This window comes from Paenibacillus sp. FSL M7-1455, from assembly GCF_038004655.1.
Taxonomy (GTDB): domain Bacteria; phylum Bacillota; class Bacilli; order Paenibacillales; family Paenibacillaceae; genus Paenibacillus_AQ; species Paenibacillus_AQ cookii.
The window spans coordinates 1390732-2313477 of record NZ_JBBORO010000001.1; the positions used below are offsets into that span (position 1 = coordinate 1390732).

A 922746-nucleotide genomic window follows, 5' to 3' on the forward strand; every position below is an offset into this window, starting at 1 on the left:
GGGGAGAAGAAGGCCCCGACGCTGGAGGAGTTAGGGTTGAAGCCGGTGAGTATAGAGCCGTATAGGAAGTGGTTTGCTAAAAAAACGTTTTTATTAGAAAGTCCACGAGGAGATGTCAAGTATGATAAAGTCTTGATTTTTAAACACTCTGATTTACCAACTACGTTCATTCGGGATATATACAGCGTAGAGTTGTATAAAGATCCTAAGACAACCCTCTCATACCTTAAAGTTCGAATTAAATCGGTATCGGGTGGAGGAGACATATATTACCTGACAAAGAAAAATGATATCAGAATTCGCAATCCAATCGACTCTTTAACTATTAATAATGGGGATGGGACTAAGTATTTTTTTTATAAAATATGGTCGAGAGCAGATAAAACATTAGATGGAATTGTTGATCAAAAAAATCTGGATATAAAAGATATTGAGTATATCGGGTTTTATGGTGGAACTCAAGATTACATTCCCCTCATGGTAAACCCATGGAAAGGAATTTAAAGTCCGTGGGAAGAAAATTTAAACTAGTTACAGCATTATTGACTGGGACTTTCCTTATTTTTCAGCTTACTCATGTTTTTTTTCAAATACAAACAGCTCATGCAGCGACCGAAATTACACCTCTAAAATATCATAGGGAAAGTAACTATCGGTACTTCGTCGGTATGATGTATTACGAAATGTGGAAGAGAACAGATGGTACCTGGACGGATGGTGGACGGCAGCCTAATAAAGGGATGCGTGGTGAAGCAACTTTCACATACAAGTTCCAATTTCCAGGTAGAAAAATTAAGAATGTGGAGGCACGAATATATACACAGAGTGACCCAACTAATTATTTCGAGGAATCTCGTTCAGATTCTTATGATGATTATCGATTGGCTATAAGCACAGGAACAACCAATTCAGATATTAAACCATTTCAAAAGCAAGGCATTGGAACCGATACTACGACAATTCCTATAACAGTAAACATGCTTTTGAATGCTATATCACCCAAAGACGTCAAAAGCGAACAGTGCCCAACCTGTGCTCCCGAAGTTGAAGCATACCGGATTTTTGTCCCCATGCTCTTCAAAATCGAACTCGCCTCCCAACTCAACGTCAAATACTTCACGACCGACGCGAAGCCGCTGAACGTTTTTACGCCGCGGATCAATGAAGAGATGGTCGTAGGGAAGGATTATTCCTTCACGCCGCCAACGCATCCGGATTACGAATACGTTGGATTTAAAAAATCAACGACTGACGCTTCGCCAGACGGCAATATCACGCCGGGGAATCCGTATTCCTTTACTTACGACGGCTCCTTTGAAAAGTACACGCTGTTTATGTATTACAAAAAGAAGGACGGAACCGACAACGGCTGCCCTCCCGGCCAAACCTGCGAACCGCCGCCGCCGGGACCAACCTGCACGACTCCTGCTCCCGCCCAGACGGTGAACGGCAAAACGATGGACCCGAACGTGTCCGCGGTCATTAAAGCCGACAGCAGGGGGAGCGAGAAGTTCGACGTGCTGCAGGGGATTCCGACCTCCGAGAGCTTGTACGGGAACGTGAAAGCGAAGGAGTATTTATACCAAAATGCCTTCACCCAGATGAAAGGCGTCTGCACGTTTGAGGTCAAGGTGAAAAAAACGTACATCCTGGAATGGGACCCGGGCAAAACAGTGCCGAACCCCGACGGGAAAGGCACCCATGAAGAACCCGACCCGCAGCGCGAAACCGAAGACAGGGAGTACACCTACACGATTCAGCGCCCGTATTCTTTTTGGAAAATCGACAATCTCGAAGTTTATGATATCGATCGGGCCACGCTGACCAACTATGCCTGGGATACGGTGACCATTCAGCCGGCCGGCTATCATCCGCCGGAATATGCGGCAACCCAGGACGGGAACTACTTCCCGCCGGACCCGCCCGGGACGCTGACCGCTCCCTCGGAAACGAAGTCGGGAGGCAAAACGAAACCTAGCGTGCCGAACGAGCAGGGTGCTTTTCAAGGCATGGCGGAGCAGGCGGTGAAGAAGGTAGAGGTCCAGAACGATTCATTGGTGTTCAAAGGCCAGACGATCATGAGCGGCGCGCGCACCCAGGAAAACGGTCCGACACCTAGCCGGATTCCGGAGCCGACGATGATTAACGACAACGTTTTGTACAGTCCGGGACATGTGATCAGCAAAACGAAAACGAACAAAAACAGCCAGCCCAGCACGGGCGAAATCTTTTACAACCTGATGGACGGCAGCATCAACGGGGGTTCGAACCGTTCCTTCCCGATCTTAGGCATCAACCCGGTGACGGTGCATACGCCGGTCGTCATTTACGCTTCCACGACGGATGATCGGGCGCATAACCAAAAAACGAATCCGGCCGCCGGCCGCAACGCGACCATTTTGGACCGGCCGTTTACGATTTATATGCCGACCGGCGGGCAGCACCGCAACATTCCGGGATACGGCAACCGGGACTACGCCAAATACATCCGGGACAAGCAGGTCAAGTTTCCGTTTGATGTGTATACCGCCGATCAAAGCCGGTTTATTCCGAAAAACACCTGGGTTTCGATTCCGGTCATGCAAACGGCGGAGACGTTTTTTTTGCCGGTGTGGGTGGACGAAGGCTTTTACGACATCCAGTTTCGCACCATCGCGGAAAACGCTCCTCCGGACTATACCGCCGAATCGCACGCCAACCTGAATTTGGCCCATCATGCGGCCACGGACGTCATCCCGGTGGACGTGATCGGCAGGCTGTATGATTTCCATGTGACCGATATCGCCGATTATAACTGGGAAAAGGTGTTCCGCACCCAATCCGGCAGCGCGAATCCAACCGGGGTGTCCTACTGGGTCGGCCAAAACCTGATCGACGGGGAGCCGCGCGGCAATAAAGCGGTGTATACGCTGCCGATAAGGCCGGGAAGCCATCCGCTGCAAGGTTACAAAAACGTATCGGTCAAAACCGGCTACCATTTCAAATTCGATTTCAAAACCAAAGGCAACATGTTCGGGCCGCTCGACGGCATCCGGATCACGCCCAGCTTTTATTTCGTCCGGAAGGACGGCAAAGCCGTCAACGCCAAAGGCGACACCCGCATTCCGGTAGACCTTTATTACAACACCAGCAAAAACAACTTCGTCAAAATCGGCTCGGCGCAGGACCAGGTCAAGCGCTACGTCATCCTGAACGACCGCCTGCGGAACGTACCGGCCACGGAGCTCCGCGACACCGCCGGCTACAAATACGGGCATTACGGACAAGCCGGCAGCATGGGCAAAAACGAATATATCCAAAACTATATCCAGTCCTTTACGAAGCAAAAAACGCCCGTCGGCAGCTACAGCCTGCTCATTTTGCCTGAACAGCTCCGGACGTTCCTCAGGCTGCAAGGAAACATCCCGGCGTCCGTCGATCCGGACCGCGCCCATGTTTCCGTGCAAAAATGGTACGGGGAGTACTCCCTGCCGGCCGAACTGTTCGTGGTGGAAGCGGGATTGAACGTGGCCGAATACGGGCGCACGCACGGCGGGCTGGACAGCAAGTCTCCTATTTTTCTCAAAAACGGGTATATCATCGTGAATTTCAACATCGAATCGATCCAGCAGGGGAACTTGAAAAATCCCCATCTGCAATACATTCATGCCCCGCTGATGAACCAGTGGCAGCTTGAAGGTTATAACCGGAGCATCCAGGATGCTTACGGCCATCGCTTTGCGCTGAAAGACGGCGATATTCTCTTTTACCATGCGGACAAATCGAGCCGGGACGACTTCAGCTCCCAGGTTCCGCATTAAACAGGCAAGGGAAACGGAGGCAAATCCGAAGGTTTTATGGCAACGTCTACGGGTTTGCCCCGGCCTCCGGCCTATACTTTGGGCTTTCGCGTGACCGGCCCTAACCTCGCAACGTTTGCGTTGTTTTAGGAGTAAGGGGGAGTTTGATCCAAAGGAGGAGGACCGCTTGAATCATGAAATCATCGTTGAAGCCGCGCTGGAGTTGAAGGACGTGCAGGAGGTGAACCTCTTTTTTACGAGGACGTCCAGGTTGATGCTGGCTGTCGTGTTTTTTCTGATGGTCATCGGGATTGTCCTTTTGGTCGACGAGAACCGGACCGGCATGGAGTTTATGATCGCGTTCCTGCTGGATGTTTTGCTCAGCGTCATTTTATGGTTCGCGTACGGGTGGAGCATTCGCCGGAAATCCGTAAAGGCGTTTTTCAGCGACCGGTTGATGCGGCAGCGCCATACGTTCGCGTTTTCGGAGTCGGGCTTTCGATACGCATCCGAATCGGAATCGGCCAAGGTCCGCTGGAGCGATATTTATGAGGTGCGCGAATCCCGGAATTTGTTTTTGATTCTGCTGTCGACGAGCCGGACGTTCATCGTGCCGAAGGATGGTTTTGCGACGGAACAGGATCGGGTCCAGTTCAGGGGAATCGTGGAATCGAACGTCAAAACCAGCCGGTTTCATTGGCGGAGGGAAGCGACAAACAGCAAAAGTTAAAGCGTTTAAATTCACGCCGTCTCATGCCGTCGTTTTTTTCTTGGAAAATAATGGTGTACAGCCTCCCGAAAGAAGCATACGATTTTTAGCCGGCGGTTTGCCTGTTCCATCGGGGGGCTCATAAGTACGTCATGTACGGAAAAAGAGGTGCGAAAAAGAAGCGGGTCCCGGAAGCCCTTAAAATGAAATTTGCAATGCCGCCTTTCGCCAAAGCAAGAGCGTACCCGGCAGGAAATGACTGTAAATACAACTGAATTTTCAGCATAAGTTGTACGTACCATTTTTTCGCGCGAGTTGGTATAATATCCATTAACGATGAGAAAATGACCATCCTTGCCGCTTCACACGCCCGGTAAAAGAAAGGTGGTTGTCCATTGAGAAAAAAACGGAATCGTCTGTTGACTCAATTTCTTGCCTCTTATCTTCTCGTTCTTTTATTCCCTGTCTCCATCATCCTCGTTTATTATTATCCGCATTCAACCGAAGTCGTGAAGCAGCAGGATACGGATTGGAATACCCATATTACGGAACAATTGATGACTTCGATGGATACCTTGATGCGATACGTTTACCGCTTGCCTTCCGAACTCGTGCAAAACCGCGAAATCAAAATGTACGACAACAGCGACTACGGCCGGGTCCTGATTGCGAATGAAATGCGCAAATACAACGCCACGGACGGTTTGATCGACAATACCTTGCTGTACATCGAAAGCAGCGGTTATTTGTTCGCTAAAACAGGAAGCGCTTACAAGGAAGAGGATTTCGATAAGCCGGGCATCGGCTATTATTACGAAACCTGGCCGCGACGGGAAATGTTCGAGACGCTGCGGCATTTGAAAGCGCCGATGGTCCGTCCGGTCGAGGACGTCATCATCCCGGGCAGCAATCGCGTCCGCATGTTGACTTTTGCTTTCCCTTTGCCGGTCGGCGGATACGATCCGCCGGGCGCGGTGCTGATCATGGTCCGCGAAGACACGGTGATACGCATGATTCAATCCCTTTCCGAGAAGTATACGGGCCGATTTTTTATCTTCGACGAGCAGGGCCGCCAGCTGCTGGCTTCGGAGAAAACAGATGACGCCGCATCGGATGGGGTTCGCCGCCTCATGCCGGAACTGAAGGAGGGTTCGGAAGGAGCCGGCATTTACCGGGTGAACGGCAAATCTTACATCGTGTCGCACACGTTGTCGGGAACCAACGGCTGGCATTATGTAAGCATGCTGCCGGTTACCGATACGCTGCACGGCATTCGGACGATTCAGCGCAACACGGTGCTTTTGATCGGGCTCATGCTGCTCCTCGAATGGCTGGTGATTTATATTTCGATCCGCAAAAATTACCATCCGATCAAAAGGCTCGTCGATCTGGCGGTACATATTTTCGAGCCTGCCGACCGCAAGCCGCTCGGCGAAATCGAAACGATCCGCTATGCGCTTGGCGAGCTTGCATCGGCGAATCATACGCTGGATGCGAAAGTGAAGCAGACGATTCCGATCATCCGGGAAAATCTGCTGTTCGAGCTCGTCAGCGGCCGGGCGCCCGATTGGGAGACGTTTTGTCTCGAAGCGGAGGCTTACGGCATCGCCTTTCCGCATCCGGCCATGGCCGTTGCGGTATTGTCCATTGAAGCAGGCGGTGGAGCAGAAGGATCGGATGCCGGCGGGCAGGCGTTCGCGGGGGCGGCGAACCTGCTCCGGCAGATCGAAAAGCGGCCAAAGGAGGGACTTCAATGCTATTTTTTCAAAAGCATTTACAATCAGGAAATGATCTTTATCGGTTCCTTTGCGCCTGATTTTGCGATCAAAGCATATCTTGATGACGTGCGGAAAGAGCTGGAGGCCGAAACCGGGGGCCGCGTGTTTATCGGGGCCGGCATACCGGGCAAGCTCGAATCGGTCGAAGCGGTTCACGTATCGTATTTGCAGGCGGTGCGCGCATCCGAGCAATTGCGCTTCCGCCGCGAACGCCAGGTGCTTTTTTTCGGCGAGATGGAAGCCCCGAAGGCAGGAACGGTATCTTACTTCGCCGAACTGCTGCAATCGTTGGAGCTGTCGATATTAAAAAACGACGCCGCTTCGGTTCAATCCATCGTGGAGCGGTTGGTGGCCGGCATGGGCAGCGAAGGGGCGCCGCCGCATGTCGTGCGGAGCGTCTATTTGAATACGGTCAGCGTCATCCTGAACGGCTTGCACCGGTTCAGCCATGATGATGCCAACCTGCTCCGGCTGACGGATGCGGCATTTCGGCACCGTTATACGTTCGAACAAATGGCGGGCATCGTCAGGGAGAGCTGCGGCAAGCTGTGCGACATGATCCAAAGCACGCTGCCGTCCTCCCGCAAAGTTTCGCGGGACGAAATCGTCTGCTTTATCGAGCGAAAGGGGATGGAGCCCGATTTTTCGCTGCAGCTGATCGCCGACTATTTTCAGATGTCGCCTTCGAATTTCAGCCATTATTTCAAAAAGACTTTCGGTCAGAACTTCAAGGAATATATCGACTTGCAGCGCATTCAGCAATCGGTGCGGCTGCTGCGCGAGACGAATCAGACGCTGGATGAAATATCGCGCAAGACGGGATTTTCCAATACGTCGAGTTTTATACGTTCATTCAAAAAAATCGTGGGTACGACGCCGGGACAATACCGGGAAACGCATAAGGCGGTGTGAAGGGGCATCCATACGGCGGCTACAGGAAACATTGAAGGTCGATTCGGGGCAATAAGCCAGCCCCTGAACTCGGCCTTTTTGCGTCCTTTCCGGGATGAAGGGCAAGCGGGCGCGGCGGCTTCAAGCGCGGGTCGTCCTTCCCTTGCCGGTGCCGTTTTTTGAACATATTCAAAAATTGAATCGGCGGCAAAATGCCGCTCCCGCAAGGTTTGACGGCTGCCGGTTCTCAAGCTTTTCAATAAATGCGCATGGCTTGAAAACTGTTCGTTTACGGCCGTCCGCGCCGGCGATTAAAGTGGTGGCAAGGGACGGACGCGTCCTTGGCGGACATCCCATCCGGATGAGATGAACATCTTCGAATTCTTTTATGAGGGGGCAAAATGATGCGATTTGGCATGCGAAAAAAAGTAATCGGTTTCACGTTGGTTCTCTTGGCAACGTCCGTCGTCATGACGGCCTGCAGCGGTTCGGGGGGAGGCGGCAATGCCGAGGATGGTGCATCGACCGATCCTGCGGGCAGCGGCAAGAAGGTAAAGCTGACGGCCATCATGACGAAACATCCGTTGACGAAGCCGCTGGCGGAGATGGAGTGGCTGCAGAAGGTCGAAGACAAGGCCGGCGTCGAGATCGAATGGCAGGAAATTACGGCCGATTGGGGCCAGAAAAAAGGAACGATGCTGGCCAGCGGCGACGTGCCGGATTTGTTCGTCGGGCCGAACGTGATCACGGACGCCGATTTTGCCCAGTTCCAGGGATTGTTCCAGGACTTGTCCGGCATGCTGGATCAGGCGCCCAACGTTCAAAAAATGTTCGAGGAGAAACCGGACACGAAACGGATCGCAACGCAACCGGACGGCAAAATTTACGGTCTGCCGAAATACCAGCGGTTCTGGCCAAGCTCCGCGTCGCGCCTTTACATCAATCAGAAGTGGCTCGACAATCTCGGGTTGAAAGTCCCGAACACATGGGATGAGCTGTACGACGTTCTCGTCGCCTTCAAGGAGAAGGACGCCAACGGCAACGGCGATCCGAACGACGAAATCCCGATGGACTGGCCGGGCGGCATCGGCGGGTATTTTAACGCGGCCTATTTGCTCGGCGGCACCGGCATGACGTTGACCGACGGCAGCCCGGAAGGATATTTCGTCGAAGACGGACAGGTGAAAAACTACCTGATCGACGAACGCTACAAATCGCTGGTCATGTTCCTGAACAAGCTTTACAAGGCAGGCCTCATCAATCCGGAAGTGTTTACGCATGATTACACGAAATATCAATCGGTCGCCCGCGGAGACGGGGATACCGCGAAGGTCGGCTTTACGCTTGGTTGGGTCGCGTCCGACCGGTTCGGCGAGAAGCTGGCGCCGCAATATACGTCGATGACGCCGCCGAAGGCGACGCCGGACAGCGGAATCTCGTGGAGCTACGACTACAACTCCTTGAACTACGGCAACAACCATATCGTCATGTCGGCCACATCGAAAAACAAGGAAGCGGCCATGCGCTTCATCAACGAATTGTATGCGCCGGAGGTCGGCATGCAGGTGCTCTTCGGGTCGATCGGTCCGAATATCAAGGATAACGGGGACGGCTCTTACGCCGTGCTGCCGCCGGCCGATCCGAACATGGACCCCGGCACGTGGAAATGGACGTCGACCATGGCGGACCACGGCGCTTTTTATATTCCCGACTCGCTCAAGCTGACGCTGGGCAAGGACATGCAGGAGGTCATCGGACAGTCCAAGCCGATTGAAGCGATCCAAATCGACGTCGACAACGACGTATTGCCGGGCATGTTCATGAAATATTCGACCGTGGACAACAGCACGATGGCGCTGAACAATACGAACGTCATGAATTTGGCGAATACGAGCTTTGCGAAATGGGTGACGAAAGGCGGCGTCGAAGCCGAGTGGGATGCCTACGTGAAGGAAACCGAGAAGGCCGGACTGAAGCAAAACCTGGAGATTATGCAGAAGTACTACGACGAGTACAAGCAAAATAAATAACGTTCGACCGGGGAATGCCGCCGTGCGAGGTGCGGCGGTCCCCGCAAGAGGAAAGGGGATGCTCCGATGCGCAACCGGGGAGGACTGCAGACGCTCAAACGCGATTACCAGCTGTGGATCATGATTTTGCCCGCCATCGCCGTCATTTTTATTTTCAATTACATTCCGATGTACGGCATTCAGCTGGCGTTTCGCGATTACGATTTTTCGAAAGGGCTTACCGGCGGCGAATGGCGGGGGCTGCACTACTTCAAGCAGTTTATCGACAGCTATCTGTTCGTGGATTTGATGCGGAATACGTTTTTGATCAGCCTGGCGACGATCGTGATCGGGTTTCCCGCCCCGATTATCCTGGCGCTCACGTTGAACCAAATCCGGCGCAAGCGGATGAAAAACGTGATGCAGACGGTCGTTTACCTGCCTCATTTTATTTCGATCATCGTTCTGGTCGGCATGATGAACGTGCTGCTGTCGCCGGAAACCGGCGTCGTCGGCCATATGATGAAGGCGATGGGGCTTGGACACATCAACCTGATCGCCTCGACGAATACGTTTATCCCTGTGTACGTGTTGTCCGATATCTGGCAGCATTGCGGCTGGAACAGCATCATCTATTTGGCGGCTTTGTCCACCGTCGACCCGCAGCTGTACGACTCGGCCAAAATGGACGGCGCCAGCCGGTGGCAGATGATCCGTTACGTGGATTTGCCGGCGCTGGTCCCGACGATCGTCATCTTGTTCATTCTCAGTATGGGCAGCATTTTGGGCACCGGGTTCGAGAAGACGTTTTTGATGCAAAATTCGCTCAACCTGCCCGTTTCCGAAGTGATTTCCACCTACGTGTACAAAATCGGGATCATTTCCAACCAGTTCAGCTACGCTTCGGCCATCGGCCTGTTTAATACCGTCATTAATTTTATCTTTTTGTTCGGCGTCAACGCCATTTCGAAAAAAGTGTCCAATACGAGCTTGTACTAATGACACGGATTCGCCTAAAAGGGAGGAATATCCATGATGGCGCTTAAAAGCATGGACGGCAAGGAGCTTCTTTTCAGGATGGCCCTCTTCGTGGTATGCGCGCTTATTTTTCTGGTCATCGCTTATCCGCTTTATTTCATCGTGATTGCGTCGTTCAGCGATTCCACGCTGGTGGCGACCGGCAAAGTGCTGCTGTTTCCGAAAGGGCTGAGCTTGTTCGGGTACAAGGAAATTTTTCAGGACAGCCGCATCTGGACCGGATACCGAAACACCGTTTTTTACACGCTGTTCGGCACGCTCGTCAATATGGTGTTTACGATGCCGGCCGCTTACGTCTTGTCGCGGAGGGAATTCAAGGCAAGGCGGGTGATCATGTTTTTGTTCGTCGTGACGATGTTTTTTAACGGCGGGCTGATCCCGACCTATTTGCTCATGAAGGATCTGCATATCACGAATACGATTTGGGTGTTCATTGTGCCGTTTTGCGTCAACGTTTTTTATTTGATCATCGCCAGGACGTTTTTTGAAAGCTCGCTGCCGCCGGAGCTGTACGAAGCCGCGATGATGGACGGCTGCTCGCATTTCAAATATTTCTTCAAGGTGGCGCTGCCGCTCTCGAAAGCGATGATTTCCGTCATTGCGCTGTATTATTTGGTCGGGCATTGGAACGATTTTTTTACCGCGCTCGTCTACATCCGGGACAACAACCTGCAGCCGCTGCAAATCGTCCTGAGGGACATTTTGCTGTCCAACCAGGCGTTCCAAAACGGGGCGGGCACGGGCGGGGCCGCCGGCGGTTATGCGCAGCGTTACGCGGACCAGATCAAATACGGCGTCATTATCGTGTCGTCGCTGCCGATCCTCGTGTTATACCCGTTCCTGCAAAAATATTTCGAAAAAGGCGTCATGATCGGTTCGGTCAAAGGGTAAGGCGAAAAAAAAGTTGCCCGTTCTCCGTTTGTGTTCACGGAGGGGCAACTTTTTTTCGTTACATGTGTTTGCCGGAGGTATGCATCGATAGCGGCATGTGCTGCTTACGTTCCGACAGGTAAACGGCCAGGGCGATCACAAACGCGAACCCGACCATGACCGCGCCGACCCAGGGCAAGGCAGTCAATCCCATATGATTGATGACCAATCCGCCGCAAAAAGCGCCGAACGCGTTGCCCAGATTGCCCGCCGAGTGGTTGGAGGTGGAGGCTAACGCCGGGGCCTCCTGCGCCAGGTTCATGATTTTGACCTGAATGCCCGGCATGACGGCAAACGCGGCGGCTCCCCACAGGAAAATGGTGATGACGGCGCCGACCGGACTGCGGACCGTAAACGTGAAGATGGTCAGCAGCACGCACAGGCTGAAGAAAATTCCGAATACCGCCGGCATCAGCTTCCAGTCCGCCAGCTTTCCGCCGACGATGTTCCCGACGGTCACGCCGATGCCGAACAGGACGAGAATCCAGGTCACGCTGCGCTCATGATACCCGGTAACCTGCTCCAGCAAAGGGGCGATGTACGTGAACACCGCAAACAGGCTGGAGTTGCCGACCGCGCAGGCCAGCAGCATGACGAGCAGCTTCGGCTGGGCGAGGGCTTTGAACTGCTTGGTCAGGCTGGCTGCCTGATCCTGGCGAATGCGCGGGATAAAAGCGACGATGCCGATCAGCGCGACCACGCCCATCAGCGCAATGGCGGCAAACGAAGCCCGCCATCCCAAATGCTGGCCGATAAAGGTTCCGACAGGTACCCCGATAATGTTCGCGATGGTGAGTCCCGCCATCATGATCGAGACGGCGCCGGCCCGTTTATGCGGTTTAACGAGATTGGCCGCAATGACGGCACCGACCCCGAAAAACGTGCCGTGGCAAAGCGCGCTGATCATCCGTGCTCCCATAAGCACGCCATAATTCGGGGCGATGACCGCGATGCCGTTGCCAAGGATGAATACCAGCATCAGCAGGCACAGCAGCAGCTTTTGCGGCAGCCGGTGGGTAAGGATCGTCATAATCGGCGCCCCGATGGCGACGCCGAGGGCATAGCTGGTGATCAGCTGCCCGGCGGTGGAGATGCTGACGTTCAAATCTTCGGCAACGTTCGGCAGGATGCCCATAATGACGAACTCGGTCATGCCGATCGCGAAGGCGCCTACCGTCAGGGACAGGATCGAAACCGGAAACGGCTCTTTCGTTTTTTCGGGTTTCGTTTTGGATGGATTCATGCTGTATAAACAACCTTTCTGTAGGATTCTATCCATGAAAATACTAACTGTAATTATTCTATTTTTCATGAAAATTTTCAAGAACTAGTTTGTGTAAAAAGCATTGACAGCTTTAGGCAAACCTTTTAAAGTTCAATTAATAACACCACTGGAGAAATTAATTAAGGTAAGGAGCAGTCCGTCCATGCAAAAGCATGACCAGGATTTTATCAAAAGAAAAAACAGGACGACCGTATTCGAAATCATCAAAAACCATTCACCCTTGTCGCGGGCGGAGATCGCCCGATTGACGGGCATGAGCCCGACAACGGTCAGCCGGATCGTCGCCGAACTGGATCACCTCGATTTCATGCACGAAATCGAGCAGGAGACGACGAGCGTCGGCCGCAAAGCGATTTTGCTGAAGGTCAATCCGAAGTCGGTGTTATCGGTCGGCGTGGAAATCGACAAAACGGCCATCCGGATCGGCGCCGTCGATTTGGACGGGAGCGTGATCGGGGGCAAAAGCATCGCCAGAAACGCAGAGGAGAGCTCCGAAGCGACGCTGGGCAGCATTGCGGCAGGGATCAACGCCTTGATCGACGATGAGCGCCTGGACCGCCGGAGAATCGTCGGCATCGGCGTAGGGCTGCCGGGGATCATCGATCATGCCGGAGGAAAGGCCGTGCTGTCGGCCCAGCTGGGCTGGAAGCAGGCCGATATCGCCGGGCTGCTGAAGGCGCGCACCGGACTTGCGGCGGCGGTGGACAACGAACTGAAGGTCAAGTCGCTCGCGGAGCATATGTATGGGGCGGCCAAAGGATCGAAGCGGTCGGTGTTGATCGGTTTCGGCAGCGGCGTCGGTTCCTCGCTGATCATCGACGGGGACATTTACCGGGGCGAGTCCAACAGCGCGGGAGAGGTCGGCCATACCGTCGTCGACCCGGGCGGCCTGCGATGCGATTGCGGCAAAAAAGGATGTTTGCAGACTTATATCGCCGAAGCCGCGCTCATCGAACAGGCGTCCCGAGTCAAGCCGGTCGCATCCTTGGATGAGCTGTTTCAGGCAAGGCGGGACGGAGAGAGGTGGGCCGCGGACATTGTGGACCGGGCGATGGCTTTTATCGCGGTCACGATCGGCAACGTCGCCTGCATGTACAATCCGGATACGGTCATCCTCACCGGCAAGCTTGTCGAGCGTTATCCGGAAGTCAGGGCGTTCATCGCCGAAAAATGCATGAGCGAATACGTATGGGAGCCGCTGCGCGGCACGTTCCGCATCGCCTATTCCGCTTTCGAACAGGACGGCGTCATCATCGGATCGGGCCTGCTTGCGCAAGGCCGTTTCCTGGACATCGCCAGCCAAATCGAGCAGATGGAGCAAAACTAGGAACAATCCAATCCAAAAACGGAGGAACCAACATGTACTTCAAACCATTAGTGGAAGAATACCGCGCCGGCGTGCTCGAAAACGTTCATCTGGGCGTCTTGTGCGGCGTCAATGACAAAGGGGAGGTCGTTCACGAGATCGGCAGCGCCGAGCACGTCACTTACTTGCGCTCCGCGGCGAAGCCGTTCCAGGCCATTCCCGTCATGAAACGGAACATCGCGGAAAAATACGGCCTGACCGCCGCCGAGGCGGCGATGTTCGCCGCGTCCCACCGGGGCGAAGCTTATCATATCGAAGCTTTGGAGTCGATCATGCGCAAAATCGGATTGGCCGAGGAACAACTGCTGACCTGCCCTACGTATCCGCTGAACGACGAGCCGAAGTTCGCCTGCATGCGCGAGGGAAAGGCGCCAAGAAGGATCTACCACAATTGCTCCGGCAAACATTTCGGCATCATTGCCGCGGCGCGGGAGTCGGGATACGACACCGAAACGTACTGGCAGCCGTCCCATCCGATTCAGCAGGAAATTTTGCAGACGCTCGCGGATATGGCGGAATACCCGGCCGATCGGATCGAGGTCGGCGTCGACGGCTGCGGGTTCCCGATTTTTGCGCTGCCGCTGAAGCATATCGCCAAAGCGTATCTTAAGCTGGCCTGCCCGGACCTGATCCCGGATGCAGCCACCCGCGAGGCCGTTAAACGGATGACGGCGTATATGCACGATGCGCCGGACAGCATCGCCAGCCACAATTTCATCTGTTCCGAGCTGCTGCGCGATCCGAATATCGTCGCCAAAGGCGGAGCCAAGGGCGTCTACTGCTTTTCGCTGATCCGGGAACGCATGGCCTTTGCGCTGAAAGTCATCGACGGTTCGGAAACGCCGTGGCCGATCATCGTCGCATCCATTTTGGAGCAAATCGGCTACGGCAACCGGGAGACGATCGACAGATTGTACGCGGTGGTGCCGAAAGAAATCAAAAACGACAATCACGTCCTCGTCGGCGAGCGGAAAGCTTCTTTTGCATTCTAAAATCGATCGGTCACGGGTCGGTAAGAAGGGGTTGAAAATCATGGATTGGTATCAGGAAGCGTCCGGCCGGAAAGCGGCGATCCTGCACGATTTGCAAGGGCTGCTGGCGATTCCGAGCGTCTACGACGCCGAAACGGCGGCTCCCGGGCAGCCGATGGGCAGGGGAATCGGGGAGGCGCTCCGGTTTATGCTGGACCTGTGCGCTGCCGAGGGCTTCCGCGTGCGGAACCTGGACGGATATGTCGGCTACGCCGAATATGGCCCGGAGGATGCCGAGCATTACATCGCGGTGTTGAGCCATCTCGACGTCGTGCCCGTGTCCGGCGAATGGACGACGCCTCCTTTCGAGCCCGACGTGCGCGACGGCAAAATTTTTGCGCGCGGGGCGATCGACGATAAAGGGCCGGCGATGGCTTCTTTTTATGCGCTAAAAATCGTCAAGGATCTCGGCTTGCCGCTCAGGCACCGGATCCGTCTCATTTTCGGCACGGACGAGGAAAAAACGCACCGATGCATGGAGAAATACAAGGAGCTGGAGCCGATGCCCGCATTCGGTTTTACGCCGGACGCCGATTTTCCGATCGTCAGCGCCGAAAAAGGGCAGATCAATACCCGAATCCTGTTCCCGCAGGAGCCGGAAACGCCGGATGCGAAGGGGGAATACGAGCTGCTTTCGTTCCGGTCCGGCGTCGTCGCCAACATGGTTCCGGAAGCGGCCGAGGCGGTCGTTGCGGGTGAAGAGGGAGCCCTCCAAGTCTTGGAGCAGGCGTATCGGGCATATTGCAACGATCACGGGTATAAAGGCGGAGTCGAAACCGGGGAGCAGGCCATCAAGCTGTATATGGCGGGAAAAGCCGCGCATGGGATGGAACCCGAGTTAGGGATGAATGCAGGGCTTGCGCTGATTCATTTCCTGAAAAACTATTCATGGGGCGAAAGCGCAGGACATTACCTGCATACCGTCGATACGTTTTTATACGACGATGTGCACGGGCGCGCCCTGGGCATTGCCATGGAGGATGAACTCAGCGGGAAACTGACCGTCAACAGCGGCATTTTGCAGTTTGATCCGAGGGGAGAAACGTTTTTTCATATCAATTTGCGTTTTCCGGTCTGCGGCAGCTATGAGGAGATTTTAAAGCGCATATCGGTGAAGCTGGAGGAGCACCGCCTGGCCATGGAGCCCCCAAGCTTGAAAAAGCCGCACCATGTGCCGGGGGACCATCCGATGATCCAGGCCATGCAGGCGGTTTACGAGGCCGAAACCGGCCAGCGGGCGAACCTGCTGTCGACGGGCGGCGGCACCTATGCGGCCCATTTCCCGATGGGCGTCGCGTTCGGTCCGCTGTTTCCGGGGATGGAATCCACGGCCCATCAGCCGAACGAATACATGGAGATCGAGCTGCTGCTGCGATGCACGGCGATATACGCGCGCACCTTAAACGAACTTGGAAACTTGGAGATTTAAACAGGCTGCTAAGCACAAATCTTTTTGCAAAGGGATGCATGGATAATGGAGATCAATACGGGGACACATGCCCAAGCGGAAGTCATGATCGAACTAGTATTCAGCGATGGCGAATACGCCCCTTCGCTTCCGCTTTCGGCCAAAATGAAGGAGCGCGGCGGGCAGACCTGGTTTTACGGGCGCCATGCCGGAGAGCAGGATATCTTAGTCATTGGCCTCGGAGCCCGGGAGCGTTTCAGCATGGAAATATTGCGCGAGGCTGCGGGTAACGCGGGCCGGGCGATGCAGGACATCGGCAGGACGACGGCGGAGCTGAACCCGGACGGTTTCATGGACCTGTTCGGCTCCGAAGCGTGGCCGACGGAAGCGATCACGGCCTGGACGGAAGGCTGGCAGCTCGGAACGTATACGTTCAACAAATACAAAGGGAGTGCCAAACCGAAGCCGATCCAACGGGTTCGGATAAGCCCGGAAAGCAGACCGGAGGACGGACCGGCGGCGGAGCTTGGACGCATGCGCGCCGAATCGACCGCGCTTGCCCGCGATTTGTGCAACGAAGCGGCAAGCGATTTGAACCCTTCCGCTTTCGTGGCCCGGATCCGGCAGGTTTTTGCCGGCCGGAACGTCAAGCTTACCGTCTATCAAGGGGAGGAGCTGAAGCAGCGGCAGATGAACGGGCTTTTGGCCGTGGGCGCCGGCAGCAAGCATCCGCCCGCGATGGTGGAAATCAGCTACGAAGGGGATCCGCATGCGGAACATCTGGCCCTCGTCGGCAAAGGCATCACGTTCGACATGGGCGGCATGAACCTGAAGGATGCCCGCGATTTAAGCGACGCCCGCTTTGACATGGGCGGCGCGGCCGCGGTGATCGGCGCGATGGATCTGCTGACGCGCCTTGAGGTAAAGGCCCGCATCACGGCCATCGTTCCGATCGCCGACAACGTGCCGGACGGAGGCGCGTTCCTGCCGTCCGACGTCATCCGATACCCGAATGGCCTGTCCGTGCAGGTCGTCAATACGGACGCCGAAGGCAGGCTGATTTTGGCCGACGGGATTCTTCATGCCCTCCGCTGCGGCGCCCGGCATATCATCGACGTGGCGACGCTGACGGGAGCGGTCGGCCACGCGCTGGGCCTGAAAGTTGCCGGCGTATGGGGGGACGACGAATACACCGGTCAGCTGATGCGTATCGGCGACCGCAACGGGGACCGGATCTGGCGGCTGCCGCTGGTGGACGAAGACGAAGAGCTTCTCGGCAGCCCTTATGCCGATATGGCCAATCTGGCGTCAAGTCCGTACGGCGGCGCGAATATGGCGGCGTTGTTCCTGCGCCGTTTCGTGGACGGGAAAGCGCGTTGGTGCCATATCGACATGGCGAACACCGTTCAAGTTCCCAGCTCGCGCGGATACAAAGTGACGGGAGCGACGGGCTACGGCGTAAGGCTGCTTGCCGATTTCGTGTGCGAGAGGGCCGCGGCGGGAACGGCGAAGGAGGGACTTCCCGATGAAGCTTGAGGTCATTGCCACGACTTTGACGGATGCGCTCCTTGCGGCACAAGGCGGGGCCGACCGGATCGAACTCGTTACCGGCATTTTGGAAGGCGGGTTAACCCCGGGACCGGGGTTGATCCGGGAAGTCGTGCGCCGGGTGAGCATTCCGGTTCATGTCATGGTCCGCCCCCACAGCCAGTCGTTCGTGTACGACGAATATGATCTCCAAACGATGAAGGAAGACATTGCTTTCATCAAGGCAAGCGGCGCGGCCGGCATCGTGGTCGGCACCCTGACCGGGGACGGAAAGGTGGACACGGCAGCGCTGGAATATCTCCTTCAGGACGCCGAAGGCTTAAACGTGACGTTTCATCGCGCTTTTGACGAGATCGAGGATCAGCTGTCCGCGTTTCAGGTGATTGCCGGTTATCCGCAAATCAACCGCATTTTGACGTCCGGCGGCCCGCTGCCGGCGCCGAAGTCCGCGCCGCAAATCAAGCGGCTCGTCGAGGCGTCCCGCGGAACGGGAACCGCGATTCTCGCCGGATACGGGCTTTCCGTGCCGGTGCTGCAGGAGTTCATCGAGGCAACGGACGTTCCGGAGGTCCATTTCGGATCGGCCCTGCGCAGGGACGGAGATCACCTGAAGCCCGTGGAGCCGTCCCGGGTACAAGCGGCGAAGGATATCCTGCGCGGGTTTGAATAGGGGCAAAAGAGGGGATGCGCCGCCGGCCAGACCCGGCCGCACTGCAGCGCGTATGGCGGATCATAAGGAATTCCACGAAGGATGCAGCAAGACCGCATGGCGGCTTGCGCATCCTTTTTTTGCCGCCCGCCATCTTAGATCCCCTCAACCCGGGGTCACTTTTTATCCTCATGAAGTGCACATTCGTATGATGTAAGCGCTATTTTAAAGATCAACCGGCACCCATTTGAAGCGGGAAACTGACTCTGCCGGCCCATCCGCCTTGTATCATTAGAATCAATCCTACAGGAAAGCGAGGAAAGCTAATGAATAAAAAGGGGAAGTCGGCGCTGGTGCTGCTGGCCGCCGTGATGCTTTTGCTGTCGGCCTGCACGTCGGGCAAGAAGGAAACGGCAGAGGAAAGCGGGGCCCCCGGCAAACCGCCCGAAGCGAAAACGGAAACGGCAATCGATCCGTTCCGGCTGCCGGAGCTCGTGGAGGTGAGCACGATCAAAGCGGTGTCGCCGAACGAAAGAATCCCGCAGGGGGACACGATCGAAGACAATATGTACACCCGCCATTTCACCGAAAAAACGAACGTGAAGTTCAAGTATATGTGGTACGCCTCGGGCGACGATTACACGCAAAAACTGAAGCTGGCGGTGGCCAGCAACGATCTGCCCGATGCGATGGTCGTTGACGAACGGACGTTTCTGGAATTGGCGGACGCCGATCAGCTTGAGGATTTGACCGACGTATTCCAAACTTATGCGTCCGATCAGGTCAAGCAAATCTATGAGCTGAACGAAGGCTTGTCCCTCGACAAAGCGACGATCGACGGCAAGCTGCTGGCCATTCCGAACATCGTGCCGAAGGGAGATTCCTTCCAGGAGATCTGGGTGCGGAAAGACTGGCTCGACAAGCTGGGCCTGCAGCCTCCGAAGACGGTGGACGACGTGGAAAAGATCGCCGAGGCGTTTATTACCCGCGATCCGGACGGCAACGGCAAAAACGACACGATCGGGCTGCCCGGCAACAACGGGGTCGTCACGACCGATTACGGCTGGAACTATGATTTCAAGGCGCTGTTTAATGCTTTTGGCGCTTATCCAAGCATTTGGCTGAAGGACGGCTCGGGCAACGTCGTATACGGCTCCACCACGCCGGAAGCCAAGCAGGCGCTCGGCAAGCTGGCGGAATGGTACAAAAAGGGGCTGATCGACAAGGACTTCGCGCTCCGCAAAAATCCCGACGAGCTGGTGGTCGGCGGGAAAAGCGGCATCTTTTTCGGGCCGTGGTACATGCCGTTCGGCACCTTGACAAACGCCATGATGTCCGATCCGAAGGCCGATTGGAGAGCCTACGCGATCGCCGACGGCCATGGGCAGTACAATGCGACCGTCGTGCCTCCGAGCAGCAGCTTCCTCGTGGTGAAAAAAGGCTTCAAGCACCCGGAAGCGGTCATGACGTATTTCAACTACAATACCCGTTTCCTGCAAACGCCGACGCCCGACGATAAAAAGCTGGACCAAACCTATGTCAGCCTGCGCCCGATCGATTTGAACATCGGCGATCCCGACGCGGTGCTGAAAAAACATGAAATGATCAAAGGCGCGATCGAAGGCAAGCTGACGCCGGACCAGCTGTCTCCGGAGATGCAGGGGCATCTGGAGCGCTGGAACAAATATAAAGCCGACCCGAAAGCGAACATCGGCGAATGGGGCCCTCCTTATGCGTATTTGGTCGGCGGGCAGCCGATGGCGGACGTAAAGTTCAACGAGGTGTATTCGCTGTATACGGCCACGACGAAAACGATGGAGAAACGCTGGAGCAATCTGCAGAAGCTGGAAAACGAAACCTATTTCAAAATCGTCCTCGGCGAGCTGCCGCTGGGTGCATTTGATTCATTCGTGGCCGATTGGAAGGCGCAGGGCGGAGAGCAGATCATGAAAGAAGTTCAAGAGGCCGTTCAGAAATGACGGGAAAAGCCGAGCAAACCCGCCTTCCGGTTCGGCCGCAAACGGAGCTTTCCGAGACAAGGCCGGGCAAGAAGAGCAAAAAACCGTTCCAGGCGCATTACCACTTGATGCTCATGCCCGGCATCATCCTGCTCCTTATTTTCTCCATCATCCCGATGTTCGGCCTGCTGATGGCTTTTCAGGATTACAAAATCAGCAAGGGGATTTTCGGATCCCCGTGGGTCGGGCTCGAAAACGTTACCTATTTTTTCGAATTGAGCGACAGCAAGGTCATTATCCGGAATACGCTGTTTCTCGCCATATCCAAAATCGTCGCCAACCTGATCGTGCCGCTTGTGTTTGCCGTCCTGCTGAACGAAGTCCGGCAGCGTGCGTTTAAACGGACGGTGCAGACGATCGTTTACCTGCCGCATTTTTTGTCCTGGGTCATTTTGGCGGGAATTTTCTCGGAGCTGCTCCTGACCGACGGGATCGTCAACCGGATGCTGGAGGTTTTCGGAATCGGCCCGATCCAATTTTTGGGGGACAACCGCGTGTTCCCGTACATTCTGATCGGCAGCGACGTGTGGAAGGAATTCGGGTTCAACACGATCATTTATTTGGCCGCGCTGGCAGGCATCGATCCCCACCTGTACGAGGCGGCATCCATCGACGGCGCCGGTTGGCGGAAGCAAACCCGCCTGATCACGCTGCCGCTGCTTCGGGCGACGATCATTTTGCTGGCGACGCTGGCCATCGGCAATATTTTGAACGCCGGCTTTGACCAGATCTTCAACATGTATTCCCCGATCGTCTATGAATCCTCCGACGTGATCGACACCTACGTGTACCGGGCGGGCATTCTGGACGGCCAATACGGGTTCGCGACGGCCATCGGGCTGATGAAATCGCTCATCGCGTTCGTTCTGATCATTTTTTCCTACTCGCTCGCGTACAAGTATGCGAATTACCGGATTTTCTAATCGGGAAGGAGGTGAAGCTCATGGTACGCAGCCAAACAATATCGGCCAAAATTTGGTACGCCCTGTTAATCGTCGGCATGGTGCTGATCGCTTTGACGTCCATTGCGCCCATCGTCCATACGGTAGCGGTGTCCTTCAGCCATAAGGCTTACGCCGCAGCAGGAGCCGTATCGTTTTGGCCGAAAGGCTTCAATCTGTACGCGTATAAGCAGATCGTGGCCGATTCGAAATTTCTCCATTCCTTTATGGTGTCGGTTGAACGGGTGCTGCTGGGCGGGGCGATCAACTTTTTGATGACGGTGCTTATGGCCTATCCGCTGTCCCGGACCAGCGAGCAGTTTGGCGGCCGCAACGCCTACATGTGGTTCCTGATATTTACGATGCTGTTCAGCGGCGGCGTCATCCCCCTTTACATTTTGGTGAAAAGCCTCGGGCTCTTCGATTCGATCTGGGCTTTGGTACTGCCGTCCGCGGTGCCGGTATTCAACGTGATTTTGCTCATGAATTTTTTCCGCGGCATTCCGAAGGAGCTGAACGAAGCCGGAAGCATGGACGGGGCGGGTCCTTGGTACATGCTGTTTCGGGTGTACATCCCTTTGTCGCTGCCTTCGATTGCGACCGTTACCTTGTTCAGCATCGTCGGACATTGGAATTCGTTTTTCGACGGCATGATCTTTATGCGAAGCGTGGAGCATTATCCGCTCCAGACTTACATCCAGCAGCTGGTCGTTCAAATGAGCATCAGCACGATGGCCTCGGACCCGAACAAATACGAGCTGATGAGGCAGCTGTCGGACCAGACGCTGAACGCGGCCAAAATCGTCGTGGCCGTCGTTCCGGTGCTCGTCGTGTACCCGTTTTTGCAAAAATATTTCATCCAGGGCATTTTGCTCGGGTCGGTGAAGGAGTAGGGCGAAGCAGCTTTGACCTGCTTTGCCGAATATGATGGTGGCGTCATGTCTTAACAGGCGAGAAATGATTTGCAATCAAATCATGGAGGCGATGATGTACCGTGCGAAAAAAAATACCGTCGTTGATGCTTGCCCTTCTTCTGCTGCTGTCCGCGGCACCCGTTTCGGAGGCGGCCCCATCGGGTCTTGACGTATGGGTCGTCAATGCGCTCAAAACCGTATACCGCACCAGCACGCTGCCGCAACATCCGGAAACGGGCATCCGCATCGTGTCGGCCAAAAACGAATACGAAAACGCCCAGATCGCCGTCCGCGGGGCGTCCGATTTTAAAATCACGAAAGTTGAATTTTCAAACCTCGTATCCGGCGGACGCAAGTCCATCGCCAGCAGCAACCTGAAGTACCATTTTGCCGAATACGGGCTGCCGGACACGGTTCAGCCGAACATCTTTTTTCCCGAACGGGTAGGCGATCCGATTTATCCCCTGTCAGACATCCCGGACCCGTTGTCGAACGAAAAGTCGATGAAGGTAGCCGCCGACTCGACGCAGCCGATTTGGATCACGACCTACGTGCCTTCATCGACCGGGCCCGGCGTTTACGAAGGCAGCGTGACGGTCAAAACGAATCGCGGAGATTACCGCATCCCGCTGCAGGTGGAGGTTGCCGACGTAGAAATTCCGCAAACCTCGGATACCCGGTTCATTAATTACATCTGGGCGATGACCAACGGCTTTACATGGGACGGCATGCAGTTCGGCGACGCCTCGTCGGACGCGTACGACGTCGGAAAGTACTATTACGGCGTGGAGACCTACAGCGACAAATGGTTTAAGCTGATGGACAATTTCGCGCAGGTGATGACGGATTACCGGCAGAACATGATCTGGGTCCGGACGGATTTGTTCTTGAAGGAAACGGGAACGAATCTTTCCGAATTTCTAAGCGGCGTGCCGGACGATCTCGATTGGTCGCTGTTTGACAGGTACATGCAAATTTTCATCGACAAAGGGATGCGAAACTTCGCGAACGCCCATTTGATCCATATCCTGAACTACATGCCGGCGGACGAAAAGCCCGATCCTTCCTGGAACGAAAAGCTGCCGGACGCGCTGCCGCAGACCGACGCTTTTCTGAACAACTACCTCACCGCTTTGCATGATCATTTGCAGGAAAAAGGCTGGACGAGCGAAAACGGCTTTACCTGGTACCAGCATATCCGGGATGAGCCGATCGACGACAACGCCACGAATTACTGGACGTACGTCGCCAAAAAAGTGAAAGAGATCGCCCCGGATTTTAAAACGATGGATGCCGATCCGCACGGGATTCTATTAAATGATAAAACGAAACCTTACGTCGACGTATGGGTGCCCCTGACGCCCGCGTTCCAGGAAAAAGAGGATCAATATAAAGCCGAGCAAGCGGCCGGCAGCGATTTATGGGTCTACACCTGTGAAGTGAACCAGCCGCCATGGCTCAACCGCTTTTGGACGCAGCCGACGCTGACGGGCAGACTGCTGTACTGGAACCTGTTTCAGCATGGCGTGCAGGGCCACCTGCACTGGGCTTGGAATGCGTGGTACGTCGGCAGCTGGTACGGAGATTCGACCATCGTTTATCCGGACAAGAAAAACATGACGGTCAAAAGCTCCATCCGCTATGAGGCGCAAAGGGACGGTCTTGAGGAATACGAGCTGCTGCGCAAAATCCAAGAAAAACGTCCGGAGCTGGCGCAGCAAATCGTCGACAGCGCGGTGAGCCCGGCGGATGCGAGGAAGTACACGCTCTCGCCGGAATACGTCAAGGCGCTCCATGATTACATGGTCCGGGCGGCGGCGGGCGAACAGGTTGGAGACGTTCCGGCCCCGGGAAGCCCGTACGACGGACAGCAGCTGCCGCTGACGTACATGGCCGACAACGCAAGCGGGGATTTGCAATATGCCGGAACCTGGTATGACAAAAGCCGTCAGTATGCTTACCAAGGCGGCGTGCGGGTAACGGAAACGGCAAACGATGCGGTGGAATATGAGTTTGAAGGCAAGGGGATCGACGTCGTCGTCGAGAAAAACGAAGCTGCCGGCAACATCGCGATTTCCATCGACGATGCGGAAACGGTCATCGCGGATGCGTACGAAAAGGTGCAGCATGATTACTTCACGATCTATGCCAAACGCGATCTGACGCCGGGCAGGCATAAGATCAAGGTCGTCAACATGGAAAACAAGGGCCTGTATTTGGACGCCTTCCGCGTGTACATGGCGGAAGGACAACAAGCGTACGACGCCTCTCTCAGCAATATCGCGATCGGTCAGCTGCCGTCGTTTCGCTTCGACGCCACCGTCAGAGAATATCATCTCCCGCTGCCTGACGGGGTGGGGGCCGTGACGGTCCGGCCAACGCAAACGGACGAAAACGGCACGATGTCGGTGAACGGCCGGACCGTTGCCCGCGGCGAAGCGGCGACTGCCGTCGTTCCGGAAGGCATGAGCCGCATGACGATCGTATCCACGGCATCCGACGGCCGAACCACGCAGGAATACACGCTCCATTTTATCAAAGGTGCCTTAAACGAACCCGGCCGCAACAAGGCCAGAAGCAGCGCGCAGGTGACCGCGACCGCAACGCGGACCGGCGATCAAGGCGTGACCTACGGCCCGCTCAAGATGGCCGACGGCGATTACGGCACGATGTTTGCGAGCCCCCAAGGGTATAACGACACCCACCCGTTCCCGCATGACATCGTCATGACCTGGGATCAGCCGCAATCGTTTAACGCGATCGTCATGGCAACCACCTCGGGCCTGCTGCAGGGCATCACCGATATCGACGTGCAGGTATCCACGGACGGCGTGAACTTCGTTACCGTCGCCCGGCATGTTCCGATCCAATGGAGGAGCGATAAAGACGACAACGTGATGGAAAAGACGTTTGCGGCGATTCCGGACGTTTCGGAGGTCAAAAAGCTGCGGATTCAAATCAACGATGCCGACTGCCGAACATGGAACATGTACGCGCTTTATGAGCTGGAGCTGTATCAGCTTCCGGATCGCGGCGAGCTGGATGTGCAGGTGACGGGGCGGTAAATGGAAGGAATATCGGCGTCACTTCCTTTTGAATCGGCGGGCGGGATCGGCCGATTTTCATGAAGCTTTATACCCGGGCAGAAGGGTATCTCAAGGCCGGTTCCGGTCTGGAGGTACCCTTTTTCCGGAGCGGAAAGTCCGCTTTCGTCCACGGAAGGTCCACATTCGTCTCCCGTTGGCCGCCGTTTCGGCACAAAATGCAACAAGCAAGAAGCAAAATTGTGACTTTGCAGGATTTTCGCCGGGATATAATGAAGGAAACGGCGCGGTTTCAAGCGAAAATCGTCCCTGTTTTGCCTTGCCGCCTGCTGTCAGGGTACCTATAATCAAATTCATATCATTTTTTTGTAAGCGGATACAAAAATATGTTCAAAAACGGGTTCGGGAGGATGGCATGGAGAAACGAAAACGGCCCCTGTATCATCAGTTCAAGCATCGGTTCAAGCTGCCCTATTCGCTCAGAAACCGGCTGCTCATCATTTTGTCGCTGACGTCCCTGCTCCCGCTCGCCATCCTTGGCAGCATTACCTATTATTCGATGTTGTCTTTGCTTGAAAACAAAACCCAGGCAAGCGTGATCAGCCATTTGCATGAGGTGCGAATGTCGCTCGACAACACCTTTTCCCAAATGAACCACGTCTCCCAGCAGCTGGCGTTCGAGGGGAAGGTAGGCCAGGACGTCGAAAGGTATTTGCAGGCGAACGCTTACGGCAAAAAGGCGCTGCAGGATGAAATCAAACGGGAGCTTGGCGTCATCGGCTTCACGAATCCGAACCTTGGCATGATCTTTTATTTTTCGGCCGAAACGAACGAGCGGTTTTTCGAAAATTACATGGCGGATCCGTCGTTTTCGCTGAACAAGCTGCCGCTTTTGCTTCAGGTGAGCCGGATCACGTATTACGGTCCCCACAAGTCCTTTAATCCGCTTGACGGACATCTCGTGTTTTCGGCGGTCCGCAAGGGGGATTTGAAGGAAAGGGACGATATTTACGTCTATATCGAAACGAATTACAAATGGGTGGAGGCGCTGATCCGGAATCAGGAGAAATCCCAGGGGTACGAGCATTTAATCGTGGACGCCAAAGGACGGATTGCCTTTACGGAAGCGGAAGATGCGTTTCCGGAAGGGGGGCTTTTCCCGGACATTCGGCAAGAGAAAACGCCGGTGAACGGATATTACGCTTTTTCGGAACCAAGCAACCAAGGCTGGCGGGTCGTAACGGTCATCTCCAAGTCCTCGTATGAGCATGAAGTGAACAAATGGATCGGCAAATTTACGGGTACCGTCGTCGCGGCCATTTTTATCAGCATTTTGTTTTCCCTGGTTACCTGGCGCATGATTTACGATCCGCTGCGGGGGCTGGTCCGCGAAATTCGGGACGTGAAGCATCAAAGGCCGGCCAAACCGGAGAGCCGCCCCGGCAATTTGGAGTTCGACATGATCCATGAGCAGCTGAACCATATGCGCGCCCGCATTTCGGGTCTGATCGAAGATATCGAACGGAGCGAACGGGAAAAGTCCGCGCTTGAGCTGGAGAAGCTGATGAACCGGATCAATCCGCATTTCATCCATAATACGCTCGATACGATCCGCTGGATCGCCAGAGGCGAAGGGCATGCGGAGATCGACCGGCTGGTGTCCACGCTGAACAAGCTGCTGTACTACAATTTGGGCAAAAACGGCGAACCGACCGTCCGGGCCGAGCTGGAGGCCATCCGGAGCTACATTTCCCTGCAGGAAGTCCGGTACAACGTGCGCATCGACGTTCATATCGACGTGGAAGCGGAGGTTCTGGATTTGCCCATACCGCGTTTTATTTTGCAGCCGCTCGTGGAAAATGCCCTGTACCACGGCCTCGACGGGGACGGCGTCATCGAAGTGGAAATCCGCGAAGCAAAAAAGGGGCAACTGCTCGAAATTGCCGTCAAAGACAATGGCAGGGGCATGGATGAAGAGACGATCCGCAGTTTCATCGAAGGCCGCCCGGAAGCGGGGAAGGTGGGGATGGGCATCGGGCTGCAGTACGTGGTGCGCATGCTGAAAAGCCATTACGGCGGCGGGGCCCTTTTTTCCATCGAAAGCACTCCCGGCGTTTCGACGACGGTCATGCTGACGATACCGATTAAAGATAAAGGAGATGCTGCCGATGACAAGCGTGCTGGTTGTGGATGACGACCATTTGGTGAGAAAAGGTTTTATCGGAATTATGCCTTGGCAAAAATACGGGTTTACGGTCGCGGGAGAAGCGGGTAACGGCGAAAAGGCGCTGGAGCTGCTGGAAAACACGAAAGTGGATCTCCTGATCACGGATTTGGCGATGCCCGTCATGTCGGGGCTAGAACTGATGAGGGAAGTCAAAGAAAAATATCCCGGGACGTTCATGGTGGTGCTTACGTTTCATCATGATTTTGCTTTGATCCAGGAAGCGCTTCGGCTCGGGGCGGTGGATTACATCACGAAAATCGAATTGGAGCAGGAGCAGCTGGACGGCATCCTGTGCCGGATCGCGGGTCGGATCCGCGAGGCCAAGGGCAACAACGCGGCGGATCCCGAACCGTTCCGGGCCGCTAACGCGGATGCGGAAGCCGGGTTCTCCTACTCGACGGAGGTGCAAGAATGCATACGCAATGCCGTAGGTTTTATCCGCGAGCATTACCAAACCGAACTGCTGCTGCCCGACGTCGCCCAGCGGGTCAACATGAGCCGCAGTTATTTCAGCCGCTGCTTCAAAGACATCGTCGGCACAACGTTTCACGACTACGTGCGGGAGTTGCGGATCGAACATGCCAAAAAACTGCTGCGGCAGACGAACAAACCGGTGCAGTGGATTTCCGTTCAGTCCGGTTATCCGAACGAAAAATATTTTTTCAAGGTATTCCGCGAAATGACGGGGTATCTGCCGGGGGAGTTCCGGAAAAAATCGCGGCAGTAGAGGGGAAGCTTCCGGTCAGGGATATCATTTCATTTCGTAAATATTGCAAAAATCAATCAAATATATGATTGTAAATTTCGTTATAGTGAAATATAATGTCAGCATAAAGACTTATCATTACATTTTGAAGACTGGGGTGTTCGTATTGGCAGAACAGTTTGGCGTACTGACGTATCCGGAAATCGGAGGGCAAAGCGAGGCGCTTGCCGCCGCCTGGGAGCAGCTTGAACGGCAGCAGGATTGGGTTGACAACTATTTTAAAAGCGACAAATTCGACGAGGTCGTTTTTATCGGATCGGGAACTTCTTATTATCTTGCGTTAACCGCGGCCAGCACCTTCCGCAAATGGACGGGCAAAAGCGCCAGCGCCCATCCGTCCTCGGAAATTTACCTGTTCCGGGAGCAGGCGGTCGCCGCGAAAAAGGAAGTGCTGCTTGTCGGCATCTCCCGTTCGGGCGAATCCTCAGAAGTGATTTTGGCGCTGGATTCGGTCAAAGGACTGGCCGGCTGGACGACCTGCGGCATAACCTGCCACGAAGAGAGCACGATGGCAAAAAACGTGCCGTGCCTGTTGTCCCCGCTCGGCAACGAAAAAAGCACCGTCATGACCAAATCGTTCAGCAGCATGACCTTTATGCTCCAGGCGGCGATGGCGAAGGCGGCGGGCAGCGAAGCCCATCTCTCCGAGTTGAGGGAAGTGATGGCGCTCAGCAAGCAAACCGTGGAGAAAGGCGATGCGGCAGCCAAAGCGCTGATCGACGGCCATCCGGAGCTGAACAAGTTCATCTATCTCGGCATGGGCGCATACAACGGCCTGGCCCACGAAGCCTGCCTGAAATTGAAGGAAATGTCCTGCGTATGGACGGAAAGTTTTGGTACAATGGAATTCCGGCATGGTCCGAAGTCGGTGGTGGAGCCGGGCACGATGGTATGCCTGTTCCTGTCCGAAACGGCCAGAGCCTATGAAATCAAAGTTGCGCAGGAAATGAAAGAATACGGCGCGCACGTCGTTCTCGTGACGGCCGAAGCCGGCGAAGATACTGCTTTTGCGGACCTGGTCTTTGCCACGGGCGGCCGGCAGCTCAGCGATGAGGCGAGAGCGGCGCTGAATATGCCGCTGGTTCAATATATCGGTTACTACACCGCGCTGCGGGAGGGAAGAAACCCGGACAGCCCGCGGAATTTGACCCAAGTGGTTAAAATCTGACATATAAAGGAGCGAAATGGTTTTGCGAGAACGGAATGGATCGAAAGAAGAACGTCAGGAGCATATTTTAGAATACATCCTTGAGAACGGTTCGATATCCCTTCAGGAAGTCGTCCAGCAATTCGACTGCTCGGAGGCGACGGCCAGACGGGACCTGGAGGCGTTGGAAAAGGCCGGAAAGGTCATCCGGACGATGGGCGGGGGAGCGAAACCCGCGGGACTGATTGCCGGGAGGGAGATTCCATTCCACGAAAAGCAAAACAAGCTCTATCGGGAAAAAGAACGCATTGCCCAGCTCGCCGCATCCCTGGTCGAAGAGGGGGACGTCATCGGCTTGACGGGAGGCACGACGACGTATCTGATCGCCCGGGCCTTAAAAAGCCGCAGGAACATTACCGTGGTCACCAATGCCGTCAACATTGCGATGGAGTTGGCCGCGATCGAGGAAATTCAAGTGGTGCTCACCGGCGGCATGCTGCGCAGCAAAAACTTCGAGCTGTGCGGGCCGCTGGCCGAGCGGACGCTTGAAGCGCTGAATATCCATATCATGTTCATGGGCATCGACGGATTTTCCGTGGATCAGGGCGTCAGCACCTATTCCGAGCTGGAGGCGAACACCGCCAAAATCATGATGAAACGGACCGAGCGTACGATCGCGGTGTTCGACCATACCAAATCGGGACGCAACTCGTTGTTCCAGGTGGCGCCGTTATCGGCCCTTCACGGGATCATCACGGACGAAGAACCGGGAGAGGACACGCGGGCGCGCCTGGAGGCGGAGCAGGTTCAGGTTTACGTGGCGCAAGCCCGGTAACATCATTATTTCAAAATCTATCGAATAATGCAGGGCGGGTGTGAAAATGGAAATATATGCAGGCGTGGATGTGGGCGGAACCAACATCGTATGCGGCTTGGTAACGCCCTCCGGCGAGGTCGTGCATCGAATCAAACGGGCCACGGAGGTTTCCCAAGGCCCGGACGCCATTTTGGAAAAAATCGCATCCATGATCGAAGAAGCGGCCGTCGGTTTTGCCGGCCAGACGGGAGCTGCCGTCTCGGTCGCCGCGGCCGGGATCGGCTTGCCGGGATTCGTCGATCCGGAAGAAGGGATCGCCCGGTTCGCGGGCAACCTCGGCTGGCGCAACCTGCCCGCGGCCCAGCGGCTGCAGGCGCGGTTGAACCTGCCGGTGTACATTGACAACGACGTTCGTACTTATGTATACGGCGAAGCGATGCATGGAGCGGGCAAAGGCTTCAAGGATGTGCTGGGGCTGACGGTAGGCACCGGCATCGCCGCGGCCATGGTCAATGACGGCAAGCTCTACTACGGCTACCGGAACATGGCCGGCGAGCTTGGACACATCGTGATGGACGGACTTTCCGATCCGTGTCCTTGCGGGTTGCATGGCTGCCTTGAAACTTATGCATCGGCTTCGGGGATGGTGCGCCAGGCGAAAAAGCGGATGCAAGACGGAGAGGCGTCCATCCTGCAGGAATGGTATCCGGGGGGGCGGCTCGCGGAACTGTCCGCCGCGGACCTTTCACGCGCCTACGATCAAGACGATCCGCTCGCCCGCAGCGTGATGGAAAAGGCGGGAACGCTGCTCGGCCGCGCGTTGTCCTATGCGGTCCCGCTGTACAGTCCCGAGCTGATCATCGTCGGCGGGGGCGGCGCGCTTGCGGGCGAACGCCTGCTGGAGCCGCTGCGGAAGGAGCTCTACAGCCGGATATTGCCGGATTACAGGGAGGGCCTTCAGGTGGCCCCGGCCTTAAACAACGACGATGCAGGCGTCACCGGAAGCGCCATGTACGCGAAACAAAGACATGCCGCAACCGTTTGATATCCGGAAAACAAGCATCGGTTCTAACCGGCCATCATGCATCGAAATTCATACAAACGAAGGGGAAATATGAACATGGCACTTGTTTCTTCAACTTCCTTACTGCAAACCGCCAGACAAAACAAATACGCCATCGGCGCTTTTAACGTCCATACGCTCGAAATGCTCCAGGCCGTCGTCGAAGCGGCCGAAGAGGCCCAGTCTCCGCTAATTCTGCAATCGACCGTGGGTACGGTCAAACATCTGGGAGCGGACTACATCGCCGCAGCCGCGACCGTCGCCGCCAACCGCGCGAGCGTGCCGATCGCGCTCCATCTCGACCACTGCTCCGATTTTGCCGTCATCATGAGCTGCATCCGTGCCGGCTATACGTCGGTCATGATCGATGCTTCCCATTCGCCGTTCGAAGACAACGTGGCGATCACGCAAAAAGTGGTGGAAGCGGCCAATGCGGTCGGCATCAACGTCGAAGCCGAGCTCGGCAAAGTGGGCGGGGTCGAAGACGACATCGTCGTGGACGAACGGGACGCGCTGCTGGCCGATCCGGCCGAATGCGCCGAGTTCGTGGAGCGTACGGGCGTTCATACGCTCGCCCCGGCGATCGGGACGGCGCACGGCATATACAAAGGCGACCCGAACATCGACTTCGACCGCATCAAACGCATCGCCGACGTCGTCAGCGTGCCGCTCGTATTGCACGGCGGCTCCGGCATTCCGGAGGAGCAGGTCAAACGGGCCGTGTCCCTCGGCATGGCCAAGATGAACGTGGCGACCGAACTTCGCATCGTGTTTTCGGATGCCATCAAAGCGGTATTTGCCGCCAATCCGGAAGAAAACGACCCGCGTAAATACATGATTCCGGCGAAACAAGCGCTGAAACAAGCGGCCATCGAAAAAATGCAGCTTTGCGGCTGCGCCGGACGCGCCGGCGACTTCCGTTAATCGGAGGCAAGGAACGATTCCATAGCTCTTCGGGAAAAATCCCGGGGGGCTTTTTTTGTGCCGCCTGCAACCTTCCAGATCATGGGACCGTTAGTAGATAAAATGGAATTCATCCATCTTCAAGGGGGATTAGGTATGAGGAATCGGGGGTCATGGATCGCTGCATTGCTGTTGATCGCGTTGTTGGTCAGCGGTTGTTCGTCGGGGGCGCAAGACAAAAGCGCGGGAGATGCGGCGTCGGTCAACAGCCAAGCTTCCTCGGCGGACAGGGCGGATGCGCCACGCGAAGGGAAAGCGGCGGAATCCGCAAGCGAAGCGGAGGCTGCGGGCAACAACAGCGCCGAAGAACCGGCTTCCGCGGATGCCAAGCTGACGAATGCGTCTTCGCCGGCTCAGGTTTCGGGCGCAGGCTTTAACTCGCAGGATCTGTCGAGCGGCCTGAACAAAAAGCTGATGTACAAAGCGAACATCGTGATGGAGATTCAGGATTATGGAAAGGCGCAGTCGGAAGTCCGGAACGCGGTGACGCTTTCCGGCGGTTATATCGTCAATTTCAGCGAGACCCAATCCGCCAGCGAAAAAGGCGGCACGTTTATCGTCAAAGTTCCTGCAAACGGTTTCTCCTCCTTTTTAAGCCGGCTGGAGAACATCGGGCACGAAAACCTGCAGCGAAGCATCGAAGGGCAGGACGTCACGGAGGAATACGTCGATCTGGAATCGAGGCTCAAGGCCAAGCAAATCATGGAGGAGCAATACGTTGCTTTCATGAAAAAAGCGACCAAAACGACCGACCTTGTCGCTTTTGCCAACGAGCTGGAGCGAATCCAGGCGGAAATCGAGCAAATGAAAGGCCGCATGCGTTACATTGACCAAAACGTGGCTTATTCCACGGTCGAAATCAGGCTTTACGAGACGCCCCAAAAAAAGGAGGACCCGAAAGCGTCCGCCGTTCAAGCCCCGCTCGGGCAGCGCATTTCCGAAGCTTTTCAGGGCAGCGTCGACGTGATCGCGATCATCGCCCAATGGATCATCGTCATCCTGTCCGGATCGCTTCCCGTCCTGGTCATCGCGGCGATCGTTCTGCTCATCCTTTGGCTGGCGCGAAAATCGGGGCAGCGGAAACGGGAAGAGGCGGCCCGAAAGCGCAAGCTGATCAATAACGGAGGGGCTGCCGCTCCGGAACATCACGAAGGCCCGGAGAACGGGGAAGAAGGCAGGAAAGACGAATAACAGGAAAAGCAAGCCGCAATTCGCCAAAAACGCACATAACTTGGCCTGCATTGTGGCATATTACCTCTAGTTTGCAAATTGAGTCCATTTTTGGATGGAGAGGTGATATCCACGTGAAGCGTTTTGTGATCGCATTGGCTGCGGTTTTGCTGCTGTGCTGCGGCTACCAGCAAACCGCGTCGGCGGACGGTCCTTACCATTTCGGCTTCAAAAAAAGCAAAAACGGCCAGCTTCCTTCCATTAACGAAGAAGGCTTCAAGGAAGTATTGCAGAAAAACGAAGCGATATTTTTGGGCGACACGTCCCGCAAGGAGCTGTACCTGACGTTCGACAACGGCTACGAAAACGGGTTTACGCCTAAAATTTTGGATGTGCTGAAGGAAAAAAAGGTCCCGGCCATTTTCTTTCTGACAGGCCATTACGTCGAGGATAAACCCGAGCTGGTGAAACGGATGGCGGCGGAAGGGCACCTGATCGGCAACCATTCCTGGTCCCACCCCGACCTGACGCAGATCTCGGACGCCAAGCTCAAAGAAGAACTGAAGAGGGTAAAGGATGCCGTAGCGGCCACGACCGGGCGGCAGGCCATGAACTTCCTCCGCCCGCCGCGGGGCATTTTTAACGATCGCGCGTTGGCGGTAAGCCGCCAGGAAGGTTACGTCAGCGTATTTTGGTCGGTGGCCTATAAGGATTGGGACGTGAGCGACCAGCGAGGCGCAGACCATGCCTACAGGCAGGTGATGGCCCAGCTGCATCCGGGGGCGGTCATTTTGCTGCATTCCATCTCCCGGGACAACACGGAGGCTTTGGGAAGAATCATCGACGGGGCGCGGCAGCAAGGCTACGAGTTCAAAAGCCTGGATGCGCTTAAAGTGAAAACCTACTGATTCAACGCGAGTTAGATTAAGCATTCCCGAAAGGGGATGCTTTTTTGTGCGTGGCGCTGGATTGCAAGCGACGGTCCGGCCGGAGGAACGGCGTGTTCCGGGACGGCTTAAGCCGCTTAGGTTGCGGGCAGGATTTGTCTTAAACGGGCGGGATCCATTATACTGGACAACGTGCAAAAACTTTGGTAGGCACAAATGTTTCACCGTATGAGCTGCCGCAAAAGGAAGGAGAGGATTTTTTTGCTGCAATCATGGGACTACTCGCTGTTCAGCTGGATCAACAATGCGGCTGGCAGTTTCCCGGCCTTGGACGCAATCATGCGCTTTTTATCCGAAGATGCGGAATATCTGTTTTATTTGGCCGTGATCGTGTACTGCTTTACCCGGAGGGGAACGGACCGGAGAATGGTCGTACAGGCGCTTGTTTCCGCCTTCGTCGCTTTCGGGATCGGCTATGTTCTCGGCCATTTATTTTACCGGGATCGTCCGTTCGTCGCCCATCACGTGCATCAAATGATCGAGCATGCGGCCAATGCGTCGTTCCCGAGCAATCATTCGATCGGTTCTTTTGTCATCGCGTTTTCGATTTTCCTCTGCCGCAAAAAGGACGGGGCCTTCTGGCTGCTTCTCGCCGCCTTGATCGGCTTTTCCCGGATCTGGAACGGCGTCCATTACCCGACGGACGTCATCAGCGGCGCCATCATTGCCATCGTCGTGTCGGCCGTCGTTTACAAGCTGTTCGATAAGCTGGTTTGGAGCAGACGTTTCGGCTCGTGGCGGACGTTCCCCGGCAACTATTCACGGTAAGGGCAGCGACGGAGCAAATAAGGCAAACAACCGCGAAAAAAGCATATCTATTCAGAAGGAAAGCCGTTAATCGCGCCGTGTGCGCCGTTAGCGGCTTTTTTCGTTTCTTGCGGCAGCTAGGGACAGGATAAAGCTAAAGGAATAACGCGAGGTTAAGCTGGGGCAGAGAAATGATCCTGAATTTCGAAAGTGCATAAGATCAATGCAAGATGCTAAAGCAATGGCGACTTAAGAAGTGAAAAGGTGGGAGTTTCCCATGTTTTAGTGGAGACGGAAGCTTGCGGCAGATGGTCTTTCCCCCTCCCCAATGAAGAGGCAGTCCTGTACCTCTGTCAATAGAGTAGACACAAAGAATCGAGAAAATTATGCGGCAGATCGGTACATACGTTCGCACTCATTGGGCGTAGAATACCCAATCGCGGAATGGATTCGTTTTCCATTGTAGAAGCAGGTAATATATTCAAAAATGCGTTTCTTGGCTTGCTTGCGTGTTTTGAACTTCTCCAAGTAGACAAGTTCTTTCTTAAGCACACTGTGGAACGATTCAATACACGCATTATCGTAGCAGTTCCCTTTGCGGCTCATACTGCCTTTCATCTTGTAGGTGCACAGCCGCGCCTGGTAGTCATGAGAAGCGTACTGGCTGCCGCGATCCGAATGATGCAGAACCTCTTCGCACGGTCGCTGCTGGCTGTGGGCGCGGTCCAGCGCCGTTAACACGAGTTCTTTCGTCATTCGCTCATCCATGTGAAATCCAACGATTTTACGACTGTACAGGTCCATGATGCTTGCCAGGTATAGCCAACCCTCATCGGTCGGGATATACGTAATATCAGCCACCCAGGCCTTGTTTGGAGCGGACGGATTAAACTCGCGGTTCAACACGTTCTCTTGGACAGGCAGGTTGTGCTTCGAGTTGGTTGTGGCCTTGTATTTCTTCACCGTGCGAGAACGTAAACCCAGCTCCTTCATGATCCGAGCGACTGTTTTCTCGGACACTCGTATGCCCTGCTTGTGCAGTTCTTTTGCTACTTTGGGGCTTCCATATAATCGACGGGATTCTAGAAAGATACGACGGATCCGCCGCTCCAGCTTGCGACGTCGCTTTTCACGTTTGCTGGCTTTTCGCTGGGTCCATTTGTAATAGCCGCTTCGGGATACTTCAAAGGCTTCGCACATCTTCGAGACTCGGCACTTGAAGCGATGATCGTGGATGAAGGCATAGATCAGCGCCGGTCTTTGGCGAAGTAGTGCATCGCCTTTTTTAAGATGTCGTTCTCCTCTTCCAGATCACGAAGGCGTTTCTGAAGATCTCTCATTGCTTTATCGTCGGCTTTCAGTTGCCCACTGCCTGGAAAGGCCTGTGCGCCGTCTTTCTTGTATTCCGCCATCCAACGATACAGGGTGTTGTCGCTGATCCCCAGTTCGCGGGCGACCTGCGCCACCGCTTTCCCTTCTTCCTGGATCATCTGAATCGTTTGCAGTTTAAATTCTTTATCGTATTTTTTCGTCATGGTAGCACCTCGAATTTGGATAGATTCATTTTACCCGATTCTCGGTTCTCCATGTCTACTTTTTAGTCTAGCAGCAGAACCATAGAAAAAGGCGAGAATGACACGCACGGCTGCACAGGCAGCGGATAACTGGGGCGTACCTCTTCTCGCCATTTTTTGGATTAAAAATACATTCAAACTTTTTCTGATATTTCGTGTTGTGTATATATGGGGAGAAAGAACCTGTACAGTAAATTTACAAAGGTATTTAAAAAAAAGCATGGAATTAACTCTTCAACAAAAATATGATTGACATGGTAATTATTAGGTGGTATATATAAGATACACTATTTACCATATGGTGTAATAATATTCCAGCAGGGGGAAATGCAGTTATGAAATCCACTATTAAACGTCTTCTTGTCACTTCACTGTCTGCGGCAAGTATTCTAGCAGTGACATCATCAGCATTCGCTGATGATAATTCTACAGCCGCCAACCCAGGTACATCCGATTCTAATCCACCAATCATTCAATTGGGAGATGAAAATATAACTGATGGTGGCATTGTTACTCCATTTTCGAGCACTCCAGTAATTGATAATCGCCCCATAAGCGGACACGATTATGAGGCTAGCTTTTACATCAAGCCTAACTTCGGTTATGTAAGATTGTATTTAAAGAACACAGGGCCAGATACGATAAATTTATCTGTTAATCAGGGAAGTACATCGGGTCCTCTGAAGTACTTTGCTAAAGTGTACCCTGGTCAAACATTCAATGAAATATTGAATCCAAAAGGTGCTTGGGCAGTAGGTGACTTTTACGTCAGTTTAGCATCTGGAAGTTTACCTATGAGTGGGCAACTCGGAGTTCGTATTAGCACGGACTTGAATTTCTAAAATATATTGAAGAAAGGAAGGCGAGCGAAACATGGCTCGCCTTTTTCAATTCTGCACCAAACAGTAATGTGCGAAGCAGGAAAATCATTCCTGATGTCGAACCAAGTATTTAATAGAGTGTTTTGCATAATTCCGTTTCAGAGAAGAAGCGATAGCATATTCACTGTCGTTAAGGGGTAATTTTCGAAAATGGTATTATATGGATGAAGAAAAGGGCAGACTTGCAGAATTTTAGAACAGCTCGTTTTTTAAGCGGCAGCCCGTTTTGAATGATGAGAAACGGCGAGCGCAGATGCAAGCAGAACAATGGCATTCAAATACTGGTGAGTTGTGACTTTCTGAATGCCCCGGACATGTGCGGCGTCTGCCGTCAAATAGGTTTTCAATCGGGAGTTGCAGCGTTCTACGCTGGTTCGTTCATTGTAAAGTTCCTTCCAACGCTTTGTATCCCGATGAGGGATGCTGTATCGCCGGAGATCATCCTTCGCATTTACTTTGACGACCATTCCATAGTTTGAAGACGAGCAGGCAGCCATGCCAAGCGGACAGTCGACTTTACCCGTGGCATGCGGGCAGCGAAATTTATGCATATCGCCGTCAACTCCCCAGTATGTCATCGCATAACCCATGGAACAGCACGGTGTTCCGTTCGAGGTCATGCCAGCAGGCGGTTCCTTCTCCCCCCGAAGATTAAGGGGAATGATGGCTTGTGCCTTGACGTTGCGGGCGGCCTCATAAACTTTCATTTGGTCGTAGCCCGCATCGAGTATGAAAAATCGTGTGCTCGTCCTGGACGCTGTTTTCTCGATCAGGCCCGGCGCCATTTCTCCATCATTGACATGCGCCGGCGTTACTTCCAAGGCGATCGGCAATTCACTTTTCGTATCGACCGCCAGATGAATTTTGTAACCAAACCATGTGATTTTATTGCCGAAGGAATCAATTTTTGCGCCCCAGTTCGCATTACCCGTTTGCTCGCTTTTGCGTTTGGGCTGCTTTTTCTCGTAAGCGCGGAGAGCGGCGCTGTCTATGGCGACGTTACTGCCTTCTATGATACCTTCCTGCTGACAGCGTGTGACCAAATCCTCAAAAAGCCGTTTTGCCAAGTCCTTTCTCGTCAGTTCTGAGAAAACTCGGCTTAATGTGGATATGGAAGGAGCTTCTCGATCCAGCGGAAGACCACACTGATAACGAAACCGGAGATCCGTATCCAAACGCTTATGCAACCCTGAAAAGGTACTTATTCCTTCAAGCGGCGCAGCCAAGAGTGCTCGTAGAATACCTTGTCTGCAGTATCCCTCAGCGCCTCGGGGTGAACGGCTTCTCAGTTCCTTGGCATACGGTCTCAGATCGAGAGAGCTGAAGAAGATCGGCAATCTCTCCTTGGGTTGAATTTTTAAAAGTTCTTCGAAGGAAAACAGACATTCTTGGAGAATATACAAAGTGACTTCCTCCATCCTTGAGGTTTTTGGGTTTGGTCACTTGAAAACTTCTCCAAGTTGGGGTGAAGTCCCTTTTTTATGTCCGAAAATCCTTACGGCTCAAGGCCTCAGATTACTGCAAAACGCTCAAATAAAAAAGTGGTTAAATATCCCTGATGAATCGGCATTAATCGAGTTTGATTGGGATGCTGTCGAACACCCGCTGAGCACAATGATCGGAATAACTCTAATCAACATGACGAGAATGGGCTTGGCCCATTTTTGAAGCAACAAAATCTTTTTCATCGTTGTCCTCCCTAATTGAAAGTATGGAATATCAATGTGGGAAAGGACTATTGTCGTCTTCATCAGGTGCTTCTCTTCGTCTGGCGATACGTACTATCCACCGCTGAATGCTGCTGAGTTGTGACAGTCTTACAGCCACAAACCAAATTGAACCGGCTGCAGCAATTTCATGCCCCCAGTGTATCTTTTGTGAAGAAAAATAGGTGAATGGAAGTAACACTACGGAAGAGATGAGAGCAATCGAGAATGCCAATTGAACCAAGTCATAAAAATGCTCCAGTCAAGTTCACCTCCGCATGAGCGATATGGGTTTTTTTATAATAATTATACGCTTTAAAAAACTGTGTAGTTTCACTAATCTGCCCGTTAGCTTAACGAAAAATGAAGCAGTTGCCAAAGGGAAGTTAGTTTCGATAAGTTAGCTGTAATGCGTTCTTTTTCCGATACAATCCGTGAAGCTCGGTTGTTCTGCCTTACTGTAGTTTTGTCACTCCGTTCGGAAGTTCGGAAGCCGGCGGCCAGACGATCGCTCCGCAGCGGTTCACGTACCCTCTGTTTTCTCGCTCGAAATCGGAACGAGCAAACTGATCACAGCCAATTCGCCGTTAAAATCGTCAGTCCAATAGAATTTCGACTCGATCACAAAGCGGCCGGATGTATTGATATAGCCGTACCTCTGCCCCTGGCTGGCCGGAGCCAGGCCGCCCTTGAACAAACCCCCGGCTGTAATGCCCTGGATGACTTTGGTGCCCTTCTTGTTGATATAGAAGGTGACTCCATTACGCTCGAGTTGTCCGTATCGGGGCCTGTCAGCCGTCTTTCCCAGGAGACGCTCCATGAGTATGTTCCGGTCTTAAAAGAAGCTGCCGCACAGATGGGACTCATGCTGGCCTGATCCGAAACGGCATTTTGGAAAATATGGTTGTTTTTCCGCCATGTTTAGGCTAAACTGTAATGGACAGCCCAAAGCGTGGGCTGACTGAACTGAATAGGACGCAGCGGCAAGATTGCCGTTAGCCGTCAAACGTTACTGGGGGAGTCCGAATTGTCCGGACTGAGACGGAATCGCATGAGATTCCGGACCCTTAGCACCTGATCTGGATCATGCCAGCGTAGGGAAGTAATCGGCGAAACAACGACGAGCATCGTCAACATGCCTTGAGTGAAGCCACCCCTGTGGGTAGACTTACCGCGGCATGTTTGGCGGTGAAAGATAGAGCCGGTTCCCTGGGGGAACCGGTTTTTTTATGCAGTATCCGAGACATCATCGCATCTCCATGGCGTTCCGACAAGGTGGAGATGTGTGGTGCGTGGCCATGATTACCATGTTCCCGCCCTGCCGAGGAGCTGTATCCCTGTTTTTGAATTCGCCCGTGCTGTACTTCCCTCATGCTTGGCCTGATGAACAGGTGCGCAGAATGAGCAAGGCCGGACCATACCATGAGGAGGAGAACGAGCGATGAGCACAGAACATGAAACAGGGGGACAGGAACACCATCGGGATACGGAAAAAGAAAGCACGGGGCGTCTGCGGCCTTTTCCGGGCAGCCGCAAGGTATACATTCAGGGCTCGCGACCGGACCTATTGGTCCCCGAACGCGAAATTGCCCTTCATGACACAAGCACTCCCCAAGGGGTGGAGCATAACGAAGCGCTCCGCGTGTACGATACGAGCGGTCCGATGACCGATCCGGATTATGAGGTGGACATCCGGACGGGCTTGCCTGCGCTGCGCAGGATGTGGATTACGGAGCGCGAAGACGTAGAGTCGTACAAAGGCCGGGCGATTAAGCCGGAGGACAATGGCTTGAAGCCGGGCAGCAAAAGAGCTGGAGCCGAGACGTATCCCGGCGTAACCGGGGAACCGCTGCGGGCACGGGAAGGACGATGCGTGACGCAGATGCATTATGCGCGGAGAGGCATCATTACACCCGAGATGGAATTCGCAGCCATCCGCGAAGGCGTGGAGCCCGAATTCGTACGGTAGGAGCTGGCCAGCGGCCGTGCCATTTTGCCTTCAAATATCAATCATCCGGAGAGCGAACCGATGATTATCGGACGCCATTTTCACGTCAAGATCAATGCCAACATCGGCAATTCGGCCGTATCGTCTTCCATTGAGGAAGAGGTCGAGAAGATGACCTGGGCCGTCCGTTGGGGAGCGGATACGGTTATGGACCTGTCCACGGGCAAAGACATTCACACCACCCGGGAATGGATCATCCGCAATTCGCCGGTACCGATCGGTACGGTGCCGCTCTATCAGGCGTTGGAAAAGGTCGGAGGGGAGGCGGAGGCGCTGACGTGGGAGCTGTACCGCGACACGCTGATCGAGCAGGCCGAGCAGGGTGTGGACTACTTTACGATCCATGCGGGCGTGCTGCTACGCTATATACCGATGACTGCCAAACGGATGACGGGCATCGTCTCACGGGGCGGATCGATCATGGCGGCATGGTGTCTGGCGCATCACCAGGAAAATTTCCTATACACCCATTTCGAAGAAATCTGCGAGATCATGAAGCGGTATGACGTCACCTTTTCGCTGGGAGACGGCCTTCGTCCGGGCAGCATCTATGATGCCAATGATGAAGCGCAGATGGCAGAACTTGCGACGCTGGGGGAACTGACCCAAATTGCCTGGAAGCATGACGTGCAGGTGATGATCGAGGGTCCCGGACACGTGCCGATGCACAAAATCAAGGAAAACGTGGACTTGCAAATGGAGATTTGCCAAGAAGCGCCGTTCTACACGCTCGGCCCACTGACCACGGACATTGCGCCGGGGTACGATCATATTACATCGGCCATCGGGGCGGCGATGATCGGCTGGTTTGGTACATCGATGCTCTGTTACGTTACGCCGAAGGAACATCTCGGCTTGCCAAACAAGGACGATGTGCGCGAAGGTGTCATCGCCTACAAAATCGCGGCCCATGCCGCCGATCTGGCGAAAGGCCATCCGCGTGCGCAGCGCCGGGACGACGCGCTTTCCAAAGCCCGCTTCGAATTCCGCTGGCGCGACCAGTTCAACCTCTCGCTCGACCCGGAACGCGCCATGTCCTACCACGATGAAACACTGCCTGCCGAAGGAGCGAAGCAGGCGCATTTCTGCTCGATGTGCGGGCCGAAGTTCTGCAGCATGCGCATTACGCAAGATATCCGCGCATTTGCCGCGGAGAAGGGATTGTCGGAACAAGAGGCAGTTGCCGCAGGCATGCAGGAAAAAGCCGAGGAATACCGGATGCGCTCATAATGTTGGCATTTTTGCTTGGTGTCTGCTGATCCGTTAAATTGACATTATTACTGCTTGTCCGCATGGAAACGGACAGAAAGAGAAGCAAAACAGCAAAAGCAGTTCATCTCCCTACCTTGGGAAATGAACTGCTTTTTTGGCATGTCATGCTTCACAAGCCAGACTTGGGCTGCATATTCAATTCCCTTTGCAAAATACGGTGCCAGAACGGAAAGAGGACTGTGGACGGTTATGCCGCTAACCGCCGCTATGCGTGCTGCCGCCGGAGCCATGGCCAAAAGCCAGTCCTTCTGAGAACGGCTGCGCCATGCTGAACTGCGGTGTTAGCAGGTAATTGCCGTTTTTGTCGATGAAACCGTATTTTCCGTTCACGTAAACTACTGCCGCCCCGTTTGAAAACGGGTCGGCGTGATCATACCGGGGTGTAATCCGGAGCTTGCCGGTGGTGTCAATATAGCCGTATTTGCCGCCGAACGCAAGCATTACGGCCGCCATACCTTCGGAGAAATCGGACGTCGAGCTATACCGGTATGGAATGACCAGTTCCCCCTTCGTGTTGATGTACCCCGCTGTTTTGCCCACATTGACCCGAGCCAGTCCCTCGGAGAAATTAGACGCCTGGGTGTAGATGGGCTGTATGCTCACCTTGCCATGGCTGTCTATATAACCGTACCGTGTCGCCGTAGTTCCGTCAGCATTCTGAACCTGCGTCGTATACAGCGCACGGTCATTATAAAGAATGCCGGCATTTCTCAGCTTGTATTCGAACAGCTCGCTAGTTAAACTTTTCAACGTAAAATTCGTCTATATTAATAAGATACGACCAATTCTACTTGATGGAGGTTATGCAATATGGCTATCAAAAAAATGATGAGTGCTTTCTTAGCAGTGTGCTTTGTATTGATGTTTGCTTCTGTCCCTACGTATGCAGCATCAAATGTTAAACTAATAGTAAACAGCGAAATAATTACTCCTGATTCACCACCAGTAGTTATCAATGGTAGTACCCTAGTTTCCTTGAAATCCTTAAGTAAACTAAACCTTAGCTTAATTTGGGGCTCAAAAAATAAAAGCGTTACCGTAACTACAAAAGAAAATAAACCTGAATTTCGAAAGCGCATAAGAATGCGGTGGCGATCATCCAGGAGCGGATCAACAACTGTGAATAAGTGGGAGTGGGACCAGCGAAATTTTGAAACCAATATCCACATGGGGATAACTCCCCCCTCCCCAGAAAAGGGGCATTGTTGTTTTCCATGTGAAATGTTGGAAGCCGTCACTCCAATTGAACCACTTTGGCTTCGATTCGTTTCCATGCATGACGACCGTCGAAATCCTTGATCAGCTTGAGCACGACCGCGCGACTATGCCGAACAAGCGTCGCCGCGCAATGAAAGAACTCCAGTCGGAATCTTGCAATCGTATAACCCTGATGCATCGGTTCGCAACAATCGCGCTTAAAGCGTTCGAACAAATTGTAGGCCAGCAACTTGATCAGCAGATCGACTTCATTCGCTTCAAAATCACTGGTCGCGATCCGGTCCATGGAAAAACCGTCTTTCGCCTCTTTGATGTAATTTTCCATGCAGCAACGCTGGTTGTAAAAGCGCCATAGGTCAATTGGTTCCCACTCCAGGTTGGTTACAATCGCTTCATACTGCCAGTCCTCGTCGAATACGATGCGGCCTTGACCGTCTTCGCAGACTTGCGTCTTACGAATGACCGCTACGCGACGGGGCTTTTTCCAGGACGTAGCTTTGTAAATCAAAGTGATGCCCTCGATGATCCAGTCCTCGTCGACATAGCGCGTCCAGTAGCGACAAGCCGCCACGTCGCTTGCGAGGCGTTTGGTCCATTTCATTTTGCCGACGTAACCGATCTTGCGGCCTTCCCACAGTTGGTAGAAATCCTCGCCGCCAAAGCCTTTGTCGAACCGGGCGTACGCCACTTGGCGCTCGCCGAGCAGTGCGAAGGTTTGCTGCAAAAAGTCGATTGCGTCGGTTGAAGAATGCGTGTTGCCGGGGCGAAGCCTCGCATTCAGATTCAAGTGGGTTTGCCCTTCAAAAGCCAGCAACGGATGGTAGCTGTTTCGTCCGGGCTTATGCGGATTGGTGCCTTTGGCCGCGCCGGCCTGCTCCCCGTATACCGTCTCCACCGAGGAGTCCAGATCAAGGATTGGCTTGGACGGCAAGCAGAGATGAATGATATCCATATTCAGCTTGCGCAGTTCCGTCGGGAGCTGCGGGCAGGATCTGCCCAGACGCGCGAGCTCCTTGTACAGCAAACTGTGATGCGGCAGACGGCCTCCCAGAAAACGACAAAGCAACACATCGTGCTGTAACTTGCGGAAATGAAAAATACGCCCGCAGCCCAGCATCCAGCCAACCATTAGATAGAGCAGGATGCGATGAACAGGAAAAATGGCGTTGTGCGCTTTGCCGCCGGAAAGGCGCTGCATGGCCTCGGCGAGCTTGATTTTTTCGAGATAGGCCAAAAAGATTTTGACGCCGCCGAAACTCGTGGCGTTCTGCAGCGAAAATTCGCTCTTGATTTTGCTGACCGGTGTGGTAGACTTCACCTAAAAGGTGCTCCTCTCTTTGGGTGATGTTGTCCTGGACAAACACCATTCTACCAAAGATTTGGAGCCCTTTTTATGTTTTTAATGCGCAGTACTTTCGAAATTCAGGATGATTATTTATTTGATGATGATTATCAATTTCGCAAAAGGGGGGTGAATGATAACGGGAACATCCGTGTAAACAAAGGAAAAATGATTATTTTAAAAAAGAACATTATTGATAATGATAATCATTATCAATAATGTTAAACTGAAATCGTTACCCGGTAAACCATATTTTGATGAAATTGGAAGACGGGCCGAAAGGTTGCGGGGTGGTTTTGATCAAGGAAAGGAGCCGTAGTGAACGTGGAGCATGCCGATGATCTAAAAAAGGCCATTTTCGGACTGCACTGGAAATTCATTCATTTGACGGAAGAATACGAAAGCCAGGAACATGCCAATTTGGCTGAACAAGCCCGGGCGTGCGGGATTACGGATTGCCCGGACAGCGTCACGAGCATTCACGTCGTCGACTGCATCGGCAAACACGAACCCATTAACAATACCGCGATTGCGGAACGCATGGAATTGTCCAAGGCGAGCATTACCAAGATCAGCGCCAAGCTGGTGGATCACGGTTTCATTACGCGGGCGCGCATGCCCGACAACAAGAAGGAAATTTATTTTCACCTGACGCCGAAAGGGAAAAAGCTTTATGAATTGCATGATAAGATGCACCGCGCCGGGGAAGAACGGTTTAACCGTTTTCTTAGCCGTTATTCCGGAGCCGAGCTCGATTTCATCAGAACATTTTTTGAAGACGCCGTAAACGAAGTGGAAAACGCCATTCAGAAGGAGATGTAAATATGAACACGACACTGCGAATTGATCAGCTGCGGGCATCCGTTGAGGGAAAGGAAATTTTGAAGGGACTGAGCCTCGAAGTGCGGGGCGGCGAAATTCATGCGGTCATGGGACCGAACGGAACCGGGAAAAGCACGCTGGCTTCGACGCTGATGGGACATCCCAAATATGAGGTGTTGGGCGGATCCGTGACTTTGAACGGGGAGGATTTGCTCGAAATGGACGTCGATGAGCGCGGACGGGCAGGTTTGTTTCTCGCGATGCAGTATCCAAGCGAAATTACGGGCGTGACCAACTCCGATTTCATGCGCAGCGCCATCAATGCAGGGCGCGGGGAGGGAAATGAGATTTCCCTGATGAAGTTCATCCGCCTGATGGAAGCCAACATGAAGACGTTGGAGATGAACCCCGAGTTTATGCACCGTTATTTGAACGAGGGGTTCTCCGGCGGCGAGAAAAAACGGAACGAGATTTTGCAGATGATGATGCTGCAGCCGAAAATCACGATTCTCGACGAAATCGATTCAGGTCTGGACATCGATGCGCTCCGCATCGTCGCCCAAGGCGTCAATTCGCTGCGCAGCGCGGACCGCGGGTTTCTGATCATCACGCATTACCAGCGGCTTCTGGATTATATCACACCCGATTTTGTCCATATCATGATGCAAGGCAGAATCGTCAAATCCGGCGGGCCCGAGCTGGCGCAGCGGCTGGAAGCGGAAGGTTACGAATGGGTGAAGGAGGAGCTCGGCATCGAAGACGAGACAGTCGGGCAAGACGAGGACGCGTTTCAAATGCCGATGAACACGACGGGTCCAAAAATCCGATAGATGCTGGAGGAATCGAAAATGAATACGATCATGATGTCTGTGGACCGGAATCAGGTGCTTGAATCCTTCCGCGCGGACCAGGAGCCGGAATGGGGGACGGCGATTCGGGAGCAAGGTTTTCGGCTGGCAGAGGAGCTGCCGCTCCCTAAGCTTGAGAAAACGAACATCGAAAGATGGAATTTGGGAACGTTCGGCGAGATCAGACGCCCGGCGCAACGAGATTCCTTGAAGGACGCAGGGGGAGCGACTTCGGAATGGATCGATTCGGATAATGCGCTTGTGCAGCGCAACTCCGGGATCGAGTTTCAACGGCTCGCCGAGGAGCTCAGGGGACAAGGCGTTATTTTTACCGGCCTCGAACAGGCGGTGCGGGAATATCCGGAGCTTGTCAAGCCGTATTTGATGCAGGCCGTCCGGGCGGACGAAAACCGGATGACGGCCATTCATGCCGCGCTGTGGAGCGGAGGGGCATTCCTTTACGTTCCGAAAAACGTCCAAGTCGAGCAGCCGCTGCAGGCGCTGTTCCTGTTGGATGACGAAGAAGCCTGCTTTATGCCGCATGTGTTGATCGTGGCGGAAGAAAACAGTTCGGTGACCTTCGTCGAAAACGCGGTGTCCGCGGTGAGCCGCAAGCATGACCAATTCGGGATTATGGAGGTGTTCGTCAAACGCGGGGCCGAGGTCCATGTCGCGTCCGTGCGGGGCCTTGGCAAGCAAGTGACGGACATGACCTACCGCCGCGCGCATGTCGAAGCGGACGGCCGCATCCGCTGGGTCGTCGGCGAGATGAACGCCGGCAACGCCATGGCGGACACCGCATCGATTCTTCAAGGGAACGGCGCGGATTCGGACGCCAAAGTGATCTGCGTCGGAGCGGGCGGGCAGCACATGAATTTGACCACCCGCGCGGTGCATATCGGGCAATTTTCCACAAGCGACATGGTGACCCGCGCCGTGATGCGCGAAGACGCGACGGCGATCATTAACGGCATCACGAAAATCGAAAAAGGGGCGAGCGGCACCAACGGCCAGCAGACCGAAAAAGTGCTGATGCTGAGTCCGAAGGCCCGCGGCGACGCCAATCCGATTTTGCTGATCGACGAAGACGACGTGCAGGCAGGGCATGCCGCCAGCGTCGGGCAGGTGAATCCGGAACAGATCTTTTATTTGATGTCCCGCGGGATTGCCCGGGGGGAAGCCGAGCGGCTGATCGTTTATGGATTCCTCGCTCCCGTCATTTCGGAAATTCCGAACGACCGTTTGCGGGACCGGCTGCAGTCGCTGGCGGAACGCAAGCTTGGACAGGCTTGAACAAAGGAGGGAATGGAACATGGCTAAACAAATGCCTGAATTGGATGATTATAAATACGGCTTCAAGGACGCGCACCAATCCGTCTTTCAAACGGCCAAAGGGCTGAGCCGCGACGTCGTCGCCGCCATTTCGGAGATGAAAGGAGAGCCTGCGTGGATGCGCGATTTCCGCTTGAAGGCGCTGGAGCAATTTTTGGCGATGCCCGTGCCGCAATGGGGCGGGAACCTGAACGACCTGGATTTCGACGATATCCATTATTACGTGAAACCGGCCGAGCGCCAGGGGAAAACCTGGGAGGAGGTTCCTTCCGAAATCAAGGAGACCTTCGACAAGCTGGGGATCCCCGAAGCGGAGCAAAAATACCTTGCGGGCGTTTCCGCGCAATACGAATCCGAAGTGGTATACCACAGCATGAAAAAAGAGCTGGAAGAGCAGGGCGTCATTTTTACGGATACCGATACCGCGCTGCGCGAGCACCCCGAGCTGTTCAAAACATATTTTGCGACGGTCGTTCCTCCGAGCGACAACAAGTTCGCCGCGCTGAACAGCGCCGTCTGGTCCGGCGGCAGCTTCGTTTATGTGCCGAAAGGCGTCAAATGCGAGGTGCCGCTGCAGGCTTACTTCCGGATCAACTCGGAAAATATGGGACAGTTCGAACGCACGCTGATCATCGCGGACGAAGACAGCTTTGTGCACTACGTCGAAGGCTGCACCGCGCCGATCTACAGCACGAATTCTTTGCACAGCGCCGTGGTGGAAATCATCTGCCGGAAAAATTCACGGGCGCGGTATACGACGATCCAAAACTGGGCGCCGAACATTTACAACCTGGTGACGAAACGCGCCGTTGCGGAAGAAAACGCGAATATGGAATGGGTGGACGGCAACATCGGCTCCAAGCTGACGATGAAATATCCGTCGGTGCTTCTGAAAGGCCGCGGCGCGAAAGGTTCCGTGCTGTCGATCGCCGTTGCGGGCAAAAACCAGCATCAGGACGCCGGAGCGAAAATGTACCATCTTGCGCCGGACACCACGTCGACCATCATTTCCAAATCGATCAGCAAACACGGCGGCAAAGTGACCTACCGGGGCCTTGCTTCCTTCGGCCGCAACAGCGAGGGTTCCAAATCGAACGTCAAATGCGATACGTTGATTCTCGACAAAGAGTCGACTTCCGACACGATCCCGTACAACGAAATCAAAAACGATAATATTACGCTTGAGCATGAGGCAACCGTATCCAAGGTTTCCGAGGACCAGCTGTTTTATTTGATGAGCCGGGGCCTCAGCGAAGCGGAGGCGACGCAGATGATCGTCATGGGCTTCATCGAGCCGTTCACGAAGGAGCTGCCGATGGAATACGCGGTGGAAATGAACCGGCTGATCAAATTTGAGATGGAAGGTTCTATCGGGTAAAAGAGGGCGGCCTATGTTGGTATCGGATATTATCGTTCGGGATGTTGTGAAAGTGAAGGAGAGCGAACGGATCAGAGACGTTCTGGAACGTTTTTTGCTCTATCAAATAGGCGAGCTTCCGGTCGTGAACGAACGCAATGAAATCGTCGGATGGATCACCGCGCGGGAGATTATGAAGCGGATCGGCAGAACGGGCCCGGTGATCGTGCCGGCGCTGATGTGCAACGTCTTGTTCCCTTATGCGGCGCTGCTCGACGATGAGGACATGGACCGGAAGCTGCATCGATTAATGGATTGCAACGTCATGGATATCGCTGCCCGCCAAGCGCCGGTCATCCGGTTCGGCTCGGAGCTTGACGAAGCGGCCGCTCTTATGGGCCGGGTTCATGCCCATTCGCTGCTCGTCGAAAAAAACGGCATTCTGGCAGGGAAGGTAAGTCCGTACGATATCCTTCGTTGCACATGCGTCGAGCCGCCAGCATACTGAACCTCGGGTTTTACGAAGACGTTCCTCGCTTGAAGGAGCGGGTGCCGGCCGCCGAGAAGCTGACTATTTTATAGCACTTATATAAAAATCGCATTTTCACGCCAATCCTGAAAAAAGGGTTGGTTTTTTCTTGCAGATTTTCTTGGCGGAAGATGTAACTTTTTAGTGAAAGGATACGTCTTATTTTCAAAGCTTGCAGAAAAATGGAGGATCACAGACGATGGACCAAGCTTCATTGCCCAAAAGATCTACCGTCAGACAACAATCCTATAAGCATAAAAAGCGCAAAAAACGCAAAAAAGGGTTCGGGTGGTTCCTTTCCCGTTTCGTATGGACCGTGCTGATTGCGGGAGCGCTTGGAGCCGGCTGGTTATTCTTGACGCCGAGCGGCAACGAATACCGGTTCCTGATGGCGGACACGCTGATCACGACGCAGCATCGGCATTGGGCCAAATATATCATCGGGCAGGCCGAGCTGGATCGGAGGGTCGCCGAATACAACCAACGCTTCGAATCGATGGGCGAGGAAAAAGATACGCACCAGATCCATCTGCCGGCTCCGGAGCCGGCTTCTTCGGAAAGCCCGGAGGCGGCCGTGCATAAAAAGCCGCTAGTCGAAATCGAGGAGATTTCCGGCAAAGGCTACCACGGCTACGTCATGACCGTCAACGATCCGACGAAAATACGCCTCGGCGTGCCGCATGCCCGGGGGAAAGGCGAAAAAGTGTCGAGCATGGTGAAACGAACCGGCGCAGTTGCCGGCGTAAACGCTGGAGGTTTCGCCGATCCGAATTGGAAAGGAAACGGATTTAAGCCGATCGGGATCGTCATTTCCCAGGGCAAGCTTTATTACAACGGCCTCGGAAACAGCAAATCGACCCAGGTCGTGGGCATCGACAAAAACGGCAAGATGGTTGCCGGCCATTATTCCTTGAAAGAGCTGAACGACATGGGGATCAAGGAGGCGGTAACCTTTCAGCCGCGGATCATCGTCAACGGCAAAGGGCTGATCCGGAATGCGAAAGAGGGTTGGGGCATTGCGCCGCGGACGGCGATGGGACAGCGGGCCGACGGTGCCATCCTGTTCGTCGTCATCGACGGCCGCCAGCCGACCTACAGCATCGGCGCGAATTTGTACGACGTGCAGCAAATCATGCTGAAGCGCGGAGCCGTGATCGCCGCCAACCTGGACGGCGGTTCATCGACGGTGCTCGTGAAGGACAACGAAATCGTGAACCGGCCTTCGTCCGAATACGGGGAGCGGTATTTGCCGACCGCTTTCCTCGTGTTCGAGCATCCGGAAGAAGCGAACATCCCGAACATTTGGGCCGGTTTGAATCCGAAGGACATCGATCCCGGGAAAAAGTAAGCCGTTGCTGCATGCGGCCCCAGCCTGGTTTTGTTGAATGGCAAAATAAAGGACAGCCCGAGGGCTGTCCCAGGCTGTCGAGAAACCCCCTGTTTTTTTGCAGGGGGTTTAAAATTGCCTCGTCGGTCACTGAAGTAGGGTTCTCAGAGCGCTTTAAATCGATTTTTATTTTAAAAGATATGATTCCCCATATAAAAAATAGAGTGTCGAAAAGTCCGTTGGACTTTCTCGACACTCTGGGACAGCCCGAGGGCTGTCCTTTTATCGTATGCGTATAGGTCCATGTCATGCTGACGTGGATGCTGGCGTGAATATAGGAAAGGAAGATGATGGCATTAAGCTTTTTTAGAGTACATGATGCCGATCGTTTTCGGGCCGCAGTGGCTGGAGATGACGCAGCCCGCCGTGGAAAGCGCCACTTCGCGGGCGTTCGTGTTTTCCTGGAGCACCTTTTGCAGCCGGAGCGCTTCGTCTTCGGCAAAGGAATGGACGACCACGATCAGGTCGTTATCCATCAGGCCGCTTTTTTCCAAGGCGTTTTGCAGCATTTGATTCGTCGCTTTTTCCTTTTTGCCCCTTACCTTGTAGGCGGGGGTCATTTTTCCGTCAATCACCTTGATGACAGGGCGGATGTTCAGCAGGCTTCCCAGCAAATTTTGCACGCCGGAGCAGCGGCCGCCTTTATACAAATATTCGAGCGTGTCGATGACAAACTCGGATTCCACCTGGGGCCGTACGGCTTCGAGCAGCTTTACGACCTCGTCGAGGCTTTTTCCCTTCCGGGCGGCAAACACCGCTTTCATGACCAGGAGGCCGATCGCGCTGGAAAGGTTCAACGAGTCCACGACGCGGATCGAAGCTTCCGGAAATTCGCTCGCCGCGATCAAAGCGTTCTGATAGGTCGCCGATAATGCGGAGGACAAGCTGATATACAAAATCGATTCCCCTTGGTTGACATGCGGCTCGAATGCAGCCATGAAATCCGCAGGAGAAGGGGCGGCCGTCTTCGGCAGGCTTCCGCCCCGTGACACCCGCTCATACAGTTCGGCCGGCGTAATGTCCACCCCGTCCCGGAGCTGCTCGTTCCCGAAAACGACATAGAGCGGAATGATTCCGATGTCGTATTGCTGGACCCACGCTTTCGGCAGGTCGCTCGTGCTGTCGGTAAAAATTTTGATGTTAGACATGAACATCTCCCTTAGTTTTTCTTTACATATAAAATCCCGATCGTTTTGGCCCCGCAGTGGGAGGAAATGACGCAGCCGGCATCGGAGATGGCGACTTCGCGGGCGCCGGTACGCTCCTCAAGCATCCGTTTGAGCTCCCGGGCGTCTTCCTCCGCCATCGAATGGGTAACGAAAATGAGATCTTGATCGATCCGGTCCCGGTTGGCCAGGGCGTTAGTCAGCAGCTGCTCCAGCGCTTTTTCCCGTTTGCCGCGGACTTTGTAGGCCGGGGTCATTTTTCCGTCGATGACCTTGATGACCGGACGGATTTTCAGCAGGCTGCCGACGAGATTCTGCATGCCGGAGCATCTTCCGCCCTTATACAAATAATCCAGCGAATCGATCACGAATTCGGTTTCGACAAGCGGTCTGACGCTTTGCACCAATTCGGCGATGTCCCGCGCGCTTTTTCCCGCTTCGGCCGCTTTGACCGCCTTCATCACCTGAAGCCCGATTCCCGTGGACAGGTTTAATGAGTCAACCACCGTCACCCTTCCGTCGGGAAATTCGCCCGCGGCGATCACCGCGTTTTGATACGTGGAGGACAGTTCCGACGAAAGGCTGATATACACGATGTCCCGGCCTTCCTCGATGTCCGGCGTAAACGCCTGGATGAAGTCCGACGGCGACGGAGCGGCGGTTTTCGGCAAGCTGCCTGTTTTGTCCACTTCGGCGTAAAGCTCGGCCACGCTAATGTCCACGCCATCCCTGTAGGTCTTGTCCCCGAACGTGACATAAAGCGGAATCAGGCCGATCCCGTAGTCCCGGATCCACTCCCGGGGCAGGTCGCAAGTGCTGTCGGCAAAAATTTTAACTTTCGTCATTTCGGTCACCTTCCTGCTCTTAGCATGAGTACGACAAACATCAGGCCAAAACTGAAAATGATAATGGCGTTCAGGGAGAGCCCCAATACGGCAAAGATTTTTTTGCGGTTCCGGAGAATCGTCCCGACGATGCCCAAAATGACGCCGATGACATTCGCGGCGAACAGGCCGATCAGGATCATGGTGATGACCGTGACGCCCGTGGTCGAACTCTGGGTCCAGGAACTGTCGGTCTCGAGGCCTTGGGCGAAAACGGCCCCCATCGCGCCAACGCTAATGATATAGGCCAGCATGGACACGAGGCTGATGATAAACGAGGCGATTCCGGGACCGGAGTGCCGTTTATGCCGGAGCGGATGCTGGTGTGGTTCCATGTTCTTTCTCTCCTTAAGTGAATAGATATGTATGCTTCTTACTCTTCCATATTATCAAGCAAAAATCAAGACGGGCGAAGGCTTTCGGCGCGGGGAAGCGGTGGAAAAGGCATACCGGATCGGGTAATATGATGACAGACTGCAAAACCTAAGCGAAGGAGTGGAGACGACACATGCAGCGCAAGTTTATGATCATCGGCGCGATCATGGCCATGCTCTCCGTGGCGATCGGCGCTTTCGGTGCCCATTTGCTGGAACCGATCGTCGGCGAAGATGCGATGAAAGTTTATGAAACCGGGGTTCAATACCATATGGCGCATGCGCTTGGCATCATTTTGATCGCGGTAGCGGCCGGCATCTGGGGGGATTCGCGAAAATTGGCCTGGGCCGGCTGGCTTTTGTTTGCGGGCATCATTCTTTTTTCCGGCAGCTTGTACGTGCTGACCGTTACCGGGATCAAGCAGCTTGGGGCGATTACGCCGATCGGCGGCGTGGCGTTCATCGCCGGATGGATATGCCTGATCGCCGATGCGGCGTCGCGAAAGAAACGATAAGACTAAGAAAGCCCTTGCGCTTCCTGTTCACAGGAGGACAAGGGCTTTGCTCGTATTAGACGACCTCAATGATTTCGCTAAGCTTAAACGAATAGACCTGCTTCTCGTCGACGTGGTAGACGTTAAGCAGCTGATTGGTTTCGTCGAAATTCAATATGCGGCACGGCATACTGTTCCGTGTGCCGCCGCGGCTGATCGTCAGCCGGGTCAGCCGGTTGTCGCGGATGCATTCCGTGATCCATTCATACAGCTGGGAGCCGTAATCCGCGGAAATCGTTTTTTTCTCAGCGGGGGAGCTGGGGCTGGTCGCCGGTTGTCCGGTCTTTGCTTTTTGAGTGCGGTTGTTGTCAGGCACAGGCAAATCTGCGGAAGCGCCTGACTTGTGAACAAGGGATTTCCGTTTGTCCCGAAGCATCGAATCGATCAGCTGGCCAAGCTCCATTCCGGATTTGATCCGGAAGTCCGCGATGCTTTCGCATTGGTTAAACATTTCGATCATCGCCTGCAATGCAAGCGCATTCGAGCGGCCTTTGACCAGGATATCGACATTAAACAAATACCCTGACTCTTCAACATTTTGTTTATTCTCCATAATTCCCCCAGCCTATACCATGTGAAAAATATGTATGAAACTGAATAAATCATATCATGAACACGTAAATGTGAATAGTCCTAATGTCCGATGCGTGCGTAACTTTATTCCTAGCCGGCGGGAAGGTCGCCTACACGGGAAGCGCCTTGCGGGAATACACATAATTTGAGCATTTATCCTATTAGGGAGGTGTGAGCCTATGGTGACGATGGAGCCTATTTCGGTCGGTGGTCACACCCTTGTCGGAGTGGAAGTCAAGCTCCCCAAAACGACCCTGCTGACGATCAGCACCTCGCGCGGTTACATCATGTGCGGGGCGCTCGACATCGGACTTTTAAATGATCGCCTGGGCGACCGCAAGATCATTGCGGGAAGAGCGGTGGGCGTCCGGACGTTGAAGGAGCTGCTGGAATCGCCGCTCGAATCCGTCACGTCGGAAGCAGCCGCCCTGGGTATCGTTCCGGGCATGCCCGGACATGAAGCGCTTCTTAAAATGCTATAGACGACTGGTTCAATGGTCATAGATTTTCATGAAGCTGGCTGATTAAAAGTGCGGCGAAAAAACCAGCCCGCCAGGGCTGGTTTCGTTTTTGGCATTATGGGATTTGGTAAAAATCGTTTGCGTGCCGCCTCTAGCGGAAGAGCGCCGCCAGATGTTCACGGTAGGGTGCGCGGACGATGCCTTTTTCCGTTATGATGGCGGTGACGTATTCGTTTGGCGTCACGTCGAATGCCGGATTATAGACTTTGATGCCGTTGGGAGCCGTTCTTTTGCCGAAACCTTCCGTAATTTCATGCTCCGGCCGTTCCTCGATCGGAATCAGGTCGCCCGATTCGGTATTCAGGTCGATCGTTGACAGCGGACAAGCCACGTAAAAAGGAATGCCGTGCGCTTTGGCCAGAACGGCGAGGCTGTAGGTGCCGATTTTGTTCGCCACGTCGCCGTTGGCCGCGACGCGGTCGGTGCCGACGATCACCGCCTGCACCCAGCCTTTGGACATGACCATGCCGGCCATGTTGTCGCAAAGCAGCGTGACGTCGATGCCCGCATGCTGCAGCTCGAAGGCGGTGAGGCGCGCGCCTTGGAGCACGGGGCGGGTTTCGTCCGCGAACACCTTCAGCTTCATGCCTTTTTCATGGGCGAGATACATGGGGGCGGTCGCGGTTCCGTATTTGGCCGTCGCGAGGCCGCCCGCATTGCAATGCGTCAGGACGCCCATGCCGTCCGAAAACAGCGGCAGCGCGTGCTCGCCGATCCGGCGGCAGACGTCCTCGTCTTCGGCTTGGATCGACGCCGCTTCGGCGAGAAGGGCATCCGGGAAGCCGGCGATCCCGTCCTCGGAAGCGGCAAGGCGGGAGGCCTTTTCCTTCATCCGGTCCAGCGCCCAGAACAGGTTCACGGCCGTCGGACGGGAGGTTGCCAGATAGGCGCATACCTTGTGGATATGCTGCAGCCATTCCAGCTTGTCCGCGCCTGCGTACCGTTTGGCGCCGAGGACGACGCCGTAGGCGGCCGCGATGCCGATCGCGGGCGCCCCGCGCACGACCATGGTGTGGATGGCTTCCCATACCTCCTCGGGCGTGGCGAGTTTTCGCATGATGATGTTTTCGGGCAGGAGGCGCTGATCCAAAAGCTTCAGCGAATCCTCTTCCCATATCACCGAGATCAGCGGTTGATATCTATCTTTTTGCGTAGATTCCTGGATGCTCATCGTATTGCTCCTTCGAATGGTTGTGCCGCTTGTTTCACGAGCCGCAGAATGTCTTCTCCGTTCTTCACGGTGCGGTGGTTTTTCACGAGATGCTTGCCGATGGCAAGGGCTTTGCGCTGGGCTTCTTCCCGAAGCCGCTCGTCTTCGATGGCGTCGATGTCCGCGACATGCGAGAGGCCGACGATCCGGCGGATCATTTTGCAGCCGGCGAAGCCGGCCGTATCCCGCAAAACCTTGGCGACGTATACGTCCTGGTAACCGGGGGATCCCGCCATCGGATCTTTGGCTTCTTCGTCCCATAGTTTGCGGAAGCGGGTTTCGAACTCTTGCCAGATATCCGACACCATCGAAAGCAGCCGCTGCTCCGTTTCCCGGCGGGAGGCCGGGTCTTTCGTCCATCCGGGGCGGGAAGCGTAATTCAGCAACAGGTTGGCGATGACGGCCCCGACGTCGAAGCCCATCGGCCCGTAATATGCAAATTCGGGATCGATGACTTTCGTCGACTCCGGCGTCGCGAAAATGCTTCCGGTGTGCAGGTCGCCGTGCAGCAGCGCTTCCGCGCGGGTCAGGAAGGCTTCGCGCAGCAGCGCCACTTCAAGATGGAGGGCCGCGTCTTCGCGAAGGCTCCGGGCTTCGTCCTCAAGGTATTCCGGGTAGTTGTTGTTGGCGGACAGCTTGTACGGATCTTCGAAAATCAAATCCTCGGTAATTTTGCACAAATCGGGATTGATGAATTTTCTGACCTGCTCCTTTTTCTCCTGCGGGTTCATGGCCAAGTCCGACGTGAAAAACAGCGTTCTCGCCAGGAACTCCCCGATATGCTCCGCAAAAAGCGGATATGCGACGCCATCGATGAGGCCTTTGCGCATGATCGTATGGTCGCTTAAATCTTCCATGACGGTGATGGCGAGGCGATCGTCGTAAGCATACACTTCCGGGGCGAGGCCGGGGCAAAGCCGGTACTGAAGCTGAAGGGCTTCCCGTTCGATTCTTGCGCGGTCCAGGGACAGGGGCCAAGATTCGCCGACGACTTTCGCATAAGGCAGCGCTTGTTTGATAATGAGGCTTTTGCCGTCGTTTTGGTCGGTGATATGGAACACCAGATTCAAATTGCCGTCGCCGATTTCCTCGCAGGCGAGCGCGGCATCTGCAGGGAAATGACCCGGAATGCCGCGGGCAAAAGAGATCGCTTCTTCGATCGTGAGTGGATGATAAGTGGACACTAAAAGTCACCTCCGCTAAGTAAAGAACCGCATAAACCGAATATAATTCCAACTTAATCGCTTGGTATTGTAAATTATTATTCAGTATATCGGATAACGGCAGGTTTTTGAACCATTTTTTTGCTTGCACAGATTTCCATGCGAAAGATGGGGCGTTTTTGTTTCATGTAGGGAGCAGCAGGGTAATATATGAACAAAGGCGGACAAGCGGCAGAGCGCTGCCCGAAGCCGATGACATGCAGAATGCAAACGGCTTTTGCGCGCCCGGCGCAGGGCCGATTATATTCATGAAAAGGCAGGGATATGACATGGCTAAAACAACCGCAAAAACGAAAACGACGACGCTGGAGCAACTATTGAACCAGGAGGTCGCGAACCTGAACGTCCTGTACGTCAAAATCCATAATTACCACTGGTACGTCAAAGGCGAGCATTTCTTTACGCTGCATGCGAAGTTCGAAGAGCTGTACGACGACATTACGCTCAAAATGGACGAGGTTGCCGAGCGACTTTTAACCATTAAAGGAAGCCCGGCCGCCACGATGAAGGAATATTTGGAGCTGGCGACGATCCAGGAGGCATCGGGCAAAGAGGACGCCCGCAAAATGGTGCAGACCCTGATCGAGGATTTCGCCACGGTGTCCGAAGAACTGCAGGAGGGCATCCGGATCGCGGACGAAACGGGAGACGAGCCGACCGGAGACTTGTTCATCAAAATCAAAAACGATCTGGAGAAGCATATGTGGATGCTGCGTTCTTACCTGGGATAAGGTTGAAAGAAGGCCGCAAACGGAACGTTTCCGGGCGCGACGAAAAACTTCCTTATTTAATTAAGGAGCGTTGCGGCGGTGCGCGTCCGGAATATTTCAAGCGGCTTCGTCCTGCCGCGGCAAGAGCCGCGGTCCCGGCTGGGGAGGGCGTTTTGCCTTAAGTTTCGCGTATACGAAAGCAGGCTTGGCTGTGTAGGCCGGGCCTGCTTTTGCGATTATTTCGGAAACAATCGGCCTATGAAGGTTGATATGGAACTGTATTTATTATAAAATTGTTGATAATCAGTGAGAATCAGTTTAGATTCATTTTAAATTGATAATTATGATTGCTTGAAATCAGGGTAGGTCATCCCTGTTTAAATAGACTGTCTGATTTCGGTAAAACACAATAACGGAGGGAATAACGTACATGGCTACTCACTTTTCGATTCAAGGCCTTAAAGCGGAAATTGAAGGCAAGGAAATCCTGAAAGGCATCAACCTGGAAATGAAAGGCGGAGAAATCCACGCCATCATGGGTCCGAACGGTACCGGTAAAAGTACCCTGGCTTCCGCTCTGATGGGGCATCCTAAATACGAAGTTACCGAGGGCAGCGCTACGCTGAACGGCGAAGACTTGCTCGAAATGGGAGTCGACGAGCGCGCACGCGCAGGTCTGTTCCTTGCAATGCAGTACCCGAGCGAAATTACGGGCGTGACAAACTCCGACTTTTTGCGCAGTGCCATTAACGCCCGCCGTGAAGAAGGTCAGGAAATTTCCCTGATCCGTTTTATCCGCCAATTGGAAGCAAAAATGAAAGAACTCGACATGAATCCGGAATTCGCGCACCGCTACCTCAATGAAGGTTTCTCCGGCGGCGAAAAGAAACGGAACGAAATTTTGCAAATGATGATGATCGAACCAAGCATCGTCATTTTGGACGAAATCGACTCGGGCCTGGATATCGACGCCCTCAAAATCGTTGCCAACGGCGTCAACGCGATGCGCAGCGAAGACCGCGGCTTCTTGATCATTACCCACTATCAACGCCTGCTTAACTACATCAAACCGGACTTCGTCCATGTCATGATGCAAGGCCGCATCGTGAAATCCGGCGGTCCTGAGCTGGCCGAACGCCTGGAAGCGGAAGGTTACGATTGGGTGAAGGAAGAACTGGGCATCGAAGACGAGACCGTAGGACAAGAAGCGTAAACAACGGAAGGAGGAAACCGAAATGACAACACAAACGATTCTTCCGGTAAACGCTGAGAGCCTTGGTCAACTGTCCAAACAGAGACAAGAACCGGCTTGGCTAACGGAAAACCGTCTGAAGGCTTTGGAGCTTGCCGCGAGCCTTGAATTGCCCAAACTCGAGAAAATGAGAATCGAGCGTTGGGACATTCAAAATTACGGAAGCTATAAAGCGGATGCGGGCATCGCATCGCTGGCGGAGGTTCCGGCATCCATTCAAGAGCTGATCCAGGATCAGGAGTCCGGAAGTTTGCTGATTCAGCGCAATTCCAGCGTCGTATATTCGAAGCTTGCACCGGAGCTGGCTGAAAAAGGCGTTATTTTTACGGATTTGCAAACCGCCGCGAAAGAGCATGGGGATCTGGTCAAAGCCCACCTGCATACGGCGGTCAAAGCGGACGAAAACTCCGTAGCGGCGCTTCATGCCGCGATATGGAACGGGGGCGTGTTCGTTTACGTTCCTAAAAACGTGGAGGTCACGGTGCCGCTGCAGGCCGTATTGCTTACGGACGACGGCGAAGCGACGTTTGCTCCGCATGTGTTGATCATTGCCGACGTCAACAGCTCGGTAACCTACGTGGACAATTACGTTTCCGGCGAAGGCAGCCAGGCGGTTACCCATAACGGCGCCGTCGAAGTGTTCGCCAAGCAGGGAGCGAAGGTCCGGTATGCAACCATTCACCAAATGGGAACCAACGTCACGGATCTGAGCTACCGCCGCGCGATCATCGACAATGACGCATCGATGGAATGGATCGTCGGCGAAATGAACAGCGGCGACACGGTGAGCGATACGTATTCGGTGCTGAAAGGAAACGGATCGACGTCCGACTCGAAAGTCATCGCGGTCGGTTCCGGTTCCCAGAAGCTGAACTACACGACCCGCGCCAACCACTTCGGCAAATCTTCCGAAAGCCAAATGATTACCCGCGCGGTGATGCGCGAGGAAGCAACGGCAATCATCAACGGGATTACGAAGATCGAAAAAGGCGCAACGAAATCCGACGGACAGCAAACGGAAAAAGTGCTCATGCTGAGCCCGAAAGCCCGCGGGGACGCGAACCCGATCCTGCTGATCGACGAAGATGACGTTAAAGCAGGCCACGCGGCTTCGGTTGGCCAAGTCAACCAGGAGCAAATTTATTACCTGATGTCCCGCGGCATTTCCCGCGAGGTTGCCGAATCCCTCATTATCTACGGATTCCTGGCGCCTGTCGTATCCCAAATTCCGATGGAAAGCTTGCAGAAACAGCTGCAAACGGTCATCGAAAGGAAGTTGGGACAATGAATAACGCCATTCGCGAGCAGTTCCCGATTCTGAAGCAGGAGATTAACGGCCATCCATTGGTTTACCTGGACAGCGCGGCGACTTCCCAGAAGCCGCTGGCCGTCATCGAAGCGCTGCGGCATTATTACGAATACGATAATGCGAACGTTCACCGGGGCGTGCATACGCTCGGCAGCCGTGCTACCGATGCTTATGAAGGCGCACGCGAGAAAGTGGCTAAATTCATTCATGCCAAGAGCACGAAGGAAATCGTGTTTACGCGCGGGACGACGACAGCCCTGAACATGGTGGCTTCGTCTTACGCACGCTCCATTTTGTCCGAGGGCGACGAAATCGTCCTGACCCCGATGGAGCATCACAGCAATCTGATTCCATGGCAGCAGGTGGCGAAAGCCACCGGCGCCGTGCTCAAATATGTTAAACTGCAAGAAGACGGTACAGTGACCTTGTCCGAAGTCGAGAAGGTGGTTTCGGACAAAACGAAAATCGTAACGATGGCTTACGTCTCCAACGTCATGGGCGTCATTAATCCGGTCAAGGAAATCGCCGCTCTGGCGCACCGCCACGGAGCCGTCATGGTCGTTGACGGCGCCCAAAGCACGCCGCATATGAAGGTAGACGTGCAGGACCTGGATTGCGATTTTTATGCTTTTTCCGGCCATAAAATGTGCGGTCCGACAGGGATCGGCGTTTTGTACGGGAAGCAGGCGCTGCTCGAGAAGATGGAACCGGTCGAATTCGGCGGCGAGATGATCGACGATGTCGGGCTTTACGACTCGTCGTGGAAGGAGCTCCCCTGGAAGTTTGAAGGGGGCACGCCGATCATTGCCGGAGCCGTCGGGCTTGGAGCAGCCATCGATTTTCTCGAAAGCATCGGGCTTGACGCCATTGCGGCCCATGAACATGAACTGGCCGAATACGCGGTGGGCCGCCTGTCCGAGATTGAAGGACTGAAGCTTTACGGTCCCCGCGCGCGGAAAGTCGGGCTGGTCACGTTTAACCTGGGCGACGTTCACCCGCATGACGTGGCGACGGTTCTGGATGCCAGCGGCATCGCCATCAGGGCCGGCCATCACTGCTGCCAGCCGCTGATGCGCTGGCTGGAAGCAAGTTCAACTGCACGCGCAAGCTTTTATCTGTATAATACGAAGGAAGATGTGGACCGTCTGATCAGCGCATTAATCCAGACAAAGGAGTATTTTGGCTAATGCAACTTGATGACTTGTACCGGCGCGTGATTATGGACCACTATAAAAATCCGCGGAACCGGGGAAAATTCGAAGACGGAACCGTTACAGTCGATTTGAATAACCCGACTTGCGGCGACAAAATTTCGCTGCAGCTCAAGGTGGATGATGGAATCGTACAGGATGCGAGATATACGGGGGAAGGCTGCTCGATCAGCATGTCTTCCGCTTCCATGATGACCGAAGCCGTCAAAGGCAAAACGGTCGAGGAAGCGAGGGAGCTGGCATCCCGGTTCTCCGCGCTGATGCAAGGGGAAGACGTCCATTTCGACGACTACGAGGATATTGAAGCCCTGTCCGGCGTAAACAAGTTCCCGGCCCGCATCAAATGCGCCACGCTCGCGTGGAATGCGTTGCGCAAAGGGATCGACGAGAAGCAGCACGACCATTAATTGATAGGGAGGTTCATACCCATGGCTAAAAAGGCCCCTGAAATAGAAGAATACAAATACGGGTTCCGCGACGAGCACAAAGCGGTTTTCCAAACCGGTAAAGGGTTGACCCGCGAAATCGTCACCGAGATCTCCAAAATTAAAAACGAACCGGAATGGATGCTTGAGTTCCGTCTGAAGTCGCTTGAACAGTTCGAAAAAATGCCGATGCCGAAATGGGGCGGCAACCTTGACGAGCTGGACTTCAATGATATCCAGTATTATGTGAGACCTTCCGAGAAACAAGGAAAAACGTGGGAAGAGGTTCCTGCGGAAATCAAAGAAACGTTCGACAAGCTGGGCATTCCGGAAGCGGAACAAAAATTCCTCGCCGGCGTATCCGCTCAATACGAGTCCGAGGTCGTATACCATAACATGCAAAAGGATCTGGAAGATCAGGGCGTCATCTTCATGGACACCGATACGGCGCTGAAAGAGCATCCTGAAATTTTCAGGGAGCATTTTGCCACCGTCGTTCCTCCATCCGACAACAAATTTGCGGCTTTGAACAGCGCGGTATGGTCCGGCGGCAGCTTCATCTACGTTCCAAAAGGCGTCAAATGCGAAATTCCGCTGCAGGCCTACTTCCGGATCAACTCCGAAAACATGGGACAATTCGAACGGACGCTGATCATCGCGGACGAAGGCAGCTTCGTGCACTACGTCGAAGGCTGTACCGCTCCGATCTACAGCACCAACTCGCTGCACAGCGCGGTCGTGGAAATCATCTGTAAAAAAGATGCGCGCGTTCGTTACACCACGATCCAAAACTGGGCGCCAAACATCTACAACCTCGTCACGAAGCGTGCCGTTGCCGAAGAAAACGCAACGATGGAATGGGTTGACGGCAACATCGGCTCCAAGCTGACGATGAAATACCCTGCGGTTCTCCTGAAAGGACGCGGCGCGAAAGGCATGGTATTGTCGATCGCGGTGGCAGGCAAAGGACAACACCAGGACGCCGGCGCCAAAATGATTCACCTGGCTCCGGACACGACTTCGACGATCGTATCGAAATCGATCAGCAAACACGGCGGCAAGGTCACTTACCGCGGTCTGGCTTCCTTCGGACGCAACGCGGACGGCGCCAAAGCCAACATCAAATGCGACACGCTGATTCTGGACAACGAATCCACGTCGGATACGATTCCGTACAACGAAATCAAAAACGACAATATCGTGCTTGAACACGAAGCGACGGTTTCGAAGGTATCCGAAGATCAGCTCTTCTACCTGATGAGCCGCGGTTTGAGCGAAGCCGAAGCGACGCAAATGATCGTCATGGGCTTCATCGAACCGTTTACGAAAGAACTGCCGATGGAATATGCGGTCGAAATGAACCGTTTGATCAAATTCGAGATGGAAGGTTCGATCGGCTAATTCATGAACCGGTCGGCCAATACGTATCTGCTTTCGCCAAACCAAGTTTGGCGAAGCAGATACGTATTTTTTTGCAAGCGGATAGCCGCATGTCCAGAAGCGTCCGCGTGGCGCCGACCCATATAAAACGCCCGCCCCGGAATTCTGCCGGGGCGGGCGTTTGTTTCGACTAAGCCATGATTATAGAAAGATCTTAACGATGCCGATTTCCCGCTGCAGGGACAAATCCACGAAGCGGTTATCGGTTTTCACCAGCGGCCGGAAAAAATCGGCAGGATTGGTCATCACGATCGTGCCTTGTTCTCCGGTTGAGAGCAGGACGTTTTTGCCGATGAAGTTGGGAAGCATATGACGAATAAAGACTTGGGTGGCGTTGGCGCTCAATTTGCCGAAGCTCATGGTGTGCAGCTCGCGCATGACGGTAAGCAGCTCCTGCTTGGACTGGTACACGCGGTTCATGCTCATCGCGCTGAATACGTCCGCCACCGCCGTAATTCGCGAAAACGGATGGATTTCGTTTTTTTCGATGGCGTGGGGGTAACCGCTGCCATCGTCCCGTTCGTGATGCTGAAGGGCAACAAGCGCCGGGATGGAGTCCGGAGAAGAATTACGGATAATGTCATGCCCGTAAACCGTATGTTTTTTCATGATCTCGAATTCTTCCGGCGTCAGTTTGCCCGGCTTGTTCAGCAGGCTTCCGGGAATTTGGCATTTGCCGATGTCGTGAAGATAACCCGCCCGTCCCGCTTCATAGGCTTCTTCTTTGGAAAATCCGAGCCAGGATGCAATATAATAAGATAAAATGCCGACCTGCATCGAATGATGATATGTATAATCGTCGTTTTGATCAATGCACAGCATAAGGGAGACGATGTCCGTATGTTCCTTCAATTGATCGACGAGGGGCTCCATGATATCGTCTACCATCGTTTCGTTGAATCTTCCGGTAGTTAACGCTTCCAAATACATCGACTCGAATCCGTCCACGGCTTGCTCGATGAAGGGCTTTGTCTTTTGCAAGAGCTCCATCTGTTGGGAGTGGATCAGGGTGACCGCGGGCTGATGCGCTGCGGGCTCGATATCGACGTCGTCCACGGCATGCTTCATCAGCTTGCGGATGTCTTCGTCCATCAACAGCGTTCCTTTTTGCATTACGTGAAGTCCCGATGCGCTAAACGCATCCGCTGCCAGCCGGTCGCCCGGTTTTAAGTCTGTGACATGCACTTTCAAGCAATACGTCACTCCATTTCTTCAAAATTCGACATCTGTTACCTGCTATCATATCAAGAAAAAAATGGATTGACAATGCCAATATACTAGATCTAAAGCCTTGCTGTCGGGTCCCATGGACCCTGCTGATGTCCCTTCCATTCCGAACCATCGTCCCAGATTTCCTTTTTCCAGATCGGGACCGATTGCTTCAACTTTTCGATGGCATACCGGCTCGCTTCGTAGCAATCCTCCCGGTGGCTTGTCGAAATCGCGATGATTACGCTCGTTTCTTTAATGTCGACTTTGCCGATCCGGTGGGAAATGGCGCATAAGGTTCCGGGCCACCGGGTATCAATATCTTTGCCGATGGCTTCGAGCTGGGACAGCGCCATGGGGACGTAAGCTTCGTATTCCAGATGAACCGTCCGCTGCTCTCCCGTCATTTCGCGCGTCGTCCCGACGAAAGAGAGGATGGCGCCATGGTTCGGATGAAGCACTTTGCTCGTCACTTCCTCGACCGACAACGGCTGGTCCGTGATGCAAAAGCGCCCATCCTTGGATGCGGCGCGAACGGGAGATTGGCCGTCGCCGCCGGATACCGGCGGAATGAGGGCAATTTCGGAACCTTCCGTAATAAGGAAGTCCCCTGGAGCATATTCCTGATTTACGGCCACAAAAGAAACGGAGATCTGCGAGGCAGCCTCCGGAAAGGACTTGGACAACTCTATTTTCAGCTGATCCGCGGTAATTTCCGGCTGTTCGACGGCGTAATCCAGCACCCGGGTCTGCAATCGTTCCGCCAGGCCTGCGAATAATTGAATGCGAAGTTGCATGATTTTCACCTCAACCATTGATGTTCATGTCTATCCAATATACCATATCCATATTGAAAATGTTATGCTTATCCATTAGAGACCCGCTGATGTCGGCGACTTTTGCACCTGCGCGAGAAAGGAAGGACTTTAGCTTATGAAGCGCAACGAACCTAAAACGATAACGATTCTGCACACGAACGATATCCACAGTCATTTCGAGAAGGTCAGCTCCATCGCGGCGCATATTGCCCGGCAGCGCGAAGAGGCCCAAGGAAGCCCTTTGCTGCTGGTGGACATCGGGGACCATATGGACCGCTCGGCGATGGAAACCGAAGGAACGATGGGCGGGGTGAACGTCGATCTGCTCAATTTGACCGGGTACGACGCCATTACGATCGGAAACAACGAAGGTTTGACGCTGACGCCGGAAGACTTGGCACGGGTATATTCGGGACTGCAGGCCGATGTGGTCTGCTGCAATTTGCTGGAAGAAACGACAGGCGAGCCGCCGTCATGGATGAAAAAGCACGTCGTCCTCGAAAAAGGGGGCGTTAAAATCGGCCTTACGGGAGCGACGGCGCCGTTTTCAGCCTTTTACGAACTGCTTGGCTTCCAAGCGCTTGAGCCGGAAGCGGCGATCAGGCGGGAAGTCGAGCTGCTCCGGCCCCAATCGGACATCGTCGTCGTGTTGTCCCATCTTGGGCTGGCAACGGATCAGCGGCTGGCGGAGCGGATTCAAGGGATCGACGCGATCCTTGGCGGGCACACGCATCATCTGCTGGAGAAACCGCTGGTGATTGGCAACACGGCCATATGCGGGGCAGGGAAGTTCGGGGACTATATCGGCAAAATCCGCTTGGAGCAGCAGCCTGACGGTGCTTTCCGTATGGCGGAAGGATGCGTCATTCCCGTCGATACCGATGCATTGGACGAAACCGTCAGCAGCGCGCTGAACCGGCATCGGCTGCGGGCCGAGGAATACCTGCAGGAAACCGTCGCCGTTACCGATCGGGAGCTGCCGCTTGACTATACGTCGGAGTCCCCGTTCGGGAACTTGCTGGCACAGGCCGTGCGCAGATTTGCCGGTACCGGCATTTCCATTGTCAACACGGGCCAGCTGCTCGGTCCGCTGCCGGAGGGAGAAATATCCGCCGGAATGCTTCATACGCTGTGTCCGTCCCCGGTCAATGCGTGCATCGTCAAGCTGAAAGGGAAGGACATTCGGAAGGCGCTGGAAGAAAGCCTGCTGCCCGATTTTTGGGGCAGGGAGATCAAGGGCTTCGGCTTCCGGGGGGAGATTTTGGGAAATGTGGCGGTAGATGGTCTGGAAGTCTTGTATGATCCGGTCCGAATCCCTTATGATAGGATTGTCGAAATTACGCATATGGGGGAGAAACTGCTGGACGAGCAGGAATACGAGGTCGGAACGCTTGACATGTTCACGTTCGGCATCGGCTACGAATCGCTTGCATTAGGGAGCGACCCGCAATTTTTGCTGCCCGAATTTCTTCGGGATCTGCTGCGCTTCGAGCTGGTCCGTCCGGGAAGCCTTGCGGAAAGCGAAAGACGCAGATGGGCACAGCGCCATTAAAATTTCCTTGGGGAGGAAACCATGGATACAATAACGGCAATCGTACTGGGAATTGTGGAAGGCATTACGGAATTCATTCCCGTTTCTTCGACCGGTCATATGATTCTCGCTTCGAAGCTGCTCGGCTACAACGATCAGGATCCTACGATGAAAACGTTCGAGGTCGTGATCCAGCTGGGGGCGATTCTGGCCATCGCGCTCGTATACTGGCGCCGGATCCTCGACCTGCTGGGGATTAAGAAAATCGATTCCGGCGGCCACCGCATGGCTCCAGGGAAAAAGCTGAACCTGCTGCATGTCATCATCGGCATCGCTCCCGCGCTGATCGTCGCGTTTTTTGCGAGGGATTTCATCAAAAGCCTGTTCAGCGCAAGCACGGTCATTTGGGCGCTCGTGGCGGGCGGCGTGTTCATGATTTTTGCGGAATGGTTCAATAAGTCCAAGGCGAAGATCACGGCCGAAACGATCGATGACCTCAGTTACAAGCAGGTGTTTTTGATCGGCATTTATCAAATTTTATCCGTGCTTTGGCCGGGCTTTTCGCGTTCGGGTTCGACGATCGCCGGCGGCATGCTGTCCGGTGCCAGTTATAAAGCGTCCGCCGATTTTTCGTTTCTGATCGCGATCCCGATCATGGTTGCGGCGTCGGGGTACGAAATGCTGGACTCCTATCAAAATTTGACCAAAGATACGCTTGGCTTGTTTGCGATCGGCTTCATTCTTGCTTTTGTCGTTGCGTATGTCGTGGTGCTTGCATTCATGAAATTGATCCAGAAAATCCGGCTGACCCATTTTGCGGTGTACCGGTTTGTTTTGGCGGTTGTTTTTTGGCTATTCATTATGCGCTGATTCGTAAGTTTGCCCCGGCCAAAAGATGGGCTTTCCTGAAAAACGGGATCAGTGTTCATGGTTTGAGACTTTTTACGGATAACGGCATGACGGAACCGCGGAATCCGTGAATTAGGGCAGGAGAGGATATGCTTTGCGTTTGGTACCCGTTCGTAAGCTTCAGGAAGGTATGAGGATCGGCAAAAAGATATATAACGACGAAGGCGTCGTCCTTTTGGCGGACGGCGTGGAACTGACGGTTCCGCTGATCCGCCGGCTCGTGGAATTGGATATCGGTTATGTTTACATAGAAGACGAACAGACAGAGGGAATCGTAATACCGGAATTGCTTCATGAGGATACGCGCCGCGAGGCGCTGCAAAATATCCGGAAAAACTTTCAACGTTTGTCCGGAACTTCGAAAATCGCCAAAGGTTATTTTCATCTCGGCAAAGATTTCACCAGGGTGATGGAAGCGATATTGAAGGATGTCAGCCGGCAGGAGGATTCCATGATCTTGCTCATGGACATGAATACCGCGGATCATTATTTGTATAAGCATTCATTGAACGTCTGCGTCTATTCGCTGGTGCTGGGGATCGCAAGCGGCTATCCGGAGGACCGGCTGATGCAGCTCGGCCTCGGGGCGCTGCTCCACGACATCGGCAAAACGCAAATTCCGCAGCGGGTGCTGTCCAAGCCCCAAAAGCTGACGGATGACGAATTCCGGGTGATGAAGGCCCATGCCGAGATCGGATACAAAATTTTAAAAGACGAGCCTAACATCCCGCTTTTGGCGGCCCATTGCGCTTTTCAGCATCATGAACGGCTGAACGGAAGCGGCTACCCGCGCGGAGTCCAGGGGAAAGAAATCCATGAGTACGCCCAGTGGGTGACGCTTGCCGATTCCTACGACGCCATGACTTCGCATCGTGTGTACAGACCCGCTATGCTGCCTCATCAGGCCGTAGAGGTTCTGTACGCAGGATCGGGGACGTTATACGATCAAAAAAAGCTGGAGCTGTTCCGGGACAAGGTGGCGATTTACCCGCCGGGATTAACGGTCAAATTAAACACGGGCGAAACCGGCGTCGTCTCCCGCATCCATTCAAGCACCCCGCATCGCCCGGTGATCCGCATACTCTCGGATGCGGAGGGGCGTAACCTGAAGGCGCCTTACGAAATAGACCTTGCGCGAAAGCTTTCCGTCATCCTCACGGAGGTGGACGACGCCGACGTACAGCCGATTTCTTTTCAGCATTAAGGAGGAAGATCCATGAAGGAGCGACAGTATAAAGCGCCAAAACGGCAGTGGGGGAGCATCATCTACCGCTGCCGTTGGGCGGTCGCGATCGCGTGGGTCTTTTTTATCGTTGTTCTCGGCACATTCGCCGTCAGGACCCCGTCGCTGCTGCAGGACAGCGGATTTACGCCGACCGGCAGCCAATCCGAGCGCGGAATCGCTTTTCTTGAAGAGAACCTGGATATGTCCGCCGCTTCGCTCGACATCGTGCTGCAAAGCACGGAGGGCAAAAATTTGACCGCCTCGGAGGCGCAGGACCGGATTTGGGAGGAACTCGCTCCGCTTAGGGACAAACCGTTCGTCCAGGATATGTACGCCAGCATGGTGACGCGGAAAGCCGGGGAAGACGGCATAATCTCTTATACGGTATTGCTGAACGAAACGGCAAGCGAAGCGCTCAAGCATTTTGACGAGATTAAAGCGGCCGTGCCGGAGATCGCCGGAACCGAAACGTATATCACCGGCAATCTGGCGGTTTATCACGATATGAGCGCGGCCGTAAGGCACGATATCGTCCGGGCGGAGTCGTTCGGGATTCCGGCGGCGCTTGTTATTTTGCTGCTCCTGTTCCGGACCCTTCCCGCCGCGCTGCTGCCGGTCGTGATCGGCGTCGGGAGCGTTGCGGCGACGATGGGCGGCTTGTATTTCGTGGCGGCAAACGGCGCCGCGCTGAGCAATTTTCTGCCGAATATGGTGACGATGCTGGGCCTTGCGGTGGGGATCGACTACGCTTTGTTCATGGTGAGCCGCTTCCGCGAGGAGCTTGCGGAAAAGGACGTCCCCGGCGCGCTTGCGGCTGCATGCCGCACGTCAGGAAGATCGGTGCTTTATTCGGGTGCGGCCGTCATGGCCGGGCTCCTTGCGCTGTGTCTGGTCGATCTCCCCATTTTCCGTTCGCTGGCGCTCGGCGGGATGCTGGTCGTGCTGGTGTCGGTGCTTGCCGCAAGCACCTTGCTGCCTGCGCTGCTCGGCATATTGGGACGGCGGATCTTTTCGCTGCCGATCAAGCTTGGCCGAAGTCATGCCGATGGTGCCGGTTACGGCAGCAAGGCGTGGGTGCGGCTTTCGGAATGGATCATGTCGCGCCCGGGCATCATCGCGGCCGTCGTTACCTTAGCGCTGCTCATCGCCATGCTGCCTTCCTTGCAAATGAAGCTGGGCATCCCGTCGGCCGAGGTGCTGCCGCCGTCCTATGAATCCAGATACGGAGCCGAACTGATGAAAAAGGCTTACGACATGAAAGAAGCCAACAGCATCATGATTGCGGCGGAGCTGGACCGGCATTACGAAGATTCACGATCCGTCCGTCTGGTGAAATCATATATGACCATGCTTGAAGAACTTCCGGGCGTTCACCGCGTCGAAAGCTACGCGGGTTATATCAAAGGGGAGGCAAGCGGCGTCAGCCCGGAACTGAAATCCGAGATCGAAAAACGCCATGCCGCCAAAGGACGTGCGGCCGTCATCGTCGTCGTGCCGGAGGAGGGGGAAAGCTCCCCGAATACCGTCAGGCTGGTGCGGGAAATCCGGCAGCATCCGCCGGAAGGCATGTCTATTTACGTGACGGGTTCCCCGGCCTACAAGCTTGATATCATGGATCGGATCCAAAGCGGGATACCTTACGTGCTTGCCGTCGTCCTGCTGCTCACTTATATCATTTTGTTTGCGGCCTTCCGCTCGGTCCTGCTCCCGCTCAAGGCGGTGGCGATGAATTTGCTCAGCCTCGGCGCCAGCTTCGGCCTGGTCACCCTCGTGTTTCAGCTCGGGTACGGCGCGGAATGGCTGAACGTCACGTATACGGGAAGCGTGTTCGCCGTTTTGCCGATTCTCATTTTTTGCGTGGTTTTCGGCATTTCCATGGATTACGAGGTCATGATGCTGTCACGGATTGTCGAAGCCTACAAAATGGAGCGGAATAACGAGCGCAGCACCGCCATAGGATTGCAGAGAACCGGGGGGATGATCACCGGAGCGGCACTCATTCTGGCCGTCGTGGCCGGCGCGTTCATGTTTACCGATAACGAGCTGATGAAAGCGCTCGGGCTTGGCCTGACGGCTTCCGTGCTGATCGACGTCACGGTCGTGCGCATCCTGCTCGTGCCGTCCTTGATGAAGCTTCTCGGCAAAGCCAACTGGTGGCTTCCGGGGTGGCTATCGTTTCTGGCCAAAAAGGGCGAGGGGGAAGCGCCCGGCGAAAACGCGCGGCCGTAACGCGGGGCTTAGGCGGGAGAGTTTTTTGTCGCTTCATGGTATGATATAAGGGACTAGGCTTTAGGATTTGCAAAATCCTCGGTTAAATAAAGAAATAAGGTGAGGAAAAAATGAATACGATACAACTGTCGCCAAGCTATGATCCGTGGGATCCGATCGGCTCCCTGCGGGCATACGGACGTCACGTGCTGACGAGCGTGGAAATGACAGTCACGCATTTGTGCAACATGCGCTGCGAGCATTGCGCCGTAGGGGATATGCTCGTCATGAAGGAGGCCGAATTTCTGCCGCTTGATCTGATGCTGAAAAGGCTCGATGAAGTCGAGCATCTGCAAACGATCAGCTTGACCGGCGGCGAGCCGTCCTTCCGCGAAAAAACGGTGAACGAAGTGATCGTTCCCCTGCTCCGCTACGCCAAAGAACGCGGCATCCGGACGCAGATCAACTCGAATTTGACGCTCGATATCAGCCGGTACGAAAAAATGCTTCCGTACCTGGATGTCATGCATATTTCGTTCAACTATTTGAACGGCGACGATTTTCACGAGGTTGGCTTCGCGAACAGCAGCCATCCCGTTCCGAAGGAAACGGCCTACCGCATGTACGACAAGATGATCGAAAACGCCGTCAAATTAAGCGAAGCGGGGATGTTTATCTCCGCCGAATCGATGATTAATTATCGCACGCATACAAAACTGGCTGGAATTCACAAACTAATCGAGGAAATGGGCTGCAAACGCCATGAGGTCCATCCGATGTATGCGTCCAACTTCGCGAGCTCGCTGCCGGTGTTATCGCTCGAGGAAACGCGGAAGGCCATCCATTCCTTGCTTGATGCCCGCAATCCGGACATCTGGATGCTGTTCGGGACGCTTCCGTTTTTTGCTTGCAGCGACGATCCCGAGGAGCTTGCGTTGATCCGCCGCTTGGCATCCGAACCGAACGTGACGGTCCGCAACGACCCGGACGGACGTAACCGCGTCAACGTCAACCTGTTTTCGGGCGACGTTTATGTCACCGACTTTTCGGACGTCCCGCCTTTCGGCAACATCATGGACAGCCGGCTCGACGATGTTTTTGCCAAATGGCAAAACGATCACCCGCTGAACAAAACCGTAAACTGCCACTGCGACGCGGCAGGCTGCTGCGGACCGAATCTGCTGGTGAAGGATATGTATTACAAGGAAACCGATTTTAGCATAAGGCAAGCTAACATCATTTAAGAAATGAGGCGTTTGATTTGGACGGGGAGTTTGAAATAGGCAAGCTATTATTCAACCTTTTCCTGGTTTTGCTGCTTGTATTCTTTAACGGGGTGTTTGTCGCCGCGGAGTTTTCGCTGGTTAAAATGCGCCAGTCCCGGCTTACGCAGCTGGTGAGCGAAGGCAACCGCATGGCGAATTATGCTTTGAAAGTAAACAATAAGCTGGATGCCTATTTGTCGGCTACGCAGTTCGGCATTACGCTGGCATCGCTGGGACTCGGCTGGATCGGCGAACCCGCCGTCTCGCACCTCTTGGTGCAGCCGCTCATGTACAAGATCGGAATCACGGACAAAACGGTCATTTCTTCCGTGTCGGTGATCCTCGGATTCTGCGTCATTACTTTTCTACATATCGTTCTCGGGGAGCTTGCTCCAAAGTCCCTGGCGATTCAGAAAACGGAAGGGGCGGCTTTGCTGCTGTCCGGTCCGCTGATGTTGTTCTATAAAATATTTTTTCCATTCATCTGGCTGTTGAACGCTTCGGCAAACGTCATTTTGCGCATGTTCGGGGTACAGCCGGCGACGGAATCGGAAGCTGCGCATTCCGAAGAGGAAATCCGCATATTAATGAATCAGAGCGCCAAAAGCGGTGTGATCGATAAGGACGAGATGAAGCTGATGGACAACATCTTTGAATTTTCCGATCTGCTGGCGCGCGAGATCATGCTGCCCCGTACGGACATGGATTGCCTGTACACGAACAATACGCTGGAAGAAAACCTGCGAATCATCAGCGAAACCAAACATTCGCGTTATCCCGTTGCCGTGGAGGACAAGGACCAGATCATCGGCTTTGTCCATATCACCGATTTCCTGCTGGCGGATGAAGAGCACCAGAAGGAGCTGGCGAAGCTGGTGCGGCCGATTTTGAACGTGCCGGAATCGATGGAAATCAGCCATGTCCTCCGGCTGATGCAGAAAAAACACGCTCAGCTGACGCTGGTCGTGGACGAGTATGGCGGCACGGCGGGCATGCTTACGGCGGAAGAGATTTTGGAAGAAATCGTGGGCGAACTTTACGACGAGTTCGAGGACGAGCGTCCTGACGTGGAAATTCAGGAGGATTTCATTTCTGTGGACGGGCGTATGCTGATCGAAGACGTGAATGATCTGACGGGCGTCATTATCGAAGATGACGAAGTCGATTCCATCGGCGGCTGGCTGTTCAAGGAGCTGGAAGGAAATCCGGTGAAAGGCAGAAAGGTTCAGCTGGCCAACTACGTTTTCGAAGTCGAAGAATCGACGAGGCTCCGGATCACAAGGGTCAACATCCACCGCGTTGCCGCCGCCGAACCGAACAGGGAAGAAACGGAGGCGGAAAACGGGGATTAAGGGGGGAGCTTGTGTCAGGGAAACAGCTGCTTCTCATCGGAATCGGACTGGCCCTGCTGTACGTCATGTTTACGGCAGGGGCCCCGTTTCTGCTGGCTGCACTGGTCGCCATTTCGCTTGAGCCCGTTCATGCCATGCTGATGGGCAAACTGAAATGGAACCGGGTGGCGGCCGCTTCCCTCACATGTACTCTGTTTTTGCTTCTAGTTCTGCTCCTGGTGTACATGCTGGGGCTGCAGGTATTGGGTCAACTGGTAGAGTATTGGGAAAACGCGCCATCGTATTTTGCGGCAGCGAACGACTTTGCGCAGCATACGATGATCCAGGCCCGGGGGTGGCTCGACAATATCCGGCCCGACTTGGCCGAGAGCTTGAGGGCGCTGCTTTCCAATCTCACGCAGTATGCGGAATCCTTTGCGAATACGCTGTCGTCGGCCTTTCTCAATTTCGCCAGGGGGATTCCCGGCACGTTCGTGTTTTTTGTCGTCTTTTTTGTCGCGGTGTATTTATTCAGCTTTGGTCTGCCGGCGATCCGCTCCGGCATTCTTTCCTTGTTTGAGGATGAGATGCAGGGGCAGATTCAGCAGGTGCTTCACAGCCTGAAAATGTCGATTTTCGGTTTTTTGCAGGCTCAGATGATTCTGAGCGCTTTTACGTATGTGGTGACGTTGACGGGACTGCTTATCCTCGACATCCGTTATCCGCTTGCGATTGCGCTGCTTGTCATGCTGGTCGACATTTTGCCGATTCTCGGCGTTGGTTCCGTTTTGATTCCGTGGGCCGCCTATTTGTTTATCGTCGGCGATAACTATACGGGCTTCGGGCTGTTGCTGCTGTTTATCGTCATTACGGTGGCCAGGCGGGTCATCGAGCCGAAGATCATCGGCGACTCCGTCGGCATCGGCGCTTTATCGGCGCTGGTCAGCATGTATGTCGGCTTTAAACTGGTCGGCGTCATCGGCGTGTTTATCGGACCGCTGGTGGTCATCATCTATTCGGCCGTACGCAAAGCGGGTTTGTTTCAGATCAAAATCAAATTTTAAAGCGGGCCTTCCAAGGACTCCCCGGACAAGTTTCGGCTTGTTTCGAGGGAGTTTTTTGGTTGTTTTCGATAAATTTTGTTCAGTTTCCGCGAAACCCTCATATGTATGTTACGAAGAGCCCAACGAGGAGTCCTAGACTCGTCCGGCTTAATACGAACCAGAAGGAGGCTCCGTTCGTGAACGATCCTTTGAACAACCAGATCCGAGTCTACAAGCCCTTTATCGGACCGTTTGATCCTTGCCCGCCTTTGCCTTACAGGACATACGTCGTACCGCCGAACCAATATATCGTCTTCCAGCCGAGGGATTGGCCCCAATACAGTTTGCAGGAAGCCCTGACGCGGGGGACGCTTTGGCCCAATCTGTTCAGTCCGTACAATCCCAAGCGGAATTCGCAGGAAGGAGGAGCTTGATGTCTGAACAAGGAATCCCGCGGAATTCGGGTCCGGCGAACGGGCCTGGCCATGTCGGCCCGGCCCATGTGCACCACGAAAACGCCGGTCCTGCCCACCATGAGCATGAAAACATAGGTCCTGCCCATCACGCCCATGAAAACGTCGGTCCCGCCCATCATCACATGCATGAAAACGTCGGTCCGGCCGGCATGAAGCCGGAAACCAAAGGGACGGTGGATCGCCAGTATTACGAGCTTTTGGAACAGCTTCAGGTGATCGATTTCGCCCTGGTCGAGCTGAACCTGTATCTGGATACCCATCCGGACGATTTGAAACGCATCGAGCAGTACAACCGGCTGGCGCAGGAACGCATCCCGCTGGTAAGAAAGTTTCAGGAGCTGTACGGCCCGCTGATGCATTTCGGCCACGCCTATTCCAAATTCCCTTTCGAATGGCCGGAAGCGCCGTGGCCTTGGCAGGTGTAAAGGGAGGACTTTAGCTTTGGCAACCTGAAAAAACACCGGAGAAAAAGCCGCAAATCTGCGGAATATTTAAAGGAGGCGGTCCACACCCATGTGGGTATACGAGAAGAAGCTGCAGTATCCGGTTCGGGTGAGCAAATGCGATCCGATGATGGCCAAATTCCTGCTGGAGCAATACGGCGGCGCGGACGGCGAATTGGCTGCCGCCCTGCGTTATTTGAACCAGCGGTATACGATTCCCGATAAGGTCATCGGCTTGTTGAACGATATCGGCACGGAAGAATTCGCGCACCTGGAAATGATCGCCACCATGGTGTACAAATTGACGAAGGATGCTACCGTCGAACAACTAAAAGCAGCCGGCTTGGGCGACCACTATGCCAATCACGATAAGGCCCTGTTCTACCAAAACGCGGCAGGGGTGCCGTGGACGGCGACCTACATTCAGGCTAAGGGAGATCCGATCGCGGACCTGTACGAGGACATCGCGGCCGAGGAAAAGGCCCGGGCTACATACCAGTGGCTGATCGACATGACCGATGACGTCGATTTGCAGGACAGCCTGAAGTTTTTGCGCGAACGGGAAATCGTGCATTCGCTGCGTTTCCGCGAGGCGGTGGAGATCATTAAGGACGACCGCGGGAAAAAGAAATACTTTTAATTTCCGAATGTTGCCCCGTAAGAAGGATGCCTGCAGCAGCGTCCTCCTATGGGGCATTCGTTTTTTTGCGTGACCGATACATAAGGGGGACGGCAGCGCCAATATAACGAAGAGATGGAACCATCGCGATGGGGGGATCGTATTATAAGTACTTTCAACGAAACGAGGTCACGCCATGCGATATTTATTATGTTTTCTTCCGCCGCTGGCAGTTCTTAGCTGCGGTAAGCTCGGACAATTCATTCTGAGCATCATACTCACCTGCATCGGTTATGTTCCGGGCGTCATTCATGCCATTTTGGTGGTGAACGCGTACAAAGCGGATCAGCGGACGGAAAAAATCGTCCGGGCCATAGAAAATCAACATCGGTAGGGAAAAAAACGACACGACGCCATGCACAACAAAATAGGGGGATACACGGCCTTGGTCCAATGGAATACGGAATCGGGGCCGTTTTTTTTTTATTTTCTTACCGGGCCGGGCTGTCTGTGGGATGAGAGGTTCAATGCTGCTGTTTGCTGCAGCAAGGAGCTAGTTTTCGCTCTTCGATAAACGCGTCAAATATTGGCTGACGGTATCCTCCGGGGCTTTTTCATAAACAAAATCGTCGTACTTAGGGAAAAGGCCGGTTTGGATCAAGTCGTCATCCCCCACGACCACGATTTGTTTGTTTAATTGCATGGCGAGTCCCAATTCAATGTAGGCATAGGGATCCCAGACCTGTGAAACGACAACGCGATCGGCTTTTTCGATATTGGCCCGGGCCTCCAGAAAGTTAGCATCGGAAGTCGTGGTGATGGGGATAAAACGATCGTTTTGAGGCCGGATTTGAATTTGCCGCGCGTATGCGTTGTTTTTTGCCATCATGGCCTATCCACGAATTCCCAGTCGCTAAATTTTTAGAAGAAGGAGTGCAAAATGAGAACAATCCTATTAAAATACAATATACTCAATCTAGCAGCTAGACTGGGACTTACGTTTAGGAAGTGATGGTTTGTGCTGGACGGCAGATCGATCGAATCTGTGATCAAAAGCGCCCAAGAAGGAAACCGGTCGGAACGCGATTGGATCATCGAACAATATCGTCCCTTCATTTTGCGGACCGTCTCCCAAGTATGCAAAAGCCCGATCGGGTGGGAGCGCGACGAAGCAAGCATCGGGATGATCGCGTTAAACGAGGCCATCGACCGGTACGACAGCGGCATGAAAAAATCCTTCGACAATTTTGCTTATATGATGATCCATAACCGCCTTGTGGACGAGTTCCGGAGACAAGGGAGAATTTTAAAATCGGAAAGCGTCATTCTGAACGAGCCGGGGGACCTGTTCGACCAGACCCCGAGCGAAATCGCCAGTTCTCTCGAACGTTACGACAGGGAGCAATCGGCCAGCGAGCTGGCTATGGAGCTGCTTGCATACGACGAGGCCCTGCAGGAATACGGCGTGTCGCTGGAGGAGCTGGAGGATTGTTCCCCGAAGCATAGAGATACGCGGAAGCAGATGATCCAAATCGCCAAGCGGTTCAGCGAACAGCCGGAATGGCTTGATGTGCTGAAGCAGACCAAAAGGCTGCCGATCAAAAATATGCTGAAAATGTTTAAAGTGGGTCACAAAACGCTGGAGCGGAATCGTAAATATATCATAGCGCTTGTTTTGATCTACGCATGTCCGGAATTCGAACGGATACGCAGCACCGTTTCTTTTGCAAACATGGAGGAGTGATGATGATGCATGGAGTCGTAATGAAAATAACCGAGAAGTGTATCGTCGTTCTCTGCGAGGATGGAACCTTCCGAAACCTGCCGCATATGCCCGATATGCCTCAGCTGGGGGATCGGATTCCGGTGGAAACCCCGGCCAGATCCGCACCCGCGCGAAAGCGTCATGACGGCCGCTGGCTGAGGCAAGCCTGGTGGCTTGCGGCTTCCATCGTGCTGTTGATCGGCGCCGTATTTTTATGGAAACCCTCTACGGGCAACGCATCCACGATGGTTGCGATCGACATCAATCCGAGCATGGAATTGTACGTCCGGCAGGACGGAAGGATCGACCGGGTCAAGCCGCTGAACGATGATGCCAAAAAGCTATTATCCGAACGGGAGCTCAAAGGGCAAAATTTTTACGATGCCGTTCATGCCATCGTCGATGAGGCGGCGAAACAGGGGTTTTTGAACGCCGGCGAGGGAAAAAGGTGGATCCTGCTGTCGACGGTGGAACTCCGCTCCGCTCCGTTTGTGCCGGACAAGCAAAAGGTGGAGACGTCGGAAAACGGATATGACCTCGAATGGTTCGAGGCGGATCGGGAACTGATGGACAAAGCCCAAAAAGCGAAGTTGTCGCTCAATAAGTATATCGTTTACGAAAAAGCGGGGGAAAAGGGCATCCGGCTGAACATCGATGACCTGCGTTCCCGTTCCGTCGCCGCGGCCCTTGCCGGTGCAGGGGTGGACCCGCAGCGCTTTTTTGACGGAGCGGGAAGCCATGCCGAAACCGTGCAGCCGTCCGCTCCCGCGAATGCGGCTCCTGAGGGAAGCAAGGGAGGGCAGGCCGGTACCGGAAAAGGAAATGAAGTCAAACAGCCGCAGCAGACGCAAAAGCATTCCCTGCAAAGCAAAGATTATCCTGCCGACAGCGCGGAGCAAAAAGACGGCGCGGCTCGAAAGGCGGATGCAGGCAATTCTGCCAAAAGCCGGCGGGAGGATCCGGTTAAAGGCAGCAGCGGTTCGAGCCCTAAAGAAACTCCGCAATCCGGCGAAAGCAAAACGATGCCGCGCGATGAGAAAAAAGCGGATGGCAATCCGGCCAAGGAAAACGCCCAAGGGAAAAGCGGCGAACAGGCGAAAGGCGGCGCTCAAGCCAAAAACGGCAAACCCGCCAAGGAGGAGCCGCCGGCCGACCGCGGCGTACAGCCCAATAGCGGCAAATCGGCGGCGAACGCGCCGGAGATCGCGCCAGAAGAACACAGCGGGAAAAACGGTCCGAAAAATAAATGATTCATTTTTTTGAAAAGACCCCCTCAAAACGATGGGACGCGACGTAATGAAATATGTGCTTACTACAAAAGCAGCCTAAATTTTATCGTTTGCGAGGGATGAAGAAATGAAAAAAGTTAAACACATTCTGCTGTCCACATTTGCCGTATCGCTGGCCTTGAGCCTGTCCGTTCAAGCCGCATCGGCTAACGGAGCCGCATCTTCCGCCAAGCCGGAGGTCCGCGCTCAGGCCGCGCTGAAGTTTAAGGATATCAATGACGCGCCTTGGGCGGAAGGAAACATTCTCAAAATGCAATCGAAACACGTTTTCCAAGGATTTGAAGACGGCACGTTCCGTCCGAACAAGCCAGTGACCCGCGTTGAAGCGATCGTCATGGCCGTTCGCCTGATGGGGCTTGATGAGGAGGCGAAGTCCAAGTCTGCCAGCCCGAACCTTCCTTTCCAGGATGCGGATCATTTGAGCAAGAAATATCCTTGGGCTGCCGGTTACCTGGCCACCGCTTTGGAGCATGGATTGCTTGATGCGAACGAAAAGATCCAGCCGGAGAAGCCGGCGAGCCGCGTCTGGGTATCCAGCCTGCTCGTCAAATCTCTCGGCTTCGAAAAAGAGGCGTCGGCCCAAACGGCAGCCAAGCTGAGCTTCAAAGATTCCAGCGCCATTCCCGCCGCTTCCGTCGGTTATGTCAAAGTAGCGATGGAGAAAGGGCTTATCAGCGGTTATCCAAACGGAACGTTCCTGCCGAATAAGGGCGTGACCCGCGCCGAAATGGCGGCATTGCTCGACAGAACGAACGAAGACCTGATGGAAAAAGCCGGTGCGGTGAAAGTGAACGGAACCGTGAAGGAAATTTCTTTTCCCGCGGCGTCGGTAACGGCGGATACCTACGGGGAGATCAAAATCGAAACGGCAAACCAGGAGATCGGCACCTTCAAAATCGAAAGCGGATTGCTCGTCGGCTATCACAACAAAGCGATCAAGGCAGATCAATTGGCCGTTAACGACAAGGTGGTTCTGACCGTTCTGGATCAAAAGGTCGTCGACGCCAGACTGCTGGCCTCCAAAGGAAGCGAGAAACCTGCGGCCAACGATCAACCGCAAAAAGCCGAAAATGCGGGCAACGGCAAAAAATCCGATAAAAAAACCGGCAAGTAAATCTTTCCGTTGAGAGGGATGGCTTGCGAAACGGGGCCAGGACAAATCGACTTTGATGCGTTCCTGGCCTTTTTCAACAAGAATCCATGCAGCAGGAGCGGGATCAAGCAAAAGCGGAGCCTCCTTGGTTTACATCCCGAAGGGCTTCCCTTATCATAAGCTATAAGCAAGCGAAAGACATCGAAGCGATAGAAGGGAAGAGGTAAAACCAATGAACCAAAGCAAACGGATCCGTCCCGAGGCCATGATTTTCGACATGGACGGTACGCTGTTCCAAACGGAAACGGTGCTGCTGCCGGCATACCACAAGCTGTTCGACACGCTTCGCAGCGAAGGGCTTTATACGTCGCCGACGCCGCCGCAGGAGCGGCTGCTGGGAAGCCTGGGCATGCTGCTCGAAGATATTTGGAAGGTCGTTATGCCCGACGGGAGCCCGCAGGCCCACGCCCGCGCGAACGAGCTGCTGCTTCAGCTGGAGCTGGAGGGGCTGGCAGGCGGGGAAACGCAGCTGTACCCGGAAGTGAAGGAAACGCTCGAGGAGCTGCATCGGCGGGGTGTCAAGCTGTTTGTCGCCAGCAACGGGCTTGAGCATTACATAAGCGGGATCGTGGAGACGCATGGCCTGGCCGCGCTTTTTGACGGATTGTACAGCGCAGGCAAACACGGCACGCTTTCCAAAGTGGATTTGGTGAAGCTGCTGCTGGACGAAAACGGCGTAAAGTCCGCATGGATGGTCGGAGACCGGTCTTCCGACGTCGAAGCTGGCAAGAAAAACGGATTGTGCGCCGTCGGCTGCGCTTATGCCGGTTTCGGCCACGACGAAGAACTCAAGGGAGCGGATGTGCTCATTTCTTCGTTCGCCGAGCTTTTAAAGCTGTATGAGGAAACTGATTCAGAGTAGCCGGACGCATAACCCTGCAGCAAAAAAAACGGACAGGGCCGCGGAGTCATCCGCGGTCCGTCCGTTTTTATTCGTGCGAGGGCTCATGCATTTTTTCGTATAACCCGACGGCGTATTCCAAAGGTTTCACGATCGCCTTCCGGTACAGCTCGGCGTCCCCGATTTGCGAGAACACCTCCCTGGCGGGTTTGGGGTTGACTTCAAGCAGGTAAATCTCCCCTTTTTTGTTGATCGCCAGGTCGAGCGCCAGCTCGCATAAAGCCCCGTATTGCTTTTCCAGGAATGAAGCCACCTCGACGCCGAGCCTTTCGGCTCTCCGCTGCACCTTGCGCCGTTTCTCCTCATCGTCGATCCATCGTTCCATCATGTCGTTGAAGGAGATGGCATGCCCGCCGCCATGGAGGTTGGACGTGACGCTGCGGCGCGCCCCGACTCGTCCGGCGATGCCGGTAAGCTCCCATGCGCCTTCCCTGTTTTTCTGCACCAGCATCCGGTAATCGTGAACCCTGCCGTCGGGGAGATCGACCGCGATTCCCTCCTGCACCAAATAGCGGTTTTTCATGCTCCAGCCGCTTAGGACGGCTCCCAGGCGGGAAGCGTGGATTTTTTGCGGCGTGATGATTTTCCGCTGTTGATTACGGCCCTGGATATAGTAGTGTGGCGTTCCTTTAATTCGTTCGACCCGCAAAATTCCGCGTCCGCCGGTGCCGTTGATCGGTTTCAGGTAAACGATCGGCGTTTTTTTCAGCATATGGTGCACGTCGGAAAAACCATGGAACAAATGGGTTTCGGGAAGGTGGTTCTTGAATTCGGGTCTCCGCGAAAGCACCTCGTAAATCGTCCATTTATTGCGGAGCGGGCGGTTCAGGAATTGCATATGCCCGTATCGGCGGCGAAATTGAAGCAGCTGCTCGAAACGGGAGCTTTTTTGGATTCGGCAGCGATCATAGATCATGTCGGGGAACGAACGCCATCTGCGCCTCCATGCGCCTTTTTTGGCGTCATACTCCAGGGCGTGAATTTTTTGCTTCGAATCGCTGACATCCATAGGCGTAAATACGAATACGTCCAGGCCGATTTTGCGGCCTTCGATGATCATTTTCTGGTATACGGGTTTTTCCTCAAGAGCTTTATGGTCGTTCAGATATAGCGTCAAAATGCCTAAGACGGGAACCGGCACAATCTTTCACCTTCTTTGGTTGGGGCCGCTATGCGGCGGTCTGTTTTTGGCGCGTTTCCTTCGAGACGGAGGAGCGTTCTGCCCGTCGATGCCATGGCCAGGGAAGAGGCAATGAGTCCGGCTTTGAAGCAAAGCCCCAGGAAGGGGACCTGGTTCAGCCCTGCCCTGCATTCCAAGCTGCCGAGCCGGTCAAGCTGTGCTTTCAGGAGGGCGCAGCCGACGCCTTTGCGGCGGTACAGCGGATGGACCGCAATAAGGAAAGCGTCTTTACCATAGCCGGCCACAAAGCTCGCTCCGGCCAGAACGGGTCCGGCTTCCCCCCGCAGCGTAGCCAGGAGCAGGGAGGTGCCGGGAGCCTGCAGCTCCTGTTCGGTTGCCCTGGCAAGCCGCAAATAATCCTCGCGCATCGAACGGATCCCGACGTGGTCGAACAGAAACCGCAGCACGCGCGCGTGCTGGCGGTTCCAGTCGTCCTGCGGGGAGAGGGATGAAATTTGCATCTGCTCACTTCCTTTTAACGTTACGGCTTCTGGGCGTTCGCAAGGTAATGGCTGTATTGGAAAATCCGCTCAAGCGATTTTTGGCGGATATGCGGCTCGTCGAATTTCATCGGTTTGGCGTTGGCCTCGAAAAACCAGATGCCGCCCGAAGTGTCAACGCCCAGATCCATGGACATTTCGCCGTGCGGGTGGCCGGAAGCCTTTTCGATTTGCCTGGCGATGACGATCGCGGTCGTTTTGACGCGGTTGATCATGCCGGGCGCGCTGCCTTCGCCGAACACGGCCGTCAGCAATTTGCCCGGATCTTCGATGCTGCCGCCCCGGGGGACGTGGGTCGTAATGCTTTTGGAGCCGGCCATGCGCGCTCCCACGCCCGTGACGCCCCATTGCCCTTTTCCCGTCTTTTGCAGCAGCACCCGCAAATCGAACGGGCGCTGCTCAATGGACGCAAGCTCGATGGCTTGCTGGACGATATAACGGCTGGTGCCGGTTTCCGCTTTGATCCGTTTCCACAGCCGGTGAATGCTGGCCCCCTTGTACGTCGTGCTGCTTCGATGATGCTGGACTTTCAGGCGGTACGGAAGCGGTTTGTCCTGCTGGTATTTCAGCATCATGATGCCTTTGCCGGCTTTGCCGCTTTCGGGCTTCAGATAGAGGGAAGGATAACGTTCAAGCATTTTTTGCAAGCCGGACTCTCCCCGCAGCCTTCGGGTTTTGGGCACGAGATGCCCGGTGGCTTTCGATTTTTTGAGCCATTCGAACAGGTGCCATTTATTGAAAAAATACGGATTATAAAACTTGATCGTCGGATGGACCAGGCACTCCTTGATTTTTTTCCGGACCTGGGGCTTCAGCTCATCCTCGCGCTGAGGAATCCGGTTGTAAATGACGTTCGGGAGGGGAAAAAGCTGCTTTTCCCATTCGCCGCCCGGATTGAGGGTGTAGCCTCTTAACCGTTCTTCCTGCAGCTTGAGATCCCTGATCGTCACGACATAAACCAGATATCCCATTTCCTGCCCGGTTTTGACGATATCTTCAAAGTTGGCCAGGTTTCCCCGGAAATACTTCGGTCCGCCCGACATCGTCAGGATCGCGACGACGGGTTTGCCGTTTTCTTCGCTGATGGTCGTAGTCACTCGGAATCCCTCCTGCGGAATTTGCTTAGGTAAAGGCAATGTTCGAGAATATGCTCCACAGAAGCTTTCCCTTCCGACCTGAGGGAAGGATGGCTGAAGATGGAGCGGCCCGGTTTTGCGTTGGCTTCGAACATCCATACCTTCTCATCCTGATCGATCCCGAGATCGAATCCGATTTCGCCAAGCAGGTGCTGGTGGTGGAACTCGATGGCTTCGGCAAGCGTAATGGCGACTTTTTTGGCGTTTTGCAGCACTTCTTCGGATCTTTGCCCGAAGGCCCGGCTCAGCGCTTGTTCCGGGGTCAGCAGGGAACCGCCGTTTTTCAAATGCGTCGTCACGCTGCCCCGTCCGGCTTTTTTGGCGCCTATGCCGACGACCACCCAGTTGTTTTTTCCGTTTTTATGCATATGGAAGCGAAAATCGATGGGACAGTTGTCGATTTCGACCAGACGGATCCCCTGCTGGATGACATAGGAGCTTAACGACCGGCCGTGCCTCGCTTGAAGCATCCGCATCAGGCTGTTAAAGGAACTGAAGCGGAGCAGCACGTTGCCGCTTCCTTTGCGGTAGCGGGCGAAATAGCCTTTTTTCGGCAGGTACGTCAGGCGGTATATGCCTTTTCCCAAGCTGCCGCCCGAGGGTTTGTAGTACAGGAACTGATGCCTTTCCAGCATTTCCTTGATTTTTTCGGGGGTCGGATTCATATGGGACTCGGGAACGTATTTGTTGACGGTATTGTCGTTTTCGAGCAGGCGGTAGATATCCGATTTGTTAAAAAAGCTCCAGTTGAAGTAAGGGATTTTCCTGCGGCCCAGTCGTTCGCGCAGCTGGATGATCGGGGAAGAGGTTTCGGCCTTCCGGCTCGGGAGCCGGTTGTACACGACGTCGGGCAGCGGGACGGTTCTCCTGTAAAAGCTGCCGTTTTCGCCGAGAAAGTAACCGTTGACCGTTTCCTGCTGCCAATTGATGTCCCGGGGCGTAAAAGCGAAAATATAACATTTTTTCCTGCCTTCCCGGAGCAGCTGCTTGATGAACTGCGTGCGCGACCCGAAAGGCTGGGAGGTATTCGTGGGCCCATCCGAAAGCACGCCGATCAGCGGGCCGAGCTGAAACTCGTTATCCTGGTTGCGTATATAAATGCCGCCGGCCGAAGGCACGCGGATGCCGTTGCGGACGCCCGAACCGAGGTACAGATGTTTCCCCGGTTTGTTGATGGACTTTACGGCAGCATGGATCACGTCTCTCCCGAGACGAAGCTGGATGTTTTTTTTGCCGGACAGCTTTAAGCTTTTCAGTAAGTTGTTGGAAACGTAGACGACTTTCTCGGGTTTCTGCGAAAAATGAACATTACAAAAAGTCAAACTCATCAATTTACCCTCCTAAGTTGTCGAAGCAGTAGATAGCGGGCGTAACGGAGCGGATTTTCCGACGCGAGAACGGCGCTGTCCGGATCACCTGCCTGCCGGATGGAGGTGCGTCCCGGCTTGGAGTTTACTTCGAGCAGCCAAACGTTCCCTTTCGTATCGATTCCGAAATCGATGCCCAGTTCTCCGAGCCGGCCAAAATGACTTTCCAGAATCGGCGGAATCTTCTCCGACAGCTGCGAGATGACGGACGTCAACCGCTTCGCCTGATCGGCTCCGAATTGTCCGCTGAGGTACGGCAGGACGGGAAGGGCTTTTCCGCCGCCGTGAAGATTGGATGTGATGCTACCCGAGGCGCCCTCCCGAACCGCGGTACCGGTTCGCATCCACAACCCTTTTTCATTTTTCTGCATTAACACCCTGGTATCAAAAGACCGGCCATTCCTGCCCTGCAAATGCAGAAACGGCTGGATGATATACGTTCGGTTTTCCGTAAATTCCGTCACCCACCGCACCGCCGCAGCTTCGGACCGGAAGATTTTTTCCACGGGCCGGCTTTGGGAGTCCCTGCCTTTGGCCGCCCAGGTCCCGCTTTCCCGGTTAACCCGGATATAGAGGGCGTTTTTGCCTTGGGACCCGCCCTTCGGTTTCAGGAACGCTTCGCCGCCGTAGGATTCGAGTGCTTCCAGCAGGCTCTGTTTCCCCCGGTAGATCTCGGTGGGAGGGAGGTAAGGCAGAAGGCCGGGGTCTTTTTTCAAAATCCGGTAGACCTGCCACTTCCCCGGAAGCGCGCGCGACCATAAGGTCCAACCCTTGGCGGCCCGGGAATCCGACAGCAGGCTTGCCGCCAGTTTGAATTCCCTTCCGGTGTGGAACAGGCAGCGGTCGTATACGATATCCGGAAAAGGAAACCGGGTTTGCCTCCAGCCGCCTTCCCCGTAGATGAAACCATGGACGAAGGTGCGGTCCCTGGAAGCGTCCGACGGGCGAAAGACGATGACCCGGATGCCGTATTTTTTGCCGAGAACCGAAAGTTTCCGGCAGTAGCCTTCATCGGAAAACGGGGGACTGCCCGCGCGGCGGCAGCACATGATGCCGAGCGTCCCGAGCGTGGTGCTTTTCATGATGCGCCTCCTTTAAAAACCGGACAAATAGCAGCAGTATTCGAGCAGCCTTTTGACCGAGGGCCTGATTTTTTGCTCGTTAAGCGGGGTATTGTCGTTTTTGGAAGGCTTGGAGTTGACCTCCAGCAGCCAAATTTTCCCGGAATTGTCCATCGCGAGGTCGATGCCGAGCTCCCCGAAATGCACCGGAATCAGGTTGTCGATTCCCCTGGCGATGTCGAGGGACGCCCGGTGCAGCTTGACGTAAGCCGTATTTTTGACCTCCGAAGGCAGCAGGCACTTGCTCACTGCATCTTTGACTGAGCTGAGGGTGCCGCCGCGGGCCAGATTGGAAACGAAATGGTTGCCGCCGGCGATCCGGGCTACGATGGATGTCACGTGCCAATTCCCCGACCCGTTTTTTTGTACCAGAGCCCGAAAGTCGATCGGTCTTTTGGCATGGTCGATCAGGTTGAGCCCTTGCTGGATTTGGTAGCGCGTCGTTTTCATTTTGCCGGACAAACCCGAAAACAGCTTCGTGATGCTGGAGTAAGTCTGCCTGCGGGCACCGGCGGTCGAAGTGGCCAGCGTCTGGTAGGTTCCGTCCGGTTGCCTTGCGATGCGGATGATGCCTTTGCCGAGACTGCCGCGCACCGGCTTCAGGAACACGACCGGATAATGCTGGCACATTTTTTTGAGCATGGAAAAACCGGTAAGCAAATAAGATTCGGGCATATACCTGGCAAGGGAGGAGTCGGATTTGAGCGTGTCGAAGACCTCGTTTTTGTCCAGAAACCTTTCATTAAAAACATGCGTGCCGTAGAGCGATTTTACTTCTTTCATAAAATGCTGTACGCTAGGTTTATTCTCCATTTTGCGGGTGGTGAGACGGTTGTTGATGACATCCGCGATCGGCATGGACGTCTGGCGCCACCCGTCGTCATATACCCAACCCTGTATACTGCCCGCTCCTTCCCGAATGTGGTCCGGGGTAAAGAAGTATACATAGGCTCCCTGCTTCCGGCAGGCGTTAACCAGTTCCCGGCAGAACATGGATATGGAGCCAAACGGTTTATCGGGTTGTTCCGGATTGTCCCGACTGATCAGCACGCTGATGAGCGGTCCAAGTCTGAGCGTGCGACTCGTAGAATGATAGGCCGCCCTCAGTACCGGACGAGAAAAAAGACCCATTCGGCGGGCCAGAGGCTCACTGATTCGCAGTCCGCTGGATTTGGCTGCGGGAACGACGGTGATCTCTTGTCTGAAGGAACCAAATGCCAACTGCAGAGGACGGTCGGTAGGAATCTTCCACTGTTTGACCAGCTTCTCTCCGAGCACAATGGCGTTTTCCTTCAGATTGCCCGGAGTGAACATTTGGACCGGTAGCGTTTTTTTGGACATCGTGGATCTCCTTCCAACAGCAACTTGATGTCTACAGGGCAGATAAGGTGCATCTGCGTTTTGCATGTAATGTATCATATGAGGACATATATCCCTTGGTGATTGACCCATTTTTATAAAATCGGGGATCTGCAGCTTTCATATTTCGTAAGGAGGAACTACACACATGAATATTTATGACAAAACGAATGAACTGGCCAAAGCGCTGAAGGAATGCCAGGAAGTAAAGGACATCAAATCGGCGATGAGCCTGATCGAGCAAGACCCTGAAAGCAAGCGCATGCTTGAGGACTTCAGAAAACGCCAGATGGAAATCCAGCAGCGGATGATGTCCGGCGATATGCCGTCCCAGGATGAAATGGAACAGATGGAAAAGCTCTTTGACGTGCTCAGCCTCAACCTGAACATCCGCCGCTTGTTTGATGCGGAACGCCGCCTCAGCACGATCATCGAGGATATCAACAAAACGATTTCGGACAGCCTTCAGGACCTTTACGGCGGGCAAAGTTTGTAATATCCCCCGGGTGACGCGCCGACGTTTTTTGGCAGGGATGTTTTTCAAAACTTGTCTCATATTTTCCGGCCGGCCTTCATAGAGTAGAAATATAGATTTACGAGTGAAGGAGCTGCCGCAAAATGAAAAAAGCAAAGAAGATCAAACATTCCCTGTATCTGATCGTGGCTTTGGCCATGCTGGTGTATGCCCTGCCCCTGATTTCCTTTAGCGGAGGCTGGTCCTGGACGTCGGCTTTCGGTGTCGCCTGGGCGCTGTTCGCTTTTCTGGTCATCGGGGCGCATCTGCATTATTTGCTCGGCGTGGACGAAGAGAAGCAGAAGACGCTTGACCGGATCAAGGCGGAGAAGCTGCGTCAATGGCAGTTGAAATGGCCGGAGGAAAAACAGCGCAGCCAGGAACATATGTGAGGATGTTGCAAAAATCCGGAAGAACGTACGAAAAAAGCCGCGGCGCTTTGCGCTGCGGCTTTTTTTGCGCGCCTTGGAATGCTATGATATAGATACAGAATAGTACAGTTGAAGTGATGGGGGTGTAACAGCTTGGAAGGCCGTGATGACGCGATTACGAAACACGAGCAGCTGCTGCTGCATATCGAAGGGCTGAAGGTCGGCACGAAAATTTCCGTCCGCAAATTGGCCAGGGAAATGTCCGTCAGCGAAGGAACGGCTTACCGCGCGCTCAAGGACGCGGAAAATCTCGGCATCGTCGTGACGAAGGAACGGATCGGCACCGTCCGGGTCGAAAAGAAGCCGCGCAACATTTCCGAGCAGCTTACCTTTGCGGATGTCGTTGAAATCGTGGAAGGACATGTCCTCGGAGGGGCCGAAGGCCTGCATAAAAACCTGCATAAGTACGTGATCGGGGCGATGAAGGTGGATGCCATGGCCCGTTACATCGACGCCGGAAGCCTGCTCATCGTCGGGAACCGCGAGAACGCGCACACGCTGGCTTTGGAGCAGGGAGCAGGGGTGCTGATCACGGGCGGTTTCGGCACGAGCAAAGAGGTAAAGGCGCTGGCCGATCAGCTCAATTTGCCGATTTTTTCGTCGCGGCATGATACGTTTACCGTGGCGTCGCTAATCAACCGGGCGATTTTCGACCGGCTGATCAAGAAAAAAATCATGATCGTCGAGGATATCGTCGGCAGCAAGCCGAAAATCCACGCGCTCAAGCTGTCCAGCACGGCGGGCGAAAGCCTGGCGTTGTCCGAGCAAAAAGGCGATACGCGGCTGCCGGTCGTCGACGAATGGAACCGGGTGCTCGGCATCGTCAACCGCAGCGATCTGAGGAACCTGCCGCCGGAGCAAAGCATCGAAAAGGTGCTTGTGCGCAATCCGGTGACCGCGACGCTGCAAACCTCGCTGGCGTCGGCGGCGCAGCTAATGATGTGGGAAGGCATCGACTTCCTGCCGATCATCGACAAAAACCGCAAGCTGGTGGCCACCGTTTCGCGCAAGGAAGTGCTGCAGGCGATGCGCGACGCACGCAAGCAGCCGCAGCTCGGGGAGACGTTCGATCATTTGATCTGGAACGGTTTCGCCGATGAGCGGGACGAAGAGGGGCGGCTGTTTTTCCACGGCTTCATTACGCCGCAGATGGCGACGGATCTCGGGACGATTTCCGAAGGCATCCTGACGACGGTCATGACGCAGGCCGCGCTGCGCGCCGCGAAGGACATGACGGGCAACGATTTCGTGCTCGACAACATGTCCACCTATTTCGTGCGGCCCGTCCAGATCGAAGATCCCGTCGCCGTCATGCCGCGCCTGCTGGAGGCGAGCCGCCGGACGTGCAAGATGGAAATCGAAATGACGCACATGGACAGCTTGGTCGCCAAAGCGGTCCTGACGCTGCAGTCCATCGAACACGGCTAGGGCTGCAGGGACGGTTTTAAAAGCGCAGCAAAAAAAGCCGGACGCACCTTTATGGAGCGTCCGGCTTTTTGCAGTACGGGCCCGTTTAACCCGCGTCGTTCGATTTCATGCGCCCAAAATAGCTGCGGTTGCGGATGCCGGCAAAAATGTTGAAGGCCCCGAGGACCAGGAACACCGCTTCGATGATGACGGCCACCGTCGAGCCCCTGAACATGAACATGGCAATCAGCGCCAGCACGACCAGCATGATCCCCATGAAAATATTCGTGACGGCCCCGTATATTCCGCGTTCCCTGGCATCTTTCGCGCGCCGTGAGCGGCTGCTGTACAGAGCCGCGCCGATGCAGGAAACGACCAGCAGCGCAAAAAGCAAATAGCGGAGGAAAATAACCATCAGTCGCTTACATCCCCTTTTAAATCCTAATGAGGATCATTGTACCATGATTCTATGGATTTCGCACTTTGACCGGATGGATTTCCACCCAGATTTGCAGCATCCCTTCCATCAGCAGCAGCGTTTTGATTTCGACGGTATATTCCTTTTCGCGGACAAGGTATATTTTTTTGTCGAGCAGCTTCCGGACGAATTTGCTGTACGTGTCGATTTCGAACACGTTCTGGCCGCGAAGCACGTCCAAATCGTCCCCGAGCTTCACGATGATGGCCTTTTCCACGACGGGATCGAGCGGGGGCTCCTGCTGCTCGCTGCGGATTTTGATCTCCCGGATGACCGTTTGCTGATGCCTGTACTTCTTTAACGTTTTAATATCGTCATCGTATTGTTGGAGCTGGCTCTCCAAGTCCTGATTCGACAGCCAGAGCAAATTGTAGCTGTTCTGAAAAATGGCGTTGTACACGACCGCGCCGACGACGGCGCCCAAAACGAATACGGCGGCGATCTGCGAAATATGGCGGTAGCGGTTGAATGGGGGGATCCTCATGGCTACTCTTTACCGCCGCAGACCCATTTTACGAGCTCGCTACCCATGTGGGCCCCCAGAAAGGCCGACAACAGAAACAAAATCTGCTTGATCGCCGGGGACAGATTTCCTCCCAAAACGTTGCTTTCGATGACCCGCATCGGATCGATCGTGCCTCCAATGGCCGCGGCGAGAGCCCAAATCTTGATCCGGTCCGCCACGTCGAGCATCGTCTGGGTGGGGGGCTGAAGGGAAATGACCGCTCCGACGCCTCCCACCATCGCCCCCCCGATGACGATGCCGAAGGCGATGAAAAAATCGAGAATCGCTTTGGATAAAAAGGTACTCATCATATCCATTCCTTTCAGAGGGGTACGGGCATACCGCCTGTCCGATGGTCTCTATTCCATTCTATGGGCGGTGCCTTGGCGTTTATGATAAAATAATATAAAGGGATGACGGTTTCCGCATCCCAAGCGGACCAAAAGGAGAAGTGTTATGAGTTCATTTGTGCATCTTCATGTGCATAGCGAATACAGCCTCCTGGATGGAGCGGCACGGATCTCGGACCTTGTCCGCGGGGCCGCCGAATACGGGATGAAGGCGCTGGCGCTGACCGACCACGGGGTCATGTACGGCGCCGTGCCTTTTTATAAAGCTTGCGTTGCGGCCGGCATCAAGCCGATCATCGGCTGCGAGGCTTATCTTACGGCCGGCTCGCGCAAGGAGCGGGGCAGCCGCAAAGACCAGCCGATTTACCATCTGATCCTTCTGGCCAAAAACGAGACCGGTTACCGGAATTTGATGAAATTGTGCTCGATCGGCCATTTGGAAGGTTACCATTATAAACCGCGGATCGACATGGATGCCTTGAAGGCCCATCACGAGGGAATCGTCTGCCTTAGCGCCTGCCTCGGCGGCGAAGTGCCTCAGCATCTTCTGCATGGACGGACGGAAGAAGCGCGCAAGGCGGCGATCCGTTACCGCGATATTTTCGGGGAAGATTTCTACCTGGAGCTTCAGGACCACGGGCTGCCCGAACAAAAGCGCGTCAACCCGCAGTTGATCGAGCTTGCGGAAGAGCTTGGCATCGAGCTGGCCGTAACCAACGACGTTCATTATTTGAAACGCGAGGACGCCGCCATGCAGGACGTGCTGATCTGCATCGGGACGGGCAAAACGATCGAGGATGAAGGCCGGCTGCAAATCCAGACGGACCAATTGTACTTAAAAAGCGGGGAGGAAATGGCCCGCTTGTTTCCGCATGTGCCGCAGGCCGTCGCCAATACGGCCGCGATCGCGGACAAATGCAGCCTCGAGCTGGAATTCGGGCGGTCCATTCTCCCGGAATACCGGCCGCTGCCCGAAGGCATGGATTCGGCCGCGTATTTGCGCAGCCTGTGCCGCCAAGGCCTGGCCAAACGCTATGAAAAAACGGAGATGTGGACCTCGCCCGAAGGCCGGGAGGAGCTGGACAAACGCCTGGACTATGAGCTCGGCGTCATCGAAAGCATGGGCTTCAGCGATTATTTCCTGATCGTATGGGATTTTATCGCTTACGCCCACAGCCAGGGCATCGTGACGGGGCCCGGCAGGGGATCCTCGGCAGGCAGCCTCGTTGCGTACGTGCTTGAAATCACCAATGTCGATCCGATCAAATATCATCTTCTCTTTGAACGATTCCTGAATCCGGAACGCGTGACGATGCCGGATATCGATATCGATTTCAGCGACGAGCGGCGCGACGAGGTCATCCGCTACGTCGCCGACAAATACGGCCACGAGCATGTGGCCCAGATCATTACGTTCGGCACGATGGCGGCGCGGGCAGCGGTGCGCGACGTCGGCAGGGCGCTCAACGTGCCTTACGGGGAAGTGGACAAGGCGGCCAAGCTCATCCCGTCCGCGCACGGCATCAGCATCAAGCGGGCGCTCGAGATGAGCGGGGAACTGCAGGCTTACGCGCAGCAAAATGCGAAAATCCGCGAATTGCTCGACATGGCCATGAAGGTGGAAGGGATGCCCCGCCATGCTTCGACACACGCCGCGGGCGTCGTCATATCGCGCGATCCGCTCACCGATGCGGTGCCGCTGCAGGAAGGCAGCGAACAAGCGGCGCTGACGCAGTATTCGATGGAAAACCTGGAGAGCATCGGGCTGCTCAAAATGGATTTTCTCGGACTCCGGACGTTGTCCATCATCGAACGCTGCATGAAATGGATTGGGGAAATGACGGGAGAAGTCCCGGATTTCCAAAGCATTCCCGACGACGACGAAAAAACGTACGACATGCTCGGAAGCGGGGAAACGACGGGGATATTCCAGCTGGAATCGGCCGGCATCCGCAGGGTGTTGAAGGAGCTGAAGCCTTCCGTTTTCGAGGACATCATTTCGGTCGTGGCGCTGTACCGCCCGGGACCGATGGAGTTTATTCCGAAGTTCATCCAGTCCAAGCATGGCTTGGTGGACGTCGATTATCCCCATGAGGACCTGAAGCCGATTTTGAGCGATACCTACGGCATCATCGTGTACCAGGAACAAATCATGAAAATCGCCTCGCTGATGGCGGGCTTTTCGCTCGGGGAGGCGGATTTGCTCCGCCGCGCCGTATCGAAGAAAAAACGCGAGGTGCTGGATCAGGAGCGAAGCCATTTCGTCGCCGGCAGCTTGAAGCAGGGATACAGCGAGGAGGACGCAAACCGCGTCTACGACATGATCGTGCGCTTCGCGGATTACGGCTTTCCGCGCGCCCACGCCGCGGCCTACGCGGTGCTCGCGTTCCAGACGGCATACCTGAAGGCCCATTACCCGGTGCAGTTCATGGCATCGATGCTGACGGCCGTCATGGGCAGCCACCGCAAAGTCGCGGAATACGTGCTCGAATGCCGCCGGATGAACATCGAGGTGCTGCCGCCGGACGTCAACGAAAGCGGCGTGCTTTTTACGCCGGTCGCGGGCGAAGCGGGTTCGCAGCACGGCCCGGGCCATATCCGTTTCGGGCTGGGGGCCATCAAAAACGTCGGCACGCAGGCCGTCGAAAACATGATGCTCGTCAGGGAAGAAAAACCTTTCGAAAGCCTGCTGGATTTCTGCCGTCGGATCGACCTGCGGGTGTGCAACAAGCGGGTGATCGAATCGCTCATCCAGGCAGGCGCGTTCGATTCGCTGCCCGGCCATCGCGCCCAGCTGCTCGCCATGCTCGACGAAACGGTCGAAGCGGCGGTGAAATGGCGCAAGGAGCGCGAAGATTTGCAGATCCAGCTGTTTGATTTTGTCGAGACGCCCAACTGGGATATCGAATATCCCGACATCCCGCCGTTTTCGGCCGGACAGCAGCTGGAGCTCGAACGGGAGCTGCTCGGCCTGTATTTGTCCGGCCATCCGCTCGACGATTACGATGCGGCGCTGGACGTTCCCGGCGTCGACCGCCTGATGGACCTGGCGGAGGCGGCCGACGAATCGCAAACGATCGTCGCCGCCATGGTCATTTCGGTCAAAACCATTACGACCAAGCAGGGAAAAGCGATGGCCTTCATGGAAGTGGAGGACCAGATCGAGCGCTGCGAAGTGGTGCTGTTCCCGGAAGTGTGGAGGCGCTGCTCGCAGCATGTCGGCAAAGGGGCGCTGCTGGCGCTCCGCGCCAAGGTCCAGCAGCAGGACGAGGGCTTCAAGCTGCTGGCCGAGGACGTGCTGCCGCTGGACGAAGCGGCGCTCGCGCAGCTGGCGAGACGTTCCCGGGCCAAGTCCGCCCCGGCAAAGAGCTATTTCCGGCCGGAACGAAAGCCGGCGCCCGCCCCCGGGGAGCCGCGGACCGGCGGCGCCGCTCCGGACAACCGGCCGGCTGTACCGGGGCAGGGGAAAACCGCTTCGCAGCGCGTATTCGTCAAAATTACGCCGCAGACGGAGCAGAATCCCGACCTGCTTGTCCGCTTGAAGGTGCTCCTGCAGGAGCATCCGGGCCCGGCGCAGACCGTGCTGTTCTATGAACAAAGCCAGAAGCTGCTGGCTTTAAGCGACGCTTACCGGATCGACCCTTCGTCCGGGCTCATTGCCGAGATGGAGCGGATGCTCGGCGAAGGGACGGTCCGGATCAAATAATTAAACATTCGGTCAACGGGACCATGCGCCTTCCGCCGTCTTCCGATCAGGCGCTGCCCGGGTCGGCCGATGTCCCGCTTGCGCCGGCGTTCACCCCAATTTTACGAACGTTTCCGGACGTTTCCGCATACACTTAGAAACACCCTTTTGGGGACAACATTTTGAAGCGCCGGGAGCTTTTTTTTCGAAAATCGGGCCCCGGCGGCGTATGCGGGGGGAATGACGGATGTCGTATGAAGCAGCGGTAGCCATGCTGAACCGGCGTGGAGTCAAGGTCGAGGACATTGCGGAGATCGTGCTCCAGCTCCAACTGGCTTACCACCCTCTTTTGACGGTGCAGGATTGCATCGAAAGCGTCAAAGCCGTGCTTGGGAAGCGGGAGGTGCAGTATACGCTTTTTACGGGGATCGCCCTCGACGAGCTGGCGGAGCAAAGGCTGCTGCCTCAGCCGCTTCAGGCCATCATGGAGGCGGATGAACCGTTGTATGGCGTCGACGAGACTTTGGCTGTCGGCATCACCAACGTGTATGGTATGATCGGATTGACGAGCTTTGGATATTTGGATAAAGAAAAAAACGGGATCATCGCGGAGCTGAACGATAAAAAGGGCGAAATCCACGTTTTTTTGGACGATCTGGTGGCAGGGCTTGCCGCGGCGGCTTCGGCCCGCATCGCCCACAGGCATGAAGGCGCCAAAACATATCCCGGCTCCGGCCTTTCCGGCTCCTGAAACAAGCCCGGGCCTTTCGACGCCCCTTGATCCGCCGAACCGTTCTTTCTTGCGGGAAAAAACAGAGTTATGTTATCATTGTTTCATTATGCGGGCTAAAGAAACATGAGATTAGGGGGCTGACGAAAGGCATGTGGACGGTCATCTATATCGCGCCAACCGCGAAGGTTGCGGAAATGATCCAGGCCAAGCTAACCGAAGAAGGATTTTTGGTGAAAAGCCGTCCGGTCAACTTATCCAAGCAGCAATTTGAAATTCTGGTTCCCTCCGGGGAGCTGGAGGAAGTCCAGGAAGTGCTGAATTCTATATTGCATCCTTAATCTCCCGGGATAAATGTAAACGGCGTTTCAGATTGGTTGAACGATTGATGCGGCTGAGTAAATAAACGGCTGGAGAGGTGTAGTTGTGTTTAAAGACTTGTTTCAGAAAAAAAGGAAGTACGCGACCATTCCTTCAGATCGTGTAGGAAGAGGCGGCGAGCCTGGCGAAAGCGAGAGACCCCGGCGGGAAGTTCCCGAAGGGCTCATGAATAAATGTCCGAAGTGCGGTACGATTCAATACAGCAAAGAGCTGGAGAAAAATTTGAAGGTTTGCCCGAGCTGCGGGTACCATATGCGCCTGAACGCCATGGAACGGATCCATATGCTTCTGGACGAAGGAAGCTTTCAGGAATTTGACGGCGGCATGGTATCGGTGGATGAGCTGGAATTCCCGGGGTATGCGACGAAGCTGGAGCAGCAGAGAATGAAGTCCGACCTGCGCGAGGCGGTCGTTACCGGGCAAGGAACGATCGATGAACTGCCTGTTGTCGTGGCCGTCATGAGCTTCGATTTCTTTTCCGGCAGCATGGGCTCCGTCGTCGGCGAAAAAATTACGAGGGCCGTGGAAGTCGCGACGGAGAAAGAACTGCCGCTCATCATCTTTTCGACCTCAGGCGGGGCCCGCATGCAGGAGAGCATCCTCAGCCTGATGCAGATGGCGAAAACAAGCGCTGCCCTGGCGCGTTTTAACGAAAAGGGCGGTCTATACATTTCCGTGATCACGGATCCTACGTTTGGTGGTGTTTCCGCCAGTTTTGCGATGCTTGGCGACATCATCATTGCAGAACCGGGAGCACTATTTGGTTTTGCGGGACGGATCGTTATCGAACAGACCATCCGCCAGAAGCTGCCGGATGATTTTCAGACCGCGGAATTCAACATGGCCCACGGCCAGCTCGATCTGGTGGTCCATCGCAAAGAGCTTCGTTCCATGCTGTACAAGCTCCTTGAGATGCACAGCGTGAAAGGGGGGTACTAAGTGGCGGGAGAATTGCCTTTTGAAAAACCCCTTGTCGAGATGCGGCAAAAAATCAACGAGCTGAAGCAGTTCGGACAGGACAAGGGGATCGACTTTACCGACGAAATTTCAAGGCTGGAAGAACGTTATGCGGAGCTGGAACACGAAATTTATTCCAACATTTCTCCGAGTCAGAAAATGCATGTGGCCAGACATCAGCAGCGTCCGACCTCGCTTGACCTGATTCAGCTTATTTTTACCGATTTCATCGAGCTCCACGGCGACCGGCTGTTCGGCGACGATCTTGCCGTCGTTGGCGGTCTCGCCAAGCTGGACGGAAAACCGGTGACGGTCATCGGCCAGCAGCGGGGCAAGGATACCAAGGATAACATTGCCCGTTTCTTCGGCAGCGCGCATCCGGAAGGGTTCCGCAAAGCGCTGCGGCTGATGCAGCAGGCAGACAAATTCAAACGCCCGATCATTACGTTCGTCGATACCAAAGGCGCGTATCCGGGCAATACAGCAGAAGAGAGGGGACAATCCGAAGCGATCGCCCGCAATTTGCGGGATATGGCCGCGCTCGGCGTTCCCGTCATTTGTGTGATCATCGGCGAAGGTGGAAGCGGCGGTGCTCTTGCTTTGGCCGTAGGCAACCGTGTGCTGATGCTTGAGCATGCCATTTATTCGGCGATTTCGCCGAACGGAGCCGCGTCGATTTTGTGGAAGGATGCTTCGAAGGCCGATCAGGCCGCCGAGGCGATGAAAATTACGGCCAAGGACCTGCTTGGATTCGAAGTGATCGAAGAGATCGTTCCCGAGCCGGTCGGAGGCGCCCACAAAAACTACGAATGGACGGCTTCGGCGATCAAAGAGGCGCTGATCCGGCATTTGGAGGAATTGTCCGGCTTGGACAGCGAAGCTTTGAAAGAAGACAGATACCGGAAATTCCGCAAAATCGGAAAATTCGCATTTGAGCAATCTTCGGCTGCCACAGCAATAGAATAGGCACTTCTTGTCAAAGATAGATATGACAAAGTTCCTATACAAAGCCTTAAATTTGTAGTAAATTAAGTTTTTGGTTATAGATGTTTAGGATAGAGAGATTTTTTATGAAAAACGGAGGAGACCCAAATGCGCAAAACTAAAATCGTATGTACCATCGGACCTTCAAGCGAATCGTTGGAAAACACAAAAAAACTGATTCTCGCAGGCATGAACGTCGCCCGTCTGAACTTCTCGCACGGCGATTTCGAGGAGCACGGCAACCGGATCAAAAACATCCGCCAGGCTGCCAAGGAGCTTAACAAAACCGTAGCGATCCTGCTGGACACGAAAGGTCCGGAAATTCGCACGGGCAAACTGGCCGTAGAGCCGATCGAGCTTGTTCAAGACGAATACATCACGCTGACGACGGAAGAAATTCTGGGAGACAAGGACCGCATCTCCATTACTTACAAGGACCTGCCTAACGACGTGGAAGTCGGTTCCACCATTTTGATCGACGACGGTCTGATCGGGCTGACGGTTGTCGGCATCGAAGGCACCGAGATCAAATGCCGCATCGTCAACGGAGGCACCATCAAATCCAAGAAGGGCGTTAACGTGCCGGGCGTGGCGATTTCCTTGCCGGGAATCACGGAAAAAGACGCCAACGATATCGTGTTTGGGATCGAGCAGGACATCGATTTTATCGCAGCCTCCTTCGTCCGCAAAGCAAGCGACGTTCAAGAAATTCGCGATTTGCTGGCCAAGCATAACGCAAGCCATATCAAAATCATTTCCAAGATCGAGAACCAGCAAGGCGTGGACAACCTCGACGAAATTCTCGAAGCTTCCGACGGTTTGATGGTTGCCCGCGGCGACCTCGGCGTCGAAATTCCTGCGGAAGAAGTGCCTTTGGTGCAAAAACGCATGATCGAGAAATGTAACCTTGCAGGCAAGCCGGTCATTACCGCGACGCAAATGCTGGATTCCATGCAGCGCAACCCGCGTCCGACCCGCGCCGAAGCGAGCGACGTGGCCAACGCCATTTTTGACGGCACCGACGCCATCATGCTTTCCGGCGAAACGGCTGCAGGGAAATATCCGGTAGAATCCGTGCTGACGATGTCCCGCATCGCGGAAAAAGCGGAGTCCGCACTGAATTACCGCGAAATTTTCCTGAAGCAAAGAATCGCGCAGGAAACGACCGTGACGGAAGCGATCAGCCAATCGGTGGCGATCTCCGCGCTCGATTTGAACGCAAAAGCGATCATTTCTTCCACGGAATCCGGCTTGACGGCCCGCGTCGTGTCCAAATACCGTCCGCAGGCTCCGATCATCGCCGTAACGACCAAAGAGCGTACGCTTCGCCAACTGGCTTTAACTTGGGGCGTAACGCCGATCCAAGGCAAAACGGCAAGCTCCACGGACGAAATGTTCGAATACTCCCTGAAGGGCGGATTGGAATCCGGCCTGGTAAAACCGGGAGATCTGGTTGTCATTACCGCGGGCGTTCCGCTTGGACAATCCGGTTCGACGAACCTGGTGAAAGTAAGCCAAATCCCGAACGAGTAAGCTGCAGAAGGTTTAAGAATATAACGCAAAAGCTGCGCAGGAATCGCCTGCGCAGCTTTTTTCTATGAATGGGCAGGATTCCGAAAATACCGCCAGGATGAATAGAACAGATGGAAATTAGCACAAAATACCTATATATGTTATTTTTAGGGACGTCTTTTGCCCCGAATTCGAGAGTTGCGAAGCCCTATGTTATACTGGAAACAATGCATGAATTTTCAAAGAAGGGACTTTGGCAGACATGGGAAAAGACATGGGAGACAAGCTCAGCCGTTGGTACCGCACGACCATCCGGGTTCGCTATCAGGAAAGCGACCAGATGGGCGTCGTCTACCACGCCAATTACTTGAACTGGTTTGAGATCGGACGGACCGAAATGATCCGCGAGCTTGGCATTACATACCGTAGCATGGAGGAGCAGGGGGTGTTGCTGCCCGTCACGGACCTCGACATGAAATTCAGCCAGCCTGCCCGCTATGACGATGAAATTACGATTTTTACGCGGATGACCTCCTTTTCGAAATTGAGGATCAAATATGCATACGAGGTAAGAAGGCTTTCGGCCGAGGAACGCGGCGGATGGGACGCCATGGCCTGCGCAGAGGGGCAGGAGCTGCCCGGAGAGCTGCTGGTGTCGGGTTCGACGAGCCACGTATGGGTAAGCCGCGAATGGCAGCCCGTCAGGCTGGACAAAAGCGCTCCGGAGCTTTATGCCGCATTGGAGAGGGCGCTCGCAGGGGGAGGCGTTTCGTAATGTGGAAATGGCCGCTTGCCGTGTTGATCGTCGTGGCTGCCGAAATTTACGGCTTTGACCTGGTGGCAAGCCGGGTCGGAGCCGGCAACACGTTCCTGTTAACCATCGTAACCTCCGTCATCGGGATGGTCATGATGCGTTTCGAAGGGCGCAAGGTGCTGGAAGATTCGCGCGCCCGGATCAACGCCGGGCAGGTCCCGGGGAGAAACCTCGTCGACGGGTTATGCGTGTTTATCGGGGGGGTTTTGCTGGTCGTTCCGGGGTTCCTTACCGACATCGTGGGCTTCACGATGGTGTTCCCGCTGACCCGCCCGCTGTACCGTTTCCTGATCCTGAGATGGCTCGAGCGGAAAATGAAAGACGGAAAAATCACGATTTATCGCCGTTAAATGCAGCGTTTGGCTGCATGATAAAAATTATTTTATGTGTCTGATAAAACAATTTGATGCTCTTATCGGGGGCGCTTATGTTCACATATCCGACAAAATACTTTATGATAATAGTGATTCCATTACTTGGCGCCCTTCATTGTCAGGTAGAATGGCGGACGGCCGTCTTTTTTCTTTCGAAATAAAATGTAAATGTTTTCACGGCTCGTTTGATCTGTTTTAAAATCCGTTTTACAAAGGAGAGATGTACGATGACAGCTACGAAAGGCCTTGAGGGAATTGTCGCCGCAGCTTCTTCCATCAGTTCGATCGTGGACGGTGTGCTCACATACCGCGGTTACAATATCGATGACCTTGCGCAGAACGCAAGTTTTGAAGAAGTAGCCTATCTGCTGTGGTTCGGAAAGCTGCCTAACGAGGCAGAACTGAAACAGCTCCAACAGGATTTAAGCAACGAAGCTACCATTCCGGATCAAGTCATCCAGCAAATGAAATCATATCCTAAAGATACAAACATGATGGCTGCTCTCCGTTCGGCGGTATCGGCACTTGCCTTGTACGACGCGGAAGCCGATGACATGAGCCGTGAGGCGAACGAACGCAAGGCGATCCGCCTTCAGGCGAAGCTGCCTACCGTCATCGCCGCGCTGGCGCGCATTCGCGACGGCAAGGAGCCGGTGGCGCCGCTGGCCGGGGCGTCCATTGCCGAAAACTTCCTGTACATGCTGAGAGGCGAAAAGCCGGAAGAGGTTTCGGTGAAAGCATTGGATCAGGCGCTTGTGCTGCATGCGGACCATGAGCTGAACGCATCCACGTTTGCCGCGCGCGTAACCGTGGCTACGCTTTCAGACATCTATTCCGGCGTGACTTCGGCGATCGGCGCTTTGAAGGGGCCGCTGCACGGCGGAGCCAACGAAGCCGTCATGAAAATGCTGAACGAAATCGGATCGATCGAAAACGTGGAGCCGTACATCATGAACAAGCTGGAAAACCGCGACAAGATCATGGGCTTCGGCCACCGCGTCTACAAAAACGGCGATCCGCGCGCGAAGCATTTGCAAAAAATGTCCCGCGAGCTCGGCGAAATGAAAGGCGATACGCGGCTGTACGAAATGTCCGTCAAGATCGACGACCTGGTCACGAGCCAAAAAGGTTTGCGTCCAAATGTGGATTTCTACTCCGCTTCTGTGTATACTCAGCTAGGGATCAATCACGAGTTGTTTACTCCGATTTTTGCCATCAGCCGCGTGTCCGGATGGACCGCGCACATTCTCGAGCAATACGAGAACAACCGGATCATCCGTCCGCGTGCCGAATACGTCGGTTTGACCGATCAGAAATACGTGCCGGTGGAACAACGCGCTTAACGGGCAAAAGATGATGCAGGGGACCGAAGCGCCGCATGCCGCGCGTTTTCGGAGCCCCTATGCGGCTGTCTATGGATCCAGAAATCATGTTTATGAAAACGAAGGAGGATGTTCATAATGAAATTGGAAAAGTTCGCACTTCCTACCGAGGGTGAAAAAATCGAAATCGTAAACGGCAAGCTCCAGGTGCCTAACAACCCGATCATTCCTTTTATCGAAGGGGACGGCACCGGCCGCGACATCTGGAAAGCATCGAAACGCGTTTTGGACGCTGCGGTGGACAAGGCTTACGGCGGCTCCAAAAAAATCGCGTGGTATGAAGTATTCGCCGGCGAAAAAGCTTTTAATACATACGGAGAATGGCTGCCGAACGATACGCTGGAAGCCATCCGTGAATATATCGTTGCCATCAAAGGACCTTTGACTACGCCGATCGGCGGCGGCATCCGTTCCCTGAACGTGGCGCTTCGCCAAGAGCTCGACCTGTACGTCTGCCTGCGTCCTGTGCGTTATTTCAACGGCGTGCCTTCGCCGGTTAAGCATCCCGAGCAAGTCGACATGGTTATTTTCCGTGAAAATACCGAAGATATTTATGCAGGGATCGAATACAAAGAAGGCTCCGAAGAAGTGAAAAAGGTCATCAAATTCCTTCAGGAAGAAATGGGCGTCAACAAAATCCGCTTCCCTGAAACTTCCGGTATCGGCATCAAGCCGGTTTCCTCCGAAGGCTCCAAGCGCCTCGTCCGCGCCGCGGTCGAATATGCGATCAAACACGGCCGCAAGAGCGTTACGCTCGTTCACAAAGGCAACATCATGAAATTCACCGAAGGCGCGTTCAAAAACTGGGGCTACGAAGTGGCCGAGCAGGAATTCGGCGATAAAGTGTTCACTTGGGCCCAATACGACGCCATCAAAGAAAAAGACGGCGTAGACGCCGCAAATGCCGCTCAAAGCGCTGCGGAAGCCGAAGGCAAAATCATCGTGAAGGACGCGATTGCGGACATCGCCCTGCAGCAAGTGTTGACTCGTCCGACCGACTTCGACGTTATCGCTACGCTCAACCTGAACGGCGACTACCTGTCCGACGCGCTTGCGGCCCAAATCGGCGGCATCGGCATCGCTCCGGGCGCAAACATCAACTACGTAACCGGCCATGCGATTTTCGAAGCTACGCACGGCACGGCTCCGAAATACGCGGACAAAGACGTGGTGAACCCTGGATCCGTTATCCTGTCCGGCGTTATGCTGCTTGAGCACCTCGGATGGCAGGAAGCGGCCGACCTGATCTACAAAGGCATGGAAACTTCGATCAACAACAAAACCGTTACTTACGACTTTGCCCGCCTGATGGACGGCGCAACCCAAGTGAAATGCTCCGAGTTTGCAGATGAAGTCATCAAAAACATGTAGGAGTGAGGTACATGGCATTAGCACGTAAAAAAATTACGGTTGTAGGCGCCGGGTTCACCGGCGCGACTACGGCTTTAATGCTGGCTCAAAAAGAACTAGGAAACGTGGTATTGCTGGATATCCCTCAATTGGAAAACCCGACGAAAGGCAAAGCGCTCGACATGCTCGAAGCGAGTCCGGTGCAGGGCTTCGACAGCCAGATTATCGGCACTTCGAACTACGACGACGCGGCCGGCTCCGACATCGTCATCATCACGGCCGGCGTAGCCCGCAAACCGGGCATGAGCCGCGACGATCTCGTGAACACGAATGCGGGCATCATGAGATCGGTTTGCGAAAACGTAAAAAAGGTCGCTCCGGAATCGATCGTCATCATCCTGAGTAATCCTGTGGACGCCATGACGTACGTCGCGTACAAAACGCTCGGTTTTCCTAAAAACCGCGTCATCGGCCAATCCGGGGTGCTGGATACCGCCCGTTACTGCACGTTTATCGCGCAGGAGCTGAACGTATCCGTGGAGGACGTTCGCGGCTTCGTGCTTGGCGGACACGGCGACGACATGGTCCCTCTCGTTCGTTATTCGAACGTCGGCGGCATCCCGATCGACAAGCTGATCCCTGCGGACCGCATCGAGGCGATCGTGCAGCGGACCCGCGTGGGCGGCGGCGAAATCGTCAACCTGCTCGGCAACGGCAGCGCATATTATGCGCCTGCGGCTTCCCTGGTCCAGATGGCCGAAGCCATCCTGAAGGACAAAAAACGGATCATTCCGGTCATCGCTTACCTCGAAGGCGAATACGGCTACAACGATTTGTTCCTGGGCGTTCCCGCGATTCTCGGCGGCGACGGCATCGAAAAGGTGTTCGAGCTGGAGCTGACGGCCGAAGAAAAAGCGGCGCTCGACAAATCGGCAGATTCCGTGCGCAGCGTCATCGCCGTGGTGAACGCGTAACGGACCGCTTGCAAAGCATGCATCATTTTTAAGAAAACCTCTAATTTTGTTCACGATTTAGAGGTTTTCTTTTCTTTTGGTTGGTGTAAAATGATATTGAGTGTAATCTAAATCATAGACACTAGTGGAGGGATATTGTTCATGGCAATGGTAATGTTATTCATACATATTATTGGCGCCGCTGCTCTGGGATTTTATTTGATTTTGCCGTTCGTCGTCGGAAAAGTGACCAAATTGTCCCTGTCTGCCCAGGAAGGCAGCGCGACGGCCATCCGCGGATTAAACACGTACGCGCAAATCGCGCTGATCATTCAATTGCTTACCGGCGGATATTTGATGAGCCAAGGGGAATACTCCGTGCCTTGGATGATCGTTGTCGTTATTTTGTTCCTGGCGATCGGAGCGATCAGCGGCATGATGGGCAAACCGCTTCGTCTTGCCGTGGACGGGATTAAAAATAACCGCGACATTTCGGTCGAAACCGGAAAAATCCGCACGCTCAGCGCGTTGCTGGCGATTTGCGTGCTTGTGATGCTGTTTTTCATGGTGTACAACCACATCATCTAACTCGAACTAACTTGCTGAAATAAACGAAAACCATCCTTCCGTGGCGGGAAGGATGGTTTTTTTCGGTGTTTATTGATCCGGATCATAGGGTAAGTAAACAGCGTCGGACGAATAAAGGGTTTGTTTTACTTGCATCCTAATATGGGAATGGTATCCTGTGTGCCAGAAATGGACCCAAAGCCAAGATCAGCACGGAAAGGAGCATGAATCATGTCAGGAAATCAGCAAAGCAAACAAACAATGCCTCCCCAGCACCAGAACCAACAGCCGGGGATCGAATCGGAAATGAATCCGCGGCCGAAATACGAGCCGAAAGATTACGTCGCCGCCGGAAAGCTGAAGAACAAAAAGGTCATCATCACCGGGGGCGACAGCGGGATCGGACGGGCCGTGGCCGTTGCGTTCGCGAAAGAAGGCGCGGATATCTCGATCGTATACCTGAACGAGCACGGAGACGCGGAGGAGACGAAACGGCAGATCGAGCAGGAAGGGCGCAAGTGCCTGCTGATTCCGGGCGATATCGGCGACGAGGCGTTTTGCAAAAACGCCGTGAACCAGACGGTGCAGGAACTGGGCGGATTGGACGTTCTGGTCAACAACGCCGCCGAGCAGCACCCGCAGCAGAAAATCGAGGATATTACGAAAGAGCAGCTGGAGCGCACGTTCCGTACGAATATATTCGGCATGTTTTTTATGACGAAAATGGCGATGCCGTATTTGAAGAGCGGCAGCGCCATCGTCAACACGGCATCGGTGACGGCCTACAAAGGCAACCCGACGCTGATCGATTACTCCTCCACCAAGGGCGCAATCGTCAGCTTCACGCGCGCCTTGTCGATGAATGTGGCGCCGAAAGGCATCCGCGTCAATGCGGTGGCGCCCGGACCGATTTGGACGCCGCTCATCCCGTCCACGTTCGACGAGCAGCAGGTAAGCCAATTCGGGGGAGATACGCCGATGAAACGTCCGGGGCAGCCGGAAGAGCTTGCGCCTGCGTACGTCTATCTGGCGTCGGACGATTCTTCCTACGTGAGCGGCCAAGTTATCCACGTCAATGGCGGGGAGATCGTCAACGGCTAATCGCGTACTCGAAAAAACAAAAAAGGTTGTGCGGATGTAAGATCCGCCCAACCTTTTTTTGCGTTCGGTTTCCGGTTTCCTTCGCAACGTTGTTCGAAAGTCACTCCGAATCCGGCACAAGCTGCGACAGCTCATCGAGCGACATGTCGAAGCTCGGAGCCATATGCTCCAGGAAATAGTCGGCTTCGGGCAGCTGAAGCTGCTTGATTTTGGCCAGGGTCTGCTCTTTGGCTACGGCGAACTCGCGATTGCCGGAAGCGACCTCCAAGGCGCATTTGAGATAGGCGTCCAGACTGTCGGCGGCTTTGACATACCCCAGCAGCCGGCGCTGCTCCTCATCGCCCGAATCTTGGCGGAACAGGGCGGCGTATTCCCCTTGAAGCTCGGGAGGAGCCATCGCCGCCAGCCGCTGCGCCGCAATGCTCTCCATTTCGCGAAAGCTCGCCAGCAGCTGGGGATTGTTATGTTTAACGGGCGTCGCGATATCGCCGGTAAATACCTCGACGGCGTCATGGTACAACGCAAGGGTGGCTGCGCGGTCCGCGTTCAAATTCCGGCCGAAATACGTGTTCCCGATCAGGCACAGCAGATGGGTTAACAGCGATACGTGGAACGAATGCTCCGCGACGTTTTCGGTTCTTGTGTTTCGCATCAGGCTCCAGCGCCGGATGTATTGCAATCGGTACAAATAAGCAGTCATCGGAAAGTCCAAAGAAATACGCTCCTTAGGTTAATAATTTAATCCAGCCTTAACATTCGGTTATTATTATACTCTTATGCCCGGACGGCGGGCTACCCGAAACGGAATGCTTTTCATTGGGAAGATTTCGGGATAGGATAAGAGAAGGAATTGATGCCAATCCATGAAAAGGAAGACATGACATGAGACCCTTTCGCATCAGGCTTACTTTGATTTTAATGGTCATGATCGGGATATCCATGGCCGGGGCGGGATTGACCATGGCCCGGGTATTCGAGAAATCCCATATATCGGCGCTGGAGGAAAACATGATCCGGGAAATCCAGCTGCTCAGCCGGACCTTCGATTTCCGCCCGACGCAAGGCGGGGACGCCATGGCTTATTATACCCGCGAAGCCAGGGAGCTGGCGGCTTTGACGGACTCCAGGGTCACTTTTATATCGAAAAACGGCACGGTCATCGGGGATTCGGAGAGCGATCCGCGGCAAATGGACAACCACGGCGGACGCGAAGAGATCGTCGATGCCGCCCGAAAGGGATCGGGGTATGCGATCAGGCATAGCTCCACGTTAAAGGAAGATATGTTGTATGTTGCGGTTCCTGTCGTAGCCGGAGACTATGACGGCTTCATTCGGCTGTCGGTCAGCCTGGCGTTCGTCGATCAGGGCGTGCGGAAGGGCTGGACGCTGATGGCCGGAGGTTTGGCCATTTTGTTCGTTGTGGCGGCGGTTGTCAGCTACCGCGTTGCGGCCGGACTGACGTCCCCTTTGGAAAAAATCACGAGAGTGGCGGGAAGGATTTCGAAGCTGGACTACGACGCCAGGGTCAACATCACGCGAAAGGACGAAATCGGCGAGCTGGCAAAAGCGATCAACGGCATGGCCGACAGCCTGCAAAATCAGCTGCAGACGATCCGGGACAATGAGAACCTGCTGCAAAGCGTGCTGGATAACATGACTACCGGCATATTGCTGGTCAACCCCGAAGGCACGGTGGCTTTAATCAATCCGGCCGCAGAGCGTATGCTGCATCTGAAAGGCGGGCAGTTAACCGGCCGTTCCGTCACGGAAATGAAGCAGTATTACGAGCTGACGCGCCTCATTCAGGACGGGATCGGGCAGCGGGATTTCATCCATGAGGAACGGATCGTCTACCAGCCGGAGGAAACGATCCTTCAACTGGACGGCGTGCCGATGTTCGGGGAGGACGACCGTTTTAAAGGCATGTTGTTCCTGCTCCAGAACATTACGGCGATCCGCCGCCTTGAGAACATGAGAAGCGAATTCGTGGCGAACGTATCGCATGAGCTGAAGACGCCGGTGGCCGCGGTCAAAGGATTTGCCGAGACGCTGCTTGGCGGAGGAGTCAAGGACGAGGAAACCGCGAGATCCTTCCTGCAGATCATCTATGACGAAAGCGAGCGGTTGAACCGGCTGATCAGCGACATTCTCGATTTGTCCAAAATCGAATCCAGGCGGTCTCCGATGGATTACGCGCCGGTTCATTTGGCTTCCTTTTGCGGATCGATCATCGATACGATGGCGACCGTGGCCGAGAAAAAAAGGATTGCGCTCCATGCCGACATTCCCGAGGAGCTGTTTATCGAAGCGGATGAAGACAAGCTGCGCCAAATTTTGCTGAATTTGCTGTCCAATGCCGTAAGCTACACGCAGGACGGCGGCAAGGTCGAGCTGAAGGTCCGCGAGCTGCAGGACGCCGACGGAACGGAAAAGGTCGTGATCAAGGTGACCGACACCGGCATCGGCATCCCGAAAAAAGACCAGCCGCGCATTTTCGAGAGGTTCTACCGCGTGGATAAGGCAAGGTCCCGAAGCTCGGGCGGAACCGGCTTAGGGCTGTCCATCGTGAAGCACCTGGTGGAGCTGCATCACGGCGATATTTCCGTGGACAGCGAACTGGGCATCGGAACGACCTTTACGGTTGAACTGCCGATGCTGCAGGAATAAAATGAATGTAAAATGGCTGCAAGCGTGGTCGTCTCTTTTTGCGTTAGTTTACACAGCGTTTACAATGAAATGATACAATGGACTTGCTAAAGCAGAAACCATTGTATATGGAAGCGGGGGTACATTACATGTCACAGCGTTTGCTGGTTATCGAAGACGAACCGACGCTCGCCAGATTGCTGTCCTACAATCTGACGCAGGAAGGGTATGAAGTGACGACGTCGGATCATGGGACGACCGGCTTCGAGCGCGCGGTGCAGGAGCCGTTCGATTTGATCGTGCTGGATTTGATGCTGCCGGGAATGAACGGATTCGACATTCTGGGCAAGCTGCGCGGGAAAGGCATCGCGACGCCGGTCATTATTTTGACCGCCAAAAATGCCGAAGAAGAAGTCGTCCAGGGCTTGAAGCTCGGCGCCGACGATTACATTACCAAGCCGTTCGGCGTGTCCGAGCTGCTAGCGAGAGTCGCCACGGTGCTGCGACGCGTATCGGGAGTGAAGGAGGAGGCTGCGCCGCAAACCTCGGACTCGGCCATCCGTCTCGGCAAGCTGGAGATTTTCCCTGAGAAATACGAAGTGTTGCTCGGCGGGACCAGCATCAGTTTGCGGCCGAAGGAATTTGAGGTCCTGCTTTACTTGGCGCGCAAGCCGGGCGTCGTGTTGACCCGGGACGATCTGATGAATGCCGTATGGGGCTTCGATTACATCGGCGGCCAGCGCACGGTGGACGTCCATGTCAGCTCGCTCCGCAAAAAGCTGGAGCTGGAACCCGAATCCGTGCACATCGACTCCATCCGCGGGGTCGGATATAAACTTGTCATCAACAAAGGAAGCGCTCATCATCAACCGCAATGATGGGGGCTTCTTTTTTTATGGAATTTACAATCCCCGAATCCTTCCTGCATTCTCCGTTAATCCTTCCGCGGTATGATGCAGCTAAAACAGCCATATTTAGGGGGAGTCAATTTTGAGCACGCTGCACATGGAGAACAAGACAGAAAACGATCTTCATCGGCGAGGTACCGGGAGCGCACGGAACGGCCGCGCCGCAACCGCCAAAACAGCAGCGTCCATCGAATCGAAAACAAAGGGACCCGGACGGTCCGCTGCCGGATATTTGCGAAACGTGCCGGGGGTCGACCCGGACATGACCTGCAGGGAAGCTTTCGACCTGCTGAAGGAGCAGCCGCATCTTCCGTGCGTCGTGATCTGCGGGGAAGGGATGCGCCCGGAAGGACTGCTGATGAAGGAGGCGTTTTACCGGAGGCTGACCGGCCGTTTTGCCGCCGATTTGTATTTTCGCCGCCCGGTAAAGGATTTTGGCGAAAAAGAAATTCTCGCGCTGGACATCCATGACGATCCGGCCTTGATGATCCGAAGCGCTTTGGCAAGACCGGAGTCGCGATTTTACGATTGCGTGATCGTAACCGACAACGGCCGGTTCACGGGCGTGCTGACGGTGCTCGACCTGATGAAAATGTCCGGGGAGCTGCAGGAGGAAGCGGAAGAGCGGAGAAAGCATACCGTCCTTGAAAATTACGGGCATGTAAGCGGGATGGAAAAATCCTTATCCGAGGTGGAAGAGGCCGCGAACCTGACGTTAACCGAATGCCTCCGGATGAAGGAATGGACGGCGGAAGGCCGGCGGAGGCTGAACGAAGCGGGCGAATCGTACGCCGAGGCCGTAGCCCTCATGAACCGCAATCAGGAGCAGGCGGAGCGCCTCATCGAACATGCGGGGCAGATTTCCGCGCTGACGAAAGGCATCGCCGACCTGGCGGATCAAAGCGGCCTGCTCGCCATCAACGCGTCGATCGAAGCCGCCCATGCAGGCAGTCAGGGCCGGGGCTTCCAGATCGTGGCGGCGGAGGTCAGGTCGCTGGCTTCCCAAACCCGGAAGCTTGCCGCGGATATTTCGAAGCTGCTCGAATCCATCAGCGAGCTGGCCGGGGAAACCGGGACGCTGACCGCGACGGGAGTCCGCCGGATCGAGTCCGGAGCGAAGCGGTTGGCCGAGGGCAGCCGGATATTCGGGGAGCTTGAACAAGCCACGGATCAGGTCGAAAAGACGGGACAATCGGTATACCGGCTCGCCCAGGATACGGCCAAACAGGCGTTCAGCGTAAAACAGGAATTGGAGCGGACATTAGACTGAAATAGCGGGAAAAACGGAATCCTTCGGTTTTACATTTTACACTGCGTTTACAATCGCGGCGCACAGCTTTTACATAACCGTTATACAATGAAATGGAGTTGCAGGTCCAACTGCCCCAACGGCTTATCGACAGGACATCCCATTGAACGAAGGAGACCTGAATTATACATGGAAAACATTATCGAAATCGAAGATTTGAATCTATATTACGAACAATTCCATGCTTTGAAAAATATAAATCTGGATATCCCGAAACATACGGTCACCGCCTTGATCGGCCCGTCCGGCTGCGGGAAATCGACGCTGCTGCGCACGCTGAACCGGATGAACGACATGATTGCCGGCACGCGCATCGAAGGCTCCATCAAAATCGGCGGCGTCGGCATTTATGCCAAGGACGTCTACGTGGAAGAGCTGCGCAAGCGCGTCGGCATGGTATTCCAGCAGCCGAACCCGTTCCCGAAATCGATCTACGACAATGTGGCCTACGGCCCGCGCCTCCACGGCATCCGCAGCAAAAGCACGCTGGACGGCATCGTGGAAGAAAGCCTGCGCCAAGCCGCGTTGTGGGAAGAGGTCAAAGATTATTTGAAGCGTTCCGCGCTCAGCTTGTCCGGGGGGCAGCAGCAGCGTCTTTGCATCGCGCGTGCGCTGGCCGTTAACCCCGATATTTTGCTGATGGACGAAGCCACGTCCGCGCTCGATCCGATTTCCACGTTGAAAATCGAGGAGCTGGTGCAGGAGCTGAAAGAAAAATACACCATCGTCATGGTGACCCATAACATGCACCAGGCTGCCCGCGTATCCGGGCGGACCGTCTTTTTCCTGAACGGGGAAGTCGTCGAAGCGGATGAGACGAAAACGCTGTTCAGCAATCCGCGGGATGCAAGAACGGAAGATTATATCTCCGGGCGTTTCGGCTGATATAGAAGAAAACAACGTCAATAAAATTGTATAGGGGGAAACATCGGCCATGATTCGGAGAAAAGAATTGGATCACGACCTGGACCAGCTGCGTTCGCTGCTTGTTCGAATGGGGGATCATGTCGTTGAGGCGCTCGACGGAGCGGTTCTCAGCCTCAAGACGCAGGATAGCGAAAAGGCGCAGGAAATCGTGCAGGCGGACGTGCTGCTCAATCAGATGGAAGAGGAAATTATGGATATCGGGTCGCGCCTGATCGTTACCCAGCAGCCGGTTGCGAAGGATTTGCGCAGAATTTTGGTTGCTTTAAAAATCTCCAGCGATCTTGAACGCATGGGCGACCTTGCCCTTGACGTGGCCAAAGTGACTTTGCGCCTGCAGGGCGAGCCGTTGATCAAGCCGCTGATCGACATTCCGCAAATGGCGGAAATCGTCAAAGTAATGATCGAGGAAGCGATCACGTCCTACTTGAACGAAAACACCGACCTTGCCTACAAAATGGCGCAGGACGACGACCAGGTCGATCTGTTGTACAGCCGCATTTTAACGGAATTATACGATCATATGAGAGTCAATCCGGATTCGTTGTCCCAAGCGTTGCTGTTCACGCTCGTCGGCCGTTATATCGAACGGATCGCGGACCATGCGACAAACATCGGGGAAAGCGCCGTGTATCTCGTGACGGGAAAACGCCCGGATTTGAACCGGTAAAACGCTATTTAACGCATAGAAGGCAGCAATTTGGCTATCAACATTGAAATGGATGAAAACATCGGAAATTTTCCGGTGTTTTTCTATTTATGCCCCCGATTTTTTTCTCGAATACAGGGTCATGTGTTAAGATATTAAAAGGCATGGCTTACAAGAAATCGAACGCTCGAATCGCTGGGAAATCAAGCAAGGGATCAATCCGTTAACCAAGCGGTACGTCTTCATTGAAATACATCCGACGGGTCATTTTTTTTGAAATAAGGAAGTTTAAAAAAGGGAAGGTGCTGTATGAGCAAACTGATTCTGATCGACGGAAACAGTATCATTTACCGGGCATTTTTTGCGATGCCCCCGCTGACGAATACCAAGGGACTGCACACGAACGCCGTGTACGGATTTACGAATATGCTGCTTCGCCTGATCGAGGACCATAAACCGACGCATATGATGGTGGCTTTCGACGCGGGCAAAGTGACGTTTCGCCACGAAGGATACCAGGAATACAAAGGCGGCCGCGAAAAGACGCCCCCGGAGCTGTCCGAACAGTTTCCGCTGCTGAAGGAGCTGCTGCAGGGATTCGGCATTTCGCAGTTTGAGCTTGAAGGTTACGAAGCGGACGATATCATCGGCACCGTGTCGCGGATCGCGGAGGAAGCGGGACACGACATTCTCGTCGTCACCGGAGACAAGGATATGCTCCAGCTTGCATCGGACCAAGTCCAGGTGGGTCTTACCCGCAAGGGCGTAACGGAAATCGAGACGTACACGCCTGAGCAGATCCAGGAAAGATACGGCCTGAAGCCGCTGCAGATCATCGACCTGAAAGGGCTGATGGGCGACGCTTCCGACAATATCCCCGGCATCCCGGGCGTCGGGGAAAAAACGGCGCTCAAACTCCTTCATCAATTCGGATCGGTCGAGGAAGTGCTCGCGAACACCGCTGAGCTGAAGGGCAAGATGAAGGAAAAAATCGAAACCCACGCGGAGGATGCCGTCCTCAGCAAAAAGCTGGCGACGATTTACCGCGAGGTGCCGCTGGACAAGTCGTTCGACGACATGATCTTTGATGGATTAAAGGAAGAAAGCGCAGGCCCTGCGCTGGCGAAGCTGGAATTCAAATCGCTGCTCGAACGTTTGTCGTTCAAGGGAGACGGCGCCTCAGACCCGTCCGGCCCGCAGCAGGCTCCGGCCAAGGAAGTGAACGTTGTGGTTTTGACCGAGGACCGGATCGCCGAATTGAACGAAGCGCTTGGGGCCATCGAAGCGCTCCATGTGGAAACAAACGGGGAAAATCCCCATCACGCCGATGTGGTCGGCGTGGTTTTTTCCGGTCCGGAGAAGCATTTCTACGTACCGTTTGAGGTTTTGAAATCCGCAGCCGCGGAGCCTGTCCGAAAGTGGCTTGCGGATGCCGGGGTTCCAAAACGCGGGTATGACCTGCACCGGACGGATCTGGCTTTGCACTGGAAAGGCATTGCGTTTGCCGGGGCATCGTTTGACGTGCAGCTGGCGGCTTACCTGCTCGACCCGACCGAGTCCAATCAAAACCTTCATGCGCTGGCCGCCAAATACGGGCTGCAGACGCTGGCGTCCGACGAGGACGTCTTCGGCAAAGGCGCAAAATACAAGGTGCCCGAGACGGAGGTCCTGAGCAAACATCTTGCCGCCAAGGGAGCGGCCATTCTGGACCTGATCCCGCTGCAGGAAAAAGAGCTTGAGGGCAACGAAATGGCATCGCTGTTCCATGACCTCGAAATGCCGTTGTCGCGCATTTTGGCCGACATGGAAAAACAGGGGATTTCGGTGAACAAGGACGATCTGACGGAGCTGGGCAAAGAGTTCGAGGCGCAGATCGACGAGCTCGTCAAAAATATTTACGAGATCGCCGGCACCGAATTCAATTTGAATTCGCCGAAGCAGCTGGGCGAAATTTTGTTCGTGAAGCTCGGCCTTCCGGTCATCAAAAAAACGAAGACGGGATATTCCACCGATGCCGAGGTGCTTGAAAAGCTTGCGCCGTACCACGATATCGTGCGTCTCATTTTGCAATACCGGACGATCGCCAAGCTGCAATCGACCTACGTGGAGGGCCTCCTGAAGGAGATTTCGCCGGAAACGGGAAAAGTGCATACCTATTACCGCCAAACCATCGCGGCGACGGGCCGCCTCAGCAGCCAATTTCCGAATTTGCAAAACATTCCGATCCGCCTCGAGGAAGGCCGGAAAATCCGCAAGGTGTTCGTGCCGTCGGAGCCGGGCTGGTATATCCTGGCGGCGGACTATTCGCAAATCGAGCTGCGCGTGCTTGCCCATATTTCCGACGACGAAGGCCTGAAAGAAGCGTTCCTGCACGACATTGACATCCATACGAAAACGGCGATGGACGTCTTTGGCGTCACCGCGGACGAAGTGGATGCCAATATGCGGCGTTCGGCCAAGGCGGTCAATTTCGGCATCGTCTACGGCATCAGCGATTACGGCCTGTCCCAAAACCTGAACATCACCCGGAAGGAAGCCGCGCGTTTCATCGACCAATATTTCGATGCGTTCAGCGGCGTCCGGCGCTATATGGACGAGATCGTACGCGATGCGAAACGGGACGGATTCGTGAAGACGCTTCTGGAGAGAAGGCGTTACCTGCCCGAAATCAACGCAAGCAATTTCAATCTGCGTTCGTTCGCGGAGCGTACGGCGATGAACACCCCGATTCAAGGAACCGCGGCGGACATCATCAAGCTGGCCATGGTGCATATGGATGCCGCTTTGGCGGAGCAAAAACTGAAAAGCCGCATGCTGCTGCAGGTGCATGACGAACTTGTATTCGAAGTGCCGGAAGACGAGCTGGAGCTGATGAAAAAACTCGTGCCGGAAACGATGGAAAACGCCCTGAAGCTGTCCGTGCCGTTAAAAGCGGAAGTCAGCTATGGCATGAATTGGTACGAAGCGAAATAATGCCCCATGACGGCCCCGCATCCGTTATAATGGGGATGAGGTGAAGACATCATGCCGGAATTGCCGGAGGTTGAAACAGTCAAAAGAACGTTGAATCAATTGGTCAAAGGCAAGGTCATTGACCGGGTTACCGTAAATTTGGCGCGGATTATCCAGCGCCCTGACGATATAGATCAGTTTGCTTTTATGCTGGCAGGACATCGGATCGAAGGCGTGGAGCGCCGCGGCAAATTTTTGCGGATTCTCCTGGACGGCCTGGTCCTGGTATCCCATCTCCGGATGGAGGGGCGATACGGCGTGTACGCCGGCTCCGATCCCGTGGAAAAACATACGCATGTCATTTTCCATTTTAACGACGGGACCGAACTTCGCTACAAGGACGTCCGCCAGTTCGGAACGATGCACCTATTCCAGCCGGGGGAAGAGTTTGCTTTGCCGCCGCTAAACAAGCTCGGCTTGGAGCCGCTGGATCCGGAGTTTACCCCCGGGAAGTTTAAAGAAGCGCTAAAAGGAAAAACTTCGAAAATCAAGGCGGTTCTGCTGAACCAAGCATATGTCGTCGGCATCGGGAATATCTATGTGGATGAGTCGCTGTTCCGCGCGGGGATTCACCCCGAGCAGCCGGCGAACACGCTGACGGACAAGCAGTTTGAAGCTTTGCACCAGGCAGTCGTGGCCACGCTGGCGGAGTCGGTTGAGGTTGGCGGCTCCTCCATCAAATCCTATGTCAACGGGCAAGGGGAGATGGGGATGTTCCAGCATCGACTGAAAATTTACGGACGCCAAAACGAGCCTTGCGTCACCTGCGGAACGCCGATCGAAAAGACCGTGGTCGGCGGACGCGGCACGCATTATTGCCCGGTCTGCCAGACCCTGAATTAAATAAAAGCATGGGCGTGCACTCCTTGTTTGTCCCTCCCATATACTGAGACCGTAGTGGACTTCAGGGAAAACGGAAGCTTCAAGACCCCGGTTCTTATTCAGAGCCGCGGGTTCGGGATCGGCCGTTTCGACAAGGGGAGGGAAACCAGGGGTGCTCAGTCATGTCTTTTCGCTGCTCCTGCTTGCGTTTGCATTAAGTTTGGACAGTTTCGGGGTCGGGATTACATATGGGTTGAGGCAGATGAAAATTTCGTCGTTGTCCGTCGTCATCATCTCCATATGTTCCGGAGTCATCATTTATATATCGATGCAGGTCGGCGTGCTTTTGGCCCGCGTCGTGTCACCGGACGCCGCTTCGGTTGTCGGGGCCGTCATTTTGATCATCATGGGGTCGTGGTCCTTGATCCAGTTGGTGATTCAGAAGGAAAAGGAACGGGACGACAAACCTGACGATAAACATACGGCAAACATCAAAGCGTCGGACCAAAGCCATGCAAGCGGGGCCGCGTTGCCGACGGCTTCCAGGGAAATGCCGGAGCAAACGGTATTTTCGCTCGAAATCCGCAAGCTGGGCCTCGTCATCCGCATTTTGCGGACGCCGTCTTCGGCGGATATCGATAAATCGGGCAGCATTTCGGGATTCGAGGCGATGTGGCTTGGCATTGCGTTATCGCTGGACGCTTTCGGGGCCGGACTCGGCGCTGCATTGCTAGGATTTTCGCCCGTTTGGACCGCGCTCGTCATCGCGCTGTTCAGCGGAACGTTTTTGGTGGTCGGCATGAAAACCGGCTTTAAATTCGCGGCAAGATCATGGATGCGGCATTTTACCGCGCTTCCGGCGTTGTTATTGATCGCCATGGGAATAATAAAGCTGTTATGAGGTGGTTTTGCACATGAATATCGGGTTAACCGGAGGTATTGCAACAGGAAAAAGCACCGTGTCCGCGCTCCTTGTCAACAAAGGGGCTCTGCTTGTCGATGCCGACGCGATCGCCCGGGAAGTCATGCTCCCGGGTCATCCCGTTTTGGCGGCGGTTGCCGAGCATTTTGGACAAGCCGTTATTCTTGAGGACGGCACCCTCGACCGGAAGAAGCTTGGGGACATCGTATTCCGCGACCCTACCCAGCGCAAAGCTCTGAATGACATCACCCATCCTGCCATCCGGAAGGAGATCCGCGGGCGGATGGACGATTTGCAGCGGGAACATCCGGACAAGCTGGTGGTCGTGGACATCCCCCTTTTATACGAATCGGGACTTGAACATATGTTTGAACGCGTCATGGTGGTTTATGCCCCGGAGCACGTTCAGCTGGAGCGATTGATGCGGCGAAACCAATTGACGGCGGAGGAAGCGGCGGCAAGGATCCGGTCGCAAATGGATATTGAGGAAAAGAAGCGGAAGGCCGATATCGTGATCGACAACAGCGGAGACGCTGAGGAAACGGAGCGGCAAGTGGATCGGTTCTGGCTTCAAGCGGGATATGTATGAAGGCTGTTCGATTTTTGCGCAAAAAAAGAGTCCTGCTGCTGCTGTTCATCGGTTTTGTCGCGGTTTTGTTTTTCAGCACGAACTGGATGTCCTGGTTTTACCCGATCTATTACAAGGATAACATTCGCGAGCAGGCGGAGCGCTATGACGTTGACCCGTTTTTGGTCGCCTCGATCATCCGCGTGGAATCCAACTACAAGCTGGGCAAGGAATCGAAAAAAGGAGCGCTCGGCTTGATGCAGCTGATGCCCGACACGGCCCAGTGGGTTATGGAGCAGGCCAAGCTGCCGGAAGTGACGATGGACCATATCAAACATAAACCGGAGGCGAGCATTGCCATCGGAACCTGGTACCTGAGAAATTTGAGCAACCAGTTCAAAGGGAACCGCATCGCCGTCATCGCGGCCTATAATGCAGGACCGGGCAAGGTGGACGGGTGGTTGAAAAAGGGAGTTTGGGACGGAACGCTGGAATCGGTCAAAGATATTCCCATCGGCGAAACAAGGCACTATGTTCAGCGGGTGATTTATTATTATAATCAATATACGCGGATATACAACGAGTTTTGAATTTGGGGCGGACAAGCCATCCGAAGGAACTCCATAAGCGGGGTTTTGCTCTGACGATTCCGTTCCCATCACGGCAAAAAAGTATTGAAGCAGCCTCATCGGCTGCCCCAATACTTCTTTGGAAGCATGTATTATTGGAATTGACCAGCCAGTTGTTGTTCAGCCAGGGTCACCAAACGTTTAGTGATGAGTCCCCCGATCGAACCGTTCTCATAGGAAGTCATGTTGCCTTGGTATCCGTCTTGCGGGATGGAGATACCCAGTTCCTGAGCAACTTCGTATTTCAATTGGTTCAGGGCTGCAGTAGCTTTAGGTACTACCAGGTTGTTGGAGTTGTTGTTTTGAGCCATTGATGTTCACCTCCTTGCTGTTTGTAAAAGTAGTATGTCTCAAAGATTCAAACTTCATCACTTTTTTTAGATGTTTTTCAGTTGGAAATTATAAGTAATTTTTTGTATCATCCCATCCACCCTCAAGGTAAAGGAAGTGAGTATGCATGAAATGTCCCTACTGCGATTACGCAGGCACCAAGGTGCTGGACTCCCGTCCGGCCAACGACAACAAATCGATCCGCCGCAGACGCGAATGCGAAAAATGCAGCAGGCGTTTTACGACGTTCGAAATGGTGGAGGAAACTCCGCTGATTGTCATCAAAAAAGAAGGAAGCCGCGAGGAATTCAGCCGGGACAAAGTGCTGCGCGGCCTCATCCGCGCATGCGAGAAGCGCCCGGTATCGGTGGAACAGCTTGAAGCCATCGTGTCCGAGGTGGAAAAAGCGCTTCGCAACACCGCGGTAGCGGAAGTCGAAAGCCGCCACATCGGCGAGCTGGTCATGGAGCAGTTGTATCCGGTGGACGAGGTTGCTTATGTGCGTTTTGCCTCCGTATACCGGCAGTTCAAAGACATCAACATGTTCATGAAAGAGCTGAAAGGGCTGCTTTCGAAGAATACGATGCCCGACTCGGTCGACTGACCGGATGTCCGAAGGCGCAAACGGCTAGGTGGAAGACATCAAGCCGCTTGCGTCTTTTTTATTTTCCGGGGTTACCGGCAAAAACATGGCATGGCATGGCATTCTGGGTGAATTCTTTACTTATGTGCCGTTGTAAAGTTCTGAAATTTATTTTAATTTTGTCAAGGTTGTTCGAAAATAAATTGTGAAAATTCGTTGACAACGGCAAAATATCAAATGTAAGATAATAACATATATGGGCTGGTTATGACGAAAATACATCGGGAGACATGGGAGGGGTCATCGATTTGTCTAATTTTGAAAGCGTTTTAAATGTAAAAAATCCTAAAAGCAGGATGTCCAAACGGAACGTTTGGAAAGAGCATGTCTTGGCTTACGCATTTTTGGCGCCTTCGATCATTTTATTTATCATGTTTTTGTTTTACCCGATGCTGAAATCCGTTTATTTGAGCATGACGATTACGGATCCTCGGGGACAGGTGGCCGAGTTCGTCTGGTTCGAAAATTTCTTGAACCTGTTCCAATCGCGCCAGCTTTATTCCAATTTGAGCGTAACGCTTCTGTTTATTTTGTACACGGTGCCGACTTCGCTGATCTGGTCCTTGTTTTTGGCGGCGATCACCCACAACAAGCTGCGGGGAATGAAAATTTTCCAATTCATATTTTCGCTGCCGATCGTCATTTCGGTCGGTACGGGCTCCATTATCTGGTTTTTGCTGTTTCACCCGACGGCGGGGATGTTGAACTATTTTTTCAGCCTCATAAGCGTTGGCCCGATTCCGTGGCTGACCGACCCGGCCTGGGCGCTCATTTCCATTTCCATCATGACGGTTTGGATGAACATGGGTTTTCTGTACATCGTGTTGTCCAGCGGGCTGCAAGGCATTCCGGAGGAGCTTTATGAAAGCGCTAAAATCGACGGTTCCGGACCTGTACGCACGTTTGTGCGGATCGTGATTCCGCTGTTGTCGCCGACGATTTTTTTCGCCTTGATCGTTTCGGTGATTGGAGCTTTCCAGGCTTTCGGCCAAATTCATATCCTGACCAAAGGCGGTCCGATCAACTCCACCAACGTCATCGTCTACTCCATTTACCAGGACGCCTTCGTGAACTTCCGCTTCGGGATCGGCAGCGCGCAGGCGCTCATCCTGTTTTTGATTATTTTGGCGCTGACCGTGCTGCAGTTTAAAGTTCTGGAAAAGAGGGTGCACTATCAATGATTGCGAAACGAACGACTGCGCTGCTGCTGTACGTCCTGCTTGCCGCGTTGGCGCTGATGGTGTTGTATCCGCTTATTTTTACGGTGTTTTCGTCGTTGATGACCGAAAAAGAAGTATCCAATTTTCCGCCGCCGTTGTTTCCGACCCGTTTCCATCTCGATAACTTCAAGGAGGCCATCGCCGGATTTCCGATCGTCCGGTTCATATTGAACAGCTTTATCGTATCGGCCGCGGTCATGATCAGCCAGGTCGTGACATCGAGCCTAGCGGCGTACGCTTTTTCGTTCCTGAGTTTCAAAGGCAAAAACGCGCTGTTTGCGATGTTTCTGTCGACGATGATGATTCCATGGGAAGTGACGATCATTCCGAACTATTTGCTGATCAAAAGCTGGGGCTGGATGGACAGCTACCAGGGGCTGATCGTTCCTTTCATGGCCGGCGCTTTCGGGGTGTTTCTGCTCCGCCAGTTTTTTCTGCAGCTGCCGCGCGAATTGTTCGACGCAGGAAAAATCGACGGATGCGGGCATTTGCGGCAATATTTTTCGATCGTGCTGCCGCTTTCCAGGCCGGCGCTGGCCACGCTTTCGGTCTACGTGTTCTTGACGCATTGGAACCATTATCTTTGGCCTCTGCTCATTACGAACCGGGCGTCCATGCGGACCGTCCAAATCGGGGTGGCGATGCTGCAGCATGCCGAGGTCATGTCCTGGAATTTGATTTTGGCCGGGGTGACGCTGGTGCTGCTGCCGTCCTTCATCCTGCTGGCTTTAGGCGTCAAGCAGCTGGTGCGCGGCATCGCGGCGGGGGCGGTAAAGGGATAAAAGCGGTGATCGGCCTTGGATTTGCGGCGGGGCTTGTCATACAAGGCTATAGGCAGGTTTTTTAATAAAAGGGGAGGAATGATGCAGACTATGGGGAAGAAGAGGCTTGTAAGTCTGATGCTGGCAGCGGTAATGCTGCTGATGGCGGCCTGCAGCGTGAACATGGGCGAAGAAGAGCCGAAAGCAGCCGAACCCGGCACGAAAGGCGCCGAAACGAAAAGCGGGGCGCAAAAGGACGTGTTCTGGCATGCCATGGGCGGGGCGACGACGAAGGTCGTGGATCAACTGGTGGACAACTTCAATAAGTCGCAGGATAAAATCCAGGTGGAAGCGGTGTACCAGGGAACATATGACGATTTGCTGAGCAAGCTGAAGGCGTCGATGGGCACCAGCGAAGGGCCGACGGTCGTGCAGATGTACGAAATCGGCAGCCGGTTCATGGTTGATTCCAAGCTGATTACGCCGATGCAAAACTTTATCGATCAGGACGGGTGGGACGTCGGCCAGCTTGAACCGAACATCAGCGGCTACTATACGTTCGACGACAAGCTGTATTCGATGCCGTTTAATACGTCGAATCCGATTTTGTATTATAACAAGGATTTGTTTAAGGAAGCCGGACTTGATCCGGAAAACCCGCCGAAGACGTTTGAAGAGCTGAAAACTGCCGCGGACAAAATTTCGAAAACGGGTAAAGCCGTCGGCGCGAACTTCGCGATTTACGGCTGGTTCATGGAGCAGTTTTTCGCAAACCAGGGAGCGGAATACGTCAACAACGGCAACGGCCGGGACGACCTGGCGACCGAATCGCTGGTGAACTCCGACGCAGGGGTGAAGGTGATGACGTGGTGGAAGGATCTGATCGACACGAAAGCAGCCAACAATCTCGGACGGAAAACCGATGACTCGAAAAAAGCGTTCTCCGCAGGCCAGGTGGCGATGATCCTCGATTCCACGGCGGCGCTCAAAGGATTGGTGGACGGCACGACAGGCAAATTCGAGGTCGGAACGGGCTTTTTGCCGAAACCGGCAGATGCGAAGGAAGGCGGCGTCATCGTCGGCGGCGCAAGCTTGTGGATGATGAACAACCGTCCCGACGAGGAGCAAAAGGCGGCCTGGGAATTCATCAAATTCCTGACCTCGCCGGAGCAGCAGGCATTTTGGCACATCAACACCGGATATTTCCCGATCACGACCAAAGCGTATGAACAGGACAGCGTGAAGGAAAATCTGAAGAAGTTCCCGCAATTCCAGACGGCGATCGACCAGCTGCATCAAACGAAGCTGAACCGGGCTACCCAGGGCGCCGTGATGGGCGTCTTCCCGGAAGCAAGACAAATCGTCGAAGGCGCCATCGAAGAGGTGCTCAACAACAAAAAGACGCCAAAGGCGGCGCTGGACGACGCGGCGAAAGAGATTACCGCCAAAATCCAGGAGTATAACCGGACGGTGAAATAAACTCCGTGGTAGGAGATGCCCTTTTTGGCTCTAGGGCCGGGGCGTCTTCTTTTTTTGAAAAAAAGTATTGCACAACTCTATCCGCTATGATATATTATAGGAGTGCTCTTCAAAAGAGCGATACATACTACGGGGCCTTAGCTCAGCTGGGAGAGCGCATCGCTGGCAGCGATGAGGTCAGGGGTTCGATCCCCCTAGGCTCCATTTTAAAAAGACATCCAATACGGATGTCTTTTTTTGTTTCGGGGCGGAGGGATGAATCTTGCAAGTGAAGCGGGTCCCGCACTGGGAACGGGGGGCCTCGCCGTTAAGGGGAGGGCGGATGAGCTTGGCGTTGCTATTTTTCGTAAGGGGTAGATCGTGTCGTAGATAAGCATCGATAGAATGACGTGGGTTAACAAGCATTTGTAGATATGGGTAGACAGACAAGCGTCGCCGGGCAGTTCATGGAGAAATTCATCTTCCGCTGAAATGTCTACGGAGGCATAAACAAGGTTAGATCGCTGCGCGTAAGCTGTTTCCGGTTGCTAACGGTTGTGACAGCGCCTATGTCGCTTAAAATGGTTCTCTGTAAGTTGTAACGGTCACCAACTAGCTTATTTGGAAGATTACCGTATGAAACTCGGCCAAAATGCCCAAATAACGTCAACCAGAACCGTTAAAATTTCATAACCTCTATTTTGTCGTCATTAACCGCTGTGGCAACCGTTAGAAATTTACTCCCACACTTACTCCCACGCTTGGACTTGTCTCCTCATCTTGACTGCAACTCCTCGTGTGCAATTGTTTTCTGGATTCCCTTCATCTCCTCGTGTTCGATCGTCCTCACGATTCCTTCGTCTCCGGCGTTCAATTGGTCTCTTTAACGGTTGTGATAGCGCCTATGTCGCTTCAAATGGTTCTCTGTAAGTTGTAACGGTCGCCAATGAGCTTATCTGCAAGACTACCTTATGAAATTCGGCCAAAATGTCCAAATAACGTCAATCAGAACCGTTAAAATTCTATAACCTCCATATTCCCGGCATTAACCGCTGTGGCAATCGTTAGAAATTTACTCCTCGCGGTTCCTTCGTCTCCGGCGTTCAATTGGTCTCTTTAACGGTTGTGACAGCGCCTATGTCGCTTCAAATAGTTCTCTGTAAGTTCTAACGGTTACCAATGAGCTTATTTGGAAGATTACCGTATGAAATTCGGCCAAAATGCCCAAATAACGTTAACCAGAACCGTTAAAATTTCATAACCTCTATTTTGTCGGCATTAACCGCTGTGGCAACCGTTAGAAATTTACTTCCACACTTACTCCCACACTTACTTCCACGCTTGGACTTGTCTCCTCATCTTGACTGCAACTCCTCACGTGCAATTGTCTTCTGGATTCCCTATATCACCTCGCGTGCCATCGTCTTTTTACGTTCGTCCTATCCCTCACGTACACTCGATCGCGGGCCACCGAAGCTGGAGGTGGTTAGGCGGAAAACAAAAATAGCGTTGTTTCCGGCTACCCGAGGGTCAAGTGAAGATGACGAGATAGGTTGAACGTTAAGACGCTAGAGAGTTACGTGAATCAAGGGGATAAGGTGAGCGTGAGGAGACCCATCGGCGCAGGCCCAGGACGGCGCGCGGGCAGGAAGGAGCCACGCCACAGGCGACCGGGCCAACCGTCGTCGGCCGAAGCGATGCCGCAAGCAGGACGAGCGCTCCGGTGCGATCGACCGCCTGCTGGCCGCAGCTGCTTTTTCACCAAAAGGGCGTGAAAGATCATTAGTATGCTCTACAAGGGGAACTACGCAAGCAAACTGAAACATCTTGCATCTAGAAAATGAACGCAGCTTCAACAGTAGAAGCCAGGCTCCGTTCCGGATCAATAACTGGGTTTCTTACACCTCATATATCCCGATTCTCAAAAGCGATTGTTAAGGACTTTCCGCACGTTTGTAGGGGGCCTTTTCCTCTATTTGGGGGGCCTATGAGCTTTGATAACCCTGCAAAAATGTGCATATAATAGGCTATATGAAGGGAGGAGCAGCGTATTCGCTACCTTTACGAATTTATAGAGCATCAGGATGATCTACCGATCAAGCTTTTCGTGAACAGCGTGAAGCATATTCATTTTCACTGGCATAAAGAGGTTGAAATCGTCTACGTTCTCCAAGGCTCCGTCATCATGTACCTTGATCAGAAACAGTATACGCTCCATGAAGATGATGTCATTGTCGTGAACAGCATGTCGGTGCATCAGATCGAGCGGACAAGCCAAGACAACGTGCTGTTAACGCTGCAGTTCGGTCCCGAATGGTTGAATAATCAAGCGTTTATCTCGTGCAATTCTGCTGCGGATCCCGAGCAGAACCGGCAGCTGCAGAGCATCAAGCAAAATCTCGCCCAGATGGTCTGGGAGATCAACAAGAAGGCTCCGGGTTATCAAAGCTACACGATGGGCATTTTGCAGACGTTGTGCGGCTGCCTGCTGCGGTATTTTGCGGATGGAACGAATCCCGCAGCCGAAGAGGGCGGCAGAGAGTATGACTATAAGAGGCTGAACAGGGTCCTTACGTACGTAGACCAGCATTATAATGAAAAGATTACGCTGCAGACCATGGCGGAGCTGGAGCATTTGAGCCTGCATTATTTCTCTCACTTCTTTACGGATAAAATCGGCATCCCCTTCCAGAAGTATTTGACGTTGGTTCGCCTGGAGAAGGCGCAGGCCGAGCTTGCCGGAAGCGAAAAAAGCATCACGGAAATCGCTTTGGATTGCGGATTTGCCAACGTGAAGCTCTTTAATAAATATTTCAAAGAAAAGTACGGCTGCACCCCGAGCTCCTATCGTGACGCCTTGCTTGCTCAGGCAGCTGATCGGCCCGACCGCAAGCCGTTAACTTACGACGAGTCCTCAAGCGGCGACTATTATGAGATGGATACATGGAATGCCATGGGCACGTTATATCGGTATCTGGATGCTAGAGCAGACACGAAGCTCGAGGCGCTAAACCCGTCACCCCCGCTTACGGCGGAGCGGAAGATGGTCGAGGTCCAAGCCGATGGGCCTTCGGCAAGGTATGAACGGCACTGGAATGTCACGACAACCGCAGGCAGGGCAATCGAAGGGTTAAGGGAAGACTGGCGCCGGCAGCTGCGTGAACTAAAAGGGCATATTCCGTTCCGGTATATCCGTTTCCACGGCATATTTAACGATGAGATGATGGTGTACAGCGAGAAGGAAGACGGAACTCCTATATATAATTGGTCATATGTCGACAAGCTGTATGATTTTCTCCTGGAGCAGGGAGTAAAGCCGTTTGTCGAACTCAGCTTCATGCCGAGCCAGCTGGCACGTTCCAAGGAAACAATCTTCTGGTGGAGAGGAAATATTTCACCGCCTGCCGATCAAACCAAATGGGACGCGCTGGTGCGGGAGTTCGTGCGCCATTGCCTGAATCGATACGGGGCGAAGGAAGTGGAAAGCTGGTATTTCGAGGTATGGAATGAACCGGATTTGTCCGGGGTGTGCTGGGCCGGGAGCAAGGAAGAATACTTTGCTTTTTATGCATCGACGGTTCGCGCGATCAAATCGGTCTGGCCTCAGCTGAGGACAGGGGGACCTGCGATGGGCTATGGCTCGTTATGGAATGATCCTTGGGCGGATGAGTTTATGGACTATTGCAGGGAACAAGAAGTGCCTCTCGACTTTTTTTCGTTCCATATTTATTCGGAATACCCTCGGCTTAAGGAAGAAAGGGAGCATCTGACCAAGATTATGCCTCCTTCATTTTATAGGGAAAGCATTGACCGTTTACGGGAGAAAATGAAAGCCGCCGCCTATGGCGACGTGGAGCTTCATATTACGGAATGGAACTTCTCCATGTACGACCGCAACTTGCTGCATGACACGATGTTTATGGCCCCTTTTGTCATTTATCATGCGATGAACACGCTGGGCGCGGTGAAAGCATTGGCCTTCTGGTCGTTTACCGACGTCTTCGAGGAAAGCACGGTGCCGACTTCACCATTCTACGGAGGATTTGGCTTGATCAACCGGGACGGGCTCAAAAAGCCGAGCTATTATGCTTTAGAACTGTTGCAAAAGCTGGGCGACGAGCTTCTGGTGCAGGGGGATGGTTATGTGGGAACGCGAACCAGGGATGGCAGCATGCAGTTTCTGTTCTATCACTACGTGCACGTGGATCCCCTGTTTTCAAGCGGCGACTGGTCCGAACTGTCCAGCACGAACCGTTACGATGTGTTTGAGGAAAAAGGAAACCGAAACTTCGAGCTATCGCTAAGCCGGCTTACCGGGACCTTTAAATGTACCAGTTATCGGCTGGACCGGCAGCATGGGTCGGTGTTTGACGAATGGATTCACATGGGGGCTCCCGAATTCCTTTCGGAGGAGGAGCTCGCCTATCTTCACAAGCGAAGCGGGCCGGTCATTCGGACAGAGCTTCTCCGGCAGGATCGCTGGCGCAAAGAAATTGATCTCCCGCCTCATGGCGTCATGCTGCTAACGTTAGACAGGCAGTATTAGCATGATGGAAATGAATCGAATCATAGATCAACAAGACATCCCTTTTTAATAAAAGGGGTGTTTTTTGCTGTTTATTTTCGAGCGTGATACACAAGCTAGGACGGAAGAAGCCAACTAGGCAAAAAATGCCCCTCTACACGACAACTTAAAACAAGAAAGCGTTCCCATGGAAACCCTATACTTAAGGTACAGCCGCACGAGAATGACAGGAGGGAAAACAAGATGAAGCGTTTCATGAAATGGATGACGGAATCGTTTGCGCCTCGATTGGAGGCGTTTACGAACAATGTCTGGGTTTCATCTATTCAAGACGCCATTATGGTCGCGATTCCGATGATATTTATCGGCTCGATCATTACGTTGATTTCGATTTTAAAGGAGTTCTTCCCGGGGATGCCGGATCTATCACCGATCACGACATTTAGCTTCGGTCTGCTAGGTTTATTCATTTCTTTCTTAACGCCTTATATGGTCATGGAAAAGAGGGAGCGCCACAAAATCAAGCTGCTGGCAGGAATGACAGGCTTATCTTTATTCATCATGCTGCTTAACCCGACCATGAACGAGGATGGAACCGTCAAGTTTATCCTTGAACGCTTTGGCGCGACGGGCATGATTACAGCACTGCTTGTGGGGATATTCGTAGCGGTGATCATGAATGTCTGCGGTAAATTCTCCTTCTTTAAAACAGAGAGCTCGCTTCCTGAGTTCATTAAGGAATGGTTCGATTTTCTCATTCCGATCGCGATCATTTTAACTACAGGATGGGTTCTGGTATACCAGCTGCACTTTGATATTTTTGCGCTCATCGTAAATGCATTTGGACCTCTTAATGCTGTGGGGCAAAGTCTCATCGGGTTCGTATTGTTTAACTTTATCGGCGTTGTCCTGTATTCCTTTGGGGTCAGTCCGTGGGTGTTGATGCCGATATGGTACACGATTTGGATTCCCGCCATTGAAGAGAACGCCTCTTTAGTGGCTAAAGGGCTGGACCCGGTTAATATCAATACTTTTGAAACCTTTTTCTCCGGATGGCTGGGCATCGGAGGTATGGGAGCCACTTTGCCGCTCGCCGTCTGGTTCCTGCTTGCCAGATCGCAAAAGCTGAAATCCGTCGGTAAAGCGACGATTATCCCCTCCCTGTTTAATATTAACGAGCCGGTCGTCTACGGAGCGGTTGCTTTCAACCCGCTGCTCATGGTACCGATGTGGATTAATGGTCTTATAACGCCGATCATTGTGTATTTGGCGCTCGATATGGGGCTGGTGAGAATCCCGAGCCAAATCTTTCAATTGTGGTATACCCCAATCGGGCTGTCTACCTACATGATGTCCGGGCTCGGCGGTCTTGTTCTTCTGGCCGTTGTCTTATTGATTGTATTCGCGGTATGGTTTCCGTTCTTCAAGCTGTATGATGCGCAAGAACTGAAGAAAGAGCGGGAAGCAAGTACAACAAGTCATGTGTAAAGGATGAATACAAATGAACCGATCAATTCATGAGTTAATTCAAGAAATGACGCTTACGGAAAAAGCATCCCTCTGTGCGGGATTGAATATGTGGATGACCAAAGGCATCGAGCGATTGAACATTCCAGCTGTGCATATGTATGACGGAACCAACGGGATCCGGAAAACGAACAGCGATGAAGAAATGGGCATCACGTCCGAGAACGTTCCGGCAACCTGCTATCCTACCGGTTCGGCCATCGGTTCCTCCTGGAACACCGAGCTGCTGCATGAAGTCGGGGTAGCGCTTGGACAGGAATCCAAGAAAATGGGCGTGGAGCTGCTGCTCGGCCCGGGCATCAACATGAAGCGGACGCCGCTTGGCGGCAGAAACTTCGAGTACTACTCGGAGGACCCTTGCTTAACAGGCGAGCTTGGCGCAGCCTTCATCAACGGGCTCCAAAGCGAAGGCGTGGGGGCTTCCCTCAAGCATTTCGCTTGCAACAATCAGGAGAACGAGAAAATGGTCACGAGCTCGGAGGTCAACGAACGGACGCTCCGCGAAATTTATCTTAGCGCTTTCGAACGGATCATTAAGAAGTCCGATCCCTGGACCGTCATGTGCTCATATAATTTGCTCAATGGCAGTTATACAAGCGAAAACGAGCATTTGCTCCATGATATTTTGAGGGAAGAGTGGGGCTACGAAGGTGTCGTGCTATCGGACTGGACCGCCGTCAATGACCGGATTCGCGGACTTAAGGCTGGTCTTGATCTTGAAATGCCGGGGCCGGCTCATTACAATACGAAGGCAATCGTGGAGGCTGTGGAGCGCGGAGAACTCTCCGAAGAAAAGCTTGATCAAAGCGTTGCCCGTATTCTAAAGCTTGTAGAGCGAGTGACAGCTCCAAAAGAAACGGTCTCGGGCGCTGTTCAAGACTACCACGCGCTTGCGAGAAAAGCAGCTGCCGAAAGCATCGTGCTGCTCAAGAACGAGAACGGCATTCTCCCGATTCAGCCGGAATCCGCGCCATCGATTGCAATCATCGGACGTTTTGCCAAGAAGCCAAGAATTCAAGGGGCAGGCAGCGCCGAAGTTACGCCAACGCGGGTCGATATTCCGTGGGATGAAATCAAGGAGCTGGCAGGAGAGTCGGTTACGCTAAGCTATGCTGAGGGGTATCCCGCTGATGACTCCGTTCGCGAGGACCTGATTAAGGAGGGCGCGTCGTTGGCGGCGACATCCGATCTAGCCGTATTGTTCGTCGGCCAGCCGGAATATGCGGAATCCGAGATGCATGACTTGAAGAGCATTAACCTCCCAGAGCATCAAGTGAAGCTGATCCAAGCCGTTGCAGCCGTTCAGCCGAACTGCGTCGTGGTAACAAGCAGCGGAAACGCGCTTGCGATGCATCCATGGGTGCAGCATGTGCCCGGGGTCATCCATTCCTGGCTGACGGGGCAGGGGATGGGCAGAGCCATTGCCGAAATCCTGTTCGGGCACACGAACCCTTCCGGCAAACTGTCGGAGACCTTCCCGGTCAAGCTGTCGGATAACCCGTCGCACATGCGGATTCAAGGAGAAAACGGCAAGCTGTATTATCGTGAAGGACTGTTTATCGGCTATCGTTATTACGACCGTAAGGAAATGGCTCCGCAGTTTCCGTTCGGACATGGTTTGTCGTACACGACATTTAAGTACACGGATCTTCAAGCGGTACAGCATGAGAAGGGAGTTACCGTTTCCCTCCAAGTAGAAAATACCGGAAAGCGCACCGGAAAGGAAACCGTTCAATTGTATGTCCATGATGAGGAATGCAAATGGGTGCGTCCCGAGAAAGAGCTTAAAGCTTTTGCAAAAATCGAGCTCGCGCCGGGCGAGAAGCGGAAGATCGTTTTTGAGCTTGAAGAAAGAGATTTTGCCTATTACAACACGAAATACAATCGCTGGGTAGCAGAAAGCGGATATTTCCAACTCTGCGCAGGCAGCTCGTCCCGCGATATCCGAGTGACGAACCGACTGTTCTGCGACTTCGGCAAGGAAGAAATCACGTTCCATAAATTCAGCTTGCTCAATGAATGGGTGAGCGACCCGATCGCAAAGGACGTATTGGAAGAGTGCATCGATGAAATGAACAAGCACGTGAAGGACAAAGTATCTCTCCAGGATGAGTTCCTGGGATTTTGGGAGGACTTCCCGGTCATTAAAATCTTCCAGATGTTCGGGCAAAACTGGATGATGGAGCGGTCTCCGGATGAGGTCGTCGGCGAGCTGATCGAACGTGTGAACGAGAAACGGCTCGAGGCGCAGCAAGTCTAAATCTATTTAACTTAATCATGTCGACAAACATTATATAGGCCCATTCGTTTAAGGAGGATGTCATTCCATGGCATCCTTCTCTTTTATTTTAGGCTTTAGCCAGTTGAGCTCGCGAAGCGTGCGAAACAAAAAACCACCCGCTATGCGGGTGGAGGGAACGAGGGTTTGACCAACAAGACCATCCCGATAAAATTGAGATGTTCAGGCTCAATTGAAAGGAATGGTCTTAGATGGCAAACAAGAACTATAGTTTAGCTCACACAAAGTGGATGTGCAAATACCACATTGTATTCACCCCGAAGTATAGACGGAAAGAGATCTATAATCAAGTGAGGAAAGATTTAATCGAAATTTTCAAACGATTATGTAAATACAAGGGAGTAGAGATCATAGAAGGTCATATGATGCCAGATCACGTACACATGCTGGTAGCGATACCACCGAAAATTTCAGTATCAGCCTTCATGGGATATCTGAAGGGGAAAAGTGAGCTAATGATCTTTGAGAAGCATGCGCAATTAAAGTATAAATATGGGAATCGGAAATTTTGGGCGGAAGGATACTACGTCAGTACAGTAGGCTTAAACGAGGCAACCGTCGCAAAATATATTCGTGAACAAGAAGCACATGACCAGGCAGTGGACAAACTGAGTGTGAAGGAGTATGAGGACCCTTTTAGCATAAATAGTAGCAAGAAAAAGTAAACCAGTTTAACTGGTAAGTGAAAGAGACAAATTACACTGAGCCTGAACAATTTATTGTCAGGCTAGCGTCTTTAGGCGCAGTTTGGCAACAGGGGGTTATACCCCAAGTGCAAACCACCCGTTGGACGGGTGGTTATGATTGGGGAGTCGGACGGGCTGCTTAGTGAGATTAACTAAACATGGAAAGCAGAAAAAGGGGGGACTGTAATGCGAGGCGGACCGGGATTGGATTCAAGTACAGATTACAATAATCTTGGACCCGGAACATGAGCGCTTGATATTTACCAGTAAAATAGAGAAAATGAAGGTATCATCCATCTTCTTTTTATTTTTAAAAAAGGGATATAATGAAAGTTTTACATAAAGCAACTGTAATTATTCCGATTATTTCGTTATTAATGGGAACGACAAGTGCTTTTGCTTCCCGAAATAATCCCCATGTGTATATTAATTAGACAATTTATACGAGCATAACGTATCAATAGCTTTGACAATGGAATGGTCTCGATGCCAAGGAGGAGTACATGAATGGGGAACGGATATGGCCAGCTTTTGGCGAAGATTCAAAATCCGGTACGGCGGCTCGTTAAATTTCGAGAAATTGGAATATCATGTTTTCTGATTTTTATTTTATGTGTTACTGGTTGTTCCCCAAAAGATGAACCTTTTAATCATTCAAGCTTAAATCAAGACTTTCCAGTCCCGAAATCAGCCGAACTTCAGGAGATAAAGGAATACTCGGAAGAGTACGCCTTCAAAGACGTTAAAGAAGAAAACGGACTACCGGACTATTATCGCAAAGAAATAGAGAGACGCGGCTGGATAGAAGCCGATCGATTGGGCTCAAAGTATACCTTTCAGAACGGGGACAAAAAAATCAATTTAATAATACTAACGGAAAAAATAATAATCCAGCTCTAGAGCTAATTAGAGCCCCTCTTTGGCGTCATTTCAATGAAATGGGGGACAAAGGGGCTGTTTTTGAAAAAAATGCCCAACTTGTATATGACGAACTGCGATGCACGCATCTAATCGGTTCCCCGATAGGTGCGTTTTTTATGGATTGAAGTGGATTATAACGGGAAACGCCTTGTGAACACGCTACTGCCCGGCATACGCGATCCGGAAAGGGAAATCATGTTCCTTGTGCTGCGGTTCCCTTTAGTGCGTTACTCGAAAAACGCCCTATGACTTGAATATGCCTTCAGTTGAAGTCGAATCCGCCGCCCCACAGCCTCTGTTGCCCGACTCCGAAAAAAAAGTGAGCCGGATTCCACGCTGACTTGTCTATAATATATCCCAACAAGAAAGGAGAGCCGGGCGTGACCGAGCATGAACTATTTCATACGTACAACAAAGACGTCTACCGAACATGTCTGTATATGCTCAAAAACAGCCAGGATGCCGAGGATGTATGCCACGACGTATTCGTTACGGTGTTCCGCCAGGACTGGAGCAGCGTGACGAATTTGAAGGCCTGGATTATGCGTATTACGATGAACCATTGCCTCAACGTGATCCGCAAAAACAAAACGAAGCACGAGAAGCAAGGACAACTGCAATGGCTTCATGATCAAGAAAGCCGGGCCGTAAGTCCGGTTGACAGCATCGTTGTAAACAAGCTTTCTTACGATGAGCTGGAGCGACAACTGCTTCAGCTGCCGGAGAAACTGCTTAGCGTCGTTACGCTGCGATATATCGGCGATTTGTCCATTAAAGAAATTGCAGAGACGCTCCGCATTCCCCAGAATACCGTCCGGTCCAGGTTGTACAAAGCGCTCAAGCTGATCCGCAAAAAACTGGAGCGCCAGGAAAAATATATCATGAGGGGAGAGAATCATTTTGGAATCTATTGAGCTCAACGTTAGAAATCATATGAAGCGTACGGAAACGGTGCAGTATCCCGACTTTGATCAAATGCTGAGCAGCATTGAAAAAAATGAACTGAGGATCGTAGACGAAACATATCACAGGCCGCAGCGGCGAAAAACGAGCGTGGCGATCATTGCGGGTGTGTCTGTGGCCGTTCTCGCAACGCCTGTTTATGCAGCCGTTCAATACGATTGGAGCAGTATTCTGTCCAAGAAACCAGGCATTGAAGCAGCCCTTGAGGCCGGTTATGGCCAGCAGGTGGAGCAGAGTGTAACGGATCATGGCGTCACTTTGACGGTGCATACCGCTTTTACCGATGAGAACCGGACGGTCCTCCTGTACACGTTAAAACCGGAAGAAGCCACCCGAGGACAAGAGATCCGGTACGACCGGATCGTCCTCAAGGACAGCAGCGGCACCCCCATTGAAGGGCATTATGTTCAGAAGTGGAACGCGGAGCAGGGCGTGTACCAGGGATATTTTGAGACGAATTGGGTGATGACAGAGGAACTGTCCAAGCTTCAATTTTCCGTGACGAATGTCCGGTATCTCGAGGATCTGGAGCACGAGATCCATTGGAATCCAAACGATCCGGGCACCCAGCAATTCACCATTCAAAAGGACGGCATCCAAACGGTAAAAATACAGCCCTTTGCATCCTCTCCGGGCCAAGTCCTGCTTAACTCATCCGTAACCTTTACAGACGATGCGGTTCAGGAGCAGACTTGGGCCAGAATCGCCGCGTACGACAGCCTCGGTAACAAAATCCGGGAGACGGAATCCCCCGCCTATGGTACAAGCGGTGCGACCGGGGAGTATGCAAGCCAACAGAAGTTTAGCGGGCAGCTGCTGAAGAAAAAAGGGAACCGTTTTGCTTTGGTATATACCCATGAGAAGGGGCGCACTGACGGCACGTGGAACGTGAATCTCTCTTTGTCCCGGAAGCAGATGGAGAGCGGTTCGTTCGTAAAAACCCTGGATATTCCGCTTCATACATGGCCCGAAGAGGCGAGCATCCGTGAACTGGTTGTAACACCGACCCAAATCCGGCTCGTCCTGAATCATCAGGACCGCCGATTCCGAATGCCTTACCAAACCTTGCAATTGGATGTTGGCGGCCGGGTATTTGAAGGGGAAGTTGGACTGGAGGAGAGCGATTCCCATGCCGGTAAAACCGTTCTCCGGTTTGAGCCTACGGACTCCATTACCGTGGATATCGCTTCTCTAAAAAACACATCAATCACGCTGATCGGCAAGGAACGGGTGGATGTTCATAAGGGCAGCGATGTTCCCGTCCGTCTGACCGATATTTCCTCACAGCCGCAGACGATACGGACGAGCTACGAAGGATATCCGGTCCATTGGACTTATTATATCAAGGACAATAATCTGTACGTCGAATCCGAAAGCCCGGATGCAAGCTTTGGCGGTATCAATCAAACCTATTTTGTTGAGGGGAAAGAATCGATGTATCTGATTCCGCAGTTTTATTTTGGTTCGGGCAACAAGCATACCGATATGTACAAAAACTTCAACGGTACCGATCTGGACCTATACGTATGGAACTACACCACCAAAAATCCGGATGACGAGCTTCGAGTAAAACTAAACTAAAGAACGCCAGGCCTATCATAACTTGCGAAGCAGCTGCCTGCTGGGCGGCTGCCTTTTTCATTATGCGCAGCGCGTAAGGTGTTCTCGGTTGCTAATGGTTGTGACAGCGCCTATGTAGCTTAAAATGGTTCTCTGTAAGTTGTAACGGTCGCCAATGAGCTTATCTGCAAGACTACCTTATGAAATTCGGCCGAAATGCCCAAATAACGTCAACCAGAACCGTTAAAATTTCATAACCTCCATTTTCCCGGCATTAACCGCTGTGGCAACCGTTAGAAATTTACTCCCACACTTACTTCCATACTTACTTCCACACTTACTTCCACACTTATTTCGACACTTTTACTTGTCCGTTCACCTTGACTACATCTTCTCGCGTTCAATTGTTTCCTCGACTTTTCCCTTCATCTCCCAGGCGCTTACTTGTCCCATCGATCGCTTTACTTCATCCCATTGCGTTCAAATTTTCTTCTCGGGTTCACCCGATCTCTTCCGTTCACTTACCTTTCCCGTCCATTTATCTCCTTGCGTTCAATTTTCTTCTTACGTTCACTTCATTTGCTCATTGGTTTAACGGGTATGCTGCCTCCCTATGAACAAAGGGCGTTAACAACGTCTTCATCGCGGGATTTTCATTGCCAGCATGTCCTTGAACTAGCGGTGCGGATCAACCGGACTTTGGACATGATCGCCGGGTAGTCGGTAAGTACGATATCGTTGTTTTCCGCTAGCCACCTCCAGCAGTTTTTTCTCCAAAAGGGCGCGAAGGATAACTCGGGTGCGATGTTCAGATAGCTGCAAATGGCTTGACAACTCCATCGGCGTAAAGGGCCGCAGCAGTCGGTGAGCATACCTCAGGGTTTCGGCTTCTGCCCAATGGAGTCCGGAAGGTACGGCGCTGCTTAGAAACTTTCCAACGAAGGACAGGACGAGCTGCTTGCATACCCCGGGATCATCCCGGATGGATAAGTAAGCAATCGTAAGGATTAGCCAGTCATCCAAAACCAGCAGGGACTGCTTCATGCATAAATCTTTGAATCGGCTGACTTCAATATCCCTGGCATGGCTTCGGTAATCCTGAATTTCGATACATCCTTTGACGTTCCCGGGCATGTACGCAAGGTCCAGATAGCGATACCCGTTATTAAAATCCCTAACCTCGTATTCGGGGTATAAGTGATCCAGATTGCCTATGGCCGGAAACCAGACCAAACGTAAAAAATCGAGCGATCCGCGGCTTAATCCTTTCCGGAGTATCTCCCGTCTTCTTGGGCTTTTCTCTTCGGCAATCTGTTGCTCCATCCAACTTTGATAGATTTCATCAAACCTGCTCATTCCATGTCACATCCGATCCGAAAAAATAAAAAACCGCCCCGATACATCCATGCTCGCATGAACATGACGTAACAAAGCGGTATGTGCTTCACACCCTATAATTGCATACAATGTACCATTAAAAGGGAAAATATTCAAGCTTAACTGCTCCATTGGAGCATTGAAACCGACCCCGACCCAATCTTGGGCCAAAAAAGTCAGGTTAAGCCATAGTCTCCATAAAACTTGAGCGCACCTGGTCGGGTATGTTTTGTTCTCACAGGGATCGTGCCGATATATTGAAATGGCAGAATGCTGCGATTCACTCATAAACGTACTCTCTAGAATCCACGACACCAAAAAGACATCCATTGGGGGGCCTTTTTGAGGGGAAGGACACTTTCTCCAGGGGAGGAGTCCCGCACGGATGGCCGATTGCAAATTCTAACGGTTGTGACAGCGCCTATGTAGCTCAAAATAGCTATCTGCAAATTCTAACGGTTACCAGCGAGCTTATTGACGAGATTATCCTATGATGTTCCTCCATAATGCCTAAATAACGTCAATCAGAACCGTTAAAATTCCAAAAGCAACAATTTCTTGGCATTAAGCGCAATGGCAACCGTTAGAACTGTTCACTCCGCATTCATCAACATATCTTTAAGATCACCATGATTCCTTGCGAGCGCCTTACACTTCAACTTGAGCATAACGCCCCACGAGTGCCTTGCTCTCCACGATCACCGTGTCTCCTCACGATCGCAGACTCCCTGCGCAACCCGCCACTTTCAAAGTAAACTTCATTCCCGCAAGGGCGGTTACACCGTCAAAGCCGAAATCGGAGCCAGCCGCTACCATTGCTTTCCTTTTCGCTAGCGGCCATCAGCGCCATTTTCCCCAACACAACTGCCAACACTACAGGGCGCAACGAACAATTCGGGTCCGATGCAGCAATTAATCGTCAATCCAATTACGGCAACCGTTCAAATATTCGCCTTTACAAATTCATGCGTCATTTCGGCTACGCGCCGATTTCCCGCCTCCGTAAAACCATGGCCCTCGCCTGGAAATATCTCGATCCTCCCACGAGGATATAATTTTGAAGCTTTTTCGCCATACTCAAGCGCCACGACCGCATCTTGATCGCCATGAAATATCAGAACATTTTTGTTATATCCACCTACATGTTCGAATACGTCGTACCCGTGAATCGTCTCGAAAAACGCCCGGCCGAGCGTCATTCCCCACAGCTCTTGCGTGTCCGGAATGCTTTCAAGCGTAGGAAATCTTTCGTTCCATTGGTCCGGGATGCAGAATGCCGGATATAATAACAGAACGCCTTTCACGTCATCCATACGCTCCTCGGCGGTCAGCGCCGTGACCAAACCCCCTTGGCTACCGCCAAACAGAAAAATATGGTCCGCATCGACGTTTTCCCATGTTTTCACATGATCCAGTACGGTGCATAAATCTTCTTTCTCCGTAAACAAGGTCATTTCCGTCGTCTTAGAATCGCTTTTTGAATTCACGGAACCGCCGCAGAAATCAAAACAATACGCCCCCACGCCATGGGACGCCAGATATTCGGCATGCATCGTAAAATCGGCATTTGTTCCGTTGTAGCCATGACTGAAAATAACGACGGGACACTTTTTTTCATGCTTTGGCATATAGGAAATGCCGAAAATGTTCCTGCCGCGATGTGCGATTTTTACTGTGTTTGTTATGTAATCGTTCATGCTTGAACCCCCGTTCGTTGAAGTTTGCTTGCAAAGGGATGCCCTGGGTTGCTTCTTCAAGCCATACATTGCCGCATTCCAAACAACCAGAGCTTACCTACCAAATTATACTGTATCTGAGCATCTTAGGAATGGCCCGTGATGATTTTTTTGGCTCCCGGAGCGGAAAGTTCACTTTAAAGAAAATAGACCGGCCGGGCGGATCTTCCTGCGATGCGAAACGATCGGCACAATCGGAAAACAGAATGCAGACGTCGAAACTTGCGCAAAAAGTATTGATCCCACGAACGGGTTGCCTGTAAAATAGGAAAATATGACCAGTATGGAGGTATAGGTAAAATGGACGAGCTGACGGTCGCTCCCCCTAAAAAACGCAAGTTATGGATATGGATCCCGATATCCGTTCTTTGCATATGCGTGTTGGGCGCAATAGGCCTATTTAGGGCTTGCTGAACGATTCTTTAACCGAAACTCATGGCTAGGCGACTGCGAGATAGCAGCGTAAAAATGAGGCAAAAAAGAACGCGGAGCCTGCGCTCCAGGTTCATCACCAGAAGTTGCAGCGTAATCACGGATTCACTTGTCTTTGCGAGGCGTGCTCGAATACAGCCAAGCCCGTACTTGCGCTTGCCTTCTCCGAACTTGCCTTCGATTGCGTTTCGTTCTCCGGTATCCTGTTTGGCCACTTGCCTATCTTCGCTTGTCGGGCCGTTTTTCGGCTTGCGTCCCAGTGCCGGTCCGCTGAGCCGAATCCCATGCTGTTTGCAGAATCTCCGGTTTTCGCGTGTGCGGTAGATCTGATCCGCTTGGACGACAGCCGGATAGAATCCCATGCGGCTGCGATACTTCTCGATCACGTCCATGAGCGTCGTGCTCTCGTTGAAGTTATCCCAAGATAGCCGATCAAGGAACGCGTAGCCCTTCGTCATGCTTACCGCGATCTTGGCTCCGAACTCGACGCGCGCCTTGGCTTTCCCGCGCACGATCGGCCTGACATGCGGCTGATGAATGCTGACGACCCGGTCTTCCATCTGGTGGGAACGCTCGTTGTACATGTGAAGCTGCTGACGGTACAGTTCGTGAATCACCAGCAGGTCGCGATAGGCTTTGCGGCCAAGTAGCGTGAGCGGTTGCGACTTGGCTTGCTCGGCGATGATGGAGAGGTTCCGTCCAACGTAACCGAGTTGCCTCCTGATCGCTTTGCGAATCACTTTCGGCCCCGGTCTGCGTTGCTTGGAAACGGCCAGAAACTGTTTGCGCGCTTTTTCCCGGTACGTGCGCGGTTTCGCCATTTGTCCGATGACCGGCTCATGCAGCGTATCGATGATCGCTTCGAGCTTCTCCCGCGCTTCATTCAACAGATTCAGATCGGTCGGATACGCCACATCCGCCGGCGCACAGGTGGCATCCACCAGCACGGTCCCTTGATTCGGCTGCTCAGGGGCTTCCCATTCTGCGGTCGATTTCGGATGCGCTTCGCAAACAAGTTTATTCGTTTCAGGAACCTCTGACTCTGTAGCCATCGACTCCACGGGAGACGCTGCTTCTGACGATGCGACTTGCGATTGTGCAAACATGGTTTGCTGCTCGACTTCTTCATCAGAGGCGCGCTTCTTCGAGCGCTTCCCTTGGCCTTTACCGCCGCCGGTCGCGTCGTTGCTGTCATCATCATCTTTCGTTTCCTTCGCACCTTCGGTGGCGACGATCTCATTCAACTCTGCCAGCACGTCCGTCAGACGCTTGCGGAAATGCGTCATCATGGAGTGATGGAACGGTGGCTTCATGACGAATCCAGGCAGACCAATGAAGTATTGCATGTAAGGATTTTCGCTGATCGACTCCAACGTTTCTCTGTCGGTCAGTTGCATTCGCTCCTGAATGATGAGCGCACCGAGCCCCATCCGAAGACTGATCGTTTGCTGGCCGCGAAAGGTGTCTTTGAAAAATTGACCGTATGTTTTCTCAGCCTCCGCCCACGGCACCAACCGCGCCAACTGGACCCAGCGATTGTCCTCGTCCAGCTTTCCGCCAAAGGGCAGAAAGAAATCGCCGGGCAGGATCAATTGATTATCGAGGTGCGCGGTCGGCTTAAACATCTTCGTCACTCCATCTGCAAAGGTTTTAGGTGGTTTTCAAACATTTCCTTTGCATATGATTTCGACAAATGGGCCTTAGAATCCTTGTTGTTATGCGGTTTTTGTTGTTTTTTTAAGTGTTCAGCAAGCCCTATTTAGCTATCAGAAATATGAAAGTTATAGCGTAGCACGAGATTACGAGGAACAATTTTCCGCATTGCAGCAAAAGGCAAAGACGTTTGCCGACAAAATCAACTCGACCCCGGATGAATCCTTGAGTTTCCCGGAGCTGGTGGATTACTACCAGAAACTGAAGAAGGAAAACACGTTCGAAGACCAGCTGAAAGATTTAAACAACAATCCCAAATACGCAAGCGTCAAAAACAAAATGTCGGCCGATGCCTTAATGATGACAAAAGCTTCGAATGAGCTGAATCAAATTTTGGGCGACATCGACAATATCCAAGTCTTATTGCAGAAAAACGCCGTCCTGGACGATGACATCCAAGTGCTGGAGACCTCCACGACCACGACCATCGGCGACTACGATTCCAAAGTATCCGACTTGATCGGTCAAAACAGCCAAATCCGCGATGAGCTGGCGGGAACGCTGGTCCACAATTATTTGAAGCATGCGCATAATCGGTTTCTGGAGGCCATTACATACCGGGGAAAATATTTGACGGAGAGCAGGGCGGCCAACGATGCTTATGTGGCGGCGATCGAAGCCGGGGAAGAATCCGAACGGCAAAGCCGATTGGCTCAACAATACATCAAGGAAGGCAATAACAGCTTTTATTTTAGCAGCGCATATTATAATTTATCCGACGAGGCCTATCAAAACGCATCCGACAATAACGAGATCGTCAAAGAGAAGCTTCAGCAGCATGAAAGCCATCGGCGGGAAGCGGCTCGCATGCTCGAAAAGTACCAGCAACTGATCAATCTGACGGGCACCCCGCAAAGCGAAGTGCTGGTAAACGGAGCAACCAACCCGAATCAACCTAATTCCGCCGTATCCGCTGCCAAGAAAGACGTTCAGGTTAGCGGCGATCACCCCGCGGAACACATTCCGGACATTACCATCAAAGCGGCCATGGTCGGTTATTTGAACAGCGCGGTTCGGGCGACCTCCAACTATGATTTCAGCGTCATGGAGCCGTATCTGAATCCGTCGGGCAAGGCATACAAGGAAGCCAAGGACTATTTGGGTTACTTGCAGAAAAAAGGCATCTACGAGGAGCTTATCTCTTCCGAGGTGACTTCGATTCAGCGGTTGTCCGAGGATCGGTTTAAAGCGTATACGCGGGAAACATACAACATTTATTACAACGACGGATCCATGAAAACCAAATCGTTCAAATCCCAATTTATTTTGGTCCATACGGATCAAGGGGTTCAAGTTGATGAATTGTTGCGTACCGATCAAATCAAATAAAGCGGCGCACAAATGTTAAAAATAGGAAACGCGATAACAGGTTCGCATACGTCGAAACAAAAAGAAGCAGCAGCCGTTCAGGCTGCTGCTTTGTTTTTATATAAAATGGCTGATCTCGACGAACTGTCTCTCCAGCGGGGAAAGCTCATAGTTTTGGCGGGTCACCAAATACTTTTCGATGTATCGGTCACCCGGCGGGAGTTCGAAATAATCCGTCACCCCGAATTGCCGCGCGATGGTTTTGGAGATCAATGTAACCCCCATGCCTAATGAGCTTAGCTGAAGCAGCGTCTCGAACACGCCGACTTCCGTTTTAGGGTCTTGTTTGATGCCGTTGGCAACGCAGATGCGCTCCAGGATGGAGGCGTATAAGCAATCTTTCGAAAGAATAAGCTGGGTTTTGCCTTGAAGGGCTTGGATCAGATTGGCGCTGGACCCGATGTTTTTGCCGGCCAAAACCATTTCCTCGGTTCCGATCGGCTTGTAAGTAAGTTGGGCCCGGTCGGATTTGCCGATGGTATAAGCGAGATCGATATGACCCTGCAACAACTCGTTTTCCATCGTCTCGGTCGTCCCTGTTTTGAGCGCGACGGACAAAGCGGGATACTTCCGATATAAATTCGCAAACGCCTCCGCAATATTCGTGCCGACGGCAGACTGCATCGTGCCTATCCGAAGCTTTAATTCCCGCTGCTGCATTTCCTGTTCGGTTTCTTCCCATAAAAGAATGATTCTTTTGAATTGCTTGTACAGCTTTTCGCCTTCCGGCGTCAATTCCATTCCGCGGGCGCTTCGGAGAAACAGCTGCCGTTGATAATGGCTTTCGATCTTTTTAATTTTGGCCGTCATGTTGGATTGCAGATGGTTCAAGCTCGCGGCAGCGGCCGATACGCTTTTCAGCTCGGCAACGGCAACGAAAGCAAGCATATTTTCAATGTACAATGAGATTCCCCTTATCAAAAAAAATGATAGCTGTATCTCGATTATACATTATTCATGATGGATTTTCTTCGATACACTTGGAATAGCCGTAAAGGAATGGAGGAATAAAAAATGGAGCATAAGCGCATCAAAACAGGCATTATTGGGGGCTCCTTAAACAATCAATGGGCAAGCAAAACGCATATTCCGGCGCTGCAAACCAGCACCCGGCATCAAATCACCGCCATTGCAACGTCCCGAATGGAGAGTGCGGTCAAGAGCGCGGCTGCATTAGGGGCGCCACTCGCTTTTGCAGACTATAGGGAATTATGCGAGAGCCCGGAGGTTGAGCTGGTGATCGTGAGCGTCAAGGTTCCTTTTCATTACGAAGCCGTAAAATCGGCCATTGCTGCCGGGAAACATGTCTACTGCGAATGGCCTTTGGCCGTGACGTTGAATCAGGCACAAGAGTTGGCGAAGCTCGCCGATCGAGCCGGCATTCATCATGCGATCGGCCTGCAGGCCAGACAATCGGCAGCCATTCAAGAGGTCAAGCGACGGTTGGAGCAAGGTGAATTCGGCCGCATTCTATCTTGCAGCATCCATGCGTCCACGCAAGGGAAAGGAAGGATGACGGACCGAAACGGCGCCTATTTGTTAAAAGAGGAGCATGGCGCAACCCTTCTGTCGATTAACGGCGGGCATTCCCTGGATGTGCTGCGTGGTCTGCTCGGTGACTTTAAGGAACTGACGGCCATCATGAACATCCATGATGTTGAGGCGACCGTGCTCGAAACGGGTGAAAAAGTAGAAAAGGATACGGCCGACCAAATCATGATCCAAGGGACGCTGGAGCGGGGCACCTCCGTTTCGGTTCACGTTCAGGGAGGAACCTATCCCGGTTTCCGCATGGAAATCCAAGGAGAAAAAGGCGTCATCCGATTGAAACAGCGCCATTCCGTCGGACATGTGCAGTTTGGGAACCTGCTGGTGCAGCAAAAACGGTATGCTTCAAGCCACTTGGTGGCGCATGGCGACGACGATGGCTTCGAGACGATTTATGGGGAAGGGGAGCAGCTGCACTCGCCGATGCTGGATGTTTTGAAGGCTCATGAGCTTTTCGCCAGGGACATGATTGACGGCACTTTTGCATCGCCCGATTTTCATGATGCGGTTCAACTGCATAAGCTGCTGGAGTCCGTCCGAACCGCTGCCGTTACCGGCTGCAAAATAGCACCTTGTTCAATAAGTTGATTCGTTGCTTTCCGATCAACACCCGGCTATCGATGCGATGGCCGGGTGTTTTTTAGCTTAAGAAAGCCACAAACAATGGTACCGTTTTTTCCATCGGAATCTATTGGCGAAAATCATTCAACAGGTCATGCTATTCGTGGATGAGCATATGGATGAAAATATGACCCGCGAAGATGCTGAAAATGGAGCGGGCATCCATCTGCGGCAAGTCGAGCGGGTAATGGTCCATGAGGCGGCGGATCGGCTTAGAAATATGGATCCTTAGTTATTTGCGGGGGTGTTCAAGAAGCGCGCGGGCAAAAGCCCGCCGGACTTCCAATAAAGCAGAAAAAAGGAGGCGGCAACATGAAGGAACAAACAGCGGATATCGTGATCATCGGCGGCAGCGTTGGCGGCGTGGCCGCGGCGCTGGCGGCTTGCAGGCTTGGGAAAAAGGTGATTCTGACCGAGGAATGCGCCTGGATCGGCGGGCAGCTGACGAATCAGGCGGTACCGCCGGATGAGCATCAATGGATCGAGCAGTTCGGGGCGACGCGCAGCTATCGCGATTACCGGGAGCAGGTTCGCCGGTATTACCGGACGTTTTTCCCGCTGACCGCGGACGCCGCCGTCCAGCCGCTGCTCAATCCGGGCAATGCCCTGGTCAGCCGAATCAGCCACGACCCGAGGGTTGCCCATGCCGTGCTGCAGGCAATGCTTGCCCCGTACGAACATAGCGGCCGGCTGCGTATTTTTACCGGTTGGAAGGCTACCGGATGCGAAGCGGACAACGGTCAGGTCAGAGCGGTCACGGTTACGCAGCTGGGCAGCGGCGACCAAATGGCCTTGTCCGGCCGTTTCGTGCTGGACGCGACGGAATGCGGCGACTTGCTCCCGCTAGCCGGCATCGATTACGTCACGGGGGCCGAATCCCGGCTTGAAACCGGGGAACCGCATGCCTTGGAGGGAGCCGCTGACCCGATGGACATGCAGGCGGTGACGCACTGCTTTGCGGTGGACTACCTGGAAGGCGAAGACCATACGATCGATAAACCGAAAGATTACGAGTTTTGGCGGCAATATCAGGCGGATTTTTGGCCGGAACGCCAGCTGAGCTGGTTTTCTCCGCAGCCGCGGACGCTGAAAAAGGTCGAATACGCGCTGTTTCCGCGGGACGGACTTTTTTCGTTGTGGAATTACCGGAGGATCATCGACAAGGAGCTTTTCCGCGAGGGGGCTTTTGCCAGCGACATCACGATCGTGAACTGGCCGCAAAACGACTATTGGCTGGGCCCGGTCATTGACGTCCCGGAGGAGGAGCGGCTCCGCCATTTGGAGGGCGCCCGCCAGCTCAGCCTTTCGCTGCTGTATTGGATGCAGACCGAAGCGCCAAGGCCGGACGGCAAGCAGGGATACCCGGGACTTCGGCTGCGAGCGGACGTGTGCGGGACGGACGACGGACTGGCCCAACAGGTCTACATTCGGGAATCGCGGCGAATACGCGCGCGCTTTACGGTCAAGGAGCAGCACGTCAATCCGGACTGTACGGGCACGAAGCTGGCCGCGCCGTTTCGGGACTCCGTCGGCATCGGCTTCTATCACATCGACCTGCATCCGAGCACGGCAGGACGAAATTACATCGACGTGGAAAGCGTTCCGTTCCAGATTCCTCTGGGAAGCCTGATTCCGGAGCAAGGCGGCAACCTGCTGCCGGCCTGCAAAAATATCGGGACGACCCACATTACGAACGGCTGCTACCGCCTGCACCCGGTGGAATGGAATATCGGCGAGGCGGCGGGTTTGCTGGCTGCATTTTGCCTGAATCGCGGGTCGATGCCCTCGGATGTTCATGAGCAAGGCTCCCTGCTGGAGGATTTTCAGCGCTTGCTTCAGGACCAGGGCATTGAATTGTCTTGGCCGCTTTAGCGGGAAACTGTGGCCACAGAGGGGATCATTCCGAATCGCTAATAAAAATTATGATGATGACAGACCCTGTCACTATTAGCGGTTATGATGAAAATGTACCGACCGATGCTGATGAGGCGGCGGCGAGAAGCTCATTCAAGAAAGGATGAATCCATGATGTATGTGACGGTTTCGGATTTGATCACGGAATGGAACAAGGAAGCTGCATTAACCCAAAACATTTTGAACGCCTTGACCGATGAATCATTAAAACAGCAGGTGTATCCCGGAGGGCGTACGCTGGGAAGGATTGCGTGGCATTTCGTCTCGAACATCCCGGATTACTTGACCGAATTCGGGGTTGCGACCGAGCGGGTGCCCAATCCGGATGATGTGCCTTCAGCCCAAGAAATCGCCGAGACTTTTAAAAAGATAAGCGAGCGTGCAGCCCAAGCGGTTGAAGAACAATGGACGGACGACGATTTGAAGCAGGTGCAAAACGCTTTTGGCAGACTGGAAACGAATGCGTCCATCTTTATGGGATTGATCAAGCATATCGTCCATCACCGGGGACAGGTTACCGTGCTTATGCGTCAGGCGGGATTAAACATCCCTGCGGTGTATGGTCCCTCCAAGGAAGGTTGGATACAAATGGGGGTTACGCCGCCGATTTAAAAAGAGCTGAAGGCAAAAGCAATGTTGGGGGTTAAGAGCTAATTTCATGCAAGGAAGAGGCTATCCCGCGGACGCGAAGTCCGAGGGGTAGCTTTTTTATGCTTTTTTCTAAGCTTCCACAGCAAAAAAGCAGCCCTTCCGGGCCGCTCCTCAAGCTTGCATGGCCGGTTTTAGCGTCCGCCGCTTTGGTTTTTCCGGTCCTGCGGCTGTTCCCTTCTGAATCACGGGTTGTTACGAACGGGATTTGCTTTTCAGCCATTCCTCGAACTGATGCAGCGTCCTGACGTGATCGTCCAGCACGGCGGTATATATGTCGAAGCTTTTCACTTCGTTTCCGTATTCGGGGCGCGATGCCCATGCATGTTTGATCGTCAGGATGGATTCGCGCAGCTCGGGGGTGAGCCGCTTGGGCAACGTTTCAATATGCTTCAGGTCCGGCTGCTTGTCCGGCTCGTCCACGAACCATATATCCAGTTTCCAATCCATGCCGCTTTGGGCCCGGTATTTTAATCCGATATAAAACCCGTCGGGGTAGTTGATATCCGTATTCCAGATCCCCGTATCGTTCAGGAAGCGAAGCTCCCTGACGCCCTGCTTGACCATCAGCATCGTGGCGATCTCCGCCACTTGATCCATGTCGAGTTTGGGGCAGACCACGGTTATGTCCAGATCCCTCCATGCCATTAATCCGAGAGCTGCGCTGCCGACCCGTACCGGATTGCCGGCTAATGACAGCAGATCGTCCATGTCCAGCTCTTCCGCTACCCTGTTTGCTTCGGCTTGCAGCTGATCCTGGCGCCTCAATAATTCATTTTCGCACATGTTGATTCACGCTCCATTCCATAGAAAACGATTTGAACCCTGCAATGCTGCCTCTTCTGAAGGGCCTAACGCTGCAAAAGCGTCGCAACCCCTGCGAACATTCGGCAAGGGCATGCGACGCGCAAAGTCCAAGACACCCGGGCCGCTGCATATCTTCTTGGCCCGGGTGTCTTTCACCGCAAAGAACTTTATTTTTATTTCCTCCGACGGGATCAGTTGCGAACGCCGTTCACCGGCGTTACCTTAAGGGCGTAGAACGCTCCTTTTTTGTTGATTTTTCCGGTGATGGTCGGAGCGCCTTTTTTGGTGAAGGTGTATTCGTTTTTCTTGATCTGTACCGAATAACCGTTCATTTGAAGTCCGAAGATGGATTTGACTTTCGGTTTGGCCGCGGCAAGGGCCTGGTTTTTGCTGAGCACGGGTTTGGCGAACGATTTGGCGAAATCCTGGTCGTTAGCCCAATCCTGGCCATGCAGATTTTCCACTTCCCACACTTTGCCGGTTTTGACGCCGATCGCTACATGGTTGGCATTTTCGTTGTCCTGGAAGTTCCAGACGAATTCCTTGTCCCCCTTTTTCTCGCGCGAAGCAAATTGGAGCGGTTTGATCACGTGGCTGCCGAGCGATTTCAGGGAACGGTTCGCCTTGTTGACCAGGGCCGCTTTCATGTCCTTCAAAGGATACGTGATGCTGGCCGTGATCTGGTTGCCTTGATCCGAATCGATGTACAGGCTCTGGCTGTTCCCCCAGAGAACCCAGTAGTTCCGCGGAACGTTATCCTGATAAGGGGAGTACACCCGCCAGATGGCTTCCGTTTTGAATTTGCGGTCGGTATCGAAGGTTTTCAGGAACGAGGCCGTTTTGTTGGCGAGCGTCGCTCCCAGCACGGCGTTCGTATTGGAAGTTTTGTAAATGATGCTGGTCGACTCGACCCGTTTTTTGGCCGGATTGTACATCTGCTCGAATTCCGCCTTCACGGCCCCGTTGACGTAGCCGCTGATGATCCAGGTGGCTCCGGAGGTATCCGCGTGCGTGAAATCGATCTTGCCCTTTCCGGCGAGCTTATTCAAAACTTTCGTCAATTCGTTCAGCGTTGCCTGATCCAGCCCGGCAGGGGCGGATTGCGCTATTTGCACATCGGCCTGGCTTGTCTGCGGCGCAGCATAGATGGGAGCGGCCGACAGCAGCAGCGACAGGGCCGCAGCGGATAAAGTGATGGATTTGAATTTTTTCATTTTGTTTCCCTCCTGTGTCTTGATCCACAGATGTATTCGTGGTTTACGAGATATTAGACGAATCAAATCAGGGATATGTTTCATTTTTAGGCAAGCTTATCCTGAACGTCTCCGATTTTGTCCTGAACGTCATGCCGGAGCCCTTCGGAAGCACTGTCGCTGCGAATGAGCTGCCGAAGAAGACAAAACGGCAAGCGAGTACCGTTCAAGATGTTACAATGGCGGCACCAACGTCGAAGGAGGAGCTGCGATGCTGCTGAATTCCAAAAAGAAAAAAATGTTATTTTATGGCATTATGGTCGCCGTATGGGGAGGCGCAGGCATCATATATGCGGTCAAAAGCAATCTGCTGTTCTCCGCCGCGGCATTTGTGGTTGCGCTCGCCATGGCGGCCAAACTTTACGGCGCGGTCAAAAGCCCGGACCGGGAAGGTTAGGTGCGGACATGATCCTTGAAACGAGGCATGTAACGGGCTGGTATACGAAACATGCGCCGGTGATCCGGCAGGTGAATCTGGAAATCGAGCCGGGAAAAGTATATGCGCTGCTGGGCGCCAACGGCGCGGGGAAAACGACGCTGCTGAACGTCCTGGCTTCGATTCACGGCCAATACAGCGGGGAGGTCCGTTATTGCGGCGAGAAGCTGACGGGCAAAAACGACAAGCGGGTGAAGCGTTATCGGTATTTCATACCGGATCATCCCGCCTTGTTCGACGAAATGTCGCCGCTTGCTTTTATGGATTTCGTGCACCGCTTATACGGAAAAACGGTGGATTCGCCACGGTTGGCGGCGTTATGCGAGACCTTCGGCTTCGAGACGTTCCTTCACCGGAAGATCGGCGCCTTGTCGCTGGGCAACAGGCAGAAGACGGCACTGATCAACGGGCTGCTGCTGGAATGTCCGCTGCTGATTCTGGACGAACCGCTGGTCGGCCTGGATGCCGTCGCGATCGAACGGATTTACGGGGAGCTGCGCGCTTATGCGCAGCGGGGGAATGCCGTGCTGCTGTCCACGCATTTATTCCCCATCGTTAGCCGGATCTGCGACGAAGCTTTGATTTTGCACCAGGGAACGATACGGGAAACCGTCGCCGTACATGGGGAAGAGCAGGTCAAAGCGGCGTTTTTCCGGGTGATCGGCCATGAATGACGTTCGCGCCTTGTTTCGCGTGCTGCTGCTGGACGAAATCAAGGGGAGGCGGCCGCTGAAGGAATTGGCGGCGATCCTCGTGCTCATCGTCGTCCTGTTTTGCGTCGTTCCTTCGGAATACACGGCTGTTCACGCCCGATCCCTCGGTGTCCTCTTGAAAGGAACGGCCGCCGCCGCCCTGTATTTGTCCTTGCTGTCCGGTTTATCCAAGCTCAAAGACCGGAAATACAAGCTGCTGCTCGCCATGCCGGTGGGGAAAACCGCGTTGATGTTGCTGTATGCCGCCGTCGTATGGATCAAACATATCGGGCTCCGGGTGATGCCCTTTGTGTTGGCCATTCTTGCCTCAAACGTTTCCTATAGAAACATTACGTTGCTGGAGGGCGCCGGCGGGGGGCTGATGTGCGCGGCCGCCGGGCTGGCAGCGTGCTGGTGCGGCATAAGCGCGGTCTTCTTTTTGGACGACCGGGGGTTTTTGCGGTCCAGGCCCGAAAGATCGGCGATGAAGTTTGGCTGGATCAGAAGAGAGTTCGTGCGTTTTGCGGGCGAAAAGGTGCTTTTCCTGAACCATGCCGGATACTCGCTGTTTCTGGTTTTTTTCTTATACATGTCCACCGCGGTCTCCCGCGCCGGCGTAGAGCTGATCCTGTTTTTGCTGGTGCTGCTGTCGACGTGCTCGACTCCCGGGGTGCTGTTTTCCTGGGAGAAACCGTACCGCCAGCTGCTCCTGTCGCTGCCCGTGTCCCGCGGCGGCCTATTCGCCGGCAAATATATATTCGCCTTGGCGATCATGTTTCCCTTATATGCCGCTGCCTACGGCATCGTTTGCGCATTTGGGCCCGGCCTGGATCGCCGGGGGCTGCTTGCGATGATGGCGATATCCCTCGGATTAACGACGCTCGTCAAGCTGTATTACGATATGAAGCGGCCGAATTACGATTGGAGCCATCCCCGCCAAATGTTCGAACATAAACGGAAGTATATGCTGTGGCTGATCTCGGTCACCGTCTCGGCTCCCTTGATGGTATACTCTTATATGTCGATCTGGTTTGCAGGGGCCTTGCAGATGGTTTTTGCAGGGTGCCTTCTGTATGCAATCCGAAAAGGGAGGGCCCAAGGGTAATGGAATTTGGTGTGCGGAAGCCGGTGGCTCGGCATGGATTTTAGTACGGCATGGATTGTTCTGTTGTTTTTTGTGCTGTTTTTTTTGAAAACGAAAGACGCGGCGGCAGCGGCCCTGTTCGGCGTGCTTAATTTCGTGAATTGCCTGTTCGCCATGCAAATCAGCCGGATCGTTATGGGCGAGATGCTGAAGGTCCGGGACCCGGCCGCGGAACAGCTTTTCCTGTTTGCGTTCATCGGGGTCGTCGCGTATCTGGCCGGCAGGTTATTTCGGGGCGGCGGGAGCCGGAACGGCTTTGGGGCGCAGCATCTGTTCTCTTTGCGCCAGCGCATATGGATCACGTTCGGCAATATGTGCATGATGATGGGCGGCGTCTATCTTTCGCTCTTTTTTTTCGCCAATGCCGGCGGGGGACAGGACATGGTGCTGCACACCCTGCTGCTGACCGTCTATATGGCGGTCATCGTATCAAGCCACCGGCTATATACATACACGTTCAAAAAAGAAATGGAGAAGCGGCAATTGAAGCAGGAACTGGGGCAGCTTGAAAAATACGCGGATTCCCTGGAGGACGTGCTGCATGACATGCGGATATTCAAACATGATTATGCCAACATTTTGTCGACCCTGCAGGGGTTCATCGAGGAAGAAAAATACGAGGAACTGAAAACCTATTTCTATCGGGACGTATGCGCTTATTCGGACAAGCTGCTGCAGATGAACACGAGGCTGTCCCTGCTTGGGCGCATCAAGATCACGCCGCTCAAGGGCATGATTTCCTCGAAAATGTTGAAGGCTCTCGCGGAGCAAATCGACGTGTTTGTCGACATCGAGGAAGACATCCATGAGGTGGACATTTCCGCGCTTGATTTGTGCCGGATCATGGGAATCCTGCTGGACAACGCCATCGAAGCCGCCCGGGAAACGACGGAACCGATCATCAGGCTGGGGATCGTATCCCGTAAGGACAAGGTTTTGTTTATCGTCCAAAACAGCTGCCCGGAACGGACGCCCCCGATCTATAAAATGTTTGAAGCGGGATTTTCCACGAAAGGGGAGAACCGGGGCATCGGTTTGCCCGCCGTGCGCGAATTGCTCGACCGCAAATATCCCGAAGCCATCCTGGACACGGAAATCGATCCCGAATCGATGACATTGACGCAGCGGCTTGCGGTCCGAACAGCCGTCCGCGAACAAACGAATCCGAAAGCAGAGGAGATGACGTGATGCTTAACGTTTATATATGCGAGGATAACGAGCGGCAGCGCGAACAAATCGAACGGCTCGTGACGCATTCGATCATCAAGCACAAGCTGGATATGGAGGTGGCCTGCTCGACGGGGGATTACCGCGAATTGCTCGAACAGTCCGGGAAGGACGGCCATCCGTCCTTGTTTTTGCTGGACATCGATCTGAAAGCCGACATCAACGGCATTCAGCTTGGGGGGATGCTGCGCGACCGGAACCCCGATTGCCTGATCGCGTTTATCACCACCCATTCGGAGCTGAGTTATTTGACCTTCCAATACAAAGTGGAGGCGTTTGATTTTATGATCAAGGACGACCCCGGCCAATTCGCCTTGAGGCTGGAGGACTGCCTTTGCAAGGCGTATGAGCGGCATTTGAAAAAGGGCGGCGATCCGCGCCGGATGACGATCGAAACCGAGGAATCCATCATCAACGTCAAATATGAGGACGTGCTTTTTTTCGAAACGTCGTTTTTGCCCCACAAAATCAAGCTGCATGAGCGAAACAGGCAGATCGAATTTTACGGAACGTTGAAGGAGCTCGAAACGCAGCTGGACGACCGGTTTTACCGCTGCCACAAGGCATACATCGTCAATCTGGACAATATACGCGAAATTGACAAGCGGAAACGGATCATCCTGATGGCAAACGGCGAAACCTGTTACGTATCCTTCCGGTATTACGGCGGGCTGGTTCAGGCGATGAAGGAGAGGATGGGGGGATCCCCGTAGACGGGTTGAAGGCGATGAGGCCGGCGACTTGGCAAAAGCAAAAACAAGCCGATTTCGGTGCAGAACCGATCGTCGGCTTGTTTTTTGCTATAAGGGGATGCGCAAATTTTACGCTAAATCCTGGCGGCCGCAAAGCCTGCTTACCTGACCTTGACTATCCCTTCAAGCTCAGGACGTCCGGCTATGAGTCCCATACATTTTGAAGAGGCAATCCCCGTTCGGTGCGAGCCAGGTCGACCACGCGCTGGATAAAGCCGGTTTTGGCGCGCGTATACCCGTCGGGATCCGAGGGGTATCGTTCGGCCAAGGCGCGTTTAAGTTCGCCGTATTCCAGAACGAATTCAGGGTGGTCCCGGAGGTAGTCGCGAAACAGCAATTCGTTTCTTTCGTAAAATCCTTCGCTGGGGAGAAGATGCAGGTGATGAGTGCGCATTCCGCCAGCTTCTTTCATGAATAAATGCCGCCCGGTCATGCCCGTTTCGACGTAACGGTAACCCGAGCTGCCCAGCAAGGATGCGTAAGCTTGTTCATCAAGCAACGGCTGAACGGCAGCGAACAGATCGATGACGGGTTTTGCATCTTGATTGGGGATGGAGGTGCTGCCGACATGTTCGATGGCAACAAGATGGGGAGCCAGAACTTGCGACAGTTTGTTTTTCTCGTTTTCGAATGCCGAAGGCCATGCGGCGCTGTAAGGAACGACATGGACTGCATAACGATTTTGCCCGGGCACGGTTCATTCTCCTTTCGCTTTTTAGGAAGAGGTTGCGGCGAGGGGGCTATGAACAGGAAGAAGCCTGCCATCCCATGACGAATTCGGCTTGTCCCGTCTCCTCGTCGACGGTTTCCTCCAAGACGGAAAAGCCTTGACGTTCATAAAAATGAATCGCATTTTCGTTATCCTTGTATACTTTGAGCTCGAGTTTCGGAACGCGTTCCTTGACGTATTCCATCAGGGCCCGGCCGTAACCTTTGCCCTGATGGTCCGGATGCACGAACAAAGCGGCGAGCAGATGCTGAACGACCGAAATAAATCCTGCGATTTCCCCTTCGTTCTCCAGCACGTAGCTTTCGGCCATCGGCAGGTAAACGCTGCGCATGTCCTCCTGCTTGGATTGCCAATAGGCGCCATCGATGAAATGGTGCGCTTGTTCGGATGCGGCCAGCCATAGGCTGATGACGGCGTCCATATCCTCTTCGTTCATGAGGCGGATTTGCATCGTTTCGACTCCTTTCATTGCTTCTGTAATCCAGACCGAGTGTAAAAGTTTTCCTGGACGGTGTCAATACATCGAAAGAATAGAAACACAGCAAGGTCCCGCCGGATACGGCCCGTTTCATTATTTTGGAGAGTCTGTCACATGGGCGCGGGTTCCGTTCGTAGGAATAGATATAAAGGGGGAAGAGACATTGCAGGATTTGCAGTTGCCTCAGATCGTGTCCGACATTCTCGCGGGGGATCCGGCCAAATACGAGCTGATCATGCGCAAGTATCAACGGGCCATCCGGGAAGCTGTCCTTTTTGCGCTTGTTACGGACAAGCGAATCTATATGATTATAATAAAAGAAGTGCATTTAGATTTAGGCAATCATTTCGAGCCGTGGATCAGGGAGGAACGATGAACCATATTTTGATCGTCGATGACGAAGAAGACCTGCGCAAGCTGTTGTCGGACTATTTTGAGGTCAACGGATACGCCGTCATGACGGCAAAGGACGGGAACGAGGCGCTGCGGAAGCTTGAAAAGCAGCCGGATATCGTGCTGCTCGATATCAATATGCCCGAAATGAACGGTTTGGACTTATGCCGGAAGATCCGGAGCTTCGTGTCCTGCCCGATTTTATTTCTGACGGCAAGATTGGAGGATGCCGATAAAATATCCGGTTTTCAGGCCGGCGGGGACGATTATATCCAAAAGCCGTTCAGCATCCATGAACTGGGCGCCAGGGTGGAAGCGCACCTGCGCCGGGAAATGAGGAACCGGCAAAAATCTTCGGTCAGGTTCAGCGAAGAGCTGGCCATCGATTATTCGGAGCGGGCGCTGTACGGTTACGGCCGGCATATTCCGCTGGCAAAAAAAGAGTTCGACATCGTCGAGCTTCTGTCCGCGCATCCCGGCATGGTTTTTGATAAAGAGCGTATTTACGAACGGGTTTGGGGGCCGGACGAAGAAGGCGAAAGCTCCGTGATCGCGGAACACGTCCGGCGCATCCGGAACAAGCTGAAGGAGCACGGCTGCGAGGGCTGGATCGAAACCGTCTGGGGGGTGGGATACAAATGGCGAAAATCCTAAGCCGTTTTCGATTGAAAAATATGAGCATGCTGCAAACGTTTATCCTGTTTCATTGCCTCTACTTGGCCGCCGTTTTAACTGCCATCGTGTTCGAATTCGATTGGGCCGCCCGCCTTCAGCTGCGTTTTGCCGGCCATCCTTACGGGAACAATTGGGTTTTGCCGGCCCAGATCGCGGCCATGCTGCTGACGGTCGGCATCGGCCTGGTCATCATGGGCAGTCTTTTTTATCGGCTGAAATTAAAAAAACCTTTGGACGTGCTCATGAGCGCATCGGAGAAAATATCGGCGAACGATCTCGGGTTTCATGTGGTTTATGACGGCAGGGACGAGATGGGCGAGCTGTGCCGGGCGTTTGAAAAGATGCGCAGCCAGATGGAGAACAATTTTAAAGCCCTATGGCGTTCGGTAGAGGAACGCAATCAACTGAATGCCATCTTTGCCCACGATCTGAGGACGCCGCTTTCCGTCATGAAAGGATACGTTGAATTCACTGCCGCTTATTTGCCGCAAAAAAAGATCTCCGAGGAAAAACTTCTGGAAACGATGCAAACGATGCAAACCCACATTTTGCGGATGGAGCGTTACGTAGAGGCCATGAACTCGATTCAGAAGCTGGAGGACATACCGGTTAACCGGCGGGAGACGGCGTTCGCGCTCCTGACCGGCCAGCTGGATGACACCGCCCGGCGGATCGCCGGCCATCACGGGAAAACGTTCGGCTCGCGCCAAGCCGCGGATTCGGCGAAGGTGTTTGTCGATGCGGATCTTGCGATGCAGGTGTTCGAAAATATGATGGCCAATGCGGCGCGTTATGCCGCCGGCCGGATCGAAGCCGAGTACGTTGTAGCAAACGGCATGTTGACGATCAACGTCGGGGATGACGGCCCGGGGTTCTCCGATGAAGCGCTGCAAAAGGCTTTGCTCCCTTTTTACCGGAGCGAGGGACCGGAAGCAAGCGGGCATCAAGGATTGGGATTATATATCTGCTCAGTGCTTTGCCGGAAACATCAGGGCGGATTGCGGGCCGCAAACGGTCCCCTTGGCGGCGGCATGGTAACCGCAAGTTTTTATGCCGAGTTGATAAATCGTTGAAAATTGTAAGATAGCATAGCCTTATCCCAAGATAAGGAGTGCTTGATATGAATCGCCTCAACCAAACAATTTTTGCGTGCTTCATCTGCATGATGACCGTTTTGGCCGCCGCATGGCCATCCGCCGCCGGCGCTGCCGGAACCCGGAGCCGAGCGGAGATGGTGTCCGAGATCGACGAATACGTTCAAAAAAATATGAAGCTGAACCATATTCCCGGCGCGTCCTTGGCGATCGCGAAGGGGGATGGCACGTTTTATGCGAAAGGTTACGGCACGCCTTCGGACGGCAAAGGCATCACGGCGGCGACGCCTATGCCGATCGCCTCTTTAAGCAAATCGATGACGGCGCTGGCCGTGCTGCAGCTGGCCGACCTGGGGCGGATCGACCTGGATGCGCCGTATGTCTCCTATGTTCCGGATATAAAGCCTGCGGATGAGCGCGTGAACCGCATCACGATCCGCCATCTGCTGAATCAGACCAGCGGCTTGAACGACAAAACGAATCCGGACATGACGAGGCCAACCCCCTTCCGGAAGCTGGAGGAGGTCGCCTCTTCGCTGAACGGGGTAAAGCTTGCGGCCGATCCCGGAAAAACATACAGCTATCACAATCCGAACTACCAGCTGCTGGCGCTGCTGGTCGAGCGGGTCAGCGGACAGCGTTTTTCCGACTATCTCCATGATCGCGTCTTTGGGCCGTTGGGGATGAAGGACACGTTCAACGTCAGCGCCACCGAACAAATCAACGCCAATCCGGCCATTCCGGCAGGGCATTACGTGCTGCTGGGCAAGCCGGTCGCCCAAGAAGAGCCCCCATGGTTTATCGACGGCCCCGCCGGCGTCGTTTCCACGGCCGAGGATATGGCCAAATGGATGCGTGCGCAATACGATGCCAAGTTGCTCTCCCCCGGTCTCTTGAAGCAGTACCATGCCGCGGGGGAGCAGGGGCCGTACGGCATGGGATGGCTCGCGTCCGATGAGCCGGACGTCGGCCGGACGATCTCCCACTCGGGCATCCTTTGGACGTATAAGTCGGAAGAAACGATTGATCTGGATCAGCGGTTGGGGATCGCGATTATGTTTGATGCCGGCCTCAACGCATTTATCGATTATTCTGCGTTTCTCAGAGGCATCGCCGACATCATGGACGGAGGGAAAGCCGAAGTTTCGGCGGTGAACAGCCGGAATGCGGAAACGGTGCTGATGGCGCTGATGGCAGCTACCGTTCTGTGGGAAGGGTTTTCGCTCTATAGGCAAATCAAGCATCGAAACCGGGCCGCGATGTCCCGCCGGAAGCTGATTTTTGCGGCGATTCGGGCTTTGCTGCCGATGTTGATACTGGCCTTATTATCGCCGATAGTGACTTTCATCGGCGGCGGAAGGGTGCTGCCTTGGCATGGCATATGGATGACGCTGCCGTCCGTCATGTTATGGCTGGGGCTCCTGTCCCTGGCCGGCATCGCAAGCTTCGTCTGCCGCTGCGTGCTGTATCGAAAAACGCGCCGCGGATCGGGAATATCCGCATAACCAAAAAAACACCGGGGATACCGGTGTTTTCAGAGTGTCGAGAAAGTCCAACGGACTTTTCGACACTCTATTTTTTATATGGGGAATCATATCTTTTAAAATAAAAATCGATTTAAAGCGCTCTGAGACCCCTACTTCAGTGACCGACGAGGCAATTTTAAACCCCCTGCAAAAAAACAGGGGGTTTCTCGACAGCCTGAAAACACCGGGGATACCGGTGTTTTTTCGGTTTCTCAAGCGACCGACCCAATGATGTTCACGAGCGCGAATCTTAGAATCCGGGCATGTCGCTGTTCCGAAGTTGCGTTCCGAAGTTACGTTCCGAAGTTACGTTTCGATCTGCCGCGAAACCCGTTCTCCCAGCTCCGGATCAGCGCTGCTCAGATACCCCAATACGATGCGCCGCGTTTCCGGGGAGATGCCTGCCAGATCGGCCGCAAGATTATCCACGAGATGGTCCTGCTGCACCTGGGAAAGCGTGCGGTAAAACTCGCCGGCTTGCGCAAAATCATCCGGTTCGGTCAGGTCGGCGCGCACCAGCTTTCCTTGCACGAATCTGCCGCCGCCGCTGGTGACGAGCGCTTCCGGGGACCAGTTTTCCTGATGATTGACCGGCAGCTTGCGGAAATCCGGACCGAGGCGCATCCGCTGCGAATCCCAATAAATGTTGGCGCGGCCCTGCAGCATTTTGTCGTCGGACAGCTCGACGCCTTCCAGCAGGTTCGACGGCGAAAAGGCGATTTTTTCCACCTGCTCTTTATAGTCATCGGGATTTCGGTTGAGGATCAGCCGTCCGACCGGTTTCAAAGGATACTGCTTCTCGTCCCAAATCTTGGTATCGTCCAGCGGGTTGTAGGGAAGCCGGGCGGCGTCTTCCGGGTCCATCAGCTGCACGTAAAGCCCGTAATCGACCGTTTTTCCCGCCGCGATCGTATCGTGCAGATCTTTGCCCGCAATATCGGGATATTCGCCGGCCAGCCGGACGGCCTCATGCCGATCGATGTACTGCTCTCCGCGGAAAGGGATCCAGTGGTACTTCACGTATGTGCGGACGCCCTGCGCATTCCGCCAAACGAAGGTATTGACGCTGTGCCCCTTCATGAAGCGGAAGCTTCTGACCGTGCCTACGTCGGAATAAAGCCAGACGAGAAAGTTCGTGGACTCCGGCGCCCTGGCGACGAAACTCCAGAAGCGTTCGGGGTCGATCAGATTGTTTTTCGGGGAAGGGAGGAAGGCGTTGATCGTTTCCGGAAAACGCATGGCGTCCCGGACGGAAAATACCGGGATGTGGTTGCAGAGCAGATCGAAAACGCCTTGCTCCGTATAAAATTTGGTGGAGAAGCCGCGCACGTTGCGGGAAGTGTCCGGGGTGCCCTTCGTGCTGACGGCAAGCGAGAACCTGACGGTGACCGGAACCTGCTGGCCGGGCTGCTGCAAAAAGCAGAGCTTGGTATATTCCGCCATGGGATGTATGGTATGAAAATATCCGAAAGCGCCGTAGCCTTTGACGTGCACGGGCCGTTCCGGAATTTTGCTATGTATGAAGGTTTCCAGCGTCTCATGCATGATATTGTCCTGTTCCAAGACGGGACCGTCCTCGCCAACCGTCTGCGAATGGAAAGCTGCCGGAACGTCTCCCGACCATTCATTTTTATCCTTCATGTTTCGACCTCCCCAGTGGTTCTCTCGAAAAACCGAATGAAGATAAGCTTCGGTGCCATGCTGGCTATATAAACAGTATATTGCGCACGGAAGAAATAAATTTCTAAAATATATTCAAAATATTCCTTGACGAGAATATTCCTAAAGGGTTATATTATAACCATAGCAAGGCTAACGAGAAACATTCGGTGGAAACAATCCATTTGGGGAGGAAATAGAATGTTAAAACAAACGGTGAGAGCGGAAGGCAAAGAGTTGTTCATCGAGCGTATTTTCAATGCGCCGCGCGAGATGGTGTTCCAGGCATTTTCGGATGCCGAGCATTTGAAGCAGTGGTGGGGACCGCGCGGATGGACCGTCCCGGTTTGCCATGTCGACTTCCGCCCGGGCGGCGTCTGGCATTATTGCATGAAATGCGTCGATCCGAACCAAGGCGATTTTTACGGTTTTGAATCCTGGGGCAAAGGGGTCTATCAGGATATCGTGAAAAACGAAAAAATCGTATATGTCGATTATTTCTCCGATGCCGAAGGCAACGTTGCGGAAGGCATGCCGGCCCCTCTGATCACGTTGACGTTCGAAGAGCATGACGGCAAAACGAAATTCGTGAACCACGCGGCATACGAATCCGCCGAAGCGCTTCAAAAGGTGCTTGATATGGGAATGGAACAAGGATTTACGGAAACGATGGATCGGCTTGAGGAGCATTTGCAGGCGAATCGATAAGCGGCTTTTTACGCAAGGTTTTTTATGCAAAAAGAAAGGGTGAGGGTGGAAGCCTCGCCCTTTTTCGTATCTATCTCGTGGAAGGCGGCATACGTTATGCCGGTTCTTTCGTTTTTCCGATGAGAAGCCCATACACGCACAAAGCCAAAAGCGTAATCAAGGAAAGCGCGGACAAGATCGTTTTAAACGATACCGATTCAATCATGGCTGCCGTGTAGGTGATGCCGATCGATGTCGCGACGTTCAGCGTCAAATTGTAAAATCCGATCACGGTTCCCGATTGGCTGGAAGGTAAAGCGCTTACGCACGAATCGAGCAAAGGGGCGTACATAAAAGCAAAGGAACCTGAAAAAAGCATCATGGAAATCACGTACACGATGACAGGTCCTCCGTAAAGCAGCACCGGCAAGATCAGGCTTGCCGCGATCATGATCATCGCGATCGAAACCGACTGTTTATTGGACAGGTACTTGGAGATCGTGCCGGACGATGCCCCGACGACCACCGCCGTTACGTATCCCGGAATGAGCAGCAGCGAGATCGTATCCAGGTGGAGGCCGTAAACCTTTTCCAATAGGAACGGAAACAGGAAGATATAACCTAATTGCACCGAATAAATAATGAAAGCAACGGCCAATACGGATACGAACCTTTTGTTTTTGAAAAAAGCAATGTCTATAAAAGAGTGTTTGCTTTTGCTGATATACAAAAGGAACAACGCGACCGAAGCGGCCAAAACCAGAATGTAAATCCAGTAGAAGTCCGTAATGTACAGCATGACCGACGTCGCGATCGCAGCGATCAGAAGCAGCCCGACGATATCGACGCGGCTTTTTTTCGATTCTTCCTTCGGCATATATTTCAGGATCAGCGGCAGCAAGGCGATCGACAACAACGGGATCAAAAACAGCGCAGCCCAATTCAAATAGGTCGAGACGAAACCGCCCGTAAGCGATCCGATGACCAGCGAGAGCGAATAGCTGCTGGTGCTGTAACCGAGAAATCTTTTTTGTTCGTTTTTGGGCAAATGTTTGGCGACATAAATGACATAAAGCGTCTCCGCGGAGGCCAGGCCCGCCGTTTGTATGATTCTGGAGAGGAGCACCAGCGGAAACGAATGCTGGAAGACGAAACCCAGGACGGATCCGGCGGTGATAAAGCCGATGCCTGCGACAAGCAGCGAGCGGATGCTGATCGAATCGGCCAACGACGCGTAGACGACCGCCCCGATGCCGATCACGAGGCCGGCTAACGTTGCCTGCCAGCTGACCGTCGTCGTCGAGATCCCCAAATCTTTGGCAATGGCGACGGAAACCAACTTAAACGAGTTATCGATGATCAACGAAAAAACAAAAAATATCAACAAAACGGGAACCGCTTTTTTCGCAAGAGAAGCCTGAGCGTCAGGTACGTGATGAGTCGGGTTCATGCCATAAAATCTCCTTTGCCGATCTGTTTATGCGAGTTCGAGGGCAATTTCCATCATGTTCGTAAAAGATGTCTGTCTTTCTTCGGCGGACAGGAACTCATGTCTGAAGATATGGTCGCTTACGGTCAATATGCAAAGCGCGTTGACGCCGGCGTAGGCGGCATTCAGGTACAGGCCTGCCGATTCCATCTCGGCGCACAAGATGCCCATCTTGCTCCATCTTTCGAGCGCGGTCGGATCGACGTTGTAGAAAATATCGCTTGAAAGGACATTGCCGACATGGACCTTCTGGCCTTTTGCGTCGGCGATCTTTTTGGCTTTTTCAAGCAAATCGAACGACGCCGTAATGGAATAATGCCCAGGAACGTTAAATTGATGCATATAATTGGAATCGGTCGAGGAACCCATCGCCAAGACGATGTCGTTCAGATGCAAATGATCCTGGATGGCCCCGGCGGACCCGATGCGGATCAGGTTTTTGACGCCGAACACGTGAATCAGTTCCCAGGAATACAGGCTCATGCTCGGCGTGCCCATGCCCGTTCCCATCACGGATAAGCGCTTTCCTTTGTAGGTACCCGTGTAGCCAAGCATGCCGCGAATCTCGTTGAACTGGACGACATCCTCCAGGTAAGTCTCGGCGATGAATTTTGCTCTCAGCGGGTCGCCGGGGAGCAGGATCGTTTCGGCGATTTCCGCCCCGTTGGGTTTAATGTGAGGGGTTTCCTTCGGTGCTTGCGTTTTCATGTTCTCAGTCTCCTTATTACAACTATGTTTGTTGTATGGTTAGTTGTATAATTTGTAATATGTAAAAATACCACATAAAGCGCTTGTTGTTCAACTACAAAATTTGACGGCGTTCGGCATTGATTTTGACGGAAACAAACGCAAAAACAGTATCCCCCTCTTTCAAAGGAAGATACTGTTTTTTTATCCTTGGCTATTTGACGGCGTTGATTTTCATCACGCTGGATTCCTCGGGGATATAAAATTTGTTGTAGACGATCGGATGCTCCTCGTTGGCGTACAGGCTCTCCAGAATTAAGTCGCATTGATCGGCTCCCCCGGCGATGATGTATTTTTGCGACGGGGAATTGATCGCGCTCGAACGTTTGATTTCAATGGATGCGGAATGAGCCATTTCGTATACCCGGTTTTCGAGCAGGTCCATCAGCTGGCTCGTATCCTGCAGATCCAGGTTCAATTCCGACACGATTTCGATCGCCATAAACGTAAACGCAAACGCGACGGCAACCCCCTTGCTTTTATACCACCGTTCGATCGCCACGACCGCGGCGGCCCTTCTGTTCAAAATCTCCTGGGTATATTCGCTTTCCAAATCCAGTCTGAAGTCGAGTTCGATCTGGTCGATGGGTTCGGCGAGGCATTTGTAAATCGGGTTCCCGATTTTCTCCAAACCTGCGGTTTTGTTTGCCTGCCGATGTCTGGTGACGAAACTGCCTTTGCCGTGCACGCTTCTGACCAGCCCGTCATCCTGCAGAAGCGCCAGCGCCTGCCTGAGCGTCATCCGGCTGACCTTGAACGTTTTGGCAAGTTCCGTTTCCGTAGGCAATTGGCTGTCGCAAGGATAGGTACCGTTCATGATTTGTTTGTACAGTTCGTCGTACACCTTGATGTACAGCGGTTTTTTTTCTTTGAATCCTGCCTGATTGACTTCCATGTTTTCACACCCATAATGATGAATTCGGCTGCTCTGAATCTGGCGGTATCATGCCTTGCCGATTGCAGCACCGTTTTTCAAGCTCCATGTAACCTGCGATTATTATAACATGGCCGGGCGGAATTAAAATCGGTTCGATCCTAGCCGCGGCCGGAATGCAGCTTTCGAAACCGGATTTTTTAAATGTCTCCCGGGAAGGAGGCGGGTGTCCGTTCGTCGAATGAAATGTTAAAAATTTAATTATCGACCGAGGGAGTGGATGCCGATGGGGAAACCGCCGCGTGAGTTTTTGGAGTATTCTTCTTCTGAATTGATCGAAATGTTGTCCGAGCAGCAGGGAATGACGTTTAAGGTCAAAAAGATCGACGGGCAGTTCATACATACGTTTTGCAGCGGGCGGCTGCTATCCAAAATAGGTCTGACTCCTCAGGAGGTCACGGGAAAACGGCTGGGAGACTTCTATCCCGCCGAATTGGCGGCTTACAAGGAATCTTTTTACCGGGATGCATGGCAGGGGAAGGAAGGGATCATTTACGAAAGCGAGTTTCATGGGGTGTTTTATCTGGTTTCCCTGCAGCCGATGAGAAGACTCGGGGGGGTCGTGGAATTGATCGCCTCCTGCGTCGACATTTCGGAACTGAAAACCCGCGAACAAGAGCTGAGGGAAACGAAGGAATTGCTGGAATCGTTGTACGAAAGCTCCGTCGACGGCATTTGCATCATGGACGTTGGCGGCAAAGTCATCCGCATCAACCATGCCTTCGAGAAAATTTACGGCTGGCCGGAGAGCGAGCTGATCGGGAGGCAGGCGCCGATGATCCCGGCCCATCTGGAAAACCGTTTTGATGAAATTTGCAAACATCTGCATACCCAAAAAGCGATCCATTTCGAAACGGTGAGGCCGCGGAAGGACGGCAAAACCATTCACGTTTTTCTGACGCTGTCCCCGATCAAAGACGAAAATGACGCCATCATCGCCTTGACCGGCATTACCCGGGACATATCCGAACGGAAAAAATCGGAGGATTTTTACCGCAAAGCCGATAAATTGAACGCCGTTGGCCAACTGGCCGCCGGATTGGCGCATGAGATCCGGAACCCGCTCACCTCGCTGCGCGGATTTTTGCAAATCATGCAGTCCGGGCGGGTCAACAAAAAAGAATACTTTGACATCATGTTGTCCGAAATCGATCGGATCAACAGCATCGTCAACGAATTTTTGGTGATCGCCAAACCGGTTCGCACGAAATTCCAAAAGCAAGACCTCGTCCAAATTTTGCACAGCGTCATCACCCTGCTGGAGGCCCAGGCCGCCCTGAACAATATAGAAATCCGCACCAAAGTGGAAGACGGGTTTCCTTTGGTCGAATGCTCGGAAATGGAAATCAAGCAGGTATTCGTAAACATTTTGAAAAATGCCATCGAAGCGATGCCGTGCGGCGGGGTGATCCGCATCCATGCCCGCGTGCAGGAAGGCAGCGTCATGATTCGCATTGCCGACGAAGGCGTCGGCATCAGCGAAAGCGAGTTTCCCCGGTTGGGCGAGCCTTTTTTTACGACGAAGGAAAAGGGGACGGGGCTTGGCCTCATGATGTGCTACAAAATCATCGGCGACCATAAAGGGGGCATCAACATCAACAGCGTCGTCAATGAAGGAACCACGATCGACGTCATATTGCCCGCCTGAAACGTTCATGCCGGACCGCGGGGGTTTTTCTCCATTTGAAAACGAATGCGCTTCATGAACCGCCATCGTTCCGTTTAAAGGAACGGTGGCTTTTTGCGTGAGCAGGTTGAAAATGGCATTCATTAGTTAATGTATAAATTAATCAAAAAGAAAAATGTTGACTAAAATGACCGGTTATTTTATGATCTACTCGAGAATTGATGGATTAATGATTAACTTATATGTTAACTAAATGAATCATCCGATTTTTATTGCAAAGGAGTTTTGCAAGTGGAACAGATGTCTTCGATTCCCCGTCCCGAATACCCCCGCCCCCAATGGGTGCGCAGCAGCTGGCTCAATTTAAACGGGCCCTGGCAATTTGAGATCGATCACGGCAAAAGCGGAAAAGAACGCGGATATGCGGAGCCCGCGCATCGGCTGTCGGGAACGATTACCGTCCCGTTTTGCCCCGAGAGCAAGCTGTCCGGCGTGGAATACAAAGATTTCATGGCGGCCGTTTGGTATAAACGGGAGTTTTCGGTGCCCGAAACGTGGAAGGACGGCAGGATTTTGCTGCACTTTGGCGCCGTCGATTACGAAACCGAGGTATGGGTCAACGGAGCTTCCGTGGGCAAACATCGCGGAGGATACGCCTCTTTCGCTTTTGACGTCACCTCGCACGTCCTGCCGGGGACGAACGTCGTGACCGTGTATGCCGAAGACGATGTCCGTTCGGGGCGCCAGCCGCGCGGGAAGCAAAGCGGAAGGTACCATTCGCACGGCTGCGACTATACGCGCACGACGGGGATTTGGCAAACCGTGTGGCTGGAGCACGTGCCTGAATCCTATCTGGCGGACATGAAGCTGGTGGCCGATCCGGGCAACGCCTGCGTCCATCTGGAAGTGAAGATCGCCGGCAATGCGGCCGGAGACAACCTCGAAGCCGCCGCGTTTTACGGCGGTAAACCCGTCGGCCGTGCCAGCGCGCTGATCCAAGGGCCTGCGGTCAAACTTACGATTCCGTTATCGGAAATCCACTTGTGGGAGCCGGGCAACGGCAGGCTGTACGATCTGCGGCTGTCCCTTAACAAGCAGGATCGGATCGGCGATACGGTCGAATCGTATTTCGGCTTGCGGACGGTAAGGCTCGACGGCATGGCGTTCCGGATCAACGACAAATCCGTATTCCAGCGGCTTGTGCTGGATCAAGGCTTTTATCCGGACGGCATCTACACCGCTCCAAGCGACGAAGATCTCCGCAAGGATATCGAAATATCGATGGGACTGGGTTTCAACGGCGCCAGGCTGCACGAAAAAATGTTCGAGCCGCGTTTCCTGTATTGGGCGGACCGGCTGGGTTACCTGGTATGGGGCGAACATGCCAACTGGGGATTGGATATTACCGGCGCCGAAGGCCTTGCGCGGTTTTTGCCCGAGTGGGTCGAAGGCGTGGAGCGCGATTTCAATCATCCTGCCCTGATCGGCTGGTGCCCGTTTAACGAGACTTGGGATCAGGACGGCGTCAAGCAAAACGACGACGTGCTGCGCATCGTGTACGAGATGACGAAACGGATCGACCCGACGCGCCCGGTGATCGATACCAGCGGCAACTTCCATGTCGTCACCGATATTTTCGACATCCATGACTATGACCAAAATCCGGAGACGTTCCGGGCCAAGCTGGAACCGATGAAAAGCGGCGGGGAGGCGTACAACACCTTCCCGGACCGGCAGACGTACGAGGGGCAGCCTTATTTCGTCAGCGAGTACGGCGGCATTTGGTGGAATCCCGATCAAAAGGACGACAGGGCATGGGGATACGGGGACAGACCCGATTCCGAAGAAGCGTTTATGAAGCGTTACGAGGGTTTGACAAGCGCTTTATTGGAACATCCGATGATCTTCGGATTTTGTTATACCCAGCTGTACGACGTGGAGCAGGAAGTGAACGGGCTGTATACCTACGACAGGCGCGCCAAGTTTGACCCTGAAACCATCCGGCGCATCAATTCCCGCAAGGCTGCGATCGAAGATTGACGGACGTTACGGTGAACAAAAACAACCCGACTCTTATGAGCCGGGTTGTCAGATTGTCGAGAAACCCACGTCTTGTAGACGTTGGGTTTCTCTTGTTTTCATTTGCAGTTGCTAAAAAAGAAGGGTTACCCCCTCTTTTCCAGGCGATCCAGGTGGATCGCCATCTTCTTCATGTTCTGCACGGCGGCCGTCATCAACGCTTGTTCCGTAACGTTTGAGAGTCCGCGCAAACGGCAATAGCGAAACCCATGGAGCTCTTTGGCATCCGCGAAGCTTCGCTCAATCGTTTCTTTTCGTTTGCGGTACAACTGCTTGCCGTCTCGGCTTAGCCGGTTATTTCGCACCCAGTCTTTGCTGTCTTCCCAGACATGTCGGGTCAGTACCTTCCGGTGGTTCCTGGAATGAGTGCATTGCGCAAGCATCGGGCAGGTCTTGCAATGTTCCGGGTCTGACGCATACTGCCTGTAACCCTTCCGGTCGGTAGTCCGGTACGTCAGTTGGTGTTTTTCCGGGCAGATATAAGTGTTACTTTCAGCGTCGTAAGTAAACTTCCATTTGGCAAACAAACCTTGCTTCGGATGAAATCTCCGGTGTGCAATAACGGCAAAAATCTTTCGCTGCTGTAAACCTCGGCAAATGGGCGTAGTTAAATAACCGGAATCCAGGGCTACAGCTTCAACCTTGAATCCAAAACGTTCTCTTTGGCGGTCTAATCGCGACAAATACGGAACCGAATCGTGGACATTTCCTGGCGTAACATGGACATCGGTAATGAGATTGTATTTAAGATCTACCGTCCGGTGGTCGAGATAAAAGAACCCCTCCGGTTTGCCGTCGCGTATCATATAGCCGCTGTCCGGATCGGTGGTGCTCACTTTAATTTCTTTGGTTCCATTCACTTCCTCTCGTACTTTCAGGGCTTTTTTCCGTGCGCTTTGCGGTCCTCCGTCACAGCCTCATTGAGTTCGTCAATATAGTCCTTGGTGTTTTGCAGAACTTCCTGCTTGGTATAGTGGTGCTTGTTGGCATTGGCTTTTACGTGAGTCGAATCGGTAATGAGCACACGCCCGCCCACCATTTTGTGCGAGATCGCTTGGAGGACGATTTCGTCAAAGATCTCCTGGAAAATGTCAGTATCCTTAAATCGAGTCCGCCGGTTCCAGCTAATGGTGGAGTGGTCTGGGACTTTATCGGTTAGACCAAGACCTAAAAACCAGCGGTAAGCCAAATTCGTTTGAATCTCGCGTTCCAACTGGCGTTCGGAGCGAATGCCATAAAAATAACCGAGAAAAATCATCTTAAACAGAACGACCGGATCAATGGCTGGCCGCCCGTTATCTGCGCAGTAAAGAGGACGAACCTTATCGTCAATAAAGGAGAAGTCGATATACTTGTCCACTTTCCGCAGCAAATGATCCTGTGGAACCAGCTCTTCAATTGACACGAATTCGTAGCTTTGTTGTTTTTCCCGATTAGATCTCAGCATTCAAGACACCATCCGTTCATGAGTAGTTATCTATATTATACAACATTAACGCGGTGCTGTCTTAAAATAAATAAACATAAAGAAGGCTGTCGAGACTTTCTCGACAGCCTGACAACCCGACTCTTATGAGCCGGGTTGTTTTTGTTCCTCCCAATCCTCCCGCGTCATGGCGAACAGCTCGTGATCCTCCCACACGCCATGGATCTGCAGATATCGTTTGGCAAGTCCTTCGCGCCGGAATCCGACCTTTTCCAGCACGCGCAGCGAAGGCCGATTTCTCGGCATCACGCCGGCCTGAACGCGATGAAGGCCCATTTCCTCAAAGGCATACTCTACGCAAAGCCGCACCGCTTCGGTCATGAGTCCTTTTCCGCGATGCTCTTGCCCGATAAAATACCCCAGGTTTGCGTTTTGAAACGGGCCGCGAGCGATTCCGGTGAGCGCTACCCTGCCCGCCAGCTCGTCCGTTTCCTTCAGGAAAATGCCGAATAACACCGACGTCGCCTGATCCTTATCGCCCATTCCGGTCAAAATATCCTTTTCCTGGCCTTCCGCCGTAAAATAAGACGCGTCGCGGATCGGCTCGAACGGCTGCAAATATTGGCGGTTGCGGATCCGAAGTTCGAGCAGCTCCTGCGCATGTTCCGGCAGGAGGCGCTTTAACATGATGTTTCCCGGGCTGTCCATCAACATCGTTTTTCACTCCCCGTATTCCTACAGATTCAGCGCGGCTCCCGAAGAAGGAGGGAGCAATTCCCGGTCTTGCCGGCCGCCCAGCTTCGAATGGGTCAGATAGTCTGCCAGCGCTTGCTGCAAGGTTCCTTTCGTCACGGCCTTGGACTCGAAGGACAACCCGTTTCGGATCATCATTTTGACGATTTCCGGCCGGAGTCCCGTAATGATCGTCTTGCAGCCCATCATTTTGATCCCGTCGATCAGGTTGATCAGCCGGTGCACCGCTTCGGCTTCGATGCCGACGACTCCCGACAAATCGATGACGAGCGTTTGGATGTTCTCTTTGCCGATTTGATCCAGAATCTTCTCTTCCATGATATCGTAGCGGACGTTATCGATCGAGCCGATCAGGGGCAGGATCGAAATCGACTGGCTGAGCGGGATGAACGGGACGGACAACTCCATGACCATTTCCTTCTGAGTCCGGATCAGATCATCTTTGAATTGGGAATAATTCATGAAAAAATGGCTTAAAAAAAGATCCATCAGTTCGTTGATCTGCTTCTCCAGCCCGTAAAACTGTTCTTTGTTCGTCGTATGGCCGTTTATCCTGTCGTAGTTGTAGAGAAACTCCCACATGACGCGCCGTACCGCCTGGATCCATTCCAATTTGAAGGCCAGGGTCAGCGAATGTTTCGCCCACGTGATGCCCTCCGCCTTGGCGAAGGAGACGACCTCGTATTCTTTTCCTTGAACGATATACAGCACGAGCTTATGGGCATTATCCAGCAGGTTGAAGTTTCCGATGTCCAAAATCTCGTTGATTTTATCCCTGACGGTAACCGCCTCGGACAAAAGCCTTTGTTCGAACATGTCGCGGTTGTAAATGAAAAACTCGGATAAATTGCCCCCTTTGAACGTCTCCAGGTCCAAACGATTCACCTCTTTTATTCCGGTGTTGCCGGTGCCTTTCGGAAAAACGATCGTAAACCTCGTTCCTTCGCCTTCTTCGCTTTTGACCGAGATTTCCCCTTTATGCTGGTAGGCGACGGAAAAAACAAGCGTAAGTCCCATGCCGGTGCCGTTTTCTTTCGTCGAAAAAAAAAGGAGTGCCTAACTGGCTGAGCTTTTCTTTCGGAATTCCGCTGCCGGTGTCTTCTATGTAAACGGTGATATGATTATCGGAGGCCTGGTGGCCGATCGTGACGGTGCCCTTGTCCGGAATCGCTTCGAACGCGTTTTTGATCAAGTTGAAAAACATTTTTTTCAATTGATTGCGCCTGCCGTAAATAAAATTGCCCGAGTCCCGGAGCTCCCGTTGCAAATGCACCCGATAAAATTGATCTTGAAATAGCTGAATGATCGACTCCAGTTCGACGGTCAAATCAATCGGTTCGGTGGGCTCGTTATTCAGATCGGGTTTGGAAACTTGCAGCAAATTTTGCAGGATGTCAATGGCATTCTCCAGTTCGGACTGGGCAATGTCGATATAGTTCGCATCATTTTTTTCTTTCAAGAGCTGGAGAAATCCTTTGACGGCCGTTAGAGGATTTTTGACCTCATGGGCAATGCCTGCTGCGATTTGCCCGACTGAAGCCAACTGGGTCAAGTGCATATCGTTTTGCATATGGTTACGTCGTTCCACCGTTTATCAGCCCTTTCTCGCTGAGTGCTCGTTTCTTGATATCATCTTAATATATATTTTCCGACAATGGTATAGCGCAATTGGACTGCGTCAGGCGTTCGTTGCATCGGTCCGGCCGATATGTTATGACTGAAATACAAAAGTAAAGGATATAGGTGTGGTTAACATGAAGATCAAAGCTCTGTTCGTAGCCCCGTATGCGGCGATGGAGAACTTAATAGAAGAGTGCAGGAAGCAGGAGAGCGAGCTCGATCTGACCATCCGGACAGGCAATCTGCAGGAAGGGGTCGCGCTGGCCAAGCAGGCGGAAGCCGAAGGCTTCGATTGCATCATCAGCCGGGGCGGAACGGCCAAGCTGATCAGCGAAGCGGTCGACATCCCGGTGATCGACGTGCGCGTGTCCGGTTACGACATGCTGCGGGTGCTTACGCTGGCGAACGATTTTCCGAGGAAAAAGGCGATCGTCGGGTTTCCGGCCATTACGGCCGGCGCGAAAGCGATTATCGACCTGCTCGACATTCCGATCGATATGTTCACGATCCGGGACGAGAGCGAAACGGAAGCGTTATTGCGGCAGTTAAAAGAAGACGGGTACCAGCTGATCATGGGCGACGTGGTGACGTTCGAAACGGCGTCGCGGCTCGGCTTGCTCGGGATCTTGATCCAGTCCGGCCGGGAATCCATTTTCGATGCGTTCAAGGAAGCGGCGACCGTTTCGCGCTGGCTTGCGAAAAGCAGGCAGGAAATCGAGCGGCTGAAGGGGTTTTTACGTGCCGCGGCGTCCGACTTGATGGTGTTAGCGGATAACGGGAGCGTGGTATATGAGCAGTGGAAAACGTTCAGCGCACGGCCTGAACTTGACATTCCGGTCGCCGAGGGCGCATCCGAACCCGGCGGGCCAAGCCGGGAGATGGTTCATGCAACGGATCCTGACGGACAATCGGTCCAAGTGGTCAAAACCCGAATCGCAATCGGCGAATCGGCGTATTGGCTTTGCGAATTTTTCAAGCAGCCGACCCGCAGGGAGGCCGAAGACAAACTCCGGATTCATAGGGAGCCCGCCCCGCTGATCATCCATCAGAGCGAGGCCATGAACACATGCCTGACGATGATCGGCCGCAGCGTGACATATGACCAGTTTATTTTCATTGGCGGGAAGGGAACGGGAAAAAGATTGCTGGCCAGGCATTTGCATGACCTCAAAACGAAAGGGCACGGATATTTCGCTTCGGTGAAGGCGGCGGATTTGCGGGAGCTGAGCCCGGAGGAGATCCCCGAGGAGGTCCGGACGGTGTATGTCCATGCCTTTGACCGTTTGCCGGGCGGCCGGGAGGAAATCCAGTGGCAAAAAATCGAGGCGTTAAAAAGGCGCGGGCTCACGCTTATTTTTGCCATGACTGAGGAGGAGGCTTCCGGGGAACATAGGATATACGAAGACGGAACCATTCACGTGCATGTTCCGGCGCTGGCCGAACGGAAAGAGGACCTGAAGGAACTGGTCACGACGTTTCTGCTGCATTTCAGCCAGACGCTCGGCACCTCGGCGATCCGGATGACGGAGAAAGGCATGAAGCTGCTGGCGGACTATGATTGGCCCGGCAACGTATCCGAATTAAAGGTGCTGCTGCAAGAGGCGGTCGTTTTGGAAAAAGGCTACGTCATCGAACATTCGCTGATCGAGCAGCTGCTGCGCCGCAAAGGAAGCGAATCCGGCGCATCCTCCGAACTGCTAAAGGGAACGCTGGATCAGATCGAGAGAAAAATCATCGAAAAGGTGCTGGAAGAAGAGGGGTTCAACCAGACGAAGGCCGCAAAACGGCTGCAAATTAACCGTTCCACGCTTTGGCGCAAGTTAAAAGACTGATTTTACCAAACGATTCCTATAAACTGTTTAAAAATGCAACGTTTTTGGCATGACGAAAAATAACATGTCGAAAACTGTTGCATTTTATTTTGTAAGCGATTAATATAATAAACGAAAACGCAATCATTTCACATTATTGTTGCAAAATAAAACACAGGAGATGAGACAGTCATGAAAATCAAGGCAGCCATTGACAAGATTCCCGGCGGGATGATGCTGATTCCGCTCTTGATCGGGGCCATTATCCGTACGTTTTTTCCCGGAATCTTCGACTTGCCTGAATTTAAAAGCTCGTTCACGGGCGGGCTCCTAACCGGGACTTCCGCACTGCTGGCAGCTTTTTATATCTGTTTGGGTTCGACGATTCGCTTCCAGGCAACCGGTTACATTTTGAAGAAAGGGGTCAGCTTGTGGATCGGCAAAATCGGCACCACCTTCATTATCGCGCTGCTGATTAAAGCGATCTTCCCGGATCAGAACAACCTGTTCCTCGGACTGTCCGCTTTGGCCATCGTCGCCGCGTTCTCCGATACGAACGGCGGATTGTACATGGCGCTGATGGGCCAGCTCGGGAAAAAAGCCGAAGACGTCGCCGCTTATTCCATCATGTCGCTGGAGTCCGGCCCGTTTTTCACGATGCTGATTCTCGGCGTTGCAGGTCTGGCAAGCTTCCCGATCATGGCGTTCGTCTTTGCGATTTTGCCGCTTTTGATCGGCATGATTCTGGGTAATCTGGACGAAAAAATGCGCGAATTTTTGAGCAAAGGCCAGGATGTCATGATCCCGCTGTTCTCGCTGGCGATCGGCGCGAGCATCAACCTTGCCAACGTGGTGAAAGCCGGCGCTTCCGGCATCATTTTGGGCCTTGGCGTCGTCGTCATTACCGGCGGCATGCTGTTTTTGATCGACCGTTTGACGGGCGGAGACGGCGTTGCCGGGATCGCCGCATCATCGACGGCGGGCAACGCGGCAGCCGTGCCGATGGCGGTAGCGGCCGTGTATACCGGATACAGCGGCATTGCGGCAACGGCAACGCTGCAGGTAACGGCAGCCGTCATCGTCACCGCCATTTTGACGCCGCTCCTGACGACCTGGTTCGCCAAACGGGCGCAGCGCCGGAAAGCACAAGCTTAAGGGAGTCGTTTGGATATGCAGCATTTTTACATCATTGCAGATGATTTGACGGGGGCTAACGATGCCGGCGTGCAGCTGTCGAAAATCGGGATCGCCTCTACCGTCTACCTGGATTGGAAAGAAGGATCGTGGACGGGAGACGGCGGCGACGTGGCGATACTCGACACGGACAGCCGCGCTGCCGACGAACAAGAAGCCTATGACCGGATTCGTAAAGCAAGCGCAATTTTCCGGGCCCGGGGATACGGGCATGCTTATAAAAAAATGGACTCCACCCTCCGGGGGAACGTGGCCGCCGAGCTGGCGGCCGTCGTTTCGGTCCACCAGCCGGAAATCGTCGTCGTGGCTCCGGCCTATCCGAAAATGAACCGGCAGACGATCGGGGGCCGTCAATTCGTGAACGGCCGGCCGGTTTCTGAAACCGAGTTTGGCAGGGACCCGAAGACGCCGGTAACGGACAGCTACATTCCGAATTTGCTCGGGAAGTACGCGGACGCGGAACGCATCCGTCTTGTCGGAGAAGAACTTCTGAACGGACCGGAGGATGTTTTCCTGGAATTTATTTTACGGCATGCGGCGCAAGGCACGACCTGGTTTGTTTGCGACGCGGTCACCGATCAGGATTTGAAGGTTATTGCGGACGTTTTCGGCCAAACGAAAAAAACGATCGTCTGGGCCGGATCGGCCGGACTGATCGAATATTTGCCCGAGGCGCTGGAGCTGCAAAAGAATGCCGTAACGTCGCAAGAGCGGCCCCAAGTGCGGCGGACGCTGACGGTATCGGCAAGCTTGTCCCGCGTGACCAAAGAGCAGCTTGAGCAGGTGCGCTCGATGGCGGATGCCTCCTTCGTGGAGGTCGATCCGGTCGAACTCGTCCGGCAAACCTGCGCGGTGCGCGAGGTGCTGGAGGCGCTCGGCGGCGCCCGGGACAAAAAGCATTTTGTATTATTCGTCGATTCGTCGGAGAAAAATAGAGAGGCGACGAAACGGCTGGGAGAAGAACTCTCCTTAAACAAAACGGAAATCAGCGAGGCGATTTCGCGGGAGCTCGCAAACATCGCTTCCGAAATCGTAACCTCGTTCCCTGACATCGGGGGGCTGGTCCTGACGGGAGGCGACACGGCCAAGGCGGTTTGCAGCCGGTTGAACATGAACCGGATGCAGCTGCATACCGAGGTCGAAACCGGACTTCCGCTGGGAATATTGAGGGATGCGGCAGGTACGGGCAAAAAGTATTGGACCGTGACGAAAGCCGGGGGATTCGGCGGCCGGCATTCTTTGGCGAACGTGCTGAAATATATGAGTGGAGAGGATGAGTAACATGAATCAAAAGAAACCTGTGATTGGCATTACGATGGGCGACGGAGCCGGGGTCGGACCGGAAATTATTTTGAAAAGCCTGAAAAACCGCGAAATTTACGATCTTTGCGACCCGCTGGTCATCGGCGACAGCAAAATTTTGGACCGCGCAAAATCCTACGTGAACAGCGACCTGGAGGTTCAGACCGTAACGGAGGACCAGCTTGGTCGGCTCGCGTACGAATTCGGGACCGTCTACTGCCTGGATCTCGACCTGCTCAGCGCCGACCTGCCGCTTGGACAAGTATCCGCCGAAGCCGGACATGCGGCGTTCGAATATTTGGCCAAGGCGATCGATCTGGCCAAAAAACAGCAAATCGACGCGATCTGCACCGCTCCGCTGAATAAAGAAGCGCTGCATAAGGGCGGCCACCAGTATCCGGGGCATACCGAAATTTTGGCCGACCTGACGGATACGAGCGAATTTTCGATGATGCTGTCCGCGCCTAACCTGAAAGTCATCCACGTCACCACGCATGTCGGCCTGATCGACGCCGTGAAAATGATCAATCCGGAGCGGGTGTACCGCGTCATTCAGCTGGCGCATGAAACGTTGACCAAATCGGGCATCGAAAATCCGCGCATCGCCGTCTGCGGCATCAATCCGCATGCGGGCGAAAACGGCCTGTTCGGATACGGCGAAGAAGAGGAGAAGGTCGTTCCCGGCGTGAAAAAGGCGCAGGAGGAAGGCATCAACGCCGTCGGGCCGCTGCCTGCCGATACGTTGTTTTTCCGCACCGTGCGCGGCGATTTCGACATCGTCGTGGCGATGTATCATGATCAGGGGCACGGGCCGGTGAAGGTGCTTGGCCTCGATGCGGGCGTCAACATTACCGTGGGCCTTCCGATCATCCGTACCAGCGTCGATCACGGCACCGCGTTCGATATCGCCGGCAAAGGCATCGTCGAAGAGAAAAGCATGATGGAAGCGATCCGTCAGGCCGTGGAGCTGGCTCCTAAGAAAAAATAAAGCGAACGGACAAACATATATGGCACAGGTTTCCCGTCCCTGGAGGCGGCGACCGGTGCTAAAATGACCAGATGCAGCAGAAAAAGCGCCGAAAGCATGTTTTCGGCGCTTTTTCTATTGTGCGCCCCGGTGAGAAGGCTGGCCTCGGCCCCTTGGCAAAACGCGAGTTTCCGGGCATGGCGCTTTCGCAAAATTCAAGAAATCATGGGATAGGCGGTGTGATAAGATCAAATGGATCAGGCATAACATGGTTTGGCAGATAGCCGGCAGGGAGCAGATTGGAAAAGGAGTGTTCATGATGAACGGTGCCATGCTGATTGAAACGTACAAAAGCGGTTTGCAGCGCTATTCGATGGCTGAACTGAGGCATCAATCCGCGCCGGGGGTTTGGTCTCTTGGGCAAATGCTCGACCACTTGATCCTGGCCTCCTTGGATTATTTTGAAAAAGTGGAGATTTGCGCGGCCGACGGCGAAGAACAAACGCTTGGAAAAACGGAAGCGGGCGAGCGGCTGCTCGAGCTTGGCGGATTCCCGCCCGTGAAAATCAAATTGCCGGACGGCCCGGAAAACAATCCCAGCAATACGGAAAGCAAAGAAGCATTATTGCGCGGGCTGGATCAAGTGCTGCAAAAAATGAAGGATTGGGAAGAGCGGATCGACCCGGTCCATCCCTGCCGCAAAGTAAAACACGACGGCTTTGGCTGGTTGAACGCGCGGGAATGGTTTGAACTGAATGAAATGCATTTGCGCCATCACCTGCGTCAAAAGGAAGAATTGGAGCAAAAAGCGGGGGTACGCTCGCGGTAACCGAAACAAGAAGGCGGACTCGGTCCAAAACCCCGTTTGCAATCTCCTATCCGGGGCAAGCGAACGTTCGCCCGGAAACGCCGAAAGAAACGGAGCCCGCGTTGCATGCTTCGTTTTATGCAAGATTCCCCGCTCGGTCATTTCAATTTTCGGGCGTCAAGCCGGGAGTGGATAATCTCATGGCCACATCCGTATCTTCGGACATGGCGCTCCCTGGGGGTCCTTTTGCCGCGCCATACGCTGAGGGATTTTTTCGATCGTGCCATCCTTCGCTTTATAAAGGATCGAGACCTCCTTTCATCCCCCAAAACGGGGGAAAGGAGGTCTTTTAAGATTGGGTTGCAGCCATGTGTCCAAGTTGCGGAAGCGGCCGCTTAAACGGCTATCCTTCCGAAGGATCGTCCGAAGTGATCATCCAGGTCACGCCGTATGGATCGACGAGTTCCCCGTAATGCAGGCCGTAAGGCTGGCGGGCGAAAGGATGCTTCACTGTGCCGCCGGACGATAGTCTGGCGAATGCTTCCGCGGCTTCGGAGCGCGTCGGGTACGATACATCCAGCATCATGCCTGCGCCTTGCGTGAAAGGTTCGAGCGCGTCCGCCATAAAAATCGCATTTTCCCCCGCGACCGTCACGCACAGATGCATCACTTTGTCCCGATGATCGCCTTCGGCGCCCGCGGCTTGTCCATGCGTTAACAAGGACTTGATCTCCCCGCCGAGCGATTCCGCGTAGAACCGGGCCTGGCTTCTGGCATCTTCCGATAAAATAAATGGTCTAAGCGTTCCCAATATGCATACATCCTTTCGGGTCATTTTGGTGTTCCGTACGGGTTTTATTATAACCCCCGCCGGCTTGCCGCGTTTCTTATGGATTGCTGCCTTGCACCCCCGGGATTTATTTTGGCGGGACGGCGGAAGTATAGTAGAATGGGCTTAAATCGGATGGGAGGGACCGAACATGAGAACCTATCTGCCGTTGCAGCCGCCGATGCTGGAGCCCGTGCAGGATTCGTCTTACCGGTATCGGGAATTTCCGCCGGGCAAGGCGCTGGAGCCTTACGTGGCTTGTTATTGGACCGTCGAATTCGACGCTTCTTGCGACCGCAAACTGCACCGCATCATACCGGATGGGTGCGCGGACATCATTTTCGACCTCCACGCCACGTCGTTTGCCCAAAGCGCCATGCTAGCGGGTTTAATGTCATCCTTCGAGACGATGGATTTAACCGATCGATGTTATTTTTTCGGCATTCGCTTTTTTGCGGATCAGGCCAGCCGGTTTATCGGCTATTCCGTTTCGGAGCTTTCCGGGGGTGACGTATTTCTGGAAGACGTCTGGGGAACGGAAGCGAGCTTGGTCGCAGAACGGGTTCAAGAAGCGGCGGGCAGCGTGCAGGCGATGATCGGGTTGGCGGAATCGATGCTCTCGGCGAAGCTCCATCGTTCGGCATGCCCTGACCCTCAGCCGATCCGAACCGCGATGCAGCATCTGTATGCCGGCCGGGGAATGGTTTCCGTGCGTGCTCTGGCCGAGGAGTTATGCTACAGCGAACGGACCGTGAGAAGGATGTTCCAGAAGGAATTCGGCATGGCTCCCAAGGAGCTGGCAAGCATCATTCGATTCCAGTGCTTATTGCAGGAGCTGCATAAGGGGCCTTCGTTCCGCTTTTCGGATACGGCCGTTCAACACGGTTACTACGATCAGCCCCATCTCATCCATATGTTCAAACGGTTTTACGGACTGACGCCCCATCAAGTGTTCAGGTAATATGTCCGTTTTTTACAATCCAAAACCGAGAAGATTTTGCGATCCTATAAACAGGCTTGAAACCATACAAAGGAGGATCAATTTCGATGAAACCGCGCATTTCTGTACTTACGCTTGGCGTTGAAGACTTGGAAAGGTCGCTTGCATTTTACCGGGACGGGCTTGGCCGCTTGAGGCGTAAGGGGCTTTTACGCAGCGGCCTTGAACAAGCTTCGCGCCACCCGTGAGAGCGAAAGAAAATCCCTTCAGGCAAACCTGGTTTGCCGAAGGGATTTTTTGTTTTTATCCGGGCTTATGTCACATTCGGCCGTTTGGCAGACGTTATACAGGTGAAGACGGACAAGAGGAGGTGATTCCATGGAACGGTTCAGCCCCGGGGCCGGAGAGCCGGACGAAATCGAAGCCGTCGTGGAAAAAGTCAAAAACGGAGACAGGCAGGCTTACGCCGTTATCATACGCGCCTTCGAGCATCAAATCTACACGTATTGCTATTACATCCTGAAAAACCGCGAGGAAGCGGAGGATGCGCTGCAGGACATTTTTATTAAAGTGTATCAATCGATCGACAAATATAACCCGCAGGTGTCCTTTTCCTCCTGGCTGTACAAAGTGGCGTATCATCATTGCCTGGATCAGCTTCGCAAGAAAAGCCGCCGCAAAAAGCTGATCGACGGCCAAAAGGAGCTGCAGCAGCTTGACGATTACCGTCATGCGGGCAGCGAACGCGCGGTGGAGGAGCTGTTGATGAACCTGAAGCCGGAGGAGCGGAATTTGGTGCTGCTGAAGGTCGTGGAACAGTACAGCTTCGAGGAAATCGGAGAGATCATGGACTGCAAACCTGCAACCCTGCGGAAGAAATACGAACGCGTAAGGAAAAAACTCATTCAGCAAAAAAGCAAAGAAGGAGGGCTAACCCATGAGCGCATGGTTAGATCAAACTGAGGAAGAGCAAACGATGCAGATCCGGCGGGCGGTCAAACAAACGAAAATGCCCGAGGTTAGCTATGTCAATCAAATTATGGAGAGGGTGGAAAACATGGACAGACGAAGCAGAAAGTCAATCCATCGCAAAGGAGGCTGGGTCAAAAAAACGGCGATCAGCGTATCGGCGGCGGCCGTTCTCGGAGGCGTCGTGTTGGGCATCGGGTTCGTATCCCCGGCCATGGCGGACGCGCTGAAAAACGTACCTTTGATCGGCAGCGTGTTCCAATACAATTTTGACCCTACCCTGAAGCAAGCCAGCATTTCGGGGCTGACGACGGAGCCGAACCTGAGCGTGACCCGGGACGGGCTGACGCTGAACATCAAGGAAGTCATGTATGACGGAACGCGGCTCGCGTTTATGATCGAACGCCAGGGCATGGATGACGATACCGTCCTGTCTCCATACCTTCCGGAAGGCGCAACCAACGTATCCGGGGAGACGCAGAAGAAAGTGCCCGTGGAACAGCAGAAAAAAGGGTACCTGTTCATGCCGGAGGTGACAATCCAAGGGAAATCGGGATTTTTCGGTTCCTTCACGGACGCGGTCGGCAAAACCGAAGACGGCAAATTCATCCGCAATATGGCCATGTATGAAATCACGAGCGGATTGTCGGATAAACAACTTCCAAACGAGTTCAACATGACGGTCAAAATGAATGTCAGCGGTTTTAAAGAGCCGTTCGTGTTCCAAGTGCCGGTCAAAAACCTGGCCAAAGGAAACGTGGTGCTTCATCCGAACCAAACCCAGAGCAGCGGCAAGTTCAGCTACACCGTAAAAACGATCGAGATCACGCCGGTGACGACCCGCCTCGTTTTGGACAGCCAAGGCAACGTGCCGTCCACGCCGGAGCAATCGGGCGAATTCAGCGCCACCAAAATGTACTACGATATCGTGGATCAGGACGGAAAGCCGCTGGATCAAAAAATGATCGGATACTTCCATCAAAATCCGAAGACCGAATACCACGAGGACGAAACCTACAGCCCGTTTGCGAAGAAACCGACCTCTATTACGATCAAGCCGTATACGATGACGGTCAATAAGGACTGGTCCGTCATGGAAGATGCAAACGGCAAGCCGGTCAAAACGTACCACAAGGATCTCGAAATGACGATCCCGGTGCAATAAACGCCCGGAAATCCGTACCCGAAAAGCCTTTGCGGCTGGTGCGCGGAATAACGGCCCAAAACGTCTTTCTTCAGGCGTCGGGCCGTTATTTTTATGCTCCGGTGCATTTGTTGTCAATTATAGCGGAGCCGGATCCGCCAGTTTCAAAAGGAAGGATCTGCATTGCGATGCCCGGAGGGTTTCAGTATAATGAATGTTAATTGATTCATCACTCATTTTTTGACACGCGGAAAGGCGGAAACAGGATGTCTAAGAAAGAAGCTCCTTCGGTCAACCGGAAGGACGAGATCGTTTCGGCGGCGATCGAAACGTTTGCGGAGATCGGATATTATCGCGCCACGACGGCGCAGGTAGCGGAAAGAGCCAACATTTCGCAGCCGTATATTTTCAAGTTTTTCCCGACCAAGGAGGCTTTGCTGGCGGCGGCCCTGGAAGCGTCCTGGGAGCGGATCATCGCATCGTTCCGGCGGGTCGTGGAGACCGCTCAGCCCGAGCAGCTGGAGTCCGAGCTCATTGAAGCTTACGAACGCATTTTGGCGGACCGCTCCAATGAAATGCTTCTTCAAATGCAGGCCCAGACCATTCCGTCGGATGTCATCCGCGAGGAAATGCGGAAAGGCTTCCGGAACGTTCGGAACATCGTTTTGGACGCTTTCCGGCATGCTTCGATCCCGCATCCGGAAGAGCGGACGCTTTTGTTTTTGGCAAGAGGGATGTTGTGCAACATTTCCATGGCGCTGGATATGCCGGAACTGATGGGAAAATAGCCGTCGGCGCGGATCAGGCGCCCCGTTGAAAATTAGTTATTGACTAATCACTAATTGAATAATATGATGTTCTCAAATAGTAATTGATCAATCACTAACCAAAATGGAAATGGGGATGACTTATCATGAAGAAAGCAATCGTATTAGGAGCTACCGGCGGCACGGGCGCGGCCATTACGGCAGAATTGGTCCAGAGGGGGGTGGAAACCGTTGCATTCGGGAGATCCCGGGCGAAACTGGAGCAGCTGGCCCGGCAGCTTGGAAACCCGGGGCATTTGCGGCTGTCCACCGGCGATGCTTTCCGGCCTGGAGACGTTGCGGCGGTGGCCGGCGGAGCGGAGGTGTTGTTCCATTGCGCGAACGTCCCCTACAACGAGATGGCCCAGAAGCTGGTTCCGCTGGGAGAATCGGTGATGGAAGCGGCCAAGGGGCTGAACCTGAAAGTGGTCGCCGTTGACGGCATTTATCCTTACGGAAGAAGGCAGATGAAGGAAGTGACCGAAGAGCATCCGAAGCAGCCGCATACCAGAAAGGGGAAAACAAGGCTTGCTTTTGAGCGGATGTTATTTGAGGAGCGCTGGGACAGCGTGCAAAAAATGATCGTCCGGCTGCCGGATTATTACGGTCCCACGGCCAATGACGCCTCCTATCTGGGGTCGACGCTTGCCGCGATCGCGGCGGGCAAAACCGCCTTTTTTATCGGCAACATGCGGGTTCCGCGGGAATATGTGTATTTGCCTGACGCGGCCAAGATGATCGTTGAACTGGCAGGCAGGGACGATGCTTACGGGGAAAATTGGAACATCCCGGGCGCAGGGATCATATCGGGCAAGGAAATCGTCCGTATTGCGCAAAAAGCAAGCGGCGCCGCGAAACCGGTCATTCCGCTTGGCCGGGCGGGTCTGTCCCTTCTGGGGCTGTTTCAACCGGTGATGAAGGAAATCGTTGAAATGCTGTATTTGACGGAGGAGCCTTTGACGCTGAGCGGCGAAAAATACAGAAAACGAATCGGCCCGATCCCGGCAACCGGTTTTGAGCAGGGGATTTCCGAAACGATCCGCGCTTGGATGAAGGTTAAGTAAAAAGAATTTGGACTTTTCGCTAGTTATTGATTAATCACTAAGAATTACGGCAAGTGAAGCGCCGATAGCCGCAAACCTGCCTTACGGCCAGGCTTCATCGACCCCCTCGAGTTCGGGAAGCCCGGCCTTTCGCCGCTGCTCGATGATATATTGGACGTACCACTCGGGGTTCTCGGTATTTTTTCGGATCGATCGGATCGTACCCAGCCAGCGGTCGTTCCAGCTCATGCCGTCGGAGTTCGCGTGCCCCCGCTTCTCCATCTCGATCGTCTGGTCGTACGCGGAGGCGGCACCGATGCGCATGCTGGGCGTATCGAGCAGGATCAGGTTGCCGTTCTCGTCCCGCCGGGTGTTCAATTCGTTGGCTTTTCCCTTCAGCACCGCGTAAGTTCCCGCCGCCGCCGCGAAAATGATTGCGACCGCGGCGATCGAACCGAATGTCCACAGAATGACGTTCATCTTCCGACCTCCCGAATGTTAATTGTTTTCGACGTTTGCGGCTTCCCTCTAGGCTGATATCGCCTCCAACGAAGGAGGCTTTATAATTTATCTACGAATGGTTTAAAAGGAAGCACTTTGAGAGGAAAATATCACCAACTATATACATGATAACAAAGGAACCGGCTTGCGGGCAGATACCAATAACGTCGATTTCCTAACCAAAGGCAAGGATACCGATCCTAACAACGGCGATGGCATTGGGCAATGAGACGAATAGCAACCGCGAAAAAGCGGCTCACTCCTTAGGAGCAAGCCGCTTCTATGTGTTTACCAATCCCTGATTCGATGGAATTAAACTTGCAGCCCCGTGAAAATCAAGCCTTTAGCGTCCGGAGCACGCCGTAAATGCCGTTCATCGCGCCTTGAGGGACAAACTTGATGTTCACGGTGTCCCGGTCCGACGTCAGCTCGGCCGGCAGATCGAAGTTTTTTTCATAAAAAGCCCGGTGCGGCCGCCCCTCAAACGGCTCGGTAAACAGCAGCCGACCATCCGCCCAGATTTCCATGCTTCCGCCGTGGTGAAGCTTGCAGAACGTCACATGCAGCGCGTTTCGTTGGCCCCGCAGCACGCCCATGTCATAGCTGAACCAGCCGCCGGCCTCGGCCCTTCTTCCGTTTAACCCTTCCCAGGTTCCGGCATGAGTCCGTTCACCCCGGATGCCGTGCTGAAGCTCGTACTGGTCGTTTCCAACCTGCACGCCGTCGACGGTGGCCTCTTTGATCAGCTGCTCCTGCCGGCTGCGTTCCAGATGGTCCCGCAATTCCTCCGAATCCGCTTCGAGGATGCTCCAGTAGATCCCGTACCGCTCCCGGTGCTGTTTGTAATGGGGGGTGAAAAGCAAGCGTCCGTCTTCGTCCGTGTTTTGGAGCGCAAAAACGAGCTCCTCCCCTTGGCGGATCAAATGTTCGTCCAGCCGTTCAAGCCACTCCTTGGCGCTCATGCCCTGCGGAATCAAATAATCCTTGACCGGCATCCGTTTGGTCGGGATGCTGACGATGACGCCGGTCCGGGACTCGGTCATGTCCTCGGTGCCGAGAGCGGCGCTGAGCACGACGGGGCCATATTGGAAGGCGACCACATGCGGCGCGTCGGGCAGGCCGGCATAAGCGACCTGCATCGGAATCCGCACCCGGATCGTATCGTGGTCGTTCCACTCCCGGGCAATGATCGCATAACGTCCTTTGACCTCGGCCGCCGCGGTTTCCCCGTTAACGGAAATGTCCAAGCCGCCGGCGGCCCAATAAGGCACGCGGAAAGCCATCGCCGCATGGATGTGCTTGCCTCCGGTGTTTACCCGCAGCTCTGTCCGGTCGGTCTTCGGCAGCCCGGACGTTTGGATGATCCGGATTCCCTGCTCCGCCCAATCCAGCTCGGAGCTGACATATTGATTGACGAACAGGTGATTGCCGCGGCGGAAGTAGATGCTGTCGTTCAATTTCGTGAAATTTTCCATGCCGGTCCCCGTGCAGCACCAAAAATGCTCGAACGGGGAGCCGTACACCTTGAAATAGCCGGTCGCCATCGGCTGGAAATACATCGTCATGCCCGTCTCGGGGTGTTGGGACGAAAGGATGGAGTTAAGATGGTTTCTTTCGTAAAAATCGGCATATTTGACGTCCCCGGTCAGCTTGAACAGTTCGCGGGTCAATTTGAGCATATTGTAGCTGTTGCATGTTTCGCACGTAATGTCGGAGCGTTTAGCGTTCAGCACGTCCGGCTGCCCGAAATGCTCGGATTCGCTGTTGCCGCCCGTCACGTAGCTGTGGTGATGCACCACGACGTCCCAGAATTTGACGGCGGCTTCGAGATAAGCGGCTTCGCTTTCGCCCAGCGTCAGATACCGTTTCAGCGCCCCGATGAATTTCGGGATCGTCGTATTGGCATGTTTGCCCTGCAGAACGTTTTTGCCCTCGCGGATGGCCTCGAACAGCCCGATTTCGTCAAAGCTGTGGGCCGCCTCCAGATGCCTCGGGTTTCCGGTCAAGCGGTATAGGTCATACAGGCAGTCGTTCATGCCGCCGTATTCGACCTGGAGCACGGTGGCCTGCAAGTCGGGCGTCCATTTTGAAGTCCGGTCCGCAACCCAGTCGCCCAGTTTGTTCACAACGTCATAAGCCTTTTGCAGGCGGGAGGCTTCATACACCGCAATCAGCCCGGCGATGATTTTGTGCATCGTATACCAAGGAACCCAGGCGGGTTTCCTGTTCTCCACGTTGTCGAACAACACGTCGGGAAAAGCCGAGACATACCCGTCCCGACGTTGGCATTCCGCCATCTCCGACACGATATATTCAAGCCGGTCGCGAAGCTCCCGGTCTTTGTTGCAAGCATAGGCTTGGGCGCATGCGGTCAAATAGTGGCCCATCGTATGGCCGCGGATCTCCGTGTCCTCCCAACCGGGATATTTGGCCGCTTTCGGCGCAAGCCCGGCGGTTTCGCGGAAGCCTGCAAGCAGGCGGTCCGCTTCGAATCTTTTCAAATAACCGATTTCTTTTTCAAACGCGTTTACGTAATCGTCGTTTGTCAAGACCACTTGGTCGAGGGAAAAATCCAGCAACGCCTCGTTTAGGGGCAGCGTGTTCGTATTTGCCATGTTTTGCGCAGCCATCCTTTCATATTAGACTACGACAAGCTTAGTCCAAGCGCGAATTCGCCGTAAATGGCGGAAGGTTCGAATTGGTGTCAAAAGGTTCGTTCTTGGATGCGACGTTAGACGGGCGAGGAGATTTTTTCGCGGCAATCCATAGTTTATAAGGGGTGAATCTGCTATCCTGTTTTTAATGAAGTGTTAAAAAGTTTGAAAGGTGCGGGATGGATATGGACTATTATCGGTTTAAGGTGGATGTGCCGCTGACGCTGAACATGGCGGGCAAATTCGTCGCGCCGTCTTCGGAATGGATGCATATGGACCGGACGTTGATGGATTTCGAGCTGTTTGTCCAAACCCGGGGAAGCCTGTACATCGCCGCCGGCCGGGAACGTTACGAGCTGAAGGAAGGGGATTTCCTGCTGATGCCTCCGGGGACGCGCCAATACGGGTACCAAAAGTCCGACTGCAGCTTTTATTGGCTTCACTTTACGGCGGCGGGCGGCCATGAGCGATTGAAGGACGTTGAGGAGTACGGTTACGAGCAAGGCATGATCGTCGTGCCGGCTGCGGGCGCGCTGCGCAGTCCCGACAAGCTGATCGTGCTGATGAAGCAGCTGCAGGACTCGATGCGGACTTACAGGGAACAAACGCTTGGCAGCTACATGGCTACGACGATCCTCTGCGAGTTGTTCAACCAGCTGTTTTACGTCCGGAACCAGGCCGGGCATCGGCTGAAGCAGCGGCAGCTTTACAATGACATCGTCGATTACATCAAATGGCATCGGCACGGAAACCTGAAAGTCGCCCGGCTTGCGGAGGACTTCGGATACAATGCGAAATACTTGTCCACGCTGTTCTCCGGCATCGCCGGGATTTCGCTGAAGCAATATATGCTGCAGGAAAAAATGGAGGCGGCCAAATCGCTGTTGACCGACACCAATAGAAACATTAGCGAAATTGCGGCCCAGCTCGGATATCCGGACAGCCAGCAGTTTATGAAAAGCTTCAAGAAAATCACGGGGCTGACGCCGACCGATTACCGCAACGCGTATGCCAACCGCCTGCTTTTTTACGAATAGGCAGCTCAGGAGCGTTTTTTGTAGCCGCTGGGCGTCTCTCCGACGAACTTTTTGAACTGCCGCATAAAATGGGTGTCGTTTTCGTAGCCGCACATTTTGGCAATGGTTGCGATCGAAAGGGAGCTGTTATCGAGCAAATATTTGGCATGCTCCAGCCGTCCGTTGATCATGTCGGCGGAAACCGAGCATCCGAACAGCTCTTTGTAGACATGCTGGAAATAGGATTTGCTGAGGTTGACTTTGGCGGCCAGCTGGCCGACCGAATACGCCGTTTGCGGGGAGCTGTACAGTTCGTTGCGGATTTCCAGGAGCTGACGGTAATACCTTTCGGTTTTTTCGGGCAAGGGCGGCAGCTGCTGCCAATTGCTCAGCTTCAGGAGCAGGCTGCGCAGATCCAGGTCCACGATGCCGTCCCGGAGCGGGCCGCCGAGCCGGTTCACGTGCTGCAGCTCCATGATGCTCCTGGTCAGGGAAGCCGGGAATGCCGCTTTCACCGGTTCGTCGCAGGCGAATCCGAGCTCTTCTAAAAGCGCTTCCATTTCTGCGCCCTCGCAATGGAACCAATCGTTGACGAACGGCTTTTCGACGTGGCGGTACGCGTGAGGGGTGGACGGCCGGAACAGCACATAAGAGTTTTTGGCCGCGGACAGGCGCCTGCCCCCGACGACGACCTCCGCATGGCTCCGGAAAAAAACGAAAGCGTAATTGCCCGCCCCGGCAGGACGGTCGATCCTAACCCCATCCCGATGGATGTAATTGTAACCGCAATTGATGACGCGAATCATGTCCTTTCCTCCTCACGATCAAGCACGATAGGTCAGTTAATGGGCAGTTTAATTCATTGTCCGGGGGAAATCAAGCTCCTATACTTTGAATACATCCAATTTATTGAAAAAACGGGAGGAGAACTAGATGGCCCAAAACGGCGTACTGAACGCGGACATTGCCAAAGGACAGATCAACAAAAATATTTACGGTCATTTTTCCGAGCATCTGGGCAGATGCATCTATGAAGGAATCTGGGTAGGCGAAGATTCGCCGATTCCGAACACGAACGGCATTCGAAACGACGTGGTCGAAGCGTTGAAACGGATCCGAATTCCCGTGCTTCGCTGGCCGGGCGGATGTTTTGCGGACGAATACCATTGGAAGGACGGCATCGGGAAGCGGGAAAACCGCAAGCGGATGATCAATACCCATTGGGGCGGCGTCGTGGAAAACAACCATTTCGGCACCCATGAGTTTATGGAATTATGCGCCCAGTTGGGCTGCGAGCCTTACATCAACGGAAACGTTGGAAGCGGTACCGTCCAGGAAATGGCGGAATGGGTGGAATACCTGACCTTCGGCGGGGAATCCCCGATGTCGGCGCTGCGGGCCGAAAACGGGCGCCAAGAGCCTTGGTCGGTCGCTTATTTCGGCGTCGGCAACGAAAATTGGGGCTGCGGCGGCAATATGCGTCCGGAATATTATGCGGATTTGTACCGCCGTTACCAGACGTACGTCCGGAACTACGGGGACAACCGGATTCACCGGATCGCCTGCGGCCCGAATGCCGGCGACTATAATTGGATGGACGTCTTGATGCGCGAGGCGGCCCGCTTTATGGACTCGATCACGCTGCATTATTACACGGTTCCCGGGAATTGGGCGCAAAAGGGGGCGGCTACCGGCTTTAACGAGCAGGAATGGTTCGTCACGATGGAAAAGGCGCTGCACATGGAAGAGCTGGTCGCGAGACACAGCGCCATCATGGACAAATACGATCCCGAAAAACGCGTCGGGTTGATCGTGGACGAATGGGGCACCTGGTTCGACGTGGAGCCCGGCACGAATCCCGGGTTTTTGTACCAGCAAAACTCGCTGCGGGATGCGCTTGTCGCCGGGCTGACGCTGAACATTTTCAACAGGCATAGCGACCGGGTCCGTATGGCCAACATCGCCCAGACCGTCAACGTGCTGCAAGCCGTCATTTTGACGGAAGGCGAAAAAATGGTGCTGACGCCGACCTACCATGTCTTCGATATGTACAAGGTGCATCAGGATGCGGAGCTGCTGGACCTGAACCTGTCGTCCGGTACATACAGCGCCTTCGGCCGGGAAATTCCGGAGGTGTCGGCGTCGGCCTCCCGGGATGCGAACGGGCGCATCCATATCAGCTTGTGCAACCTGAACCATGCGTCGTCGTCGTCCGTCAGCATAGACCTTCGCGGCTTGCAGACGTCTACGCCCGCGATTTCGGGTTCGACGCTCACCTCGGACGCTCTGGATGCGCATAACACGTTCGATCAGCCGGAGCGGATCGCGCCTCAGCCGTTCCATGCCTTTAAGCTCGAAGGGTCGCGCCTTGAGCTGGAGCTGCCGTCGAAATCCGTGACGGTCATCGAGCTGGCGTAGGGGCAAACGGGCGATGCAAACCGGCAATCGAGGGGCATGCAAAGGATGCGGCCCCGAATATCAGGTGAATGACGAGTATATCCAACGCGTGTTGTCCCATCCGATGTTTTCGTCCGAGCATTGCGTGCCGGAGGAGGTTTATCGGCAGAGACTCGCCATCTGCCAATCCTGCCCGAAACTTCAGGACGGCATCAGCTGCTCCGTCTGCGGCTGCATCATTCCCGTGGCGGCCAAGCTGAAGGCCCGCAGCTGCCCTTTGCCGGGCGGGGGATTGTGGGGGACGGCGGACGCGGAGTGAAGGCCTGCATGATACATGGAGCGGGGAAAACGGGACGGGATTCAGCTTTGAATCCCGTTTTTTTGCGGCATGCGGCCGGCCGGTCGTAGCCCCGATTCCCGGAAGGCTGCGGCGATCCGCAGCGATTTCAACTCCTGCAGGCGAGATGAGCGATTGCACCCAAAGCCCTTGATGATCAAGGGCTTTGGGCGTTATCCGAAAAAAATATTCATTTTTGTCACGTTTCGCTCCCCTTCCCCGTCATACGGGTAACCAAACGGAAGGAGAGGATTTGGAATGAAAAAAGCGGACGTGGCGATTGTAGGCGGTGGGGTCGCGGGTTTGACGGCGGCAGTCTATGCGGCAAAAGCAGGCAAACAAACGGTGCTCATCGAAAAGCAGGAGCGGTTGGGCGGCCGGGCGATCACCAACAAGAAAAACGGAGCGTACTTCAATTTGGGCGGGCATGCGTTGTACCATGGAGACGCTTGGGAGACGTTTCGCGAGCTGGGACTACGTCTGCAAGGGAATCAGCCGTCGGTTGACGCCTACGGGATTTGGAAAGGGACGCTGAAGACGCTGCCGACGAACGCCGCATCGTTGTTGGCCACCCCGCTGGTCTCCTGGAAAGGGAAAATGGAGCTCGCCGCGTGGCTCGCGAAATTCGGCAAGCTGGATACCCGCCTTTATGACGGGATCTGCCTCCGCGAATGGATCGAAGGCCAGATCAAAGACCCGATGGTCCGGCACATTTTTTATTCCCTGCTGCGCACGGCAAGTTATGTGGTCGCTCCCGATCTGCAAGCCGCGGGTCCGGCGCTCAGGCAGCTCAAAAACGCTTTGAAAGGCGTGCTCTATCTGGATCGGGGCTGGGGAGAAACCGTGGAGGAATTAAGACGATTGGCCTCCCGCTTGGGCGTTGCTTGCCTGACGGGCAGCAAAGCGGTTGCGATCGGCCATGATCAAGGCGCCGTCCGGCATGTCCTGTGCGACAACGGGACGAAAATCATCGCTGGCAGCATCATCATCGCCGCTCCGCCCGAAGAGGCGTATCGCCTGGTCCCGCAGGCCGACCGAACCGCGCTCCGTACGTGGAAGGAACAAGCGATTCCGGTTACGGCCGCCTGTCTGGACGTGGCTTTGCGGCGCCTGCCCAAACCGAAGCAGCAATTCGTGTACGGCATCGATCAAACCGTCTTTTTAAGCAACCAGTCGCGCGCGGCCTGCTTAAGCGATGACGGAGCCCAGGTGATTTCGCTGATGAAGTACCAAGGAACGGACACGGATGCCAAGCGGGATTTGCTTGAGCTTGAACAGACGCTCGACTTGGTGCAGCCGGGCTGGCGGAACGAGTTGGCGGCCAAACAATATCTTCCGAAAATGACGGTGTGCCATGATTTTATGCATATCAAGCGCAAGGAGAACCCGGGTCCGGCCGTGCCCGAAATCGCGGGATTGTACGTGGCAGGAGATTGGGCGTCGCATGGCGAACAGTTGGTCGATGCCGCGACGGCAAGCGCCAAACGGGCCGTGCGGCATATTTTGGCCCGGACGGGAACGGAGGGAATGCCTGAAGATGAGTACCGAAGCGCTGTATCGATTGTATAAAAACGAGCTGTTTTCGTTGGCTTACCGGATGCTGGGCAGCGTCATGGATGCGGAGGACATCGTGCAGGAAGCGTTTCTAGCGTACGACCAGCTGCCGGATCCCGGCGCCATCCGCAATGAGAGGGCCTTTTTGTACAAAATCGCAACCAATCGCTGCCTGGACCTGCTGCGTTCGTCGGCCAGAAAACGGGAGCTTTACGTGGGGCCTTGGCTCCCGGAACCGTTGGTCGGCCGTGCGGCCGCCGAAGAGGAGCCCTCTGCCGTCTACATGCAAAAGGAGACGATTTCCATGGCGTATCTTTTGCTTTTGCAGCAGTTGAACGCGGTTGAACGCGCCGTCTTCCTGCTGCGGGAAATTTTCCATTATTCGTATGAGGAAATCGCGGATATGGTCGGAAAAAGCGGCGCGAACTGCCGCCAGATTTACCGCCGGGCCAAAGCCGGCATCCATTTCGATCCCGATTCGGTTCCCGCGGTGCACGTGGCGGAGGAGCGGATCAAATCGTTCATAAGCTCCCTGATGCAGGGGAATACCGGCAAACTGCTGGAGCTTCTCAGCGAAAACGTCGTTTTTTATTCCGACGGCGGCGGCAAAGCAAGGGCGGCGCGCATTCCGGTCGTTGGAATGGAGCGGGTTCTGTTGTTTATCCAAAATCTGCTTGCGATGTACGAAGGGAAATCCGAGTTTTCCTTTCTTTTCGTCAATGGCATGCCAGGGGTCCGGGTCCGGGTGGCGGACGTGGGGCAATACGTTTTTTCGTTCGCGTATCGCGAAAATCGGATCGAAACGATCTACAGCATCGGCAATCCGGATAAATTAAGGCATGTGTAGCAGATCAACCGGCCGCAAGACCGAAGGCGCCGCCGGCATCTTTCCGAAGATGTCCGCAGCGCCTTTTGCATTTCCCCCGCGCGCATCGCCAGGCGGTAAAAAACGAATTTAACCATCTGCTACCGGATGCCTGAGCCTTGATTTCGAATATAATGAAACCAACCACAACGTAGGGAGGAGATCGGCATGAAAAAAACGACGGTTGCAACGCTCCAAGCATATGAGGGTGGAACTGTCGCTTAACTTGTAAACGGCAACCCCCTTGCATGCGCGTCCAAAAACCGTATAAAGGGGTATCCTATGCGTTTTCCGATCAAAAAGTTTTTTTCTATATTAGGGCTTGCTGAACAAGATTCGTTCCATCTACACCCAACGCAAGTCTCTAAACCCAAGCAGTCTGAAAAAATGCAAAAAGAGAACACGCAGTCGCCGCTCCAGATTCATGACCAGAAACTGAAGGGCGATGACGGTCAAACTGGTTTCGGCGCCACGCGCCCGAATGCGACCTAGGCCCAATTTGCGCTTGCCTTCTCCAAATTTTCCTTCGATCGCATTACGCTGTACAGCGTCCTGGCGCTCTTGCCGACGATCGGCGACTTCACTTTGCTCTTTCGAGGGTCTGCCGAGCTTCGGGCCACTAAGGCGAATCCCTAGCGTTTTGCAATAGTTCAGGTTGTCTCGATTGCGGTAGATTTTATCGGCTAGAATGACGGCGGGATAATACCCGAATCGCTGTTTGTACGCTTCCACCGATGCTTGCAGCGTGGTTGCCTCGTTGAAGCTGTCCCATTGTGCCGTTTCGATCCAAGCGTAACCGTCCACCAGACTGGCGGCGATTTTGGCGCCGAACTCCACGTTCGCTCCAGCTTTGCCTCGAACCATCGGACGTACATGCGGCTGTTCGATACTCACGATGCGATCGGCGACGACATGCGTATTCTTCTCTAGCATTTCGCGCTGCTGACGGTAGAGCTCCGAGATGATCAGAAGCTGGCGATAGTGTCTTTTGCTCAGTTCCGTGAGAGGCGTATACTTTACGAGGGCTTCAATAATCCGCAGATTCCGTCCCACGTAGCCAAGTTGCTTTTTGATCGCTTTGCGGATCACCTTGCCCGATGCCTTGCGTTGCTTGGAAACACTCAGGTACGATTTTCTGGCTTTCTCGCGGTACGTGCGCGGCTTCTCCATCGCTCCGACATGGGGACGGTGCAGCACGTCGATGATGTCTTCCAGGATTTCACGGGCGTGATTCAGCAGCCCCAAGTCAGTCGGATACTTGATGTCCGCAGGCGCGCATGTCGCATCCAGCATGAGGGTGCCCTTGTTCATGACTTCCGCTGTCGGTGCGGCTGTAGATGGCAGGGCGTGTAGCTTTTTCGCCATGTTGCGGGGGTTCTTCGCCACAACAGGGGGCTCCTCGGGAATAGAGAAAGCGTCCCCTACCTCCATGGTGAGCTGCGAGCCGCCCGCGTCGTTGTCGTCGTCATCGCGATCCCGCTTGGACGATTTCGGTTTCGCCTCGACCTCTCGCTCTGCTTGCAGCGCGGCTTGGGCGATCCAGTCGTTGACTTCAGCTAGGATTTCCAAGCCGAGCCGTTCCCGAAAATGCGTGAGCAGGGAGTGATGAAACGGCACTTTATCGACATACGCGGTGTAGCCCAAGAAGAACTGCAAATATGGATTTTCCTGGATTTGTAAGGTGGTCTCGCGGTCACTTAAACCAAGGCGCTCTTTGATGATGAGCGAGCCGAGGGCGATACGTGCCGAGTACGCCTTTTGGCCGATGGCTGGGGACTTGAACGAGCTCACATATTTCTCTTCTACTTTGTCCCAAGGGATGATCGCCGCAAGCTGCACCCACCGATTGGTTGGATTTAATTTTCCGCCAAAGGGCAAATAGAAGTTTTCCAACAAGTCTGCCATATCTCGATTCAGCACGAACACTTTCGCTCACTCCATCTGCAAGGTTTTTTACCGATTTTCCGTGTTTTCTTTGCAGATGAATTCGACAATAGTGCCTCTAAACCCTTGTGAGATAAGGATTTTTTGATTATTCAGCAAGCCCTATATTACAAGCCTTATCGCGGGCTGTTTCTGTCCGTGCTGGCCTGCGCCTTGCTCGTCTCCGCCGTCACGCTGGCGTTTCCGCTGCTCGTGCGTTATATCACGAAACATGTGCTGGAGGAGGATTTGTCCCAAGCGCTGGGAAAGGTCTACTGGATCGGCGGGCTGATGCTTGTTTTGGCGGCCGTTCAGAACCTTGGAAGCTACTTCGTGGATTACAAGGGGCACGAGGTAGGGGCACGCATGGAAAGCGACATGCGCAGCGAGCTGTTTGCCCACATGCAGAAGCTTTCTTTCGATTTTTACGACAAAGAAAAAACGGGAAGGCTGATGTCGCGGCTCACGAACGACCTGCTGTTGCTTTCCGAGCTTTACCATCACGGGCCCGAGGATTACGTCCGTTCGCTCTCCCGCTTTTTCGGAGCGCTTGCCATTTTGTTTTTTATTGATGCGCCGTTAACGCTGGCGGTGTTGTGCTTTTTCCCGATCCTCGTGTTTTTCGCCCTTTATTTCAACAAAAAGCTGAACAAGGCGTTGGCCGGAAACAAGGAGCGGATCGCGGACGTCAACGCCCAGGCGGAAGATAGTTTATCGGGCATCCGCGTCGTCCAGTCGTTTGCGGGCGAGCGGATGGAAATCGAAAAATTCGAGCGCGAGAACTCCCGGTTCCTCGAAAGCCGGAAACAAACGTACCGGGCCGAAGCGCTTTTTTACAACAGCTTCGAGATGCTGCTTCAGCTGATCACGATCACGGTCGTCATTTTCGGGAGCGCCCAAATCGTTCGCCATAAGCTGGATTTGGCGGATTTGATCACGTTTTTGCTCTATATCGGCTACATGATCGAACCCATTCAACGGATGACGCATATGAGCACGCAGCTTCAGGAAGGAGTCACCGGCTTTCAGCGTTTCATGGAAATCATGAAGTTGAAGCCAAGCATCGCCAGCAAGCCGGATGCGGCCGTGCTTGCACGCGTGAACGGGGACATCGAATTCAGGCGGGTGTCGTTCCATTACGAAGACCGCAAGACGCATGTGCTCAACGACTTGTCGCTGCGGATCCGTCCGGGGGAGTACGTTGCGCTGGTCGGTCCTTCCGGGGCGGGAAAAACGACGTTATGCTCGCTGATCCCGCGTTTTTACGACGCCACCGCAGGAGAAGTGCGGCTGGATGGAACCGACGTCCGCGATCTCGAACTGGAATCGCTCAGGAAAAACATCGGCATCGTGCAGCAGGACGTCTATCTGTTTGCCGGTACGGTCATGGAGAACCTCCGGTACGGAAATCCGGCGGCCACGGACGAGGAGATCATCGCGGCAGCCGTCAAGGCCAATGCGCATGAGTTTATCATGGGCCTGCCGCAGGGATACCGCTCGGAGATCGGGCAGCGCGGCGTCAAGCTGTCGGGCGGACAAAAACAGCGGCTGAGCATCGCCCGCGTGTTTTTGAAAAATCCGCCGATCGTCATCATGGACGAAGCGACGAGCGCGCTCGACAACGAAAGCGAAGACATCGTCAAACGGTCGCTGGAATCGCTGGCCGAAGGCCGGACGACGATCGTGATCGCCCACCGTCTTTCAACCATCCGGGGAGCCCAGCGGATTTTGGTCCTGACGGAGGATGGCCTCGCGGAAGAGGGGACCCATGACGAACTGATCGCCCGGGGCGGCGTGTATGCACAGTTGTACGCCAAACAATTTTGAATGATGCTGTCCTGCACCCGCCTGGTCACCAAGGCATGCAGGACAGCTTTTTTTGCATGAAAACCTAAAATATTTAAGGTAACACCTTTAGTTTTGATCGGCGTTTCGATGAAAGGTTTTTTATAATTGGAAATGGAAGCGTTTTTTATTCGAAATCGGCACCTGCGGCAGCTCCGGAAGATCGGGGCTGCCTGCGCTGCTTCGATTGGTATTTTCAGGACCCAAGCAAGTTTGGTAGCATAAGGACTAAGCGCTTTAAAGTCATGAAGGATTTGGCGAGGCCGCATCCGGATATGGAGGCTGCCCGTAAATCCGCAAAACACGGGGGAGGGAATGCGAATGATGAACGTGCTGTTGGTCGACGACGAGCCGTGGGTTCTGGAAGGGCTGCGCACGATGGTCCATTGGGGGAAGTTCGGATTTCAGGTATGCGGAGAGGCGCTGAGCGGAGCCGAAGCGTTGAACCTGATCCATCGGCTTCGCCCCGAACTCGTCGTGACGGATATTCATATGCCGGCGTTAAACGGGCTGGAGCTTGTGGAGCAATCCAAGAGGACCATGGAGCGGCCTCCGAAATTCGTCATCTTGAGCGGTTACGACGATTTTGGCTATGCCCTTTCCGCCATGAAACAAAAGGTGGCCGAATATGTGCTGAAGCCGATCGACGAGGAGGAGTTCGAAGCGATTTTGCAGCGGGTCGGGGCATCGATCCAAGCCGAGTCCGCCGCGCAGCGCACGGAAAACCGCATGCATTCATTGTTTCTGAACAATCTTCTGAACAGGCTGATCCAGGGCGAAGCGGATGAAGGTCTGGAGCAGCAGGCCGCGCGGGCGTTGCATGTGAAAACCGATGCGGAACTGCGGTGTTTGCTGGTGGAGACGGACATCGGGTCGGCGGATTTGCGGGAGCGGCTGCAGCTCCTTTTTCCCGGCGCGGTTGACCGGTCTTTTCAGGACAATGCGGGGAGGGTCGGCGTTATCGTGCCGACGGAAGAATGTTCTGCGGATCGTCTTGAGGAGATCGGGCTTGCGTTATATCGGGATTTGACCGGGAGCTTGATCCGGCCGGTCATTATCTCGTTCAGCGATCCGCTGTCCGGCGTACGCTCCATCCGCTCCCTGTATTTGCAGGCGCTGGAGGTCAGCAAATCCAAACGCTGCCAGGGCAAGGAAGGGCTGTTTTTTTACGGCTGCTGCAGAAAAACGCCGGAACAGCGCGCAGATCATGATGAAAAAATCAAGCGGCTGGCCGAATCCGTCTGCGCGGGCCTTTCGGAAGCGGTGGAGGGCCAGGTCCACGATCTGGTAGCGTCGTTTGCATCGGGATTTTCGGACATCGAATGGGCCAAAACCCGCATCGCCGATCTGGAGCTGACGCTCTGCAGGCGGATTTCGGAGATGAACGGAACCCCCGGCCCGCTGATGGCCCGGATCCGCGAGCAGCATGGCAGTCTTGGCGACATCAAGGATTACCCGGCCCTGAAAGCGTATGTAGGATGCCTTTGCGCGGAAGCCGGCGCCCTTCTTTTGCTTCTTGCCAAACAAAACGAAAACAATACGATTTTCCATGTCATCCAATACGTGGACCGGGAATTTCACGCCAAGCTGCAGCTGCAGGATTTATCCCGGCAGTTCCACATGAACGCGACGTATTTGGGGCAATTGTTCAAAAAAACGACGGGCAAAACCTTTAACGAATACGTGAACGAAAAAAGGATCGAAGAGGCGAAAAAACTGCTGAAACGGACGCAGGCCAAAATTTCCGACGTGGCGTTGAAGGTCGGGTATCCGAACACGGATTATTTTATCAGCAAGTTTAAAAGCTACACGGGAATGCTGCCTTCGGTTTACAAGGGACAATGGAAAAACCGCCAGGCGGATCAATAGCGGGATGGTGCAGGCATGTTAGGGAAAAAAATCAGGTTCCGAAAAATCGTGAACGATATTCCGATCAACCTCAAGTTTATTTTGATCTATTTGCTCGGCGTTTTGCTGCCGATCGCCGTCATTCATCTCGTTTTTATGGACCGGATGTCCGAGCTGATCAAGCAGCGGGAGGAGCAGAACCTCGAAGTGTCGCTCGAGCGGGCCCGGAAGGACATCCACGATTTCGTGGACGGGGGCGTGGCCGTCAGCCATGCCTTGAACACGGACAAAGCGCTTTACGAGATACTGGACCGGACATACGCCAATCCGCTCGATTTTTACGAAACGTTCGACGAGCAGCTTCGCAACCGGGTCAGCAGCTACATTCCGGTCAACAACCAAATCCTGCGGATCGGCATATACACGGATAATCCGACGATCGTGCAGGGAGGAAATTATCAAATCATCGATCAGCAGGTCAAAAACAGCGAATGGTACAAGCTGTGGGAGCGTTCGAAGGATTCGGTCCTGGTTGCGGCCTACCGGGAAGCCGAGGCGAGCAACTCCTCCGTGATCGCCCCTTATCTGAGCGTGATCGAGCGGATGGATTATTACGACTATTACGACCGGTTCGAAAAGCTGTTGCGCATCGATATCGACCTGCGGAAAATTTATGACGTGATCATCCGCGAACGGGATTATTTGAACCTGTATCTGGTCAACGAAAACGACGAAATCATCATGTCGGCGGACAGCGGCTACCAAAATGCGGTCAGCGGCGCTTACCCCGTCTTCGACCTGTCGGACAGCGAAAAAAACAAGGACGTCCATGTCGTTTCGATCGGCACGGCCAAATACGTCAAGGGCTGGAAGCTGATCGGCATTACGCGGGGAACGCGGGTGAGCCAGGCGATGCGCGACATGCAGTGGTCCGTCGGGCTTCTGGCGGCCGTCATTACGCTGTTTACGTCCGTCTTCATCTACATCATGCTGCGCTCTTACAATTACCGCGTCAAAAGGTTGTCCCGGCATATGCATAAAGTGACGAACGAAAAGTTCGAGCTGATCCGCATGGACGAAGGCCAGGACGAGATCGGGGAACTGATTCGCAATTTCAACATGATGACGTCGCGCATCAATTCGTTGATCAACAACGTGTACAAGCTTGAAATTCAAAAGAAAAGCCTGGAGATGGAACAGGTGAGGGCCGAGCTGAATGTTCTCCAAAGCCAGATGAATCCCCATTTCCTGTTCAACACGCTGAACGCCATTCTTGTCGTATGCACCAAACACGAATATTTCGAGGTGACGGACATCATCAAAAGCTTGTCCAAGCTGCTGCGCAGGCTGCTCAGCTGGAAGGAGGATCTGGTGACGCTGGAGGAAGAAATCCGGTTCACGGAAATGTACCTCAAAATCGAAAAGTTTAGATTTAGGGATAAATTCGAATACCGCTTTGATGTCGACGAACGGGTTTTGAACTACAAAATTCCCAAAATGAGCATCCAGCCGCTGGTGGAAAACGCCTGCAAGCACGGCATTCAGGCCGTGGACGGGCAGGGGCTGATCACGGTCGGGGCCGCGATAGAAGGGGACCGGCTGCACGTATCCGTGTCCGACAACGGCAAAGGCATGTCCGCGGAAAAGCGGAACGACATCATGAAAGCCATCCAAATCGAAAACGTTTCAGGCAACAGCATCGGCATCCGCAACGTTTACCGGCGGCTGGAGCTGTATTACAACGATTTGGTTCGCTTCGATATTCAAAGCCGGTTGGACGAAGGAACGGAGGTTTTATTCGATATTCCCATGAAACTGTTAAATCAACGAGACGAACTTGCCGGGGGGAATGAACATGCGTTACAAAGTGCTGTTGATCGATGACGAACCCGGAGCTTTGGAGGGCATGATGCTGTGGATCGATTGGGAGCGGCTTGGCTTTGAGATTTGCGGAACCTCCGGCAACGGGGCCGACGGTTTGAACAAAATCAAAGAGCTGAAGCCCGATTTGGTCGTGACCGACATCCATATGCCGCTCATGGACGGACTGGAGATGATCGGCGCATGGCAAAAGGACGGGGACCGCAGCGTGATGTTCGTGATCGTCAGCGGGTACAGCGAATTCGAATATGCCCGCCGGGCGATGCGGTACGGGATCAACCATTTTTTGCTGAAGCCGATCGAAGAGGAGGAGGCCGAAAAGGAACTGGAGGCCGTATACCGCGAGCTTTGCAGGGAACATGAAAAACGGAGCATCAACCTCATTGCCGCACATGAAAAAACGGTATGCCTGCTCAAAAAAGCGGCGATGGACGAGCCGCTGTCCCCGAGCGATCTCGATGCGCTCCAACGTCTGTCCGCCGCGAAGGCCGCGTGGAATTTTTGCCTGGTGCAATGCGACCCGCCGGCTTATGCCTGGATGCGCGAAACCGCTGCGGCCCTGCTGCGGGAGCGGGAAGCGATGTACCTGATCGATATCGATACGCACAGCTTCGGGATCGTGTACGGTTATGCGCCGTTCCGGGGGGCGGAGGATGAAGCGTTCCGGATTCTCGAAAGCCTGTCGGAAGCCTGCGCTTCATCCCGGGTGTTTATGGCGACAGGCATGGAGGCCGACACGCTGTTGGAGCTGAGGCGGTGCTGCAAGACGGCCAAGGAGGCCGTTCTTTTCAATTTCTACGATACCGCTTACGGCCGGATCCGCACGTACGATTCGGTGAGGGACCAAACCTTCCGATACCATTACGACCAGGTGCGCCTCATCGACCGGATGACGGGGGCCCTGAACGTTCTGGATGCGCCCGGTTTCGCCGAAGCGGTGGCGTCGGCAGGGCAAAGTTTCCGCAGCGAGTGCGTCGAACCCGAAATCGTCAAAAAGTTCGTCATTCATCTGATGTATCGAATGATGGACTATTGGAAGGAGCTTGGGACGGAGCAGTCCGAAAGGCTCCTGGAAGCCTGCCGTCCGCTGCCGTTCGGAATGTCGGACGCCGTCATTCACCTCGACGATCTGATGGACAGCCTGCTTGCTTGCGGCCGCGGCACGATCGAACTTCTCGCCCGCGAACAGGCGCAGAAGTCGCAGGGCATTATCCAGGAGATCAATGAATACATCCGCGCCCATTTTCGCGAGCCTTTGACGATCCGCAAGCTGTCCGAAGTATTTTTTCTGCATCCGGTGTATTTGGGGCAGCTTTTGATCCGGAAGAACGGAATCGGCTTCAACGAGCTGATCCATGATTTGCGGATCGAAGAAGCCGCGGCGCTCCTGAAGCAGGGCAAGCTGAAAAACAGCGAAATCGCCGAAAGCGTCGGTTATGCCAACTACGGGCAATTTTTGAAGCACTTCGAAAAAAGAATGGGCATGAGCCCCAACGAATTCAAAACCAAAACCTAAACTTTTTGGGGGTAATGCTTTAATTGCGATATAGTTCGGTTTTGAAAGCGATTTTACAATAAGAGTAAGTTACTTGTAAGGGCTTCCAATCCCTGAAGTAACAAATTTTAGCGGAGGTGCTATACATGGGGGGCAAGTCAAAATCAGTGATCCGGCTCGGCATGATTATGCTGCTGTCGTTCAGCTTCATTCTGGCGGGATGCGGAGGAAGCGACAAGACGGCGACATCCGGAGACGCCAAGGCCGGAAACGAGGCATCGGGAGGCAGCGGCGAGGGGAAACCCGAACCGTTTGAAATTACGGCGTTCATCGGCGAAGCCGGCCAGCAGCCGACGCCGGACAACAAAATTTACAAAAAGATTAAGGACGAGCTGGGCGTAACCTTCAAATTCGAATTTCTGGCCGGCGACCTGAATCAGAAGCTCGGCGTCATGATCGCCGGCTCCGACTATCCGGACATCATGACGGGCAATACGAAATTGACGGCGGCAGGCGCATACATTCCGCTGGAAGACCTCATCGAAGAACATGCTCCGAATTTGAAAAAACATTACGAGAAGTACTGGAACATGATGAAGGATCCGAACGACGGGCACATTTACATTTTGCCCAACTACGGGGCCTACAACGGGGAAGTGAGCTCGACATGGTATTCCGGGCCGGCGTTCTGGATTCAGAAGGCGGTGCTTGAGGAAGCCGGATATCCGAAGGTCAAAACGCTGGACGAATATTTCGACCTGATCGCCAAGTATAAGGAAAAACATCCGAACATCGACGGCAAGCCGACGATCGGATTCGAAATTTTGAACTACGACTGGAAAAACTGGGGCTTGTTCAACCCGCCGCAGCATTTGATCGGCCATCCGAACGACGGCAGCGTGGTCGTCAACGACGGCAAGGCGGAAATTTTCGCCGACAAGGACTATGCGAAACGTTACTATCAAAAGCTGAACGAAATTAACGCCAAAGGGCTGATCGACAAAGAAACGTTCACGCAGAACTTCGATCAGTACCTCGCCAAAATTTCCAGCGGAACGGTACTGGGCATGTTCGACCAGCATTGGAATTTCCAAAACGCCGAAAACGCCCTGATCACGCAGAAAAAACATGAAAGAACGTACGTAGGGCTTCCGCTCGTGTATGACGAAGGCACCAGGGATTATTATTTGGACCGCCCGGCGCTGAACCTGAACAACGGCTTCGGCATCAGCGTGAACGCCAAGGATCCGGTGAAAATAATCAAGCTGTGGGACCGCCTGATCCAGGAAGATTGGCAGAAGATCCTCTCCTGGGGAATCGAAGGCGAGGACTACATCGTGAACGAGAAAGGCCGTTTCATGAAAACGCAGGAGCAGCGCGACAAATTTACGGACGCCACTTGGAAGCTGGCGAACAAAGCGGACACGCTGTACAGCTTCAGCCCGAAAATGCAAGGTTTCTTCAGTGACGGCAACGCGACGGATGGCGCGGCGCAGCCGGAAGAGTACCAGGCAGGCCTCGAAGAATACGACAAAAAGTTCCTGAAGGCCTACGGCTTCAACAGCTATGTCGATTTCTTCAGCCCGGCGCCGGAGAATCCGATCTATTATCCGGCATGGAGCGTCGATCTGGTGGAAGGTTCCGAAGCCAAAATCGTCAATACGAAGCAAAACGACTTGTCGACCAAATTTTTGCCGAAAGCGATCTTGGCAAACCCGTCCGATTTTGACAGCGTATGGACGGAATATACGAACGAGATCCACAAGCTGAACATTAAAGCTTACGAGGATCGGATCAACGAAGTTCTTCAATGGCGGATCGAGAACTGGTCGGTGAAGTAAGGCATCAGAAGCTAGCTGGAGGCGGGAGGCGCCAATGCGGCCTTCCGCTTTCTTAAATCCAAGGCTCGGTGGGGAGAAAAAATGATGGAAGAGACCTTAACGAAAAAGCCCGTCGTCCGCAAACCGAAAAAAGGGAAAAGGCAGCCGATGACCTGGTCCTTGATCAAAAACCAGCGGCAGTTGATCTGGATGTCGGTCCCTTTGCTGGCGTATATCATCTTGTTTTCTTACGTGCCGATCTGGGGCTGGACGATGGCATTCCAGGATTACAAGCCGGCCCTCGATTTTGCGGATCAAAAATGGGTAGGATTCAAGCATTTCAAGTTTTTGTTTCTGGACGACAATTTTTTGCGCGTACTTCGCAATACGCTCGCCATGAGCGTCATCAATCTGGTATTGGGGTTTGTGACGGCGATTGTTTTGGCGCTTTTGCTGAACGAAATTAAAAAAGTATTCTGGAAACGGACGGTACAGACCATTTCCTATTTGCCGCATTTCCTGTCCTGGGTCATCGTTACCGGCATCGTGGCGACAACCTTGGCTTCGGACGGCATCGTCAACGACGTTTTGATGAAGCTGCATTTGATTAAGGAGCCGATCCTGTGGCTCAGCGAAGGCCATTATTTTTGGGGCGTCGTCGGCGCTTCCCACGTCTGGAAGGAAGTCGGCTGGAACACGATCATTTATTTGGCCGCCATGTCTTCCATCGATCCGGCGCTGTACGAAGCCGCCGAAATCGACGGGGCCAGCCGTTACAAGAAAATGTTCCACGTCACGCTTCCGGGCATCAAGCCGACCATCGTCATTTTGTTGATCATGTCGATCGGCCACATCTTGGAAGCGGGATTTGAGGTGCAGTATCTGCTCGGCAACGGGCTTGTCGTGGATTGGGCGGAAACGATCGACATCTTTGTGCTGAAGTACGGGATAGCGCAAGGCAACTATTCGTTAGCGACGGCCGGCGGCATATTCAAAACCGTCGTCAGCGTCACGATGCTGCTGATCGCCAACTGGATTGCCAAACGACTAGGGGAAGAGAGGCTGTTATAGACATGGGAAACCAAACCATCACCCCGGGGCCGGTGCCGGCTGCTGCGACGTATAAACGGAGCGGGAAAAGCCGGATCGAGCCGACTCTTTTTCATACGTTCAACACAGTGTTCATGATCTTGCTGGTCGTGGTCACGCTGTATCCCTTCCTGAACACGATCGTCGTGTCGTTTAATGCCGGCAACGATACGATTCGGGGCGGACTTTACTTGTGGCCGCGGCAGTTTACGCTGCAAAACTACAAGGCCGTGTTTGCGTCGGGAACGATCTACGACGCTTTCCTGATTTCCGTGGCGAGGACGGTGCTTTCCACCGTGCTGAACATCTTTTTGACGACGATGCTCGCCTACACGCTCAGCCGGCGGGAGTACGTATTCCGCAAGCCGATCACGCTTATATTCGTGCTGACGATGTATTTTAACGCCGGTTTGATTCCGGGATACTTCCTGATGAAAGATTTGCATCTGATCAATACGTTTTGGGTCTACGTCCTTCCGTCGATGATCAGCGCGTTTAATATGATCGTGATCCGCACGTATATCGGCACGATCCCCGAAAGCCTGGTGGAGTCGGCAAAAATCGACGGAGCGGGGGAGTTCAAAATTTTTTGGCGGATCATTTTTCCGCTGTGCAAACCCGTGCTCGCCACCATCGCGCTGTTTGTCGCCGTAGGGGCGTGGAACTCCTGGTTTGACGCCTTCCTGTTCACCTCGTCGCGGCAGGAGCTCAGCACGCTGCAATACGAGCTGATGAAGCTGCTGTCATCCAGCATGAACGCCAACAGCAACCCGGCCGTGGCCAACGGGGCCGGCATGACGCAGGATGCGGCCGTTTCGATGGTAACCCCGTTGTCGATCCGGGCAGCGGTTACGATCGTGGCTTCCGTGCCGATCTTGCTCGTCTATCCGTTTATGCAAAAATATTTTGTCGTCGGCCTGAACGTGGGAAGCGTAAAAGAATAAGCGGTATGCGAAAGGTGTACCTTAGCCCGGGAGGACGGTGCTTCCCGAAGATCCGAATCCATCGTTTTACGGAAAGCAGAAGGGGGAGAGGTTCATGAATCAATCAAAGACGGCCGAGGCAGCGTTAAAAGACGTGTTTGCGGACGATTTCAAGATCGGGGCGGCGGTCAGCTCCGGGACAATTCAAACGCAAGAGGAACTTTTGAAGCGGCATTTTAACAGCGTGACGGCGGAAAACGAGATGAAGTTCGAGAATATTCATCCGGCGGAGGACGTCTACGCGTTTGACGAGTCCGATGCCATCGTCGATTTTGCGCGCCGGCACGGCATGGCTGTGCGGGGACATACGCTGGTGTGGCATAACCAAACCGGAGACTGGCTGTTTCAGGACGGGGACGGACGCCCCGCCGGCAAGGAGGTTCTGCTGGAGCGGCTTCGCTCCCATATCGAAACCGTTGTCGGACGGTACAAAGGCGAGATTTATGCCTGGGACGTCGTCAATGAAGCGGTCGCCGACGAGGGCGGCGAACTGCTCCGGCCGTCGAAATGGCTGGATATCGCAGGTCCAGGCTTTATCTCCAAAGCGTTTGAATTCGCGCATGAAGCAGATCCAAACGCCCGGTTGTTCTACAACGACTATAATGAATCCCATCCGCATAAACGCGACAAAATCTACGCCTTGGTCAAGTCGCTGCTCGAACAGGGCGTTCCGATCCACGGCATCGGCCTGCAGGCGCACTGGAACATTTTCGATCCGTCGCTTGACGATATCCGCGCGGCAATCGAAAAATACGCCTCCCTGGGGCTGGAGCTTCAGCTGACGGAGCTGGACGTGTCGGTTTTCCGGTTTGACGACCGGCGGACGGATCTGGCGGAGCCCGAGCCCGGCATGCTGGAACGGCAGGCCGAGGTGTACGAAGCGGTGTTCCGGCTGCTGAAGGAATACCGCGGGACGGTCAGCGCCGTCACGTTCTGGGGAGCCGCGGACGATTATACGTGGCTGGACGATTTTCCGGTGCGCGGCCGTAAAAACTGGCCGTTCCTGTTCGACGAGCGGCACCGGCCGAAACCGGCCTATGACCGCGTGGCCCGGCTTGCGGGAAAATAAATTTCCGGGAGTTCGAACGAAAGAACGGGTCTGAAGCCCGGCGGAAAGAGGAAAAAGCCCGATAGAATGGAAAAAAAGGTTGGCCGAAGCGCTCTGAAGAAGGGCGCTTTTTCCGTTGCTCCCGGATGCCGTGCCATGCGGAAGGCGCGACGCTCTCGTCAGCCGGCGCGTTTTTGGTGTACAATGCAGGCAGACATGGGGAGCTTCAAGGGGGAGAAGTGAGTTGTTGATACATTTGGGAAAAAGGAACACGCTGCGCAACCAAATCTTTCTTGGATTCATGCTGGTCATGTGTATCATTTTGGCGCTTGTCGGTTTTTTTATGTTCGACCGGGTGTCGGTGCTGCTCCGCAACAACGCCCAGAAGCATATTCAGCAGACGGCGGTGCAGGCTGCCGGACAGCTGGACGCGCTGCTGCAGCAGATCGACATGCTGTCGACGCAGGTGGCGACGGATGCGACGATTCAATCGCTGCTGGGCCGGGAGGTGCGGGGGGAGCGGGTCAGCTTCGCCATGCGCCAGTCGCTGCAACAAGAGGTGCGAAAATACGAAGCTTACACGACCGGAATCCGTTCGCTGGAGCTGTATACGACCGATTACCGGAGCCTGGTGCCCCTGTACGACCTCGAGCTTACCGACCGCGTGTCCGCCGCCTGGATCCAAAGGGTGGACCAAAACGGGGGCAAGCTGGTCTGGCTCGGCCTGGATCCGCTCGATCCGGACACGGTCGTCGCGATCCGGCAGGTCAGGCTGATGGACGAATCTTTTGCCCACGGCGGTTACGTGCTCGTCCGGATCGACAAAAGCTATTTTGCGCTCTCCGACATCCATTCCGCGACCGAAACGCAGGAGACGATGGGGTTGTTCGATGAAGCGGGCAGAAAAATATTTTCCAGCTTCGGTCCGGCGATCCTTTCCCGGCAGGTGCTTCACCGCGACGGGGAGACGATCGGGCTGGGCGGCGAAGCGTACATCGCCGTCGAACGCCAGTCCAAAAAAACCGGCTGGGATCTTGTCATTTTGACGCCGGTGAATTATACGACCGAGGGCATTTCGGTGCTGCGGACGGTCATTATCGTGTCCGGCCTCGCCGGGGCGCTGCTTTTCCTGGTCTTGAGCTTCATGCTGTCCACGATGATCACCCGGCCGATCTTGAACCTGATCAAAGCGATGCGCGGCTCCAGGTTCGGCAATTTGAAGCGCAATACGATCGAGTCCTCCACGATGGAACTCCAGGAGCTGAACAACACGTACAACCAGATGGTGGATTCGCTCAACGAGCTGATCGAGGTCGTATACCAGAAGGAGATCATCCAGAGCCGGACGGAATTGAAAGCGCTGCAGGCGCAAATCAACCCCCATTTTCTGTTCAACACGTTGGAAGCGTTCTATTGGGCGTTGGAGGATCAGGGGGAGGAAGAGCTGGCGCAAATCGTCGTGGCCATGTCCGGCCTGTTCCGGTACGTCATTAACCGGTCCGACGACGAAGAGTGGGTAACGATCGGGGACGAACTGGATCATGCGGCCAGGTATTTGACGATCATGAAAATGCGCATGCTGGACCGTCTTGCCTGGCGGATCGACGCCGATGAAGCTTGCCGCATGGTTCCGCTGCCGAAGCTGCTCATCCAGCCGCTCGTCGAAAACGCCATTTTGCACGGCGTCGAGCAGCGTACCGGTCCGGGCATGGTCGTGCTGGAGGTACGGCCTTCCGAACGCGAGGGATATACGCGCATTACGGTGACGGACGACGGCCCGGGAATGTCCGCCGACAAAATATCCTCGATCCACGAAGCGATGCGGGAAGGTTACATGAGCTCCTCCAAAGGGAAGGGCGTCGGCATCGTCAACGTGGAGCGGCGGCTTCGGCTGTATTACATGGACAAAGCGGAAGGGCTTTCGATTCGCAGCGAGGAAGGGAAAGGCACGACGGTTTCTTTGGAAATACCTGATGACGGAAAGGGGAGATCCCAATGAAAAATATTCTTGTCGTGGACGACGAACCGCGGACGAGGGAAGGCATCCGCAAAACGTTGGAGATGTGGTCCTCGGGACGTTACCGGATCGAAATCGCCTCAAGCGGCGGGGAAGCGCTGACATGGCTGGAGAACCATGACGCGAGCCTGCTCGTGACCGATATCCGCATGCCGGAAATCAACGGGCTTGAACTCGTGGAGCGGATCGCCGGCATGCCTCATCCTCCGGTCGTCATTATCATTTCGGGCCATTCCGATTTCGAATACGCGCGCACCGCGCTGAAATTCGGGGTCGTCGATTATTTGCTGAAGCCGCTGGACAAAACCAAGCTCGTCCAGGCGGTGGAAACGGCGCTGCAGCGGGAGCAGTGGAACGGCCGGATCGAACGGATGCGGAAGCTGGTGGACCCCAAGCTGCTCGAAACGGTTCAGGATGAAAAGGTCTACAGCCCCCAGGTCCAAAAGGCGCTCCAGTACATCGACGAGCATCTGGGGGAATCGGTCTCGCTGCGCGAAACCGCCGAACATCTGCATATGAATGCGAGCTATTTCAGCGTTCATTTCAAGGAGCAGACGGGGCTTACGTTCAGCGATTACGTCACCAGGCGGAGAGTACAGCGGGCGAAGGAACTGCTGACCGGCACAAGGCTGTCCATCGCCGAAATCGCGGAGCAGGCCGGTTACCAGACGCCCAAATATTTCGTGAAGGTGTTCCGTTCCCTGGAAGGGATAAGTCCGGGGCAGTACAGGCAGCAGTGGCTGGACGAGGATGCGAAGATCCAATAAAAGTGGTATGAGTCCCAATCTCTCTGACCTTACGGCCCGGGCGGTGCGCTGATACACTTTAGGTAAGCGGTTGCAACCCGTCTACAGATAACGAAAAAAGGGGCTGTGAAAGATGTTCGGTAAAAAATGGGGCGTTTTGCTATTGACGCTGTGCGTCGCGTTGTTTGCGGCCGGCTGCGGCCAAAAGGACGAAGGTTCGAATGCATCCTCCTCCGCAGGCGGCGACAAGGCCGGCGAAAAAGTAACGATCAAGTTTATGCATTTATGGCCTGAAGGCGTATCCGCCGGGCAGAACAAAATCGTCAACCAGATCATAAACGACTATCAAAAAGAGCACCCGAACGTCACGATCAAGCAGGAAGTGCTCGACAACGAGCAGTACAAAAACAAACTGAAAGTGTTGTCCGCTTCCAACGAACTGCCGGACGTCGGCGTAACCTGGGCGGCCGGATTCCTGAAGCCTTACGTCGAAGGCAACCTGTTTGCGCCGGTCGATGACCTGCTGAGCGGCGAGCTGAAGGACAAGTTCGTGGCCGGCACGACCGAAGCTTACGCGATCGACGGCAAAACGTATGCGCTTCCGCTTGAATTCAACATTGCGCCGATCTATTACAACAAAGCGATTTTCAAGAAATACAATCTCGAAGTTCCGCAAACCTACGAGCAATTTAAGGCGGTATCGAAAACGCTTTCCGACAACGGCGTCGCGCCGATCGCGCTCGGCAACAAGGACCGCTGGACCGGATCGCTTTGGTACATGTACCTCGCCGACCGCATTGCCGGGCAAAAAGCGCTTGCGGACGCGATCGCCGGCTCCGGTTCGTTCAAGGACCCGGGTCTCGTGCAGGCGGCCAAGGAAGTGCAGTCGCTGGTAGACAGCAATGCGTTTATCAAGGGCTTTAACGGATTGTCCAACGAGGAAGGCAAATCCGAGTTTTTGAACGGCAAAGCGGCCATGTACCTGATGGGCACGTGGGAACTGCCGAACTATACGACCAATGAAGAGATTCCGAAGGAATTCCGCGACAACGTCGGCTTTTTCAAATTCCCGACGGTGGAAGGCGGCAAAGGCAATATCGACAGCTGGGTGGGCGGCCCGGGCGTAGGCCTGTTCGTATCCCAAAATTCCGAAGTGAAAGAAGAAGCCAAAGCTTTTGTGGAGTATTTCGTGACCAAATGGGGCGAGCAATCGGTCACCGGGGCGGGCGTCATTCCGGCGACCAAAGTGGATACGTCTTCCCTTGATTTGCCTCAATTGTACATCGATCTGTTCAACGAAATGAATAAAGCGAGCAGCATTACCCTGTTTGCGGACGTACAAATGCCGGCCAACGCGGCCGAGACGCATCTGAACAACATTCAGGCGCTGTTCGGCAAAGCCGTCTCCCCTGAGCAATTTTCGGAAGAACATGACAAGGCGATTGCGAAGGGCAACTAACGAGAAGAAGGGTACGGGAGAAGCAAACACGCACTGAATCCGGCCGTCAGGCCGGATCAGTTTTTCCCGGCATCCTCATCCAGAAAGGAGACGGAAGCGATGGACAAGGTCATGTCCAACAAAAAAATGATTGCGCTGTACGTGCTGCCCGCGCTGCTGCTGATATTGGCCATAGTTTATATTCCGATCGTTTTGACCGCTTATTACGGGCTGAACGAGTGGAACGGCATCGGCCGCATGAAGTTCGTCGGGCTGGACAATTACGCGGAGCTGCTTGGGGACCGCACCTTCTGGAACAGCGCCTGGCATTCCCTGCTGCTTGCCGTTTTTTCGTGCGCGAGCCTGCTTGTTTACCTGGCGATCGCGATGGTGCTGGCCGCCCGGATCAAAGGCGCCAACCTGTTCCGGAAAATATATTTGATCCCGATGCTGCTGTCTTCGGTGGCCATTGCGCAGCTGTGGCTGCGGATTTACCATCCGTCGAACGGCATCGTCAACAGCGTGCTGGAGTCGCTTGGTTTTGCCAATCCCCCTGCATGGCTGTCGGAGCCGAAGCTGGTGCTGTTTGCCCTGTTCGTTCCGATTTTGTGGCAGTATGCGGGTTTCTATATTTTGATCTATTACGCCGCCCTCAAAAACATCCCATCCTCGCTGGAGGAGGCGGCAAAAATTGACGGGGCGAACTCCTGGCAGATCGCCTGGAAAATCAAGCTGCCCCTGGCCATGGAAGTGATCAAGGTGACGATCGTGCTGGCTGCGGTCGGTTCCTTGAAGTATTTCGATTTGATCTACGTCATGACCGACGGCGGACCCAACGGCTCGAGCGAAGTGATGGCGTCCTACATGTATCATACGGCGTTCCGTGCTTATGATTTCGGCTACGGCAGCGCGATCGGCTTTTTCCTGCTGGTCATCTGTCTCGTCGTGACCTGGATCATCCGCAAGCTGACCGCCACGAAAGATACGATTCAATATTCCTAAGGAGGGCCGCTTTATGACGTCCGAAGCTTTGTTGCCGCCTGCCCGGCAGATGTCGCCGAAGTCCAAGACGGGCAAAAAAATCGGTTACGGCGTCTTGTACATCGTATTGACGGCCGTTGCCGCCCTGCAGCTGCTGCCGCTCGTCTGGCTGTTCTTTTTCTCTTTGAAAAACAATCAGGAAGTGTTCAACCTCCCGCCGCTTTCGCTCCCGACCCATTTCCGCTGGGAAAACTACGAAAAGGTATGGAGCGCGGGCAATATCAGCGTTTATTTTCTGAACAGCGTATGGATCACGATCGCCGCGTCGGCCCTGACGATTATGCTGGGAAGCCTCGCGACGTTCGCCATGACGCGGATGAAATGGAAGGGAAGCTCGCTTGTGCTCGGCCTGTTTATGGTGGCGATGATGATTCCCGTCCATTCCACGCTGATTCCGTTGTTCAGCATGTTCAACAAAGCCGGGCTGAACGACAATCCGCTGTCGCTGATTTTGTCCTACGTGGCGTTTAACATGCCGATCACGATCATGATCATGCTCGGTTTTTATTACGCGCTGCCTCGGGAAGTGGAGGAGGCGGGAGTGATGGACGGCTGCTCCGTCAACCGCTTGTTTTTCCGGATCGTGCTGCCGATGACCAGCTCGGTCATTGCCACGACGGGCATCATCAACATGATTTATAACTGGAACGAATTCATTTTCGTCAACACGTTCATCAGCTCGGATTCGTACAAGACGCTGACGGTCGGGGTGCAGAACTTTATCGGCCAGTACACGACCGATTGGGGTTCGATCGGGGCGACGCTGATGATCAGCATTTTGCCGATCCTCGTCATGTTCCTGTTCCTGAGCGACCGGATCGTGGAAGGAATCGCTGCCGGCTCGGTAAAAGGCTAAAAAAACGCAGAGCTTGCCCGAAGACCGGGATCCCGGTCTTCGGGCAAGCTTTTATGCTGCCAAAGGCCAAGCAGCGATAAAACAATCCCTTCCAATACGACTTGGAAGGGATTGTTTTATATTACGGAGGACCGGCGATCAAGGGGAATCGAGGTTCTGCCAAGCAAAAAACGATCTGCCGTAAGGCAGACCGTCTTCGATAAACTCGTTTGGCGCTTCTTACCGCGCGATATAGCTGAAATAATCAAAGTCCGCGTGTTGGCGGCGTCCGGACGTATCCTGGCACTGCATGCCGACGAACGCTCCCGTGAAAAATCCGCCGCCTTGGATGTAGTCGTCCGACAGCTTGGAGGAATCGAGCGTCACCGGAAGCGTCGTCCAATCCTTGCCGTCGAACGAATAGGAGTAACGATAAACGTCATAATCGACGTCGACGCGCAAGTACACGTATTCCGCCTCGTCCGGAATCGCAATTTCCCGGCCTTTCAGAGGCTGGTCGAAGACGAAGTTGTCGCAGGTGACGAGCTCCAAAATGCGGCCTTTCTCCTCGTTCCACGTGATCTGGCAGGACGTCCAGTTTTGCGTATTGTAGTAATTGACGAGCCCCGCGGATTGCTGGAAGGTGTCCGGCCTGAAGGCCACCTTGGTCTCCGCCGTAAACCGGAAGTGCTGCCAGCGCCGCGCCACGTAGGCCTGGGTGAACTTGGACGTCAGCGATTCCCGGCCGTACAGGCGAAGATGTCCGGGCCGGTCGGTCAGCGATAACGTCTCCGGTCCTAACGGAATGCGCAGATTTTGAAAATGCAGGTTCAGCACGCTGCCGTCGAAGTCGTCTTTTTCGGGAACATCCGGCTCCCAAGGCATTTCCGGCATGTCCGGTCCTTCGATCTCCAGGGCGGGGGAGTTGCCGCCAACGACGTAAGGCCAGTCGTTCCGCCATTCCAAACGCTGGATCGCCGTCTCCCTGCCAAGCGGGCAATACCCGCGCGGATCCAGGAGCGGTTGGCCTTCCCGCGGCAGCGGCCTGCCCGTCAGATGGACGAGGAACCATTCATCGGTATGAGTCTGCACGATCGAGGCATGTCCGGCTTTTTGCAGCGGATTCCGCGGCGTGGACCATGAAGAGATGAGCGGATTGTCCGGATGCACTTCGTACGGCCCGCGGAGATGTTTGGATCGGGCGATCGTCGCCTGATGGTCGTAACGGGTGCCGCCTTCGGCCGTCAGCAGGTAGTAGTACCCGTTGATTTTATAAAGATGGGGCGCTTCCGTCAGTTTGATGTCGGTGCCTTTGAAAATGACTTCCCGTTTGCCGACGAGCGTTTGCCGCCCGGCGTCGTATTCCTGCAGCACGATGCCGTAGAAAGGATGATGGCCGACGCGCTGGTCCCACATCATGTTGACGAGGTATTTTTTTCCGTCTTCGTCATGGAACAGCGACGGGTCGAACCCCGAGCTGTTCAAATGGACCGGATCGGACCATTCCCCGTCGATCGTCTCGCACGTGACGAGGTAGTTATGGCAATCTTTCCACTGCCCCTCCGTCACCTTGACGTCGGTGTAAATGAGCCAAAAACGTTCGTCTGCATAAGACAATTGGGGGGCCCAAATGCCGCCCGAATCCGGATTGCCCGTCATGTTAAGCTGGCTGAGCCGGTTAAGCGGTCTGGAAACCAGGCGCCAATGCTTCAAGTCTTTCGAATGGTAAATCCCGACGCCCGGGAACCATTCGAAGGTGGATACGGCAATGTAATAGTCTTCGCCTGCCCGGCAAATGCAAGGATCGGGATTAAAACCGGTAAGGATCGGATTTTGGATGATGGCCATCGTAACACTCCTCTTTCGAAGTCATTACCCATTCCTGTACTTCGGGAACGGGCTTCAATTTATGCTATAATATCTACATCTTATCAATGATATCGGGACGTTCACATATCCATTGCTGGCCGATATTTACCCATTTCGCCCAATCATTTCGAAACAACTGTCAACCTCAATCCCAAGGAGCTGATCGCGATGGAATTCGCCCCCCATCTGATGCGCAAGGAATATATGCTTCCGGATATCGATTCGACCTTCCGCGTGTTTGCCGCCCACTGGCGGACGGTCACCGGCGAATGGAGTTACCCGCTCCACCGGCATCCGCTGTTCGAAGTAAACCTTGTTCTTTCGGGGACCCAGGAAATGAGCGTAAACGGAAGGCAATACACGCAGCAGCCGGGCGACCTCATGCTGCTCAACCCCGGGGACCGGCATGAAAGCCGGGTCGTCGGCGGCGGGGAAATGACGTATTATTGCCTTCACTTCGACGTGGACGAACGGGCCTTTCGCGAGCTGTTATGCCAAAACCGCACCTGCTTTCACGAAGCGGGCAGTCCGCTCGCGGCCGCGATTCGCCCCGCCCTGGACCGGCTGCTGGCGTTAACCTCGGATGAAACGGCGGCTCGCGTGGACTCGCGGATGAGGATCCTGTCCGCTTTGTTCGAGCTGTTTGCGGGCATTAGCGGAACCCTTTCGGAGCAGGAGAGCGGCGCAGCCCACACCCGACACGCCCTGACGGCCTCGTATATCGCGGCTTTGCTCGAACGGGAGGTCGAGCGGACGCTTGACGACGGCGGGCCCGTTCATATGGCGGGCATTGCGTCGATCGCTGCCAAGGTCGGCTACAGCACGTCGGCGATAAACCGGATTTTTACGCAGGCGTACGGCCTTTCGCCGCGGCAGTACATGTCGGCCTTGATGCTGAAGAAGTCCAAGCTGCTTTTGATGGACCCGGAGTTGTCCATCGAGGCCATTTCTTCAAGGCTCGGCTATCACAATATCGCGCATTTCAGCCGGCAGTTTAAGCGCTGGACGGGGGAATCCCCGAGCCGGTTTCGGAGCAGGTATTATAAATAGGGCGCCGCCTGGCCAAGCTAAGGGCATGGTTGACATCAACATGCGATTTCACTATACTGACTGTAATCTTATATGCGATATGCGTTGAAAGAGCCCAGTAGCAAGCTTGGTCCCTGTTCCAGAAAGCCGGGGGTGGTGGAACCCGGCACACACCAAACGCCTGCGAATTACACTCTGGAGCATCCCGGGTAATGCCGGGCGGAGCCGCGAACGATATTTCGCGGATAGAGCGGCATCAACGGCGCGCGGCGTGCGCGAACGGCCATTGGTGCAATGTGGGTGGTAACACGGTTATTCGATCGTCCCTATGTCTGAATAGACAAGGGGCGATTTTTGCTTTTTCAACGCCATCACGATGCGGTATAAGGGCATTTTTGACATTAAGGGAGTGTTTTTGCAGTGAATATTATCGACGAGCTTGAATGGCGCGATGCCATCAATCAGCAGACGGACGCCGAAGGCCTCCGGGAATTGACGAGCCAAAAATCGGTCTCGTTGTACTGCGGGGTGGACCCGACCGGCGACAGCATGCATATCGGCCACTTGATCCCGTTTATGGTGCTGAAGCGGTTCCAGCTTGCCGGCCATCGCCCGGTGATTTTGATCGGCGGGGCCACCGGCACGATCGGCGATCCGAGCGGGCGTCAAACGGAGCGTTCGCTGCAATCGCTGGAACAAGTGCAGGCCAACGTGGACGCGCTGACCGCGCAGCTGAAAAAATTGTTCATGACCGAAGGCGACAATCAAATCCGGTTCGTCAACAACTACGACTGGACGCATCAAATCAACGTCATCGAATTTTTGCGCGATTACGGCAAAAACTTCAGCATCAACGCGATGCTTGCGAAGGATGTCGTGGCCAGCCGGCTTGAAAGCGGCATTTCCTTTACCGAATTTTCGTACCAAATCCTGCAGTCGCTCGATTTCCTCCATCTGTACCGGCATGAGGACGTGCAGCTGCAAATCGGCGGCTCCGACCAATGGGGCAACATCACGAGCGGGCTGGACCTCATCCGCAAAAAGGAAGGGCCCGAAGCGAAAGCGTTCGGCTTGACGATTCCGCTGATGCTCAAAGCCGACGGCACGAAATTCGGCAAAACGGCGGGCGGCGCAATCTGGCTGGATCCGAACAAAACGACGCCGTTCGAGTTCTACCAGTTCTGGGCGAACACCGACGACCGCGACGTCGTGAAATATTTGAAATACTTTACGTTCCTGTCCAAAGAAGAAATCGAGGAGCTCGCGCGCAAGGTCGAAACCGAGCCGCATAAACGCGAAGCCCAAAAAACGCTGGCCGAAGAGATGACCCGGTTCGTTCACGGCGAGGAGCTGCTGGAGCAGGCCAAGCGCATTACGGCCGCTTTGTTCAGCGGCGACATCAAATCGCTGACCGCCGATGAAATCGAGCAGGGCTTCAAAGAAATGCCGACGTTCGAAGCGGCGAAGGAATCGAAAAACATCGTCGACTGGCTGGTCGATCTGGGCATCGAGCCGTCCAAACGTCAGGCGCGCGAGGATATCAACAACGGCGCCATTTCGATGAACGGCGAGCGGGTGACGGACTTGACGCTGGAAGTGACGGCGGATCACGCGATCGGCGGCCGGTTTATCATCATCCGGAAAGGCAAGAAAAACTACAGCCTGGTGAAAATGTCATAGAGCATCTATTTGCGGAAGCTTCCCTTGAAAATCAAGGGGAGCTTTTTGCGTTTTGAGGAGAGGACGCGCCGCCGGGGATCGCTGCATAAAAAGCCGGATCGGTCGCACACTTAAGACAAGATGATACTATAAAAGTGGTGACCATGTTGCGGCCAAAGATCCATAGATTAGCTGTTCGAATCTTGAAGTTAGGGTTGGCGGTTTGCTGGATAGGGGGCGTTCAAACCGAGTCCGCTTTTGCCGAACCGTCGTTGCCGATCGTTGCGGATGAAGGGGAATTCGCCATCGAGGTTTATCCCGACAAACATCGGCTTATCGTCAAGAGAAAGGGCCTGATCGTCAAGAAATATGCCGTCGCGGTTGGAAACCCCTCCACCCCAACCCCGATCGGAGAATACAAAGTGGTTTACAAAGGAACAAACTGGGGACCGGCTTTCGGCCCCAGATGGCTTGGATTAAACGTTCCTTGGGGCATTTACGGCATTCACGGCACCAATAAAGCCTATTCCATCGGCCAGCACGCAAGCCACGGCTGCGTCCGCATGAACAACGCCGACGTGATTCGTTTGTACGACATGATTCCGATCGGGACGAAAGTCACGATTCACGGCCATGTCTTGGGCGAACCGCAACAAAATCCGAGAGACCTCGCCGAAGGCGACGTCGGCGGGGACGTGCAGCTCATCCAATCCCGCCTGAAAAGCGCGGGATACTTTCATGGCGCATGCGACGGAAGGTTCGGCCCCGGGACCACCGCCGCCGTCAAAAGATTCCAGCGCGAACGTCAATGGAGGCAGGACGGCGTCGTTTCGCGGAAAATTTACGAGGAGCTCGGATTGTGGGAGTAAACTGGATGGTTCAAACGGGCGGGTCAATGGATGGTGTCAGGACCCGGCCGTTTGATTATAATGAGACATGTTCAGGTAGGACCCATGGTAGGAGGGGAAAGATGTTCTGGTTATTGGTGATGGCCGTGCTCGTGATGGCGGCCGGTTTTGTCGCAACCATGATGATCGGGCAATCGAAGAGCAATAAAGAAAGCGATCCGAATTATTTCAAGCACACGGGGAAAAAGTGGGGGCGCCTCAGCGGAATTTATGTCGCCTGCATCATCGTGCTTGCCGTCATCATGATTATGGTTGGAACGGGCAAATAATAAAAGGACACATGGAAAAACGGCCGCGCTTCTAGAAGCGCGGCCGTTTTTATTTTGCTTTCTTTACGGTCGGGAACGAATCGGTCAATCCGCGCAGAGCTTCGGCGAATTTCGCGATTCCCGGGCCGATCTCTTCCGCTTTTGCCCGTCCGAACGTGAACCTGACGTACCCCGAATCGGAGCCGTACACGCTGCCCGGCACGAACACGACCCCCTTTTTGATTGCCTCTTCCAGCAGCTTGGCATCGCTCACGCTTGGAACGAGTCGGCACCACAGGTGGATGCCGCCCTGCGGAACATGAAAACGGACGGAATCCGGCAGTTCTTGCTGAAGAGCCTCGACGAGCAGGTCCCGCTTCCGCCGGAGCTGCGTGCGCAAACGATGCAGATGCGGTTCGAAATAAGGCGATTCCAGGAACCGGGCCGCAACCTGCTGCGGTATGACGCTGAGTCCGAAATCCATTTGCTGCCTGGCATCCGCAAGCCGTTCCACGATGGAATGGGGGGCGACCATCCAGCCGACGCGCAGGCCGGCAGCGGCCATTTTGCTAAAAGAGCCGATATGCAGGATCGAGCCGACCCGATCCATGGATTTCAGCGGCGAACGGGGGATGCCTTCATAATCCGTCAAGCTGTAGGGATCGTCCTCCACGATCGGCAGGCCGAGTTCGCTTGCGACTTCCAGCAGCGCCCCGCGCCGGTCGTCCGACAAAAGCGTCCCCGTCGGATTTTGGAAATTCGGGTTGACGAATATCATTTTGATGCGGTGTTTTTTGTGCAGCGAGCGGATCTCCTCCGGCAGGATCCCCTCCTCGTCGGCCGGGAGGCGGACCAGCCGGAGCCCTGCGGACTGGAACATCGGCAGCGAATAGTGATACGACGGATCTTCGATCGCCACCGCGTCCCCGGGAGACAATAAACATTGCGTGATCAAATAAAGCGACTGCTGGGATCCCGAAGTGATCAAAATCGACGATTCCGTCGCCTGGATTCCGCGGTACCGGTCCAGGTACGATGCGACGGCTTGCCTTAAAGGCATATATCCTTGCGGGTGGCCGTACCCCAGGTATGAAGGATAGGGATTAGTTCCCATCAGTTCGGTCATTTCCTCGATCGGCGCCAAATCCGCGGACAACTCTCCGCTGGCAAAATCGATCAGCGCCGGGTTTTGCTGAAGCGCTTCGCGTATGCGCCGCAAAAACGGCAGGTTCGGCAAAAAACTCCCGCCTTCGGCATACCGCTTCCAGTTCGGGGTATGTTTGGGCACGGCCCCCCATTTGAATTTGCTTACCCGCGTCCCGCTCCCCGGCCGGCTTTCGATAATCCCCATGGAGCGAAGCTCGCCGAATGCCAAAATGACGGTGCTACGGTTGACCCCAAGCTGTTCGGCCAGTTTCCTTTCGGACGGAAGCAGGCTCCCCGGAGGAAATTCGCCGTAAGAAATCCGCTGCTCGAGATGATCCGCAATTTGTTCGTAGAGCGGTTTTGGGTTATGTCGGTCGGGCTTCCACATCGTTTTCTCACTTCCTACGCAAATAATAACTTGTCTTTGCTTATTATCATACCATCTGCCCGCGAAAAATCAGGATGCCTTTTTAACGTAAGGTTGACAATTCTTTGCCTGTTCGGCGGGAGGACGGCGCGCGGCGGTCTTTTTGCGTGGCTGCAGGCTTGGAGCCGAGGCCTTTTTTAGGCATAAAGAGGGGGGACAACCATTCAAAAAATTCGGCATATTCGCTCCACGAAACGGGGGAGGAGGGCTAGAGACATCGGCGCATAGGCGCTTTACAAGAAAATTATGGTTTGATAGAATGGCACTATTCAATTGTTAACCATTGTTAATATAATTGGTTGACGATTTGAAAGGGATCAAGCTGTTCGACGTGAACGGCCGGCGGTCGTCTTGATGCCCGCTTGTCAGCGCCGAAGCCGAGCTTGAAGCGATGACCGGCATCGGCACGGTGAACCATACGGTTCGGACCGCCGCTTATCTTCGGCTGCGCGGCATCGCCCGGAAAACGGTCCGGCTGGAACCGGTCAGAGCGGTTTTATCCATAACATGATGAGGGGGATTCATTCCATGAGCATGATTTCGGTCAACCCGTGGCGGGAGCTTGCCAAAAAAGCGCTGAACGGAGAACGGATATCGATGGAGGAGGCTCTGGCGGTGCTCCGATCCGACGACGATGAACTGCTGCCGATCCTGCAGGCGGCTTTTGAGGTGCGAAAGCATTACTACGGAAAAAAAGTGAAGCTGAATATGATCATTAACGCCAAAAGCGGTCTTTGTCCCGAAAATTGCGGGTATTGCTCGCAATCGATCGTATCGACGGCGCCGATCGAAAAATACACCCTCCTGGACAAGGAAACGCTGCTAGCCGGGGCGCGCGAAGCCATGTCGCGCAAGGCGGGAACGTACTGCATCGTCGCTTCCGGCAGAGGCCCGACGGACCGGGAGCTGGATCAGGTGGTCGATGCGGTCAAGGAAATCCGGGAAACGATGCCGCTCAAAATTTGCGCCTGCCTGGGCCTGCTGAAGGAAGGCCAGGCCGAACGCCTTGCGGAGGCGGGCGTGCACCGGTACAACCACAATCTGAATACCAGCCGAACGAACTATCCATCGATTACGACGACGCATACCTACGACCAGCGCGTGGAGACGGTGGAGAAGGTAAAATCTCACGGGATGTCCCCTTGTTCCGGCGTTATTATCGGCATGGGGGAAACCGACGGCGAAATCGCCGAAATGGCGTACGCGCTTCGGGAGCTGGACGCCGATTCGATTCCGGTCAACTTCCTGAATGCCATACCCGGGACTCCGCTGGAAAACGCGGGACGCACGGCGCCGGTCAAAGCGCTCAAGGTGTTGGCGTTATTCCGGTTCATTTGCCCGTCAAAAGAAATCCGCGTCGCCGGGGGGCGCGAGGTCAACCTTCGTTCCCTGCAGCCGCTGGCGTTGTATGCCGCCAATTCGCTTTTTGTCGGCGATTATCTGACGACGGCAGGCCAGGAAGTTACGGCGGATCACCAGATCATCGAGGATTTGGGATTCGAGATCGAGCTGAATGCCCTGTAAAGGCCCGAGTTTCTAACGGATTGGGTCTTCGCAAACGGTTTGCCGAAATGTATAATGTTTACGAGGAGCGGTTCAGCATGCCTGGAGGCGTTGCTGCAACGTACGATATTCTTTGGATGCAAGCGGCGGCCGACCGAAAAAACGGCTTCACCGGGGGTTCACGACTTTGTTCGGCGGATCCCCGGTTTATACATACAACATTTGAAAACGGTTACAATCCCCTTTTTGATGACGGCCGCCGGCTCATGAATGCTCGATTGCGCTTCTGCTCCATGCTCCCATTGTCTTTCAAAAATTGAATCGGCGGGGTGAACGTTAGTGAGGAAAATCAGTGTACTTTTGGCTGTCAGCATGTTTTTGTTTTTATTTTCTCCCGGGAATTTCGGGGCATCGGATCAAAAAGCGCGGGCCGAGACGGCCAACTTGCTGGCCAACGGCGGTTTTGAGCAGACGGCCTCCACGCCGGACGCCAGCTGGAGCGGCGTGACCAGCCCGGCTCCGGCCTATTGGGCATTATGGATACCGACGGGAAGCGGCAAAGCCCCGAACCAGACCGCACGCGTGTACTTGGATTCAACCACGCGCCATGAAGGCATGCAGTCGATCGCCTTCGACGCGTTCGAAACGAGCAGGATATCCGTCAACCCAAAAGTGACGAACATTGCCGCGGGGAAATCCTACAAATTAAGCATGTGGGTGAAAACGGAGAACGTGATCGGCACCGGGGCCTACTTCAGGACGCAGTTTTACAATACAAGCAAAGTCGGGGACGGGCCGGCTTCGGCCAAGCTGCTGGGCACCAACGATTGGACGCTGCAGCAGGTCTACATGACCATTCCCGCAGGCGTGACGAAGCTGGTCATCGAACCGTTTCTCGAGACCGGAACGGGGAAGGTCTGGTTCGACGACGTTGTTTTGGAGGAATATGACGGGATCACGGGGCTGGCGCTGGATCAAACGGCCGTATCGATGGGGGTCGGGGAATCCTTGACGCTTGGATTGACGATGACGCCGGCCGATGCGGCGGATCAAACGGTCGTCTGGAGTTCAAGCAACCCGGATGCGGTTGCCGTGGATTCCGCGGGGAAACTTTCGGCGATCGCGGCCGGTACGGCGACGATCACGGCAGCCACGCCGGACGGAAGCGTCAAAGCGCAATGCCTGGTGAACGTCGAATCGGCCGAAACCGCCGAAGCTTACCGCCAATTGCGGTTCAAATGGGTTGAAAAATTAACGGGCGGTTCCGGGAACCTTGGCGGTGACCCGAACGTAAGGGAGGCCGTCGCCAGCATCGACGACAGCGTTTCGAATGACGCCGGCAGCGGGTATTTGGATCTTTTGAACCAAACGGAAGGCCGGACCTATTTGTGGAACGACTTGAAGAGCGCGACGGACTCGGCGCAAATTTCAAGCGCCTACGGCAGAATCCGGACGATGGCCGTCGCTTATTCCACGCCAAGCTCCAGGCTTTACCATAACGCCGGATTAAGGGACGCGATCGTCGGCGCTTTGGACTGGATGTACGCAAACCGTTACAACGAGAGGAAAAGCGCCTACGGGAACTGGTGGGATTGGGAGATCGGCGCCCCGCAAATTTTGAACGATGCCGTCGCGCTGATGTACGACGAGCTGACGCCGCAGCAAATCGCCAATTACATGAAGGCTGTCGATGCGTTTGATCCCGATCCGAAAAAAGGCACCGTGCTGGGCGTCAAAGGTACAAACATGACCGGCGCCAATTTGCTGGACAAAGCGCTTGTCGTCACCGTTCGCGGAGTCATCGGCAAAAACAGCGCGAAAATCACGCTCGGCCGGGATGCCATCGGACCGGAATTTGCTTATGCGAGCCATGGGGACGGGGTGTACAAGGACGGATCGCTCGTTCAGCACTCGAATATCGCCTACACCGCGGGCTACGGGGCCGTCTGGCTCAGCCGCGCCGCCGACATGACGTACCTGTTGAACGGATCGCCGTGGCCGGTGACGGATCCGAACGTTAACAACGTATACCGCTGGGTAACGGATACGTTCGAGCCCGTTATTTATAAAGGGTTGTACATGGACATGGTGAACGGCAGGGGGATATCCCGGGAAGGATCGGGCAGCGCCCGCGGCACGATCGTCACGCTTCTGCGGCTTGCCGAAGGGGCGCCGGCCGACGTCGCCGCCTCCATCAAAAGCATGGCCAAGGAATGGATCAGCAAAGACACGACGTATGCCGACTATTACGCCGGTTTGCCCGTCTACGACTTGATCCTTGTGAAGCAGCTGATGAACGATGCGGCGGTTCAGCCGCGCGGCGAACTGGTCAAAAGCCGGGTGTTTGCCGGCATGGACCGCGTCGCGCATTTGCGGGAGGGGTACGGGTTCGGGCTGAGCCTGTTTTCCAACCGCATCTCCGCATTCGAAAAAGGAAACAACGAAAACTTGAAAGGCTGGTATACGGGAATCGGCATGACCTACGTCTATGACCGGGACCTGAAGCAATTCCGGGACGGCTTTTGGCCGACCGTGAACTCGTTCCGCCTCCCCGGCACGACGACGGACGGATCGGGAGAAGGGATGATCCCCGGAGAATGGAAAAGCTACATGAACACCAAAACATGGGTCGGAGGGACCTCGATCGACGGCCTTTACAGCGCGGCCGGCATGGATTTTTCCCTGTCGCAGGTCACGGGAAGCAGCCTTACGGTGAAAAAGTCGTGGTTCATGTTCGACGACGAAATCGTCGCGCTGGGCGCGGGGATCACGAGCACGACGGCCGGACCCAAACCGGTCGAAACGATCGTCGACAACCGAAAGCTAAACGCGGCCGGCGACAACGCGCTTACGGTCAACGGCGCAAGGCAGCCGGACGGCCTCGGTTGGTCCGAAACGCTTAGCGGCGTCAAATGGGCGCATCTTGCGGGCAACGTGCCGGGTTCGGACATGGGCTATTATTTCCCCGGCGTCCCGCAGCTTTACGCTTTGCGCGAATCCCGAACGGGATCATGGAGCCAAATCAACAGCGGCCAGTCCAAAACGCCGATCACTCGTAATTACTTCAGCCTGGCGTTCGAACATGGAACGAAACCCGCGAACGCGAGTTATGCCTATGTCCTGCTCTCCGGCAAAGACGCCGCCGCCACGGCAGCGTACAGCAGCAATCCTCAGGTCGAAATCATGAGCAATACGGCCGAGCTGCAGGCCGTCAAGCAAAAAAGGCTCGGCATGATCGCAGCCAACTTCTGGGTCCCGGGGACGATCGGTACGATCACCGCCAAAAATCCGGCGTCGGTCATGCTGAAGCAGACCGGCGGAGAGATTACACTGGCCTTGTCGGACCCGACCCAGCAGCAGAGCACGATCACGGTCGAGCTTCGCCAAGCCGGCCTTTCGCCGGTCGCGAAAGACGACTCGGTTCAGGTGGCGCAAAATGGCGGCATAACAACCATCGTGGCGGATGTGAAGGGCTCCATCGGACGAACGCATACCGTGACGTTCCAAAACGTGTTGCCCTCCGCGGGCAGCCATCGGTATTCGGGGCATGAATGGCCTGCCGGCAAGGAAAATTAACGGCCGATCCCAAAAAAAACGCAGCCTTGATTATCAAGGCTGCGTTTTTGCGCTTGCGGACGGGATCGATGCAGGGGGCGACAGCCCAAAATCAGCCGGTATTTGGGTAGACGAATATCACGATTCCCATCCATGCGCATATCCTGGAATGAGTTAAAGACGAGGAGTGAAGCCCTGATGAAGTTATCATTGGAGACGGCGAAACGGCTGCTCTCCGCAGCGGAGCAAAAATCCCGGCAAATGGGCCTGGCAAGCAATATCGCGATTGTGGACGACGGCGGAAATCTGGTCGCTTTCCAGCGCATGGACCATGCCCGCCTGGCCGGAATCGGGATTGCACAGGATAAAGCTTGGACAAGTGTCAGCATGCAAATGCCGACGGCGAACCTGTCGCAAGCGGCGCAGCCCGGCGGGCCTTCCTACGGGATCAACACCACCAACCGCGGCCGCGTCGTCATTCTCGCCGGAGGGATTCCGTTAAAAGTCGGCGAGCAGATCGTCGGCGGCATCGGCGTCAGCGGGGGCACCAGCGTGCAGGATGCCGAGATTGCCAATGCGGCGGTGCAGGCGTTTCAAGCGATGCAGGCAAATCCTGGAGGAAACGTTAACGTCCGCGCCCGCATCGGATCCGTTCGGTTTTAAGCCGGGTTATACCGCCGGAAGCTTTGTGCAGCCTGCCGCAGCCGCCCTTTCATAAGGGCGGTTTTCGTGTTGTCCGAGGGCATAGATGACTTCGAGTTACATCATTTTCCCAACCGTTTTCGGTCCGGGCTTTAAGGTTCGTTTAATATTCAAAAGGTATACTTGCGCGTAACCGCACATGAAGGAGGAGTTTCCATGGGCAAACCGCGCATTGAAGAATGGACGCAGCTGAGGAGCCTTGCTTTTTTGGCTATCGTCATGCAGCATTCGATCGCGGAGTACATTTACAGGGCCGATATTGAACCGGCCGACTCCACGATGCTGACGATGATGTACCATCGGACCCGATTCGGAACGCCGACCTTTGTTTTTTTATCGGCCGTGCTGATGTTTTATAACTATGACGGGAAGCTGAATTATTTTGCGTTTATCCGCAAAAGGCTTGAGACCGTCTTCGTCCCATTCCTGTTCTGGACGATCGTTTACTGGCTTTACGTCCGCGCGTTTACGCCGTCGTTCTGGCAAAAAGGAGGACAAGACTGGGGGAGCCTGCTGCGGGAGCTGGTCCAGCCGCAAACCGGCTACCAATTATGGTTTATTCTGATGATCATTCAATTTTATATTTGTTTTCCGCTGCTGGCCGCGCTTTATAGAGGCGCCAAAAACAAAATCAACCTTTTGGACGAAGGAAGACGCACCGGGAGCGTTTTGGCGGTCCTGGCCTTCGCCGGCGCATGTTATATCATCCTCCTGTATCTGTCCTACTACCGGATGGGCTACTGGGCAGGACGAATCGGAAGCCCGTGGGCAGCGTTGGTAACGCACCGCAGCTATTCGTTTCTCATGTACGGATTTTATTTTGTGCTTGGCGCGGCATGCGCCGCAAACATCGGGAACTGGCGGGCATGGTGCACGAAGCTGCTGCCATGGTGCGGAATGGTTTTTCTGGGAATGTACATCCGTCTCGGCTATGACGTGCTGCGGGGCTCCGGCGAAACCGTCAACCTGAACATTTCCACGTATCTGAAGCCTTCGACCTTTATTATCATCATGGCGCAAATGCTGCTTTTGTACGGGCTGCTGCTTCTTCTGCGGGAGCGGAACCAAGCCTTTTTGCGCCTGCTTTCATGGATCGGCACCTATTCGTTCGGGGGTTATCTTGCGCATGCGTTGGTGATTTACGTCATCGCTTATTTTACCCGTCCCCTGAACCTTGCCGGCAGCCATCTGCCGTTTGCGCTGCTTACCTTTGCATTGACGGTTCTGGCTTCGCTCGGCATCAGCTATGCGTTGTCCCGCATGCCGGGGGCCCGCTGGATCGTGGGAGCAGGGCGCCGCAAGCCGCTTCGTGGCAACAAAGTCAACGATTACCGGGGCGATTCGCGCACCGTCTTCGGGGCAGGCAACAGGTAATACGACAGAAAACGGCAAGCTCCGGGCCATCCGGACCAACTTCATATCAAGCGAGGGATGCACCTTTCGGAAAGAGGCGTCGGCATGAACCGTTTCAGGTTCGACCGGCGCATTTCCAGGGGTGCTTTTTTTGTTTCCCGAGTCCCATTGTGAATATTTCCCCGTCGTTTAGAGGAATGTATCCCCTTACAAAATTTGCAACTAATGTATGATAAGAACAGACAGCATAAGTCGAACAGCGCATATGAAAAAACCATATTGAGGGGGATTTGCAAGTGAAAAGGTCTTCATTGATTCTTTTGAGCATGCTGGTCGTGTTTACGATGTTCCTGACCGCATGCGGCAAAACCGAGGAGAAAAACACGGCGACCGAACAACCGAAAACGGAATCGGAAAAGCCGAAGGAAGAGGCGCCGAAAAAAGACGTATCGCTCCGCGTATTCTCGACATTCGGCGGCACCGACGCCGCGCGCGAAGCCTTCCAGGCCGCGATCGACGAATTCGTGTCGAAAAATCCGAACGTCAAAGTTGAAAACGATACCATGTCGGCCAACGACGACGGCTTCAGAACGAAAGTCAACACGGACATGACGTCCGGCAACGAACCTGACGTGCTGTTCTACTTCGTTGGGGCGGATGCCCAAGGTTTCGTCGATGCGGGCAAAGTCGTGCCGCTGAACGAAATTCTCGATGCCGATCCGGAATGGAAAGCCGGCTTCTCCCCGGCAGCGCTCGAAAACACGAGACAAAAAGACGGCAACATTTATGCGGTTCCATTGACCGGCTTCTATGAAGGTTTGTTCGTCAACAAAAAAATCTTCGCGGACAACAACCTCGAGCTGCCGACGGATTGGGATAAGCTGAAAAAAGCGGTGGAAACGCTGTCCAAAAAAGGCATCATTCCGCTCGCGGCTCCATTCGACCAATCCCACTACGTCATCGAGCATTTCATCCTTTCCGCCGCGGGAGCGAAGGGACATAACAGCGGCCTTCTGGACGGCATCGATCCGAACTGGGAAAAAGGCTACGCGGCCATGAAGGAGCTGTACGACCTCGGCGCATTCCCGAAAGACGCGGCCACGATCGACCTGAGCATGGCGTCCAACTACTACGGCGAAGGCAAAGCCGCGATGATTCTCGAAGGCTCCTGGGCGATGGGCAACTGGAAAGACCCGAACGTCATCGACAACACGACGGTTCTTCCGTTTCCAGTAATGCCGGGCGGCGCAGGAACAGGCAAGGACATCATCGGCGGTTTCGGCAGCGGCTTCTACCTCCCGAAATCGACGTATGACAACGCGGACAAAAAAGACGCGGCGATCGCGCTGCTGAAGCATCTGACTTCTCCTGCCGTCATCGAAAAAATCGCTTTGGCCAACGGCGGCACGCCTGCAGCGGCCGGCGTCGAAATCAAAGGCAAAACGCAAACGGCGACGGATGGATTCGCCATGGCCGCAAGCGCAAGCTCCGTCAACAACCCGATCGACTCGATGGTCGCTCCGGAAACGTTCTCGACGCTGCGCGCAGGCGTTCAAGCGGTCGTGACCGGCAAGAAGTCCCCGGCCGACGTGCTGAAGGAAGCAAAAGAAATCGAGGATGCCAACAAGAAGTAAAAGCCTGACGTGATCCAATGGCTTGACCCAAAGCTTCACCCGGATACGCCGTCCTCCTCGGAGGCGGCGTCCTCTTTTAAATTCGGGAGGATTGGGGCGGCTCGCGAAAATAAAACTCAAGTGGTGATAAAGATGAAGGGCGATCGCAAGTATATCTGGATATTTTTGTTCCCGATGGCTGCATTTTTGACGTTGTTTTTGTATTACCCGTTTTTCAAAAGTTTGTATTTCAGCTTTTACCGGACCAAAGGTTTTTTCGATAAAAAGTTTATCGGATGGGACAACTATGAACGGTTGGTATCGGATAAGCTGCTGGGCGCGGCGACGCTGCACACGCTTGAAATCATGCTGTACGTCCTGATTTTCCAGGTGGGAATCGCTTTGGTGCTGGCGGTCATGGTAGACAACATTACGAAGCTGAAGGGGTTTTTCCGGTCCGTGTTCTTTTTCCCCGTCGTCATTTCCGGTACGGCGATCTCGCTGTTGTTCGTGTTGTTTTATAACTACAATTTCGGACTGCTCAACAACGTGCTTGCCGGCCTGGGCCTCGAGAAGGTGCTGTGGCTCAGCGAGACCAATGCGCTCAAGGCGATCGCGGTTCCGACCGTGTGGCATTACGTCGGTTTTTATTTCGTCCTGTTCGTGACGGCAATGTCCAAAATTCCCGAGGATTATTACGACGCCGCCAAAATCGAAGGCATATCGGGCTTCAAAAAAATGGTGAAACTCACCATCCCGCTGATTTTGAGCGACATCAAAGTCGTCATTACGCTGGCGATCACCGGCACCTTGAAAGTGTTCGATTTCGTATGGGTCATCTCCAGGGCGCAAAACGGGACCGAAGTGCTGGGAACCTACATGTACAAAAAGGCGATGGTCGACCAAAACTTCGGCTACGGCTCGACGGTCGCGATTTACATGGTCGTGCTCGGGGTCGTCATCGCATTGCTTGCCAATCGTTTGTTAAAAAGCGAAGAAATCACATATTAAGCTGTTATTAGGGGTGTAATCGTTATGCAGCCAGCTATGCAGAGCAAAAAACGTTTCAGATTGGGAACGGCGCTGATGTACATCGTATTGTCGGCCTGGGCCATGACGACGATCTATCCGCTGTTTTGGATCGTCAACAACTCGTTCAAGGAATCGCGGGACGTCATGAACAAGTCCTTTTCCCTTGCCCTGGATCCCGTGTTCATCAACTATACGACCGCATTCGACCGGATCAATATCGGCAGAAGCTACGTGAACAGCCTGATCATGTCGGGAGGCACGGTGCTGTTCGTGCTGCTGTTCGGCGGATTGGCCGCCTACGTCTTGTCCAGGTTTACGTTTCGGGGCAAACGGTTCATTTTCTCCATTTTGTACGCGACGTTGTTGGTGCCCGCATTCGCGACGGTCGTGCCTGTATATGAGCTTTTGATCAAAACAAGCCTGGTGAATACGTACTGGGGGCTGATTTTGCCGCAAACGGCCGGCAATTTGACTTTTGCGACGCTGGTCATCGCGGGTTATATGTCGACGATCGCCAAGGAACTCGAAGAAGCGGCTTTTATGGACGGCTGCAACCGGTGGCAGATGTTTACGAAGGTGTTTATGCCCGTCTCGAGGCCCGCTTTTGCTTCGGTCAGCATATTCGTGTTTTTATGGTCGTATAACGACCTGTTCTCTGCGCTCATTTTCGTCAACAAAGAGAAGGTTCGCCCGATCGTGGCGCTGCTCAGCGAAATCAGCTCGCAGTACGGAACCGACTTCGGCCTCATGGCGACGGCGGTGACGCTGACGGTCATGCCGATCCTGTTCATCTATCTCTTTATTTCCAAATTCATCGAAAAGGGCTTGACCGAAGGAGCGGTAAAAGGTTAAAAATGGAGTTCCATGCTTGCAAAAGGAATATGCAACTTCAAAGGTTCAATGATTAAACGGCAGAAATGTCGTTTTTTTCTTCATGCGCCGGCGGTTTGTTTAACCCCCCTTGGAGTGGCGGGCCCAGGACGCCCGAGGCCGGTTATCCGGGAGGATTTTGCAAGGATTGACAATGTTTTATCCGCAGTTTGACAGCATTTTTGGCGGAAGTATGAAAAAATAAAATTGTTTTCATAGATTCGAATTTTATTATTGACCAGCGTATAAAATCCAACATAATATTATCTGTATACAGATATTATTCTAAAATTTGTATTTTTCTTCCACGTAAGGAAACGCTGGCAAACGGCAGTTACTGACGAAAAATTACGGCTGATTGCAGGAAACAACAGCGATTGCATACATAGAGCTTGTTGCCGTCCGACGTCACCGGAGGGAAATACCGCCCGAATAAGAGCATGAAAAGCCTAAGAAGAGCATAGTTGAGCCGAGAGAATGGTAGAGCATCGACTCGTACCGATAAAAGCAACCAAAATGACAGGGAGGTAACCGGAATTCATGAATAGCACGGAATCAACGCAAATTTCCATCGAAGAAGCCAGGCAGAGGCTTTACCATATGGTGGATCAATACGGAGAGGTATGGAATCCCAAGGTGATCCGGCAGTCGATGGTGCTTGACGAACTGATCAACTGCTACAACAGGGCGATGAAAGATAAACGAGCGGAAAAACCGATCGCATAACCGGGAGGTTTTCGGCGTCTTTTTCGGGCTGACCTATCTTTCTGCGCTGCAATGAAGCAATTCAGCGTTAAATAAAATACTTGCCACCCGGGTTCAGGTTGTAATACAATGCATGTAATTTCATTCGACGATAAGCAATGAAGGAAAGAGTAAGCGGAGAACGTTTTAACAGGGACGGTATGCCGGTAGACTGAGAGCATCCGAATAACCGCACCCGCCGAAGTTCATTCCGGAGCCGGTATCTGAACGTCTGTGTTCCGCAGACCGTAGGCATGCCCGTTTACCTTGCGTTAAAAGGCCAGAAGTGAGATATGCCGTTTTTCTTGGGGCATGTCTAATAAGGGTGGTACCACGACTCCTCGTCCCTTGACGGACAGGAGTCTTTTTGTTTTTCAAAACCAAAGGGACAAAGGAGAGACATACGATGAGTCAAGGACGATTGGAACAATTGCGTACGAAACTGGATGAGGTCAACCTGCAGCTGCTCGCGCTCCTGTCGGAACGCGCCAAAATCGCCCAGGAGCTGGGCGTCGAAAAAGAAAAGCAGGGCGTTCCGAAGTTCGACCCGGTGCGCGAAAAGGAAATGCTGGAGAAGCTGGTAGCCAACAACGAAGGGCCGTTTGACCATGAGACGGTACGGCATCTGTTCAAGCAAATTTTTCAAGCGTCATTGTCGCTCCAGCAGGTGGACCATAAGAAACATCTCCTCGTCAGCCGGAAAAAGAAACCGGAAAATACGCTCATCCAACTGGGCGGCGTCACGATCGGCGGCGGCAAACCGGTCATGATCGCCGGGCCGTGTTCGGTCGAAAGCTACGAGCAGGTCCGCACCGTCGCCAAAGCGCTCAAGGAGGCAGGGATGACCGTCATGCGCGGAGGCGCGTTCAAGCCGAGAACGTCCCCTTACGACTTCCAGGGGCTTGGCATCGAAGGGCTGAAAATATTGAAGGAGGTCGCGGACGAGTTCGGCCTGAAGACGATCAGCGAAATCGTGGACCCGGCGCATATCGAGCTGGCTTGCGATTATATCGATGTCATCCAGATCGGCGCAAGAAACATGCAAAACTTCGAGCTGCTGAAAGCCGCCGGCGACGTGCGGACGCCGATCCTTCTAAAGCGCGGACTTGCGGCTACGCTGGATGAATTCGTGCATGCGGCCGAATACATCGTGTCCCGCGGCAACAGCCAGGTCATGCTGATCGAACGCGGCATCCGGACCTATGAGAAGGCGACCCGCAACACGCTCGACATTTCGGCGGTGCCGATCCTGAAGCAGGAAACCCACCTTCCGGTACTTGTCGACGTAACGCATTCGACGGGACGCAAAGACATTTTGGCTCCTTGCGCCAAAGCGGCGTTGGCCGCAGGCGCGGACGGCGTCATGGTCGAGGTGCACCCGGATCCGGCGACGGCTTTGTCCGACGCGGCGCAGCAGCTCAACATTCCTCAGTTCCATGACTTTTATGCGGAGGTGCAAAAATCGGGGCTGCTGTAAAACGGGCGATTCCGCTTTCGAGGCTCCCGAAGGGTTCGCTTCAAGCCCTTTTTCCCCGGCATAATCCGGGTCCCTCCAAGCATATATTTGTAGCTGGTTTAAGCCTTTTGCCGCTTTCCGTCCCAAGCGACGGATCCGTTTTTCGAAGCTTGCAAAAGGCCCGGCTACAATAACGCTGAAGGGGGCTTTCGCATGAACGACGAGGCGCTGTTCGAACACAGGTTTTGGCTGCAAATATTGGGGGACCATGCCAGGTTTATCTTTAACGGGCTGTCATCCAAGGAAACGGCGGACCGGTTTATCCGGCTGTTCGACCAGCTGCTGGCGCAGTCGCGGAGCTTGGGGCCGGAGCAGGATTTGAAGCAGCTGAACGAGCAAGCGTATCAAGCCGCGGCCGAGTTGCGGTCCTTCAAATTAAGCCTCCTGGACCGCGTGCTTCTCCGCCAAATCGATATCGGCTTGTCCCCGACCTTCATCAACCACATGATCAACGAGCTGGAGGAGTACGAAAGGATTTTGAAGGAGCTGCTTGCGGGAAAGCCGGTGCCGCGTTATCATCCGCTGCATCACGACCTGCTGTGGCTGCCGGATGCGGCCTTTCATTCCGCGTCGATCGCATCCGATCTGGACGGGGTCGAACGAAGGTTGATCCGCAAAAGCAAGGAATTCGAACAGCATTTTAATGAATTTTATTTGAAGGCGCTGGAGCTGGTCGGCTATTTGCGCACGTTAAAACCGACGTATCCTTCGATCAAAAAGTTCCATACCGACGTTGACGTGGAAATGTCCGCATTCATGGCGTTTCTGCTGGAGGTGGAGGAGCTGGATATCAGCGCCGAACTGTTGACCCGCCTGAACAAACTCGTTCCGGATCACATGTACAGGGAAGAATGTTATTATTTGCAGAAGCTTTCCCAGTTCGGGGAAGTGCCAAGGCCCAATTGCGATCCGGCCAAGCCGAGGGTGGAGTAGGGCCTGCGGTCGCGGGCAGAAGGTCAAGCGAAAAGCTAAAGGAAGAGTCCAGAAAAAAACTAAGCCCCGCAAAAGGAGCAGCCGATGGTGCTCCTTTTGCGGGGCTTTTTTGGATGGCCGCTACCGTTTTTCGATGATCAGCGGCACGATTTGGCCTGCGTTGACGTCGATGAGGCCGCGGTCGGTAATTTTCAAATACGGGCTGACGGGCAGCGAGTGGGTCGCGATGGACATGATCGGGTTGTAATGCTTGTATCCAAGCGCCTGCATCGCCTCCCGCAGCTGCTTGACCGATTCGGCCGCCGCTCCGAGCGGCTCTTCCGTAAGGATGCCTCCGACCGGCAGATGCATGTTGGCCATCACTTCGCCGTCCAAGACGACGCAGAACCCGCCCTGCTGCCGGATGACGGTGTTTGCCGCCAGAAGCATGTCCGCCACGTTATGGCCGATAACCAGCAGATTATGGTTATCATGGGAATACGTCGTGGCGACCGCGCCTTTTTGGATCGTATCGCCGTTTATGAATCCGAAAGCTTTGCCGCCGTGTTTGCCGTAACGCTCGAACGTCGCGATCATGCCGCAGCCGGTGCCTTCCCATTTCAAGCGTCCGCCGACCGCGTCGAATTCGATATGGCTTTCCTGGGTAAACGTCGAGCCGTCCCGAACGGTCATCACCCGGCATAGATAGGTGCCGTCTTCCACGTCAACCTGAGCGGCGAAATCCGCTTCGTTCAGCTCGCTAAGCTGCACGCTCCGGTAAAAATGCTCCGGAAACCGGTACCGGGTTGCCTGCAGCGGGGATGGATTAGACGCCGAATAGGCTTCCTTGCCGTTTTTAAACACCGTTTCCAGCTGCATGCTCTCGAGATTGGCGATCAGCTGAAAATCCGCGATTTTCCCCGGCGCGATCGTTCCCCGGTCGTACAGCCGCATCCGGCGGGAAGGGGAGAAGGTAGCGGCGTAAATCGCCTTTTCGGGCGCCATGCCCATGCCGATCGCTTTGCGGACGATATGGTTCAGGTGTCCCCGGGCTTCGAAGGAATCGGCCATCACGTCATCGGTCACGAAGCAGAAGCGTTCGGATACGTCGTGTTGGATGAGATAATCCATAATTTCCGGCGTCATCGACTTCTCCTGGATTTCGATGAACATGCCTGCGCCGATCCTTTCCTTCAGCCCTTCCACCGTCTGGTGCGTATGGTCGGAATCGACGCCGGCGGAGATGACGCGCTGCAGGTCCAGGTCAAGCAGCTTCGGCACATGCCCTTCGATGACCAGCTCCGGATGCCGTTCTTTCATATGCTTCAAAATCCGGTTCGTTTTGCAGTCCGGGTCGGTGATGATATCCACGTAGTTCATGATTTCGCCCAAACAGATGACGTCGCCGGTCGCCAGCAAAGCCTCCATGTCCTCGATTTCGATGGAGCCGCCCGAGGTTTCCAGCGAGGTGGCCGGAACCGAGCTTGGGATCGCGTAAAACATGTCCACCGCGCATTCCCGGCTTGCTTTGATCATTTCCAGCACCCCGTCCAGGCCAAAAACGTTGGCCATTTCATGCGGCTCCGGCACGATCGTGGTCACGCCGTTCCGAAGCAGCCCCTCCGAAAAGGAAGCGGGCGTGACCATCGTGCTTTCTATATGAAGATGGATATCGATAAAACCCGGGATCATGTACAGTCCGCCGGCATCGATCACCTGTTTGGCGCGGAACGTTTCTTCCCCGCGCGGGCCGATATACATGAATTTCCCGTCTTTGACGGCGACGTTGGCTTCCGTCCATTGCTTGAAGTAGCTGTTGTATACTTTGGGATTGAGCAGAAGCAGGTCTGGCTGCATGATAAATTCCCCCTATGGTTATTCGACAAGTACAAGCTTCTCCGATGGAAACAACAGGCGGATTTCCTGCCCATTGGCATAGGGCTGCTGCATTTCCTTGTTGACCGTAAATTCGCCAAGCGGAGTGACGACGACATACTGGTAGCTGCGGCCCAGATAAGTGCTGACCTTGACCTTGCCCGTCAGCACGTTGTCGCCGGGCTGAATTTCCGCAAGCGTTCCGGCGATGAGATCGTCGGGGCGGATCGCTCCTTTCATCGTTGCGGGCATGCCGGGCGCTTTGGCGGCGTGAAAATGGTAGTCCCCGCTGCGCAGGCTGTAGAACGAACCTTCGTCTTCGCGTTCCTCGAAAGCGATAAAGTTGTTGAAACCGATAAACCGGGCGACGAATTCGGTTTTCGGATATTGGAAAATGACCGAAGGCTGATCGAGCTGTTCGATAATTCCTTTGTTCATGACGGCCACCCGGTCGGAAATGGAAAAACACTCCTCTTGGTCATGGGATACGTATATGGCCGTAATGCCAAGCTCCTGCTGAATGCGGCGAATTTCGACGCGCATGTTGACCCTGAGGTTGGCGTCCAGGTTGGACAGCGGCTCGTCGAACAGCAGCAGGTCCGGTTCGATCACCAGCGCACGCGCGATCGCGACCCGCTGCTTTTGCCCGCCGGAAAGGGCCTGCGGGAAGCGGCTCTCGAAACCGCCCAGGCTGACGATTTCCAGCATACGCATGACCCGTTTTTTGATTTCGTCTTCTTTGACCTTGCGCAGCCGCAGGCCGAAGGCCACGTTGTCGTAGACGGACATGTGCGGGAACAGCGCGTAGCTTTGGAAGACGAATCCGAAATTGCGTTTGTTGATCGGGACGCGGGTATAATCTTTTCCCCCGAAGGCAAAGCGGCCGTCCGTGGCGTCGAGAAAACCGGCGATCAGCCGGAGCGTCGTCGTTTTTCCGCAGCCGCTCGGGCCCAGCAAAGAGATCAGGTGGCCTTTTTCGACGGAGAGATTGAAGTCCTTCAAAATGTATTGCTGGTCATAAGCGACCGATACGTTTTCAAGTTGCAGTAAAGACATCGTCTTACGCCTCCATTTATTGTTTGGTGAAGTAGGTCAGACCCAGCAGCCTTTCGATCAGGAACATGAATCCGGCGGTAATGAGCATCAGCAGCACCGAAATGGCCGCGATGGTAGGATCGAAATAGTTCTCGACGTACGTGAGCATTTGGATCGGCAGCGTGCTGACGCCGGGTCCTGTCATGAACAGCGAAATGTCCACGTTGTTGAACGATTCCAGAAAAGCGAGCAGCACCGATGCGATGATGCCGGACTTGATATTCGGCAGGACGATTTTGAAAAAGGTGGCCAGACGGCTTGAGCCAAGGCTGTGCGCCGCTTCTTCCACCGCAAAATCGAAGCCGGCGAGGCTTGCCCCGATGACCCGGATAATGAACGGCAGCATAATGACGGTATGGCCGATCAGCAGCGACGCATAAATCGGAATGTGAAAGGCGATCACGACGTATTTCAGCAGCGTGAAGCCAAGGACGATGCCGGGAATGAGCAGCGGAGACAGGAAGACCGCGTTCAGCGTCTCCTTGCCCCGGAACGACGCGCGGTTCAGCGCGTAGGCGGCCGGAATCCCGAGCAAAATGGCCAGCACGTTCCCCAGCAGGGATACCAGAATCGAGGTTTTGAACGTGCTCATGAACATCTCGACTTCGAAAATATTATGGTACCATTTCAGCGAAAATCCGGTCGGCGGGAACTTCAGCACCGTTCCCGGCTCAAAGGAGGTCACGGCGATAATGACGAGCGGCCCGAGCAAAAACAAGTAGACGATAAAGGTAAACAGGGAAAGCCCCGGATTTTTGTTTTTCATGCGTCTCTACCCCTTCGGTTTGAATTTGGCCGCCGCTTTGTTCATCAGCCCGATGACGACAAACGTGATGATCATCATGATGGTTGCGATGGCCGAAGCGGCCTGCCAATCGTTCAGCGTAATCGCGTTTTGGTACAAAAACGTGGCGACGACCCGTTTTTTGCCGCCGAGCAGGGCAGGCGTGGTATAAGCGGTCAGGCTGCCGACAAACACGAGAATGCTGCCGACGATCAGCCCCGGAATGCTGAGCGGGACGACGATTTTGCGGAACGCGGTCAGCCTGGAAGCGCCCAGGCTTTGAGCCGCCCGCACCAAATCGTGATCGATCGATTCCATGACGCCGACGAGCGTAATGAGAATAAGCGGCAGGAACAGATGGACCAGGCCGATAATCATAGCCGCCGGCGTATAAAGAATGCTGAGCGGTTCATCGATGATGCCAAGGGCCGTCAGCAGATTGTTCACCAGGCCGTTTTTGCCGAGGATGATCATCCAGCTGAAGGAGCGGACGACCGAACTCGTCAATAACGGGAAAATCGCAAGCGCAAGCATGATGCCTTTTTTGCGCGGCGGAAGTTTGGACAAATAATATGCGACCGGAAAACCGATCACAATGCACAGCAAGGTGGTCATGACGCTGACGAGCAGGGTCGTGCCCAATATATCGAGGAAATACGCGTCTTTAAAAAACTGCGCGTAGATGCCTGCGGTAAAGCCGCCGTCCTTGAAGAAGGTCGATCCGACCGTCAGGATGAGCGGAACGATCATGAACAACGTCAAAAACAGCAGGCCGGGTGCCAATAGCACGTACAAGTATCGCTTTTTCATGAATGCAATCTCCCGTTTTTAAATTTATCAAAGACGGAGCAGCCGTTTGCGCTTGATAAAATCAACCGCGCAGGACGCCGATCAAGCGGCGGATGAATTCGTCCGCATCGGCCTCCAGGCAGACGTCGACGTTCGGCTCCCGCTGCAGGCGGTTCTGAAAATCGCATACCGTTTGTCCGTCGCATAGTTCGCTTCTGGTTTCCACGTCGACGTAATGCCGCGCGGATCGGACCAGTTCGGGCCAGATGGCCGCCCCGACGGCCAGCGGGTCATGCATGGCGCAGGCCTGGACGCCGTTTCGTTCGAAATAGCGCTTCATGTAATCCGCCGTGCTGTCGCGGACATAGCTCGCGATTTCCGAGGATCCCATGGCGTCGATATGCTCGCTTGAGAGCAAAGCCGTGCGCGTCACGTCGAGACCGACCATCAGGAGGCGCGGAAACCCGGCCTGGAAAACGAGCTTGGCAGCCTCCGGGTCGACGTGCATGTTGTACTCCGCCACAGGCGTAATGTTGCCGTACGTTTGGACGGCGCCACCCATGACGACGACTTCCTTCAGATCATGAACGAGCCCGGGATATTTGGCCAAGGCCAGCGCGACGTTGGTCAGCGGGCCGGTGGCGATCAGCGTCACTTCCCCCGGAAAACGCCGGGCCTGTTCGATGATGAAATCGGGACCGAACAGGCTCCGGTCGACGCGATCGGCAGGGCGCATATCGGCCAATGCCCCGCCAAGCCCGTCCCGGCCATGGACCCGGTGCTCGAACAGCCGGTCGCGCATAAGCGGACGGGATGCCCCGGGATATACCGCAATGGAGGGCGCGGCGTGGATGAGTTCCAGAATTTTGCAGGTATTGGTCGTTGCCGTTTCGAGCGACACGTTGCCGTTCACCGTCGTAATCCCGAGCACGTCCAGCTCGCCGCTCCGGATCGCAAGCATGATGCCAAGCGCATCGTCGATGCCCGTATCTACGTCCAATATGGCTTTCTTCACGTGGATTCCCCTTTCGTGGCTTGAATAAAAAGGGCAGGGGCAAGCAGCCCCTGCCGTACAAAAGTTGCACGGACCCGCAAACGCTTAGCGGGTGACTTCCCGGTTAAAGCGGTCGGTCCATGTTTTCAAATGGCTGTTCACGAACCCCATATCGAGCTTTTGCAGCTTCTCGACGACTTCCGGTCCGTAGGTTACGCCTTCGGCTTCTTCGGCCGTCAGTTTTACGTTTTTATTGGCAGGGGAATCGACCTTGGCTTTCGCCGCTTTTTCCTGTACCTCCTGGCTCAGCTGCCAGTCGATGAATTCCTCGGCCAATGCCTTGTTTTTGCTGCCTTTGACGACGTTAAGCGTATTGATGATGGCATACGCGCCTTCTTTCGGCGTGACGAATTCGATGCCGGGAACGGCTTTTTGCAGGTCGCCCACGTACATTTGCATGATCGGCCCGGCAGCGGCTTCGCCTTGGGTAAACATGTTCACGAATTCGGAGGTTTTGCTGTAGTATTTCACGACGCTTGGATTCAGCGCGGTCAACCGTTCGAAAGCTTTGTCTTCGTTAAACTCGGCGCTTCCCGCAACTTTGGAGGCGGCGTCGACCATCATCGGGCCGCTGGTGGACGTAATGCTTGGCATCGTCAGCTTGCCTTTCAGCTCGGGTTTCCACAAATCGCTCCAAGACTCGATTTTCATGCCGGCCGCTTTCGGATCGTAGGCGATGCCGAGTTGGCCGACCGTATAGGCAGGACCGTATTCCTCTCCGTTTGGCGCTTTGGCGATGTCATAAATTTGGTCCAGGTTTTTGAGGCGGCTGCGGTCGATTTTTTCGAAGGCGCCCGCTTCGATGCCCTGCTGCGCGTAATAATCCGACAAGTAGATGACGTCGACGTCGGAGCTTCCTTGAAGGATTTTGCTGAGCCGGTCGGCATTGTTCCCCGTTTCCAGAACGATGTCGACGTTGTGCGCCTTTTCGAACGGTTCATAAACTTCCTTATTATAGAAGTCTTCCGCAAAGCCCCAAGTCGAGACGACGAGTTTTTGCTTCTTGGCGCCGGACGAATCTCCTCCGTCCCCGTTTGTGCTGCCGCATCCGGCCAGGACAAGCGCGGAAAGGCTGCAGGCAAGTAGTCCTTTGATCCATGTTGTTTTCACGATGATTCACTCCCGTATGATTTTTGGTTAAATTTGTATATTTCAGAAAAAAGAAAAGCGCCCTAGGTAGAATGAATCTCTAACTAGAGCGCTTTTTCAATGTAAACAAAGAAATAGCGGCATCCGTTTGCTTTCTTGGCACGGGCAGTCCTTAAGATAAATCAAAAGGAAAGCGCCGCGGGTTATGAATCTGTTTTTAAAATAATGTTCGTGACCGCCCACTGCGTTGCGGGATCGTAGTCCCGAAGCAGAGCTTCGATCCGGAGATCCAGCTCATCCTCCAGTCGGGATTTCAGCTTTTTCTTGTAGATCATCGACATATAAAAGTCGACTTCGTATTTCAAAGCCGGAACTTCGCCTTCCAGAACGGTGGAGCGGGGAGAACGACGGTGCCGGGCATAAATCGCGATCGCCTCGGGATGGATGCTTGTTCTCAGCAAGGAAGTTCCAAAGCCGAACAGTTCCTTCGAGACATCATTGTATACCTGGCTCAGCTTCTGCTTGAATTCGTTGGAATCGGAATGAACCATTGGTCACCTTCAAACTATGAAATATTTTTGGTGATAAGGAGTTCACGAGATTTATAATACAAAAAAAACGAGAAATTATCAAGTTATTGTTCGGATTTTATATGAATTACTCACTTTTTTTATTGGGTATTTCCTGAAAAACGACTCATTTACGAACTTTTCTCGGGACGAGAGGTGTTTTTGCCGATAGCGGAACTATCGAAAGAGTAGCGGAAGACTCGGGAGGAGGGGGCGGGCTTAACCAACGGCGGCGCGGGCCAAACGCAGGAAAGCTGGGAGAAAAACATTCTGGAGGGCATCTCGATTTGCGGAAAACATGAACCGGCCAAAATCTCCAAGAAACCTTATAACGACGGGTATTTCCTGCTTTTTGCAAAACCGGAATGTTCCGTCTCCGAAAATATTGCGAAGCCGATCAAAAAATGTTGCTTGCCTTCGTTTGAAACGGCCCATTATGATGAATCCAGCGGAAGCGGGCCCGCAAGACCGCGAGACCGATGAAGAAAGGGGAAGACCATGAAAGCCGTTCGACAACCGGGCGGGCGCATGTCGTTCCGATGGCGCGACAATATGCAGCTCTACCTGATAATGCTTCCCGTTCTTGTCCATATTTTTATATTCAGCTACATTCCGATGTACGGCGTCATCATTGCTTTTCAAAATTATTACCCGGGAAAACCTTTTTTCTCGCTTCATGATACCGACTGGGTGGGCTTCCGGCATTTCATCGATTTTTTTAACGGCCCGTATTTCGGAAGATTGATGCGCAACACGTTTTTGCTCAGCTTTTATTTTCTCGTGTTCGGCTTTTGGGTGCCGATCCTGTTCGCGCTGCTGCTGAACGAGTTGAAAAGCGGCATATTCAAAAAATACGTGCAGACGGCCAGTTACTTGCCCCATTTCATTTCGAACGTCGTCGTGGCGGGCATGGTTTTGTCCTTTATCAATACGGACGGCATCGTCAACGCGATCGTCAAGCTGTTTGGCGGCACACCGGTGGCGCTGAATACCGAACCCGGCTATTTTCCGGCCATCTATACGATCACAAGCATTTGGAAATCGTTCGGATGGAGCAGCATTTTGTATTTGGCGGCCATGTCCTCCGTCGATCCTCATTTATATGAAGCGGCCAAAATGGACGGCGCAAACCGTTTCAAGCAAATGCTCCATATTACGCTGCCTTCCATCCGGCCGACGATTTTTATTTTGCTTATTTTCGCGATCGGCAATCTGCTTTCGGCAAACAGCGAGTTCATCCTGCTTATCTACAACCCGATGGTATACGAGACGGCGGATGTCATCGGCACGTATTTGTACCGCGACGGCTTGCTGGGCGGAAATTTCAGCTCGGGAACGGCGGTCGGATTGTTTATTTCGCTCCTAAACTTCACGCTGCTGTACATCGCCAATTCGCTCAGCCGCAAATATTCCGATTACGCCTTATGGTAAGGGGGAGTACGATGGCCGCCTCGGTCAGAAGAAATCCGAACAAGATCAAGCAGGGTTCTGTAGCGGTCGACATTGTTTTGTATGCGCTTGCGCTTTTCATTTGCCTCATTACGCTGTATCCATTTTATCTCGTCGTGATCATGTCCATCAGTTCGCCGACGGAAGTGGCGGCCATGAACGTGTTTTGGTACCCGAAAGGATTTTTTCTCGATTCCTATAAACTGATCGTCAGCGACACGAAAATGTGGTGGGCATACTCCAATACGCTCATCTACGTGGCCGCAGGGACGTTGTTGAACTGCCTTACGGCTGTTTTAGGCGCATACCCGCTAACGGTACGCACGCTTAAAGGGCGAAAATGGCTCGTCGCCTTCCTGCTGATCCCGATGTATTTCGGCGGCGGGTTGATTCCTTCCTATCTGCTGGTCAACAAGCTTGGATTGTACAATACGATGTTTGCGGTGATCATCCCCGGCATGGTCAGCATTTGGAACATCATTCTCGTCAGAACCTTTTTTACGACCATTCCGGACGGACTCAAGGAATCGGCTTTTATCGACGGCGCTTCCCATTTGCAGCTGCTGTTCCGGGTCATCCTGCCCATTTCCAAACCGATTCTGGCGGTCATTGCGATTTATTCGGTCGTCGGCATCTGGAACAGCTGGTTCGACGCGCTCGTGTATTTGCCGAACGAAAAGCTGCACCCGCTGCAAATGTATTTGTACCGCGTCGTCGTGCAGCAATCGGTCGATTTGAAAATGCTGTCGCTGGAGGATACGAAAAATGCCGTGGCCAACATGCTTTCCAATATCCAACTGAAATACGCGATCATCGTGTTCACCACGCTGCCGGTCATTTTTACGTACCCGTTTTTCCAAAAGTATTTCATTAAAGGAGCGCTTCTCGGCTCGTTAAAAGAATAGGCTGCGACCATTCAAAGGGGGAAAACGCAATGAAAAAGTGGAAAAAACCGTTCGTATCCGCTATGATGGCGATGGTTTTAATCGCATCTGTAACCGCTTGCAACAGCGGCGGCAGCAACGGCGGCGGGGCCGACAGCAAAAAAGAGGAAGCCGGCGGCAATCCCGAAACCGGGCAGAAAACCGGCAAGCTCCGGCTGCTCGGGCCGGCCGGCTCGAACAAATATATCAAATTCGAGGACAGGGAGAAGTATCCGGTATGGAAAGAAGTCGACAAGATGCTCACCGATGCCGGCCTGCAATTGGATTACGAGCTGGTTCCGGCGGAGCAATACAAAGTGACCATTCAAACCCGGATGGCTTCCGGTTCTTCCCTTCCCGACATCGTGAATATCTCGGCTCTGGATAACACGACGGTGCTGAATTTGGCAAAGCAGGGCGTGCTGCTTGATCTGAATCCGCTGATCGAGAAGTACAGCAACGGCAACATCAAAAAAATGTACAACGAGGAAATGCCTTTCGCCAAAAAATCGACGACGTCGCCTGACGGCAACATGTACTGGTTTAGCAATCTGCACAAAAAAACATACCAGGGAAATATACCGGCCCCGGTATCCTTGACCATGCTGCTCCGCAAAGATTGGCTGGATAAGCTGAATCTCCCGGTTCCAAAAACAGCCGAGGAATATTCGCAAACCTTAAAAGCATTCCGGGAAAAGGATGCCAACGGAAACGGCAAGCAGGACGAGGTTCTGGTTTACGATCCAAGCGCGTTTAACGGCGCCATCGCTCAATGGTTCGGGCTGGGCACGGATATTACGGCGGTGGATGTCGAAAACAAAAAAGTGGTATCGCCATGGTATCAAGACGGCATCAAAGATTACTTCCGCTACCTGCAGCAGTTAGTAAAAGAAGGCGTTCTCGATACGAGCCTGATCGGGGCGACAGGGGAGCAAAAGCAGCAAAAAATGACGGAAAACCAGGTCGCTTCCTTAACCGACTACAACCTGGAAACGTACCAGGAACCGACGATCAATGGCGGCGGCGAATTCCTGCCGCTCATGCCGCTCCAAGCGGTTGACAACATCACTCCGGCAGCCCAATTGGAACCGCCGTTCCTTGTATGGCAGAAATATGCGATCACGAAAGACTGCAAGGATGTGGAAGCCGCGATCAAGTTTTTCGATACGATCTATTCGGAGAAATACGCAGATCTTCTGTATTGGGGAATTGAAGGTCAAACGTACAAAAAGGACGCCAACGGGGCAAAAGTATATATCAACAATGTATCGGAAGAGGAGCTGGCCAAAATGGGGCAGGCCACGGGCCGTCAGCTGTTCGGGGATACCGTCTTCCCTCGCGTCCAATTCGCCAACCTCGAGTTTGAGCTGATCGACAAACCTCAGCACAAAATCGATAACGAGTTAAACATCCTGAACTACAAGCCGTATTTCGTCAACATGAACGACATGTATTTGGCCATCCCGGACGATCAGCAGCTCGAAAAGAAAACGAAAATTTTGACCAACTTGACGACGTACTCGCAGGAGCTTGCGACCAAGCTGGCTCTCGGTCAAAAATCGCTCGACAATTGGGATCAATATATCTCCGAACTGAAAAAGCTCGGGCTGGACGATTTGATTGAAATCAACCAGCAGCTGCTTGACCGGTACAACAGCATCCAATAACGTTAACGGCAACGTCCAACATCCAATGGGGAAAATGGCGGTTATTCGCAAAACGCGCGAAAAAATCGCCGTTTTCCTGCTTTTGCTTTTTATCGTTTGCGTCATACCAACCGGAGGAGGGGTTGTTTTGCGCTATAAAGGTTTCGGAAGCGGAACGTTCCGCAACATCTTTTTGTCGTATACCGCGATCCTGATCATTCCCATCATCGTATTCAGCTCGCTTAACGTGCAGCGGAACATGATGGAGGAAAAACAACAGCAGCGCCAAAAACAGGCGGCCGACGCCAGCCGGATCGCGGATCTCGTCGACAATAAGCTGAACGAGCTGAAAAACATGGGCAAAATGCTGGGCAACGAAGCCTGGGTCAAAAAGCTGATGCAAAATACGAACGTGTACGATCAGGAATTCGACTTGTTCAAGATGCTGGAGATCCGCAAAAGTCTCGATAACGATATCAATTCGCTTGGCATCCTCTCCTTCGGCATGGTCGTGTTCCCCGAAAAAGGCCAGGTTTTGACTCCATGGGGCATTTATCCGGAAGACCGCTTTTTTCAGGGGGTCGCGGTATTCGACGGGCAAACGGAGCGGAAGCTTCAGGCCGCGTTGGCCGAACAGCAGTATTTCAAGATCATGCCGCCTGCGGACATGAAATTATGGGGCAGCGGCAAACGGGTCATTCCGGTGCTGCAAAGCCTGGAGGTCGTCAACCATCCGCGCGCGGTTTTGGTCCTTTTTATTGACAGCGCTTACTTTTTCGGTTATATGCATCGTTTTGCCGGGATCGAATCCAAGGAGATCGTCATGTCGTCGCAGGGCGCCTTGATTTACCGCCAAACGCGCAGCGCGCCTGGAGTCCTTCAGGCCGATTCGGGCGGTTATGCGTTTGAGCTGCCGTCCAAGGCCGGCGATTTGCGGTACACGATTTCCTATACCGACAGCAGCGTGATCGGCATCAACAATCTTGTCGGCTCGCTGCTTGCGATCGCGATTTCCGTCGTCCTCGGCGCCTGCATGGTCTTTTTGCTGGGCAAGGTCAGCTACCGCCCGCTCGGCGTCCTGCTGAACAAACTGTCTGCGGCGGTCCGGGTGGAAGACGGGAAGGGCGGCGCCCCCATCTATGGCTCGGAATACAGCTATATCGAAAAATCGTTCGACCGGCTGCTGCTCGAAAACAAAAACCTCCAGCAGTCGATGCAGGATTACGAAAGCGCCGCGAGATCGAACCTGTTTCTGCGCCTGCTGAAAGGGTATTTTACGGATGATCAGCAGATGAACGGGCTGAAAAAATTCGGCATTGGTTATACCGACGACATGTTTTATTGCACGATGCTGATCAGTTTCCATGCACTCCGCGATTTGTCCGACATGGAACGGATCCGGAAAATCGAAATGATGACGATCATGATCGTGGAACAGGCGATGAGCCGTCACCGGCTCGCGTACGAGCTGTTTGAGGTGACCAATGCGGACAAAGCGCTCATTCTTTCTTCCGTCGAGCCGTTCGGCAGCGAAGGGGCGCTGGAGAGCATCGCGGCCGAAATCGCGGGCGAGATCGGGCTGGCCTGCGGCTTTCAGCCGGACGTTTTATGCGGCACGGCGGAAAAAGGGCTGGTCGGCATCAGCAAATCGTATTATGCGGCCAACGAAAGCCTGCAGTACGCCCTCTTCGCGCGGGAGCATCTCCCGGTGCAGCAGGAGGAGATTCAGCCCGGCGTCGATTATTATTATCCGACCGATTGGGAGGTTCAGCTGATCAATAACCTGAAAATCGGCAACCTGGATACGACGATGCAAATCTTGCACGAAATCAGCGAGGAAAACAAAAAGCGGCGGCTGCCCGAACCGAGCGAAACCAAGCTGGTATCCTTGTTGATGGAAACGATGCTGAGGGTGCTGCATGAGCTGAACCTGGACACGTGCCTATACGCCAAGCAATTCGCGAGCCGGGCGGGAGCGGGGGACATCGGCGGGATGTGGAGCTACGTTTTTGAGGTCGGCAGGTTAATTTGCGAACGGAAACGTTATGCCAACACCTCGCCTTCGCTTGCCGTCGGCAGCGAACTGCTTCAATTCGTGAACCAGAACTACACCAGCGCCGACATTTCGCTGAAGCAGCTGGCGGAAAGATGCGGCATGTCGGTCTCGAACGTCTCCAAAATATTCAAGGAGGTGTCCGGCATCAACTTTTACGATTATTTATGCCGGCTCCGGATGGAAACGGCCAAGGAGCTGCTGCGGGAGAAAACATTCGGGATGGACGATATCGCCCGCCGGGTAGGCTACGAAAACGTCTATTCGTTCAAACGCGCCTTCGCGCGGTATGAAGGGATCAAGCCGGACGAATATGTGGATTCGGCGATGTGAAGGGGAACGATGAGATCCGATAGGTCAGCCGCCATTTCGGTTTGGCCTAGAGGCCGGATTGTCTATAGCGAAGATCAAGTTCCTGATAAATAAGTATCACTTCAATTCGGACCAATTATATACGGCGTGCAGCCATCACGGATCGAAACAATGTCTTTTGACATCATTTATAAGGAATATAAACCGCGCAAACGGAAGCTTTCCGTTGCAATTGAATGATTACGCAGGATTAGCGTTCGGAAACCGGCGAAACCTATAAAAAAGGCCATGAATTCTAGTGTAACCAACCTTTACAGTTCGCCGGCTCAGGCGTATATTCAACTCAGAAAGCACTAAATATAAAAGGAGACATAAGCATATGAACTCAGAAAATAAAGTAGCAATAATAACAGGTTCAGCAGGTGGTTTAGGTAAAGCTATAGCTGAAAGATTAGCAAATGATGGTTTTAATATCGTTGTTCAAGACATCAATAATGATTTGTTACTAGAAACAGAAAAAGAATTCAAAGAAAAAGGATATAATGTAATATCTTTCAAAAGTGATGTTTCAAAACAAAAAGAACAAGAAGAACTAGTTAAATTTACTGTAAAAGAATTTAATAAATTAGATGTTTTTATTAATAATGCAGGTGTGGATGCTGTAACACCTTTCTTAGAAATAGACGAAAATCAACTTAATAAATTATTTAATATTAATGTATTTGGAACTGTTTATGGTACCCAAGCAGCTGCAAAACAATTTATAAAACAAAATACAAAAGGTAAAATAATAAACGCTTGTAGTATAGCAGGTCACGAATCTTACGAAATGCTAGGTACATATTCAGCTACTAAACACGCAGTTAGATCATACACTCAAGTTGCAGCTAAAGAATTAGCAAAGTATAAAATTACCGTTAATGCTTATTGTCCAGGAGTGGCAAAAACTAAAATGTGGGAAAGAATCGATGAAGAAATGGTTAAATATGATGAAAATTTAAATCCTGGAGATGCTTTTGAAAAATTTTCAAGTGCTATAAAATTAGGAAGATATCAAGAACCTAAAGATGTAGCAAATTTAGTATCATTCCTAGCTTCGGAAGATTCAGATTATATAACTGGTCAATCTATTTTAACAGATGGCGGATTAGTTTATAGATAAAAAATAAACAGTTTAATTAATTTGGTTTTTATTTCAATTTCCTTTTTGAATAGAAACTTTGAACCCTAAAAACCCAAAGCGTGTCAATCGTTCGGTTTAATAGCTAGCGCTATCCGAACGCTTGCGCTTTAAGTTTATTTTAGGGTTCTTTTCTTTTTCAAAAAGTTTTCTCGGCATAAAGTCGTCTAAATATTGACATACCAAGAGGGTCTTGGTGTAGTGAGTTTGTCAACTCCTTAATGCTCCCTGCGGTCCGCTTACCGTTGACAAACGCCATACAGAGCCTTTCTAGCCCTTTTAAGAGGTTGCCCCTTATAAAAACCCCTATTTAATCTTTAAAATCGCTCACAGGGCATTTATGAGCTTCTCACGAGTAAAACAAGGATAAATAAAAGCCAAGATACTGTTATTCACTTTACTTTGTTGTAAGTTAGTTGTCCCCCCTTGTTTTGGGGTGTGAGTGCTGGCTGGGGGTGTGGGGGCTAGCCCCCGCATAACGTCACTAAGTAAGGCTAAAGGCTCATTATGAAAAATCTTTGGTTCATGAATGAATTACGCTGAATTTTCAATCATGAAAAGCGGGGGAACCACATCGGCATCGGCAGGCATTCCATTGTGAAGGGATGAAGCCGGCTGCTTGGGGTGAATCGGATGAAGAGGCTGCCTTTGATCAGCTTTCCGTCCGTAGGGCAGCTCTCACGGCCCGAATCCGACAGCTAACCTCGTAAGCGTCGCTAGGAGAGAGGAGTGAAACTGTGAGTTGTCAACGAGCACAGGGTATCCGCTCTGTGTTTTTCTGTGCGAAAAAATAACATGAATGTCTATGATCGCTGAATTTCCGTTCCGGCGGAAAACGGGGGAACCGGCCGTGACAACCAACCGTTCGTCACACGGGGTGAATCTCGAAATCGCATTCGAGTAGGGCTACTCTTGGTCCGAATCCGACAGCTAACCTCGTAAGCGTGAGAAGAGAGGCTGCTTTGATACATGCGCCGCAAGGTTTATTTTGCCTTGCCCTGAAGAAGCATGGAAAGGGAGTTCCTCTTTCCGTGCTTCTTTTTTTGACGTGAGCATTTTGCCGACGTTAACGAAGGTTCGACCCACATATAAAAAACACATCGACAGACCATGCATAGCGGGAGGAGAAGGAAGTTGCCTAACATACAAGTGAACGGAACGTCGCTATATTACGAGACGCATGGCAGCGGGGTGCCGATCGTCTTTATTCACGGACATCTTTCATCTCATCATAGTTTTGAGCCGCAAGTGGAATATTTCAGCAAAAGGGCGAAGGTCATCGTCCTCGATTTGAGAGGTTACGGCAATTCGGGTAAATTGAATGTGGAAGTCGAGGAAATCGTCGACACCCAGTGCAGGGACCTGAAAGAGCTGCTGGATAAGCTCGGCTTGCCGAAGGTGACGCTGGTCGGCTGCTCGAGCGGCAGCCTGCTGGTGCAAAAATTCGCGGAAACCTATTCGGACCGCGTCAACGCGCTTGTGCTGGTGGATAGTTATTTTTACGGACCGTGCGGCCCTTTCGGCACGAAAAACGGTTTTTGGAAGCTGCTGGAGGCCTGCAGCTGGATTTCCTATTATCTTCCCGCCGAGTTTTTTCTCCGGTCGCTGCGCGTAACGTATCACCGGTGGATTCCGGCTTACAGCATTTTAAGGAACGAGTTGTTTCATAAACGGCCGACCGAGTCGATCAAACAACGGATGGCGCTGCTTAAGGCGGATATCGATCCGGTGTTGCCCCGGCTGCGGATGCCGGTGTTATGCGTGGCCGGCAGGCAGAGCGAATGGTTCGTCAACCAGATGAACAAGGCGGTGGAACGGTTCGCCTGCGCCCAGAAAGCGGTGATCGAGGACGCGATTTATCCGAGCCATTTGTGCCAGCCGCGGGAATTTAACCGCATTCTGCTCAATTTTTTGATCGACCAGAAGCTTTTCCGGATGGAGCAGCAGCATTCGGGCTGAAAACGGCCTCCGCCGGCAACCATGAGGGATGTGCCGCTAGGGTCGGCGGAAAGCATCCGGCAAAGGTGATGACATGAATAAGGAATACAGGCAGCTGAAATCGCTGCTGAAGCTGCTGGACCGGGAAGAACGGTGGTTTACGTTCGCAGAGGTGGAAAGCGAGCTGGGCGTATCGGACAAATCCGTCCGCAAGATCGTCGAGTCCGCCGTCCCCCTGCTGCCCCCGTCCATGCAGATCGAGGCATCCAGGGGGAAAGGCATCATGTTCCGCCGGGACCGGCATGGGACAAGCATTCAGGAAGTTTTGGAACCGCTGCTTCGGGAAACGCCTTATTTCCGACTGATGCAGCGGTTGTTCATGCATGACGGCAAAACCTCCGCCGAGGAGGTAGCGGAAGAGCTGTACATGAGCTTTTCTTCGTTCAAAAAATGGATCGTCCAGCTAAACCGTGACGAACTGCGCCCGTTTCAGCTGCGGATCACGTATGCGGCGCCGACGCTGAAAGGAAACGAAATCCATGTCCGCTATTTTTTATGGAAGCTGTTCACCGAGGCTTATCCTTATACCGGATGGCCTTTTTCGAATGCCGATTACGCGCGTCTGGACGGCTGGGTGACCGAGATCGAGCGGGAAAACGGAATGATTTATTTTTTGAACGCAAAACGGAGCTTAACGTTCCTGATCGCGATCGTGCTCGAAAGGATCAAGCAGGGGCACCGGGTTGCGCTCAAAAGCGGAAGCTACGCATGGGAACGCCATCCGTTTTTCGTTCCGGTCTCGAAGATGTCGGAAAAGCTGGCTGCGGCGTACGGCGTCGTGTTGCCCCGCGAAGAGGTTTATTTTTTGCAGTCGATGTTCAGCTTGAGCCAGTATCACGGCAAGGACGGGTTCCCTGTTTTCGGGGGAAGGGCCCTTGCTTCGGAGCAGGAAGACGATGCAGGAAGCCGGATGTCCGGCCTGCTCATTTCGATTCTGGAAAACGCATTTCCGGCGTTGAACGCCAGCTCCCGTTTCCTGGCCGAAATCCGGGAATTCATGGACAAGCTGCGCATCGATAACGCCATTCCCGAGCTGATGGCCGTCTCGCACAGCCACCTGACCGGGTATATCCGCGACAAAGAGCAGCCGATCTATGCGGCGGTATCGGAATGCATGCGGCAATGGCAGCGGAGTTTTCCCGAGCTCATGTACAACGACTATCATTTGACCAAACTGACGTTTATGGTCAGCGCAAGCCTTCGGTATAAAAGCAAAAAGGCATTTCTCATTATCGGCGAGGAATTTTCGGTTCGGCATTACGTCGCAAACCTGATCAAACGGGAAATCGGGGACGACCTGACGATCGAAACCTCGATTTTGCACGGGCTGACCGATGACATCATCCGGGAGCAGCAGATCGATTTCGTGATCAGCACGATGCCCGTCTCCTTGACGAGCGTGCCGACCGTTCTGATTTCGACCATTCCGACGAAAAGGGACCTGGAGAACATCCGCCAGGAGCTGATGTCGTAAATAGCGTGGTCCTTTTTCTTCCGTTTCCAACGGCAGCATTTGGGCTAGTTTCGGCCGCGGATTCCCTTTAAGATGACTACTGTAAGCGATCACAGAAACATCGCTCGCGAGTTTAATCCAAAGGGGAAATGCAACATGAGTATTCATCTGGGAGCCAATGCCGGAGACGTCGCGGAACGGGTGCTGCTGCCCGGCGATCCGCTGCGCGCCAAATTCGTGGCCGAACATTTTCTGGAAAACGTTCGGTGCTACAACGAGGTCAGGGGGATGTACGGCTTTACCGGGTTGTATAAAGGGGTTCCGGTTTCGGTGCAGGGGACGGGCATGGGAAATCCGTCGATGAGCATTTATGCCACCGAGCTGATCCAGGATTACGGGGCGAAAAAGCTCATCCGGATCGGCACCTGCGGCGCGATGCAGAAGGAGCTGCAAATCCGCGATATCGTGCTCGCCCAGGCGGTTTCTTCGGACAGCAACATGACGGAGAAAATTTTCCTCGGCTGCAACTATGCGCCGTCGGCGGATTTCGGCCTGCTGATGAAAGCGTACCAGGAGGCCGTGCGCCGCAGCGCTAACGTGTCCGTGGGGAATGTGTACAATTCCGACGAGTTTTACAGGGAGACGATGGCAAGGCTTCATAAATTCATGGAGTTCGGGGTGTTGGCCGTCGAGATGGAAAGCACGGCGCTGTATACGCTGGCCGCCAAATACGGGGTTCGGGCATTGACGATCCTGACGGTGGGAAGCCAGCTGCTGACGGGCGAACGCTCCGCGCATAAAGACAGCGAGCAGTCCTTTAATCTCATGGCGGAAATTGCGCTGGAGACCATTATAGCGGACGTGTAACGCTGTAGATCCGGAAAATATTGTGATTTAATTCACAAAAAATGGGGGAGACATCATGAAATATGTGATCGCTCTGATTGGACTTGTCGTCGTGCTCGCGCTTGCCTGGCTCGTCAGCTCGGATAAGAAGAACATCAAATTCCGTCCGATTCTCGTCATGATTGCGCTGCAGATCGTGCTCGGACTGATTTTGCTGAAGACAAGCATCGGGGAATTTTTGGTCAGAGGTTTTGCCGACGGCTTCGCGAAAATTTTGAATTTTGCGAACGAAGGCACGGATTTCGTGTTTGGCGGCATCGTCAACGAAGGCATCCATTCGTTTTTTTTCCACGTCCTGATGCCGATCGTGTTCATGTCGGTGCTCATCGGCATTTTGCAGCATTATAAAATCCTGCCGTTTATCATTAAATACATCGGCCTTGCGCTCAGCAAGGTGAACGGGATGGGCAAGCTGGAGTCGTACAACGCGGTCGCTTCCGCCATCCTCGGCCAAAACGAAGTGTTTATTTCCTTCAAAAAGCAAATCGGCCTGCTGCCGCGGCAGCGGCTGTACACGCTGTGCGCATCCGCGATGTCGACCGTGTCCATGTCGATCGTCGGCTCGTACATGACGATGCTCAAGCCGGAATACGTCGTGGCCGCGCTGGTGCTCAACCTGTTCGGCGGATTCATTATCTCCTCGATTGTAAGCCCTTACAAGGTGCAGCCGGAAGACGATATTCTCGAAGTGCAGGAAGAGACGAAGCAGACCTTTTTCGAAATGCTCGGCGAATATATCATGGACGGCTTTAAGGTGGTCGTCATCGTCGGCGTAATGCTGGTCGGATTCGTCGCCCTGATCTCCATGGTCAACGGGATTTTCAGCGGCGTGTTCGGCATTTCGTTCCAAAACATTCTCGGCTACGTGCTCGCTCCGTTTGCGTTCCTCATGGGCGTGCCATGGAATGAAGCGATCAAAGCCGGAAGCATTATGGCCACGAAAATCGTGGCTAACGAGTTTGTGGCGATGCTCGACTTCGTGAAGGTCCAAGGGGAATTCAGCGAACGCGCCAAAGCGATCGTTTCGGTGTTCCTCATCTCCTTCGCCAACTTCGGCTCGATCGGCACGATCGTCGGCGCGGTGAAGGGCCTCAACGAAAAACAGGGCAACGTGGTGGCCGGATTCGGGCTGAAGCTGTTGTACGGAGCGGCGTTGGTCAGCTTTTTGTCCGCGACGATCATCGGCCTCGTGTTTTTGTCTTATTTCAAAAAGTACCCGGCTTTGTTTTTGATCGGTTCGTGCATGTATGCGGGCATTTACGTCCACAGCATGGTGTTCTGGTTCAGCGATCACGGAATCGTGGTGGCGGGCAGGTACTACATATCCCCGGAATATGATCTGCCGGTATTTTATGCTTTTTTGTCCGTCATTCCGACCTTGGTCGCTTTTATCGTTTCGGTCGAAACGGAGTTTTACGAAAAATTTCAGGCCTACTACAAGCATGTGCTTGAAGGAGGGACCCTGCTCCAAATGGACGCTTCGAAAAAAGCGATGCAGCGGACGTTGATGCAGGAAATCAGCTTTTTGATGGAGGTTCAGCTGTTGTTTACGATCGTTTCCATTGCCATTGGCATGAAGCTGCTGCCGAGAATCGGATTTACGATGGCGCAGCTCGATTCGTTTAATATTTTGGTGCTGTCATATTTTCTTTTCATTATGATGTTTGTGACGCTGCTGCTCCTGCTGTACTTCGATGACCGGAAGGGCGCGGCGGCCATCAGTTCCCTTTTTATCGTGCTGAATGCCGGGCTCACGTATTGGACGCTTCGGCTCGAATATGACGGGCTCGGGATGTTTTACGCTTCCTTGGGCGGGCTTGCCCTCGTCTTGTTCCGGCTGATGTACGTCCTCAAAAATATTAATTATTACACGTTCTGCTCGCAGCCGATGCATCATCAGCGCAAATCCATGCGCTTCGGCAAGCCGACCGCGACGGTGATGGTGATCGCTTCGTCCATGCTGATCCTTTCCGCCTGTTCGGAACCCGCCGATGAGCCGAAATCCGTAGCCGGAAACGGGGTTTCGCAAGAAGCGCCAGCCGCTCCCCAGCCAACCGGCATCGAGGAAGATAAGCGCATCTACGAACGGGATCAGGATGATGCCTTGAAGGCTTTGTACGTGACGGTGCTGCCGCCGAAAGGCGACAACAAAAAAGGGCTCAGCTGGTACGGCCTGAACCGGAACACGGACCGCTACAGCGGGGATAAGCTGAACGTCATCATGCAGGAAGGCGCATCGGACGGCAGCGGGCCGAAGTCCGGCATGTTCGGGTACGGCGCGGATCACGCCAACGGGAGCATCAGCCTGCGGGGCAATACGGCCCGCTATGCTTCCCAGAAATCCTACAAGATCAAGCTGTTCGACGAAGCGGGATTATGGCAGGACCAGCGGTCGATCAATTTGAACAAGCATTCGGCCGATTTGTCCCGCCTGCGCAACAAGCTGAGCTTCGATCTGTTCGAGACGATTCCGAATTTTACGAGCCTGCGCACCGGATTCGTTCATTTATACGTCAAGGATCTCTCGGAAGGCGGATCGCAGCAAACGTTCCAGGATTACGGCCTTTACACGCAAATCGAGCAGCCGAACGAAAAGTTTCTGAAATCCCACTGGCTGGATCCTTACGGCCAACTGTATAAGGTCACGTTTTTCGAGTTCCAGCGTTATCCGGAACAAATCAAGCTGCAATCGGACCCGGCTTACGACAAAAAGGCCTTCGAGTCGATTTTGGAGATCAAGGGCAGGGAAGACCACGAGAAGCTGATCCGGATGCTGGATGACGTCAATAACATGACCATTCCGATCGATCAAGTGATCGAAAAGCATTTTGACCTCGACAATTATTTGACCTGGCTTGCGGTAAACATTTTGACCGATAACATGGATACCGACGCGAACAACTTCTATTTGTATTCGCCGCTGAATTCGGAAAAATGGTATTTCCTGCCATGGGATTATGACGGAGGCTGGGGGCTGCAGCGGAACTTGAAGAGCATCAGCCCTTACCAAAGCGGCATCAGCAACTATTGGGGCAGCACGCTTCATAACCGGTTTTTCCGCAGCACAGAACATGTCGAATTGCTGAAAAAGAAAATCGAGGACATCTCGAAAAATTACATCAACAAAAACACGGTGGAGCAACAGCTCGCCAAATATAAAAACGTGGTGGAGCCTTTCGCCAAACGTTCGCCGGATGTGCAGTATCTCCCGGGGAAACTAAGCGAGCTTTCGCAGGATTACGAGCGGATCGTTTCGACGCCGGAAACGGGATACAAGCTGTTCCTGGAAGATCTGGAAAAACCCAAGCCGTTTTACATGGACGAGGTGGACGAGCAAGAAGGAGGAGCCTACCGCTTTTCTTGGGATATATCGTTTGATTTGCAGGGAGACGACCTGACTTACGATTGGATGCTGGCGACCGACCCGAACTTTGCGAATATCGTCGCCCAAAAGAAAGGGTTGGCGCAAAACAACGTCACGATCCCGAAACTTTCGCCGAACATCTATTATTGGAAAGTGGTCGCGCGCGATAGCAAGGGGCATTCGCAGATTTCGTTCGACAGTTTCGAAGACGAGGAAGGCACCCCTTATTACGGCGTGAGGAAGTTTGAGGTGGATTAAATGGAGTTTCAGGGGAACAAACTGCGGCATGAGTTGAAATATTATTTGCACATGCACGAATATTTGGCGCTAAGGCATCGGATATCCGCCGCGATGACGATGGACCGGAATTCCGTCGACGCGGAAGGATACGGCATTCGGAGCCTCTATTTCGACGGAGTCCATCAGCATTCCTTATACGATAAAAACAACGGCATCTTCCGCCGGAACAAATACCGGATCCGCATCTACAACGGGAGCGACGCAAAAATCACGCTGGAGCGGAAAAGCAAATATGGCGATTATATCAGCAAGGAATCCGCGCCTTTGTCCAAAGAGGAGTACGGGCTCATTCTGCAAGGGGATCCGTCCTGCCTGTCGGCCAAGGAACATCCGCTGCTGAAGGAATTTTACGTCTCGCTTGCGCATCACGGGTTCCGCCCTTCCGTCATCGTGGATTATACCCGGGAGGCTTACGTGCACGAGATGGGAAACGTCCGCGTGACGTTCGACAAAAGGCTGGCCGCAGGCATCAATACCGTCGATTTGTTCGACCCGGCCCTCGTTTTGGAAGAAGCGTTGTCTCCGGCGCTGACCATCATGGAAATCAAATACGATTCCTTTCTGCCGGACGGCATCCGGCAAATCATTCAGCCCCAAGCGCATGTGCGATCCGCCATTTCGAAGTTCGTCATTTGCCGGGAAGTGGGCGTCAAACATTTTAAAGACTAACGTTCAGGAGGAACTGCAGTGGGGGATAACCTAAATTTTCAGGATCTTTTCAAAAAAAGCGTGCTTCATTTGGAGGCGTTCCGCGATATTTCGTATATCGATTTGTTTTTGGGCCTGATTTCATCGTTTGCGATCGGCATGTTTATTTTTTGGATATACAAAAAAACCTTCAGAGGCGTCGTGTACAGCTACAACTATAACGTGTCCTTCGTCCTGATGACGATGATCACGACATTGATCATCATGACGATCAGCACGAACATCGTGTTGTCGCTCGGGATGGTCGGCGCGCTCAGCATCGTGCGCTTCCGGACGGCGGTGAAAGATCCGCTGGATATCGTATACATGTTTTGGTCCATTGCGGCAGGTATCGCCTGCGGCGCCAAAGTGTATCCGGCCGCATTGATCGGCTCCGCGGTGTTCGGAATCGTCTTGATCTGGTTGGCCAGAAAAAAGGTGAAGGAAATGCCTTATTTGCTGATCATTCGTCATACCGAAGCCGCGGCGGATGAGGTAAGGGTGCATTTGCGCAAGCTTGCGGGCACGCTGAAATCGAAGACCGTACGCAAAGAATACACGGAAATTACGTACGAGGTGCGGATTCGCGACGACAATACGGCATTTGTCAATGAAATCAGCGCGGTAAAAGGCGTGCAGGACGCATCGCTGATCAATTATACCGGCGATTATGCGCAGTAAACCGTTCGACAATTTCCCCGGAAATAAATCAAAGATTTAAGAGCCGTTTTTTGGCCGGAGAACATAACATTAAGGGCTTCCTTGGGTCGTTTTCACGACGCCGGGAAGCCCTTTTGATGTCTCTATAGGGAACATTTAGCGGCTTGCGGCCCGCAACAAGGCAGACAGGGGAGCGACCGTTTCCATTGCCTCGGCGACCAGCTTCGCGATTTGCCGTGCGCCTTCCTCCGAAAAATGGGTATCGTCAGCGACTCCTTCAGGGTAGTTGGGATGCCGGTTGGGCGGCAGGTGCATAAACAAGGTTTTGGACGCATCCGCTCCCAAATCGCGGTATAAACGCTGGGAAGCCGCAAAAACGTCAAGCAGCAGCGTCCCGGTTGCCGCCGCAACCTCCCGCATGGCGGCCGGATAGGGGCCGACCGCCAGCGGATCGGGAAGACCGTCGTCGGCAAAACGCCGCCGGCTGACGGAAGTGAGCAAAACCGGCGTGGCTCCGCGCCGTTTGGCCGAAGCGATGAACAGCATTAAATTGCTGCGGTAGTCGGTATCGGGATCCGTGTAGCGCGAAGGGTCTTCCTTTTTTTCGTCGTTATGGCCGAACTGGATCATGACGATGTCGCCGTCCCGAAGCTCGCCTTCGATGGCGGCCCACCGTCCTTCCTCCAGAAAGGACTTCGTGCTCCGGCCATTGACGGCGCGGTTGTCGATGCGAAGCGAAGGGGTTACAAAATGATGCAGGTATTCGCCCCAGCCCGCCATCGGTTTCTGGGAGGCATCCTTTGCGGCTGCGGTCGAATCGCCGGCGATATACAGCGTTTGCGGCATTTTAGGTCTCCTCCTTCACAAAATGATGCTGCCGCAGCCAGGTTTTGAGGCATTCGAGCCATTGCCGGCAGGACGGATTCGCATCGGACAGCCCGAGTCCATGGCGTCCGTCCTCGAACACGTGCAGCTCGAACGGAACCCCGGACTTGGACAAAGCTGCGGCAAACCGCAGGCTGTTCTCCACGGGGACGGCGGCGTCGTTTGCCGTTGTCCACAGGAACGTCGGCGGCGTGTCGGCCGTTACCCGGCGGTCGGAGGAGTACCTTTGGATGTCTTCGGGTGAAAGGCGTTGACGGAGAAACCGCTCGCGGCTTCCTTGATGCGTGTACATTTCTTCGAACGTGATGACCGGATACGCCAGGATGAGGAGATCGGGTTTGGACGAGGCGGTCGTGGCCGTGATCGATGCCAAATGACCGCCGGCGGAAAAGCCGATCATTCCGATCCGATTCGGGTTCACTCGGAACGCCTTGTCTCCGGTACGGGCCCATGCGATGGCGTCGGCAACGTCCCGAATCAAAGCCTCGGGGTCCAGAGGCTCCAGTTGATAATGCAGCACCCCGGCATGCATGCCGAGAGCGTTGAACCACTTGGCGATCGGCTCGCCCTCGTGCGGGGCCAGATGCTGGTAGCCTCCGCCCGGGAGAACAAGCATAAACGGCAATTCCCGGCCCGAATCATTCTCAGCCGGGTAGAGCCAAAGAGAGGAGCCCGGAGACGCTTGGGTCTCCGGAGCTCCTTCCAGGTGACGGCGAATGTGCAGCATGGCCGAGCCCTCCTTATTCGGCGGCTACGGCAGCCGGGAAGCCGAAATATGCCGCGGCGTTGCGATAGGCGATGTCCTCGACCATTTGCCCGAGCAGCGCCATGTCGTCCGGCGCTTCGCCGCGCTCCGCCCATTCGCCGATCAGCTCGCACAGCACCCGGCGGAAATATTCATGCCGCGTGTAGGACAAAAAGCTGCGCGAATCCGTTAACATGCCGACGAAACGGGACAGCAGGCTGTTGTCGGCAAACATCGTCAGCTGATGCCGCATGCCGCTGCGGGTGTCGTTGTACCACCAGCCGGAGCCGAGCTGCATTTTGCCCGGCGTATCCTTTTGGTAGCAGCCCATCAGCGCCAGCAGGGACGGATAATCGTTCGGATTCAGCGAATACAGGATCGTTTTCGGCAGCCCTTGCGCGCTTTCGGCGCGGTCGAGCAGGCGGGACAGGGATTCGGTAAGCGGCAAATCGTTTAAGCCGTCGTACCCGGTATCCGGCCCGAGGCGGTTGAACATGACGGTATTGTTGTTGCGGTATGCATGGATATGCAGCTGCATCGTCCAATTTTTTTCATGATACATGCCGATCAATGCCGACAGGAGTTCGGTCCGGTACACGGTAATTTCGGATGGGGAAAGCTCCGAACCTGCAAGTCTTTTCGCGAAAATGCTTTCCACCGCGGCGGCGTCGCCCGCTTCGTAGCGCAGCACGTCGAGCGCATGGTCGGAGAGGCGGCAGCCCTGCTCATGGAAAAAGTCGACGCGCTGCTTCAGCGCCTCCGTCAGCGCCGCATAAGAACGAACCTGAACGCCCGCGGCCTGCTCCAAACGCCCGAGCCACTCGATAAATCCTGGCGCATCGATGTTCAGCGCTTTGTCCGGACGGAATGCGGGGAGCACTTGGAAGTCCTGCTCCTCTTTTCTGAGCAGCTGATGATATTCCAGGGAATCCGCCGGGTCGTCGGTCGTGCAGACGATTTTGACGTTTGAATTTTTGATGATGCTGCGGCGCCGGAACGCCGGGGTGGCCAGCTTGCGGTTCACTTCGTCCCAGATCCGCGGCGCGGATTCCTCGTTCAGCAGCTCCTCGATGCCGAAAAAGCGGCGAAGCTCCAGATGGGTCCAGCTGTACAGCGGATTGCCCACCGTTTTCGGCACGGTGACCGCCCAGGCCATAAACTTGTCGTAATCCGAGGCGTCCCCGGTAATATGCGATTCGGGAATGCCGTTGGCGCGCATCAGCCGCCATTTGTAATGGTCGCCGGAAAGCCAGGCTTCGGTCAGGTTGCGGAACGGCTTGTTTTCGTAAATTTCCTTCGGATCGAGGTGGCAGTGGTAATCGATGATCGGCATTTCTTTGGCATGCTGATGGAACAGCGTGCGCGCGGTGTCGGTCGTCAGCAAAAAGTTATCGTTCAAAAACATGTCGGCATCCCCTTTATAAATGAGCGTTTTGCAGTAATCTGAGGCCTTGAGCCGTAAGGATTTTCGGACATAAAAAAGGGACTTCACCCCAACTTGGAGAAGTTTTCAAGTGACCAAACCCAAAAACCTCAAGGATGGAGGAAGTCACTTTGTATATTCTCCAAGAATGTCTGTTTTCCTTCGAAGAACTTTTAAAAATTCAACCCAAGGAGAGATTGCCGATCTTCTTCAGCTCTCTCGATCTGAGACCGTATGCCAAGGAACTGAGAAGCCGTTCACCCCGAGGCGCTGAGGGATACTGCAGACAAGGTATTCTACGAGCACTCTTGGCTGCGCCGCTTGAAGGAATAAGTACCTTTTCAGGGTTGCATAAGCGTTTGGATACGGATCTCCGGTTTCGTTATCAGTGTGGTCTTCCGCTGGATCGAGAAGCTCCTTCCATATCCACATTAAGCCGAGTTTTCTCAGAACTGACGAGAAAGGACTTGGCAAAACGGCTTTTTGAGGATTTGGTCACACGCTGTCAGCAGGAAGGTATCATAGAAGGCAGTAACGTCGCCATAGACAGCACCGCTCTCCGCGCTTACGAGAAAAAGCAGCCCAAACGCAAAAGCGAGCAAACGGGTAATGCGAACTGGGGCGCAAAAATTGATTCCTTCGGCAATAAAATCACATGGTTTGGTTACAAAATTCATCTGGCGGTCGATACGAAAAGTGAATTGCCGATCGCCTTGGAAGTAACGCCGGCGCATGTCAATGATGGAGAAATGGCGCCGGGCCTGATCGAGAAAACAGCGTCCAGGACGAGCACACGATTTTTCATACTCGATGCGGGCTACGACCAAATGAAAGTTTATGAGGCCGCCCGCAACGTCAAGGCACAAGCCATCATTCCCCTTAATCTTCGGGGGGAGAAGGAACCGCCTGCTGGCATGACCTCGAACGGAACACCGTGCTGTTCCATGGGTTATGCGATGACATACTGGGGAGTTGACGGCGATATGCATAAATTTCGCTGCCCGCATGCCACGGGTAAAGTCGACTGTCCGCTTGGCATGGCTGCCTGCTCGTCTTCAAACTATGGAATGGTCGTCAAAGTAAATGCGAAGGATGATCTCCGGCGATACAGCATCCCTCATCGGGATACAAAGCGTTGGAAGGAACTTTACAATGAACGAACCAGCGTAGAACGCTGCAACTCCCGATTGAAAACCTATTTGACGGCAGACGCCGCACATGTCCGGGGCATTCAGAAAGTCACAACTCACCAGTATTTGAATGCCATTGTTCTGCTTGCATCTGCGCTCGCCGTTTCTCATCATTCAAAACGGGCTGCCGCTTAAAAAACGAGCTGTTCTAAAATTCTGCAAGTCTGCCCTTTTCTTCATCCATATAATACCATTTTCGAAAATTACCCCTTAACGACAGTGAATATGCTATCGCTTCTTCTCTGAAACGGAATTATGCAAAACACTCAAATAAATGATTTAGGATAAGTCGGAATAACCCGCGAAGCTTAGGTTTCACTTTGTGGGGGGGATTTGCTTGGTTCCGGGCCCCCGCAAAGTAATCGGAATTATCTTCAAAGCATTCACTTCACTTTGTGGGGTGTATTTGTTTTGTTCGGGGCCCTCGCAAAGTAATCGGAATAACCTTCGAAGCATTCATTTCACTTTGTGGGGTGTATTTGTTTTGTTCGGGGCCCCCGCAAAGTAATCGGAATAACCTTCGAAGCATTCACTTCACTTTGTGGGGTTGTTAAAGCGTGACCCCGGTTTTGAAAATGGCCAGCTCGCGCACGTCGTTTTGCTCGTTTCGGGTTTTCCGGCCGCTGGCGACTTCGATTACGTATGCGATAAATTGCTCCAATATGTCGGCCATCGGGGTTTCGAGCAGCGGCCCGGCGTTAAAGTCCATCCAGTGGCCTTTTTTGGCGTACAGCTCGTTGTTGGTCGCGATTTTCACCGTCGGCACGAAGCTGCCGAAAGGCGTGCCGCGTCCGGTCGTAAAGAGGACCAGATGGCAGTCCGATGCGGCCAGGGCGGAGGAGGCGACAAGGTCGTTGCCCGGCGCCTGCAGCAGGCTCAAGCCTTTTTTGCGGAGCTTTTCGCCGTATTGCAGGACGTCGACGACGGGCGCCGTTCCGGCTTTTTGCGTGCAGCCGAGCGATTTGTCCTCGAGCGTGCTGATGCCTCCCGCTTTATTGCCGGGGGAAGGGTTTTCGTACACCGGTTCGCCGTGCGACAGGAAATATTGCTTGAAATTTTGGATGAGCTCGACGATGGATCGGTAAACCTCTTCGTTTGCCGCGCGGGCCATCAGCATTTTTTCGGCGCCGAACATTTCCGGCACCTCGGTCAGGACCGTCGAACCGCCCTGGGAAATAAGGAAATCGGAAAAGGCGCCCAGCAGCGGATTCGCCGTAATGCCCGAAAATCCGTCGGAGCCGCCGCATTTGAGTCCCACGTTCAATTCGCTGATCGGCACCGGCTCGCGGCGGTCGGTTTTCGCGGCTTCATGCAGCTCTTCCAGCAGCGCAAGACCCGCTTCGACTTCGTCGCCGACCTCCTGCGCCACCAGGAACTTCACGCGCGCCTCGTCATAATCGCCGAGCAGGCTGCGGAACTCGGCAACGACGTTGTTTTCGCAGCCGAGCCCAAACACAAGGACGCCCCCGGCGTTCGGATGTTTGACGGCATCCAGCAGGATGCTGCGGGTCTGGCGGTGATCGTCGCCGAGCTGGGAGCAGCCGTAAGGATGCTTGAGGATGGTGACGTTATCGAACGGGCCCAAATCGGGGTGGAGCGCCTTAAATTCCTGCAGCATTTGCTCGGCGATGCCGTTTACGCAGCCGACGGTCGGCACGATGAACAGGTCGTTGCGGATGCCGACGCCGCCGTTTTTCCGGCGGTAACCCTGAAAGGTCAGGCCGCGCGGCGGATAGGAGATCGGATGCAGGTCGGGCACGTATTCATATTTTTCCTCGCCGCTCAGGTTCGTTTTCATGTTATGGGTGTGCACCCATTCGCCGGGTTCGATCGCATTGGCGGCATGGCCGATCGGATAACCGTATTTGGTGATCATGTCGCCGGGCTCGAACCGGGCAAGCGCGATTTTATGCCCCTGGGGAATATCCGAAAGGGCCGTCAGCGGCCGATTCAGGCCGGTGATCGCTTCCCCGGCGGCAATCGGGCGGAGGGCGACGGCAACGGTGTCCCGCGGGTTTAATTTCAGCCATTGTTTCATTGGGAACCTCCTATTCCTATACCAGTTGTTGTAACGCCGCTCGGCTGCCGGCCTGCTCCAACTGCCGGATTCGTTCCTCGACGGCGGGGACCAGGCCCGGGATGAGCGCGAGGTTTTCCCCCCACAAGCTTTCGTTCCCCAAAATGGTCTCGGCGAAAGTATCGGGACGGCTCCAAGCCTCGTCAAAGGCGGCGATCGCCCCGGGAACGTCCTTGCGCGGCACGCGGTCGCCCCGGTAACTGAGCAGCAGCGCGGCAAAAGACAACGTCAACAGCGGCGGGAGCTCTCCCTTGGCGCCGGCGTATTTCCGGAGGATCGGCAGCAGGCGGGCGTTGAACTTCGAAATGCTGTTAAGCGAGATCGACGCCAGTTCGTGCCGGATAAAGGGATTGCTGAAACGCTCCCGGATATCCTTCGCGTAGGCGAGCACATCGGCTTGCGGAAGATCGAGCATAGGGGCGATTTCCTTTTCCATGAGGTCCCGCACGAACCCCGAGAAACCATCATCTTTCATGACGTCCTCCACCGTTTCCAATCCGGCCAGCAATCCGAGCGGTACCATGGCGGTGTGGGGACCGTTAAGCAGGTGGACTTTGCGTTCGCGATAAGGCGTCATGTCGCCGGTGAACAGCACGTTCAGTCCGGCGCGGTCCAGCGGCAGCCGTTCAGGCAGCCACGAAGGGCCTTCGATGACCCACAGCAGATAGGGCTCGGATGCGACCATGAGATCGTCTTTGTAGCCGAGCTCGCGCTCCAGGCTTTCGGCCTCGCCGCGCGGATACCCGGGGACGATCCGATCGACCAGGCTGCAGCAGAAGGTATTTTCCGCATCGAGCCAGGCCATGAACGCTTCGCCCAGCTGCCATTCCCGCGCATACCGCTGCACAAGCTGCTTGAGCTGCTCCCCGTTGCGGTCGACAAGCTCGCAGGGGATGATCACGAATCCTTTTTTGCCGAGCGCAAAACGCCTGAACAGCAGCGCCGTCAGTTTGCCCGGAAAGCTCAGGGGAGGACGGTCTCCGGCTTCATCCCGCGCATCGTAGGCGATGCCGGCTTCCGTCGTGTTCGAGGTGATGAACTCCAGGGAATCGTCCTCCGCCAGCGCGAGGAAGTCGTCAAACTGCTGATAAGGGTTGATGACGCGGGTTACGCAGGAGACGATCTCCCGGGAATTAACGGTTTGCCCCTGGAAAATGCCGTTTTGCAGCACGGTATATAGCCCATCCTGCCTGTTGATCGCATCCGCTTGCCCGCCCGGCGTCGGCTGCACGACGACCGCGCTGCCTTGGAACAGCCCTTGGCGGTTCATCTGCTGCAGCTGCCAATCGACGAAAGCGCGCATGAAGTTGCCCGCACCGAATTGGATCATGCGTTCGGGGTATGCAGGCAGTTCGGGGAACAGGCTTCTGGAGAGTTGCTGCGCCATTCAAAGATCAACTCCTTATTCAAATAGATAAGTCACGCTATTCATGCACACGTTAACATTTTGATTGAAAAATAGAGGCCTCTGATGCATCGGTCATACAGAAGCCACGCTCTGGCGCACGACCAGCGAGGTTTTTACGAAAAGGCGCTGAGGTTCGCAATCCGGTTCCTTCATCAGCTCGATCAACTTGGTCGTGCCGAGCTTGCTGATTTCGGCCACGGGCCGATGGATGGTCGTCAGCGCCGGGTTCGTGTACCGGGCGAACACGATATCGTCAAACCCGATCAGGGACATTTGCTCCGGAATCGCAACCCCTCCGGCGTAACAAGCGTTCATGGCCCCGATGGCCATGTCGTCGTTCGCGCAAAAGACGACGGTAGGCGGATCCGGAAGGGACAGCAGCGAGGCCATCGCCTCATAACCGCTTTCGATGCCGTAGTCGCCCGCCGCAAAATATTCCGGGACGAGCGGCATCCGGTTGGCGATCAGGCTGTCCAGAAAACCCTGTTTGCGTTCGGATGACGATTTGAAGCCCGCTTTCCCTTCGATGATGGCGAATTTCCGGTGTCCCTGCGCCGCGGCGTAATCGATCGCCTCTTTGACGCCTTCGCGGTCATCGGCCACGACGTTCATGATGCCGGGGTCCTCAAGCTGCCGGTTCAGCACGACGAGCGGAATGCCCATTTTTTTGACGTGATAAATGAAGGCGTTGTCCGCGTCGCTTTGGCTCATGACGAGAATGCCGTCGAAGCGCTGCGGCAAAATGGCGTCGAAATGCTTGATGCCGTCGATGCCGTGCACGGTCAGGTTGTAATTTTCGTCCAGCACGTGGTGGATGCCCTTCATCGCGTCGACGAGAAAGCTTGACGAAGTGCCTTGGTCGATGCTCGAGAAAAACAGTCCGATCGTGTACGACCTTCTCATCACCAGGCTTTTGGCGCTGTAGTTGGGGATGTAGTTCATCTCGGCGGCGATTTTTTCGATTTTGTCGCGGGTTTCCTTTTTGATGAGAGGGCTTCCGTTAAGGGCCCTGGAAACGGTGGTGTGGGAAACGCCCGCGACGCGGGCGATATCTTTTATCGTAATCATTGCTACCTCTGGTCTTCCTGAATGGATGGAATCGGGTCATTCCTGACGGAGCCGGTCGCGTCCCCAAACCCAAGAACACGTTCCCGGATTTGAGCGCTTGCTTGATCCAGGCGCCGATAGGCGCTGCCCGTTTGTTCACGCTTTCAGTTTAAGTTCTTGCCATTCCCAAGTCAAGGAAAATCAAAGAAAATGCACACGTGAAAAATCATTTGTCAATAACATGATGTAAACGCTATAATTGGAACCAAAGACGCAGTTAAAGGAGTATTTCGATGAAAAAAGGCCGCATGTTTTACAAAACCTTCATACCGATCCTGGTACTCGGCGTCGGGCTTGTCATCAGCTTCGGAGCCTATATTTACGTCAATACGACCCATTCCGTCGTGGACAGGGTTTCAAGCAGCAAGCAGAGCTTCATTTCGCAAACGAAAAATTCCTTGGAACAGAAAATCCAAACGATCGAATACGCCTTCAATACATACAGCACGACCAGCTCGTTCGAATCCGTCGTCAAAAACCCGATCACCGAAAAAGACTTCGAGGCATACCGCAACGTCAACACCCAGCTGAACTACATTGCCACGATGGGGCTGGAGGGCACGGAATATTCGCTGATCAGCCTGGCCCAAAACTGGAAAATCTCCAACGGCAAGCTTTCCTATTTGACGGAGGCGGACCGCAAGGCGCTGTACGACACTTACATTAACGGCCAGGAGCGGGGGCTCTTCTGGATGAAAACGAAGGACGGCATCCGTTTCGTCAATACGCTGCCCGCGTTTTCGACCAAAAAGCAGGCGATCGCCCTGTCCGACATTTCGCTCGCCACCCTGGACAACACGCTGAAAACCGAAGAGAACACGCCGATCATCATTCTGAACAAACAGGGCGAGCTGATGTACGAGACGGGCCCGGAAGACAAACGGCTGACGAAGGAGCAGCTTGCGGGCATCGCCAAATCGGTCGGCACGGAGCACCGGACCGGGACGGTGACGGTACCGGACGCGGGGGACGGCCCCGTCAAAGCGATTTATGCAAGATCCAGCTACAACAACTGGACTTACGTGACGCTGCTCGACCAGAAGGAAATATCCGAGGCGCTCAAGACGACCAAGTTCGGCTTGATCATGATGGGATTCGTCATTACCGTCTTTATCGTCATCATCGCCTATATGATCGCCTTTTACTTCAACAAACCGCTGCAGCAAATCCAGCGCAGCCTGCCCAAACATCCGCATCCGTCCTTCAAAAACGAAGTCGAATGGATTTTGCACTCCATCAACCGGATCGTCACCGAAAAAGAAAACCTGGAAAACCTGATCGAAGCCGAACTGCCGCAGCTTGAAACGCAGCTGATCTTGAACTTATTCCGCAACAGGGTCACCCCTGAAGAGCTGGAACGGATCATGCCGCGGTTCGGGTACGAAAAAATCGAAAAGCCGCGTTATGTCACGATGCTGATCCAAATGGACAGCTACGGCGGACGCGAGGCGGCGGATAAAGATTTGCTGCTGTTTGCCATCAACAAGATGGTGGAAGAGATCGTGCCGAAGGAATCGAGGCTGCTGCCGATCCTGTTGAACGACAAAACCCAGGCGACGATCCTGGTTTTTGACGGCACCGGCGAGCAGGAGATCCGAAAGCAGGTTCTGGATTACGCCAAGACGATCATGAAAGCGGTTCGCGAATACCTGAAGGTGTCGGTCAGCTTCGGCATCAGCCAAACGTACGACCGGCTCTGGGAAAGCAAGGAAGCCTGCGAAATGAGCAAGCAGGCGCTGCACCATCGGCTGAACCTCGGCAAGGAATCGATCATTTTTTACGAAGACATGGCCATGCTGGTATCCGGCCCGGCGCTGCTCCATTATCCGACCGAGCTGGAATCCCAGCTGTTCGACGCGATCCGGCTTGGAGACGAAGAGCAGGTGCCCCGTTTCCTGTATCCGCTGCTGGCGGAAATGATGAAAAAGAACAACAATTCGATGAACTTCGAAGTGGCGCTCGTGCGTTTCGTGAACAACCTGATCCAGCTGGAGCAGCTGCTGGGCGTCGAGGTGCTGATGACGAAGGACAACCACGCGCTGTACCACCGGTTGCTCGACATCCGGAACCCGGAGGAAATCGAACGCATTTTGGTGCAGGAAGTCATTTTGCCGATGGTCAAAAGCATGAAGGAAAAAACGAACCAGCAGTTCCGTTCCTTGTCCGAAAAAATCGCCGCGATCGTCCGGGCCGAATACGACCAGGAGTTATCCCTGGAATGGATCGCCGACCGCCTTCATTATAATCCCAACTATTTAAGCAGCATCTTCAAAAAGGAATTCGGCATGACGTTCAGCGAATATTTGATGAATTACCGGCTCGAAATGGCCAAAAAATGGCTCGTGGAAACCGACATGACGATCAAAGACATCGCCGAACGCCTGCAGTACCACAATTCCCAAAATTTCATCCGATCGTTCCGCAAAAAAGAACATGTTACCCCGGGTTCGTACCGCAAGCTGAAGCAGGCGCAGTAGCCGGGGCCGGTCGTCAAGAAGTCTTGTTTTCACGCATCGAATGCCTGCGGGGAAACAAGACTTTTTTGGGTTGCGAACGTTCGGAGTCAGGGCAAAGGCCCCACACGGGTGGGGCCCTTCGGAAAAGACCGGGCGCGTTGCCATGCCGGCCGCTTCCGATCCATGCCCGTAAACCGGACGGCCGGATCGATGCATCAGGCTTGCGTCATCCCTTGACCGATCCGAGCAGCGCGCCTTTGACGAAATGCTTTTGCACGAACGGGTAAGCGACGAGCATCGGCACGGTGGCGATCACGATGACGGCCATTTTGATCGTCTGCGCAGGGGGGACGACGTCGACCGACGTGCTTTCGGCCTGCATGCCGCTCGAGACGATGACGATCTGGCGCAGCAGCACCTGGATCGGCCATTTGGCGGAATCGGTGATGTACAGGATGGCGTTCATGTACGTATTCCAATACGCTACGCCGTAGAACAGCGAGATCGTCGCGATGGAAGGCAGCGCCAGGGGAAGCATGATTTTGAAAAATACCCCGAAGTCGTTGCAGCCGTCCATTTTGGCCGATTCCTCGAGGCTGTCCGGCAGCGCCTGAAAGAAGTTCCGCATAATGATGAGGTTAAAGGCGTTGATCGCGACCGGAAGGACAAGCGACCAATAGGAGTCGATCAGCCCAAGGCTTTTGACGACGAGGAACGTCGGGATCATGCCGCCGCTGAACAGCATGGAAAACACGACGATGAAGTTGATCGCGTTTCTTCCATATAAATATTTGCGGGAGAGGCCGTACGCCATCAGCGCGGTCAAGGCCATGCTCACCACCGTGCCGATGAGCGTCACGCCGATCGAAACGGCCAAGCTTTTAAAGATGGTCGGCGTCGACAAAATGTACCGGTATGCATCCAGCGAAAACGTGGTCGGAAACAAAATGAATTTTTTGGCCACCACTTCCTGCGTCGACGCAAACGAACTGGCGATCACGTTCACGAAAGGCAGCAGGCAGGCGAGCGCGATCAATATCAATAACGTGGAGTTCACAACCGTAAATGCGATGCTGCCTGCGGATTGTTTTTTTCTAAGGGATCGTGCCATAAGTTTGTCCTCCTTGTAGTCGGTTTCATGGACACTTTATCAAGCCGGAAGGGTTACGTATATAATCAAATGCTAAGGTCTTGCCGGGACGGTAAACGACGGTCGAACCGGGCCGGAATTGCGGCATAATCATTATGTTGCATCGCGATCATCAGATGAGGTGAACCGGCCGGAAACCGCATAACCGCGCCGTTTTGCAATCGCTATCATGAAATGATTATGTACGGAATGCCGAAAAGACCTTAAGCTGAACAACGTAGACGTCAACATGCAGACAAGGAGGTCGACTCGGTGAAGGATTCAAGTACCGCCGCAGTGAACATGAACATGAAAGCCGCCAAAAAGGAGCGGCCGGCGCGAATGCGTCTCGAAAGCCTGAAACGGAACAAGCTGCTGTACCTCATGATTTTGCCCGGCGTGCTTTACTTCATTATTTTTAAATATTTGCCGATGGGCGGGCTTGTGATCGCGTTTCAGGATTATCAGCCTTACCAAGGCATTACAGGCAGCCCCTGGGTGGGATTCAAACATTTTATCCGTTTGTTTACGGAACCGACGTTTTTTATGCTGCTGAGCAACACGCTGATTTTGTTTGCGCTGAACATCGTCATTTTTTTTCCGCTTCCGATCATCTTGGCGCTCATGCTGAACGAAGTCCGGCACAAGCTGTTTAAAAACGCGGTCCAGACGATCATTTACATTCCGCATTTTATGTCGTGGGTCATCATCGTTTCCATTACTTACGTGTTCCTGACCGTGGACGGCGGGGTGTTCAACGAGATGCTCGCCGCGCTCGGGCTGCCGAAAATCAGCTTCCTGACTTCTCCCGAATGGCTGCGGACCGTATATATCGGACAAGTCATTTGGAAAGAGCTCGGCTGGTCCACCATCATTTATTTGGCGGCGATCACGGTCGTGGACACCCAGCTGTACGAGGCCGCCGAGATGGACGGCGCGGGACGGCTGCGCAAAACATGGCATGTCACGCTGCCGGCCATCCGTCCGGTCATCATTACGCTTCTGATTTTAAAAATCGGCAGCACGCTCGATTTGGGCTTTGAACATATGTACCTGCTGCTTAATTCCCTCAACCGCGAGGTCGCCGAAATTTTCGACACCTACATTTATACCGCCGGTCTGAAAAACGGCCAGCTCAGCTTCAGCACCACCGTAGGCCTTTTCAAAGGGCTGGTAGGGTTGATTCTGGTCATGCTCTCCAACCGGCTCGCCAAAAAATTCGGGGAAGACGGCGTCTATTGATCATGCGGGCGGGATGTTCTCAATCTTTTGAAAAAGGGGAAATGAAGATGAAAAAAATGGTCAAAAAAATGGCCGCGCTTGCGATCTGCTCCGCGCTGGTGCTGACGGCATGCGGCGAGAAAGAAAAAGCGGCGGGGGGGACGACCGGAAGCGGCTCCGACGCAAACGCGAAAACAAGCATCACCTGGCTGAACATTTTGCATACGGCTTCGCCGCCGACGGACACGATCATTAAAAAGATCGAAGAAAAAACGAACGCCGAGGTCAAATTCTCCTGGATCCCGGACGCATCCAAAGAAGAACGCATCAACACGTCGCTGGCTTCGGATTCCCTGGCGGACATCGTCACCTTGACCATTCTTGACAACTCTTCCGTCCGCAATGCGCTGAAATCGGGCATGTTCTGGGAAGTCGAGCCGTATCTCAACGAGTTCCCGAACCTGGCCAAAATTTCCGAGGATACGCGCAGATCCGCTTCCATCGCCGGCAAGCTGTACGGCATCCCGTTCCAGAAGGATTTGGCCCGCAACGGCGTCGTGATCCGGAAGGACTGGCTGGATAAGGTCGGACTGCCCGTGCCGAAAACGCTGGATGAGCTGATGGAAGTCGCGAAAGCGTTTACCGAAAAAGATCCCGACGGCAACGGCAAAAACGATACGACCGGCTTCATGGACCGCAGCGACCTCGTGTACGGCGCATTCAAAACGCTCGGCTCCTACATGGGCGTTCCGAACTACTGGAAAGTGAGCGAAGACGGCAAAATGACGCCGGAATTCGATACCGAAGAATACGTCAAAACGATGGATTACATGAAAAAGCTGTACGACAACGGCTACATCAACCAGGACTTTGCCGTGACGGCGAAAACCGACCAGCAGCAAAAATTCGCGCAGGGCAAAGCCGGCATCTACGTGGGAGCGTTGTTTGACAGCAAAAACCTGAAAAACATGGCCAAAGGCGTCCAGGACAACATGGAGCTCGTGCTCGCCAACAACATTACGCCGACCGGCAGCGAATCCGAGCGCCATATTTGGGCGGGCAACAACGGCATCGGCGGCCTGCTGGCCTTCCCGAAATCGGAAGTGAAGGACGAAGCGGAGCTGAAGCGGGTGCTGAAATTCGTCAACGACTTGATGGATGACGATATGTACGCCCTGATGACGTACGGCATCAAAGACGTTCACTACAAAGTGGACGAAAACGATGCGGCTACGATCATCAACCAGGATTTGTGGCAGCAGGAAGTGCAGCCGTTTGCGTCTTCCCGGCCGAACGAAACCGGCTACAAAATCCACGACTCCGATCCGCTGAAGGCCGAATCCGACAAGCTGATCAAGGAAAACGCAAAATACGCGGTGCTGAACCCGGCTTATTCGCTCGAATCGGAAACCTATTCGACGCAGGGCTCCGAGCTGCAGAAAATCATCACCGACGCCACTTACAAATACATTCTCGGCAAAATCGACCTGAACGGGTTCAAGGACGCCGTCGAGAACTGGAAAAAATCCGGCGGCAGCAAAATCATCGCCGAATACGAAGAAGCTTACAAAGCCGCCAAAAAGTAACGAATGAAAACCATAACAAAAATAGGGTCCTATCCGCCTAACCCGGGGTTAGGACCTGTTTATTCCGCAGGAGGTCATCATGGAACATACGAGCTGGGCCGCGCGTACGGCAAAATCGATCATGGAACGAACGCCGAAGCTGCATGAAGACAAAGGTTACGGGGGCAAATGGTCATACGATTACGGCGTGGTGCTAAAAGGGTTCGAGCTGCTTTGGCGCCAAACCGGCGACCGTGCGTATTATCGATTCATTCAGGACAACATGGACGATTTCATTCAGGAAGACGGCACGATCCGGGGGTACCGCCTGGACGAATACAACATCGACCATATCAACAACGGAAAGCTGCTGTTCGTCCTGCATGCCGAAACGAAGCAGGATAAATACAAAAAAGCGGCGGAGCTCCTACGAAATCAGCTGCGCTCGCATCCGCGGACGTCCGAAGGCGCGTTCTGGCACAAGCAAATCTATCCTTATCAAATCTGGCTCGACGGGTTGTACATGGGCTCCCCTTTTTATCTCGAATATTTGCTTGCGTTCGAGGACGGGGAAGGCCTCGGCGACGTCACGAAGCAGTTCATCCTTTGCGAGCGGCATACGAAAGATGCGAAAACGGGCCTCCTGTTCCATGCATGGGACGAAAAAAGGGTGCAGCCTTGGTGCGATCCGGAGACGGGGCTGTCCGCAAACTTCTGGGGCCGTTCCTTGGGCTGGTTCGTCATGGCGCTGGTCGATGTGCTCGCCCTGCTGCCGGTGCAGCATGCCGATTATCAGGAGCTTGTCCGCATCCTGAACGATACGCTGGCGGCCATCCGCAAATTCCAGGATTCCGAAAGCGGCGTATGGTACCAGGTGGTGGACCAGGGGGGCCGCAAGGGCAATTATTTGGAAGCGTCGGCTTCCAGCATGTTCACGTATGCCATGGCCAAAGGCATCCGTCTGGGCGTGCTGGACGACGGCTGGAGGGAGACGCTCGATCAAGCGTACCGGGGGCTGATCGCCGAATTCGTGCTGGAAACGAAGGAAGGCTGGGTCAACCTGAACAAAAACTGCCAGGTCGCAGGCCTCGGCGGCGCCGACAAGCGGGACGGCACGTACGCTTATTACATCAGCGAGCCGATCGTGACGAACGACCAAAAAGGACTGGGCGCGTTTTTGCAGGCCTGCGCCGAATACGAAGCGCTGCCTCGCGCGGAGGCGTGATCGCCGCATGGAAGTGGCTGAACCGGCGGCATCCGGCCGCCGAAGCTTCAGCATAACGAGAGGAGCTGACATGCACATGCACAACATTATCGACTACGGCGCGCACCGCAACAGCCCGGAGCCGTCGACGGAGGCGATCCGCTCCGCCATCGCCGCGGCAAGCGCGGCCGGCGGCGGCACCGTATACGTGCCGGCGGGAACCTTCCGCACGGGAGCGATTTTTCTGAAGGATCATATCGAGCTGCGTCTGAGCCCGGGGGCGGTGCTTTCCTTCACGACCGATCCGGGCGATTATCCTGCCGTGGAATCCCGCTGGGAAGGCGTCCGGCGCCAGGTCCACGCCTCCTGCATTTTCGGCAAAGACCTCGTCAACGTATCGATCACCGGCAGCGGGACGCTGGAAGGCAACGGCCAGGCGTGGTGGGATCTGTTCCGCAACCGGCGGCAGGAGCTTGAATACCCGCGGCCCAAGCTGATCAGCTTCGACGGCTGCTCCCGGGTGACGATCAAGGACGTCATGCTGCGGAATTCCCCCAGCTGGACGATCAACCCGATCCGCTGCAACGACGTAACGATCGACAACGTTTCGATCTGGAATCCGGCCGATTCGCCGAACACCGACGGCATCGATCCGGAATCCTGCAGCAACGTGCGCATCAGCAACTGCCATATCGACGTCGGGGACGACTGCATCGCCATCAAATCCGGAACCGAAGACACGAAGGAGCGCATTCCGTGCGAAAACATCGCGATCGCAAACTGCACGATGATCCACGGTCATGGCGGGGTGGTGCTGGGGAGCGAAATGAGCGGGGACATTCGGAACGTCGCCATTACGAACTGCATCTTCAAGCAGACCGACCGCGGCATCCGCCTCAAGTCGAGACGGGGCCGCGGCGGGACCGTCGAGGACGTCCGGGTGAGCAATATCGTGATGGAAGACGTCATATGCCCGTTTATCATGAACCTGTATTATTTCTGCGGTCCGCGCGGCAAAGACAAATACGTGTGGGATAAGCGTCCTTACCCGGTAACGGAGGAAACGCCGACGTTCCGGCGGATCCATTTTGCGAACATTACGGCGCGGAACGTCCATGCGGCAGCCGGTTTCCTGTACGGTTTGGCCGAGCGTTACGTTTCCGAGGTGACCTTCACGGATATCGACGTTTCGATGGCTGAACAGGCCATTCCGGGCAAGCCGGCCATGATGGCGGGAATCGAGGACATGAACAACCGGGGCTTTTACCTGGGCAACGTCCGGGACGTGCAGTTCCGCCACGTGACGGTCGAGAATCACGAAGGTCCGGCGTTTTATATCGAAAACGGGGACAACGTCGAGGTGTCCGGCTGCCGCTCGCGAAACACCCGCAAGCCGGAAAAGCTGGTGGAGCAGGTCACGGCGGCACCGCCGGAGCCGGAACTTAGCGAAACCGAAACGTAGGACGAACGGCTTTGCCGGAAGGCGGGGCGGGGACAACGGCAGATGCATTCGTTGAAAAGGCCCAAAGAAAGGACGGCCATGCGGCATGCTGGTTGGAAAAGAGAGCTTTTGCGATTTTCATACGATCCGGGAAGCGGTGGACGCGCTGGAACGGATGCCTGGCGAGCGGCAGGAGACGCTGTACATCCTGTCCGGCGTCTATGAGGAGGCGGTCCGGATTTACCGCTCGAACCTGCGCATCGTCGGCATCGGACGCGTGGAGCTGACGATGAACCGTTACGCCAAACAAAGGGGCGAAACGGGAGAAGAGATCGGAACCTTTGCGACGCCGACCTTGTTTTTGGGCGGCAGGCGGCTGCTGCTGGAAAATCTCGTCGTAACCAATGCGGCGGGGCAGGGAGACGGCATCGGGCAGGCCGTTGCGGTATCCGCCTATTGCGACGAAGCCGTGTTCCGGCACTGCACCTTCAAAGGCCATCAGGATACGCTGTTTACCGGGCCGCTGCCCCCGGCGCCCAAGCATGGGGGCTCCTTTGGCGGCATCCCGTTAAAAGAGCGCCATGACCGCTGCCGCCAGCTGTACCAGTACTGCCGGATCGAAGGCACCGTCGATTTTATTTTCGGCGGAGCGACCGCCTTTTTCGAGCGGTGCGAGATTCGCAGCTTGGCCCATGCGAAGCGGGGGAGCCGGGGGTACGTGACGGCGGCTTCGACGCCGCCGGGAGCGGAGCACGGCTACGTGTTCCGGGATTGCGCGTTGACGGCGGAACCCGGGGTGACGGGCGTGTATCTGGGCCGTCCGTGGAGGGCGCATGCCAAAACGGATTTCGTCAGCTGCAAGCTGGGCGGGCATATCGTTCCCGAAGGCTGGCATAACTGGGACAATCCCGCCAACGAAACGACGGTCCGCTACCGGGAATTCGGGGTTCATGACGCCAAAACGCTGCGGGAGCGGCGGGTGCCATGGGCGTTGTGCACCGGTTCGCTTGATGCGGCCCCGGATAAAAAAGACGTGTTCCTAGGCACGGATTTCTGGATTCAGGGAGGAGAGAACGGAACATGGCAGTAACGACGGCAAGAGGCGTGATCAAAAATCCGATTTTGAAAGGATTTAATCCGGACCCGTGCATTTTGCGCGTGGACGACATGTATTATATCGCGGTATCTTCTTTTGAATGGCTTCCGGGGATCAGGGTGTACCGGTCCCGGGATTTGGCCTCCTGGGAGCATTTCACCGACCTGCTTACGGACCAGGTCGACTTGCGGGGCAATCCGAAAAACTGCAGCATCTGGGCGCCGCAGCTCAGCTACAGCGACGGCCTTTTTTACCTGTTGTACACCGACGTGAAAAGCACGAAACGCCCGTTTAAGGATGCGCATAACTATTTGATCACCGCAAGCTCGCTCGAAGGGCCTTGGTCCGAACCGGTGTACCTGAACAGCAGCGGCTTCGATCCTTCGTTGTTCCACGACGAGGACGGGCGGAAATGGCTGCTCAACGCCTTATGGGATTACCGCATCACGGAAGGAAACAAATCGAGCGGCATCGTCATTCAGGAATACGATCCCGGGCAGCGGCGGCTTGTGGGCAAACCGCATAAGCTGTTCGACTGCACCTGGCTGAAAAAGACGGAAGCGCCCCACATTTACAAACGAGGCGGATATTATTACCTGATTACGGCCGAAGGCGGAACGGGGGCCGGACACGCGGTGACGGTGGCGCGGTCGAAGGAATTGCTCGGCCCATACGAAGTGGACCCGCTCAATCCCATGCTGACCTCGCGCGAGCGGCCGGAGCTGGCGCTGCAATGCGCAGGGCACGGCAGCCTCGTGCAGACGCCCGCAGGCGAATGGTACATGGCCCATCTATGCACGCGTCCGGTCGAAGGCCAATACGCCATTTTGGGACGGGAAACCGCGCTTCAGCAAGTGTATTGGGACGACGCAGGCTGGCTGCGCCTGACCGGAGGCGGCAGCGCGCCGCGCACGGAGGTGCCGGCTCCCCAAGGCGTGAAGGTGCCGGAGCGGACGGAACGGCATATTTTTGAGGACGCTTTTGATGGCGAGCGGTTGAACAAAACGTGGAATACCCTTCGGATCCTGGCGGATGAAAGCTGGTGTTCCCAGCGCGAGCGCCCCGGATATCTGCGGATCCGCGCCGGGGAGTCTCCGCAAAGCCTGTTCCGCCAGCATATGGTGGCGATCCGGCAAACCGACGTCCGTTTTCGCGCCGAAACCGCGTTCGAATTTGCGCCGGAAAGTTATTTGCAAATGGCCGGGCTGATGCTGTACCTCAATGAAGACAATTATTTGTACGCTTATGCCACCCATGAAGAAGGACAGGGGAAGGTGCTGCGGATGATGCGCTGCGCGGCGGACGAATTCGCCCTTTTGCCGGTACTTGTTCCGGTTCCGGACGAGTCGGTCCAGCTGTCGGTGGAAGCGGAGGGCACGAATGCGCGGTTTTATTACCGGGCCGGTGCCGGCGAAGAAGATTGGCAGCCGCTGCATGGGGCGACCGACATCGGCTTCCTGAGCGGAGGTTTTACGGGGAACTTTATAGGGATTGCGGTCCACGACATGCAGCAGTTCCAAGGCATACATGCCGATTTTTCCCATTTCCGTTACGAAGGAAGAGATGAATAAAAGCTTTTGCCTTGTTGTTGGCGGCCCGTGCGGCCAGCGACGACAAACGGCGTTTACGGTCAACGGATCGTGGCGCCGTTTTTTTATGTTTACAAAATCGTAATTATTCCTTTGAAACCATTTTCAAGGAGAAAAAAGGACTTACGACCTAAATTTAACCATAATTTGGCGTCATTTTTTGTGAAATATTGACCATGTCCCAACGTCCAAGCTCTGACATAATGGTGAACAGTACAACGCAAACAATGCCTGAGGCAACGTTATAACCTAAATGTTACAAAAATGTAATATTTTCAAGGAGGAAACAACATGATCAACATCAAGAAAAGCATTCTCGGCTGTTTTGCGGTATCGGCCGCAATCTCGGCAGCTTTCCTGCTTCCAACCCCATCCCATGCGGCGGAGGCTTCGGCCGTAGTCCAATCGGCAGCCAAGGTTCAGACCGGCTTGGTTCAAGCTTCGGTCCGATTAAGGGACAAGCCTTCCCTCTCCAGCCATGTTCTCGGTTATTTGAAGCGCGGGGAGCGGGTGACGATTTTGGCCCAAAGCACGCCGTATTATTACAAGGTCAAAACGTCGTCCGGCGAGGTCGGTTACACCAGCGCTTCCGGCAAGTACATCCAAGTGGCCGCAGGTTCGGCGGGACCGTCGAAACCGGATGGAAACACGGCGGCGCCGAAACCTTCCCAGAACGCATCGGCAGCCATCGAGAAGGTCATCCAGACGGGCATGAAATATTTGGGCACGCCGTATGAATTCGGCTCCAACCGGAATACGACGACGACCTTCGACTGCTCCGATTTCATCCGCCAAATTTTCAAGGAAGGGGCCGGACTGGTGCTTCCTGCCGATTCCCGCCAGCAGGGAGCCTGGATCAAAGAAAAAAGCACGCCGGTTTATGACGTGGGCGGCCTGAAGCGCGGCGACATCCTCTTTTTCATGAGCTACAGAGGCTCCAGCAGCGCGGCGTACCAAGGCATCGATAAATCCAGCCAGCGGATCACGCATGTCGCGATGTACCTGGGGGACGGCAAGCTTCTGCACACCTATTCGCAAAAGGCGGGCGGCGTCGTGGTGACGGACTTTACGAACTCCTGGAAGTACCGCTTTTTATATGGCGGCAGCGTGCTGAAATAAGGGACGATCCAAGCGGATCAGTGACCGCGTCTGATCGGTTCGATATCGGGTCGGAAGCCCGGGCGAAGACACGCCGGAAACGGCGTGTCTTTTTTGCGCCGGTCAGGATCAGGAGCAAGGCAGGGGCCCCGTTTCGATCCGGGACGATCTATCTTCCTTAAGCGTCAATAAAAAAACCGTCATACGCCTGTAAGCGTATACATGGCGTTTTTGATGTCAGCTTAAACGGGGCGCTGTCAAGGGTTGTGCGCCCATTGTCATTTTTGCGGTCGGGAGCTCAAAAGGGCGTAAATCAAAGCAAAAATGACATATTTACGCCTGACAACGACGTTTGGAGTCCGGTACGAATTTAGGAGCGGAGCGCGTTTTTGCCCCATTGCAAAAATGGCATATTTACGAGTCCCGCGGGGTCGGATATCTTTGGGGTTGTAAGCGCCGTCAGCCCGCCGGGGCATGTAGTCCGGAAAGGAGCGGGCAGCCAAAACGTTCATCAGTGGATGAGGGAGTGGTTCTATGCAGGATACGAAAACGGCCATCCCGCTGGGAGCGGTACCGAAACGCAAAACATCCGGCAAAGGCGTCTGGAAAAGAATCGTCCAGAACTGGGAATTGTACATCTTTATTGCGCCGGCGTTTCTGTACTTTCTCATTTTCTCCTACGGGCCGATGTACGGCATCCAAATCGCGTTCAAAAACTTCATTCCCACCAAAGGGATCACGGGCAGCCCGTGGGTCGGATTCGACCATTTCATTCGTTTTTTCCATTCGTATTATTTTTGGGATTTGTTGTGGAACACGCTGAGCATCAGCTTGTACGAACTCGCCGTCGGATTTCCGATTCCGATCATTCTGGCGCTTGCGTTTAACGAGGTCAGAAACGGCTTTTTCAAAAAGCTGGCCCAAACGGTCACGTACGCGCCGCATTTCATTTCGGTCGTCGTCATGGCCGGGATGATCATCTCGTTCCTGTCCCCTTCGACGGGCATCGTCGTTCATGTCATTGAAGGGCTCGGCCTTCAAGCGCCTGACTTTTTGACGGATCCGAGATGGTTCAAAACGATGTACGTGTTATCGGGCGTGTGGCAAAGCGCGGGTTGGGGCACGATCATTTATTTGGCAGCGCTTTCCGGCGTGGACCCGGGGCTTCACGAAGCGGCCATCATCGACGGGGCTTCGCGGTTTCAGCGCATCCGCCATATCAACATCCCGACGCTCATCCCGACGATGACGATCCTGCTGATTCTCAATATGGGAAGTTTGCTTGGGGTCGGCTTCGAAAAGATACTGCTTTTGCAAAATCCGCTCAACATGAGTTCTTCCGACGTCATCTCGACGTTCGTGTACCGTTCGGGGCTCGTGGATGCCCAATACAGCTTCTCGACGGCCATCGGCTTGTTTAATTCCGTGATCAACTGCGTGCTGCTGATCGTCGTGAATCAAATCGTGCGCCGGACGAGCGAAAACAGCTTGTGGTAGAAAGGAGGATGCGCGGATGCTTTCGGGCGTAAAAGAAACCAAACGCGACAAGGCGTTTCTCGTCTGCAACTACATTTACGTTTTTTTGGCCTTTGCGATCGTGTTTTATCCGCTGGTGTATATGATCAGCGCATCGATCAGCGATCCGAAGTTCGTCGGTTCCGGGGAAATGTGGCTGTGGCCGAAAGGCATCACTTTTGAAGGCTACAAACGGGTGTTTGAAAATTCGAACATTTGGAACGGATACGCGAACACCATTTTATATACGGTGGTAGGGACCGCCATCAACCTCGTGGTTACGCTGCCGGCAGCTTATGCGCTGAGCCGCAGGGATTTCGTCGGCCGCAACTTCTTTATGGGCATGTTCATGGTGACGATGTTTTTCGGCGGCGGGCTGGTACCGACCTACCTGCTGGTGAAGCAGCTCGGCATGATCAACACGATGTGGGCGATCGTCATTCCGTCTGCGGCATCGATTTGGAACATCATCGTGTCCCGCACGTTTTTCCAGAGCTCGATTCCGAAGGAGCTGCAGGAGGCCGCGCAAATCGACGGCTGTACCAACATGCGGCTGTTCGTGAAGATCATCCTGCCGCTGTCGATGCCGATCATTGCGGTCATGGCGCTGTTTTACGGCGTGGGCAACTGGAACAGCTATTTCTCGGCGCTTATTTATTTGAACGATTCGGCCAAATATCCGCTGCAGCTCGTCCTGCGCCAAATCCTCGTGTTGCAGGAGATGGCGGCCCAGGGCGGCGGGGCGATCGACGCCTCGACGGCCGCGGCGATGAACAGCAAAGCCGAGATTGCCGCGCTGGTGAAATACGCGGTCATCATCGTGGCCACCGTGCCGGTCATCGTCATTTATCCTTTCCTTCAGCGTTATTTCGTGCAAGGTGTCATGATCGGTTCCGTCAAGGGCTGATCTTGCCATATATCAATAACTTACATTGAAAAAGGGAGTTGTTGTCATGAACAAGATTCGCAAGGCTTCATCCATTGCGCTCTGCCTCGCGGTGTCCGTCAGCCTGTTGGCGGCGTGCGGTTCCAAAGAAGGAGCGGGAGAAAAAGGCTCAGCGTCCCCGTCAGCGGCCGAAGGCGTCAAAAAAGAAGGCTTCCCGATCGTTGACAAACCGATTACGCTTAAGGTGATGTCCCAGGATGCGGGGAAAGCGGACTGGAACCAGATGCCCGTCTTGAAAGAAATGGAGAAACTGACCGGCATTCACCTGGAGCCCCAGCTTTCGCCGATCGACAGCTTCGCCACGAAGAAAAACCTGATGTTCGCGAGCGGCGATCTGCCGGATATGCTGTACGCCGCCGACCTGAAGCCGTCGGAGCAGGTAACCTACGGTACGCAGGGCATCCTGCTGCCGCTTGAAAAATACATCGACGAAGGATACGCGCCCAACATTAAAAAAATACTCGACGAGCATCCGGACGTGCGCAAATCCTTCACGACGCCGGACGGACATATGTATGCGCTTCCGTTCATTGATACGGCCGCCGTTTGGTACCGCAGCCCGATGTGGTACAACGGCAAATTCCTGAAAGCCTTGAACGTCACCGAACTGCCGAAGACGACCGACGAGCTGTACGCGTTCCTGAAACGCGTCAAGGAGGAGGACCCGAACGGCAACGGCAAAAAGGATGAAATTCCGCTGACTTCCGTCAAGCTGGACGACCTGCGCATGTACTTCTTCGGCTTCTGGGGCATGTACGACGAAAAAATTTACGCCGACAAAGACGGGAAAGTGCATTATTCTCCACAGGAAGAAGGCTACAAAGGATATTTGACGTTCATGAACAAGCTGTGGAAGGAAGACCTGCTGGACCACGAAACGTTCTCGCAGACGCCTGACCAGAAAAAGGCGAAAGGGCAGGACAACCGAATCGCATTGTTTAACGACTATTATCCTTACTTTACGCTCGGCGGCGAGCCAAGCGGGGACAACCCGCTCATGACGCCGGTGAAAAGCGAAATTCCGGGCACGCCGGTCTACGGCAAACATCCGGGCATGTCCGCCAACGGCACCTTTGCGATCACGAACAAAAACCCGAATCCGGAAGCGACCATGCGCTGGATCGACTACCTGTACGGCTATGAAGGTTCCACGCTCTTCAACCAGGGACCTGAAGGCACGCTGTGGAAATATAAAGACAAGGAAAACCACGTCAAGGAATGGCTGCCGGTTCCGGGCGGCGGCGACCGCGAGGAATATCGCGGAACGATTACGCCGAACTTCGGCATTTTGACGCCGGGCATCAACGATCCGGAAGTCACGAAAGGGCTGCGGACCGACTTTGACGCCTGGATCGATAAAGAAAACGCCGAAAAACTCGTGCCGATCGGCAAAACGCCGTTCCCTAACGTATACTTGACGAACGAGGAACAGTCGGAAGCTTCCGCATTGTTCTCCGACCTGGATACGTACGTGCAGCAGATGGAGGCGAAATTCGTCACCGGGCAAGTGCCGCTGTCCGATTGGGACAGCTACGTGGCGCAGCTGAAGAAAATGGGGGCCGACCGCATCGTCGAGCTGTACCAGGGAGCATACGACCGCTGGAACTCCGGAAAATAACTTGAAGTTCCAAGCCGCAATAGCCAACAACTCCGGCGTTTTCGCCGGGGGTTGGCTATTGCCTTTATTGTTTCATCGAACGATTGCATGCCGGGAAAACCGGATATGTCACGGAGGAGGAGCACGACCGGTGAATTACAAAGACGCATCTTTAAGCATCGAAGCCAGAACGGAGCATCTGCTCGGTTTGATGACGCTGCAGGAAAAAGTAGGGCAGCTCGTGCAGCTGTTCGGCTGGAAAGTGTACGAACGAAACGGCGGGCAAATTACGTTGACCGAGTCGTTTAAAGAGGAAGCGGCCCAAGGCAAAATCGGTTCGCTTTACGGCGTGCTGCGCGCCGATCCGTGGACGGAGGTCACCCTGGAGACGGGACTCTCCCCGCGGGAGGGGGCGGAAACGATGAACGCCATCCAGCGTTGCGCGATAGAGCATTCGCGGCTCGGCATCCCGATCCTGTTCGGGGAGGAATGCTCCCACGGCCATATGGCGATCGGGGCCACCGTCTTTCCGGTTCCGTTGTCGCTGGCCAGCGCATGGAACCTGGAGCTGTACGAGCGGGTATGCCGGGCGATCGCGCTTGAGACGCGCAGCCAGGGCGGGGCGGCGACGTATTCCCCGGTGCTGGATGTCGTCCGCGATCCGCGCTGGGGCCGCACCGAGGAAACGTACGGGGAAGATCCTTACCTGGCCTCGGCCATGGCGGAAGCGGCCGTCAGGGGGCTGCAGGGGGAACGCCTGGACGCGGATGACAGCGTCGTCGCTACCCTGAAGCATTTTGCGGGCTACGGCAGCTCCGAGGGCGGGCGCAACAGCGCGCCGGTGCATATGGGGCTTCGGGAGCTGCACGAGGTGGATTTGAAGCCGTTTCGGGCGGCCGTCCGGGCCGGAGCGAAGTCGGTCATGACGGCGTACAACGAAATCGACGGCATCCCTTGCACGTCGGATCCGTATTTGCTGACGGACGTGCTGTGGAAGCAGTGGGGCTTCGACGGGTTCGTCATCACGGACTGCGGGGCGATCAACATGCTCGTATGGGGACATGATACGGCGGCAAGTCCGGAAGAAGCGGCCGCGTCCGCGCTGAAGGCCGGCGTCGACATGGAAATGTCGGGGGACATGTTTCGGGCCCATCTGGAGCAGGCGGTGCTGAACGGGCGCGTGGACATGGCGGTCCTGGATGAGGCGGTATCCCGCATTTTGCGCATCAAATTCGAGCTCGGATTGTTCGAGCGGCCGTACGTGGACCCGGAGCGCGCGGCCCGGATCATCGGCAGCCGCGAACATGCCGCTTTGGCCCGCCAGGCGGCTCTTGAAGGCATCGTGCTGCTGAAAAACAAGGATCGCCTGCTGCCGTTAAGCAAGGATGGCGCCGGCAAAATCGCCGTCATCGGACCGAATGCGGACAACATGTACAACCAGCTTGGGGATTACACGTCCCCGCAACCCCGGCAAAACGTCTCCACCGTTCTGGACGGCGTCCGGAACCGGTTGGCGCATGCGCCGGAGCGCGTGTTTTACGCGCCGGGATGCAGAATCAAGGATGACAGCCGGGAAGGGTTCGACACGGCGGTCGAAACGGCGGCAAAAGCCGACGTGGTCGTGCTGGTGCTCGGCGGTTCGAGCGCGCGCGATTTCGGGGAGGGCACGATCGACCTGCGCACCGGCGCATCGATCGTCACGGACAGCCCGCACAGCGACATGGACTGCGGGGAAGGGATCGACCGCGCCACGCTTGCGCTGTCGGGCGTGCAAAGAGAGCTTGCGCAAGAAATCGCAAAGCTGGGCAAGCCGCTGGTCGTCGTGTACATCAATGGACGGCCGGTTGCGGAGCCGTGGATCGACGAACGCGCCGATGCGATCCTGGAAGCATGGTATCCGGGCCAGGAAGGCGGCAACGCCCTTGCCGACCTGCTGTTTGGCGATGCCAATCCTTCGGGCCGGCTGACCGTATCGATTCCGAAGGATGTCGGCCAGCTGCCCGTCCGTTACAACGGAAAAAGAACGACCGGAAGACGTTACCTTGAAACCGATACGAAACCAAGCTATCCGTTCGGGTACGGGCTCAGCTATACCGAATTCGAATACGGGCCGTTGTCCCTTTCGGACTCCGAAATCGCGGCAAACGGGAGTACCCGGGTAACGGTCTGCATAACGAATAAAGGCGGCCGGGCAGGAGCCGAAACCGTGCAGCTTTACATCGGCGACAAAGTCAGCTCGGTAACCCGGCCCGCAAAAGAGCTCAAAGGCTTCGCCAAAGTGTTCCTTGCGCCGGGAGAAACCCGGGAAGTGACGTTCGAGATCGGAACGGAGCAGCTTTCTTTCGTGGGAAGGAACTTGGAGGAAACCGTTGAGGAAGGCGAATTCGACGTTATGGTCGGCCCTCATTCGGCGGATGTTCAGACCGTTTTATTGCGGGTCAGAGGAGTGTAGGGACGAACACGGAAGCGCTGCCGTGGACTCGGCAGGATACCGTTAATGACGCTTTTTCAAAAAGGAGGGATGCTGCAACATGAAAAAACCAAACGTCGTTTTTATCATTTCCGATGATCACCGTTACGAAGCCATCCGGTCTTCAGGCAACGGCGTCATCCAAACGCCGACCTTGGACGCGTTGTCGGGCGAAGGCACGGCGCTTGAAGGAATGCATATTTTCGGGGGACTGACGGGGGCGGTTTGTGCGCCGAGCCGGGCTTGCGTCAACACGGGCCGGCCCATCTTCCGCTCGATGGTCGGAAGCGACGTCAGCGTCTGGGAGCACTCCGTGAACATACGCCCCGACGTTCCGCTGATGCCGCAAACGTTCCGGGCGGACGGATACCATACCTATGCCGTCGGCAAGTGGCATAACGACAAGGGGAGCTTTGCCCGGAGTTTCGCCGGGGGAGACAAACTGTTTTTCTACGGCATGAGCGACCATGACCGCGTTCCGGTTCAGCCGTTTGATCCCGAAGGCAGCTACCCGCAGGAACGCGAACAGGTTTGCGAGACGTTCTCCACCGAGCTGTTTACGAACGCGGCCGTCGATTTTATCCGGGAATACGATCGCGAGCAGCCTTTTTATCTGTATCTCGCTTATACCGCCCCGCATGATCCCCGTACCGCGCCCGAGCCGTATGCGGGAATGTACGATCCGGAGACGATCCCGCTGCCCGCCAATTTCTTGGAGCGCCATCCGTTTGACGCGGGGGATATGGAGGTGCGGGACGAAAAGCTGGCGCGGCTCCCGCGGGACGAAGCGGAAATCCGCCGCCATATCGCCGATTATTATGCGATGATCACCCATATGGACGCCCATATCGGGCGCGTCGTCTCCGCGCTGAAGGACAAAGGGATCTACGAGGATACGATCATCGTGTATACGGCGGATCACGGCTTGTCGATCGGCCAGCACGGGTTGATGGGCAAGCAGAACGTTTATGACCACAGCATTCGGATTCCGTTCATTCTGCGGGGACCGGGCGTTCCGCAAGGACGGCGGATTCCGGCGCTGGCCAGCAACATCGACATGTTTCCGACGCTGGCGGAGCTATGCGGGCTCCGGATGCCTGCCGGTGCGGGCGGGGTGAGCCTGGTTCCCCTGCTCGAAGGCCGGGAGCGTCTCCGTCCTGTAGTCTGCACGGCATACCGCGATGTGCAGCGGATGGCCAAGGACGGCAAATGGAAGCTTATCCGCTATTACCGTTCGCCGGTGACCGATACCGGAACGGACCGGATCCAGCTGTTCGATTTGGAGGCCGACCCTTGGGAAACGAACGACGTTTCAGGCGACCCCGCGAATGCCCCGCACATCCGGCGGCTGGCGGAAGAACTGCAGCGCTGGATGGAGGAATACGGCGATTTCATGCAGGAGAGGCCCGTTTTGCCGAACTAAACAACGAAGCCGGTTTCGAAGCCGGCAATCGATTTGTCCCCGCAAATGATCCTTGATGCAAGGAAAATAGGCGGGGCTTTTTTTATGGCCATTGACACTTGGAACATCTTGGGATAGACTATGACTGTCAGTACGCACTGTCACGATGGCTGAAGGAGATGAAGCGACATTGGAAAACGCACTGTGCAACCGGGACAAAATGCTGCTTTCCGCCATCGAACTGATTGCGGAAAAGGGATATAAAGGGGTGACCACCCAAGAAATCGCCGCGGCCGCCGGCGTCAGCGAAAAAACGCTGTTTCGCCATTTCGGCTCCAAGCGGAACCTGGTCGACGAAGCTTTTGAACGTTTCCATTATTCCGGGGAAATGTCGAAGCTGTTTCAAGAGAAGATTACGTGGAATTTGCACGCCGATCTGCTGCTCATTGCGCGGACATACCACGAGATGATGAGCCGCAACCGGAAAATGATTTGGATCAGCATCAAGGACGAAGCGCATCTTCCGGGAATCCGGCAGCAAACGCAGCAGCACCCGCGGCGGCTGATGGAGTTTTTGACGCAATATTTCGTGGCCATGTCCGAAAAGGGGAAGCTGGTCCGGACGAATCCGGAGCTTCAGGCGATGTCCTTTTTGATGATGCATTTCGGCGCATTTTTGAATGAGCTGGAAAAAGACGAAAACTTCCCCGGCGTAACGCTGGATGCGTTTATCGAGGAAAGCGTCCATATTTTTGCGAAAGCGTTGACCCCGTGACCTTTTCGCGCGGCCTTCCCGGGCATGGTCCCGCTCGCGGAACGGATTTGCGGAAAGAGGTCCCACCGTATGTTTTTTCGGGGCAATGGGATGATCGGGTTCCAACCGTTCGGAAACCTAGAACTACGTCTTCACGACGTTTTTCTTTTGCTGTACATGTCAGTAAGCACTGACGGACACTTTTGGAGGAGGATGAGAGATATGGAGGAAGAAGCCCGGCAAAACCAGGCCATGAAGCTGATCCGTTTATTGGCCTGCACCTTGATCATATCCGTCATGAGCGCGGGGATGTTCAACATCGTGCTTCCGCAAATCCGGGAGCAGTTCCATTTGACCCTTTCGCAGGTCAGCTGGATGACGTCCGTCTATACGCTCATTTATGCGATCGGGACCGTGATTTACGGCAAGCTGGCGGACCGGTACCGGCTGAAGCAGCTGCTTACGGCAGGCCTGCTCGTGTTCGCCGCCGGTTCCGTGCTGGGGCTCTGTTCCGCGACCTTCGGGATGGTCATCTTCGGCAGGGCGCTTCAGGCGGCAGGGGCGGCCGTCATCCCGGCAACGGCGACGCTGATCCCCGTCCGATATTTCCCCGTGGAAAAAAGGGGAACGGCCATGGGCATGTCGGCGGTAGGGCTGGCGATCGGCAATGCGCTGAGCCCGGTCGTATCGGCGCTCGTGTCCAGCGTGGCGGACTGGCGCTGGCTGTTTTGCATCCCGCTGCTGACGCTGCTTTTGTTGCCCTGGTACCGCAAATATTTGAACGACGAGCCGGGAACGGCGGCAGGGGTCGATTGGCCGGGAGCCATTCTGCTCGGCGCGGGAGTAGGCATGCTGCTGTTCGGCTTGTCGGAAGATTCGTGGCTGCTTATGGCAGGAGGCGCCGCCGCGTTTATCCTGTTCGGGCTCCGGATCAAATCGGCTGAGGCGCCTTTCATTCAGCCGCAGCTTTTAAAGAATAAAAGCTACATGGTTTACCTGGCTGGCACCTTCCTGATGACGGGCATTTCATATTCGCTGATCTTTTTGAGCCCGCTGCTGCTGGCGGAAGAGCAGCGGCTGTCGTCCGGATGGATCGGGCTCGCCCTTGTGCCCGCAGCCTTATGCTCGGCGCTGCTGGGGAAAAAGGGAGGCAAACTTGCCGATGCGCGGGGCGTGTCGTTCGTGTTCCATATCGCCTCCGTCCTGCTGCTGTCCTGCTTTGCCTTAATGTCGGTCTTCACGGGGGCACCGCCGGCGGCCATCGCCCTGATTTTGGTGCTGGGCAACGTCGGCCAAACCTTCATGAACATTGCGCTCGCCAGCTCGGCGTCCAAAACGCTTCCCAAGTCGCAAACGGGCGTCGGCATGGGCATGTTTTCCATGATGAATTTCATCTCGGGGAGCGTCGCCGTAGCCATTAACGGCAAATTCATGGACCTGGGCTCAAGCCGCGTCTGGAATCCGCTGAGCTTCGGCACCGGCGGCGGGGGATATATCTATTCGAATATATTCCTGGTGCTTGCGGCCGCGCATGCCGTGCTGCTGATCGCAGGGCATTGGTATTTGAAAAGGGAGAGCCGCTCCGGCATCAAGCCGGCAGGTGCGCCGGCAGCACAGCCGCAGGGAAAGGCATAACAGGCTCCAATGACGCGATTCACCTATGTATTTAGAACCATTATCCAATAAAAACAGGGAGGAAAAACACATGTTGAACATTGCCATCATTATCGGAAGCACGCGCCCGGGGCGCCACGGAAAGGCCGTAGCGGATTGGGCGTACGACATCGCCAAACGGCGGGAGGACGCCAGGTTCGAAATCGTCGACATTGCCGATTATAACCTGCCGCTGCTGGATGAGCCGATGGGGGCGGCATCGGGCCAATACACGAAACCCCATACGATCGCCTGGTCGGAAAAAATCAAATCGTTTGACGGCTACGTTTTCCTTGCTCCGGAATATAACCATGCCATTTCGGGAGCGCTCAAAAACGCCATCGATTATTTATATTACGAATGGAACAACAAAGCGGCCGGCATCGTCGGTTACGGCGGAGGCGGCGGCGTGCGGGCCGCGGAAAACCTGCGCCTCATCGCCGGCGAGCTCATGCTGGCCGTCGTCCGCGCGCAGGTCGGATTGACTTTTCATGGCGATTTCGAAAACTATACCGTGTTCAAACCGGCGCCGCATCAGGAAGGGGTTTTGAATACGATGCTGGATCAGGTCATCGCCTGGAGCGGCGCGCTGAAAACGCTGCGGGAATAATTGCGCATAAGAAAGAGGAAACACGCCGGACACGGCGTGTTTTTGTTTTAGGCTTTAGCCAGTTGAGCTCGCGAAGCGTGCGAAACAAAAAACCACCCGCTATGCGGGTGGAGGGAACGAGGGTTTGACCAACAAGACCATCCCGATAAAATTGAGATGTTCAGGCTCAATTGAAAGGAATGGTCTTAGATGGCAAACAAGAACTATAGTTTAGCTCACACAAAGTGGATGTGCAAATACCACATTGTATTCACCCCGAAGTATAGACGGAAAGAGATCTATAATCAAGTGAGGAAAGATTTAATCGAAATTTTCAAACGATTATGTAAATACAAGGGAGTAGAGATCATAGAAGGTCATATGATGCCAGATCACGTACACATGCTGGTAGCGATACCACCGAAAATTTCAGTATCAGCCTTCATGGGATATCTGAAGGGGAAAAGTGAGCTAATGATCTTTGAGAAGCATGCGCAATTAAAGTATAAATATGGGAATCGGAAATTTTGGGCGGAAGGATACTACGTCAGTACAGTAGGCTTAAACGAGGCAACCGTCGCAAAATATATTCGTGAACAAGAAGCACATGACCAGGCAGTGGACAAACTGAGTGTGAAGGAGTATGAGGACCCTTTTAGCATAAATAGTAGCAAGAAAAAGTAAACCAGTTTAACTGGTAAGTGAAAGAGACAAATTACACTGAGCCTGAACAATTTATTGTCAGGCTAGCGTCTTTAGGCGCAGTTTGGCAACAGGGGGTTATACCCCAAGTGCAAACCACCCGTTGGACGGGTGGTTATGATTTTTCGTTTGCACCGGATTCCCTTTCCTTGCATTTCGAAGGACGATCACTGGCGCTCCTCTTGAATCAGCTCGACAAAATGCTGGGCCGTTGCGGACAAATGATGGCCTTTGAGCCAAATCAAACCGGTGGCGCCGGTCAGCTGGGGATCCGTTATTTTGGCGGCATGGAGGTTCCCGTCGGAAATTTGGCGGGTAACCGTCTCGGGCACGATCGCCGAACCGAATCCGGAAGATACAAGCTGGAGAAGCAGCGGAATGTCGGAGCATTCGGCGACGATGTTCGGTTTCAGCTGCCGGGCGGTGAACGCCATGTGAATCGTGTAGTGAACGCCCAAACCTTCCGTGCTCGGCAGAATCAGCGGCACGTCTTGGAGATCGGAAAGGGACACTTCCGAACCGCTTCCGCGCATCTTTGGCGACGTCAGGCAATAAAACGGCTCCGTATGCAAATGGATGACCGAAAACGCGTCCAGCTCCAGGGGCAAACGGATGATCGCAAGCTCCAGCACCCGGTTTTTGACCAATTCGCACAGGCGGGAGGATTCGTTTTGCTGGATTTTGTACGTTACATGCGGATAACGGGCCTTGAACCGGTGCAGCAAGCCGGGCAGTTCCACGGAAGACAACGTGTTGATCCCGATGTTCAGGCTGCCTTTCGCCCCTTTCCCGACCTCCATCACTTCGGAAACGGCTTCGTCCATCAGCTGCGTCATTTGCAGGGCATACCGGTACAGCGCTTTTCCGGATGCGGTCAGCTCCAGCGTTTTGCCGCTGCGTTCGACAAGGCGCGTTCCCAGTTCGTCTTCCATCGCTTTCAGCTGCTGGCTAAGCGGCGGTTGGGACATATGCAGCCTTTGGGCCGCGGCGGATATCTTCCTCTCCTCCACGATGGCGATAAAATATTTCAGCTGCCTGATATCCATGATTCCCCTCCATAGGTCCAAAGTACATCGATGATGCTGAGGTTAGACGGTTTATCTATATGATTAACGTTTGCAATTGAAAGGTTATTAATATTTTTCATATAGTCATCCCCATGTTAGCATAGATGATACGCAATCCGATAGATCCAATTTCGAACAGGCAGGAGGCAAAAGGACGGATGCAAAACGACCATTTTTGGTTCACCCATGTGCGGCTCGAAACAGGCTACCGCCTCGAAAACGGGGTCGTGACCGGCACGGAAACGGGCATCTTCCATATGAGGGTCGAACAAGGGAACATCGCGCAAATCGAACCGGAAACGTTTGTTTTCGAGGATTCGCTGCCCAAACGGGACATGAACGGGAAGCTGATGCTTCCTTCGTTCCGGGACATGCATATCCATTTGGACAAAACCTACTACGGAGGGCAGTGGAAGGCTCCAAGCATCGCGACGAACGGCATTTTTACGCGATTTGAAGAGGAAAGGGAACTGCTGCCGAAGCAGCTTCCGGTGGCGAGGGAACGCGCGGGCAAGCTGATCGAGCTGCTGCTGCAAGCCGGAACGACGCGAATCCGCAGCCACTGCAACATCGATCCTTCGATCGGGCTTCAAAACCTGGAGGCAACGCTCCAAGCCGCCGAGGATTACAAAGGAAAAGCCGGGATCGAAATCGTGGCGTTTCCGCAGCACGGGCTGCTGCTCAGCCAATCGGTTTCCCTCATGCGGGAGGCTTTGAGAAACGGGGCGTCGCTGGTTGGAGGCGTCGATCCGGCGACCGTGGACGGCGACATCGAAAAATCGCTGCAGACCACGATGGAGCTTGCGGTGGAGGCGGATGCGGACATCGATTTGCATATTCACGACGGGGGACATCTCGGGTTGTTCACGTTCCAGCGGCTGGCCGATTTGACGGAAGAAGCAGGCTGGCAGGGCAGAGTGACCATAAGCCATGCGCTGGCGCTGGCCGACATTCCGCAGGAAAAAGCCGCGGCCTTCGCCGACCGTCTGGCCGGCTTGGGGATATCGATCGCTTCCTCCGTGCCGCTCGGGCGGACGATCCCGATTCCGCTGCTGCATGAGCGCGGGGTGAAGGTATGGCTTGGGGACGACAGCATTACCGATCACTGGTCCCCGTTCGGCAAAGGGGACGTGCTGGAAAAAGCGGGAACGCTGGCGGAACGTTTTCACCTCGTGGACGAGGTCGAGCTGGGGCAAACGCTCGGGTTTATTACCGGGGGCGTGACGCCGCTGAACCGGAACGGCGAGCGGATGTGGCCGCGCGTCGGGGATGAAGCAAGCGTCGTGTTCGTGGACGCCGGCTGCTCGGCGGAAGCCGTGGCCAGAAGGTCTGAGCGGGTCGCCGTCTTTTTCAAAGGCAATCTCGTTGCCGGGGCGCTTCCGGCCGCCCGCTGAACTTATGTCGAATAGAAAGGATGACCGATGATGGAACATCGCTATTGGTTGATTAATGTCCGTTTGGAGAGCGGTTATGAGACGAAGGACGGCGTCGTGACCGGCACGAAAACGGAAGTGCGCCATCTGCTGATGGAGGAAGGGAACATTGCGCAAATCGTTCCGGCGGACCGGCCGATCGAAGACGGGCTTCCGCAAATCGACGCGGGGTACCGCCTTGCGCTGCCGTCTTTTATTGAAAAACACTGCCACCTGGACAAAACGCTGCTGGGCGGACGCTGGAGACCGGTCACGCCGGTGAAGTCGATTTTCGGTCGGCTCGACGAGGAGAAGAGCTTCGAGGCGTCGCGCTCCATCGCGATTCGCGACAGCGCGGCGAACTACCTGGAAGCGTCTTTAAGATCGGGGGCCACCCATATCCGGACGCATGTGGACATTTTTCCGGAGGTCGGGCTTTCCCACTTGGAAGAGGTGCAGCAGGCGCTGCATCTGTACAAGGACAAGCTGTCCCACGAAATCGTGGCGTTTCCGCAGCAGGGGCTGCTTCGTTCAAATTCGGAAAAGCTGGTGCGGGAAGCCGTCCGGCAAGGCGCGGGTTATGTCGGCGGCGTCGATCCGGCGACGGTGGACGGAGACGTGGAAAGATCGCTGCAAACGATGGTGACGATCGCCGCCGAGGAACATGCGGGAATCGACCTGCATCTGCATGATCCGGACCGTCTGGGCATTTTTACGATCAAGCGCCTGGCGGAGCTTACCGTCGAAGCCGGGCTGCAAGGCAAAGTGGCCGTCAGCCATGCCTTCAGCCTCGGGGACATTCCTGCTGCGCAGGCGGCGGAAATGGCGGATATGCTTGCGGACGCGGGCATCACGATCATCACGAGCGTTCCGATGGGCCGGAAATTTCCGCCCGTGCGGCTGCTGCATGACCATGGGGTTGCGGTCGCCGTCGGCTGCGATAACGTGTTCGACATTTGGTCGCCGTTCGGAAACGGGGACATCCTGGAACGCGCAGGCCGATTGGCCGAAATTTCGGGCTTTGCAAACGAACGCGCGCTCGGCCAAACGCTGGGGTATATCACCGGCGGCGTGACTCCGCTGGATGAAGCCGGCGTTCAGGCTTGGCCGAAAGCAGGAGACGAAGCAAACCTGGTGCTGGTCGAGGCCTCTTGTTCCGCCGAAGCGGTCGCCAGAAGATCCAAGCGGGCTGCAACCTTGTACAAAGGGGTTGTCGTCGCAGGCGCTTTGGATCAAGAGCAATAAGATTCGGCCGGTCCATGACGGCAAAAGCCGCAAACACAGAAAGCGTGTTGCGGCTTTTTTTGCGCCCATGTTTTTGTCCGGAATCGGGGGCCGAGGAGAATCCGGATAAACGTTTTGGAAATTCCGACTAAAAGGGTATACAATAAAAGGAATGAAGCAGCAGAGGGGAGAATGCCGCATGAATTCCATCCAATCGGATCCGTTTGTAAGAAATGAGCGCGAAAAAGGCATCGCAGCCCGGTCCGACCGGCTTGCGGCCTTGTTTGCGGAGCGTGCCGCGCTGCACGACCGCGAAGGGTCGTTTCCGTTCGAAAACTTTGAAGATTTGCGCGAAGCCGGGTATTTGGCATTAACGGTGCCGCAAACATTCGGCGGGGAAGAAGCATCCTTATATGAAATGCTGCTTGCGCAAGAGCGGCTTGCCAAAGGCGACGGGTCGACGGCGCTGGCCGTCGGCTGGCATGTGAGCCAAGTGCTGCAGATGAGGATCAAGCAGTCGTGGCCGCCGAAGCTGTACGCGGATTTTTGCCGGAGCGTCGTCGAACAAGGCGCCATGATCAACCAGTTTGCAAGCGAACCTTCCACGGGCAGTCCGAGCCGGGGAGGACGCCCGCAGACTTCCGCAACCAAAACCGGGGGCGGTTACCTGTTAACCGGGCGCAAAACATTCAGCTCGCTGATTCCGGTCCTCGATCAGTTTACGGTCACGGCGTTCGTCGAAGACGAGGAACGCATCGGCACGTTTTTCGTGCGCAAAGGTCCCGGCGTCGGCATCGACGAAACCTGGGATACGCTCGGCATGCGGGGAACCGGAAGCCATGATTTGCTGCTGGACGGCGTGTTCGTGCCGGCGGAGGAAAGAATCGACGGAAACGAAGGCGACGGTCGAGACGCCGGGGAAGGGATGTCCGACCACGGGGGCGCGCTGCTGCATATCCCCGCATGTTATTTGGGCATCGCTTGGGCGGCCCGCGATTTCGCGGTGCGATTCGCCGCGGATTACCGGCCGAGCAGCCTGCCCGGACCGATCGCGGAGCTGCCGCATATCCAGCAAAAAATAGGGGAGATGGAGCAGGAGCGGATCACCGCCCGCACGCTGCTGTACAGCGTCGCGGACCGCTGGGACCGTCTGCCTGAAGAGCGGGCTTCCATGAGGCCGGAGCTGGGCCTCGCCAAAACGGTGGCGACGAACGCCGCGATTCGGATCGTCGATTTGGCCATGCGGATCGTGGGCGGATCGAGCCTGTCGCGCAGCCTGCCGCTCGAGCGGATGTACCGCGACGTCCGCGCCGGCCTGCATAACCCGCCGATGGACGATTCCGTCATCGCCATGCTTGCCCGGCGGGCCGTTGAAGCATGCAGGAAAGGAACGAACCTTGCCGAGTGAATCGAGGGGAAAGCCTCCGGAGAAATCCGGAGGCTTTTTTGCGATGAACGGCCCGGCTATGGCCCGGCGGATGCATCTATGCGTCCGTGCGGATTTCGGTATACACAGATCCGGGATTACATGGTAGGATATAGCTTATATCATTTTGACGAAAGAGGATTGTTGAACGTATGCTTACTGCAATCATCCATGGTATCCTGCTCGCTTTCGGGCTGATTCTCCCGCTCGGGGCGCAAAACGTGTTCGTGTTCAACCAAGGCGCTTCCCAGCCGAAATTCAAGGGGGCCATACCGGTGATCGTGACGGCGGCCTGCTGCGACTCGCTCCTGATCCTGCTTGCCGTTCTCGGCGTTTCCGTCGTCGTGTTTACGATTCCCGTGCTGCAAACGGCCATCTTTGTTGTCGGCCTCGCCTTTCTGCTGTATATGGGCTGGTCGATCTGGAAAAGCAAACCGGCCAGGCTGGACAAGCGCGAAGCGGCATTGTCGCCCAAAAAGCAAATCATGTTCGCCATGTCGGTATCGCTCCTGAACCCGCATGCCATCCTCGATACGATCGGCGTGATCGGAACCAGCTCCCTCGGCTATGCCGGCGCGGACAAGCTGATGTTTACCGTCGCCACGATGGCCGTGTCCTGGATCTGGTTTTTCGCGCTGGCGTTTGCGGGAAAAACGGTAGGGGCGGTTGATACCGGCGGCCGGATATTAAACGTAATCAACAAGCTGTCCGCCTTGGTCATTTGGGGCGTGGCCGTCTACATCGCGTTGAAGCTGTTTAAGCTGGTCTGACGCGGTCCAAAGAGGTTTTCGGGCACTTGTTTAGGCCGGCGGCCGGCAATCGGAAACGACTCAAGGAAGCCATCCCGAATTCGTCCAGGTTTTGGGGATGGCTTTTTCCCGAGAAGCAAGGCAGCTGAAACATTTTACTTACTTTTTTAAAGTTCATGTGATAAAATAAGCATAATTATACCGCTTGGAAAAATATACATAGAGGAGAAGATGCATCATGAGCCAGTTTCAACAATTGGTGCAGGCCCGCAGATCGGCCAATAAGTTTAAGATGGACGTCGCCATCAGCGAGCAGGAGCTTCACGACATGTTCAGCCTCGTCAAATTCGCCCCTTCCGCGTTCAATTTGCAGCATGCCCGTTATGTGGCCGTTACGGACAAGGAACTTAAGGATAAAATATACGAGGCCGCCCATAAGCAGTACAAAGTCAAAACCAGCTCGGCCGTCATTGCGGTCCTGGGCGACCTGGAGGCTTACCGGAACGTCGGGCCCATCAATGAGGGGCTGCTGAACCTGGGGGTCATGGACCAACGGGAATTCGACGACACCGTCAACGACGTCACCCGCATGTACGAGGAGGGCGGCGATTCGTTCAAACGGGACGAGGCGATCCGCAACGCAAGCCTGTCCGCCATGCTGTTCATGCTGATTGCCAAGGACAAAGGCTGGGATACGTGCCCGATGATCGGTTTCGATCCGGAACGGCTGAAGCAGGCGCTGAACATTCCGGACCGTTACGTGCCCGTCATGCTGATTGCCGTCGGGAAAGAGGACACCGAAAAGCAAAGGCCCCGCGGATACCGCAAACCGGTCGGCGAATTCGCGTCGTTTAACGGATTATAAAAAAATGCCGCAAGAACCGTCTTTCCGAAAAGGCGGTTTTTGCGTTTTGTCGTTCCCGCAAGTCGCGGCAAACGCTGCTGCCGATTGGAAATCCGCCCTCATTTTGTTACGATGGTAGGCAGTAAAACGCCGACATTCATCACGGGGAGGGATATTTTATGAGAGCTTTCCGACAGCTTTTCTGGATCGCTTTGCTGTGCGTTGCCGTCACCGGATGCACCGGAGGCGGGAAACAGGCCGAAGCCGTCCAACCGGCGGATAACGGGACAAGCCCGACAAACCCGGCAAGCACGAACGCTTCGCAAACGACTCCTGCAGGGGACAACGCATCCAAAGGCATCCAGGCGTATTTTACCCAGGAGGGGGATCGGCCGGAGGAGGCGATCATCGAACTTATCGAGGAGGCGAAAAGCACGCTGGACATTGCGATCTACAGCCTGAACTACAAGCCGATCGTGGATGCGATCGAAGATGCCGCCGACCGGGGGGTTCGGGTGCGGATGTTGACCGACCGGGAGCATGCGGAGGAAAAAAGCAAACAGAGGGATGCGCTGCAAAGACTGAAGAAGGCCGGCATCCCGGTCAAAATCAACCGCCATGAAGGCAAAATGCATTTGAAAATGCTGGTGGCCGACGGCGTCAATGTAGAAGCGGGATCGTTTAACTATTTGGACTCCTCCGTCAAAGAAAACGACGACGTGGCGGTCATCATTCGCGACGATCAAGTCGGCCGGAGGTTCGAGGCTGCTTTTGACAGGATGTGGAACGACAAGGACCGTTTTGAAGACGACCAGTAGCATTTGCTTGGCCGGATGTAACAAAATGATGAACATTGCCTTTCCAGGCATTCGGGTGCATGAATATCGTTTGACATCCACGGGGAGTTTTGTTTTAACTATATTTAACGTAGTAGCGCGTACTAGAAGCGAAAAGCTGGAACAAACAGCTGGAACAAACTCTCATGGAGATTGGAGTCATACCATTGTATCGGAATTTGGAAGAATGCATCGTTGACCTGGAAAAACACGGACATTTGGTCCGGATCAAAGAAGAAGTCGATCCTTATCTGGAGATGGCCGCCATCCATTTGAAGGTGTACGAAGCGGGCGGCCCCGCTCTGCTTTTCGAAAACGTCAAAGGTTCGAAATATAAGGCGGTATCCAATCTGTTCGGCGATATCGAGCGCAGCAAGTTCATGTTCCGGAGCACCTGGGACCGCACCCAAAAGATCATCGCCCTGCGGGACGATCCGATGAAGGCGCTGAAACACCCGTTTCAAAACATCGGGAACGGACTCGGGGCGCTGAAAGCTCTGCCGCACAAAAAAGGAAGCGGGGTGCCCGCCGGTTTTCGGGAAATCCGGATTTCCGACCTGCCCCAAATCCAGCATTGGCCGATGGACGGAGGCGCCTTCGTGACGCTGCCGCAGGTCTATTCCGAGGATCCGGAAAAACCCGGGCTCATGCATTCTAATCTGGGCATGTACCGGATCCAGCTCAGCGGCAACGATTATGTGCAGGATCAGGAAATCGGCTTGCATTACCAGATCCACCGCGGCATCGGCGTCCACCAGGCGAAGGCGAGCAAAAAGGGAGAGCCGCTGAAGGTCAGCATCTTTATCGGCGGTCCTCCGGCCCATACGCTGGCGGCGGTCATGCCTTTGCCGGAAGGCCTGAGCGAAATGCTGTTTGCGGGCCTTTTGTCCGGGCGCCGTTTCCGGTACAGCTACGCCGACGGTTATTGCATCAGCCATGACGCCGATTTTGTCATTACCGGCGACATTTACCCGGACGACACGAAACCGGAAGGGCCGTTCGGCGACCATTTGGGATATTACAGCCTGACGCACCCGTTTCCGGTGATGAAGGTCCATAAAGTATACGCAAAACAAAACGCGATTTGGCCGTTTACCGTCGTCGGGCGTCCGCCGCAGGAGGACACGGCGTTCGGCGAGCTGATTCATGAGCTCACGGGCGACGCGATCAAGCAGGAAATTCCGGGGGTCAAGGAAGTGCATGCCGTCGATGCGGCCGGGGTTCACCCGCTTCTCCTTGCGATCGGCAGCGAGCGGTATACGCCGTATCAGCGGGTGAAGCAGCCGACGGAACTGTTGACGCTGGCAAACCGGATTTTGGGGACGGGGCAGCTGAGCCTCGCCAAATACCTGTTCATTACCGCCGAAGACGACCGCCCGCTCGATACCCACGATATCGCCGGATTTATGGCCTATATATTGGAGCGGATCGATCTGCGCCGGGACATTCATTTTTACACGAATACGACGATCGATACGCTCGATTATTCGGGAACCGGTTTAAACAGCGGGAGCAAAGTCGTATTGGCGGCTTACGGGGATGCCAAGCGGGAATTATGCCGCGAAGTGCCGCAGGTGCTTCGGGAACTGCGCGGATATGAACATGCGCGTCTGGTCATGCCGGGCGTCGTTGCGCTGCAGGGGCCTGCCTTTGAGGATTATCCGAAGGCGGAGCGGGAACTGAAAGCTCTGGGCGAAGCCGTGGCGGCCCATGGCCCGCTGGACGGCTGCCCGATGATCGTGTTGTGCGACGACAGCGCGTTCGTTTCCGATACGTTGTCCAATTTTTTGTGGGTCACGTTTACGCGCAGCAACCCGTCGCATGACATGTACGGCGTGAACGACGGCGTGCGGCACAAGCATTGGGGCTGCGACAACATGATCATCGACGCGCGCGTCAAGCCGCATCAGGCGCCGCCGCTTATACCCGATCCGGCCGTGGAAAAAAACATCGGGCGTTTGTTTGCGAAGGGCGGGAGCCTGAGCCATATCGCCATAAAATAACGTCTTAACGGGCTGCCTTTCGTTCGAACCGATCCGGGTTGGACGAAAGAGGCCCGTTTTTTTATTTTCCGGTTATTCCACGACGGGCCATTTTTCCTTGCGCAGCGCATCAAGCAGTTCGGAGCCGACGTGCAGGTTTTCGCCGACAAGCTCCTTTGGCGTCAACGCCATCCATTGGTTCAGGGAGACGTCCTCGAACCGGTCGCTGCGGAACATTTCGAGGAACCAGAGGCTTTCGGTGCCGGTATTTTGGATGTAGTGGCCGTAAGCGAACGGGACGTACCCGACGTCGCCTGCCCTGTAGTTGAAGGTTCTGGCCGCCCCGTTGCCGGCAAATACCGTCATCCTCCCTTGGCCGGTCAAATAATACTGCCACTCATCCTGGTTGGGATGCCAGTGAAGCTCGCGCATGCAGCCGGGTTTGATTTCGACCAGGGCGGCCGCGATCGTTTTGGATATCGGGAAGTTCGAGGAGTCGACGATCCGCACGCTTCCTCCCGGGGTCACGATCGGCGTTTGGGCGAGCAGCCGGTGCTTGAAGCTGAGCGGCACCGTTCCGTACGGGGAGTCGACGCGCTGGCTTTCCAGCGAACCCGGGACGGGGGCCTGGAACATGTAGACCTGTTCGTCCGGCACGGATTCGAAAGCATGCTCGGGCACGCCGAAATTGGCGGAGAGCACGTCTTTCGGCGTATGCGCAAACCAATCCGAAATCGAGAGGGTGTTTAGATCCGAGAAATGTCCGTCATCGAACACGAGCAGGAATTCGCAGCCGTTTTCTAAGCCTTGGATGGAATGCGGCAGGCCGGCCGGGAAATACCATAAATCCCCCGGGCCGATGTCGGCGATAAAATTCCGTCCGTTCTGGTCCATGGCGGTCACCCGGGCGCTGCCCAGGATCATGTAAGCCCACTCGGCCTGTTGATGCCAGTGCAGCTCGCGCACCCCGCCGGGCGTCAGGTACATGTTGACTCCCGCAAGCGTTTTGGCCACCGGCAGTTCGCGGACCGTCACTTCCCGGGACCAGCCCCCATGGTCCAGCTTCATATTCGTATCGGAAAAAGAAAATTTAAGGTTCGGCAAAAGTCCCGCGTCGGTGACCGGAGGGACGAACATATCCGGATTTTCCAGGTCCCTTAATACGTCGCGCGGCCCCCAATCCGGACCGCCTGCTCCGTCTGCCCGGACAGGCTGGGGAATATGCGGGTTGCTGCCGGACGGGCGTTTCGGGTCGTCTCTCATCGCATGATGCCTCCCGTTCATCAGTTTTTTTCAGATCCAACGTGCCATGATCCGTATCCCAAGATGTGAGATGTGTATGAACGATGGCCGGCCATTATGTTCGCCTCCGCATTCTTTTAATAAAACCTTTGCAAAATGATCCTATCAATGGCATCATATCCGTATTGTGTTCGCCAATATTTTACATAAAGGATGTGCGGGAGATGTTTCCGGAACTCGAGACGGAGAGATTGGTTTTAAGGGAAATCACGAAAGAGGATACGGACGATGTCTTTGCTTGCTTTTCGAACCCGGAGGCGATGCGTTATTATGGCCAGGATCCGTTTGAGCGCCGCGAGCAAGCGGAGCAGCTTATCGGCTTTTTCGAGGGCAACTTTCGCGACCAACGCGGGATCAGATGGGGGATCGAACGCAAACGTTCGCCGGGCCTGATCGGCACGATCGGGTTGAATGCATGGTCGCCCAAACATCGGCGCGCGGAAATCGGGTATGAAATCCATCCGGACCACTGGCGCAAAGGATACGCCTCGGAAGCGGCGGCCTGCGTGGTGGGCTATGGGTTCGAGGCTTTACGCCTCGCCCGCATCGGCGCCGTCGTGTTTACGGAAAATGCCGCTTCCAGCGGGATGCTGGAGAAACTCGGCTTTCGCCGGGAAGGGGTGCTGCGGAACTACATCGTACAATCCGGGGTTTCGCACGATACCTACGCGTACTCCGTCGTATCCGAAGGGGAGGGACGATAGGCGGGTTTCCTTTCAGGGACATTCCGTCCCTAACAAAACACCTTCCATCATTAAAAATGACGGAAGGTGTTTTTGGATGTCTTCGCCTTACTTGTTGTTTTGCGCTCTCCATTCGTCCAGCTGCTTCTGGCATTCGGCGATGATTTTGTCGATGCCTTGCGCTTTCAGCTTTTCGATCGCCTTCGGAAGCACTTTGTTTGGATCGACGGAGCCGGTGTTCAAGGACGGGCCGTATTCGTCCACGGCGTTTTTGACGTTGGCGATTTCGGTCAGCACGTTCGTCGGGTCGAACTGGAAGCCGAGCAGCGGCGCGTTGGTCGCGGACGAATTGAATTTTTCGTATTGCTCCCACTTATCCTTCGGATCTTCCTTCAGCTTGTAGAGCAGGAACATGTTGCCGAGCGTAAACGAAGGCATCGAATATCCGGAATCCGGAATCGGCTCGTACGTGTCTTCGGACAGCTTTTTGTAATGCACGCCCTCCAGGCCGTAGTTTACCAGGTTGCGCAGGTACGCGTCGGTGTTCAGCAGGTTCAGGAATTCCATCGCTTTTTCCGGATGTTTGGATTTGGCGGAAATGGCCTGCATCGAACCTGTGACGGACCAGTTGAAAACCATCGGCTCGTGAATCGGCGACGAAACGATCGGATAACCAAGGGAATCGGACCACAAAATGTCGGCGAAAGGCACGGTATGCTGTTTATCGACCAGCCATTTGCCGGTTTTTTCATGCTCGTTGCCCTGTTTGGTGGCGGCGTCCGGCGGCAGGTAGCCTGCTTTATAATATTTGTGCATCGTATCGAATACCTGCTTCGCCTCCGGCGTATCCCATACGTTGACGACCTTAAAATCCTTCGCGTCGATCGACACGCCGACCGGCAGGCCTTCGAGCGCGAAGTCGTACGGCAGGTACGGGCCGATGTTGGACGGAATCGGGTAGACGTCCGGTTCGTTGTCTTTTACCGTTTTCAGCATCGGCTCCAGGCTTTCGAGCGTCGTCGCTTTCGTCACATCGAGCTTATATTTGTCGACGAGAACCTTGTTGAAGCGCCATACGGCTTGCGCCGGAAGCTCTTTGTTCGTCGGGATGGCGTAATTGTGCCCATTGACTTTGGAGCCTTCCAGGAAGGCCGGGTTCAGCGCTTTCGTGATGCCCTGGCCGTATTTTTTCAGCAGGCCGTCAAGCTCGTAGAAGTAGCCTTTTCTTGCGCTTTCCACGTAATTGAACGCCCAGGACGAGGTGAAGGCGATGTCGAACGGCTCGCCGGAAGCGGCGATGACCTGCATTTTCTGGGAGTAATCGCCCCAGTCGATCAGGCGCAAATCGATTTCGGCATTGATTTTTTCGCCGACGTATTTGTTGACCTCCGCCATGACTTTGTCCTGATCCTTTTGCGGACCGCTGATGGTGTACCAGATCAGCTTGACCGGCTTTTCTTTTTCGGTGCTTTTGGCCTCGCTGCCGGTGCTGTCGGTTTTGGTGCCGGCCGTGTCGGAGCCGCCGTTATCCTTGCCGCCGCAGCCGGCGAGGGCCATGGAGGTCAGCAGGAACAAGCTGAGCAGGAGCGTAAGTCCTCTTCTTTTTTTCATTTCTTTTTCATCCCCTTGTGATTTGGTAGTGGTGCAGCTTTAAAAACTATGTGATGACTATTCCTTCACAGAGCCAATCGTCAGCCCTTGCACGAAATAGCGCTGGAAGAACGGATACGCGAAAATGATCGGCAGCGTCGCAAGCACGACCATCGCCATGCGGGTGGTTTCCGCCGGCATGCTCTGGGCGATGGCCGAACGGTCCGTGCCGCTGCCGATCGCGGAGTTTTGCAAAATGAACTGGATGTTGGTTTCGATTTTCATGAGCAGCGACTGCAGCGGCAGCAGCTTGGCGTTGTCGATGTAAAGCAGGGCGTTGAACCAGTCGTTCCAATATCCGAGGGCCGCAAACAGGCCGATCGTGGCGAGTCCCGGCAGGGAGATCGGAAGGATCAGATACAAGAATACGCGAAATTCGCCCGCCCCGTCGATCTTTCCCGATTCGATGATGGCGTCGGGCACCATCGTTTTGAAAAAGGTCCTCATGATCAAAATCGAAAACGCGCTTACGCTCATCGGCAAAATGAGGGCCCAAATCGTGTCCTTCAGGTGAAGCACCTGGGAAACGACGATGTAGGAAGGGACGAGGCCGCCTCCGAACAACATCGTAAAAAACGCGATGAACGAAAAGAGGCCGCGGAACTTGAAATAAGGCCGTGAAATGGCATAAGCGTAAAGCGAGACGATCGCGACGGTCAGCAGCGTGCCGACGACCGTGATCAAAATCGTGACGCCGTAGGAGCGGAGCAGCTGGTCGCCCGTCTGGAAAATATACTGGTACGCCTGGAAGGACCATTTTTCGGGAAAAATGCTGTACCCGTTCAGCGCCAGCGTTTTTTCGTCCGTCAACGAGATGACCACGACGAACAGGAACGGATATACGCAGGCGAGGGAGAAAAGCCCGATGACCAGATGCGCCGCTGTGTTCCAAAACGGCGACAACCGGTGAAAATCCCGCGTTTTTTTTGCGCGTTTGTCCGGCCGGCTTGCAGGCTGCCGGGAGATCACGCTGTTTTCCATGCGGCATGCCTCCTTTTAGAACAAAGCCTGTTCCTTGTTGATTTTTCGAACGATAAAATTGGTTGCGATGACAAGCACGAATCCGACGACGGATTGGTACAAGCCTGCGGCGGTGCTCATGCCGATATCCCCGGTTACCTTCAGCCCGCGGTATACGAAGGTGTCGATGACGTTCGTGACCGGGTACAAGGCGCCGGTGTCGCGCGGAACCTGGTAAAACAGCCCGAAGTCCGCCCGGAAAATGCCGCCGATGGCGAGGATGAACATGATGACGATAATCGGGGTGATCATCGGGATCATGATTTTCCGGATTTGCTGCCATTTGCTTGCCCCGTCGATCATCGCCGCTTCGAAATAGGATTTGTCGATGCCGACGATGGCGGCCAAGTACACGACGCTTCCATAGCCGACGCCTTTCCACAGGTTGACGATGACGAGGATGTACGGCCAGTATTTCGTTTCGGAGTACCAGAATACCGGATCCGCTCCGAAAAACTTCAGCACCTGGTTCAGCACGCCTTTGTCGACGCTCAAGAAACTGAACACGAAATAACTGACGATGACCCACGAAAGAAAATGGGGAAGGAACATGCCCGTCTGGTAGATCTTCGCCATTTTTTTGCTGGCGATTTCGTTGACCAGGATGGCGACAAGCACCGAAAGCACCGTGCCCAGCACGATAAAAACGGCGTTGTACAGCAGGGTGTTCCGCACGATAATGAAAGCGTCTTCCGTTTTGAACAGATATTCAAAATTTTTAAACCCGACCCAGTCGCTGCGCAATATGCTCGCCAAAAATCCGTCGGTGTCGTACCTGTAATCCTTGAAGGCGATGACCGCGCCGGGCATGGGCAGGTAGCAAAAGAGAATGAACCATACCGTTCCCGGAAGCACCATAAGCAGCAAAGCTTTGTTGCGATTGAGCGTCCTGAGCCAGCGCATCGGCCCGTGTTCCATGAGAGCCCCTCCCGTCTGTGGTGTGTATGTTGATAATCCTAATCTACCGCAGCTGTAAGCGCTGTCTAAAGTGAAAAAAACAAACAAAAGATGCACAAACCAAAGAATAGTTCGGCGGGCATGGGCCGGCTCCGGGGAAATTATGGTAAGGTAATAGATGAAGCGGAAAAAGGAAACAACGCCTTGTTGAAAGCGCATACAAGATAGGGCGAAGCCTGTCGCAAAGGATGATTTTACGGCATGAAAAAGCTGGTTGATTTTTATAAAATACATTTCAGGAAAAAGCTGTTCAACAAAATCGTGTTCATCTATTCGATCATCACCGTGTTGTCGCTGGCCAGCCTGTCGGCCTTCGTTTACACGTATCAGCTGAACGTGCAGGCGAGCAAGGAGCTGGAATTGAACAACCGCATCCTGTCGAACATCGGCAAATATTTGGACATGCGGTACGCGACCTCCCAGCAAATCGTGCAGCAGATCTACCGCGACGAATCCGGGACGCTGCTCGAGGACGTGTATTCTTTCCTGCGCAGCGATTTTGCCGAATATTTGGACGACCGTCTCGAAAAATACGGCGATACCGGCGTCCGGAGGCGGGACATCATGTCCTACTTGCGCCTGCAGCTGAACAATTATCCCGACATCCGCATGATTGCGCTGTACAGCGAGAACAAAAAATTCATTCTGCTGCTTACCCGGGACAGCCAAAATTACTATGAGGCGAACGGGGACCTGCAGTCGGCCCTTAAGCGGTACGTCGTTTCCGACAAAAGCTTCACGACCGTCAGCAACATCAACAGCATGACCCGGCAGGAGAGCATCGGGAACCTGATCATCGATTACGATCTGAGCGGCATGTACGGGGATTACATGGTGGATTGGGGCGGCCTGAAGGGATACGTCGCGGTCGTCACGCCCGCAGGAGACGTTCTTTTCGATTCGTCCAGCCGTTATTACGGCAAAACGTATCCTTATCTGGCCAAGCTGTCGTCTTCATCCGACGTTCAGCATTTCGAAGAGCCCTCTTATACGAACGTCCAGGTTTCGAACCGGTTCGGCTATTACGTGGTCGGGGTCATCCCGAAGGCCGAAATCGCCAAAAGCCTGGTCGGGCTTCGGAACACGCTGTTTCTGGTGACGGGCATATGCATCGCGGCGGCGATGATTCTGACCCGGTTTACGATCGTCAACTTTTCGCGGCGGACCCGGGCGATCATGAAGGCGCTTGAAAAAGCGAGGAACGGGGATTTGTCGGTGCGCATTCCGGTGGAAAAGGAAGACGAGCTGTATGAAATATCCGACCGGTTTAATCATATGTGCGCGGATCTGGCGGAGTACATCGACCGGGTGTACGTGTCGGAGATCAAGCAGAAGCAGGCCGAGCTGGTGGCCTTTCAGGCGCAGATCAAACCGCATTTTCTGTACAACACGCTGGAAGCCATCCGCATGCGCGCCCTTTCGAAAAAAGCGGATGACGTCGGCGAGATGATCTATATTTTGTCCACGCTCTTCCGGTATTCGGTCAAACGGGATACGATCGTTGCGCTGGCCGACGAAATCGAATACTGCAGCTTGTATTTGGACCTGTTCCGCATCCGGTACGCGAACAATTTTACGTACGAAATCGACGTGGAGCCCGAGCTGATGAACATTCCCGTGCTGAAGCTGTCGATCCAGCCGCTCATTGAAAATTATATCGTCCATGGTTTGGTCATGTCCCGTTCGGACAACCGGATTTCGATCCAGGCGGAGCTTCGGGGGAGGGATCTGGTCATCGTCCTGAAGGACAACGGAAAGGGCATCGAACCGCAGAAGCGGGAAGAAATCAGGCGGCGCCTGCAAGGGGAATCCGCGGAGCGTTCGGCCTCCATCGGGCTGGTCAACACGCATGAACGGATCAAAATCTGCTTCGGTGACCGCTACGGGCTGGAGCTCTCGGACGAGAGCCGGCAGGGAACGGTCATCATCATGAAATTACCATCTGGGGAGCAAGGAGGACGATTGTATGCGTAGCGTGTTTATTGTGGATGATGAGCCGTTTATACTGGAAGGCTTGAATAACGTCGTCGAATGGGAGGAGCTGGGGACGACGCTGTGCGGCAAGGCATATGACGGCAAAGAGGCTTTCGAGCAGCTGCGGGAAACCGGGTGCGACATTCTGATCACCGACATCATGATGCGCGAGATGGACGGTTTGGAGCTGATCCGGCGGCTTAAGCCGCTGCATCCGCACATGAAATTCATCGTGCTGAGCGGCTACAACGAATTTAATTACGTGAAGGAAGGCATGAAGCTTGGCATCGAAAATTACCTGCTGAAGCCGGTCAACATGAAGGAGCTGGCGGAAACGATCCAGAGCACGGTCCAAAAAATGGACAACGCCGAGCGCCCGGCATATTGGAATGCGGAAGAGCTCGATATTTTGCGGGACAACGTCATGAACCGCTGGGCAACGGGACGGATCGACCCGGCCGAGTTGAAAAACCGGCTGGAATTTCTGGATATTCCGTCCGATCGGTCCTGCTATGCGGCCGCCGTCGTCCGGGAGATTGCCGAAATGGAGGAGCCTGCCGGCGCGACCCCTTGGTACAAGGCGGAGGCCGACAACCGCGAGGTGTATTTCCTTTGCAGGGAGATGACGGAAGGCGGCGGGTCCGGCATTTGTTTTTGCGATACGGAGGGCGACATCGTCATCGTCTATGCGGGGTCCGACCCGGAATCTTTGCAGGCCGGCAGCCTGGAGCGGCTGGAACAGATCCGGCACGCGCTGAAAGGACGGAAAATCGATGTCATGATGACGCTCGGGAGCATGGAATCGGGGTATTTGGGCATGCCGCAAAGCTACAGCCAGGCCAAACGGCTGCAGGAATATTTCCTGACCCACGAGGAAGGCGAAATCATAACGGCAAGCCGGATGTCCCCGCCGGACGAACCGCCCGCTTGGGCTGCGCTGGATACGCTGGAATACGAAAAACGGCTGCTTGCCAGAAACAAAACGGCCGTCGACGAATACATCGATCAGGCGTTTAACGTAAAAACAGCCGTGCCGGTGGCCCGCATCCACAACATGGCCGTCGAGCTGGTCCTGTGCACGAAGCAGGTCGTGAAGGAAAACAAGCTGAATTTCGAACTTGCCACGAGCGGTTACAAGCAGCTGTTCACGGCTTTGTTCAAAGCCCAGACGATCGCCCGGCTGGCCCAGCACGTCAAATTCATCGCCCATGCCGCCATCGATTATTTGTCGGTCGATGAGGATGAATTCAGCCCGGTCGTCAAGCAGGTGCTGCACCAGATCCGGACGAAATACGCCGAGGAAATGTCGCTCAAGACGCTTGGGCATGAATTTAACGTCCATCCGTTTTATTTGGGCCAGCTGTTCCAGAAGGAGACGGGCGTCAGCTTCAGCGATTACCTGAACTCGCACCGGATCAAGCAGGCCAAGGCGCTGCTGACGGATACCCCGATGAAGACGAGCGAAATTTCGAGGCGCGTCGGTTATTTGGAGCCCGGATATTTTTACAGGCAGTTCAAAAAATACGCGGGCGTATCGCCGACCGAATACCGCAACAGGGTCAAAATGTCGGCATGCCGCGACGAACAGGCTTAACGCCGGAACAGCATCATGATAAGCGACCCGATGACGCTGATGAGGATGCAGGTCACGATCGGAAAATAGAATTTGACGTTTCCCTTTTCATAGACGATGTCGCCCGGCAGGCGGCCGAGCGGAATCCAGCGCCCCACCAGCCACCAGATCAAACCGGCGGCGATCAGGACGATGCCAAGGATGATCAGGATTTTGGATGCACTAGGCATGACGGTTTCACCTCGCAAACTTCAATATCGGATACGGATATTTATGCTATAATTCTCACAAAACGGCCGCCGTCTATCGCGGGGAGCAACGGCCCGACTTTTTCTTATTGTATATCAAGGAAGGGATTATAATCCATGACACTGCAGCAGTTGAAATATGTCATCGAGGTCGCGAACCGGGGGTCCATGAACGAAGCCGCCAAACGGTTGTTCATCTCCCAGCCCAGCCTGTCCAATGCGATCAAGGAGCTGGAAACGGAGCTTCGGATCACCATTTTCGAACGGACCAACAAAGGAATTACGTTATCCAAGGAGGGGGCCGAGTTTCTCGGCTACGCCCGCCAGGTCATCGAGCAGGCCGAGCTTTTGGAAAGCCGGTATTTGAACGCCAAACCCGCGCCGCAGCATTTTTCCGTCTCCACGCAGCATTATGCCTTTGCGGTGAACGCGTTCGTCCATCTGGTCCGCGAATACGGGCAGGAGGAATACGAGCTCGCGCTCCGGGAAACCAAAACCCATGAAATCATCCAGGACGTCAAAACCCAGCGCAGCGAAATCGGCATTTTGTACCTGAACGAGTTCAACAGCAAGGTCATCAACCGCCTTTTGAAAGACGCGAACTTGAAATTTACGAGCTTGTTCACGGCCAAACCGCATATTTTCATCAGCATCCACAACCCGCTCGCCAAGCAGTCGATCGTCACGATCGACCAATTGGAGGCCTATCCTTATTTGTCGTTTGAGCAGGGGGAGTACAACTCGTTCCATTTTTCGGAGGAAATACTGAGCACCCTGTCGCATCCGAAAAGCATCCGCGTCAACGATCGGGCGACCCTTTTCAATTTGCTGATCGGGCTGAACGGCTACACGATTTCGACCGGCGTGCTGAGCGCGGATTTGAACGGGAACGAAATCATCCCGGTTCCGCTGGACTGCCAGGAATCGATCAACGTGGGCTGGATTTGCCACCAGAACGCTGCCTTGTCCAAGCTGGCATTGGCGTATATCGACGCTCTCCATGAAGCTATCAAGTAAGGTGGGGCTGCAATCTTCCGCTCGTGCGGGCGGTTGGTTCGGCCCGATCCGGTCGGGTTTTAGCGGAATTGCTCGGCGGGTATTTTTCTTGCTATAGCCTAAGACTATAACCAGATATAGTTTATTGGAGTTACTTTATAACGTGAGCATTGTGCTATCTTTTTTTAAAAGCCATTCATTCGAATCGGATAAAGGGGATAGGACAAATGAGCATCATCGAACATCAAGCCAAGCAACGAAACAAAACTCCGTTCAGACACGACATCGTAGGCAGCTTTCTTCGCCCGGAAGCGCTGAAAGCCGCGAGAAGAAAATTCCAAAACGGCGAGATTACGGCCGAGCAGCTGAAAAAGGTCGAAGACGAGGAAATCGTCAAGCTGGTCGCCAAACAGAAGGAGGTCGGCCTGAAAGCCGTGACCGACGGGGAATTCAGACGTTCCTGGTGGCATCTGGACTTCATGTGGGGGCTGGACGGCGTCGAGAAAGCGGAAGTCGAAAAAGGCTACCGGTTCCAAGGTGAGGAAACAAGAGCGGAAACCGCGCGTCTGACCGGGAAAATCGGTTTTTCAGACCATCCGTTCGTGGAACATTTCAAGTTCCTGAAAAGCGTTGCCGGCGACGACGTCGTTGCGCGCCAGGCGATTCCGGCACCGGCCCAGTTCCTTGCCGAACTGCAGCGTCCCGAAAACATCTGGGGCACCGAAGCGGTCTACGCCAGCCGGGACGAGCTCATTGCGGATATCGCGCAGGCCTATCGGGCGGCCGTTTTGGCATTTTACGAAGCGGGCTGCCGCAGCCTGCAATTGGACGATTGCACGTGGGGAATGCTGTGCGACCAAAATTACTGGAAAACGCGGCATGCGGCGGGGGAAGACGTGTCGCAAATCGCCGAAACGTACGCCCGCCTGAACGAAGCGGCCATCCGCGATCTGCCGGAGGACCTGGTCGTCACGACGCATGTCTGCCGCGGAAATTACCACTCCACGTGGGCTTCCTCGGGGGGATACGAACCGGTAGCGGAGAAGCTGTTCGGCATCGGGAACATCGACGCGTTTTACCTTGAATTCGATACGGAACGCGCAGGGGATTTTTCGCCGCTGCGTTTCCTAAAAGGCCAGCAGGTCGTGCTGGGACTCCATTCTTCCAAAACCGGCGAGCTTGAAGACAAAGAACAGATCGTCAGCCGGATCAAGGAAGCGACGCAATACGTCGATCTGGAGCATATTTGCCTCAGCCCGCAGTGCGGATTCGCTTCGACGGAGGAAGGCAACATCCTGACCGAAGAGCAGCAGTGGAAAAAACTCGCGTTCATCAAAGAAATCGCCGACGAGATTTGGAAATAATAGAGCGCAAATCCTTAGGTTTTGCCTTCAGCCATCCGGCTGAGGGCTCTTTTTTTGCTTCCATGGCAAAGCGACGCCTTTAGCCCTGATCTTGGAAGAACGGGGCTTTTTGCCGTTTATGCAGGAAAGCCGTATTTAAGGATTGACCCTTACCTTGGAGGAGGCCTCATGATGGAATCCTAAAGACCGAAAAGGAAAGGAGTCCAACCCGATGTTATCTTCATTCAAACGGTTTCGCCACCGCTTTATCCGGATTATCCTGATCTCGAATTTGTTTTCGCAGATCGGAATCTGGGTGCGGAATTTCGCGATATTGCTGTACGTCATGGACAAGACGGAAGGAAATGCGCTTTACGTTTCGCTCGTCTCGGTTGCCGAATATGCGCCGATGTTTATTTTCTCTTTTATAGGCGGCGTGTTCGCCGACCGGTGGAAACCCCGGAAAACGCTGGTTTGGTGTGATTTTCTCAGTGCGGCATCGGTAGGGATCGTTTGGCTGGCTCTGTTGAGCGGGCTCTGGGAAGCGGTGCTGCTGACGACGTTGATTTCGTCCGTGCTTTCCCAGTTTTCGCAGCCGGCGGGGATGAAATGGTTTAAAATCCACGTCCCGGACGAACTGGCCCAGCCGGCGATGTCCCTGTTGCAGACCTTGTTCGCCGTCTTTATGGTGTTAGGCCCGGTCCTTGGAACGGGCGTTTATCAAACGTTCGGGATTCAAGCGGCCATCGGCATGACGGGGATCTCCTTCCTGATGTCGGCCGCTGTGCTGCTGTTCCTCCCGCCGGACAGCCCCGGCAGCGGGCAGGAAGCGGCAGCTTCGCTTTCCGTGATTCGGGACATGAAGGCAGGGATTCGATATGTTGCCGGCCGAAAAACGCTGCTGCTGCTCAGCCTTTGTTTTCTGCTCGTTGGACTCGGCGTCGGGTTGATCTCTCCGCTTAGCGTCTTTGTCGTCACGGAGAAGCTGGCCCTTCCGGCGTCGGATTTGAAATGGCTCTCCATTCCTTACGGCCTGGGGGAGATCGTCGGCGGCATCGTCACGTTCGCCGTTGCGAGCCGAATTGCGCCGAGCAGGCTGCTGGTGCTGGGACTGCTGGTCAATGCCGCCGGCATGATCCTGACGGGCCTGTCGGGCATGTTATGGCTTGCCATGCTCGCCCAATTGGTCATCGCGCTGCTGCAGCCGGCGATTTTTATCGGCAACCAGACGCTGGTGATGCAGCATACCGAAGCCGAATATATCGGCAGGGTCACCGGAATCCGCACGCCGCTGATGACGGGGGCGATGCTGCTCATGATGGGGCTGGCGGGCGTTTTGAAAAACATGTTTCCGCTTGAATGGATATACGGATTCGCCGGCTTGTGTCTGGCGGCCGGTTGTTTGGCCGTGCTTCCGCTTCTCCGTATCCACGGCGATGCGGGCGGCACCGAAGAGGCGGTATAGTCCTTTCCGGCAGCCGGCGCATTTATCGATCTGGAGCATATTTGCCTCGGCCTGCCGTGCGGATTCGTTTCGACGGAGGATGGCAACCTCCCGACCGAAGAGCAGCAATGGGAAGAAACTCGCGTTCATCCAAGAAATCGCCGACAAGATTTGGAAATAATATAGAAGGGCATCCGTATGTCTTGCCTTCAGCCGTCCGGCTGAGGGCACATTTTTTCGCTTCCATTGCCGGTCTGCTTCTGATATATTTACATTGTGACCATTAATTCACTAAATGTACACAAAGTAAAATAAAATCGCATGATCCACTACAACAAGCGACCTGCATAAATTTTGAAGCAACCAAAAAAGGGGATACGTATGGAGAAATGGGATGCGAGTTACGATGTGGTGGTTGTAGGTTCCGGAGCGGGCGGGTTGACCGCTGCCTTGACGGCACAATTGAAAGGGCTTACAGCGCTGGTGATCGAAAAAACGGATCAGTACGGCGGGTCGAGCTCTTTGTCGGGCGGCGCGATTTGGGTTCCGAACAACGTTTATCTCGAACGGGCAGGATTGAAGGATACGATGGAAAAAGCGGAGGCCTACATCGAAGCGACGGTCGGCGACAGGGTGCCGGCGGAGAGAAAACGCGCGTATTTGACCCGCGGGCCCGAAATGGTGAAATTTTTGCATGAGCATACGAACCATGTCCGGTTCGAATACATACCCGGCTATTCGGATTATTACCCCGAAGCGCCCGGCGGTTTTCCGCAAGGGAGATCGGTGGAGCCCGTCGTGTTCGACCTGAAAAAACTGGGGGAAGAGCGGAAACGCATCCGGCGCGCGAACCTGCCGACCTACGGCATGGTCATGAACGCGTACGAATTCCATAAAGTCAACATGATCACCCGAACGTGGATCGGCAAAAAAACGTCGCTGAAAATCGGCATGCGGCTGATGCGTTCGATATGTACCGGCTACCGCCCGGCGGCCTTGGGGGAAGCCTTGATCGGCCGTTTGCGGCTGTCGCTGATGGAAGCGAAAGGCGATCTATGGCTGTCGACCGCTTTTTCGGATTACGTGACGGAAGGAGGCCGCGTCACCGGCATTCATGCGGTCCGCGACGGCAAGCCGGTCCGGATCGAGGCCAAACATGGCGTCATCCTGGCTGCGGGCGGCTTTTCGCACAGCCAAGAGCTACGGGAAAAGTATTTGCCGCACCCGACGTCCGCGCAATGGACTTCGGCCGCCGAAGGCCAAACCGGCGACATTCTCGCCGCATCGCTTCGCCTGGGAGCCCGAATCGACTTGATGGATCGCGTCTGGGGAGCGCCGTCGGCGGTTCCGCCCGGGGAAAAGCCGTTTTTCCTCGTGGCCGACCGCGGCATTCCCAATATGATGATCGTGAACGGAGCCGGCGAGCGGTACGTCAATGAGGCGGTGCCCTATCATGAATTCGTCGATACGATGTACGCCCAAAACAAGCCTGAAGCGCCTACCACCCCGTCGTGGATGATTTTGGACCAGCAGGCGAAAAACCGCTACATTTTTCTCGGCTTGTTCCCGGGTCAGCCGTTCCCGAAACGCTGGCTGGAAAACGGGTTCGTGAAAAAAGGCAGCACCCCGGCCGAGCTTGCAGGGCAAATCGGCATCGATCCCGCCAGGCTCACGTCAACGTTCGAGCGCTTCAACCGCATGGCGCAAAAAGGCGAGGACGAAGACTTTCACCGCGGCCAAAGCGCCTACGACCGTTATTACGGCGACCCGACGCTCCCGAATCCGAGCCTGGCGCCGATCGCGAAAGCACCGTTTTATGCCGTTCCCGTGGTGCCGGGCGATATCGGAACCAAAGGCGGGCTGGTGACCGATGCATGCGCCCGCGTGCTCCAGGAGGACGGGACGCCGATCGGCGGATTGTTTGCGACAGGCAACTGCTCCGCCGCCGTTATGGGCGAAACGTATCCCGGTCCCGGCGCAACGCTCGGGCCTGCCATGACGTTCGGGTATGTGGCCGCGACCTATTTGGCGGAAACGAAACAAGTCAACCGGATGAAGCTGTAGTTTGAGCGAGCCTTGATCTTCAACGAAGATCGGGGCTTCCGGCCGTTCCTCCGCTATGATTTGAGGCGTTCCTCGGCAAGATGGATGAAAGCCTGCGCGGCATGGCCCAAATATTTATCCGCCCGGTAAATGATGCTCATTTCCCTGTACGGCGGATCATCATGGATGGGCAGGAACCGCAGCTTGGGGTCGCCGATGGCTTCAACCAAAGCAGGCGTCTGCACGGTGACCCCCATGTTCTCCCGGACAAACCGGAACAGCGAAGGGTTGGACGTCGTCTCCACGACGATGTTCAGGTTAAAACCGTGTTTCCGGCAGAATTGCTCGACGAGCTCCCTTCCCCAGAACCCTTTCGGATACATAATGACCGGCAGGCCGTTCAGCTCGTTCAAGGAGACCGAATCCCTGCCGGCGAACGGATGCTCTGCAGATACCACTACGCCGTACTCCTCCCGGGGCAGGCAGCGTAACACGAGCCGGTTGTCGTAAAGCGGCTTGAGCGAGATGCCGATGTCGATTTCCGCACGGAGTACGAGATCCGCCACATCGACGGCCGAGACGATTTTGAGCCGGACGTTCGGATACCGGTTGCGGAAATCGATGAACATCGGGGTCAGGCGGAAATCGAGCTCGGAAGGCAGCACCCCGACGCCGAGCGTACCGCCTTGGTGATGGTGAAGCTCGCCGATCTCCAGCTTGGCGTTCTGCAAATTTTGAAACATTCCCCGTGCGTGCTTGAGCAGGACGCCGCCCGCATCGGTCAACGCGATCCGTTTGCCGATCCGGTCGAACAGGGGCATGCCGATCTCTTCCTCCAGCGCTTTGATCTGCAGGCTTAGATTCGGCTGGGAGATGCCCACCTTATCCGCGGCCTTCGTAAAATGCAGCTCCTCGCAAACGGCCATAAAATACTCCAACTGTCTCAGTTCCATATATCCACTGCACTCCGATCCTCAACCAAAATGTTTTCCGCCTGAAGGCGGCGGTTTCTTCGTATCATTTGTATAACAAATTATTATTATAACTTCAATATAATTGATAAATGATTCTTCTCCAAGTAAGATGTGTTCAAATCGATCTGCAAGGAGAGGGAATGATGAAAAAAACTTCACGGTTCATGATGGCTGCGGCCTTTATTTTAGCTTCTTTGAATCTGCGGCCCGCGATGAACTCCGTCGCGCCCATGCTGCAAGCCATCCAGCGGGATTTGGGCATGAGCGCCTTGACGGCAAGCCTGCTCACGTCCATTCCTGTGCTGTGCATGGGGATTTTTCCGGCCTTTGCGGTCAAGCTGGGCCGGCGTGCCGGGCTGGAGCGCGTCATCGCTTGGTCGATTGCGGTCATCGGCATCGGTACGGTGCTGCGGTGGTTTACCGGGTCGCCATCGTATCTGCTCATGACCGCGATTTTGGCCGGGCTCGGGATCGCCGCGGCGGGACCGCTTCTGTCGGGCTTCATTAAGCGGCACTTTCCGACCAAGGTGCCTTTCATGATATCGCTTTACACCGTATCCATGGCGGTCGGAGCGACGCTTTCATCGGGGATGTCCCTGCCGCTGGCGGACCGGATCGGTTCGTGGCGCGAATCGTTGGCGGTTTGGGCCGTCCTGGCTGCCATCGCCCTGCCGGTATGGTGGTGGTCGGTTCTTCGCCGTGCCCGGCCGTCCGCTGGAGAGGCGCAGACGAGTCGTACGGCCGGATTGCCCTGGCGCAGCGGAAAAGCATGGGTTCTTACGGTGTCCTTCTGCCTGCTGGCCGTCTTGTTCTTCTCGGTCACGGCTTGGCTGCCGCCGGTCGTGGAGCATATGGGTTACGGCAAAGCATATGCGGCGAACATGCTCGTCCTGTTTTCTGTGACGCAGATTCCCGTCGGCCTTCTGTTCCCTCATCTGTTGCGGCGTTTTCCTTCCCGCCGTTTCTGGCTGGCGCTGGGCGCGCTGGCGATGGCCGCCGGCTTCCTGATGCTCTGGATTTCGGCGGCGCCGTGGCTTGCGGCGATTCTGATCGGCATCGGCCCCGGCGTGCTGTTCCCGGTTAATCTGATGATGCCGATCGAGGCGGTAAGCGATACGAAGCAGGCGACGGCCTGGTCGGCCATGACCCAGTCGGCCGGATACGTGATCGGTGCGCTGGGACCGATGCTGCTCGGCGTAATCCACGATGCTGCGGGCAGCTATGCGCTGCTGATCCCGGTGCTGCTGACCGTCACGCTGGCGATGGCGGCGGTTCATCAGCTGGCGGCGAAGGCGGCCAAGCCCGAAGCGCCGGATGTTTTAAACAAGCCCAGAGAAAAGGAAAAAGCCCTTCCTTTGGCAGAGTAAGGAAGGGCCTTGGATGGAACATGTCCACGCCTGCCTGCCGACCGTTCGGAACCGCCCCTTAGCCGTTTAGCAGAGCACTTCGACCGTAAAACCGCCCGGCGCCTCGACATAGAACGTGTACCCGTGCGCATGCTGCGGAGGCTTGACGTCGTAGCCGTCCTCCAGAAGCCTTTGGTTGATGCGGTCGACCTGCTCCTCGGTTGGCTGCGGGAAGCCGACGTGGAACGTTTTGGGGTACTGCACCTCGCGGCCCTTCATCAGCGTCAGGACAAAGCCGTCATCGTCCAAGAGCACGGCGAAGTTGTCGCCGCGGGTAGCCCGGCAAACCAGGCCGAAATAGGTCTCCAGAAACGCCCGGGACGCCGCCACATCGGTCACCGTCAAATTCAAATGGTTGATTTTCATATGTCTCCTTCTTTCCAAGTGGAGTATGGAATCGTCATTCACCTTTATTATATGACCTTCATGCAAGTGATAAGGTTACGGCATCATGGAGGGCAAGGGCTCAACTTGAAACGGATAAAGCAGTATAGTCCTCGTTAATCATGGGAACGTAGGGGACGGTTATTGCGGATGTTGGCGAATCAGCTCCACGAGATTGCGGGCCGCGGCGTTTAGCGGCTCGTTTTTGCGCGTGCAGATCGCGATGACGTTCTTTAGGTCGATGCCGTCGACGTATACGCGGCATAACTCGCCCCGGGCGACATGCTCGCGGACGACCAGCGACGATACGAAGTTGGCTCCGTACCCGGCAATGACGGCCGTAATCGCTTCATGCAGCCCGTTGAACTGCAGGGCGATTTTCGGTGCGGGAGCGCTGTACGTCCGGCATAAAGCCAGCAGCCTTTCCCGGGTGGAGCTTCCTTCTTCGCGCATCACGAAAGGCTCCTTCACCATCTCGTGAAGCGAAACCCGGCGGCCGGCGTATTTATGGCTCGGCGCCACCACGAACCACAGCTCGTCTTCGAACAATTTTTCGGTGTTCACCGAATCCGGATATGCTTCCGGCAGCCCGCCGTAAATCGCCAAATCCACTTCGACGTTCAGCAGCTGCTTCAGCGCTCCGCTGGAATTGGTCGTCGTAATGGACATTTCGACCTGCTCGTACCGCTGTTTGAACTTGGCGAGCCATGAAGGAAGGAGGAACTGCGCGGGAAGATACGTCGCTGCGAGCCGGATTTGCCCGTCCATCCCCTGACGGTAATCTTTGGCGAACTGCTCGATTTGCTGCTCGACGGCAAACAGGCGTTTGGCCAAAACGGCGACCTTCTCCCCGGCATCGGTAAGCGCGATGCCCCGGCCCTGCGGGACCATAAGCGTTAAGGCCAGCTCTTTTTCGAATTTTTTGATTTGGGCCGTAATGGCCGGCTGGCTGATGTTCAGCAGCTCGGAGGCGCGGGTGACGCTGCCGGTGTTGGCAATTTCGTGGAACAGGCGCAAAGCGTGCAGGTTCATCGTTTCTCACCTCGGATTGATTCATATATGTAATGTATGAAAACGTTAAAAAGATATATTATTCTTATCATTATATTCCGGCTACAATAAAATCAAAAGCTGATTCTCTCCAATTTCAGGTCGGCTTTTCAAAAAGTGGATGCGAAATGCGAGGAGGAGATGGAACATGAAACAAACGTGGGAACAAGTGGATGAGTATATTACGGATTTGCTTTGTCCGAACGATTCGATTCTGGATGACGTGCTTGTCGCGAACCGGCAGGCGGATCTGCCGGAAATCGACGTGACGGGAAACCAGGGAAAGCTGCTGCAGCTGCTGGTGCAAATGCAAGGGGCGAAGCGGGTGCTGGAAATCGGAACGCTTGGCGCTTACAGCACCATTTGGATGGCAAGAGGGCTGGCGGAGGGCGGCAAAATCATCACGCTTGAGCTGGAGCCGCATCATGCCGAGGTGGCGAATGCCAACATCAAACGCGCCGGGCTGAAGCATGCGATCGAAGTTCGGCAGGGGAATGCGCTGGAACTGCTGGAGGACTTGGAGCGGGAAGGGGCGGAGCCTTTCGATTTCATTTTCATCGACGCGGACAAACCGAACAATCCCCATTATTTGGAGTGGGCGCTTCGCTTCTCCCGTCCAGGCACCGTCATCGTCGGGGACAACGTCATCCGGGACGGGGAAGTTGCCAGCCGCCACAGCACCGATCCCCGGGTACGAGGCGTCAGAACCTTTTTCGATATGATCGCCGGGGACCCGCGCATATCGGCGACCGCGATTCAGACGGTGGGCAGCAAAGGGTATGACGGTTTTATGATCGGGATCGTGCAGCAAACCGTTCAATCGCCTCAAAAGGCAAATGATCGGTAATGAGACTGCCGTAGTGGGCGACCTGAACGATTCCTTGTTCATCGATCAGAAATTCGGCCGGAATCCGGTTGAAATTGGAGCCTTCCTCCGGAATCAGTTTGAATCCGGCTGCTTCCACCCGGGCCGTAATCTCGTGAATGTCCGGCTGCGCTAACGTTGCCTTCATTTTCGCTTCCGAAGACTCGACGCCGTACCGCGCGTAAATTTCTGCCTCAGGATCGGCAATAAGCGGGAAGGGTGCGTTTTGCCGCCCGACGTATTGGCGGAGGTTTGCCTCCGGAGATTCGAAAAAGGCGACGACCTCCATCCCTTGCCGCTTCCACGTTTCATATCGCTTTATAAATTGCTGCACCCGTAAATTGCATAAAGCGCAAGCGGAGTTGCGGAAAAAGGCGAGCAGAAGGTTGCGGCCCGAATAGGTGTCCGGCGTGACGGGTTCCCCGTTCTGATCCGCCGCTTCAAACCATGGGGCGGCATCTCCGGGGCGGAGCTGATTGTTCATCGTGAATCCCTCCTAATGATCGGTAAAAGGCGTTTCTCGCCCGTACCGCTACCTTATCAGGAAGGTGCCGCCTCCTCTGTGACTTAGTCACACAACATGTCTTCAAGCCTGTTTCTCTGCAAGATTTTGATCCGTCCCCGCCCGGTTTCCACCCATCCGCTGCGCGCAAACTTAAGAAGGGTCCGCGAAACGACCTCGCGCGCTGAATTCATTTCCTCGGCCAGCTCTTGATGCGTCGCGGCTACGAGCGGCTCCTGTTCGGTGGTCACGCGCAACAATGCTTTGGCGAGCCGCTTTTCTACGGGCATCCGCTCCTTTTCTCCCATCATGTCGATCATCCGGAACGTGCTTTCGAGCAAACCTCCGAAAACGGTGCTGCGGAACGACTCATGGAACTGCACCCAGCGCAAGAAACTGCTCCGGAGCACAAACAGCACGTCCACGTCCGTTTCGGCTACCAAATAGGCGGGATAGTCCCTTCCGCACAGCCCGCTGAGCACAAGCAGCGAACAGATTTCCCCCGCGGAAAGCCTGTTGAGCACCGTCTCGTTTCCGTTTTCGTGAACCGCCGTAATCCGGGCCGTTCCGCGGAGCAAAAACATGCCGTACAACGATGCATCCTCCCGCTGGAAGATGTTCGATTTGGCCGGGAACCGTTTGACATGCGGCCGGGCTTGCTCCCATTCTTCCTGAGAAAGACCGTTCAGGGAGGGGAAAACGTCGAGCAGGTTCGTTTCTTTTATCGTCTCTATGCTCATCTGTTACACCCTTTCGATGGTGGTATGATCCCGGATGGCGCCGGTAATCTTCGGCCTCTATCATATCATGGCTTGCAAGATGAATTTGGTGGTTATTTAGGTTCGAGACCAATGTGAGGGTTGGACCGAGTCCGTTGTGACGCGGCCCGGCCCTTTTTTATGTTTTCCGGTTGACAGGAGGAAAGTTTTGGCATATATTGAGGTTAGTTACTTAAGTAATTAACCAGTTGGGTGGTGGAGAAATGGGGCCTATTATGGATGACGGCCGTCCAATATTCATACAAATCGCCGAGAAGATTGAAGACGACATCATTGCAGGGGGGCTGCCGGAGGAGTCGCAGGTCCCTTCGACAAACCAGTTTGCGTCCTTTTACCAGATTAATCCGGCCACCGCGGCCAAGGGAGTGAATCTTCTGGTGGATCAAGGCATTCTGTATAAGAAGAGGGGGATCGGCATGTTCGTGGCGTCGGGAGCAAGGGAGACGCTGATCGAGAAACGGAAGGAGCAGTTTTTCGAGCAGTATGTCATCACGATGGTTCAGGAAGCGAGGAAGCTTGGCATTACGATCGACCAATTGACCGACATGGTCCGGAGAGGGGATGGGAAGCAATGAACCGCATCGTAGAAGTAAACCGGTTAAATAAAACGTACGGCAGCGAAACCGTCATCCAAGACGTGAGCTTTACGATCGAGGAGAACAAAATTTACGGCCTTCTCGGCAGGAACGGAGCGGGCAAAACGACGATCATGCACATGATCACGGCCCAGCTGTTTCCGTCGGGCGGGGAGCTGAAGGTATTCGGGGAACATCCTTACGAAAACAACCGGGTGCTGACCCGGATGAGCTTCATCAAGGAAAGCCAGAAATATCCGGACGTGTTCCGGATCGCGGACGTGCTGGACATTGCGGCGGACCTCTACCCCAATTGGGATCAAGGTTTCGCAGAGCAGCTGATCGAAGATTTCCGGCTCCCCGTCAAACGCCGAATGAAGAAACTGTCGCGGGGCATGCTTTCCTCGGTCGGAATCATCGTGGGCCTCGCCAGCCGAGCGCCGCTGACCATTTTCGACGAGCCTTATCTGGGGCTGGATGCGGTCGCAAGGAACCTGTTTTACGAACGGCTGCTCGAAGACTATGCGGAACATCCGCGAACGGTCATTTTATCGACGCATTTGATCGACGAGGTCAGCAATATGCTGGAGCACGTCATCGTCATCGATAACGGAAAAATCCTGCTGGACGAAGAGGCGGACAGCCTGCGCGGCAAAGCGTTTACCGCCGTCGGTCCTGCTGCAACCGTCCGCGCTTGGGCGGCAGGGAAACAGCTTATACATGAGGAAGCGATCGGCGGCCTGATGTCGGCATCCGTGCTCGGAAATTTAAGCGCGGCAGAGCGGCGGGAGGCGGAAGCGCAGGGCATCGAACTGGTCCCCGTATCGCTGCAGCAGCTGATCGTTCATTTAACGAGCGGCAAAACGAATGGAAAGGTGGCTGAACTCGGATGAACCGGATGGCAGGAGTCATGAAAATGCATTGGAGAGACAAATGGAGCTGGATTTTTATCCCGTGGGTCGTCGTGCTGTTCAGTTTTGTGACCAACCTGACCATCGGCGGATTGACCGGGGGAGAGGAAAACATCAACTCGGGCGGTCTCTCATCGATATTTATTTATATTTTTGTGTGCAGCTTGATCGTGCAGGGGCAGACCTTTCCTTTTGCGTTGGGGCTGAACGTGCGGCGGCTGGATTTTTTTGCGGGCACGAGCGCGATGGGCGTGTTGGTCTCGGCGGCTTCGGCGGTTGTTCTGCTTCTTTTTTCGCTCGCGGAGGAATTGTCGGACGGCTGGGGCGTCAGCGTGCATTTCTTTAACCTTCCGTTTATGGACGGCATTTCTCCGCTCGGACGGCTCGGCATCTACTTTGTCGTGATGGTGCATATGTTTTTCCTGGGCTTCGTGATCGCCAGCATCTACCGGCGGTTTAAAAGAACCGGCATGTTCGTGTTTTTTGCGGCGCTTTTTGTCCTGATGAGCGTGGCCACCTTTGCGCTGACGTATTTTAATTTGTGGCTCGATCTGTTCGGCTGGTTCGCGAATCATTACATGGACATTTTCGTCTGGATGGCTCCGATCGCGGTTGTGTACGCGCTGTTGTCTTACGCCATGATCCGCCGGGCGACCATCTGAGGAACGCAGGGACGTGGCAGAAGCGGGAGGAATCGGCTGAACCCGTTGCCGCATCATGCATAAATTCCGGATAAAGAGCGAAGTTTATGGGATGGAAAACAATTCTAAAAACCATGATCGCTAAAGGAGATTTTGACGATGCCGTTAGGTGCACACGAAGCCCACGAACTCAACGAATTGCTGCTCAGCTGCACGAATTCCATCCAAAGCATGGCGCTTTTCATCGATCAGGCGACCGATCCGGTCTTAAGAAACATGATCACCCGCCACTATGCCGTGCACGTTCAGGATTACAATATGAAGGTCGAATACGCGAACCGCTTCAGTTCGCCCGATCAGCTCAACGTTCCGGCCATGCCGATGAATCCGCCGATGCCTGCGATGAATCCGGGTCCGCAGCAGTATCAGCCGCTTCAGCCGCAGGTGAAGCTCCATCAGCTGGACGACCGCGCGATCGCGACTTCTTACCTGCTGACATTAAAACGGGCCGGCCGGGAGTATGCCTGGTCCGCATTCGAATGCTCCACGCCGCAGCTTCGTTCGTTCCTGGAGAACGCATTCCAGATGTGCTCGCACCAGGCTTTCGAAGTTTGGCAGTACATGGCTTCCAGAGGTTATTACGCGGCCGTGCCGGCTTCACAGGACGTGCTGCAGCCGATGCAGCAAATGTACAAATCGGTGCCGGAACATCAGCCGGGCCGGTTGTACAGCTGACGACCGCGATCCGTTTATGCAGCGCGTTTGCGCCAAGGTCCCTTGCGAGAGGGGCCTTTTTGCTTGTGCGGAACAAGCTGCAAACCCCGTCTGAAAGCGCTTCAAAAAATGTATTGCCAACGATAAAATCCCCTGCTATAATCGCCTTGAAAAGGTTTTCTTGTAAAGGAAGTTTTGACGATGAAGCCAACGATTAGAGATGTTGCCAAAATGGCGGAGGTATCCATCAGCACCGTATCCCGGGTGATGAACGCGCCCGAGTCGGTCAACGAGAACAAAAGGATCCGCGTTTTGGAGGCCATTGAGAAGCTTGGTTACCAGCCGAATTCGTTTGCGCGCGGACTGATTTACAACAAATCCTTTACGTTCGGCCTGCTGATTCCGGATATCGAAAACGTTTATTACACCGGGATTATCCGGGGCATGCAGGACGCATGCATCAAGCTGGGGTACAGCCTGATGATCTGCAATACCGACAGGGACCGAAGCAGGATGCTTTCGTATATCGACGCGTTTCACGAAAAGCAGGTGGACGGGATCGTATTCGCAAGCGACATGATGTTTCCGGAATACCACGAGAAGCTGGTCCGCTGCAAAATTCCGTTTGTGCTGCTGTCGACGCATTCCGAGGAGTTCGAGGTTCCCTGCGTCGAAATCGATGACGAGCAAGCGGCTTACGACGCGGCGAAGTTCCTCATCGAGCTCGGCCACCGGGAAATCGGGATGATCGGTTTCGACCACGAAAATTCGATCTCCGGGCCGCCAAGGTTCAAAGGGTTCGCCAAAGCCATGCTCGAAGCGGGGCTTGAACGAAACGTCCAGAGGGTAAGGGGAGCGGCGCACAGGTTTGAGCAGGCTTATCAAGCCGCGCATGAATTGTTCACCGATTTTCCCGAGCTGACCGCCGTCTTTTGCGTGGCCGACGAATTCGCGATGGGCGTCATCTCGTATTTGAAAGACCGCAACATATTGGTTCCGGGCCAGGTATCGGTCGTCGGCTTCGACAACCTCCGGTTCGCGAACATGTTTATTCCGAAGCTGACGACGATCGCGCAGCCGATGTACGACATGGGCTACCGCGCGGCCGAGAAGCTCCACGAATTGGTGACGACGGGCAAGGTCGAGGTTCTAAGGGAAAAGATGGAGCATAAATTGATTGTCAGGGAGTCTTCGCGGGAAAGGTGAGGCGTTTGCGGCGCTGGATTTGAAAAGCTTTTCAGAATGTCGCATCCCGGTTGGTTTTGCATGCTGCGCAGCCGGGTAATAGAGAGGGTTCCTATAACAATGCACTTATGATAAAACATGGTTTGACTTGAACAAAGTGAAAACGCTGTATTTTGAAAATAACCTTGATTTTGCAAGGAGGTGATCCGAGCATCCGCTGCATCTGTTCACCACGCGCCGAGACCGGAAAAGACAGTCCTGCGGCCGTTTGACGAAGACGCTTGCCTATCGTTGGCGCCAGAAAAAGTCAATCGACGTTTTTCAGCCTATTTCTAAAAAGGGGATGTTAGTGTATGACCAAAGGAAAAAAAGCCAGAACATCTTTGCTGCTCTCGCTTTGCTTGTCTTTTACGATGCTGCTGAGCGCCTGCGGAGGATCGGGGGATGCCGGGCCGACAACGGAACCTGCCGCCTCCGGAGGAGACAAAAAAGATACGGCCCAGGAAACCGCCGCGCCGGAAACCGGCACCGGCTCGCCGCTCGAGCTGGCGCTGCAGGGCAAATATAAAGGAACGAAAGTGACGATGTTCGGACCGTTCGTCGACGTCGACCAGAAGAAATTTGAAGAAAGCATCAAGGACTTCGAAGACAAAACCGGCATCGACATCCAGTACGAAGGCTCCAAAGAATTCGAGGCGACGATCAACGTCCGCGTCGACGGCGGCAACGCGCCGGACATCGCCGACTTCCCGCAGCCGGGCTTGCTCGCTTCGATCGCGAAAACCGGCAAAGTCGTCGATCTGACGAACATTCTCGATCAGGAAAAGCTGAAGAAAAACTACAACCAAAGCTGGCTGGACATGGCCACCATGGACGGCAAAGACGGCAAAATCATGGCCGGGATCTGGAACCGGAGCAACGTGAAAAGCCTGGTGTGGTATCCGAAAAAGCAATTTGAAGAAGCCGGCTACAAAGTGCCCGAAACTTGGGACGAGATGATGGCCTTGACCGAGCAAATCGCCAAGGACGGAGATCCGGCATGGGCGATCGGCATCGAAAGCGGCGCCGCCACCGGCTGGCCGGGCACCGACTGGATCGAAAACATCATGCTGCGCACGACAACGCCTGAAAACTACGACAAATGGGTCAAGGGCGAGCTGCCGTTCACTTCGCCGGAAGTGAAAAACGCGTTTGAAATCATGTCTAAAATCTGGATGAACAAAGATTACGTGTACGGCGGCACCAAATCGATCGTCACGACGGCCTTTGGCGACGCGCCGAAGCCGATGTTCGAAAATCCGCCGAAAGCCTGGTTTAACCTGACCGGCAACTTCATTACCAGCTTCTTCCCTGAAACCGCGAAAGTGGATCAGGACTACGACTGGTTCTACCTGCCGCCGATCGACGAAAAATACGGCAAGCCGGTGCTCGTCGCAGGGGACATTTATGCGATGTTCAACGACCGTCCGGAAGTGCGCGCCGTCATGGAATTTTTCACGACCGGCGAGTCCATCAAGTCCTGGGTGCAGTCCGGCGGCGTAATCGCGCCAATGAACGACGCCCCGCTGGAATGGTACAATTCCGAATCCGACAGACGGATGGCGAAACTCGTGCAGGACGCAACGACGCTTCGTTTCGACGGCTCGGACCTGATGCCGGGCAAAGTCGGCGCAGGCTCCTTCTGGAAAGGCATGACCGACTACGTCAGCGGAACCGCTTCGCTGGATGAAGCGCTGCAGCAAATTCAAAAAGGCTGGGACAACAAATAACGCAAATCATGGATCCATCGAACGAATCGGGGCGGTATGCGGCTGTGCGGCCGCCCCTTTTTTCCAAAGAATCTATATCCGATGATCCCTGCTGTAGCGGCGGCGCGCAATGCCGACGAAGCCGCTTACCGGGGGTTTTGAGATATCGAAGGGCAGGAACGACTTATGAATACGCAAGCGAAAAAGAATTTCAGCCTGAAAGCCGCGCTGCTCTTTGTCGTAGTGCTGCTGCTTAATATATTTGTCCACGGAGCCATCTTCATGCTGTTCCGGGATTCGACGCTGAATCCGCTGTTGACGGCGCTGTTTGCGGTCATATGGGGAGTCGCGGGCGTTTACTTGCTGTACCTTTCGTTCAGTTGGGCGGTAGAGCAGTTTCCGGAGCAGATCAGCCGCAGGATGCTGCCGTACGTTTTCATCGGGCCGGCCGTTCTTTTGCTGGGTTGGCTGCTGGTGCTGCCGGCGCTGCGGACGCTTTATTTAAGCTTTTTTAATGCATCTTCTGATAAGTTCGTCGGTCTGGGCAACTATCTGGCGATTTTCAGCGACCGGCTCCTCGCGACCGCTTTGCGCAACAACCTGCTGTGGGTATTCGTCGGTACGCTGGCCTGCGTGGCCCTCGGGCTGCTTATTGCCATCCTTGCGGACCGGAGCAGTTATGAGCGGATCGCAAAATCGATTATTTTCATGCCGATGGCCATTTCCTTCGTGGCTGCGGGCGTCATTTGGAAATTCGTTTATTATTACCAGCCCGGCACCGAGCAGATCGGCCTCCTGAATGCGATCGTGATCGCGCTTGGGGGCGAGCCGCAGGCCTGGGTGACCATGCTGCAGCCATGGAACAACTTTTTCCTGATCATCATCCTGATATGGATGCAGACAGGCTTTGCGATGGTGATTTTTTCGGCGGCGATCAAAGGCGTTCCCGACGACATCCTTGAAGCGGCGCGCGTGGACGGGGCGGGGGAGATCCGCATCTTTTTCCGCATCATCATCCCGTATATCTCGACGACGCTGCTGACGGTCACGACGACGATCATCGTGTTCACGCTGAAAATATTCGACGTCGTCATGGTCATGACGGGCGGCCAATACGACACCGAAGTGGTGGCGACGCAGTTTTACCGGCAGTTCTTCATGTACCGCAACTTCGGGTACGGTTCGACGCTGGCGATTGTGCTCCTGATCGCGGTGCTGCCTGTGATCTACTTCAACCTTCGCCAAATCCGCAAGCAGGGGGGATTCTAAATGGCCGGAAAAAAGAAGAAAAAGGGCAAAAAGTGGCTCGTTAACCTCATTCTTGGCATCATTTGCTTCATTTGGCTGATTCCGACCGTGGGCCTGCTGATTTCTTCCTTCAGACCTGCCGCGGATATTCTTCAGACCGGCTGGTGGAAGGTGTTCCCGCATCAGGAATGGAAAACGACGGATACGATCAAGCTGTCCAGGGACGTGGACCTGCGCCAGCCGATCGAAGTGAACGGCAAAACCTACTCCGACGATCAGCTGAAAGCGGGCGTAAAGTCGGGAGACGAGCGCCTTATTTGGGAGAACCGCCGCAACCGCGAGATCAGCGTGCAAAAACCGGGTTGGGTGGCGAGCACCCAGCTGACGCTCGACAACTACAAAAACGTCATTTCCGGCAAAGAGTACACGCTGAAAGGACCGGACGGCAGCGAAACGAAGGAAAAGGGAACGGGCCTCTCGCAAGCGTTCTGGAATACGCTGACGATCGCCATCCCGGCGACCGTCATCCCGATCCTGATCGCTTCGTTTGCCGCTTATGCCTTCGCTTGGCTGCGGTTCCCCGGCCGGAAAACGCTGTTCGCGGTCATCATCGCGATGCTGGTCGTTCCGCTGCAGGTGGCGCTGATTCCGGTGCTGAAGGATTATACCGCGCTGGGCCTGAACGGCAGCTATCTCGGCATCTGGCTGGCGCATTCGGCTTTTGGCCTGCCGCTGGTCACTTATTTCATGTATAACTTCATCAGCCAGCTGCCGAAGGATTTGTTCGAATCCGCCTTTATCGACGGCGCGAGCCATTTTACCATTTTCAGCAGGCTGATTTTGCCTTTGTCGGTGCCTGCGCTGGCTTCGATCGGCATTTTCCAGTTCCTGTGGGTATGGAACGATTATCTGGTTTCGCTCATCTTTATCGGCAACCAGCCGGAAGTGCAGGTCATGTCGATGAAGATCGCCGACCTCGTCGGCTCCCGCGGAAACGACTGGCACCTGCTGACGTCCGCTGCCTTCATCTCCATGCTGATGCCGCTGGCGATTTTCTTCCTGCTGCAAAAATATTTCGTCAGAGGGTTGATGGGCGGTTCGGTGAAAGGGTAAACGAGGGAAGAAGTTCCCGCTTAATGATAAACATCGGAAAATACCGCAGTCATGTTTTGCGTTATTGGGTCACGAACATGGGGCATGTCCGGAAAGAGCCGCCGGAACGGGGGCTTTGCGCGGATGTGCCCGTGTTTTTTCGGGGAGGGCCGGGGCATTTGCGGAGGACGAAATTGGCGTCTTTTATTCTCGAAAACTTTTTTTAACAAAATGCTTGACGATGAGAGGCTTGTCATGATATGATCTATCTTGTCGCCGCGAAAGAATGCTTTCGACGAAGACGATGACCGATATGCGGTCGTGGCGGAATTGGCAGACGCGCACGGTTCAGGTCCGTGTGGGCTAACCCCCCGTGGAGGTTCGAGTCCTCTCGACCGCATTACATCAGAAAAAGCTCGCAGATTGCTTTTATAGCCGTTTGCGAGCTTTTTTGTATCGAGCTTTTTTGTATTTTGATCATGAAGTTGTTGTTCTCTACCAGGGCAGAAGGGACTTTGAAACGGTCATAGAGCTTAGAAGTCATGAGTACGGATTCAAATCATGCATGGTATTTGCCTCATTTACGAGTACATTTCCGTGATCATCGTGACGGCTTCTTTGGCGATGATGAATCGATCGCATTTCAGAATTTGGTATACGTTGAGGGAATCGGCTGCGGCCGTTTCCACGCCAGGGATGTTATTGGCGCTCTTCATCACAATGTTATCGATAGTAGGCGTAACGATCAGCGCCTTTTTATCCGCCCCAAGAGCATGAAGCATAGCTACGATGGTCTTCGTCCTGTAATGTTCCAACTTGATCTCGTCGACGACAATGAATTCTTTGTTTTGGACCTTGCTGGACAATGCCGATTTTAGAGCGAGCCGCTTCACCTTTTTATTGAGCTTGTAGCTGTAGTCCCGGGGTTTGGGAGCAAACACGACTCCTCCGCCTCGCCAATGCGGCATGCGAATCGAACCCGCTCTAGACCGATCGATTTTGTTTTGCTTATACGGTTTTCTGCCGCCGCCCCTAACTTCACCGCGTGTTAATGCAGATTGCGTTCCTCTGCGTTTATTTGCCAGGTAATTGACAACGGCTTCATGCATAACCGGTTCATGGGGAACGATGCCGAAAATGGATGCTTCAAGTTTTTATTTGCTGTAAATGATTTTTCGGATGGCATAAACCGAAAGGCAGTAAGATTCTGCGAGTTCTTGAATCGAAGCACCGCAAGCGTAAGCGTGCATGATGTCCCGGTTTCGCCGATCGATTTCCTCCCGGGAACCGGATAATTCCCCCCAATGTTTGTGTTGATCCTTGATTGCCGGAATATAAAGGTACTCGCCTTGCACAAAATTTTGCAACTTTTCGACCAATTCTTTGGGGAGAATCGCGTTCGCGTTAATATATCTCATGAAGACCCACTCCTTGAATTCATATCCTATCTCAAGCAGCAAAGCCAGCATGATTGGTGATGACGTTATTCCATGCAAATATCACCAAATATCTGTCTTTGCATGGAATTGAACATGGGTGATTGCAAGGTTGTGACGAGACATCATTCATTCTCCTTGATCGATATGTTTTCGTGCTAACTCATTGACTGTCGTGACCGTATAGTTGACCGCATGCTGCATCAATGTCCGTTCCGAATTGGGTTCGCACAGTGACCTTGATTCCTTGGAATTTTAAAATCCCGGCAAACTTTCGAACCCGGTCTTTGTCCGATTGGCGAAAGCTTTCGGGCGTCACGTCGGTTGAATTGTAGGGGATCAAATTGACATGGTATAAATGTTCCCAAGGACCTCTGTCCCTTAGCAAAGCAGCGATGGCTTCCGCATGTTCATTTGAATCGTTTTGTCCCCGGAGCAAGATATACGCAATATATACTTTTCTGCCTGTCTCCCCAATATGCTGATCCAACTTGTTCAACACGTCATGAAGCGGAAAGCGGTTGTTAATGGGCATGAGCTCGCTCCGCTGTTCGTCGAACGGAGAGTGCAGCGAAAAGGTCAGGTTCACCTGCGGAAATTCCTTTGTCAAACGATCGATCCCGGGCAAAATGCCGATGGTCGAAACGGTAATTCGCCGGTGCCCCAAGCCGAAGGTCCGGGGGTCCGTTAGAATCTTAAGCGCGTCGAAAATATAAGGATTGGCCAGCGCCTCACCCATGCCCATAAACGAAACGCTGTCCAGGGCTTCGCCCTGCAAATGAAAGTATAACAATTGGTCGGTAATTTCATCGGCGGTCAGATTTCGTTTCAGTCCGATCGTGCCTGTGGCACAGAAGCGGCAACCGTATCCGCATCCGCACTGGCTGGAAATGCAGTATGATTTCCATCCGCGCTCATAGCTTAGTTGAACCGCTTCGATGCGTTCGCCGCCTTCAATGGAAAAAAGCACTTTATTCACTTGGCTGGACGTCTTTTGCAGGACAGGGGTTAGGTTCAACACGTGTTCGCCAAGGTTTTTGATCAGTTCGTTTCTTATTCCCTTGGGCAGGATGGTCATTCTGTCATATTCACCGATTTTTTGCTTGAAGATCGCATCCGCGATTTGTTGAAACCGATAGGCGGGCTGCTTCAATTCGGTCAATATCCGTTGAATCATTTCGTATTTTGAAGTTGATTTCATGTTTTTTTCTCCTCTTGGGCCGGAGAACAAGCCTAAAGCACCGGTAAAGGATGCTTCACGCCAACATTAACCAACTATATGACAATCCGTGATGCTTGCAGCTTCGGCCGCTACGTGCATCGATCGATAGATGGATAACGCTCCGGCATCCGTTTCATATGTTCGTGAACCGTACCAACGGACAATGAACGATTCACACGATTGTTTACGACCTCAAACATGTATTTCAGCCTCCTCATCAACTGGCGATATTTTTGCTAAATCAGATCACTTTCTCGAAAAAAACAAAGAGCCGCAAGAAAGTTACCTTTCCCGCAGCTCAAACAAATACAACATCTAACCCCATGAATGGATTAGATCCGGTTATTGAATGGAGCGAAAAGAATAAGTAACTTTCTTGCTTAACAACAAATAAAACAATCTTGTTTTATCATCGTAAATAAGCAAGAAATATTACATTATTCCCATCATCTCCCCGAATGAAATTACCAGCATTGTAGCACAACCCGTTTCGCTTTTCAACTTGGCATCTCGTCCATGCGCTGAGCGATCGAATTGGCGGTTGAAATGGCTGCGAGCTGCAACTTCCGGAGCGCCAAGGCTTGTCCACGTTTGAACTGATCATGCAAAAATAAAAAGATTATTGACACTATTAGAAAATGGGTATATTATATATTTTGTTGCTGCAAAACAATGCAACGATGGAAATATGCGGTCGTGGCGGAATTGGCAGACGCGCACGGTTCAGGTCCGTGTGGGCTAACCCCCCGTGGAGGTTCGAGTCCTCTCGACCGCATCACAATAAAAAGCCCTTGAATTGTCGAAAGACAAATTCAAGGGCTTTTTTGCGTATTCGGAGCGCGTGCGGAGATTGGATCGCCGGATGGCCGATCTCTCCAGCTCTTTTTGCCCGATCGCGCCCATTTTACAAAAAATTTCCATTGAGTGGACTTATTCAGTTGACACGTCATATTATTAATATTAATATTATGACTATGAAAAACAACACGATCAAAAAGTCGCCCGTCGCACTAGCCATTCTTTGTTTTCTGATCGAGGAGCCCATGCATCCTTACCGTATGCAGCAGCTCATTAAGGAGAGGGGGAAAGAAGAAGTCATCAACGTTCGCCACCGAACGAGCATTTACCAAACGATCGACCGGCTGCATCGGGACAACGCCATTGCGATCCAAGGAAAAAAAAAGAATGAAGGGAAGCCTGATTTAGTCGTTTACGAAATTACGGATTTAGGCCGAAATGCCGCTTATGCATGGATTCGGGAAATGATCTCGACGCCCGCCCAGGAGTTTTTGGAGTTTCCCGCCGCCGTATCTTTTCTTGCGCTGTTAACGCCGGAAGAGGTCGCATCGCTATTCGCCAAAAGATTGGGCACTCTTGAAGGCATGCTCGCCCGGCTCGAAGATCAGATGCAATCGGAAGCGGCGATAGGCCTGCCGCGTTTGTTTTTGCTGGAGACCGAATATCAGCGGGCGGTGCTTGCGGCTGAAATGGGCTGGCTCCAATCGGTGATCGCGGATATCCAAGCCGAAAAGCTGAAATGGAGCATGGAAGAACTGCGCGAGACAGCCCGGCGTTTGGAGCACGGCTTTGAATGAAAACCATTTTGGATCCGAAAGGACGGATGTTGGATGAATACACTCCTTGATCACTCCTCGTTTGATGAAACGGTTCCTGTCCTCGTGGTCGGAGGAAGCCTGGTGGGGCTTTCCTTCTCCCTTTTTCTGGCGCGCCAGGGAATACGGCCTTTGGTCGTCGAGCGTCATCCGGGAACGTCGATTCACCCGCGCGTTTCGAGCCTGACGGCCCGAACGCTGGAAATATTCCGCTCGGCCGGAATCGAAGATGAGATCCGCCGCGAAGAGCCTCCTTTCCCGCGGGAATTCGGCGTCATGTTCGTCGAAAGCTTGGCCGGACAAACGTTTGATAACCTGATGGAGGATATGAGCGCTTATTTTACGGATCTTAGTCCCGTGGAAGGAAACGGCATTGCCCAGGACCTGCTGGAGCCCGTCCTCCGGGAACAGGCCGAGCAAGCCGGCGCCCGTTTGCGATACAACACGGAAATGATCGACTTTGAAGCCGACGGGGACGGCGTTTCGGCCGTCATTCGCGATCGGATCAGCGGGGAAACGCGCACGGTTCGGGCGAAATATTTGGTTGGGGCCGATGGAAGCAAAAGCGGGATCCGCGCCAAATTAGGCATTGGCCAGCACGGGGAAGGGACGCTTTGCCATCTGGTCAGCATGGTTTTCGATGCGGATATTCATGAACTGTTTGCAAGCCAAAACGCGCATATGTGTTTTTTGGCCAACGATACGACAAGCGGGAGCCTTGTGCTGTACCCTGGAACGCACAGAAGACCGCATATGTACCGATTGGACGTCGTGTATGACCCGGAGGAGGAAAGCATCGCCGATTATCCGGAGGAACGATGCATAGAGCTCATTCGGGCAGCGATCGGAATTCCGGACATTCCCGTCACGCTCCATAAGGTGTTGACTTGGGAAATGGCTGCGCGCGTCGCGGACAGCTTCCAACAAGGCCGCATGTTTCTGGTCGGCGATTCGGCAAGGATTCAACCGCCAAGCGGCGGTTTGGGCGGCAACACCGGCATTGCCGAGGCACACAATCTCGCCTGGAAGCTGGCCGCGGTCTTGCGCGGGGAAGCCGGTCCGGATTTGCTGGGCACTTACGATGCGGAGCGGCGTCCCGTTGCGGATTACACGGCGGAGCAGGTCGTCATGTTGTCCCAACAGCGCGAACATGAAGGATCGGAAGGAATTACCGTCAACACCTTGCACGTCAATATGGGTTACCGTTATCCGGAAGGCGCCATCGTACCGGAATCCGGCGGGGCAAACCTCCCTAACGTGCAGTCGCCCGAGTTATGGACGGGGCAGCCGGGAACCCGCGCGGCGCACGTCGTTCTGGAGCGGGACGGTCAGACCTTTTCAACATTGGACCTGTTTGGTTCCCGGTTCGTGCTGCTCGTCGGCCCCGACGGGCAAAACTGGCTGGAGGCCGCTCAACTTGCCCAAGAGGCGCTCCATCTTCCGATGGATATCTATCGGATCGGCGGGGATGAAGGCGGGATCGGCAATCCCGGGAACGATTTTCTCGATGCTTACGGAATCGCCTCTGCGGGAGCGGTCATCGTGCGGCCGGACGGTTACATCGGATGGCGGAGCAAGGCTGCCGGAACGGACCTGGAAGAAATGGAACGAGTTTTAACGGGGGCCTTATCGACCATTCTCTTTCGTTAACCCCTGTACCCATGAAGGAAAGGAAGATGACCATGCTTACGTTTGAGCATACGGAAACCTATGATTATCCTGCCTCCGGCGTTTTTTCGCGTCTCATTGATCTGGAGGAACGGGCCGCCTGGATTAAAGGCATTATCGAAACCCGCGTGACGCCTGAAGGACCGGCCCGGGTCGGGACCGAATATTTCGAAAGCGGAAAATACTCGGGCTTCAAAAGCGAAAAAACGGTGGTCGTGACCGAACTTGTTCAGGATCAGTTGCTGATCTTGGAGACGGCTCCCCATGAAAAACAATCCTTTCGCGAAAGCTACCGTATTGAGCCGATCTCCGACGCGTCCTGCCGGGTTCATTTCGCCATTGAAGTCGGCAACGTGCCGAAGGTGGCCGAGTTTTTTATGCGCCAATCGATGAAAAAGGAGCTGCCGCAAACCGCAGCCGGTTTGAAAGCGGTCCTCCAGGACTGACAAAAAGCTATTTTTCACTTATTTATCTTAATAATTAAGATAGTTCGAGACAAAAATCCGACAAAGGCGACAGGGCGGCGTTCGCTCGTCACAATGAAAAAGGCTTGCAGATGGCTATTAGGCTTGTTTGCAAGCCTTTTTTCGCTGGCCCATAGCCGCAGATGATTCGATGGCAGGCGCTCGGAAAGCGGCTGGCGGATCTCCCGCGCCATGGACCGGCAACTCGAACATAATGGGTTTATGAGCCGCCGGCATTTGGTCGAGCGATCTCACGCCCCGGGAACGAGTTGACAAAGAAAAAAACAAAACATAAAATAAAATTGTTTCATATGAATAAATATTTTGATGATACGCCTGTAATTCCTTTTATTTAAGCAATTTATATTTATTCTCGGGAAACAATAATGAAATATTAAGGGGGGTTGTCCATGGTCTGAAAACTGAATTAGCCGTTTCATTCACGGCTGAAATTCCTTCGGTTTGCTCATATTGTTTCGTGTGAAACTAATTTTAGATATAATGAAGAAAAAATGAGTTTGAGGAGCTTGCCAAATCATGAACGATACGAACCGGATGGTCAAAATTGCGATCCATGACAATTTCATTCGATTCCTTGAGCAAAAGGAACAATATGAGAACCGGGAAACCGCCGTTTTTCTGGAGGAACTCCGGAAAACGATCGAAGTGGAATCCTCCCTGAACATGACGGAGCTGCACACCATCGCATGCATTGGGGAGCAGGAGCCGATCAATGTCACTTCGATCGCCGAAAAGATGAATCTAAGCAAAGGGAACACCTCGAAAATTACCAATAAGTTATTGAACGCAGGCTGGGTACGCAAGACGCAGCTCAACGATAACAAAAAAGAAGTGTATTTCCGGCTCACGACGGCCGGGAAAAAGCTTTTTGCCCTTCATGATGAACTTCATCGCAAGGAACAGCAGAGGATGTACGAGTTTTTGGATAAATACAGCGAATCCGAACTTGATTTTATAAAGCGGCTGTTGGGAGATCTGTCGGACTTCTATCGTTAAGGACAGCGGTAAAGACGCCGGTGGATCCATCCATGGCCTGGCGAGGCTGGTTTTTGTCGCTTTCATCTTCCAAGTTCGGGTTTGGGGAAAGAGGTCATGGCTATGGATTATGATGTGATACTGATCGGCGGAGGACCCGTTGGCATGATGCTGGCAGGAGAGTTGGCTTTGGCCGGCGTCAACGTCTGCATACTGGAACGATTAAAAAGCGCCACGCCGTTTTCGCGCGCGCTTACCGTTCATCCGCGAACGCTTGAAATCATGGATATGCGCGGCTTGAAATCGAAGCTGCTGGATAGAGGGCGCCGTTTGCCGATGGGGCATTTTGCCTCATTGGATACGCCCTTGGACTTTTCGGTGTTGGATTCTTCCTCCAATCACACCCTATTTTTGCCGCAAAGCGAAACGGAAGAAGTGCTGGAGCAACGGGCGCTGGACTTGGGCGTAGAAATACGGAGGGAAACGGAAGCTTTATCCGTGCATCAGGATGAGGAAGGCGTTGCCGTGCGCATGTCGGGCCCTCAGGGGGAGGGGACGCTCAGAGCCGCGTACGTCGTCGGCACGGACGGGGCCAAAAGTCTGGTCCGAAAACAAGCGGGCATACCGTTCGAGGGCCACGACGCGACGTTTATGGCTATTTTGGCGGATGCCGCCCTTCCCGGCCTTCCGCCGATGAGCGTTGTCTCCCGCATGGGTGAGAAGGGAATCGTATCGATTTTCCCTATCGATTCGACGACTTATCGAATCCTAATGCTGGATCCGGAAAGATCGTCTGCATCCAAACACGAGCGGGTTACGTTGGAAGAATTGCGATCGTCGCTGATGCGGACGGCGGGAAGCGATTTTGGGCTGGCTGAAGCGAAGTGGGCGTCGCGTTTCGGGAATGCCACGCGGCAAGCGAGCCGCTATCGGGACAATCGGCTGTTTCTCGCGGGAGATGCCGCACGTATTCATTTTCCGGCGGGAGGGCAGGGGATGAATGTCGGCCTTCAAGAAGCGGTGAACCTGGGATGGAAACTCGCCGGAGCGGTTCAAGGCTGGGCGCCGGAGTGGCTGCTCGACAGCTATCACGCAGAGCGTTTTCCTTGGGGCACGGCGATGCTGAGCAATACGGAAGCGCAGTTTACGCTGATGGATACGAGTCCCGGCGTCATGGAACTCCGGAGCATCATGTCCAAACTTCTTCTTCATCCGGAGGTGAACCGTCAGATGGCGGAGCAAATTTCCGCCTTCAATGTCCACTACGCGCCCGATGACCAAGCGCCGTACCATGCTTTAAACGGGAAGCGTTCGACAGAATTGATTCTGCGGCTGAAAGACGGCGATTTGGCCAGCACGTATCAACTGCTCCGGTCAGGCAAGTTTCTTTTGCTGCATCTGTCTTCGGACGTGAAAAACAGCGGGGAGTGGGATCGTTATGGGCATCTTCAAGTGATCGAAGCTTCATTGGCGGCGAAAGCGCCCCATTGGGACGATGTTCATACCGCTTTGATCCGTCCGGACGGCCATATCGCCTGGGCGGTGCCCGTGTCGGACCCGGATCCGGCAGGCGCGATCAGGGACGGCGTCGTTCGTTGGGCAGGGGAAATGAGCAGCTTGACGGGCGGTTCGGGCGAACAAAAGCCGGGGGGGAAATAAAATGGATTTCATGAAGACGATCCAGGAGCGCAGAAGCATCCGCAGGTTTCGTTCCTCCCCCGTGGACCCGGAGCTGGTGTTCACATTGCTCCGCGAAGCGCAGCAGCTGTATTCATCCGGGGAGGCCGCGGCTTTCCGGTGCGTGTATGCGGGAACGCCGGATTCCAGGGAGCGTCTGGCCGCCTGCATGCTGGAGCCCATGGTGAAGAACAGGCTGGTCAAATGGCTGCCGGAGAAAGTACGGGATTTCGGCCGGAAAAGGGTCACCGATATACCGGGCCATCTTGCCGTCATTGCCGTCACCGGTCCGGACAGGAGGGAAAGCGACCTGAATTATGCTGCGGTTTGCGGGATCATGCAAAATTTTCAGCTTGTGGCCTGGCAGCGGCGGCTTGGAGTGCTGTGGGACACGGAACCGATGATCCAAAGCAAGGAGTTATTCGATCTGTTCCAAATGAAGCCCGAAGAGAGGCTTGTCGGGATTTTTCACCTCGGATTTTTCGATAAAATGCCGAAAGCCAGGGCAAGGACGCGAGCGGAAAAGAAATGGACCGTTTTGTCGGGAGGAGGAGGGTGACTTGTTGAATCATGCTAAAACCGGTTCCTGCGGAGTCCATTCATTAAAATATAGCGATAAATCCGTTTCGGAAAATCACGTACTGGATTTATTGAATGTAGCCGTATGGGCTCCGAACGACGGACTGCGGGAGCCTTGGCGTTTCATCTTCATGGGACCCGGCAGCACGGACATCATGCGCGGATTGCAGGAACAGGCTCCAGCCTACCTGGTATTGGTCGTAAAAGAAGAGCATGACCTTCATAAAAGGGAGGAAGATTTTGCGGCGACCTGCTGCCTTATGCAGAATTTTCGCCTGCTGGCGCGGGAAAACAATCTCCATGTCCGCATGACGATGAATGATTGGATCTATGACAGAACTTGTGCCGGGCGTTTGGGTGTCCAAAAAGATGAACGGATCGTTGCCGTTTTGGAAATGGGTTATCTAGAACCGACCGTTGAACCTGCAGCGGCAGGGCATATGCCGGACCTTACGTTTGAGTTGTTGTAAGAATTTTGGCATGTTTCCAGGGGTTCTCTGGCGATCCCGGTCCTTTCTCGGAAACAGGCTCGCAGACTGCTTTTAAAAGCAGCTTGCGAGCCTTTTGGCATTTCCGTTTGGATTTCCGGTCAATGTAGGTTAAAAATCCGTCTTTACTTTTGCTCGGCATATGGTATATATTGTTAGTGAGTTAGTCAGATAACTAACTTGATGAAAAAAAGGAGATCATACTCATGGCTAAACCGAATGTCGTTTCCAAGCAGGAGCTGATCGATGCAGCCAAACAGTGCATCGTGGAGCAGGGTTTGGAGAAATTGACTTTAAAAATGGTGGCGGAGCGCATTGGGGTGACGCAAGGAACGGTATATTATCATTTCCAGACGAAAGACCGGCTCATGCTGGACGTCGTCAAAGACGTATGCGAACGCTCATGGAATGAGTTCTCGGCTTTGCAGACCAAGGAGTTTGTCGTGCGGGAGGCGCTGGGAGAGGCCAAAGAACGGGGAGGGCCCGATTCTTTTTTTCACCGCTTGTTTCTATCGCTTGTCGTGTTCGGCCTGAAACATGAAGAAACGAGGAAGGAGCTCGGCGCCTTGATTTCGTTCGAAAACGGGGTGCTGGCGGAGAAGCTGCGGCAGCTTGCCTTCCCGGCACAAACGCCGCCTTTGGCGGAGCCTTCCGGGAGCGGGAAGCGGCCGAAAACGGACCCGCCGAATGGCGAAACTAGGCGCCATGACCGTCAGGAAGCCGATGCCGGAGCAGATGATGCGGATGTTCGCCTTATGGGCATGTCGTTCGAGGTGTGGGCCGTCGTCATTAACGCGATTTTTGACGGCTTGGCCGTGCAGAGCCTGGTGTCCCCCGAGCTGGACCGGGAAAAAGTGTTTGCGGAGCTGGGCGTTTTCTTTGAGCGTTTGCTTCGGAAGGCTGGAACGGACTAACATCTATTTTTGCATGGAAGGGAGCATGGGATTGGACATGTTTTCGGAAAAAATGGGATTGACGCTGTTGTTTTCGGTGCTGGTTTGGCTGGGGGCGACGCTGTTTTTCGTCTTTTTCGGACCGCTGGTGTTGGTCAGCCCGTACCGGCAAAATTTTTTGCCGCCGTTTCTTTTGCTGGAGGTCGCGACGGGCGTCGTGCTGTACGTCGTATTTGTCCTTTTTCGCCGATTCGATCCGAGTCCCTACGCGGCCGTAAGGCTTGGCGTGGTGGGCAGCGCCGTCGGTTTAATCCTGGACACGTTTGTGATATGGAATAAGGGCGTCTTTTTTGCGGGGTTGTCGGATGAACAGCTGCTGGCCTTCGTCATTTGGATGGCGTTTGCTTACGGGTTGTATTTGCTGCTGCCGCTGCTGACGGTCAAAAAGGGGACGCCGTTTTGAGAGGAGCCAAGGACGCATGCTGCGGAGCAGGGACGATATTTTACGGGATATAACGGAATTAATTTCACTTCATCAACGGGGGAAGCTTGGCGGCGAGAAGATGCCCGAGGACGAACACCCGCCCCTGGATCCATCTTCGGCGGCTAACTATCATTATTTTACGCTGCCGATGGCGCTGAATTATCAACGGAATTCGTATGCGCTTTGGGAGAGCGCTCACCGGACGTTTACCGATCCGGACACGATGGACGTGTTTGATCCGGCGTCGGCCGCTGCCATGGATGCGGAGGAGCTGCGGGAAAAGCTGCTGAAATATAAGGTCGCGCTTCAACCGAACAAGCAGCCCGCCGTCTGGCGGACGCTGTGCGTCACGATCGTGGATTTGCTGGACGGGGACTTGCGGAACCTTTTCCGCCAAAACGGGAATTCCGTCCTCCGGATCAAGCAGCATATCATGCGGCATAAAAAAAGCTTCCCTTATCTGGGCGGCGACAAAATCATGAACTACTGGCTGTACGTGATGGAACAGTACACGGACGTTGCCTTTCCGGATCGGGAATGCATTACGGTGGCACCCGACACCCATGTCCTTCAATCCAGCGTCAAACTCGGGGTCCTGACCGAGGAGGAAGCGGCCGCCCCGAAGGCCCGGGAGCTTGCGGCTTCCAGATGGGAAGAGCTGCTGCAGGGCAGCGGGCTGTGCCCGATCGACATTCATACGCCGATGTGGCTGTGGAGCCGGAGCAAATTTGCGGCGCCGGTTTAGAAATGTTGGCATCACATTTTGAATCGAAGCAGGGCTGTTTTTCTTCAATATAAGAAGGGGCGTCTCTCAAGATCCAAATGATCCGGGGAGATGCCCCTTATCAGTTTTCGGCTTGTTCCCGCACGTATTGGATAAACCTTTCGCAAACGGGCGAAGCCGGCTGATCGGCATGGTACGCAAGCACGCCGGTCACGGTTGGATCGGCCTGTCCGGGCAGCGGCAGCGAACGGAGCGCACCGGACGCAAGCTCCTCCCGGATGCCGGAAAGCGGGAACAGGCTGATGAATTCACCGGACCGCACCATGTTTTTTACGATTTCCGGCGAATCGGCCGCCGTCCGCTCCCAAAGATGGATCCCGGAAGCGGCCGCATACGCGCGCGCGTAGTCCGTCATAAACGCCCCCTCGCCGTGCTGCGCGAAAAACTGCTGGGCGATGAGCTTCTGCGTCACCGACTTGAGTCCGGCAAACGCATGTGTTCCGGAAAAAATAAGCTCGATGCGATCTTGGGAGAACTTTTCTTCTTTTACCGGCTTCTGCCCGTCAGGAGAACCCCCGGCTTCGGCATAATAAAACGCCAGATCGATCTCCTGGTTCAGCAGCCGCTCTTTGGCGAGGCGGGTGGGCGTGACGTTCAATTCGATTTGGACGCCCGGATGCAGGCTGCAAAAGCCGCTGATCAGCTCCGGAAGCACGTAAGACCCCATCATGCCGTCGGCCCCGATGTGCAAGCGCCCTTTGTTGAGATCCGCGTAATCCTGAACCGCTTTGCGGGCTTCCTGCGCCATCGCCGTCATTTTCACCGCATACGGATACAACGCCTTTCCGGCCTCGGTCAGCCAGATGCGGCCCCTTTTCGTCTCAAACAAGGCTACCCCCAGCTCTTCCTCCAGGCTTTTCATATGAAACGTCACGGTCGGCTGCTTCATATCCAGCTCCCGTGCCACGTCCGTCACTTTTTTCAGTTTCTCGATCAGAACGAGGATGTGCAATTTTAACAAATTCATGGGGGTCCCCCTGGTGATCATCAAATTCTTAACTACCATTATAGATTTATTCTATTTAATTATAAATAGATTATATATTTTTTTATTCTTCATTTTACAAAACGCAACATTTCATAAAACGATAGGGAACTACAATGAGTTTGTAGGCAGCCAAGAGAGCTGCCGGGAGATCACTCAAAAACAGGGGGAAACCAAAAGATGATCAAGATGAAAAAATCGCTTCTCATGCTGTGCACGTTGGCGCTGGTTGTTATGCTGGCCGCATGCGGCAGCAAAAATACCGAAGACACGAGCAGCGCTTCCGGAGCTGCGAAAGACGATAAATCCTCGGCCACGGAACTGAGCGGCTCGATCCTGGCGGTCGGCTCGACGGCGCTTCAACCGCTCGTCGAACAAGCTGCGCAAAAATTCATGGCGGAATCCCAATACTCCAAAATCCAGGTTCAAGTGCAAGGCGGCGGCAGCGGCACCGGTTTGACGCAAGTTGCAGGCGGGCAAGCCGACATCGGCAACTCCGACGTATTTGCGGAAGAAAAGCTGAAAGACGAAGCCAAAGACCTGGTTGACCATCAGGTGGCGGTTGTGGCCATGGCGGCGGTAACCAATCCGGACGTCGGCGTAGACAGCCTGACGAAGCAGCAGCTGGTCGATATTTTCACGGGTAAAGTCACGAACTGGAAAGAAGTCGGCGGCAAAGATGAAAAAATCGTCATCGTCAACCGTCCGGCAAGCTCCGGCACCCGCAAAACTTTCGAAAAATACGCGCTGGGTACTTCGACCGAAGATCTGAAAGGTTCCATCCAGGAAGAATCCTCCGGCACGGTCAAAAAAATCGTGGCTGAAAGCCCAGGGGCGATCGGTTACCTGGCACTCTCTTACCTGGACGACAAAGTGAAAGTGCTCAAATACGAAGGCGTGGAAGCAACGGTTGAAAACGTAACGTCCGGCAAATATCCGGTATGGGCTTACGAGCATATGTACACGAAAGGCGAACCTAAGCCTGAAGTCAAAGCATTCCTTGATTACATCGCTTCGGATGCCGTTCAAAACGGCGACGTCGTAGAGCTTGGCTACATTCCGGTCAGCAAAATGGAAGTCAAACGCGACGCCGAAGGCAACATTACGAAGTAAGCCCTGACCGGGCGCAAAACCTCATGGCAAGAAAGAGGCGAAAGGGAATTTCGCCTCTATTTTCACATTAGAAAGAAGGACAACGATGAAAACCATTGATGAAAGGCCTGTTCAAGTTCAGCCTGCGCGCGGCACCCGCTGGAAAAAACATCATGCTGAAGATGTCGCGGGCCGGAGCTATACGTTCATTTGCGCGGCTCTGCTCATTGTCATCATATTATCCATCGTCTATTTCGTCGCGTCCAAAGGACTTGCGACTTTCTTTCGCGATGGCGTCAGCCTGAGCGATTTTTTGTTCGGCACCACCTGGGACCCGGAAGGCAATAACGGCGAGCCGATGTACGGCGTGCTGCCGTTTATCTTCGGGTCGTTCGCCACGTCGCTGCTGGCTGCGCTGATCGCAAGCCCGCTCAGCATCTGCGCTTCGCTGTTCATGACCGAAATCGTGCCCGGCTGGGGCAAAAAGCTGCTGCAGCCCGTCATCGAGCTGCTCGCCGGCATCCCTTCGGTCGTTTACGGCTTTATCGGCCTGACCGTCGTCGTGCCTTTTTTGCGGAACGTGTTCCCCGGACAAGGGATCGGGATCGCGGCGGGTGCCATCGTTCTTTCCGTCATGATTTTGCCGACGATCACGAGCGTGGCGGCGGACGCGCTGGCGTCGCTGCCGCGCGGCCTGAAAGAGTCTTCGTTTGCGCTGGGGGCGACCCGCTGGCAGACGATCTCCAGAGTTATTTTGCCAACCGTTTTGCCTTCTATTCTGACGGGCGTCGTGCTGGGGATGGCTCGCGCCTTCGGCGAAGCGCTGGCCGTGCAGATGGTTATCGGCAACGCGCCGCATATTCCGCGGTCGCTGTTTGAATCGGCATCGACGCTTACGAGCGTCATTACGCTGGATATGGGCAACACCGTCATGGGATCCGCGCACAGCAACGCGCTGTGGAGCATGGCGCTTGCGCTGATGTTCATGACCTTCGTATTCGTTATGATCGTCCGGCTTTTGGAAAGGAGACATCGGATTTGAGAGCGAAACTGACCGACAAAATAGCAACTTTCTTCATCGTGGTGTTTTCCTTGTTGATCGTCGCGGTGCTTGTAGGCCTGATCGGCTTTATTCTGGTGCGGGGGCTCAGCCATATCGACTGGCATTTCCTGACCTCCGTTCCGCAAACGATCCGCGAAGGGGGCGGCATCGGCCCGCAGCTGTTCAACTCCTTGTTTTTGCTGGTTCTGACCCTGATCATTACGATTCCGCTCGGACTCGGCGCAGGGATTTACATGGCCGAATACGCGAAGCCGGGCAAAATCACCGGCACGATCCGGCTGGTCGTCGAAGTGTTGTCCTCGTTTCCGTCGATCGTGGTCGGTTTGTTCGGCCTGCTGCTGATCGTCAATACGTTCGGTTTCGGATTTTCGCTGTTCTCCGGCGCGCTGGTGCTGACGATTTTCAACCTGCCGCTGATGGTGCGGATTACGGAGCAGGCGTTCCGCAGCGTGCCGAAGGAGCAGAAGGAGGCGGGGCTTGCGCTCGGGCTGTCCAAATGGAAAATCATTTCCTCGGTCCTGTTCCCGGTGGCTCTTCCAAGCATCGTGACCGGTACGGTTTTGGCCGCCGGCAGGGTGTTCGGGGAAGCGGCAGCGCTGCTCTTTACGGCAGGGATGTCCACGCCGCGCCTGGATTTCACCAATTGGAACCCGCTTAGCCCGACGTCGCCGATCAATCCGTTCCGTCCGGCCGAAACGCTGGCCGTGCATATTTGGAAAATCAACAGCGAAGGCCTGGCGCCGGACGCGGCCCAAATCGCCGCAGGCGCATCGGCCGTGCTCGTCATTCTCGTGCTGCTGTTTAATCTGTTCGCTAGGTGGCTTGGCGGCGTGTTGTACAAAGCGATGACGGCATCCAAGCGCATGGGATAGGAGGGACATCATACATGAACAACGCAACGTTTCGAACAGAACATCTCAGCGTATTTTACGGGCAATACGAAGCGGTTAAAAATATCAGCCTGAGTTTCCCGGAAAAAAGCGTCACCGCCCTGATCGGTCCTTCGGGCTGCGGCAAATCGACGTTTTTGCGCTCCTTGAACCGGATGAACGACGAAATTTCCCAGGCCAAAATCAAAGGGCGCATCTGGATCGACGGGGTGGACATCAACGACCCGGGCACCGACGTCATTCAGCTTCGCCAAAAAATCGGCATGGTCTGGCAGAAGCCGAACCCGTTTTATAAATCCATTTACGAAAATATCGCCTTCGGGCCGAAATATCATGGCATCAAAAATAAAGCAGAGCTGGATGAAATCGTGGAGACAAGCCTGCGCAAAGCGGCGCTGTGGGACGAGGTCAAAGACCGCCTGAAGCAGTCGGCCTTGTCCTTGTCCGGCGGCCAGCAGCAACGTCTCTGCATCGCAAGGGCCTTATCTGTCAAACCGGGCATTTTGCTGCTCGACGAGCCGGCTTCGGCGCTCGACCCGGTATCGACGGCGAAAGTCGAGGAGCTGATTACAGACCTGAAAAAGGAACTCAGCATCGTCATCGTTACCCATAACATGCAGCAGGCGGCGCGCATTTCCGATTACACCGCGTATTTTTATTTGGGAAGCCTGATGGAGCATGATACGACGGAAAAAATCTTTACGAATCCCGAGCAGCAGATGACGCAGGATTACATTTCGGGAAGGTTTGGTTAATTGTTCTCCGCCGGAACCGCTGACCGCGCCAAAAAAAGGGTACCCCCAGGTTCGCTGAACCTTCGGGGATACCCTTTTTGGCATGCTCTTTTCGAACCCGCTATCTGACGATCATGACCGGACAGTGGGCATGCTGCACGACGCTGTGGCTGACGCTGCCGATCAGCAGTTCCGACATCAGGCCGATGCCCCGGCTGCCCATGACGATCAGGTCGGCGTGCTGCTCCTCGGCCGTTTTGCAAATGACGGAAGCGGGGTCTCCGGTTTTGGTGTACGTTTCGAAACCGATCCCCTGCTTGGAGAGGGATGCCGTGGCCGGAGCCAATACTTTTTCTCCTTCTTCCCGGATGTGCTCCTCCAAATCGATGCCTACAGGCGGCTCGTTGATGGAGATGGAGGGATTCACATGAAGAAGCGCCAGTTCCGGCACGTTTTTCAAGCTTTGCATGAGCCGTACGGCCGTATCCAGCGCGCGGCGGGCATGCTCGGAACCGTCAAGCGGCACGAGAATTCGATTATACATGAAGAGGACCTCCTTTTAATGGCCTTCCGCCCGGTCAACATGCTTCAGATGACGGCGGCTGGCAAGTAAAACGATGACACCAATAAATACCATCAATCCGCCAAAATAAAACGGCGTTTCGGCATGGTACCATTCCGAAAGCTTGCCGGCGAGCCAAGGAGAAACGGCGCCCCCAAGGAAACGGACGAAGCTGTATGCCGCGGAAGCGACGGAACGTTCCACCGGTGCAGCCTGCATGACGGCCGTCGTGATCAGCGTGTTGTTGATGCCGAGGAAAATGCCGGCCACGATGACGCAGACGATGACGGTTTTCGGCGAGTGGTTGTACGTGCCGATCCCCATGATGACGAGGACGATCGTAAACAGCGTAAGCACCGTGCAAATCGATTTCACGACGCTAAACCGTTTTTGCAGCTTCGGAGCGACAAATACGGACGTGAAGGCAAGCAGGATGCCCCATCCGAAGAAGACGTAACCGAGACCGTGCTCATCCAGTTCCATGACGTACGGAGAGTAGGCCATCAGCGTGAAAAAGCCGAAGTTGTACAGGAATGTGGTGATTCCGAGCGTCAGCAGGGCCGGATAGGACAGCGCCTTGAACGGGTCGGCCAGGGTGCTGGCTTTTTTCGGCTTCGGAATGGACGGAAGCATAAAGATGACGAAGATGAAAGCAAGAAGCATAAGGACCGCAACGCCGAAAAACGGTCCGCGCCAGCTGATGGAGCCGAGCTCCCCGCCAAGCAGCGGTCCGACCGAAATGCCGAGGCCAAGCGCGGCTTCGTACAGGATGATCGCTTTAGCCGTGCCGGACGTGGACAGGCCGACGATGGCGGACAAGGCGGTAGCGATAAACAGGGCGTTGCCCAGTCCCCAGCCTCCGCGGAAGCCGACGATTTGGCCGATCGTGTCCGAAAATCCCCCAAGCGCGGAGAAGATGATGATGAGCAAAATGCCGGTAAGCAATGTTTTTTTGATGCCGATCCGGCTGGAAATGACGCCGGTAATGAGCATGGCTACCCCGGTCACCAGGTTGTAGCTGGTAAACAGGAGGGACACCTGGCTTTTGCTGGCATGCAGCTGCGCGGCGATCGCAGGCAAAATCGGGTCGACGAGTCCGAGACCCATAAAAGAGATGACGCAGGCAAAGGCGATCGCCCATACCGCTTTGGGCTGGGAAAGCAGCCCGGCTTTCCTCTGTTCAAGTTCCAGAGGTTCGGTTGCGTTAGACTTCATGGAATACATTACCTCACTTTTTTCGTAAATGATTTTTCATTTTTCAGAAGTGCGCATCACAAGAAAACGGGGCTCCAAGGCTTTGCCGAGAAAAAAGGACCCCATTGCTCTTGTTCGGGCGCTTCGGTCCGTTTCCCCCCATCGAATGCGTGACCGAAAGCGCCGAGACGGTCCTTCGTCCGTTCCGCCCGGTCTGCATCGCCTTCATTTTTAAGATTTTATGGCAAATCCATTCGAGTTGCTTGTCGAGCGATTGCCGTCATGTGCGGGAAGCATGCCCGCGCTTATAAATCCGGCGACATCCATCATTTTAATCCTATATAACGTTAACGTCAACGTTAACTTTTGAATGAACGCCATTTGTGCGTGCCGTTTTTCTCCGGAGCTATTTGTTCGAAGCCGTAGTTAATATGCCCAAACGAAAACAGCTCTATAAGCCGGAAGGATTGCCGGATCATAGAGCTGTTTGCCAAGGGTTGGCTTGGTAAACGCCGTATTTGGTTAGTCTTCGTTTAAAACGCAGTCCGCAAACAGGATGAATTTCGGGATGCGGAAAAAAAGCTCGGCCCGGTCCTGAAAGCTTGGGGATGGCAGGGTTCCTTGGTGCAGCCATTTGCGAAACGTGCCGGGGTGGATGTCCATCCATTCGCTGACGTCGCTGACCGAAAGGTCATGGACCATGCAAAGCCCCGTTAAAATTTTGTTGTGGACAGGCGAACGGGTTAACGTTCTCCGCATAAATCTGGACGATGAAGGCTGACATATGATCGGGCTGCTCGAAGTAACGGAGCGGTTAAACAGGATATGGTGGGGATACCCGAGAAACTGGCACACTTTGTCCAGATTTTTTTTGCCGGGGATCCGGCCTTCATACACCCAGGCGCTGACGCTTCGGGAGGAGACGCCGAGCTCCTCGGCAAGCTGCGACAGCTTGATGTCGTTGACCATCAGCACCGCCAGCAACACCCGGTTGCGGATCTGGCAGCGGGAAGGCTTGCGGAAGCGTTTGACGCGAATGCCTTTTCCCAAATATTTGCGGTTGATCAGAGACCACGCCTGAATTGAATGCTGTTCTTGTTGTGTAGGCATATTTCCTCCGAAGATTTTTCTTCAAATTCTACATTTTAAAAGTCTTCTTTTCAATAGTAACTATCGCCCATTTTTATGCCTTTCTTCCTAGGGCGTTATGCGTTTTTCGACATTTGCAGGCTGTTGGTCACAAACGGGCTTCTATGAATCTCCTTCATTTCCTAATATTTACGAAAAGATGACAGCAATGGTTACTGAATTGAAATTGAAACGACCGGCGGAGTCGGGTACAATGCAGAGGAACTAGATTGCTAGATTCGAAGTTTGGATTTGAGGAAAATGGTTTAATAGATTCCTTGAGACTGCAAATCTATGCAAAATACGCGTAAAAGGTTGGTAGAGAGAAGTGAAAAAGGTTTTGCAATGCTCCAAATGGATGTTATCCCTGCTCCTGGTCTTCGGCTGCATTTTTTCCGCCGGACAAGGCAGCGCGTTTGCGGCGGGGAGTTCGGCGGGCGCCGCGACGTCGTCCGTATTCGTTGCCGTGAACGACACGCTGGTTACTTATCCAATGTCGCCCATCATACATAAAGGCACTTTATACGTTCCTTTGGTTCAAACGGCATCAGCCATGAATCTTACGGTGCAATACGCCAAGGGGAACGTGAAGCTGACCCATCGGGGCGGCGCTGCGGCGACGCTTCCGGCAGACGGCAAAAACACGCTCGTCAAAAACGGCAGAACGTTCATTTCGTTCCGGATTTTAAGCCAAAAGTTCGGGTTTGCGCTGTCGTATTTGCCGAAACAAAACCTGTACCGCGCAATAAACGGCGGGGCGGCGCTGACGGATGCGCAGCTGGCAAACAAATACGCCGGTTATATCCAGCAGCATAAGCCGAAGACGCCGACGCCGACGACCAAGCCGGCGGCAGGAGCGAGAACGATTTATATTACTTTTGACGACGGTCCGTCCCCGTATACGCCGCAGCTGCTCAATGTTTTGAAACAGTATAAGGTAAAAGCGACGTTTTTCATGCTCGGCAACCAAATCGCCCATCATCCCGCATCCGTGGCGCGCATCGTCAAGGAAGGGCACGGCGTAGGCTTGCACGGCATGACGCATCAGAAGAACAAGTTCTATGCATCGCCGGCTTCGGCGCTGAACGAAATGAACATGGACAATGCCAAACTGCACCAGGCCGCGAACGTGTACACGAAGCTGATCCGGGTGCCTTACGGCAGCAAACCGTATTTTACGAAAGCTTACCGCGACCAGACGGCTGCTTACGGTTATCGCCTGTGGGATTGGAACATCGACTCCAATGACTGGAGATACCAAAGCAACCCGCAAAAAATTTACGACAATGTCATGAGAGACGTCAAAAACATGAAGAAAAAAGGAGTCACCCCGATCGTCTTGTTCCACGACCAGCATGCAACGGTAACGATTTTGCCGAAGCTGATCAAGGCCATTCAGGCGGAAGGTTACACGTTTAAGCCGCTGACGAACGATATGAAGCCGATGAACTTCTGGAACGACGAACGATAATCTTGCATTTTTAAGACATAATATACCACAGCAGCATCCGCTACCTCGTGCGAATCTATGAAATAGGCCGGCAATCAAGGCGATCCGGCTTCGCAGAACGTGTCCTCCCTTCATAAGATATAGAAGATGATAGGAAGGGAGGCGCAGTTTTATGAATTCACTTGCCGTCAATAGCATCAGCGCGCTCGCCGGCAGTATTATCGCGATGGCATTCGGGGGATGGGATCCATTGCTGTGTTCTTTTTTGTTCACCATCGTGGTCGATTACGTGACCGGTTTGCTGGCTTCGATCAAGGAAGGATCCGGTTTGAAAAGCGACGTCGGCTTCTGGGGCTTGACGCGGAAGGCGCTTATGCTGGTGGTCATTGTTTTGGCCCATCAGATGGACGTGCTTCTTATGGGAGGGACCGATGTCCTCAAAACGGGAGCTATTTATTTCTATTTGGCGAACGAGCTGATATCGATCACGGAAAACTACGGACGGCTTGGACTGCCCATGCCCGACAAATTGCGGAGAATGATAGCGGTGCTGAAAAACAAAGACAGCGACAAAGAGAAGGACCCGCCGAAACGATAACCTCTCCCGGATGCTTCTCTTTCCCAAAGCGGGAGGATATGGTATATTTTTTTTGTAACCTTACGACTCGTACAAGGAGAACAGGCCATGATCAAGCATATCGTTTTCATTAAATTGCAAGACCGATCTCCGGAAAGCGTTGACAAAACGGCGGCCGTGTTGCGTGCCATGGAAGGGAAGATCCCGCAGCTGCGCGCGATCGAGGTAGGCGTTGACATCGTTCATTCGGAACGTTCGTTCGATATCGCCCTGGTGACCGAATTTGCTTCCCTGGACGATTTGCAGGCATACCAAGTGCATCCCGTCCATCAGGAAGTCATTCGCCATTTGAACGAAACGAAAGAATTATCCCTTAGCGTTGATTACGAAATCTAGCAGATAGGAAGTACGAATTATGAGCGATCTGGAATATCCAATGGAAACATTGTTCCTGCTTTTCGTATTTGTCGCAGCGATTTTCGTCATGTTTTTCTGGCTGAAGCGCCGCGGCAAAAAAGGCAAATAACATTCGCAGCTTGGAGGTACAAACCGTGTATTATGTAAATCAGGAGCAGATTCAGCTTCGTCTGGACGCGATTCCGGAAATTGCCGAAGCTCTCAAGCGGACGGCCGAAGCCTGGGATGGCAGCGTCATGCTCGGCATGGTTCAGGAACGGGCGCTGCATTTGGCGATCGAGGTCGTTACCGATGTCGGCAGTTATTTGATCGACGGCTTTATTATGCGGGATGCCAGCAGCTACGAAGATATTATGGAAATCAACCATGAAGAGAAGGTATTCGATGACGATATTTACCGCGTGCTTCGCGAGCTGGTCGGCCTCCGCAAGCCGTTGGTTCAGGAGTACTATTCCTGGAAACGCGCCGAGATTCACCCGCTCACGCCGGTGCTGCCGGACATTCTGGACCGATTTGCCGTTCAGGTGCGGGAATATATCCGGCAAGAGCTTGGACATTAATCGTCGTTTCTTAAAGCCTGCATGGACTGCTTAAGCCCATCCTGAAGACCGGATCGGGCTTGTTGTTTTTTCGCGGGCCGATTTTTTTTCGAAATACGCCTAGTCCTTTGTGTCAGGACAATCTCCCCGTGCTTATAATATCCTAACAAATGGGCATTAGCCCGTAAGGGTGAAGGGAGTGACACCGTCATGTCGGAATGGGGCGCCATAGGGTTTGCCTGCGGATTCGCGATATTCGCCGTTTTTGGGCTGATTCTGCTGCACACGATCCGGAGAGTGCTGCTTCGAACCGAGGATGTGCTTGGAAAAGCGGGGCATGAGATTTCGCAGCTTGCCGCCGAGTCCAAGGAGCTGCTTGCGCAGACCTCGGCGACGCTTTCGCAGCTGAAAGCCAGGACCGAGGAAGTCAAGCCGTTCTGCGAGTCGCTGAAGCTTGCGGGCGAAAGCCTGTCGAACACGGTCCAGCGGGCGGACGCCATTGCGCAGCTCGTGACCGATACGGCCATGGAACGCTTGGAAAAAGCGCGCCGGGAAAACGAGCTTCGTCTGGCGGAAGCTTTCCGGTGGCTGGATGCGGGGTTATCCGTATGGCAATCCATCAAACGGCAGTCGCCATCCCCTGCGGACGATGATGCCTGAGCGCAAAGGAGAGATCAGAGCGATGAAGGAAAAAAACAAAAGCTTGTTGTGGGGCGCGTTAATCGGCAGCGTGGTAGGTTCGGTCACGGCACTTCTCTTGGCGCCGAAATCCGGCAAGGAACTTCGTCAAGATATCGCTGAAGGCGCAAGAACGATCGGCACGAAAACGCAGGAGTTTGCAGGGAAGGTCAGCGAGCAGGGCGTTACCTTGATCGAAAGGGTGAAGGACACGGCCGGCAACGTCATTTCGGATATCCGCGGATGGCGCAAGACGGACGAAGACGAAGAAGAGGTCGAGCTGGCTCAAATCTCATCGATCCAGGAACGCGGCGAAAAGACCGTCGTCTCAAGCAAAGATTCGAAAGAAGACGCCGGAGAGCTGTAATCGGCAGGCGTTGCGGGCGGGTCCGTTCCCCATGGTCAGGGGATAACCGGGCCTGCTTTTGCTGCGTTTTTGCGCGGGCAGCGGCTTCCGCCGTATTTGGCATCATTAGCGTAAATGCCGGAGGTACCTTTGGCATCACCCGTTCATATGTTAGCAAATGAAAGAGCATAAATCGACAAGAAGGAAGCGGTGTGTTCGTGCAGCAAGCAATCGCGATATTAGACTCGGGCGTGGGGGGATTGACGGTCGTCAAAGAGATCATGAGACAGCTCCCACGGGAAAAAATCATTTATTTCGGAGATACCGCCCGCACGCCATACGGACCCCGTTCGTCCGAAGAAGTGAGAAAATTTACGGAACAAATCGTTGATTTTCTCAGCCAGTTCAATCCCAAGGCGATCGTCATCGCCTGCAACACGGCAACGGCCGCGGCGCTGGAATATATTTCGGAAAAGGTGCCCATTCCGGTCATCGGCGTGATTCACCCCGGTGCAAGGGCGGCCATCAGCGCCACGAAAACCGGTCATATCGGCGTCATCGGTACGACCGGAACGATCCGGAGCGGCGCGTACACGGCGGCCTTGAAGCAGCTTTCCCCTTATGTGCACGTGGTGAGCGAAGCTTGCCCCGGGCTTGTTCCGCTTGTGGAACAGGGACAATTCCGGTCGAACGAAACGACGTCCGTCGTTGAGGCATCCCTCCAAAACATGCGAAGCTCTTCGATCGACTGCCTGATTTTGGGCTGCACGCATTATCCGTTTTTGAGAGATACGATACAAGAGGTCATGGGAGAGCAGGTGAAGCTGATCAGCTCGGCGGACGAGACGGCGAGGGAGGTCAGCACGATCCTGTACGACAAGGGGCAGCTTGCAAGCAGCGACGAAAGCCCCGTGCATCAATTTTTTTGCAGCGGAGACCCGGAAATGTTCCAGAAAATCGCCAAAACCTGGTTGGGCGAGCAAATCCGGCGAACTCCCGTCGTCTGGCAGGTTTCAAAATTCATGGAAGACTAAGCCAAGGAAAGGGCTCCGGAATCGCCGCGAGCCTTTTCCTTTTTTGATTTATGGGCTTCGTTCGATCATCCCCCTTCTTGTTCGGTGCCCCCTCAAATCGAAATCAAAGCTTCGCTTGGTGGGGGCATAGAAGCATGGTCCAAGGCATCGGCGTCATAAAATCAAAAAAGCACGATCACATGCGGCTGCCGCGCAGTCCGCAGGAAAGGAAGACGCCATGCAGCAATATACCGTTAACAAAGGGGATACGCTGGATCGGATCGCCGCCAGCAGAGGGTTATCCCGCACCCATATTATCAATGCGAATCCTTGGGTTGGAGAACAGCCTTACCTGGTGCCGGGACAAATCATATTTTTGCCGTCCTCCCCGCGGAGGAGATATGTCATACAGCCGGGAGACAGCCCGGATAAGGTAGCGGCTGCTTTTCGCATTCGGGAGGCTTCCTTGCTCGAAATGAATCCCGGGCTTTCCCGCAGCTATTTTCCGGAGGGGCGGGTGCTGGTGCTGCCCCATGCCGAAAGCGACCGGATCGTCCGCCTTGAAGGAGAATACGGCTATAGGCATCTGTGCCGCGACATCGTCAGGCTGTCGGAGGCGTATCCGCGGCTTTCCTCGGGAACGATCGGCGAAAGCGTGCTGGGCAAGCCGATCCCTTACGTCAAAATCGGCAACGGGAAAAAGGTGATTCATGTGAACGCTTCCATCCATGCCAACGAATGGATCACGACCCCATGCATCATGCATTTCATAGAGGAGTATGCGGCGGCCCTGAAGTCGGGCATGCGCTGGAACGGCTACGATCCCCGCCAGTGGTTCGAGCAGTGCACCCTTTGGGTGGTGCCGATGGTCAATCCGGACGGGGTGGAACTGGTCCAGGAGGGCGTCCAGCCGAGCAATCCGTATTACGGCATGCTGACGGCATGGAATGGAGGCCGAAGCGATTACCGCCATTGGAAGGCCAACATCAACGGCGTCGATCTGGGCGACCAGTTTCCTGCCCATTGGGACGAAGAGGTCCAGCGGCGCGGGAAAAAATCCCCCGGGCCGAGGGACTATGCGGGCACTTCGCCATTGTCCGAGCCGGAAGCGGAGGCGCTTGCGGCATTTACGCTCAAAACGTCGCCGGATGCGGCCGTTTCGCTGCACAGTCAGGGGCAGGAGATTTATTGGAACTACCGCAATTACGAACCGAAGGAAAGCCGGGAATGGTCGCGAAGGCTCGGCCAGGCCAGCGGCTACCGTCCCGTGAAGCTGGAAGGCAGCGATGCGGGGTATAAGGACTGGTTTATCCAGGAATTCAGGCGCCCGGGTTTTACCGTCGAGATCGGGCTCGGCAAAAATCCGCTTCCTTTGGAGGATTTCGACAACATCGCTCTGGAAACGGGATTGGTCGTCGGCGAACTGATGTCGATATGAAAAGGTTAATGAAACATTTTCTGTAAAGATACGTATACTACAGGTGAGGAGGCGGCCGCAACCGTATCGGAGTGGTTGTCTCCTCTTGCGATGATCATGAAGGTGCCCCGAAAGGCCAGATGAAGGGAGCGGTGAGCATGAAATGGAGAAAGCTGCTGTCGATCAGGCGCCTGTCGCATATGCCCGGCCAATTATGGATGTATCTCACATCCCCGCAAGTTTCCTTTGTGGACAAGCTTCTTTTTTTGGTTCCGGTCGGGCTGTATTGGGTTTTGCCGGACGTGATGCCTTTTGTCCCGATCGACGATATCGGCGTCACGCTTATTGTCATGGGCTGGTTCGTCGCCCGAATGGAACGGAAGTATCCGTCCATCAAGCTGCCTCCGCCGGGGGGGAACCGCTGAAGCAGTCCTTGCGGGCTTGCGCGGATTCTTTTAAGATAAAAGGTACATGCAGCGGCGCGCCAGCCTGGCGCCGGCCGGCATGTTGCTGTTGATTGGGCAATATGATTTTATCCTCAGGAACGGGAGATGTCGTGAAGCGATGAAATGCAAAATTACGCGCAATGCGGCCAAAGTGCTGCAAAAAGAACTGGATAAAGAGGAAAACCGCGATCTGAAGCTTCGCGTGCTCGTCACGCATGCCCACGGAGATCACGCCCACTATGGATTGGATTTGGACAAGCCGGGCGAAAACGACGAAGTCGTCAGCACGGACAAAAACATCGATGTGCTGCTGGACCGGAACGAGCCGATGCTGGACGGGGTCAAAATCGATTATTTGTATTTCCCCGAGGAAGGTTTCGTCATCACCAATCCGTCGAAGGGCAATCGCGGCGACCATTAAACCGCGGTGGTTCCGGGTTGCAGGAAAAAGAGGGCGTCACGCATAGTTCCTCGCGCGAAGCTCCATCCTATAGGGTGGATAGCAACTTTTCGAGTGAAGGAGAGAGCAGCCCATGGCATCCAGATACGATTCCAGCCTGCAATCGCAAAATCCGATTTCCCAAGCCCAAAATTCCGTGGAGAAGCTGCATTATGCGGTGTCTCAAGCGATGTCCCATCCGAACGAACGGATGATCGAGCAGGCGCAAAACCGTCTGGCCCATACGGAACAGGCCGTACGCCAAGCGGGCAACAGCCTGAACGGACAAGCCGTGGAATTGGCCGAAGAAATGCTGGCAGAGGAAAAAAGCCGTCTGGCTTCCCTTACGTCCCGCCAGCAAGGAGAACAAACGAAATAAGTTGCGTGTCTAAAATCCTGCGAAGCCCAGCTTTGCAGGATTTTTTATACAGGATTTTTTTAAGCATAAACTAGTCCGCAGGAGGACTCATGCCGGCCGGCACGAAAAGGAACGGCTTTTATTGGAAGCGGACGGGTGTGCTATAATGGACATGCATTTACGATAAAATTGTTTAAGGGGAAGGAGCGGATCCAACATGAAACATATTGCCGACCGCACGACGCTGAACAATGGAGTCACCATGCCATGGTTTGGCTTTGGTACATATCAGGCCAAGGGCGACGAAGTGTACGAAGCCGTCAAGGTTGCGCTGGAAGCGGGATACCGGAGCATCGACACCGCCGCCGTCTACGGCAACGAGGAAGAAGTCGGCAGGGCGATTGCCGACAGCGGCGTCGCCAGAGACGACCTGTTCGTAACGACGAAGGTCTGGAACGACGATCAGGGGTACGACTCCACGCTGCGCGCTTTCGAAGCAAGCCGGAAGCGGCTTGGACTTGACGTGATCGACCTGTATTTGATCCACTGGCCGGGCAAGGATAAATTCAAGGACACCTGGAAAGCGATGGAACGCCTTTATGAAGAAGGCAGCATCCGCGCCATCGGCGTCAGCAATTTCCATGTTCACCATCTGGAAGAGCTTCTGAAGGACAGCCGCGTCGTTCCGGCGGTCAATCAGGTCGAGCTTCACCCGCGCCTGAGCCAGCGTCAGCTTCGGGAATACTGCCGCTCGCACGGCATTCAGATCGAAGCCTGGAGCCCGCTTATGAAAGGAAGATTAAGCGATAACGAGACGCTGCTGGAGATTGCCGGGAAATACGGCAAAAGCCCGGCGCAGGTCATTTTGCGCTGGAACCTGCAAAGCGGGATCGTGACGATTCCGAAATCCGTGACCCCTTCGCGCATTCGGGAAAACGCGGACATTTTCGATTTTGAGCTGACTTCGTCCGAGCTGGAACGAATCGATGCGCTGAATGAGGATCAGCGGGTCGGAACGAATCCGGACGAGCTGATGTTTTAAGCAGGGGACGTTCGCATTGAACGGACGGTATCCATAACATTGTTTTTTTGCAGAAAAACCCCGGACCTTCTTCTTTCGGAAGGAGGCCGGGGTTTTGGCGTGTTTCAAGGTTTGGCGCGAACCGTTTGTCCGCGTGGAGATTAGGGCTTGCGCGGCGGAAGCGGGCCGAAAAACTGGTAATATTGGCATTCGATCCGTCCGTTATACAGCTTGCGCCGTTTATCCGCTTTCCGTCCGAAATAATGCTCGAACTGCTTCGTCGGACTGATGGCAAAAAAGGACCAGGTCGGCAGCTGGGCGGCGGTAAAGCCGAGCTGGCGGATCATTTTTTCGACTTCGTCTTTTTCGCTCAAGCGTTCGCCGTAAGGCGGGTTCGTGATCAGGCAGCCGTAGTCGCCCTCGGGTTTGATTTTGGCGGCGGGCAGGACGTGAAACGCGATATCGCGCCCGAAGCCGGCGCTTTTTGCGGACGCTTGGGCGATTTCGATCGCCTTCGGGTCGATGTCGCTGCCGGTAAGCTGGAGCGGCTCATCGTCGCGAACGGCATCGAAGGCTTCCTCCCGGGCTTCGCTCCAAAGCCGCTCGGGAATGATGCGCCAATGCTCGGAAGGAAACGAACGGCGCAGTCCTGGCGCGATGTTCCAGCCCATCATGGCGGCCTCGATCAGGATGGTGCCCGAGCCGCAGAACGGGTCGTACAGCGGGCGGGAAACGTTCCAGCGGCTGAGCTGGAGCATGGCGGCGGCCATCGTTTCCTTGATCGGCGCTTCCGTCACGAGTTTGCGGTACCCGCGTTTATGCAAAGCCGGACCCGTCGTGTCCAGCGTCAGGAGCGCGACGTCTTTGTGCAGGTTCACTTCGATGACGTAACGGGCGCCGTTTTCCTGGAACCAGTCCGTGCGGTAACTTTGCTTGAGCTTCTCCACGATCGCTTTTTTTACGATGCCTTGGCAGGCGGGGACGCTGCTCAGCTGCGAGTGATGCGAGCGCCCTTCGACGGGAAATTCCCCGTCAACGGGAATCCATTGCTCCCAGGGGAGCGCTTTGGTTCCTTCGAACAGCTCGTCGAAGGTTTTGGCCGGAAACTCTCCCATTTTGACGAGGATCCGGTCCGAGGTACGAAGCCACAGGTTGCAGCGGCAGATGTCTTGCAGATCGCCGGCGAAGGTAACGCGTCCGTTTTCGACCTCCATGTCGCTGTAACCCAATTCTTTAAGTTCGCGCGCCACGATCGACTCCAGGCCCATCGGTGCGGTAGCAATCAATTGCAAGCGGGACATAAGCTTTTTTTCAACTCCATTTTCGTCAGGTGCGATTCGTATGTAACCTAAGTACCGGCTGGGCCGACGGAATTGGATTGAATCCCTCCAATTTCATTCTATAATAGTATAGGGTAACGCAAGGCGAGACACAAACCTTTTAAGGCTTTCGATTTTTGAATGCGAATGTGAGGAGAATTAATGTATGAATCCTGAAGAATACGCGGACCGTTTTCTTGAAAATGATGAGCTGCTGGCCCGCGTCCAACAAAATATCGCGGATCGAGGCATGCCGGCCATTTCGATCGCGCCGGGATACGGACGTCTGCTGACGATGCTGGTGGCCGCGACCAAAGCGCAACAGGTGCTGGAGATCGGGGCTTTGGGCGGCTACAGCGGAATCTGTCTGGCCCGAGGATTGTCTCCGGAGGGACGGTTAACGTCGCTGGAGCTGAAGCAGGACTATGCCGACCTGGCGTTAGCGCATCTCACGGAAGCGGGATTTGGCCATCAGGTCGAATTCAAGGTGGGGCTGGCGGCGGAAAGCCTCGAACAACTGAAGCAGGAAGGCCGGACCTTCGATTTCTTTTTTATCGATGCCGATAAGGAGAATTATCCGGTATACCTTGAATATGCCATCGAACTGGCCAATCCCGGGGCGATCATTGCCGGGGACAACACGTTTTTGCGCGGCAGAACGCTGAACCCGGACAAAAACGGGCCTTCGGTGCAGGCGATGCGCCGTTTCAACGAGCTGATGGCGACCGATGAACGACTGATCGGCACGATTTTGCCGGCGTACGACGGATTGGCCGTAGCGATGGTGAAGCCGCGTCAGCCTTAAATCCGCGCAGGCCAAAAAAGGTGGGCAGGATAGATCCTGCGCCACCTTTTTTTCGAATGCCCGCCAAAACCATCGGACGGTCTTTTACGGGGACATGCCGGATTTGCCGGTTCCGATTACCGGAACTGCGGCGAATTGCCTTTCTTATACAGCTTAAGCCGCACCCACACCATGTTGAGCAGAAGCAGGCATCCCGATATGATAAACAATCCCTCGATGCCGATAAAGCCGGATAAAAATCCGCCGACGAGCGCGCCCAGCATGTTGCCGAGCGCCAGCGTGCTCGTGTTGAAACCGAAGGCCCGGCTTTCCATGCCGTCCGGCGTGTACGAACGGATCAGCGCATTGACGCTCGGGAGCAGGCCGCCCATAAAAACGCCCATCAGGAAACGGACGATGATCAGCTGCCATACCGATTGGACGAAGGCCTGCGGAATCAGCATCACTCCGGCGCCGATCAGGGCATAGGTCAAAATGCGGTGCGCCCCCACTTTGTCGCTCAGCTTGCCGAGAATCGGCGAGGTGATCATGTTGGACAAACCGGTGACGGCGCTGACCATGCCCGCCCAGAAGGCCAAATTCGCGGCGGATGCATGCAGCTTCTCGACGTACAGCGGCAGCAGCGACATCGGGCTCATCATCGCAAACTGCAGCAGGAAGGTCACGGCGAACAGGGCCGGAAGCTGCGGGATTTTCGTCAGCTCCTTGAAGCCGGCAAGCACGGACGCCTGCGGGATTTTTGCCGCTTGTTCGCGGTTGAAATTTTCTTTGACCAGGAACAGGGCCAGCAGGGAAGCCGCAAAAATAAGTACGCCGATGATATAGAAAATAGGACGGAATCCGAACAAATCCGCAAGGCCCCCGCCGATCAAAGGCCCAAGAATGGTTCCCGCCACCGAGCCGGACTGCATGATTCCCATCGCAAAACCCATCCGTTCTTTCGGGGTCGTACTGGACACCAGCGAAATCGAAGCGGGGTTAAAGCCGGAGATCGTTCCGTTCAGCAGCCGGAGCAGCAGCAGCTCCCAAGGGGTGCGGGCAAACCCCATCAGCGTGATGACGATCGCCATGCCGAAGCCGGAGCGGAGCAGCATGATTTTCCGGCCGTACCGGTCGGCCAGCTTGCCCCAAAGCGGCTGGAAAATAAAAGACGTCATAAAGTTGGCGGCAAAAATCAAACCCGCCCATAAGCCGATCTCATGCTCGCCCCGCACGCCCAGATCTTTCGCCAGATACAGGGACAGGAACGGGGTGATCATGGTCATTCCGGAGTTGACCAGAAACTGGCCGATCCAAAGCACAATCAAATTGACTTTCCACGATTTCAATGTGCTTTTCACTTCCTTTCTCTTGTGACTGCAAATTCAGCATGAAAAACACAGGTTATTCCAGTATAGCATATTTACCCAAAGGACCATGTCACAGTTGTCATACTATTGTCACCCGAACGGAAAGACATCCGGTTGTTACCGACTTTTAAAAAGGGCATAATATAGATTAGAGAAATTCTAAAAAACATTGGAGGCCCCTTCATGACCTACAACGATACGCTCATACGCGCCAGCTACAAGCAGGAAACGGATCATGTTCCTGTCTGGTATATGAGGCAAGCGGGCAGGTACGACCCTGAATACCGCAAAATCAAAGAGAAATATTCGCTGCTTGAAATTTGCCGGCAGCCGGAGCTTGCGGCCGAAATCACGATGATGCCCGTACGGAAGCTTGGCGTGGATGCCGCGATTTTGTATTCGGACATCATGAATCCGGTCGCTTCGCTCGGCGTCGATTTCGATATCGTCAAAAATATCGGTCCCGTGATCGATAACCCGATTCGGAGCAAGGCGGATGTGGAGAAGCTTCGTCCAATCGACGTGGACAAGGACTTATCCCATATCATGGAAACCATTCGCATCCTCGACAAAGAGCTTGAGGTGCCTCTCATCACGTTTGCCGGAGCGCCGTTTACGATTGCGAGCTACTTGATCGAAGGCCGTCCGTCCAAAAGCTATATTTTGACGAAAACGCTGATGTACAGCGAACCTGAAGTGTGGAAGCTGCTGATGGATAAGCTTGGCGATATGGTCATTACATATGTGCGGTCCCATATCGAAAACGGCGGCAAAGCGTTCCAGCTGTTCGACAGCTGGGTCGGAGCGCTTGCCCCGAAGGATTTCCAAACGTATGTCCTGCCTACCATTACCCGTATCTTTGCCGAACTTTCGGATTTGAATGTACCGAAAATATATTTTCCGGGCGTCAGCTCCGGCGAGCTGCTCCCGACGCTGAAAGAGCTTCAGGCGGACGTCATCGGGCTCGACTGGCGGGTATCCATCGCGGAAGGCCGCAAGCGCACGGGCGGCAAATTTGCGGTGCAGGGCAACCTGGATCCTTATATTTTGACGGCCCCTATGGAAACCATTAAACAATATGCCAAGGAATTGATTGATGAAGGGATCCGGGAGCCGGGATATATTTTCAACCTGGGGCACGGCCTGTTCCCGGAGGCATCGCTGGATAAACTCAAGGAATTGACGGATTATATTCATGAGTACTCGGCGGCGGCGTTAAAAAACAAGTAAGATTTCGCATGAAATCCTATATAGAGCGAAACCATCAAGTTCAATATTTAAGTTAAGAGGTGACTGCTTCGTGAAAACCAAAATCGGCGTTCTCGTCATGTCCTACGGCACTCCGGAAAGCATGGAAGGCATTGAGGCATACTATACGCATATCCGCCGCGGACATGCGCCATCCCCCGAGCAGCTGGAAGAGCTGTCGGATCGTTACAAAGCCATCGTGGGCGGCGTGTTCCCGCTTCGCGAAAACACGAACAACCAGGTGGAGAACCTGCAGGAAGCGCTGGATACGGACAGCCGTCTGCTTGACGTGGAATACGTCTGCTATCAAGGGCTGAAACACGCGAGTCCGTTTATCGAAGACGGCGTGGAGCAGATGGCCAAAGACGGCATCAAAAAAGCGGTGGGCATCGTGCTGGCCCCCCATTATTCCACGATGAGCGTCGAAAGCTACGTCAAACGCGCCCAGGCCAAAGCGGACGAAGTCGGGGTCCAATTCACTTTCGTCAAAAGCTATCACCTGCATCCGCAGCTGATCGAAGCGTTCAGCCGCCGGGTGAACGCAAAGCTCGACCTGTTCAAGGAAGCGGGAGCCGAACGCGGCGAAGTCCGCGTTTTGTTCAGCGCGCACAGCCTTCCGGAAAGAATTTTGAGCATGGGCGATCCGTACCCGGAGCAGCTGCTCGAGACCTCCCGGGCCATTGCCGAACAGACTGGCGTTACGTCCTGGCAGTTTGCATGGCAAAGCGCCGGGCGCACCGCCGAGCCGTGGCTTGGTCCGGACATCCTCGATACGCTGCGGAACCTCAGCAAAGAGCAGGTCAAAAACGTGCTGGTCGCTCCGATCGGCTTCGTATCCGACCATCTCGAAGTGCTGTACGACTTGGATATCGAAGCCCAGGAAGTCGCCAAAGAGCTGGACATGCGCCTCATGCGCATCGACATGCTGAACAGCGACCCGCTGTATATGGAGACGCTGCGCGACGCAATCGTCGAACAGCTTCAAAAATCGAAATTGGCCTAAAACGGGACATCGTTAAAGGAACCCTCCGCTTGCGGGGGGTTCTATTTGCTTCTGAGGGCCTGATATAATAGTATGGATTCTGGAGGAAATCTACTAAAAATTAGGATTTTCAAAGATTCCAAACTGTTTATTTTAAGGAGGAGCGATGTATCCGCCGAGATCACAGAAGAAACGTTCCGGCTCCAAAAACCGGAAGCTGAAGCAGAGGCGGGTGTGGCTGACCGTCAATGCCTGTCTGCTTATGATGATTGTCGTTTTACTTGCCGTTTATTTTCTTGCCGATCATCGGCAGAGTGCGGCCGGGGTTCCGCCGCAGGAACCTGCGCCCGCCAATACGGAGCTACACGAATCCCCGCCCGAGGGTCACAAGGAGAACGGCACGCCGCCGGATGCAGCGGCCGATGACGACAAGGACAACCCGAACGGTGAACATTCCGATAAAGCCAAGGACTCGGTAGGGGAACAAGGCGAGCCGGAAACCAAACCGCAGGAAACGAAACCCGAGGGAACCGAGCGGGCGGAACAGAAACCGGCGAAAGAGCCGCAGGGCGACAGCATGAAGCCGCCGGCAGGGCAGGCCGAAAAAAATCCTCCCGCCGATGCCGCGGAAAAGAAATCCGGCGCAAAAGACGCCGGCCAAGAGGACTCCGACGCGCCGAAGGGACATAAGATAGTAAAGGATGACGGCAAATCCGTCACGATCCATTTTGTCGGCGACATGATATTTTCGGGCAAAGTGGAAACGCTGCTTGAGAAAAAAGGCTATTCATACCCGTTTGCTTATTTGGGAGACATGTTCAAAAAAGACGACCTGACGCTCGGAAATCTCGAAACGCCGGTGACGACGGGCGGAGTAGGCGCAAAAAACAAGCAGTTCGTGTTCAAGTCTTCGCCGAAAGCGCTGGAGGCGCTGCGGGCCGCGGGAATGGACGCGGTCAATCTCGGCAACAACCATATCCTCGACCAAGGCGAGATCGGTTTGCTGGACACGATCAAATATTTGGACCAAAGCGGCATTCAGTACGTCGGGGCCGGCAAAAACGCGGACCGCGCCTACCAACCGATGTATTTCAATCGCGGCGGCATGACGATTGCCGTGATCGGCGCAAGCCGGGTATATCCGGAAACCAACTGGGCGGCGGGAGCAAACAAGCCCGGCGTAGCCAGCGCATACGATAAGGCGTCGCGCGTCATTGCCTCGATCACCGAAGCCCGCAAAAAAGCCGACCTGGTCATCGTCATGGTGCATTGGGGGATCGAACGCGCCCTCACGCCGAATGACATTCAGAAAAAGCTGGGGCATGATTTCGTCGATGCGGGAGCCGATTTGATCATCGGAGGGCACCCGCATGTTCTGCAAGGGTTGGAGCAGTATAAAGGAAAATGGATCGCTTACAGCACGGGGAACTTTATTTTCACGAAATCGGGCACGCCGTCGACATGGAAAACGGCCGTGTTTCAAGCCCGTTGCAAAACATCCGGCTGCAGCATGAAGCTGGTTCCTTACCATGCGGAGCTTGGGCAGCCGGTGCCTATGAACGCGCAGGAGGGCGGCCGCCTGATGAAAGAGCTGCAAAATCTATCGATCGGCGGCGTCAAAATTTCAGCGGACGGAGTCGTCACGCCGGGTTCATGAGCGGACGGCCTTCGGACGCCGACAAGTTTGGGGGGAGAAGGTTGAACAATCTGTGTGTGGCCCACCGCGGTTTTTCCGGCAAAGCGCCCGAAAATACGATGGCGGCTTTTCGGATGGCCTTGGCCGAACCTTATGTTCAGTGGATGGAAATCGATACCCAACTTACGATTGACGGGATTCCCGTGGTCATTCATGATTTCAGCCTGGACCGGACGACGACGGGCACCGGCAAGGTCAAGGATTATACCTGGCAGCAGCTTCTCCGGTTCGACGCCGGAAGCTGGAAAAGCAGGGAATACCATGGGGAGCGCATCCCTTCCCTCACCGAGGTGCTTCACCTTTGCTGCGGCCGGGTCCGGCTGAACATCGAACTGAAAACTTCGGGAAACATGTATCCGGGCTTGGAGCAGGCGGTCATCGAACGCGTCGCTTCATACCATATGGAGCAGGATGTGGTCCTGACGTCGTTTGACGCCGGAGCGCTCCGGAAAGTAAAGGAGATCAACCCGGATATCCAAACGGGACTCATCATCGACGCCAAACCCAAGGATCTCGTGGAACGGCTGCAGTCGCTGGGTTGTTCCTTCCTGTCGATCGGCTACCCGAATTTGGATTCCGAATTGTTTCAAAGACTGAAGTCGGCGGGCATCGAGGTCATGGCCTGGACCGTCGACGATCCGAAGCGAATGAGACGGATTGCCGATATTTCTCCGGAAGTTTTGATCTGCACCAACCGGCCTGACGTATGGAAAAAAACGTTTATCCGCTAAGCATCATCCTATTTTAACTGCAAAGGAAGAGATCACGATGATTCGAAACGTATATTGCGTCGGACGAAACTACAAACTCCACGCCGCCGAACTTGGCAACGACGTGCCTGAGGAGCCGATGATTTTTTTGAAACCGTCCCATGCGGTCGTACGCCTGGAAGGGCAAACGCTTGAGCTGCCGCAAAACAAAGGCGAGGTCCATTACGAGGGGGAGCTGGTTCTCCGCGTGAGCCGCGCCTACGAGCCGGGCGTAAAGGTGGACGACCTGGTGGACCAAATGGCCCTGGGCATCGACTTTACGCTGCGGGACGTGCAGACGGGGATCAAGAAAAAAGGGCATCCGTGGACGGCGGCCAAAGGTTTCAAAAATTCCGCCCCGGTGTCCGGATTCATCGGATTTCCCGGCGCCGAAGCGGCGGGGAGCGAGGATTTCACGGTACATAAAAACGGCAAGGAAGTGCAGCGCGGAAATATCAGGGAGATGATTTTTCCGTTGCAGGAAATCGTCGATTACATCGGCACGCATTACGGGCTTGGCGAAGGGGATGTCATTTTCACGGGCACTCCCGCGGGCGTAGGCCCCTGCGCTTCCGGCGATGCCTTCGAGCTGTACTGGGGAAACCGGCTTCTCGGAAGCTGCGTGATCGGCTGACATGGTTTGGCTGATCGGCGCGCTTTGCGCCCTCGCCGTCGCCGGGGCGGCTTACCGGAAAAGGTCGCTCACGCTTTCCGGCGCCGCCGCCGCGTTCGTCATGGGCACGATTTATTTTGGAGCGGGCAACCTGCTCTGGTTCGGCATTCTGCTGGTGTTTTTCGTCAGCTCTTCGCTGCTGTCGAAATTCAAGCAAGCCAACAAAGCAGAGCTCGAAAAATCGTATGCCAAAACCGGGACGCGGGATGCAGGCCAGGTTTTCGCCAACGGCGGCGCAGGCATGCTGCTGTGCCTGTTCCATGCGATTTGGCCCCATTCCGGCTGGATTTATGCGTTTATCGGCGTCATGGCGGCCGTCACGGCCGACACCTGGGCGACGGAATGGGGAGGGCTGAGCCGCAGGCCCCCGCGTTCCGTATTAACCGGAAAAATCGTTCCTCCGGGAACGTCGGGCGGCGTGACGCTGATGGGAAGCTCCGCGGCAGCGGCCGGCGGTCTCTTGATTGCGCTGTTCGGGTGGTTGTTCGCCTTGTTGTCCGGAACGGACGTTTTCTGGGGCGGCTTGTGGCTTGCTGGGCTTACCGGCGGACTAGCCGGCGCGTTTTCCGACTCCTTCCTGGGAGCGACCGTACAGGTGATGTACCGATGCCCGGTATGCGGCAAAGACGTCGAGGTGCTTGAGCATTGCGGGCAACCGACCCGCCGGATTCGCGGCTGGAGGTGGATGAACAACGACGCGGTCAATTTCATTTCTTCCTGCATCGGCGGCCTTGCAGCCTGGCTGCTGGCGTTGGTTGTCTGATCTGCTCCATCTTTCAAACGATGCAAAAACCGTCCCTTCCGGACGGTTTTTTTGGTTCCATGTACGGGCGGTGAACGTACCTTTTGTTCCTATCGGACCGGACCGTATGCTAAAATAGCAATATGCTTTTCAATTTCAGAGATAAGTAGGGAAAAACGATATGAACATCATGACCGTTGAACATATATCCAAAAGTTACGGCGAAAAAGTGTTGTTTAAGGATGCCTCGTTTGGCATGGGGGATCAGGATAAAATCGGCATCGTCGGCGTCAACGGAACGGGGAAATCCACGTTTTTGCGCGTCATTGCCGGTTTGGAGCCGCCGGACGAGGGGAGCATCTCCCTCGGAAATCAGGTGAGGGTGCGTTTCCTGGCGCAAAACCCCGATTTTCATCCCGGCAATACGGTCCTGCAGCAGGTGTTTGAAGGGAATGATCCCAAGCTGAAGGTCGTTCGGGATTACACGGAAACGATGGAGCTGCTGGAGCTGAATCCGGCCGATGAGGCGCTGCAGGAGAAGCTGCTGAAGCTGAACCAGCAAATGGACGCGCTGCAGGCATGGCAGATGGAAAGCGAAGCCAAAACGATTTTGTCCAAGCTGGGGATCACCCGTTTTGACGCGGCCATGGGCACGTTGTCGGGGGGACAGCGCAAACGCGTCGCCTTGGCGCAAGCGTTGATCGAACCGTGCGAGCTGCTCATTTTGGACGAACCGACGAACCACATCGACAACGATTCCGTCGTTTGGCTCGAGCAGTATTTGCAGAAGCGCCGCGGCGCGCTGCTGATGATCACGCACGACCGCTACTTTTTGGACCGGGTGGCCACCGTGATGCTGGAGCTGGATCAAGGCCGTTTGTTCCGCTACGAGGCCAACTATTCCAAATTTCTTGAGCTGAAGGCGGAAAGGGAAGAACGGGAGGAAGCATCGGAGCAAAAAAGGCAAAACCTGCTGCGAAACGAGCTCGCCTGGATTCGGCGCGGAGCCAAAGCAAGAACGACCAAGCAAAAGGCGCGGATCGAGCGTTTTGAAGCGCTGAAGGAGCAGCAGGGGCCGACGCGCAGCGGCACGATCGAAATGTCGGCGGCTTCGGCGCGTTTGGGGCGCAAAATCATCGAATTGGAGCACGTGGGCAAAAATGCAGGCCCCAAGGTTTTGATCCGTGATTTGAACTACATCAGCGTGCCGGGCGACCGGATCGGCATCACGGGGCCGAACGGAAGCGGAAAGTCGACGCTGCTCAACCTGATCGCCGGCAGGCTGGAGCCGGACGAGGGGGAGATCATCACGGGTCCCACCGTCAAAATCGGCTATTTCACGCAGGAGCATCAGGACATGGACGGCAGCATGCGCGTCATCGAATACATCAAGGAGGAAGCGGAGGTCATCCGCTCCGAGGACGGGAGCAGCATTACGGCGTCCCAGATGCTGGAGCGCTTTTTGTTCCCGCCCGCGATGCAGTGGACCCCGATTTCCAGATTGTCGGGCGGGGAAAAACGCCGCTTGTATTTGCTGCGGGTGTTGATGTCCGCGCCGAACGTGCTTCTTCTGGACGAACCGACAAACGATTTGGACATCCAAACGCTGGCCGTGCTGGAGGATTATTTGGACGATTTTCCGGGCGTCGTGTTTGTCGTATCCCATGACCGGTACTTTTTGGACCGGACGGTGGATAAAATTTGGGCTTTTGAGGGCGACGGACGGGTGCGCGTTCATGTCGGCAATTTTACCGAATACAGCGAATGGATGGCTAAAAACGCCGAACCTGCCGCCGCGGAACGCAAGGCGGAGAAGGTTACCGCGCCGCAGGCGGCCGCGGCGGCACCGCGCGAGAAGCTGAAATTCAGCTATAAGGAGCAGCGCGAATACGAGCAAATCGACGGCCTGATCGAAGCCTGCGAGAATAAACTGGCGGCCATCCAGAGTAAGATGGAAGAGGCCTTCGCCGACTCGGCCCTGCTTCAGGAGCTGCTTTCGCAGCAGCAGGAAACCGAAGCGGAGCTGGAGCACCTGATGGACCGCTGGACGTATCTGAACGAGCTGGCGGAAAAAATCGAAGCAAGCAAAAACGGCTAAATTGCAATAGGCGGTGACGCATGGGGATTTTTCAAAGATGGTTTAAAGGACGGAAAAAAGAACCTCGCCGTTCCCTCGGCAGTTACCCGGGGAGCGCTTTTGCCGATGATGCTCCCGAGGGAGCGGGATTCCGGCAGCATGAATTCCTTGCCCCGATCCAAACGCGGTTGGACGAGGTGTTCCTTAAGCATGAAGAATATTGGGCCAATGTACGGTCGCGGTTCCTCGCCGAACATCCGGATGTTTCGGACGCGATGTATTCCTGGCTGCTCCTCGAGTTCAAACGGTTCTTGGCGATGAATGTTTTTCTCAAAAGCGTCGGCATGTACAGCTCCATGGTCGATGAAATCTGGCATTCCGCCCTGCTTTTTTCCCGCGAATACCAGCAGTTTTGCCATGACCTGTTCGGGGAAATGATCCATCACGCGCCCCATACGGGCAAATCCGCGAAACCGGGGGAGGCGGAACGGGCCCAATTCGAGCTGGTGTACTCCGTTTTATTTGAAATCCATACGGAAAGCACCATCCTTCTTGGGAGCTTCGGGCGTAAAAAACTGGACCCGGCGTTGGCGAACCATGCTCTGGCGGGGGACCATGATGTTTTGCTTGAACGTTACTTTAAAAATCATCCGTCATATGTTTATCACACGGCCGTGCAAGAGCTTGTAAACCATATCATCCACGTCGTCCAAAACCGGGAGGAGCTGCAAAAACGGATGCCAACATCGCCGTCCTCCCAAGCGAAGGCGGGCCGGCCATCCGGGCTGGGGAAAAATTCTCAAGCAGCCTCCGGTTTTACCTCCCAACAAACGGATTCATATGCTTATGGCGGCAGCGACGTAAATACGCTCATTCTGCTTGATTTGATCGACGGGGACGCCAGCGGCGGCGATTCGGATTGCAGCGGCGAGTCTGCTTGCAGCAGCGAATCTTCTTGCGACAGCGATTCGTCCTGCGGCAGCGATTCCTCATGCAGCAGCGACTCCTCGTGCAGTTCGTCGTCATGCAGCAGTTCATCCTGCAGCTCATCTTCGTGCAGCAGTTCATCCGATTAAAAACTCGATCCGGTATATTGAGTGAGAGAAACACGACGGTATTCTCGTGTACAAACTCGGCGATGGAGCTGAAATTCGTCGGTCCGCATCCAAACGCAGCGACTGGACCACATGTCCCGGGATTCGCCAAGAGCCGTGGCGCCAATGGCCGGTCCGGCAACTAACGGAAGACGGATGACGCGCGTTTCGCCCAAGAAACAAAAGGCTGTTCGATCAAGTCGATCGAACAGCCTTTTTTGTCGATATGAACATGCGTTGAATGCAGGAGAGACCATTCCAGCGTTCCGATGGAAGCCGCCGGGCTTGGCATTCACGCCGATTAAGACTGCAAATAGGCCGCCAGCAGTTTGGCCGTATTAAACACGGCCGTTTTGTGCGTGCGTTCCATGGCATGGGAGGCATGCACGCCCGGGCCGATCAGCGCCGCCCGGATATTGTTGCCGGCCGACAACGCGGCGGAGGCGTCGGAGCCGTAGTGCGGATATACATCGACGGCATAAGGGATGCCTTCGGCTTTGGCCAGCTCGATCAGCTTGCTCGTCATGTCGTAATCATATGGGCCCGAAGAATCTTTGGCGCAAATGGAAACGTCGGTTTCCTTGCAGCTGAGATCGTCGCCGATGCAGCCCATGTCGACGGCGATCATCTCGTCGATGTCGGAAGGGATATAGGCTGCGCCGTGACCGACCTCCTCATAGTTCGAGATCAGCAGCTTCACATGATGCTTCGGCTTCCAGTTTTCGCGCTTCATCGATTCGAGCAGGCCGAACAGCGCAGCCACGCTGGCCTTGTCGTCGATGTGGCGGGATTTAACGAACCCGCTTTCGGTGATGACCGCGCGGGAATCGAAAGAAACGAAGTCGCCGACGCCGATGCCCAGCTTCAGGACATCCTCTTTGGATTCGACGAGCTCGTCGATGCGGACTTCCATGTTTTCTTCCTCGCGTTTGAAGTCGCGGGCATCGTCGTAGACATGCACGGAAGGATGCGTGCTCAAAATCGTGCCCGTATACGTTTTGCCGCTGCGCGTATGGATGACGCAATATTCGTTTTCAATGCTTTGCAGCATAAAGCCGCCGACGCGGGTCAGGCGGAGCCGGCCGTCGGATTTGACGGCGCGGACCATGGCCCCCAGCGTGTCCACGTGCGCGCTGAGCCCGACCGTGCGGGAGGGGTCCTCGCCTTCCACTTCAAGAATCGCGCCGCCCTTTTGGTTCCAGGACAGCTTGACGCCGAGGGAGGCCGCTTCCTGCTCCACGAGTTTCAAGGCCTGGGCGGTAAAGCCGGTGGGGCTTGGCGTGTCGAGCAGTTTTTTCAAAAACGTTAATATGTATTCTTCGTTCGGTTGGATTGACATGCAGATGTCCTCCTTATTTCATGGATGAAGATGATAGGTTCCTACGTAGGCAGTTCGCCTTCATTTTTTTCTTTGCCGCCGGTTTGGATTTCTTCCGGGGAAGGGGGCGTATATCCGGTTTCGTTTTGAATATGCGTCAGCTGGGCGGTCAAAAGCTTGATTTCCTTTTGCAGCTTGTACTGCCTGAAGATTCCGTAAGAGCCGACGATGATGCCGCCGATCAGCGTGCAGCCGACGATGAGCAGGATGAGCGGGATGTCGACTTCGCTGAACATAAAATTCACCCGGACAGGATCCACGTTAATGACGGCAAACACCGCCGTAATCAGCGCAAACACCAATCCGGCAATCAGCGACCATTGGATTTTCATGCGAAAGATACCTCCTTCTTAAAGACAGTATAAAATCCCTTGACCTGCAAGGACAAGGGATTTTATGCCAGATGCGTTATTTCGTCATTTGCTCCAACTGCTCGATGACATTTTCAAAGACGCTCATCGCTTCGCGGATCGGCTGCGGCGAAGACATGTCGACGCCGGCTTTTTTCAGGATGTTGATCGAAAAGTCGCTGCCGCCGCTTTTCAGGAAGCCGAGGTAGCGGTCCACCGCGGGCTGGCCTTCCTCCAAAATTTGCTTGGAGAAGCTTGTCGCCGCCGAGAATCCGGTCGCGTATTTGTATACATAGAAGCTGTTGTAGAAATGCGGAATGCGGGCCCATTCCATTTCGATGTCCTTGTCGACGACCATGCCTTTGCCGTGGTATTTCACGTTCAGGTCGTAATAAATTTCCGAAAGCGCCTGCGGCGTCAACGCTTCGCCCGATTCGGCGCGCTCATGGATGAGCTTCTCGAATTCGGCGAACATCGTTTGACGGAATACCGTCGTGCGGAACTGGTCGGCATAGTAGGTCAGCAGGTACATCTTTTCCTTCGGATCGGTCGATTTTTTGAGCAGGTAATCCATCAGGAGCGCTTCGTTGGTCGTCGAAGCCACTTCGGCCAGGAAAATGGTGTACTGTGCGTCGCGGTACGGCAGCGCGTTGTCCGAATAATAGGAATGCAGCGCATGGCCCATTTCGTGCGCGAGCGTGAACATGCTGTTCAAGTTGTCCTTATGGTTCAGAAGCACGTACGGATGGGTGCCGTAAGCTCCCCAGCTGTATGCTCCGGTGCGTTTGTTTTCGTTCTCGTATACGTCGATCCATTTGTTGTCGAAACCTTCCTGCAGCGATGCCAAATAATCGTCGCCCAGCGGTTTGAGGCCTTCCTTGACGGTCTTTTTCGCTTCGTCGTACGTGATGTCCATTTTGTATTCGTCCACGAGCGGAGCGAACAGATCGTACATATGGAGCTCGTCGACGCCGAGCAGCTTTTTGCGCAGGTCCATGTATCTGTGGAGCAGCGGCAGGCTTTCATGGATCGTGTCAATCAGATTCGTGTACACTTCCTTCGGAATGTTGTCGCCGTAAAGGGACATTTCCAGAACGGAAGGGTATTTGCGCACGTTCGCGTAAAAGATGTTTTTGTTGACGTTGGCGTTCAGCGTAGCGGCGATGGTATTTTTTTGCTTGGCGTAGGTATCGTACACCGCTTTGAATGCCCGCTCGCGCACCTCGCGGTTCGGGTTCTCCAGGAACTGGATGTAGTTGCCGTGGGTCAGCTCGACTTCCTTGCCTTCTTCGTTTTTGATCTTCGGAAACTTCAGGTCCGCGTTGTTAAGCATGCCGAAAATCGTTTGCGGCGCCTGCGACAGGTTGCCGACCTGGGCGAGCAGCGCTTCTTCCGTTTTGGAAAGCACGTGGGCTTTTTCGCGCTTCATTTCGGTCAGGGTGAATTTGTAAGGCGCGAGTACGGGATCGGCGATAAACGCGTCCAGCTTTTCGTCCGGCAAGGACAAAATTTCCGGCGTAACGAAAGAAAGGGCTTCGCCGACCTGCACGTTCAATTTTTTCGCTTTCTGGGATAATGCCTGGTATGTAGGGTTTGCTGTATCTTCGTCATGGTGCAGGTGAGCGTATACGTAAAGGCGTTCGGTTTTGAGGGAAATGTCGTCCTCAAGCGCAAAACAGTCCTTGACCGCGTTCGCGTTGTCGAGCTTGCCTTGGAATTCGGCGATCTTTTTCAGCTCCTGCTGCAGTTCGGCATAAGTTTGGTCCCAGGCTTTTTGGCCGTCGAACAAATCCTCCACATTCCATTTATGTTCTTCGGCTACCTCGGAACGCTTCAATAATTTTTCCATGGGAATCCTCCTTAAATGTTGGGATGAAAAAGCATGGGTTCCATTTGACGAAACCGCTGGAGGAAAGCAGGAAGCCGCCCCCACGACTAAGGTGAGCAGCGCGGCGATCCTGATCGTCTTGTTGAAGTTCACTACCAGGGGACCTCCTTATAAAGGAAAGATGTCCCTTAGTATGAACTTTTCCCCGCGATAATATGAAACCTTTCCTTCAAGGGCTGGAACCCATGGTAAACAGATTGTATACAATAAGGATAAAGGCAATCAGGATCATGACGGCCGCAGTGCCTGCCATGCCCCGTTTCAGCCTTGGCGGGACCGAGTTTTTCATCAGGATGAGCACGGCTCCCAGGCAAAAGGCCGAGATGATGTAAATAAGGGTGCTGTTGTATTCCATTTTAAGGGTTTAGACTCCTTTAAAGGCGGCCATGATGGAGCGCCATTCTTCCATGTTGTCTTCGTACTCCTCTTTGGGGAACCGGGATTCGGCCCATTGCATGAGAGCCGGTCGGCTCATGAAGGTATGGGTTTCCTCGCCCCATTGATCGGAAATCTCCCGAAGCACGATGTAGCGGCCCTGCACTTCGACGGTCATCATGTTCCATTTGTCTTTTTTGTATATTTCGTGTTTTTTGATCATATGCATTCTCCGTTTGCTCTTTTGGTAAAATGATACCTTAGAGGAAGCTACAAAAGCAAATGAAAAAGTGCAATTTCGCAAAAGATCGATTGCATTGTCAAGAAGCATGAAGTATAATGTACTTATTCGCCACATATGGCGGTATTTTTAGGAGGTTGTTCATTTGAAAGGTACAGTTAAATGGTTTAACGCAGAAAAAGGCTATGGCTTTATTCAAGTTGAAGGCGGCGAAGACGTATTCGTGCATTTCTCCGCAATTCAAGGCGAAGGCTTCAAAACTTTGGACGAAGGTCAAGAAGTTGAATTCGAAATCACTGAAGGCAACCGTGGCCCTCAAGCTGCAAACGTAACTAAATTATAAGATCAACTCCGTTTTATGGATTTCTGTGAATTACGATTTTCGGCATCGGCTGAAATGTCGTAATCGCATGAAAAACTTCGGAAGTAGCGTCGAACCGACGTTTTCTTATAGCTTTGGTTAAAAAAAGCCTATAAAGCACAGTTCTCGAAAGAGAGCTGTGCTTTTTTTGGTTCGGCTTAGGGAGTTCCGGCTATTGAATCGTGACGTCCCGTTTGCCGTGCGCTGCTCCGGATTGATGCCGTATGCTGCCGGCAAACAAAAATTGCGCGACATAGTAGGTTCCCATAATCAGCACGTCCGAATAAGCGATATCCGAAACGAACATGTTCCAGGAGAGGATGGAGTCGCTCACGATAAACAGCAGCGCCCCCGTCCCGCATCGCCAGTTTCCCGTCATGACGGCGAAGAACCCCATGAGCATGATGACGGCCACATATAAAAAGACCGGAACGACCAGGTCTCCTTGTCCGCCGGAGGTCAAGCCGCCATGCAGCTTCCAGCCCATAAACGCGGCATAACCGGCAAGCGGAAGCGCGAAGCTCAAACGAAGAGGCGAATATGTCCATCGTCCTAAAAAAGCGGACAGGTAGAACAGATGCCCGATCAGAAAAGCCGAAAGTCCGACGACGAAAAAACGGAGCAAACCGTCTCCCAGCATGCAAAAGAAAAGGCCGGCTGCGGTCAGGCAGGCGTATTTCCTGTCGGAGCGGGGGAACTGCAGCCAAGCGTAAACGATAATGAGTGCCATGGGAATCAGCTTGAACAGCAGTCCGTGCAGCAAAAAAACATAAAGCAGCCCCGCCAGCAGGATCAGAAGCGGGAGCGATTTTTTGGCCAAGCGGCATACCTCCCTCGCAAAAACGGATTTGGTTGAAATATAAGCGTTTTCATTGAAAATAAAGGCGTTGAACGTGATCTAGTTTATTTGTACTATTTTAAGGTCCATATTATAATAAGAAACATTAGGATTGACACAAGTAGACAACAATGTGGAGGCACCGTCTTGAATGAAAATAGGCAAAGTCAATATCAAGTTCCCCGGAACCCTATAAGCTTGATGGGACGAGTGTATAAGCATATTCTGCCTGAAGTGCGGAAAGAGCTGAACGGATGGCGGAGTCTGGCGAAAAAAATACCTGACCCGGAACTGCGGAAACAAGCGCTTGCCAGCATCGAGACCAAACAATTTCATTGCGAGGGCGGAGGCGTTTATGCCGCGGTCCCGCTGCCGGACAGGCTGATTCTAACGAAGCTTATCGTCGCCTACCAGACGATCAGCGACTATCTGGATAATCTATGCGACCGCAGCACCTCCATGGATCCGGAGGATTTTAGGCTTCTCCACCGGTCCATGCTGGATGCTACCGATCCGGAGGCAGAGCCGGTGAATTATTACGCGCTGCGCCTGGAGCAAAACGACGGCGGTTATCTGCGCAGCCTGGTCACGACATGCCAGGACTGCATCCGCCAGCTCCCCGGCTACGCGTCCGCCATGCCCTATGTTCGGGATCTGGCCGGCTTGTATACCGACCTACAGGTCTACAAGCATATCCGGCCCGAACTAAGGGAGCAGGCATTGCTGGAGTGGTGGGAGCAGCACCGTGAACGAACCCCCCATCTCCAGTGGAACGAATTCGCCGCGGCTACGGGGTCGACGCTGGGCGTATTCATGCTTTTTCTTGCCGCAAGTGACCGGCACTTGAGCGATGCGGCTGCGGCCTCCATTCATGCGTCATACTTTCCACATGTTTGCTGTCTGCACATTATGCTGGATTACCTGATTGATCAGGAAGAGGATCGGCTTGGCGGAGACTTGAACTTTTGCAATTATTATGAATCTCCCGAAACCATGCTGGACCGGATCGCCTTGATCGTCGGATTGGCGCGAAAGGATGTTCAGGCCATTCCCGTTCCGCCGTTTCACCGGATGATTATTGAGGGATTGTTGGCCATCTATTTGTCCGATCCGAAAGTCAGCGAGCAGCAGGAAGTTCGCTCCGTGTCCAAGCGCTTGATGAAGGGAAGCCCGCTGACCCGGCTCTTTTTCTTCGTCAACAGCCGCTGGATCCGCAAACATTTGTATGAGTGATTACGAGGAGGAATTTTTCATGACAGTGAAAAAGATTGCAGTTCTAACCAGTGGCGGGGACTCCCAAGGGATGAACGCGGCCGTTCGTGCGGTTGTCCGCAGCGGGCTTTATTTTGGGCTTGAAGTGTACGGCATTCAACGCGGCTACCAGGGACTGCTGAACGACGACATTTTTTCGATGGATCTGCGCAGTGTAGGCGACATCATCCACCGCGGCGGAACCATCCTGCAATCTGCGCGCTGCAAAGAATTCATGACGCCCGAAGGGCAGCAAAAGGGTGCCGAAATCCTGAGAAAACGCGGCATCGACGGCCTGGTCGTCATCGGCGGGGACGGTTCTTACCACGGAGCCAACAAGCTGAGCAAGCTGGGCATCAAAACGATGGCCCTGCCCGGCACGATCGACAACGACATTTCTTTCACGGATTATACGATCGGCTTTGACACCGCGGTAAGCATCGTCGTGGACGCCGTGAACAAACTCCGCGACACGATGTCTTCCCACGAGCGTTCCTCCATCGTCGAGGTCATGGGCAGACATTGCGGGGACATCGCCCTTTATGCGGGCCTGGCTTCGGGCGCGGAAACGATTCTCGTGCCGGAAGTTCCGCATGACATGGACGAAATTACCGCACGGATGGAGCAAAGCTTCGCGCTTGGCAAACGCCACAGCATCGTGATCGTGGCGGAAGGGGTCGGAAGCGGCGAAGACGTGGCGAAGGCGCTCACCGACCGCTGCCCGACGCTCGAACCGCGCGTGACGTGCCTCGGCCATATCCAGCGCGGGGGAACGCCGACGCCAGCCGACCGGAACCTGGCCAGCCGCCTTGGCGATTTTGCCGTGCGCAAGCTGATCGAAGGCGAATCCGGCAAAGCCTGCGGCATCATCAAAGGCGAACTTGTTCTGACGGACATCGACAAAGTCGTCAACACCAAAAAAGAATTCAACATGGAGCTTTACGAGCTGGCATCCCGTCTTTCGCAATAATGACGGGGGTTGGCGGCAAAACCAAAAAGCCGTCCCGCAGGTCAATCGACCCGGGACGGCTTTTTCTGTTCGCTTGATCGCAGCTCATGGATGGAGGGATGCGCTTGAATCCGGACGAACGTTTCAGGCCGAGTCATGCGGCGATGGCTTTGTTCTCCCGGCTCGCGCGCTGCACCCTTACAAGGCGCCAGAGCAGCAGGGTTGCGCCTGCGGCGAGCCCGGCAATGAGCCCGATCCAAAAGCCGAAAGCGCCCAGCGACGTAAAGGAGGCGAGGAGGTACCCGACGGGAAGCCCGATCACCCAATACGAAATAAAGGTAATGATAAAGGCGGGATTGACGTCCTTGTACCCGCGGAGCGCGCCCTGGACCGGCGTTGCGATCGCATCGGATATCTGGAAGAAAATCGCATAGATCAGAAAATGCTGCGTCAGCGCAATGACGTTGCTTTCCTCCGAATACAAGCCGGCGACGTATTTGCCGGCGACGAGCAGCACCACGGCGGTTGCAAGCGACAGGACCACCGCCGAACCGATGCCGAGGATGCTGTATTGCCGCGCATCCTTCAGCCGCCCGGCGCCTTTTTCGAAACCGACGAGGATGGTTAATGCCATGCTGATGCTCAGCGGGATCATGTACAGCGTGCTCGCGAAGTTCATCGCCGCCTGGTGCGCCGCAATCGTTATCGTGTTAAAGCGGCTCATCAGAAGCGTTACCGCGGCAAAAACGGCGGTTTCGAAAAAAATCGAAAAGCCGATCGGCACGCCGATTTTGAGCAGTTCCTTCCATACTTTTAAAGATACGCCGTGAAACTTGCGGAAAATGCCGTAAGCGGCGAACGGTTTCAGCCGGATCACGAACGTGACAGCGACCGCAAACACGCACCAATACGTAATCGCCGAGGCGATCCCGGCACCGGCGCCCCCAAGGCGGGGAAATCCCCAATTACCGAAGATGAGCAGATAGTTCAGAAAAATGTTGATCGGCAGGGAGATGAGCGTAATCGTCATGGAAATTTTCGTATGGCCGAGAGCGTCGATATAGCTGCGGAGCACCGTATAACCGAACATCGGAATGATGCCGATCGACAAAAAGCTCAAAAAGCGGAACGCGACGCTGCGGACCGGGGCATCGAGATTCATCCCGTCCAGAATGACGGGAAGCAGCATGCTGCCGATGGCTAAAATCGCGACCGCAAGCAGCAGGGCCAGCCATAGTCCCTGCATGACGTGATAGGCGACCTTTTGGGCCTGACCCCCGCCGATCAGATGGGAGACGATCGGAGTCATGCCCATCAAAATACCGCTCAAGCCCGTTTGCAGCGGGACCCACAGGCTGGAGCCGATGGCGACGCCGGCCAAATCGGTGGAACCGGCATGCCCCGACATGTTCGTATCAAAAAACGTAATGGCGGAAAGAGCGATTTGCGTGATCAGGATCGGCAGCAAGATGACGAGAAATTGTTTCGATTTCTGACTGAGCGTTACCGTTGTTTTCATGTTAAGCCTCACAGTATATATAAATTTCGCGCTTTTGAACGGCAGGAATCTATTGTAAAACATAAGCCTCCGTTTGAACAGGGATGACTGTCAAATAACCGGAAAGCCGTACAGGAAATGAAGAAACCGCCGGAGATCACAAGCCTTGAAGCAGGGATTTGCCCTGTCGGGGAAAATCTTAAAAGACCGAAACCCGGCCTTGGAGGGACCGGGTTTCGGCTGTGAAACGGATTTGCGCGATAGAGCAAATTATTTGTAAACCACGCCTTGCGAATAGCGGTTTGTGGCATTCCACAGCAAATATTCGTCGATATGCATATCCTTCAACGCCCGAATCTGCTCTTCGACCTGCGTTTTGCCGTATTTGACGTAGTGGCCGCTTCCCAGCCAACTGGCGGTAAAATCCTGGATCCACGGGCGAACGATCGGCTGCCGGTCCTTGAGCGGCTCGAGTTTTTTGAAGGTGTCGACCATCGAGCCTTTGATCGTGCGGTACGGCTCCTTGTCGGGGTCCTTGGCTCCGAACCAGCCCTGCGTGTAATGGCTTGGATACACCATCGGGCTGATCACGTCGACGTTAGCGGAGATTTTGTTGAAATCCTGGCCGATTCCTTCCGCCGCAGGCACCGATGCCGCATAACCGAAAATGTCGACCGAAACGCGGACGCCCATCGGGGAGAGCTGATTGCGGGCATACTGCACGAAATCGGCGACCGTTTCCACGCGGGTTTTGCCGTTTTTGGCGTATTTCAGGGAGTCGGCCCGTTTTTCGAAGCCCTCGGGGAAGCGGACGTAATCGAACTGGATTTCTTTAAAGCCCAGCTTGGCCGCTTCTTTGGCGATTTCCACGTTGTAATCCCACACTTCCTTGCTGAACGGGTTGACGAAGCTGTCGCCTTTGCCGTTTTTCCATACGGTTCCGTCGCTTTTGACAAAGGAAAGATCAGGACGTTTTTTGGCAAGAACCGTATCTTTGAACACGACGACCCGCGCGATCGGATATACATTGTGTTTTTTCAGGCGATCCATGAGCCCGCGGATGTCGCGGATAAACGGCTGCGGGTGCCCGTTTTTGATCAGCACCGGGTTGTCCGTTTTGTACGTTATGTATCCGGCATCGTCTTTAATGTCGATGACCATGGCGTTCAGGTCCGTTTGATCCACGAGGTCGAGAAGCTGGTTCATGCGCGACCCTCCGGCGCTGTAGGCCGTGACGTACACGCCTTTGACTTTGGGGGCGTCCGTTTGGGGATCGGTTTTGGCGGCCGAACCGTTCGCGCTTGCGGCGACCTCGTTTTGCCGGGAAGCCTCGACGGCCGAATGAATGGCGGACTTCAACATATTGGCGGCTTGGTCGCTGCCGCTCTGCGGATGATGGGTTGCGCTGCCGCCTAACAACAACAGCAGTGCAAAGATGATATTCATAACAATTCTCTCCCTTGTTAGCGTTCACATTACGATTATATTAGAACGCATAAGCTTAAAAACAACAGGTTTGTAACAATTTGACGATGATTACCGTCGAAAGTTGCGCGGTTTTGCAGGGGAGTCTGAAGCGGTTCGCCGTTATATGGAGTATCTTTGCCTGCGGGGAAACGAAATACATATGGGCAAGGGGGATTGCCAGGATTTACGCAATGCTGGAAATGATCGCAATGAGGTTTAGGCCCTGATCTTGCGAAAGCACATCTCCTAAAGTATACTTAATTCATTCTGTAGGGAGTGATTAGGGTTATGGGCATGGAAAAATCGGACAAGACGCCGATGTACCAATATATTATCAATGACATTAAACGCCGGATCGAAAACGGCGAATTGCAGGCGCATGATCCGCTGCCGACGCAAGTCGAGCTGGCCAAACAATTCAACACCAGCGAAATCACGTCGCGGCGGGCTTTGGCCGATCTGGTGCAGGAAGGCTACATCTACCGGATTCGCGGCAAAGGAAGTTTTGTGAAGGAAGAGGTGGCAGCCCCGCAGCGGGGGGCGATGCGCACCATATATTTAGTCTACAAAAACGAGGCCGTGGCTTCGTTTAACCATCCGTTTTTCACGGAAATGTTTCAAGGGATCCGGGAGGTATGCGAAGACAACGGCATCCGCTTTTTTCTGTGGGGGTTGGACGAAACGTATAAGCTGCCGGACGACCTGAACGCGGGAATCGTGTTGCTCACGAGCAACCATGCGTTCGATATCCGGCATCTGACCGGATGGCAGGAAGAAAAACGGCGGATGGTGACCGTTCATTTCTTTTACCCGCATCTGGGCATTCCTTACGTCATCGTCGACAATTTGACGGGAGGGTATCTGGCGACGCATCACCTGATTTCGCTGGGACATCGGGAGATCGGGATGATCCTGCCGGGAGAATCCATGATGGACATCAACCAGGAATTCTCCTTGCGCCTGCAGGGTTACCGCCTGGCATTGTCCCAGCATCAGATTCCCTTCAATCAGGATCTCATCGCCGTATTGCCGGGGGAGGACTTCGCGGATACGGGATACCGGGGATTCAAGGCGCTGATGTCGCTTGAGCACCCTCCGACGGCCGTGTTTGGCGCCAGCGACCTGAAAGCCATCGGGGCGATGACCGCCGCCAAGGAGATGGGGATCCGCATCCCGGAGGATGTCAGCATCATGGGTTACGATGATCTTGCCATCAGCGAATTTACGAATCCCGCCTTGTCGACCGTCAACCAAAACACCCGCAAGCTTGGGGAGCGTGCCGCCGAAATCCTTTTGCTCGGGGTGAAGGACGAAGAGAGCGGCCCGCTCCGCGAGGAAATCGTCCCGACGGTCATCGTGCGGGATTCGACGGCGCCTTTGGCCCGGGATGCCGACGCTTAGCGATACCCGGCGGCATCGGCCGGCTTGCCTTTTTCCTGCACCTCTTCGATATATCTCCAGGCATCGGGCCGCGACCCGTCCACATCGCAAAAACCGTATACTTTGGCCAGCTCTCCGCTGGAGACCGAGCAGCCGTTCCAGCGGCCTGCTTCCGGGTCCCCGGCCAGGGCGGCAACCGCACGTCCGACGAAGCGCGGCGTCTCCGAGATGATGAAATGAGGTTCCTTCACAAGCGCGTCCCGCCAGTTCTCTTCCCGCACCCCGTAGTGGTCGAGCATGATTTCGGAACGCATCCAGCCGGGCGTTACCGCGACGGCTGTGCATCCATGGGGCCGCAGCTCGTGGGCCAGCGATTTGGCCATTCGAAGGACCGAGGTTTTGGCCAAATCGTAAAACATGGACAACCGGTAATTCCGGTCGTTGTACGCGGCCGTCCCGTCCGTCATTTCGACGACCAGCCCCTTGCCGCTCCGGATCAGCAGGGGGAGCGCGAAATGGTTCGTGATGAGGTGGGTGTCGATTGCCAGCCGCAGCATTCGGAATCCCTTTTCCAGCGATTGTTCCCATACGGGCATGTTCCACTCGATCAGATGTTCCCCGCCCCAAATGTCGTTGACGAGCACGTCCAGCCGTCCTTGCTCCGCCTCGATGCGGTTCATCAAAGCCCGAACCTGTTCCGGATCCAAATGATCCGTCCGTACGGGAATGCCTTTGCCTCCCGCGCGGTTGACGAGCTCCGCCGTTTCTTCGATGGTTTCGGGACGGCCGTACTCGGAAGCCTGCTCCCTCGTCGTTCGTCCGGTGACATAAACGACGGCTCCAGCCGCCCCTAACTCGACGGCGATGCCCCTGCCGGCTCCACGGGTCGCTCCCGCGACCAATGCTACTTTTCCTTCTAATGAATTCACGTTCTGTCTCCCCTTTCAAAAAATTCATTTGACGCTTTTAGGATATACGTTAACGATGACAAAACCTGTCGTAGATGGACGATATTCAAAATCCAAAGCAAAGTATACGCTAATTATCGGTTTAAAGGCCTCGGAAACGATAAAATCTTCCGATTCATCCAAAAAATGATTGCATAACCGCCAAGTGTTCAATATACTTAATTAAAAAAAGTATACAATACATTTTTGCCATTGGTTGAACAGCTATGCGAAAGTGCGCCAATAAACTTGCTATGCCGTCATGCACAAACCGTTCAAAGCGCGAAGGGCTTCGCATATGATTTTGGGTGTGAAAAAATCCATTTCGGGAGTCATGCATATGAACCATTATTTGGCCGTCGATATCGGCGCTTCCAGCGGCAGGGTCATCTGGGGGACGCTTCGGGAAGGAGCGCTCCGCTTACAGGAGATTCACCGGTTCGGCAACGGATTCCATGAAAAAGACGGGAAGTTTTGCTGGGATATCGAGTATTTGTTCGGGCAGATTCTTACGGGACTGCAAATGGCAAAAACGCTCGGCGTCGACGAATGCACGCTCGGCATCGATACCTGGGCGGTGGACTACGTGCTGTTGGACCGGAAGGGGGAGAGGATCGGGGAGGTTTTTGCGTACCGCGATCCCCGGACGAACGGCGCCCCGGAACGTCTGCACCGGCATCTTTCGTTTCAGGAAGTCTATGAAAAAACGGGCATCCAGCAATTATCCTTTAACACGCTTTACCAGTTGTTCGTGCATGACCGGGAGGAGCTGGAGGCGGCGAAGCATATCCTTCTCGTTCCCGATTACCTGCACTACCGGCTGTGCGGGGTTTTGGCAAGCGAAGCGACCAACGCCTCGACGACCCAAATGCTCAATTGGCAAACGCAGGATTACGATTCCGATCTGTTGGCGCTGCTTGGGCTGCAAAGAAGCCAATTTCCCGATCTTGTCCGGCCGGGCGTCCGTCTGGGCGCCGTCCTAGGCGAGCTTGTCCGGGAGCACGACCTTCCCCGCTGCGAGGTCATCTCGGCGGCAACGCACGATACGGCATCGGCAGTGCTTGGGGTTCCGGCCCAAGGAACGTCATGGGGGTATCTCAGCAGCGGCACCTGGTCCCTGATCGGCGTGGAACGGGAGCATCCCTTGACGAGCCGGCTTGCCATGGAGCGCAATTACACCAACGAATGGGGAGCCTTCGGCACGTACCGGTTTTTGAAAAACATGATGGGCATGTGGCTCATCCAGCAGGTGCGCAAGGAAGCCGATGACGCATATTCCTTTGCGGAACTGGCGGAAATGGCTGCGGCGGCCGAACCTTTCCGATCGCTTATTCCATGCAACGACAGCCGGTTCATGAATCCGCCGAACATGACGGAAGCGATCCGCGGCTTCTGCAGGGAGTCCGGCCAGCCGGTGCCGGCGACCGCCGGGGAACTGGCCCGGTGCATTTTCGACAGCATGGCGCTGTCTTACGACGTCTATGTCCGCGAGTTGCAGGAGGTGACCGGGGAGCGGCTGAAGCAGCTTCACGTCGTCGGCGGCGGCGCGAACAACGGGTTTTTATGCCAGCTGAGCGCCGACGTGCTTGGCATGGCGATTTATGCCGGGCCGACGGAAGCGACGGTGCTGGGCAACCTTGCGGTCCAGATGATCGCGGACGGATCCGTCCGGGACATCCAGGAGGCAAGGGATCTGATCCGCCGCTCCTTTCCGGTCCGCGCGTATGCGCCCCGGCCGATGGACAGCGGTCTTTTGGCCGAACTTCGGGCGAAATACCGGTCGCTTGGCTGAAACGAACCGGGTGGGACGCCACCATTTCATTTGAAGAATCCGGAGGGGAAACAGATGGAGTCGACGATTCAAAACAGTTTTGATGAAGCCAAGAAGCTTTACGGGAAGCACGGCATCGACGTGGACGGCGTCCTCGAACGGCTTTCCCGCATCAAGATATCGCTTCACTGCTGGCAGGGGGACGACGTCAGGGGATTTTTGAACAAGAGCCGGGAGCTTGGCGGCGGCATTGCCGTCACCGGGAGTTATCCGGGGCGCGCCGGCACGCCGGACCAGCTGCGGGCCGATCTTGACAAGGCGTTCGAGCTCATACCGGGCAGGCATAAGGTCAATTTGCATGCCATCTACGCGGATACGGACGAGCGGGTTGATTTGGACGCGCTGGCGCCGAGGCATTTTGAAAATTGGGTGGCATGGGCCAAGGCCAAAGGCTACGGCTTGGATTTTAATCCGACGTGCTTTTCGCATGAAAAAGCGAACGACGGCTTTACGCTCAGCCATCCGGACGCGGGGATCCGCAGGTTTTGGATCGATCACTGCAAAGCCTCGCGGAAAATCGCCGAATATTTCGGCCGGGAGCTGGGGCAGCCCTGCGTGACGAACCTTTGGATTCCGGACGGGTACAAGGACACCCCGATCGATCGTTTGTCGCCGCGCGTCCGGCTGATGGAATCCCTTGACGAGGTATTCCGCGAACCGATCGACGAAAGCTATAATATCGATGCCGTCGAGAGCAAGCTGTTCGGCCTCGGCTCCGAAAGCTACGTGGTAGGCTCCCATGAATTTTATATGGGGTACGCCCTGAGCCGCGGAAAAACCATCTGCTTTGATTCGGGGCATTTCCATCCGACGGAAACGATCTCCAATAAGCTTTCGTCCTGGCTGCTGTTCGGCAAGCAGCTGCTGCTCCACGTCAGCCGTCCGGTGCGGTGGGACAGCGACCATGTCGTGACGATGGACGACGAGCTGCTCGACATTGCCCGCGAGCTGGTCCGCGGCGAACTGCTGGACAAAACCCATATCGGCCTCGACTTCTTCGACGGCAGCATCAACCATGTGGCGGCATGGGTCATCGGCACCAGAAACACGCTGAAAGCGCTGCTGCGGGCGATGCTCGAGCCGGTGGACCGGCTGAAAGAGATCGAGCTGGAAGGGGATTTTACGTCCAGGCTGGCGCTTGTTGAAGAATTCAAGTCCTATCCGTTCGGGGCGGTCTGGGATTACTACTGCTGGAAATCGGGCACGCCGGTAAGGGAAGAATGGCTGGCGGAGGTCAAGCGATACGAACGGGAAGTGTTGTTCCCCAGAACGCAAGCGAAAGGATCCGTCGTCGGTTAAAAGAGCCTTTTTTGCGGGAACGTTTTTCACTGCAGGAACAAACGGAAGAACGCAAAGAACCGGAAGCCCAAGATTCTTGAGCCGCCGGTTCTTTTTGGCCTCATGGCATATATCACATGAACGGATTAAAAATGCCGCCTGTCTCAGTATGGTTCAGGGACTGACTGCGAGGCGGCACGGATCTTTCGGTGAACTAACCACATCTTCATTCATTGAAGAGGCGCAGAGCTTTGATGTTCGCAGATGCTGTACTGGATAATTTCCATGGCATCTTCCTGTTCCAGGATACCCAGTCCGTCCCGCAGCACGATGAGTGAATTCAGTTCTTTTTGCTTCAAAAATGGCATCATGTCGGGGAACCACTTCATGACGATTTGGGACAATTTGACCGTTTCCATTTCCACAAAAATCACCCTTTCCTCTCGGATTCTTCAGAGCCCTAAATCTTTAAAGCCAAGGAACCGGAAAAGCGTGTAAGTGCCTGGAAAACCTTTGTCGATCCTAATCTCATGGAACTCATGCAGGTACCGCGCATCATTAATATACCACAAAACGCATCCTTTTTACACAAAGGGCGCCAAATTCAACTTCTGCGGAACGAACCCATGACCCCGACGGTCTCGACGATGTTGACGAAAGCTTTCGGGTCGGTCTGCTTGATGATCCGCTTCAGCTCTTGGAGCTCGTAGCGGGTGGTTACCGTCATCAGCATGTCCTTGGATTCGTGGGAAAAAGCCCCTTCGGTTTTGATTTTGGTCACGCCGCGCGGTCGTTCGAGCAGTTTTTCCAAAAGGGCCTCCGTTTCGTTGGTAATGATATAGACGGTGACTTTGAAATGGCTGACGTGGATGAAATCGACCATCTTGCCGGTGACGAAAATGGAGATCATCGAGGCCAGGGCAAGATTCCAGTCGTTCTGCAAGTATCCCGCGGCAAGGATGACCAGGCCGTTCATCGCAACCAACACGTTGCCGACAGGGAAGTCCCGGTATCGCGTCACGATGGAGCCGATAATGTCAAAACCGCCCGAGGAGCCGCCCGCCCGGAAGGAGATGCCTGCACCGACGCCGACCAGGACCCCTCCGAACACCGAAGCGATCAGCGTATCCGTCGCGAGCAGGTTGACCGGAACGACGGCGATAAATGCGGTCGTGGCCACGACCGACAAAATGCTGAGCACGATAAACCGCTTCCCGAGCTGGAACCAGCCCGCGACCAAAATCGGCACGTTAAACACGAAATACAGCACGCTGAGATTCATCGGCGTAAAATAATTGACCAGCATCGACAGGCCGGATACCCCGCCGCTTAACAGCTTGTGGGGGACCAGGAACAGATTGAACCCGCAGGCGATAAACGCCGCGCCGACGATCACGCCGATATATTTCCAAATATTACGGAGCTTCACAGCCTCACCTCAATTTTCTATGCGATACATTTTCATAAAAATTTTCAATCTTAGTTTCAAGCCGCTGGTGTTTGTAATTTAGTTTGTGATATAATGGATTGGATATTCTTGAGTAGGCTTGTACAATAGTTTTATTCTGACATTGTTTCAGGAGAAAATTACCGTTTACTTAAAAGAGATTTTGCGATGAGCGGCGTTTCGTTTGGCAATTGATGGATCGGGAAGCGGGTGCTTCGTCTACACATTGTGCTTCGGAGCGGCTTGAATCGATGTCATGCAAAGTCCCTGTAGGCGTTTTTGCCCTGAATAAACGCTATAGAGAATATAAGCCATGCAAAAAATCATGAAGAATGGCTAACCTATATATGTTTACCGCTACTTAAGAATACAGACAAGATTGTGGAATGTCCACTATATAGAAGGAGTATGAATATTTTGAAAAATTTTGCAGATTTAGGCCTTGAGCCGAAGGTTCTACGGGCCATTACCGAGCTTGGATTCGAGGAAGCGACACCTATTCAGGCACAGGCGATCCCGATCGCGATGACGGGACGCGACTTGATCGGTCAGGCACAGACCGGTACGGGCAAAACGGCCGCATTCGGCATCCCTCTGATCAACAAAATCTCGAAGGAAACGGACAAAATCGTGGCGCTTGTCATGACCCCGACCCGCGAGCTGGCCATCCAGGTGGCGGAGGAAATCGGAAAGCTTACCCGCTTCAAAGGCATCGGTTCCCTGCCGATTTACGGCGGCCAAGACATCGGACGCCAAATTCGCGCCTTGAAGAAAAAACCGCAAATCATTATCGGTACTCCAGGCCGTTTGCTGGATCATATCAACCGTAAAACCATCCGTCTCGACGACGTCGAAACCGTCATTCTGGACGAAGCCGATGAAATGCTGGACATGGGCTTTATGGAAGATATCCAATCGATCCTGAAGCTGGTTCCGGAAAATCGCCAAACGATGCTTTTCTCCGCAACAATGCCGCCTAACATCCAAAGACTTGCCCAGCAATTTTTGAAAGATCCTGAACACGTGTCGGTCGTGCCGAAACAAGTCAGCGCGCCGCTGATCGATCAAGCTTACATCGAAGTGCCTGAACGCCAGAAGTTCGAAGCGCTTTGCCGTTTGATCGACATGGAATCTCCGGAGCTTGCGATCGTATTCGGACGCACCAAACGCCGCGTCGACGAGCTGTCGGAAGCTTTGCAAAAACGCGGATATTCCGCTGACGGCCTGCATGGGGACTTGTCCCAAAACCAACGCGACACCGTGATGCGCAAATTCCGCGACGGAAGCATCGACGTGCTGGTTGCGACGGACGTGGCCGCCCGCGGCCTGGACGTGTCCGGCGTTACCCACGTCGTCAACTTCGACCTTCCGCAGGATCCGGAGAGCTATGTGCACCGCATCGGCCGTACGGGCCGGGCAGGCAAGGAAGGAACGGCTTGGTCGTTCGTGACGCCTCGCGAAATCGACCATCTGCACCTGATCGAACGGATCACGCGCCATCGCATCGCCCGCAAACCGCTGCCGACGCTGGCCGAAGCGATCGAAGGCAAACAGCGCATCATTGCCGAGCGTTTGCTTGAGACGATCGAAAAAGGCGAGCTGAACGAGTACAAAGGTTTGGCGATCCAGCTGCTAGAGCAGTACGATTCCGTGCAGCTGCTGTCCGCGGCGATGAAAATGCTGACCGGCGAGAAGCGCGATTCCGAAATCCAGCTGACTCCGGAAGAACCGATCCGCGTGAAACGCCGTTACAACAGCGGCAAGCCTGATCTCCGGAACGGCCGCAGACCTTCGGGCAACTACGGCGGTTTCCGCAGCAACAGCGGCGGCAGAGGCGGCTACAACCGCGACCGCGATAACCGCGGCGGCTATAACCGCAGCGGCGGCCGCAGCGATTCCTACCGCGACGGGGACCGCAAGCCGCGCACCAGCAGCAGCAGCAGCGGCGAGGGCAGACGCCAGTCCAAACGCGACGAATCCTACAACAGCTAAGCCGAAGGCGGGGACGTTACCCGCTCAAACTTAAAGAGACGAGGGGCATTGCTGCCCTTCGTCTCTTTTTTGGTTGCTGCCAAGGATGGATTCGCTCGGATTAGAAAATGAATGCGCGCGTGATGATGACCAGCAGAATGAAGAGAACCAAAATCGCACCTGTGGAACCCCACAAACCAAGACCAGGACCATAACCATATCCACCAACATGAGACATTGAGAATTACCTCCTTAAGTGTTTGATTCCTTTGGGTTACTGTGTATCTTATGTGGGTGAGCACCTTGAGGTATAGACCATCACCCATTTTGCGAAAAAATTAGGCTCTGGCAATGTAAGGCTAAAATGCGGTAAAATATCATTAGTACGAGCATAGATAGTGGAGGAGGAGGCTTTTTCTTGGAATTTAAAGGCGCAATGGGCGGTATTTACAGATTAACGGAATGGATCACCCGCTTTGCTTACAGCAACATTCTATGGCTGGTTTGTTCGTCTCCGTTTTTCTTTTTTCTGGTGACCAGGCTGATGGTGACCGGCGTAAACGAATCGCTTCAAATGAACTGGGCCATGGGTATTGTGGCACCGTTTACATTGTTTCCGGCCACGGCGGCGTTGTTTGCGGTCGTGCGCAAATGGGTGATGGGCGATCCGGACGTCAAAATTTTCAGCTTGTTTTTCAGATCGTACAAGGAAAATTACAAGCAAAGCATGATCGGAGGCATTTTTTACGTTCTGCTTCTGGTGATCATGATGGTGGACTACACCGTTTACATGACGCAGTTCAAGAACATGCAAATCATCGGCATCGTGATGCTGATTCTGCTGATCGTCTTGTTCGTGTCCTTGTTCAATTTCTTTTCCATGATCGTCCATTATCATATGAACATTCGGCAGATCATGAAAAATGCGGTGCTGATCACGATCATCCGCCCGTTCCGGGTCATCGCGACGGTGCTCGGAAGCGCGGTCGTGCTGTTCATTGGCTCCAAATATCCGGCGCTCATCTTCTTTTTCGGCGGAAGCTTGATTGCTTACTGGGCATTTTTTAATTTCTACGCGACGTTCACCAAAATGCAGGAACAGGCCGAGCGGATCAAACAAAAGGAACTGGAGGAGCAAGAAGCCGCGGGGGCAGGCATTGATCTTGAAGCTTCATCCGATGCAGCCGGTGGCGAACCCGGCGACGGCGATCGGCGGAGCGGGGAAGCGACAAGAAAGGACTGATCCCGCTCCGGTTCGTTTCGGAATTTTTCTCCCGACATTTACTTTTTGAGCAAAAAGGTCTATAATAAGACTACATCCTGCGATGTTCGCCACGGTTAATCGTTGTTTTGAACCAATGATGATGTCTAGGGAGATTTTTACGATGCGCGGCTGGAACGCCCTGTCTATATGACAAGGGGACTTCAAAAACGCGTCCGCGATCACCCACCTGCCAAAGCAGGTTCAGAAGACAATTTAACCGGACGGCATAGGCGGGTTTTTATTTTAGAACATGGCAGGGCACTCCGTGCTTGCGGATTTTTCCGCAAACCGGGGTGTCTTTTTGGTTTACGAAAAACGTCCCGGCGGACTCTGTTCGGAAGCGATGGCAAAAACGTGCAAACGCTTTATGGAAAGCCGCGCTAATTTGCCTTTTCGCCGAATTTTCCCTTACTTTCTCTTTTGTTCTGGTCCCAACAATGATACACTGTAAAGTATTGATGATGCTTACTACAAAGGGGGAAAGGTCTTGTCGCTGAAAAGGGTTCTAGTGGGAATCTTTCGCAGTCAGGAAGGTACAAGCGACCGGGCGAAGGATCCGAAGATGAAGACGCGCTACTACAATTTATCGAAAGACAAGGCATGGGAGGAAATATCCTCGACATTAAAAAAGATCCCGGGGTATAAGGTCTTGCATGAAGTTCCTTCCGTCGGCGAAATTACGCTGGAGAAAAGAACGTCTTTCGGACGAACGGTGGACATCACGGTATCCGTGCTATCGGTCGGGCCGGTGCGCAGCGCGGTTGACATGTATTCCGCTTCCAGAGGTTCCCTGGGGGATTTGGGGGCCAACTACCGCATTATTCTCAATTTATTTTCGGCACTCGACAAGAAACTGGGCAAATACAAAGTCTCTTAACGATAGGCATGAAAAAGCGAGAGAAAGACACAAGCTTTCTCCCGCTTTTTTTCAGGTAGGGAAAACGCGTCGTTGACGCGCTTCCCGATCCGAATGAACAGAGGACATGAAAAAGCGGTCTGTCTTCAACGAAAAACGACGATAGGCTTTTTCTTATGCCCTGGCAAGCATATACTTAAGGCGAGGGCTTCTTACAGAAGCTCTTTGACGGCTGCGACCGCTTTTTCGTAATTCGGATGTTCGGCCATCTCTTTCAGATATTCCACGTACGTGATTTTGTCGTTTTGGTCGACAACGAAAATGGAACGCATGTCCAGACGGAATTCCTTGATGTGGACGCCGTAGGCTTGGCCGAAAGACATGTCCTTGTGATCCGAAAGCGTGATGACGCGGTCTACGCCGGCTGCGCCGCACCAGCGCTCTTGGGCAAACGGAAGATCGGCGCTGATGGTGAGTACGACCACGTTATCGCCAAGGGCGGAGGCCTCCTCGTTGAAACGGCGGGTTTGGGCGTCGCATACGCCGGTATCCAGGGAAGGAACGACGCTGATCAGCTTGATTTTTCCCGCGAAATCTTTGAGGGTAGCCTGTTCAAGCAGATTTTTGCTGACGGTAAAGTCCGGAGCCTGATCGCCCGCCTTCAGTTCGGGACCGATCAGCGTAATCGGATTGCCTTTAAAAGTTGCAGCACCTGTGCGTTCTTGTGCCATGGTTGATTCTCCTTTCGGATATGGAATTTTGGTGATTCGTGCCAATTCATTATAATCTTTTTAAAAAGGCATTGTCCAATGAGCCGGATGTCGGCATGGCGACGCAGCGAATGCGAACATGGTTTCCCGATATCCGGGACGGTCCCGATATAGCGATAGAAAAGGAAGTGCGGCATGTTATTTGTTCGTTATGAAAACTGGAAAAGCTACTTGAAATATTATCCGATTACGACGATATTGTTTGTGGCGAATATAGTGATGTACCTGATTCTGGTCTTTAACGGAGGGGCCTCCGATAACAACACGATCATCCGATTCGGGGCGCTGACCAACGTGGAAGGAATGAATGAATGGTGGCGATACGTAACGTCGCTTTTTCTTCACGGAGGTTTTTCGCATCTTTTGTTTAACGATTTTGCCATCCTCGTCTTTTGCCCGCCGCTCGAGCGGCTGCTTGGGGCTTGGCGATATGCGCTATTATACCTGCTCAGCGGCGTGATCGGCAATATTTTGTCCGTGGCGCATTATAACCGTCTGGGGGAAACGCTCCTTACGTTAGGCGCCTCAGGGGCCGTTTACGGGGTGTACGGAGCCTACCTCTACATCGCCCTGCTGCAGCGGAACCTGATGGACGAATCCTCGCGCAAGACGATTTATGCCCTGCTTGCCATCGGGATTATTTTCTCGTTTGCTTCGGGGGAACAAATTAAAATCAACTGGATGGCGCATTTGGGCGGATTGGTCGGCGGATTTTTCGTTTACGGCTTAATGGCAAGGATTTTGAAGAAACGGTATGGAAGGTCATAGCAAGAGGACCCGCGTAAAAAGCAGAATGGAGCGAGTAACAGGTGGAATTAAGACAGTTGCAGTATTTTTTGAAGGTAGCGCAGAAAGAGCATGTCACCCAGGCTTCGGAGGAGCTTCACGTGGCCCAGTCTGCGGTCAGCCGTCAGATTCATCAGCTGGAGGAAGAGCTGGGCGTTCAATTGTTTATGCAAAAGGGAAGAAACCTGCAGTTGACGCCGGTAGGACAGCTGTTTTGCAAACGGGTGGACAGCATCCTCAAAGATCTCGACCGGGCGGTTGCCGAGGTTCATGAATTTTTGGACCCGGAGCAAGGCGAAATCCGGATCGGTTTTCCGCACAGTTTGGGGATCCATCTTATTCCGTCTGTCGTGGCCGAATTCAAGCGGCGGTATCCGAACGTGAAATTCAGGTTCAAGCAGGGCATGTTCCCATCCTTGATCCGCGACGTCATTTCGGCGGAAGTGGATCTTGCCTTCATTTCCCCGTTTCCGGAGAAGCATGATCAAGTGGAAGGGGAGATTATGCTGACGGAGGAGCTGTTTGCGATTTTGCCTCCGAACCATCCGCTGGCCAAGGAAGAGAGCATCAAGCTCAGCCAGTTGAAGGACGATAAATTCGTCCTGTTCAGCAAAGGGTACTCGCTGCGGCCGATCGTATGGCATGCCTGCTTGGAGGCGGGATTCACGCCGAAGATCGCGTTTGAGGGCGAGGAAACCGACACGATCCGGGGGTTGGTGGCCGCGGGCATGGGGGTAAGCATTTTGCCGGAGATGGCATTATTCCAAACGAATCCGCTCCAGCCTGCCCGGGTACGGATTTCGGAGCCGAAGGTGACGCGCACCATCGGGCTGATCCACCGGTCGGACGACAAGCTGCCGCGGGTGGCTCAGGCCTTCCGCTCCTTTTTGCTCAGCTACTTCGGACTGCAGCAGCAAGCCGGGACTTGCGATAAACCGAAAACATAACCTGAACAATCATAAAACCCCCTGGCCGGTTGGCAACCGTCCAGGGGGTTTTTGGCGTCATAACGTTAATCGCGGTTATTGTTCACGAAAATAAAGATGTAGCGCAGAAGCTCCAGCACGGAGATCAGCGCGGCAGCCACATAGGTCAGGGCCGCGGCGTTCAGCACTTTGGCGACGCCTCTTTCTTCTTCGTTTGTGATATATCCTTCGGCCACCATAATGTCGCGGGCGCGGTTGCTGGCATTAAATTCGACCGGCAGCGTAATGAGCTGGAAGGCGACGGCAACGGAGAAGAAGATGATTCCGATCCCGAGAAGCCCCATCCACTGGAACAGGAAGCCGGCGATAATCAGCAAAGGAGCGATCCCCGACGCAAAGTTGACGATCGGGAATATCCGGTGTCTCAGCACGAGCATCGGATAATGCTGTTTGTGCTGAATGGCGTGTCCGACTTCGTGACAGGCGACCGAAACCGCCGAAATCGAATTTTCGTAGTAGACCGGTTCGGATAAGCGGACCACGCGGTGAATCGGATCGTAGTGGTCGGATAACGCGCCGCGCACCGGTTCGATCGGAACATCGTGCAAACCGTTGCTGTCAAGCATATGCCGGGCTGCATCGTAGCCGGTCATGCCGCTGGCCGCCGGTACGTCCGACCATTTTCTGAACGTTCCCTGGACCCGGAACTGCGCCCACAAGGAAAAACCGAACGCAATGATAATAAGAATATACATTCCCATCTTACAACCTCCTGCTTGTGTCGATACCTGTAAAATAGAACCTCGCTAAAGGGTAGGTCCTTGTTCGAGGAAAAGCCTGATCGCCTCGATGCATGCCGCGCCCTGCGGCAGCAAATTCAGCAGCAGGCGCCGCGCTTGCCCGGGCTTCATCTTCTCGAGAAGGGGGCTGAGCTCCTTGACCTCGCGTTCCAGCTGCTGCATTTGCAGCTCCAGGTGGGAAAGCCTGTCGGATACGTGATGGATCTCGGGGGCGGCATCCCATTTGGCAAGCGTCTGGCGAATCTCTTCCAGAGTATATTTCTCTTGTTTCAATTCATTAATACGTTTGAGACGGAGCAAGGTTTCATGGCTGTACAAACGATAATTTTTAAGAGTGCGCTTTTCGGGAGAGATCAACCCCAGCTTGGTATAATAGTCGATCGTACGCTCGCTGACGCCCCCGGCCTTAGCCAATTCACCGATCCGGTAAAGTTTCATATCCCCATCTAAACCACCTCACCGAAAAAAGTTTGCGGATGCTGATTGGTTGCAGTATCCCGAGCTCTATAGAATGAACGTCTCATTTTTGTCGGTTTTCTAAAAAAGGATGCTCCGGTTCGTTCAATCTATGTAACTCATATTAATGACCTGTAGATAAAAATATGATACATGATAACGAACCGTACAGTCAAACGTTACGGTTTTATAATATAACAATTCATGTGATATATTTTTACATATATTATTTTTTCGAGAATTGTATTGTCAATTTCCTGCTTATCTGTTTATAATGTGATTAATAATTTCGTAATATGTTATAAAACCTAACATTAAAGAGGAGTGGGGAACATGAAAAAAAAGTGGCTTGGCGGTGGATTGGCTTTTCTTGCGCTGATGGCATTTCCGGCAACGGTATTTGCCGATGACGGGGCAAGCAATATGGTGCTTCAGACGGGACTGAACACGTTTTTCGTATTTATGGCCGCGATGCTCGTCTTTTTTATGCAGGCGGGATTCGCCCTTCTGGAGGCCGGTTCGGTGCGGATGAAAAACGCGGGCCATATTGCCGGGAAAACGGTGCTGACCCTCGGAATCGCCATCGTCGTGTTTTGGGCGTTCGGGTTTGGCCTCGGATTCGGAAACGGCAACAGCCTTTTCGGAACGACCGGGTTTTTTATGACCGGCGATTCGATGGCTTCCTCTTTTGACGCGCTTTCGGCGTCGGAGGTCTCTTTATCGGTGAAGTTTTTGTTCCAGCTGTCGTTTGCGGCCGTTTCGCTGGCGATTGCCTGCGGCGGCATGGCGGAACGCGCCAAGCTGAGCGTATATATCGTATTCGGCACGTTGTTCATGATCGTGATTTATCCCGTGGTGGCCCATTGGGTGTGGGGCGGCGGCTGGCTCGGCCAACTCGGCATGCAGGATTTCGCGGGTTCGGCCGTCGTGCATTTGACGGGGGCGACCGCGGCGCTGGTCATTACCTACCTGCTTAAACCGCGTCTTGGCAAATACAATAAGGATGGCAAACCAAACAGCATTCCGGGTCATAATCAAGTGCTTTCCGTTCTGGGCGTGTTTATTCTGTGGATCGGCTGGTTCGGCTTCAATCCGGGCAGCACGCTTTCGGCACTGATGGACGGCTTTTTCGGATACGTCGCGCTGACGACCAATCTGGCGGTGGCGGCGGGCGCTATCGCGGCGCTGTTCATCTCATGGGCGGTATTCGGGAAAGCGGACATTCCTAGCATGCTGAACGGCGTGTTGGCCGCGCTCGTGGCGATTACGGGCGCTTGCGCGTTCGTCGACGCATGGGCTGCCGTTGTCATCGGCGCCGTCGCCGGCATCGTCACCTTCTTTACGGCGCAGTGGTTTGAAAGAGCGGGCATCGACGATCCGATCTATGCTTTTTCCGTTCACGGCATTGCCGGCATTTGGGGGGCGATCTCCACAGGATTGTTTGCGACGCCGGAACTCGTGGAAAAAACCGGGGTCGGCAAACCGGGGCTGTTCTACGGAGGAGGATTCGGGCAGCTGGGCGTACAGCTGCTGGGCGTGCTCGGCGCCTTTGTATTCGTGTTCGTCATCTCGTTTGTGATCGTCGGCATCATGAAAGCGACGATGGGAATCCGCGTCACGGAGGAAGAAGAAATGATGGGGCTGGACATCAGCGAACACGGCGCCTACGGGTATCCGGAGCAAATGAAGCTCATCGCCGGCGCCGAGGCGGCAAAATCCGCTTCCGAGATGCCTTCCGTCTCCAAACCGGCGGTAGGGACCGGCGATTCCTTTTAATCCGAAAAAAGCAGGCGAGGACGCAGCGTTTCGTCGACGAGTGCAGCATGACGGCTTGACAGGGAGGTATCGGGTATGGAGCCGGTGAAAAACGCGAAACATGAACCGGATTTGGAGCTCATCAGGCATGCGGATACGCGCGAGCAGCTTCGGGAAGGCAGGCGGGCTTGCCAGTCCCGGATCGAATATTTATATCCGGAAATGCCGATTGCAGCCTGGACGGCGCTTGTGAACGACATGCATGACGAGGTGGCCGCCAGGGCGGCTGCGGTGTGCGAGAAGGAACTGAAGGAAGCGGGTTACGGCCCGCCTCCGGTTCCGTATGCTTTGGTCGTGTTCGGCAGCTCCGGCCGCCGGGAATCCACGCCTTGGAGCGACCAGGATAACGGGCTGATCGTCAGCGACGAAGCCAGTGGACATAAGGACAAGTATTTCGCCGCTTTCGGGCGCCGTCTGTCCGATCTGCTGGAATATGCGGGATATGAAAAATGCAAGGGAAAGGTTATGTGCTCCGAGCCGGCCTGGAACCAAACGCTTGGGCAATGGAGACATCGGCTGGCTGGCTGGCATCGGGATCTCAGCTGGGAGAACGTGCGCAACCTGATGATCGCGTCGGATCTGCGCTGGATCGCCGGCGACCCGTCGCTGGCGGCTGCCTGGAAAAGTTGTTTTGCCCATGGCTTGAACGAATCGCCGGAAACGGCGACCGCCATTTTGCGGAATACGGTGAGGCACAAAGCGACGCTGAACATTCTCGGTCAGGTGGTGACCGAACGTTTCGGCGAACATGCCGGCGAATTCGACGTCAAATACGGGGTGTATATACCGCTCGTCAACAGCATCCGCTATATGGCGCTGCAGGAAGGGGTCCATGAAACCTCGACGTTGAAACGGCTGGAAAAGCTGACCCTGCTGGACGGCGGAAACCTTCTGTTTGAAAATTGCCAGCGCGCTTTTTTGACCGCATTGACGCTCCGCGCATCGGCCACATATACGCTCCGGAACGGCGTGTACTCCAGCAGCGGTTATTTGCCGCAGACCGAGCTGAAGCAAAAACCTCTTCTGTATAAGCTGAGGGAAAGCCTGACGACGGTCAGGCGCACGCACCGGGCGCTGCAAAGAAGGCTGCGTTTTGCGGAGAAGGGGAGACTATGAAGGCTCCGGAACGCGGAAACGGGGGGTTTTGGAGTTTGCTGCGCCAAGGAGGCGTCCCGTCCGCGATCGCTTCCGTCATGGGGGGCGCCTCCGCCCAGCAGATGGCTTTTATCCGCTCGCTGATGAGGGAACAACGCCGCCCGGAAATGCTGCATACTCCTTTGCATAAACTGAAGACGGTCATTTTCGATTTGGAGACGACCGGGTTCAACGTCCAACAGGGCGATGAAATTTTGTCCATCGGCGCTTTGAAGGCCGACGGCCAGCATATCGTGGAAGAGGAGCCGTTTTATACGCTGGTGAAAGCCAAGCGGCCGGTCCCTCCGCAAATTACGGAGCTCACGGGTATAACGCAGCCGATGATCGACCAGGCTCCGCCGTTGATCGAAGGCCTGCACGACTTTATGCATTTCGTCGGGGACCGGGTGCTGGTCGCCCATGCCAGCGGGCATGACAAAGCGTTCCTGAACGCGGCCTTGTGGAAGACGTCCAAGGTGAATCTCGGCCACCGGGTCCTGGATACGATGATGATCGCCCGTTGGCTCGGTCCCGGCCTTCCGAGTTATTCGCTGGATGCGCTGCTTTCGGAAAAAGGCATTCCGGTTGAAGGCAGGCATCATGCGCTGGAAGACGCGAGGATGACGGCCAAGCTGTGGGTTTCCTACCTGCGGGACATTGCGGAAAGCCGCAAGGCGGAGACGCTCGGCGACCTGTACGCTTGTCTCAGCCATGCGTGACGTCCGCAGGAATCAAATGATATAAACCGTTTTTTCCTTTTTCGATCATATAACCGTTTAGTTCGATTTCGCCGCCCGTTTTTACGGGACTGCCGATGAGGTACGCGCTGAGCATGCCCGCGAATAAAGGCAGCTGCCGCAGATCTTCATCGGAAGGAACGGGCGGCGAGGAAGGGTGGGAGTGGAACAGGCCGATCAGGCCGCCGCCCCGCAAGCATTCCCGCGTCCATTCCGCCGGGTCCAGGACGAAACGGTGCAGCGGGTCAGGCGCTACGTTGCGAATCGGGGCAAAGGCATCGATTCGCATGCCGCCCGCTGCAGCTTTACCCCGCAACACGCCGCAGGTTTCATATGGCAGTCCGGAAACAAGGTGTTCGGCGATTTGCCTTCCGCACGAGGCATTGAGCCGGATTTCCCGCCGGACCGTATGAGGATCTGCCAACCGTAGTTCTCCCCTCTCGATGGCCTCTGCTCAATGGAAGCAGAGGTATTTTTTTTGACGTCAGTCCGACGTTTTTTCGTTTTTTGGCCATTTTCTGCAAACGATTTGTAAGTTCCGATGAAAAGAGGGTACAATACTGAATAGCCACTACAATACGAAAAGGAACGAAGACATCCATGAAGCGTAATCTATATATTCTTCTTGGCGTCATCGTCTTAATCGGCATCGCGCTTTACCAAAATGCGGGACCCGGCATTCAGGCGGCGTTCCAGCATGAAAAACCGATGCCTACCGAGACGGGGCCCGAAGCCGGGCTGCTTGCTCCCGCATTCACCGCCAAAGGGCTGGACGGCAAGGAGTATCATGTGGGCGGAACCCGGGATAAAGCGATTTTGCTGAATTTTTGGGCGTCCTGGTGCGAGCCGTGCAAGCAGGAAGCGCCCGAGCTGAACGCCATTGCCGAGAAATACAAGGACAGCTTGGCCGTTTACGGCGTGAACGTGACCAAATACGACACCAAAAAAAACGCGCAGAAGTTCGTCGACAAATACGGGGTTCAATTCCCGGTCATGTTCGACCTCAAAGCCGACATTTACGAAAAGCAGTATAAAGGGGTCGTTTTCCCGACGAACGTGCTGATCGACAAGCGCGGGGTCGTGCAGGAAGTCGTGCTCGGCATTTTGCCGCAAAAGGATTTGGAGAAAAAGGTAAAAAAACTCATCAACTCCTGACATGCAGACAGGCCTTGCCGGCCGCCATACGAAAAAACCTCGGTGCCCTATGCGGACGTCCGAGGTTTTTTTGCCGTGCTGCCGTCTTAATGATTGACAAGTCCCCGCTGCTCCGAGGCAGGCAATTCCTGCGCCGCATCCCGTTCGTTCAAGGCTTGCCCGAGAAGCGCATACCGCATACTGTCGACGAGCGCCTCCCAGCTCGCTTCGATGACGTTGCCCGATACGCCGACGGTATTCCACGAGTTGTTGATGTCCCGCGATTCGATCAGCACGCGGACTTTGGCCGCCGTGGCGTCCTTTTCGTCCAGCACGCGGACCTTATAGTCGGACAGATGCATCTCTTTGATCGCCGGGAAGTATTGGACGAGCGCTTTCCGCAAGGCGTTGTCCAGCGCGTTGACCGGACCGTTGCCTTCGGCGGCGGTGTATACGTTGTTGCCGGCCACGTTCAGCTTCACGAAGGCTTCGGACATGACCGGCTGTCCTGCCGTTTTTTCGACGAGCATTTTAAAGGATTCGAAGGTGAAAAGCTCCTTCATTTCCCCGCCGGCTTCGCGCAGCAGCAGCTCCAGGGAGGCGTCGGCGGCTTCGAAGGTATAACCTTGGTGCTCCAAATCCTTGATTTTGTCGATTACTTTGCGCGACTGTTCGTTCGCCGGATCAAAGTCGAGCCCCATATCCTGCGCCTTCGAAACGATGTTGCTTTGCCCTGCCAGGTCGGATACGAGGACGCGCTGTTTGTTGCCCACCCATTCGGGAACGATGTGCTCGTAGGTCCTGGAGTCCCGGAGAATCGCGGACACGTGGATGCCCCCTTTGTGGGCGAAGGCAGCGTTTCCGACGTACGGCTGGTTCACCGGCATGTTGACGTTGGCGATTTCGCTGACGTAACGGGCGGTGTTCGTCAGCTGCTTCAGGCGCTCCTCGCCGATGCACTCATATCCGAGCTTGAGCTGCAGATTCGGGATGATCGAGCACAGGTTGGCGTTGCCGCAGCGCTCGCCGTAACCGTTGATCGTGCCCTGCACCTGGCGGGCGCCGGCCTGGACGGCGCTAAGCGTATTGGCGACGGCCAGCTCGCAGTCGTTATGGGTGTGGATGCCGAGATTCGCATCCGGCACGCTGGCATGGAACGAGGCAACGATGCTTCCGATTTCATGCGGCAGCGTGCCGCCGTTGGTATCGCACATGACGAGCCAATCCGCGCCGGCCTCTTTCGCTTTTTTGAGCACGGCGACGGCGTATTCGGGGTTGTTTTTGTAGCCGTCGAAAAAATGCTCCGCGTCAAAAATGACCTCCAGCCCTTTACGCTTTAAATAAGCAACCGAATCGTAAATCATCGCCAGATTTTCTTCCAGCGTCGTTTGCAGCGCGGTATGCACATGGAAATCCCATGATTTCCCGACAAGCGTGGCCGCCTGGGCGCCGGACTCGATGATCCGGTTCAAGTTCGCGTCCTGATCGGCGATGCTGTCCTTGCGCCGGGTGCTGCCGAAGGCGGTGATTTTGGCGTTGAGGCCGAGCTGCCCCACCCGTTTGAAAAATTCGATGTCCTTGCTGTTGCTTCCCGGAATCCCGCCTTCAATATATGAAACACCAAGTTCATCGAGCTTTTTGGCAATTTTGAGTTTGTCGTCCGCCGACAAGCTGACCCCTTCTCCTTGAGTGCCGTCGCGCAGGGTTGTGTCGAAGATGGATATGGACTTTGACATGAAAGCGTCCTCCTTTGGAAGTCTTATGAATTCGTTTTTGGTTTTAGCGGGAATCTAACGATCCACATATATAGTAAATTATTATAGCATTTTTACGCGGGAATGTAACAAAGAATTCCGTGTTTTTCGCGTGTTCCCCATTCTTGACCTGTTGCCGGGGGAACGTTATGCTGAACGTAACGAAATTTTCGAAGGTGAGAAGGCTCATGAATAGGGACGTAGACGCTTATTATCCAACGAACGGAAGGGTCATTTTGCATGTGGATATGAACGCTTTTTACTGCTCGGTCCATGAGGCGGAGGAGCCGGACAAGTACCGCGGCAAACCGACGGCGGTGGCCGGGAGCATCGAGCTGCGCAAAGGCATCATCGTCACCTGCTCCTATGCGGCAAGGCGGAGGGGCATTTCGACCGGCATGCACGTCAACCGCGCGCTGAAGCAATGTCCGGAGCTGATCCTCATCAAACCGGACTTCCATTTATACCGCAAATATTCGAAAGCGTTCATGAAAATCGCCTACTCCTACACGCCGCTGATGCAGGCGACATCGATCGACGAATGTTACCTCGACATTACCGGTTCGAGGCAGTTCGGCACGCCGCAGCAGATCGCGGAGGAAATTCAAAGGCGGATCGACGAGGAGCTCGGCCTGCCGTGCTCGGTGGGCATCGCTCCGAACAAGCTGCTGGCCAAAATGGCATCCGACATGAAAAAGCCGCGCGGCATTTCCGTCCTGCGCATTCGCGACGTCCCGCGCCTGCTCTGGAACAAGCCCTGCGGCGAATTGTTCGGCATCGGCGGCAAAACGGCCGAAAAGCTGCGCAAAATCGGGATCCATACGATCGGGCAATTGGCAAAAACCGACGAAGAGGCGCTGATCCGAACGTTCGGCGTGATGGGCGTGTGGATGAAGCAGGCGGCAAACGGCATCGACCATTCGCCCGTGCTGGAGGATCGCGAGCCCAATAAGTCGATCGGGCATACGACCACGCTGCCGGCCGACATTCAGGAACGCGAGGACGTCCATAGGGTGCTGCTCAACATCAGCGACCAGGTCGCGCGCCGGCTGAGGCGGCAGGGGCTTGTCGCAGGGGGCGTCCAAATCACGATCCGGACCCCGGACATGAAAACGATCACCCGCAGCCGCATGCTGGACACGCCGACGGAGACCGCGGGCGACATCTACGATGAAGCCCGGCGCCTGTACGCGGAGCATTGGAGCTGGGATAAGCCGGTGCGGCTGCTCGGCATTACGCTGCAGCACTTGACGCCGAAAAGCGAAGCGGCGATCCAGCTGGACCTTTTCGAATATGAAAAACAGCCGAAAAAAGAAATGCTGACGCAAACGATGGATATGCTCCGCAACAAATTCGGCGAAAACGCCGTGGTCACGGCCGGCATGCTGGGGGACGATCCGTCGGTGCTGCTGCGCAACCATAAGGTGCGGGGAACGTCGCTTCAAATGGATTTCGTAGGCAAAGACGGGCTGGATCTTCCTTGATTCCCATCGATATTCATCACATATCCGGCAGCGAAAGTGACATTGATCATTGGCATTTTGCCCAAGGTGGATTAAGATAGGTCTGGCGGCCGCATCAGGCCAACTTGAAACGCTCGCGTTTGACGTTGAAAGAGGAGGCTCTCAAGAAATCATGGCGAAATACTGCTGGGTAGACAAAGATACATGCATTTCCTGCGGGGCATGCGGGGCTACGGCGCCGGACATTTTCGATTATGATGACGAAGGTCTCGCCGAGGTCGTCTTCGGCGGAGACGGCAATGAAGGCATGACCGAAATTCCGGAGGACCTGTTCGACGATATGCAGGATGCGGCGGACGGATGTCCGACCGATTCCATTAAGGTAGCGGACAGCCCTTTTCGCGCCCTGATTGAGAAATAAGCGCAAGAGGAAGCTGCTGCGGCACCCCCTTTCCGATCCGTCCGGGAAGGGGGTGTTTTTTTTGACGCCCCGACCCGATATATATAGAAAAGACGTTGTGAGGGATGGAGGACCCCGTGAGAAATTCACTTTATTTGAAAAAATACGTCCAGATGCACCCGGATAACAAAATGGGATGGTATTTGCTGGGCAAGGAGTACGAAAAAGAAGGGCAGCTGGGCAAGGCGAATTACTGTTTTAACCGGTCCGGCGGCATCTATGAAGCGTTCGAAACGAGCAAAATGCCATCCGATATATGGAAGGAATACGAGCAAAGGCTGCTGCAGCAGGCCGAGGAAAGGGAACGGCGGTCCGTTCGGCTGCGCCGCTTGCTGGTGGCCGTCATGGTTTTGCTGCTCGCATTGGTCCCGTCGGTGGATGCGCCAAGCCGGCATCGGAAGGCGCAAGAAGCGCCGGCCGTTCATCGGCCAGATCCGGCTGCCGGTAAGGAGAGGGCGCAGGCTGACCCGCAAGGAGGCGGCAAGGAGCCGGTGACGGAGAAAGGGGCGGTCATGTTTACGGCCGTGAAGGAAGGCGGTCTGGAAAAAGGCGTGACGCCGATCGCGCCGGGGCCGTTAGCCCACCCCAAGCTGCTTGGAAGCCGTCTGGCCGTCCTGGAGATGAAAAAACAGGGGAACTGGCTGGCGTGGAAGCGCCGGCTGCCGGTCGGATATACGCTGGAAAACAAAGGTTCGGGAGCGGTCGCTTACCAGTCATACGATCCGAAAACGTGCAGCTGCCGCCCGGAGGATGGGGACAAGCTGGCCAAAGCCGCGTCCGCCTGGACGGAGAAGCAGGAGGAGCTGGCGCTGTTGAGCAGCGCGATTCGGGCATATCAAAGCCAAACGGGCCAATACCCCAAAAAGCTGGAGGATTTGGTGCGCCCGTTTCCGGACAACTGGATTTCCGGGACGACGGAAGGGATGAAGGAAGCGTTCCTGCCTCTTGTGCAGCGGGCGCGGGCGGAAGCGGCAGGACAGAAGCAGGATTCTTCGGACGCCGAAAAAGGAGGCGGGGCCGCGCGAAAAGGGCCTTTCGCCGATACATGGGGAGGCGGGCCTTATTTCGACGACCCGTTGACCATTCTCGTGGACAAGCAGAACCACCGCCTGGCCGTCGTGAGCGGAAACGTTATGCTGCGGAATTATAAGGTCGGACTCGGGGGCGAACGGACGCCTGAGGGCCGGTTTGCGATCACGGACAAAGTGATGAATCCGAATGGACGCGACGACGGGGAATTCGGCAGCAGGGGGATGCAGCTTTCGGACACCAATTACGCCATCCACGGCACAAACGAGCCGGATAGCGTCGGAAAGGACGAATCCCAGGGATGCATACGGATGAGCAGAGCCGATGCGGAGGAATTGTTCGACCTGGTGCCGATGGGGACGCCGGTTATCATTAGCAAAGGGGGCCTGCCCGACGATCTGCTCGCTCCGCAGGAGAAGTTCCGCACGAAGCGGGAGCAGGATCAGACAAACCCCCGTAAAACATACCACTGGCTGTAAATCAGGTGTTCCAAACAATCAGCACGACGATCAGCAGAATGAGAAGCAATAAACTAAGGCCGGACCAAAATATCGCCTTTCTGTTCACTTCTTCTTTTTTTTGCCGAAGTGTCGGAGGCTTGCGTTTGGTTGCCATACCGTTCTACCCTCTTTCTATCGATTTTCGGTGGACACCTCAATTGTAATGGGTTTATCCCCAAAAAACCAGCGGGACAAAGGGAGTGGCGGCGGAAGAAAGAAGGCAAAAAACTTTTCTTTTACCCCGGAAAAGGATAAACTGGAGAGTAGAGAAAAAACTTGCGGATGGAGAGGAAGAGTAACTGGTGCTGTACCGAAACGTGGCAAAACCGATTTTTTTTAAGATGGACCCGGAAAAAGCGCACCATTTGGTGATCGGAGGATTACATACGGCCGGTTCCTTCCCGGGAGGCTCCGGTTTTTTGAGAAGCATGTACGGCGTCACCGAAACGCCTGATCTGGCGGTCGATTTGTTCGGACTTCACTTTCCCACACCGGTAGGATTGGCGGCGGGGCTGGATAAAAACGCGGCAGCAGTGGAAGGGTTCTCTTCCATCGGATTCGGATTCATGGAGGTGGGGACGGTCACGCCGAAAGGGCAACCCGGCAACGATCGGCCCCGCCTGTTCCGCCTGCCTCCGGACGAGGCGCTGCTGAACCGGATGGGGTTCAACAACGAAGGGGCGGAAGCGATGGCGGGCAGACTGTCCCGCCTGAAAACAAGGCCCGTTCCGGTCGCCGTCAATATCGGCAAAAACAAGGTGACCCCCAACGAGGAAGCGTACAAGGATTATCAGGCTTGTCTTCGGACGCTGTATCCGTACGGCGACTTTTTCGTCGTGAACATCAGCTCGCCGAACACGCCTGATTTGCGGAATTTGCAGTACGGCAGCGAGCTTTCCTCGCTGATGGCGCATATTATGGAAGAGATGCGTCTGCAGGCGCAAAAGCACGGCAAATCCAAGCCGATTCTCGTCAAAATCGCTCCGGACGTCACCAACGAGGAGCTCGAGATGATGGTGGACGCCCTTTCCGCGAGCGGGATTTCCGGCATTATCGCCACAAACACGACGATCGGGCGGGACGGGCTGACCCATCCGAACAAAAAGGAAACCGGGGGAATTAGCGGCAGACCTCTCCGCGCGCGTTCCACGGAAGTGGTTTCGCGCGTCTACAGGCAGACGGCCGGCAAGCTGCCGATTATCGGATCGGGAGGCATTTTCAGCGCGGAGGATGCGTACGAAAAGATCCGGGCCGGAGCCAGCCTGGTCGAAATATATACAGCTCTTATATACGAAGGGCCCGAAGTGAACCGCCGGCTGCATGCCGGACTCAGGGAGCTTCTGCGCCGTGACGGATTTTCGCATATTTCCGAAGCCGTAGGAGCGGACCATCGCTGAGGGTGACAGACAGGAGGCATGTGAATGGACGGCAGGGATTGGGGATTATTTTTGCTACCGTATGAGCAAGCCGTTGAGGAACTGAAAGTGAAATTCAAAACGATGCGCGCCGAACTCAAAAAACGCGAAGAATATGCGCCGATCGAGTTCGTGACGGGACGCGTCAAAAGGATTTCCAGCATCTTGGAGAAGGCGAAGCGGCTGAACGTCCCGATGGACCAGCTGGAGACCGGCATCGAGGATATCGCCGGGATTCGCATCATGTGCCAGTTCGTGGAGGATATCCGGCGCGTGGCCGAATATATCCGCAACCGCAAGGACCTGAAGCTCTTATACGAAAAAGATTACATTACCAATTACAAAGAAAGCGGCTACCGAAGTTTTCATATGATCGTGGAATATCCCGTGCAAACGGCGCTTGGACAGAAAAAGGTGCTAGCCGAGATCCAAATCAGGACGCTTGCGATGAACTTTTGGGCGACGATCGAGCATTCTTTAAGTTATAAGTACCGCGAAATGCTGCCGGAGGACGTGCGCAGACGCCTGCAAAAAACGGCGGAAGCGGCGGCTATTCTGGATAATGAAATGTCGGGTATCCGCGAAGAAATATTGGAGGCGCAGAAAAAGTTCGAGGACGATTCCAACGTGACGTCCCAGGTGCTGACCTTGATTCACCAGCTGTATTTTTATCATCTCGTCAACGAGGCGATGGAATTCCAAGAACGGTTCAACCGGATCTGGTCCAGCCAAGACGGCCGCCCCGACATGGATGAGATGAAGCAGCTGCTCGAAGAAGTCAAACGGGTGATGGCGGGTTGCCGCAAGAACGACTCGCAAGAAGACTAGGCGCCGGCTTCCGGAAGCCTGTCGTCAAGACGAACATCATCCATACGTTCAACCTGCTGTCTTAGGAACAGCGGGTTGTTGTTTTTGATGGTGCATAAGCGAAACCGATTTTAACAAGACAGAACAGGATGATGAGAAACATGGCATTGCAGCTGCCCGCCGCTTTTCAGGAGCGCATGAAGTCGCTGTTGCAGGATCAGTACGAACGTTTCATCGCTTCATATGACCATGATCCGTACAGCGGAATCCGGGTCAACACGTTAAAAATATCCGTCGGCGACCTACTGGCGTCGAGTCCTTGGCAGCTGAAGCCGATTCCTTGGTGCGGAACGGGATTTTATACGGAGCCGGGCGACCGGCCGGGCAAACATCCCTATTATCATGCCGGGCTGTATTATATCCAGGAGCCCAGCGCGATGGCGCCCGTGGAGCTTTTGGATGTGCGTCCCGGCGACAAGGTGCTGGACCTTTGCGCGGCTCCCGGAGGCAAGTCGACCCAAATTGCGGCCAAGCTGCAAGGGGAAGGACTGCTGATCAGCAACGACCTGAACCAGGAACGGACGAAGGCGCTGGCGAAAAATTTGGAGCTTTACGGGGTGAGAAACGGCGTCGTGCTTCAGGAGCATCCGGAGCGGATCGCCGCCAGCTTCCCGGCCTTTTTCGATAAAATCCTCGTGGATGCCCCCTGCTCGGGCGAAGGCATGTTCCGCAAGGACGAGGACATGGTTCGCCAGTGGACGGAAGAATCGCCGGACAAATACGCCGCCATGCAGCGGGAAATTTTGAAATCGGCGGCCAACATGCTGAAGCCGGGCGGGCGGATCGTGTATTCCACCTGCACGTTTTCTCCCGAAGAAAACGAGGCGATCATCGCCGAATTCCTGCTGGAGCAACCATGTTTTAGCGTCGCTCCGCCTCCGAGCGGGCTGTTCGCTCCGGGAGCCGCCGGCTGGCTTCGCGGCCATATGGAGGAATCCGACCAAATCCCGGATGACATCTGGGAGCAGGCGGAGCAGACCTCACGTTTATGGCCGCATCTGATCGAAGGCGAAGGCCATTTCGTGGCCGTGCTGCAGCATGACGGAACCGGCACGGACGAGCCCGGCCGTTTTCTGGCTGCGACGGATCGGGGTTCCTCGGGCGGGGCACGTTTGGACGGCAAAGGCAAAAACCGGAAGGACCGAAGCCAGGGAATGCCCAAAAAAGGCAAAGGAACAACGAAAAAGCCGGCCGGGGATGATCCGGCCGCCCAGCTGGAAGCCTACGGGAATTTCGTGCGCGACCATCTTGGGTTCGTTCCGGGCGGGTATACGATCATGTTCGGCCAGCATGTCTATCAATCGCCGCTTCCGCCGGGAGCATTGGACGGGCTGAAGGCGGTTCGTCCGGGCTGGTATATGGGCGATGCCAAAAACGGCCGCTTCGTGCCGGCCCATCCGCTGGCCACCGCCCTGCGCCCGCAGGAGTTTTGCCGCGTGCTTTCCTTGTCGTCGGAAACGGGCGAGGCGGTCCGGTATTTAAAGGGCGAAACGCTGAACGTCGAAGCGGACCGGATCCGCTGCACGGACGGGGTCCTGCCCAAAGGATACGTGCTTGTATGCATCGACGGCTATTCGGCGGGGTTTGGCAAATGGCAGGACGGAATGCTGAAAAACGAATACCCGGCAGGGTGGAGGTGGACCTCGGCGTGAGCGCAAAAGGAAGAAATACGCTGCGATTGGACAAGGCGCTGACCCATTTGGGGTATGGGAGCCGAAGCGACATCAAAAAATACGTGAAACAGGGCCTGATTACGGTGAACGGCGTCCGGGCAAAAGACAGCGGGATGCATGTCGATCCGGAAACGGACGTAATCCTGCTGGACGGGGAGCGGATCCATTACAGGGAGCACATCTACGTGATGCTGCATAAGCCGCCCGGCGTCGTATCGGCGACCGAAGACAACCGGGACCGGACCGTGCTGGATTTGCTGGCGCCCGAGTATTTGGCGTTCGAACCTTTTCCGGTGGGGCGGCTCGACAAGGACACCGAAGGGCTGCTGCTGCTGACCAATGACGGCAAGCTGGCGCATGAGCTGTTGTCCCCGAGGCGGCATGTGCCGAAAACCTACATGGCATTGGTGCTCGGAGAGGTTGGCGAGGCGGACGTCGAGCGGTTCGCCGAAGGGGTTACGCTGGACGACGGCTACGTGACGCAACCCGGAGAGCTCGTCGTGCTAGGGCACGATCGTCAAGGGGAAGAGGTCGTCTCCCGGATCGAGCTGACGATTCATGAAGGCAAGTTCCATCAGGTCAAGCGGATGTTCCAGTCGGTCGGCAAAAAGGTGGTCTATTTGAAACGGATCCGCATGGGCCGGTTGGATCTGGATCCTTCGCTGCAGCTCGGGGAATACCGGGAATTAACGGAAGACGAACTGGCCTTGCTAACGGGCCCGCAGGATTAAAGCGCAGTAAAAAAACGGCTTGCGCGCAGATGACTAGATGACGTTTCTGTATAAAGCAAAGGAATGGTTTTTTGCATCAATCGAAGGGGTTTCAAAGCCAAATCCCTAAAATAGAGAAAAAGGATGGGTGGAGACATGAAATACAAGCTGATCGCTCTCGACGTCGACGGAACGCTGCTGAACGACAACCATGAACTGACCGAGCAAACGAAACAAACCATTCAGGAGGTATCGCGAACCGGAGCGGAAATCGTGCTCTGCACCGGGAGAGGCCCGCAAAACTCGATTCCGTTCATGGAAGAGATCGGGCTTAAAGGTTATGTGATCAGCCATAACGGGGCGGCGACGGTGGACGTCGTCACGAAGGAAGTCGTGCACCAATTCTCCATGGATACGAAAGCGATCCAGCCGTATATGGATTATTTCCGCGATAAAAAGGTTCATTTTGACGTCAATACGGCATTTCGCATGTATGTGGACGACGTGGACGGGATGGCTGTCGAGGTCCGCAGCATGTACGAGAATTTCCTGATGCTGCCTGCCAACCTGCCGCCGATTCAAGAGCTGGGCGAGCCGGTCGTAAAGGTGACGGCATTCGATTACGCCGACGTGCTGGACAAGGTCCATGAGGAAATCGGCAAATGGACGCCGGAATTCAACATTTTGCGAAGCGGCGAATATTTCCTGGACCTGATGCATCCGGACGCATCGAAGGGCAACGCGCTCAAGCAGCTGGCGGAACGCCGCGGGGTGCGCCCCGAAGAGGTGCTGGCGATCGGCAACTACTATAACGATATCACGATGCTGACCTTTGCGGGCATGGGCATCGCCATGGACAATTCCCCGCTGGAAGTGAAAGCGGCGGCCAACGAGGTAACCGCCTCGAACAACGAAGACGGCGTGCATGCGGCTTTGCTCAAATACTGCTTGTCTTGATGGAGTAACGGATATATAAAAACGAAGGTACCTTGAAGGCTTGCGGACAAGCCTTCAAGGTACCTTCGTTTGTTAAGGGAACGCGTTCCCTTCGGGATCAGAATTGGCGGAGTCCTTTCGGATAATGATTTTTCAGCTGCCCTCCGCTGGCTTTGCCCCACCCCACCGGAAGGCCGTCCACCGTCACGAGCGTCCAGCCGCGGAGATCGGCCGCAACGGGCAGCGTCTCGCCGCGCAGATAGGCCGCCGCCTCCGGCCCGTCCGCTTCCAGAAGGAGCCGCTGCTTGGCCTGTTCGGGGGCCAGCGCCATCGCAAGCGCATGGGCCGGTTCGACGCGGTTTTTCTTCAAGTGGGCCAAATGAAGCCCGGCCCGGGGAACCTTCAGCCCGTCGATCGGCAGCGGTTCGGTGGAGGGGAGAAGATACAAGGCTTCCCCGAACAAAACGGGCGTTCCCGCCGGCGGGACGAATCCGGGAAGCTCCTCCGCCGCCCAGGCGGCAAAGTCGCGATACGCCGCCAACCCCTCTTTGTTTTTGCCCTTGTCTTGCGGTTTGCGGGTTCGTTTTTGCTTCCCCGTCCGCTCTCCGTCATCCTTTTTGCGCAGCACGGCCACGAAATGCCCTTCTCCGTTTTCTTCATGCGGCCACAGCCGTTTCATGGAGACCAACTCCATATCCGGATAGGCGCTTGTGAAATGCGCCATCATTTCCTCGTTTTCGCTCAGGTTAAAGGTGCAGGTCGAATAGGCCATCGTGCCTCCGGGTTTCAGCATCAGGTAGGCATGGTCCAAAATGTCGCGCTGCCGCGCGGCGCAAAGGTCCACCATGGCCGGAGACCATTCCGCCAGCGCGTTCGGATCTTTGCGGAACATGCCTTCGCCCGAGCAAGGCGCATCAAGCATGATCCGATCGAATGCCTCGGGAAACCGGCGGGACAGCTCGTCCGGCGGGGCGCAGGTGACCACGCTATTTGCGATGCCCATCCGCTCGACGTTTTCCGCAAGGATTTTGGCGCGTTCCGGATGGATTTCGTTGGAGACCAGCAGCCCCCGGCCGCGCATTTTGGACGCGATATGGGTGCTTTTGCCTCCGGGAGCGGCCGCCAGATCCAGCACCGTTTCGCCCGGCTGCGGATCGAGCATCTCCACCGCCGACATGGCCGAAGGCTCCTGGATGTAGTAAAGTCCGGCCTGGTGGTAGGGATGTTTGCCCGGGCGCGCGGATTCGTTGTAATAATAACCGGTCGAACACCAGGGAACGGGCTTCAGGTCGAACATTCGGATTACGTTTTCCTGAAGCGCGGCCGTGGCCTTGGATTCATTGAAGCGCAATCCGTGGGTTCGCGGAAGATCGTAAGAGTGCAAAAAGGCGGGGAGATCCCCGCCCAGAATAGATTTCATTTGTTCAATGTACGCGGAAGGCAGCGATTCTTTGCCCATCGTTTAAGCTCCTTTTTGCAGTTTTCGTTTCGTGATGCCGCGATGGCCGGTAAATTTTTTATGGTTAGGGAGTTGCCCTCATGAGCCGGTTTCCTCCGCCGGTTCTTTTTTCGAGGAGGGCGTGCGGTAAGGCGACACTTTGTTTTTGCCCGTCGTTTTGGACCGGTACATCGCTTGGTCGGCTTGTTTGACCAATTCCTCCGCGGTACCGTTTTTGCGGAGCGAGCTGTAGCCGATGCTTAAGGTAACGATCGTTTCTTCGGCGACCCGGGCGCGGATCCGCTCCGCGATTTGGGCGGGATTAGCCCGTTTGTCCACGATCAGGGCGACAAGCTCCTCTCCGCCGAAACGGCCGCTGAGGCCGACCTCGGACACTTCCTCGTCGATGATCGCCGCCACCTGCTTCAATACCTGATCGGCACGTTGGTGGCCCTCGGTATCGTTCAGCTTTTTGAAATTGTCGATGTCGCAAAAGATCATCGATACCTTGACGCCCTGCTCCACATATTTGTTCAGCTGTTTCATGAAAAAGCGGCGGTTATACAGATTCGTCAGTCCGTCGGTGATGGAGGAACGGTAAATCGACTGCATCAGCTCGACGATCCGCTCGAACAGGATCAGGAACACGATCGTGTAATACGCAAGCGGAAGCCAGACCATCGCGGCGTCGATCCATGCGGCATGCCAGCCGGCGTAACGCGCCAGCATCCCGACAGCCGCGTAGACGAAGTAGACGCCGATGCCGGCAAAATATTTTCCGCGCTGCCCGATCCGCGGCAGAATGAATGAAATGCCTGCATATAAGATGCCCAATTGGTAGACATCCAAGTAGATTTTCTGCCATCCGGTCCCTCCGAACGGCAGGACGTAAGAGACCAGCGGCACGAGAAACAGCAGCGCAAGCGATGCAAAAATCAGAGTCGAGGATCGGCTCATCCGGCGGTAAAGCTGAAACACGGCCAGGTTGAGCAGCAGGAACGAAAAAATTTGCAAATCGGCGATCCGGGAATAGCTCCCGCTCCGGCTGCCTGCAGGCGACAAGGCGAAATGGATGTTCAGACCTTCGTATGTCATAATAAATAGAAAGGCGACGATCATCGACACATAGGCCTTTTTCCGCTGCTTGCTGTACATAATGAGGCACATCATCGTCATGATGAGTATGATATAGAAACAGCATGCCGCAGCAATGCCGGCCGAAACGGCGTAGGGTGATCCGGACATGAAAGGCGTCATCCTCCATCGGCTCCCGAAATGGTTTTCCTTTACTGAAACATATGTTCCAATATATCATAATTTCGAAGATCCCGAAACGAGTGGACAGCACAAAACAGATAGAAAGAGATACTAGAAAGGGGCGTTTCCCCATGAGATTACTGCAAGCACTTTTTTTCCCGCCGGAACAGCCGGGCGGCGTATCCTCGATGATTCCTTACATGCAGGAGCGTTTTCAATCCTCGAGATGGGACATGGAGATGTTCTGGCTTCCGAAGCGGATCCGGAACAAGGGACATGAAGACGTCCGGTTCGAAACCTTTGACTGGACGGAATACGGCGACCATCCTATCGTTCAAAAATACATTCAAACCTACAAGGATTATTTATGGTGGACGAAGCTTCGGATCCAAAAGCCGTACGATCTGATCCATGCCCACCATCCGATCGCGGGCCTCGCCATGAAACAGGCGTTTCCGGACGTGCCGCTCATCCAAACTATCCATTCCAGCTACGAAAGAGAACTGATTTTGAACGGCAAAATCAAGGCGGACGGCCCCGAGCACCGATTCCTGGTGTCCTTGTACCGCGAGCTCGAGCTGAAAAGCGAACGGATGCTGACGGTTTCGCGTTCGTTTGCGGATTATCTGGGAGCCTACGTGGAACATCCGGAGCGCATCGCGGTAACGCCGAACGGATTCGACGAGAAACGGTTTAAGCCGGTTCCCCACGAAAACGACGTTCCGCAGCTGATCACCGTCTGCCGGCTCGTCCCGGCCAAAGGACTTGACGTCCTGCTTAAAGCGTGCGCGGAGCTGAAAAAGAAAGGGCTCGATTATGTCCTGCATATCATCGGCGACGGCCCGTACCGCACGGAGCTTGAAACGCTGGCCAAGCAGCTCGGCATTTACAATGAAACGATATTTTACGGCTATACGCTGCACCCTGAAGAGTTTATGCCGTTTTTCGATATTTTCGTTCTGCCTTCCCGGGCGGAAGCTTTCGGTTCGGTATTTGCCGAAGCGGCGCTCAGCTGCCTGGCGCTCGTCGGCACGAACGTCGGCGGGATTGCCGAACAGATCGAGGACGGCGTCAACGGTCTTCTCGTTCCGCCCGAGGATTACGTCGCGCTCAGCGAGGCGCTGGAGAAGGTCATCGCCGACCCGCTTTATCGTTACGAACTGGCGCGTTCGGCCTGGGACAAAGCCAAAAGCCATTATTCGCTGACCCATGCGGTCAATGAACTGAAGAAGTTATATTTACAATACTCACCGGTGAAAGAGTGATGGAATGGTTTCTTTTAAATTCATCCATGCCGCGGACCTTCATCTCGACAGCCAGTTTAAAGGCATCAGCGGGCTTTCGGACAACATCCGCGCATATTTGCGCGAATCCACCTTTGCTTCCCTGGAGCGGCTGACGGAGCTGGCCGTCCGGGAGCGGGCCGATTTTATGGTCATTAGCGGCGACGTATACGACGCGAAGGACGCGTCGCTTCAGGCCCAGCTCCGTTTCCGGGAGGCGCTGGACCGGCTCGGCGAGCACGGTATCGGCGTGTACGTCATCCACGGCAATCACGATCCGCTTGACGGCCCGCGCATGGGCACTTCCCCGAAGGAGCATGTGCACGTGTTTGGCCCCGAATTCGAACGGGTCGTCGCATACCGCAGGCAGGATCGCCGGCCGGCAGCGGTCATCGGCGGCATTTCTTATCCGACGGCCAAAGTTACCGAAAATACGTCCCGGTATTTTGAAAGGAGCAAGGATTCATCCTTGTTCCATATTGCGCTTCTCCACGCCAACGTGGACGGCGATCCCGCGCATGAAACGTATTCGCCCTGCACCCGGAGCGACCTGAATGCGGCAGGCTACCATTATTGGGCGCTGGGACACATCCATAAAAGGCAAATCCTGCAGGAAAACCCCCATATCATTTATCCGGGCAATATCCAGGGCCGCAGCATTCGGGAAACCGGGGCGAAGGGCTGTTATGCCGTTCAGGTGGATGAAGAAGGGAACGTCGGCCTGCGGTTCCATGAGCTGGATACGGTGCGTTGGTTCCGGGAGGAGCTCGCCATCGACGGCCTGGAAAGCGAAGAGTCGTTCCATCAGATGGTGGAGGCTCGATTGGAGGCTATTCGCCGCGAACGTCCCGGGGAAATGAGCATCGTCCGGTTGACCGTGATCGGCCGAGGCCGTCTTCATGATCGGCTGGAAGAAGGGATGGCGGAAGAGCTTCTGCATGCGTTCCGCCGACAAGCGGTTCAAGCGGCGGAAGGGCCTGGCGGATTCCGCGGGCTCGTATGGATCGAAAGCTTCGAGATCCGTTCCGGCCCATGGATCGACCGGGAAGCGCTGCTTCAGGAGGACAGCTTTCTCGGCGAATTGCTGCGATACGGAAAGCGGGCCGGCCAGGACGAGCGGATCCGTTCCGAGTTGTTCCGCGGTGCGCTGCAGCCTCTGGCGGCGAACGGCGAGCTGCGCAGGCTGCTGGCCGAAACCGGCGAAGAGGAGCGGATGGGGTGGCTGCGGCGGGCCGAAGAGATGGCGGTCATGCTGCTGGCGGACCTTGGCCCGGAAACGGAAGGGGATAAGGAATCGGATGCACATTGAGCGTTTGCAAATTCAAGGTTTTGGCCGGATCCGGGACCGCGACATCCGGCTAAACGCCCCGATCACGGTATTGGCGGGCCCGAACGAGGCCGGCAAAAGCACGATCCTGCATTTTGTGCGGGCCATGCTGTACGGCATACCGAGCCGGTCCTACCCCGGGGAGCGTTTCGAACCGCCGGGAGGCGGAGCGCATGGCGGCGTATTGACCGCCAGGGCCGAAGACGGCTCGGCATGGACCGTCTCCCGGTTTGCGTCCAGGGAAGGCGGATCGGCCTCCGGACGGGGAGAACGGCTGTCGATCGTCAAAACGACCGCCCAAGGAACGGCTGTACATATGACGCAAGACGATTTGGAAAAGGGGCTCCTGGGCGGATTGTCGAGGGACATGTTCAAGCAGCTGTTTGCCGTGACCTTGACGGAGCTGCAGGAAATCCGGACCCTGCAGTCCGAGGAAATGGGCAGCTACTTGTTCCATGCCGGTTTCGGCGGCGGCGCCGGGATCGTCCGGGCCGAGCGGAGGCTGTTTCAGGAGATGGAAAGGCTGTACAAGCCGCGGGGACGGGTTCAAGAAAGCGCAAAGGTGCTGCAATCCATCGAGCGGCTTGAGCGGGAGATCTCGGAAAGCCGCGCTTATCTCTCCAAATATATGGCGGCGGATTCGAAGCTGCTGGAAACCGGAAAGAGCATCGGAGAAACGGAACAAAAACGGGCCGGGATATCCGAACGGCTGGTATTGCTTCAAAAGGCGCAGGACATCCGGCCGCAGTGGCTGAAGTGGAAGGAGGCTGCGCTCGAGCTGGCCGGGCTTCCCGAAGCTGCAAGTTACCCCGAGGAAGGCGTCTTGAGGTGGCATCGGCTTCAAGAGGAGCTGGACCGGCTGAGGATCCGGCAGAAAGAACTGGAGCATGCGGAAGCCGCCATGAACGAACAGTTGGGCCGTCTTCAGCCCGCCGAAAGCTTGCTGGCCAAGGGGCCGCTGATTGATAGGCTGGCGGCAAGGCGGGAGCCGATCCAAGTGAGGATCAAGGAACTCCAGGAATTTTCCGGCGAGGAGGCGGCCTTAAGGGAGCAGCTGCAGCGATTGCTCCGGCAGATGGACCCGCGGTGGGGCATGGCCGAACTGCGGGCTTTTTCGGGCAGCGCCGCGGAGCGGGAGGCTGTCCGGCGGTATGCCGCCGGATTTGCCGGGTATGACCGCCGCATGGAGTCGCTTGCATTGGAGCGGGAGCAAAAGGGCAGGCAGCTGGAAGCGGCCGAATATGAGCTTCGGCGGGCGGAAGCCGCTTATGGCGAGAAAAAAGAAGACGGAACCGCCCGTTTCGCGATGTTCATCCCGAAATCCAAAGCCGAATTGCTCCCCGTTTGGAACGAAATCCAATCGGCGGCGGAACGTTGGCGCGAAACCCGTCTTGAACGGTTTTCCCTTCAGGAAATGGAAGAACGCGAGGCCGCCGTCGATAAACGCATAAGGGCTTTGTACCGGAAGCTGTTATGGGGGAGCGTCCTCTTGACGTTGCTTCTCCCTGGCGCGCTGTGGCTGCTGCAGTCCCCCCTGGGAGCCGGTGCGGCCTTGGCTTTGTTGGCTGCAGCCGATGCCGGGCTATGGCTGGGAAGCAGGCGGTCCTCCGCGAAAGCGGAGAGGACAAGCAGAAGGCATGCAAAAAGTTATGATCCGGGAAACGAGGAAAGCCGGTTGTCTTCGCTCATCTCCTCGCTAGTTGCCGACCCGCTGGCCGCTTCCGCCCGGGCGGAGGGCAAAAGGGAAGGAAGGCGGGACGCCTTCTTTGCCGAACAGGATCTGGAATCGGCCCTGCGCGAACTGCGCAAACTGGTGGACGCCTGGCTGTTGTGGCAGGACGAACTGGAAAGAAGCAAAGCCGAAGCGTTGTCGGCGCGCCAGCGGACCGAGGCTTTGCGGCATGAGCTGGCGTCGCTCCGCCGTAAAATGGACAAGGAGCAGGGGATCTTCGCCGAGCTTGAAAAGGAGTGGCAGCACTGGCTGGCGGAGCGGGAACTCCAGGCATCCTCCTCGCCCGAGACGGTGATGGACCTGTTCGGATTTGCCGAGCAGGGAATGGAGCTTGTGCGGCGTCTCGATTGGCTTGATAGAAAAATGCGGGGGCTTGAGCAGGAAATACGGGCTTATGAAGAGGAATGCCGGCTGGTTCTGCCCGATCGGGAAGAAAGCGGACCCTCTACGTTTTTCCGGCTTGAAGCGGCCGAGCGGGCGTGGGATGAAGAGAAAAAGCTGCTGCGCCAAAGGGAAATCGTGATCTCCAGATTGGAGCCTGTACAGGAGGAGCGTATCCGGGTGAACGGGGAAATCGAAGCGGTCACGCGGTCCATGGCATCCCTGCTTGCCGAAGCGAAAGCGGCGGACGGAGAGCAGTTTTTGCGGCTCGGGGCCGCATCGGAGCGGCGCAAAGAGCTGGAGCGCAACATCCGCCAGCTTACGGTCGGCATGTTCGGCGGCTGGCCCCGGGAACGGGAAGAAGCGCTTCGCTGCGTCCTGGACGAGCATGACGCCGCCTCCCTCGACGAAGCGGTGAAGGAAGCGGAACGGGAGCTCGGTCAGGCGGAGCTGCTGCTAAGCGAGCTGCGGCAGCTGCAGGGCAGGCTGCTGCAGGAACGGGACGATCTGGCGCGGTTATGCGCCCAGGATACGGCTCTGCAGCAGCTTGAGGAACAGAAGGCGGCGCTTAAGGACATCGCCGGGCAATACGCGGTTCGTGCCTTGTGCGCCGAAATGATCGCGAACACGCGCAGCATTTACGAACGGGAGAAGCAACCGCAATTGCTGAAGCTCGCTTCGTCTTATTTTGCCGAGCTGACGCGGGGGAGCTACGCCAGAGTCGTCATGAAGTTGGGCGACAAAAGGCTGCTGGCCGAACATCGCAGCGCCGGACTAATCGACAGCACGCTGCTAAGCCGGGGAACGGCCGAACAGCTGTACCTGGCGATGCGCTTCGCCCTCGCCGGGAGCATGAACGGCACAACGGCCGTGCCTTTGCTGCTCGACGATCTGTTCGTCAACTTCGACGAGGAGCGGATGTGCTCCGCCCTCGATCTGGCGGGCAAGCTGGCGGCGGAGCGGCAAATCATCATGCTGACCTGCCACCGTTATATTCTGGATCATGTAAGGCAAAGGCTGCCTCAGGCCGAAATCATCCGGATTTGAGCATCAGCTTGACCACCCAGACGATCGCCAGGCAGCCGAACAGCGGGTACAGCACGGATAAAAGCGAACTAAACCCGATTTGGCTGAGCAGGAAACAGATGAACAAAACGGATGCCGTAATGAGCCTCGGGGAAATGGAAATATGCTGCTGCAGCTGAAGCGTCACCCCGTACAAATCCGCCACGAACGTACTGAAGATTTCCAGGAAGATCAGGATGACGTAGATCAAATGGACGGCCGTTCCCAGATGGGAGGCGATGCTGCCCATAGGGATTTCGTATTGCCGGATGCCGGGCATATGCGCCGAGATGGCGATATGGGCCGAGAGCAGCATCAGCCCGACGCCGATTCCGCCCGCTATGCCTCCCCATTTGACGGCGGCCGCGCTTTCGGTTTTGCTTCCGAGCGGAACGAGGACGGCTTGGGCCAAAACGAGGTTAAAAGCGGTATAAATGATCGGCGATAGCCAAACCACGGACCAATGCGAATCGGCGGGCAGGCTGAGGAAACGGTCGGCGGTGGGGAGCTTGGCCGTATTGAGAATCAGGACGACCGACAAGGAGAGCATTAGCGGAACGACGATGCTGTTGAGCTGCATAATGGCATTCATGCCGTGCTTCAGCAAAAAAAACGTCCCTACGATCGTGATGAGCAGTCCGGTTTGATAATGCATGCCGAGATGCTCCATGAATACGGAGCCCGCCCCCGCGAGCATGACGCTGTTGACCCCGATCAAAATCAACAGCATGATGATGCTGATGACGGACCCCGCCTTCGGGCCGAAAAGATGTTTGTTCAGATCCTCGTAAGAGCGGGCGGAAATCCGGCGCGACAACAGCATCATTTTGGTGCCGAGCCATATGAACAGAATCGTCGCAAGCAAGATGGTCAGGGCGCCCCATTTGCCGAATCGGGTAAAAAACTGAATGATTTCCTGTCCGGTGGCAAATCCGGCCCCGACGACCGTTCCGATGTATGTAAATGCGATTTGGATGATGCGTATCCCGGTTTTCATTAGGTTCCTCCCTGCTTTAAAACGGCGCTATTGTGTACTTCGCTTAGTACAGGTTATGATGGGATTGTGTAGGACATGACTCAGGCGTGTCCCCATCGGTTAGACCTCGAAAAAATATCCAACTGCTGCCACAGCATGAGAAAAGAGAGGCATAACGTTTGACGGAAATTATGGTTTACCTGACACAATACGGTTATATCGCATTATTTGTTTTGCTGGCATTAGGAATCGTGGGCGTGCCGGTTCCGGACGAAACGCTGATCGCGGCCTTCGGCGGCATGATCGCGCAGGGGCATTTTCATTTTGCCGTCGCGCTTGCCGTCACGTTTACGGGAAGCATGACGGGGATGATGATCAGCTATGCGCTGGGAAGAAAAGTAGGGAAGCCGCTATTGGAACGGTACGGCAAATGGGTCAGGCTCACGCCGGGGCGCCTGAAGTCCGCCGAAGCCTGGTTTAAGCGGTACGGCGCTTTCAGCATCGTGATCGGGTATTTCATTCCCGGATTGCGCCACTTGTCTTCCTATATGGCCGGGATATCCAAACTGCCCGTGGGACGTTACGCCGCTTATGCGGCATTGGGCGCGCTGCTGTTTTGTACGACGTTTCTGCTGATCGGGCATGCGGTAGGGTATCATTGGAACGAAATCGCGATCATGATGCAGCGGTCGTCGCTCAAGGTCGGGGTGCTGGTGACCGTGCTGCTCGTTGCAATGCTTGCGGTCGCGGGGTTCGTTTGGCGGCGAAGACGTTAAACGCGGTGGTTCGCCGTTTCCGTTACAGGGTATGAATTTTTTTGAAAGGACGTCGATCGACGTTTTTCTTAATCGTTTTGGGGGTTATGAAATGGAAAAATTAAAGCAAAGGATTATTGAAGAAAGCACGGTCCTGTCGGAGCAGGTGCTGAATTTGGACGGCATTTTGAATCATCAGGTGGATCCCGAACTGACGATGGAAATGGGCCGGGAATTTGCAGCGCGGTTTGCGGATGCAGGCGTCACGCGCGTCATCACGGTGGAATCCTCGGGCATTTCCGTCGCGTTTGCGACGGCGCTGGAGCTTGGGGTACCGCTCGTGTTCGCGCGCCGCAAAAAAACGCTTTTGGCCGATCCCGACGCGTTATGCGAGCGTGTCCCGTCCTTTACGAAAGGGATCGTCACCGATATCATGCTGTCGCGCAAGTACATCCGGCCAGAGGATAAGGTGCTGTTTATCGACGACATTATCGCCAACGGCGATGCGGCCAGAGGGCTCGTCAAAATTATCGAACGTTCGGGCGCGGAGCTGGCCGGCCTCGGCGTCGTCGTCGAAAAATGCTTCCAGGCCGGCGCGCGCACGATCCGCGAGCAGGGAATCCGTTTGGAGTCGCTTGTAAGGATCGAGTCGCTCGATCACGGAACCATCACCTTTGCCGACTGATCGTCCAAATATAAACAATTTCTTTCAAGTGGCGTCCTTTTCGCTTATAATATACTTAAGAACTCGAGAGGGGAGGCAGCGAAATGGGGAAAGAACCGGTAACCGAACAGTTTTTCGTCGATAAACTGGCTGCAGCCAAAGATCATTTCGAACGCGCATTGGATTGCAAACATACGGAGTTTGATGATCTGTATCCCTACATGATGGAGCATCCTCAATTTTTCTGGTACAAACGTTACGTCGCCTGGTCGGAACTTCTGACCATCGTGCGTATGTGTGATGAGCTTGACTTTTCCTGGAAGGATTTGTTCGCCCCTCATCAAGTGGAGTATGTTGAAAAACGGGTGATGTCTTCTACAGTGCTTGATTTTTGGTTTGAGAAAAATGACAGCAAAGAGCATGCGCAACGCTAATTCTTGCACGAATGTGGAATTCAGCCGGCAAGCCGCTGCAAAAGATATGACCTAAATGAATCCATTTAGGTCTTTTTTTGTGATACGAACAAAGGAAAGGAGGCCGCTTGCGATGATTACCGACGAACAGCTCAACAACTACCGCCTTTCCGGAGAAATGGTCAGGGTGGTTCGCGACAGTCTTGAAGAAAACGATGTAAAAGGCATCGTGGTGGCGTGGGACGACAATCATGTGCTGATCCGGCGCCGCAACCGGAAGGTCGTCAAGCTTGACCGGAATTATTTGTTCCAGCCGGCGGACGAGCCCCGCAAAAACCCCGAAGCTTGAGCTTTCGGGATGATATAGCTGTAAGCAAAGCCGTTTTAACCTGGGGGAATCCTCCTGCCTACATGGCAGAGCAGGGTTTCTCCGGTGTTAAAGCGGCTTTTTTGCAGCTGGGGAATGCATGTTCCAGCGTGATGCTCCAAACCAGACTCCGTCAGGCTTCAGCCTGGGCTCCCGGCCCGCGGGCAAGACATGGGTATCCTTACGTCGTCGAAACAGGAGGGGAAAGAGGGTTGCCCGGAGAAAAGCCGGTGCCGACATTCGGAACGAGTCCCAGATAAGCCTTCATGCGGGCCATCATTTCGCTGCGGAAAGCCGGCCATAAAATGTTCATTTCGCCCGTGTAACCCCTGCATACATATTCCGCGCCGATGCCGCGTTCGTCTTGAAGGATGCGGTATACGCGGATTCGGCGGCTTTTGAATTCGCGTTTGACGCCGGACAGCAGCGTTAAGGCTTGGCGGTCGCCTCCGGCCACCACCTCCATGTACAGCTCGGGCGTTTTGAACACGCCGCTTTCTTCCATGATGCGAAGGTCCCGCTCAAACACTTTGTGAATGTATTGCAGCAGAAGATAACTTTTGATCAGCGCCAGTTCGTCGCGGGTTATGCCTGGTGCAGTCATGTAAGGATCACCGCCTTTCATGGGAACTCATGTTCTTATTTTATCCCGCCTGCCGCATTTTAATCAATGCTTTTTCGCTGGCAGTTGCTTCCGATTTTCATAAACATAAAATGGATCCCTAAAAAATATCGAAAAAGCGTTGACTATATTTTAAAATCATGGTATGATCTATCTTGTCGCCGCGAAAGAGTTATAAAACAACGAAAGCGCCAAGCGATGAATACATATGCGGTCGTGGCGGAATTGGCAGACGCGCACGGTTCAGGTCCGTGTGGGCTAACCCCCCGTGGAGGTTCGAGTCCTCTCGACCGCATCGCTTATAAACAGACCCGTAAATTATGAACATAATTTACGGGTCTGTTTTTTTATGCAATCCGCTAAGAAATTGGCGAGTCGCGGTTTCTTAAACGAGGTGGCAGGCGACGATGCGCCCCGGTTTCGCTTCCCGGAGCTCGGGTTTGCTTTCCGCACAGACCGCCGCCGCGTAAGGGCATCGCGTCCGGAAGGGGCAGCCGCTTGGCGGTTTGAGCGGACTGGGAAGCTCGCCGCTGAGCACGATCCGCTCCTTGCCCGCCTCCACGTCGGGATCCGGGACGGGGATGGCGGACATGAGCGCGCGCGTGTACGGGTGCAGCGGTTCCGCATACAGCGTTTCGCTGTCGGCCAGCTCCATGATTTGCCCCAAATACATGACGGCAACGCGATCGCTGATATGTTTGACCATGGACAGATCATGCGCGATGAACAGGTACGTCAGTCCAAGCCGTTTCTGCAAATCTTTCAGCAGGTTGACGACCTGGGCCTGGATCGATACGTCCAGCGCCGAGATCGGCTCGTCGCAAATGATGAACTTCGGATCGACCGCGAGCGCGCGGGCGATCCCGATACGTTGGCGCTGTCCGCCCGAGAACTCGTGAGGGTAGCGGGTGGCATGATCGGGGTTTAAGCCAACCATGTGGAGCAGTTCCTCGACCCGATGCCTGCGCGCCGAACGGCTGTCGGCGAGACGGTGAATATCCAGCGCCTCCCCGATAATGTCCATGATCGTCATGCGCGGATTCAACGATGCGTAGGGATCCTGGAAGATCATCTGCATCTCCCGGCGGAGCGCCTTCAGCTGGCGCGGCTTGAGCCGATAAATGTTCGTTCCTCCGTACCAGGTTTCCCCTTCCGTCGGCTCGTACAAGCGGAGGATCGTCCGTCCCGCCGTCGACTTTCCGCATCCCGATTCGCCTACCATTCCAAGCGTCTCTCCTTGGCGGACGCTGAAGCTCACGTCATCGACGGCCTTCAGGGTCCGGCCCCGTCCCAAGTGAAAATGCTTGCTCAGCCGGTGGACCCGGAGCAATGGCTCTGTGCTCATCTGGCCACCTCCCGTGCCAGCGGATGCAGCAGCCAGCAGCTTGCGCTGTGCGTTTCCCCGATGGCGGTCGTTTCCGGCAGCCGCTCCCGGCAGATGCGCATCGCATCCCCGCAGCGGGCCCAGAACGGACAGCCGGACGGCGGATTGGAAAGATCGGGCGGCGTGCCGTAGATCGGCACGAGGGGCTCATCCTTGCTCCGGTCGATGCGCGGCAGGGATCGCAATAATCCCCGGGTATACGGGTGCTGCGGCTGCTTGAATATTTCCCGCTTGGTGCCGGTCTCGACGATTTGGCCCGCATACATGACGATCACGCGGTCGCACAGATCCGCCACGATGCCCAAATCATGCGTAATCAGGATGATCGATGTCCCGAATTCGCGCTGCAGAGATTTTAGCACTCGCAGAATCTGCGCCTGGATCGTCACGTCCAGGGCCGTAGTCGGCTCGTCCGCGATGAGCAGCGCCGGGCGGCAGGCCAGTGCCATGGCAATCATCGCCCGCTGCCTCATCCCGCCGGAGAATTCGTGCGGATATTGCGAGAAGCGCGAGGCGGGATGGGGAATCCCGACCATCTCCAACATATCGATCGCCCGCCGCTTGGCTTCGCTAGCCGTCAAACGTTGATGTTTGTGCAGCACTTCGGTAATCTGGCGGCCGATCGTCATCGTCGGATTCAGCGATGTCATCGGATCCTGGAAGATCATCCCGATATCCTTGCCCCGAATGGATTGCATCTCCCGCTCTTTCAAACGCAGCAGATCTTTTCCCTGGAACCGGATCGTTCCTTCGCGGATTCGGGCGGGATGCTGCGGCAAAAGCCGCATGATCGCTTGGGCGGTCACGCTTTTGCCGCAGCCGGATTCGCCGACGATGGCGACCGCTTCGCCGGGTTGGACATGGAATCCGATGCCGCGCACGGCCTGCACTTCGCCGCCGCGGACGGGAAAGGAGACGCGGAGATCTTGGACTTCGAGCAACGGTTGCATGGGAGAACCCTCCTTGTCCTTATTTTTTCATTTTCGGATCGAGCGCGTCGCGAAGCCCGTCTCCGAACAGATTGAAGCACAACATCATCAAGCTGATGAACAGCGCAGGGAAAGCAAGGCGCCAAGGATAAATGATCATGGTCTTCAGCGCGTCATTGATCATCGTCCCCCAGGACGCGGCCGGGGATTGCACGCCAAGCCCAAGGAAACTCAGCACCGCTTCGCTGAAGATGGCCGTCGGCACGGCCAAGGTCAAGGTGACGATGATCGGGCCCATCGCATTCGGCAGGAGGTGACGGAACAGAATGCGCATGTGAGGCGAACCCAGGGAACGGGAGGCGAGGGCATATTCCTGGTTTTTGAGCTGCATCATCTGCCCGCGCACGATCCAGGACATATTGATCCATCCGGTCACGCACAGCGCCAAAATAATCGTGCCCAGACTCGGCTCGAAGACCACCACGAGCAGGATCGCCACCAGCAAATCGGGAACGGAGTAGATGATTTCGGAGATTTTGTTCATCGCGTCGTCGAGGCGTCCGCCGACGTAACCCATGATGCCGCCGTAGACCACGCCGATCACGAGATTGATGGCCGCCGCTGAGAAACCGACGGTGAGCGAAATGCGGGCGCCCATCCACGTTCGGGCGAACATGTCGCGGCCGAGATCGTCGGTTCCGAACCAATGTTCGGCGGAAGGGGGCAGATTCGTCTGCTCCAAGTTGTTGGAGTAATAATCGTAGGGCGTCAGCACCGGGCCGATGATCGCCATCAAGATGATCAGCAGCAGGAAGGCAAGGGCCGCCATGGCAACCCGGTTGCCGAGCAGGCGCAGCCAGGCTTCGCGCCATGCGGACAGGCTTGGTTGTCCGATCGCTTCCGCCGCATGTTCGTCGACGTCGGCCTTCCGGAAATCCTCCAAAGTCAAGGCGCGTTCTTCGGCAGTCGAGGAATGGGGCATGGTCATACCGCTTTCTCCTTTCCCGATACGAGCGTGATGCGGGGATCGATGAGTCCGTACGCGATGTCGGTGATGAAACGGGCGCACATGAGAATGAGTCCATAGAATAGGGTAATGCCCATAATAAGCGAGTAATCGCGGTTGCTGATGCTCGTGACGAATATTTTGCCGAGCCCTCCGATCCCGAAAATTTGCTCGATGATGAAGGATCCTGTCACGACGTTGGCCGTGAGCGGCCCAAGGTAGGTGACGACGGGCAGAATGCCGTTGCGCAGCACATGCCTCCGGATGATGGCGCTGCTGGACAAGCCTTTGGCCTTGGCGGTTTTAATGTAATCGGCCGTCAACACTTCAAGCATGCTCGAACGGGTCAGGCGCGCGATAAAGGCGATCGGCAAGGCGGAGAGCGCCAGGGTAGGCATAATGTAATCGAGCGGCCCGTTCAGGCCGACGACATGCAGCCATTTCAGCTGTACGCCGAAAATATATTGAAAAAACGAAGCCAGCACGAAGCTGGGAACCGATACGCCCAAGACGGCGATAACCATCGAGGCGGAATCAAGCAGCTTGCGGTGCCGCAGCGCCGCCACCATGCCCAGGCCGATGCCGACGATCACCGACACGATAATCGAGACGACGCCGAGCTTCAGGGAATAGGGGAAGGCATCGCGTATGGTTTGACCGACTTCCCGGTCCTGCATTTTCATCGAAATGCCCAAGTCGCCTTTTGCCAGGTTGGACAAATAGACGAAATATTGCTCGTAAAGCGGCTTATCGAGTCCGTATTGGGCCATGAGCCGGGCGCGGATTTCCGGCGGAACCGCCTTTTCCGACATGAACGGATCGCCGGGGATGGACTTCATGAGCAAAAACGTGACGGAAGCGAGTACCCACAGCGAAAGCACAAGATAAAACAGCTTGGTCAAGGAGTACCGAATCATGGCTGCACCCTCCTTCTAGTCAGGTTCGTTCCTTCCTCCGCGGATATGAAGAAGCGGGACGCACCGGCAGCCAGCAGCCAAGCGCATCCCGAACGGACTTCATGCCGGGCAGGTCAATAAGCGCCCGTTATTCGAAGTAACCCCGGTTGTAGACGATATTTCCTTGATAGTCGATATACACGTTTTTGAGATTCGGTTTTCTGAGGGCGACGTTGGTATAGTAGTAAAGCGGAAGGATGGCCTGATCCTGCTCGATCAGTATGCGCTCGGCCTTCACCATCAGTTCCATCCGCTCCTTGTTATCCTGCGACTCCTTCGCCTCGCGGACGAGCTTGTCGTACTCCGGATTGCTGTATCCGATATCGTTGTTCCCGCTGCCTGTCATGTACAGATCGATGAAGGACATCGGGTCGTTGTAGTCGGTAATCCATCCGGCCCGGGCCATCTGGTAATTGAGCGCGGTGCGGTTCTTCAGGAAGACGCCCCATTCCTGGTTTTCGATTTTCGCCTTGATGCCGAGATTTTTGTTCCACATGTCGGCGACGGCTTCAGCTACCTTTTTGTGGCTTTCGTCCGTATTGTAACTGAGCGTGAATTCAGGCATGGCGGACAACCCCAGCTCGCTAAGCCCCTTTTGCAGCAGCGCTTTCGCTTCCTCAACGTTCTCCTTGAAATAATCGTCCTTGTGCTCTGAACGGAATTCGCCATGTTCCCCGGCGATACCCGGAGGAACGATGCCGAATGCGGGCAGCTGTCCGCCGAGCGTCACCTTGTCGACGATCTGCTGGCGGTCGATCGCCATCGCCAGTGCTTTGCGGATATTGACGTTATTAAATGGCTTCTGTTTATTGTTGAACAAATAGAAATAGGTGGAGGCGATGCCCTTGATCTCGAGTTCGTTCTGCTTCGTCTGCTTCAGGACCGGAATCTGTTCGTTTGGAATGCGTCCGGTCGGCATGCCGGCAAAATCGAGCTGGTCGGTTTCGTACATGTTCAGCTCCGAGCCGGAATCGTCGACCATGGTCATCTGCACTTTCGTGAATTTGATGTCGTCCTTGGCGTAGTACTGGTCGTTTTTCACCAGCACAAGCGAGCTTTGCTGCTTCCATTCGCTGATTTTGAACGGGCCGTTCGATATGATGGTATTTGCGTCGGAGGCCCACTTCGGATTGGTTTTCGCCGACGAATGAACAGGGAAATAGGTCTGGAATGAAAGGAGGCTTAAAAAATACGGAGTGGAGTGCTCCAATTCGACCTCAAGCGTATTGGCGTCGACGGCTTTGACGGCAACCGAATTCGGATCGGCGTTTTTTCCGGTGTTATATGCTTCCGCGCCTTTGATGTAGTACAGCTGATAGGCGTACGGCGGCGCAGGTTCGGTCTTCGGATCGAGCACACGCTTCCACGCAAACTCGAAGTCAGCCGCAGTCACGGGATCTCCGTTCGACCATTTCGCGTCCTTCCGCAAATGGAAGGTATACTTGGTTCCGTCCGAAGAAACATCCCATTTCTCGGCGGTACCCGGGACCACCTCGCCGTTTTCATTGCTCCGGGTCAGCCCTTCATACAGCCCGTTAAGCACGGCGAACGACACGTTGTCTTGCGACTGGCCGGGATCAAGCGTGGGCGGATTCGAATGCAAATTGAAGCGGAAGACCTGCTCCTTCGGCGTTTCGGTCTTGTTCCCGGGCGCTGGCTCGGCGGGTTTTTCGTTGTTCGCCTTCGGAGGCGGGGAAGAGTTGGCGTCCTGGCCGCTGCTTCCGCAAGCGCCCATAAAAACGCTTACAGCCGTTAATAGCAGCACCGCCAGCATGGATTTTCGTTTTTTTCGCATAGCGTACCCCTCTCTTTTGATATGAAGTGGTCCACCGGGCCGAAGTAAAAACGATGAAGCGGGTGCGATCCAGCCATCGGCGTATACCCTATCATTTTATAAACATGCCGACTCGTCTCCATTTATTCCCAATCGCGATAAATTTCGTGAAAAGCGTCATGCCGCCGCAATCGAACGATAAGCCGGCCGGCATCATGGCCAGAGAGTCGTATGCGAATTGGGGTAATGCCGGAGTATCAATCGCCGGAATATCAATCGAAAGAGACGGGCTGAATGAACCGCTTAACGATGCGCCGACAACACTATTTTTACACTACTTTTGTCGAATGTCTTGAATATGCATATTGAATATATTAAATATGTATTATATATCTGCAGTGAAAGAAATATCGGTTCAGTTTTCAGGCGAGACAGCGTGTGCGGGATTCTTGAATGTTCAGCCGGTAGAACAAGGTCTTTTCTTTCATTTGCCGACCAATTCAGCGTAAAGTTGAGGTGTATTGTTCATGTTACGAAAGTTCACCACGCTTTGTCTCGCATTGGTTTGCGTGCTGTCCATGTCCCTTCATGCAACAGCGGAATCGGCAGCCGGCCCGTCATCCTCCTCCAAGGGGATCAAGTGGCCCGATTCGCAAGCGCTCCCGTCGTTCGCCAAAGTTAAACATCTGGATGTGGCGGATGTCTACGACGCGCCTGGGGATGTCAAAATTTTGCTGGCGACGCTGCAGGGCATCGTCAACCGGAATCAACCGCGGATTTATTTGCTTGAAAACGAGGAAGAAGGAAAAATGACCTGGCTGAACGATCTTCAGGTGCCTTATACGGTGCATAACGACCCTTGGGAAGTGGTATCGGAATTCAAACATGAAGCGAAGGGACTTATCGTATACGATCCGAAGGTGCCGGACAGCATCAACGTGGCGACGACGCTTGCCGGATTGAAGGATGCCGTTGTGGCCAGTCCGGACCTCGTGCCGAAGCTCACGGCCGCTCCATACGGCCTGAACGTGCTCGATGATCTTCAAGGCAAATTCAAGGATCGGATGGACGCCTACAATTGGCAGTACGAGAACTTGTGGAAGCAGACGACGCACCGGATGCTCATCGGGCTCAGCCCGGATACGCCGGTGAAGCTGCCTCCGGGACTTCCGCCGTCGTTTAAGGTGGTGGCGGAGGAGAAGACGCAGGAACGCGATGCCAAAAACCGCAACACGTATGATCTCGATCTGACCTCTTTTTTGGGCAGGGATGCGGTATACCTTCGGTTCGAGGATGCTTTCCAGCAGGACGGATGGGGCTCCGCCGTTCATGAAGTAACGGTACAAGCCGACGGCCGGACCATCGCCCGATTCGTGCCTGGAACCGACGGCGAAACCCCTTTCCTGTACGATGCCCAAAGCTCCCAGCTCTCGAGCGGCAGCGGCGGACACCGGTTTGCGGACAACGGCCGGTACTTCGTCTACGAGTTTAAATTGCCGGCAGGGACCAAGTCGTTGACGGCTTCGGTGGACATGTGGAACCAGTTCAAAGTATATGCCGGCAACGAAGCGCCGCCTTCTTCGGAACGGAAGGAGCCTTACGGGTATTTGCGCGATTACGCGGTCGCCAACAAAGCGATGGTGTTCTGGCTGGGCACCAATACGCCGGAGCAAGAGGCGTTGTTCGACAAAATCCTGTCCGATGTTCCGGCAGGGACGCCCTATCTCGGCTGGTTCAGCAATGATACCGAAGGCGAGTTCAACGGGGTGGAGCTTTTGTCGAATCACAGCGTATACGTGCTGGCTGCCGATTGGTTCAGCAACCTGACGGTATTCTCCGGCACGCAGGCGAAAGGTCTCGGTCCGCTCCCGAACGAAAAGGTCAAGGCGCCGAAGCTTGAAAATAAAATATATGTCACTTATACCTTCAGCGAAGGCGATAACTTCCAGTACAACCAGCACCGTTTGCGCCATTTGTGGGACGACCCGAACCGCGGCAAAGTGCCGATCAATTGGACCTCCAGCCCGCTGCTCTATGACGGCGCGCCTGCGATGCTGAGCTATTACCGGAGCACCGCCACCGCCAACGACCAATGGGTCGCAGGCCCGTCCGGCGGCGGTTATTTCTACCCGAACGCCTGGCCGGAGACAACATTGCCCGATTTCCTGAAAAAAACTTCTTCCTATCTTAAAAAGACCGGCATGACCGTTCCATATGTCCTGAACCGTGTGGCGAACCAAAACGTTCCGCTCGGCGATACGGTGGTCAAAGCGTATGCGGAGACTTACCGGCCGAACGGGCTTTTCCTGAGCTGGGAAGACCGTTTCGGAGTAGATATTCTAAACGGGAACCTGCCGGTGTCGACGATCCGGGGCATCGGCACGGTAGAGGACGGGCAAAAGGTGCTGGCGGAAGCCAAAGCGAACTGGGACGGCCAATCGCCGCTGTTCGTATCGCTCGGACTGCTGGCCTGGAGCATGACGCCGACCGATGTGGTGAGGTTGACGGATTCGCTGGGTCCGGAGTTCCAGCCGGTTCTCGCTGACCCGTTCTTCACCCTGATCCGGGAGGCGAACGGACTGCCGGCGAAACCGTAACCTTGGCTAACATGACGAAGCGGTCAACGCGATGATACGCGTTGGTCGCTTTTTTATCTTTTCCTTTTTGGAGACGAATACATATTTCCACCTGCTTTCTCAAACAATGAGGGAAGAAGTATTGCAGCAAGCGAAAAGGAGGAAGAGGGCTCTTGAAATCATCGAAGACATCACGTTGGGGCATGTGCATGAAGACCGCCGGGCTGGTCCTGCTTCTGGCTGCCGTCCCCGCATTCGGCGCATCGGCGCAGCAGTCGTACGGTGCGTATGCGGATTTGAAAACGTTCCTTGAACAGGGAAAACACGGGGAAGCCGCTCAAAAGGCCGCGAAAAAAGAAAAAAAGGTTGCGGTAATCATCGATGACTTCGGGAACGGGCAGGGGGGGACGCAAGAGATGTTGTCCTTGCCGATCAAGCTCACCGTCGCGATCATGCCGTTCCTTCCGACGACGCAAACCGATGCGGAGCTGGCTCATCAAAAAGGTTACGACGTCATTGTCCATATGCCGATGGAACCGAAGCATGGAAACCCGAAATGGCTCGGACCGGGAGCGATTACGTCCAAAATGAGCGATGAAGAGGTGCGGAGAAAGGTCGAAGAGGCGATCGACAACGTTCCCCATGCGATCGGGATGAACAACCATATGGGATCGAAAATTACGGGCGACGAGCGGATCATGTCCATCGTGCTGCAGGTATGCCGCGAGCGGGGGCTGTTTTTTGTCGACAGCAAAACGAACTACCACTCGGTCGTGGGCAAACTGGCCGCAAACATGGGCATGCCGCCGGTCGCCAACCATATTTTTCTCGACGACTCCCACACGGTCAGCCATATTGCCAAACAAATGAAAGCCGTCGAAGCGTATGCCCTCGAACATGACAACTGCATCACGATCGGACATGTCGGAACGCAAGGCAAAAAGACGGCCGAAGTGCTGAAAAACGTTGCCCCGAAATTGCAGGAGCATGTCTCTTTCGTCGGCATCAGCGACTTGGTGCGGGATATTTGGGGCTGGCAACCTTCGCCTATATTACCGTCAAATAATAATTGATCCCGTCCGCAATCGCCTTGGCGATTTGCAATTGACCTCTGCGGTCGGTCAGCATGGCGCGGTCTGCGGCATTGCTGAGAAAGCCGGTTTCGACAATGACGGCCGGATCGGCAATTTGGTTCAACAGGTAAAATGGACGGCCATGCTCGATATTTCCTTTAAAGCCGTATAGCTGATCCAGCTGTTGCTGAATGGCCGAGGCAAGCAGGACGCTGCGGCCTTCGTTTTGAAAAAGGACGAGTCCGCCGCGTTTGGAGGTGTTTCGTCCCCAATTGACATGCAGGCTGACGACCACCAGGGTCGGGATTTGCCGGCTGAGCTCTTTTCGCTGCGCCAAATCCCGCAAATGCCTGGACCTCGTGCCAAGCCAATGGTTTTCCTCGCTCAGCGCGTAGTCGCCTGTCCGGTTCAGCACGGCATGGTAGCCCATGCTGCGAAGGAGCATAAACACTTTTTGCGCGATGGCAAGATTGATGTCTTTTTCCATAATATTCTGGAATGACGTTCCTCCGTCGATGCCGCCATGTCCCGCATCGATGATGATGACGTCGCGGATAAACGCAGGGTGATCCTTCACTTCCTCCGGGCTTAGCGCATGCTGAGCCTTTACAGTTGGAGGAAAGGCAAGCACAGACGCCATAAAAACGAGAAAAACGGGCTTCAAAAGTTTGTTCATACGTTGAGGCCATCCTTTCGAAACGTATCCGGATGAACCAAAGTCTGGTCCAGTCCGTTCCTGCACAGCTTTAGAATGCGCAATTGTCGGAAAAAAATGCATGTGTAGGATGGACGTTGCAAATCATGGGATAAACTGCCGCGGTGGATTCCGGGGAAGCTTTGTTTAAAAACGCGGGGTTTTGCGAAAGCTAATGCTATCACAGCTGCGAAAGGGGATGCGCACAAGTGGCTAGCGGAGAAGAGCTTGTCAAATACATCACGGAACGCGTCGTGACGTTTATGGAAACTCCCAAAGAGGAACGGCGGCGCAGAACGAAGGAACCTTGGTCGGAAAAATGGTTCGGCATGATCCCGCTCGGAATCATGTTGATGAAGCGGCCGTCCGACAAAAAAGACCGGAAATAAAAAATCGGGAATACATTTGAAAAAGACGCCTTGCCGAGTATGGCCGGGCGTCTTTGTTATGTTCAACATATCGGCTGCTTCGCACTTGGCTTCATAAATAGGATACGTTCAATGATCGGAATTCGCCCCGCGCCATGAGCTCGGAGGCAGGAAGAAACCTGGTGCCGTTCGGTCCGGTGGCCGCGTATAACGTTTCTTTGCCGATGCCCGCAACCTGCCAAGCATGCAGTCCGTTCACGACGAAAGGAGCTCCAAAGTCCGCATTTCGCCCGGGGGACGTAAATACGAGGCTGCTTCGTCCGTTCCGCATGGCTTGAAGCAAATCCTGGCTGCCAGTCAGCGATAGCTTCGGCGATTGAAGCCAAAGCAGATTATCGTACGGATCGCTTGTCCGCTGCTGCTTTGGCAGCATCGTGCTCGTCAGATGGAGTCCTTTTCGGGAAGCGAGGCCTCCAAGGGGCGCTTTTTCTCGGCCGGACGGCACCGGAAGCTCTTCGCCGGTAATCGCGTGAAGATAAATCGTTGATTTGCCGGGCAGCGTAATTTTCCACACCGGCAGCAGGGTAAAGTAACGCGCTTCGACGTTTGAGCCGGCGGCCAGCTTCGAACCCGGCCCGAGGATGCCTCGTTCTTTCAATTGCTCACGCAGCGCTTGGGCGTTGAACGGCATCGCATCCTCGCGTCCGTATTCGCTCAGCATGTAGTTGCCGTCATCGGTTGAGGTCAGAAACAAATAGCCGACCGGTTTGCCGTCTCGGCTGACGGTCACAAGCCAGCTGTGCGTGCCCGGTCCGAGCGGATCGTACGAGATGCCGGCGTCCTTCCAGTCCTGGAACGAATCTTGTTTCGAAAGCTCGCTCACGATGGTCTCCGTAAAGCTTTGCAGCGAAGACGGGACGGCGGCTTGACGCAGGCCGTAAACGGCAGTAGAGGCCGGCAGGGCCAAATGGATCGCTGCGTCGGAATTCGAGGCGCCGCTGCTGCCGGATGCAAGCGCGGCCCCTGTCGGGACGAGACATCCGGCGAGAAGGAGCGCAGCCGCCGTTTTTGTGGCAAAAGAAAGCATAGTCGCAGGGTTCATTGGGTTCACCCTTTCCTTTTTTCCGCTTTTTCCCGAGATACATAGGCTTTTAAAGTTTACGGCAGGACGAACATTCGGTTCATCCCGGGATAAGCTCGCTAAATGGCGATTGATTTTCTTTGAAGCACGCCGATAGACTTTTTTCTTATTGTAATGGACAAGCCGTAAAAAGGCTGTTGCATGCTGTCACGCGGACGGAGGCGGCTCCGGTTCTATTTTTGCCTGCTTTTAGCGAGGAAGGTCTAAATAAATCTACCCTTTTGAGCGGAGATGAAACAGGCCGCAGGTTATGGCGGACAGATGTACTTTGGGCTCGTATTGCCATGTCGTTTCGCTCCGTCTGCTGGCGAATTGCTCTCGGATCGCGGCCAGCTTCTCCTCGTCGGGTTCCTTCAGAAGATCCTCGTAATAGATGTCGATGACCGCGAGTTCCTCCTTCAGGCGTTCCTTGGCCTGTTCGGCCCAGCCGTAGTCCATCTCGGCAAGCTTTCCGGTCAAATAGGATTCCAGCAGTCCGGCTGCGGCGTCAATCGAAAGCGTTGCCGGCTTGATATGAACGTTTTCGGGCAGGCGCGGACTCAAGGCCAGTCCCTTCAGCCGATCGGGAAACGGGGAAGCGATCTGCCCGCTGACAAGGGAAATTCCGATGAAATGAAGTTCTTCCTTTTTCATGTCGCACGCCATTTCCGCTTTGAAGCAGACGCCCAGCCACGGCTCGTAAGGGGCCGAAAACAGCGTTTCGCGCTGCAGCGAAGGCGGCTGCTCGAACAGATACAGGCAGAAACCTTCCTGGCGGGCGGCATTCCAAATCTGCTGCAGCCTTGCGCTGCCGTAAGTGACGTCCTCGCGTTGGATGCGCCCGGGGCCGAGCTGCGGCAGGAGGGGCGCCGTTCCGTAATAACGCGACAGGAGATGATCCTGCTGCCGCGCGGCCGCGGTTTTTTCCTGCTCGTGTTGGTCGTAGCGTTCCGGGTCGAAAACGAACGTAAAGGATAACGTCTCCGGTTCCGCGCCGGTTCGGTCGACGAATCCCCAATAATAAGGCCTGCCCGTCAGCTGCCGGTCAGCCTGCGGAGACAGCTTGACCGTCACGTGGTACGGCGATTTTTCGATGATCTGGCATTCCGTGCTTTCCAGGTAGGTCATCATATGTTCCTGGACCTCCTGCGGAGACATGCTCATCTCAGGCTTCCTCCTCCTTCATCGTTTCCGATTCATAATCGACCTGCTGCTTGATTTGGTCCAGGGTTTGGCCAAGCGAGTTCACTTTTTGCCGGATTTCCTCGTTCGAGTCGGATTCGAGGAACATTTTGACGAGTCTTTTTTCCAGCGATTCCTGTTTTTCGAACCGTTCGAGGATGACGTCGAGCCCGCCGATGACCATCTCGAACATGTTGATCTTTTCGTGGAGCAGATGCAGAATATGCTCCTCGATCGTTCCGGAGGTGGACAGGTTATAAATTTTGACGTCGTTTTGCTGTCCGAGGCGGTGGACCCGCCCGATCCGCTGCTCGACGCGCATCGGGTTCCACGGAAGGTCGAAGTTGATCATATGGTGGCAGAACTGCAGGTTGATGCCTTCGCCGCCGGCTTCCGTCGCGATCATCACCTGCGCGCGCCCGCGGAAGAGATCCATCATCCAGTCTTTTTTGCCGCGGTTCATGCCGCCCCGGTAAGGGACGCAAATCAGGCCGTGTTTTTGAAAATATTGGAGCAAATATTCCTGGGTCGCCCGGTATTCGGTGAACACGATGACCTTTTCGTTCATTTGCCGGATCAGCTCGATCGTTTTTTCGGCCTTGGTATTGGCCTTGATCGCGCGAATGGCGTTGACCAGCTCCCACACCTTGGCGGTGAGGGGCGATTCGTCCGGGATTTTTTTCGAAAGATTCACCAGCGTCAGGAATACCGCGTCCCGGCTGCTGCAAACCTCCCGCTGCAGGGTCACGAGCGACAGCATGCTGCTCAGATTTCCTCCGGACGCCCGGTATTCGTCTTTGACGAAGGCCGTCACGCCGTCGTATAAAGCCTGTTCTTCAGGCGACAGCTGCAGGCTGACGTTGGTGACGTGCCGTTTCGTGAACTGGACGGGGCCTTCGCCCCGGCGGTTTCGGATCATGACTTTGGCGAGCTCGTCCTTCAGCTGCTCCTGGTTTTTCGGCTGCCGCTTGCCGACGACGAAATTGGTGGCGAAATCGCCCTGGCGGCCCAGCTGCCCGGGTTTCAGCAGCGTGATCAAATTAAACAGCTCCGTCATGTCGTTTTGCACCGGCGTGGCCGTGAGGAGCAGGCAATATTTTTTGCGCAGCTTTTGAATGAACTGGTAGTTGGTCGTCTTTTTGTTTTTCAGTTTATGGGCTTCGTCGATGATCAGCATGTCGTATTCCTGGCTGAGCAAAAAATCTTTATGCGGATCCCGTTTGGCCGTATCGATGGACGCGACGACGATATCTGAATGCCAGGTGTAGGCTTTTTTTTGGGCGATGGCGGGAATGCCGAATTTGCTGTTGAGCTCGCGCACCCACTGCAGCACAAGGGAAGCAGGCACGAGGATCAGCACTTTCGATACGAGGCCGCGAATCATGTACTCCTTCAAAATCATCCCGGCTTCGATCGTTTTGCCAAGGCCCACTTCATCGGCCAAAATGGCTCTGCCGGACATTTCGAACAGCACCTTGCGCGTGGTGTCAAGCTGATGCGGGAGCGGGGAAAGACCCTGCAAATGCTTGAGGCACTGCAGTTCGTCGAAACTGGTGACCAGCCGCGCTTCCTCTCCCCGGATGGCCAGCTGCGCCAGCCCCCAGTCTCCCCAAGGGCCTCCTTTTTCCAGGCGGTTATTCAGCTGATCCAGCCAGCTGCGGTCGATATGCAAGGGAACCGGAAGGGTATGCGGGTTCTCGCTCGTATTGGAAGTGTTCATGCCCCTACCTCCTTCGATGTTTTCGTATGCTAGAGGACTCAGCCAAAATCCATGCGTAGCATTTAGTATGCACGTAATCGAAAGAGTTCATAACCGGCAGCGAAGGAGGATGGGGCCGGGGGATGTAGAGGAGGGTTAATAACGGATCTGCACTTCGATGTCTTGTTCATAATTGCCAAAGTTTCTGCCGAACAGGCTGACGCCGCCGGGATATTTGGCATCTTCGGGCGAACTGATCCGGAAGCGGATCGGTTTGGCGGGGGCGATGGGAATGTCCTGTATGGTGACCCTGGACAGCCGGACGCCGTCCATGAACGTGCCGTCGGCATTGATCCACAGCGTTTTGAGCAGCCCGTGCTGGGTGCTTCCCTGATCCCACCAAAGCGGGGTAAGCTTTCCGCGCACGCTGCCGAAGTCTCCCGGGGACGTCCATTTGCAAACCTCAACCCCGCCGACCGAAAACAGAATGTCCGACGGCCAGTTTTCATCGTAACCCGGAGCTTCGGAACAGATCTCGAGCGAGATGCGGATGTCGGTCAGAAGTTTGCTTTCTACCATGTAATTAGGGATTTGGTATTCGACGTAACCGCTGGCGAACCAGAGATGCTGGGCATGGACATGTTCCGGTTCCGCAAAATAGCGGGGGTCGTCACGCATGCCGATCAGCTTGGCTTCCGATGCCAGCCCGCAGGTAGGTTTGACCTGATAGGACACGTAATGGCCGACCGGAATCGATACCGAATAGCCGTTTTGGTCCGGATGGATGATTTCGTCCGTGCTGCCGGACGGCTTGAAAACGAGCGTGAGCCGGTCTAGGACCAGAAAGCATTTTTTCTGCATGCCGCGCTTTCCGGACGAAATTTCGGTGTCGATGATGCCGGCTTCCTTCAGCTGTTGGACATGTTTGGTGACGATGGCCGAAGAGATGCCGAGTTTTTGGGCCATTTCCTTGATGTTGAGCGGTTCCCGGCTCAGCATCTCCACCATTTTGATTCTCGTGTCGGAGGCCAGGGCCGCAAATAAGGAAAGGCTGTCGCGGTTTACGTTGAATTCCATGAAAATATCCACCTTTTGTCGTATTCATCATGCGGTCGAACATGTAATAAACATGCAATAAACATGCGTACGGAATGAATTATATAATTAAAAGGTTAATCAAACAAGCGGAATAAACGGCAGGAAGGAGGGGGGATTCGCGATAACCTGCAAAGGGCAGCGAAACATATGGTTAACGAAAGGGTTAACGGGGATGGATGGACGGATGGCTGCCGGGGCATGCCGCCACAAAGGCGCCCGTTAGTTGAATAAAATTTTCCTTGCGGAGCAAAGCTTTGAATAACCAACTATTTGAAGCGTTTGGGTGACCCACATTACATCAAGGACGGGAGCAGCTATGTCGATACGTTTTTGGTCGCAAAAAAGAAGACACGCAGAAAAGCCGCCAAAGTCCCCGGAGACGCCGCCCGCGGACCGGAGCGGCAAACGTCCGGAAACCTTCGATGAACGGCTGGAGTGGGTGCGGCACGAACTGGTCCACTGCTCCGACTTGATCATCCACACGTTTCATACGGGCAAGGACCGGAGATGCGCCCTGGTATTTTTCCGGGGCATGATCGCCAAAAACACGGTCCAGGACGAATTGTTGCGGGATTTGCTTTCGCTGGAGGCCGAAGACGCACAGAGGTTCAACGAGCAGCTGTTCGAGCAAAAGCGTTTGTCCGTCACGGGCCTGAGCGTCGTCACCGACATGGATCAGGGACTTGCCGCCGTTTTGGACGGGCACGCGCTGCTGATAGTCGACGGAGATCCGCGAATGCTTGATATACCATGCAGTTCGATCGAAAAAAGGGCGATCGAGGAAGCGCCGAACGAATCCGTCATCCGGGGGCCGCGCGAATCCTTTATCGAAGACCTGGACGTCAATATCAGGCTGCTCCGGAAACGGCTAAAAACCCCGTCCTTTAAACTGGAGTCGATGGACATCGGCACGCATACCAAAACCAAAGTGGTCATTGCTTACATGCAGGGGATTTGCAAGCCGGAACTGCTGGAAGAAGTAAAAAAACGATTGTCGGGAATCGAGATCGACGGCGTCATCGGAAGCAGCTATTTGGAGGAGTTCATCAAAGACAGCCCTTTTTCTCCGTTTCCCCAAATGCAATACACCGAACGGCCCGATGTGGCCACGGCTTCCCTGCTCGAAGGAAGGGTGGCCATTCTCGTGGACGGAACGCCGATCGTATTGATGGCGCCGGTGACCCTGTTCATGCTGATGCAGGCGGCCGAGGATTATTTCCAGCATTACGTGGCCGCGACATGGATCCGGTGGATCCGGTACGTCTTTCTGATTGCTTCCTTGACGCTGCCTTCCACCTATATCGCCGTCACGTCGTTTCACCCGGAGATCATCCCTTCGAGTCTGCTAATATCGATCGCGGCCTCCAGGGAGATCGTTCCCTTTCCGGCGCTTGTCGAAGCTTTTATCATGGAGATCGCCTTCGAGGCGCTGCGGGAAGCCACCGTCCGCATCCCGAAAGCGATCGGCCAATCGGTTTCCATCATCGGTGCGCTGATTATCGGGACGGCCGCGGTGCAGGCGGGAATCGTCTCGGCCTTTATGGTCATTATCGTTTCTCTCACCGGCATCGCCTCTTTTATTAGCCCCCACTTCGATTTGGGATTGGCGTTTCGGCTGCTCCGGTTTCCCATCATGATTTTATCGGGGGTGTTCGGCCTGTTCGGACTGGCTTGCGGCTTGATCTTAATTTATATCCATCTGATCAATCTGCGTTCGTTCGGGACGCCGTATTTATCTCGCAATCCCAGATCTAAATGCTGTATTCGCAATACCTGTATACGACGACGCTGGGGTTTATCATCCCCCTGCTGATCAAAAGCGCCCAATACATGGCCTGGGTTTCCCTGCTTGTGGGCGCCGGCATGGGGTTGGTAATGACCTATGGCGCCTACCGTTTGGCATTGAAGCGGCCGGATCGGACTTTTGCAAGCTACGGCGGGGAACTGGTCGGCAAATGGCTGCATTATCCGTTGACCTTCGTGATGCTGTTTACGGCCTTGTTCGTCGCTGCGCTTATTTTGCGGGAGCTATTGGATCTGATTTTACAAATTTATTTGCAGGATACGCCGGATTGGGCGATTGCGATGCTGTTCGGGTGCACCTTCGTTTATGTCGTCCGTTCGGGAGTCGGAACCATTTTCCGGGCCGCGCAAGGTTTTTTCTTCATCAGCGCCGTTTGGATTTTTATGGTTCCGCCGTTTGTTTACAAAGAGCTTAATTTCAACATGGCCATCGCCCTTGTGAACCATTTCAATTTGGCGGGAATTTGGAACGGGAGCTATTCGATGGCGGCACAGTACGGGGAAATGGCGTTTATCGTGTTCCTGTTTCCTTTTTTCGCAAAACACGCAAAAACGATGAAGTCCCTTTGTTGGGCGACCGTCACCTCGATCGTCATCGTTCTGGTCGGCCTGATATCATCGATTTTGCTGTTTGGGCCGTCCCTGGTCGGAAACTTGACTTATCCGGAGCTGGAGCTGATCCGGTACATTCCTCCGGGAGGTTTTTTTGAAAACTTGGACCCGCTCATTATCGCGATTTGGCTCTCCAGCTTATTCATCAAGATCAGCTTGCTGCTGTTCATATCCGTGATCGGCTTGACGCATGCCTTCGGGCTGAAGGACCATAAGCCGTTTTCGCTTTCGATGACCGTCGCGATGGTGGGTCTTTCCCTGGTTATGGTGCGGACGGTGCCGGAGCTGGATTATTTGATCGATCACGGCTTTGTCCCGTTCCTGATCGTCGCCGAGCTGATTCCTCTGCTTTATTTGGCCGCCGACGGGATCCGCTCCTTGTTCGGCCGGCGGAAAACCCGCGGAAAAAACATGTAAGCCTAAGTCGAAAAAACTTCCGAACGCTACTGACATAAGGGTGTCAGGAGCGTTTTTGTATATTGAAAAGGAAGACTAGGAAGGCTGCTTCACAGGAAAACAAGCCTTCTTCATCCATAGGGAGGGAAAACGGATATGCAACTCGAACAAATCAACGAACAGAGCCGCTTCTGGATCGGCGTGGTATCGGCGTCTCATGTCAAACGAGGGGTATTGGGAGGATTCGCCCAGCTCTGCCACGGCAAGTCGGCGCCGCTGCGAAAGATGCGTCGGGGCGATTGGCTGATCTACTACTCGCCGCGAACGGAAATGGGTACAGGTCGTCCGCTGCAGGCGTTTACCGCCATAGGGGAGGTTGCCGACGACGAAGTGTACGCATTCCCGATGTCGGAATCGTTTGTACCCTTCCGAAGAAATATCCGGTATTCCCCTTGCCGTGAAGTGAAGATCGCCGGCCTGCTCGACCGGCTTAGCTTTGCGCGCGGAAATGCGCATTGGGGTTATTCGTTCCGTTATGGCCATCTTGAGATCCGGCGGGACGATTTTATGACGATTGCCGACGCGATGCTGCGCGAAGCCGACCATGGTTGCGGCGCGATCGGCCGCGCCGAATGAAAATGCGGGTGGAAAGGGCCTTATTCCCCAGGAAATAAGGCCCCTTTTCGTTTGGCCTGATGGAGATCGGTGTCACCCGTGTTCTGCACAAGGCTGGTCTAGGTACGCTGTTTGTCGGGAATGGCATGTTCACCCGGCCCGAAAAGGGCGATATGGAGCTGAAACTTTTTCAGCGCCGCTGCGTTTAGATCATAAATCCATAAAAAGGGAGCAAGGAGATGAAAAGACCGCTTTTTATTCTATTGGCCGCATTGGTGATCGGAGGATGTTCCAATACGGAGGCGGGCAAGACGGAGCGTCATGCCGCCCCGGTGCCGTCCGGAACGGTCATGCAAGAGGGTAGCGAAACGGCGGATCCCGGCGGCAGCGGAACGGATCGTAAGGGTGCAGACGAACCGGCGAAGCAAGCATCGGGACCGAAAGACGGGACTTCCGAGGCTGCGGGCTCCGAGCCCGACCCAACCCGTGGGGCAGGCACGGAAGGAACGAAAACAACTGCTTCGCAGCAGCAAGCCGGAGCCCGGGCCGGCAGCCCGCCGCGGTTGGATGCGGCCCGGCTTGCAAACACCTACGGTTTTGCGGACAACACCGGAAAGTACATCCTTTCGTTCGAAAACATGGAGGCAGACGATCTCGATACAGCCATTGGAAAAGACGGTCGGCCGCTCAACATCCGATTCGTCAAAAAACAGCCCCAAGGCTCTCAGGATAACGGAACCCGGTCCGCGAACAACTTCAGCAACGTCCAAGGACTGCTGTACGAAGTCGTGGACGGGAATGCCGAGCCGAACGAAACCTATTATTTGGCCAACAGCGGCAGGTTTAACGTCGCCTCCCTGCTGCAGGTGAAGCCTGAAACAAGGGTCGGGGCAAGTGACGAAGTAAAGCGGAACATCGAGGCTGCCAAATCCCAAAAGATCGATAAGATTTGGAAAATAGCCGACATTGCGCCGGACAAAGAGCTGTACGTGGTCCAATTCCGAAAGCAGGGAAAAAAGATCACGGCGTCTCTCGTGCTGCGGGAGGGGGAGCGGATCGCGGCAAAGGATTTCACGGCCGACTACGATCCGGTTTCGACCTGGCGCGTGGACGACGGCGGGGAGATGGTACCCGGAATGTTCTCGGTCCTGTTCGCCGCATCCGGCGAAGGAGGGGTCGTATTGTGCGTAGCCTGGGCCGGAGCGGAAGGCGAAAACGACTATATTTTCAAACAGAAGGGAAATGAGCTGGCGGACTTGAATCTGACGGCTGGGCGGTACATGTTATACTAACGCCGTAGAAGCCGAACGGCTGCCCGGAGCCGTTCCCCGAAAAGCAAACAATATGTTCAAAAGACCTTATTTCCGATCAAAGAAATGGGTCTTTTTTTGTTTCTATGCGCCATTTTGCGTCACTCCGCGTTTAGCTGCAAAAAAATCTATATGTCTTTTTACAAAAAAAGTTTTGCCTTCCCGCCCATGTGCCCTTATATTAAGAGTACAATCATCGATTAATGTTCGTATTTGGACGTGAAAGATGTTGGAATATCTCGCTTTCGGAAAGGTGATATTGCTTTGAAGAAATCCATTTTTCAATTCAGCACAAGAACCGTGGTGACCATCGGCATCGGCGCCGCCCTGTACGGAGCCACCAGCTTCATCGGCATTCCCGTTGGTCCCGATACGTCGCTGCGTCCGGCCATCGCGCTGCTGGCGATTTTCGGCGCGTTGTTCGGGCCCGTCGTCGGATTTGTCGCAGGGCTGATCGGCCACGTGCTGAACGACCTGCTGACCAGCGGTACGGTATGGTGGGGCTGGGCGCTTGGTTCGGGCATTACGGCCGCGTTTATGGGACTCATCTATTTGTCCAAAGGATTCGATCCGCAAAACGGAAGTTTTAAAGGAAAGCATATCGGACTGTTTATCGTGTACGGCATCGTCGGCATCGTCTTGTCGCTGCTTTTCTCCGGCTGGTTCGACATCGCGTTTATGGGCGAACCTTCCGACAAGCTGGTCGTGCAGGTGGCCGCGGCCTCGATTTCGAACATCGTCGTCTTTTTGGTGCTTGGCGTTCCGGCCGTCATCGGCTTTGCGAAAAGAAACGCCAAAACGAGCCACTTGAGCGTGAACGAGTAGGCGCGCGGGAAGCGCCCGAAGGAATAGGAGTTTTTGAAGGTTATGCAGCCAATCATCTCGTTTCAACAATACGGATTCAAGTATAAAAACCAGTCGGAGCCTACGCTGAAAGAGATTACGCTGGATATTTATCACGGCGAGAAAATCTGGATCGCGGGTCCCAGCGGCTCCGGCAAATCGACGTTGGCCCATTGCATCAATGGGCTTATTCCTTTTACGTACGGAGGGGAGACCAGCGGCAGCCTGAAAATTGCCGGCCAAAACCCGTCGGAATCGAGCATATTTAAGCTCAGCCGCACCGTCGGAACGATCCTGCAGGATCAGGATTCCCAGTTCGTCGGGCTGACGGTTGCCGAAGATACCGCCTTCGTCATGGAAAATAAAGCGATGCCGCGCCCGCAAATGAAGCGGGAAGTGGCGGCATCTTTAAATAGGGTCGACATGCTGGAATATGCCGAGCACAGCCCGTACGAGCTGTCGGGCGGCCAAAAGCAGAGCGTATCTTTGGCCGGGGTGTTGTCCACCGACGCCGAGGTGCTGCTGTTCGACGAGCCCCTGGCGAATTTGGACCCGGCTAGCGGACGGAAGGCGATGCAGCTGATCGACGACATCCATCGCCAAAGCAAAAAGACGGTCATCATCATCGAGCATCGCGTCGAAGACGTGCTGCAGCAGCCGGTGGACCGGATCGTGCTTATGAATGAAGGGAGAATCGCGGCCATAGGAACCCCGGACGAAATTTTGTCTTCGGGCGCGCTCCACGGATTCGGCTTGCGGCCGCCGCTGTACGTCGACGCGCTTCAGTATGCGGGCGTACCGCTGGAAGGCGTGAGCGGCTTGCGGCTGCCGCAGCGGCTCGACATCCCGGACCTGAAGGAGAAACTCGACCATTGGTGCGAAACCTGCGGGGACGTTTCGGACCTGCAGCCTGCCGCGCCGCTGCTGGAGGTCAAAGGGCTGAACTTCGGCTACGAGGCGGAGCATCCGGTCATCAAGGACGTGTCCCTGCGGATCGGCGCCGGAGAAATCGTGGCGCTGCTCGGCAACAACGGCGCAGGCAAGTCGACGTTGTCCCAGCTGATTACCGGCATTTTGAAGCCGCAATCGGGCGAGCTGCGTTATGACGGGCAGGATATCGGCTCCTGGTCGATCCGCCGCCGCGGCGAAGCGATCGGGTACGTGATGCAGAATCCGAACCGGATGATCACGCAGCATATGATCGCCGACGAGGTGGGCCTTGGGCTCAAGGCGAGAGGCGTGCCGGCGGCCGAGATCAAGCGCAGGGTGGAGGACGCGCTGAAGGTGTGCGGGCTGTTCCCGTTCCGCAATTGGCCGGTCTCCGCGCTCAGCTACGGGCAGAAAAAGCGGCTGAGCATCGCGTCCATTTTGGTGCTCGAACCGAAGCTGATCCTTTTGGACGAGCCGACGGCCGGACAGGATTACCGCCATTATAAAGAGTTTATGGATTTTATCGCTTCGTTGGCCGGACAAGGCATCGGCTTTTTGCTGATCACCCACGACATGTATTTGGCGCTCGAATATGCCGTGCGCGCAGTCGTGCTGAGCGGGGGGCGGGTCATCGCCGAAGATGCGGTGGCGCAGGTGCTGAGCGATCCGGCGGTGACGGAGGCCGCCCATTTGAAGGAAACGTCGCTGTCGCTGTTTGCGAAAGCCAACGGGCTGGCATCGCCTGAGCGTTTCGTGCAGGCGTTCATTAACGCAGAGAAAAAGGGGAAAGGCCATGAATAGAACGGGAAGCCTCTACGCCCCTGGGAACTCGCTGTTTCACCGGCTGGACGGCGCGGTCAAGCTGGTGCTTTTTATGGCCTGGACGGTCATGACCTACATGTTTCTGGATTTGCGCGTCTTCGTGCCGATGCTGGTCGTCGGGATCGCCCTGCTTGTCACCGCGGGCATTCCGTTTAGGCGGATGGCGTTTTTGTTTTGGCTGATGATCATTTTTACCGTGCTGAACAGCATTTTTATCGTGCTGATCACGCCCACGTTCGCGACGCGGCTTACCGGTACAGATACGCCGGTCATTCCGCTCGGGTACAACACGATCAACAGCGAAACGCTTTTTTACGTGCTGACGCTGTCGGCCAAATATTTGACGCTGCTGCCGATCACGATCCTGTGCATCTTCACCACGCAGCCGAGCGCGTTTGCCGCAAGCCTGAACCGGATCGGCGTCCCGTACAAAATCGCCTACGCGGTCAGCATCGCCCTCCGGTATATCCCGGATCTGACGGAGGAATTCCGCAGCACGCTGAATTCGATGCAGGCGCGCGGCATGGGCATCTCCAAAGAGGACGGCAGCATCGCCCAGCGGATCCGCAACTTGGCTGCGGTCGTCGTGCCGGTCCTTCAATCGGCGCTGCACCGGATCGATTCCGTCACGAACGCGATGGAACTGCGCGGTTTCGGGACGCAAAAACGCCGTACCTGGTACAGCGGCAAAGACATGGAGCCGCTCGATTGGACGATGGCCGTGCTTGCGGTCGTGCTGCTCGCAGCCGGAATCTGGCTGAAAGTTCAGGTGCTGCGCGGATTTTGGTATCCTTTTTCATAACATCCCATCCCTCTTTGGCTACAACATGAAGGGAACCCGGAGAAGATCGTCATCCTCTCCGGGTTCTTTTTTTGCGTTTTGACAAAAAAGTTTTACTTGCCGCTCCTTGATCTACGGGGGAATTCCGCGTGAAAGACAGGACTTTCTTTCGTTCATTCGATGTAGATGACAAAAATGTAAGGCGAATGTAAGGGAGAACGATGGAATGAAAAAATGCGCAATGGTACAGTGTTATGGGAATATGTCCCATGTAAAAGGGTTCCGGAAGTTTCGGCATAAGCCGGCATAAAAAAGATCAGGATCGGGAGGGCGACGATGAAAGGGACTGGACGTTTGGCTTTGGCCGCTGCCGCGGCGGCTTTCGTTGCATTGGCGATGCTGCAGCCTGCCCGGGCGGAAACGGTGGTCAAAGGTTATATCGTGGAATCAAGCGCCGACCAAGTCAAGCTGACGTTGGAGCAGGCCATTAAATGGGCGAGAGAAAGCAGCCATTTGCTCAAGGCGGCCAATCAAAACGTGGAACGGAACGCGATCATGCTCCAAAGCGCGGCGGACGAGCTGAAGCAGGTGACCAGGCGGGACAACCATGACGGAGAAGATGACAACGGGCCAAGTGACGCGGATGCGCTGCGCGCGGCGTACAAACGATACGAGGCCGCCGCAAGCATGTACGAAGATGCACAGAAGCAAGTTCCCCTTGCCATGGATCAGCTGGAATTTCAAACGATGAAAGCATACCATGAGGCGATCATGGCTGCCGATCATGAGGCAACGGACAAAGAAGCGTTGGACGTTGCGCTTCAGGAGGAGAACATTGCGCTCGCCAAGGCGGCCCGCGGCAAAATATCGGAGAACGACAAAGCGAAGGCGGTTCAGGCGAGAATGGAAGCCGAGAAAAAACTCGCGGAAAGCAAAGCCGCTTCGCAAAAAGCCGAGGATGCCCTAAGCAAACTGTTGGGGAAAAAGCAGGGGACGGCATACGAACTGGTGGACATACCGATATACAGCAAGCCCAAAGCGATTGACATCGGGTTACATATTCAGGACATGACATCTTCCGGCAGCCCGGCGTTGTACAAGCAGGAAAATGCGGTGAAGCAAGCGATGGCGGAAGCGTCTTTTTACAACGGGACGTCAGTGAGCGAATATCGGCTGAAGACGCTGGACGTCGAAACGGCCAAGATGGAGCTTTCCCAAGCCAAGGAGCAATTGGCGGATACGCTAAAAAACGCTTATTTAAGCATTCAGCAGTACCAATCGCAATACGAAGAACTGCTGCGCAATCTTCAGAATGCCCGGAACGAGCTGGCGCTGGCCGAAAATAAATGGAAAAGAGGGCTCGTGCCCGGCATTGAAATCAAAACGATCGAGACCAAGGTAAAGCAATGGGAAAGAAAGGCGACGGAGCTTGCGATCCAGCAGAAGGAAGCGGAATTTGCGCTGTACAAACCATGGCTTTTATAAAGAAGGCCAAGCGGATGCGAAATGATGAATGTGGAGGAAAACGGCGTGCTTGAAATCGAAAATCATCAGACATTAACCTCTCTGAGGCGGAAGCGCAGAAAACGTTGGATTTGGATGGCGTTCGCGGTCGTTTTATTATGCGGCGCCGGCATTTTGATCTATTTCGAAACCACCCCGAAACCTGCCGCGGCGCTCCCGAATGAAACCGTGAAGGTCGAGCAGGGAGACGTGACGGATACGCTTAGCCTGGCTGGGATCGTTCAGGCGACCAAAGAAGCGAACCTGAACTTTACCAGCGCAGGGACAAGCAAGCTGGTCAAGGTGAACGTCAAACCCGGCGACAGCGTGAAAGCCGGACAGGTCCTGGCGCAGCTTGACGATTCGGAAGCGAAAATGCAGATCAAAAGCGCCGAGTCCAATTTGGCGATTGTCAAAGCAAAGTTGGCCGAGGTGCAAAAAGGCGCCAAGCCGAACGAAATCGAAGCGCAAAAAGAGAATGTCGCAAAAGCGAAAATGGCACTCGATTCGGCGAATGATCCATTTGCCTTAAAGGAAGCCGAAAACCAGAAAGCGGCGGCCGAAGCAAATCTGGAAAAAGCAAAACAGGCCGTCCTTGAGCCGGGGGAAAACGCTGCATTAAGGGAAGCGGAGCAGCAAGTTGCGGCGGCAAAAGCCAATTTGGATAAAAGCCAAAAAGAGTATGACGACCAGTCCTATTTGTTCGGCCTTGGCGCCGTTTCCTTGAATGAAGCGACGGAGGCCGAGAGAAACCTGGAAAAAGCCAACATCGAATATGAGAACGCCAAACTTCAATATGCCAAAGCGCAGACGGCTTTGCAGGATGCGTTAGATAAAGCGCAAAAAGAATATGAGAACGCAGAGCTGCAATATGAAAAAACGGTGATCAAAGGCAAGCAGGCGGGGGAGGAGGCCAAACTTTCCTACCAATCCGCTTTGGCGGGCTTAAAAGCCGCCGAAGCGCCGCCGGAGCCTTCCGCGGTGTTGTCGGCCGAAGCTGCCGTATTGCAGGCCGAAGCGGATTTGAAACAAAAAGAAAGCGAGCTGTCCAAACTGCAGATCACCGCTCCGTGGGACGGATTGGTTTTGAAGGTGAACGGGGATGTCGGAACAACCCCGACCGCTCCTTTTATCGTCATGAACAATGCGAACTCCAATCAGCTGAAGGTGCAGGCCAAAGTGGACGAAACCGACATTGCGAAAATGAAAACGGGGCTTGAAGCGACCATGCGGACGGATTCGTACCCTGATAAGCAATACGAAGGCAAAATCAGCTTCGTTTCGCCGCAAGCCGTGACCGATGCCGGAATAACGACGTATACCGTGGAGCTTTCGATCCAGGATCCGGAAGGGACGCTGAAGACGGGGATGAATATGCAAATATCGATCCATTTGGCTACTCATAACAACGTTTTGTATATCCCTTTGGCTGCGCTGCAGTCGGAAGGCGGGCAAGACGGCGTGTATTTGGCGCCCGACCCGGCGCACCCTGAAACGTACGTGTTCCAGCCCGTTGAAATCGGCATTTACGCACCCGACCGGGTAGAAATCATATCAGGCGTGAACAAAGGAGCCATCGTCGTCATACCGGCCGAACCTCCGGCGGACAACAGCCCCGAGAACGCCGCTTGGAGCGGTTAAACAGCCGTACGCGTCACACACGCATAAGGGGGAGCATGAACATATGAAAACGGTAATCCAAATCGAAGACATGAAAAAGGTATATCATGTGGGAGATCAGAAGATAGAAGCCCTCCGCGGCGTAAACCTGACCATTGGCGAAGGGGAGTTCGTAGCGATCATGGGTCCCTCCGGATCGGGAAAATCGACGATGATGAACATGATCGGATGCCTGGACCGGCCCACTTCCGGAAAATACGACCTCGACGGCTATTCGATTCTGGAAGCGAAGGAACATGAGCTGGCGATCATTCGAAACCGAAAAATCGGGTTCGTATTTCAAAAGTTTCATCTTCTTCCGCGGGCGACGGCGCTCGCCAACGTGGAACTGCCGATGATGTACGCGGGAGTGCCCGCCAAGGAGCGGCGTAAAAGAGCGATTGAAGCTTTGGTTCAGGTAGGGCTGGGGGACCGGCTTCTAAACAAGCCGAGCGAGCTGTCGGGGGGACAGCAGCAGCGGGTGTCCATCGCGCGGGCGCTCGTGAACCATCCGGTCGTTTTGCTGGCCGATGAGCCTACGGGCGCCCTGGACAGCCGGACAAGCACGGAGATTATGGGAATCTTCCAAAGGCTGAATGACCGGGGAGCGACCATATTGCTTGTCACGCATGAAATGGAAACGGCCGAATACGCCAAACGGCTGGTCGATTTCCGCGGCGGCGCGATCGTCGGGTCGAGGGACATCATGAACCGCAGACTGGCGGCGGAGGAATCGGGCGGATGAATGTAACGGAAATCGTACGCGTATCGATTGCGAGCCTGACGGCCAATAAGCTTCGTTCCCTGCTGACCATGCTGGGGATCATCATCGGGGTGGGGGCGGTCATCGCGATCGTAGCGATCGGCAAAGGTTCGGCGGCCAGCGTTGAAAAGGAAATCAACAGCATGGGCAGCAATCTCATCATTGTTTATTCTTATGTTCCGGACGTTGGCGAAAACGGAACAAATTCGTATGAAGCCAACCCAATGACGCTGGAGGACGTTCAACGGATCGAAAAGCTGCGTACCGTTGCCGGCGTCGCCCCCAAAGGCGCCTCCGCCAGCGCAAAGGCGGCAAGGGGGCACCGGAATTTCGATATTCAAGTGGAGGGGACCCTCAACCGGTTTGACAAGGTATTCAGATTTAAATTCGCGCAAGGCAGAAGTTTTACCCAACATGAGATGGAGCACGGCATGAATGTGGTCATTCTGGAAAGCGAAGCCGCGAATCGCCTGTTTTCCGGGGATCAGGGGAATATCGTCGGGCAGACGATCCAGATCAACCGGATTCCATATACGGTCATCGGCGTGCTTGAAAAAATGGAAGGTTTCACTACGCAAAACGATCAATTATACATTCCGATTACCACGATGAAAAACCGTTTCGGCGCAAAAAGGATCGACTCGATGTTCATCTCGGCGACAACCCCGGAACTGATCGACAAAGCGAGCGCGGATATCGGAGAGTCGCTCCGGATTCAGCATAATTTGAAGCCAAGCGACGCCCGAAATTTCAGGATCGAAACCCAGAAGGAATATTTGGAGTCGGCGCAGGGCGTCAACCGGATCATGACCAACCTGCTTCAGGGGGTTGCCGCGATATCGCTGTTCATCGGGGGCGTCGGCATTATGAACATCATGATCGTATCCGTGACGGAAAGAACGCGCGAAATCGGGATACGCAAGGCGATTGGGGCCGGACGCGGACATATTATGACGCAGTTTCTGGCCGAAGCGGTGATCCTCAGCATGCTGGGTGGAGCAACCGGGATTTTGTTTGGCATCGGAGCGGCGGTCCTGCTCGAAAAATTCGCCTCCTTGCCGATCGTCATTTCGCTTCCGCCCATCCTGCTGTCCTTCCTTAGCGCGGTAGGGATCGGCATTCTGTTCGGCGTTTATCCGGCCTACAAGGCTTCGCGTTTGAAACCGATCGATGCGTTAAGTTACGAATAAATTGCGCATCTATTAAGTTAAGTGCGTCGACTGCCAACCAATAATTTACTTTACTTAAGCGACGATCGAGGCGTATAATCCGTTCAGACATCAGAGAGAGCAGGGGGAATGAATGATGAACAACGGATTGATCAACGCGATCATCGCGTATATCATGTGGGGGGTTCTCCCTCTTTATTGGAAATTGTTTGACCATGTGCCGGCAGGCGAAATTCTGTCACACCGGGTTGTCTGGTCGTTCGTCTTCATGGGTATTCTCGTCGCCGTCCAGCGCCGCTGGGGCGACATGAAGCGGATTGCGGCTAGCCGCTCGCTCCTGCTAGCGCTCACCGCCAGCGGGCTGTTGATCGCCGCTAATTGGCTCATCTTCATCTGGGCAGTCAACAACGGCCATGTCGTCGAGACTAGTCTCGGCTATTATTTGAACCCGCTGCTGAACGTCCTGCTAGCGGTCTTCTTCCTTCGCGAGAAGCCAAACCGCGGCCAATGGCTCGCGATTGCCATCGCAGGCGCCGCGGTGCTCATCATCGCCATCGACTACGGGCGGTTCCCGTGGGTCGCGATCTCGCTGGCCGCGTCGTTTGGCTTGTACGGCCTCGCGAAGAAAAAGATCGTGCAAGACGCTTCCGTAGGCTTGTTGTCGGAGACGGCTGTCGTTTTGCCCGTCGCGCTCGGCTACTGGATCTATTTGGCCGCCGCGGGAAAGGCGACGGCATGGACGCTGCCTGCGTCCATGTTCGTCGAACTGCTTCTTTCCGGCGTGGTAACGGCGCTGCCGCTGCTCTTTTTTGCGCGGGCGGCCGCCCGGATGACGCTGTCCGCGCTCGGCTTCGTACAATACATCGGGCCGACGATCATGTTGCTGCTGAGCGTATTCGTGTTCAAGGAATCGGTTTCGCCGGTTCTGCTCATCGGCTTCGCGCTCATCTGGACGGCGCTCGTTGTATATGGTGCGGCATCGGTTCGCGGCACGAAAATCGCAAAGGCGGCTGACGGCAAAGGCGTCCCGGTTCCGTCAAACCGCAATATGCGATCAAGCCGTTAATGAAATGACGGAATTGTTCGGAGAGTAACTTTCCCGTGAGAAGCCAGTTGCCCTGTTGGGCAGCTGGCTTTCATATGGTTCGTCCGGATGGCTAAAGATCAGAAAGGTTAGCTGAACGGAATCCGACGGTCCCCAGCCCAATGACTAACGGATAGTTCTCTCGTAAAAGCATCGAGATGTAGTTCAATACCGGGGGATGGATGCTGCGCAGCTTGTTTCAAACAGCAATTGGCACAGCATGATGAAAATTGACATTGGATGCCTGAATTATGGTACATTAATACCAAGTTCGAAAGATCGGGAGTTGGACAAGTTGCTCTATAAATTCGGTTTTTCCCAGTATGAAAGCAAAGTTTATGAAACGTTGGCGCAGTCGGTGCAGCCGATGGACGCGACGATGATCGTCAAATATTCGGGCGTGCCCAAGGCAAAAATCTACGAGGTCATTTCCCGGATGGTAGAGAAGGGGATGGTGCTCGAGTCGATTTCCGAAAAGAAAAAGCTGTATACGGCGCTGCCGATTCCGCTTGTCGTCGAAAAACTGACGGCCGAGTTTCAGGCGGATATCCAGGAGCTTGAGCGGCAAAAGCCGAAAAAAGAGATCGTGGACGACCGCGTCTGGAGTTTGAAGGCCGACGCCTCGATCCACGCCCAGATCAAGCAAATGCTGCTGGAAGCGAAAAGTTCGATCCGCTATTCGTCGTGGAAGGACGATTTCCAAACGGTTTTGCCGATCCTCGAGGAAAAAGAGCGCGAAGGCGTTGCCGTCGAGGCGCTATCGGTCGGGGAAGTCCCAAGCGGGCTGAAAAAACTGGCCGTGATGGAGCCGAACGAGCAGCATGTGACGCTGGAACGATTCAGGCTGCTGATCGTGGACGACGCGGAAGCGATTTTTGCGGGCATGGAAGACGGCTCCTGGCAGGCGATCAAAACAAGATCGCAGCCGTTTGTGCGCGTCTTTACGGATTATTTCCACCATGACGTGCTGCTGACCCAAATTACGACCAAATATCATGATGTTTTGATGAACGACAAGGAAATCATGGCCCAGCTCCTGCAGCTGCGGTACTGATCCGCGTCGGACGCTGACAGACGATCCCCTCAAGCGGGCGGAGCTTATGCTCTGCCCGCTTTTTTATGCGATCCGCCGGAAGACGAGTCAAAAACGGCTCATGAATCGCCGGATGCGACTTCTTGGGCAGCTGAGCCTGGAAGGAAAAAAATGTGCTTGCTCACGAATTTGATATAAGTTACTATTACGGTAGTAACCAAAGAGCGACAACCAGAGAGAAGGGAGCAACACCGGCATATGAATTTTAAAATTTACATTTTGGCGATAGCCTGTTTCGTGACCGGCATGGTCGAGCTGATCGTCGGCGGCATTTTGGATTTGATCTCTAGGGATCTTCACATTTCCCTAAGCGCCGCCGGGCAGCTCATTACGCTGTATTCGATCGTGTTTGCGATTTCCGGCCCGCTGCTGCTGACGGCAACGGCACGCATGGAGCGGAAGCGGTTGTACCAATGCGCGCTCCTCGTCTTTATTGCCGGGAACGTCCTGTCGATGGTCAGCCCTAATTTTGCGACGATGGTCGTCGCGCGGATTTTGTCGGCGGCCAGCAGCGCGCTGATTACCGTATTGTCGATCACGATGGCTTCAAGAATGGCCAGCGAGGAATTTAAGGCCAGAGCCATCGGCGTCATTTTTATGGGCGTGAGCGGTTCGCTGGTGCTGGGGGTGCCGCTGGGCATGATGCTTGGAAACGCGTTCGGCTGGCGCGCGCCTTTCGTGATGATCACGGTGTTGTCCGTCGTTTCGCTTGTCGCGATTCAGCTTTTGATCCCGAAAACGGAGCCGGAGCCGGCCATTCCGCTGCGCCGTCAGCTGGCTTCCCTGAAGAACGGAAAAATCATTTTCGGGCAGCTGATCTCGGTCTTGATGCTGACCGGACATTTGACGCTTTACGCGTATTTGACGCCGTTTTTGCAGGAGACGCTGCATTTGAGCCCGTCGGTGCTCAGCTTGTTTTATCTCCTGTTCGGCATTGCGGCCGTGCTCGGCGGCGGATTCGGAGGCTGGGTGACGGATAAGTTCGGGGCGGAAAAAAGCATTTTGGCGATCGTAAGCGTATTTGCGGTCATTATGTTCCTGATGCCGCTTTCGACCGTTTCGATGTATGTATGCCTGATCGTCATGCTGGTGTGGAGCGCGCTCAGCTGGTCGATCTCTCCGTCGATGCAAAGCTACCTGATCAAGTCGGCGCCGGAATCGTCCAACATTCAGCAAAGCTTGAACAGCTCGGCGACGCATGTCGGGATCGCCGTCGGTTCCGCGGTCGGCGGGATCGTGATCGAAAGCTCCTCGGTCTATTACAATGCTTGGGTCGGGGTGATTTTCGTCATCCTGGCGCTTGCAAGCGCCGTGGCGTCGATCAAGTGGAAGTCCGCCCGGACGGCAGCCGCCGATGCGGCGGCGACGGCACGGACGCTGCACTAACCATGGATGGGAGGGAATGCCGTTCCCGGCAGTTCGGCGGGGCGGCGGAATGATGAGCGGATCCTATCTTTTGGAATCGGCCAAATCCATGGCTTTGACGCTGCAGCTGATGCAGGGAACTCCCGGGATGGATGGCGGTGCGGCCATGGGCCAGGATCGCCCGGCAGCGGTGTGCGAGCAGCGCGCCGAAACGGCCGCCGCCGGGGCATCGGCAGAAAAGGGCGCCCAAACTCCGGTTTGGCCTGCGGATCAAGCCCGGGGGGAGATCAGCCGGCAATCGCTGCTGGATTTTTACGATCAATTGGCCTTGCTGCGGAGCGATCCGCTGATCAACGGACTTTTGGTCAACGGGGAATTTAAGCTGGCCGCTCCGGAAGATGCCCATGTGTTCGCCTATGAGCGCAGCCTTTCGGGCAGGCGTTTTCTGATCGTATCGAACTGGAGCAAGGAGCCGCTTGATTTTGCGCTCGGCCGCGATTTCGTCGAGGGCAAAGTGCGGGTGACCGTTTATCCGGAAATCGTTTTGACGGAAAAGATGAGGCTGCGGCCATACGAGGCGTTTGCGGTGCTGGTATAGCCCGATATTCATGCAAGGTTATAAATGATGCGAGGCGAACGATTCCGGTTACGGGCGTTCTTTCGATCGCTGCTCTAAGAAAAGGCTTGGCTTATCCGCCAACCTATCAGAGAAACCCTGTCCTTCTTACGGAGGAACAGGGTTTCTTTTTGCGATCGTTGACGTCCATCGCCGCTTTCGTCGTTTTGATGGGCGGTTATTTGATATTATGCATAATTCCACGGTAAAGAAAATCTGCCAAATCCTCATTGCTGTATTGATGAAAGTAATTTTTGAACCGGGCATCGAATTTGTAGGTATGGGCAATGCAAGCCAGCAACTCTGCATCGCACGGCATGAATTGCATTAACATGTTTTTCCACTCCCCGATCCATCGCTGCACTTCATCGGAGGAAGGATCCTGATGGATGCAAGACGCAATTTGCCTGAAAATTTCCTCCATGGAGGAAAAAAGCTTTTCTCTTTCATCTGGACATATTTGTTCCAACGTTGCATTATACGATTTGTACGCCTCGGTTTCGCCGTAAACCCATCTTGCCTCATTCGCGTATTGTTCTTTCAAGGGCAAAGCGGAGGTCGTGTTGAAGATCTGCAAATGACTAATATCATTACCCGATACATATTCTTCGAGAGCTGCCATGATGGTTTCCAGTCTTTGTTTTTTCGATAATAAGGTTTGTCTTTGTTTTTTCAATGTTTGTTGCTGTTCCTGCTTGGGCAACTTTAAAAAGTCCGCAATGTCTTTCAGGGAAAAATCCAATTCCTTTAAAAACAAAATGGTTTGAAGTTTTTCCAAACTGCTTCGGTCGTATAGGCGATACCCTTTTTCCGTCAGATGCGTCGGTTTGAATAAATCAATTCTATCGTAATAATGCAGGGTCCGGCTGGTAATGCCCGTAATCTGGACAATATCATTAACCGTTAATAATGGTTTCTTCATCCCAAAATCCTTTTGCTTCGTCAAGTATTTGATCAGCAGGCGTTAGGGTGGCCTCAAAGATCGTTTTTCCTGTTTTTCTTAAATAATATTGGATCAAATAATATCCGCAAGCGTAACCGGCGCTATAAGGCATATGGACCGGTGTAAAGTTTTGAAGTTTCGCGATCTCGTCGCCGTAAAGATACGGAGCGATTTGATCAAACCCGGTTACGTTCAATTTCTCTCTAATCACAGGCTTGATGTGCCTGTTCAGCGTGTCTGCGTTTGTTTTCGTTACCCAAGGGCCGAGCCATTCTTCGCCAAACATGAGCGTGGCATAGTTTTCAGCCAATCCTTCGCTGACAATGAGTTCGCCCAAATGAACGGTATGATCCCACCGAATAAATTGATAACGCACGTTATGGTTGCATTCATGCGCCAGCGCAACCTTCATCCGGGGAATCGTGTACCCATTCGGCAAGAGCGTGCCCCAGATAAACCCGGGAATGCCCCCGAAGCCGCTGTATCCTTCGTTTATAGTTAAGGAACGGTTTTCAGGATTCCCGAGTTGAACGGTAAACAGATAATCGGTTACGGGGAGGTTTATTCCATGCTCTACAAATAGAGACAAGCTTTTCTTCACAGCCTCCTCACACTCTTGCCAAAAGGATTCGGACGAAATCAGCCCGATCTCTTCCGAAAGCTGAGGGGTAATCTGATCAGGGGACCGATGCATCATGCTATTAAACGCGATAACATCAAACCCATGAGGCTCTTCAGCTTTAAAAGGAATCTGTTGAATTTGCCATTGCTTCATAAAGGGGGCCATCATTTCGTTTCGGAACAATTCAAGTTTTTCTTCGGGCGAAGCTTGGGCAACTTTTTGGTAAATCCGATCTGAACGCAGTGTTTTTATATTCATAACTCTCACTCCAAGTCGTTTTATAGTGAGAATTATGCGCTATGACCTAACGTCATAGTCAAGTACCTTGGATCAAATTCTGAACGGATTTGTTTTTTACAGTTAAGGTCAAGCTTTTTGCAGCCGGCTTATTCCTTTGACTGCTGCAAAATGCCGCTCATGTTGACCTGCTCGATCATATGCCCGATGTTGCCTTCGCCTGCGTACAAGGTCATGTCGAAAAAGTTTTGGCCAAGATCGCTCCAATACAGCTCGTTTTCGTCGCCCACGGCATCGACGTCGCGTTTCAGCCTGCCGGCATACACCTCGACGTAACAGTGCTGCAAATAATACGTAAAATCCATGACGTGATGAAGCGTCACGTCTTCCGGGGAGATCCCGGTTTCCTCCATAAGCTCCCGGTAAGCGGCATCCATGCCGCGCTCGCCGGGTTCGATTTTCCCGCCCACCAGATTGCTTAAGCCTTTGTACGGATCTTTCAGGCGTTTGCACATCAGCAGCCGGTCCATGTCTTTGCTGTAGATCATGACGACATTGTATCCTTGCATGTTCGATTCTCCTTATACAGAACTGCATATTTGATCATGACGATAGCATAAAAGAGGGGGGGCGGACAATGCAAAAGGCGTGCCTGTCGGGAAAACCCGGGCAGCACGCCTTGCTTCGTTTTATCTTGCCATCCAGCCGCCGTCCACGCAGAGGACATGGCCGTTGACGTAATCGGATGCGGAGGAGGCGAGGAAAATCGCCGCGCCCTGGATGTCCTCCGGCGTTCCCCAACGTCCGGCGGGGATCCGTTCGGTGATGGATTTTTTGCGTTGTTCGTCGGCCAAAATTTGCGCCGTATTATCCGTGATCATGTATCCCGGCGCGATGCCGTTGACCTGTACGCCGCTGGCGGCCCATTCGTTGGCAAGCGCTTTGGTCAAACCTGCGACGCCGTGTTTGCTTGCCGTATATCCCGGCACGTTGATGCCGCCTTGATAGGAGAGCATCGAGCAAATGTTGATGATTTTGCCGCTGCCGCGTTCGATCATATGCCTGCCGGCTATTTGCGACAGCAGGAACACGGAGTTCAGGTTCAGGTCGATGACGTCGAACCAGTCTTTTTCGCTGTGGTCTTTGGCAGGGGTCCGGCGGATGGTCCCCGCGTTGTTGACGAGTATGTCGATGCTGCCCGTCAGCTGCAAAGCTTCGTCGAACACGGCCTGCAGCCCCGAGGCATCGCTCAGGTCGGCCTTGACGGCAGAAGCTTTGCGTCCCAAAGCCGCGGCCTTTTCGACGGCCGCTTCGGATGAACCGCGGGCCACGCACACGACGTTCGCGCCGGCTTCGGCGAGCCCGATGGCGATGCCCTGACCCAGGCCGCCGGAGGTGCCGGTGACCAGCGCCGTTTTGCCTTCCAAACTAAACAGATTCATGCTTTCATCCGCTCCTTGACTGTGACTTTATCCTTCACCGGTCTCCCGCAAGTTCGATCGGAAGGCCGGCTTTGCGGTACTCCGCAAGCACCGCTTCCGGCAAACCGTCGTCCGTGATGAGACCGTGGAGTTCCTCAAGCCGGGCAAAGGTCCGGAGCGCCGTCTGCCCGAATTTATGATGATCCGCCACCGCGATCCTTTCGCGGGCGGTGTCGATGAGCGCCCGTTTGAATGCGAGCAGTTCTCCGGTATAGACCGACAGCCCGTGCTCCAGATGGATGCCGGTCGCCGAAATAAACGCTTTTTGGATGTTAAGCTCTTTGACGTACGCCACGGCTTCGGGGCCGGTCAAGATGTTGCGCACCCGGTAACCGCCCGGAACCACGAGATTGATTTTGTCTTTTTTGGAAAGCTCGCTGATGATATAGACGTCGTTCGTAATGACCGTATACGGCTGGTTGGGCAGCAGGCGCGCGATTTCCAGCGTGGTGCTGCCGCCGTCGAGGGCGACGATGTCGCCGGGCACGATGCGGTTCAGCGCCGCTTGGGCGATGTTTTTTTTCATCTCCAGGTTTTTGGAAATCGGCTCTTTGGAGGGCAATATGCCGAATTGGTCCGCCTGGGCCAAAACGGCGCCGCCGTGAACGCGGCGGATGAGCCCCTGCTCCTCCAGCTTGGTCAGGTCCTCGCGGATGGTTTTGCCCGTGACTTTCAATATGTCGCTAAGCTCCGCCACCGTAACTTCTTGATTTGTCAGCAGCGCTTCCATAATCTTCTCGTGCCGCAGGATCGGGTTCATGTACAAGCCTCATTTCGAATCAGGGTTAAACTTGAATGCATTTACGTTCTATTGTAATTCCTTCATGTCCACCGGGTCCATATCGGAATAAATTTTGTTGTCGCCGGCCATGCCCCAAATAAACGTATAATTGCTTGTGCCCACGCCGCTGTGGATCGACCAGCTCGGAGAAATGACGGCTTGCTCGTTCCGCATGACGATGTGGCGCGTTTCGCTCGGCTCGCCCATCAAATGGAACACGACGGCATCGTCCGGCAGGTCGAAATACATGTATGCTTCCATCCGGCGCGGATGCACGTGCGCAGGCATCGTATTCCACATGTTGCCCGTTTTGAGCAGCGTCATGCCCATGACGAGCTGCGAGCTTTGGATGCCGTTCTGATGGATAAAGCGGTAGATGGTGCGTTCGTTGGAATTTTCGATCGAGCCGAGATCGGCCGATTCGGCATCGGCGAGCGTTGCCTTTTGGGTCGGGTACGCTTGATGGGCAGGCGCCGAATTCAGGTAAAACTTGGCCGGAGCGGCAGCGCTTTCGCTTTTGAAAACGACTTCCTTGTTGCCCATGCCGACGAACAGGCATTCCTTGTGGTCCAGCTCGTAAGACTCGCCTTCGACGAAGACCGTGCCTTTGCCGCCGACGTTGATGATGCCGATTTCGCGGCGCTCCAGGAAGTAACCTACGCCGAGCTCTTTCAAATCCACGTCCAGACGCACCGATTCGTTCACCGGAAACGCGCCGCCGATGATCATGCGGTCTTCATGCGTGAGGACAAGCTCCAGACGGTCCGGGGTGAACAGCACCGGAATGTGGAATTCTTCGCGCAAACGCGCCGTATCGAACTGTTTTACTTCCCGCGGATGCGATGCATATCTTCTTTCCAAAAGAAACACTCCCTTTTCGTTCATTTATGTTCATATCGTTCACATACGTTCACTTTAGCTCTTTTTGCCGTTCTTGGCAACCACTTTTTGCCGCCGGACCAGGCAGGAACTTTCGAAGGCAAACATGCGGCATGCAAAAAATATTTTGCAAATAATGTCCTTGGTGGATGTACAAAACTTAAAAAAGGTGCTACATTGAATATACATAATCACTTGTATATAAAGGGTTTTTAACAATATTGATGTCCTCTGATTGCGGACACATGTATATTTAGGAGGGATTCGCATGCCGAGTCATTCGCTGGACCGGTTTTTAACGGAAAACATCGAGGATTTAAAAAGCAAAGGCTTGTACAACGTCATTGACCCGCTTCAAGGACCCAACGGACCGACCATCCTGATCGGAGGGAAATCGCTGATCAACCTGTCCTCCAACAACTATTTGGGGCTCGCTACGGACGAACGATTGGTAAACGCTTCCATAGAAGCCGCAAAAACCTACGGCGCAGGCGCGGGGGCGGTCCGGACGATCAACGGCACGTTGGATCTTCATCTGGAGCTGGAACGCAAGCTGGCCGAATTCAAACATACGGAAGCGGTCATCGCCTACCAGTCCGGCTTCAATTGCAACATGGCGGCCATATCCGCGGTCATGGACAAAAACGACGCGATCCTCTCGGATGAGCTGAACCATGCCTCCATCATCGACGGCTGCCGTTTGTCGAAGGCGAAAATCATCCGGTTCAAGCACTCGGACATGGAAGACCTGAGAGCGCAGGCGAAAGCCGCCAAGGAATCCGGTTTGTACAACAAAATCATGGTGATCACCGACGGCGTGTTTTCCATGGACGGCGACATCGCGAAGCTGCCCGAAATCGTGCAAATCGCCGAAGAGTTCGATCTGATCACGTACGTGGACGATGCCCACGGATCCGGCGTGCTGGGCGGGGGAGCCGGGACGGTGAAGCATTTCGGCTTGTCGGACCGGATCGATTTCCAAATCGGCACCCTTTCCAAAGCGATCGGCGTCGTCGGCGGTTACGTGGCCGGCTCGAAAAAGCTGATCGAATGGCTGAAGCTGAGAAGCCGCCCGTTCCTGTTTTCGACAGCTTTGCCGCCAGCGCCCGTGGCCGCCTGCATCGCTTCGGTCGACATTTTGATGAATGACAAGACGCTGATCGAGAAGCTGTGGGACAACGGGAATTACTTGAAAGACGGGCTGAAAAGAATCGGCTTCGACATCGGAAACAGCGAGACGCCCATTACGCCGTGCATTATCGGGGACGAAGTCAAAACCCAGGCATTCAGCAAACGTTTGTATGAGGAAGGCGTATACGCCAAAGCGATCGTGTTCCCGACGGTGCCGAAAGGAACCGGACGGATCCGCAACATGCCGACGGCTGCCCACAGCAAGGAAATGCTGGATCAGGTTCTTGCCGTCTACGAGCGCGTAGGCAAAGAGCTGGGGATTATTTAAGCGGGATCGATTGCGGGATGCTGCAAGTCCGGTTGCCGGGAAGCCAACAGGGGAGGAATAACGATGAAAAAAATATTGGTGACGGGAGCGCTCGGCCAGATCGGATCCGAACTGGTCGCGAAACTGAGACAACTGTACGGCGCCGATCAGGTCGTTGCGACCGATATCCGAATGTCCGGTCATGAGGTGACGCGATCCGGCCCTTTCGAAACGCTGGACGTAACCGACGGTAAAGCGATGTTCGAGCTCGCCAAGCGCCATCGGGTGGACACGGTCATTCATTTGGCGGCGCTTCTCTCCGCAACGGCGGAGGAAAAACCGCTGCTCGCCTGGAACCTGAACATGGGCGGGCTGGTCAACGCGCTGGAAACGGCCAGGGAGCTCGGCTGCCAGTTTTTCACGCCAAGCTCCATCGGGGCCTTCGGCCCGTCGACGCCGAAAAGCCATACGCCGCAGGACACGATCCAGCGCCCGACGACGATGTACGGCGTGAACAAGGTATCGGGCGAGCTGCTCTGCGACTACTATTTTCATAAATACGGACTCGACACGAGGGGGCTGCGGTTTCCCGGGCTCATCTCTTACGTGACCCCTCCCGGCGGAGGCACGACCGATTACGCGGTCGAGATTTATTACGCTGCCGTGAGCAAAGGGCGTTATGCATCGTTTATCGACAAAGGCACCTTCATGGACATGATGTACATGCCGGACGCGCTTGATGCGATCGTGCAGCTGATGGAAGCGGACGGTTCGAAGCTGAAGCACCGCAACGCCTTTAACGTGACGGCGATGAGCGTCGACCCGGAAGCGATCGCCGCTTCGATCCGCAAGGTGCTGCCTTCCTTCGTGCTGGAATACGACGTCGATCCGAAAAGACAGGCCATCGCCGAGAGCTGGCCGGACTGCATCGATGCTTCCGCCGCCGCGGAAGAATGGGGCTTCCAGGCGCGATACGACCTGGATGCGATGACGACGGATATGCTGAGCCAGCTCGGCGCCAAAGAGCGGATGGCCCGGAACGCCTGAATATTTTAACCTTCAGCAGCTGAAGCGAGCTGCCTGCCTTGCCCGATCGGGGGCAAACGCAGGCAGCCGTTTTTTTTTTGCGGGCAAAAGCGGAATTCGCGAGGCATGCCCGAAGTGGTCATCCGGTCCATGGATCGACTATAATATGAAGCAAGCCCCGGTTTGACCGGAGGTCCATTTTCAGGGAGAAGGAGTTGCATAATCATGATCCAATTTCCGAGGCCTGACGTAGAGCAGTTTTTTCAAACCTATCTCATTCGTTCCTTCGGCATAAGCAAAGATGAAAAGCGGCTGGTTTTCAGCAGCACGCTGAACGGCAAATTCAATTTGTGGGCGATGGATTTAAACGGGGATACGCAGTACCCGTATCCGCTCACGTACAACGATCAGATGTGCAATTTCGTGAAGCCGGACCCGCAGGGCAGACATCTGCTTACGGCCTTCGACCGGGACGGGAACGAAAACTACCAGCTGCACGCCCTTCGCTGGAACGGCGGCGAGCCGCTCCCGCTGTTCGAAAACGCATCGCCGGACGAAAAACATGAATTCGTGCATCTGTCCGAAGACGGCAACCGCGTTTATTACACGACCTCCAAAGACAATCCGAATTTCCTTAACTCCCGCGTTTACGATCTGGAATCGAAGCAGGACAGGCTGCTGCTGGAAGGCAAAGACACGGTGACCATGATCAGCGCCGTCAGTCCGGACGAAAAGACCTTTGCCTACACCAAAATGTACGCCAATACCCACTACGTAAGTTATCTTTTGCTCGAAAACGGCCAAGAGGTCTGCCTTACTCCGTCTCCGGAGCGGTCCCACATGTCGGGCAACGTGCAGTTTCTGGATAACGACAACGTCGTGTTCGCGACGGATTACGATTCGGATTTTACATACATGGCGCATTTCAGCATCAAGGAGGGGGCTTTCAAACGGCTGTGCGGGATCGACCGGGAATCGATCGGCGCCCTGCGCTTGCATAAGGAAACGCAAACCGTCTATATCGTGACGGAAAAAGGCGTCGAAGACCGCCTCTACGCATACGCCTTGGACAGCGGGGAACTGACGCCGATCCCGCTTCCGGCCGATATTCTCGAGCAGATGTTTGTCGCGGCTTCGGGCAACCTGTATATCCTGGGACGAGGCGCGGTGAAGCCGTTGAACATTTACCGCTACGACGGAAGCGGGTGGACGATGCTCACCAAAAACGTACTGACCGGGCTGACGGAGGAAGATCTTGTCGCGCCGGAAGTGGTGACCTATGCATCCTTTGACGGCATGGAGATCGAAGCGCTCCTGTTCCGGGCCAAAGCGGAAGCCGCCAACGGCTGCACCGTCTTTTGGCCGCACGGCGGGCCGCAGGCGGCGGAACGCAAGCAATTCCGCGCGATGTTCCAATATATCCTGGCCGGGGGATACAACATTTTTTGCCCGAATTTCCGCGGCAGCACCGGTTACGGCAGCTCGTTTACGAAGCTGGTGGAGCAGGATTGGGGCGAAGGGCCGCGGAAGGATTGCCTGGCCGGAATGGATTGGCTGTTCGAGCAGGGCATTTCGAGCCCGGATCGCCTGTTCGTGGTCGGGGGCAGCTACGGCGGCTACATGACGCTGCTGCTGGCCGGGCGGAATCCGGAATATTTCAAGGCGGCCATCGACATTTTCGGCGTCAGCAACCTGTTTTCGTTTTACGGTTCGGTGCCGGACCATTGGAAACCGGTCATGGAGCAGTGGCTTGGCGATCCGGAGCGCGACCGCGAACGTTTCGTCAAGGATTCGCCGATTACGTATCCCGACCAAATGGTCAACCCGATGCTCATCATCCAAGGCGCAAACGATCCGCGCGTGGTCAAGGCCGAATCGGACCAAATCGTGGAGGCGCTGCGGGCGAAAGGGCGCGACGTCGAATATATCGTCTTTGAGGATGAAGGCCATGGCATAACGAAAAAGGCGAACGAAAAAGTCGCTTATGCGCGGATGGTCGAGTTTTTGGACCGCTGCCAAGCGGCCGTTCTTAAGCCGTAAACGGGAGTCTCCCGTTTTAAAGTTCCTATGTAACGCAGATTCCATCATTCAGAGGCGGGGAGCGGCCTGCAGCCGGCAAGTTGGGCTGGGGCCGCCCTTCTATAAACCGGAGAAAGAACATAGAAAGATGAACGCTTATGTTTTGGCTTACATACTGGATGTATCATATTAGGTATATAGTTTGCATATACAAACCTTAATTTGATATAATCAATCGAGGCATTAGTATGTGAATAAAAGGACAGACTGGAAGTGAGTGGGATGCAGTCAAGCCAAAAACCGCTATACATGATCATCATGGAAGACTTGAAGGAAAAGATCCTCACCGGTCATTACAAAGAAGAAGAGCAGCTTCCGACCGAAGTGGAGCTGGCCGAGCAGTCCGGCGTCAGCCGGATCACGTCCAAACGAGCCCTGATCGAGCTGGAACGCGAAGGCCTGATCTACCGCAAGCGCGGCAGCGGGAGCTACGTCAAGAAGCAGGAGCCGAAACACGCGTTCGAAGGCGGCGCTGCGTCCACGGCCGCTCCGATCATTTCCATGGTTTTGCCCTACATGGCGACAAGCGAGCTTGATTTCATTAAAGGCGCAACGGATTACCTGGATTCGAAAGGTTATTATTTGAGCATCCACAACAGCAACTGGAGCAGCGAACGCGAGCGCGAATTTCTGCTCCGGATTCCGAAAAACGGCTCGGCGGGCATCATCCTGTATCCGATGAGCACAAGCAGCAACATCGATTTGCTGAACATGCTGTATTGGAACGACTATCCGCTCGTGATGATCGATCAGTACGCCGACAGCCTGCCGGTGACGAGCGTCGTCTCGGACAACGTCAAAGGCGGCTACATGACCGCAAAACATCTGCTAGAGCTGGGGCATGAACGAATCGCGTTCATATCCAGCATCAGCATCGATTTCCGCAGCACGGTCCGCGACCGGTACCAAGGCTACTGCAAAGCGCTGCGGGATCACGGGCTGCCGATCGATCCCGAACTTGTGATCACCGACTTTTACCGCGAAGCCGACAAGGACCCGAATGCCTTCTACCCGAAACTCGTCGCCAAGGCGATGGAGCTCGGGGTGACGGCGATTCAGGCCGAACATGACCATTTGGCGGTCGAGCTGCTGCGCAGCGCCATCGGGCTAGGCATTGACGTGCCGGGGCAGCTGTCCATCGCCGGATTCGATAACCATATGATTTCGAGCCTGGTCGAAGTGCCGCTGACCACCGTCGCCCAGGACTACAGCGAAATCGGCCGCAAAGCGGCCGAGCTGATCGCCTCGCGGATCGAAGACCGGGGCAGGCCCGGCGAGCGGGCGCTCGTGCCGGTGCGGCTGATCGAAAGGGCGTCCACCTCCGCGATCGCAACCCGTGTTTCCGAACAGCAACAAACCTGAACTTCGCGGCGGAATTTTTGCCAATACCGTCTTAACCAGCGGGCCCCGGAACGATTTCCGGGGTCCGTTTTTTTGGGGGCGATATCGGGTTCATGACGTTCCCGTTTGTCATTCTCCGATCCTAGTTTTTATTGGCCTATTCGGCTTTGAGTATAATTAATATTATAAAAATAGAATATAAGATATATTCACTATTTACAAAATCTAGGTACCCGATTATAATAACTCGTGTAAGCGGTATAAAAGATATATCTAATATGATATATGACGCAGTTCGTTCTGACTTCCAAGGCTTCAGAATCGCTTTGCATATCGCTTATTTTTTTGTGCAATTCATGTAAGCGCATTCTTTTTGCGGGTTCCGCAAGCGTGCAAAGGGGTGATCCGGTTTTATTGCTTTGAAGTTTCATCGGTCTTTTCTGTATTGGCGATTCAACAATTCTAATCCGAAACGGAAAAAATGGGGGATGAACGCGTGAAGAAGATGAAAGGACTTTCCATGCTGCTTGCAGTGCTGCTGTTCGTATTCGTGATTGCAGGATGCTCGGGCGGCGGCAACAGTGCAAGCGGTTCCAACGAGAGCAATAAAGCCGCGCAGCAGGAGCCTGCGCAGGAGACGGCCAAAGAGCCCGACAAAGACCAGCCGGCCGCGGCGGAAGAGCAAAAAATCGATCTTGGCGGGGACACGATCAAAATCGGCGTATGGTACGACGATGCCGATCCAAGATTGCTGAAGGAAAAAAGCCCTGCGGATGAAGAGCAAATCAAGCTCATCGAAGAAGTGGAAAAGAAATACAACACCAAAATCGAATTCGTCAAATTCGGCGACTACAACAAATACGTCGAAAACTTCACCACGACCTCCCTTTCGGGCGAGCCTTTTGCCGACATCGTGCTGCTGGAGCTGTTCTGGGCTTTCCCGACGCTCGCCAACAAGGATTTCATCCAACCGATCGACGACAAGCTGGATTTGAACGATCCGAAGTACATCGACTGGATGAAAAAAGGCGGCAGCTATAAAGGCAAGCAGTACGGCATGACCGATTCCTCTCCTTCGCCGTACGGCCTGTTTTACAACAAAACGCTCGTGAAAAAACTCGGTCTCGAAGATCCGTACGAACTCCAGCAAAAAGGCGAATGGACATGGGAAAAGTTCCGCGACTTCGCCAAGAAAGCGACGAAAGACACAAACGGCGACGGCAAAACGGATATTTTCGGCATCGCCGGCGCTTACGGCAAAACGAATTATTTCACGGAGCAAATGGTGTACTCCAACAAAGGCTCCGTCGATAAGGATGCCGAAGGCAACATCAAATTCTCCCTGAACAGCGAAAACGCGATCGAAGCGCTTCAATTCGTCGCCGACCTGTACAACAAGGACAAATCCATCATGCAGCCCGTTCCGGAAGACGCAAGCAAGGAATTCGTCGCCGGCAAAGGCGTCATGTACGGCGGCTTCAGCTGGGAGCTTGGCGGGCTTCTCGACAACATGAAAAACCAGGAGCTGGGATACGTCTTTTTCCCGAAAGGGCCAAAATCGGATAAATACGTTTCTTATACGCCGTTCGGCAACATGTTCATGGTCGCGAAATATTCCAAGCATGCCGACGTGGCCGCAAAAATCATGGATGAAATCAGCCTGCACGATGCGGGCAGAAAGCTTGCGCAGCAATCTTGGGAAAGCTCCTACCCGAACAAGGAATCGCTGGATACGCGCAAACAAATGGCGGACAGCATCGATTACATTTCCTACTACGCCATTCCGGACGGCGGAACGCTGTTCGAAAGCGTCGTCAAAGATATCACCGCAGGCAAAATCTCTCCTTCTACCGCCGTCGACAAGGTGAAACCGCAGTTCGAAGCCAACATCAACAAGCTGCTTCAGGACAGCAAATAACCGCGCGGCAGATAACAGCTCTATAACGCATGCCTCTGTTTCCTTTGGATGAAGAAAATGGGGGCATTGCTCAAGAGAAAGGGGGAGCCCATGCACAGACCGATAATGAAGGCAGCATCCGTCCTGCTTGCCGCAGCGATCTCCGCAAGCATGATCGCCGCCGCGCAAGGGCCGCTTTCCCGCGATGTTTCGGCTTCGGCCGCGCAAACGCCGGAAAGGCTGGACTTGAGCGGCATCAAGCCATCCGTGAAAGCGGGCGGATACGAAGCATATTTGTCCAAGCATCAACATGAGGAGCCTTCCGCCGAAGACGTCGTCATTGAAGCAGATGCATTCAGCAAGGCCGAAGGCATGCAGGTGTCCGTCCTGCAGGACTATGAAGGCGAACCGGGCAAGTCCATCCGTACGGCGGATGCCGGCACCGTAACTTGGCAGTTCGATGTGAAGCAGGCGGGGCTCTACAACATACGCCTGAAAATGTTCACGGAGCCGGGCAAAGACTCCGATATCGAGCGGGAGCTGGCCATCGACGGAGCCGTGCCGTTTTCGGAAGCCAAAAGCCTGGTGTTCAACCGGGTTTGGAAAAACGAAAAACAGGAATTCGACCGGGATGCATCCGGCAACGACCTGACGCCGGGGCAAGTCGAAGAGCATGTGTGGCAGGAAATCACTTTAAAGGATAGCGCCGGCTCTTATGAAGAACCGTTTATGTTTTATTTTTCCGCAGGCAAGCACAGCTTGTCGCTGACTTCGATCAAAGAACCGATGGTGATCCGTCAAATGACGCTTTTGGCGCCTGCCGGCCCGAAGGCGTACGATGAGGTCGCGTCCGAATACGAGCGGCAAGGGATTCAGCCGGCATCGGGCGTTTTCATGAAAGTGCAGGCGGAAAAGGCGGCGTACAAATCTTCGCCGAGCCTGCTTCCGTACAACGATAGGTCCAATCCGGCCGTGGAGCCGTTCCATGTTTCGAAGCTGCGCAACAACGCCATGGGAGGTTACGGCTGGCGGCTGCCGGGGCAATGGATGGAATGGGAAATCGACGTGCCGCAGGACGGATTGTACCAGATCGCGATTAAACATCGGCAAAACTATCTGCGGGGCCTTTCCGTGCTTCGTTCGATTTACATAGACGGCCGGCTGCCGTTCAAGGAGATGCAAAACGTCGCTTTCCCGTACGGCAGCGCCTGGCAAACGAAAATGGTCGGCCCCGGCGGGGGCGAACCCTATCTGTTCCATCTGACGCAAGGAAAACACCGGATCCGGATGGAGGTGACCCTCGGGGACATCGCTCCGATCCTGCGTTCCGTGGAATCGAACATTTTGGAACTCAACGCGATGTACCGGAAAATCATCAGCTACACCGGCACCGTTCCCGATACGTTCCGCGATTACAACCTGGAGCAGCGCATTCCGGAGATGACGAAAGTATTCCGCGAATCCAGCGAGCAGCTCGAGGCAATCGCCAAAGCCATCGAAGGGCCGTCCGGGCAAAGCGACGAGCGGACCTCGATCATCCACACGGTCGCTTACCAGCTGAAAGACATGGCCGATAAGCCGGAAACCGTGCCGTCCCGCGTCGAAACGTTCAAAACGAACGTCGGGGCGCTCAGCTCCTGGATGCTGACGGTCAACGAGCAGCCGCTCGCGCTCGATTACCTGATCGTAAGCTCGCCGGGAAGCAAGCTGCCGGAGGCCCAGGCCGGGGCCTGGAAGAAGCTTGTCACGGGAGTCGACGCTTTTTTTGCTTCGTTTTACGAAGATTATGACGACATTTCAAGCGATGCCGACGGCAAAAACAGCGTTTCCGTATGGGTGACCTCGGCCCGGGACCAGGCACAGGTCATCAAACGCCTCGTCGAGGATCAATTCACGCCGCAGACGGGGATTCAGGTGAACCTGAAGCTGGTGGCGTCGGACGTGATCCTTCCTTCGACCGTCGCGGGCAAAGGGCCGGACATCGCCCTGCAGATCGGGAACGATCTTCCCGTCAACTATGCCAGCCGCAGCGCGCTGCAGGATTTGTCGGCTTTTCCGGACTTCGGCGAAATCAAGGACAGATTTCATGCGAGCGCTCTCGTTCCGTACGAATATAACGGTTCCTATTACGCGCTGCCGGAGCAGCAAACGTTCCCGATGCTTTTTTACCGCAAGGACATTATCGAGGACGAGCTGCATTTGAAGGTGCCGCAGACGTGGGACGACGTATACGAAATGCTGCCCGTGCTGCAAAAGCATAACCTGCAGTTCGGACTGCCGCAGAAGCCGCTCGATTCCTTCGGCAACTATGTGTCGAACGCCAATATCGCCACGATGGCGCCGAACCCCGCTTTTGCGATGTTCCTGTTCCAGAACCAGGGGCGGTTTTACAAGGACGGCGGCATGGCCGTCGACCTCGATTCCGAGACGGGAATCCAGGAGTTCAAGCAATGGACGGATTTTTACGTCAATTATAAACTTCCGATTTCGGTCGATTTCGCCAACCGGTTCCGCACCGGGGAAATGCCGATCGGGATCGTGGACTACACGATGTACAACAAGCTGAGCGTGTTTGCGCCGGAAATCAAAGGGCTGTGGTCCTTCGCGCCGGTGCCGGGAACGCCCGGGACGGACGGCAAGCTCCACCGCGAGGTCGGCAGCAGCGGGTCGGCGACGGTCATGTTCAAAGGGGCCCGCAATAAGGACGCCGCCTGGCAATTCATGAAATGGTGGACCAGCAAAGAAACGCAGATCGCCTACGGACGCCAAATGGAAATCCGCATGGGGGCTTCGGCCCGTTATCCGACGGCGAACAAGGAAGCCCTGGCCCAGCTCCCGTGGCCGACGCAGGATTTGCGCAAGCTGCAGGATCAGATGCAGTGGGTCAAAGGCATTCCGGAAGTGCCCGGCGGTTATTTGACCGGCCGCAACATCGACAATGCGTTCCGCCGCGTCGTCGTGCAGGGCGAGGATCCGCGCGAGACGATGGATAACTACGTCAGGGCGATGAACGAGGAAATTACGCTCAAACGCAAGGAATTTAATCTCCCTACCCAAGAAACGAGGGACCTTCCATGAAACAGCAAATCGCCAAACGTCCCGTCATGGCGGGAGCGAACGCGCCGGGACGCGGCAAGCCGGGGCGCATGCTCCGGAGCAAGGCCGTCCGGGTATGGACGGAAATGAAAAAAAACAAGCACGCTTATGTGCTGATGGCGCCTTATTTCCTTATTTTTTGCACGTTCACCGTCATTCCGGTACTGCTGTCCTGCGCTTTAAGCTTCACGAACTTTAATTTGCTGGAGCAGCCCCGGTGGATCGGCTGGCAAAATTACGCGAGATTGTTCGTCCAGGACGACATCTTCCTGATCGCCTTGAAAAACACGCTGCTGTTCGCGGCGATTACCGGACCGATCAGCTACATGGCCTGCTTCATTTTCGCCTGGCTGATCAACGAGCTGCCGCCCAAGCTGCGGGCGGTGCTTACGCTGGTGTTGTACGCCCCTTCCATCTCGGGCAATACCTATTTGATCTGGACGCTGCTGTTTGCGGGCGATTCCTACGGGTATGCCAACTCGTTTTTGATGAAATGGGGTTTCATCATGGAGCCGATCCAGTGGCTGCAGGATACGCGGTACGTGCTGACGATCCTCATTCTGGTTCAGCTCTGGCTCAGTTTGGGGACGTCCTTCCTGGCGTTTATCGCCGGACTGCAAAACGTCGACCGGACGATGTACGAAGCAGGCAGCATCGACGGGATCCGCAACCGCTGGCAGGAGCTGTGGTTCATCACCCTTCCGGCGATGCGCCCGCAGCTGATGTTCGGCGCGGTCATTCAGATCGCTTCTGCGTTTTCGGTCGCGGAAATATCGATCTATCTGCTCGGCTTTCCGAGCGTGGATTATGCCGCGCATACGATCGTCACCCATTTGGTCGACTACGGCACGATCAGGTTCGAAATGGGGTACGCTTCGGCCATCGCGACCGTGTTGTTCACGATCATGCTGACCGTGAATCTCGTAACCCAGAAGCTTCTAGGAAAAGTGGGTGAGTAAAGCGTGAAATTGGTTTTGAAAATGCCGAAACGATTGAACAGGTCCTGGGGCGTCGACATTTTGCTGTTTTTGCTGCTGGGAGGCGTGGCGTGTTTTATGGCGCTTCCGCTCGTCTTTACGATCAGCAACGCGTTTAAGCCGATCGACGAAATTTTTACGTTTCCGCCCAAGCTGTTCGTGCGCAATCCGACCTTCAAAAACTTTACGGATCTGGTAGGGATCTTCAGCGACTCCTGGGTGCCGTTTTCCAGGTACGTATTTAATACGTTTTTTATCGCGATCGCGGGTACGGTCGGCCATGTCATTTTGGCTTCGGCGGCGGCGTATCCGCTGGCGAAAATCCGTTTCCCGGGCCGAAAGCTGCTTTTCAGCATCGTGGTGCTGTCGCTGATGTTTACCGCCTACGTCACCCAGGTGCCGAACTATATGATCATTTCGTACCTCGGCATGATCAATACGTATTGGGCGATATTGCTTCCGGCTTTCGGGATGACGCTCGGGCTGTATTTAATGAAGCAATTCATGGAGCAGATTCCGGACGCGCTGCTTGAAGCGGGGAAGATCGACGGAGCGAGCGAATACCGGATTTACTGGCAAATCGTCATGCCGATTGTGCGGCCCGCATGGCTGACGCTCATCATTTTTTCGCTGCAAAGCCTGTGGACCAACGGCTCCGTCACGAGCCACAAATTTATTTACAGCGAGCAGCTGAAGACGGTGGATTACGTGTTCGGGCAAATCGCAAGCGGCGGCCTGGTCCGGACGGGACCGGTCGCGGCCGTGACGCTGCTGATGATGCTCGTGCCGATTACGGTGTTTATCGTCACCCAGAGCAGCATCATTCAAACGATGTCCACGTCGGGCTTGAAGGAATAACGGAGGGGGCTAACAGATGAAGAGATGGTTCGCTGCATTCATGATCGCGCTGCTCTTGGCCTCCGGCACCGAGGCGGCCCCGGCGTCGGCCAACGATGCTTACAACTACTCGTATTGGGGAACGCCGGTCCCGGCCCCCGATCCCTACGCCTTGGAGCGGGTGATATACGGAAACGAATGGAGCGCGGGCCCGTTGTCCGCGCCCCAGGATCTGTACGCCGGTCCCGGAGGCAAGCTGTACATCGCCGATACCGGCAACAATCGGATCGTCATTTTGGATCGGGATTTGCAGCTTGCGGGAGTCATTGGCGAATTCGCGCATGAGGGCAAAAAAGACGGCTTGAACCAGCCGCAGGGCGTTTTTGTCGACCCGGACGGGAACGTTTACGTTGCCGATACGGATAACCGCCGCATCGTCGAGTTTGACGCAAGCGGTAAAGCGAAAAGAATCATAGGGGAACCGAAGTCGACGCTTCTCCGGCAGGGGTTCCAGTATACGCCGACCAAGCTTGCCGTGGATCAGGCCGGGCGGCTGTACGTGATCAGCCAAGGCAGCTACGAAGGCATCATGGAATTCGAGTCGGACGGCACGTTTAGCGGCTTTATCGGCACCAATCGCGTCAAATTCAGCCCGGTGGATTTGTTCTGGAAACGGATATCCACGAAAGCGCAGCGCGAGCAGATGCAGCAGTTTATCCCGATCGAATTCAACAACTTGGACGTGGACGAGAACGGATTCATCTATACCTCGACCTCCGAGGAAAATTCCGACCAGCCGCTCAAGCGGCTGAATCCCTCCGGCACGGACATTTTGCGCAGCAAAGGATATTTTCCGCCGAAAGGGGACGTCGGCAACCTCGAAGGGGGAAGCGTCACCGGCAGTTCGATTTTCGTCGACGTGACGCCGGACCGGGCCGGGATGTACAGCGCGCTGGATGCGAAGCGGGGCCGGGTGTTCACCTACGACAAGGACGGCAACCTGCTGTATGAATTCGGCGGCCTCGGCAGCCAGCAAAGCAATTTCCGGACGCCGGTGGCGATCGATCTGCTCGGCGACCGGATGGCCGTGCTCGATAAGGACAACAACCGGTTGTCGGTATTTGCTCCGACCACCTACGGCAGCCTGATCCGCAGCGCGGTCGTGGCCTTGAGCGAAGGGCGGACGGATGCGTCCACCGCGGCCTGGAGACGGGTGCTCCAGCTCAACGCGAATTTCGACGTCGCTTATATCGGCATCGGCAAATCGCTGCTGAAGCAGGGCGACAACCGCGAAGCCATGAGCTACTTCAAGCTCGGCAACGGCCGCGAGTATTATTCCGAAGCTTTCAAGCGTTACCGCAAGGAGGTCGTGTTCGAGCATTTCGGCACGATCGTGCTGGTCATCGCAGCGGCGATCGCCGTCGTAGCCGCGGCCGTCAAGCTGGCCGGGCGCAAGGCCAAGGGGCAGTTCTATCGGGAATTCGGCATTATCCGGAACCCCTTCTACACGCTGCTTCATCCGTTTAACGGGTTCTGGGAAATGAAATACGAACGGAAGGGAAGGCTCAGCGTGGCGTTCGCCATCGTGGCGCTGCTTGTCGTGGCGATGATCGTCAAACGCCAGCTCGGCGGCTTTGTCATTAACTTTAACGATCCGGATCAATTGAGCACGCTGAACGAACTCAAATTCATCCTGCTTCCGTTCCTCCTTTGGTGCATCGCCAACTGGTCGCTGACGACGCTGATGGACGGGGAAGGAAAATTTACCGAAATCATGACCGCGACGGCGTATTCCCTGCTGCCGCTGGTGCTCATCTATTTTCCTCAGGTGCTGTACAGCAACGTCATTACGGCGGATGAGAGCTCGTTTTATTATTTGCTGGATACGATCGCGATGATTTGGTTCATTTGGCTGCTGTTTACGGGAACGATGACCGTGCACCAATATTCGGCAGGGAAAACGGTCGTCACGATGCTGCTGACCTTGGTCATGATGGGGATCATCATTTTCCTCGGCGTGCTTTTCTTCAGCATGCTTCAGCAAATGATCAATTTCGCAAGCTCCATCTATAGGGAAATTACATTCAGGCTGTAGGAGGGATGAAACGTGGGCATTCGCAAAAAACAAGCGGCAGGCTTCCTGTGCGTTTTGCTCCTGACGGCGGCGGTTTGGGGCGCCGCGGACAGCGTGCCGCCGCGCAAAGAGGCGGAAGCTTCCGGAGCTCAAACCTCCGAAACGGCGGCTGCGAAATCCGCAGCGCCGCAAACGGATCCGGCCGGTCACAGCGCCATGCCGGCGCTCTCGCGCCATGCGCAGGCCGCTCCAAACACGCCGCAAGAGCTTGCAGCGCTGGAAACGATGGAGGTTGCGGCGGAAAATGAGCGGCTGAAACTGTTCGTCAACCGGGAGACGGCGGAAATCGCCGTGCAGGAGAAGGACAACGGATACGTATGGTTTTCCAATCCGCCCGGGCGAAACGAAGACCCGAAAGCGTCTCCGCTGTACAAATCCGAGCTGTCCGCACAGGTGCTGCTTACGTATTACAACGACAAAGGCCAGGTCAATGCCTTCAACAGCTTCGACGACAGCGTGGCCAAACAGCAGTTCAAGCTGACGCAGGTCGAAAACGGAATCCGGGTGGACTACCGGATCGGGAACGTGAAGCAATCCTTCCCGAACATTCCGAAGGTGATCGGCAAAGAGCGTTTCGAGCAGGACATCCTCGCCAACATCCAGGATCCGGACCAGCGGGACGACATCAAATACAAATTCCGCTTCGACGAAAAAAAGCAGGTATACGAAGTGCGGAAGCTGCAGGATTACGTAGCCGAGGAAGTGTCCGCCGTATTGGAGGCGGCAGGCTATACGGCGGAGGATGCCGCTGCCGACAACCAGGCCAACGGAGCGGGCGGCGAGGCGGCATCCGAAGAGCCGGAATTTGCCGTCCCGGTCGTTTATGCGCTTGACGGGGACAGCCTGGTCGTATCGGTTCCGGCAAAGGAGCTGAAGGCCAACAAGTCGTTTCCGATCGCCTCGCTTCAGCTGTTGAAATTTTTCGGCGCGGCGGATACCGGAAAACAAGGATATATTTTTGTGCCCGACGGCTCCGGCGCACTCATCCATCTTAACAATCAAAAGCTTCATGCCGAAGGGTATGACCTGCCGATCTACGGGAATGACGGGGCATTCGACGTGAAGGAGAAAATTCAGACGAACGAGGCGTCCCGCCTGCCGGTGTTCGGATTAAAGCAAAACGACCATGCGCTCGTCGGCATCATCGAGGACGGGGAAGCGGGAGCCAGCGTTGCGGCCGACATCAGCGGGCGCAACGATTCCTACAATACGGTCGGGGCCAAATTCCAGGTCACCGCGATGGACTATTACACGCTGTCGTCCGGCACGAAAACGAGCGCGGTGCCGATGTTCCAAACAGGCAAATATGAGGGGAACCTGCAAGTCCGGTATGCGTTTTTGTCCGGCGATGACGCCGATTATACAGGAATGGCCGCGGCTTACCGCACATACTTGGAAGGCAAATACGGCTTGAAGCCGCTGCAGGCTTCGTCCGGCAGCCCGTTCGTGCTCGAGCTTGAAGGCGCGTTCCGCAAACAGAAATCGATGCTCGGCATTCCTTACCGGTCGACCGAAACGTTAACGACTTTTGAGGAAGCGCAAACGATCGTCGGCGAGCTGAAGGCTGCCGGGGTCCAGAACATCGACCTGCGGTTCGTGGGCTGGTTCAACGGCGGCATTCGCCATGGTTCGCCGGACGACGTTGAGGTGACCGGGGCTTTGGGCGGCAAAAAGGGATTGCTGAAGCTCTCGGATTATATGAAGCAAAACGGATTCCGGTTTTACCCGGACGCCGCGTTCGTGGAAAAATACAAAGGCGGTAAAGGCGCGGCTACGCTCCTCGACCGCAGCAAAGCGGAGGTATTCGCTTATAATCCGGTGACGCATGCGAAGGATACGAGCAAATTTTCGCACTATCTTCTGTCGCCGCATCGGCTGCCCAAGCAGGCGGACGGATTTTTGGCCGATTATGCCAAGCTGGGCGTTCCCGGGCTGTCGCTGCGGGATTTGGGCCGCGAGGTCCATTCCGATTTCGACCCTGCGCATCCCGTGAGCAGGCAGGATTCGCTCAAAGCATCGGTGCAAGCCATGGAGCTTCTCAAAAATAAGACGGGCTCGCTGATGGTTGAAGGCGGCAACGCCTACAGCCTGCCGTATGCCGACGTGATCGTCGATGCGCCGGAGCGCAGCAGCAGGCTTAACATTACCGACGAAGAGATTCCTTTTTTCCAGATCGCGCTCCACGGCTATTTCGATATTGCCGGAGCCCCATACAACATGGGCGGGCTGCAAAATCCGCGCCTGTCCATGCTGAAGTCGCTGGAAACCGGCTCGGCCGTCTATTACCAATGGTTCGCAAGCGACGCGTCCAAGGTAAAGGATACGGACTATAACCACTTGTACGCGCTGAACTACAAGGATTGGATCGGCGAGGCGGCGGAATTGTACAAGGAGTCGAACCGGGTGCTTGCGAAAGTGCGGAATCAGGTCATTACGGCCCACAGCACCCTGGCTCCGGGCGTCGTCAGAACGACGTACGCAAACGGCCTAACCGTAACCATCAATTACAATCGGGCGGCGGTGGCCGTGGACGGCCTGCAGCTTCAGCCGCAGAGCTATCACGTAGGCGGTGAATAACATGTTCAGAAAATCGTTAACCTTGTCCCAGAAAAAGCAGCTGTACGGCCTGCTGTTCGTCACGCCGCTTATTTTGGGGCTCGTCATCCTGTTCCTGCTGCCGCTGATCCAGTCCTTCCGGTTCAGCCTCAGCACCATTCGGCTCGTTGAAGGAGGCTTTGCCGTCGATTACAAAGGATGGTCCAACTACGGCAGCCTGTTTACGACCAACCCGGATTATCCGCGCAAACTGACCGAATCGGTCGTCAACATGGTCGTCAACGTGCCGATCATCATCATTTTCAGCCTGTTCGCCGCGGTGCTGCTCAACCAGAAGTTCCGGGGGAGGGCGCTTGCGCGCGCGATATTTTTCCTGCCGGTCATTTTGGCTTCCGCGGCGATCGCCAACCTGGATATCAGCAGCTTTGTCGGGGGTTCGACCCTGTCCGGAAGCAGCGGCGAAAGCGGAGGCGGGATGCTGCAAAGCTTCGAGCTCAAAAAAATGCTGACCGAATCCGGGCTTGCGCCGGTGTTCGTCGATTACATTACGGGGGCGGTGGACCGCATATACGAAATCATCAGCTCGTCCGGGGTGCAAATCCTGATTTTTCTTGCCGGGCTGCAGTCGATTTCGCCGGCCTTGTACGAGGCGTCGCGGATCGAAGGGGCGACGGGCTACGAAATTTTCTGGAAGGTGACGTTTCCGATGATGACGCCGCTCATCCTGACGAACACGGTGTATTCGATCATCGATTCTTTCAGCCGGAATTCGATCAATTCCCTCATTTCCGAAACGGCGTTCAAATCGTTCGAATTTGGCCAAAGCGCAGCGATGTCCTGGGTGTATTTCGCGGTCGTGACGGCGATCCTGGGCATTTCGACGGCCATCATTTCCCGAAAGGTATTCTACTATGACTGATAGGAGGAGAAGGCCATGAAATCGCCCGCCGCATACGCGGATATCATCCAGTACCGATTCAATCCCCTGGAAAAATCCAAGCTTTGGCTGTGGAAAGCCGTGCGCACCGTCATGATCGTCGGCTTTTGCTTCATTATTTTGTTTCCGCTGTTTTTGCGGCTCTCGGTAGCCTTTCGCAGCAAAGCCGACATTTACGATCCGACCGTGCTTTGGATTCCGCGGCATTTTACGCTCGACAACATCAAAATCGCGATGGAGGCGACCCAATATTTCCCGGCCCTCCTGAACACGTTCCTCATATCGGCCGGAACGACGATCGTCCAGCTGGCTTCGTGCGCGCTTGCGGCGTATGCCTTTGCAAGACTGAAGTTCCGGGGCAGCGGCCTGCTGTTCGGCCTCGTCATTTTCACGATCGTGGTGCCGCCGCAAACCATCATGATTCCGCTGTACCTGACGTACCGTTATTTCGATTTGTTCGGTTTGATCAAGCTGTTTACGGGCAAATCCAGCCTGAACCTGATCGATACCTTCTGGCCGTTCCTGATTTCCTCCGCAACCGCGATGGGGCTGAAAAACGGTTTGTACATTTACATTTTCCGCCAGTTTTTCCGCGGGATTCCGAAAGAAATCGAGGAGTCGGCCTTCGTCGACGGCGCGGGCGTGCTGAGAACCTTTTACCGGATCATGCTTCCGAACGCCGTGCCGGCCATCATTACCGTCGTTTTGTTTTCGTTCGTCTGGCAGTGGAATGACAGCTATTACGTGTCGCTTTTCCTGAGCAAGGTCAAAGTGCTTTCCACGCAGCTGATGGACATGGGGTCGGCGCTTGGCAAGGAGCCGGATCTGGTCTACCAGTCGATGCTCCTGAACACGGGCGTGCTGCTCCTGACCGCGCCGCTGATCATTTTATACCTGTTCGTGCAGCGGTATTTCGTGGAAAGCGTGGAACGGACGGGCATCGTCGGTTAAACCGGCACATACGATCGCCTGTTTCATGCATGCGGCCTGCGCATCGTTTGATCGAGGAGCGTTGGCGGACCCGTCATGCGTCATAAGAAAAAATCTTAGAATGGAGAGCGGAATATTGGCACAATCAAAGACGGTACATATCGTTTCGCACACGCATTGGGACAGGGAATGGTATCTGCCTTATGAAAAACATCATGTGCGCCTGGTCAAGCTGATGGACGAGCTGCTGGCTATCCTGGAAAAGGATCCGGATTTCAAAAGCTTTCATCTCGACGGGCAAACGATCATGCTGGACGATTATGTGCAGATCCGCCCGGAAAAGCGGGAGCTTCTCGAGAAATACGTACGCGAAGGCCGCATCCATATCGGCCCGTGGTATGTTTTGCAGGACGAGTTTCTGACCAGCAGCGAAGCCAACGTGCGTAATCTGCTATACGGTCACCGGGATGCGGCCCGTTACGGCGCGATAAGCAAAACCGGGTATTTCCCCGACTCCTTCGGCAATATGGGGCAGGCGCCGCAGCTGCTGCGCCAGGCCGGCATCGGGAACGCCTTCTTCGGACGGGGCGTCAAGCCGACGGGGTTCAACAACGAAGTCAGCGAGGCGGCGGCGTACGAATCGCCGTATTCGGAAATGATCTGGGAAGCTCCCGACGGTTCGCGCGTCCTTGGCATTTTGTTCGCCAATTGGTACAGCAACGGCAACGAAATGCCCGTGGAACCCGGGGAAGCGGTGGCCTATTGGGAACAAAAGCTGCAGGATGCGGAAAAGTACGCTTCAACGCCGCATCTGCTGATGATGAACGGATGCGACCACCAGCCGGTGCAGCAGACGGCCGCCGCGGCGATCCAAACGGCGCAAGCCCTGTTTCCGGAACAACGTTTCGTCCATTCCAACTTGGCGGATTACGCCAAGGCCGTATCCGAAAACGTGCCGGAGCATCTGTCGGTCGTCCGCGGCGAACTTCGCAGCCAGCATACGGACGGCTGGTCCACCTTGGTCAACACCGCGTCGTCGAGAATATACCTGAAGCAAATGAACAACCAGGGACAAACGCTGCTGGAAAAAACGGCCGAACCGCTCGCCGTTTTCGCCCATTTGACGGGGAAAGCGCCGTATCCGCATCATCTGTTCGAATATGCCTGGAAAACGCTGATGCAAAACCATCCCCATGACAGCATTTGCGGCTGCAGCGTGGACGAGGTGCATGACGAGATGGTGGCCCGGTTCGCCAAAAGCAGGCACGTGGCCGAAGCGATCGTCAGCGACAGCCTGGACGCGCTTGCGGATGAGATCGATACGAGCCGGTTCGGCCGGTTCCTTCGGGAAGGGGAAACCGCACATCCGCTGGCGGTATGGAATACGACCGGCTGGAAACGTTCCGGCGTGGCGACGGCGGAGCTTGAGATCGAGCGGATCTATTTCCGGAGCGGCATCGGTTTTGCCGAAATGAAAAAAACGCTGAAGACGCTGCCGATCGGCCGGTTGCGCATGATCGATCCGGACGGGGAAGAGGTGCCGTTTTCCTATGAGGACCTCGGCATCGCGTTCGGCTACGACCTGCCCGATGACCGCTTCCGCCAGCCTTATTTCGCAAGGAAAATCCGGGTACGCTTCGAAGCGGGGCGCGTGCCGGGGATCGGGCATAAAACGTTTGCCGTCGTCCGCGGAAAGCAAGGAGGCGCGGGCATCGCAGGCCGAACCGCCGCCGGTCTCGCACCTGCCAATGCTCCGGCGGGAAACGATGCGCCCCGTCCATCGCTGGTGACCGGACCTAACCGCATGGAAAACGAATATTTGGCGGTGACGATCGAACACGACGGTTCACTGACCGTCATGGACAAGGCAACCGGCCGGATGCTGCGGGACCTGTGCATCTATGAGGACACCGGCGATATCGGCAACGAATATATGTACAAGCAGCCTGACGGCGATCTGCCGATCACGACGAAGGGCCTGGCCGCCGACGTCACGTTGGCCGAAGACGAGCCGTACCGGGCTTCCTTCGATATTGCGCATACGCTTCGCATTCCCGTTTCCGCGGACGACACGCTCGGGGAGGAGCAGCGGGAGCTGGTTTGGTTCACGGGACGAAGGGCGGGCCGTTCTTCCGTCATGACTGATCTGCGCATCTACACCCGGATCACGCTCGAACGCGAAGGCCAAGGCATCCTTGTCGAGTCCGCGTTCGACAACCAAGCGGAAGACCATCGGCTTCGGATGCTGTTCAAACCGGGCATCGTCGCCCAGACGCACAAGGCGGATTCGATCTTCGAAGCGGCGGAAAGAAGCAACGTCCCGGCCGCGGAATGGAAAAACCCGAGCAACTGTCATCATCAACAGGCCTTCGTATCGATCCGGGACGAACGGCAGGGCCTCCTGATCGCCAACCAGGGGCTGCCGGAATACGAAATCATGCAGGAGGAATCGACGGCGGGAATTGCGGTCACGCTGCTGCGGGCGGTGGGGGAAATGGGAGACTGGGGCCATTTTCCGACGCCGGGGGCGCAGTGCAAAGGAAAACATACGGCGCGCCTGATGATCGTCCCTTTTTCGCCGGATGAATTAGGTCAGGGAAAAGGAGGTTTGGACGAGGAGGGCGCCATGGTTCTGGCGCATCAATTCCAGGTGCCGTGGCTGGCGCAGCAAACGGGGATGCATGGGGGCCGCCTTCCGGCCGTTCATTCTTATCTGTCCTGGGAAGGGAAGGGGCTTCTGTTCTCGGCGCTGAAAATGTCCCCGGAGGATGCCGTTGTGGCTCGGTGGTTCAATACCGAAAAAGACCCGCGGCTTCTGCGCATCGAACCTTCTTTTGCCGTTCAAGAGGCAAGGGAAAGCAACATTATGGAGGAGCCGCTGGAACGGGTGGATCTCGCGGAGATCGCGGCAGGGCCCGCGGAAATCAAAACGGTTTTGCTTCGGCCCAAGACATAAATGCTTGCAGCCGCTGCAGGGACGCTCGCGTCTTCTGCGGCGGTTTTTTGTTTCGGTTCGGGGAGGCGCATCCGGCTTGCGGAGTCCAGGCTGCCAAGGCGGAAACGGTTGCTGAGGTGCCCGATTTCTCCCGTTTATCGGGAACCCGGACGCGGGACAGTTTCCGTTGACGGTTTTCGACGGTGGCGGTTAGTATAGGTTATGACTTGGGGAACAGCCCCGGGCCGAGGAGATCTTACGCGGGGGGAATTCGATGTTGATCCGTACTTTAGGTTCCCGAATCAAAAGCAAGTCCTTCGTTTTGCGGCGCTTGTCGATCAAAAACCGGCTGCTGGCCGCCTTTGTCATTACCTCGCTTTTGCCGGTCGTTATCGTCAGCGTTTATTCCAACATGAAATACCAGGCTTCGGTAACGAACAAAATCAGCGCATACTCCATGCAGATCCTGGACGAGCTTTCCCAAAACGCCACGCGCGAGCTCGAGCAATATGAAACGTTAAGCGAAAACATCATCATCAACCCTTCCATCCAGGACGGCCTGCGGCGTTTCGATACGATGACCGACTACGAAAAAAACCAGCTGAAAGTCCGGATCGGAAACGAGATGGGGCAGCAAATTTTCCAGCTCGGCAACATCAGCAACGTCATGATTTTGAACAGCAGCAGCGAGACGTTTTTCGATCTCGGCTTCGAGCTGTATCCGTCGGCTTCCATTCAAGCCATGCTGGAGCAAACAAGCCACTCCATTGGAAACGCTTACTGGACGTATCTTCGTTCCAGCCGGGGGACCAATACCATCGCGCTTAGCCGGATCATTTATTCGGAGGACGCGCTGAACAAGCAGCTCGGATACGTCATCATTTTTATCGACGAAAAAGTGTTTTCGCGCAACATTTATAAATTCGTCAATTTGGGGACGGGCAGCAGCATTTATATTACGGACGCCAGCGGCATGGTGATTTCGTCGCTATCGGAAGACATCCCCAAAGGAAGCCGCTTTGCGCCCGATGAAATCCATGCGGTCATCGACCGGCAGTTTCACCGGGAGGGGAGGCTGGCGACGTTTCATGCCAACGTCGATAAACACGAGTATCTCGTCGGCAGCGCCTATATCCGCTCGGCCAACTGGTTTTTCGTGGGCATGATCCCGCAAAAATTCATCGTGTCGGAGCTGTCGGAAATGCAGCGGAACCTGGTCTTTATTTGTCTTTTGATCGTGCTGTTGTCCGGCATGATTTCGATGTGGATTTATTTTACGATCCATAGTCCGATGCGCTCGCTGCTCATGTACGCCAAGCAAATCCGGATGGGAAGGCTTGTAGCCAAAGCCGAGGCGCGTTCCAAGTACCCGGACGAGATGGATATGTTGACCGAAACGATCGACGGGATGGTGGAGCAGCTGAAGCGGCTGATCGCCCAGGTGCAGACCGAGCAGCAGGCCAAACGCGACGCGGAACTGAAAATGCTGCAGGCGCAAATCAATCCGCATTTTTTGTTCAATACGTTAAACTCCCTGAAATGGTCCGCGATGCTTGGGGGAAACGAATCGGTCACGAGCGGCATCGAGTCGCTTTCGGAACTGCTCCGCAGCACGATCATGGTCAAGGACGAATTCATTCCGCTGCGGGCCGAAATCGAAAATCTGCGCCATTACGCCAACATCCAGCGCATACGTTACGGAGATTCTTTCGTGCTGCATACCGACGTGGACGAGGAGCTTTCCGAGACGCTGGTGCCCAAATTCATTTTGCAGCCGATCGTGGAAAACTCCATTCTGCACGGCGTGGGAGACGATGAAAAGCGGGTGGGCATCACGGTCAAAGCCACCTGCCGCAATCATGTGCTGACCATTCGGATTACCGATGACGGCAAAGGGTTCGACATGAGCGCGGTGAAGCCGAAACAGGCTTCGCGCTCGAAGCTGTCGGGCCTCGGGATCGCGAACGTTCATGAGCGGATCAGGCTGCATTTCGGCGCGAATTTTGGGCTTGCAACGACCAGCACGGTCGGGGAAGGGACCGAGACGGTCATTACGATTCCAATCTATCGAAGCGAGGGGGAAGGGGAGCATCATGTATAAAGTGCTTATCGTCGATGACGAAATGATCGTCCGTCATGCGGTGAAAACGCTGATCCGCTGGGAAGGCAGCCGTTTTGCGTATTCGGGGTCGGCGTCCAGCGGGGCGTCCGCGCTGAAGATGGTGCGCGAGCAGCATCCGGATATCATCATCACCGACATTAAAATGCCCGAGATGGACGGGATCGAGCTGATTAAACACCTTGTGGCCTCCGGCTTTGACGGAGAGATCCTGGTGCTGAGCAATTTCAACGATTTCGAGCTGGTGCGCGAAGCGCTGAAATGCGGCGCCCATGACTATATGTTGAAGCTGACGCTCAAAAGCGAAAATTTCATGCAAACCTTAAACGAAATCGCCAGCAAGCTGGACGAAAAAAAACGCCAGCCGGGCGTTGCTCTTACGGTGGAGCGGAATGACCAAACAAACCGGATTCACGATCTGCTCCTCGCCCTGCGCGATTCCGTCGACGCGGCCCAGCTTCCCGGCCTGAGCCCGGAAATCGCATCGGAACTGCTGCCGCCGGGTCACGGCGTGACCCTGTTCGCCATTCAAGTGGATACGGCAGGGGAAAAAAGGGACGAAACCTCGCTGACGCGTGCTCTCAGCCAGCTGTGGAGCGACGTCTACCCGGGGAGCAGCTGGCAATGTACCGTGGCGGAGGAGGAACGCAGGTTCCTGCTCGCCGCGGCTTATCCTGCGGATACGCAAACGGCAGAGCCGGCCGAGATGGCAGGAAGGATCGCCAGCCTGGCCGCCATGTACTACAGCCTGAACGTCGATATCGTTTACGGGAAACCGGCATTCGGCCTGGAAGAGCTGATCGATGAAATGAGGCGCTGCCGCAAAGCCAGGACGTTGTTGTTTTACCAAGAAGCCGGGCGGGTGTGCTTGCCCAGCGATACCGAAGCCGCCGAATATGATCCTGCGTACGAGCGGATGGAATCGGAATGGACGGAGGACATCCGCACGGGCCGGCCGGAGTTTGCCGCCGAATGGGAGCAGCGGGCGCTGCGGCTCATCAGGGAAGGCGCCGCGCGCAGGCTGCTGCCGCGGGTCGTCAAACGGACGGTATGCGAGGGAATGTGGACCTTAAGCCGCAAGTTAGGGCTTGAGCAGCGGCGGGAGTTCGACCATTCGCTTTGGCTGGAACGGATTACCGGAGCGGGTAGCGACACGGAGCTGCTTATGCTCGTCTCGGAGCTGGCGCAGGACGTGCTTGCCCTTGCTGGGAGCGACGCGAAGCTTCGGGCGATTCGGCCGGAAATCCGAAAGGCGCTCGGCTACTTGGAAGAGCATTACGCCCAAGCGGTTTCGATCCGTGACGTGGCGTCCCACGTCAATTTGTCGGAAACGTATTTATGCCAGATTTTCAAAACGGAAACCGGAAAAAGCATCATGACTTACCTGAATGAGCTGCGCATGGCCAAAGCGTATGAGCTGCTGTCCTCGGGCCAGCTGCTGGTCAAGGAGGCTGCGGCCGAGGTCGGCATTCATGATCCGTTTTATTTCAACCGTTTGTTCAAAAAGCATTTCGGCATCGCGCCAAAACACGTCAAACCGAAAGAAAATCCAGCTTTAAGATAAAAGTAACGCCAAAATGCACCATTTTACGTTGCCATCCTAAAATCGTACAGGTACGGCGCAAGCGGTTTCAACATGAGCATAAAATCGTCCATGTCATTCATTCCGTGCTCCATTTGGCGCCGTTTGAGGCAGAGGTATAATGACAACAAAGAAAAAGGAGGTCATGGAATGAAATGGAATAAGTTTCTCACCGTTGTAAGCGCTTGCGCATTGTCCGTATCCCTCATTGCAGGCTGCGGTAACGGCGGCAGCAGCGGTGCTTCCGGAGCGAATGAAGGCGGCAAGGACGCGGCGGGATCGGGCGGCGACGGTTCCAAGCAAGTCGCCAACGGCGAGCTGAACGTCGCTGTTTTCCAAGGCGGCTACGGCCGCGAATATTGGGATCAGGTCATCGAAGCGTTCATGAAAGATCATCCCGGCACGAAAATCAATCTGACGGCCAGTCCGAAAATCGCCGAGCTCGTGCGTCCGAAAATCGTAGCGGGTAACCCGCCGGATCTGCTGTACATCGCGGGGGGAGACAACATCCCGCTGCTTGACGGACTGATCAAGGACAAGGCGCTGCTGGATTTGACGGATATTTTCAATGAAAACGACGGCAGCGGTCCGCTGAAGGATAAAATTCTTCCGGGCGTGTTGGAGTCGCGCGCGATGTCCCCGTACGGCGACGGAAAAATCTATCTGGCGCCGTTCAACTTCGGCGTGCTGGGCCTATGGTACAACAAGACGCTGTTTGACGAAAAGGGATTCCAGCCGCCGAAAACCTGGGATGAGCTGTTTGCCATGAATGCGGCGGCCAAGGAGAACGGCAGGGCGCTGTTTACGTATCAAGGGATCTATCCGGGTTATCTGGAAGAAGTCATCGTTCCGGCCATTTACGACCTTGGCGGGCAGAAGGCGCTCGACCAATTTTTCAATTACGACCCCGAGTTTTGGAAAAGCGACGTGTTCAAGCAGGTATGGGGCAACATCCTCAAGTTCGCAAACGAAGATAACGGCTTGATGAAAGGCACGGTCGCGCTGAACCATACGCAGGCGCAAACGGCGTTTATGCAGGGCAAAGCGATGTTTATCCCGAACGGAACGTGGTTCGAGGATGAAATGAAGGATGCGCCGCGCGAAAGCGGCTTCCAGTTCGGCTTCCTCGGCATCCCGTCCTTTAGCGGCGGCAGCGTTAAAGCGCAAAGCAATATCGAACAAATCGTCATTCCAGCGAAAGCCAAAAATCCGGAGCTTGCCTCCGAATTCCTGAAATACATCTACTCAGACGAGAGCATTAAGCTGAATGCCGAAAAATCCAAGGCGGTCATGGCGGTCAAAGATGCGGCCGATTTGGCGAAGCCGTATATTTCGGAATCGACGTACAATGTTTACAAAGCCGTGGACAACGGCATGGAACTGGTCAACGGAACGTTTCAAACGGTAGCGAAAGGCAGCAAGTACAATCCGAAGGACGACGTATACAAAGCGATTTCTTCCCTGGTCAACAAACAGATGACGCTCGAGGAATATGGACAGAAGATGTACGACATGTATACGGAGGTCAGCAAGGAATTAAAACAAGCTCAGTAGTTCCCGCGCCCCCATGGGAAGCTAACGTGAAAGCAGACAAAAACAGGCCGTCGCGACCCGTTAGGACGCAAAGGCCGATTCGGGTTGCGGCCGGCTTAAAGAACCCAAGTGGAAGGACGTGAGGGAATGACGCTGAAAACGAGGCGGCTTCTGTTTATGGCCGTATGCCTTGTTCCGGGGTTGGCCATGTTTATGCTGTTCAAACTGTACCCGACGATCCAAGTGTTTTACAAATCTTTTTTCCTATGGACGGGAATCGGGGATAAGCCCAAATTCATCGGCTTCAAAAACTTCGTGGACATGTTCCGCGACGATGCGTTTCTGCTGTCTCTCCGCAACACCGGGTTTCTGATGGTCATCGTTCCCGTATTCAACCTGCTGATTGCCCTGGTCAACGCCTCGATCTTGACGCGGACAAAGCTGAAGGAGCGCGGGCTTTACCGTACGCTGTTCTTTTTCCCGAGCATTTTGTCTTTTGTCGTCATCGCGATTCTCTGGTCTTTCATTTACCATCCGACGCTCGGCTTTTTGAATTCGGGACTGGAGCTGACGGGACTCGGGCAATACGCGATGCCGTGGCTCGGCGATTCCCGCACCGTATTGTGGGCGCTGGCCGTAACGATGATCTGGCAGGCCGCCGGATATTACATGGTCATTTACATGGCGGGCATCGACGGCATATCGCCCGATTTGTACGAGGCGGCGAGCATCGACGGCGCAACGCCCTTGAAGCAATTCATTCATATCACGATTCCGATGCTGTGGGAAATCATCCGGATCACCATCATTTTCAGCATCAACGGCGTTTTGTCGATCAGCTTCGTCATCGTGACGATCATGACGGCGGGCGGGCCGGACCGGCATTCGGAAGTGGTCATGACTTACTTGTACCAGCAGGCGTTTACGAACTCCAATTTCGGTTACGCGATGGCCATCGGCGTTTTCGTTTTCGCATTTTCCGTGCTCCTGTCGCTGATCAGCAACAAACTTACGGAAAGGGGTTCCTACTGATATGGCACAAATTCAGACAAGCGCGGCGTTTCCTTCCCCAAGGGAACGTCGGCCGGCGAAAGCGGCTGTCATCGTCCGCAACGGGCTCCTCCGGATCTTGCTCATCCTTCAGGCGCTGGCGGTCGCGTATCCGCTGCTGTGGAACGTGATGGCTTCCTTCAAAACAAACGAAGAAGTGATGGAAAGCCCGTGGACTTTGCCGAAATCGCTGCAGTGGGACAACTACGTCCGGGCTTTCACGACCGCCAAAATCGGCGATTACATGCTGAATTCGGTGCTGGTTGTCGTCTTGTCCATGATCATGCTGATCCTGATGGCGGTGCCGACCGCTTACGTGCTCGGGCGGATGCGTTTCCGCGGGCAAAAACTCATTTCGAACCTGTATATGGCGGGGTTGTTCATCGGAGGAGTGTATATCATCGTGCCGCTGTTCATCCTAATGAACGACCTGCATATGCTCGACAACCGGTTTTGGCTCAGCGCCGTGTATGCGACGGGCACCCTTTCCTTTTCGATTTATTTGCTTACCGGCTTCATGAAATCGATCCCGTCCGATTTTGAAGAGGCCGCGATGATCGACGGCTGCGGATATTTTTCCACGTTGTTCCGGATCATTATGCCCATGGTGCGTCCCGGCATCATTACGATGGTCGTATTCAGCTTTTTCGACTTTTGGAACGAATACGTGCTTGCCATGACGCTCGTGACGAGCGACGCCAAAAAAACCATTCCGATCGGCCTCAGCAATCTGATGCAAATCCAGCAGTTTGCCACGGATTGGGGCTCCTTGTTCGCGGGACTCGTCATCGTTCTGGTTCCCACGGTCGTCATTTATACGCTGCTGCAGAAGAAGCTGACCGAAGGCCTGATGCTCGGCGGGGTCAAGGGCTGATTTTTGCGGAAAAATTGTCAAAATAGTTCTCCCAATAGCCCTCATTCTGGCTTATAATAAGCCGGATAGGGCTATTGGCAGGAAAGGCCAAAAAAAGGCACCGAGAGGGAGAGATCGAACGTAATGGCAGAATTCAAGGTTCAAGGAAACGATTTTGTTTATGAAGGGGAACCCCTTCGCATTTTTTCCGGTTCCATCCATTATTTCCGCGTGGTACCTGAATATTGGCGCGACCGGCTGCTGAAGCTGAAAGCCTGCGGTTTTAACACGGTCGAAACGTACGTGGCGTGGAACATCCACGAACCGGAAGAAGGAAAGTTCGTGTTTGACGGATTGGCGGACATCGAAGCGTTCGTCCGGTTAGCCGGCGAATTGGGGCTTCATGTCATCGTGCGTCCAAGCCCGTACATATGCGCCGAATGGGAATTCGGCGGACTTCCTGCCTGGCTGCTGGCCGATTCCTCGATGCGGCTTCGCTGCTTCGACCGTGCGTTCCTGGACAAGGTCGACCGTTATTTCGACGAGCTGCTGCCAAGATTGAAACCGCTTCAATGCACGAACGGCGGCCCGATCATCGCCATGCAGATCGAAAACGAATACGGCAGCTACGGCAATGACAAGCAATATTTGAATTACTTGAAAGAAGGCATGATCAGCCGCGGCATCGACGTGCTGCTGTTCACCTCCGACGGCCCGGAAAACCATATGCTTCAAGGCGGCATGGTGGAAGGCGTGCTGGAGACGGTCAACTTCGGTTCCAGAGCAAAGGAGGCGTTCGCGAAGCTGCGCGAATACCAGCCGGAAGGCCCGCTGATGTGCATGGAGTTTTGGAACGGCTGGTTCGACCATTGGACGGAGGAGCATCACACCCGCCCGGCCGAAGACGTGGCGAAAGCGCTCGAAGAGATGCTGGAGGAAGGCGCATCGGTGAACTTTTACATGTTCCATGGCGGCACCAATTTCGGGTTTTACAACGGGGCCAACCACGGACAGCAGTTCGAGCCGACGGTCACGAGCTACGATTACGATACGCTGCTGAGCGAGTGGGGGGATCCGACGCCGAAGTTTTATGCCGTACGCGAGGTGCTTTCCCGTTACACGGACCTGCCGGAGCTGGAATTGCCTGAGCCGATCCGCAAAAAGGCGTACGGCACCGTGCAGATGACGGAACAGGCCGGACTGTTCGGCCAGCTGGATCAGTTGTCGCAGCCGATCCGCAGGGCGTGTCCGGAGCCGATGGAGAAGGTAGGCCAAAATTACGGCTTTATCCTTTATTCCACGCGGATCAGCGGTCCGCGGCACGGCTTTGAGCTGGTGCTGCAGGACGTGCGCGACCGGGCGCTCATTTTTGCGAACGGCGAGTACGTCGGCACGGTGGAACGCTGGAATCCGGCAGGCATCCCGCTCGAAATCCCGGCCGAAGGACTGCAGCTTGACGTGCTCGTGGAAAACATGGGCCGCGTCAACTACGGCCCGCTGATGAGGGATCCGAAGGGCATCACGGAAGGCATCCGCCTCGGCAACCAGTTCCTGTACGACTGGACGATCCGTCCGCTGCCGCTTAGCGACTTGTCAGCGTTGTCTTTTGCGCCGCTGAAGGAAGAAGGAGCTTCCGTTAAGGGCGGAGCGCCGGCCTTTTACAAGGGAACGTTCGAGGTCGACGACAAGGCGGATACCTTTATCCGTTTGGACGGATGGACGAAAGGCGTCGTCTATATTAACGGCTTCAATCTCGGACGATACTGGGAAGCGGGACCGCAGAAAGCATTGTACATTCCGGCGCCGCTGCTGAAGACCGGCAGCAACGAGCTTGTCGTCTTCGAGCTTCACGGAACAAGCAATCCGGAAGTCAGCTTGGTGGACGTGCCGGATCTCGGATAATAAACAGGGACTGTCCCGATCCTGGGGCAGTCCCTGTTTTATAATATCAGAAAGTATTAACTACAGAGCGATTGCATCCTGATATTGCAAGAAAAACTTCAACTAAACGCGGTCTGTCTACTGAGAAAGTACATCGATAGACGTTTTTCTTATTCTTCCTCTCCGTCTGCGTACCACGGATTCAAATGCACCATGACGTCCCCGACGTGCTTCATCCGCTTCATGATGCTTTGCTTCACCTCGCGGCTCACGTCATGTCCTTCCTTCACGGTCAATTGATTCGGGACGCTGACCTTCACGTCCACGATAATCGCATTGCCGAGCTCCCGGGCGCGGATGCTGTCCACCCGTTTGACGTTCGGAACCGAATAAATGATCGAGGTCAGCTGTTCCAGCTGCTCGTTCGTGACGTTTTTGTCCATCAAAATGTCGATGGCTTCGCGTCCCATTTTGTAGCCGAGCCGGATGACGAGATAAGAGACGATAATGCCCGCGGCGGAGTCGCCGTATTCCGTATACGCGATATGGTATTTGTCGCCGATCAGCGCAATGCCGATCCCGATCACGGCCGCTGCCGAAGCGTAGACGTCGGCAATATGGTCATAGGCGGTCGCGATCAGGCTGCGGCTGTTTTCCGCTTTTCCGATCCGGATGCAGTACATGTACAGCGCCTGCTTCCACGCCAAGGAAACAAAAGCGGCCACAAGCGATATCCAGCTGGCTGCGGCGGGGGGCGAAAAAAAGGATTCGACGGACTTGTAAACCATCAGCAGCGCCGCCATGATCAAAATGATGGACACCAGTCCGGAAGCAATCGCTTCGGCTTTGCCGTGGCCGTAAGGATGGTCTTCATCGGCCGGTTTCCTGGCGACGAGGGCGGAAGTCAAGGCGGCAACGGTTGCCACGACGTCCCCGGCGTTGTGAATCCCGTCCGCGACGAGAACTTTACTATTAAATACAAGACCCGTGACGATTTTGAGCGCCGTCAGCACCACGTTACTGATCAAGCTGATCCAAACGGCAACAATGGTTTTATTGGCCACCTGCTCTACTCCTTAAGGCAAATTAAAAATCGTTCGACCTCTTACAATATGTACCATTCATAGCGGAGAGCTTCAAGTTAAAAGTATTCTGCATATGAATAAATGTTATTCATTCCGGAAGGAACGGGCTGCCTTTTTTTGGCTTGAACAGGAAAAAACTCTCCCGACGCGCACATTTCCCGCATAGGGGGATGTGCTTTTGCGCTTGGAGAGCTTTTTGGATCATTTTTGAATGGGAGCTTGTGCTACTAGTGATGTTTGCTTACGCGATCGGAATTTTGAACGATTTTTTGATGATGGGGTACAGCCACTTCACGCCGCTTGGCGTCAGCGAATCGGCGACCAGATGCGACAGGTATCCGGCGGTGGCCACCAGCATGATGCCTTCCACCTGAAGTTGCTCCTCCAAGCCCGAACCTATGTATGCCCATAGTCCCAGCGCCCAGACGGTGTGCGTTAATCCCCGGTGCTTCAGCCAAGGGGCGACCGCCACGAACAACCCGAATCCGAGAAGCCACGTCATCTGATGGGACAGGCCGATATACGCAAGCGCGCAGCCGATCACGCTGACAAGGATGTTGCGCATGAGTCCGTCTTTAATAATCAGGCCGAGCAAAAACAAGCTAAGCGCCGCGAGCGAATATTCCACGACAAACAGATGTTTCGCGAAATAAAGCCAGATAAGCATAACGATCAGAAGCAGGCCTGACCAGTACAGCATCTCCCGCAGCCACTTGGAAAACTGCCCGATCTTTGAACTGAGCATGCTGGGCCCGTCCAGATCGGGGCTGAGCGCCGACAACGCGGAAACCGCGATATAAAGCGCGGCATGCTGCAGCGTAAACGGATAGTGCGCAGCCGCAGCCGCTCCGATGGCGACGCCGATCGCCATATGCGTTGAACCTTTCATGATGCCTCCTCTGACTGACCACGTGGATATATAGGCAAACATATGTTTGCTATCCTATTATACATGCCGGGAGCGAGGCGCGCAAAGGTTCTTTTGATAAAAGAGGAAGTTTTATAGAACAGCTAGTTGTGGATCAATATGTATTCTGTATCCAAGCCTAACCAATGCCAATGTATCCGCTTTAAATTTGTTGCAGGCCGTGCGTTGCGGAGGGCTCATTCTTTCGAATCGACGGGTTCCGATCCGGCCGAATCCTTGGGCAACGCCCCCCTTCCCAACAGGTAATCAATTGAAACCTGAAACAGATCAGCCAGCCGGTCCAACGTTTCATAGTCCGGCTTTCTCCGGTTTTTCTCGTAATGAGACAGCGCCGCTCTGCTGATGCCGATCGAGGCAGATAATTCCTCTTGTGTCCAGCCTTTTTGTTCCCGAAGTTCTGCTATCCGATGACCGTACTTCATCCGTTCCCACCCTCCGTATATGATCCAAGGCTAATGAAATAATACTTGACGCGATACAAAATGTATCGTAAATTTACAATGTCGTCAATAGCGAATAACCATTTTGTAACCATTTTCCTAAGAAAACAGGTTGCTGAACCCTTTATGACACGATGGAATCTTCCTGTTGATGCAATGTTGTGCTGAGGTTAAAGGTTTTCGGCATAACTCCTCCTATTAAGGGATTTATAAACATAAAATGTTGTCGAGGATTCATTTTTTAGATACATTTAGTATCGATTAAAAAAAGACAGGTGTTGAAAAGATGATTGATACCCATTGTCATATCCTGCCCGGCATGGATGACGGCCCAAGAAGCATGGATGCTGCCTTGCGCATGGCCGCTTCTGCAGTAAGGGATGGAATTCAAACGATCATTGCCACGCCCCATCATACCGCGAAAAGGTATAACAATACGGCACGAAAAATACAACGCAGAGTAGGTCTGTTCAATGGCAAGCTGAAGAAACATAACATTCCGCTGAGGATTCTCCCCGGACAGGAGTACCGCCTAACGGATTCTTTTCGGGCGGAACATCGGGCGAGACGGCTTCAGACGCTTGCCGGAAGCTCTTATCTGCTCGTCGAACTTCCTTCCCGCATGATCCCCGGCTGTCTTTACGAATTTTTCACCTACATGAAACATCATGGCATCCATCCGGTCATTGCTCATCCTGAAAGGAATCTTGAAATTATCGACAACCCGGATCAAGTGCTTGACTGGATTGAGAATTACGGAGTTAGGCTGCAGGTTACAACCCAATCCTTGATCGGCGTTTTTGGCCGGAACGTGCAAGAAACGGCATCCTACCTGTGCCGGAAGCACTGGATTCACTTGGTAGGCAGTGATGCACATAATTTGTCATTGCGGAATTTTCACTTCCAAGAAGGTTATGAAGCAATTAAACAATTGTGTGGTTCTTCTTATATGAAGATACTGCAGGAACATGCAGCGAAATTAATTTATGGAAGTACAATGACCAGCTTGCATCATCAACAGTCCGGAATAGAAAGTATCTGCAGAGATGATGAAATTACTAGCCCTAATACGTAACTTGGCCCTTGAATGTAAATAGATCAACCGCAAATGGATTCTTCCGAAAGTCGTGGATTGGCCTGGGCATAGCCTCGAAGCCGTTGCTCCATGACTTTTGTTCATGAACATGAAGATGACATTACTGCTTTTCTGACTTTGTTTCGGTGGCTATTGTACCCATCCGTCTCTCCGAACAAAGGGAATCCTCAAAAAGACTGCCGTCATTCGCATGAATCTTTAATGGCATCTAATACAATGTCTGCCAGCTGGTTTACCGTTTGCTCGTGTACTGGGCGGCGAAGTTGGTAAAAGCTGACGTTTGCCGACAGTCGGGTCGTCGTTTCGAAATGCCATGCTGTAAGCCCGCCCTCCGAAAGAATATAATTACGGTATGTATGGCGATACAAAAGCGACAATCGTTCTAGATTCTTCGTCACGGCACGGATTTCGGCATGCTGGCAATCCATCTTCACGAGTTCGAATACACCAGCCAAAGGAACGGCGTTTTCCGAAAAATAGGAGTGGACAGGAACGGCAAATTTCGTTTCACGGTCGAACAATGGACGATATAATTTCGAGTTCATGCCAAAAGCATCCAGACTTTCCTGCCACAGCTTTTGTTGCGGATAGGAGGGGGTCACGAAAGGGTTATTGCAGTCATCCAGGGTCAAAGCAATGACATCATCCGTTATCAGCCTATACCCTTGTTGCAGAAAAGCGGAAGCAAGCGTTGATTTGCCATGACCGGAATGGCCGACAAACGCGTAAGCTTTACCATCGATGACAACTGCACTGCCGTGCAAGGGGAGTATTTTTCTTTGGAATAAAATAGCGCCCATACATGTGCCCAGTACATATAATCGAATAATATCGACGTCGGCGTCTTGCTCAGGCGAGATGGTGATCGTCGTTCCTTTTTCAACCGAGAATGTGGCCTGATGAGGTATATGAAATACGACCTCATCTTTTCCAACCGAAATCTTCTTGGGTGATTTCATTAGCTCCGTCCGTTTATGCGTCAAATCACCGTACCGAATGGATATATCAGGTGTATCGGATAATGAGCTGGTCTTTCGAAGTTCCGGAAAAGGGATCACGCTTTGAATGGAATACCCGAAGGCGGTATACGCGTCGTTCGTTTTCGTTTGAAACAATGCTTTCACCCCAATACCAATAAATAATTAGGGGGTAACCCATATACCTGTTAAGGTGTAATCGAGTTTCCCCCCTTGAAAAAACATGCCTTTATGTACTAACTAGGATGTATGATGTACGTGCTCGTCGGGATCGGGTTGTACCGCGTCCGGAGTCGTTTCTCCAGGGCCGGCCATTGTCATATTGATATCCAGAATTTCCAAAGCGGGTGCTGTCCATTCTTTTTTCATTTGTATTCACCTCCTTTCAAAAGTTTTTTTCGAGAAATCGGTGCAGAATTAGGCTGCGCATTAATAATTTTATGGACGTCCCGTAGGCCTGATTGATGTCAATGCCTTGGCGAGCTTCTTCTATGGCCTGCTCGAGGACAGGCATGTTTAAGATTTGCTGCATTCGCGGGTCGCGGCGCAAACGGTTAAGTTCGCCGACGAATGCCGGCCAATCGTCTAACATTCTGTGGATCGAGTCGGCTGCTTGAATGCCTCTTGTTCGTTGATTCAACCGAATAGAATCAGGTAGCCGGCCTTTCGTAGCCTGGCGAATCAATGCCCGATCCATCCCGTCATGCACGAATTGATCCATCGGAGTTGAAAGGCAGAACCGGATAACCCGGAGGTCATTGGTAGGGTCGTGGCCACATACGGAGTAACGAAGAGAGAGCTTGCATCCAACGGTTCCCGTCGTGCTCCACATATTCACACGGTGAAAATGCTGTTTCCTCGCTTCAAGCGGATCCGAAGGCAGATCATGCGTCGAACCAATTCGGGTAAATTTGTCATCATGGAGTTTTTCGTAAATGCCGGCTCGTTTTGCAAAATCGGAATTAATTAACTGCGGAATTTTTATTGGAGCCGGGGTTGCTTTCAAATTCCCGAGTACGGGAAATGCTTTACGGCAAATGGTGGAATAAACATATCTTCGTCCTAATCCGACATTTTTACTGTACAAACGAACCTCACGCGATAAGCGAAGCCAACTGAACTTCCTCATGAGTTTCGTATAATATTCGATCGCAGGCCCCCAGGAAATGCTGTAGTTGCCTCTGGAACCTTGAAGCAAAGTCCCTATACCTCGTTGCTTGGCTTCCTCATAGATGCCCCTTAACCAGAACGTATTATCGAAAAATTTATAGGGGGTCTCCAGAATATTCAGCCACTCATCGATCTCCGTAAAGGCGTTTCTTCCTTGGAAATCCATGTAATGATCATCGATATTGCCCACAAACTGTACCGTCTGACGAATCAAGGGTCTTTCATCGGCGAGTCTGCGTTTCGGTGTCCAATCCGTAAATCCATCCACAGGCACGTAACTGAACGTGTGAAGTTTGCGGCTGTCTTTTTCCAAAGCTCTGGCGGCGAAGCTGACAACCGACCCGGAGTCTAAGCCTCCGCTAAGATGAGCGCCGATGTTCTGACGGGTCCGTCGCAGTCTTGCGGTCACGGCTTTGTTAAAGACGTCTTGAAAAGCTTCCACGTACTCTTGCGGCGAAGCAAGCTTCAGCGGTGTGACTTCCGCAAGACTGTTGTATCTGCGAATGCTTACCTCATTTCCCGTGACCGTAATCGTATGGGACGGAGGCAGCTGTTCAATGTTGTTATAAATCGTCGTTGACAAATCCGGGGGTTCAAAGACACCGGTAATGGCAAGAAATTCAGCCAACCATTGGTCGTTTAGCTCTTTTTTTATGTAAGGTAAAGACAATAAGGGGTTAATCGCAGTGCATAATGATAATTGCTGCTTGTTGCGATGGAAATAGAGCGTACGCGCTCCAGAAAAATCCCTTGCTCCCAGAAGCAGCTGTTTTCTCTCATCCCACAGGATGAATGAAAAGTCACCGACAAGTTTCTCCACCATTTGTTCGGACCATTTCTCATAGGCCTTCAGGAGTATTTCGCTGTCTGTAATGCTTTTCGTATCGTGTTGCGGCACTTGCAATTGCTCCATTAATTCGTCGCGATTATCAATGATGGCATCCGCAGTTATCGCAAGACCCCGGTGCGCATCGTAATAAGGCAATATTTCCTGGGCGGATTGTTCAGTAACCCATTGCGCATGACACATGAGCATGATGTTTTCCTTCTGCCATACAGCCCTTTGGTCAGCCGGATATTGGTCCATTGCTTCCATCATCAGGCTCCCGTGTTCGGGCAAAGCGGGTTCCCGATTGAAGCCGTAAATAGCGGCGATCGCACTCATTGAATATCTCCCCCATTATGTACCGCCTAGTAAAAATGCACTAAGAATCGTCCCATTTGGCTATATCATACATTATGTTACGAAATGTATCAATATCTGTTTTAAAAATCAATATTATTTCTACGGGCTCTTCGATTTTTTTAGGAAATGCCAAGGATTCCGGCAAAATAGAAATGCCAGCAAAACACCGACGGTATCGATGAAAACATCATAAATTCGTCCGCCGCGAAAAAAATACAACTGCAAAATTTCGGTTACAGCCGCATAGAGAACCGAGAGATAAAAAGCGGACCGGTATTTGCCGAACTTGGACCCCAGGAGCGCCAATATAAAAAATCCCAACATGTGCCCGGCTTTTCGTTGAAGCCACTCCGTGTCCGACCATTGATAATCCGACTTCAAGAGTTCCAGCCAGTCGGGTGCAGGATTGATTTGAAAATCGATGAATTGATATTTGATCAGCATATGGAAATTGACGGAGCAAGTGAAGATAAAAAGAATGCAGGCCCATATCAGTGTTAGAAATATTCGCATACGCATTGATTCTCCTTTCATGATCGGAATCCGCTTTGCCTCAAATGAATGCAATTCGATACATTTTGTATCTGTAGAATTATATTGCAGTTATCCAATGGTTTCAATATTTGAATTGGATTTATTTCAAACGTACTGGGAATTTGTACTGAACATTTATTGAAATGGATGATTACTATAGCGATAAGGAGGGGATCGCATGACTGATCCGAGCACGCATTTCATGAAGATGAGGAAGTGGCTGGCAAATGAGGCGGTATTACCTGAAGAATTAAGCGCTAATTTTGATCTATTAGATGAAGAAATGGGAAGCCGCGGCATCAACGTCAAATGGTTTGGGGCCGTGGGAGATGGCGTGACGGATGATACCGAAGCTTTCAAAGCTGCAATGGCTATGAGCAATAAGCGGTACAAAATATTTATCCCTGCAGGAAATTATCGGATCAGGCAAACGATCGAAAATAACAGCCGGGGCATTTTTGGTGTCGGTCCATACGTGGACGGCGGGCAATCAGGTACCCGGATCATTTGGGATCCCATGGATAAAGCAACGGACTTGCTCCCTTGCATAAGAATAAAAGAGGCCGGGATAAAAGCTGTATTCGAGGATTTCTCCATCCAAGGAATTGTGAGCTATAATTCAAAAAATCTTGCGACCTGGATCAATAAGAGTCTATTCGAACAAGACTTATATGACATGTTCCAAGTTGGAGCGGCTGCAATTGAGGTCGCCGGCACAGCCACTCCAATATTCAGGAATATCATTACGTCTCAGGTAAAGGTCGGTCAGCTGCTTAATAGCACGAGCGGGCATGTATCATCGTATGATTGTACATGGAGCGGAATGATTGGCGTGTATTGTCGCATTAATTCTGGCGATTATTATTACCAAGGCGGCGGCATATCAGGAGCATTTGCTGGGATAATGATGGGTACCATACTAACAGCCGGTCATCGCGGAGGCTTCGGAGCATTCCTTCATAGGACCCATCTTGGGTTTTCCCCGTACGCAATCTATCAATGCATAGACGGCGGACTGGAGGATTATAATAAAGCCCCATCCGTTCTGGGATTAAGCGGCTTATACGTTAATACTCAGTTTGAGCAATGCGGTGAAGCAGCCATAAAATTGCTGCCAAAATCCTCCACGCTCAATTTAAGAATGTTCGGATTCGGATTTTCGTGGTCAACGACACAGCACACCAATAATCCATCTGCTTGGGAATATGCGCTGCCGGATGATCTGAAGCATCCGAACGAAAAGCAACGGTATGCAGCCTGGTTCGGAACCATTACGGCTCCGGTCGTATTCCATGATGATCTGGGCAAATTGAAAAAATCAACGGCCATAGGAGCGCTTGGCACTGCTTATATTGATACATTGACGGGCGACAAGGAATCCGATCTTTCCGGGCTGTCCGTAGCCGAAACGGTGATCCGGAGAAAGCTCACGCCGCTATACACTTCCGTTGATTTGCAGGCGCGCATGCAAGAAAGAGAGCATAGGGCGCTTATGCCCGTCTCTGCTCCAAACCTTCTTCAAAATCCCGAGATCTTGTCAAACTGGACGGTTAGTAACGGAACCATCAGCCTAGTCACGGCGGATCAGGTCCCGGTACCTATCTCCAACGAGATGAAACAGGTCATCGGCAATAATCCGGTAATATTAAAAGTAACACCTGATGGAACCAATTCACCAAGCGTTAGAATAAAATTCAATGCTCGATCCCTGCCATTCAAGGGGGATGCAAATCGCAATTTGGCCATGCAATATTTTATATTGGAAACCGAATTTGCGAACACATCGTTTTATGCGTCGATCGGGCGGATTTCAGCGCAGAATGGGGAATATATTTTTAATGATGCTGCTACTTGGAAAGAGAAGGGCTGGAAGCATCTTCGCGGAAGGGAACTGGCAAGCAAAACAGGTTTGTTATATGAATTCAGCATCGGATTTATTCCGCCGAAAGGCGAAACTTATATTGCCGGGGTCATGGTAACGTGGGATCATATCGGTTCATATTCCCCGTATCCTCACCACTATGTCCCTGGTCCGTTCGAAATCGGCGGGCAAGGGCTGATACTAACCGATTCCGTTACAGGCGCCAGATATCAAGTATCCATCGTCAAAGGTCAGATGCAGATTCTTCCGGTATCGTGAGATGTCATTCTACATGGACATAATGCATAAAAAAGGTTCATTTGTTGGTTGTACAACAAGTGAACCTTTTTTAATGATGGCCATTGCCTATACATCAAGCAAAACGTCATACGTATAAAGGCGATAGGAAAAATATAATCTTGACATGATACAAATTGTATCTTAGAGTATGGGGTGTGAATATACATATTGTATCGTTTTAGGTTGGGAGCAACAAATGCGGTGGATATTTTTATTCCACACATTATTAATCGGAGGGTTGCGAAAGAATGGAACTCAAACAATATTTTAGGATCATTCAAAAAAAATGGTGGCTGATCATGGTCATTGTGGTGGTTGCGATTGCTGCGGCTTGCGTCAAGAGCTTTTACTTCACGACGCCGATTTATGCGGCAACTGCGAAGCTGATTGTTAATCAGAAGGGATCAGCAGACGGCAGCCTGAATACGGGAACGATACAAACCAGCATTTTTCTTATTAATTCTTATAAAGAAATTATCAAATCATCCGCAATCATGGATAAGGTGGTACAGAAATTCCCCGAATTAAAGGCAACTGCCGGTGAATTGTCGGCCGGCATCTCAGTCATAACCGCGAATAACTCCCAAGTCATGAACTTGGGATATAAGGATACATCCTACGCAAAGGCAGCCGCAATCGTAAATGCTGTGTCCAAAGTGTTTAAGGATGAAATCCCCCACATTATGAACGTGGATAATATCACGATCCTAAGCATGGCGGATACGAAGGCATCCCCTGCTCCGATTAATCTCAATCCGTTGATGAACATTTTGATCAGCTTTGCTGTTTCCCTGATGTTGGGCGTCGGACTCGTGTTTCTGCTTAATTATCTCGACGATACATTGAGAACGGAAGCCGAAATCGTTGAAATTCTCAATTTGCCCGTTCTTACGGCCGTCGGCGAGATTACCAAAGGAGATTTGAAGGCGACGAAGAAGGCGGCAGCAGTACACAATTCAAAAGTAGGTGAAAGCAAGTATGCGGCGCTCAATCAATGACCGAAGTTTAATCGTATCCGTGAATCCAACGTCAACGATCTCCGAAGTATACCGTTTGCTTCGAACAAAAATCCACTACTTGTCCAAAGACCATGAATCCAAACTGATTATGGTTACCTCCGCGCTGGCAGGCGAAGGAAAAACGACAACGATTTGCAACTTGGCAACCACGTATGCTCTCGAAGGCAAGAAGGTGCTGCTCATTGATGCGGATTTGCGTAAACCATCTCTGCATCGAATATTCTCTCTGCCGAATAATCACGGATTAAGCACGTTATTAACAGGCGGCACGAGTGCTCAGTCTGCAATCCAGGAAACCATGGTTGGTTATTTATCGTTGCTCCCTTCCGGACCCGTACCGATGAATCCGTCGGAGCTTATTGATTCCACAGCTATGCGGGAACTGCTTGAGAGTCTGAAGCAGGATTATGACGTGATTCTGATTGACACGCCTCCCGTACTTGCTGTGACAGACCCTGTTATAACCAGTACGTTATGTGATGGTGTGGTTATGGTGGTCGCCACGGGCCGGGTTAAAAAGGATCATTTGCGGAAAGCCAAGGAACAGTTGGATCATGTGAATGCTCGAATGTTGGGCATTGTGCTCAATCGAATGAATCGGGAAGACCAACAAATATTTTATATGGATGACTACGGTACAAAGGGTTAACGACTGATCATGAAAATAGGTAATGTCTACTGAACCTCTATCACTGTAGGCACTCGGTCACACTGTGGGTCACTTGCGCGACCTTAGACATGATTGTCAGGGGTGTGATGTGAGGCGGGGTTAAATGCCCCCTAAATTAACAGGATATATCTTGTATTAAAGAATAACTAATGATTGGTAGAGGATGAAGATGAGAAAAGTAAAAAAAGCGATCATTCCTGCAGCTGGCCTTGGAACCCGGTTTTTGCCAGCCACGAAAGCCATGCCTAAAGAAATGCTTCCGATCGTGGATAAGCCTACGATTCAATATATTGTGGAAGAAGCCGTGGCTTCGGGTATTGAGGATATCATTATCGTAACGGGCAAAGGCAAGAGGTCCATTGAAGATCATTTCGACCATGCATTTGAACTGGAGAATAATTTGTTCAGCAAAGGGAAGTTCGATTTGCTTGATGAAGTACGCCGTTCCTCGAATGTAGATATTCATTACATACGTCAGAAGGAACCGAAAGGGCTTGGGCACGCGGTATGGTGCGCCAGAAATTTTATCGGAAACGAACCGTTCGCCGTTTTATTAGGGGATGACATTGTACAGTCCCGGACGCCCTGCATTAGGCAGCTGGCAGAGCAGTTTGAGCAGGTACAGAAATCCGTCATAGGCGTGCAAATGGTCCCGCATGACCAAACGCAACGTTACGGAATCGTATCCGTGCTGGGGAAATCAGGACAATTATACGAAGTGAACTACGTTGTGGAAAAACCATCCGAAGGTGAAGCTCCGTCAAATTTGGCAATTATGGGCAGATACATACTGACCCCTGAAATTTTTTATTTTTTGGAGCAGCTGGAGGAAGGAACCGGCGGGGAAATCCAATTGACCGACGCCATTCAGCAGCTGAATGAAAGCCAAGGCGTGTATGCGTATGATTTTGAAGGAACGCGATACGACGTGGGCGAAAAGCTGGGATTTATCATGACGACATTGGATTTTGCCCTTCAAAACAGGGAGCTGCGAACGCCCCTTTTGCAAGGAATGGAGAAGATTCTTGAAAGAGAGCATTTAGGCAAAATAAATCGCTGAGGTGAATGATTCATGTACCCCAATCCGCAAAGGAACGAAACGGATGTTTGGTTTAAGGGGGAGCCCAGTTATGCAGGCGAAATAGCCCTGGAAGCAGATCCTAAAATCATTTACATCGGAACTAAGCGCTTGCTGGACTTTATGTTAGCATTGCTCGGACTTATGATCTTATCCCCATTCTTACTAATCATATCGATCCTTATTAAGCTGGATGACCCGAAAGCGTCCGTTTTGTTTTACCAGACACGCATCGGAAAGGGAGGAAAGCCTTTTCGAATGTTTAAATTCCGCTCGATGGTGTCGAACGCGGAAGAAATGTTGGAGGAACTATTGGATCAAAATGAGGTCAGCGGTGCGATGTTTAAGATGAAAAATGATCCACGAGTGACCAGAATCGGAAAATGGATCCGAAAGACAAGTATTGACGAACTTCCCCAACTATGGAATGTGATTCGGGGCGATATGTCGTTAGTAGGTCCAAGGCCGGCATTGCCCCGGGAAGTCGAACTCTACAGCAACTTGGATAAGCTTCGATTGAAAGTAAGCCCGGGATGTACGGGCTTATGGCAGGTGAGTGGACGGAGCAACCTCAGTTTTGACCAGATGATCGCATTGGACTTGGAATATATTGAACGTAGAGGTCTCTGGTTGGACGTAAAACTCATATTCCGGACGATCAAAATCATGATTTTTCCAAATTCGGCCTACTAATGGAGCGTGTTTAAATCATGAAATTAACAATAAGTGTGGTTATACCTACTTATAACAGAGTGGATACGCTCGTGAACTGCATTGAAGGCATACGCAGGCAGGCCCGGTTTCCCGACGAAATAGTGATTGTCGTTAGAAATTCGGATCATGTGACGCTGCAGTACCTGTCTTCGCTTGACTTGAACGTGCTTAAAATTGCTTTGGTTGAACGAGACGGCATGATTGCCGCGCTCAACGCGGGAATCTTGAAAAGCACGGGCGCGATCGTAGCGCTTACTGACGATGATACGGTCCCGCATCCCGAGTGGCTGCTGAACATGGAACGACATTACATAAAAAGACCTGACGTTGGCGGCGTTGGCGGAAGGGATATTGTCCATCATGGAGGGAAACCGGTTCCGCCCCAAAAACGCCAGGTAGGAATGATCAGGCCTTATGGGCGCATTATCGGCAATCATCATATTGGTATGGGGGACGTACGCGAAGTGGATATCCTCAAGGGAGCCAATATGAGCTTTAGGAGAGAGGCAATACGAGGGCTGAGTTTCGACGAGAAGCTTAAGGGGACAGGGGCACAAATTCATAATGAGCTGGAGTTCAGCCAGGCTGTCAAGAAGAAAGGCTGGAAACTTCTTTATGATCCCAATGTACTCGTGGACCATTTTCCGGCCGTGAGATTCGATGAAGACCAACGTCACAGTTTCAACGAAACAGCTTTTTTTAATGCCGCACATAATGAAACCTATGCGATGCTCAAACATATGAGGTTCATGAACCGAATCATGTTTTTGATCTGGGTGGTGGCGGTAGGAAGCAAGTCTTCGCCTGGAGTGGTCCAGGGCATGCGGATGCTTCCGAGTCAAAAGGGCATGGCTTTGAAAAAAGTATCGCTGGCATTTAAAGGCAGATGGGGTGGCTGGAAAACATGGAAAGGGTCTTTAGAATAAATGCGGGGCTGAAAGGCGTTACCCGCATCTTATCGGGTACGATAAGAACTGGTGGATTTGTCGCGCTCGGGGCAGCAATTGGATATGCGGGTTCGGTTGATTCCCTGCACATGAAACTGTTAGAGACGGCCTTTCTGCTGCTCGGCTTGTTGCTTGGTCTGCATATGTATTTTAAAAGCCCCCACAATCTTATCCCCTATACGCTCGTGATCTGGACGGTCAGCCCGGAAGCAAGGCGTTTTCTGGACTGGACCTTTAAAACGTATAACGATACGTCGATGATCATGCTGACGCCGTATTGCGTCAGTCTGATTTTGCTTATCCCCATCCTTAAACATTTTAAACAGATGGATTCCCGAGTCAGACTGATATTGAAAATTATTGGGGCAGCGTTGATATACGGGTTTCTTCTCGGGTTTCTGAAATATGGCCTATCTTCCGTGTATGAATTGCTGAGCTTGCTCGTCCCATTCCTGGTATTCGTTTATGTTCATATCAGCAAATTCGATCGTACGGTCTGGGATCGATGGTTACGAAGTTACGCTTTCCTTGCTGTCCTCGTCGGCGCATATGGGATATATCAATATCTGGTCCTCCCGCCATGGGATCACTTTTGGATGGTCCATGCGGAGATGAATTCGGTCGGTCTTCCGGAGCCTCAAAAATTCAGGCTGTTTTCTTTCCTGAATTCTCCCGGACCAGCCGGATTGTTCCTCGGATTCGCTCTACCGATCATGATTGTACAGAAGAAATGGAGAGTGCTTGGCATTGTAGGCATCATGATTGTAGGGTTTGCATTGTTGCTTACATTGGTTCGGGTAAGCTGGATTTGCAGTATCATTATGATCCTCGGATACTTTGCTCGTTCCCATTTAAAAAGCAAGGTCAAATTGCTAACCCTGAGTGTGTTCATGATTGTGGCGTATGTCTTTGTTCTTCCGGCATTGCCCGGCGCAAACGAGGTATCTTCCCGCATAAGTACATTCGAATCACTGGAGGAAGACCATTCATTCAATGAACGATTGGTATTTGCCAGGAATATCGTTTCGGATGTCATTTCGCATCCGCTTGGGCGAGGAATAGGCAGTTCAGGGCTCGGAGTTAAGCTGACGCAAAGTTCCGACACCTTAAAGGTTTTTGATAACGGGTATTTGAATTTATTTTATTTATTCGGCTTACCATTAGGGCTTGGCGTGATCTTCATGTTAATCTATATTTTTTTTCTTCTATTTAAAATCAGTAAAAAGGAGAAAATTTACGCCCCTATATCATTTGCAGCTATCAGCGCTACGTTATTTCTTCTGTTGGGCAGCAATGTGCTCAGCGGGTTATCGGGGTACATTCTAATGCTCGTGATTTCGTTTGCTTTTTCGCATACGATTCCAAAGCGGAGGGACACGTAACATGCAAATCGTTTTTATAGGAGATTCCATTACCGAAGGGCTGGGCGTCATAAGATCTAAAACGAATTATGCCAATCTGCTGCAAGCCCAACTCAAAGCCCAGGTAGCCCAGCCCGTTCATATCGTCAACTTCGGTTCCAGTGCGATGCAGGTCAGCGAGTCCAGGGAAAGGCATGAGCAGCGTATCTTGGAAATGCAGCCGGACATCGTCGTATTTGCTCATGGGATCACCGAAGCGATCCCTCGTGTGCAGAAAAAGCATTTGAAATGGATGCCTAAGCGTTGGAGAAGACCGGGATGGATGGATCCCAGACCATATTATTCGACCCGTACGTTCCGGAGGGTCATGGAAAAGGTTGAATCGGGTGCTCGCTGGCGCGCCAAGGTTGCGCTCATCCAAATGTTTGGCGGCAAGCCGTGGATGAGTTTGGAGGAATTCAGACGGCACACGACGGAATTTGTCCACAATGTGCTGAACCATAACAGGAACACCCGCATTATTTTGCTCGCGACAAGCGATATTGAGGACAAATATTTCCCGGGAGCATCGGAGTCCATTCGAATGTACCGGCAAGTGTTTCACGAAATTTGCAATAATCCTCAATCCGCGAATCGGGTATTTGTATGCGATGCCGCTCGGAATTTGCACAAGTGGAATGACTATCTGGAAGATCGGTTTCACCCTAACGGTTTGGGGCACGACAAAATAGCAAGGGCACTATTGAACACGATATTGGGGCACTCGCTGGGAGGTCGCATGGCGAAGAAAGAGGTAAGCCTATGAGAATCTGTTTTGTCACGCATAAGGTAATCAAGGGAGACGGACAAGGAAGGGTCAACTATGAAGTGATGGTTGAAGCGATTAGGCAAGGGCATGAGATCACGGTAATATCTGCAGAGCTATCGGACGAACTGCGGAATCACAGCCAAGTCAAATGGATCCGAATCAATATGAGAAAAATTCCTACATTATTATTGCGATATCAGGCCTTTGCGTTATTGTCCGCAATTTGGTTATGGAGTCACTGCAAACATATCGATCTAACCGTGGTCAACGGTTTTATTACCTATGCACGGTCGGATATCAACTGTATACATTTCGTCCACAGCGCGTGGGTCAAATCGGAATATCATCCATTCCGTGAAAGGAAAAACCTGAAAACCCTGTACCAATATATATATAACAGATTAAACGCATCCTTGGAGCGTTTTGCCATGAAACGCACCAAACATATTATTTCCGTATCGGAGCAGGTGAAACGGGAATTGGCAGGAGACGCCAAAATAGAACCCTCGCGGATCTCTGTCATTACCAATGGCGTAGATTTGGATGAATTTTATCCGAGGTCGATGAGCCGGAAGGATTATCAATTGGATGAAAATAAGGTTTATGCTTTGTTTGCGGGAGACTTAAGGTCTTCCAGAAAAAATCTGGATACGGTCCTTCATGCTTTGGTTAAGGTGGAGAATATACACCTACTGGTGCTTGGCTATACGGAGAAGAGCAGTTATCCAAAATTAGCCGAAACGTTAGGCCTAAGCGATCGTGTTCATTTCCTGGGCTACAGAAAGAATGTTGCCGAACTGATGTCCCTGGTCGATTTATTTATTTTTCCATCAAGATACGAACCCTTTTCGCTCGTAGTATTGGAGGCCATGGCATCGGGACTGCCGGTAATCACGAGCAGTAAATGCGGCGCTGTGGAGCTGTTGTCGGAGGATTCGGCGGTCGTCATGGAAGACCCCGACGATACCGAAGGGCTGGTTCATATCTTAAATGAGTTGTTATTCAACAAAGAGAGGCTGAAAATAATGTCCAAAAGGGCCAGGGAAGTTGCCCGGAAACACACTTGGGGCAGCATGGCTGAAAAATACTTAAGGTTAATCCACTCTACAAGATGATGACGATCCTTGCAAAAACCTGAGGAAATGTATTCATAAACGATCATGAAGCGAGGGAATATCTTGAATATTCTGCATATAGCCAACCATGTCAAACAATCCGGCAACGGCATCGTAAACGTTATGATAGACCTTGCATGCAGTCAAGCCAAATTCGGGCATAACGTAGCGGTTGCATCAGGAGGAGGGGAGTACGTCGAATTATTGCAAAGGAACAACATACGGCATTACAAGCTTGATCAAACGAGAAAGCCGGTACAGATGGTACGGGCTTTTTATCATTATCGGAAATTGGTCAAACAGTTCAAGCCGGATATTGTTCATGCGCATATGATGACTGGGGCTCTTTTGTCACGTCTTTTTAGAGGACTTCGAAAATATAAAATCGTCACCCATGTACATAACGAGTTCCAGAAAAGCGCGGATTTCATGAAAGTGGGCGATTCCGTCATTGCCGTAAGCCAAGCGGTGGCCAAATCGATGTTAAGCCGAGGCGTACAAGAGCAAAAATTGCATGTTGTTCTGAACGGTACGGTCGGGAGTCCCAGAAAAGAAGCCGCCGATGAGGAAATCCAGCTGAAAGGACCGTCTATTGTTACCGTAGCCGGACTTTATGAGCGGAAAGGGATTCAGGATCTGATCGAGGCGTTTGAAATCGTTGGTGCGGAATGTCCTGAAGCCCATTTATATCTTTTAGGAGATGGTCCAGACAGGCCTAAATTTGAAATGAAGGCGAACGAGTCCCTGAGAAAGTCGCAGATTCATTTTTTGGGCTATAAGCCGCATCCCCAAAAATATATGGGGGCCGCGGATGTTTTCGTGCTGCCTTCGCACAAAGAATCGTTTGGCTTGGTACTGATTGAGGCTCGGGAAGCGGGTTGTCCGATTGTCGCAACGAATGTTGACGGCATTCCGGAAGCATTGGACTTTGGAAAATCGGGCATGTTAGTTCCGCCAAAATCTCCGGATCAGCTGGCCGAAGCCATTTTAAGAATGCTAAAAGACGCCGGTGTCAGAGAACATTATCGCAAACGAGCTTTACAAGGACTGGAATATTATTCAATCGAAAGAGTGGCAAGAGAAACACTGAGAATTTACGAGGAACTGAAGAGAGGTTGAATTCATCCTGTTGAACGAGCTTTGATCCTAGTTGTCGTCCACAATTCGTCTCATGGAATGTAACCATAGGACCTTAAGGTGAGTGCATATATTGTGAAGAAACTTTTTTTTTCGGGACTTGCGGTGAACTTATCGATATTAGTCATTAATTTTATAACGGGGATCCTAAGTGCACGCTACCTTGGGCCTACAGGCAGAGGAGAGCTTGCGATCATCAATCAGTGGCTGCTGTTGCTCGGAGGGCTATGTGCTTTCGGTTTGCCGGGGGCGGTCGTGTATATGGGAAAGACTTCATCAAACGAAAGGGAATATTACCTTGGAGCCTACTTAATCATCGCTCCTTTGGCCGGTTTAATAGGACTTGTTGCAGGAGAAGTCTTTTTGCCTTATGCCATGGGGGAGGACGCGGAACACGTACTTAGCCTGCTAAGAGTTCTGCTGATCACGTTGCCCTTTACGGTGCTTTCGGACGGGATTGTAGGGAATCTGCAAACTTTAAATGCGTTTAAGAAAATCATGTTGTTCAAGTTCAGCCTCCCTGTAGGTTCATTAGTCATCATGTCCGCATTGATTGCATTTAACGTATACAATGTTAAAAATTACATCACGATCTATTATCTTTGGGTTATGTTTGTTCTTGCGATTCTATTTATATCATTAATTCGAATGATTAAGCCGAAATTCAAATCGGTGCTTCAATATTCCCGGCAGCTTTCAAAAAAAGGGGTGCAAATATTTGGAACGGTTGTCGTGGGCGTATTTAGCGGGGGACTGGACCAGATCGTTATTTCGATGTTGTTGTCCAGTTATGTCTTAGGGTTGTATAGCGTAGCGATCAGCATCGGCACCATTGTCCCGTCTCTTATGATCGGTTCCTTAAGCTTCTATTTCTGGCCGAAGTTGATGGATCTTAACGAGGAAGAACGGGCAAAAAAGGTGGAAGACACGCATAGTCTTTTGTTTTACGGCTCGATGTTGGTGTGCTTGTGCGGCTCAATCGTTACCTATTTCTTACTCCCGGTTCTCTATGGAAATGAATATTTATTATCTATTCCCATGGCTATCGCGTTTTTATTGGTGGCCCCCTTTAAAGTCGCTCACAGTATTTTGGTGTCATATTTAAATACCAAAGGCGACTTTAACCGAATAACGATCGCGGAGATCGTCGGACTGGCGTCCGGCATTTCGGCGATGTATTTGTTATTGCCCGTCGTAGGTAATATTGGTGCTCCTTTGGGGGTCATTGTATCAAGCCTGGTGAAATGGTGCTTGATGTTTTATTGGAGTTATAAGAAGGGGCTTGCCGCCTCGAACATGATGAGAATACATCCCAAAATGGTGCGGTTGTTCATCAGACCTGCAGAGACGGTCAAAGCGTTAAATATATTGAACAGAAAAAAACAGAAGGTTAAAGGAATGACGTAATTTTTTTAAAAGGGAGGGGAAGTCGCATGGTTATCGTCCAATTGGCGGATGGGATGTTATCGATCGGCGGGGTCAGCCGCTTTATCTATAACTTGACGTTAAAACTTGAAGAGCAAACAAACCGTGCCATATCGGCGGTTTATGAGCTTGAGGAAAACAATAACTGGGGGGAGCAGTCCTTAAATATCATCAAACTGGATGACAACAACGAAACAAGCTATAAGAAAATTTCGGGATGCAACCCGGACCTCATCGTGTGGCATGTCAGTATCAGAACGATTGGTTTAGTGAGGGAACTTTCAAAAAAATATCCGGTTTTAGCTATAGTACATAGTATCCCGTGCCCGTCAGGAACCCGGCTGTTTCGGGACAAAGACGAAATTTGTTATATCACTTCCGGAGCAAAATGCCTTCAGAACTGGTATACAAGAAGGTGCGGGACCAACCCCTCGCCAACCAAGGCCGTTAAATCTTTATTGGTGCATAAAACGATGATGAATACATTAAAATCATGCAACTGGGTGTACACCATCAGCAAATCAATGAAATCGTATTTAATGCAAGAAGGCATTCGGGAAGAACAAATCACTATTTTTGATGTTTCTTTAGGCTCAGTGTTAGAACTTCCTAAAGAGATAAACATCGTTGAGAAAAATAACGATGACCCGATCCATATATTGTTCATGGGCAGGCTTTCATATAATAAAGGCGTCCAATATTTGATCAAAGCGGTAAAAATTTTATTGGATGAAGGCATGAAGGTGACATGCACCATTGCAGGAAAAGGTTGGTTTGAAAGCAAGCTGGTACAGCTTACCGAAGAATTAAATCTAAGTCACACCATTGCTTTTATCGGGTCGGTACCCGGCACGGATGTAGGAAAATGGTATGAAGCAGCCGATGTCATTGTGGTACCTTCTATATTGCCCGAGCCGGCCGGATTGGTAGTTCCTGAAGCGCGAAGTTACGGTAAACCGGTTGTGGTGTTTAATGTTGGCGGGCTTGCAGAGTGGAACGAATATATCACGGGCATATCCAACGCCGAAGCCCCGGACCCTTACAGTCTGGCAAGAACCATAAAGCAAACGATGAAAAAAGAGGAGGTTCCTCAAGTCAAAATGAATTACGCGGACGAAAGGGTCGACATCGTAGATCAAATCGGAAAAGTACTGATATCAAATCAGGCAGCGAAATAAAGGCTTACCGCCAAACAATCTGCATCTGGAAAGAGAGTTCCTGACAATTCTACTGAAGAAAAGGGAGATACAATGAATGTGCTTTCGACTGGAATGGGTTGGATCGACGTCCAATATGGAGGATTGAATCGTTATTTTGCCGACTATTCAAATGCGATGAGGAACCATGGCCATGCGGAGCTCGGACTTGTGGTTGCACCCAGGGGGATCCAAGTGGAAACCGATTTGAACATCAAAAATGTTGCGCAGGAACTGGAAGCGGAACATTTCCTTCCGCGGATGAAATCGGTTCGAAATCACACCCTGCAAGCCATACGCTCTTTTCGCCCGGATGTTTTTAATCCGCATTTTGCTTTTTATACGACGCTGGTCACAAGGGGAATCATTCCGCCGCACGTCCCCATCGTTTCCCATTTTCACGGTCCCTGGGCTTTGGAAACCGAGGTGCAGTCGGGCAAGTCGGTGACCAAAGTCGTAAAGGAAGCAAGGTTATGGATGAAAAAACAGGTGGAGCAGCTCACCTATCGCCGAGCGGACAGCTTCATCGTACTGAGCGAATATTTCCGCAATATTTTGGCCGAAAACTACGGCATCGATGAAAAAAGAATCCATATCATCCCCGGCGCGGTCGATCACCATCGCTTTTGCCCCCATCCTGATCGTGAAGGACTGAGGGCTAAACTAGGCATTGCCCCTAATCAGGCGATGCTTTTTTGTATTCGCAGGTTAGTCCGAAGAATGGGGATTGACCGTTTGATCCATGCCATGGCCGAGGTGGTCAAGTCCCATCCCGATGTCCGGCTGTTCATTGGGGGCGACGGGCCGATGCGGGCAGAATATGAAGCGCTGATAGATGAACTGGGACTTATTAAGAATGTGGCATTGCTTGGCAGGGTTTCGGATGAGAAGCTTGTGCAGTATTACCAAGCAGCGGACATCAGCGTGGTCCCGACCCTTGCTTTGGAGGGATTCGGCTTGATCACCGTGGAATCCCTTGCGTGCGGGACGCCGGTGCTCGGCACTCCCATAGGCGGAACGAAGGAGATTTTGCGGCACCTCTCGGATGAACTGATGTTTGAGGACGGAACCTCCGAAGCCATTGCAAGAAAGATTATCGGTGTCCTCAACAAGGATTCATTTCTTCCTTCTCGGGAAACGTGCAGAGAACATGTGCTGAGCCGGTATACATGGAGCAAAGTGGCTGAGGCCGTTACCGAAGTATTCGCGGAAGAGATTGATAAAAGAAAGGTATTCAGAACATGAAAATAGCTTTTTACAACCATACCAGCACGATTAGCGGCGCCGAAATCAGCCTGCTGCTGACTGCAAAAAACTTAACGAAAGCCCATCCGATCATTTACGCGCCTGATGGGGAACTATTGCAAAAAGCACGCAGCGAGGGACTTGAAACGGTCCATCTGCCTAGTTTTCGCGCAAGAATGACCAAAAACCCGTTCGTTCTCGGGTGGTATGCGATGGGAATGTTGCGGGCGGGCTGGGGGCTTGCGCGGGCGATGAAAAAAAGCAGGGCGGACCTCATTCATGCAAACTCCATCAGGGCGGGGATCATGGCGAGTTTGTTCAGATGGTACCATCGGCTGCCGGTGGTCTGGCATGTTCGGGATATGCCTCCTCAGGGGTTAATCGGAAAATGCATCCGCAAAATCGCGGGAAGCGGGGCTCAGGCGCTGATTGGCATTTCCAGACCTGTCATAAAGGGAATCGTCGAGCCGTATTTGCAAGAGCGCTGCCATCTCGTTCATAACGGAGTCGAGTTAAGGGAAATGAATCAGGAGGATAGATTGGCGCATCGGAAGAGAATCCGTTCCGAAATGGGCGCTTCGGATGAGGCGCAAGTTTTGGCAATCATCGGGCAAATTGCGCCATGGAAAAGGCAGGAAGATGCCATTGAAGCGTTTGCCTCTCTTGTTCGGGAGAAGCCGAACGCCGTTCTTTGGATCGTGGGTGAGGCTAAATTCAGGGAAGAGAACGATCGATATCTCGATACATTGAAGCAAAAAGTTAAAACCTTGCGCCTGGAAGACAAGGTCATATTCACCGGGTTTAGGGAGGATGTTTTGGAGATCTGCTGCGCAGCGGATCTCCTTTTATTATGTTCGGACCATGAACCCTTTGGCCGCGTCATTATCGAAGCGATGTCGCAAGGAACGCCGGTGGTGGCCACCCGGGGAGGAGGCGTTCCGGAGATTATTCAAGATGGCGTGAGCGGGTTGATGTACGAAATCGGGAATGTCGAGGAGCTTCAAGATCGGATCCGCGACATCCTTGATAACGAGACTTTGCGGCTGGCTCTTCGCCGGAACGGACCGGAGAGGGTCAAGGAGAAGTTTTCCATTGCGCACACGTCCCGAAAAATCGAGCTTATTTATGACCAGCTGCTGGCAGCTTCAAACCACGAATATTTGGACCGGCCGCGTACGGGGGAGATGTTGGAATGAATGATTTAAAGATTGCAATCGTCCATGACTACCTGAATCAAATGGGAGGCGCCGAACGGGTCGTGGCCGTCTTTCACAAGATGTTTCCGCAGGCGCCGATTTATACGACGATTGCGGATGGCGATAAGCTGCTTCCGGAATTGGCGGATGCCGTCATCAAGGTCACCTGGATGCAGCGGATTCCATGGGTGTTATCCAAATTCAAGCTGTTTTTCTGGTTATATCCGTTTGCGGTCCGCTCCATGAACGTGAAGGGATACGACCTGATCCTCAGCTCCAGCAGCGCGTATGCAAAAGGGGTGCGAAAGGGCAGGGCAAGCGTTCATGTCTGCTATTGCCACACGCCCATGCGATTTGCGTGGAATTTTGAGTCGTATATGGAGGGAGTCGAGGTCCCCCCTTCCGTCAAACGGATCGCCAAATGGCTTACGCACCCGCTGCGGATCTGGGACCGGCACAATTCCAAAAAGGTGGACCGGATCATCGCGAATTCAACGATCGTCAAGGAGCGGATCGGCCAATGTTACGGCGTCCATTCGCCCGTTATTTTTCCTCCGGTGGATATCAGCCGATTCAACATTGCTGAGCAGCCGCCTGAAGATTACTTTCTTGTCGTCTCGAGGCTGGTGTCCTATAAAAAAATCGATCTGGCGGTTGAAGCCTGCACGCTGCTGGGACAGAGACTGCTGGTCGTGGGGGACGGACCGGACCGGCAAAGGCTCGAAAAAATCGCGGGGGCGACGGTCACGTTTCTGGGAAGGCGGAGCGATGAAGAAGTCGTCCAATATATGCAGCGCTGCAAAGCACTGATTTTTCCCGGTATTGAGGATTTTGGCATTACGCCGCTTGAGGTGAATGCGTGCGGCAGACCGATCATCGCCTTTTGCGGGGGCGGTGCCCTGGATACGGTCGTGCCGGAAAAAACGGGACTCTTTTTTAAGGAACAGCGGATCGGTGCATTGATGGAAGCCATTGAGCGGTTCCATCGATATGATTGGGATCCCGCCTATATTCGGGCGCATGCCGAGCAATTCGGCGAGCATGTGTTTATGGCGCGGCTCCGGTCCAGCATTGAGGAGCTTGTCCTGGAAAAGACGAGTCGCGAAATGACTATGGAAGCAAAAAGGAGCTACTGATGATGCATATCATTTTGTTGTCCGGCGGAAGCGGAAATCGATTGTGGCCTTTATCGAACGACACCCGGTCCAAGCAGTTTCTGAAAATTTTGGAATGCGCGTCGGGCCAGCGGGAGTCGATGGTGCAGCGCGTCTGGGGCCAACTGGGACAAAAGAATCTCCGGGAGCGTTCCGTTTTGGCGACCGGGAGGAGCCAGGTGGAACTGATCCAGAGCCAGCTTGGACCCGAGGTGGAGTTGATTGTTGAGCCGGAGCGCAGGGATACGTTTCCGGCAATCGCTTTGGCTGCCGGTTATTTATACTCCGTCAAAGGCGCCGCACTCAGCGATGTCGTGATCGTCCTCCCGGTGGATCTTTTTGTGGAGGACCTGTTCTTCGATAAAGTGAAAGAACTGGAGTCGTTAATGGTACATACGAAGGCCGAGCTGGGCTTGATGGGCGTTTCGCCGGACCATCCATCATCTAAATTCGGTTATATCGTGCCTCAATCGTCCATAACCGAAGCGCATGGAATGGAGTTCTTCCGGGTCAGCCATTTCGTCGAAAAACCCGACGGACCGGCGGCCCTTCGCTTGATGGAACAATCGGCCCTATGGAATTGCGGCGTATTTGCTTTCCGGTTGGAATACATGATCGAACATCTGATCCAGCGTTCCCTTCCCATTCAATATGACGAATTGTTAAACCAGTACAGCCGGATGGATAAAATCAGCTTTGATTATGCCGTCGTGGAGCAGGCAACAAATATTGTCGCCATGCCTTACCGCGGGATCTGGAAGGACCTCGGCACCTGGGACGCGCTGACGGAAGAGGTCCGTACGCCTTTGATCGGGAAAGGAACGTTGACCGAAGATTCGACCCGTACGCATGTCATTAACGAGCTGGACATTCCGATCACGGTCATTGGAGCTCCCAACTTAATCGTGGCGGCAAGTCCCGACGGCATTCTCGTATCCGAAAAAAACGCCAGTATGCGCATCAAAGACGTGATGAAGTTCGGCGAGCAGCGTCCCATGTATGAGGAGCGCCGCTGGGGCCGCTACCGGGTGCTGGACTATATCAAGTATCCCAACGGGAATGAAGTATTGACGAAGCGGATATGCATACTGCAAGGGAAAAATTTGAGTTATCAATATCATTTGCATCGCAGCGAGGTGTGGACCGTCGTGTCCGGCGTCGGGGAAATGGTGCTGGACGGCAATGTGCGGAGCATTGGAAAAGGGGACGTCATCGTCGTCCCTGCGGGTGCGAAACACAGCCTGCGCGCCATTACGGACATTGAAATGATAGAGGTGCAGACCGGCAGCGAATTGGTCGAGGAGGACGTCGTGAGACTGGCGATGAAATGGGAGGAAATCGAAGTCAATGTGTTGAGCTGACAGCGGAAATTACGAAACGGCGAAACAGCGAATTCTATTATAGAAGGAATGAAGCGAAAATGAAAATTGCGGTCATAGGAACAGGTTACGTTGGATTGGTTTCGGGCGTATGTTTCTCCGAGCTTGGGAACGAGGTGGTTTGCGTCGATAAGATTGCGGCAAAAATCGAACGCTTGAACGGCGGCGAAGTGCCGATCTACGAACCTGGACTCCAGTCCATGATAGCTTCCAATAAAGAAGCGGGCAGGCTTCGTTTCACGACGGACCTGAACGCTTCCGTGAAATGGTCGGATATCGTCATTATCGCGGTGGGAACGCCGTCCCTGCCGAACGGGCAGGCCAATTTGGGGTATGTCGAGGAAGCGGCCCGGGAGATCGGAAACGCCATGAACGGTTATAAAATCATCGTCACCAAAAGCACCGTTCCGGTGGGCACGAACGAAAAAATCGCCAACATCATCGCGAACCATACGGAAAAACCTTTTGACGTTGCATCCGTTCCCGAGTTTCTGCGCGAGGGAACCGCGATCCAAGATACGCTGCATCCGGATCGTATCGTGATTGGCACGGACAGCCCAAAAGCGAGGGAGCGGCTCGTCGAACTGCATAAAAGCTTGACGCCCGATATCATCGTAACCGATATCCGCAGCGCGGAAATGATTAAATATGCCTCGAATGCGTTTCTTGCAACCAAAATTTCTTTTATCAACGAAATCGCGAATATATGCGAAAAGGTCGGAGCCGATGTGACGAAAGTAGCCTCCGGAATGGGCTACGACAAGCGCATAGGCTCTTCTTTTTTAAAAGCGGGCATCGGTTACGGCGGTTCTTGTTTCCCGAAAGACACCCAGGCCCTTGTCCAGATCGCGGGCCAAATGGATTATGATTTCAAGCTTCTGAAGTCCGTGATCGAAGTGAACCGGGATCAGCGCCTGAACGTCGTTCGCAAGCTGGAGTCCTTGCTGGACGGATTTGCGGGTACGACGATCGGAGTCTGGGGACTTGCGTTTAAACCCGATACGGATGACGTCCGCGAGTCCCCGGCATTGGAAATCATCGCCGCGCTTGAGCGGCGCGGAGCACAGGTGAAAGCGTATGATCCAATCGCCGGGGACAATTTCAGGGAAATTTACGGTTCGAACACCGTGATCTACTGCGACAACGCGAAGGAAGCGGCTTGGCAATCGGATGCGCTTTGCATTTTGACGGAATGGCAGGAATTTCAGCAGATTCCGTTAACGGATATCGAAGGCTGGCTGAAGCTGCCGTATTTGATTGATGGCAGAAACATTTATGACGAAGGGCAAGTGGCTAATACGAATCTTGTTTATTATTCCGTGGGCCGGCCCGGCATGAATCGGGGCGCGAAGGAACAGGCGCCGGTCTTATAAATGGAACCTATTCGATTGAAGATAGCGGGGGAGGAATCTTTGAGAGCAGAAGCCATGGAGTTGGACCTCAGCGGTTTGCCGGAAGAATTGATTTTTTTATTGAGCTTGTTGGGGAGAACATCCCCGGATCAGCATCTGATTCGGGAGCTTGGAGCGGTGCTGGACTGGGATCGGTTCATGAAGCTTGCGATGCACCATCGGGTATATCCCCTGGCATATATCAAATTAAAAGAAGCGTATGCCGCCTCGGTTCCTCCGGGCGTCATGGAATCCTTGCATCGCCAGTACCAAAGCAATACCGTCAAAATGCTCCATCTCAGCAGGGAAATGAGCCGCGTCTACGAACGTTTGGACGAAGCAGGGGTACGGACGCTTTTGTTGAAGGGGCCGGCGCTCGCCTTCCAGCTGTACGGAGATTTGGCCCATCGGACATCCAAAGACCTGGATATTCTCGTGTCGCCGGATGAAGTGGAACGGGCGGAGGACGTACTGCTGCAGCTAGGTTATGAACTGATGGATTACCGTGCCTTGGGCAATTGGAAAAAAAAGTCCCATCATCTTTCGTACGAACACAAGGAGCACCGGACGCAAGTGGAAGTGCACTGGAGATTGAATCCTCACTTCAGCAAATCGTACTCGTTCGAAAAACTATGGGAGCGCAAGCGCGCCGTAGCCCTGGCGAACCAAACCTTCCACTGCCTGGGAAACGAAGATCAGCTTCACTACCTGACGGACCATGGGGCAAGGCACGGCTGGTTCCGGTTGCGGTGGTTAATGGATATCGAACGTTTGCTGCCTCAAATCAGCGGAACCCGGCTCAGGGACGTTCTGAAACAGCATGGCGGCAAACATCACGTTGGGCAGGCGCTGATTTTATCGTCCCAGTTGCTGTCGGCGGAGATTCCCGGTGAACTGGAGGAGCTGGCAAGGGATGCGAAGGCGCGCCGGCTTGCCGACCAAGCCCTTTTTTACGTTTCGCGGATCGTCCAATTAAACCCCGTACCCGAAAAAAGCGTTGCCTGGCATTATTACCGTTACCTTTTTTCGTTAATGTCAACCCGACAAAAGATCGCCTATCTCCTTAACAAAACGCTCCCCAGTTCGCGGGATGCATTATTGCTGCCGCTGCCTGAGCCGCTTTATTTTCTATATTACCCCCTTCGGCCGTTGCTATGGTTCTGGAGGCGGTTCAGGCAACAGTCCGTATAATACCGTCTGGCGGTTGTATACAAAACAACCTGTTTTTGCTATAATGATACAAAATGTATCATCCAAATACAGTGCGCAAAATTCAATTAGAGGAGGCTCGCTTTATGGGCGTCGACGTGATTTCATCAGATGTGTTGGTCAAACAATCCGAAGGTTTTTTGGTCAGTGAAATGGATGGCGAAAAGGTGATGCTGAGCATCGAAAACGGAAAATATTATAATTTGGGGCAGACCGGAAGCCGGATCTGGGAGCTCATTGCTTCCCCCGTAACCATTTCCGGGATCGTGGATCAATTAGTGGAAGAGTTTGAAATCGGGCGGGAGGCCTGTGAGCAGCAAGTATTTGCTTTTCTGAGGCAGCTTGCGGCGGAGAAACTGATACAGGTGTGCTTTAAGCGATGAGCTTCTATCAAAAAGTGCATCGTTTTATGAATGATCCCGTGCAAGTCAAGGGGATGTATGCCGAAGCTTACGTTTACCTGGCGTGGGGGAGGATTCTTAAGCTGCTCCCCTTCCACAAAGTGGCCCCGACCTTGGGGGAGAAAATGAAAGAGACCCCCCATACCCATAGTACGGACCAGGAACTGCAGCTGCTGCGAACGGTGTCCAGAGCAGTCCATGCCATGAGCAGGCTCACATGGTGGGAAAGCCAATGTCTCGTCAAGGCGATTGCCGCGATGAAGATGTTGGAGAGAAGAGGGATTCCAAGCACGCTCTACTTGGGAAGCGCCAGAAACAACGAAGGACAGATGGTCGCCCATGCATGGCTGCGAAGCGGTTCGTACATCGTAACCGGGAAAGAAGGCCATGAAAAATGCACGGTCGTAGGAATATTCGGGAAAGGGATGGGCGCTGAAGGTTACAGGGACGTGAAGTGAAGCGCCGCCCGGAATCCGCATAAGGAGCTTTGCATAATGAAAGAGCTGTTTTATTATGTTCGCAAAATGCATCATTTCGCGGGCTTTAAACTATACCTGAACATGTCCATGGTGTTGCTCATCAGTTTGCTGGACGGCTTCGGCATCTATTTGATCGTGCCCCTTCTGAGCATCATCGGGGTATTTCCCATAGATACGTCAAGCATACCGCTCCTGTCCGCTATGATTAACATCATCGAGTCATGGTCGCTTGATTTGAATTTGCCGATCATACTTGCTTTATACATCGTGATCGTAGGGGGGCAGGCATGGCTTCAACGGAGCCAAGCCTTGCTGAACTCAAGGATATTGCAAAGCTTTATCCGTACGCTCCGCATGGAAACGTACCGTGGCCTGCTGCAAGCCAAATGGGAGTTTTATCTCCGGAAACGGAAATCCGAATTCAACCATGTCATGTCCAATGAGCTGGGCCGGGTAAACTTAGGCACATCTTTATTCCTGCAGGCGGTTTCTTCTTTTTTATTCACCCTTCTTCAAATCGCCATTGCCCTGTGGCTCGCCCCTGTTTTAACCATAGCCGTACTGATCAGCGGCGGTCTGCTGGCCTTGTTTTCACGTAAATTCATCAAGAAATCCAAACGGATCGGGGAACAGACAACGGAGCTCTCCAAATATTATTTTTCAGGCATCAGCGAGCATTTTAACGGTATCAAGGAGATCAAAAGCAACAGGCTCGAGCAGTCCCACATCCACTGGTTCAACAAACTGACCGAACATATGGAACGGAATTTTATCCAGTTTGGCCGGGTGAATTCGTTGTCGCAATTCATCTACCGCGTCTCCTCTGTCGTACTCATTGCCGGCTTCGTTTATCTGGCGCTCGAAATGATGCATACCCCGGCGCAACAATTGGTAGTGGTCGTGCTGATTTTCTCCAGGCTGTGGCCGAGATTTATCGGCATGCAATCGAACATGGAGCAGCTCGTTTCTTGTCTTCCGGCTTTCCACACGATGCGTCAACTGCAAAAGGAATACGAGGCCGACCAGGAGCTTAGCAAAACGGCGTTCGAAGATGAGCCGGAGGATTTCCGGTTTGTGGACGGGATCGAGTGTTTGGACGTGGATTACCGCTACGATCCCCATGCTTCCCAGTACGCTTTGCGCAACGTTAACGTACATATTCCCGCGAACCGCATGACGGCCATCGTAGGCAAATCCGGTTCTGGCAAAAGCACGCTTATCGATATGCTCATGGGTTTGATCCAGCCTGAATCAGGACAGGTGCTTATCGACGGCGTATCCCTTCGGGACGAGCGGAAGCTTCTGTCTTTGCGCAGCGCCATCGGTTATGTACCGCAGGATCCTTTTCTGTTCAATGAGAGCATCCGGTACAATCTGAAGCTGGTCGATCCGGAGGCCAGCGATGAACAGCTGTGGAGCGCTTTGAAATTCGCCGCCTCCGACGAATTTGTGCGCCAACTTCCCCAAGGACTGGATACGGTCATCGGCGACAGGGGCATCCGGTTATCGGGAGGGGAACGGCAGCGAATCGTATTGGCAAGGGCGATCTTGAAGCGCCCCGCGATCCTCGTCCTGGATGAGGCGACAAGCGCGCTGGACAGCGAAAACGAACGATTAATTCAGCAGGCTCTGGAAGAATTGAAAGGGAGCGTGACCATTATCGTCATCGCCCACCGTCTTTCCACCATTCGCAATGCCGACCACGTGATCGTCATGGATCGCGGCCGGGTCATTCAACAAGGCGGATACACGCAGCTGTCGCAAGAGAACAAAGGCGCCTTTAAGCTCTTGCTTAACTATCAGGCCGGATCCCAGATGTAGAATCCGTTTATCATACCTGTGAAAAAAAACAAAAGCAGGAGGCTGCGGACGTTGTACGTCCGCGCATCCTGCTTCTCCCCGTAAAAATCGTTAATACACCCGGTGGATGATATCCTCGAAATCGGGTTCCTCCATATGAATGTCCGCAATTTCTCCCCAGCCGCCGACCATCCGCAAAATGTCCATCGCCTTGGCCTGCTGCCGGTTCGCTTCGATCAGCACCTCGCTGCCGCTCGCTTCGATGATTCGGAATTCGCCCTCCGCGCCGTCCAGGCGGAGTTGCAGCGGCATCCTCGCGCCTTCCTGCGCCGGCAGACGGTAGGAGCCGCGGAAGACGATCCGGATGACGGTCGGGAGCCCGATTTTGTCCCGCAAATGCTCGATGGTTCCCTCGTAGCTGAGTTCCCCGTGATTAATGACCATGACCCGCCGGCAGAGCTGTTCGATGTCGTCCATGTCGTGGGTCGTCAACAGAATCGTTTTTCCGAATTCACCGTTCAGCGTTTTCAAAAATTCGCGGATGCTCCGTTTGGCGGTTACGTCGAGGCCGATCGTCGGCTCGTCCAGGAACAAAACGTCCGGATCGTGCAGCAGCGAGGCGGCGATATCGGCGCGCATCCGCTGCCCGAGCGACAGCTTGCGGACCGGCGTCTCCCAAAACTCCTTCAGGTCCAGCAGTTCGCCGAGCTCGGCCAGGCGCCGCTCTTTTTCGGCAGGGGCGACCCTATACATATGGGCCAAAATGTCGTAGGAATCCTTGACGGGCAAATCCCACCACAGCTGGCTGCGCTGCCCGAACACGACGCCGAGCTTTTGGGCCACCCGGCGCCTGTGCTTATGGGGATCGACCCCGTTGATTTTGACTTCGCCCGCAGAGGGGTGAAGAATGCCCGTCAACATTTTGATCGTCGTCGATTTGCCGGCTCCGTTCGGGCCGATGTAACCGACGAAGTCCCCTTTTTGGATCGTAAAGCTGATATCCTTCACCGCTTCCTTGAGGCGGTATTCCCTCGTAAACAACGTGCGGATGCCGGCGAAACGGCCTTCCTTGACGACCGGCGTCCGGAACTGCTTATGAAGCCCGCATACTTCAATCATTGCTCCCATGATCAGAACTCCTTTTCCTTAGCTTCCCGTGCTTTGATAACGCGAAAGCCCGAATTTCCAAAATGTAAGCGCAAGTCCCAGTACGCAGGCGGCAAGCAGCGCGACGGCCAAAATAAGCCAAGGGCCGTATTCTCCCCGCAAAATGAACAGGGAGGGGACATAATTGACAAAACCGACGGGAATGGCGACAAGCAGGAAGGAGCGGAGCCACGGCGGGTACAACACCAGCGGGTAACGGGCCGCCGTTTGCGAAGCGTCTTCCGTCAGCGTCTGCAGCTCGTTGATCCGCGTCATCCAAAAACCGACCGCGGCGGTCGCCAGACCGATCGCGAACAGGATCACGGCACCGGTGATGATCGCAAGCAGGGTATACGGCACGGCCGTCCATGTGATCTGCCCCGCTGACATCAACCCGTGCAGCGACCAATACAACACGGCGCTTCCTTGGAGCAATTCGGCGGGCATCAGCCGGACGTTTTGGCTCATCAAAGCAAGCAGGACCGGCATCGGCCGGGTCAGCAGCTGGTCAAGCTCGCCGGTCGTCAAATACCTTTCCAGGTGGTGCACGTCGCTGGCAAAGGTGCGATACAGCGTTTTGGACAACGTCATGACGGCAAACAGGTAACCGACTTCATGGAGCGACCATCCCTTGACGGCCCCGAATTTGTTCAAAATGATGGCGATCATCAGAAATTCCGCGATTTGGATGAGGGAGGCGAGGAGGGTGCCGAGCACGAAGTTCATCCTGTACTGCATCCGGCTTTGGATGCTCGAACGGATTAACACGGCATAAAGGTCGAACCAATGCTTCATCGTCATCCTCCCTGCACCTCGACTTTCCGCCTGACCGCAGCGGTGACGAGCAGACAAAGCAGCGTGAGGAGCATGCACCAAGCAACTGAACCGAGCAGGATACCCGGTTGTTCATAACCCATGTAGATGCGCGTCGGAACGTACAACAGATACGGATAAGGCGACAACCAGCCGACCGTCTGCAGCCAAGACGGCAGCCATTCGACCGGAATCAGAAACCCGGCGAGCAAATTGATGAGCGCATGGTTGACCCAGTACAACCAGCTTGATTCGGTGGTCCACAGCGACGTCGCCCCGATCATGTAGTTGATGCAGATCGACATATAACCCGCAGCCGCAAGGGCGACGGCCGCAAACAGGAGCGTGTCCGGCCGGGTAGGCAGGGACAGCTTGAACGCGAGCATATACAGCAGATAGATCGGGACGGATTTATAGACGAACTGATACGCGATCTGTCCCCATTCCCTGCACATGCACATGACAAACAAATGGACAGGCCGCATTAAATCGAGGGAGATTTGGCCTGTCCTGACCGCTTGCGGTATGCCGAGCCCGTTGCTCACGAAGCCGGACACCCACAGCGATGCCTGATTAAAAGCAATGTAGCCGACCATGCCGTGCACGCCGTATTCGCCAAGCGGGTGGTCCTGTCCGATCCCGATCCAGATGCAGGCGTACAGATAGCCGAAGAGAGCGCTTGCGACATTGTGCAGCATGTGCGCCCCGCGGTAGTGCAAATTGCGGGCGTACGCTTTTGAAGCCAAAGTGAAATAGAGCATTGAACACCTCCGATAAGTTTTGTGGCGACGAAAACCGTCAACTTCAGTCAAGGCGTAACGAGTGAGAAGGACTCCATCATACCAAAATCTGGTGGACGGCGCAATCACCATTTTCGAAAGATGTTCCATTGCTTTGGAAGGCGGTTATGACACGGAGGCGAGCTGCGTTTTTGCGTTTTGCAGGATGCCGCCGATTTGATTTTCCAGCGATAGAATCCTCTGCTTCCGTTCCTGGATTTGGCGGAGCTGGGAGACAAGGGTGTTCAGCGCGTTATACACTTGTTTGCCGTTCCCGCCTTTAACGGCTTGGGTTACGTTTCTCCACAGCGGGCTTACGTTTTTGTTCAGGCTGCTGGCCGTGCTTTTTTCGGCTTTGATCCGGATGCGGAGCGGGTCGGCCTGCGCCATGATGCCGCGGATTTTCTTCTGTGCGGCGGTTCGTTTCGTTTTGGCCGCGCTGAGCGCCTGCTCCTTGTTTTTGATGTCCGCTTTGGCGATTTGGACCGCGACTTTCATCGTGTCGGCCTGGGCTTTCAGCGCGGAGGACAGCTGCTTGTTTTTGAGCTTGTTTGCGGTTTTGACCTGCTGGTTGATCGAGGTGTACATCGAAAACAAAGGTTTGTATTTGTCCTTTGCTTGTTTGGCCGCGGCTTCCAGTTTGGCGATTTTGTCCGCGTCGATCATTTTGACCTGCTTGGTCAGGCCGGACTTGGTTTCTTCGTTTTTGTAATGCTGGGCGTTGATGTTAAGGTCGCTTTGGCGCAGCTGTTCCTGCACATCGGTAAACGTGCGGTACAGCGAAGAAAGCTGGCTGCGAAGGACGCCGTCCGAGGCCGTGGTGCGGTCCACCGCCTGCTGCTGGGTTGGGGACCACTGCATGGAGGCCGCCGCTTCGGCCATCCGGGAGTCGTATAAAGACAAGGCGATCAACAGGGACAGAAAAACAGCGGCGATTTTTTTGACGGGATTCATGGACATTCTCCTTTGCGATAAAAATGGGATGAGCGGCAAAGGGACTAAAAGAGGCCAAAAGACGCAAAAAGCACCCGCAAAAAAAGGCAGGGAGCCTTTCCTTACGAGTGCTTCACGTAAGCCGATCATCGAATAAAATCGATATTACTATAAAACAGATTCCTAAATATGTCAACAACAAAACATACGTGCGCAAAGTTTTTTCTGCTCAGACTAAAAAAGTACACAAACAAAAACAAAACAACATTTATATTTTTGTTTATGTTGACTTGGTGGATTCCCGGGAGTACGATGAAGGTGAAAAATACAGATCAGATCAAAGGAGAGGCTTACCGTGAGCACGACAATCATTGCATCGGACCGGCATCATGTTTCAAATACCGCGATCCCTGCGGTCCGCGAAATGGCAGAGATGGCTTACCATATGTGGACGCTCGGTTGGGACGAACGGAACGGCGGGAATATCAGCCGCATATTGGAAGAAGAAGAGGTTGCCTCTTACCTCCGCCTTGGCGAAGTCGGGCGGACGATCGCTTTATCGTTTCCGGTTCCCGAGCTTGCAGGCAAAATATTCCTCGTGACCGGCTCCGGCAAATATTTCAGGAACATCGTTTCCGATCCGGCGGGGAGCCTCGGCATCATCCGCGTAACGGCAGACGGGGAACGCGCCGAAGTATTGTGGGGATTCGAAGGGAATGCTTCGCCGACAAGCGAACTGGCCGCGCATTTTATGAGCCATATCGAACGTTTGCGGGCGGACCCCGGACACCGGGTCGTCATGCATTCCCATGCCACGCATGTCATTGCGATGACCTTTGTTCACGACTTGGATGAGAAAAAATTCACAAAAACGCTTTGGCAAATGTGCACCGAATGCATCGTCGTGTTCCCGGAAGGAGTGGGCGTATTGCCGTGGATGGTTCCGGGAGGAGCGGATATCGGGCGGAAAACCGCAGATAAAATGAAAAAGACAAAAGCGGTGGTGTGGCCGCATCACGGCATTTTCGGCAGCGGATCAACGATGGATGAAGCCTTCGGGTTGATCGAAACGGTGGAAAAGGCGGCGCAGGTGTACATGCTGACGGCAGCCCACGGAATCAAACAGTCGATAACCGACCGGGAGCTGTCCGAGCTGGCCGCGAAGTTCGGCGTGATTCCAGCGGCCGGAATTCTCGGGGCATAGAACGGTTTTGAACCGATGCAACCCATGATGCGCCGTCAGAACAAGGCTGCTCAAGTCCGGGGAGCTTTGTTTGCGATGTTCGCGAGGGAGCTTTCGTTCATGAGCCGCGACCTTACAATATATCGCTTTCGGCAAGGGATTTCCACGTGAATTTCCACAAATATTTTTGTGATCATAAGGCCGTTTGCCCATATTGACTCGTGACCCTTTGCGAGTAGAATGATGATCAAAGACAAGAAAAAGAAGGCATCCGCCCCATATTTGAAATCCGGAACCAACATACGGGAGCTCCGAAGGAGAGTACATCATGATTTCATTAAGAACGAGACGGCAGTACGCGCGCAAAAAATCGATTCAGCGCAAAAACCTGAGGATTGCCACGATGGAAGGCGTGCCCGCGGTGATGTTCCAGACGCTGCTCGGGGGACAATTCCTGACGGGATATCTGCTGTATCTCGGAGCCGACTCCAGTCAGCTGGGCTTCGTGCTGGCGATTACGACGTTCGTCAATATTGCCCAGCTGTTCGCCGCATTTTTGATCCAGCGGCTGCACAGCCGTAAATGGACGCTTGTCCTGTTCGTGGCCATACACCGGATTTTGTGGGGCAGCACGGGACTGATCCCGTTTTTGTTTCCCAAACCGCTATGGGTCACCGCCTTTATCATTTTGTATACGCTTGCTTTTACGTTTAACACCGTCGGGGGGATTTTGTGGAACTCGCTGATCAGCGATATCGTTCCCGCCCGTGTCCGCGGGAGGTATTTCGGGATCCGCAACACGATGCTGAACGCTTTGGGGACGCTGGTCATGTACGGCGGGGGGATGCTTCTGGACCATGAACCCGGAGGCACGGGCTACCTCATCCTGTACGTGGTCGTCTGGATTTGCATCGCCGCCAACATTGCGATGTTTTTCTTTTATCCCGATATGCCTTTCGAGCATTCTTCGGAGCGCCGCTTCGTTCCGATGCTGAAAAAGCCGCTGAAGGACGGCGCGTTCATGAAGGCGACCCTTTTTTTGGGAAGCTTTCTGTTTTTGCAAAACCTGGTCGTGCCGCTGTATTCCTTCGTCATGCTCCAGCTGCTCCATGTCAACCATCAAACGCTGTCGCTGCTTAACGTGGCCCAGACCGTGTTCATGATGGGAAGCTTTTACGTTTGGGGCAGCCTGAACACCCGCTACAGCAACAGGCGCCTCCTCTTTTGGACGCTGCCGGTCATCGCCCTTTCGTGTTTGATGTGGGGGTTGTTGTCCGCGCTGCCGATGCTGCCGGTCCTGTTTGCCGCCCATATCGTCTTTGGCATCGGGGTCGGGGGCTTTAACCAGCTGGCCTTCAATTTCATGATCGGCGGCACGCCGAAAAGCGAACGTCCGATGTACATGGCGATGTACGCGGCGATTACGGGAGTGGCCGCCTTTTTCGGCCCTCTACTCGGCGGCAACGCCTCCGAGGCGATCCGGCATTGGCCGGATTGGACGCGGGTGTACGGCATGCAGCTGATCGTGGGGCTGTCGATGCTTGCCGTGATATTCACCTTCGGGAGAAAAATATTGGGCAGAAGCTAACCGTCATCCGCCGATTTCGTTCGCGGGGACAAGAAGCCATCCTTTCCGGCAGGAACGGGTGGCTTTTTGGCATTTCATGCCATGTGCTCCTGCCGACATTGACGGCACGGCCTATAAAAAGGGTATATTTATAGGTATGAGGGTTTTGCAAAATCCTGATGGAAAAAGCGCAAGTTTCGAAGCACGGCGGACCTTGCATCTCAAACAACTCTGTTAAAAGCAGCCGGTCTTCTTTGAAATGCATCGATAGACGTTTTAAGTTCCGGGTGCGGCAGAAGCATTTTTCGATCCATATCAGCCTTCGCAGGAAAGGGGAGACTTACGGATGTATATCCAGAACATGTATATTAATGGCGAGTGGATAAGCTGCCGGGAGGAGCTGGAGGTTCGGAACCCGGCGACGCTCGAAGTGATCGGCTCGATTCCGAGAGGCGGCGCGGACGCGGCGCGCCAAGCGGCGGACGCGGCTTATGCGGCGCTGTCCTCCTGGTCCGCCTTGACGGCGAACGAACGGGCCGGATTGCTGATGAAATGGCATGCGCTGATCGAAGCGCACACGCAGGAGCTGGCCCAAATCATGACGGCGGAGCAGGGCAAGCCGCTCAAGGAAGCGGCCGGAGAAATCGGGTACGCGAACAGCTTCGTTTCCTGGTACGCCGAAGAAGGCAAACGGGTATACGGGCAGACGATCCCGGCTTCTTCCCCGAACAAAAGAATATGGGTGCACAAGCAGCCGGTAGGCGTCATCGCGGCAATTACCCCGTGGAATTTCCCGGCGTCGATGATCACGCGCAAGGTCGCTCCGGCGCTGGCCGCCGGATGCACGGTCGTGCTCAAACCGTCGGAGGAAACGCCGTTTACGGCCTTGAGGCTGGCCCAGTTGGCCGAACGGGCGGGCATTCCCGCGGGCGTATTCAATGTCGTGACCGGGGATGCGGCTCCGATCGCCGAAGCATGGCAACAGGACGAACGGGTCCGCAAAATTTCGTTCACGGGATCGACGGCGATCGGGAAAATGCTGATGCGCGGCGCGGCCGGCACGGTCAAAAAAATATCGCTCGAGCTGGGCGGCCACGCACCGTTTATCGTGACGGCGCAGGCCGATCTGGATCAAGCGGTCGAGGGGCTGATCGCCTCCAAATTCCGCAACGGCGGACAAACCTGCGTATGCACGAACCGGGTTTACGCGGAGGAATCGATCGCCGACGAATTCGCGAAAAGGGCGGCACAGCGCGCATCCCGGCTTAAGGTCGGAAACGGCATGGAGGAAGGCGTGGACATCGGCCCGCTGATCAATGCCAAAGCCGTCGAAAAGGTGAAGCGCCAGATCGAAGACGCCAAAGCCAAAGGCGGGACGATTCTGACGGGCGGGGACGCGCCGGAGGGCGCCAAGGGTTATTTCATGAACCCCACGGTCGTGATGAACGCCACCGACGAGATGGAATGCATGAACGAGGAGACGTTCGGCCCGCTCGCGCCGATTACGACCTTCCGCACGCTGGAGGAGGCGGTCGAACGCGCCAACCGCAGTCCGTACGGGCTTGCGGCATACGTATTCACGGGAAACATCAAAGAAGCGCTGTATGCCGCGGAAGCGCTGGAATACGGCATCGTCGGGGTCAACGACCCGCTTCCGTCCACGGCGCAAGCCCCGTTCGGGGGCTTCAAGCAGAGCGGGCTGGGACGCGAGGGCGGCCATTTCGGCATCGAGGAATATTTGGAGATCAAATATATTTCTTTGGGACTATAACCGGCAGCATGTTTTTTCGAAAAACGGGCGGCTTCATGGATTCTACACATTTATGGCCTATACTGGACTCTGGACTCGCGATAAAATCCGGCTGCCGAAACTCCGCGAACGGCTCGCGGGTGCAGCCGGGGGAATGCCTAGAGGGAGCGAACGATGGCAATGAAAAGATGGAACCGGATCGACGTCAAGCTTGGCGCCGTCATGCTTGGCATGTTCGTCGCCGTGCTGCTGCTGTTGGGCGTCGTGATGGGCGGATTGTTTACCAAGTTCACGACGAAACAAAGCCATCACGAAGCGGAAGAGCTTGCGGCTCACGTCGTGCACATGCTGCAAAAGCAATCGTATGCCGCCAACGATCTGATCGGCACGATGGCCGAATTTTCGAACGTGGACATTTTTTTGCTGCGGGCGGACGGCACGTTTTCCAAGCGGGATGCCGAGTTGATTCGGCAGAGGCAATACCCGGACGGGATTTGGGACCGCCCGAATTTGCTGGCTTCCCGTCAGGTGGAAACGGAATTTTCCGCGGACGGCAAATGGCTGCTGCTGCACGGCAAACCGATGACGGACGAAAACGGCAGGTTCATCGGAGGCGTGTACGTCATCAGCTCGCTGGAGGCGATGAAGCATTCGATCCGCTCGATCCGGACGATGATCGCCCTGACGGGAGCGGGCGCGTTCCTCGTCACGCTGGGCCTTGTGTTCATGCTGTCCAGGAAGCTGTCGCGTCCCCTGCTGCAGATCGAAAGGGCGGCGCGGCGGATTGCCAGGGGAGAACTTGAAACCCGGCTGCCGGTCACGAGGAAAGACGAGATCGGGTCGCTGATCGGGGCCATCAACGATTTGGCCGGAGAACTCCAGCGGTACAGGGATACGAGAAACGAGTTTTTTGCGAACATCTCCCATGAGCTGCGGACCCCGATTACGTACCTTGAGGGGTATGCCGACGTGCTTTCGAAGGGACTCGTTCATGGCGAAGAGGAACAGAGAAAAACGCTCGACATCATCGCCCAAGAAGCGCGCCGCCTGATGGTCCTGATCCGCGAGCTGTTCGATCTGGCGAAAATGGAGGAAGGCCGGATCGATCTTTGTCCCGAATGGGTGGAGGTCAACGGCTTGTTGGACAAAAGCGCGCTGAAGGTAAAGCTTCGGGCGGAAAGCAAGGGCATCGGCATTCATGTCCGCCATCCCCGGAAGGAGCAATATGTCTGGGCCGACGGCAACCGCATGGAGCAAATATTGATCAATCTGCTGGATAATGCCGTCTCCTTTACGACGAAAGGCGAGATTGTGTTGCGCGCCGCAAGCGAGGGGAACCGGATCAGGATCGAAGTCAGCGATACCGGACCCGGCATTCCCGCGGAGGAGCTGCCCTACATTTTCGAGCGTTTTTACAGGGTCGAAAAGTCGCGTTCCCGGCAGCACGGCGGGAGCGGCCTCGGCCTTTCCATCGTGAAAAAACTGGCGGAGCTTCAGGGAGGAACGGTCGAGGTTCGCAGCACGCCTGGAACGGGAACCTCGTTCATCCTCACGTTTCCGGCCGGAGACGCCGCTGAAGGGAAAGGAAACGGAAATGGGAAAAGACCGGGTTTTGATCGTTGATGACGAATGGAACATGCGCAATCTCCTGCGCATTTATTTGGAGCAGGCGGGGTTCGGCGTCAGGGAAGCGGCAAGCGGGAGCGAAGCGCTGGACCTGCTGCGGGCCGGCGCATTCGATGCCGTCGTGCTGGACGTCATGATGCCCGACATGGACGGGTGGCAGGTATGCGAGGAGCTGCTGGGATTTTCCATGGCGCCGGTGCTGATGCTGAGCGCGCGTTCCGATACGAAGGACATCGTGAAGGGGCTGAAAATCGGCGCGGACGATTATTTGCCGAAGCCGTTTCAGCCGGAAGAACTGACGGAACGGCTTCGCGCCTTGATCCGCAGATCGAGGCAAGCCAGGCTTCAGGCCGGTCATGTCCGAAAGCTGGACATGCCGGGGTTGACCATCTATCCGGAAGGCCGGGAGGTGCTCGTTGAGCATACGCCGCTGGATTTGACGCAAAAGGAATTCGACATTTTGCTGCTGCTGGCGGAAAACGAACATCGCGTCTACTCGCGGGACATGCTGATCGAAAACATCTGGGGCAACGATTATGCAGGGGATTACCGGGTTGTGGACACCCATGTCAAAAACATCCGCGAAAAGATGCAACGCGCCGGACTTTCCTATACGCCGATCCAGACGGTCTGGGGAGTCGGATACCGGTGGCATAGAGGCTGACGTCGCCAAAATCCCGAAATGCTTATCCTGAACGCAAAAAAGGATACGCCGCCTGGCGTATCCTTTTTGATGTACCGATTATTTGCTTTCTTCTTTGCTGGAAGCTTCCGCTTTTTCCAGAGTGTTCGTAATTTTCGCTTTTGCCTTGATGTCGGCGAGCCAAGTCGGAGCTTTTTGCATGAGCTGCTGGAAGATCAGCTGCTCTTTGATGTCCGCTTTTTTCTCGTCGAGCGTTGCCGCATGGGCTGCTTTATAACCTGTTCTCTTGATGATATGGTACCCGAAATCGGTCTTGACGACGCCGCTCAGTTCGCCGTCCTTCAGCTTAAACGCCGTATCTTCGAACTCCTTGGCCATTTTGCCGCGAGGGAAGTACCCGAGATCGCCGCCTTGATCCTTGGAGCCCGGATCCGTCGATTTTTCCTTGGCCAGCTTCGCGAAATCCGCGCCGTTTTTCAGCTGCTTCAGGATGTCTTCGGCTTCTTCCTTGGTGGCTACGAGGATATGGGATGCTTTGACTTCTTCAGGCGTGTCGTAGGAAGCTTTGTTTTCTTCGAAATATTTTTTCACGTCTTCGTCGGTGACTTTGACTTCCGGCTCCAGCAGCTTGCGCAGCTTGGCCTGCATTTCCATTTGATCGTTGAAGTCTTCTTCGGACATGCCGCTTTGCATCAACGCCGATTGGAACGTTTCTTCGTCGCCGTATTGTTTTTTGATGAACTTTTTTTCTTTATCGATATCGGCTTGAGCAACCTTGAGGCCTTTTTTGGAAAGCTCCTGGTTCAGAAGCGTTTCCGAGATCAGGTTGTCCAGCGTTTGCGTGCCGCCGACTTTGACCAATGCGCCGTAAAGCTTGTCTTTCGTAATTTTTTCGCCGTTGACCGTTGCGACCGCTTCGCTGCTGCCGCCTTTGGCGAACGGTGGTTTGATCAGCACGACGACCAGCACGATCGCCAGCACCAAGGAAACGACCATCCACAATTTGTTGCCCGAGGCAGGAGCCGGCGTCGGCGGTACGGAACCCGCTTTAGGCGTTTTGGCTGCATGGGCGGAGGCCGGAGCGTCCTTGTCTGTCTTTGCCGGAACCGGCTTTTCCGCGGCAGGCTTGTCCGATGACAGCGCGTCCTGCCCTTGGTTTACCCCCGATTGCTCTTCAGGTGTGAGGTTTTCTTCATTCAATGTGTCTTTTTCTTTTTCCGACATTAAATCTAACTCCTCCTTTGATATAACAATAACACTTATGCGTATCACTTTACCAGATTCGGGAGCATTTATCCTTAAGAAGAAATAAATTGTGAACAAAAAATTTTAATGAGGTTTTAAGAAACGGCAAAAAACATGGCCGTGTTCCGCCATAAGCAGCAAAAACAGCCATGTTTGCCATCCGATTTATTTTTCCCGTTCGATGGACACCGCGTGGGCGATGCACGGGATCGATTCGTTCTGCTGATAAGACAGCGGGGACAGAAGGGCCCCGGTAGCGACGACCAAAATCCGGTTCAGTTCGCCGCGGCGCATCCGGTTCAGCAAATGGCCGTAAGTGACGACCGCCGAGCAGGCGCAGCCGCTCGCCCCGGCTTGCACGTTTTGGGTCTTGTAGTCGTAGATCATCATGCCGCAGTCCGAGTACGTCGTTTGCTCCATCGGGATGTTATGTTTTTTGAACAAATCGCAGGCGATTTCATATCCGACCTTTGACAGGTCCCCGGTCACAATAAGGTCGTAATAACCGGGTTCGATCTGAAGATCGCGGAAATGGGCTTCGATCGTGTCGACCGCGGCAGGCGCCATGGCGGCTCCCATGTTAAACGGATCCGTCATGCCCATGTCGACGACGCGTCCGATCGTAGCCGACGTGACGTACGGCCCGTTCCCTTCCCGCCCTAGCACGGCGGCGCCGGCCCCGGTAACGGTAAATTGGGCCGTCGGCGGTTTTTGCGACCCGTATTCGGTCGGATACCTGAACTGCTTTTCGACGCTTGCGTTATGGCTGCAGGTGGCGGCAAGCGTATGTTTCGCCCCGCCGGAGTTGACGACGTAAGCGGCGAGCGCCAGGCTTTCCATCGACGTGGAGCAGGCGCCGAACAGCCCGAAATACGGAATCGCCAGCGTTCGGGCGGCAAAGCTGCTCGAAATGATCTGGTTCATCAGGTCGCCGCCGAAATGGAACTGGATTTGCCCTTCGGTCAATCCGGCATGCTGGATCGCCATTTTGGCCGCTTCCTCAAGGAAGGCCTTTTCGGCTTTCTCCCAGCTGTCCTGACCGAGGTACAGCTCGCTGTGGACGATATCGAAGTCCTCGGCGAGCGGGCCTTGTCCTTCAAAGGGCCCGACGGACGTCGCGGCGGAAAGGATGGAAGGTTTATTGTCAAAAATCCAGCTTTGATGGCCTTTCAGCATGTTCGGTTCAACCTCCTACGATGTTGGGATCAAAGATGATGTGGGCGATGCCGACGGCAAATGCCGCTACCGTGCCGAACACGATCACGGGTCCGGCGACCTTGAAAATGCTTCCGCCCATGCCGAGCACGATTCCGTCCCGGCGGTATTCGATGGCGGCCGAGGCCATCGCGTTGGCAAAGCCGGTCACCGGCACGGCCGTGCCCGCCCCGGCCCATTGGGCGATTTTATCGTATACCCCGAGGCTTGTCAGAATGACCGAGATCAGAACCAGCACGCCGGTGGTCGGGCTGCCGGCTTCCTTGATGCTGAAACCGCCGAAATGAACGAACAGCTGCTGGATGATTTGTCCCAAAAGGCAGATGAGGCCGCCAACCAGGAAAGCTCTGCATAATTTAATGAAAGCAAATTTGCTCGGCTCGCGTTTTTTGGCCAGGGCTTGATATTCCTGCATGACAGGGGTGAGCTTTTTTTTCTTTTTGCTGACCATTATTTTGTCCTCCTAACGCGTTAATAACGGCTTGACGTCGGAAATGACCTGTTCAAGCTGGTTTGAGCATTGCTCATACAGCGTTTTGGCCTCCGCCCGGTCCGTGGACAATCCGAACATTTCAAGATCCGCCTGGCATTTTTTCAGATTCGCGTACAGCGATGCTTTTTGCTGCGGCTGGGGAACTTTGACCTGATCGTCGAACAAATCGACGTACAGCTGGCCGTAGGCATCCACTTGTCCGATAAACACGTTGTCGAGCGAAACCCCGAGTTTTTCAAGCTCCGTATGAAGCCAGCTCCGGTTGAGCCCCCGCGTCGCCAGGGGTTCGTCCATCACCTTGCCGTCGAGAATGACCGTTTGCGGCTCGGATTCGGGCCCGACTTTAATGCCCAGATGCGTCGGCGTAAGCGGCTGGTTTTCCTTTTTGAGGAGAACGTTGATTTCGCCGTTGGGCTCCATGAGAGCAAACTCGACTTCTGCCGCTTTGAAGGCATTTTTGGTCCGGAGCAGCTGCATCAGCTCCTCATTGGACAGCCGCTCTTTTTTGAGATTGTCCTCCATGATCTTGCCGTCTTTGATCAGGACGGTGCTTTTGCTGTCGATGAAGTCCCGAGCCTTTTTGCTCTTGAGCTGCAAAAATTCGATGCCTAACGATACGAGCACCCATACGGTCAATGAGATGACTCCCAAATACCAGGCTTCCTTGACGTTAAGCGAGATTGCCGCCGCCAGATCCCCGATCGTAATCCCCGTAATGTATTCGAAGAAGGAGAGCTGGGAAATCTGCCTCTTGCCAAGCAGCTTGGTTAAACCAAACAATACGATGATCGATGCCAGGGTGCGGACAATGATCTCGACCCATTCAGGCATAACATAACCCCCATTTCAGTCTGAATAACCAAATTATTTGCATCGTTCCTTCATTTTATGAATTTTTTCAATCCATGCAGGTTAGATTATGATTCGTACTTTTGCATTCGAAGGAGGTGTGACCGAGATGACAGTAGCTTCCCAGGTTAAAACGACTCTCGCTTCTCTGAAGAGCGCCCAAGCAAGCCTCGAGACGTTTGCGCTCAGCACGCAAAACCAAGAGGCCAAAAACCTGTTCACCGCTGCCGCGCAGCAAACCCAGCAAATCGTGCAGCAGGTGGAGAGCAGAGTTCAGCAGCTTGAAAACGAAGAACCGCAATACAAAGGATTCTAATCCTTTCCATCCGAAGGGTCTTGTTACATACCGGACTCGACCCCGAAACGAAGCAGCGGCCGACGGCCGCTGCTTCGTTGCATTTTAGGGACGCTTACGCGTGACAAAAGCATATGGTTTGTGGATAATAATGAAGGGCTGCAAGAAGCCTGATCCAAAAGACGGGAGGAAATTCGAAATATGACATTAAGGCGCGAACGGCTGCGAAAGTTGATTACCGCCGCGTTTATTTTTGCCGTATTGTTTTTGATCGTGGCCGTTTTGATTGAGACCGGTCACATCGCATGGTTCGACGATGCCGTCATCTCGGCCGTGCAGGGGTTGGAGAACGACGGACTGACGCGCGTCATGAAATGGTTTACCTTTTTAGGGTCCTCGCTGATGGCGGTCATCCTTTCCGTCTTGGCATTCTTTTTCCTGATGGTCGTCCTGAAGCACCGGCGCGAGCTGCTGATGTTTTTGACGGCGGTAGGCGGTTCCGAGCTATGGAACCTGCTTCTGAAGTATGCCATTCAGCGGGACAGGCCCAATACGCACCGGTTAATCGAGATTACGGGCTACAGTTTTCCGAGCGGCCATTCGATGGGAGCCTTTTCGCTGTACGGCGCGTTTGCTTTTTTGGTGTGGAGGCACATCCCTTTTCTTGCTGGAAGAATCGCCATGATCGCGGCCGGGGTTGCGTTAACGCTCCTGATCGGCATCAGCCGGATCTATTTGGGGGTTCATTACCCGAGCGACGTGCTTGGAGGATATTTGGCGAGCGCCGCATGGCTGATGGTTTCGATTCTGTTGTTCGAAAAATATTGGAGGCATTCAGGAAACTTGCATGGAAAGCCGGGCCTCGCGTAATATGGAAGCATAGAGAACTTTGCAAGCCAAACATGGAGAGAAACTTTAAAGATAAAAGGAGAATGATTGCAAAGCAATGACGTCGATGAAAGAAGTGCTGCAGCTTCCTGCCGTAAAAAGAGGCGTGGTGCTCATCCTGCTCATCCTGTTCATGTACCTGTTCAGAAGCATGATGAACCTGATCCTGATCACCTTCATTCTTACATACCTCGTGAACCGGGTGCATTCTTCCGTGACCCGGCGTTACACGAACCGGATGGGGATCAGCAAAAAAATCGCGCTCATCCTGATCTACGTGCTGTTTGTGGCCGCATTGTCGATCGGGGCTTACATGTATGCGCCCAAGCTGATCGCGGAGCTCAACGGCCTGATCAACCAGGTCATTTATTTTTACAGCAATCCGTTGGTGCTGACGAACAATGAAGTCATGAATTATATTTTGGATTATATCCACAAAATCGATGTTGCGGCCTACATCAAACAGGGGTTTGACATCGTATCCAGCACCATCTCCAACGTCGGAAAGTTCAGCTTGAATTTGGCGCTTGCCATCATCATGAGCTTGTTTTTCATGCTGGAAAAGGAGAAAGTGACAAGTTTCACGGGAAAATTCAGAACAAGCAAATTATCCTATGTATACGACGAGCTGGCCTACTTCGGAAAAAAATTCACGGATTCGTTCGGCAAAGTGATCGAGGTCCAATTTTTGATATCGGTCATCAACGCGGTCTTTTCGACGTTGTTCTTATGGATCATGGGCTTTTCGAATTTGTTTGCGCTCGGGATTATGATCTTCCTGCTCGGACTCATTCCGGTCATGGGCGTGATCGTTTCGCTTATTCCGCTCTGCGCCATCGCCTTCAGCATCGGAGGGCTCCCGAAGGTCATTTACGTCTTGCTGATGGTGGCCGTTCTGCACGCGTTCGAAGCTTACGTCATGAACCCGAAGTTCATGTCCGACAAGACGCATCTTCCGATTTTTTACACGTTTGCGGTGCTGATCGTTTCCGAGCATTTCTTCGGGGTGTGGGGGCTGATCCTCGGCGTGCCGGTGTTCATGTTCCTGCTGGATCTGCTGGATGTGCCGGTCAACAACCACCTCAGGGAACCGCGAAAAACCCGGCAGAAGACGGACGCGAACAAAAGGGGATAGCAAAACAAAAAATCCTAACGAAGTCCGTTAGGATTTTATTGTGCCGCAAAAAAGTCAAATCGCGGAGTGGGCGGCCGGCAACCGGCGTTCCTGGCTCGGATGGTACTGATGCTGCGTAAAGCGTTTCAGCATGCCCGGAAGCTTTTTCTTCAGCTGCTCCGCCTGCTGGCTCGTCATTTTGCCGTCTTTTACCGCCTTATCGATTTTGGCGCTTTGCACGGCCGCGAGCTTCTGCACGAACACTTCGGCATCCCAGTTCTTTTTCTCTTTGGCGATTTGCTGGAGCGTTTTGCCCTGCTTCCATTCCTTTTTCAAATCGGTTTCGGTCATATCCAGCAGGGTGGCTGCGTCCTTGAACAATACGAATTTGCGGCCGTGGTGCCCGTGGCGTCTGTGATGCTCCCCATCGCGTTTTTCGGTTTCCGTCCCGGGTTTCACCTCGGAGGGCGTTGTCTGCGCCTGCTCCGCCGCCGCTGTATGCCCGAAGGACAAAGCCCCTCCGGCCAAAATGCAGGAAAGGGCTCCTGCCAATATCGTTTTTCTGAACGGGTTCATCTTGTCACCTCTTTGATGTTATGGTCATTCTTTCATAAGACTCTACTTATTATGGGCCTTTTTGGAAAAAACATACTTTCTTTTTTGGCGGCAAGGACCGAGGAAGCGGGCTGCATCAGAACCAAAAACATCGGGTAACATTTCGTATAGAGGAAAAATGAAACAGGGACCGGTTTTTTATCGTATAAATCATTCAAATTGCGGATTCAAAATGAGGAGGAGATGAAGCCGTGACATTCGGAGCGCGAATGTTAAAGACGGGAATCGCCGTCACGCTCGCATTATACATCAGCATGTGGCTGCATTTATCCTCGCCGGTCATCGCGGCTGTAGCAGCCATTTTTGCGATGCAGCCGTCCATTTACCGTTCCTGGCGTTATTTTTTGGACCAGCTCCAGACCAATACGCTGGGCGCTGTGTTGGCTCTTATTGCGGGGCTGGTGTTTTCGAACGAACCGATCGCGGTCGGACTGGTATGCATTATCGTCATCATGATTTGTTTGAAGCTCAAAATGGGGGATACGATCGGTTTGACCCTCGTCACGGTCATCGTCGTCATGGAAGCGTCCGGCCAGTGGCAATTTGCTTTGACGCGTTTTTCCCTTAGTTTGATCGGGATCGTGTCGGCGTTTTTGATCAACATCCTGCTGTTCCCGCCGAAGCCGAAAGTGCAGTTTACCGCCCAGATCCAAACGACCTTCGACCAGATGTCGCTTCTGATGCGGACGGCGATTTCCGACGAGATCAAGGAAAACATTTTCCGCGACAAAAAGCGGGCGCTCGAAGATTCCATCAAATCGTTGACGGATAAATACAAGCTGCTCGAAGAAGAGCAGAAGAAGATGAAACGGGCTTCGTTCAGCCAAAACCGCCATCTGGTGGTATACAAGCAAATGCTGAATGCGCTGCGGAAAGGGCGGGAAGTGCTTGATGCGGTGGAGGAGCATTATTTCCAATCGGAACGTTCGGAGGAAACCGATGTTTTGTTCGATACGCAGCTTGAAAAGCTGATCAAACTCCATGAGCACGTGCTGCTGAAGTTCGAGGATAATTTGAAGCCGAACAGCGTGGAAACATGCCAATTGCTGCAGGAGAGCGAGGAATTCGTGAAAGATGTGCTCCGGTATTCCGCGGAACAGCCGGAAAGCCGGCTGCGCCTGTCGATCGTCGCTTCGACCATGTACGATTACGGCTACCAGCTGGAACGGCTGAACCGGCTTGTAGAGCATTACCACAAATCGGATGACGATGAGGCGCTGTGGTTGTCCTGGCTCAAAAAATAAGCGGCGTTTGCCGTAAGAATCGTTCGCAGTAAGAAAAAGAGGCTGTCAAAGGAGAAGGGATTCTCCAAGACAAGCCTCTTTTTAAATGAAGCCGTTTATTGGGATTGAAGCGGAAGCCGGACGATAAACTCGGTCTGCTGCGGATTGCTGAGCGCCAGAATGGTTCCTTCGTGGAGTTCGACAATGCTTTTGACGATGGCGAGCCCGAGACCCGCGCCCCCCGTATCCAGCGAACGGGATTTTTCCACGCGGTAAAACCGGTCGAAAATGTACGGCAGATCCATCGAAGGGATCGGAGCGCCGAAGTTGACGATTCGCACGACGGCCAGATCGTTTTCCTTTGCGGCGTGAATTTCGATTCTTTTGCCGTCTTTGCCGTAGCGGATCGCATTGGTGATCAGGTTCTCGAAGGCCTGCATCAACTTATCGCCGTCGCCGTGGACGATCAGCTTCTCCTGCGGCGGATACCATTCGATCTCCATCTTATGGTTCCGAACCTGCAGCGTAAATTCGGCCGTCAATTGCCCAACCAGCTGCACCAGGTCGATGGAGGTGCGGTTGAGCGGAATTTGCCCGAAGCCCATGCGGGTATAATCGAACAGGTCGTTGACGAGCCGGTTCATGCGCTTCGATTTTTCATACGCGATATTGACGTAATAACGCAGCTCGACCTCGTCTTTGTATTTATCCTCCTCGATGAGCCGCAAATAACCGATGATCGACGTGAGCGGCGTCCGCAAATCATGGGATACGTTGGTGATCAGCTCGTTTTTCGCCTGCGTCGCCATCCGCTCCTCCGCCAGGGACAGCTGAAGCTGCTCGGCCATCGCGTTGATCTGGTCCGCAAGCATGCCGATTTCGTCGCTCGAGCGCACCGGAATCCGCTCATCCAAATGGCCCTCGGCCATTTTTTTCACCCCGCGGATAATCCGGGTCAATTTTCGCGTCGTTCCCCAGCTCAGCAGCATGACGTAAAAAATGAAAAGGAAGATAACGACAACCGATTGCCACAGCGAAAAACCGACGTAGCGATTCACGCTGATAATCCGGAGCACAAGCGGGTACAGCTGGGGCCTATACCGATGGTATATTATATCCAGAACCTGAACCATTACATAAAGCGTGGCAAACGTCAAACCAAGGCTGAAAAAGAACAGCAGGATGATCTTCCACTGTAGTTTATTAAAGAAACTATGCATCGATTTTATAACCTACTCCCCACACGGTTTGAATCAGCTTGTAGCCGAGCTCCTTCTCCAGCTTGTCCCGCAAATTGCTGATATGAACCATGACCGTATTGTTGGATACATAATATTTTTCCTTCCAGACCCGCTGGAAAATTTCCTCCGCGCTGAACACCCGCCCCGGATGCGACGCAAGCAGGCTCAAAATGTCGAACTCCCTTCCGGTCAGCTGGATGTCGTTGCCGTCGGCGATGACGCGGTGAGTGCTGCGGTTGATTTCGACGTCCTGGATGCGCAGGACGGCGTCATCCTGGCTGCGCGTGTCCGTGTTGTATTGAAAGGTGCGGCGCAGGAGGGTTTTGACCCGAACGGTCAATTCCAGCGGATTAAAGGGCTTGATCATATAATCGTCGGCCCCGGTCATGAGGCCGAGAATTTTGTCCATGTCCTCCGTTTTGGCGCTGAGCATCAGGATCGGGATGACGGAGGCGGTGTCCCGTACCTGCCGGCAAACCTCCAGCCCGTTCATTTTCGGCATCATGACGTCGAGGATGACGAGATCGAACGCCTCGTTCGGATCGTTCAGCAGTTTCAGCGCTTCCTCGCCGTCATGGGCGCAGCGGATGTTAAACCCTTCGTTCTTCAAATAAATAGAGATCAAATTCGCGATTTCCTTGTCGTCGTCCACGACCAATATATTTCTCATTCCATGATCCTCCAAGTCAACAATTCACGGATTATTCTGCTGATGCAAACCATCTCCCGACCACGGGAATGCCGCCGCCTTCAAAGGCATAGTTGAACATTTTGGCGGCGTCCTCAAACCGTTTTCCGGCATCGGGCGCTCCCATGACGACGGCGACGAACCGCTTTCCGTCCCGTTCGGCCGTTCCCGTAAAGCAGTAGCCGGCCCTTTGGGTATAGCCCGTTTTAAAGCCGTCGTTGCCGCCGTAAGCAAAAGCCTCGCCCGGAAGCATGGCGTTGGTCGTATGCAGCGTCATGCGTTTCTCGGGAATGTGCAGCTCCGTTTTGGCGGTAACGTCCAAAATCTCCGGATAAGTCCGGATCAGGTAACGCGTCAGGATGGCCAAATCCTTGGCCGTCATCATCGTTTCCCGTTCCGAAGCCGCCGATTTGAACGGGCGCAAATCCTGCGAAGATAACCCGGTCGCATTGCCGAACACGGTTTGCCGCGATAATCCGATGTCCCGGGCCGTTTCGTTCATGAGTTTCACGAATTCCTGCTCGCTTCCGCTGATATGCTCCGCGAGGGCAATGGCGGCGTCGTTGGCGGAATGGATGGCCATCGCCTCGAACATCGTCCGTAGCGAGAGCGATTCCCCGGGCTTAAGCCCGACCTCCGCCCCGGTTACGTTGGCGGCATACCGGCTGGCCGTGACGGTTTCGTTCCAGGAATGGCGCCCTTCCTTGACGTTTTTCAGCACCAGCAGTTCCGTCATCATTTTCGACATGCTAGCAGGCGGCAGCGCCGCCGATGCGTTATGTTCATAATATACCTTTCCGGTCTTTACATCCATAAGCACGGACGCGGAAGCGTCGATTTTGAACGTCGGAAACCGGAGGGATGACGCCGAAGCGGCCAGCGCCGCCAAAAACAGCAGCGACAGCGCAAGCACGTGTTTTCTCTTTTTTTTCTTACGGATAACCTTCATTTCACTCTACCCCGCTTAACTATGTATTTCACAAATTTATTATTTCCATCTTATCCGCGACAGTTTAAGCTCCGGCTAAGAAAATCTTAAGATTTTTAAAGAATTGATTTTTGCTTCCGGACGGATGTATGATGATGAGAATTGGTCGTTACGTTGGATTGAGGTTTGGTTAAAGAGAAATGGAGGGTTTACATTGAAAAAGACAGCATGGGGAAGACGCCCTTTCGCGGAATGCGTGCCGGAGCTGGTGGCCGCCGCCCGCGGCGATCTGGAAGCGACTTTGGTCATTCAAAACATCCGTTTGGTGAACGTCGTATCGGGCGAGATCCTTCCGGGCATGTCGATCGCGGCAAGAGGCGCCCGCATCGTATACGTAGGCCGGGACGTGAGCCACACGATCGGCGAAGAAACGAAGGTCATCGACGGCGGAGGCAGATATGCGGCGCCGGGTTTGCTCGACGGCCACTGCCATATCGAAAGCACGCAAATGACGGCGACGGAGTTTGCCCGGGCGGTGCTGCCGCTTGGCACGACCGGAGGTTTTTTCGATGCCCATGAAATTTCCAACGTGCTGGGACTGGACGGGCTCCGGTTTATGCTGGAGGAAGCGAGATCCACTCCGCTTGCGGCGTATATGCAGGTCGCGTCCTGCGTTCCTTCGACGCATCCGGGCCTCGAAACGACGGGGGCTTTCATCGGGCCGGAAGAGGTTGCCGAAGCGCTGGGCTGGGGAGACGACATGATCGGCCTCGGCGAAGTGATGAATTTCCCGGGCGTCGTGTACGGCGACGATAAGATGATCGGGGAGATCCAGGCGACGCTGGCCGCGGGGAAATTCGCCGACGGGCATTTCACATGGAAATCGGACGATTGGCGTCTGCCGGTATACGCGGCCAGCGGGGTGAACGGCGACCACGAATGCGTGACCGCCGAAGACGTCATCGAACGCGTCCGGCTCGGCATGTACGCCAAAATGCGCCAAGGGTCGGCTTGGCATGACGTGGCCGCAACGATCAAAGCGCATACCGAAGGCGGTTTGGACACGCGGCGGATGATCCTGGTTACCGATGATCGCAGCTCCGAGTCGCTGATGAACGAAGGTCACATGAACTTCGTCGTCCGGCATGCGATATCGCAGGGCGTCAAACCCGTGACGGCTTTCCAAATGGCCACGATCAACACGGCCGAAAGATTCGGTTTGTCACGGGACATCGGGGCGATCATTCCGGGAGCCTATGCCGACATCATCCTGCTGGACGGGAATTTGGCGGACGTCAACGTGACGATGACGATTGCCGCGGGGCAGGTCGTGGCGGAGAACGGCCGGATGACCGCGGATTGGGAACGCTATAAGCTTCCCGCGACGGCATATCATACCGTCAAGCTGAACCGGACGCTGACGGCGGACGATTTTGCCATTGCGGCGCCTGTCGCCGACGGAATAGCCGTGGCCCGGGCGATTGAAGTCGTCGAAAACCATGTGGACACCCTGGAACGGCATGTAGAGGTGAACGTGAAAAACGGAAAGGCGCTGCCCGACCCGAAAGACGACCTGTGCAAGATGGCGGTGTTTGAACGCCATGGCAAAGGCGGCGGACACGCGCTGGGCATCGTAAAAGGGATCGGGTTCGTGAAGCCGGCAGCGATTGCGATGACGGTCGCCCATGACAGCCATAACTTGACGGTCATCGGCAATGACGACGAGTTGATGGCGCGCGCAGGCAACCGGGTCGCAGAAATGCAGGGCGGCGTGGTCATGTGGACCGAAGAAGGCGTAACGGAGTTTCCGCTAACGGTAGGAGGCATTATGTCGGACAAGCCGTTCGAAACGGTAGCCCGCGAGTCCGAGGCGATCAGCCAAGCGCTCCTTCAGGCGGGTTGCCCGCTGAACAATGCGTTTATGACCTTGTCTTTGCTGGCGCTGGTGGTCATCCCGGAAATTCGCTTGTCGGATAAAGGCTTGGTACGAATTTCGGCGGAAGGCATCGACATCGTGCCTTTGTTCCTGTAACCGCGAATCGGAGTTGAATCGATTCCGGCCATTCAAAAAGGGGAGCCCATCGGCTCCCCTTAAACGTTTGATTTTCATGATGGTTCTTGATAAAATAGAACATACGGCCCTACAAATGGAGAGATATGCACAGAGATTGCTTTTTCATTTTAACATATGGGAAAGATATTGTCAAATATATAAAGGGGATGAAGACAGGCATGGACTTGAACGATCAGGATTGGCAGGACGAACAGCGGCGGGTCGATTCGGTTACCCGGAAAATCGCCGTCCGCAAAGAAGCGCTTGAGGCCGACGTAGGCGTCGTCCGGGGCGATGTCGTCGAGCTGCGCAAGGATTTCTGGGACGAAGTCCGGGTCAATTTCAGCAGTTCCGACGATCTGGGAGAAACGTCCACCAGCTTGCGTCAGCAATCCCAAGTGTTGTCCGAGCGCGAACGGGCGCACCTGCAGGCTTCGGAAACGCTGAAGAAACTGAGGCTGCTCGTCAAATCGCCGTATTTCGGACGGATCGATTTTAAGGAAGAAGGACAAACGGGAACGGAAAAAATCTATCTCGGCATCGCCTCGTTCCTTGACGACGATCAGGAAACGTTCCTCGTGTACGATTGGCGCGCCCCGGTATCGAGCCTCTATTACGACTGGGCGCCCGGCCCGGCTTCCTACGAGACGCCAAGCGGCGAAATCAGCGGCCGAATGGAGCTTAAACGCCAGTTCGTCATTCGCGACGGACGCATCAAGGTCATGTTCGACACCGGCGTCACCATCGGAGACGAGCTGCTGCAGCAGGTGCTCAGCCATTCTTCCGACAACCAGATGAAAAGCATCGTGGCAACGATCCAGAAGGAGCAAAACGCGGTGATCCGCAACGACAAAAGCCGGATGCTTATCGTTCAGGGTGCCGCCGGAAGCGGAAAGACCTCGGCCGCGCTCCAAAGGGTCGCCTATTTATTGTATAAATACCGGGAATCGCTAAAGTCGGACCAGGTAATCCTGTTTTCCCCGAACCCGATGTTCAACAGCTACGTTTCGACCGTGCTGCCCGAACTTGGGGAGGAGAACATGCTGCAGACCACCTTCCAGGCTTATCTGGAGCACCGGCTCGGCCGGGATTTCGACCTGGAGGACGTCTTTTCGCAGATGGAGACGATTTTGAAGGCCGAGGAAGGTCCGTGGCTGAAGGTCAAACGCGCGTCGATCGCGTACAAATCGTCTACGGCGTTCCTCGACACGATGCAGAGATACAAGGACCGCTTGGAGCAAAGCGGAATGAAATTCAAGCCGGTCCGGTTCAAAGGCCGCCTGATCGTTTCCGAGCAGGCGATGCAGGAGAAATTTTACGGCTTCGACCCGGGGATCCGTCTTGCCAACCGCGTGGAACTGCTCAAGGATTGGCTGCTGAAGGAGCTTGCGCAGTTCGCCAAGCAGGAACGGAAGGAGCCCTGGGTCGACGAACAAATTCAGCTGCTTGACCCCGACGAATACCAGAAGGCATATACGCGCGTCCGCCGCAAGCAAGGGGCCAAAAGCGAAACCTTCGACGACTTTGACCGCGAACGCAGCCTGCTTGCGAAAATGGTCGTCAACGAGTGGCTGAAGCCGGTGCGGAAATGGATCAAGCGGATGCGGTTCGTGGACGTGAAGGCGATGTATCAGGAGCTGTTCCTGAACCGGGACTTGTTCATAAGCGTCAGCGCGGACGGCAAGCTCCCGGAAGAATATGAGGAAATCGGCAGGCAGACGGTCGGGGAGATGAACGAAGGAAGGCTTCCTTATGAAGACGTAACCCCGTATCTGTATTTGCAGGATCTTCTGAAGGGGTTCCAAACCAACAACGTCATCCGCCATGTTTTCATCGATGAAGTGCAGGATTACTCCCCGTTCCAGCTGGAATACGTCAAACGGATCTTCCCGCGTGCGCGGATGACGGCGCTCGGGGACCTGAACCAGGGAATCTATGCGCATACCGATGCGCTTGAAGGCAGCTTGGAATCGCTCAAAAAGCTGTACAGGGAGGAGTCGACCGAGGTCATCTCCCTGACGCGAAGCTACCGTTCGACGCTTGAAATCGTCGAATTCACGCGAAGCATGATGCCGGGGGGCGAATCGATCATTCCTTTCAACCGGCATGGGGAAAAACCCCGGCTGCATCTGGCGGGCGGCAGGGAAGAGCTGCACCGCGCCATCGTCGGGCATATCCAAAACCTGAACAGCCAAGGCTACGAACATACGGCGATCATATGCAAAACGGCCGAGGAATGCGAGCAGGTCTACGAGGCTTTGAAAGAGCGTCTTCCGCTGAAAAAAATCGCCAAAACGACGCCGTCGTTCGTCACGGGGACCCTCGTGATTCCGTCCTATCTGGCCAAAGGCGTGGAATTCGACGCGGTGGTCATCTATGACGCCTCGGCGGACTCGTACAGCCGGGAATCCGAGCGCAAGCTGTTTTATACCGCCTGCACGCGGGCGATGCATCAGCTCCGCATGTTCAGCCTGGGCGAGCCTTGCCGCTTTATTCAGGACGCGGACCCGGATAAATACGTCGTCGAAACATAAACAGGCTGACCGAAATGCCGCCGTCCCAGCGTTTGCCGCTTGGGGCGGCGGTTTTGCATAGTTCCGGACAAAAGAAACCACAATATAACGAGTTGGTAACCGAACATAAAAGGTGGTTTAGTCATGGAAGACAAAAAATGGGATTTGGCGGCCTTAGCCTCCATTCCTTTAATCATGACCCTCGGCAACTCCATGCTGATTCCCATTTTGCCGCAAATTTCGCAGCAGCTCCATGTCGGTCCGTTCCAGGTCAGCATGCTGATTACCGTCTACGCGGTGGTTGCCATCCTTCTGATTCCGATCGCGGGTTATTTATCCGACCGCTACGGCCGGAAAACCGTCATCATCCCCAGTTTGATCATTGCCGCCGTCGGTGGAGCGCTTTCCGGAGCGGCAGCTTGGATGACGGAGGGGCTCGCGGCTTATTGGATTATCCTTGGCGGCCGTTTCCTTCAGGGCATCGGAGCGGCCGGGGCTTTTCCGATCGTGCTGCCGCTCGTCGGAGACATGTTCAAGGAAGAGGACGACGTCAGCAAAAGCCTGGGGATCATCGAAACTTCCAATACCTTCGGCAAAGTACTGAGCCCCATCCTGGGAGCGGCTTTGGCTAGCGTGATCTGGTATTTGCCGTTTCTGAGCATCCCGGTCTTATGCGTGATTTCATTGCTGATGGTTCTGTTTTTCGTCAAACCGCCCAAAAAGAAGGATGATCAAGACCACTCGATTGGCAGCTTCCTTCGCGATACAAAGGACATTTTGCGCGAAAAGGGAAGATGGCTGTACGCCATTTTTGCGGTCGGCGGCATCAGCATGTTCATTTTGTTCGGCGTCCTGTTTTATTTATCCGAAACGCTTGAAAGCAAATACGGACTGGGCGGCGTCATCAAAGGGCTGGTGCTCGCGATTCCGCTTGCGGTGCTTTGCCTTGCGTCGTTTGTGGCCGGCAAAGTCATCGGGAAAAACAAGAAGCGGATGAAATGGACGGGATTCTGCGGCATGGCCGTACTGACCGTATGCCTGGTCATTACCGGCTTCAGCGACCAAATCATTTTCGTCGTCGCGTTTTTTTCGTTATGCGGAGCCGGAATCGGCACGGTCCTGCCGTGCATGGATGCGCTGATCACCGAAGGCATCGACGAGAAGCAGCGCGGAACCATCACTTCCCTCTACAGCAGCATGCGTTTCATCGGGGTGTCCTTGGGCCCGCCGGCCGTTTCCCTTCTCATGAAAACTAACCACTGGGTTTTGTTCGGCGTCATGGCTGCGGTGGGCGCGGTCGGGGGATTGCTGACGCTGTTTGCGGTCAAACCGGAGGAAAATAAGACCGATAACCCGACGGAACGCAAATTCAAGCCATCCCCAGGCATGGCCGTAAAACGGGCCAAGGCCAGGTAAGCTCTGCGAAAAAAACGCAAAAAGATTGTCATGTCTTCAGGCGCCGCCTTATACAATATAGTGATGTCCCCGTCCCTTGCGCCATTTGTTCCGCGTCTTGCCGTGTAAGGCGGCCGTGGAACGCCGCCCTAACCTTGGCCGGGAGCCGGCCCGCGTCATGGACGACAACCGGCGGAACTACGAAAACGCACCCGTGCAACGCGGTATCCCATGCCGATACGGACGAATGATGCATCGAATCAGCACTCTTCCCGCGGCCCCAAGTGATGGTCGGGCTCCCGTCGTTCCAAGGGAGGGACATCCGGTTCGATGGAACGGCCCCAAAATGATATTTTGGGGCTTTTTGCGGTTCGGATGCGGTTTCGGATTACGTTTTCGGATCGGATTATGTTCATAGACAGGCTGCCCATCATTCAAAGACGCAACCGCACTCCGGTTTCCGTCTTTTTTTGTTTTTGCGGTTTATGCGAATGAATCAAATATAAGAACAAAAAAAATGGGTGCCAAAACAAACATTATCTGTTATAATCAAGTCAATTCAAACATAAACAAATGAAAACAAAACAATTCGGTACGGGAGGCATCATTCATGGTTCAAAGTCTTTGGAATAACGCAGAAGCATCCAAACATAAAGCGGGCGTGGAAGAGCTCGTATACCGCTCCAACCTGATCGGCAGCGACCGGAGCGTATGCAACTGGGGAGGCGGCAATACGTCGCTGAAAACGGTGGAAAAGGATTTTCGCGGCCGAGACGTGGAGGTCATGTGGGTGAAGGGCAGCGGCTCCGACCTGGCGACGATGAAAGCCCAGCATTTTACGGGACTTCGGCTTGAGGATATCCGGCCGCTGATCGAACGCGACGAAATGCCGGACGAGGAAATGGTCGCATATTTGTCCCACTGCATGATCGACAGCAAACATCCGAGAGCTTCGATCGAAACGCTGCTGCACGCATTCCTGCCTTACCCGCACGTGGACCATACCCATCCGGACGCCATCATCAGCCTGTGCTGCGCGGATAACGGCAAAGAAATCGCGAAAGAAATTTACGGGGATACCTTCGTGTGGGTGCCGTACATCCGTCCGGGCTTCACGTTATCGAAAATGATCGCCGAAGGCGTCAAAAACAACCCGAACGCCCAGCTCGTGCTAATGGAAAAACACGGCCTCGTCACTTGGGGCGAAACGTCGGAAGCGTGCTACAACCAAACGATCGCGATGATCCAAAAAGCCGAAAGCTACATCAACGAACGGATTCAAGAGGATCGGGTGTTTGGCGGACGCCAAGCGGAAACGCTGCCGGAAGAGGAGCGCAAAGCCATCCTCGCGGAAGTGATGCCGGTCATTCGCGGCGCGGTCAGCGACGGCAAAAAAATGATCTGCACGTACGATGACGGGGACGACGTGCTTCAGTTCGTCAACAGCAAAAACGCCAAAGAGCTTTCCCAAGTCGGCGCAGCTTGCCCGGACCATCTGGTGCATACGAAACGCGTTCCGCTGTACGTCGAATGGGCGCCGTCCACCGGGGCAGCCGGACTGAAGGAAGCCGTTCGCAGCGGAATCGAAGCCTATAAAGAGGAATATAAAGCTTATTTCGAACGGAACAAACACGAGGGCGACGTCATGTTCGAAGCGGCTCCGCGCGTGATCCTCATCCCGGGGATCGGCATGGTGAACACGGGAAAAAGCGTGGCGATGGCCGGCGTCAGCGGCGCGCTGTACCACCGCGCGATTGCCGTCATGAAAGGCGCAACGGCGCTGGGCGAATTCGTGTCGCTGAACGAAAACGAATCCTATAACGTGGAATATTGGCCGCTTGAGCTGTATAAGCTGACGTTGGCTCCGGCCGAAGCGGAATTTTCCCGCAAAGTCGCCTTCATCACCGGCGGCGCCGGCGGCATCGGCAGCGAAACGGCGCGGCGCCTCGTTTCCGAAGGGGCTCACGTCGTTTTGGCCGACCTCAATCTTGAAGGAGCCGAGAAGGTTGCGGCCGAGATCAACGCGCAGTATGGCGAAGGACGGGCCAAAGCCGTGAAAATGGACGTTACCAGCGAAGAAATGGTGATCGCGGCGTTGGGCGAAACGGCGCTGGCATACGGCGGCGTGGATATTATCGTCAACAATGCGGGGCTGGCGACTTCGAGCCCGTTCGACGAAACGTCGCTCAAGGAATGGAACCTGAACATGAACGTGCTGGGCACGGGGTATTTCCTTGTGGCACGCGAGGCGTTCAAGCAAATGAAAGAGCAGGGGCTCGGCGGCAGCATGATTTTCGTCGGCTCGAAAAACTCCGTTTACGCAGGCAAAAACGTGACGGCCTACAGCTCGGTCAAAGCGCTTGAAGCGCATCTGGCACGCTGCATCGCCGCCGAGGGCGGGGAGCATGGCATCCGCGTCAACACGATTTTGCCGGACGCGATCCTGCAGGGCTCCGCGATCTGGAATTCGAACTGGCGCAACGAGCGCGCCGCGGCTTACGGCATCGAACCGGACCAGCTGGAAGAGCATTACCGGAAGAGAACGACGCTGCTCGTCAACATTTATCCGAAGGACGTGGCGGAAGGCATCGCCTTCTTCGCATCGTCGAAAGCCGAAAAAACGACGGGCTGCATGCTGACGATCGACGGCGGGGTGCCTGCCGCGTTCACGCGCTGATTCCCGGTTTGCGCCCGGCTCACGATTATCTTTTGATCCCATGAACAACGCAATCCCCGCCATGTCCGAAAAGAGCGCCGTACACGCCTCGTCCCCGGGCATGTGGGGATTGATTTTCTATCCGGGCCATGGGCCGGCTCGAATGTTGCGCTTAGCGCAAAGGAGGAGAATGCTAGGATGAAAGTGTCGCTTTTTATTACCTGCATCAGCGATGCGCTGTTTCCGCCGATCGGCGAAGCGATGTCGCAGCTGCTTGCCCGCTACGGCGTCAGGCTGGATTTTCCGAAGGTGCAGACCTGCTGCGGCCAGCCGGCCTTCAACAGCGGTTATTGGGACGAAGCAAAAGCTTCGGCCAAAACGATTTTGGAAGCGTTTGACGACAGCGATTTCGTGATTGCGCCTTCGGGCTCGTGCACGGGCATGATCCATCATTATTATCCGAAGCTGTTCGAACACGACGCCGCACTGCTTGAAAAAAGCCGCCGGCTTCAAGAAAAGACGTACGAATTTACCCAATTCCTCGTCCAGGTGCTGGGCGTGACGGATGTCGGGGCGTATTTTCCGCATAAGGTTACCTACCATCCTTCCTGCCACGGCACGCGTCTGCTGGGGATCAAGGACGAGCCGATGGAGCTGATGAGCCATGTCGAAGGCATGGAATACGTTCCGCTTCCTTATGCCGAAGACTGCTGCGGTTTTGGCGGGACGTTTGCCGTCAAGATGAGCGAAATTTCCGGGGCGATGGTCGAAGAAAAAAGCCAGCATGTGCTGGAGACGGAAGCCGAGGTGCTCGTCGGCCTGGACATGGGCTGCCTGCTGAACATCGGCGGCAACCTGAAATTCCAGGGGAAGCCGGTCCGCGTGATGCATCTGGCCGAACTGCTGTACGAAGGGGTGAGGAACCGTGAGCAAACCGCAGGGGTCTAACGTCAAGGAGCGCGCGAGAACCGCCCTCCAAGACGAATTTCTAATCGATGCCGTCAAATTTACGACGGAAAGGCTGAAAAACGGCAAAAAAGCGGCGACGGCCGAACACGGCAACTGGGAGGAATGGCGGGAGCGCGGCCGGCAAATCCGGGCCCACACGGTTGCCCATCTGGATTATTATTTGAGCCGGTTCATCGAAAATGCCCGCGCCCAAGGCGTCCACGTGCATTTTGCGCCGGAGGGGAAGGATGCGGCACGGATCGCCATGGACATCGCGAAACACCGGGGCGCGAAATCGGTCGTCAAATCCAAGTCGATGGTGTCCGAGGAGGTCCACATCAACGAGGCTTTCGAACAGATCGGCATCGAGTCGATCGAAAGCGATTTGGGCGAATACATCATCCAGCTGGCCAACGAACCGCCGTCCCATATCATTATTCCGGCCATTCACAAAAACCGCCGCCAAATCGCGGAGCTGCTGTCGAAGGAAGCCGGGGAGACGCTGCCGCCCGAGACGCAGGTGCTCGCAGGTTTTGCGAGACGCAAGCTGCGCGACAAATTCCTTGAGGCGGACATCGGGCTGACGGGCTGCAATTTCGGCATCGCCGAAACGGGGACCGTCGTCATTTTCGAAAACGAAGGCAACGCCCGCATGGTCAGCACGGTGCCTAAAATCCAGATCACGCTGATGGGCATGGAACGTCTGATTCCGACATGGGACGATCTGGAGGTGATGGCCACGCTGCTGCCGAGATCGGCGACCGGCCAGAAAATGACCATGTACATGTCCGGCATTACGGGACCCAAGCGGACGGAGGACGGGGACGGTCCGGAGGAAATGCATGTCATCATCGTCGACAACGGCAGGTCGCTGCAGCTCGGGGACCCGGATTTCCAGGAGCTGCTCAACTGCATCCGCTGCGGCGCCTGCTTGAACGCTTGCCCGGTGTACCGGCATATCGGGGGCCATTCTTATCCGGGAACCTACAGCGGCCCGATCGGTGCGGTGCTGACCCCGGCGCTCAACAAAAATGCGGAGGAGTGGCATGACATCGCCAATGCGTCCAGCCTGTGCGGCGCCTGTTACGAAGCCTGTCCCGTCAAAATCCCGCTTCACGACATGCTCGTGTACCTTCGCAACCGGAAAGTGGAACGAGGGGTGACCGCGCCCGGCGAAAAAATGGCGATGAGAGGCTTCAAAATGCTGATGGGCAGCCATGCCTGGTTCGAGAGGGCGGTAAAAGCAGGGCAGCTGGGCCAAAAGCTGCTGGTTCGCGGCGGAGTCATCAAATCCAGGATCGGCCCGCTCGGCGGCTGGACGGCATACCGGCATATTCCGGCGCTGCCTAAAAAATCGTTCCGGGAGCAGTGGACGAAAGTGACGGCGGAGGCCGAAACGTCGTTCAAGCCGATGACGGATGAAATGAAGTCCCGCATGGAAAAGATCGTTCAGTCGCGGGCGAAGGGAGGGCATTAAACATGGCCAAATCCGATCCGGAATTTCTTGCCCGATTAGACCGCGAATCGCGGGAGGCGGAAAAGCGGTTTATCGGCAACATCGCAAACAGGCTGGGAAGACCGGCCGCCGGTCCGGCTCCGGTGCATCCGTACCGGGGGGCGCCGGATTTTTGGGCCTCCTATGAGCTGGGGACCGAAGAGAAAATCGGTCGTTTTATGGACAATTGGCGGGCTGCAGGCGGTTATCCCGAGCGAATCGCGTCCATGTCGGGCGTGCCTGAGGTCATCGCCCGCATCGCCAAAGAGCGGCAGGCGCGGTCGACGATCCGGCAAAACCTGCCGGAGCTGGCAAACCTGCAGCTGGAGAGCGTCCTGCCGGAGCTTTCGCATCATGCCTGGAACGGCCGGGATCCCGAAGGCTCCCTGAACATTTGCGAGCAGGCGGACGTGGGCATCGTCCTCGCGGATCATGCGGCGGCTTATACCGGCACGATCGTCGTGGCGTCCTCCGCGGACAAAGGCCGCTCGGTATCGCTGCTGCCGAACGTGCTTATTGCCGTTATCCCGGCGGAACGCATGTACACCCGGCTCGGCGAGGCGATGAGCCGGGTCGCAAGCATCCCGGCCGAACGTTTCCCTGCCGGAGTCCATTTTATTTCCGGACCAAGCCGGTCGTCGGACATCGAAAACGACCTCACGATCGGCGTGCACGGCCCGGGCGCGGCCTATGCGCTGATCGTCGGATAGACCTGTAGCGGGACATGCGCCTGCATCCTGAGATTTGGTATAATAGGTTTTGTTTTCATGAACATTCCACGTTGTGATTCTGGCTGGCGGGAAGGCCGGCGATGAAAGAGGGTAGCTATGTTAGTTGCGGAAAGATACGATAAAATCGTAAGCCTCGTCAACGAAAGAGGCAGCATCCGGGTATCCGAGCTCAGCGAGCTGTGCGGGGTCACGGAAGAAACGATCCGCCGCGATTTGGACCGTCTGGAGCAGCAGGGCAAGCTTCGGCGCAGCCACGGCGGGGCGGTGAGCGTCAAGGAGACGCAGGCCGAAACCCCGTATTTCGAGCGGGAAGTCATGCATCAGGAAGAGAAAAAGCGCATCGCCAAAGCGGCAGTCGCCCGGATCGAACCGCATGACCGGATCGCGCTGGACGCCAGCTCGACGGCATGGTACATGGCATCGATCCTGCCGGATGTTCCGCTGACGGTGCTGACGAATTCGATCAAGGTAGCGCTGGAGCTGTCGTCGAAGGAAAAAATCGAGGTGATCTCGACCGGCGGCATTTTGGCGGCAAGATCCCTTTCATATGTCGGTCCGATGGCTGAGCGCAGCCTGGAGGCCTATTACGTCGAAAAAGCGTTCGTTTCGTGCAAAGGGGTGCACCCGGAGCGGGGCATCAGCGAATCGAACGAACTGCAGGCCATGGTCAAGCATAAGCTGATCAAGCAGGCCGCCAGCGTGTATTTATTGGCCGACGCCAGCAAAATCGGCGTGCAGGCTTTTACGCATGTGGCCGGATGGGAAGAGATCGATGCGGTCATTACGGACAGCCAGATCGAAAGCGCCGATGCCAAGCTACTGCGGGAAAAAGGGATCGAGCTGATCGTCGCGGAGTAAGCGGCTCCAGGATTGCATACAAACGAAAGGCTGCGTAAAAAACGCCTGTTGGGCGTTCTTCGCGCAGCCCGGCTTCCATTAAAAAACACGGGCATCCTTCAAATCGGATGCCCGTGTTTTTTGCGCTGCCGTAAAAAGGTAAGGAATGCATCGCCGTTATTCCCGTTTCGGCAGCAGCTTGACGTATTCGTCGGACAATTTCATTTGCGACAGGTTATAGTCGTAATCTGGTTTGTACTTGGCGAAATCGGCGACGGGTTCAAGCGTATCCAAATCGGTCGCGCTGCCGTCCTCGAACGTTTTGCCCGGGACGTACAAAATGTCGTCGTTAAAGAAGGAACCCGTCGGCAAATAATATCGGCTGCCGACGATGTTATGGTCGATGTTCAGCAAATCGTGGCCGAACGCGGTAAAGTTTTCTTCCTTCAGCGAGATGCCGAGGAGGTTGGCTAGCGTCGGCATGATGTCCACCTGCCCCCCGACCTGCTTCACTTCCTGTCCCTGCACGCCGGGCACGCGGATCAGGAGCGGGATGTTGAACCGGGTGACGCGCGGATCGTATTTGATGCCAAGCGCCTGGCTGATCATCGCCGGATCGTTATCCTGCGGCTGCAGGCCGAAATGATCGCCGTAGATGACCAGGACGGTGTCGTCCCACATGCCGTTTTGCTTCAATTGGTCGATCAAGGTTCCGATCGCGTAATCCGTGTAATTGACGGCAGCCAAGTAATTGCCGAGCTGCGTCCCTTTCAAGGCATCCGGGATGCCGATTTTCATCCGGTCCTCGGGCACGTTGAACGGAAAATGGCTGGACACCGTCACGAACTGCGCGTAAAAAGGTTTTTTCTCCCGATGAAGCTTGGAGAGCGTTTGGATGCCGAATTTGTACAATTCCTCGTCCGAAGCGCCAAATTCGTTAAAATGGTCGTTTTTATAATACGGCTTGTCGTAGTAATGGGTAAACTTCAAGGCCGGGTACAGCTTGTCCCGGTCCCAGAATTTGACGTCGTTCACATGGAACGTGGCCGATTCGTAATTTCTTTTTTCGAGCAGGCGCGGCATGCTTGGAAGCACGCGGTCGCCGTAACCCGTCGACATGGCCACGGCCGCCGTCGGATAAATCGAGGTGTTGCTCATGAATTCCGCATCGGAGGTATTGCCTTGGCCGATCTGCTGGAATACCCGCGAGAAATAGAAGCCGTCCTTGGAAAGGCCGTTCAGCACCGGCGTCAGCTCCTGGCCGTTTAGAGACAGATGGACCGGGAAGTTTTGGAAAGCCTCCATCTGAATGACGATGACGTTTTTGCCTTTGGCTGCCCCGAAAAATTTCGGCTGCGCTTGCGGATGGTCCTGATATTTGAACATGGCTTCCTTCGATTCGATTTTCTTGACCGTATCCTTGATATTGCCGGAAGCGACGGCGACGGCTTCTTCCTTGGCTTTGAGTCCTGCGGCTACCTGGTAATTAAAAAAACCGAGATGCTCCGCTTGGAGCACTTCGTTCGTGATGCCCCGGTCTTTGGCGATAAACCATGCCGTCGCGCAAAGGGCGACCACGCCGACGACCGCCGGCCATCTTTTGCGCAAAGGTGCGGACATGCTCGGCTTTCGCCCCATCAGCCTGCCGGCGATCCATACCAGCGTCATGACGACGATATCGGCAAAAAAGAGGTAGTTCGCCGTTTGGATGGTCGACTGCACGCTGTCCTTGATCCCGCCGACCTGCTTCAGCTCGGAAAGGGCTGTATACGTCGGAACGGTGTTGAAATGCTGGAAGTACACCGCCGAGGCAAAAAAGATCAGCGAGCACAGCACATTGAAGATCCAGTACACGATCCCCTTCGCTTTCGAAGGGACGACGAGCTCCAGCAGGGACAGAAGAACCAGCAGCGAAGCGGCATCGGCCGCGATCCGGCTCCACATGATCTCGTGGAAGAAAAAATAGCGCAAAAGCAAAAGCTTCAGCAGCAAAAGAATGAAGATCCCGACGACGGGCGTTTTTGGTTTCGATGATCGCATGGAAAAGTCTATCATTCCGGCTCCTTTCATGGCGTCTGTTAATTTTTTCCTGAATGCTTGTTAACCAATACTATATAAGTTTTTTTACACGATGAAAATACTAAATTAACATACAATTTACGTTCTGTTAATCAATTTTGGGGCTTGGGACCACATATGCCATAAAAAAACACATGCACCATTTCCTCGATGAATTTGTCCTGATCTTCGCCGTATTGCATCGATTCGAGCATGCGCGCGGCTGAATCGTTAAGCATGTTCAAATACAAAATGACCGTTTCGACCGATATGCCGTCCGAAATTTCCCCGTTTGCCTTTGCTTTGCCGACCAGTTCCGCCATGAGCGGCAAACCTTGCTCCTCGTATTTCCGGCGGACGATCTCCCGGATTTCCGGATCCTCCTGCATCAATTCCGCGAGGACGGAAGGATGGAAGGTGTGGGAGTTTTGTTTCTTTTGCAAAATGATGTATTCGATCTTTTCCTTCAACGTGGAGTTCCCGCGGACGACGGATTCGAATTCATCTATGGCGCCTTGGGCGTAATCCCGGAATACTTCCCGGATCAGGGCTTCCTTGCTGCCGAAATAATTATAGATCGTCACCTGGGAAACGCCGGCTTCCCCGGCGATGTCCGCGATGCGGATTTGCTTGGGGCTGCAGGAGGCGAGCATCTTTAATGTCGTCTCTTTAATGCGGTTTTTAATCTGCTGTGCTCTTCGTTCAAAGCCGTTCACGTTTGTATCAGCTCCATTTTCCGGCTTTCGCCGCATAATAATGAAATTATAACACAAAAATATTTCATAACTCTATTGACGGGGATATCATTCCGGCGTATGATCTGGTTGTGAAATATTCTGGATATAATATTTCATAATTTCATTCCCGAGCGGGAGGCGCTGGCTATGCTTACGGTGTCACATGTAACGAAGGTATTTCCAGGGGGGAAAGGGATATTCGATATTTCCTTCACCGTGGAAAAAGGGGAAGTGTTCGGCTTTCTTGGTCCGAACGGGGCGGGCAAATCGACGACGATCCGCCACATCATGGGTTTTATGAAACCGGCACAGGGAACCGTGCGGATACGGGATTTTGATACGTGGAAAGATCAAGGAAAATTTCAAAGGCTGGTCGGATATTTGCCCGGAGAAATTGCCTTTATGGAGGGCATGACGGGGAAAACCTTTCTGGATTTCATGTCGAGGCTGCGGGGCGGGGTGGATCCGAAGCGCAGGGCCGAGCTCGTGGAGCGGCTGCAGTTCGATGACCGCACGCCGATCCGGAAGATGTCCAAGGGCATGAAGCAGAAGGTAGGCATCGTGGCCGCTTTTATGCATGAACCCGAGGTGATCGTATTGGACGAACCGACCTCAGGCCTGGATCCGCTGATGCAAAGGGTGTTCATCGAGCTTGTTCTGGAGGAAAAGGCCAAAGGGACGACGTTTTTGATGTCCTCGCACAGCTTTCCGGAAATCGAGCGGACTTGCGACCGGGCGGCCATTATCAAGGACGGGAAGCTTATCGCCGTAAAAAACATCCATGAACTCCAGGCCGAGCAGCGGAAGCTGTTCGAGGTCTCCTTCGAGGATGCCGGGGACTGGGATGCGTTCCTTGCCAGCGGCCTGAAAATCGAATCCTGCAAAGATAACCGGGTGCGCGTCGCGGTACAGGGGGATTATAACCGGTTCGTCCAGGAAACGGCGAAATACCGGATCCGCAGCATCGACGTGGCTTCGCAAAACCTGGAGGACATTTTTATGGATTATTACGACCGGAAGGGGGGCAACTGACATGAATGCGGCGCTGTATGGGCAAATGCTCAAAAATCATCTGCGGACGATGACGAGTTACGCGTTTGGTTCGGCTTTTTATATTTTGCTCATGTTTTGGGTTTACCCGAGCATGGCCACGCAAACGGAAAACCTCAATGCGCTCATCGCGGCGATGCCGGAGGGAGTAAGCAAGGCGTTCAGCCTCGAAAACGGGTTCGGCAGCGTCGAGTCGTTTATTTCCGGCGAATATTACGGGCTGCTGTTCGTGCTGATCTTGTCCATTTTCAGCATCACGACTTCCACCCAACTGATGGCCCGTCTCGTCGATCAAGGCTCGATGGCCTACTTGCTGGCCGCGCCCACGACCCGGATCAAGGTGGCTCTTACGCAGGCCGTGGTCCTGCTGACGGGATTATTCATCATTTCGCTCGTTACGACGCTTGCCGGATACGGCGGGTATGCCTTGTTTATCGGGGATGTCGGCGAGCTCGACTCCGGAAGGTTTTTGCTGCTGAATCTGGGCGCGTTCCTGCTGTTTTTTGCGGTTTGCGGCATCAGCTTTTTGGTGTCCGCGGTTGCGAATGACGAAAAAAGGGCGCTTAGCATCTCCGGGTTCATCGTATTCGGGTTTTTCAGCTTGAATTTGGCGGGCAAAATCAGCGACAAGCTTTCCTGGATGCAGCATGTTTCCTTGTTTTCTTTATTTGACACCGCGGATATCGTCAATGGAACGGTTCATTTGACGCCGGTCGTCCTCATTTTGCTGGCGGTCGGCTTCGCCGGTTTTGCGGCCGGGATCGTTTGGTTCAGAAAAAGAAATTTGCTGCTGTAATTCGAGCGGGGGATGAAGCACGTGACAGGAGAAGCGGGCGGCGGCGGCGTCGGAGGCGTTCCATTCGGATCTTGCGATACGGTGCGCCCGTTTTTCCGTTATCCCCGAATTTTTCGGATATCTCTTCCATCATTAACCTTTGGCATGCCAAAAACCAAACAAATGTTCTTGCTTGGTTCCGGATTCAATGGTATGATCAGGAAAGGAATCAACCATTTCTTTGTAAGGAGGATATTTCGATGAATACGAAGCAGGAGAAACTGGAAGCTTTCGCCGGGCTGATCCGGTTCGCCGAATCGCTGGAGCGTTTGAGCGAAGAGCAGTGGGCGGGGCCGATCGCGGAAGGCAAATGGTCGCCGCGCGACATCATCAGCCATATGATGCTGTGGGACCGGTACTTTCTGGAAAACGCGTTACGGCCCATGGCGGAGCATCGGCCGATGACGCTGAAGCCGCTCGATTTCAACGAGTTCAACCGCGACGCCGCGGCTTACGGGCTGACCCAGAGCAAGCAGGATTTGATCCGGCAAACCGTGGAAGCGCGCAGGCAGCTGGTCGAGGTCATCGAGGGCATTCCGGAATCCGAATTCGGCCATAGACATGAAGATAAGCTGTCGGTGGACGAATATTTGCTTGATTTTTACGAACATGACCGCCATCACATGGCTCAAATCCATACATATTTGGCGAGTTTCGCATGATGCTGTTCCGCGAAGGAGAGCTTTCGGTCAGGCCCTTGGCGGAGGAAGACGCCGCGCTGCTGGCGGCATGGCTCAGCGACCCGCGCGTGCTGGAATTTTACGAAGGCCGGGATCAGCCCCATGACCTGGATCGGGTGCAAAAGCACTTCTACGCCGAGGATAGCGGTATCGTCCGAAACATCGTGTCGTACGGGAACCGACCGATCGGCTATATCCAGTATTACGAGATCGATGGGGAAGAACGGGAACTTTACGGTTATGCCGGATCGCAGGAGAACATTTTCGGGATGGACCAGTTTATCGGCGAGCCGGACTACTGGAACCGCGGAATCGGTACGATGCTGATCCGGGCCATGGCGAAATATTTGCTTGGCGAGATGAAGGCCGACCGGATCGTCATGGACCCGCAAACCTGGAATACCCGCGCGCTTCGCGTTTACGAGAAATGCGGGTTCGTGCGGAAAAAGCTGCTGCCTCGGCATGAACGGCATGAAGGGGCGTACCGCGACTGCTGGCTGATCGAACTGGACGGCCGGAACGAAAAAACAGTTACATAGCGAGGGCTGCATCCTTGGTCTCCAATCGAGACAAACAAGGGTGCGGCCCTTTTGCCGTTTCAGGCGAACCGGCGGCAAAGAATTAGAGGGTTCGGCGGCCAAATGGCATGAAACCGGTCATGCGGAACGTAATCTAGTAGGGAAGCTTTCTTTCGGAAGGCAGAAGGAGGTTCGTTGGGTATGGATCGCAAGACATGGCTGAAAAAGGCGTCTACGCTCAAGCTGACGGAGTCGCTTCATTTATGCCGGGCGGATGCCCCGGAATGGGAGCGGTACGTTCACGTTTATTATCATCAGGCGACGATCGCTTTCCGATGCCGGGAGAAGGAAAATTTCCTCTCCGGGGGCGATGAGCCTTTTTGGCTCGTCAAAGATCAGACCGTTGTCGGCGGGCTGGCCCTGTCGCCTTGGGCATTCCGGTATTTTTTTACGGTTCCGCCTTTTGAAGGGGGGGCCGAGGTGATTCGGCTGATCGCGCAAACATTGCGGCGGCAAGGCGGCAACGGGCTGCCGATCCAGGCAATGGAGGTCCCGGACGGCGACGCCGACAACTATATTCGGGCCGGCTTTCGGCCGGACCCATGCAGATTCCGGTGGATGCGGCGTCCGACGGCCGTATTCGAAGGCGAGCATCCCGAGATGATTTGGCGCCGGGCGGAAACCGCGTGCGATTCCGGGGAAACGAGGCTGAAGCTGGAGCGCGAAGCCGGGCTGTTTTTGTTTAAGCATGCCCAGGGCGGGGAGAGCGGAGAGAGAGGCGCCGTGTCTTTTCCGGAGACGCTGCTTCGGCTTCGGGAATTTGCCGCCCAAAGCCCGGAAGCCGTGCTGGAAGCCTCGGGCGCAGCGTATGACCGTGCAACGCATGCTTTGATCGGCGTTTGTTTGATCGGGTACTCGGAGGGCTGTCCGGTGATCGAAGCGCTGGCCGTAAGGCCGGGTTTTAGAGGCAAAGGGGTCGCGACAAATATGCTGAGGCGGGCTTTGACCGCTTTGGCGCATCGCGGGGAGCCGATGCTCCGCGCCCGCATCGCGCACGGCCATCCGCTCGAATCGTTATGCCATCGGTTGGGCTTTATGCCGGGCCCCTTGTTTTGGCCAGCGATGACGTTTGACAGGTAAAGCAGAAATAGCTTTTCTCCGGGGTGTGACAATAGATATAGTGTTTGATTTTCGAATTAAATACTATATATGGTGTCGGGTGGATTAGCCATCCCATTTTGCGCCTTAAGGAGGAAGTGGAAATGAATGATCTCATCAAGGATCCGGCCGATCGTCTCTGGCGTTCCTTTGACGATATGCTGCAAGACGGCAACCCGGATTTGCTTCAGGAAAACGCGAACGTGGACGGAAAGTCGCCCATGGGGCTGATGAGCAAATTTGCCAGCGAAAGCGCCAAAATGTACGCTGCCGAACATTTATTGTCGCCGGAGGCCAAGGAAGCGATCGAACAAAATTTGATTTATCCGCATGATCTTGATTTTTATGCCTCGGGAACGACGACCTGCTGCCAAATTCCGCTCGGCAAGCTGCTCCGGGGCGGGTTCAATACCGGCCATGGCCATATGCGCGAGCCGCAGGACATCAAAAGCGCCATGGCGCTGGCTTCGATCATTTTGCAGGCCAACCAGAACCAGCAGCACGGCGGACAAGCTTTCCCGATGTTTGACGCCGACCTTGCGCCGTACGTGCGCAAAACCTTCGAGAAAAAGCTCCGCTTGCTGCGGGAGTTGCCGCTCCAAGACGATTTCGACCGGGAGCGCGAAGCTTGGAGCATGACCGAACGGGATGTGTACCAGGCCTGCGAGGCGTTCATCCACAATGCCAATTCGATGCATTCGCGGGGCGGCGGCCAGGTTCCCTTCATATCGGTCAATTACGGGACGGACACGTCCGAATGCGGCAGAATGCTGATCAAGCAGCTGCTGCTGGCGACCCAGCGGGGTCTCGGGCACGGAGAAACGCCGATTTTTCCGATCCAGATCTTCAAGGTGAAGTCAGGAGTGAACTTTCAGCCGGGGGATCCGAACTACGACTTGTACCGGCTCGCGCTGGAAACGACCGCCCGCCGGCTGTTCCCGAACTTCGCGTTTCTCGATTCGCCGTTCAACAAAGCCTACGACCGGGGAACGAAGGAAAGCGAAGTCTGCTACATGGGCTGCCGGACGCGCGTGATGGGGAACGTGAACGGGGAGGAAACCGCCATCGGCCGCGGCAATTTGTCGTTTACGACGGTCAATCTGGTCAAACTTGCCCTTTTGTCCGCAGGTCCGGAAGAGTTTGACCGCCGGCTTGACGAAGCGATGGACGTGGCGGTACGCCAGCTTCATGAGCGCTTCCGGTACCAGGCAGGCCGGCGGGCCGGGAATTTCCGTTTTTTATATTCGCAAGGCGTATGGAGGGGCGGGGAGCACCTCCAGCCTCACGACCGGCTTGGCGACGTGCTGAAGCAGGGGACGCTGAGCGTCGGTTTCATCGGCTTGGCCGAAGCTTTGACGGCGCTTTTCGGCCGCCATCACGGACAAAGCGAGGAGGTTCAGCGGCAGGGGCTTCGGATCATCCGCCGCATGCGTGAACGGATGGACCGCGAAACGAAGGACAGCGGCTTGAATTTTACGCTGATCGCGACTCCTGCGGAAGGTTTGTCGGGGAAATTCGTGAAAAAGGACCGGATCGCGTTCGGCGCCATACCCGGCGTTACCGACCGGGACTATTACACGAATTCGTTCCATATTCCCGTTTATTTTCCGATCAGGGCGGCGGATAAAATCCGCTTGGAAGCGCCGTATCACGAGCTCTGCAACGCGGGTCACATTACGTACGTCGAAGTGGACGGATCGGTCATTCACAACGCGGCCGCGCTGGATCGGATCGTGCGGTGCATGGCGGACAACCGGATCGGCTACGGTTCGATCAACCACCCGGTGGACCGCTGCAAAACATGCGGATTCAGCGGCATCATCGACGATCGCTGCCCGGCATGCGACGGCGCCCAGGTCGAACGGATTCGGCGGATTACCGGCTATCTGGTAGGCGACATGGACAAATGGAATTCGGCCAAGCGGGCGGAGGAAGCCGACCGCCTGAAACACGGGAGATAAGGAGCGTGAGGCGAGATGGGCAAACATCCGAATGACTCCTCGGCGGCTCTTCCAAACCCTGCGGAATACGTATGGATCATGGACGTTATTCATGACAGCGTCGTGGACGGGGAGGGGCTTCGCACCGTCATTTTTTGCGCGGGCTGTCCGCACCGCTGCCCGGGCTGCCATAACCCGGAATCCTGGCGTTTGCGCAGCGGCCAACGGTGGAGCGTCGCCGAGCTCGTACGCGAAGCCGCGGGCAACCCGCTGACGGACATCACGCTGTCGGGAGGCGACCCGTTCCTGCAGGCGCGGGGGATGAGCCTGGCCGCCCGGGAGCTGCGGCGCAAAGGGAAGCATATTTGGGCGTATACCGGCTATACGCTCGAAGAGCTGCTTGCAAGCGGCGACAGCCATAAACGGGAACTTCTTGCCTGCTGCGACGTGCTGGTCGACGGACGTTTCGACCTTCGGCAGCGGGATTTGTCCGTTCCGTTCAGAGGGAGCCGAAACCAGCGGATTTGGGAACGGAGCGGCGGTGGTTGGAAAGAGATCTACCCGCTGGATCCGCCGGGCGGGACATCCTTTATTCTGGTAACGTAACTCATTGACGCCCCCGGAAGAATGTTTTAATATTCATTCTTGAAAGCACCAGGATACTTAACTTAAACATGACACGCAGCACCTGTCTTAAACTCCGATTCGTTCGCGAGTGGCGAAATTTTAACGGCGGTATGAACCCGCCGGTTTCGTTCGCCCCCTGTCTATCCATGACGGGGGGCTTTTGGTTGTTGCGGAAGGCTGCATCAAAGGGGGACTATATGCATGAACAAACTCAAATATTCGCTGCTGATATTGATCGGGGCGATCAGTTACGGGGTGCTGTCATCCATCATGAAGCTCGGCATGAAGGAGGGCTTTACGGTCAGCCAGATGCTGGGCGGGCAATACGTGTTCGGCTGGACGTTTTTGCTCATTCTCATGCTTCTGTTTTCGCGCAAAAAACTGTCGCCGAAGCAGTGGCTGACGCTGCTGGCCGTCGGCATCACCATGAGCGGCACGTCGGTGTTTTACGGTAAAGCCGTCGAACGGCTGCCTGCCTCGATCGCCGTCGTGCTTTTATTCCAATTCACCTGGATCGGCGTGCTGCTTGAAGCCGTTGCGGACCGCCGTTTTCCGAGCAAAAGCAAGATCGCTTCCATCATCGTTCTGATCGCCGGAACGCTGCTCGCCGGCGGGGTCATCGGGTCCAGCAGCGGAGCGCTCGACATGACGGGCGTGATCTTCGGACTGCTGTCGGCCTTTACGTTTGCGCTGTACATGTTCGTCAGCGGACGCGTCGAAACGAAGGTTCCCGCCTTCAATAAAAGCTTCTTTATGACGACGGGCTCCGGCGTCATCGTGTTATCGGTATTTTCGCCTTCGTTTTTGTGGGATGGGGCGCTGGGCGACGGGTTATGGAAATACGGCGTCGCGCTGGGCTTCCTCGGCATTTTGATCCCCGTCGTGTTTTTTGCGATCGGCATGCCGAAGGTCGGCTCGGGAACCGGAGCGATTCTTGGCGCCGCCGAGCTGCCCGCGGCCGTCGTGGCTTCGGTCCTTCTCGTGCATGAACACGTAAGCGGCCTGCAATGGTTCGGCATCGTGCTCATTTTTATCGGGATTGCCATTCCGCAAATCCGGTTTTCCAGGAAAAAAACGCCGCCTCTGTACGAAACCCAGAAATCCGCGGCGAATTTGTGAACCCGGCTTGCCGAGGCCCGATTAACGGCCGCCGCGGAGGGTAATGTATAAGTGTAGACATTCTTCTTTTATTTTTGGCTCCGGCTGGTTCAGCCGCGGGCCGTTTTTTTGTATAATGAGAGAAAAAAGGAGGATGTACGGTTATTCCAAAAAAAATCATCGCATTTCCAAACTAACGGAAGAAAAAAGGAGGGATCATCTAAAATAAACATTGGAGGAAGCAAATCATGGTCATTAGGGAACTGCAGCTTCATGAATCGGGTTTGATTCGGCAAATCGACAGATCGGAAACGATCGGAAGCATTTATAAAATGAAAGACGGCGTGCTGGAGGCCCTTCCTGCCGGGCATGAATGCCCGTCCTGGGACGAGGAACACACGCGGGAAATGATCGAACGTTTTGAGGCCGAGCTCCGCAGCGGAGGCGCGGCTTACGGCGCCTTTGACGGGGACGCCCTTGTCGGATTCGGCGTGCTTGGGCACCGGTTCCGCGGCGAACAATTGGACCGGCTGCAGGTGGATTTGATGTATGTCAGCCGCGCGTACCGCAGGCAAGGCATCGGAACGAAGCTGATGGAGGAGCTTGCCGACGAGGCGCGCAAGCGCGGGGCGTCCTATTTGTACATTTCTTCGACGGAAACCGAGTCCGCCGTTCATTTTTATATGGCCAACGGCGGCCGAATCGCCGACCAGGTGGATGAAGAACTGTTCGAACTCGAGCCCGAGGATATCCATATGCTGAAAAAGCTGTAACCGGCAGGCAAGCCGAAAAGAAACGGATGAAGGTGAAGACTTGATTGTTTATATCGGATATGCATTAGGAATACTGATTCTCGCCGGGGCCGGCTTCCTTGCCTGGAGAAATTCCAAACTTATCGCGGAGCAGAAGGAAAAGAAGGGGACCCTACCTGCCGTATCGTCCTATACGGTGTTGGTGGAGCGCCAGTCTGCGGCCGGTGAAGCGGCCAACGCGGCAACGCTGCTTGAAGCGGCCTATCGCGAAGCCGAAGGAACGGTAAAAGTCCGTTTAAGCCGGGTTCACGGCACGGTCGGCGAACTGAAGCTGGACCACGCCGTGCAAATCATGGAGCATACCTGCTCCGATCTGGCGTCCAAGGCGGAGATGATCGAGGTCAGGGCAAGCCGCGACGCCGTGATGAACGACGAGGAAGGCCGGGCCTTGGACCGGCTTGAGCAGGGACTGCGGGGTTCACTCGCGAACGCGAACCGGTAAGAAGCAACCAAAAGGGGGGACCTAAAAATGCAATTCCGCCATTTTACGGACCCGTCCGCCTTCCGCGCACATGTGAGGCGGTTCTCATGGAGCAGGAAGCGGTAAACAATCTCCCTCTTGGCGTATTGTCCAGGCTTGTCCTCGAGAAGAAGGCGGAAGGGCCGTATTTTCTTGCCTCGGTCGGCGAAGGGGACAAGCCGCTGCTCGTCATGATGAAGACGCAATCCCACCTGATCCTCGGGGTGCCTGAAGGCATGCCGGCGGGAAAGCTGGAAGCTTGCTGCGCGGCTGCCCAGAGCATCTGCACCGCCGAAAGGATGTACATATCCCAAGCATCGTAGCCGTTCGCCATGCCGCGGACGCTTTTGCGGAAGCATGGCAGCGGCAGACGGGCCTGAAACCCGTCACTTTGATGGATCAGAGGATTTATCGCTGGCGGCGGATTCGGTCGTGTACGGCTTTAAGGGGACGGGGGCAGCGGATTGACAAAGGCCGAATCGGGGGCTACATATGGTAACTGCCGCTCGGTTCGTGCAGCACCCATTCCAGCATGCTGATCATATCCTCCAGCCGAAGCAGCTGCGCGTTCAGCGACGCATGCGCCGGAGACCCTTGTTCGGCGGACTCGATGCGGGACATCAGCGATTTTTTTTGCAGCGTAAGTTCATTGATTTTGGATTTGATTTGATTTTCGGTTCTCATGTCGGTACCTCCAAAGATTGTCATCTTATGTCTGATTATATCAGGTTACGGACAAGATCTGTAACGGACCGGAAAAGGAAATGAATCTCGTTTGAGGAGCGTGGGAGCATGAATATGAAACAGCTGGCCGCCGAAAAAGCGGTGGAATATGTGGAAGACGGGATGCGGATCGGGCTTGGAACGGGGTCGACGGCTTATTGGGCCATCCGTAAAATCGGGGAACGCGTCCGGGCAGGGTTGAACATACAAGCGGTGGCCACCTCCAAGGCTTCGGAAAAGCTGGCGCAGGAAGAGGGCATTCCGCTGGTTCCTTTCGACCAAATCGCAGGGCTGGATCTGACGATCGACGGCGCCGATGAGCTCGACCGGGAGCTTCATCTGATCAAAGGCGGCGGAGGCGCGCTGCTGCGGGAAAAAATCGTTGCGTACCACAGCAAGGAATTGATTATTATCGCGGACGAGAGCAAGTTCGTGGACAAGCTCGGCAGCTTTCCGCTGCCGGTCGAAATCGTTCCTTTTGCGAATGAATGGACGATGGAGGCGCTGGAAAAGCTGGGCGCAAAGCCGATGCTCCGCACCGACGGCGAGCGCCTGTTCATCACGGACAACGGCAATTACATTGCCGATTGCCGTTTTGGCGTGATCGAACATCCGGCGGAGCTGCATGCGCAGCTGCTCGCGCTGCCCGGCGTCGTGGATAACGGCCTGTTTATCGGACTCGCAGCCCGGGCCGTGATCGGGCATCAGGACGGCACCGTAACGGTGATGACGCCCGAAAAATAGCAGGCCATTGACAATCGCGCGGGTTTCCACTATCTTTATATTAAGATAGTAGTTTTGGAGGTTTCTCGTATGGCAGACAAAATGAACAATGACGAATTGTCCCTGGAATTATTTATCGTACTCGCACGCGCTTATAATTCGGTCGTAGCCCATTCCTCGCGCGATATCCAAAGCCATGGCCTGAATACCACCGAATTTGGCGTGCTTGATCTTTTGTATCACAAAGGCCCGCAGCCGTTGCAAAAGATCGGCGAGAAAGTGCTGATTTCCAGCGGAAACATTACTTATGTAGCCGATAAGCTGCAGAAAAAAAACCTGCTTGTGCGCAGAGCCTCGCCGGATGACCGCCGCGTCATTTTCGCGGATTTGACGGACGAAGGGCGCGCTTTCTTCGGGTCGATTTTCCCGAGCCACCAAGAGGTGCTCGTCCATGCGGTCGAAGGGCTTAATGAAGACGAGAAAAAGCAGGCCGTCGAGCTTTTGAAGAAGCTGGGGCATGCTGCCGAAGAGAGCTACAAAGCCGGACGCCCAAAATGATAATCCCCTTGTAGGACGTCAAAAGACGGCCCGTCGCCGCGTATCGGACAGCGGACGGCGGGCCGTTTTTCGTTGAATGGAAAGGAAAAAACGCTGGCGATCAGCGGCTTCGAACGCCTTTACAGGTTGAAGCGCTCCAAATGTTCCCAAAGCTTTTCCTCGATTAAAATTTCTTTCTGCTTCGGACCGATCAAATCAAAATGCGGAAAAGGGTTCCGGTTGTGGATGTACCGGGAGGGCAGATCATGCGCCTCGCACCATGCCCGGAGCCTTTCCAGGTCCGAGCAGCCCACTTTGGTCACGGTCGTCATGCCGGGGAAACGCGGATCGAGCCAATAATGGGTCAAAAACGCGATTTCGCCGCGGCTGACCGCCTTTTTCCACGCGTCCAGTTCCTTGCGGTTTATGCCAAAAGCCATCGTTCATCATCCCCAGCTTATCATTTGCGTCAATCCGCCGATTGGTTCATCAGCCGCTTCAGCTTGGCTTCCGTCGAGGAGCCGGCGGCAGGCGTATATACGCTGCAGCGGAGGTCGGCGCTGCCTTGCACTTGAAGCGAGGTCAGGTCAAATAGCATTTTCCCCATTTTGGCATGCCGGAATTCGATGACGACCTCGGGCGCGCTGCTGACCTGGCTGTGCTTCCATAAGGGCAAAAATTCCGGATCGACCTGCTCCATTTCCTGCAAAAACTGCTCGTACCAGGCGTCTTCCACGTATTGGCCGTAATAGGAACGGAAAATCGAAAGAAAACCCATGACAAAATGCTCCCAGTTCACCGCCAGCCGCCGGAACTCCTTCCGGGTAAACAGCAGCCGGATCATGTTCCGCTGCTCGGCGGGAATGCGCTCGAAGGCAAGGAAGACGTAAGAAGCCGCCCGGTTCCAGCCGACGATCTGGCAGTGGCGGTCGGAGATGATGGTCGGGCAGTAATGCAGCTCGTCCACCATTTTTTGCAGCGCAGGGCTGATCTTGGGCTCCTCCTGCTGCGTCGTTATGGAGCTTGAGGGGGCTTCCATGGCCAAGGCGAACAGATACTTGCGTTCGTCGGGCGTCAAGCGCAGGGCGGCGGCGATGCAGTCGAGCACCGATGATGAAACGTTGATGTCCCGGCCCTGCTCCAGCCATGTATACCAGGTGCTGCTGACGCCGGCCAATTGGGCGACTTCCTCCCTGCGCAGCCCGGGGGTGCGCCGCCTTCCGCCGGCCGGCAATCCGACCGTTTCGGGCTGGATTTTGGCGCGCTGCTCGGTCAGGAAGGCCGACAGCGCCTTAAGGCGGGTATCGCGATTCATGGCGTTCCTCCTCTCTTGTTGCACGGCCAAGCTTTCCAAAGTACATGCATAGTATTCATTATACTAGGATAAACAACAACTTGTAATAGGATAACACCTGTGAAAAGATATTTCCATAAAGATTGCACAGGGAGGAATCAGGATATGGAAAGAGTCGTTATTACGGGAGCAGGGCTGGTCTCGCCGCTTGGCAATGACGTGCCGTCTTTTTGGAACGCGCTGCTGCAAGGAGCATCCGGGATTTCCAAGGTCGATGCCTGGGATACGTCCGTTATGAAAACTTCGCTGGCGGGCGTGGTACGCGAATTTGACGCCGACGCCCGTTTCGGCAGGAAAGAAGCGCGGCGCATGGACCGCTTTTGCCAGTTTGCGCTTGCCGCCGCCGAAGATGCGATTCAGGATGCGGGCCTTAAGCTTGATCAGGTGAATAAGGAACGAATGGGCGTTTATGTCGGCTCCGGCATCGGCGGCATTTCGACTTTGATGGAGCAGGCGGAGGTTCTTCGCACGCGCGGCGTTTCCCGCGTCAGTCCGCTGCTGGTGCCGATGATGATCTCCAATATGGCGGCGGCGATGATCAGCATTCGCACGGGAGCGGAGGGGCCAACCCTGTCGCCCGTGACGGCTTGTTCGATCGGCAACACGGCCATCGGGGAAGCGTTCCGGCTGATTCGGGCGGGCGGAGCCGACGTCATTCTGGCCGGCGGCGCCGAGGCGGCGATCTCGGAAATTTCGATGGCCGGATTCGGCAACGCGACCGCGCTGTCCGGATGGGATGGCGATCCGGCCCGTGCCAGCAGGCCGTTCGACGCCGGGCGCGACGGGTTTGTCATGGCGGAAGGCGCCGGCATTTTGGTGCTGGAGAGCTTGTCCCACGCACAAAAGCGCGGCGCGCAAATTTATGTGGAAGTGACCGGCTACGGCGCGACCTCCGATGCCTACCATGTGGTGGCTTCCCATCCCGAGGGGAAAGGGGCTTATCTGGCGATGAAGCTTGCGCTTCAGGAGGCCGGCGTCGAGCCGGCCAACGTCGACGTCATCAGCGCGCATGCAACGAGTACGCAGGTCGGCGACCGGTCCGAGGTGGCGGCCATCAAGCGGCTGTTCGGGGAAGAGGCTTACCGGATCCCGGTAACCGCCAACAAATCGATGATCGGCCATATGTTCGGGGCCGCCGGCGGCGTGGAAGCGATCGCGCTGGTGCAAATGATCCGGGACGGCCGCATCCCGCCGACGATCAATCAGGAAACGGCCGATCCGGAATGCGATTTGGATTTCGTGCCGAACGAAGCCCGGAGGAAGGACGTGCGCGTCGGCATATCCAATTCCTTCGGTTTTGGCGGCCATAATGCCGTCATCGTGCTCGAGAAATTCGCGCCCTAAACCGAAAGGCAGGCGCCGTTCCTACGGAGCAGCCCTTGCAGGATGTTAGTGACCGGATTTTCACATGCAAAGGATGACGAGGTTGCCGCGATAACTTGTCCTCTTTTAACATGATGTGAACAACAAGCCGGGTAGAGCGGGCGGTCCCCTTTTCTACCCGGCTTTTTCGCGCCGAAAATCATCGCATAACGGAAGCTTAGGCGGCGGCTTGGCGGCGATGGAGGCGGGCAAGCAGCAAAGACAGACACAGGGCGGTTACGAGGAAACCCGCGATCATATCCACCACGCCGTGCCAGCCGTACGCGCCCCAAAACGTGCCGCCAAGCGTCCCCCCGACGCTCGAACCTGCGTAATAAAAAAACAAATAAAGCGAAGAGGCCTGCGCTTTTCCGCGTTTGGCCCGGATGCCGATCCAGGAGCTGGCGATCGAATGCGAACCGAAAAATCCGAAGGTGAACATGATGATGCCGGCGATTTTTATGACCAGCAGCGGACTAAGCGTCAGCAGCGCTCCGCAAAGAAAAACGGCCAGCCCTATCCATAACATGAGCGGCCTGCCGTGCGCGTCGGCCATTTTTCCCATCCAGGTGGAGCTGAAGGTTCCCGCGATATAAACGACAAAAATAAATCCGACCAGCGTCTGGCTGAGGGAATAAGGCGGAGCGATCAGTTGGTAACCGATATAATTGTATAGCGAAACGAAGCTTCCCATAAGCAAAAAGCCAAGCGCATATAGAATGAGGAGGCCGGGATCTTTGAACTGGCTTCCAAGCGAACGAAGCAACGATTTGAAGCGCAGCGGGCGGGCTTCGAAATGGCGCGACGGCGGAAGCAGAAACAGGAAAACCAGGCTGAATGTCAACCCGAGCAACCCGATGGCGGCGATGGCGATGCGCCAATTCCACAGATCCGTCAATGCGCCGGTAATGACGCGGCCGCCCATGCCGCCGATGGAGTTGCCGCTAATGTACAGTCCCATGACGGCCCCGAGGCTGCCAGGGGCGATCTCTTCGCCCAGATAGGCCATGGCGATGGCGGGAAGGCCGGCCAACACGGCTCCGAGTACGATGCGGAAGACGAGCAGCGTATGAAAATTGGGCGCGAATGCCGTGGCAAGCGTCAGAACGGACGCGGCAATCATGGCGACCGTCATTACCGGCTTGCGGCCCCAAGATTCGCTGAGGGAGCCGACGACGATCATGCTGAACGCCAGCACCAGCGTCGTCAGCGACAGCGACAGGCTGGCCGTCACCGGGGAAATGCCGAATTCCCTGGAGAACTCGGGCATCAACGGCTGGGTATAATAGAGGATGGCGAACGTGTTAAAACCTCCCGCGAAGAGGGCCAAACTCGTTTTGCGGAATGCGGACGTGCCATGCTGGATATAACTCATGATGCAAAGCCTCTTTCCATGAAAAAAGTTGAAAACGAATCAATTGTTTTCTTAACCCAGTGTACGCCTGTTTGCAAGCTGTTTTCAATATCGGTCCAGCATCGCATTCATGCCTGAAGCTTATCGTTTTCGGGAACCGGGAGAATTTTCAGCATGTTAAAGTTGAAATTTTTGCCGCGGCGGGTTAAAGTAACTCAATGAATTGAAAGATGAAGTGGATGATGTGGAGGTTTTGAACATGCTGTTGAACATTAAATCATACATACGCAAACCGCAGGTGGCCGAGCTGTTTTCCTACGCGGTGTTTCCGGATGACCGGTCGGTCGAGGAGGCCGTCCAAGCCTATGAAAGCAACGACGCCTGGCAGCTGTACGGCTATGAAGACGGCGAACTGCTCGTCGGGATGATCGGATACGAAAAATCGGGGAATGACCTCGTGATTCGCCATATTTCCGTCATTCCCGAAAATCGGGGCCTGGGGTATGGCCGAGGGATGATTTTGGAGGCCATGACGAAGGAAAAGCCGGAGCGGGTGATCGCCGAAACGGATGAGGAGGCCGTCGATTTTTACCGGAACATCGGCTTTATCGTGCACAGCCTGGGCGAGCAGTATCCCGGTAAGGAGCGCTTCCGCTGCGTATTCGAGGTCGAGGATGAGCCCGGAGAAGAATAATTTGGTTCGGATGGTGTAACATAGCCGGTTCCTCTTGGGGAGCCGGTTTTTGTATTTCATGCAGGGAATCGGAAGAAGCACATTTTTTTCGGAAACATGCAACCAATCCGCTCCGGGACGCATCATTAATGGCAAGGGGGGAGGAACACGGACTGGATATCATAGCGGGTTTAAAACGGAAGGATGAAGAAGCGCTCGTGCTGCTGATGCAGCAGTACGGCGACGATTTGCTGCGTACCGCCTGCTTGCTGCTCCGGGATCGGCAGGAAGCGGAGGAAGCGGTGCAGGACAGCTTTATCGCGGCCTTTGAACGGATCGGGCAGCTGCGCGACGATACGAAGCTCAAAAGCTGGCTGCTTCGCATCGTCGTCAATCGCTGCCGCATGAAGCAGCGTACCTGGAGTTTCAGGCATCTGTTTCCGTCCGCCTACGTGGACGGGCGGCTGGCGAAAGAAGAGGAGCCGGGGCCCGAAGAAAGGCTTGTGCAGCGGTGGAGGAGCGGCAGGCTCACGAAAGCGGTGCACCGTCTAAGCTATAAATACCGCGAGGTCATTACGCTTTATTATTTTCAGGAGATGGGCGTTGCCGAAATCGCCGATCACCTGCAGGTGAGCAAGAACACGGTCAAAGCGAGGCTTGCCCGAGGGCGCGCCTATTTAAAACAAACGTTGGAGAAGGAGGGGGAGACCGATTGGACTTGAACCGACCGGACGTAAAACGGGAGCTGGACCGGGAGCTTGCAGGCCTTCGCTTCGGTAACCGGCAAAACGTGCTCGAAAGAACGCATCCGAAATCGCTGCCCGGACGGTTAAGAGCATGGTGGAACAAGGAGCTTGAACTGCCGGTCGTCCCGATTGGCGCAGCGCTGCTGCTTTTATTGACAGCCGCCTTTTTGTATCGCGCGGCACTTTATCCGAAAGGCCCCTTGCCGGGAAGCGAAACCGCCTTCAAGCGGGAACTGGTCGAAGAGGCCGGCAGCGTATATTGGAAGGACGATCTCGAAAGGAGGCTTGCCCTGCTTGAAAATCCGGGTCAAAATTAAACATTTGGCGTATGGGGCAGGCCTGCTGCTGGCCGTCATCCTTGCCGTCGCCGTCATGGCGAAGCCGCCCCAAAACATGGCCGGGGCCGGTCAAACCGGCGCGGAAGCGAAGGAGCAGGTGCTTCGTAAAATCGCGGCGGCCGGCGCGGAAGAAAAGCTGAAGCTCATTGAGGAATACATGCTGAAAGACGACAGCGCCGATTTAAGCCGGGCATACGACATGTACATCGAGTCGACCGGCATGATGTACGGCGGAGGCGTGGTGGACGTCGCCAAAAAGCCCGTTTTTTCCTTGGACGAAAAGCTCCCCTACTTGGAACAGTATGCTGCGGAGGGTGAACCGGGGCCGGAGCTCGCCGCCGCGGCCAAGCTGCTGGCTTATCATTACCAGGGAGAAGGGCAGCAGGAAAAAGCGGCGAAAGTTTTGGCCGAAGCCCGTAAAAGGCTGCATTCCTCGAACGCCGTGTACGCAAGCAACGAACTTCTGCTCATGCAGGCGCAGCTCGCCGCCGGGCAAAAACAATATGATACGCTGCTGAAGTTGTGCGCGGAAATAATCGACAGGAACGCAGCAAACGATGATATCCTTGTGCGCATGTCCGAGCTGCTCGCGCAGTATGCGATCGAAAAAGGGGAGGTTCCCCAAACGCTGGAGCTGCTCCGGTCGGATTTGGAACAAAAAAGCAGCCGCATGACAAGCGGGCAGGCCGTCCAAATCCAAAAAGAGGAGCTTCGGGGCATCACGGACCGTTTAAAAAAGATCGCTTCGGGCCGTCCGGCCGGCTTAACCGACGTGTCGGGCACGATCGCGAAAGCAAATGGGGAGCCTTTGGCTTACGCGGGCGTATTTTTGCGGAGAGACGATGATTTGAACCACAGCATGGCGGGTTTTGAACCCTACCAGACGATCACCAACGAAAAGGGAGAGTACGCTTTTAAAGGGGTGGTTCCCGGCCGTTACAAACTCTATCTTGGGGTGAACGCAAGCCAGTTGAACGGCTGGACGTGGCCGGAACAACGCGATGGAGGCTGGATCGACCTGAACGGGCAGCAGGCGGCGGTGGAGAACGTTACGTTTCAGCCGCTGCTCGAACTCCGGGAACCCGTGAACAATGCCATCGTAAAGGACAACAGCATTGCCTTTGCCTGGGAGCCGGTTCAGGGAGCGGCGTATTATAACCTCAGCGTCGGAATAAAGCTGAAGTCGGGTTCGACGAGCCGTGTCGTCCGCCGGGGAATATCGGTGCCCGAAGTCCGGATCCAGGCGGATGATCTTTATTATGAATATACGGGGATCAGCGGTTTTTCCGAAGGCAGCGGCCAGCTGACGATTGATCCGTTGTCCCTGCTCGGATATGCCAATACGGACAACCAGATGACCTGGGACGTCGCGGCTTACGATGCGGGAGGCCGGATGCTGACCCGCAGCGGCGGATACCGTTTGGACGAACGCTTGACGGACCGTCTGCCATTTTTTTATTTGAAAGCGCGGGAGATGACGGAGGCCGACAGAACGCTTCTCAGCGGGGACTTGAAAAAGGCGGAAGCGATGTATCGGGCGGATTACCGCAAAGATCCCGACGATGCCCATAGCTTGCATATGATTATCAGGCTGCTGCAGGGAACCACGATGCTGGAGGGGAAAGGGGCGGGGGAGGCGGAGGAGAGCCTGCTGGCGGAGCAAACCCGGCTTTTGCGGCAGCTGGTGAAACTGCATCCCGCCGCCTGGTACTACGACATGTTGGCCCAGCAAGCGTTCGATCGGGCCGATTGGGACGAATATCGCCGGTACGACGAACTTGCGGCGGCGCTGGATACGTCGGAGGATACCGGCTATAGGGACGGAACGCGAGCCATCGCTTTCATGAGACAGCAAAAATGGGATGAGGCAGCGGCTTCTTTTCAAAAATCGCTCGAAAACGATCCCTCGCACCGGTTCATCGGCGCGTACATCGCCTTAACGATTGCCCGCGGCAGCCCGCTGGAGACAGCGGCGGCTTTGGCGGAAAAGTACCCTGACCGGATGTCCTATTCCGGTCCGATCCATTGGGATGAGCTGCTCCTTGCGATGAAACGGGAAGCGGCGGGACAAGACGGATATTTCCAGACGCTACGGCAACGGGCCGGCCAGTACGTTCGCGGCGGGGAAGCGGGAGGGGAGCGCTCAAGTTCCTCCGCCCCCGCCATGAACCGTTTTTTCGAGCAGCTGAAGCAAGTCAAATAAACCTGGCGTTTGGGCCTGCGCCGATTTTCGCGAGATCTTCTCCCTGTCCCCGGATATTGTCCCTTTCAACGCCCCTTCCCGGCACATACAATGATGAAGTACGAGGAAACGGGAAGGAGGCGAAGGTTGTGGCAATTTCATACACGGCGATCGGCGACTCGCTGACGGTCGGTTTCGGCGCGATGCCCGGAAACGGCTTTGCGCCGGTATACCGGAGATTGGCGCAGCAGAAAATCGGGGAACCGGTGGTCTATGAAAATTGGGGAATCAACGGGCTGACCTCCTCGGAATTGTACGACAACGTGAGGCGCAACCCGAGGCTGCGCAGCTCGTTAAAGGACGCGCAAATCATCACGGTGTCGATCGGAGGCAACGATTTGATCCGGGCGGCGAAAAGCGCGCCTTCCCATCAGGCGGCCTCGCATTTCAACAAGGCGTTGTCGCAGTGCGAGTCCAATTTTTCCGGCATCATGCAGTCGATCTACCAGCTGAAATCCGGCAGCAGAACGCCGTACATCGTTCGGGCGGTCGGTCTCTATAACCCCTACCCCCAGGTGGGGGCAGCCACGCAATGGGTTCAGCAATTTAACGGCTACCTCAACGGTTATTGGGGAAGCGGGTATGCCGCGGCCAACATATTTTCTTCCTTTTACGGAAGGGAAAGGGAGCTTTTGTCTTTCGACCGTCTTCATCCGAACGGAAGAGGCTACAAAGTGATTGCCGAACATTTGCACCGGCTTGGGTACCATCCGCTGGGCTGATGCTTGGGTCCAATGAAAAACAGACCTTTCCGAGGTCTGTTTTTTTATTATTTTTTTATCATGCTAAGCACGGCCCATTTTCGTTCCTGGCGTTTCTTGTATTTCGGAAGGGAGCGGTAAATGTCGATTGCTTCCTGAAAAGCTTCCTTCGCCTCTTCCTTGCGGTCAAGCGACTTGTACATCATGCCGAGCAGGTAATAACCTTCGCAGGATGAAGAATGGATTTCCTGAAACCGGCGTACGTAATCCATCGCTTTATCCCGGTCGCTGTTTTTGTAGACGTCGGCCAAACGAAGGTAAGGCTGCCCGTATTTGACGCGCGGATTCAGCTCCAGCGCTCTCAGAATGGAGGTTTCCCCCTCCGCGATTTTGCCCTGCCGCAAATAAACGGTCCCGAGGTCATCCCAAAATTCGGCCGAATCTTCCGATTGCGACTGGATCGATTCCAGCAGTTTCAACGCTTCGCCGTCTTTTTTTCGTTCGATCAACAGCCTGGCCAGCTCATGTTTCGAAGACACGTCGCTTGGGTTCATGCCGATTTGGGTGCGGAGTTTGGAGATTTGCCCCATCCGTTTGAAAGGTTTGGTCACGCTCGGAAGGATGCCGACAAAACGCCGGTCCAGCAAATAGACGATGACCAGCAGGACAAGGATGGCCAGGAAAGGGTTTCCAAGCAATCTCCATAACAGCACAAAACCTAAAATTTTGCCCATATATAACCTCCATGAGTTCGATGTCGACCGACCGTAACGCCCGGAAGTGATGTTCCGCGCGGTTTGTGTTCGTCAATGGCTCCGCCAATTCTCTGATTCGAATTCGGTCGTATAACGGCTCCGTATAAAATAATAGCTTCTTTTTCCAGATTATTCTACATTTTGCGATGAAGTTATCCGGGGACGGCGAATGCGAAATGCTCCCAAATGATGGTTATGGCCCGAACGGGACGCTTTTTTCCTGCGCAGAAAATCGGATTAGCCTGTTTTCGGAACCCGCTGCGATATATACTAAACGGTGGATCATTCAATAGAGTAACAACGGGGGGCGGTTCGATTGAACGACCGATTAAGCCGGCAAATCGCGTTTATACGCGAAGTCGACAAACTGAAGACGATTTTTCGCCAAACCTATTTGATGGATGCGGCACGTCATGAAAACGATGCGGAACATAGCTGGCATATCGTGCTTATGGCCTGGCTGCTTGAAGAGCATCGAGGGCCCGAAAAGCTCGACGTGCTGCGGGTCATGAAAATGCTGCTCATCCACGACATCGTGGAAATCGATGCAGGAGACACGTTTGCATATGATGTACAAGGGCATGAGAATCAATTCGAACGGGAGCGGCAGGCTGCAGTTCGGATTTTCGGGTTGCTGCCGTCCGACCAATCGGCCGAAATGATGGAGCTTTGGCTTGAATTTGAACGGAGGGAAACGGCCGAAGCCCGTTATGCCGCAGCGATGGACCGCATACAGCCGCTGCTGCACAATTATTATACGGAAGGCAAGGCCTGGCGCGAGCACCGGGTGACGTCCGGACGCGTGCTTGAACGGATCCGTTTTCTTGAACGGGAAATGCCGGAGCTGCATGCTTTCGTCGCCGGACTGATCGATGATGCGGTCAAGCAAGGGTATCTGCTGCCATGAATCCGAAGTCATAATTCCAGAGAACGATTCAATAGACAAAAACAAGGAAAATGTATTTGATTTCCAATATAAACAAGGGTCTTTAGAACTATTTGTGTGATAATAATGAAAAAAAACAGGACATCCGCCGATAAAGTAGTTGAGGTGATACGGATGGCCAAAAAGGGACAGACTTTCTGTTCTTACAGTTTGGATACCAAGAAGAAAGCTGTGGACATGCGTCTTCAAGGAATGACGAAAAAAGAGGTCGCCGAAGCGTTGGGAATTGCCGATATCGGGCGTTTGAAGGTATGGATGAGGAAGTACCGAGAGCAAGGGGATTCCGGATTAATAGACCAACGGGGACGTTCCAGAGGAACGTTCCGTTATTAAAACGAATGCGTTTACTTCTTGGGGAAAGGAGCCTTTATTTAAGGGCTTCTTTTTCTATGCTTCAAGCCCTGCTTTTCGCCCGGGATTCGCGCAAAGGGCACGGATCCAATTTCCGGATTCGGCGAGGAAACGTCCAAACGGGGGAATGGGAGCACACATAATTATATATACGCGCAGACCGGGCGGTCTGCAGACCAACGCGGAGGTGTTGCTGTGCAAAGCCGAAACGGCAATCATGCCAAAGGGATCGACGTATCGCATTGGCAGGGCGTCATCGATTGGAAACGGGTTAGAAGCGCAGGATATTCTTTCGCATTTTTGAAAGCGACGGAAGGGCCGAAGCTGGTGGACGACCGGTTCAGGGTCAACTCGCAAGGCGCTCGGTCGGCCGGCCTGTTGACGGGCGCCTATCACTTTACCCGGGCCCGCAATGAGGCCGACGTCAACGCGGAGCTGGAACATTTCGTTCAGACCGTCGAAAGCGCCGGGGGCTTAAGCTCGTTCAAGCTGCCGCTGGCCCTTGACGTCGAAACGAAAGAAGGCGGGACCCGGGCGAACATCACGGCCATCGTGCGCGAATGGGTAACCCGATTCAAGCTGCGCACGGGCAGAACGCTTATGATCTACACGTACCCCGATTTCATCGACACCTCCCTGGACGGCACGCTGGGAAACGTTCCGCTATGGTACGCTTACTACAACAGCGGGGTCCCTGCGGATAAAGGCGGTTGGACTTCGTGGGAGTTTATCCAATATACGAACAAAGGCCGCGTGCCGGGGATCAACGGAGATGTAGACTTGAACGAATATAAAGGAAGCGAGGCGGATCTGATGGCCGCGTACAACCGGAACGATCAGGGAAAAGGGCCGGACGCGCCGGAATGGAAGGAAGCAGGCCGGCAGTGGCTAATCAAGCATGCAGGGATCAGCCCGGAATGGCAAGCGGAAGATCCGCTCGATATCGGCACGCTGGGTGCGATTTTGGCCAAATATGCCGCGACCGGGAATAAGTAAACAGGAGGGATAAAGATAAGACAGGCATTTGCCCTTGAAATTAGGCTCCCGCGCAGCCCGATTTGGGGAGGAGTCTATGCCAAAAGCCAGGCAGGCCACATACTTTAGAGTATGTTAGATGGAAGGAGGGAATGGAATGAGCGGAGTTGTTGGCGGAGTAGGTTGTTACAATCCTTTCGCTTCTACAGGTGCCATTTTGGTTCTCTTTATTTTGCTGGTTATTATTTTGCGCTCTTGCTGGCTGTAATCGGATTGATTTCTTCAGCGGATCGCTAATGCCGGAAAGATCGCCTGAATGCGGCTTGATGGGGAGCCTGCTTTCAGGCGATTTTACATAAGCGGCCGGCATGGAAAAAAAGCGCAGGCCCCGTTTTCGTACGGGACCTGCGCTTTCGTCACGGTGAAACCTTGCGCGGAACACAGGTGAAGGACGCCCCTGTTGGCCTAACGACGTAACTTTAAGCCTGCAACGCTTGACCTGCCGTCAATCCTTGGCAGACAGGGTGATCAAATTGAGAAGAACGGTTACCGCTCCCAAAATGATGCTGCTCCACATGACATTGGACTCGACGGTGTAAACAAACGGAAAAACAATAAACCAAACGCCGGCAAGCAGGGATATCCAGTTTTGCCAGGAGCCCCATCCGGACCCGGAAAAAGCCCACAAGGAAGCGATCAATTGAACGGCCCCGACAATGACACTCGTCCATAACGCTCCTTTGTCATCGGAATAACCCGCAATCCACGGCGCAATGATAAACCAGATCCCGATGAGGGCCACAATGGTATTATCGACGCTTCTTAGCTTCATCCAACACACCTCCGTTTATAATCGATGCCAACACGAGGGTACGTAAAAATCATATGCAGCAAAAGAGCGATCATTACAAAAGATGTAACGAAAGTCATGGCCGCGCGAAAAATTTTGGCGTTCCCGCTCGATAAACCGCGATTCGGCCGGATCCGCTTCCGCCGGAGGAGAAGGGATTTGCGGATCAAGGGAGGCGGCTCCAGGCCGCCTTCCTTTGGCGTTATGATTTGGCGCGCCGCCCTCCGCCTTTCGACGTCCCGCCGCGATGGCCGCCGCCGTATCCCCCGTGACCGCCGTATCCGGGAGAGCCGTGATGTCCTGGGGAGCCATGATGTCCGGGAGAACCATGATACCCTGGATAACCGTGAGGGCCGCCATAGTAAAGCCACCATGGGAACGAGTAGGGATAAGGGTAGGGGTAATAGGGGTACGGATACGGGTAAGGATATGGATAATAGGAAGAGGATGGAGCGTAAGGGGTGTAAGACATATGCATTCCTCCTGTAAGTTTGCGATTTATTACAGCCTATGCATATTCTGAAACCCGTGATCATCGCCCGGGAAAAATGGGCGCAAGCGGAGGTTGGCGGGGTCTGTCTGCCGGAGGGACTAGCGTTTTAGCTGATTTTATTTCAATTTAATGATCGCATAAGGTTGTTTTCATGTTTCAGGACGCGCCATTCTGTATATTTATATATATAACCCCCCTTTGATATATATAGTTCGGATTGGGCCCTGACGATGCGGATCGCCGGGGCCGCTTTTTTTTGTGATCGGCAGGCCGTTTGTCCGCAGCGAAAAAACGGATATGCCCTGGGGCATATCCGTTTTCCGTTTCGAACTTTATTTCAGGTAAGCTCTCGTTTTTAACCGGTCTTTGTGAAGAAGCGACTTATATAGTTGAGGGTGAATTTTGTACCAGCTTGCGTGCCTGAAAACCAGGGCGTAATCGTCCACCGGGATTGTAAAGGCGTCCTGCCCTTTTTGCAAATCCTCGCGGTTGATCGCGAGGCAAACCGTTTCTTTGGTCACGTTTTTGCCGTTTGCGGGCTCCGGATTTCCGTACAAGCAGACCTCAACCGTTCCGATGCCTTTGTTCTCGAGCAAGATGCCGCTGTATGAAATCAGCGTAGCCGCCGCATCGCTCATCAATCGGTCCGGATCCGGCGATTCATGTTTGAGGTCGACCGTGACCGTCTTGTTGTTGGCTCCCTGGAGCTGGATGTCTTTGATTTGCGCCGCCGGGATGGCGCCTTCGTCTAAGGGCTTTTCAAGGACAAGCTTGATGTTCTCGCGGGTGACTTCAGCTTGGGACCAGACATCCTTTTTTTGCGCGACGCCAACCTTGGCCGGCTCGGAGTTCCTTGAACAGGAAGCCAGCAGGAAGCACGCCGCCATCATCATGCATACAACCTTAAAAGGCGATCTGGGCTTCAACTTCATCCCCCTTTCTCTAAAGCATGATACAAATGAAGTCTATCAGAACCTTGCCCAGAATGGAATAGAATCCCCATTTATGACAATGATGACAAAAAGACGTTACAATTCTTTAATCTGCTACGGGTCCGCTTTCTTCGTTCAAGCATGGACCCTGCCGGGCCGCGTCGAAGTTTGCGCCGACGGCCCGGCACTGTTCATGGCCGGGTTTGGTGCTTCCGGATCCAGTCGAACATCCGGTTGATCGCGTGCATGTGCATTTCGTAAGGCATGTGATGGCCGTATCCTTCGTACCAATGCAGCTCGGCGTCTTTGCCCAAGGCCTGAAGCCGTTCGTACATCCGGATGCCGTGCCCCGGGTCCACCTGTTGATCTTCGCTTCCGTGAACGATGAGGACCGGACAGCGGATGCGTTCTGCCATGTGGAGAGGGGAGCGTGCTTCGTAAGCCGAGGGGATTTTGCGCGGATTGCCGACGACCCGTTTTAACATCCTCCGCAAATCCACCCGCTCCTCGTACGTTTGGGCGAGATCCGAGACGCCGCCCCAGAGGACGAGCTGCGAGATGAAATCCGTGTCCGCAGCCGCGGACGCGGCGTTTACGGAGCCCCGGGAAAAACCCATGGCCGCTATCCGTTTCGGATCGACGAACGGAAGCCCGGCAAGGAGCCGGCACGCCGCGGGAACGTCCTCCAGGTCGGCGCCGCCGAATTCGTCCCGTCCCTCCCCGCCTTGCGTCCCCCGGTAAACCGGGGCAAAAACGATAAAACCGCTTTGCGAAAAACGCTCGAGCCATTCGGTTTTGACCTGCCCGACCCTGCCGATGCCGCCGCGGCAATAAACAAGAACGGGCCATTTCCGTTCATGGATATCCAGCCGCTCCCGCTTGGCATTGTTCGCGATGACGGTCATGGGAAGCCGCTTCCCGCCGTATATTTTCCGGATATGCGCTTCCAGCGTTTCCGGTTCGATTTCGTATCCATACGGAAGGGAGAGATAACCCTTTACCTTATATTCGCCGGAGCGGTATGTCATATGAATCATCATGTAGATCAGCTGCCTTTTTCGTTTGCTTGTCCTTATTGCTTCATGTTCGGATATCGAGGGCGGTCACCCAAGACTGCAGGCAGTCCCGGGTATAATACGCGTTCGAAAAATCCAATCGGGCCAAATCCTCGCGGCGGATAAAAAAATTGCCGACGCCGGAATCCGCCAATTGTATCCTTTCTTTTTCTCGCACGAGGAAACCATACCTACGTGTATTTTAGCCGAGCGGCAGCATGGCCGCAAACGGGCAGTCGATGCGTATCCGGAACATGAAATAATACCCGGGTGCAGCATCAATCTTTTCGTTGCATTTATTAAATTTGTCATTTATATTCTTAGTGTGGTTACATAAAAAAACGAATATTTTCCTTTTTTCTCAAAATCATAGGTTTTTCCTTCCGTTTTTCCTGCAAGAATCGCGGAAGTTCTATATGATACGACATCGTACGATAATGGCAAACCCACTGAAAAGTGGCGACGCAAAGCTACAGGGGCTAAGGCGGATTCCATCCGCTATGCCAGCCAGTTACCGAATACGGCGGAGGCCTCCGTCTATTTCTTTACGCGCATAGACGGGGGCTTTTTGTGTTTTCTATATCAAGTACGGTGTTCCTAAATCAGTTCTACATAAGGGGGAGCAGTTCTCGTTAAGGTGTTGTCGTAGCCGGTGTCAGTCAGCAAGCCTCAAAACGAACGATAATACACAAAGGAGATGGATGATTGTGATTCCAAACCAGGTTAGTCGATTATTGAAGGACAAAATAACGCTTGTTAAACTGCCCGAAGGTCCCGATCTTGCGCTTGTCGGTCCTGTTCGGCTCCCGGTACAATTGGAGGAGCGGGAGATCACCTTCAATTGGTATACTTGGTTAAGAACGGAAAGCGCTTCGTTTGAGGTGGAAGATGTTCTCCATATCCTGCCGTTTGCCGATCTTGCCTCATACCAGCAATCATCCGTGCTTGTTTACGGTGATTTTGCCAATGCGGAGCACACGTTGATTCGGATGCACAGCATTTGCCATACCGGGGACATCTTTGGAAGCAAACGATGCGATTGCGGGTACCAGCTGCGCCGATCCATGAACATGATCGTCGACAACGGCAGCGGAGCTCTCTTTTATTTGGCCAATCACGAAGGACGCGGAATCGGGCTTTTCTCCAAATCGTTGGCTTATCTGCTGCAGGAAGAGGGATACGATACGGTAGAAGCCAATCACGCTTTGGGCTTTCCGGATGATCTCCGGTCCTATGACGAGGCGATACAGGTTCTTCAGGCATTGCGGCAGAAACCGGTAAGCCTCATTACGAACAATCCGCGCAAATTGCAATCATTGCGGGAAAAAGGGCTTGCATCCGATCATCACGTATCGATTTGGGGCGATGTATCCCAACATAATACCCGGTATCTGGCAACGAAAATCGAAAAATCGGGCCATATTTACAATCCCCTGAACGAAACCGTTCAGCTCGGCTAAGGAGGCCCCGCATGAACCCGGATCAACATTATATGAAGCTGGCGCTGGACCTGGCGGCCACGGCAAGCGGAAAAACGAACCCCAATCCCGTCGTCGGCGCGATCCTTGTGAAGGATGGACAAGTTGTCGGCGTCGGCTTTCACCGAAAAGCCGGAGAACCCCATGCGGAGGTACACGCGTTCCGTATGGCGGAAGGACACACGAACGGTGCAACGCTTTACGTGACCCTTGAGCCCTGCTCCCATTACGGAAAAACCCCTCCCTGCGCAGAGCTGGTCGCCAGCTCCGGAGTAACCCGCGTTGTGGTGGCTATGCAGGATCCGACTCCGATGGTCGCCGGACGGGGGATTCAACTGCTCCGAGATAAAGGGATTGAAGTCGAAGTGGGCGTGTTGGAAGAGGAAGCCAAAAGACTCAACGAACGATTCGTCCATAATATGACCAAACGGCGGCCGTTCATTATTTCCAAGGTCGCCATGACGCTGGACGGGAAGTTAGCTGCATCTTCGGGCCATTCGAAGTGGGTTACGGGCGAAGAAGCGCGCCGGGAGGTGCATCGGTTGCGAAACGAAGTCGATGCCATCTTGGTCGGCATCAACACGGTGCTGGCTGATAATCCCCGCCTGACTACCAGACTGCCGGAAAAGGGGAAAAACCCTGTACGGGTCATCCTGGATTCCAATTTGCGGTTGCCCGAGGATGCCCATATAACCGACTGCACCGCGGCTAAGACATGGATTGCCACGAAGGAGGATGCGGATCCGGAGAAAGTCAACAGGCTGAAGCAAAAAGGGCTGGAGATTCTATTCGTTCCTTCGACCCGGCTCGGGCTGGACCTCCGGCGATTATCGGAAATGTTATACGAAAAGGGAATTACCGACCTGCTTGTCGAGGGCGGCAGCGAAGTCAACGCCTCGTTCCTTCGCGCCAGCCTCATTGACAAATGGTTGATTTATATCGCACCCAAAGTTTTGGGAGGACGCGGTTCCCTCACGCCATACGGCGGTCCGGATTTGGAAACGATGGATGAAGCATTGAACGTGCGGATTCACTCCGTCCGGCAAATCGGAGAAGATCTTTGCATCACGGCGTATCCGAAGTACGGCTGATGATGAAGGGGCCAGGTCTCCGAACGGGTATTGGCGCTAACGCCCCCTTTTTAGGTCTAGGATATTTTAATATTCAATGAATTTACTTACATTGACAATGACGAGCCGCCTATGGCCGTCATTTTTTTTCTCTCGGAATGAACGGCGGTGAAGGGGAATAAGCGGAAAATGGATCAAGACCGGAAAAATGAAAATGATCATTGCGGAAGGAACAACAACAATGGAAAAGGTTCTTTAGAAATAAAATCGGGCGCCCCTTTCGGGACGCCCTTTCATGGGAGAGGAGAAACCGGACGAAGAGCTTATGGGGAAACGTAAGCTTTCCGCGGTTGTCTACGACATTCATTGATGTCGATAGTTAAAGCATTCCCCGTAATCCCCGGTTTATACATCCCTTGCCAAAAAAAATTGTCCGAGGTCTTCGTTTTTCAAATTTGGGGTGATTATGGTACGATATCGTCAGAAATGAGCAGCATTAGACAAATATTCTGATTGACGAAAATGGGTGAAGCAACATGAGAGTAGTATCGGGAAGCGCCAAAGGAAGACCGCTGAAGGCGGTTCCGGGCATGGGCACGCGTCCGACGACGGATAAGGTGAAGGAAGCGATTTTCAGCATGATCGGTCCTTTTTTTGACGGGGGAGTCGCCCTCGATTTGTTTGCGGGAACGGGGGGGCTGGCCATCGAAGCGCTGAGCAGGGGCATGGAAAAGGCGATTTTTATCGACATGGACCCGAAAAGCATCGAAACGGTCCGCGCCAACCTGAAGGCGACGAAGCTGGAGGGGCAGGCCGAGGTCTACCGCAATGAGGCGGAACGCGCGCTTAAAGCGCTTGAAAAGCGTGGGGTCGTGCTGGACGTCGTGTTTTTGGACCCGCCGTACCGGATGAAAAACGGGGACAAGCTCATGGAAACGATGCATGAAAAAAACATGCTGGCAAGCGGGGCGACGATCGTTCTCGAGCATGAATCGGGTTACGAATACCCGGCAGAGTTCGGTCCGTTCGCCTGCGTCCGGCATGCGACATACGGGGAAACGGCAGTTTCCATTTACAAATACGACGGAAATAAAGCGGCCTCGCCCGAGGGCGAAGCCGCTAAGGAGGCCGATCATGGGTTCGACGAATAAACGTATCGCAGTATATCCCGGAAGCTTCGATCCGGTGACGATGGGGCATCTGGACATTATCCAGCGCGCGGCAAGGCAATTTGACGAGCTGGTGGTGGCCGTGCTGATCAACCGGAGCAAGCAGCCGCTTTTTTCGATTGAAGAACGGATGGATTTGATCCGGCGGGTTACTACGCATCTACCCAATGTGCAGGTGGACAGCTTCCAGGACTTGACGGCCAATTACGTGCGCCTGCGGAATGCGCAGGCCATCGTTCGCGGGGTGCGCTCCGTGACGGATTTCGAATACGAGCTTCAAATGGCGTCCGCCAACCATAAGCTGAATCCGGATGCCGAAACGGTCTTCATGATGACGAATCCGAAATATTCCTATTTAAGCTCGAGCATCGTCAAAGAAATCGCCGCCTACCACGGGGACGTGAAGGATCTGGTTCCGCCCGAGGTGGAGGAAGCGCTAAAGCGGAAGCAGCGCGGTTAACCCGTATGTTTGCGGGAAGGATGAAGCAGCTTGAACAACAGCGAGCAGGCGATCATCGCCGCGAGCAGAGCCCCTTGCCACTGCAGCAGCTGCGGCACGGCTTTCCATAGGGAAAAATAGGCGTTCCAATCGGACGAGATCGCTTCGCTCCCAAGGAATGCGTGATCCGCGTTTTTCGGGAAATAGCGGACGAGCGGCCAAACGAGCCAAGCAGCCGCAAAAGCAAGCGCGCCGTGTAGCAAGCGGACAAGCGCAAAGGGAAACCAGCGCATGCCGGCTTTTCTCAGCACCGACATCGACTGCAGCAGGGCGCTGATGCCGCTGAAGCCAAGCAGGGCGGATATGACGGACCACTGCAGCCGTTCGGCGGCGAAAGCGGCCGTGCTCGCATCGTTCGTGCCGAGATGAACCTCGAACGCTCCGGACAGCCAATAGGATGGAAGTCCGGGAGGGAGAAAGCGGCCGGCGATTTGGATGACGACCGCAAAAATAATGATATACCCGCCGACCATCATCAAGGTTTGAACGGCATTCGTCACCGAATCGCCCAGCAGCCTGCCGAATCCGCGGCCGTCTTTGGCATGGGCCGCTTTGGCGGCGTGCAGGGAGCGGCGCAGCATGGAAGGTTTGTTTTTGCCCTCGTCCGGCTTTTCGGCAGCCTGCGAAGCGGCGTCTTTACCTGCGCCTCTGCGGCCGATCAGGAGATAGGCGAGCAGTCCGGCGAGCCAATGCACGGCCAGCACGACATATCCTGCCGCAGGTTCATGCATCAGCCCGGTCGCGATGACGACCAGAATCAGCATCGGATTGCAAAAATGGGAAAGGGCGGCCAATTTGCCGGCATCCGGACCGTTGAGATCCCCTTGGTCGTACAGCTGTTTGGCGGCCTGGGCGCCTCCCGGAAAACCGGTGGTCATGCCCATGGCAAGAACCCACCCGCCGACGCCGGGAAGCTTGAACAGCCGTTTCATCAGCGGCTCGAGCCATGTGCCCAAAGCGTGAATAAAACCGTAAGCAGTCAATATTTCAGACAAAACGAGAAAAGGGAGCAGCGCCGGGAAAACGATCTGCCACCATAATTTGAGACCCTGCAGGGAGGCCTGAAAGGCCGGCGAAGGGGAACTGACGATGGCAGCCACCAGCGCAAGCGAACCCGCGCCGAGCACCAGCGTGGCGGCAGCGGGAGTGAAGCGGAGAGGGGCCTTTTTTTTCATGATTTTCACCTCTTCTGAGTAAACATAGCTAGTACCCAATCTATGCGGGTAAGACAACCATAAGACCAGGGGAGCAGGATGGAATGAGAGAAGCGAATAACATGCAGCGCACGAAAAAGCGGGAAGCGTCCCGCCTGATCCTCTATATTTTTGCGGTGGCCCTGCTGGTTTACGTAACGGTATACATGCCGACGCCGTACATCATTTATCAGCCGGGAAGCGCCGATGAGGTCAAGCCGATGCTTTCCGTGCAAAAAGGGGACCCCGACGAAAAGGGGGCTTTTATGATGACGACGGTATCGGCGAGTTATGCCAACCTTGTCATGTTGGTGGTTTCCGCGTTTAACCCGAATGCGGAAATTGACAAAAAGGAGGCAAGGCTGGGCGACCGGAGCGAAGACGAATATGCGGCCGAGCAGGTGTATTTGATGAGCGATTCGCAATCTTCGGCGATGGAAGCCGCGTACCACGAAGCGAACGTCCCGTACAGCATCGTTCCGCAGTATTTGTTTATTTTTTCGACGCCGGAAGGGGACGAAGCGCGGAAACATTTCAAGCCGGGCGACCGCCTTTCCGAAGTCGACGGGAAGCCGGTGACCGACAATGCGGCATTGACCAACCTGCTGAAGACGAAAAAGGCAGGCGACCAGGTCACGGTCAAATTGATCCGGGACGGCAGAACGCTGGAGGAAAAAGTGAAGCTGATCGAACTCAGGGACAAGGACACGAACCGGACCCGCCCGGGGCTCGGCGTAACGATCGCGACCATGCAAAAAGTCGTCTCCAAAGATCCGGGGCTCCAGGTGAATTTCCAAAATACCCGCGTCGGGGGACCGTCCGCCGGACTGATGTTCACGATGGAAATCTACAACCAGCTGACGGACGGCGATTTGACCAAAGGTTACCAGGTTGCAGGGACGGGGACGATCGACAAGGAAGGGAACGTAGGCCCGATCGGAGGCGTGCAGCATAAAATCGTCGCGGCCGACCGGAAACACGCGGAAATCTTTTTCGTTCCGAAGGACAATTACGCGGAAGCCAAAGCGAAAGCGGACAAAATAAAAACCGGCATGAAACTTGTGCCGGTGGAGAAGCTGGAGGATGCCATCGCTTACATGGAGAACCTCCGGGTTAAATCTTAAGGCAACGCGCCGGTTTCATTCCCGGGCGTATAACGGATCGGCGCCTCCAGATAATCCCTGAACATGCTTTGGGTATCCGGATGCGGGAAAGCGTTGGCGTAGGCCGCAGAGGCGCGGAGATCGAGCGTGAGCTGAGGGTGCTCGAACGAAGACGGCTTGACGATGACCGGAAGGGCGGCCGTCTTCTTCATTTGCTTCAGCAGCCGCTGCCCTTTGCCGTTAAAGCCGAGCACGCGCAAATACCCCGGTCCCTTGGCAAGCGCCCCGGGCGACATCTCCCGCTTCGTGTGGCGCAGCAAGATCTGGGCGAGCATCCGCTGCAGCTTCGTATGCGTGTACCGTTTCGTTTTGAGCGCTTTCAGCAGCTCGTCCACGTTCGGCTCTTTCAGGCTAAAGACGGCCTTGCGCAGACGGTGCTCCAGCCCTTCCGTGACCTCGTGATACTCCGCCAGGTTTTCCGGGGAGCTGGTGAGGAGGATATGCATGAGCGCCCCGCGGAAGGAATTCCAGGTGACGGGGCCCCGGCCTTCGCGGAATTCCCGGTCGAGAATGCGAAACGTGGTTTCGGGCACGTAGGGCCGGACCGCGGCTACCCCCTGCTCGAGGATCATCTTCCGCACGGCCGTCGCGCTGGCGACGGCCGCGTGGGAGGGCTGCTGATCGTGGTAACCGGCATGGATCCTCGGGATGGTGAGCGGCCGGATGGGGCTGTCCAGGCGGTTCAGCGCGATGAGATAATGCAGCCCGAGCGTATGGTTCGGCTGCTGGATGATCCGGAGAACGTCGCTTTCCTCCCGCGGGAGTCCCGCCGCCTCGGCGGCCGCCCTGCTGTAGGCGGCAGGATAATTCATTCCCTCCCCTAGATGGCAGGCGATCCGCTCCCGGAGCTCTTGGCTTTCTTCCGACAACGCGCGGGCGAGGGGGAGCAGCAGGTCGAGGGAGCCGCTTTCCGTCCCGAAGCAGAGGCTGTCCACGACGCCCGTGGCATGAAGGAGGGAAACGGCGCCGTAAGCGAACCATTCCGCCGGCTGCACCGCATAGGCGGCAGGCAGCTCGATGACGAGATCGGCCCCCATGGCCAGCGCCATCTCGGCGCGGGCGAATTTGCTGACGATTCCCGGTTCGCCGCGCTGAAGGAAGGGGCCGCTCAGCACCGCAACGGCATGTTCCGCACCGGAAAGCCTCTTCGCTTCGTTGTAATGATGGACATGACCGTTATGCAACGGGTTGTATTCGACGATGATTCCGACGGCAGTCAAGGCGATTTCAACTCCATCCGCGTGGTTAGATTTTTATCCAATATAACATAAAAGCCTGCCAACCCTGCAACAATAACCGTGATGGAGCCGTTCTGGATTTGGCGTTTGACCGCGACGCCAAAAAAAGCAAAGTAAAGGTCAAACTATTGACAAAGCTTCGAAGATATCGGTATAATAATTTTTGTTTGTTTGGAGTGATGTTCATGCACTTTCAATTTAGAAAAATGGCAGCCGGCAGTGAGCCGCTGCAGGTCCGACAGCAAGTGGATGTAAGCCGTTTAGTTCAAGGACTTGGCGATATAAGAGCGCCCCGGCCGCTTTTGGCGGAGCTGGAGGCCACTTATGTCGGACAGGATGCGGTGGATGTGCAAGGAAAGCTCTCGATCGAGCTGGACATGGCATGCTCCCGCTGCTTGAAACCCGTGCATCAGCATCTGAACATTCCATTCCACGAGCGGTTCAAGCTTATGAAGTCGACTGAAGAGATTCAGGATGAAGATGACGATACCATTTACGTGGACGATGACACGGTGGATCTTGTTCCGTACGTGGAGGAATCATTCGTACTTCATATTCCGATGACCGCAGTTTGCAAAGAAGATTGCAAGGGCCTGTGCCCGAAGTGCGGAACGGACTTGAATGAAGGAACCTGCGACTGCGATACGGAAGCGGTCGATCCGCGGCTTGCGGCGCTAAAAGATTTTTTCAAATGAGTATGCAAGCATTACCGGAGGCTGCGGCCCCCGGTGGATTGAAATAAGGAGGTGGGAACATGGCAGTACCTCAACGGAGAACGTCCAAAACACGTCGTGACAAACGTCGTACTCACTTTAAACTGGCAGTGCCGGGCATGGTGAAATGTGAACAATGCGGAGAATTGAAGCTTGCTCACCACGTATGCAAAGTGTGCGGAACGTATAAATCTAGAGAAATCATTTCGCAGTAATGCGGCAAATCAAGTAGTACTTCATCTATGGTGAGGTGCTATTTTTTTTGTCTCCTCTTCCTTTTTGGCTTGCCATGCTATATACTGTTTTAGTACCAGGTTCTAAAATGATCGGACGAATTTGATACGGAATTCGTTTTTATAACAGGAGTTAACGCCGGATTTTACAAAATGCTTAGGAGGTGCCTCTGATCGAACGGTTGCCCAAGAAACAGCGACATCAGCAGTTATTGAAAATCATTGAAGAAAACCCGTTTGTGACGGACCGCGAATTGACCCGCGAGCTGAAAGTCAGCATCCAAACGATCCGCCTCGACCGAATGGAGCTCGGCATCCCCGAACTGAGGGAGCGCATGAAGCAGATGGCCGAGCATTCCTACGACCAGGTGCGTTCGCTTCCGTTGGATGAGGTTGTCGGCGATGTTGTGGATCTGCAGCTGGACAAGAGCGGCATCTCCATATTCGAAATCCGGGAAGAGCATGTCTTTTCACGGACGCATATTGCCCGCGGACATTACGTCTTCGCCCAGGCGAACTCATTGGCGGTAGCCCTGATCAACGACGAAATCGCGCTGACGGCTTCGGCGGACATTCGCTTTTTGCGGCAAGTCCATTTAGGCGAGAAGTGCATCGCCAAAGCTTACGTCAGATCGATGAACGGACACAGGGGAAAAGCCAAGGTCGAAGTGTTTACCTACGTCGGCGAAGAAATGGTGTTCCAAGGCAATTTCGTCATTTATCGCTCAACAGGGGAAGATCATATTGAAGGAGGAATGTAGTATGCGGATCGCCATTGACGCCATGGGAGGCGACAACGCTCCCGAATGCAACGTCGAAGGAGCTTTGGCCGCTGCTGCCGAATGGAAAGATACGGAAATCGTATTGGTGGGGGACGAATCGAAAATTCAAGCGCTGCTTCAGAAAAGCGGCGGCCAGCTCCCTTCCAATCTGGGCGTCCGCCATGCGGGCGAAGTGATTGGTCCGGAGGATGAGCCGGTCAAGGCGGTTCGGCGCAAAAAGGATGCCTCCATGGTCGTGGCCGGACGCATGCTAAAGGAAAAAGAAGCCGACGCGATGATTTCGGCCGGCAACACCGGCGCTCTGATGACGACGGGGCTTCTGATCGTCGGAAGGATGGAAGGCATCGAGCGGCCGGCCCTCGCGCCGATGATCCCGACGCTGGACGGAGCCGGCGTCCTGGCGCTGGATTTGGGCGCCAATATGGATGCGAAGCCCGAGCATCTTGCGCAATACGCGCTGATGGGGAGCCTGTACAGGCAGAAGGTGATGGGCGTCGAACGGCCGCGCGTCGGCCTTCTGAACGTCGGCACCGAACCCGGCAAGGGGAACGAGCTGACGAAGCAGACGTTTCCGCTGCTGGAGCAGATGCCGATCCATTTCGTCGGCAACGTGGAGGCCCGCGACATCATGATGGGCACCTGCGACGTTCTCGTTTGCGACGGCTTTGCGGGCAACATTTTGCTTAAGGCCGTCGAAGGCACGGCGGGAGCGATGTTCAAACTGTTGAAGGAACAGTTCACGGCCAACCTCAAAAGCAAGCTGGGAGCCGCGCTCCTCATGCCCCAGATGCGCGGGCTGAAGGAAAAGCTGGACTACAAGGAACACGGCGGCGCTCCGCTGCTCGGCCTGAGCGGGTTGATCGTGAAAAGCCACGGCTCGGCCGACGGAAACGCGATCAAAAATGCGGTCCGCCAAGCCCGGATTGCCATTCAGAACAAGCTGGTAGAAAGCATTTCAAACGAAATTAGCGGGAAGAGAGTGACGATATGAATACATTGCGGCCAGTAGGTATCATCGGCACGGGAATGTACGTGCCCGAGAAGATTTTGACAAACGCCGACCTGGAAAAAATGGTGGACACCAACGACGAATGGATCGTATCCCGCACGGGGATCCGCGAGCGCCATATCGCGGCCGAAGACCAGGCGACGTCCGATCTTTGTTATGAAGCGGCGGTAAAAGCGCTGGAGTCTGCCGGCATGACGGCGGATCAGCTGGATCTGATCATCGTGGCGACGATCACGCCGGATACGTTCTTCCCGTCCACGGCGTGCATTTTGCAGGATAAGCTTGGAGCGAAAAAGGCAGCAGCCTTCGATTTGTCCGCAGCCTGCTCCGGGTTCGTGTACGGGCTGGCGACGGCCAGCAATTTCATCGGCACGGGCATGTACAACAATGCCCTCGTCATCGGCGCGGACTGCCTCTCCCGGATCACCGACTATACGGATCGCAACACATGCGTCCTGTTCGGCGACGGGGCGGGCGCCGTCATTCTCGGCGAAGTTCCCGAGGGCCGCGGGTTCCAATCCTTCGACCTGGGCGCCGAAGGAGCCGGAGGCACCTTGCTTAAGCTGGAAGCGGGCGGTTCCCGGTTGCCGGCATCGGTCGAAACGTTGGAAGGCAAAAAGCATTACATCTACATGAACGGCCGGGAAGTCTTCAAGTTTGCCGTCCGCGTCATGAACACCGCTACCGAGGACGTGCTGAAAAAAGCGGGCAAAACGAAAGCGGATATCGACCTGTTCGTGCCTCACCAGGCCAACATCCGCATCATCCAATCCGCGATGGAGCGCTTGGAGCTTTCGGAGGACAAGGTCGTCATTAACGTGGATAAATACGCGAACACGTCGGCGGCGTCGATTCCGCTCGCGCTCGTCGAAGCGGCGGAGCAGGGCCGGATGAAGGAAGGCGACTGCGTGCTGATGGTCGGTTTCGGGGGCGGCCTCACTTGGGGAGCTTCCGTTCTGGTATGGTAATCACCCTTATAACAATTTAGGGGACGCCGGATGATCCCGCGACCCCGTTTCATTACGTAGGCCGAAGCTGCCGCCGACCGTTGCTTTAAGGGAAAACACGGCCGGCGCCCGCAAGGCAACACAAGTTAGTGGGAGGAGCCGAAAGATGGGTAAAACGGCATTTATATTTCCTGGACAAGGAGCCCAGTCCGTCGGAATGGGCAACGACTTTTATGAGGCGCACGCCGCCTCGCGCGAAATTATCGACAGCGCGGACCGCGCGCTGGGATTTCCGCTTTCGAAGCTCATGTTCGAAGGCCCGGACGGCGAATTGAAGAAGACGTTTAATACGCAGCCGGCTTTGCTGACGGCGAGCATCGCCGCGTTAACGGCGCTCCGCGAGAAAGGAATCGAGCCCGATTACGTCGCCGGCCACAGTTTGGGCGAATACAGCGCGCTTGTCGCTGCCGGAGTTCTTGTCTTCCAAGATGCGGTGAAAATCGTGCGTGCCCGCGGCGAATTCATGGAGGCGGCCGTTCCCGGCGGACAAGGAGCCATGGCGGCCGTGCTCGGCGCGGACCGTTCGGCTCTGGAGCAGCTGTGCCGCAGCGTCACGGAGGAAGGCCATCTGGTGGAAATGGCCAACATCAACTGCCCGGGACAAATCGTCGTTTCCGGCACCAAAGAAGGCGTTGCCGCCGTTGGGGAACGCGTGAAGGAAGCCGGGGGCAAACGGGCGATCCCGCTCGAAGTCAGCGGACCGTTCCATTCCTCCTTGATGAAGGAAGCGGCGCAGAAGTTGGCGGAGAAGCTTGAGGAGGCCGCGTTCAGCGAACCCGCCGTTCCGGTCGTTGCCAACGTAACGGCCCGTCCGGCCGAAAATGCGGACCGGATCCGGGAGCTTCTCGTCGAGCAAGTGTATTCTCCCGTCCTTTGGGAAGATACGGTGGCTTACCTGATCGCCGAAGGCGTCGACACGTTCGTCGAGATCGGACCGGGCAACGTGCTGACGGGGCTCGTCAAAAAAATGGACAAGACCGTGAAGCTGATCAACATCAATACGCTTGAAAGTCTATCCGCAAGCTTCTAAAAATACGGGATGAAAGAAATGCCCGTATACTAAGAAGAAAGGAGAATTCGCATGTCCAAACCATTGCAGGGACAAGCCGCGCTCGTTACCGGCGCATCCCGCGGGATCGGCCGCAGCATCGCGCTTGCGCTTGCCGAAGCCGGAGCGAACGTTGCCGTCAACTATTCGGGCAGCGAAGCCGCCGCGCAGGCTGTCGTCGATGAGATCAAGCAGTTGGGCGTCGAGGCGTTCGCCGTTCAGGCCAACGTCGGGCAATCGGACCAGGCTGAGAACCTTATCAAAGAGGTAACGAACGTATTCGGCCGGATCGACATCCTGGTAAACAATGCGGGAATTACGAGAGACAACCTGATCATGCGCATGAAAGAGGAAGAATTCGACCAAGTGATCGAAACCAACCTCAAAGGCGTGTTCAACTGCCTCAAATCCGCCAGCCGTCCGATGATGAAACAGCGCTACGGCCGGATCATCAACATCTCTTCGGTCGTCGGCGTGCTCGGCAACGCGGGGCAGGCTAACTACGTGGCGGCGAAAGCCGGTGTCATCGGCCTGACCAAATCATCGGCGCGGGAGCTCGCTTCGCGCGGCATTACGGTGAACTGCGTGGCTCCGGGATTTATCGATACCGATATGACCCGCGAGCTTTCGGATGAACTGAGAGACAAAATGATTCGGGATATTCCGCTCGCCCGTCTCGGCCGGCCGGAGGAAATTGCCAAGGTCGTGGTTTTCCTGGCCTCCGAAGGGGCATCCTATATGACAGGACAAACTCTTCATGTAGACGGCGGCATGTATATGTAACGCCCGCAAAAACAGGCTAAACGGCCAAAAAGAGAACCGTTTTCATAGCCTCTGGCATTTTGAAAACTTTTCTCGTATAATACCAAGGAGGAGGTGAACCGGATGTCCGATGTATTGGAGCGTGTAAAGCGCATCGTCGTGGATCGTTTGGGTGCTGACGAAGCTGAAGTAACACTGGAAGCATCTTTTAAAGATGATCTTGGTGCTGATTCTCTCGACGTTGTTGAACTCGTCATGGAATTGGAAGACGAATTCGATCTGGAAATCTCTGATGAAGACGCAGAGAAAATTACGACCGTAGGTGAAGTTGTAAATTACATACAATCTCATACCTAAGTCATTTGATAAGTCCCGTACTGCTATACAGGCGGGACTTCTCCTCATTTTGAAAGTGAAATGCGAATGGACATGAATATTTGCACCGGACGGGCTTCTATCGTCCGTGCAATCGATATAGAGGTGAACGTACTTGAAGCATAGAGTGGTTATAACCGGGATGGGCGTTGTGACGGCACTCGGCCATGACCTGGACACGTTTTGGAATAACTTGATGGCGGGCAAATCGGGGGTTTCGCGGATCGAATCTTTCGACGTCAGCGAATATCCTACGCAAATTGCGGCTTCGGTCAAGGATTTTAATCCCGAAAACTTCATGGACAAGAAGGAAGCCCGCAAAATGGACCGCTTCGTCCAGTTTGCGGTAGCGGCCGGAAAATCGGCGCTTCAGCACAGCGGGCTGGACATCGCGAAGGATGCGGATGCGAATCGCGTCGGCGTGTCCATCGGGTCCGGCATCGGCGGTCTCGGAACTTGGGAAGACCAGCACAACATTTTGCTCGAAAAGGGGCCGAAACGCGTTAGCCCGTTTTTCATCCCGATGATGATCGCCAACATGGCTTCCGGCCAATTGTCCATCATGCTCGGGGCGAAGGGGCCGAATACGACGCCGGTCACGGCTTGCGCCACCGGTTCGCATGCCATCGGCGATTCGTTTAAGCTCATCCAGCGCGGCGACGCGGACGTCATGATCTGCGGCGGTGCCGAAGCGACGATCCGTCCGACGGGGATGGCCGGATTTTGCGCGATGCGCGCGATGTCCACGCGCAATGACGAGCCGGAAAAAGCGAGCCGTCCGTTTGACACGGGCCGCGACGGGTTCGTCATGGGCGAGGGGGCCGGCATTCTGGTTCTGGAATCGCTTGAGCATGCCCAAAAACGCGGCGCGCGCATTATCGCCGAGGTCGTCGGCTACGGCCTGAGCGGCGATGCTTACCACATTACCGAGCCGGATCCGGACGGGCCTGCACGCTGCATGACGATGGCGCTGCGCGACGCCGGGCTTGACCCCCAGGCGGTCGACTACATTAACGCCCACGGGACCTCGACGCCTGTCGGCGACCGTTCCGAAACGATCGCGATCAAAAAGGCGCTTGGCGACCATGCTGCCAAGGTAGCGGTCAGCTCGACGAAATCGATGACCGGCCATCTGCTGGGCGCGGCCGGCGGCGTCGAAGCGGTCATTTGCGGATTGTCGCTCGAACATCAAAAAATCGCGCCGACGATCAATTTGGAAAATCAGGATCCGGAATGCGATCTGGATTATGTTCCGAATCATGCCCGCGACGCGAAGCTGGACGTCGTCATGTCCAACTCTTTTGGTTTTGGCGGCCATAACGCCACCATCATTCTTAAAAAATTCGATGAGTAAGGGGACGATTTGTTGAGTGGAGATCTGAAGCAGTTACAGCAGAAACTTCAAATCCAATTTCACAATCGGCTGCTGCTGAAACAGGCCTTTACCCACGCTTCTTATGTCAACGAACACCGCTTCAGCCAGCAGCAGGATAACGAACGCCTTGAATTTCTGGGCGATGCCGTGCTGGAGCTGACGGTATCCGAATATCTGTACCGGCTTTTTCCGAACCGTCCCGAAGGTGAGCTGACAAAGCTGCGCGCGGCCATCGTCTGCGAGCCGTCGCTCGTGAAGTTTGCGGAAAGTTTGGAATTCGGGCAGTACGTGCTGCTCGGAAAAGGGGAAGAGCTGACCGGCGGGCGCACCCGCCCGGCTTTGCTCGCGGACGTTTTCGAATCGTTTGTCGGCGCCCTTTATCTCGATCAGGGCCTGGAAGCGGCCCGTTCGTTTTTGCAGACCTACGTTTTTCCCCAAGTCGAATCCGGGGGCAATCTCCATATGAGCGATTTCAAGACGGAGCTGCAGGAATTGACGCAGCATCATAATATGGGCGCTTTGGAATACCGGATCGTCGAAGAACGGGGTCCGGCGCATGAACGTGAGTTTGTCTCCGAGGTATATATGGGAAATGAGCGCGTAGGAAGAGGAACGGGCCGCTCCAAGAAAGAAGCCGAGCAGCAGGCTGCGGCAGTCGCCCTGAAGCAGCTGAAGCTCGCGGGAACGGACGGCTCCCTGTAAGTATTCAAGGACAAACAAAGAGCAAAGAGCAGTCGCACATGATGAACGGCAGTAGCCTTCAGACTGCTTTTTGCTCTTTCTTCGTTGAAGGCCGGCCGAGCTCCCAATGAGGCGCGGGGTTATGGTATTATAAGGTTTAGAGGTGATTTGGATTATATGTTTTTGAAGCGGATTGAATTAGCGGGTTTTAAATCGTTTGCCGACAAAACCGAAATGGAATTTGTCCGCGGCATCACGGCGGTCGTAGGTCCGAACGGCAGCGGCAAAAGCAATATTTCCGACGGCATCCGCTGGGTTCTTGGAGAACAAAGCGCCAAATCGCTGCGCGGAGGCAAAATGGAGGACATTATCTTTGCGGGGAGCGACGCGCGTAAGGCGGTCAATTTCGGCGAAGTGTCGCTGACCCTCGATAATGAGGACCATGCCCTGCCTCTTGATTTTAACGAGGTAACGGTGACGCGCCGGGTACACCGGAGCGGAGACAGCGAATATTTTATCAACAGGCAATCGTGCCGGCTGAAGGACATCACGGAGTTGTTCATGGATACCGGCATCGGCAAAGAAGCGTACTCCATTATCGGACAAGGCCGGATCGAAGAGATCTTGAGCACAAGGTCCGAGGACCGCAGAGGGATTTTCGAAGAGGCTTCCGGTATCGTCAAATATAAATCGCGAAAAAAGGATGCGGTCCGCAAGCTCGATGAAACCGAGCAGAACCTGCTCCGCATTCACGACTTGGTTACGGAACTAGAAGACCAGATCGGGCCGCTCAAGGAACAGTCCGAAAAGGCCATCCACTATAAACAGCTGCGCGAGCAGCTCAAAACGAAGGAAATTTCGCTGTACGTGCACCAAATCGAACAGATCCACGCCGCCTGGAGCGAAGCCAACGCGAAGCTGAAGGTGCTGCAGGAGGAGCAGCTTCAGCTGTCCACGGTCGTGTCCGCGCATGATGCCAAGCTGGAAAGCGACCGGGCGGCGCTGCGCAAGCTGGAGTCGGAAGTCGAAACGCTGCAAGGCGAGCTTCTGCAGTACAGCGAGGCCTACGAGAAAAGCGAAGGTTATGCGGAAGTGCTGCGGGAGCGCAAGCGGAACCTGGAAGCGAACCGGGAGCAGCTTTTGAATACGCTGAGCAGCGGAGATGAGCGTTTCGAGGACCGCAAGGCGGAAATCGAACTGCTGAAAACGAAGCTGGAAGCGTCGCAGGACGAATTGAAGCAACTGCGCGAGCAGCTTTCGAACGAGGAGTCAAAGCTGGCCGGCTTGACCGGGGGAATCAGCCAGCAGCAAGAGGAGAGCCTGAAAGGCAACTTGCTCGAGCTGATGAACCAAATGGCTCAGGCGCGCAACGAAATCCGTTATGCGGACCAGCAGCAGGAAGCTTTGGCCCGCCGCATGAGCCGCGCCGACGAGGAAACGGGCAAATGGGAAGGCAAAAAGGAAGAACTGATGGGCCGCAAGCAGCAGCTCGACCAAGCGATCGAAAAAATCGGGCAAGAGATTCGGGATCTTCGCGGCAGTTACATTACCGAAAGCGAACGGTACCAATCGCTTCAGCGTCTGCTGGATGAAAGCCAAAGCATGCTGCGGAAGTGGGAGCAGAAGCGCGAAGCGCAAATTTCGCGCCGGGATACGATGAAGGAAATGGCCGATGATTTTGACGGCTTTATGTTGGGCGTCAAGGAAGTGCTGAAGGCTGCGCGCAAATCGGTGCTGCATGGCGTACACGGGGCCGTCGCCGACCTCATCCGCGTACCGGAACGGCTGGAGCTTGCGGTTGAAACGGCGCTGGGCGCGTCGCTGCAGCATGTGGTCATGGATAACGAGGCGGTGTCCCGCCAAGCGATCGCATTCCTGAAGCAGCGGCAGCTCGGACGGGCGACGTTCCTGCCGCTCGACGTCATCCGCGCGCGGAACATTTCCTCCGGCGACCGGTCCATGGTCGAAGGCGTGGAGGGATTTGTCGGCATTGCGGCGGATCTGATCCGATACGAGGACAGATATGCCCCGATCGTCGGCAGCCTGCTCGGCAATGTCATTCTGGCGGAAAGCCTGGAAGTAGCCAACAAAATCGCCGCCCGCTGCCAATACCGCTATCGGGTCGTAACGCTGGAAGGCGACGTCGTGAACGCCGGCGGTTCGATGACGGGCGGCAGCCAGCACAAGAAAAACAACAACTTGCTCGGCCGCAAACGCCAGCTCGAACAGCTGGACCAGGAAATATTGGATACGGAAAATCAGCTGCGCAAGCTGACCCAAAGCATCCAGGACGTGAAAAACCAGCTGGCCGAAACGCAGGAGAAGCTGGATAAGCTTCGCCAAACCGGCGACGAAAAGCGGATCGAAGAGCAGAACCTCTCCGGCGACCTGAAGCAGTTGGAGCATGAGCTTCGGCATGTGCTGGAGCAGGTGCAGCTGGCCGGCCAGGAACGAACCGGCTTCAATGAAGAAAACGAACAGCTGCAGAAAGCGCGCGATGAAGCCGTCAAAAAGCTCGCGCAGCTGGAGGAGGAAGAAAAGGCGACGCATCAGGCGATCCAGGCTGCCGAATTTGCCCGCAAAGCCAGCGAATCGGCCAAGGAGGAGCTCCAGACCCAGCTGACCCAGCTCAAAGTCCGGGAAGGCAAGCTGGACCAGGAATGTTTCTCGCTTGAGGAACAGCTCCGCCGGATGCAAAACGAATTCAACTCCCACGATAAGGAGCTGCGCCAATCGAAGACGCTGCTGGCATCGATCGAGGCGGATCTCGAAAACAATGCCAAGGAATCGATCCAGCAAATCGAGGACCTGAACCGCTACAAGCTGAAGAAGGAGCAGGCATCCGAGCAGCTTGATTTCAAGCGTGCGGCCCGGATGCAGCTTTCGAAAAAGCTGGAACAGGACGAAAGCGAAACGAAGGAGCAGCGGACGCGCCTGAAGGCGGTGGAAGACCAGCTGCGGCAAACGGAAATCGGCGTGAACCGGCTTGACGTCGAATTGGAGAATATCCTCAAAAAGCTGAGCGAGGACTATGAGCTTAGCTATGAGCTGGCCAAAGCGAGATATCCGGTTCCGGAAGACGTGCCTGCCGTGCAGGCCGAGGTCCGCGAATTGAAGCGCGGCATTGCGGCGCTCGGTGACGTCAACTTGGGCGCCATCGAGGAATATCAGCGCGTCAACGAACGGTATCAGTTCCTCAGCGAGCAAAAGGCCGATCTGGTCGAGGCCAAAACGACCCTGTACGAGGTCATCCGGGAAATGGACGATGAGATGTCCAAGCGGTTCAAGCAGACCTTCGATGCCATCCGGCACGAATTCGGCACGGTGTTCGTCAAGCTGTTCGGCGGCGGCCGGGCAGACCTCGTGCTGCTGGATCCCGAGCATCTGCTGGAAACGGGCATCGACATCGTCGCGCAGCCTCCGGGCAAAAAGCTGCAAAACCTGCAGCTGCTTTCCGGCGGCGAACGAGCGTTGACCGCCATGGCGCTGCTGTTTGCCATTTTGCAGGTCAAACCGGTGCCGTTTTGCGTGCTCGACGAAGTGGAAGCGGCGCTCGACGAAGCGAACGTCGTTCGTTTTGCCCAATATTTGCGCGAGTTTTCCGAACAAACGCAGTTTATCGTCGTGACGCACCGCAAAGGCACGATGGAAGAAGCCGACGTGCTGTACGGCGTAACGATGGAAGAAGGCGGGGTATCCAAGCTGGTATCCGTCCGCCTCGAAAACGATGAAGCCGAGATCGCCTGACATCAGGCAATGACGACAGAGATGGAGGAGACATATGAGCTTTTTCAAAAAGCTGAAAGAAAGCATTTCCAGCAAAACCGAGGCGGTGACAAGCAAATTCCGCGACGGCCTGGAAAAAACCCGCAAGGGATTTGTCGAGAAAGTGGCGGACCTGATGATTCGCCGCAAAAAAATCGACGAGGAATTTTACGAGGAGCTCGAAGAGATTTTGATCGGGGCCGACGTCGGCGTCAATACGGTCATGGAGCTCATCGACGATCTGCGCGCCGAGGTGAAGAAACAGCGGATCGAAGACGCGTCCGAGCTGCAGCCGATTTTGTCGCAAAAGCTAATGGAGCTGCTGCGCGGAGACGACGATAACGCCATTCGCATGAACCCGGACGGCATCACCGTCATTTTGTTCGTCGGCGTCAACGGCGTCGGCAAAACGACGACGATCGGCAAGCTGGCCCACCGTTTTAAGCAGGAAGGAAAAAAAGTGATCCTGGCCGCAGGCGACACGTTCCGTGCCGGGGCCATCGAGCAGCTTGAAGTATGGGGGGAACGCGCCGGCGTGGAGGTCATCAAGCAGCATGCCGGATCGGACCCTGCCGCCGTCATGTTTGACGCCGTGCAGGCCGCCAAGCAGCGGCAGGCGGATGTCCTCATTTGCGATACGGCAGGACGATTGCAGAACAAAACGAACCTGATGGAAGAGCTGAATAAAATTTTCCGCGTCATTCAGCGGGAAATTCCGGGAGCGCCGCATGAAGTGCTGATGGTGCTGGATGCGACGACCGGGCAGAACGCGCTCAACCAAGCGAAGCTTTTCGGCGAAAAAAGCGGCGTCACCGGCCTGGTGCTGACGAAGCTGGACGGCACCGCCAAAGGCGGCATCGTCGTAGCGATTCGCCAGGAGCTGAACCTGCCGGTCAAATTCGTCGGCCTCGGCGAAAAAATGGAGGATCTGCAGCCGTTTGATTCGGAGCAGTTCGTGCATGCGCTTTTCGCTGGGCTGATCCAGGAACAAGAGCAGGGCGAAGAAACCGGAGCGTCAAACGAATAAGGAGTTAACTGACTTAGCCAACTTAAACTTACTCCCGTAACGATATAAAAAGACTTTGCCATGGAAGGCCGGGGTTCCGGCTGGAATGCCGCTTCCGTCGCAAAGTCTTTTTTCTGTCATAGAAACCCACGGGGTTGTTTTTTTGCGGGAGGTTTCATTTTTTTAACGTGTTTTTGGCATAACTTTGAACCGGACCCGCCCCCTCGTTCGCCTATAATGCATAGGACAAACGCAATATCCCGGGAGATTTTCAAATACTGAAAGTTGCGTTCGGGCCAGTTTGTGCCCGGAGCCGGAACCCTTATCCGGCGGAACTAAAAACAGCAGTCACCGGATCCATTCCGGCGGATTGCCGTTTTTGTTGCGTTCCCGAAGCCAGGGAGAACGATACCGGTCCCGCGTACAGGCACACCTCTGCCGCGATGTTCATAAACTTTATCAGGCTTCCGGCGAGCACGGATACATAACTTCTTGCGGAATCGGACTCCAAAACCGTTTTTGGTTCCGGGCATCTTTTCAGCTTTTCAGAAATGGCGAGCGATGACGCGTACCTGCCCTTGTTGCTCTCGAATTCCATCTTTGTCCTTCGATCGGAAAAGCCCGGATGACGCCGGACCCCGCAAAAGTGGAAATGGCAGAGGAGGGAAGGTTATAATGATAAGTAAAGAAACCATGAGAGGGTTGTTTATGGCGAACACATATACCTACAGCCGGCGGGAAGAAGTGGCCAATGCCATTACCCACGGCATCGGCGCGCTGCTTAGCGTAGCCGCTTTAATCGTTCTCATCGTCTTTTCGACGATGAAGGGAACGGCGTGGCATATCGTCAGTTTTTCCGTTTACGGCACGACGATGCTGATTTTGTATTTGAATTCCACCCTGGTGCACAGCTTTAAGGAAGGAAAAATCAAAGACCTGTTCGAAATTTTCGACCACTCTTCCATCTACTTGTTTATCGCCGGCACCTACACGCCGTTTATGCTGGTGGCGATCCGCGGACCGCTGGGCTGGACCTTGTTCGGGATCGTGTGGGGGATCGCCGTGTTGGGCTGCATTTTCAAAGCTTATTTCACGAAACGCTTTTTATTTATGTCGACGATATTTTATCTGATGATGGGCTGGATGGTCGTCGTTGCCTGGGGGCCGCTTACGGCGGCCGTGGCGTCCGGCGGAATCGTTTTGCTCGCGGTCGGGGGCGTGCTTTATACGCTCGGAACGATATTTTACGTCTGGCGCGGGTTCCCGTTCCATCATGCCATTTGGCATTTATTCGTGCTAGGCGGCAGCATCGTCCACTTTTTCGCCGTGCTGGTTTATTTGCTCCCCTGGTCGTAAAACGCTTGATAGCAAGAGGTGCGAGCCGGTTGGAGGGCCGATGGGAAAAAGATCGGAGGATGACAAGGAATAATGCTTGACATCTTTCTTCGTTTTATGTATGATAATGAACGTTAATGAAGTGTAAAGTGTTTTTCCTTGACGAAGGGAGTGCCCCTAAATGAGTCAGGAGAATCGGCTCGAGAAAACGAACCGGATCAATCTGTTGTTTGACTTCTATGAACTTTTGCTGACGGAAAAGCAGCAGACGTTCCTTAAATATTACTTTCACGATGATTTTTCCCTCGGGGAAATCGCCGCCGAATTCGAGATCAGCAGGCAGGCGGTATACGAACATATCAAACGGGCCGAGCAGGTGCTGGAGCAGTATGAGGAAAAGCTCGGGCTGCTCAAAAAGCATGAACGGCGCGTACAGGATTTAGAGAAGCTGCGCGAGCTGGTGAATGCCAGCGCGATGGCGCAGAGCGATAAAACGAACATTAATGATCTAGTGGATCAATTGGAAGCATGGGAATAAATCAAATGAAGGAGGTGGCGGTTCATGGCATTTGAAGGATTGACCAGCAGGCTGCAGAACGTATTCAGCAAGCTGCGCGGCAAAGGGAAGGTCACCGAAGACGACGTAAACGAAGCGATGCGCGAAGTGCGTCTGGCCCTTTTGGAAGCGGACGTCAACTTTAAAGTCGTCAAGGATTTCGTGGCGAAGGTGAAGGAAAAAGCCATCGGCACGGAAGTGATGCAAAGCTTCACCCCGGGCATGGTGATCATCGACATCGTCAACAAAGAGCTTACCGAGCTGATGGGCGGAAGCCAGGCGAAGCTGGCGAAAGCCAACAAGCCTCCAACCGTGATCATGATGGTCGGTTTGCAGGGTGCCGGTAAAACCACGACTTCCGGCAAGCTGGCCAAAATGCTGCAAAAGCAAAACCACCGCCCGCTGCTCGTTGCAGGCGATATTTATCGCCCGGCGGCGATCAAGCAGCTCCAGGTACTGGGAGAACAGATCCAAGTGCCGGTATTTTCGCTCGGAGACAAGACAAGCCCGGTGGAAATCGCAAAGCAGGGCTTGCAGCATGCCAAGGACAACGGCCATGATTATTTGATCGTCGATACCGCCGGCCGTCTTCACGTCGACGAAGAGTTGATGGAAGAGCTGCGGCAAATCCACGCCGAAATCAAGCCGGACGAAGTGCTGCTCGTCGTCGACGCAATGACGGGTCAGGATGCCGTCAATGTGGCGGACACGTTCAACAAGCAGCTTGAACTGACGGGCGTGGTCCTGACCAAGCTGGACGGCGATACGCGCGGCGGTGCCGCGTTGTCCGTCAAGGCGGTGACCGGCTGCCCGATCAAATTCGCCGCGCTGGGCGAAAAAGTCGACGCGCTTGAGCCTTTCCATCCGGAGCGGATGGCTTCGCGGATTCTCGGCATGGGTGATATGCTGTCGCTGATCGAAAAGGCGCAGTCCAACATCGACGCCGAAAAAGCCAAGGAAATGGAGCGCAAAATGCGCAACGCCGAATTTACCTTCGACGATTTCCTGGAGCAGATGGAGCAAGTGAAGAAGCTTGGCCCGATCGACCAGATCATGGACATGATTCCCGGCATGGGCAAGCTGAAGCAGGTGAAAGACTTGAAGGTCGACGAGAAACAGATGGGCCGCATCGAAGCCATCGTGTTCTCGATGACGAAAGAAGAGAAACAGAATCCGGACATCATCAACCACAACCGCCGCAAGCGGATTGCCGCGGGCAGCGGAACGTCGCTCGCCGAGGTGAACCGGCTGATCAAGCAGTTCGACGAGATGCGCCGGATGATGAAACAGTTCTCGGATATGATGGGGCCGAAAGGTCCTAAAGGCAAGGCCTTAAAACAGTTAAAAGGATTGGCCGGCAAAGGCGGACTTCGGTTCCCGTTCCGTTAATCTGAACAGATATATTTTGTTGAAGGAGGTGAATTTCGTGGCAGTACGTATTCGTCTGAAACGCATGGGTGCTCATAAAGCTCCTTTCTACCGCATCGTGGTATCGGATTCCCGTTCCCCGCGTGACGGCCGTTTTATCGAAGAAATCGGTTACTACAACCCGGTACAACAACCGGCTGAAGTAAAAATCGATGAAGATAAAGCTCTTGCATGGCTCCAAAATGGTGCGCAAGCATCCGATACGGTTCGCAACTTGCTGAGCAAAGCGGGCGTGTTGAAGAAGTTCCATGAGCTGAAGCAACAGAAATAATGACTGATGGTGAGGGTTATCTATGGAAGAATTAGTCGGAGTCATTGCTAAGGCTTTAGTGGATCATCCCGAAGATGTGACCGTGAGAACGGTGGAGAAGGATCACCTGATTGTCTATGAACTGACCGTGCATCCGGACGATGTAGGGAAGGTCATCGGCAAGCAGGGCCGGATCGCCAAGGCGTTCCGCACGGTCGTCACTTCCGCAGCAGTCAAAATGGATAAACGCGTAACCGTGGATATTATATCTTAAAGGTACGAAGGGGGCTAGGATGCATTTCCTAGCCCTTTTTTTCGAATGATCGGATCGATCTGTTTCCGGCGGAGCAAAATAGGCAAGAGAGCCGGAAATTTGCCGTTCAAGAAGGAATTATGCCTTATCCGCGGTATTATATAGGATGGAAGCAAATGCCGCCGGGCAAGCGGCGGTTATTTGTTTAAATATTCGGTTTTATTTTTCGGAGGCGCCAACACGGCGTTTTTGACTGCGGTCTACGGGACCGGAAACAGCAATGAATGCAGGAGGAAAGTATGCCGCAAACCATGTTAAACGTAGGCAAGATCGTAAACACCCATGGGATCAAAGGCGAGATCAAGGTATTGTCGCACACGGATTTTCCCGAAGTCCGTTTTGCCAAAGGCAGCGAGCTGTTGATCGTCCCGCCGGACGGGAAAGCTCCCTTACCCGTCACGGTCCAATCCTCGAGATTCCATAAGAATATGTACATCGTGAAGCTGGAAGAGTACGATAATATCAACGACGTTGAAAAATTCAAGGGCAGCATGCTGAAGGTCAACGGCGAGGATTTGGTCGAGCTGCCGGAAGACGAGTTTTATTTCCATGAAATCATCGGCTGTCACGTCATGACGGATGAAGGACAGGAGCTGGGCGTCATTACGGAAATTCTTACGCCGGGAGCCAACGACGTATGGGTCGTGAAGCCGAAAGAGGGAAAAAGCATCCTGATTCCGTACATCGACGACGTCGTTTTGGACGTGAACGTCAAAGACCGGAAAGTGGTCGTTCATTTGATGGAAGGGCTGCTGTAATATGATGAAGGTCGATGTGCTGACATTGTTCCCGGAAATGATGGACGGCGTATTCCGCTCGAGCATACTCGGAAAAGCGCAGGAGAAAGGCATCGTCAGCTTGAATGCGATCAACTTCCGCGAGTATTCCAACAGCAAACATGGGACAGTGGATGATACGCCGTACGGGGGCGGGGGAGGCATGGTGCTGAAGCCGGAGCCGATTTTTTCGGCCGTGGAGGATTTGGTGTCCCGGACGTCCACGACTCCCCGCATTATTTTGATGTGCCCGCAAGGCGACACCTTTACGCAGCGCAAGGCGGAGGAGTTTGCCAAGGAGGAGCATCTTATTTTTATTTGCGGACATTACGAAGGGTATGATGAACGGATCCGCGAGCATCTGGTGACGGACGAGTTGTCGATTGGCGACTATGTGCTGACCGGCGGGGAGCTTCCGGCCATGGTAGCCATCGATTCGATCGTGCGTCTGCTGCCGGGAGTGTTGGGCAACGAAACCTCGGCCGTAACCGACTCGTTCAGCACGGGGCTGCTCGAATATCCGCATTATACCCGTCCCGCCGAGTTCAGAGGCTGGAAGGTGCCCGATATTCTTCTGAGCGGACACCATGCCAACATTGAGCTGTGGCGTCGCGAGCAGGCCTTGAAACGAACGCTGGAGCGCCGTCCGGACCTGCTGGACAAGGTCGAACTTACCGATCAAGACCGGCAATTCCTTAAGCAGCTGCAGAACGAGCGGGAAAGCGGCCGATAGGCCGGTTTCCTGCTTGCTTCATCAAAGCCGGGGCTCAAATCATCTTATCTTTAGAAGGAGGATCTCCATGGATTACACAAATTATTTCCAGGGCAATAGAGACAAACATTTGGGCGAATTGAAGGAATGGTTGTCCATTCCGAGCATTTCGGCTTTGTCCGAACATAAACCGGATGTGAAGCGTGCTGCCGAGTGGCTTGCCGAGACGATGACCCGGGCCGGGCTTGAAAACGTTACAATTCATGAAACCAAAGGACATCCGATCGTGTATGCCGATCACCTGCATGCCGAAGGCAAACCGACGGTTCTCGTATACGGCCATTATGACGTGCAGCCGGTCGATCCGCTGAACCTGTGGCAAACGCCGCCGTTCGAGCCGGATATTCGCGACGGCAAACTGTTCGCCAGAGGAGCGACGGACGACAAAGGCCAACTATTCCTACATATCAAAGCGGTCGAAGCGATCCTGGCACAGGAAAAGCAGCTGCCCGTGAACATCAAATTTTGCGTTGAAGGCGAAGAAGAAGTATCCAGCCCGAACCTGCCGACGTTCCTCGAGGAGAATCAGGATCTGTTGAAAGCAGATATGGTACTTATTTCCGATACTTCCTTGCTCGAAAAAGGAAAACCTGCCATTTGCGTGGGCTTGCGCGGGCTTTGCTCCCTCGAAGTGGCCCTCCACACCGCCAATACCGACCTGCATTCCGGTTCGTACGGCGGGGGCGTTCCGAATGCGCTGCATGCCATGGTCAGCTTGCTGGACTCCCTGCATGACGAAAAGGGACGGGTCAGCGTCGAAGGATTTTACAAAGGCGTGCTGGAATTGACGCCGGAGGATCGCGAAGAATTCAAAAAGCAAAATGTAGACGAAGAAAAGCTGAAGCAGGATCTGGGTCTGGACGCCCTGTTCGGGGAAGAAGGATTCACCTTTGCCGAAAGAACCGGAGCGCGCCCAACGCTGGAGCTGAACGGCGTTTACGGCGGCTTCCAAGGGGAAGGCAGCAAAACGGTCATTCCGAAGGAAGCGCATGCGAAAATTACCTGCCGCCTCGTTGGTCATCAGGATCCGCAGGACATTCTCGACAAAATCGAGAAACATCTTTACAGCCATGTGCCGACCGGCGCTAAGATCGTCGTGACCCCAATGGAAAAAGGCAATCCGTTTACGATCGATCCTTCCACGCCCGTCCTGCAAAAAGCGGCCGACGCCTATGAGCATGTATACGGCACGCGCCCTGTCTTTACCCGCGACGGCGGATCGATTCCGATCGTCGAAACGTTCTCTCGCGTTCTTGAAGCTCCTGTCGTGTGCATGGGCTTTGGCCTTCCGGACGAAAATCTTCATGCACCAAACGAACATTTCAATCTTGAAAACTTCGATTTGGGTCTGCTAACCATCGTTGATTTCCTGAGAAGAGTGTAAGTGCGATACAAGCAAAACAGCCTGCCGCAAAGGAAACCTTTGCGGCAGGCTGTTTTTTATTTGAATCACTGAAGCTTGGTCTGTCCATATTTATTTATCAGGTTTGCAACCACCTGGCGGATCTCCTGCAGCAGCTCAGGGCTATGTTTCAACGTCGCTTCATCGCCCAACCCGACGATGAATTTCGCGAAATAAGGAAGGTCTTTGCTCGGCACGCGGCCTTCAAGCCAGCCGCTGCCGTCCTCCCGGATATGAAGCAGGTTCTCGCTCCACACCTCGGCCTCGCAGATTTGAACCCCCGCCATCGTTAGTTCGGCGTACACCGGAACTAGATCCGGGCTGGTATGTGTTGAGGGATGGTAGTTTTCCAGATGGATATGCCGGAGATTTTCAGGGGGTCTTTCTGAAGGAACGGCAGACTTGATCCGGTCGCAGCGGAACACGCGAAAATCTCGGCTATTAAAACAATAGGCGGGACAGTACCAAAAACCGTTCCTCGTATTGATGCCGATCGGCTGGATGTCGCGCTGCGATTGCTTTTGCCTGGAGGCATAATCGATCGTTAATACCTGCTGGCGAACCGCGGCGTTCAGTAGAATGCCCAGGAAAGGGGAGGACGCTTGTCTTTTTGGCGTGACAAAATCGACCCGATGCTTCATCTGATCGATCCGCTCCCGCGTGTCCTCCGGCATAAAACGGTAAAATTTTTGCAGCGCGGCAGAAGATTCCGCTTCAAACGGCAGCGAGGAATAATGGCGTAACGCATGAACGGCAAAAAACACCGACACCGCTTCCTCTTCGGTGAAAGCGATCGGAGGGAGCATTCGCTGGTTCAGCAATCGGTAGCCGCCGTGGGGACCAACCTCCGAATAGAGGGGCACGCCAAGCTCGCTCAGCTCCTGAAGGTCGCGCAATATCGTTCGGGGCGACACGTTGAATTCCGAGGCAAGCTCCTTGACGGTAAAGCTGCGTTTCCGGTTGACCGCCATCATGAGCTCCATGAGTCTTTTCGATTTGGACATAACATCTCTCCATTCGAGCAGGATCGGAAACGGCTTGTGTTATCCCGCCCTTTGCATAGGTTCATTTTATGATCAAATCATGACAATCCTTGTCACTATTATGAGCTAAATTGAAGTCAACGTCCAGAGGGACGCTGCGCCAAACCATCCTTCAAATAAACCAAAGGAGCTGGTCGATGGCGGGCATAAGGTTTCTTGCGATGCCTCTTTTTGATTCATCCGTTTCCAAGGGAGGCTCGGCCTGGTGACGGATCCAGCGGTTTATTTCCGGTAAAGGTTGATGCGAAAGCGAATTTAAAATATAATCACATTATGAAATAAAATTTTATATCTTGATCGAAATTTTGAAATATTTATTCTACTTTTCCGGGGGGACTTCATGTGAACATCATTCCGCTGCATGAGGATTGGCTGGCTGCCATGTGCGAGCTTTGGAATCGGGAGCTTGGCGGGCTTTTTCCGATGCGCGAGCAGCTCATGCGCCAAAATACGTTCCAGGATCAAAACGTTTACGCAGCCGGCTCTAAGCTGGCGGTCGATGACGAGGGCCGTCTAGCAGGTTTCGTCATTGCGAAAATATGGCAGGAAGAGCAGCGCAGCATGAAGCTTGGCGACGGCGGAGGCTGGATTCAGGCGATCGTGGTCCGCAGCGATGTCAGAGGGCAAGGCGTCGGCAGCCGTTTGCTGGAACAGGCGGAGCAGGCGCTCCGTGACGCGGGCGCCCAGCTGGCTTATGTCGGACGGGATCCTTGGCATTACTTTCCGGGGATTCCCCATGAGCTGCCCGATGCCAAAACCTGGTTTGCGCGCAAAGGTTATGAAGTGCTGTACGACGTATATGACTTGGTGAATATATCGGGAGAACACGAAGGACGCCAGCAGTACGTCGACGGGGCTTACGCACGCCTGCTCGAAGTGGGGGACCGGGACGAAATGCTGCGCTTTTTCAAACGCTGCTTCCCCGGCCGCTGGCTATACGAAGCGGAAACGTATTGGGAACGCGGCGGTACGGGGCGCGAGTTTGTCGGATTGTTTAAGGACGGCGAAATGATCGGCTTTTGCAGGGTCAATGACGATCAATCTCCGCTGATTGCCCAAAACACGTATTGGGCCCCGTTGTTTGAGAGCCCGCTTGGCGGCATCGGACCGCTTGGCGTGGACGACCGTTTCCGCGGAAATGGCTACGGGCTGGCGATCGTCAAAGACGGCGTTGCCGAACTCGCAAGCCGCGGCGTCAAAAACCTGGTCATCGACTGGACCGGATTAATCGACTTTTACGCCAAGCTCGGATTTACGGTATGGAAGGGTTATGACCTTGCCAAAAAAGATTTGAGGTAATCGATTCGGGCAGGCGTCAACGCCCGGAACACAAAAAAACCTCGGCATGCCAGCCGAGGTTTTTTCGCATTTAGGCTTCGGGTCAGACCTAACCCGCACGACCGCATGGGAAAACGAAACCCGCCATTCCCAAGGAATCGAAACGCGTGCGTGGATGTACCCGTTTAATCGTCCGTCCATTTGGTAATCGTCGTAAAAATATCGTATTTTTCTTGGCCCTCATGTTTGCGTTTATGATGCTCTTCCACGAAACGATTGATTTTTTCGAAAAATTCCTTCGCTTCCTCTTCGGTCAGGTACACTTCGGAATGCGTCAAATTGCCATGGGGCTGATCCATGCTTTGGGCCTTCAAAAATCTTTGCTTGTTTTCTTCGTACAAATCCGAAAGGAGCTTTTGCGTTTCCGAGATAAAGATCTTTTTTGCGGCTTCGTCAGCGCCGTCGTCGCGTTTGATCCGTACCGCCCCTTTGAATGCCTCGTAATATTTGGCGTTTATGCCGTTGATTTCCTTCGTGCTTACCACGTGAATCATCCCGATGCTTTCCAGCTTTTTGGCGTGATAATAGACCTTCGCGGGCACTTCGCCCATGTCGTCGGCTATTTCTTTGATGGTCGCCGGGTGATCCATCCGCTGGAAGTGGCTTAATATTTTCATTCGGTAAGGGTCGGAATAAATCCGGATTTCCTCAATCGTGCTCAGTTCCTTCGTTTCCAATACAATCGCACCTCATTATTTCCTGCTTTTACGATCAGAGCATTTTGTCAATAAGCCTATTATATCGCCCGAAGGGATAAAGCACAAAGAATGTTTGTTTGCCTCCGGCGATTTAGATGCTCATGAAGCTTTTCTGGCTCAGGAGCAGCAGTCCGGGAACGATCATCAGCAGCCCGAACACGAGAAACACCACGTTGGCGCTCAGCAGAGTGCCCGCAAAGCCGGCGATGACGCCGCCCAGAGGGATCATGAACGTGACGATCATGCTGGACAACGCCCCGACGCGCCCAAGCATATGCTGCGGCGTAACCTCCATCGTATACGTTGACATCGGCGTGTTGACGAACGAAATGGCAAAACCCATGCCGAAGCTGAACAAGGCGGCCGCATACAGCGGGTTATGGGCGAACAAAGGCGGAACGTACAGAAGGCTGTAGGTCGCCCCAAGCAGCAGAAAGCCAAAAACGATGAGGGAGCTTTTTTTGTAACGTGAGCCTTTTTGGCTGATCCATACACCGCTGAGGATCATGCCGACGACGAGCGTAATGCCGAGCAGGCTGAGCCCGAACGGACCGGAGCGGAGCACTTCTTTCACATAGACGGGCTGCAGAACGTTCCAAGGACATAGGCACAGGTTCACGAACGCGCCGGCCAGCATGGTCATCAGAATGAGCCGTTTTTGCTTAACGAATCGCAGGCCGGAAACAAACTGCTTCCAATAAGAACTTTTGGCCGTCGCTGCGGCATCTCCGGTTTCTTCATCCGCCTGTTGGGCTTCCGGCTGCGGCCGGACGAAGAAAAACAGCAGGGCTTCGATCAAAAAAGTGGCGGCATCGACGACCATCGTGCCGGAAATGCCGACCAGGGCAATGAGCCCGCCCGCGGCGGCCATCCCTCCAAGCTCGGCGGTCCGGGAGGCGGAAGAGGTCAGCGAATTTCCGGTCAAAAGCAATTCTTTGGGCAAAAGACGGGGAACAAGCGACATCTCCGCAGGCGTCGAAAAACATTCGAAAGAAGAGTTGATCAGCGTCACGACAAATAAATGCCAAGGCTCGAGAAGGCCTGTAAAATACAGCAGCGCGGTCAACGATACCATGACCCCCCGTCCGGTGCCGGCGATGATGACGATGCGTTTTTTGGACCAGCGGTCAACCAAAACGCCCGTAAAAGGGCTGAAGGCGATCCCCGGAATAAAATTGACCGCAAACAGCGTGCCCATGAGCACTTCGGACCCTGTCAGCATGTAAACCATCCAGCTGTACGCGATGGAATCGACCGAATCCCCAAAACGCGAAATGATTTTTGCAGCCATCATGACCAGGTAAGAGCGGTGAGCGCTTAACGCCCGAATCCCCTGACGGGGGCGCGATTGAACCAAAACCGTTTCACTCATGTCCACAACTCCATTCAAAAATTATTGACGATAAAATTATTTTAACGTTAGATTTATTTTATTTATATTCAAGCGAATTTCAAGAGGTTTTTGGAAGAACGTCAAAATTTTTTTAATGATTGATTCTAAAGGCTTTGTCGGAATCACGATGCTTAGATGAAGCGTTCGTAACACGCAAAACCCGCGTAGGTTTGGACACGAGGGGAAACCGGCCGAAGCTTGTTCAATTCATGGTTGCAAACCGGGATGCCGGTATGATACAATTAACGCTGTTGTGTGGAATACGGTGGTCCGCTGCGGATGATGAAGGAAAACGGAGGGTTTTCCGGAAGAGGCAAGAACACCTGTACGGAAGGAGGGAGTCCTAGATGAATATCCTACAAGCGATCACTCAAGAACAGCTTCGTAAAGATATCCCAAGTTTTCGTCCTGGAGACACTTTGAAAGTGTACGTAAAGGTTATCGAGGGATCTCGCGAACGTATCCAGCTGTTCGAAGGTGTTGTTATTAAACGTCGCGGTGGCGGAATCAGTGAGACTTTTACGGTTCGTAAAATTTCTTACGGTGTTGGCGTGGAAAGAACTTTCCCGATCAACTCGCCAAAAATCGATAAAATCGAAGTGGCTCGCCGTGGTAAAGTGCGTCGTGCGAAGCTTTATTATCTTCGTGAACTTCGCGGTAAAGCAGCGAGAATTAAAGAAATTCGCCGTTAATATGCGGTGCAGCGAAAAGGGCTTGATTTCAAGCCCTTTTCGTTTTAGGATAAGAAATGTTACGGCTCCGTATAGGAGCTTTTCTTTTCGGCAAAAAATGAAAATGCGGCAAGCTCATGAAAATGATGCGAGGAGAGGACGGTGACGTATGCAGCAGGACATTCAGAGCGACGGGGTGGAATTGCAGGAGCGGGATCAGAAACCACCCAAAAAAGCGAAAAATGAAGTTGTGGAATGGTTAAAAGCGATCGTCATTGCTTTAATTCTGGTAGCTCTCATCCGCTGGCTTCTCTTTAAACCGTTTATTGTGGACGGGCCTTCGATGAAACCGAATTTCCATACGGGCGAACGGCTGATCGTCAATGAAATTTTATACGACATCCGGAAGCCGCAGCGCGGAGAAGTCATCGTTTTCCACGTTCCTTCCGAAGGCAAGGATTTCATTAAGCGGGTCATCGCCATTGCGGGCGATACGGTGAAGGTCGAAGGCGATACGGTAACGGTAAACGGCAAGCCGGTCAACGAAACCTACATACAGGGCGCGATTGAAGAAAGCCATAAAGAGGGTAAACTGTATAACGACAAGGATTTTCCGAACACCGCGTTCCCGGACGGGAAAGTTCCGGAAGGCCACGTGTTCGTGATGGGCGACAACCGTTCCGACAGCACGGACAGCCGGATGATCGGATACGTGCCGCTTAGCGATATCGTCGGACGCGCGGATTTGATTTTCTGGCCGATCAAAGACATCCAATTGATCAAACATTAAAACCATCTACCGGTCAAGCGGCTGGTTAAGGCAAAAATGAGGTGATGACGGTGACGATTCAATGGTTTCCAGGTCATATGACAAGAGCGCGCCGCCAAATACAGGAAAAGCTGAAGCTGATCGACGTGGTCATCGAACTGATCGATGCCCGTCTTCCGCTGTCCAGCCGCAATCCGATGATCGATGAAATATTGCAGGGCAAGCCGCGGCTGATCATTATGAACAAGGCGGATTTGGCGGATGCCGCGGTCACGAAGGAATGGCAGCTTTATTTCAAGGAGCAGGGGCATGCGGCATTTCCGGTGGACGCTTCCAGCGGAACCGGGGTCAAGGACATTCCGGGCCAGCTGAAGCTGCTTTTGAAGGAAAAGATCGATAAGCAAATCGCCAAAGGCATGAATCCGCGGGCGATCCGGGCGCTGATCGTCGGCATTCCGAACGTCGGCAAATCGACGCTCATCAACCGGCTTGCCGGGCGCAGCATCGCGGCGACGGGCGACCGTCCGGGCGTAACGAAAGGCCAGCAGTGGATCAAGGTGGGCGGCGAAATCGAGCTTTTGGATACGCCGGGCATTTTATGGCCGAAATTCGAAGACCAGAGCGTCGGTTACAAACTGGCGGTCACGGGAGCGATCAAAGAGGAGATCCTGAACGCCGAGGATATCGCTTTTTTCGCCGTGCAATATTTGGTCAGATACTACTGGGACGCGTTCCGGGAACGCTTTGAGCTTGACGAGAACACCCCGCATAACCCGGATGACAGCGATGAAATCGTGGCCATCATGGAAGCGGTCGGCCGCAAACGCGGCTGCTTGGTGAGCGGGGGAAGGGTCGATCTGGAGAAGGCTTCCCGGACATTGCTGCGGGAGCTTCGCGCAGGCAAAATGGGCCGCTTTTCCCTGGAATCGCCTTATTGATCTTGATAGCATATGGAAATCGAGCCAGCCGCCGGAAGGCGGCTTTTTTCTGTTTCAAGGGGAGAGCCGGCCAGCCGGCTCTTTTTTTTGCCGCAATCGTTTCCGCGAAGCCAAGGTTCGTTTCTGCGCGCCAGGATGCCGGGCGACTTTTTCTAGCGGACTTTGAATATAAAAATATCAGCAGCGATCAAACGCCAGGAAAAAAGGGCAAGGGCTGCCGGGATCTCAGGGGTTTACGGGAACAAGCGAAACTAAGGCGCAAGGGGAGAGGCGTTTGAAGCGGAAACGGCTGGTGACGGCAGGAGCGGTTGCGGTGCTCATCATTGCGGCAAGCTCCCTGCCGATGGAAGGGCAGGCAGCTGCGGAGGGAGGGTTCGTGCAGCCTGCGCCGATGATGACGGCGGTTCAGTCGGCAGAAGTGAACGGCCAAGCGCTCAGTGAGGCAGCCAAAACGGGAGTCGGGACGGGGCCGATTCAGGAGGAGCCCGGGGGTGGCAGCGTTCAGGCGCCGCTTCGGGATACGTCTTTTCAACAAGAACATCCGGCTAAGGTTTATTACCGCGATAAGGTGATTGCGTTAATGTACCACGAGGTGACGCCCGGTCAAAAAAACAAGCAGAGCTTGAATGCAGCCAAGTTTGAACGGCAGCTGATTCTGATGAAGGAAAGCGGCTTCCAATGGATCACGATGAAGCAATACGCGGAGTTTGTTTTGCATGGCAAATCCGTGCCCCCGAACGCGGTGCTCATGACTTTCGATGACGGATACGAGTCGTTTTACGAGTATGTCTACCCCCTTTTGCTCAAGTACCGGGTCCCTGCGACGAGTTTCCTGATCGTCGGCACGATCGATCATCCCCAGCATGCCGGGATTCCGAAGCTGAGCTGGAAGCAGGTGCGGGAAATGCACGCCAGCGGCGTCGACTTTTACAGCCACTCCTTCGATTCGCATCAGTATGCGCCGTTGGATGCCGCAGGGAAACGGTCCAAAGCGATTTTAAGGGGGCCGGTTTACAGCAAACAGCTTGGCCGAAAGGAGACGCAAGAGGAATATGCCGCCCGGGTGCGGCGGGATCTGGAAAAAGCCAATGCCGTGCTGCGCGAGAAAATCGGCAACGACATGAATGTCATCGCCTTCCCTTACGGCGTGTTTTCGCCCTCATTGCTTCGGATATGCAAGGACCTGGATATGCGGGTATCCTTCACGGTGCTTTCGGGCATCAACCGGCCAGGGGGGCTCAACGGATACCGCGTAAATGCAGGGGGCGCGGACAATGATCCGGAACGCCTGATTGAAGTGATGAAGCGGGGGGCGGTTCCCGGGGGAAAAACAACCGCCGGCGGCAAAGCGGGGGCAGGGAGACCGGCCGCTTCGCAGCAGAAACCGCCGAACCCGCAAGGCGTCCATCTGCGGATTGCCGAGGACTAAAGCGGAAAATAACGGGAAAGCCATGCAGCTCCGCGCCGAATCCAGTATAATGTGGAGAGCGAAGCTTGAGCGGACAGGGAACCCTGGCCGCCTATGGGAGCAGGGAGGAACAGCATGACGGACTTGTTGAAGCATGAAAAAGAATATTGGGAACAATCCTATCGATATATCGCCGGCATTGATGAAGTCGGGCGCGGTTGTTTGTTCGGGGACGTGGTCGCCGCGGCCGTCATTCTTCCGGCCGGGCTGGTGCTGGAAGGCGTGGACGATTCCAAAAAGCTGAGCGAGAAAAAACGCGAGGCGCTGTACGAACAGATCCTGGATCAAGCCGTGGACGTGTCGGTAGGTTATGCGGATGCCGAGACGATCGACCGCATCAACATCAAGCAGGCGGCCAGGCTGGCGATGAAAAGGGCGGTTCTCGGATTGTCCGTGGCGCCGGACGTATTGTTCATCGACGCGGAGAAGGTGGACGTCGACCTGCCGCAGCTCTCCATGATCAAAGGGGACGCGAGCAGCCAATCCATCGCGGCGGCATCGATTGTCGCCAAAGTGACGCGGGACCGGCTTTGCAAAGGGGAATGGGAAGCGAAATATCCCGAATACGGAATCGCGATACATAAAGGTTACGCCACCAAATTTCACCGGGAGCAGATTCTTGCCCTGGGGCCGACGCCGATGCACCGGCGCAGCTTTTTAAAAAATCTGGAAGTCGTTCAGGAAACCTTGTTTTAAGGCGTTTCTTCACAGCCGGAAGGCTGGCGCCGATATATAGATAAAAGGGTTCGTACGACTGAAGGAGGAAGAGGCGTGAATATCGGTTCGTTGATTCGCGGCATGCTCGGCGACGCCAAGACGGGGGATGCCAAGCAGCTCGAGATGAAAACAGGCCAGGTGGTCAGAGGCATGGTGCTCAGCGTCTCGGAGGACGGCCAGGAGGCCGTCGTGCAGATTCAAGGGGTCAAGGTGAGGGCGATGCTTGAAACCCCGCTGCAGGAGGGGCAGACAACGCTCCTGCAAGTGCAGCCGCCTGCGGCCGGAGGCATGCTCGTATTAAAGCCGTTGTCCGGCTCGCCGAATGCCTCGCTGCCGGCGAAATCGGTTGCCGACGTGCTGAATGCGCTTGGGCTTGCGGACACGGAAGAAAACCGGACGATGATTCAAGCGATGCAATCAAGCGGGGTAGCGCTGACAAAGGAAAACGCGGAGCTGTTCGGCCGGATGCTGCAGCAAAAGCCGGCGTCCGTGCCAACGGCGGAATGGATTCAAGCCGCGGCGATCGCGCTGCAGCGTGGCCTGCCCGTGACCGGCGAAAGCGTCCGCGGCTTGCAGCAGGCCGTGTTTGGCGCGCCGGTTCACGAACTGCTCTCGCAGCTGGAAGGGGCGCTTGCTTCGTCCGGACAAGCGAAACCTGCTGCGGGAGCGGGGACGCCGGGGGCGCTTGATCAGGCTGCGCTGTCGTCCGGAGCTAACGGCATGGCGGCCGCCAAGGGAACGGAGCCGCAGCAAGGGATTTCTCCGGCGAAAGAAGGCGCAGCCGGGCAGGAGCAAGGAGCTGCTGCCGCAAAGTCCGCTGCTCTCCTTGCTGCGGATCGCGGGCTGCAGCCGCTGCTGGACAAGCTGCAGCAGGTGCTGCTGCAGCTGCGCGCCGCGCCTGCCCTGGCCGGGCTTCAGGGCAGCGGCGTAGCGGCCGGCGCCGCAGGCGCGCCGGCCGGGGGAGCGGCGCCGCCGCAAGAGCCGGCGCCAGAGGCAAAGCCGCCCCAGACCCCCGGCGCGGAGCCGTGGGTCGGGCGGCTTCTGAAGCTGCTCGGTGCGGAGCACGAGCAGCAGGGCGTGCGCGGGGCGATGCCGCCCGCGCAAACGGCGGCCGCGGCGCAGAGCGCGCGGCCGGAAGCGGCCCGGCTGCGCCGGGGCCCGCAACGGGCGGCGGCGCGGCAGGTGCCGCCGCCGGGAACCCGCCCGCGGCGGTGCACGCGGGCGGAGCGGGCCTGCAGCAGCCTGCGGCCGCGGACGAAGGTCCGGCCGCGCAAGGGCTGCAGGCCCGCCCGGCGGCTGCCGGCATACATCCGGCAGCCGCGCAGATCCCGGCCTCGGAAACGGCCGGGGCTCGCGCCGAGCATGCCTTGCATGGCCCGGGCACGCAGCACGACACGCTGAAGGGCATTTTGCTTCAGCTGGTGAATCACGACGACGCGCCGCCGCAGCTCAAAGAAGCGGCGCAGCAGCTCGTTTCGCATTTGACGGGCCAGCAGCTGCTATTGAATACGGACCGTACGGCCCCGTTCGCGCAGGTAACGCTTCTGCTGCCGCTGAACGGGCCGGACGGGCAGGAGACGGCATCCATCCAGATCCAATCCCGCCGGGGGGCCAAAGGCGAGCTGGATGCGTCCAACTGCCGTTTATGGTTCGACCTGCAGATGAAACATCTTGGACAGACGCTCGTGGACGTGCAGGTCGTCGACCGGATCGTTTCCTTAAAGGTCCATAACGGGCACGAATGGGCCGGAGAGCTGCTGGAAAACCACAGGGATGAAATTGCCGGCGCCATCGAGTCGATCGGATATCAGCTGCTGAGCTTAAAGGCGGAGCCCCTGCCCGAAAAGGAACCGGATTCGCCGTCCGCCATGCTGGCGAAAGCGGCGGTCAGCGAATACGTGCCCCAAAGCTACAGAGGGGTGGATTACCGGGTATGAACGCAAAAGGACAAGAGCCGCCTTATACGATGAAAAAGGCGGTGGCTTTGAAATATACGCCGGATGAAGCCGCGGCGCCCGTGGTGGCGGCCAAAGGCCGGGGCAAGGTGGCCGAGGCGATTCTGGAAAAAGCCAAAGAGCACGGCGTTCCCGTCCAGGAGGATGCCGCGCTGGTGGAGGTGCTGTCCAAGCTGGACCTGGACCAGCAAATTCCTCCCGAGCTTTACCAGCTTGTGGCGGAGGTGCTGAGCTATATTTACCGGACAGACCGCTTGGCACGGGAAAAGGAGAAGGAATGGCTGAACGGATAAAAAGGGAAAAGGATAACCGCCGCGAAAAAGGAGCGGCGGCCGAGCAGGCTGCATGCGATTATCTGGCGGCCCAAGGTTATGCCATACTAGACCGCAATTGGCGCTGCCGCAGCGGGGAAATCGATATTGTCGCCGAGCTCGGGCGTTTGCTGGTCATCGTCGAGGTTCGAAGCCGGAGCGGCAGCCGTTACGGCACCGCCGCCGAATCGGTGGATTACCGCAAAATCCGGCAGGTTCGCGGCATTGCGTCAACGTACCTGCACTATAAACGGCTTGAGGATCGGGAGATGCGGTTCGACGTCATTGCCATCGAACTGGATGCGGCGCGGAACGTCGTCTCGCTGCAGCATATTGAAGGGGCTTTTTAAAGGAGGCTTATCTTCAAAATTCCAATCAGAAAACAAGAGAACACCGTGCCGTACAACATCAAATGGACTTCATCCGCCAATCATTTTCCGAATTCTGGTTCGAAGAATGGATCCCAGCCTAAAAAGACTTCCTGAAACGCGTTTCAGGAAGTCTTTTTTCACACCGGCGTTTCGGTTTGGGGCCGGTCCAGATTCCGGTATTGGATCGCCTCCGCGACATGGGAGGAGAGGATGTTTTCCTTTCCGTCCAGATCGGCGATCGTTCGGGAAAGCTTTAAAATCCGGTCATAGGCGCGCATGCTCAGTCCCAAGGCGTCGATCGTCCGATGAAGCATGTCGGCCGTATCCGGATCGAGCTTCGTGAACCGCCGGAGCGCTGTGCCGCTAAGCTCGCTGTTCCAGTTCATCTGGAGCATCCGGTAACGCCTTACTTGCCTTTCATGCGCTTCCAGCACTTGCGCGCGCATGTCCGCGGAGGAAAGGCTGAACTTTTCTTTCGTCCATTCCCTGGGCCTCGGCACGTCGACCTGCAGATCGATCCGGTCCAGCAGCGGGCCGGAAATTTTGGAGCGGTAATGCGCGATCCTTGCCGGACTGCATGTGCACGGATGACCGGGGTGATCGCTGCCCCAATACCCGCACGGGCAAGGGTTCATCGATGCGGCCAGCATGAATCTTGCCGGGAAGGTATGGACCGCCCTTGCCCGGCTGATCGTCACGCATTTGTCCTCCAGCGGCTGCCGCAGCACCTCCAGCACCTGCCGGTTAAACTCGGGCAGTTCGTCCAGAAACAGGATGCCGCGATGCGCCAGACTGACCTCCCCCGGCTTCGGTATCGTTCCGCCGCCGATCAAACCGCCGGCCGAAATCGTATGATGCGGGGAACGGAACGGCCGGGTCCGCAGCAGGCCCGCCGCCGGTTCCTTCAGTTTTCCCGCGGCGCTGAAAATTTTGGTCGTCTCCAGCGCCTCCTGCTCCGTCATGGGCGGGAGAATGGTGGGCAGGCGTTTGATCAGCATCGTTTTTCCCGTTCCCGGCGGACCGATCAGCATGATGTTATGCATGCCTGCCGCCGCAATCGTTAATGCCCGTTTCACGTGATGCTGTCCGAGAACGTCCGCATAATCTTCGGCTTGATGCGCTTCTTGACCGGGCGGATGGCCGGATACAAACCGCAGGCCCGCCAAAGACGAAATCCGCAGCGGAGCGTTCTTGTCCGCGGCCTCCTTTTCCCCGAGAGCGAATAGCTCTTTCAAATGGTCAAGTGCATAAATATTCATATTTTCGATGAGGGATGCTTCGGCGGCGTTATCCTTGGGGAGCAGGACGGCGGTAAATCCCTCGCGTTTGGCCCGGTCCACCATCGACAATACGCCCGTCACCGGCCGCAGGCTTCCGTCCAGCGCCATTTCCCCGATCATGAGGAGCTTTTCGTCTCCGGGAAGCACGAGCTGACCGCTGGTGCACAAAATGCCGAGGGCGATGGCCAGGTCGAAGGCGGAGCCTTCCTTGCGCAAATCGGCCGGCGCCAGGTTGATGGTCGTACGCTGCAAGGGGAAGGTGAACCCGCAGTTTTTGATTCCCGCCCGAACGCGTTCCACCGCCTCGCGAATGGCCGAATCGGGCAAGCCGATGATCGACGTTTGGGGAAGACCGTTCGAAATATCGACCTCAACCTGGATCAGAACCCCATCAATTCCGTATAAACATGCACTGTACATTTTTCCGTACATACGACAAAAGCACCCTTTCCAAACAGATCGGTTCTGCTGCCCAAATGCAGCGGCGTGTCTGTCGAAAAAAGGTGCTTCCTTATTTTCGAACATGATATTGATCAAATTGTAATTTTGCGGCAGGGAAAAGTCAAGGCTGCTGTTTAGGGGAACTGCGGATATTCTTCGGGAACGTCATTGCAAAAGCTTTAGGTCGAAGAGGGATGGCCGTTGCCTGAAGCGGATGGCGGTATCTTAAGGTGGCATGCCCTGTTTGCCAAAAGATTAATATTTTCCAAATGTTGTGGTAATATAAGCCGGGAAGCGAGGGAAAAGCGCCGAAACCTAAGGGGAGCGGCCGGCAGGTCTAAAAGTGTCGATTTTTCAGGCCCGGTTGGAGTAGACAAGCGAAATCCTGAGCCGGAGAACAACAAAACGAATGATTATGGAAAAAAATCCCAAATATTCTCTCAAACGGATTAAACCGATATCAAAAAGCTGTCGATATTCCCTCAGTTTCTTAAGGTAAGCGTTTTAAAAACGTGGTACAATAGCTTGGGTTTATATTATTTTCCAAGAGAAAAGCCCGCCTTGTAGCAGTCATGTTGATAGGAGGATTCCGTAAATGAATATCCATGAATATCAAGGAAAACAGGTATTGAAGCAGTATGGGGTTACCGTTCCGAACGGAAAGGTCGCTTATACGGTGGAAGAAGCCGTCGAAGCGGCGAAAGAGCTTGGCAGCCAGGTCACGGTCGTCAAGGCCCAGATCCATGCGGGCGGACGCGGTAAGGCAGGCGGCGTCAAGGTAGCGAAAAATCTGGACGAAGTCCGCGCCTACGCCGAAGAAATCCTCGGCAAGGTTCTCGTTACGCATCAGACAGGTCCGGAAGGGAAGGAAGTAAAACGTCTTCTCATCGAAGAAGGCTGCGATATCCGGAAGGAATATTACGTGGGCGTCGTCGTCGACCGCGCAACGGGCCGCGTCGTGATGATGGGATCGGAGGAAGGCGGCACGGAGATCGAAGAAGTGGCTGCGAAAACTCCGGAGAAAATCTTCAAGGAAGTCGTTGATCCGGCCGTAGGACTGCAGGTTTTCCAAGCCCGCAGACTTGCTTATGCCATCAACATTCCGAAAGAATTGGTAAACAAAGCCGTTCAATTTATGATGGCCCTTTATACGGCTTTCGTGGATAAAGACTGCTCGATCGCGGAGATCAACCCGCTGGTTGTGACGGGTGACGGCAACGTCATGGCGCTGGACGCCAAACTGAACTTTGACTCCAACGCATTGTTCCGCCACAAGGACATTCAGGAGCTCCGCGATCTGGACGAAGAAAACGAAAAAGAAATCGAAGCATCCAAATACGACCTGAGCTACATCGCCCTTGACGGCAACATCGGCTGCATGGTTAACGGCGCGGGCCTTGCCATGGCAACGATGGATATCATCAAATACTACGGCGGCGACCCTGCCAACTTCCTTGACGTTGGGGGCGGCGCAACCACCGAGAAAGTAACGGAAGCGTTCAAAATCATTCTCTCCGACGAGCAGGTCAAAGGCATTTTCGTCAACATTTTCGGCGGCATCATGCGTTGCGACGTCATCGCCGAAGGCGTGGTCGAAGCGGCGAAACAGCTTGGTTTGACCCGTCCGCTGGTCGTGCGCCTGGAAGGCACCAACGTGGATCTCGGCAAGAAGATTTTGGCCGAATCCGGCTTGAACATCGTTCCAGCCGATTCCATGGCCGACGGCGCGCAAAAAATCGTCTCGCTCGTAAAATAAGGACCTTTAAATAAGATTAGGGGATGTGAACGAATCGTGAGTATTTTGGTCGATAAAAATACAAAAGTGATTACCCAGGGCATCACCGGGAAAACCGCCCTTTTCCATGCAAAAGGAGCCCTTGATTACGGAACGCAAATGGTGGGGGGCACTTCCCCGGGCAAAGGCGGCACAACCGTCGACATCGAGCTTGAAAACGGAACGTCCGTCAGCCTGCCCGTGTTCAATACGGTTGCCGAAGCCAAAGCGGCTACAGGCGCCACGGCGAGCGTTATTTACGTACCGCCGGCATTTGCCGCGGACTCCATCATGGAAGCGGTTGAAGCCGAAATGGAGCTCGTCATCTGCATCACCGAAGGCATTCCGGTGCTTGACATGGTCAAGGTTGCCCGTTACATGGAAGGCAAAAAGACCGTCCTGATCGGACCGAACTGCCCTGGCGTCATCACGCCCGGCGAATGCAAAATCGGCATCATGCCCGGCTACATCCATACGCCTGGCCACGTAGGCGTCGTATCCCGCAGCGGAACGCTGACGTACGAGGCCGTCCATCAGCTGACGACCCGCGGCATCGGCCAATCCACGGCGGTGGGCATCGGCGGCGACCCGGTCAAAGGCACGGAATTCATCGACGTGCTGAAGCGTTTTAACGAAGATCCGAATACTTATGCGGTCATCATGATCGGCGAAATCGGCGGCACGGCCGAAGAGGAAGCCGCGGAATGGATCCGCGACAACATGACGAAACCTGTCGTCGGCTTTATCGGCGGCGTTACCGCTCCTCCGGGAAAACGAATGGGCCATGCAGGCGCCATCATTTCCGGCGGCAAAGGCACGGCGAAAGAAAAAATCGCCAAAATGGAAGAGTGCGGCATCAAAGTCGCTCCGACGCCTTCCGAAATGGGCTCCACGCTGGTCGACGTTTTGAAGGAACGCGGCCTGCTGGATAAATGCTTGACACACTAATCCGCATTCGGGTTATTATAGGATCAAAGGTAAGCAACCTTTTATTTCCTCCAGGGGGAATAAAAGGTTGCTTTTTTTGCATTTCAATTCGTTGCCTGAGGTGAAACCATGATGAATAAGCGCTGGCTGCTGATCGGTCTGCATGAATTCAAAGGGCTGGGCAGAAAAAGCATCGCACGAATCCTGTCGGAAGGTATGCTGTCGGAAGAGATGATCCATTTTAATAGTAGGGATTGGGAAAAATGCGGTTTTTCCGCCGGCCTGTCGGAGCGGTTGGCAAAAGAGCTCACGGCCGACTATATTTTGCGGAAACGGGAAGAAAAAGAAAGGGATGCGGGCACCCGCGTGGTCACCATTTTGGATGAGCATTATCCGGCGCTGCTGAAGGAAAGCCCCGATCCTCCGCACGTGCTTTACGGAAAAGGGGATCTCCGGCTGCTCCATGTGCCGTCGGTTGCCATGGTCGGGACAAGGGTTCCGACGGCGTACGGGCGGAAAATGGGGGCGGAGCTGGCGCAGGGATTATGCGAAGCGGGATTGGCCGTCGTCAGCGGGCTCGCCAGAGGAATCGACAGCATTTGCCACGAAGCTGCGTTATTATGCGGAGGCGGGACGGTTGCGGTCATTGCGACGGGCATCGATATCGTTTATCCGCCGGAAAACAAATCGCTTTTTGCCAGAATCGGCGATCGCGGATTGATCGTGACGGAATATCCTCCTGGGACAAGACCTCATCCGGGATTGTTTCCGCAGCGGAACCGCATCATTGCCGGCTTGTCGCTGGGCACGATCGTGGTGGAGGCGGATGAACGGAGCGGATCGCTCATTACGGCGGACGCGGCGCTGGATGCGGGGCGCGACGTTTTTGCCGTGCCGGGCCAGGCGAATTCCCCGAAAAGCAGGGGGGCTTTAAACCTGATCCGGCAGGGGGCCAAAATGGCCTGCAGCGCGGACGACGTTCTCGAGGAATATGATTCATGGTTGCCAAACCGGCACGAGAATACATACAATAGGGAACGCCAGGTAAAAGAGGCCGCGAGCGGAACGGGCCATTTGACAACCGACGAGCTGCAACTATACCATATACTGGAGCAGGGGCCGTTCACGCTGGACGAACTGCTGCTACGAAGCCGATGGGATTTTGGACATTTGCATTCAGTTCTGTTATCTTTAATCATAAAAAAGCAGATTACCCAATTACCTGGTGCTATATATAAGATCATCTGAACATTGAACGTTTGAACCGCAAAAAATCAAGCGAAACTTTTGACTGTAGGAGAGGAGGATGAGCCGATGGCTGATTCACTGGTGATCGTGGAATCGCCCGCCAAGGCGAAAACGATCGGCAAATATTTAGGCAGCAAATTTATCGTAAAGGCTTCCATGGGCCATGTTCGCGATTTGCCAAAAAGCCAAATCGGAGTTGAAATAGAAAACGAGTTCAATCCGAAGTACATTACGATCCGCGGAAAAGGTTCCGTGCTCAAAGAGCTGAAGGACGCCAGCAAAAAGGTCAAAAAGGTTTATCTCGCAGCCGACCCCGATCGCGAGGGGGAAGCGATTGCCTGGCATTTGGCGCATGCGCTTGAACTGGACGATACGGAAAACTGCCGGGTCGTATTCAACGAAATTACGAAGCAGGCCGTGAAGGACGCGTTCAAAACGCCGCGCAAAATCAACATGGATTTGGTCAACGCCCAGCAGGCGAGGCGGATTTTGGACCGTCTGGTAGGCTACAAGATCAGCCCATTATTATGGAAGAAAGTCAAAAAGGGACTGTCCGCGGGGCGGGTCCAATCGGTCGCCGTCAAAATCATCCTGGACCGCGAAAACGAAATCAACGCTTTCGTTCCCGAGGAATATTGGTCCATCACCGCTAAGCTTGCCAAGGGCAGCTCGGTGTTCGAAGCGAAATTCCATCAGCTTGAAGGGCAGAAGAAGGAGCTTTCGAAGGAAGAAGACGTCCAGGAGGTTCTGAAGGCGATCAAAGGGGCTACCTTCAAGGTGGCCGAGGTCAAGGAAAAAGAACGCCAGCGGCATCCGTCGCCGCCGTTTACGACAAGCTCCCTCCAGCAGGAAGCGGCCCGCAAGCTGAACTTCCGCGCTGCCAAAACGATGTCCGTCGCCCAGCAGCTGTACGAAGGGGTCGAACTCGGCAAGGAAGGCACCGTCGGTTTGATTACTTACATGCGTACCGACTCGACGCGAATTGCCGCGTCCGCGCAGGAAGAAGCAAAAGGTTACATCGGCGAAAAATTCGGCGGCGATTTCGTGCCGGAAACCCCGCGCGAATATTCGAAGAAAGCGGCAAACGCGCAGGATGCGCACGAAGCGATCCGCCCGACCTCGGTGCTCCGCGATCCCGAATCCGTCAAAGCCTTCATGAGCCGCGACCAGTTCAGGCTGTATAAGCTGATTTGGGAGCGCTTCGTGGCGAGCCAGATGGCTTCCGCGGTTCTCGATACGCTGTCGGTGGATATCGCCGCCGGAACGGCCGTATTCCGCGCTTCCGGCTCCAAGGTGCGTTTCCCGGGCTTCATGAAGGTGTATGTCGAAGGAAACGACGACGGCACGACCGAAGAAGAGAAATTCCTGCCCGAGCTGACGCCGGGAGATAAGCTGAAGAAGGAAGACATCGAGCCGAAGCAGCATTTCACCCAGCCTCCGCCGCGGTATACGGAAGCGCGTCTCGTGCGCACGATGGAGGAGCTTGGAATCGGACGGCCGAGTACGTATGCCCCGACGCTGGAAACGATTCAGAAGCGGGGTTACGTGGCGATCGAAGACAAGAAATTCGTTCCCACCGAGCTGGGAGAGCTGGTCATCGAGCAAATGGAACAGTTTTTTCCGGAAATTCTCGATGCGGAGTTTACCGCCCATATGGAAGAAGATCTCGACCATGTGGAGGAAGGCTCCGAGGATTGGGTGAAGGTGCTGAAGGAATTTTACGAATCCTTCGAAAAACGCCTGGAAGTCGCCGAGGAGGAAATGAAGGAAATCGAAATCGAAGACGAGGTTTCCGACGAAATCTGCGACAAATGCGGTAGGCCGATGGTTTACAAGCTGGGTCGGTTCGGAAAGTTTCTGGCATGCTCGGGATTCCCGGATTGCCGGAACACGAAACCGATCGTCAAGGATATCGGCGTGACTTGTCCGAAATGCAAGGAAGGCCACGTCGTGGAACGCCGCAGCAAAAAAGGGCGCATCTTTTACGGCTGCGACCGTTATCCGGAATGCGATTTCGTGTCCTGGGACCGCCCTTCCAGCGTTCCTTGCCCGAAATGCGGCTCGTGGATGGTGGAAAAGCGGAACAAGCAAGGAGCCCGGCTGCAATGCACCTCCTGCGACCACACCCAGGAAATCGAAGAAAACGATGAAGACACAGTCTAACAGCATGTTGTATGCACAGTAGGAGGTAATGAAATTGACCGAAGCAAAACAGGTGACCGTCATCGGCGCGGGTCTGGCAGGCAGCGAAGCTGCCTGGCAGATCGCGAGCCGGGGCGTACCCGTGAAATTATATGAAATGCGTCCCGTCGTCAAAACGCCCGCCCACCATACGGACAAGTTCGCCGAACTCGTCTGCACGAATTCCCTTCGGGCCAACGGCTTGACCAACGCGGTCGGCGTGCTTAAAGAAGAAATGCGGATGCTGGATTCGATCATTTTGAAATCGGCGGACAAAAACGCGGTTCCCGCCGGCGGCGCGTTGGCGGTGGACCGGGACGGTTTTTCCGGCGATATTACGAGCATTCTGCACAACCATCCGCTGATCGAGGTCGTAAACGAAGAAATACAGCATATACCTGAAGAGGGGATCGTCGTCATCGCGACAGGCCCTCTGACATCCCCTGCTCTCTCTGCCGAAATCAAAGCGCTCATGGGCGAGGAGTATTTTTATTTTTACGATGCGGCAGCGCCGATCGTCGAAAAAGATTCCATCGATATGAGCAAAGTGTACCTGGCTTCCCGCTACGACAAAGGCGAAGCCGCCTATTTGAACTGCCCGATGACCGAAGAAGAGTTCAACGCGTTTTACGATGCGCTCGTTTCGGCCGAAGTCGCGCAGCTGAAGGAATTCGAGAAAGAAGTTTATTTCGAGGGCTGCATGCCGATCGAAGTGATGATGAAACGCGGCAAACAGACGGCTTTGTTCGGTCCGATGAAGCCCGTCGGCCTGGTGAACCCTCATACGGGCGAACTTCCGTACGCGGTCGTGCAGCTGCGCCAGGACAACGCGGCGGGAACGCTGTACAACCTCGTAGGGTTCCAGACCCACCTGAAATGGGGCGAGCAAAAACGGGTGTTCTCCATGATTCCGGGACTCGAAAATGCCGAATTCGTCCGCTATGGCGTCATGCACCGCAACACGTTCATCAATTCGCCGCGCCTGCTTAAGCCTACATATCAGCTTAAGACGAACGAGAATCTGTTTTTTGCCGGGCAAATGACCGGGGTGGAAGGATATGTCGAGTCAGCCGCATCGGGGCTTATAGCGGGCATTAACGCCGCCAGAAAGGCCAAAGGCGAGGAGCTCGTCGTTCTACCCGAAACCAGTACGATCGGAAGCATGGCGCATTACGTCACGAATGCCGATCCGAAGCATTTCCAGCCGATGAATGCGAACTTCGGTTTGCTGCCGGCATTAGGCCAAAAAATCCGCAACAAAAAAGAGAAAAACGAGGCGCTTGCCAACCGGGCGCTCGCCAGCATTGCCGAATTCGTCAAAGAATACGGCGCCTCGAAAGCAGGGGCAGGAAGCATAGAGTAGGAGGCTTGACGGACATGGAGATGTCATTTCACGCAACGACGATTTGCGCCGTGCGTCACAACGGGAAGGCGGCCATCGCCGGCGACGGGCAAGTGACGTTCGGCGAGAACATGATCATGAAGCAAACGGCCAAAAAGGTACGGCGGCTCTACAGAGGGCAGGTCGTGGCCGGCTTCGCCGGATCCGTGGCGGATGCCATTACCCTTTTCGAAAAGTTCGAAGGCAAACTGGAGGAGCATCACGGCAATCTGCAGCGCGCGGCGGTGGAGCTTGCAAAAGACTGGAGATCCGACCGCGTCCTCCGCAAGCTCGAAGCCTTGATGATCGTCATGGACAAGAGCGGCATGCTGCTGATCTCCGGAGGCGGAGAAATCATTGAGCCTGACGACGACGTCATCGCGATCGGGTCGGGGGGCAGCTTTGCGCTGTCGGCCGCCCGGGCGCTGAAACGTCATGCGCAGGATCTCGAAGCGAAAGACATCGCGCGCGAGGCGCTGAAAATCGCTTCCGAAATTTGCGTCTACACGAACGGGAATATCATCGTGGAAGAGCTGTAAGGACAGGGGGATGAACATGGTGAATCAGAACATGACGCCAAGACAGATTGTCGCCGAATTGGATAAATATATCGTCGGGCAGAAACAAGCCAAAAAATCCGTAGCCGTCGCCCTACGCAACCGGTATCGCCGCAGTCTTCTTCCCGACGAGGACCGCGACGAGATCGTTCCGAAAAACATTTTGATGATCGGGCCGACCGGCGTGGGCAAAACGGAAATCGCCAGACGTTTGGCCAAACTCGTCAACGCGCCGTTCGTCAAAATCGAGGCCACGAAGTTTACCGAAGTCGGCTACGTCGGCCGCGACGTGGAGTCCATGGTCCGCGATTTGATCGAAACGTCGATCCGGATGGTGAAAGGCGAGCGGATGGAAAAGGTCAAAGACCGCGCGGAGGAGCTTGCCAACGAACGCATCGTCAAAATCCTCGTTCCAAGGAACGCGAAAAACAAAGGCCAGCGCAATCCGTTCGAAATGCTGTTCGGGAACGGGAACAACGAGCCGCAGGATGAGGACGAAGACCAGGAGCTTGAAGGTTCGATCGCCGAAAGACGGCGCCAGGTCAAGTTCAAGCTGCTGTCCGGCAGCATGGAGGACGACCTGATCGAAATCGACGTTGAGGATACGACGCCGACGATGATGGATATGCTTGCCGGCCAAGGCAACGATCAAATGGGCATGAACATCCAGGAAATGTTCGGCAGCCTGCTGCCGAAACGGACGAAAAAACGGAAGCTTACGATCAAGGAAGCGCGCAAGGTGCTGATTCAGGAAGAAGCCACGAAGCTGATCGACATGGACGACGTCATCGCCGAGTCGGTGTCCCGGGCAGAGCAATCCGGCATCATTTTTATCGATGAGATCGACAAGGTGGCTAGCCAGGGCAAAGGAAGCGGCCCCGACGTGTCCAGGGAAGGGGTGCAGAGGGATATCCTTCCCATCGTCGAAGGTTCCACCGTCATGACCAAATACGGCCCCGTAAAGACGGATTTCATCCTGTTTATTGCGGCCGGCGCTTTTCATATCGCCAAACCGTCCGATTTGATTCCGGAATTGCAGGGACGTTTCCCGATCCGTGTCGAATTGAACAGCCTGTCGCTGGATGATTTCGTGTCGATTTTGACGGAACCGAAAAACGCGATTACGAAGCAATACAAGGATTTGCTGAAGACGGAAAACCTTGAAATCGACTTTTCGCCCGAAGCCATCCGGGAGATTGCCAAAATTGCCGCAACCGTGAACGAAAACATGGAAAATATCGGCGCGCGCAGGCTGCACACCATCCTGGAGAAGCTGCTGGAGGATCTTTCGTTCGAAGCGCCGGAGCTGACGCTGGAGCACATGACGATCACGCCGGAGTATGTGCGGGAGAAACTTGCCGGTATCGCGCAGGACCGCGATCTCAGCCAATATATATTGTGATCATAGACATAGATAACCCGATCGGAAGCCTTAAAGGCTTATATTCTGATCGGGTTATTTGTCGTTAAAACCGGTCGTTTAGTAACAGATCGGGAAAATATGAAAATTTTTTGAAAATTTATACTTTCGCAAATCGGAAAATCCGGGACTATTTCGCATCGTTTTTGGCGAAAACTGGCGATGCGCAAGGTTGTCCTAAACCTCTAATCCCTTATACGGAGCAGAATCACAAAGATTTCGACGCAAAATAAGAAAAAAGCCCCTCTTTTAGTCAAAAGATAGGGCTTTTTTCTTATTGTAATAAATCCCAATCTCTAAGAAACTTAGGATATACGACAAGTTAGTAATTTTTTCTACTTAAGTCCCAAAAATCTTGTTTATTTTGATTGGTTTTGTCGAAAAAGACAGGATTTCGGAGGATGAAGTGGAAAAATTTCATATGTAAGATCTTTTGAAGAGGGGGGCAGAACATGGATTTGTTGAACAGCACCAGCTTTCGGCTCATGGAGGCTGGACTGCGTGCGGCTAACATTAGGCAAAATGTCATTTCCAACAACATCGCGAACGAGGAGACGCCTTATTTCAAGCGCTCGGACGTGTCGTTCGAAAATTTGCTGCAGCAGGAAATGAACGACGGTGCGATGCCTCGGTTGCGCGGCAAAGTAACGGATCCCCGGCATTTTGTCATAGGACCTGCCAATTCGATTCCGGAGCCGGTCGTCACCACGGACCGGTCCACCGCGATGAACAATAACCGGAACAATGTCGATGTCGACAGCGAAATGGCGAATCTGGCGGCAAACCAAATTCAGTACAATTCTTACATCCAGCAAATCAATGAACAAATCAAAATGATGCGCGTCGCGGTAGAAGGGAGATAAGAATAGATGAATTTGAACAGCAGTTTTGGCATCAGTGCATCCGGCCTGACGGCGCAGCGCCTCAGAATGGATGTCATTTCTTCGAATATCGCCAATGCGGAAACGACCAGGGCATCCATCGTCAACGGACAAGCCGTGCCTTACCGGCGCAAGATGGTCGTTTTAGCGCCGAATGAGTCGAAATTCGAGAATATGCTGCAAGCACAATTGAATGGGGAGGGAAGCTCGGCTCGGGGAGTGAAGGTCAATGCGATCCAAGAGGACCAGACCCCTTTCAAGCCCGTATATAATCCGAGCCATCCGGACGCGGATGCAGAGGGGTATGTGTACATGCCTAACGTGGACCTCACCAAGGAAATGGTGGACCTGATTTCGGCGTCGCACGCGTACAACGCGAACGTAACGGCGTTAAACGCTTCGAAAGCGATGATTATGAAAGCTTTAGAAATCGGCCGGTAGTTCCATAGAACCATAAATGCATTAAGGAGGGACATTGATGATACAGAACACCATGTTCAACACGCTCAACGTACAACCGCTTAAACTTCAGGAAACCACACCGGGCGGAAAAGATACGCCGGCGGAATCGCTTAGCAAGTTCGGTACATACCTGGAAAATGCCATCAGCCAAATCGCAGACCAGGAAAAAACGTCCAAGGACATGAGCACGAAGTTCATGCTCGGGCAAGTGGACGTGGACCAAGTCATGATTTCCTCGGAAAAAGCGCTGCTGAGCCTGCAGCTTGCGTCCCAAGTCCGCAATAAGGTCATCGAGGCCTATCAGGAAATCATGCGTACGCAAATCTAATCGTAAATGGCTAAGATTCGGGTAGGGTGGGTGACGTTGTGAATGAAAGAATCGCCCAATATAAGGACAGAGTCGTCCAATATTGGAATCAGTTCAGCAAGAAACAGAAAACCATTTTTATTTCAACACTCGCATTAATCGTCATTGCCATCGTGGTATTGACCATTCAGCTTTCCAAAACGGAATACGAGGTCGCCTTCAAGGATTTGAACGCCAGCGATTCCGCAGGCATCATGAATTATCTGGACACGAACAACATTCCGTACAAGCTCGGTCCCGACGGAAAAACGATCTCGGTGCCAAGCGCGCAGGCTGCCCGCATCAAGGTGGATGTCGGCTCCCAAGGCATCATACAAAACGGTTCGATCGGATTCCGCGCTTTCGACAATTCCTCATCGATCGGAACGACGGACAGCGAGTTTAACGTAAAGTATAACAACGCTTTGAACGGCGAGGTCGAACAGCTTCTCAAGCAAATGAACGGCATTTCCAACGCGAAAGTGCTCGTCACTCTGCCGAAGGAAAGCGTCTTTGCAGGAATGGACGACCAGGAAAAAGGCAACGCATCCGTCGTGTTGACCTTCAAACCGGGTTACCATCCGAACCAGGCGACGATCGACGGATATTTCAACCTCGTCAAAACGGCGGTGCCGAACCTTCCGATCGAAAACATCACGATGATGGAAGGCGAAAGCAACACAGAGCTTCTTCCGTCCGCCAGAGGCGGGCAAGGAACGCTGAGCAGCTCGGTGGAAGAAAACTTCGCGCTGCAGAAGAAATTCGAAAACGAGGTGCGCCAAAACGTCAAGCAATTCCTGGGCCAATTTATGGGTCCGAACAAAGTCGACGTGCTGGTCGTGTCGAAGCTGAATTTCGACAAGGTTCAGAGCAAGGAAAACCTGGTCACGCCGGTCGATGCCGAAAACATGAAGGGCATTGAAATCAGCGTGCAGGAAATATCGAAAAACTATACGGGCAAAAGCAGCCCCGAGGGCGGCGTGGCAGGAACAGGCCAAACGCAGGTGCCGTCCTATCCGGGAGACGCATCCTCAGGCGACGTCACTTCCGAAGATTTGTCCAAAACGATCAATTACGAAGTGAACCGGATTACGAAGGATATCGTCTCGAGTCCTTATACCGTTAAAGATTTAACCATTAATGTAGCCGTTGAACCACCTACCGGACAAAAAACGGTAGATCAGCAAACGAAAGATGCCATTCAAAACATTTTGGTGAACATCGTCAGGGCATCCCTTGCGGATTCGGGCTCTACATATACAGACGCAGATCTGGCCAAAAAAGTTTCGGTTTATTCGCAACCTTTTGGCGAGGAACAGACCCCGGCGAAAGGCTTGCATCTTTCCAAAGGAGTTCTGTGGGGCATCGGTCTCGCCGCGCTTGCTCTGCTTGCGGGAGGCGCGTTCCTGATTTTCCGCCGCCGCAAACAGAACGAAGAACTGGAAGAGGATCTTCCGCTGCCGGCTCCGACAGAGTTTCCGTCCATCAGCTTGGAAAGCGTGACGAACGAAAGCCAGGTGCGGAAGCAGCTTGAAACGCTGGCAAAGAAAAAGCCGGAGGAATTTGTCAATCTGCTGCGTACATGGCTCGCTGACGAATAGAGGTGAAATGACTTGGTAAAACCAAACAGCCAGGGGCTCAGCGGGAGGCAAAAAGCGGCGATCCTGCTGATTACGCTCGGGCCGGAAGTCTCGGCTCAAATCTTCAAGCATTTAAGGGATGAAGAGATCGAGCAGCTAACTTTGGAAATTGCAAACGTACGGAAAGTGGACAGCGTGGAAAAAGACATGATCCTGTCGGAGTTCCACCAAATCTGTCTCGCTCAGGAATATATATCCCAAGGCGGCATCAACTACGCCAAGGAAATTTTGGAGAAGGCGCTCGGCCCGCAAAAAGCGATCGAGGTCATCAATCGCCTGACGGCGACGCTGCAGGTGAGACCTTTCGATTTTGCGCGCAAAGCGGATCCGAACCAGATTTTGAACTTCATTCAAAACGAAAACGCGCAGACGATCGCGCTGGTCCTGTCCTATCTGCAGTTCGAACAGGCGGCTGCCATCCTGTCGTCCCTGCCGCAAGAAAAGCAGGCCGACGTGGCAAGGCGAATCGCCGTCATGGACAGCACGTCTCCGGAAGTCATTGCGCAAGTGGAGCGGGTTTTGGAACAGAAGCTCTCGGCTACGGTCACGCAGGATTATACGAACGCCGGCGGCATCGAGTCGATCGTCCAAATTTTGAACGGCGTCGACCGCGGCACGGAACGGACCATCCTCGACTCCCTGGAAATCCAGGATCCGGAGCTGGCCGAAGAAATCAAAAAACGGATGTTCGTGTTCGAGGATATCGTCAACGTGGACAACCGTTCCATTCAGCGGATCATCCGCGACGTCGAAAACTCGGACCTGCAGCTTGCCCTCAAGGTGGCGAGCGAAGAGGTGCGCGACGTCATTTTCCGCAACATGTCCAAACGGATGGCGGAGACCTTCAAGGAAGAAATGGAATACATGGGTCCGGTGCGGCTGCGTGACGTCGAAGAAGCGCAGACCCGCATCGTAAGCACGATCCGCAGACTGGAAGAAGCCGGTGAGATCATCATAGCTCGCGGCGGAGGAGATGACATTATTGTCTAATCTAATCAAATCTTCCCAATACGTTCCGGTCGAAGCGCTGAAAAAGCTGGACCTCGGGCATCGTTACGTTCCGCAATCGGAAGCTTCTCCGATGGAAGAAAAAGCGTTCGAAGAGATCAGGAAAATCGAAGCGGATGAAGAAGCGAAGCGGCTCAGCAAGGAGATGCTCGAGGATGCCCGCGAGTTCGCCGAACGGCAGCTGCGCGAGGCTTCGGAGGAAGCGGAGCGCATGCTGGCGGAAGCAAGCGGGCAGATCGACAGCTGGTGGCAGGAGCGCAGGCTTCAGGACGAACATTTGGTCGAAGCGCTCAAATCCGAAGGTTACGACACAGGGTACCGGGAAGGCTCGGAGAAGGCGATGGCGGATCTTCGGGACCAAATCGGCCGGATGATGGACGAAGCGCAGACGGTGCTGAAGCAAGCTTATTTAATGAAAGAACAGATCATTCAGGAGGCCGAGCCGTTTCTGGTCGAACTCAGCTGCGCCATCGCCGAGAAAGTGATCGACAAACAGCTGACGCTCGAACCGGACTACGTGATCGAACTGATCAAAAACAATTTATCGCGCAAGCGGGAGCAGGGCGTCATCACGCTTTGCGTGGCGCCGAAACATTTCGCTTTCGTTCAGGCTGCAAGGGAAGAGCTTGCGGCCGCGATCGACTCCCAGGCGGAGCTTCAAATTTTGCCGGATTCGACGGTTCACGACCAGGGCTGCGTCATTCGCTCGTCCTTCGGCAGCATCGACGCGAGAATCGATACGCAGCTGACCGAAATCAAAAAGGAACTGATTCGGATCGCGCTGGATGACGAGGAGCGGAGCAACCAAGATGAAGATGCTTAGCAGCGAACGATACAAGGAACATCTGCGGAATTTGGACCCGGTCAGAATCAACGGCAAAGTCACCCAGGTGATCGGGCTGATGGTGGAATCCGAAGGACCGGACGCCAGCGTCGGCGATGTCTGCTACATTTATCCGACGAAAAGCTCTAAACCGCTGCAGGCCGAGGTCGTCGGCTTCCGGGACAACAAGGTGCTGCTGATGCCGCTGGGGGAGCTCCATTCGATCGGTCCGGGCTGCGACGTCGTGGGAACGGGCAAGCCGCTTAGCGTTCAGGTCGGCTCCGAGCTGCTTGGCAAAGTTCTTGACGGGCTCGGGCAACCGCTCGACGGATCGCTGATCCCGACCCGGATGCCGTACAGTTCGACGTACAACGAGCCGTCCAATCCTTTGACCCGCCCAAGGGTCAAGGAACCGATCAGCATCGGAGTGAGGGCCATCGACGGACTGCTGACGATCGGCAAAGGGCAGAGGGTCGGCATTTTCGCCGGCTCCGGCGTCGGCAAAAGCACGCTGATGGGCATGATTGCCCGCAACACGGACGCGGACGTCAACGTGATCGCCTTAATCGGGGAACGGGGACGCGAGGTTTTGGACTTTATCGAAAGGGACCTGGGGCCGGAGGGGCTGCAGCGTTCTGTTGTCGTCGTCGCGACGTCGGATCAGCCGGCGCTTGTCAGGATCAAAGGCGCCCTGATCGCGACGACCATCGCGGAATATTTTCGCGACCGGGGGATGAACGTCATGCTGATGATGGACTCGGTAACCCGCTATGCCATGGCGCAGCGCGAGGTGGGCCTGGCCGTCGGCGAACCGCCGGCCATGAGAGGCTACACGCCTTCCGTCTTTGCCAGTTTGCCGAAACTGCTCGAACGGGCCGGAACAGGACCGACGGGTTCAATTACGGCCTTTTATACCGTCCTGGTCGACGGCGACGACATGAACGAACCGATTGCCGATGCGGTCCGGGGGATTTTGGACGGCCATATCGTGCTGAACCGCAACATCGCCAATAAGGGGCATTTTCCCGCCATCGACGTGCTTGCGAGCATCAGCCGGGTGATGAAGGATATCGCGCCGAAAGAGCAGATCGAAGCGGCGGACAATTTAAAAAGGCTGATGGCCGTTTACAAAGACTCGGAGGATTTGATCAACATCGGCGCCTACCAACGAGGCTCCAACGAGCAAATCGACGAGTCGATCGATTACATCCAGCAGATTTGGGACTTCACCAAGCAGAAGGTGGACGAGAAAGTAACGCTGGAGCAGGTGCAGGAGCGTTTGATTTCCGAATTTTCAAGGAGATGACCTTAAGGGATGAAATTTCAGTATGCGTTCCAGAAAATCGTGGATTTGAAAACCAATGAGAAAACACAAGCCGAATGGATGCTATCCAGCGCGATCGGAAGATTGCAGGAAGAAAAGAAATCTCTTGAAGAGCTGCTTGAAAGCAGGGAACGGATGGCGAAACAGCTCCAGGAAGCTGCCGAACGGCGGGCGCCGGTAGCGAAAATACGCGAGTTTCAAATGTATGCCGATCATTTGCAGCAATGCATCGCCAAAAAATATTCCGACGTCGAGCGGGCGGACAGCAATGTCCAAATGAAAAAACATCAGCTGACCCGCAAAATGCTGGACGAACAGGTCTGGCTCAAAGCACGGGATAAGGCTAAAAGTTCCTTTCAGCAAACCATGCTCCTGAGGGAACAGAACGAACTGGATGAAATGGCAACAGTCAGGTTCGCCATGAGAGCGAGATAGATGGAACGAATCGAAACGATGCTGTGGCCTCGGGGGTGGATTGATTGTGGCAGATAAAGATTTTGATATAGAGAAAGAGTCTGCGGGAGGGTTTGAAAAGTTTCTGTTTTTCATGATCCCGATCATTTTTACGGTCGTGCTGATCGGCGTGCTGCTCACGCTATTTAACGTCGATGTTCGAAACAGCGTGCTGAGCGTTGCGGATAAAATTCCGGTCGTCAAAAACTGGGTTCCCGATCCCGTCAAAGACCCTGAAAAAACGAAGCTTCAAAACGCGAAAGATCAGGTCAAAAGCGCAAACGCGACGATCGACGAGCTCAAAAACAAGCTGGCGGCCAAAGAAGCGGATCTGCAAAAGGCCAAGGAAGAAAAAGCCGAGCAGGAACAGAAAGTGAAAAGCCTGCAGGACCAGCTGGAATCGGCGCAAAACGCGGAAACCGCAGCGCAGGGCGCAAATCCGGAAAACGCCGATCCCTATGAAAAGCAAATCAAGGATTTGGCCAAAATGTACGCCGACATGAGCCCGAGCAAAGCCGCGCCGATCATGCAGAACATGACGACCGAAGAAATGGTATTGCTCCTCAGCAGCATGAAAACCGACAGCCGGACGGCAATCCTGGCCAAGATGGACCCGAAGATTGCGGCGGATGTATCGATGAAACTGAAGGATGCCGTTTCTTCGAGCGATTTGGCGATCGCGGCGCTGCAATCCCGGATCAGCAAGGATGCGGCGGAGGAAAAAACTAGCGCGTCGAGCGGCCTGGACAAAACGCAAATCAGCCAAACCTTTGCGAGCATGCCTGCCAAAAGCGCGGCGGAGCTCCTCCTTGCGACCTATAAAATATCGCCAGACAAAGTATTGAAAATTTTGAACGAGGTGGCTGACTCGACCCGTTCCGGAATCCTGGACGCGATGAACGCCAAGGATCCCAAAACGGCGGCCGTCATCTTGAACAAATTGATGATCAAGTAAGATCAGCCCTTTTCGGTTCGTGAAAGGAGGTGAAATCATATGAGTCTCGTTTTTCAAAACGTGGCCGCCGGAAACTCCCCAAGCGGAAAAACAGCGGCTGCCGGCGGCAAGCAGGCGGCGGGAACGGGGGCCGTCGCGGGCGTATTCAATCAATCGCTGGCGCAAATGATGTCGGGGGATGCCTCGCAGCCAAGCGCCGCGATCGTAAATGCAGGCACGCTGCTCGAAGGCCTCCTCCAACTGGCGGGGATGGGCGCAACCGGCGAAGAAGCCGGCGGCGATGAGCAAGGCGTCCTGGACCTGCTGCAAAGCCTGACCGCCGACATGGACAAGCTGGACGAGGCGGTTGCGGCCGATCCCGAGCTGCTTGCGGCGCTTCAGGGCTGGCTGCAGCAAGTTCAAAACCTGCTGAACCAGGCCAATTCGGCGGGGAATGCGGCGCAGGCGGAAAACGCGGATGCGCTGACGGGCCCTCTTTCCGAAAGTCCGGAGACGATTCGATTTGTCGTGCAGGACGGGATGGAACAGCTCGCCTCCCTGCTGCAAAAACGGCAAGGGGCGCCAGGCAAGACGCAGCATCAGGCGCTTCAGCTTCTCCAGTCGTTCCAGGAGCTGATCAACAACGGGCAGGCGGCGCCATCGAAGCCGCTAGAGACACAGACGTTTGCGGCCCAGAGCAAAAATGCCGTGTTCGAACCCCGTATCAGCGTTTTGTCTAAAGGCGTACAGCCCGCAGGCACCGAGCAGACGGCTGCCGGGGACCGCCACGAGCAGCCTGACGACCCGTTTGCTACCCAGCATACGGTAACGGCCGGCCAGCTGGCATTGCGACACGGCATCAACGCTTCGGCGAAAGCCGCGGCACCGGTACCGGTCGAGAAATTTTCGGAAGAGATGAGCGGATTTGTCGTCAAAAATCTGGAATTCGTGAAGCAGCAAGGAATTTCGGAGGCAAGAATCACGCTTTATCCGGAGCGCCTGGGCCAAGTGGACGTCAAGCTGACGATGCAAAACGGCCAGCTGATCGCGCAATTTTCGACCGAGCATGCGGCCACAAAGGACCTGCTGGAACAACAGATGAGCCAGCTTCGTTCGACGCTGCAAACGCAAGGCGTGCAGGTTGAAAAGCTGGTCGTAACCCAGAACCCGTCGCCGCAATCGCAAATGTATCAGGACGGCGGACGCCAGCCGGGAGCAGGTCAGCAGCAGTCCAACCGCCGCTCCAAGGAGAAGGAAACGCCTACCGACGACGCGATCAAAATCGCGGAACTGGGGGAAGAGCTTAGCGAGTGGCTGGCAGCCCAGGAACAAGCGGACGGCGGCAACATGTTTACGGCAAAAGCTTAGCCAGACGGAGGTGAAAACAAATGGCTTCGGAAATTTTCTCCACACCGAATATATGGCCTAATTATTCGGCTGAAAACGTCGCAAGAGCGAGCAACAAAAAGCAGGAGCTGGGAAAGGACCAGTTTTTGAGCATTTTGATCAAGCAGCTGCAAAACCAGGATCCGATGCAGCCGATGGAGGACAAAGAGTTCATCGCGCAGATGGCCCAGTTTACTTCGGTAGAGCAGCTGATCAACATTTCCAAACAGCTGAATGCGATGAGCCAGTCCCTGGGCAACGTCTCCGGCCTGATCGGCAAGGAGATCAGCTGGATCGACGACGCGAACAAGGACCAGGGCGGCGAAAGCAAAAGCGAGATGAAATCGGGCGTCGTGGACTCCATCATCGTGAAAGACGGCGTTCAGTACGCGTCCGTTGGTTCGCTGGCGATTCCGTTGGACAAGGTCATTGAAATCAAAGAAGCGTCCAAAACCGAAGAACATCCGGCGCCGGATCAAACGCCTCCTGGAGATGATCCGAAAGGTGCGGAGCCTGCTGGCGCTGATTCGAATACCGACGCACCCGGAAGCGGTGAATCGGCATGAATGAACGCATAACCATCGGGCAGCTGTATCCTTCCAAGATGTATCCCGCAGTCAAGAACGCCGCTCAGCGAAGCTTGCAGCGGGAAACGCCAGCAACCTCGTTTGACCGGTTATTCCGACATGAGCTGCTGAAATTCAGCAACCATGCGGCCAAGCGGCTGGAGCAAAGAGGCATTGAACTGCAGGGGGACCAGTTGGCCAAAATTCAAGATGCCGTTGACAAAGCGGCGGCGAAAGGAAGCAAGGAATCGCTCATCTTGCTGCAAGACATGGCGCTGATCGTCAATGTGGCAAACCGGACGGTCGTGACGGCGATCGACGGAAATTCGATGAAGGACAACGTGTTTACGCAGATCGACAGCGCGATCGTTATATCTTAATCTGGCTGGCCCGACAGGAAGCCAGTGGACCGCTGACCGACAGACGCGGTCCTTACACGACGAGGGAGGAATAAAACTATGATGAGATCCATGTATTCCGGCGTATCAGGCATGCGGGGGTTCCAGACCAAGCTTGACGTCATCGGCAACAACATCGCAAACGTGAATACGATCGGCTTCAAATCCGGACGGGTCATGTTTAAAGATGTCATAAGCCAGACCGTTGCAGGTATTACGGCCCCGGAAGACTCTGTTCATGGCGGCGTGAATGCCAAGCAAATCGGCCTTGGCGTATCCGTTGGTTCCATCGATACGATGCATCTGGGCGGCAGTGCCATGATGACGAATAATCCAACGGACCTGCGCATCGATGGGGACGGATTTTTTCTTGTGAAGCTGGATCCGGCGCAGGACCCGCCTTTTTTGACCCGGGCTGGCGATTTCCATATTGATGCTTTGCAGCAGCTCGTTACTTCGGACGGCCTGTTTGTATGCGATACCGACGGAGCGCCGATCAAGCTGCAAAGCAACACGGTCTCTTTTTCCATCTCTCAGGATGGAACGGTCATCCAGAAGCTCGATGACGGAACGACGGACAACGGAACGAAAATCGGCGTGGGCAAAGTGCCGAACCCGGAAGGCCTGGAGAAAATCGGCGGAAACCTGTTCCGGATGACGCTCAACGCCAAGGAAGACGGACTGGTCGATTTCCCGGCCGACGCCAATGACGCCACGAAGGGCACGGGCGCGGTCATCGCCGGACAGCTTGAGATGTCCAACGTGGACCTGACGAGCGAGTTCACGGAAATGATCGTGGCTCAGCGCGGCTTCCAGGCCAACTCGCGGATTATTACAACGTCCGACGAGGTTCTTCAAGAGGTCGTCAATCTGAAACGTTAGTAAATGATCGTAGCGGGAGAGGGACCGCCTCTCCCGAATTTCCATAGGAGGCTCTGCTATGATTTCTGTTACCCGGTTAAACGGCTCACCAATATGGCTGAACGCTTTGCTTATCGAAACAGTGGAAGAAACGCCAGACACCTATATTACGTTGGTCACAGGCAAACGCATGATCGTTTTGGAAAAAGCAGCTGAGGTCATTTCCTTGGTGAAACAATACAATCAGGAAATCGGCGTTCACAATGCCACAATCAAAGTGCAACAAATGGAGGAAAACTCATGAAAAAAATGCTGCCCTGGCTGATTACCATACTTCTGGCGATAACACTGATCGTGGTTGCTGCTGTTTTGCTAGCGCCTCAATTCGGAAAAGACTCCACCAATTCGAATGCTGCGGCTCCGGCGGCCGAGGGGAAAAAATTATCAGCGGATGAACTCGTGGAAATGACGTCTGAAATCAAAGATATCAAAACCAATCTTGCAGATCAGGATTATATCGTATTGATGAATTTTGCGTTCCAATTGAACGATAAGAAATCCAAAGAAGCATTCGACAAGATCAAGGAGTTTAAAATCAAACCGATTATTATCAAAACCCTTGCGGACACCAAGCCGGAAGAATTAAAGGGCTCGGACGGCAAGGACCAATTAAGCGCAAAATTGATCAATCTGATCAATAAGACCCTGACTGAAGGGAAATTGAATCAGATCGCAATCACAGAATACCTGGTAACGCCGATCTAAACGAAGGATTCTCCCTAACATGCTGTAGAGAACCCAAGACAATCCTTTAAGGGGGTGAGATGATTGGTTGACGTATTATCGCAAAATGAGATCGACGCCCTGCTTGCCGCGCTTTCGTCCGGCGAAATGGATGCGGAGGAGCTGAAAAAAGAGGATACCCAGAAAAAAGTCCGGTCTTATGACTTCAAACGGGCGGTCCGCTTTTCCAAAGACCATATCCGGAGCCTCACGCGCATCCATGAGAACTTTGCCCGTTACCTGACGACGTATTTCTCGGCACAGCTGCGCACTTTCGTGCAAATTAGCGTCGTACAGGTCGAGCAGCTTCCTTATGACGAATTTATCCGGTCGATTCCCAAAATGACGATTTTGAACATTTTTGAAGCCGAGCCGTTGGAAGGAAGAATGGTGCTCGAGGTTCACCCCAACGTTGCGTACGCGATGCTGGATCGTTTGCTGGGCGGAGTAGGCAATGCGCCCACGAAGATCAATACCTTGACGGAGATTGAGACAACCATCATGGAGAAGATTTTCAGCCGGGCTTTCGACAGCCTCGCTGAGGCCTGGAAGACCGTGCTGGATATCTCGCCCCGGATGGAAGCGATGGAAACGAATCCGCAATTCATGCAAATCGTGTCTCCGAACGAAACGATCGCGCTCATATCGCTGAGCACCAAAATCGGGGATACGACGGGAATGATCAACCTCTGCATACCGCATGTCGTGCTTGAGCCGATCATGTCCAAGCTTTCGGCGCACCAATGGTTCGTCTCGGAGAAAAAATCAAGCATCCCTGAAGAAGCCGAATCGCTCAAGTACCGGATCAGTCAGGCGAAGCTGAATATCGTGGCCGAACTCGGCACGAGCCATATTTCCGTATCCGAATTCCTGAGCCTCAGCGTCGGGGATGTCATCAGCCTCAACAAAGCGGTGGGCACCGGCCTGTCGATCCGGGTAGGAGACCGCCTGAAATTCATCGGAAGCCCGGGAACGCTGAAGGATCGGGTAGCGGTTCAAATCGACGAAATTGTCAGCGAAGGAGTTGAGGAATTTGACGAGTAACGAATATTTGTCGCAAGAAGAGATAGACGCTTTGCTTAAGCAGTCCGAATCGGATTATTCCAAAGGAGCGGGCACGATGACGGTGGACGATTATTTGACGCCGCTGGAACAGGACGCGCTCGGCGAGATCGGAAACATTACGTTCGGCAGCGCCGCGACGGCTCTTTCCACGCTTCTCGGCAAAAAAGTGGATATCACGACGCCGAAAGTGTCCATCATCACGCGCGAGCAGTTTGAATCCGAATTTCCCAAACCGCATGTCGCCGTTCACGTGACGTATGTCGACGGATTCGAAGGGATCAATTCGCTGGTCATCAAAACGCGCGACGCCCAGGTCATTGCCGACCTGATGCTTGGCGGCGAAGGGAACCCCGAAGATCAAGAGCTGAACGAAATACATATCAGCGCGGTTCAGGAAGCGATGAACCAGATGATGGGCTCGTCCGCAACCTCGATGTCCACGATTTTCAACCGTTTCGTGAACATCTCGCCGCCGGGGATCGATATTTTGGACGTGGCCAGCGGGGATGGCGTCAGCAGCCTTCCCGCGGACGAGACGCTCATCAAAATTTCGTTCCGTCTGACGATCGGGGACTTGATCGATTCGACCATCATGCAGCTTCTGCCGGTGCAATTCGCCAAGGATATGGTCAACATTTTGATTCACGGCGCCGATTCCGTCGAGCAGCTGATTGAGGAAACGGCCGCAGCGGCCCAGGCTCCCGAAAAGCCGGCTCCGAGCCCGCAGCCGACGCCGGCCCAGCCGCCGCAGCAGCAATCGGTGCCGCAGCAGCCGCAGGCCCCAAGCCAGCAGCCAACGGGCTATCCGGGAGAATATCCGGCCGCAGGCCAGCCGATGCCCGGCTATGAGCAGAACCCGCAGATGCCGCCGTACGGAATGCCTCAGCATTACGGCACGCCGTATAACCGGAACGTGAACGTGCAGCCCGTGCAGTTTTCGAATTTGCAATCCCCGGCCTATGGTCCGGTCGATCAAAATAATTTGAACTTATTGATGGACATTCCTCTGAAGGTCACCGTAGAATTAGGAAGGACCCAGAAGCAAATTAAGGATATCTTGGAAATGTCCCAAGGTTCCATCATCGAACTGGACAAGCTTGCGGGCGAGCCGGTGGATATTCTCGTAAACAACAAGCTGATCGCCAAAGGCGAAGTCGTTGTCATCGATGAGAACTTTGGCGTACGCGTCACAGACATTCTCAGCCAATGGGACCGAATACAAAAATTACAATAGCAAAATTTAGGGAGGATTTTTAATCAATGGCAAACCGTATTCTTATCGTGGATGATGCAGCATTTATGAGAATGATGATCCGTGATATTTTGACTAAAAATGGTTTCGAGGTCGTCGGAGAAGCGCAGGACGGGGCGCAAGCGATCGAAAAATTCAAGGAACTCCGCCCGGACCTGATTACGATGGATATCACCATGCCTGAGATGGACGGCATCGCCGCCCTGAAGGAAATCAAGAAGCTGGATCCGAGCGCGAAGGTCATCATGTGTTCCGCCATGGGCCAACAGGCGATGGTCATCGACGCGATCCAGGCCGGGGCCAAGGACTTCATCGTGAAGCCGTTCCAAACGGACCGCGTCATCGAAGCGATCAATAAAACGTTGGGCGTTTAATCTTCCATGTTCAGCGCCGATATGCAAACGCCCCAAAACCCGGGAAATTATGCGCTTAATCTGGTGTACGTCATCGTTGTTCTCGCGGTCATCGTCGCACTCATCGTGCTGTTGATCCGTTTTCTCGGAAGAAAAAACAAAACATGGTTCACCAGCCGAGCGGTTCGGACCTTGGGAGCCGTCGGACTTGGACCGAACAAATCCCTTCAGATCATTGAAATCGGCAGCAACCTGTATCTGGTCGGCGTAGGCGAGGACATTCGCCTGGTCGACAAGATTACGGATCCGGAAGAAGTGAAGCTGATCATGGAGGCCTTCGAGCAGGAAGCGGGCGCCCGGTCGGGCGCGTTTTCCCCGGTGCTTGAAAAGCTGGCCTCCAGGTTCCGCAAGCAAGGGACGTTGTCGGAAGAGATTACACTCGAGGATTCATCCTCTTTTCACGAAGTCTTCGACGAGAAGCTGCGAAAAATGTCCAGCCGAAAAGAAAAGATGGAGGAGCTTCTTCGCGAAGACAATACTACAGATCGGTTGAGGGATCCATGAAAAAGAAGGTTTTGCTAGCTTTCATCGTTTTATCGGTTATCAGTTTGCTGGCCTTGACGGCGGCATTTGCCGATCCCATTCCCAACATCGATATCCAGGTAGGCGATTCAGGAGGAAAACCGAGCACCAGCTCATTGTCGGTTTTGCTTCTGATCACTGTCATCAGCATCGCGCCGGCGCTGCTGGTGCTGATGACAAGCTTTACCCGGATCGTGGTTGTGCTGGGGTTCGTGAGAACGTCGCTTGGCACGCAGCAAATGCCGCCCAATCAGGTGCTTGTCGGCCTGGCGCTGTTTTTGACGCTGTTTGTGATGACACCAACGTTTTCATCGATCAACGACGTTGCCCTGCAGCCGTATCTGAAAGGCGAAATTACCCAAACGCAGGCGCTGGAAAAAGCGGCGGAGCCGATGAAAAAGTTTATGTTTTCGCAAACGAGGGAAAAAGATTTGCTGCTGTTCATGAAATACACCAAAACGGAAAAACCCAAAACGTACAAGGATATCCCGCTCACCGTCATGGTGCCCGCCTTTGCGATCAGCGAGCTGAAAACGGCGTTTCAAATGGGATTCATGATATTCATTCCGTTTTTGATCATCGATATCGTCGTGTCAAGCACCTTAATGGCCATGGGGATGATGATGCTCCCGCCGGTCATGATTTCGCTGCCGTTCAAAATATTGCTGTTCGTGCTGGTGGACGGATGGTACCTGGTCGTCAAGTCGCTGCTGTTGAGTTTTAATACATGATGGATGAGAAAGGCGAAGGAGGCCGGCCATGAATTCTGATTTTATTATCGGCCTTGCGGGACAAGCGGTATATACCGTGCTGAAGGTAAGCGCGCCGATGCTGCTGCTGGGGCTGATCGTCGGCCTGATCGTGAGCATATTCCAGGCGACGACCCAAATCCAGGAGCAGACCCTCGCGTTCATTCCTAAAATCGTGGCGGTGCTGCTGGCGCTCCTGCTGTTCGGGCCTTGGATTTTAACGACGCTTGTCGATTTCACCTATAACATCTTCGACAACTTATATAAGTATATCGGTTAGGCGGTAGCGATCGATGAACATGCTGCTGAATAGCTTGCCGGTTTTCATGCTTATTTTTTGTCGAATCACCTCTTTTTTTGTTGTAGCGCCTGTGCTGTCTTCCAGGGGAATCCCTAACGTTTTCAAAATTGGCATGTCCTTTTTCCTGTCCGTTCTCGTATTTCTCACGTACGGCGTCCATCACGAGCTTCCGGCCGATCTGACTTACGTGCTGCTCATCATCCGCGAAATCCTTATCGGCTTGGTGCTGGGGTTCGTCGCGTATCTGCTGTTCGTCGTCATTCAGACCGCCGGCGCGTTTATCGACATACAGATCGGATTCGGCATCGCCAACGTCATCGACCCGATGACCGGGGCATCGGCACCGGTTCTCGGAAACTTTAAATACATGTTCGCCCTTTTATTGTTTCTTGCGATGAACGGGCATCATTACTTGATCGACGGGATCATACGGAGCTACGACTGGGTTCCGCTGTCCAACGATTTTTTCATGAAGCTTTACAACGGAAGCATATCCGACTTTTTGGTTAAAACCTTCGGCCAATCGTTTGTGCTGGCCTTTCAGATGTCGGCGCCGATCGTTACCGCGTTGTTTTTGACGGACGTGGGACTCGGTTTTTTGGCCCGGACCGCTCCGCAGTTTAACGTATTCGTGATCGGGATGCAGCTTAAAGTAATTGTCGGTTTGATTGTGCTGCTGCTGATCGTGCCCAGCTTTTCGTATTTGTTCGGCGATTTGTTCGGGATCATGTTCGAATCGATGCAAAATCTGCTGGGGCTGATGGGGCGCAAGCCGACCTAAGCAGGAATAAAGGAGCGACTGGAGTGTCCTACAGATATCGGCTCGATTTGCAGCTGTTCGCCGGCGAAAAAACCGAAAAAGCAACGCCTAAAAAACGCCAGGATACCCGTAAAAAGGGCCAAGTCGCCAAAAGCCAGGAAGTTTCCGGCTCGGTGGTGCTGCTTGCCTCCTTCTTAAGCTTGCTGATGTTCGGCGGATTTTATAAGGAACGGCTGGTAGGGCTGTTCAAGGACGTGTTTTTGCACCGCCTCCAAACCGGCATTTCGATCGGAAACGTGATGAACCTGGCGATGGAGTACTCCATTCAGATTCTCATCTTGATGGCGCCGATGTTTATCATCACGATCGTGCTGGCTCTCGTCGCCAATGTGGCCCAAGTCGGATTCATGTTGACGGGCGAGATGCTCAAACCCAAATTCAGCAAGCTGGATCCGATCAAAGGGTTTAAAAATATTTTTTCGGTCAGGTCGCTTGTGGAATGCTTGAAATCGATTTTTAAAGTTACCGTGATCGGGCTGCTCGTTTACCAGACGTTATCCGGCGCCTTGCCGAAGATCGGGAGGTTGTCGGAGACGAACATCGAGCAAACCTTTCATTTTGTCGCCAGCCTGACGATGAATCTGGGGCTGAAAATCGGCGCCGTCTTGTTTGCGATGTCGATACTGGACTATTTGTACCAACGTTACGAATTCGAAAAAAGCATCCGCATGTCCAAGCAGGACATCAAGGACGAATACAAAAAAATGGAGGGCGACCCGCTGATCAAAGGGAAGATCAGGGAGCGTCAGCGCCGGATGGCGATGCAGCGCATGATGCAGGAGGTCCCCAAGGCGGATGTCGTCATTACCAACCCGACGCACTTCGCCGTCGCCCTGAAATACGAGGGTTCCAAAATGGAAGCTCCGCAAATCATCGCCAAAGGCCAGGATTTCGTGGCTTTGCGGATGAAGGAAATAGCCAAAGAACACGGCGTCATAACCATGGAAAACAAACCTCTCGCCCGGGCCCTGTTCCACAGAGCGGAGATCGGGGATTCCATTCCCGCCGATTTGTTTCAGGCCGTGGCTGAAGTTTTGGCATATGTATACAAACTTAAAGGCAAGGTTAAATAAACTCAGGGATCGGAGGCAGTGAAGCCATTGAAAGCAAAGGAAATTACGGTATTACTAGGTGTCATCGGCATCGTTCTCATGATGATTCTTCCGATCCCGACATGGCTTTTGGACGTTCTGCTCGTCATCAACATCTCGCTTGCCCTGCTCATTTTGCTGGTAGCGATGAACACGAAGGAAGCGCTGCAATTTTCGATATTTCCTTCCCTTTTGCTGATCACGACGTTGTTCAGGCTTGCGCTGAACATTTCGACGACGAAACTGATCCTGTCCGAAGGGTTTGCCGGAACCGTGGTATCCACGTTCGGCAGCTGGATCGCCAATGGACAAATCGCCGTCGGGTTCATCGTCTTCCTGATCCTCGTCGTCGTTCAATTTATCGTCATTACGAAAGGTTCGGAACGGGTTGCCGAGGTGGCCGCGCGTTTTACGCTTGATGCGATGCCCGGCAAGCAGATGAGCATCGATGCCGATCTGAACGCGGGGCTCATCAACGAGCAGCAGGCGCGGGAGCGCCGTCAAAAAGTCGAACGCGAAGCCGACTACTACGGAGCGATGGACGGTGCCACCAAATTCGTCAAGGGCGATGCCATCGCCAGCATCATCATTCTCATCATCAACCTGGTCGGCGGTTTCATCATCGGGATGTCAATAAACGGAATGGATTTCAAAGATGCTTTGTCCACCTATTCGGTGCTGACCATCGGCGACGGCCTGGTCTCCCAAATTCCGGCGCTGCTCATTTCGACGGCATCCGGTTTGATCGTGACCCGTTCCTCATCGGAGGGCAATCTTGCCAGCGACCTGACGCAGCAGCTGATGTCTTATCCGAAACTGCTGTATATCGTAGGCGGCACGGTTGCCATGCTCGGCTTTTTTACGCCTATACATATCATTACGACATTGCCGCTGGCGGCCATCCTGCTGTATGCGGCCTACCGGATGCAGAAAAACATGGAGCGCAAGCAAATCGAAGTGGAGCAGCAGGAGGAGGAGCAGCAGATCGAAGAGGTCCGAAGTCCCGAAAGTGTCATCAATTTGCTGCAGGTCGACCCGATCGAATTCGAATTCGGTTACGGCCTGATCCCGCTTGCGGACGTCCAGCAGGGCGGCGACCTGCTCGACCGGATCATCATGATCCGCAGGCAGTGCGCTTTGGAGTTAGGACTTGTCGTGCCGGTCATCCGCATTCGCGACAATATTCAACTAAAACCGAATGAATATGTCATCAAAATTAAAGGGAATAGCGTCGGCGGCGGTGAACTATTACTTAATCACTATTTGGCCATGAGTCCCGGGTATGAAGACGAAAGCATATCGGGTATTGAGACGCAGGAACCGGCTTTCGGCCTTCCGGCCCTTTGGATCGACGAGGCGACGAAAGAAAGGGCGGAATTGTCGGGTTATACCGTGGTGGATCCGCCTTCCGTCGTGGCCACGCATTTGACCGAGCTCATCAAGAAACATGCGCATGAGCTGCTTGGACGCCAGGAAACCAAAACGCTGGTCGACAATTTGCGCGAAAACTATCCGGTGCTGGTCGACGAGCTGATTCCGAACGTGCTGGCGATCGGGGATGTCCAGAAGGTGCTGGCGAAGCTGCTTCGCGAAAAAGTTTCCATCCGCGATCTCGTCACCATTTTCGAAACATTGGCCGATTACGGGCAATACACCAAAGACCCGGACGTGCTTACGGAATACGTAAGGCAAGCCCTCTCCAGGCAGATTACCCAGCAGTTCTCCCAGGAAGGGGAGACGCTCAAGGTCATTACGGTCGGCCCGACGCTGGAGAAAAAAATCGCCGAAAGCGTGCAGCAATCCGATCAGGGGAGCTATTTGGCGCTGGATCCGGTATCGACCCAGACGGTATTCCAAAAGCTCAGCGAGCAGGTCAACCGCCTGCTGCAATCCGGGCAGCAGCCCATTCTCCTGACGTCGCCCACGATCCGCATGTATTTGCGGCAAGTGATCGAGCGGACCATGCAGGATATTCCGGTACTATCTTACAGCGAGCTGGAGCCAAATGTTGAAATTCAAAGTGTCGGAGTGGTGAATTTATGAGAGTGAAGCGTTATCTGGTCGATACGATGCCCGAAGCGATGCTCCAGATCCGCCATGACCTCGGCAGCGACGCCGTGATCCTGAGCACGAAGGAAACGAAAATCGGCGGCTTTCTAGGCATGTTCAAACAAAAGAAAATCGAAGTCGTCGCGGCCGTCGAAGAGGAGGCGCAGAAACCTTCCAAAGCCCAGCCTTCCCCGGCCGCACCTTCCCTCGCCGTTCCGAAACAAGCGGTGCCCAAAGCTTACCAAAAAACGGCGGAAATCACTTCGGGCGCAGGGACGCCGCAGAGCCAAACGGCTGCGTTGAAAGCAACGGATGCGGGGCATCCGGAGACGTTCGCGGAACAAGCCGCGGCAAACGAAAGCATCGCGCCGCCTGCGGCTAATCCCGCGGAAACGGGCAAAGACGGGCGCTCGCAGGCCGTTGGCATCATGCCATCGCCGCAGCCGGAAGCGCCGCCCATTGCTCCGCCCCGCATGCAGCCTGCCCTGATGCCGGAACGCGCCTTGGATGAAAAGGGAAGATCCTCGGCCGAAGACAAGCTTTTGGAGGAGCTGCGCGAAATGAAGGCCTGGATGGCCAAAATCTCGCGCCAGTCCGCCATGCAGCGCACGCTTCCGGACGTGCTGGAAAAACTCCAGGACCGGTTGTTCCGGCAGGATATCGAAGCCTCGCTTATCCAGGAATGGATCGGCGAAGCTTTTGAGCATTGGGAGGAGAAGGGCCGGAGCTTAAGCGACGCGGACATGGAGTCGTTTATCCGCGACCGCATCAAGGGGTTTTTGGCGGAACGTTTCGGCGGAGGCATCGCACCCAGAACCAAAATGGTCTATGTCGCCGGCCCGACGGGGGTCGGGAAAACGACGACGATCGCCAAACTCGCTGCCGAACAACTCTTCCGCTACCATCGCAAGGTCGGATTCATTACGTCCGATACGTACCGCATTTCCGCGGTCGAGCAGCTGCGGACCTATGCATCGATCCTGAACGTTCCGCTGGAGGTGGTGCAGTCTCCGGGGGACATGCAGCGGGCCATGGAGCGTCTGGACTACTGCGATCTTATTCTGATGGATACGGCCGGGCGCAACTACCGCAACGAGCTGCTCGTTTCCGAACTGCAAAGCCTCCTGCCACCGGTGGAACGCAGCGAGACGTACCTTGTCCTCAGCTTGACTTCCAAAAGCCAAGACATGAAAAAGATCGCCGAGCATTTCAGCAAATACGGCTTGGACAAGGTGATTTTCACCAAATTGGACGAGACCGGAAGCTACGGCCCCATCTTGAATTTGCTGAAGGAATTTCCTTTCCGCCTATCCTACATGACCAACGGACAAAACGTTCCGGATGACCTGCTCCTGCCGGGGGAAAAGCTGCTTAGCGATCTGCTGTTGGGAGAAGAAGGCGCATGACGGATCAGGCACAAACGCTAAGAAATTTGGTCATGATGCGCGAACGCGAACGCGCTGCCCTGGGGAGCGGCGAGCAGCCGCGGCAGGGAGCCAGGCTGATCACCGTGACAAGCGGAAAAGGAGGCGTCGGAAAGTCCAACTTTACGCTTAATTTCGCCTTGGCGCTGCAGTCTATGGGCAAGCGGGTGCTGGTGTTCGACGCCGATATCGGGATGGCTAACATCGACGTGCTGATGGGGATGTCCGCCAAATACAACCTGTATCATTTGCTGCGGCGCGAGAAACGGATCGACGAAATCATCGAACGAGGTCCGGGCTCCCTGTCGCTGATTGCGGGGGGGTCGGGTTTGAGCGATTTGTTCTCCTTGTCGCAAAGCGATCTGAATTACTTCATGCAGCAGATCGAAACGGTTGCGGACGGGATGGATTTCGTCATTTTCGATACCGGCGCCGGTTTGTCCCAGGAAAACTTCAACTTTATCCAATCGGCGGACGAATGCATCGTCGTAACGACGCCGGAGCCGACATCGATCACGGATGCCTACGCGCTGATCAAGGTAGTCAGCTCCAGGGAGCGCGGCACGAGGTTCAAGCTGATCGTCAACCGTGCAAGCGATGAAAAAGAAGCCGCTCAGACGGCGGACAAAATCAGGGTAGCGGCGCAAAAGTTTTTGAACGTGGACGTTCCGCTGCTTGGATACATAAGCGACGACTCCCATGTCGTGCAGGCAGTAAAAAAGCAAGTTCCTTTTTCCATGGCTTTTCCGGGCTGCGCAGCGGCGCGCGAAATACAGCGGATCGCCAGGTTGTATGCGTCAGTCCCTGCTTCCCCGGAACCGGGCGCCTTGACAGGAATCAAAGGATTTATGCAAAAGTGGCTCCGTCGAACAAAATGATTCTTCTGTAAAAAGGAACAAGGGGTGGAAATGGCATGGCGCCGTATAAAGTCCTAGTTGTTGATGACTCGGCATTTATGCGTAAAATTTTTTCGGACCTGATCGAAAAGGATCCCGCGTTTCAGGTCGTCGATACGGCCGTAAACGGGCGTGAAGCGGTGGAGAAAGCCGTCGGTCTGAAGCCGGACATCGTGACGATGGATGTGGAAATGCCCGAGATGAACGGCCTCGAAGCCTTGAAGCTGATCATGGCCAAGCAACCGATGCCCGTCATCATGCTGTCCGGCATCAATGAAGAAGGTATGAAGGAAACGATTAAGGCGCTCGAATCCGGAGCGTTTGATTTTATACGCAAACCTTCCCTGACGTACTCCCAGGACATCGGGCAGGTCGGGGATGCGCTTCTGGTGCAGTTGAAGGCGGCCATGGCCGCCAAGGAAAGAAGGGCTGCCTTTGAAGCCGAGGAGGGGAAGCGGCGCCTGCAGAAGGAAACGCTGCGGCCGTACACACCTCCGGGAGGAGCCGTCGTCGAGTCGAAAAAGGCTGCATCCGGGCCGCTCAAGCGGCCGCTTCCTCCTCCTGCCGTGAAACAAGAGACCCCGCTTGAAAAAACCGGGCGGAGGATGAAGGAGCCGAAAAAAGCCAAGCCCGAAGCGCCGCCTCCCGTCATAGTGGCCGAGACCGCGGCAGCGCGGGAATATAACGCGGCTTCGGCCCCGCTCGAGGAACGCCGCGATAAGCGTAGCGAACAGCGCAACGAAAAACGCAGCGGAGTGCGGCATGCTTTTAACGACATCGTCGCCATCGGATGCTCCACCGGCGGCCCGAGAGCGCTGAAAGAGGTGCTGGAGCATATCCCGGCCGATCTACCCGCTCCGGTCGTCATCGTCCAGCACATGCCGCCGAATTTTACCCGCTCCCTTGCGCAGCGGTTGAATTCCTTCAGCCCGCTCGAGGTCATGGAGGCGGAGGACGGCATGAAGCTGCAAGCGGGTTCGGCCTACATTGCTCCCGGCGGGAAGCATTTGAGAATCGTCAGGGACGCCGACGGCAGCTTGATAACGTCGTTGTCCGACGACAAGCCGCTGAACGGCCACAAGCCGTCTGTGGACGTTCTTTTCGAATCGCTGCTGCCGCTGGATTCCTTGGAGCGCCATGTGGTGCTGATGACGGGAATGGGCAGCGACGGGGCGAAAATGATGAAACGGCTCTATGATGCGGGCGTCAAAAGCACGTTTGCCGAAAGCGAAGAAACGTGCGTCGTCTACGGCATGCCGCGTTCGGCCGTCGAGCTTGATTGCGTGAGCCACGTGTTGCCCCTGCAGGACATTGCGGCCGGCGTGGTCCGTGCCGTAGGCCACGGGAAGTGAACTTATAAAGGAGGTGTCTCGCAATGGACATGAACCAATACTTATCCATGTTTATTGATGAGTCCAATGATCATCTGCAATCACTGAACGAAAATATGCTGCTTCTCGAAAGCAGCCCAAGCGATCTCTCGATCGTGCAAGTGATTTTCCGTTCGGCGCACACCTTGAAAGGGATGGCCGCGACGATGGGATTCGAGGATCTCGCCGCGCTGACCCACCAGATGGAAAACGTGCTCGATCTGGTCCGCAACGAAAAGCTGGCCATGCAGGATTTTATTTTCGATACGCTGTTCAAAGGCTTGGACGCTTTGGAATCGATGGTGCAGGACATTACCGAAGGCGGGGAAGGAAAAGCCGACGTATCCGCGATCGTGTCCGCGCTGCAGGCGATCGTCAGAGGGGAAGATCCGTCCGCCAAGCCGCAAGGGGCAAACGCGCCGGGCGAAGCCCGCGCCTCCGACGTCAATACGGCCCTTAAGCTGGACGAATTCCAGTATGCCGTGCTGAACCAATCCATCGAAGCGGGGCACCGCGTGCTTTACATCGACGTCCATATCCGCGAGAACTGCCAGCTGAAAGCGGTCAGGGCTTACATGGTGTTCGAATTGCTGGAGAGATCGGGCGAGGTCGTCAAGTCCTTTCCGTCCACCCAGGACATCGAGCAGGAAAAGTTTGATTTCAGCTTCTCCCTTTATTACATAACGACCAAAGATCCCGCCGAGCTTCAGCGGCAAATTATCGGCATTTCGGAGATCGAAAAAGCCGACGTGACGGAGCTTGACGCGGAAACGTTGCAGCAAATGAGCGAGATCGGCGCCGCTTCGCAGGAAGCTGCAGCCGCCGTCGCTGCGCCCCCGGCCGCCGAGAAGGGGCAGGAAGCTCCCCCGGCCAAACCGGAGCAGGCTCCCGAGAAGGCGGCCCCGGCAGCCAAAACCCCGGCCAAAACGGGAGGCGCCGTGCCGACCCGTACCATCCGCGTCGACATCGAGCGGCTGGATGTGCTTATGAATTTATTCAGCGAATTATTGATAGACCGCGTTCGCCTGGAACAGCTTGCCAGCGAGATCCAGAACCATGCGCTGACGGAAACGGTGGAGCATATGACCCGCGTCAGCTCCGATCTGCAGGATATCGTCATGAAGCTGCGCATGGTCCCGGTCGACACGGTCTTCAACCGCTTCCCGCGCATGGTTCGCGATTTGGCCAAATCGCTCGACAAAAAGGTCGATTTGATCATCACTGGCGCCGACACGGAGCTGGACCGGACCGTCATCGACGAGATCGGCGATCCGCTGGTGCACCTGCTGCGCAATGCCGTCGACCACGGGATTGAGCCGGTGGCCGACCGGATCAGCGCGGGCAAGCCGGAAACGGGCACCGTGCATCTGCGGGCTTTTCACAGCGGCAACCATGTTTTTATCGAAATCGAAGAAGACGGACGCGGCATTTACCGCGACAAGGTGCTGAAGACGGCCCTCAAGAAAGGCGTCGTGACGGAGGAGCAGGCGGCGGGCATGTCCGATGAGGAAGTGCATCAGCTTTTGTTCGCTCCGGGCTTCAGCACGGCCGAAAAAATTTCGGACGTTTCCGGACGCGGGGTCGGGCTTGACGTCGTCAAGGCCAAAATCACGTCGCTCGGCGGACAGGTCACGATCTATTCCACGCCGGGCAAAGGCACCAATTTCTCGGTACAGCTCCCGCTGACCTTGTCGATCATCGCGGCGATGCTGGTGAAAATGGGTTCGGAGAAATACGCGATTCCGCTGTCGTCGATCGTCGAAACCGGCATCGTCAAAAAAGGGCAGATCCGCGCCGTGCACGGCAATAAAATGGTAGAGTTCCGCGGATCGCTCATTCCGTTAATATCGCTAAGCCGCATTTTCAATATCAAGGATTTTGACGAAACCGAAGAGGAAGAAACGGAAATCATCGTGATCCATAAAGGGGAGCGCTTGGCCGCGCTGGCCATCGACCAATTTATCGGGCAAAACGAAATCGTCCTGAAAAGCCTCGGTAAATATTTGCCGCCGATCAAAGGCATTTCGGGCGCCACGATCCTGGGCGACGGGCAGGTCGCGCTCATTCTCGATCCGAACGTGTTCATCAAGTAATTCCCGGCAACGTATAAAAGGAGGTTTTTTTCATGGGAGAAGAAATCAAAGTCATCGTCTTTAAACTCGGCAGCGAAGAATACGGCATCGAAGTGGACAAGGTCCAAACGATCGAGCGCATGCTTCCGATCACCCGGGTCCCCAAAACGTACGCGTTTGTCAGAGGCGTCATCAATCTTCGCGGCGTGGTCATCCCGGTCATCGATCTTCGCGGGCGTTTCGGCCTGGAAGAAACCGAATATACCGACCAGACCCGGATCATCATCGTGGCCGTAAACGAGATGGAGGTCGGCTTTATCGTCGATTCCGCCAACGACGTCATCGATCTGCACAAGGATAAAATCGAAACCCCGCCTGAGGTCGTCGGCGGCATCAAAGCGAAATATTTGGACGGCGTGGCCAAAATCGGCGACGACCGCCTGCTCATCATGCTGAATCTGTCCGAAGTGCTGAACAAAAACGAAATCATCCAATTGGAAAGTTTAGAGGAATAGTCCCGTGGAGGTCTTTAAACATTTCAAGGAATTCAAAATGGATGTCCTGCGGGAGGTCGGGAACATCGGCGCGGGGAACGCCGCCACCGCTTTGTCCCGCCTCCTGAACAAACCCGTCGATATGGCCGTGCCCAAGGTGCAGCTGCTTCCTTTCGAAGAAATTTCGGAGAAGGTCGGAGGGGCCGAGCAGGTCGTCGTCGCCATTTTCCTCCGCGTCGAAGGGGAAGCTCCGGGGAATCTGTTTTTCATATTAAGCCCCGAGGCCGCCAAAAGCCTGCTGAATCGGCTGGTCGGCCTTCCTCCCGAAACGGACGGCATGTTTAACGAGATGGAGCAGTCCGCTCTCTGCGAAATCGGCAACATTTTGGCAGGCTCTTATTTGTCGTCGCTGGCGGATTTCACGAAACTCAGCATGTACCCTACCGTTCCGGCGCTGGCGATGGATATGGCGGGCGCCATCCTCAGCTTCGGCCTGCTGCAGTTCGGGCATATGGGGGACGACGCCCTGTTGATCGATACGACGTTCCTGGAAGGCGACCACGAGGTGGAGGGCAAATTTTTCCTGATTCCCGATCCGGATTCATTCGCCAAGATCTTTAAATCCCTGGGAGTACCAATGGATCATGATTGAAGAGCAAAGCATTGTGAAAGTAGGCATGGCCGACCTGAACGTGGTGCAGCATTCGGGAATCATCCGGACGGTCGGCCTGGGCTCATGCGTCGGACTTACGATGTATGATCCCGAACTCAAATTGGCGGGCATGGCGCACGTGATGCTGCCCTCTTCGGACATCGCCCGCGAGGGGCAGCTGAACGTCGCGAAATACGCGGACACGGCGCTGCCCGCGCTGTTGGCCAAGCTCCAGGATCTTGGCGCTTCTCCTTCGCGGATCGTCGCCAAAATGGCCGGGGGGGCGCAGATGTTCGCATTTGCCGGCGCCGGGGACACCATGAGGATCGGACCGAGGAACGTGGAGTCCTGCAAAGCCAAATTGGCGGAGCTTCGCATTCCGCTTATAGCAGAAGACACTGGCGGCAATTACGGGCGCACCATTGAAATGGATGCCGGCACGGGCATATTGCTTATCCGCAGTGTACAAACAGGTGTAAAGGAAATGTAGCCATGAAAGGAAATCTGCGATTTAATCTGGTATTCGGCGTTATAGGATTGGTTTTGACCCTGTTGTTTTCCCTGATGAACAATAATTTGTTCATGACAAGCTTGATTCGCGCGGTGGTGTCGTTTGCCGCATGGTTTGCGCTTGCGTTCGTGCTCCGGTGGGCATGGACGATGGTCAGCGCCCCGCAGGCTGAATCGGAGTTCAATGACTGGAAGGCTGAAGACGCGCAGACCGGTACGCGTTTGGACTTGACGACTCCCGACGAGAGTGACGAGCTGAATGAGCTGTTGAAGCCAAAAACCGACCCGCCCCAAGAAGGGGATGCCGGTTTTACTCCACTCAATCCGCCAAAATTGGTCTCGAAAAAGGATCCTGAAGAATTGGCCAAGGCAGTTCGTCACCTGACAGAAAATTAAGGAGGGTGAGGGTAGTTGAGCGAGCGAAAAACTTCACATCTGAACCATGCCGGACTTTGGGAAGAGTGGAAAGAAAGAGGGAACCTGGAAGCTAAAAAAAGGTTGATCGAAAACTATCTGCATATCGTGGACTACGTGTCCAGCAGGCTGGCGATCGGGCTCCCGAAAAACGTTTCCAAGGACGATCTGGCCAGCAACGGCGTGATGGGCCTCATCGACGCGGTCGACAAGTTCGATTACAAGCGCGGGCTTCAGTTCGAAACGTACGCATCCTTCCGCGTCAGGGGGGCGATTCTCGATTCGCTCCGCCAGGGCGACTGGGTCCCACGTTCCGTCCGCGAAAAGGCGAAAAAAATCGAAGATGCGTACCAGCAGCTGGAACAGAAGCATCTCCGGTCCGTCACGGATGCTGAAATGAGCGATTACCTGAACGTCTCGGAAAAAGAGTTCCAACATATGCTTCAGGAAGTGGCGGTAATGTCACTTTGCTCACTTGAGGATCCGATCAGGGAGGAAGAATCCGAAACGAGATTGTCCGTCATGGTGGACGACAAAGCCAAAAACCCTGATTACAAGGTCAACGAATTTTTTTTGAAGGAATCGCTCATCAAAGGGTTGGAAAAGCTTACCGAAAAAGAGCGAACCGTTGTATCATTATTATATTACGAAGATTTATCCCTCAGCGAAATTGCCGAGGTGATGTCGCTTTCGCCTTCGAGAATTTCTCAACTGCATTCCAAGGCCATTTTAAGGCTGCGCGGAACGCTGGAAAAACATCGGGAATTGCTGATGCAAAACGATTAACCGCTGTAGAAATGGAAGGGAGGAAAAGGATTGACAGCTCAATTAGGGTTGGACAGCTATCTAAACGTCACGTTTTCCGATGACAAAAGCGTCGCCTACATCCAATTCTCGAAACGTGATGAAAACTTCAAATGCACCGAAGACGATTTGATGCTGTTTTTGCGCAGCCACCAGGTTCAGTTCGGGATTGAAAAAGGGGTCATCAGCCGGATCGCGAGCCATCCCGAAGAGTATATGTTCAACCGCACGCCCGTGGCGATGGGAGAGCAGCCGGTCAGCGGCAAGGACGGATATATCGAATATGCGTTCAAGCTTAAGGACGAGCATCAGCCTCGGCCGCTGGAAACCGAGGACGGCAAGGTGGATTTCAAAGAGCTGCTGAGCCTGAACAACGTCATCAAAGGGCAGCTCATTGCCAGGAGGATCCCGCCGGAGCCGGGAAAACCCGGCACTGCGGTCACCGGGGAACCGATCCCGTTCAAGCCCGGGAAGGAAGCCTATTTTAAAGTAGGCAAAAACGTGGTTCTCGATCCTGAAGGAACTTCGATGTATGCAGCCATCGACGGACTCGTCACGACGACGGACAAAGGCAAGATCAACGTGTTCCCGGTGTATGAGGTCAACGGCGACGTGGACTACAGCGTAGGCAACATCGATTTTGTCGGCACCGTCGTCGTTCGGGGCAACGTGCTGACGGGGTTTCGGGTAAAAGCCGCCGGCGATATCCGCATCGTGGGCGGGGTCGAAGGCGCCGAGCTGGAGGCGGAAGGATCGATCGAAATTACGAGCGGAATTATCGGATACAACAAAGGCTGCGTCCGGGCGGGCAAAAACGTCAAAAGCTCGTTCATCCAGGACGGCAACGTCATTGCGGGCGAAGACGTCATCGTCTCCCAAAGCATCATGCATTCGAATATCCAGGCCGGCAAAAACATCATCTGCAACGGAACGAAAGGCCTGATCGTCGGCGGAAGCATCCAGGCGGGGGAACGGGTAACCGCCCGGACCATCGGCAACAGCATGTCGACGACAACCTCGATCGAAGTCGGGGTGCAGCCCGAGCTCCGAAACGAACTTGCGGAACTTCGCCAGCGTTCGAGGCAGCTCATAGAAGCGCTCGACAAGGCGGACAAGGCGCTCCACCTTCTTAACCAGCTGGCATCGACGGGACAGTTGTCTTCGGACAAAATGGCGCTCCGGGTGAAGCTAAGCGCGACCAAAAAGTCGACGCAGCGGGAGCAGGAGGAAGTCAAGGGGCGGATTTTGGAGATCGAAAAAACGCTGGAAGAAACCGTCAGAGCCCGGGTGGATATCATCAAAAGAATTTACGGCGGTTCCAAAATCGTGATCGGAAGGTATACGAGATTTATCAAGGACCCAGTTGAAAGGGTATCCTTTTATTTCCACGAGGGCGACATCACGATGGTCCCTTACCTATGACGGAGATGACGGCTTGCGGGATGCATAACAAATAGCGATTGTTGCAGGCAGGTGAATGTTCGTGAGTATGAAATCGGTAGAGATGCAAATTGCCATCCCCCGAACGACGGAAGCGGGCAGAATACAAAACGATATTCATCATCGGACCTCGCAGGAGCAAGAATTTTTGGCGGGGCAGCAGCAAAAGGAAGCCCAGGAGCTCCGGCAGAAAAGCGCGGGAGTGGACGAAACGGCGAATGCCGCGGTGCGGGACGAAGGCAAGCGCCACCCTTCGCGCCAGAAAGATCCTTCACGCCGGGCGTCCAAGCCGGAGGAGACGGGTGGGCACAAGGATGCGGAACATCCTTATAAAGGGCACCGCCTGGATGTGTCCCTTTGAACGAAGAAATCGGACCCGGCGGCGGGGCCGTGGCGAAAAACGTATTTAAAGGAGAAAAAAAGCTTTGGAACCGTGGATGATTGTCGTTATTTTAGGCGCTGCCGCCATTGTCTATGCTCTCATGCTGCCTAAACGGCAAGTCGGGAAATCGGCGGACAAGGAGCAAATGGTCCGGGAAGTGGAAGCAACCCTGGAGCAGTACATGGCGGATATCGAAAGAGAAAACGAAGAGCTGGTGGAATTGATCGGCCAAATGAAGCAGGACATCGCCTCCAAGCAGCTTGCGCACCAGGAACAGCTGAACGAGATGAGGCAGCGGTTGCTGCAGCTCGAGCAGCAAAACGCGTCGCATGAAGCGCGCCTCTCCGACATCGAGCAAAGTGACCGCCAAGCGGCGTCGGCGCTGCTTGCTGAACGGGAGGGGGCGGCCGCCGCGGAGACGCGGATCCCCGGGGACCAATCCGTGCAGGAGACGGCTACCGAAGAAGAGACGAAGGAGCCGTCCATCCGGGAACGTTACCCCGAGCTGTTCGAGCTTCACGCCCAAGGCAAATCGATCGAAGCCATCGCGAAGTTCACGGGCATGCAAAAAGGCGAAGTGACGCTGATACTGCAGCTGGCGAAACGGGAGGGATCGCTGTGATCAAAAATCGTTCCTTTATGATCGGACTCGGCAGCGGGCTGCTGGCCGGCGCTCTTCTTTTGCAGCTTATGAACGCAGGAACCGGGGCGAACGTCGTGCCGCAGGCTTCGGAGGTTGTCAAACCGACAAAAGAGCAGTTGCAGGAACAAGCCGAAGCGTTGGGGCTCAAATTGGTTGAAGCGGACGACAAGCGGATGACCGAAGAAGAATGGAAGCGGCAGATGATGGACAAAAGCGCGAAACCGCAAGGAAGTCCCGCAAAAGCGCCCGAAGCCGGCAAAAAGGCCGAAGCGCCCAAGACGCCCGAAAAACCGGCAGCCCCGGATTCGAAGGCATCCGGCCAGCCTGCCGCCAATGCAGCCGCAGACGGCATAAACAAGCCGAAAACGCCCGAGGCTCCGCTTATTTCCGTCAAAATCGCCAGCGGAAGCAATTTAACCGATGTCGCCGACAAGCTGAAAAAATCAGGGGTGATTTCGGATGCGGCCGCGTTCGTCGAAACGGGCAGGGGACTGAAAATGAGCACGAAAATCCGCTCAGGCACGTACGAATTTGCTAAAGGCGAGGATTTTGACAGCATCATCGCCAAAATTACGACAAAACCGCCACGCTGACGTGTAAGGCGCAGCCTGACGGTTTTTTGCTGTATCCGGGGGCTGGCGAGCTTGCCGCACCTAACGGTAACCTGCTTTGAAAGGTCGTTCAAGCGGGGGCTCATAATACGCTAACGGCGCGGCTTTGCAGGACGATTCCCTCCGCGGCGAAAATCCCGCGAATAGGCGTTGCATCGGGCATTCACTTATGGTATATTAATTGACGGTGTTAAAACACACGCTGTCGGATTTCGTAAAGGGTGCTTTCCTGATGGAAAGTCTTGACGGAAAATGAAAACAGCGGAGGACACAAAAAAACCAAATTTAGGAGGTGCGTGAAGATGGCAGTTATTTCCATGAAACAGCTTCTTGAAGCTGGCGTTCACTTCGGTCACCAAACTCGTCGTTGGAACCCGAAAATGGATAAATATATCTTCACCGAAAGAAACGGTATTTACATTATCGACCTGCAGAAAACTGTGAAAAAGGTCGAGGAAGCTTTTAACTTCGTTAAGAGCGTAGCTGAAGAGAACGGAACGATTCTGTTCGTCGGCACGAAAAAACAAGCTCAAGACTCCGTGAAAGAAGAAGCGGAACGTTGCGGCATGTACTACATCAACCAACGTTGGCTCGGCGGAACTTTGACTAACTTCGAAACGATCCAAAAACGTATCAACCGTTTGAAAGAGCTCGAGAAGTGGGAAGAAGACGGTACTTTTGCCGTTCTGCCTAAAAAAGAGGTCATCATTCTCCGCAAAGAGAAAGATCGTCTTGAAAAATTCCTGGGCGGGATCAAGAACATGAAAGGCCTTCCTAGCGCCCTGTTCATCATCGATCCTCGCAAAGAGCGCATCGCTGTTGCCGAAGCCCGCAAATTGGGTATCCCAATCGTTGGCATCGTCGACACGAACTGCGATCCGGACGAAATCGACTACGTCATTCCTGGTAATGACGACGCGATCCGTGCCGTTAAACTGTTGACTGGCAAAATGGCCGACGCCGTGGTGGAAGCTCATCAAGGCGAAGAAACAACTGCCTAAGATCAGCAGAAGCAAGCAATTGACATGAATTAAATGAAAAGGGTGGTTGGTAGGTGTATAACCTCTCACTGCCCTTTTTTTAAGATATAAGGAAGATGGCTTCGGAGAATACTCTTCTTATATCGTCCAAAAAAACAACGAATTAACTTTTGGAGGGAAAAATCCTATGGCAGTAAGTGCTAGTGCGGTAAAAGAGCTTCGTGAAAAAACAGGCGCAGGTATGCTGGATTGCAAAAAAGCGCTGGAAGAAGCAAACGGTGACATTACGAAAGCGGTCGAACTCCTTCGCGAAAAAGGCCTCGCAGCGGCAGCAAACAAAGCGGGCCGCGTAGCGACGGAAGGCGTCGTTGAATCTTACATCCACGGCGGCGGCCGCATCGGCGTCCTCGTCGAAATCAACTGCGAAACCGACTTCGTCGGCAAAACGGATCAATTCAAAGAGTTTGCGCGCGACATCGCTATGCACATCGCGGCTTCCAGCCCGCGTTACGTAGCTCGCGAAGAAGTGCCGGCCGAAGAGATCGAAAAGGAAAAAGAGATCTTGAAAGCCCAAGCCCTGAATGAAGGCAAACCAGAAAAAATCGTTGAAAAAATGGTTGAAGGCCGCATCGGCAAATACTTCGAAGAGTTCTGCCTGTTGGAACAGCCGTTCATTAAAGATCCGGACAAAACCGTCGCTACGCTGCTGAAAGAAAAAATCAGCACGATCGGCGAAAACATCTCGATCCGCCGCTTCGTTCGTTACGAGCTGGGCGAAGGCATGGAGAAAAAAGTGGATAACTTCGTTGAAGAAGTTATGGCGCAAGTTAAAAACTAAGCAAGTAACATGCGCGGTTGACGCGCCTTTGATGAATATTGCGGGATGAAGAGCGGAACACGCCAGTGTTCCCTCTTTTTTCAGAGATCAGAAAAACAACAGCTTTGCGTGGAATGCCGCCTGATCTCGTAAGAAAAACATCCGCTGTCAGGCCGCTACAGCCGGCATCGGAAGTTTTTCTTTTGAGTATGAGCATGACATCAGTTCTGGTAGCTCCGCCCCCGCGGAGCGGGAAGCAAAGTCGGTTTTCTAAACGGGCACCAGACAGGTGCTGTCTTAAAGTGGAGGGTAAACATTTTGAAAGAGCCAATTTTTAAACGAGTTGTCTTGAAAGTCAGCGGGGAATCCCTCGCGGGCCAAAACGGATATGGTATCGATGCGGCGACGATCGCATCCATCGCTGAACAAGTGAAGGAAGTAGTGGAGCTGGGCGTTCAAGTCGCGATCGTTTGCGGCGGCGGGAACATTTGGCGCGGAATCGCCGGCAGTTCCAGCGGCATCGACCGTGCGACGGCGGACTACATGGGCATGCTGGCCACGGTGATGAACTCGCTGGCGCTGCAGGACGCCTTGGAACAGATCGACGTTCCGACGCGCGTGCAAACTTCGATCGCCATGCAGCAGATCGCCGAGCCGTACATTCGCCGCAGAGCGATCCGCCATCTGGAAAAAGGACGCGTCGTCATTTTTGCGGCGGGCACAGGCAACCCGTTCTTCTCGACGGATACGACAGCCGCGCTTCGTGCAGCTGAAATTGAAGCCGAGGTCATTCTGATGGCCAAAAACAAAGTGGACGGCGTCTATTCCGCTGATCCTTTCAAAGACAGCACGGCAGAGAAGTATGAGCAGCTGACGTATTTGGACGTACTGAACAAAAACTTGGGCGTGATGGATTCCACGGCATCTTCCCTCTGCATGGACAACAACATTCCGCTTATCGTATTTGCGATTACCGAGCAAGGAAACATTAAACGGGTCGTTCAAGGCGAAAAAATCGGAACGATCGTTAAAGGGAGTGTAGATTAATGCCTCAAACAGTAAAAAAACATGCGGAAGAACGCATGGAAAAGGCGATCTCCGCTTTGAAAAGAGATTTGGCGACGCTGCGCGCGGGACGCGCCGCTCCGGCCCTTCTGGACCGGGTACAGGTTGAATACTACGGAACGATGACTCCGCTGAACCAGTTGGCCAACATCAACACGCCGGATTCCCGGACGTTGTTGATCCAGCCGTGGGATAAGTCCTCGCTGGCCGACATCGAAAGAGCCATCCTGAAATCCGATCTCGGGCTGACGCCTGCGAACGACGGGAACACGATTCGTTTGGTCATTCCTCCGCTGACGGAAGAACGCCGCATGGAACTGGTGAAAATGACCAAAAAATTCGGCGAAGAAGCGAAGGTGGCCATCCGCAATATCCGCCGCGATGCGAACGACGACATCAAAAAAATGGAAAAAACCGATATATCTGAAGATGAATCCCGCCGTCACCAGGATGACATCCAGAAAACGACGGATAAATTTATCGCGGAAGTCGACAAAGTGCTCGTAGCTAAAGAAAAAGAGATCATGGAAGTATAAGAGACTTTCGGCCCCTCCTTTTATGGTGGGGTTTATGTCTTTTTTTGCAGAAACCCGCATGGAGGAACTAGAATGATCAAACGAGTTCGATCGTGGTGGACACGGGAATCCAAAGTACAGTCGCCGGAACGATCAATAGACAATGTTCCTGAACATGTCGCCATCATCATGGACGGTAACGGACGCTGGGCGAAACGCCAAGGGCTTCCGCGTATCATCGGGCATCAAAACGGGATGAAAGCCGTCAAACGGACGACGATTGCAGCGGATAAGCTGGGGATCAAATATTTGACGCTGTATGCCTTTTCGACGGAAAATTGGAAACGTCCGAAGGACGAGGTTGATTTTCTGATGCGCTTGCCGCAGGAATTCCTGGCCCTCGAGCTGGATGAATTGGTGGAAAAAAACGTGCAGGTCCGGATGATGGGCGACCGCGAAGGACTGCCGTCCTACACCATCAGCGCCATGGAAGAAGCCGTCCGCCGCACCGAAGGCAATGACGGGCTGGTGCTGAACTTCGCGCTCAATTACGGCAGCCGGAAGGAAATTACCGACTGCATGCGCGAATTGGCGCGGAAAATCGAAGCTGGTGCGCTGAATCCGGAAGACATTACGCCGGAATTGGTGGATCGGCATTTGCTTTCCAGCGGGCTGCCCGATCCGGATTTAATCATCCGTACCAGCGGGGAGATGCGGATCAGCAACTTTATGCTCTGGCAAATGGCATATAGCGAAATGTGGTTCACCGATATCTATTGGCCTGATTTCAATGAACATTATTTATACGAAGCTGTTGCCGAGTATTCGCGCAGAACGCGGAGATACGGCGGCTTGACTTAAGCCATATGGAGGATGGATTATCGTTGAAACAACGACTGGTTACCGGAATCATTGCTGGAGTTGTCTTTTTGGGATTATGCCTGATCGGGGGGCTGCCGTACCATCTGATCGTGCTGGCGATGGCCATGATCGGATATTATGAATTCGTGCGCATGACCAAGGTTTCTCCTTTTGGCGGTACGGCATGGCTGGGATATCTGGGCGTGCTTTTGTTCGTTTTTCCGTGGAAACCGCTTGGCATCGATTTTCCGCTGTCATGGGATCACTTCATTTGGCTGCTTTTGTTCCTGTTCATGCTGGTCACGGTCATAACGAAAAATAAAATCGCAATACAACAGGCGGCCATGCTGTTTCTGGGCGCGGTATACATCGGGGTCGGATTTTCCTATATCGCCGGCTCCCGGGGCGCGCCGGACGGGCATGGACTGTTTTGGACGTTCCTGCTGCTCGTTTCGATTTGGGCGAGCGATGCAGGAGCTTATTTCGTCGGGAAATGGATCGGCAAAAACAAGCTTTGGCCGGCCATCAGCCCGAACAAAACGATTGAAGGAGCTCTCGGCGGCGTCGTCATTTCCATGATCGCGGCTGCGGCGTTTTCCCTCTTTTCCGGGGGGATCCTGACGTTCGGACGCGCCGTGGCGATCGGACTGGCCTGCGCCGTGACGGGACAACTGGGCGATCTGATTCAATCCGCTTATAAGCGCGTATACGGCATCAAAGATTCCGGCACTCTGCTGCCGGGGCACGGAGGCATTTTGGACCGCTGCGACAGCTGGATTATCGTCTTTCCGTTCGTACATATCGTGATGCTGATGCCTTATTAAAACGAGAGAAGGTTTCGATATGAAAAAAATTAGCGTGCTCGGCTCCACGGGCTCGATTGGAACGCAGACGCTGGATGTGGCGGCAAAGCATTCGGAGCATTTTCAAATCGAAGGTTTGGCCGCGGGAGGGAACATCGCCCTTCTGCTGGAGCAGGCGCGGCGATTCAAACCGCGGAAAGTTTCGGTGGCTACGCGCGAGCTTGCCGAACAAATCAAAGCCGAGGTTCCGGCCGGCACGGAAGTGTTTTACGGGGACCACGGGCTGATCGAAATCGCCGCCGGGACCGATGCCGATATCGTGGTCACGGCCGTCATGGGGAGCCTGGGGCTCCCTTCGACGCTTGCGGCGATCGAAGCCGGAAAAACGATCGGGCTGGCCAATAAGGAAACGCTGGTGACGGCCGGCCATATCGTGACGGCGCGCGCACGGGAAAAAGGCGTGAAGCTGCTCCCGATCGACAGCGAGCATTCCGCCATTTTCCAATGCTTGAACGGGGAAAACCTCAAGGATTTGGCATCCATTACGCTGACGGCTTCCGGCGGTTCTTTCCGGGACCGGACGCGCGATGAGCTGAAACACGTGACGGTGGAGGATGCGCTTAAGCATCCGAATTGGTCGATGGGGGCCAAAATTACGATCGATTCGGCGACGATGGTCAACAAAGGGCTGGAAGTGATCGAGGCGCACTGGCTGTTTGGCTTGCCCTACGAGCAAATCAACGTGCTTCTGCATCCCGAAAGCATCATCCATTCCTTTGTGGAGTTTCGCGATACCAGCATCATTGCCCAGCTCGGCAATCCGGACATGAGGGTTCCGATCCAGTATGCCCTTACGTACCCGGAGCGGTGGGAATCGCCGTCGCGCCCGCTCTCGCTGGCCGAGGTCGGCAAACTTCAATTCCGCGAAATGGACTTTGAACGCTTCCCTTGTTTAAGACTGGCATATGAATGTGGTAAAATGGGTGGTACAGCCACAACCGCATTTAATGCCGCCAACGAGGTGGCGGTTGCGCGGTTTTTGCGCAAAGAGATTTCATTTTTGCAAATTGAGGATATCATCGAAAGAGTGCTTGATCGGCATCACAACATTCCAGAACCAGAGCTTGCGGAAATCGAAGCGTGCGACAAGCGTACCCGGGAGGCTGCAGCCAAGCTCTGACATTCGGGGAACGCGGGCAAAAACCGCAAGAATCCACTCTTCTCCCTTATCTAAAAAATGGCTCAAAAGTGATTCTCTTGTGCGGGTCCGGAGAATAATGATAATCTATATAGACTGAATCGAGACGAGCCTTAGCAGCGAGGCTGCAGGGCAGAAAGGCCGGAACGGCCGGTTACGGACCATCATTCATTCTATGGGGGGCGGCATGGCTTGCCGGTCCGCGGATTATGAAGCTTCGGTCTCAGACAATAAAGGGGGATGCGACGAATTGGAAATGGTGCAGGTAGTTTTTTTGACGGTGCTCATGTTTTTCGTCATTGTCACCGTGCACGAGTGGGGGCATTATTATTTCGCCAAACGTGCAGGCATACTGGTTCGGGAGTTTGCGATCGGTTTCGGTCCGAAACTGTTTTCTTATAAACGGGGGGAAACCCAATTTACGCTTCGTTTGCTTCCGTTCGGCGGATATGCCCGGATGGCGGGCGAAGATCCGGAGCTCGTGGAGATCCACCCGGGACAAACGGTTGCCGTGCGGGTCAAGGACGGGGAAGTAAAAAAGATTTATCTGGATCAGCTGGATAACCGCAAAAACGTCATCCGCGGCGAAGTGGAGTTCATCGACTTGACCGACAGCCTGAAAATCCGCCTGAACGTGGATGGAGAAATCCAGCAATATCCGGTCCATCCGCAGACGATGCTCGTCGCCAAGTCCCAGGAAACGCAAATCGCCCCAAGGGACCGGCAGTTCGCGAGCAAAACGGTCGGGCAGCGGGCGATGTCCATCTTTGCCGGACCGCTGATGAACTTTATCCTGGCTTTTATCTTGTTCGGAGTCCATCTTCAAATGGCGGGCATTCCGGTCGAAAATCCGACGTACATCGTGATCGGGGACGTTTCGAAGGGAATGCCGGCGGATGAAGCCCATTTGAAAAAAGGCGACATCGTCGAAACGATCGACGGCGTCAGCATCGGCACGGATTATGAGAAGATGATCGATATGACGGCCAAGTCCGAGGGCAAGCCGATGAAGTGGACCATCCGCCGCGGCGACGAGGTGTTCAATGTGACGCTGACCCCTCGGGCGATGGAAGGGCAAGAGGGCGGAAAAATCGGCATCACGCCCGCACTCCCTACGCGCAAGGCCGGCATCGGAGAGACTTTTACCGGAGCAGGTTCCGCCATGGTTAATGGGACCAAAATCATTTTCCAGGGTTTCGGCAAGTTGATCAAACAGTTCAATATGAACGATATCAGCGGACCGGTAGGGACCTTTGAGATAACGGGCCAGATTGCCAAGCAAGGAATCGCCCAGCTCACGCAATGGGCTGCGATATTGAGTTTGTATCTGGGGATTTTCAACCTGCTGCCGATTCCGGCCATGGACGGAAGCCGTCTCGTGTTTCTTGGCGTGGAAGCCGTCCGCGGGAAGCCGATCGATCCGAGCCGGGAAGGCATGGTGCATTTCGTCGGATTTGCGATGCTGTTCCTGTTAATGATTGTTGTAACTTATAATGACATCTTGCGTTTAATCAACGGATAATTGACGATACATTGGGAGGAAGTCCATTTTTATGTCAAACGATAAACAATTTGTGACCGAGATAACGCCGCAGGGGGAAGACTTCTCGCGCTGGTACATCGACGTGATTAAAAAAGCGGATCTTATGGATTACTCGCCTGTGCGCGGATGCATCGTGTTCCGCCCGGACGGTTACGAAATTTGGGAGCATATCCAACAAGAGATGGACCGGCGTTTCAAAGAAACGGGCCACCGCAACGCCTATTTCCCGCTGTTCATTCCGGAGAGCTTTTTCCAAAAAGAAAAAGAGCATGTCGAGGGTTTTAACCCGGAGCTGCCTTGGGTAACCGAAGCCGGCGGCGACAAGCTCGAGGAGCGGCTGGCGATCCGCCCGACCTCCGAAACGATGTTTGGCCACATGTATTCGAAATGGATTCAATCCTATCGCGACCTGCCCGTGCTGATCAACCAGTGGGCCAACGTGGTCAGATGGGAAAAACGCACGCTGCCTTTCTTGCGCACGAGCGAGTTTTTGTGGCAGGAAGGCCATACCGCCCATGAGACGGAAGAAGAAGCGCGCGAGGAAACGATGAAAATGCTCGAAGTATACCGCAGCTTCGTGGAGGAATTTTTGGCGATTCCGGTCATCACCGGCCAAAAAACGCCGTCCGAGAAATTTGCGGGCGCGGTCGATACGTTCTCCATCGAAGCGATGATGAAGGACGGACGCGCCGTGCAGGCGGGAACGTCGCATTATCTTGGAACGAACTTCGCGGTTGCTTTCGATATTCAATATTTGAGCCGCGAAAACAAACAGGAATACGTACACACCACTTCTTGGGGGACGAGCACGCGCCTGATCGGTTCGATGATCATGGTGCACGGGGATGACCGGGGACTTGCGCTGCCGCCGAAAGTGGCTCCGACCCAGGTCATCATGATTCCGATCGGCCCGCCGAAAACGTGGGACGCCGTCGTGGGACGCACGGACGAGCTGTTCGCCGAGTTGAAGAAAGCCGGCATTCGCGTGCGTGTCGATGACCGCAACGACGTTCGCCCGGGCTGGAAATTCAACGAGTATGAAATGCGCGGGGTGCCGGTGCGGCTCGAAATCGGTCCGCGCGACATGGAAAACGGCGTCTGCGTGCTTGTGTCGCGGATTAGCGGCGAGAAAAAAGTAGTTCAGCAGGCCAACCTCGTGGAAGAGGTTCAAGCGATGCTGGATCAGGTGCAACGCGAAATGTTCGAACGCGCCAAGCAGTTCATGGACGACCATTTTTATTCCGTGAACACGCTGGATGAAATGAAGGCGAGCATGGAAGAAAAACGCGGGTTTACGCTGGCCGGCTGGTGCGGATCGGAAGCATGCGAAAGCAAGGTGAAGGAAGAAACCGGCGCGACAAGCCGGAACATTCCGTTTAACCCTTCCGAAGAAAAGCATGCTTGCCTCGTTTGCGGACAACCGGCCAAACATACGGTCGTTTTTGCCAGAGCTTATTAAGCCGGTGTCATGTGCTTTGCCGCCCGAGCCGGCGGCGGAGCGGTTGTTTCAGGAATAGACGTTGAGGAGCTTCTGCCCAGAAATAGGTCCGGTGTTCGCGAACCCGGTTGATATGACTGGTTTCAGAAGCTTTTCATTTTTAGCAGTGGAGCAAGGGGGAAGAGAGCATTGGACAAGACTGGCGAAAAAAGAAAACGGTTCGAGCTTCTGATGAAGCAGGGCGAAATCCCCCCCGGATTGGTCGACCCTTATTTTTTGGACGGTTATATCGAGCAGGTCGAAACGAGCCGAAGCAATAAGGAATGGATCATCACGATCGTCAAGGAAACGCTTGTGCCTGCGGAGGTATACCGTAACTTTTGCCTGAAGCTTAGGGAAAAAATGCAGCATATCGCCAAAATCACGTTTATCTTCAAATACGGTCCTGCAGTTGGTCACGGGGAAATCGTCGATACGTATTGGAATCTGTTCTTGGAATGGGTTCACAGGGAAATTCCGTCGGTCAACGGATGGATGGCGAGAGCCGGGCATGAGCTGGACGGGGACATGCTCCTCGTAACGATGTCGGATTCCACTTCGCTTGAACTGGCGCGCAAAAAACAGATCGACCAGGCCATCATCCGTTTTTATCAGCAATATTTTGCGCTCCCGCTCAGGGTAAAGGTTCAGGTCGGGGAAACGAACCGGGAGGCGTACGAAGAATTCGAGCAGAAAAAGCGGGCCGAAGAGCTTGAAGTCATCCAGAAGATGATCACGAGCATGGAAGCCGAAGCGCGCGAGATCGAAGACGACGGAGAAGAAGTCCGCCTGCAGGTCGGTTACGACATCAAGGAGCAGCCTGTGCCGATCCAGGAGATTCAGGACGAGGAGAAGAAGATTACGATCCAGGGAACCATCTTCGGCCTGGACAGCAAGGAGCTCCGCAACGGCAGCACGCTGTTTATGTTCAACCTGACGGACTTTACCGATTCGCTGCAGATGAAAATGTTTGCGAAAACCAAAGAGGACTTGAAGGTTTTGAGCCTGTTGGCCAACGGCAAATGGGTGAAAGCGCGCGGACGGGTGGAATACGACCGGTTCATGCAGGTGCCCGAGCTGGTGATGATCCCTTCCGATTTGGTCGAGGTCCAAGCACCTCCCGCACGGAAGGATACCGCTTCCGAAAAACGCGTAGAGTTTCACCTGCATTCGACCATGAGCACGATGGATGCCGTGACGCCCGTCGACCAATATATCAAAACGGCGGCCAAATGGGGGCATAAGGCGATCGCGATTACCGACCATGGCGGCGTGCAAAGCTTTCCGGACGCGGCCAAGGCGGCGAAAAAGAACGGCATCAAAATGATTTACGGCGTCGAAGCCAACGTGGTCAACGATTCCGTTCCCGTCGTCATGCAGCCGAAACCGATCGAGCTGAAGTCCGCGACGTACGTCGTATTCGATATCGAGACCACCGGTCTGTCGATCACGAACAGCAAGATTACCGAGCTTGCCGCGGTCAAAATGCATGAAGGCAAAGAAATCGGCCGGTACGCGACGTTCGTCAACCCGCACGAAAAAATTCCGTACCATATCCAGCAGCTCACGAACATTACGGATGAAATGGTTAAAGATGCGCCCGACCTGGAGCCCGTCCTGAAGGAATTCGTCGAATTCGTCGGCGACGCGGTCCTGGTTGCGCATAATGCCCGATTCGACGTGGGTTTCATCCAGGCTTCGTTAAAAGAATACGGCATGCCGCCGCTGGACAATCCGGCGCTCGATACGCTGGAGCTTGCCCGCTTGCTGCATCCGGGAATGAAAAACCACCGGTTGAACACGCTCGCGGATAAATACAAGGTGCTCCTCGAAAGCCATCACCGGGCGATTGACGATACGGTGGCGCTGGCCGGCATTTTGAACGGATTGTTGGCCGATGCGGAAAAAATCAAAGGACTGACGATGCTCGACCGGCTGAACGATTACGTCGGCAAGGATCTGTCCAATACCCGTCCGTTCCACTGCGGCATTTATGCGCTGAACCCGACCGGCAAAAAAAATCTGTTTAAGCTGATTTCGTTGTCGCATACCGAATATTTCATGCGGGTTCCATGCATTCCGAGATCCAAGCTCGTCGAGCTGCGGGAAGGGCTGCTTGTCATCTCCGGCTGCGAAAAAGGCGAATTTTTCGAGACGGTGCTGAACAAGACGGTCGAAGAAGCGATGGAAGTGGCGGAATTTTACGACGTGCTGGAAATTCAGCCGCTGACGATGTACATGCACCTGGTCGACAAAGGGCTGGTCGGAAGTCCGGCCGAGCTGAAGGCGGCGATCAAGACGATTTGCGATATCGGCGAAAAACTGAACAAACCGGTTATCGCCACAGGCAACGTGCATTATCTCGATCCGCGCGACAAGCTGTTCCGCGACATTACGATCCACGGCATCACGGGGTTCAGTCCGCTGAAGGATATCCGCAAGCCGGACGCGCACCTGCGCACGACGGATGAAATGCTGGAAGAATTCGAGTTTCTGGGCAAAGACAAGGCCTTTGAGGTCGTCGTAAAAAACACCAACGAATTGGCCGACCGGTTCGAAGAAATCGAGCTGTTCCCGGACAAGCTCTTTACGCCGATCATCGAAGGCGCGGACGAGGAGATCCGGAATACCTGCTACGAAACGGCCCGGTCGATTTACGGGGACGACCTGCCGGAAGTCGTCGTGGCCCGGCTGGAGAAAGAGCTCGAGCCGATCATCAAATACGGCTTTTCCGCCAACTACTTGATCTCCGAACGGCTCGTGAAAAAATCGAACCGGGACGGATATCTGGTCGGCTCGCGGGGTTCCGTCGGTTCCTCCGTCGTCGCCACGTTCCTCGGCATTTCGGAGGTAAATCCGCTCCCTGCCCATTATATTTGCCGGAACGAAGCCTGCAAATACAGCGAATGGTTCCTGGACGGCAGCGTGCCGAGCGGCTTCGACCTTCCGGACAAGGAATGCCCGAAATGCGGGCAGATGCTGAAGGGCGAAGGGCAGGACATTCCGTTCGAAACCTTCCTTGGCTTCAAAGGCGACAAGGTTCCCGATATCGACTTGAACTTTTCCGGCGAATACCAGCCGCATGCGCATAACTACACGAAGGAAATTTTCGGCGAAAAATGCGTGTTTCGGGCAGGAACGATCGGTACCGTCGCGGAGAAAACGGCGTTCGGCTACGCGAAAAAATACGAGGAAGACCATCATAAAAGCTGGCGCGGCGCCGAGCTGAGCCGCCTTGCGGCCGGCTGTACCGGCGTGAAGCGCAGCACCGGCCAGCACCCCGGCGGGATCGTCGTCGTTCCGGATTACATGGAAGTTGAGGATATAACTCCGGTCCAATATCCGGCGGACGATACGAGCGCGGAATGGAAAACGACCCACTTCGATTACCACGCTTTTGACGCGAACCTGCTGAAGCTCGATATTCTGGGGCACGACGATCCGACCATGATGAGGATGCTGCAGGATTTGACGGGGGTCGATCCGACCACCATCCCGATGAATGATCCGAAGGTCATGAGCATGTTCAACTCGACCGAAGCGCTCGGCGTCACGCCGGAACAGATCCGGACGCCGGTGGCCACGTACGGCGTGCCTGAAATGGGTACGAAGTTCGTCCGCCAGATGCTGATCGAATCGAAGCCTTCGTCGTTTGCGGACTTGCTGCAAATTTCGGGTCTGTCCCACGGGACGGGCGTATGGCTCGGAAACGCCCAGGAGCTGATCAAAAACGGCACCTGCAACATCAAAACGGTAATCGGCTGCCGCGACGATATCATGCTCTACTTGATCTACAAAGCCGGCATGGACGCCAGCCTCGCCTTTAAAATTACGGAAAGCGTCCGTAAGGGCAAAGGGTTGACGCCGGAATGGATCGAGGAAATGAAACGGTGCAAAGTGCCGCAATGGTACATCGATTCATGCCTCAAAATCCAGTACATGTTCCCGAAGGCACACGCGGCCGCATATGTTATTTCAGCGGTCCGGACCGCGTATTTCAAACTGTATTATCCGATCGAATATTACGCCACGTATTTTTCGGTCCGTGCCGAGGATTTCGACATCGAGCTTTGCTGCCAAGGTTACGAGGCGATTTACCGCCAAATCGAAGAAATCGAGCAAAAAGGCTTCCAGGCTACGACCAAAGAGAAAAGCATGCTTCCGGTGCTTGAAATGGCGCTCGAGATGACCGCGCGCGGATTCACCTTCAAAAACCTGGATCTGTACCGCTCGGAAGCCACGCGGTTTATCGTGGACGGAGATTCCTTGATCCCGCCGTTTTCGGCGATGCAGGGGATCGGGGAAAACGCGGCGCGAAACATCGCCGCCGCCCGCGAGCAGGGCGAGTTTCTGTCGATCGAAGACTTCCAGCAGAAGTCGAAGGCAAGTAAATCCATTATCGAGCTGCTGACCCAGATGGGCTGCTTCCGCGGCCTGCCGGAAAGCAACCAGCTCTCGTTGTTCTAAAGCCTCAAACCGATATATCCGTTTTTTTATCCGCCCTTGACAAGACTTGACGAGGACGCGCACCCCTTGCTGCGACTGGAAGCAGTCAAGGAGCGATACTTGTCAGTGTTGCCAGACTATGTTATAATTTTTTTGGCAATCATGGAGATAAAACCGTTGTTTAAAGAGTGGGGCGACCCACTCTTTACTCTTTGGTATATAGGATATTGAAAGTCTTGGAGGTAATAATCTTTGAGCACACCGAAGATCAAGGGAATTGTAGAAGAAATGGTCCAGCCTTACCTGGATGAGCATAACTTTGAGCTTGTTGACGTGGAATACGTGAAGGAAGGCAGCAATTACTTCCTGCGCGTCTATGTCGACAAGGAAGGCGGCATTGACATCGATGACTGCGGCATGATCAGCGAATACCTGAGCCAGAAGCTGGATGAGAACGATCCGATTCCCACCGCGTATTTTCTGGAGGTATCCTCCCCTGGCGCCGAGCGTCCGCTGAAAAAAAGCGAAGACGTGGCTAAAGCCGTCGGCAAAGATGTTTTTGTGACCGTGTACGAGGCGGTGGACGGCCAGAAGGAATTCGAAGGCCGGCTTCTTTCGTTCGAGAACGACGAGCTTGTCATCTCCGCGGGAAAGAAGCAGCACACCATCCCGTACGCAAAAGTTGCCAGCGCCAGACTGGCCATTATTTTTTAAAGTCCAGGAATGGACACCGCTTACTCGAACGCGGATTCCTGGGTTTTACGTCGCGAAACGCAAACTTCACCTGTCATAGACGGCGAAGCCGTTTACGCTTGGGTGCATGTAATGAAAGGGGGAACTGATTTCCAATGAGTATGGATTTTATCGAAGCAATGAATGAACTGGAAAGAGAAAAGGGAATCAGCAAGGATATTCTGTTTGAAGCGATTGAAGCCGCGCTGATCTCCAGCTACAAACGCAATTTTAACACCGCGCAGAACGTGCGCGTGGATATGAACCGCAATTCGGGCGTCATCAAGGTGTATGCCCGCAAGCTCGTCGTGGAAGAGGTGCTGGATCCGCGCACCGAAATTTCCCTGCCGGCGGCTAGGGAGATCAACCCGCATTTCCAAATCGACGATATCGCGGAAATCGAGGTTACGCCTCGCGATTTCGGCCGCATCGCCGCGCAAACGGCGAAGCAGGTCGTCACCCAGCGCATCCGCGAAGCGGAGCGCGGCTTGATTTACAACGCGTTTGTGGATAAAGAAGAGGATATCGTGACCGGTACGGTGCAGCGCCAGGATCTCCGCAACTTCTATGTGGATCTGGGCAAAATCGAAGCGGTGCTTCCGCTCAGCGAGTTGATGCCGAACGAAAAGTTCAAGCACGGCGACCGGATCAAGGCATACATCACCAAAGTGGAAAACACGACCAAGGGGCCGCAAATCATGTTGTCCCGTACGCATCCGGGTCTCCTCAAGCGCTTGTTCGAGCTCGAAGTGCCCGAAATTTTCGACGGCGTGGTCGAAATCCGCTCCGTGGCCCGGGAAGCCGGCTTCCGTTCCAAGATCGCGGTCTACTCCCGCAACCCGGAAGTCGATCCGGTCGGCTCCTGCGTCGGGCCTAAAGGCCTCCGCGTGCAGACCATTGTCAATGAGCTGCGCGGGGAGAAAATCGACATCGTTCGCTATTCCGAACAGGTTGAGGAATATGTGGCTAACGCGCTTAGCCCATCGAAGGTTCTGGAAGTGATCGTGTTCGAGGAAGAGAAGATGGCACGCGTCATCGTGCCTGACTACCAGCTTTCCCTGGCGATCGGCATCAAGGGCCAAAACGCCCGTTTGGCCGCCAAGCTGACAGGCTGGAAAATCGACATCAAGAGCGAAAGTCAGGCGGAACAGGAATTCGGCAGACCGAAAACTTCTTCGGTCGAAATGCATCAGGATTCCGTCTCCGTCGATTGACCGCAGAACGACATTGACGGGGGGGCTGCGCCATGATCAAGCAAAGAAAAGTGCCGCTGCGCAAATGCGTGGCGTGCCAGGAAATGATGCCGAAAAAAGAACTGATCCGCATTGTGAAGACTCCCGACGACGAGGTGCTGATCGACCTGACCGGCAAGAAGTCGGGGCGAGGGGCCTACCTTTGCGGTAAAGTTTCCTGCTTCAAGCTGGCACAAAAAAACAAGTCGCTGGACCGTGCCCTGAAGCACCACGTCAAGCCGGAAATATACGAGCAGCTTGCCGAAGATTTCATTTCGGTGGAGGACGAGTTTCTGGCGGTCAAGGAAAGCACGGCCGATGAATAAATTTTTCTCCCGACTCGGTCTTGCCATGCGTGCGGGGAAGATGCTGACAGGCGACGAGATTGTGCTGAAAGCGATACGTTCTTCGGAAGCAAAGCTAGTTATCCTTGCGGGAGACGCCTCAGCAAATACACAGAAAAAGTTCCGCGACAAATGCGGAACGTACAACATCCCTCTGGTGATCGGATTTGACCGCGAAAGTTTGGGCGCAAGCATCGGGAAACCCGAAAGAGTTGTGCTCGCAATTACGGATCAAGGATTCGCAGAAATGATCTCCAAAAGCTTGGAGATAATGTCGGAGGTGGAGTATATTGAGTAAACAAGACAGTAAAGACAAACTGCGTGTATACGAATATGCAAAATCATTAAATATGAGCAGCAAAGAAATTATAACCATTTTAAAGCGGCTGAACATTCCCGTTAACAACCATATGAGCGTAATGGAGAATGATTCGGTCGCAAAAGTGGAACAATTTTTTCGAGATATCAAATCGAATGCCGCTGCGAAAAGAGAAAGCGGGGAAACTCTTACGACAGTTAATACTTCTTCCATAAAAAACGACAATCGGGCAGAGAAAAATCAGGGGGGCCGGCCGGCAGGCCAGGGCCAATCCCAAAAACAACAGGAAAAGCAGGTAAGTATGAATAATAAATCAAATCAAACCACTCAAAACGGTTCCCAGCGAACCCAAGGCGGGCAGGATTCCCGTCAAGGCCACTCGAATCAGGGAGGCCAGAATAACGGCAGAACGCAAGGACAACATAACGGAGGCGGACGCAGCCAGGGTACAGGCAACCGCAGTCAAGGTTCTTCCCAAGGCGGACGCAATCAAAGCGCAGGCCAGGGAGGCAACCGGAGCCAAGGCGGCGGCCAGCAATCCGGCGGCCAACGCCAGAACCAAAACCAAAACCAAAACCAAAACCGTCCGCAGCAAACGAATCCGCGCCCAACCCAAGAGCGTGGAAATACGGATGACAACTTCTCGAAAAACGACAACCGCGGAGCGGGCCGTACCCAGAATCGCGGCAAAGGCGGAAACAAACGGTTTGAAGACGGAAAATCCGGCTTTAACCGGGGCAACAACCGCGGCGGAAAGAACAACAAGGGAAGATATCAGAACCAGCCGCCGCGCGAGAAAATCGACAACACGCCGAAAAAAATCATCGTCCGCGGCACGATGACGGTTGGCGAAACGGCCAAACTGCTTCATAAGGACGCGTCCGAGGTCATCAAAAAGCTGATGCTTATGGGCGTCATGGCGGCCATTAACCAAGAACTCGACATCGACACGATTCTACTGCTCGCCGGCGAGTTCGGCGTAGAGGTTGAAGTGAAGATCGTCGTCGAGGATGACCGTTTCGAGACGATTGAGGAGAATGACGATCCTGCGGATCTGAGAACCCGTCCGCCGGTCGTGACGATCATGGGGCACGTTGACCACGGTAAAACGACGTTGCTCGACGCCATCCGTTCCACGAACGTTACCGGCGGCGAAGCAGGGGGCATCACGCAGCATATCGGTGCCTACCAGGTGGAGATCAACAACAAAAAAATCACGTTCCTGGATACCCCGGGCCACGAAGCCTTTACGGCCATGCGGGCACGCGGCGCCCAAATCACGGATATCACGATTATCGTGGTGGCAGCCGACGACGGCGTCATGCCGCAAACCGTCGAAGCCATCAACCACGCCAAAGCGGCCGAACTGCCGATTATCGTAGCCGTGAACAAAATCGACAAACCGTCGGCAAACCCGGACAAAGTGAAACAAGAGCTGACCGAATACGGTCTTGTGCCGGAAGAATGGGGCGGAGACACGATTTTCGTCAACGTTTCGGCGAAGCAAAAAATCGGCCTGGAAGATCTTCTCGAAATGATCCTCCTGGTAGCCGAAGTCAACGAATACAAAGCGAATCCGGACAAACGCGCGCGCGGTGCCGTCATCGAGGCCGAGCTGGATAAAGGCCGCGGTCCCGTAGCCCGCATCTTGGTTCAGCACGGCACGCTGAAGATCGGGGACGCTTTCGTAGCGGGCAACTGCTTCGGACGCGTTCGGGCGATGGTGAACGACAAAGGCCGCCGTCTGAAGGAAGCCGGTCCATCCACGCCGGTCGAAATTACCGGCCTGACCGAAGTTCCGCAAGCCGGCGATCCGTTCATGGTCTTCGAGGACGAGCGGAAAGCACGCTCCATCGCCGAAAAACGCGCGATCACCCAGCGCCAGTCGGATCTCGGCAGCAACGTGCGCGTGACGCTCGACGATTTGTTCCAGCACATTAAAGACGGCGAAATCAAAGACCTGAACGTCATCATCAAGGGCGACGTGCAGGGTTCGGTCGAGGCTCTGAAAGGCTCCTTGGCGAAAATCGAAGTGGAAGGCGTACGCGTGAAAATCATTCACAGCGGCGTGGGCGCCATTACCGAATCGGACATTATTCTGGCGGCCGCCTCGAACGCGATCGTGATCGGCTTCAACGTTCGTCCGGATCCTCAAGCGGGCGCGACGGCAGAGCAGGAGAAGGTCGACATTCGTTTGCACCGCGTCATCTACAACGTCATCGAAGAAATCGAGCAAGCCATGAAGGGCATGCTTGATCCGGAATATAAAGAAGTGGTCGTCGGCCATGCCGAGGTCCGCAACCTGTTTAAAATCAGCAAAGTCGGCACGATCGCCGGCTGCATGGTTACCCAGGGCAAAATCGTCCGCAACGCGGAAGTGCGCCTGATCCGCGAAGGCATCGTCGTTCACGAAGGCAAGATCGATACGCTCAAGCGCTTCAAGGACGATGCCAAGGAAGTAAATCAGGGGTATGAATGCGGAATTACCCTTCAGGGCTATAATGACCTTAAAGAAGGAGACGTCATCGAAGCATTCGTCATGGAGGCTGTCGAGCGCAAGTAGGTAAAGAGGTGAACAGCTATGGCCAAAATACGTGTAGGACGGGTTGGAGAACAGATCAAAAAGGAACTGAGCCAGCTCATCCAAAGTGAATTGAAAGACCCCCGCATCGGTTTCCTGACCGTGACCGGCGTGGACGTAACCAATGATTTATCCCAAGCGAAGGTTTACCTCAGCGTGCTGGGAGACGAAGAACAGAAAGAAAACTCGCTGAAAGCTCTGGAGAAAGCCAACGGTTTTCTCCGCTCCGAGCTCGGCAAGCGGATTCGCCTTCGTCACATTCCCGAGCTTATTTTCAAGTTCGATGAATCCATTGCTTACGGCAGCCATATCGAAAAGCTGCTGGGAGAGATCAGCAAAAACGATTCGAACTAATACAGTTTAAAGGAGAAGGCTATGCAGACCTATGAACAGTCGCTTGAGCAGGCGAAGCAGTTTCTGCTGGAGCATGATGATTATTTAGTAGTGTCGCATATTCAGCCAGATGGAGATGCAGTCAGTTCCACCGTAGCCGTGGGCTGGCTTCTCTCATGTCTGGGCAAAAAATTCACTCTGATCAATGAGGGCCCGATCCCGGAGCGGATGCGTTTCTTGCTGCTGGCAGACCAAATCGTGAACATGGAGGAGCAGCCGCTTGACCGTACCTTCAAGCATGTCGTTTGCGTGGACTGCGCCGATTTTGCCAGGGTGGGACAGACGGCCCGATATTTTGAAGAAGATGCTTTGATCCTGAATATTGACCACCATCCGACCAACAACGGTTACGGGAGCGCGGCTCTCGTGAAACCGGATGCCGCCGCGACTGCCGAGATATTGCATGACCTCATCGACGCTTTCGGATTCAAGTGGACGACCGATATCGCATCCGCCATCTATACCGGACTTTTGACGGATACGGGCGGATTTCGTTACTCCAATACGTCGCCGCGGGTGATGAGCATTGCTTCGGAACTGCTCGGCTACGGCGTAAACGGGCCCGAATTATGCGAAACCTTGTTGGAATCGATGACGCTGCCGCAAATGAAAGTGCTTGTGAAGGCGCTCAGCACGATGGAGATGACGCCCGACGGGAAAATTTGCTGGGTTTACGTTACTCCGGAACATATGAAGGAAGCGGGAGCGGCAAACGAAGATTTGGAAGGGATCGTCAACTATCCGCGGAACATTCAGGGGGTCGAAGTCGGCATTTTATTTAAAGTGATCCATGACCAGGCCGTGAAAGTCAGTCTTCGTTCGGCAGGAAAAGTCGACGTTGCCGCGCTGGCCCAAAGCTTCGGGGGCGGAGGCCATGTTCGCGCCGCAGGCTGCAGGCTAGAAGCTTCCCTGGAGAGCTCCATTGAACAGGTAATAGAACGGGTGAAATCATTGTTATGAATCTTGAAGGCATATTGGCCGTTCACAAGCCGGCAGGGATGACTTCCCATGATGTCGTAGCGAAGACGCGGCGCATTTTGAAGATGAAGCGGATCGGCCATACCGGCACGCTCGATCCGGAAGTGACGGGCGTACTCCCGCTCTGCCTCGGCAGGGCGACAAGAGTGGTCGAATACATGCAGGAGCTTCCGAAGGAATACGAAGCGACGTTAAGGCTGGGACTGGCCACCGACACCGAAGACCTGACCGGCAACGTGACGGAAAAGGTCGACCGGGTCACGGTCACGCCGGAGGAGGCGGAGAACGTGCTGCGGTCGTTTCGGGGAACCATCTCCCAGGTTCCGCCCATGTATTCCGCCGTTAAAGTCGACGGCAAAAGGCTTTACGAACTGGCGCGCGAAGGCAAAACGGTGGAGCGCAAAAGCCGGGAAGTGACCATTTACGAAATTGAAATGAAAGGCCATGAATGGCAGGGGCCGTATCTCGATATTTCCTTCAGGGCGCTTTGCTCCAAAGGAACGTATATCCGTACGCTTTGCGTGGATATCGGCAAGGCGCTTGGTTTGCCTGCGACGATGGTTCGGCTGACGAGAACGATGTCCGCGGGAATTCCCGCCTCGGCATGCTTGACGCTGGAAGAGGTGGAGCGCCTGATGCAGGAGGGAAGTCTGCAGGAACATCTGATTCAGATCGACCATGCCGTCAGACATTTGCCGGCGCACACCGTAGCGGACGACAAGGCTGCCGCGGCGCTGCAGGGCCAGAGGCTCTCCGGCAGGGCCGTTTCCCCGGAAGTGCGGACTTCCGGCTGCATTCGTCTGTACGACAGCGCAGGCGTTTTTCTCGGGATCTTTGAAAAGCAGGAAGAATCAGGCGCCATTGCCCCGGTAAAGGTGTTTTTGCCGGAGGCATAAGCGGCTGTAACGGATATTTCTAATCGAATTGCAGGTGAGAACGCTGTGAAGACTATACATTTAACCTATCCCTTGTCCGCCGGCATCCTCCGGGAGCATGCGGGCCCGCAAATCGTGGCGATCGGACAGTTCGACGGCGTGCACCAGGGGCATGCAAGCGTGATCGGTTCCGCCGTCCGGTTGGCACGGCAGGAGGGCGTTCCGAGCGCGGTCATGACTTTTCATCCCCATCCGAAGGACGTCATGAAAAAAGGCAACTACGAGGGCAGTTTGACGCCGCTGCCGGAAAAGCAGGAACTGCTCGCAGGGCTGGGCGTGGATGTCTTGTACGTCGTGGAGTTCAGCGAAGCCTTCTCCAAGCTGAGCCCGCAGGAATTCGCCGAGGGCATGTTGTTGTCGCTCGGGGTGCGGACGGCGATCGTCGGCTTCGATTTCCGGTTCGGCCACAAAGGCGCGGGGGACGCGGAAATGCTGCGCGAGCTCGGGCAAGGAAAAATGAGCGTCGAGATCATTCCGCCTTTCGAGCAAGGAGGCGGGAAGGTGAGCAGCTCGGAGATCCGTAAAGCGCTGCACGGCGGAGATCTGGAACAAGCGAACCGGCTGCTCGGGAGGCCGTACCGGCTGCGGGGCGTCGTCATCGACGGGGACAAGCGGGGCCGGACGATCGGATTTGCGACGGCCAATTTGCGCCTGCTCGACCAATACGTCGTGCCGGCCAAAGGCGTGTACGCGGTCCGTTCGTTCATTGAAGGCGAGTGGATCCCCGGCGTGATGAATTTGGGAGTCAAACCGACGTTCCAAGAGAACGTTGCCGCGCCAAGCTTTGAGGTTCATCTCCTGGATTTTGACCGGGACATCTACGGCGAGCAGATGATCGTAGATCTGGTGTCCTATATCCGGCCGGAACGGAAATTCCCTTCCATCCAGGAGCTGATCGCTCAAATCCGGTCCGACGCCGAAACGGCCGGAAAGATTTTGAGCCTGTCCAAATAATCGGACATGGAGAACATTTACTTTTGCCGCCCATGTATGTTATACTGATAAACGTCGCTGGGAACAGCGGCAATAACCTTGGCTTGGTTACACGATCTCACCGACGGTAACGAGGCTAACGGCGATTATTTACTTAAGGAGGTGAACAGGATGGCATTGACTCAAGAACGCAAACAACAACTGATCGAAGAGCACAAAACTCATGAATCCGATACAGGATCCCCAGAGGTGCAAATTGCTATCCTTACGGAGAACATTACGAACCTGACTGATCACTTGCGCACGCACAAGAAAGATCATCATTCCCGCCGCGGACTGCTGAAAATGGTCGGTCAACGCCGTAAGCTGTTGGCATACTTGAAAAACAAAGATGTTAAACGTTACAGCGCGCTGATTGAAAAACTCGGATTGCGTCGTTAATATCCGTATGGTCTACTTAAAGCAGCCTGGTTGTTCACCGTTGTCCTTTTCGGAGTGACAGCGGAGCAACCGGGTTGCTTTTTATGCAGGCCTTATATGAATTGACCCAAACCTGGGAATAATGTGTATTGAAAAGGAGGGATTTCATGGAAAGTCGTGTCGAAATGCAGTTGGGCGGAAGACCCCTCGTTTTGGAAACCGGTCGACTCGCCAAACAGGCCAATGCCGCAGTGATGGTCCGTTATGGGGAAACCGCCGTGCTTTGTACTGTGACTGCTTCCAGTGAACCTAAAGATTTGGATTTTTTTCCGCTGACCGTAAACTATGAGGAAAGATTGTATGCCGTCGGCAAAATTCCGGGAGGTTTTATCAAACGCGAAGGGCGTCCGAGCGAAAAGGCGATTCTTGCCAGCCGTCTTACGGACCGTCCGATCCGTCCGCTGTTCCCTGAAGGATTCCGTAATGATGTACAAGTCCTTAATCTCGTCATGAGCGTCGATCAGGACTGCTCTCCGGAAATCGCCGCGATGATCGGTACCTCGGCCGCGCTGAGCATTTCCGACGTTCCGTTTAACGGACCGATCGGCGGAGTTATCGTTGGCCGCGTGGACGGGGAGTTCATTATCAACCCGACGATCGCCCAGCAGGAAATCAGCGATATTTACGTGGTCGTGTCGGGCACCAAAGACGCCATTATGATGGTGGAAGCCGAAGCCAACGAAGTGCCTGAAGAAGTCATGCTCGAAGCGATCATGTTCGGTCATGAGGAAATCAAAAAAATCGTCGAGGTCATCGAGGAACTGGTCGCCAAAGCCGGCAAGCCGAAGATGGAAGTCAAGCTGCACACGGTGGACGCCGAAGTCAACAAGCAGGTCCGCGAATATGCGGCAGCCCGTTTGGTCGAAGCCGTTCGCATTGCCGAGAAGCATGCCCGCCAAGATGCGATTGACGCCATTAACGATGAAACGGTGGCATACTTTGAACAGCAATACATAGAGACGCCTGAGCTTTTGAGCGACGTCAAAGAAGTGTTGCACGATATCGTCAAGGAAGAAGTCAGACGCCTGATCACGCATGATAAGGTTCGTCCTGACGGCCGCAAGCTGGATGAAATCCGTCCGATTGAATGCGATACGGGCATTTTGCCTCGCACGCACGGAACGGGCCTGTTTACCCGGGGTCAAACGCAGGCGCTTAGCGTATGTACGCTTGGTGCGCTCGGCGACGTGCAAATCCTGGACGGCATCGACCTGCAGGAATCGAAACGCTTTATGCACCATTACAACTTCCCGCCGTTCAGCGTAGGCGAAGCCCGCCCGCTCCGCGCTCCGGGACGCCGTGAAATCGGCCATGGCGCGCTTGGCGAAAGAGCGCTGTCGAAGGTCATTCCTTCCGAAACCGAGTTTCCGTACACGATCCGTCTTGTGTCCGAGGTGCTGGAATCCAACGGCTCCACTTCCCAGGCAAGCATTTGCGCAAGCACGCTGGCCATGATGGACGCGGGCGTGCCGATTAAAGCGCCGGTTGCCGGGGTGGCCATGGGTCTGATCAAAGACGGGGAACATGTCTCCATTTTGACCGATATCCAAGGCATGGAAGACCATCTGGGCGATATGGACTTCAAAGTGGCCGGAACCGCGGAAGGCGTTACAGCCATCCAAATGGACATTAAAATCGACGGCATCGACCGCCAGATTTTGCAGGACGCTTTGAAGCAGGCAAGAGAAGGCCGGATGTTCATCCTTAGCAAAATGATGGAAGCGATCCAGAAGCCAAGGGAAACGCTGTCCCCATATGCGCCTAAAATTATCGTCATGAACATCAATCCGGACAAAATCCGCGACGTCATCGGCGCAGGCGGCAAAATCATCAACAAAATCATCGAAGAAACCGGCGTGAAAATCGATATCGAGCAGGATGGCCGCGTATTCATCGCTTCGTCGAACGAAGAAATGAACCAAAAAGCGCGTTCCATCATCGAAGGCATCGTCCGCGAGGTACAGGTCGGCGAAATTTACGTCGGCACCGTCAAACGGATCGAGAAATTCGGGGCATTCGTGGAAATTTTGCCGAACAAGGAAGGTCTCGTTCACATTTCCCAATTGTCCACCGAACGCGTAGCGAAGGTTGAAGACGTCGTGGCGATCGGGGATTCGATTACCGTGAAAGTGACGGAGATCGACCAGCAGGGCCGGATTAACCTGTCCCGCAAGGCAGTTTTGACTGCGGAATCCAAACCGCAAAAAGCTTAACAATCTAAAAGAGACCTGGAAGGTCTTGCGAAAGAGGCAGAACGTAACCACTTCTGGCTCTTTTTTTTTTTTCGGGGATGGAAGGGCCCGGGTCTTCTTTTCCTCCATTCATAATCCGCTGGACTTGCTCATATGATGGGACAAAGCGGGTAAGGGAGATGAGCGGGGGAATGAATGGAAGAAAGGGCGCGGTATTGATGGCCTGTTTTGCCGTCGTCGTAGGGGTCGCGCAGACCGACGTCGTCGGCGAATATATCAGGGAAGCCAGGCATCAGGCGGCGGAGGTTCGTGCGACGGGGGCCCCGGCGGCAGATCAGGCGCAGGATCCGCTCTACAAAGAGCTTCTGGAAAAGCGGGAGCAGACGAGGATCCAGCCCGTCGACGCGGTTGTGGACCGTGTATGGAAGGCGATTCCCGGTTATAATGGAATAGAAATCGATGTGGATGCAACCTATAAGCAGGCAAAGGCGGCGGGGGCGTCCAAGCCGTTTACATACGTGTATCGCCAAATCCCTCCGAAGGTCAGCCTGGACGATTTGGGGGCGGAGCCGATTTACCGGGGAAATCCGAACAAGCCGATGGTCGCGCTTATGATCAATGTGGCTTGGGGGAATGAATTTATCGTGCCGATGCTGGATATTTTAGACGAGGAGAAGGTAAAGGCTACCTTCTTTTTTGATGGAAGCTGGCTGAAAAAAAATCCCGAGCTGGCCAAGGAAATCCAAAAACGCGGACACGAGCTTGAAAACCATGCGTACACCCATCCGAACATGAGGCAGCTGAGCGAATACCGGGCCACGATGGAGATCAGCAAAACGCAAAAGCTCCTGAAGGAAACCCTGGGCGTCGACAATAAATGGTTTGCCCCGCCGTCGGGGGATTTTAATCAGCAAACGGTGCGTATCGCCGCAGGCCTCGGCCTGAAGACCGTCCTATGGACGCTCGATACGGTCGACTGGAGAAATCCTTCCCCGGAATCGGTCGTAAGCAAAATATCGAAGAAAGCGGAGGCAGGATCCCTTATTTTGATGCATCCGACGTCTTCGTCGTCCAAGGCGCTCCGGGGGATGATCCGGGGCATCAAAGCCAAGGGGCTGATCCCGGGAACGGTGAGCCAGACGCTTTCGCCCGAACGCATTGTTCCGCAAAGCGGTTGAGCGGGGCGTTGTTTTTTGGTAGGATAGGGGATGCGTTGAAGGCAGTGATTGATATTATTTTAGGAGGGCCTAGCCGCGTGAAAAAAATAAAGCTTACCAACGGCCTCAGAGTAGTCATGGAGAAAATCCCGACCTGTCGGTCGGTTTCTTTCGGGATCTGGGTAAAAACGGGTTCGCGTCATGAAACACCCGATAATAACGGCGTATCGCATTTTATCGAGCATATGCTCTTTAAAGGGACGGAGCGTTTCGACGCCAAAGACATAGCGGAGCAATTCGATGCCATCGGCGGCAACGTTAACGCGTTTACGTCGAAGGAGTATACATGTTATTACGCCAAAGTGCTGGATGAGCATTTGCCGATCGCCGTGGACGTCCTTTCGGACATGTTTTTCCGGTCGGTTTTGGATGAAGGCGAACTGGCCAAGGAGAAAAACGTCATTCTTGAGGAAATTTCGATGTACGAAGACACGCCGGACGATCTGGTGCATGATTTGATGGCAAAAGCCGTTTACGGGGAACATCCGCTGGCTTATCCGATTTTGGGCACGAAGCAGCAGCTTGACCCGATGGGACCGGCGGAGCTGCGGGCGTACATGGAGGAGCATTACACGGTCGAAAATACGGTCATCAGCGTGGCCGGCAACATCGATGACGGCGTCGTGGAGCTGCTGGAGCGCCATTTTGGCCATTTCGGGAACAAACGCCGGGTGAAGGAAATTGCGTCACCGGGGTTCCACAGTGATGTTTTGTTCCATAAAAAGAAAACCGAGCAGAACCACATCTGCCTGTCGCTGCCGGGATGTTCGATCCATGACCCGCTGCAGTACGCAATGATTTTGCTGAACAATACGATCGGCGGGGGCATGAGCTCGAGGCTGTTCCAGGAAATCCGCGAAAAGCGGGGCCTGGCTTATTCCGTTTATTCGTACCACAGCTCCAATGAGGACAGCGGCTTGTTTACGGTATATGCGGGCACCGCGCCGAAACAGACCAAGGACGTGCTTGATCTGACCAAAGAGGTGCTTGCGGACGTTGCGCAAAACGGCATTACGGAAGACGAGCTCCGGAAAGGCAAGGAACAGCTGAAGGGCAGCCTGATTTTGAGCCTGGAGGGAACGGGCAGCCGGATGAACCGTCTCGGCAAAAACGAATTGATGCTGGGCAAGCACTATTCCCTGGACGAAATGATTGATAAAATAGAGCATGTCGGCATGAAGGATATCGACGACGTGCTGGACAGAATGTTCGGCGTGCCTTTTGCGCTGGCCATGGTCGGAGCATCGGACAAAGCTATCGCCGGATTAAGAAGGGATGATTTGGTTGCATTACGTTCAAATTCATAAGCTTCCGGGACATGACGACGTGAAACTTCCGGAAAAAATGTCCTCGGGCGCTTCAGGTTACGACCTGCATGCCGCCGTCGAGGAACCTGTCGTGCTCCATCCGGGGGAGCGCAAGCTGATTCCGACAGGATTTGCCTTAGCGATGCCGGAAGGGCTGGAAGCCCAAATCCGTCCGCGCAGCGGACTCGCCTTGAAACACGGCATCACTTGCCTCAATACGCCGGGAACGATCGACGCGGATTACCGCGGGGAAGTGAAGGTGCTGCTCATTAACTTGGGACAGGAGCCTTTTGAAATCGCCCGGAACGAACGGATTGCCCAAATGGTATTCCAGGAGGTTCCGCCGATCCGTCTCGAACAAGTGGAACGTTTGTCCGAGACCGTTCGCGGTGCCGGAGGATTCGGCCACACGGGCAAATAACAAACCAAGATCCGCCGCATGTTCGCCGAAAGCGAAGTGACGGCGGATTTTTTTGCGTTCAATCCCGTTTTAGGGTCCCTCCGAAAACCGCTGACCAAAAGGCCAAAGCACTGCAACCGCCCCGGGTTTCGGGGTTATTTCCTCCGCGTTCTCACCGAATGATAGGCTTCGGCATAAGATGTTCCATAACAGTGTTTTTTGAAAGGAGTGACATCCTTATGCTGACAGGAGTCCAAATCGTATTCCTTGGCGGGGATGCGCGGCAGATCGAGGTGATCCGCAAATGTTCGGAGATGGATGCCACCGTCAGCGTCGTCGGTTTTGACAATCTGAAGGAAAAACTCCAGGGAGTGACCAGGGATCATCTGACGGCTGAGCTGCTCGCTGCTGCGGATGTGCTGGTCCTTCCTGTCGTGGGCTGTGATGACAACGGCATCATCCATACGCAGTTCTCGAACGAGTCGCTAAAGCTGCAGGATGAGCATATGGCCGCGCTCCGCAGAGGGTGCAAAGTATACACCGGCATGGCCAAACCTTATCTGCGAAGCTTGTGCGCTCATCACGAGATCAAGTTGATCGAGCTGCTGGACCGGGATGAGGTCGCGATCAGCAATTCCATTCCGACATCCGAAGGCGCTCTGGTGATGGCTATTCAGAATACGGATTTTACGATACATGGATCGAACTGCATGGTGCTTGGACTGGGCAGGACCGGGTTTACGATGGCGAAAAGCCTGCAGGGTCTGGGAGCGAAAGTGAAAGTGGGAGTCCGCAGCGAAAAGGACGTCGCCCGGGCGGAGGTGATGGGCTGGGAGCCTTTTCTGACAAGGGATTTGGCGGATCACGTGCGCAACATCGACTTGATTTTTAATACGATTCCGACTATGATAGTCACAGCACAAATCCTGTCTAGAATGCCCCAAAGCGCCGTCATTATTGACCTTGCTTCCGCTCCCGGAGGATGCGATTTCCGGTATGCGGAGAAGCGGGGGATCAAGGCGCTGCTTGCCCCCGGGCTCCCTGGAATCGTAGCTCCCAAAACGGCTGGTTCGATTATCGCGAACACGTTGGTACAGTTGATTTCGGATGAGTTCAAGACTCGGGGGGATGGACAATGAATTGGCAGGGTAAAACGGTAGGTTATGCAGTTACGGGATCACACTGCACGCTTGAGGAAATCATGCCGCAGGTGAAGCGGTTCGTGGAAGCCGGCGCGAACGTGGTGCCGATCGCGTCGGGTTCGGTGCAGGTAACGGATACACGTTTCGGAACGGCTCAAAATTGGCTTCAGCAATTAAAAGACATTACGGGCAATGACATCATTACTACGATTGTCGAAGCGGAGCCGCTGGGGCCGTCCAAATTGCTGGATGTGCTGGTCATCGCCCCTTGCACCGGAAACACGACGAGCAAGCTGGCAAACGCGATGACGGACAGTCCGGTGCTTATGGCCGCCAAGGCCCAGATGAGGAACCAGCGACCGCTTGTGCTCGCGATTTCGACAAATGACGGGCTTGGACTGAATGCGTCCAACATCGCCAAGCTTTTAATTACGAAAAACATCTATTTTGTTCCGTTTGGCCAGGATAATCCTTTTCAAAAGCCGAATTCGCTTGTGGCCCAGATGGATTTGATTCCCGAAGCCTGCTACGCAGCGCTGGAAGGAAAACAGCTTCAGCCCATGATCCTTCAACGGGTGTTCTCGGCCTAAACGGCCGAACATCCTGTATGGCTTCACCATTTTAATTCGAAGGCTGCCGCATGGCGATCCGGGCGCTGAATCAGCAAGGCGGATCCGTCCATGCAACGGCCGCTTGTGCCCGCATTCCTGTCGTTTGCGGTCACATAAAATCTGCAATTGTCGAACTTGAGAGAGACTATGAACTTGAAGACGCGTAATTTTGGAGGAAGCGCCGGGAATTTGGCACGCGCAGCCGCCCCGCTTCCTGCCCTTATCCGCCTGCGACCCATGCCGCAGGAAGCCGGACGTTTTTGCAGGGCGTTTGCGCCGTGATCTTGTCGCGGGCAACAAACCTCCAATCGATGCAACGATAATTCCGTGAGGGTGCGGCTCTAAACCGTGCTGTCCGAAAAACGAGATTACTGCAGCCAAACGTTCCGCGCGTTCTTAGTCGTATGGAGGAATGGAAATGAGTATTTTAGTACAAAAATTTGGCGGTACGTCGCTGTCGACGCCGCAGGCAAGAGAGCTTGTCATTGGCCACGTCAAACGCGAGCTGAATGCTGGATACCAGCTCGTTGTCGTTGTGTCCGCAATGGGACGCCGAGGTGAGCCTTACGCTACGGACACGCTCCTTGACTGGGTTGCCCAGAATGGCGATGCGCTGCCTGCGCGCGAAAGGGATTTACTGCTGTGCTGCGGTGAAATCATCTCCGCGGCTACGCTTTGCAGCCTGTTGGAGTCCGAAGGCATTCGCGCAACCGTGCTGACGGGGGCGCAGGCCGGATTCGTCACGGACGATCAATTCGGCAATGCCCGGATCAAGGACGTGCGTCCGGACCGGGTGATTTCCGAACTGGAGACGCATCAGGTGGTTATCGTGACCGGTTTTCAGGGACAGGCGGAGTCCGGCGACTTTACGACCCTGGGGAGAGGCGGAAGCGATACTTCGGCTACGGCCCTCGGCGCTGCGCTTCATGCGGAAATCGTTGACATCTATACGGACGTCAATGGCATTTTGACTGCGGACCCGAGAATCGTCGAAGACGCCAAACCGCTGCCCGTCGTAAGCTACGCTGAAATTTGCAACATGGCGCAGTACGGCGCCAAAGTGATTCACCCCCGGGCCGTTGAAATCGCCATGCAGGCCCATATCCCCGTTCGGGTGCGGTCTACGTTTTCCGAGGATGAAGGGACGCTGGTGACCCAGCCGGAGGGCTTCAAGGACGTTCAGCTGGGCTTTATGGACCGTTACGTGACCGGGATCGCCTATGTAAGCAACGTGACGCAAATTACGGTCGATTGCGAAGGCGGAGGCCATAATCTTCAGCTTCAGGTATTTAAAGCGATGGCGGAAAATTCCATCAGCGTGGACTTTATTAATGTTACCCCAACCGGTGCGGTCTATACGGTGTTTGACTTCGATTCGGATCGGGCGTTGACGGTTCTCCGGGAGCTTGGATTCGAGCCCAAGGCGTTGTCCGGCTGTGCCAAAGTTTCGGTCATCGGCGGGGGAATCAACGGGGTTCCGGGAATCATGGCCAAAATCGTCGAATCGTTAAGCGAACAGAACATTCAAATCCTGCAATCGGCCGATTCGAACACGACCATCTGGGTGCTCGTGAAAAAAGAAGACATGGTGCAGGCATTGCGTGCTCTTCATACCAAATTCGAACTTCATAGATAACTTTTACTTAAGAAGCGGCTTAGCGGTTAAGGGAGAAACGTTTTGATCAACGGATCTTCCATACCGCAGAGCCGCCTAGCCTGCATATTCATTGGAAATCTCATAAAAAACGGCTTGCAAGAGCGCGTTCCATCGTTTGAGGAGGTTATACAAGTGGATTTCGGAAGATTGATAACGGCCATGATCACGCCGTTTGACGAGCAGGGAAACATCAACTGGTCGGAAACGTCAAACATGATTGAATATTTGATCGAAGAGCAAAAATCGGATTCCCTCGTCATCTGCGGCACGACGGGCGAGTCCCCGACGTTAAGCGATGAAGAGAAGCTGGAGCTGTTTGCTTTCGCGGTGGAGCATGCCAAAGGGCGCTGCAAAATCATCGCCGGGACGGGCAGCAACAACACGGAGCATTCCGTCCAGCTGACCCGGAAGGCCGAAAAATTGGGCGTTGACGCGGCGCTGCTGGTCGTGCCTTATTACAACAAGCCGAACCAGGAAGGGTTGTACCGCCATTTCGAGGCCATCGCTCGCGGCACGAACCTGCCGGTCATTCTTTACAATGTGCCGGGACGAACCGTAACGAGCCTTTCGGTCGAGACGACCCTCCGCCTCGCCCAGATTCCTAACGTCGTCGGCACGAAAGAATGCGCCTCTCTTGAGCAGGTGACGCTCATCGCCTCGGCCGCCCCCGAACATTTCAAGGTTTATTCGGGCGACGATTCCGTGACGCTGCCGGCCATCGCGGTTGGCGCTTACGGGATTGTGAGCGTGGCCAGCCATTTGATCGGCGCATCCATGAAGGACATGATTCAAGCGTATTTGAACGGAGAGGCAGCCGAAGCGGCGAAGCTGCATCAGAAGTTGTTCCCTGTTTTCAAGGGGCTTTTCGAATGCCCGCATCCCGTGCCGAATCCTTCTGCATTGAAATATGCCCTGAATCTGCTCGGCCGTCCCGTTGGCGGCGTACGTTTGCCGCTCGTCGACCCCAGCGAATCCGAAGCCGCGTTTCTCCGCGATCTTGTAGCTTCTTTGCAGGCTTGATTTTTATCGACGTCAACATTACGAAAAAAACGATGACAGCGCCCGTTCGGGCGCTGTTTTTTGTAGCAAATAGAGGCTTTATTTTTGGGGAACGTTAACACTTACGTGGAGGGTGACTTGTGTTTTGCGTTTTTTATCATGTATAATGAGGTCAAGTGACTGGGTGCGGTATATTTTTGAAATTAAAATACTATAAAATGGTACGACGTCCAACACCATAGGAGGTTTAGATTCATTTGTCTAAAAAAAATAATAACGATAAATTGACGATATTTGCATTGGGCGGCGTCGGTGAAATCGGGAAAAACATGTATGTCATTCAATACGCGAATGATATCGTTGTTGTTGATGCAGGCTTGAAATTTCCCGAAGAGGACATGCTTGGCATCGATATCGTCATCCCCGATATCAGCTACTTGACGGAAAACCGCGACAAAGTGAGAGGCATTTTGCTCACTCACGGACACGAGGATCACATCGGCGGTTTGCCTTACGTCCTCAAACATTTGAATGTTCCGGTATACGGAACGAAGCTGACGCTCGGACTCGTCGAGAACAAGCTGAAGGAAGCCAATCTGCTCGGCGAAACGAAACGGATTCTGATCCATGAGGATTCGGTGGTGCAGCTCGGCTCAACGCTGAAAGCGACGTTCTTCAGAACGAACCACAGCATTCCGGATTCCGTCGGCATTTGCATCGCGACGCCGGAGGGCAATGTCGTTCATACGGGCGACTTTAAATTCGACCATACGCCGGTAAACGGCCAGTATGCCAACCTGCAGCGGATGGCTGCCATTGGCGAAGAAGGCGTTCTCGCGCTGCTGTCCGACAGCACCAATGCCGAAAAACCGGGCTTTACGCCATCGGAGAAAAACGTCGGCCTCGTGCTGGAGGATATTTTCCGGAAAGCGTCCCAACGCGTCGTGATCGCCACGTTTGCATCCAACGTTCACCGGATCCAGCAGGTCGTCAACGCCGCGGAATCGACGGGCCGCAAAATTACGGTGATCGGACGAAGCATGGTCAACGTCGTGTCGATCGCCGCCGAGCTCGGCTATCTCCACATGCCGGACGGCATGCTGATCGAACCGGAAGAAGTGAACAAGATGGCCGCCGACCGCGTCGTCGTATTGTGCACGGGCAGCCAAGGCGAACCGATGTCGGCGCTGACCCGCATGGCCCGTTCTACCCATCGCAAGGTCGATATTTTGCCGGGTGATACCGTTATCATCGCTGCAACGCCGGTTCCTGGCAACGAGAAATACGTCGGCCGGACGATCGACGAACTCTTCCGTTTAGGCGCCGAGGTCATTTACAGCGGCTCGAACTCGGGCGTTCACGTTTCCGGACACGGCAGCCAGGAAGAATTGAAGCTGATGCTGAACCTGATGAAACCGAAATTTTTCCTTCCGATCCACGGGGAGTACAGAATGCAGCGCAAGCATGCGCTCCTGGCGGAATCGGTGGGAGTCGATCCCGACAACATCTTTATCATCGATATCGGTGAAGTGGTGGAAATTCAGAACGGCATGGCGCGCAAAGCCGGTAAAGTCACGGCCGGCAACGTGCTCATCGACGGACTGGGCGTCGGCGACGTAGGCAACATCGTCCTGCGGGACCGCAAGCTGCTTTCCCAGGACGGCATTCTGGTCGTTGTGGTTACGCTCAGCAAACAGGACGGCACGATCATGTCCGGACCGGACATTATTTCCAGAGGTTTCGTGTATGTACGCGAATCCGAAGGCTTGCTTGACGAAGCGAACCGGATCGTCTCGAGCACGCTGCAGAAGCTGATGAGCGAGAATGTGAACGAGTGGGCTTCCCTCAAAACGGGAGTCAAGGATGCGCTGGGACGGTTCCTGTACGAACAGACCCGCCGCAGACCTATGATCTTGCCGATCATTATGGAAGTGTAATGTTGCAAACATGAAGTGGCAAATGCTTGATATACCAGCACTATCTTTTACCGTGTTCGTCACTTGACCCCATATTGGCCACATTCACTCATCTGTTTTCCTCATATGCAGGCTAAGTTATGGACGAGGCTTCTCCTGCATGCCATAGGAAAAACACCGATAATCAAAGCGCAGTTTTCCGATCAACCGGAAGCTGCGCTTTTTTGCTTCGTCTTTTGAATAACCGGGATTCCACATGGGGAACAATACGGGGGAATTCCCATGAGGAGGATCAATAACAATGACTTTAGTTCGCGAATGTATGACAACGAATGTTCAAACATGCGCTCCGCATGATACGGCAACTGCCGCCGCAAAAATGATGCGCGATATCAATTGCGGATCGCTTCCGGTATGCGAAGGCAAAAAAATCGTAGGCATGATCACCGACCGCGACATCGTGCTGAAATGCGTGGCCGCAGGCAAAGATCCGGACAGCGTACACTGCCACGAGTGCATGACGAAAGACGTCGTGACCTGTTCTCCCGATACCGACGCCCATGAATGCGCACGCATGATGGCCGATCACCAAATCCGCCGCATCCCGGTCGTCGAAAACGGGGAAATCGTCGGCATTTGCGCCATCGGCGATCTGGCTACCATCAACATTCATATCAATGAAGCGGGAGAAGCGCTCAGCGAAATTTCCGAACAGCAGCAGCTTCATTAAGGTTCCAGGGAGAAAGCACCCGTTCCGGCGGGTGTCTTTTTTTGACGTTTGGCGGAACGGGAGCAGGGTGCCGTTTTATTTTTCAGGGGCAAAAAGGAATAATACCCGGGTTCGGCCCGCCATGCTAAACAGAATGAACGCACCTTTGACGTGAAAGGATGGGGAATAAAAACATGGCGAATGAAACAGGTCATTACCGTATGGAGGAACCGGCCGCGCCGGAGCAGCAGCCGGAAAACCCAACGAAAGCAGCAATTGAGGCCGTGCAGCAGCTTGGCCAGATGAATGTGCCTACCGCAAACGAATCCAACATATTTTGCTTGACCATCATCGGTCAGATCGAGGGACATATGGTTCTTCCGCCGCAAAATAAAACGACGAAATACGAGCATATCATCCCTACGCTCGTCGCGGCCGAGCAAAACAAAAACATCGACGGGCTCCTCATTATTTTGAATACGGTCGGCGGCGACGTCGAAGCCGGGCTGGCCATCGCCGAAATGATCGCCTCGCTGACCAAACCGACGGTGACGGTCGTGGTCGGCGGAGGACACAGCATCGGCGTTCCGATCGCCGTATCGTCCACGTATTCGATCATCGCCGAAAGCGCGACGATGACGATTCACCCGATCCGCTTGAACGGACTGGTCATCGGCGTCCCGCAAACGTTCGAATACATGGAAAAAATGCAGGAGCGCGTCGTTCGGTTCGTTACGTCCCATTCGCGGATCACGGAATCGCAATTCAAGGAGCTCATGTTCCGCACCGGCGAGCTGAACCGGGACGTCGGGACGCCGGTCGGCGGGATCGATGCGGTGAAATACGGTTTGATGGACGAGGTCGGCGGCATCGGGCAAGCGATCATGAAGCTGAACCAGTTGATCGACGAACGCAAGCGGGCCGGCGAAACGGAGGGGATCACGCAATGACGCTCCATACCGTCATGCCGCTGGAAGCCGTTTGGGAAAAGCAAGGGGAAGAAACGACGACGACGGAAGTGCGGTTTAAAGGGATTTTGATGGAAGTCAAGCCGTTGGATCATAACCAGGTGCAAATCGTCCGTTTGTTGGACGGGCCGCTGGATTCCTATTTGAATCCGTCATATTCCCCCGGACAGATTATCCGTTATGTCCCGGCAACATAAAGCGAAATTTGCGAAAAACAGAACATAGGTGCCCACCGGGATTATATGGTATAATGGGGTTCCGGGGGTGACATTTCTTGGCTAAACGGAGAAAAAAGAAGAAGGCCTTGCTGACCAATGTTCTGAAATACGAAATATACGGCATCATATTGATCACCCTATCCGTCATTGCCCTGTCCGGCGAAGCGGCGGTAGGGTGGTCTTTATCTAAAATGTTCGGCCTAGTGCTTGGACGGTTTTATTTTGTCATTCCTTTAATCGGCATTTATGTGGGGCTCAGCGTCATGATTCAGCGAAAATGGCCCAACCGGTGGAGCACCCGCAAAAGCGGGATCGTTTTGCTTGTGCTGGCGTTGACGCTCATGAGCAGCGTCGCCTCGCTCGAGAAGAAGCTGTCCCATGTTCCCGGCCTGAGCGCCGGACATATCATTGCCCAAATACATAATGATTTGGACGGCTCGCTGTTGTCGTCCGCAGGCTCCAAAGAACGTTCCATGCTGAACAAGGATATTAGCGGAGGGTACGCCGGTGCGCTCCAATACGCCGTTTTGTTTTGGCTGTTCGGCAATACGGGAACGAAGCTGATGCTCATCGTCATGTTCATTATCAGCTTCATGCTGATCACGAACCTGTCGTACGTCGACCTGATGCGGATCTTGCGCAAACGAATGGTTCAAGCGGGAAGCAACGTGCAAAAACGGATAGCGGCACAAAAACCGCAAGCCGTCGCGTCTTCCGCCAAACCGTCGCGAAAACGGGGGCATGCCCCGCTGCCGGATGAGGATGAGGAGGACGATCTCGACGATTTCGTCGAGCCGAAGCCGAAGAGGTCCGCGCCGGTGTTTTTCCAGCTTTTTGGCAACAAAATCGGCAAACCTGCTGCAGAGGGGGCGGCTCCGGAACCGGACGAGGATCTGGACGGAAGCGACATATTGGAGCCTGTAGGCAGGCATTCCAGCCGCGCGGCAAAGCCGATTTACGATGATGTGCCGGAGTATGGCGGAATCGATGCGGAGCCCGAACCGTGGAATCGCGGAGAAGCGGAAACGTCATCGCCCATCATCCGCGACTTCTTCGAGCAGGTGAAATCCGAAGGGAGCTTGGAGGAAGAGGATTGGGAGGAACATGAACCCGTGCCGGACGGCGGCGTACAAGCCGTTTCGGACGAAAGCGGACATGAAGGCCTGCAGCCGATCCCATCTTCCCCTGAAACGGGCGGGGAAGCCGCAGAGGAACATGGCCAAGGGCCGGCCGGTGAAGAGGCGGCAGAACCGCTTGAGACGAAACCGCCCGCCCCGCCGCCGAAGCCGTACAAGCTTCCGCCGTTCCGTTTGTTGGCCAAACCGCATAACGGCGGCAAAGCCGGGGACCAGAACGACTATATGCAAACGGCCCGCAAGCTGGAGGCGACGCTCGAGAGCTTCGGCGTTCGGGCCAAGGTGCTTGAAGTCGTGCGCGGCCCGGCGGTGACGCGTTACGAGATCCAGCCGGATATCGGCGTCAAGGTCAGCCGGATCGTCAGCCTGACCGACGATATCGCGCTGGCGCTGGCGGCGAAGGACATTCGGATGGAAGCGCCGATTCCGGGCAAATCGGCCATCGGCATCGAGGTGCCGAATAACGAGGTGTCTCTGGTCACGATGCGGGAAGTCATGGAAACGCCGGTGTTCCAGGACGCCCAGTCCAAGCTGTCCATTGCGTTCGGCAGGGACATTTCCGGGCAGACGATCGTCGGCAATCTTGCGAAAATGCCCCATTTGCTGGTCGCGGGCGCGACCGGCTCGGGGAAATCGGTTTGCATCAACGGCATTATTACGAGCATTTTGTATAAAGCCAAACCGGATGAGGTCAAATTCCTGATGGTCGATCCGAAGATGGTCGAACTGAACGTATATAACGGCATCCCGCATTTGATGGCTCCGGTGGTGACGGATCCGAAGCGGGCTTCGCTCGCCCTGAAAAAAATCGTCGTCGAAATGGAAAAACGGTATGAGCTGTTTTCCAAATCCGGCACCCGGAACATCGAAGGTTACAACAATCTGATGAAAGACAACTTGCCAGCCGTGCTTCCTTACATCGTGGTCATCGTGGACGAGCTCGCGGACCTTATGATGGTGGCGGCGCATGACGTCGAAGAAGCGATCACAAGGCTTGCGCAAATGGCGCGCGCCGCCGGCATCCACCTGATCATCGCCACCCAGCGGCCTTCGGTGGACGTCATCACGGGGGTCATCAAGGCCAACATTCCTTCGCGGATTGCCTTCGGCGTTTCTTCCCAGGTGGATTCGCGGACGATCCTCGACATGGCCGGGGCGGAAAAGCTGCTGGGCCGGGGCGATATGCTGTTCATGCCGATGGGGTCTTCGAAACCGATTCGCGTCCAAGGCGCTTTTATGACCGACCAGGAAGTGGAAACGATCGTCAATTACGTGCGCGAGCAGGGCGAAGCCCAGTACGACGAATCGATCGTCCCCGAAGTGGATGAGTCGCAGCCCGAAGCGGACGAAGAGCTGGACGAGCTGTACGATCAGGCGGTGCAAATCGTGCTCGAGGCCAAGCAGGCTTCGGTATCGCTGCTGCAGCGCAGAATGAGGGTCGGGTATACGCGTGCGGCCCGCTTGATCGATTCCATGGAAGCCCGGGGCATTATCGGCCCTTACGAAGGAAGCAAACCACGCGAGGTCCTCGTGTCGCTGGAGCAGTATCAGCAGCAAAACCGGATCAGTTCATAAAGAGCCGGCGAGTCTTCCGTAAACAAAAAAAACGTGCCGCTGCGGTTTCATACCGCGGCAGCACGTTTTTTCTTTTTATACAGTACCCGATCCATCATCCCTTTTGGGCTTAAAAATCGAAGTTGTCCGGGTCCGGGCCGACCCGGCGGTTTTGGTTCAGGGCGTCGATTTTTTCCATATCCTCAGGCGAAAGCTCAAAGTCGAAAATCGAAGCATTTTCGATGATGCGATGTTCCTTGATCGATTTCGGAATCGTTACGACGCCTTTTTGCAGGTCCCAGCGCAATATCGTTTGAGCGACGGATTTGTTATGCTTCGCGGCAATCTCTTGAAGCACCGGCTGGTTTAACAGTTCGCCCTGCATGAGCGGCGACCAGGCTTCGAGCTGGATGCCCTGCTCTTTCGTAAAGGTCAACAGCTCGTTTTGGGCCAGGTAAGGATGGAATTCCACCTGGTCGACCATCGGCTTGATTTCTGCGGTGGACAGCAGATCCTGCAGATGGTGAACATGAAAGTTGCTGACGCCGATCGCCCGGACGCGCCCGTCCTTATACAGCTTTTCCAGAGCTCTCCACGTGTCTTTATACTTGCCTGCAACCGGCCAGTGAATAAGGTACAGGTCAAGCACGTCCAGACCGAGTTTGGACAAGCTTGCGTCAAAGGCAGCCAACGTTTCGTCGTAGCCTTGGTCCTGATTCCATACCTTGGAGGTTACGAACAGTTCTTCCCTGGCGATCCCGTTTTCCGCCAATGCTTCGCGGATGGCTTGGCCGACGCCGCTTTCGTTCCCGTAAATGGCCGCCGTGTCGATGCTGCGGTATCCGTGTTTGATGGCGGCTTTTACCGCCGCGATCAGATCCGCGCCTTCCTCCACTTTAAATACGCCGAGGCCAAGCCAAGGCATGTCTACTCCGTTAGCAAGCTTTGTCGTGCTTTGCAGATGCAATGTCATCATGTGTTCCTCCTCGAATTGATCTTTCATTATTGTGCGTTGAAACGCTTGTTTCTTTTCTTTGCAAAATATAACTCCATCCGGTAAGAATAACGGCGGCCGCAACCATCACGGCACCGACCCAGCCCGTATGGACAAGGCCGAGCGAATCCGTTACCCGTCCGCCCAAATAAGCGCCAAGCGCGATTCCGGCGTTAAACGCGGCGATATTGATCGCCGAGGCGACGTCCACCGCTTTCGGCACATACCGTTCGGCAAGCGTCAGCACATATGACTGCAAGCCGGGTACGTTCATGAATGCAAGCAGGCCCATCAGGAAGACGGTGATCAACGCCGCGATTTTGAACGGCGCCGTAAAGGTAAGCAGCAGCAGAACCGCAGCCTGCAGAATAAACATGACAAGCAGCGCCGACAACGGATTGCGGTTGGCCGCTTTCCCGCCGACCATGTTGCCGATGGCGATGGCGATGCCGTACACCAGCAGAATGAGCGCCGTCGTGGATTCCGCGAACCCTGTTATTTGGTGAAGCAGTGGGGATAAATAAGTGAAGACCGCAAAAGTCCCCCCGTATCCCAGGGCCGTAATCAGAAAAGCCAGCAGCAATCTTCCGTTGGCAAACAGTTTGAGCTGCTCGCGGACCGGCGTCTTGACGCCCTTCCGAAGATGCGAAGGGACCAGCACGAGGTTAGCGAGCAACGCGACCAAGCCGACCGCGGCGATGGAGATGAACGCGGCCCGCCATCCCAGCTGCTGGCCGAGAAACGTCCCGAGCGGCACGCCGGTGACGGTGGCGATGGTCAAGCCGGAAAAAAGAATGGCAATCGCGCTGGCGCGGCGATTTTCCGGAACGATGTCGGCGGCGATCGTCGTGCCGATGGACATGAACACGCCATGGGCCAGCGCGGAGATGATCCGCCCCGCCAGCAGCATGACGATTCCGTTTGCCAGCGCGGCCATGCTGTTGCCCGCGATAAACACGAGCATGATACCGATCAAAAGCTTTTTGCGCGACATCTTTATGGTCATCGAAGTCAGCACCGGCGCGCCGAAGGTGACTCCGAGGGCATACAACGTTACGGTCAAACCGGTCAGCGTAAGCGAAATATGCAGATCCTCCGCAATCAAGGGCAGCAGGCAGGCCTACGCTGATGAATTCAGTCGTTCCGATGGCAAATGCGCTGATGGCTAAAGCCAGAAGCGCAAATATGCTTTTTTTGTTTTCTTGTGGCATTCTTTTCACTCCTGTTCTAGTCATCCCGGCCGGTATATGCTATTATGAATCGGCAGTGATCATTTGAACAGTACGTACTTCAAAGTGCTATAGGTACTAAAAAGTTCCCATGATGAAACGGAGGGAGGACCTTATGAAAAAATACAACATTTCCGTGGAAGCAACGCTCGAAGTCATCGGGGGGAAGTGGAAATGCGTCATTTTATGCCATTTGACTCACGGCAAGAAGCGTACGAGCGATCTGCGCAGGCTCATGCCGGGCATCACCCAAAAAATGCTGACCCAACAGCTCCGGGAACTGGAGGAGGACGGGATCGTGAACCGCATCGTATATAATCAGGTCCCGCCAAAAGTCGAATACGAGCTCACCGAATACGGCTGGAGCTTGAAAAACATATTGGATTCCCTATGCTCTTGGGGGGAACAGCATATTATTCGCGAATACGGCGACAAATTTCTGGTTCTTGAGGATAACGTTTTGAACAGACCCGGGGAACCCGTCACGTAACCAAAAAAGCAAACGCGAATGGCCTTAAGTAAAACCGATTGGCGGCCGCAGTACATTCCAATGTATTGCCGGCCGCCTTTTTGCGTTGGAACGGCTTGAACGTAAATGCCCTGACGGTTTACATCCTTTCTTTTGTAATGTGCATAGTTCATGGTGGCTCTTGTCATAATAACCGTAGCCATCCTAGTCAAACTCACAAGAGAAAGGTAGAGCTGCGAAATGAAAAAAAAGAAATTGTGGATCATGTCAGGACTTCTGGTCCTTTTGTCAGCGGCGGTTATTGCCGGGGCGCAGCCTCTGATGGGGGACCGGGCCGCATCCGATAAAACGAAACCCGTTCCCGAAGAGGCGGTACCTACGTTCGGAACGACGGTGCTGAAATACGGATCCTCCGGCCAGGATATTTACGAGCTGCAGGGACGCTTGAAATTTCTCGGTTTCTATAACGGCAAAATCGACGGCCAGTTCGGCTGGGCGACGTTAAAATCCGTCAAATGGTTCCAATCCGAATTCGGCATGGAGGTCGACGGCACGGTCGGCGCCAAAACGAAGCTGAAGCTGTACAATGCGACGAAAGATTGGAGACCGTCCGAAACGGCTGCCGGTAAAAGCCAAGCGCCCGCAAACGACACCGGCGGCAACAAATCCGAACCTCTCGCTTCCGCCAACACGATGGGATTGTCCGAAAACGACCTGAAGATCATGGCCAACGCGGTGTACGGCGAATCCCGGGGCGAACCTTTCGAAGGGCAAGTGGCGGTCGCGGCGGTCATTTTGAACCGCGTGAAGTCCCCGAGCTTCCCGAATACCGTGCACGGCGTCATCTTCCAGCCCGGCGCGTTTACGGCGGTAGCCGACGGACAAATTTGGCTCACGCCGAACGAAGTGGCGCGCAAAGCAGTCCAGCAGGCCTTGAACGGATGGGATCCGACGGGGGGATGCCTGTATTATTTCAACCCGAAGACAGCGACCTCGAAGTGGATCTGGTCCCGTCCGCAGGTTAAAACCATCGGACAACATATCTTCTGCATGTAGGCCGTTTTGCCGCCCAGAAAACAGCAACCGGAGGGTTTGTCTTCGGTTGCTTCTTCACTTTGGGATGGTATAGAATGGAACATATTCATATTCGTATCGACAGACAAATTCATGGCTAAAGGAGTTTTGGACCTTGAATAAAACAGCATTCCAACATGGAAACGCAGGCAGAATGCGGATTCACGTTTTGCCGTCGAAACGCTTTAAAACGTTCGCCATCTCGCTTTACGCGGGCATCCCGCTCGCGGAGGAGACGGTAACGGGAACGGCCTTGACTCCGTTCGTGCTGAGACGGGGAACCGCTTCCTGCCCGGAAACGCGGCAAATCCGCGAACAGCTGGAGCAAATGTACGGTGCCGGTTTCGGTTTTGACGTATATAAAAGAGGAAATTATCAGATCGTCCAGTTCCGCATGGACACGATTAACGATTCGTTCGTGAAAAGCCAGGAAAGCCTGCTGGAATCCTCCTTCGCTTTTCTGGGGGAAGTGGTGACGCGCCCCGTGCTGGAAGAAGGGCGTTTCCGCGGCAGCTACGTGCAGGCCGAGAAAGAAAACGTGCGCAAAAAGATGGAAGCGATCGTCAACGACAAAATCCGGTACGCGTCGGAACGCTGCATCGAAGAAATGTGCCGGAACGAGCCTTACCGTCTCCATCCGCTCGGACAACGCAAGGATTTGGAAGGCATTACGCCGCAAAGCCTTTACGATGCGTACCGCCAATGGCTGGATCACGCCAGCTTGGATCTGTACGTCGTGGGAGACACGTCGCTTGAAGAAGTCGAAAAGCTGATCGGCAAACACTTCGATTTGAGCGCTGCCGCCGAGGCGTCCTATAAACAGGAGAAGTCGGTCCGCAAAGCCGACGAAGTCCGCACGGTCGTCGAAAAAATGGAAGTCAGCCAAGGCAAACTGAACATGGGGCTCCGCACGTCCGTTACATACGCCGACGACCAATACGCCGCCGCGCTGATGTACAACGGGATTTTGGGCGGGTATCCGCACTCCAAGCTGTTTATGAACGTCCGGGAAAAAGCGAGCCTGGCGTATTATGCGTCCTCCCGTTACGACGGGCACAAAGGCATCGGAACCATCCAGTCCGGCATCGAGATTCAAAATTACGAAAAGGCGCTGGAGATCATTAAAATGCAGCTGGAAGATATGCGCGCAGGCAAAATCACCGAATTGGAAATGTCCCAAACCAAAGCGATGATCCGCAACCTTCTGCTGGAGATCGACGATTCCGCCTTCGAGATGATCGCCTACGATTTCAACCGCCAATTTTCCGGCAAGGACCGGTCGCGCGCCGAGCTGCTGCAGCAGGTGGAAGCGATCCGGATCGAAGACGTGAAGGCGGCCGCGGAAACCTTTGAGCTGGATACGATCTATTTCCTGAAGGGCCAGAAGGAGGAATAAACGGTGGAAAAACTTCAGTTCGACAACTTGCAGGAGACGCTGTACAAGGAAGTGATGGACAACGGGCTTCACGTGTACGTGCTGCCCAAACCCGGATTCCAAAAAACATACGCCACGTTTGCGACCAAATACGGCTCGGTCGACAACCATTTCCGCGTGGAAGGACAGGAAGAGGTTTCCGTGCCCGACGGCATCGCCCACTTTCTGGAGCATAAAATGTTCGAGGAGCCGGAGGGGGACATTTTTGCCACCTTCGCTTCCAACGGGGCATCCGCCAACGCGTTCACCAGCTTTGACCAGACGGTATATCTTTTTTCCGCCACCGAAAACGTCAAGGCGAATCTCGAGACGCTGATCAATTTCGTGCAGCATCCTTATTTTACGGACCAAAACGTGGAGAAGGAAAAGGGCATCATCGGCCAAGAAATCAACATGTACCTCGATAACGCGGACTGGCGCGTCTATTTCGGCCTGATCGAAGCGATGTATCAGATCCATCCGGTCCATATCGACATCGCCGGCACGGTGGAATCGATCAGCACCATTACGAAAGAAACGCTTTATACGTGCTACAATGCTTTTTACCATCCGAGCAACATGCTGCTGTTCGTCGTGGGCGGCGTCAATCCGGAGGAAGTGTTCGAGCTTGTTCGGGCCAATCAGGCGGCTAAGGATTACAAACCGCAGGGCAAAATCGAGCGCATTTTCGAGCCGGAAAACGTGGAGGTCGCGGAAAAACGCCGCGTCGCCAAACTGGCGGTATCCATGCCGAAATGCCTGTTCGGCTTCAAGGAAAAGACGGTCGGCTTTACCGGCAGCGAGCTGCTCCGCCGCGATTTGACGACAAAGCTGATGCTCGATTTGCTGTTCGGCACAAGCACGGAGCTTTATCAAAAGCTGTATGACGAGGAGCTCATTTCGGACAGCTTTTCGCATGAGTACAACAGCTCGCCTCAGTACGCGTTTTCCGCGGTCGGCGGTGACACGCCCGATCCGGACAAATTGCTGGCGAGAGTCCGCGAGGAAGTGGACAACGTGCTGAAAAACGGGTTTAAGGAATCGGATTTCGAACGGGCGCGGAAAAAGAAAATCGGCGGATATCTCCGCATGCTCAATTCGCCGGAAAACATCGCCCATGAATTTACCCGCTACCAGTTCCGCGGCAGCGATTTTTTCTCCGTCGTGCAAGTGTATGAGTCCATTACGCTGCAGGAAGTCAACGACCGCCTGAAGGAACACGTGGATTGGAATCAGATGGCGGTATCGATCGTGGTGAATCCTTAATGGAAAGTCGGGGAGAGGAGAGCTTGGCCAAAGCGCTCGGCGACACGACGGTGCTGGTCACGGGCGCAAGCCGAGGGATCGGAGCGGCCATCGCCGAACGGTTTGCGCAGGTGGGGATGAACGTCGTCATCCATTACGGCGCTTCGCATGAAGCGGCCAATGACGTTGCCCGCCGCTGCATGCAGCACGGCGCCAAAGTATTGACGGTTTCGGCGGACTTGAGGGACAAAGGCCAGATCTCGCGCATGAAGGATAAGCTGGAAAGCCACGGGCTGATGCCCGACATTTTGATCAACAACGCCGGCATTTCGCATTACGGCATGCTTGCGGACGTGACGGAGGAGCAGTGGGACGAAGTCATGGCCGTCAATTTGAAAGGATTGTTTTTGTGCACGCAGGCGTTTATGCCGCATATGGTTTCGCAGCGTTACGGGCGGATCATCAACATGTCTTCGGTATGGGGCATTTCCGGGGCCTCCTGCGAAGTGCTGTATTCCACGACCAAAGGAGGCATCAACGCGTTTACCAAGGCATTGGCCAAAGAGCTTGCGCCTTCGGGAGTGACCGTCAACGCCGTCGCGCCCGGCGCGGTGAACACGGAGATGCTGGGGCATTTGGACCCGGAAGAGAAGCGAATGCTCGAGGAGGAAATTCCGGCAGGGCGACTGGCCACCCCGGATGAAATTTCGTCCCTCGTCTATTTCCTGGCGCTGCCGGAATCCGGTTATATCAACGGCCAAGTGATCAGTCCCAACGGGGGCTGGATTACCTGAAGCTGTTAACGGCCAATGGCGTCTTCCCTGCATAGGCAATGGTTCTTGAGGTTATATTACAACTGTTGATTTTAAATCTCATGCGCCATAGCTAAGGGAGGACTTATCAATGACCGTAATCAAAAATTTCGATACCTGGAAAAAGTTTCTGGGCGAACGCGTCATCCAAGCCGAAAAGATGGGAATGAGCGAAGAAACGATCGCCAACCTTGCGTATGAAATCGGTGATTTTCTGGATGCGAAAGTCGATCCCCAAAACTCTTCGAACCGCGCTCTTAAAGAGTTATGGGAAGTCGGCAACAAAGAGGAACGGCGCACGATTGCGCGCTTGATGATCAAACTGGCGAAGAAAAACGTCTGATCGGTTTGAAGGGTGCTTTGACGCAAACCATCGCTCATCTGAATCCTTGCCATCGAGAAGCCCCCGTAAGGGGGCTTTTTCTCTAATGGTTACAGTATTGAACTTGTTTTTCACAAGCATTTTATATATCATTAACGTGACCCGACATTACGGCATTGAAGCAGCATGATCGGAAGCGGCCGAGGCTTGAGTTGAATTTGTCGAAATGTGCGGGAAAAGCTCAGATGGGGTGTCATGGTGGAAGCGAATCAAACGAAACAACCGAAACAGTGGTACATGGAATACCGCATACATAAAAACCGTCCGGGCCTGCTCGGGGATATCGCGTCCCTGCTGGGCATGCTGGAGGTAAACATATTGACGATCAACGGCGTGGAGGGGAAAACCCGGGGCATGCTGCTTGAAACCGATGACGAAGAAAAGATCCGCCTCATGGGGGCGATGCTGAAAAAAGTGGACAACATTACGGTTTGCGCGCTGCGCGAGCCCAAATTGGTCGACATTCTCGCCGTCCGGCACGGACGGTACATCGACCGGGATTCCGATGATCGCAAAACGTTTCGGTTTACCCGGGACGAACTCGGATTACTCGTCGATTTTTTGGGTGAATTATTTAAAAGGAGCGGCAATCAGGTCATCGGCCTGCGGGGCATGCCGCGCGTCGGCAAAACCGAGTCGATCATCGCGGGCAGCGTATGCGCCATGAAGCGGTGGACGTTCGTATCGTCGACGCTGCTCCGGCAGACGGTCCGAAGCCAGCTTTCCGAAGACGAGATGAATCCGGCCAACGTGTTTATCATCGACGGCATCGTCAGCACGATCCGTTCGAACGAACGCCATTATAATCTGCTGCAAAACATTATGCGGATGCCAAGCACGAAAGTGATCGAGCATCCGGATGTTTTTGTGCAGGAGTCCGAATATACGTACGACGATTTCGACATTATCGTTGAATTGCGCAACAATCCGAACGAGGAAATCATATACGATACATTTACCAGTTCTTATAATGACGACATATAATTTTTGGATGAGGAGGTGATGGCATGTCCGAACTTGGACAGCAATTGAGAGAAGCCAGACTGCAAAAGGGAATGAGTCTGGACGACGTGCAGGAAATGACGAAAATTAGAAAAAGATATTTGGAGGCCATCGAAGCAGGGGATTATAAGGTGTTGCCCGGGAGCTTTTACGTGAGGGCCTTCATTAAAACATACGCGGAAACGGTCGGGTTGGATCCGGATCTGCTGCTGGAGGGACATAAGCAGGAGGCGCCGGCCGAACCCGAACCGGTCATGGAGCCGGTGATCCAGAAACGGAGCAGTACCCGTTCTTCGGAGCGCAACGTCAAATGGCTTTCCACGACGCTGATGTGGATTTTTCCGATTTTGATCATCGTCGTGATCTATTGGTACGCCAGCAGCGCAACCCAACCGAAGTCCAACGGCGTCGATCCGGCCAAGGTGACCCAAAACCAGCAGGATCCTTCGAAAAACGAGGCCGCCAATACGACCACGACGCCGCCGGCCGGTCAGGACAAAGCGGGTGAAAACAAAGATAACACCCCGCAAGGCCAAAACGAAACCGGCGGAGGAACGGCCGGAGGCAATCAGCAGACGACGCCGCCGGAGAACGGGACGGGAACGACGACCGATAACGGCAATACGTCGACCGATAACGGCAATGCCACGACGGACAACGGCGGCACGACGACCGACAACGGTACGGTTACCCCTCCGGGAAATCAGGCCGTCACGGTTGAAAAGGATCGGAAGAGAGGCAAGGACACCATCTTTAAAGTGGCCGCTCCTGCCGGAGCTCCGGTGACGGTCGAAATCAAAGCGTCGGGCGAAAGCTGGGTGGAGGTCTACAGAGGCCAAAACATCCATGGGGAGAAGCTTTCTTTCGGCAAAACGAAAAGCGGCGACTCCATGTCGTTCACGCTTGATTCCGCAGGCCTGTACATCAAATCCGGCTATTCGCCGGCAACGACGATCACGGTGGGCGGCCAGACGGTCACCGACGGCAAATCGGTATCCCGCATACTGCTGAATCTCGTGGATTCCGGCACCGTGAATACGACCGGAGACCAGTCTTCCGGCAGCAATACCGGCAATGCGGCGGACGGCGGCGATTCGAATTCCGCGTCCGGCAACGATTGATCCAAGCCGCTTTTCAAAACGAATAAGCCCGTATCCTCGCGGAGACAATAGAACTATTGGCATAAAGTTCATATCTCCCATGAAAGAGGTGCAGGAACGATGGCAATCAGCTGGATCGTAACCGGTATTGGCGTTATTGTCAGCCTCCTCGGGTACTATTTGACTCCCAACGCTTGGGGGTACGGCATATTGGGTTTTGGACTGGCATGGGTCGTGCTGGGGATTCTCAACATGTTCAGACAACCGGTCCCTGACCGCGACAAGGCATAGCCGCAGGAGACATTTCTTTCGGGCGCATCCCGGAAGGAATGTCTTTTTGGCGTTTGACGGTGGGATGTTGGCGGGGTGTTATCCGCCGCCCGGCAAAGATTCGCATAAATACATTAGACTTGTCCGCAACATTTTCATATAATATGACATGAAGTTTTAAGAAAGGACGTGTAGCAATGGCTTCCGAAAATTCATTCGATATCGTTTCCAAGTTCGATCTGCAGGAAATGAACAATGCCATCAACCAGGCGGAAAGAGAAATCGAAACCCGCTTTGACTTTAAAGGCAGCAAAAGCAGCCTGAAGCTGGAAAAGGACGCGCTCGTCATCGTTTCGGACGATGAATACAAGATCAAGTCGGTCATTGACATTTTGCAGTCGAAAATGATCAAACGGGGCCTATCCCTGAAAAACGTGGATTACGGCAAAATCGAACCGGCTTCGATGGGAACGGTCCGCCAGCGCATCGGCTTGAAACAGGGAATCGACCAGGAGAACGCCAAAAAAATCAACGTGCTCATCCGCGATTCCAAGCTGAAGGTCAAAAGCCAAATCCAAGGCGACCAAATCCGCGTGACGGGGAAAAGCAAGGACGATCTGCAGGCTGTCATGCAGCTTTTGCGCAAGGCGGACCTTCCGCTTGATTTGCAGTTCACGAACTTCAAATAACTTCCCAGGCAGGCACGCGCCGGGGATTGGTTGCCCCGAAAGGCGCTCCCCTCGGGCTTTTGACAGGGAATAAAACGTTATATTATACTTGGGGAGAAGTGCATGTGGATGTTTTTACATAGCTGTTTCCGGTACCTTGGTGCCGATCATTTGAATTCATTCATCAAGTTTGCTTGATCCGGGGAGGGTGCACATTGAATTTGCCCAACCGTATTACCATTGCAAGAATTTGTTTGATTCCGATCATGATGGTGTTTCTTTTGGTGGATTTCAGCTTCTATCCTAAACCATTGGTTTGGAATTCTTACGAGCTGCCCTTGAATCAGCTTGTCGCTGCATTCATTTTCGTTTTGGCGGCCAGCACGGACGGTATAGACGGTTATTTGGCGCGGAAGAACAACATGGTTACGAATCTGGGTAAGCTGCTTGACCCTTTGGCGGATAAGCTCCTTGTGGCGGCGGTGCTGATCTCCCTCGTCGAGATGGGGAAATGCGATTCGTGGATTGCGGTCGTCATCATCAGCCGCGAGTTCGCGGTGACCGGGCTGCGCCAGATCGCGCTTTTGGACGGATCGGTCGTAGCCGCGAGCAAATGGGGAAAAGCGAAGACGGTTGTTCAAATCGTTGCCATTATCCTGATGCTCATCAACAACTTCCCATTTGAACTGATCGGCATTCCGCTGGACACGATCGCCACTTGGGCGGCTGCGTTGATCACGATTTATTCGGGTATCGATTATTTCGTCAAAAACAAACATCTGCTTCGGCTATCCAATGCGTAAACGGCAATAGGTTCAATCCTATTGCTTTTTCTTTCATCAGACGGAAAGAACTTCCGCTGTTTCTGGTTGCCCGGAGGAGGATATATCTTTTTTATACGGCACATTCGCCGTATCGTGCCAAATTTTTTAAGCGGGGCGTCTTGGATGCGCCGATTTCTAGGAGGAGTGACAGCATGAAAGCGGAAATTATCGCGGTAGGAACTGAACTGCTGCTGGGGCAAATCTTGAACACGAACGCGCAGTACTTATCCCGGGAGCTTGCGGCCATGGGGATCGACGTTTATTTCCAAACGGTCGTCGGCGACAACATGGGGCGTCTGCAGCATGCCATCGAGCTGGCTTCGGAGCGGGCGGACATTCTGCTTCTGACCGGCGGAATCGGACCAACCCAGGATGACCTGACCAAAGATGCGCTTGCAGCCGTGCTGGGGCGCGAATTGCATATCGATGCTGCGGCGATGGAGCAGGTGGAGGAATTTTTCGTCAGCCGCGGCCGGGACATGACGGAAAACAACCGCCGCCAGGCGCTCGTCATCGAAGGGTGCACGCCGCTTCCGAACGAAACCGGTTTGGCGGTCGGAGTGGCCATCGCCCAGGACGGCAAATTTTACATCGTTCTCCCGGGTCCGCCAAAAGAAATGAAGCCGATGTTCGACCGGCAGGCGAAACCATGGCTGCAGCGGCATGCCTTGACGGATGAAATGCCGATTTATTCCAGGATGCTGAAGTTTGCCGGCATCGGCGAATCGCTGCTGGAGGATAAGCTGCTTGATCTGATCCAGGCCCAGAGCGATCCGACCATCGCCCCTTACGCCAAGGAAGGCGAGGTTTCGGTGCGGCTATCCACGAAGGCCGCAAGCGAGGCCGAGGCGGAGAAAAAGCTGGAGGCGATGGAAGCCAAAATTCAGGAGCGCCTTCCGGGGCATATATACGCAAACACGGACATGCCGATCGAACAAAAGATCGTGGAGATCATGTCGGAGCGCGGGTTGACGCTCAGCGCGGCCGAAAGCTGCACGGGCGGGTTGCTGATGGAGAGCATCACGGCGATCCCGGGCAGCTCGGCGATGTTTCTCGGCGGATTCGTATGTTATTCCAACGAGATGAAAGAGAAGCTTCTACGTGTGCCGCGTTCGCTGCTCGAAGGGGAGCAGGCTCCGGGGGCGGTCAGCCGCGAAGTGGCGGAAGCCCTTGCCGACCAGGTTCGGACGATCACGGGCAGCGATTTCGGGCTGTCGGTCACGGGGGTTGCCGGACCGGGCGATTCCGAAGGCAAACCTGCCGGCCTGGTGTACGTCGGCCTTGCGGAGCGTGGAAAAGATACCGAGGTGTTTGAACTGCGGCAGGGCGGCAACCGGGAGAGCGTCCGGGTCCGTTCGGTCAAGACGCTGCTTTACCGGCTCTGGCTGAGATTAATTTCCAAGTGAGGCCTTCCCCTTCGAAGGGCAGTTGTGCTTCGGCGTTCAAAAGAGGTATAATACGAGCATACGGAAGAACCGTGCAAATAAGGATTTGCTGCGGTTCTTTTCTTTTCCGGGCCGCGGCTTCCAGCCGGAAGGAGAAATGGGCCGAAAACAAAAAAAACGAATGTATGTTCGAAAAAATGCTTGGCAAACGTTCCAAAACAAGGTATGATATCAATATAAACGGTGAAGGATGTGAGTTTATTGTCAGATCGTCGTGCTGCGCTTGAAATCGCGCTTCGTCAGATAGAGAAACAATTCGGTAAAGGGTCCATTATGAAATTGGGCGAATCGATCCACATGCAGGTGGAAGTCGTTCCCAGCGGTTCCCTGGCTTTGGATATAGCATTAGGTATCGGCGGACTTCCAAGAGGCCGCGTCATTGAAGTATACGGTCCGGAATCTTCCGGTAAAACGACGGTGGCTTTGCATGCCATCGCCGAAGTTCAAAAGGCTGGCGGACAAGCCGCGTTTATCGATGCGGAACATGCTTTGGATCCGCTTTACGCCAGCAAGCTGGGCGTAAATATTGACGAGCTTTTGTTATCCCAACCGGATACGGGCGAGCAAGCGCTGGAAATCGCCGAAGCGCTCGTCCGCAGCGGAGCGGTAGACATTATCGTCGTAGACTCGGTTGCGGCGCTTGTTCCTAAGGCCGAGATCGAAGGCGAGATGGGCGATTCCCACGTCGGCCTGCAGGCCCGCCTGATGTCGCAGGCGTTGCGCAAGCTGTCCGGCGCGATCGCCAAATCGAAGACGATTGCCATCTTTATTAACCAGCTGCGCGAGAAAGTCGGCGTCATGTTCGGTAACCCCGAAACGACTCCAGGCGGACGAGCCCTCAAGTTCTACTCTTCGGTGCGCCTCGACGTTCGCCGCGTAGAAAGCATCAAGATGGGCAATGACGTGGTCGGGAACCGTACCCGGATCAAGGTGGTCAAGAACAAGGTGGCGCCTCCGTTCAAACAGGCGGAGATCGACATCATGTACGGTGAAGGCATTTCCAAGGAAGGAAGCATCATCGATATCGGCACGGAATTGGATATCGTCAACAAGAGCGGTGCATGGTATTCCTTCGAAGGGGAGCGCCTGGGCCAAGGCCGCGAAAACGCGAAGCAGTTTTTGAAAGAAAATACGCAAATTTGCGATACCATCGAGCAGAAGATTCGGGAAGCAAGCAATCTGACGACGGTGGTGCCTTCTCCATCAGCGAGCGAGCTGGAAGCAGAGCAGCTGGAAGAGCAGGAATTGTTAGAGCTTGAATAAATAAAGTTTGACTTCAATCCAAGGCGCCCTGGCGATTCGTCCAGAGCGCCTTTTCTTGATTGCGAAACAGGGCAGGAGGAAGCGGACGTGCAGGAAGACATACGAAACCGGCAAGATCGGTCGTACCGGCAGGAGCAGCAGCAGGATATGGCGGATATCAGCCTTTTTCCGGACGGCGTGGATTTGGTCATCACCGCGGTGGAGCGGCATCCCAAGCAAAGGGGACAATACCAAGTCTCAATCGGCGAATACATGCTGCTCATCCATGAAGACACGATGATCAAATACCGGATGCTGAAGGGAAGCATCTTTACGAAGCAGGAGCTTGAAGAGATCGTGCTGGCGAACGAAAAGCAGCGGGCGTACGTCCAGGCGCTAAAATACTTGGAACGGAAGCAGCGGACGAAAAAGGAATTGGCGGAGCGGTTGCGGCAGAAGGATTTCGGGCAAGCTGTTACGGAGCAAGCCCTCGACAGGCTGGAGCGGGAAGGCCTGATTAATGACGAGCTGTACGCCAAGCAGTGGGCCGAGCAGCGCATTTCAAGCCAGAAGAAGGGAAGGGCCTGGGTGAAGCAGGAGCTTCGCCAGAAGGGCGTCGACAGCCTTCTGATCAGCGAAGCGTTGGCCGAGGTCAGCGAAGAGCAGGAGTTCGAAAGCTGCTTGGCCGTCGGGAGGAAAAAATGGAGGCAGACCCGCGGCGAATGCATGGACAAGAAGCGAAAAACAGGCGCTTTTTTAATGCGCAGGGGATTCTCGGGGGAACTCGTTCGCAAGGTGATCAATGAATTGGTCCGCGAAGACGGGGAAGCCGACGAGAACGAAGAGCCTTTTGCGTTCGATTAAGGCAAATGTTAACATATTATGAAAGCCTCTCTCTTGACAATATCTTTTCACAAATACTAAAATGAATATGAATCTTGTATAGAAAAGAACCCTTTTTCCTTCCAAAAAAGGCTCGTTTCTGTCAGATTCAGCAACGCTAATTCATATGGATAATGCCCGTTTTTGCGGGAGATTAGAATCGTTGATTTGCGATTAGTGTAATGATGAAACATGTTGAATGGACAACTGAAGAAAATCCCAAGGAATACCTTGGAGGAACCAACGAGGAGGTGAAATTATGCCTTATCTATGGCTTTGGATCATTCTCGTTGTTGCCGGATTGTTCTTGGGGTTCGTGATTGGATATTTTATTCGCAAATCTCTTGCAGAAGCTAAAATTTCAAGTGCTGAGCATGCTGCGATGCAAATCATCGAAAATGCGAAGAAAGAAGCTGAAGCACTGAAAAAAGAAACGGTACTGGAGGCGAAGGACGAAGTCCACAAAATCCGTACCGAAGCTGAAAAAGACACTCGTGAGCGTCGAAATGAAATTCAACGGCAAGAAAGACGATTGTTGCAGAAAGAAGAGTCGCTGGATAAAAAGATTGAATCGCTGGAACGCAAAGAAGAACAAGTGGCTAACAAAGAGAAGCGCATCGAAGAAACTCAGCAGCAGATTGATTTGATTTATAAAACTCAGGTCGCTGAGTTGGAGCGGATCTCCAATCTTACGATGGAAGATGCCAGAAGCATTATTTTGAACAACGTGGAACAGGAAGTAAGGCATGAAACCGCACAAATGATCAAGGAGATCGAGCAGCAGGCCAAGGAGGAAGCGGACAAGAAGGCGCGCGAAATCGTGACTCTTGCCATCCAACGCTGCGCTGCCGACCATGTCGCGGAAACAACGGTATCTGTCGTGACATTGCCTAACGAGGAAATGAAAGGCCGGATTATCGGTCGGGAAGGCCGGAACATCCGGGCACTGGAAACCCTTACCGGTATTGATCTCATTATTGATGATACGCCTGAAGCCGTCATTCTTTCCGGATTCGATCCGATCCGCAGAGAAATTGCGCGCACTGCCTTGGAAAAACTCGTGTCGGATGGCCGAATTCATCCGGCCCGGATCGAAGAAATGGTGGAAAAATCACGCAAAGAGGTCGACGAACGGATTCGCGAATACGGCGAACAGGCGACCTTCGAGGTGGGAGTTCACGGACTGCATCCGGATTTGATCAAAATTTTGGGCCGTCTCAAATTCCGTACCAGCTACGGTCAAAACGTGCTGAAGCACTCCATGGAGGTTGCTTACCTCACGGGACTGATGGCCGGAGAGCTTGGGGAAGACATCGTGCTTGCCAAACGTGCCGGATTGTTGCATGACATCGGAAAAGCGCTGGATCATGAAGTGGAAGGATCGCACGTTGAAATCGGCGTGGAACTAGCGAAGAAATACAAAGAACATCCGGTGGTCATCAACAGTATCGCATCCCATCACGGGGACGTGGAGGCAACTTCCGTCATCGCGATGCTGGTCGGCGCGGCGGATGCACTTTCCGCGGCGAGACCGGGAGCGCGTCGTGAAACGCTTGAAACGTATATCAAACGTCTGGAGAAGCTGGAGGAAATTTCCGAATCCTTCGAGGGCGTCGAAAAATCGTTTGCGATTCAAGCCGGACGCGAGGTTCGCGTCATGGTGCAGCCTGAGAAAATCGATGATGCGGAAGCATTCCGCTTAGCACGGGATATCACGAAAACGATCGAAAATGAACTGGACTATCCGGGGCATATTAAAGTTACCGTTATTCGCGAGACCCGGGCGGTTGAATACGCAAAATAATGATGTATGGAAAAGTGGCCGCGTTAGAGGCCACTTTTCATCTTTTTAGGCCCGTTTGGAGGTCCGTACTTAAGGAGGGGAACGTTATTAACGTTTTATTTATAGGAGACATCGTCGGAAGCGTGGGCAGAAAGGCATTAAAGGATACGCTGCCTTCCCTGAAAGCGAAATATAACCCGCATGTCATTATCGCCAACGGCGAAAACGCCGCGTCAGGCCGAGGAATTACCCAGTCGATCGCCAAAGATTTTTTCGAGTGGGGCGTCCACGGCATCACGATGGGCAACCATACGTGGGACAACAAGGACATTTTCGATTTTATCGATGACGAACCGCGCATGATCCGTCCGGCGAATTTTCCGCCGGGAACGCCGGGACGCGGGGCTGCGGTCATTAAGGCGAACGGGAAGGAGCTTGCCATCGTCAACCTTCAGGGCCGGACGTTTTTGCCGGCGATCGACTGCCCGTTCCGCACAAGCGATGAAATCATCGATCAACTGCGCAAAAAACATAAATGCATCCTGGTTGATTTTCACGCCGAAGCGACGTCGGAGAAAATCGCGATGGGATGGCACCTGGACGGTCGCGCTTCGATTGTCGTCGGCACGCACACGCATGTGCAAAGCAATGACGATACGATTTTGCCCGGAGGCACCGCCTATTTGACCGACGCCGGCATGGTGGGCCCGAAAGACGGCATACTCGGCATGGAGCGGGAAGCCGTTTTGCGCAAATTCAAGACCCAGCTGCCGGTCCGCTTTGAGGTGGATAAAGGAAAATGGCAGTTCCACGGGCTGTTCGTGCAGCTTGACGAGTCCACGGGAAAAGCCAAAAAGATGGAAAAAATCCGGCTGCTCGAAGACAAATGGATCATGAGCTGAACCAAACCAGCCTCTAGGAAATGGGAAATGGGATGCTGAGACTATCGATGTGTTTTTGAAGGTGAAATTGACAAAAAGAAGGAATTATTTTACCGTTCACGAATAACATCTATTATGTGGAAGCTAACCATCAACATTCCCAGGGGAGGTTCTTACCATGGAAGTATTAAAAGTTTCAGCAAAGTCCAATCCAAATTCTGTTGCCGGTGCTCTAGCTGGCGTGCTTCGTGAACGTGGTGCTGCTGAACTGCAGGCAATCGGAGCGGGGGCGCTAAACCAAGCCATTAAAGCGGTTGCCATCGCCCGGGGATTTGTCGCGCCAAGCGGCGTTGATTTGATCTGCATTCCAGCTTTTACGGATATCGTGATCGACGGGGAAGACCGGACCGCGATAAAGCTCATCGTGGAACCGAGATGAATCCGGTCGCCGATACGTTGTTGAAACCTGTTTATTGATATAAGCTGAATGAAGCCGGGGATTTAGGGGCCGACGTCCGTGGCTGGCATTCAGTTTATATGGGATAGACAGGTTTTTTTGCATTTTGGAAAAAGATGACCTTGCGAGGCATGAGAAGGGAGTTAACAAACGTGAGTTTTCCGGTGATTGATTTTCATTGCGACGTACTGAGCAAAATGAGAGAGGACCACGGTTTGTCTTTTAAAGACGGGGCTCAGCTTGACGTAACGTATGACCGGATGCTGGAAGGGGAAGTCATGCTGCAATGTTTTGCCATGTATTTGCCCGAGAGCTGGGGAATTCCGCGTTATGAATTCATTTTGGATCAGATCGACGCGTTTAAAACGAGAGTCATGCGGACCGGGGAAGGCGTCCGGTGGTTAAAATGGAAGGAGGATGCGGAGGAGCTTGGCCGAACGATCGGAACGGCGGCTTCCGGTCGCTCCCGTCACCTTCCGTGGGGACTGTTGTCGGTGGAAGGCGCCGACGGCTTCGAAGGCAACCTATATTATGTCCGGATGTGTTATGAGCTTGGGGTCCGTTTTCTCGGCATCACCTGGAATTACGCCAATTGGGCGGCGGACGGCGTGCTTGAGCAAAGGAACGGCGGATTTACGGAAAAAGGCAAAAAGCTGATCGAATTGGCCAATGAAACGGGACTCCTCCTGGATGTCTCGCATTTGTCCGAAACCGGCTTCTGGGAGCTCGCGGAACGGACCGCACGTCCCTTTATCGCTTCCCATTCCAACGCTAAATCCGTCTGTGCGCATCCGCGGAATTTGAACGATGACCAGATTCGGGCAATCATCGCCATGAACGGCCGGATCGGTTTGACCTTTGTGCCGTGGTTCGTGCGCGAAGGCGGCGAAGGGGCCGTCAAACCGGAGGAACTGCTGCGCCATATTGAGCATATTTGCGCGCTTGGAGGGGATGACCACCTCATGCTCGGGTCCGATTTCGACGGGATCGACTCCTGGATCGAGGGACTTGAACATCCCGGAAAATACCCTGCATTCGCGGAGCTGCTGTCCCGGCATTTTCCCGAAGCCTCGGTCCGGAAATGGTTTTCGGGGAATGCGCTGTCGTTTTTGACGAGCCATCTGCCGGAACGGGATAACGCCAATGCCGGATAACGGTTAACGTGTCCGCTTGCCAAATGCTGGAACTGGGCGGGCGTCTGCATATCAGGATCCAACGTCCGTCCAGCTGCCCCAAGAAGCCGGCATCCTGCCAATTCGAAGGGCTGCGGGCCCCTTCATATTTTGACAATCTTGTAGCGAAACGCAAATAATCGGCGCAGAAGGTGCTTGCTTCACCGGCAGCGCCTTTTTATTTTTGGGTAAATGGAGGTATAATGGTTTGGCGTACAGATCATAGAGAAAAAATAAGGAGTGATCCACGTGAGTAAAACTGTACCTGTTGGCGTTTCCGCCAGACATATTCATTTGACCCAAGAGCACATCGAGGTGCTGTTCGGAGAAGGATATCAATTGACCGAGTTTAAACCTTTGTCCCAGCCGGGCCAATTTGCGGCCAATGAAACGGTTGCCGTGATGGGGCCGAAAGGCGGGTTCGAGAAAGTGAGAATTTTGGGCCCTGCCCGCAAAGACAGCCAGCTCGAAATTTCCCGGACCGATTCTTTCGCGATCGGCGTCAAAGCGCCTGTGCGCGAATCGGGCAACATCGAAGGAACGCCGGGCATCAAAGTGAAAGGCCCTAAAGGCGAAATCGAACTGGAGCGGGGCGTGATCGTTGCAGCCCGCCACATTCACTTTCATACATCCGATGCGGAAAAATGGGGAATCGCCGACAAACAAATGCTGAAGGTTCGCGTCGGCGGCGAACGCGGTCTCGTATTCGAGAACGTCATTGCCCGCGTGTCCGATTCCTTTGCGCTGGACATGCATATCGATACCGATGAAGGAAACGCGGCCGGCGTCAAAACCGGGGATACCGCTGAAATCATTGACTAATTGCCAGCTTTACATGCATAGGGTTGATAAAACGGGAGAGCCATCTCCCGTCAGATTGTCGAGAAACCCACGTCTTGTAGACGTTGGGTTTCTCTTGTTTTCATTTGCAGTTGCTAAAAAAGAAGGGTTACCCCCTCTTTTCCAGGCGATCCAGGTGGATCGCCATCTTCTTCATGTTCTGCACGGCGGCCGTCATCAACGCTTGTTCCGTAACGTTTGAGAGTCCGCGCAAACGGCAATAGCGAAACCCATGGAGCTCTTTGGCATCCGCGAAGCTTCGCTCAATCGTTTCTTTTCGTTTGCGGTACAACTGCTTGCCGTCTCGGCTTAGCCGGTTATTTCGCACCCAGTCTTTGCTGTCTTCCCAGACATGTCGGGTCAGTACCTTCCGGTGGTTCCTGGAATGAGTGCATTGCGCAAGCATCGGGCAGGTCTTGCAATGTTCCGGGTCTGACGCATACTGCCTGTAACCCTTCCGGTCGGTAGTCCGGTACGTCAGTTGGTGTTTTTCCGGGCAGATATAAGTGTTACTTTCAGCGTCGTAAGTAAACTTCCATTTGGCAAACAAACCTTGCTTCGGATGAAATCTCCGGTGTGCAATAACGGCAAAAATCTTTCGCTGCTGTAAACCTCGGCAAATGGGCGTAGTTAAATAACCGGAATCCAGGGCTACAGCTTCAACCTTGAATCCAAAACGTTCTCTTTGGCGGTCTAATCGCGACAAATACGGAACCGAATCGTGGACATTTCCTGGCGTAACATGGACATCGGTAATGAGATTGTATTTAAGATCTACCGTCCGGTGGTCGAGATAAAAGAACCCCTCTGGCTTACCGTCGCGAATCATATAGCCACTTTCAGGATCGGTGGTGCTCACTTTAATTTCTTTGGTTCCATTCACTTCCTCTCGTACTTTCAGGGCTTTTTTCCGTGCGCTTTGCGGTCCTCCGTCACAGCCTCATTGAGTTCGTCAATATAGTCCTTGGTGTTTTGCAGAACTTCCTGCTTGGTATAGTGGTGCTTGTTGGCATTGGCTTTTACGTGAGTCGAATCGGTAATGAGCACACGCCCGCCCACCATTTTGTGCGAGATCGCTTGGAGGACGATTTCGTCAAAGATCTCCTGGAAAATGTCAGTATCCTTAAATCGAGTCCGCCGGTTCCAGCTAATGGTGGAGTGGTCTGGGACTTTATCGGTTAGACCAAGACCTAAAAACCAGCGGTAAGCCAAATTCGTTTGAATCTCGCGTTCCAACTGGCGTTCGGAGCGAATGCCATAAAAATAACCGAGAAAAATCATCTTAAACAGAACGACCGGATCAATGGCTGGCCGCCCGTTATCTGCGCAGTAAAGAGGACGAACCTTATCGTCAATAAAGGAGAAGTCGATATACTTGTCCACTTTCCGCAGCAAATGATCCTGTGGAACCAGCTCTTCAATTGACACGAATTCGTAGCTTTGTTGTTTTTCCCGATTAGATCTCAGCATTCAAGACACCATCCGTTCATGAGTAGTTATCTATATTATACAACATTAACGCGGTGCTGTCTTAAAATAAATAAACATAAAGAAGGCTGTCGAGACTTTCTCGACAGCCTGATCTCCCGTTTTTTTATTCGCGAAGCCCGTACCGCCCGTCTTACCTACATACACCTTGGTTTTCGGCACCCGCCAGCTCGTAAAAGCGACGATTTTCTGGTTGGAGGAAAGTGGCTAACGATGGATGTTCATGCTATAATTTATTGGAATGCCTTTTTAGGCTTGAAGGTTTGTCCCCAAGGGAATTGAAGGAGTGATCGAAAGCATGGCCAAGGAAACGAAGGATTACTCCAAATATTTTGATTTTTCCGACGCCAAGGTTCTGTCAGAGGATGAACACGGCAAAACCATTCGCATCAAAGGTCGGGAAATTCATATTATTTCGGAGCCTAACCATAGACAAAGCAAGAAGCGCCGCCGGGAGGAAGTCCAGGTTCTGTATGAAACGGCCGTGCCCGAGGAGCTTCGCGGGATCGGAAACGGAAAGCATTACATCGTGTATACGTACGGCTGCCAGATGAACGAGCATGATTCGGAAACGATCAAAGGCATGCTGGAGGAAATGGGATACACGCCGACGGAAGACCGCAAGGAAGCCGACATCATTTTGCTCAACACCTGCGCGATCCGCGAAAATGCGGAGGACAAGGTGTTCGGCGAGCTCGGCCATTTGAAACATCTGAAAAAAGAAAAACCCGGTCTGCTGCTCGGCGTCTGCGGCTGCATGTCCCAAGAGGAAAACGTCGTCAACCGCATCATGCAAAAACACGGGTTCGTCGATATCATCTTCGGAACGCATAACTTGCACAGACTGCCTCATTTGGTGAAAGAAGCGTTATTCAGCAAGGAGATGGTCGTCGAGGTCTGGTCCAAAGAAGGCGACATCATCGAAAACCTGCCGAAAAAACGGGAAGGACTGCGCGCATGGGTCAACATCATGTACGGATGCGATAAGTTCTGCACGTACTGCATCGTGCCGATGACCCGCGGCAAGGAACGCAGCCGCCGTCCGGAGGACGTCATCGCCGAAGTGCGCGATTTGGCCCGCCAAGGCTTTAAGGAAATTACGCTGCTCGGGCAGAACGTAAACGCTTATGGCAAGGATTTCACCGATATCAGCTACAGCTTCGCCGACCTGATGGACGATATCCGCAAAATCGATATTCCGCGCATCCGGTTTACGACGTCCCATCCGCGGGATTTTGACGACCAGTTGGTCGAAGTTCTCGGCAAAGGCGGCAACCTGGTGGAGCATATCCATCTGCCGGTGCAGTCGGGAAGCAACGAAATCCTGAAAATCATGGGCCGGAAATACACCCGGGAAATCTATCTGGAGCTGGTCCGGAAAATCAAGGAAGCCGTTCCGGGCGTCGTCCTGACGACGGATATCATCGTCGGGTTCCCGGGCGAAACCGAAGAGCAGTTCGAAGAGACGTTGTCGCTTGTCAATGAGGTCGGATTCGATTCCGCGTACACGTTCATTTATTCGCCGCGCGAGGGCACGCCGGCCGCCGTCATGGAGGACAACGTCCCGATGGAGGTTAAAAGCGAACGCCTGCAGCGGCTGAATCGCGCCATCGAAGTGCACAGCCGCAAGAGCCACGAAAACCTGCGCGGACAGATCGTCGAAGTTCTGGTCGAAGGCGAAAGCAAAAACAACGCCTCCGTATTGGCCGGACGGACCCGCACCAACAAGCTGGTTCATTTTGAAGGCGGCAAGGAGCTCATCGGCAGCTTCGTCAACGTCAAAATAACCGATGCGATGACCTGGTACATCAAAGGCGAAATCGTGACAGAAACAAACGAAGCTCCTGCACTCACTCATTAAGAGTCAATTTAACGGAATAGGGGTAATGTAAGGTGACAGAAAAGGGTCGTATCAATAGTTTGGGCATGATGTCATACGATACCAGGGATTTGATCATCCGCGACGATATTATGGCAAAAGCCAAAGAACTCGCGGAACTGATCTCTGGCAGCGAAGAAGTCAAACAGTACCAGAAGGCTGAAGAAAAAATCCGCAATCATGAGCATGTGCAAAAGCTGATCGCAACGCTCAAAAAGCGGCAAAAGGAACTTGTGGCGTTCGAATCGTTCCAAAATCCGCAAATGGTTGCGAAAATCGAAAAGGAAATGGAAGAACTGCAGGACGAGATCGACAGCATCCCGCTCGTCGTCGAATTCCAGCAAAGCCAAAGCGACATCAACTACCTGCTGCAGCTGGTCATGTCGGTCATCCGGGATACCGTTTCAGAGAAAATCAACGTGGAAGCGGGATCGGACGAACCTCCTGCAAGCTGCGGGTAAGATGGATAAGAAAGGCGGCGGATCATGCATCCGCGCCTTTTTTTAGGATATAGGCTTCAAAATCGGATTAAACCAAGGCTTTTTAAGCCTTAAGTGATCTTTTATGCATGGGAGGTGGCGGCAGGTGAATATCAGACCGGCGCGGCCGGGGGAGAAGCTTCCGGCATCTTTGTTGCTGCTTGCCGATCCGGACTGGTCCCAGGTGGAGAAATATGTGGACAAATCCAGCTGGACGGTGGCCGAGGAGAATGGAAACTTGATCGGCGTATGCGGCTTGATGCCTTTGGATCAGGCTTCCGCGGAAATCATGAACTTGGCGGTCGACCCGGATTGGCAGGGGAGAGGGCTTGGCAAACGGCTGATCGCCAGCGCCTTGGAGCAGGCTCAAGGCCAAGGTTATCAAAAGGTGATCGTACGGACCGGGAACTCCAGCTTAAATCAGCTGGGATTGTATCAAAAATGCGGATTCCGGATGGTTCGGATAGAGCGGGACTATTTTGTGAACAACTATCCTGAGCCAATATTTGAAAACGGCATTCCGTGCCGGGATCAAATCGTTCTGGAGCTTATGCTCCGCATGGAATAAAAAATGGACATCTTTTCAAGACAGCATGGGGGGAATACAGATGAACGCATTGGAGGAAATGATCGCCAGAGGCGAAAACACGTTTTGGGCTTATCTGGGCTGCGAGTTCGTATCGGCCGACGAGGAGAAGGTCGTGATCGCTTTGGACGCCAAGGAACACCATACCAATTCGATGGGCATCATCCATGGAGGCGTGCTGACGTCCCTGATGGACCAGGCGATGGGAATGGCGGCAACGGCTGCGGCGGAGCAGGACAGCTGCGTCACGACAAACATCAACGTGCATTTTATGTCCGCCATGACGACGGGAAAACTTATCGTAACGGCAAGGGTCATTCATCGCGCGGGCAGATCCATGACGACCGAAGCGCGCATCCATAACGGCGAAGGGACGCTGGGCTGTCTCGCAACGGCAACCTTTCGAATCGTGAACCGCAAGTAGGTTATCGGGCACGTAAACCCATCCATTTAATAAAAAGGGACTTGACATTTGTTATCAGTAAATCATAATGAAAGTATCAAAAAGATACTCTATGTGGTGATGATATGAACGAACATCGGAAAGAACAGGACACTTCACCTGAAGCACGGGCTTATTCCGCCAAAAAATACCGGACGCCAGACGGCGTGCCGGCGGATATCGTCATGTTCACCCTGACCAAAAGGGAACGGAAAACGGTGACCAAAACGCTGCCGATCCGCGAACTGAAGGTGATGCTGGTCAGGCGCAAATCGTGGCCGTGCGCGGGCATGTGGGCTTTGCCTGGAGGATTTTGCCGGGAAAGCGAATCGATCTATGATGCGGCCAAGCGGGAATTGAAGGAAGAAACCGGGGTAGACGGAGGGCATTTGGAATACCTCGGGGTATACAGCACGCCGGGAAGGGATCCGCGGGGCTGGATTATCAGCCATGCTTTTTTTGCTTTGGTGGAAGAATGGATGCTTGAAAGCAGGCAGGCCGCCGATGACGCGGGCGAAGTGGGGCTGTTTGGCATTGAAGAGGCGCTTAGCGACTTGGAGCTGGCATTCGACCATCGGGACATTATCCGGGACGCTTACATGCGTATTCAAAAGCAAATGCTGCATTCGACGATCGCCCGCCAGTTCCTGCCCGAGCAGTTTACGCTCAGCGAGCTTTACCAGGTCATCCAGACCGTCGTGCCCGAATTCAGCGAACCGAATTTTATCCGCAAAATCACCTCTACCCGCAGCAGGCAAGGGATTTTGGAGGAAGTCCGGGACGAAAACGGCAAGCCGCTCAGTTCGAACCAATATTCGCAGCGTCCGGCACAGCTGTACCGGTTTACCGACTACGTGCCGCTGTTGTCCATCTACACGTGAGCTGCAGGAAAAGGCAAGCAGACCTCACGCCAACGTCGCTGCCCGCTGAGGGCTGCCTACGAAAATAGGGGATACAAGAAAGAATCGAAGGCTTGAAGAGTCATGGACCCTGCAGGGCTGGAATACAAAGGAGGAAGCCTGTATGCAAACAGCAGGTCTGGCATTACATACAGACAAGTACCAAATCAATATGATGTATGCGCATTGGGTGAACCGGTCGCATCAGCAAAAGGCGGTTTTCGAAGCGTATTTCCGCAAACTTCCGTTCGGCAACGGGTATGCCGTCTTCGCCGGTCTGGAGAGGATCGTTCATTACATCGCAAACTTGCGTTTTTCGGACGAAGACCTTAAATATTTGTCGGAGCAGGAAGAAAACTACGACACCGCGTTTTTGGAGGAGCTGAAGCAGTTCCGGTTCTGCGGGAATATCTATTCCATGAAGGAAGGGGCGCTGGTGTTCCCGAACGAGCCGCTTATCCGGGTGGAAGGAACCATCATGGAAACCCAACTGGTGGAAACGGCGCTGCTCAACTTCATGAACTTCCAGACGCTGATCGCCACGAAAGCGTCGCGCGTGAAGCAGGTCGCGGGGGACGACATATTGCTCGAGTTCGGAACGCGGCGCGCGCAGGAAGCCGATGCAGCCGTCTGGGGCGCTCGTGCCGCATACATTGCGGGTTTCCACGCCACCTCCAACATGCTTGCAGGGCAAAAATTCGGCATCCCGACGAAAGGAACGCATGCCCATTCGTGGGTCCAAAGCTTTTCCTCCGAGCAGGAGGCCTTTGACACGTACGCGAAGGTGATGCCGGACGAAGTGACGCTGCTCGTGGACACGTTCGACACGTTAAAAAGCGGCGTGCCGCATGCGATCGAGACGGCCAAAAAGCTTGAAGCCGCCGGCAAAAAAATGTCCGCGATCCGCCTCGACAGCGGGGACCTGGCCTATTTGTCGATCCAAGCCCGCAAAATGCTGGACGACGCCGGATTATCCTATATTAAAATCGTCGCTTCGAACGATCTGGACGAAAACACGATTTTGAACCTGAAGGCGCAGGGAGCCCGCATCGACACGTGGGGCGTCGGCACCCAGCTCATTACCGCCGCGGATCAGCCTGCGCTCGGGGGCGTATACAAGCTCGTGGAGCGCGAAGTGAACGGAGAAATGGTCCCGACGATCAAAATCTCGGGCAACCCGGAAAAGGTGTCCACGCCGGGCAAAAAGGACGTCTACCGCATCGTGGACCGGGTCACCGGCAAAGCGACGGCGGACTACATCGTGTTCCCGGACGAAGAAAAGCCGCGCGACAGGCTGAAGCTGTTTAATCCGCAGCACCCGTATTTGCAAAAATACGTCAAAAATTACGAGGCCGTCCCGATGCTGCACCAAATTTTCGAAAACGGCAAGCTGGTGTACGAGCTCCCTTCCCTGGAGGAGATCCGCAGCTACCACCGCGCGCAAATGGAACTGTTTTGGCCGGAATATTTGCGCAAGCTGAATCCGGAAATTTACCGCGTCAATTTGAGCGAAAAAGTCTGGGACCTGAAGCAGAAGCTGATGGCCGAATTCATGCAAACGGAAGAATAAACGGAATATTCGGATCACCGAGATTCGGCAAAGGAACGGGATCGCTCCTTGCCGAATCTTTTTTACAAACGGACAAACGATTTCTGAAGGAGGGAAAGACGAATGGAAACGTTTAAAGCCTATGTCATCCGGCGCAGCGGCGAAAGTCTGGCCGGACAAATCGAAGAAATGAGCCTCGGCGGTCTTCCGGAAGGCGATGTGCTTGTGAAAGTGCATTATTCGGGAGTGAACTTCAAGGACGGACTCGCCAGCGTGCCTGAAGGGAAAGTCGTCAAGGAGTACCCGATCATTCCGGGGATCGACCTGGCCGGCGAGGTTGTCAGCTCAAGCCACCCGGATTTTCGCGAAGGAGATCCGGTTTTGTGCACCGGTTACGGTCTTGGAACAGCGCACCACGGCGGTTTCAGCGAATATGCCCGCATCCCGGCGGATTGGCTGCTTCCCCTGCCGGCGGGCTTAAGTTTGCGCGAGGCCATGGGAATCGGAACGGCCGGATTCACGGCGGCCCTGTCGGTCGATCGCCTCATGCATTGCGGCGTCACTCCGGAAGCAGGGACGGTGCTTGTGACGGGGGCAACCGGAGGCGTCGGCAGCTTTGCGGTCGATATTTTGGCGCGGGCCGGTTTTGAAGTGACGGCCAGCACCGGCAAAACCAGCCAGGAAGAGTGGCTGAAACGCCTAGGCGCGGCCGATGTCATCGGCCGGGAGGACGTTGCCGGTTCGGGCGCCGGCCCGCTCGGCAAACAACGCTGGGCGGGAGCGGTGGATCCGGTAGGCGGGCCGGGACTGGAGGATATTTTAAAAAACATCCGTTACGGGGGAGCGGTCGCGCTTTCCGGATTAACGGGCGGGACGGCGTTCAACTCCACGGTGCATCCCTTTATTTTGCGCGGGGTCCAGCTGCTGGGCATCGATTCGGTGTTTTGCCCGAAAGATTGGAGAACGCGCGTTTGGAATAAGCTCGGTCAAGAGTGGAAGCCCGAAAGGGCGCTAAGCGCGGGAATTAAGGAAGCTTCGCTTGAAGATTTGCCCGAAGTATTGCAGTCCGTTTTGCAGGGAAAAGCGGTTGGAAGGACGGTCATCCGTTTGGCATAATGCCGATTCGCGAGTTACGCTTGTTAAGATTTCACAGCAGCCGATGCTGCATAAACCGTTTGAAATGATGGCATTCTAAGCCCATATTAGGCTGTCTTCCGCTTGAAGCGGTATCAGGGGAAGGGATGAATCAACATGAACAAACGGTTCGCATGGCTGCTCACTTGCGTGCTGCTGGCTGTTACGGTCGGCTGCGACAAGCATACCGTCATCAAAAAAGAAGTCAAACTGTATAATTTCGATTCCTATTCCGAAGGCAACATCCGGGCACAATCGCAGGGCAGCGGGCTGAACGGCCAGCTTCTGAATCAGCTGCAGCTTGCTTTCGGCGAGAAGAACATTCCATTGACCCATCACACGCATGCCGAGGACGGGCGCGGCAATATCAGCTACCAGTATTTTATCCGGGGAAATCCGCAGCAGTATGTCAAACTCCATGTGTTTACCAACGAAAAGGAGCGGATTGAGCGGATTCAAAATTGGTACGGCGACCAAAAACGGGTGGAAACCCCGACGTCCAGAACGCTGATTTACGGCCATAACAGGGTTGCTTTGATTTATACGTCTTCCGGAAAAAACAAGGGACAATACGAAACGCAGGTTCATGAAATATTCAATTCGCTGATCGACAGAATGGATTTTTAACCGTAAAACAAGCCGGGAACGCAACGTTCCCGGCTTGTTTTTAATTTTTTTTGTATATTTCACGCATGACATGCCGCAGCTCCGGCACGATGATCCGCTCCAAAGCGAGTTTGACGGCTCCCGTCGAACCCGGGATGGAAAACACGGCGGTGCCGCCGACCGTTCCGGCGATGGCGCGGCTTAAAATCGCGGCAGGTCCGATATCTTCCGTGAAACTGAGATACCTGAATATTTCGCCGAATCCCGGCAGCTGCTTGTCGAGCAGCGAGGCTACCGCCTCGTACGTCGTGTCGCGCGGGGAAATGCCCGTTCCTCCCGTGAATAGGACCGCTTCCACTTCCGGATTTCCCGCCGCTTCATGAATAAGCTCCCGAATGCCTTCATAATCGTCTTTGACGATTTCGTAGCGCACGACACGGTATCCCGCATCTTCCAAAAGGGACTTCATCAACTTTCCCCCTGCGTCCGTCTCCGGCGTGCGCGTATCGGATACGGTCACGACCATGCAGGAGACGGTGTCCGGCGCTTGACTGCGATGTTCGTCCACGGATCTCATCTTCCATTCTCCTCTCTCTTTTTTGGAATGTCTTTTTAGGATAGACCTTTCGGGACAAACTTGCAAATGAACGCGGACGGCAAAAGGTGCAAAACATTCGAAGCGGTTGCGGCCCGGCCCCGGGGTGTAGTACACTTTGCGTAAAACGCAAAATCCAATAACGCAAGGGGAAAACGAACATGCCAAATCAAGCAACGACACCCATTTACATATTGTCCGGCTTTTTGGGAAGCGGGAAAACGACGTTCCTTCAGCGCCTCGTCAACCACTGGCAGGAGCAGGGATTACGTCCGGCCGTGATCATGAACGAAATCGGGGACGTCAATCTGGACGGGCTGCTGGTGGAAGAGCGGGTTCCGATGACCGAGATGCTCAGCGGCTGCATTTGCTGCTCGATCCGCGGCGATTTGAGCGTGGAGATGGCCGGCCTGATCGAAAGGGAACATCCCGACGTGATCGTCGTCGAAGCGACGGGCATCGCAAACCCGATGGAGATTTTGGACGGAGTAACCGAAGCGGCGTTATACATGAAAATCGATTTGAAAGGGGTATTGACCGTCGTCGATTCGGCTCATTTGCTGGAGCGGTACCGCGAGCAAAAAGGGAAAACCTTCAGGCTAATGCAAGAACAGATCCGCGCGGCCTCCTGCCTGATTTTGAATAAAACGGACCGCGTCACGGCAGGCGAGCGGGAAGAACTGGAGTCGGTCATTTCCCGTTGGAACGGGTATGCCCCCATCCTTCCGGCCGTCCGCTGCGAGGTGGACGCCGCCGAAGTCTTGGCCTCGCTTGGCGGCAAAACAGGTCTGCCTGAATCGGACAAACCCGATGGGGCAGCTTCGACCGGTCTTGAAGCGGAGGATGAGGAGCATCATTCCCATTCGGCAGCAGGGCATCATCATGCGCATCATGACCATGTGATGGTGTATACCCATTATTTGCGCGGGCCGGTGGACAGCGGGGAGTTCGAACGTTTTGTGGCAGGTTTGCCGCGGGAGGTATACCGTGCCAAAGGCGTCTTGACGTTCAGCGATACGGCGAGCCGTTTCCTGTTTCAATACGCCTTCCGGGAGCCTGATTTTTTGCGGATCACGCCTCAGGGCGACGTGCCGGACGTGGTCGTTTTTATCGGCGAGCATTTCTCAAAAACGGCCATCGAAAACGGGATGCGGGCGCTGGAAGGCCAAGAGGGCCGGAGCTGAAGGGACATGGCGGGGGAACCCGGGCCGGGGACTCAAAAAAGAACTTGGGCTTGATTCCTCGTTTGGCGCTAGGTATAATAGTCTGAAATATTGAACGTCAGGGATCGGGAGAGTAACGAAGGTTTACGCATGGACAGCGAACCGGGATGGGTGGAAGCCGGAACATGCCCCTTCGTGAAGCGCACCCGTGAGACGGCGAATCCAAAACCTCGCTTCCGGAATCGGTGATCCTGATCGATAGGCATATAAAGTTCCGGGAGCCGCGCAAAGTGCTTGAATCGGCATCGAAGCCATTTGGCAGCGGACTTTGGGGCAAGTAGATTCGTCCGGGTAACTCCGTTAGATGTTGCGAAGGGAAACGAAACCTTACGGCAGGGGCCGGAAGATTCGTTTACTTAGAGTGGTACCGCGGGATATTCAGCTCTCGTCTCTATTATGGAGACGGGAGCTTTTTATTTTGAGAAAAAGAAAGAAAGGTTGATCCATGATGATAACCCAATGGGCTGCAAACGCGCTGAAAAACCACGTGCCGCTGGAGGCGGACGATATATCGAAACGGCTTGAAACGCCGCCTTCCCCGGACATGGGGGATATCGCGTTCCCTTGCTTTACGCTCGCCAAACAATTCAGAAAAGCGCCCCAGGAGATCGCCCAATCGATCGCCGGCGCCTGGGACCACGCGCATATAACGGCGTCTGCCGCCGGTCCTTACGTCAATTTGACGTTCGACCGGGGGTATTACGGAAGCTTGATGATGGAAGGGCTGGAGCAGGAGAAAGTGCCGGAAACCGGAAAAGGCATCCGCGTCGTCATCGATATGTCTTCCCCCAACATCGCCAAACCGTTTGGCATCGGCCATCTCCGTTCCACGATGATCGGGGCGGCCTTATACCATATGCATAAGCTTGCGGGCTACGACGTCGTCAGCGTCAATCATCTGGGCGATTGGGGAACGCAGTTCGGCAAGCAGATCGCCGCCTATAAAAGATGGGGAGACGACGAACGGTTATCCGCAGACCCGATCGGCGAATCGCTGAACTTGTACGTTCGTTTCCATGAAGAAGCGGAGCATGACGAGACGTTGGAACCGGAAGCAAGGGAGTGGTTCCGCAAGCTGGAGGAGGGAGACGGCGAAGCCCGCTCGTTATGGGCCTATTTCGTGGACGTAAGCATGAAGGAATTCAGCAGAATGTACGATCGGCTGAACGTCCGTTTCGACTACACGCTGGGCGAAAGCTTTTACAACGATAAAATGCCTGCGGTGGTCGATTCCTTGAAGGAAAAAGGGCTGCTGGTCGAAAGCGACGGGGCGCTGGTCGTCCGGCTGGACGAGGAGGGCATGCCGCCATGCCTCATTTTGAAAAAGGACGGCACGACCATATACCCGACGAGGGATTTGGCCACCGCCATCTACCGGCATGACGAGATGAAAGCGGACCGGCTGCTGTACGTGGTCGGGAACGAACAGAGGCTGCATTTCCAGCAGGTCTTTGCGGTGCTGCGCCGCATGGGGATGGATTGGGCGGACAGCTGTACGCACGTGCCGTTTGGCCTCATGAAATTCGAAGGCAAAAAAATGTCCACGCGCCGCGGCAAAATCGTCAAGCTGGAAAACGTGCTGGATGAAGCCGTCGAACGGGCCTTAGCCATCATCAACGAAAAAAATCCGGAGCTGGAGTCCAAGCAGCGGGTTGCGGAGGCGGTCGGGATCGGCGCGGTCATTTTCGGCGACCTGAAAAACAACCGCCTGAACGAAGTGGATTTCTCGCTGGAGGACGCGCTGAATTTCGACGGGGAAACGGGGCCTTACGTGCAGTATACCTACGCTAGAACCCAGAGCGTGCTTGCCAAGGGGGCGGCTGCGTATGGCACGGCCGAGGACGCCATGGAAGAGACCGATCCCAACGCAGGGGCCCATCACCTCGGCGACGCCGGCTGGGAGCTGCTCAAGCTGCTGACCCGGTTTCCGGAAGCATTGGAGCGGGGCGTGCGCAACCAGGAGCCGTCGGTTCTCGCGCGTTATGCGCTGGATGTGGCGCAGTCCTTCAATCAATTTTATAATAAGGAAAGAATTGTCATCGAAGACGCCCAGGTTCGAAAGGCAAGATTGCGGCTGACGCGGCTGGCCGGCCGCACGATTGCGCGGACGATGGGGCTGTTGGGCATCCAGACGCCTGAACGGATGTAACCTCCGAATAAATGAACCGGAAGAAGGTGGCTTCGGCTGTGGCCGATAAAAGAGAAGCGGAAGGTCGGGACGACGGTTTGGTGATTCTTCGGGACGCCGTCAAAACGTATAACGGACGCAACGTGCTGCACAATATATCGCTGAAAGTAAGGCAAGGGGAATGCATCGCGCTGATTGGCAAAAACGGATCCGGCAAAAGCACGCTGCTGCGGTTGCTGGCAGGACTTTCCCGTCCGGCGTCGGGGACGCGGACCGTGCCCGGGGGATCACTCCGCATCGGCTACGTGCCGGAGCGGTTTCCCCCGATTGTCTTTACGCCATGGGAATTCCTGTCGAGCACGGCTGCCGTCCGGGGATTGGATAAACACGCGGCGGAGGAAGAGTTGAACGTTTTGCTGCGGCAGCTGGATATGGAACATGCCATGCATGTCAAAATGAATCAATTCTCCAAAGGGATGCTGCAAAAAATCAATTTGATCCAGGCGATCGCGGGCAAACCGGATTTACTGCTGTTGGACGAGCCGCTGTCGGGATTGGACGTCAAGGCGCAGGAAAATCTGCTTCATGTGCTGCTCGCCCAAAAAAGGAGCGGAACCGCCATCGTCATGTCGGTTCATGAATCGAAGCTGATCGAACGGGCGGCGGATCGGGTGCTGCTCATTCAGGAAGGGAGGATCGTGAAGGAATCCCGGGAGGAACGCCGGCAGCCGGGAGCGGTTGCGGAGGTTTCCGCCCGCATTCCAGGCCCCGAGGCGCTTGCGGAAATTGCCGCCCATCCAGGCGTTGCCGACTGCACGCCAGATTCGGATGTTTACCTGCTTCAAGTAGAGGAAGGTTCGATTGACCAGGTTTTGCGCATCATACTGGATCGCGGCGGTTCGGTCCTGTCGGTCATTCCGGCCGAAGGGATCGATGCCCGCATGGGGGAGCGGCTGCAAGCCGCGGCACGCTGATGAGGGGGAGAAAAAGATGATCGCGTTATCCCGTTTTTTGCTGAGAAGCTATACGAGGAAACATGCTTATTTCGCGCCGCTGGCGGCAACCTTGATCGCCATGTTTTTGCTGTATACCTACAAACCTAATCCGGTCATGGACAGCTATGCCGTCACTTCCGTATTTCTGTTCGTCGGCTCGGCTTGGCTCGCTTTGACCTTCTTGAACCATGGAAGCCCGCAGCAGGAGCAGCTGCACATCACGCATATCGGCGGCATGAAAAGGTATCTGTTCAGCCAAATCATGGCTTTGCTTGTTCCGGTGGCGATGTGCACGGCGATTTTTATGCTGTATCCGATCGCGGCGCAAATGTTCGACAGGCCCGTGCGGATCGGAGAATTTTTGCTCGCGGTTGGCGGGCATCTGGTTATGGGGGGGCTTGGCGCTTCACTGGCGTTGTTTTTCCAGTCGGCTTGGATGCCAAACGGCTCCAGAGCCGTGGCATTGCTGCTTGCTCTGGTCATCGCGTCAATCGGGGCCAAATCGATCGCGGGTTTGCTGCCGGAGCAGCTTCGGTGGCTGCGCTGGATTTTTCCGCCCGTATCGCCGATCATGGACGTCCTTCTGAACGGCGGCGCGGAGCCGTCCCATAAAGTATGGCTGACATTGGGGTACGGCTTGGTTTATGCGCTCCTGCTGGGGCTGGTTTACATGCTCGTTTCGCTGCGGAGGGACGCCCGTACCTAAAACCTGCGGATCCGGCGGTTGATGAATGAAGGCATATCCTTTACCATGGAGGTATGACGAAACCATCAGGGCATGATACATGACAGGATAGGGAGGAGGGCATGATGAAGCAGACACGGCTATTGGACAGCGAGCATTCTAAGGAACTATTTGCTTATTTCGGATTGGCGGTCTATTATTCGCAGGCGCTCGAGCAGCAGCTGGTCAACCTGCTTATGCTGATGAAGGTCTCGCAAGGCAAGGTTCCGACGGAAGAGGATCTCGCCGATTTGTACCATCAGAAGCTGAGCAACTCGCTTGGCCAGCTCGTCAATGAAATCCAGCATCACTTCCCTTTCTCGCCGGATGAAACGACGCTGTTGAAAGAGGTATGGAAGCAGCGGAATTACATCGTCCACGACTATTTTAAGGAACGCATCCAGGAAACCTTCAGCCCGGGAGGGCGGTCGAAAATGATCCGCGAACTGACCGCTTTTAAAGCACAAGCCCAGGAGCTCGAACGCAAACTTCAAAAATATACGAGCGAAATGTACGCCAAGCTGGGACTGGATCAGGAACCGGAAAAAGACGGAGCGAACGCTTGAGGTCATCCGGCTTGGCTGCGCTCGTTTTTTGCCAAATATATGAAACCTTTGCCGGATGCTTTCCGTCTGAGAGGGTGGAGGTGATCTTGAATGAACAAGTTTAAAAGAATAGCGGCGGCACTGATGGCCTTCTGCTGCCTTGCAGCCGCATCGTCCGCATACGCTTTTTCGGATATTAAGGACGCCGAACAGGAAAAGATCGCTGCGTCCCTGCAGTCGCAAGGCATCATCAGCGGCGTGTCCGCGGACCGGTTTGCGCCGGCCGAGCCGCTAACGGCGGCTCAAGGCATCCAACTCCTCGTCAAAGCGATGAAACTCCAGGGGAAGGTAGACGGCCCGCCCCCGCCCGCGAACGTTCCGGCCAAAGCCTGGTATGCCCAAGCGGCGCGCATTGCGGCGGACAACGGGATATCGGTCGGACAAATCCGCGACTGGAACATGAAGCTGACGAAAGAGCAGTTTGCAGGCATGCTTCATCAAGCGGTAAAGGCTACGGGAGAATATTCGACGATCGAGATGTACGTGTTTGTTAAGGACGACGGGGATATGTCTTCCGAATACAAAAGCGCTTTGCAGTTTCTGCTGCTCACCCGGATCGCCGAACTCGACGCCCAAGACCGATTCCATCCGAAGAAGCATATTACGCGCATGGAGGCCGCCGAAATGATATACAATGCGCTGAAATTCATCCAAAGCCATCAGAATCAGGACCCCGGAGCGTCCGAAGCCGACGTTTCGGTCCGTATCGAAAAAGTGAACGACAAGGTCAACAAAATCGTATTGTCCAAGGCGGACATGCCGAATCCGGGGTACGGGCTGGTCATCGACCGTATCGAGTTTCTTCCGGGGAAAAAGGCCGTGGCGTATTATCATTTGACGTATCCCGAACCTGGAAAAATGTATCCGCAGGTCATTTCGACCGCCACGGCGTCGTTTTATTTGGACAGCAGCCTTGAAATCAGCGTGAAAACAACGCCCGGGCATGACCAGGGATCGATTTCCGTTCCCGGCCCCGGCAAAACGATAAAATAAACGATCGGGACAGACCCTTCTCCGGGATCCGGGGAACGGGTCTTTTTTTTGTTTCGGCCGGAACTTCTTTTTCATCCTTTTTATGAAAAGGAGTCCTACAACCGTAAAATGTATAAGATTTCGTTGACGAGGCAAATAGATTCCCCCGCATGCAAACGATTACAATAACAGCGAGGGGGGAAACGTATGGCGCAGCTCGCAAGCGTAAACAAAGTGAAACACGTCAAGAAAAGGCGGGGAGTCGCTTACCGGTTGGCCAAGCAGTGGGATATCCAGCTGATGGTCGTGCCGGCGCTCGTAGTGATTTTCATTTTTTCTTACATACCGATGTACGGGGTATTGATGGCATTTCAGGATTACAGCATTTTCGACGGCTTTTGGGCAAGCCCATGGGTAGGGTTCAAGCATTTTAACATGTTTTTTCACTCCCCCGAGTTTTGGCCGATCATCCGCAACACGATCATCATCAGCCTGCTGAAATTTTGCATCGGGTTTCCGGCGCCGATATTTCTGGCGCTTTTGCTGAACGAAGTCCGGCACATGGTCTTTAAACGGGTCGTGCAAACCGTCAGCTATCTGCCGCATTTTTTGTCCTGGGTCATCGTGGCCGGGTTCGCCATGTCGATCCTGTCGACGGATAACGGCAGCTTGAACATTTTGCTGCAAAAGCTGCATTTGATCAAGGAGCCCATCGGATTCCTCGGCAAAGCCGAATACTTCTGGAGCATCCTTGTCACGACCAACGTGTGGAAGGAAATCGGATTCGGATCCATCGTATATTTGGCGGCCATCGCGGGCATCAATCCGAGTTTGTACGAGGCGGCTGCCATGGACGGAGCGGGACGGATCAAGCAGCTGTTCATGATTACCCTCCCTTCGATCATGCCCGTCATTTCCATCTTCATGATTTTGGCGATCGGCAATCTGCTCAGCGCAGGTTTTGAAGACATCCTCCTGCTCGGATCGAATCCGGTGCTGCGGGACGTGGCCAACGTCATCGACACTTACGTCTACAGGGTGGGCATTACGAACCAACGCTTCTCCTACGCGACCGCGGTCGGCCTGTTCAAAGCCGTCATCAGCGTCGGCCTGCTGGCGTTCGCCAACAGCTTCGCGCGCCGATCCGGCAACAGCCTGTGGTAAGAGGCATCGCTTGAAAGACTTGGGAGAAGACAGGGAGGCTGCAATCGAATGTACAAAAAAAGCATCGGGGACAGGATCTTCAGCATTTTCGTCTACGGATTCCTCACGCTGCTTGGCTTCAGCACCTTTTATCCGTTCTGGAACGGGCTTGTGATTTCGCTGAACGACGGCATGGATACCGCCCTTGGCGGCGTGACGTTTTGGCCGCGCAAATGGTCCCTCGAAAATTATTACGTCGTGTTCCGGGATGACCGGATCTTGAACGCTTTTATGATCAGCGTGATGAGAACGGTGGTAGGCACCATCCTTTCCGTCCTGTGCACCGCGATATTCGCTTACGGCATGACCAAAAAGGAGCTGATCGGCCGCAAATTTTACATGCTGATGTGCATCGTCACGATGTATTTCGGCGGCGGGCTGATCCCGACGTTCCTCGTGGTCCGCGGCCTCGGCTTGATGGATTCCTTCTGGGTGTTCATCATCCCGAGCCTGATCAGCGTGTGGAACATGATCATTTTCCGCACCTTTTTCATGGGGCTACCGGACGGGCTGCAGGAATCGGCGAAAATCGACGGCTGCGGCAACTGGTCCACGTTCTTCCGCATCGTGCTGCCGCTTTCCGGTCCGGTCATCGCGACGCTGGGGCTTTTTACGGCGGTGGCGCATTGGAACGAGTGGTTCCTGCCGAGCATTTATATCACGAAAGAAAAGCTGCTGCCGATCCAGTCCATGCTGCAGCAGATTCTGAGCACCAACATCATGACCGAGCAGATGTCCAAACTGGATTCCGCGGCGCAAAGCCGCATGTCGGCCATGAAAAGCGTGACGACCAAATCGCTGTCGATGGCGACGATGATGGTGGCGACGCTGCCGATTATCGCGGTCTACCCGTTCGTCCAGAAGTATTTCGTCAAAGGCGTGCTGGTAGGATCGCTAAAAGAATAGGGTTCAGAGCTATGCGCTTTAACCATCAGGGTTTCAGCCTAAATCCTGACATAAATCGATCTTTGGAAAAGGGGTTATATCGTATGAAAAGCTTTAGAAGATCGCTGATCGTGACGCTTGTCTTTTTATGCACCGCGGCCACGGCCCTTGCGGGATGCGGCAGCGGCAACGGCGGCAAGGCGGCGGAAGGAACCGGCAACAGCAATACGAAAGCCGAAGAGAAAACGGACAACAAGGAAAGCGCGGGCACGGGCAAATTCGAGCTCGGCAGCGAACCTCTCGAATTCAGCTTCTACGGCCACTACGACTGGTACACGATGCCGTCATGGGGCGCGGACGAAGCCAGCAAATGGATTCAGGACAACAAAAAAGTAACGGTCACGGCCATCAACTCCGGCGGCAACGCGGCCCAGAAGCTGAACACGATGATCGCCTCCAAGGAGCTTCCGGACGTCATTTGGACGGACCGCGGCACCGACGTGGAACGTCTGCGGGCGGCAGGAATGCTCGTATCCTACGACGAATATCTCGACAAGTACCCGAACCTGAAAAAATGGGCCGGCGATTCCACGCTCAACATGCTTCGCTCGAGCGACGGCAAGCTGTACCAGTTCCCGAACTGGTATACTTCCCAGCCGGCAGGCAACGCGGGATATTTGATGAACAGCAAAATTTACAAAGACCTCGGTTCGCCAAAACTCGAAACGACCGACGACCTGTACAACTATTTGAAGGCGGTCAAAGCCAAGTATCCGAACGTCGTTCCGTTCGAGCCGGATCTCGCGAAAGACGGCCAGGGGCTGGACATTCTGTACAGCGCGTTCGCCGAAGACCATCCTCCGGTATTCCTGCGGGAAAGAGCCGTTCCAAACGGCGACAAGCTGACCTCCATCTTCCAGGATCCGACGTACCGCGAGTCGATGCAGTTCGCCTCGAAGCTGTTCCGCGAGAAGCTGATGGCCCAGGACGCGCTGACGCAAACGAAAGACCAGGTGCTCGAAAAAGCGTACACGGGGCGTTTTGCGATCGCCGCAGGCGCAAGCCCGACGGAATACGGCAGCAAAGGCGACGTGGAGCTGAAGAAAAAAGATCCGACCGCCGGATACGAGATGATTTGGCCGGTGCATAAGGAAGGGCTCGACAAAAACAAAATTTGGACGGGAAGTTATAACCAGCTCGGCTGGAACGTGGCTTTGATCACGAAATCCGCCAAAGATCCGGAAAAAATCTTCGCGTTCCTCGATTGGCTGACAGGCGAAGAAGGAAGCCGCGTCATCATGTGGGGACCGGAAGGCATCCTGTGGAAAGGAACCGATGAAGAAGGATATCCGATCTTTACCGACACGTACATCAACGACGTGGAAAGACGCAGCAAGATCATGGACGCTACCGTCAACCTGCAGTGGAACGGCAACACGGTGTATATCGACAAGTCCAAGATGAAGTTCGAAAAAACGCTGCCGCCTGAAAAGCAAAACTGGGAGAGCCGCTACCAGTCGTCCATCACGTGGAAAACGCAATATAACGCCACCGCATTCGTCAATTTGAACCCGATGCCGGACACGGAAGAAGGCATCATCCAACAAAGCGTGGACGAAATCTTCTCCGAATCGAGAGCGAAGGCGCTGTACGCCCAAAGCGACGAAGAGGTTTTGGCCATTTTGGACAAAGCCGAAAAAGATGCAATGGCCGTCGGTTACGACAAGCTGCTCGCGTTCAAAACGCAAAAATGGCAGGAGAACCTGAAAAAAATCGGCGGTTAACCGCAAAAAATGGTATAATTGTCATATATAACGATACTGAACTATCGATTAGCTATCGTGCGCGCTAGGCCGTCCCTCGGGGCGGCTCATGCGTTTATGCGGCGAATTCCATGTACAGCGTTCGGCTGTGAACTATTCGGTCAGGAGATGATTTCATGTATAAAGCTTTAATCGTCGATGATGAAATCCTCGATTTGGAAGGGATGAGGACCTTCATACCTTGGACTGAGCTTGGCCTGGAAGTCGTGGATGCCGTGCATAACGGCTTTGAAGCCTTGAGCGTCATGGAAAGTGAAAGCATCGATGTCCTTGTCACGGACGTACATATGCCGGGCATGTCGGGCCTGGACCTTGTCAGAAAAGCAAAAGAGTTATACGGCCGCATCAAAGTCATTTTTGTAAGCGGATACCAGGATTTTAACTACGTCAAGCAGGCGATTTCGCTCCATGCCTACAACTATGTCCTGAAACCGATGGACGACACGGAGTTGACCGAAGCCTTAAAAAAAATCGTGCTGGAGCTTGACGCGGAAAGACAGCGGGAAAAAACGGAGCAGGCTTACCGGCAAACCGCCAAAAACGAATACCTCCTGCAGCTTCTCGAGGGGAACTTCACGGAAGAGGCGGAAACGATCCTGCTTGAGCATTACGGCCTCAAACACGCAAGCTGGCCCGCCCGGGCCGCCGCGCTTGAAATCGACGATCTGGGCTGGAAGCTTGAGGCGCTGCCGGAGCATGTGAAGCAGGAATGGTTCAACCGATTTTACGAATCGGCGCTGCCGATTTTTGAAGCCGCAGGCATCCGCCATATCGGGCGTACCTCCAAGCAGCGGATTTTTCTGCTGGCCGAATGCGGGGCACAAGAACCGGATCTGGAGCAGGTCATTCGGCAGCTTCATGCGCTGCAACCTTATTCCGTGACCATCGGATTAGGGAACCGGGCGGATGGCCTTCCGGGGCTTAGGGCTTCTTACGGAGAGGCGCTCACCGCGCTGGATTACAAGCTGATCGTCGGCAAAGGAAAAGTGATTCCGCATGAAAAACTGGAAGCCGAAAGGGGCGGGGAGATCCAGGCGGCGGACCTGCCGCTCGAACCGCTTTTAAACGCCGTGCTGCATTACGACCTGGTGAAGATCAGCGATGAAGTGGACGGTTTGTTTGCGGCGGCGGCCGGGATGCGCTCCAAAGTCCAAATCCAGTATTTCGTGATGAACATTTGGCTGAGACTGGAAAGCCAGCTCAAATCGCTCAGCGACAACATGTTTCAGACCCTTCAGCACGACGGGCTGCCCAGTCCCGATATGATGCTGAAATACGAAACGCTTCACGATATCCGATCCTGGTTAAGGTACCGGCTGTTCAGCGCCGCCGAAATCATCCAGAACAAAAGGCAGAAAAAAAGCGCCAAGCTGGTCGAAGAGATGATCCGTTACGTCCGGGAACAGCTGCATGATAACGTCACGCTCAAAGAAGTGGCCGACTATCTGTCCTTTTCGCCGAATTATCTGGGTTCGCTGTTCAAGGAGGTTACGGGGACGAATTTCAGCGAATACGTGATTATGATGCGCATGGAGAAGGCGGGAGAGCTGCTCAAGGATCCCCGGATTAAAATTTATGAGGTCGCCGACAAGGTCGGGTACCGGTATATGCCGTATTTCAGCCGCCAGTTTAAAGAAGTGTTCGGCATGACGCCGGGCGAATTCAGGAGAAAGATGTAACGTATGAAAAACCAAAACCGGTTGGATTCCAAGCAACGCATGTTCATGCCCTTCGGCATGAAGCTGTTTTTCTCTTATATGATTCTGATCATCGTCCCCATCTTTATTTTCGGGTATATTGCCAATACCATCCTGGTCGACCTTTACGGCAAACAGATGAACACCAACTTAACCGGCACGATGGCGCAGATCCGCGACAACATCAATTACAAGCTGGAGGACACCCAGCGGTTGTCCGATACGCTGTATTTCGACGAAAGCTTGCCGCTGGAGATTATGAGCTACGAGGAAGGGTGGGTCAGCTACCAAACGACGACCAAACTGCTGATTCCGAAATTCCGCCAGACCGTGGATTCGACCAACCGCAAAATATGGATGAGCATTTATTTGAAAAACGAGACGCTGCCGGAAATCTACAACAACGACCTGTCCGCCGCCGATCCGCTCGCCAAAGGGAAACATTGGGATTTGTTTCATCTGCGCCGGATCATGGACAAACCCTGGTATGCGGAGTTTCCGAAGGAGGATTACGGCAAAACGGTCGTATGGCAGCAAGTCGAAGACGACGGCAGGTTCGGCCGGATCAGCCTGCTGCGGCGGCTCGTGGATACGCGCAATCCGCTGGATCTGGAGACGATCGGTTTCATGCGGATCAGCGTGTACCTTTCGGAAATTTTCCAGAGCGTGGACATCAACAAATTCGGGAGCGGCAGCATGCTGCTTATTCTCGACGAAAACAACCGCATCATTTACGGTTCGGGCGAAAACGTCCCCGACATGCATTCCGATTACGAGTTGATGGACGTATCCAGGTTTACGGTGCTCAGCGAAAGCCTGCCCAAGCTGAACTGGAAAATGACGGCGCTAGTCCCCGACACGATTATTCAGCAGGAGACCCGGAAAATCAATTTGCTCACGATCGTCATCTGTTTGGCAAGTTTCGTCGTGGTGCTCCTTTTCGCTCTGGGCGTCTCCCGCTTTTTCTCCAAACGGGTGTCCAAAGTCGTGTCCATTTTAAACCTGTTTCAGCAGGGGGATTTTCATAAGCGCTTTCATTATAAAGGCAACGACGAATTTACGATGATCGCCGCCTCGCTGAACAGGCTGGGAGAGCAGACGGAACGGCTGATTCAGGAGGTCTACCTGACCAACCTGAAAAAAAAGCAGGCGGAGCTTGAGACGCTGCAGGCTCAAATCAATCCGCATTTTTTGTACAATACGCTTTCTTCGATCAGCCGGCTGGCCAAATTCGGACAGGTGGACAAGCAGCATCAGATGGTGATGAACTTGGCGAAATTCTACAGGCTATCGTTAAACGACGGGCAGACGATCATCGCCATTCATAAGGAGCTGGAGCAAACGCAGGCGTATTTGGACATCCAACAGGTAAAATACGGGGAACGCATGGAAGTGGAGTTTGACATCGAGCCTAGAATCGTCAATTATATGACGGTCAAGCTGATCCTGCAGCCGTTTTTGGAAAACGCGCTGCAGCACGCCTGGCGCGGAGACCACATTTATATCCGCGTGAGCGGCCGGATGGAGGAAGAGACGGATTCGATTGTATTCGAAATCATGGATGACGGCAGCGGCATGCCTAGGGAGATGCTGAAGCAGGTCGTCTCCGCGATGAACGCACCCGGTGCGACGGGAAGCCACGGAAGGGGAAGAGGATACGGAATCCGCAATGTAAACGAACGGATCAAGCTGTATTTCGGCAAAGATTACGGCGTACAGCTGCACAGCACCCCGGGCATCGGCACGACCGTCCATATTCGCATTCCGCTGGAGCGCACGGCCTACCAGGGGAAGGAAACGCTGGATTCGAAATGGACGGGATAAAGGAAGCCCCCGCGTTAGCCGAAAACATTTCGGCCGGCGGGGGCTTTTTGGCGTGGCGCAAGGCCAGGTTAACCCGGGCGGCGTGAAAGCGGGATCGCGGCCACCGCGGCCGCTTGATCACGAACGACCCAGCGTGCTTGCTGCCAAGCTTCCGGAATGCGGGATTATCCCCTTTCGTCCGAAGAAAGATCCAGCCAGGCGAGCTCCTCGCGCGTCAGCTTGATGCGGGAACCTTCGTCGCAGGAACGCAGCTCTTCTTCGGATTGGGCGCCGATCAGCGCGCAGGTCGGGAAAGGCTGGTTCAGCACGTACGCAAGCGCGATCTGGATCGGAGTGGCGTTTTTCTCCGCGGCAAGCCGTTTGGCGCGCTCCAGCCGCTCCCAGTTGGCATCGCTGTAAAAGACCCGGACCAGGTCGGCGTTATCGCGGTTTTCGGGCGTGAACCTCCCCGTAAAGAAACCTCTGGCCTGGGAAGACCAGGAGAACAAAGGAAACTGCTCCGCTTCATGCCATTGGCAGGTTTCTTCGTCCGCCGATACGCAGCCGGGCCAAAACGGTTCGTTCGCTTTCGCGAGGCTCAGGTTCGGGCTGCTGAAGGAGAAGCCGGTCAACCCCTTTTCCGCCGCATAAGCGTTGGCGTCGCGGATCCGCTCCCATGTCCAGTTGGACACGCCGATGGCGCGTACGGTCCCGTTTTTGACGTATTCGTTCAAGATTTCGATGACTTCGCCCGCAGGCACGTTCGGATCGTCCCGGTGCAGGGCATACATGTCGATATAGTCGGTTTGCAGGCGCGACAAGCTGGCGGTGAGGTCATGTTTGATCGCCTCCCGGCTGACGCGGGGTCCGTGCTGGTCGTGATGCGCGCCTTTCGTCAAAATGACCCACTCGTCCCGGTTGTTTCTTTCCTTCAAATACCGCCCGATCACTTCTTCGCTTTGTCCCCCGCAATAAATATGCGCCGAATCGACGGAATTGCCTCCGGCGGCGAAGAAGGCGTCCATGTTGGCCGCCGCCTTTTCGTAATTTTCGTGATAAAAGTAGTCCGAACCTTTCATCAGCCGCGAAACTTTTTTATCCAAGCCTTGCACCGAAATGTATTCCATGGCAAGTGACCTCCCTGAAGGATTGTATGATGATTTCACCCTTATATCCCTAGACGGAAATATCCAAGACAACGAATTCTCGTCGCAGCAGTTGATCTACCTCATAAACGTGGCCGGCAATCACAGTTCGACCCGGACATGCTCCCTTGCCGACCGCAGGCAGGCATCGATAACCCGCATATTCCGGATGGCATCTTCCGGCTCGAAGCGGAGGGGGCGCCGGTGAATGATGGCAGTCGCCAAGTGGTCGGCCTGGAGCGCATAGGCGTTCACCTTCGGCACTTCGATTTCTTTGCGCTCCCCGAGCGCCGTCAAGAAAAAGTTGTCGCTTCCGACGAAAGCGGAAGGGAGCTCGATGATGCCTTCGGTTCCCAAAATCTCGAGCGGATTCCGGAAAGCCGCCCACATGCCGCAATCAAACGTCAGGGCTACCGATCCTTCGAACTCCAGAAGCCCCGAAGCCATCATGTCGACGTCATCATGCTCCGCGGAGAAAAAGGCGTTTACCGTTGCCGCGACCGGTTCTTTGCCGAGGAGCATCCGGGCCGCATGGATCGGATAGCAGCCGACGTCGTAAATCGACCCGCCGCCCCATTCCTTTTTGTAACGGACGTTGCCCTTGTCGCCCGCGTTATTGAACGTAAACGCGCCGCGGATTCCGCGGATGTCGCCGATCGCCCCGGAAGAGATCAAATCCCGGATCATATCGTAGCGGGGATGGTAACGGTACATAAACGCTTCCGACAAGTATACGCCGGCGGCTGCCGCCGCTTCCGCCATTTCCACGGCTTCGGCTTCGGTCAGGGCCAGCGGTTTTTCGCATAAAATGTGTTTGCCGGCCTCAGCCGCGCGGATCGTCCATTCTTTGTGAAGATGGTTCGGCAGCGGTATGTAAACGACATCGATGGAAGGGTCTTCGAGCAGCTCCTCATAACTGCCGTAGGCCACCGGGATGTTCAGTTGTTCCGCCGTTTGTTTGGCTTTATCGAGATCGCGGCTTGCGATGGCATGCACCTCGTTCAGTTCGGACTCTTGCACGCCCGGTATGACGGAACGTTTGGCAATGCCGGCACAGCCGAGAATCCCCCATTTTAATGTTTTCGGACTCATCGGGATCATCAACTCCTTTATGGTTCGGAAAGCCCCGCAAACGACGATGAAAACGGTTTACATGATTTGCGGTTGAAGGCTTTATAATATGATATTGCCATTATAAAATAGCGAATTTAAAATTAATATAATACGATTTTGCAATCGATTATAAATATATTGTCATTTATGGAGATGAGGCCGTGCAAAGGCAAATTCACCTGCTGACGCTGCCCGACATGCCGTTTTTTTGCTTTCCGGAATCGGTGGGCCATTACCGGCAAGAACCGGAACACAGCGTTTTTCGGGAGGCGGGGGCGTTAAACAATTTTAATATCCATTACGTCGCCGCAGGCAAAGGGTACGTTGAGATCGACGGGGAGACCCACGAGCTGGGGCCGGGGGAGGCCGTGCTCTATTTCCCGATGCAGCGCCAGCGGTATTACAGCAGCAAGGAGGAGCCGTGGGACGTGCGCTGGATCCATTTTTACGGGACGGGACTCCAGGAATATTTGATCGGCAGAGGTTTTCATGAGAGTCCGCTGTGGACCGTCCGCAACCGGCAAGCGTTCGAGCAGGCCCACGAGGCGCTGCTTCATGAAGCCGAAACCTACCGGATGCTGCATTCTTCCCATCTATCCACGCTGACGTATGCGCTGCTGACCGAATTTATCGCGCATGCGGCCGCATTAACCCGGGGCAATTCGAAAACGTCGGGCAACCGGATCCTGGAATTGCTGCCCGTCATGCAGCAGGAGGCCGCGCAGCCGTTTATCCTGGAGGAATGGGCGGGGAGGCTTGGCGTCAGCAGCTATTATTTCTGCAAGCTGTTCCGCAGCGTCACGGAAATGACTCCGATGGAATTCGTGACGAGATGCCGGCTGCAGATGGCCAAACAGTGGCTGCTGGAGAGGAAGGAGACGACGATTGGGCAAATCGCCAAAGATGCCGGGTATCCGAGCGTCAGTTACTTCAACAAACGGTTTATGGAGCATGAGGGCATGACCCCGACGGCGTATCGGCGGTTGTACGGGGTGTTGTCATGAAGCGGGGCAAGCGAACCATCAATTCATGGATTATGACCGGCCGTCGTTCGTCAAGAAGACCGATAGCTCGTTTGCCATGGCTGGGAATCATGATAAGAGAATATGGAGGGAAACCATGATGAAAGCGATCGTCTTTGGCGCAACAGGCGGTACGGGATTGCAAGTCGTCAAGCAGCTGCTGGATCTGGACTATCAAGTGACGGCGGTTGTGCGGGAGCCTTCCCGGTTTACGGAGAACGGCAAAAAGCTGCATATCGTTCAAGGAGATGTTTTGAATCCGTCGTCTTTGCTGAAACCGATGGAAGGAGCGGACGTTGTTCTATCCGCGCTGGGGGTAAATCACCGCAAACCGACAAACGTGTATTCCGAAGGAACCCGTAATATCATGAACGCGATGCGTCATGCTGGAACAAAGCGGATCGTTTGTTTGTCGGCGTCTACGCTCGCCCTTCCTCCGGAAACGCCGTTGTTATCCCGCATCATTACGGAACAAATCGTGATGCGTTTGTTTAAAAATCTGTATGAGGACATGGCTCGCATGGAGCACGAGATCAAAAACTCAGGACTGGATTGGACCATTATTCGACCGCCAAGATTAGTGGATGGTCCCCCGAGGGGACATTACAGAGTGGCCATAAACGAACCCATGAAAAAGCCCAAGGGACTCCAAGGACTTACGCGTGGAGATTTGGCATCGTGCATGATCGAGCAGGTACATCATCCCAACTCCATTCGCGGCATCGTGGAAGTGACCTATTAACAGCCAAATGGCAATCCATCAATAAAACGGCAGCCCGTTCAAAAAGAACGGGCTGCCGCAGGATAGAGTCACATTTTAAGCAGAACGGATGGTCGGTAAGAACTAACGGACTTCCATCCGTTAAGCCGGAGAAATGGCTGCGGGCTGTGCCTCGACGGCGCCTCCCGAAGCGCCCTGCTGCAGCTGATACATTTGATAATATCGGCCGCCAAGCAGCATCAGCTCGTCATGCGTGCCGCGTTCGACGATTTCCCCGCGGTGCAGCACGAGGATCTGATCGGCGCTGCGGATGGTTGACAGGCGGTGCGCGATGATGAACGTCGTCCGGCCTTTTTTCAGCACCTCCAGCGCGGATTGGATCAGGCTTTCGGTTTCGGTATCGATGTTGGCCGTCGCTTCGTCCAGAATAAGGATCGCCGGGTCGTAGGCAAGCGCGCGCGCAAAAGAGATCAACTGCCGCTGCCCCGCGGACAACGTGCTGCCTTTTTCGATCACCGGCTCGTCGAAGCCTTGCGGCAAATGGGCAAGAATCCGTTCGGCGCCCACGTCTCGCAGCGCCTTTTCGATTTGCTCGCGGGATATTTTCTCGTCGCCGAGGCTGACGTTCGAAGCGATGGTACCCGTGAACAGGTACGGATCCTGGAGCACGATCCCCATATGATGCCGGATCCACTGCTTCGGCAACTCCTTGACGTCCTGGCCGTCGATCGTAATCGTCCCTTTTTGCGGGTCGTAAAAACGGAACAGGAGGTTGATGATCGAGCTTTTGCCGGAGCCGGTATGGCCCACGAGCGCAACCGTCTGGCCTTGCTTCGCTTCGAAGCTGATGTTTTTCAGCACGTAGTTTTCTTTTTTATAGGCAAACGATACGTTTTTGAACTCCACGTCGCCTTTGTAACGCGGCATCGTGCCGTCCGTTACGTCCTCGCCCGGCTCATCCATCAGCGTGAAGACCCGCCCGGCGGATACCATGGAGGAATCCAACGCCGCGAGCTGGTTCACCATGCCGGTAATCGGCTGGAACAAGCGGCCGAGCACGTCGACGAAGGCGTAGAGCACGCCCAGCGATACGGCCGTTCCGCCCGACAGCGAACCGAATCCGAAGTAGGCGAGGATGACCGCAAACGAAAAGCTGCGGAGCACGTTCACCAGGTTATGCGACGTAAAAGCGTTCAGGTTCAGCATTTTGTTCTGGTGTTTCATGTAATCGTCGTTTAACGCTTCGAATTCCTCGCGGGTTTGCTTGTGTCTGCGGAAGACGCGGATAATGGACATCCCTTGGATCGATTCGTTGATGATGGCGTTGATTTCGCTCAGGCGAGACCGGATGATCGTATTGTATTTGGTCGCAAGCTTCCGGTACAGCACGATCCAAGCGATCAGGAGCGGAATGATGAACAGGCAGACGAGACCAAGCCGCACGTCCAGCAGGAAAAGCGCGATGTAAACGCCCGTAATATAAATGACGCCGGAGCTGAAATTGGCGAGCACGGCCACGAACAGGTCCTTTACCGCTTCGGTATCGTTCGTGATCCGGGAGACGACTTTGCCGGCAGGCAGCGTGTCGAAAAAATAAACCGGTAAACGCTGCATATGCGCATATACGTCGTTCCTGAGCTTTTGAATGACCTTGTTGGCGGATGCTTGCAGCCAGTAAGTTTTGCCGAATTCCGTAAAGATGCTGATGACCAAAAAGACGCAGTATAAGCCCACCAGCTTCAATATTCCGGGGATTTCAGGCTTGTAAAAGGAATACAGCTCGGCGGCCGACAGCTTTTCCGCCGGATATTGCGCCACCTTGTCGCCGTATTTGATGGTCATCAGGCCGTCCGCAAAGGTTCGTTCGCCTTCCGGGGAAGCCACGGGCTGGTTGATGAAATAAAAGCTGCGTCCGGACTGCAGCAGGCGCACCTCGGCGCCCTTCGTTTCGCCCGGCTCGAAGCGGTCGCCCCGCTTGTAATAATGCCCTTTATATTCGGCCGCTTGCTCGGCCGACGCCGTTTCGTAATAGGGACGTTCGATGCCCAGCATATGATCGTCGATCATGCTTTTGGCGATGAAAGGTCCGGCCAGTTCCGCCCCGACGCCGATGGCAAGGGCGATAAATGCGGCGATGAAAATGCCTTTGGCGGTCAGCGCGTATTGGAACAAACGCCTTCCGGTCCCGGGATTAGGAGTCATATGATGCTTCCTCCTCGTTCGTCAGATTGTTTTCGACCTGCTGCCGTTCGAACTGCTCGCGGTACCACCCGCCGCGTTCCAGCAGCTCGGCATGGGTTCCTTCTTCGATGATGCGTCCTTCGTCCAGCACGATGATCCAATCCGCATGTTCGATCGCGGAAAGGCGGTGGGTCGAAATCAGCGTGGTTTTTCCGTCGCGATGTTCGCGGATGTTATCCACGATGCGCGCTTCCGTGCGGGCGTCGACGGCGGAGAGGGCGTCGTCCAGGATCAGGATCTCCGGGTCGGAGATAAAAGCCCGGGCCAAAGATACGCGCTGTTTTTGTCCTCCCGAAAGCGAAACGCCTTTTTCGCCGACTAGGGTGTCGAGACCGTCGGAGAGCGTGTGCAGGTCCTTATCGAATGCGGCCGTGGCGATGGCGTTCATAATGGTAACGTCATCCGCCTGATGTTTGCCGAATTGGATGTTTTCGCGGACCGATTTGGAGAACAGGATCTGCTCCTGCGGCACGTAGCCGATCCAGCCGTGAAGCTGGTCTTTGGCGATTTGTTCGATCGGCGTATCCGAGATGAGGATTTCGCCGGTTCCGGTCGGATATTCGTGCAAGAGCTGCTTCAGCAGCGTCGATTTGCCGCTTCCCGTCCGCCCGACGACGCCGAGCGTTTGTCCGCGCCGGATCGAAAGGTTGATATGCTTCAGATTATCCACCGTCGAGGTGGGATAACGGAACGTCACGTCCTTGAACGCAATGGTGTCCGGCGAATCGACGCGAACCGGTTGAGGGACGTCCTGCACGTCGGGAACGACCGACAGCGTTTCGTCGACGCGGTCCAGCGACGCGCTTCCCCGCTGCATGATGTTAATCAATTCGCCGATGGCGAACATCGGCCAAATCATCATCCCGAGGTACATATTAAACGATACGAGGTCGCCGAGGGTGATCTGGTTTTTGAATACGAGATAAATGCCGAAAGCAAGCCCGATCACGTAGCTGAGCCCGACGCACAGCCGGATGGTAGGCTCGAACAAGGCGTCCAGCTTGGCGACGCGCATATTTTTGCGATAGACGTCATCGGCGATCACCTGGAAACGGCGTTCGTCCGATCTTTCCTGAACGTAAGCACGGATGACGCGCACGCCGGCCACCGACTCCAGCACCTGGTCGTTCATGTCGCCGAAAGCGTCTTGGGCTTCCGTGTAACGTTCATGAATGACTTTGCCGTATATTTTCATCGCAATCGCAATGAACGGCAGCGGCAGGATGGCGGCGAGCGTCAGCTTCCAGCTGATCAGGAAGCCCATGGCAAACAGGATCACGGCCAGATACGCCGTCGAGTCGGTCATGACGAGCATGCCGAACCCGGCCGTATTGGCGACGGCGCGCAGGTCGTTGGTCGCCCGGGCCATCAGGTCGCCGGTACGGTTCCGTTCGAAAAACGGCGGCGTCATGCGCAGCAGCTGGTTCATGTAACGGGAGCGCAGGATGCGCTCCACCAGATTGGCGCCCCCAAACAGCTTGTGCATCCATATGTACGTGAAGATGTAGATCAGGATCAGGGTCACGATGATCAGCGAGATGTATTTCGCGAGCGATGCCCAGGTGATGGAGCCGCGCACGATTTCATCGATGGCGCTTCCCAGCAGCCGGGGCGGAAACAGCTCGCCGATGCCGCAAATGATCAGCATGAACAGGCCGATTAAGTAGCGTTTTTTTTCTTGGCGGAAAAACCAGCCCAGTTTCTTTAATACAGAGAACAAATCTTTCACTTCCCTTCCTACGTTTCTCTTTGTGCCGGTAAGTCAACTGCCGGAGAACAAGGACATTAAAAAAAGGCATACTGCCCGTAAACGGACGATATGCCTTTGCGATCCAAACATCTATCATGCGTACGGTTGACGGTAGACGCAAGCCGAGCATGAGGAATGGCTGATATTCGTTGGCTCCTTGAAACCTGTTTCCAAATTTCAACAATCAGTTCCACCAGCTGGGCTGCGACGGTATTCAATTGTCGGTTGATTCCGTTGATGATCGATGAAATTGAACACGTTCGCCCACCCTTTCTTCGGTCAGGATTTGACGGCGCCTGGGGCGGGAAGCCCGGGTACCCGTCATACCTTCTGGTAATAAATTGAATTTCAGACCTCGTATGCTGAGAATTTTATCACCCTCCTCGAACGTCTGTCAATTTATATTTTCCTAAGTCGCCATATTCAAGTTATGATATATTGGAGATAGGCAATGACGTTGCCTAGCCACAACAACGAAGGGAATGAAGCAGATGGAACTTCGAATCAGCAACGACGCGGCAAAATGGTACATCAAGGAACTGGAGCTGCAGCCCGGCAGCGCGCTTCGCTTCTTTCCCCGCTATAGCTCTGGAGGGGGCCTTCATCCCGGCTTTTCGCTGGGCATCTCGGTCGAAGGGCCCGAGCGTCCGCTGCTCAAGCAAGAGGTCGAAGGGATCACCTTTTTTATAGAAGAGCAGGACGGTTGGTATTTGGAAGGTTATGATCTGGTCGTTCGGTACTTGGAATCCCTGGATGACATTGATTATGTTTACGAAGCGAATCAAGATCGTACGCCTTCAAGCGCCGGGTAATCAGCAAATTGGGATTTGCGGAAGGAGGGAGAAGCTTGTCTCATTTGGACCGTGATTTCCGCCAATACATTAAAAAAACGTCCAAAATTACCGTGCAGGTAGCGATCCTCGTCAGAAACAAAGCCGGGGAGATGCTGTTGCAGCAGCGGGCGGGGGCTGAGGAATGGGGGCTTCCCCTCGGGTCCATGACACCTGGAGAATCGCTGGAGGATGCGGCCCGCCGGGAGCTGTGGGAGGAGACGTCCCTGACGGCCAAAGAGGTCAGGCTGGCGCAAATGTTTTCCGGCCCGGAATTCAAAAAGGTCGCCAAAAACGGGGATGAGGAATTTTTGGTCATTGCGCTGTACGAAGCCGACGGGCTTCAGAGCGAGCTTGATTTCAAGGCCGAGGTGAACAAGGCGCTCCGTTTTTTCGGAGAGCCGCTGCCCGCCCTCGATGCGCTTACCTTAACTCTCCTCGAGCACTGCCGCGGATAACGAATGCCGCGCATGAAAAAACTCCTTTCCGGCCGGAAAGGAGTTTCTTGCTGACCGCGCCCGAAAGGGCGCCGGGGATCAAATATGGTGCGAAAACGGATCGGATTCCACCGCGAACTGGAAATCGTCGATGTCATATACCGTGACCGGTACCGCGGCGTCGATGATGCGGTGAATCAGCTCGGGCTGATCCGTCAGCAGCGGCACCTGCTCCCGCTGGGAAACGAGCAGCAGCTCCGTTTCGACCGGATCGAAAAATTCCCCGTACGGAGCGGTATCCATGGCGTTGACCACGGTGATCCGCGCCGTTTCGCCGATCAGGATGGAAGAGCTTTTGGCCCAAGGCGCGTTGAGCCCTTTTTGGATCTTTTTCTTGTTTAACGGCTCTTCGAGATAATCGACGAGTTCCCTGATTTTTTCTTTCACGTGTTTGTCGTCGTCGCTGTTGCTCATGAGCGGCTCGTCGCTGGAAATGAATTCGTACAGCTCGAGCAAACTGGTATACGGTACCATATATTCAACCGGCACGGGAGTCAGCAGCAGTTCTCCGTAAATCGCCAGCATGACAGCTTCCGTAACGAATTGTCTTGACATTTGGGTCCTCCTGAAGGTCCTGCCGCAGCGGCAAGGGCTATGGTTTCGATAGATTTGGGCGCAAGAAAACGTTTCTTGCAACTTAAGGATATATAATCATTGTAAAGGGGAAATGTCAACCGGTGAACGGCCCGCCTCTTCCGGTCAGCCCAGGGAATCCGCGCAAAAACCTATCATACAAGCCTGAAAAGGGGAGTGTACAATCACTTGAATCATTGGAAATCTTATTATCGATTCGTCAAACCTTATACGAAATGGATTGTTTTAACGTTGATCATCGGGATGGTCAAATTCGGGATCCCGCTTACGCTGCCGATGATTTTGAAATACGTCGTGGACGATTTGCTTCTCAATCCCCAAAAGACGCTGGAGGAGCAGGTCACGCAGCTGTTTCTGATTTTGGGCGGCGCTCTGGTATTGTTTATCGTCGTGCGCGGACCCGTCGAATATTTGCGGCAGTATTTTGCCCAGTTCATCACAAGCAGGGTATTGTTCGACATGCGGAACAAGCTGTATGCCCATCTTCAGCGGCTTTCCTTGCGCTATTACCAAAACACGAAGGTCGGCGAAGCGATATCCAGGTTCATTAACGACGTCGAACAAACGAAAAACATCGTGGAAGTCGGCATGATGAATATTTGGCTGGACATGTTCACGCTGCTGTTCGTGCTTGGGGCGATGTTCTATCTGAATCCGGTGCTTACGCTGGTGGCGATTGCGATCTTGCCGCTGTACGGCATCGCGGTCAACATTTTATACAAGCGGCTCAAAAAGCTGACCAAAGACCGCTCGCAGGCACTGGCCGGCATACAGGCCTATTTGCATGAACGGATCCAGGGAATCTCCGTAATCCGCAGCTTTACGCTCGAACGCCATGACCATCGGCAGTTTACCGAAATCAACCGGAACTTTTTGAATAAAGCGATGGCCCAAACGCGCTGGAATGCGCTGACGTTTGCCGTGATCAATACGTTGACCGACATCGCGCCGCTGCTCGTCATCGGCTACGGAGGCTACCGCGTCATCCACCATAGCTTGACCATCGGCACCTTCGTCGCCTTTTTCGGTTATCTGGACAAGCTGTACGCGCCCCTCAAACGGCTGATCAACTCATCCACCGTGCTTACCCAAGCTTCCGCTTCGCTGGAGCGGGTGATGGAGCTGATGGACGAGCCGTACGACATCGTCGATGCCGAGGATGCGAAAAAATTGGATGCCCCGGCGCGTTCGATTACGTTTGACGGGGTCTGGTTCAAATATAACGAGCAGGGCGATTGGGTGCTCAAAGACGTCAACCTGGAGATTCGCCACGGACAAACCGTCGCCTTCGTCGGCATGAGCGGCGGGGGGAAATCGAGCCTTATTTCGCTGATCCCGCGATTTTACGACATTCAAAAGGGCAGCGTGTCCATCAACGGGCAGGACGTACGAAAACTGACGATGGAAAGCGTCCGCGGTTCGGTCGGCATGGTGCTTCAGGACAACTTTTTGTTCAGCGGATCGGTGAAGGACAACATTCTTGTCGGCAATCCAGACGCTACGGACGAAGAAGTCAAAGAAGCGGCCATCCGCGCCAACGCCCATGATTTCATCATGGATTTGCCGGACGGCTACGATACGGAAGTCGGGGAACGGGGCGTCAAGCTGTCGGGCGGGCAAAAGCAGCGGATCGCCATCGCCCGCGTGTTTTTGAAAGACCCGGACATTCTAGTGCTGGACGAAGCGACGTCGGCGCTGGATTTGGAGTCGGAGCATTTGATTCAGCAGGCGCTGCAGTCCTTGTCCGCGAACCGGACGACGCTGATCGTTGCCCACCGCCTGTCGACGATCACGCACGCGGACCAGATCGTGGTCATGGAACACGGCATGATTACCGAACAGGGAACGCATGCCGAGCTGATGGCGATCGGCGGCAGCTACGCCCGACTGTTTAACGTGCAGCATCTCGAGGTATGAACGCAAAAGAGCCTTAGCTGAAGAAAGCCAAGGCTCTTTTTTTGCGAAAATGGATGATCATGTTTTTCCGATCAGAAGCGATAATATCCCGGCCGCGATGAGCGGGCCGACCGGCACGCCGCGCAGCAGCGCCACGCCAAGCACGGTCCCGATCAGAAGCCCGGCGACGACCGTCGGATTCATCGACATCAGGGTCGCTCCCCGGCCTCCGAGATAGGCAACCAACATGCCGACGGCGATCGCAAGCAGCGATTTCCAGTTCAAAAACGATTCCCCGATCGTTTGCAGGCTCATTTTTCCGCTCGCGAGAGGCGTCATGACGCCAATGGTCAAGATGATGATGCCGACCGTCAGCCCATATTTCTCAAGCCAAGGAAACAGCTGATGCAAATGGAGCACCCGGATCAGCAGCAGCACGATCATCGCTATGGTGATCGGCGTATTGCTGCTGATGATGCCCAGAGCCGCCATAAGCAGCAAAATCAATGACGTGAAGTCCATCCGGATCCCCCTTCGCTGTAAACGAATTCGATGATTTCACATAAAACGCCCGAAGCCCGGCTGACGCCTAAGGCGTACCGGCGCCTTCTATACAGCAGTATTCTTACCGCAGGCGAAAAATATCCGTTTTCGGCCGAACGGCCATGGCCGGGCGCCAAAAACGGATGTTTTATCGTTATCCTCTGGTTTTCATGATATGCTGCGCGATCAGGGCGCCATGTTTGCGTCCCGTTTCAATGAACACCTCGTTCGCGTTCCGCCCCGAGGCGATTACGCCGGCCACGTAAAGGCCGGGTACGTTGCTTTCCATCGTTTCCGGGTCGTACCGCGGTTTTTCCATGTCGTCGTCAAGCTCCACGCCGCAGGAGGTGAGAAGCTTCCGGTCCGGGCGGAATCCGGTCAAAGCCAGGACGAAATCATTTTCGATCCGGACCTTATCGCCGTTTTTGCCCGTAATTTCGACCGAGTCCTCGGTAATTTCCGTGACGTGCGACTGTACGTGCACGGTGATTTTCCCTTTTTCCACCATCGCTTCGAATACCGGCCGCACCCAAGGTTTGATGTTCTCGGACACCGTCTCGCCGCGGTAGATCATATCGATCCGGGCGCCGACGCGGATCAGTTCCATGGCCGCATCGACGGCCGAATTGCTGCCTCCGATGATGGCTACCTTCATGCCGCTGTAGGGATGGGCTTCGCGGAAATAATGCGTGACCTTGTCCAGCTCTTCCCCCGGAATGCCGATGTAGTTGGGATGGTCGAAGTAACCGGTCGAGATGACGACGTTGCGCGCTTCGTAGCGGTGATGCTTTCCGGTGCGGTCCGCCGTATGGACGACAAAGGTTTGGTCCGCTTTTTTCTCGACCGAAAGGGCTTCTTCGTATTGCGAAATTTCAAGCCCGTAATGCGAGGCGACCTTGCGGTAATAAGCAAGCGCTTCATACCGGTACGGCTTCTCGTTGGACGAAGGAAACGGAACATCGCCGATCTCCAGCAGCTCGGCCGTGCTGAAAAATTGCATATGGGTCGGGTATAAAAATATGGAATGCACGATGCAGTGCTTTTCGATGATCCGCGTGGAAAGCCCCCTGCGTTGACACTCGATGGCTGCGGATAATCCGCAGGGGCCGGCTCCGATAATAATGACATCTTGCATGACGTTTGGTTCCTCCTCTGACTAAAACAATTCACATACCATCGTAACGCAATTGACTGACAAAAACCAGCAGCATACCCGGGATTAAATGGGCGAAAACAGGTTGACAAATCTATTTAGACAAAAATATAATTAGCTTAAGACCAAATTAGATAATCATAAAATTAGCTGAGTTTTAAATGATTCGCATATCCATTGTTCGCGTCCATGACTCTAAAGAAAGGATGACAAATATGCAGCTCGAGAAAATCGTCAATTACCATAAGGCTTTGGCCGACCCGACCCGGCTTCGAATCCTGCTGCTGCTCTCCGAAGGCGAGATGAACGGCCAGGCGCTGGCCGAAAAACTGAACATTTCCCAGCCGACGGTGACTCATCACGCCGCTAAGCTCAGGGAGGCGGCGCTCATTACGGAACGCCGCGAGAAGAATACGGTTTATTTTGCCCAAAACCGTTATTTTATCCAGCAGCACGCGCAGGCATCGCTTGAATTGATCTTGAGGGAAGGAGGGAAAGAAATGACCACGACCGCAAATGAGCAAATGAAAAGCGCGGTGATCCGCAACTTTTTCGCCAAAGACGGACGCTTGCGTTCGATACCGGCCCAGTACAAGAAAAAGCTGATTGCGCTGGAGCATGTGGTGGAGCGGCTGGAACCGGGCCGAAAATACACGGAAAAGGAAATCAACGAGTTCATCAAACAGTTCCACGAGGATTATGCGACCATCCGCCGGGAATTCATCATGCACCAGTTCATGTACCGCGAAGACGGAATTTACGAGCTGAATCCGCGCGAGCTTTGGACCCGTTGGGAGGACGTCAAATAAAAAAGGGCTTGACAACGGCTTCATCTGCTGGTTATGATGGCAGCATATGACAGGAAAGGAGACGATAAATCATGAAAAACAACACATCCATTGCCGCAAACGCCATTCGTTCGACAAGCATATCGGTCTCCTTTCATCGGCTTAAGAAGATTCCCGTGTTCTGATACGACATGAGGGAATGATTTTCATATGCCGCGGAGACCTGACGTCTCCGCGCTTTTTTTTGCCGTTTTGCGCGCAAAAGCCCCGGAGCGTTTCGTTCCGGGGCTTTTTGTGTCGGAGATGTCCTGCTTCAAACGGATGTTGCTGGAGACGAAAACACGCCGACAGGCGTTTTTCTGCGGGCTGCCGCGAAATTTCCCTGAACCCCGCCGCCGGACTTAACGGGCGGCCGAAGGAATGGGAACGGATGATGCGGCATCCCGGAATATATTGGCGCCGGCCCCGCAAGGGAACCGGCCCGACGATAACCAACTTTAGGGGGATTTGATTTGACAAATTTAACGCAATACGGTTGGAATGACCATTGGGACAAGGAATGGAGCAAGGAAGACCGCGGACTCCATCGACCCGGACGCATCACCGCCGATTTTGGACAGAAATTCAAGGTATGCACGGAAGAAGGCGAAGCATGGGGCGAGATGTCCGGCAAGATGAAACATGGGCTTCAGAGCGGAGCCCCTTATCCAGCCGTCGGCGACTGGGTGGAGTTTCAAATGCTTGAAGGGGAGGACAGGGGCGTGATCCACGGCATCCTTGACCGGAAAACGAACATTTCCAGGCAAAAGGCCGGGGCGAAATCGGCGCAGGAGCAGCTGATTGCCGCCAACGTCGATGTGCTGTTCCTGGTTACTTCCCTGAACGACGATTACAATCCGAGGAGAATGGAGCGGTACCTCATTATGGCCTGGAACAGCGGCGTTAACCCGGTCATTCTTTTAAGCAAGGCCGACCTGTGCGATGACGCCGACATCAAAGCCGCGGAAATGGAGTTGATCGCGCCGGGCGTGCCGGTTCATGTGGTGAGCGCCCTGGAGGACAGGGGAAAAGAAGCGGTCACCGGTTATTTGAGAGAAGGGGTGACGGTGGCGCTTACGGGTTCGTCCGGCTGCGGAAAATCGACGATCGTCAATTGGCTGGCGGAAACAAGCGCCCAGCGGACGCAGGGCATCCGCGAGGATGACAGCCGGGGACGCCATACGACGACGCACCGTCAGCTGTTTCTTCTGCCGCAAGGCGGTTTAATGGTGGATACGCCCGGCATGCGGGAGCTGCAGTTATACGACGACGACGGCGGAGGCTGGGAGCAGGCGTTTGCCGACATCGAGGCGATCGGCAGATCCTGCCGTTTTGCCGACTGCCGGCATGAGCGGGAAGCGGGCTGCGCGGTGCGCGCGGCGGTGGAATCCGGAGAGCTCGATGCCAAACGGCTGCAAAATTACCGGAAAACCCAGCGCGAGCTCGAATTTCAGATGAAAAAGGAAGCGCGCGGCCAGCGCAAAATGAACCGGACGGATCGGTCGGGAAAGGATCCCGTGCGGCGCAAATCGTCCTATTGGAACCAGCGTCTGCACGATGAATAAGATTCTTCCCCTGCCGGGCAGCAGAGCGGCTTGATTTCCGTGAAAGGGCTTTCGAAACGGGGTATAATCAGGCTTGCCCGATCCATATATAGATAATGAAGGAAGCTGCGGGAGGTGGAGAGTGTGGGGTTTGTGCACTTGTTTTGGGGATTTTTGTTTCTGATCGATATCCGCATCAACCAATTCGACATTTTGCCGGACGTGATCGGGTACGTGCTCTTCTTTCTCGGCTTCGTCAGGCTGGAGCGCAGGTCCAGCCATTTTCGGAGCGCCAAAACCGTATCGGTCACCTTGATCATTCTTTCGGTCGTCACGCTGATCCTGGAGCTGTCGCCGCCAACGTCATGGCTGTTTATGTTCCTGTATCAAGCCGTGGTTTTCATTTTGAATCTGTACATGGTGTTTCATATCTGCTACGGGATCGGCGACATGGCCGGGCGAAAGGGGCACCGGGCGTTTCAGAACAAGGCCGTGCAGCGCTGGCGGTGGTTTCTTGCCGTCATTGCCGCTACGTTCGTCGTCATGCTGATTGCGCCGCTCGTTCCGGGGCTGGCCATCGTCCTGGCGCTTGCGCTGATGATCGCTTCCGTCTGCATACACGTGCTGATGATGCTGCTGATGCAGGAAGCGGAGCATGTGCTTCGCCGCTAGTAACGACTGCGGCCCAGGCGGGCCGTAAAGCCCGTTCGCCGCTTGCTTGGACGAAGGGCGAAGCGTATGACGCAAGCGAATCCAAAAAAGGAGCTCCGGATGACCGGGCTCCTTTATTTTGCGCGCAAAAGATCCCTCTTAATAGAGGGACAATGCGAGCGTGTCGTTTTCGCTTTTGCTGTGAAGAATGGCTTCGGAGCCTTCGATTTCGATGCTGATCAAGGAATCCAGGCATTTTTTGAGCGCTCTTTTGCCGTATTGAATCTTATTTTCCAAGGTGCCGCTGAGCAGCTTAAGTATTTTTTGAACGGATTGTTTGTTTTCAGTGGTAAAATATACAGGGATAAGTTTGTTTTGAAAACTGATTAGCATTCTCATAGAAAATCACCTCATTCGTGTTATTCCACAATTGCATTGTAAACCCCGATTATTAAAAAAACCTTAAAGAAAGCTTATAAATACTTAAATTGCATAAAATTTTCAAACTTTTTTCAAAGATTTAAAGAATGCGAATTATATGAGATAATAGAGTGGAATCCGCTTGTCGGGGGGAGTTCTTTCACTAAAACGAAACTGGCGTACGACGAAAATAGCTATAAAAACCTATACCATTTCATGGTTACATCATTTAAAATAGTTAATTTGTCACAAATTGACATGATTCGGAGCGGATGATACATTATCATAGAAGTTATTGCATCTTGCGAATCATAGATTCGCAGGGAACAAGAGGTGTAAAATAATGATTCTTACCGTGGTCAAAAGCCGCCTGGAACGGGATTGGTTCGATATCGACGTGCCGGACGACTATCCCGTGCTTCAGTTGAAGGAAATGCTGGGCATGAGGGTGTACGGCGAAGCGCCCCGTGCCGGGCAGCAATATATATTGGAAGGGAAATTTCCGGACGGGCTGTGGTTTACGATCCGCGATCCGCAGGACGTGGCCGGGGCCGGGTTGAGGGAAGGGTGCCTGATCCGCCTGCAGCGCGCTTTTTCTACGACTGACGAGGAGGCGCCGGTATTCGGGAAAAGGAGCCTGTTTCAACATGATTCGATCGGGGTAATGGAGGATTAAGGGTTGAAATCTATGCAAATCAAATTACATAACCATGTTTGGGAAAGCAGAGGAGGAGCTGACGCATCGTGAATGTGTTGTACCAACGCTCGCCGCGAATCAAACCGGCGCTGAAGGAGGAGACGGTCGAAATCCCGAAGCCGCAGAACGAACCGAGCAAACCTTCGTTTTCGCTCATATCGATTCTGCTGCCCGCCGTCATGACCGTCTTCAGCATCGGGTTTTACATATACATGAATTTGACCGGAAAAATGGGCAACAGCAATTATATGATGTTCCAAATGGTATCCGTGACGATGATGTTGACGTCGTATACGATTCCGTTTTTCGTCTATTTGGGCAACAAAAAGAAATACAACGAGCAGCTCAAAGAGCGGGTACGCCTGTATCATGCCGAGCTCGACAAGCATAGGGAAGAACTGGCCGCAGGGCATAAGGAGCAGGTGGACGTGCTGTTTGAGGTTCACGGGGATCCGGATGTCTGCTTTCATATTGTCAAAAACCGAAGCAGCGTGTTATGGGAACGTTCCTTCGGGGACGACGATTTTTTGCATACGCGAATCGGAACGGGCCAGGTCCCGTTTTACATGAAGGTCAACGCGCCCCGTCCCGACGGGTACGTCAAAGATCCTCTGATCGAAGCGGCGCAGGAGCTTGCCGGCGAATTCGAAACGGTGCCGGACGCGCCGATCGCGCTGCCGCTGTTTCAGGCGAAGGTGGTCGGGATCGTGGGGGACCGGGATTCGGTCATGAACGCCCTGCGGGTCATCGTCGCGCAAATGACGGTCCGCCATTCGCCGGATGAGGTCAAGCTGGCCGCTTTTTATGAGGAAAAAGATGCCGAAGAATGGGATTGGATGCGATGGCTGCCCCATACCTGGGACGAAAGCCGCAGCTACCGCTATATGTCGGATCGGCGAAGCACCGCCCACCAGCTTGCGGATGAACTGTTCCAGCGGCTGGGACGCCGCAAGTCCTCCCGCCACGAGCAGAAAAAAAAGACGGCTCAACTGCCGATCCAGGTCGTCCTGCTGTCCAGCGGGCAGCTGATCGAAGAAGAGCCGCTGCTGCCGCTCCTGCTGGAGGATGCCGCTGAAATCGACGCATGCACCATCATTTGTTCCGACCGGAAGGAGACGCTCCCGATGCAGTGCCATCTGATCGTGGACGTCGGCCGGAGCGAAGGGCAATATTCGCTGAAACGCGAGGACGGGGCGTTCGACCAGGTAAGCTTCGTCCCGGACATGCTCACGCTGGAAAGAGCGGAAGCGCTGACCCGTTACATGGCCCCGATCCGGCTCAAGCGGTCGCTTGCGTCGGATATCCCGGACGTGCTGACGTTATTCGAAATGCTGAATATCAAAAAAGCGGCCGACCTGGACGTGAAGCAGCGCTGGAGAAACAACCGGTATCCGGAAAGCCTGCCCGTCCCGTTTGGCGTACGCGCGGGCGGCAAAAAGATCAATTTGAACATTCATGATAAAATAGAACGGCAGGGGCACGGCCCGCACGGCCTGATCGCCGGCACGACCGGTTCGGGCAAAAGCGAGGTCATCCAGTCGATCGTCGCTTCGCTTGCCGCCGAGTTCCACCCGCATGACCTTGCTTTCATGCTGGTCGACTACAAAGGCGGGGGCATGTCCAACACGTTCGTCGACTTGCCCCATGTCGTCGGAACGATCACCAATTTGAGCAGCGGGCTCATGGAACGGGCGAAGGTTTCGCTCAAAGCGGAGCTGGTCAGACGGCAGAAAATATTGAACGATGCCGGAAACCTGCAGCACATCGACGAATATTACAAGCTTCTGAAACGCGAGGGCGGCCGGCCGCTCCCGCATTTGGTGATCATTATCGACGAGTTCGCGCAGCTCAAAAAGGATCAGCCGGAATTCATGGACGAGCTGATCAGCATCGCGGCCATCGGCCGTACGCTGGGCGTGCATTTGATCCTGGCGACCCAGAAACCGGCGGGCGTCGTTGACGATAAAATATGGAGCAACGCGCGTTTCCGCATCTGCCTGCGCGTGCAGGACGAAGGCGACAGCCGCGATATGCTTAAAATACCGAACGCGGCCTGGATCAACAAACCCGGACGGGGTTATTTCCAGGTAGGCAGCGACGAAATATTCGAGGAAATGCAGTTTGCCTGGAGCGGCGCGCCCTACGTGGAGCAGACGGATTCTCCGGGGCGGGTCGTTCCGACCGAAATCGCTTTGAACGGGAAACGGGAAAATCTGCTTTCGACCAGCATGTCCGCAGCCAATTTGCAAATGGAGCAGCCTCCGAAACAGCTTCAAGTATTCATCGACAGACTCGCCGAAGCGGCCAGGGAGGAAGGCATCGAGCGCCTGCAGGGGCCATGGCTTCCGCCGCTGCCGGAAAGGCTGGAGCTCGAGGAGCTGGCGGCGCAGGCATCCGCGCCCGAATGCGGCGAATTGGAAGGGGTCGTCGGCATCGTCGACGATCTGTCGAACCAAAGCCAGCGTCCGCTGCGTATTCCGATGCAGCAAGGGCATTGGGCGGTCTACGGCATGCCGGGACTGGGCAAGACGACGTTCGTGCAGACGCTGCTGATGTCGCTCGCCCAAGCCTATTCTCCGGACGCGTGGCACGGATACATCGTGGACATGGGACGAATGATGAGGGATTTCGCCAAGCTGCCGCAAATCGGCGGCGTGATGATGGCCGAAGAGGACGACCGGATCAAGCGGCTGTTCCTCTTTCTGGTCAAAACGATATCGGAGCGCAAAGAGCTGTTCGCCGACGCCGGCGTGAAGACGGCCGCCGCTTACCGGCGGGCGCGAAACGCGGTTTTGCCGCAGTTTATCGTCGTCATCGACGGATATTTGAATTTCCGGAACTCCTATCCCGAGGAAAACGAACTGCTGGAGTTCATTTTGCGCGAAGGCGGAAATCTGGGCATCACCTTTGTGCTGACCTCGAACCGCATTTCGGACATATTCGAAAAAGTACGCAGCAATATCGCCAACGCGGTAACCTTCGAGCTTGCGGATCCGTCGGATTATTATTATGCCGTCGGCCGGCCGGCAAGGAATCCGGGCTCCATGCCGCCGGGCAGGGGCCTTGCGAAGGGTCATACCCCGCCGCTTGAATTTCAGGCCGCGCTGCCGGCCAGCGGCGACGACGAAGCCGGACGGTCGGTCGAGCTTCGCAAGCAGATCCAAAGCATCGAGTCCCGGTATCCGGCCGGGAACGTCCGGAAAATCGAGAAGCTGCCGGAGCGGATCCGGCTGCATGAGCTGATGCCGCATGCGGCCAGCTTTAAGCCGGAACATGGTCCCGCCGCTTCGTTTAAAGTGCCCGTAGGCTTGTATACGGATGATTTGGAGCCTTTCGAGGCGGACCTGCAGGAAGGACCGCACTTTATCGTTGCCAGCCCGATGGAGGGCGGAAAAACGGCCTTCATGCTGAGCTGGATGCTTTCGCTGGCCTATCATTATTCCCCGGAGCAGCTGCAAATGTACACGGTCGATGCCAGGTACGGCAGCCGGGGGCTCTCCCAAATCGGCAGACTCCCGCATGTGCAGGCGTCGGCAACGAGGGAAGAAGAGCTTGCCGCGCTGATCGGACAAGTTTTTGAGCTGGTGCAGCGCCGCAGCGGCGGGGAGGAAGGGCCGGCCATCCTTCTGGCGATCGATGATGCGGATATTTTGGCTAAACAATTAAACGACTTTACGATAAAAGATCAACTGGGAGCGATTGTGCGCCTTGGACGGGATCGGAACGTGCATGTTTTGCTTTCCGGCGTTCCGGCCGATTTCCCTACGTTCGGAGCGGATTGGTTCAATGACGTCAAAGCTTGCCAAAGCGGATTTTTATTCGGGACTTTGGACCCTAACGATTTGTCGTTCTTCCGGATTCCTTTTTCGGAATCGAGTCAGGCTCCCGGGGGCTTGAAGATCCTGCCGCCGGGACAGGGGTACTACATAAAGCGGAAATTTACCAGGGTAAAAGCCGCGGTTCCGTTTGATGACGAGTGGGACGGCAAACGATGGGCGGAAATAATTCGCGACCGATGGCATGTTGTTGTTTGAGGGGAGGTGGCTCATAATGTTGACGATTCATGCTTCCAAACAGGATACGATTACGCTTGATAATAGAGAGTTTTTTTTCCTTGCCGGAATATTGGGTTCCGACCGCCTGCTGGGCGTGGAGGACCCGTTTCAAGGTTATCTGGCGCAGGAAATTGCCGAAGAATGGGACGATGTGAAAAGATCCCTTTTGGAAAAAGGCTACCTCGTCGAGGAAGACGACGGCAGCCTGCTGGCCATGCCGCCTAAGGTTTTTTCGCGCGTCGCCATCGCTAGCTTGGCGGAACGTTCATGCTGGCTGCGGTATAAACGCCAAGAGGAAGCCTTCGAGGGGTACTTGCATGCAACGAATGAACGCGTCGTGCAGGTGTGCAAGTCGGAGAAGGATTTGGTGTACGAGCTGGATGAGCTCGGCAACGTGGAAGCGGCCTGCAGCCAGCTGGTAGACAAAATGGATTTGAAAGATTACGCTCCAGCGGAAATGCCGGCGCTCCTCCTATCCAAAAAGAAATTCGGCGAAATATACAGCCGCATTCCGGCCCTTACTTTGGACGAGCTCGGTGACGAGCTTGCGGCCGCGACCAATGACGCGGAGGGCTCCATAGCCTTTGCCCGGTGCCTGAAGTTCCGGACGGGGGAAGGCGAGCTGCATTTTTCCACTTGGACGGGAAGCCGATGGGAGACGCAAAGCGCCGCTTTTGTGGTAAATGATACGATGAACTGGCTTGTCCGCATGAGCCTGAGGGGAGATCAAGACTGGTTGACCGCCAGTCCTGCCAGCAAACTACAATTTCAAGAGATGCTGCTTCTATGGTTGAAGCAGTCTGCAGAATCAGATGGAAGGTGATGGTCCGTGCGTATTTCTGTCGAACCGGAAGCACTCCGGGCATTAAGTCGTCAACTGGAGCAAAGCGGCGAGCAAATCCGCCAATTAACCGCGTTATTGAATCAGGCTTTGGGATCGCTCATATGGGAAACTTCTATCCGGGAATCTCTCTTGAACGAGTGGCAGGCCGCGAATCAGCAGGGGGAACAGATTTCGTCCATGTTAAGCGAAATGGGCAGAAACGTGCACAAAAAAGCGGGAATGTTCCAGTCGGCGGACGAACAGCATCATTCCTTTTTGGGAAACTCCGCCCTATACCATTCTCCGGTCGCGATGTTCCGCGCCGTAGGCGTTCAGGGGGACGGTTCCATCCTGCCGGGGTACGGCGGGCGCGGCATCCCGATCTCGAACCCGTCGTCGGCGGTCATGGCCGTACAAGCGCATAACGGCGACGATGACGGCCTCAATGTCGGATGGGGATACCAGGGGCCTACGCCTGCGGGGTGGGCGACGCTAGGATACGGCGCGCTGATGGTAGGCACGATGGTCAAAAGCGGGTTTAACGTCAATATGAGAAACAACGGCTCGGTCGCCACGATCAAAGGGGCGCGTTCTCCTTTTGCCCTCAGCGAAGGCATCCGGGGAACCCGGTACACGCTGAACAACGCGGCCAAAAATCCGCAGGTATGGAAATTCGTCGATCCTAAAATCGCGGCGAAAGAAGCCCTTTCGATCAAAGGCCTCGGCGGAAAGCTGGGTTATGCCGGGCTGCTGTTCGATACGGGCGTGTCCGGCTTTCAGGATTATAAAACCGGCGGGGCCAGCCGGGCCGCGGCCAGCGTTCTGGTCAACGGCAGCTTGGGGCTCGGCACCATGGCAAGCAGCGCGGCGATCGGGGCTGCGGTCGGTTCCGCGGTGCCCGTAGCGGGAACGGCAGTCGGCGCGGTGGTGGGACTGGCGTCGGGCGTCGTCATCTCGGCCGTCACCGACATTGAAATCAACGGGAAATCGCTTAAAACCTATGCGGTGGATGCGGTAGACGCGGCCATCGACGGAACGGTCGAAGGAGTGAAGTCGGCGGCAAAAGGGATCGGCCATGCGGCCGAAGAAACCTTCAACGCCGTGTCGGATTCCGTCAAAGCGGTATCCCACGGCGCCAGCGAGTTGGCGGATCAAGTGAAAAACAAACTCGGCAAGCTCGGGAATTTATTCGGCTAAGGATGCCACGCCGCGTTCGAAACCAGGTTTGGCGGCATCCGGCCACGCAAAGGAGTGGGAACGGTGAACGGCAATGCTCCACGGCAAAAGCAATCATTCGTTAACGATTATGCGGGAGTTTATCCGCTGCGCATCATCAGATCCCAGACGATCAGCCTGCTGCTGCTTCCCAACCTGCTGCTTCTGATCGCGGCTTTTGCGGATCCGTTCGTTCCGGTTTGGGCTTGGCTGCTGTTGGTTCCGCTGGCCGTAATGGACATCCTGGGACTGGCCGTCGTGATCTCTCCGGGAAAAATGCAGGAGTTCCATCTTTTTGTTCTGGGGGCGATCGGCATTTTGGGTTCCGCCGCTTTTGCGGCGGCTGCGAACAAGCTGGCTTATGCCACGCTGGACATTTCGTCGCCCTGGTTTCTGATCGGGTCCGCGGTTGGATACATAGTCGTATTTACGCTGCTTTACGGAATACATATGAGATTATTGTACAGCGGGTATTACAGCCGGGAGGAACAGGAGAAACCGGATGGAGACACGCGCGGGCTGAGGAAAACGCAAGGCATCATTTTGGCCTCCTCCGGCGCCGGCGTGCTCGTCTCGTGCGTGCTGATCAAAACCTTCGGGGGATACAGCATGAAAATAACGCTGATCATCGCGCTGCTTTTTTTGTTTGCTCTTGTTTATATCATGCTTGCCGGCAATCTTCATAAATTTTATTTGCTAAGAAAAAGACGCTAGCATACAAGCTGTCATAGAGAGAGGAAGGTTGAACAAACGATGGAGGAACGGGAACTCGCGAAATCATTGCTTCCGCTCGGGTCGATCGTTCTGCTCAAAGGGGCCCAAAAGAAGCTGATGATTTACGGACGCAAGCAGATCCAAATGGAAAGCAACACGTTATACGACTATCTCGGCGTGGTTTATCCGGAGGGATACATCGACCCTAACTATACTTTTTTGTTCAATCATGAGGATATCGACAAAATCGAGTTTACCGGATTTTCCAACGATGAGGAAAAAAGATTCCAAAAGATCCTGGAAGATGTTTCAATCGGATAAAGAAGCGGGTAAAAAGACTCAGGACCAGGGACTTTTGTTGAAGCCGGTCGTTTATAGTATAGTCGACTACGATAATCATTGAATTTGAAGGAGGAGCAACATGGCAGGACGTATTTTAATTACCCCGGAACAGGTGGACGCGGTTGCAAACCAATTCAAGCAAGGCGGCCAGCAAAGCCAGCAAATCGTGAGCAGCCTGACCCAGGCGATCCACGGCATGGAAGGTCAATGGGAAGGGATGACCAAGCAGCGTTTCTTCCAGGAATTCCAGGAAGCGAACAAGCAAATGCAATCTTTCGTTCAAATTTTGAACAATATCAGTCAGGAATTGACTGCCATCGCACAGAAATTCCGCACGGTCGACGAATCCCGCTAAGTTATGGTTTAATAGGACTAAGGGGATCGGGTTGAACTATTTTTAATAAAGTATGACGAGACCGGGTGTTCTTGAACTCCCGGTTTTCTGCCAAGTAAAGGCGTTTTGTTTGGAGGTCCCCCGCTTATTGCATGAGAATAATCGTACAAAGCGATAGCTCCACCTGAGTGGGGTTATTTTGCGGTCTATATCTGTTGTCGGATAAAGAGAGGGGATATCTATGTCTTTTCAACCCAATGCGGGTGACTCTATTTCTATTAACGGTAAAACCTATACGGTAGGCCAGCATCCGGCCGCTCCGGGTTTGGCGTATGCCCAGGCCGGCAGGCAGGGGATCGTCTACCAGCTCATCCCGCAAAACGGCGGGCCGGAAGAGGCGAAGGCGCTGAAAGTGTTTTTTTCGAAATTCCGGATTCCCGCGATGGTCTACCAGTCGGAGACGATGGAGATTTACAGCGAAAGCCCCGGCTTGCAGGTCTGCAAACGAGACGTGCTCACTCCCGAAAGAAACGGAGAACTCATCACCGAACATCCCGACTTGCTGTATGCCGTCCTGATGCCCTGGGTCCATGGGGTGACCTGGTTCGACGTCATCGCGGAGCAAAAACAGCTCAAGCGGACGGAAAGCCTTGCGCTTGCCAAAGCGCTTGCGGCGATCGGTTCGGGGATGGAACAACGCGGGCTGGCGCATTGCGACCTGTCTGCCCCGAACGTCATGCTTCCGTTTTTTTCAGAAGTCGATATGCCGGGCAAAAAATCCGTTGTCGAGCTGGTGGACGTGGAACAGATGTACAGCCCCAAAATGGACCGGCCGGACGTGCTTTTGTCGGGCTCTCCCGGCTACGCGGCGCATCGCACGGTACAAAGCGGGCTGTGGAGCGCTTATGCGGACCGTTTTGCAGGGGCGATCATCATTGCCGAAATGCTGGGCTGGTGCGATCCGCACGTGGTGGAAAAAGCGTGGGGAGAAAGCTACTTCGATCAGCATGAGATGCAAAATCCTTGCGAACGGTATTTCGTCCTGAAAAAATCGCTGGAGCGCAATTGGGGGACGAAAGTCTCGGAACTGTTCGCCCGGGCCTGGGAAAGCCAGGACATCAGCAGCTGTCCGACGTTCGGCGAGTGGCTGGTCGTTCTTTCCTCCATGAACGGGAACGAGCTGCCGCAACCCCAAGCGGAGGCTCAACCGGCGGCGGAGCCGGGAAAAGCTGAAGCGGCGGGTCCCCGCTCGAAAGGGGCGCTGGAAACCGCGGCAGCGGCAGCGGCTTTGCCTGACATGGAGGAGCAAGCGCCGCGCCGAACAGCTGCTGGCGCCGCCGAGTCGGGCAACGAACATGGAGTCGTCGACCGCTTGTTTAATCAGGCGCGGGAGATGGAGCAAAAGGGGGATCTGAAAGGAGCCCTTGAAGTGTACCGGTCTGCGCATCATTTCGTTCCGGCCGGTTCGCCGATGCAGGTGGAGCTGGAGGCGGCGATTGCGGGACTGGAAGAAACGCTGAATCCGAAACCCGAAGAGCAGCCGTCCGGGAAGATTCCTTTTTACCGTTCGCGCAAATGGCTGGCAGCCGGAATCGCGGCTTTGATTCTTGTCGTCGGTTCGGCTTTTGCGGTCAATCAGATTTTGGCCGATCGGGCCGAGCAAAAGGAAGCCGAGGTGTTAGCGAAGCAGCAGGAAGAGGCCCGGAAAGCGGAGCTGCAAAAGCTGGAGGAAGAGAAGCGGAAGCAGGCCGAAGCGGAGGCGCAGCGCAAGCAGGCAGAGGAGAAACGCAAAAAGGAAGAGGCGGAAAAGAAGCGCAAGCAGGAGGAAGCCATCAAGCTGGCCAAGCAAAAAGAGGAAAAGCAGAAGCTGCAGCAAAAATACGAGCAGCAGGCCAAATACGAAGCGTATCTTGCCAAGAAAAAGCTTGCCGAAGAAAAGAAAAAAGCGGCGGAAAAGCAGCGTTTGCAGGAGCTGTACGAAAAGCAGGCCCAATACGAGGCTTACCTGAAGCAGCAGAAAATTCTGCAGGAGAAGCTTGAGCAGCAAAGAATTCAGCAGGCGAAGGAAGCGGCTGCGCGCAAGCAGCAGCAGGCCAGAGAGCTGCAAAAGAGACGATCCAACCAGGTGGTGCAGCTGATCGCCTCGTACAATCAGGCATACAACGCCCAAAAAACCGGGAATACGTCCAAAGCAAGGCAATATGCCCTGAATTTTATCAGCCTGTACGAAAAAGACGCCGCTTATTTCAAAACGGTTGGCAAGGTCAGCTCGCGCGCCAATGCGATCTATAAGTTTTTGGCCAATACGGGTTACATACTGCCTAACATATAATTCAGTTCAATTTTCAAAAAGGGGAGTTGAAATCGCAGATGAACTATACCATTCAGGCTTCCCAGCGCACGCCCGCGCTTATTATCTACCTGATCGACATCAGCGCTTCCATGAACATGCTGATGGATAACAAACGCCGCATCGACGTCGTATACGAAGCGCTTTCTTTGGCCATCCGGCAAATGGTGTTCCGGTCGACGAAAGGGAACCGCCTGACGCCGCGATACCGGATCGCTATCTTGGCGTACAGCGACGACGTGTACGACCTGCTGAACGGCATCAAGGGGATCGACGAAATCGCGGCGGCCGGCACGTTGCCTGATTTGACGCCGAAACGTTTTTCGGATTCCGCCAAGGCGTTCCGCCAGGCAGAGCTGATTTTGCAGTCGGAGCTCCCCTCCATGCAGGATTGTCCGGCTCCGCTGGTGTGCCACATGACCGATGGCGTCGCAACGGGAGAAGATCCGGAGCCGATTGCCAGACGCATCATGAACATGAGCGTCCCGGACGGGAACGTGCTGGTGGAAAACATTTTTATTTCCGATCATTTGCTCGACCAACCCATCCTTCAGCCGCGGCGCTGGAAAGGCATCCATCCGGAAACCGTGCTGCAGGACGAACATGCGGTGAAGCTGAGAAATATGTCTTCGCCGCTGCCGGAAAGCTACCGGGAGATGCTCGCCGAAGCGGATTACCAGCTCGCCCCGGGCGCGCTGATGATGCTTCCGGGCAGCTGTGCGGAGCTTGTATCCATCGGATTCCAAATGTCGGCGGCGACGCCGGTCAGAGCGTAGGAAGGGGTAAGCTATGAAAATGAATTCGGCTGCAGCGAAGGACGTCTTTACGTATGTCAGTTCCCAGTCTTCAGAGCAGCGGCTCTCCACGTACCGCGGGCGGTTCGTTTGCAGATACGCCTACGGACGGGCAATGGAAAGTTTGGTGCAGGGGGAAAAGGGGCAGGATTTTGTCGGCGTCCACATCGATGGGGACGTGTGCAATTTCGTGTTATGCGACGGAGTCAGCATGAGTTATAGGGGAGATTTTGCGGCGCGGTTTCTGGGACATACGCTGCTCGAGTGGCTGGGAAAGACCCGGGAATGGTCGTCGGCGGGGTTTGCCGGTTTTATGCGGGAAATTACCGTGGCCGCTTCCGCGCAGTTAAAGCAGCTGATTCCTCCCAGCGAGACGCCTTCCTTGCTCCGCGAGGTTCTTGAGGACAAGCAGCGGCTTGGCAGCCAGACGATGTACATTTGCGGCCGCATCGAGCTGCCGACGTCCAAGAGAAAGCAAGGAAGGATATGGATGGCTTGGCAGGGGGATTCGCGGCTGCGGTTCTGGAGGCACGAGACGGAGATCAGCGAGCATTTCCGGGGAACGATGCAGACGAATGAACGCTGGTCGACGCTTACGGGGCCTGTCGGCGGCCAGCCGCATGTGTATCAGACCCGGCTGGAATACGGGATGCCGATGAGGCTCCAGTTATACACGGACGGGCTGGACGATCTGGACCCGATCCGCGAGCCGCTCCCCGACGAACAAATCCAGGTTCTGCTGGAAGCGCGGCATACCGGCGGGCTGCAGGACGATGCGGCATTTTTGGAGCTTAAATGGTAGAACGGCGTTCAAGATGAAGCCGGATCATTCGGCACGGGCCGAACGGCCCGGTTTTTTGTTTAGGCTTTAGCCAGTTGAGCTCGCGAAGCGTGCGAAACAAAAAACCACCCGCTATGCGGGTGGAGGGAACGAGGGTTTGACCAACAAGACCATCCCGATAAAATTGAGATGTTCAGGCTCAATTGAAAGGAATGGTCTTAGATGGCAAACAAGAACTATAGTTTAGCTCACACAAAGTGGATGTGCAAATACCACATTGTATTCACCCCGAAGTATAGACGGAAAGAGATCTATAATCAAGTGAGGAAAGATTTAATCGAAATTTTCAAACGATTATGTAAATACAAGGGAGTAGAGATCATAGAAGGTCATATGATGCCAGATCACGTACACATGCTGGTAGCGATACCACCGAAAATTTCAGTATCAGCCTTCATGGGATATCTGAAGGGGAAAAGTGAGCTAATGATCTTTGAGAAGCATGCGCAATTAAAGTATAAATATGGGAATCGGAAATTTTGGGCGGAAGGATACTACGTCAGTACAGTAGGCTTAAACGAGGCAACCGTCGCAAAATATATTCGTGAACAAGAAGCACATGACCAGGCAGTGGACAAACTGAGTGTGAAGGAGTATGAGGACCCTTTTAGCATAAATAGTAGCAAGAAAAAGTAAACCAGTTTAACTGGTAAGTGAAAGAGACAAATTACACTGAGCCTGAACAATTTATTGTCAGGCTAGCGTCTTTAGGCGCAGTTTGGCAACAGGGGGTTATACCCCAAGTGCAAACCACCCGTTGGACGGGTGGTTATGATTGTCCCTGGGCCAGCGCCCGGGGATTTGTTTTTTTCGCGGGCGTGATTAGACAGAACCTTTTTTTGGGTAATCTTGAGACAAATGCAACATAATAGAATCAGGACCCAAAAGGAGAGATCTAACATGAGCCAGCAGCAAATCAATAAATTGCGTTTTTCAGGCAAAACGGCCATCGTGACCGGAGCGGGTTCCGGGATCGGCAAGGCGGCAGCCGTGAAATTGGCAACGGAAGGGGCAAACGTCGCGTTGTTCGACCTGCTGGACGACCGCACCGCCCAGGCGGAAGCCGAAATCAACGCCATCCGGCCCGGCAGCGCCCGCGCCTTCGACGTCGATACTTCGGATGCCGCGCGCGTCGAAAAAGCGGTGCTGGAAACCGCGGAGCTGTTCAAGACGGTTGACATCGTGTTTGCCAACGCGGGCATCAACGGCGTGCTGTCGCCTATCGAGGACATGAAACTCGAGGATTGGCAGCATACGTTAAGCGTCAATTTGAACGGCACGTTTTTGACGGTGAAATATGCCATTCCCCATTTGAAAAAACAAGGGGGCAGCATCATCGTTACGAGCTCGATCAACGGCAACCGGACGTTCTCCAATTTCGGGATGGCGGCCTACAGCACTTCGAAGGCAGGACAAGTCGCGTTCGCGAAAATGGCGGCGCTGGAGTTGGCGAAATTCAAAATCCGCGTCAACGTCATCTGTCCGGGCGCCATCTCGACCAACATCGACCAGAGCACCGAAAAAACCGACGAACTGAAGGAAATCGTCATTCCGGTACAATACCCGCAGGGCAGCCAGCCGCTGTCGGACGGGCCGGGCACGCCGGAAAACGTAGCCGATCTCGTAGCCTTTTTGGCTTCGGACGAATCGATCCATATCACCGGCACCCAGGTGTACATCGACGGAGCGGAGTCGCTTCTCCGGTAAGACGGCTTCAGCCGAGCCGTTTCCGCTTCCGCCGCCAGCGGTTTTCTTTCGTTTGACAGCGTCGGCGGTTCATGTTTTCATAAGGGTGGAACGCATCTTTTCAACTGGGAGGTTTCCGCCATGGGAATCATGTCTTGGCTTGCTGAAGAACGCATCCATAAGGCCATGGAACAAGGCGAGTTCAAGGATTTGGCAGGCAAAGGAAAACCGCTGGAGCTGGAAGACTTGTCGCATATTCCCGAGGACCTTCGGATGTCGTATAAAGTCATGAAAAACGCAGGAGTTATTCCGGAGGAGATGCAGCTGCAAGGCGAACTGCTGAAGCTGAGGGATTTGATATACGCCTGCGAAAACGCCGGCGAAAAAGAAAAGCTGAAACGGTCGCTGACCGAAAAAAAGCTGCGCTTCCAAATGCTTATGGAGCAACGAGGGTTAAGCGGAAGCACGGCGTTTCTGGAATACGAGCCTAAAATCCGCGGCCGCTTGGAGGATGCATAAACAGACGGCCGTATGCGGCGGCGTGCGGTTGGCCGAACCGGAAAAAACCTCTATCCTTGCCTTGAACCTATGGCGAAGGGATAGAGGTTTTTTGCCGTTATGAAGCGCCATGCAAACGGGAAAGCATCTCGCTCGTAATGACGATCGGTTCGGAAGGTAGCTTGTCCATGCGGAAAAGGGGAATGCATTCGCGTGCGGTTAACGGCTCGGGATTCGGGGTGAATCCCGCAAGCCACATCAGCCAGCCGACCAGACGCTCAGGCGCCGTTTGGCGTTCGCGCAGGGCGGAAAGGCTGGTTCCTCCATGCCGCTTGGCCAGCCTCTTGCCGTCCGGTCCCATAAATAACGGGACATGGGCGAACGACGGTGCTTCCATCCCGAGGGCTTTGTACAGCAGCAGCTGCCTCGGGACCGAATCGAGCAGGTCCGCTCCCCGGAGGACGTCCGTAATCCCCATCATGTGGTCGTCAACGACGACGGCCAGCTGATAGGAGATCATGCGATCCGCCCGCCGGACGATAAAATCGCCGCCCGCGGCCGCATCGAACGTCTGCGTCCCCGCAACGCCGTCATGGAACACAAGCTGTTCATGCCGGACCTTAAACCGCAGGGACGGTTCTTTCACCAACGATTTGCGGTCCGCCTCTTCGTCGGTCAGGTTCCGGCAGGTACCGGGATAAGCGGGTCCCTCCGAGGACAGGCCGTGGGGAGCGCTCGCTGCCGCGAGCAGGTCCGCACGGCTGCAGAAGCAGCGGAACAAATATCCATTCTCTTGAAGCCGCTTCAGCGCTTCGTCGTAATATTCCATGCGTTCGCTTTGCGTATACGGGCCGAACGGGCCGCCGATATCCGGACCTTCGTCCCAATCGAGCCCGAGCCAATGTAAATCGTCCAGGATTTGTTTGGCGAGATGGGGTTTGGAACGCTGGGTGTCGATATCTTCAATCCGCAAAATAAAGGTCCCGTCCGCGCTTCGGATTTGCAGCCAGGACAGCAGGGCCGTCCAGGCGTTGCCGATGTGCAGTTCGCCTGAAGGCGTTGGCGCGAATCGGCCTCGCGCCCGACGTAGGTTCTGGCTCAAAGTCATCGTCTCCTTTAAAAATGCGCTTCGTACATTTTATAGCAAACAGGCGTGGATATCCAGTCGCTGATCGCACTATAATGGAAGTAGTTCAAACATAGGTTGGAAAGACATGGTGATGGAGAACAATGAACGAATTACCGATTCAGCGGGTTCTGCCCGAGCTTCTGGACCGATTGCGCCGCGGCGGTTCCGCGGTCCTTGTCGCCGAACCGGGAGCGGGAAAAACGACGCAGGTTCCGCTTGCATTCATACATGAGGAGTGGCTGTCCGGACGTAAAATCGTCATGCTGGAACCGCGCCGCCTGGCCGCCCGTTCGGCGGCCGAATACATGTCCCGGATGCTTGGCGAGCAGCCGGGAGGGACGGTCGGCTACCGCGTCAGAATGGATAGCCGGACAAGCCGCGCTACCAAAATCGAAGTCGTTACCGAAGGCATATTGACGCGAATGCTGCAAAGCGATCCCGGTCTGGAAGACGTCGGCATGATCATTTTTGACGAATTTCATGAAAGAAACCTGCAAGGGGATTTGGGGCTTGCCCTGGCATTGGAAGCAAAGGCCGCTTTGCGGGAGGATCTCCGCATCCTGGTGATGTCCGCAACGCTTGAAGCCGAGCCGGTGGCCGCGCTGCTTGGGAATGCCCCAGTCGTGAACTGCCCCGGCAGGCAGTTTCCGGTCGAAACGGTTTATAGGCCGCCCGCTGCCGGCACGCCGCTGGAAAAACATATGGCGGCCGTCATTCGCGAGGCGTCCGCCAGCCATCCCGGCGACGTGCTTGCTTTCCTTCCGGGCCGGGGAGAAATCCGCCGGGTGCAAGCCGAGCTTGAAAGCGGCGGCATCCCGGCAGACTGCGTGATCCGGCCGCTGTATGGCCAGCTGCCGCAAAAGGAGCAGGAGGCCGCCGTGCTTCCCGATCCGCAAGGCAGGCGCAAATGGATCCTCGCGACGTCGATCGCGGAGACGAGTTTGACGATCGACGGCGTACGCATCGTCGTCGATTGCGGTTATATGCGCACGCAGCTCTTTTCCGCCCGGACAGGCATGCCGTATCTGGCGACGGACCGGGTCTCCCGCGCTTCCGCGGACCAACGCAGGGGCCGGGCCGGCCGTACGGCTCCCGGCATCGCGTACCGGTTATGGAGCCATGAGGTGCAAAATCATCTGCGTTCGCGGAATACCCCCGAAATGTTGCAAACCGACCTGGCCCCGCTCGCGCTGGAACTTGCCGCCTGGGGCGTGCAGGATCCGCGGGACATGCTTTGGCTTGATCCTCCGCCGGAAACCGCGTACGAGCGGGGAAAAGAGCTGCTGCAGCGCCTCGGCGCCGCCCGTCCGGACGGTTCCGTGACGGAAAAGGGCAGAAAAATGGCGGAGTTGGGCCTGCATCCGAGGTTATCGGCGATGATGATTCAAGCGGAAGAGATGGGGCAAAGCGGGCTGGCCGCCGTCCTTGCCGCCGTATTGCAGGAGCGGGATATCTTCCGCGCCGGCCAGGGGGCAGGTCCGGATTCGGATATCCGGAGCCGCGTGCAGGCGGTAAACCGGTGGGAGCAGCAAGGCGTTGCGGGCTCCCATATAGACGAAGCGGCCTTGAAGCGAATCGTCCAGGAAAGCCGGTATATGCAGAAACGGCTTGATACGAATTCGGCCGGGGCTTGGCAGATCGAAAAAAGCGGCCTGCTCCTGTCCTTCGCCTATCCGGACCGGATCGGCCAAAGCCGTGGCGGCGGAAAATTTCTGCTGACATCCGGGCGCGGGGTGGAACTGCCCGGAGAGCAGCCGCTAAGCCGCGAGGCCTATGTGACGGTGGCGGCGGTCGACGACAGGAAGGGAGCGGAAGGGAAGATTCTGCTCGCCGCTCCCGTCAGCCTTGAAGACCTTCGGCGGCATCACGGGGACGACATTACGGAGGAGACGACCGTAGAATGGGACCCGTCGCTGGGCGGCGTAAAATCCCGCCATCAGCTGCGCCTCGGCGCGATCGTCCTGCGCGAGTCGCCTGCCGCCGAGCCGCCGGCGGAAGCGGTGGCGCAGGCTTTGCTGGACGGGATCCGCTCCGAAGGGCTGGGGATCCTTGCCTGGACCAAGCAGGCCGTGCAGCTTCGCCAGCGCCTGCAGCTTATGCACGAGGCCGACCCCGATTGGCCGGACATGGGGGACGAGGCTCTGCTGGAACATCTGGAGGAATGGCTGCTGCCCTATCTTTACGGCATCAAAAGCCGGAACGGCCTTCAGAAGCTGCAGCTGGTTCCGATCCTGGAGCAGATGGTCGGGTGGGACAAAAAGTCCCGGCTCGATCAAGAAGCGCCGACGCATATCACCGTCCCAAGCGGCTCAAAAATCGCCGTGGACTACAGCGATCCGAAACAGCCCGTGCTGGCGGTGAAGCTGCAGGAAATGTTCGGGCTTCACGAGACGCCGAAAATCTGCTTCGGCAGAATCCCTTTGACCATCCATCTGCTGTCGCCGGCGCAGCGGCCGGTCCAAATCACTTCGGATTTGGCGAGCTTTTGGAAACACGGATATTTTGAAGTGAAAAAGGATTTGAAAGGACGGTATCCGAAGCATTACTGGCCGGACGACCCGCTGGAAGCGATCCCGACGAGACGCACGCGTCCCCATCCCCAATAATAGCGATACAAACAAGGCTTCTGCTTTCGCAGAGGCCTTTTTCTATCGGCGGTGCGGGCCGCAAAAAGGACTTATCGCCGGCGCGGCATCATTTTACGAACTTTGCTTGCCCACTTGATATCCCTTTCCCATTGCTCCGATGCGTCGGCCGTCAGCCAATCTTGATCGAGGCATAACTTAAGCAAGCGTTCCTCCAAATAGATGGAATGCATGAGATGAGCCAACAGCTCTTCCATCAGCGCGTCATCTGCGGCAGCTTCGATGCAGTCCGCCAGCAATGTCATGCGCAGCCGGTTATCCTGCAGCATGTCCTGCGCGATGAATTGATCATTAAACGCTTTGATGCCCAGCAAGCTTTCCGTCACGGGATTCAAAGGTAGACACCTCGCTTTTTGCTCTTCGAAAAACTCAGCCGGGATTTTACTGGCGGTCCAACCTGTCGTCAAAAGCATCCAGCAGCCGCCGATTCAGTTCCGCATACTCCATTGCGAGCCTTGCAAGCTCCGGGGAGGTGATCAATTGGACGAACGTGCCGGATTTGACAAGCCGCAGCGTCTCATGCCGAAGAAGGCCTTGCCATTGGAAGCAGGCTGCCGCAGTGTTTTGGATAGGGGACGAGTGCCCGGACATTTTTTCCATAGACGTACTCCATTCTCTTTCGGCATATTATGAGCGGAAAAAAGCGGTTTTATGAGCGGATCTGCAGGCTTGCTTCGATCTCCGGAATGAAGTTCTCTTTTTTAAAATAAGGGTTGACTAATATCTGAATATCATGTATCTTTAAATCAAGATAAATAACAAACGCATAGGAGTGAAAATATGATTCGTTTATCCAAAGCTTAGCGCTCATTTTTTTGAACTCATATCTTAAATTAAAGCTAATTAAAATAAAGAATAAACAATAATGGAGGAATAAATAATGATGATAGCTTGGGGATTGTTGATCATCCGTTTGATCGTCGGATTGACGTTTGTCGGGCACGGAGCCCAAAAATTGTTTGGGTGGTTCGGCGGTCCGGGCATTAAAGGCACGGCCGGCTGGTTCGGGTCCATCAACATCAAACCGGCGTTGCCGATGGCCGTCCTGGTCGGATTGTTCGAACTGGTGGGCGGGCTGCTGTTTGCGGCAGGCCTTTTTACGCCGGTAGGTGCGGCGATGTTGGCCGTGACGATGTTGGGAGCCATCTTGACGGTTCATATGAAAAACGGCTTCTGGAGCACTTCGGGCGGCATCGAGTTCAACCTGATCCTGCTTGCGGTCGTGGTGGGCGTTGCGTTGACCGGTCCGGGAGCTTATCATCTGTTTTAATGACACTGCTTGAACATCCCGTATTTGAAGGAGGGAATTGCCGTGAGAATTCGTTTGTACACGCCTGCGATGCAGGGAAAAGGCAAATTTGACGGAGGAAACATCACGGAGCAGAAACCGATCGGTTTTCCGGGCGAAGGCTCCGTCATCAACCGCGTAGGTCCGTTATATTACTGGGCATGGGCCCACACGCCTAAGGAAGGCTACATTCCGCCGCATCCCCACTATGGCTTCGAAATTATGACGTACGTGATTCGGGGGACCGCCGAACATGGCGATTCCCTCGGCACCCGCAGCACGATCGGCGAAGGCGGGGTGCAGGTGATCAAAGCCGGCAGCGGCGTCAGCCATGAAGAACGTTTTTTCGGTCCGGATATGGAGGCTTTTCAAATCTGGTTCGAACCTGACCTGAAGCTGGAAGCGAAAAAAAAGCCGGCTTACGAACAGTTTGATCGGGACGACATTCCGTGCAAAGAGCAAAACGGCAGCCGCGTGAAACAGATATTGGGCGGAGAATCGCCGATCCTGCTGACGGCCGATGCCCGGATGTGGGACGTTGAGCTCAAGCCCGGCCATGAATACGCCCATACCCTGTCCAAAGGCACGACGTTAACCGCCCTGGCGGTTCGAGGCGCAGGGAGCTGGAAGGAAGGGAAAGCGCATGAGGAAGCTTTTCATGAGCGGGATTTCATGCTGCTGACATCGGACCGCGAGGAGGAAGTATTCCTTCATGCCGGTGACGAGGACGTAAGAATGCTGCTGATCGAAGTTCCGGAACGGGTACACTACGGGCTTTTGCCGAAAAAATTCTAAAAACATTTGTCAAAAGAGCGCAGCGGATGCTATAGTCTGTCTGGCGCTCTTTTTGGCTTTTCTGCTTCAGATGCCGCATAACGGGGTTAACGATAACCAAAAATACTTTTGATTTCAAAGGGAGGGTGGACATGCCGAAAAAAGCCAGAATACGTGAAATCGAACTGCTGCGAGGTCTGGCTTTTTTGGCCGTTGCGCTTCAGCACGCGATTGCCCATTACGCCGGCCTGAACGAGGCCCGGATGGAGGACGGGGTCTTGATGGCCATCCTCCTGCTGGCCGCCAAATTTGCCGTGCCTGTCTTCATTTTTATCACGGGCATGGTATTGTTTTATAACTATGACGGGCAGCTGCGGTACGGCTCGTTTTTGCGCAAGCGGTTCGGCGATATCGTGGTTCCCTATATCTTGTGGTCTGCGGTGTATTTTACGGAAAACCCGGGATGGAGCGGGGATCTTCTGCACCGGCTCGAAACGTTTGCCAGCCATCTCGTCACCGGCAAAAACAGCTACCATTTATGGTACATCGTCATGATCGTTCAATTTTATGCGCTGTTCCCGGTACTGCGCTGCCTCATGCGCGCATGCGCGAAAAGGATCCCGTTCCGGTGGCGGGCTGCCGCATTGACGGGGGCAGGCATGTTATGCCTCCTGCTTGTCTATCATTTGTTTCGGATATCAGGATTTATGGCGGAGGCGGAAATTCCGTTTTTGACGCCGTTTTTTACGGCATATGCGGACCGCAATTTTTTGTATTTTTCCTTTTATTTCATCCTCGGGGCTGCGGCCGGAATGGCTCCGGATCGCTGGAGTTATTGGCTTGCCCGGGGAAAGGCGGCGTACTTGGCCGTTTTCGCCTTGCTGTTCGGATATTATATGTATATAACGGTGCAGGGTTTTGCGACCCCGGACGGTGTTCATTTTTCTTTTATCGGGCTCAGTCTGCTGCGGCCGCTGATCATGGTTTTTCTCGTCAGCTCGATTTTCGTATTTTATGCCTGGTCCAAAACATGGTCGGAATCTTCGGGGCCGATCGTCCATAAGGCGATGAATTTTCTCGGCCGATATTCGTACGGCGCTTATTTGGCCCATGCGCTGATGCTGCGCCAAAGCTACAGGGTGGATGCCCGGCTGTTTGCCGGATGGAACGTGACGCTGCGGATGCTGATGTCTTTCCTGGTCTGCGTGGTTTTGTCTTATGCGGTAACCGTCGCGCTTTCTTATTTGCCGTTCGGCAAATGGACGGCCGGAGTTTCTTCGCTCAGGCGCAAACCGCGGGAATCCGTTCCGGCGCAAGGACAACCGTCTGTGCGGAATTTCGACGGCAGCTGATGCCGATCGGCAGCAAACGACCCTCGCTTTTTACAACCATCGTTAGCAAACGGACGATTTCGTAAAAGGCGAGGATTTTTTTTGAGTACTAATCTTACAATTTCAATATATGAAAAATTCACAATAGAAAAACCTTGAACGTTCTTTCGCACCCGTCCTGCCGTTTGCCTTCCTGTTGCATTCTTGCGCGTGGTTGAAACGAAAAAAGCGGCCCGCGTACGCGTCCATGAGGAGATGAGCTGCGGATGTGTTTCTTTGGCGTCAAAACCGTTCACGGAACGTACTTACGTACTCGGCCAAGGATCGGCGATTTGTTATTCAGTGAATGCTTCATGTCATGCTTTTTTGAAAATAGTGGTTTATAATGGAATTAGCGAAGGAGCAAAGGGGGAAGCGGCGGTGGCTTTTATGATTGCCCAGCGTGCTTTTATTAAAACGTATTTGATTACGATGGTGGAACAGCACCGGGGATACGGCTATCAAATGCTGGAAGAAATGAGGCAGGAATTCAAGTCGTTCGGGTATTCGCCGCCCCAAAGCGAAATTTATCGCGCGCTGCATGAGCTGGTGCAGGAGGGCGTTTTTTACCGGACCAAGCAGCTGAAAGGCAACGATCCCCGCGTGGATTTCCAGGAGATCGTGCTGTACCATTTTACCGAAGACGGCCACGAAAAGGCCAAGCTGTACAAAAAACAGGTCAAAGCCGATCTGGATCGCTGCCTCGGCATGCTGAACAAAGCCGTAAAAGACAATTATTGACGTTCGACGCGAAACCCCGAATCTCCAATCGGAGAAACGGGGTTGTTTTTGCGGCTAGAGCCGTTTGCTGGATGATGCGGTCGTTTCTGCCGGAAGCGTCGACGGCCAACATGCGCGTTTCACGCGGCGGATTCATTCCAAGAAGCAGGGAAAACGCTTTTCGTATTGGAATATTCTCCAAAAAAACGGCCAACCATTTTCATCTTGGGCCCGGTTGTGATATAAAAGTGAATGGGGATGTATATAATGAAACGACTGTCCCGTTTTTGAGTCGCAACATATTTGGAGGTATTGGCAATGGATGAGCATATGCAGCGCCGACTGGATAAACAGAGAAAGCTGTTTAAGCAGCTGGGTATACATTTGGATGCTCTTTCGATCCACGAAAAAGTGTTCAGCACCAAACTTAGAGGATACGATCCGGAAGAGGTCGATTCCTACCTGGATGAAATTATTAGCGATTATGAACGATTTTACGCAACCATTTCCGATCTGATGGATAAATGGCAGGAGCAGCAGGTTGCGCTGCGCGAGATGAAGTCGAGCTCCCGCCCCGAACCCGACCGGTTCGCGATCGATCCGAAGCAAATCGAGGAAATCGTGCTCAAAATGGAGTACAACCTCAGACAGCTGAAAACGAAGATCCGTCCGGAACCCGACTTTTTTGTAGATTAATCCTTAAAGCCCTACATACGCGTATGATCATGCCCCCTAAGAAAGCGGAAGCTTTTTTGGGGGTTTTGTTTTGCAGTCCACAAAAATAAGAAGTGGGAAGGGCTGTTGCATGGTGGTAACATAAGGGCGGGTATTCTGCTTGGAGCACAGGCGAAATGAACGAAAGGAAGGATCGCCGTTAAACCGACCGAAGATTTTCTCGTGCAGCAGGTGAACAAAGGCAAGAGAATAGCGCTGACGCTGATCGGTTCCAATCTGCTGCTTGTTTTGCTCGTGGAAATTTTGAGGCTGGCCCAAGGCATTTTCGCAAATCTTCTTGGAACCGCCGTTTCGATTGTGACGATGATTTTAATCTATTGCGGCGTTAAAAAAGCCGAATGGGCGTTCGTCATCTTCACGGGATGGAATATCGCTATGCTCATCGCGGCTTGGGCGGGAAAAGCAGTCATCTCCCCTTTGCCGATGAATCTTTGGATTTTTGCGACGGCCGCTTTAGTGCTTCAAATCGCGACATCCGTCGTGTTTGTCTTTTCAACCAGCGTCAACGATTTTTTATATAAGCAGGGACATTAAAAGCAACAAATCATTATTTTTGCCCAAAAGGAGATGGAGAATGGTGAACGACCCAATTCTTATCATGCAAGCAACAGTAAAAGACTTGGAGCAACTGGCTCCCGTATTCGACCAATACCGCGTGTTTTACAAACAAGCATCGGACCTGGAGGCCGCGAAGCAATTTCTGTTCGAGAAATTCGAGCACCGGGAATCGGTCATCTTTTTGGCGAAGCATCGGCCGACGGACCAAATCGTCGGGTTTACGCAGCTGTACCCGTCCTTTTCGTCGATATCCTTGCAGCGGACTTGGATTTTAAACGACTTGTTCGTATGCGCCGACTATCGGAAACAGGGGATTGCCACGAAACTGTTGAATCAAGCCAAGGAATTTGCCGCATTAACCAAAGCCAAGGGCCTCGAGCTAAGCACCGCAACCGACAATGCCGCGGCCCAAAAATGTTACGAGGGTCTGGGATACCAGCGCGACGACGGATTTTTTCATTATTTCCTAAAGGTATGAATATTACTTTTTATGTGTTTATTATATAAAGGGGCTGTCCAATAAGTCCCCAAAATAAAAAGTTGGTCGGAAAAACGTCATGTTTTCCGTCCAACTTTTTTTGTTCTGTCGCTTTTGCAGGAAAGTAGCGAGGCGGATGCCTGCCACCTTCAGTAGATTGTGGGCCAAAGCCACAATCCCAAACTCGGTGTGAACCTTCTCCAGCCCTCGCAAGGAGAACCGCCGGAACGACCGATTGCCCTTGATGTGACCGAATACGCTTTCTACCTCGACTTTACGCCGAGCATAGATCGCGGATTTCTCGTCATCCTCAAGGGCTTTTTTGGCCTTTGCTTTTAGTTCTTCCCAGATCGTATTCCAGTGTACCTGGCGGTTCCCCTTGGCCTTGGTGCAGCTTGCCTTGAATGGACAATCACTGCAATCTTCACATTCATATATCTTAAAGCTTTGTTCCAAGCCGGAAGCATTTTTTTTCGTTTGGTATTTCTTAAAGCGAACATACCGGCCATTCGGGCAAACAAATCGGTCATCGCGCTCTTCATACATCCAGTTCGAGGCATGCCGAATGTCCTTCTTGTAGCGACGCGTTTTCTCTTTCATATAACTGCCGTAAGGAATGAGAAAATCAAAACGGGACTCTTTTTCTTCGCCCATCGCATACAAATAGTTCTCTTCGCTACCATAGCCTGCATCAGCAATCACCGTTTGGGGCATCGGCAAAGAAGACGCGGCCAATCGCTTCATATGCGGGATGAAAGAGCGCGTATCGGTGGGGCGCTGGTGGATACTGTAAAATAACACGAACTGGTTTTCTGTCGCCATTTGCACATTGTAACCCGGTTTCAGCTGACCATTCTTCATGTGGTCTTCCTTCATACGCATAAACGTGGCGTCCGGATCTGTTTTGGAGTAGCTATTGCGATCGCCAAAGCACGCCTTCTGCTGCTCATACTTGGCGAGCCGAGGAAGAAAGTCCTCCCGAATTTGTTTCAGTGGCTTCTTCAAGGCACTGCGCTCTTTGCGTAAGGCTTTCCGTTCTTCGCTGTCGTTTGCCTGAGCGATTTGTTCGGTGAAATCCTCCACCTTTTCTTCCAGTATGGCGGCTGCTTTTTCGAGTCTTGCAGGGAGTTCGTCCGGTTCTGCCGCCGCGTATCCGCCAGCTTCTTGCTGCGTGAGCGTATGAATATGCGCAAGGGCCGCCTGCACCTTTTCCTTGAGCTTCTCTTCAAAGTGAAGGGTGGATTTTTTCCACACAAAAGAATACTTGTTAGCATCAGCTTCGATCTTCGTGCCGTCTAAAAAGTAGTTCTCCATCGTGATGTAATTGTCTGCGATAAGCTTTCGGATCATCGTTTCAAACAGCTCGTCCATAAATGCCTTCATGCGCACGCCACGGAAGTCGTTCAAGGTGCGGAAGTCGGGTTGCTGCATCGCTGCCAGCCACATAGCCGGGAGGTTTTCTTGCAGTAGCTTTTCAATCCCGCGACAAGAGTAGACCTTTTGCGAGTAACCGTAAAGGATGACTTTGAGCATCATTTTGGGATGGTAGGAACTGCGGCCTCCGCCTGTGTAATGAGCAAACAATTGCTCATCCGGGATGGCTTCAATCATTTCATCAATCACACGCGCCACATGGTGGGTAGGGATACGCATCTCCAGATCAAGAATCATCTGAGCCTGTCTGTTGTCATAGGGTTTGAAGGCAGGGGCAAGGCTTCGCTTGGAAACTGCTTTTTCTTCCAAATCCCCTAGAGGAAGTATCATTTGCATGGTATACTGTTCTGTAGTAGTCATTTGATTACGCATAAAAACCGTCCTTCTGTAAAATGGTTGTCTGGTAACTTTCATTTTACAAGATCAGACGGTTTTTTTGTGTTATTTTTTGCATTCAACGAAAATGGGCGGACCAGAAGTCAGTTTTCACTGACTTTCTGGACAGCCCCTTTTATTTTAGAAACCTTATGTTGCTTAAGCAGATATCCAATTTCTTGATTTATAGGGGATTATATCGAAAATTGTTGAAGCGTTATTTATCAGGAGGTATATTTATTATAGGCATTAGAAAATTTGGTTATTACGTCGTGGGTCATTAGAAGGATAATGTTATTTATTAATGAGCGTTTTGCAGTAATCTGAGGCCTTGAGCCGTAAGGATTTTCGGACATAAAAAAGGGACTTCACCCCAACTTGGAGAAGTTTTCAAGTGACCAAACCCAAAAACCTCAAGGATGGAGGAAGTCACTTTGTATATTCTCCAAGAATGTCTGTTTTCCTTCGAAGAACTTTTAAAAATTCAACCCAAGGAGAGATTGCCGATCTTCTTCAGCTCTCTCGATCTGAGACCGTATGCCAAGGAACTGAGAAGCCGTTCACCCCGAGGCGCTGAGGGATACTGCAGACAAGGTATTCTACGAGCACTCTTGGCTGCGCCGCTTGAAGGAATAAGTACCTTTTCAGGGTTGCATAAGCGTTTGGATACGGATCTCCGGTTTCGTTATCAGTGTGGTCTTCCGCTGGATCGAGAAGCTCCTTCCATATCCACATTAAGCCGAGTTTTCTCAGAACTGACGAGAAAGGACTTGGCAAAACGGCTTTTTGAGGATTTGGTCACACGCTGTCAGCAGGAAGGTATCATAGAAGGCAGTAACGTCGCCATAGACAGCGCCGCTCTCCGCGCTTACGAGAAAAAGCAGCCCAAACGCAAAAGCGAGCAAACGGGTAATGCGAACTGGGGCGCAAAAATTGATTCCTTCGGCAATAAAATCACATGGTTTGGTTACAAAATTCATCTGGCGGTCGATACGAAAAGTGAATTGCCGATCGCCTTGGAAGTAACGCCGGCGCATGTCAATGATGGAGAAATGGCGCCGGGCCTGATCGAGAAAACAGCGTCCAGGACGAGCACACGATTTTTCATACTCGATGCGGGCTACGACCAAATGAAAGTTTATGAGGCCGCCCGCAACGTCAAGGCACAAGCCATCATTCCCCTTAATCTTCGGGGGGAGAAGGAACCGCCTGCTGGCATGACCTCGAACGGAACACCGTGCTGTTCCATGGGTTATGCGATGACATACTGGGGAGTTGACGGCGATATGCATAAATTTCGCTGCCCGCATGCCACGGGTAAAGTCGACTGTCCGCTTGGCATGGCTGCCTGCTCGTCTTCAAACTATGGAATGGTCGTCAAAGTAAATGCGAAGGATGATCTCCGGCGATACAGCATCCCTCATCGGGATACAAAGCGTTGGAAGGAACTTTACAATGAACGAACCAGCGTAGAACGCTGCAACTCCCGATTGAAAACCTATTTGACGGCAGACGCCGCACATGTCCGGGGCATTCAGAAAGTCACAACTCACCAGTATTTGAATGCCATTGTTCTGCTTGCATCTGCGCTCGCCGTTTCTCATCATTCAAAACGGGCTGCCGCTTAAAAAACGAGCTGTTCTAAAATTCTGCAAGTCTGCCCTTTTCTTCATCCATATAATACCATTTTCGAAAATTACCCCTTAACGACAGTGAATATGCTATCGCTTCTTCTCTGAAACGGAATTATGCAAAACACTCATTAATATATTATTAAGCATAATTAAATAGAAAAATAAAGTTATGGAGGTAAAAGGTAAAAACCAATCTATACATAAGTCAATACATTTTTTGTTTTGTTATTATTAAATAGAGACACAAAATTTATTTATTAAGATATACAATATTAAGGAGTAATTCATGTTAACAATAAAGGAAATCGAGATAGAGAATTTTCGTTCAATAATTGAGAAACCTATGGTTATTAAGCCATCTGAATATAACGTTATTGTTGGTCCAAATAATTCTGGAAAATCCAACATTCTAAGAGCACTAGATCTGTTTTTCAATACTACTATTGAAAGACGCCCATTCAGTCCTGAAGATGATTTTCCGAAGTACAGTGGATTATCACCAAGAGCTGTGACAAAAATTACGGTTGAATTCGAATATGACCCTAAAAGAGAAAATAAGATAGTAAATGCTTTAAACGAATTAGAAAGTGAAACAGGTATGAAGCAGAGTCGGCTTGATAATAATAGACTAAGATTAAGACTCACATATACTCGTAAAGGCAACAAAACATGGCAGTTTATAGGAAAAGCGGGTGTCCGAAATATAAAGCCGGAATTAATTGACAAAGTGGTAGATGCGACTCTATCGAGTGTTAGATTTAAGTACCTTCCAGTGGGGAGAAATGTATCTGAGACTATTCAAAAAGAAATTAGCCAAGAATTAGTTCAGACTATCTTTAGTGGATGGAGCGGCACTTCTACGAAAGTTAAACAGGAAATTAATGAAGCCATTGATAACTTATTTAACAAATTAAATCCCCAACTTACGGGAACAAGTCAGTCTATCACATCTGAGATAAGTAATGCTTTTGAAGAAATTAAACATCTTGAATTACAATTACCATTCGATGATCTGGAGTCAATGCTACCAATCCTTATTCCTGTTGTGACTGATTCCTATCAAACTCCATTGAGTATGAAAGGATCTGGTATACAAACTAGTAGTTTAATATTCTTTCTTAAATATCTCTCGGATAATCGTCCTCAGAGATATAATTCTACTGTTACTTATATTTGGGCAATAGAGGAGCCGGAATCTTTTTTGCATCCCAAAAAGCAACGTGAATTATCAAATGTATTAAAAAAATTCTCGCATGATGTTCAAACTTTCATTACAACTCATTCAGCTCATTTTGTTCCGAAAAATGACAATTCTAGCTTATATGTTGTGGATAAACAAGACTGTGCCCCTTTTTCAACAATTATTGTTAGTGACCAATATTTAGTTGCACGAGAATCATTGGGTGTAACATTACTTGACTCGATGTTTCTTAGTAAAATAAATATAATTGTTGAAGGGGAGTCAGATGAAATCTTATTTAATGGAGCATTAATGAAACTATTTGAAAACGGTGAAGTAGGTATTAACCCAGAGGATGTTAAATTTTTTCCAGCCAATAACTGTAATTCAGCATGTTTACTATTCGAATCGTTTTTAACTTTAAATAAGAATAATGAAGTGCACGTCATATTAATTCTTGATGGAGATGATGCCGGAAAGAAGGCACTGAATGGCTTAATACAAAGGTTGAGAGTTCAGCAAATCACAATCCAACCTAACATAGACTACTTCCAAATACCTACTATTTCAGAAGATCTTGCTTCAAAACGAGTAAAAAAGCTAATTGTAAACGAACGCCCAAAACAAGTAAAGTTTACTTTAAATACTCGAAATCAATTTACATCATTTGAGATAGCTGAAGGTAACAAGAAAAAAGTAGCAAATAGAATTATTGAACTTTCAACAAAATCAACGGATCTAAATCAATTCAAGAAATTATTTGAGCTTATAGAGAAATCAATCGGTAGTAAAAGTCAAAAAACCAAAAGTAGTTAATTAGATAAAAGAGGATTGTAACTACAGACTTACTTATACAACATTGTTCTTAGGAATAATGTTATATACCGAACCTTGTCTTAACAAAGGCAAGGTTCTTTGCATTTATTTCAATAAGAATTTCTCTTTTTTACAATAATATTTTAATAGAGTCCTCTTAGTATTAGTTTGAATCTTAAAGGTTGAAATTTCTAAAATTGTGGTTGGAATCGAAGATTTTATATCCGGCAAAAACCGGTATAGTTATTAAATAAAGCGCTTACCAAGCGGTTGAGAGATTTGCAGAATGAACATCCAAAATCCAAACAAAACGGGGGGAGTAGGACATGAAATTTCGCAAACGATGGTTGGCTGTAACGTTAGCGGCGATGATGTTGGCCTTGGCCGGATGCGGCGGCAGCGCCGCAGGCACGGATGGGCAAGCGGCAAGCGGGGAGAGCGGAAGCGCCGAATCCAAAGGCGGTGACGTGACCCTGGAGCTGCTGTATTGGGGAGACGATGCGCAAAAACAACTGGTGGAAAAGACGATCGAGAAATATACCGCGGAAACGGGGGTCAAGGTCCACGCCCAGGTGCTGCCGGCGGACGGCACGTTCGATACGTTCATCCAGACGCGGCTGGAATCCGGCGAGCTGCCGGACATCAGCTACATGGGCGAAGGCGACATCCAGAAATATTACGAAATGGGCATTCTGGCGGATATCGGCGATCTGATCGATAACGGAACCATTCCGAAAAAGCTGGATGCCATCACGATCCATTCCCCGGACCAAAAGGTGATCGGCGTCGGGTTGTCCAACCAAATGGAGCTGCTTTTCTACAGCAAATCCAAATTCGACGCGGCAGGGATTCCTTATCCTCCGACCAAGGTCGAAGAGGCTTGGGATTGGGACACCTTCGTGAAATACGCAAAAGCCTTGACGACGGACACGAGCGGCAAAACGGCGGCCGATCCCGAATTTGACGCGGCCAAAACGGAAAATTACGGGCTGGGGTTCACCGCGGGCCGCGAGTTCCACCATTTCTGGGCGGCGAACGCCAACGGCGGAGGCGTCGTTTCTGCCGACGGCAAACAGTTTTTATGGGATTCGCAGGCATCCGTCGACGGCATTCAGAAGCTGGCGGACCTGGTCAACAAGGACAAGGTGGCTTCAAGCTTTACCTATACATGGAATTCGGGCATAGGTTCGGCGGTCGACGCTTTGAGCGGCGGTTACGCGATGGCCATCAGCGGCTCCTGGGATCTGGCGAACATCAACGGAAACGAAGACATCGGGGTAGGCGTATTGCCGAAAATGAAACAGGCCGTCACGATGAACTGCGGCGCGCCGCTTGTCGTCTATAAATCTTCCAAGCATATCGAAGAAGCGAAACAGTTTTACGCCTATATGGTGAATCCGGAAAACAGCCTGGAGCTGTTGAAATCCGGGGCATGGCTTCCGAACCAGGCGGATTGGTACACCGACGCCGCGCTGGTCGATAAGTGGACGGCCGATTTGCCTGTCAGCGCCAAGGAAACGATTTTGAGCTATTCCAACACGAAAGACGCTATCGTGCAATGGCCTGCTTATTACGTGCCGGCTTATCTGCGGATGAACACGGAATACGAAAAAGCAATCGACCAGGCGTTATCCGGCCAAAAAACGGTCAAGGAAGTGTACGCGTCCGTCATGCCGACGATCAAAAAGCTGTGGGAAAGCGGCAAGGTTTCGGAGTAGCCGGGAGTCATTCACATTCAGTACAGGAAAGGGCTATTGGATATGGAGATCAAACGCAACACCAGCCAAAACATCGTTCCGAAGCATTCGCGTCTCAAAGGGAGCGCCAAAGAGGCCGTCGCCGGTTATTTGTTTGCCGCTCCCGCGATCCTGGGGTTTCTTATCCTCACCTTGTACCCGATGCTGGCGAGCCTCGTGTACAGCTTCCACAAAATCACGATCATCGGCGGTCATCAGGTCATGAAATGGATCGGGCTGGACAATTTCAAAACGATTTTTTACGGTCCCGGCTCGGAATTCGGCAAGTCCATGTCGGTGACGCTCATCTATTCGTTCATCAACGTGTTTCTGGTGATCGTGTTTTGCCTGGCGGTCGCGCTGCTGCTGAACCGGAAATTCGTTGGCCGAAATTTGCTGCGCGCCGTGTTTTTCCTACCCTCGGTCATTCCGATGCTGGCGACGACCATCGTCTGGCAGATGCTGCTGCAGAATCAGGCCAAGGGCGGACTGGTCAACTGGCTGCTGCTGAAGCTCGGGGCGACGCCGGTCGATTTTTTGAACGATGCGACCAACATCTTCGGCACGTTGTTTCTGATGAGCTTATGGACCTGCGGCGGAACGATCGTCGTGTTTCTGGCGACGCTGCAGGACGTGCCGGGCGAGCTGCTCGAAGCGGTCGAAATGGACGGGGGCAATGCCTGGCATAAATTTGCCAAGGTCACGTATCCGACGATCAAACCGGTGGTGTTTTTCCAGCTCATCATGTGCATGATGACGTCGATCCAGATTTACACCCAAAGCGTGGTGCTGTCGCGGAACGGCGCGCCGGACCGGATGACTTACTTCATCAACGTTATGATCTACGACCATTCCTTCGTGCAAACGGGCATGCGCGGGCTCGCGTCGGCCGAGGCCTGGCTCGTCTTCCTCATTACAATGGTTATTACCGGTATCCTGTTTTATTTTCAGGGCGCGCTAAAGAGGGATAAATCGACGGTGCGAAACCGAAGGGGGAGAGCGTAATGGCAGCGACAGCGATTCATGGAGCGGGCATCCGCCGAACCAAAGCGCGAAAAAAGACGATTCACCGCCTGCTGGTTGTCCTCTCGGTTCTTCTCGGGCTTGCGATGGCGTTCCCGTTGTACTGGCTGCTGCGCGGTTCGTTCGTCAGCCATGCGGAAATATTGGCGCGTCCGCCGGTGTTTTTTCCTTCGGCATTCGGCATCGACAATTTCAGCCGGGCCATCGACCGGATCGATTTCTCCCGGCAGCTGTGGAATTCGGTTTCGATCGTCGTCCCTTACGTGGTGTTTAACGTGATCACGACCAGCTTCGCAGGTTATGCTTTCGCCAAACTGCGTTTCCCGCTGCGCGGCATGTGGTTTGCGCTCGTCATCAGCACGATGATGCTGCCGAGCGCGGTGACGCTGATTCCGCAATATTCCTTGTTTACGAGCCTCGGGCTCGCCGGCAAACCGGCTTTGATCATTCCGGCCATATTCTGTGCAGGGGGGAATGCCTATTTCGTCTTTTTGCTGCGGCAATTTTTCATGACCATACCGGATGAGCTGCTGGAGGCGGCCAAAATCGACGGGGCCGGATATTTCCGCATTTATTTGAAGATCATGCTGCCTTTGATCCGCCCGGCATTGATCGTGGTGGCGCTGTTCAGCTTCATCAACAATTGGAACGACTTTTTCTACACCATGATTTATTTGAAAAAAGAAGCCGATTATACGCTGCCGATGGGGCTCTATATCGTCAACGGCATGCGGATTCCGAACTATGAGCAGGTGATGGCGCTTGCGCTCATCGTTACCGCGCCGTGCCTTGCGTTCTTTTTTATCGGCAACAAATATTTTGTTGAGGGGATTACGTTAACGGGAATCAAAGGATAAGGGAGGCATGGATACACGTGAAAACAGGCAAAACATGGCTTGGAAAAGGGGCGGCGGCCCTCATCAGCGTGGCGCTTGCGTCCGGCGGGGCAGCATCGGCCGCGTTGGCGAATTATACGACGGGATTCGAGGTGCCGGGCGCAGGGCATGATTTCGGAACGGCCACATGGGACAGCGGCAACAAATTTGCAAGCGAAGGCGTGGATTTCAGCAGCCAAACCGTGGGTCAAATGATGAAAACCATCGAAAATTTCGATTTTGAAGCGTTCAAAAAAGACCATCAGGATTTGCCTTGGCTCGATTCCCTGCTCGTCAACAAGGGCGTCATTCCGGACGACATCGACGATGAGGGCGGCGCCAACACGCTGTTCAGCCGCGGCAGCGCCTTGTTCATGAAAACCCAGGACAATTCGAAGCTGGGATTTGCCGGACAGGTGTACTACGCAGATACACTCAACCAGGAGGTGATGTATTCGGTTAGCCTGTCCACCGGGGGCGTACGCGAAGACAAAAACGCGAGGAAAAATTACCCGAGCCATGAAGATCAAACGTATACGAGCGGATCGCTGCAGGTTCGTCAGAAGAAATTTATTACCTATTACAACTCGGCGGTGACGCTGCTGGACTTTCATAATCCGACTTCGGGAGACGTCAAGCTGACGATCAAGGTCAAGTCTCCGTTTGCAGCCGTCGCGGAAGGGGACGAAATGGTCGGCAAACGCGTAGCTGCCCCGCTTATGATCGGCACCGACGGCAGCAAGTTCGTCAAGGCGATGTCCTATGTCGACGTCCGTCTCAGCGGGAACGGCATGAAACCGGGCGATCAAGGACTGGTGAAGGAAATCGTCGTCCCGGCCGGCGGCACCGCCTCGCAAAAAATCACGATGGGCTGGCTGGCCGACGAGATTCCGAAATCGAAAACGCAATACGAAGAATACAAAAATATCACCGACAACGGCGCAGCTTTCGAACGTCAGGTGAAGGAATACAACCAGTGGTGGGCCGACAACATTCCGTACATCGACATTCCCGACGAAAACGTAAAAAAGGTGCTTTATTACCGCTGGTGGTGCAACCGGTTCAACCTGCTGGAGGCCAACATCCCGGGGAACGACTGGCAGTTCCCGATGAACATGGAAGGGGTGCTGGGATACAACAACGGCATTACCGTCAGCGTCCCATGGGCGATGCAGGACCTCAAATGGCTGCGCAACCCGGTGTATGCCTACGGCACCTGGCTCGCGCAAGGGGAATATTCGGAAAACAAAAACTACAAAAACAACCCGGGCCGCCCGAACATCTGGACCTGGGACATGATGCAGAACACCTCCCAAGTGGGATGGGAAGCTTATAAAATCTACGGCGGCGGGAACAAGCTCCTGAAGAAGTTTGCCGATATTTCCGCGAATGACGTGACCGGAACGCTGGAGCACTTCAAGGGCACCGATCCGTACCTTGTCTATTATAATCACGCCCCGATTACGGGCAACGACGGGGATACGGTATCGATGCATTGGAACGGCGGCGGCAATTATGCCCGATTGGACGGCACTTCAACGACGTACGCCAACGCGGTTGCTGCGGCGGAAATGTACGACGAGCTCGGGGACAGCAGCGCGGCCAACAAGGAACGCGATCTTGCGGACAACATCCGCAGCCATATTTTGAGCGAGATGTGGTACGACGGCGCGGATTTTGACGGCGACGGGAAAGCGGACACGAAGGGAGAAGGCAGCTTCCTCCACAAAAAAATCGTAAACGGCGCCGATACCTTCGTCCCTTGGCGGGACAACAACATGTTCGTGTTTAATTTCGGCGTCGTGCCGACGGCGAAAGAGAACGGCTACCAGTCCAAATACTTGACCCAGCTGGCGGACTACGACGATCCGCAATATTATCCTATTTTTCCGTTTTTCACGGCGGATCAGCACAGCATCATGAAACGGTTGCAGGCCTTCGTGGACGGGAAAACCGACGCTTACGGCACGGACCAATTCGCCTGGTGCAATTTCGGCAACTACATCAATACGATCCGGGCATCGCTTCGGTATTATCCTGTGGACAACATCAACGCGGACACCTACAAAAAGCTGTTCGACTGGGGCGCATGGCTGCATACGGTAGAACCGGGGAATACCGACCACCTGGACTCCAACGAGTTCTTTTGGCTGGAAAACTACTTCTTCGGCACGCAGTGGACCAAGGACAATCCGCCGAACCCGAGCGGGGACATGGTCAGATCATGGATTCACCACGATACGCTCGGCATGATGAATTACACGGTCATGGAGGATATGGCGGGAATTCAGCCGAGAACCGACGACAAAATCGAGCTGTGGCCGATCGGCATCGGTTACGACCATTTTGCGGTGGACAACGTGCGATACCATGACGCGAATCTGTCCATTGTATGGCAGGATCCGGCCAAATACCAAAACAATCCGTATTACAAAGGCATTCCGGCGGGTTTTTCGCTCTTTATCAACGGGGAGCGCGTGTTGACGACAAGCGAAATGTCCCACGTCATTTACGATACGAAAACGGGGAAAGCGGAGCTGCCGAAATCGGATATCGAAGGCGCGGCGGGCAATAACGCGAACACGCAGATCTGGTACGAGAAAAAGGGGGAAAAGGAACGCGTCGCCTCCGCGAAGGGCACGTCCCTTGCCGGCGAGCCGCGGGTCGTGGACCTGTTCAACAAAGCCGGGATCGATCTTCAGCATCAAGGCGAAAACCTGGCCATGGCTTCCGGAACGACGATTACGTCGACTTACGTGAGCCCCGATTCGGATATCAATCGTTTGGCCGACGGATCGACGATCGCCTCGACGGACCATGCGGGGAATACGGCGCTGCTCGGAGGAAGTCCGAATCCAAGCGACACGGTCACGTTCGATTTCGGGAAAAAGAAACCGGTCAACAACGTCAAAGTGTATTTCTACAACGACCGGCTCGAAGGGGGCTACGGCACGCCGCAGCAGTTCCTGCTCGAATATTTGGATGAGGACGGGAACGCGTGGAAGCCGGTTCAGGGCCAAACCCGCTATCCCGAAACGATCGCCTCCAACTATAACAACGTGGAGTTCGAAACGGTGAAAACGCAGGCCATTCGCCTCAGAGTAACGCATGCGCTCGATGCCAAGACGGGCATCAAGGAAGTGCAAATCTACGACAACAAGCTTAAAAACGTCGCCCCGGCGGTCAACCAGGCGCCGAAGGTGTACATTGGACAGACCGAACGGACGGCCGCGCAGGATGAAACCGTATCGATCCTGCCCGTCATATACGATGACGGATTGTCGGGCAAGGAGCTCAGCTATCGTTGGAGCAAAGCGTCAGGCAGCGGCAGCGTGGAAGAAATGCAGACGGATCGGGCCGAATTGAAGGCTGTTTTCCATGACGTCGGCGAGTATGTGTATACGTTAACCGTCAGCGACGGGGAAAAGGAAACGGCGGTCGACGTTCACATTACCGTTTCGGTTCCGACCCAGGATATCGTTGATATGATCCACGCCTACGCGCCAAGGGACAACGGAAAAATTGTCCGGAACAAGGATGATTTCACGCCGGAATCCTGGGATGCGCTGCAAACGGCTTTAACCGAAGCGAAGACATTACTTGCGGGCCAGAATTATACGCGGGAGCAGGTAGAGGCGGTTCGGGCGAAACTGAAGAAGGCGTCAGACGGGCTTCAAGTGAAAAACGTCGCGCTGCTCGCCAAGGCGACGACTTCCTACGTATCGCCGTGGGAATCCATTGCCGGCGTCAATGACGGATACATCCCTTATACGTCAGCAAGCATCGGCAAACCGGAGGATGAGGTGCAATACGGCAACTGGGCCGACCCGGCCGAGTCCCATTGGCTGCTGTATACCTGGGATCGGCCCGTGAAGCTGTCGCAAAGCTCGATCTACTTCTACGACGACGGCGGCGGCGTCAAGGTTCCGGCCGATTATTCCTTGGAGTATTGGGACCATGCGTCGAACGAATTCAAACCGGTGACCGGATTGTCCGGAAAAGCAATGAACAAGGACCGTTTTAACGACGTCTCCTTCGATGAAATCACGACGACGAAACTCCGCCTCCATTTGATAAGGCAGTCCGGAGCTTGGACCGGCGTGAAGGAGTGGCGGGTGCTCGGTCCGGAGGCGGTTGCCGGAAATCCGGGCAACGGCTCGAACAAGCCGGTTTTGAGCATTGATCCCATGGAAGTCGAAACCGTCATCGGCGTCGCTCCGCAGCTTCCGGCCACCGTCAACGTCACGTTTGCGGACCAAACGAAAGGCACCAAACCGGTCACCTGGAACGAGGTTCCGTATAACGAGCTGACGACGGCGCATTCCTTCGTCGTCCTCGGACGCGTGGAAGGGACCGAACAATCGGCCAGCTGCCGGATTACCGTCACGTACGACAAGACGGAGCTGAAATCCTTGATCGGCCAGGCGCGAGACATGCTCGACCACCAAGAGCAATACGAGGCAACGCCGGAGCAATGGAAAGCATTGAAGGACGCCCTCGCAGCGGCTCAAACCGCAGCTGACGACAAATCGGCGACCGAAGGAGATATAAAGGCAGCTGCAGAGCGCCTGAAGACAGCCTTGGATACCTTTAACATTCAAAAATAGTTTTTACGACTTGGGAGGAACTTCTTATGCATCAGTCCGAAACGACGGAAACGGCGCGGAATGCGCGTCTATCCAATTACAAAATCGAAGATCCGTTTTGGAGCTATTACATCGATTTGGTCCGGAACGTGGTCGTGCCCTACCAATGGAAAGCGCTGAACGACCGGGTGAACAGCGCCGAACCGAGCGGGGCAGTCGCCAACTTCAAAATCGCGGCCGGTCTCATGGAAGGCGAATTCTACGGCATGGTTTTCCAGGACAGCGATGTGGCCAAATGGCTGGAAGCCGCTGCATACTTGCTGGAAACAAGGCCGGATCCGGAGTTGGAGCAGCTTGCGGACGGCATGATCGACATCATCGCGCTCGCGCAGCAGGAAGACGGGTACGTGAATACTTATTTTACGCTGAAAGAGCCGGGGGCCAGATGGACCAATCTCGCCGAATGCCACGAGCTGTATTGCGCGGGACACCTGATCGAAGCCGGCGTGGCGTATTACCGGGCCACGGGAAAACGGAAGCTGCTGGACGTCGTGATCCGGTTCGCGGATTATATCGACAGCGTGTTCGGGACGGAGCCGGGCAAGCTGCGCGGTTATGACGGCCACCAGGAGATCGAGCTGGCGCTCGTCAAGCTTTACGAAGCGACCGGAAATGAACGATATTTGGACTTAAGCGCCTATTTTCTGAATGAACGCGGGCAAAAGCCGAGCTTTTTCGCACAGCAGCTGCATGAACGCGGGGGACGAACGCATTTTCCGGGGCTGAACATGGCGACGGACCTGGAATACAACCAAAGCCATCTCCCCGTCCGCGAGCAGGACCGTGCGGTCGGGCATGCCGTGCGGCTTGTTTATATGCTCGCCGGCATGGCCGACGTGGCCGCAAGGAAAAACGACCAAGAGATGCTGGACGCATGCCTGCGGCTGTGGGACAACATCGTATCCCGGCAAATGTACGTTACCGGGGGCATCGGATCGATGGTACACGGCGAAGCGTTTTCCTACGACTACGACTTGCCGAACGATACCGTTTATGCCGAAACCTGTGCTTCGATCGGCCTGATCTTTGTCGCTCGCCGCATGCTGCAGATCAAGCAAGACGCGCAGTTTGCCGACGTCATGGAACGGGCGCTTTACAACACGGTGATCGCGGGGATGTCGCGGGACGGAAAACAGTTTTTCTACGTCAATCCGCTTGAAGTGAACCCGAAATCCTGCGGCGGCAAAAACAAAAATTACGACCACGTGAAGCCCGTCCGCCAGGAATGGTTCGGCTGCGCCTGCTGTCCGCCGAATATCGCCCGCCTGCTCTCTTCGTTAGGCAGTTACATTTATTCGGTGCAGGGCGATACGATTTATCACCATTTATATATCGGGGGCGAAGCCAAACTAAAGGTGAACGGCACAAACGTCATGCTGAAGCAAGAGACCCGGTATCCTTGGCAAGGCGACATCAAAATCGAAGTGACTCCGGAAAAAACGCAGCACTTCGCGGTGGCGCTCCGTATTCCGCACTGGTGCGGCGGAAATGCATCGGTTCGCCTGAACGGTCAGGCGATTCCGGCGGACAGCCTTGAAGTCGTCAACGGATACGCCGTCATCAAGCGCGAGTGGAGGCCTTCGGACGTCATCGCGTTGTCTTTGGAAATGCCGGTCATGAGGGTTCACAGCCACCCTGCGGTCCAAGCGAATGCAGGCAGGGTCGCCATCCAGCGGGGACCTTTGGTGTACTGCCTGGAAGAGGCGGATAACGGGAAACATTTGCATCAGCTGGTGCTTCCGAAAGAGGCCGGTCTCAGCCTGCTGGAAGAAGAGCTGCTTGGCGGCATGGTCGCAATTGAAGCCGATGCCCTTCGCTTGAACGAAGAGACTTGGGACGGAGCGCTTTACAGCGAACGGGAATTGCCGGATTATCGTCCCGTCAAGGCCAAATTCATTCCGTATTATGCGTGGGCCAACCGCGGCGAGGGCGAAATGAGGGTGTGGGTGAGGGAACAATAACGGATGGAAGCGGTATGGCAGGCGAAGCAGCCGGCCATGCCGCTTTTTTCATCGTTTATCCGGGCACCGCACAGTAACCTGAATCGGGATGGCAGCCCTCAATGCAAGGGTCAACCATGCGTAATGAATTTTCGCCTGAATTCGGAAGGGGAGATCCCTTCCCTGCGGGCAAAGTTCGCCGAAAAATACGAAACCGACTGATAACCGGTCTCTTCAGCGATTTTCGCAACCGTCCAGGAAGTCTGAAGCAGCAGCTTTTTCGCTTGCTCGATCCGGTAGTGCTGCAAATACTCCATCGGCGTCATGCCGTACACCTTCAGCATGTTTTTGGCCAGGTAGTTGGGATGGTAATTAAAGGCTTTGCGCAAGGACGAATTGCTGACTTGTTCTTTGTAATGCTGGCGGATGTACCACTCGATCTTGTCGGCGATTTGGATCGCGGTCGCATCGGAGAGCGACGTCAGGTCCCGGTCCAGATGCTGCAGCAGCAATTGAAAGGTGGATTGGCGCTTCCAGTTGCGCAAAGACTTGGGTTCCTGGTCCAGCTGGAAAAACTGCTCGATGTCCTCCAGCGCTTTCTCCGATATTTTGGAATACTTCGGGATAAAAATGGAGTTCACGTCGCAATGGTTCAGGTAGGCGTTTTTCTTATGATTTTCAATGAGTCCGGATTGTCCGGCCAGACAGTCGTCCATGCAGCTTCCTTCCTGCCAGCTGCCGAAGGTTTGAAAGTGAATCCACGTAATTACCGTCTCTTCGGTGCACGGGGCAAGTCCGTAGTGGCGGCCGTCCGGCCTTAATACGAGAATGTCCCCTTTCCGCACCACCCATTCGTTTCCGTCTTCCCCGACGGACAGGGCTCCCTTCATGCCGACGATGAGATCAAAGACGCCGATGCCGCTGCGGCTGATATGTTTTTCCCCGGCGTTGAACTGGGCTTTGCCGCAATCGATAAAGTATGGGATCGGCGGGGAAATAAAGTGAAAGATTGGCGTTTCCATATGGGCTCCTTCTATCGTGGTTACAAGGTATGCATGGGATGTAAACGCTCGCTTCACATCTTTTCCATTATATTATAATGGGCGAAGACGGAAAGGAAGAGGAAAGCTTTTTCGGAAGCATGGCAGGCATTCGGTTGAGGGGAAAAGGGAAAGGGCGGAATACCGGCTTATGACGGTTGTTTCGCCCGTTTCTTTTTTTTATCGTTCCATGACTTGCAGAAGATGATCGCCGCAAGCAGCGCGGGGATACAAATTTGAAAGACGGGGAAATGGTATTTCAAGTTTTGGGCAAAGCCGATCCAAACGTGATAAATAAAATTCGGGGCCAAAAAGCTCATGCCGTAGATCGCGGCCCCGACGACGACCGTCAGCTTGAAGCGGCTGATCCGGACGAGATGGGCGAGGCCCAGCACGGCCCCCAAATAAAACGCCGTCATTTTTACGAAAATGCCGATGTAAATGAGGAGAATGATCACGGGGTCGAGCCGTTCGAGAAAATTGGCGATTTGGATCAGACGGACGGACCGCAATAACGGAAACGTCGTAATGGACGTAATCGAGGGATCCAGAATCGCCAGGTTCAGAACGTTAAACAGCAGCAGGAGGACCCCGACGAACAGATACGAATAAACGGATACCCGGACCATTTTCCGTTTTTCGTTCAAATGGCTCCAAAACATCAAAAAGACGACGATCTGGCCGAACGGAAAACTGATGACTTCCGGAATCGCCTGTTCCAGGATCGGGAGCAGTCCGTGTTCCATGACCGGCAGGAGACGGTCCAGGTGGATGATGTTCGAGCCGATGATCAAACAGAACAGCGCGGCATATCCAAAGATCGTAAACGGAAACATAAATTCGGCGACGCGAAAAAAGACTTCGACCCCTTTTGAAATCGCATAGCCGGACAGCAATACCATCACGAGCATGAGCAAAGACAGCGGCGTGTTGGGGAGAAAGGAAATGTTGATGATGTCTCCGAACTCCCTCGTGTTGCGCATCGATTCGTAAGCGAAATAAACGACGTAGCAGACCGATAAAACCGTTCCGACAAGCTTTCCGAGATGGGTATTCAAAATTTGGAAAAAATCCATGCCGGCATGATTGCGCTGGATGTACAAATACAAGGCCAGCAGCAGCAATCCGGCCAGCAACCCGGCCACCATGACGATCCACGCGTCCTGCTTGACGCCGATCCCCAATTCGTACAAAGGAGTACTGCCGATCATAAACAAGATGGTCATCGAAATCAGCTGATATTTATCGATTTTTTCCACGGATTGCACCCCCTCAAGGTCTCTTATTTTGTTCAAGCAAGGTTGAATACGGTTTGTTGATCATATCCGTATGCTCAATGTTCACGCGAATTTGGGGACGAATCGTGATCTCATCGAGCGGGTGCTTGGATTGGGCGAGCTTTTTCCATTCGTCCGGATGCTCCCGATGAATGACGTCCAGAAATCCGGGCGCATCGGTTTCGATCGTCCGGAGACGGTTCCAGGTGGAGACGACCTCGCCGTTGATTTCCTTGGCGATGATCCGCTGCTGTTCGGCGATGACCCGCGGATTGCTTAGGTCCATTTTGCAGCCGGTCTCGTCGAGGACCCCCCTCGCGTTGATCTGTACCTTCATCGTGACTTTGCCGCCCTGAATCTCCGAAGACAGCTTCGTTGACGATTTGAGCACCCGGAAACTCGATAAGGAGTCCCGTTCGCCTCCTTTGGCGCTGCAAGGATATACGATGATCAGGTTTTTGACGCGATTCGATAGCCAGGCCACGCCCCTGCTTTCCTCGCCGTTTAACCATCCGACCAATTTATCTCTCCTGAATACGCCAAGCTCGCCCAATTTGATGACCGCTTCGTTCCGAGGGGATTTTAAGGCATCCAGGGACGATTGTCCTTTGAGGTTGCCCGATACCTGAAGCTCCGGCACCATGGCGCTTGCGTTCGGGTCGGCGACCCTGGCGGCAAAGTCGATCAGCTTGATGTTTTGCACCTGGGACAAATTCCTTTGGCTTTGGTCGATGACCCGTTTGACCGCGTTGCCCGAAATTTTCTCGAGCGGGATCAGCACTTCGAGCAAATCCGACGCTTTTCCTTTCGTCAGGAGGATCGACATCGTTTCCCGGCTTTCGAACGGGCGAAGGAAAAAATCGAGGATTTGGCCGACGCCCTCTTCCCTGGCAACCTTCTCGCTCAGGATGAGGATGGAGTTATGGGCAAAGAAGAGCATCCGCGACGTTTCCAGGCTGGCATTTTGCATCGCTTCCCGGATCGTTCTCCCGTTGGTGGAAAATATGGTGGTCGGCGACTGGCTGCCGGCGCCCCCGCCTCCGGTTTGCGTGGCAATGGCCTGCGGAATGATGACCTGAAAGGTAACGACCCAATGATCCCGTTCCCGGTCGATGGACGTGGCAGAAATGATGCTCAGCGAGTTTAATTCCTTGCTGTCCCAGCATCCCGTGACGAACAAAGGGACGATGAGCAGCAGCAGGATCAGGAAGGGCCAGCGGTTCATGCTTCTTTACACCTCTTTTTTCTGTCGGCGTTAGTTTTTGTTTTTGGGCGGCGAAGGTTTTTGAAACTTTTTTTCCCGCTTCGGGTTTTTCTTTCCGATCAGGGTTGGCCGCCGCAGCATCGCCCACCATGGAACGCGGACAAAAGCGTCCTTTTGGTCGGCGGGAATAAAAGGCGCCAAGGGCAAAAGGTACGGGATGCCGAAGGAGCGCAGCCCGCACAGATGGATCAGCAGGGCGATCAGGCCGGCCATAATGCCGAACAGCCCCAGGGTCCCGGCCAAAATCATGAAGCCGAAACGCAGGATTCTGGCCGAGTTCGAAATGCTTACGGAAGGCGCGACAAAACCTGCGATCGCCGTAAAGGCGACGATGATCACCATCGCGGCAGACACCAATCCGGCCTGAACGGCCGCCTGGCCCAACACCAAGGCCCCGACGATCGATATCGCTGAGCCGATGGCCCGGGGCATGCGAACCCCGGCTTCCCGCAAAACGTCAAACGTGATTTCCATGGCCAGCGCTTCGACGAACGCAGGAAAAGGAACCCCTTCGCGCTGCGCAGCCAGGCTGACAAGCAAAGTGGTCGGCAGGATCTGCTGATGAAAAGTCGTAATCGCAATATAAAGCGAGGGAAGCAGCATGGAGACCACAAAAGAGATGACGCGCAGCAAGCGCAAAAAAGTGGCGATATCGAATTTCTGGTAATAGTCTTCGCTGGATTGAAACAGCTTGAAGATCGTTACGGGAGCCAGCAAAACGAAGGGGCTCCCATCGACCAAAATGGCGACCTTCCCTTCCAAAAGCGCCCCCGCGATCGCGTCCGGACGTTCCGTGTTCGTCATCGTCGGAAACGGGGAGAAAGCTTCGTCCTGAATAAATTCCTCGATATAGCCGCTCTCCAGGATGCTGTCCGTATCGATGCGGTCCAAGCGCTGCAAAATTTCCTGCACCACTTTGTCGTTGGCAATGCCGCGCAAATACATGACGGCTACTTCGGTTTGCGAGATCCGGCCGATTTTGCGGCTCTCGATCCACAAGTCGGGATTTCTGATTTTGCGGCGGATGAGCGCGGTATTGGTCCGAAGATTTTCCGTAAAGCCTTCCCTGGGCCCCCGAATGACCGTTTCGGACTGCGGTTCGTTGACCCCGCGCTGTTCGCCGCCGGCGGTGCTCGCCGAGATGCCGAGAGTAGCCCCGCTGACCAATATGGCCGTATTGCCCGCCAGTACGGCCGATAGCACCTCGTCCAAACTGTGAACATCCTTCACGTTGCTGATCGAGAGGAACCGGTTTTTGATCATGCCGAGCACCTCGGACGGTGCCGCCAAATGATGGGGATCGATAAAGTCTTTTGCCGTGAGCGACGGCATGACGGAGCTGTTCATGACCTGTTCATTGACGAGCCCTTCGATATAAATCACCGCAATGCGGAGTTCTTTGCCGAACATGCTGTCAATCAGGCGAATGATCAAATCGGAGCTTCCGCCCGTGCGCTCCTTGATGATCCGCAAATCGTCGTCCAGATTTCCGGTAAGTTTCGTTTCGGCCGCCTGGCTTTCGGTTGAACGTTGAGTACAGGCTTCGGGCTGCGGGTTCCCGGATTGTTTATTTTTTGTAAAAGGCCTCATGTGTGCATCCTCACCCTCGGGATTTGATCGCTTGATTCCATGATTTCCTTTTTGCCTGCATTTAAACTTTGGGCAAGGACGGGCGCATATAAAAAACCCCCTAGAAATCGTCCTAGGAGGTATGTCCATTAACGTATTTTATTTGGATCGTCATTCGTTTGTGTCAAAACTTCACGAGGTCGTCGACGTTCACCGGAAGTCCGGTGCTCATCGACCGGTTGCCCGCAATCCCGGTCAGGATCGACATCGCCCCGTCGATGTGCGACGCCGCTCGCTTATACGGATCTTCGGCCGGAACGCCGAAAATGTCGTTCAGCATGACCGGGTCGCCGCCGCCGTGGCCGCCCGCGCCTTCGACGATTTCGGCCTCGTACGCTTCCCCGAACATCGGGATCACCTTGATGCTTTTCGTCTGCAGCGCCCCCTCGTCTTCCTTTTTGCCGCCGGAATTGACGTACGATTTCTCCACGACTTTCATTTCGATGCGGCCTTTGGAGCCATTGAGGTTGACCTGGAATCCTTCCCATGGCATGTAGCAGTTCAGCGAATAGGTCATGATCGCTTTGTTTTTGTAGCGGACCAAGACGCCCATCGTATCTTCGATGCTGATGCCGTCGCCAAACACGCTTTGGTCCCGGTAGTAGCCGTCTTCATGCTCCGCGTCCGCATATAATCCTTGGAGCTCCGGGCTTTTCTCCAGGTCGAGCGCAAACGGGTCGTTTTTTGCGATGTCGCTGCCGCGGGCCCGGCTGTAGAATTCGGTCACGCCGCGTTTTTCCGCGTTTTCCTTGCCGTAGAACATTAAGGAACCCTGCGCGTACACCGTCTGCGGCCGGGTGCCGAGCCAGAAGTTGACCAGATCGAAGTGATGGGTCGATTTGTGCACGAGCAAGCCGCCGCTGTTGCGTTTGTCGCGATGCCAGCGGCGAAAATAATCCGCGCCGTGCTCCGTATTAAGCAGCCATTCGAAATGAACGGAATGCACGTCCCCGATGGCGCCGTTCATGATGAGTTCGCGGATTTTGGTGTTGTGCGGGGCGTAACGGTAGTTGAACGTGACGCGAAGCTGCTTGCCGGTCCGTTTGACCGCGTCCAAAATGTCCTGGCATTTCTCTTGGTCCACGGTCATCGGTTTTTCCGAAATGACGTCGCAGCCGAGCTCCATCGCTTTTATGATGTACGCATGATGCGTTCGGTCGATCGTCGTCACGATGACCGTGTCCGGCTGCTCGCGGAGAATCATTTGCTCGAATTCGTGGGCTTTATAGGTTGGAACCTCAGGGTGGTTAAACCGCTCGCGCAGCAGCCTGTTGGCGTAGTTCATCCGCGTTTGGTTCGTGTCGCAGAAGGCGACGAGGCGGGACGTCTCGCGGAAGTCTTTGGCCAGTGCGCCGTAGAAGAAAACCGCCCGGCCGCCGGTGCCGATGAGGGCGTACTTTTTTTTCATGGGAAGCCTCCTTTTTAGAACTAAGGATAGGTTCTTTTCTTCTACTGTAACGCAGCAAATAGAGTATAATCGTCTATAAATATTGCTCAATTCGCTTGAAAAGTCGCAATTTTTGCACTATTGGAGGGGCGGTATGAACATTTTCCATAACTCGGCCGGAACGATTCAGATCGATCATGTGGAGCGAACCGGTTTTTACAGCATGACAAGCCAGCACATGCATCGAGGGTATGAGCTTTATTATTTGTTTAGCGGGGAGCGGGATTATTTCATTCGGAACCGGACCTACCGGGTAAAACGGGGAAGCTTCGTCTTTATCGAAAAGGAGGAGCTTCACCGGACGATCGATGCCGGGTCGCCGAAGCATGAACGGGTCGTCATCAATTTCGCCGCGGGGCTGCTTGAAGGACTCGGGTTGACCGGACGGAGCGGGGTCGTCACCTTTCCTCCGCAGGAGCAGTACAAGGGGGAGGCGCTCGTGCGGGAATTGGTCGCCGAAGCGAAGGGATGCTCGCCGGGGCGGGACGTCATGCTGGAATCGCTTCTGAAGCAGCTGCTGGTGCACGTGTTCCGCGCGCAAGCGGAGCGGGGGGAGCCGGAGGCGCAGCCGTCCGCCCTGCACCAAACGATGTCGGAGGTCGCCGAATACGTCGGCACCCATTACCGGGAGGAGCTGCATCTGAAAGATGTGGCGGAGCGGTTTTTCGTGAGTCCGTATTACCTGAGCCGCAAATTCAAGCGGTGCACGGGATTCGGTTTCGCCGAATATGTCCAGCTGGTGCGCATCCGGGAGGCGCAGCGGCTGCTCCGGGAGACGAATCTCAAAATGATCGAGGTGGCGGAACAAACCGGCATCGGGACGGTCGCGAATTTCCATAAGCTGTTCAGGAAAATGAACGGCTGTTCGCCCTTGCGATACCGCAAGCTTCAGCAGGCTTTGCCAGCAAACGTCAAGGATCTTTAACCTGGCTTGGTTCGCGTGAACGGCGGGTTTTTACGGTATTTCCGCATCGGTCCAAACGAGAAAACCTGATCACAGAGAGATGTAATTAAACCTGGACCTTCACGTAGACGTGACGGCGTTTATGATGAATGGGAGGTGATGGAAATGTACAGTATCGGCCAATTCGTCAAAATCGCGAATATCAGCAGGCGCACGTTTCATTATTACAACGAAATCGGCCAGCTGCCTCCCGCAAAAGTGGGGAACAATCAATATAAAGCTGGATCCAATCGCTTCAGGAACAGATCGAATGGGTCGACCGGGAAAAAGAACTGCTGGAGTGGAAACGGTATATGCTGCAGGCCTCCATTCACGCGATCCGGATCAGCGGCCGCATCGAAGCGTCGGAAATCCATGCCCTGATTCGGGAGCTGCAAAGCAGGGAGCTTAAGGATGGCGTCGTTCAGCCGGTTTTTCCCGAGTCCTCATACTCGGAGCAGGAGCAGGAAATTCTTGGCCAACTGCCGGTCATGGGAAGCCCGGATCCAAGAATGGAGCCGTATATCCAGCTCATGAGCGCCATCCGGCAAAACATGCATGAACCTCCCGACTCTCCCGCAGCGCAGCAGCTGGCCGAAGCGTTATACGGGATGGCACTGGATTATTTTCAAGGCGACGCCCGACTGATCGATAAATATTGGGAGGGCTTGATACCGGAAGAAGGCGAACGGTCGGTCGTTTACGGCCATGATCGGGAGCTGTTGGTTTATGTCGGGGAAATGATCGGGCATTATCTGCGGAACCGAAAGGATGATGCAAGATGAGGCGGAACTTGCCGAAAAACTTCATGATCCATATGGCATTGTTTGTTTCGGCGCATGTTTTGTTTTATTTCGTCCTGCAGTCGGAACGATCCAGCCCGCCATGGTTGTTATGGCTCAAAGATGCCGCAAGGCGCGGGGAAATGGGGGTTTATCATGAACCGACAGGAATTTACGTCAACGGATTATGGACCCTGATCCTCATCATCGATGCATGTTATGGCATGAGCGGAAAAAACGGCCGCTTGTCTGCCCGTTCGTCCCAACATCGTCAAGCGAAGGCGGAACGATCCCCGAATGCCGACGTTTTCGTTTTGCCTTCAGGGCGTTCTTTTCCCGATGCCATATCCCCGAAATCGGCTGCAACTGCTCCGGGCCGAAGCTTAAACCCGTGGATATGGTTGTTATTGGGCGGTTCGCTGGAGATCGCCTGGGCATTTTTGTTAAAGCAGAATTGGCTGGGCGGTCCGCTGCTCCTGATCGTTTATTTTTGCTTTTACTGCTTGACCAAGGCGGCCAAACAGCTGCCCCTCAGCATCGTTGCCGCAGTTTTCGCCGGAATCGGGGCAGCGGGAACCGTAACGTTGGATATGCTGATATTCGAGCGCGAATCGCATCCCGTCCGGTTGGGATTGATCGCATTGCTCATATGCTTCATTTGCCTTCTGAAAATAGAAAACGGCAGGAGGGAGCGCGACTGATGGTTTGGCTTGCTTTATTCGCCGCGGGCTGTTTGGACGTCATCGGGTTTATCATGTTAAAGCGGACGTCCGTCCGGGACACCTGGATGAACAACCTGCTGATGCTCGGTGCATTTGGGGCAAGTCTCGGCTTGTTGTCCTTTGCTTTGCAATCCGTCCCGCTCGGCGTCGCGTATTCCGTCTGGACCGGGACCGGAACGTTTGGCACGGCGATTGTCGGGATACTTTTTTTCAAAGAACGCGCCTCAATCCTTCGCCTGGTTGCCATCGCGGGCATTGTCGGAACGATCATCGGGCTGAGGCTGACGGTTTAGCAGCTGCCGATGCGGCCGGAAAATGAGTGCATATCGCTCGGGGGCATGCAGTAAATTGGATCTTGTAAAGCAAAAAACTGCGCGTATATTCGGGAGAGGTCGTCAAAAAGCTGAAGGAAAAGGACTCTTTACGGCATACCGGCTTGCTGAGGAGTACTGGAACGGCATAAGCAAGGTGAAATAAGATGAAACGGGGTTTCGCACAGCGGAGCCCTTTTTTTGTTGCGTCCAAGAATTCGGGGGCTGCCGATGTCCCGGACAGCCTTGCAAGGTTGCGTGTGATTTTCATCGTATTTCAAATGCATAATCGGATATGGGCTACCGCCAATTAAAACGTATTTTATTGAGAGATTCAAGGCGCTCGACCCAAAGGGTATGTGTGGAAAGATAAATTCTATCAAACGCTAATTGCCGGGAAATTTTGATCTCCGAATCGGAAGGGATTCGGAAGCCCGATGCCGAAATATTCCAGAGGGCATTGCAGCGTTTGGGAGTCAAACCCCATGAGGCGGTTTTCGTCGGAAATCATTGATTGTGCATCCGATGGTATAACAAACAGTAAGTGAAAATTTACATAAAAGAAAAACGCATACAAACCGAGAACCCGACCTTCGACATCCGAGATTCAAGGCCGGGTTTCGTCGTTTATTCCGTTTTTTATGAGAGGAAAGGGGAGATCTTCGGTGATCTTATTGCTTGTCATCGTGTTGATTGTCGCTTTCGCCGGAGTGATCGGAAACCAGTATTCCGGACTTCGACGAATGGAACAGATGCAACAATCGTTGGATCAGATCAACCAAACGCTAAAAGAATTGAAAAAGGGTTAGGAGGCCGCGCAATCTATGGGAAGCAAAATCGAAGCGGCGTTTATCGACCGCGACGGAACGATCGGCGGGACGGGCCATTTCGTTCACCCGGACGATTTTACGCTATATCCGAATGCCCAAACGGCGATTGATCTATTGAAATCAAACCGCATCAAGGTGTTTGCTTTTACGAATCAGCACCGGATTTCCCGGGGAGAGGCGACAATCTGGCAATTTGAAAACCAGTTTAAAGCTTACGGGTTTGACGGGGCTTATATATGCCCGCACGGGATGCCGGAAGAATGCGAATGCAGGAAACCGAAACCGGGGATGCTGCATCGCGCCTCGGCAGAGCATGGCCTGGATTTAACGAGATGCGTCGTCATCGGGGACGTGGGGGACACGGATTTGCTGGCCGCGCATCAAGTGGGAGCTCGAAAGATTTTGGTGAAAACAGGCTGGGGCGAAGGCTCATTGGGCGCTTTTCGCCACCGCTGGAAGGAAACGGAGCCGGATTTTGTGGCCGCGGATATTTTGGAGGCCGTTCAATGGATCGTAGGGCGTGAACGGGCGCGATGAACGACGCGAATCTTTTGCAATATTATTTGAACATGAGGGAGCCGGAAGCCTACCAATGGAATTTGTCCGCCCAAAGCCTGTATCTTGAGCTGGAGACGCGCGACTTTTTTGCAAGGCATTTTGAAGCGTTTGAGGGAATCAAAGCCTGCAACATCGGCGTTGGCGTGGGAGAATGGGATGACTATTTGGGTTACCGGTTACATGGGTTCGGCAAGCTGACAAGCGTTGACATCGATCCGGACATTTGCGGGCTGTTTGGTTACAGGCAGGCGCGGGAGGGGCATCCGAATCCTTCGACGGTCGTTTGCGGCGATTTTGTAACCTGCGATTTGCCGGCAGGGGAATTTGACCTGGTGACGATGATTGGCTCCGCCTTGAACGAAATCGGAGTTATCGGCGGAACATTCGAGAAAATCGGCGAAATATTGAAACCCGGCGGCGCTTTAATGTATATGGATTTTGATCAGGATGACCGCAAAGACAACCTGCTGGACTTGCTTCCCCAATGGCACATGGAGACGGAGAAGGTGGAAACGTACGATCGTTTTTCGAACATCCGATTTTTTATCATGAAAATACGGAAAGCCAAATAGAGAATCTTGCATGCAGTAAAGGCAGAATGGAGCAGACAGATGGAACAAGTGATTATAAGCGAATATAACCCGCAATGGGCTTTGGAATTTGAGCAGGAAAAAATGAAAATCGCCGAGGCGCTGGACGGTATCGTGCTCGGGATCGAACATATCGGCAGCACGGCCGTCCCCGGCCTCGGGGCGAAGCCGATCATCGACATCATGGCCGGCGTTTCTGCTTTGGACGAAATCACTCCTGTGCACCATGACAGAATGGAGAGGATCGGATACCATTTTGTCGATCATCCGCATTTTCCGGAAAGAAGGTTTTTCCGCCGGGGCGAGTGGCGGGCGGGGACCCATCATTTGCATATCTATCGGCACGGGGGCGAACATTGGAACACCCAGCTCTTGTTTCGCGATTATTTGATCCGCCATCCGGAGGCTCTAAAGGAATATTTTCGATTGAAACAGGAACTCGCGGAGCAGCACCCGCACGACCGGGCGAAATATACCGAAGCGAAGGGTACGCTGATCCGTAAAATCATCGCGTGTGCACGCGCGGAAAAATCATAACCAGCGAGGTGTTCGGTATGGGCAAATCCGTCCTCAAAACATTGGAACATATGCAAATTCCGGTCAAACATGTATCCGAAGCCGACCAATGGTACGTCTCCCATCTCGGCTTTCAAGTGCTGAGCGTTTCCGAGGAACATCGCCATGCGTTTCTAACGCTCCAAGAAGGGCCGATGCTCATGTTATGGGAGACAATGGACGACAGTGATGCGAATTTTTCGGTGAACGGCCAAACGATGCCGGTTTTGCTGTATAACACGGACCAGATTCACCTTTTGCACGACCATCTGCACGAACTCGGCGTCGAAATTGCGTTTTATTAAAATGAAGGCTTCGGATGGGTGCTTAAATTTATCGATCCAAGCGGAAACATGTGGGGCGTCATTCAGCCGAACGACTAACCGGAATGGGGGGATACGTTTATGGGATCGAGAGTGATGCACTACTGCATCTCCACGCTGCTGGCCCGGGAACTGGGCATCGATGACGATCAATTTTTGCTGGGCGGCATCGCGCCCGACGTCCATAAATACATGAATGCGCCGAAAAAGGAATCCCATTTCATCATTCTCCAGACGGATTCGGAATTTGCCTGCGATTACCGCGGTTTTTGCCAAAAATACGAGCACCACATGAAAGATCCCTTTTTTCTCGGTTATTACTATCATTTGATCTCGGACGACATTTGGGTGAAAGAGATTTATTACAAAAAAATCAAATGGCTGCCCCAGCCGGAAAAGAAAAAAGCCCAGGAGCAATATTACAGGGATTTTCGGCGGCTGAACGGAAGGCTTATCGATCATTATGCATTGGTTTGGAAGCCGCTTGAAACGGAAGCCGTCCGCATCGACGAGATCGACTATACGTATCTTCCGGAGCTGATCGGGGACTTGCGGTCCGATTTTGCGCTGAAGGATGAAACCAAAGACGAGGCGTTGGAAATGCTGCGATTTGACGAGGTCATTGACGTACTGGAGCGGTCGGTGAAAGCACGCCTTGGCGAGACCGACTGAGAGCATGAATGGCGTAAGCCAGCTTTTATCAAGGAAATCGCTGAGGAGATTGGGTAGTAATCGGGAAGTGGAAAATCGAATAACACCGGTTTTAGCCGTATGGATGGTCATCCGTACGGCTTTTTTTCGGATTTGTTGGTCGAAAATAGGGCTGAACGATGCTTTTTCAAACCATTGCCCGATTCTTCGCCATAACCTGAAAAACCACCGCTGGAGAGTCAGGCGCCAGCTGTCCGAGCGGCTGAGCAAAGATTGTGCATTCGAGCCGGACCCGGATTGCCGCAGCGCCCCCCGATTAATTCACAGCCTCTGAAACGTTGCCGTAATGCCGTCCCAAATGGTAAGCTCGCGTCAGCAGGTTATCGAAAACTTCCGGCCTGGAATCGAGCGTATCGTATAGGATCTCAACCCGGCTGTTCGAGATTCCGCAGTAATCGGCGATGCCGACGTTTAGAAGCTGGGAGAGCAACGTATCGTACTGCCTCTTCTCGAAGTGCTCTTTCGGGGCTCCCGCCAGACCAAGCCACAGGACTTGTTGATGATGCAGGTGACTTGCGCCGTAAGCATACCCGTTGTTCCATACCCGGTCGATATATCCTTTCAGCATGGCCGGCAGGCCGTACCACCATATTGGGAAAATAAAGGCGAGCGCATCGTGCCGTTTCATTCGTGCCATCTCCGCTTCCACCTCAGGCGAATAGACCTTGTGATCCGAAAACCAATCCGGCTCGTCGGCTTCCCACAACACGGGATTAAAGCCGCTGCGATGCAGATCCAGCACCTCGGTTTCGTGCCCGGCGTCGGCAAGTCCCTGGGTAAATCTCTCTGTCACGGAAAAGGTTAAGGAGTTCACCCGCGGATGCGATACAACCGTCAAAATTTTCATCGATGTCACCTTCCCTCTCTCAAATTTCATAAGAGTACGGTAAAATTATCAGGTATGCTGTGATAAATGGGAAGTACTTACTTTTTGGTGATATAGACACTTTAAAGTGATATACTCACCGGAAAGTAATCGTTCATCTGAATCGACAGGAGGGGGGGCATCCCATGGAAATGCAGACCGCACGGACGTTTAATATTCCCGCAGAGGCGACGCTTCAGGTGATCGGGGAAAAATGGAAGCTGTTGATTTTATGCCATTTGAACTGCGGGGACGGACCGAAAAGAACGAGCGAATTAAAAAAGGCGATTCCCGAAATTACGCAAAAAATGCTGATCCAGCAGCTCAAGGAGCTGGAGGAAGACGGCATCGTCACGAGAACGTCTTACAATCAGGTTCCGCCGAAAGTCGTCTACGAGCTGAGCGAGCTGGGAAAGTCGCTGAAATCGATATTGGATCAATTGGATGAGTGGGGCGAGAAGTATATGAATCTGCGTGATTGGAGGTGTGCCTGTTCGGAATGAGGGGAAGATCATGCCAGCAGATTCAGCGTTCCGGGCGCATCTAAAAAACGAGCGTTGGCCTATGAAGGCTCGCGCTCGTTTTTTAGGGAAACATCATCAGGATATTCGGTATCAAGCACTAATTGATTTTTACCAGCTGCCATTGCTGGTTCGGATTGCCCCGGTAGAGATTTTGCTGAAGCTTCGCTCCATCCGAGGAGGAGGCTCCGGCAACCTCGACGGCCTTGTTGCTGTTCACATTCAGGATGCTCCAGTAACCGTTGCTCAGTTTGATCAATCTGAATTGCTGTGCGGCATTCCCCAAGTCCTGCATGAGTTGGACCGCTTCGCCGTTGTTCTTCGTGCCGTTCCGGATATCCATGACTTTTTGGTCGGCCGAGCTGACGCTTCGCAGCTTGTACACATTGTTGTAAGTCCCCATATCACTGGCAACCCATTGCTGGGCTGTCGCTTGGTTGTCTGTCCACTGCTGAAGCTGCAGCCCGTTGGTATTCTGTCCGCCAGGCACGTCAATCGCTTTGCCCGAAGCGCGGTTCAGGATCTTATAGGTCGAGCCGGACAAAACCCCGTTCCAGATCCCGTTCCAAGGATTCAGCTGCGCGCGTTCATAATACCATTCGAAGAGAAAACGGGCCATGCCGTCCCGTGCGGCATTGCCGTCATATTTGAGGCCTGCGGTCGGGTCAGCAAAAGAACTTCTTGGGCCGGGCTCCAGCAAAAACCCGTTCATATGGGCGGTCATGCTGACATTGCCGGCCGCTGTGAATATGGCCTTCGTGTTTTTGCCGAAACCTTCATTGGACCCGTTGAACAGCTCCCAGTAGGAGGAATCGCCGGGCTGCGTCTTGAACCAGGTGGTCTCCGTAATGTTGATGGGATAATGATCGGCGCAGGGCTTAATATTCGTATCCCACTGCTGCTGCAAAGTCGCATAATCGTCATGGGCACCGTACCCTGGGTACCAGTGGACGGAATACCCGATATTGTTCAAGGGATCGGTCAGCGGACTGGACGCGCACAGCTGGTAGTATTGATCCCAGCCAAGCCCCGCCGCCCATATCACGTTGTCGGCACCTTTACTGCGTATGGTGGATATGATGGAGTTTTGGAATTTTTTAAGGGAGTTCCAGTAATCGGCGAAATTGGGTTGAGAGGGATTTCCGCCCCATTGCCCGTTGACATCGGACAGGACCGGTTCATTGATCAGTTCGAACATCACGTTGTCCGCGCTTTTGATCGCCGGTTGGGAGGCAAGGTAACCCCAGATTTCGTTGAACTTGTTCAGATTGGATGGGGTGGTCGCCTGGTTGTTGGAAAGAGTGAAATCGAGCCCCAGCGTAACATACAGGCCCTTGGTCTTGGCATAGGCAATATACGGAATGATGACGTTTTGCGTAACACTTTGCAAACCGGCAAAATTATAGGTGCCGGCGGCTACATCGCCCATGTCTTCCCGGTCAATAAACAGCCGGACCTGATTCATGTACCAGCCGTGGCTGCTGCCGTATTTGGCAGACGTATCGGTAAAGGCATCGGTGATATCCTTCAAGTACTCCAAAATGGCCGCATGCCGGTTCCCTCCGTTCCGATCCAGGTAGTACTTGCTGGACTGGTAGGTCCAATAGGAGCCCGAGGGCTGATGCCAGCCGCTTAGCAGGACGGGCTGTCCGCTGCTGTTCACCAGTTGGTTGCCGCTAACGTGGAGCTTGGACATGGGCATGCCGGTCCATGCATCTGCGCGCTGGCTGTCCATTAGCGTCGGCACTACCATGACCAGAGCCAGCAAAAGCTTGATGGTCCATCTCATTTTCTTCACAAGATTCATCTCCTTTTTTTGGATTACGCAAAATCAATGACGGTACGAAATCACGGAGCACGAGGTTGTGAATGCGTTTTCAAAAAAGTGTATGCCAGAGGAAGAAAGAAGACAACCTGTCAAAATATAGGGTATTTTAGTGATTTATAGGGTAGCGTATAGCTGAAGCCGGCAATAATGGGTGTACAGCAACCAAAAAACAGCATGAACAAGCGCATTGCCCGAAGGCCTGGCAGCCTCTCATCCATGCTCATGAAAAAGCAATTGCCTTTACAAATGCATCTCCCGGGCTTTTTCAGCAAAAAATCCGGTTACGTCCTGATAATCGGCGATATCGATCCGGTGCTGCCGCATGATTTTCTGAATAAAAATGGCGTCCGCAAAGAGCATGTTGACGATCTTTTCGCACGCAAACGGGGTGTCCTTGAGATGATCGACCAAATCATGAATGTCGTCAAACTGAAAATAGAGGATATAACAGACGTAATTTTGAAGCAGCATGCGGAAGCAGTATACTCGATACGGGTTGGTTCCGGCATCCAACAGAGCGTCTCTCAGCAAATTGAAGAATTTTGTTTGATGTTCCGAGTGAATCCGTAGCAGCTCATCCACGTCATTGATCAACCGGAGCACGGTTTCGAATCCTTCTTCCGAAGGCATAAGCCGCTTGGATGATTTACCTTCAATCGATCTTAGCAGCTCCAGCGTAAGGTGCTTACCGGCCTGAATTTCGTGGGGAGCGATTAGCAATCGATCCTTATACTCATCGTGCTTGTCGCAGTAGTAATCGTGGTATAAGGAAAAATAGCGCTCTACGCTGATCCCCGTTTTCGTATGAACCAAATCCCGGCCGCGGAATGAAAAGCCGTACAGAGTCTCCTCGTTAACCGGGTGGGTATAAAGGTAAAAAAAGAAGAAAAAGTCCCTTAGCTGCTCTTTTTGCGCATCGTTCAACCGGGCGGCATCCGCCACCTGTCCCAATTGAAAAAAACAGTAAGGTTTCATAAAATCATTCATTGCACCGTAAGGATTAGGCCCGGCAATGGACGTCGTCGAGTTGATCGTATACAGGAGAAAATAAAGGATCTGTTCATCGTAGACATCGAGGTCCGGAAAGCAACCCGAGAGCAGCGGCTTCCAGTCGGGGTTGGCCGTGTAACGGGGATCTTTCGGCTGCAATGCGTCTGCCCATTCCACAAACGGCTCGTCATCATGACCTGCAAAAAACAACTCCGCGCCGCCATCCTCATAGAGGCCGTATTCGAAGCCCTCCGTCTGACCAGGCTGTAATCCCCTGTTGAATTTGATGTTCAAATATTCGTTGTATAGCGATTGAAGTGACATATGGTTGTTCCTCGTTCCATGGGCATTCTGCTAATTATGTAATTTTACGACAATATAATACATAAATCTTGGAACTTAATTCTTAAATATCCGTATTTATTTTGTAATATATAGACAATAGTACTAGATAAGGATGGGATTATTTTGGTTCGGAAACAAATGACTGTACCATTTCTGAGAAGATATTGGGTATCTTCTATCGGAGTATTTTTGTTATCACAAATATTCTTTATCACATCTGAAGCAACAGGTTGGATCCTTAAATACAGGGATACGGATGGAACGATACTTGGAAGGATTCTTGACACTCCTATTTTCACGGAATGGTTTCATTTCTACGATACGCCCCAATATAATTTACTCACTGTCTTTTTTGGCATCTTTTTTCTTGTTCCTGGAATAATAAGCGTGATAAAAAAGGTTTTTTCTCGCTAAGGATAAGCGAAGATGAGTTGAGTCCTGTCGACGTCACTGCACTGTGATCTGAAAATAAAAACGGACGCTAGTTCTTAACCGGCGCCCGTTTTTTTATTCTAATCCAACTCCACCGTCCGATTCATATTGGTGCCTTCGCCGCTTTTCCCCATCAGTCTGCGGAACAGGAACCTGGCCATTTTAAATTTGTTGCCGGCATCCCAGTACTCGACCGCCTCGGCTTGCACCTTGATGAGAACAAGATTAGGATCGTCAACGTTCGTTTCCAGCAGCTGCTCGTAAACGGGGTTCCACAATTCTTTCAGTTTTTCGGTGCTGTTCACCAGCTCGGCCTCACCGCGGATGGAGACGAAGGACTTGCCGGCGTAGGCAACGTTGACCTGCCGGTTTTGCAGCAGCTCATGGAATTTGTCGGTATCTTTCTTGGTCAGGAACCACAGGTCGCCGTCGAATTCGATGTCCTGGGTCTTCATGGGACGCGAAACCAGCCCTTCTTCCGAGACGGTCGTCAGCATGGCCGTGTCGATGCCCTGAATCAATTCGCGTATTTTCTCGATCGCTTCTTGGTTGTCCGGAGTTGAATTTGTCATTTTGATCACCTTTTCCTAGTGTGTTTATTTATTAGTATTACACTTATTTACACGCTGCCAAACCAAGGGATATTTGATTGAATTCAACTCCTGATTGGAATCCCCTTTTGCACAAGCCTGTATGCAACCCAAACCACCAGCGATGCACGTGGCAATCGGGTCTTGACCTAGAGCGCGCTCAAGGTCCTATACTGGGAACCATCTTACCCGTAAAGAAAGGATGATACCATCGATGAAATCAACAGCAAAACTTGAATTACTTTCGAACATCGGAAATGGCTGAACCCGTTTTTCCAACAAATTCGTCATTAACGGGAGTACCGCCGCCACTCCATTGAAGCGTATATTCTCCGCTGCGCATCCCTTGTTCGAAACTCTCTTCAAAATTTTTCCGCGTTTTTCGTTATACTGCTTTGGATTCGCCGGCTTTGCTGCGCTGCGGCCTGCCTTTGGACAAAAGCGTTTTTAGCGAATCCAGATTGACGGCGACAATGCCGGCGACAATCGTGATTCCGCCGATGACCGACAAAACGGATATGGGCTCGCCGTATAACGCGGCACCAAGGCAAAGGGCGATGAGCGGCGACACGTAGAGCCAGGTGGACGGGAATACGGGGTTCGTTTTGGCGATGAGCCAGTAGAAAATCGTATGGGCCGTCATGGAGCCGGCGAAAATCAAATAAAGCAGCGATAACGCGGCTTTTGGCGCAAGCCATGGACCGATCTCGATCGGTTCGACGAACAAGGCCAACAGCAAAAGCATGCCTCCGCCATACATCATCTGGGCCGCGTTCAAAGCGATGGGGGACGTATCCTCAAACCGTTTTACGACACGGCGCGAATAGACGGTACCGGCCGAGTAAAACACTTGGCCCACCAAAACCGAGATACATCCGATCACCCACAGTCTGCTGAAGTTGACCGTCAGGCCGGGCAGCAGCAGCAACACGACGCCCACCGACCCGATGAGGCAGCCGGCCAAGGCGTGAACGGAAAGCCGCTGCCGGGCCAGGGCCGATTGGAGCAGCAGGACCATAAGCGGGGCCGTTGCCGACAGGATGGCGGCAATCCCGGAGCTTAAATGTTGTTCCGCCCAATACAGGGTGGCGAACGTGCCGAAGGTCAGCGCCATTCCCGTCAAAAACATCTCCTTGCGAAGCAGCAGGGAGAACGTGGCCTTGCGTTTGATGACCATGAATGCGAAAAGAATGCTTCCTGCCAAAAGAAAACGGAGACCCGCAGAGAAAAAAGGCGGCGCTCCTGCATCGATCCCGACTTTGATTGCCAGAAAGGTCGTCCCGAATACGAGACACATCAGTAAATAATTGACGAATATCATGTCCATTCCTCCTTGTATGGCTTTATCATAAAAGGAGTGGAACAGAACAGATGGAATTGAGTAGAACAGATGTCGGACATTTAGGTTATAATCGAAGGAAAGGGGGGAGTCATCTGAAAAGAGAGGTCCTTTCCGATGTTCATTCGGATAAACTTTTTGAACAAGTGTACGACTATCTTTTGGATCGGATCCGGCGCGGGGAATGGAAGGCGCATGATAAACTCCCTTCGGTTCGCGCGCTTGCGGCCGAATTCGGCGTGCACCGGCTGACCGTATTCAAAGCTTACCAATGGCTGAAGCAAAACCATAAAGTATACGTAAAGGATAAATCCGGTTATTATGTTCAACCGGGCAGCCTGCTGCCCCCTGCTGCGCAGCAGGACCCGATCGTTTCGGCTTACGTTCATGAAAGCCATCTCTCCGAAATCCACCAGGCGGAGGCCGCGTATCAATTTTCCAAAGCGCTGATCGACCCGAACCTGCTGCCGAACCGGTATTTTTCCGAATACGTAAAAAAAGTGTTCGATCTGTATCCCAAAGTGCTGGGCACGTATGCGACCACGCAGGGGGACGCGGAGCTGAGGGAAGCGTTGTGCCGCTATTTCGCCGGCCGGTACCGGTTCGACCTCACCCCGGACGAGCTCCTGATCACCTGCGGTTCGCAGGAGGCTATCGACCTGATCGCCCGGGTATTGGTTAAGCCGCGGGATACCGTGCTGCTTGAAAGGCCGACTTACAGTCCGGCGATCGACGTGTTCAGAAGGCAAGGGGCGCGGATTGTCCCCGTTGAGATTTACCCGGACGGCTATCGGCTGGATCAGGTCGAAGAATTCATGCGTCTATACAAACCGCGCCTTTTTTATATCAATCCGACCTTTCAAAACCCGACGGGATACACCGTGCCTGCGGAGCAGCGGAAGCGGCTGGTGGATCTCGCGGCCGAACATCAATGCCTGCTGATCGAAGACGATCCTTGCCCGGACATCTATTTCGGCAAGGAACCCCCGCCGCCGTTTTTTGCTTACGATACTTCGGGATATACGATCTATATCCGCAGCTTCAGCAAATACGTCGCCCCGGGCCTGAGCATCGCGACGGTGGCCTGCCGGCCGGGGCTGATGAACTATTTGATCAAGGCCAAATCGCTGTCGGACAGCGGCACGCCGCTCCTGAACCAAAAGATCTTTTTGCATTATTTCTTTTCGGAGCGGATGCAGCGGCATTTGGAGAAGCTTCGGACGGCGCTGGCGGTCCGCAAGGACATCATGGAGGAAGAGCTGGCCGGAACGGGCTGGGAGTGGAGAAGCCCCGAAGGGGGCTTTAATCTATGGGTCCAACTGCCGGAATCGACCCCGATGGAGGAGCTGCTTGTGACGAGCAGGGAACGTTCCATCACGTTCGTCCCAGGCTCGATTTGCGACCCGCTCCGGGAACTGAAGCCTTGGATCCGCATGAGTTATTCGTTTTTGAACGAACGGCAGCTGCGGGAAGGCGTCCGGCGGTTTGTGGGGCTGTACAGGGAGCTGTCCGGAGAAAAATAGCGGAGGTTCCGTATGACTTCTCGGGAAAGCCAAAAGCCTCGTTCAAGCTCGTGAACTTGAATGAGGCTCTTTTTTTGTCTGCGATGTCTCATTTCGGTGCTTCCCGCTTGTCTTCCCCGGATGCTTCGTCCGGCGCAAAAAACTGGAAGCTTGCTTATTTGCTTCTTTTGGCAATAGCGGCTTCGGCCGCTTCCATCACGATTTCTCCCAAGGTGGGATGGGCATGGATCGTAAGCGCGATATCCTCGAGGGTGGCGCTCATTTCGATGGCCAGCGCCAGTTCGGCAATCAGATTGGAGGCTTCCGCGCCGACGATTTGCGCGCCGATGATCCGCTCCGTTTCTTTTTCCGCCACGATTTTAACGAACCCCTCGGCGGCCCGCAGCGCCAAAGCCCTGCCGTTGATGGCATAGGAGGCTCTTCCCGTTACGACTTCCGTGCCGCGTGCCCGGGCATCCGTTTCGCTCCAACCGACGCTTGCGACTTCGGGATCGGAAAAGACCACCAGCGGCAGCGCCCGGTAGTCCACCTTCGCATGATGATGCGTCAGCGCTTCCACGGCTACTTTTGCCTCGTAATAAGCTTTATGCGCCAAGGCGGGCCCGGCGACGATATCCCCGATGGCAAAAATGTGGGGGGCGTTGGTCCGGCCTTGTTCGTCCACCGGGATCAGCCCGCGTTCCGCGAGTTTGACGCCCGCCCGATCAAGCCCCAAATTCCCGTCCGTGTTCGGACGGCGGCCGACCGTGACGAGCACGTATTGGGCCGTCGCTTGGCGCGGGTTTCCGTTTTCCTTGAAATGAACGGTTACCCGGTCAGGCTGCTGCTCGACCCGTTCGGCGATGGCCCCGGTAAAGATGTCGACCTGATTTTCCTGCAGCTTTTTGGCCACCGGACGGGTCAACTCGGCTTCGAATCCGGGAAGGATCTGATCGCCGCCTTCCAGAATGGTGACTTTGGATCCAAACTTGGCGAAGGTTTGCCCCAGCTCGATGCCGATATATCCGCCGCCGATGACGATCAGGCTTTCAGGCACCTGCTGCAACCCCAGCGCCTCCGTCGAGGACAGGATCCTTCCCCCGAAAGGGAATGCCGGCAGCTCGATCGGACGGGAACCGGTGGCGAGAATGCAATGTTCGAACCGGATGCGGGTCGACGTCCCGCCCTGATCGATGATCGCTTCATGATCGCTGATCAAACGGGCTTCGCCGCGAAACGTCTCCGTGTATTTGTTTTTCAGCAAAAAACCGACGCCGCCCGATTGCTTCTGGACGACCGCGTCCTTAAAGGCTTGCACTTCCGCAAAATCCAGGTTCGACCGGCCGCCGATTTCAAAGCGATGGGCTTCGGAGATCAGAACCTTGGACGGGATGCACCCGACGTTGGTGCACACGCCCCCGATCCGTTCCCGTTCCCCGACAGCGACGCGAAGACCGGCTTCCGCCGCCCGTTTGGCGGCGGTGTATCCGCCCGGACCCGAACCGATCACCAAGACGTCGAACTCTTTTGTTTCGTTTGCAATGTTCACAACGTTCACCTGCTTTGGCCGTATTTTTTGTTTCCAAATGACGATACGCCAGCCGCGGTCTCGGACGGCATCCGTGAACCGGCGTCAAGCGTAATGGGGATGGGGAAAGCGGACGCGCGTAACGCGCCTTTCGCCCGATGTTTCTGCGGTCGTGCGCGCCTCGCTCCAACCATGGCGTCGGATTGACGGAAGACGGGACTTTTTTTAAAATGAATGAGACAGGTCTGTACCGTATTCACGATTATCATACAGACAGATCTGTATCATGTCAACGGGTTGGATGCCGGAAGGAAGGGGGCAGCAATGAATATGCAGAAAAAAGAAACGGCTAAAGAGCGGATTTTGCGAACGGCCATCAAACTGTTTTACAGGGAAGGCGTAAGGGCCGTCGGCATCGATCGGATCATCGAGGAATCCGGCGTGGCAAAAGCGAGCTTTTACCGGAATTTCGCGACCAAAGACGATCTGGTCGTGGCTTATTTGGAAAGATGCAACGACGAGCTGATGAAACCGTTCGAAGAGGCGAAACGGCGGCATCCCGACGCGCCGCTGCATCAGCTTTACGACGTGGTGGACAGCTTGGGCGCAAGAAGCGAGCAGCCGGGTTACCGCGGATGTCCGTTCCTGAATACGGCCGTGGAGTTTCCCGACGAAAACCACCCGACCCAACAGCCGATAGCGACATACCATCTGGAGATGCGCCGCCGGCTGCGAGAATTGGCCGAACGGGCCGGAGCCCAAGATCCTGAATCGCTTTCCGCCCAGCTGCTGATGTTATATAACGGAGCAATGATGTCGGCATATTTGGAGCGGGCTGCGTATGTTCCGGATCATTTCCTCGGCGCCGCCAAACGTCTGATCGATCAGCAAATGTAAGGCATCCGGCACAAGCCTAAACGGCCCGGTGTTCTGGCACTGCCATCGATACGGCAGCGGTTCGGGTGCATGTCGGGCATTTGTTCGGGGTCAAAAATACCCAAAAAAAGTCCGCTGTTTAGCGGGCTTTTTTATTTGCCGGCAGCCAAAGGGATATACATTACTTCTAACTGTGTTACCTTTAACATAGGTCCTTGCGCCGCAATCCATGCGAAGTTTTTTTATGGAACAAAATTTCCGAGAATCTGCTGTCCTCATATGAAAACGAACTGCGATGGATTCAGGGCATGCGGAAGGAGCTTTCGGAAAAAAAGATACGGCGAAGGATGCTTTATCGGAATCCTTTTTTGAGCTGGGTACCGGCGTAGCGGGCAGTTTCGTTCAAAAATGGGTGACCTATCGCGTCAAAACGGCTGCTGGTTTTACGTGAGTCCCGTCTAACCAGGGCAGGTTTAAGGAATGGAGGCGCGAATGAAACGGCGGCAACGCGTTTCGGGTTTTTGAAACGAGGGAAGAAGCGGAGCTTTGGCTCAGCAAATAGAAAGGGGCGCCGGTCGTTCAAACGGCCCGGGCCCTTTTTTGGTATGGAACATCGCTGGCGGATGCCCTTTCGCGGTTTACGGCAGAATATTTCCGGCCGCGCGGTAAATTTCATACCACTCTTCGCGAGACAACGTGATTTCGCTTGCTTTCACGCAGTCTTTCAGACGTTCAATGTTCATCGTGCCGATGACCGGCTGCATGTTGGCCGGATGGCGCAGCAGCCAGGCGATGGCGATCGTGGTGTTGTTGACGCCGTATTTGGCGGCGATTTCATCGATTTTTTGGTTCAGCTCAGGGAATTTGTCATTGCCAAGGAATACCCCTTCGAAAAATCCGTATTGGAACGGAGACCAAGGCTGAATCGTAATGTCGTGCAAACGGCAGAAGTCGAGAACGCTTCCGTCGCGGTTGACGGCCGATTCGTTTTCCATGTTGACGTTGATGCCGCTGGAGATCATCGTCGCATTCGTGATGCTGAGCTGCAATTGGTTGGCGACGATCGGCTGTTTCACCGCTTTTTTCAGCAGCTGGATCTGCATCGGATTTTGGTTCGATACGCCGAAGTGGCGCACTTTGCCGGAGCTTTCCAGCTGATCGAACGCCTCGGCGACCTCTTCAGGTTCCACGAGCGCATCCGGGCGGTGCAGCAGCAAAACATCCAAATAATCGGTTTTCAGCCGTTTCAAAATGCCGTCGACCGAATCTAAAATATGCTCTTTGGAAAAATCGAACATCCCTGGACGGATGCCGCATTTGGATTGCAAAATGATATTTTCGCGGATGTCGCTGTTCATATGTATGGCGTCCGCAAAAATTTCCTCGCAGGCGCCGCCGCCGTAAATGTCGGCATGGTCGAAGAAATTCGCGCCCAATTCCAGCGCCGTTTGCACGAAACGCTCCGCGCCGGTTTTGTCGAGGGAATTGATGCGCATGCAGCCGACGGCAACGACAGGGACTTCCAGCGTGCTGCTTCCAAGCTTAATCGTTTTCATGAATGCTGTCCTCCAGACTCATAATGGAATGATGTTTCTGCCCCGCGGCGGCGCTGCCGCCGGGAGTTTGCGGTCTTGTATGCGTTTACGCTTGATGGATAAGCAAAGCAGACAGTCTCCAATTCATTTTTGCACGGACCCGGAAAGGATTCAAGTTTATTTTATGAGCGAGAGCATCGTTTCGACGGAATGTTCGACAAAAGCGCGCTCCGGGCGGGCCTTCATGATGACCGTCAGCCCAATCAACGAAACGACCAGCGTTTGGGCCAAAGCTTTGGCATCGAGCCCGGCTTGAAGTTCGCCTGAACGAAGCCCCTTTTCAATCGTCTCCTGAAACATCGCCGCCAGATACATTTCGTGCTCCCTGGTAAGAATTTCGAACTTGGCGTCATGCGGCGCCAGCTCGACCATCGTATTGATGCAGAAACAGCCCCGGTTCCCCGTCCCCGCATATTCTTCTTCCACCAATCCTTCAAAAAAAACGCGGAACGCTTCCTTCACCGACGGATGATGCTGCAGCTTCGCGCGGATGCCGGCGGCGTGGGCTGAAGTATACCTCCGCAAAGCCGCTTCGAAAAGCTCCTTTTTATCCCCGAACGTGGAATAGATGCTTGGCCGCTGGATTCCCATGGCCGAAGTCAAATCGCTTAACGAGGTCGCTTCGTACCCCTTTTCCCAAAACAGCTGCATGGCCGCGTCCAATGCCTTGTCCACATCAAATTCCCGCTGCCGGACCATAATGGCACCCCATTTCATATCGTTCAGTATAAAATGATTGTAGCCGATCTGATGCTGAAATGTCAAAAGACTTGCCCGTACAGACAGCGTCGAAAAGCGCTAATAACCTTCTATAGAACTGCTTTTCCCGATTTCATCCGTCCATTTTTGGTTCTCCTTCTCTTGACAGTTTGCTTCAAAGGAGGTTATTGTAAGCTCATCATAATATACTGATCGGTATAATATACTTTTCGGTATGAAATAAAAGGAGGCATTTGATGAACACGGAGGTTTTTGAAAAACCAATGGAAGCCCCAGCCGCGCAATTCCGCGAACATGGCGGGGAAGGTGAGGGAGGAAAGAAGCCTGCATTTTCGTTCTCGCGCCGGATGGCTTTGCTGTTTGCCGTGGCCTGCGGGTTATCCGTCGCCAACATTTATTACGCCCAGCCGCTGCTGGATGCTTTGGCCCGCGAATTCGGACTTCCGCATTCTTCCGTCGGCATCGTCATCACGGTAACCCAGCTTTGTTACGCGCTCGGATTGTTTCTGCTTGTCCCGCTGGGGGACCTGCAGAATCGGCGAAAACTCATCCCGGGCATGATGCTGTTATCCGTGATCGCTTTGATCGTGGCCGGTACGGCCGGCAGCACCGCCGTTTTGTTCGCCGGGTTGGCCGTGGTCGGGCTGCTTGCCGTCGTGACGCAAACGCTGGTTGCGTATGCTTCGAGTTTGGCGGCACCTTCCGAACGCGGACAAATCGTCGGTTTGGTGACGAGCGGCGTGGTCATCGGCATTTTGCTCGCCCGTACCTTCGCCGGTGCGTTAACCGATATTGCCGGCTGGCGCTCCGTTTACCTGTCTTCCGCCGCGATGCTGTTCTTCGTGGCCTGCATTCTGCTGCGCTCGCTGCCCCGCGAACATCGGGATCAACCGCGGTTAAACTACGTGCAGCTGCTGCAATCGGTGCTCGCCTTGTTTATGCAGGAGAGGATTTTGCGCATTCGCGCGATATTGGCGCTGCTTATTTTTGCTTCGTTCAGCATTCTGTGGACTTCGCTCGTCCTGCCGCTTAGCCGTCCGCCGCTGTCCCTTTCCCATTCGGCCATCGGCTCGTTCGGGCTCGCAGGGGCCGCAGGGGCGCTTGCTGCGGCAAGGGCAGGCCGCTGGGCCGACATGGGGTTTGGCCAAAAAACGACGGGCATCGCGCTTGGCCTCCTGCTGCTGTCGTGGCTGCCGATCGGATTGCTCCATCGTTCCCTGCTTTTGTTGGTGTTTGGCATCCTTCTTCTGGACATGGCCGTTCAGGCGGTGCACGTCACGAACCAAAGCTTGATTTTTAACGTGCGCCCCGAAGCAAGAAGCCGGTTGACCGCCGGATATATGATTTTTTATTCGATCGGCAGCGCCTCCGGATCCATTGCATCCACGGCGGTGTATTCCTATTTTGGATGGACCGGGGTTTGCACGCTGGGTGCGTCCGTAAGCGCGCTGGCGCTGTTGTTTTGGGCTTGCACACGCCGGGACTAAGCGCGTAAGCAGTCCCCGCCGTGAATGATTCATTTGGACCGGCGGGGATTTTTCATGGAAGAGACAAAATGAACTTCGCAACCACCGATTTAATTTGAGATATTTGAGCGTTTTGCAGTAATCTGAGGCCTTGAGCCGTAAGGATTTTCGGACATAAAAAAGGGACTTCACCCCAACTTGGAGAAGTTTTCAAGTGACCAAACCCAAAAACCTCAAGGATGGAGGAAGTCACTTTGTATATTCTCCAAGAATGTCTGTTTTCCTTCGAAGAACTTTTAAAAATTCAACCCAAGGAGAGATTGCCGATCTTCTTCAGCTCTCTCGATCTGAGACCGTATGCCAAGGAACTGAGAAGCCGTTCACCCCGAGGCGCTGAGGGATACTGCAGACAAGGTATTCTACGAGCACTCTTGGCTGCGCCGCTTGAAGGAATAAGTACCTTTTCAGGGTTGCATAAGCGTTTGGATACGGATCTCCGGTTTCGTTATCAGTGTGGTCTTCCGCTGGATCGAGAAGCTCCTTCCATATCCACATTAAGCCGAGTTTTCTCAGAACTGACGAGAAAGGACTTGGCAAAACGGCTTTTTGAGGATTTGGTCACACGCTGTCAGCAGGAAGGTATCATAGAAGGCAGTAACGTCGCCATAGACAGCACCGCTCTCCGCGCTTACGAGAAAAAGCAGCCCAAACGCAAAAGCGAGCAAACGGGTAATGCGAACTGGGGCGCAAAAATTGATTCCTTCGGCAATAAAATCACATGGTTTGGTTACAAAATTCATCTGGCGGTCGATACGAAAAGTGAATTGCCGATCGCCTTGGAAGTAACGCCGGCGCATGTCAATGATGGAGAAATGGCGCCGGGCCTGATCGAGAAAACAGCGTCCAGGACGAGCACACGATTTTTCATACTCGATGCGGGCTACGACCAAATGAAAGTTTATGAGGCCGCCCGCAACGTCAAGGCACAAGCCATCATTCCCCTTAATCTTCGGGGGGAGAAGGAACCGCCTGCTGGCATGACCTCGAACGGAACACCGTGCTGTTCCATGGGTTATGCGATGACATACTGGGGAGTTGACGGCGATATGCATAAATTTCGCTGCCCGCATGCCACGGGTAAAGTCGACTGTCCGCTTGGCATGGCTGCCTGCTCGTCTTCAAACTATGGAATGGTCGTCAAAGTAAATGCGAAGGATGATCTCCGGCGATACAGCATCCCTCATCGGGATACAAAGCGTTGGAAGGAACTTTACAATGAACGAACCAGCGTAGAACGCTGCAACTCCCGATTGAAAACCTATTTGACGGCAGACGCCGCACATGTCCGGGGCATTCAGAAAGTCACAACTCACCAGTATTTGAATGCCATTGTTCTGCTTGCATCTGCGCTCGCCGTTTCTCATCATTCAAAACGGGCTGCCGCTTAAAAAACGAGCTGTTCTAAAATTCTGCAAGTCTGCCCTTTTCTTCATCCATATAATACCATTTTCGAAAATTCCCCCTTAACGACAGTGAATATGCTATCGCTTCTTCTCTGAAACGGAATTATGCAAAACACTCAATTTGAGATATTTAGAAAATTGTGGTTTGTTGGTAGAATAAATTCAACCAATGATGACATAGAGTGATTTGCAGATCGAAAGATTTAGGAGGCGGTTGGCGTGCAAGCCCAAGGAATCATTCCGATTTTACGCATATTCGACGAAAGGAAAGCAAAAGAATTTTATATCGATTACCTCGGTTTCAAGCTGGATTGGGGGCACCGGTTCGAACCGAACCTGCCGCTGTATGCGCAAATCTCCTTGCATCAAGCAACCATCCATCTTAGCGAGCATTACGGGGATTGCAGCCCGGGAGCCGCCATCCGCGTCGAAATGAAAGGCATCGAAGCCTTCCAGCGGCAGCTGATCGGCAAGCAGTATCGATACTCCAGGCCCGGTTTGGAGAAAACGCCGTGGCAGACCCTGGAGTGCTGCGTGATCGATCCGTTCGGCAATAAAATCGCGTTTTACGAGCCTGCGGAGCCGAGGATTGCCGGTATTCAGGAGCCCTCGTAGGCGCTTGAACGCAGCCATTTGAAGAGGGAAAGGAACATGCCCATGAAAACGGAAGCCGTTATTTTCGACCTCGACAACACGTTGATTAACCGGAAGCTTGCTTTTCGCGCTTATTCGGAGCATTTTATCGACCGGTTCGCGTCCGTCCGGGATGCCCGGCAAAAAGAAGAATTCGTCGAATTCATGCGGGTGTCGGATCGGGACGGCTACCGCGACAAACGGGAAATGGCTCTGGAATGCCTGGCCTCTTTCCCGCTGAAAAATCCGGAAACGACCGCCGAAGAGCTGCTCGACCATTGGTTCGCCGAATTTTACAATTATACCGTTCTGATGGACGGAACCTTGGACGTTTTGGAGCGACTGAAACGGAAAGACATTAAACTCGGCCTGATCACCAACGGTTCGCCGCATGCGCAGCATGCCAAAATCGACAAGGCGCAAATCCGGGAATATTTCGACGTCGTGATCGTATCGGGCGAAGCGGGGTTCCATAAACCGGATAAACGCCTATTTGAGCTGGCCTTAAGCCGGTTGGAAGCCAAACCGGAGAATAGCTGGTATGTCGGCGACCATCCGCGGAACGATGTTTTCGGCGCGACCAGCGCCGGGTTAAAAGCCGTTTGGCTGAGAGGATTTATGGATTGGCATCGCGATCTGGACGAACCCGAGCATCGGATCGACAGCTTGGATGAAATCATCGCGTTGATCGACAAAGCGTAGAAAGGTGATGAGCATGCACCCGCAACCGCAAAACCCCGGCAACCCGGTATTGGAAACCGAGCGGCTGATATTAAGGAAATTGACGGCAAACGACGTCGGCGACGTGTTCGCCTACTGTTCCGACGAAGAAATTTCGAAATACACCACCTGGTATTCGCATCAGACGATCGAGGATTCCGTGCAGTACGTCGATCGTGTTCTCGGGTTGTACGAACAAAACGATATTGCGCCATGGGGGATCGAAGACAAGGAAACCGGAGCCGTCATCGGCACGGTCGGTTTTGTGTATTGGCATCCCAAGCATGCAAAGGCCGAATTGGCATATGCGCTTTCCAGGGCGCATTGGAACAAAGGGTTGATGAGCGAAGCAGCGGGAAGAATCATCCGCTTCGGATTCGAGGCGATGCAATTGGTGCGGATCGAAGCCCGGTGTCATCTGTCTAACATTGGCTCCAGCCGGGTGATGGAAAAATGCGGAATGGAATTCGAGGGTGTCTTACGAAAAAATATACTCGTAAAAGGCCAATTCGAAGATTTGAAACTTTATGCCGTCATTCATGAAGCGAACGCCAGGGCTCACGAAGGGGGATGGAAATGAAAAAGAAATACGTATTCGCGCTTTTGTTGGTGTTTGCCGCGATTTCGCTTTTAACAGGTTGCGTCCCCGGAGACGGCACGAATACGCCCCAGCATGCCGCAGGTTTTTTCTGGGGAATCTGGCATGGGTGGATCGCGCCTATTTCATTAATTATAGGATTGTTTAAACCCCATATTAGGGTATATGAAATTTATAATTCGGGTTGGTGGTATGATGTCGGATTCTATATTGCGGTGATTAGCGGATTCGGCGGCATTTCCATTTTCCGGAGCAAAAAATCAAACAGGGATTAAGCCATAAGCCTTATAACGATGGCAACGCGGATGCACATGGGATAGAATGGCAGGCAAGCTGAGCAGAAAGGCAATTTCCGTTAAGAATGGAGCGCAAGCCAGTGGTCTTTTTCAACTTTTATTGGATGATAATCTTCGCTGCGGTTATCCTTTCGGTGACCGGTCTTATTTTTCGGAAAAGTGTTTTGCTTTACCTGGCCGCGGTGCTGGTGCTTCCATTAGCTTTATATTTGGCTGCGACGCCGCGGTTTCATTTGTGGGGACTCGCTTTTCCGCTTTTATTCGCAGGTTCGGCCATTTTGATCCAAAGGAAGCGAAGATGGCTTTCGGTTATGCTGTCGGTCCCGGTGTACCTGCTTGTAGCCTGGTTGATGTACACCGTATGGAATCAGTAAATGTCGTGCTTCCAAACGATGACTTAGACTGGAGGAAATGTTATGCCCTATGATGCAACGATCACGTCCGGGGAGCTGGATCGGCTGCTTCCTTTTTTGAATGTTCTTCAAGATCCGAACCAGCCGTTGTCTGCTGTGTCCGGACGTTACCGCTTTGAAACGGAGGTTGTCCGGAATTTTGTGCAAGAGCTGTCCAACACGGGTTTCATGATGGTATTCGATTGGAGTTCGTGGGTCGCGGAGCATGAAATCTATCGAGATATCGACCGGGACATCGAAGACCATTTGATGCAGGCGGATCTGGAGACGCTAAGAAAACTTGTCACAAGTTACGTGCGCGGGGACCGATTTACGGAAGGGGTATGGATACGAGTCCTTGAAAACGGCAAAATGACGCAAATTCTAAAAAGGCTGAAAATGCTTCGGGAAGAGATGCAGGAGTAAGCCAGGGAAAGGTGCGAATCCGATATGTATGCCGTCGTTCTCCGCTTCGATCAACAGACGGAACAAGCGCTGAAACGGATCTGGGAAGAAATGCGTGATCGGGGCATCTCGGGATACGTGGATGAGGTCCCGAACCGGCGGCCGCATTTGACGCTTGCGGATTATTCGAATCTGGATGAGGCCGAGTTCATGGACATGTTTGATCGTTTTTACAACGCAAGGGCGGGCTTTTCGTTAAACTTCGGCATGCTGGGTACGTTTATCGGGTCGGGGACGCTTTTTCTGGCCCCCAATCCGGCCGCCGAGCTGCTGAAATTTCACGCCGAACATCATCAATATTTTAGCCGGTATGCGGACGAAGCCGTTGATATGATTCTTCATGTAGGAAGAAGACAAGCAAGATTTTACGAAAACAAAAGACAGAAAGCAGGGAAGACATCATGACAGACATTAGACACATTGCCGAATCCGATCTTCCGGCGCTTGCCCGGCTCTACGAAGAACTGATGGGAATTCCGACGAACGGGGACAGGATGCTTCAGGTTTTCCGAAGCGCCGAAAGCAGCGGAAACTATCATATTTTGGGCGCGTTCCATGAAGGGGAGCTCGCCGGATCGCTGATGGGGATTATATGCCTCGACTTTGTCGGAAGCTGCAAACCGTTTATGGTCATCGAAAACGTCATTGTTTCAAGCCGCATTCGCAGGCAGGGCATCGGAAAGAAGCTGATGGAAGCCATCGAGCAAATCGCGAGGGACCATGATTGCGGTTATATCATTTTCGTGTCGGGCGAACAGCGCAAGGAAGCGCACCGGTTTTACGAGAAGCTCGGTTACCGCGACGAACAGGTCGAAGGATTCAGGAAACTGCTGTAGAACTCCTGCCGGCACCGCGTCCGGAAAGGAACATCCCCCAATCATTCAGATATATCGGCCACTCGTTTCCCATATACATAGCTGTGGAAAATGAATTTATACGCCCATTCAAGGTCCAAGGAGGGGAGCCATGAGCGGTTCAGCAATCGGAAAAAACGTTCCGAGAAAGGAATCATGGCAAAAAGCGACCGGAACGGCCCGCTATGTGAACGATATCGCAAGACCGGGGATGCTGTATGCGAAACTCGCGGTCAGTCCCCATGCCCATGCCAAAATCATCTCGATCGATACCTCGCAGGCCTTAAGCATTCCCGGCGTACGAGCGGTCGTGACAGGGCGGCATTTTCCGGTGTTGACCGGGTCTCCGCTCGAAGACCGACCGCCGCTCGCCATCGACAAAGTCAGATATTACGGCGAGCCGGTGGCTTTGGTCGTCGCCGACTCGGAATATGTCGCCCAAATGGCCGCTTTGCGGATTCAAGCCGAATATGAACCTCTGCCCATCGTACATTCCCCGAGCCAAGCCTACCCCAAAGACGCCCCGCTTATCCACGAACGTCTCGCAACTTACCCTGGAATTGAAACATGGTCTGCAGCTTGGCTTCCACCGTTTTTCCTTGGCTTGCCGGGCAGCCATGCCGTACCCAGTCGGCCGTTTGATAAAATTGGCGGGTTAAACGCTCCGCAAAACGCGTCATTTTTTGTTTGGCCGTCGGGATGGAATCGGGAGGAAACAACAGCGCGTGAATAAGAACCGCAACGACGGCACCCACCACGGTATCGCGCACGCGGTAAAAGGGATAGCTCGGCATTTTGCTTTGAAAATACAATACCAGCATAATGCTGAGCGCAATTTGGACCGTCAAGGCATGATCCCTGTTCAGCCTCTTGACGATGGCGGCCCCAAGCAGCACCAACAGCCCGATGCTCCATCCGCTTAAGCCGACATAAGGCGTGATGCATGCGGTCGCCGCAACGCCGGCGATCGTTCCGATGATACGCTGCCAGGCAAATCGCAGGGATTGGCTGACCGTAATTTGAAAACATAAGATAGCCGTCAGCGGGGCCAAGTAAGGATGGTTGGACCCGGCCCATTCGGCGGCTTCCCATGACAGCGCCGCAGCTAACGGCATTTTCCATACCGTGCCATTATTTTTAATGATATCCGTTAATTTGCTTTTCACTAGGCTGGACTCCGTTTTATAATTGTTTAGGTTATTGTTGCCGCAGATGGAAACCGATCATTCGCCGGCATCGTTATTTTGAAGAACATTTTGCAAGCTGGAGGGGATAAGGGATGGAAGGGCTGCTTGAAACCCGATTGACCGGGGAACGTATCCTGCTTCGACCCGTACGGGAAAACGAATTGGATGCTTATTTCGGGCTATTGCAGGAGCCTGAGGCGATGAGATTGACCGGAACGCAGGAGCGTTTCACCAAGGAATCCACGTCGGCATGGCTGCAAAAGATCGGCCGCGTTCACGAGGATCGCGTCGATTTGATGATCGCCTTAAAGGAAACGGATGAATTGATCGGGGAGGTCGTTTTGAACGAAATCGATCCGGTCAATCGCTGCGCCAACATACGCATCATGGTTTCCGGGCGCCACAGCGATCGAGGGTACGGTTCGGAAGCGATGCGGTTGATGCTCAGGCACGGTTTTGAAGATTTGAACCTGCACCGGATCGAGCTCGGAGTGTATGCGTTTAATCCGAGGGCCGTTCATGTGTATGAGAAGCTGGGTTTTAGCCGGGAAGGCGTGAAGCGGGATGCGCTTTATCTTGATGGCCGGTTTCATGACATGATTTTGATGGCGCTTTTGGAAGAGGAATTTCGGGCGCGTTCCTAATGATATGTAAGAGGGGTTCTGAATACCCCGAATGCACGGCTTATGGACATGATCAAAAAGATTCGAATCTCGAATGGAAGACGGTGGCGATATGAAAGGAATCGAGAACGTGCATCAATTCATCGAAGGTTGGGTGGCGGAGAACAAAATACCCGGCGCGGTCATTGACATTCAGGTCAAAGACAAGCTTCAATGGCAAGCCGCTTACGGAACAGCCTCGCGGGATACGATTTTTGACGTGGCCTCGCTAACGAAGGTGGCGGCGACGCTGCCGGCGATCATGACGCTGGTCCAGTCGGGGCGGGTTTCGCTTCAGGACCCGATCCAAACGTATATCCCGGAGTTTCGCCATCCGGATGTGACCATCGAGCACTGTCTAAAACATGTTTCGGGATTGCCTTCCGGCGTTCCGGATTTCAAAGATCGTTACAAACCATTGGACATCCGGCAAATTTTCGAGCTGGAGCTTGAATCCTGCCCCGGAGAGCGTGTGAATTACAGTGATATCGGCATGATTTTGATCGGTTGGATCGTTTCCCGGTTGACGCAGCAGCCGCTGGACGAATGGGCCAGGGAGCATGTTTTTGAACCGCTTGGCATGAAAGACAGTTATTTTAACCCGCCGGAAACCTTACGGGACCGGATCGCCCCAACCGAGTGGGACGGCCAAAAGTACATCCTCGGGGAAGTGCATGACGAAACCTGCTACCGCCTCGGGGGCGTCGCCGGCAGCGCGGGCTTGTTTTCGACGGCGGAGGATTTGGCCCGGTATGCGAAAATATGGCTTTACCCCGAACGGTATTCCCTGCTTTCCAAAGAGACGGTGGATGCATGCTTGAAGCCTGTTTTTCAGGGACGAGGGCTGGGGTGGCAGGTGCAGGGCGCCTCGGATGAAGGGCTGTCATGTGGCCCGAATTGGCCGGAAGGCAGCTTTGGGCATACGGGATTTACGGGGACGAGCATGTGGATCAATCCGGTAGACGAGATGACCGTCGTATTTTTGACGAACGGGGTGCATTTGGGCAGGGAGCATAACGAATTGAGGCATCTGCGGCCGATTTTGCATGAGGCGGCATTGTCGATCGTGAAGCCGTAAGGCCATCAAAAACGTCGCGTATGAACGCGTTTCAGATATTTATTTCGCATGGGCATTTTCATAGCCGGCCTGAAGGCTGCGTTTCCCAAATGAACCGCATGGAAATATCTTGTGAAAGTGTCTTTATCACCCAGCGTACACCAAGTATAATATTAGGTAAGGATTTTGCAATCCTGATGTAAGAAAGGGGGCGGTCCTTCTGCCGTTAATACATGAACATAGCGGTTCGGCTTTTGACCCAAGCGGGAAAATGGACGATAAATCAAAAGCCCAGCTGGAAATTTTGCGCGAGATCGCCGCCATCTTTTGTGCTTTGGACCGGCCGTTTTGGCTTCGCGGAGGTTGGGCCATCGACTTTTTGCTGGGCAGCATTACGCGTCCCCATGAGGATCTTGACCTAGTGGCTTTCGTTGAATGCCGGGATCTGCTGGAGCAGAGACTTGCCGATGCCGGTTATGAAAAATTCCCGATCAGCGGGAGACAGACGGATTTTCGGAAAAATGAAACCGATGTCCAGATTTGTTACGTGAACTATACGGAGGACGGCCATATCATCTTGAACGGACTCCCCGAATGGGTATGGCGGACGGATGCGCTGCAGACCGAGACGTTCAGCCTTGGCGGCATCTCGGCACGCGTCCTTCATCCCCGGCAGCTTCTCGAAGAAAAAGAAGTGTATCGGGAGATCGGCAGAATGCCGCGCCCGAAGGACGAGGAAAGCAAAACGGTGTTGCGCGAGTTGATCGGCAGCATGGAGTGACTACGAGACCCGGTCGGAGGGAGATGGATCCAGGCCGGGCCGTTTTATTTTCTGAAATGATAGCGCGCAAAAAGAGAAGGAGAAACACAGCGATGCCAACCGTAACTGTTCGAACGGAAACGCGGGCGGATGCCGAGCAAGTCGCGAAGGTATTGTTTCAAGCTTTCGGCAACCGCGAAGACGAATCCGAACTCGTGAAAAGAATCAGGCGGTCCGATGGGTTTATCCCCGAACTGTCGCTTGTGGCCGAGCAAAACGGTGAGATCGTCGGCCATATTTTATTAAGCAAGGCAAAGGTTGTCAACGGGGACCAACAGACCGGCGTGATTGCGCTGGCTCCGCTCGCCGTCGACCCGAAACATCAGAAACAAGGAATCGGCGGGCTTTTGATCCAGGAAGGTGTGGAACGCTGCCGGCAGATGGGCTATGAGCTCGTGCTGTTAATCGGCCATCCGGCGTATTATCCGAAATTCGGCTTTAAGCCGGCTCGCCCCTTCGGTCTCGAATTAAAGCAATTTGACGTTCCCGATGATGTCTTTATGGTTTGTGAGCTGCAGGACGGCGCGCTCGGCCGGATCCAGGGAGAGCTCATATACCCCGAGGCGTTTTTATGATCGCTTACAATATTTGCTTGGATATTGCGTCCGGAAAACCGCGGCGTCGCCTGCAATATACCGGAAAGCATCGAAAAAATCTTGTGCGATGACCGCTGCTACGAGCATATCTGCGAGTATCGCAACGGGGAACTGGTGCGACACGAATCCGTGCCGATCGAGCCGGACATCGAACGGGTCACCGACCCCGGCAGAGCTTGCGGCGTTTTTATTGAACAGGAAGAAGTGCCTTTCCTATTCGTGAATCGAAGATTATGCGAATTGCGACACAAGCGGGAGCGGAAAGCGATAAACAATGCCCGTACACCCCTAAAAAGGAGGCCCACCCCATCATGAAGAAAAAGAAATGGTGGATCGCGATCATCGCGGTTGCCGTGCTCTACATTGTCTTTTTCCCGTCCCCTTCGCCCGAACTCGCCGTCCGCAAGCATTATCTGTTATCGTTTCATCCCATGATGGCCTGTTTGGAGCCGATCCAAGAGGGAAACATCAAAAACGATCCCCGATACGGCGATCTTTACCTCGTGGATGCGTCATCCAGGCCTTTCGTATACGTCAAAAAATCCGCGTTGGGCTGGAGAGTTTCATCGGCCGGAACGGGGCCGTAAATCCAAGCGGGCGTCAAACTGCGTTTGATCCGAACTTACGGGCGAGGTGACCCATGAAAAAAGCGGTACGATATGCCGCGTTGTTCATCCTGCTGCTCGCAGGATGCCAAGACGAGGAAGGCCCGCCGGCTGGGCTCCGATATTGAAGGGTTGAAAAAGGCGCTGGAACAAAATCCGGATGATCCAATGAGGCAAAATCTCGAACATGCGATCAAGGATCTGGCGTCGAATCAGCTGGACGCCTTGCGCGTTCCGGATGGGCATGTATTCGTGATTGGCGACGATTGGTTCCGAAGCTTCGACAGCCGGCATTTCGGCCCTTTGCCGATCGGTTCGATCCAAGGGAAGGTGCTTGGGTACCCGGCTGATCCGCCGGCAAAATAAGCTTCGTGCCTGACTTTCGATATAACGAATAAGCAGTCCTTATTTCAGCAAGGACTGCTTATCCTGATCGTATTGCAAGCTATGTATGTTCCGGTTTCATCGTTTTTGGCAGCTTCACCGTAAAGGCCGTCCCTTGTCCGGGTTCGCTTTCGATCTGAATGGAGCCGCCGTGGTTATGTATAATGTTTTGCGTAATCATAAAACCGAGTCCCGTTCCCGTGTCCTTCGTGGTAAAAAAAGGCTGCCCAAGCTTCTGAACCTGCTCCGGCGTCATGCCGCTGCCCTCATCCTGGACGCGGATCCACACCTCTTGCTCCGTGGAATCGACGGACACGAGAATGGTTCCGCTGGAGTCCATGGCATCCATGCCGTTTTTGAGCAAATTGATGAACACCTGTTTGAGCTGATTGGTCTCCCCGACGATCCACTGCGGTACATCGGCGCGTTCAAGCGTGATTTCGATGTTTTTTAACGCCGCCTGAACATTCATTAACGTAATCACTTGCTCCAACATCGGCAGAACGTTGATCGGCTTGCTGACATGTTTCCCTTGAGGTTTGGATAAAACGAGCAGCTCGTTGACGATCAGTTCGATCCGCTTCAGTTCCGACTCGATAATCTCATAATACGTTTCGGGGCTGCGCTTGGAGGATCGGATCAGCTTCATGAAGCCGTTGATCGACGTCAGCGGGTTCCGGATTTCATGGGCGATGCCCGCAGCCAACTGCCCGGACATCGTCAGTTTTTCGGACTGCATCATATATTCTTCCCGCTGTTTTTGATCCGTGATGTCCTTAAATACGTTGACGGCGGCATGTTCCCCTTCATAATTGATGATAAGCGTGAACCCTTCCACGTATTTTTGACGCCCATCCATGCAATTGATGAGATAAACAATGGGGTTTAGCGCTTTTTTTACATCATAGATCTTCCGCCGTTCTTCAAGCGCCGTGTGATAGGTCGCATCGACGACCATGTTGGTCGATAAGCCGAGCGCTTCGCTTCGGTCTTGGGCGTGCACCAGCCGGAGGGCAGCGGGATTGGCGTATTGAATGATCCCTTTTTTGGTGATCAAAACGGCAAGCTGCATTTTTTCCAGCAGTTCGTGGTAAGAATTGTGGATATCCGTCAGCGCGAATTCCGTGGATTTCAGTTTCTCTTCGATTTCAAGCAGCGGGGTTCGGTTTTCAAACTGGACCAAATAGTGGAGCGGAAGCGCATCTTTGTCGCGGATGAGCGAGACATGGATGGTGACCGTTAACCGTCGGCCGGAGACTTGGTCGAGCGGGCGCTCGAACCGGCCTGAAATGTTCCGTTCGTTTGCAAGCGATTCGCCGAAGCGTCGGATGTCAGCCAAAAGATCTTTGTAGGTATGGTCCAGGGGAGCGGTGGAATCAATGTCGTGCTGCGGATGTCCCAATAGATCGCATAACGCGGGATTGATCATGATGAAGGTTCCGTGAAGCGATATGAGAGCCATTCCAAGAGCAGCGTGCCGAAAGATGAGATCATCATTTTGGACATGATCACGTAGCACTACAAATCTCCTCTCTTTTTTTCCAGTTTTTTGTCGGATTGTAACCATATTATAAGCATGATCCGGAACGGTCTTCAATGGAAGATTCAAAAATTGCTAAGAATTGTAGAATTTATCGAGGTTAAGTTTTGTCATAGGTTAAGAGAGGATTCTAAGGGCCATCGTCGAATGAAGCAGGACAACGGGGGTTCGCAAAACGGAATGAACCGCTAGCGGCATTTCGAGGGGCATCAACCGGTGCCGTTAAGGAGGGGGATAACTTGGCAGACGAGGCGACAGAATTGCGGGCGCGAATCGAACGGATTCCGCTGCTTGCAGGCGGCGAGCCGAAACTCATTGCCAAAGGCTTTTCCGAAGATCGGAAATATGCCGTCACGAAGGGGGACGAAACTTTTCTGCTGCGGGTTTTTGAACTGGACCGATATCCGCGCAAGGAAATGGAGTTCAGGGCGCTGGAGCGAATGAAGCAGGAAAACGTGCTCTGTTCAAGGCCTTTGGAACTGGGGCGCTGGGAAGAAGCGCAGCAGGGATACATGATACTAACGTATATCGAGGGCGAAGAGGCAGCGGAAGCAATTCAAGCCTTTCCGGACGAAATCCAATATACGATCGGTTTGGAGGCGGGAGCCGAACTGCTCAAAATCCATCGATATGAGGCGCCGGACACGGTTGGGCCTTGGCATGAACGGCAAACGAAGAAACATGGGCGGAATAAAGAGCAGTATCTGAACAGCGGCATGCGATTTCGGGGGGATGAACGGCTGCTGGCGTTTGTCGAAGAACATCTGGATGCCATGAAAGACCGTCCGAACCGGTTCCAGCACGACGACTTCCATCTGGCAAACCTGGTCGTCAAGGACGGGCATTTATCGGGCGTGATTGATTTTAACCGCTGCGATTGGGGAGATCCGATCCATGATTTTTTGAAAATCGGTTTTTTCTCCGCGGACATCAGCGCTGCCTTTGCCGTCGGGCAAATCCACGGATATCACCAGGGCCGGGAGCCGGACGCCGAATTTTGGCGGCTGTACTCCTTTTATTTGGCGATGAATCTGGCAGGTTCGGTGGCATGGACGCTGAAGGTCTACCCGGAGGGGCTCGGCGATATGCTGGCGAGGATCGATCGGGTTTTGGAGGATCATCGTTATTTTGAAACGACGGTTCCCGCTTGGTACGCAAACTATACAAGAAAGTAGGCATATGGATCAGATGATAACGGTTCATGAAGCGGCGTATGCCGATAAATCGACGCTCCGAAACCTGCTGGAGCTGTACAAGTATGATTTCAGCGAGTTCGATCCGGAGGACGACCTGAACGAAAACGGCCTGTATGAGTACATGTATCTGGATCATTATTGGACCGAGGAAGGAAGGCATCCTTTTTTGTTCCGCGTTGGCGGGAAACTGGCGGGATTTGCTTTGGTTCGTCGGCTGGATATGCAGAATGAGTTTCCCGTTTACGAAATGGCCGAATTTTTTATTTTGAAAAAATATCGCCGCTCGGGCGCGGGGCAGCAGGCGGCATTTGAATTGTTCGATCGATTGCCCGGGAAATGGAAGGTTGCCGAAATGGAAACGAACGTACCTGCGCAGCGGTTCTGGCGCAAAGTCATCGAACAGTACACAGACGGGCAGTTTGAGGAGATCAGGGAAGAGGGCTGGGACGGTCCGATTCAAGTGTTTGTTGCGGCCAAACGGTAAAATTCATAGGGGGTGGCACCCATTCAGACGGTCATCTTTATGGTCAGGCATGCGGAATCGCAGTATATACCGGGCCAGGAAAAGGCCAGGGGAATATCGGAAAAAGGCAGGCAGGATGCGGTAAAGGTAAAAGATCTGCTGCTGCCGGAAGGGATCGACGCGTTTTTTTCGAGTCCGTATCAGCGGGCGGTCCAAACCTTGGAGCCTGCTGCACGGGCGGCCGGAAAAGAAATCGCGATCATCGACGAGCTGAGAGAACGTACGCTTGCGGCGGATCATGTGCAAATCCCCAGCGAACAGTTTGCCGATTTTAAAAAGCGGTTGTACAATGACTTCCGGCATGCGTTTCCGGGAGGGGAATCGAGCGAAGAAGCGCAGCGCAGAGGTACGGAAGCCTTTATGCAGCTTCTTCGGCGGCATCCCGGCAAAAAATTGGCATTAGGCACGCACGGGGACATCATGACGCTGATCTTGAACTTTTTTGACCCGAAATTCGGTTATGCATTTTGGAGATCGATTTCGATGCCGGACGTCTATAAACTGGTGTTTGAAGACCGGGCGCTCCAAGCCGTGACGAGATGTTGGCCGGACTGATCCGCACGCCCGGATCGAAGGAGGACTTGGATGAACGTCTTGAAGCGGGATTACGTGCAGGAAGCGCTGGATCGGGACCGGCAACGGAAGGCGGAAAGGAAGGATCGCGATCGATACCCGGAATAGTCAACCTTTTATGGACATTTCATACTTGAAAACAGGAAACGCGAAGCAGCGGGAGGTCTTTGCGGCGCTCGACCGGCTGGGCATTTTCAGAACATTGGCGGCATTCAGCCCGGTCCTCGCCGGAACCGTTCCGATCGATATCGATGTCGAAGACAGCGATTTGGATATCATTTGCGAGATGCGGGAACCGGAGGCGCTGGAGCAGGTTTTGATCCCGGCATACGACGCGCTGGAGCGTTTTGCGTTAAGCCGGGAACGCATGCATGGCGACAGGGTCATCGTGTGCAACTTTCGGTTCGGTCCGTGGCCCGTCGAGATATTTGCCCAAAACCGGCCGGTGACGCAGCAGAACGCCTATAAACATATGGTCGTCGAAGACCGGATATTGAAGCGGCTAGGACCCGTATTTCGCGACAACGTCAGAAAATTAAAAAGCAGCGGCGTCAAAACCGAACCCGCCTTTGCGAGGCTGCTGGGCCTCGAAGGAGATCCGTATCAGCGCCTGCTTGACATGCATGATTGGGACGAGGAAAAGCTGGGGCTGTTCCTTGTTCAACAAGGGTTCGAACCCGCATAGGGAGAAGCCGTGCCGGAAAACTTACAGTCCGGCCGGCTTCTTTTTTTGATGAATGCGTTTTCAAATGATCTGCCGCATTCTATAATCGTTAAGGTAAACGGCCGCTGCTTGCGGCCGGCATGATCCGTAAAACAGATCCAAAGGTGGGATATGCCTGTGAATGCTTCCAGTGAACGCGCGACGTTGATCCTTCGATTTTTTGTTCCATATGTGCTTATATTGCTCGGGTCTCTGCTTGCGGGGTGGTTCGCCTACCATAAAACGTCGTCGCTCGTGGAATCCGAAACGATGAAAAGCAATGCGGCGGCGCTCGGCCAAATCCGCGAGGCGCTTGACGGCCGTTTTGCCGAGGTGGAGACGATTGCGCAGCAGATGGCCAGCGAGTCCAAAATCCAGTCCTTTCAGTTCGTCAAAGCCCCGTTCGAGAAAACGAATCCTTTCCGGCTCTGGGACCTGGAAAAAAGCTTGTTCGATTACCGGATAACCAACCATTTTATCATCGATTATTTTATCGCGTACAAAAACAGCGGCATGTTCATTTCGCCCCGCAAGGTGTACGACGCCAAGCAGTTCTACGGCCTGCAGCTGCGTTATGACGGCAAATCCTACGAGGAGTGGCGCGACGAGCTTTTCGGGCGGTATTATTACAAAACCTATAAGCCTGGCAGGCAGGTTTGGTATGAAGGAAAACCGTATTCGGTCGTGAGCTACATGCAGTCCTTCGGCACGAAAGACGGCGGAGGCGTCATTGCCGTGCTGATCGACAACAAGCAAATTCAAGAGATGCTGCGGCATATCGATGCCGAGCAGGGAGGGTTTGCTTATGTTGCGGACCAAAACGGCAACCTGATCAGTTACGTGGGCATGGATCCGTCGACCGCAAACATGAAAGCGCTTCCTGTTAAAGAAGGTTTTTCCTTATTTGATTGGAACGGGAAAAAGATGCTGATCACGCAAACGACTTCCCAGTACAACGGGTGGACCTACGTATCCGCCCAACCGGAGACGGTCGTGCTTGCCAAGGCCAATTACATCAAAGAGCTGACGTTAACCGTATTTATGCTGGCGTTGGGCGCAGGGCTCGCCGTTGCGGCTTTGCTGGCCTACCGGAGCAGCAGGCCCGTGTTTAAACTGCTGCAGCTGCTGCCGCTGAAACCCGGGGGCCGCAAAAACCGCCCGCTCGGCAACCTGATGGACGACATCCGCAGCTCCGTTTCCGCGCTGGTCGAAAGCCATGGCGAGCTGAGCAGCAGGCTCGAGGCGCAAGTCCCTTTGCTTCGCAGCGTGTTTTTTGATCGTCTGCTTCAGGGCGGGTATACGTCCATGGGCGAGGTCGAAGCCGCCATGGAGCATGCCCGGATGGAGCTGAGGAGCGGATATTTCGCCGTGTCCGCCATCCAAATTCGGGGCTACCATGCTCCGTACAACGAGGAGATGCTGACGGAGCTGGACATTGTGAAACTGAACATCCGGGACGCCATCCCACCGATCGGGCCGGGGGTGCAGATCTCGGCTCAGGCGCATGATTTGGGCGAAAACAAACTGGCTTTGCTCGTTCACGGGGAAGGCGAAACGCCGGACGATTTTATGCAAGGGGTCCAACGGCTGGTGGCGCAATTGCATGATCATGTGAAGCAAACCAGCCATTCCGGGCTTTGGATTGCCGTGGGCACGTGCCAGACGAGATTGACCGAAGTTTATCGTTCCCTCGGAGAAGCGGAGTTTCTTCTAGTGAACGCGGCCTGGAGCGATCGGCAGCCGATTTTGTTTTATGAGGAAGCGGAAGTGCCGCCGCCCGTTTATTTTTACCCTTCCGACGTGGAACAGCGGTTGATCCAGCTGGTGCGGTCGGGCAACGAGCCGGAGACGGCCCGGCTGATCGGGGAAATCCGGGAGAAAAACGAAGGCAGCGGTCCGCTGCCCGTCGTCGCCCACAAGCTGCTGGCCCAGGAGCTGAGCGGAACGCTGATGAAATGCTGCGAGCCTTCCTTCGCAAACCGGGATGCGTTGACCGACGAGATGAAGGTGGTGCTGGAAGTTTCCGATCCCGCATGGTCGCCTGACGAAGCCGTCCAAAAGCTTTTTCAAGCCCTAATGCAGCTGTGCCGCAAGCATGAGGAACAAAAACGGAGCCATAACGATACGCTGGCGGCCAAGCTGATGGAATATATCGACAGCCATTTCCCGGATCCGGATTTAAGCCTTGCGGTACTCGCGAGGGAAGCCCGGAATTCGGAAGCGTACGTGTCTTATTTTTTCAAAGAGCAGACCGGAATGAACTTTTCCGATTATTTGGAGCATGTCCGCATGGAAGAGGCCAAACGGCTGCTCGTCGGCAGCGCCCTTCCCGTCAGCGAAATTGCGGTCCGAACCGGGTATTTATCGCTGAACTCGTTCAGCAGGGCGTTCAAACGGGCCAACGGCGTAAGCGCCACCGAATACCGCAAAATTTCCCGGCCGCGTGAAGCGTAAGGGCCTATACGGCGGCCGCACGCAGCCTTTTCTTAAAAAACGAATACCGCCGGGAAAACGGAATAATGCCTTTTCTAAAGCCCGGCATAACCGCCAAAACATGCAGATTTACGCAATGAAGCGCTTTCAAGTAAGCTGTGATCACCGGCCGGATTTTTCCATCCAAACCAAAGGGGGGTGACCAAGCTGAATCTTTGGAAAGACATCACGCGCAAATGGCAGCTGTACGCTTTGTTTGCCTTGCCGCTGATTTACATCATCGTATTTAAATACGTGCCTATGTACGGAGCGCAAATCGCGTTTAAGGATTTTAACGTGACGAAAGGCATCACCGGCAGCCCGTGGGTCGGATTCGCGCAGTTCGAGCGTTTTTTCCACTCGCATGAATTTTGGAGGCTGCTGCGGAACACGCTCGTGGTCAGCTTTTACGCGCTGGTCGCAAGTTTTCCGTTCCCGATCATCCTGGCGCTCGGTCTCAATTACGTCAAAAACGAACGCTTCAAAAAGTCGGTCCAAATGATCACGTACGCGCCGTATTTTATCTCGCTGGTCGTGCTGGTGGGCCTTCTGCTGCAGTTCCTCGATCCGCGGACGGGGCTCGTCAATACGCTGCTCGGTTGGTTCGGGCTTGGTCCGTACCATTTTATGGCGCAGGCGTCGTGGTTCAAATCGATTTACGTCTGGTCGCATGTATGGCAAAACACGGGGTTTGCCTGCATCATTTATTTGGCGGCGCTGTCCGGCATCGACCCGGCGCTGCATGAAGCGGCCGTCATGGACGGAGCGACCAAGGTTCAGCGGATGCGTCATATCGATTTGCCCGGCATTCTTCCGATCGCCGTCATTTTGCTCATCTTGAACACGGGGCAAATGCTGGAGACCGGCTTCGAGAAAATTTTGCTGATGCAAAACCCGCTCAATCTGCGCACCTCGGAAGTGATCGACACATACGTCTATAAGGTCGGGCTTGTCTCGCAGGCGATGAATTTCTCTTATGCGACGGCCATCGGCCTGTTCAAAGCGGTGATCGGATTCATCCTGCTGATCATCGTCAATCAGACGGCGAAGCAATTGAAGCAGGAAAGCTTATGGTAGAAAGGCGGCGGAACTATGCATGCAATGAAAATAAAGGAAGCCGGCGCTGACCGTCTGTTTACGATCGTGAATTTTTGCGTGTTGACGCTTGTCATGCTGATCGTGCTGTACCCGCTTGCGTATGTTGTAAGCGCTTCATTCAGCTCGAGCAGCGCCGTGTTGTCGGGACGGGTATGGTTATGGCCGGTCGAACCGACGCTGGATGGCTACCGGGCCGTGTTCAAAAACACGATGGTCGTGCGCGGCTTCATGAACACGATTTTTTATACGGTGGCGGGAACGGGCATCAATTTGCTGTTTACAGTTTTGGCGGCGTATCCGCTGTCCAGGGGCGATTTTCGCGGGCGGAACATGTTCATGCTGCTGTTCGTGTTTACGATGATGTTCAGCGGGGGGCTGATCCCGACGTACCTGCTCGTCAAAGATTTGGGCATGATCGACACCGTGTGGTCCATGCTGATCCCGGGGGCGCTGTCCGTCTGGAACGTCATCATCATGCGCACCTATTTCCAAACGACGATCCCCGGCGAATTGCTGGAGGCCTCCCAGCTGGACGGCTGTTCTGACTTTCGTTTTTTGCTCCGGATCGTGCTACCGCTTTCGGGGCCGATTCTGGCGGTCATCGCTTTGTTTTATGCCGTGGGGCATTGGAACCAGTATTTTAACGCGATGATCTTTCTCAAAAGGGCGGAGCTATATCCGCTGCAATTGATCCTTCGGGACATTCTCGTCCAAAACGAGATCAATATCGATATGCTCGGGGACGCCAAAACGGCCGCTGCGCGGCAGGGACTGCGGGAGCTGCTCAAATATTCGCTGATCGTCGTCACATCGGTGCCGCTTCTGGTGGTGTACCCGTTCGTGCAGAAGTTTTTCGTGAAAGGCGTCATGATCGGTTCATTAAAAGGATAAGACGGAAGCCAAAATTGAAATCGATGGAGGGGCGTTATGTATAAAAAGCTGAATAAAATCGCGGGGATCGTCATGGCCGCCGGCATGCTGCTCGCAGGCTGCTCCGGGGGCGCGAAAGAGGAGGGCGCGGATACGATAGGAAGCAACCCGCCCGCTGCGGGCACTGTGGAGCTGACGCCGCCGGGGACTTATCCGCTCGTTAAAGAAAAAACAACGCTGAAAATCATGGTCCGCGGCAACCCGCTGGTGGAAAATTTCGAAACGAACGAGTTCACCAAATGGTATGAGGAAAAAACGAACGTCCATATCGAATGGGAGGTCGTTCCGGAACAAAGCATGCAGGAAAAGCTGAATCTCGTGCTGGCGAGCGAAGATTATCCCGACGTCATCATGGGCCTGAACGTCTCGCCGACCCAGCAGATGATTTACGGCTCCCAAGGGGCGTTCCTTCCTTTGAACGATTTGATCGAAAAGCAGGGCACCCAGACGAAAAAAATGTTCGCGGACAACCCGGAAATCAAAGAAACGGTCACGGCGATCGACGGCAACATTTATGCGCTTCCCGAGGTCAACGATTGCTACCACTGCTCGATGAGCCAAAAAATGTGGATCTATGAGCCGTGGCTCAAGAAATTGGGGCTCGAGATGCCGAAAACGACCGACGACCTCTACAACGTGCTGAAGGCTTTTAAGGAAAACGACCCGAACGGCAACGGGAAAAAGGACGAAATCCCGCTGTCCATCACGCAAAAATCATGGCGTTCGACCATCGACGCGTTTCTGATGAACTCTTTTATCTACAATCCGGTGTACGGATCAAGCAGCAAGCATATGTTCATTAAGGACGGCAAACTGGACGTGGCCTTCAATAAGCCGGAATGGCGCGAGGGATTGCGGTACCTGAACAAACTCTACAAGGAAGGCCTGATTGCGCCGGAATCGTTCACCCAGGACGAAAACCAGCTGATTCAGCAAGGGGAAAATCCGGGTACCGTCATCTTGGGGGCATCCACGGGCGGACATGAAGGCGTATTCACGCAGCTCATGGGAGACAGCGGACGCTGGAAGGAATACAAAGCGGTTCCGCCGTTAAAAGGACCGGGAGGCGTGCAGTATGCCGCCGTCGACACGACGGCTTTGACGCCGGGCGCCTTCATCATCACGAAAAAAGCCAAAAATCCGGAGCTGGCGCTCCGCTGGGCCGACGGGCTGTACGAAAAAGAAATGACGCTGCGGAGCGTGTACGGCCGTCCGGATCAAGAATGGCGCGACGCCAAGGAAGGCGAAATCGGCATCAACGGCAAACCTGCGGTGTGGTCGGAGCTTAAATCCTACGGCACGGTGCAAAACGTCAACTGGGCGCAAACCGGTCCGGCGCTGCGTACGAACGATTTCAGATTGTCTGCCGTCGCAAAAGGTGACGACGATTTAGAGGTAATTCTGTACAACGAGACGAAGAATAAATATGAGCCGTATAAACCGAAGGATGTCAGCACGGTGCCGCCGCTGTTCCTGACGAACGAGCAGGCGTCCGAAATCGCCGACCTGGCGAAAACGATCAATGACTACGTGGATGAAATGATCGCCCGCTTCGTCATTGGCGACGCCAGCCTGGATGCGGATTGGGACAGCTACGTCAGCCAGCTCGACGCGATGAACCTGAAGCGATATCTGGAGATTTACCAGACGGCTTACGACGAAAAGAACAAAAAATAAACCTAGCAAACGGAGGTAATACGACATGAATCCGCGTTTCGAACGAACGCTGCCGCTGATGAACGACCGTTTCGGCCTTTTTATCCACTGGGGATTGTATGCGATTCCAGCCCGGGGGGAATGGGTGCGAAGCCAGGAGCGGATCACCAACGAACAATACCAGCCTTATTTCGAAGAATTTAATCCGGTGCTTTACGATCCGAAGAGCTGGGCCAAAGCGGCCAAAGCCGCCGGACAGCGATATGCGGTGCTTACGACGAAACATCACGACGGTTTTTGCTTGTTCGACAGCCAGCTGACCGATTACAAGGCGACGAATACGCCGGCGGGGCGCGACCTCGTTCGCGAATACGTGGACGCTTTCCGCGAGGAGGGGCTGAAGGTCGGTTTCTATTATTCCTTGATCGACTGGTATCATGACGATTATCCGGCTTATGGCGACCGTCAGCACCCGATGCGCGACAACGAGGCTTACAAGGACAAAAAGATCGATTTTGACCGTTACCTCGACTATATGCACGGCCAGGTCCGGGAGCTGCTGACCAACTACGGCAAAATCGATATCATGTGGTTCGATTTTTCCTATGACGATATGACGGGCGAAAAGTGGCGCGCGACCGAACTCATCCAAATGATCCGTTCCCTGCAGCCGGATATCGTGATCGATAACCGGCTCGGCGGCAACATCATGGCGGCGGAGCCTGAAGTGTACGCCGGGGATTTCTTCTCGCCGGAGCAGATCATTCCGCCCCAGGGCATCGTCAATTCGGCGGGCGAGCCGATTCCATGGGAAGCGTGCATTACGCTGAACGACCACTGGGGATACCACGCGACCGACCGGAATTACAAATCCCCGCGCCAGGTGATCCGCGCGCTCGTCGAATGCGTCAGCAAAAACGGCAATCTGCTTCTGAACGTCGGTCCGGACGCAAAGGGGGAAATTCCGAAGGAATCGCTTGAAATTTTGGAGACGGTCGGCGAGTGGCTGCGCCGCAACGGCGACAGCATTTACGGCTGCGGCATCGCCAAGCTGCCGAAGCCGGAGTGGGGCCGCTACACCCAGCGCGGCAACAAGCTGTACGCGCACGTCTTCGACCGGGGCATCGGGCCGATTTACTTCCAGGGACTGAAGGGCAAAATCAAAAAAGCCCGCCTGCTTGCGGACGGCAGCGAACTCCATGTGCATACGCCTTGGATGGCGGACCAATATTCGGATACGGAAAGCGGCGCTTTCATTCACATCCCCGGAGGAGACTTGCCGGATGAACTGGATACGGTCATTGAGCTTGAACTGACGGAGGAATTGTAAGCGTTTGATCGTCCAAATGAGCTGTTGATATCGATACCGAAAGGGAGGATGAACGGAATGAAACCTGGAGTCAGCACCTATAGTCTGCTCCAAGCGATCAAAGCGGGGGAGATGACGGTCTTGGACGTCATCGACTGGATCGCGGAGCAGGGCGGCGAGCATATGGAGATCGTTCCTTACGGCTTCACCCTGGAGGACCAGCCGGAACTCGCGGATGCCGTCCGCGAGCGGGCAGCCGCAAAAGGCATCGCATTGTCCAACTATTCGATGCCCGCGAATTTCGTGCAGGAAACACAGGAAGCGTTCGAAGCCGAAATGGAAAGGGTCAAGCGGCATGTGGATACGGTCCATCGCCTAGGGATGAAGCATATGCGCCACGACGTGACGGCTTTTACGCTCCCGCCCGAAAAATGGGGCATCGACTACCTGGAGGACAATCTGGCGCAAATCGTGGAGGGCTGCCGGCGCATCGCGGATTATGCTGCGCAATACGGCATCACGACCACGATCGAAAACCACGGCGTCAGCGTGCAGGCCAGCGACCGGGTGCAGCGGGTGCTTCGGGCCGTGGACCGTCCGAACTTCAAAACGACGCTTGACATCGGCAATTTTCTCTGCGTCGATGAGCAGCCGCTCGTCGGCGTGAAGCGGAACCTGCCGTTTGCTTCGCTGATTCACGTCAAGGATTTCTACATCCGTCCGGCGGATCAGAACCCGGGGGGCGGAGCCTGGTTCCGGACGTCCCATGGAAACTACCTGCGGGGATCGATCTTCGGGCAAGGAGACATCGACGTGAGGCGGGTGCTGCGGATGATCAAGGCGTCCGGCTACGACGGATTCGTCACGCTGGAATTCGAAGGCATGGAGGAGTGCCGCGAAGGCACGAGGCTGGGCCTTGAAAATTTAAGACGGATATGGGATGAGGTATAATCCGAAACGGATGTTCCAAGCGCTGTCGGCGTTCATTTCGCCGGCAGCGCTTTTTTTGTAACTCCGGATTTCGGCCGTCTCCGGGTTATACAGACGAACCAAAGCTTTTCGCCTTCTTTTTATGGGTGAGGAATAGACCCGGAATGAAGATTGCCGCAAGGACAACGACGGATACCAAGAATCCGGCATGATAACCTTTTAATCCGTTGGCAATCGACGGCTGCATCCCTTGCTGGGCCGTTGCGACGACGGTTGCCATCACAGCCGAGCCAAAGCTGGAGCCAAGGTTTTCAATCATATTTATGCCGACGCCTGCTTTCGGAAGCAGTTTGCCGTCAAGTCCTGTATAAGCGTCACTCGTGAGCGGAAGCATGATTCCTCCGAAACTGGTCCCCCGGATGAACAATACGATGGAAATCCAGATCATGCTTGTTTGATCGGTAACAAAGATTAGCGGAATCGATCCGATCAGCGAAAGAACGAGGCTGACCATGACCACGTATTTCGCACCGATCTTATCAATCATTTTTCCGATCATCGGCCGGGTAACGAGCATCCCGACGCCTTGGGGAATTAACGCAAGCGCTGCTTCGATCGCCGTGAAATGACGGAAGTTTTGGAAGTATAGCGGCAGGATCAGCATCGGGCCCATGACGGATATATTCGCCAAGAACAAACCGATACTCGAAGCCGCGAAGCTCTTGCGTGCAAATAAATTCATTGGAAGCACGGTTTGATTCTTCCGGATCCGGTTATATACGAAGTAAATGACGGCTAAAGCCAGACCAATGCCCACCCATAGGATGGTTTCGCGATTGTTAAAGGACGCATGGTCCGCTGCTTTCGTAATGCCGTATATCAAGGCAGCGCTCATAAAGGACAAATCAATAATTCCAAAAACATCGAGCGTACTGTCTTTGTCGAACGGTTCAAAGTCCGGGATTTTTTTGATCATCAGGGGTGCAGCAATCAGAACAATAAACACGTTGATGAAGAATATCCAGTGCCATGATGCGCCTTGAACGATGAATCCCCCGATGACCGGCCCTAAGATCGGTCCGAGAATCATAGGCGTGCTGACGATGGCCATCACTTTCCCTACATTTTCCGGACCAGCCGTTTGAACCAATAGGGTTGACATGAGCGTGGTAATGATCCCCGCACTGAATCCCTGAAGCAAACGAAAGAAGATGAAGCTGGAAATATCCCGGCTAATGCCTGCCAAAACGGAAATGAGACCGAAGGCAATGACCGCTCCGATAAAGATTTTCTTTCCGTTAAATCTGTTCATCAGCCAGCCGGATACGGGAACCGCAATCGCAAGGGCTAACACATAACCTGTAATGGCCCATTGGATGGTATCCAATGTCGTGTGGAAATCCTTCGATAATGTATCGATGGCGATGTTCACCATCGTTGAGTCCAGCATGGGGGCAATGGCTCCAAGTGCAATCGCCCAGGCAGCCAAGAGGCTTCCCCGGGTTAATCCGGGTTCCTTTGCTTTGTCTTTTGCCATTGTTATTTCTCCTCTCCGATGTTGTTACTGGCATTGTTTGTTTCCTCGTCAACAATATCGCAAATTTGTTTCCGTGTCAACAAAAACAAGGGTGCAAAAAAGCAACCCATGCTCAAGAGAGCCCGGCTGCCTGCGGTTTCATTTTCATGGTTCAAAAGCGCTCCGGCTTAATGAATGTCTATTCCCTGTTTCTTTATTTCTGCATCCAAATGCCTGCTATACGCTTCAATGAAGTGAAGCATGCCGTCAAATTGTTCCTCGGTGATCTGCTCAAATACGGCTTGATCCCGCTCTTGAAATTCTTTGTGCAGTTCCTCATGGATGTTATAAATGACTTTGCCTTGCTCCGTAAGCTTGAAGTAGATTTCTTTCTTGTTATCCGGCTTTTGGTAGCTGTCGATGAGGCCTTTTTCCATGAGTTTCTTCGTTAATTTACTTATGGCGCCTCTAGTCATATAAAGAGACTGGGCAAGTTTGGTCACGTTGGGTTCCGTATTTTTTCCAATGGATTCGATGCAATGTACTTCAGAAGGTTTATAACCCTTAAGACGGTGTTCCATCTTATTTTTATTAAGCCACCCCATCTTGTTAAATAAGTCCCTGAATTCCATGATGATCTGTTCTTGTTTGTTCATGGCTTGTCCTCCCGCCCGTCGCTGCATTGCAACATGATATTAAAGCCTGTGCTAATTTTATTCCTCTATGGCGATACCGGCAGCTTTCCAGTGCCCGTAGGCGACGATGTTGCTGAATTGAGATGCAACTTCACCCGCAGGCAGAGGCATCTCGTTTTTAATCCACCAAACGATAACTCCCATGAAAGACGACACGAGATACTCGAGCAGCAAATCCTTGGATATCGCCAAAGGGGGATCTCCCTGCGCAGGATTCCATCCCTCATTTAATTTGTCTTTCATGATCTTCTCCATTTTCGCTCGAAACGGGTAGATTCTATTCTCATCAATCAGCATGGCGTAATAAAAAGAGATATTGCCTGAAATATGATCCAATATCGCTTGCATCACGGTTTCGAGCCTGGAAATGCTGAAAGGATTCATGTGGATCGGACATAGGACGATGGCTTTCTTTAATTCGCTTAGCAGCTCCTCCATACAAATATCCAATAAATCAGGTTTATTTTGGTAGTGAAGATAAAACGTATTCCGATTGATCATGGCCCGATCGGCAATATCCTGGATCGTGATCGCTTCATATCCTTTTTCCTGAATCAGTTCAAAAAACGCTTTTCGAATCGATTGTTTCGTGCGCAGCACTCTTAAATCGGTTTTTTTGTCCATAGTTTTCGTTCCCCTAAATAAAATTTCGATCGTTAAGCGACATAGCGATGAGAATTTGTATGTTATCCTTCAAAACTAAAAATATTGAATATTGAGCGTCATATTCACCTTCATTATAATGAGCAACAGATAAATAAACAACATGAAGTTCATTATTTATCTTGGTGTCTATAAATTCAATCAGGAGGGTATTCATATGACGTTTAACCATCAAAATGAGCTTGTTAATAAGGCCGTCGCCGTGCTGGAAAGTTTGGAGAGCGGCAATCCCGAAGCGATAAAGGCCTACGTTCATCCGGAAAAATACATTCAGCACAACCAGGCTTTACTCGATGGCCGTGAAGCTATGCTTGGCGCACTTGCGCATTTGAAGGAAGCTGGAACTAAGGTAAGCATTAAACGCGCTTTTGTCGACGGTGATTATGTGGTGCTTCATTCCGTATACGATTTTTTCGGCCCCAAAATCGCTATTGATATTTTCCGTTTTGAAAATGGACTGATCGTCGAACATTGGGACAATTTGCAGGAGATGGTGGAGAAAACCCCAAGCAACCATACGATGATTGACGGACCGGTCACGATTCAGGATATCGACAAGACGGACGCGAACAAAACGCTTGTCAAAAGCTATGTCGAGAACATTTTGTTCGGGAAGGACCCTGACCTGCTTGCCTCTTACTTTGACGGGGATCGATACATTCAACATAGTCCGCATATTGCGGACGGCCTTTCGGGTCTTCATGCCGCATTGCAGGTACTGGCGGAAAAAAATATTACATTCCAATACACCCATCTTCATCAGGTGATCGGACAAGGCGATTTTGTTCTTACCGTGAGTGAAGGGCTCTTCGACGGCCGACCTACGGCTTTTTACGATTTGTTCCGCGTAGAGAATGATAAGATTGCCGAGCATTGGGACGTCGTCGAGGCGATTCTGCCGCCGGAAAAACGCAAAAACTCGAACAGCAGATTTTAAGGTTGGCGCAGCTGAATACCAAAAAAGACATCGCCGTTTTCTACAGGGCGATGTCTTTCGCATCACAAATACATGGGGGTGCCCAATGGGTACGGCCGCGTTGCCGCAGCAGCGCTATTTTTGTTCATTGTATAGAGACGAGGAGTAAAGGATCATGAACATGCTGAAACAAAAAATGACATGGCTGGGAGCGGCGATTGTCCTGGCCGTATTGGTCGTATTCGGGGCGGCGATGTTGGGGACGGTGCTTGGATCGAAGCCAAAGGAGCTCCCGGTGGCACTTGTTGTGCTTGACCAGCCTGCAGAGCTGCCGAATGGAAAATCATTATCGGTCGGGGAGATGATCCGGAAAAAAATGATGTCGGACCCGGCATTGCCGTTCGTCTGGCATGTCTTGAATTCCGAGGAAGAAGCCCGGGAAGGACTAGATAAGCGTGAATATTACGGAGCGTTGGTGTTTCCGGCGGATCTGAGCAGCGGAATGCTCACGTTAGCTTCTCCCTCGCCGAATCAGCCCGATGTGAAGATCATCGTCAACGAGGGGATGAACGCTCAAGCTTCGACAGCGTTGCATTGCCGGTGTTGGGGCGGGTGGAAACGAACGTTCCACCCTACGAAACATCCGGGCGGCCAGCCTTTTAAACGTCAAGAGGCACGCCTTTGGGATCGAACGGGGTCGAGAGCACGGTCATCGTCTGCGTAAATCCGTATTCGCTGCATTCCTTCCGGAATCGGTCAAGCGACTGCATCGATTCGGTGACGACCTTGATGAGGAAGTTGAATTGGCCGCTGATCTGATGAATTTCCGCGACGTCCGGCGACCGCCGGCAAAAATCGGTGAACAGGTCGCAGCGGTTCGCCTGGATGGCCACAAACGCGGTAATGGCTTTTCCGAGTTTTTCGGGAGAAAGCATGGCCCGATACGAACGGATCACTCCTTTTTCCTCCAGCCTCCGTACCCGTTCCGTGACCGCCGGCCCGGTCATGTTGATCATCCGGCCCAATTCGGAAATGGTAATCCGGGCGTTGTCCTGCAGTATATTCAATATTTTCAAGTCGGTTTGATCCATTAGGGGCATCCTCCTTTGGCGGCATGTAGCATATGATCTTACGAAATAGGATTTATTCCTGGCGCCTTCAAGGCATGCGCGATTATCGGCATCGCACCGCCATGCAACGGCTGCTTTCATTTTTTAAGTATAAGGGGAAATAGTCCTTCAAATCCATAGTAAAACGGGAAGGAAAACTTGTTATTGGCATGGCACGCCAGCCCTCCGCCCGATAAACTGTAATTAAAAAAGAAGCAGTACACAAGTTCAACATTCAGGAGGGTTTAGCGGATGAACACAACCATTTTAAGCGAAAAAAATATAGGAAAATTGACTTTGAAAAATCGCCTGATCGTATCCCCGATGCAGCAGTGGCAGGGGACGCCCGAATCGTTTGCGACCGATTACCACGTGCAGCATTACGCGAAATTGGCATCCGGGGCAGGGCTGTTGATCATCGAATCGACCGGCGTTTCCCCGAATGGGCGGCTTTTTCACAATGACATCGGCATTTTTACAGACGCCCATACCGCATTTTTGAAACCGGTCGTCGATGCCGTTCACGCCAAGGATACGCCGGTATTCATTCAATTGACGCATGGCGGCAGAAAATCTTGGCGAAACGGCGCATCGCGGCTGCTGGCCCCAAGTGCCATCGCTTATGACGATGAATACGGCGTTCCGGAGAAGATGAGCGTCGCGGACATCCGCGCCGAAGTGGAGAATTTCCGCCTCGCAGCCCGAAGAAGCCTGCAGGCGGGGTTCGACGGCATCGAGGTGCATGCGGCCCACGGGCATTTGGTGCATCAGTTCCTGTCCCCGCTGTCCAACCGGCGGACCGACGAATACGGCGGATCGCTCGAAAACCGCAGCCGTTTCTTGCAAGAAATCCTGGAAGCCGTGCGTTCGGAGACGGGAAGAGACTATCCCGTGATCGTCCGGGTATCCGCATCCGATTTTGCCGAAGGAGGATTGACTCCCGCCGAAGTCGGGAAGATCCTCAAAGGGCTGGAAGCCTACATCGATGCGGTGGACGTGTCCTCCGGCGGTCTGCTGCCGGTCAATCCGCTCGCGACGCCCGATGGATACCAGGTCCCGTATGCTTCCATTATAAAACAATACGTGGGCATTCCGGTGATGGCCGTCGGAAAAATCTATGACCCGTCGCTTGCGGAATTCATCGTATCGGAAAACCTGTCCGATTTTATCGCGGTGGGCAGACCGCTCCTTCAGGACCCGGATTATGTCCGGAATACTTTTTTGGCGACGGGAATGGTTCCGCAGCATTAAAAACTTCTCTATCCCTTTTTGCAAAATCTTTATATAGGGCTTGCTGAACACTTAAAAAAACAACAAAAACCGCATAACAACAAGGATTCTAAGGCCCATTTGTCGAAATCATATGCAAAGGAAATGTTTGAAAACCACCTAAAACCTTTGCAGATGGAGTGACGAAGATGTTTAAGCCGACCGCGCACCTCGATAATCAATTGATCCTGCCCGGCGATTTCTTTCTGCCCTTTGGCGGAAAGCTGGACGAGGACAATCGCTGGGTCCAGTTGGCGCGGTTGGTGCCGTGGGCGGAGGCTGAGAAAACATACGGTCAATTTTTCAAAGACACCTTTCGCGGCCAGCAAACGATCAGTCTTCGGATGGGGCTCGGTGCGCTCATCATTCAGGAGCGAATGCAACTGACCGACAGAGAAACGTTGGAGTCGATCAGCGAAAATCCTTACATGCAATACTTCATTGGTCTGCCTGGATTCGTCATGAAGCCACCGTTCCATCACTCCATGATGACGCATTTCCGCAAGCGTCTGACGGACGTGCTGGCAGAGTTGAATGAGATCGTCGCCACCGAAGGTGCGAAGGAAACGAAAGATGATGATGACAGCAACGACGCGACCGGCGGCGGTAAAGGCCAAGGGAAGCGCTCGAAGAAGCGCGCCTCTGATGAAGAAGTCGAGCAGCAAACCATGTTTGCACAATCGCAAGTCGCATCGTCAGAAGCAGCGTCTCCCGTGGAGTCGATGGCTACAGAGTCAGAGGTTCCTGAAACGAATAAACTTGTTTGCGAAGCGCATCCGAAATCGACCGCAGAATGGGAAGCCCCTGAGCAGCCGAATCAAGGGACCGTGCTGGTGGATGCCACCTGTGCGCCGGCGGATGTGGCGTATCCGACCGATCTGAATCTGTTGAATGAAGCGCGGGAGAAGCTCGAAGCGATCATCGATACGCTGCATGAGCCGGTCATCGGACAAATGGCGAAACCGCGCACGTACCGGGAAAAAGCGCGCAAACAGTTTCTGGCCGTTTCCAAGCAACGCAGACCGGGGCCGAAAGTGATTCGCAAAGCGATCAGGAGGCAACTCGGTTACGTTGGACGGAACCTCTCCATCATCGCCGAGCAAGCCAAGTCGCAACCGCTCACGCTACTTGGCCGCAAAGCCTATCGCGACCTGCTGGTGATTCACGAACTGTACCGTCAGCAGCTTCACATGTACAACGAGCGTTCCCACCAGATGGAAGACCGGGTCGTCAGCATTCATCAGCCGCATGTCAGGCCGATCGTGCGCGGGAAAGCCAAGGCGCGCGTCGAGTTCGGAGCCAAGATCGCGGTAAGCATGACGAAGGGCTACGCGTTCCTTGATCGGCTATCTTGGGATAACTTCAACGAGAGCACGACGCTCATGGACGTGATCGAGAAGTATCGCAGCCGCATGGGATTCTATCCGGCTGTCGTCCAAGCGGATCAGATCTACCGCACACGCGAAAACCGGAGATTCTGCAAACAGCATGGGATTCGGCTCAGCGGACCGGCACTGGGACGCAAGCCGAAAAACGGCCCGACAAGCGAAGATAGGCAAGTGGCCAAACAGGATACCGGAGAACGAAACGCAATCGAAGGCAAGTTCGGAGAAGGCAAGCGCAAGTACGGGCTTGGCTGTATTCGAGCACGCCTCGCAAAGACAAGTGAATCCGTGATTACGCTGCAACTTCTGGTGATGAACCTGGAGCGCAGGCTCCGCGTTCTTTTTTGCCTCATTTTTACGCTGCTATCTCGCAGTCGCCTAGCCATGAGTTTCGGTTAAAGAATCGTTCAGCAAGCCCTATATAGTAAGAGAAACCGGCATTTGATCGGCAGGATGGTGCCGGGGGATTTTAAAAGGGGGAGAAGCTATGCAATATCCAAACGTCCTGTTTGACCTCGACGGCACGTTAACGGACCCGAAGGCCGGAATCACGAAGTCGGTGCAATACGCATTAACCCATTGGGGCATTGAGGTGGCGGATCCGGATACGCTCATACCGTATATCGGTCCGCCGCTTGCAAGTTCCTTTCGGGAGATCCACTCCTTTTCGGAGCGGGATTCGGTGCTGGCGGTGGAGAAATACCGCGAATATTACCAGGATCGGGGCATCTATGAAAACGAGTTGTACGACGGCATCCATGAATTGCTTGAAGCGCTAAAGGGACAGGGCCGGAGGTTATTCGTGGCCACTTCGAAGCCTACCGTGTTTGCGGTGGAGGTGCTGAAGCATTTTGGCATCGATGCTTATTTCGAATACGTCTGCGGCAGCCATTTGGATGGAACGTTGTCCGACAAAGCGGAGATCATCGCCAAGGTGATCGAGAAGTTTAGCTTACGCAAGGAAGAATCCATCATGATCGGGGACCGCAAGCATGACATCATCGGGGCGCAAAAAAACGGCATCGATTCGGTAGCGGTGGGTTTCGGATACGGAAGCGAGGAGGAGCTGACCGCGATTCGGCCGACGTATCATGTGCAAACCGTGGAGGAATTGAGGGCGCTTTTTGAAGGGCACTCGGAGTTTTTTTTGAAACATTCCCTATATTTACCTCGTTAGTTACTTGAGGTGAATTGCATGAAAAAACTTACAATCAGGGAAAGACCAACTAATTCACTATGGATCTCAAAAATACGAGATATTTATAATGAATGAGGGAAATGAAGAAGTTTACAGGTGGTCTACAAATAGAGTATTTCCCATGAAATCAATACAACGGGAATTAAAGAATGAGGAGGTACTAAGTTACAAAGAAACATGGGATTTTAAAGATGTACAGGGCCGTCATGTTTCCAAAGGCCGTTATAAAATAAAGGTTGTTATGTTGATTCGTATCGATACCGAAAATGGAAGCTTATCTACGGAAGATCTGACCGCTGCTACAGTGGTTGAAGTTTTATAGAACTATCTAAATTTTAATTCGAAGAGCCAACGGTCAAAAAATTTGCCATTAGCTCTTCTTTTTTTCTATAGTAATGGCGGAAGGCATCGCCTTCCGCCTGACAGAAACGACTTTGTAAATAAGAAGAAATGAATAGAAGTTACATCGCCGCCGCTTCGGAAGCTGCGGTTTTTCCTTCTTTGAACATAAAATAATACATCGCCGACGCGGTGATGTACAAAACCCCGGTCATGCTGAAGGTGATCGCATATCCCCAATAGGTTCCGTAGGCGGTCAGAAGGAACGACTGCACCGGTCCCATCGTCGCCCAGCCGAGCATAAAAGCGGTTTGGGTCATGGAATTGGCGATGCCCCGGCGCGCGTCCGATACCCGGTCTACCATGATGGAGGACTGGATGGGATTGGCCGCATTCATGAGCGCCTGCCGGAACAGGAACGTGATCGACGCGATGACGAACAGGTTCGTGAAACCGGTCAGCAGCAGGAACGGCAACGACATCATTTGGAACAGCACGACCGCTTTTACGGGGCCAACCCGGTTCGCCAGCGTGGGTCCGATCAGCATCGATACGATGGTCATCACCTGGCCGAGCGAAATCAAAATCCCGACGGCCGATAACGAAACGGCAAAACGGTTCGTAAAATAAAGGTTCAAATAAGGCACGACAAGCCCGGAGCCCGTTCCGACGATCAATTGGGCGAGCGTGAATTTGCAGATGGCTATCCAGTCATCCTTGGCCGGAACCGCTGGTTTGGCTGTCGCCTCCGGAACGACGGTTTCGACCGGCACGTGTTCCTTCGCCGTTTTTTGGACGAACAAAAGCGGAATAAACGCCAGCAAGCTTGCCGCGCCCCCGATGAACAGCACCGTTTGCAGACTATGGATTTTTTCCATTCCCGCCTGCTGCAGCAGATCCGCCAAAACGCCGCCCCCGCTGCTGCCGAGCACCTGCGCCGCAAGCACGAGGGAGAAGTGGTAGCTGAATATTTTCAGCCGCTGCTGTTTATCCGTATTTTCCGCGAGGAAAGGGACGGCGATCACCTGAAAAAAGGCGGCAAACAAGCCGGCGGCCACCGCCAGCAGCACCAGTCCCGATTCCCCGCTCGCAAAAGCCCTTCCCATAAAGCTTAGTCCCGTAAGCATCGCGCCAAGCGAAAGCAGCAGCTTATGGCTGGCCCTGTCGGCGATCAGCCCGATCGGTATAAATACGAGCGCCGTCGCCAAGGACTGCACGCTGACGATCGTCCCGTTCATCGTGTCTTCATACCCTAATGCTTGAATATACAAGTTGTAAAGCACCGAGAACATGCCCGTCCCGATTTGGTACAGCACATTCGCCAGAAAAAAAAGCCGGATATTGCGGCCGAGAAGTTTCCATCCTGATGTAACCGCATGCAGTACATGCATTTTGCCGATCCCCCGTCATTGTCATCGTTGTATGGTCATCCCCATTGTAGCAGGAGGATCTCCCGGTGGGAAGCAGAAAATGGAAGATGTCCGTGGGGAAGAGACAGTTTATCTTTGATCTACCGTTTTCCGTCCGGATCGGCTATGATCAAAGGAAACATACGGTTATCTTGCATCGTCATTAGATCAGGTTCATCCAGGAAGGGGAGGGTACTCGGTGAATGAACGAATGAATATCTTGGAGGTCACGGCGATTGATGCGGATCTGTTGGAGCAGCTGTCGGAGGTCCTCATCGCCGTCGTCGGGGACGGGGCATCGATTGGATTTTTGCCGCCGCTTTCAAAGCAGGAGGCGAAGAAGTATTGGGAGCAGGTGATGTCGCCGGGAGTCCGTTTATGGATTGCGGAGAAGGATGGCCGAGCGGCAGGGACAGTGCAGCTTCACCTTGCAATGAAACCCAATGCCGCACACCGCGCGGAAGTCGCAAAGCTCATGGTATCCCCGGAAGCCCGGAGACGCGGCATCGCCCGGATGCTGATGGAGACGGCGGAAGAGGCGGCACGCCAAGAGAACAGGACGCTGCTTGTTCTGGATACGAGGGAGGGCGACCCATCGAATACGTTGTACCGGTCGCTCGGATTCATCGAGGCCGGCAGAATTCCGCATTTTGCCCGTGCGGCGGATGGAAGCTTGGACAGCACCGTTATTTACTACAAAGAAATATCGTTATAACCGGTCCGGCTTGTTCTAAACAGTTTGAAATCTGTACCCTTCGAATGCTAATCTCAATAATACAGCGATGTTTTTATGGTACATACCAGCATACCGCCATCGATAGGGACAGAGAGGGGATACAAAACATGATGATTCCATTGGGACAATTTGAAATCACATCCGGCAAAATGGTCGTAGCCGATCCGTGTTACGACCTGGACCCGGACACGATCATTATGGGCGTGTTGGACCGCCCGTTAAACGGCGCCTGGGACGCTTTCGTCCACAAAGCCGAGGTGAGGGATTGGGGTGAAGCCTGCGCCAAGCTGGTCGCTTGCCATAGCGCATATACGGATCAGCAAGATCGGCTGGAATGGGTGAAATGCAATTTCATCGTCGGCGTGGACAGCGGGCAGGCGGGCATATTCGACGCAAGCAAGTACCGCATTCCCGATCCGGAGGCGACGGAGCCGGATACGACGGACAGCGAGTGGTATCTTGCCTGCTGCGATATAACGGGAAGCGAAACAGAGGCCGGCGTGCTGGACGGGGGCGTGGTTTCGCATTCCGGCTTTGGCGACGGAGGCTATGCAGCGTATGCCGCTGCCGATGGCGAAGGCCGGATTATCGGCGTGAAAATCGTCTTTATCAAAGAAGCGGACCTTTAAGGTTGAAAGGCACAGCCCAGTTCCTGCCCGATCGTCCGGTTCCGATTCCGAAAGAAGAAAATAATGAAAAGTCAGCGAAGAAGACCGGTTTCCGGTCTTCTTTTTCTTTAAGGAAATCAAAAAGCAAACCGACAATAGTCAGGGTGCGAGGGCACCTGTCCCTTCGTTCCCTACTGTCATCATTTTCAATGAAAAAGCAATGATATTCCATGTTCCATGAAAGGAAAGGGTTCCCAAGGTTCTGACGACCGCGGCTTGCGGAAAAAGCGGCGATTCGGAGAACCAAGGGACATCGGCGGCAGCGGGCAAGGAAAAGATCAAAATTACGATGTGGTCCCAGATTGCGGACCCCAATTCGAAGGACCCATACCGAAGGATGAAGGGGAAGGCCATCGCGCCTTCCTTTTTTTGTGCCGAATATCCGGGGCCTCTTGGGCCCCGGCTGCCATGTCCGAAATCGGCCCTTTTTTTCAAAAAAAGCTGGAAATGGCCGCCGCTAAAAGGTATGATATAGGAAATTCTTATATATCCTATGAATATACTGTGAATTATTTAGGAATCGGGTTTATGAATATATGTCGATGGAGACCCTGAGATGAACAAAATGAACAAAAAGAAACGGGCCATCCCCCTTTTGCTGCTGTTAATCATTCTGTTGATCCCTTTTGGATTCAGTTACGCTTCCTTCCAGTCGAAGCAAACGGCCAACCAAGGAGCGGACGAATTTGTCAGCCGTCTGCAGGCCGTCATGAAGGGCAGCGCGGCTTTTAAATTATCGGAGCTGACGCCGGTTGATTGGGATCATGCCTATATTTTTCACCCGTACACGACGAAGAGTGAAATGGAACGAATCGTTGGAACTTCATGGACGACAAGCAGCTCTTTTATCGGGTATTTGCTGGACCGGACATTCCTCGGCGCTTATCCCCTGGATGACGATTCGCTGAATAAGCTCGTTTTCACGAAAAACGGAAAGGTCGTGCTGGATGTCACCTTAAACCGCTCCATTGCCGACTTTACGACTTTGAAAGAAATTCGGCGCGACAAGGAGCTGCTGCTGGGGACCGGAACAGAGGGCGCAAATGTCGTCGGTTCGAAGCCATAATTCGGATGCCTGGAGTGGCTAGGTGGAACTTTCAACCTAAAGTTCTCCCAAAAATATGCTAGAATGGACATACAGATTCGATCATGTTAAACGAACCGGAGGAATCATCATGACGCAGATCACATCCGCTCCGGCGGTCGAGGTGGCTTTGTATACGATGTGTCTCGTCCAGGACGGCGACAAAGTGCTGCTGCTGAACCGCCCGAGCAAACGGGGATTTCCGGGCTATATCGGCCCCGGAGGCAAAGTGGAGTTTCCCGAAAGCTTGACGGAAGGCGCCATCCGCGAAGTGCGCGAAGAGACGGGATTGATCGTCAAAGACCTGGTCTATAAAGGGCTGGACGAATTCGTCGATCCCGCGACGAACTACAGGTACATGGTTTTTAATTATTTGGCGACTTCGTTCGAGGGGGAACTGCTCGAGAATCCGCCGGAAGGCGAACTGCTCTGGGTTCCGATCCAGGAAGCCACTTCCCTGCCGATGCAGGATTGGTTTAAGCGGCGTTTCCCGCTTTTTTTCGAGGAAGGCACTTTCGAAATATACGAAGTCTATGACATGGAAAACAAAAAGACGCTGAAGGAAAGCGTGAAAAAGCTTTGAAAGTTTTATTTACATGCTTTTCCTACGAGTTTGCGATTTCCCTCCTATAAGGGCTAAGACGCCAATCTATCAGATATCAAGATTTGAGCCTTGCCATTCATATCAAAGTTAGAATCGGGAGCGGCTTGAATCAGGCATGGCATCTAGCTCCGCGGCAATTTGCTCAAATCGGATGCTCTAGCATGAAATGCGCGAGTGGCTATAACAAATGATAGATTCTCTTCATAACATATATCAATCCTATGAGAAGGAGTTGATCATATGTTGGATGAGATTTTAGGAGAAGGCACGCGCGGCGAGGGTACTCGCGGCGAAGGCACTAGAGGCGACCGCACTCGCGGCACGCGTGGCGACCGTACCCGCGGCACTAGAGGCGACCGCACTCGCGGCACGCGTGGCGACCGTACCCGCGGCACTAGAGGCGACCGCACCCGCGGCACGCGTGGCGACCGTACTCGTGGCACTAGAGGCGACCGTACCCGCGGCACGCGCGGCGACCGGACAAGAGGACGCACTCGCGGCTCCCGTGGCAATCGCAGCCGGTAATGCTTCGGGCAAAGTATCGTAATCTTTGGGGATTCAGCATCTCCCCGGCTGCTGCCCGGAATTCCGGGGGCATTGCTTCATGCTGGAACTGCCGATTCATTGTGAATCGGCAGTTTTTCTATTTGATGGGCATCCGAGTTCAAACGGTACATATTCACTTGATTTTCCTCCCCTCGCAAACTATATTCGAACTTAACCATCATTCATAAACTCATCTTGAAAAGAGGAAGGTGGAAGCATGAATTCCTGGATCATTAGAAACGCCGCCCCGAAGGACATTCCCGGCTTAGCGGACGTGCATTTGAACAGCTGGCTCTCGACCTATCGCGGGATCGTGCCGGATCATTACCTCGACAGCCTGAATCTCGACTCGAGGATCGAATTATGGACGCGAGTCTTCGCCTCGGACAACGGGTCGGCTACGTTGGTGCTGGAGAGCCCGTCCGGCCGGATAGCCGGTTTTATCAACGGGGGACCAAGCCGGGAAAAAGATCTGGATATCGAAGCGGAAGTCTATTCCCTTTACCTGCTTCAGGAAGCGCAAGGACGCGGATACGGCCGGGAACTGATGACGCGTATGGTCGGTTATTTTCGAGATAAGGGGTATCGCTCGATGCTGGTCTGGGTGCTGGAAGAAAATCCGAGCGTGAAGTTTTACGAAAAAATGGGCGGGCGGTTTCTCATGAAGAAACAGCTGCAGATCGGCGGAGAATTCGTGCCGGAGCTGTGCCTGGCTTGGGATGATCTGGAATCGAACTGACGGGTCGTTCCCAACGGAGTTTGAAAAGGCATGCCATGGGGTCTATCGTCCGGATAACTGTTTGAGATTTGCAAAACGCAGGATCTCGATCCTTCATGATGCGTCTGTTTGCTTGGACATAGTATTTTATTTAAAAAATGACTATAAATACTAAATTAAAGCTTGATACTTACAAAAATTGGTATTAAAATGAAAACACAAAAGTAAACGAATTGGTTACAGGAGACAAAGGACAACTTCAACAGCTGTCCTTTTTGAAAGCTTGAAAATGAAAGCGTATTAATTTTGGTTTTGATTCGGCAACAACCATCGTCTCATCCATGAAGGGAGGTGAAAAGAGCAGTTTCCACTTCTAAAGCGAACGCGTGCATTCCGGCCGCATGCCCAAATCCGGAACCTGGCGTGGGGAGCGGAAATTGAAGCGAAGGAAGGATGAGAAATGGCAAAAAGGCAATGGGGAAAAGTGGCGCTTGCCGTTTGGTTCAGCCTGCTGCTTGCCTTGACCGGATGGGGACCGGGCGGAGCGGGCTTAGTGCGGGCGGCACCCGCCGATCAGGCCTACAAGGTTGTCGGTTATTTTACCAACTGGAGCATGTATGACCCCAATTTTCAAGTGGAGCATATCGATGCGTCGAAGCTTACCCACCTGAATTACGCTTTTGCGGACTTATGCTGGAACGGCAAACACGGCAACCCGTCAAACGATCCCGGAAATCCGAACCAAACGACGTGGAATTGCAGGGATGCCGGCGTTCCGACCCAAACGGGGAACGTGCCTAACGGCGCCATCGTGTTGGGCGATCCATGGGCGGACGTCAATCATAACGAAGGCGTGCCTTTGGAATGGGAGGACTGCGAAAAAGGCAAATGCGGCAACTTTTATAAGCTAAACAAGCTGAAGCAGTCGAATCCCAACCTGAAAACCCTTCTATCGGTCGGCGGTTGGACCTGGTCCAACCATTTTTCGGACGTGGCTGCCGATCCCGCTGCACGCTCCAATTTCGCCAATTCGGCGGTTCAAGTCATCCGTGCCTACGGATTCGACGGGATCGACATTGACTGGGAATACCCGGTGGAAGGCGGTTTGCCGGACAACAGCACCCGTCCGGAGGACAAGCATAATTTTACGCTGCTGCTGCGGGAAACGCGGGAAAAGCTGACAGCCGCGGGAGCCCAGGACGGACGCAGCTATTTGCTGACGATCGCGGGCCACGCCAATCCGTCTTACGCTTCGACGACCGAGTTGGACGCCATCGCGGAAATACTGGATTGGATCAATATCATGACCTACGATTTCCATGGCGACTGGGAACAAACCACGAATCACAACGCCAGCCTTTATTCTGACCCGAACGATCCGGATACTGCCAATAAGTTCAGCGCGGACATGGCCATAAACGCTTATTTAAATGCCGGAGTGCCGGCTTCCAAAATCGTCATGGGTATTCCGTTGTACGGGCGGGGATGGAAAAATTGCGCGCCCGGTCCCCGTGGCGACGGACTCTACCAAGCTTGCACGCCGGATTATAACGGCAGCGTCGTTCCCAATGGGACCTGGGACAATTACGAGTCCGGACCGACGGGGATGTTCGATTACGGCGACTTGGCAGCCGCGTACGTGAACAAAAACGGCTTTACCCGGTATTGGAGCCAGACCAGTCAAGTGCCGTACCTTTACAATCCTTCCTCCAAGATTTTTATCAGCTACGAAGATCCGCAGTCGATTGCCGCAAAAGCCGCCTATATCAAAAACCGTTCTTTGGGCGGCGCGATGATTTGGGAGTTAAGCGAAGACTGCCGGACAAGCCCAAAATTCGCCTGCACAGGCACGAAACTGCTCGATCAGCTCTCCTCGGATTTACGATCGGATTCGACTCGGCCGGATACGTCCGCGCCTACGACTCCTTCGCATTTGAAATCACCTTCACAAACGGCCAACTCCATTTCCCTGCAATGGGATGCTTCAATTGACGACGTTGGCGTCGTCGGGTATGACGTTTACCGGGACCAGACTCTGTTAACACGCGTCTCGGGAACGGCTTATACGGTTTCGGGACTTGAGCCGCAAACGTCCTATACCTTTACGGTAAGAGCTGCGGATGCAGCAGGTAACGTATCGAACCCCAGCAGCCCGCTTACCGTATCCACGCTTGCTCAAGGGACCGATCCCGGTCTTCCGGCAGCTCCGGCCAATCTGAGGGTAACGGCACATTCGGATACGACCGTGTCGCTTCAGTGGGAGCCGTCTGCCGATCACGCTGCCGTTACCGCATACGAAATCTATCAAGGGGATGCGCTCGCAGACACGGTACCCGCGTCTTCCAACAGCTATACCGTCAACGGCCTGACGCCTGAAACCGAATATACCTTTTCGGTAAAAGCCAGGGATGCAGCCGGAAACCTTTCACCTGCCAGCAATGCCGTTCGCGTGACCACGGATGCTTCCGCCCCCGGAACGGTCCCCGTATGGTCGCCGAATACGGCGTATAACGTCGGCGCCGAGGTGAGCTACGGCGGGACGGTCTATCAATGCCGGATTGCGCATACCTCGCTTCCAGGATGGGAACCGCCGAACGTGCCTGCGTTATGGCTGAAAAAATAAAACAAACGTTCCGGCATTATGGAGGCTGCAAGCTTAAAAACATAAAGTTTTGTTGTTAGGAAGGGCCTAACGGGGTAACGGAGCGAAAAACGAACAGCCGGTTCATTCGGAAGATCTTTCCGACGGACCGGCTTTCCGGCATTCCATGGATGACTAAAACGATATGCTGAATGCCGTTTTACCGCTCCTCGCCCGAAGTGGGCGGTACCGAATTTCTCCAAAATGCCGAATATTCATGAAAAGCAGGCCGGAAACGCCGGAATCCCCATGCTTTTATTCGAAAAAGGCATTATACTGTAGGTAAATTCTTCAATTCCATTTACAGGACGCGAAAGGAGCAAGCTTTGGAGGATTCATTGCGCGAAGAACGCGAAATCATGAAAGTTTGCCTGCTTGCCGGGCAGATCATGCTGCAAAGCGGAGCGGAAACGTACCGTGTCGAAGACACGATGATGCGGATCGCCTCATCTTACGGGATCGACCATACGCACAGTTATATGACGCCGACCGGCATCATTTTTTCGCTGGAAGACCCGCAGCCGATGACGCGGCTGAACCGGATCACGGAGCGGACAACCAATCTGTATAAAATCGACCGGGTCAACACGTTGTCCCGCAAGATCAGCCAAGGGGGGATGACCATCGGCGAAGCCTACCGGGAACTGCAGGAAATCGACCGCACGCGGGCCATTTACCCGTTATGGCTGAACGTGTTCATGGCCGCCTTGGCCAGCGGCTGTTTCCTGATCATGTTCCAGGGCACGTGGTCCGATTTCATCCCCGCCATGTTGGCCGGGGGCATCGGATACTACTGCTCGGTGCTGCTGCACCGGTTGATCCCGGTCAAGTTTTTCGCCGAGTTTTCGGGCGCGTCGATGATCGGGTTATGCGCGGTGCTTTTCGTCAAATACGGATTCGGGCAGGCGCGGGACATCATCGTGATCAGCTCCGTCATGCCGCTCGTTCCCGGTCTGTTGATTACGAACGCGATCCGGGATTTGATGGCGGGCCATCTCGTTTCGGGCTTGTCCAAAGGCGCCGAAGCGTTCATTACATCCTTTGCCATCGGCGCGGGAATCGCGTTTATGCTGTCGTTTCAGTAGGGGGTCATGATGTATTATATCGAACAAACCGTCACGAGCTTCATCGCATCCGCCGCATTCGGCATGATTTTTAACGCCCCCAGAAAAGCGCTTTGGCAGTGCGGGCTGGCGGGCATGGTGGGGTGGGTGCTGTACATATGGCTCCAGGATATCGGCATCCAAAAACTTGCGGCAACGGTCGTCGCCGCTTACTGCGTCACGATGATCAGCTACTTTTTTGCGAAAAAATACCGGAAACCGATCATCGTTTTCAGCGTGTCCGGCATTATTCCGCTCGTTCCCGGCGGATTGGCGTATGACGCGATGCGAAGCGCGGTCGAAAACCAATACGACCAGGCGGTGCAGTCGGGAGCGGTCGCATTCATGATGTCCGGCGCGATTGCGCTTGGCCTGCTGCTGTCCGAGGTGACCAACCAGGTCATCCGGAAGATCCGTGCTAACAAATCGTCATGAAACCGCGGAAGATCTTGTTCTGGAGAGGCTTTGGGCATGGCATGCTCGATGCCATATGGGTTAGAAACGGGAGGAGGACGCCAAATGAACGATGTGAAGGCGATCGTGCTTGCGCCGGATTCTTTTAAGGAAAGCATGACTGCCAAGCAGGCTTGCGCGGCGATGGAGCGCGGAATCCGGCGCGTGAACCCGGGCGTGCGCTGTTTTCATGTCCCCATGGCCGACGGCGGGGAAGGTACCACGCAGTCCATCGTGGATGCGACGGGAGGGACGCTGTATCCGCTCCAGGTCCAAGGACCGTTAGGCCGTGAAGTGGAGGCCTATTACGGGATTTCCGGCGACGGGAAAACCGGCGTGCTGGAGATGGCGAGCGCCAGCGGCATCGGCCTGATTCATGAATCGGAGAGAAATCCGCTGCTGACGACGACCTATGGGGCCGGACAGCTCATTCAAGCTGCGCTGGATCATGGGATCGACAACCTGCTGATCGGAATCGGAGGCAGCGCGACCAATGACGGCGGAGCGGGGATGCTTCAAGCGCTCGGCGGCAGGCTGCTCGACGAAGCCGGGCTGCCGCTTGGGCCCGGAGGAGGGGAGCTGCATAAGCTGGCCCGCATCGATCTAAGCGGACTCGATCCAAGAATCGGGAAGGTGAAGATCCGGGTGGCTTGCGACGTGACGAATCCGCTGTGCGGCCCGGAAGGCGCGTCCCATGTGTTTGGTCCGCAAAAAGGTGCGACGCCCGAGGCGGCAGCCATGCTGGATGGGAATTTGAGGCATTATGCCGACGTCATCCGCCGGGAGCTGGGCCAAGATATCGCGGATGTGCCCGGCGCGGGGGCCGCGGGCGGCTTGGGCGCCGGACTGATGGTGTTTTTGAACGGAAAGCTGGAAAAAGGCATTGAACTGGTCGCCCGGCTGACGGGACTCGAGGAGAAAGTCAAAATGGCGGACATGGTCTGGACGGGGGAAGGCAGCATCGACGGCCAGACCCGGTTCGGCAAAACGCCCGCCGGCGTGGCGAAAGTGGCCGCAAAACATCATAAACCCGTCATCGCGTTTGCCGGCCGGATCGGCGAAGGCATCGACGGACTGTACGAACAAGGAATCGGAGCCGTATTCGGCATACTTTCCGGCGCGTGTGATCTTCAGGCGGCGCTGCGCCAGGGAGAGGACAATTTGGAGCGCGCGGCTGAAAACGTCATGCGGCTCATCATGCTGCAGAGGCAGGTGTAGCCGGTGCGGGGCGGCGTGCCGGGCAGCCGCCTCACAGGCGAACGTCGCGCATTACGCCTAAAGTGCTCCGCTTGAAGCAGCTCCGTTCCAGTTCCCGCTCATGCAAAAAAGGCGAAAGCAAGATGCAAGGATCTTGTTTTTCGCCTTTTTGTCATTGCCCGATGGGCGAAACCGGCCCGCCCCCGACTATTTTATGCCGATTCTCATTCTGTAGCTGAACAGCGTCTCCAGCGTACGATCCTGGAAATATTCCTTCACGAGCGCTTGGAAACGCTCCAACTCGTCATCCAAATCGGTAAAACCTAGCTTGATGACGGTTTGAAGCCCTCCTTGGCTCAGTGCAAGGCCGATGTACCGCTTGCTGTCGCATGTTTCGCGGTTATGGAACACGATTTCCCGCGCGTAACGGAAATGGCCGCTTTGCTGAATGCAGGCCAGATGCGATTCCTTGTCCCGTTTATACGCCTGGTCCTGCTTATTCTGGCGTTCCTTCAGCAGTTGGTCGGCTTTGTTCAAAAGTTCCATGTACGCTTGTTCCGCCTCCCAGGAAGCGGAAGGCGGCCAGTCGCAATCGTAAGCGGCAAAAATGCCGCCCGGCTTCAGCACCCTGGCTGCTTCCGCAAGCGTGCTGACGGGCTCCATCCAATGGAAGGATTGGGAGCAGGTGATCAAATCCGCGGAATCGTCTGGAAATTCCAGCTTGTTGGAGTACCCGCTCAAGAATCGGATCCTGCCTGCGTCAGCGTCTTCGGCCTGCAGCGCGCGCAGCTTTTCTTCCGCCTTGCTGCGCATATCGTCGTTCGGCTCGATGCCGACGATCGTTTCCGCATCGTTTTTCCATGCAAAAGTGGACAGCCCGGTGCCGCAGCCGACATCGAGAACGAGGCGGGGCTTATGCCGCAAATATCCCGTCAGGATCCGGACGGCTTCGCGCGGCGCGCGAGGCCGGTGCTGGTCATACAAATCCTTGTAGCCGGAGAAACGGTCGACATTGCTTTGACGGTTGCCTTCGGGGATCTGCATCATGCGCCGCGACGTTCAAAGCGTTGAACGATTTCCACGATCACGCGAACCGCTTTGAGCATGTTGTCCACCGAAATGTATTCGAATTTCCCGTGGTAGTTTTCGCCGCCCGTAAAAATGTTCGGCGTCGGCAGCCCCATGTAGGACAGCTGCGAGCCGTCCGTGCCGCCGCGGATCGGTTTCACGATCGGTTTGATGCCCAGGCTTTCCATGGCTTCATAAGCGACGTCGACGATTTCTTTGACGGGTTCGATTTTTTCTTTCATGTTGTAATACTGGTCGCGCATCTCCAGCACGATCCGTTCTTCGCCGTATTTCTCCTGCAGCTGCTTCACGATCCGCTTCAGGTTTTCCTTTTTGTTTTCGAATTCCGTGCGGTCAAAATCGCGGATGATATATTCCATTTTCGTGCGCTCGGTATCGCCGTTTTGGCTCAGCAGGTGATAGAAGCCTTCATATCCTTCCGTATGCTCGGGAGCTTGCTCGGCCGGAAGCATGCCGTTCAGCTCCATGGCGATTTTGATCGAGTTGACCATTTTGTTTTTGGCCGTGCCGGGATGGACGTTGGTGCCTTTGATCGTAATGCTCGCTTTGGCGGCGTTGAAGCTTTCGTATTCCAGCTCGCCGAGCGGGCCGCCGTCCATGGTGTAGGCAAAATCCGCCCCAAACGCTTTGACGTCGAATTTTTCGGGACCCCTGCCGATTTCCTCGTCAGGCGTGAACGCCACCCTGATTTTGCCGTGTTTGATCTCGGGATGTTGGATCAGGTAAGCCATGGCGGTCATGATTTCGGCAATGCCTGCTTTGTCGTCGGCCCCGAGGAGGGTGGTTCCGTCCGTCGTAATTAATGTATGTCCCTTATAGGCGGGCAGCTCGGGAAATTGCTTCGGCGACAGCACGACGTTCAGCTCGGAATTCAGGACGATGTCGCCGCCGTCGTAATTTTCGATCGTTTGCGGGTTCACGCCGGCCCCCGTGAAGTCGGTAGCGGTGTCGACATGCGCCAAAAAACCGATCGTCGGCACGTCGCGGTCCGTATTGGAAGGCAGCGTCGCCATGACGTAACCGTTGTCGTCCATGGTCACCTCCTGCATCCCGATGCTTTTCAGCTCATCGACCAGCATGCGGGCGAGGTTCAATTGACCCGGCGTGGAAGGACAAGTCGGACTTTCCTCGTTCGATTGCGTTTCCACTTTGGCATAGGAAATAAAACGTTCCATGATTTCCTGTTTCACATTCGTCAGCTCCTTTTTTATTGTCGGGGATGCTTGGAAACTCCTCCGTCGAATGAAACATCATATGTATGGTGCGATTCCTTTCTATGATATCATGGACAGGCCATAAAATCACAGAGAGGCGGAGCGGACGTTTTGTTTGTTGACCCTCACGTTACGTTATTCTTTATAGTGAACAAAAAGGAGGAGAACATCCATGATGGTTAAGGAAGTCGCCGAACTGGCAGGGATCAGCGTACGCACCCTTCACCACTATGACGAAATCGGATTGCTGCATCCGAGCCGAACGACGGAAGCCGGTTACCGGGTATATACCGACGAGGATTTGGCGATGCTTCAACAAATTTTGTTCTTTCGGGAGCTGGGCTTCCCGCTGAAGGAAATCCGCGAGATTGTGAGCCGCCCGGATTTTAACCGGATGGAGGCGATGGAGCTTCACCACAAGCTCCTGCTGGAAAAGCGGTCCCGGCTGGAGCGGATGATCGAAACCCTGGAGAAAACGATGAAACACGAAAAGGGAGAGATCGACATGTCGAATCGGGAAAAATTTGCGGGGTTTGACTTCAGCACCAACCCGTATGAACAAGAAGCGAGAAAACGCTGGGGGGATCAGGCGGTGGATGCATCCAAGGCCAAGCTCGGCAGCCTTTCCGGGGATGAACAAAAACAGCTGAAAGAGGGCATGAACGCCATCTACCGCAAGCTTGCGGATCTGCGGCATACGTCCCCGGCATCCGATGAAGCGCAGGAGGCGATCGGCGAATGGTACAAGTTCCTGAACCGGATGGGCAGCTATTCGCTGGAAGCGTTCAAAGGGCTTGGACAAATGTACGTAGACGATGAACGTTTTACGCGAAACATCGACCGGTTCGGCGAAGGGCTTGCCGCCTTCATGCGGGACGCCATGAGCGAATACGCGGATCGTCGAAAATAGAGGCACCCAAACAAAAGCCGGAGTTTTCTCCGGTTTTTTTGCCGTTCGCCGGGCGTTTTTTATATCGGATGCATTTTCGTAAAGCACCTGTTTTTTCTTTTTACGTCAATGAGCGGCACCCGCTGCTTTATAATAAATCCGGAGGTGTGTTTACATTGGAAAAGTTTCAGCATGTCATTCGCTCCGTAGAGGAGCTCGAACAGCTTGCGGGCAAACCCCGGGAACTCGTCAACCAAAAGGTCGTCGCTTCGCTTGACCGTCACTGCAGGCATTTCATTTCGTTGTCTCCGCTCGTTTTTGTCGCCACCAGCGGCGCGGACGGTTCATGCGACTGTTCGCCGCGGGGCGATGCTCCCGGTTTTGCATACATCCTGGACGAACATCATTTGATTCTGCCGGAACGTCCGGGCAACCGAAGATACGACTCGCTCCGCAATCTGTTGGAAAATCCGCGCATCGGGCTCATTTTCGTCATCCCCGGCTTGGAGGAGACGCTGCGCGTCAACGGCAAGGCCTGCATCGTCCGCGATCCGGATTTGATGGAGCGGATGTCCGCGCACGGCAAAACTCCCGCCGCAGGCATCGCGGTCGAAGTGGAAGAGTGCTACATCCATTGCGCGAAAGCGTTCAAAAGATCCCGGCTGTGGCAAACGGATGCTTGGCCCGAGGCGGAATCGCTTCCCGATCCGGCGGCCATCATCGCCGCCCATGCCGGCAAGCTGAGGTTGTCCACGGAAGAGGTCCGGGCATCGTTGGCCGAAAGCTACGAAAAACGGCTTTATTAGATATATTCCTGTGTTAACGTTTGTTTAACCAGATTAACGACCGCTTTACGCTGCCGTAATATCCGGCTAACACAACCTTCATACAATGGACTTGTTGGGTCAAATACGTTGATGAAGGAGTTGCAGGCTGCATTGAACAGGAAAAAGAAGCTTGGACGGAGCGTTTCGATCGCCGTGCTAAGCGGAATGATGCTGACGACCGGAACGCCCGGGATTTTGACGACCGCCGCTGCGCATGCCGAGCCGATCCCGGCCGTGCAGGAGGGACAACAGAGTCAGGCTGAACAACCGGGCGGGATTCGTCTGGAGCATACGCCGGCGGCATCGGTGCCGGAGAAGACGAATTATACGGTGACCGCCGTCGTCTACGGCGCAGATCAACCATGGAGCGGGCAAATCCGTTATGCGGTGGACGGCCAACCCTTTGCTCCGGTCGAACTGAAACCGGCGGGGCAGCAGCCGGATACATACATCGGAGACATTCCGGGCGAGGCGCTGATCGGGCGCCGATTGGACTATTCGATCGACATTTTGGACTCCGGGGCAAACGTCATTCGGACGGTGTCGTATTCCGCGGCCATTCAAGCTGTTCAGCCGAAGGAACTCGCGGCATCGGCCGCTGCGCCGGCGCTGCTGATCACGGAAATGGTGCCGGATACGGCCAACCTGCCGGGAACGAGCACGGACGCTTACGAATTCGTGGAGGTATACAACAACACGGATCAGGACGTGAACTTCAAGGATTATTCGTTTTTTTACAATAATAGCGATCCATGGACGCCCGATCCGGGAACCGACATCATCATCCCGGCCCGCCAGCCGGTCGTGTTTTGGATCATGAACGGCAAAAACGCCCAGGAAACGGCGGATCAGTTCAACGCCAATTTCGGAACGAACCTGGTTGAAGGCGTCAACCTGTTCCGAATTCAGGGCGGCGGCGGGATGGCGAACAAAGACGCCAGAACGCTGGCGATCAAAAGCAGCAGCGGCGACACGATCGTATCGGCTGCTTACGAAGCGCAGCATGTCCAGCCCAATATGGGGATCTTTTTCAAACATCCGGTTGCCGGCAGCACGCTGATGACCGTAACGGAGGAATCGGGGAAAACGGCGGCTACGCCGGGGACGATCGATCCTTCGCAAGCGGTGCCTCCGGTTATTGAAGATGGAAAACAAACGGTAATCACTCATGTACCGGCCGACGTTGTGGATGCCGCGGATTACGAGGTCAAAGCCCGCGTGCAAAACCCGGGCACGAATGCGGATGGTTCCAAAGCTGCCGTAAAGCTGCTTTACAAAACGCCGTCCCAGGCGAGATACACCGTGACGACGATGACCGACTCCGGCAATACGGGGGATTACACGGCGACGATTCCTGCGGCCGCACTGGCCGAGCCGACGCTGCAGTACCGCATTCAAGCGGGCCAGCTCGACAAACCTTACGCGACCCAAGTCCGCATGGAGCCTTTTCATCCGGCCAAGGCGCCCGTGCTGCTCGTGACCGAGCTGGTGCCGAACACGGCCAACGTACCGGGCACTTCGACGGACGCGTACGAATACATCGAGGTGTACAACAACTCCGATCAGCCGGTAAATTTCAAAAATTACAAAATATATTACCGGTATCCGGACAAAGGACCGGGAGCCGACGTGGAATGGTCGTCCGTAAATCCGGATTTTAAGATTCAACCGCAGCAGTCCGTCGTTTTTTGGATCAAAAACAGCGCCAATACGGCATACACGGAACATGATTTTAATCAATTTTACAAAACGAACCTGATTCCGGGGGAAACGCTGCAGACGATCCAAAGCGACGGGATGGCCAACTCCGGCAGACGGGCGGTCGTGATCAAAACGAATACCGGCAAGGAAGTTTCAGCCGCCTATTACGACGCAGATCTGATGTATGAAGGCGGGACGAAAGGCGATGAAACGAAAGAAAACAAGGCGATTGTTTTCGGCTACCCGGTGAACGGCAGCGCGGTCATGATCAAAGCCGCATCGGGCCAGGACGCGCCTTCGCCCGGTTCCGTGACGGCAGCGCAGGTTCCCGCCGAGCCGGTTCATGTCGAAGCCGACACGGTCCCGCCGACGGTAACGGACGTCACGGGCGTAACGGAAGCGGATCAGTCCAAAGGGCTTGAGATCAAAGCAGACGTCAAGGACGATCATGAGGTGACCTCGGTCGAAGTGTTTGTCCGTTCGGACAAGCAGCCGAATTTTACGGGGCATCGCCTGACGGAAGATTTTAACGATATGCTTTACCGCTATAAGCTAAGTTCGGCCGAATTGATCGGACGGAAATACATCGAATATTATTTCGTCGCGTCCGACGGGATGAACGAAACGAAATCGGCGATCGCGAAAGTGGACGTTGCCGGAGGCGTAAGCGATGCCCCGCTCCGCTTGAACGTGAAGGACCAGGAAATTTTGAAAGGCGTCCGTACGATCAAAGGAACCGCGGAAGCCGGTAAAGCAGTAGACGTCGAGTTAAGCATCGACGGGACCAAAGTGCCCGACGGCAGCACGTTTGCCGGGCTTGAGCATGACGCTTATTTCGTTTTCGATGCCGTCAACGTCGATTATTATTTCAAAAACGCGCTGACGATGGGGCCGCCGGAGCTTGAAGACAAGTCGATCCTGTATACCTTCATGGATCCGATCACGTCTTATACGACGCTGTCTTTCCCGATCAGCGCGGACCGTTTGGCGGCGGGCGATAACGTCATCTACATCCGGGCCGGCTCCAAAACATCGCCGTTCGATAAACGTCCGGAAGAAAACAAAGACGATTTCGAAATCAAAAACGTCCGGCTGCTGCTGGCCGACGGTACCGAAATTTGGGATCCTGCCTATGCCGAAAAGGAAAAGCAGATCAAGATGGGGGATTCCGCAGGCAAAAGCGAATCGATCGGGTTTCACTTCGACCTGAAGCCGGAACATCTGAAAGCCAAGGCATACGCTTGGGATACGTCGACCGTGCCGGACGGCGCTCACCGGGTGACCGTTTCGGACGGCAAGGAACAAATCACGTCGAACGTCATCGTGGACAATACCGCTCCGACCATCCGGCCGACGGTGGAAGAAGGAAAGGAGTACCGCGGGGAATTCGTCATCGATGCCGAGATCAAAGACGCCCTGGCAGGCGTGGACAAGGTGACGGTAAATCTGGACGGCAAACCGGTCGAGCTTCCGTACCGCACCTCTTCGGGAGCGATGAAGGGCGGAACCCATACGCTGTCCATTCAGGCGGCGGACAAAGCCGGAAACATTTCCGAAAAGACCGTCAACTTTAACGTGCCGGACGAAAATCCGCTTCCGCCGCAGCTCGTCAGCCCTAAGCAGGGGCAAACCGACGTCGGCGCCGAAGCCAACCTGACCGTCAAGGTGCAGGATCCGAACCAGGATCCGATGAACGTGACGTTTTATAAGGGGTTCAAATATGACGGCAGCCGCGCGGAAGGATTCACCGGGTACATGAACGCGTCCGCAACCGAACCTCCCAAAGAGATGGCCCCTGCCGGGGAAAAAGCCATGAACGCGGAGGATTACGAAAAAATCGGCGCATTGGACGGAAAATATCTCGTGAACGATTCCGTGGAACAGTTTCCTTACCAGCGCTTTGAGGTGAAGCTGGATCCTTCGGTCAAAGGCACCGACCGCGTAGAAATCAACTGGAAAGGGAAATCGCTCGCAGGCCGTAAGGTAAGCTTATATGCTTGGAGCCCGACGCAAGGGAAATGGGTTCAGCTGGATCAGGTTATAGCCGGCAAGGATGATTTCGAGCTGAATGCGGTTGTGCAAGCCGGCGAATACGCCAACGGCCAGGCCATCGACGTATTGGTGCAGGATGAAATCGCCGTTCAGGCCGCATCCGGCGGCAGCAAGCCGGAGCCGGAATCCCAGGATCCGTACGATTTTTCGTTCGTCTGGATGTCCGATACCCAGTATTACTCCCAAAGCTATCCGCAGATTTACCAAAAAATCGTCAACTGGATCGTCGACCAAAAGGACAAAATGAACATCAAATACGTGATCCATACGGGCGATGTGGTCGATAAATCGTATCAGGAATATCAGTGGATCGAAGCGGACAAAGACATGAAGGTGCTTGAAGACGCCCGCATTCCGTACGGCGTGCTGGCAGGGAACCATGACGTCGATCACCAAAACAACGATTATACGAAGTTCAAGCAATATTTCGGCGAAGACCGCTTTAAAGACAACCAGGTGTTCGGCGGATCGTACGACAACAACCGCGGCCACTACGATTTGGTGTCTTCGAACGGGAACGACTTCATCATCGTGTATATGGGCTGGGGACTCGGCGACAAGGAGATCGAATGGATGAACGAGGTCGTCTCCAAATATCCGGAACGCAAAGCGATATTGTGCCTGCATGAATACCTTCTCGTGTCGAACAACCGGGCACCGATCGCCGACCAGATTTTCGAAAAGGTCGTGAAGCCCAACAAAAACGTGATCGCGGCGTTGTCCGGCCACTATCACGATGCGGAACTGAAGGTCGATCAGCTGGACGATAACGGCGACGGCATTCCGGATCGAAGCGTGTACCAGATGCTTGCCGATTATCAAGGGGCGCCCGAAGGCGGACTCGGGTATATCCGTCTCATGCAGTTCGACATGAAAAACAACAAGCTGCATATCAAGACGTACTCCCCTTATTTGGACGATTATAATTACTACGATCCGGAAACGGATAAGGGCAAAGACGAATTCAGCCTGGATCTCGGGCTTGAGCCGGCCGCCAAACGGGTGGCTACGGATTACTTCGGCGTAAAAGTTTACACCGACCAGCAAATCGGCGCCCAACCGAACGTTCCAAGCGGTACCGAAACATCGGTAGCCTGGAAAGGCTTGCCTTCGAACAGCTATCAGCAATGGTACGCCAAAGCGGAAGACGGGCATAGCGGCAGCGTGCTGTCGGATATTTGGGGCTTCGATACAGGAGGAGCCACCGGCGTACCGCATCCGCCGGGAGGCGGAGGAAACAGCGGCGGACCAGGAAACGCCGGCGGAAACCAAGGAACCCATCCGGGAGGTTCCGGCCCGGCAAAACCGCCGGTTGCTGAAACCGGACGCGGACATCTCGCGATAAAACCGTCTTCGGACGGAGCGTACCGGGCCGATGAGCAGGCGCTGGAAAAAGCGGTCGCCACGGCCGACAACGGAAAGGTCATCGTAGAATTGAACGGAAGCGCCGATGGGGACGGGGAATCCGCCTTGTACCTCCCTGCAGGGCCGGTGAAAAAAGCCAAAGACGGCGGGCTGTCGATCATCGTTTCCGCGCCGGGATTCACGGTAACGATGCCTGCCGCCTCGATTCCGGAACGGCTCGAAGCAGCCGACCAACTGGTGCTTCGCCTGGATACCGCGATGAACGACGGCATCAAGCAAAAGCTGGGCGCAAGCTTGAATGCTTCCAAGGATTTCGTGCATGCCGGCCTCGTTTATTCACTGCGCCTGATCCTGGTCAAAGGACAAACCGAAACGGAAATTGCCGTTTTCGGCGGTCCGGTCACGATCGAAAGAAGTTTGACGGCCGAGCAGCAAAAACAGCTTCAAAGCGATTACGCGGGCGTGTACCTGCTTGGCAGGGAGCCCGTGTACAAAGGCGGCAGCTTCCGCGGCGGCACCGTCTCGTTTGCGGCCGATGCGCCAGGCGCGTATGCGGTTTTGGAATACCGCAAGCAGTTTGAGGACGTTAAAGGTTCGTGGGCGGAGGAATACGTTGCGAAATTGGCGGCCAAACATCTGGTCCAGGGCGTGGATGCGAATCACTACCAGCCGGGCCGGCAGGTGAGCCGGGCGGATTTCATCACCCTCGTCATGCGCGGAGCGGGCCAACATGCGTCCGATACGCAGCCATCGTTTACGGATGTGCCTGCGGACGCGTATTATGCCGCCGCGGTCGACCAGGCGTCCAAGCTGGGCATCGTTCAAGGAAGCGGAGGCAAATTCCGGCCTCAGGCTCCGATCAGCCGCGAGGAAGCCGCCGTTATTCTGGCGAAGGCAAGCGGGCTGTACGGCAAAATGCAGGGCGGATCAGCAAAAGCGAATTTTGCGGATCTTGATCAGGTGTCGACCTGGGCCCAAGAAGCCGTCGAACGGGTGAACGGGCTTGGCTTGATGACAGGCAAAGGCAATCTCCGTTTTGATCCGAAGGGGAACGTGACCCGGGCGGAAATGGCCAAAATGGTATATATGCTGATGAACCACTGACACGTACGCCTTTCATAACAGACATGAACGGATGGAACAAAACCGGGTGGAAGACCACCCGGTTTTCGTGTTTTCTCGGGATTATCGTTTGCGGGCTCTGATTGCGGCAGCCGGAATCGATCCGTGGTATACTGTGTTTAACTTTTGAAAAACGATCCCTAAACGCTATGAAAAATAGCAGCCGCGGAGGGAATGCAGACCCTTTGCGGCATAGGATAAAACGAAGATGGTAAGGGGATGGAAGGGAGCGGCAGCTTGAAGACCTGGTTTGAGTATAACTGGCAGGTGAGAGATGAGTGGTTTGAGGTGTTCGGCGGGTTGCCCGCCGGCGAACTCGCCAAGGAACGGACGGGGGGCGTCGGATCGATACTTCGGACGCTGTTCCATATCGTTGACGTGGAACTGAGCTGGATCCGGGCGATCGAAGGAATGGAGGATTGGGAGCCTCGTTTCGAGGATTACGCATCGCTGGAGAAAATCAGGATGCTGTCGGAGGATTGCCGCGGCCAAATCAAGGATATTTTATCGAAGGTAAACGCGGAAAAAGAGAGAACCGTGGTGCGCGTTCCATGGCACGCGGAGCCGCTTGTGTACGGCGAAGTGCTGCGGCACGTCATCGCCCACGAAATTCACCACGTCGGCCAGCTTTCGGTTTGGGCCAAGGAGCTTGGCATCAAACGCGTATCGGCGAATGTCATCGGCCGCGGGCTTGGAGAAACCCTTCTTCAAGAACCATCCGCAAGAACCTTATTTTAAAATCAGGCAAAGGTTGTGCTAAGCAGTGTATCGAATCAGCAGCATGAACGCGGAGGACGCGGCGGTCATCGCATTGTGGCAATATCCGCCTCCCTATGAGCTGTACAGCATGGACGGGAGCGAAGAGGATGCCGCCGAGCTGATGAACGGCGATTACGTATCCGTCAAGGATGCCGAAGGACGCGTCATCGGATTTTATTGCACGGGCATTTCGGCCCGAGTCCCCGGCGGTTATGCCGCTGGAATCTATGAAGATGATTCTTTGGTGGACTTTGGCCTCGGGATGAAGCCCGAGCTGACGGGACAGGGGCATGGCCGCCGCTTTGTCGAGGAGGGCATCGGGTACGTGCAGCGTACGTTTCCGGGAAAAGGGATCCGGCTGGTCGTCGCCGCTTTTAACGAGCGGGCGATCCGCGCTTACGGGAAGGCGGGGTTCGAGCGGGCGGGCGTCTTGTCTTCCCCCGTACACGGCCGGGAAACCCCGTTTATTTGCATGGTCCGCAGACGGGTTTAACTTGGCCGGGGCCGGGTTCGTGACGGCTTCAAACCGCGGCGATTCACGGCAATGTATGATTTTTCCACGGCGGTTATCCTTGACTTTTGGCCATAATTTGGTTTTCATCATATAGGGAACCAAAGAACCATGTGAAACGAATCTATGAAAAAATCAGGTGAACAACATGCGAATTGCGCTTTTTGATTCAGGGTTAGGCGGATTGACCGTCCTTTCTGAAGCCGTGAAGCAGCTGCCCGAGGAGGATTTTTTGTTTTTTGCCGATACCCTTCATGCGCCCTACGGCACGAAAACCAAGGAGCAGGTGCAGGACTTTGTGCGTGAGTCGCTGGATCAAATTTTGCGGGAAGACATCAAGGCGCTGGTCATCGCCTGCAATACCGCAACCAGCGCGGCGGCGGAGGAACTGCGCCAGGAATACCGCTTTCCGATCATCGGGATGGAACCTGCGGTGAAGCCGGCCGTCGAAATGAACCGCAACACAGGAAAAAGAGTATTGGTCGCCGCGACGCCGCTGACGCTTCACCAATCGAAATACGCCCAGCTTGTCTCCCGCGTGGACGACCACAGCATCGTGGATTCGCTCCCGCTGCCCGAACTGGTTGCGTATTGCGAAGCCATGCAGTTTGATCCCGGCGTGATGACGGCTTATTTTGAAGAAAAATTTGCGCCGTACGATTTGAACGATTATGGAACGCTTGTATTGGGATGCACCCATTTTCCATTTTATAAGCCGCTGCTCAGCCGGATTTTGCCGGCGCATATGGAGATTATCGACGGCAGCCGCGGCACGGTCCGCAGGCTCCGGAGCGTTTTGGCGGAGCAAAAACTACTGGGCTCGGGCGGCAAGGGGGAAATTCGTTTTGCTTGCTCCGGCCGGGAACCGGATTACTTGCGGAAAATGCAGCAGGCCTTCGAGCTCTACCACAGCCGCGGAACGGCAAACACGGGCAGAGCTGTAAAAGTAACGGGTTAGAGCCGCATCGGGCGCCATCCGTCCGAGCGCTAAGCTTATCCGTCACGAATCAACCGGGAATCGCGGGGATTTGTGGCGGATTTTTTGCCGTTTCGTGCCGCCGGCGTTGCCGACGTCTTTTTAAGTCCGGGAATCAAGCGGCCTGTCGACGACCGGGAGCGAGAAACTTCTGTTATATGGCTCAAACGCAACGCATATTTGACGGCTCCCTTAGAGGCCGGCCAGTTCCCGCAAGGTTCGGGAAAGGTTTCCGTCTTTGTACATGCCGCCATGGTAGCAGATGATCGTTTCGATCTCGCAGCCGGCAAGCTTTCCGACCGATTCCATCGCCCTTCCCATGTCCAGCGTCTGGTCCGGATCCGGTCCGCATAAACGTCCGTCGACGACCCGGAGCGCATCGGCGGCGATCAGCGTTTTGGTAGGAACATGGTATAGGCTGATGTGTCCCGGAGTATGTCCCGGCGTTGCTATCACTTCGATGCCGCCGCAGATGTCCAGCCTTTGTCCGTCATGAATGACCCTGTGCACGGGGGATTTAGGCGGATTTTTTAATGTGGAGAGGAAGGCCTGCTTCCACGCGTCCGGAACGGTGGGGGGAATCATGGCTTCCGCTGCGGCAAGCGCTTCGGGCGTTATTTTTAATAACATCTTTTCGCCTTCGATAAAAGGTTTTTCTTCCGCGCTGGCCATCACCTCAACATCATGCCCCGCCTCTTCGAGGATTGCCGGAAGGCTTCCGATATGGTCGATGTCCTGGTGGGTCAAGATGACCTGCGTCACGTCCTGCATGCGAAGTCCGTAAGGGCTTAGCGCTTCGGCGAATTTGCCGAGCTGGCCGGGATATCCGGCGTCGACCAACACCGCGTGCCCCTCATCATGGATCAGCACGGGATGAATGACGTCCTCTTTCCCCAAAACGACGGCTGCGATGTCAAGCATATGAATACGATAATTTTGCGTGGCTGGGTTCATGCCGCACCTCCAAAGGTTCTGAAAAATGTAAGGCAGGTACTATGATAGCGCCACAAAAATCATTAGTCAAACCAAAGTATTTAATCATAACATAAAATAAAGAATTTGTCAATATAAAAATTATCGACGCATTTTGTCTCGATCCGCTTCGACATGGCGGATAAAAAAAGAGCCGGATTTCTCAGGACGAGAATCCGGCTTTGCAATAGGTGGTTGGAAGTTGGATTGATCAAAAGAAGAGAACGATCCCGGGTCGGTTATTCCGGTTTCACGAGAATTTTAACCTGGTTTTTTTCCTTCAGCAGCGTTTCGAAGCCTTCGGAGAGCACGTCGCCGAGCGAAATCCGCTTGGTCACGAGTTTCTCCGCAGGGAAATACCCCTGCTCCATCAGGCTGAGGACCGCAGGGAAGACGTCGCGGTACCCGATCATGCCTTTGACGGTCCGTTCCATCAAGACGACGTTGTTCGGGTGGATTGGCGCCTCTTTTTCGAAGATGCTGACGATCATCAGCTCGCCGCCCATTTTGGTGGATTCCAGCGCCTGCGTGAGCACAGGGGGAACGCCGGTAACTTCATAGGCGACGTCCACGCCGCCCTGCGTGCGTTTATGGATTTCCTTCACGGCGTCGAATTCCTTCGGATCGATGACGATCGCGCCGAGCTCCGCCGCTTTTTGTTTGCGTTCCGGAGACAGCTCGACCGCGTAAATCTCGGATGCGCCGGAAGCTTTTAATGCCTCGATCACGAGCAGGCCGATCGGTCCCGTGCCGAATACGGCCGCTTTATCGCCGACTTTCAGCTTGCTGGAACGGACCGCATGCAGAGCGACCGCAGACGGTTCGACAAGCGCGCCCTGCTCGAAGGACACGGAATCCGGAATTTTATGGACCATGGCTTCATCCGCCGCGACGTAACCGGAAAATCCGCCGCCCCCGCCGGCAAGTCCAAGAAAGCCCATGTCGGAGCACAGGTTGTATTTGCCTTGCTTGCAGGCTTCGCATTTGCCGCACGCGAAAATCGGCTCGACGACGACCCGGTCGCCGACGCCGAATTTTGTCACGCCTTCGCCGATTTCGACGATTTGCCCGGAGAATTCATGTCCCATCACGATCGGGGCTTTTTCGCCGGTCAGCGGATGAGGGGCGGACTCGGGAATAAAGATCGGTCCGGCCGTGTATTCATGCAGGTCGCTGCCGCAAATGCCGCACCATTCCACTTTGATTTTGACTTTGCCGCCCGTTGCGACAGGTTCTTCGATGGTGTCCAGACGCAGGTCTTTTTGGCCATGCCATCTTAGTGCTTTCATGCTTGACATCTCCATTTCGATCTTAGGTTCTGAATAGGTTCAGATGAGCTTGGTTGCTCGCATATCGGAAACGTTTCCGAAAACTAATATGTCACAACTTCACAGGATTGTCAAACCGGTTTCGAAACGGGGCGCACAGTTTTTTTTTCTTGAAAAAAAGGCTTTTAAGCTGGGGCGTTTCACCTGGTTCTCCGCGTGATTTAACCGCCAAAACTTTCATGGTATAATAGAAATAGTGGATGAAAATATGGAGCGGAAATAGGAAACGATTCCGAACGAAGGAGGGCCGTGTCGGCTTGTCAAAAAACTCGAAAGTCACCATCGAAGACGTCGCCAAAAAAGCCGGCGTCGGGATCGCGACGGTATCCAGGGCCATCAACAATTCCGGGGGCATCAGCGAAAAAACGAAAGCGAAGGTGCTTCAAGCGATCGAAGAACTTGGTTTCATCCCGAGCATTGCGGCGCAAAGCCTGAAGGTGCGCAGCACCTATCAGATTGCGCTTGCCGTGCCCGATATCCGCAACGCGTTCATGCCCGAAATCGCCTGGTCCGTGGAGCAGGCCGCCAAACATCACGGCTACCGCGTCGTCAACATCAACACGTCCGGCATCGGGCAGATCGAGCTGGAGACGATCCGCGACGTCAAAAAGCTGCACGTGGACGGCCTCATCATTTTGCCGCTGGCGTATCCGAAAAACTTCGTCGAGCTCGTCAACAAATCGCCGGTGCCGATCTCGGTCATCAACTACGGGAAAATGCTGGGGCCCGACATTAAAGCGGACGTGGTTTGCATGTCGCAGCAGGAAGGGCGCCTTGCGATGGAGCATTTGCTCAGCATCGGCCGCACGAGGATCGGTTACGCCGGAGCGCCGAAGGATATCATCGAGGAACGCTACAACGCTTATGTCAATTCGCTGGCGCACGTCGATTTGTCGCTGGTTTATTTCGGCGAGGACTTCTCGCTTAGCACGGGGGCGAAAGCCGCCGATTATTTCAAAAGCCTGAAACATATGCCGGACGCGGTTTACGCCGGGAACGACATGGTCGCCATCGGGCTGATCAACCGTTTTAAAGAGCTTGGGGTCAGGGTACCGGAGGACGTGGCCGTGGTCGGCATCGACAACAACATTTGGACGACGCTCACTTCCCCGCAGATCAGCTCGGTATCCATCATGGGGGCGGAAGTGTCCCGCCTGGCGACGGAGCTGCTGCTGAAACGGATCCGCGAACCGTCCAAAGGCGCTTACGAGAGGGTGCAATTCGAACCAAGGCTGATCGTGCGCGAGTCCAGCGTGAAGATGAAGCGGAGCACGGTCTACCTGGACTAACGGGCTTGGAAAGGAAGGGGAGGAAACATGCCGGATACGGAACAAAAGATTCGTCAGGCGATATCGCTGCGGGAATCGGGCGATGCCGAACAGGCCAGGAAGTTATGGCTGTCGCTGCTGGAAGAGGAGCCGGGCAATGCGGAAATTTGGTACCAGACGGCATGGACCCACGATGTCCTCGGTCTCGAAAGGGAGGCGGTGCCGTATTATGAAGAAGCCATCCGGTTAGGGCTCGCCGAAGAATCGCTGGCAGGCGCGCTGCTCGGTCTTGGCAGCACCTTCAGGTCGCTCGGGGAATACGGCCGGGCGGCGGAGGTGCTTGAACGGGGAATGGGCGCGTTTCCGTAAGCGAAGAGAATTCCGCGTGTTTTATGCGATGGTGTTGTATAATTTAGGCAGACACCCGAAGGCGATGGAACTGCTGCTTGCCGAAATCGCCGATACGTCCGGGGATGACGGGATTCGGGGTTACGCTAGGGCGATCCGCTTTTATGCCGATAAGCTGGATGAAGTATGGCAGTGAGCGAAGCCGATCCGGGAGTTTCAAGGAAAGGAGCGGCCGCATGAAATTGCAGGGAATCAATCATATTTGTTTCTCCGTTTCGAATCTCGACGCCTCGACGGCCTTCTATGAAAACGTATTTGGAGCAAAACGGCTCGTCAAAGGGAGAAAGCTTGCCTACTTCGATTTGGAAGGGCTGTGGATTGCCCTGAACGAAGAGGATGCAAAGCGAGAAGCGATGCCGCGGACGTATACCCATATCGCCTTTTCGGTGGCGGAAGAAGAGTTCGACTTATGGCCCCGCCGCCTGAGGGAACTTGATGTCACAATCCTGCCCGGACGGGAACGCGATGAAAAGGATAAGCGATCGGTCTATTTCCTGGACCCGGACGGACACCGCTTCGAGCTTCACACGGGCACGCTGCAGGACCGCCTCGATTATTACCGGGCGGAAAAAGGCCATATGACATTTTACGACGAATAACAGGGGGAACATAGGATGACGACGATTGGATGGGTCAGACACGGCATTACTGACTGGAACGTGGCGAAAAAGGCGCAGGGACAAACGGATATTCCGCTTAATGATACGGGCCGGGCGCAAGCCCGGGCGCTGGCGGAACGGTTCCGGAACGAGACATGGGATGCCGTGTACGCAAGCGATTTGTCGCGGGCGAAGGAAACGGCGGAAACGATTGCCAAAGCGCTTGGCATTCCGCTCTATATCGATGAGCGTTTGCGTGAGAAAGGCTGCGGTAAAATCGAAGGCACGACGGAGGAAGACCGGATCCGCATGTGGGGCGAGGACTGGCGGGAGTTTGAGCTTGGCATCGAGACCGAAGAGTCGATGATTGCGCGCGGAACGGAACTCGTGAAGGAGGTTTGCCAGCGGCATCCCGGGCAGCGCGTGCTCCTCGTCAGCCATGGCGCCTTGATCTCGACGCTGCTTCCGGCGCTCGTTGCGAACATGGGGGAACGCCAGCATCTTCACAACACGTCGGTCACGTTGATCCGCAAGCTGGATGAACAGTGGGTATGCGATTTGTACAACTGCCGCCGTCATTTGGACGCCGTCAATTTGTAATGCAGGCATAAGACCAATTGCAAAGGGGAAAATGCCGTGAAAATCGTTGTCGTAGGCGAGTTGAACGTGGACGTTATTTTGGCCGGCACCGGCGTGATGCCGGAGTGGAACAGGGAAAAGCTGATCGATTCCTTTGACGTCGTGCTGGGTTCGTCTTCGGCGATTACCGCATGCGCGCTGGCATCGCTTGGCGCCGAAGTTCATTTCGTAAGCGTGGTGGGGGAAGACGACTTCGGGCGTTTTTGCTTGCGCGAGCTGGATCGGATGCAGGTGAATACCGAACATGTCCTCCGGAAGGCGGATCTTAAAACCGGGGTCACCTTGTCATTTTCGACGCCGCGGGACCGCGGACTGCTCACGTACCCGGGCAGCATTCCGCTGCTTGCGCCGGAGCACCTCCCTGCGGGGCTGCTTGCGGAAGCGGACCATGTGCATTTCGGTTCTTATTTTCTTCAGGACGGCATGCGGCCGCATTGGGAAACGTTGTTTGCGGGCCTTCGGGCCGAGGGGGCGACGACCTCCTTTGACACCGGCTGGGACGTCCGCGGATTGTGGTACCGCGAACAAATCGACCGACTGCTGCCGCACACGGACCTGTTTATTCCGAGCGAAGAGGAAATGATGCACATTTACGGGGCCGAAAGCGTAAAAGAAGCGGCCAGAGGGCTTCCGGCAGGCGTACATACCGTGGTCGTCAAATGCGGCAAAAGGGGAGCGATGCTGTTCACGCGAGAGCAGGCACCGGAACTGGTCTCCTCCTTCCAAGTCGCGCCGGTCGATACGACCGGTGCAGGGGACGCTTTTAATGCCGGTTTGATCTATGCTTACCGCAGCGGTTTGCGCGGACGGGAGCTGGTGAGGTTCGCCAACGCGAGCGGGGCGATTTCGACGCTGGGGATCGGGGGGACGGGCTCCCTGCCGACGCTGGAAAAAGTAAACGCGATGCTGGAAGAGGCGTGAGAAGCTTCGGAATGTAACGTTGTGCAATTTGAGGCATGCAGGTATACTTTGGATATTGCCGATGTGCCCGGCGGCATGGGCTTTTTTGCCCATGAGCGCAAGGGCTTCAGGGGGCATCGAGACGGATAGCAAACGGTGAGCAGGCAGCGAAGGACGGCTTTCCCCGGGCCGGGTCATGACGGATAAGGCGCTCACGTTCACGGCTAGGATGGGATGACAGGGTATTTATGATTACGACCGTAACATTGAATGCAGCCATCGATAAGACGTATTTTCTTCCAACGTTTCCGCTGGGCAAGGTTTCAAGGGTACAGCGGTACCGCGCCGCGCCGGGCGGCAAAGGGATCAACGTGGCGAAGGTCGTGGCCCAGCTCGGCGTGCCGGTGACCGCAACCGGTTTCGTCGGCGGATTCAACGGCGAAATGATCAAACAGCTATTGGACCGGATGGGCATCGGGCATGATTTTGTCTCCGTTCAAGGGGAGTCGCGGGTTTGCCTGAACATTTTGGACGAGGAAAACGGTATTTCCACCGAGCTTTTGGAGCCGGGGCCGACCGTCGACCCGCAGGCTTTGGCGCAGATGGAAGAGAAAATCCGCGAGCACGCCGCCAAATCCCGCATCGTTTGCTTTAGCGGCAGCCTGCCGGCCGGGGTTCCGAAGGATTTTTACGTGAAGCTCGTGTCAATCGCCAAAGAAGCCGGAGCCTACGTCATTTTGGATGCCAGCGGGGACGCGCTGCGCTTCGGCCTGGAAGCCGGGCCGGATATGATCAAACCGAACGAAGAGGAAGTCGAGGGGCTTCTCGGCATCCGCGTTCAGGACGAGGCCGCACTCCAAAAGGCGGTCGAAACGCTCCTGCAAAAATACGGCATGGACCGGATCAGCGTCTCGCTCGGCGGCGCAGGCTCCATGGTGGCGTCCCAAGCGGGAACTTTCCGCGTGGAAACGCCGAAGGTCGACGTCGTGAACACGGTCGGCTGCGGGGATTCGTACGTCGCCGGAATGGCGGTCTCGCTGGCCACAGGGCTGTCTCTCGAAGAAGGGCTGGCTCTGGCTTCGGCGGCAGGCACTTCCAACGCCATGACTGACGAAGCGGGGCTGATCGAACCGGAAGAGGTGGAACGGCTGCGCGGGCAGGTACGGATCACGGCATTATAACTTGCGGGAGTATCATTTGTATGGCCGGGCGCGTTGGCGTCCGGTCTTTCGCCGCTTCCCGAAAAAAGAGGAATGTGCCGCGCCGGCGAAGAATTTTATAGTATAAACCGAGTCCTATTTCAGAGCAAGCGTGAAGCAAGCGGCTGTTTATTTTTCCCGGGGAAAGGGCAGGTTCATGCCGAACGGCTGGGAAAATGGGGATCGGCTACGGAGCAAAGAAAAGAATACGAGGACGAAAAGGGGATTTACATGATTAAAGCGCTTATTTTTGATTTCGACGGATTGATCGTGGATACGGAAACGCCGGCCTACCACGCCTTTTGCAAAATATACAAGGAATACGGCAAGGAGCTCCCGCTCGAAATGTATGCCCGGTGCGTCGGGACTTCCTTCGAATTTTTCAACCCATATACATACCTCGCCGAATTGCTTGAACAGGCCGGGGATGCCGAACGGATCCGCAAGCAGGTCGACGTTTGCTACCGGGAGTTGTTGAAGGACGTGCAGCCGAGGCCCGGCGTCGTCAGCTATCTGCAGGAAGCCAAAAGGCTGGGGCTGCGGGTTTGCATCGCCTCGAGTTCGTATTACAACTGGATCGAGCCGTACCTGGACAAATTCAGCCTGCACGGTTATTTCGAATTCGTCAATACGGCGGATTTGGTCAAGAAGGTGAAGCCGGACCCCGAGCTTTATCAATTATCGCTGCAAAAGCTGGAGATCCGGCCGGAGGAAGCGGTCTCTTTCGAAGATTCCTTAAACGGGTTTATCGCGGCGAAACAAGCCGGAGTCCGTACCGTGATCGTGCCGAACGAGATGACGACGACCTTTTCGTTCGAAGGTTACGACCTGAAAATCCCCGACATGGAAGCGATGCCGTTAAACGAGCTGATCGAACGGCTGGAGAAGCAAAACCGGGTAGGCGAATTGGAATAATCATCCTTTAAAATCCGATAAAAAAATTCATTTTTTTACATGATACCGATTGACGGATGCCGGAGTGCCCCTTTATGATTATGAATAATCAACGGATTGTATGGAATGGAAAATTTTATACGATCGGCACTCTTTTTTTTACCCGATTGCTTTAATGCTTTCGAACACAAAAGCAGTGTAGAGGAAAATGTTGGAGGGGTCTAATGATGTTGAAGAAAAAATGGCTGCCTGTCGTCATGTCGGCGCTTTTGGCGGCAGCGCTTGCAGGTTGCGGCAGTTCTGACGGCAAGAAAACGGAAGCCGGCGGCTCCGGAAACCAAGCGGACAAAAAAACGTATAAAATCGCCATTTCCCAAATCGTCGAGCATCCGTCGCTTGACGCGACGCGGGAAGGCTTCATGGCAGCGCTTAAGGATGCGGGGTTGTCCGAAGGCGACAATCTGGAAGTGGATTATAAAAACGCCCAAAATGATCCGGCGACCAACCTGTCCATCGCGCAAAAGTTTGCTTCGGGCAAGGAAGACCTCGTGCTTGCCATCGCCACCAGCTCGGCGCAGGCCGTCGTGAAGGAGGTCAAGGACAAACCGGTCCTGTTCGCCTCCGTGACCGATCCGGTCGATGCCAAGATCGTTTCCAGCCTGGAGAAGCCGGGCGGCAACGTGACCGGCGTTTCCGACACGAATCCCGAGGCGGTTCAACGGCTGATGGATTTTATCGCCAAGCATTTTCCGAACATCAAATCGGTAGGCCTGATCATCAACGAAGGGGAGCAGAATGCGGTCGTCATGGCCAAAAATGCCGAAGAAGCGCTGGCCAAGCATAACATCAAGCTGGTCAAAGCGGCCGTGACCAACACGTCCGAAGTCAAGCAAGCCGCGCAGTCATTGGTCGGCCGCGCCGACGCGCTTTTCATTACGCTGGACAATACCGTGGTCAGCGGAGCGGATACGATCATCCAAGTGGCCAACGAAAATCATATTCCGTTTTTCTCGAGCGACTACGACACGGTTGAAAAAGGCGCGTTCGCGACCGTCGGCTTCAAATATTTCGATCACGGATACGAGGTCGGCAAACTTGCGGCGGACATTTTGAAAAACGGTAAAAATCCGGGAGAGATTCCGGTGAAAATGCAGGAGAAGCTGGACGTCGTTCTCAATTTGAAGGCTGCCGAGGCGCAAGGGGTTACGGTAACGGAAGAAATGAAGAACGAAGTGCAGGACAAGGAGAACTACATCATCAATAAGTAACGGCACGGATTGGTGTGATAGGGAGTGGCGACGTCCTTCGTCCACTCCCTTCATTGCATACGGGCCGGATTTGCGGCATCTATGGACTCTTCCGCCCCGATCGGTGCGGAAATTACCCGAAGGAGGAACGTCATTATGATCAGTTCGCTGATAGGCGCGGTCGAACTGGGACTGCTTTATGCTTTGTTGGCGCTTGGCGTCTATATTACGTACCGGATTCTCGATTTTCCGGACTTGACCGTTGACGGCAGTTTTACGACAGGGGGCGGCATTGCCGCCGTCATGATTTCCCACGGATATAACGCATGGCTGAGCTGCATCGTGGCCTTTGCCGGCGGCATCGCGGCAGGGTTATGCACGGGGTTGCTCCATACCAAAGGAAAAATCAACGGGCTGTTGTCCGGGATATTAATGATGATTGCGCTGCATTCCATCAACTTGCGGATTATGGGCAAACCGAACATCGCGATCATCGATGCCGATACCGTGCTTACCTCCGTCAACCCGTGGATCGTGCTGGGGAGCATGCTGATCATCGTGCTGCTGCTCATGAATTGGTTTTTCCGGACGGACGTCGGCCTGGCGCTGCGCGCAACCGGCGACAACGACCGGATGATCCGCAGCTTCGGGGCAAATACGGACACGACCAAAATCATCGGCGTCAGCCTCTCCAACGGCCTTGTGGCGCTGTCCGGGGCCCTGATCGCGCAGCAATCCGGATTTGCGGACATTACGATGGGGGTCGGCATGATTGTCGTTGGACTTGCATCGGTGATCATCGGCGAAGCCGTATTCGGGGCCCGCAACATCATTCATGCCACGATATCGGTCGTGCTCGGCGCGATCGTCTACCGGATCGTCGTTGCCTTGGCGCTGCGGGTGGAATGGCTCGATGCTTCGGACATGAAGGTCATTACGGCGGTCATCGTCATCATAGCGCTCGTCTTCCCGACGGCCAGCCGGGCGATGAAGCAGAAAAAAATGGCCAAAAAGCGTACCGAAGAAATCACGGGGGCCTTATCGAAGGAGTTTAAGGGAGGTGATCTCCGTGCTTGAATTATCCCATGTTTCCAAGCTGTTTAATCCGGGAACGCCGGACGAAAAAATCGCTTTGCAGCACATCAACCTGAAGCTGAATCCCGGCGACTTCGTCACGATCATCGGAAGCAACGGCGCAGGCAAATCGACCTTGATGAACATCATTTCGGGCGTGATGAAACCGGACGCCGGCGCGGTGCGGATCGACGGCCAGGAGATCAGCGGCCTTCCCGAATACCGCCGCAGCCGATGGATCGGCCGCGTATTCCAGGATCCGATGGCCGGAACGGCGCCGCGAATGACGATCGAGGAAAATTTGGCGATGGCTTACCGGCGCGGGGCCCGGCGGGGACTTTCGGTCAGCATCAACGCAAGCCGCCGCAGCATGTTCCGCGAATCGCTCGAACGTTTGGGCATCGGCCTTGAAAACAGGCTCCGCGCCAAAGTCGGACTGTTGTCCGGAGGGGAGCGGCAGGCGCTCAGCCTGCTGATGGCCACCTTTACCAAGCCGCAGATTTTGCTCCTTGACGAACATACCGCAGCGCTTGATCCCGCCCGCGCGGAGCTGATTACGAGATTGACGGATACGATTGTGCGCGAGATGCAGCTGACGACGCTGATGGTCACCCATAATATGGAGCAGGCCATTCGGCTGGGAAATCGGCTGATCATGATGGACAAGGGGAAAATCATTCTCGATATCGATGAACGGACGAAAAAGGATCTTACGATCGAAAAGCTGCTCGGCGAATTCGAACGGATCAGCGGCCACAAGCTGTCGGACGATCGGGTCGTATTGGGCGGATAAGCGATTCAAATGACATCGTGCAATAAGCTTATCATCGTGCCATAAAACATGCGTATAAGGAAGAACAAGGAGCTGTCGCGATCGGCAGCCCCTTGTTCTTCTTTTTGCGTATTCTCTAGACCGTTCTCATCACAGGGATGCATATTTCGCAATATCCATCGGCGATCATTTTCCCGGTATATCGTTCCAAGGCAGGCTTGTTGTCCGGTTGATATCCGCTTTGCCGCAAAGCCGGGAAAACGGCGGCCCATGCCTTTTGTACTTCTTCCGTGGTGTGCTTCACCGTGCAAACCGCATACTCGCCGCCGGTAAATACGCCTTCCTCCACGGTATCATCCAACGCAACATCTTCCGAAATCACGATGCAGGCGTCATACCTGCAGTTTTCGGGAAGCGTCGTTTCGGGGCGATCCTGCGGGATTCCGAGCAGAATGGCCGATTCGGTCAGCAAATGTCTGTCTGCGGCCCATCGTTTCAGTGTTTCCATGGCTTGGGCATTGGCCGGGCCGTACGGGCCGACCTGCCGCACATAGGCCAAACGGTAATTCGGAATGTTTTCGATCTTCATGTTCATCGTTAAGCTCCTTTTCTGGTCATATGAGTGAATTCACTTTGGATGCTATCATGGTATAAAAATATATTCATTCATTTTTTTCGAAAAAGGGGCAGAAGAACATCCCTCCTCCGGAAAAAGGTTTTTTGGCCGTTTTCATAGAAATGATATGTTCAGGACGACAGAGAGAAACGAAAGGGTGTGGGAACATGAAGCATTTGACGGACCTGTCCTATGAGGAAGTCGTTCAATCGACGGACATGACGTTTAGCGGCTGGGATTTTTCGTATCTGGGGAACACGGGAAGGCTGCAGGAATTTCCGCTGCGCTGGAATTATTACAATCTGGTGGAACAAGCCATATCCCAATCGGAAAGCATGCTGGATATGGGGACTGGCGGCGGCGAGTTCTTGTCCAGGCTCAGCCGGCTTCCCGCGCATACTTGCGCTACGGAAGGGTATAAGCCGAATGTGGAGGTAGCCCGCCGGAGGCTTGAACCGCTGGGCGTCCGGGTTTCCTACATCGAAAAGGATGAGCAGATTCCGTTTGCGGACGAGGAATTCGATCTGGTGGTCAACCGCCATGAATCGTATTGCCCCAAGGAGGTTCACCGGATTTTGAAACCGGGCGGCTTGTTCATCACCCAGCAGGTTGGGGGGACGAACGACCAGGAGCTGAACGAATGGCTGGCTGCGCCGAACGACGAATTTGCGCATTGGAATTTGGATTACGCCGTGCGGGAGTTGGAGCCGTATTTCGATATTGAAGGCCAAGACGAAGAGGTAACGCGTTCCAGATTTTATGACCTGGGAGCCGTCGTCTATTATTTAAGCGTCATTCCCTGGCAAATCCCCGACTTTTCGGTGGATCGGTATGACCGGCAGCTTCGGGAACTTCATCGTACGTTGGAGCAGCAAGGATATTTGGATACGAGCTGTCACCGTTTTATCATCGCGGCCCGAAAGAAACGGTAACGATCTGCCTGCGCGGCTTTCCCCCGGACGCGGTACCTGGGATGTTAGGCGATCTTCTGCCATGATTTCATAACAGCCTCGCGCCAAACCATTTTTTGACCTGCTAGTCAAGAATGACTATACTAGAAGTAGCAACAGCATTGAAGGAGTCTTAACGATGGATGAACGCGAACTGCTCGTTTTGGGATTGCTGATGACCCAAAGCCAGCACGGGTATCAAATCAACGATTTCATTGAGCGCAATTTGGGTCAAGTATCCGATATGAAAAAAGCGACGGCGTATGCCATTTTGAAGCGGCTCGACAAGCAGGGCTGCGTAAACGTGACGGTCGAGCAGGAAGGCAACCGGCCGCCGCGCCAGATTTACTCGATCACGGAAGAAGGCAAAAAACGTTTTTTTCAATTGCTCCGAGCTTCCCTGGTCCATGCCGAAAATACGACGCCGGACGGGAATATCGGACTGATGTTTATCGATCATTTGTCGCGGGAGGATGCCATAGAACTGCTTAAGATCAAGCTGGAGAGAGTGCAGCAACTGATCGGGGCATGTTCGAAAATTCCGCCGCACGGCGAGGGCATCGGCGTGAATTTGTCTTTCCGCCACCGCATGGCTCTGCTTGAGTGCAACAAGCATTTTCTGATCCAAACGCTGCAAGAGCTGGAAGCGAAGCAAGGATGATGAGCATGAACGCCGAAATTCAGCGTCGTTTATTATTTTTTTGCTCCGCTAAAGTCGGGCTCATATGCAAAGATATAAAAAATGGACCTAATCCAAACACCTTTCAAGTAAAGCAGCCAGTCGCCTGTAATCCATCGGCGGCTGGTTATTTAGTTTCGTTTCGTTTGCATGCGAATGGAGTTAAAGCCTACATCCAATACCACAAAATGCCCTGGTCGCGGTCTTTAGACTTCGATTAGGGTCATTTTGTTTTGAATGGAGGTTTGGCGGTTGGGATAATGCCGCGTTTCTACAATGCGCTTAGATCGATCATAAAGCATACTATTTTGTATAATGGACGATAGTACAAAAAAGATACGCAATCTTTGTCTGGGGGGACATCTTTGAAAACGTCCATCTTTGAATTGGTGGAGACAGCGGACGATCTGCCGTTCGATGTATCGCTGCACCGGGTAAACTACGTGCCGAGCCATTGGCATAACAGCGTGGAGATCATATTCGTGCTGTCCGGCAATCTGGAAGTCACCGTCGGAAACGAGCGCCACACGATAACGGAAGGCGATGTATTTGTGATCAATTCCAGCCATGTCCATGAGGTCATTGGCCTGGACATGAACATTATCGCCACGTTCCTGATACCTATGGTGTTTCTGAAAGAAAACATTAAAGGCATTGAGGACATTCAGTTCGAGTGCAATTCTTCCGCGGTCCGGCCGGAACAGAAAAGCGGGTTGGACCGAATCCGCCAGATGCTGGCAGAGATGGTCGAGCTGAAGCAGAAAAAAGGAGAGGCGTACGAGCTGGATATGGGCATCCGCATGCTGGCCGTGTTTTCCATGCTCATTAAGCAGTTCAAATCCTCCGAAAACGGCGGCGCGATCAACGAGAAATACATGGAGCGCATGCTCCGAATCATCAATTACATCGATGAGCATTACAATGAACCGATCACCCTGCAATCGATCGCCAAGAAGGAATTTCTGTCCGTGCCGTATCTGTCCAAATTTTTCAGCGAAAACATCGGACTTAATTTCCAAGCCTATTTGACCAGCATCCGGTTAAAAAACGCGGTGGAGGAGCTGCTTCGTCATGAAGACCTCCCGATTGCCGATCTGGCGTTAAGCCACGGATTTCCCAATGCCAAATCGTTTTACACGGCGTTCAAAAACAAATACCGCATGACCCCTCACGAATACCGTAAACAATATCGGCCTGACCGGGAAACGGAAGCCAAAAAGCAAGACATCTCTTCGAATTATCTTCAGTTTAACCAATCCAGCGCACTGGGGATCATCCGTCAGTATTTGCGGCGTACCGAATCGTTGGAGGTTGAAACGATCCAGGCCATCGAAACGAAGACCTACGAGGTGAACGCGTCCGCTCCGGGAAGAAAGCTGAAGCATACATGGAAAAACCTCATCACGATCGGGAAAGCGCAGGAAGGGCTGCATGCCGACGTACAACAACAGCTGATCTATGTCCAGCAAAATTGTCCGTTCCGGTATTTGCGCTTCCACGGGATCTTTGACGACGGGATGATGGTATACGATGAAGACGAGGAAGGGCGGCCGCGCTACAATTTCAGGCTGGTGGACCAGCTGTTCGATTTTATGCTGTCGATTGGCTTGAAGCCGTTCGTGGAGCTGGGATTTATGCCCTCCGCGCTGGCATCCGATCCCGGGAAGACGGTGTTCTACAGAGCCAGCTTTACGAGCCCGCCGAAGTCGCTGGATAAATGGTGCGGACTTATCGACAACTTCCTTCGCCACTGCATGAACCGTTACGGCGCGGCGGAGGTCGAGAGCTGGAGATTCGAGTTCTGGAACGAGCCGGAATTAAACGTATTTTGGCCCGGATCCGTTCAGGAATACCATGAGCTGTACCTGGCCACCTACAGAATCGTCAAACGGTTATCCGCAGGACTGAAGATCGGCGCGCCCGGACGGATCATCACTGTGACTTCGCCGGAAACGGCGACGAATTTTTTCGCGTTTTGCCGCAAGCACGATTGTCTTCCCGACTTCATTCCGCTGCATTTTTATCCGCATGAAGAAATCGAAAAACGAATACAACAGGAGGAAGCGGAACTCGAGCAGGATGAAGATCTGTACCGGAGGCTGCTGGAGAAATTCGGAGGGATTTCGCCGAATCCCGATTTTCTTAGGGAAAGACTTGCGATCGAGCTGCAGCTGCTCGCCGACCAGGGGTTATCCGGCCGCGAGGTTTATATGACGGAATGGAATTCGACAGCCTATCACCGTGAATTGACGAACGATACCTTATACAAGGCTGCCTATATCGCCAAAAACATCCTCGATAATCTTGATAGCATCGACGGTTTCGGTTACTGGGTGCTGAGCGACAACATCGAGGAAACGTTCCCGTCACCGCGTTTGTTTCATGGAGGACTTGGGCTGATCGCCCAATACGGGATCCCGAAGCCCGCCATGCATGCATACAGGCTGCTCGGCAAGCTGGGGGAGACGCTGATTGCCCGCGGGGACGGATATATCGTGGCTGCCCGCGGAGATACCATTCAAATCATGACGTATAATTACGTTCATTATGATGATCTTTACGCTCTCGGCGACACTTCGTTTATAGATGAAACTCACAGGTATAACGGATTCAAGGAAGAGAAAATCTTAAAAATCGACATCGCGCTTAGCGGGTTGCCTCAAGGCGTGTACCGCATGGTTACCCAAACGATCACCCTCAAACACGGCAGCAGCTACGACAAATGGGTGGAAATGGGGGCACCGGAATCATTGACGGCTGAGGATATCGCTTATCTGAAGCAGAGCTCCCCGTTAAGACAGGTTCAAGTCTTGAACGTGGAGAACGGGACGGTGATTGGCTCCACCTTGAAACCGCATGAGGTGCAGCTGATTGAATTAACGCCTATGGTATGAGCGGCAGCGCAATCTGTGTCAATTTTTAAGCCGATCGGAAAGGGGGATTTAAACGCTTTCATAATGAGATTAAAAATCGCCCCATAAGTCTGTAAACAACCGCCTGTCTTCATGAAGGCGGTTTCTCTTATAATTTGATTGTAATCGTTTTCAAGACAATGGGAGGTTATATAAATGGCTGGAGCTAAAGTTAAAGGACAGGTCAAAACCCCTTTTGGCCGATTGACCTTCGGCGTGATGTTGGGCTACGGCCTGATGATGGTCGCACTCATGACGCCGGCGACACTGCTGTTGACATTCAAGATGATCGAGATTGATCCGAATGGATATACGTCGTCTTATGGCCTCGTGGCCGGCATCGGCGCTTTCTTCGCCTTGATCGGAAACCCTTTGGGCGGTGCGATCAGCGATCGGACGATCAATCGATTCGGACGCCGGCGCACCTGGATTTTGCTCGGCCCCTTGGTCGGCAGCGCCGCGCTTCTGATGATTGGCTGGACATCCTCGTTATGGCTCATCATCGTCGGGTGGGCAATTGCGCAGCTGTTCTTCAACTTCGGGATGGCGGCGTACACGGCGCTCATTCCCGATCAGGTGAAAGAAGAAAAACAAGGCACGATTTCCGGTCTGCTCGGCATGTCCTTACCGCTTGGCATCGTAGTCGGGATGGTCTTGATGACCTTGTTGCCTGATGTCTCCTCGGCCGCGAAATGGACGCTGATCGCCGCAATCGGCATCGTAGGCCCGGTGATCAGCCTGTTCCTGATTCAAGAAGGAAAAGTGGAAATTATCCGCGAGCATAACACGGCCGTGCCGCTCGGCGAAAAGCTGAGCAAAATTTACCCTAGCCCGCGGCGGTTCCCGGTGTTTTCCTGGGCGGTCGCTTCGAAATTTCTGATGATGATGGGATACTGCAGCAGCCTTTACCTCACGGTGATGCTCGTCAACCGGATGGGTTACACGGAAGCGCAGGCGACATCCAGCGTGGCTACCGTGAACATTATTTCCACGATTGCCATGGCGCTGACCAGTATCTTCGGCGGGATGTTGTCGGATAAATTCCGCAAGCAAAAACCGTTCTTGTATTTGTCTGCATTCATTATGGTGATTGCCGTCCTGGTATTCGCGTTTGTTCCGCATTACACGGCTTATGTCGTCGCATCGGCGGTGCTTGGCCTCGGCTTCGGCTGTTTCTCCGCCGTCGATATGGCTTTGGTGGCGCGCATTCTGCCGCGCAAAGAAGATTCGGCGAAGGACTTCGGCATCATGAACGTGGCAAACGCCTTGCCGCAATCGATCGTTCCGGCGATTGCGCCGCTTCTGTTAAGCGCAGGCACGTCGATTGGAATTGGCGGCTGGACGTTCTTCTACCTCGTTCTTGCCATATTCACGGCAATCGGCATGATCTCCATCAAGCCGCTGCCGGAAGTAGGCGAACCCGTAGCCACGGAGAACGGAGCAGAAACGGCGGGCATCAACCTTGCGGCAGGCAACATCAACTGAACGTAACACTCGGATAAAAACAAAGAGAATCGGGGAGAGCGAACATGAGAAACCATACTTCAGACACGATCAATAAGACAGTAGAAACCGTTCGATACGTAAAAAATCCCGGCGGCCCCACGCTGGGCTACAGCGAGGAATCGGGCGTGGGCATCATCGAGCAGGACGGCTTGTTCTTCAAGGATTTAAGCCGTGACGGCAAGCTGGACAAATACGAGGACTGGCGGCTGTCGCCGGAGGAGCGGGCGAAAGATCTGGCCTCGAAAATGACGGTCGAGCAGATTGCCGGTCTGATGCTGTACAGCCGTCATCAGTCGATCCCCGCCCTCAGTACCGGCTGGTTTGCAGGCACGTACAGCGGGAAAACGTATGAAGAGAGCGGAGCGAAGCCTTGGGAACTGACCGATGAGCAGATCGCATTTTTGACCAAGGACCATGTGCGGCACGTGCTCGTAACCACGGTGGAAAGTCCGGAAGTTGCGGCGCGCTGGAACAACAAAATCCAGGCGTTTGCCGAAGGCACCGGGCTTGGCATTCCGGCGAACAACAGCTCCGATCCCCGCCACACTTCGGATTCAAGCTCCGAATTCAACGCGGGTGCGGGCGGCCATATCTCCATGTGGCCCGAGACGCTCGGCCTAGCAGCTACTTTTGATCCCGAGATCACGAAGAAGTTCGGGATGATCGCTTCCCGGGAATATCGCGCGTTAGGGCTTGCTACCGCCCTGTCTCCGCAAATCGATATCGCCACGGAGCCGCGCTGGTTCCGGTTTAACGGCACGTTCGGCGAAGATTCGAAGCTCGCCGCCGATCTGGCCCGCGCTTATGTCGACGGCTTCCAGACTTCCGAAGGCGAACGGGAAATCGCGGACGGTTGGGGTTATGACAGCGTCAATGCGATGGTGAAGCATTGGCCGGGAGGCGGATCGGGCGAAGCCGGAAGGGACGCCCACTACAGCTGCGGGAAGTATGCGGTGTATCCGGGCAACAACTTTGACGAACATCTGGTGCCTTTTGTTGACGGGGCATTCAAGCTGGACGGCAAAACAGGGAAGGCGTCGGCCGTCATGCCGTATTACACGATCTCCTTCGGCCAGGACACCGTAAACGGCGAAAATGTCGGCAACTCCTATAACTCGTACCTGATTAAGGATTTGCTGCGCGGGAAATACGGGTATGACGGCGTCGTATGCACGGACTGGATGATCACGGCCGACGTTTCCGGCGCCAAGGATTCTTTTCTGAGCGGAAAACCATGGGGCGTGGAGGATTTGACCGTGGCCGAGCGCCATTACAAGCTGCTGATGGCGGGCGTTGACCAATTCGGCGGCAACAATGAGATCGAGCCGGTGTTGGAGGCTTACAAGATCGGGGTTCGAGAACACGGCGAAGCCTATATGCGGGAACGCTTCGAGCAATCGGCCGTCCGGCTGCTGAAAAATATGTTCCGCCTCGGCTTGTTTGAAAATCCGTACCTCGATCCACAGGAAAGCGCCAAGCTGGTCGGGAACCCCGAATTTATGCGGGAAGGTTACGAAGCACAGCTTAAATCGATCGTCATGCTCAAAAACAAAAACGGGGTGCTCCCGCTTCGCGCGAAAAGCAAAGTTTACATCCCCAAACGTTTTCTCCCGCCGGGAAAAGACTGGTTCGGCCATCCGACGCCGGAGAGCTATGATTATCCGGTCAACCTGGAGGTCGTCTCGAAATATTTCGAAGTCACCGACCAACCGGACGAAGCGGATTTCGGCCTTGTCTTTATCGCATCACCGAAGTCCGGCACCGGCTACAGCCAGGAGGACGAGGAGCAGGGCGGGAACGGTTATGTGCCGATCAGCCTGCAATACAAGCCGTATACGGCGGAGCATGCCCGGGAAGTCAGCCTGGCCGGCGATGAACACGGGAACGAACCGCGAAACCGTTCTTATAAAGGAAAAACCGTCATTCCGCACAATACGACGGATTTAAACATGGTGCTGGAGACGAAGGAAAAAATGAAAGGCAAACCCGTCATTGTCTCGATGCTATTGAGCAATCCCACGGTCGTTTCGGAGTTTGAAGCGGAAGTGGATGCCATCCTGGCGAACTTCGGCGTTCAGGATCAGGCGATCATGGATGTATTGACGGGGGCGGCGGAGCCGTCCGGGCTGCTGCCGATGCAAATGCCCGCCCATATGCGCACCGTCGAAGAGCAGCTGGAAGATGTCGCGCACGATATGGAATGCCATGTCGATTCGGACAATCATGTATATGACTTTGCCTTCGGGTTGAACTGGAGCGGCGTGATCGAGGATGAGCGAACCAAGAAATACCGTAGAAGCTGACTAGGCATTTTGTTTCGTTCATTCACATGAAAAAAGGCCCTGTTCCGCAAGCGATTCATGTCGCTTTCGGACAGGGCTTTTTCTGGCACGGGAAGCTGCCATGACGTTTGCCACGCGGGTTGGAGCGGCGTACGGGGCGTTAATGAATCAGCTTGCTCTCCTTGGCTTTTTTGACGAGTCCGGCCGAGAGCTGGTTAATGATGCCTTTCAGCGCCAGGCCGACCACCAGCGTGACGGCGGCATAAATGCACATGATCAGCAGGTCGTTCCGCACAATGGGCCAAATGATTCCGCCGACCGCTTCGCGCATCATGCTGATGCCGTACGTAAACGGCAGGAAGGGATGGATGGCCCGGAAAAAAGCCGGGGTCGTCTGAATCGGAAAGGTGCCGCCGGAACCGGCAAGCTGTAGCACGAGCAGGACGATCGCCAGCGCTTTGCCCACGTTGCCGAATACGGATACCAGCGTATAAACCATGAGCATAAACACGGCGCTGTTCACCATGCCAAACACGATAAACCACGGTTTGTCCACGACGTAGGTTCCGAGGATGTACATATCGCCGGCCGTGACCAGTACGGATTGCAGCAGCGCGATCGTCAGGAAGGTCAAAAACCGGCCAAAATACACTTCATAGTTTCGGTAGGGATGATCCCCGTGCACTTCCGTCGTCACGAGGGAAACAAGCAGCGTAGCTCCGACCCATAGCGCAAGGGTGCTGAAAAACGGGGACATCGCCGATCCGTAATTCGGAATCGGGTACAGTTTGTTTTCCTTCAGGACGACCGGTTCGGCAAAAACCTGGCTTTCCAGCTGGAAATTGTTTTTGAGGAGGCCGATGACCTCCTGCAGATTGCCTTTGCTTTCGAATTCCCTCATTTTGTTGGCCAGCTCGGTAATCTTTTTTTCGACCGTCGGCAATTCCTTTTTGATCTGGGCAAGACCTTGGGTGCCGATCGCCAGGCCTTTGGATGCGTCGCTTAAAATCTTTTTCACGTCAGGCACGCTTTTCAGCGCGTCGCTGAGCGTGTCGCGGGTTTTTTCCGCCGTTTGCCGCGCCTGGTTCACCCCGCCGAGAATGGCCGGCTGGATTTCGCTGTCGTATCTGTCCAGGATGTTGCCTAGCAGCTCCGAGGCGTCCCCGGACACCTTGCCCAGCCGGTCGACCAGATCGGAAGCGGGTTTTTCGCCTTTTTTCACGGCGCTGCTGATACTGCTGACGAGCGTCTGCTGCTCCTTCATTTTATCCTGCACCTGTTTTAGCCGCGAGCTGACGAAACCGAGTTTGTTGCCGGTCACCTTGTTCAGCTGATTAAACCACTCGATGAGCCGGGACTGCACCTTGAGCCCGATCTCGAGCCTGGAAGCGGCATGGTCCAGCATGCCCGTTACGACCGACGGGTCCACGTTCGGATCCTTCAGGGCGGAGGCCAGCTGCTGCGTCGAAATGGCGGTTTGCTGCAGCAAAAGCAGGTCTTGTTTGACGTTCGGAGCGATGTCTTTGGCGGCCCCCGATGCTTCGGTCAAAAAAGTGTCCAAGCCGGACGCAAAGCGCTGCCCTTTTTCCGCGATTTCGGTCACGACAGGGAGACTGCTTTGGGCCTTTTTGACGAGTTTGTCGGTGGTTTGCACGTCATTCATGGCGGTATTCACGACGCGGTTGATCTCCGGAAAATCTTTTTCCAGCCTGAAAATCAACGTCCGTACCCTTTCGATGGTCGGCAGCTGCTCCTGCAGCTCGATGCCGAGCTCGTTAAATATTTTAAAAATGGTGCCGTTGGCCGTTTGGACGAAGTTTTTGCTGACTTCCTGAATGATGCCGCTGGCTCCCGAGGTGGCAATTTTCGGGGATACGGCGTTTATTTTTTCGTTGACGTAATATAAAATTTCGGCTTTGGTGGGTTGATCGGAGAGAACGGTGGCGATCGTCGCCGAAAAGTTGTCGGGAATGATGATGCTCGCATAATAGTCCCCGTGTTTGACGCCCCTCATGGCATCGGCTTCGCTAACGAAACGCCAGCCCAGCTTGTGGTTGTCTTTCAAGGAGGAGATGACCTCGTTGCCGAGGTTGATGGGTTTGCCCCTGAGGGTGGTGCCTTTGTCGTTGTTCGCGACGGCGATGGCGATATCGCCGGTGTTGCCGTAAGGATCCCACGAGGCTTTAATGTTAAACCATGCATACAAAGACGGCAGCATGGCCAATCCAAGAATGATGACCAATGCCGCCCAGTTGGTGACGATATTTCGGATATCCCTGCCAAAAATAAGTGCAATGTTTTTCATGAATTCGCATCCCTCGCCTATGGAACGGTTTTTTGTTAGTATTTGTCGCTTTATCCTATGTTAACCGCTCAAGGCAAAAATGAAAACATTACCAATCCATTCTGCGGATCAGCGAGGTGATGTGGGCGAGATGATGGCGTCCATGCCAGGCATACAAGCCGAGATGGCGGTCCAGCGTCGTGCTACCGTTCACCGGGTGTATGTACGAGCGCTGCCAATCGTCTTCCTTCATGTTTTTGAGAATGAGGACCATGCGGGCGTGAACGCCCTCCAATATTCTAAGCGAAACCTCCGGCGCCGGAGCGGTGGAATCCACTAGTTCGGCCCAAAGATTTTCCTCGTACGGTTTAACCGTCGGCGCATCTTCGGTAAGCGCCAGCTTGATCCGCAGCATCGCGTTCATGTGGCTGTCGGCCAAATGATGCACCACCTGGCGAACGGTCCAGCCTCCCGGGCGATAAGGCGTATCCAGCTGCTCATCCGTAAGCCCGGCCACGGCATCCCTGACCTGGCCCGGAAGCGCCCGAAGCTGGTCGATCCAATAGCTGCGTTCGGCGGGACTGATCGTCTCGGACGGGGCAAATTCCCCGATAGGATAACGTAAATCGGAATTCATAACATGTACCTCCCCAATTGGAATGTCTCATCTTTTTACACCTGAAGCCCCTCTATATTTATTATATGTAGCTTCTTCCGTAAAACGATATTTTTCACAACTTTAACATAAGATCGCGCCGGTCTGCAGCATTTTTTTGCAGCTTGGACCGAACGGTTGGGCATTTCAAAGCGTATAGAAGGTAACGAGACAAGGGGGAAGCGATGTTGGGACTTCAGAACATATCCGAAGAACAAGCCAGGTCCATATATAACAAACACTCGCCTTATGTGTACGGGATCGCGTTGATGTTGACCCGTTCAAGTCCGATGGCCGACGATATCATGCAGGAAACGTTTTTGCGGGCATTTCAAAAATTCGACCAATACGATCCATCCAGACCGCTCAGACCGTGGTTGTGCCGCATCGCCGTAAACTTAGCCAAAAGCGCCATGCGCAAGCAGAGATGGCTTTTCTTTCAAGCGGACCCGCCCGACATCGGTGACGAATTCCTGGTGGAGGAATCGATGATGAAAAGCGAAAGCGAGCGGGAACTTTGGGAATCGGTGAACAGGCTTTCGGCCAAAAGAAAAGAAGTGATCATTTTGCATTATTATGCGGAGCTGTCGCTGCCCGAGGTGGCTGAAGCACTCCACATTCCTGAAGGGACATGCAAATCCAGGCTTCATGAAGCGCTAAAACAATTAAGGCGCAGCCAGACTTTGCGGCGGCACGAGGTTCGATGCGAGGAGGAGATGCAATGAGCGCGAAACGTGATCCGGTACATGCTGAACCAAACGTAACCGAGCAGGACCAAATCATGCGGGAGCATGCCGGGAGCATTCTTAGAAAATGGGAGGAACATCAACCCGTTGCGCCTTTTGAAGACGTATGGGACCGTTATTTATCGGCCGCGGAAGCTAGTCGGAGGAAGCAGCAAATCCGGAACAGGTGGCGGGCCGCAGCCGCGTCGTTCCTCGTGTTGATATTGCTTGGGGGAGCCGTCTTATTTTCCTCGCCGGAAGTCAGGGCGGCTTTGTCCCGATTTCCGTTCATGAAGATGCTGCTGGCCGACGGGGGGTTTGAGGAACAAGGCTTGTCGAAGATCGAAAAAGAGGGCCTCGGCGTGCATCTCAATACATCGGTCATCGACCGCAATATCCGGTTTACGATGGATGAGGTTTTTTATGACGGGGTTCAAATCGTATTAAATTACGACGTAGAGTATTTGGACAAAAAGAAAATCATCGGCGAAAAAGATGTTGCCGTATACTATGATCTGAAATTTGACGGGGCAGAGCCGACGGCATCGAGCACGCACAAATTTACTCAACTGAACGATCATGCTTTTATCGGAAGCACGCTTATCGATGCTTATCAATATCTCGACGGTTATAAGCTGCACATGAATATCACGCAGATCGGCCAAGTCAAGGGCGATTGGTCCGTGACCGTTCCTTTGTCCGTCTCGAAAACGAGTCCGGATACCAAAATCTTTTTTCCGAATCAAACCGTGGAGACGAACGGCAGGACAAGAACGATCGAACGCATTACGTTCACGCCGGTCTCGACGCAGATCGCCATCCGTACCAGCGAATACAGGGAACACGAAATTTCTTACAGGCTGCGGGACGATCTTCAAACCGATTTTGCAACAAGCGGGGGCCTCGGAGGAGACTATGAAATAATCGGCAATTTCAGCCCGCCCTCCGCCATCAATCCGCATCCCAAATATGTGGAAGTGTTGTTCGACGATCCATCCGAAAAAGCTGAAAATTTCATTCGACGCGAGGAACAAGCGCCTTTGAATGACGCTTTTCCGGTCGTGTTGAAGGGCAGAAACGGCGGGAAGGTCACCGTTACCCGCGTGGATTATAAGGATGAAGGAACAATCCTTACTTACGAAGCAAGCGATGCCGAAAATCAAAGACCGACATTGATTCTTACCGATTCGAATGAAAAGGAACATCACAGCATCGGTCAGCCGGTAAGAATCTCCAAAGAGAGGTTCGATTTTCAAATGAAATTCCCCAAACTCGAAAGCGGCTCGCTGAAGCAGATCAACATGACTATGTACGACTACAAGCCAGGGTATGAACCGAAACCGCCGACAACGATCCGAGTGCCTCTCGACTGGTCCAAACCGTGATTGTTTTTCAGGCAAAAAAGGACATGGCAGGCAGCAACAATGCTGGCAAAATGCCATGTCCTTCGTTTGTTATTCTTACGTCCTTTGCTCCTACCCGCTGGGTTATCTCAAGGAATGTTGTATTGCGCCAGCTCCGAGACCGTCACGAAACGGTAACCCCGTTTTTTCAGCTCAGGCAAAATTTCCTTTAACGCGTCCACCGTTTGCGACCTGCCTTCGACGTGGTCATGCATCAGCACGATGTCGCCGTTGCGGGCGTTGCCGAGCACTTTGTTGACGATTTTTTTGACGCCCGGGCGGTTCCAGTCCCACGTATCCTGATGCCAGGACCACATGACCACCAAATACCCGTTTTTTTTGCAGGTTTCGATCATCCGGTCGCTATAGTAACCGCCGGGAGGGCGGAACAGATACGATTTTTTTCCCGTCGCTTTGAAGATGGCCTCCTGCGTGCGGAGCAGTTGGCTTGCGATCGTTTCCGCGGAGCTGCCGCGGTTGAAATAAGCATGGTCGTACGTATGGTTTCCGAGCTCATGCCCTTCGGCCACTTCGCGCCGCACCAGCTCGGGATGTTTCTCCACCTGCTTGCCGACGACAAAAAAAGTGGCTTTGGCATCGTATTGCTTCAGCAAATCGAGAATCTGCCCGGTTTCCTCCGGATCCGGCCCATCGTCAAAGGTAAAGGCGATCACTTTCTCCCTGTTCGGTATTTCCCAGACGACATCCCCGCGTTGTTCGTAATATTCCCGCCCTTTATTTCCGGAAGGGGCCGCGGCCGCCGGAGCGAGAATTCCGGTCGCCAGGACGGCGGCACAAGCCGTCAGCAGCATCCTCCGCATGTAAATTTGCATGGTTTCAACCCCTATATGTAATGGTGTCCATGACCCGTTCCCAAAGTCCGTAGGTAGTATGCGACGGAGAGGAGGCGAACATACATGGCATGGCCCAGAGGGGTCAGGCATTTTTCCCGGCTTCATGCTACAATATGTTGAAAAAGCCTTTTCGGGAGGGCCTTATGTCTTATACGCAAATCAAATGGATGATTTTGATCGTTCCGACGCTGACGGTCGGGCTGTGGGAATATGTGCGCCATACGCTGTTGATGCCGTATTTGTCGATGGAGGCGGGGAATTTTTTGACTCCGGTCATCGTCTTTCTGATCAGCATGACGCTGCTCAGCCAGCTGTTTCACCGGCTGGAGCAGGTTCAGGAGGAGCTGAACAAGGAGCGTGCGGAAAATGCGGCGTTGGCCGCGAGGGATCTTTTGGCACGGGAACTGCATGACGGCATCGCCCAGTCGCTGTTTCTGTTGTCCGTCAAAATGGACCGGGCGGAAGCGCGGCAGCATGGGCTTGCGGCGCAAACCGAGTTCAAGGAAATGCGCAAGCTGGTGCATGAGGTGAACCGTTACGTGAGACAAGCGATCGCGAACTTGCGTTTTCAGGCGAATGCCGACGAACAGGAGATCGAGGATTCCATGAAATCGCGGATCGAGCATACGGCCAAGGAAACGTTCATCCATCCTTCGATCCAATGGGACATCCCCGACCCGGTTTTTACCGCCAAGGAAAAAGTGGAGCTGCTCGCCTGCATCCGCGAAGCGCTGCTCAATGTCCGCAAACATGCCCACGCGGATCTGGTGACGGTGACCGGCAGCGGGGATGCGGAGGCTTGGGTGGTGCGGATCGACGATAACGGCAGGGGAACGATCCTGGACCCTTTTCAAATGAAAGACCGGTACGGGCTGCGGATCATGAAGGAACGGGCGCAGGAGCTGAGATGGCAGGTCGATTTTATCCCGCTTTCCAAGGGGAGCCGGGTCGAGATCAGAAAGGGGGCTGAAACATCATGAGCACGTATCGCGTTTTGATCGCCGACGACTCCGCGCATGCCCGCGAGGCGGTAAACGAGATTTTGTCCGGGGATGCTTCGTTCGAGGTGGTGGGACTGGCCACAAGCGGGGAGGAGGCCGTTGCGATGACCGAATCCCTGATGCCGGATCTCATTCTGATGGACATCCAGATGCAGGGAATCGGAGGGCTTGAAGCGACAAGGCAGATCAAGCTGCGGTATCCGTACGTCAAAATCGTGATCATTACCGTTTCGGACGATGCGTCGCATTTGTTCGAAGCGTTGAAGCAAGGGGCGCAGGGGTATTTGCTTAAAAACTTGTCCCCTTCGACCTGGATCGAATATTTGCACGCGATCATGAGCGACGAGGCGCCGCTTAGCCGGGAATTAGCCACGCAAATTTTGCGCGAATTTCCGTTGGCGGCGAAAAGCCCGGAGCATCATGAGACGCTGACCAACCGGGAGCGCGAAATTTTGAACTGGGTGGCGTCGGGTTTGACCAACAAAGAGATCGCGGCGGAGCTGCATATTTCGGACCAGACGGTAAAAAACCATTTGAAAAACATTTTGCAGAAGCTTCATTTGGAAAACCGGGTTCAACTGACGCGTTATGCGATCGAAAAAGGGCTGGTCGGAAGAAAGCCGGGTTTGTTCACGAAACTGTGGAAGGAATGACGGTTCTGGATGAACCTGGGTCTGCGGCAGCATGAAGCTCAGGAACCGAAATCCGGCACGAACCAGGAAGGCGAAGGACGCGGGCGGCAGGCGCCCAATCGATAGATCCGAAGTTTTAGCGGGAATGCAAAAAGTCCGGCGACCGAATGACGGTTTGCCGGACTTTTTTGCGGTTCGGACGGGGCACAGCCGGTTATCCGATGATGATCTGGCCCTCCGGGTAGTTGTACAAATCCTTTTTGCGCTCGCGGGACAACGCGTAAATCAGCGTCAGCGGACCGAGACGCCCGAAAAACATCAGGCAGATGATCCATACCTTGCCAAGCGGTGACAGGTGGGTCGTCAAACCCATGGACAA

General features: G+C 54.1%; 833 protein-coding genes, 4 tRNA genes, 1 other RNA gene, 12 pseudogenes and 4 riboswitches (2 of these 854 cut by a window edge). Of the genes and pseudogenes, 648 read left to right on the forward strand and 202 right to left on the reverse strand.

Annotated elements, in window-relative coordinates:
- From NYE48_RS06510 to NYE48_RS06540, 7 genes are all read left to right on the forward strand, one after another.
- Positions 1 to 504, forward strand: partial view of a copper amine oxidase N-terminal domain-containing protein gene (locus tag NYE48_RS06510; RefSeq protein WP_340997578.1) — the 3' portion only. It extends 447 nt beyond the left edge of the window; 504 of the gene's 951 nt are visible here — the last part of the coding sequence; its start codon lies beyond the left edge, outside the window; the stop codon is at positions 502 to 504.
- Positions 489 to 3800: a DUF5704 domain-containing protein gene (locus NYE48_RS06515; protein WP_445323946.1), complete on the forward strand. Its 3312-nt coding sequence runs from the start codon at positions 489 to 491 to the stop codon at positions 3798 to 3800. Before NYE48_RS06510 ends, NYE48_RS06515 begins: the two co-directional genes overlap by 16 nt.
- A 166-nt stretch (positions 3801 to 3966) precedes the next feature.
- The gene (locus NYE48_RS06520) at positions 3967 to 4509 is read left to right on the forward strand and encodes a YcxB family protein (RefSeq protein WP_340997583.1); all 543 of its coding nucleotides are present in this window, start codon (positions 3967 to 3969) and stop codon (positions 4507 to 4509) included.
- Between the two features lie 374 nt (positions 4510 to 4883).
- Positions 4884 to 7178: an AraC family transcriptional regulator gene (locus tag NYE48_RS06525; RefSeq protein ID WP_036711823.1), complete on the forward strand. Its 2295-nt coding sequence runs from the start codon at positions 4884 to 4886 to the stop codon at positions 7176 to 7178.
- A 395-nt stretch (positions 7179 to 7573) separates the two neighbouring features.
- Entirely contained in the window at positions 7574 to 9187 is a 1614-nt protein-coding gene (locus tag NYE48_RS06530) for an ABC transporter substrate-binding protein (RefSeq protein ID WP_340997589.1), read from the forward strand.
- A 66-nt stretch (positions 9188 to 9253) separates the two neighbouring features.
- Positions 9254 to 10165, forward strand: a complete 912-nt coding sequence (locus NYE48_RS06535; RefSeq protein WP_036711825.1) for an ABC transporter permease — start codon at positions 9254 to 9256, stop codon at positions 10163 to 10165.
- A gap of 36 nt (positions 10166 to 10201) precedes the next feature.
- Positions 10202 to 11095, forward strand: coding sequence for a carbohydrate ABC transporter permease (locus tag NYE48_RS06540; protein ID WP_341000609.1), 894 nt, complete (start codon positions 10202 to 10204; stop codon positions 11093 to 11095).
- A gap of 58 nt (positions 11096 to 11153) precedes the next feature.
- Here the strand turns inward: NYE48_RS06540 and NYE48_RS06545 are convergent, their stop codons facing one another.
- The gene (locus NYE48_RS06545) at positions 11154 to 12377 is read right to left on the reverse strand and encodes an MFS transporter (RefSeq protein WP_340997590.1); all 1224 of its coding nucleotides are present in this window, start codon (positions 12375 to 12377) and stop codon (positions 11154 to 11156) included.
- A 184-nt stretch (positions 12378 to 12561) separates the two neighbouring features.
- Between NYE48_RS06545 and NYE48_RS06550 the strand changes: the two genes are divergently transcribed.
- From NYE48_RS06550 to NYE48_RS06635, 18 genes are all read left to right on the forward strand, one after another.
- Complete coding sequence (locus NYE48_RS06550) at positions 12562 to 13746, forward strand: ROK family transcriptional regulator (protein WP_340997593.1); 1185 nt, start codon at positions 12562 to 12564, stop codon at positions 13744 to 13746.
- A 32-nt stretch (positions 13747 to 13778) separates the two neighbouring features.
- Positions 13779 to 14777, forward strand: a complete 999-nt coding sequence (locus NYE48_RS06555; RefSeq protein ID WP_212950488.1) for an asparaginase — start codon at positions 13779 to 13781, stop codon at positions 14775 to 14777.
- Between the two features lie 40 nt (positions 14778 to 14817).
- Positions 14818 to 16245 (forward strand): dipeptidase PepV, encoded by a 1428-nt coding sequence (pepV, locus tag NYE48_RS06560; protein WP_340997594.1) that lies wholly within the window; start codon positions 14818 to 14820, stop codon positions 16243 to 16245.
- A 45-nt stretch (positions 16246 to 16290) separates the two neighbouring features.
- Entirely contained in the window at positions 16291 to 17760 is a 1470-nt protein-coding gene (locus NYE48_RS06565) for a M17 family metallopeptidase (RefSeq protein ID WP_212950484.1), read from the forward strand.
- Positions 17750 to 18442 carry a copper homeostasis protein CutC gene (locus NYE48_RS06570; protein WP_340997597.1) on the forward strand — a complete coding sequence of 231 codons (693 nt, stop codon included), beginning with the start codon at positions 17750 to 17752 and terminating at the stop codon, positions 18440 to 18442. Before NYE48_RS06565 ends, NYE48_RS06570 begins: the two co-directional genes overlap by 11 nt.
- A gap of 305 nt (positions 18443 to 18747) precedes the next feature.
- Positions 18748 to 20400 carry an extracellular solute-binding protein gene (locus NYE48_RS06575; RefSeq protein WP_340997599.1) on the forward strand — a complete coding sequence of 551 codons (1653 nt, stop codon included), beginning with the start codon at positions 18748 to 18750 and terminating at the stop codon, positions 20398 to 20400.
- Positions 20397 to 21362: an ABC transporter permease gene (locus tag NYE48_RS06580; RefSeq protein WP_445323947.1), complete on the forward strand. Its 966-nt coding sequence runs from the start codon at positions 20397 to 20399 to the stop codon at positions 21360 to 21362. Before NYE48_RS06575 ends, NYE48_RS06580 begins: the two co-directional genes overlap by 4 nt.
- A gap of 20 nt (positions 21363 to 21382) precedes the next feature.
- The gene (locus NYE48_RS06585; protein ID WP_340997601.1) at positions 21383 to 22273 is read left to right on the forward strand and encodes a carbohydrate ABC transporter permease; all 891 of its coding nucleotides are present in this window, start codon (positions 21383 to 21385) and stop codon (positions 22271 to 22273) included.
- A 101-nt stretch (positions 22274 to 22374) separates the two neighbouring features.
- Positions 22375 to 25359: a glycoside hydrolase domain-containing protein gene (locus tag NYE48_RS06590; RefSeq protein ID WP_340997602.1), complete on the forward strand. Its 2985-nt coding sequence runs from the start codon at positions 22375 to 22377 to the stop codon at positions 25357 to 25359.
- A 394-nt stretch (positions 25360 to 25753) separates the two neighbouring features.
- The gene (locus NYE48_RS06595; protein WP_340997604.1) at positions 25754 to 27532 is read left to right on the forward strand and encodes a cache domain-containing sensor histidine kinase; all 1779 of its coding nucleotides are present in this window, start codon (positions 25754 to 25756) and stop codon (positions 27530 to 27532) included.
- A complete protein-coding gene (locus NYE48_RS06600; protein ID WP_340997606.1) occupies positions 27507 to 28292 on the forward strand; it encodes a response regulator transcription factor in 786 nt (261 codons plus the stop codon). The genes NYE48_RS06595 and NYE48_RS06600 overlap by 26 nt, the downstream gene beginning before the upstream one ends.
- 145 nt (positions 28293 to 28437) lie before the next feature.
- Positions 28438 to 29499: an SIS domain-containing protein gene (locus NYE48_RS06605; RefSeq protein ID WP_445323948.1), complete on the forward strand. Its 1062-nt coding sequence runs from the start codon at positions 28438 to 28440 to the stop codon at positions 29497 to 29499.
- Between the two features lie 16 nt (positions 29500 to 29515).
- Complete coding sequence (locus tag NYE48_RS06610) at positions 29516 to 30313, forward strand: DeoR/GlpR family DNA-binding transcription regulator (protein ID WP_212950473.1); 798 nt, start codon at positions 29516 to 29518, stop codon at positions 30311 to 30313.
- Positions 30314 to 30359: 46 nt separating this feature from the next.
- Positions 30360 to 31340: an ROK family protein gene (locus NYE48_RS06615; protein WP_340997611.1), complete on the forward strand. Its 981-nt coding sequence runs from the start codon at positions 30360 to 30362 to the stop codon at positions 31338 to 31340.
- 75 nt (positions 31341 to 31415) lie between these two features.
- Positions 31416 to 32282 (forward strand): class II fructose-1,6-bisphosphate aldolase, encoded by an 867-nt coding sequence (gene fba / locus NYE48_RS06620; RefSeq protein WP_036711843.1) that lies wholly within the window; start codon positions 31416 to 31418, stop codon positions 32280 to 32282.
- Between the two features lie 135 nt (positions 32283 to 32417).
- Complete coding sequence (locus NYE48_RS06625) at positions 32418 to 33512, forward strand: DUF4349 domain-containing protein (protein ID WP_340997614.1); 1095 nt, start codon at positions 32418 to 32420, stop codon at positions 33510 to 33512.
- Positions 33513 to 33625: 113 nt separating this feature from the next.
- A complete protein-coding gene (gene pdaA, locus NYE48_RS06630; protein ID WP_445323949.1) occupies positions 33626 to 34399 on the forward strand; it encodes a delta-lactam-biosynthetic de-N-acetylase in 774 nt (257 codons plus the stop codon).
- A 240-nt stretch (positions 34400 to 34639) separates the two neighbouring features.
- Complete coding sequence (locus NYE48_RS06635) at positions 34640 to 35206, forward strand: undecaprenyl-diphosphatase (RefSeq protein WP_212950466.1); 567 nt, start codon at positions 34640 to 34642, stop codon at positions 35204 to 35206.
- A gap of 363 nt (positions 35207 to 35569) precedes the next feature.
- On the opposite strand, the gene NYE48_RS06640 is transcribed toward NYE48_RS06635, so the two are convergent.
- Positions 35570 to 36720, reverse strand: a protein-coding gene (locus tag NYE48_RS06640) for an IS3 family transposase (RefSeq protein ID WP_340997616.1) whose coding sequence is annotated in 2 segments (ribosomal slippage) — positions 35570 to 36465 and positions 36465 to 36720 — 1152 coding nt in all. Because the reading frame shifts where the segments join, the coding sequence is not laid out codon by codon here.
- A 374-nt stretch (positions 36721 to 37094) separates the two neighbouring features.
- Between NYE48_RS06640 and NYE48_RS06645 the strand changes: the two genes are divergently transcribed.
- A complete protein-coding gene (locus tag NYE48_RS06645) occupies positions 37095 to 37601 on the forward strand; it encodes a hypothetical protein (RefSeq protein ID WP_340997618.1) in 507 nt (168 codons plus the stop codon).
- A gap of 248 nt (positions 37602 to 37849) precedes the next feature.
- Here NYE48_RS06645 and NYE48_RS06650 read toward each other — a convergent pair whose 3' ends face one another.
- Positions 37850 to 39043 (reverse strand): transposase, encoded by a 1194-nt coding sequence (locus NYE48_RS06650; RefSeq protein WP_016311143.1) that lies wholly within the window; start codon positions 39041 to 39043, stop codon positions 37850 to 37852.
- Between the two features lies 1 nt (position 39044).
- Between NYE48_RS06650 and NYE48_RS06655 the strand changes: the two genes are divergently transcribed.
- On the forward strand, positions 39045 to 39308 hold the full coding sequence (locus tag NYE48_RS06655; protein ID WP_259619322.1) for a hypothetical protein: 264 nt from the start codon (positions 39045 to 39047) through the stop codon (positions 39306 to 39308).
- Positions 39309 to 39869: 561 nt separating this feature from the next.
- On the opposite strand, the gene NYE48_RS06660 is transcribed toward NYE48_RS06655, so the two are convergent.
- Positions 39870 to 40166, reverse strand: a complete 297-nt coding sequence (locus NYE48_RS06660; protein ID WP_259619320.1) for a WG repeat-containing protein — start codon at positions 40164 to 40166, stop codon at positions 39870 to 39872.
- A gap of 184 nt (positions 40167 to 40350) precedes the next feature.
- Positions 40351 to 40464, forward strand: a riboswitch (TPP riboswitch).
- Between the two features lie 323 nt (positions 40465 to 40787).
- Here NYE48_RS06660 and thiC point away from each other — a divergent pair.
- A pseudogene (gene thiC, locus NYE48_RS06665) lies at positions 40788 to 42584 on the forward strand (phosphomethylpyrimidine synthase ThiC).
- A gap of 237 nt (positions 42585 to 42821) precedes the next feature.
- Here thiC and NYE48_RS06670 read toward each other — a convergent pair.
- Positions 42822 to 43376 carry a WG repeat-containing protein gene (locus NYE48_RS06670; RefSeq protein ID WP_259619318.1) on the reverse strand — a complete coding sequence of 185 codons (555 nt, stop codon included), beginning with the start codon at positions 43374 to 43376 and terminating at the stop codon, positions 42822 to 42824.
- Between the two features lie 111 nt (positions 43377 to 43487).
- On the opposite strand from NYE48_RS06670, the gene NYE48_RS28195 reads away from it, so the two are divergent.
- Positions 43488 to 43925, forward strand: a complete 438-nt coding sequence (locus NYE48_RS28195) for a stalk domain-containing protein (RefSeq protein ID WP_445324060.1) — start codon at positions 43488 to 43490, stop codon at positions 43923 to 43925.
- On the opposite strand, the gene NYE48_RS06680 is transcribed toward NYE48_RS28195, so the two are convergent.
- Positions 43861 to 45162, reverse strand: coding sequence for an IS1380 family transposase (locus NYE48_RS06680; protein ID WP_340997041.1), 1302 nt, complete (start codon positions 45160 to 45162; stop codon positions 43861 to 43863). The genes NYE48_RS28195 and NYE48_RS06680 overlap by 65 nt on opposite strands.
- Positions 45163 to 45510: 348 nt before the next feature.
- Between NYE48_RS06680 and NYE48_RS06685 the strand changes: the two genes are divergently transcribed.
- From NYE48_RS06685 to NYE48_RS06710, 6 genes are all read left to right on the forward strand, one after another.
- The gene (locus NYE48_RS06685) at positions 45511 to 46008 is read left to right on the forward strand and encodes a MarR family transcriptional regulator (RefSeq protein WP_340997622.1); all 498 of its coding nucleotides are present in this window, start codon (positions 45511 to 45513) and stop codon (positions 46006 to 46008) included.
- Between the two features lie 2 nt (positions 46009 to 46010).
- Positions 46011 to 46838 carry a Fe-S cluster assembly ATPase SufC gene (sufC, locus tag NYE48_RS06690; protein ID WP_212950462.1) on the forward strand — a complete coding sequence of 276 codons (828 nt, stop codon included), beginning with the start codon at positions 46011 to 46013 and terminating at the stop codon, positions 46836 to 46838.
- An 18-nt stretch (positions 46839 to 46856) separates the two neighbouring features.
- Complete coding sequence (gene sufD / locus NYE48_RS06695) at positions 46857 to 48149, forward strand: Fe-S cluster assembly protein SufD (RefSeq protein WP_340997623.1); 1293 nt, start codon at positions 46857 to 46859, stop codon at positions 48147 to 48149.
- Between the two features lie 19 nt (positions 48150 to 48168).
- Entirely contained in the window at positions 48169 to 49566 is a 1398-nt protein-coding gene (gene sufB / locus NYE48_RS06700; RefSeq protein WP_340997625.1) for a Fe-S cluster assembly protein SufB, read from the forward strand.
- 13 nt (positions 49567 to 49579) lie between these two features.
- Entirely contained in the window at positions 49580 to 50053 is a 474-nt protein-coding gene (locus tag NYE48_RS06705) for a CBS domain-containing protein (RefSeq protein WP_340997626.1), read from the forward strand.
- 220 nt (positions 50054 to 50273) lie between these two features.
- Positions 50274 to 51422: a phosphodiester glycosidase family protein gene (locus NYE48_RS06710; RefSeq protein WP_340997628.1), complete on the forward strand. Its 1149-nt coding sequence runs from the start codon at positions 50274 to 50276 to the stop codon at positions 51420 to 51422.
- Positions 51423 to 51757: 335 nt separating this feature from the next.
- Here the strand turns inward: NYE48_RS06710 and NYE48_RS06715 are convergent, their stop codons facing one another.
- Genes NYE48_RS06715 through NYE48_RS06725 form a run of 3 tightly spaced genes read right to left on the reverse strand, consistent with a single transcriptional unit; the run spans position 51758 to position 53846 of the window.
- Positions 51758 to 52609: a DegV family protein gene (locus NYE48_RS06715; protein ID WP_340997629.1), complete on the reverse strand. Its 852-nt coding sequence runs from the start codon at positions 52607 to 52609 to the stop codon at positions 51758 to 51760.
- Positions 52610 to 52620: 11 nt separating this feature from the next.
- Positions 52621 to 53472 (reverse strand): DegV family protein, encoded by an 852-nt coding sequence (locus NYE48_RS06720; protein WP_340997630.1) that lies wholly within the window; start codon positions 53470 to 53472, stop codon positions 52621 to 52623.
- Positions 53473 to 53477: 5 nt separating this feature from the next.
- Entirely contained in the window at positions 53478 to 53846 is a 369-nt protein-coding gene (locus tag NYE48_RS06725; protein ID WP_212950454.1) for a hypothetical protein, read from the reverse strand.
- Between the two features lie 173 nt (positions 53847 to 54019).
- Between NYE48_RS06725 and NYE48_RS06730 the strand changes: the two genes are divergently transcribed.
- Entirely contained in the window at positions 54020 to 54400 is a 381-nt protein-coding gene (locus NYE48_RS06730; protein WP_036711853.1) for a DUF423 domain-containing protein, read from the forward strand.
- A gap of 55 nt (positions 54401 to 54455) precedes the next feature.
- Here NYE48_RS06730 and NYE48_RS06735 read toward each other — a convergent pair whose 3' ends face one another.
- The gene (locus NYE48_RS06735) at positions 54456 to 54992 is read right to left on the reverse strand and encodes a hypothetical protein (protein ID WP_212950453.1); all 537 of its coding nucleotides are present in this window, start codon (positions 54990 to 54992) and stop codon (positions 54456 to 54458) included.
- Between the two features lie 199 nt (positions 54993 to 55191).
- On the opposite strand from NYE48_RS06735, the gene NYE48_RS06740 reads away from it, so the two are divergent.
- Positions 55192 to 55494 (forward strand): YunC family protein, encoded by a 303-nt coding sequence (locus NYE48_RS06740; protein ID WP_036711859.1) that lies wholly within the window; start codon positions 55192 to 55194, stop codon positions 55492 to 55494.
- Positions 55495 to 55624: 130 nt separating this feature from the next.
- Here the strand turns inward: NYE48_RS06740 and mtnA are convergent, their stop codons facing one another.
- Both mtnA and mtnK read right to left on the reverse strand, forming a co-directional pair.
- The gene (gene mtnA / locus NYE48_RS06745) at positions 55625 to 56704 is read right to left on the reverse strand and encodes an S-methyl-5-thioribose-1-phosphate isomerase (RefSeq protein WP_340997633.1); all 1080 of its coding nucleotides are present in this window, start codon (positions 56702 to 56704) and stop codon (positions 55625 to 55627) included.
- A complete protein-coding gene (gene mtnK, locus NYE48_RS06750; protein WP_340997636.1) occupies positions 56701 to 57927 on the reverse strand; it encodes an S-methyl-5-thioribose kinase in 1227 nt (408 codons plus the stop codon). The genes mtnA and mtnK overlap by 4 nt, the downstream gene beginning before the upstream one ends.
- Before the next feature lie 308 nt (positions 57928 to 58235).
- On the opposite strand from mtnK, the gene NYE48_RS06755 reads away from it, so the two are divergent.
- The 6 genes from NYE48_RS06755 to sufB (NYE48_RS06780) all read left to right on the forward strand — a co-directional run bounded on the left by NYE48_RS06755 (position 58236) and on the right by sufB (NYE48_RS06780) (position 64274).
- On the forward strand, positions 58236 to 58697 hold the full coding sequence (locus tag NYE48_RS06755; protein ID WP_036711892.1) for a Dps family protein: 462 nt from the start codon (positions 58236 to 58238) through the stop codon (positions 58695 to 58697).
- 409 nt (positions 58698 to 59106) lie between these two features.
- Entirely contained in the window at positions 59107 to 59889 is a 783-nt protein-coding gene (sufC, locus tag NYE48_RS06760) for a Fe-S cluster assembly ATPase SufC (protein ID WP_212950446.1), read from the forward strand.
- Between the two features lie 22 nt (positions 59890 to 59911).
- Positions 59912 to 61216 (forward strand): Fe-S cluster assembly protein SufD, encoded by a 1305-nt coding sequence (sufD, locus tag NYE48_RS06765; protein WP_036711861.1) that lies wholly within the window; start codon positions 59912 to 59914, stop codon positions 61214 to 61216.
- On the forward strand, positions 61213 to 62424 hold the full coding sequence (locus NYE48_RS06770) for a cysteine desulfurase (protein WP_212950445.1): 1212 nt from the start codon (positions 61213 to 61215) through the stop codon (positions 62422 to 62424). The genes sufD (NYE48_RS06765) and NYE48_RS06770 overlap by 4 nt, the downstream gene beginning before the upstream one ends.
- Positions 62424 to 62855 (forward strand): Fe-S cluster assembly sulfur transfer protein SufU, encoded by a 432-nt coding sequence (gene sufU, locus NYE48_RS06775; protein ID WP_036711864.1) that lies wholly within the window; start codon positions 62424 to 62426, stop codon positions 62853 to 62855. The genes NYE48_RS06770 and sufU overlap by 1 nt, the downstream gene beginning before the upstream one ends.
- Before the next feature lie 21 nt (positions 62856 to 62876).
- Positions 62877 to 64274 carry a Fe-S cluster assembly protein SufB gene (sufB, locus tag NYE48_RS06780; RefSeq protein WP_212950443.1) on the forward strand — a complete coding sequence of 466 codons (1398 nt, stop codon included), beginning with the start codon at positions 62877 to 62879 and terminating at the stop codon, positions 64272 to 64274.
- 180 nt (positions 64275 to 64454) lie between these two features.
- Here the strand turns inward: sufB (NYE48_RS06780) and NYE48_RS06785 are convergent, their stop codons facing one another.
- Both NYE48_RS06785 and NYE48_RS06790 read right to left on the reverse strand, forming a co-directional pair.
- Positions 64455 to 65504, reverse strand: coding sequence for an HD-GYP domain-containing protein (locus NYE48_RS06785; protein WP_340997638.1), 1050 nt, complete (start codon positions 65502 to 65504; stop codon positions 64455 to 64457).
- 92 nt (positions 65505 to 65596) lie between these two features.
- The gene (locus NYE48_RS06790; RefSeq protein WP_340997639.1) at positions 65597 to 66319 is read right to left on the reverse strand and encodes a molybdenum cofactor biosynthesis protein MoaE; all 723 of its coding nucleotides are present in this window, start codon (positions 66317 to 66319) and stop codon (positions 65597 to 65599) included.
- A 136-nt stretch (positions 66320 to 66455) separates the two neighbouring features.
- Between NYE48_RS06790 and NYE48_RS06795 the strand changes: the two genes are divergently transcribed.
- The 11 genes from NYE48_RS06795 (at position 66456) to NYE48_RS06845 (ending at position 77784) form a co-directional block, all read left to right on the forward strand.
- Positions 66456 to 67892 carry a bifunctional metallophosphatase/5'-nucleotidase gene (locus tag NYE48_RS06795; RefSeq protein WP_340997641.1) on the forward strand — a complete coding sequence of 479 codons (1437 nt, stop codon included), beginning with the start codon at positions 66456 to 66458 and terminating at the stop codon, positions 67890 to 67892.
- 21 nt (positions 67893 to 67913) lie between these two features.
- On the forward strand, positions 67914 to 68741 hold the full coding sequence (locus NYE48_RS06800; protein ID WP_339321845.1) for an undecaprenyl-diphosphate phosphatase: 828 nt from the start codon (positions 67914 to 67916) through the stop codon (positions 68739 to 68741).
- A 133-nt stretch (positions 68742 to 68874) separates the two neighbouring features.
- Positions 68875 to 69984, forward strand: a complete 1110-nt coding sequence (locus tag NYE48_RS06805; protein WP_340997643.1) for an HD-GYP domain-containing protein — start codon at positions 68875 to 68877, stop codon at positions 69982 to 69984.
- A 12-nt stretch (positions 69985 to 69996) separates the two neighbouring features.
- A complete protein-coding gene (locus NYE48_RS06810) occupies positions 69997 to 72234 on the forward strand; it encodes an MMPL family transporter (protein ID WP_340997645.1) in 2238 nt (745 codons plus the stop codon).
- A 110-nt stretch (positions 72235 to 72344) separates the two neighbouring features.
- Positions 72345 to 73457: a radical SAM/CxCxxxxC motif protein YfkAB gene (gene yfkAB, locus NYE48_RS06815; protein ID WP_036711871.1), complete on the forward strand. Its 1113-nt coding sequence runs from the start codon at positions 72345 to 72347 to the stop codon at positions 73455 to 73457.
- Between the two features lie 17 nt (positions 73458 to 73474).
- On the forward strand, positions 73475 to 74830 hold the full coding sequence (locus NYE48_RS06820; protein WP_036711874.1) for a hemolysin family protein: 1356 nt from the start codon (positions 73475 to 73477) through the stop codon (positions 74828 to 74830).
- Between the two features lie 11 nt (positions 74831 to 74841).
- Positions 74842 to 75873 carry a sporulation integral membrane protein YtvI gene (gene ytvI / locus NYE48_RS06825; RefSeq protein WP_340997647.1) on the forward strand — a complete coding sequence of 344 codons (1032 nt, stop codon included), beginning with the start codon at positions 74842 to 74844 and terminating at the stop codon, positions 75871 to 75873.
- Positions 75874 to 76049: 176 nt separating this feature from the next.
- The gene (locus NYE48_RS06830; RefSeq protein ID WP_246536923.1) at positions 76050 to 76286 is read left to right on the forward strand and encodes a spore coat associated protein CotJA; all 237 of its coding nucleotides are present in this window, start codon (positions 76050 to 76052) and stop codon (positions 76284 to 76286) included.
- The gene (locus NYE48_RS06835) at positions 76286 to 76753 is read left to right on the forward strand and encodes a spore coat protein CotJB (protein WP_340997649.1); all 468 of its coding nucleotides are present in this window, start codon (positions 76286 to 76288) and stop codon (positions 76751 to 76753) included. The genes NYE48_RS06830 and NYE48_RS06835 overlap by 1 nt, the downstream gene beginning before the upstream one ends.
- An 88-nt stretch (positions 76754 to 76841) precedes the next feature.
- Entirely contained in the window at positions 76842 to 77411 is a 570-nt protein-coding gene (locus NYE48_RS06840; protein WP_036711877.1) for a manganese catalase family protein, read from the forward strand.
- A gap of 175 nt (positions 77412 to 77586) precedes the next feature.
- Complete coding sequence (locus NYE48_RS06845) at positions 77587 to 77784, forward strand: YqaE/Pmp3 family membrane protein (RefSeq protein ID WP_036711879.1); 198 nt, start codon at positions 77587 to 77589, stop codon at positions 77782 to 77784.
- A 159-nt stretch (positions 77785 to 77943) separates the two neighbouring features.
- Here NYE48_RS06845 and NYE48_RS06850 read toward each other — a convergent pair whose 3' ends face one another.
- Positions 77944 to 78276 carry a hypothetical protein gene (locus tag NYE48_RS06850; protein WP_340997653.1) on the reverse strand — a complete coding sequence of 111 codons (333 nt, stop codon included), beginning with the start codon at positions 78274 to 78276 and terminating at the stop codon, positions 77944 to 77946.
- Positions 78277 to 78408: 132 nt separating this feature from the next.
- Here NYE48_RS06850 and sigI point away from each other — a divergent pair, with 132 nt between their 5' ends.
- From sigI to NYE48_RS06870, 4 genes are all read left to right on the forward strand, one after another.
- On the forward strand, positions 78409 to 79134 hold the full coding sequence (gene sigI / locus NYE48_RS06855; protein WP_212950434.1) for an RNA polymerase sigma-I factor: 726 nt from the start codon (positions 78409 to 78411) through the stop codon (positions 79132 to 79134).
- Complete coding sequence (locus NYE48_RS06860) at positions 79134 to 80405, forward strand: anti-sigma-I factor RsgI family protein (RefSeq protein ID WP_340997655.1); 1272 nt, start codon at positions 79134 to 79136, stop codon at positions 80403 to 80405. The genes sigI and NYE48_RS06860 overlap by 1 nt, the downstream gene beginning before the upstream one ends.
- Positions 80406 to 80511: 106 nt before the next feature.
- The gene (locus tag NYE48_RS06865; RefSeq protein WP_212950431.1) at positions 80512 to 81558 is read left to right on the forward strand and encodes an S-layer homology domain-containing protein; all 1047 of its coding nucleotides are present in this window, start codon (positions 80512 to 80514) and stop codon (positions 81556 to 81558) included.
- A 211-nt stretch (positions 81559 to 81769) separates the two neighbouring features.
- Positions 81770 to 82459: an HAD family hydrolase gene (locus tag NYE48_RS06870; RefSeq protein WP_340997658.1), complete on the forward strand. Its 690-nt coding sequence runs from the start codon at positions 81770 to 81772 to the stop codon at positions 82457 to 82459.
- A 67-nt stretch (positions 82460 to 82526) separates the two neighbouring features.
- On the opposite strand, the gene NYE48_RS06875 is transcribed toward NYE48_RS06870, so the two are convergent.
- The 6 genes from NYE48_RS06875 to NYE48_RS06900 are packed head-to-tail and all read right to left on the reverse strand — an operon-like array spanning position 82527 to position 89143.
- Entirely contained in the window at positions 82527 to 83639 is a 1113-nt protein-coding gene (locus NYE48_RS06875) for a YheC/YheD family endospore coat-associated protein (RefSeq protein ID WP_340997659.1), read from the reverse strand.
- Positions 83621 to 84139 carry a GNAT family N-acetyltransferase gene (locus tag NYE48_RS06880; protein ID WP_340997660.1) on the reverse strand — a complete coding sequence of 173 codons (519 nt, stop codon included), beginning with the start codon at positions 84137 to 84139 and terminating at the stop codon, positions 83621 to 83623. Before NYE48_RS06880 ends, NYE48_RS06875 begins: the two co-directional genes overlap by 19 nt.
- 20 nt (positions 84140 to 84159) lie before the next feature.
- Positions 84160 to 85221, reverse strand: coding sequence for a YheC/YheD family endospore coat-associated protein (locus NYE48_RS06885; protein ID WP_052146857.1), 1062 nt, complete (start codon positions 85219 to 85221; stop codon positions 84160 to 84162).
- 50 nt (positions 85222 to 85271) lie between these two features.
- Entirely contained in the window at positions 85272 to 86642 is a 1371-nt protein-coding gene (locus NYE48_RS06890; RefSeq protein WP_340997663.1) for a YheC/YheD family endospore coat-associated protein, read from the reverse strand.
- Complete coding sequence (locus NYE48_RS06895) at positions 86642 to 87763, reverse strand: YheC/YheD family endospore coat-associated protein (protein WP_340997664.1); 1122 nt, start codon at positions 87761 to 87763, stop codon at positions 86642 to 86644. Before NYE48_RS06895 ends, NYE48_RS06890 begins: the two co-directional genes overlap by 1 nt.
- A gap of 12 nt (positions 87764 to 87775) precedes the next feature.
- Positions 87776 to 89143 carry a YheC/YheD family endospore coat-associated protein gene (locus NYE48_RS06900; RefSeq protein ID WP_340997665.1) on the reverse strand — a complete coding sequence of 456 codons (1368 nt, stop codon included), beginning with the start codon at positions 89141 to 89143 and terminating at the stop codon, positions 87776 to 87778.
- A 166-nt stretch (positions 89144 to 89309) separates the two neighbouring features.
- Here NYE48_RS06900 and NYE48_RS06905 point away from each other — a divergent pair, with 166 nt between their 5' ends.
- The 3 genes from NYE48_RS06905 to NYE48_RS06915 all read left to right on the forward strand — a co-directional run bounded on the left by NYE48_RS06905 (position 89310) and on the right by NYE48_RS06915 (position 91534).
- A complete protein-coding gene (locus NYE48_RS06905; protein ID WP_036707835.1) occupies positions 89310 to 89657 on the forward strand; it encodes a YlbF family regulator in 348 nt (115 codons plus the stop codon).
- Between the two features lie 122 nt (positions 89658 to 89779).
- Entirely contained in the window at positions 89780 to 90067 is a 288-nt protein-coding gene (locus NYE48_RS06910) for a hypothetical protein (RefSeq protein WP_036707838.1), read from the forward strand.
- Between the two features lie 132 nt (positions 90068 to 90199).
- Positions 90200 to 91534 carry a DRTGG domain-containing protein gene (locus tag NYE48_RS06915; RefSeq protein WP_036707840.1) on the forward strand — a complete coding sequence of 445 codons (1335 nt, stop codon included), beginning with the start codon at positions 90200 to 90202 and terminating at the stop codon, positions 91532 to 91534.
- Between the two features lie 85 nt (positions 91535 to 91619).
- Here the strand turns inward: NYE48_RS06915 and NYE48_RS06920 are convergent, their stop codons facing one another.
- From NYE48_RS06920 to NYE48_RS06930, 3 genes are read right to left on the reverse strand one after another with little or no spacing between them, the layout of a single operon-like run.
- Positions 91620 to 91928 (reverse strand): YtpI family protein, encoded by a 309-nt coding sequence (locus tag NYE48_RS06920; RefSeq protein WP_036707843.1) that lies wholly within the window; start codon positions 91926 to 91928, stop codon positions 91620 to 91622.
- 52 nt (positions 91929 to 91980) lie between these two features.
- The gene (locus NYE48_RS06925) at positions 91981 to 92475 is read right to left on the reverse strand and encodes a hypothetical protein (protein WP_036707845.1); all 495 of its coding nucleotides are present in this window, start codon (positions 92473 to 92475) and stop codon (positions 91981 to 91983) included.
- Positions 92476 to 92477: 2 nt separating this feature from the next.
- Complete coding sequence (locus NYE48_RS06930) at positions 92478 to 92804, reverse strand: YtrH family sporulation protein (protein WP_036707847.1); 327 nt, start codon at positions 92802 to 92804, stop codon at positions 92478 to 92480.
- Positions 92805 to 92952: 148 nt separating this feature from the next.
- On the opposite strand from NYE48_RS06930, the gene NYE48_RS06935 reads away from it, so the two are divergent.
- The 13 genes from NYE48_RS06935 to NYE48_RS06995 all read left to right on the forward strand — a co-directional run bounded on the left by NYE48_RS06935 (position 92953) and on the right by NYE48_RS06995 (position 107636).
- Positions 92953 to 96552 (forward strand): DNA polymerase III subunit alpha, encoded by a 3600-nt coding sequence (locus NYE48_RS06935; RefSeq protein ID WP_212951981.1) that lies wholly within the window; start codon positions 92953 to 92955, stop codon positions 96550 to 96552.
- Positions 96553 to 96778: 226 nt separating this feature from the next.
- Positions 96779 to 97282, forward strand: coding sequence for a phosphatidylglycerophosphatase A family protein (locus tag NYE48_RS06940; RefSeq protein ID WP_212951980.1), 504 nt, complete (start codon positions 96779 to 96781; stop codon positions 97280 to 97282).
- Positions 97283 to 97413: 131 nt separating this feature from the next.
- A complete protein-coding gene (locus tag NYE48_RS06945) occupies positions 97414 to 97602 on the forward strand; it encodes a hypothetical protein (protein WP_036707848.1) in 189 nt (62 codons plus the stop codon).
- A gap of 85 nt (positions 97603 to 97687) precedes the next feature.
- A complete protein-coding gene (gene accD, locus NYE48_RS06950) occupies positions 97688 to 98581 on the forward strand; it encodes an acetyl-CoA carboxylase, carboxyltransferase subunit beta (protein ID WP_339321824.1) in 894 nt (297 codons plus the stop codon).
- Positions 98582 to 99565, forward strand: coding sequence for an acetyl-CoA carboxylase carboxyltransferase subunit alpha (locus NYE48_RS06955; protein WP_340997673.1), 984 nt, complete (start codon positions 98582 to 98584; stop codon positions 99563 to 99565).
- Positions 99566 to 99691: 126 nt separating this feature from the next.
- Positions 99692 to 101116, forward strand: coding sequence for a pyruvate kinase (gene pyk, locus NYE48_RS06960; protein ID WP_212951976.1), 1425 nt, complete (start codon positions 99692 to 99694; stop codon positions 101114 to 101116).
- A gap of 241 nt (positions 101117 to 101357) precedes the next feature.
- The gene (locus NYE48_RS06965; protein ID WP_340997674.1) at positions 101358 to 101870 is read left to right on the forward strand and encodes an acyl-CoA thioesterase; all 513 of its coding nucleotides are present in this window, start codon (positions 101358 to 101360) and stop codon (positions 101868 to 101870) included.
- Entirely contained in the window at positions 101870 to 102259 is a 390-nt protein-coding gene (locus tag NYE48_RS06970; RefSeq protein ID WP_212951970.1) for an FxsA family protein, read from the forward strand. Before NYE48_RS06965 ends, NYE48_RS06970 begins: the two co-directional genes overlap by 1 nt.
- Before the next feature lie 251 nt (positions 102260 to 102510).
- Complete coding sequence (citZ, locus tag NYE48_RS06975) at positions 102511 to 103626, forward strand: citrate synthase (protein ID WP_340997675.1); 1116 nt, start codon at positions 102511 to 102513, stop codon at positions 103624 to 103626.
- A gap of 117 nt (positions 103627 to 103743) precedes the next feature.
- The gene (icd, locus tag NYE48_RS06980) at positions 103744 to 105036 is read left to right on the forward strand and encodes an NADP-dependent isocitrate dehydrogenase (RefSeq protein WP_036707858.1); all 1293 of its coding nucleotides are present in this window, start codon (positions 103744 to 103746) and stop codon (positions 105034 to 105036) included.
- 11 nt (positions 105037 to 105047) lie between these two features.
- Positions 105048 to 105989: a malate dehydrogenase gene (gene mdh / locus NYE48_RS06985; RefSeq protein WP_036707861.1), complete on the forward strand. Its 942-nt coding sequence runs from the start codon at positions 105048 to 105050 to the stop codon at positions 105987 to 105989.
- A 141-nt stretch (positions 105990 to 106130) separates the two neighbouring features.
- A complete protein-coding gene (locus NYE48_RS06990; RefSeq protein WP_212951956.1) occupies positions 106131 to 106556 on the forward strand; it encodes a hypothetical protein in 426 nt (141 codons plus the stop codon).
- A 210-nt stretch (positions 106557 to 106766) separates the two neighbouring features.
- On the forward strand, positions 106767 to 107636 hold the full coding sequence (locus NYE48_RS06995) for an SDR family oxidoreductase (protein WP_036707864.1): 870 nt from the start codon (positions 106767 to 106769) through the stop codon (positions 107634 to 107636).
- Between the two features lie 100 nt (positions 107637 to 107736).
- Here NYE48_RS06995 and yfbR read toward each other — a convergent pair whose 3' ends face one another.
- On the reverse strand, positions 107737 to 108336 hold the full coding sequence (gene yfbR / locus NYE48_RS07000) for a 5'-deoxynucleotidase (RefSeq protein WP_052146858.1): 600 nt from the start codon (positions 108334 to 108336) through the stop codon (positions 107737 to 107739).
- A 182-nt stretch (positions 108337 to 108518) separates the two neighbouring features.
- On the opposite strand from yfbR, the gene pnpS reads away from it, so the two are divergent.
- The 10 genes from pnpS to NYE48_RS07050 all read left to right on the forward strand — a co-directional run bounded on the left by pnpS (position 108519) and on the right by NYE48_RS07050 (position 119986).
- Positions 108519 to 110303: a two-component system histidine kinase PnpS gene (pnpS, locus tag NYE48_RS07005; protein WP_340997679.1), complete on the forward strand. Its 1785-nt coding sequence runs from the start codon at positions 108519 to 108521 to the stop codon at positions 110301 to 110303.
- 128 nt (positions 110304 to 110431) lie between these two features.
- Positions 110432 to 111160, forward strand: coding sequence for a response regulator transcription factor (locus tag NYE48_RS07010; RefSeq protein WP_036707869.1), 729 nt, complete (start codon positions 110432 to 110434; stop codon positions 111158 to 111160).
- A gap of 112 nt (positions 111161 to 111272) precedes the next feature.
- On the forward strand, positions 111273 to 112460 hold the full coding sequence (locus tag NYE48_RS07015; protein ID WP_340997681.1) for a methyl-accepting chemotaxis protein: 1188 nt from the start codon (positions 111273 to 111275) through the stop codon (positions 112458 to 112460).
- A gap of 168 nt (positions 112461 to 112628) precedes the next feature.
- On the forward strand, positions 112629 to 113384 hold the full coding sequence (gene pstB, locus NYE48_RS07020; protein ID WP_036707871.1) for a phosphate ABC transporter ATP-binding protein PstB: 756 nt from the start codon (positions 112629 to 112631) through the stop codon (positions 113382 to 113384).
- Positions 113385 to 113433: 49 nt separating this feature from the next.
- On the forward strand, positions 113434 to 114093 hold the full coding sequence (phoU, locus tag NYE48_RS07025) for a phosphate signaling complex protein PhoU (RefSeq protein WP_340997682.1): 660 nt from the start codon (positions 113434 to 113436) through the stop codon (positions 114091 to 114093).
- 288 nt (positions 114094 to 114381) lie between these two features.
- Positions 114382 to 117045 (forward strand): DNA polymerase I, encoded by a 2664-nt coding sequence (gene polA / locus NYE48_RS07030; RefSeq protein ID WP_340997685.1) that lies wholly within the window; start codon positions 114382 to 114384, stop codon positions 117043 to 117045.
- Positions 117046 to 117096: 51 nt separating this feature from the next.
- On the forward strand, positions 117097 to 117927 hold the full coding sequence (mutM, locus tag NYE48_RS07035; protein ID WP_212951947.1) for a DNA-formamidopyrimidine glycosylase: 831 nt from the start codon (positions 117097 to 117099) through the stop codon (positions 117925 to 117927).
- A 151-nt stretch (positions 117928 to 118078) separates the two neighbouring features.
- Positions 118079 to 118807: a manganese efflux pump gene (locus NYE48_RS07040; protein ID WP_036707875.1), complete on the forward strand. Its 729-nt coding sequence runs from the start codon at positions 118079 to 118081 to the stop codon at positions 118805 to 118807.
- Positions 118808 to 118820: 13 nt separating this feature from the next.
- Complete coding sequence (coaE, locus tag NYE48_RS07045; RefSeq protein ID WP_036707877.1) at positions 118821 to 119417, forward strand: dephospho-CoA kinase; 597 nt, start codon at positions 118821 to 118823, stop codon at positions 119415 to 119417.
- Positions 119414 to 119986 (forward strand): lytic transglycosylase domain-containing protein, encoded by a 573-nt coding sequence (locus NYE48_RS07050; RefSeq protein WP_212951944.1) that lies wholly within the window; start codon positions 119414 to 119416, stop codon positions 119984 to 119986. Before coaE ends, NYE48_RS07050 begins: the two co-directional genes overlap by 4 nt.
- A 131-nt stretch (positions 119987 to 120117) precedes the next feature.
- Here NYE48_RS07050 and NYE48_RS07055 read toward each other — a convergent pair whose 3' ends face one another.
- Positions 120118 to 120336: an alpha/beta-type small acid-soluble spore protein gene (locus tag NYE48_RS07055; RefSeq protein ID WP_036707882.1), complete on the reverse strand. Its 219-nt coding sequence runs from the start codon at positions 120334 to 120336 to the stop codon at positions 120118 to 120120.
- Between the two features lie 146 nt (positions 120337 to 120482).
- Between NYE48_RS07055 and nrdR the strand changes: the two genes are divergently transcribed.
- The 12 genes from nrdR (at position 120483) to NYE48_RS07115 (ending at position 136939) form a co-directional block, all read left to right on the forward strand.
- Positions 120483 to 120959, forward strand: coding sequence for a transcriptional regulator NrdR (gene nrdR / locus NYE48_RS07060; RefSeq protein ID WP_036707885.1), 477 nt, complete (start codon positions 120483 to 120485; stop codon positions 120957 to 120959).
- A 335-nt stretch (positions 120960 to 121294) separates the two neighbouring features.
- The gene (locus NYE48_RS07065) at positions 121295 to 122179 is read left to right on the forward strand and encodes a carbohydrate ABC transporter permease (protein WP_340997691.1); all 885 of its coding nucleotides are present in this window, start codon (positions 121295 to 121297) and stop codon (positions 122177 to 122179) included.
- On the forward strand, positions 122176 to 123000 hold the full coding sequence (locus tag NYE48_RS07070) for a carbohydrate ABC transporter permease (protein WP_212951942.1): 825 nt from the start codon (positions 122176 to 122178) through the stop codon (positions 122998 to 123000). The genes NYE48_RS07065 and NYE48_RS07070 overlap by 4 nt, the downstream gene beginning before the upstream one ends.
- A gap of 81 nt (positions 123001 to 123081) precedes the next feature.
- Positions 123082 to 124458, forward strand: a complete 1377-nt coding sequence (locus NYE48_RS07075) for an ABC transporter substrate-binding protein (RefSeq protein WP_445324061.1) — start codon at positions 123082 to 123084, stop codon at positions 124456 to 124458.
- Between the two features lie 131 nt (positions 124459 to 124589).
- Positions 124590 to 124662 (forward strand) — tRNA-Ala (locus tag NYE48_RS07080).
- Positions 124663 to 126544: 1882 nt separating this feature from the next.
- Entirely contained in the window at positions 126545 to 128983 is a 2439-nt protein-coding gene (locus NYE48_RS07085) for a GH39 family glycosyl hydrolase (protein ID WP_340997693.1), read from the forward strand.
- 222 nt (positions 128984 to 129205) lie between these two features.
- Entirely contained in the window at positions 129206 to 130450 is a 1245-nt protein-coding gene (locus NYE48_RS07090) for a PTS sugar transporter subunit IIC (protein WP_340997695.1), read from the forward strand.
- A gap of 13 nt (positions 130451 to 130463) precedes the next feature.
- Positions 130464 to 132749, forward strand: coding sequence for a beta-glucosidase family protein (locus tag NYE48_RS07095; protein ID WP_340997697.1), 2286 nt, complete (start codon positions 130464 to 130466; stop codon positions 132747 to 132749).
- A gap of 230 nt (positions 132750 to 132979) precedes the next feature.
- The gene (tnpA, locus tag NYE48_RS07100) at positions 132980 to 133453 is read left to right on the forward strand and encodes an IS200/IS605 family transposase (RefSeq protein WP_340996591.1); all 474 of its coding nucleotides are present in this window, start codon (positions 132980 to 132982) and stop codon (positions 133451 to 133453) included.
- 528 nt (positions 133454 to 133981) lie between these two features.
- Positions 133982 to 134374 (forward strand): hypothetical protein, encoded by a 393-nt coding sequence (locus NYE48_RS07105; protein WP_340997699.1) that lies wholly within the window; start codon positions 133982 to 133984, stop codon positions 134372 to 134374.
- Between the two features lie 401 nt (positions 134375 to 134775).
- Positions 134776 to 135309: an RNA polymerase sigma factor gene (locus NYE48_RS07110; RefSeq protein ID WP_212951935.1), complete on the forward strand. Its 534-nt coding sequence runs from the start codon at positions 134776 to 134778 to the stop codon at positions 135307 to 135309.
- Positions 135296 to 136939, forward strand: coding sequence for a DUF4179 domain-containing protein (locus NYE48_RS07115; RefSeq protein WP_340997703.1), 1644 nt, complete (start codon positions 135296 to 135298; stop codon positions 136937 to 136939). Before NYE48_RS07110 ends, NYE48_RS07115 begins: the two co-directional genes overlap by 14 nt.
- A 654-nt stretch (positions 136940 to 137593) precedes the next feature.
- Here NYE48_RS07115 and NYE48_RS07120 read toward each other — a convergent pair.
- The 3 genes from NYE48_RS07120 to NYE48_RS07130 all read right to left on the reverse strand — a co-directional run bounded on the left by NYE48_RS07120 (position 137594) and on the right by NYE48_RS07130 (position 142088).
- Positions 137594 to 138274 (reverse strand): transcriptional regulator, encoded by a 681-nt coding sequence (locus NYE48_RS07120; protein WP_340997706.1) that lies wholly within the window; start codon positions 138272 to 138274, stop codon positions 137594 to 137596.
- 962 nt (positions 138275 to 139236) lie between these two features.
- Positions 139237 to 139992, reverse strand: coding sequence for an alpha/beta hydrolase family protein (locus NYE48_RS07125; RefSeq protein ID WP_212951932.1), 756 nt, complete (start codon positions 139990 to 139992; stop codon positions 139237 to 139239).
- 461 nt (positions 139993 to 140453) lie between these two features.
- Positions 140454 to 142088 carry an IS5-like element ISPaen2 family transposase gene (locus tag NYE48_RS07130; protein WP_009225464.1) on the reverse strand — a complete coding sequence of 545 codons (1635 nt, stop codon included), beginning with the start codon at positions 142086 to 142088 and terminating at the stop codon, positions 140454 to 140456.
- 196 nt (positions 142089 to 142284) lie between these two features.
- Here NYE48_RS07130 and NYE48_RS07135 point away from each other — a divergent pair, with 196 nt between their 5' ends.
- Positions 142285 to 143505 carry a TcaA NTF2-like domain-containing protein gene (locus NYE48_RS07135; protein WP_340997709.1) on the forward strand — a complete coding sequence of 407 codons (1221 nt, stop codon included), beginning with the start codon at positions 142285 to 142287 and terminating at the stop codon, positions 143503 to 143505.
- A 96-nt stretch (positions 143506 to 143601) separates the two neighbouring features.
- Here NYE48_RS07135 and NYE48_RS07140 read toward each other — a convergent pair whose 3' ends face one another.
- Positions 143602 to 144447: a LysR family transcriptional regulator gene (locus tag NYE48_RS07140; protein WP_340997711.1), complete on the reverse strand. Its 846-nt coding sequence runs from the start codon at positions 144445 to 144447 to the stop codon at positions 143602 to 143604.
- Between the two features lie 111 nt (positions 144448 to 144558).
- On the opposite strand from NYE48_RS07140, the gene NYE48_RS07145 reads away from it, so the two are divergent.
- The 3 genes from NYE48_RS07145 to NYE48_RS07155 all read left to right on the forward strand — a co-directional run bounded on the left by NYE48_RS07145 (position 144559) and on the right by NYE48_RS07155 (position 148239).
- Positions 144559 to 145680 (forward strand): Gfo/Idh/MocA family protein, encoded by a 1122-nt coding sequence (locus NYE48_RS07145; RefSeq protein ID WP_340997712.1) that lies wholly within the window; start codon positions 144559 to 144561, stop codon positions 145678 to 145680.
- Positions 145681 to 146025: 345 nt separating this feature from the next.
- Positions 146026 to 147585, forward strand: a complete 1560-nt coding sequence (locus tag NYE48_RS07150; protein ID WP_340997715.1) for an FAD-dependent oxidoreductase — start codon at positions 146026 to 146028, stop codon at positions 147583 to 147585.
- Positions 147586 to 147741: 156 nt separating this feature from the next.
- On the forward strand, positions 147742 to 148239 hold the full coding sequence (locus NYE48_RS07155; protein ID WP_341000612.1) for a DinB family protein: 498 nt from the start codon (positions 147742 to 147744) through the stop codon (positions 148237 to 148239).
- A 231-nt stretch (positions 148240 to 148470) separates the two neighbouring features.
- Here NYE48_RS07155 and NYE48_RS07160 read toward each other — a convergent pair whose 3' ends face one another.
- Both NYE48_RS07160 and NYE48_RS07165 read right to left on the reverse strand, forming a co-directional pair.
- Positions 148471 to 149061 (reverse strand): hypothetical protein, encoded by a 591-nt coding sequence (locus NYE48_RS07160; RefSeq protein WP_212951917.1) that lies wholly within the window; start codon positions 149059 to 149061, stop codon positions 148471 to 148473.
- Between the two features lie 212 nt (positions 149062 to 149273).
- The gene (locus NYE48_RS07165; protein ID WP_340997717.1) at positions 149274 to 150296 is read right to left on the reverse strand and encodes a hypothetical protein; all 1023 of its coding nucleotides are present in this window, start codon (positions 150294 to 150296) and stop codon (positions 149274 to 149276) included.
- A gap of 250 nt (positions 150297 to 150546) precedes the next feature.
- On the opposite strand from NYE48_RS07165, the gene NYE48_RS07170 reads away from it, so the two are divergent.
- Genes NYE48_RS07170 through NYE48_RS07190 form a run of 5 tightly spaced genes read left to right on the forward strand, consistent with a single transcriptional unit; the run spans position 150547 to position 154547 of the window.
- Complete coding sequence (locus tag NYE48_RS07170) at positions 150547 to 150732, forward strand: hypothetical protein (protein ID WP_212951915.1); 186 nt, start codon at positions 150547 to 150549, stop codon at positions 150730 to 150732.
- An 8-nt stretch (positions 150733 to 150740) separates the two neighbouring features.
- A complete protein-coding gene (locus NYE48_RS07175; RefSeq protein WP_212951914.1) occupies positions 150741 to 151445 on the forward strand; it encodes an ATP-binding cassette domain-containing protein in 705 nt (234 codons plus the stop codon).
- Complete coding sequence (locus tag NYE48_RS07180; protein ID WP_340997720.1) at positions 151438 to 152568, forward strand: hypothetical protein; 1131 nt, start codon at positions 151438 to 151440, stop codon at positions 152566 to 152568. The genes NYE48_RS07175 and NYE48_RS07180 overlap by 8 nt, the downstream gene beginning before the upstream one ends.
- Before the next feature lie 33 nt (positions 152569 to 152601).
- Positions 152602 to 153795 (forward strand): sensor histidine kinase, encoded by a 1194-nt coding sequence (locus tag NYE48_RS07185; RefSeq protein ID WP_212951911.1) that lies wholly within the window; start codon positions 152602 to 152604, stop codon positions 153793 to 153795.
- Entirely contained in the window at positions 153795 to 154547 is a 753-nt protein-coding gene (locus tag NYE48_RS07190) for a LytR/AlgR family response regulator transcription factor (RefSeq protein ID WP_340997723.1), read from the forward strand. The genes NYE48_RS07185 and NYE48_RS07190 overlap by 1 nt, the downstream gene beginning before the upstream one ends.
- A gap of 181 nt (positions 154548 to 154728) precedes the next feature.
- On the opposite strand, the gene NYE48_RS07195 is transcribed toward NYE48_RS07190, so the two are convergent.
- A complete protein-coding gene (locus NYE48_RS07195; RefSeq protein WP_340997726.1) occupies positions 154729 to 155280 on the reverse strand; it encodes a GrpB family protein in 552 nt (183 codons plus the stop codon).
- Between the two features lie 46 nt (positions 155281 to 155326).
- The gene (locus tag NYE48_RS07200; RefSeq protein ID WP_340997727.1) at positions 155327 to 155785 is read right to left on the reverse strand and encodes an N-acetyltransferase; all 459 of its coding nucleotides are present in this window, start codon (positions 155783 to 155785) and stop codon (positions 155327 to 155329) included.
- Between the two features lie 172 nt (positions 155786 to 155957).
- Between NYE48_RS07200 and NYE48_RS07205 the strand changes: the two genes are divergently transcribed.
- The 4 genes from NYE48_RS07205 to NYE48_RS07220 are packed head-to-tail and all read left to right on the forward strand — an operon-like array spanning position 155958 to position 159461.
- Complete coding sequence (locus tag NYE48_RS07205; RefSeq protein WP_036707912.1) at positions 155958 to 156170, forward strand: hypothetical protein; 213 nt, start codon at positions 155958 to 155960, stop codon at positions 156168 to 156170.
- The gene (locus tag NYE48_RS07210; RefSeq protein ID WP_340997729.1) at positions 156167 to 156841 is read left to right on the forward strand and encodes a response regulator transcription factor; all 675 of its coding nucleotides are present in this window, start codon (positions 156167 to 156169) and stop codon (positions 156839 to 156841) included. Before NYE48_RS07205 ends, NYE48_RS07210 begins: the two co-directional genes overlap by 4 nt.
- Positions 156826 to 157935 carry a HAMP domain-containing sensor histidine kinase gene (locus tag NYE48_RS07215; RefSeq protein ID WP_340997731.1) on the forward strand — a complete coding sequence of 370 codons (1110 nt, stop codon included), beginning with the start codon at positions 156826 to 156828 and terminating at the stop codon, positions 157933 to 157935. The genes NYE48_RS07210 and NYE48_RS07215 overlap by 16 nt, the downstream gene beginning before the upstream one ends.
- 47 nt (positions 157936 to 157982) lie before the next feature.
- Complete coding sequence (locus NYE48_RS07220; protein WP_340997733.1) at positions 157983 to 159461, forward strand: serine hydrolase domain-containing protein; 1479 nt, start codon at positions 157983 to 157985, stop codon at positions 159459 to 159461.
- A 327-nt stretch (positions 159462 to 159788) separates the two neighbouring features.
- Here NYE48_RS07220 and NYE48_RS07225 read toward each other — a convergent pair whose 3' ends face one another.
- Positions 159789 to 161123, reverse strand: coding sequence for a catalase (locus NYE48_RS07225; protein WP_340997735.1), 1335 nt, complete (start codon positions 161121 to 161123; stop codon positions 159789 to 159791).
- A gap of 219 nt (positions 161124 to 161342) precedes the next feature.
- On the opposite strand from NYE48_RS07225, the gene NYE48_RS07230 reads away from it, so the two are divergent.
- A complete protein-coding gene (locus NYE48_RS07230) occupies positions 161343 to 161849 on the forward strand; it encodes an SRPBCC domain-containing protein (RefSeq protein ID WP_340997738.1) in 507 nt (168 codons plus the stop codon).
- Positions 161850 to 161943: 94 nt separating this feature from the next.
- On the opposite strand, the gene NYE48_RS07235 is transcribed toward NYE48_RS07230, so the two are convergent.
- The 3 genes from NYE48_RS07235 to NYE48_RS07245 form a co-directional block, all read right to left on the reverse strand.
- Entirely contained in the window at positions 161944 to 163278 is a 1335-nt protein-coding gene (locus NYE48_RS07235; protein ID WP_340997740.1) for an MFS transporter, read from the reverse strand.
- Positions 163279 to 163305: 27 nt separating this feature from the next.
- A complete protein-coding gene (gene deoD / locus NYE48_RS07240; RefSeq protein WP_212950290.1) occupies positions 163306 to 164025 on the reverse strand; it encodes a purine-nucleoside phosphorylase in 720 nt (239 codons plus the stop codon).
- A 193-nt stretch (positions 164026 to 164218) separates the two neighbouring features.
- The gene (locus tag NYE48_RS07245; protein ID WP_340997744.1) at positions 164219 to 164959 is read right to left on the reverse strand and encodes a GntR family transcriptional regulator; all 741 of its coding nucleotides are present in this window, start codon (positions 164957 to 164959) and stop codon (positions 164219 to 164221) included.
- A gap of 265 nt (positions 164960 to 165224) precedes the next feature.
- Between NYE48_RS07245 and NYE48_RS07250 the strand changes: the two genes are divergently transcribed.
- Positions 165225 to 166646, forward strand: coding sequence for a PAS domain S-box protein (locus NYE48_RS07250; protein ID WP_340997746.1), 1422 nt, complete (start codon positions 165225 to 165227; stop codon positions 166644 to 166646).
- Positions 166647 to 166925: 279 nt separating this feature from the next.
- Positions 166926 to 168665, forward strand: coding sequence for a glycoside hydrolase family 2 protein (locus NYE48_RS07255; RefSeq protein WP_341000613.1), 1740 nt, complete (start codon positions 166926 to 166928; stop codon positions 168663 to 168665).
- 125 nt (positions 168666 to 168790) lie between these two features.
- Here the strand turns inward: NYE48_RS07255 and NYE48_RS07260 are convergent.
- The 4 genes and pseudogenes from NYE48_RS07260 to NYE48_RS07275 form a co-directional block, all read right to left on the reverse strand.
- Positions 168791 to 170151, reverse strand: a protein-coding gene (locus NYE48_RS07260; protein WP_340997748.1) for an IS1182 family transposase whose coding sequence is annotated in 2 segments (ribosomal slippage) — positions 168791 to 169581 and positions 169581 to 170151 — 1362 coding nt in all. Because the reading frame shifts where the segments join, the coding sequence is not laid out codon by codon here.
- Positions 170152 to 170274: 123 nt separating this feature from the next.
- On the reverse strand, positions 170275 to 170844 hold the full coding sequence (locus NYE48_RS07265) for a GNAT family N-acetyltransferase (RefSeq protein ID WP_340997750.1): 570 nt from the start codon (positions 170842 to 170844) through the stop codon (positions 170275 to 170277).
- 21 nt (positions 170845 to 170865) lie between these two features.
- Positions 170866 to 171699 (reverse strand): STAS domain-containing protein, encoded by an 834-nt coding sequence (locus tag NYE48_RS07270; RefSeq protein ID WP_445324062.1) that lies wholly within the window; start codon positions 171697 to 171699, stop codon positions 170866 to 170868.
- 156 nt (positions 171700 to 171855) lie between these two features.
- A pseudogene (locus NYE48_RS07275) lies at positions 171856 to 172453 on the reverse strand (histidine kinase dimerization/phospho-acceptor domain-containing protein); the annotation flags it as partial.
- A 184-nt stretch (positions 172454 to 172637) separates the two neighbouring features.
- On the opposite strand from NYE48_RS07275, the gene NYE48_RS07280 reads away from it, so the two are divergent.
- The 5 genes from NYE48_RS07280 (at position 172638) to NYE48_RS07300 (ending at position 178606) form a co-directional block, all read left to right on the forward strand.
- Positions 172638 to 174335: a PrpR N-terminal domain-containing protein gene (locus NYE48_RS07280; protein ID WP_340997755.1), complete on the forward strand. Its 1698-nt coding sequence runs from the start codon at positions 172638 to 172640 to the stop codon at positions 174333 to 174335.
- 171 nt (positions 174336 to 174506) lie between these two features.
- Complete coding sequence (locus tag NYE48_RS07285; RefSeq protein ID WP_212950298.1) at positions 174507 to 175469, forward strand: 2-keto-3-deoxygluconate permease; 963 nt, start codon at positions 174507 to 174509, stop codon at positions 175467 to 175469.
- 15 nt (positions 175470 to 175484) lie between these two features.
- Positions 175485 to 176789 (forward strand): four-carbon acid sugar kinase family protein, encoded by a 1305-nt coding sequence (locus tag NYE48_RS07290; RefSeq protein WP_340997757.1) that lies wholly within the window; start codon positions 175485 to 175487, stop codon positions 176787 to 176789.
- A gap of 1 nt (position 176790) precedes the next feature.
- Positions 176791 to 177798, forward strand: a complete 1008-nt coding sequence (gene pdxA, locus NYE48_RS07295; protein ID WP_340997759.1) for a 4-hydroxythreonine-4-phosphate dehydrogenase PdxA — start codon at positions 176791 to 176793, stop codon at positions 177796 to 177798.
- Positions 177799 to 178093: 295 nt separating this feature from the next.
- Positions 178094 to 178606: a DinB family protein gene (locus NYE48_RS07300; protein ID WP_340997761.1), complete on the forward strand. Its 513-nt coding sequence runs from the start codon at positions 178094 to 178096 to the stop codon at positions 178604 to 178606.
- Positions 178607 to 178988: 382 nt separating this feature from the next.
- Here NYE48_RS07300 and NYE48_RS07305 read toward each other — a convergent pair whose 3' ends face one another.
- Positions 178989 to 179396 (reverse strand): VOC family protein, encoded by a 408-nt coding sequence (locus NYE48_RS07305; protein WP_340997762.1) that lies wholly within the window; start codon positions 179394 to 179396, stop codon positions 178989 to 178991.
- A gap of 169 nt (positions 179397 to 179565) precedes the next feature.
- Between NYE48_RS07305 and NYE48_RS07310 the strand changes: the two genes are divergently transcribed.
- From NYE48_RS07310 to NYE48_RS07335, 6 genes and pseudogenes are all read left to right on the forward strand, one after another.
- Positions 179566 to 180375 (forward strand): AraC family transcriptional regulator, encoded by an 810-nt coding sequence (locus NYE48_RS07310; RefSeq protein WP_212950308.1) that lies wholly within the window; start codon positions 179566 to 179568, stop codon positions 180373 to 180375.
- An 86-nt stretch (positions 180376 to 180461) separates the two neighbouring features.
- Positions 180462 to 180542: pseudogene (locus NYE48_RS07315) on the forward strand (VOC family protein); the annotation flags it as partial.
- 190 nt (positions 180543 to 180732) lie between these two features.
- On the forward strand, positions 180733 to 181317 hold the full coding sequence (locus NYE48_RS07320; protein ID WP_340997765.1) for an RNA polymerase sigma factor: 585 nt from the start codon (positions 180733 to 180735) through the stop codon (positions 181315 to 181317).
- Positions 181292 to 182488 (forward strand): DUF4179 domain-containing protein, encoded by a 1197-nt coding sequence (locus NYE48_RS07325; protein WP_340997767.1) that lies wholly within the window; start codon positions 181292 to 181294, stop codon positions 182486 to 182488. Before NYE48_RS07320 ends, NYE48_RS07325 begins: the two co-directional genes overlap by 26 nt.
- Before the next feature lie 245 nt (positions 182489 to 182733).
- Entirely contained in the window at positions 182734 to 183255 is a 522-nt protein-coding gene (locus NYE48_RS07330) for a TetR/AcrR family transcriptional regulator (protein ID WP_340997770.1), read from the forward strand.
- A 125-nt stretch (positions 183256 to 183380) separates the two neighbouring features.
- Complete coding sequence (locus tag NYE48_RS07335) at positions 183381 to 184337, forward strand: NAD-dependent epimerase/dehydratase family protein (protein ID WP_340997771.1); 957 nt, start codon at positions 183381 to 183383, stop codon at positions 184335 to 184337.
- A gap of 81 nt (positions 184338 to 184418) precedes the next feature.
- Here the strand turns inward: NYE48_RS07335 and NYE48_RS07340 are convergent, their stop codons facing one another.
- Entirely contained in the window at positions 184419 to 184796 is a 378-nt protein-coding gene (locus tag NYE48_RS07340; RefSeq protein WP_212950315.1) for a hypothetical protein, read from the reverse strand.
- A gap of 356 nt (positions 184797 to 185152) precedes the next feature.
- Positions 185153 to 187432 (reverse strand): glycoside hydrolase family 127 protein, encoded by a 2280-nt coding sequence (locus tag NYE48_RS07345; RefSeq protein WP_340997775.1) that lies wholly within the window; start codon positions 187430 to 187432, stop codon positions 185153 to 185155.
- A gap of 224 nt (positions 187433 to 187656) precedes the next feature.
- Here NYE48_RS07345 and NYE48_RS07350 point away from each other — a divergent pair, with 224 nt between their 5' ends.
- On the forward strand, positions 187657 to 188508 hold the full coding sequence (locus tag NYE48_RS07350; RefSeq protein WP_212950321.1) for an AraC family transcriptional regulator: 852 nt from the start codon (positions 187657 to 187659) through the stop codon (positions 188506 to 188508).
- Positions 188509 to 188513: 5 nt separating this feature from the next.
- On the opposite strand, the gene NYE48_RS07355 is transcribed toward NYE48_RS07350, so the two are convergent.
- Entirely contained in the window at positions 188514 to 189293 is a 780-nt protein-coding gene (locus tag NYE48_RS07355) for a helix-turn-helix domain-containing protein (RefSeq protein WP_036707953.1), read from the reverse strand.
- A gap of 127 nt (positions 189294 to 189420) precedes the next feature.
- On the opposite strand from NYE48_RS07355, the gene NYE48_RS07360 reads away from it, so the two are divergent.
- From NYE48_RS07360 to sigJ, 4 genes are all read left to right on the forward strand, one after another.
- Entirely contained in the window at positions 189421 to 190905 is a 1485-nt protein-coding gene (locus NYE48_RS07360) for an alpha-N-arabinofuranosidase (RefSeq protein ID WP_036707956.1), read from the forward strand.
- Between the two features lie 13 nt (positions 190906 to 190918).
- Positions 190919 to 191203, forward strand: a complete 285-nt coding sequence (locus tag NYE48_RS07365) for a DUF6171 family protein (RefSeq protein ID WP_340997784.1) — start codon at positions 190919 to 190921, stop codon at positions 191201 to 191203.
- Positions 191204 to 191479: 276 nt separating this feature from the next.
- The gene (locus NYE48_RS07370; protein ID WP_340997786.1) at positions 191480 to 192790 is read left to right on the forward strand and encodes a phytoene desaturase family protein; all 1311 of its coding nucleotides are present in this window, start codon (positions 191480 to 191482) and stop codon (positions 192788 to 192790) included.
- Entirely contained in the window at positions 192759 to 193622 is an 864-nt protein-coding gene (sigJ, locus tag NYE48_RS07375) for an RNA polymerase sigma factor SigJ (RefSeq protein ID WP_340997788.1), read from the forward strand. Before NYE48_RS07370 ends, sigJ begins: the two co-directional genes overlap by 32 nt.
- A 363-nt stretch (positions 193623 to 193985) precedes the next feature.
- On the opposite strand, the gene NYE48_RS07380 is transcribed toward sigJ, so the two are convergent.
- Complete coding sequence (locus NYE48_RS07380) at positions 193986 to 195545, reverse strand: IS5 family transposase (protein ID WP_340996292.1); 1560 nt, start codon at positions 195543 to 195545, stop codon at positions 193986 to 193988.
- Between the two features lie 123 nt (positions 195546 to 195668).
- Here NYE48_RS07380 and NYE48_RS07385 point away from each other — a divergent pair, with 123 nt between their 5' ends.
- The 13 genes from NYE48_RS07385 to NYE48_RS07445 all read left to right on the forward strand — a co-directional run bounded on the left by NYE48_RS07385 (position 195669) and on the right by NYE48_RS07445 (position 213670).
- Positions 195669 to 197390 carry an ABC transporter ATP-binding protein gene (locus NYE48_RS07385; protein WP_340997790.1) on the forward strand — a complete coding sequence of 574 codons (1722 nt, stop codon included), beginning with the start codon at positions 195669 to 195671 and terminating at the stop codon, positions 197388 to 197390.
- A gap of 339 nt (positions 197391 to 197729) precedes the next feature.
- Positions 197730 to 199277: a response regulator transcription factor gene (locus NYE48_RS07390; RefSeq protein WP_340997793.1), complete on the forward strand. Its 1548-nt coding sequence runs from the start codon at positions 197730 to 197732 to the stop codon at positions 199275 to 199277.
- Positions 199278 to 199292: 15 nt separating this feature from the next.
- Positions 199293 to 201140: a sensor histidine kinase gene (locus NYE48_RS07395; RefSeq protein WP_340997795.1), complete on the forward strand. Its 1848-nt coding sequence runs from the start codon at positions 199293 to 199295 to the stop codon at positions 201138 to 201140.
- Positions 201112 to 202653, forward strand: a complete 1542-nt coding sequence (locus NYE48_RS07400) for a response regulator transcription factor (RefSeq protein ID WP_340997797.1) — start codon at positions 201112 to 201114, stop codon at positions 202651 to 202653. The genes NYE48_RS07395 and NYE48_RS07400 overlap by 29 nt, the downstream gene beginning before the upstream one ends.
- 125 nt (positions 202654 to 202778) lie before the next feature.
- Positions 202779 to 204473, forward strand: a complete 1695-nt coding sequence (locus NYE48_RS07405; protein ID WP_212950339.1) for an ABC transporter substrate-binding protein — start codon at positions 202779 to 202781, stop codon at positions 204471 to 204473.
- An 84-nt stretch (positions 204474 to 204557) separates the two neighbouring features.
- Positions 204558 to 205523: an ABC transporter permease gene (locus NYE48_RS07410; protein WP_212950341.1), complete on the forward strand. Its 966-nt coding sequence runs from the start codon at positions 204558 to 204560 to the stop codon at positions 205521 to 205523.
- 2 nt (positions 205524 to 205525) lie between these two features.
- Positions 205526 to 206485 carry a carbohydrate ABC transporter permease gene (locus tag NYE48_RS07415; RefSeq protein WP_212950343.1) on the forward strand — a complete coding sequence of 320 codons (960 nt, stop codon included), beginning with the start codon at positions 205526 to 205528 and terminating at the stop codon, positions 206483 to 206485.
- Between the two features lie 94 nt (positions 206486 to 206579).
- Positions 206580 to 207593, forward strand: coding sequence for an endo-1,4-beta-xylanase (locus NYE48_RS07420; RefSeq protein WP_340997800.1), 1014 nt, complete (start codon positions 206580 to 206582; stop codon positions 207591 to 207593).
- A gap of 280 nt (positions 207594 to 207873) precedes the next feature.
- On the forward strand, positions 207874 to 209571 hold the full coding sequence (locus NYE48_RS07425; protein WP_212950415.1) for a sensor histidine kinase: 1698 nt from the start codon (positions 207874 to 207876) through the stop codon (positions 209569 to 209571).
- Positions 209568 to 210356: a response regulator gene (locus NYE48_RS07430; RefSeq protein ID WP_340997802.1), complete on the forward strand. Its 789-nt coding sequence runs from the start codon at positions 209568 to 209570 to the stop codon at positions 210354 to 210356. Before NYE48_RS07425 ends, NYE48_RS07430 begins: the two co-directional genes overlap by 4 nt.
- Positions 210357 to 210468: 112 nt before the next feature.
- Positions 210469 to 211794 (forward strand): extracellular solute-binding protein, encoded by a 1326-nt coding sequence (locus tag NYE48_RS07435; protein WP_036707970.1) that lies wholly within the window; start codon positions 210469 to 210471, stop codon positions 211792 to 211794.
- A 99-nt stretch (positions 211795 to 211893) separates the two neighbouring features.
- On the forward strand, positions 211894 to 212775 hold the full coding sequence (locus tag NYE48_RS07440; protein ID WP_036707971.1) for a carbohydrate ABC transporter permease: 882 nt from the start codon (positions 211894 to 211896) through the stop codon (positions 212773 to 212775).
- A gap of 49 nt (positions 212776 to 212824) precedes the next feature.
- Positions 212825 to 213670 carry a carbohydrate ABC transporter permease gene (locus NYE48_RS07445; RefSeq protein ID WP_373316233.1) on the forward strand — a complete coding sequence of 282 codons (846 nt, stop codon included), beginning with the start codon at positions 212825 to 212827 and terminating at the stop codon, positions 213668 to 213670.
- A 219-nt stretch (positions 213671 to 213889) separates the two neighbouring features.
- Here NYE48_RS07445 and NYE48_RS07450 read toward each other — a convergent pair whose 3' ends face one another.
- Positions 213890 to 215497, reverse strand: coding sequence for a glycoside hydrolase family 43 protein (locus NYE48_RS07450; RefSeq protein ID WP_212950348.1), 1608 nt, complete (start codon positions 215495 to 215497; stop codon positions 213890 to 213892).
- 189 nt (positions 215498 to 215686) lie between these two features.
- On the opposite strand from NYE48_RS07450, the gene NYE48_RS07455 reads away from it, so the two are divergent.
- From NYE48_RS07455 to NYE48_RS07470, 4 genes are all read left to right on the forward strand, one after another.
- Positions 215687 to 216568, forward strand: coding sequence for an AraC family transcriptional regulator (locus tag NYE48_RS07455; RefSeq protein ID WP_340997807.1), 882 nt, complete (start codon positions 215687 to 215689; stop codon positions 216566 to 216568).
- A 399-nt stretch (positions 216569 to 216967) separates the two neighbouring features.
- Positions 216968 to 218227 (forward strand): tyrosine--tRNA ligase, encoded by a 1260-nt coding sequence (gene tyrS, locus NYE48_RS07460; protein ID WP_340997809.1) that lies wholly within the window; start codon positions 216968 to 216970, stop codon positions 218225 to 218227.
- Positions 218228 to 218370: 143 nt separating this feature from the next.
- Positions 218371 to 219075, forward strand: a complete 705-nt coding sequence (locus NYE48_RS07465; RefSeq protein WP_445323950.1) for a L,D-transpeptidase family protein — start codon at positions 218371 to 218373, stop codon at positions 219073 to 219075.
- A gap of 101 nt (positions 219076 to 219176) precedes the next feature.
- Positions 219177 to 219383 carry a hypothetical protein gene (locus NYE48_RS07470; protein WP_036707974.1) on the forward strand — a complete coding sequence of 69 codons (207 nt, stop codon included), beginning with the start codon at positions 219177 to 219179 and terminating at the stop codon, positions 219381 to 219383.
- Positions 219384 to 219432: 49 nt separating this feature from the next.
- Here NYE48_RS07470 and pdxR read toward each other — a convergent pair whose 3' ends face one another.
- Positions 219433 to 220896, reverse strand: a complete 1464-nt coding sequence (gene pdxR, locus NYE48_RS07475; protein WP_212950356.1) for a MocR-like pyridoxine biosynthesis transcription factor PdxR — start codon at positions 220894 to 220896, stop codon at positions 219433 to 219435.
- 567 nt (positions 220897 to 221463) lie between these two features.
- Between pdxR and bioB the strand changes: the two genes are divergently transcribed.
- From bioB to NYE48_RS07525, 10 genes are all read left to right on the forward strand, one after another.
- Positions 221464 to 222459 carry a biotin synthase BioB gene (bioB, locus tag NYE48_RS07480; protein WP_340997815.1) on the forward strand — a complete coding sequence of 332 codons (996 nt, stop codon included), beginning with the start codon at positions 221464 to 221466 and terminating at the stop codon, positions 222457 to 222459.
- A gap of 318 nt (positions 222460 to 222777) precedes the next feature.
- Positions 222778 to 226014 (forward strand): polysaccharide lyase family 8 super-sandwich domain-containing protein, encoded by a 3237-nt coding sequence (locus NYE48_RS07485; RefSeq protein ID WP_340997816.1) that lies wholly within the window; start codon positions 222778 to 222780, stop codon positions 226012 to 226014.
- A gap of 177 nt (positions 226015 to 226191) precedes the next feature.
- The gene (locus tag NYE48_RS07490) at positions 226192 to 226656 is read left to right on the forward strand and encodes a GlcG/HbpS family heme-binding protein (protein WP_306433237.1); all 465 of its coding nucleotides are present in this window, start codon (positions 226192 to 226194) and stop codon (positions 226654 to 226656) included.
- 195 nt (positions 226657 to 226851) lie between these two features.
- Entirely contained in the window at positions 226852 to 228069 is a 1218-nt protein-coding gene (locus NYE48_RS07495) for an acyltransferase (RefSeq protein ID WP_340997818.1), read from the forward strand.
- A 275-nt stretch (positions 228070 to 228344) separates the two neighbouring features.
- Complete coding sequence (locus NYE48_RS07500; RefSeq protein WP_340997819.1) at positions 228345 to 229682, forward strand: ABC transporter substrate-binding protein; 1338 nt, start codon at positions 228345 to 228347, stop codon at positions 229680 to 229682.
- 132 nt (positions 229683 to 229814) lie between these two features.
- On the forward strand, positions 229815 to 230672 hold the full coding sequence (locus tag NYE48_RS07505; RefSeq protein WP_212950362.1) for a carbohydrate ABC transporter permease: 858 nt from the start codon (positions 229815 to 229817) through the stop codon (positions 230670 to 230672).
- A gap of 24 nt (positions 230673 to 230696) precedes the next feature.
- Entirely contained in the window at positions 230697 to 231545 is an 849-nt protein-coding gene (locus NYE48_RS07510; protein ID WP_036707986.1) for a carbohydrate ABC transporter permease, read from the forward strand.
- Between the two features lie 558 nt (positions 231546 to 232103).
- On the forward strand, positions 232104 to 232289 hold the full coding sequence (locus NYE48_RS07515) for an aspartyl-phosphate phosphatase Spo0E family protein (protein WP_036707989.1): 186 nt from the start codon (positions 232104 to 232106) through the stop codon (positions 232287 to 232289).
- A 424-nt stretch (positions 232290 to 232713) separates the two neighbouring features.
- Positions 232714 to 233784, forward strand: a complete 1071-nt coding sequence (locus NYE48_RS07520) for a bifunctional 3-deoxy-7-phosphoheptulonate synthase/chorismate mutase (RefSeq protein ID WP_340997823.1) — start codon at positions 232714 to 232716, stop codon at positions 233782 to 233784.
- 192 nt (positions 233785 to 233976) lie between these two features.
- Positions 233977 to 234756 carry a DUF2935 domain-containing protein gene (locus tag NYE48_RS07525; RefSeq protein WP_340997826.1) on the forward strand — a complete coding sequence of 260 codons (780 nt, stop codon included), beginning with the start codon at positions 233977 to 233979 and terminating at the stop codon, positions 234754 to 234756.
- A gap of 120 nt (positions 234757 to 234876) precedes the next feature.
- Here NYE48_RS07525 and NYE48_RS07530 read toward each other — a convergent pair whose 3' ends face one another.
- The 7 genes from NYE48_RS07530 to NYE48_RS07560 all read right to left on the reverse strand — a co-directional run bounded on the left by NYE48_RS07530 (position 234877) and on the right by NYE48_RS07560 (position 241972).
- The gene (locus NYE48_RS07530; protein WP_340997828.1) at positions 234877 to 236592 is read right to left on the reverse strand and encodes an adenine deaminase C-terminal domain-containing protein; all 1716 of its coding nucleotides are present in this window, start codon (positions 236590 to 236592) and stop codon (positions 234877 to 234879) included.
- 18 nt (positions 236593 to 236610) lie between these two features.
- The gene (locus NYE48_RS07535) at positions 236611 to 237666 is read right to left on the reverse strand and encodes an ABC transporter ATP-binding protein (protein ID WP_036707997.1); all 1056 of its coding nucleotides are present in this window, start codon (positions 237664 to 237666) and stop codon (positions 236611 to 236613) included.
- 16 nt (positions 237667 to 237682) lie between these two features.
- Positions 237683 to 238471, reverse strand: a complete 789-nt coding sequence (locus tag NYE48_RS07540; protein ID WP_036707999.1) for an ABC transporter permease — start codon at positions 238469 to 238471, stop codon at positions 237683 to 237685.
- A 6-nt stretch (positions 238472 to 238477) separates the two neighbouring features.
- Complete coding sequence (locus NYE48_RS07545; protein WP_212950367.1) at positions 238478 to 239299, reverse strand: ABC transporter permease; 822 nt, start codon at positions 239297 to 239299, stop codon at positions 238478 to 238480.
- 61 nt (positions 239300 to 239360) lie between these two features.
- Positions 239361 to 240293: a nucleoside hydrolase gene (locus NYE48_RS07550; protein ID WP_340997831.1), complete on the reverse strand. Its 933-nt coding sequence runs from the start codon at positions 240291 to 240293 to the stop codon at positions 239361 to 239363.
- Positions 240294 to 240377: 84 nt separating this feature from the next.
- Positions 240378 to 241442: an ABC transporter substrate-binding protein gene (locus NYE48_RS07555; RefSeq protein ID WP_246536912.1), complete on the reverse strand. Its 1065-nt coding sequence runs from the start codon at positions 241440 to 241442 to the stop codon at positions 240378 to 240380.
- Positions 241443 to 241624: 182 nt separating this feature from the next.
- Positions 241625 to 241972 carry a hypothetical protein gene (locus NYE48_RS07560; RefSeq protein ID WP_036708005.1) on the reverse strand — a complete coding sequence of 116 codons (348 nt, stop codon included), beginning with the start codon at positions 241970 to 241972 and terminating at the stop codon, positions 241625 to 241627.
- 516 nt (positions 241973 to 242488) lie between these two features.
- Here NYE48_RS07560 and NYE48_RS07565 point away from each other — a divergent pair.
- From NYE48_RS07565 to NYE48_RS07620, 12 genes and pseudogenes are all read left to right on the forward strand, one after another.
- Positions 242489 to 243421 (forward strand): ABC transporter permease, encoded by a 933-nt coding sequence (locus NYE48_RS07565; RefSeq protein ID WP_052146855.1) that lies wholly within the window; start codon positions 242489 to 242491, stop codon positions 243419 to 243421.
- An 11-nt stretch (positions 243422 to 243432) separates the two neighbouring features.
- Positions 243433 to 244344, forward strand: a complete 912-nt coding sequence (locus NYE48_RS07570) for a carbohydrate ABC transporter permease (protein WP_052146856.1) — start codon at positions 243433 to 243435, stop codon at positions 244342 to 244344.
- 29 nt (positions 244345 to 244373) lie between these two features.
- A complete protein-coding gene (locus tag NYE48_RS07575; RefSeq protein ID WP_340997836.1) occupies positions 244374 to 246029 on the forward strand; it encodes an extracellular solute-binding protein in 1656 nt (551 codons plus the stop codon).
- Between the two features lie 127 nt (positions 246030 to 246156).
- Positions 246157 to 248394 (forward strand): helix-turn-helix transcriptional regulator, encoded by a 2238-nt coding sequence (locus NYE48_RS07580; RefSeq protein WP_340997838.1) that lies wholly within the window; start codon positions 246157 to 246159, stop codon positions 248392 to 248394.
- 358 nt (positions 248395 to 248752) lie between these two features.
- The gene (locus NYE48_RS07585) at positions 248753 to 249535 is read left to right on the forward strand and encodes an acetoin reductase (protein WP_036716024.1); all 783 of its coding nucleotides are present in this window, start codon (positions 248753 to 248755) and stop codon (positions 249533 to 249535) included.
- A gap of 545 nt (positions 249536 to 250080) precedes the next feature.
- Positions 250081 to 250281: riboswitch (cyclic di-AMP (ydaO/yuaA leader) on the forward strand.
- Positions 250282 to 250353: 72 nt separating this feature from the next.
- Positions 250354 to 250514: riboswitch (cyclic di-AMP (ydaO/yuaA leader) on the forward strand.
- 173 nt (positions 250515 to 250687) lie between these two features.
- Positions 250688 to 251512 (forward strand): alpha/beta fold hydrolase, encoded by an 825-nt coding sequence (locus NYE48_RS07590; protein WP_340997841.1) that lies wholly within the window; start codon positions 250688 to 250690, stop codon positions 251510 to 251512.
- Positions 251513 to 251585: 73 nt separating this feature from the next.
- Positions 251586 to 253025 (forward strand): helix-turn-helix domain-containing protein, encoded by a 1440-nt coding sequence (locus NYE48_RS07595; RefSeq protein WP_340997843.1) that lies wholly within the window; start codon positions 251586 to 251588, stop codon positions 253023 to 253025.
- 135 nt (positions 253026 to 253160) lie between these two features.
- Entirely contained in the window at positions 253161 to 253871 is a 711-nt protein-coding gene (deoD, locus tag NYE48_RS07600) for a purine-nucleoside phosphorylase (protein ID WP_036714909.1), read from the forward strand.
- A gap of 55 nt (positions 253872 to 253926) precedes the next feature.
- Positions 253927 to 255774: pseudogene (gene pelG, locus NYE48_RS07605) on the forward strand (exopolysaccharide Pel transporter PelG); the annotation flags it as partial.
- Positions 255775 to 256221: 447 nt separating this feature from the next.
- Positions 256222 to 257532 (forward strand): annotated as a pseudogene (locus tag NYE48_RS07610) (CotH kinase family protein); the annotation flags it as partial.
- Entirely contained in the window at positions 257533 to 258243 is a 711-nt protein-coding gene (locus tag NYE48_RS07615) for a polyphosphate polymerase domain-containing protein (RefSeq protein WP_339321665.1), read from the forward strand. It abuts the pseudogene before it with no gap.
- An 18-nt stretch (positions 258244 to 258261) separates the two neighbouring features.
- Entirely contained in the window at positions 258262 to 258942 is a 681-nt protein-coding gene (locus NYE48_RS07620; protein WP_212950382.1) for a DUF4956 domain-containing protein, read from the forward strand.
- A 135-nt stretch (positions 258943 to 259077) separates the two neighbouring features.
- On the opposite strand, the gene NYE48_RS07625 is transcribed toward NYE48_RS07620, so the two are convergent.
- Genes NYE48_RS07625 through uxaC form a run of 3 tightly spaced genes read right to left on the reverse strand, consistent with a single transcriptional unit; the run spans position 259078 to position 261956 of the window.
- Positions 259078 to 259767, reverse strand: a complete 690-nt coding sequence (locus NYE48_RS07625) for a rhamnogalacturonan acetylesterase (RefSeq protein WP_340997846.1) — start codon at positions 259765 to 259767, stop codon at positions 259078 to 259080.
- Position 259768: 1 nt separating this feature from the next.
- Complete coding sequence (locus tag NYE48_RS07630) at positions 259769 to 260533, reverse strand: alpha/beta hydrolase (RefSeq protein ID WP_340997847.1); 765 nt, start codon at positions 260531 to 260533, stop codon at positions 259769 to 259771.
- A gap of 13 nt (positions 260534 to 260546) precedes the next feature.
- Positions 260547 to 261956: a glucuronate isomerase gene (gene uxaC, locus NYE48_RS07635; RefSeq protein ID WP_212950384.1), complete on the reverse strand. Its 1410-nt coding sequence runs from the start codon at positions 261954 to 261956 to the stop codon at positions 260547 to 260549.
- Positions 261957 to 262105: 149 nt separating this feature from the next.
- On the opposite strand from uxaC, the gene NYE48_RS07640 reads away from it, so the two are divergent.
- A complete protein-coding gene (locus NYE48_RS07640) occupies positions 262106 to 263299 on the forward strand; it encodes a transposase (RefSeq protein WP_340997203.1) in 1194 nt (397 codons plus the stop codon).
- Between the two features lie 415 nt (positions 263300 to 263714).
- On the opposite strand, the gene NYE48_RS07645 is transcribed toward NYE48_RS07640, so the two are convergent.
- The 3 genes from NYE48_RS07645 to NYE48_RS07655 form a co-directional block, all read right to left on the reverse strand.
- On the reverse strand, positions 263715 to 265202 hold the full coding sequence (locus NYE48_RS07645; RefSeq protein ID WP_340997850.1) for a UxaA family hydrolase: 1488 nt from the start codon (positions 265200 to 265202) through the stop codon (positions 263715 to 263717).
- 16 nt (positions 265203 to 265218) lie between these two features.
- Positions 265219 to 266628 carry a tagaturonate reductase gene (locus tag NYE48_RS07650; RefSeq protein WP_340997852.1) on the reverse strand — a complete coding sequence of 470 codons (1410 nt, stop codon included), beginning with the start codon at positions 266626 to 266628 and terminating at the stop codon, positions 265219 to 265221.
- A 93-nt stretch (positions 266629 to 266721) separates the two neighbouring features.
- Complete coding sequence (locus tag NYE48_RS07655; protein ID WP_340997854.1) at positions 266722 to 267717, reverse strand: LacI family DNA-binding transcriptional regulator; 996 nt, start codon at positions 267715 to 267717, stop codon at positions 266722 to 266724.
- A 272-nt stretch (positions 267718 to 267989) separates the two neighbouring features.
- Here NYE48_RS07655 and NYE48_RS07660 point away from each other — a divergent pair, with 272 nt between their 5' ends.
- Entirely contained in the window at positions 267990 to 270233 is a 2244-nt protein-coding gene (locus NYE48_RS07660) for a helix-turn-helix domain-containing protein (RefSeq protein WP_340997856.1), read from the forward strand.
- A gap of 205 nt (positions 270234 to 270438) precedes the next feature.
- On the opposite strand, the gene NYE48_RS07665 is transcribed toward NYE48_RS07660, so the two are convergent.
- The gene (locus NYE48_RS07665; RefSeq protein ID WP_036706498.1) at positions 270439 to 271323 is read right to left on the reverse strand and encodes a carbohydrate ABC transporter permease; all 885 of its coding nucleotides are present in this window, start codon (positions 271321 to 271323) and stop codon (positions 270439 to 270441) included.
- Positions 271324 to 271644: 321 nt separating this feature from the next.
- Between NYE48_RS07665 and NYE48_RS07670 the strand changes: the two genes are divergently transcribed.
- The 16 genes from NYE48_RS07670 (at position 271645) to tnpA (NYE48_RS07745) (ending at position 292165) form a co-directional block, all read left to right on the forward strand.
- Positions 271645 to 272583, forward strand: coding sequence for an ABC transporter permease (locus NYE48_RS07670; RefSeq protein ID WP_212950418.1), 939 nt, complete (start codon positions 271645 to 271647; stop codon positions 272581 to 272583).
- Between the two features lie 47 nt (positions 272584 to 272630).
- The gene (locus tag NYE48_RS07675; protein WP_212950393.1) at positions 272631 to 274148 is read left to right on the forward strand and encodes an extracellular solute-binding protein; all 1518 of its coding nucleotides are present in this window, start codon (positions 272631 to 272633) and stop codon (positions 274146 to 274148) included.
- A 79-nt stretch (positions 274149 to 274227) separates the two neighbouring features.
- Complete coding sequence (locus NYE48_RS07680) at positions 274228 to 275352, forward strand: glycoside hydrolase family 88/105 protein (protein WP_212950395.1); 1125 nt, start codon at positions 274228 to 274230, stop codon at positions 275350 to 275352.
- Positions 275353 to 275422: 70 nt separating this feature from the next.
- Entirely contained in the window at positions 275423 to 276793 is a 1371-nt protein-coding gene (locus NYE48_RS07685; protein WP_340997860.1) for a glycoside hydrolase family 28 protein, read from the forward strand.
- 85 nt (positions 276794 to 276878) lie between these two features.
- Positions 276879 to 277862, forward strand: coding sequence for a pectinesterase family protein (locus tag NYE48_RS07690; protein WP_340997862.1), 984 nt, complete (start codon positions 276879 to 276881; stop codon positions 277860 to 277862).
- Entirely contained in the window at positions 277853 to 279439 is a 1587-nt protein-coding gene (locus NYE48_RS07695) for a glycoside hydrolase family 43 protein (protein ID WP_339321656.1), read from the forward strand. The genes NYE48_RS07690 and NYE48_RS07695 overlap by 10 nt, the downstream gene beginning before the upstream one ends.
- Positions 279440 to 279748: 309 nt before the next feature.
- Entirely contained in the window at positions 279749 to 280576 is an 828-nt protein-coding gene (locus tag NYE48_RS07700; RefSeq protein WP_052146746.1) for a C40 family peptidase, read from the forward strand.
- Between the two features lie 513 nt (positions 280577 to 281089).
- The gene (locus NYE48_RS07705) at positions 281090 to 282052 is read left to right on the forward strand and encodes an ABC transporter permease (protein ID WP_036706504.1); all 963 of its coding nucleotides are present in this window, start codon (positions 281090 to 281092) and stop codon (positions 282050 to 282052) included.
- Positions 282053 to 282068: 16 nt separating this feature from the next.
- Entirely contained in the window at positions 282069 to 282977 is a 909-nt protein-coding gene (locus NYE48_RS07710) for a carbohydrate ABC transporter permease (protein WP_340997865.1), read from the forward strand.
- Between the two features lie 46 nt (positions 282978 to 283023).
- Positions 283024 to 284634: an extracellular solute-binding protein gene (locus NYE48_RS07715; protein WP_212950404.1), complete on the forward strand. Its 1611-nt coding sequence runs from the start codon at positions 283024 to 283026 to the stop codon at positions 284632 to 284634.
- A gap of 130 nt (positions 284635 to 284764) precedes the next feature.
- Entirely contained in the window at positions 284765 to 287065 is a 2301-nt protein-coding gene (locus NYE48_RS07720) for a glycoside hydrolase family 3 N-terminal domain-containing protein (protein WP_340997868.1), read from the forward strand.
- Between the two features lie 79 nt (positions 287066 to 287144).
- Positions 287145 to 288506: a sulfatase-like hydrolase/transferase gene (locus tag NYE48_RS07725; RefSeq protein ID WP_340997871.1), complete on the forward strand. Its 1362-nt coding sequence runs from the start codon at positions 287145 to 287147 to the stop codon at positions 288504 to 288506.
- A 199-nt stretch (positions 288507 to 288705) separates the two neighbouring features.
- Positions 288706 to 289260, forward strand: coding sequence for a TetR/AcrR family transcriptional regulator (locus tag NYE48_RS07730; protein ID WP_341000614.1), 555 nt, complete (start codon positions 288706 to 288708; stop codon positions 289258 to 289260).
- Positions 289261 to 289461: 201 nt separating this feature from the next.
- Complete coding sequence (locus tag NYE48_RS07735) at positions 289462 to 290874, forward strand: MFS transporter (protein ID WP_340997872.1); 1413 nt, start codon at positions 289462 to 289464, stop codon at positions 290872 to 290874.
- Between the two features lie 70 nt (positions 290875 to 290944).
- Entirely contained in the window at positions 290945 to 291502 is a 558-nt protein-coding gene (locus tag NYE48_RS07740) for an NADPH-dependent FMN reductase (RefSeq protein ID WP_340997873.1), read from the forward strand.
- A 189-nt stretch (positions 291503 to 291691) separates the two neighbouring features.
- Positions 291692 to 292165, forward strand: coding sequence for an IS200/IS605 family transposase (tnpA, locus tag NYE48_RS07745; protein WP_340996591.1), 474 nt, complete (start codon positions 291692 to 291694; stop codon positions 292163 to 292165).
- A gap of 185 nt (positions 292166 to 292350) precedes the next feature.
- Here tnpA (NYE48_RS07745) and NYE48_RS07750 read toward each other — a convergent pair whose 3' ends face one another.
- Positions 292351 to 293229 (reverse strand): LysR family transcriptional regulator, encoded by an 879-nt coding sequence (locus NYE48_RS07750; protein ID WP_340997874.1) that lies wholly within the window; start codon positions 293227 to 293229, stop codon positions 292351 to 292353.
- Positions 293230 to 293408: 179 nt separating this feature from the next.
- Between NYE48_RS07750 and NYE48_RS07755 the strand changes: the two genes are divergently transcribed.
- From NYE48_RS07755 to NYE48_RS07785, 7 genes are all read left to right on the forward strand, one after another.
- Complete coding sequence (locus NYE48_RS07755; RefSeq protein WP_340997875.1) at positions 293409 to 294644, forward strand: amidohydrolase family protein; 1236 nt, start codon at positions 293409 to 293411, stop codon at positions 294642 to 294644.
- Between the two features lie 30 nt (positions 294645 to 294674).
- On the forward strand, positions 294675 to 295907 hold the full coding sequence (locus NYE48_RS07760; protein WP_212951321.1) for an amidohydrolase: 1233 nt from the start codon (positions 294675 to 294677) through the stop codon (positions 295905 to 295907).
- 178 nt (positions 295908 to 296085) lie between these two features.
- Positions 296086 to 297294: an acyl-CoA dehydrogenase family protein gene (locus NYE48_RS07765; protein ID WP_036706521.1), complete on the forward strand. Its 1209-nt coding sequence runs from the start codon at positions 296086 to 296088 to the stop codon at positions 297292 to 297294.
- A 170-nt stretch (positions 297295 to 297464) separates the two neighbouring features.
- Positions 297465 to 298082, forward strand: a complete 618-nt coding sequence (locus NYE48_RS07770; protein ID WP_340997877.1) for a LysE/ArgO family amino acid transporter — start codon at positions 297465 to 297467, stop codon at positions 298080 to 298082.
- A 217-nt stretch (positions 298083 to 298299) separates the two neighbouring features.
- Positions 298300 to 298926 carry a nitroreductase family protein gene (locus tag NYE48_RS07775; protein WP_036706528.1) on the forward strand — a complete coding sequence of 209 codons (627 nt, stop codon included), beginning with the start codon at positions 298300 to 298302 and terminating at the stop codon, positions 298924 to 298926.
- 158 nt (positions 298927 to 299084) lie between these two features.
- Positions 299085 to 299723: a phospholipase D-like domain-containing protein gene (locus NYE48_RS07780; protein ID WP_340997881.1), complete on the forward strand. Its 639-nt coding sequence runs from the start codon at positions 299085 to 299087 to the stop codon at positions 299721 to 299723.
- A gap of 185 nt (positions 299724 to 299908) precedes the next feature.
- Complete coding sequence (locus tag NYE48_RS07785; protein WP_340997883.1) at positions 299909 to 301744, forward strand: UbiD family decarboxylase; 1836 nt, start codon at positions 299909 to 299911, stop codon at positions 301742 to 301744.
- A gap of 72 nt (positions 301745 to 301816) precedes the next feature.
- Here NYE48_RS07785 and NYE48_RS07790 read toward each other — a convergent pair whose 3' ends face one another.
- Entirely contained in the window at positions 301817 to 302986 is a 1170-nt protein-coding gene (locus tag NYE48_RS07790) for an oxalate decarboxylase family bicupin (RefSeq protein ID WP_036706532.1), read from the reverse strand.
- Between the two features lie 203 nt (positions 302987 to 303189).
- Here NYE48_RS07790 and NYE48_RS07795 point away from each other — a divergent pair, with 203 nt between their 5' ends.
- Complete coding sequence (locus NYE48_RS07795; RefSeq protein WP_212951330.1) at positions 303190 to 303729, forward strand: GNAT family N-acetyltransferase; 540 nt, start codon at positions 303190 to 303192, stop codon at positions 303727 to 303729.
- 87 nt (positions 303730 to 303816) lie between these two features.
- Here the strand turns inward: NYE48_RS07795 and NYE48_RS07800 are convergent, their stop codons facing one another.
- The 3 genes from NYE48_RS07800 to NYE48_RS07810 are packed head-to-tail and all read right to left on the reverse strand — an operon-like array spanning position 303817 to position 307296.
- The gene (locus NYE48_RS07800) at positions 303817 to 305319 is read right to left on the reverse strand and encodes an ABC transporter substrate-binding protein (RefSeq protein WP_340997887.1); all 1503 of its coding nucleotides are present in this window, start codon (positions 305317 to 305319) and stop codon (positions 303817 to 303819) included.
- Positions 305320 to 305376: 57 nt separating this feature from the next.
- Positions 305377 to 306339: a carbohydrate ABC transporter permease gene (locus NYE48_RS07805; protein ID WP_340997889.1), complete on the reverse strand. Its 963-nt coding sequence runs from the start codon at positions 306337 to 306339 to the stop codon at positions 305377 to 305379.
- A gap of 15 nt (positions 306340 to 306354) precedes the next feature.
- Complete coding sequence (locus NYE48_RS07810; RefSeq protein WP_246537063.1) at positions 306355 to 307296, reverse strand: ABC transporter permease; 942 nt, start codon at positions 307294 to 307296, stop codon at positions 306355 to 306357.
- Between the two features lie 240 nt (positions 307297 to 307536).
- On the opposite strand from NYE48_RS07810, the gene NYE48_RS07815 reads away from it, so the two are divergent.
- Positions 307537 to 309309, forward strand: a complete 1773-nt coding sequence (locus NYE48_RS07815; RefSeq protein WP_340997892.1) for a sensor histidine kinase — start codon at positions 307537 to 307539, stop codon at positions 309307 to 309309.
- The gene (locus NYE48_RS07820; protein WP_340997894.1) at positions 309302 to 310903 is read left to right on the forward strand and encodes a response regulator transcription factor; all 1602 of its coding nucleotides are present in this window, start codon (positions 309302 to 309304) and stop codon (positions 310901 to 310903) included. Before NYE48_RS07815 ends, NYE48_RS07820 begins: the two co-directional genes overlap by 8 nt.
- Here the strand turns inward: NYE48_RS07820 and NYE48_RS07825 are convergent.
- Entirely contained in the window at positions 310900 to 311112 is a 213-nt protein-coding gene (locus NYE48_RS07825) for a DUF2905 domain-containing protein (protein ID WP_036706539.1), read from the reverse strand. The genes NYE48_RS07820 and NYE48_RS07825 overlap by 4 nt on opposite strands.
- 135 nt (positions 311113 to 311247) lie before the next feature.
- On the opposite strand from NYE48_RS07825, the gene NYE48_RS07830 reads away from it, so the two are divergent.
- The 4 genes from NYE48_RS07830 to NYE48_RS07850 all read left to right on the forward strand — a co-directional run bounded on the left by NYE48_RS07830 (position 311248) and on the right by NYE48_RS07850 (position 316977).
- On the forward strand, positions 311248 to 312147 hold the full coding sequence (locus NYE48_RS07830; RefSeq protein WP_212951335.1) for a LysR family transcriptional regulator: 900 nt from the start codon (positions 311248 to 311250) through the stop codon (positions 312145 to 312147).
- Positions 312148 to 312353: 206 nt separating this feature from the next.
- Positions 312354 to 313490: a 5-methyltetrahydropteroyltriglutamate--homocysteine S-methyltransferase gene (locus tag NYE48_RS07835; protein ID WP_340997896.1), complete on the forward strand. Its 1137-nt coding sequence runs from the start codon at positions 312354 to 312356 to the stop codon at positions 313488 to 313490.
- 211 nt (positions 313491 to 313701) lie between these two features.
- The gene (locus NYE48_RS07840) at positions 313702 to 314934 is read left to right on the forward strand and encodes an MFS transporter (RefSeq protein WP_340997898.1); all 1233 of its coding nucleotides are present in this window, start codon (positions 313702 to 313704) and stop codon (positions 314932 to 314934) included.
- 360 nt (positions 314935 to 315294) lie between these two features.
- The gene (locus NYE48_RS07850) at positions 315295 to 316977 is read left to right on the forward strand and encodes an FAD-dependent oxidoreductase (protein WP_340997900.1); all 1683 of its coding nucleotides are present in this window, start codon (positions 315295 to 315297) and stop codon (positions 316975 to 316977) included.
- Between the two features lie 53 nt (positions 316978 to 317030).
- On the opposite strand, the gene NYE48_RS07855 is transcribed toward NYE48_RS07850, so the two are convergent.
- Positions 317031 to 317909, reverse strand: coding sequence for a LysR family transcriptional regulator (locus NYE48_RS07855; RefSeq protein WP_036706547.1), 879 nt, complete (start codon positions 317907 to 317909; stop codon positions 317031 to 317033).
- A 164-nt stretch (positions 317910 to 318073) separates the two neighbouring features.
- On the opposite strand from NYE48_RS07855, the gene NYE48_RS07860 reads away from it, so the two are divergent.
- Positions 318074 to 319297 (forward strand): MFS transporter, encoded by a 1224-nt coding sequence (locus tag NYE48_RS07860; RefSeq protein WP_340997903.1) that lies wholly within the window; start codon positions 318074 to 318076, stop codon positions 319295 to 319297.
- 66 nt (positions 319298 to 319363) lie between these two features.
- Here NYE48_RS07860 and NYE48_RS07865 read toward each other — a convergent pair whose 3' ends face one another.
- Both NYE48_RS07865 and NYE48_RS07870 read right to left on the reverse strand, forming a co-directional pair.
- Positions 319364 to 319702: a VOC family protein gene (locus tag NYE48_RS07865; protein ID WP_212951345.1), complete on the reverse strand. Its 339-nt coding sequence runs from the start codon at positions 319700 to 319702 to the stop codon at positions 319364 to 319366.
- A gap of 159 nt (positions 319703 to 319861) precedes the next feature.
- Complete coding sequence (locus NYE48_RS07870; RefSeq protein WP_036706553.1) at positions 319862 to 320752, reverse strand: LysR family transcriptional regulator; 891 nt, start codon at positions 320750 to 320752, stop codon at positions 319862 to 319864.
- A 166-nt stretch (positions 320753 to 320918) separates the two neighbouring features.
- Here NYE48_RS07870 and NYE48_RS07875 point away from each other — a divergent pair, with 166 nt between their 5' ends.
- Positions 320919 to 321617 (forward strand): O-methyltransferase, encoded by a 699-nt coding sequence (locus tag NYE48_RS07875; RefSeq protein WP_340997906.1) that lies wholly within the window; start codon positions 320919 to 320921, stop codon positions 321615 to 321617.
- On the opposite strand, the gene NYE48_RS07880 is transcribed toward NYE48_RS07875, so the two are convergent.
- Entirely contained in the window at positions 321559 to 322119 is a 561-nt protein-coding gene (locus NYE48_RS07880) for a peroxiredoxin family protein (protein ID WP_212951349.1), read from the reverse strand. The two genes, NYE48_RS07875 and NYE48_RS07880, sit on opposite strands and share 59 nt — an antisense overlap.
- A gap of 83 nt (positions 322120 to 322202) precedes the next feature.
- A complete protein-coding gene (locus tag NYE48_RS07885; RefSeq protein ID WP_212951350.1) occupies positions 322203 to 322877 on the reverse strand; it encodes a Crp/Fnr family transcriptional regulator in 675 nt (224 codons plus the stop codon).
- A gap of 242 nt (positions 322878 to 323119) precedes the next feature.
- Between NYE48_RS07885 and NYE48_RS07890 the strand changes: the two genes are divergently transcribed.
- The 10 genes from NYE48_RS07890 to NYE48_RS07935 all read left to right on the forward strand — a co-directional run bounded on the left by NYE48_RS07890 (position 323120) and on the right by NYE48_RS07935 (position 331430).
- Positions 323120 to 323491, forward strand: coding sequence for a GntR family transcriptional regulator (locus tag NYE48_RS07890; RefSeq protein ID WP_036706557.1), 372 nt, complete (start codon positions 323120 to 323122; stop codon positions 323489 to 323491).
- Positions 323488 to 324384 (forward strand): ABC transporter ATP-binding protein, encoded by an 897-nt coding sequence (locus NYE48_RS07895; RefSeq protein ID WP_036706560.1) that lies wholly within the window; start codon positions 323488 to 323490, stop codon positions 324382 to 324384. The genes NYE48_RS07890 and NYE48_RS07895 overlap by 4 nt, the downstream gene beginning before the upstream one ends.
- Positions 324381 to 325064, forward strand: a complete 684-nt coding sequence (locus NYE48_RS07900) for a hypothetical protein (RefSeq protein ID WP_340997911.1) — start codon at positions 324381 to 324383, stop codon at positions 325062 to 325064. The genes NYE48_RS07895 and NYE48_RS07900 overlap by 4 nt, the downstream gene beginning before the upstream one ends.
- Positions 325065 to 325202: 138 nt before the next feature.
- A complete protein-coding gene (locus NYE48_RS07905; protein ID WP_036706567.1) occupies positions 325203 to 325778 on the forward strand; it encodes a spore coat protein in 576 nt (191 codons plus the stop codon).
- A 180-nt stretch (positions 325779 to 325958) separates the two neighbouring features.
- Positions 325959 to 326963: a LacI family DNA-binding transcriptional regulator gene (locus NYE48_RS07910; RefSeq protein ID WP_036706570.1), complete on the forward strand. Its 1005-nt coding sequence runs from the start codon at positions 325959 to 325961 to the stop codon at positions 326961 to 326963.
- Between the two features lie 332 nt (positions 326964 to 327295).
- Positions 327296 to 328711, forward strand: coding sequence for an ABC transporter substrate-binding protein (locus NYE48_RS07915; RefSeq protein WP_036706572.1), 1416 nt, complete (start codon positions 327296 to 327298; stop codon positions 328709 to 328711).
- A 165-nt stretch (positions 328712 to 328876) separates the two neighbouring features.
- The gene (locus NYE48_RS07920) at positions 328877 to 329959 is read left to right on the forward strand and encodes a carbohydrate ABC transporter permease (RefSeq protein WP_036706574.1); all 1083 of its coding nucleotides are present in this window, start codon (positions 328877 to 328879) and stop codon (positions 329957 to 329959) included.
- Positions 329960 to 331051, forward strand: coding sequence for a carbohydrate ABC transporter permease (locus NYE48_RS07925; RefSeq protein ID WP_340997913.1), 1092 nt, complete (start codon positions 329960 to 329962; stop codon positions 331049 to 331051).
- A 23-nt stretch (positions 331052 to 331074) separates the two neighbouring features.
- Complete coding sequence (locus tag NYE48_RS07930) at positions 331075 to 331257, forward strand: hypothetical protein (RefSeq protein WP_340997915.1); 183 nt, start codon at positions 331075 to 331077, stop codon at positions 331255 to 331257.
- 88 nt (positions 331258 to 331345) lie between these two features.
- Positions 331346 to 331430, forward strand: a tRNA-Leu gene (locus tag NYE48_RS07935).
- A 181-nt stretch (positions 331431 to 331611) separates the two neighbouring features.
- Here the strand turns inward: NYE48_RS07935 and rplD are convergent.
- The 3 genes and pseudogenes from rplD to NYE48_RS07950 all read right to left on the reverse strand — a co-directional run.
- Positions 331612 to 332184: pseudogene (gene rplD, locus NYE48_RS07940) on the reverse strand (50S ribosomal protein L4); the annotation flags it as partial.
- Positions 332185 to 332448 (reverse strand): CD3324 family protein, encoded by a 264-nt coding sequence (locus tag NYE48_RS07945; RefSeq protein WP_212951357.1) that lies wholly within the window; start codon positions 332446 to 332448, stop codon positions 332185 to 332187.
- Positions 332449 to 332629: 181 nt separating this feature from the next.
- Positions 332630 to 333667 (reverse strand): Cfr family 23S rRNA (adenine(2503)-C(8))-methyltransferase, encoded by a 1038-nt coding sequence (locus tag NYE48_RS07950; protein WP_340997917.1) that lies wholly within the window; start codon positions 333665 to 333667, stop codon positions 332630 to 332632.
- A gap of 711 nt (positions 333668 to 334378) precedes the next feature.
- Here NYE48_RS07950 and NYE48_RS07955 point away from each other — a divergent pair.
- From NYE48_RS07955 to NYE48_RS08005, 11 genes are all read left to right on the forward strand, one after another.
- Positions 334379 to 334463 (forward strand) — tRNA-Leu (locus tag NYE48_RS07955).
- A gap of 199 nt (positions 334464 to 334662) precedes the next feature.
- The gene (locus tag NYE48_RS07960) at positions 334663 to 335283 is read left to right on the forward strand and encodes a PadR family transcriptional regulator (protein ID WP_340997919.1); all 621 of its coding nucleotides are present in this window, start codon (positions 334663 to 334665) and stop codon (positions 335281 to 335283) included.
- 33 nt (positions 335284 to 335316) lie between these two features.
- Entirely contained in the window at positions 335317 to 336951 is a 1635-nt protein-coding gene (locus NYE48_RS07965; RefSeq protein WP_340997923.1) for an FAD-dependent monooxygenase, read from the forward strand.
- Between the two features lie 32 nt (positions 336952 to 336983).
- Complete coding sequence (locus NYE48_RS07970; protein ID WP_340997924.1) at positions 336984 to 337415, forward strand: SRPBCC family protein; 432 nt, start codon at positions 336984 to 336986, stop codon at positions 337413 to 337415.
- A 555-nt stretch (positions 337416 to 337970) separates the two neighbouring features.
- Complete coding sequence (locus tag NYE48_RS07975; RefSeq protein ID WP_340997925.1) at positions 337971 to 338450, forward strand: MarR family transcriptional regulator; 480 nt, start codon at positions 337971 to 337973, stop codon at positions 338448 to 338450.
- A gap of 102 nt (positions 338451 to 338552) precedes the next feature.
- Positions 338553 to 340088, forward strand: a complete 1536-nt coding sequence (locus NYE48_RS07980; protein ID WP_340997926.1) for a monooxygenase — start codon at positions 338553 to 338555, stop codon at positions 340086 to 340088.
- Position 340089: 1 nt separating this feature from the next.
- The gene (locus NYE48_RS07985; RefSeq protein ID WP_036706593.1) at positions 340090 to 340665 is read left to right on the forward strand and encodes a nitroreductase family protein; all 576 of its coding nucleotides are present in this window, start codon (positions 340090 to 340092) and stop codon (positions 340663 to 340665) included.
- A gap of 4 nt (positions 340666 to 340669) precedes the next feature.
- On the forward strand, positions 340670 to 341155 hold the full coding sequence (locus tag NYE48_RS07990) for a hypothetical protein (protein ID WP_052146780.1): 486 nt from the start codon (positions 340670 to 340672) through the stop codon (positions 341153 to 341155).
- Between the two features lie 224 nt (positions 341156 to 341379).
- A complete protein-coding gene (locus NYE48_RS07995; RefSeq protein ID WP_340997928.1) occupies positions 341380 to 342087 on the forward strand; it encodes a TetR/AcrR family transcriptional regulator in 708 nt (235 codons plus the stop codon).
- Between the two features lie 37 nt (positions 342088 to 342124).
- Positions 342125 to 342529 (forward strand): hypothetical protein, encoded by a 405-nt coding sequence (locus NYE48_RS08000; protein WP_340997930.1) that lies wholly within the window; start codon positions 342125 to 342127, stop codon positions 342527 to 342529.
- 16 nt (positions 342530 to 342545) lie between these two features.
- Positions 342546 to 343295 (forward strand): hypothetical protein, encoded by a 750-nt coding sequence (locus NYE48_RS08005; protein ID WP_340997932.1) that lies wholly within the window; start codon positions 342546 to 342548, stop codon positions 343293 to 343295.
- 100 nt (positions 343296 to 343395) lie between these two features.
- Here NYE48_RS08005 and NYE48_RS08010 read toward each other — a convergent pair whose 3' ends face one another.
- Positions 343396 to 344301: a LysR family transcriptional regulator gene (locus NYE48_RS08010; protein ID WP_340997935.1), complete on the reverse strand. Its 906-nt coding sequence runs from the start codon at positions 344299 to 344301 to the stop codon at positions 343396 to 343398.
- Positions 344302 to 344508: 207 nt separating this feature from the next.
- Between NYE48_RS08010 and NYE48_RS08015 the strand changes: the two genes are divergently transcribed.
- From NYE48_RS08015 to pstB (NYE48_RS08030), 4 genes are all read left to right on the forward strand, one after another.
- Complete coding sequence (locus NYE48_RS08015; protein WP_036706840.1) at positions 344509 to 345432, forward strand: phosphate ABC transporter substrate-binding protein; 924 nt, start codon at positions 344509 to 344511, stop codon at positions 345430 to 345432.
- An 85-nt stretch (positions 345433 to 345517) separates the two neighbouring features.
- The gene (gene pstC, locus NYE48_RS08020) at positions 345518 to 346453 is read left to right on the forward strand and encodes a phosphate ABC transporter permease subunit PstC (protein ID WP_036706604.1); all 936 of its coding nucleotides are present in this window, start codon (positions 345518 to 345520) and stop codon (positions 346451 to 346453) included.
- Complete coding sequence (pstA, locus tag NYE48_RS08025) at positions 346450 to 347346, forward strand: phosphate ABC transporter permease PstA (protein ID WP_036706608.1); 897 nt, start codon at positions 346450 to 346452, stop codon at positions 347344 to 347346. The genes pstC and pstA overlap by 4 nt, the downstream gene beginning before the upstream one ends.
- A gap of 14 nt (positions 347347 to 347360) precedes the next feature.
- Positions 347361 to 348119, forward strand: a complete 759-nt coding sequence (gene pstB, locus NYE48_RS08030) for a phosphate ABC transporter ATP-binding protein PstB (RefSeq protein WP_212951375.1) — start codon at positions 347361 to 347363, stop codon at positions 348117 to 348119.
- A 100-nt stretch (positions 348120 to 348219) separates the two neighbouring features.
- On the opposite strand, the gene NYE48_RS08035 is transcribed toward pstB (NYE48_RS08030), so the two are convergent.
- From NYE48_RS08035 to NYE48_RS08045, 3 genes are all read right to left on the reverse strand, one after another.
- Positions 348220 to 348642, reverse strand: coding sequence for a universal stress protein (locus NYE48_RS08035; RefSeq protein WP_340997941.1), 423 nt, complete (start codon positions 348640 to 348642; stop codon positions 348220 to 348222).
- A gap of 15 nt (positions 348643 to 348657) precedes the next feature.
- Positions 348658 to 349875 (reverse strand): MFS transporter, encoded by a 1218-nt coding sequence (locus NYE48_RS08040; protein ID WP_340997943.1) that lies wholly within the window; start codon positions 349873 to 349875, stop codon positions 348658 to 348660.
- 501 nt (positions 349876 to 350376) lie between these two features.
- Positions 350377 to 350964 (reverse strand): helix-turn-helix domain-containing protein, encoded by a 588-nt coding sequence (locus NYE48_RS08045; protein WP_036706618.1) that lies wholly within the window; start codon positions 350962 to 350964, stop codon positions 350377 to 350379.
- Between the two features lie 346 nt (positions 350965 to 351310).
- On the opposite strand from NYE48_RS08045, the gene NYE48_RS08050 reads away from it, so the two are divergent.
- The 12 genes from NYE48_RS08050 (at position 351311) to NYE48_RS08105 (ending at position 359704) form a co-directional block, all read left to right on the forward strand.
- Entirely contained in the window at positions 351311 to 352453 is a 1143-nt protein-coding gene (locus tag NYE48_RS08050; RefSeq protein ID WP_340997946.1) for a polysaccharide deacetylase family protein, read from the forward strand.
- Between the two features lie 151 nt (positions 352454 to 352604).
- Positions 352605 to 353030 (forward strand): phage holin family protein, encoded by a 426-nt coding sequence (locus NYE48_RS08055; RefSeq protein ID WP_340997948.1) that lies wholly within the window; start codon positions 352605 to 352607, stop codon positions 353028 to 353030.
- Between the two features lie 87 nt (positions 353031 to 353117).
- Positions 353118 to 353405 (forward strand): Dabb family protein, encoded by a 288-nt coding sequence (locus tag NYE48_RS08060; protein ID WP_036706623.1) that lies wholly within the window; start codon positions 353118 to 353120, stop codon positions 353403 to 353405.
- Between the two features lie 155 nt (positions 353406 to 353560).
- Positions 353561 to 353986: a DUF86 domain-containing protein gene (locus NYE48_RS08065; protein WP_340997950.1), complete on the forward strand. Its 426-nt coding sequence runs from the start codon at positions 353561 to 353563 to the stop codon at positions 353984 to 353986.
- Between the two features lie 189 nt (positions 353987 to 354175).
- Entirely contained in the window at positions 354176 to 354625 is a 450-nt protein-coding gene (locus NYE48_RS08070) for a DUF948 domain-containing protein (protein WP_036706628.1), read from the forward strand.
- Positions 354626 to 354647: 22 nt separating this feature from the next.
- On the forward strand, positions 354648 to 355010 hold the full coding sequence (locus tag NYE48_RS08075; protein ID WP_036706632.1) for a YtxH domain-containing protein: 363 nt from the start codon (positions 354648 to 354650) through the stop codon (positions 355008 to 355010).
- 197 nt (positions 355011 to 355207) lie between these two features.
- Positions 355208 to 356023 (forward strand): glutamate racemase, encoded by an 816-nt coding sequence (racE, locus tag NYE48_RS08080; RefSeq protein WP_281422512.1) that lies wholly within the window; start codon positions 355208 to 355210, stop codon positions 356021 to 356023.
- A 217-nt stretch (positions 356024 to 356240) separates the two neighbouring features.
- Positions 356241 to 357440, forward strand: a complete 1200-nt coding sequence (locus NYE48_RS08085) for a M14 family metallopeptidase (RefSeq protein WP_212951385.1) — start codon at positions 356241 to 356243, stop codon at positions 357438 to 357440.
- 137 nt (positions 357441 to 357577) lie between these two features.
- The gene (locus NYE48_RS08090; RefSeq protein WP_036706844.1) at positions 357578 to 357844 is read left to right on the forward strand and encodes a hypothetical protein; all 267 of its coding nucleotides are present in this window, start codon (positions 357578 to 357580) and stop codon (positions 357842 to 357844) included.
- A gap of 139 nt (positions 357845 to 357983) precedes the next feature.
- Entirely contained in the window at positions 357984 to 358286 is a 303-nt protein-coding gene (locus NYE48_RS08095) for a heme biosynthesis protein HemY (protein ID WP_036706845.1), read from the forward strand.
- 112 nt (positions 358287 to 358398) lie between these two features.
- Positions 358399 to 358683, forward strand: a complete 285-nt coding sequence (locus NYE48_RS08100) for a hypothetical protein (RefSeq protein WP_036706634.1) — start codon at positions 358399 to 358401, stop codon at positions 358681 to 358683.
- A gap of 196 nt (positions 358684 to 358879) precedes the next feature.
- Positions 358880 to 359704 carry an aldo/keto reductase gene (locus NYE48_RS08105; protein ID WP_340997958.1) on the forward strand — a complete coding sequence of 275 codons (825 nt, stop codon included), beginning with the start codon at positions 358880 to 358882 and terminating at the stop codon, positions 359702 to 359704.
- A gap of 140 nt (positions 359705 to 359844) precedes the next feature.
- Here the strand turns inward: NYE48_RS08105 and NYE48_RS08110 are convergent, their stop codons facing one another.
- Positions 359845 to 360984, reverse strand: a complete 1140-nt coding sequence (locus NYE48_RS08110) for a THUMP domain-containing class I SAM-dependent RNA methyltransferase (RefSeq protein WP_340997961.1) — start codon at positions 360982 to 360984, stop codon at positions 359845 to 359847.
- A gap of 184 nt (positions 360985 to 361168) precedes the next feature.
- On the opposite strand from NYE48_RS08110, the gene NYE48_RS08115 reads away from it, so the two are divergent.
- The gene (locus NYE48_RS08115) at positions 361169 to 361807 is read left to right on the forward strand and encodes an O-methyltransferase (RefSeq protein WP_340997963.1); all 639 of its coding nucleotides are present in this window, start codon (positions 361169 to 361171) and stop codon (positions 361805 to 361807) included.
- Between the two features lie 116 nt (positions 361808 to 361923).
- Here NYE48_RS08115 and NYE48_RS08120 read toward each other — a convergent pair whose 3' ends face one another.
- Complete coding sequence (locus NYE48_RS08120) at positions 361924 to 363135, reverse strand: MFS transporter (RefSeq protein ID WP_212951393.1); 1212 nt, start codon at positions 363133 to 363135, stop codon at positions 361924 to 361926.
- Between the two features lie 204 nt (positions 363136 to 363339).
- Between NYE48_RS08120 and hemE the strand changes: the two genes are divergently transcribed.
- The 8 genes from hemE (at position 363340) to NYE48_RS08160 (ending at position 372399) form a co-directional block, all read left to right on the forward strand.
- Positions 363340 to 364386, forward strand: a complete 1047-nt coding sequence (gene hemE / locus NYE48_RS08125) for a uroporphyrinogen decarboxylase (RefSeq protein ID WP_212951395.1) — start codon at positions 363340 to 363342, stop codon at positions 364384 to 364386.
- A gap of 70 nt (positions 364387 to 364456) precedes the next feature.
- On the forward strand, positions 364457 to 365407 hold the full coding sequence (gene hemH / locus NYE48_RS08130) for a ferrochelatase (RefSeq protein WP_212951397.1): 951 nt from the start codon (positions 364457 to 364459) through the stop codon (positions 365405 to 365407).
- Positions 365408 to 365552: 145 nt separating this feature from the next.
- A complete protein-coding gene (locus NYE48_RS08135; protein ID WP_340997969.1) occupies positions 365553 to 367043 on the forward strand; it encodes a CapA family protein in 1491 nt (496 codons plus the stop codon).
- Positions 367044 to 367084: 41 nt separating this feature from the next.
- A complete protein-coding gene (locus tag NYE48_RS08140; RefSeq protein WP_340997971.1) occupies positions 367085 to 367813 on the forward strand; it encodes a glycerophosphodiester phosphodiesterase in 729 nt (242 codons plus the stop codon).
- A 37-nt stretch (positions 367814 to 367850) separates the two neighbouring features.
- Positions 367851 to 368465 carry a fumarylacetoacetate hydrolase family protein gene (locus NYE48_RS08145; protein WP_340997972.1) on the forward strand — a complete coding sequence of 205 codons (615 nt, stop codon included), beginning with the start codon at positions 367851 to 367853 and terminating at the stop codon, positions 368463 to 368465.
- A 1-nt stretch (position 368466) separates the two neighbouring features.
- A complete protein-coding gene (locus tag NYE48_RS08150) occupies positions 368467 to 369267 on the forward strand; it encodes a DUF92 domain-containing protein (RefSeq protein ID WP_340997974.1) in 801 nt (266 codons plus the stop codon).
- Between the two features lie 160 nt (positions 369268 to 369427).
- Positions 369428 to 371344, forward strand: a complete 1917-nt coding sequence (locus NYE48_RS08155) for an ABC-F family ATP-binding cassette domain-containing protein (RefSeq protein WP_340997976.1) — start codon at positions 369428 to 369430, stop codon at positions 371342 to 371344.
- Positions 371345 to 371364: 20 nt separating this feature from the next.
- The gene (locus NYE48_RS08160; protein WP_340997978.1) at positions 371365 to 372399 is read left to right on the forward strand and encodes a hypothetical protein; all 1035 of its coding nucleotides are present in this window, start codon (positions 371365 to 371367) and stop codon (positions 372397 to 372399) included.
- Positions 372400 to 372718: 319 nt separating this feature from the next.
- Here the strand turns inward: NYE48_RS08160 and NYE48_RS08165 are convergent, their stop codons facing one another.
- From NYE48_RS08165 to NYE48_RS08185, 5 genes are all read right to left on the reverse strand, one after another.
- Positions 372719 to 373756 carry a M42 family metallopeptidase gene (locus NYE48_RS08165; RefSeq protein ID WP_340997981.1) on the reverse strand — a complete coding sequence of 346 codons (1038 nt, stop codon included), beginning with the start codon at positions 373754 to 373756 and terminating at the stop codon, positions 372719 to 372721.
- A 41-nt stretch (positions 373757 to 373797) separates the two neighbouring features.
- On the reverse strand, positions 373798 to 374127 hold the full coding sequence (locus tag NYE48_RS08170) for a LapA family protein (RefSeq protein ID WP_212951405.1): 330 nt from the start codon (positions 374125 to 374127) through the stop codon (positions 373798 to 373800).
- A 76-nt stretch (positions 374128 to 374203) separates the two neighbouring features.
- The gene (gene pepF / locus NYE48_RS08175; RefSeq protein WP_212951407.1) at positions 374204 to 375994 is read right to left on the reverse strand and encodes an oligoendopeptidase F; all 1791 of its coding nucleotides are present in this window, start codon (positions 375992 to 375994) and stop codon (positions 374204 to 374206) included.
- A gap of 208 nt (positions 375995 to 376202) precedes the next feature.
- Positions 376203 to 376388: a hypothetical protein gene (locus tag NYE48_RS08180; RefSeq protein ID WP_036706663.1), complete on the reverse strand. Its 186-nt coding sequence runs from the start codon at positions 376386 to 376388 to the stop codon at positions 376203 to 376205.
- Positions 376389 to 376397: 9 nt separating this feature from the next.
- On the reverse strand, positions 376398 to 376631 hold the full coding sequence (locus NYE48_RS08185; protein WP_036706665.1) for a hypothetical protein: 234 nt from the start codon (positions 376629 to 376631) through the stop codon (positions 376398 to 376400).
- 163 nt (positions 376632 to 376794) lie between these two features.
- Between NYE48_RS08185 and NYE48_RS08190 the strand changes: the two genes are divergently transcribed.
- A complete protein-coding gene (locus NYE48_RS08190; protein WP_036706669.1) occupies positions 376795 to 376992 on the forward strand; it encodes a cold shock domain-containing protein in 198 nt (65 codons plus the stop codon).
- A 190-nt stretch (positions 376993 to 377182) separates the two neighbouring features.
- Here NYE48_RS08190 and NYE48_RS08195 read toward each other — a convergent pair whose 3' ends face one another.
- Complete coding sequence (locus NYE48_RS08195) at positions 377183 to 377830, reverse strand: lysoplasmalogenase (RefSeq protein WP_340997986.1); 648 nt, start codon at positions 377828 to 377830, stop codon at positions 377183 to 377185.
- A gap of 219 nt (positions 377831 to 378049) precedes the next feature.
- On the opposite strand from NYE48_RS08195, the gene NYE48_RS08200 reads away from it, so the two are divergent.
- Both NYE48_RS08200 and pfkA read left to right on the forward strand, forming a co-directional pair.
- Positions 378050 to 379081, forward strand: coding sequence for a tetraprenyl-beta-curcumene synthase family protein (locus NYE48_RS08200; RefSeq protein WP_052146766.1), 1032 nt, complete (start codon positions 378050 to 378052; stop codon positions 379079 to 379081).
- A gap of 19 nt (positions 379082 to 379100) precedes the next feature.
- Entirely contained in the window at positions 379101 to 380069 is a 969-nt protein-coding gene (pfkA, locus tag NYE48_RS08205) for a 6-phosphofructokinase (protein ID WP_212953271.1), read from the forward strand.
- A gap of 133 nt (positions 380070 to 380202) precedes the next feature.
- Here pfkA and NYE48_RS08210 read toward each other — a convergent pair whose 3' ends face one another.
- Both NYE48_RS08210 and NYE48_RS08215 read right to left on the reverse strand, forming a co-directional pair.
- Entirely contained in the window at positions 380203 to 381567 is a 1365-nt protein-coding gene (locus NYE48_RS08210; RefSeq protein ID WP_036706850.1) for an MATE family efflux transporter, read from the reverse strand.
- A gap of 249 nt (positions 381568 to 381816) precedes the next feature.
- On the reverse strand, positions 381817 to 382992 hold the full coding sequence (locus NYE48_RS08215) for a putative glycoside hydrolase (RefSeq protein ID WP_340997990.1): 1176 nt from the start codon (positions 382990 to 382992) through the stop codon (positions 381817 to 381819).
- Between the two features lie 309 nt (positions 382993 to 383301).
- Between NYE48_RS08215 and NYE48_RS08220 the strand changes: the two genes are divergently transcribed.
- A complete protein-coding gene (locus tag NYE48_RS08220; RefSeq protein ID WP_036706674.1) occupies positions 383302 to 384414 on the forward strand; it encodes a GntR family transcriptional regulator in 1113 nt (370 codons plus the stop codon).
- On the opposite strand, the gene NYE48_RS08225 is transcribed toward NYE48_RS08220, so the two are convergent.
- Positions 384411 to 385322, reverse strand: a complete 912-nt coding sequence (locus NYE48_RS08225; RefSeq protein ID WP_212951665.1) for an SDR family oxidoreductase — start codon at positions 385320 to 385322, stop codon at positions 384411 to 384413. The genes NYE48_RS08220 and NYE48_RS08225 overlap by 4 nt on opposite strands.
- Before the next feature lie 358 nt (positions 385323 to 385680).
- Between NYE48_RS08225 and rhaB the strand changes: the two genes are divergently transcribed.
- On the forward strand, positions 385681 to 387132 hold the full coding sequence (rhaB, locus tag NYE48_RS08230; RefSeq protein WP_340997994.1) for a rhamnulokinase: 1452 nt from the start codon (positions 385681 to 385683) through the stop codon (positions 387130 to 387132).
- Positions 387133 to 387186: 54 nt separating this feature from the next.
- A complete protein-coding gene (gene rhaA / locus NYE48_RS08235) occupies positions 387187 to 388470 on the forward strand; it encodes an L-rhamnose isomerase (RefSeq protein ID WP_212951669.1) in 1284 nt (427 codons plus the stop codon).
- A gap of 209 nt (positions 388471 to 388679) precedes the next feature.
- On the opposite strand, the gene NYE48_RS08240 is transcribed toward rhaA, so the two are convergent.
- Both NYE48_RS08240 and NYE48_RS08245 read right to left on the reverse strand, forming a co-directional pair.
- A complete protein-coding gene (locus NYE48_RS08240; RefSeq protein ID WP_197069903.1) occupies positions 388680 to 388868 on the reverse strand; it encodes a hypothetical protein in 189 nt (62 codons plus the stop codon).
- Positions 388869 to 389053: 185 nt separating this feature from the next.
- Entirely contained in the window at positions 389054 to 389878 is an 825-nt protein-coding gene (locus tag NYE48_RS08245; RefSeq protein ID WP_036706684.1) for a YitT family protein, read from the reverse strand.
- A gap of 426 nt (positions 389879 to 390304) precedes the next feature.
- On the opposite strand from NYE48_RS08245, the gene NYE48_RS08250 reads away from it, so the two are divergent.
- Positions 390305 to 391888 (forward strand): DEAD/DEAH box helicase, encoded by a 1584-nt coding sequence (locus NYE48_RS08250; RefSeq protein ID WP_445323951.1) that lies wholly within the window; start codon positions 390305 to 390307, stop codon positions 391886 to 391888.
- A 100-nt stretch (positions 391889 to 391988) separates the two neighbouring features.
- Here NYE48_RS08250 and NYE48_RS08255 read toward each other — a convergent pair whose 3' ends face one another.
- Positions 391989 to 392105, reverse strand: a complete 117-nt coding sequence (locus NYE48_RS08255; protein WP_081992025.1) for a sporulation protein YjcZ — start codon at positions 392103 to 392105, stop codon at positions 391989 to 391991.
- A 180-nt stretch (positions 392106 to 392285) separates the two neighbouring features.
- Between NYE48_RS08255 and NYE48_RS08260 the strand changes: the two genes are divergently transcribed.
- The 3 genes from NYE48_RS08260 to NYE48_RS08270 all read left to right on the forward strand — a co-directional run bounded on the left by NYE48_RS08260 (position 392286) and on the right by NYE48_RS08270 (position 394008).
- Positions 392286 to 393110, forward strand: a complete 825-nt coding sequence (locus NYE48_RS08260; protein ID WP_052146767.1) for a YesL family protein — start codon at positions 392286 to 392288, stop codon at positions 393108 to 393110.
- A 71-nt stretch (positions 393111 to 393181) separates the two neighbouring features.
- Positions 393182 to 393372: non-coding RNA, 6S RNA (gene ssrS, locus NYE48_RS08265), on the forward strand.
- A 246-nt stretch (positions 393373 to 393618) separates the two neighbouring features.
- Positions 393619 to 394008: a DUF1499 domain-containing protein gene (locus NYE48_RS08270; protein WP_036706691.1), complete on the forward strand. Its 390-nt coding sequence runs from the start codon at positions 393619 to 393621 to the stop codon at positions 394006 to 394008.
- A 191-nt stretch (positions 394009 to 394199) separates the two neighbouring features.
- On the opposite strand, the gene tpx is transcribed toward NYE48_RS08270, so the two are convergent.
- The gene (tpx, locus tag NYE48_RS08275; protein WP_036706695.1) at positions 394200 to 394718 is read right to left on the reverse strand and encodes a thiol peroxidase; all 519 of its coding nucleotides are present in this window, start codon (positions 394716 to 394718) and stop codon (positions 394200 to 394202) included.
- Positions 394719 to 394892: 174 nt separating this feature from the next.
- On the opposite strand from tpx, the gene NYE48_RS08280 reads away from it, so the two are divergent.
- Both NYE48_RS08280 and NYE48_RS08285 read left to right on the forward strand, forming a co-directional pair.
- Complete coding sequence (locus tag NYE48_RS08280; RefSeq protein ID WP_036706697.1) at positions 394893 to 395525, forward strand: rhomboid family intramembrane serine protease; 633 nt, start codon at positions 394893 to 394895, stop codon at positions 395523 to 395525.
- Between the two features lie 41 nt (positions 395526 to 395566).
- The gene (locus NYE48_RS08285; RefSeq protein ID WP_036706700.1) at positions 395567 to 396490 is read left to right on the forward strand and encodes a LysR family transcriptional regulator; all 924 of its coding nucleotides are present in this window, start codon (positions 395567 to 395569) and stop codon (positions 396488 to 396490) included.
- 65 nt (positions 396491 to 396555) lie between these two features.
- Here NYE48_RS08285 and NYE48_RS08290 read toward each other — a convergent pair whose 3' ends face one another.
- Positions 396556 to 397230, reverse strand: a complete 675-nt coding sequence (locus tag NYE48_RS08290) for a zinc metallopeptidase (protein WP_036706702.1) — start codon at positions 397228 to 397230, stop codon at positions 396556 to 396558.
- Between the two features lie 45 nt (positions 397231 to 397275).
- Positions 397276 to 397707 (reverse strand): MerR family transcriptional regulator, encoded by a 432-nt coding sequence (locus tag NYE48_RS08295; protein WP_212951680.1) that lies wholly within the window; start codon positions 397705 to 397707, stop codon positions 397276 to 397278.
- Positions 397708 to 398058: 351 nt separating this feature from the next.
- On the opposite strand from NYE48_RS08295, the gene NYE48_RS08300 reads away from it, so the two are divergent.
- From NYE48_RS08300 to NYE48_RS08310, 3 genes are all read left to right on the forward strand, one after another.
- Positions 398059 to 399501 carry an ammonium transporter gene (locus NYE48_RS08300; RefSeq protein ID WP_340998000.1) on the forward strand — a complete coding sequence of 481 codons (1443 nt, stop codon included), beginning with the start codon at positions 398059 to 398061 and terminating at the stop codon, positions 399499 to 399501.
- Between the two features lie 75 nt (positions 399502 to 399576).
- The gene (locus tag NYE48_RS08305) at positions 399577 to 400656 is read left to right on the forward strand and encodes a DUF294 nucleotidyltransferase-like domain-containing protein (protein WP_340998001.1); all 1080 of its coding nucleotides are present in this window, start codon (positions 399577 to 399579) and stop codon (positions 400654 to 400656) included.
- Positions 400653 to 401393 carry an exonuclease domain-containing protein gene (locus NYE48_RS08310; RefSeq protein ID WP_036706707.1) on the forward strand — a complete coding sequence of 247 codons (741 nt, stop codon included), beginning with the start codon at positions 400653 to 400655 and terminating at the stop codon, positions 401391 to 401393. The genes NYE48_RS08305 and NYE48_RS08310 overlap by 4 nt, the downstream gene beginning before the upstream one ends.
- On the opposite strand, the gene NYE48_RS08315 is transcribed toward NYE48_RS08310, so the two are convergent.
- A complete protein-coding gene (locus NYE48_RS08315) occupies positions 401380 to 401835 on the reverse strand; it encodes a Mov34/MPN/PAD-1 family protein (protein WP_340998002.1) in 456 nt (151 codons plus the stop codon). The genes NYE48_RS08310 and NYE48_RS08315 overlap by 14 nt on opposite strands.
- A gap of 176 nt (positions 401836 to 402011) precedes the next feature.
- Here NYE48_RS08315 and NYE48_RS08320 point away from each other — a divergent pair, with 176 nt between their 5' ends.
- The gene (locus NYE48_RS08320; RefSeq protein WP_340998003.1) at positions 402012 to 402566 is read left to right on the forward strand and encodes a TlpA family protein disulfide reductase; all 555 of its coding nucleotides are present in this window, start codon (positions 402012 to 402014) and stop codon (positions 402564 to 402566) included.
- A gap of 86 nt (positions 402567 to 402652) precedes the next feature.
- On the opposite strand, the gene cimA is transcribed toward NYE48_RS08320, so the two are convergent.
- A complete protein-coding gene (gene cimA, locus NYE48_RS08325; RefSeq protein ID WP_212951689.1) occupies positions 402653 to 404281 on the reverse strand; it encodes a citramalate synthase in 1629 nt (542 codons plus the stop codon).
- 206 nt (positions 404282 to 404487) lie between these two features.
- Here cimA and NYE48_RS08330 point away from each other — a divergent pair, with 206 nt between their 5' ends.
- The 8 genes from NYE48_RS08330 (at position 404488) to NYE48_RS08365 (ending at position 413373) form a co-directional block, all read left to right on the forward strand.
- The gene (locus tag NYE48_RS08330) at positions 404488 to 405783 is read left to right on the forward strand and encodes a DNA polymerase IV (protein ID WP_340998005.1); all 1296 of its coding nucleotides are present in this window, start codon (positions 404488 to 404490) and stop codon (positions 405781 to 405783) included.
- A gap of 151 nt (positions 405784 to 405934) precedes the next feature.
- Positions 405935 to 406183, forward strand: coding sequence for a ferredoxin (locus NYE48_RS08335; RefSeq protein WP_036706709.1), 249 nt, complete (start codon positions 405935 to 405937; stop codon positions 406181 to 406183).
- 116 nt (positions 406184 to 406299) lie between these two features.
- Positions 406300 to 407730, forward strand: a complete 1431-nt coding sequence (locus NYE48_RS08340) for a L,D-transpeptidase (protein ID WP_340998006.1) — start codon at positions 406300 to 406302, stop codon at positions 407728 to 407730.
- Positions 407731 to 408053: 323 nt separating this feature from the next.
- Positions 408054 to 409148, forward strand: coding sequence for a quinone-dependent dihydroorotate dehydrogenase (locus NYE48_RS08345; protein WP_339321553.1), 1095 nt, complete (start codon positions 408054 to 408056; stop codon positions 409146 to 409148).
- A gap of 24 nt (positions 409149 to 409172) precedes the next feature.
- Complete coding sequence (locus tag NYE48_RS08350; protein ID WP_036706717.1) at positions 409173 to 409994, forward strand: GTP pyrophosphokinase; 822 nt, start codon at positions 409173 to 409175, stop codon at positions 409992 to 409994.
- Positions 409995 to 410134: 140 nt separating this feature from the next.
- Positions 410135 to 411685: an RsmB/NOP family class I SAM-dependent RNA methyltransferase gene (locus tag NYE48_RS08355; protein ID WP_340998007.1), complete on the forward strand. Its 1551-nt coding sequence runs from the start codon at positions 410135 to 410137 to the stop codon at positions 411683 to 411685.
- Positions 411682 to 412437, forward strand: a complete 756-nt coding sequence (locus NYE48_RS08360) for a pseudouridine synthase (protein ID WP_212951696.1) — start codon at positions 411682 to 411684, stop codon at positions 412435 to 412437. The genes NYE48_RS08355 and NYE48_RS08360 overlap by 4 nt, the downstream gene beginning before the upstream one ends.
- A 135-nt stretch (positions 412438 to 412572) precedes the next feature.
- Positions 412573 to 413373: a Cof-type HAD-IIB family hydrolase gene (locus tag NYE48_RS08365; protein ID WP_036706724.1), complete on the forward strand. Its 801-nt coding sequence runs from the start codon at positions 412573 to 412575 to the stop codon at positions 413371 to 413373.
- A gap of 97 nt (positions 413374 to 413470) precedes the next feature.
- Here the strand turns inward: NYE48_RS08365 and NYE48_RS08370 are convergent, their stop codons facing one another.
- Together NYE48_RS08370 and NYE48_RS08375 are read right to left on the reverse strand one after the other, a co-directional pair.
- A complete protein-coding gene (locus tag NYE48_RS08370) occupies positions 413471 to 414811 on the reverse strand; it encodes an RsmF rRNA methyltransferase first C-terminal domain-containing protein (protein ID WP_340998009.1) in 1341 nt (446 codons plus the stop codon).
- 78 nt (positions 414812 to 414889) lie between these two features.
- On the reverse strand, positions 414890 to 416035 hold the full coding sequence (locus tag NYE48_RS08375; RefSeq protein WP_340998010.1) for a GGDEF domain-containing protein: 1146 nt from the start codon (positions 416033 to 416035) through the stop codon (positions 414890 to 414892).
- Between the two features lie 143 nt (positions 416036 to 416178).
- Here NYE48_RS08375 and NYE48_RS08380 point away from each other — a divergent pair, with 143 nt between their 5' ends.
- Genes NYE48_RS08380 through NYE48_RS08390 form a run of 3 tightly spaced genes read left to right on the forward strand, consistent with a single transcriptional unit; the run spans position 416179 to position 421817 of the window.
- The gene (locus NYE48_RS08380; RefSeq protein ID WP_036706728.1) at positions 416179 to 417312 is read left to right on the forward strand and encodes a glycosyltransferase family 4 protein; all 1134 of its coding nucleotides are present in this window, start codon (positions 416179 to 416181) and stop codon (positions 417310 to 417312) included.
- Between the two features lie 4 nt (positions 417313 to 417316).
- The gene (locus NYE48_RS08385; protein ID WP_340998011.1) at positions 417317 to 418639 is read left to right on the forward strand and encodes a metallophosphoesterase family protein; all 1323 of its coding nucleotides are present in this window, start codon (positions 417317 to 417319) and stop codon (positions 418637 to 418639) included.
- Entirely contained in the window at positions 418629 to 421817 is a 3189-nt protein-coding gene (locus NYE48_RS08390; RefSeq protein WP_340998012.1) for an AAA family ATPase, read from the forward strand. The genes NYE48_RS08385 and NYE48_RS08390 overlap by 11 nt, the downstream gene beginning before the upstream one ends.
- Here the strand turns inward: NYE48_RS08390 and NYE48_RS08395 are convergent.
- Positions 421804 to 422832 (reverse strand): YkvI family membrane protein, encoded by a 1029-nt coding sequence (locus NYE48_RS08395; protein WP_212951706.1) that lies wholly within the window; start codon positions 422830 to 422832, stop codon positions 421804 to 421806. The genes NYE48_RS08390 and NYE48_RS08395 overlap by 14 nt on opposite strands.
- 158 nt (positions 422833 to 422990) lie before the next feature.
- Between NYE48_RS08395 and NYE48_RS08400 the strand changes: the two genes are divergently transcribed.
- The 4 genes from NYE48_RS08400 to NYE48_RS08415 all read left to right on the forward strand — a co-directional run bounded on the left by NYE48_RS08400 (position 422991) and on the right by NYE48_RS08415 (position 424992).
- Entirely contained in the window at positions 422991 to 423587 is a 597-nt protein-coding gene (locus NYE48_RS08400; RefSeq protein WP_340998015.1) for a DedA family protein, read from the forward strand.
- Positions 423588 to 423678: 91 nt separating this feature from the next.
- Entirely contained in the window at positions 423679 to 424251 is a 573-nt protein-coding gene (locus tag NYE48_RS08405) for a xanthine phosphoribosyltransferase (RefSeq protein WP_340998016.1), read from the forward strand.
- A gap of 83 nt (positions 424252 to 424334) precedes the next feature.
- The gene (locus tag NYE48_RS08410; protein ID WP_036706737.1) at positions 424335 to 424664 is read left to right on the forward strand and encodes a hypothetical protein; all 330 of its coding nucleotides are present in this window, start codon (positions 424335 to 424337) and stop codon (positions 424662 to 424664) included.
- Between the two features lie 112 nt (positions 424665 to 424776).
- Positions 424777 to 424992 carry a hypothetical protein gene (locus NYE48_RS08415; protein ID WP_036706742.1) on the forward strand — a complete coding sequence of 72 codons (216 nt, stop codon included), beginning with the start codon at positions 424777 to 424779 and terminating at the stop codon, positions 424990 to 424992.
- Between the two features lie 199 nt (positions 424993 to 425191).
- Here the strand turns inward: NYE48_RS08415 and NYE48_RS08420 are convergent, their stop codons facing one another.
- Positions 425192 to 425614, reverse strand: coding sequence for a hypothetical protein (locus tag NYE48_RS08420; RefSeq protein WP_212951708.1), 423 nt, complete (start codon positions 425612 to 425614; stop codon positions 425192 to 425194).
- A gap of 228 nt (positions 425615 to 425842) precedes the next feature.
- Here NYE48_RS08420 and NYE48_RS08425 point away from each other — a divergent pair.
- Positions 425843 to 425927 (forward strand) — tRNA-Leu (locus tag NYE48_RS08425).
- A 90-nt stretch (positions 425928 to 426017) separates the two neighbouring features.
- Here the strand turns inward: NYE48_RS08425 and NYE48_RS08430 are convergent.
- The 5 genes from NYE48_RS08430 to NYE48_RS08450 form a co-directional block, all read right to left on the reverse strand.
- Positions 426018 to 426977 (reverse strand): ABC transporter ATP-binding protein, encoded by a 960-nt coding sequence (locus NYE48_RS08430; RefSeq protein ID WP_340998018.1) that lies wholly within the window; start codon positions 426975 to 426977, stop codon positions 426018 to 426020.
- A complete protein-coding gene (locus tag NYE48_RS08435; RefSeq protein WP_340998021.1) occupies positions 426974 to 427966 on the reverse strand; it encodes an ABC transporter ATP-binding protein in 993 nt (330 codons plus the stop codon). Before NYE48_RS08435 ends, NYE48_RS08430 begins: the two co-directional genes overlap by 4 nt.
- 19 nt (positions 427967 to 427985) lie before the next feature.
- Positions 427986 to 428933, reverse strand: coding sequence for an ABC transporter permease (locus tag NYE48_RS08440; RefSeq protein ID WP_340998022.1), 948 nt, complete (start codon positions 428931 to 428933; stop codon positions 427986 to 427988).
- Complete coding sequence (locus tag NYE48_RS08445) at positions 428930 to 429868, reverse strand: ABC transporter permease (protein WP_339321536.1); 939 nt, start codon at positions 429866 to 429868, stop codon at positions 428930 to 428932. Before NYE48_RS08445 ends, NYE48_RS08440 begins: the two co-directional genes overlap by 4 nt.
- Before the next feature lie 127 nt (positions 429869 to 429995).
- Positions 429996 to 431702: a peptide ABC transporter substrate-binding protein gene (locus NYE48_RS08450; protein ID WP_340998025.1), complete on the reverse strand. Its 1707-nt coding sequence runs from the start codon at positions 431700 to 431702 to the stop codon at positions 429996 to 429998.
- A gap of 506 nt (positions 431703 to 432208) precedes the next feature.
- Here NYE48_RS08450 and NYE48_RS08455 point away from each other — a divergent pair.
- Together NYE48_RS08455 and NYE48_RS08460 are read left to right on the forward strand one after the other, a co-directional pair.
- Positions 432209 to 434278, forward strand: coding sequence for a GxGYxYP domain-containing protein (locus tag NYE48_RS08455; RefSeq protein WP_340998026.1), 2070 nt, complete (start codon positions 432209 to 432211; stop codon positions 434276 to 434278).
- A 152-nt stretch (positions 434279 to 434430) separates the two neighbouring features.
- Positions 434431 to 435330, forward strand: coding sequence for a divergent polysaccharide deacetylase family protein (locus tag NYE48_RS08460; RefSeq protein ID WP_340998027.1), 900 nt, complete (start codon positions 434431 to 434433; stop codon positions 435328 to 435330).
- On the opposite strand, the gene NYE48_RS08465 is transcribed toward NYE48_RS08460, so the two are convergent.
- On the reverse strand, positions 435305 to 436006 hold the full coding sequence (locus NYE48_RS08465; protein WP_340998029.1) for an N-acetylmuramoyl-L-alanine amidase: 702 nt from the start codon (positions 436004 to 436006) through the stop codon (positions 435305 to 435307). The two genes, NYE48_RS08460 and NYE48_RS08465, sit on opposite strands and share 26 nt — an antisense overlap.
- Positions 436007 to 436233: 227 nt before the next feature.
- Here NYE48_RS08465 and NYE48_RS08470 point away from each other — a divergent pair, with 227 nt between their 5' ends.
- Positions 436234 to 436413, forward strand: a complete 180-nt coding sequence (locus NYE48_RS08470) for a YqzE family protein (protein ID WP_036706753.1) — start codon at positions 436234 to 436236, stop codon at positions 436411 to 436413.
- Between the two features lie 91 nt (positions 436414 to 436504).
- On the opposite strand, the gene NYE48_RS08475 is transcribed toward NYE48_RS08470, so the two are convergent.
- The 4 genes from NYE48_RS08475 to NYE48_RS08490 all read right to left on the reverse strand — a co-directional run bounded on the left by NYE48_RS08475 (position 436505) and on the right by NYE48_RS08490 (position 441470).
- A complete protein-coding gene (locus NYE48_RS08475; RefSeq protein ID WP_340998031.1) occupies positions 436505 to 437494 on the reverse strand; it encodes a hypothetical protein in 990 nt (329 codons plus the stop codon).
- A gap of 252 nt (positions 437495 to 437746) precedes the next feature.
- Positions 437747 to 438676, reverse strand: coding sequence for a YqhG family protein (locus NYE48_RS08480; protein WP_339321530.1), 930 nt, complete (start codon positions 438674 to 438676; stop codon positions 437747 to 437749).
- 1 nt (position 438677) lies between these two features.
- On the reverse strand, positions 438678 to 440414 hold the full coding sequence (locus tag NYE48_RS08485) for a DEAD/DEAH box helicase (RefSeq protein WP_036706761.1): 1737 nt from the start codon (positions 440412 to 440414) through the stop codon (positions 438678 to 438680).
- 135 nt (positions 440415 to 440549) lie between these two features.
- Positions 440550 to 441470: an ArsR/SmtB family transcription factor gene (locus tag NYE48_RS08490; RefSeq protein WP_212951721.1), complete on the reverse strand. Its 921-nt coding sequence runs from the start codon at positions 441468 to 441470 to the stop codon at positions 440550 to 440552.
- Between the two features lie 337 nt (positions 441471 to 441807).
- Here NYE48_RS08490 and NYE48_RS08495 point away from each other — a divergent pair, with 337 nt between their 5' ends.
- The 15 genes from NYE48_RS08495 to NYE48_RS08565 all read left to right on the forward strand — a co-directional run bounded on the left by NYE48_RS08495 (position 441808) and on the right by NYE48_RS08565 (position 458837).
- The gene (locus NYE48_RS08495) at positions 441808 to 443304 is read left to right on the forward strand and encodes a spore germination protein (protein ID WP_212951722.1); all 1497 of its coding nucleotides are present in this window, start codon (positions 441808 to 441810) and stop codon (positions 443302 to 443304) included.
- Positions 443247 to 444323, forward strand: coding sequence for a GerAB/ArcD/ProY family transporter (locus NYE48_RS08500; RefSeq protein ID WP_340998032.1), 1077 nt, complete (start codon positions 443247 to 443249; stop codon positions 444321 to 444323). The genes NYE48_RS08495 and NYE48_RS08500 overlap by 58 nt, the downstream gene beginning before the upstream one ends.
- A gap of 135 nt (positions 444324 to 444458) precedes the next feature.
- Complete coding sequence (locus NYE48_RS08505) at positions 444459 to 444938, forward strand: EVE domain-containing protein (RefSeq protein WP_340998034.1); 480 nt, start codon at positions 444459 to 444461, stop codon at positions 444936 to 444938.
- Between the two features lie 218 nt (positions 444939 to 445156).
- Positions 445157 to 446209, forward strand: coding sequence for a hypothetical protein (locus NYE48_RS08510; RefSeq protein ID WP_340998036.1), 1053 nt, complete (start codon positions 445157 to 445159; stop codon positions 446207 to 446209).
- A 282-nt stretch (positions 446210 to 446491) separates the two neighbouring features.
- Entirely contained in the window at positions 446492 to 447052 is a 561-nt protein-coding gene (locus NYE48_RS08515; protein ID WP_445164696.1) for an ECF-type riboflavin transporter substrate-binding protein, read from the forward strand.
- Positions 447053 to 447094: 42 nt separating this feature from the next.
- Positions 447095 to 448801 carry an ABC transporter ATP-binding protein gene (locus NYE48_RS08520; RefSeq protein WP_340998037.1) on the forward strand — a complete coding sequence of 569 codons (1707 nt, stop codon included), beginning with the start codon at positions 447095 to 447097 and terminating at the stop codon, positions 448799 to 448801.
- The gene (locus NYE48_RS08525; protein WP_036706764.1) at positions 448794 to 449624 is read left to right on the forward strand and encodes an energy-coupling factor transporter transmembrane component T family protein; all 831 of its coding nucleotides are present in this window, start codon (positions 448794 to 448796) and stop codon (positions 449622 to 449624) included. The genes NYE48_RS08520 and NYE48_RS08525 overlap by 8 nt, the downstream gene beginning before the upstream one ends.
- Before the next feature lie 315 nt (positions 449625 to 449939).
- Positions 449940 to 451088, forward strand: coding sequence for a TolC family protein (locus NYE48_RS08530; RefSeq protein WP_036706765.1), 1149 nt, complete (start codon positions 449940 to 449942; stop codon positions 451086 to 451088).
- 21 nt (positions 451089 to 451109) lie between these two features.
- Positions 451110 to 452747 (forward strand): efflux RND transporter periplasmic adaptor subunit, encoded by a 1638-nt coding sequence (locus tag NYE48_RS08535; protein ID WP_340998041.1) that lies wholly within the window; start codon positions 451110 to 451112, stop codon positions 452745 to 452747.
- A 43-nt stretch (positions 452748 to 452790) separates the two neighbouring features.
- Positions 452791 to 453510, forward strand: coding sequence for an ABC transporter ATP-binding protein (locus NYE48_RS08540; protein WP_212951731.1), 720 nt, complete (start codon positions 452791 to 452793; stop codon positions 453508 to 453510).
- Entirely contained in the window at positions 453507 to 454718 is a 1212-nt protein-coding gene (locus tag NYE48_RS08545) for an ABC transporter permease (RefSeq protein ID WP_340998043.1), read from the forward strand. The genes NYE48_RS08540 and NYE48_RS08545 overlap by 4 nt, the downstream gene beginning before the upstream one ends.
- 115 nt (positions 454719 to 454833) lie before the next feature.
- On the forward strand, positions 454834 to 455763 hold the full coding sequence (gene rarD, locus NYE48_RS08550) for an EamA family transporter RarD (RefSeq protein WP_212950798.1): 930 nt from the start codon (positions 454834 to 454836) through the stop codon (positions 455761 to 455763).
- Positions 455764 to 456076: 313 nt separating this feature from the next.
- On the forward strand, positions 456077 to 456835 hold the full coding sequence (locus NYE48_RS08555; protein ID WP_340998044.1) for a TrmB family transcriptional regulator: 759 nt from the start codon (positions 456077 to 456079) through the stop codon (positions 456833 to 456835).
- Between the two features lie 237 nt (positions 456836 to 457072).
- Positions 457073 to 458260, forward strand: coding sequence for an MFS transporter (locus NYE48_RS08560; protein WP_212950800.1), 1188 nt, complete (start codon positions 457073 to 457075; stop codon positions 458258 to 458260).
- 52 nt (positions 458261 to 458312) lie between these two features.
- Positions 458313 to 458837, forward strand: a complete 525-nt coding sequence (locus NYE48_RS08565) for a hypothetical protein (protein ID WP_212950801.1) — start codon at positions 458313 to 458315, stop codon at positions 458835 to 458837.
- A 196-nt stretch (positions 458838 to 459033) separates the two neighbouring features.
- On the opposite strand, the gene NYE48_RS08570 is transcribed toward NYE48_RS08565, so the two are convergent.
- The 6 genes from NYE48_RS08570 to kduI all read right to left on the reverse strand — a co-directional run bounded on the left by NYE48_RS08570 (position 459034) and on the right by kduI (position 463780).
- Positions 459034 to 459777, reverse strand: a complete 744-nt coding sequence (locus tag NYE48_RS08570) for a MerR family transcriptional regulator (protein WP_036706776.1) — start codon at positions 459775 to 459777, stop codon at positions 459034 to 459036.
- A complete protein-coding gene (locus NYE48_RS08575; RefSeq protein ID WP_340998050.1) occupies positions 459752 to 460678 on the reverse strand; it encodes a DUF2268 domain-containing protein in 927 nt (308 codons plus the stop codon). The genes NYE48_RS08570 and NYE48_RS08575 overlap by 26 nt, the downstream gene beginning before the upstream one ends.
- A gap of 128 nt (positions 460679 to 460806) precedes the next feature.
- Complete coding sequence (locus NYE48_RS08580) at positions 460807 to 461226, reverse strand: NUDIX hydrolase (RefSeq protein WP_036706782.1); 420 nt, start codon at positions 461224 to 461226, stop codon at positions 460807 to 460809.
- Positions 461227 to 461346: 120 nt separating this feature from the next.
- Positions 461347 to 462099 carry a 2-dehydro-3-deoxy-D-gluconate 5-dehydrogenase KduD gene (gene kduD / locus NYE48_RS08585; protein ID WP_212950803.1) on the reverse strand — a complete coding sequence of 251 codons (753 nt, stop codon included), beginning with the start codon at positions 462097 to 462099 and terminating at the stop codon, positions 461347 to 461349.
- Between the two features lie 34 nt (positions 462100 to 462133).
- On the reverse strand, positions 462134 to 462898 hold the full coding sequence (locus NYE48_RS08590; protein WP_036706788.1) for a DeoR/GlpR family DNA-binding transcription regulator: 765 nt from the start codon (positions 462896 to 462898) through the stop codon (positions 462134 to 462136).
- Positions 462899 to 462946: 48 nt separating this feature from the next.
- The gene (kduI, locus tag NYE48_RS08595) at positions 462947 to 463780 is read right to left on the reverse strand and encodes a 5-dehydro-4-deoxy-D-glucuronate isomerase (RefSeq protein WP_340998053.1); all 834 of its coding nucleotides are present in this window, start codon (positions 463778 to 463780) and stop codon (positions 462947 to 462949) included.
- Positions 463781 to 464066: 286 nt separating this feature from the next.
- Here kduI and NYE48_RS08600 point away from each other — a divergent pair, with 286 nt between their 5' ends.
- The 19 genes from NYE48_RS08600 (at position 464067) to NYE48_RS08690 (ending at position 495020) form a co-directional block, all read left to right on the forward strand.
- Entirely contained in the window at positions 464067 to 465257 is a 1191-nt protein-coding gene (locus tag NYE48_RS08600) for a glycine C-acetyltransferase (RefSeq protein ID WP_340998055.1), read from the forward strand.
- A gap of 63 nt (positions 465258 to 465320) precedes the next feature.
- A complete protein-coding gene (locus tag NYE48_RS08605; RefSeq protein WP_340998057.1) occupies positions 465321 to 466283 on the forward strand; it encodes an L-threonine 3-dehydrogenase in 963 nt (320 codons plus the stop codon).
- Positions 466284 to 466487: 204 nt separating this feature from the next.
- A complete protein-coding gene (locus NYE48_RS08610) occupies positions 466488 to 468302 on the forward strand; it encodes a S9 family peptidase (RefSeq protein ID WP_340998058.1) in 1815 nt (604 codons plus the stop codon).
- A 261-nt stretch (positions 468303 to 468563) separates the two neighbouring features.
- Positions 468564 to 469703: a GntR family transcriptional regulator gene (locus NYE48_RS08615; RefSeq protein WP_340998060.1), complete on the forward strand. Its 1140-nt coding sequence runs from the start codon at positions 468564 to 468566 to the stop codon at positions 469701 to 469703.
- Positions 469704 to 470187: 484 nt separating this feature from the next.
- Positions 470188 to 471600 (forward strand): ABC transporter substrate-binding protein, encoded by a 1413-nt coding sequence (locus NYE48_RS08620; protein ID WP_246537001.1) that lies wholly within the window; start codon positions 470188 to 470190, stop codon positions 471598 to 471600.
- Positions 471601 to 471690: 90 nt separating this feature from the next.
- On the forward strand, positions 471691 to 474657 hold the full coding sequence (locus tag NYE48_RS08625) for an extracellular solute-binding protein (RefSeq protein ID WP_340998062.1): 2967 nt from the start codon (positions 471691 to 471693) through the stop codon (positions 474655 to 474657).
- 68 nt (positions 474658 to 474725) lie between these two features.
- On the forward strand, positions 474726 to 475634 hold the full coding sequence (locus NYE48_RS08630; protein ID WP_341000615.1) for a carbohydrate ABC transporter permease: 909 nt from the start codon (positions 474726 to 474728) through the stop codon (positions 475632 to 475634).
- A 3-nt stretch (positions 475635 to 475637) separates the two neighbouring features.
- Positions 475638 to 476510, forward strand: a complete 873-nt coding sequence (locus tag NYE48_RS08635) for a carbohydrate ABC transporter permease (RefSeq protein WP_340998064.1) — start codon at positions 475638 to 475640, stop codon at positions 476508 to 476510.
- 16 nt (positions 476511 to 476526) lie between these two features.
- Complete coding sequence (locus tag NYE48_RS08640; protein ID WP_340998065.1) at positions 476527 to 478584, forward strand: YIP1 family protein; 2058 nt, start codon at positions 476527 to 476529, stop codon at positions 478582 to 478584.
- 12 nt (positions 478585 to 478596) lie between these two features.
- Positions 478597 to 481200: a DUF5696 domain-containing protein gene (locus NYE48_RS08645; RefSeq protein ID WP_340998066.1), complete on the forward strand. Its 2604-nt coding sequence runs from the start codon at positions 478597 to 478599 to the stop codon at positions 481198 to 481200.
- A 1-nt stretch (position 481201) separates the two neighbouring features.
- On the forward strand, positions 481202 to 482098 hold the full coding sequence (locus NYE48_RS08650) for a carbohydrate ABC transporter permease (protein ID WP_036713845.1): 897 nt from the start codon (positions 481202 to 481204) through the stop codon (positions 482096 to 482098).
- Positions 482099 to 482113: 15 nt separating this feature from the next.
- Positions 482114 to 483067, forward strand: a complete 954-nt coding sequence (locus tag NYE48_RS08655; RefSeq protein WP_052147280.1) for a carbohydrate ABC transporter permease — start codon at positions 482114 to 482116, stop codon at positions 483065 to 483067.
- Between the two features lie 115 nt (positions 483068 to 483182).
- Positions 483183 to 486002: an alpha-mannosidase gene (locus tag NYE48_RS08660; protein WP_340998070.1), complete on the forward strand. Its 2820-nt coding sequence runs from the start codon at positions 483183 to 483185 to the stop codon at positions 486000 to 486002.
- 253 nt (positions 486003 to 486255) lie between these two features.
- Positions 486256 to 488082, forward strand: coding sequence for a sensor histidine kinase (locus NYE48_RS08665; RefSeq protein WP_340998073.1), 1827 nt, complete (start codon positions 486256 to 486258; stop codon positions 488080 to 488082).
- Positions 488075 to 489664 carry a response regulator gene (locus NYE48_RS08670; RefSeq protein ID WP_340998075.1) on the forward strand — a complete coding sequence of 530 codons (1590 nt, stop codon included), beginning with the start codon at positions 488075 to 488077 and terminating at the stop codon, positions 489662 to 489664. The genes NYE48_RS08665 and NYE48_RS08670 overlap by 8 nt, the downstream gene beginning before the upstream one ends.
- 168 nt (positions 489665 to 489832) lie before the next feature.
- Positions 489833 to 491236, forward strand: a complete 1404-nt coding sequence (locus NYE48_RS08675) for a carbohydrate ABC transporter substrate-binding protein (protein ID WP_340998077.1) — start codon at positions 489833 to 489835, stop codon at positions 491234 to 491236.
- Between the two features lie 126 nt (positions 491237 to 491362).
- Positions 491363 to 492247, forward strand: a complete 885-nt coding sequence (locus NYE48_RS08680) for a carbohydrate ABC transporter permease (protein ID WP_340998079.1) — start codon at positions 491363 to 491365, stop codon at positions 492245 to 492247.
- Position 492248: 1 nt separating this feature from the next.
- Complete coding sequence (locus tag NYE48_RS08685; protein WP_081992665.1) at positions 492249 to 493139, forward strand: carbohydrate ABC transporter permease; 891 nt, start codon at positions 492249 to 492251, stop codon at positions 493137 to 493139.
- Between the two features lie 123 nt (positions 493140 to 493262).
- Entirely contained in the window at positions 493263 to 495020 is a 1758-nt protein-coding gene (locus NYE48_RS08690) for a glycoside hydrolase family 35 protein (RefSeq protein ID WP_212950830.1), read from the forward strand.
- A 149-nt stretch (positions 495021 to 495169) separates the two neighbouring features.
- Here the strand turns inward: NYE48_RS08690 and NYE48_RS08695 are convergent, their stop codons facing one another.
- The 3 genes and pseudogenes from NYE48_RS08695 to NYE48_RS08705 all read right to left on the reverse strand — a co-directional run.
- Positions 495170 to 496063, reverse strand: coding sequence for a cation diffusion facilitator family transporter (locus NYE48_RS08695; protein ID WP_212950832.1), 894 nt, complete (start codon positions 496061 to 496063; stop codon positions 495170 to 495172).
- A 262-nt stretch (positions 496064 to 496325) separates the two neighbouring features.
- On the reverse strand, positions 496326 to 496973 hold the full coding sequence (locus NYE48_RS08700) for a metal-dependent hydrolase (protein WP_339321483.1): 648 nt from the start codon (positions 496971 to 496973) through the stop codon (positions 496326 to 496328).
- A 254-nt stretch (positions 496974 to 497227) separates the two neighbouring features.
- Positions 497228 to 497434: pseudogene (locus NYE48_RS08705) on the reverse strand (helix-turn-helix domain-containing protein); the annotation flags it as partial.
- Positions 497435 to 497738: 304 nt separating this feature from the next.
- Between NYE48_RS08705 and NYE48_RS08710 the strand changes: the two are divergent.
- Positions 497739 to 498527, forward strand: a complete 789-nt coding sequence (locus tag NYE48_RS08710; RefSeq protein ID WP_340998086.1) for a tyrosine-protein phosphatase — start codon at positions 497739 to 497741, stop codon at positions 498525 to 498527.
- Positions 498528 to 498730: 203 nt separating this feature from the next.
- Here the strand turns inward: NYE48_RS08710 and NYE48_RS08715 are convergent, their stop codons facing one another.
- The 4 genes from NYE48_RS08715 to NYE48_RS28200 form a co-directional block, all read right to left on the reverse strand.
- Positions 498731 to 499663: an aldolase gene (locus NYE48_RS08715; RefSeq protein WP_340998088.1), complete on the reverse strand. Its 933-nt coding sequence runs from the start codon at positions 499661 to 499663 to the stop codon at positions 498731 to 498733.
- 102 nt (positions 499664 to 499765) lie between these two features.
- Positions 499766 to 499894: a paeninodin family lasso peptide gene (locus NYE48_RS08720; protein WP_339321480.1), complete on the reverse strand. Its 129-nt coding sequence runs from the start codon at positions 499892 to 499894 to the stop codon at positions 499766 to 499768.
- A 16-nt stretch (positions 499895 to 499910) separates the two neighbouring features.
- Positions 499911 to 501860 (reverse strand): asparagine synthetase B family protein, encoded by a 1950-nt coding sequence (locus tag NYE48_RS08725; RefSeq protein ID WP_340998090.1) that lies wholly within the window; start codon positions 501858 to 501860, stop codon positions 499911 to 499913.
- 120 nt (positions 501861 to 501980) lie between these two features.
- Positions 501981 to 502415 (reverse strand): VanZ family protein, encoded by a 435-nt coding sequence (locus NYE48_RS28200; protein WP_445323954.1) that lies wholly within the window; start codon positions 502413 to 502415, stop codon positions 501981 to 501983.
- A gap of 178 nt (positions 502416 to 502593) precedes the next feature.
- On the opposite strand from NYE48_RS28200, the gene NYE48_RS08730 reads away from it, so the two are divergent.
- The 21 genes from NYE48_RS08730 to NYE48_RS08830 all read left to right on the forward strand — a co-directional run bounded on the left by NYE48_RS08730 (position 502594) and on the right by NYE48_RS08830 (position 526321).
- The gene (locus NYE48_RS08730; RefSeq protein ID WP_340998092.1) at positions 502594 to 504555 is read left to right on the forward strand and encodes a glycosyl hydrolase family 28-related protein; all 1962 of its coding nucleotides are present in this window, start codon (positions 502594 to 502596) and stop codon (positions 504553 to 504555) included.
- Between the two features lie 269 nt (positions 504556 to 504824).
- The gene (locus NYE48_RS08735) at positions 504825 to 505574 is read left to right on the forward strand and encodes a YveK family protein (RefSeq protein WP_340998095.1); all 750 of its coding nucleotides are present in this window, start codon (positions 504825 to 504827) and stop codon (positions 505572 to 505574) included.
- Positions 505555 to 506244, forward strand: coding sequence for a CpsD/CapB family tyrosine-protein kinase (locus NYE48_RS08740; protein WP_340998096.1), 690 nt, complete (start codon positions 505555 to 505557; stop codon positions 506242 to 506244). Before NYE48_RS08735 ends, NYE48_RS08740 begins: the two co-directional genes overlap by 20 nt.
- A gap of 190 nt (positions 506245 to 506434) precedes the next feature.
- A complete protein-coding gene (galU, locus tag NYE48_RS08745; RefSeq protein WP_339321475.1) occupies positions 506435 to 507325 on the forward strand; it encodes a UTP--glucose-1-phosphate uridylyltransferase GalU in 891 nt (296 codons plus the stop codon).
- Positions 507326 to 507337: 12 nt separating this feature from the next.
- Positions 507338 to 508036 carry a sugar transferase gene (locus NYE48_RS08750; RefSeq protein WP_340998098.1) on the forward strand — a complete coding sequence of 233 codons (699 nt, stop codon included), beginning with the start codon at positions 507338 to 507340 and terminating at the stop codon, positions 508034 to 508036.
- A 17-nt stretch (positions 508037 to 508053) separates the two neighbouring features.
- Positions 508054 to 508983 carry a glycosyltransferase family 2 protein gene (locus tag NYE48_RS08755; RefSeq protein ID WP_340998100.1) on the forward strand — a complete coding sequence of 310 codons (930 nt, stop codon included), beginning with the start codon at positions 508054 to 508056 and terminating at the stop codon, positions 508981 to 508983.
- Positions 508962 to 510386: an O-antigen ligase family protein gene (locus tag NYE48_RS08760; RefSeq protein WP_340998102.1), complete on the forward strand. Its 1425-nt coding sequence runs from the start codon at positions 508962 to 508964 to the stop codon at positions 510384 to 510386. The genes NYE48_RS08755 and NYE48_RS08760 overlap by 22 nt, the downstream gene beginning before the upstream one ends.
- A gap of 1 nt (position 510387) precedes the next feature.
- Positions 510388 to 511170 (forward strand): SGNH/GDSL hydrolase family protein, encoded by a 783-nt coding sequence (locus NYE48_RS08765; protein WP_340998104.1) that lies wholly within the window; start codon positions 510388 to 510390, stop codon positions 511168 to 511170.
- A complete protein-coding gene (locus tag NYE48_RS08770) occupies positions 511167 to 512288 on the forward strand; it encodes a glycosyltransferase family 4 protein (RefSeq protein ID WP_340998107.1) in 1122 nt (373 codons plus the stop codon). The genes NYE48_RS08765 and NYE48_RS08770 overlap by 4 nt, the downstream gene beginning before the upstream one ends.
- Positions 512289 to 512351: 63 nt before the next feature.
- On the forward strand, positions 512352 to 513407 hold the full coding sequence (locus NYE48_RS08775) for a glycosyltransferase family 4 protein (protein WP_339321469.1): 1056 nt from the start codon (positions 512352 to 512354) through the stop codon (positions 513405 to 513407).
- A gap of 93 nt (positions 513408 to 513500) precedes the next feature.
- On the forward strand, positions 513501 to 514832 hold the full coding sequence (locus tag NYE48_RS08780) for an oligosaccharide flippase family protein (RefSeq protein ID WP_339321468.1): 1332 nt from the start codon (positions 513501 to 513503) through the stop codon (positions 514830 to 514832).
- Positions 514833 to 514858: 26 nt separating this feature from the next.
- Positions 514859 to 516028, forward strand: coding sequence for a glycosyltransferase (locus tag NYE48_RS08785; RefSeq protein ID WP_340998109.1), 1170 nt, complete (start codon positions 514859 to 514861; stop codon positions 516026 to 516028).
- Positions 516029 to 516121: 93 nt separating this feature from the next.
- Positions 516122 to 517291: a glycosyltransferase family 4 protein gene (locus tag NYE48_RS08790; RefSeq protein ID WP_341000616.1), complete on the forward strand. Its 1170-nt coding sequence runs from the start codon at positions 516122 to 516124 to the stop codon at positions 517289 to 517291.
- Positions 517288 to 518487, forward strand: coding sequence for a glycosyltransferase family 4 protein (locus NYE48_RS08795; protein WP_340998112.1), 1200 nt, complete (start codon positions 517288 to 517290; stop codon positions 518485 to 518487). The genes NYE48_RS08790 and NYE48_RS08795 overlap by 4 nt, the downstream gene beginning before the upstream one ends.
- Entirely contained in the window at positions 518484 to 519623 is a 1140-nt protein-coding gene (locus NYE48_RS08800; protein WP_036711658.1) for a glycosyltransferase, read from the forward strand. The genes NYE48_RS08795 and NYE48_RS08800 overlap by 4 nt, the downstream gene beginning before the upstream one ends.
- A gap of 2 nt (positions 519624 to 519625) precedes the next feature.
- A complete protein-coding gene (locus NYE48_RS08805) occupies positions 519626 to 521002 on the forward strand; it encodes a sugar phosphate nucleotidyltransferase (protein WP_341000617.1) in 1377 nt (458 codons plus the stop codon).
- A 59-nt stretch (positions 521003 to 521061) separates the two neighbouring features.
- Entirely contained in the window at positions 521062 to 522393 is a 1332-nt protein-coding gene (locus NYE48_RS08810) for a UDP-glucose dehydrogenase family protein (protein WP_340998114.1), read from the forward strand.
- Between the two features lie 39 nt (positions 522394 to 522432).
- Positions 522433 to 523602: a nucleotidyltransferase domain-containing protein gene (locus NYE48_RS08815; protein WP_340998116.1), complete on the forward strand. Its 1170-nt coding sequence runs from the start codon at positions 522433 to 522435 to the stop codon at positions 523600 to 523602.
- A 104-nt stretch (positions 523603 to 523706) separates the two neighbouring features.
- Entirely contained in the window at positions 523707 to 524003 is a 297-nt protein-coding gene (locus NYE48_RS08820) for a lasso peptide biosynthesis PqqD family chaperone (RefSeq protein ID WP_036711668.1), read from the forward strand.
- Positions 524000 to 524479: a lasso peptide biosynthesis B2 protein gene (locus NYE48_RS08825; RefSeq protein WP_340998117.1), complete on the forward strand. Its 480-nt coding sequence runs from the start codon at positions 524000 to 524002 to the stop codon at positions 524477 to 524479. Before NYE48_RS08820 ends, NYE48_RS08825 begins: the two co-directional genes overlap by 4 nt.
- A 36-nt stretch (positions 524480 to 524515) precedes the next feature.
- Positions 524516 to 526321, forward strand: coding sequence for an ABC transporter ATP-binding protein (locus NYE48_RS08830; RefSeq protein WP_340998119.1), 1806 nt, complete (start codon positions 524516 to 524518; stop codon positions 526319 to 526321).
- A 90-nt stretch (positions 526322 to 526411) separates the two neighbouring features.
- On the opposite strand, the gene NYE48_RS08835 is transcribed toward NYE48_RS08830, so the two are convergent.
- From NYE48_RS08835 to NYE48_RS08850, 4 genes are all read right to left on the reverse strand, one after another.
- Positions 526412 to 527419 carry an ABC transporter ATP-binding protein gene (locus NYE48_RS08835; protein ID WP_341000618.1) on the reverse strand — a complete coding sequence of 336 codons (1008 nt, stop codon included), beginning with the start codon at positions 527417 to 527419 and terminating at the stop codon, positions 526412 to 526414.
- 27 nt (positions 527420 to 527446) lie between these two features.
- The gene (locus NYE48_RS08840; RefSeq protein WP_036711678.1) at positions 527447 to 528247 is read right to left on the reverse strand and encodes an ABC-2 family transporter protein; all 801 of its coding nucleotides are present in this window, start codon (positions 528245 to 528247) and stop codon (positions 527447 to 527449) included.
- Positions 528244 to 529020 (reverse strand): ABC transporter permease, encoded by a 777-nt coding sequence (locus NYE48_RS08845; RefSeq protein WP_036711680.1) that lies wholly within the window; start codon positions 529018 to 529020, stop codon positions 528244 to 528246. Before NYE48_RS08845 ends, NYE48_RS08840 begins: the two co-directional genes overlap by 4 nt.
- 144 nt (positions 529021 to 529164) lie before the next feature.
- On the reverse strand, positions 529165 to 529992 hold the full coding sequence (locus NYE48_RS08850; RefSeq protein WP_340998122.1) for a hypothetical protein: 828 nt from the start codon (positions 529990 to 529992) through the stop codon (positions 529165 to 529167).
- Between the two features lie 334 nt (positions 529993 to 530326).
- On the opposite strand from NYE48_RS08850, the gene rhaD reads away from it, so the two are divergent.
- From rhaD to NYE48_RS08875, 5 genes are all read left to right on the forward strand, one after another.
- Positions 530327 to 531175, forward strand: a complete 849-nt coding sequence (gene rhaD, locus NYE48_RS08855) for a rhamnulose-1-phosphate aldolase (protein WP_340998124.1) — start codon at positions 530327 to 530329, stop codon at positions 531173 to 531175.
- 307 nt (positions 531176 to 531482) lie between these two features.
- Complete coding sequence (locus tag NYE48_RS08860; RefSeq protein ID WP_340998126.1) at positions 531483 to 532742, forward strand: MFS transporter; 1260 nt, start codon at positions 531483 to 531485, stop codon at positions 532740 to 532742.
- 325 nt (positions 532743 to 533067) lie between these two features.
- Positions 533068 to 534492 carry an NAD-dependent succinate-semialdehyde dehydrogenase gene (locus NYE48_RS08865; protein WP_340998128.1) on the forward strand — a complete coding sequence of 475 codons (1425 nt, stop codon included), beginning with the start codon at positions 533068 to 533070 and terminating at the stop codon, positions 534490 to 534492.
- A 153-nt stretch (positions 534493 to 534645) separates the two neighbouring features.
- Positions 534646 to 536094: a sensor histidine kinase gene (locus NYE48_RS08870; protein ID WP_340998130.1), complete on the forward strand. Its 1449-nt coding sequence runs from the start codon at positions 534646 to 534648 to the stop codon at positions 536092 to 536094.
- Positions 536066 to 536761 (forward strand): response regulator transcription factor, encoded by a 696-nt coding sequence (locus NYE48_RS08875; protein WP_340998132.1) that lies wholly within the window; start codon positions 536066 to 536068, stop codon positions 536759 to 536761. Before NYE48_RS08870 ends, NYE48_RS08875 begins: the two co-directional genes overlap by 29 nt.
- Positions 536762 to 536839: 78 nt before the next feature.
- Here NYE48_RS08875 and NYE48_RS08880 read toward each other — a convergent pair whose 3' ends face one another.
- The 4 genes from NYE48_RS08880 to NYE48_RS08895 form a co-directional block, all read right to left on the reverse strand.
- Entirely contained in the window at positions 536840 to 537964 is a 1125-nt protein-coding gene (locus tag NYE48_RS08880) for a peptidylprolyl isomerase (protein WP_340998133.1), read from the reverse strand.
- 186 nt (positions 537965 to 538150) lie between these two features.
- Positions 538151 to 539161, reverse strand: a complete 1011-nt coding sequence (spoVAD, locus tag NYE48_RS08885; RefSeq protein WP_340998134.1) for a stage V sporulation protein AD — start codon at positions 539159 to 539161, stop codon at positions 538151 to 538153.
- 7 nt (positions 539162 to 539168) lie between these two features.
- Positions 539169 to 539651 (reverse strand): stage V sporulation protein AC, encoded by a 483-nt coding sequence (gene spoVAC / locus NYE48_RS08890; RefSeq protein WP_212950863.1) that lies wholly within the window; start codon positions 539649 to 539651, stop codon positions 539169 to 539171.
- A 12-nt stretch (positions 539652 to 539663) separates the two neighbouring features.
- Positions 539664 to 540524 carry a DUF421 domain-containing protein gene (locus NYE48_RS08895; RefSeq protein ID WP_340998137.1) on the reverse strand — a complete coding sequence of 287 codons (861 nt, stop codon included), beginning with the start codon at positions 540522 to 540524 and terminating at the stop codon, positions 539664 to 539666.
- Positions 540525 to 540651: 127 nt separating this feature from the next.
- On the opposite strand from NYE48_RS08895, the gene NYE48_RS08900 reads away from it, so the two are divergent.
- The 3 genes from NYE48_RS08900 (at position 540652) to NYE48_RS08910 (ending at position 542860) form a co-directional block, all read left to right on the forward strand.
- Positions 540652 to 540858 carry a DUF1657 domain-containing protein gene (locus NYE48_RS08900; RefSeq protein WP_036711707.1) on the forward strand — a complete coding sequence of 69 codons (207 nt, stop codon included), beginning with the start codon at positions 540652 to 540654 and terminating at the stop codon, positions 540856 to 540858.
- Between the two features lie 180 nt (positions 540859 to 541038).
- The gene (locus NYE48_RS08905) at positions 541039 to 541707 is read left to right on the forward strand and encodes a phosphatase PAP2 family protein (protein WP_036711708.1); all 669 of its coding nucleotides are present in this window, start codon (positions 541039 to 541041) and stop codon (positions 541705 to 541707) included.
- 76 nt (positions 541708 to 541783) lie between these two features.
- Positions 541784 to 542860, forward strand: coding sequence for an AI-2E family transporter (locus NYE48_RS08910; RefSeq protein ID WP_340998138.1), 1077 nt, complete (start codon positions 541784 to 541786; stop codon positions 542858 to 542860).
- A gap of 54 nt (positions 542861 to 542914) precedes the next feature.
- Here NYE48_RS08910 and NYE48_RS08915 read toward each other — a convergent pair whose 3' ends face one another.
- Complete coding sequence (locus NYE48_RS08915) at positions 542915 to 543415, reverse strand: hypothetical protein (RefSeq protein ID WP_036711710.1); 501 nt, start codon at positions 543413 to 543415, stop codon at positions 542915 to 542917.
- A 230-nt stretch (positions 543416 to 543645) separates the two neighbouring features.
- Here NYE48_RS08915 and NYE48_RS08920 point away from each other — a divergent pair, with 230 nt between their 5' ends.
- Positions 543646 to 544698, forward strand: coding sequence for an FUSC family protein (locus NYE48_RS08920; protein ID WP_340998140.1), 1053 nt, complete (start codon positions 543646 to 543648; stop codon positions 544696 to 544698).
- A gap of 95 nt (positions 544699 to 544793) precedes the next feature.
- Here NYE48_RS08920 and NYE48_RS08925 read toward each other — a convergent pair whose 3' ends face one another.
- From NYE48_RS08925 to NYE48_RS08935, 3 genes are read right to left on the reverse strand one after another with little or no spacing between them, the layout of a single operon-like run.
- Positions 544794 to 545897 (reverse strand): sensor histidine kinase, encoded by a 1104-nt coding sequence (locus NYE48_RS08925; protein ID WP_340998141.1) that lies wholly within the window; start codon positions 545895 to 545897, stop codon positions 544794 to 544796.
- Entirely contained in the window at positions 545890 to 546588 is a 699-nt protein-coding gene (locus NYE48_RS08930; protein WP_036711714.1) for a response regulator transcription factor, read from the reverse strand. Before NYE48_RS08930 ends, NYE48_RS08925 begins: the two co-directional genes overlap by 8 nt.
- 31 nt (positions 546589 to 546619) lie before the next feature.
- Positions 546620 to 547555: a D-alanyl-D-alanine carboxypeptidase family protein gene (locus NYE48_RS08935; protein WP_052147083.1), complete on the reverse strand. Its 936-nt coding sequence runs from the start codon at positions 547553 to 547555 to the stop codon at positions 546620 to 546622.
- A 193-nt stretch (positions 547556 to 547748) separates the two neighbouring features.
- On the opposite strand from NYE48_RS08935, the gene NYE48_RS08940 reads away from it, so the two are divergent.
- The 8 genes from NYE48_RS08940 (at position 547749) to NYE48_RS08975 (ending at position 560183) form a co-directional block, all read left to right on the forward strand.
- Positions 547749 to 549566, forward strand: a complete 1818-nt coding sequence (locus NYE48_RS08940) for an adenine deaminase (RefSeq protein WP_246536999.1) — start codon at positions 547749 to 547751, stop codon at positions 549564 to 549566.
- Between the two features lie 200 nt (positions 549567 to 549766).
- Positions 549767 to 552121 (forward strand): RNA polymerase recycling motor HelD, encoded by a 2355-nt coding sequence (gene helD / locus NYE48_RS08945; protein WP_340998143.1) that lies wholly within the window; start codon positions 549767 to 549769, stop codon positions 552119 to 552121.
- Positions 552122 to 552244: 123 nt separating this feature from the next.
- Entirely contained in the window at positions 552245 to 553516 is a 1272-nt protein-coding gene (locus NYE48_RS08950; RefSeq protein WP_340998145.1) for an MFS transporter, read from the forward strand.
- A gap of 589 nt (positions 553517 to 554105) precedes the next feature.
- Positions 554106 to 556172 carry a bifunctional aldolase/short-chain dehydrogenase gene (locus NYE48_RS08955; protein WP_339321436.1) on the forward strand — a complete coding sequence of 689 codons (2067 nt, stop codon included), beginning with the start codon at positions 554106 to 554108 and terminating at the stop codon, positions 556170 to 556172.
- A gap of 177 nt (positions 556173 to 556349) precedes the next feature.
- A complete protein-coding gene (locus NYE48_RS08960) occupies positions 556350 to 557099 on the forward strand; it encodes a (Fe-S)-binding protein (RefSeq protein ID WP_036711716.1) in 750 nt (249 codons plus the stop codon).
- Positions 557077 to 558576, forward strand: a complete 1500-nt coding sequence (locus NYE48_RS08965; RefSeq protein WP_340998147.1) for a LutB/LldF family L-lactate oxidation iron-sulfur protein — start codon at positions 557077 to 557079, stop codon at positions 558574 to 558576. The genes NYE48_RS08960 and NYE48_RS08965 overlap by 23 nt, the downstream gene beginning before the upstream one ends.
- A gap of 2 nt (positions 558577 to 558578) precedes the next feature.
- Positions 558579 to 559304 (forward strand): LutC/YkgG family protein, encoded by a 726-nt coding sequence (locus tag NYE48_RS08970; RefSeq protein ID WP_036711723.1) that lies wholly within the window; start codon positions 558579 to 558581, stop codon positions 559302 to 559304.
- A 117-nt stretch (positions 559305 to 559421) separates the two neighbouring features.
- Positions 559422 to 560183, forward strand: coding sequence for a DeoR/GlpR family DNA-binding transcription regulator (locus NYE48_RS08975; protein WP_036711728.1), 762 nt, complete (start codon positions 559422 to 559424; stop codon positions 560181 to 560183).
- Between the two features lie 156 nt (positions 560184 to 560339).
- On the opposite strand, the gene NYE48_RS08980 is transcribed toward NYE48_RS08975, so the two are convergent.
- Both NYE48_RS08980 and NYE48_RS08985 read right to left on the reverse strand, forming a co-directional pair.
- Complete coding sequence (locus tag NYE48_RS08980; protein WP_212950875.1) at positions 560340 to 562202, reverse strand: LTA synthase family protein; 1863 nt, start codon at positions 562200 to 562202, stop codon at positions 560340 to 560342.
- 131 nt (positions 562203 to 562333) lie between these two features.
- Complete coding sequence (locus NYE48_RS08985; RefSeq protein WP_340998149.1) at positions 562334 to 562936, reverse strand: TetR/AcrR family transcriptional regulator; 603 nt, start codon at positions 562934 to 562936, stop codon at positions 562334 to 562336.
- A 168-nt stretch (positions 562937 to 563104) separates the two neighbouring features.
- Here NYE48_RS08985 and NYE48_RS08990 point away from each other — a divergent pair, with 168 nt between their 5' ends.
- From NYE48_RS08990 to NYE48_RS09040, 11 genes are all read left to right on the forward strand, one after another.
- The gene (locus NYE48_RS08990; RefSeq protein WP_340998151.1) at positions 563105 to 563989 is read left to right on the forward strand and encodes an ABC transporter ATP-binding protein; all 885 of its coding nucleotides are present in this window, start codon (positions 563105 to 563107) and stop codon (positions 563987 to 563989) included.
- Between the two features lies 1 nt (position 563990).
- Positions 563991 to 564803: an ABC transporter permease subunit gene (locus NYE48_RS08995; protein WP_340998153.1), complete on the forward strand. Its 813-nt coding sequence runs from the start codon at positions 563991 to 563993 to the stop codon at positions 564801 to 564803.
- A gap of 239 nt (positions 564804 to 565042) precedes the next feature.
- Positions 565043 to 565504: a DinB family protein gene (locus tag NYE48_RS09000; protein WP_340998155.1), complete on the forward strand. Its 462-nt coding sequence runs from the start codon at positions 565043 to 565045 to the stop codon at positions 565502 to 565504.
- The gene (locus NYE48_RS09005; RefSeq protein ID WP_246537292.1) at positions 565501 to 566061 is read left to right on the forward strand and encodes a GNAT family N-acetyltransferase; all 561 of its coding nucleotides are present in this window, start codon (positions 565501 to 565503) and stop codon (positions 566059 to 566061) included. The genes NYE48_RS09000 and NYE48_RS09005 overlap by 4 nt, the downstream gene beginning before the upstream one ends.
- Positions 566062 to 566241: 180 nt before the next feature.
- Entirely contained in the window at positions 566242 to 567180 is a 939-nt protein-coding gene (locus NYE48_RS09010; protein ID WP_340998161.1) for a GNAT family N-acetyltransferase, read from the forward strand.
- 116 nt (positions 567181 to 567296) lie between these two features.
- The gene (locus tag NYE48_RS09015; RefSeq protein ID WP_445323955.1) at positions 567297 to 569159 is read left to right on the forward strand and encodes an anaerobic ribonucleoside triphosphate reductase; all 1863 of its coding nucleotides are present in this window, start codon (positions 567297 to 567299) and stop codon (positions 569157 to 569159) included.
- A gap of 15 nt (positions 569160 to 569174) precedes the next feature.
- Positions 569175 to 569744, forward strand: coding sequence for an anaerobic ribonucleoside-triphosphate reductase activating protein (gene nrdG, locus NYE48_RS09020; RefSeq protein ID WP_340998164.1), 570 nt, complete (start codon positions 569175 to 569177; stop codon positions 569742 to 569744).
- Positions 569745 to 569966: 222 nt separating this feature from the next.
- Positions 569967 to 570884: an EamA family transporter gene (locus NYE48_RS09025; protein ID WP_340998165.1), complete on the forward strand. Its 918-nt coding sequence runs from the start codon at positions 569967 to 569969 to the stop codon at positions 570882 to 570884.
- A gap of 227 nt (positions 570885 to 571111) precedes the next feature.
- A complete protein-coding gene (locus NYE48_RS09030) occupies positions 571112 to 571636 on the forward strand; it encodes a GNAT family N-acetyltransferase (RefSeq protein ID WP_340998166.1) in 525 nt (174 codons plus the stop codon).
- A gap of 40 nt (positions 571637 to 571676) precedes the next feature.
- Positions 571677 to 572117 carry a hypothetical protein gene (locus NYE48_RS09035; protein ID WP_340998168.1) on the forward strand — a complete coding sequence of 147 codons (441 nt, stop codon included), beginning with the start codon at positions 571677 to 571679 and terminating at the stop codon, positions 572115 to 572117.
- Positions 572118 to 572203: 86 nt separating this feature from the next.
- The gene (locus NYE48_RS09040; RefSeq protein WP_340998169.1) at positions 572204 to 572458 is read left to right on the forward strand and encodes a hypothetical protein; all 255 of its coding nucleotides are present in this window, start codon (positions 572204 to 572206) and stop codon (positions 572456 to 572458) included.
- 163 nt (positions 572459 to 572621) lie between these two features.
- Here the strand turns inward: NYE48_RS09040 and NYE48_RS09045 are convergent, their stop codons facing one another.
- Positions 572622 to 572819, reverse strand: a complete 198-nt coding sequence (locus NYE48_RS09045; protein ID WP_036711750.1) for a hypothetical protein — start codon at positions 572817 to 572819, stop codon at positions 572622 to 572624.
- A gap of 108 nt (positions 572820 to 572927) precedes the next feature.
- On the opposite strand from NYE48_RS09045, the gene rpiA reads away from it, so the two are divergent.
- On the forward strand, positions 572928 to 573602 hold the full coding sequence (rpiA, locus tag NYE48_RS09050) for a ribose-5-phosphate isomerase RpiA (protein ID WP_212952863.1): 675 nt from the start codon (positions 572928 to 572930) through the stop codon (positions 573600 to 573602).
- 69 nt (positions 573603 to 573671) lie between these two features.
- Positions 573672 to 574139 (forward strand): MarR family winged helix-turn-helix transcriptional regulator, encoded by a 468-nt coding sequence (locus NYE48_RS09055; RefSeq protein ID WP_340998174.1) that lies wholly within the window; start codon positions 573672 to 573674, stop codon positions 574137 to 574139.
- A 119-nt stretch (positions 574140 to 574258) separates the two neighbouring features.
- Here NYE48_RS09055 and NYE48_RS09060 read toward each other — a convergent pair whose 3' ends face one another.
- Together NYE48_RS09060 and NYE48_RS09065 are read right to left on the reverse strand one after the other, a co-directional pair.
- Positions 574259 to 574558, reverse strand: coding sequence for a hypothetical protein (locus tag NYE48_RS09060; protein WP_036711753.1), 300 nt, complete (start codon positions 574556 to 574558; stop codon positions 574259 to 574261).
- Between the two features lie 29 nt (positions 574559 to 574587).
- Entirely contained in the window at positions 574588 to 575433 is an 846-nt protein-coding gene (locus tag NYE48_RS09065) for a helix-turn-helix transcriptional regulator (protein ID WP_036711756.1), read from the reverse strand.
- A gap of 144 nt (positions 575434 to 575577) precedes the next feature.
- On the opposite strand from NYE48_RS09065, the gene fabF (NYE48_RS09070) reads away from it, so the two are divergent.
- Positions 575578 to 576816 carry a beta-ketoacyl-ACP synthase II gene (gene fabF, locus NYE48_RS09070; protein ID WP_340998176.1) on the forward strand — a complete coding sequence of 413 codons (1239 nt, stop codon included), beginning with the start codon at positions 575578 to 575580 and terminating at the stop codon, positions 576814 to 576816.
- Positions 576817 to 577012: 196 nt separating this feature from the next.
- On the opposite strand, the gene NYE48_RS09075 is transcribed toward fabF (NYE48_RS09070), so the two are convergent.
- Positions 577013 to 578209: an MFS transporter gene (locus NYE48_RS09075; protein ID WP_340998178.1), complete on the reverse strand. Its 1197-nt coding sequence runs from the start codon at positions 578207 to 578209 to the stop codon at positions 577013 to 577015.
- A gap of 238 nt (positions 578210 to 578447) precedes the next feature.
- On the opposite strand from NYE48_RS09075, the gene NYE48_RS09080 reads away from it, so the two are divergent.
- The 5 genes from NYE48_RS09080 (at position 578448) to NYE48_RS09100 (ending at position 582909) form a co-directional block, all read left to right on the forward strand.
- The gene (locus NYE48_RS09080; protein WP_340998180.1) at positions 578448 to 578882 is read left to right on the forward strand and encodes a GNAT family N-acetyltransferase; all 435 of its coding nucleotides are present in this window, start codon (positions 578448 to 578450) and stop codon (positions 578880 to 578882) included.
- 128 nt (positions 578883 to 579010) lie between these two features.
- Positions 579011 to 579583: an RNA polymerase sigma factor gene (locus NYE48_RS09085; protein ID WP_212952879.1), complete on the forward strand. Its 573-nt coding sequence runs from the start codon at positions 579011 to 579013 to the stop codon at positions 579581 to 579583.
- Positions 579574 to 579924 carry a hypothetical protein gene (locus NYE48_RS09090; RefSeq protein ID WP_340998182.1) on the forward strand — a complete coding sequence of 117 codons (351 nt, stop codon included), beginning with the start codon at positions 579574 to 579576 and terminating at the stop codon, positions 579922 to 579924. The genes NYE48_RS09085 and NYE48_RS09090 overlap by 10 nt, the downstream gene beginning before the upstream one ends.
- Positions 579902 to 582148 carry a carboxypeptidase-like regulatory domain-containing protein gene (locus NYE48_RS09095; protein WP_340998183.1) on the forward strand — a complete coding sequence of 749 codons (2247 nt, stop codon included), beginning with the start codon at positions 579902 to 579904 and terminating at the stop codon, positions 582146 to 582148. The genes NYE48_RS09090 and NYE48_RS09095 overlap by 23 nt, the downstream gene beginning before the upstream one ends.
- A gap of 128 nt (positions 582149 to 582276) precedes the next feature.
- Positions 582277 to 582909, forward strand: coding sequence for an SGNH/GDSL hydrolase family protein (locus tag NYE48_RS09100; RefSeq protein WP_036711767.1), 633 nt, complete (start codon positions 582277 to 582279; stop codon positions 582907 to 582909).
- A 47-nt stretch (positions 582910 to 582956) separates the two neighbouring features.
- On the opposite strand, the gene NYE48_RS09105 is transcribed toward NYE48_RS09100, so the two are convergent.
- The gene (locus tag NYE48_RS09105) at positions 582957 to 583622 is read right to left on the reverse strand and encodes a tetratricopeptide repeat protein (protein WP_036711769.1); all 666 of its coding nucleotides are present in this window, start codon (positions 583620 to 583622) and stop codon (positions 582957 to 582959) included.
- A 337-nt stretch (positions 583623 to 583959) separates the two neighbouring features.
- Between NYE48_RS09105 and NYE48_RS09110 the strand changes: the two genes are divergently transcribed.
- From NYE48_RS09110 to NYE48_RS09125, 4 genes are all read left to right on the forward strand, one after another.
- Positions 583960 to 584550, forward strand: a complete 591-nt coding sequence (locus NYE48_RS09110; protein WP_340998185.1) for an HD domain-containing protein — start codon at positions 583960 to 583962, stop codon at positions 584548 to 584550.
- 153 nt (positions 584551 to 584703) lie between these two features.
- Positions 584704 to 584922 (forward strand): helix-turn-helix domain-containing protein, encoded by a 219-nt coding sequence (locus tag NYE48_RS09115; RefSeq protein WP_212948874.1) that lies wholly within the window; start codon positions 584704 to 584706, stop codon positions 584920 to 584922.
- 213 nt (positions 584923 to 585135) lie between these two features.
- Complete coding sequence (locus NYE48_RS09120) at positions 585136 to 585936, forward strand: glycoside hydrolase family 25 protein (RefSeq protein WP_340998188.1); 801 nt, start codon at positions 585136 to 585138, stop codon at positions 585934 to 585936.
- 136 nt (positions 585937 to 586072) lie between these two features.
- A complete protein-coding gene (locus NYE48_RS09125) occupies positions 586073 to 586183 on the forward strand; it encodes a sporulation protein YjcZ (protein WP_197069988.1) in 111 nt (36 codons plus the stop codon).
- A 237-nt stretch (positions 586184 to 586420) separates the two neighbouring features.
- On the opposite strand, the gene NYE48_RS09130 is transcribed toward NYE48_RS09125, so the two are convergent.
- From NYE48_RS09130 to NYE48_RS28205, 5 genes are all read right to left on the reverse strand, one after another.
- Positions 586421 to 586747 carry an SPW repeat protein gene (locus NYE48_RS09130; RefSeq protein ID WP_036711775.1) on the reverse strand — a complete coding sequence of 109 codons (327 nt, stop codon included), beginning with the start codon at positions 586745 to 586747 and terminating at the stop codon, positions 586421 to 586423.
- A 15-nt stretch (positions 586748 to 586762) separates the two neighbouring features.
- Positions 586763 to 587125, reverse strand: coding sequence for a hypothetical protein (locus NYE48_RS09135; RefSeq protein WP_340998191.1), 363 nt, complete (start codon positions 587123 to 587125; stop codon positions 586763 to 586765).
- A gap of 465 nt (positions 587126 to 587590) precedes the next feature.
- Positions 587591 to 588184, reverse strand: coding sequence for a hypothetical protein (locus NYE48_RS09140; RefSeq protein WP_212948878.1), 594 nt, complete (start codon positions 588182 to 588184; stop codon positions 587591 to 587593).
- A 197-nt stretch (positions 588185 to 588381) separates the two neighbouring features.
- A complete protein-coding gene (locus NYE48_RS09145; RefSeq protein ID WP_212948880.1) occupies positions 588382 to 589230 on the reverse strand; it encodes an alpha/beta hydrolase family protein in 849 nt (282 codons plus the stop codon).
- Positions 589231 to 589270: 40 nt separating this feature from the next.
- Positions 589271 to 589423, reverse strand: a complete 153-nt coding sequence (locus tag NYE48_RS28205; protein WP_445323957.1) for a DUF1963 domain-containing protein — start codon at positions 589421 to 589423, stop codon at positions 589271 to 589273.
- 251 nt (positions 589424 to 589674) lie between these two features.
- Positions 589675 to 589764: riboswitch (cyclic di-GMP riboswitch) on the forward strand.
- A gap of 185 nt (positions 589765 to 589949) precedes the next feature.
- Here NYE48_RS28205 and NYE48_RS09150 point away from each other — a divergent pair.
- From NYE48_RS09150 to coaD, 4 genes are all read left to right on the forward strand, one after another.
- Positions 589950 to 590705: a GTP cyclohydrolase II gene (locus tag NYE48_RS09150; protein WP_341000619.1), complete on the forward strand. Its 756-nt coding sequence runs from the start codon at positions 589950 to 589952 to the stop codon at positions 590703 to 590705.
- 11 nt (positions 590706 to 590716) lie between these two features.
- A complete protein-coding gene (ribD, locus tag NYE48_RS09155) occupies positions 590717 to 591814 on the forward strand; it encodes a bifunctional diaminohydroxyphosphoribosylaminopyrimidine deaminase/5-amino-6-(5-phosphoribosylamino)uracil reductase RibD (RefSeq protein ID WP_340998193.1) in 1098 nt (365 codons plus the stop codon).
- Between the two features lie 515 nt (positions 591815 to 592329).
- Complete coding sequence (gene rsmD, locus NYE48_RS09160) at positions 592330 to 592944, forward strand: 16S rRNA (guanine(966)-N(2))-methyltransferase RsmD (protein WP_036714459.1); 615 nt, start codon at positions 592330 to 592332, stop codon at positions 592942 to 592944.
- Positions 592928 to 593422: a pantetheine-phosphate adenylyltransferase gene (coaD, locus tag NYE48_RS09165; RefSeq protein WP_036714462.1), complete on the forward strand. Its 495-nt coding sequence runs from the start codon at positions 592928 to 592930 to the stop codon at positions 593420 to 593422. Before rsmD ends, coaD begins: the two co-directional genes overlap by 17 nt.
- Here the strand turns inward: coaD and NYE48_RS09170 are convergent.
- On the reverse strand, positions 593419 to 594636 hold the full coding sequence (locus NYE48_RS09170; RefSeq protein WP_340998196.1) for a nucleoside recognition domain-containing protein: 1218 nt from the start codon (positions 594634 to 594636) through the stop codon (positions 593419 to 593421). The two genes, coaD and NYE48_RS09170, sit on opposite strands and share 4 nt — an antisense overlap.
- 101 nt (positions 594637 to 594737) lie before the next feature.
- Between NYE48_RS09170 and NYE48_RS09175 the strand changes: the two genes are divergently transcribed.
- On the forward strand, positions 594738 to 595778 hold the full coding sequence (locus NYE48_RS09175; RefSeq protein ID WP_036714499.1) for a SepM family pheromone-processing serine protease: 1041 nt from the start codon (positions 594738 to 594740) through the stop codon (positions 595776 to 595778).
- Here the strand turns inward: NYE48_RS09175 and NYE48_RS09180 are convergent.
- Positions 595775 to 597037: a nucleotidyltransferase gene (locus NYE48_RS09180; RefSeq protein WP_340998199.1), complete on the reverse strand. Its 1263-nt coding sequence runs from the start codon at positions 597035 to 597037 to the stop codon at positions 595775 to 595777. The genes NYE48_RS09175 and NYE48_RS09180 overlap by 4 nt on opposite strands.
- 203 nt (positions 597038 to 597240) lie before the next feature.
- Between NYE48_RS09180 and NYE48_RS09185 the strand changes: the two genes are divergently transcribed.
- The 20 genes from NYE48_RS09185 to NYE48_RS09280 all read left to right on the forward strand — a co-directional run bounded on the left by NYE48_RS09185 (position 597241) and on the right by NYE48_RS09280 (position 616625).
- The gene (locus NYE48_RS09185; protein WP_036714501.1) at positions 597241 to 597750 is read left to right on the forward strand and encodes a YceD family protein; all 510 of its coding nucleotides are present in this window, start codon (positions 597241 to 597243) and stop codon (positions 597748 to 597750) included.
- Between the two features lie 59 nt (positions 597751 to 597809).
- Entirely contained in the window at positions 597810 to 597983 is a 174-nt protein-coding gene (rpmF, locus tag NYE48_RS09190) for a 50S ribosomal protein L32 (RefSeq protein WP_036645943.1), read from the forward strand.
- Between the two features lie 200 nt (positions 597984 to 598183).
- Complete coding sequence (gene fapR / locus NYE48_RS09195; protein WP_036714465.1) at positions 598184 to 598762, forward strand: transcription factor FapR; 579 nt, start codon at positions 598184 to 598186, stop codon at positions 598760 to 598762.
- A gap of 1 nt (position 598763) precedes the next feature.
- The gene (gene plsX, locus NYE48_RS09200) at positions 598764 to 599774 is read left to right on the forward strand and encodes a phosphate acyltransferase PlsX (RefSeq protein ID WP_036714467.1); all 1011 of its coding nucleotides are present in this window, start codon (positions 598764 to 598766) and stop codon (positions 599772 to 599774) included.
- The gene (locus NYE48_RS09205; RefSeq protein ID WP_036714469.1) at positions 599771 to 600760 is read left to right on the forward strand and encodes a beta-ketoacyl-ACP synthase III; all 990 of its coding nucleotides are present in this window, start codon (positions 599771 to 599773) and stop codon (positions 600758 to 600760) included. The genes plsX and NYE48_RS09205 overlap by 4 nt, the downstream gene beginning before the upstream one ends.
- Positions 600761 to 600905: 145 nt before the next feature.
- Complete coding sequence (gene fabD, locus NYE48_RS09210) at positions 600906 to 601829, forward strand: ACP S-malonyltransferase (RefSeq protein ID WP_340998204.1); 924 nt, start codon at positions 600906 to 600908, stop codon at positions 601827 to 601829.
- Between the two features lie 51 nt (positions 601830 to 601880).
- Positions 601881 to 602630: a 3-oxoacyl-[acyl-carrier-protein] reductase gene (gene fabG / locus NYE48_RS09215; protein ID WP_212948892.1), complete on the forward strand. Its 750-nt coding sequence runs from the start codon at positions 601881 to 601883 to the stop codon at positions 602628 to 602630.
- A gap of 102 nt (positions 602631 to 602732) precedes the next feature.
- Positions 602733 to 602966 (forward strand): acyl carrier protein, encoded by a 234-nt coding sequence (gene acpP / locus NYE48_RS09220; RefSeq protein WP_019638123.1) that lies wholly within the window; start codon positions 602733 to 602735, stop codon positions 602964 to 602966.
- A 133-nt stretch (positions 602967 to 603099) separates the two neighbouring features.
- The gene (fabF, locus tag NYE48_RS09225) at positions 603100 to 604338 is read left to right on the forward strand and encodes a beta-ketoacyl-ACP synthase II (RefSeq protein ID WP_212948894.1); all 1239 of its coding nucleotides are present in this window, start codon (positions 603100 to 603102) and stop codon (positions 604336 to 604338) included.
- 12 nt (positions 604339 to 604350) lie between these two features.
- Positions 604351 to 605061 (forward strand): ribonuclease III, encoded by a 711-nt coding sequence (gene rnc, locus NYE48_RS09230; RefSeq protein ID WP_036714478.1) that lies wholly within the window; start codon positions 604351 to 604353, stop codon positions 605059 to 605061.
- A gap of 156 nt (positions 605062 to 605217) precedes the next feature.
- Entirely contained in the window at positions 605218 to 608787 is a 3570-nt protein-coding gene (gene smc / locus NYE48_RS09235; protein WP_340998206.1) for a chromosome segregation protein SMC, read from the forward strand.
- 34 nt (positions 608788 to 608821) lie between these two features.
- Positions 608822 to 609832 (forward strand): signal recognition particle-docking protein FtsY, encoded by a 1011-nt coding sequence (ftsY, locus tag NYE48_RS09240; protein ID WP_036714480.1) that lies wholly within the window; start codon positions 608822 to 608824, stop codon positions 609830 to 609832.
- 687 nt (positions 609833 to 610519) lie between these two features.
- Entirely contained in the window at positions 610520 to 611167 is a 648-nt protein-coding gene (gene trhA, locus NYE48_RS09245) for a PAQR family membrane homeostasis protein TrhA (RefSeq protein ID WP_036714503.1), read from the forward strand.
- A 160-nt stretch (positions 611168 to 611327) separates the two neighbouring features.
- Entirely contained in the window at positions 611328 to 611684 is a 357-nt protein-coding gene (locus NYE48_RS09250) for a putative DNA-binding protein (protein ID WP_036714481.1), read from the forward strand.
- 24 nt (positions 611685 to 611708) lie between these two features.
- Complete coding sequence (ffh, locus tag NYE48_RS09255) at positions 611709 to 613091, forward strand: signal recognition particle protein (protein WP_036714482.1); 1383 nt, start codon at positions 611709 to 611711, stop codon at positions 613089 to 613091.
- Positions 613092 to 613128: 37 nt separating this feature from the next.
- Complete coding sequence (rpsP, locus tag NYE48_RS09260; protein WP_036714483.1) at positions 613129 to 613401, forward strand: 30S ribosomal protein S16; 273 nt, start codon at positions 613129 to 613131, stop codon at positions 613399 to 613401.
- A gap of 22 nt (positions 613402 to 613423) precedes the next feature.
- Positions 613424 to 613654 carry a KH domain-containing protein gene (locus NYE48_RS09265; protein WP_036714484.1) on the forward strand — a complete coding sequence of 77 codons (231 nt, stop codon included), beginning with the start codon at positions 613424 to 613426 and terminating at the stop codon, positions 613652 to 613654.
- A gap of 278 nt (positions 613655 to 613932) precedes the next feature.
- Complete coding sequence (gene rimM / locus NYE48_RS09270; protein ID WP_212948898.1) at positions 613933 to 614451, forward strand: ribosome maturation factor RimM; 519 nt, start codon at positions 613933 to 613935, stop codon at positions 614449 to 614451.
- Between the two features lie 4 nt (positions 614452 to 614455).
- Entirely contained in the window at positions 614456 to 615202 is a 747-nt protein-coding gene (gene trmD / locus NYE48_RS09275) for a tRNA (guanosine(37)-N1)-methyltransferase TrmD (RefSeq protein WP_341000620.1), read from the forward strand.
- A 67-nt stretch (positions 615203 to 615269) separates the two neighbouring features.
- Positions 615270 to 616625 (forward strand): dipeptidase, encoded by a 1356-nt coding sequence (locus tag NYE48_RS09280; RefSeq protein WP_340998211.1) that lies wholly within the window; start codon positions 615270 to 615272, stop codon positions 616623 to 616625.
- Positions 616626 to 616690: 65 nt separating this feature from the next.
- Here the strand turns inward: NYE48_RS09280 and NYE48_RS09285 are convergent, their stop codons facing one another.
- The gene (locus NYE48_RS09285; protein WP_340998212.1) at positions 616691 to 617647 is read right to left on the reverse strand and encodes a helix-turn-helix transcriptional regulator; all 957 of its coding nucleotides are present in this window, start codon (positions 617645 to 617647) and stop codon (positions 616691 to 616693) included.
- 381 nt (positions 617648 to 618028) lie between these two features.
- Here NYE48_RS09285 and NYE48_RS09290 point away from each other — a divergent pair, with 381 nt between their 5' ends.
- Positions 618029 to 618985, forward strand: a complete 957-nt coding sequence (locus tag NYE48_RS09290) for a GNAT family N-acetyltransferase (RefSeq protein WP_340998213.1) — start codon at positions 618029 to 618031, stop codon at positions 618983 to 618985.
- A 164-nt stretch (positions 618986 to 619149) separates the two neighbouring features.
- Here NYE48_RS09290 and NYE48_RS09295 read toward each other — a convergent pair whose 3' ends face one another.
- Positions 619150 to 619701: a winged helix-turn-helix domain-containing protein gene (locus tag NYE48_RS09295; protein ID WP_212948901.1), complete on the reverse strand. Its 552-nt coding sequence runs from the start codon at positions 619699 to 619701 to the stop codon at positions 619150 to 619152.
- Positions 619702 to 619813: 112 nt separating this feature from the next.
- Positions 619814 to 621094: an MFS transporter gene (locus NYE48_RS09300; protein WP_340998214.1), complete on the reverse strand. Its 1281-nt coding sequence runs from the start codon at positions 621092 to 621094 to the stop codon at positions 619814 to 619816.
- A gap of 368 nt (positions 621095 to 621462) precedes the next feature.
- Between NYE48_RS09300 and rplS the strand changes: the two genes are divergently transcribed.
- The 9 genes from rplS to NYE48_RS09345 all read left to right on the forward strand — a co-directional run bounded on the left by rplS (position 621463) and on the right by NYE48_RS09345 (position 628294).
- Positions 621463 to 621807 (forward strand): 50S ribosomal protein L19, encoded by a 345-nt coding sequence (gene rplS / locus NYE48_RS09305; RefSeq protein WP_036714491.1) that lies wholly within the window; start codon positions 621463 to 621465, stop codon positions 621805 to 621807.
- A 148-nt stretch (positions 621808 to 621955) separates the two neighbouring features.
- Positions 621956 to 622576 carry a signal peptidase I gene (gene lepB, locus NYE48_RS09310; RefSeq protein ID WP_036714493.1) on the forward strand — a complete coding sequence of 207 codons (621 nt, stop codon included), beginning with the start codon at positions 621956 to 621958 and terminating at the stop codon, positions 622574 to 622576.
- A gap of 50 nt (positions 622577 to 622626) precedes the next feature.
- Complete coding sequence (ylqF, locus tag NYE48_RS09315) at positions 622627 to 623493, forward strand: ribosome biogenesis GTPase YlqF (RefSeq protein ID WP_340998216.1); 867 nt, start codon at positions 622627 to 622629, stop codon at positions 623491 to 623493.
- 274 nt (positions 623494 to 623767) lie between these two features.
- Positions 623768 to 624922, forward strand: a complete 1155-nt coding sequence (locus tag NYE48_RS09320; RefSeq protein WP_340998218.1) for a polysaccharide deacetylase family protein — start codon at positions 623768 to 623770, stop codon at positions 624920 to 624922.
- A gap of 114 nt (positions 624923 to 625036) precedes the next feature.
- Positions 625037 to 625657 carry a ribonuclease HII gene (locus NYE48_RS09325; RefSeq protein WP_052147331.1) on the forward strand — a complete coding sequence of 207 codons (621 nt, stop codon included), beginning with the start codon at positions 625037 to 625039 and terminating at the stop codon, positions 625655 to 625657.
- Between the two features lie 75 nt (positions 625658 to 625732).
- Positions 625733 to 627079, forward strand: coding sequence for a hypothetical protein (locus tag NYE48_RS09330; RefSeq protein ID WP_340998220.1), 1347 nt, complete (start codon positions 625733 to 625735; stop codon positions 627077 to 627079).
- Positions 627046 to 627615 carry a hypothetical protein gene (locus tag NYE48_RS09335; protein ID WP_340998222.1) on the forward strand — a complete coding sequence of 190 codons (570 nt, stop codon included), beginning with the start codon at positions 627046 to 627048 and terminating at the stop codon, positions 627613 to 627615. The genes NYE48_RS09330 and NYE48_RS09335 overlap by 34 nt, the downstream gene beginning before the upstream one ends.
- The gene (locus tag NYE48_RS09340; protein ID WP_036706879.1) at positions 627612 to 627926 is read left to right on the forward strand and encodes an EscU/YscU/HrcU family type III secretion system export apparatus switch protein; all 315 of its coding nucleotides are present in this window, start codon (positions 627612 to 627614) and stop codon (positions 627924 to 627926) included. The genes NYE48_RS09335 and NYE48_RS09340 overlap by 4 nt, the downstream gene beginning before the upstream one ends.
- The gene (locus NYE48_RS09345) at positions 627911 to 628294 is read left to right on the forward strand and encodes a YraN family protein (protein WP_036706881.1); all 384 of its coding nucleotides are present in this window, start codon (positions 627911 to 627913) and stop codon (positions 628292 to 628294) included. The genes NYE48_RS09340 and NYE48_RS09345 overlap by 16 nt, the downstream gene beginning before the upstream one ends.
- Positions 628295 to 628452: 158 nt before the next feature.
- On the opposite strand, the gene NYE48_RS09350 is transcribed toward NYE48_RS09345, so the two are convergent.
- On the reverse strand, positions 628453 to 630027 hold the full coding sequence (locus NYE48_RS09350) for a YifB family Mg chelatase-like AAA ATPase (RefSeq protein ID WP_212948910.1): 1575 nt from the start codon (positions 630025 to 630027) through the stop codon (positions 628453 to 628455).
- A 604-nt stretch (positions 630028 to 630631) separates the two neighbouring features.
- On the opposite strand from NYE48_RS09350, the gene sucC reads away from it, so the two are divergent.
- The 77 genes from sucC to NYE48_RS09735 all read left to right on the forward strand — a co-directional run bounded on the left by sucC (position 630632) and on the right by NYE48_RS09735 (position 710042).
- Complete coding sequence (gene sucC, locus NYE48_RS09355; protein WP_036706887.1) at positions 630632 to 631792, forward strand: ADP-forming succinate--CoA ligase subunit beta; 1161 nt, start codon at positions 630632 to 630634, stop codon at positions 631790 to 631792.
- A 36-nt stretch (positions 631793 to 631828) separates the two neighbouring features.
- Positions 631829 to 632758 (forward strand): succinate--CoA ligase subunit alpha, encoded by a 930-nt coding sequence (sucD, locus tag NYE48_RS09360; protein WP_212948912.1) that lies wholly within the window; start codon positions 631829 to 631831, stop codon positions 632756 to 632758.
- A gap of 111 nt (positions 632759 to 632869) precedes the next feature.
- A complete protein-coding gene (gene dprA, locus NYE48_RS09365) occupies positions 632870 to 633985 on the forward strand; it encodes a DNA-processing protein DprA (RefSeq protein ID WP_341000621.1) in 1116 nt (371 codons plus the stop codon).
- A 66-nt stretch (positions 633986 to 634051) separates the two neighbouring features.
- Positions 634052 to 636148, forward strand: a complete 2097-nt coding sequence (gene topA, locus NYE48_RS09370) for a type I DNA topoisomerase (RefSeq protein WP_036706889.1) — start codon at positions 634052 to 634054, stop codon at positions 636146 to 636148.
- 34 nt (positions 636149 to 636182) lie between these two features.
- Positions 636183 to 637529: an FADH(2)-oxidizing methylenetetrahydrofolate--tRNA-(uracil(54)-C(5))-methyltransferase TrmFO gene (trmFO, locus tag NYE48_RS09375; RefSeq protein WP_212948918.1), complete on the forward strand. Its 1347-nt coding sequence runs from the start codon at positions 636183 to 636185 to the stop codon at positions 637527 to 637529.
- 14 nt (positions 637530 to 637543) lie between these two features.
- Positions 637544 to 638086: an ATP-dependent protease subunit HslV gene (gene hslV, locus NYE48_RS09380; RefSeq protein WP_212948919.1), complete on the forward strand. Its 543-nt coding sequence runs from the start codon at positions 637544 to 637546 to the stop codon at positions 638084 to 638086.
- 16 nt (positions 638087 to 638102) lie between these two features.
- A complete protein-coding gene (gene hslU / locus NYE48_RS09385) occupies positions 638103 to 639506 on the forward strand; it encodes an ATP-dependent protease ATPase subunit HslU (protein ID WP_036706891.1) in 1404 nt (467 codons plus the stop codon).
- A gap of 470 nt (positions 639507 to 639976) precedes the next feature.
- Entirely contained in the window at positions 639977 to 640387 is a 411-nt protein-coding gene (flgB, locus tag NYE48_RS09390; protein WP_036706893.1) for a flagellar basal body rod protein FlgB, read from the forward strand.
- A 6-nt stretch (positions 640388 to 640393) separates the two neighbouring features.
- Positions 640394 to 640846: a flagellar basal body rod protein FlgC gene (flgC, locus tag NYE48_RS09395; RefSeq protein WP_036706895.1), complete on the forward strand. Its 453-nt coding sequence runs from the start codon at positions 640394 to 640396 to the stop codon at positions 640844 to 640846.
- A 37-nt stretch (positions 640847 to 640883) separates the two neighbouring features.
- Complete coding sequence (gene fliE, locus NYE48_RS09400; protein ID WP_036706897.1) at positions 640884 to 641195, forward strand: flagellar hook-basal body complex protein FliE; 312 nt, start codon at positions 640884 to 640886, stop codon at positions 641193 to 641195.
- 38 nt (positions 641196 to 641233) lie between these two features.
- On the forward strand, positions 641234 to 642814 hold the full coding sequence (fliF, locus tag NYE48_RS09405; protein ID WP_036706898.1) for a flagellar basal-body MS-ring/collar protein FliF: 1581 nt from the start codon (positions 641234 to 641236) through the stop codon (positions 642812 to 642814).
- Positions 642815 to 642826: 12 nt separating this feature from the next.
- Positions 642827 to 643843, forward strand: coding sequence for a flagellar motor switch protein FliG (gene fliG, locus NYE48_RS09410; RefSeq protein ID WP_036706899.1), 1017 nt, complete (start codon positions 642827 to 642829; stop codon positions 643841 to 643843).
- Complete coding sequence (locus NYE48_RS09415; RefSeq protein ID WP_340998229.1) at positions 643836 to 644684, forward strand: FliH/SctL family protein; 849 nt, start codon at positions 643836 to 643838, stop codon at positions 644682 to 644684. Before fliG ends, NYE48_RS09415 begins: the two co-directional genes overlap by 8 nt.
- Entirely contained in the window at positions 644671 to 645990 is a 1320-nt protein-coding gene (gene fliI / locus NYE48_RS09420; RefSeq protein WP_212948921.1) for a flagellar protein export ATPase FliI, read from the forward strand. The genes NYE48_RS09415 and fliI overlap by 14 nt, the downstream gene beginning before the upstream one ends.
- Before the next feature lie 9 nt (positions 645991 to 645999).
- The gene (gene fliJ / locus NYE48_RS09425) at positions 646000 to 646443 is read left to right on the forward strand and encodes a flagellar export protein FliJ (protein ID WP_036706910.1); all 444 of its coding nucleotides are present in this window, start codon (positions 646000 to 646002) and stop codon (positions 646441 to 646443) included.
- Positions 646444 to 646489: 46 nt separating this feature from the next.
- Positions 646490 to 647416 (forward strand): MotE family protein, encoded by a 927-nt coding sequence (locus NYE48_RS09430; RefSeq protein WP_340998232.1) that lies wholly within the window; start codon positions 646490 to 646492, stop codon positions 647414 to 647416.
- Positions 647417 to 647455: 39 nt separating this feature from the next.
- Complete coding sequence (locus tag NYE48_RS09435; RefSeq protein WP_340998234.1) at positions 647456 to 648763, forward strand: flagellar hook-length control protein FliK; 1308 nt, start codon at positions 647456 to 647458, stop codon at positions 648761 to 648763.
- Positions 648764 to 648783: 20 nt separating this feature from the next.
- Positions 648784 to 649347, forward strand: coding sequence for a flagellar hook capping FlgD N-terminal domain-containing protein (locus tag NYE48_RS09440; protein WP_340998235.1), 564 nt, complete (start codon positions 648784 to 648786; stop codon positions 649345 to 649347).
- Positions 649344 to 649727: a TIGR02530 family flagellar biosynthesis protein gene (locus tag NYE48_RS09445; protein ID WP_036706920.1), complete on the forward strand. Its 384-nt coding sequence runs from the start codon at positions 649344 to 649346 to the stop codon at positions 649725 to 649727. The genes NYE48_RS09440 and NYE48_RS09445 overlap by 4 nt, the downstream gene beginning before the upstream one ends.
- 78 nt (positions 649728 to 649805) lie before the next feature.
- A complete protein-coding gene (locus NYE48_RS09450; protein ID WP_340998238.1) occupies positions 649806 to 650627 on the forward strand; it encodes a flagellar hook-basal body complex protein in 822 nt (273 codons plus the stop codon).
- Positions 650628 to 650685: 58 nt separating this feature from the next.
- A complete protein-coding gene (locus tag NYE48_RS09455; protein ID WP_036706922.1) occupies positions 650686 to 650910 on the forward strand; it encodes a flagellar FlbD family protein in 225 nt (74 codons plus the stop codon).
- The gene (locus NYE48_RS09460) at positions 650907 to 651371 is read left to right on the forward strand and encodes a flagellar basal body-associated FliL family protein (protein WP_340998240.1); all 465 of its coding nucleotides are present in this window, start codon (positions 650907 to 650909) and stop codon (positions 651369 to 651371) included. Before NYE48_RS09455 ends, NYE48_RS09460 begins: the two co-directional genes overlap by 4 nt.
- 63 nt (positions 651372 to 651434) lie before the next feature.
- A complete protein-coding gene (fliM, locus tag NYE48_RS09465) occupies positions 651435 to 652433 on the forward strand; it encodes a flagellar motor switch protein FliM (protein ID WP_036706926.1) in 999 nt (332 codons plus the stop codon).
- Complete coding sequence (fliY, locus tag NYE48_RS09470) at positions 652423 to 653688, forward strand: flagellar motor switch phosphatase FliY (protein ID WP_036706928.1); 1266 nt, start codon at positions 652423 to 652425, stop codon at positions 653686 to 653688. The genes fliM and fliY overlap by 11 nt, the downstream gene beginning before the upstream one ends.
- A 26-nt stretch (positions 653689 to 653714) precedes the next feature.
- Positions 653715 to 654080, forward strand: a complete 366-nt coding sequence (locus NYE48_RS09475; protein ID WP_212948929.1) for a response regulator — start codon at positions 653715 to 653717, stop codon at positions 654078 to 654080.
- 6 nt (positions 654081 to 654086) lie between these two features.
- Positions 654087 to 654623, forward strand: coding sequence for a flagellar biosynthetic protein FliO (locus NYE48_RS09480; RefSeq protein WP_156124495.1), 537 nt, complete (start codon positions 654087 to 654089; stop codon positions 654621 to 654623).
- A complete protein-coding gene (gene fliP, locus NYE48_RS09485; RefSeq protein ID WP_036706929.1) occupies positions 654620 to 655372 on the forward strand; it encodes a flagellar type III secretion system pore protein FliP in 753 nt (250 codons plus the stop codon). Before NYE48_RS09480 ends, fliP begins: the two co-directional genes overlap by 4 nt.
- A gap of 28 nt (positions 655373 to 655400) precedes the next feature.
- Positions 655401 to 655670, forward strand: a complete 270-nt coding sequence (gene fliQ / locus NYE48_RS09490; protein WP_212948930.1) for a flagellar biosynthesis protein FliQ — start codon at positions 655401 to 655403, stop codon at positions 655668 to 655670.
- A gap of 13 nt (positions 655671 to 655683) precedes the next feature.
- The gene (fliR, locus tag NYE48_RS09495; RefSeq protein WP_036706931.1) at positions 655684 to 656472 is read left to right on the forward strand and encodes a flagellar biosynthetic protein FliR; all 789 of its coding nucleotides are present in this window, start codon (positions 655684 to 655686) and stop codon (positions 656470 to 656472) included.
- Positions 656473 to 656495: 23 nt separating this feature from the next.
- On the forward strand, positions 656496 to 657584 hold the full coding sequence (gene flhB, locus NYE48_RS09500; protein ID WP_340998243.1) for a flagellar biosynthesis protein FlhB: 1089 nt from the start codon (positions 656496 to 656498) through the stop codon (positions 657582 to 657584).
- Positions 657585 to 657611: 27 nt separating this feature from the next.
- Positions 657612 to 659645: a flagellar biosynthesis protein FlhA gene (flhA, locus tag NYE48_RS09505; RefSeq protein ID WP_036706939.1), complete on the forward strand. Its 2034-nt coding sequence runs from the start codon at positions 657612 to 657614 to the stop codon at positions 659643 to 659645.
- Positions 659642 to 661057 carry a flagellar biosynthesis protein FlhF gene (flhF, locus tag NYE48_RS09510; protein ID WP_340998246.1) on the forward strand — a complete coding sequence of 472 codons (1416 nt, stop codon included), beginning with the start codon at positions 659642 to 659644 and terminating at the stop codon, positions 661055 to 661057. The genes flhA and flhF overlap by 4 nt, the downstream gene beginning before the upstream one ends.
- Positions 661054 to 661953 (forward strand): MinD/ParA family protein, encoded by a 900-nt coding sequence (locus tag NYE48_RS09515; RefSeq protein ID WP_036706940.1) that lies wholly within the window; start codon positions 661054 to 661056, stop codon positions 661951 to 661953. The genes flhF and NYE48_RS09515 overlap by 4 nt, the downstream gene beginning before the upstream one ends.
- Before the next feature lie 35 nt (positions 661954 to 661988).
- Positions 661989 to 663323, forward strand: a complete 1335-nt coding sequence (locus tag NYE48_RS09520; RefSeq protein WP_340998248.1) for a protein-glutamate methylesterase/protein-glutamine glutaminase — start codon at positions 661989 to 661991, stop codon at positions 663321 to 663323.
- Positions 663324 to 663346: 23 nt separating this feature from the next.
- Positions 663347 to 665434: a chemotaxis protein CheA gene (locus NYE48_RS09525; RefSeq protein WP_340998249.1), complete on the forward strand. Its 2088-nt coding sequence runs from the start codon at positions 663347 to 663349 to the stop codon at positions 665432 to 665434.
- 32 nt (positions 665435 to 665466) lie between these two features.
- Complete coding sequence (locus NYE48_RS09530; protein WP_036706945.1) at positions 665467 to 665928, forward strand: chemotaxis protein CheW; 462 nt, start codon at positions 665467 to 665469, stop codon at positions 665926 to 665928.
- A 37-nt stretch (positions 665929 to 665965) separates the two neighbouring features.
- Positions 665966 to 666559: a chemotaxis protein CheC gene (locus tag NYE48_RS09535; protein ID WP_445324063.1), complete on the forward strand. Its 594-nt coding sequence runs from the start codon at positions 665966 to 665968 to the stop codon at positions 666557 to 666559.
- Entirely contained in the window at positions 666552 to 667049 is a 498-nt protein-coding gene (locus NYE48_RS09540) for a chemotaxis protein CheD (protein ID WP_340998251.1), read from the forward strand. Before NYE48_RS09535 ends, NYE48_RS09540 begins: the two co-directional genes overlap by 8 nt.
- A 2-nt stretch (positions 667050 to 667051) precedes the next feature.
- A complete protein-coding gene (locus NYE48_RS09545; protein ID WP_340998252.1) occupies positions 667052 to 667465 on the forward strand; it encodes a hypothetical protein in 414 nt (137 codons plus the stop codon).
- A 15-nt stretch (positions 667466 to 667480) separates the two neighbouring features.
- The gene (locus tag NYE48_RS09550) at positions 667481 to 668269 is read left to right on the forward strand and encodes a FliA/WhiG family RNA polymerase sigma factor (RefSeq protein WP_036706949.1); all 789 of its coding nucleotides are present in this window, start codon (positions 667481 to 667483) and stop codon (positions 668267 to 668269) included.
- 30 nt (positions 668270 to 668299) lie between these two features.
- A complete protein-coding gene (locus tag NYE48_RS09555) occupies positions 668300 to 669709 on the forward strand; it encodes a DUF342 domain-containing protein (RefSeq protein WP_340998254.1) in 1410 nt (469 codons plus the stop codon).
- 67 nt (positions 669710 to 669776) lie between these two features.
- Positions 669777 to 670088 (forward strand): hypothetical protein, encoded by a 312-nt coding sequence (locus tag NYE48_RS09560; RefSeq protein WP_246536784.1) that lies wholly within the window; start codon positions 669777 to 669779, stop codon positions 670086 to 670088.
- Between the two features lie 64 nt (positions 670089 to 670152).
- The gene (locus NYE48_RS09565) at positions 670153 to 670731 is read left to right on the forward strand and encodes a DUF6115 domain-containing protein (protein ID WP_052146783.1); all 579 of its coding nucleotides are present in this window, start codon (positions 670153 to 670155) and stop codon (positions 670729 to 670731) included.
- The gene (locus NYE48_RS09570) at positions 670728 to 671345 is read left to right on the forward strand and encodes an endolytic transglycosylase MltG (protein WP_036706952.1); all 618 of its coding nucleotides are present in this window, start codon (positions 670728 to 670730) and stop codon (positions 671343 to 671345) included. The genes NYE48_RS09565 and NYE48_RS09570 overlap by 4 nt, the downstream gene beginning before the upstream one ends.
- Before the next feature lie 320 nt (positions 671346 to 671665).
- Positions 671666 to 672364 (forward strand): 30S ribosomal protein S2, encoded by a 699-nt coding sequence (gene rpsB, locus NYE48_RS09575; RefSeq protein ID WP_036706955.1) that lies wholly within the window; start codon positions 671666 to 671668, stop codon positions 672362 to 672364.
- Between the two features lie 166 nt (positions 672365 to 672530).
- Positions 672531 to 673181 (forward strand): translation elongation factor Ts, encoded by a 651-nt coding sequence (gene tsf / locus NYE48_RS09580; protein WP_036706956.1) that lies wholly within the window; start codon positions 672531 to 672533, stop codon positions 673179 to 673181.
- Between the two features lie 297 nt (positions 673182 to 673478).
- Positions 673479 to 674207 (forward strand): UMP kinase, encoded by a 729-nt coding sequence (pyrH, locus tag NYE48_RS09585; RefSeq protein WP_036706960.1) that lies wholly within the window; start codon positions 673479 to 673481, stop codon positions 674205 to 674207.
- Positions 674207 to 674761, forward strand: a complete 555-nt coding sequence (gene frr, locus NYE48_RS09590; protein WP_036706962.1) for a ribosome recycling factor — start codon at positions 674207 to 674209, stop codon at positions 674759 to 674761. Before pyrH ends, frr begins: the two co-directional genes overlap by 1 nt.
- A 72-nt stretch (positions 674762 to 674833) precedes the next feature.
- Positions 674834 to 675601, forward strand: a complete 768-nt coding sequence (locus NYE48_RS09595) for an isoprenyl transferase (protein ID WP_036706963.1) — start codon at positions 674834 to 674836, stop codon at positions 675599 to 675601.
- A gap of 23 nt (positions 675602 to 675624) precedes the next feature.
- Positions 675625 to 676425 carry a phosphatidate cytidylyltransferase gene (locus NYE48_RS09600; RefSeq protein WP_340998261.1) on the forward strand — a complete coding sequence of 267 codons (801 nt, stop codon included), beginning with the start codon at positions 675625 to 675627 and terminating at the stop codon, positions 676423 to 676425.
- 19 nt (positions 676426 to 676444) lie between these two features.
- Positions 676445 to 677584: a 1-deoxy-D-xylulose-5-phosphate reductoisomerase gene (locus tag NYE48_RS09605; protein WP_212948949.1), complete on the forward strand. Its 1140-nt coding sequence runs from the start codon at positions 676445 to 676447 to the stop codon at positions 677582 to 677584.
- 268 nt (positions 677585 to 677852) lie between these two features.
- Positions 677853 to 679124, forward strand: a complete 1272-nt coding sequence (gene rseP, locus NYE48_RS09610) for an RIP metalloprotease RseP (protein ID WP_340998262.1) — start codon at positions 677853 to 677855, stop codon at positions 679122 to 679124.
- A gap of 31 nt (positions 679125 to 679155) precedes the next feature.
- Positions 679156 to 680604: a proline--tRNA ligase gene (gene proS, locus NYE48_RS09615; RefSeq protein ID WP_340998264.1), complete on the forward strand. Its 1449-nt coding sequence runs from the start codon at positions 679156 to 679158 to the stop codon at positions 680602 to 680604.
- Positions 680605 to 680772: 168 nt separating this feature from the next.
- Positions 680773 to 685089 carry a PolC-type DNA polymerase III gene (locus tag NYE48_RS09620; protein WP_212948951.1) on the forward strand — a complete coding sequence of 1439 codons (4317 nt, stop codon included), beginning with the start codon at positions 680773 to 680775 and terminating at the stop codon, positions 685087 to 685089.
- A 231-nt stretch (positions 685090 to 685320) separates the two neighbouring features.
- Positions 685321 to 685782 carry a ribosome maturation factor RimP gene (gene rimP / locus NYE48_RS09625; protein ID WP_036706972.1) on the forward strand — a complete coding sequence of 154 codons (462 nt, stop codon included), beginning with the start codon at positions 685321 to 685323 and terminating at the stop codon, positions 685780 to 685782.
- Positions 685783 to 685916: 134 nt separating this feature from the next.
- The gene (gene nusA / locus NYE48_RS09630) at positions 685917 to 687014 is read left to right on the forward strand and encodes a transcription termination factor NusA (protein WP_036706975.1); all 1098 of its coding nucleotides are present in this window, start codon (positions 685917 to 685919) and stop codon (positions 687012 to 687014) included.
- 35 nt (positions 687015 to 687049) lie between these two features.
- Positions 687050 to 687358, forward strand: coding sequence for an RNase P modulator RnpM (gene rnpM / locus NYE48_RS09635; RefSeq protein ID WP_036707201.1), 309 nt, complete (start codon positions 687050 to 687052; stop codon positions 687356 to 687358).
- Complete coding sequence (locus tag NYE48_RS09640; RefSeq protein ID WP_036706976.1) at positions 687351 to 687674, forward strand: YlxQ family RNA-binding protein; 324 nt, start codon at positions 687351 to 687353, stop codon at positions 687672 to 687674. Before rnpM ends, NYE48_RS09640 begins: the two co-directional genes overlap by 8 nt.
- Complete coding sequence (infB, locus tag NYE48_RS09645; RefSeq protein WP_340998269.1) at positions 687667 to 690258, forward strand: translation initiation factor IF-2; 2592 nt, start codon at positions 687667 to 687669, stop codon at positions 690256 to 690258. The genes NYE48_RS09640 and infB overlap by 8 nt, the downstream gene beginning before the upstream one ends.
- Positions 690259 to 690276: 18 nt before the next feature.
- A complete protein-coding gene (rbfA, locus tag NYE48_RS09650) occupies positions 690277 to 690630 on the forward strand; it encodes a 30S ribosome-binding factor RbfA (RefSeq protein WP_036706978.1) in 354 nt (117 codons plus the stop codon).
- 21 nt (positions 690631 to 690651) lie between these two features.
- A complete protein-coding gene (locus tag NYE48_RS09655) occupies positions 690652 to 691629 on the forward strand; it encodes a DHH family phosphoesterase (RefSeq protein ID WP_340998271.1) in 978 nt (325 codons plus the stop codon).
- Positions 691626 to 692543, forward strand: a complete 918-nt coding sequence (gene truB / locus NYE48_RS09660; protein WP_340998272.1) for a tRNA pseudouridine(55) synthase TruB — start codon at positions 691626 to 691628, stop codon at positions 692541 to 692543. The genes NYE48_RS09655 and truB overlap by 4 nt, the downstream gene beginning before the upstream one ends.
- Positions 692544 to 692588: 45 nt before the next feature.
- Positions 692589 to 693536: a bifunctional riboflavin kinase/FAD synthetase gene (locus NYE48_RS09665; RefSeq protein WP_340998273.1), complete on the forward strand. Its 948-nt coding sequence runs from the start codon at positions 692589 to 692591 to the stop codon at positions 693534 to 693536.
- Between the two features lie 150 nt (positions 693537 to 693686).
- On the forward strand, positions 693687 to 693956 hold the full coding sequence (gene rpsO / locus NYE48_RS09670) for a 30S ribosomal protein S15 (protein ID WP_036706983.1): 270 nt from the start codon (positions 693687 to 693689) through the stop codon (positions 693954 to 693956).
- Positions 693957 to 694102: 146 nt separating this feature from the next.
- Complete coding sequence (gene pnp, locus NYE48_RS09675; RefSeq protein ID WP_212948960.1) at positions 694103 to 696208, forward strand: polyribonucleotide nucleotidyltransferase; 2106 nt, start codon at positions 694103 to 694105, stop codon at positions 696206 to 696208.
- A 170-nt stretch (positions 696209 to 696378) separates the two neighbouring features.
- The gene (locus NYE48_RS09680; RefSeq protein WP_340998275.1) at positions 696379 to 697365 is read left to right on the forward strand and encodes a polysaccharide deacetylase family protein; all 987 of its coding nucleotides are present in this window, start codon (positions 696379 to 696381) and stop codon (positions 697363 to 697365) included.
- Positions 697366 to 697481: 116 nt separating this feature from the next.
- Entirely contained in the window at positions 697482 to 698711 is a 1230-nt protein-coding gene (locus NYE48_RS09685; protein WP_373316216.1) for a M16 family metallopeptidase, read from the forward strand.
- Positions 698680 to 699132 carry a dUTP diphosphatase gene (gene dut / locus NYE48_RS09690; protein WP_212948966.1) on the forward strand — a complete coding sequence of 151 codons (453 nt, stop codon included), beginning with the start codon at positions 698680 to 698682 and terminating at the stop codon, positions 699130 to 699132. Before NYE48_RS09685 ends, dut begins: the two co-directional genes overlap by 32 nt.
- 218 nt (positions 699133 to 699350) lie before the next feature.
- Complete coding sequence (gene dpsA, locus NYE48_RS09695) at positions 699351 to 700250, forward strand: dipicolinate synthase subunit DpsA (RefSeq protein WP_212948968.1); 900 nt, start codon at positions 699351 to 699353, stop codon at positions 700248 to 700250.
- Positions 700247 to 700843: a dipicolinate synthase subunit B gene (locus NYE48_RS09700; RefSeq protein ID WP_036706994.1), complete on the forward strand. Its 597-nt coding sequence runs from the start codon at positions 700247 to 700249 to the stop codon at positions 700841 to 700843. Before dpsA ends, NYE48_RS09700 begins: the two co-directional genes overlap by 4 nt.
- 439 nt (positions 700844 to 701282) lie before the next feature.
- The gene (gene dapG / locus NYE48_RS09705) at positions 701283 to 702500 is read left to right on the forward strand and encodes an aspartate kinase (protein ID WP_212948971.1); all 1218 of its coding nucleotides are present in this window, start codon (positions 701283 to 701285) and stop codon (positions 702498 to 702500) included.
- 153 nt (positions 702501 to 702653) lie between these two features.
- Positions 702654 to 703541, forward strand: coding sequence for a 4-hydroxy-tetrahydrodipicolinate synthase (gene dapA / locus NYE48_RS09710; RefSeq protein WP_340998279.1), 888 nt, complete (start codon positions 702654 to 702656; stop codon positions 703539 to 703541).
- A 236-nt stretch (positions 703542 to 703777) separates the two neighbouring features.
- Entirely contained in the window at positions 703778 to 705457 is a 1680-nt protein-coding gene (locus NYE48_RS09715; protein ID WP_340998281.1) for a ribonuclease J, read from the forward strand.
- A gap of 280 nt (positions 705458 to 705737) precedes the next feature.
- A complete protein-coding gene (locus NYE48_RS09720; protein ID WP_036707002.1) occupies positions 705738 to 706166 on the forward strand; it encodes a CBS domain-containing protein in 429 nt (142 codons plus the stop codon).
- Between the two features lie 173 nt (positions 706167 to 706339).
- Positions 706340 to 707095, forward strand: a complete 756-nt coding sequence (locus NYE48_RS09725; protein ID WP_036707004.1) for a ClpP family protease — start codon at positions 706340 to 706342, stop codon at positions 707093 to 707095.
- Positions 707092 to 707310 (forward strand): YlzJ-like family protein, encoded by a 219-nt coding sequence (locus NYE48_RS09730; protein WP_036707005.1) that lies wholly within the window; start codon positions 707092 to 707094, stop codon positions 707308 to 707310. The genes NYE48_RS09725 and NYE48_RS09730 overlap by 4 nt, the downstream gene beginning before the upstream one ends.
- Before the next feature lie 77 nt (positions 707311 to 707387).
- Positions 707388 to 710042, forward strand: a complete 2655-nt coding sequence (locus tag NYE48_RS09735; RefSeq protein ID WP_340998283.1) for an FtsK/SpoIIIE family DNA translocase — start codon at positions 707388 to 707390, stop codon at positions 710040 to 710042.
- 109 nt (positions 710043 to 710151) lie between these two features.
- Here NYE48_RS09735 and NYE48_RS09740 read toward each other — a convergent pair whose 3' ends face one another.
- A complete protein-coding gene (locus tag NYE48_RS09740) occupies positions 710152 to 710994 on the reverse strand; it encodes an aldo/keto reductase (RefSeq protein WP_212948977.1) in 843 nt (280 codons plus the stop codon).
- Positions 710957 to 712226 (reverse strand): annotated as a pseudogene (locus NYE48_RS09745) (MFS transporter). The gene NYE48_RS09740 and the pseudogene NYE48_RS09745 overlap by 38 nt, the downstream one beginning before the upstream one ends.
- 133 nt (positions 712227 to 712359) lie before the next feature.
- On the opposite strand from NYE48_RS09745, the gene NYE48_RS09750 reads away from it, so the two are divergent.
- From NYE48_RS09750 to pduL, 19 genes are all read left to right on the forward strand, one after another.
- Positions 712360 to 712734 (forward strand): winged helix-turn-helix transcriptional regulator, encoded by a 375-nt coding sequence (locus NYE48_RS09750; RefSeq protein WP_281422498.1) that lies wholly within the window; start codon positions 712360 to 712362, stop codon positions 712732 to 712734.
- 219 nt (positions 712735 to 712953) lie between these two features.
- Positions 712954 to 713769 carry a spore cortex-lytic enzyme gene (gene sleB, locus NYE48_RS09755; protein ID WP_340998287.1) on the forward strand — a complete coding sequence of 272 codons (816 nt, stop codon included), beginning with the start codon at positions 712954 to 712956 and terminating at the stop codon, positions 713767 to 713769.
- Between the two features lie 133 nt (positions 713770 to 713902).
- Positions 713903 to 715183, forward strand: a complete 1281-nt coding sequence (gene yfmF / locus NYE48_RS09760) for an EF-P 5-aminopentanol modification-associated protein YfmF (RefSeq protein ID WP_340998288.1) — start codon at positions 713903 to 713905, stop codon at positions 715181 to 715183.
- 3 nt (positions 715184 to 715186) lie between these two features.
- Positions 715187 to 716467 carry an EF-P 5-aminopentanol modification-associated protein YfmH gene (yfmH, locus tag NYE48_RS09765; protein ID WP_036707018.1) on the forward strand — a complete coding sequence of 427 codons (1281 nt, stop codon included), beginning with the start codon at positions 715187 to 715189 and terminating at the stop codon, positions 716465 to 716467.
- Positions 716467 to 717240 (forward strand): elongation factor P 5-aminopentanone reductase, encoded by a 774-nt coding sequence (gene ymfI, locus NYE48_RS09770; RefSeq protein ID WP_212948982.1) that lies wholly within the window; start codon positions 716467 to 716469, stop codon positions 717238 to 717240. Before yfmH ends, ymfI begins: the two co-directional genes overlap by 1 nt.
- Before the next feature lie 109 nt (positions 717241 to 717349).
- Positions 717350 to 717601: a DUF3243 domain-containing protein gene (locus NYE48_RS09775; RefSeq protein ID WP_036707022.1), complete on the forward strand. Its 252-nt coding sequence runs from the start codon at positions 717350 to 717352 to the stop codon at positions 717599 to 717601.
- Between the two features lie 234 nt (positions 717602 to 717835).
- A complete protein-coding gene (locus tag NYE48_RS09780) occupies positions 717836 to 718624 on the forward strand; it encodes a DUF3388 domain-containing protein (protein ID WP_036707025.1) in 789 nt (262 codons plus the stop codon).
- Positions 718625 to 718647: 23 nt separating this feature from the next.
- Positions 718648 to 719763 (forward strand): RodZ domain-containing protein, encoded by a 1116-nt coding sequence (locus tag NYE48_RS09785; RefSeq protein WP_340998290.1) that lies wholly within the window; start codon positions 718648 to 718650, stop codon positions 719761 to 719763.
- Positions 719764 to 719862: 99 nt separating this feature from the next.
- A complete protein-coding gene (locus tag NYE48_RS09790; protein ID WP_197069909.1) occupies positions 719863 to 720033 on the forward strand; it encodes a hypothetical protein in 171 nt (56 codons plus the stop codon).
- Positions 720034 to 720209: 176 nt separating this feature from the next.
- Positions 720210 to 720701, forward strand: a complete 492-nt coding sequence (locus NYE48_RS09795; RefSeq protein WP_340998292.1) for a YajQ family cyclic di-GMP-binding protein — start codon at positions 720210 to 720212, stop codon at positions 720699 to 720701.
- Between the two features lie 194 nt (positions 720702 to 720895).
- Complete coding sequence (gene pgsA, locus NYE48_RS09800; RefSeq protein WP_036707035.1) at positions 720896 to 721483, forward strand: CDP-diacylglycerol--glycerol-3-phosphate 3-phosphatidyltransferase; 588 nt, start codon at positions 720896 to 720898, stop codon at positions 721481 to 721483.
- Between the two features lie 173 nt (positions 721484 to 721656).
- A complete protein-coding gene (locus NYE48_RS09805; protein WP_340998293.1) occupies positions 721657 to 722910 on the forward strand; it encodes a competence/damage-inducible protein A in 1254 nt (417 codons plus the stop codon).
- A 240-nt stretch (positions 722911 to 723150) separates the two neighbouring features.
- Positions 723151 to 724212, forward strand: a complete 1062-nt coding sequence (gene recA, locus NYE48_RS09810; RefSeq protein ID WP_340998294.1) for a recombinase RecA — start codon at positions 723151 to 723153, stop codon at positions 724210 to 724212.
- 147 nt (positions 724213 to 724359) lie between these two features.
- Positions 724360 to 725055, forward strand: coding sequence for a regulatory protein RecX (locus NYE48_RS09815; RefSeq protein WP_341000622.1), 696 nt, complete (start codon positions 724360 to 724362; stop codon positions 725053 to 725055).
- A 277-nt stretch (positions 725056 to 725332) separates the two neighbouring features.
- Entirely contained in the window at positions 725333 to 726877 is a 1545-nt protein-coding gene (rny, locus tag NYE48_RS09820) for a ribonuclease Y (protein WP_036707039.1), read from the forward strand.
- A gap of 86 nt (positions 726878 to 726963) precedes the next feature.
- Positions 726964 to 727758, forward strand: coding sequence for a TIGR00282 family metallophosphoesterase (locus NYE48_RS09825; RefSeq protein ID WP_341000623.1), 795 nt, complete (start codon positions 726964 to 726966; stop codon positions 727756 to 727758).
- Between the two features lie 157 nt (positions 727759 to 727915).
- On the forward strand, positions 727916 to 728176 hold the full coding sequence (locus NYE48_RS09830; protein ID WP_006286829.1) for a stage V sporulation protein S: 261 nt from the start codon (positions 727916 to 727918) through the stop codon (positions 728174 to 728176).
- 149 nt (positions 728177 to 728325) lie between these two features.
- Positions 728326 to 729348: a dipeptidase gene (locus NYE48_RS09835; protein ID WP_445323959.1), complete on the forward strand. Its 1023-nt coding sequence runs from the start codon at positions 728326 to 728328 to the stop codon at positions 729346 to 729348.
- A gap of 267 nt (positions 729349 to 729615) precedes the next feature.
- Positions 729616 to 730188 carry a phosphate propanoyltransferase gene (gene pduL / locus NYE48_RS09840; RefSeq protein WP_212948991.1) on the forward strand — a complete coding sequence of 191 codons (573 nt, stop codon included), beginning with the start codon at positions 729616 to 729618 and terminating at the stop codon, positions 730186 to 730188.
- Positions 730189 to 730315: 127 nt separating this feature from the next.
- Here the strand turns inward: pduL and NYE48_RS09845 are convergent.
- Positions 730316 to 731676 (reverse strand): IS1182 family transposase gene (locus NYE48_RS09845; RefSeq protein ID WP_340998301.1). Its coding sequence is split into 2 segments (ribosomal slippage): positions 730316 to 731106 and positions 731106 to 731676, totalling 1362 coding nucleotides; the frame shifts between segments, so codons are not numbered across the junction.
- Between the two features lie 316 nt (positions 731677 to 731992).
- Here NYE48_RS09845 and miaB point away from each other — a divergent pair.
- The 8 genes from miaB (at position 731993) to NYE48_RS09885 (ending at position 739289) form a co-directional block, all read left to right on the forward strand.
- Entirely contained in the window at positions 731993 to 733555 is a 1563-nt protein-coding gene (gene miaB, locus NYE48_RS09850) for a tRNA (N6-isopentenyl adenosine(37)-C2)-methylthiotransferase MiaB (protein ID WP_340998304.1), read from the forward strand.
- A 65-nt stretch (positions 733556 to 733620) separates the two neighbouring features.
- Positions 733621 to 734034 (forward strand): RicAFT regulatory complex protein RicA family protein, encoded by a 414-nt coding sequence (locus tag NYE48_RS09855; protein ID WP_052146784.1) that lies wholly within the window; start codon positions 733621 to 733623, stop codon positions 734032 to 734034.
- Between the two features lie 124 nt (positions 734035 to 734158).
- Positions 734159 to 734620, forward strand: coding sequence for a GNAT family N-acetyltransferase (locus NYE48_RS09860; protein WP_212948995.1), 462 nt, complete (start codon positions 734159 to 734161; stop codon positions 734618 to 734620).
- Between the two features lie 40 nt (positions 734621 to 734660).
- A complete protein-coding gene (locus tag NYE48_RS09865; RefSeq protein WP_340998310.1) occupies positions 734661 to 735062 on the forward strand; it encodes a PaaI family thioesterase in 402 nt (133 codons plus the stop codon).
- A 104-nt stretch (positions 735063 to 735166) separates the two neighbouring features.
- Positions 735167 to 735961: an NUDIX hydrolase gene (locus tag NYE48_RS09870; RefSeq protein ID WP_036707046.1), complete on the forward strand. Its 795-nt coding sequence runs from the start codon at positions 735167 to 735169 to the stop codon at positions 735959 to 735961.
- A 142-nt stretch (positions 735962 to 736103) separates the two neighbouring features.
- A complete protein-coding gene (locus NYE48_RS09875) occupies positions 736104 to 737549 on the forward strand; it encodes a nicotinate phosphoribosyltransferase (protein ID WP_036707051.1) in 1446 nt (481 codons plus the stop codon).
- A 102-nt stretch (positions 737550 to 737651) separates the two neighbouring features.
- Positions 737652 to 738644: an acrylyl-CoA reductase family protein gene (locus tag NYE48_RS09880; RefSeq protein WP_212948999.1), complete on the forward strand. Its 993-nt coding sequence runs from the start codon at positions 737652 to 737654 to the stop codon at positions 738642 to 738644.
- A 135-nt stretch (positions 738645 to 738779) separates the two neighbouring features.
- Entirely contained in the window at positions 738780 to 739289 is a 510-nt protein-coding gene (locus tag NYE48_RS09885) for a hypothetical protein (RefSeq protein ID WP_036707054.1), read from the forward strand.
- 40 nt (positions 739290 to 739329) lie between these two features.
- Here the strand turns inward: NYE48_RS09885 and NYE48_RS09890 are convergent, their stop codons facing one another.
- A complete protein-coding gene (locus NYE48_RS09890) occupies positions 739330 to 739845 on the reverse strand; it encodes a MogA/MoaB family molybdenum cofactor biosynthesis protein (RefSeq protein ID WP_036707057.1) in 516 nt (171 codons plus the stop codon).
- A 179-nt stretch (positions 739846 to 740024) separates the two neighbouring features.
- On the opposite strand from NYE48_RS09890, the gene NYE48_RS09895 reads away from it, so the two are divergent.
- From NYE48_RS09895 to NYE48_RS09945, 11 genes are all read left to right on the forward strand, one after another.
- Positions 740025 to 741047 (forward strand): CobW family GTP-binding protein, encoded by a 1023-nt coding sequence (locus NYE48_RS09895; RefSeq protein WP_340998315.1) that lies wholly within the window; start codon positions 740025 to 740027, stop codon positions 741045 to 741047.
- Between the two features lie 487 nt (positions 741048 to 741534).
- Positions 741535 to 743235, forward strand: a complete 1701-nt coding sequence (gene argS / locus NYE48_RS09900; RefSeq protein WP_341000624.1) for an arginine--tRNA ligase — start codon at positions 741535 to 741537, stop codon at positions 743233 to 743235.
- A gap of 38 nt (positions 743236 to 743273) precedes the next feature.
- Entirely contained in the window at positions 743274 to 744188 is a 915-nt protein-coding gene (locus NYE48_RS09905; RefSeq protein ID WP_340998316.1) for an ABC transporter ATP-binding protein, read from the forward strand.
- A 16-nt stretch (positions 744189 to 744204) separates the two neighbouring features.
- Positions 744205 to 744915 carry a hypothetical protein gene (locus tag NYE48_RS09910; protein WP_036707060.1) on the forward strand — a complete coding sequence of 237 codons (711 nt, stop codon included), beginning with the start codon at positions 744205 to 744207 and terminating at the stop codon, positions 744913 to 744915.
- Between the two features lie 101 nt (positions 744916 to 745016).
- On the forward strand, positions 745017 to 745499 hold the full coding sequence (locus NYE48_RS09915) for a hypothetical protein (RefSeq protein ID WP_331480046.1): 483 nt from the start codon (positions 745017 to 745019) through the stop codon (positions 745497 to 745499).
- Between the two features lie 90 nt (positions 745500 to 745589).
- Entirely contained in the window at positions 745590 to 746531 is a 942-nt protein-coding gene (locus NYE48_RS09920; protein WP_340998319.1) for an S-layer homology domain-containing protein, read from the forward strand.
- Positions 746532 to 746810: 279 nt separating this feature from the next.
- On the forward strand, positions 746811 to 747674 hold the full coding sequence (locus tag NYE48_RS09925; protein WP_445324064.1) for an ABC transporter permease: 864 nt from the start codon (positions 746811 to 746813) through the stop codon (positions 747672 to 747674).
- Between the two features lie 48 nt (positions 747675 to 747722).
- Entirely contained in the window at positions 747723 to 748619 is an 897-nt protein-coding gene (locus tag NYE48_RS09930) for a carbohydrate ABC transporter permease (protein WP_212949008.1), read from the forward strand.
- 83 nt (positions 748620 to 748702) lie between these two features.
- Positions 748703 to 750382, forward strand: a complete 1680-nt coding sequence (locus NYE48_RS09935) for an extracellular solute-binding protein (RefSeq protein WP_212949010.1) — start codon at positions 748703 to 748705, stop codon at positions 750380 to 750382.
- A gap of 155 nt (positions 750383 to 750537) precedes the next feature.
- A complete protein-coding gene (locus tag NYE48_RS09940) occupies positions 750538 to 752100 on the forward strand; it encodes a response regulator transcription factor (protein ID WP_212949011.1) in 1563 nt (520 codons plus the stop codon).
- A gap of 3 nt (positions 752101 to 752103) precedes the next feature.
- Positions 752104 to 753942, forward strand: a complete 1839-nt coding sequence (locus NYE48_RS09945) for a cache domain-containing sensor histidine kinase (RefSeq protein ID WP_340998324.1) — start codon at positions 752104 to 752106, stop codon at positions 753940 to 753942.
- A 164-nt stretch (positions 753943 to 754106) separates the two neighbouring features.
- Here NYE48_RS09945 and NYE48_RS09950 read toward each other — a convergent pair whose 3' ends face one another.
- Together NYE48_RS09950 and NYE48_RS09955 are read right to left on the reverse strand one after the other, a co-directional pair.
- Complete coding sequence (locus NYE48_RS09950; RefSeq protein ID WP_036707067.1) at positions 754107 to 755048, reverse strand: aldo/keto reductase; 942 nt, start codon at positions 755046 to 755048, stop codon at positions 754107 to 754109.
- A gap of 120 nt (positions 755049 to 755168) precedes the next feature.
- On the reverse strand, positions 755169 to 756158 hold the full coding sequence (locus NYE48_RS09955) for a Gfo/Idh/MocA family protein (protein WP_036707071.1): 990 nt from the start codon (positions 756156 to 756158) through the stop codon (positions 755169 to 755171).
- A 182-nt stretch (positions 756159 to 756340) separates the two neighbouring features.
- On the opposite strand from NYE48_RS09955, the gene NYE48_RS09960 reads away from it, so the two are divergent.
- Together NYE48_RS09960 and NYE48_RS09965 are read left to right on the forward strand one after the other, a co-directional pair.
- The gene (locus tag NYE48_RS09960) at positions 756341 to 757183 is read left to right on the forward strand and encodes a helix-turn-helix transcriptional regulator (protein ID WP_340998327.1); all 843 of its coding nucleotides are present in this window, start codon (positions 756341 to 756343) and stop codon (positions 757181 to 757183) included.
- Positions 757184 to 757298: 115 nt separating this feature from the next.
- The gene (locus NYE48_RS09965) at positions 757299 to 757943 is read left to right on the forward strand and encodes an NAD(P)-dependent oxidoreductase (RefSeq protein ID WP_340998330.1); all 645 of its coding nucleotides are present in this window, start codon (positions 757299 to 757301) and stop codon (positions 757941 to 757943) included.
- 120 nt (positions 757944 to 758063) lie between these two features.
- Here the strand turns inward: NYE48_RS09965 and NYE48_RS09970 are convergent, their stop codons facing one another.
- Positions 758064 to 760124, reverse strand: coding sequence for an ABC transporter ATP-binding protein (locus tag NYE48_RS09970; RefSeq protein WP_212949020.1), 2061 nt, complete (start codon positions 760122 to 760124; stop codon positions 758064 to 758066).
- The gene (locus NYE48_RS09975) at positions 760114 to 761883 is read right to left on the reverse strand and encodes an ABC transporter ATP-binding protein (RefSeq protein ID WP_340998333.1); all 1770 of its coding nucleotides are present in this window, start codon (positions 761881 to 761883) and stop codon (positions 760114 to 760116) included. Before NYE48_RS09975 ends, NYE48_RS09970 begins: the two co-directional genes overlap by 11 nt.
- A gap of 521 nt (positions 761884 to 762404) precedes the next feature.
- Between NYE48_RS09975 and NYE48_RS09980 the strand changes: the two genes are divergently transcribed.
- Together NYE48_RS09980 and NYE48_RS09985 are read left to right on the forward strand one after the other, a co-directional pair.
- Positions 762405 to 762725 (forward strand): HesB/YadR/YfhF family protein, encoded by a 321-nt coding sequence (locus NYE48_RS09980; RefSeq protein ID WP_036707077.1) that lies wholly within the window; start codon positions 762405 to 762407, stop codon positions 762723 to 762725.
- A 35-nt stretch (positions 762726 to 762760) separates the two neighbouring features.
- Positions 762761 to 763201, forward strand: a complete 441-nt coding sequence (locus NYE48_RS09985; protein WP_036707081.1) for an NUDIX domain-containing protein — start codon at positions 762761 to 762763, stop codon at positions 763199 to 763201.
- Positions 763202 to 763279: 78 nt separating this feature from the next.
- Here NYE48_RS09985 and NYE48_RS09990 read toward each other — a convergent pair whose 3' ends face one another.
- Positions 763280 to 763795 carry an ADP-heptose synthase gene (locus tag NYE48_RS09990; protein ID WP_212949024.1) on the reverse strand — a complete coding sequence of 172 codons (516 nt, stop codon included), beginning with the start codon at positions 763793 to 763795 and terminating at the stop codon, positions 763280 to 763282.
- 207 nt (positions 763796 to 764002) lie between these two features.
- On the opposite strand from NYE48_RS09990, the gene NYE48_RS09995 reads away from it, so the two are divergent.
- Positions 764003 to 765751, forward strand: coding sequence for an ABC transporter ATP-binding protein (locus NYE48_RS09995; protein ID WP_036707086.1), 1749 nt, complete (start codon positions 764003 to 764005; stop codon positions 765749 to 765751).
- Positions 765752 to 765808: 57 nt separating this feature from the next.
- Here NYE48_RS09995 and NYE48_RS10000 read toward each other — a convergent pair whose 3' ends face one another.
- Both NYE48_RS10000 and NYE48_RS10005 read right to left on the reverse strand, forming a co-directional pair.
- Positions 765809 to 766252: a DUF441 domain-containing protein gene (locus NYE48_RS10000; RefSeq protein WP_036707089.1), complete on the reverse strand. Its 444-nt coding sequence runs from the start codon at positions 766250 to 766252 to the stop codon at positions 765809 to 765811.
- 175 nt (positions 766253 to 766427) lie between these two features.
- Positions 766428 to 767408, reverse strand: coding sequence for a YpdA family putative bacillithiol disulfide reductase (locus NYE48_RS10005; protein WP_036707093.1), 981 nt, complete (start codon positions 767406 to 767408; stop codon positions 766428 to 766430).
- Between the two features lie 233 nt (positions 767409 to 767641).
- Between NYE48_RS10005 and NYE48_RS10010 the strand changes: the two genes are divergently transcribed.
- The 3 genes from NYE48_RS10010 to NYE48_RS10020 all read left to right on the forward strand — a co-directional run bounded on the left by NYE48_RS10010 (position 767642) and on the right by NYE48_RS10020 (position 770469).
- Positions 767642 to 768235, forward strand: a complete 594-nt coding sequence (locus NYE48_RS10010) for a DUF2087 domain-containing protein (protein WP_339321253.1) — start codon at positions 767642 to 767644, stop codon at positions 768233 to 768235.
- A 491-nt stretch (positions 768236 to 768726) separates the two neighbouring features.
- Positions 768727 to 769818: a ribosome small subunit-dependent GTPase A gene (gene rsgA, locus NYE48_RS10015; RefSeq protein WP_212949026.1), complete on the forward strand. Its 1092-nt coding sequence runs from the start codon at positions 768727 to 768729 to the stop codon at positions 769816 to 769818.
- A gap of 123 nt (positions 769819 to 769941) precedes the next feature.
- Positions 769942 to 770469 (forward strand): hypothetical protein, encoded by a 528-nt coding sequence (locus NYE48_RS10020; RefSeq protein ID WP_340998337.1) that lies wholly within the window; start codon positions 769942 to 769944, stop codon positions 770467 to 770469.
- A gap of 138 nt (positions 770470 to 770607) precedes the next feature.
- Here the strand turns inward: NYE48_RS10020 and NYE48_RS10025 are convergent, their stop codons facing one another.
- Entirely contained in the window at positions 770608 to 770847 is a 240-nt protein-coding gene (locus tag NYE48_RS10025; protein ID WP_212949028.1) for a hypothetical protein, read from the reverse strand.
- A gap of 364 nt (positions 770848 to 771211) precedes the next feature.
- Here NYE48_RS10025 and NYE48_RS10030 point away from each other — a divergent pair, with 364 nt between their 5' ends.
- From NYE48_RS10030 to NYE48_RS10090, 13 genes are all read left to right on the forward strand, one after another.
- The gene (locus NYE48_RS10030; RefSeq protein WP_036707099.1) at positions 771212 to 771544 is read left to right on the forward strand and encodes a hypothetical protein; all 333 of its coding nucleotides are present in this window, start codon (positions 771212 to 771214) and stop codon (positions 771542 to 771544) included.
- A 68-nt stretch (positions 771545 to 771612) separates the two neighbouring features.
- Entirely contained in the window at positions 771613 to 775599 is a 3987-nt protein-coding gene (gene essC, locus NYE48_RS10035; RefSeq protein ID WP_340998340.1) for a type VII secretion protein EssC, read from the forward strand.
- 16 nt (positions 775600 to 775615) lie between these two features.
- On the forward strand, positions 775616 to 776443 hold the full coding sequence (locus NYE48_RS10040; RefSeq protein ID WP_036707101.1) for a hypothetical protein: 828 nt from the start codon (positions 775616 to 775618) through the stop codon (positions 776441 to 776443).
- 6 nt (positions 776444 to 776449) lie between these two features.
- Positions 776450 to 777640 (forward strand): WXG100 family type VII secretion target, encoded by a 1191-nt coding sequence (locus NYE48_RS10045; protein WP_036707105.1) that lies wholly within the window; start codon positions 776450 to 776452, stop codon positions 777638 to 777640.
- Between the two features lie 63 nt (positions 777641 to 777703).
- Complete coding sequence (locus NYE48_RS10050; RefSeq protein WP_340998343.1) at positions 777704 to 778372, forward strand: hypothetical protein; 669 nt, start codon at positions 777704 to 777706, stop codon at positions 778370 to 778372.
- A gap of 39 nt (positions 778373 to 778411) precedes the next feature.
- Positions 778412 to 778693, forward strand: coding sequence for a DUF4176 domain-containing protein (locus NYE48_RS10055; RefSeq protein WP_036707110.1), 282 nt, complete (start codon positions 778412 to 778414; stop codon positions 778691 to 778693).
- A gap of 100 nt (positions 778694 to 778793) precedes the next feature.
- A complete protein-coding gene (locus NYE48_RS10060; RefSeq protein ID WP_036707112.1) occupies positions 778794 to 779069 on the forward strand; it encodes a WXG100 family type VII secretion target in 276 nt (91 codons plus the stop codon).
- Positions 779070 to 779289: 220 nt separating this feature from the next.
- A complete protein-coding gene (locus tag NYE48_RS10065) occupies positions 779290 to 781380 on the forward strand; it encodes a hypothetical protein (protein ID WP_340998346.1) in 2091 nt (696 codons plus the stop codon).
- Positions 781381 to 781418: 38 nt separating this feature from the next.
- Positions 781419 to 782174, forward strand: coding sequence for a vWA domain-containing protein (locus NYE48_RS10070; RefSeq protein WP_340998348.1), 756 nt, complete (start codon positions 781419 to 781421; stop codon positions 782172 to 782174).
- Between the two features lie 13 nt (positions 782175 to 782187).
- Positions 782188 to 782994 carry a hypothetical protein gene (locus tag NYE48_RS10075; RefSeq protein ID WP_036707117.1) on the forward strand — a complete coding sequence of 269 codons (807 nt, stop codon included), beginning with the start codon at positions 782188 to 782190 and terminating at the stop codon, positions 782992 to 782994.
- A 201-nt stretch (positions 782995 to 783195) separates the two neighbouring features.
- The gene (gene tnpA / locus NYE48_RS10080) at positions 783196 to 783669 is read left to right on the forward strand and encodes an IS200/IS605 family transposase (RefSeq protein WP_340996591.1); all 474 of its coding nucleotides are present in this window, start codon (positions 783196 to 783198) and stop codon (positions 783667 to 783669) included.
- Between the two features lie 264 nt (positions 783670 to 783933).
- On the forward strand, positions 783934 to 784740 hold the full coding sequence (locus NYE48_RS10085) for an SDR family oxidoreductase (RefSeq protein ID WP_339321242.1): 807 nt from the start codon (positions 783934 to 783936) through the stop codon (positions 784738 to 784740).
- Positions 784741 to 784860: 120 nt separating this feature from the next.
- Complete coding sequence (locus tag NYE48_RS10090; protein WP_340998351.1) at positions 784861 to 785238, forward strand: DnaJ family domain-containing protein; 378 nt, start codon at positions 784861 to 784863, stop codon at positions 785236 to 785238.
- A 97-nt stretch (positions 785239 to 785335) separates the two neighbouring features.
- On the opposite strand, the gene gluQRS is transcribed toward NYE48_RS10090, so the two are convergent.
- Entirely contained in the window at positions 785336 to 786319 is a 984-nt protein-coding gene (gene gluQRS / locus NYE48_RS10095; RefSeq protein WP_340998353.1) for a tRNA glutamyl-Q(34) synthetase GluQRS, read from the reverse strand.
- Positions 786320 to 786447: 128 nt separating this feature from the next.
- On the opposite strand from gluQRS, the gene hrpB reads away from it, so the two are divergent.
- A complete protein-coding gene (gene hrpB, locus NYE48_RS10100; RefSeq protein ID WP_340998355.1) occupies positions 786448 to 788952 on the forward strand; it encodes an ATP-dependent helicase HrpB in 2505 nt (834 codons plus the stop codon).
- Between the two features lie 71 nt (positions 788953 to 789023).
- Here hrpB and NYE48_RS10105 read toward each other — a convergent pair whose 3' ends face one another.
- Positions 789024 to 789326, reverse strand: coding sequence for a hypothetical protein (locus tag NYE48_RS10105; protein WP_212949038.1), 303 nt, complete (start codon positions 789324 to 789326; stop codon positions 789024 to 789026).
- Positions 789327 to 789372: 46 nt separating this feature from the next.
- A complete protein-coding gene (locus tag NYE48_RS10110; RefSeq protein ID WP_212949039.1) occupies positions 789373 to 789591 on the reverse strand; it encodes a hypothetical protein in 219 nt (72 codons plus the stop codon).
- 283 nt (positions 789592 to 789874) lie between these two features.
- Here NYE48_RS10110 and NYE48_RS10115 point away from each other — a divergent pair, with 283 nt between their 5' ends.
- From NYE48_RS10115 to NYE48_RS10145, 7 genes are all read left to right on the forward strand, one after another.
- On the forward strand, positions 789875 to 790261 hold the full coding sequence (locus NYE48_RS10115) for a DoxX family protein (protein WP_036707215.1): 387 nt from the start codon (positions 789875 to 789877) through the stop codon (positions 790259 to 790261).
- Between the two features lie 42 nt (positions 790262 to 790303).
- The gene (locus NYE48_RS10120; RefSeq protein ID WP_340998358.1) at positions 790304 to 791074 is read left to right on the forward strand and encodes a pirin family protein; all 771 of its coding nucleotides are present in this window, start codon (positions 790304 to 790306) and stop codon (positions 791072 to 791074) included.
- A gap of 131 nt (positions 791075 to 791205) precedes the next feature.
- On the forward strand, positions 791206 to 792405 hold the full coding sequence (locus tag NYE48_RS10125; protein ID WP_340998360.1) for an acyltransferase: 1200 nt from the start codon (positions 791206 to 791208) through the stop codon (positions 792403 to 792405).
- Between the two features lie 399 nt (positions 792406 to 792804).
- Positions 792805 to 793164 (forward strand): helix-turn-helix transcriptional regulator, encoded by a 360-nt coding sequence (locus NYE48_RS10130; RefSeq protein WP_036707143.1) that lies wholly within the window; start codon positions 792805 to 792807, stop codon positions 793162 to 793164.
- Between the two features lie 297 nt (positions 793165 to 793461).
- Entirely contained in the window at positions 793462 to 793839 is a 378-nt protein-coding gene (locus NYE48_RS10135; protein ID WP_036707146.1) for a DivIVA domain-containing protein, read from the forward strand.
- 201 nt (positions 793840 to 794040) lie between these two features.
- Positions 794041 to 794412, forward strand: a complete 372-nt coding sequence (locus NYE48_RS10140) for a hypothetical protein (protein WP_212949044.1) — start codon at positions 794041 to 794043, stop codon at positions 794410 to 794412.
- 40 nt (positions 794413 to 794452) lie between these two features.
- Entirely contained in the window at positions 794453 to 794914 is a 462-nt protein-coding gene (locus tag NYE48_RS10145; protein ID WP_246536782.1) for a GNAT family N-acetyltransferase, read from the forward strand.
- 21 nt (positions 794915 to 794935) lie between these two features.
- On the opposite strand, the gene NYE48_RS10150 is transcribed toward NYE48_RS10145, so the two are convergent.
- Complete coding sequence (locus NYE48_RS10150; protein ID WP_340998369.1) at positions 794936 to 796720, reverse strand: IS1182 family transposase; 1785 nt, start codon at positions 796718 to 796720, stop codon at positions 794936 to 794938.
- A gap of 437 nt (positions 796721 to 797157) precedes the next feature.
- On the opposite strand from NYE48_RS10150, the gene NYE48_RS10155 reads away from it, so the two are divergent.
- From NYE48_RS10155 to NYE48_RS10185, 7 genes are all read left to right on the forward strand, one after another.
- The gene (locus NYE48_RS10155) at positions 797158 to 798351 is read left to right on the forward strand and encodes a transposase (RefSeq protein WP_016311143.1); all 1194 of its coding nucleotides are present in this window, start codon (positions 797158 to 797160) and stop codon (positions 798349 to 798351) included.
- 292 nt (positions 798352 to 798643) lie between these two features.
- Positions 798644 to 800353, forward strand: coding sequence for an ATP-dependent nuclease (locus NYE48_RS10160; protein ID WP_340998370.1), 1710 nt, complete (start codon positions 798644 to 798646; stop codon positions 800351 to 800353).
- Positions 800354 to 800679: 326 nt separating this feature from the next.
- On the forward strand, positions 800680 to 802071 hold the full coding sequence (locus tag NYE48_RS10165; protein ID WP_340998371.1) for an ABC transporter substrate-binding protein: 1392 nt from the start codon (positions 800680 to 800682) through the stop codon (positions 802069 to 802071).
- 42 nt (positions 802072 to 802113) lie between these two features.
- Positions 802114 to 803094, forward strand: a complete 981-nt coding sequence (locus NYE48_RS10170) for a carbohydrate ABC transporter permease (RefSeq protein ID WP_340998372.1) — start codon at positions 802114 to 802116, stop codon at positions 803092 to 803094.
- Positions 803094 to 803969 (forward strand): carbohydrate ABC transporter permease, encoded by an 876-nt coding sequence (locus tag NYE48_RS10175; RefSeq protein WP_340998373.1) that lies wholly within the window; start codon positions 803094 to 803096, stop codon positions 803967 to 803969. Before NYE48_RS10170 ends, NYE48_RS10175 begins: the two co-directional genes overlap by 1 nt.
- A 17-nt stretch (positions 803970 to 803986) precedes the next feature.
- Positions 803987 to 808594 carry a discoidin domain-containing protein gene (locus NYE48_RS10180; RefSeq protein WP_340998374.1) on the forward strand — a complete coding sequence of 1536 codons (4608 nt, stop codon included), beginning with the start codon at positions 803987 to 803989 and terminating at the stop codon, positions 808592 to 808594.
- Between the two features lie 26 nt (positions 808595 to 808620).
- Positions 808621 to 810594: a glycoside hydrolase family 127 protein gene (locus tag NYE48_RS10185; RefSeq protein WP_340998375.1), complete on the forward strand. Its 1974-nt coding sequence runs from the start codon at positions 808621 to 808623 to the stop codon at positions 810592 to 810594.
- A gap of 110 nt (positions 810595 to 810704) precedes the next feature.
- Here NYE48_RS10185 and NYE48_RS10190 read toward each other — a convergent pair whose 3' ends face one another.
- The 5 genes from NYE48_RS10190 to NYE48_RS10210 form a co-directional block, all read right to left on the reverse strand.
- Entirely contained in the window at positions 810705 to 811595 is an 891-nt protein-coding gene (locus NYE48_RS10190; protein WP_340998377.1) for an AraC family transcriptional regulator, read from the reverse strand.
- Between the two features lie 167 nt (positions 811596 to 811762).
- Positions 811763 to 812872 carry a GerAB/ArcD/ProY family transporter gene (locus tag NYE48_RS10195; RefSeq protein ID WP_340998379.1) on the reverse strand — a complete coding sequence of 370 codons (1110 nt, stop codon included), beginning with the start codon at positions 812870 to 812872 and terminating at the stop codon, positions 811763 to 811765.
- A gap of 13 nt (positions 812873 to 812885) precedes the next feature.
- A complete protein-coding gene (locus NYE48_RS10200) occupies positions 812886 to 814115 on the reverse strand; it encodes a Ger(x)C family spore germination protein (RefSeq protein ID WP_340998380.1) in 1230 nt (409 codons plus the stop codon).
- 30 nt (positions 814116 to 814145) lie between these two features.
- Complete coding sequence (locus NYE48_RS10205) at positions 814146 to 815744, reverse strand: spore germination protein (RefSeq protein WP_212952567.1); 1599 nt, start codon at positions 815742 to 815744, stop codon at positions 814146 to 814148.
- Between the two features lie 163 nt (positions 815745 to 815907).
- Positions 815908 to 817191, reverse strand: a complete 1284-nt coding sequence (locus NYE48_RS10210; RefSeq protein ID WP_036707165.1) for a Gfo/Idh/MocA family oxidoreductase — start codon at positions 817189 to 817191, stop codon at positions 815908 to 815910.
- Between the two features lie 133 nt (positions 817192 to 817324).
- Between NYE48_RS10210 and NYE48_RS10215 the strand changes: the two genes are divergently transcribed.
- From NYE48_RS10215 to NYE48_RS10265, 12 genes and pseudogenes are all read left to right on the forward strand, one after another.
- Positions 817325 to 818155, forward strand: coding sequence for a helix-turn-helix domain-containing protein (locus tag NYE48_RS10215; protein WP_212952569.1), 831 nt, complete (start codon positions 817325 to 817327; stop codon positions 818153 to 818155).
- A 144-nt stretch (positions 818156 to 818299) separates the two neighbouring features.
- Positions 818300 to 818557, forward strand: a complete 258-nt coding sequence (locus NYE48_RS28210) for a MerR family DNA-binding transcriptional regulator (protein ID WP_197069912.1) — start codon at positions 818300 to 818302, stop codon at positions 818555 to 818557.
- The gene (locus NYE48_RS10220) at positions 818488 to 818958 is read left to right on the forward strand and encodes a hypothetical protein (RefSeq protein ID WP_036707167.1); all 471 of its coding nucleotides are present in this window, start codon (positions 818488 to 818490) and stop codon (positions 818956 to 818958) included. The genes NYE48_RS28210 and NYE48_RS10220 overlap by 70 nt, the downstream gene beginning before the upstream one ends.
- Positions 818955 to 819656 (forward strand): DMT family transporter, encoded by a 702-nt coding sequence (locus NYE48_RS10225; RefSeq protein ID WP_340998382.1) that lies wholly within the window; start codon positions 818955 to 818957, stop codon positions 819654 to 819656. Before NYE48_RS10220 ends, NYE48_RS10225 begins: the two co-directional genes overlap by 4 nt.
- Positions 819656 to 819970: a DMT family transporter gene (locus NYE48_RS10230; RefSeq protein WP_340998385.1), complete on the forward strand. Its 315-nt coding sequence runs from the start codon at positions 819656 to 819658 to the stop codon at positions 819968 to 819970. Before NYE48_RS10225 ends, NYE48_RS10230 begins: the two co-directional genes overlap by 1 nt.
- 418 nt (positions 819971 to 820388) lie before the next feature.
- Positions 820389 to 820499: pseudogene (locus tag NYE48_RS10235) on the forward strand (HAD family hydrolase); the annotation flags it as partial.
- 154 nt (positions 820500 to 820653) lie between these two features.
- Positions 820654 to 820797, forward strand: coding sequence for a hypothetical protein (locus tag NYE48_RS10240; protein ID WP_197069913.1), 144 nt, complete (start codon positions 820654 to 820656; stop codon positions 820795 to 820797).
- Between the two features lie 15 nt (positions 820798 to 820812).
- Positions 820813 to 821355: an HAD-IIIA family hydrolase gene (locus NYE48_RS10245; protein ID WP_340998387.1), complete on the forward strand. Its 543-nt coding sequence runs from the start codon at positions 820813 to 820815 to the stop codon at positions 821353 to 821355.
- Complete coding sequence (locus tag NYE48_RS10250; RefSeq protein ID WP_212952573.1) at positions 821352 to 821948, forward strand: class I SAM-dependent methyltransferase; 597 nt, start codon at positions 821352 to 821354, stop codon at positions 821946 to 821948. Before NYE48_RS10245 ends, NYE48_RS10250 begins: the two co-directional genes overlap by 4 nt.
- Before the next feature lie 39 nt (positions 821949 to 821987).
- On the forward strand, positions 821988 to 822503 hold the full coding sequence (locus NYE48_RS10255; RefSeq protein ID WP_036707175.1) for a GrpB family protein: 516 nt from the start codon (positions 821988 to 821990) through the stop codon (positions 822501 to 822503).
- A gap of 17 nt (positions 822504 to 822520) precedes the next feature.
- Positions 822521 to 822826 (forward strand): VOC family protein, encoded by a 306-nt coding sequence (locus NYE48_RS10260; protein ID WP_246537252.1) that lies wholly within the window; start codon positions 822521 to 822523, stop codon positions 822824 to 822826.
- 99 nt (positions 822827 to 822925) lie between these two features.
- Positions 822926 to 823516, forward strand: a complete 591-nt coding sequence (locus NYE48_RS10265; protein WP_340998391.1) for a hypothetical protein — start codon at positions 822926 to 822928, stop codon at positions 823514 to 823516.
- A gap of 295 nt (positions 823517 to 823811) precedes the next feature.
- On the opposite strand, the gene NYE48_RS10270 is transcribed toward NYE48_RS10265, so the two are convergent.
- Entirely contained in the window at positions 823812 to 824402 is a 591-nt protein-coding gene (locus NYE48_RS10270; RefSeq protein ID WP_212952579.1) for an NAD(P)H oxidoreductase, read from the reverse strand.
- Positions 824403 to 824566: 164 nt separating this feature from the next.
- On the opposite strand from NYE48_RS10270, the gene NYE48_RS10275 reads away from it, so the two are divergent.
- Complete coding sequence (locus NYE48_RS10275) at positions 824567 to 824923, forward strand: winged helix-turn-helix transcriptional regulator (RefSeq protein ID WP_445323960.1); 357 nt, start codon at positions 824567 to 824569, stop codon at positions 824921 to 824923.
- A gap of 118 nt (positions 824924 to 825041) precedes the next feature.
- Here the strand turns inward: NYE48_RS10275 and NYE48_RS10280 are convergent, their stop codons facing one another.
- Positions 825042 to 826748, reverse strand: coding sequence for an RICIN domain-containing protein (locus tag NYE48_RS10280; protein ID WP_340998394.1), 1707 nt, complete (start codon positions 826746 to 826748; stop codon positions 825042 to 825044).
- A gap of 261 nt (positions 826749 to 827009) precedes the next feature.
- The gene (locus NYE48_RS10285; RefSeq protein WP_340998397.1) at positions 827010 to 828083 is read right to left on the reverse strand and encodes a hypothetical protein; all 1074 of its coding nucleotides are present in this window, start codon (positions 828081 to 828083) and stop codon (positions 827010 to 827012) included.
- A 159-nt stretch (positions 828084 to 828242) separates the two neighbouring features.
- Between NYE48_RS10285 and NYE48_RS10290 the strand changes: the two genes are divergently transcribed.
- Positions 828243 to 828518 (forward strand): YfzA family protein, encoded by a 276-nt coding sequence (locus NYE48_RS10290; RefSeq protein WP_246537260.1) that lies wholly within the window; start codon positions 828243 to 828245, stop codon positions 828516 to 828518.
- Between the two features lie 98 nt (positions 828519 to 828616).
- Here the strand turns inward: NYE48_RS10290 and NYE48_RS10295 are convergent, their stop codons facing one another.
- Both NYE48_RS10295 and NYE48_RS10300 read right to left on the reverse strand, forming a co-directional pair.
- Complete coding sequence (locus tag NYE48_RS10295; protein ID WP_036713600.1) at positions 828617 to 829108, reverse strand: pyridoxamine 5'-phosphate oxidase family protein; 492 nt, start codon at positions 829106 to 829108, stop codon at positions 828617 to 828619.
- Between the two features lie 403 nt (positions 829109 to 829511).
- Complete coding sequence (locus NYE48_RS10300) at positions 829512 to 830447, reverse strand: DMT family transporter (protein WP_340998398.1); 936 nt, start codon at positions 830445 to 830447, stop codon at positions 829512 to 829514.
- Positions 830448 to 830560: 113 nt separating this feature from the next.
- On the opposite strand from NYE48_RS10300, the gene NYE48_RS10305 reads away from it, so the two are divergent.
- Positions 830561 to 831988 carry an aminotransferase-like domain-containing protein gene (locus NYE48_RS10305; RefSeq protein WP_341000626.1) on the forward strand — a complete coding sequence of 476 codons (1428 nt, stop codon included), beginning with the start codon at positions 830561 to 830563 and terminating at the stop codon, positions 831986 to 831988.
- 154 nt (positions 831989 to 832142) lie between these two features.
- Here the strand turns inward: NYE48_RS10305 and lpdA are convergent, their stop codons facing one another.
- On the reverse strand, positions 832143 to 833516 hold the full coding sequence (lpdA, locus tag NYE48_RS10310; RefSeq protein ID WP_340998399.1) for a dihydrolipoyl dehydrogenase: 1374 nt from the start codon (positions 833514 to 833516) through the stop codon (positions 832143 to 832145).
- 303 nt (positions 833517 to 833819) lie between these two features.
- Here lpdA and NYE48_RS10315 point away from each other — a divergent pair, with 303 nt between their 5' ends.
- Positions 833820 to 834392 carry a TetR/AcrR family transcriptional regulator gene (locus NYE48_RS10315; RefSeq protein ID WP_246537256.1) on the forward strand — a complete coding sequence of 191 codons (573 nt, stop codon included), beginning with the start codon at positions 833820 to 833822 and terminating at the stop codon, positions 834390 to 834392.
- A gap of 274 nt (positions 834393 to 834666) precedes the next feature.
- A complete protein-coding gene (locus NYE48_RS28215; RefSeq protein WP_156124683.1) occupies positions 834667 to 834822 on the forward strand; it encodes a DUF4180 domain-containing protein in 156 nt (51 codons plus the stop codon).
- Positions 834823 to 835009: 187 nt separating this feature from the next.
- Here the strand turns inward: NYE48_RS28215 and NYE48_RS10320 are convergent, their stop codons facing one another.
- Both NYE48_RS10320 and NYE48_RS10325 read right to left on the reverse strand, forming a co-directional pair.
- Positions 835010 to 835927, reverse strand: coding sequence for an aldo/keto reductase (locus NYE48_RS10320; RefSeq protein ID WP_340998401.1), 918 nt, complete (start codon positions 835925 to 835927; stop codon positions 835010 to 835012).
- Positions 835928 to 836083: 156 nt separating this feature from the next.
- Positions 836084 to 836665, reverse strand: coding sequence for a TetR/AcrR family transcriptional regulator (locus NYE48_RS10325; RefSeq protein ID WP_036713607.1), 582 nt, complete (start codon positions 836663 to 836665; stop codon positions 836084 to 836086).
- Positions 836666 to 837033: 368 nt separating this feature from the next.
- Here NYE48_RS10325 and NYE48_RS10330 point away from each other — a divergent pair, with 368 nt between their 5' ends.
- The 11 genes and pseudogenes from NYE48_RS10330 to NYE48_RS10380 all read left to right on the forward strand — a co-directional run.
- Complete coding sequence (locus tag NYE48_RS10330; RefSeq protein ID WP_341000627.1) at positions 837034 to 838173, forward strand: MFS transporter; 1140 nt, start codon at positions 837034 to 837036, stop codon at positions 838171 to 838173.
- A 233-nt stretch (positions 838174 to 838406) separates the two neighbouring features.
- Complete coding sequence (locus NYE48_RS10335; RefSeq protein ID WP_340997203.1) at positions 838407 to 839600, forward strand: transposase; 1194 nt, start codon at positions 838407 to 838409, stop codon at positions 839598 to 839600.
- Between the two features lie 234 nt (positions 839601 to 839834).
- Positions 839835 to 840230 carry a glyoxalase superfamily protein gene (locus NYE48_RS10340; RefSeq protein ID WP_212951627.1) on the forward strand — a complete coding sequence of 132 codons (396 nt, stop codon included), beginning with the start codon at positions 839835 to 839837 and terminating at the stop codon, positions 840228 to 840230.
- Between the two features lie 36 nt (positions 840231 to 840266).
- Positions 840267 to 840950, forward strand: a complete 684-nt coding sequence (locus NYE48_RS10345; RefSeq protein WP_340998404.1) for an HAD family hydrolase — start codon at positions 840267 to 840269, stop codon at positions 840948 to 840950.
- A gap of 13 nt (positions 840951 to 840963) precedes the next feature.
- Positions 840964 to 841548 carry a GNAT family N-acetyltransferase gene (locus NYE48_RS10350; protein WP_036713609.1) on the forward strand — a complete coding sequence of 195 codons (585 nt, stop codon included), beginning with the start codon at positions 840964 to 840966 and terminating at the stop codon, positions 841546 to 841548.
- Positions 841545 to 841841 carry a hypothetical protein gene (locus NYE48_RS10355; protein ID WP_036713611.1) on the forward strand — a complete coding sequence of 99 codons (297 nt, stop codon included), beginning with the start codon at positions 841545 to 841547 and terminating at the stop codon, positions 841839 to 841841. The genes NYE48_RS10350 and NYE48_RS10355 overlap by 4 nt, the downstream gene beginning before the upstream one ends.
- A 46-nt stretch (positions 841842 to 841887) precedes the next feature.
- On the forward strand, positions 841888 to 842289 hold the full coding sequence (locus tag NYE48_RS10360) for a hypothetical protein (protein ID WP_340998406.1): 402 nt from the start codon (positions 841888 to 841890) through the stop codon (positions 842287 to 842289).
- A complete protein-coding gene (locus tag NYE48_RS10365) occupies positions 842279 to 842680 on the forward strand; it encodes a DUF6508 domain-containing protein (protein ID WP_212951617.1) in 402 nt (133 codons plus the stop codon). The genes NYE48_RS10360 and NYE48_RS10365 overlap by 11 nt, the downstream gene beginning before the upstream one ends.
- A gap of 24 nt (positions 842681 to 842704) precedes the next feature.
- Positions 842705 to 843124 (forward strand): 2'-5' RNA ligase family protein, encoded by a 420-nt coding sequence (locus tag NYE48_RS10370; RefSeq protein ID WP_036713616.1) that lies wholly within the window; start codon positions 842705 to 842707, stop codon positions 843122 to 843124.
- Positions 843121 to 843555: a GNAT family N-acetyltransferase gene (locus tag NYE48_RS10375; protein ID WP_036713617.1), complete on the forward strand. Its 435-nt coding sequence runs from the start codon at positions 843121 to 843123 to the stop codon at positions 843553 to 843555. Before NYE48_RS10370 ends, NYE48_RS10375 begins: the two co-directional genes overlap by 4 nt.
- 130 nt (positions 843556 to 843685) lie before the next feature.
- Positions 843686 to 844045: pseudogene (locus NYE48_RS10380) on the forward strand (xanthine dehydrogenase family protein molybdopterin-binding subunit); the annotation flags it as partial.
- A gap of 55 nt (positions 844046 to 844100) precedes the next feature.
- On the opposite strand, the gene NYE48_RS10385 reads toward NYE48_RS10380, so the two are convergent.
- Complete coding sequence (locus NYE48_RS10385) at positions 844101 to 844739, reverse strand: FUSC family protein (protein WP_340998410.1); 639 nt, start codon at positions 844737 to 844739, stop codon at positions 844101 to 844103.
- A 113-nt stretch (positions 844740 to 844852) separates the two neighbouring features.
- On the opposite strand from NYE48_RS10385, the gene NYE48_RS10390 reads away from it, so the two are divergent.
- From NYE48_RS10390 to NYE48_RS10415, 6 genes are all read left to right on the forward strand, one after another.
- Positions 844853 to 845404 (forward strand): GNAT family N-acetyltransferase, encoded by a 552-nt coding sequence (locus NYE48_RS10390; RefSeq protein WP_212951611.1) that lies wholly within the window; start codon positions 844853 to 844855, stop codon positions 845402 to 845404.
- Between the two features lie 91 nt (positions 845405 to 845495).
- Positions 845496 to 846500, forward strand: a complete 1005-nt coding sequence (locus tag NYE48_RS10395; RefSeq protein ID WP_340998413.1) for a serine hydrolase domain-containing protein — start codon at positions 845496 to 845498, stop codon at positions 846498 to 846500.
- Between the two features lie 250 nt (positions 846501 to 846750).
- Positions 846751 to 847260, forward strand: coding sequence for a nucleotidyltransferase domain-containing protein (locus NYE48_RS10400; protein WP_340998414.1), 510 nt, complete (start codon positions 846751 to 846753; stop codon positions 847258 to 847260).
- A 92-nt stretch (positions 847261 to 847352) separates the two neighbouring features.
- Positions 847353 to 847874: a GNAT family N-acetyltransferase gene (locus tag NYE48_RS10405; RefSeq protein ID WP_340998416.1), complete on the forward strand. Its 522-nt coding sequence runs from the start codon at positions 847353 to 847355 to the stop codon at positions 847872 to 847874.
- A gap of 332 nt (positions 847875 to 848206) precedes the next feature.
- The gene (locus NYE48_RS10410) at positions 848207 to 848482 is read left to right on the forward strand and encodes a hypothetical protein (RefSeq protein ID WP_340998418.1); all 276 of its coding nucleotides are present in this window, start codon (positions 848207 to 848209) and stop codon (positions 848480 to 848482) included.
- A 72-nt stretch (positions 848483 to 848554) separates the two neighbouring features.
- Entirely contained in the window at positions 848555 to 848866 is a 312-nt protein-coding gene (locus NYE48_RS10415; RefSeq protein ID WP_340998419.1) for a S26 family signal peptidase, read from the forward strand.
- Positions 848867 to 848945: 79 nt separating this feature from the next.
- Here the strand turns inward: NYE48_RS10415 and NYE48_RS10420 are convergent, their stop codons facing one another.
- Positions 848946 to 850403 carry an ATP-binding protein gene (locus tag NYE48_RS10420; RefSeq protein ID WP_340998420.1) on the reverse strand — a complete coding sequence of 486 codons (1458 nt, stop codon included), beginning with the start codon at positions 850401 to 850403 and terminating at the stop codon, positions 848946 to 848948.
- A 260-nt stretch (positions 850404 to 850663) separates the two neighbouring features.
- On the opposite strand from NYE48_RS10420, the gene NYE48_RS10425 reads away from it, so the two are divergent.
- The 10 genes from NYE48_RS10425 (at position 850664) to NYE48_RS10470 (ending at position 861835) form a co-directional block, all read left to right on the forward strand.
- Positions 850664 to 851599: an aminoglycoside phosphotransferase family protein gene (locus NYE48_RS10425; RefSeq protein WP_246537100.1), complete on the forward strand. Its 936-nt coding sequence runs from the start codon at positions 850664 to 850666 to the stop codon at positions 851597 to 851599.
- A gap of 4 nt (positions 851600 to 851603) precedes the next feature.
- Positions 851604 to 852104, forward strand: coding sequence for a GNAT family N-acetyltransferase (locus tag NYE48_RS10430; protein WP_036713631.1), 501 nt, complete (start codon positions 851604 to 851606; stop codon positions 852102 to 852104).
- Positions 852105 to 852143: 39 nt separating this feature from the next.
- The gene (locus NYE48_RS10435) at positions 852144 to 852698 is read left to right on the forward strand and encodes a histidine phosphatase family protein (protein WP_212951645.1); all 555 of its coding nucleotides are present in this window, start codon (positions 852144 to 852146) and stop codon (positions 852696 to 852698) included.
- Between the two features lie 151 nt (positions 852699 to 852849).
- Entirely contained in the window at positions 852850 to 853401 is a 552-nt protein-coding gene (locus NYE48_RS10440; RefSeq protein ID WP_340998424.1) for a DUF4269 domain-containing protein, read from the forward strand.
- A gap of 150 nt (positions 853402 to 853551) precedes the next feature.
- Positions 853552 to 855873, forward strand: a complete 2322-nt coding sequence (locus NYE48_RS10445) for an AraC family transcriptional regulator (RefSeq protein WP_340998426.1) — start codon at positions 853552 to 853554, stop codon at positions 855871 to 855873.
- Positions 855874 to 856095: 222 nt separating this feature from the next.
- Positions 856096 to 856968, forward strand: coding sequence for an ABC transporter permease (locus tag NYE48_RS10450; RefSeq protein WP_036713692.1), 873 nt, complete (start codon positions 856096 to 856098; stop codon positions 856966 to 856968).
- A gap of 15 nt (positions 856969 to 856983) precedes the next feature.
- The gene (locus NYE48_RS10455; protein WP_212951596.1) at positions 856984 to 857880 is read left to right on the forward strand and encodes a carbohydrate ABC transporter permease; all 897 of its coding nucleotides are present in this window, start codon (positions 856984 to 856986) and stop codon (positions 857878 to 857880) included.
- Positions 857881 to 857916: 36 nt separating this feature from the next.
- Positions 857917 to 859596, forward strand: coding sequence for an ABC transporter substrate-binding protein (locus NYE48_RS10460; protein WP_340998429.1), 1680 nt, complete (start codon positions 857917 to 857919; stop codon positions 859594 to 859596).
- A gap of 25 nt (positions 859597 to 859621) precedes the next feature.
- A complete protein-coding gene (locus tag NYE48_RS10465; RefSeq protein ID WP_212951593.1) occupies positions 859622 to 860905 on the forward strand; it encodes an alpha-L-fucosidase in 1284 nt (427 codons plus the stop codon).
- Positions 860906 to 860962: 57 nt separating this feature from the next.
- A complete protein-coding gene (locus NYE48_RS10470; protein ID WP_340998431.1) occupies positions 860963 to 861835 on the forward strand; it encodes a sugar phosphate isomerase/epimerase family protein in 873 nt (290 codons plus the stop codon).
- Between the two features lie 85 nt (positions 861836 to 861920).
- On the opposite strand, the gene NYE48_RS10475 is transcribed toward NYE48_RS10470, so the two are convergent.
- The 3 genes from NYE48_RS10475 to NYE48_RS10485 form a co-directional block, all read right to left on the reverse strand.
- Positions 861921 to 863351, reverse strand: coding sequence for an MDR family MFS transporter (locus NYE48_RS10475; RefSeq protein WP_340998433.1), 1431 nt, complete (start codon positions 863349 to 863351; stop codon positions 861921 to 861923).
- Positions 863352 to 863518: 167 nt separating this feature from the next.
- Positions 863519 to 863986 carry a MarR family transcriptional regulator gene (locus tag NYE48_RS10480; RefSeq protein ID WP_212951590.1) on the reverse strand — a complete coding sequence of 156 codons (468 nt, stop codon included), beginning with the start codon at positions 863984 to 863986 and terminating at the stop codon, positions 863519 to 863521.
- A gap of 57 nt (positions 863987 to 864043) precedes the next feature.
- Entirely contained in the window at positions 864044 to 864649 is a 606-nt protein-coding gene (locus tag NYE48_RS10485; RefSeq protein WP_036713651.1) for a TetR/AcrR family transcriptional regulator, read from the reverse strand.
- 196 nt (positions 864650 to 864845) lie between these two features.
- On the opposite strand from NYE48_RS10485, the gene NYE48_RS10490 reads away from it, so the two are divergent.
- Both NYE48_RS10490 and NYE48_RS10495 read left to right on the forward strand, forming a co-directional pair.
- On the forward strand, positions 864846 to 865625 hold the full coding sequence (locus NYE48_RS10490) for a nuclear transport factor 2 family protein (protein ID WP_340998437.1): 780 nt from the start codon (positions 864846 to 864848) through the stop codon (positions 865623 to 865625).
- Positions 865626 to 865779: 154 nt separating this feature from the next.
- Positions 865780 to 866328, forward strand: a complete 549-nt coding sequence (locus NYE48_RS10495; RefSeq protein WP_340998439.1) for a YhgE/Pip domain-containing protein — start codon at positions 865780 to 865782, stop codon at positions 866326 to 866328.
- On the opposite strand, the gene NYE48_RS10500 is transcribed toward NYE48_RS10495, so the two are convergent.
- Positions 866264 to 866695, reverse strand: a complete 432-nt coding sequence (locus NYE48_RS10500) for an Lrp/AsnC family transcriptional regulator (protein ID WP_212951586.1) — start codon at positions 866693 to 866695, stop codon at positions 866264 to 866266. The genes NYE48_RS10495 and NYE48_RS10500 overlap by 65 nt on opposite strands.
- A gap of 270 nt (positions 866696 to 866965) precedes the next feature.
- On the opposite strand from NYE48_RS10500, the gene NYE48_RS10505 reads away from it, so the two are divergent.
- The 4 genes and pseudogenes from NYE48_RS10505 to NYE48_RS10520 form a co-directional block, all read left to right on the forward strand.
- Positions 866966 to 867964, forward strand: coding sequence for an oxidoreductase (locus NYE48_RS10505; RefSeq protein WP_340998441.1), 999 nt, complete (start codon positions 866966 to 866968; stop codon positions 867962 to 867964).
- A 167-nt stretch (positions 867965 to 868131) separates the two neighbouring features.
- Positions 868132 to 869766: an IS5-like element ISPaen2 family transposase gene (locus tag NYE48_RS10510; RefSeq protein ID WP_009225464.1), complete on the forward strand. Its 1635-nt coding sequence runs from the start codon at positions 868132 to 868134 to the stop codon at positions 869764 to 869766.
- Positions 869767 to 869854: 88 nt separating this feature from the next.
- Positions 869855 to 870544, forward strand: coding sequence for an HAD family hydrolase (locus NYE48_RS10515; RefSeq protein WP_340998443.1), 690 nt, complete (start codon positions 869855 to 869857; stop codon positions 870542 to 870544).
- A 37-nt stretch (positions 870545 to 870581) separates the two neighbouring features.
- A pseudogene (locus NYE48_RS10520) lies at positions 870582 to 870887 on the forward strand (BsuPI-related putative proteinase inhibitor); the annotation flags it as partial.
- A 139-nt stretch (positions 870888 to 871026) separates the two neighbouring features.
- Here the strand turns inward: NYE48_RS10520 and NYE48_RS10525 are convergent.
- Positions 871027 to 872295 carry an MFS transporter gene (locus NYE48_RS10525; protein WP_212951571.1) on the reverse strand — a complete coding sequence of 423 codons (1269 nt, stop codon included), beginning with the start codon at positions 872293 to 872295 and terminating at the stop codon, positions 871027 to 871029.
- Positions 872296 to 872524: 229 nt separating this feature from the next.
- Here NYE48_RS10525 and NYE48_RS10530 point away from each other — a divergent pair, with 229 nt between their 5' ends.
- The 9 genes from NYE48_RS10530 (at position 872525) to NYE48_RS10570 (ending at position 882084) form a co-directional block, all read left to right on the forward strand.
- On the forward strand, positions 872525 to 873028 hold the full coding sequence (locus NYE48_RS10530; RefSeq protein WP_212951634.1) for a GNAT family N-acetyltransferase: 504 nt from the start codon (positions 872525 to 872527) through the stop codon (positions 873026 to 873028).
- 128 nt (positions 873029 to 873156) lie between these two features.
- A complete protein-coding gene (locus NYE48_RS10535; RefSeq protein ID WP_340998446.1) occupies positions 873157 to 873678 on the forward strand; it encodes a DUF4241 domain-containing protein in 522 nt (173 codons plus the stop codon).
- A gap of 595 nt (positions 873679 to 874273) precedes the next feature.
- A complete protein-coding gene (locus NYE48_RS10540; RefSeq protein WP_212951566.1) occupies positions 874274 to 874783 on the forward strand; it encodes a hypothetical protein in 510 nt (169 codons plus the stop codon).
- A gap of 109 nt (positions 874784 to 874892) precedes the next feature.
- On the forward strand, positions 874893 to 875384 hold the full coding sequence (locus NYE48_RS10545; protein ID WP_036713677.1) for an 8-oxo-dGTP diphosphatase: 492 nt from the start codon (positions 874893 to 874895) through the stop codon (positions 875382 to 875384).
- A gap of 784 nt (positions 875385 to 876168) precedes the next feature.
- Entirely contained in the window at positions 876169 to 876690 is a 522-nt protein-coding gene (locus NYE48_RS10550; RefSeq protein WP_340998451.1) for a GNAT family N-acetyltransferase, read from the forward strand.
- Between the two features lie 439 nt (positions 876691 to 877129).
- A complete protein-coding gene (locus NYE48_RS10555; protein ID WP_340998453.1) occupies positions 877130 to 879292 on the forward strand; it encodes a glycosyl hydrolase family 18 protein in 2163 nt (720 codons plus the stop codon).
- A 344-nt stretch (positions 879293 to 879636) separates the two neighbouring features.
- Positions 879637 to 880395 carry a threonine/serine exporter family protein gene (locus tag NYE48_RS10560; protein WP_340998454.1) on the forward strand — a complete coding sequence of 253 codons (759 nt, stop codon included), beginning with the start codon at positions 879637 to 879639 and terminating at the stop codon, positions 880393 to 880395.
- A gap of 9 nt (positions 880396 to 880404) precedes the next feature.
- The gene (locus NYE48_RS10565; protein ID WP_036710239.1) at positions 880405 to 880848 is read left to right on the forward strand and encodes a threonine/serine exporter family protein; all 444 of its coding nucleotides are present in this window, start codon (positions 880405 to 880407) and stop codon (positions 880846 to 880848) included.
- An 84-nt stretch (positions 880849 to 880932) separates the two neighbouring features.
- Entirely contained in the window at positions 880933 to 882084 is a 1152-nt protein-coding gene (locus tag NYE48_RS10570) for a glycerate kinase (protein WP_340998455.1), read from the forward strand.
- Positions 882085 to 882270: 186 nt separating this feature from the next.
- Here the strand turns inward: NYE48_RS10570 and NYE48_RS10575 are convergent, their stop codons facing one another.
- Both NYE48_RS10575 and pepT read right to left on the reverse strand, forming a co-directional pair.
- Entirely contained in the window at positions 882271 to 883110 is an 840-nt protein-coding gene (locus NYE48_RS10575) for a class I SAM-dependent methyltransferase (RefSeq protein ID WP_373316244.1), read from the reverse strand.
- Positions 883107 to 884342 (reverse strand): peptidase T, encoded by a 1236-nt coding sequence (gene pepT, locus NYE48_RS10580; RefSeq protein ID WP_212951542.1) that lies wholly within the window; start codon positions 884340 to 884342, stop codon positions 883107 to 883109. The genes NYE48_RS10575 and pepT overlap by 4 nt, the downstream gene beginning before the upstream one ends.
- Before the next feature lie 196 nt (positions 884343 to 884538).
- On the opposite strand from pepT, the gene NYE48_RS10585 reads away from it, so the two are divergent.
- From NYE48_RS10585 to murI, 6 genes are all read left to right on the forward strand, one after another.
- Positions 884539 to 885276 (forward strand): MerR family transcriptional regulator, encoded by a 738-nt coding sequence (locus NYE48_RS10585; protein ID WP_340998460.1) that lies wholly within the window; start codon positions 884539 to 884541, stop codon positions 885274 to 885276.
- Between the two features lie 146 nt (positions 885277 to 885422).
- Positions 885423 to 886061, forward strand: a complete 639-nt coding sequence (locus NYE48_RS10590; RefSeq protein WP_340998462.1) for a pyridoxamine 5'-phosphate oxidase family protein — start codon at positions 885423 to 885425, stop codon at positions 886059 to 886061.
- 132 nt (positions 886062 to 886193) lie between these two features.
- Positions 886194 to 892304 carry an S-layer homology domain-containing protein gene (locus NYE48_RS10595; protein WP_340998464.1) on the forward strand — a complete coding sequence of 2037 codons (6111 nt, stop codon included), beginning with the start codon at positions 886194 to 886196 and terminating at the stop codon, positions 892302 to 892304.
- A gap of 255 nt (positions 892305 to 892559) precedes the next feature.
- Positions 892560 to 893060 (forward strand): DinB family protein, encoded by a 501-nt coding sequence (locus NYE48_RS10600; RefSeq protein WP_246537093.1) that lies wholly within the window; start codon positions 892560 to 892562, stop codon positions 893058 to 893060.
- Between the two features lie 25 nt (positions 893061 to 893085).
- Entirely contained in the window at positions 893086 to 893574 is a 489-nt protein-coding gene (locus NYE48_RS10605) for a GNAT family N-acetyltransferase (protein ID WP_340998465.1), read from the forward strand.
- 166 nt (positions 893575 to 893740) lie between these two features.
- Positions 893741 to 894550, forward strand: a complete 810-nt coding sequence (murI, locus tag NYE48_RS10610) for a glutamate racemase (protein ID WP_212951533.1) — start codon at positions 893741 to 893743, stop codon at positions 894548 to 894550.
- Between the two features lie 210 nt (positions 894551 to 894760).
- Here murI and NYE48_RS10615 read toward each other — a convergent pair whose 3' ends face one another.
- Entirely contained in the window at positions 894761 to 895522 is a 762-nt protein-coding gene (locus NYE48_RS10615; RefSeq protein ID WP_340998467.1) for an MBL fold metallo-hydrolase, read from the reverse strand.
- A 257-nt stretch (positions 895523 to 895779) separates the two neighbouring features.
- A complete protein-coding gene (locus NYE48_RS10620; RefSeq protein WP_340998469.1) occupies positions 895780 to 896829 on the reverse strand; it encodes a 2,3-butanediol dehydrogenase in 1050 nt (349 codons plus the stop codon).
- 296 nt (positions 896830 to 897125) lie between these two features.
- On the opposite strand from NYE48_RS10620, the gene NYE48_RS10625 reads away from it, so the two are divergent.
- From NYE48_RS10625 to NYE48_RS10670, 10 genes and pseudogenes are all read left to right on the forward strand, one after another.
- Positions 897126 to 898157 carry a LacI family DNA-binding transcriptional regulator gene (locus NYE48_RS10625; RefSeq protein WP_340998470.1) on the forward strand — a complete coding sequence of 344 codons (1032 nt, stop codon included), beginning with the start codon at positions 897126 to 897128 and terminating at the stop codon, positions 898155 to 898157.
- Between the two features lie 27 nt (positions 898158 to 898184).
- Positions 898185 to 898680 (forward strand): annotated as a pseudogene (locus NYE48_RS10630) (tetratricopeptide repeat protein).
- Positions 898681 to 898720: 40 nt separating this feature from the next.
- Entirely contained in the window at positions 898721 to 899143 is a 423-nt protein-coding gene (gene fosB, locus NYE48_RS10635; protein ID WP_036710254.1) for a metallothiol transferase FosB, read from the forward strand.
- Positions 899144 to 899158: 15 nt separating this feature from the next.
- A complete protein-coding gene (locus NYE48_RS10640; protein ID WP_036710258.1) occupies positions 899159 to 899743 on the forward strand; it encodes a histidine phosphatase family protein in 585 nt (194 codons plus the stop codon).
- 36 nt (positions 899744 to 899779) lie between these two features.
- The gene (locus tag NYE48_RS10645) at positions 899780 to 900703 is read left to right on the forward strand and encodes a carbohydrate kinase family protein (protein ID WP_340998472.1); all 924 of its coding nucleotides are present in this window, start codon (positions 899780 to 899782) and stop codon (positions 900701 to 900703) included.
- 227 nt (positions 900704 to 900930) lie between these two features.
- Complete coding sequence (pfkB, locus tag NYE48_RS10650) at positions 900931 to 901863, forward strand: 1-phosphofructokinase (protein WP_212951527.1); 933 nt, start codon at positions 900931 to 900933, stop codon at positions 901861 to 901863.
- 249 nt (positions 901864 to 902112) lie between these two features.
- Positions 902113 to 902796, forward strand: coding sequence for an HAD family hydrolase (locus NYE48_RS10655; RefSeq protein ID WP_340998473.1), 684 nt, complete (start codon positions 902113 to 902115; stop codon positions 902794 to 902796).
- A gap of 206 nt (positions 902797 to 903002) precedes the next feature.
- Positions 903003 to 904043, forward strand: a complete 1041-nt coding sequence (locus NYE48_RS10660; protein WP_036710384.1) for an ABC transporter substrate-binding protein — start codon at positions 903003 to 903005, stop codon at positions 904041 to 904043.
- A 135-nt stretch (positions 904044 to 904178) separates the two neighbouring features.
- Entirely contained in the window at positions 904179 to 905099 is a 921-nt protein-coding gene (locus tag NYE48_RS10665) for an ABC transporter permease (RefSeq protein ID WP_212951524.1), read from the forward strand.
- Positions 905092 to 905889, forward strand: a complete 798-nt coding sequence (locus NYE48_RS10670) for an ABC transporter ATP-binding protein (RefSeq protein WP_036710386.1) — start codon at positions 905092 to 905094, stop codon at positions 905887 to 905889. The genes NYE48_RS10665 and NYE48_RS10670 overlap by 8 nt, the downstream gene beginning before the upstream one ends.
- A gap of 115 nt (positions 905890 to 906004) precedes the next feature.
- Here NYE48_RS10670 and NYE48_RS10675 read toward each other — a convergent pair whose 3' ends face one another.
- Positions 906005 to 906463, reverse strand: coding sequence for an AraC family transcriptional regulator (locus NYE48_RS10675; protein WP_036710265.1), 459 nt, complete (start codon positions 906461 to 906463; stop codon positions 906005 to 906007).
- 188 nt (positions 906464 to 906651) lie between these two features.
- On the opposite strand from NYE48_RS10675, the gene NYE48_RS10680 reads away from it, so the two are divergent.
- The 5 genes from NYE48_RS10680 (at position 906652) to NYE48_RS10700 (ending at position 914834) form a co-directional block, all read left to right on the forward strand.
- On the forward strand, positions 906652 to 907416 hold the full coding sequence (locus NYE48_RS10680; RefSeq protein ID WP_340998476.1) for a class I SAM-dependent methyltransferase: 765 nt from the start codon (positions 906652 to 906654) through the stop codon (positions 907414 to 907416).
- 157 nt (positions 907417 to 907573) lie between these two features.
- Entirely contained in the window at positions 907574 to 908095 is a 522-nt protein-coding gene (locus tag NYE48_RS10685) for a PadR family transcriptional regulator (protein WP_340998478.1), read from the forward strand.
- Between the two features lie 383 nt (positions 908096 to 908478).
- Positions 908479 to 911007: a GH39 family glycosyl hydrolase gene (locus tag NYE48_RS10690; RefSeq protein ID WP_340998480.1), complete on the forward strand. Its 2529-nt coding sequence runs from the start codon at positions 908479 to 908481 to the stop codon at positions 911005 to 911007.
- A 174-nt stretch (positions 911008 to 911181) separates the two neighbouring features.
- A complete protein-coding gene (locus tag NYE48_RS10695; RefSeq protein ID WP_340998481.1) occupies positions 911182 to 912510 on the forward strand; it encodes an MFS transporter in 1329 nt (442 codons plus the stop codon).
- A 44-nt stretch (positions 912511 to 912554) separates the two neighbouring features.
- Positions 912555 to 914834, forward strand: coding sequence for a glycoside hydrolase family 3 protein (locus NYE48_RS10700; protein ID WP_340998482.1), 2280 nt, complete (start codon positions 912555 to 912557; stop codon positions 914832 to 914834).
- A 139-nt stretch (positions 914835 to 914973) separates the two neighbouring features.
- Here the strand turns inward: NYE48_RS10700 and NYE48_RS10705 are convergent, their stop codons facing one another.
- The gene (locus NYE48_RS10705) at positions 914974 to 917118 is read right to left on the reverse strand and encodes a YhgE/Pip domain-containing protein (protein ID WP_340998484.1); all 2145 of its coding nucleotides are present in this window, start codon (positions 917116 to 917118) and stop codon (positions 914974 to 914976) included.
- An 88-nt stretch (positions 917119 to 917206) separates the two neighbouring features.
- The gene (locus NYE48_RS10710; protein ID WP_036710278.1) at positions 917207 to 917734 is read right to left on the reverse strand and encodes a YfiT family bacillithiol transferase; all 528 of its coding nucleotides are present in this window, start codon (positions 917732 to 917734) and stop codon (positions 917207 to 917209) included.
- Positions 917735 to 917937: 203 nt separating this feature from the next.
- Between NYE48_RS10710 and NYE48_RS10715 the strand changes: the two genes are divergently transcribed.
- Positions 917938 to 918477: an RNA polymerase sigma factor gene (locus tag NYE48_RS10715; RefSeq protein WP_212947923.1), complete on the forward strand. Its 540-nt coding sequence runs from the start codon at positions 917938 to 917940 to the stop codon at positions 918475 to 918477.
- Complete coding sequence (locus tag NYE48_RS10720; RefSeq protein ID WP_340998490.1) at positions 918474 to 919862, forward strand: DUF4179 domain-containing protein; 1389 nt, start codon at positions 918474 to 918476, stop codon at positions 919860 to 919862. Before NYE48_RS10715 ends, NYE48_RS10720 begins: the two co-directional genes overlap by 4 nt.
- A gap of 107 nt (positions 919863 to 919969) precedes the next feature.
- Here NYE48_RS10720 and NYE48_RS10725 read toward each other — a convergent pair whose 3' ends face one another.
- Complete coding sequence (locus NYE48_RS10725) at positions 919970 to 920713, reverse strand: polysaccharide deacetylase family protein (protein WP_156124578.1); 744 nt, start codon at positions 920711 to 920713, stop codon at positions 919970 to 919972.
- A 164-nt stretch (positions 920714 to 920877) separates the two neighbouring features.
- Here NYE48_RS10725 and NYE48_RS10730 point away from each other — a divergent pair, with 164 nt between their 5' ends.
- Both NYE48_RS10730 and NYE48_RS10735 read left to right on the forward strand, forming a co-directional pair.
- Positions 920878 to 921714 carry a sensor histidine kinase gene (locus NYE48_RS10730; protein ID WP_036710392.1) on the forward strand — a complete coding sequence of 279 codons (837 nt, stop codon included), beginning with the start codon at positions 920878 to 920880 and terminating at the stop codon, positions 921712 to 921714.
- The gene (locus NYE48_RS10735) at positions 921711 to 922388 is read left to right on the forward strand and encodes a response regulator (protein WP_212947921.1); all 678 of its coding nucleotides are present in this window, start codon (positions 921711 to 921713) and stop codon (positions 922386 to 922388) included. Before NYE48_RS10730 ends, NYE48_RS10735 begins: the two co-directional genes overlap by 4 nt.
- Positions 922389 to 922581: 193 nt before the next feature.
- Here the strand turns inward: NYE48_RS10735 and NYE48_RS10740 are convergent, their stop codons facing one another.
- Positions 922582 to 922746, reverse strand: partial view of a TrkH family potassium uptake protein gene (locus NYE48_RS10740; RefSeq protein WP_212947920.1) — the final stretch only. The gene runs 1170 nt beyond the window's last position; 165 of the gene's 1335 nt are visible here — the last part of the coding sequence; the start codon falls outside the window, past its right edge; it ends in the stop codon at positions 922582 to 922584.

Bases quoted from the DNA above. Each gene is read 5' to 3' on its own strand.
- NYE48_RS06515 (WP_445323946.1), top strand. From the start codon at position 489: ATGGAAAGGAATTTAAAGTCCGTGGGAAGAAAATTTAAACTAGTTACA.
- NYE48_RS06530 (WP_340997589.1), top strand. From the start codon at position 7,574: ATGCGAAAAAAAGTAATCGGTTTCACGTTGGTTCTCTTGGCAACGTCC.
- NYE48_RS06535 (WP_036711825.1), top strand. From the start codon at position 9,254: ATGCGCAACCGGGGAGGACTGCAGACGCTCAAACGCGATTACCAGCTG.
- NYE48_RS06540 (WP_341000609.1), top strand. From the start codon at position 10,202: ATGGCGCTTAAAAGCATGGACGGCAAGGAGCTTCTTTTCAGGATGGCC.
- NYE48_RS06545 (WP_340997590.1), bottom strand. From the start codon at position 12,377: ATGAATCCATCCAAAACGAAACCCGAAAAAACGAAAGAGCCGTTTCCG.
- NYE48_RS06550 (WP_340997593.1), top strand. From the start codon at position 12,562: ATGCAAAAGCATGACCAGGATTTTATCAAAAGAAAAAACAGGACGACC.
- NYE48_RS06555 (WP_212950488.1), top strand. From the start codon at position 13,779: ATGTACTTCAAACCATTAGTGGAAGAATACCGCGCCGGCGTGCTCGAA.
- pepV (WP_340997594.1), top strand. From the start codon at position 14,818: ATGGATTGGTATCAGGAAGCGTCCGGCCGGAAAGCGGCGATCCTGCAC.
- NYE48_RS06565 (WP_212950484.1), top strand. From the start codon at position 16,291: ATGGAGATCAATACGGGGACACATGCCCAAGCGGAAGTCATGATCGAA.
- NYE48_RS06570 (WP_340997597.1), top strand. From the start codon at position 17,750: ATGAAGCTTGAGGTCATTGCCACGACTTTGACGGATGCGCTCCTTGCG.
- NYE48_RS06575 (WP_340997599.1), top strand. From the start codon at position 18,748: ATGAATAAAAAGGGGAAGTCGGCGCTGGTGCTGCTGGCCGCCGTGATG.
- NYE48_RS06580 (WP_445323947.1), top strand. From the start codon at position 20,397: ATGACGGGAAAAGCCGAGCAAACCCGCCTTCCGGTTCGGCCGCAAACG.
- NYE48_RS06585 (WP_340997601.1), top strand. From the start codon at position 21,383: ATGGTACGCAGCCAAACAATATCGGCCAAAATTTGGTACGCCCTGTTA.
- NYE48_RS06595 (WP_340997604.1), top strand. From the start codon at position 25,754: ATGGAGAAACGAAAACGGCCCCTGTATCATCAGTTCAAGCATCGGTTC.
- NYE48_RS06600 (WP_340997606.1), top strand. From the start codon at position 27,507: ATGACAAGCGTGCTGGTTGTGGATGACGACCATTTGGTGAGAAAAGGT.
- NYE48_RS06610 (WP_212950473.1), top strand. From the start codon at position 29,516: ATGGTTTTGCGAGAACGGAATGGATCGAAAGAAGAACGTCAGGAGCAT.
- NYE48_RS06615 (WP_340997611.1), top strand. From the start codon at position 30,360: ATGGAAATATATGCAGGCGTGGATGTGGGCGGAACCAACATCGTATGC.
- fba (WP_036711843.1), top strand. From the start codon at position 31,416: ATGGCACTTGTTTCTTCAACTTCCTTACTGCAAACCGCCAGACAAAAC.
- NYE48_RS06625 (WP_340997614.1), top strand. From the start codon at position 32,418: ATGAGGAATCGGGGGTCATGGATCGCTGCATTGCTGTTGATCGCGTTG.
- NYE48_RS06645 (WP_340997618.1), top strand. From the start codon at position 37,095: ATGAAATCCACTATTAAACGTCTTCTTGTCACTTCACTGTCTGCGGCA.
- NYE48_RS06660 (WP_259619320.1), bottom strand. From the start codon at position 40,166: ATGGAGCGTCTCCTGGGAAAGACGGCTGACAGGCCCCGATACGGACAA.
- NYE48_RS28195 (WP_445324060.1), top strand. From the start codon at position 43,488: ATGTTTGCTTCTGTCCCTACGTATGCAGCATCAAATGTTAAACTAATA.
- sufC (WP_212950462.1), top strand. From the start codon at position 46,011: ATGAACACGACACTGCGAATTGATCAGCTGCGGGCATCCGTTGAGGGA.
- sufD (WP_340997623.1), top strand. From the start codon at position 46,857: ATGAATACGATCATGATGTCTGTGGACCGGAATCAGGTGCTTGAATCC.
- sufB (WP_340997625.1), top strand. From the start codon at position 48,169: ATGGCTAAACAAATGCCTGAATTGGATGATTATAAATACGGCTTCAAG.
- NYE48_RS06705 (WP_340997626.1), top strand. From the start codon at position 49,580: ATGTTGGTATCGGATATTATCGTTCGGGATGTTGTGAAAGTGAAGGAG.
- NYE48_RS06710 (WP_340997628.1), top strand. From the start codon at position 50,274: ATGGACCAAGCTTCATTGCCCAAAAGATCTACCGTCAGACAACAATCC.
- NYE48_RS06715 (WP_340997629.1), bottom strand. From the start codon at position 52,609: ATGTCTAACATCAAAATTTTTACCGACAGCACGAGCGACCTGCCGAAA.
- NYE48_RS06720 (WP_340997630.1), bottom strand. From the start codon at position 53,472: ATGACGAAAGTTAAAATTTTTGCCGACAGCACTTGCGACCTGCCCCGG.
- NYE48_RS06725 (WP_212950454.1), bottom strand. From the start codon at position 53,846: ATGGAACCACACCAGCATCCGCTCCGGCATAAACGGCACTCCGGTCCC.
- NYE48_RS06730 (WP_036711853.1), top strand. From the start codon at position 54,020: ATGCAGCGCAAGTTTATGATCATCGGCGCGATCATGGCCATGCTCTCC.
- NYE48_RS06735 (WP_212950453.1), bottom strand. From the start codon at position 54,992: ATGGAGAATAAACAAAATGTTGAAGAGTCAGGGTATTTGTTTAATGTC.
- NYE48_RS06740 (WP_036711859.1), top strand. From the start codon at position 55,192: ATGGTGACGATGGAGCCTATTTCGGTCGGTGGTCACACCCTTGTCGGA.
- mtnA (WP_340997633.1), bottom strand. From the start codon at position 56,704: ATGAGCATCCAGGAATCTACGCAAAAAGATAGATATCAACCGCTGATC.
- NYE48_RS06755 (WP_036711892.1), top strand. From the start codon at position 58,236: ATGGCTAAAACAACCGCAAAAACGAAAACGACGACGCTGGAGCAACTA.
- sufC (WP_212950446.1), top strand. From the start codon at position 59,107: ATGGCTACTCACTTTTCGATTCAAGGCCTTAAAGCGGAAATTGAAGGC.
- sufD (WP_036711861.1), top strand. From the start codon at position 59,912: ATGACAACACAAACGATTCTTCCGGTAAACGCTGAGAGCCTTGGTCAA.
- NYE48_RS06770 (WP_212950445.1), top strand. From the start codon at position 61,213: ATGAATAACGCCATTCGCGAGCAGTTCCCGATTCTGAAGCAGGAGATT.
- sufU (WP_036711864.1), top strand. From the start codon at position 62,424: ATGCAACTTGATGACTTGTACCGGCGCGTGATTATGGACCACTATAAA.
- sufB (WP_212950443.1), top strand. From the start codon at position 62,877: ATGGCTAAAAAGGCCCCTGAAATAGAAGAATACAAATACGGGTTCCGC.
- NYE48_RS06790 (WP_340997639.1), bottom strand. From the start codon at position 66,319: ATGCAACTTCGCATTCAATTATTCGCAGGCCTGGCGGAACGATTGCAG.
- NYE48_RS06795 (WP_340997641.1), top strand. From the start codon at position 66,456: ATGAAGCGCAACGAACCTAAAACGATAACGATTCTGCACACGAACGAT.
- NYE48_RS06800 (WP_339321845.1), top strand. From the start codon at position 67,914: ATGGATACAATAACGGCAATCGTACTGGGAATTGTGGAAGGCATTACG.
- NYE48_RS06810 (WP_340997645.1), top strand. From the start codon at position 69,997: ATGAAGGAGCGACAGTATAAAGCGCCAAAACGGCAGTGGGGGAGCATC.
- yfkAB (WP_036711871.1), top strand. From the start codon at position 72,345: ATGAATACGATACAACTGTCGCCAAGCTATGATCCGTGGGATCCGATC.
- NYE48_RS06835 (WP_340997649.1), top strand. From the start codon at position 76,286: ATGTCTGAACAAGGAATCCCGCGGAATTCGGGTCCGGCGAACGGGCCT.
- NYE48_RS06840 (WP_036711877.1), top strand. From the start codon at position 76,842: ATGTGGGTATACGAGAAGAAGCTGCAGTATCCGGTTCGGGTGAGCAAA.
- NYE48_RS06845 (WP_036711879.1), top strand. From the start codon at position 77,587: ATGCGATATTTATTATGTTTTCTTCCGCCGCTGGCAGTTCTTAGCTGC.
- NYE48_RS06850 (WP_340997653.1), bottom strand. From the start codon at position 78,276: ATGGCAAAAAACAACGCATACGCGCGGCAAATTCAAATCCGGCCTCAA.
- NYE48_RS06860 (WP_340997655.1), top strand. From the start codon at position 79,134: ATGATGATGCATGGAGTCGTAATGAAAATAACCGAGAAGTGTATCGTC.
- NYE48_RS06865 (WP_212950431.1), top strand. From the start codon at position 80,512: ATGAAAAAAGTTAAACACATTCTGCTGTCCACATTTGCCGTATCGCTG.
- NYE48_RS06870 (WP_340997658.1), top strand. From the start codon at position 81,770: ATGAACCAAAGCAAACGGATCCGTCCCGAGGCCATGATTTTCGACATG.
- NYE48_RS06880 (WP_340997660.1), bottom strand. From the start codon at position 84,139: ATGCAAATTTCATCCCTCTCCCCGCAGGACGACTGGAACCGCCAGCAC.
- NYE48_RS06885 (WP_052146857.1), bottom strand. From the start codon at position 85,221: ATGTCGGGCGGACCGAAGTATTTCCGGGGAAACCTGGCCAACTTTGAA.
- NYE48_RS06890 (WP_340997663.1), bottom strand. From the start codon at position 86,642: ATGAGTTTGACTTTTTGTAATGTTCATTTTTCGCAGAAACCCGAGAAA.
- NYE48_RS06895 (WP_340997664.1), bottom strand. From the start codon at position 87,763: ATGAAAAGCACCACGCTCGGGACGCTCGGCATCATGTGCTGCCGCCGC.
- NYE48_RS06900 (WP_340997665.1), bottom strand. From the start codon at position 89,143: ATGTCCAAAAAAACGCTACCGGTCCAAATGTTCACTCCGGGCAATCTG.
- NYE48_RS06905 (WP_036707835.1), top strand. From the start codon at position 89,310: ATGAATATTTATGACAAAACGAATGAACTGGCCAAAGCGCTGAAGGAA.
- NYE48_RS06910 (WP_036707838.1), top strand. From the start codon at position 89,780: ATGAAAAAAGCAAAGAAGATCAAACATTCCCTGTATCTGATCGTGGCT.
- NYE48_RS06920 (WP_036707843.1), bottom strand. From the start codon at position 91,928: ATGGTTATTTTCCTCCGCTATTTGCTTTTTGCGCTGCTGGTCGTTTCC.
- NYE48_RS06925 (WP_036707845.1), bottom strand. From the start codon at position 92,475: ATGAGGATCCCCCCATTCAACCGCTACCGCCATATTTCGCAGATCGCC.
- NYE48_RS06930 (WP_036707847.1), bottom strand. From the start codon at position 92,804: ATGAGTACCTTTTTATCCAAAGCGATTCTCGATTTTTTCATCGCCTTC.
- NYE48_RS06935 (WP_212951981.1), top strand. From the start codon at position 92,953: ATGAGTTCATTTGTGCATCTTCATGTGCATAGCGAATACAGCCTCCTG.
- NYE48_RS06940 (WP_212951980.1), top strand. From the start codon at position 96,779: ATGTCGTATGAAGCAGCGGTAGCCATGCTGAACCGGCGTGGAGTCAAG.
- NYE48_RS06945 (WP_036707848.1), top strand. From the start codon at position 97,414: ATGTGGACGGTCATCTATATCGCGCCAACCGCGAAGGTTGCGGAAATG.
- pyk (WP_212951976.1), top strand. From the start codon at position 99,692: ATGCGCAAAACTAAAATCGTATGTACCATCGGACCTTCAAGCGAATCG.
- NYE48_RS06965 (WP_340997674.1), top strand. From the start codon at position 101,358: ATGGGAAAAGACATGGGAGACAAGCTCAGCCGTTGGTACCGCACGACC.
- NYE48_RS06970 (WP_212951970.1), top strand. From the start codon at position 101,870: ATGTGGAAATGGCCGCTTGCCGTGTTGATCGTCGTGGCTGCCGAAATT.
- citZ (WP_340997675.1), top strand. From the start codon at position 102,511: ATGACAGCTACGAAAGGCCTTGAGGGAATTGTCGCCGCAGCTTCTTCC.
- icd (WP_036707858.1), top strand. From the start codon at position 103,744: ATGAAATTGGAAAAGTTCGCACTTCCTACCGAGGGTGAAAAAATCGAA.
- mdh (WP_036707861.1), top strand. From the start codon at position 105,048: ATGGCATTAGCACGTAAAAAAATTACGGTTGTAGGCGCCGGGTTCACC.
- NYE48_RS06990 (WP_212951956.1), top strand. From the start codon at position 106,131: ATGGCAATGGTAATGTTATTCATACATATTATTGGCGCCGCTGCTCTG.
- NYE48_RS06995 (WP_036707864.1), top strand. From the start codon at position 106,767: ATGTCAGGAAATCAGCAAAGCAAACAAACAATGCCTCCCCAGCACCAG.
- yfbR (WP_052146858.1), bottom strand. From the start codon at position 108,336: ATGACTGCTTATTTGTACCGATTGCAATACATCCGGCGCTGGAGCCTG.
- pnpS (WP_340997679.1), top strand. From the start codon at position 108,519: ATGAGACCCTTTCGCATCAGGCTTACTTTGATTTTAATGGTCATGATC.
- NYE48_RS07010 (WP_036707869.1), top strand. From the start codon at position 110,432: ATGTCACAGCGTTTGCTGGTTATCGAAGACGAACCGACGCTCGCCAGA.
- pstB (WP_036707871.1), top strand. From the start codon at position 112,629: ATGGAAAACATTATCGAAATCGAAGATTTGAATCTATATTACGAACAA.
- phoU (WP_340997682.1), top strand. From the start codon at position 113,434: ATGATTCGGAGAAAAGAATTGGATCACGACCTGGACCAGCTGCGTTCG.
- polA (WP_340997685.1), top strand. From the start codon at position 114,382: ATGAGCAAACTGATTCTGATCGACGGAAACAGTATCATTTACCGGGCA.
- mutM (WP_212951947.1), top strand. From the start codon at position 117,097: ATGCCGGAATTGCCGGAGGTTGAAACAGTCAAAAGAACGTTGAATCAA.
- coaE (WP_036707877.1), top strand. From the start codon at position 118,821: ATGAATATCGGGTTAACCGGAGGTATTGCAACAGGAAAAAGCACCGTG.
- NYE48_RS07050 (WP_212951944.1), top strand. From the start codon at position 119,414: ATGAAGGCTGTTCGATTTTTGCGCAAAAAAAGAGTCCTGCTGCTGCTG.
- NYE48_RS07055 (WP_036707882.1), bottom strand. From the start codon at position 120,336: ATGGCTCAAAACAACAACTCCAACAACCTGGTAGTACCTAAAGCTACT.
- nrdR (WP_036707885.1), top strand. From the start codon at position 120,483: ATGAAATGTCCCTACTGCGATTACGCAGGCACCAAGGTGCTGGACTCC.
- NYE48_RS07065 (WP_340997691.1), top strand. From the start codon at position 121,295: ATGTCCAAACGGAACGTTTGGAAAGAGCATGTCTTGGCTTACGCATTT.
- NYE48_RS07070 (WP_212951942.1), top strand. From the start codon at position 122,176: ATGATTGCGAAACGAACGACTGCGCTGCTGCTGTACGTCCTGCTTGCC.
- NYE48_RS07075 (WP_445324061.1), top strand. From the start codon at position 123,082: ATGCAGACTATGGGGAAGAAGAGGCTTGTAAGTCTGATGCTGGCAGCG.
- NYE48_RS07090 (WP_340997695.1), top strand. From the start codon at position 129,206: ATGAAGCGTTTCATGAAATGGATGACGGAATCGTTTGCGCCTCGATTG.
- NYE48_RS07095 (WP_340997697.1), top strand. From the start codon at position 130,464: ATGAACCGATCAATTCATGAGTTAATTCAAGAAATGACGCTTACGGAA.
- tnpA (WP_340996591.1), top strand. From the start codon at position 132,980: ATGGCAAACAAGAACTATAGTTTAGCTCACACAAAGTGGATGTGCAAA.
- NYE48_RS07105 (WP_340997699.1), top strand. From the start codon at position 133,982: ATGGGGAACGGATATGGCCAGCTTTTGGCGAAGATTCAAAATCCGGTA.
- NYE48_RS07120 (WP_340997706.1), bottom strand. From the start codon at position 138,274: ATGAGCAGGTTTGATGAAATCTATCAAAGTTGGATGGAGCAACAGATT.
- NYE48_RS07125 (WP_212951932.1), bottom strand. From the start codon at position 139,992: ATGAACGATTACATAACAAACACAGTAAAAATCGCACATCGCGGCAGG.
- NYE48_RS07130 (WP_009225464.1), bottom strand. From the start codon at position 142,088: ATGTTTAAGCCGACCGCGCACCTCGATAATCAATTGATCCTGCCCGGC.
- NYE48_RS07145 (WP_340997712.1), top strand. From the start codon at position 144,559: ATGGAGCATAAGCGCATCAAAACAGGCATTATTGGGGGCTCCTTAAAC.
- NYE48_RS07150 (WP_340997715.1), top strand. From the start codon at position 146,026: ATGAAGGAACAAACAGCGGATATCGTGATCATCGGCGGCAGCGTTGGC.
- NYE48_RS07155 (WP_341000612.1), top strand. From the start codon at position 147,742: ATGTATGTGACGGTTTCGGATTTGATCACGGAATGGAACAAGGAAGCT.
- NYE48_RS07160 (WP_212951917.1), bottom strand. From the start codon at position 149,061: ATGTGCGAAAATGAATTATTGAGGCGCCAGGATCAGCTGCAAGCCGAA.
- NYE48_RS07165 (WP_340997717.1), bottom strand. From the start codon at position 150,296: ATGAAAAAATTCAAATCCATCACTTTATCCGCTGCGGCCCTGTCGCTG.
- NYE48_RS07170 (WP_212951915.1), top strand. From the start codon at position 150,547: ATGCTGCTGAATTCCAAAAAGAAAAAAATGTTATTTTATGGCATTATG.
- NYE48_RS07175 (WP_212951914.1), top strand. From the start codon at position 150,741: ATGATCCTTGAAACGAGGCATGTAACGGGCTGGTATACGAAACATGCG.
- NYE48_RS07180 (WP_340997720.1), top strand. From the start codon at position 151,438: ATGAATGACGTTCGCGCCTTGTTTCGCGTGCTGCTGCTGGACGAAATC.
- NYE48_RS07185 (WP_212951911.1), top strand. From the start codon at position 152,602: ATGGATTTTAGTACGGCATGGATTGTTCTGTTGTTTTTTGTGCTGTTT.
- NYE48_RS07190 (WP_340997723.1), top strand. From the start codon at position 153,795: ATGCTTAACGTTTATATATGCGAGGATAACGAGCGGCAGCGCGAACAA.
- NYE48_RS07200 (WP_340997727.1), bottom strand. From the start codon at position 155,785: ATGAAAGGAGTCGAAACGATGCAAATCCGCCTCATGAACGAAGAGGAT.
- NYE48_RS07210 (WP_340997729.1), top strand. From the start codon at position 156,167: ATGAACCATATTTTGATCGTCGATGACGAAGAAGACCTGCGCAAGCTG.
- NYE48_RS07215 (WP_340997731.1), top strand. From the start codon at position 156,826: ATGGCGAAAATCCTAAGCCGTTTTCGATTGAAAAATATGAGCATGCTG.
- NYE48_RS07220 (WP_340997733.1), top strand. From the start codon at position 157,983: ATGAATCGCCTCAACCAAACAATTTTTGCGTGCTTCATCTGCATGATG.
- NYE48_RS07225 (WP_340997735.1), bottom strand. From the start codon at position 161,123: ATGAAGGATAAAAATGAATGGTCGGGAGACGTTCCGGCAGCTTTCCAT.
- NYE48_RS07230 (WP_340997738.1), top strand. From the start codon at position 161,343: ATGTTAAAACAAACGGTGAGAGCGGAAGGCAAAGAGTTGTTCATCGAG.
- NYE48_RS07235 (WP_340997740.1), bottom strand. From the start codon at position 163,278: ATGAACCCGACTCATCACGTACCTGACGCTCAGGCTTCTCTTGCGAAA.
- deoD (WP_212950290.1), bottom strand. From the start codon at position 164,025: ATGAAAACGCAAGCACCGAAGGAAACCCCTCACATTAAACCCAACGGG.
- NYE48_RS07245 (WP_340997744.1), bottom strand. From the start codon at position 164,959: ATGGAAGTCAATCAGGCAGGATTCAAAGAAAAAAAACCGCTGTACATC.
- NYE48_RS07250 (WP_340997746.1), top strand. From the start codon at position 165,225: ATGGGGAAACCGCCGCGTGAGTTTTTGGAGTATTCTTCTTCTGAATTG.
- NYE48_RS07255 (WP_341000613.1), top strand. From the start codon at position 166,926: ATGTCTTCGATTCCCCGTCCCGAATACCCCCGCCCCCAATGGGTGCGC.
- NYE48_RS07265 (WP_340997750.1), bottom strand. From the start codon at position 170,844: ATGTTGATGGACAGCCCGGGAAACATCATGTTAAAGCGCCTCCTGCCG.
- NYE48_RS07270 (WP_445324062.1), bottom strand. From the start codon at position 171,699: ATGTTCGAACAAAGGCTTTTGTCCGAGGCGGTTACCGTCAGGGATAAA.
- NYE48_RS07280 (WP_340997755.1), top strand. From the start codon at position 172,638: ATGAAGATCAAAGCTCTGTTCGTAGCCCCGTATGCGGCGATGGAGAAC.
- NYE48_RS07285 (WP_212950298.1), top strand. From the start codon at position 174,507: ATGAAAATCAAGGCAGCCATTGACAAGATTCCCGGCGGGATGATGCTG.
- NYE48_RS07290 (WP_340997757.1), top strand. From the start codon at position 175,485: ATGCAGCATTTTTACATCATTGCAGATGATTTGACGGGGGCTAACGAT.
- pdxA (WP_340997759.1), top strand. From the start codon at position 176,791: ATGAATCAAAAGAAACCTGTGATTGGCATTACGATGGGCGACGGAGCC.
- NYE48_RS07300 (WP_340997761.1), top strand. From the start codon at position 178,094: ATGATGAACGGTGCCATGCTGATTGAAACGTACAAAAGCGGTTTGCAG.
- NYE48_RS07310 (WP_212950308.1), top strand. From the start codon at position 179,566: ATGAGAACCTATCTGCCGTTGCAGCCGCCGATGCTGGAGCCCGTGCAG.
- NYE48_RS07320 (WP_340997765.1), top strand. From the start codon at position 180,733: ATGGAACGGTTCAGCCCCGGGGCCGGAGAGCCGGACGAAATCGAAGCC.
- NYE48_RS07325 (WP_340997767.1), top strand. From the start codon at position 181,292: ATGAGCGCATGGTTAGATCAAACTGAGGAAGAGCAAACGATGCAGATC.
- NYE48_RS07330 (WP_340997770.1), top strand. From the start codon at position 182,734: ATGTCTAAGAAAGAAGCTCCTTCGGTCAACCGGAAGGACGAGATCGTT.
- NYE48_RS07335 (WP_340997771.1), top strand. From the start codon at position 183,381: ATGAAGAAAGCAATCGTATTAGGAGCTACCGGCGGCACGGGCGCGGCC.
- NYE48_RS07340 (WP_212950315.1), bottom strand. From the start codon at position 184,796: ATGAACGTCATTCTGTGGACATTCGGTTCGATCGCCGCGGTCGCAATC.
- NYE48_RS07345 (WP_340997775.1), bottom strand. From the start codon at position 187,432: ATGGCAAATACGAACACGCTGCCCCTAAACGAGGCGTTGCTGGATTTT.
- NYE48_RS07350 (WP_212950321.1), top strand. From the start codon at position 187,657: ATGGACTATTATCGGTTTAAGGTGGATGTGCCGCTGACGCTGAACATG.
- NYE48_RS07355 (WP_036707953.1), bottom strand. From the start codon at position 189,293: ATGATTCGCGTCATCAATTGCGGTTACAATTACATCCATCGGGATGGG.
- NYE48_RS07360 (WP_036707956.1), top strand. From the start codon at position 189,421: ATGGCCCAAAACGGCGTACTGAACGCGGACATTGCCAAAGGACAGATC.
- NYE48_RS07365 (WP_340997784.1), top strand. From the start codon at position 190,919: ATGCAAACCGGCAATCGAGGGGCATGCAAAGGATGCGGCCCCGAATAT.
- NYE48_RS07370 (WP_340997786.1), top strand. From the start codon at position 191,480: ATGAAAAAAGCGGACGTGGCGATTGTAGGCGGTGGGGTCGCGGGTTTG.
- sigJ (WP_340997788.1), top strand. From the start codon at position 192,759: ATGAGTACCGAAGCGCTGTATCGATTGTATAAAAACGAGCTGTTTTCG.
- NYE48_RS07380 (WP_340996292.1), bottom strand. From the start codon at position 195,545: ATGGCAGACTTGTTGGAAAACTTCTATTTGCCCTTTGGCGGAAAATTA.
- NYE48_RS07390 (WP_340997793.1), top strand. From the start codon at position 197,730: ATGATGAACGTGCTGTTGGTCGACGACGAGCCGTGGGTTCTGGAAGGG.
- NYE48_RS07395 (WP_340997795.1), top strand. From the start codon at position 199,293: ATGTTAGGGAAAAAAATCAGGTTCCGAAAAATCGTGAACGATATTCCG.
- NYE48_RS07400 (WP_340997797.1), top strand. From the start codon at position 201,112: ATGCGTTACAAAGTGCTGTTGATCGATGACGAACCCGGAGCTTTGGAG.
- NYE48_RS07405 (WP_212950339.1), top strand. From the start codon at position 202,779: ATGGGGGGCAAGTCAAAATCAGTGATCCGGCTCGGCATGATTATGCTG.
- NYE48_RS07410 (WP_212950341.1), top strand. From the start codon at position 204,558: ATGGAAGAGACCTTAACGAAAAAGCCCGTCGTCCGCAAACCGAAAAAA.
- NYE48_RS07415 (WP_212950343.1), top strand. From the start codon at position 205,526: ATGGGAAACCAAACCATCACCCCGGGGCCGGTGCCGGCTGCTGCGACG.
- NYE48_RS07420 (WP_340997800.1), top strand. From the start codon at position 206,580: ATGAATCAATCAAAGACGGCCGAGGCAGCGTTAAAAGACGTGTTTGCG.
- NYE48_RS07425 (WP_212950415.1), top strand. From the start codon at position 207,874: ATGCTGGTCATGTGTATCATTTTGGCGCTTGTCGGTTTTTTTATGTTC.
- NYE48_RS07430 (WP_340997802.1), top strand. From the start codon at position 209,568: ATGAAAAATATTCTTGTCGTGGACGACGAACCGCGGACGAGGGAAGGC.
- NYE48_RS07435 (WP_036707970.1), top strand. From the start codon at position 210,469: ATGTTCGGTAAAAAATGGGGCGTTTTGCTATTGACGCTGTGCGTCGCG.
- NYE48_RS07440 (WP_036707971.1), top strand. From the start codon at position 211,894: ATGGACAAGGTCATGTCCAACAAAAAAATGATTGCGCTGTACGTGCTG.
- NYE48_RS07445 (WP_373316233.1), top strand. From the start codon at position 212,825: ATGTCGCCGAAGTCCAAGACGGGCAAAAAAATCGGTTACGGCGTCTTG.
- NYE48_RS07450 (WP_212950348.1), bottom strand. From the start codon at position 215,497: ATGGCCATCATCCAAAATCCGATCCTTACCGGTTTTAATCCCGATCCT.
- NYE48_RS07455 (WP_340997807.1), top strand. From the start codon at position 215,687: ATGGAATTCGCCCCCCATCTGATGCGCAAGGAATATATGCTTCCGGAT.
- NYE48_RS07465 (WP_445323950.1), top strand. From the start codon at position 218,371: ATGTTGCGGCCAAAGATCCATAGATTAGCTGTTCGAATCTTGAAGTTA.
- NYE48_RS07470 (WP_036707974.1), top strand. From the start codon at position 219,177: ATGTTCTGGTTATTGGTGATGGCCGTGCTCGTGATGGCGGCCGGTTTT.
- pdxR (WP_212950356.1), bottom strand. From the start codon at position 220,896: ATGTGGAAGCCCGACCGACATAACCCAAAACCGCTCTACGAACAAATT.
- bioB (WP_340997815.1), top strand. From the start codon at position 221,464: ATGAGCATGATTTCGGTCAACCCGTGGCGGGAGCTTGCCAAAAAAGCG.
- NYE48_RS07490 (WP_306433237.1), top strand. From the start codon at position 226,192: ATGAAGTTATCATTGGAGACGGCGAAACGGCTGCTCTCCGCAGCGGAG.
- NYE48_RS07495 (WP_340997818.1), top strand. From the start codon at position 226,852: ATGGGCAAACCGCGCATTGAAGAATGGACGCAGCTGAGGAGCCTTGCT.
- NYE48_RS07505 (WP_212950362.1), top strand. From the start codon at position 229,815: ATGAAGGGCGATCGCAAGTATATCTGGATATTTTTGTTCCCGATGGCT.
- NYE48_RS07510 (WP_036707986.1), top strand. From the start codon at position 230,697: ATGCAGCCAGCTATGCAGAGCAAAAAACGTTTCAGATTGGGAACGGCG.
- NYE48_RS07515 (WP_036707989.1), top strand. From the start codon at position 232,104: ATGAATAGCACGGAATCAACGCAAATTTCCATCGAAGAAGCCAGGCAG.
- NYE48_RS07520 (WP_340997823.1), top strand. From the start codon at position 232,714: ATGAGTCAAGGACGATTGGAACAATTGCGTACGAAACTGGATGAGGTC.
- NYE48_RS07525 (WP_340997826.1), top strand. From the start codon at position 233,977: ATGAACGACGAGGCGCTGTTCGAACACAGGTTTTGGCTGCAAATATTG.
- NYE48_RS07530 (WP_340997828.1), bottom strand. From the start codon at position 236,592: ATGCAGCCAGACCTGCTTCTGCTCAATCCCAAAGTATACAACAGCTAC.
- NYE48_RS07535 (WP_036707997.1), bottom strand. From the start codon at position 237,666: ATGTCTTTACTGCAACTTGAAAACGTATCGGTCGCTTATGACCAGCAA.
- NYE48_RS07540 (WP_036707999.1), bottom strand. From the start codon at position 238,471: ATGAAAAACAAAAATCCGGGGCTTTCCCTGTTTACCTTTATCGTCTAC.
- NYE48_RS07545 (WP_212950367.1), bottom strand. From the start codon at position 239,299: ATGAAAAAGCGATACTTGTACGTGCTATTGGCACCCGGCCTGCTGTTT.
- NYE48_RS07560 (WP_036708005.1), bottom strand. From the start codon at position 241,972: ATGGTTCATTCCGATTCCAACGAATTCAAGCAGAAGCTGAGCCAGGTA.
- NYE48_RS07565 (WP_052146855.1), top strand. From the start codon at position 242,489: ATGAAAGCCGTTCGACAACCGGGCGGGCGCATGTCGTTCCGATGGCGC.
- NYE48_RS07570 (WP_052146856.1), top strand. From the start codon at position 243,433: ATGGCCGCCTCGGTCAGAAGAAATCCGAACAAGATCAAGCAGGGTTCT.
- NYE48_RS07575 (WP_340997836.1), top strand. From the start codon at position 244,374: ATGAAAAAGTGGAAAAAACCGTTCGTATCCGCTATGATGGCGATGGTT.
- NYE48_RS07585 (WP_036716024.1), top strand. From the start codon at position 248,753: ATGAACTCAGAAAATAAAGTAGCAATAATAACAGGTTCAGCAGGTGGT.
- NYE48_RS07595 (WP_340997843.1), top strand. From the start codon at position 251,586: ATGAATAAGGAATACAGGCAGCTGAAATCGCTGCTGAAGCTGCTGGAC.
- deoD (WP_036714909.1), top strand. From the start codon at position 253,161: ATGAGTATTCATCTGGGAGCCAATGCCGGAGACGTCGCGGAACGGGTG.
- NYE48_RS07615 (WP_339321665.1), top strand. From the start codon at position 257,533: ATGGAGTTTCAGGGGAACAAACTGCGGCATGAGTTGAAATATTATTTG.
- NYE48_RS07625 (WP_340997846.1), bottom strand. From the start codon at position 259,767: ATGCCGCAAACGCTGTATATCGCCGGCGATTCGACCGCAGCCGCAAAG.
- NYE48_RS07630 (WP_340997847.1), bottom strand. From the start codon at position 260,533: ATGCTGCACATTCGCCGTCACCTGGAAGGAGCTCCGGAGACCCAAGCG.
- uxaC (WP_212950384.1), bottom strand. From the start codon at position 261,956: ATGTTTTTGAACGATAACTTTTTGCTGACGACCGACACCGCGCGCACG.
- NYE48_RS07645 (WP_340997850.1), bottom strand. From the start codon at position 265,202: ATGAAACAATGGCTGAAATTAAACCCGCGGGACACCGTTGCCGTCGCC.
- NYE48_RS07650 (WP_340997852.1), bottom strand. From the start codon at position 266,628: ATGGCGCAGCAACTCTCCAGAAGCCTGTTCCCCGAACTGCCTGCATAC.
- NYE48_RS07655 (WP_340997854.1), bottom strand. From the start codon at position 267,717: ATGATTACGATAAAAGATATCGCCCGCGTCGCGGGCGTTTCCCACACC.
- NYE48_RS07660 (WP_340997856.1), top strand. From the start codon at position 267,990: ATGAAAAAAGGCCGCATGTTTTACAAAACCTTCATACCGATCCTGGTA.
- NYE48_RS07665 (WP_036706498.1), bottom strand. From the start codon at position 271,323: ATGGCACGATCCCTTAGAAAAAAACAATCCGCAGGCAGCATCGCATTT.
- NYE48_RS07670 (WP_212950418.1), top strand. From the start codon at position 271,645: ATGAACATGAAAGCCGCCAAAAAGGAGCGGCCGGCGCGAATGCGTCTC.
- NYE48_RS07675 (WP_212950393.1), top strand. From the start codon at position 272,631: ATGAAAAAAATGGTCAAAAAAATGGCCGCGCTTGCGATCTGCTCCGCG.
- NYE48_RS07680 (WP_212950395.1), top strand. From the start codon at position 274,228: ATGGAACATACGAGCTGGGCCGCGCGTACGGCAAAATCGATCATGGAA.
- NYE48_RS07685 (WP_340997860.1), top strand. From the start codon at position 275,423: ATGCACATGCACAACATTATCGACTACGGCGCGCACCGCAACAGCCCG.
- NYE48_RS07690 (WP_340997862.1), top strand. From the start codon at position 276,879: ATGCTGGTTGGAAAAGAGAGCTTTTGCGATTTTCATACGATCCGGGAA.
- NYE48_RS07695 (WP_339321656.1), top strand. From the start codon at position 277,853: ATGGCAGTAACGACGGCAAGAGGCGTGATCAAAAATCCGATTTTGAAA.
- NYE48_RS07700 (WP_052146746.1), top strand. From the start codon at position 279,749: ATGATCAACATCAAGAAAAGCATTCTCGGCTGTTTTGCGGTATCGGCC.
- NYE48_RS07705 (WP_036706504.1), top strand. From the start codon at position 281,090: ATGCAGGATACGAAAACGGCCATCCCGCTGGGAGCGGTACCGAAACGC.
- NYE48_RS07710 (WP_340997865.1), top strand. From the start codon at position 282,069: ATGCTTTCGGGCGTAAAAGAAACCAAACGCGACAAGGCGTTTCTCGTC.
- NYE48_RS07715 (WP_212950404.1), top strand. From the start codon at position 283,024: ATGAACAAGATTCGCAAGGCTTCATCCATTGCGCTCTGCCTCGCGGTG.
- NYE48_RS07725 (WP_340997871.1), top strand. From the start codon at position 287,145: ATGAAAAAACCAAACGTCGTTTTTATCATTTCCGATGATCACCGTTAC.
- NYE48_RS07730 (WP_341000614.1), top strand. From the start codon at position 288,706: ATGCTGCTTTCCGCCATCGAACTGATTGCGGAAAAGGGATATAAAGGG.
- NYE48_RS07735 (WP_340997872.1), top strand. From the start codon at position 289,462: ATGGAGGAAGAAGCCCGGCAAAACCAGGCCATGAAGCTGATCCGTTTA.
- NYE48_RS07740 (WP_340997873.1), top strand. From the start codon at position 290,945: ATGTTGAACATTGCCATCATTATCGGAAGCACGCGCCCGGGGCGCCAC.
- tnpA (WP_340996591.1), top strand. From the start codon at position 291,692: ATGGCAAACAAGAACTATAGTTTAGCTCACACAAAGTGGATGTGCAAA.
- NYE48_RS07750 (WP_340997874.1), bottom strand. From the start codon at position 293,229: ATGGATATCAGGCAGCTGAAATATTTTATCGCCATCGTGGAGGAGAGG.
- NYE48_RS07755 (WP_340997875.1), top strand. From the start codon at position 293,409: ATGCAAAACGACCATTTTTGGTTCACCCATGTGCGGCTCGAAACAGGC.
- NYE48_RS07760 (WP_212951321.1), top strand. From the start codon at position 294,675: ATGGAACATCGCTATTGGTTGATTAATGTCCGTTTGGAGAGCGGTTAT.
- NYE48_RS07765 (WP_036706521.1), top strand. From the start codon at position 296,086: ATGAATTCCATCCAATCGGATCCGTTTGTAAGAAATGAGCGCGAAAAA.
- NYE48_RS07770 (WP_340997877.1), top strand. From the start codon at position 297,465: ATGCTTACTGCAATCATCCATGGTATCCTGCTCGCTTTCGGGCTGATT.
- NYE48_RS07775 (WP_036706528.1), top strand. From the start codon at position 298,300: ATGAGCCAGTTTCAACAATTGGTGCAGGCCCGCAGATCGGCCAATAAG.
- NYE48_RS07780 (WP_340997881.1), top strand. From the start codon at position 299,085: ATGAGAGCTTTCCGACAGCTTTTCTGGATCGCTTTGCTGTGCGTTGCC.
- NYE48_RS07790 (WP_036706532.1), bottom strand. From the start codon at position 302,986: ATGAGAGACGACCCGAAACGCCCGTCCGGCAGCAACCCGCATATTCCC.
- NYE48_RS07795 (WP_212951330.1), top strand. From the start codon at position 303,190: ATGTTTCCGGAACTCGAGACGGAGAGATTGGTTTTAAGGGAAATCACG.
- NYE48_RS07800 (WP_340997887.1), bottom strand. From the start codon at position 305,319: ATGAAAAAAAGAAGAGGACTTACGCTCCTGCTCAGCTTGTTCCTGCTG.
- NYE48_RS07805 (WP_340997889.1), bottom strand. From the start codon at position 306,339: ATGGAAAACAGCGTGATCTCCCGGCAGCCTGCAAGCCGGCCGGACAAA.
- NYE48_RS07810 (WP_246537063.1), bottom strand. From the start codon at position 307,296: ATGGAACACGGGCCGATGCGCTGGCTCAGGACGCTCAATCGCAACAAA.
- NYE48_RS07815 (WP_340997892.1), top strand. From the start codon at position 307,537: ATGAAAAAGCTGGTTGATTTTTATAAAATACATTTCAGGAAAAAGCTG.
- NYE48_RS07820 (WP_340997894.1), top strand. From the start codon at position 309,302: ATGCGTAGCGTGTTTATTGTGGATGATGAGCCGTTTATACTGGAAGGC.
- NYE48_RS07825 (WP_036706539.1), bottom strand. From the start codon at position 311,112: ATGCCTAGTGCATCCAAAATCCTGATCATCCTTGGCATCGTCCTGATC.
- NYE48_RS07830 (WP_212951335.1), top strand. From the start codon at position 311,248: ATGACACTGCAGCAGTTGAAATATGTCATCGAGGTCGCGAACCGGGGG.
- NYE48_RS07835 (WP_340997896.1), top strand. From the start codon at position 312,354: ATGAGCATCATCGAACATCAAGCCAAGCAACGAAACAAAACTCCGTTC.
- NYE48_RS07840 (WP_340997898.1), top strand. From the start codon at position 313,702: ATGTTATCTTCATTCAAACGGTTTCGCCACCGCTTTATCCGGATTATC.
- NYE48_RS07850 (WP_340997900.1), top strand. From the start codon at position 315,295: ATGGAGAAATGGGATGCGAGTTACGATGTGGTGGTTGTAGGTTCCGGA.
- NYE48_RS07855 (WP_036706547.1), bottom strand. From the start codon at position 317,909: ATGGAACTGAGACAGTTGGAGTATTTTATGGCCGTTTGCGAGGAGCTG.
- NYE48_RS07860 (WP_340997903.1), top strand. From the start codon at position 318,074: ATGAAAAAAACTTCACGGTTCATGATGGCTGCGGCCTTTATTTTAGCT.
- NYE48_RS07865 (WP_212951345.1), bottom strand. From the start codon at position 319,702: ATGAAAATCAACCATTTGAATTTGACGGTGACCGATGTGGCGGCGTCC.
- NYE48_RS07870 (WP_036706553.1), bottom strand. From the start codon at position 320,752: ATGAACCTGCACGCTTTGCGCCTGTTCCACGAAATTGCCAACACCGGC.
- NYE48_RS07875 (WP_340997906.1), top strand. From the start codon at position 320,919: ATGAAACAAACGTGGGAACAAGTGGATGAGTATATTACGGATTTGCTT.
- NYE48_RS07880 (WP_212951349.1), bottom strand. From the start codon at position 322,119: ATGAACAATCAGCTCCGCCCCGGAGATGCCGCCCCATGGTTTGAAGCG.
- NYE48_RS07885 (WP_212951350.1), bottom strand. From the start codon at position 322,877: ATGAGCATAGAGACGATAAAAGAAACGAACCTGCTCGACGTTTTCCCC.
- NYE48_RS07890 (WP_036706557.1), top strand. From the start codon at position 323,120: ATGGGGCCTATTATGGATGACGGCCGTCCAATATTCATACAAATCGCC.
- NYE48_RS07895 (WP_036706560.1), top strand. From the start codon at position 323,488: ATGAACCGCATCGTAGAAGTAAACCGGTTAAATAAAACGTACGGCAGC.
- NYE48_RS07900 (WP_340997911.1), top strand. From the start codon at position 324,381: ATGAACCGGATGGCAGGAGTCATGAAAATGCATTGGAGAGACAAATGG.
- NYE48_RS07905 (WP_036706567.1), top strand. From the start codon at position 325,203: ATGCCGTTAGGTGCACACGAAGCCCACGAACTCAACGAATTGCTGCTC.
- NYE48_RS07910 (WP_036706570.1), top strand. From the start codon at position 325,959: ATGAAGCCAACGATTAGAGATGTTGCCAAAATGGCGGAGGTATCCATC.
- NYE48_RS07915 (WP_036706572.1), top strand. From the start codon at position 327,296: ATGACCAAAGGAAAAAAAGCCAGAACATCTTTGCTGCTCTCGCTTTGC.
- NYE48_RS07920 (WP_036706574.1), top strand. From the start codon at position 328,877: ATGAATACGCAAGCGAAAAAGAATTTCAGCCTGAAAGCCGCGCTGCTC.
- NYE48_RS07925 (WP_340997913.1), top strand. From the start codon at position 329,960: ATGGCCGGAAAAAAGAAGAAAAAGGGCAAAAAGTGGCTCGTTAACCTC.
- NYE48_RS07930 (WP_340997915.1), top strand. From the start codon at position 331,075: ATGATAAACATCGGAAAATACCGCAGTCATGTTTTGCGTTATTGGGTC.
- NYE48_RS07945 (WP_212951357.1), bottom strand. From the start codon at position 332,448: ATGAGATATATTAACGCGAACGCGATTCTCCCCAAAGAATTGGTCGAA.
- NYE48_RS07950 (WP_340997917.1), bottom strand. From the start codon at position 333,667: ATGAAATCAACTTCAAAATACGAAATGATTCAACGGATATTGACCGAA.
- NYE48_RS07960 (WP_340997919.1), top strand. From the start codon at position 334,663: ATGAAAAACAACACGATCAAAAAGTCGCCCGTCGCACTAGCCATTCTT.
- NYE48_RS07965 (WP_340997923.1), top strand. From the start codon at position 335,317: ATGAATACACTCCTTGATCACTCCTCGTTTGATGAAACGGTTCCTGTC.
- NYE48_RS07970 (WP_340997924.1), top strand. From the start codon at position 336,984: ATGCTTACGTTTGAGCATACGGAAACCTATGATTATCCTGCCTCCGGC.
- NYE48_RS07975 (WP_340997925.1), top strand. From the start codon at position 337,971: ATGAACGATACGAACCGGATGGTCAAAATTGCGATCCATGACAATTTC.
- NYE48_RS07980 (WP_340997926.1), top strand. From the start codon at position 338,553: ATGGATTATGATGTGATACTGATCGGCGGAGGACCCGTTGGCATGATG.
- NYE48_RS07985 (WP_036706593.1), top strand. From the start codon at position 340,090: ATGGATTTCATGAAGACGATCCAGGAGCGCAGAAGCATCCGCAGGTTT.
- NYE48_RS07995 (WP_340997928.1), top strand. From the start codon at position 341,380: ATGGCTAAACCGAATGTCGTTTCCAAGCAGGAGCTGATCGATGCAGCC.
- NYE48_RS08000 (WP_340997930.1), top strand. From the start codon at position 342,125: ATGTTTTCGGAAAAAATGGGATTGACGCTGTTGTTTTCGGTGCTGGTT.
- NYE48_RS08005 (WP_340997932.1), top strand. From the start codon at position 342,546: ATGCTGCGGAGCAGGGACGATATTTTACGGGATATAACGGAATTAATT.
- NYE48_RS08010 (WP_340997935.1), bottom strand. From the start codon at position 344,301: ATGAATTTGTTAAAATTGCACATCCTCGTTCTGATCGAGAAACTGAAA.
- NYE48_RS08015 (WP_036706840.1), top strand. From the start codon at position 344,509: ATGAAAAAATCGCTTCTCATGCTGTGCACGTTGGCGCTGGTTGTTATG.
- pstC (WP_036706604.1), top strand. From the start codon at position 345,518: ATGAAAACCATTGATGAAAGGCCTGTTCAAGTTCAGCCTGCGCGCGGC.
- pstB (WP_212951375.1), top strand. From the start codon at position 347,361: ATGAACAACGCAACGTTTCGAACAGAACATCTCAGCGTATTTTACGGG.
- NYE48_RS08035 (WP_340997941.1), bottom strand. From the start codon at position 348,642: ATGTATAATCGAATTCTCGTGCCGCTTGACGGTTCCGAGCATGCCCGC.
- NYE48_RS08040 (WP_340997943.1), bottom strand. From the start codon at position 349,875: ATGAAGTCTAACGCAACCGAACCTCTGGAACTTGAACAGAGGAAAGCC.
- NYE48_RS08045 (WP_036706618.1), bottom strand. From the start codon at position 350,964: ATGCCTACACAACAAGAACAGCATTCAATTCAGGCGTGGTCTCTGATC.
- NYE48_RS08055 (WP_340997948.1), top strand. From the start codon at position 352,605: ATGAATTCACTTGCCGTCAATAGCATCAGCGCGCTCGCCGGCAGTATT.
- NYE48_RS08060 (WP_036706623.1), top strand. From the start codon at position 353,118: ATGATCAAGCATATCGTTTTCATTAAATTGCAAGACCGATCTCCGGAA.
- NYE48_RS08070 (WP_036706628.1), top strand. From the start codon at position 354,176: ATGTCGGAATGGGGCGCCATAGGGTTTGCCTGCGGATTCGCGATATTC.
- NYE48_RS08075 (WP_036706632.1), top strand. From the start codon at position 354,648: ATGAAGGAAAAAAACAAAAGCTTGTTGTGGGGCGCGTTAATCGGCAGC.
- NYE48_RS08085 (WP_212951385.1), top strand. From the start codon at position 356,241: ATGCAGCAATATACCGTTAACAAAGGGGATACGCTGGATCGGATCGCC.
- NYE48_RS08090 (WP_036706844.1), top strand. From the start codon at position 357,578: ATGAAATGGAGAAAGCTGCTGTCGATCAGGCGCCTGTCGCATATGCCC.
- NYE48_RS08095 (WP_036706845.1), top strand. From the start codon at position 357,984: ATGAAATGCAAAATTACGCGCAATGCGGCCAAAGTGCTGCAAAAAGAA.
- NYE48_RS08100 (WP_036706634.1), top strand. From the start codon at position 358,399: ATGGCATCCAGATACGATTCCAGCCTGCAATCGCAAAATCCGATTTCC.
- NYE48_RS08105 (WP_340997958.1), top strand. From the start codon at position 358,880: ATGAAACATATTGCCGACCGCACGACGCTGAACAATGGAGTCACCATG.
- NYE48_RS08110 (WP_340997961.1), bottom strand. From the start codon at position 360,984: ATGTCCCGCTTGCAATTGATTGCTACCGCACCGATGGGCCTGGAGTCG.
- NYE48_RS08115 (WP_340997963.1), top strand. From the start codon at position 361,169: ATGAATCCTGAAGAATACGCGGACCGTTTTCTTGAAAATGATGAGCTG.
- hemE (WP_212951395.1), top strand. From the start codon at position 363,340: ATGACCTACAACGATACGCTCATACGCGCCAGCTACAAGCAGGAAACG.
- NYE48_RS08135 (WP_340997969.1), top strand. From the start codon at position 365,553: ATGTATCCGCCGAGATCACAGAAGAAACGTTCCGGCTCCAAAAACCGG.
- NYE48_RS08145 (WP_340997972.1), top strand. From the start codon at position 367,851: ATGATTCGAAACGTATATTGCGTCGGACGAAACTACAAACTCCACGCC.
- NYE48_RS08150 (WP_340997974.1), top strand. From the start codon at position 368,467: ATGGTTTGGCTGATCGGCGCGCTTTGCGCCCTCGCCGTCGCCGGGGCG.
- NYE48_RS08155 (WP_340997976.1), top strand. From the start codon at position 369,428: ATGAACATCATGACCGTTGAACATATATCCAAAAGTTACGGCGAAAAA.
- NYE48_RS08160 (WP_340997978.1), top strand. From the start codon at position 371,365: ATGGGGATTTTTCAAAGATGGTTTAAAGGACGGAAAAAAGAACCTCGC.
- NYE48_RS08165 (WP_340997981.1), bottom strand. From the start codon at position 373,756: ATGTCAATCCAACCGAACGAAGAATACATATTAACGTTTTTGAAAAAA.
- NYE48_RS08170 (WP_212951405.1), bottom strand. From the start codon at position 374,127: ATGAAAATCCAATGGTCGCTGATTGCCGGATTGGTGTTTGCGCTGATT.
- pepF (WP_212951407.1), bottom strand. From the start codon at position 375,994: ATGGAAAAATTATTGAAGCGTTCCGAGGTAGCCGAAGAACATAAATGG.
- NYE48_RS08180 (WP_036706663.1), bottom strand. From the start codon at position 376,388: ATGGAATACAACAGCACCCTTATTTACATCATCTCGGCCTTTTGCCTG.
- NYE48_RS08185 (WP_036706665.1), bottom strand. From the start codon at position 376,631: ATGATCAAAAAACACGAAATATACAAAAAAGACAAATGGAACATGATG.
- NYE48_RS08200 (WP_052146766.1), top strand. From the start codon at position 378,050: ATGGGACGAGTGTATAAGCATATTCTGCCTGAAGTGCGGAAAGAGCTG.
- pfkA (WP_212953271.1), top strand. From the start codon at position 379,101: ATGACAGTGAAAAAGATTGCAGTTCTAACCAGTGGCGGGGACTCCCAA.
- NYE48_RS08210 (WP_036706850.1), bottom strand. From the start codon at position 381,567: ATGAAAACAACGGTAACGCTCAGTCAGAAATCGAAACAATTTCTCGTC.
- NYE48_RS08215 (WP_340997990.1), bottom strand. From the start codon at position 382,992: ATGAATATCATCTTTGCACTGCTGTTGTTGTTAGGCGGCAGCGCAACC.
- NYE48_RS08220 (WP_036706674.1), top strand. From the start codon at position 383,302: ATGGGCATGGAAAAATCGGACAAGACGCCGATGTACCAATATATTATC.
- rhaB (WP_340997994.1), top strand. From the start codon at position 385,681: ATGAACCATTATTTGGCCGTCGATATCGGCGCTTCCAGCGGCAGGGTC.
- rhaA (WP_212951669.1), top strand. From the start codon at position 387,187: ATGGAGTCGACGATTCAAAACAGTTTTGATGAAGCCAAGAAGCTTTAC.
- NYE48_RS08240 (WP_197069903.1), bottom strand. From the start codon at position 388,868: ATGGAAACGGTCAAATTGTCCCAAATCGTCATGAAGTGGTTCCCCGAC.
- NYE48_RS08250 (WP_445323951.1), top strand. From the start codon at position 390,305: ATGAATATTTTGAAAAATTTTGCAGATTTAGGCCTTGAGCCGAAGGTT.
- NYE48_RS08255 (WP_081992025.1), bottom strand. From the start codon at position 392,105: ATGTCTCATGTTGGTGGATATGGTTATGGTCCTGGTCTTGGTTTGTGG.
- tpx (WP_036706695.1), bottom strand. From the start codon at position 394,718: ATGGCACAAGAACGCACAGGTGCTGCAACTTTTAAAGGCAATCCGATT.
- NYE48_RS08280 (WP_036706697.1), top strand. From the start codon at position 394,893: ATGTTATTTGTTCGTTATGAAAACTGGAAAAGCTACTTGAAATATTAT.
- NYE48_RS08290 (WP_036706702.1), bottom strand. From the start codon at position 397,230: ATGGGAATGTATATTCTTATTATCATTGCGTTCGGTTTTTCCTTGTGG.
- NYE48_RS08295 (WP_212951680.1), bottom strand. From the start codon at position 397,707: ATGAAACTTTACCGGATCGGTGAATTGGCTAAGGCCGGGGGCGTCAGC.
- NYE48_RS08300 (WP_340998000.1), top strand. From the start codon at position 398,059: ATGAAAAAAAAGTGGCTTGGCGGTGGATTGGCTTTTCTTGCGCTGATG.
- NYE48_RS08305 (WP_340998001.1), top strand. From the start codon at position 399,577: ATGGAGCCGGTGAAAAACGCGAAACATGAACCGGATTTGGAGCTCATC.
- NYE48_RS08310 (WP_036706707.1), top strand. From the start codon at position 400,653: ATGAAGGCTCCGGAACGCGGAAACGGGGGGTTTTGGAGTTTGCTGCGC.
- NYE48_RS08320 (WP_340998003.1), top strand. From the start codon at position 402,012: ATGAAGCGTAATCTATATATTCTTCTTGGCGTCATCGTCTTAATCGGC.
- cimA (WP_212951689.1), bottom strand. From the start codon at position 404,281: ATGTCAAAGTCCATATCCATCTTCGACACAACCCTGCGCGACGGCACT.
- NYE48_RS08330 (WP_340998005.1), top strand. From the start codon at position 404,488: ATGAATAGGGACGTAGACGCTTATTATCCAACGAACGGAAGGGTCATT.
- NYE48_RS08335 (WP_036706709.1), top strand. From the start codon at position 405,935: ATGGCGAAATACTGCTGGGTAGACAAAGATACATGCATTTCCTGCGGG.
- NYE48_RS08350 (WP_036706717.1), top strand. From the start codon at position 409,173: ATGGACGGCAGGGATTGGGGATTATTTTTGCTACCGTATGAGCAAGCC.
- NYE48_RS08355 (WP_340998007.1), top strand. From the start codon at position 410,135: ATGGCATTGCAGCTGCCCGCCGCTTTTCAGGAGCGCATGAAGTCGCTG.
- NYE48_RS08365 (WP_036706724.1), top strand. From the start codon at position 412,573: ATGAAATACAAGCTGATCGCTCTCGACGTCGACGGAACGCTGCTGAAC.
- NYE48_RS08370 (WP_340998009.1), bottom strand. From the start codon at position 414,811: ATGGGCAAAGAATCGCTGCCTTCCGCGTACATTGAACAAATGAAATCT.
- NYE48_RS08375 (WP_340998010.1), bottom strand. From the start codon at position 416,035: ATGTCCGGATCACCCTACGCCGTTTCGGCCGGCATTGCTGCGGCATGC.
- NYE48_RS08380 (WP_036706728.1), top strand. From the start codon at position 416,179: ATGAGATTACTGCAAGCACTTTTTTTCCCGCCGGAACAGCCGGGCGGC.
- NYE48_RS08385 (WP_340998011.1), top strand. From the start codon at position 417,317: ATGGTTTCTTTTAAATTCATCCATGCCGCGGACCTTCATCTCGACAGC.
- NYE48_RS08390 (WP_340998012.1), top strand. From the start codon at position 418,629: ATGCACATTGAGCGTTTGCAAATTCAAGGTTTTGGCCGGATCCGGGAC.
- NYE48_RS08395 (WP_212951706.1), bottom strand. From the start codon at position 422,832: ATGAAAACCGGGATACGCATCATCCAAATCGCATTTACATACATCGGA.
- NYE48_RS08405 (WP_340998016.1), top strand. From the start codon at position 423,679: ATGGAAAAATTAAAGCAAAGGATTATTGAAGAAAGCACGGTCCTGTCG.
- NYE48_RS08410 (WP_036706737.1), top strand. From the start codon at position 424,335: ATGGGGAAAGAACCGGTAACCGAACAGTTTTTCGTCGATAAACTGGCT.
- NYE48_RS08415 (WP_036706742.1), top strand. From the start codon at position 424,777: ATGATTACCGACGAACAGCTCAACAACTACCGCCTTTCCGGAGAAATG.
- NYE48_RS08420 (WP_212951708.1), bottom strand. From the start codon at position 425,614: ATGACTGCACCAGGCATAACCCGCGACGAACTGGCGCTGATCAAAAGT.
- NYE48_RS08430 (WP_340998018.1), bottom strand. From the start codon at position 426,977: ATGAGCACAGAGCCATTGCTCCGGGTCCACCGGCTGAGCAAGCATTTT.
- NYE48_RS08435 (WP_340998021.1), bottom strand. From the start codon at position 427,966: ATGCAACCGTTGCTCGAAGTCCAAGATCTCCGCGTCTCCTTTCCCGTC.
- NYE48_RS08440 (WP_340998022.1), bottom strand. From the start codon at position 428,933: ATGACCATGCCCCATTCCTCGACTGCCGAAGAACGCGCCTTGACTTTG.
- NYE48_RS08445 (WP_339321536.1), bottom strand. From the start codon at position 429,868: ATGATTCGGTACTCCTTGACCAAGCTGTTTTATCTTGTGCTTTCGCTG.
- NYE48_RS08450 (WP_340998025.1), bottom strand. From the start codon at position 431,702: ATGCGAAAAAAACGAAAATCCATGCTGGCGGTGCTGCTATTAACGGCT.
- NYE48_RS08455 (WP_340998026.1), top strand. From the start codon at position 432,209: ATGTTACGAAAGTTCACCACGCTTTGTCTCGCATTGGTTTGCGTGCTG.
- NYE48_RS08465 (WP_340998029.1), bottom strand. From the start codon at position 436,006: ATGAACAAACTTTTGAAGCCCGTTTTTCTCGTTTTTATGGCGTCTGTG.
- NYE48_RS08475 (WP_340998031.1), bottom strand. From the start codon at position 437,494: ATGAACCCTGCGACTATGCTTTCTTTTGCCACAAAAACGGCGGCTGCG.
- NYE48_RS08480 (WP_339321530.1), bottom strand. From the start codon at position 438,676: ATGAGCATGTCTCCGCAGGAGGTCCAGGAACATATGATGACCTACCTG.
- NYE48_RS08485 (WP_036706761.1), bottom strand. From the start codon at position 440,414: ATGAACACTTCCAATACGAGCGAGAACCCGCATACCCTTCCGGTTCCC.
- NYE48_RS08490 (WP_212951721.1), bottom strand. From the start codon at position 441,470: ATGGAATTCAACGTAAACCGCGACAGCCTTTCCTTATTTGCGGCCCTG.
- NYE48_RS08495 (WP_212951722.1), top strand. From the start codon at position 441,808: ATGTCGATACGTTTTTGGTCGCAAAAAAGAAGACACGCAGAAAAGCCG.
- NYE48_RS08500 (WP_340998032.1), top strand. From the start codon at position 443,247: ATGCTGTATTCGCAATACCTGTATACGACGACGCTGGGGTTTATCATC.
- NYE48_RS08505 (WP_340998034.1), top strand. From the start codon at position 444,459: ATGCAACTCGAACAAATCAACGAACAGAGCCGCTTCTGGATCGGCGTG.
- NYE48_RS08510 (WP_340998036.1), top strand. From the start codon at position 445,157: ATGAAAAGACCGCTTTTTATTCTATTGGCCGCATTGGTGATCGGAGGA.
- NYE48_RS08520 (WP_340998037.1), top strand. From the start codon at position 447,095: ATGCAGCCAATCATCTCGTTTCAACAATACGGATTCAAGTATAAAAAC.
- NYE48_RS08525 (WP_036706764.1), top strand. From the start codon at position 448,794: ATGAATAGAACGGGAAGCCTCTACGCCCCTGGGAACTCGCTGTTTCAC.
- NYE48_RS08530 (WP_036706765.1), top strand. From the start codon at position 449,940: ATGAAAGGGACTGGACGTTTGGCTTTGGCCGCTGCCGCGGCGGCTTTC.
- NYE48_RS08535 (WP_340998041.1), top strand. From the start codon at position 451,110: ATGATGAATGTGGAGGAAAACGGCGTGCTTGAAATCGAAAATCATCAG.
- NYE48_RS08540 (WP_212951731.1), top strand. From the start codon at position 452,791: ATGAAAACGGTAATCCAAATCGAAGACATGAAAAAGGTATATCATGTG.
- NYE48_RS08545 (WP_340998043.1), top strand. From the start codon at position 453,507: ATGAATGTAACGGAAATCGTACGCGTATCGATTGCGAGCCTGACGGCC.
- rarD (WP_212950798.1), top strand. From the start codon at position 454,834: ATGAACAACGGATTGATCAACGCGATCATCGCGTATATCATGTGGGGG.
- NYE48_RS08560 (WP_212950800.1), top strand. From the start codon at position 457,073: ATGAATTTTAAAATTTACATTTTGGCGATAGCCTGTTTCGTGACCGGC.
- NYE48_RS08565 (WP_212950801.1), top strand. From the start codon at position 458,313: ATGAGCGGATCCTATCTTTTGGAATCGGCCAAATCCATGGCTTTGACG.
- NYE48_RS08570 (WP_036706776.1), bottom strand. From the start codon at position 459,777: ATGAAGAAACCATTATTAACGGTTAATGATATTGTCCAGATTACGGGC.
- NYE48_RS08575 (WP_340998050.1), bottom strand. From the start codon at position 460,678: ATGAATATAAAAACACTGCGTTCAGATCGGATTTACCAAAAAGTTGCC.
- NYE48_RS08580 (WP_036706782.1), bottom strand. From the start codon at position 461,226: ATGCAAGGATACAATGTCGTCATGATCTACAGCAAAGACATGGACCGG.
- kduD (WP_212950803.1), bottom strand. From the start codon at position 462,099: ATGAATCTGTTTAGTTTGGAAGGCAAAACGGCGCTGGTCACCGGCACC.
- NYE48_RS08590 (WP_036706788.1), bottom strand. From the start codon at position 462,898: ATGAACCCGATCCTGCGGCACGAGAAGATTATGGAAGCGCTGCTGACA.
- NYE48_RS08600 (WP_340998055.1), top strand. From the start codon at position 464,067: ATGCCGAGTCATTCGCTGGACCGGTTTTTAACGGAAAACATCGAGGAT.
- NYE48_RS08605 (WP_340998057.1), top strand. From the start codon at position 465,321: ATGAAAAAAATATTGGTGACGGGAGCGCTCGGCCAGATCGGATCCGAA.
- NYE48_RS08610 (WP_340998058.1), top strand. From the start codon at position 466,488: ATGATCCAATTTCCGAGGCCTGACGTAGAGCAGTTTTTTCAAACCTAT.
- NYE48_RS08615 (WP_340998060.1), top strand. From the start codon at position 468,564: ATGCAGTCAAGCCAAAAACCGCTATACATGATCATCATGGAAGACTTG.
- NYE48_RS08620 (WP_246537001.1), top strand. From the start codon at position 470,188: ATGAAAGGACTTTCCATGCTGCTTGCAGTGCTGCTGTTCGTATTCGTG.
- NYE48_RS08625 (WP_340998062.1), top strand. From the start codon at position 471,691: ATGCACAGACCGATAATGAAGGCAGCATCCGTCCTGCTTGCCGCAGCG.
- NYE48_RS08630 (WP_341000615.1), top strand. From the start codon at position 474,726: ATGCTCCGGAGCAAGGCCGTCCGGGTATGGACGGAAATGAAAAAAAAC.
- NYE48_RS08640 (WP_340998065.1), top strand. From the start codon at position 476,527: ATGAAGAGATGGTTCGCTGCATTCATGATCGCGCTGCTCTTGGCCTCC.
- NYE48_RS08650 (WP_036713845.1), top strand. From the start codon at position 481,202: ATGTTCAGAAAATCGTTAACCTTGTCCCAGAAAAAGCAGCTGTACGGC.
- NYE48_RS08655 (WP_052147280.1), top strand. From the start codon at position 482,114: ATGAAATCGCCCGCCGCATACGCGGATATCATCCAGTACCGATTCAAT.
- NYE48_RS08665 (WP_340998073.1), top strand. From the start codon at position 486,256: ATGTTGATCCGTACTTTAGGTTCCCGAATCAAAAGCAAGTCCTTCGTT.
- NYE48_RS08670 (WP_340998075.1), top strand. From the start codon at position 488,075: ATGTATAAAGTGCTTATCGTCGATGACGAAATGATCGTCCGTCATGCG.
- NYE48_RS08675 (WP_340998077.1), top strand. From the start codon at position 489,833: ATGAAATGGAATAAGTTTCTCACCGTTGTAAGCGCTTGCGCATTGTCC.
- NYE48_RS08680 (WP_340998079.1), top strand. From the start codon at position 491,363: ATGACGCTGAAAACGAGGCGGCTTCTGTTTATGGCCGTATGCCTTGTT.
- NYE48_RS08685 (WP_081992665.1), top strand. From the start codon at position 492,249: ATGGCACAAATTCAGACAAGCGCGGCGTTTCCTTCCCCAAGGGAACGT.
- NYE48_RS08690 (WP_212950830.1), top strand. From the start codon at position 493,263: ATGGCAGAATTCAAGGTTCAAGGAAACGATTTTGTTTATGAAGGGGAA.
- NYE48_RS08700 (WP_339321483.1), bottom strand. From the start codon at position 496,973: ATGAAAGGTTCAACGCATATGGCGATCGGCGTCGCCATCGGAGCGGCT.
- NYE48_RS08710 (WP_340998086.1), top strand. From the start codon at position 497,739: ATGATTGATACCCATTGTCATATCCTGCCCGGCATGGATGACGGCCCA.
- NYE48_RS08720 (WP_339321480.1), bottom strand. From the start codon at position 499,894: ATGAAAAAAGAATGGACAGCACCCGCTTTGGAAATTCTGGATATCAAT.
- NYE48_RS08725 (WP_340998090.1), bottom strand. From the start codon at position 501,860: ATGAGTGCGATCGCCGCTATTTACGGCTTCAATCGGGAACCCGCTTTG.
- NYE48_RS28200 (WP_445323954.1), bottom strand. From the start codon at position 502,415: ATGAAAGGAGAATCAATGCGTATGCGAATATTTCTAACACTGATATGG.
- NYE48_RS08730 (WP_340998092.1), top strand. From the start codon at position 502,594: ATGACTGATCCGAGCACGCATTTCATGAAGATGAGGAAGTGGCTGGCA.
- NYE48_RS08735 (WP_340998095.1), top strand. From the start codon at position 504,825: ATGGAACTCAAACAATATTTTAGGATCATTCAAAAAAAATGGTGGCTG.
- NYE48_RS08740 (WP_340998096.1), top strand. From the start codon at position 505,555: ATGCGGCGCTCAATCAATGACCGAAGTTTAATCGTATCCGTGAATCCA.
- galU (WP_339321475.1), top strand. From the start codon at position 506,435: ATGAGAAAAGTAAAAAAAGCGATCATTCCTGCAGCTGGCCTTGGAACC.
- NYE48_RS08750 (WP_340998098.1), top strand. From the start codon at position 507,338: ATGTACCCCAATCCGCAAAGGAACGAAACGGATGTTTGGTTTAAGGGG.
- NYE48_RS08755 (WP_340998100.1), top strand. From the start codon at position 508,054: ATGAAATTAACAATAAGTGTGGTTATACCTACTTATAACAGAGTGGAT.
- NYE48_RS08760 (WP_340998102.1), top strand. From the start codon at position 508,962: ATGGAAAGGGTCTTTAGAATAAATGCGGGGCTGAAAGGCGTTACCCGC.
- NYE48_RS08765 (WP_340998104.1), top strand. From the start codon at position 510,388: ATGCAAATCGTTTTTATAGGAGATTCCATTACCGAAGGGCTGGGCGTC.
- NYE48_RS08770 (WP_340998107.1), top strand. From the start codon at position 511,167: ATGAGAATCTGTTTTGTCACGCATAAGGTAATCAAGGGAGACGGACAA.
- NYE48_RS08785 (WP_340998109.1), top strand. From the start codon at position 514,859: ATGGTTATCGTCCAATTGGCGGATGGGATGTTATCGATCGGCGGGGTC.
- NYE48_RS08790 (WP_341000616.1), top strand. From the start codon at position 516,122: ATGGGTTGGATCGACGTCCAATATGGAGGATTGAATCGTTATTTTGCC.
- NYE48_RS08795 (WP_340998112.1), top strand. From the start codon at position 517,288: ATGAAAATAGCTTTTTACAACCATACCAGCACGATTAGCGGCGCCGAA.
- NYE48_RS08800 (WP_036711658.1), top strand. From the start codon at position 518,484: ATGAATGATTTAAAGATTGCAATCGTCCATGACTACCTGAATCAAATG.
- NYE48_RS08805 (WP_341000617.1), top strand. From the start codon at position 519,626: ATGCATATCATTTTGTTGTCCGGCGGAAGCGGAAATCGATTGTGGCCT.
- NYE48_RS08810 (WP_340998114.1), top strand. From the start codon at position 521,062: ATGAAAATTGCGGTCATAGGAACAGGTTACGTTGGATTGGTTTCGGGC.
- NYE48_RS08820 (WP_036711668.1), top strand. From the start codon at position 523,707: ATGGGCGTCGACGTGATTTCATCAGATGTGTTGGTCAAACAATCCGAA.
- NYE48_RS08825 (WP_340998117.1), top strand. From the start codon at position 524,000: ATGAGCTTCTATCAAAAAGTGCATCGTTTTATGAATGATCCCGTGCAA.
- NYE48_RS08830 (WP_340998119.1), top strand. From the start codon at position 524,516: ATGAAAGAGCTGTTTTATTATGTTCGCAAAATGCATCATTTCGCGGGC.
- NYE48_RS08835 (WP_341000618.1), bottom strand. From the start codon at position 527,419: ATGATTGAAGTATGCGGGCTTCATAAGCAGTTCCGGACGCCGGTCGTC.
- NYE48_RS08840 (WP_036711678.1), bottom strand. From the start codon at position 528,247: ATGACGATGAAGCATTGGTTCGACCTTTATGCCGTGTTAATCCGTTCG.
- NYE48_RS08845 (WP_036711680.1), bottom strand. From the start codon at position 529,020: ATGCTCTATTTCACTTTGGCTTCAAAAGCGTACGCCCGCAATTTGCAC.
- NYE48_RS08850 (WP_340998122.1), bottom strand. From the start codon at position 529,992: ATGAATCCCGTCAAAAAAATCGCCGCTGTTTTTCTGTCCCTGTTGATC.
- NYE48_RS08860 (WP_340998126.1), top strand. From the start codon at position 531,483: ATGATTTCATTAAGAACGAGACGGCAGTACGCGCGCAAAAAATCGATT.
- NYE48_RS08865 (WP_340998128.1), top strand. From the start codon at position 533,068: ATGTATATCCAGAACATGTATATTAATGGCGAGTGGATAAGCTGCCGG.
- NYE48_RS08870 (WP_340998130.1), top strand. From the start codon at position 534,646: ATGGCAATGAAAAGATGGAACCGGATCGACGTCAAGCTTGGCGCCGTC.
- NYE48_RS08875 (WP_340998132.1), top strand. From the start codon at position 536,066: ATGGGAAAAGACCGGGTTTTGATCGTTGATGACGAATGGAACATGCGC.
- NYE48_RS08880 (WP_340998133.1), bottom strand. From the start codon at position 537,964: ATGTCGGAAAAAGAAAAAGACACATTGAATGAAGAAAACCTCACACCT.
- spoVAD (WP_340998134.1), bottom strand. From the start codon at position 539,161: ATGCTGAAAGGCCATCAAAGCTGGATTTTTGACAATAAACCTTCCATC.
- spoVAC (WP_212950863.1), bottom strand. From the start codon at position 539,651: ATGGTCAGCAAAAAGAAAAAAAAGCTCACCCCTGTCATGCAGGAATAT.
- NYE48_RS08895 (WP_340998137.1), bottom strand. From the start codon at position 540,524: ATGCCTGAATGGGTCGAGATCATTGTCCGCACCCTGGCATCGATCATC.
- NYE48_RS08900 (WP_036711707.1), top strand. From the start codon at position 540,652: ATGACAGTAGCTTCCCAGGTTAAAACGACTCTCGCTTCTCTGAAGAGC.
- NYE48_RS08905 (WP_036711708.1), top strand. From the start codon at position 541,039: ATGACATTAAGGCGCGAACGGCTGCGAAAGTTGATTACCGCCGCGTTT.
- NYE48_RS08910 (WP_340998138.1), top strand. From the start codon at position 541,784: ATGACGTCGATGAAAGAAGTGCTGCAGCTTCCTGCCGTAAAAAGAGGC.
- NYE48_RS08915 (WP_036711710.1), bottom strand. From the start codon at position 543,415: ATGAACCCGTTCAGAAAAACGATATTGGCAGGAGCCCTTTCCTGCATT.
- NYE48_RS08925 (WP_340998141.1), bottom strand. From the start codon at position 545,897: ATGCATAGTTTCTTTAATAAACTACAGTGGAAGATCATCCTGCTGTTC.
- NYE48_RS08930 (WP_036711714.1), bottom strand. From the start codon at position 546,588: ATGAGAAATATATTGGTCGTGGACGACGACAAGGAAATCGCGAATTTG.
- NYE48_RS08935 (WP_052147083.1), bottom strand. From the start codon at position 547,555: ATGAAGGTTATCCGTAAGAAAAAAAAGAGAAAACACGTGCTTGCGCTG.
- helD (WP_340998143.1), top strand. From the start codon at position 549,767: ATGGACTTGAACGATCAGGATTGGCAGGACGAACAGCGGCGGGTCGAT.
- NYE48_RS08950 (WP_340998145.1), top strand. From the start codon at position 552,245: ATGGAAGACAAAAAATGGGATTTGGCGGCCTTAGCCTCCATTCCTTTA.
- NYE48_RS08955 (WP_339321436.1), top strand. From the start codon at position 554,106: ATGGTTCAAAGTCTTTGGAATAACGCAGAAGCATCCAAACATAAAGCG.
- NYE48_RS08960 (WP_036711716.1), top strand. From the start codon at position 556,350: ATGAAAGTGTCGCTTTTTATTACCTGCATCAGCGATGCGCTGTTTCCG.
- NYE48_RS08970 (WP_036711723.1), top strand. From the start codon at position 558,579: ATGGCCAAATCCGATCCGGAATTTCTTGCCCGATTAGACCGCGAATCG.
- NYE48_RS08975 (WP_036711728.1), top strand. From the start codon at position 559,422: ATGTTAGTTGCGGAAAGATACGATAAAATCGTAAGCCTCGTCAACGAA.
- NYE48_RS08980 (WP_212950875.1), bottom strand. From the start codon at position 562,202: ATGCGATCATCGAAACCAAAAACGCCCGTCGTCGGGATCTTCATTCTT.
- NYE48_RS08990 (WP_340998151.1), top strand. From the start codon at position 563,105: ATGCTTACGGTGTCACATGTAACGAAGGTATTTCCAGGGGGGAAAGGG.
- NYE48_RS08995 (WP_340998153.1), top strand. From the start codon at position 563,991: ATGAATGCGGCGCTGTATGGGCAAATGCTCAAAAATCATCTGCGGACG.
- NYE48_RS09000 (WP_340998155.1), top strand. From the start codon at position 565,043: ATGAATACGAAGCAGGAGAAACTGGAAGCTTTCGCCGGGCTGATCCGG.
- NYE48_RS09005 (WP_246537292.1), top strand. From the start codon at position 565,501: ATGATGCTGTTCCGCGAAGGAGAGCTTTCGGTCAGGCCCTTGGCGGAG.
- NYE48_RS09010 (WP_340998161.1), top strand. From the start codon at position 566,242: ATGGATCGCAAGACATGGCTGAAAAAGGCGTCTACGCTCAAGCTGACG.
- nrdG (WP_340998164.1), top strand. From the start codon at position 569,175: ATGGGCAAACATCCGAATGACTCCTCGGCGGCTCTTCCAAACCCTGCG.
- NYE48_RS09025 (WP_340998165.1), top strand. From the start codon at position 569,967: ATGAACAAACTCAAATATTCGCTGCTGATATTGATCGGGGCGATCAGT.
- NYE48_RS09030 (WP_340998166.1), top strand. From the start codon at position 571,112: ATGGTCATTAGGGAACTGCAGCTTCATGAATCGGGTTTGATTCGGCAA.
- NYE48_RS09040 (WP_340998169.1), top strand. From the start codon at position 572,204: ATGGAGCAGGAAGCGGTAAACAATCTCCCTCTTGGCGTATTGTCCAGG.
- NYE48_RS09045 (WP_036711750.1), bottom strand. From the start codon at position 572,819: ATGAGAACCGAAAATCAAATCAAATCCAAAATCAATGAACTTACGCTG.
- rpiA (WP_212952863.1), top strand. From the start codon at position 572,928: ATGAATATGAAACAGCTGGCCGCCGAAAAAGCGGTGGAATATGTGGAA.
- NYE48_RS09055 (WP_340998174.1), top strand. From the start codon at position 573,672: ATGGCAGACAAAATGAACAATGACGAATTGTCCCTGGAATTATTTATC.
- NYE48_RS09060 (WP_036711753.1), bottom strand. From the start codon at position 574,558: ATGGCTTTTGGCATAAACCGCAAGGAACTGGACGCGTGGAAAAAGGCG.
- NYE48_RS09065 (WP_036711756.1), bottom strand. From the start codon at position 575,433: ATGAATCGCGATACCCGCCTTAAGGCGCTGTCGGCCTTCCTGACCGAG.
- fabF (WP_340998176.1), top strand. From the start codon at position 575,578: ATGGAAAGAGTCGTTATTACGGGAGCAGGGCTGGTCTCGCCGCTTGGC.
- NYE48_RS09075 (WP_340998178.1), bottom strand. From the start codon at position 578,209: ATGAGTTATATCCAGCATGGCACGTCCGCATTCCGCAAAACGAGTTTG.
- NYE48_RS09080 (WP_340998180.1), top strand. From the start codon at position 578,448: ATGCTGTTGAACATTAAATCATACATACGCAAACCGCAGGTGGCCGAG.
- NYE48_RS09085 (WP_212952879.1), top strand. From the start codon at position 579,011: ATGGCAAGGGGGGAGGAACACGGACTGGATATCATAGCGGGTTTAAAA.
- NYE48_RS09105 (WP_036711769.1), bottom strand. From the start codon at position 583,622: ATGGGCAAAATTTTAGGTTTTGTGCTGTTATGGAGATTGCTTGGAAAC.
- NYE48_RS09115 (WP_212948874.1), top strand. From the start codon at position 584,704: ATGGCCAAAAAGGGACAGACTTTCTGTTCTTACAGTTTGGATACCAAG.
- NYE48_RS09125 (WP_197069988.1), top strand. From the start codon at position 586,073: ATGAGCGGAGTTGTTGGCGGAGTAGGTTGTTACAATCCTTTCGCTTCT.
- NYE48_RS09130 (WP_036711775.1), bottom strand. From the start codon at position 586,747: ATGAAGCTAAGAAGCGTCGATAATACCATTGTGGCCCTCATCGGGATC.
- NYE48_RS09135 (WP_340998191.1), bottom strand. From the start codon at position 587,125: ATGGCGGCCCTCACGGTTATCCAGGGTATCATGGTTCTCCCGGACATC.
- NYE48_RS09145 (WP_212948880.1), bottom strand. From the start codon at position 589,230: ATGATGATTCATATGACATACCGCTCCGGCGAATATAAGGTAAAGGGT.
- ribD (WP_340998193.1), top strand. From the start codon at position 590,717: ATGAACCCGGATCAACATTATATGAAGCTGGCGCTGGACCTGGCGGCC.
- rsmD (WP_036714459.1), top strand. From the start codon at position 592,330: ATGAGAGTAGTATCGGGAAGCGCCAAAGGAAGACCGCTGAAGGCGGTT.
- coaD (WP_036714462.1), top strand. From the start codon at position 592,928: ATGGGTTCGACGAATAAACGTATCGCAGTATATCCCGGAAGCTTCGAT.
- NYE48_RS09170 (WP_340998196.1), bottom strand. From the start codon at position 594,636: ATGAAAAAAAAGGCCCCTCTCCGCTTCACTCCCGCTGCCGCCACGCTG.
- NYE48_RS09175 (WP_036714499.1), top strand. From the start codon at position 594,738: ATGCAGCGCACGAAAAAGCGGGAAGCGTCCCGCCTGATCCTCTATATT.
- NYE48_RS09185 (WP_036714501.1), top strand. From the start codon at position 597,241: ATGCACTTTCAATTTAGAAAAATGGCAGCCGGCAGTGAGCCGCTGCAG.
- rpmF (WP_036645943.1), top strand. From the start codon at position 597,810: ATGGCAGTACCTCAACGGAGAACGTCCAAAACACGTCGTGACAAACGT.
- plsX (WP_036714467.1), top strand. From the start codon at position 598,764: ATGCGGATCGCCATTGACGCCATGGGAGGCGACAACGCTCCCGAATGC.
- NYE48_RS09205 (WP_036714469.1), top strand. From the start codon at position 599,771: ATGAATACATTGCGGCCAGTAGGTATCATCGGCACGGGAATGTACGTG.
- fabD (WP_340998204.1), top strand. From the start codon at position 600,906: ATGGGTAAAACGGCATTTATATTTCCTGGACAAGGAGCCCAGTCCGTC.
- fabG (WP_212948892.1), top strand. From the start codon at position 601,881: ATGTCCAAACCATTGCAGGGACAAGCCGCGCTCGTTACCGGCGCATCC.
- acpP (WP_019638123.1), top strand. From the start codon at position 602,733: ATGTCCGATGTATTGGAGCGTGTAAAGCGCATCGTCGTGGATCGTTTG.
- smc (WP_340998206.1), top strand. From the start codon at position 605,218: ATGTTTTTGAAGCGGATTGAATTAGCGGGTTTTAAATCGTTTGCCGAC.
- ftsY (WP_036714480.1), top strand. From the start codon at position 608,822: ATGAGCTTTTTCAAAAAGCTGAAAGAAAGCATTTCCAGCAAAACCGAG.
- trhA (WP_036714503.1), top strand. From the start codon at position 610,520: ATGGCGAACACATATACCTACAGCCGGCGGGAAGAAGTGGCCAATGCC.
- NYE48_RS09250 (WP_036714481.1), top strand. From the start codon at position 611,328: ATGAGTCAGGAGAATCGGCTCGAGAAAACGAACCGGATCAATCTGTTG.
- ffh (WP_036714482.1), top strand. From the start codon at position 611,709: ATGGCATTTGAAGGATTGACCAGCAGGCTGCAGAACGTATTCAGCAAG.
- NYE48_RS09265 (WP_036714484.1), top strand. From the start codon at position 613,424: ATGGAAGAATTAGTCGGAGTCATTGCTAAGGCTTTAGTGGATCATCCC.
- rimM (WP_212948898.1), top strand. From the start codon at position 613,933: ATGCCGCAAACCATGTTAAACGTAGGCAAGATCGTAAACACCCATGGG.
- trmD (WP_341000620.1), top strand. From the start codon at position 614,456: ATGAAGGTCGATGTGCTGACATTGTTCCCGGAAATGATGGACGGCGTA.
- NYE48_RS09280 (WP_340998211.1), top strand. From the start codon at position 615,270: ATGGATTACACAAATTATTTCCAGGGCAATAGAGACAAACATTTGGGC.
- NYE48_RS09285 (WP_340998212.1), bottom strand. From the start codon at position 617,647: ATGTCCAAATCGAAAAGACTCATGGAGCTCATGATGGCGGTCAACCGG.
- NYE48_RS09300 (WP_340998214.1), bottom strand. From the start codon at position 621,094: ATGAGTGAAACGGTTTTGGTTCAATCGCGCCCCCGTCAGGGGATTCGG.
- rplS (WP_036714491.1), top strand. From the start codon at position 621,463: ATGAATATCCTACAAGCGATCACTCAAGAACAGCTTCGTAAAGATATC.
- lepB (WP_036714493.1), top strand. From the start codon at position 621,956: ATGCAGCAGGACATTCAGAGCGACGGGGTGGAATTGCAGGAGCGGGAT.
- NYE48_RS09325 (WP_052147331.1), top strand. From the start codon at position 625,037: ATGACGGACTTGTTGAAGCATGAAAAAGAATATTGGGAACAATCCTAT.
- NYE48_RS09340 (WP_036706879.1), top strand. From the start codon at position 627,612: ATGAACGCAAAAGGACAAGAGCCGCCTTATACGATGAAAAAGGCGGTG.
- NYE48_RS09345 (WP_036706881.1), top strand. From the start codon at position 627,911: ATGGCTGAACGGATAAAAAGGGAAAAGGATAACCGCCGCGAAAAAGGA.
- NYE48_RS09350 (WP_212948910.1), bottom strand. From the start codon at position 630,027: ATGTACGGAAAAATGTACAGTGCATGTTTATACGGAATTGATGGGGTT.
- sucC (WP_036706887.1), top strand. From the start codon at position 630,632: ATGAATATCCATGAATATCAAGGAAAACAGGTATTGAAGCAGTATGGG.
- dprA (WP_341000621.1), top strand. From the start codon at position 632,870: ATGAATAAGCGCTGGCTGCTGATCGGTCTGCATGAATTCAAAGGGCTG.
- topA (WP_036706889.1), top strand. From the start codon at position 634,052: ATGGCTGATTCACTGGTGATCGTGGAATCGCCCGCCAAGGCGAAAACG.
- hslV (WP_212948919.1), top strand. From the start codon at position 637,544: ATGGAGATGTCATTTCACGCAACGACGATTTGCGCCGTGCGTCACAAC.
- hslU (WP_036706891.1), top strand. From the start codon at position 638,103: ATGGTGAATCAGAACATGACGCCAAGACAGATTGTCGCCGAATTGGAT.
- flgB (WP_036706893.1), top strand. From the start codon at position 639,977: ATGGATTTGTTGAACAGCACCAGCTTTCGGCTCATGGAGGCTGGACTG.
- flgC (WP_036706895.1), top strand. From the start codon at position 640,394: ATGAATTTGAACAGCAGTTTTGGCATCAGTGCATCCGGCCTGACGGCG.
- fliE (WP_036706897.1), top strand. From the start codon at position 640,884: ATGATACAGAACACCATGTTCAACACGCTCAACGTACAACCGCTTAAA.
- fliI (WP_212948921.1), top strand. From the start codon at position 644,671: ATGAAGATGCTTAGCAGCGAACGATACAAGGAACATCTGCGGAATTTG.
- fliJ (WP_036706910.1), top strand. From the start codon at position 646,000: ATGAAATTTCAGTATGCGTTCCAGAAAATCGTGGATTTGAAAACCAAT.
- NYE48_RS09435 (WP_340998234.1), top strand. From the start codon at position 647,456: ATGAGTCTCGTTTTTCAAAACGTGGCCGCCGGAAACTCCCCAAGCGGA.
- NYE48_RS09440 (WP_340998235.1), top strand. From the start codon at position 648,784: ATGGCTTCGGAAATTTTCTCCACACCGAATATATGGCCTAATTATTCG.
- NYE48_RS09445 (WP_036706920.1), top strand. From the start codon at position 649,344: ATGAATGAACGCATAACCATCGGGCAGCTGTATCCTTCCAAGATGTAT.
- NYE48_RS09450 (WP_340998238.1), top strand. From the start codon at position 649,806: ATGATGAGATCCATGTATTCCGGCGTATCAGGCATGCGGGGGTTCCAG.
- NYE48_RS09455 (WP_036706922.1), top strand. From the start codon at position 650,686: ATGATTTCTGTTACCCGGTTAAACGGCTCACCAATATGGCTGAACGCT.
- NYE48_RS09460 (WP_340998240.1), top strand. From the start codon at position 650,907: ATGAAAAAAATGCTGCCCTGGCTGATTACCATACTTCTGGCGATAACA.
- NYE48_RS09475 (WP_212948929.1), top strand. From the start codon at position 653,715: ATGGCAAACCGTATTCTTATCGTGGATGATGCAGCATTTATGAGAATG.
- NYE48_RS09480 (WP_156124495.1), top strand. From the start codon at position 654,087: ATGTTCAGCGCCGATATGCAAACGCCCCAAAACCCGGGAAATTATGCG.
- fliP (WP_036706929.1), top strand. From the start codon at position 654,620: ATGAAAAAGAAGGTTTTGCTAGCTTTCATCGTTTTATCGGTTATCAGT.
- fliQ (WP_212948930.1), top strand. From the start codon at position 655,401: ATGAATTCTGATTTTATTATCGGCCTTGCGGGACAAGCGGTATATACC.
- fliR (WP_036706931.1), top strand. From the start codon at position 655,684: ATGAACATGCTGCTGAATAGCTTGCCGGTTTTCATGCTTATTTTTTGT.
- flhF (WP_340998246.1), top strand. From the start codon at position 659,642: ATGAGAGTGAAGCGTTATCTGGTCGATACGATGCCCGAAGCGATGCTC.
- NYE48_RS09515 (WP_036706940.1), top strand. From the start codon at position 661,054: ATGACGGATCAGGCACAAACGCTAAGAAATTTGGTCATGATGCGCGAA.
- NYE48_RS09520 (WP_340998248.1), top strand. From the start codon at position 661,989: ATGGCGCCGTATAAAGTCCTAGTTGTTGATGACTCGGCATTTATGCGT.
- NYE48_RS09525 (WP_340998249.1), top strand. From the start codon at position 663,347: ATGGACATGAACCAATACTTATCCATGTTTATTGATGAGTCCAATGAT.
- NYE48_RS09530 (WP_036706945.1), top strand. From the start codon at position 665,467: ATGGGAGAAGAAATCAAAGTCATCGTCTTTAAACTCGGCAGCGAAGAA.
- NYE48_RS09535 (WP_445324063.1), top strand. From the start codon at position 665,966: ATGGATGTCCTGCGGGAGGTCGGGAACATCGGCGCGGGGAACGCCGCC.
- NYE48_RS09540 (WP_340998251.1), top strand. From the start codon at position 666,552: ATGATTGAAGAGCAAAGCATTGTGAAAGTAGGCATGGCCGACCTGAAC.
- NYE48_RS09545 (WP_340998252.1), top strand. From the start codon at position 667,052: ATGAAAGGAAATCTGCGATTTAATCTGGTATTCGGCGTTATAGGATTG.
- NYE48_RS09560 (WP_246536784.1), top strand. From the start codon at position 669,777: ATGAAATCGGTAGAGATGCAAATTGCCATCCCCCGAACGACGGAAGCG.
- rpsB (WP_036706955.1), top strand. From the start codon at position 671,666: ATGGCAGTTATTTCCATGAAACAGCTTCTTGAAGCTGGCGTTCACTTC.
- tsf (WP_036706956.1), top strand. From the start codon at position 672,531: ATGGCAGTAAGTGCTAGTGCGGTAAAAGAGCTTCGTGAAAAAACAGGC.
- frr (WP_036706962.1), top strand. From the start codon at position 674,207: ATGCCTCAAACAGTAAAAAAACATGCGGAAGAACGCATGGAAAAGGCG.
- NYE48_RS09595 (WP_036706963.1), top strand. From the start codon at position 674,834: ATGATCAAACGAGTTCGATCGTGGTGGACACGGGAATCCAAAGTACAG.
- NYE48_RS09605 (WP_212948949.1), top strand. From the start codon at position 676,445: ATGAAAAAAATTAGCGTGCTCGGCTCCACGGGCTCGATTGGAACGCAG.
- proS (WP_340998264.1), top strand. From the start codon at position 679,156: ATGTCAAACGATAAACAATTTGTGACCGAGATAACGCCGCAGGGGGAA.
- nusA (WP_036706975.1), top strand. From the start codon at position 685,917: ATGAGTATGGATTTTATCGAAGCAATGAATGAACTGGAAAGAGAAAAG.
- NYE48_RS09640 (WP_036706976.1), top strand. From the start codon at position 687,351: ATGAATAAATTTTTCTCCCGACTCGGTCTTGCCATGCGTGCGGGGAAG.
- rbfA (WP_036706978.1), top strand. From the start codon at position 690,277: ATGGCCAAAATACGTGTAGGACGGGTTGGAGAACAGATCAAAAAGGAA.
- NYE48_RS09655 (WP_340998271.1), top strand. From the start codon at position 690,652: ATGCAGACCTATGAACAGTCGCTTGAGCAGGCGAAGCAGTTTCTGCTG.
- truB (WP_340998272.1), top strand. From the start codon at position 691,626: ATGAATCTTGAAGGCATATTGGCCGTTCACAAGCCGGCAGGGATGACT.
- rpsO (WP_036706983.1), top strand. From the start codon at position 693,687: ATGGCATTGACTCAAGAACGCAAACAACAACTGATCGAAGAGCACAAA.
- pnp (WP_212948960.1), top strand. From the start codon at position 694,103: ATGGAAAGTCGTGTCGAAATGCAGTTGGGCGGAAGACCCCTCGTTTTG.
- NYE48_RS09680 (WP_340998275.1), top strand. From the start codon at position 696,379: ATGAATGGAAGAAAGGGCGCGGTATTGATGGCCTGTTTTGCCGTCGTC.
- NYE48_RS09685 (WP_373316216.1), top strand. From the start codon at position 697,482: ATGGAGAAAATCCCGACCTGTCGGTCGGTTTCTTTCGGGATCTGGGTA.
- dut (WP_212948966.1), top strand. From the start codon at position 698,680: ATGATTTGGTTGCATTACGTTCAAATTCATAAGCTTCCGGGACATGAC.
- dpsA (WP_212948968.1), top strand. From the start codon at position 699,351: ATGCTGACAGGAGTCCAAATCGTATTCCTTGGCGGGGATGCGCGGCAG.
- NYE48_RS09700 (WP_036706994.1), top strand. From the start codon at position 700,247: ATGAATTGGCAGGGTAAAACGGTAGGTTATGCAGTTACGGGATCACAC.
- dapG (WP_212948971.1), top strand. From the start codon at position 701,283: ATGAGTATTTTAGTACAAAAATTTGGCGGTACGTCGCTGTCGACGCCG.
- NYE48_RS09720 (WP_036707002.1), top strand. From the start codon at position 705,738: ATGACTTTAGTTCGCGAATGTATGACAACGAATGTTCAAACATGCGCT.
- NYE48_RS09725 (WP_036707004.1), top strand. From the start codon at position 706,340: ATGGCGAATGAAACAGGTCATTACCGTATGGAGGAACCGGCCGCGCCG.
- NYE48_RS09730 (WP_036707005.1), top strand. From the start codon at position 707,092: ATGACGCTCCATACCGTCATGCCGCTGGAAGCCGTTTGGGAAAAGCAA.
- NYE48_RS09740 (WP_212948977.1), bottom strand. From the start codon at position 710,994: ATGACATTGCATCTGCAAAGCACGACAAAGCTTGCTAACGGAGTAGAC.
- NYE48_RS09750 (WP_281422498.1), top strand. From the start codon at position 712,360: ATGAAAAAATACAACATTTCCGTGGAAGCAACGCTCGAAGTCATCGGG.
- sleB (WP_340998287.1), top strand. From the start codon at position 712,954: ATGAAAAAAAAGAAATTGTGGATCATGTCAGGACTTCTGGTCCTTTTG.
- ymfI (WP_212948982.1), top strand. From the start codon at position 716,467: ATGGAAAGTCGGGGAGAGGAGAGCTTGGCCAAAGCGCTCGGCGACACG.
- NYE48_RS09775 (WP_036707022.1), top strand. From the start codon at position 717,350: ATGACCGTAATCAAAAATTTCGATACCTGGAAAAAGTTTCTGGGCGAA.
- NYE48_RS09780 (WP_036707025.1), top strand. From the start codon at position 717,836: ATGGTGGAAGCGAATCAAACGAAACAACCGAAACAGTGGTACATGGAA.
- NYE48_RS09785 (WP_340998290.1), top strand. From the start codon at position 718,648: ATGTCCGAACTTGGACAGCAATTGAGAGAAGCCAGACTGCAAAAGGGA.
- NYE48_RS09790 (WP_197069909.1), top strand. From the start codon at position 719,863: ATGGCAATCAGCTGGATCGTAACCGGTATTGGCGTTATTGTCAGCCTC.
- NYE48_RS09795 (WP_340998292.1), top strand. From the start codon at position 720,210: ATGGCTTCCGAAAATTCATTCGATATCGTTTCCAAGTTCGATCTGCAG.
- NYE48_RS09805 (WP_340998293.1), top strand. From the start codon at position 721,657: ATGAAAGCGGAAATTATCGCGGTAGGAACTGAACTGCTGCTGGGGCAA.
- NYE48_RS09815 (WP_341000622.1), top strand. From the start codon at position 724,360: ATGGCGGATATCAGCCTTTTTCCGGACGGCGTGGATTTGGTCATCACC.
- rny (WP_036707039.1), top strand. From the start codon at position 725,333: ATGCCTTATCTATGGCTTTGGATCATTCTCGTTGTTGCCGGATTGTTC.
- NYE48_RS09830 (WP_006286829.1), top strand. From the start codon at position 727,916: ATGGAAGTATTAAAAGTTTCAGCAAAGTCCAATCCAAATTCTGTTGCC.
- NYE48_RS09835 (WP_445323959.1), top strand. From the start codon at position 728,326: ATGAGAAGGGAGTTAACAAACGTGAGTTTTCCGGTGATTGATTTTCAT.
- miaB (WP_340998304.1), top strand. From the start codon at position 731,993: ATGGCCAAGGAAACGAAGGATTACTCCAAATATTTTGATTTTTCCGAC.
- NYE48_RS09855 (WP_052146784.1), top strand. From the start codon at position 733,621: ATGATGTCATACGATACCAGGGATTTGATCATCCGCGACGATATTATG.
- NYE48_RS09865 (WP_340998310.1), top strand. From the start codon at position 734,661: ATGAACGCATTGGAGGAAATGATCGCCAGAGGCGAAAACACGTTTTGG.
- NYE48_RS09870 (WP_036707046.1), top strand. From the start codon at position 735,167: ATGAACGAACATCGGAAAGAACAGGACACTTCACCTGAAGCACGGGCT.
- NYE48_RS09875 (WP_036707051.1), top strand. From the start codon at position 736,104: ATGCAAACAGCAGGTCTGGCATTACATACAGACAAGTACCAAATCAAT.
- NYE48_RS09880 (WP_212948999.1), top strand. From the start codon at position 737,652: ATGGAAACGTTTAAAGCCTATGTCATCCGGCGCAGCGGCGAAAGTCTG.
- NYE48_RS09885 (WP_036707054.1), top strand. From the start codon at position 738,780: ATGAACAAACGGTTCGCATGGCTGCTCACTTGCGTGCTGCTGGCTGTT.
- NYE48_RS09890 (WP_036707057.1), bottom strand. From the start codon at position 739,845: ATGAGATCCGTGGACGAACATCGCAGTCAAGCGCCGGACACCGTCTCC.
- NYE48_RS09895 (WP_340998315.1), top strand. From the start codon at position 740,025: ATGCCAAATCAAGCAACGACACCCATTTACATATTGTCCGGCTTTTTG.
- argS (WP_341000624.1), top strand. From the start codon at position 741,535: ATGATAACCCAATGGGCTGCAAACGCGCTGAAAAACCACGTGCCGCTG.
- NYE48_RS09910 (WP_036707060.1), top strand. From the start codon at position 744,205: ATGATCGCGTTATCCCGTTTTTTGCTGAGAAGCTATACGAGGAAACAT.
- NYE48_RS09915 (WP_331480046.1), top strand. From the start codon at position 745,017: ATGATGAAGCAGACACGGCTATTGGACAGCGAGCATTCTAAGGAACTA.
- NYE48_RS09920 (WP_340998319.1), top strand. From the start codon at position 745,590: ATGAACAAGTTTAAAAGAATAGCGGCGGCACTGATGGCCTTCTGCTGC.
- NYE48_RS09925 (WP_445324064.1), top strand. From the start codon at position 746,811: ATGGTCGTGCCGGCGCTCGTAGTGATTTTCATTTTTTCTTACATACCG.
- NYE48_RS09930 (WP_212949008.1), top strand. From the start codon at position 747,723: ATGTACAAAAAAAGCATCGGGGACAGGATCTTCAGCATTTTCGTCTAC.
- NYE48_RS09935 (WP_212949010.1), top strand. From the start codon at position 748,703: ATGAAAAGCTTTAGAAGATCGCTGATCGTGACGCTTGTCTTTTTATGC.
- NYE48_RS09940 (WP_212949011.1), top strand. From the start codon at position 750,538: ATGTATAAAGCTTTAATCGTCGATGATGAAATCCTCGATTTGGAAGGG.
- NYE48_RS09945 (WP_340998324.1), top strand. From the start codon at position 752,104: ATGAAAAACCAAAACCGGTTGGATTCCAAGCAACGCATGTTCATGCCC.
- NYE48_RS09950 (WP_036707067.1), bottom strand. From the start codon at position 755,048: ATGGAATACATTTCGGTGCAAGGCTTGGATAAAAAAGTTTCGCGGCTG.
- NYE48_RS09955 (WP_036707071.1), bottom strand. From the start codon at position 756,158: ATGAGTCCGAAAACATTAAAATGGGGGATTCTCGGCTGTGCCGGCATT.
- NYE48_RS09965 (WP_340998330.1), top strand. From the start codon at position 757,299: ATGATGAAAGCGATCGTCTTTGGCGCAACAGGCGGTACGGGATTGCAA.
- NYE48_RS09970 (WP_212949020.1), bottom strand. From the start codon at position 760,124: ATGACTCCTAATCCCGGGACCGGAAGGCGTTTGTTCCAATACGCGCTG.
- NYE48_RS09980 (WP_036707077.1), top strand. From the start codon at position 762,405: ATGGAACTTCGAATCAGCAACGACGCGGCAAAATGGTACATCAAGGAA.
- NYE48_RS09990 (WP_212949024.1), bottom strand. From the start codon at position 763,795: ATGTCAAGACAATTCGTTACGGAAGCTGTCATGCTGGCGATTTACGGA.
- NYE48_RS10000 (WP_036707089.1), bottom strand. From the start codon at position 766,252: ATGGACTTCACGTCATTGATTTTGCTGCTTATGGCGGCTCTGGGCATC.
- NYE48_RS10005 (WP_036707093.1), bottom strand. From the start codon at position 767,408: ATGCAAGATGTCATTATTATCGGAGCCGGCCCCTGCGGATTATCCGCA.
- NYE48_RS10010 (WP_339321253.1), top strand. From the start codon at position 767,642: ATGCAGCTCGAGAAAATCGTCAATTACCATAAGGCTTTGGCCGACCCG.
- NYE48_RS10025 (WP_212949028.1), bottom strand. From the start codon at position 770,847: ATGAGAATGCTAATCAGTTTTCAAAACAAACTTATCCCTGTATATTTT.
- NYE48_RS10030 (WP_036707099.1), top strand. From the start codon at position 771,212: ATGATTCTTACCGTGGTCAAAAGCCGCCTGGAACGGGATTGGTTCGAT.
- NYE48_RS10040 (WP_036707101.1), top strand. From the start codon at position 775,616: ATGTTGACGATTCATGCTTCCAAACAGGATACGATTACGCTTGATAAT.
- NYE48_RS10055 (WP_036707110.1), top strand. From the start codon at position 778,412: ATGGAGGAACGGGAACTCGCGAAATCATTGCTTCCGCTCGGGTCGATC.
- NYE48_RS10060 (WP_036707112.1), top strand. From the start codon at position 778,794: ATGGCAGGACGTATTTTAATTACCCCGGAACAGGTGGACGCGGTTGCA.
- NYE48_RS10065 (WP_340998346.1), top strand. From the start codon at position 779,290: ATGTCTTTTCAACCCAATGCGGGTGACTCTATTTCTATTAACGGTAAA.
- NYE48_RS10070 (WP_340998348.1), top strand. From the start codon at position 781,419: ATGAACTATACCATTCAGGCTTCCCAGCGCACGCCCGCGCTTATTATC.
- NYE48_RS10075 (WP_036707117.1), top strand. From the start codon at position 782,188: ATGAAAATGAATTCGGCTGCAGCGAAGGACGTCTTTACGTATGTCAGT.
- tnpA (WP_340996591.1), top strand. From the start codon at position 783,196: ATGGCAAACAAGAACTATAGTTTAGCTCACACAAAGTGGATGTGCAAA.
- NYE48_RS10085 (WP_339321242.1), top strand. From the start codon at position 783,934: ATGAGCCAGCAGCAAATCAATAAATTGCGTTTTTCAGGCAAAACGGCC.
- NYE48_RS10090 (WP_340998351.1), top strand. From the start codon at position 784,861: ATGGGAATCATGTCTTGGCTTGCTGAAGAACGCATCCATAAGGCCATG.
- hrpB (WP_340998355.1), top strand. From the start codon at position 786,448: ATGAACGAATTACCGATTCAGCGGGTTCTGCCCGAGCTTCTGGACCGA.
- NYE48_RS10110 (WP_212949039.1), bottom strand. From the start codon at position 789,591: ATGGAAAAAATGTCCGGGCACTCGTCCCCTATCCAAAACACTGCGGCA.
- NYE48_RS10115 (WP_036707215.1), top strand. From the start codon at position 789,875: ATGATAGCTTGGGGATTGTTGATCATCCGTTTGATCGTCGGATTGACG.
- NYE48_RS10125 (WP_340998360.1), top strand. From the start codon at position 791,206: ATGCCGAAAAAAGCCAGAATACGTGAAATCGAACTGCTGCGAGGTCTG.
- NYE48_RS10135 (WP_036707146.1), top strand. From the start codon at position 793,462: ATGGATGAGCATATGCAGCGCCGACTGGATAAACAGAGAAAGCTGTTT.
- NYE48_RS10145 (WP_246536782.1), top strand. From the start codon at position 794,453: ATGGTGAACGACCCAATTCTTATCATGCAAGCAACAGTAAAAGACTTG.
- NYE48_RS10150 (WP_340998369.1), bottom strand. From the start codon at position 796,720: ATGCGTAATCAAATGACTACTACAGAACAGTATACCATGCAAATGATA.
- NYE48_RS10160 (WP_340998370.1), top strand. From the start codon at position 798,644: ATGTTAACAATAAAGGAAATCGAGATAGAGAATTTTCGTTCAATAATT.
- NYE48_RS10165 (WP_340998371.1), top strand. From the start codon at position 800,680: ATGAAATTTCGCAAACGATGGTTGGCTGTAACGTTAGCGGCGATGATG.
- NYE48_RS10170 (WP_340998372.1), top strand. From the start codon at position 802,114: ATGGAGATCAAACGCAACACCAGCCAAAACATCGTTCCGAAGCATTCG.
- NYE48_RS10175 (WP_340998373.1), top strand. From the start codon at position 803,094: ATGGCAGCGACAGCGATTCATGGAGCGGGCATCCGCCGAACCAAAGCG.
- NYE48_RS10185 (WP_340998375.1), top strand. From the start codon at position 808,621: ATGCATCAGTCCGAAACGACGGAAACGGCGCGGAATGCGCGTCTATCC.
- NYE48_RS10190 (WP_340998377.1), bottom strand. From the start codon at position 811,595: ATGGAAACGCCAATCTTTCACTTTATTTCCCCGCCGATCCCATACTTT.
- NYE48_RS10200 (WP_340998380.1), bottom strand. From the start codon at position 814,115: ATGAACCGCTGGCCCTTCCTGATCCTGCTGCTGCTCATCGTCCCTTTG.
- NYE48_RS10205 (WP_212952567.1), bottom strand. From the start codon at position 815,744: ATGAGGCCTTTTACAAAAAATAAACAATCCGGGAACCCGCAGCCCGAA.
- NYE48_RS10210 (WP_036707165.1), bottom strand. From the start codon at position 817,191: ATGAAAAAAAAGTACGCCCTCATCGGCACCGGCGGCCGGGCGGTTTTC.
- NYE48_RS10215 (WP_212952569.1), top strand. From the start codon at position 817,325: ATGAACATTTTCCATAACTCGGCCGGAACGATTCAGATCGATCATGTG.
- NYE48_RS28210 (WP_197069912.1), top strand. From the start codon at position 818,300: ATGTACAGTATCGGCCAATTCGTCAAAATCGCGAATATCAGCAGGCGC.
- NYE48_RS10220 (WP_036707167.1), top strand. From the start codon at position 818,488: ATGCTGCAGGCCTCCATTCACGCGATCCGGATCAGCGGCCGCATCGAA.
- NYE48_RS10225 (WP_340998382.1), top strand. From the start codon at position 818,955: ATGAGGCGGAACTTGCCGAAAAACTTCATGATCCATATGGCATTGTTT.
- NYE48_RS10230 (WP_340998385.1), top strand. From the start codon at position 819,656: ATGGTTTGGCTTGCTTTATTCGCCGCGGGCTGTTTGGACGTCATCGGG.
- NYE48_RS10245 (WP_340998387.1), top strand. From the start codon at position 820,813: ATGGGAAGCAAAATCGAAGCGGCGTTTATCGACCGCGACGGAACGATC.
- NYE48_RS10250 (WP_212952573.1), top strand. From the start codon at position 821,352: ATGAACGACGCGAATCTTTTGCAATATTATTTGAACATGAGGGAGCCG.
- NYE48_RS10255 (WP_036707175.1), top strand. From the start codon at position 821,988: ATGGAACAAGTGATTATAAGCGAATATAACCCGCAATGGGCTTTGGAA.
- NYE48_RS10260 (WP_246537252.1), top strand. From the start codon at position 822,521: ATGGGCAAATCCGTCCTCAAAACATTGGAACATATGCAAATTCCGGTC.
- NYE48_RS10265 (WP_340998391.1), top strand. From the start codon at position 822,926: ATGGGATCGAGAGTGATGCACTACTGCATCTCCACGCTGCTGGCCCGG.
- NYE48_RS10270 (WP_212952579.1), bottom strand. From the start codon at position 824,402: ATGAAAATTTTGACGGTTGTATCGCATCCGCGGGTGAACTCCTTAACC.
- NYE48_RS10275 (WP_445323960.1), top strand. From the start codon at position 824,567: ATGGAAATGCAGACCGCACGGACGTTTAATATTCCCGCAGAGGCGACG.
- NYE48_RS10280 (WP_340998394.1), bottom strand. From the start codon at position 826,748: ATGAATCTTGTGAAGAAAATGAGATGGACCATCAAGCTTTTGCTGGCT.
- NYE48_RS10285 (WP_340998397.1), bottom strand. From the start codon at position 828,083: ATGTCACTTCAATCGCTATACAACGAATATTTGAACATCAAATTCAAC.
- NYE48_RS10290 (WP_246537260.1), top strand. From the start codon at position 828,243: ATGACTGTACCATTTCTGAGAAGATATTGGGTATCTTCTATCGGAGTA.
- NYE48_RS10295 (WP_036713600.1), bottom strand. From the start codon at position 829,108: ATGACAAATTCAACTCCGGACAACCAAGAAGCGATCGAGAAAATACGC.
- NYE48_RS10300 (WP_340998398.1), bottom strand. From the start codon at position 830,447: ATGATATTCGTCAATTATTTACTGATGTGTCTCGTATTCGGGACGACC.
- NYE48_RS10315 (WP_246537256.1), top strand. From the start codon at position 833,820: ATGAATATGCAGAAAAAAGAAACGGCTAAAGAGCGGATTTTGCGAACG.
- NYE48_RS28215 (WP_156124683.1), top strand. From the start codon at position 834,667: ATGGATTCAGGGCATGCGGAAGGAGCTTTCGGAAAAAAAGATACGGCG.
- NYE48_RS10320 (WP_340998401.1), bottom strand. From the start codon at position 835,927: ATGAAAACGATTAAGCTTGGAAGCAGCACGCTGGAAGTCCCTGTCGTT.
- NYE48_RS10325 (WP_036713607.1), bottom strand. From the start codon at position 836,665: ATGGTCCGGCAGCGGGAATTTGATGTGGACAAGGCATTGGACGCGGCC.
- NYE48_RS10330 (WP_341000627.1), top strand. From the start codon at position 837,034: ATGGCTTTGCTGTTTGCCGTGGCCTGCGGGTTATCCGTCGCCAACATT.
- NYE48_RS10345 (WP_340998404.1), top strand. From the start codon at position 840,267: ATGCCCATGAAAACGGAAGCCGTTATTTTCGACCTCGACAACACGTTG.
- NYE48_RS10350 (WP_036713609.1), top strand. From the start codon at position 840,964: ATGCACCCGCAACCGCAAAACCCCGGCAACCCGGTATTGGAAACCGAG.
- NYE48_RS10355 (WP_036713611.1), top strand. From the start codon at position 841,545: ATGAAAAAGAAATACGTATTCGCGCTTTTGTTGGTGTTTGCCGCGATT.
- NYE48_RS10360 (WP_340998406.1), top strand. From the start codon at position 841,888: ATGGCAGGCAAGCTGAGCAGAAAGGCAATTTCCGTTAAGAATGGAGCG.
- NYE48_RS10365 (WP_212951617.1), top strand. From the start codon at position 842,279: ATGCCCTATGATGCAACGATCACGTCCGGGGAGCTGGATCGGCTGCTT.
- NYE48_RS10370 (WP_036713616.1), top strand. From the start codon at position 842,705: ATGTATGCCGTCGTTCTCCGCTTCGATCAACAGACGGAACAAGCGCTG.
- NYE48_RS10375 (WP_036713617.1), top strand. From the start codon at position 843,121: ATGACAGACATTAGACACATTGCCGAATCCGATCTTCCGGCGCTTGCC.
- NYE48_RS10390 (WP_212951611.1), top strand. From the start codon at position 844,853: ATGGAAGGGCTGCTTGAAACCCGATTGACCGGGGAACGTATCCTGCTT.
- NYE48_RS10395 (WP_340998413.1), top strand. From the start codon at position 845,496: ATGAAAGGAATCGAGAACGTGCATCAATTCATCGAAGGTTGGGTGGCG.
- NYE48_RS10400 (WP_340998414.1), top strand. From the start codon at position 846,751: ATGGACGATAAATCAAAAGCCCAGCTGGAAATTTTGCGCGAGATCGCC.
- NYE48_RS10405 (WP_340998416.1), top strand. From the start codon at position 847,353: ATGCCAACCGTAACTGTTCGAACGGAAACGCGGGCGGATGCCGAGCAA.
- NYE48_RS10410 (WP_340998418.1), top strand. From the start codon at position 848,207: ATGAAGAAAAAGAAATGGTGGATCGCGATCATCGCGGTTGCCGTGCTC.
- NYE48_RS10415 (WP_340998419.1), top strand. From the start codon at position 848,555: ATGCCGCGTTGTTCATCCTGCTGCTCGCAGGATGCCAAGACGAGGAAG.
- NYE48_RS10430 (WP_036713631.1), top strand. From the start codon at position 851,604: ATGGATCAGATGATAACGGTTCATGAAGCGGCGTATGCCGATAAATCG.
- NYE48_RS10435 (WP_212951645.1), top strand. From the start codon at position 852,144: ATGGTCAGGCATGCGGAATCGCAGTATATACCGGGCCAGGAAAAGGCC.
- NYE48_RS10445 (WP_340998426.1), top strand. From the start codon at position 853,552: ATGCCTGTGAATGCTTCCAGTGAACGCGCGACGTTGATCCTTCGATTT.
- NYE48_RS10455 (WP_212951596.1), top strand. From the start codon at position 856,984: ATGCATGCAATGAAAATAAAGGAAGCCGGCGCTGACCGTCTGTTTACG.
- NYE48_RS10460 (WP_340998429.1), top strand. From the start codon at position 857,917: ATGTATAAAAAGCTGAATAAAATCGCGGGGATCGTCATGGCCGCCGGC.
- NYE48_RS10465 (WP_212951593.1), top strand. From the start codon at position 859,622: ATGAATCCGCGTTTCGAACGAACGCTGCCGCTGATGAACGACCGTTTC.
- NYE48_RS10470 (WP_340998431.1), top strand. From the start codon at position 860,963: ATGAAACCTGGAGTCAGCACCTATAGTCTGCTCCAAGCGATCAAAGCG.
- NYE48_RS10475 (WP_340998433.1), bottom strand. From the start codon at position 863,351: ATGGCAAAAGACAAAGCAAAGGAACCCGGATTAACCCGGGGAAGCCTC.
- NYE48_RS10480 (WP_212951590.1), bottom strand. From the start codon at position 863,986: ATGAACAAACAAGAACAGATCATCATGGAATTCAGGGACTTATTTAAC.
- NYE48_RS10485 (WP_036713651.1), bottom strand. From the start codon at position 864,649: ATGGACAAAAAAACCGATTTAAGAGTGCTGCGCACGAAACAATCGATT.
- NYE48_RS10490 (WP_340998437.1), top strand. From the start codon at position 864,846: ATGACGTTTAACCATCAAAATGAGCTTGTTAATAAGGCCGTCGCCGTG.
- NYE48_RS10495 (WP_340998439.1), top strand. From the start codon at position 865,780: ATGAACATGCTGAAACAAAAAATGACATGGCTGGGAGCGGCGATTGTC.
- NYE48_RS10500 (WP_212951586.1), bottom strand. From the start codon at position 866,695: ATGGATCAAACCGACTTGAAAATATTGAATATACTGCAGGACAACGCC.
- NYE48_RS10505 (WP_340998441.1), top strand. From the start codon at position 866,966: ATGAACACAACCATTTTAAGCGAAAAAAATATAGGAAAATTGACTTTG.
- NYE48_RS10510 (WP_009225464.1), top strand. From the start codon at position 868,132: ATGTTTAAGCCGACCGCGCACCTCGATAATCAATTGATCCTGCCCGGC.
- NYE48_RS10515 (WP_340998443.1), top strand. From the start codon at position 869,855: ATGCAATATCCAAACGTCCTGTTTGACCTCGACGGCACGTTAACGGAC.
- NYE48_RS10525 (WP_212951571.1), bottom strand. From the start codon at position 872,295: ATGCATGTACTGCATGCGGTTACATCAGGATGGAAACTTCTCGGCCGC.
- NYE48_RS10530 (WP_212951634.1), top strand. From the start codon at position 872,525: ATGAATATCTTGGAGGTCACGGCGATTGATGCGGATCTGTTGGAGCAG.
- NYE48_RS10535 (WP_340998446.1), top strand. From the start codon at position 873,157: ATGATGATTCCATTGGGACAATTTGAAATCACATCCGGCAAAATGGTC.
- NYE48_RS10540 (WP_212951566.1), top strand. From the start codon at position 874,274: ATGAACAAAATGAACAAAAAGAAACGGGCCATCCCCCTTTTGCTGCTG.
- NYE48_RS10545 (WP_036713677.1), top strand. From the start codon at position 874,893: ATGACGCAGATCACATCCGCTCCGGCGGTCGAGGTGGCTTTGTATACG.
- NYE48_RS10550 (WP_340998451.1), top strand. From the start codon at position 876,169: ATGAATTCCTGGATCATTAGAAACGCCGCCCCGAAGGACATTCCCGGC.
- NYE48_RS10555 (WP_340998453.1), top strand. From the start codon at position 877,130: ATGGCAAAAAGGCAATGGGGAAAAGTGGCGCTTGCCGTTTGGTTCAGC.
- NYE48_RS10565 (WP_036710239.1), top strand. From the start codon at position 880,405: ATGTATTATATCGAACAAACCGTCACGAGCTTCATCGCATCCGCCGCA.
- NYE48_RS10570 (WP_340998455.1), top strand. From the start codon at position 880,933: ATGAACGATGTGAAGGCGATCGTGCTTGCGCCGGATTCTTTTAAGGAA.
- NYE48_RS10575 (WP_373316244.1), bottom strand. From the start codon at position 883,110: ATGATGCAGATCCCCGAAGGCAACCGTCAAAGCAATGTCGACCGTTTC.
- NYE48_RS10585 (WP_340998460.1), top strand. From the start codon at position 884,539: ATGATGGTTAAGGAAGTCGCCGAACTGGCAGGGATCAGCGTACGCACC.
- murI (WP_212951533.1), top strand. From the start codon at position 893,741: ATGCGAATTGCGCTTTTTGATTCAGGGTTAGGCGGATTGACCGTCCTT.
- NYE48_RS10615 (WP_340998467.1), bottom strand. From the start codon at position 895,522: ATGAACCCAGCCACGCAAAATTATCGTATTCATATGCTTGACATCGCA.
- NYE48_RS10620 (WP_340998469.1), bottom strand. From the start codon at position 896,829: ATGAAAGCACTAAGATGGCATGGCCAAAAAGACCTGCGTCTGGACACC.
- fosB (WP_036710254.1), top strand. From the start codon at position 898,721: ATGAAATTGCAGGGAATCAATCATATTTGTTTCTCCGTTTCGAATCTC.
- NYE48_RS10640 (WP_036710258.1), top strand. From the start codon at position 899,159: ATGACGACGATTGGATGGGTCAGACACGGCATTACTGACTGGAACGTG.
- pfkB (WP_212951527.1), top strand. From the start codon at position 900,931: ATGATTACGACCGTAACATTGAATGCAGCCATCGATAAGACGTATTTT.
- NYE48_RS10655 (WP_340998473.1), top strand. From the start codon at position 902,113: ATGATTAAAGCGCTTATTTTTGATTTCGACGGATTGATCGTGGATACG.
- NYE48_RS10660 (WP_036710384.1), top strand. From the start codon at position 903,003: ATGTTGAAGAAAAAATGGCTGCCTGTCGTCATGTCGGCGCTTTTGGCG.
- NYE48_RS10665 (WP_212951524.1), top strand. From the start codon at position 904,179: ATGATCAGTTCGCTGATAGGCGCGGTCGAACTGGGACTGCTTTATGCT.
- NYE48_RS10675 (WP_036710265.1), bottom strand. From the start codon at position 906,463: ATGAACATGAAGATCGAAAACATTCCGAATTACCGTTTGGCCTATGTG.
- NYE48_RS10680 (WP_340998476.1), top strand. From the start codon at position 906,652: ATGAAGCATTTGACGGACCTGTCCTATGAGGAAGTCGTTCAATCGACG.
- NYE48_RS10685 (WP_340998478.1), top strand. From the start codon at position 907,574: ATGGATGAACGCGAACTGCTCGTTTTGGGATTGCTGATGACCCAAAGC.
- NYE48_RS10695 (WP_340998481.1), top strand. From the start codon at position 911,182: ATGGCTGGAGCTAAAGTTAAAGGACAGGTCAAAACCCCTTTTGGCCGA.
- NYE48_RS10700 (WP_340998482.1), top strand. From the start codon at position 912,555: ATGAGAAACCATACTTCAGACACGATCAATAAGACAGTAGAAACCGTT.
- NYE48_RS10705 (WP_340998484.1), bottom strand. From the start codon at position 917,118: ATGAAAAACATTGCACTTATTTTTGGCAGGGATATCCGAAATATCGTC.
- NYE48_RS10710 (WP_036710278.1), bottom strand. From the start codon at position 917,734: ATGAATTCCGATTTACGTTATCCTATCGGGGAATTTGCCCCGTCCGAG.
- NYE48_RS10715 (WP_212947923.1), top strand. From the start codon at position 917,938: ATGTTGGGACTTCAGAACATATCCGAAGAACAAGCCAGGTCCATATAT.
- NYE48_RS10720 (WP_340998490.1), top strand. From the start codon at position 918,474: ATGAGCGCGAAACGTGATCCGGTACATGCTGAACCAAACGTAACCGAG.
- NYE48_RS10725 (WP_156124578.1), bottom strand. From the start codon at position 920,713: ATGCAAATTTACATGCGGAGGATGCTGCTGACGGCTTGTGCCGCCGTC.
- NYE48_RS10730 (WP_036710392.1), top strand. From the start codon at position 920,878: ATGTCTTATACGCAAATCAAATGGATGATTTTGATCGTTCCGACGCTG.
- NYE48_RS10735 (WP_212947921.1), top strand. From the start codon at position 921,711: ATGAGCACGTATCGCGTTTTGATCGCCGACGACTCCGCGCATGCCCGC.